The sequence below is a fragment of the Devosia sp. 919 genome (genome assembly GCF_013185965.1).
Lineage (GTDB): Bacteria > Pseudomonadota > Alphaproteobacteria > Rhizobiales > Devosiaceae > Devosia.
This window is the reverse complement of record NZ_JABAOL010000001.1, coordinates 2,643,068-3,554,415: the sequence shown is the minus strand read 5'-3', so window position 1 is coordinate 3,554,415 and position 911,348 is coordinate 2,643,068. Positions and strand designations below refer to the sequence as shown.

The window sequence follows — 911,348 nt, the reverse complement described above, 5'->3', positions numbered from 1 at the left end:
GCCTTCGATCTCGTCGGCGCCATGATGGTTGCCCAGCTGGTTGAACTGTGCCTCGTGCTTTTGACGCATCTCGGACCCTGCGAGCTGTTCCAGCATGTCCAGCGCCAGCGGCGAGCCTGACCAGGCCGCCAGCGGCACCTCGTCGGCGCCGATGTGGAAGATGCCGGCCGGAAACAGCTCCAGCACTTCATCCACCACGGCCTCGACGAACCGGTAGACCGGCTCGTGGGCCGGGTTGAGGCTGTTGTTGGGAAAGCCTTGCACGCTTTGGTATTGGCCGGTCTCACTGGGATCGCGCAATTCGGGCAGTGCTTGCAGCGCCGCATAGAAGTGCCCTGGCATATCCACTTCGGGGATCACCGCGATCCCTAGACTATCGGCCAAGGCCACGATCTGGCGGATAACCGGCTTGGAGTAATACCCCCCTGTGGGCTGCGGCCCCGAGCCCAACAGCGGCGGCATCGCAAGACCATGGCCACGCCAGGCCGCAACCTCGGTGAGCGCGGGATAAGCATCGATCTCGATGCGCCAGGCTTCGTCCTCGGTCAGGTGCCAGTGGAACTTGTTCATCTTGTTCCAGGCCAGGATCTTGAGAAACTGGCTGACCTCGGCGCCGGTGTAGAACTGGCGCGCGACATCGAGGTGACTGCCCCGAAACGCAAATCCGGGCTCGTCGGTAATGGTGCCCCCCGTCGGGAAGCTGAACGTGCCTGGATGGAGCCGCGCTCCCCGCAGCATCTGCCCCAAGGTCACAAGCCCATAGAACAGCCCCTGCCGCGTGGTCGCCGCCACGATGGCGCCAGCCTCGGCAAACTCGATCCGGTAGGCTTCCGCCGCCATACCCGGCTGCTCCACCAGCCTCACCGGTAAGCCCGCTTCGGACGCCGGGCGCACAATGGCCTCCACGGGGAACAGATCATGCACCAGCCCGGTAAAGGCTGCCGCCGCGCGGTTCGCCGCTTCGCCCTGCGGTTTAAGGTCAAAACCCGCGGGCGCAATGCGGCTGCCCGTGGTCGCCACCTGGCGCGGCCAGGGAATGATCGCATGGCGCGCGGGTGATCGGGCCGGCACCGCAAACCGGGCTGCGCCTTTCAGGAGTGGGGAATTGTGCCCCTTGCCGTGGGTGGGCGCGGTCGTTACCGCCACCGCCGTCCCGTCCTCCAGCACCACATAAGCCGCATTGGCCCCGTCGCTCCAGTGCCGCAGGCCATAAGACAGGCCGCGGGCGGTCGCCACCCAGGTTTCGCCAGGCTGCAGCACCAGCCCCTCGGGCGGCCCGATCAGCGTGTGGTTGGAAAGGCGCTTGAGCAGTGTGCCATTTTCCAGGGTTGCCGTCGGATCGATCCTTGCCGGCCCTGAAAAGCCAAGCTGGAAGTTGGCAACCGGGCTGGTGCCGGTATTGGTCAGCTCCAGACCATAGCCGAGCGGCTCCCCGTCAGCGGCAGGGGACCAGGAGGTTCGGAGGGCAAAGGCGATGGTCATGGGCAAAATTCACTTTACAGGCTGGAAAAAGGGACGGCGTGGCAGCACCCGCCCTTGGACGAGTGACATGGACGGGGAAACAAGGCGTCGGTGGGGACAACCGAAGAAAGCACCACGCAAAGCCCTAATCCCCCAGCGGCTGGGCATCGTCACCGTCGCGGTTGATGACCAGTTGGTGCTTGATGCGGCGCATGCTGCCAACGGCGCGGGAGCCCAGGCGCACGGCCACGGTCTGGGCGAGGATGTCGAGCGTGGCCAGAAAGGCGTAGCGCCCCGGAGTGGGGCGAACAATGTCCTGGTTTTCGCGCCAAAAGACGGGCACCAGCACATCGGCCTGCTCAGCCATGGCCGAACCCGTGCGCGAGACCACCAGTCGCGTCGTGCCATATTCCCCCGCCGCCGCCAGCGCCCGCGCCAGCGGCAGGTTGTTGCCCGAAAGCGAAAACGCGAGCACCACACTCCCCACTGGCGCGGAAGCGGCGCGCATCAGTTGCACCTGGTGGTCGGTGGATGAGGTCACTTTGAGCCCCAGGCGAAACAAACGGGCCTCCGCTTCGCTCGCGACCATGGAGGAGGACCCCCCTGAGCCAAAGCACAGCACAAAGCTCGAAGTCGCCAGCGCCTCGGCCGCGCGCTCGATGGCGTCGAAATTCAGCGCCTCGAAGCTGTCGTAAAGCGTGGACTGGATGCCGTTCACCACCCCTTGGGCGATGTCATGCACGCTCGTTGGCCCCGAGCTTGGGGCGATATAGCGCTGGCCCACAAAGCGCGATTGCGCCAGCCTCACCTTGAAGTCGGAATAGGAGTCGCAGCCCAGCCGTCGGCAAAACCGCGTGACGGTGGGCGGGGATACTTCGGCCTGGGCGGCAAGATCGACAATGCTCATCTTGAGCACGCCCTCCACATCGGCCAGCACGATTCCGGTAAGGGCCCGCTCCGAGCGGGTAAAAACCGTCTTTTCGCTCTGCAGCAGCCCGACAATGTCCAGCATGGGCCCTCCCCGAACGCGCGCCCGCCTAGTAGATGGCGAGCCCCCGGCTATCGAACAAATGCACCTGGTCGGCCTCGAAGCTAACCTCGATCGGCGCGCCTTCGGTGATCCTGGGATCCCCTTCAAAGAGCCCGATGAAGTTCTCGCCGCCCGGCAGCCCTGAATAAATCACTGTGTGGATGCCCAGATGCTCGACAATGCGCGGCATGATGGTAAGCGTGAAGGCGCCGGGCCCGAGATTGAGATGCTCGGGACGGACGCCCAGCGTCACGGGCTCACCGATAGCGGGCGCCGACCGACGGGGCAGGGACAGAGTCCCAAGCACGCCCAAATCAAGGCTCACCATCGCGCCATCGATGGCGGCGACCGTGCCGTTGATGAAGTTCATCTTGGGCGAACCGATAAACCCCGCCACGAACAGATTATCGGGCTTGTGGTACAGATCGAGCGGGGAGCCGACCTGCGAGATCTGGCCGGCGTCGAGCACCACGATCTTGTCGGCCATGGTCATGGCTTCCACCTGGTCGTGGGTCACATAGATCATGGTCGAGCCCAGCCGCTTATGGAGCTCCATCAACTCAATGCGCATCTCCGAGCGCAGCGCCGCATCCAGATTGGATAGCGGCTCGTCAAAGAGAAAGATCTTGGGCTGGCGCACGATCGCCCGCCCGATGGCCACGCGTTGCCGCTGCCCGCCCGAAAGCTGGCCCGGCCGATGCTGCAGGCGCGGCTCCAGCTGCAGTACCTTGGCCGCGGCATGGACGCGCTTGTCCACCTCGGCCTGGGGCAGCCTTTCGACCCGCAGGGGAAAAGCGATGTTCTCGAACACGGTCATATGCGGATAAAGCGCATAGGATTGGAACACCATGGCAATGCCGCGTTGCACCGGCGGCAACTCATTGACGGTCTTGCCCGAGATGACGATCTCGCCGGCGCTCACATCCTCGAGCCCCGCGATCATGCGCAAGAGGGTGGACTTGCCGCAGCCCGAAGGCCCCACAAACACCACGAACTCGCCATCGGCCACGTTCAGATCGATTCCCTTGATGACGCGGGCTTCATTGAAGCTCTTTTCAACGCTTTTGAGGCTGAGCTGCGACATGGATCTGCTGTCTCCGATGGGGAAAACCGCCGCCCGTGGGCGGCGGCGAGATCGCTGTAGTTTCTTACTTGTACTGCTCGATTTCGGCGGCGGCGTTTTCCAGCGCAGCCTGCGGCTCGGCCTGGCCGGTCACCACGGACTGGACCATCTCGATCATCACGTTCTGGAAGCCGACATAGTCAGTGAGGAGCGGTTCGGGACCGCCAAACTGGATGCCATCAACGAAGGGCCTCCAGTGCGGCTTTTCGGCGATCATGGCGTCCACTTCAGGAGAAGGCCGCAGCGGAGTAAGACCGCCTTCGGACAGCTCGTAAGCCAGCTGATTTGCCGGCGACGTCAGGAACTTGCCAAATTCGATGACCTTGTCTTCCTGGCCGGTGCCCTTGAACACGGCCAGCGAGTCGGTGATCAGCAGCGTGCCCGGACCCTGTGCGTCAGGACCAACCGGTAGGGGAGCAACGCCCCAGTTGATGCCGGCTTCCGTGCCGCGATTGGCGCAGCTGACCGAGCAGTGCATCATGGCAAGGCCACCATCGAGCCAGATGGCCCGCACTTCGTTCTGCTCATAGGCCGTGGGGCCTTCTTCGGAAAAGGGAACGATGTCCTTGAAGGCCGTCAGGGCCGCGAGGTTCTGCGGGCTGTTGAGGACGATATTTCCATCGGCATCGATGACCTGCCCGTTGTTGGTGTAGATCCAGTGCAAGAACCAGTGCACGGTGCCATCAAAGGTCTTGGCGATCATGCCAAAGCCCGCGGCGTCAGTGTTCTCGGTGATCTGCTTGGCAAAAGCCTGCTGCTCTTCCCAGGTCTTGGGCGGAGTTTCGGGATCGAGCCCAGCCTGTTCGAACAAATCCTTGTTCCAGAAAAACGCCTTGGTGGAGAACGCCACCGGGATGCCCCACTGCGCGCCCTCGAAGGTCACGGTCTCGGGCACGAAATTGTAGTAGGCGGCCTTCTCCTCGTCCGACATCGGGACGGGAACGATCAAGTCGTTCTGGGCGAATTGCTTGAGGGTGCGCGAGCCGACATAGGCGATGTCGACGGGGGTGCCGGCGACGGCGAGGGTGGTCACCTTGTCCTGGCACTGACCCCAGCCGACGAGTTCTGGCGCGACGGGGTAATCGGGATTGGCGGCGTTCCATTCTTCGAAGAGCTTGGTGTAGACCGGGGTCACCACATCACCGCACAAGATGATGTTGATCTCCTCGGCGGCGGCCATTCCCGCCAGTCCGGTGGTGCCGGACAGGGCGGCAAGCGAGGCCAGGACGAAGCGCTTGGGTATTTTCATGCGTTAGTCTCCCTTTGTGATGCGCGGTCCCTTCCAGAGCCGCTTCTTTCCTTGGCCGGGAGCAGGGTCCCGGCGTCCGAAACCCTTGGTTGCTTTATTGCTTGATCGCCCCGGCGGTGAGGCCGGCCACGAGATAGCGTTGCAGAAAAACGATCACGATCATGACGGGCAGGATGCCCACGAAGGAGGCCGCCATCAGCTCGTTCCAGAGCACCTCCTGCTTGCCGAAAAAGGCATAAAGCCCGATCGGCAGCGGCATGAACTCGGTCTTGGAATTAAAGGTCAGCGCAAAGATGAATTGCTGCGCATACGCCCCGATAAAGGTCATGATGGCGACGACCACGATGCCGGGCATGGCCAGCGGCAGGATCACCCGGCGCAGGGTATAAAGGCGTGAGGCGCCATCGACCCAGGCGGCCTCGTCCAGTTCGCGCGGAATGCGCAGCATATAGGTGCGCAACAGCCAGATAGACGAGGGGATCAGGAACGCCGCGCCCGGCACGATCATGGCGAAATAGCTGTTGAGCAGGCCCATGGCCCGCATCAGGCGAAACAGCGGGATCAAGAGCACCGCGCCGGAGAACATGTTCACGGCCAGGAACATACCCAGCAACATGCCGGCGCCGGCAAACCTGAAGCGCGCGAAGGCATAGGCCGCCGGCACCACCACGACGAGGACGATCAGCGTCACCACGCTGGAGATGAAAAACGAGTTGAAGATGTGCAGGCCAAGCATGGGGACGCTGGACCACATATCGAAATAGGCGTTGAAGGAGCCGTTTCTCGGAATGAAGCTGTAGGGCGTCGAGAACAGTTGGGCGAGCGGCTTCAGCGAGACCATGAAGCCCTCGATAAAGGGTGCGAGCACGAAGAACAGGAATAGCGCGATCCCCGAATAGATCGCGACCACTTCGTACCACTGGTAGCGGTCGATCATCGCCCTTGTGGAGCGTGCCCTGGCCTTGCGCCCCCGGCGCACCAGCGCCGCATCATTGAGGGCCGCAACTTCCTGGGAATGGGGCACATCGGTCACTTGGCTTCTCCTTGCCCGAGGCGGCGCACGGCGCGGAAATAAACGAGGCAGAATATCGACACGAAGATGCAGATCACCACGGCCCGCGCAGCGCCCTCGCCATACTTGCGGCTGCCCATCGCGGTCTTGTAGGTGTCGATGATCATCGTCGTGGTTGAGCCCGAGGGGCCGCCCTGGGTCAGGATCCAGATGATGTCGAAGGAATTGAAGGTGGCGATAAGCGAGAGCAGGCTCATGGTGACGATGGCCGGCACCATCAGCGGCAGGGTGATGCGGCGCCAGCGATAAAAGCGCCCGGCACCATCGGTCCAGGCGGCCTCGTAGAGATCCTTGGGGATCGACTGCATGGCCGCGAGGAAATAGATCGTGACCATGGGCACGCCGATCCACACATCGGTGACGATGGTGGCCCAAAAGGCGGTGTGGCCATAGGCGAGCCAGGCCACGGGACCGTTGATCAGACCGAAATTCTGCAGCAGGCCCGAGATCATCCCAAATTGGCCATTATACATCCAGCCCCACATGAAGATGCCGATCGCGATGGGCACGATCCAGGGGGGCATGGTGAGGATGCGAAACAGCGTCTGGCCCGGGACAGCCGCATTGAGCAGCACGGCCCCGCACATGCCGATGATCATCTTTATGGAGACCGAAAAGAAGGTCCAGATGATGGTGCGGATGATGATTTCGGTGAAATTGCCGGCGCCAAAGATGCGCTCGTAATTGGCCCAGCCCACAAAATCATAGCCAGGGCGCAGGGCGGCATTGGTGAAGGAGAGAATGACGGTGTCGACCAGCGGATAGGCGACAATGGTCAGGATGTAGATCAGGGCCGGAGCCAGCAGGGCGAGAGCGAAAACTGTTGCGCTTCTGGTGCTGGTCATCGGCGGTCCCCCTTACTGGCTTCGGCCGAGTGCAGTGTCGAAGCGCTGCCAGATCGGGGTCATGTCGACCACCGATCGCGTTTTCATTGCTTGGTCCATGGCCAGCGCCAGCAAGCCTGCCTCAAGCGCATCGGTGACCGACACCGGCAGGGGCACCCCCTCGGTTAGGTGCCGCAAAATGTCCTCGGCCATCTGCTCATCGGCGCCGTAATGTACCGAGAGGTCGCTTGCCTTGTAGGTCTTGTCTTCGAGCCGCTCGGAGGTGCGACTATCGGTGACCTTGAAGTAATTGCGCACGAAGTCCCCTTCGGCCATGCCCCTGGCGCCAATCACCGCAAAGCGCCGGTAATCGTCGGGCACGTTGAGATTGGTGTGGAAGGTGAGCGCAGCGCCAGTTTCGTACTGCACGATCGCAGTTTGGAAATCGATGATGTCGCCATCGCTATCAAAGACCTTGTCGGAGCCTTCCCAGCCCGAGGGCTTGCGATGATAAACTTCGAGATCGTTGGCGCCGCCACCCTGTGGTGAATTGGCTGGCGTGAAGCTGCGGCGACCGCCGAAGCTCGCCACACGCAGCGGCCGGCACCCCATTACCCCATTATAAAGATCAAGGTCGTGGCAGCATTTTTCGAGCATGAAGCTGCCGGCATAGCGCTCATAACGGCGCCAATCGCGCATGAAAAAGGCGCCGTGATAGGGCGGAATGGTCTCGGAAGCCTCGATGGCCGCGATATCGCCCAACTGGCCTTCCGCCTGCGCCCGGCGCAAATCCTGGTATAGCGGCGCATAGCGCAGCACGAGGCCGACCATAACCCGATCTGAGCCGTATTGCCCGAGCAGTTCGGCCAGTGCCATGGTGTCATCGACGGAGGTGACGACGGGCTTTTCGGCAAAGATCTTCATGCCGCGCTCAAGCCCGATGCGGATGTGCTCGAGATGCAGGTGATTGGGTGAGCCGACCATCAGCAGATCGAGTTGCCCCCCTTCGATCAGCGCCTCAAGGCTTTGGAAGGCATAACCGACGGAAACACCGTGTTCCTGCGCATAGGACAGGCCGGCGGGAGCGGGATCCACATAGCCCACAATCTCGAAGTCGTCCCGGGCTGCGGAAAACACCCGCGCTAGATAGCCCAAACGAAATCCGAGACCGATTATGCCGACCCGCATGAATTCGCTACCCCCGCGTTCTTGTTGTGCGGGCCCCGGGTGGGGCCAGTACTTTCTTGTAAAGTATTTTCAAGCTAGGCGGCTTTCAAAGCGCGTGTCAACATTCATTGTGTGGCTCGCACAACAGCAAACAGCACAGCGATTATTCTGCTCAAAGCGGCAGCAAGTTGCCGTATGTTCAGGCAAAAACCCGGTTCACGCTCCGGCGATGTGAGCGCTCCATCTTGGTGCAGCAAGGCACAGCCTGCCTGCTGGAGGCACTTGTGCAAGCTGTGGGGAAAGGGCACGTTCAACGCTGACCCTGAAAATCCCTATCAAGGCAGCGGATGGTGCAGCCGCGTCTGTCGCCGCTGTTATCTTGGCCTTTGTCGATCGCTGGGCAGCGGTTGATTTTCTTGCTTGCACCGGCCATGTGCCTTTCGAACCGTATTGGAGCGCGCCGTTGAAGGTCGTGTTGACACAGCCCAAGGTCCGAATGCTTGATGGAGACGATATCGGCAGGATCGCAAGGAGCATTAAAAGACGCGCCTTCAAGGGTGATCAGGATGACGTCATTCTCTTGCCCGAGCTGGTTGGGGAGGGCTACTCACCGGCGGACTACCACACGGCCGTTGCCGAGCTGGCGCGAGAGTTCGGCTGCCATGTTGTTGGTGGCAGCCAATTCGACAACCTCAGCGCGCTCCCCGTAAACCAAGGCATTGTTGTCGACCCCGGTGGCGCCGTTATTGCACGGTACCAGAAGGCTAATCCCTACGGCCGGGAGCGGAACATCTCCCAAGCGGGGGAACGCGCGGGAGCCAGCTTCAACATTGGTGGGGTGCAGTGTTTCGTCCTGGTTTGTGCCGATTTCTTTCATGTCGAGACTTACCGCCATCTTGAGACCCCGCCGGAAATCATCTTTGTTCCAGCCCTCTCGGTTAGCCGAAAAAGCACTCCCCACATGGCCCGGGCGCGCTGGAGACATGCCATGATTGCGCGCGCCTTCGAACAGGCCGCATATATCGCCGTCAGCGACTGGGCCTATCCGGTGCGCGGCGGTGGGGGCGAGCACCCAAGTTCGGGCGTGGCCGGCCTCGCCCATCCCGCCCCCCAAACCACCGCAGACCTCCTGAGCTTGCTTGGCCGCAGCCAGGTGCGCGTTTTCGACATCGATCTCGAAGCTGGCCGCTTGTTGCGAGCCGACCAAAGGTCCCGGGGCTTTGAGATCGCCGGGCTGCGACAGGAGCAACCATGAGCATTAGCGACAAGCAGATCCTGGTTATCGTTTCGGGCGGCATTGCCGCCTATAAGGCACCCGATCTTGTGCGCCGACTGAGAGAACGGGGCGCCAAGGTGCGCTGTGTGATGACGGAGGGCGCGCACAATTTCATCGCCCCAACTACCCTTGCGGCGGTAAGCGGCCAGCCGGTTGCTTCCGACCTCTTCGAGCCGGTCGCCGGAGCCGATGTCGGCCATATCCGAATTGCACGCGAGGCCGATCTCATTGTTGTCGCGCCCGCCACCGCCGATTTCATGGCCCGGATGGCGCTTGGCCTCGCCAACGACCTTGCAACGGCAATTTTGTTGGCGCGCGACAGTCCGGTCCTCGTTGCCCCAGCCATGAACCCAAAGATGTGGGACAACCCCGCCACCCGGCGCAATGTCGCGACACTCAAGGCCGACGGCGTGTTGTTTGTTGGGCCGGAGAGCGGGGAAATGGCGGAGTCTGGGGAAGCCGGGCTTGGCCGAATGGCAGAACCAATCAAAATACTCGAGGCTGCCCGACAAGCCCTCACGCCAAAACAGCAAAGGCTCGCCGGACTTTCCTTTCTCGTGACCTCGGGCCCGACCGAAGAACCGATCGATCCTGTGCGCTTCATCTCCAACCGGTCCTCGGGTAAGCAGGGCCATGCCATCGCGGCCGCCCTGGCGCGCGAAGGCGCTGGCGTCATGCTGGTTTCCGGCCCAACCACCATGCAGGACCCCAAAGGTGTAACGGTTATCAACGTCAAGACGGCAGCGGAAATGCTGGAGGCCGCCACCGGCGCTCTGCCGGTAGACGGCGCAGTCTTTGTCGCCGCGGTGGCCGACTGGCGGGCGGCAACAATTGCTTCCAGCAAGCTCAAGAAGCAGGGCGGCGACGACGAACAACTCTCTATTCAGCTCGTGCGCAACCCTGACATCCTCGCGACCATCGGCCACCATCATCAGAGGCCACAATTAGTCGTTGGGTTCGCCGCTGAAACCGATGACCTTATCAGCAATGCCCAGGCCAAACTGCGCTCCAAGGGCGCCGACTGGATCCTCGCCAATGACGTGTCATCCGCCGCTGGTGTGTTTGGCGGCGAGCTAAATCACATTCATCTTGTTGCCGCCGACGGGGTCACCGATCTTGGCGCCGGAACCAAACAGGATCTGGCCGATCGTATAATCGAGCGTGTCGCCCAATTCTTTGGTCGCGCTTGACGGTCCGCTTGCCGGGATGGGCAGACGTCGGTCTAGAAGCCTTCACTCTGTAACCAGGCGGTTACTTAGTGGTTGACAGAGGCTGCGGAGGAACAGCAATCTGGCGGGGTGATCACGGAAATATCCGGATCACGTGCACCTTGGGAGGAAATTCGATGAACAGACGAATGCTGTTTGTCTTGGCGAGCGGCGCGTCAGCGCTGATGCTGGGCACGTCCTTGACGGCCGCGCAGGAGTGGAAGCCCGATCGTCCAATCAATCTGATCGTGCCTTGGGGGGCTGGCGGCTCCACTGATCAGGTTACCCGGGTCACAGCTCCCATCTTGGCTGAGGCCCTGGGCGTTGAAGTTGTGGTCGTCAATCAGCCGGGCGCTTCTGGTGCGATTGGTACCCAAGAGGTGCTGAACGCCCCCCATGATGGCTATACCTGGACGGCAAACGCGATTGCCAACAACGCGACCTACTCGGTTTCGGGACTGCTCGAAGATACCGACATCGACGACTGGCATATCTACCTTTCCGTCGCCAATGTGCCGGTGGTCAGCGTTCCCGCTGATAGCGAATTCACCGATTTCGGCCAGTTGCTCGAAGCGCTTAAGACCCGGGGCCAGGAGATTACGGTTGCCACTGCAGGCATAACCTCGTCGGGGGGTACTGCTGTTGCCGCGCTCAGCGACGCTGCCGATTTTGAATACAACATGATCACCTATGATGGCGGTGGCCCCGCCGCCATTGCGACAGCATCGGGCGAAGCCATGGTGACCACGCAATTGGCCGTGGAGCAGACCGAGTTGATCCGAGGCGGTCGTCTCAAGGCTCTGGCCGTGTTGTCCGACCAGCCGCTGGTGCTGGAGGGTGTTGAGCCCATTCCGCCGATCACCAACTGGCTGCCGGAAATGGAACTGGCACCCGATTACTTCGGCATTTTCCTTCCTGCCGATTCGCCACCCGAAGTGCTGGCGACGCTGGACCGGATTTGGGAGGATAAGGTAATGACTTCGCCCGAACTGAAGTCCTATGCCGAAACCTTCGGCGCCGTGTTCGCCCCTTCTTACGGCCCCAAGGCGCGTGAACTGGCCATGCCTGTTGTTATTCTTGAGGCTTGTTCTTCAGTGGACCGGGGGGAGGCCGTCAACGATCCTTCGACCATCGGCATTGATTGCGCAACCCGCGCCGAAGTTGGCACGCCCTAGAGCATCGTGGCGGGTGGGAGCCCGCCACCTCCTCCCTCTTCGTCAGGCCGTCTCAAGAGTACCGCGATGGACACTACGAACACCCCCGGGGACGAAGCAATTCGCTCTCGCGCCGATCTCCTGACGGCCCTGGTGCTGCTCGCACTGGGGTTGGCCGTGATCTACCTATCTTGGACCATGCCGCGGCTCGAAGCGCGCCGGATCAATCCTGCGACGATCCCGGGGCTGGTTCCCCTTGTCTTGGGCGTCTTGCTGACACTGTGCAGCGCTCTGCTCGCGGTGCGCTCCTGGCGCATCAAGGCGCCTGGTGCATGGCAGGGACTTGCGGCACTACTGGTGACCCCCGAAGCGCGGCGCGTACTCGCGGTGATGGCCCTCGCCCTGTTTTACACCCTTATCCTCGTGGGTTGGTTGCCGTTCTGGGCGGCGTCCATGCTCTTCATCTTCAGCTTTATCGTGCTGTTCGAGGTCGTTCTGACCGATGCGCCAATGCCCCTGCTGCAAAGTGCGGTCTGGGCGCTCGGCATCGCGGTTGCGGGCGGCACCGGAATCTACCTCGTCTTTGCCCGCGTTTTTCTGGTGCGCTTGCCCTAGGATCTGTTCATGTTCGATGGATTGCTGCTGCTGGGGCAGGGGATTGGTCACTTCCTCAATCCCCAGTCCTTGTTCAATGTCGTGTGGGCTACGCTCCTCGGCCTCGTGATTGGCATCCTGCCGGGTCTGACCGCGACCATGGGCGTTGCCCTCCTTGTCACGCTCACCTACAAAATGGCACCCGATCAGGCGATCCTGACGCTGATGTGCGTTTATCTGGGTGCCATCTATGGCGGCAGCCGCACCGCCATCCTGCTCAATATTCCGGGGACGCCCGCCAATGCTGCCGCAGCGCTGGATGGTCACCCATTGGCTCTGCAAGGGAAGGCGGGGCTGGCGATGGGGCTTGCGACAACCTCCTCGACGCTGGGCACCCTGGTCGGCATCTTCTTCCTCGCCATCATCGCCCCGCTCCTGTCAGAGGCCGCGCTGAAGTTTGGCTCCTACGAGTATTTCTGGCTGGCGCTGTTCGGGGTGGTGATTTCGGGCCAAATGTCGGGTAGCGACACGCCGCTCAAGGGCTATATCGCCGGCATATTGGGCTTGCTCATTGCCATGATCGGCATGGAAACCCTGCATGCCCATCAGCGCTTTACCTTCGGTATCCAGGCGCTTGGCGGCGGCATTGACCTTATCCCCGCCATGGTCGGCGCCTTCGGCTTTGCTGAAATTCTTTCCGCGATGAAGCGGCGCGCGGTGGCCCAAATTGCCGCGGTCAATGACCGGGTCGTTCCTACCCTCGGGGAGGTGTTTCGCTATTGGCGCACGATCATTCGCTCGGGCTTGATCGGCACCTTTGTCGGCATCATCCCGGGCGTTGGTGAAGACGTTGGCTCCTGGACCTCCTATGCCGCCGCCAAGCGCGCCTCCAAGCATCCCGAGGAATTCGGCAAAGGTAGCCAGGAGGGCCTGATCGCCGCCGAAACCGGGGACAATGCCGTGGTTTCGGCTGCCATGATCCCGACCCTGACCCTGGCATTGCCCGGCTCGGCCGCGGCAGCGGTGCTGATCGCGGCCATGTATATCCACGACATCAGACCCGGCCCGATGCTGATGGTGGAGAACCCGGCTTTCCTTTACCAGGTGGTCGCCATGCTGCTGTTGGCCACCTTGGCCAATTTCATCTTCGGGCTATCGCTCACCAAGCTCTTCATCAAGGTCCTGATGGTGCCGCGGGAACGGCTGATGGCGGTGATCTATGTTCTCTGCGTGGTTGGCTCGTTCGCCATCACCCAACGCATGTTCGATGTCTATGTGATGCTGTGCTTTGGCATTGTCGGGTTCGTTTTGCGAGAGATGAAGTACCCCATGGCACCGCTGGTGCTCGGCATCATCTTGGGTGACTTGCTCGACCTCAATTTGCGCCGCGGCCTGCAATTGACCAATGGCGATCCCTCGCCATTTTTCACCCGCCCCATCAGTGTCGTCCTTTGCCTCGTGATCGTGATCACGATCATCATGTCGGTGCCGGCTGTGTCGAGGCGGGCGCGAGCGGTGTTGAAACGGCAAATGCCCTGATGGTCAGGCTACGGACCGGCCTTGTGCATCGAAGCGGTGCAGGTAAAGCGGGTTGGGGGTAACAAATACCGTCGTCTCGGGCGTAAAGGCTTGTTCGCCAAACAAGCGGACGGTGATCAGTCCCGCCGCCTCGCTTTCGAGGTAAAGATTGGTGTCGGCGCCCAGATGCTCCACGTGCATCACGCGGGTTGCAAGCTGCCCCTCGGTGGTGCTGACCGTCAGGTGCTCGGGCCGGATACCGATGGTGGCAGCGCCGGCGACACCCAGCTTTTCAGCCGGAATGAAGTTCATCTGCGGCGAACCGATAAAGCCAGCGACAAAGGTACTGGCGGGCTTGTTGTAAAGCTCCATGGGCGAGCCGACCTGCTCGATCCTGCCGGCGTTGAGCACGACGATCCGGTCCGCCAGCGTCATGGCCTCGACCTGGTCATGGGTGACATAGATCATGGTCGCCTGGAGCTGCCGATGCAGCCGGGCGATCTCAAGCCGCGTATTGACCCGCAGCGCGGCATCAAGATTGGAGAGGGGCTCGTCGAATAAAAAGAGCTTGGGCTTGCGCGTCAGCGCGCGGCCGATGGCGACACGCTGGCGCTGGCCACCCGAAAGCTCGGCGGGCCGCCGCTCGAGATAGGGCTCGAGCGACAGCATGCGGCTGGCTTCCGCCACCCGTGCTTCGATGTCGGCGGCCGGCTCGCCCGCCTGCTTCATCGCCAGCGCCATGTTGTTGCGCACCGTCAGGTGCGGATAGAGGGCATAGGTCTGGAACACCATGGCGATGCCGCGCTTGGCCGGCGGCAGGTTGTTGACCACTTTGCCGTCGATCTCGATCGCGCCCGAGCTGGCGTCCTCGAGCCCGGCGATCATGCGCAGAAGGGTGGACTTGCCACAGCCGGAAGGGCCGACAAAAACCACGAATTCCCCATCGCCCACTTCGAGGTCGACGCCGCGGATAACCTCGGTCGAGCCAAAGCTCTTGGTTACGGCATTGAGGCGCAGGCGGGTAGCAATGTCAGCCATGTCTGGTCCTAAAGGTCGATGGCGCGCATTTCGCGGGCGCTCTGGTCGGCGGCGAGGACGATCTCGAGCGAGCGCACCGCGTCTTCGTTATGCTTGGAGAGATTCATGTCCTCGCGGATGGCCCGCAGCATGAAGCGCTGCTCGCGTGCACAGAGCTCATCATGGCCGGGCTCATCTTCGGTGGACAGCCATTCATCGGCGCGCGCAAAGCTGCCATCGGCCTGCAGTTCGGCATGGTGGGTGCGGATGCGAGCCGTCTTGGTGTGGGTCGAATGGTCCGAGGAACGTGCACCTTCGTCCATGACGATCGACACCGCCCCCTTAGCCGAAATTACGTCTTTGACGAAAAACGCGGTTTCGCTGATCATCGGACCCCAGCCCGCTTCGTACCAGCCCACCGAGCCGTCATCGAACGCGACCTGCAGATGCCCGTAGTTGAATTGCTCGGGCGCGATCTCGTCGGTCAGCCGCACGCCCAATCCGCGCACCTGCACCGGCTTGGCATCGGTGATCTGGCACATGACATCGACATAATGCACGCCGCAGTCGACGATGGGCGAAGTGGACTCCATCAAGGTCTTGTGGACCTTCCAGAACGAGCCGGCCGATTGCTGGTTGAGGTTGAGCCGGAACACATAGGGCGGGCCCAGTTCACGCGCCTTGGCAATGAAGTCGATCCAGGACGGGTGGTGGCGCAGGATATAGCCGATAACGAGCTTGCGCTGGTGCTTCCTCGCCGTTTCCACCACGCGTCGGGCGTCTTCCACCGTGGCGGCGATCGGCTTTTCCAGAAACACATGGGCGCCTGCTTCCATCGCCGCGATGGCATAGGGGGCGTGGGTGTCGGTATAGGTGTTGATGGAAGCGAGATCTGGCTTGGTCGCCGCTAGCGCCTCATAGAAATCGGCGAAATGCGGATAGGCCTTGAGCTCTTCGGGCACTTTGCCGCTGCGGGTCACCACGCCCACGATCTCGAAACCGGGTTCATTGTGATAAGCCAGCGCATGGCTGCGCCCCATGGTTCCTAAGCCGGCAACAAGCACGCGAACAGGTTGATCGGTCATTTCACAGCACCCGAGGTAATCCCGCGGATCAGCTGGCGCGAGAAGATGAGATAAAGAACCAGAACCGGCAGGATCGCCAGCGACAGCGCCGCCAGCACTGCATTCCAGTTGGTGACATATTGCCCGATAAAGATCTGCGAGCCCAAGGTGATGGTCTTGGTCGCCTCGCCAGGCGCCAGGATCAGGGGGAACCACAGATCGTTCCAGATCGGGATCATGGTGAAGACGGCGACGGTCGCCATGGCCGGGCGCACCAGTGGCAGCACCAGGCGAAAGAAGATCTTGTATTCCGAAAGCCCGTCGATGCGGCCGGCATTCTTGAGGTCGTCGGACACCTGCCGCATGAATTCGGAGAGGATGAAGATCGCGAGCGGTAGCCCTTGGGCGGTATAAACGAGGATCAACGCCCAGTGCGTGTTGACCAGCCCACCCGCCACCATCAACTGCAGGATGGCGACGGTGCCCAGCCGGATCGGGATCATGATGCCGAGCGCGAGGTATAGCCCCATCAGCGTGTTGCCGCGGAAGCGGTATTCGGAGAGCGCAAAGGCGGCCATGGCGCCGAACAGCAGCACGAAAAACAGCGACGCGACCGTCACCAGCAAGCTGTTGGAGAAGTAGAGCAGGAAATTGCCCTGTCCAAGCGCGGTCTCGTAGCCGATCAGGGTGAAGGTTTCGGGCGTCGGCACTTCGAGGGGCGAGTTGAAGATCGCGCGCTTGGACTTGAACGAGTTGACGATGATCAGGAACACGGGGAACAGCGCGATCACCGTATAGGTAATGAGGACGGCATGGGCCGCGATCTGGCTGCGGAGGGACGTGCGGGTCTGGGCCATCAGAACTGGTACCGGCGCATGCGGCGCTGGATGCCGAAGAGATAAACGGCAACGCCGGCCAGGATGATGAAGAACATCAGCGTTGCGATGGTGGCGCCAAGATGCCGGTCGCCCAGCTGGGTCTGGAAGCCAAAGAAGGTGCGATAGAGCAGCGTGCCCAGGATGTCAGTCGATCCATCCGGCCCGGCAATGGCGCCCTGGACGGCATAGATCAGGTCGAACGCATTGAAATTGCCGACAAAGGTCAGGATCGAGATGATGCCGATGGTCGGCAGGATCAGCGGCAGCTGGATCTTGAAGAACTGCGAAAAGCCGGTGACGCCATCGATCTCGGCAGCTTCGATGACGTCATCGGGGATGGACAGCAGCGCGGCATAGATCAGCATCATGGGAATGCCGACATATTGCCAGACCGAGATCAGCGACACGGTGATGAGAGCCGATTGTGCCTGCCCGAGCCAGGGGGCGAACAGATGCTTGAGCCCGACCAGATCGAGCAGATAGGGCGAAACGCCCCAGAGCGGGGACAGGATCAGCTTCCAGATAAAGCCGATGATCACGAAGGACAGGATGGTCGGCACGAAAATGGCGGTGCGGTAAAAGCCGCGCAGCCTCAGGCCGGGCATGGACAGCAGCGCCGCCAGCAGGATGCCGATGGGGTTCTGGACCAGCATATGGATGGCAAAAAAGATGAAGTTGTTGGAAAGCGCGTTCCAGAAACTCGCGGCCAGCCGCGGATCACCCAGCAGGCGGGCAAAATTGTCGAGTCCAACGAAACGCTGCCCCTCTGGACCCGCCACAAAGAGCGAGAGCCGGAGCGTTTCGAGCAGCGGGTAAATCATCACCACCGTGTAGACCAGCAGGGCCGGCGCCAGAAACACCAGGATGTGCCAGCGCCGTGGCTTGGACGCGGCGGCAATGGGCGGGGAGGGGGCGTCGACGGTCATGCTGTTCCAGTGCGGCCGGGGGCGGCGAGCAAAAAGGGCTGCAAAGGATCAAGCCTCCGCAGCCCCATGGTCATAGGCGCTTAGTTGGACTGCTGCGGCTCATACCAGGAGGCGAGGCCATCCTGGGTGATCTTGGCAGCATCTTCCGGAGTGGTGGTGCCGTTAATCACATTGGCCGATTCACGCCAGGTCTCGATGTCGAGATTGGGCTCGCCGCGGCCCAAAATGGCGGCTGGGTGGCGAATGGTGGTCTCGCAATCCTCGCGCCAGGAGACGAATTCCTGGGCCAGTTCGTTCTCGAGCGGCACGGCCGCCGAGTTCAGGCTGAAAAAGCCGGGCGAAGCATTGGCATAGATCTCGGCGAACTCGGTGGAAGCAACCCAGGACAGGAAGGTGCGCGCAGCTTCCGCATTGGGGGAAGCTGCATTAAGCCCCAAACCAATATCGTTGTGATCCGAGATGTAGCAGGTGTCGCCGGCATTCTTGACCGGCGGCTTGAAGGCGCCCATCTCGAAATCGACCTGCGGCTCGAAGACCGAGATCTCCCAGGAGCCTGCGGGGAAGATCGCGGCGCGGCCGAGGGTGAACAGGTTCTGGCTATCGGGATAGGTCTGGGCTTCAAAGCCGTCCCCCAGATAGTCGCTCCAGCGGGCGAGGGTCGTGTAGGGCTCGACCCATTGCGGATCGGTCAGCTTCTGCTCGCCCGCGATGAGCGCCAGGCGGCCTTCCTCGCCTTTGTAGGCATTGGGGGCGATGTTGTAGTAGCCCATGGTGGCCGCTTCCCACTGGTCCTTGGTGCCCATGGCCAGGGGAGTATAGGTGCCATCTTCCTTGATGGCGTCGAGCACGGCAAAGAACTCGTCTTCCGTCGCTGGCACTTCAAGGCCCAGCTCGGCAAAGATGTCCTTGTTGTAGATAAAGCCATGGATCACCGAAGCCATGGGCACGCAAAAGGTCGTGGCGCCATCATCGGTAGTCCAGGCAGACTTGGCGACATCGGAGAAATTCTCGATGCCGGGCAGGTCATTAAGCGGGGCCAGATAGCCCTGGGTGAACTGGGCGAGCGCCAGATCGAAGGGGCGGCAGGTGATGAGATCGCCGGCAGTGCCTGCTTCGAGCTTGGCGCCAACAGCCGAATTGTATTCGGTCGGGCCCAGCGGCGCGAACTCGACATTGATCTCGGGATGAGCGGACTCAAAGGCTGGGATGATCTTCTCGTTCCAGATGGGCAGATCGTCGTTGCGCCAGCTTTCGATGGTCAGCGTGGTTTGCTGGGCGAAAGCCAGCCCCGACGAGCCCAGGAAAGTGGATGCCAGCAGCAGTCCCGTTACAATTCGCTTCATCTTGGTGGTCTCCCGGTCGCGCCCATATTGGGCAGCTTATTATTGCGGTGTGGGCGGCAGAGCGCAGCTAAGCTGCCCCGCTGCCTGTAAGTTTTACTTCATCAGGCCCAATCGGCGCGGTCAATCCAATCTCTCGAGCCCGCCACTATTTGCCCAGCTTGACGCGAGTTTACGCTCTAACCCCGATGGCGCTCCACCAGCGTGGCAAGCCGCTGGACGGCAGCGACCGACGCGGCATGATCCTGGGAGAAGTTCAGCCGGATGCTGGCACCCGAATGGGGGCTGAACTCGGTGCCGGGTGTCACGGTCACACCGGCCAGCACGCGCAGCGCGGTCACGAACTGCGCCGGCTCGATGCTCAGTTCGGGCAATTGCGGGAAGAGGTAACTGCCCGCTTCGGGCGTGCGGACAAAGCAGCCTTCGATGGAGCGGAACTGCTCCACCAGATCGTCGCGGATGGCCTGGTGCTGGGCGATGCGGTCGTCCATCCAGCCGGCGGGCTCATCAAACCAGCTGCGCAGCACGGCCTGGTTGTAGCCGGCGGCGCGCAGGGACACGATCGCCTGCAGCTTTTCCATGCGCTCGATGATTTCGCTTGAGCCAAAGGCGACGCCCAGGCGATAGCCGCTGAGGGATTCGGTCTTGGATGGCCCCATGATGGTGACGACGTTCTCGGCGTCGACCGCGCCTGCGCGCAGATGGGTATAGGCGACGCCCTTATAAAGCAGCCGCGAATAAAGCTGATCCACGATCACGCTGGCGCCATAGCGTGTGGCGAGGGCGGCGATGCTGGCGATCTCGTCGCTCGAATAAACGACACCGGTGGGGTTGTTGGGGTTGGAAAAGAGAAACAGCTTGGCGCCGGCCTGGAAGGCGGCTTCCAGCTGGTCGAGATCCAGTCCGGCCTGTCCGGCTGGCGCTTGCCGATAGCCAAGCTGCACGGGCACCATTTCGCCCTCGAAGAACTCAACGAGCTTGCGATTGGCGAAGTAATCGGGCTGCACGATCGCGACCTTGTCGCCGCGCACCATGGTGGCCGCGACCGCAAGGAAGAGCGCGCCCTGGGTGCCGGGGGTGATGATCAGGCCATCGCGGGTATCGACCGGCGCGCCGGTAAAGGCGGCGAGGCGGGCAGCCACTGCGTCGCGGATCTCGCCAGAGCCGCGATATTCCGTATAGGCCTGCGCTCCGCCCTTGGCGACGCCGGCGTTGAAGAGATCGAGAGCACCGGGCGTGGGCTCATGGGCGTCCACATCGCCATGCGAAAAATCGACGGGCGTGCCCGCGAGCTTCTCGCCGCTCAGAAAGCTCTCGGTGCCGGCAATTGCCTGCCGGGTTTCCTGGCCGGGGGCATTCTGGGTGCCTAGTTTGCTGAACTTGCTGTGGATCGACATTCAACGTCCTTTATTCTCAACCGAACGGCATTTGATGGGGCATCCTGGAAGGGGAAGACTGAGCTCCAGGGGCTCGGGAGGCAGTTAAATCCGAGTTAGTCCTTGCTCGCCAGCCACTAGACCAAGGCCACGCCTGTGCCCCCGAGGATACGCCGAAGCGAGCCAACAGCGGAGAGCGGCGTGTAGGATCCCGTCACCCCACCCAAGGAGCGCGAGGATACGCCAAGATCCCAGTCGAAGCCCTCGCCGGTGACTTCGATGCGATGCTGATTGGTGGCGAGGCCTGGTTCCGCAATAATCCGGCTGGTCGTCTGGTCAAAACCGATCCCCGCCAGGGCAATGGCGGCGTGAACATTGACGTTGCGCGGAAACAGCCCGCAGGCTTCGCGCACAGATCCCTCGAACACCAGGCCCTCCGTTTCCGGATCGAGCCCAAGGCTCTTGCCGCTCTTGGTCGTTGTGATGGTAACGCGTTCAATGAGGTCGCGCCCATCGGCAATGCCGTCGAGCCCCAGAACCGCGCCATGGGGCACAAAGAACCGGCGCCCCGATTGTGCCGCCGCAGCGCGGACAGCCCGGTCGGTCTCGGCATCGGCCAGCGCCGAGCAGCTGAAGGCGCAAAAATCGGCTCGCTCGAGCCAGCCTGGCGCCAGCGCAGCAACCAGGGCTGGCGTTGCCGCCTCGAGCACCAGGTCGGCATCCCGCTCAATTGCCGCGGAGGGATCGGTCACAACCACGCTGGGGTCCACATCGAGGCCCTGCAGTTTGCCCGCATCTCGCACCAAGACAAATGCCAGTTCAACATCGGGCATGGCGGCGATGGCACGCAACAGCGACTGCCCGATTGCTCCCGCACCAATCAGGCCGATTTTCTTGGGCTGGTAGATTTGCTCACCTCGGTTCTGGCTTGTTCCAGCCGGCATACTATTGCGGGCGCGTGCTTGGCAATCGAGCGTGTAGCTTCTTCTTGTCGGTATATCGGCTTTCACTAAGGCAAGGGCTGGAATGGCACAGATTTGTCTGTGCCGGCGACGATTTTGCGCGGAGCCGGATCAGCCGATTGGCGTTATTACGGTAACCACGAGGTTTACCATGAGCATTACGCAGGAAAAATTCACTGGCCGATGGCTGCATCACGGCGACTGGCACGGCAGGGAGTTCAGCCACGAACTGGCCGAATACGACCATGACGAAAGCCCGGGCGCTACGGGCGCGACGCCGATGCGGCACGCCCAGATCGAGCGCGAAGGCAAGCAGATTGGGGTCTGGGTGCCCGCCAGCTGGAGTGACGATCAGGCTCGCGAAGCGCTGGAAAGCAACTGGTAGGGCTCGGGCATATCGAGCGGGGATGCCCGGCCACGCGAGGGGGGCCGGGCATGGGACGTGTTTAGCGGGCCTCTGAGCCAGAGCCCAGGGTAGCGTCTTGAGGGCGAGCAGAACTGTTTCCCAGCATCAAATCGGCTTGCTCGAGGCAGGCCTGCAATTCGCCGCTGCCATTCGCGACCAGATGCGCGCCCGCTTCGCGTAGCACTTCAGCCCGCTTGCCGCGGGGATCGCGCAAATCCACAAAGCCGATGGCGATCATGCCAGCGGCAAGGGCGCCCTCCACGCCATGGGGGCTGTCATCGATCATCACGCAGCGGCGCGGATCGGCCCCCATTTCAGCGGCGCAGTGCAGCATCAGGTCCGGTGCTGGCTTGGGGTGGGCAACGTGGTCGGCGCTGAACACATGACCATGAAAGGCCTTCCAGAGCCCGACGCGCCCAAGGCTGCGAGTCAGCCGGTAGAGCGAGCTGTTGGAGGCCACGCAGATCGGGCGGTTGAGGCGTGTCACCACATCGGCAATGCCCTCGATCTCTTCGACGGCTTCAAAGCCCTTGTAAAGGCGCTTGCCCCAGGCGGTGAACAGCGCGTCGAGATCCGTGACGCCGAGCTTTTCAGTCAGATAAGCCTTGGTGTCCCGCTCGGAATTGCCGGTAAAAGTCACATGCGCTTCGGTTTGCGTCATGGGAAAGCCCGCATCGGTAAGGGCTTCGGCCATGGTGCGGCTGGCAATGATCTCGCTGTCGATCAACACTCCATCGCAATCGAAGATCACGAGGTCGGTGTTGTGCAAGATGATGGGGTCGGCCGCGGCCCTATCCGTATCGAGTATTGAATCAGCCACGAAGCTTTTCCTTTACGGAAACGGCGAGATCGGGAACATCGGAGGTGATGGAAAACACGGGCTGCTGCAGCCAGTATTCGATACTTTCCGCATCGTTGCACATCCATACCGCCCACCGGTTCATCGGCACGATGGACTTCACCAGATCAAGATTTTCGAGCAGGACGCTGCGTTCCACCGCGACGATCTCGACGAGTTCGCCGAGCATGGTGAGCGCGGCCGGCAGCCCGCCCAGGCGCTCGGCCGAGTGCCGGTCAATCGAAGCAAGGCGCCGCCCATTGGGCACCGCTGCACGGATGTCGCGCAGCACATCGGGATCAAAGCTCGTGAGCACCGCCCGATCCCCGAAGTTGAAGCGCTCCATCTCGGCGAGCACGGCGGGCACAATGCCCGGATAGGGCTTGTGGTCGTGATCCGATTTGAGCTCGATATGGAGTTCGAGCGTGCTATCGGCGAACTGTTCGAGCACGTCGCGGAAAGTCGGGATGTGCTCGTTGTCGCTGTCGCGCAAGATGACGTTCTTGCGTCCATCCACCGGCAGATCGGCCACAAGACCGGTGCCCAGCGTCGTGCGCTCGAGCGTGGCGTCATGGATGCACAGGAGCTCGCCCGCCTTGGTCAGGTGGATATCGAACTCCACGGCATCGACGCCGAGCGCGCGCACCTTCTCGAAGCCGCCCAGGCTGTTTTCTGGCCACACGTTGCGACCGCCGCGGTGACCGACGATTTGAACCACTTCAGATACCCTCTTGGTTGAAGCTTACTTGCCGGAATCGACAAGTCCTTTGGTGAACAGGCCCTGCATCGCCAGGATGATGACGGCTGGGGGCAGCATGACGAAGAACGCGGCGGCCATGGCCAAATTCCAGGCCGGTTCCGCATCGGCAACGGGCACCAATTGCTTGAGGCCCAGCACGGCAGTGGCCATGCTCTTGTCGGTCGTAAAGAGGAGGGGCCAGAGATACTGGTTCCACCCGAAGATGAAGAGGATGATCGCCAGCGCCCCGATATTGGCCTTGGAGAGCGGCAGCAGGATATCCCAGAAGAACCGCATGGGTCCCGCCTTGTCGAGGCGCGCCGCTTCGCAGAGCTCCTCGGGCACGGTGAGAAAGAACTGGCGGAACAGGAACACCGCCGAAGCCGAGGCAATCAGGGGTAGGATCAGGCCCTGATAGGTGTTGACGAGGCTCCAGTTGAGCGCGGTCTCGACCCGATAACCGGTCAGGGAGGCGATCAACTCGGACAGGCCCGAAATATCGACCACCCAGCGCAGGGGCCCTGCCACGTCGGCAACGGCCTCATAGGTGGGGATGATGCGCACTTCCACGGGCAGCATCAGGGACACAAAGATCAGCCAGAACGCCGTCATCCGGAACGGGAAGCGGAAGTAAACGATGGCAAAGGCCGCCAACAGCGAGATGGCGAGCTTGCCGATCACGATGCCGCAGGTGACGATGATCGAGTTGAGGAACAGCCGGCCGAAATTGCCCTCGTTCCAGGCCTGCGCGACATTGTCAAAGAAGTGCAGCCCCGGCAGTACCGGGAAGGGGGATTGCTGCACTTCCTGGAGCGTGTGCGAACTGGCCACAAAGGCGAAGTAAAGCGGCAAGCAGACCAGCAGGGCACCAAAGATCAGGATGCCATGGCAGACAATGGTGAGGGTCCGGTTCTGGATCATGCTCAGACCCCATAATTGACTTTGCGCTCAAGGGCGCGGAACTGCAGGACGGTGAAGGCAATCGCCACGATCATCAGCACCACCGACTGGGCGGCCGATGAACCCAGGTTCAGCTGCACAAAGCCTTCCTGGTAGACCTTGTAGACCAGGATATTGGTGGCTGCTGCCGGACCGCCTCTGGTAACCGCATCGACAATGCCGAAGGTCTCGAACATCGCGTAAACGAAGTTCATGACGATCAGGAAGAAGATGGTTGGCGTCACCAGCGGCAGCGACACGGTGAAGAACCGGCGCAAGGGCTTGGCGCCATCGAGCGTGGCCGCTTCAAGCAGGGAGGTAGGGACGGCCAGCAAGGCGGCGGCCAGGAAAATATAATTGTAGCAGATGTGCTTCCACACGGCCGCGATGATCAGCAGCGTCTGGGCATCGGCCGGACGGCGATTGGGGTCCCACGGGATGCCGAGGGAGTGGAGGAACTGCGCGATGGGGCCAACTGCCGGATTGAACAGGAAGGCCCAAAGGACGCCCGAGATCACGGGGGCAATGGCATAGGGGAGCAGGATGATGCTCTTGTAGATGCCCTTGCCGCGCACCACGAAATCGGTGGCGAAAGCAAAGATGCCCGCAAACAGGAGCGTCGCGACGCTCGTCACCACGGTGAAAAACACGGTGAAGGAGGCGCTGGCGCGATATTCGGCGCTGGAAAACAGCTGGGTGAAGTTGGAAAGGCCCACCCACATGGTGTTGCCGCCAAACGGATCCACCTGCACAAAGGCCAGCGAAAGCGCCTTGTAGGACGGGATAAAGAAGAAAAACAGCAGGATCAGCAGCTGCGGCGCCAGCAGCGCGGCAGCCAGGCCAGGGCGCTTGAAATGGTTGGCTTTGAGCCCGGCATCGGACGGACGCAGGAGCCCTGCCACCATGCCGCGCAGGTCAAAGCTGGGGGAGCGCCCGGAGGCGCTCCCTGCTAGAATGACGTCTTCACTTGTTGGCATTGAGCTGCTCGAACTGACGCAGGACCTCGTTGCCGCGAGCAACGGACTTGTCCAATGCTTCCTGGGGAGTCTGCTGACCCGTCCAGACGCCCTGGATTTCCTGGTTCATGATCTCGAAGATCTGGTTGTGGTTGCCAAAGCGGAAGCCGCGCGAGTTTTCGGTCGGGGTGCCGCGGTTGAGCTGGAGAATGGCAATTTCGCGCGTCGGATGCTCGTCGTAGTAGCCGTCCGCCTTGAACTTGTCATAGGCCTGGTTGGTCACGGGCACATAGCCGGTCGCACCAGCCCACCAGGTCTGGATTTCCGGAGAGGCCACGAAGTTCAGGAACGCTGCGGCGCCCTTGTATTCTTCTTCGCTCTTGTTGGCCAAAACCCAGAGTGCGCCGCCACCGATGGTGCTGTTCTTGGGCTCAACACCTTCTTCGTGGGGGAGATAAGTGGCACCCCAGTTGAACTGCGCGCCCGCTTCCACGCCGGCATGCGCGGCGGTGGAGGCAGTGATGGTGGAGCACTTGCCCGAAATAAACAGCTCCTCGGGGTTGAGGCCTTGGCCGGCGATCTGGAGGACGCCGTCATCCATCCACTTGTCCAGGCGCTCGAGCTGGCCGACGACCAGTGGGCTCTTGTTGAAGGTGAACTCGGTTGCCAGCCCATCAAAGCCATTGGCAAGCGTGCCATATTGCTGGTCGTGCATGGCCGAATAGTTCTCGATCAGGCTCCAGACAAAGTCGCGCGCCAAGGCCATGGAGCAATCATTGATGCCCTGCTCCTTGATCGCATAAAGCTGCTGCTCGACTTCCTGCCAGGTTTCGCCCGGTGCATCAAAGCCGGCGGCCTTGAAGTGGTCCGCATTGTACCAGAACACTGGGGTGGAGGAGTTGAACGGCATCGCTGCCGGCTTGCCATCCTGGAAATAGTATTCGGCGACAGGGGCAACGAAATTGCTCCAGTCGATGTCATAGCCCTGCTCTTCCATCAGCTCAGGCACCGGCTTGGTGGCGCCGGAATGGATCATGGTCAGGAAGGTGCGCTCTGAGGTCTGCGACAGCACGGGGTGCTGCTTGACGCGATAAGCCGCGATCATGACAGCCATGGCTTCTTCGTAGTTGCCCTTGTTGGTGGCAACCAGCTGAAACTCGTCCTGGGAATCGTTGAACTTGGTGACGAGCTCGTCGACGATGGGCGTCAGGCGCCCACCCAGTGCATGCCACCACTCTATGGTGATGCGATCCTGAGCCATGGCGGGAGCGGTCAGCGCCAGAACCGACACCGAAGCGGTCACGAGGCCCGCAGCAGCGTTGATAAAGCCAGGCAATCTGGACTTGGAAATCTTCATTAAGCCCTCCTCATTGGGGTTCGCCCAGACTGGGCGGCCAGTCCGCTCTCTAACGGAGCATGAGCAACGCTAGCGGGACCCTTGAATAGTGTCAACGTCATGTTACAAATGTAAGACAGTGAACGGAGGAGCCCGGATATGGCCAGCATCGAACTCGACAACCTGCGCAAGCGCTACGGAAATGTAGAGGCGGTGAAAGGGGTTAGCCTCAGTATCGAAGATGGCGAGATGATCGTCCTGGTGGGGCCCTCGGGTTGTGGAAAATCCACGCTGCTGCGCATGGTGGCCGGGCTCGAATCGATCAGCTCGGGCGTTCTGCGCATCAGCGACAAGGATGTGAGCACGGTCGAACCGGCCGATCGGGACATTGCCATGGTGTTCCAGAACTACGCGCTTTATCCGCATATGTCGGTGCGCGAGAACCTCTCCTATGGCCTGCGCAATCGCCATTATTCCAAATTCGATATTGCCAGCCGGGTCGAAGAAGCCGCGCGCATTCTCGAGATCGGCCCCTTGCTCGATCGCCGTCCTGGACAGCTTTCGGGCGGGCAGCGCCAGCGCGTGGCCATGGGGCGCGCCATTGTCCGCAACCCTGCCGCGTTCCTCTTTGACGAGCCGCTGTCCAACCTCGACGCCAAGCTGCGCGTGCAGATGCGGGTCGAGATTCGCAAGCTGCAGCGCCGGCTGCGTACGACCTCCATCTACGTCACCCATGACCAGATGGAAGCCATGACCCTGGCCGACCGGTTGGTGGTGATGAATGCCGGCCGGATCGAGCAGATCGGCACGCCCATGGAGGTCTACCAGACCCCCGCGACCCTGTTTGTCGCGAGCTTTATCGGCTCCCCGCCGATGAACCTTTTGCCGATCAAGGTGCTGGGATCGGCGGCGGTCGGTCATCCCATCTATGATCCTGCGGCCGACATCGTGGGCGTTCGTCCGGACTCGCTTTCGTTGGTCCAGCCTGCCGCTCCCGCCATCAGCTTCACGGGCGTCGTGGAACTGGTGGAGCCGCTGGGCAACGAGTTCCATGTGCATCTACGACTGGACGGCTATGCCGATCCGCTGGTCGCCAGCCTCGACGATGCCAGCGGCATCGAAGATGGCAAGACCATCACCCTTTGGGCAGAGCACGCGGCCTTGCACCAGTTCAACGCCGAAACCACCCAGCGTATTGCCACGCAATAGTTGGCCATGGCAGTGACCGCAGGCGCTTGCACAGTGAAACTGAGCCGGGCCACTGTGCAATTGTGGTAAGGGCCTGACCGTGTTACGGCCAGACGGGTAGAGATCTTCATGCAATTGACGCCAGGCGAGCATCCTTTTGACCAAACCCTGGTGCGCGTCGCCTGGCTTTATTTCAAGGAAGGGCGCACGCAGGCCGAGATAGCCGATCTGCTCTCGACCAATCGCCCGCGCATCAACAAGCTGATCAATGATGCGCGGCGCACCGGGCTCGTGACCATCACGCTCAACACCAGCCTGACCAGTTGCATCGAGCTCGAGCAGGAACTGATGACGGAGTTCGGGCTGGAGCGGGCCATCATCCTGCCCACCCCCAAGGACCTCGACATGGTCCCCGTGCTGATCGGCGAAGCAACCGCACAATACTTGATGCAGCTCTTGAGCAGCAACGAGGTCTCGGGTGTCGGCACCGCCTGGGGCGCGACCTTGCGCGAGATGGTGCGCTTCGTGCCCGCCGCCAAATATCCCCAGCTTTGCGTCAGCTCGGTGATCGGCGGCCTCACCCGCGGGCTGGCCATCAACACCTTCGACATCGCCAGCGATCTGGCCCGCCAGCTCAATGCCGAATGCGCTTATCTCGCCGCGCCGGTTTATGCCGACAGTGCCCAGTCGCGCGACGCCATCCTCAACCAACGCGAGTTTCAAAGCGCCTTTGACCGCATCGCTCGGAACGACATCATCCTCGTCAGTATCGGGGACCTGTCGGATCGCTCACTGCTGATGCGCTATGGCCTGCCCCAGGACGTGGAGCTGCAGTCGCTCCTTGATGCCGGCGCGGTCGGCGATATCCTGGGCCAGTTCATCAACCGGGACGGCGCCCTGATCGACCACGAGATCAACAGCCGGGCCGTTGCTCTTCCCCTCGCCATCCTCGCCAAGGTGCCTCGTGTCATCTTTGCCGCCGGCGGCTTGTCCAAGGCCGCCGCTATTGCCGGGGCCCTGCGCTCCCGCATGGGTAGCGCCCTGGTCTGCGACGAAGACACCGCTCGCAAGGCGCTTGCACTGACGCGGGAGAGGTAGGCCCGGCACTGCCGCCATCAGGGCAGGGCGTGAATGCGTAGCGAGTTGAGCAGGGTTTGCTTGGAAGTTTGCAGGTGCTCCCGGGCAGCGGTGAGGGCTGCCTGCTCATCGCGCGCCTGCAAGGCCTCAATCAGCCGCAAATGCTCCCCCACCGCAGCCGTGTTGCGCTCGCGCTCGTCCTTTTTGTCCCACTGGTAATGGTAGTGAAAAACGAGGGTGATGACCTTTTGGAACTCGCTGGCAAACCGGTTCCGCACCGTTTTGCCGATCGTGGTGTGGAAGCGCTCATCGAGCAGCGAAAAATCGTGGTAGCGCGTATCAATCTCAGCGGCGAGTTGCCGGTGATCCGCCTTGAGCACGGCAAGTCGCTCCCAGATCGGATCGCTCGGCGGCAGGGAAATCACATGGGAAACCGCATTGAGCTCAAGCACCATGCGGAAGTCCGACAGTTCAACGGCATAATCGCGGGTGAACCCCACCAGCTCCCAGCCGCCCCTCGGGCGACGCCGCACCAGCCCGAAACGGCTGAGTGAAGCCAGAAACTCCTGCAGGCCATAGGCGGTCACGCGGAAGGTCTTGGCGAGATAGGTGACGTTGAGCGCGGTGCCGGGCGCCACGTCGAACCGCAAGATCCAGTCGAGGAACTGCCGCTCAAGTTCATCGAGGGAAATCTGGTCGGCCTGCACCGCCAGCCTGTCGATCGGCTTGGGCAAACGCACCAAGGTCTTTTGCCGGCCATTCCACTCGATCAAGCCTTCGGCTTTCATGCGCTCAAGCGCTGCCCGCACTACGGTCCGGCTCACCTCGAGATCGGCCGCCAGCGCCAGTTCGGCTGGCAATTGGTCGCCTGGTAGAAGCGCCTCGCAACGATCCAGCAAGCTGTTGAAAGCTTCGCGAAAGCGCTCGTCAGTTCTGGCCACTCAAGGCGCTCCCGGTACATTTGTCGACAATCATTAAAAACAATTGACAGGGCAGAGGCAATGGCGAAAGGCTGGTTTCAATAATTTAAAACAGAAAAGTTGGGAGAGTCATGGCGGCCGTCCAAAGCACCACCGGCACATCCTGGCCCACGGGCCGGATCAACGGGGAAACGCTGCACAAGCTCTCCGCCTTGTTCACGCTGGCGATCCTGATCGCGGTCTTCGCCTTCGGCAATGCAGCCTTTCTGTCGGTGAATAACGGCCTGACCGTTTTGCTGCAGACCTCGGTCATCGCGCTTCTTGGCATTGGCATGACCATGGTGATCATCACCGGCGGCATCGATCTGTCCGTGGGCGCAGTGCTCGCCCTTTCGGGCACGGCTACCGGCATGCTGGTCAAGGCCGGCGTTCCCGTGCCGCTCGGCATGCTGGCCGGCGTCGGGGTAGGGGCCCTTTGCGGCCTCGCCAATGGTCTGGTCATCACCAAGCTCAAGATCACGCCCTTTGTCGCCACACTCGGCATGATGTTGATCGCGCGCGGCACTGCGCTGCAGCTGACCGGCGCCGCGCCGATTTCGCAGCTGGGCGAGGCCTTTGGCTGGCTGGGCAATGGCGCTCTTTGGCGCATGGTTGAAAAGCTGCCCAATGGCCTGTCGCGCGTCGTCTTTCCGGGTATCCCCTACCCAGTCATTCTTCTCGTCATCATCGCCCTCATCGCCGCCTATGTGCTGCGCCGCCGTCCGCTGGGCCGGCATCTTTATGCCACCGGCTCCAACGAGGAAGCGGCGCGGCTGGCCGGCGTCAATGTCGATCGCACCAAGATTGCCGCCTATATGCTGTCGGGCGGCCTCGCCGGCGTTGCGGGCAATGTGCTGATGTCGCGCCTCGTGACCGCCCAGCCCAATGAAGGGGTGATGTACGAGCTCGACGCCATCGCTTCGGCGGTGATCGGCGGCGCGTCTCTCATGGGTGGGGTCGGCACGATTTCGGGCACCATGATCGGCGCCTTCATCATCGGCGTGCTGCGCAATGGCCTCAACATGGCCGGTGTCTCATCCTTCATCCAGCAGATCGTCATCGGCATCGTGGTGATCCTGGCTGTCTTTATCGATCAGTTGCGCCACCGATGATCATCTCCCAGCAAACACCAGCTTCACACCGGGGGCAGACCATGACCACGCGATTGGTTGAAATGATCGACATTGAGAAGCACTTTGGCGGCGTTTGCGCGGTCAACGGCGTCAGCCTTGATCTGCATGCCGGCGAAGTGGTGGGCCTGCTCGGCCACAACGGCGCGGGCAAGTCCTGCCTGATGCGCATCCTCTCGGGCGCCATGACTCCGAGCGCGGGCGAAATCCGCATCCGGGGGGAAGTCGCCTCCCTTAACTCCCCCACCGATGCCCGCGACCAGGGCATTGAAACCATTTACCAGACCCTGGCCCTGGCCGAGCATCTCGATGCGCCGGCCAACCTCTTTCTCGGGCGGGAGTTGCGCACGCGTTGGGGCAATCTCGATGACAAGCGCATGCTTGAGGAATCCAAGCGTGTCTTGGCGCGGCTCAACCCCAATTTCCGCAACCTGACCGATGCTGTGGCGCGCCTTTCGGGCGGCCAGCGCCAGGTCATTGCCATCGCCCGCGCGATCTATTTCGACGCCAAGATCCTCATCATGGACGAGCCTACCGCGGCGCTCGGGCCGGCCGAAACCGCCATGGTGGGCGAACTCATCAAGCAGCTGCGCGACGAGGGCCTGGGCATCTTCCTCATCAGCCACGACATGCACGACGTGTTCGACCTTTGCGACCGCGTCGTCGTGATGAACCGCGGCGAAAAAGTGGGCTCGCATGCGATCGGCGAGGTCAGCAAGGACGACGTGCTCAGCCTCATCATCAAGGGCGCGCTGCCCGACAACTGGCAGTCGCGCCAACAAGGAGTTCTGCAATGAACGAGGCCGTTCAGGTCAACGCGTTGGGCACCATGACCGTCGGCACCTGTGTGGAGCCGGGGTTGTTCGAGCTGCGCCAGGCCCCCCGTCCCGCCGAGGCGCCGGAAGGCTGGGCGCTGGTGGATATTGCCGCAGTCGGGCTGTGCGGCACCGATTACCATATCTTTGAAGGCAAGCACCCTTATCTGCAATATCCACGGGTGATCGGGCACGAGCTGTCGGGTCGGCTGGTCGAGGCGGCCGGTGACATGGCCGCGGGCGAACTTGTCGTCATCAATCCCTATGTGTCCTGCGGCACCTGCCGCGCCTGCAGCCGGGGCAAGCCCAATTGCTGCACCCGCATCGAAGTGCTTGGCGTGCATCGCGACGGCGGCCTGTGTAGCCGTATTGCCGTGCCCCTTGGCAATCTTTATCCGGCCACGGGTCTTTCCGAGTTGCAGGCAGCCATGGTCGAGTTCCTCGCCATTGGCGCCCATGCGGTGGCCCGCTCGGAATTGCGCCAAAACGACCGAGTGCTGGTCACGGGCGCCGGCCCCATCGGTCTGGGTGTAGCGCTGTTTGCCCGTCTGGCTGGCGCTGATGTACACCTGCTGGATCTCAGCCCGCGCCGCCTAGAGCTCGCCGGCAAGCGGTTCGGCTTTGGGCACTTGTATAGTGATCCCGGCGCCATTCTCGTCGGCGATCTGGCTGATGGTTTTGACGTCGTTTTTGACGCCACCGGTTCTGGCAAGGCGATCGAAGCCGGCTTCTCCCTGCTGGCGCATGGCTCCACCTATGTGCTGGTCAGCGTCGTCAAGGGCGATATCACCTTCAGCGATGCCGAGTTTCACAAGCGCGAAGCGCGCATCATCGGCAGCCGCAACGCACTGCGCGCCGATTTCGAGCGCGTGATGGCCGCGATCCGGGCGGGGCAGATCGCTACGGCGGCGCTGCTGTCCGAGGAGATCGACCTGGCCGATCTGCCGCGCCGCTTTGCCGAACTGGCGGAGGATCGGGAAAGCCTGATCAAGGCTGTGGTTCGGCCATGATGTTCAGCAAAACGCGCCGGCTTACGGCTCGTCAGAACGCCTAACCACCAAGCTTCATTATCGGAGGAGTAACATGAAGAAATCTGTCCTGCTTGGCACCGTCGCATCCGCGCTTTGCCTCACCATCGCCGCCGCTTCGGCCGGCGAAATCGCCGTGATCGTCAAGACCACCAACTCGAACTTCTGGCAGAACGTCAACAAGGGCGCTGCCGCCGCACTCGAAGGCAATTCCGAGCACACGCTGAGCTTTGACGGCCCCGCTTCGGAAGCCGCCGTGGCCGACCAGGTTAACCTGGTGGAAAACGCGGTCAATCGCGGGGTCGCGGGCATCGTCCTAGCCCCTTCCGACCCCGAAGCACTGGTGCCGGTCGTGCGCCGCGCCAACGAAGCGGGCATTCCCGTCGCCATCATCGACTCCGCCTTGGGTGAAAGCGGCGCAGGCCTCTACCAGACGTTCCTTTCCACCGATAACTGCAAGGCGGGCGAAATGGCTGCTCAGGCCGTGATCGATGGCGCCGGCACCACCGGCAAGGTTGCCGTCATGTCTTATGTCGCCGGTGTTGGCTCGGAGATCGGCCGCGTCGGCTGCTTCACCGAATATCTGAAGGGCAATAGCGAGCTCGAAATCGTCGGCCCCTATTACTCCCAGTCCCAGATGGCCACCGCCCTCAACCAGACCACCGACGTGCTGGCTGCCAATCCCGACTTGGTGGCGATCTTTGGCGCCAATGAGCCCACCGCCATCGGCATGGGCCGCGCCATCGTGCAGGCCGGCAAGGCCGGCCAGCTGACTGCCATCGGTTTTGATGGCAACGAGGACCTGCAGGCCTTCGTCAAGGACGGCACGCTCTCGGGCATTCTCGTCCAGGGCTCCTACCAGATGGGCGAACTGGGCGTGCAGGCCGCGCTCGACCTTCTGGGCGGCAAAACCCTCGAGGAGCAGATCGATACCGGCGTCGTCCTTGTCACCAAGGACAATATCGACCAGCCCGAAGCGCAGAACGTGCTGTACTAAGCAACTCTACCCGGGCAGGCACCGCGTCCGTCCGGGTTTTTCACCCGACAATGTTGCGCCATCGCAAGCTGTAGCGCGCTTCTGCCGCGGAACTCACGCCCGCACCCGTCGTTGGTCATGGCATCCCACTTCGAGAGAGAGCCATGACCGATCGCCTCACCATGCAGGACCCGCGCAGCCAATATCCCCAGCCCCCGTTCCCACGCCAGCCGCAACCCATCCCTGGTCTGGCCGCCAAAATGGATCCGGTGCCCGATCATGGCGAAAGCTCCTATCAGGGCTCGGGCAAGCTCAAGGGCCGCAAGGCGCTGATCACTGGCGGCGATTCCGGCATTGGCCGGGCCGCGGCCATCGCGTATGCCCGCGAAGGCGCGGATGTCGCCATCTCCTTTCTTGAGGCCGAGTCAAGCGACGCGCAGGAGGTGATCAAGCTGATCGAAGCCGAAGGGCGCAAGGCCATCGCGCTTCCCGGCGACATCACCGATGAAAACTGGTGCCAGCAGCTGGTGAGCCAGGCCGTCGAGGGGCTGGGCGGACTCGATATCCTCGTCATCAATGCCGGCCGGCAGCAGAACCGCGAGTCGATTGACAAGGTCACCTCGGCCGATTTCGACAAGACGATGAAGACCAATCTCTACGCCATGCACTGGATCGCCCAGGCAGCCGTGCCGCATCTCAAGCCGGGCGCTGCCGTGATCACCACGGCCTCCATCCAAGCCTATGAGCCCTCGGCCATCCTGCTTGATTACGCCACCACCAAGGCCGGCATCGTCGCCTATACCAAGGCCCTCTCCAAGCAGCTGATCGAGAACGGCGTGCGCGTCAATTCCGTGGCCCCCGGCCCGTTCTGGACGCCCCTGCAGTCGAGCGGCGGCCAGCCCGAGGAAAAGGTCATGCAGATGGGCTCGGACAGCGCCTTTGGCCGCCCGGGGCAGCCGGTCGAGCTGGCGCCCATCTATGTGCTGCTCGCGTCCCAGGAAGCCAGCTACATCACCGGCGAAGTGTTTGGCGTCACCGGCGGCGCCGGCATCGCCTGACGCGCCTTCATGGGCCGGGCCCCTGTGCCCGGCTCCTTTCCACAGCAACGGAGTTCATCATGGACGAGGAGGCCACCGGCAAGCTCGTGCCGGTTCGGGCAACACCCAATGCGCCGGCCCGAGCCCGCGTCCGCTGGGCCTGGGGCCGTGCAAGCCTTGAGGTCGATGCCGAGATTACCCCCGCCGGGTTCCTGGCGATCGGGGGCATGGTCGGCATGATCCTGCTTGCGGTAGTGCCCATTGTTTCGGCTGGTAGCCGCGCCCGCCGGCGGCTGTTCTGATTTAGCCGCCGGCTCACAGTCGGCGGCGCTACTTCTTGTTGCGCATCGCAGCGCTCAGCATGTCGCCCAGCGAGCCGGTGCTGCGCTTGGCTTCCTGCGGCGGGCGTTGGCTGGGGCGTATTGGCTGCTCACGACCACGTTCGCGCGGCGCGGCGGCCTCGCCATCCCTGCGCATGGTTAGCCCGATGCGTTTGCGCGGCAGGTCCACCTCGACCACGCGAACCTTTACCACATCGCCCGCCTTGACCACCTCATGGGGGTCCTTGACGAATTTGTCAGCCAGTTGCGAGACATGCACCAGCCCATCCTGATGCACGCCAATATCCACAAAGGCACCAAAGGCGGCGACATTGGTCACCGTGCCCTCCAGCATCATGCCGGGCTTGAGATGCTTGATGTCATCCACGCCTTCGGCAAAGGTCGCGGTCTTGAAGGCTGGGCGCGGGTCGCGGCCGGGCTTTTCCAGCTCGGCCAAAATATCGCGTACGGTAGGCAGGCCGAAACGCTCATCGACAAAGCTCCTGGGATCGAGCCCGGCCAGCGCCGCCTTGTCGCCCATCAGCGTGCGCAAATCCCGCCCGCAGGCCGCAACGATCCGGCGCGCCACGCCATAGGCCTCGGGGTGAACCGAGGACGCATCGAGCGGCTCGGTGCCATCGGTGATGCGCAAGAACCCCGCGCTTTGCTCGAAAGTGCGCTGGCCCAGCCGTGGCACCTTGAGCAGCGCCTTGCGCGATTGGAACGGCCCATTGGCATCGCGATAGCTGACAATGGCTTCGGCAACCGAGGCGCCAAGGCCCGAAATCCGCGCAAGGAGGGGCGCTGAAGCGGTGTTGAGATCAACGCCTACCGCGTTCACCGCGTCTTCCACCACCGCGTCGAGCGAGCGCCCGAGCCGGTTCTGGTCGACATCGTGCTGGTATTGCCCGACCCCGATCGCCTGGGGCTCGATCTTGACCAGCTCGGCCAGCGGATCCTGCAGGCGCCGCGCGATGGACACCGCCCCGCGCAGTGACACATCGAGATTGGGGAACTCGGTCGCTGCAAGCTGCGACGCCGAATAAACCGAAGCCCCCGCTTCCGAAACAATCACCTTGGTCGGTTTGGGCGCCGGCAGGCGTTCGATGAGGTCGGCGACGAGTTTTTCGGTTTCCCGGCTGCCGGTGCCATTGCCGATAGCAATAAGTTCGACCCGATGCTTCTGGATCAGCGCCTGGATAGCCGCTTGCGCCCCCACCACGTCGTTGCGGGGCTGGAACGGGTAGATCGTCGCCGTATCGAGCACCTTGCCGGTGGGGTCGATCACCGCGACCTTGACCCCGGTGCGGATGCCGGGATCGAGCCCCATCGTGGCCCGAGCGCCAGCGGGTGCCGCGAGCAGCAGGTCCTTGAGGTTGCGGGCAAACACGGAAATGGCCTCGGCTTCGGCGCGTTCGCGTAGTTCCACCATCAGGTCCACCGACAAGGACGCACGCAGCCGCGTCCGCCAGGCCCAGCCCGCAACCTCGCGCAGCCAGTTGTCGCCCGCGCCATTGCCCTGCGCCTTGAGCGCGCCCGCCACCAGCCGCTCGGCCGGCTTGACGGGGTCGGGCAGGTCGGCGTCCACCTCCATGTCGAGGCTCAGAAATTCCTCGTCGCGTCCGCGCATCATCGCCAGCGCGCGGTGGCCGGCGACCTTGTTCCAGCGTTCCGAATGGGCAAAATAGTCGGAGAACTTGGCCCCGGCGTCTTCCTTGCCCTTGAGCACCTTGGCGCTCAGCATCGCCTTGTCGCGCATATAGCTGCGCAATTGCCCGAGCAGGCCGGCGTTCTCGGTCAGTCCCTCGACCACGATATCGCGCGCGCCCTCCAGCGCTTCCTTGGTGCCGGGTACGTGTTCGTTGAGGTAAGCTTGTGCCAGCGCTGCTGGGTCGGCATTGCGATTGGCGAGAATGGCCTCTGCCAGTGGCCCCAGCCCGCGCTCGCGCGCAATCTCCGCCTTGGTGCGCCGCTTGGGCTTGAAGGGCAGGTAGAAGTCTTCCAGTTCCGCCTTGGTCGCCGCGCCCGTGATGGAGGCGGTGAGCTGGGGGGTGAGCTTGCCCTGCTCGTTGATCGATTTAAGGATCGCCGCCCGCCGCGCTTCGAGTTCGCGCAGATAGGTCAGCCGCTCGGCGAGGAGCCGCAACTGCGTGTCATCGAGCCCGCCCGTCACTTCCTTGCGGTAGCGCGCGATAAAGGGCACCGTGGCGCCACCATCGAGCAGTTCCACCGCCGCACCAACCTGGGCCGGGCGGGCCCCCACCTCGGTGGCGATCTGGGCGGCAATGCGGGTGTCGAGTTCGGACATGGCTCTTCTTCTTGGGTTCGGCTGGCGCGACCATAGTCGCCTCGCGCGGCAGGTCACACCCGATCGGGCGGGTTTTTCCCCGGTTGTGCGTTCCCATGGGGATAAACCATGTCCGCAATATGCCGGTGTCGGAACCCGCGCCCTGGCAGATGAATCATGTGCTCGCAGCGGTGTTGTTCTTTGAATGTTCTCGTGCATGATAGCAGCAGAACCGGAGGGGAGGTTAGGAATGAAGGTCAGTGGAACATTCACCGTCTCGGGGTTCCAGCAGGCAGACCTAGCCGTGCCAGACGCGGTGGTCACCGGCTTGCCCGTGGGGGTGAGCACGATGGAGAAGCTCTATACCGGCGAGGTCAGCGGCCGCTCGACCACGATCTTCACCTTCGCCTTTGATCGCGTCTCGGGCGTGGGGTCGTACCTTGCCATGGAGAGTTTTGAAGGTGCGCTTGGGGACAAGCGGGGCAGCTTCAACTTCCTTCATTCGGCGGCCACCCAGGGGAGCGATCGAGCCAACGAATTCTTCGCCATTGTCGAGGGCAGTGGCACCGGGGAGCTGGCGGGCATCACCGGAACGGGCGGCATCAGCATTGATGCGGAGCTGCATCACATCTGGTTCGATTACACCTTCGGCTAGCGCAACACGCCCGCGCTTCCGCGACATCTTGGCCACGGCTCTTGCGAACAAAACAGGAATACGGTTCGGTGCCCGCCTAGCTGGAGCCTTGCGATTCGTGGCGTTCGATACCTCATATCTGGAGACCCTGAACCCCGAGCAACGCCGGGCGGTGGAGCATGGGGTTGGGGCTGATCGCTCCTCGCCGCTGCTGGTGATTGCCGGCGCTGGCTCAGGCAAAACCAATACGCTGGCCCATCGGGTCGCCCATCTTGTCGTCAATGGTGCCGATCCCCGGCGTATCCTCCTCCTCACCTTTTCACGGCGTGGCGCCGGCGAGATGACCCGCCGAGTCGAACGGATCTTGGCGCGCGTCCTCGGTACCAATACGGGTGGGGCCGGGGATGCTCTCGCCTGGGCCGGCACCTTTCATGGCATCGGCGCGCGTCTCCTGCGCGAACACGCCGTCCAGATCGGGCTTGACCCTGCCTTCACCATCCATGATCGCGATGACTCCGCCGATCTCATGAACCTCGCGCGCCACGATCTGGGCTTGAGCGGCGCCAAGAGCCGGTTCCCCACCAAGGGCACGTGCCTCGCTATCTATTCGCGTGTGGTCAACGCGCAGGGTGATCTGGCCGAGGTGCTCAAAACCGTTTTCCCCTGGTGCGCCATGTGGGAAAGCGAGCTGCGTGCCCTGTTTGCCGCCTATGTCTCGGCCAAGCAGGGGCAGAACGTGCTCGATTACGATGACCTGCTGCTGTATTGGGCCGGGATGATGGAGGAGCCGGCCATCGCAGCCAATCTCGCCAGCCGGTTCGATCATGTGCTGGTGGATGAATATCAGGACACCAACCAGCTACAGGCCTCGATCCTCCTCGCCCTCAAGCCGCAGGGGCAGGGGCTGACCGTCGTCGGCGACGATGCCCAGTCGATCTATTCCTTCCGCGCCGCGACCGTCCGCAACATCCTCGATTTCCCAACGGCCTTTTCGCCCGCGGCCGACATCGTCACCCTTGATCGCAACTACCGCTCCACCCAGCCGATCCTTGCCGCAGCCAATGCGGTGATCGAGCAGGCCAGCGAGCGCTTCACCAAAAATCTCTGGACCGAGCGGCAGTCCGAGGCCAAGCCGCTGCTCGTCACCGTGCGCGACGAGGCTGACCAGGCGCGCTACGTCGTGGAAAAGGTGCTCGAAGCGCGCGAAGGCGGCGTGTTGCTCAAGCAGCAGGCGGTGCTGTTTCGCACCTCGAGCCATTCCGGCCCGCTCGAGATCGAGCTCACGCGCCGCAACATCCCCTTTGTCAAATTCGGTGGCCTCAAATTTCTCGACGCCGCCCATATCAAGGACCTGCTGGCGCTGCTGCGCTGGGTGGAAAATCCGCGTGACCGGGTGGCCGGGTTCCGCGTGCTCCAGCTGCTGCCGGGCATTGGCCCTGCGGCCGCCGGCAAGGTGCTCGATGCGTTGGCGACCGGGCCCGATCCCGTTTGGGCTCTGGGAGAAATCCCCCAACCTCCGCGCTCGGGTCAGGGCTGGAAGGAGCTCGTGGAACTCGTCACTCGCCTCTCCCGGCGTGATGCCGGCTGGCCGGCCGAGCTGGGCTATGCCCGGCTCTGGTACGAGCCCCTCATGGAGCACACCTATGAGGATGCCAGCATCCGGCAGGCCGATATCGTTCAACTCGAGCAGATCGGGGCAGGCTATCCCAGCCGCGAGCGGTTCCTGACCGATCTGACGCTGGATCCGCCCGAGGCGACGAGCGATCAGGCGGGGGTGCCGCTGCTCGATGAAGACTACCTCATCTTGTCCACCATTCATTCGGCCAAGGGGCAGGAATGGAAGGCGGTGCATGTGCTCAATGTGGTGGATGGCTGCATTCCCTCCGATCTGGGCACCGGCAGCACCCATGAACTGGAAGAAGAGCGGCGCCTGCTTTACGTGGCAATGACCCGGGCCCGCGACGAGCTGCATCTGCTGGTGCCACAACGGTTTTACGTCACCCAGCAGTCGCGCCATGGCGACCGGCATCTGTACGCCCAACGCACCCGCTTCATTCCCCGCGCGACGCTAGGCAGTTTCGAAGATATTTTATGGCCCCCGGTAAAGCCCTATCAGCCTGATGGGTTTACCCCCACGCCGGTGCAGGCCGATCTTGGCGCGCGCATGCGCAACATGTGGGCAAAATAGCCATGGTCAGTCTGCTGACACCGGCTGACCGCTCCGCCCCTATGCTCGGCAGGTGAAACAAGGCCGTCCTCGTGAGCATCCGCAAGATCATTCATATCGATATGGACGCCTTCTACGCCTCCGTCGAGCAGCGCGATAATCCCGAGCTGCGCGGCAAGCCGGTCGCGGTGGGTCATGGCGCCGCGCGGGGTGTGGTGGCGGCCGCCAGCTATGAAGCGCGGGCCTTCGGGGTTTATTCGGCGCTGGCTTCCGTCACGGCGATGCGCAAATGCCCCGAGCTCATCTTCGTGCCCCCGCGCTTTGACGTTTATCGCGCGGTCTCCGCCCAGATCCACGAGATCTTTCGCGCGCATACCGATCTGATCGAGCCGCTGTCGCTGGACGAGGCCTATCTCGATGTCACCCACAACAAGCAGGGCATTACCCTCGCGCGGGATGTCGCCAATACGATCCGCAGCCGGATCAAGGAAGTCACCGGCCTCAATGCCTCGGCGGGGATCAGCTACAACAAGTTCCTCGCCAAGATTGCTTCGGGTTACCGCAAGCCCAACAATTATTTCGTTATCCCCCCCGAGCGCGGTGCCCAGTTCGTGGCCGCCCTGCCGATCGAAAAATTCCATGGCGTCGGGCCCGCGACCGCGGCGCGCATGCACCGGCTCGGCATCATGACCGGGGCCGATCTTGCAGCGCTCACCATGGACGAGATGGTCGCCCATTTCGGGCGCTCGGCCCAATATTGGTTCGACCTCGCCCAGGGAATCGACCACCGCGAGGTCAAACCCAATCGCGAGCGCAAGTCCATTGGCGCTGAGGACACGTTCGGGCAGGACATCACCACCCTTGATGAAGCACGCACCCTGACGCGGCCGCTGATCAACAAGGTCTGGGCGGGCGGCGAAAAGCGCGGGCTTTATGGCCGCACCGTCACCTTGAAGGTCAAGTTCGCTAATTTTGAGCAAATTACCCGTGCCAGAAGCCGGCCGGAGCCGGTCAGCAGCGCTGCCGAACTGGCCCAGGCGGTGGACGAATTGCTGGCGCAGACCTTTCCGCCCAGAAAACCCGTGCGCCTTCTGGGCGTCACCATCTCCGCCTTCACGCCTTCCAGCAGCACCGCCACACCCAAGCAGATGGTCCTGCCCATCCAGGACTGAGCCTGCCTAGAGCCGCGCCCGCGATTTGAGCCAGCGATCAAAAGCCACGGCGAGGATCAGGATCAAACCGATCACGATGCTCTGGGTATAGGACGAGACATTGTTGAACTGCAGCCCGTTCTGCAGCACCCCGATCAGCGCCGCCCCGATCACCGTGCCCCCCACGCTGCCGATGCCGCCAAAGAGCGACGTGCCCCCAATCACCACGGCCGAGATCACCGTCAGCTCGTAGCCGGCCCCCGCCACCGCTTCGGCGGAATTGAGCCGCGCTGCCAGCACAAAGGCGGCAAGGCCCGAGAAGAACCCCACGATCACGTAAACCGAAACAAGGATGCGATCGACCCGCAACCCCGACAGCCGCGCTGCCTCCGCATTACCGCCTACCGCGTATACCGAGCGGCCATAGCGGGTATAGCGCAGCACCAGATGGCACAGCACCGCGGCCACCGCAAAGATGATCACCGGCACGGGGACGGGGCCCACAAGGCCGGTGCCGAACCAGCGCATGGCCGGATCAAACCCCGATATGGGCCCGCCATTGGACACGGTGAGCGTCAGCCCGCGAAAGATCGTGAGGCCCCCCAGCGTCACGACGAAGGGCGGCACTTTGAGCCGGGTGATGGTCAGCCCTTGCACCGCGCCGCACAGGGCGCCAACCACAAGCGCGGCAAGCAGCGCCGCAAACCAGCCGAACCCCGAAGATCCGGAAGCGGACAGCGACATCGAATTGGCCGTGCCCCCTTTGGCCACCACGGCGGCGATCATGCCGCAGAACGCCAGCAGCGAGCCGACACTGAGATCGATCCCCGCGGTCAGGATGACGAAGGTCATGCCCAGCGCGATCAGCCCGGTGATCGAGATTTGCCGCATGATGTTGAAGACATTGATGGGGTCGATGAAGCTGGGCTTCATGGCGGTGAACACCACGATCAGCGCCACGAGAAAGATCAGGGGACCAAAGCGCTTGGCAATGGCAAAGCCATTAGGGCCGCTGCGCCGAACCGGTTCGGTCGTGCTGCTCATTGGTGTTCTCCCCCTGGCTGGTCGAGCGCCATCAGCGCCATCAGCTTTTCTTCGCTCGCCTCGCTGGCGAGCATCGTGCCGCTCACGCGCCCCTGCCGCATGGTGACGATGCGGTCGCTGACCGCGAGGATCTCGGGGAGCTCGGATGAAATTACCATCACCGCGATCCCGCGCGCCGCGAGTTGCACGAGGATCTGGTGCACCTCGGCCTTGGCGCCCACATCCACCCCCCTTGTGGGCTCATCGACGATCAGCACCTTGGGGTCTCGCGCCAGCCAGCGCGCCAGGATCACCTTTTGCTGGTTGCCGCCCGAAAGTCCGGCAATGGGCTGGTCGGGAGAGGCCATGCGGATCGAGAGCATTTTCTTGAACTCGCCCAAGGCCTGACGTTCGCGCCGCTCGGTCATGATCCCCAGGCGATTGGAATAAGCCTCGAGCGTGGCGATGGAAAAATTCTGCAGGATCGAGAGAATGGGAAAGATGGCCTGGTGCTTGCGGTCTTCGGGCACGAGCCCGATCCCTAGCGCGATGGCGTGGGCCGGTGAGGCGGGGGCAATGGTTTGCCCGTCCAGCGTCATTGTGCCTGCTGCAATGCGGTCGGCGCCGAAAATGGCCCGCGCCAACTCGGTCCGGCCCGAGCCCACCAGCCCCGCCACCCCCAGGATCTCGCCGGCCTTGAGATCAAGATCGATGCCTGCCAGCACGATGGCATGGGGCGCTTCGGGATCGCGGATGGTCTGCAAGCCGCGCACGCTGAGGCGCACCTGGCCCGCGGCATGCCGCTGCGCCGGCCGCGTATAAAGCTCGGAGGCCGCGCGCCCCACCATTTTCTCGATGATCCGGGGCAGGGGGATCGGACCGCCTTCCCTCAGCAAGTGGCCCGCCAGTCGCCCATCGCGCAGCACGGTCATGCGATCGCAAATGGCCGAGGCTTCCTCGAGCCGGTGGGTGACGAACATGATGGCGACGCCTTCCTCGCGCAGGCGGGCCATGATGGCGAGCAGCTGGCTGACCTCGGTCTCGGTCAGGGCCGAGGTCGGCTCATCCATGATGATCAGTCGGCTTTCGAGCGACAGCGCCCGGGCGATCTCGACCAATTGCTGCTCGGCTACCGACAGCGCCGAAACCGGCGTATCGGGGTCGATGCTGAGCCCCACCCGCGCGATGATGCTGCGGGTTTCCTGGCGCATGCGGCCCCAGTCGATGATGCGCAGCGGTCCGACCGGCGCGCGACCGATAAAGATGTTCTCGGCCACCGACAGCGTCGGGATGAGGCTCAGTTCCTGGTAGATCGTCACAATCCCGGCGCGCTTGGCCGCCTGGGGCGTTGCGGGCCGATAATCCTGCCCGGCAAAAACGATGCGCCCGCTCGAGGGCGGCTGCGCGCCCGAGAGGATCTTGAGCAGGGTGGACTTGCCCGCCCCGTTTTCCCCCAAAAGTCCCAGGATTTCACCCGGGCGCACATCTAGCGACACATCACTGAGCGCTGTGACACCGGCAAAATGTTTTGATACCCCCATCACTTCGAGCAGGGGCGGCGTCGACGGCTGTGACGTGGCAAGAGCTGCCATCGGCCTGTCCTCCTGGGTCTGGCGCAAGCAACCGGCCGGGCGCCTCCTCGCCCCCGGCCGGCGGGATCCGGCTTAGCCGGCTTCGCCGATACGCTCGGCCTGGTCCAGATTGGCCTGGGTGATGACCACGGGGGTCAGCAGCACCAGCGTTTCGGCCGGCTCGGTTCCGTCCTTGGCATAGGCCACCGCGATCTTGACCGCCTCGCGTGATTGCTCGCCGGGGAACTGCTCGACCGTGCCGGCCATGCCCCCGTCGCGCACCGAAGCCAGCGCTTCGGGTAGCGCGTCAAAGCCATAGATCTTGACGTCGGTGAAGCCGCGAGCGGCGCAGGCTTCGAGCGCCCCCAGCGCCATGTCGTCATTGGCGCAGATGATCGCATCGGGCTTGCCATTGGCCGCGAGCCCGGCTTCCGTCACGGCCAGGCCCTGGTCGCGGGCAAAATTGGCGGTTTGCTCGAAGACGATCTTGTACTTGTCGGCCATGCCATCAAGCACGTTGTGCACGCCCTTGTTGCGGTCGATGGCGGGACCGGCGCCCGGCTGGCCCTGCAGGTGGAAGATCGTGGCGCCATCGGGGAAGGCGTCCACCACCGCCTGGGCTTCCGCTTCGCCGCCCTTGACATTGTCCGCCCCGACATGGGCCAGAATGCCTTCCACCCCGTCGACTCGCCGGTCGATGGTCACCACCGGCACATTGGCGGCAATGGCCTGCTCGATGGCGGGCGCCAGCGCATTGACGTCCAGCGGCGAAATGACAATTGCATCCACCTGCTGCACGATGGCCGATTCAATGTCGGCGGTCTGCTTGGGCGCAGAATTTTGCCCGTCGCTCTCGATCACCGCGACACCCTGGTTGCCGGCCTCGGCCTTGATCTGGTTGAGCATATGCACAAAGAACGGAAAGCCCAGGTTGGGCACCGATCCAAGAATGGTCAATTGGTCCTGCGCCAAGACAGGACTGGCAACGGCCAGCGCGCCGAGCGCCACCGAAGACATCAGAAAACTGCGTCTATCCATGGGTTCCTCCCGTTACGGGTCGCCGGCGACATCTTGTGTGTTCGTCCGGCAAGGGGAGCCTAGGTGGTGCTTCTGCTCCCCGCAAGCAGCAAACCGATGGAGTTCGCCACACCCCATCCGCTAAACACCAAGCCATTCAACTCACGGGGCACTAAGGACTGCCGCCGAAATGGGCTGGGCGCCCGCCCGGCAGTGCGTTTGTCTTTCCTTTGGTGCAACGCGGGTCGGGGCGGCGACGTTCGCCCCTGTCAGGGAAAGGCCAAGGCTGTGCAAGACGTCACCCTAGTCCTTGTTCTATTGCTAGCCGTGGTGCTGAGCGGGGCCATCTCGCGTGCGCTGCCCTGGCCCATTCCCGTGCCCCTGGTGCAGATTGCCTTTGGCGCGGTGCTCAGCATCGGCACGCGGCAGGGGATCACGATCAATCCGGACGTGTTCTTCCTCCTCTTCCTGCCGCCATTGCTGTTTCTCGATGGTTGGCGCATTCCCAAGGAAGATCTGCTCAAGGACGCCTCCACCGTGCTGGAACTGGCCCTCGGGCTGGTGGTTTTTACTGTGGTGGGCATGGGCTTTTTCATCCATTGGCTGATCCCCGCCATGCCGCTGGCGGTGGCCTTTGCTCTGGCCGCCGTGCTGTCGCCCACCGACCCTATCGCCGTGTCCGCCATTGCCCAGCGCGTGCCGATCCCCAAGCGCCTGATGCACATCCTGGATGGCGAATCCCTCCTCAATGATGCATCGGGCCTGGTTTGCCTGCGCTTTGCCATTGCCGCGGCCCTCACTGGCACCTTCTCGCCTTATGATGCCGGGCTGACCTTCCTGTGGCTGGCGCTCGGGGGCATCGCCATCGGCGTGGGCGTGACCTGGCTCATCACCCGGCTCCAGGATCGGGTCTCGGGGCGCTGGGGTGAGGACACCGGCTCGAAGGTCTTGGTGAGCCTCCTCATCCCCTTTGCCGCCTATCTCGCCGCCGAACATATGCAGTGCTCGGGCATCCTTGCGGCGGTAGCGGCGGGGCTGACCATGAGCCTGCTCGAGGCGTCGGGGCGCACCCGCGCGACCACCCGCATTCGACGAAATGCCGTGTGGGACATGATCCAGTTCGCCGCCAATGGCGTGATTTTCGTGCTGCTGGGCGAGCAACTGCCCGGCATCGCCCGCGCCGCGCATGAAACCGTGGCTCTGACTGGCCATGCGGAAGTCTGGTGGCTCGCCATTTACATCGTGGCGATCAATGCCGGCCTCGCCGCCTTGCGCTTCGCCTGGGTCTGGGTATCGTTCCGGCTGACACTTTTTCGCGGGCCCGGGCCGCGCAAATCGCCCAACTGGCGTGTGGTCGCCGCCATGTCCTTCGCCGGCGTGCGCGGCGCCATTACCCTGGCGGGTATTCTGACCCTGCCGCTCACGACGCTGGATGGGGCGGCCTTTCCCGCCCGCGATCTGGCGATCTTGCTCGCCATGGGCGTCATCATCACCTCCCTGATCGTGGCCAGCCTCGGCTTGCCCATCCTGTTGCGCGATCTGGATGTCCCGGCCGAATCGGGTGCGCGGGCCCAGGAAGACGATGCGCGCAGTGCCGCGGCCGATGCCGCCCTGGCGGCCCTAAGCAAGGCGCTGGACCAGGTGCCCGAGGAGCGCAGCGACGCCCCGGTTTATGCGGCGGTCGGCAACCGGCTCGCCGAGCTCTACCAGCGCCGGCTCGATGGCCACTCGCAGCTGGAAGCGCTCGATATTTCGCGGAGCGAATATGAGCGGGTGGAAAAAGAGCTGGTTCTTGTCGCCTTGCGGGCCGAGCGCGCCGAAATCCGCCAGCGCCTGCGCACCGGCAAGCTCAAAAGCGAAATCGCGCGGCAACTCATTCGTGACCTCGACTTGGCCGAGATGCGTTACTCCCGCTAGGCTCCATCCATGAGCTCCGGCGGGTTCCCGGCATCTAGCTCAAATTGCCGTGCGGAAACGAACAAATCGGCTACCCCTCACGTTGAGGCTCGACAACGAACCCAAGGGAGACGGTGAATGGCGAAGCGGCGGGAAGTAATGGCGGGAATGGCGGCGTTGCCGCTGGTGGCATGGGCGGCAGGGGCGCTGGCTCCGGCTTTCGCTCAGGAAGCAGGCACGCTTGATGGCGATCGCCTGGCGACCTCGGGCGGCGATGTGATCATCCATCCCGTCAGCCATGCGAGCCTCGTGCTCGGCTATGACGACCAGGTGATTTATGTGGATCCCGTGGGCGGTGCCGAGCTTTACGCCGATCTGCCCCCACCAACCGCGGTGTTGATCACCCATGGCCATGGTGACCATTTCGACGTGCCCACCCTTGAAGCCATTGCAGGCGGCGGCATTCCGATCCTGACCACCCAGGAAGTGTTCGACAAGTTGCCCGAGGCGCTCAAGGCTAATGCCACAGCGCTGGCCAATGGCGACGAGGGCTCGCTCAACGGTCTGCCCGTGGCGGCCATCCCGGCCTACAACACCTCGCCCGACCGGCTGCAGTACCACCCGCAAGGCGTCGGCAACGGCTACCTTATCAAGTTTGGAGACGACATCGTGTATGTCGCCGGCGACACCGAGCCCACGCCCGAAATGCTGGCGCTCGAAAACGTCGCCGTCGCCTTCCTGCCGATGAACCTGCCCTATACCATGACGCCCGAGCAGGCCGCCGAGGCCGTTAACACCTTCAAGCCGGGCATTGTGTATCCCTATCACCACCGCGGCAGCGATCTGGATGCCTTTGAAGCGGCGGTGGGGGAAGGCGTCGAAGTGCGCCGGGCCAATTGGTATCCCGAAGGGGAAGAGGCGGCGTGAGGCCGCCCCGCAAGCCTTGACTCTGCCGTTATTTGCAATGATAAGCACAACCCGATGCGCGCCGGCTCAAACCGGTGCGCTGCTTTGGTTTGAAAACGCTGCTTAAGGCTCCCCGCCGGTTTGATCGCCGGCATGCATGAAGACCGCGACACCGGGTGTAACGCCCAGGGGAATAGTCGCGGCGCCGCAAAGCGCGACAACAGGGACCGGGATGTTTGACGCACCCGGTTGATGAATGACGTTCGCAGTGATCAAAACCGGTGGCAAGCAGTACAAAGTTGCCGCCAATGACGTATTGAAGATTGAAAAGCTCGATGCCGAAGCCGGCACCATCGTGACCTTTGACCAGGTGCTGATGGTTGATGGCGAAGTTGGCGCTCCGCTGGTGGAAGGCGCAATTGTTGCTGCCGAACTGCTGGAAACGCGCAAGCAGAAGACGGTCATCATCTTCAAGAAGAACCGTCGCCACAATTACCGTCGCCGCAACGGCCACCGCCAGCTGCTCTCGACCGTGCGCATCACCGAGATCCTGACCGGTGGCGCCCAGCCGAACCTGACAGCTCCGGCCCGTACCGAAACGGCAACACCCAGCGTGAGCGAAGCCGCACCGGCTGGCGAGCAGAACCAGGCTGGCATCCCGGCTGTCGAGACCTTTGAGGCCGAGGCCGCCGCGCCCGCCAAGAAGAGCTCGCGCAAGGCCGCCGCAGCCCCTGCTGCCGACGACGCCGCTGGCGAAACCGCAAAGCCGGCCCGCAAGACTGCGGCCAAAAAGGCCGCTCCCAAGGCCGATCAGGAATAAGGACCAAGCACCATGGCACACAAGAAAGCAGGCGGTTCATCCCGCAATGGTCGTGATACCGCCGGACGCCGTCTTGGCGTCAAGAAGTTTGGCGGCGAAGAAGTGATCGCCGGCAACATCATCATTCGTCAGCGCGGCACCAAGTGGCACCCCGGCACTGGTGTTGGCTTGGGCAAGGATCACACGATCTATGCTCTGGTTGACGGCAAGGTGGCCTTCCGCACCCGCGCCAAGTCGCAGGTGTTCGTGTCGGTCGAGCCGGCGCTGGCCGCCGAGTAAGAACCGGCCGTTTGCACGCAAGCTGCCGGGGGACAGGTCCCCTCGGCGCTGCCGCAACAGCTAAGCACAGGGGAACCGGTCCGCCGGTTCCCCTTTTTGCTTTTTCGGAGCCCAACATGGACAGCCCACGTCAGCGTCTTCCGGCGACCCTCGCCACCACCCGGCTGGTGCTGACCACGCCTGCGCTCGCGCATGTGCCCGCCATTGCAGAACTGGCCAACAACCCTCGCCTTCTTGCTGTGTCGACCCGCCTTCCCAATCCGTACGGGGAAAGCGACGCGGTCTTTTTTGTCGAGGAGCTTGCCCGTAGTGCTGAAGAATGGGCTTGGGCGATCGAGCTCGAGGGTCGGTTCATCGGCACGATCGGGCTGCATCTGCTGGACGGACAACCCCCCGCACTGGGGTATTGGCTGGGCGAGCCCTTCTGGGGACAAGGCTATGGCACGGAAGCGGCGCGGGCAGTGGTGCAGACCGCCCAGCAGGCCGGCTTTACCGCGCTGCGCTCCCGGGCTCTCGTCAGCAACAGCGCCTCACTCGCGGTGTTGCGCAAGGTCGGCTTTGTTAAACTGGGGCAGGCGTTCGAAGAAACGGGCACGCTCGTGGGTCAACCCGTCGTGCTCCTCGGCCAGGACTTGCCGCAATGATGCACGATCATTTTTCGGGCATGGCCCAATGACCCTTACCCTGCAAACCGCGCGCTTTACGCTGCGCCAGCCCGTGCCTGAAGATGCCGAGTTGATTGCGCGCTATCTCAACGATTTCGCGGTGTCAGGTAATCTCGCGCGGGTGCCATACCCGTATCGCGTCGGCGATGCCAAGGCGTGGCTGCGCACGCGCCGTCCGGTGATGCCGCTGGAGGACACCAATTTCTCCATCGACCTGCCCGAATTTGGTTTGGCGGGGCATGTGGGCTTTCATCTTGGCCCCAAAGGCCCCATTATAGGGTACTGGCTCGGACGCCCCTTTTGGGGGCAGGGCATCATGACCGAGGCAGTGCGGGCGAGCCTTGACTGGTTCTTTCCTGCGACCAACGCGCCGGTTGTGTATTCGGGCGTGTTTCATTTCAACGCGGCCTCGCTGGCGATCCAGCGCAAGCTCGGCTTTACCGAGATTGGCCGTTCCCGCCTCCTATGTCTTGCACGCAAGGCCGAGGTGGAGCATATCGACACTCAATTGACGCAGGGCGTCTGGAAGGCGCACAAGCCATGAAGTTTCTTGATCAAGCCAAGGTTTATGTTCGCTCGGGCGATGGTGGCGCGGGGGCCGTATCGTTTCTGCGCGAAAAGTTCGTTGAATTCGGCGGCCCCAATGGCGGCAATGGCGGGCGCGGCGGCGATGTGATCATCGAATGCGTCGACGGGCTCAACACCCTGATCGATTATCGCTACCAGCAGCACTTCAAGGCCAAGACCGGCACCCATGGCATGGGCAAGCAGCGCACCGGCGCCGATGGCGAGGATACGATCCTGCGCGTTCCCGTCGGTACGCAGATCTTTGAAGACGACAACGAAACCCTCATAGCTGACATGACCGAGGTCGGCCAGCGCGTCGTGCTGCTGTCGGGCGGTAATGGTGGCTTTGGTAATGCCCATTTCAAGACCTCGTCCAACCAGGCGCCCCGCCGCGCCAATCCGGGCCAGGAAGGCACGGAAAAGTGGATCTGGCTGCGCTTGAAGCTCATTGCCGATGCGGGTCTCGTGGGCTTGCCCAATGCCGGCAAGTCGACCTTCCTCGCCGCCGTCTCCGCCGCCAAGCCCAAGATCGCCGATTATCCCTTCACCACACTCCACCCCAATCTGGGCGTGGTCTCGATCGGTGAGCGCGATTTCGTTCTGGCCGATATTCCTGGCCTCATCGAAGGGGCCAGTGAAGGGGCGGGGATCGGTGACCGCTTCCTTGGCCATATCGAGCGCTGTGGCGTTCTGATCCACCTGATCGATGGCACCCAGGACGACATCAAGACCGCCTATACGACCATTCGCACCGAACTGGCCGCTTATGACGAACTGCTGGGGGACAAGCCCGAAATCGTCGTGCTCAACAAGGTCGATGCGATCGAGCCCGAAGACCTCAAGGAAAAGGTCAAGCTGTTGAAAAAGCTGAGCCAAGCCGAGGTGCTCCAGGTCTCGGGCGTGACGGGGCAGGGCGTCGACACCGTGCTTTATCGCGTCATCGGGGTGCTAGACGAAGAAAAAGCTGCCAAGGCGGAAGCCGCCCGGCGCAAGGCAGAACCCCATTGGGCCCCCTAAAATGACGGTGAGGAGGGCGCTGGTGTTTGCGAGTTGCTCCGGTAGCCCTCATGGTGAGGTGCGAGCCCCATGGCGAGCCTCGAACCACGAGGGCGTCGCACGATGAACCCCCTTGCCCCCTTCAGGCGCCTCACCGTCAAGATCGGCTCGGCCCTCTTGGTCGACAAAACAGGCCAACTACGCTCGGAGTGGCTCGCGAGTCTCGCCGATGATCTCGCCGAGCTTAAATCTGCCGGCACCGAGATCGTCATCGTGTCCTCGGGCGCTATTGCCTTGGGGCGGGGCCTGCTGGGCCTCGAAGCGCCGGTTCTAACCCTCGAGCAATCCCAGGCCGCCGCCAGCGCCGGCCAGATCGCCCTGTCACAGGCCTGGGCCGAAGCGCTTGGGCGCCATGGCATCGTCACGGGGCAGATCCTGATCACCCCCAATATCACCGAAGAGCGGCGCTACTACCTCAATGCCCGCACCACGATCACCACTCTCCTGACCCTGGGCGCCGTGCCGATCATCAACGAAAACGACAGCGTGGCCACCGCCGAAATCCGCTATGGCGACAATGATCGCCTGTCGGCGCGCGTTGCCACCATGATCGAAGCCGAGTGCCTGGCGCTCCTATCGGATGTCGACGGGCTATACACCGCCCCGCCGGCCAAGGATCCGAGTGCTACCCATCTGCCGATCGTTCCCAGCATCACACCGGCCATCGAAGCCATGGCTGGGGGCGCCGCCAGCCACCTTTCGCGCGGCGGTATGACCACCAAGGTGGAAGCCGGCAGGATCGCGACCCAGGCGGGCACCGCTATGATCATCGCCAAGGGCACCGAGCCCCATCCGCTGCGCGCCCTTTCGCAAGGCGCGCGCCACACGCTTTTCGCCCCTGTGCAGAGCCGGGGCCAGGCGCGCAAGCGCTGGATCATGGGCACCTTGCATGTCGCGGGCACGCTCCAGGTGGATGCCGGTGCCGTGCGCGCGCTGCGCACCGGCCGCTCGCTGCTTCCTATTGGCGTGACTAAGATCAGCGGCAGCTTTGAGCGCGGCGATGCCATTGCCGTCACCGATCCCGCTGGCGTTGAGATCGCGCGCGGCCTTGCGGGGCTCGACAGCGACGAAGCCCGGCTGGTGATGGGCAAACGCAGCGACACCGTGGTGGAACTGCTCGGCATCGGCCACCGCGCCGAACTGGTGCATCGCGACAATCTCGTGCTGGTGGGCGCCAAGGAGGAAGCCGTCAATGAGCCTGGCTGAAGTTAAGGGCGACACCGCCGCCGTCATGGCCGAGCTCGGCCGCAATGCCCGCGCCGCCGCCCGGGTGCTGGCCAGCGCCACGCCTGCGCGAAAGCGCACCGCGCTCCACACCGCTGCCGGCGCCATCAACGCCCATCGCGCCAAGATCCTCAAGGCCAATGCCCGCGACATGGAAGCCGCCCAGGCCAAGGGCATTTCCAAGGCCTTTCTCGATCGTCTGCTGCTGACCGATGCGCGTATCGACGCCATGATCGAGGCCGTTCGCACCATTGCCGAGCTACCCGATCCCGTGGGCAGCGTCATTGCCGAATGGGACCGGCCCAATGGCCTGCATATCCAGCGCGTCCGCACCCCTTTGGGCGTGATTGGCGTCATCTTTGAATCGCGTCCCAATGTCACCGCCGATGCGGGCGCGCTCTGCCTCAAGGCCGGCAATGCCGTCATCCTGCGCGGTGGCTCGGACAGCTTTTACTCCTCCCAGGCGATCGTGGATTGCCTCCTCGACGGGCTGCACCTGGCCGGCCTGCCGGTCGAGGCGATCCAGCTCGTCCCCACCACCGACCGCGCTGCGGTGGGCGAGATGCTCGCGGGCCTTGAGGGCAATATCGATGTGATCGTGCCCCGCGGCGGCAAGACCCTCGTTGCCCGCGTGCAGGCGGAAGCCCGGGTGCCGGTATTTTCCCATCTCGAAGGGCTGGTGCACGTCTATATCGACCGCTCAGCCGATCTCGACAAGGCCGTTGCAATTACCCTCAACGCCAAGATGCGCCGCACCGGCATTTGCGGCGCCGCCGAAACGCTGCTCGTTCATCGCGACGTGGTTGACACCCATCTGCGCCCGATCATCGCTGCGCTGCAGGGCGCCGGCTGCGAAATCCGGGGCGACGCAACGGTTTGCGCCCTGATACCCGAGGCCAAGCCTGCTACCGAGAGCGATTGGCGCACCGAATACGAGGACGCCATCATCTCGGTTAAAGTGGTGGACAGCATCGAGGCGGCCATCGCCCATATCGAGCATTATTCCAGCCACCACACCGAGGCGATCATTGCCGAAGACCCAGAGGCGGTGGAGCTGTTCTTCAACAGCATCGATTCCGCCATCCTCATGCACAATGCCTCTACCCAGTTCGCCGACGGCGGCGAGTTCGGCTTTGGCGGCGAAATCGGCATCGCCACCGGCAAGATGCATGCCCGCGGCCCCGTCGGCGTCGAGCAACTCACGAGCTTTCAATACCGCGTCCGCGGCAACGGCCAGCTGCGGCCGTGAACTTTCTGATCTTGGCACCATCCTCGGAGCTTGTTGCTCCCCTTCCCCTTGAGGGGAGGGGCCGGGGGAGGGGGGCCATCAGTGATCCACTGCACCGCCCCCTCCCCAACCCTCCCCTCAAGGGGGAGGGAGCCCCAGGCCGATGGTGCGGTGTCGATTGACCCACCGACCGCCCCTCCGCATCGCCGGCGTCACCGAAATTCCGCCGTCCGCGCGCGGCATGCGCATTGGTTTGTTCGGCGGCAGCTTCAATCCCGTGCATGCCGGCCATCGTCTCGTGATGCAGCAGATGCTGGTGCGGCTGCGGCTCGATGCGCTTTGGGTGCTGGTCACCCCCGGCAATCCGCTCAAGAACCATGCTGAACTCGCGCCCCTCCGCGACCGGGTGGAAGCCGCCCGCCAGGTGCTGGCTCATCCGCGCGTCCGGGTCACCGGCTTTGAGGCGGCGCTCGGCTTTGCTTATTCCTGGCAGACCGTGCGCTTTTTGTCCCGAACCCTGCCGGATCGGCACTTCGTCTGGATCATGGGTGCCGACAATCTCGCCCAGTTCCATCGCTGGGAGCGCTGGACGGAAATTGCCGCCACCATGCCCATTGCCGTTTATGTGCGCCCCGGCGCCGATCGGGTGGCGCCAGCTTCGCGCGCTGCCCTTGCGCTGCAGCCCTTCCGCATTCCCGAAAGCCAGGCGGGCACCTTGGCCCTGCGCCCGCCACCGGCCTGGGTTTATTTGCATGGCAAGCAATCCACGCTTTCTTCCTCGCAATTGCGCGCGCGAGGGTGTGAAACGCCAAAATAAACACCCCACCTTGCACCCAGGGCTGCAAAAGCGCATATTAGGCCGGTGTGATATAGATCACCCAAGAACAGGAACGATTGCTTGTCGTTTGCAAAGACGCGTGCACATTCCGATCAACAACCAAGGATGCTGACCCAACGCATGACCCATGCCCTGCGAGCATGGGCGGGAGGCCATTGCTGATGGCCACGCTGCCCAATACCTTTTCCCCGTCCCAGACCACGCCGCCAACCGCGCCAACGCGCGCGTTGATCGATGTCGTGCTGGAATGCCTTGACGATGCCAAGGCCGAGGAAACCATCGCCGTCGATATCACCGGCAAGTCATCCCTGGCCGACCATATGGTGGTCACCTCGGGTCGCTCCCAACGCCATGTGGGCGCCGTGGCCGATCAGCTGGTTACCGCCTTGCGCGAAGCTGGCTATGGCAAGCCGCGCATCGAAGGCCTGCCCCATTGCGATTGGGTGCTGGTGGATGCTGGGGATGTGATCGTTCATATCTTCCGCCCCGAAGTGCGCGAGTTCTACAACATCGAGAAGATGTGGCAGGCCGATTTCGCGGCCGACGCTCACTAAGCCGGACCAATCCCGCTCATGCTGGCCGAGATCGCTCGGCCAGCCCAGTTCGGCTTGCCCGGGCGGTGCGTGGCTTTGCCGCGCAGCCGCCAGCGCTGGCCGAGCGAATTTCCATCACGCTGCCATTACCCCGCCTTGGTACTGGTCCATTGACCGCCCCAATGCCTCAATGGACTTCTCTATGCCTCGGCCACTTCCCCCGCTCGCTCCTTCGCATCTGCCCGCCTTGCCTGGCGGAATGGCCCCATGCGCGTGAGCATCGCCGCCGTGGGGCGGATGAAGGCGGGGCCTGAGCGCGAAATGGTCAGCCGTTATCTTGATCGCGCCGTCGGTAGCGGCAAGCCCCTGGCGCTGACGGGCTTTGACGTGACCGAGCTGACAGAATCCCGCGCATCAGCCGCCGCCACCCGCAAAGGCGAAGAAGCCCGCGCCCTCCGCGCCGCCATTCCCGCTGGCGTCGTGGTTGCGCTGGACGAGCGCGGCAAATCCATTGGCTCGGAAGCCTTTGCCGCCCTGGTCGGGCGCTGGCGCGATGAGGGCCGCCCCGCCGTCAGCTTTGTGGTGGGTGGCGCCGATGGCCTGGATCCTGATTTCGTCAAATCTGCCGATCTGGTGCTGAGCTTTTCGCCGCTGACCTGGCCGCATCAATTGGTGCGCATCATGCTGGCCGAGCAGCTTTATCGGGTCACCACCATCCTGTCGGGCCACCCCTATCACCGCGGCGACTGAGACCCGCATTCCTTAAGCAGTGTTAACCTGCGTTTTTTGTCGAGCTTGCTATGGTGCAGCCAAGTGATTCGCCCCAGGGGCAAGCGAGCTAGGAGAGTCAATGTCGGTTTCCTCCGGCGCGAGATGGGGTGTGGTGCTGGCAGTTGTTGCCGCAGCACTGGCCCCGGCCCCGTCGCTGCTGGCGCAGGGCCCGGCGCCCCAGGGCGAGCTTGCCCCGGCGCTGCCCACCGACGCCCCTCCGGCTGCCCCCACCGATATTGCGCCCGGCGCAGCCCCGCCGGTCCCCCCAGCTGCGCCCGACGGGGCCCTTCGTGCCGCGCCAACCACGCCGGAGCTGGGTGTTGATCCCGCCGCCGTGCCGCCGCCGCCTGCCGAGCTGCCTCCTGATCCGGTGACCACTCAGGCCGAACTCGCCAAGCTCGAAGCCTCGATCACCATGAGCAAGGAGCGCGCCGACGAGTTGCGCGCCGAAATCGCCGCCATGCAGGGGGATCGCACCCAGCAAAATGCCGCGCTCATCGCCGCAGCCCAGCGCGTCAAGCTGGCCGAAATCGAAGTGGCCGATATCGAGGAGCGCTTGTCGGGCCTGATTGTGCAGGAGCTCGAAGTGCGCGGCCGGCTCGATGGTGCCGATGCCGAAATGGCCAATGTGCTGGCGGCACTCGAACGCATCTCGCTCAACCCGCCGCCCGCGCTGATCGTCGATCCCGCCGATGCCCTGGGCTCCGCGCGATCGGCCATTCTCATCGCCGCGATCGTGCCCCAGTTGCGCGCCAAGGCCGACGCGGTCACCGCTGATCTGCAGGAACTCACCAAGATCAAGGAAGCGGCGCTCGCCGAAGAAGCGGCGCTGCGCGCCAATTATTCCGTGCTCGAAGAAGAGCAATTGCGCATCGCGACGCTGATTGCCGCGCGCAGCCAGGGCATTGCTGCTGTGTCGGCCGATCTTGAGGCGACCGAACAGGAAGCCATGGCGCTGGCCGCCCGCGCGACAACGCTACGCGAACTGATCGACCAGCTTTCGGCCCGCATCGAGGAAGGCCCGACACCACCCCAGGTCGAGGGAGAGGATGCGGTGCTGACTCCCGAAGCGGTCCAGACCGCGCTTGCCAACACGGCCCGCACCGAGCCGGCGGTGCCTTTTGCCAGTGCCAAGGGGTTCCTGACCTTGCCCGCCAACGGGGTCAAGGTCGTCGATTACGGGGCGGGCGACGGGTTTGGCGGCATCTCGCAGGGCGTTTCGCTGATGACGCGGGCCGAAGCGCAGGTGGTGGCGCCTGCCGATGGCTGGGTGCTCTATACCGGCCCCTACCTCAATTACGGCCAAATCGTCATTCTCAATAGCGGGCAGGGCTATACGATCCTCTTGGCAGGTTTGGAAACGGTGACCGTTTCCATTGGCCAGTTCGTCCTGATGGGCGAGCCGGTGGGCACAATGGGATCACGCACAATTGGACGAACGGTGACCACGAGTGCTGGCAACGCCCAGCCGACGCTTTATATTGAACTGCGACACAACAGCGAACCTCTCGATCCCACCGGCTGGTGGGCAAACCCGACACAAAGTGGATGAAACCCCCATGCGCCTTTCGACCTATCGCGCCGCTGCCCTGACGCTGGCGCTGCTGCTGCCTGCTTCGACGCTTCAGGCGCAGGAAACACCGGTGCCGCCTCCGGCCGAGCAAACGCCCGCGGCCCCGGCTGAAGAGGCTCCCGCTGTTCCCGCTCCCGATCAGTCGCCTGAGCAGGCGCCAGACGCCGAGCCTGCCCCCAGCGGGGAAGAGCCCGAGCCCACGCCGGAAGAGCAAAAGGCCGCGCCGCGCGATCCGCTCGAGGTTTATGCCGATCTCAATCTCTTCGGGGAGATCTTTGATCGCATCCGCTCTGAATATGTCGATGCCCCCGATGAGCAGGAGCTGATCCGCGCCGCCATTCAGGGCATGCTGACATCGCTTGATCCCCATTCGGGCTATCTGCCGCCAGCCGATTATGACGAGATGCGCGAGGATACCTCGGGCGAGTTCGGGGGTCTGGGCATCGAAGTCACCATGGAAGAAGACGTGATCAAGGTGGTGTCCCCCATCGATGATACGCCCGCGGCCCAGGCCGGCATCATGGCCAATGACCTTATTGTCCGTATCGATGGCACCGATGTTCAGGGCCTCAGCCTTGACGAAGCCGTGGGCAAGATGCGCGGCCCGATCGGCACCGCAACCAAGATCACCGTTGTGCGTGAAGGCATCGACGAGCCGCTCGAGTTCGAGTTGACCCGCGCCGTGATCGCTATGCGCGCCGTGCGCTGGTCGCTGGAAGGCGATATTGGCGTGGTGCGCCTGTCGCGCTTCTCCGAACAGGCCTTTGTCGGCATCGAAAATGCGGTCAAGGATATCTATGCCGAACGCGATGGCGTGGCGCCCAAGGGCATCATCCTTGACCTGCGCAACAACCCAGGTGGCCTCGTCGATCAGTCGGTTTATGTCGCCGACGCCTTCCTCAAGCAGGGTGCCGTGGTGATGACCCGTGGTCGCCTGCCACAGGAAAGCGCGCGCTACGACGCCAAGCCTGATCCGCTGGACGCCCAGATCGCCGATGTACCGCTTGTGGTGCTGATCAATGGCGGTTCGGCCTCGGCTTCCGAGATCGTGGCCGGTGCGCTGCAGGACCATAAGCGTGCAACCCTTGTGGGGACGCGCTCCTTCGGCAAGGGCTCGGTGCAGTCGATCATTTCGCTCGGGCCCGATGGCGCGATGCGGCTGACCACGGCTCGCTACTACACGCCCAATAACCGCTCCATCCAGGCGCTGGGCATCACCCCCGATATCGAAGTGCGCCAGGTAGTTCCCGAGGAACTGCAGGGCCGCGACGAGATCATTGGTGAAGCCGGCCTTGCTGGTCACATCACCGTCGAAGGCCAGGAAGAAACCACGGTCGGCTCCTCGGTCTATGTGCCCCAGGACAAGGCCGAGGATGCGCAACTGCAATTCGCGCTGCGCCTGATCAATGGCGAGGAAACCAACGAAGCCTATCCGCCGCGTGCCGAATAAACGTCAACTCGGGTGAATGGCGGGGCACCTGGCCCCGTCGCTTGCCGCCTCCCTTTCCATCCGGACCCTCCTAATGGCCAATGATCTCAGCACGCCGCTGACCGGCCGCAAGCGCCGCGCAGGAGCCGCAAGGCCCGGTTTTCCCGTGGCACGGGTGCTGTTTGGCGTGCTGCTGCTGGCGGCGGGAGGCATTGGCGCCCGGCTTTTGCTGGTTGATGATCCTGAGGGCGGTCGCCCCAGCCGCGAAGTGGCGATCACCAATACCCGCGCCGGCAACGACATCGCGAGTTCGGTCTCCCAGGGTCCAGTGACCATCACCGCCGATCCCGAACAATTCGCCGCCGGCGCTGCGCCCCCCGCCAGTCCAACACCCGCCACCGCCGCCGCGCCTGGTGCAGCCGGCGTGCTGCCCGATCTCAGCGAAGAAACCGCCGAAGGTCCGATCCCGCGCATTTCAGCGACCGGCCAAACCCCGTTCCAGGCCTATGCCCGCCCCGTCGACCGTGCGCTGGTGGGCGGCAAGCCCAGGATTGCGCTCGTGGTCACGGGCCTTGGCATCAACGAGCAGGGCTCGCTCCAGGCCATCGAGCAATTGCCCGACGAGGTCACCCTCGGTTTTGCTCCTTATGGCAAGACGCTGCAAAGCACCGTCGCCGCCGCCCGCGCTGCGGGCCATGAAGTGCTCCTTGAAATCCCGCTCGAGCCCTTTGACTTCCCCCAGAACGATCCGGGTCCCCACACCCTTCTCACCGGCGAAACCACCCAGTCCAACCTTGATCGCCTGTTCTGGCTGATGGCGCGCTTTGGTTGTTATGCCGGGGTGCTCAACAATATGGGCGCGCGCTTTACCGCCTCGGGCGCCGACTTCGCCCCCGTTGTCGAGGAACTGGGCGCGCGTGGCCTGGGCTATCTGGATGACGGCTCCTCCAATCGCTCACTCGCCCCCCAGTTGGCGGGCAGCAACAAGGTACCCTTTGCCCGCGCCGATCTCCTGGTCGACGCCAATCCCGCCCAGGCAGCCATTCTGTCAGCGCTGGGGAGCCTTGAAGCCAAAGCGGTAGAGAATGGTTCGGCAATTGGTATTGTAAGCGCCTTGCCGATTTCGGTTTCCACCATTGCCCAATGGGCCAGCGAACTGGAAAGCCGCGGTGTTGTGCTGGTGCCGGCCACGGCCCTGATGAAGTAGAGTTGTTCCATGTCCGAGCGTCCCACGCGCGAAAGCCTGCCCTATCGTGATTGCGTCGGCATCGCCGTCTTCAATGCGGAGGGCAATGTCTTTATCGGCCGTCGCAAGTTCGAGAACGACCCGGAAAAGTCCGCCGAACACGGCTCGCCCTGGCAAATGCCGCAGGGCGGGATCGATGCGGGCGAGGATCCGCTGCGCGCAGCGCTGCGCGAGCTGCATGAGGAAACCAATATCACGACGGTTAGCCTGCTCGCCGAAGCGCCCGAGTGGATCTATTACGATTTGCCCGATGAAGAACTCGGCGTCGCGCTCAAGGGCCGGTTCCGCGGCCAGCGCCAGCGCTGGTTCGCTTTTGCCTTTACCGGCAATGACAGCGAGATCGATGTGTTGACCCCCGGCGGTGGCAAGCATCCGGCCGAGTTCGACGAATGGCGCTGGGAGCAGTTATCGCGTCTGCCATCCCTGATCGTGCCGTTCAAGAAGGACGCCTATGACAAGGTCGTCGAGGCCTTTGCCGATATCCCGCAGCGCTTCACCCACAGCTAAACGGCAATGAAAACCATCGGCCTCATCGGCGGCATGAGCTGGGAATCCACCGCGCATTACTATGGGGCTCTCAACCGCGAAACGGCCCGGCTACGGGGCGGGCTGCATTCAGCGCCCATTCTCCTGCATTCCCTTGATTTTGCCCCCATTGCCCAGTTGCAGGCCGCAGGGGAGTGGGGCCGCGCTGGCGAGCTGTTGGCGCAAAGCGCCCGCGCGCTCGAAGGGGCAGGGGCCGAGCTGATTGGGCTGGCGACCAACACCATGCACCATGTCGCCGACGCCATCACCGCGGCCATCACTGTGCCCTTTATCCATATCGCCGATCCCACCGCCGATGCGCTGCAGGCGGACGGCATGGAGCGAGTAGGGCTCCTTGGCACCCGCTTCACCATGGAAATGCCGTTCTATCGCGAGCGGCTGGTAGCGCGGGGCCTTGAGGTGCTGGTGCCCGAGGTCGGGCGCACCAATCTGCACGGCATTATCTATGAAGAGCTGTGCCGGGGCATCGTGCGCGAGGAATCGCGCCGGGTTTACGTCTCGGCCATCGAGCTCTTGGCGGCGCGCGGCGCCGATGCGGTGATCCTGGGCTGCACCGAGATCAACATGCTGATCGATGACAGCACCAGCCCCTTGCCGGTCTATGACACGACCGAACTGCACGCCAAGGCGCTTGTTGCTGCGGCCCTGGCCGACTGAAGCGAAAAACGGACCCCAGGAAACAAAAAAGCCCGGCAGTGCCGGGCTTTGGTTTAGTTGGCGTGGGCGCCGTTGAGATAGGACGCTTCCTGCGCCAGGTTCAGCAAGCCGCTGACCACTTCCTGGGCGAAGCTGCGCTCCTCGGGAGTGTTGGCGGCAGCCAGGGTCTGCTCGGCGGTGCGGATGCGCGCCTGCAGGTCTTCCTGGCCCAGTTCGGCAAACGGCACCGATTCTTCGGCAAGGATGGTCAGCCCTTCGGGCGACACATCGGCAAAACCGCCACGCACGAAGAACACAGCCGGCGCACCCGCATCACTGGTGACGGTGATGAAGCCCGTACGCAGGGTAGTCATGAACGGGGCATGGCCCGCCATCACAGTGAAATAGCCTTCGGTGCCGGGAACAGAAACGGCAGTCGCTTGCTGCGACAGCACCAGGCGTTCGGGCGAAACGATCTCGAGCTTGAGGCCTTCAGCCATGCCGGCAATCCTTTGGGCGGTCCGCGCCCGACTGGCCGGGCAGGAGGAGAAACAATGGTCCGGGCAGGGCGCCCGGACCGTTTAGCTTTAGGCGGCCTGTGCGGCCAGCTTCTGGGCCTTGGCCACAGCCATTTCGATGGTGCCGACCATGTAGAAGGCGGCTTCGGGCAGGTGGTCGTATTCGCCGTTCACCAGGCCCTTGAAGCCCTTGATGGTGTCTTCGAGCTGCACGAACACGCCAGGCGAGCCGGTGAACACTTCGGCCACGTCGAAAGGCTGGCTCATGAAGCGCTCGATCTTGCGGGCGCGCGCCACGGTGAGCTTGTCCTCTTCGGAAAGCTCGTCCATGCCAAGGATGGCGATGATATCCTGCAGCGCCTTGTACTTCTGCAGGATTTCCTGCACGCGGCGGGCGGTCTGGTAGTGCTCGTCACCCACCACATTGGGGTCAAGGATGCGCGAGTTGGATGCCAGCGGATCCACGGCCGGGTAGATACCCTTTTCCGAGATAGCGCGGTTCAGCACGGTCACGGCGTCGAAGTGGGCGAACGAGGTCGCGGGTGCCGGGTCAGTCAAGTCGTCGGCAGGCACATACACGGCCTGCACCGAGGTGATCGAGCCCTTGTTGGTCGTGGTGATGCGCTCCTGCATGGCACCCATATCGGTCGCCAGCGTCGGCTGATAACCCACGGCCGAAGGAATGCGGCCCAAGAGAGCCGACATTTCCGAGCCAGCCTGGGTGAAGCGGAAGATGTTGTCCACGAAGAACAGCACGTCCTGACCTTGGTCGCGGAAGTTCTCGGCGACGGTAAGGCCGGTCAGCGCCACGCGGGCACGCGCACCGGGGGGCTCGTTCATCTGGCCGAACACAAGGGCGCACTTGGAGCCAGCGGCAGTGCCACCGTTCTCATGGGGGTCCTTGTTCACGCCCGATTCGATCATTTCGTGGTAAAGGTCGTTGCCTTCGCGGGTGCGTTCACCGACGCCCGCAAACACCGAATAACCACCGTGTGCCTTGGCGACGTTGTTGATCAACTCCTGGATCAGCACGGTCTTGCCAACGCCGGCGCCGCCCATCAGGCCGATCTTGCCGCCGCGAGCATAAGGAGCGAGCAGGTCCACAACCTTGATGCCGGTGACCAGAACCTGTGATTCCGGGCTCTGCTCGGCAAAGCTCGGGGCTTCCTGGTGGATGCCGCGACGCTCGACTTCGCCGATCGGGCCGGCTTCGTCGATGGGCTCGCCGATCACGTTCATGATGCGGCCGAGGGTGGCTTCACCAACGGGAACCGAGATAGCCGAACCGGTATCGATCACCTGGGCGCCGCGCACGAGGCCTTCGGTGGTGTCCATGGCAATGGTGCGCACAGTGTTCTCGCCCAGGTGCTGGGCAACTTCGAGCACCAGGCGTGCACCGTTATTGGTGGTTTCCAGGGAATTCAGGATGGCGGGCAGATGCTCATCGAACGTGACGTCAACAACGGCACCGATGATTTGCGATACGCGACCGACCTTGGTGTCTGCCATTTGTTCGTCCTCGCTTGAAGGTTAGAGCGCTTCCGCGCCCGAAATGATTTCGATGAGTTCTTTGGTGATTTGCGCCTGGCGCTGGCGGTTGTAGCTCAGCTGCAGGGCGTTGATCATTTCACCGGCATTGCGGGTGGCATTGTCCATGGCGCTCATCTGCGCGCCGTAGAACGAGGCGCCGTTTTCCAGCAGCGCCCGGAAGATCTGCACCGAGATGTTGCGCGGCAGCAGGTCCTCGACAATCGCCTCTTCGTTGGGCTCGTATTCATAGATCACGCCGGGAGCGGCCAGCTGGCCTTCGGCGCCGGCCGGCGTTTCGAGCCGGGCGGGAATGATCTGGGTTGCGGTCGGCACCTGGCTGACCACCGAACCGAACTTGGCGTAGAACAGCGTTGCCACGTCGAACTCGCCGGCGGCAAACAGCGCCAGCACGTTCTGCGCGATCTGGTTGGCCTGGGCGAACCCGACCTGCTTGACCTCGCGGAAGCTGACCGTATCGATGATATGGTCAGGGAACTGGCGGCGCAGGATGTCATGGCCCTTGCGGCCCACCGTCAGGATCTTGACGGTCTTGCCTTCGCTCAGCAGCCGGTTGGCATGGTCGCGGGCAAGACGGGCGATGGAAGAGTTGAACCCGCCAGCGAGGCCACGTTCGCCCGTGGCCACGATCAGCAGATGGGTCTGGTCCCGGCCAGTGCCGGCCAGCAGCGGCGGGGCATTGGTTTGGCCCTCATAGACCGCGCCAAGGCTCGCTAGCACCCGACCCATGCGTTCGGCATAGGGGCGGGCGGCTTCGGCGGCGTCCTGGGCGCGGCGCAGCTTGGCCGCCGCCACCATTTGCATGGCCTTGGTGATCTTCTGGGTCGATTTGACCGAGTCGATCCGGTTCTTGAGGTCCTTTAACGACGGCATGGGCCGGTCAACTCCTTGCAGGCTTTAGGCCGCGTAGGTCTTCTTGATGTCATCGAGTGCCGACTTGAGCTTGGCGCGGGTGTCGTCGCTGAGCTGCTTTTCGGACGCGATGGTCGAGAGGATGCCCGAATACTTGCCGCGCATGGCGCCAAGCACGGTCTGCTCGAAATGGCCGACCTTGGAAACGGGGATGGAGTCGAGATAGCCATTGGCGCCGGCAAAGATCACCGCCACCTGCTCTTCGGTCTTGAGCGGGCTGAACTGGGGCTGCTTGAGCAGCTCGGTCAGGCGCGCACCGCGGTTCAGCAAACGCTGGGTCGAGGCATCGAGGTCCGAACCGAACTGGGCGAATGCCGCCATTTCGCGGTACTGCGACAGCTCACCCTTGAGCGAGCCGGCAACCTGCTTCATCGCCTTGATCTGGGCCGAACCGCCCACGCGGCTCACCGACAGACCAACGTTCACGGCCGGGCGGATACCCTGGAAGAACAAATTGGTCTCAAGGAAGATCTGGCCGTCGGTGATCGAGATCACGTTGGTCGGGATATAGGCCGACACGTCGTTGGCCTGGGTTTCGATCACGGGCAGTGCCGTCAGCGAGCCCGAACCATGCGATTCGTTCATCTTGGCGGCGCGCTCAAGCAGGCGGCTATGCAGGTAGAACACGTCGCCGGGGTAAGCTTCGCGCCCGGGCGGACGACGCAGCAGCAGCGACATCTGGCGGTAGGCAACGGCCTGCTTGGTCAGATCGTCATAGGCGATCACGGCATGCATGCCATTGTCGCGGAAGAACTCGCCGATCGCGCAACCGGTGAAGGGCGCGATGTACTGGAGCGGCGCGGGATCGGAAGCGGTTGCCGCGATCACGATGGAATAAGGCAGGGCGCCCGATTCTTCGAGCTGGCGCACGAACTGGGCCACGGTGGAGCGCTTCTGGCCCACGGCGACATAGATGCAGTACAGCTTTTCGCTCTCGGAAGCGCCGGCATCGTGCGCGGGCTTCTGGTTGAGGAAGGTGTCGAGGATGATCGCGGACTTGCCGGTCTGACGGTCGCCAATGATCAGCTCGCGCTGGCCACGGCCAACGGGGATCAGCGCGTCGATGGCCTTGAGGCCGGTCGACATCGGCTCATGCACCGACTTGCGCGGCAGGATGCCGGGAGCCTTGACGTCGACGCGGCGGCGCTCGGTGTATTCAATCGGGCCCTTGCCGTCGATCGGATTGCCCAGGCCGTCAACAACGCGACCCAGCAGGCCCTTGCCCACGGGGGTGTCCACGATGGCGCCGGTACGCTTGACGACGTCGCCTTCCTTGATCGAGCGGTCATTGCCGAAGATCACGACGCCGACATTGTCGGCTTCGAGGTTGAGCGCCATGCCCTTGATGCCGCCCGGGAACTCGACGAGCTCACCGGCCTGCACCTTGTCGAGGCCGTAAACGCGGGCAATACCGTCACCCACGGAAAGCACCTGCCCGACTTCGGAAACCTGGGCTTCCTGGCCGAAATTCTTGATCTGGTCCTTGAGGATCGCAGAAATTTCCGCGGCTTTGATGTCCATTTACCCGACCTCTTTCATGGCGATCTTCATCGCGGTCAATTTTGTCTTGAGCGAAGAATCGATCATCTGTGATCCGACCTTCACCTGAAGGCCGCCGATCAACGAGGGATCGACCGATTGATGGAGCGTGACGGTCTTGCCGATCCGGGCGCGCAACGTCTCGCTCAGGGCATTGGCCTGCTCATGGCTGAGCGGGGTTGCCGAAACCACATCCGCGGTAACTTCGCCGCGCGCGGCAGCTGCCAGTTCCCGGAAGATGGTGATGATGCCGTCCAGTGCGAACAAGCGGCCGTTCTTGGCGACCAGCCGCAGGAAATTGGCCAGCAGGGGGTTGACGGTGGCGCGGGCCAAAAGGGCGTTGAGCGCTTCTGCCTTGGTTTCAGCCGTGATCACCGGGGAACGCAGGAAGCGGGTAAAATCCTCGCTTTCGTTCATCAGCCGGGAAACGTCGGACAGTCCCGTCTCGACCGAAGCGAGCTGGTTCTCGCTCTGCGCCAGATCAAACAGAGCCGACGCGTATGGCCGGGCGATCTGGGTAAGCACTCCACTCTGCGCTGCCAATGCCGCATCACCCTCTTGGTTTACCCGTTCGCTCCGCCGCCTGTCCCGATGGGGAAAGCCGGACGGTGCCAAGGCTTGTTCTTGCTTGAAAAAGGAGCAATCTGCCTGCTCCCTGGAAGTCAGGCCCGCTCTAACATAAGCGGCGCGCGCCTTGCAAGGCTCCCCCTGGGGATTCCACGACGGCGAAAGTGTCGCAGGTATGGCAATTCCATCAGTGTGTCGCTTGGTCGCGGCTCTTTGTTTGGCCTATCGTTGTGACAGTTACATGAAGCTGACGGGATCGATATCCACCTGCACCCGCAAATTGCCGGTTGGGCGTTCGGCGCTTTGCAGCCAGAATCGCACATAGCCCGAGAGGTCGAACTCCTTGCTGCTTTGCACCAGCAGCCGCACGCGGTGGCGGCCGCGCACCATGGCGACCGGCGCATCTGCCGGTCCGAACAAGCGCACCCGCTCGGTCATGGGAGCCGCCGAGAGCAGGCGCCTGGCGAAGTTCATCGCAATGTCAGGCTCGTTGGCTGAAACGATCAGCGCCGCCAGCCGCCCGAACGGGGGCAGGATGCCCGCTTCACGCGCCGCCAGTTCATGAGCGTAAAAGGCCTCGCGGTCGCCCGTCACCATCGCACGCATCACCGCATGATCGGGATGGTAGGTCTGAAGGAACGCCTTGCCAATTTGCGAGGCCCGCCCGGCGCGCCCCGCTACCTGCGTCAGGATCTGGAAGGTGCGCTCGGCCGCGCGCGGATCACCATGGGCAAGGCCCAGATCGGCATCGAGCACCCCCACCACCGATAGTTTGGGGAAGTGATGCCCCTTGGACACCAGCTGGGTGCCGATGATGAGGTCATATTCGCCGCGGGTGATCTCGCTGAACCGCTCGCGCAACTGGGCATTGGTGCCCATGTCCGACGAGAGGATCACCCGGCGCGCATCGGGAAAGCGGGCGGCGGCTTCCTCGGCAATGCGTTCGATGCCCGGCCCCACCGGCACCAGGGCATCGACATCGCCGCAGGCGGCACAGTTTTTTGGCGCCCGAATCTCATGGCCACAATGGTGGCACATCAACACGCCGCGGAACCGGTGTTCCACCAGCCAGGCCGAGCAATCGGGGCATTGATATTGGTGCCCGCAGGAGCGGCAAAGGGTCAGCGGCGCATAGCCGCGCCGGTTGAGGAACAACAGCGCCTGTTCGCCCCGGTCGAGCGCGGCAAATACTTCACGCGCCAGGGTCGGGGCGATCCACTGCCCTTTTTCGGGCCCGTCGAGGCGCATGTCGATGGCGGTGATATTGGGCAGGCTCGCCGCGGCATAGCGGGCCGTCAGCAGCACATGGGCATAGCGGCCGGCATTGGCGTTGTTGCGCGTTTCGACCGAGGGCGTGGCCGAAGACAGGATCACCCGGGCCTTGGCGAAGCGGGCGCGCACAATGGCCATGTCGCGCGCATGGTAGTTGACGCCGTCCGACTGCTTATAGGCGCCGTCATGCTCTTCATCGAGCACCAGCATGCCGAGTTCCCGGAACGGCAGGAAGAGGGCCGAGCGCGCCCCCACCACGGCACGCACCGTGCCATCGAGCACGCCGCGCCAGACCCGGGCGCGCTGCAGCGGCGTCATTTCTGAATGCCACTCGGCCGGACGGGTGCCAAAGCGCTTGGTGAAGCGATCAAGGAAGGTGTGGGTCAGCGCGATTTCGGGCAAGAGGATCAGTGCCTGCCGGCCCACGCGCAGCGTATCGGCCACCGCCTCGAAAAACACTTCCGTCTTGCCACCGCCGGTGACGCCATCAAGCAGCGCCACGCCGAACTCATGGGGATCAAGCGCCGTCACTTGCTCGAGCGCGGCTTGCTGCTCGGGATTGAGGCGCGCCACGCCCTCGTCCGGATCGGGCGGCAAGGCGACGGGCGGGGGCGGGATTTCGAGCTTTTCCAGCGCGCCGGCGCGTTCCAGCCCATCCAGCACCGATTGCGACACGCCGGCGGCCCCCAGTAGCGCGGCCCGGGGCAGGGGCATATCATCGGTCAGCGTATCGAGCACGCGTAGGCGGGCCGGGGTCAGTTTTTCCGGCTCATAGCCGGTGCGGCGATAAGCGATAACCGGGCGGGGCGGATCGAGCGCTTCGCTCGAGCGCAGGACCGCCCGCAGCACCTGTCCCGGCGGCGCCAGCGTATAGCGCGCCACCCAATCGACGAGCTTGAGCAGTTCTTCCGACAGCGGGGGCACGTCATAGCTTTGGGCAATCGCGCGCAGCCGATTATGGGCAATCGTATCCTTGGGCGGTCCCCAGACCACGCCCAGCGTCAGGCGCGGGCCCAGCGGCACCGCCACGATCGAGCCGCGTTCAACCCGCATGCCTGGCGGCACGCTATAGGAATAGGGGCCCTCAACGGCTACCCCCACCATCACCGCTACGATATCTGGATGCTCGGTCATTTGTGCTTGTTCTGTTCGCATCCGCTACATAGGAAGCGCAAGTGATTCTGCCAAAGCCGCTACCCTTTGCTAACGCCCGCAGGCTAGCTTGAAGCCATGACCGACACCGCTTTTGCCACCGATGAATTCGTGCGCCTGCAGCTCTCGCTCTGGCAGCGCGAGCTTGGCGCGGTGCGGCGGCTCGCCGAAAACACGCTCGAGGCCTATGGCCGCGATCTCGATCAGTTCCTGAGTTTTCTGGCCGGTCACACCGGCGGTCCGGTGACCCTCCTCACCCTTAGGGAGTTGCGGGCCGCCGATATCCGCGCCTTCATGGCGCAGCGCCGATCGGAAAGCCTGGGCTCGCGCTCGCTGGCACGGGTGCTTTCGGCCCTCAAATCCTTTTTTCGCTTCCTTGAGCGTGAAGGCGTGCTCACGACCGAAGCGCTTAACGTCATTCGTACGCCCAAGCAGCCGCGGGGCCTGCCCAAGGCGCTGACCGTGCCCGAAGCGCGCGATGCCATTGCCACCACCGGGCAAATGGAAGAGCGACCATGGGTCGCGGCACGCGACATGGCAGTGCTCTCGCTTTGCTATGGCGCGGGCCTGCGCATCTCGGAGGCGCTGGCGATCAAGTCCGGCGACCTCGAAGGGGAAGCGCTGCGCGTCACCGGCAAGGGCGGCAAGGTGCGCATGGTGCCCCTGATCGGACCGGTGCACAAAGCCATCGCGCTTTACCGCGAGCTTTGCCCGTTCAAGCTCTGGCCGGAGGATCAGCTGTTCCGGGGCGTCAAAGGCGGCGTGCTGTCACCCCGTTTGATCCAACTGCGGGTGGAACAATTGCGCGGCGCTCTTGGCTTGCCGCAATCGGCAACGCCCCACGCGCTACGCCATTCCTTTGCCACCCATCTCCTCAGCCGGGGCGGGGATCTGCGCGCCATCCAGGAGCTGCTGGGGCATGCCTCGCTTTCAACCACCCAGATCTATACGGCAGTCGATACCGATCGACTGCTGGAAAGCTATCGCAAGGCCCATCCACGCGGGTGATCCGCCTGTCGCTAGCCCGTTTATCGGCCGCGCGCATGCTGTGCGCCGGGCTCAACTCGCGCTAAGTTGCCGCGAGCACAAAGGAGAGATCAGTGAAAGCGATCAACAAGCCATTGCCGGCCATCGCCTGCGTCCTGGTGCTGATGGGCAGCACGCTCGGATCGGCCTTTGGCGACAAGCTCTCCAATTCCCTTGAGCCCGCGCCCAGCGCCGGCACCGCCGCTGATACCGGCGCTATCGACTGGGGCGACGATGCCGGCGAATGGGCCAATGATGGCGAGTGCGATGATCCGCGTTTCGAGGGCCAAGGCGTAGCCGTCGAACTGCTCGAGGCTGACCGGCTGCATGACGCCACCGATTGTCGTACGGCATTTGAAGCGGGGCGGATCACCTTGCGGCAGGGGAATGCGGCCAATCCACCCGCGGCGCCGGATTTTGGCGATAACACCAGCCAATGGGCCAATGACCACGAATGCGATGATCCGCGCTTTGAGGGTGCCGGTGTCGCGGACGAATTGCTCGAGGTCGACCGCATGCATGACGCGGCCGATTGCCGTGCCGCCTTTGAGGCCGGCACCATCACCCTGCGCGATCCCAATGCGCCCCCGCCGGTCACCCAGTTCGATTATGGCAGCGATACCAGCCGCTGGGCCAATGACGGGGAATGTGATGACCCGCGCTTTCGCGGCGAAGGGACGAGCAAGAAGCTCCTCTCCGAAGACATCCAGGCCGACGCCACCGATTGCCGGACGCTGGAGAGCGAGGGCAAGGTCGCCATCCGCGCCGTGTACCAGCCCAGCTACCAGGCCGGGGCACCCTATCCGACCGAGGGCATCGATTTTGGCGACAACACGTCCGAATACGCCAATGACGATGAATGCGACGACCCGCGCTTTGAAGGGCCGGGGGCGGCGCTGAACCGGTTCGAAGAACATGCCATGCATGACAGCGCCGATTGCAAGGCCGCGTTTGAAGCCGGCTCCGTGGCGCTGGTGGAGCCGAACTAGGTTCTTTCAAATGCAAACGGCGGGTCCATGACCCGCCGTTTGCTCATTCCAGTGCCGTGCGTCACGCCGCGCGGCGCTCGACCATCATCTTCTTGATTTCGGCGATAGCCTTGGCCGGGTTCAGCCCCTTGGGGCAGACCTTGGCGCAGTTCATGATGGTGTGGCAGCGATACAGCTTGAACGGATCCTCGAGGTCGTCGAGCCGCTCCTGGGTGGTTTCGTCGCGCGAATCGATCAGCCAGCGATAGGCCTGCAGCAGCGCCGCCGGTCCCAGATACTTCTCTCCGTTCCACCAATAGCTGGGGCAGGAGGTGGAGCAGCAGGCGCACAGGATGCACTCATAAAGCCCGTCGAGCTTGGCGCGCTCGGGCACCGACTGCGTCCATTCCTTGGTCGGAGTTGGCGAAGTGGTCTTGAGCCAGGGCTCGATGGCGCGGTGCTGCGCGTAGAAATTGGAAAGGTCCGGCACCAGGTCCTTGACCACCGGCATATGGGGCAGGGGGTAAACCTTGATCGGCCCGGCCGAGTCATCCATGCCCTTGGTGCAGGCCAAGGTATTGAGCCCGTTGATGTTCATCGAGCACGACCCGCAGATGCCTTCGCGGCAGGAGCGGCGCAGGGTCAGGGTGGGATCGACCTTGTTCTTGATATAGAGCAGCCCATCGAGCACCATTGGGCCGCAATCATCGAGATCGACGAAATAGGTGTCGATGCGCGGATTGTCGCCCAGATCGGGATCATAGCGATAGATCTGGTATTCCCGCAGGCGCTTGGCGCTCTGCGGCTTGGGCCAGGTCTTGCCCTTGAGCGGGCGATCGGCCTTTCGGAGCGTCAGCTCGGCCATGATGCGTCTTCCTCTCTTAAGCGCCGCTGCGGCGGCACTGAGCTTGGTCTCGATCCAGTATGCTGCACGAGGCTACCCGTCGCCCGCCTAGTATACGCGCGCCTTGGGCGCGATCTTCTTCAAATCAATGCCATCGGTCAGCGGGTCCACATGGACGGGGCGATAGCCCAGCCGCACGGCACCGGTATCGGTGTCGATCCAGCTCAGCGTGTGCTTGCGCCAGTTGACGTCGTCGCGCGACGGGAAATCCTCGCGGGCATGGGCGCCGCGCGATTCGTGCCGCGCTTCGGCCGACACCACGGTGACCATGGCATTGGCCATCAGGTTTTCGAGCTCGAGCGTTTCCACCAGATCCGAATTCCAGATCAGCGAGCGATCCGACACGCGCACATCGGCCATCTGGTTATAGATGGCGCTCATGCGCTGCACGCCCGATTGCAGGGTTTCGCCGGTGCGGAACACGGCGGCATCTTCCTGCATGGTGCGCTGCATGGCTTCGCGTAGGTCGGCCGTCGGCTGGTTGCCATTGGCGTTCCGCAAGCGATCGAAGCGGGCCAGGATCTTGTCGTCCTGGCTCTTGCTGATCGCGGGCACGGGGGCCGTGCGATCGAGCACCTTGCCGGCGCGCAGGGCGGCGGCGCGGCCGAACACCACGAGGTCGGTCAGCGAATTGGAGCCGAGCCGGTTGGCGCCATGCACCGAAGCGCAGGCCGCTTCGCCCACGGCCATCAGGCCGGGCACGACGCGGTCGGGCTCGCTTTCGGTGGGGGAAAGCACTTCGCCATGATAGTTCGCGGGAATGCCGCCCATATTGTAATGCACGGTCGGCAGCACCGGGATCGGCTCGCGCGTCAGATCGACGCCGGCGAAGATCTTTGCCGATTCGGTGATGCCGGGCAGGCGCTCATGGAGCACTTTGGGATCAAGGTGATCGAGGTGAAGGAAGATGTGGTCCTTCTTGGGGCCCACGCCCCGCCCTTCACGGATCTCGAGCGTCATGCAGCGGCTCACGACGTCGCGTGAGGCGAGATCCTTGGCATTGGGGGCATAGCGCTCCATGAAGCGCTCGCCTTCCGAATTGGTGAGATAGCCGCCTTCGCCGCGCGCGCCTTCGGTGATCAGCACGCCCGCGCCATAGATGCCGGTCGGATGGAACTGCACGAATTCCATGTCCTGGAGCGGCAGGCCGGCGCGCGCCACCATGCCATTGCCGTCGCCGGTGCAGGTATGGGCTGATGTCGCCGAGAAATAGGAGCGGCCATAGCCACCGGTCGCCAAGACGACGAGCTTGGCGCGGAAGCGGTGCATGGTGCCATCATCGAGCTTCCAGGCCATCACACCCTGGCACGAGCCATCCTCGCCCATGATCAGGTCGAGCGCGAAATACTCGATGAAGAACTGCGCGTCGTTGCGCAGCGACTGGCCATAGAGCGTATGGAGAATGGCGTGGCCGGTGCGGTCGGCGGCGGCGCAGGTGCGCTGCACCGGCGGGCCTTCGCCATATTCGGTCATGTGCCCGCCAAAGGGGCGCTGGTAGATCTTGCCCGCCTCGGTGCGCGAAAACGGCACGCCATAATGCTCGAGCTCATAGATCGCCGCGGGTGCTTCGCGCGCCAGATACTCCATCGCGTCATTGTCGCCCAGCCAGTCCGACCCCTTGACGGTGTCGTACATGTGCCACTGCCAGCTATCGGGGCCCATATTGGAGAGCGAAGCGGCAATGCCGCCCTGCGCGGCCACGGTGTGGCTGCGGGTGGGGAAGACCTTGGTGATGCAGGCGGTGTTGAAGCCCTGTTCGGCCATGCCCAGGGTCGCGCGGAGGCCGGCGCCACCGGCCCCTACCACCACCACGTCGAATTCGTGGTCGATGATCTCATAGGTGGAAGCCATCAGCCACTAACCCCAGAATACAAGCTTGAGAATGGAGAACACGCCGATCACGGCGATCGCCAGTGTCCACATGGTGTTGAGCATCATGTAAAGGCTATAGGTGCGGCCGGCGAAATAGTCTTCGAGGATATCGCGCATGCCATTGTGCATGTGCAGCGTCACGATCACGAGCAGCACGGCAAAGGGCAGGCCGATCCAGGCATTGCCGATCACCTCGACCATCTCGGCGCGGTCCTGGCCGGCGAGGCGCACCACGATGAAGATCAAAAAGCCCAGGAACACGATATTGCTGACGCCTGAGAGGCGCTGCAGGATGAAGTGGCTCGTCGAGGAGCGCGCATCCCCATATTTGCTTTTGGGATTGGCGATGGTGGCCTTGGAAATGATCTGTTCGCGCATCAGCGGCCAACCCACACGAAAATGGTCCAGACAACGAGGGTGAGGACAACCGAGGCCACGAGATTGGCCCAGCTCAGCGCCTCGCGCTGGCCGGCCTCATGGCCATAGATCAGGTCCCACACATAATGGCGCAAACCGCCCAGCATGTGGTGGATCAACGACCAGGTATAGCCAAACAGCACCAGCTGCCCGAGCCATGAGCCGTAGATGGCATTGACGACATTGAGGGGTTCCTCGCCCCAGGCGGCGGCGGCCAGCCACAGCACCAGCAGGGACGAGCCCGCATAATTGGCAATGCCGGTCGCACGATGAACGATCGACATCGTCATCGTGATGGTCCAGCGATAGATTTGCAGATGGGGGGAGATCGGACGGGGTCTAACCGGCAATGCAGCCTCGCTGGCGCGGCAGAGCCGCTGCAGTTTGGAATAGTTCAAGACTTCTAGCGTCGAGCTGTCGCAAGGTCAAAGCCCGAAAACGTCTTGCAGGGATAAACTTTCGCCGCAATTGACCAATGTTGCCTCCTCGGCCGATCCCGCGCGGTTTGCGATGCCCAGGGCCATGGGCTAGAACGCCGGGGCAGAATCAAAGGGGCCGGCGTGAGCAAGCGGATCAAGGACGTTACTGTTGAAACCCTGGCCAATAACTGGGGCACGCTCACCAAGGCCAGCTTTGACTACCAGCGCAGCGATGGTTCCTGGCAGCATCAGGTGCGCGAATGCTATGACCATGGTCATGGAGCGGCCATTCTCCTGTTCGAGCCGGACGCGCAGACGGTCATCCTCATCCGCCAGTTCCGCTATCCCGTGTTTGCCGCCGGTGATCCAGCCTTCCTCGTCGAGGTTTGTGCCGGGCTTGTCGACAACGATGCGCCCCAAACCGCGGTGATGCGCGAGGCGCTGGAAGAAACCGGCTACGAGCCCTTCGGTGTCGAGCATATGTTCGACGCTTATATGAGCCCGGGCTCGGTGCAGGAAAAAGTCAGCTGCTATCTCGGGCTTTACCACGCCGGCTCGGCCGCCGCGGGCGGGGGGCTCGCCGATGAGGGCGAGGATATTGAAGTGCTCGAGCTGCCGCTCGCGGAAGCGCTCGCCATGATCGGCCGGGGCGAGATCATCGATGGCAAGACCATCATGATGCTGCAATGGCTGGCGCTTGAGCGGCGCTAGTAGTCGACCAGCTTCTTGTCGGGATCATAGGGCTGGTCCGGGGCGACCCTAGTCACCGCCTGCCCGCAGCGCATCTTCTTGCTGAAGGCATCATAGGCATAGGTGGGCGAGCCATGCAGGCTCCAGCCTTCCGAAAGCGCCTTGGTGACCTTGTGACAAAAACTCGCGTCGTCCTCACCCGACAAAAACCGGTAGATAATCATGCATGCCACCGATGCGCTGGCGCTATCGCGCTGGAGTTGATCTCTTTGGCTCTTACAGCTAATTGAAAGCCCATGCACCGCTTTCCTGAACACCTTTTGAAGGGTCACGCCAATTTTATGGCGGGGCGCTATTCCCGGGAGCGCGATCGGATTCGCGACCTCGCCGCCTTTGGGCAAAATCCCACCACCATGATCATCGCCTGCTGCGACAGCCGCGCTGCGCCCGAGATGATCTTTGACGCGGGACCGGGCGAATTGTTCGTCTTGCGCAACGTGGCCAATCTGGTGCCAACCTACCAGCCCGATGGCGGCCAGCACGGCACCTCGGCGGGCATCGAGTTTGCCGTCAAGGCGCTGGGCATCGCCAATATCGTGATCATGGGTCACGGCCGCTGCGGCGGTATTCGCGCCGCGCTCGATCCCACGGCCGAGCCGCTCGACCATGGCGACTTCATCGGCAAATGGATCGGCATGCTGGGCGAGTTGCCTAACCAGTTGGGCGCCAACAAGCTGCTGACTTCGGCCGAGCGGCAAACCGCGCTGGAGCGGATCTCCATCCGCAACTCCATCAATAATCTGCGCACCTTCCCCTATGTGGCCGAGCTCGAAAGCGCGGGCAAGCTGGCCGTGCATGGCGCCTGGTTCGATATTTCAACCGGCGAGCTCTGGGTGATGGACAGCGAAACCGGCGACTTTATCCGCCCGGAGCTCTGATCGCGGCGCAAGCCGCCGGTTCGCGCCGGCGGATCACCGCCAAGCCAAGGCCGATGAGGATCAGCGCGCCCCCGGCGATCTCCACCCGCCCGATAGTTTCCCCGAGAAACACGACGCCCGAGGCGATGCCCGCCACGGGCACGAGCAGGGTGAAGGGCGCCACGCTCGCGGTGGGGTAGCGCTTGAGCAGATTGCTCCACACCGCAAAACCGAACAGCGTATTGGGATAGGCGAGGAACGCCACCATCGCCGTGACCTGCCAGGTGGGATGGGTCAGCGCATGGGCGACCACGCCCGGACCATCAAGCGCCACCGACAACAAGAGCAGGGGCAGGGGCGCCACCAGGTTCCCCCAGACGGTGAAGCTCAGCATATCGATATTGCCGGCTTTCTTGGACACGATATTGGCGACGCCCCAGGCCATTGCCGCCGCAATGATGAGGGCGAAGGGCAAAAAGCCGACCCCTTCGAGCCCAACGCTGCCGATCAGGGCAATGCCGCCAAAGGCCACCGCCACGCCCAGCAATTGCTGCGGCCGTGGGCGCTCGCGCAACACCACAAAGCCCAAAAGGATGGTGAACATGGCCTGCACCTGGAGCACGAGCGACGCCAGGCTCGCGGGCATGCCGAGGTAAATGGAGAGATTGAGCAGTGCATACAGCGCCACGCCCATGAACAGTCCATAGGCGATCACGAGGCGCCAGGGTGCATCGGGCCGGCGCACGAAGAACACGGCCGGCACGGCGGCAAAGAAAAACCGCAGCGCCGCGACCAGCACCGGCGGCAGTTCGGCAACGCTGAGCTTGATGACGGTGAAGTTGACGCCCCAGACGGTCACAACCAGAAGGGCGAGCAAAATATCGCGCGGAGACATGGAGGACCCTGCAGGCTGCGGGCTTGGCGGATCCCCGTCGGCCGCGTGAACAATGCCGGCCCCCGGGTAGGGGCCGGCGAAAAGTCTTAAGGCTAGGCGGCCTTCTTGGCCATCAGGCCGCGCTCGATCAGGGTTTCGGCGATCTGGATGGTGTTGAGCGCGGCGCCCTTGCGCAGATTGTCCGAGACCACCCACATGGCGAGGCCATTTTCCACCGTATCGTCTTCGCGGATGCGCGACACGAAGGTGTCGTATTCGCCCACGCACTCCACCGGCGTGGCATAGCCACCGGGCTCACGCTTATCGAGCACCGAAATGCCCGGCGCTTCGCGCAGGATGTCGCGCGCTTCATCGGCGGTGATGGGGTTTTCGAACTCGATATTGACCGCTTCCGAATGGCCCACAAACACCGGCACGCGCACGGCCGTGCAGGTTACGCGGATCTTTGGATCGAGGATCTTCTTGGTTTCGGCCAGCACCTTCCATTCTTCCTTGGTGTAGCCGTCTTCCATGAACACATCGATCTGGGGAATGACGTTGAAGGCGATCTGCTTGGGGAACTTGTTGCCCTGGCCGGGGCTGTCATTGACGAAAATGCCCTTGGTCTGGTTCCAGAGCTCGTCAACGCCTTCCTTGCCCGCGCCCGAGACTGACTGGTAGGTCGATACGACGATGCGCTTGATCTTGGCAAAGTCGTGCAAGGGCTTGAGCGCCACGACCAGCTGGGCGGTGGAGCAATTGGGATTGGCGATGATGTTGGTGCGGCGCGGATTGGCCATGAAGGCGTCCAGCACATGGGCGTTCACTTCGGGCACCACCAGCGGCACGTCGCTGTTATAGCGCCAATAGCTGGAATTATCGATGACGATGCAGCCCTTGGCCGCGATGCGCTGCGCCCATTCCTTGGAAATGGCGCCGCCGGCCGACATGATGGCAAAATCCACGCCGGTGAAGTCGAAATCGTCAAGGTTCTTGGCCTTGAGGATCTTGTCGCCATAGCTCAGCTCGCGCCCGATGGAGCGCGATGAGGCCAGCGCAATGACCTCGTCGGCCGGAAACTTGCGCTCGGCCAGGATGGCGAGAACTTCGCGGCCCACATTGCCTGTGGCCCCTACAACTGCGACGCGATAACCCATGAATGGAACTCCAGTCCCTGTACCAATTTTCCGCCCCGCACGATCCCGGTGGGACCATGGTCATCCGGTTTCGGCCTCTCCCCGGCGGGAGCGCGACCCGGGGAAAAGCTTCAGGCGGTTTTGGTGGTTTTAGTCATAAGCGCAGCACCGCCGCCCGCGAACAGCCGTGCGGTGGATGAGGTCACTGATGTGCTGATGCTGCGCATGGTTTGACTGCTTGAATGGAAAGCAGGCGAAGTCATACTCCCAAATAGGATTTAGTCAACGGCTGCTGTGCGGCTTTCCTTTACTGCGCTCCCCCGCTGCTAGGGCGGGGCCAGACGCCTGCGGCCCGTTGCCCCTTGCCACTGCGTCACCCCTCGCAAGCCTTGCGCCCGCTTGGGCTATCGCGGTAACTGCGCCCAACCAAAAAGGACAGAGCATGATCCACTACGACGTCGTGGTGCTGGGCGCCGGCGCTGCCGGCATGATGGCGGCCATTGAAGCGGGCAAGCGCGGTCGCACCGTGCTGGTGGTGGATCATGCCAAATATGCTGGCGAAAAGATCCGCATCTCGGGCGGGGGGCGCTGCAACTTCACCAATATCCACGCGACGACCGACAAGGGCCGGGATCGCTTTTTGAGCAACAATCCCCGCTTCGCCCTCTCGGCGCTGAGCCGCTATACGCCCGAAATGTTCATCGCCATGGTCCAGCGCTATGGCATCACTTATCACGAAAAAACCCTGGGCCAGCTGTTCTGCGATGGCCCTGCCACTCAGATCAACAGCATGCTCCTGAGCGAAATGCGGCAGGCCGGTGTGACCTTGGTGCTGGAAACGGCGATCGAAGCGGTGAGCAAGGAGGACACCGGCTTTGCCCTCCAGCTCTCGACCAGTTCGGTAACCTGCGACAGCCTCATCGTCGCCACCGGCGGCAAGTCCATTCCCAAGATGGGCGCCACCGGCTTTGGCTATCAGCTCGCGGCCCAGTTCGGCCTCCGCGTCACGGACACCCGGCCGGCACTGGTACCGCTGACCTTTGAAACGGGCGCGCTCGAGCGCCTTAAGGAGCTTGCCGGTATTGCCACGGACGCCGTGGTGCGCCACGGCAAAATCCGGTTCGCCGAAGCGCTGCTGTTCACCCATCGCGGTCTTTCCGGCCCGGCGATCCTGCAGATTTCGAGCTATTGGCGCGAGGGCGATCCGATCGGGGTGGATCTGATGCCCGGGCGCAATCCGGGGCAGCTGTTGCGCCAGGCGCGGCAAACCACGCCCAAGCTGCAGATCCAGACCGTCTTGGGCAATTTCCTGCCCAAAAAGCTCGCCCAGCTCCTCGGTGATGAGCTCAACCTGCCCGGGATCGTCGGCGACTTTTCCGACAAGAAGCTCGACCAGGCCGCCGCGATCCTGTCGGACTGGACGCTCAAGCCCGTCGGCACGGAAGGCTACCGGACCGCCGAAGTGACGCTGGGCGGCATCGACACGCGCGATCTCGACGCCAAGACCATGGCTGCGCGTGATGTGCCCGGCCTTTATTTCGTGGGCGAAGTGGTTGATGTCACCGGCTGGCTCGGGGGCTACAACTTTCAATGGGCCTGGGCCTCGGGCCGGGCCGCCGGCCAGGTCGCCTGAGCCTAGAAGCGCAGTGCCGCGCGCACGCCCACATTAGTGACGCCCTCGTCGGGGCCGCCACAGGCGCCGCCATCGGTCAGGTGCTCGGCCGTCAGCATCACCGCCGCGCCGGGCAAGACATTGACCCCGACGCTGGCCGAGGCGCGCAGCAGCGCGGTGCAGCCCCAGCGCTGGGGTACGTCATCGTCGAGCCACTCGCCATTGTGCAATGCGGCACCCAGGCTCGCCTCGCCCCAGACCGGCAGCACTGGCACATGCACGGTCCAGCTGGCGCCGGCATAAACCAGGCTTTCATGCCCCGCCGTATTGAGCGTGGCCCCGATATGCGGCCGGATTTCGCCCAAGGGCCCCAGCTGACCCCAATCGGGTGCAAACAGCAGCTCCACATTGGCGTCCTCGATCCGCCCGCCATCGAATAGATCGGCGCCCGCATCGCGCGCAAAAACACCGGCGCGGATTTCGGGCAGCAGATCCACCTGCGCCCAGGCGGGTGCAGTGGTGGCCAGCAGGGCAAGGAGGGGAAGGCAGAAACGGAGCATGGCGGGCCTACGCAAAACAAAAAGGCCGGGGATCGCCGGCCTTCCCATCATTGCGTTGCTATGCCTAAGCGCAGCTTAACCGGCTAGAACTTCCAGCCAAATTTGAGCGAGAGGTTGGAGATCCCGGCATTGTAGTCGCACAGCTCGGCATTGGAGGAGTGCTCATAGGCCAAGGTGGCGGTGGCGTTTTCCGTCAGGTCGACGCCCAGCCCGATGCGCTCGTAGAAATTGACGCGGCAGCCGAACTTGCGCCGGCCGTCCGGCGCGTCGTCGCCCAGATAACCATTGTGGATCGCCGCGCCAAAGGTGCCTTCCACGAACACCGGGCTATCAAAGAGATGCGCCTGCCAGGTCAGGCCCGCATGCACGAGGCTGTCCTCGCCCTCGAGATTGATGGTGGCGCCAATTTCTGGCCGCGGCGCGCCGATCCAGCGGAAGGCATCGAGATCAGGGGAGGTGAAGAGAACGTCGAAGGTCACGTCCTCGAGCCGGCTATAATCCCAGTCGCCGAAATCCTGCGGGATCAGCGTGTAATAAACGCCGTGGAACGCCAGGCCCACGCGCACTTCATCGACAATGTCCAGCACGCCGGCCGAGGGCAGGGCGGCGACATCGGTCTGCGCCACTGCGGGAGCGGCAGTGCCGAGCAGCAAAGCCGCCACGAGGCAAGCTGGAAGGGATTTGGTCATGGCCGCACTCGGAAGGTATTGATCGGCGTCAGTAACCGGCAAGAGCCCGGCCGAGTCAACCACTGCCGCCTGATTACCCCCGCTCTGTGCTGCGCGCGCCACGCCTCGGTAGCCCTCACGCCGCCACGCTGTCTCGCTTTCATCGTAATTTACCGATATGAGGGGGCAAAGACTAGCCGCGAAAGCCCAAAGCCCATGACCGCACCCTTCGCCCTTTCCATCCAGGATCTCGCGCCCATCGCTGATGGCACCACCACGCCCCAGGCCATGGCTGAGACCATCAAGCTGGCGCAGCTGGGCGACCAGCTGGGTTACACCAGGCTTTGGTATGCCGAGCATCATGGCATGCCCTCAATCGCGTCCTCCGTGCCCGAAATCCTGATTGGCAGTGCCGCCGCTCACACCAAATCCATCCGCGTGGGGTCGGGCGGGGTGATGCTGCTCAATCACGCGCCGCTGCGGATCGTCGAGGCCTATCGCACGCTTGAAGCCCTGCATCCCGGCCGCATCGATCTGGGCCTGGGGCGCGCGCCGGGTGGCGACGGCTATGCCATGCGCGCCCTGCGCACCGGCGGCGGCGAGGAGTTCGCGCAGTATTTGAGCCAGATGCTGGCCTTTGAGGAAGAAGGCTTTCCCCCCGAGCATCCATTCTCGCATGTCGCCGTTGCGCCCGGCGGCATCAGCCTCCCTCCGCTTTGGCTGCTGGGTTCCTCGGGCTCGAGCGCCACGGCGGCCGGGCAGCTCGGGATCGGCTATGCCTTTGCCGCCCATTTCAGCCAAACGCCAGCCGCGCCTGCCTTTGCCGCTTATCGCGAAGCCTTCACGCCCACCGGAGCCTTTCCCGCGCCGCGCACGCTGCTATGCCTGTCGGTGATCTGCGCCCCAACCGACGAGGAAGCGCGGTTCCTGTCGAGCTCGCAGGAGGTGAACTGGGCCTTGTTCCATTCGGGCGAACAGCGCCGCTTGTTTGCCCCCGAACAGGCGATCGCCCATCCGCTCACCGCCCAGCAGCGCGCGGTGATCGAGCATCAGTCGAGCCTTTGGATCGTGGGGTCGCCCGAAACGGTCAAGGCCGCCATCAGCCAGAAAGCCGAGGCGGCCGGGGCCGATGAGGTGATGATCACCACGACCATGCATTCCTACGAACTGCGTCGGCGCTCCTATAGCCTGATCGCCGACGCTCTTGGGCTTGAACCGCGCTCCTAGGGCTCAGTTCTGCGCGTTGCGATCCACCAGCTCGAACGCGCCGGCAGCCGGGTCGATGCGCAGCGCCAGGCGCTGGCGATCGAGCTCGGCCAGCCACGCCGCCCAGGAACAGGGGCTGACCCCGTCATCAAGGGCCGCCGGGTCGCGTTTGTCGCTCACCGGGCTGCCAAAGCTCAGGCGCAGCTGCGCCCGTTGCTGGCCATCCGGATTGCGTATCCGGGCGATCGCCGGCCGCCCGCGTCGCCCCGTCACCCAGACCTGGATGTCGCGATGACGTGTCAATGTTTGGTTTGTAGACATGCTCGCCTCCCCTTGTTGCCGGTTCCCGGCTTATCTGGCACGTAACGGCTCCGTTTCTCCTCCGGTTCCATCGGCCAAATCTTCGTTATCGAGCCGAGTAGCCAACCTCAGGGCCAGCATCTCCTCGGGCGTGAAATAGTATAAAAGCTGCGGTGGCGTTTCGAGCGCATGCAGCCACAGCGCGGGATCAACCCCGGTTTGTTCCAGATGCCGGGTGATCTGGGCGGTGGTGGTTTGCGCGTCGCTCATCGCGGTGCCGGCGACCCGAAGCGCGTCCTGGGCATTGCCGCCCAGCGCCGCTGCATAGATCTGGTGCACGCCTATAGCCGCTTCGGGGCTGGCGATCCGCTCGGCGCCCGAGGCGAATATGATGGGGCAGGAGGAGGCGCAAAGCGAGCCCGCGGCGACCTTGGTGGCAAGGCCCCTTTGGTGGATCAGACTGCCAATCGCCAGTGCATCCACGACCGATCCTCCAGGGGAGTCGAGAACCACAGTTTGCACATATTCGCCCCGCTCGGCAATCTCGGCGGCAAACCGCTCCGCCGAGCCGACATCGAGCGTTCCCGTAAGGCTCAACTCGCCCCCGGGCCGCAGCGCGATGACGAGGGCCCCTTCCAGCACTTCGGGGCTGGTGGTGATCGCCGGGCGGGTGCCGGCGCCCGGCGATGCCTCGGGGTTTGTGGCGGGGGCGGGCGGCAGGATGGGCTGCGTCGGCACGGGCAGGGGCGCGGCCTGGTTTTGCGTCAATTCGCGAAAGTCGACGAACAGCACCGAAACCGTGCCCAGCAGCAGCGCCCAGAACGCGGTGCGCATCACTGCGCCATCGTCCACCGCCGCGGCCCGCTGGACCAGGCGCCGGCCCCAGGAGGCGCGCTGCGGCTCTTCGGACGCTTCGACGCTCGTGCTCATACGCGCGCGGGGCCGTCGCCCCGCTTGCGCTGGGCGCTGTCGATTGGCGTCACTGTCGCATCCGCCCCGTCGGCTGGATCGGTGTGGCTGGCCGCAGCGGGCGCCAATGGCTCCATCGGTGCTTCGGGCACAGTCTCGGGCTCGGTCCGCTCCGCCGGTGGTGCCTGAGGAACAACCACGCCCGCCGCTTCCATCTGGCGATACAGCGCCATGGCGCGCAGCATTTCGGCGGCAGTGATGTTTTCCGCTTCTTCGAGAGATTCAGATTCCCGCCGCATGGCGTCGTTGACGATCATCAGCACCAACACCAGCACCACCGGCAACAGATCGATGGAGATGGCGCCCGCCCAGGAAGGAATGAAGTCCTGCCAATAGCGCAGCACCGCTTCGGCGCTGGACAGGGGCACAAAGCGGCGTTGCTCAACGGCCGGTGTCGCCAGAATCTCGTCGGCCGCGGTGGTCAGCGCCGCCGATTGGGTCGCCACCGAAGTGCGCACCGTTTCCATCACCTGGTTCTGCCGATTGGCCAGGTCGCCAATCTGCCCATCGGCGACCGGAGCAATAAAGCCGGCGGAAAGATCGGCCGAAGCGCGCTTGACCGAAGCGGCGACGCCGGTCTGCTGCAGCGCCGCGATCACGGCGGTCAGTTGCACGGCCTCGGCCTGGAAACCATCCAGTCGCGGCTCGATGCTGCCCGGCGTTGATACCAGCTCGCGCATGGTGGCGAGGCGCGCCGAGCCTTGTTCGAACTGCAGGGCGACTTCATCGCGCGAACTGGTGATGGTGACCGCCAACTGGTTCATCTGCGTGCCCATCTGGGTGAGCAATTGCACGACGCTGCCCGAGCCGGTGGTGCCGGTCAGGGCGCCTGACTCCCGCTCGTCCGCGGCCAGCCCGGAAAAGCGTTCCGCGGCGCGCTGCACATCGGGCAGCAGCGACTGGGCGGCCAGCGCATTGGCATGGGCCTGGTCGAGGTCCTCGGCATAGCCTTGGAGCGTCACCGCCATATGCTGCTCGGTGGCCGCCGAGCCCGCCAATGCCGCGGCATTAAGCCATGAACTCATGGCCATGATCATGAGGCACCCCACGGCCATGGTGGCGAACAGGCCCGCACGTTGCACGCCCGACGTCACCAGCGGCACGAAACGGAGCATAAAGCTCCAAAAGGCGTAAATGGCGACCGAGACGGCGGCCGAATAAATGATGGCAGCGAAAAACACGAATGTGGCCGAGCCATCCAGTAGCCCGCGCACCCCGAGATAGGTGTAAACGCCCGACGCCAGCGCCAAAACGGCCAGGGCAAAGCGGGTCATGGTTTCAACGCCCTTGACGGTTTCGTTGAGCCTATACGCGTTCGGCTTGAGCTGCATGAATCAGGACCCCGGGGCTCGACGGAGCCGCTGCGGACATAATCAATAGCCCTAACCCGGCAAGATCAGGGCGAATAGGTCAAGAATTCAGGCGAAACAGCGTCAGGGTTCAATGAACGCCTTCAGCTTGCAGCAATGCGCCCCATTCGGCTTTCCATAGGCTCGGATCATCAATGGCGATGACCACCCGGGCAAGCCCGCAATGGGCGCGAACTTCCTCGGCGCGTTCCAACGCCAGCGGCACCGGTCGAGGGAAGTCGGGGACGATGTAATCACTTGCATTGGGGCAATGGGCGCAGCCCACATCGCCAACCACCCGGCCAGGGCATGCCAGATATTGACCACAACCGCGTCGGCGGGTGCCGCATGTGGTGGGCAGGTTTGAAAACGGGGCATGGGACCTCTCCGACCTTTGTTGCCATTGATACAAAGGCGCAGAACTGCAGCAGAGTTCCAGATTGTGATCGAAGCGGACGGAAACAATCGCGAGAGCTGAGCATTGCTTGGTGCGAGCAGGAATTAAGTGCATGCCCCGATTTTACTTTGACATGATGGCCAATGGTGATCTCAGCCTCGATCACACCGGCGTCGAGTTGCAGGACCTTCCGGCTGCGCGCGAGGAAGCCTTGCGCACGGCCATGGAGGTGGCCGCCGAACTCATCCCCGAGCAGGGGCCCTTGCGGCTGGTGTTCGCCGTGTCCAATGAAGCCTATCGCCTGATGTTGCGGGTGATCGTCGAGTTCGAGGCTGCGCCCGCCAATTTCCTTGGGGACCACATGCAATGGCGCGCCCTGCTCGCCGATGGTGGCGGCGCGCTTTCCCGACCCTATTAACGCGTGTTTGGCTCAAGGCTCGACGCGGCCAGGCGGGGAGGCGGGATGATTTTCTTTACCAGCGACAGCCATTTTGGCGATCCGCGCGTGTTGCGCATCGACCGGCGCCCCTTCAGCACGGTTGCCGAACATGACACGGCGCTGGTTGCCGCCTGGGCGCAGACGGTTTCCCCCGAGGATGAAGTCTGGCATCTCGGCGATTTTTCCCGCGGCGACAGCGCCACCGTTGCGGCCCTGCTCGCTGCGCTCCCCGGCCGCAAGCACCTGATCATTGGCAATAATGACGGGCCGGCCACCTTGGCCGCCGACGGCTGGGCCAGCGTGCAACATTATGCCGAACTGCATCTGGAGGGCCATATGCTGGTGCTTTGCCACTATCCGTTCCGCACCTGGAACGCGCAGGGCAAGAAGTCCATCAACCTGCATGGCCACTCCCATGGACGGCTAAGCCCGGTCACGCGCCAATACGACGTGGGCGTCGATCCGCAGGGCTGGGCGCCGGTGCCGCTGCAAACCGTGCTGGCCAGCCGCAAGGCGCGCCGGGCGGCCAAGCTTCCCGCTTAGCTCCCGTTATTGCCGGCACCAATTGGGGAACATGCTGGGGGCTTGCACGTTTTCCCTTACGCAAAAGGAGATCAACGATGAGCAAACATCTGCCTCCCGTGCCACCCGCCAACCGGAGCACCAAAGGCCCCGGCGGCGAGGCCACCCTGGATCCAAATACCAGCAACGCCGCCGCCAATGGCGCCGAACGCAACTATGATCAGCAGGGTCGCCAAGGCAACATCAAGCAGAACACGACCAATCAGGGTCTGCAGCACGATCGGTGAGCGCCATGTCTACATCTCAGAAAATTCCGGAAGCCAATCGCCACCATGGCGGTCCCGGCAGCAGCCACCAACGTGAGGACCTTCCCGACCCCACTGAGGGTCGCGGTCCAGCGCCAGGGGAGCCGACCAATGGGCGGCAGTCCGACGTTTCAGGCGGGGGCGGGGTGCGCGACAGCCATCACACCCACAACAACCGCGACAAGGGTTAGGCGCCGCTTACACCCCCTTTGACAACCGCCCGAGGAGGCAATCCGATGGACCAGGACGAGCATAAAGAAGGCAAGACCCGGGACCGCGCTTACCAGCTCTGGGAGCAGGAAGGCCGCCCCGAAGGGCGCCACGAGGATCACTGGCGCCAGGCCAGCGATGAGTTCTCCGCCCAGGGCGAGCAGGATGACGAGGGCGGCGGCGGGATCGAGGACATGGTTCCCAATCCCATCGGCGTTCCGCCTGCAGAGGCCTTGCCGCCTGGCAGTCAGCCCACCGGGATTGACGGACCGGTCGGCGGCACCATCGGCGAACAGCAAGCCGGTGCCCGCCAGTCAGGGGGCGCAGGCTCCTCGGCCGGTCAGGCCGGAGCCCGAGGGAATTCCGCCAAATAACAAACCGATGCCGGCGTCCGCGCCGGCATCTTTTTTGCGCCCTTGCAGCCGACGAAGCCTCGCTTGCTAGCTTGAACTGTGCTGGTTGAGCGGCGCCGGATCGTCACCACCATCTTACAGCGTTCCCAGCCGATCGAGGTGGCCGCGAATATGGGCCGCTTCCGCGGGGGATCCCGCCAGTGCAATCGCCCGGTTGAAGGCTTCGCGCGCTGCGGCGTGTTCGCCCAGCTGCAGCAGCAAGCCGCCCCGCACCCCATGGAAATGAAAATAGCCATCAAGGCGCTCGGCAAGGGGCTCCACCAGCGCCAGCGCCGCGGCGGGCCCACGCGCCTTGCTCACGGCGACGGCGCGGTTGAGCGTCACCACCGGGGAGGGCTGGAGCACTTCGAGCAGGCCATATAGCTGCTCGATACTGGCCCAGTCGGTTTCAGCGGCGCTTTGGGCCACGGCGTGCCGGGCGGCGATGGCAGCCTGCACCTGATAGGCGCCGGGCTCCCCGTGCCGCAGCGCTTTTTGCACCAAGGCCAGCCCCTCGGCCGCCATCTGGCCGTTCCACAAGCTGCGATCCTGGTCTTCCAGCAGGACCAGATTGCCAGCGGCGTCGGCGCGCGCGGGGTTGCGCGCATGCTGCAGCAGCATCAGCGCCAGCAGGCCCATGATCTCGGGTTCAGTGGGGAAGAGGCGCAACAGCAAGCGTCCGAGCCGGATCGCCTCGTCGCAAAGCCGCGCCGCCGCTTCATCGGAGTGGCCGCGCGAATAGCCTTCATTGAAAATGAGGTAGATCATCAGCGCCACCGCCCCCAGCCGCTCGGCGCGGGCCACCGCATCGGGTGGGTCGAACGGCACGGCATTGGCGGCGACGCGCGCCTTGGCGCGGGTGATACGTTGCTCCATCGCCGCTTCCCCCACAAGGAAGGCGCGGGCGATCTGCCTGGTGGGCACGCCCGCCACGATGCGCAGCGCCAGCGCGATCTGCTGGGTGGCCGGCAATTCGGGATGGCAGCAGATGAACAGCAGCCGCAGGATGTCGTCGCGATAATGCTCGTTGTCGAGCCGCTCGGCCATGTCGGCTTCGGCATCGTCGAGATCGGAGAGGATGTCGTCGGCGGGCAGGGGCACATTGCGCCGGGTCTTGCGCACCTGGTCGATGCCGCTGTTGCGGCCCACGAAAACCAGCCACGCCACCGGTTCGCGCGGCGGGCCTTTTTCGGGCCAGGTCTTGATCGCGCGCAGGCTCGCCTCCTGAAAGGCTTCCTCGGCGCGATCAAGGTCGCGGAAATAGCGCAACAAGGCGCTCAGCGCCTGGGGGCGAGCTGCCGAAAGGGCTGCTGCGATCCAGGCGCTGTCGGTCATGGCTTGAGTCCACTGGGTTTGTAGATGGAAAGCGGCCGGATTTCATAGGAACCCTGCACCGGATTGGCTTTGGCGAGGTCCTTGGCAAAGGTGATCGCTTCATCGAGGGTTTCGCAATCGGCGACGTAAAAGCCCAGGAACTGTTCCTTGGTTTCGGCAAAGGGGCCGTCGATCACCAGCGGCTCGCCCGAGCCCGATTTGCGCAGCGTGGTCGCGGCGGTGGTGGGGAGCAGGCGCACCACGGGACCGAGCTTGCCCTTTTGATCCAGCCGGTCCTGCACCTGGGCCAGGCGGGCAAGGCAGGCATCGTCTTCTTCCTTGGTCCAGGAGCCGACGACATTTTCGTCACTATAGCACAACACGGCGTAGAGCATGGCGCGTCCCTTCTGATTGATGACGCGGGACTATGCCAAAAGCCGACAGGCCTTGCAGCCGATTTCGTCGGGTTCAGGCCAGTGGCGGCGGGCTGCGATGGGCTGTGGCGGTGCTGCCCAGCGACGCCAGCATCACCGCGCCAATGCCGGCCCATTGCCACGCGCTCAATTGCTCGCCCAGGAGCACCAGCCCCATCAACGCGGCCAGCGCCGGCTGTGCGCTCATCAGGATGCCAAAAGTGCGCGCCGGCAGGTGGGGCAACGCCAGCATGTCGAGCGAATAAGGAATGGCGCTGGACAGGAGCGCCATGGCCAGCGCCAGTGGCAGGATGGCCGGGTCAAACATGGCGGCGCCCGCACTCCACAGCCCGAAGGGCAGCACCAGCGCTGCCCCAAGCCCCACGCCCAGCGCCACCGTATGGGGCCCGCCACCCGTACCCGCGCGCTGCCCGAAAACAATATAGCCCGCCCAGAACGCCCCGGCGGCCAGTGCCAGAACGACCCCCATTGGGTCCATCGGCTCAGACAAGCCAAATAGCGGCAAAAGGAACAGCAGCCCCAGCACCGCCAGCGCCACCCAGCCAAAATCAATGCCGCGGCGCGAGCCCGCCAGCGCCACGGCCAGGGGGCCGGTGAATTCCAGCGCCACCGCGACGCCAAGGGGAATGGTGGCGAGCGCGCTATAAAACAGCAGGTTCATGGCGCCCATCGCAGCGCCATAAAAACCCACGGCGCGCCACTGCGCCCGATCGAGCCGGAACCGCCAGGGCCGGAACAGGATGGCTAGCACCAGCGCCGAAAGCAGCAGGCGCAGCGCCGTGGTGCCGCTTGCCCCGATCAGGAGGAACAGCCCCTTGGCGAGCGAAGCGCCGATCTGCGTGGCCACCATGCCCAGCGTCACCAGCGAAACAGATACAAATGGATTGGCGGGCCGCAACAACAAGGCTTCCAGTGGAGGCCAGACTCGTAGCAGTTTTGGGGTGCCCGCGCATAGCGCGCATTGACCCGACCGCGTTTGCGCACTAGCCCTAACGACCCAGCACAACAGGAGCTCCGCCATGGAGTATCGTTATCTCGGCCGTTCGGGACTTCGCGTATCCAGCCTGACCATGGGCACCATGACCTTTGGTGGCTCCGAGCGGGTGGGCAACACGCCCCAGGACGAAGCCACCCGCCAGATCGATCTCTGCCTCGATCACGGCATCAACCTGCTCGACACCGCCAATATCTACAACAAGGGCGTGTCCGAGGAGATGATCGGGGTGGCGCTGAGCGAAAACGGGCGCCGCGAGCGCACCCTGCTTGCCACCAAGGTGCGCTTCCGCACCGGCGATGGTCCCAATGATGCGGGTCTGTCGCGCCATCACATCATCGAGCAGTGCAAGGCCAGCCTCAAGCGCCTCAAGACCGACCATATCGATCTTTACCAAGTCCATGAATGGGACGGGATGACCCCGGTTGAAGAAACCATGGAAGCGCTCGACATCTTGGTCAAGCACGGCCATGTCCGCTATATCGGCTGCTCCAATTACTCTGGCTGGCACATCATGAAGGCGCTCCAGGCTGCCGGCGAGCGCCACAATGAACGCTTCATTTCCCAGCAGATCCATTACACCCTCCATTCGCGCGAAGCCGAATATGAGCTGGTGCCGATCAGCCAGGATCAGGGGCTGGGCATTCTCGTTTGGTCTCCGCTTGCCGGCGGACTCCTGTCGGGCAAATACCGGCGCGAAGGCGGCCCCGATGCCGGCCGCCATGTGGGGGGCTGGCGCGAGCCGCCGGTGCCTGATTGGGATCGGCTCTATGACATCATCGATGTGATCGTCGCCATTGCCGAAGAGCGCAATGTGTCGGGGGCGCAGGTGTCGCTGGCCTGGCTGCTGGGCCGGCCGGGCGTCACTTCGGTGATCATCGGCGGGCGCAGCGAAGAGCAGTTCCGCGACAATCTCGCTGCCGCCGAGCTCAAGCTCTCCAATGAGGAGCGGGCGCGGCTCGACGCCGTCAGCCGGCCGCCGCTGCTTTATCCCTATTGGCACCAGACTTTTACCGCCAACGACCGGCTTGGGCCCATCGACCAGGATTTGCTGGGCTCTTATGTAGAGGAATTCAAGCGTGACTGAGTTTGTGTTTTCGCCACCGGCACCCGTTGGCCTTCCTGTGGATGACGGACGGATGTTTCCGGTGCGACGCATTTTCTGCGTTGGACGCAACTATGCCGAACACGCCCGTGAAATGGGCAATGACGCGCGCGAAGCTCCGTTCTTTTTCTGCAAGCCCGCCGATGCCGTGGTGACGGATAGCAGCGCGGTGCCTTATCCCCCCCAAACCAGTGACCTGCACCACGAGATCGAACTGGTGGTGGCCATCGGCACCGGCGGCGTCGACATCCCGGAAAGCCAGGCCCTCGATCACGTGTTCGGTTATGCCGCCGGCCTCGACATGACGCGGCGCGACCTGCAGGCCGTCGCCAAGAAGGCCGGCCGGCCCTGGGACATGGCCAAGGGCTTTGACCAGTCCGCCCCCATCGGCACCATCGTGCCGGTTGATCGGATCGGGCATCCCGGCACGGGTGCCATTACTCTGAGCGTTAATGGCGTCGAGCGGCAGCGTGGCGATCTGGGTGACCAGCTCTGGGGCGTGGCTGAAACCATCGCTTATCTCTCGGGTCTGGTTCGTCTCGAGCCGGGCGATCTGATCATGACCGGCACGCCGGCCGGCGTCGGCGCGGTTCAGCGCGGCGACCAGCTGGTTGGCACAATTGAAGGCGTGGGCACTATCGCGACCACGATCAGCTGATGACGCAATGGTCGGCACAACAGGACGCGGCCCTCAAAGCCGTGTCCAGCTGGCTCAAGGATCGGGACGGGCCGCAGGTGTTCCGGCTGTTCGGCTGGGCGGGCACCGGCAAGTCGACGCTTGCCGTGCATCTGGGCAGTGACGTCAAGAACGTTAAATATGCCGCCTTCACCGGCAAGGCCGCGCTGGTGATGCGTCGGCGTGGCTGCAAGGGTGCCCAGACCATCCATTCGCTGATCTATTCGCTGGTGAGCGAAAAGGAAGGCGAGCCCCGTTTCGTGCTCGATCCGGAATCACCCGCAGCGGATGCCGATCTCATCGTCATCGATGAAGTCTCGATGGTAGACGAGCAGCTGGGGCAGGACCTGCTGTCCTTTGGGGTCAAGGTGCTGGTGCTGGGCGACCCCTTCCAGCTGCCGCCGGTGCAGGGTGCGGGGTTTTTCACCGCCGACGAGCCCGATATCATGCTCACCGAAATCCATCGCCAGGCTGCCGACAATCCGATCATCCGGTTGTCCATGGATGTGCGCGAAGGCGGCTATCTCGAACATGGCCGCTATGGCGAGTCACTGGTGGTCGGGCGTGACTCAGTGGATCGCGATGCTGTGCTCCAGGCCGACCAGGTGCTGGTGGGACGCAACAAGACGCGGCTGCAGTACAATGACCGCCTGCGCGAGTTGCGCGGCCTGCCATTTCACGAGCCGGTGGTGGGCGATCGCATGGTGTGCCTGCGCAACAATCCGCGCAAGCGCCTCCTCAATGGCCAGATCTGGATCGTCACCGAAGTGGCGCGCAAGGCGAATGGCAAATATTCGCTGCTGCTGGGCGCTGACGAGGGCAAGGGCGAAGCCAAGGTAATGACCCACAAGGCGTTCTTTTCGGGCGAAGAAGACGCCATGAGCTGGCCCGAGCGGCGGCAATTTGATGAATTCACCTTTGGCTATTGCCTGACCGTGCACAAGGCGCAGGGTAGCCAGTGGGACAATGTCTACTTGTTCGACGAAAGCTTCGTGTTCCGTGAGGAACGCGCGCGCTGGCTTTACACCGCCATCACCCGGGCGGCCGAAAAGATCACGGTGGTCTCATGACCCTGCTCCAGGTCAGGCACGAGACGGTCTACCGCTATGCCGGTCCTGTACAGTTCGGGGAGCACCGCCTTCTGGTGCGCCCGCGTGACAGCATGGAACAAACGCTGGAATCCTTTGCCCTTCGCATCTCGCCTGAACCGGTCGGTGTGCGCTGGATCCATGATGTGTTTGGCAATTGCATCGCCCTCGCGCGCTTCGAGAAGCCCGCTGACGAGCTGCGCATCGTCGCCAGCATGGTGCTCGATCATGCGCCCGAAAGCTCGCCCGATTTCGAGATCGATCCGCGCGCCAAGCTGTATCCCTTTGACTATGGCGGCACGGACGCGGTGGATCTGGGGCCCACCAGCCAGCGCCAGTTTCCCGAGGAAACCGAAGTCGACAGCTGGGCGCGGCGCTTCCTTGATCCGCGGGGCAGCACCAATACCGGTCACCTGCTGATGACCATGACCTATGCCATCAAGGAAAGCTTTGCCTATATCCGGCGCACCCAGCCGGGCACGCAGCGCCCCTCCGTCACCCTGTCGAGCCGGCGCGGCACCTGCCGGGATTTCGCGCTGCTGATGATGGAGGCCGTCCGCTCGCTCGGCCTCGCCGCCCGGTTTGTGTCGGGTTATCTTTACTCCCCAGACCGCGATGGCAGTCATCGCGGCGGCGGCGCAACCCATGCCTGGTGCCAGGTCTTCCTGCCGGGAGCCGGGTGGGTGGAATTTGATCCAACCAATGGCATCATTGGCACCCGCGACCTGATCCGGGTCGGGGTGGCGCGCGAGCCCGGGCAGGCCATTCCCATTGCCGGCACCTATACCGGCGCTGCGGGGGATTACCTGGGCATGGATGTGGAAGTCCGGGTCGAGCGCGTGACCTCGCTGCAAGATTCTATGGGCTGAAGGCTCGGCCCTGGGCGCCGTCTGGTTCAGCTGAGTTCGGCGACGCTGACCGCATCCACTGTCCAGGGTTCATCCGTATCCGCATCGAGCGCATCGGCCCAAACGCGCACTCCGCGCGACTGCACATTGCCAAAAAGCGTAGCAAAGGCCGTGTCGGCTGCGTCGCGTCCCGAGCCGATCCGCACCAGCCCGTCAAGCGCCGCCATGCGCGTGGGGTCGAACAAGTACCAGCGGTCACCGAGATAGGCCTCAAACACCGCATGGAAATCCTGCGGCTGCAGCTGCCAGGCATAACAGGACACAAAGCGGGCGGGGATGCCGAGCGCCCGGCAAAAGGTCACGCCCAGATGCGCAAAGTCGCGGCACACGCCAGCGCGCGTGGCAAAGGTGTCGGCCGCCGTTGTTGAGGTGTCGCTGGAGCCGGCGAGGTAATCGACCTCCTCATGGATCCAGTTGCAGATCTCGGTCACCCGGACAAAGCCAGGCTCCACATCGCCGAACTGGCGCGACGCAAAGCGGGCCAGGAGGTCCGATGGACAATATCGCGAGGGATTGAGAAACCCGAGGGTTTCGGGCGGCAGCTGCGCCACCGGAACTTCGCCGATATCGGCCGGGTTCGCCAGCACTGGATCAAGCACGATCTGGGCGTCATAGCGGAGCTTGAGCGCTCCACCCGATGCCGTCAGGCGCCGGAACCGGTTGCCAGTGTCGTTGGCGGTAAACTGCTCGGTCACGAATGGCGGGGTGACCACAATGCGCTCGTTCAATATTCGCTGGCGCCCGCCATGCATCGCCTCGACATTGAAGATCAAGGTGGCGTTGTCGAAAACCTCGTAATCGATCTCACAGCCAATGGATAACCGCATCGCCACTCCGTGTCTGCCCAGGGTGCGAAACCCGGCGGCAATCGGTGGGATCGCGCGGTTCGCTGGCGCTTGAACCTCGCCACCGCCGCAACCCTTGCGAGCCCCCTGCGCTTTAGTCAAGCTCGCCATCACGCTGACAAACTTGATCAACAAAGAGAGGGCTGCAGCAAAACTGACCAAACCGATTTAATTGCTGCACTTTTCCCGATAGCGGGCGCTTGCGGATCACGCAGTGATGCCCCAATTTGCAGCAGGGTCATTCCTGCACTTGTCCTTGTTGTTAGCCCGGAGTTCTTTCATGCACCATGATACCCCCCTGATCTCGACGATCGTCGCGGGTCTGGTGCTGGCCTTTATCTTCGGGATGATTGCCAATCGCTTCCGGCTCCCGCCGCTGGTGGGTTATCTGTTTGCCGGTATTCTGGTGGGCCCCAATACGCCCGGCTTTGTCGCCGACCAGGCGCTGGGGGCAGAACTGGCCGAGCTGGGCGTGATCCTCCTCATGTTCGGGGTGGGGCTGCATTTCTCGCTCAAGGACCTGATGAGCGTACGCGCGCTCGCCATTCCCGGCGCGCTGGTGCAAATCGGCTTTGCCACACTGTTGGGACTGGGTTTGGGGATCGTTCTGGGCTGGGGCATCGGCGCGGGCCTGCTGTTTGGCCTCGCGCTTTCGGTGGCCTCCACCGTCGTGCTGCTCAAGGCCCTGCAGGACCGCCGCTTGATTGAAACCGAGCGGGGCCGCATCGCCGTTGGCTGGCTGATCGTCGAGGATCTGGCCATGGTGCTGGCGCTGGTGCTGATCCCCGCCATTGCCAGCCTTTATGGCACCGATAGCGGCATCCACGATCCCTTCGTGTCGTTTGTCGAGCGCGTGCTGCGCACCGAAGTGGGGATCTGGGGCGTGCTGTTCCTGACCCTCGTCAAGGTCGCGGCCTTTGTGGGCTTCATGCTGATCGTTGGCCGGAGGCTCATCCCCTGGGCCCTCCACGCCACTGCCCATACCGGCTCGCGCGAACTGTTCCGGCTGGCCGTGCTCGCCATTGCACTGGGCGTGGCGCTAGGTTCAGCCGTGCTGTTCGGTGTGTCGCTGGCGCTGGGTGCATTTTTTGCCGGCATGATCCTGTCGGAAAGCGAGCTCAGCCACCGCGCCGCCCAGGAAACCCTGCCGCTACGCGACGCCTTTGCCGTCCTGTTCTTTGTGTCGGTCGGCATGCTGTTCGACCCTTCCATCATCATCACCGATCCCCTGCCGGTGCTGGCCACCGTGTTCATCATCCTGATCGGCAAATCCGCCGCCGCCTTTGGCATCGTGCTGTTGTTCCGCCGCCCGGTTGGCACCGCGCTGACCATCTCGGCGTCGCTGGCGCAGATCGGCGAGTTCTCGTTCATCCTTGCTTCGCTCGGCGTGTCGCTGGCGATCCTTCCGCCCGAAGGGCAGGACCTGATCCTGGCGGGCGCACTGATCTCCATCGTGCTCAACCCGCTGGTGTTCTGGGGCGCTGACGTGCTCAAGCCAACCTTCGAAGCCCAGTTCGGCCGCCGCTCGGCACGCGACGACGACATCCGCATCGAGCCGGGCGAGGGGCCAGTCGTTTCCGATGGTCCGCTGACCACCGACCGGCCCAATGCGGTTGGCGTTGAAAGCGACACCCAGGACCTCGATGACGCTCCCGAGCCCGTTACCCTGACCGGCCACACGGTGCTGGTGGGCTATGGCCGGGTCGGGCGCGTCGCCGCCGACGCCCTGCAGCCTACCGGCAAGCTGGTGCTGATCGAAGACACCGACCATGCCGTGGCCGCTGCCCGCGCCAAGGACATAGCGGTCGTGGTGGGCAATGCTGCGAGCCTTGATGTGCTCAAGCTTGCCAATCTGGGTGCCGCCGAAGCGCTGATGATCGCCATTCCCAATGGCTTCGAGGCCGGCACGGTGGTGGAGCAGGGCCGCAAGCTCAATCCCGCCATCCGCATCATCGCCCGCGCCCATTCGGACGAGGAGGTCGAGCACCTCACGCGCCACGGCGCCGATACGGTGATCATGGGCGAGCGCGAAATTGCCGCCGGCATGCTCGCCTGGCTCAGTGGTGCGCGCGCCGATGATGGGCTCGTTGCCCAGGAATACGCGGCCCAGGCGCGCGCGGCCGAAGCGCGGCTCGCCCCCACCGAAAACATCCTGCACAAGGTCGCGGGCGCCCCGCTCGCAGCGGGGGCCGAGCCGGTGCTGGGCGATTTCGAGGCTGCGAGCCTCCAATCGGACCCCGCCGCCGAAGCCACGGAAATCGAGCCGCTGGCCACGACCCTTGCCGGGGAAACCCTCGAACCCGATTTCATGGAAACCGAGCCGGAGTTGCTCAACGACAGTCTCACCGATGTCGACGCGCCCGATGCTTTCGCCGAGGCACTCGGTCCTGTCGAGCCGCTTGCCGCCCATCCTGTTGGCGCCCCGAGTGCCACTCCCGAGACGCAGGAGACGGCTCAGGTGCCGCCGGTGCTGGTTGATGGTGGCGGGTCCGCAACTGCGCCCGCTATGCCGCCCGCCGCGAACCCGTCCGCGGCCGAGGCGGCTGTAGTTCGCGAAGAGCCTCTGGTGGAGGTTGGTGAGCCGGCTTCGCTCGCCGAGCCGGTTGATCTGCTGGTGCCGCCCGTCGACGACGCGGCGGCCGAGACCCACGAGCACGGTCCGGTGCTGTCCACCCCCCAGGCTCCCGAGCCGCTGTTGCCTGCCGGTGGGCCCGCGATGGCTGCTGAGCCGGCGCTGCCCGCTGAGCCGGCGCTGCCCGCTGAGCCGGCCGCGCCCAGCGAGCCACCCGAGGTTACCCCCGAGCCCCGCGATAGCCTGCCGTCACTGGACGAACTGCCGCCGGAACCCGAGGACGGGGAAGCCGACCGTCCATCGGTGGCGCCGCCTGTGACTCCCGAGCCGAGAGGCTAAGCGCCAAGCCCGATGATCTCGCAAAAGGCCAAATATGCGCTGCGCGCCCTGCTTGCCCTCAGCCGGGCGGCGCGCGGTGAATCGCGCATGATTGGCGAGATTTCGCGTGAACAGGGCATTCCCAAGAAATTCCTCGAGCAGATCCTGCTTGAGCTCAAGCGGGCCGGGCTCGTCACCAGCCGTCGCGGCCGGCTTGGCGGCTATGTGCTGGCGCGTTCCCCCGAAGAGGTGATGTTTGGCGAAGTGCTGCGCCTCATCGACGGGCCGCTCGCGCCCTTGCCCTGCCTGTCGCTGACGGCGTACCGGCGTTGCGAGGATTGTCGCGATGAGGCGTCATGCGAAATCCGCCACGTGTTCGAGCGGGTCACCCTTGCTACCCGGGCAGTGCTCGATCGGACCAGCCTTGCCGATTCATTGCAGCTGGAAGATCTTCCGGTCTAGCGGGCAACAAAAAAGGGCCGCCTTGCGGCAGCCCTTTCTGAGTTTAACGGCCTCAAAGCCGGAGGAGGTGTTGTTAGCCGAGGCGTACCTCGCCTGCCAGACCACCAAATCCAAGGCTCTCGTTGATCGCCGTAATCTCAATAGACATTGGATCACCTCCTTCACATTTGTTGAACATATGAGAAAGATGGGGTGCCCGGGTCGGTTTGTCCAATCACGGCTTGCTGAACGAGAACTTAACGGCTTGACGCATGTGGGCGTGAGCGTAGCTGGAACAGCGTTGCGCCCAGCACACCCAACGCCACGATGCCGATGATGATGGTCGCGAGCGCATTGACATCGGGCGACACGCCCAGTCGCACCTTGGAAAAGATCACCATGGGCAGGGTGGACGAGCCCGGGCCGGACACGAAGCTCGCGATCACCAGATCATCGAGCGACAGGGTAAAGCCCAGCAGCCAGCCCGAAACCAGGGCAGGGGCGATGATGGGCAGGGTGATGTCGAAAAACACCCGTACGGGCGTCGCGCCCAGGTCCATCGCCGCTTCCTCGAGGCTGAGATCGAGGTCGGACAGGCGCGATTGCACCACCACCGTCACATAGGCCATGCAGAACACGGAATGGGCGATGATGATGGTGAGCATGCCCCGGCCCGCCGGCCAGCCCAGCGTGCCTTCCATGGCCACGAACAAGAGCAGCAATGCGAGGCCCGTGATCACGTCGGGCATCACCAGCGGCGCCGAAACCGTGCCCGCGAGCACGGTGCGGCCCCTGAAGCGTCGGAACCGCACCAGCGCAACGGCGCAGAGCGTGCCGAGGAACAAGGCAATGGTGGCGCTGACGGCGGCGATCTGCAGGCTCAGCCACGCGGCACCCAGCATCTGCGGATCGCGGAACAGCTCGCCATACCATTTGAAGGAAAAGCCCGACCAGACCGTCACCAGCCGGGATTCGTTGAACGAGAACACCACCAGCGAAATGATGGGCGCGTAGAGAAATACGAAACCCAGCGCCGCTGCGATGGGCAAAAACCAGCCTCGCCGCATCTTACTTCTCCACCACGGCGTCTTGCGCCTTTTGCAGCAGCATGATCGGGATCACCACAACCACCAGCATCGCAACAGCCACCGCCGCGGCCCGGGGCCAGTTGGTGTTGGCAAAGAACTCGTCCCACAACACGCGCCCGATCATCAGGGTCGAGGGTCCGCCCAGCAGCGAGGGGATCACGAACTCGCCAATAGCGGGAATGAACACCAGCATGGAGCCGGCAATGATGCCGGGCATGGAAAGCGGCATGGTCACCGACAGGAAAGTGCGCCAGGGCCGCGCGCCGAGGTCGGCCGAAGCCTCCAGCAAGGCGCCGTCCAGCTTCACCAGATTGGTGTAGAGCGGCAGGATCATGAAGGGCAGGTAGGTATAGACAATGCCGACATAAACGGCGAAATCGGTCTGCATCATCACCAGCGGCTCGATGCCGAACAGCCCGAGGAACTGGTTGATCACACCATTGCCACGCATGAAGCCGGTCAGCGCATAAACGCGCAGCAGGAACGAGGTCCAGAACGGCAGGATCACCAGCATCAAGAGGATATTGCGCCAGCGATCAGGCGCCCGGGCAATGGCATAGGCCATGGGGTAGCCGATCAGGAGCGTGATGATCGTCGAGATAAAGGCAATGCGGATCGAGCTGAGATACGCGGCGACATAAAGATTGTCGGTGAACAGGCGCAGGTAATTGGTCAGGTGCAGCGTCAGCTGCACCGTGCCTTCCTCATCAAAGGTGATGAGGTCGGAATAGGGCGGGCGGCCGAACTGCTTGATCGACAGCGAAATGCCGAAGACCACAACCAGCGGCACAAGGAAGAACACGGTCAGCCAGATCGCAGGTGCCGCGATCACCAGCATCTTGCCCGAAATCCCAACTGCGGCGAGCCCCCGCTCCACCATGGTCCAGGTCCGCCGGCGCGGCGCGGGATTGTCGATGTCAAAACTGGACATGGATAACTCCGCCCTCGACCGTTCCGGGCCACGATGCAGTTGCTTTGCCCTCCCTCCCCCTTGAGGGGAGGGCCGAAGAGGGGGTGGACTTGTGTGTCACTGGTGACCGGGAGCCCCGATCCACACCCTCCCCCTTGAGGGGAGGGACCGGGTGGGGGTTCCGGCTCATCGCCAAGCTCGGCGGCTGGCCAAATGCCGCAATCGAACCGGTCGCCGCTGTGGCTGGGTTGGCCATCATACCGTCAGCACCGAGCCGGCATTGCCACCCCAGGCGCAATACACTTCCTCGTCCCAGGTGATCGCGTCGGGATTGCCGCGCACCGTATTGGTTTGCGTCACCCGCAGGCGCTTGCCGCTGGCGAGCAGGATCTGGTAGACGGTCATGTCCCCCAGATAGCCGATTTCTTCCACCATGCCCTTGGTAACATTGGCGTCGTGCTCATCCTCGGGCTTTTCGCGCGACAGGCTGATCTTTTCGGGGCGCACGGCCCACCACAGGATCTGGTCGGGCGCGCAGTCGACGCCATGGCTGACATAGATGTCGCAACCGAGCTCGGCCGAGCGGATGCGCACATGGTCGGGCTCGTCGTCGATCACCACGCCTTCGGCCATGTTGACCGAGCCGATAAAGCCGGCCACGAAGCGCGAATTGGGGAATTCATAGATATCAGTCGGCTCGCCGATCATGGCGATTTCGCCATAATTCATCACCCCGATCCGGGTGGCCAGCGTCATGGCTTCTTCCTGGTCGTGGGTCACGACGATGAAGGTGACGCCCAGCGATTCCTGGATCTTGACCAGCTCGAACTGGGTTTCCTCGCGCAGCTTCTTGTCGAGTGCGCCCAAGGGCTCGTCGAGCAGCAGCAGCTTTGGTCGCTTGGCCAGCGAACGGGCGAGAGCCACGCGCTGGCGCTGGCCGCCCGACAGCTGGTGCGGCCGGCGCTTGCCGTAATCCTGCAGCTTGACGAGGCTGAGCAGTTCCTCGACCCGCTCGGCGATCTCGTTCTTGGGCAGGTGGTCGCGCTTGAGGCCATAGGCGATGTTCTGTTCCACGCTCATATGGGGGAACAGGGCATAGCTCTGGAACATCATGTTGACGGGGCGGTTATAGGGGGCCACCTCGGTCATGTCCTGCCCATCGATCTCGATGGTGCCGCTGGTGGGCTGCTCGAAACCGGCCAGCATGCGCAGCAGCGTCGATTTGCCCGATCCCGATCCGCCCAGCAGGCAGAACAGCTCTCCCTGGAAAATATCGAGCGAAACTTCATTGACGGCATAAACATCGCCGAAGCGCTTGGTCACGTCCTTGATGCGCACAAAAGGTTTGGCTGCCGGGTCGCGCCAGGGTCGGGTATCGGCGGCGATCTGGGGTTTCTTGGCCATGGCGCACTCGAAAAGTCAGAAGGGGCGGCACAGCGGCCGCCCCCCGATGGGTGGGAATTGTTACTGGCCGGTTTTGATGCGGGTCCAGGTGCGGGTCAAGAGTTCTTCGAACTCGGGGCTATGCGCGGTCAGGGCAAAGGCCTTGGCGACGGTTTCGGCTGGCGGGTAGATGCCAGGATTGTTCTTGACCTCGTCGGACACGAACTCGGTCGCGGGCAGGTTGGGGTTGGCATAGAACACATAATCGGTGATCGCGGCCACGACCTCGGGCTCGAGGATGTAGTTGATGAACTTGTGGGCGTTTTCGGGATGGGGCGCATCCACGGGAATGGCCATGAAGTCGATCAGCGTGCCCGCGCCTTCCTTGGGAATGAGGTAGCCCACCTCCACGCCCTGGCCGGCTTCTTCTGCCGCATCGGCAGCAATGAATACGTCGCCCGAATAACCCAGCGCCAGGCAGATTTCGCCATTGCCGAGGTCATCGATATACTGGGACGAGTTGAAGTAGCGGATCGAAGGCTTGATTGCGGTCAGCAGTTCCTCGGCCTTGGCCAGGTCTTCTTCGCTTTCCGAATTGGGATCGAGCCCGAGATAATGAAGGGCAATTCCCACCACTTCCGAAGGGCTGTCGAGCACGGCAATGCCGCAGCTCGCGAGCTTTTCCGCGTTCTCGGGCTTGAACAGGAGATCCCAGCTGTCGATCGGAGTATCGGCGCCCAGCGCTTCCGCCACCTTGGCGGTGTTGTAGCCCAGCCCGATCGTGTTGATCATATAGGGCACGGCATGGGCATTGTCCGGGTCGAAGTCGGCAGCAGTCGCCATCACTGCGGGGTCAAGATTGCCCAGATTGGTCAGCTGCGACTTGTCGAGCTCACGCACCAGGCCGGCCTGGATCTGGCGCTGCAGGAAGTTGCCGCTCGGCACCACGATGTCATAGCCCGACGAGCCGGCCAGCAGCTTGGCATCGACGATCTCGTTGGTGTCGTAGACGTCGTAATTGACCTTGATGCCGGTTTCCGCCTCGAAATTGGCGATGGTGTCCTCGGCGATATAGTCCGACCAGTTATAAACATTGAGCACGGGCTCTTCCTGGGCGAGGACGGGTGCCGCGACCATGAGCGTGCCGAGGGCAAGTGCGAGCGACTTGTTCATGTGATGGAGCTCCTGTGAGATGGAAATAGAGATAGAAAAGGGAGGCGAACTGGCCGCCTGAACAAATGTTCAGAGGGCGTTCATCTTTGTGGCGCCGGCGAGGCAAGAGCCCCTGCCGGCATGGCGAACAAGCGCGCTGGAACGCTGAAACAAACTGCTGCCGTGAGCCCAAAGCCGGGAGCAAATCGGTCCGCGCAGACGGCGCGATCAACCCAAACCGTGTACAGCGAAGTGCCCTTTCAACGCTGGAATTGCTGCCAAACTAGAGCCAAATGCCGGGGGCGACAAGGGAAAATGGCGCCACACGCAGACCCACTTGACGCCCTGCGTCGACAAGGCGCACAAGCCGCCGCGCACACTGGCGCAAAAGCGCCTTTATTCTGGCAGCGGAATGATTTCCCATGGACGGCAGAGCCTATCTTTCAGTCAGCAGCGGCATCAAAAAAGCCCTCGCAGCCGGCCAACCCGTGGTGGCGCTGGAGTCCACCATCATCACCCATGGCATGCCCTATCCACAAAACCTGGCCATGGCCCAGCAGGTGGAAGCCGTGGTGCGCGAACATGGCGCAACGCCTGCTACCATCGCCATCATGGATGGCCGGTTCTGCGTGGGGGTGAGCGGGGAAGACCTTGAGCGCCTCGCCCAGGAAGGCGCCACTGCCGCCAAGGCCTCGCGACGCGATGTCTCCTCGCTCCTCGTTAAGGGCGTGATGGCCGGCACCACGGTTGCCACCACGATGCAGATCGCCGCGCTCGCTGGCATTTCCGTGTTTGCCACCGGCGGCATCGGCGGGGTGCATAGGGGCGCGGGGGAAACCTTTGATATCTCGGCAGATCTCGAGGAACTGAGCCGCACGCCAGTTGCCGTTGTTTGTGCCGGCGCCAAGTCGATCCTTGATATTGGCAAGACCCTCGAAGTGCTCGAAACCAATGGGGTGCCGGTCCTGGGCTACCGCACCGATAACTTTCCTGCCTTCTGGGCCCGCCAAAGCGGGCACAAGGTGGATCACCGCTTTGACGACGTTGCCGAACTGGCCCGCGTCATCGCCATGCAGGCCGATCTGGGGCTCGGCGGCGTGCTGATCGCCAATCCCATCCCGGAAGCTGCGGCCCTTGACCCTGGAGCCATTGAAGCCCGCATCGCCGAAGCCATCGCCGATGCCGAGCGGGAAGGCGTCAGCCGCAAGGCCCTCACTCCGTTCCTCCTGAAGCGGGTGTTCGAGCTTACCGGAGGCAAGTCACTCGAGGCCAATATCGAGCTGGTGAAAAACAACGCCGCCGTTGCCGCCCAGATTGCCGTGGCACTGGCCGAGCGCGCATCGCCCAAGCCGACGCTGCATCGCGCATGAGCCGGGTCTTGGTGATCGGGGACGTGATGACGGACGTCATCGTCCAGCCTGAAGGCCCTGTCGTGCAAGGCTCGGACCGCCGCGCCACTATTCGCAGCCGCCCCGGCGGTTCGGGCGCCAACCAGGCCGTGTGGCTGGGTTCCATGGGGACAGAAGTGCTGTTTGCTGCCCGCGTGGGGGTTGCGGACCAGCCGATGTATGAGAACTACTTCCGCGGTCTGGGAGTGATCCCGGCGCTTGGTGCCGACAAATCCCTGCCCTCAGGGGTCTTGGTGACCTTGCTCGACCCAGACGGCGAGCGCAGCTTTCTGACCGACCGCGGGGCAAACCTGCATCTGTGTGCTGAAGACTTGCCCCCAAGCCTGCTTGAGGGTGTCGGAATGGTAATGGTATCGGGCTACAGCTTTTTTGCTGCAACACCGCGCCATGCCGTGCAGGCGCTGCTCGCCACCGCTCGCTCGCGTGGCATCGAGGTAGCTATCGATCCCGCGTCCATCGGCTTTCTCGATGAGGTTGGGCCGGCCGAGTTCCTGCGCTGGACCAGTGGCGCCGACTGGCTATTTGCCAACGACACCGAGGCGGAAACCCTTTGCGGAGTGGTTGGCTTTGAGTCGCAGATGCGGCTGCTGGGGGATCACTTCAGCAATGTGGTGATCAAGCGCGGCCGCTACGGCGCAGCCTTGGGCGGCAAGGATGGCTTGCGTCTGGCGCTACCCGCGCCCGTGGTTCCGGTCGTCGATTCCACGGGTGCCGGCGATGCTTTTGCCGCGGGCTTTGTGGCGGCCCATTTGGGGGGGGCCGAGCCGGCTGATGCCCTGGCGCGCGCCATCGTGGCCGGTGCCGAGGCGGTGCAGTTCCTGGGCGGACAGCCGGCGGCCTGAACTGCCGGCTGTCCAATACACGTTAGGCCTTGGCGGAATCGGCAAAGGCGGCGAGCACCCGCACCCAGGCGCGAATGCCGCGGTGGAAGCTCTCGAGGTCATATTTTTCGTTAGGTGAGTGGATGGCATCATCCACATGCGCAAAGCCGATCAGCAGCGTGTCGCGCCCAAGAATGGACTTGAATTCTCCGGCCACGGGGATCGAGCCACCCGAGCCGGTGATCACGGCCGGCTTGTTCCACTCGTCCGTCAGCGCCTTGAGCGCCTGACGCAGATAGATACCCTCGCTGGGCACGGTAACTGCTGGTGAGCCGCCATGCTCCTTGAAGGTCACCGTGCAATCGGCCGGAATGCGCGCTTCCACATGCCGGCGGAAGGCCGCGCGGATCTTGTCCGGATCCATGTTGCCAACGAGCCGGAACGAGATTTTGGCGCTTGCTTGCGAGGGGATCACCGTCTTGAAGCCGTCGCCGGTATAGCCGCCCCAGATGCCATTGATCTCGCAGGTCGGGCGCGACCAGATCGTTTCCAGCACCGAGCGACCCGCTTCCCCGGCCGGGATCGACAGGCCGACACTGCCAAGGAACGCGGCCTCGTCGAAGCCAAGACCTTCCCATTGCGCGCGCAGCTCGGGGGTGATTTCGGGGACGTCGTCGTAAAAGCCCTCGAGCGTCACGCTTCCATCGGGAGCGCGCAGGGAGGCGACGATGTCGGCGACGACCTGGTTGGGATTGCGCGCGGCATTGCCGAACATGCCGGAATGCAAATCCTTGTTGGCGCAGGTGACGGTGATCTCTTCACCCACCAGGCCCCGCAGCATGGAGGTGATGGAAGGCGTCTGGCGGTCCCACATATCGGTGTCGCACACCAGCGCCACGTCGGCGCGCAGCTCTTGGGCATTGGCTCGCATGAAGCCGGGCAGGTTCTTGCCGCCGCTTTCTTCCTCGCCTTCCAGCATGACGGAGACGCGCACGGGCAAGCTGCCGGTAGCCGCCTTCCAGGCGCGGCAGGCTTCGAGGAAGGTCATCAGCTGCCCCTTGTCGTCCGAGGCGCCGCGCCCGACAATGATGGTGCGGCCTTCGGGGCCCTCCTTGATCACGGGCTCAAATGGGTCGGTGTGCCAGAGCGCGAGGGGATCGACCGGCTGCACGTCATAGTGACCATAGAACAACACATGCGGCCCGGGTGTTTGTGGACCATGGGCGACAACGATCGGGTGGCCAGGCGTGGGACGGGCGGCGGCCTCAAAGCCGAGGCCTTGCAGGTCCGCGACCAGCCAATCGGCGGCGCGCCGGCAATCCTGCGCAAAGGCTGGATCGGTCGAGATGGACGGGATGCGCAGCAGGGCTTTGAGCCGTTCAAGGCTGGCGTCGAGGCCCTGGTCAACCTGGGCGAGGACGGCGTCGAGCGCACTGGTGTTCATCATAGGTAATCCTTTCGCGGCAATTGGCCGGACCATGCCGCTTGTGGGAACCAAGGGCAAGGGAGTCCGCTTGAAGAAGCGGAGTATCCCCCATGCCCAAAGTGCACAAGATCGCGACACCATCCCCACCCCCGCCTGCCGACTTCATCGAGCCCATGGAGGCAAAGCTCATCGAGGACTTGCCGCGAGGTGAGGGCTGGCAGTTCGAGCCGAAATGGGATGGCTTTCGCTGCATTGCGGTCAAGGCGGGGGGTGAGGTCGCGCTCTTCGCCAAGTCGGGCAAGCCTTTGGGCCGGTACTTCCCGGAAATGCTCGCTGCGCTCGCGGAGGTTCCTGCCGAGCAGTTCGTGCTCGATGGCGAACTGGTGATTTCCACCGATGGCAGCTTGTCCTTTGATGCCCTGCAGATGCGGCTGCATCCCGCGGAAAGTCGCGTGCGCAAGCTTGCGGCGGAAACCCCAGCCCTGCTCGTGGCCTTTGACCTGCTGGCTGACGAAAATGGCGCCAGCCTGATCGACGCTCCTTTGTCAGAGCGGCGGCACAAACTGGAAGCCCTGTTGGCAGATGCCCCGGAAGCCGCGCGACTGCGCTTGTCTCCGCGTACCCAAGATCGAAGCGTTGCAGAAGGCTGGCTGGAGCACACCGGCGCGGCAATCGACGGGGTCATCGCCAAGCCCAGTAACGAACCCTATCAGAGCGGTACGAGGGCGATGCTCAAGATCAAGCGCATCCGGACCGCCGATTGCGTTGTTGGTGGCTTTCGCTATGGGAGCAATAATCACGAGGTCGGCTCCCTGCTGCTCGGGCTCTATAACGAGCAAGGCTTGCTCGATCATGTGGGCTTCACCTCGGGCATCGCTTCGCGAGACCGCGCCGAAATCACCGCGCGGGTAGAGGCGCTTGCTGGCGGCGAAGGCTTTACCGGCGACGCCCCAGGTGGCCCCAGTCGCTGGAGCACCGAGCGCTCGACACAGTGGGTGCCGCTCAAACCGGAACTCGTGGTCGAGGTGTTCTACGATCACGTCACCGCTGGCCGGTTCCGGCATGGCACGCGGCTGCATCGCTGGCGTCCGGACAAGGCGCCACGCCAATGCACCTTCGAGCAGATCGCCCCGGCAGCCTCGGCCGAAAGCCTGGCAGCGCTAAACCTCTAGGAACATCATGGACGGCTTGCTTCCTGTACTTGGCGTGGCTCTGGTTGCCGGCCTCGCATCACCACTCGGCGGTTTCATCGCCACGCGCATCCGACCGTCATCGCTGTTTCTGAGCCTGGCGGTGGGCGTGGCCGCGGGCGTGCTGCTGGGCACTTTTGCCTTCGAACTGGTACCGAGCGCTTTGGAGCGGGCGCCGCTGGCCTTGGTTGCGGTTTGTTTTGCCGTGGGCTTCGCCTTGGTCTACGGGCTGGACCTGTTGGTGAACCACGGTGCCTTGGCCGGGCCCGAGGCAGACCAGAAGCCGGCAGTTGACGCCAAGCAGAAGCGTCACAACAAGGGGGCGCGCAAGGTGACCGTCATCGGGGCAGCCACGAGTTCCGAAGAGCTGATCGAGGGTTTGGCGATTGGGGTCAGCGCCGCTGCGGATATGCGAGGTGGCGTTAATCGTGGGACTGGCCATCGTCCTCGACAATATCAGCGAGGGCCTGAGCCTCGGGGCGATTGATGCCGCTTCAGGAGAGGAAGGCGCCGCCCGCAAGACCTTGCTGTGGACCAGCCTGATCGGGGTTTCGCTGTTTGTTTCGGCAATGGTGGGCTGGTTCCTGCTCAAAGGCCTACCCGAACCCGTTCTGGGCAGCCTTCTGGGGTTGGGCGCGGGTGCCATGTTCTATCTGACCATCGGCAGTTTGCTGCCCGAAGCGGAAAGCCATCAGTTCCAGCAGTCGGCCGCTATTGCGATCGGACTTGGCTTCGTCCTCGTGATGGTTCTGTCCAACCTTGAGACTGGGGCAGGCTAGCGTTGAAAAATCCGACCCGGTAGATGACGAGTTCGACGTGGGCTGAGAGGGGGCACCATTGCCTTTGCACTGCCCCTCGTGTTCTTAAGGCGGCGTTCTTTATTGTTTTGGGTATTGTCTAGGCATGGTTGCACCGCAAAGGATCGGCGTTCTCACCCTTCATCGGTGTATCAATTACGGCTCATACTGGCAGGCGCGGCAACTGGTGGAAGGTCTTCGCGCGCGCGGCCTCGACGCCGTGTTGCTTGAACATGAATCCGCCCGGGTCAATCGCCTGGAATGGCGCTGCGCACTGCAGCCGCTCCTGCCGATCAAGACCTCCGCCGAAGATTATCCGCGCTATCGCGAGAAGATGGGCAAGTTCTTTGCCGCCTTTGACCGATTGCCGCTGTCGCAGCGCTTTGCGCTTGATGCGCCCGAGACCATGGAAATCTTCGACCTGATCCTTGTCGGCAGCGATGAAGTTTGGAACCTGCGTCACCCCTGGTATGGTGCGGTGCCCCTGTTTTATGGCGATGGGCTACGTGCGGGAAAACTGGCTTCTTACGCCGCAAGTTTTGGCAATTACCCCGCCGGCGATGGCCTGGATCCGGCTTGGGCGGACAAACTTCGGCAGTTCGATGCGATTGCGGTGCGTGACGCCAATTCTCATCGCCTCGTTAGCGAAGCCTTAGGGTTCGAGCCAACCCTGGTGCTCGATCCTTGCCTGCAATTCCCGCCAACGGCGGAGCCGCTTGTGGCTGACGCGCCTTATCTGGCGGTCTACGGTCATGGATTACCCGGATGGTTCAGGGACGGCGTGCGCCAGTTTGCGGAGGACAAGAGGCTGCGGCTCGTCAGCATCGGTTATCGCAATGACTGGGCCGACGAGAGCTGGATCGAAGCGGGTCCCGAGGAGTTCGCGCGCTTCATTGCGGGGGCCAGCGCAGTCGCCACCAATTTCTTCCATGGCTGCGTGTTCGCGCTCCTGAACAACAAGCCATTTGCCGCCGCGCTGTCCGATTACCGCTCCAACAAGGTCCGGGATCTCATGGCGACGGTGGGGGCCGAACGGCACCTCGCCAGTGCCGAGACATCGGCCAAGCAATATGCTGCCACCTTGGGAGAAGCTCTCGACCCCATGGTGTCAGCGCGGATCGAAGCCTTGCGTGTCCATTCCAACGGCTATCTCGACCATGTCCTTGCTTGATCCGGCGCCCAAGCGGGCGGAGCCCAAACTGGTCAGTCCTGACGCCATTGTGCGCGCGGGGCTGTGCATCGGTTGCGGCAGTTGCGTCGCGCAGGCGAATAACGGTGCGGCGGCGATGGATTGGGATGCCTATGGGCAGAAAAAGCCCATCGGTCCGGCTAGTTTCATGGGCGAGGCCACCGAGGCGTTCTCGCGCACCTGTCCGTTTTCGCCGCTGGCGCGCAACGAGGATCAGTTGGCGCTGGAGCGTTTTGCCGAGGCGCCTCTCAGCGATCCGCGCATCGGGCGCTATGAGGCGGCTTATGTTGGCGCCGTAGCCGAGCCCGATTTTCGGGCCGAAGGCAGTTCGGGCGGAATGGTCAGCTGGGTTGCGGCGGAGTTGCTGCGCCAGGGCTTGGTGGACGGCGTTGCCCATGTCGCGCCCGAGCTGCCCGAAACCGGCAACGGCTTTTTCCGCTATCGCATCTCGCGTGATCTTGACCAACTGCGGGGCGGCGCCAAGTCGCGCTATTACCCCGTGGATATGGCCGGGGTCATCGCACAAATTCGCGCCGTGCCCGGACGCTATGCGGTGGTGGGCATCCCCTGTTTCATCAAGGCGGTAAATCTCCTGCGCGAGGAAGATCCTGTCCTCAAGGAGCGCATCGTTTTCGTGCTGGGGCTGTTTTGCGGCCACATGAAAAGCGCCCGGATGATCGAAAGCTTTGCCTGGCAGATGGGCGCGGAGTGGAGCGAGGTGCAAAAAGTCGAGTACCGGCTCAAGAACCCTGACCGGCCCGCCAACTGGTACACGGCACAGCTGACGCAGCGCGATGGCAGCGCCCGCACGCAGGACTGGTGGCATCTGGTGGATGGCGATTGGGGCTCGGGTTTCTTCATGAACTCGGCCTGCAATTATTGCGACGACGTGGTGGCGGAAACCGCCGACATCGCCTTTGGCGATGCCTGGGTGGAGCCCTATTCATCAGACGGGCGCGGCACCAATGTGGTGATCGTGCGCTCGCCGCTGGTGCATGGTCTGGTGCAGAACGCCATCGGCGAAGGGCGGCTGGATCTGCAGCCGGTCGACCACGAGTTTGTGGTGCAAACGCAGGCTGCGGGGTTCCGCCAGCGGCGCGAGGGGCTCGCATATCGGCTGAGCTGGCCCAAACTGGGCATTCGGCCCAAAAAGCGGGTCGCACCAAAGCGGCATGGTATCGCGCCGCGGCGCCAGCTCATCTACATCATGCGTTTTGGCATCAGTGCCTGGAGCCACCGCATGGCCTGGCTCGCCAAGCAGACCGGGCAGCCTCGGCTTTATGTGGGCTGGGGTCGGGCGGCGCTGGCGCTCTACCACGGCGTGGCCTATGGGCGGGGTCGCATCGGCAAGCTCGTGGACAAGCTCAAGATCAAGGGTGAGGGCGGCTAACAGCCGCCCCCAAGGGATCAAACACGCAGCGGTGCAGCGGTTGAGTCGCTGACCATGGTCGCGCCAGCGGGCGCATATCGCTCGATCATCTGGCGGCAGAACTCGGCAAACTCCTCGGGCACCTGCGGAGCGCTGGTGTGATGGGGCGCGATACCGCGGTGTTCTGGCGTAAAGCAGAAGGTCACCGTGACGTTGAAGTCTTCGAGCGCCTTCATCTGGCGGTCGAACCAATCCAGCGCATCGGGACGGAAGCTATCGGCCCAGGACAGGCCGGTGCGCATATAGGTGACGCCCAAATCCTTCATGTGCCGCACGGCATCGTCGAGCCGGTGATCGTGGTAATGAAACCACTGCACCACGCCCAAATCGGGCGTATGCTTGCGGAACTCCTCGTAGGCTGGCTTGGGCGTGCCGTCTTCCCGCAGCAGCCCCATATAGAAGTGCCGGTAATAGGATGAGCCCTCGGCCTCGCGGTGGCGAGTGGTGGCCTCCCACTCGCGGGGAAGATCGTAGAGGCTGTACCACTGGATGCGCTCAACCTTGCCCTTGAGCAGCTCGGCGGTACGCTGCAGGCCCCAAAGCTGGACCTCCTCGGCGCCAAAGGTGGAAATACCCACTTCGCTGATCCAGATCGGCAAGTCGGTCACAGCGCGGATTTCGTCGACCTTGGCTGGCCATTCCCTGATCTGCCACAAGTTCCAGTCGAGAGGGAACCCATGCAGCGCGACGGCGTCGAGCCGGTCGAGCACGCCATAGCCCATCATGCGATTGATGAAGCCGGGATCGATGGGGGAAATGCCACCGAGCACACGCTTGATCGCCGGGTTCTGTGCCTTGATGGCGTCGGCCGCCAAATTGACCATCTGGCCGAAACGGCTCCAATCGGGGTCGATCTCGGGGTCCCAATGCGATTTGTTGTTGGGCTCGTTCCAGATCATCGCGGCTTCAATCATGCAGTGGCTCCTGTGGCCGGGTAGACCGGCTTGGCATAGGGGGATTGTGCCGCAGTGCGGCAGATATAGACCTCTTGCTCGGGGTGGCTGATGATCTCAAAACCCGCGCTGCGCAGCAAAGCTTCGGCGGCCGCGGCATTGGGCACAAACCAGTTGGTTGGGTCGTTGCTGTAGCGCTGCTCAATGAGGTGGAGTTTGGGATAGCCCGGCTGGTCGAAAATTGCGGTTTCGGTGAACGGGTAGTCGCTCTCGAGTGGCAAGATCTCGGTCGAGCCGCGCTGCATGGATTGGAACACCAGCAGGTCCTTGGCGACATGTTCGCGGATCAAATCGAGCGCCAAGAGCGGATGGCGCAGGTGATAGAGCACGCCCATGAAGATGACGACGTCGAACTTCTCGCCCAGCGCCCCAACATCGTAAACCGAGAGCTTACGGAACTCGATATCGGCTCCCGCCGTCGCGGCGACAAAGCGCGCCTGGTCGAGGTAATGGTCGTCGAAATCGACCGCCAGGACGCGGTCGGCGCCGCGCTTTTTCATTTCGAGTGAATAGAAGCCGGCGTTGCAGCCAATATCGAGCACACTCTTGCCCGTTAGGTCGGCGGGGATCGCGTCAGCAAATCTGCGGTACTTGCGGCCGGGATAATCGCCCAGGAAGTGGTTGGGCGCAGTCCAAACGCCGCCCAGATCGATATTGTGGAACCACGGCCCCAAGGTTTCGATCTTTTGTTTCAACTCATCGGCCGACAAAGCCATGACTGTTCCTTGTTGCTGCGCTTGGATGCTGATGGATACGGGCACGCTGGCTAGGAGATAACTTCGTTCAGCGTCCAGAGCTTGGCGCCCCAGTCACCAACGACAATTGTCGTGATGGATGCCGGGCCGATATCGAAACGGGGCCAGGCGTCAATGGGAAGACCCAGAACATAGCTGACCAGTGTCTTGATGATATCGGCATGACTGACAAGCACGAGGCGCCCGTTCTCATGCTCGGCGACAAGGCGCTCCAGCAATGTGAGTGCCCGGCGTTGCACGTCCAGCATGGATTCTCCACCGGCCGTGCGGCTGAGGCTGCGGATCGTGTTCCATTGCCGCCAGGTTGGGTCGGTATTGAGCACGTCGAAAGTCTTGCCTGACCAGGCGCCGAAGTCCACTTCATCGAGTTCTGGCGCAGTATGGACCGGCAAATCGCGCTCAGCTGCTATCGCCGCCGCGGTTTCCTGCGTCCGTTCACGCGGGCTGGCATAAATGGCATCGAACTGCTCGCTCGCCATGCGCTGGCCAAGCCGTGCAGCTTGGGCGCGGCCTGCTTCACCCAGCCGGATGCCTGGCGTCCGTCCGGCCAGAAACCCCCCGACATTGTCATGGGCTGCGTGGCGGACCAGATAAAAAGTGGTCGTCACTCGGCCGCTCCGAGCAGCCCGTCCTCCGTGCCGGCTATAAAGGCCATGGTTCGCTGGCGCGCTTCGTCATCGGTGAACTGGGTGGGCGGGGACTTCATGAAATAGCTCGAGGGGCCCACGAGAGCACCACCAATGCCCCGGTCGAGCGCGAGCTTGGCGCAGCGCACGGCATCGATCACGACGCCGGCCGAGTTTGGCGAGTCCCATACCTCGAGCTTGAGTTCGGCGTTGAGCGGCACGCCGCCAAAAGTGGTGCCCTCGAGGCGGATATAGGCCCATTTGCGATCGGTCAGCCACGGCACATGGTCGCTGGGGCCGACATGGATGTCGTTGGCGGGCAGGGGAACGTCGATCTGGCTCGTGACCGCCTGGGTTTTGGAAATCTTCTTGGATTCCAGCCGCTCGCGCTCCAGCATGTTGAGGAAATCGGTGTTGCCGCCGAAATTGAGTTGATAGGTGCGGTCCAGCTTGACGCCGCGCTCGCGGAACAGGTTCGCGAGCATGCGATGCACGATGGTGGCGCCAACCTGGCTCTTGATATCATCACCAATGATTGGCAGGCCCTTGTCAGCGAACTTCTGTTCCCATTCTGCGCGCGAGGCGATGAAAACGGGAATGCAGTTAATAAAGCCGCAACCGGCAGCCAAGGCCTGCTCGGCATAGAACTTCGTCGCCTCTTCCGAGCCCACCGGTAGGTAGGAGATGAGCACGTCCACTTGCGCGTCCCGCAGAATAGCGGCCACGTCGGCGACCGGCGCATCAGACTCGGTTACTGCGTCAGCGAGGTATTTGCCAATGCCATCCAGAGTGGGGCCGCGCTCAACGGTTACCCCCGTGGGAGCAACCTGGGCAAAGCGATGGGTATTGTTGGGCTCGGCGCTGATGGCCTCGGCGACATCGCGCCCGACCTTGCCCTCGGCAACGTCGAAAGCCGCCGCAACTTCGATGTCACGGATATGATAGCCGCCCAGGTCCACATGCATGAGCCCCGGCACGGGTTCATTGCCGTCGGCGTCGCGATAATAGGTGAGTCCCTGAACCAATGAAGATGCGCAGTTGCCCACCCCTACGAGCCCGATGCGAATCTTCTTTGAAGCCATGCCCTATATTCCTCGCTAAGCATCTACAATGCTGGTGCAAAACGGCGCCCCGGGGGCTTGGTTCCCGTTGCGCGGGAACGCCTCCTGGCGCCTAACACAGAGCTGCATTGTGCGTTGCCGAGCGCCGTGAGTAAAGGGAGTCTGGGGAAATGCTGGTTTATGGCGACGCCGAGCGGCTCGAAAATGCTGGGGATCTGGGGGCGGAAATTACCCAGAAGCTGCTGGGTTTGCAGGGGATGCCGCCTGGAATTGCCCGGCATGCGGCGCTGGTAAGTGCCTTCATCCGTGCCGGCGAGTTGGCGCAAGGATTGCTCGATATCGCCTGGAAGATGGATGAAGCTGACGACTGGAGCGCTGATGCACAAGCAAGCAGCACCCTGCTGATCGGGCTGGCCGGGGTGGTGGGACGGTCCTGGGCCGGTTGCGAGCTTCAATACGGCGAAGTTCCCGTCGAACACCTGAACCAACTCAGCCGTTCGGTTTCGATCCGCACCAAACAAGGTGAGGGCTATGCGTTCTACGCCCTTTTTCCCGAAAGCTATCTCCTGGCAGCGGAAAGATCGGGGTTGGGTGCCCAAACGGTGGTGCTCGGCATACGGAGCATTGGCACGGGTCTCGCCGCCATGGTTGCGGCAGGCCTGGGCGCCGATTCCATGTTCACGCTGCGCCCTCATGGACATCCCTATCATCGGCAGATCACCGTCGCACCCGGGCTTGCCGCCAGAATTCTCGCGGACCCGCAAGCCCAATTCGCCATTGTAGACGAAGGCCCTGGGCTATCGGGCAGTTCCTTCGGCAGTGTTGCCGATTGGCTCGAGGTCGCCGGCATTTCGCCCGAGCAGATCCACTTCTTCCCCAGCCACACAGGAGATCTCGGACCTCAGGCCGAGTCCCGTCATCGCCAACGCTGGGCCCGAGCACAACGCCACAGCATCGGTTTTGACAGTGTCGTGCTGAACAAAACTGGTTTCATGGGCGGCCTTGCGGGTTGGGTCGAGACCTTGATCGGGCCGCTCCAGGAGCCATTGCGGGATATCTCGGGAGGCGGCTGGCGGCAGCTTGGAGCAGCTGATGCGGCCAATTGGCCGCCTGTCGACACGGGGCTGGAAAAACGCAAGCTGCTGGCGGTTTCGGCAACGGGCACCTGGCTGGTGAAGTGGGCTGGGCTGGGCCGCATGGCGGACGACAAGCTGCGGCGCGGGCACCAGTTGGTCGAAGCGGGATGGACCCCGGAAATCGCGGGTATGTGCCACGGCTTCCTCGTGCAGCGCTGGGCCGAGGGCAGCAGCCTGCGCCAAGCACAGCCAGAACGGGGCTGGCTGCTGGAGCAGGTCGGCGAGTACCTTAGCTTTCGCGCGCGCGCCTTTCCCGCCGACGCTGCGGGGGCAGCGCTTGGCGAGCTGTACGAGATGGCGCGATACAATATCGGCGTGGTGCTGGGGGAGGATGCGTCCAAGCGGGTCAGCATGGCACTGGGCGCTCCGGAGGCGCTCGCCGAGCGAGTGCAACCGGCTCATACCGACAATCGCCTGCACTGGTGGGAGTGGCTGGTCAGCCCGCAGGGGCGATTACTGAAGACCGATGCACTGGATCACGACTCGGCCCACGACCTGGTGAGCTGTCAGGACATTGCCTGGGATATCGCCGGGGCGGCAGTCGAGTTGGAACTCACGGCGGCCGAACGCACCATCCTCGCCCAGAAGGTGGCAGCAGCCGCGGGCCGACCTGCCGATCCGGAACTGCTCGACGCCATGGAGCTGTGCTATCTGGGGTTCCAGATCGGCCTCTGGAGCTTTGCTGCCGGCAGTAATGGTGGTGCCGATGCCGAGGCCGCCCGCGTAATGGTCCAACGCTATTCGCAATTGGCGGCCGCGTGCTTATCTGGTCATTCACCTCCCATGTCGATCCAACTTGCTGGGTCAGGGTGATTGCCATAGGGCTGCCGAAATGTGTCGTAAACCAAATCACTCGCCGTGGCGGGAAGGTGGACGGTCTCCAACCTGAATGACAACCGAAGGGGTGGCCAGAGGCAGTAGCCCGGTCGGCCGAAACTCGAAAGCGTGAACGAGGGCTGCACTCTCGGGCGGTGCTGGTTGGCGGGCTCAAGCATTGATGGGGGACAAGGACGCCGCGTTGCGTCTGAGATAGGCTGACATTTGCTTTGGCCGCCGACCGGTTCAAAGGGGCGCGAGAACCGGGCTCTTGCGGAAGATATCGGGGCCAGCCCCATCAATACGGGAACACACCATGACTGGGCACACACCCAAGCCAGAATGGGCGCAAAGTAAACGTGAGCGCGACAATGCGGCCCGGGAAACCGCAGGGCTAAAACCGCGTCGGCGGCTCGGACCCTGGATCGTCCTGGCCCTGCTTGTGCTGGGCGGGGTGGGCTATTTCCTCTGGATGCGAGCCCAACCGGCTCCCGTTGAGCAGGCACCGGTCGCTGAGGCGGCCGAGCCGGTGATGCAGCTCAATCCTCTCGAGATCACCCAGGTGGAGCCTCAGACGCTGCAGCAATTGGTCAAGGTGACGGGCTCCCTTGCACCACAGCGCCAGACCCAGTTGGGTTCGCAGGTGGCGGGCCGGGTTGTGGCCGTGCTGGCCCGGCCGGGCGACACGGTGAACGAGGGCGATGTGCTCATGCAGCTCGACACCGAGAGCCTGCAAATTCAGCTCGACCAGCAGACCAACACCGCCGAAGCCACTCGTGCCCAGTTGCAGCTCGCTGAAAGTCAGCTGGCGCGCACCACTGATCTGATCCAGCGCGGACTGTCCGCTTCATCCGGCCTTGAAGAGGCGCAGTCGAGTGTGGATGCGCTACGCGCCAATCTTGCTGCCTTGGAAGGTCAGGTGGAGGCGGCGCGCATTGCGGTGCAAAACGCCACCCTGCGCGCGAGCATGAGCGGTATCATTTCAGAGCGCGCGGTAGAGCCGGGTCAAACCGTGCAACCTGGAACGCCCCTCTTCACCATTGTCGATCTCAGCCAGATGGAAATGGATGCAGCCGCCCCGGTGGGCGCGAGCAGCCTCGTTGCCGCCGGGCAGCCGGTGTTGATCAACGTGGAAGGGTTTGGAGACCGGACCTTCGACGGCACGGTTGATCGGGTCAACCCCGTAGCCGTAGCAGGCACTCGGACCATCCCGGTTTACATTGGCCTCGATAATCCCGATGGCCTGTTACGCGGCGGTATGTTCGCCACCGGCCAGATCGTGGTTGCCGAAGCGGTCGACGCCTTGGCGGTACCTACCGGTGCGGTGCGCGAGGATGCCGAAGGGTTCTTCCTGCTCAAGGTCGAAGGCGATCACGTCGTGCGTCAAGCCATCGAGCAAGGGTCCACCTGGAAGGGGGGCCGTTTGGTGCAGATCACAGCGGGTCTGCAGCCTGGCGACATGATCGTTACCGCTCCCCTGAGCCAGTTGCAGCCAGGTAATCGCGTCGAGATGGTGGAGGGCTAGATGTTTCTTACCCGGATCAGCGTCAATCAGCCCGTCTTTACCACCATGATCATGGTAGCGATGCTGGTGTTCGGCATCTACTCCTATCAACGACTGCCCATCGAGCAGTTGCCCGATATCGACCTGCCAGTGGTTGCCGTGGTGGTGAGTTATCCCGGCGCTTCCCCTGAGGCCGTGGAAAACGACATTGTCGAGCCGATCGAAGAGGCAGTGAACACGATCAGTGGGCTCGACACCATCCAGTCGACCTCGCAGGCCGGGCAAGCCCTCGTGATCATCATCTTTGACATGAACGTCAACTCGCAGACGGCGGCGCAGGATGTTCGCGACCGGCTGGCCACGGTTGAAGCGAACTTTCCCGACAACGCCGGGGATGCGCAGGTGCTTCGCTTCGATCCTTCCGAGTTGCCGGTGATCTCGCTGGCAGTCAGCTCGGAAACAATGTCGCCGCGCGATCTGACGGCGCTCACCGAGGACGAGATTGTCACGCGGCTATCCAATATTCCCGGCGTAGGACGCGCGACCGTGGTCGGGGGCGTGCCGCGCCAACTCAATGTGCTGGTCGATCCTGATCGCCTGAACGCGTTCAATATTGGGGTCGACCAGGTGCTGCAGGCGCTGCGCCAGGAGAACCAGAACCTACCGGCAGGTTCCATTACCGAAGGTGCGCAGGTGCAATCGATCCAGGTCGAGGGCCGCATCGGCGAGGAAGCCGATTTCCTCGACATCGTCGTGGGGCGCCAGGGTGGTCAGCCAGTTTATCTGCGCGACGTCGCCGTCGTCGAGAATGGGCAGGCGGAGGTGGAAAGCCTCGCGCTGCTGAACGGGCGGCCGGCGCTGGCGATTGACGTTGTCAAAACGCAGGGCGCCAACACGGTGCAGGTCGCCGAGCAGGTGCGCGCCACTTTGGCCGATCTGCAGGCGAACGAACTGCCAGAGAGCGTGCGCATCGACATCGTCAGGGACAACGCCATTCCGGTCGAGCAGTCTTTCCATGCGGTGCAGAACATGCTGATCGAGGGCGCGGTTCTCGCCGTCGTCATCGTGTTCCTGTTCCTCAATTCCTGGCGCTCGACCGTGATCACCGGGCTGACACTGCCGATTTCGATCATCGGCACGATGATCGTGCTGTATTTCCTGGGTTTTACCCTCAACATGATGACGCTAATGGCACTGTCTCTGGCCGTCGGCATCTTGATCGATGACGCCATTGTCGTGCGCGAAAACATCATGCGGCACTTGCATATGGGCAAGTCGCACCGGCAGGCAGCGCTGGATGGCACCAACGAGATCGGCCTGGCGGTGCTCGCCACCACGCTATCCATTGTCGCCGTGTTCATGCCGGTCGCCTTCATGGAAGGCATTTTAGGCCGGTTCTTCCTGCAGTTCGGGGTCACCGTGTCCGTTGCCGTGTTGATCTCACTGTTTGTGGCCTTCACGCTTGATCCGATGATGTCGAGCGTCTGGTATGATCCGGCCGCCCATCCGGGCGCCAAGCGCGGGCCGGTGGGGCGCGCAGTGGCGCAGTTCGACCGGTTTTTTGAGTGGATCGCACAAGGTTACCGTGGCGTGTTGCGCTGGTGCCTCAAATTCCGCAAGACCACGCTTGGGATTGCATTGCTGTCCTTTGTCGGCACCTTCTTCTTGTTCCCGCTTGTGGGCGTGGAGTTTGTTCCGGCGACTGATACGGGTGAATTCCAGGTCGAGATCGAGACGCCTCCGGGTTCCTCCATCGAATACACGGCCAGCAAGGTGCTGCAGGTGGATTCAACGCTCAAGCGCTTCCCCGAGGTCGAAAGCACCTATGCGACAATCAATGCGGGTACGACCACCGGTGACAACCGCGCGACGATTGTGGTGTCCATGGTGGATCAGGGACTGCGTGAGCGCACGCCAACAGAAATGACCATCCCGGTGCGCGAGGCCCTGGCGCAAATTCCGGGAGCGACGTTCATGGTGGGGGCTGCGGGGGGACTTGGGGGGCTAAGTGCGCCGATCTCGGTGACAATTTATGGCGACAACTTCGCTGTGCTGGAGCGGCTAGCCAACCAGTTGCAGGCGCGCATGGAGGAAATCCCGGGCCTAGTTGACGTGCAATCCAGCCTCGATGCCGCCCAGCCCGTCCTGGGCGTGCGCATTGATCGGGATCGCGCCAGTGATCTTGGAGTCAGCCTGCAGCAGATCGGCAATACGCTTGGCCCCATGTTGGGTGGTCAGGATGTGACCGATTGGACCGCGCCTGATGGCGACAGCTACACGGTTTCCGTCCGCCTGCCGGAGTGGGCGCGCGATGACGTTACCGCATTGGGATCGCTGCCGATTACCCAGAGCGGGGCCACGGGCTCCAATGGAATGGTGCGGCTGGATCAAGTCGCTGAGATCGTCCAGTCCACTGGGCCAGGCGAGATTTTGCGGCAGGATTTGTCGCGCCAGGTCAGTGTTGAGGCCGGCCTGGCTGGTGTTGAACTCGGCAACGTCATGCCAGCGGTTCAGGCCGCGACGGAAAGCTTAGTTCTCCCAGCAGGATATAGTGTTTCACTGGGCGGGGATGTGGAACAGCTCAACGAAACCGCGAGTTCGGCCGGTTCGGCGCTGCTGCTGGCGGTGATTGCCATTTATCTTGTGTTGGCCAGCCAGTTTGGCAGTTTCTTGCAACCGCTGGCGATCATGGTGTCGTTGCCGCTGGCGCTGATTGGCGTGATGGTGGGGCTGCTGATCGGCGGGTCCACGCTCAACATGTTCTCGGTGATTGGCTTCATCATGCTGATGGGCCTTGTCGTGAAGAACGCTATCTTGTTGGTAGACAACGCAAATCAGCATGTCAGGGAAGGCTGGAACCTTTACGAGGCGCTGGTGGAAGCGGGCGGCACCCGGTTCCGCCCGATCATCATGACGACCCTCGCGATGATTTTTGGCATGCTGCCATTGGCGTTAAGTTTGCATGAGGGGAGTGGGCAGAATGCGCCGATGGCGCAGGCGGTGATCGGGGGGCTCGTGAGTTCCACGGCGCTGACGCTGGTGGTGGTGCCGGTGATGTTGACCTATCTCGATAGCTTCGCGCGGTTCAGCCGGCGCTTCCTGCCCAAGGCGCCATCCGATGAACCTGAGCAAATTGTCGCGTAAATATAAAGGGTTAGTAGGGAACCATTCGTCCTGCTGCCCGTTGTGAGGGGTAAGCCGGCCCAAGGCGTGGCAGCGACAATTCCAGCCAATGGGTGTGCGCTTCCGCTTCTGCCGCCGCGTTCCTTTTCAGACTGATGGAGGGCGGAGGCGAGGCAAAACCGCTGTTTGTTCATCTAGATGAACCCATTCTGAACGGGTTCTGAACGCGCGGGAGCCAGCCCATTCGCCCGGTGGCGGAGGGCTTGGAGCAGGCTGCCAAGAGACCGGGAAGTTGCCACCCGGCCGAGCTCATAATGCGCTCGATTTATGACTGATGTTGGTGTTGGCGGCACCGCATCCAAAAGCCGGCGCCGTTCGTTTCGCTTTACATAGCCGCTTGGCGGCAGCTTTGGCATAGGAGACTCAATGTCAGCCCCCCTCGCGCAGTCCAAGGCCTATCCGTCCCGGTTCGAAGCGGATGAAAACCCGCTGATCTGTTTCTCCCATCTGCGATGGGACTTCGTGCTGCAGCGGCCACAGCACCTGATGCAACGATTTTCGGCCAAGCGGCGGGTGTTCTTCTTCGAAGAATACATCCCGACCGATCACAACCTGCCTTATCTGGAATATCACCCCTTTGCGGGCACGGAAGTGATTGCCGTCCGGCCAAGGCTGCCGCGGTCCTGGAGCGAAGCGGAGCGGGAGCAGGGCCTTGCGGCGCTGCTCGATCTGATGCTCAAGGTCAATCGCATAAGCAAGCCGGTGCTGTGGTTCTATACGCCCATGATGTTTGGCTTTGCCCGGCATGTGGACGCCGCCGCCGTGATCTATGATTGCATGGACGAGCTGGCCAATTTCCGCTTTGCCCCGGCCCGGCTGCGGGTACTGGAGGCCGACCTGCTGAAGCGGGCCGATGCGGTGTTTACCGGCGGCTACAGCCTTTACGAAGCCAAGCGGCACGCCCACGCCAATATCCACCCCTTTCCATCCAGCGTTGATACCACCCACTTCGCCAAAGCTCGCCGTCCTCGGCAGCTGGGCAAGACCTTTGGCTTCTATGGGGTGATCGACGAGCGGATGGATCTGGACCTGCTGGCTGAGGTTGCAGCCTTGCGCCCAGAGTGGTCGTTCGAGATTGTCGGGCCGGTGGTCAAGATCAGCGCGGCCGATCTGCCCCAGGCATCCAATATCAGCTTTGTGGGCCAGCGCGACTATGCCGATCTGCCGGGCATTGTGGCGAAGTGGGACGTGGCGCTGATGCCCTTTGCGGTCAATGAAGCCACCAAGTTCATCAGTCCCACCAAGACGCCGGAATATCTAGCGGCGGGCAAGCCGGTGGTGTCAACGCCGGTGCCCGATGTGGTGCGCCAATATGGCAAGGTGCGGGGCGTCAGCATTGCGGCGGGTGCCGCGGAATTCGTGGCGGCCTGCGAAGAAGCGCTTGAGCTCGCCGCGGCTCCCGCCGGATGGCTGCCTGGGGTCGACAGGATCCTGGCGGAGATGAGCTGGGACAAGACCGCCATGAATATGGATGCATTGGTGCAGGAGGCAATCGAAGCTGCCAGCGTGCCATTGCGGCTGATGAATGGGCGGACAACGCTCGGGGTGAGCTCGGTATCGGCTTGACCGCCGGAGGCCTGGCGCAGGCCAGGACCTACCGGGCGATCTTAACCTTCGAGCTTGCCTGCGGATTCAGCGCCGACAGGCCACGCGCCGGGCTGTCGGGCTCGCCCCCTATTGCAAAGGAGGCCCCCGGCTGGCGGGGAGAACAAGCCATGCTGGGACAAGACCTTGATGCCGCTGGAGCGGTCCCGTGAGCGCCCCAGCGCCGGCGCCGGCGCCGAAGCTGTTCCAGTCCTTTATGCAGGGCGGGTTCGAATGCTCGACACATAAGCGCAAGAGCGGTTTGCGGCTCGACATCATTGCATCCAGCGAACATGACCAATTTGCCGCTGAGGATTACCGGCAGTTGCAGGACTTCGGCATTCGCACTGTGCGCGATGGCGTGCGCTGGTACCGGATCGAGACCAGCCCGGGCCAGTATGACTGGTCGAGTTGGTTGGGAATGCTGCAAGCGGCCAAAGCGACTGGAACCCAGGTCGTTTGGGACCTGCTGCATTATGGCTGGCCCGACGATATCGATATCTGGAAGCCGATCTTTGTGGACCGGTTCGCCCAGTTCGCGAGGGCTGCGGCGCAACTGGTGCGTGAGCAAAGCGATGCGGTGCCGTTTTATGCTCCGGTCAACGAAATCTCGTTTTTTGCCTGGGCAGGTGGGGATGCGCGCTATCTCAATCCCTTTGCCAGCAAGCGCGCATACGAGCTCAAGGTACAACTGGCGCGCGCGTCACTGGCGGCGATGCGTGCCATTCGCCAGGTGGACGCGCGAGCCCGGTTCGTGCATTGCGACCCCATCATCAACATCGTGGCTTACCCCCGCCGGCCGGAGCAGGCCAAGATAGCGCAAGGGCATACACAGGCGCAGTTCCAGGCGTGGGATATGCTGGCGGGGCGCCTGCTGCCGGAGCTTGGCGGTAGCCCTGATCTGCTCGATATCGTGGGGGTCAATTACTACCACAACAATCAGTGGTTCCATAAAGGGCACACGATCAAGATGAACTCGGCCCATTACCGGCCGCTGCGGCAGATGCTGGCCGACACGCATGCACGCTATGGACGGCCCATGCTGGTGGCGGAAACGGGCATCGAGGATGAGCGCCGGCCGGCGTGGTTTGCCTATGTGGCCGATGAGGTGGCGGCGGCGCGCACCATGGGCGTGCCGATGGAAGGCATCTGCCTTTATCCCGTGCTCAATCATTTCGGCTGGGACGATGACCGGCCGTGCCACAATGGCTTGCTGGAGCATCATCGCGAGGGCGATGGGCGGCGGGTGTATCAGCCGCTCGCCGACGAAATCATGCGCCAACGCGCGGCGCATCCCGATTGGCACTAGTAAGGGGAGCCCGGGGGGCTCCCCTCAGTTGCAGGAGGTCCTAGCCTTCGAGCCAGCGGACCTGTTCGGGCGTCAGCTTGATGTCGAAGGCCGACATGCTGTCATCGAGTTCGGCGAGGGTGCGCGGCCCGATCAGCGGCACGACGGGGAAGGGCTGGTGCAGCACATAGGCCAGGGCCACATGGATGGGGCTCTTGCCGAGTTCCCGCGCGAGTTGCACGGCGCGGTCCCGGCGGCCGAAGTTCTTCTCGTTGTACCAGACGCGGACCAGTTCCTCGTTGTCGAGCTTGTCGCGACCGGCACGGTCGGTAAAGAAGCCGCGCCCCTGGCTCGACCAGGCGAAGTTGGGGATCTGCCGGTCACGGAACCAGGCTTTCCACGCATCGTCCGACGAGGACACGCAGCCGGGCCAGATGACGTCCTGCATTTCGGCGAGGGCGAAGTTGTTGGAGAGGGCGCCGGGCTTCTGCTTGCCGGTCTTTTCGGCATAGGCGATGGCCTCGTCCATGCGCTCGCGCGTCCAGTTGGAGCCGCCAAAGATGCCGCGAATGCGGCCGGCCTGGACCTCGCGGTCCATGGCATCGACAAATTCGCCAACCGGCACGTCCGTGTTGTCGCGGTGCATGAAATAGATGTCGACATAGTCGGTTTGCAGCCGGTCGAGCGACTGGGTCAGCTGCTTGCCGATCTGGTCGGGATAGCAAAGCGGGGAGTGGGCGCCCTTGCCGATCAGCACGGCCTGTTCGCGGGTGCCGCGGCTGGTGTGCCATTGACCAAAGAGGGTTTCGGTATAGCCGGCGCCGTAGACAAAGGCGGTATCGAAGAGATTGCCGTCCTTTTCCCAATAGGCATCCATCAGCACCGAGCCCGAGGCAAAGGTGCGGAAATCCTCAAAGCCCAGCGCCACAGCCGAAAGCGCCTTGGAGAGGCCCGGCAGGTTGCGGCGCGGGATGGTGGTGCCGCCCGCGCGCAAGGCTTCGCCAGAAATGGTCGAGGTGGCGCGGGTCGATTGCTCGATGGCGAACTCGACGCCGGCTTCCTTGCGCCAGAGATCGAGGACCCGCGCATTGCCCAAAGAATCGGCCCAGGACATGCCGGGCGCATCGAGTTGGGTCTTGCCGGCAAGGATCGCCTGACTCGCCGCTTCCGCTTCGAACGAGAACAGATGGGCGTCGATGCCGAGGTCGATGGTTTGCCGGCTGCCATCGGGCCTGACGATGTCGATCCGCCCGGGACCACCGGCATTGTTGGGGCCGCCGGCAAACCAGAAGCGAGGCACTTCGATGCGGCCTTCCGAGCCCATGATGCGCAGGGTGTTGTCGAGATTGACGAGCACGGCGCAGGAGACCTGGGCGATGATGCCATTGGGGAAGGTGAGGGTCGCGGCGGCCCAGTCATCGGTGCCCTCGGCATTGAGGCGCGCGGTGCCGGTGACCTCGACCGGATCGAGGAAAGGCTGGTTCTGGGTAGCGCCGGCGATGAAGCGGGCGATGGAAACAGGATAACAGCCCACATCCATGATGCCGCCGCCGGCCAGATCATTGCTGAACAGGCGATGCTCGGGCATGAAGCGGGGCATCTGGAAGCCAAAGCTCGATTCAATCATCCGAACTTCGCCGATGGCGCCCGAAGCGATGAGCTCGCCGAGTTTGCGGGTCACGGGATGCAGGCGATACATGAAGGCTTCGGCAGCAAAAGTGCCAGCCTGGCGGTGGGCATGGAACACCGCGTCGGTCGCAGCGGCCGACAGCGTCATGGGCTTTTCCACCAGCACATGCTTGCCGGCGCGAGCGGCCTTGATGGCCCATTGCGCATGGAAGGGGTGGGGCGTCGAGATATAGACGGCATCCACTTCGGGATCATCCAAGAGGGCCTGATAACCATCGACGATCCGCGCGCCCGGGAAGTTCTCGGCGAGGTCGGGCTTGCCCGGATTGCGCGCGCCAATGGCAGTGAGCGTGCCGCTCTTGGCTTGGGCGAGGCCGAGCGCGAAGGCCTTGGCGATGCCGCCTGGCCCCAGAATGCCCCAGCGGACGGGATTGGTTGTAGTCATGGTTGGTCCTTTGCAGAAAAGTTGATCAGCGCAGCCGTTGGCCGGCGGCGTCGAAGAGGAAGGCTTTGGCTGAATTGATGGACACCAGCAGCTGATCGCGGCGGGTTTCGTGGCGCGATTCCTCGCGCTCGATCACCAGCGGTTCGCCCGATTTGGTGTTGGCGTAGAGATAGGAGGTGGAGCCGAGATGCTCCGCCACATCAACGGCAAGGGGGAGGTCGAGATCGCCCGCGCCCGCTTCCCCCCAATGTTCAGGGCGCACGCCCAGGGTGACGCGATCGCCCGCGCGCAGGCCCGGCGCGACGACGCGCATGGGCAGGCGGGCGTTGTTCTGGTTGGTGAGCTCGATCACGGTGCCAGTAGCGCCGTTCTGCACCACTTCGCCGGCCAAGAAGTTCATCTTGGGCGAGCCGATGAAACCGGCCACGAACTGGTTGGCGGGATCGTCGTAGAGCTCGAGCGGGGCGCCCATCTGCTCGATGCGGCCTTCGCGCAGCACGACGATCTTGTCGGCAAGGGTCATAGCCTCGGTCTGGTCGTGGGTGACATAGATCATGGTGGTGCCCAGCTCCTTGTGGAGGCGGGCGATCTCGACGCGCATCTGCACGCGCAATTCGGCATCGAGATTGGAAAGGGGCTCATCGAAGAGGAAGGCCTGGGGCTCGCGCACAATGGCGCGGCCAATGGCGACGCGTTGGCGCTGGCCGCCCGAGAGCTGTTTGGGGCGGCGGGCGAGCAGGGGCTCGATCTGGAGGATCGCGGCGGCGCGCTTGACGCGGCGCTCGGTATCGGCGCGATCATTGCCGTTCATGCGCAGCCCGAAGCTCAGATTCTGCTCGACGGTCATGTGGGGGTAGAGCGCATAGGTCTGGAACACCATGGCGATGCCGCGCTCGGCGGGCTCGACATCGTTGACGGTGCGCCCGCCAATGCCGATCTCGCCGGTGCTGATGTCCTCGAGCCCGGCGATCATGCGCAGGAGGGTGGACTTGCCGCAGCCGGAGGGACCAACAAAGACGACGAACTCGCCATCGGCCACATCGAGGCTGACGCCGTGGATGATGGGAACGGCGCCAAAGCGCTTGGTGACATTGCGCAGGGAGACTTCGGCCATGGCGGCGCTCCTATTTGATGGCGCCGGCGGCGATGCCGGCAATGAAGTGGCGCTGCAAGAGGAGGAAGACGACGAGCATGGGCGCGGTCAGCAAAACGGCGCCGGCCATGATGCCGCCCCAGGACACTTTGGTGAGCCCGATCAGCGAGCCCAGCGCCACGGGGGCGGTGAACATGGCGCGGTCGGTCGAGATCAGGAGGGGCCAGAGATAATTGTTCCAGGAGGCGAGGAAGAGAATGATCGAGAGGGCGGCGATGGTGGGGCGGGCGAGCGGCATGGCGACAAAGAGATAGATCTTCCATTCCTTGACGCCCTCGACGCGGGCGGCATCGAAAAGGTCATTGGGCATCATGGAAAAGGCCTGGCGCATGAACAGCACGCCCAGGGAATTAAAGAGCGGCGGCACGATCAGCGCGATCCAGGTATTGGCGAGCTTGAAGTCGCGGGCGACCATGACGAATTGGGGGATCACCACCACGAAATAGGGCAGGGTGATGGTGCCGAGGATGATCGCAAGGACGAGGGGCTTGCCGACAAATTCGTAGCGGGCGAGGGCCCAGCCGGCCATGGAGGTGAGGAATACCGAAAGGGCGGTGTAGATCACGGCGACACCCACCGAAACGCCGAGCGCGCGCAGGAAATCGGTATCGGCCTGCATGTTGGCGATGTTGGCGAAGAACTGGTCGGAGAACCAGAGCTCGATATTGGGCGAGAAGATGCCGTAGTCTGGCATGGTTGAGAAGACCAGCATCATCCAGAGCGGGAAGAGCCATAGGAGCGCCAGCGGCAGGAGCAGCAGGTGGAGGGCGATGGTTTGGGTGCGTTCGCGGCGGGACTTGCTCATTTGGGCTCCCTTCCGAGCCAGAGCTGGGCCAGCGAGATGGCGACGGCCAGCGCGGCGATGGCGTAGGCGACGGTGGAGGCATAGCCGAAGTTGCCCGAGCCAAATCCCTGCCGGTAGAGGAAGAGCCCCAGGGTTTCGGTGGCCTGGCCGGGGCCACCCCGATTGGTGATGAGGAAGGGCTCGGAAAAGAGCTGCATGGTGCCGATGATGGACAGCACGGCGCAAAAGATCAGGATGGGCTTGAGGAGCGGCAGGGTGATGAAAAAGAACTGCCGGACCTTGCTGACGCGATCAAGAGTTGCGGCCTCGTAGACGTCCTCGGGGATGGATTGCAGGCCCGCGAGGATGATGATGGCGTTGTAGCCGGCCCAGCGCCAGGTGACCGCCATGATGAGCACGGCCATGGCGGCGGTGGGGTTGGCGAACCAGTCGACGCGGGGCAGGCCGATGCCGGTCAGCAGCTTGTTGACGATGCCGAAATCGAAGCTGAACATCAGCCGGAAAATGGCGGAATAGGCGACTTCACCCACAACCACCGGGGCAAAGAAGGCGAAGCGGAACAGGGGCCGCGCCTTGAGCTTGGGGGAGTTGAGGAGCACGGCCATGAGGGTGGCGAGCACCAGCATGACGGGCACCTGGATGACGAGGATCACCAGGGTGTTGCGCAGGGCGTTGAAGAAGGCGGGGTCGCCGATCATGCGCGTCCAGTTGAACGCGGGGTTGAACACCCAGGGGTTCACGCGCGTGTTGTGCAGCGAGATCACAAAGGAATTGATGATCGGCCAGATCCAGAAGGCCAGAAAGATCAGCAGATAGGGAGCCAGGAACCCATAGGCCGGGCCATTGCGCAGGCGCATGCAAGAACTCTCCCGCTCCGGACAGTTGTGGAGGGTGAAGGGGTGGGGCGGCCCCGGGGAGCCGCCCGCGCGCGTGATTACTCCGCGATCGGCATGCCGGTGGCGCTGGCGATCTGGTTGGCAGCGTCGTCGAGCGCGGCCTGGGCGTCGGGATATTCGCCGTTGAAGTAGCGGGTCTGGACGGCGCGATAGACCGATTCAGCGTCGTTCAGGAACGCCGTGCCGCGGCTGGGCTGGATGTTGGGCAGGGTCGCAAGGATCTCGGACCAGATGGGCTGGTCGCCCCAATAGGGCTGAGGCTGGCTAACATAGGGATCTTCGAGAGCCGAGATTAGCGAGGGCACGAGGCCAAACTCGCGCAGCATGGTCACCTGGCCGTCATTGGTGGTCAGGGCGTATTTGACGAACTCCCAGGCGGCTTCCTTGTTGGCGGAGTTGTTGGTGATGGCGAGCGAAGAGCCACCCAGATTGGCAGCGTGCGGACCATCGGCGGTGAGGCTGGGCATGGGGTAGACGCCCCATTTGCCGGCGAGATCAGGCGAGCCGTCGCGGATGCTGCCTTCGAACCAGCCGCCATAAACCTGGCTAGCGACGGTGCCGGCGGTGTTGGACTGGATCTTTTCATCCCAGATGGCGGCGGTCAGCGTGCCGGCATCCTTCATTTCCTTGATCTTTTCGAGCGTGGCGACGCAGGCGGGCTGGTTGATGGTGATGGACTGGCCATCCACCGAGTAATAGCCGCAGCCCTGCTCGTTGCCGATCATGCGGAACCATTCGCTGTCGCCGTTGAAATCGGCCTGGGACATGACGACGCCCGGATTGGCTTCGGCGATCTTCTTGCCAGCTTCGATGAAATCGTCCCAGGTCTGGATGGTGGCGGGATCAACGCCAGCCTTTTCATAGAAGTCGCGGCGATAGAATACGGCCACCGGACCCGAATCCCAGGGCATGGCATAGGCCACATCGCCCAATTCGAGTTCGGTGCGCTTAAAATCGGGGAACAGCGCCTGCAGTTCGGGGGTGTAGCCGAGCTCCTTGAGATTGGCAAAGCAATCGGGGAACTGGTTCCAGAAGCCTTCGGCTTCGAAATTTTCGACGGTGACGATATCGGGCATGCCGGCGCCGCCCGCGGCGCAGCCGGCCAGCGTCTTGTCAAAGACCTGCTGGTTGCCCAGGTCCTCCACCGTGACCTTGATGTCAGGGAACTGCTGGTTGAAGCCGGGCACCACCGATTGGAGGGCCGAGGCTGCCACATTCCAGCTCCAGATGGTGATTTCGCCCGACTGAGCCGAGGCCGAGCCAGTCGCCATGGCGGTGGCGAGCGCCAGCGTCGCGCAGGCAAGATGAATGCGCATGAAAGTCCTCCCTTTTTATTTGCTCTTCCCTTGAGCGCTTTCTAAGCTACTCATGTGGTGCCCGGCGTCCCTCCGAAAGGGAATGCCAAGTTGCCGGAAAGTAAGAAGTTGGAAAAACGCTTCTGGGAGCCTGCAAAAAGCGCGGTGGAGCGCGTGCCCAATACTCTGGTGGTCAGCCACGAGCAGCCAGGCATCATGAACACGCCCCATTGGCACGCGCAGGTGGAGATCAATTACATCTTCAGCGGTACGGTGGAGTACCGGATGCACGGGCATAATGTAGCCCTCAAAGCCAACGACCTCTGCATGTTCTGGGGCGGGTTGCCGCACCAGGTGATCGACACCTCGGAAGACGCGTTCTTTGTGGCGATCCACCTGCCGCTGGTGCATTTCTTCCGGCTAAGGCTGCCCGCTGATATGTCGGAAAAGCTGATGCGGGGCGCGACGCTCGTGACCAGCACACCCGACGGCACGGATGCCGGCAATTTCAACCGCTGGTCGCGCTATATGCAGCCGGGCGACGAGAAGCGGGCCGATCACGCCATCAATGAATTACTGCTGCGCATCGAGCGCGTGCAGTTCGAGCCCTGTTATCTCGTCGAACCGGGTGGGGCGAGCAAGGGTGCGCTCGAAGGGCTGGACCAGCAATCCTTCAGCAATGTCAGCAGCATCTGCGATTTCATTGCCGGCAATTTCCGGCATGATATCTGTTCGGCCGATATTGCCTCCTCGGCCGATATCCACCCGAAATACGCCATGTCCGTGTTCAAGAAATCCACCGGCATGACGCTCAATGAGTATGTGAACCTGCTCAGGCTCTCCTATGCGCAGGCGCTGCTGATGCAGGAGGACGCCAATGTGCTGGAGGTAGCAATGGAAAGCGGCTTTGGCTCGCTCAGCGCCTTCAACAAGTCCTTCCGCAAAATTGCCGGTATGGCGCCCAGCGATTTCCGGCGCGATGCCCGGGCTCGGCCGGGTGGAGCGGGCCTGCGCCGGAACTGATTCAAGACGGATCCAGGTGCGAGGGCAGCCGCGCCGACCCGAGGGGCCGGCGCGACGAGAAGCCTGCTTATTCCCTGCTTATTCGATGAAGGTGACGGGAACGCCGGGCTCAACCATGGCGGCGAGTTCCCGGGCATCCCAATTGGTCAGGCGCACGCAGCCATGCGAGCCGGTCTTGTCGATCTTGGAGGGCTCGGGCGTGCCATGGATGCCGTAGGTGGGCTCGGACAGATCGATCCAGACCGTACCGACCGGGCCATTGGGGCCGGGCGGCAAGGTCAGCACCTCGGTGTTGTCGCCCTGCTGGAAATTGACCTCAGGATTGTAGGTATAATCGGGATCGAGCACGACGACCTCGACCATGTGCGTACCCGAGGGTGAAGGATTGTCCTCGCTGCCGATGGTCGCGGGATAGGCGACAAGAAGGCGACCGGTGGCATCATAGGCGCGCAGCATGCCCATGCGCTTGTCGGCCTCGATGGTGGCGACCATGCCCTGCAGGTCAGATCCTGGAGCGGCCACGGCGATTTCTTCGCCTTCGACAAAGCTTGCGCCCGGATTCAACGTCTCGATGAAATTCACATCCATGTGGAATTTTTCGGCAAGCGCTTCGGCGACGCTCGTATAGCCGAGGGATTCGCGCTCGGCCAATTCGGCGTAGTCGCTGGGGAGCGGCTCAACGATATCGGCAACGTCCTCGGCCGTGATGGTGTAGGCCATTACCGCCGGGTCAGGGGTTTCGAGGCGCGCCAGCACTGCAGGATCAAGTGCGCCATTGCCGGGTAGGCCATTAATTGCAGCAAAAGCCATCACCGCCTTGCGGACATTGGCGCCGTCATAGCCATCGATGACGCCAGGAGAAACGCCGGCACGGTCGAGAAGAATCTGGAGGCGCGCGATGGCTGGGTCGGGCAGCTTGGATCCCTCAGCCTCGGCTGACAAGTCGGTGGCGCCCTCGTTCTGCGGGGGCGGTGGCAACGGCTCGGCACTTTCGTCCGGCAAGGGGACGGCAAAGAGCGGCAGCAGCGGCTCAAGGCTGGCAGCGTTGATCGCCTCGGGCGTCAGGGGAGGCGGTGAAGCGGCAGGGAGCTGTTGGGCGGTGGTTGGAAGGGAAAAGGCGACGAGAAGCAGGGGGAGGGAGAGCCGGGCGGCAAATTTCATAATTGATCTCAGGACAAGCAGTTGCCACCTCAACGCCCCATGTCAGCCCAAGTTGCCCCGATTAAACCCTATTCACAGAGGCGAGCCTGACAGGCCGCGCCATGGCAGCCCATATCCACATGGAAATGGTCGTGGTGTTCAGCATTGGCTTCGGGCCCAAGTGTGGTGGAAAAGCTCGAACAGGCCGCATCATGGGCAAAGCGCAGGAACTTGCCCTCGGGCGCGTCGGCGGCGGGCCAATCGCCTTCGACCGTGACGGTGCGGCCATCGGCAAAGGTAAAGCCGACCACATCGAGCGCATTGGCCATGCCGTGCTCGGAAAGGCGATCGGAACTGCCGCCGACCCGGCCACGGCAATTATAGTTGGTGCCGACATCAAGGCTGGCCAGTTCTGTGTTTTCGCGCGCCTGCAGATAGCCATCGATCGCCTCGCCCCATTGCGGCAGCGTCGTGGCCACTTCGCAGGTCAGGGTGGCTTCGCTCGACAGCGGCACCATGCGGCCGTTGACCAGGATCCCGGTTACCGCCAGGGGGGACTGAGTGCCGCATTCGCCTTCATCGATGGGGGGCAGCAGCTTGGCTTCGATCTGGCCGCCGATCACAGCGGGGCACTGGGTTTGATAGGGGCGAGGCGGCTCGGCGGGTTCGGCGACCTCGGCGGGTTCTTGCGCGGCGGGTGCGGCATCCGCGGGCGGTTGCTCGGCTTCTGGTGCGTCCAGATCGCCCTCAGGTCGCTCGGCGCCGGCCTCGGGCGCGTTTGCGTCAGCCTCGGGGGCTTCCGCCTCGGCGTCGGCGGGCGCTGTTGCATCCGCTGGGGGCGCGTCGGTCAGGCCTTCGGGCCGGTCCCGCGGCATGGGCGGAATTGCCTCGGGCGCTTCCTGGGCGAGCGCCAGCGAGGACAAAAGCAGCATGACGGTAAGCAGTGAGGTGCGTAACATGGTGGCAGAACGCGGCTGAACGCCGCGCGTTGCCAATGCGATTCAACTTTGCCTCAAGAACGAGCGCAGCCGGTCGACACCGGTATCGATGCGTTCCGGCGCCGCGGCAAAGCACCAGCGCAGCCAGCCTTCGCCTTCATCGCCAAACGCACTCCCCGGCGCAAGGCCCAGCCCCGCTTCGGCCACGAGGCGCTTGGCAAGGGCCAGCGAGTCGGCGTGGCCGTCGACGCGGAAAAAGGCGTACATAGCGCCATCAGCTTCCGGCAGGGTGACGCCGGGCAGCTGGCGCAGGGCTGTCAGCAGGGTGGCGCGGGCCTCCCCCAGTTCACGGTGGATCTGCGTCACGGTGGCGGCGCTGGCCGGATCGGTGAGGGCGGCGAGACCCCCGGCCTGCACGAATTCGGGTACGCAGGACGTGTTGTATTCGATGAGCTTTTCGAGCTGGGGCACGAGGTTGGTGGGCAGCACCAGCCAGCCCAGCCGCCAGCCGGTCATGCGCCAGGTCTTGGAGAAGCTGTTGACGACGATGAGGCGATCTTGGGGATCGGCGACCGAGAGCATCGAAGGCGCGGCGGTTTGGCCTGGGGTGAACACCAGCCGGTCATAAACTTCGTCCGACAAGATCCAGATGCCGCGCTGGCGGCAATGGGCGAGGATGGCGGCTTGCTGCTCGGGTGTGATGGTCCAGCCGGTGGGGTTGTTGGGCGAGTTGATGACGAGCATGCGCACGTCGTCGGTAAGGGTGGCGAGCAGGTGGTCGAGGTCAAGCTGCCAGCGGTTGTTGATGACGCTGAGGGGGAACCGGGTGACCTCGGCGCCGAGGATCTTGGGGATCTCGGCGATGTTGGGCCAGATGGGGGTGACGACAACTACCCGATCGCCCGGGGATAGGACGAGCTGGCTGCCCAACATCAGGGCCGATACGCCAGAGCTGGTAACGCCGACGCGGTCGGGGCCGAGGGTGATGTTGCGCAGTTGGGAAATGTAGCTCGCGATCGCGGTGCGCAGGGCGGGGCGGCCCAAATTTTGGGTATAAAAGGTGTTGTTGCGCTCCAGCGATTCCACCGTGGCGGCGCGGATAAAGGCGGGGGTGGGCTGATCGCTTTCACCAAACCAGAACGGAACCACATCGCTGCGATCCATGCCGGCATTGGCAACCTCGCGGATGCGGGACGGGGCCAAATCAAGCACCGCCTGGCGGGCCTGGGGTGGTGAAGCGAGATGTTGGTGCATGAGATCAATCCACTGCTGGGTGGGGCGATGGGTTGCCCCGCAAATCAAGGCGCAGCTATGCCGATTGGCGCGGCCAAGGCAATCGCTTCCAGCACGGAGCAGGCGCTTGACTTCGCGGGTGTGCTGCCGCTAAATCGTATCGGATAGGATATAGTTATGATCAATATTGCCGCGGAAGATGCTCGGCGGGTGAGTGAAGCGGCGCTGAGGCGAGCTGGGGTTCCCCCGGAGGCAGCGGCGCTGCAGGTGGATCTGCTGCTGGAGGCAGAGCTGCGGGGGCGCCCGTCGCACGGCTTGCTGCGGTTGCCGCGCTTGACTGACCGCATGGCTAATGGCGTTACCAGCCCCACCGCGACCGGCAATATGACCTGGCGGAGCGAGAATTTCCTACAGGTCAACGGCGAGGATGGGCTGGGGCCGGTGGTGGCGATGGCGGCGCTGGAGCTTGCGGCCGAACGGGCGCGGCAGAGTGGAGTCGTGGTGGTGGCGATTGCGCACAGCAATCATTTGGGCATGCTGGCCTGGTATGCCGAGAAGCTGGCGCGGGACGGGCTGGTGACGCTCGGGTTCACCACGAGCGAAGCGCTGGTGCATGCCTGGGGCGGGCGCACGCCCATGCTGGGCACCAATCCGGTGGCGATCGGGGTGCCGCAGCCGGGCGATCCGTTTGTGCTGGATATGGCCACGAGCCTGGTGTCCATGGGCCAGATCTATGACTATGCGCAGCGCGGGCAAGCCTTGCCGGAAGGTTGGGCGCTGGACGCCGAGGGGGAGCCGACCACCGATCCGGAAGCGGCCAAAAAGGGCTCGATTGCCCCGTTTGGCGAAGCCAAGGGCTATGCACTGGGGCTCGCGCTTGAACTGCTGGTGGTGGCGCTCACTGATTCAGCTATCGGGCGCGACGTCACTGGAACGCTCGATTCCACCCGGCCGGCCACCAAAGGCGATGTGTTCATCCTGATTGATCCAGATTTGCAGCCGGGCACGTCGGCGCGGATAGCCGCTTATCTCGACCTGGTGCGCGCTTCGGGCGATGCCGAGGGGGCGCGCAAGGTAGCGGTGCCGGGCGACCGGGCGATGCGCGTGCGGGCGGAGCGACTCCAAACGGGTATTGCCTTGCCCGAGCCGCTTTGGGCCAAATTATGCGAATTGGCCGGTGATCCGGCTTCCACAACGAAAGAGCTGACATGAGCATCTATGGCGCCATCCGCAGTCCGCGGGCGATCTATTTTGGCGCCGGCCAGCGGCATGCGCTGCCCGCTATCGTGGCGGGGCTGGGTCAGCGCGTCCTCCTGTGCTCGGATGAACGGTTCAACCAGGACCCCAAGCTCAGCGCGATCCGCGCGGCGCTGGAAGGGGCGGGGCTGCGCACGGAGCTTTATGACGGCACCATCGCCGAATTGCCGCTGGCCTGTATCGCGGAGGCGACGGCCAAGGCGCGCGCGTTCGGGCCCGATGTGATTGTGGGGATCGGCGGGGGCAGTTGCCTTGACCTGGCCAAGCTGGTGGCGCTGACCCTGACGCATGGCGACGAGCTTTCCAAATTCTACGGCGAGTTCAAGGTGCCCGGCCCGGTGTTGCCGGTGGTGGCGGTGCCGACCACGGCGGGGACGGGCTCGGAGGTGACGCCCGTGGCGGTGCTGGCTGATCCCGTGCGGATCTCCAAGGTGGGGATTTCCAGCCCCTATCTGATCCCGGAAGTGGCGGTGTGTGATCCCGAGCTGACGTCGACCTGCCCACCCGGGCTGACGGCGGTGGCGGGTGCCGATGCGCTGACCCACGCGATCGAGGCGTTTACCGCCATCAAGCATCCGATGGACCCGGGGCGCGCCCTCCAGCAGGTGTTTATCGGCAAGAACACCCAGAGCGACGCGCAGGCGCGGATCGCCATTGCCGCGCTGGCGGGCAATCTGGCGGCGGCTGTGGCCGATGGGGGCAATGCCGCGGCGCGCGAGCAGGTGATGTATGGGGCGCTTTGCGCCGGCCAGGCCTTTGGCGTGGCGGGCACGGCGGCGGCCCATGCCATTCAATATCCCGTGGGGGCGCTGACCAAGACCGCCCATGGGCTTGGGGTGGCGGTGCTGATGCCCTATGTGATGGACTACAACCGATCAGCCTGCGGGCCGGAATTCACCGAGATCGCCCGCCTGTTCGGCATCACGCAAGGCGAGGAGGCCCAATTGGCTGATGCGGCGATCGAGGCTGTAGCCGAACTCTTTGCCACCTTGGGTATTCCGCGTACCCTGGCCGAGCTGGGCGTTCCCGTCGAGCGGCTCGACTGGGTCGCCGAGCAGTCGCTGCTGTCGGCCCGGCTCGTCAACAACAATCCACGACCTCTCGATCTGGCTGCCATGCAGCAGATTGTCCAAGCAGCTCATGCCGGCGATCGCGATCGCCTGCGCCGCCATTGAACCAAAGGCAGTTCCCATGTCCCAGTCATCAGCAATCCGCGCTCAGGGCGATTACGACAATCTCGCCACCGATCTGTTTATTGGCGGCCGTTGGCGTCCCGCTTCAAGCGGGGAGCGGATCGACGTGTTCGATCCCTCCACCGAAGAGGTGATCACCACCGTTGCCAATGCCAGCGTCGAGGATGGCATTGCGGCGGTGGATGCTGCCGCTGCCGCTGCGGCAGGCTGGGCCGCAACTGCACCGCGCAAGCGCAGCGACATCCTGATGAAGGCCTATGGCCTGATGACCGAACGCGCCGAATGGCTGGCTGAGTTGATCTCGCGCGAGAATGGCAAGGCGCTGCCCGATGCGCGGGGCGAGGTGGCCTATGCGGCCGAGTTCTTCCGCTGGTATGCCGAGGAAGGCGTGCGGCTCAACGGCGAAATCTCGATGGCGCCGAGCGGCAACAACCGCATCATCGTGCAGTACCAGCCGGTGGGCATTGCCGTGCTGGTGACGCCGTGGAATTTCCCGGCGGCAATGGCCACCCGCAAGATCGGGCCGGCGCTGGCGGCGGGCTGTACCTGCATCCTCAAGCCCGCGACCGAAACGCCGCTGACCGCCTATGCCATGGCCGAGATCCTCGCCGAAGCGGGTGTGCCCGACGGCGTGGTCAATGTGGTCACGACCGGCAAGTCAGGTCCGGTGATCAGCGCCATGCTGCATGATCCGCGGGTGCGCAAGCTCTCGTTCACCGGCTCGACGGAAGTCGGGCGTGTGCTGCTCAAGGAAGCGGCCGACCAGGTGATCAATTGCTCCATGGAACTGGGCGGCAATGCGCCGTTCGTGGTGTTCGATGATGCCGATATCGATGCGGCGGTGGATGGCGCGATGATCGCCAAGATGCGCAATGGCGGGGAGGCCTGCACGGCTGCGAACCGCTTTTACGTGCAGCGCGGCGTTCTGGAAGCCTTTGCCGAGAAGTTCGCCGCGCGCATGAAGGCGCTTCAGGTTGGGCCGGGCTATCATCCCACAACGCAGCTGGGGCCGCTGGTCAATGCCAAGAGCCGCGACAAGGTGGCTTCGCTGGTGAGCGATGCGGTGTCGCGCGGTGCGCGGGTGGTGACGGGCGGCTCGGTCCCCGAGCGCAAGGGCTTTTACTACGAAGCCACCATTCTGGCGGATGTGAGCCCTGAAGCAGCGCTGGTGCATGAAGAGATCTTTGGGCCGGTGGCGCCAATCGTCGCCTTCGACAGCGAAGAGGAAGCTATCCGGCTGGCCAATGACACCGAATATGGGCTCGTGGCCTATGTCTATTCCGGTGACCTGGCCCGGGGCCTGCGGGTCTCCGAGCGGATCGAGAGCGGGATGATTGCGCTCAATCGCGGCCTCGTATCCGATCCTGCTGCCCCCTTTGGCGGGGTCAAGCAGAGTGGGCTCGGACGCGAAGGGGCCCATCATGGCCTGCTGGAATTCACCGAAGCCAAATATATCGCCACGTCCTGGTAAGTCCCGAGCGGCGGGCACGGCCCGCCGCTAGTTACCCACTTGCTGGTTGCGAGCCCCGGACCGCGACAAACGGGGCCAGAAAAGACCGGCTCGGGCCCGATAGTCCTCGTAGTCGCTGGACATGGACGTGCCGGCGAAATGCCGCTCCTCGCTCCGTGCAGCCAGAATGTACATGACGATGATGGCAACCAGGGTCGGAATGGCCAGGGGCGACCAGGCCGCTATCGCCCACCCCGCCCAGAACATAATATAGGATGTGTAGAAGGGGTGCCGCACATAGCGATAGGGGCCGCTCTGCAACAGCGTCCTGGGTTGATTTGCGTCAAAGGCAAAGCGCAGCTGCGCGTAGCGTGAGGCGTGAATGGCCGACCAGAACAAAGCCATGGCCGCCAGCTCCAGAAGTAAGCCGACCGACTTTGCCAATATAGGCTGTTCATCACTCCAAATAATGACGGTGTAGATGATCGCGGTCAGCAGGACAAGCGCCGCGAGCAAAGCTGCGGGCCACTGCATCTTGTCCGAAACAAAGTGTCCTCTTGTTGCCCAAATGTGCTGGGCCACAACGCTCCAACTGATGACAGTGACGATAAGATCAAGCGCGGAGTTCAATTCGACCTCTCGGGTTGGAGACTGTCATTTGCCGACAAGGCCGGGGGAGTGTCAACTTGTGATCGGCTCCGGACCGAATAATTCGGTTAAGGATGCCGCTTAAGGCTTCCGCAAACTTAGAGGGGCATTGGTGGTCCGAAGGGAGCCTCTGCTATGCGGGCCAGAAGCAAAGTCATCAGGACACGCTATTCTGATATTGCCTTGCGCGACAGCGGCGGCGCCGGATACCCGCTCCTGTTGCTGCATGGTTCCGGCGCTTCGACCGATGCGTTCCGCCGGCAGTTCGACAGCCCAATGCTGCAGCCGCTCCGCCTCCTCGCGGTGGACCTGCCCGGGCATGGGCATTCCACCGATGCAGTGGATCTGGACGGCTATAGCCTCACGCATCTGGCCGAGGCGGTTCTTGAGGTGCTGGGCCAGCTCAATCTCAACCAGGTCGCGGTGTGCGGCTGGTCGCTGGGCGGCCATATCGCCATCGAAATGATGGCCCGCAGTGCTTGGATCAGCGGCGCCATGCTGGTTGGCACGCCGCCAGTGGCCAAGGGCCCGATTGGCATGCTGCGCGGGTTCCGACCAAGCTGGGATATGCTGCTGGCCAGCAAGCCTGAGTTTACCCCACGCGACGCAAGGCGCTTTCTTGCCATGTGCTATGGCGAGGGCGAGCCAGATGAGCTCAACAGGCAGGCGCTGGCCCGCGCCGACGGGCGGCTGCGGCAGAATTTTTTCAGGAGCATGATGCGAGGCGATGGCGCCGACCAGAAGCGGGTCGTGGAATCGGCTGAGATCCCTGTCGCCCTGGTTAATGGCAGCGATGATCCGGTGGTGCGCCTGCATTACCTCGAAACTCTGACCGTTCCACAGCTCTGGACCGGAAAATGCCTGACCATTCCAGCGGCGGGCCATTCGCCGTTCTGGAGCCAGGCCGAACTCTTCAACGGGCTGCTGGCGCGGTTCGTGCGGGATGTGGAAGCGCATCAGTTTTCCGCCGGTCTGCGCAAGGCGAGGCGCGCCTGAGGGGCGCCAGCTTTCAGCAGTTGCCAGCCACGAAGCGGCGGAGCGGCAACGTGCCATGGCCGGGGTGGCTTTCGGGGCGCGCCAATCTGCTGTAATCGGTGCCAAAGATTTTTCACCGCCGCCATTCATGGCGGCGGATTAGTTTGGACACCACAGCGCATGATCCGCCTCGACAATATCGGCAAGCAAAACGGCAAGCAGATCGTCTTTATCGATGCCTCGGCCAGCTTGTTGAAGGGCGAAAAAGTGGGACTGGTTGGCCCCAATGGCGCCGGCAAGACCACGCTGTTCCGCCTGATCACCGGCGAGGAGCAGCCCGACGAGGGCCAGGTTTCGGCGGATCGCGGCATCACCATTGGTTATTTCAGCCAGGATGTGGGCGAGATGAGCGGGCGCAGCGTCGTGTCCGAAGTGATGGACGGCGCTGGGCCGGTCAGTGCGCTGATCAGCGAGATGCGGGCGCTCGAAGCTGATATGGGCGACCCCGACAAGGCCGACGAGATGGACGCCATTATCGAGCGCTATGGCGAAGTGCAGCACCAGTTCGAGGAACTGGACGGCTATTCGCTCGATGGACGGGCGCGCGAAGTGCTCGATGGGCTGGGTTTTTCCCAGGAGATGATGGACGGCGATGTCGGAAAGCTGTCGGGCGGCTGGAAGATGCGCGTGGCGCTGGCGCGTATCCTGTTGATGCGCCCCGATGCGCTGCTGCTCGACGAGCCAAGCAACCACCTCGACCTGGAATCGCTGATCTGGCTGGAAGCGTTTCTGCAGAACTATCAGGGCGCGCTGTTCATGACCTCGCACGACCGCGAATTCATGAACCGCATCTGCACCAAGATCGTCGAGATCGATGCGGGCGGGCTCACCACCTATTCGGGTAATTACGAGTTTTATCAGCAGCAGCGCGCCATTGCCGAAAAGAACCAGCAGGCGCAATTCGAGCGCCAGCAGGCGATGCTGGCCAAGGAGCTCGATTTCATCGCCCGTTTCAAGGCGCGCGCCAGCCACGCCGCGCAGGTGCAGAGCCGGGTGAAAAAGCTCGACAAGATCGACCGGGTCGAGCCGCCCAAGCGGCGCCAGACGGTGGATTTCGAGTTCCGCCCCGCGCCCCGCTCGGGCGAGGACGTGGCGCTGCTCAAAGGCGTGAGCAAGAGCTATGGCAGCCGCTCGATCTATGACGGGCTCGACTTTCATGTGCGGCGCAAGGAGCGCTGGTGCATCATGGGGGTCAATGGCGCGGGTAAATCGACCCTCCTCAAGCTCGTGACCGGCACGACCGAGCCGGACGAGGGCACGGTGTCGCGCGGGCCATCGGTCAAGATGGCCTATTTTGCCCAGCATGCCATGGATGTACTCGATGGCGATCTGACCGTGTTCCAGCAGCTGGAAAGCTCGTTTCCTCAGGCGGGGCAGGCGCCCCTTCGCGCGCTGGCGGGAGCGTTCGGGTTTTCGGGCGACGAGATCGACAAGAAGTGCCGGGTGCTGTCGGGCGGGGAAAAGGCGCGGCTCGTGATGGGGATGATGCTGTTCGATCCCCCGAACTTCCTCGTGCTCGACGAGCCCACCAACCATCTCGACATCGCCACCAAGGAGATGCTGATCACCGCGCTCAGCCAATATGAGGGCACGATGCTGTTCGTGTCGCACGACCGGCATTTCCTCGCGGCGCTGTCCAACCGGGTGCTGGAGCTGACGCCCGAGGGTGTGCATGTTTATGGCGGGGGCTATACCGAATATGTGCAAAGCACCGGCCAGGAGGCGCCGGGGCTCCGCAGCTGACCGATGGCCCGATCTGGGTTATGGTTGGCCTCGGGGGAGTGCAGCTCGGGGAGGGGCAGCCATGCCGGGGCATCGGATCTATGGGATGCGCTTCGCCAGCGTTTATCCGGCCTATGTCGCCAAGGCGGAGCGCAAGGGGCGCAGCAAGGCGGAGGTGGATCGCATCATCTGCTGGTTGACCGGGCATGATGAAGCGAGCCTTGCGGGTGTGCTGGCAGCGGGCACCAATTTCGAGGATTTCTTTGCCCAGGCGCCGCAGATGAACCCGGATCGGGCGCTGATCCGGGGCGTTGTTTGCGGTGTGCGGGTGGAGGAGATCGAGGAGGCCACGATGCGCGAGATCCGCTATCTCGACAAACTGGTCGATGAACTGGCCAAGGGGCGACCGATGGAAAAGATCCTGCGCAGCTGACGGTTGCCCGAGGGGGCGGGGACAGCTATGCCCGCTGCATTAGGCAGCAGGCGGAGTTGGGTGTTTGGGGGCGGATCAGAGCAGGATTGCGGTGATTGGGCTGGGGGCAATGGCCCGCAGCCTGATCGGGGCGCTGGAAGCGCGGGGCGATGGGCTGGCGGTAGGGGCGGCACTGGTGCGCAGCCCGGCCGAAGCGGGCAATTTGGAGGTGTTCAGCACGGTCGAGCAGCTGATCGGCTGGGGGCCGTCGCTGGTGGTGGAATGTGCCGGGCACGAGGCGGTGGCGCGGCATGTGCCGGCTTTGCTCAAGGCCGGGGTGCCGGTGGTGGTGGCGTCCGTGGGGGCGTTGGCGGATCCCGAGCTCAGAACGCGGGTGGCGGGGAGCGTCACGGCTGCCGGACGGCTGACGCTGGTGCCGGGGGCGATCGGCGGGCTCGATGTGCTGCGGGCGGCGCGACTGGCGGGGCTCGACGCGGTGGTTTATTGCGGCACCAAGCCACCGCAGGCCTGGGCGGGCAGCCATGCCGAGACGCTGGTGGCGCTCGGCTCGATTACGGAAGCGGCGGAGTTCTTCAGCGGCACGGCGGCGGAGGCAGCGCGGCTGTTTCCCAAGAACGCCAATGTGTGTGCGGCGGTGGCGCTGAGCGGGCTGGGATTTGAGGCAACGCAGGTGCGGCTGGTGGCGGACCCGGCAGCGGGGGGCAACCGGCACGAGGTGCTGGCGCGGGGGGCGTTCGGGCAGTTCGAGATCGCGCTCGAGAATGCGGCGCTGCCGGACAATCCGCGCACCTCGTGGCTGGCAGCGCTAAGCGTGGAAGCGGCGGTGCGGGAGTTTTTTGCGGCCTCGCCGATCGGATAAAGAAAAGCCCCGGGTTTGCCGGGGCTTTTTGTTGTGATCAGCTGGCGGTCATGTCGGCGATAGGGGGCAGGGCGCCTTCGGGGATCGCCGTCTTGTAGCGGGCACGGCCGGCGACCTGGCTGAGAGCGACCGCAGCGGCCTCGCGCAGGGAGGCGTCTTCCAGGGCCTTGACGGCGGTCGCGGCCATGACCTTGGCGGCGTGGATCATGCCATTGTGGGCGGCAGCACTCTTGCCCTGGGCGACCAGCTGCCAGGAGTGGAACGGGGTGCCAATGGCGAAATTGGCGCCGTCAAGCTGGACCGTGGGCACGACCCAGCTCACATCGGCCAGATCGGTCGAGGCGACGCCGGCGGTGGGGACGGCGATATCGGCGGGGATCAGGAAATCGGCCAGCGCCTTGTCGTCGCGCGGGGGCATGGCATAGCGCTCGTAATCATGGCGGATATGCTCGGGCGAGAGGGTCGCCTGGATGGCGCGGGCGAAGCGTTCGTCCTCGGCACTGAACTGGGGCGGGCCCAGTTCGGCGAGAGCGGCGGACATGGCGTTCTGCAGGGGCGCGTTGTTGATGAGATTGGCCACCGAGCTGATGATCTTGATCTCAACGCTGGTGCCGGTCATCAGCGCGGCGCCGCGAGCGACATCCTGAACGCGCGCGAGCACATCGAGCATGCTTTCGACGGTGGAGGAGCGCACGGAATAGCGCACCTTCGCGCGGGCCTGCACCACATTAGGGGCAATGCCACCGGCATCGAGAATGGCATAGTGCATGCGCGTGTCGGTCGGGACATGCTCGCGCAGATAGTTGCAGCCGACATTGGTCAGCTCCACCGCATCAAGGGCGCTGCGCCCGAGGTGCGGGGCGGAAGAGGCGTGCGCGGCGCGGCCGGTGAAGGTGAAATCAATGCGCGTGTTGGCCAGGCTCGAGCGGCGGGTCACTTCGGCGAAAATGCCGGGGTGCCAGGTGATGGCGATATCGACATCGTCGAAGAGGCCGGCGCGGACCATGAAGGCCTTGGCGCCACCGCCTTCTTCGGCGGGGCAGCCGTAGTAACGGACGCGGCCGGGCAGGTTGTTGGCTTCCAGATAATCCTTGAGGGCGCGGGCAGCGAGCAGGCTGCCAGCTCCGAGCAGATTGTGGCCACAGCCATGGCCGTTGCCGCCAGCCTGGAGGGGCGTGTGGGTGGCATTGCCCGCTTCCTGGCTGAGGCCGGGCAGGGCGTCGAATTCGCCGAGGAAGGCGATCACCGGGCCGCCGTTGCCGGCTTCACCGACAACGGAGGTGGGGATATCGGCCAGGCCCGTGCGAACCGAAAAGCCGTGCTCGCGCAGCGCCGCTTCATGGGCCGCGGCGGAGCGCGTTTCCATGTAGCAGGTTTCGGGCGTTGCCCAGACGGTGTCGGCCAACGTGACAAAGGAAGCGCGGTGCTGGTCGACCAGGTCCCAGATGGCTTGGGTGTTTTTCATTTTGTGGTTCCTCAGGCCGAGTGTTGGGAAAGAATGGCGCGCATGCGCTCCACAAGCACTGGGTCGGTTTCGCCTTCGTCGGCGGGCTGGAAGCCGAACTGGACGGGCAGCGATTGCGGATCGAGCCCGAGCGGGCTGCGGCAGGAGGCGTGGATCTCGGTGATGCCAGGCACGGCCAGCATCTGCTCGACATTGGCCGGCTTGATGCCACCGCCGGGCATGACGGTGATGCGGCCGCTGGCCTGCGCCAGCAACTGGGCAATGGTGGGGGCCGCATCGAGCACCGAGCGCTGGCCGCCCGAGGTCAGGACACGCTCAAAGCCCAGCTCGATTGCCGTTTCCAGCGCTGCCGGTTGATCCGGCGTCAGGTCAAAGGCGCGGTGCAGCGTCGTGCCCATGCCCTGCGCCCGGGCGATGAGACGCGCCAGCAGGTCGGCATCGAGCGTGCCATCGGGGCGGTTGGCGCCGAGCACAACGCCGGCAATGCCGTGGGCGCGCAGCTGGTCGATCTCGGCCAGCATGGCGGCTTCGTCCGCGGCATCGAAGATGAAATCGCCGGGGCGGGGGCGCACCATGGCGTAGACCGGAACCGCCGCCTTGCTCGCGAGCGCAACCAGACCCGGATTGGGTGATAGGCCGCCGAGCGCCAGGGCGGAGCAGAGTTCGATGCGATCGGCACCCGCCTCGACCGCGCTATGCAGGCCGCGGGGACTATCGACGCAAACTTCGAGGATCATGGATTCAAGCCCTTGGGGTTTGTTGGACCAGCACCGACATGCCGACCAGCCCGCCGTTGTCGAGGAACTGACCCGGACGGACCAGCGGTTCGGCAAAGCTGTTGAGGGTGCGGGTGCGCACCTGTGCGTCGAGCGCCGCGATCAGCGCGGTGCGGGCGGCAAGGCCCCCGCCAACGGGCACCACCGAAGCGCCGGTGATGTTGACGGCAAAGGCCAGAGGTTCGCTCAGCAGCGCCAGGTAGACTTCGACAGTGCGGGCGGCAGCCGCGTCGCCGGCTTCCCAACCGTCGAGGATTTCGTGGCTGGTCTGTTCTTGACCGTGCAAATGGGAATGCAGCCGTTCGATGCCGCGCGCGCCCCCGATCGTGTCGGTGCAGCCGATCTGGCCGCAACCGCAGGCAAAGCGGGGGATGGTTAGGGTTTCCCCCGAACGGAGGGTCAGCCGGGTCTGGGTGATGGGGCCGTGGCCCCATTCGCCGGTGACGCCGCGATGCCCGCGCACGGTGCGGCCATCAACCACGAGGGCGCCGCCGACGCCGGTGCCAAGAATAGCGCAAAACACCACGTCATGGCCGCGGCCGATGCCGAGATTGGCTTCGGCCAGCGCAAAGGTATCGGCGTCGTTGGCGATCACGACCGGACGGGCCAGGGCGGCGGCAAGCTCGCCCGCTACGTCATGGCCCTTGAAAGCAGGGATATTGGCGGCATTGACGGTGCCGTTACGGTGATCAAAGAGCCCAGTAGTCGATATGGCCAAGGGCACCGCGGCGCCCGGGCCGTTCCAACGCGTGGAGAGCCCGGTGAGGGCCTCTACGAGGGCGGGCCAGTTGTCGGCCGGCGTTGGCACTTCGTCGACCCGCTGCACCTGGCCGGGCCCGAAGGCCTGGCCGAACTTGATGAAGGAGCCACCGATATCGGCGCAAAGCGCAGTGGCTGGCGCAGCCGGATCGCGCAGGAAGACGCTTGTTGGTGTGCTCATTTGCGCGGATCCAGCAGGTCGCGCAGGCCATCGCCGAGGATGTTGAAGCCCAGAACGGTCAGCATGATCGCGAGGCCCGGGAACAGCGACATGTAGATGTTGACGCCCAGATAGTTGCGGCCAACGCTCATCATGGCGCCCCATTCAGGCGTTGGCGGCTGGGCACCAAGGCCGAGAAAGGACAGGCTCGCGGCCGACAGGATCACGGTGCCGGCTGTGAGCGTTGATTGCACGATGATGGGGCCGATGGCATTGCGCAGAATGTAGTGCACCAGAATGCGGTGCTGCGGGATGCCAAGGGCCTGGGCCGCCTCGATGAACTCCATGCGCTTCAGCCCAAGCGTCAGATTGCGGCTGAGGCGGGCGTAAACCGGTACGGAAAAGATGGCGATGGCGATCAACAGGTTGATGAGGCTGGGCCCGAGCACACTGACGATGAGGATGGCGAGCACAATGCCGGGAAAAGCAAAGAGCACGTCCATGATCCACATGATGGTCTGATCGAGCACGCGACCGCCCATGCCGGCAATGATGCCGAGGGGGACGCCAGTGCAAACGGCAAGCGCGACGGCGAGCACCACTTCAAGCAGGGTGATGCGGGCGCCATAGATGACGCGCGCAAAGATATCGCGGCCATTGTCATCGGTGCCGAAGGGATGCTCCCAAGAGGGAGGCAGGAGGGTCGAGAGCAGGTTCTGCGCATAAGGATCAGCCGGGGCGATCCAGGGCGCGAAGATGGCGGCAACGACGATAAGGCCCACAAGGACCCCGCCGATCACGAGGTTGGCGTTGCCGGCAATCCAGCTCAAGGCCCGCGCCGTCCCGTTGGGGCGACGAGCCGGTGATGTCATGGGAGCGGACATCTATTCGAACCTTATTCTGGGATTGAGGACAGCGATCAGCATTTCGGCGAGGAAATTGACGATCACGACGCCGAACACGGCAACGAGCGCCACGCCCTGGATCACCGGGTAATCGCGGTAGCGCACGGAATCGACCATCAGGCGCCCGAGGCCAGGCCAGTTGAACACGGACTCGGTGACCACGGCGCCGCCGATGAGACTGCCGAAATTGAGCCCCACAATGGTGACGATAGGAATGAGCGCATTGCGCAGGGCATGGCTCCAATAGACCTGGCGCGCCGGCAGGCCCTTGGCGCGGGCGGTGCGGACATAATCCTGGCCCAGCACCTCGATCATGCTCGAGCGCGTCATGCGGGCGATCACGGCGGTGGGCAAAACGGCAAGGGTGACGGCGGGCAGGATATAGCTTTGCCAGGAGGTGGCGCCGAGCAGGGGCAGCCAGCCGAGCTCGACGGAAAAATAGTTCATCGCCATCAGCGCCAGCCAGAAATTGGCAATGGAGGCGCCGCCAATAGCCAGGATCATCACGAGGTAATCGGGCCAGCGGTTGCGGTTCATGGCGCCGGCCATGCCGGCGGGAACGCCCACGGCTACCGCCAGCAGATAGGCGAGCGCGGCAAGGGACAGCGTATAGGGCAGGCGGTCGGCGATTTCCTGCACCACGGGGAGATTGGAGCGGATGGAATTGCCGAAATTACCCTGCAGCGCATTGGTGGCAAACAGCAGATATTGCTCGGGGATGGAGCGATCGAGCCCCAGCCTGACGGTCATGGCGTCCACCGCTTCCTGGGTGGCTTCAGGCCCGGCCAGCACGCGGGCGGGCTCGCCCGGCAGGGCGCGGATGGCGATAAACACCAGCAGCGACACGCCGATCAGGATCAGCGGCAAGGATGCCAGCTTGCGCAGGAAATAGGATTGCATTGGGCTCTCGAGGCAAGGGCCGGGCGAGTGAAATGCTCGCCCGGCCGGAGACGGTTGTTAGTCCTTGGTCGCGGTTTCGACGCGCACGAAACCACCCGGCACCATCCAGGCGCCCGACACGCCGTCGCGGGTCGCATAGAGGTCCTGGTTCACATAGAGGAGGACGTGAGGCGCCTCGTCATTGATGAGCTTTTGGGCTTCCACATAGACTTCGTTGCGGGCCGCTTCGTCGGTGGTGGCAGCAGCCTTGTCGAGCAGGGCGTCGAAGTCGTCGTTCTTGAAGAAGCCGAGATTGGCGCCGCCGGGCGAGAAGCTCGAGGAGTGGTAGAGCGGGCGCAGCTGCAGGTCAGCGCCGTTGACGCCCGAAGACCATGACGCGATCACGGCGTCGACATTCTGGTCGGCCTTCTGGGCAACATCGCCAAAGGCGGCCTGGGACCAGACGCCGCTTTCCATGCGCTGCACGTTGAGCTTGACGCCCAGCGGCGCCCACATGGCCTGGAGCACTTCGCCGATGCGCGCTTCGGGTTCCTGGACCACGACATCGATCTCAAAACCATCGGCAACGCCGGCTTCGGCAAGGAGCGCCTTGGCACGCTCGAGGTCGAGCGGATAGGGGTTAAGCGAAGGATCAAAGCCGGGCGTGATGCTGGCGAGGGGGGAGGTGGCGGGGATGGCGTAGCCGGCCATGATCGCCTGGACGAGACCGTTCTTGTCGGTGGCAAAGTTCAGCGCCTGGCGGACGCGCACGTCGTTGAGGGGCTCGGACTCGGTGTTGAGCGCGACCCAGAACACGGCCGAGCCGTCCGAGACATTGAGCGAGAGCTCGGGATTGCCCTCGATCTGGCGGGCAAAGGCGGCCGGAACGGGGTTGATGATGTCGGCGTCGCCGGTCTGGAGCGCCATGTTGAGCACGGAGGTTTCGCTCGACCAGGTCCAGCGGATCTGGTCTTCGCCAGCTTCCTTGTCGCCCCAGTAGTCAGCGAACTTTTCCTGCAGGACATAATCGCCCGAGCGGTATTCGGCGAGGCGATAAGGGCCGGTGCCGACCGAGGAGGAGCCGAGATTGCCGGCTTCGTCGGCAGCCGGGCTGACCTGCCAGCCGGCCTGGGTGGTCAGGAGGGCCAGAAAGGCCGGGTAGGGCGACTTGAGGGTGATCTCGAGGGTGTATTCATCAACGGCGCGCACGCCTGCCATGAAGGTGCGCAGACGGCCGCTGGCGGCAAGGCCGCGCTCGGTATCGAGGTGGCGGTTGAAGTTGTAGGCGGCAGCTTCGGCGTTGAAGGGGGTGCCGTCATGGAAGACAACGCCTTCGCGCAGCTTGAAGGTCCAGACAAGGCCCGCTTCGTCCGAAGTCCATTCGGTGGCGAGCTTGGGCACGATCTGCTGGTTGGCGTCGCGATCGGTCAGCCCTTCGAACATCGGGCGGAGCAGCGCATTGGTGAAGGTCGCGCTTTGATCGCCCGGATCCATGGAGCGGGGGGCTTCGCTCTGCATGACGTTGAGAACGTCCGCCATGGCGAGGCTGGGGGTAAAGGCAAGCACGCCGGCAAGGGCAATGCGAGCCATGAGGCTGCGGGTAGTAGGCACAAACTTCATCCAACGCGCTCCGAGATCGACCTGTGAAAGTTTTGTTAGTGGGTGAACTAACCTGGCTTGAGTAGTTCACTCATAGGACTTAGTGTCAAGGGATAGAGGTTCATTTGCTCACACCCACGCACCATCGCATTCTGCGCAGCCTGAATTCCTCGGGTCCGCTTACCCGGGCGGAGCTGGGCAGCCAACTCGCGCTCAGCAAGGCGGCGATGAGCGGGCTCACACGCGAGCTGATCGAGGGCGCGCTGGTGGAGGAAACCACGAGCGTGCAGCGCCAGGGGCGGCCGGCCGTGCTGCTCGACCTGCGGGCGGATGGGGCTTATTTCATCGGCATCTCGCTGTTGAGCCGGCCCGCGCAGATCGCGCTGACCGATCTCAAGGGCAATATCTTTGCCCGGGCAGCGCTGCAGTTCGATCCCGACCCCGAGCAATTCGCCGATAATGTCGCGGCCGCGGTGCCGGGGTTGATCGATGGGATCGCGCGCGAGCGGCTGGCCGGGATCGGGGTGGCGCTGTCGGGCCTCGTGGATGAAGAGCAGGCGCGCTGCATCAAGTCGACGCTCCTGGGCTGGCAGGATGTGCCGCTGGCGCAGCTGATCGGCAAGCGCGTCGGGGTGCCCACCTTTGTCGAGAACGACGCCAAGGCGCTGGCGATCAGCGAAAAGCATTTCGGGGAAGCGCGCGAGTTCAACAATTTCAGCGTGATTTCGCTGGGCGGCGGGATCGGCTCGGCCCATTTCATCCATGGTCGGCTTTATCGCGGAGCGCATGGCGGGGCGGGGGAAATTGCCCATTGCACGATCGAGTTGCAGGGGCGGCCCTGCCGCTGCGGCAAGGTTGGGTGCCTCGACACCGTTGCCTCGCTCAATGCGCTAGCCGAACTGGCGCGCGAGGAGGGGCTGCAGATTTCCTCGCTGAGCGAACTCGAGCACGAGGCGACTAACGGCTCATCGGCGGCGATCCGGATCCTGCATCGCGCGGGCTCGGCGCTGGGGCTGGCGATCGCCACCGTGATCCAGATCAACGATCCGCAGATGATCCTGATCGCGCATCAAGAAAAGAGCTTTTCGGGGCTGTTTGCCACGGTGATGCAGCAGGCCATCGAAGCCAATGTGCTGCCGCGCCTGTCGGGCCGCACCCCCATCCGCACCGAGCGGGTGGACAATGATGTGTGGAGCCGGGGCGCCGCGAGCGTGGTGGCCGAAAGCTTCTTGAATGGTCTTATTTAATGGAAGGAAGATGCATGCGCATTGCCGTTGCCGGTCTGCATGTCGAATGTAGCACATATAATCCCGTTCTGGCGCGCGAGGCCGATTTCCGCGTGCTGCGCGGGCCTTCGATGATCAAGGACGGCTATTTCGAGTTCCTGACCCATTTCCCGGCTGAGTTCATCACCGTGCTGCATGCCCGCGCCATCGCGGGCGGCCCGGTGGAAGGGGCGATCTATGCGACCTGGAAGGCTGAGATCCTCGAGGGCATCCGCGCGGCGCTGCCGCTCGATGGGGTGTACCTCGCCATGCATGGCGCGATGTTTGTCGAGGGCCTGCAGGATGCCGAGGGCGACCTGATCAGTGCGGTGCGCGAGCTGGTGGGCCCAGATGTACTGATTTCGGCGAGCTATGACCTGCATGGCAATATCAGCCAGCGCATCATCGACAGCCTCGACATGTTCTCGACCTATCGCACTGCGCCCCATATCGACGTGGCCGACACGATGCGCCGGGCGGTGACCATGCTGGTGCGCGCGCTGTCGAGCGGCGAGCGGCCGCATATCGTTTGGGCGCCAGTGCCGGTGCTGCTGCCGGGCGAGCGGACCAGCACGCAGGACGAGCCCGCCAAGACCTTTTATGCGCAGATGCAGGCCGTGGAAGACCCGACGGGCATCTGGGATGCCTCGTTCCAGGTCGGCTATGTCTGGGCCGACGAGCCGCGCGCTACGGCCTGCGCGGTGGTGACGGGCGTCAATCGCCCCGCAATGGAAGAAGCGGCCAAGCATCTGGCGCAGGACTATTGGGAAGTGCGCGAAGAGTTCCGCTTCGGCCCCAAGACCGGCAGCATCGATGAATGCGTCGACTGGGCGGTGAGTTCGCCCACGGCGCCGGTGGTGCTGGCCGAGGCGGGGGACAACCCCACCGGCGGCGGTGTCGGCGATCGCGCCGAAGTGCTGGCGGCGCTGATCGAACGCAACGCCCAAGGCGTAGTGTTTGCCGGGATCACCGACAAGGCGGCGACCGATGCCGCCTATGCGGCGGGCATCGGCGCCAAGCTGCATCTTCGCATCGGGGCGAGCCTTGATGTGTCGAGCACGCCGGTTGAGACGGAAGTCGAAGTGGTCAATCTGCTCGAAGTCGAGCAGGAGCGGCTGCGCGAAGCGGTGGTGCGGATCGGTGGGATCGAGCTGGTGCTGACCGCGCGCCGGCGGCCCTTCCACTATATCGCTGATTTCACCAAACTCGGGCTTGATCCCGTGGCGGCCAAGATCGTGGTGGTCAAATCGGGTTATCTCTCGCCCGAGTTGAGCCCGATCGCCAATCCCAATTTGATGGCCCTGTCGCCGGGGGTGGTGGACCAGTTCGTGGAGCGCCTCGAGCGCAACCACAAGCCGCACCCGACCTATCCGTTCGATAAGGATTTCTCGTTCGTGCCGGAAGCCGTGCCTTCCGCCCGCGCCGAGCGCGCCCAGCGCTAAGCAATTCGGAGCTATTTGCCCATGACCACGCCTGCGCCCGTCCTGTCCGTTCGCAACCTCTCCACCTCCTTCCGCACTGGCGGGGAGTGGAACAGCGTTGTGCGCAATGTGTCCTTTGACGTCATGCCCGGGGAAACCGTGGCCATTGTCGGGGAGTCGGGGTCGGGCAAGAGCGTGACCTCGCTGTCGGTGATGCGGTTGCTGCCCCCGGGCAGCAGCCGGATCGAGGGCGAAATCCTGCTCAATGGCCGCTCGCTGCTGTCATTGAGCGAAGAAGAGATGCGGCGGGTGCGCGGCAACGAGATCTCGATGATCTTCCAGGAGCCGATGACGTCGCTCAACCCGGTGTTCACGGTGGGGCGGCAGATCGCCGAAGCCCTGACCTGCCACAATCCCATGAGCGCGGCCGAAGCGCGGGCGGAAACCATTCGCCTGCTCGAGCGGGTGCGCATTCCCAATGCCGCCGGGCGCCTCAAGGAATATCCGCACCAGTTTTCGGGCGGGATGCGGCAGCGCGTGATGATCGCCATGGCGCTCGCGAGCCGCCCCAAGTTGCTGATCGCCGATGAGCCGACCACCGCGCTCGATGTGACCATCCAGGGGCAGATCCTCGACCTGATCAAGGCGCTGCAGGAAGAAGAGGGCATGTCGGTGCTCTTCATCACGCACGATATGGGTGTGGTGGCCGAGATCGCCGACCGCACCGTCGTTATGTATCGGGGCGACGCGGTGGAAACCGGCGCCACCGCTGACCTGTTCCGGGGCGCCCAGCACCCCTATACCCGCGCGCTGCTCGCCGCCGTGCCCCAGCTGGGCGCGATGAAGGATGAGCCCAAGCCGCGCCGCTTCGCCATTATCGACCCGCAAACGGGCGCAGCCAGCGAGCCGGCTCCGACCACGCGGGAAGTGGACCGGACGGCGCCGATCCTCAAGGTCAAGAATCTCGTTACCCGCTATGATCTCAGCGGCCGCTTCCTGCGCGGACCCGGGGGCGCGGTGCATGCGGTGGAGGATGTGAGCTTTGAGCTTTATCCCGGCGAAACCCTCTCGCTGGTGGGGGAATCGGGCTGCGGCAAGTCAACGATCGGCCGCTCCATCACCCGGCTGACCACACCCCGCAGCGGGGAAGTGGATGTGGAAGGGCGCGATATCCTCAGCCTCTCCGGTCACAATCTGCGCGAGCTGCGCCAGACCGTGCAGATGATCTTCCAGGATCCGTTTGCCAGCCTCAATCCGCGCATGCGGATCGGGGAAGCGCTGATGGAGCCCTTTCTCGCCCATAAGCTTGGCACCCGGGCCGAGGCGCGCGACAAGGCACTGCACCTGCTCGAGGAAGTGGGGCTATCGCCCGAAATGGCCAAGCGCTTTCCCCACGAGTTTTCCGGCGGGCAGCGCCAGCGGCTCTGCATTGCCCGGGCACTGACGCTCGATCCCAAGGTGATCGTGGCCGATGAAGCGGTGTCGGCGCTTGATGTGTCGATCAAGGCGCAGGTCATCAATTTGATGCTCGATCTGCAGGAGCGGCTGAACCTCTCCTATCTCTTCATTTCGCACGATATGGCGGTGGTGGAGCGGGTGAGCCATCGCGTGGCGGTGATGTATCTGGGCGAGATCGTCGAGATCGGGCCGCGCCAGGCGATCTTTGCCAATCCCCAGCACGCCTATACCCGCAAGCTGATGGCGGCGGTGCCGGTGCCCGATCCGGCGCGCCGGCAAGTGCGGCGGCCCGTATCCAATGACGAATTGCCCAGCCCGGTTCGTCCGGCCGGCTTTGTGCCGCCCAAGCGGCGCTACGAGGAAGTGGCGCCGGGTCATGTGGTGCAGGTCGCCTAGGGACGGCCAATAATTTGTTGGGTCTGCCTCTCCGGCTGGCCTAACCAGCTTGATTTGCCGCGCGAAAGGCTTTCCAAGCGCGGGACGACCAGATTTTGGAGACAATGCAGTGAGCAGTTCGACCCCGATGCCGGAAATTCGTGTGTTCCCGACAGCGGAGGAAGCCGAGATCAGTGTTGCAGCGGAGCTCGGAGCGCAGCTGCGGGCGGCTCCGGCGAGCGTTTTGGGCCTCGCCACGGGCAATTCCATGATCGGGGTTTATCGTGAGCTCGTGCGGCTGCACCGCGACGAAGGTTTGTCCTTTGCGGGGATGACGAGCTTCAATCTCGATGAATATTGCGGGCTGGCAGCGGACGATCCGTCGAGCTTTGCCGCCTATATGCACCGGCACCTGTTCGACCTGGTGGATGCTGATACCAGCAAGCTGCACCTGCCGGATGGCAACTCGGCCGAGGCCGGGGCCGCCTATGAGGCCTCCATCACGGCAGCCGGCGGGATCGAGCTGCAGCTGCTGGGCATTGGCCGCAACGGTCATATCGGCTTCAACGAGCCCGGCTCGCCGCAGAATTCGCGCACGCGGATCGTCGAGCTGGCGCAGCGCACCCGCGAGGTTAATGCTACCGATTTCCCGCCCGGCGCCGAGGTGCCCCACCACGCGGTGACCATGGGTATCGCCACCATTCTCGACTCGCGCCGGATCATCCTGTTGGCAACGGGCGCGGCCAAGGCCGAAGCGCTGGCCGATGCGATGAGCGGGGCCGTGCGACCCGAAAACCCAGCCTCGTTCCTGCAGACCCATCCGCGTGTCACCCTGGTGTGCGACGAGGCGGCGGCGGCGCTGTTGCCGGCCCAGCTGCGCGGCTAGCCCAGGCGGGTAGCCGGTGCAGGAAGGCCGTGACAGGGCGCCACAATACCGTTAGCCAATAGCCTCTTATCGGAGGAGGCTTAGGCATGCGGGTATTGGTGATTGGCGCGGCGGGGATGGTCGGTCGCAAGCTGACGGAGCAATTGGTGCGCTCCGGCAAGGTGGGCGAGCAGGCGATCGAGCAGCTGACCCTGGTGGATGTGATCGCGCCGGCGCGTCCCGAGGGGCTGGCGGTGGAGTTGCGTGCAGCGGACCTGTCGGACCCCGGGGTGGCCGAAGAGCTGATTGCTGGCCGGCCGGACCTGATCTTTCACCTCGCCGCCATTGTTTCGGGGGAAGCGGAAGCCGATTTCGAGAAGGGCTATCGCATCAATCTCGATGGCACGCGGGCGCTGCTGGAGGCGATCCGGCTAGCGGGCGGGGGTGGCGGTTACTGCCCGCGGGTGGTGTTCACCTCCTCGATTGCCGTGTTTGGCATGCCCTTCCCCGATGTGATCGGGGACGAGCAGATGCTGACGCCGCTCACGAGCTATGGCGTGCAAAAGGCCATCTGCGAATTGCTGCTGGCCGATTATTCCCGGCGCGGCTTTCTCGACGGCGTGGGCATTCGCCTGCCCACGATCGTGGTGCGGCCGGGCAAGCCCAACAAGGCGGCGTCCGGGTTCTTTTCGGGAATCTTGCGCGAGCCGCTCAATGGGCAGGAAGCGGTGTTGCCGGTGGACGAGAATGTGCGGCACTGGTTCGCGAGCCCACGTTCGGCGGTGGGGTTCCTGCTGCATGCCGCGACCATGGATACGGCGCCCTTGGGCAATCGGCGCTCGCTCAACATGCCGGGCGTGAGCGCCACGGTGGCCGAGGAAATAGCGGCGCTGCAACGGGTGGCGGGGGATGAGGCGGTCGCGCTGATCCGCCGCGAGCCCGATCCGACTGTAGCCGGCATGGTCAGCGGCTGGGCGCGCAATTTCGATCCGCAGCGGGCAAAGGCGCTGGGCTTCCGGGCCGAAAACTCGTTCGACGAGATCGTTCAGGTGTTCATCGAGGACGAAATGGGCGGCAAGCCGAAGCTCGGCTAACCGCCTGTCCGATCAGGGTTCTTCGCCAAAGGTGGTCTTGGTGTCGTCCAGCACATGGGCGGCCGGGACCGCCGCCTCGTTGGTCTCCACCGTCTCGCCGGGCTCCTGGGGAATGGGCATATAGCCCTGGGCCATGAGCCAATCCTGGACCACGACATTGACCGCTTCCTCGCGGGACAAGCGCGGAGTGGGGGGCTCGTCGGTCTTGTCGATGAAGCGATCGAGCGCGGCGAGGGTCGCGGCATCGAGGAAGGCGAGGTCGTTGGTCATGGGTGTAGGTTCTCAAGAAGGTGGGCCAGCATAGCGGGGCCGAGGGCGGCAGCAAAGGAGCAAGAAGGTCATGACAACGGATGTGCGGGGCGGTGCGGTACTGGGGACTTTCCTGCATGCGCCGGTGCCGGAGCGGCTCGACGTGCTGGCCGATACGCTGATTTGCGTGGACGAGGCGGGGGTGATCAGCGCGGTTTTGCCCCGGTCGAGCCATGAAGGTGAACGGGTTCTGAACGAACTGGGCGAGCGCGTCATCCGACTACCGGATACGCATTATGGTTTGCCCGGTCTGGTCGACCTGCATGTGCATGCGCCGCAATATCCGCAGCTGGGATTGGCGCTCGACGAGCCACTGGAAGTGTGGCTGCAAAAATATACCTTCCCGCTCGAGGCGCAGTATCGCGACCTCGACTTTGCCCGCGAGCGCTATAGCGTGCTGGTGGCAGACCTCCTCGCGGGTGGGACGACCACGGCGCTGTACTTCGCCACGCAGGATCGTGCGGCGACGGAAGTGCTGGCCGATCTGTGCATCGCGGCGGGGCAGCGGGCGCTGATCGGCAAGGTGGCGATGGACGATCCGGCGGCGTGCCCGCCCGATTACCGCGACGAGAGTGCGGAAGCGGCGGTGCGCGATACCCGCGCGGTGATCGACTATATCCGTGGGCATGCCGACAATGGCGAGGGGCGGGTGCTGCCGGTGGTAACGCCGCGCTTTGTACCCTCCTGCACCGATGCGGCGCTCGAGGGGCTGGGGCAGCTGGCGCGCGAATGCGAGTGCCATGTGCAGACCCATTGCTCGGAAAGCGACTGGGCGCACCACTATGCCTTTGAGCGCTTCGGAATCAGCGATGCTGCTGCGCTGGATCGGTTCGGGCTGTTGGGGCGGCGATCGGTGGTGGCGCATGCGCCGTTCTTGTCGGAGGACGATATGGACCTGCTGGTCGAGCGGGGATCGGCGGTGGCCCATTGCGCGCTCTCCAATATCTATTTCGCCAACAGCGTCTTTCCGCTGCGCCAGGCGCTCGAAAAGCAGCTGCATGTGGGGCTGGGGACCGATATTTCGGGTGGGCCCAGTGCATCGATGTGGGAGGCGTGCCGCACAACGGTGCAGGTGTCGCGGATGCTCGAAGAAGGGGTGGATCCGGCGCTGTCCGCGGCCGAGCGCGGCCGTGGCAGTGGACGGGTCGACCTTGTCACCGCGTTTCACCTGGCAACGGCCGGGGGCGGGGTAGCGCTCGACTTGCCGATCGGGGTGTTTGCGGCGGGCTACCGGTTCGATGCGCTCGCCATCGACACCGGGGCGGTGGACGGCGGGATACGCCTCTTCGGGCAAACCGAGCCCGGGGCGGTGTTCGAAAAGATCGTTTATGGGGCCAATCGCAGCAATGTTGCTGGCGTCTGGGTGGACGGGATTTGCCGCGTCGACCGGGGCTGGCGGGAGGGTGCCTGGGGCGGCGGCAATCACGCCTAAACCATTGGGCGCAGATTCATTTTTGGAGTCGGAACGAATCACCGGGCGCGGGATTGAGTCGGCCTGTTAGTGATTCGAGAGTACCCGCCATGCCTGCTTCACGCCCGGCCTGGAGGGGCCAGATCCGCCTCTCCCTGGTCTCGATTGCCGTCGAGCTTTATCCGGCCCAAACCGAAGCACGCACCCGATTCCGAATGATCCACCAGCCGACGATGCAGCCGGTCCACTATGAAAAAGTGGTGGACGGGATCGGCGCGGTCGAGCCCGAAACCATCATCAAGGGTTTTGAATATGAAAAGGGCGAGCATGTGCTGCTGAGCGAAGACGAACTCGACGCGGTCAAGCTCGAAACCAAGCGCACGCTCGAGTTGTCGCAGTTCGTTGAACTGAGCGAAATCGATCCGGTCTATTTCAGCAAGGCCTATTATGTGCAGCCGGCGGACGACCTCGCCGAGGATGCCTATGTGGTGATCCGCGATGCGTTGCAGCAAGGGCAGAAAGTGGGGATCGGGCAGATCACCATGAATGGCAAGGAGCACCTGGCAGCGCTGCAGGCCTCCGGCGAGGGGCTGGTGCTCAATACGCTGCACTATAAGGAAGAGCTCAAGGATGAGCGCGAGTTCTTTGGCCGCATCGACGCGGCGCCCGCCGACGAGGCGGCCGTCAAGATGGCGATGGCGCTGATGGAACGGCAAACCGAAAAATTCGATATCGCCGCCTTCCACAATCATTACGAGGATAGCGTCAAGGAGCTGATCACGGCCAAGCTCAAGACGCATGCCAAGCGCAGCAAGCCCAAGGCGGAGCCGGCCGAGCCCATCAAGGGCAGCAGCAATGTGATCGATTTGATGGCTTCGCTCAAACGCTCGATCGAGCAGGCGCCGGCCCCTGAAGCCAAGCCGACTGCTCCCCGGCGGGCGGCGGCGGCGAAGGCACCCAAGGCGCCTTCTACCTCGAGCAAGGCGCCCGCCAAGCGTGCCCCTGCCAAACGCGCGCCGGCCAAAAAGGCGGGCTAGCGTTCAGCGGGTCAGCAGTGCCCGGCTGGCACAGAAATTGGCTCAGCCAAAGCGGATCAGCGCCTTGAGGAAGCCATCGGGACGATCCCGAGTGGTGTCGAGGGCGGTGTCGAGCTCTTCGAGCGCAAAATCATGGGTGTAAAGGCTCGAGGGATCGAGCTTGCCAGCCATGATGGCATCGGCGGCATCGCGAATGCCCTGAATATAGATCTTGGGGTCGCGCTCATGGGCGTTGATCACGTCGAGCCCGCGCCAGTTCCAGAGCTGCATATTGATCTGGCGCGGCCCATCCTGGTGATAGCCGGCAACGATCAGCTTGCCGCGCTCGCGGGTCAGCTCGGCCGCGAGATCAAGCGGCCATTGCTTGCCCACCGCTTCAATGACGCGATCGCAGAACTGACCATCGGTCAGTGCCTTGACCTGCTCGATGATCTGCCAGTGATCGTTCATCGGGATCACTTCGGCGGCGCCCATGGATTTGGCGATATCGAGGGAATAGGGGCGGCGGGAAATGGCGATGACCCGGGCGCCGGCGCGGGACGCGAGTTGGGTGAGGAGCGCGCCCAGAAAACCGATACCAACAATGGCAACGGTCTGGCCGGGCTGGATGTCGCTGCGCTTGAAGATGTTCATGGCGCAGCCCAGCGGCTCGCCGGGGAAGGGCTGGTTGTCGAGAGCGGCGGGGAGCTTGACCACGGCATCGGCCTCGGCCACGTCGTGGGTAGCATAGCTATGATAGGACAGCGCGGCCACGCGATCGCCGACCGCCAGGCCAGTCACGCCGTCGCCCAGCGCATCGATGCGCCCCCAGCCTTCATGGCCAAGCCCGCCGGGCTCGGTGGGGAACTGCATCCATTCGGGGCCGGCCCAAGGGGTGAGATTGGACGCACAAACGCCGCAGCCTTCGAGCGCCACGCGGACCTGTCCGGGGCCGGGCTGTGGCGCTGACTGGCGATCAATGCGAATGGCTCCGGGACCAGTAACCACTGCGGCCGCCATCTCGGGTGCTGCTGCCTCGATCTCGCTCATGACCTGCCTTTCGGTTGAGTTTCAGGGCGCCCAAAGGGGCGCAATCAGGGGTGTCTTGGTAGCGCAAGGCGGGGCGGTTGTCCGCAAGTTTTGCTGCGGGGGAGCTGCGTCAGATGGGATCGGGGGTGAGCGCGGCAGGCCTTGAGGAGCCAAGTGTTCCGCTGTGGCGGTCGAGCGTGTTGTGGGGCCCGAACCCCCACCCTAGCCCTCCCCTCAGGGGGGAGGGGATAGATGGGGGCGTCCCGAGAGCGGGTGACATGCAGAACGTTATAGAGGACGTTACAGAGAAAGAATCGAGGGCGGGGAGGAAGGTTTCTGACTTACCAATGAACTTAAACGCGCGGTGGATCACTTGGTTCCATCGTTTAGTCTATATAGTAGCTTATAAGTAACTTGGGTTAATCTACCTGCCTGGAGCCGTGCAGATCGGGCTGGTGCGCTTGACCTGAAAGCATCATCTAAGTACATGAAGCTGAGGCAGCTTTGCTGCTGCGCTGGTTTCCTTGGCGGCGATTTTCCGGTTCATGCAGCCCCTCAGGGTTGCCCGGTTGCCGCAATCGGGGGAAACTGGCTTTGGTTGTTCTTTTCTGCCGAAATCTCGGCGGATCTTCAAGCGTCAGGTGCACATGACTCACGTTCTTATCACTGGTGGCTGCGGCTTTATCGGCCGGTATGTGGCGCAGGAATTGCTGGCCAATAATTACCAGGTGCGCGTTCTGGACGCGATGATCGACCAGGTGCATGGGGATGCGGCAGCGCCAACCCCCGCCGGGGTCGAGGTGATCCGCGCCGATGTGCGCGACAAGGATGCGGTGAACGCGGCGCTCGAGGGCATCGACAGCGTCATCCACCTGGCCGCCGAAGTGGGCGTGGGCCAGTCCATGTATGAAATCGCCCGCTATGTCGGTGGCAATGATCTCGGCACCGCGGTGCTGCTGGAAGCCATGATCGATCGCCCGATCAAGCGCATCGTCGTGGCCTCCTCGATGAGCGTTTATGGCGAAGGCGTTTATGTCGGCTCCGAAGGGCAGCGCTTCGAAAGCATTCGCCGCCGCGCCGCCAGCGTCAAGACCGGCGCCTGGAACCCCACGGGCCCCAATGGCGAAACCCTGACGCCCGCGCCCACGGACGAGCAAAAGCCGGTGGACCTGGCCTCGATCTATGCGCTGACCAAATATTCGCAGGAACGGCAGGTGCTGATCTTTGGCGAGGCCTATGGGGTCGACGCCGTGGCACTGCGCCTGTTCAACGTGTTTGGCCCCGGCCAGGCGCTGTCCAATCCTTATACCGGCGTTTTGGCCAATTTCGCCTCCCGCCTCACCAATGGGCAGCCGCCCATGATCTTTGAGGATGGCGAGCAGCGCCGCGACTTTGTGCATGTGCGCGATGTGGCCCGCGCCTTCCGCCTCGCGCTCGAAGGAGCCGAAGCGCCCGGCCATGTCATTAATGTGGGCAGCGGCAATGCCTATACGATTACCCAGGTCGCAACGCTCCTGGCCGAAGCCATGGGCGTGCCCCAGATCGCCCCGGACATCATGGGCAAGGCGCGCTCGGGCGATATCCGCAACTGCTTTGCCGATATCTCCAAGGCGCGCGAGCTGCTCGGCTTTGAGCCGCAGCATCGGCTCGAAGATTCGCTGGGCGAGCTGGCGGACTGGGTGCGCGAGGCGCAGGCGATCGACCGGGGCGCCGAAATGAAGCGCCAGCTGGAGGAGCGGGGTTTGGTTTCGTGACAGCGAGCAAACCACTCAGCGCCAGCGCCATGAGCAAGGCCCCTGCTGCCGGCACCATCGTGGTGGTGGGCGGGAGCGGCTTTGTGGGCTCCAATCTCGCCGACAGCTTTTTGCGCGATGGCGAGCAGGTAGTGGTGCTCGACAATCTCAGCCGCCCCGGCGTCGAGCAGAACCTGGCCTGGCTCAAGCAGAACCATGGCGAGCGCGTGCAGCTGGCACGCGCCGATATCCGCGACCTGACGGCCATCAAACCCGTATTTGCCGACGCCAAGGCGGTGTTTCACCTCGCCGCGCAAACCGCGGTGACGACGAGTCTTGTCGATCCGCTCGATGACTTTGAGGTCAATGCGCGCGGCACGATCAATGTGCTCGAGGCTGTGCGTGCGGCCGGGCGCAATGCGCCGGTGGTGTTTTCGAGCACCAACAAGGTTTATGGCGGTCTCGAGGACATGGCCATGGCCGAAAGCGATGGGCGCTATCTGCCCGTCGACGAGGTGATGCGGGCCCGCGGCGTGTCGGAAGACCGCAAGCTCGATTTCTGCACGCCCTATGGCTGCTCCAAGGGCGTAGCGGACCAATATGTCCTCGATTATGCCAAGAGCTTTGGCTTGCCCACGGCCGTGCTGCGCATGAGCTGCATTTATGGACCGCGCCAGTTCGGCACCGAGGACCAGGGCTGGGTCGCCCATTTCCTGATCCGGGCGCTCAAGGGCGAGGCGATCACGCTTTATGGCGACGGCAAGCAGGTGCGCGATGTGCTCCATGTCAGCGATGCCGTGGCGGCTTATCGCAGTGTTCTGAGCAGTATCGGCAAGGTTTCGGGCCGGGCCTTCAACCTGGGCGGGGGGCCGCGCAATGCGGTCAGCCTCAACATGGTGCTGGCCGAAATCGAGCAGCTGGTCGGGCGCAAGGTCGAGATCGGCTATGGCGACTGGCGGGCGGGCGATCAGCTGTATTTCGTCGCCGATACGGGCCGGCTCGAAGCGGAACTGGGCTGGAGCGCGCGCATGGGCTGGCGCGACGGGATCGTGGATCTGTGCAATTGGCTCGCGCCACAGCACGCCATTGCGGTGCCCAAGGCCAGCCAGCAGCGGGTGCGGGCATAATGGCCGAGGCAATCGGGGCCGCCAATGGCAACAGCACCGGGCCGCAGCCGCGGCGGGTGCTGATGTCGCTGGATGCCGTGGGCGGGGTGTGGCGCTATGCCATGGACCTGGCTTCGGCACTGCGCGAGCAGGGCTTCAGCTTTGTGTTTGCCGGGTTTGGGCCGGGGCCTTCAGTGGCGCAGGTTGAGGAGGCCCAGCGGCTGGGCACGCTGGTGTGGCTCGAAGCGCCGCTGGACTGGACCGCCCAAAACGAGGCGGCGCTGGACGGCGTGCCCGGGCTGATCGCTGCGTTGGCCGAAGAGCATCAGGTGGATCTGGTGCATCTCAACCTGCCCTCGCAAGCCTATGGGCTTAAGCTGGATGTGCCGGTGCTGGTGGTGAGCCATTCCTGCGTCGTCACCTGGTTTGCCGCGGTGCGCAATGGGCCGGTGCCGCTGGACTGGCACTGGCAGCAGCGGCTCAACCGGGGCGGGTTCGACCATGCCGATGCGGTGGTGGCGCCCAGCGAAACCCATGCCGACATGCTGCGCCGCAGCTATGGCCCGATCAAGGGGCTGCAGGTGATCTATAATGGCGCCCATCCGACGCCGTCCGAGATCGACAAGGCGGAACTGGTGTTTGCCGCCGGGCGCTGGTGGGATGATGGCAAGAATGGCCGGGTGCTAGACCAGGCGGCTGAGCACACGGTGTGGCCAGTGGTGATGGCGGGGGCCAATAGCGGGCCCAATGGGCAGTTCCTGGCCATCGAGCATGCCGATCATCGCGGCGAGCTAACCCATGGCGGGGTCAAGGCGCTGATGGCGGAAGCCGCCATTGTCGCGTCGCCCTCGCTGTATGAGCCGTTCGGGCTGGCGCCGCTGGAAGCGGCGGGGGCGCGCGCGGCGCTGGTGCTGGCCGATATCCCGACCTATCGCGAACTCTGGGATGGGGTGGCGCTGTTTGCCGGCCCCCATGACCCCAAGGCTTTTGCCGACCGCATCAACCAGTTGGCGGGCGATCCCGCGCTGCGGGCGGAACTGGCGGCCAAGGGGCAGGAGCGCGCCCAGCGCTTCAGCGTTGCCGCGCAAGCGGGCGCCATGGGCGAGCTTTATCGCCAGCTGTTGTCGGCCGGTGCCGTTGCGGGCCGTGCCTAAGGAATTCTGATGCGTTTTGTTTTTTATACCCACTCGCTGGTTTCCGACTGGAACCACGGCAATGCCCACTTCCTGCGCGGGGTGATGCGCGACCTGGTCCGGCGCGGCCATGAGGCGCTGGCGCTCGAGCCCGAAGACGCCTGGAGCCGGCAGAACCTGCTCACGCAGCAGGGGGCAGGGGCGGTGGATCGCTTTACCAGCGATTTCCCGATGCTGCGCTCCGAGCAATATGGCGCCGGGTTCGACCACGAAGCGGCGCTCGCCGAGGCCGATGTGGTTGTGGTGCATGAATGGACCGACCCGGCGCTGGTGGCGCGGATCGGGGAGTTGCGGCGCGACGGCGCGCCCTGGACGCTCTTGTTCCATGACACCCATCACCGCGCGGTTTCCGCCGAGGGCGATATTGCCGGGCTCGAACTCGAGCATTACGACGCGATCCTCGCCTTTGGCGAAACGCTGCGCGAGCGTTATTTGCGGGCGGGCTGGGGCAAGCAGGTGTTCACCTGGCACGAGGCGGCGGACGATGCGCTGTTCCACCCTATGCCCGAGATAGAGCGGACGCGCGACCTGATCTGGATCGGCAATTGGGGCGACGATGAGCGCACCGCCGAGATCGCCAGTTTCCTCGTCGAGCCGGCGCGCCAGCTCAAGTTGACGGGCACGGTGCGCGGCGTGCGCTATCCCGAAACAGCGCTCGCGGCGCTCAAGGCGGCCGGGCTCGATTATGGCGGCTGGATCGCCAATGCCGATGCCCCGCGCGCTTTTGCGCAGCACCGCGTCGCCGTTCATATTCCGCGCCGCCCCTATGTGCAGAACCTGCCGGGCATCCCGACCATTCGCATGTTCGAGGCGCTGGCCTGCGGCATTCCGCTGATTTCGGCGCCCTGGAGCGATGCCGAGGGCCTGTTCCGGGCGGGCACGGATTTCCTGTTTGCCCGGGATGGCGCGGACATGCAGCGGCTGCTGGCCGAAGTGCTGGCCGACCGCGACCGGGCGGCGGCGCTGGCAACGGCGGGTCTCGAGACCATCCAGGCGCGGCACACCTGCCGGCACCGGGTCGACGAATTGCTGGCCATCCTGGGCCAGCACGGCACCGCCCGCGTTTCCAACCAACTTGCTGCCGGGGAGGCCGCCTCTTGAAAATCGCATTCTATGGCTCGAGCCTGCTGTCCGCCTACTGGAACGGCGCCGCCACCTATTATCGCGGCCTGCTGCGGGCGCTGGCGGCGCGCGGCTACGACATCACGTTCTACGAACCGGATGTGTATGACCGCCAGAAGAACCGCGACATCGATCCGCCGGAATGGTGCAAGGTCGTCGTTTATGAAGGCACGATCGAGGCGCTGAAACAAGCGGCCGCCCATGCGGTGGACGCCGATATCGTGGTCAAGGCGAGCGGCGTTGGCTATGAGGACGATCTGCTGCTCGACGAGGTACTGAAAGCCTCGCGGCCCGGTGCGCTCAAGATTTTCTGGGATGTGGATGCGCCGGCGACGCTGGCCGAGCTGCGCGCCGCGCCCGAGCATCCGCTGCGCCGCGCGCTCGGGCAGATCGATCTGGTGCTGACCTATGGCGGCGGCGATCCGGTGGTTGCGGCCTATAAGGCGGTGGGCGCCAAGGAGTGCATCCCCGTCTATAATGCGCTCGATCCGCAGACCCATCATCCGGTGCCGCCCAATCCGCGCTTCACCGCCGATCTGGGATTCCTGGGCAATCGCCTGCCGGACCGCGAAGCGCGCGTGGAACACTTCTTTTTGGAGCCGGCGGCGCGCACGCCCGGCCAGCGCTTCATGCTGGGTGGCTCGGGCTGGCACGACAAGCCAATGGCCGGCAATATCAACTATATCGGCCATGTGCCGACGGGCGAGCACAATGCGTTCAATGTGACGCCCAAGGCCGTGCTCAATATTTCGCGCGAAAGCATGGCGGCCAATGGCTTCTCGCCGGCAACGCGGGTGTTCGAAGCGGCCGGCGCCGGGGCGTGCCTCATCACCGATTTCTGGGAAGGGATCGAGCTCTTCCTCGAGCCCGAAACCGAAGTGCTGGTGGCGCGCGACGGGCAGGACGTGGCGCAGATCATGGCCGCGCTGTCGCCCGAGCGGGCGCAGGCGATCGGGCAGGCGGCGCTGGCGCGGGTGCTGCGCGAGCACACCTATGACCACCGGGCGGTGGAAGCGGACCGGATCTTCCGGGAGTATAGCGAGCGGGTCGGCGAGGCCGCGCAATGACCGAGCATTTCGATCTGGTCGTTGTCGGGCTGTCTCTGAGCTCGTCCTGGGGCAATGGGCATGCGACGACCTTTCGGGCACTGTTGCGCGGCGTTGCCGCAGAGGGCAAGCGCGTGCTGTTCCTGGAGCGCGACGTGCCCTGGTACGCCAATAACCGCGACCTGCCGGACCCCGACTTTTGCGAACTGGCTTATTACAGCAGCGTCGATGACCTGCTCGCGCGCTTTGGCGCGACGCTGCAGGCAGCCGATGCGGTGCTGGTGGGCTCTTATGTGCCTGAGGGCGTTGCCGCCATCGATGCGCTGTCGAGCCTGGGGCTGACGCGGTTCTGTTTTTACGACATCGACACGCCCGTGACCCTGGCCAAGCTCGACCGGGGCGACGAGGAATATCTGGCGCGCCGGCAGATCCCGCTGTTTGACATCTATTTCTCGTTTTCGGGCGGGCCGGTGCTGACGCGCCTTGAAACCGAATATGGCGCGAAGCGCGCCGAGGCGCTGTATTGCTCGGTGGACAGCAAGCGCTATGGGCCCACTGGCTCGGCGATCCGCTGGGACCTGGGTTATCTCGGCACCTATAGCCCGGATCGGCAGCCGACGCTGGAGCGGCTGCTGATGGAGCCGGCGCGGCAATTGCCGGAGCGGCGCTTTGTGGTGGCAGGGCCGCAATACCCGGCCGAGATCGACTGGCCGGCCAATGTGGAGCGGATCGAGCATTTGCCACCGGCCGAACATGCCGCATTTTACAGCGCGCAACGCTTTACCCTCAATGTGACGCGCGCCGACATGATTGCGGCGGGTTGGTCGCCCAGCGTGCGCTTGTTCGAGGCGGCGGCGTGCCGCACGCCGATCATCAGCGATATCTGGCCGGGCCTGACCGAATTGTTGCCGGAAGGGGAAGCCATCGTGCTCGCCCGCACGAGCGACGATGTGATCGATGCGCTGGAATCGCTGAGTGAAGCGCAGCGCGAAGCCATGGCGGCGAAGGCCCAGAGCCTAGTGCTGGCGGGTCATACCGGAGAAGCGCGGGCGCGCGAATTGCTGGCGGCGCTGGCCTCACTCTAGCGGGCAGGGCAGCGCTTGGCTCACGAAACTGTGTCCTTCTTGCCACAGATTGGGGCTTGCAAACGGGTGTGACGGGTCCGCCCAAGTTATGCCGATGTTGCATATCATCCATGCGTCAACTTTTACGGCTATGCGCCATTCGGAATTTGCCGAAAGAGCATAGAGCCAAACCTATTGGGTACTGAGTTGACGCGTTCACGCCTTGAGCTGCCGAATCGACGCCATTTTCTGCACATCATGGGCGCCGGCCTGGCGCTCCTGTCGACGACTTCGCTTTCGAGCACGGCTTATGCCGCACTCGAGGAGCGGCAGGAATTTGCCTTTGATTTCGACGCGTTCAGCGCGCGCATGAAGGATATCGGCGCAGCCCCTTACCAGAAGCCGGTGTTCAACCTGCCGGAAAGCTTTACCGGGCTGGATTACGACGCCTATCGGCGCATCCAATATCGTGGCGAGCGCGCCAAGTGGGCCGGCGATGACCACGGCTACCAGGTGCATGGCTTCCATCTGGGCTGGTTGTTTGCCGAGCCGATCCGCATCTACGAGATCGAAGGCGGGGTAGCGCACCCCATGGAATTCAGCGCCGACGATTTTGAGTACCACGATACCGAAGTGGATGCCGCCGCCCACGCCCAGCCATTCCCCGGCATAGCGGGCTTTCGCCTCAACTATCCGCTCAACCGCCCCGAAGCCTGGGACGAGCTGATTTCGTTTTTGGGCGCGAGCTATTTCCGCGCGCTGGGGCGGGACAATGTTTATGGGCTGAGCGCACGCGGTGTGGTGCTCAATTCCTGGGTCGAAGGGCCCGAGGAGTTTCCGCGCTTTTCTGAATTCTACCTGCAAAAGCCCCAAGGCGACGAGCCGCTGGTGGTTTATGCCGCGCTTGAGGGCCCGAGCCTTGCCGGCGCTTACCGCTTTGTGTTCACCCCGGGCAGCGACACCAACCAGGCCACGGCCATGGATGTGACGGCGCGGCTTTATTTCCGCGAGGACGTCAAGGAACTGGGTATAGCGCCGCTGACCTCGATGTTCCTTTATGCCGAAGCCAATCGCGCCGGCTTTGACGATTACCGGCCGCAAGTGCATGACAGCAATGGCTTGCTGATCGAGCGCGAGAACGGGGAAGTGCTGTGGCGCGCGCTCAGCAATACCGATGCGCTGGGCAATTCCTATCTGTGGGAAAACAATCCACGTGCGTTCGGTCTTTATCAGCGCGGCCGCGATTTCGAGACTTACCAGGATGCCGGCGCCCATTACGAGCGCCGCCCTTCGGTGCGCATCGAGCCAATTGGCAATTGGGGCGAAGGGACGGTCAGGTTGATCGAAATTCCTTCGACACTCGAGGTGGACGACAACATCGTTTCGTTCTGGATCCCGGCCGAACCCGTTGTGGCGGGGTCGGAACGCGAATTCAGCTACAAGCTGATCTGGGGCGATCTTGATCCGAGTGAAGACGCGCCAATCGCCTATGTCGCCGAAACCCGGGCCGGGCAGGGCGGGGTCTCGGGTGTCGCCAATGCCGCCAATCTGCGCAAATTCGTCATCGACTTCAAAGGCGGTGAACTCGCTGGCATGCCCGAGGACGCGCGTATCGACGTGCTCGCGACCGTCTCGAGCGGCGTGGTGCGCCATTCCGCGCTGTCCAAAGTGCCGGCCAATGGCACCTGGCGGCTGGTGCTCGATATCGAGGCGGACGCTTTGAACCCGATGGAAATCATGGCCTATCTTGTGGGCTCCGGCCGCAAGCTGACCGAAACCTGGCTGTATCAGTGGAGGCCAACCCATGAAGTATGATGGCGACCTCTTCTTTGCCAGCGCCTTGCCTGACGCTCCCCTCCCCATGCCCAAGCAGCAGCTGGAGCGGCGCCGCTCCTTGTTCCAGGCGCTCCGCAATGCCATAACTGCCTTCTCGTGGCTCTGAGGGGAACTGGCGCCAACCATGCGGTTCATGGCTTACCTGCGATGATGAGGCCAGTCCTGGTGCGGGGTCTGGCGCTCCTGGTTGCTGCCGGCTCCAGCTTGTGGGGCGGCTATCTTTTTCTCCAGTATACGGGAGCGGACGGCATTTCGGTGCTCGATCTGGTGCGCGTGGCGCTGGTGGGGCTGAGCGGGTTCTGGCTGGTCTGGGGCGCGACGGCGGCGGTGCTGGGCGTGTTCACGCCGGCGCGGCGGCCCGCATTTGATGCGCGCGCCAAGCCCAAGGGGCTGACCGCAATCCTGGTGCCGATCTATAACGAGGACCCCGTGGCGGTGTTCGCGCGCATTGCCGCGATGAACCGCAGCCTTGTGGCGCTGGGCATCGCGGACCGCTTCCATATCGCCGTGCTCAGCGACAGCAATTCGCTGGAAGCTGCGACGCAAGAAGCGGTGTGGTTCGAGCAGTTGATCCGCGAGCCTGGGGCGGCTGGGCGGATTTTCTATCGGCGGCGCGAGAACAATGTCGGCAAGAAAGCCGGCAATATCGAGGATTTCATCTCCCGCTCCGGCGCCGCCTATGATTATGCGCTGATCCTGGATGCCGACAGCCTGATGGAAGGGGAAACCATTGGCGAGCTGGCGCGGCGCATGGATGCGGACGCGAGCCTGGGGCTGCTGCAGACTGTGCCACGCGTGATCAATGCCAGGACCCTGTTCGGGCGTTGCATGCAGTTTTCGGCCGGCTATCTGTCGCCCGCCTTTGCGCGTGGCGCGGCGCTGATGCAGGGGCGCGAAGGGCCCTATTGGGGGCACAATGCCATTGTGCGGGTAAGCGCCTTTGCCGCCAATTGCGGGCTGCCGGTGCTGTCGGGCAAGCCGCCGCTGGGCGGGCATATTTTGAGCCACGATTATGTGGAAGCCGCGCTCCTGTCGCGCGGGGGATGGACTGTGATGGTCGATCCTGCGCTCGAGGGCTCCTATGAGGAGGGGCCGGAAAACCTCATCGAATATGCCAAGCGCGACCGGCGCTGGTGCCAGGGCAATCTGCAGCATTGGCGGCTGCTGGCGGCGCCAGGGCTGAAATGGTGGAGCCGGTTCACCTTTGTGCAGGGGGTCATGGCCTATATGGCCTCCCCGTTCTGGCTGCTGCTGCTGGCGGCGAGCATTATTGCGGCGGTGTTTCCGCGCCAGCCCATCGTCTTGCCGGCGCTGCCGCAGGCGACCGGTGGCATCTGGGGGCTGGGGCTTGCCGTGGCGCTGGTGCTGGTTCTACCCAAGCTGCTGATCCTGATCCGCGGAATGTTCGACGGGCAGAACCGGCGTGTTGGCGGCACCGGTGTGGCCCTCTTGTCGGTACTCGGGGAGATCGTGTTTTCCACGGTCCTGGCGCCCGTGATGCTGCTGCTGCAAAGCCGGGCGGTGGTGCAGGTGCTGCTGGGGATCGATGGCGGCTGGCCCGCCACGCACCGGGCGCAAACCGGGTTGACGCTGCGGCAGGCCTGGTCCGCAAGCTGGTGGATCGTGCTGACGGGCGTGGTGACGCTGGGGCTGACCCTCGCCCTCGCGCCCGGGGCGGCGCTCTGGCTGGCGCCGGCGATGCTGCCCGCGATCCTTGCGCCGGTGTTGATTGCCGCGAGCTCGCATGCCTCGACGAAATCGAAACTGCCAAGGCTGTTCCGCACGCCGACCGAGCAGTGCATCACCCCTGTGATGAAGGAGCATGTGGCCATCATGGAGCAATGGCAGGGCAAGCCGGAAACGGACCTGACAGCGAGCAAGATCGGCCAGCATGTCCACGCTTGAGCCGGCGGTCAGCCGGACCCAAGCAGGGCACACCTTAAGGACCAGGGGCACTGCGAGCGGAGCGCCGGCGCGGGAGGCGAGTGCCCCCGCCAGCCGGCGCGATCCGCGGCTCGACATGTTTCGCGGCCTGGCGCTGGTGATGATCTTCATCAACCATGTGCCGGGCACGATCTACGAGAATTTCACCAGCCGCAATTTCGGTTTTTCGGATGCGGCGGAAGCCTTTGTGTTCATGTCGGGCTTGGCGGCGGGGCTGGCCTATTCCAATAGCTTCCGCACCGGCTCGTTCTGGGCGGGGCTGGCCAAGGTTTGGGCGCGGGCGCGCCAGCTTTATCTCGTGCACCTGACCATGACGGTGGTGACTCTGGCGATCTTTGCCGCGGGCGCCTTGTGGTTCGGCCTGCCCAATATGTTGCTCACCAACAATGTGGCGGCGCTGTTCAAGCAGCCGCTCGGGGTGATGGTCGGCATTCCGCTGCTGAGCCACCAGTTGGGCTATCTCAATATCCTGCCGCTTTACTTCGTGCTGCTCCTGGCGACGCCGGCGCTGCTTTGGGCCGGGCTGCGCAAGCCGCTCTGGGTGCTGGCGGGCTCGGTGCTGGTCTGGATAGTGGCGGGGCAGTTCCGGCTCAATTTCCCCAGCTATCCCGCCCCAGGCGGCTGGTTCCTGGGGCCGCTGTCCTGGCAGATCCTTTTTATCGTCGGCTTGCTTTCGGGCGCGGCGATGAAAGCGGGGGAAAGCTTTGTACCGGCCAACAAGACCTTGTTCCGGGTGGCGCTCGGCTTTGTGCTGTTCGTGCTGCTGTGGGCGCGCATTCCGGCGCTGGCGGAAGCGGGGCGCGGGGTGTTAGGGGCGCTGAGCCGGGCCGGGCTGCCGTTCTACATCACCTGGTTCGACAAGACCTATCTGGCGCTGCCGCGGCTGCTGCATGCCCTGGCGCTGTTTTATGTCTTTGCCTGCCTGCCCTGTACCCGACAGATCGCGGGGTCGCCCTATGCCGCGCCCTTGCGCTGGATGGGCCAGCAGGGTCTTGCGGTTTTTGCCACCGGCACATTGATCAGCATGGCGCTGCAAACGATCAAGACCGGGGTTTCGCCCGATCCGCTGCTGGATGGGGCCATGTTGCTGGCGGGCTTGGCCATGCAATTGCTGCTGGCCTGGACACTGGTGCAAACAGCCAAGCTGCGGCGCCGGGCATCACCTGCTCCCGCCTGAGTTCTTGGCGAAAGCCGCCGCCGCAGCCTGAGCTCTTGCGGAGCGAATTTCTCGCGGCGGGTGCAAAAGACGCTTTCACGCTCCCTGATCGGCCGTATATCACCGCGCGTGCAGAACGTTGATTGCACCGGCACCTATGGCCGCCGGTTTTGCGCAGACCAGATGGAGATGGCAGGGATGACGCAGGCTTTCTTGGGGCTTGAGGGCAAGACGGTGCTGATTTCGGGCGCTGGCGGCGGCATTGGCCGGGTACTGGTGGAAAAATTCGCTGCAGCGGGCGCGCAGGTGGTCGGCGCCGATCGCGATCTGGAAATGCTGGAAGGCCTGCCGCTCGCCGCTCGCATCCTCTTTGACCAGACCGATTCCGCGGGCACGCGCCAGGCCGTCCAGGCGCACCTGGCGACCAATGGCGTGCCCGATGCGGTGATCGCCAATGCCGGCTACACCCGCGCCGAGCATTTCGGCCAGCTCGATGATGCGGTTTGGGCCAGCGAAATGGCCATCAACCTCAATGGCGCTTATGCACTGGTTGACCCCATCGCTGCTGGCATGGCCGAGCGGGGCGCGGGCAATGTGGTGTTGATTTCCTCGGTCAACGGGCTGCAGCATTTCGGCAATCCGGCCTATGCCGCGGCCAAGGCCGGGCTAATCGCCTATGGCAAGGCGATCGCAGTGGAACTGGGTGCGCGCGGTGTGCGCGCCAATGTGGTGGCGCCCGGCTCCGTGCGAACGGCTGCCTGGGACCATCGACTGGAGGCGAACCCGCATCTGCTCGACAAGGTGCTGCCGCATTACCCGATGGGGCGCATGGTGGTGCCCGAGGAAGTGGCCAATGCCGTGCTGTTCTTGGCTTCGGACGCCGCGTCGGGCATTACCGGCGTCACCATCCCCGTGGATGGGGGCCTGACTGCCGGCCACTACCGCTTCATCAAGGACGTGCTCAATACGCCCTAGCGGCAGGGCGGCAGTGCCCCGCCCTGACTAGCTCCTTTGACGCAGGTTCAGCGCTCCCATCGCAGCATTGAGCGGGGGCTGCGTCCTATTTAAGCCCAGGTGTGTGCCGCATACACTTCTCCTGGACGCCCCGTCGGGGTAACTAATGGCCAGGTGATGCGTCGGCGGCTTGGCGTATGCATGGGAATTTGAGTTGATCTTGGCGCTTTTGGAACGGTTCAGAACGGCCCTAGGTGCCATGCCTCGTCCGGCAAAGCGGGTCCTGCTGATCGGCTTTGACGCCGTGGTGCTGGCCGGCGCGGTTTGGGTGAGCTATTCGCTGCGCTACAGCGCCCCCTTTGTGCCCACGCCCGCCCAATGGCTGCTGATTGCGGCTGCGCCACTGGTGGCCATTCCCATCTTCATCCGGCACGGCCTTTATCGCGCCGTGATCCGCTACCTGCCCGAGCGGGCAATCTGGACCATGCTGCAGGCCATGACCCTCGCCGCGATGGCTTGGGTGGCGGTGGTGTTCGTAACCGAAATGGCCGGCAATGGCATTGTGCCGCGCTCGGTGCCGTTTTTTTACTGGATGATCGGGCTGCTGTTCATCGCGGGCAGCCGCTTTGCCGCCAAGCAGTTCATCTGGGCGCCGCGCGACGACCAGCTGAAATCGGGGCAAATCCTGATCTATGGCGCCGGGGAAGCCGGCTCGCAGCTGGCCATGGCATTGCGCTCGCAAGGGCGGCGCCTGATCGCCGGATTTCTGGACGATAGCCGCGCGCTGCAGGGGCGCGATGTAGCGGGGCTGCGGGTTTATTCGCCGGACTATCTGCCCCAGCTGATCGCCAATTTCGGCATTCAGGAAGTGATCCTGTCCATGCCTTCAGTGACTTCGGCCGAGCGGCAGCGCATCGTGGCCGATCTGACGCGCCACCCCATCAAGATCCGCACGCTGCCCCATATCGCCGATCTGCTGGCGGGCAAATATCTGGTCAACCAGATCCGCGAGATCGACATCGATGAGCTGCTGGGGCGCTCCTCGGTGCCGGCCGATGCAGAGCTTTTGGGGGAGATGATCCGTGGGCGCTCCATTCTTGTCACCGGGGCGGGCGGCTCGATCGGCTCGGAATTGTGCCGGCTGGTGGCGCGCTGGTCACCGCAAAGGCTGGTGCTGCTGGAGCAGAACGAATTTGCGCTTTACAACATTCACCGTGAACTGATCGAGCAGACCGATGCCGAGATCGTGCCGGTGCTGGCTTCGGTCACTGACGAAGCCGCGGTGCGCCGCGCGCTGAACTGCGCCCGGATCGATGTGCTGTTTCACGCTGCCGCGCACAAGCATGTGCCGCTGGTGGAAGCCAATGCGCTCGAGGGCATGCGCAACAATGTTTTTGGCTCGCTTTGCATCACCCGCGCTGCCTTTGAGGCAGGGGTGGAGCAGTTCGTGCTGATTTCTTCCGACAAAGCGGTGCGGCCCACCAATGTGATGGGCGCCACCAAGCGCTGGGCCGAGCTGATCATGCGCCATTATGCGGGGCTGGCGGAAGCTGCCGGCACCGGGCAGCGCTTTTGTGCGGTGCGCTTTGGCAATGTGCTGGGCTCCAACGGCTCGGTAGTGCCGCTGTTTCGCGAGCAGATCGCCAAGGGCGGGCCGGTGACGCTGACCGATCCGGCGATGACGCGCTATTTCATGTCCATCCACGAGGCGGCCGAGCTGATCGTGCAGGCCGGGGCGCTTTCCGACGGCGGCGACGTGTTCTTGCTCGAAATGGGGGCGCCGGTCAAAATCTCGGACCTGGCGCGCAACATGATCCAGCTCGCCGGTCAAACGGTGCGCGACGGCGACAATCCGGGGGGCAGCATCGAGATCGTCACTGTCGGCAGCCGGCCGGGCGAAAAGATGTTCGAAGAACTGTTCTACGACGCCAGCAGCGCCCACCCGACGCGCCACCCCAAGATCCTGCGCGCCACGCTGCGCAACGGCGCCCATGAAGTGCCCGACGCCCTCGAAGCGCTGCAAGCCGCCATCAAGCGCGGCGACGAGGCCGCGGCGCGCACAGAGCTGTTTGGGCGGATTGCCGCCCCCGTTATTCCCCTTGAGGGCCGAGCGGAGGTTACGCAGGGGACGACCGCAGAGCTGACAACACGGCTCAGCAGCAACGGCTAGGGCAGAAGGCGCGGCAGTGCTGCAAATGCCGCGGATGGCCGGGTGATCGATCTTGTTCCGGAAAGTCTCGCCCAAGCAACTCCGATGCTTCGTGTTGCCCTCTTCGTAACGAAATTATGCGGATATGTGGCCCCAGCACAGTGTGCACGAACAAGGGGTCGACATGGCGGCATATGAGTTCACCGGAGCGAAGTGGAACGGCACAACACTGGGAGCGCCCGGAGGGCAGGTCACCTGGAGTTTTGGCGCGGTGGCGGGCAATTTCTACAGTTTTGACGCGCCGATCAGTCAGCCGATTTATCAGAACCTGATCCGGGACGCCTTCCAGGCTTGGGAAAACGTTGCCAATATCGACTTCGTGGAAGTGGCGGCGAGCGCCTCCACCCAAATCCAGCTAGGCTGGGACAGCATTGACGGCAGGTCCAATACCCTGGCGGAGGCGGGATATAGCTTTTACCCCGGCGGCCAGTTCAACGAACTGGCAGAGGCGGGAATCCGGTTCGACACGGCCGAAGGCTGGGGCACGACAAAATCTTTCGTGGCCGGCGTCACCAATTTTTTTGCGGTCGCTCTGCACGAGATTGGCCATGCGCTAGGGCTGGATCATACCGACGATACCAATACCATCATGTATCCCTCGATCGGCACCCGGGTCGAGCTAACCCCGGGGGACATTGCGGGCGCCGAGGCGCTGTATGGCAGCAAGAGTAGTGGCAATCCGACTCCACCCCCCACACCAACCCCACCTGCACCTGGAAATTTTGGCGGCACCAACGGGGACGATGTCTATCTGGGCACCAGTGGCGGCGACACCATGTTCGGGCTCGGGGGCAATGACCGGTTCACCGGCGGCGGCGGCAATGATCGGATCGATGGCGGGGCCGGGCTCGACTTCGCCTTGTTCGGCGGCGCGCATGAGCAGTATGGCGTCACCACATTCGGCGCCAACGGGGTTGACGTGGTCGATCTTAGCGCCAGCTCTCCCGATGGCTCCGACAGCCTGACCGGGGTGGAAAGGCTGGGTTTTGACGACGGTACGCTGGCTTTTGATCTTGGCGGAACGGCGGGGCAGGCATACCGGCTGTATCAGGCGGCGTTTGACCGCGAACCCGATGTCGAGGGGTTGGGTTTCTGGATCAGGCAGTTGGATGCTGGACGTGGCGATTTGGTCTGGGTGGCGGACCAGTTCCAGCATTCCGAGGAGTTCCAGAAAACCTACGGCGCTCCGGCCGAGCTGTCGAACGGGCAGTTTCTGAACCTGCTCTACAACAATGTGCTCGACCGTACCCCCGACATGAACGGCTATATGTATTGGATGGGCCGGCTCGGGGATGCCTATGGCCGCGATCGGGTGCTGGTTGATTTCTCGGAAAGCCAGGAGAATGTTGCCAAGACTGCCGCGGCGGTGGAGGATGGAATCTGGTACGTTTGAGTCAGCGCAGCAGCGGGGAAAGGGCGCCCAACTGCGACCTTTTGGCCCCGGGCCCGGCGATACCCATATACTAGGCCCGCCTCCTGAATGGGCGGCCAACTGCCCGGTGCCTCGGCACCGGGATTTTTTTGTGCCGCTAACCAGATGACCCCAGGTGCGTTCCGCCGCTATGACGGCGACATAGGTCAGGATTGTGGGAGCGCGCGCCCGCGTAATCTGCTGACCTTAAAGGTCTTCCTCGATCACGAAATCGGGGTCGCTCAGCTCAAGCGCGCGTAATACCCGCAGGGCTTCAGCGGCGAAGCGGCTCGCCTGCTCGATGTCGTCCTGTGGCTGGGCGGTGATCACCTGCCCATCCAGCAGCACCACCGCCAAATGGGGCAGGGCCGATCCGGCAGGCGCCTCGTAAACGGCGGCAACCGCACGGCTGTATCCTATTCGCGTCATCGCGGATCTCCAAACCATCTCGCATCAGCCACCCACTAGGGGAAAGGACAAGTATGGCGTCTTGCTCAAGTCAACGCCAATGGTGCTTTTGGGCAGACGCTACGCGGCCGTTCGTCCCCGGCGCGTCGCCCCTGCAACGCTGCAGAGCGTGAGTGCGGCTGTGTAGCGTTCGCCAGAGTTGTTCACGTGCTGGTGTGAAGAAGCGAAGCACTGCAGGTTTAGGCGGCAAACATCGCCCACTGAGCTTCGCTTACCGCTGTGATGCCAACATCAGTGATCAACTCATCGGTGAATGCGGCAACGTTTTCCTGGCTTTGCGCGAAAGCTAGAAGCACCTGCGAGTAGCTGGTGCCGTTCGCCATTGCGCCGGTCCAATAAGCAAGGCCATCAGGCTCGCCCTCGCGGCCGAGAACGTTCTGGTACAGCATTTCGACGAACTGTGTCTCACCCAGTTCTTGAAGATGACCAAAGCGGGTCACGAATTCCGGGCTGTTGATGAGCGAGGCGGCGATGTCAACCAGGCTGCCGCCTTGCTCGATGACGCCGGTCCAGTAATCGCGGCCGCTCGCATCCAGGTCGCGGTCGAGTGCAGCGCGATAAAGGAGAGCGACGCTTTCGGCTGCAGGATCCAAGTCTACGACCGCCGTCCCGGTGGAATAAATGCCGTCGCTGAGCGCTATGAACTCAATTCCGCGCGCGAGCACCGAACCGCCGGCATAGGTGATAAGATGCGTGCCGCCGCCTTGCTCAACGATGACCACCGCTTCAAAGGGCAGGTCGATGATGATCGTGTCCGAACCGGCACCCCCATCAACTTCGTTCTCGCCCAAGCCCGGCACGAGGATGTCATTGCCGTCACCGCCCACCAGAAGGTCGTCGCCGTCCACCCGCAACGCGGCTCCGCGCAGGAGTGAGGGTACGGCGAGTTCGATACCCAGCAGTTTCAACTCGCTGCCGAGATGACCCCCGACCAGGATATCGTTTCCTTGTGCGCCATAAAGCTTGTCGTTGCCGGCTCCACCCACGAGGATATTGTCGCCGATATTGCCGACCAGAACGTCATTGCCCGCTCCGGTTACAGCGTTCTCGATGAGGGCGCGCTGGTCCCCATTGTGCAAAAATGCAGTGGCGACGTTGCCGGGAGCAAATTGGCCGGGGCCGAGCCGCGCGAGTTGACTGGTGCCGAAGTCCGTCCAGCCGCCGGGAGCGAGGTCGAGCTTCACATCGGTCTTGAAGTTCGACAGGTCGTAGGTGTCGGCGCCGCCGCCATCCCAAAGAGTTTCAAAGACCTTAGCGGCGCCGGGCGCTCCCTGGCCACGGCCATCGATGAACTTCTCGCCGGAAGTCTCGCTCCAGCGATAAACCGTGTCAGTGTTGTTGGTGCTGTAATTGGCGCCATAGAGATGCTGGATGGCCGCGATGTCGCGCAGCATGGGAGACTGGCCGTAGCCAAAGGTCTCGTTTTGGTAGCCCGAGCCCAGGACAGCGCCCTGGAATGAGCGATAGCTCATGACCGAATAAGCCATGGCGTCGACAGGATTGGCGCTAGCAGCAGCGGTCGCGGTGCCGATCTGCGCGGTTTGACCGTGAATGGCGCCTGCGCAGCAGGGGCAGAGGCCCTCGGATGCGTCGCCCACTGCCGCGCCCTTTCCGGCGTTCAGGCTCGCATCGTGGGGATGGCCCAGGCCCAGCGCATGGCCGATCTCGTGCATGATGGTGAAAAAGCCGTAGTTGCCCTGCGCTGGATTGGCGTTATAGCTCGCCGAGCCGATCCAGATGTCCCCGCTGAACTCGGCTTCCGAGGGCTGGTACGACCATGCGGTCCGCGGCAGGGCTGAAGTGCCGAGGCGTATTTCGGCTTGTGCCGAGTTGGTCTGCACCAAATCGATATCAGCAACGCCCGACCATAGCGCGAAGGCGTCAATGGTTGCTTGCTGCTGCTGGGCCGACAGGGTCTTGAAGCCGTCGCTCGCCTCGCCGCGTCCATAATCGGCGCCCAAGGCGCTAGCGGAGGCGACGAAGCCAAAGCTGATGCTGTTGGCAGTCCATTTGTTCGCTGTAAGCAGGTCGTCAACAAAGGAGGTGCCGGTCGCAAATACTTTTTCGATCTTCGCCATTCTTGGTCGCCAACAAGGTTGTGTTGCTGTTGACCGAAGGGGTAGCGACGAAAGATTTAGGGCGACGCCGAGTTTTACCTTGTATTTTATGTACGCAGGTCACTTGACGTTAACCATGTCGACTGGAGAGCCAACGGTTATTGCTTCATACATCCTTCGAGTTAATCACTGCTGCAGACTGCTGGCGCGCCGGAGCGTTCAAGTATTTGGTTTGCAAGGTGAATACTTGCCGGTGCTGAATAGCTAAGCGAATAGCAGTTAAAGCCGTTCCTCTTGCGTGGGGCGGGGCTCTCCACCGGCCTCAGGAAACTGTTTACCGTGCCGAGCAGGAGCGGCAAAAATCTGCTGGAGTCGGACTTACCTGCACTCGGATTTATTCCTAGTCGGGGTGTGAAGGCGGCCGAACTGGCAAGGTTCGGTTCTCAAGCGTGCAATGGCGGTTTGGGTTTGCTACAGACGACCGCGACGTCGACACCACCGGACGAATCGAGCACATGGCGGGACTTTTCCAAGCCGCATTGAACTATCGGTACTTCATCTGGTCTGCCATCCGGCTGGACTTTCGTGCCCGAGTGGCGCGCTCAGGCCTGGGTGTGCTCTGGATCGTGCTGTCGCCCTTGTCACAGGTCGCAATCTACGCCTTCGTGCTGTCGGCACTGATGTCTAGCCGCTTGCCGGGCATCGACAATCGTTTCGCTTACTCGATCTATTTGATGGCGGGCTTCAGCGCCTGGTTCTTGTTCACCGAGATCCTCAACCGCTCGCTGACGATCTTTATCGACAATGCCAACGCGCTCAAGAAGATCGCTTTTCCCCGCATCGTGCTGCCGCTGATCACCCTGGGCGCTGCTCTGGTTAACAATTTGATCTTTTTTGTGCTGGTGCTCGCGGCCTATGCGCTGCTCGGGCACAATCCGGGCTGGGCGCTGCTCTGGTTTCCCGTGCTGACCGTGCTAACCGCGGCGCTGGGTCTGGGCCTAGGATTGACGCTAGGCGTCCTCAATGTGTTCATCCGCGATGTGGCGCAGGCCGTCGGCATCTTGCTGCAGTTCGGGTTCTGGATGACACCCATCGTATACATCATCGACATCATTCCCGAGAGTTATCGGTTCATCCTCATGTTCAACCCCATGTTCTGGGTGGTCGATGGCTATCATCGCGTGCTGGTTTATGGCCAGGCGCCCAATCTGCTCAGCCTGGCTTGCCTGGCGGTGCTTGCCGTGGGCCTGATGGCGCTGGCAATGACCTTGTTCCGCCGCTCGAGCGGGGAAATGGTGGACGTGCTATGAGCGGTTCGGTTCTGAGCGTCAGAGGGCTGGGCAAGGCATTTCGCCGCTATCGGCACGAGTTCGACCGCATCGCCACCTGGTTTGGTGCAAGAACCCAGCCGGTCGAGGAGAACTGGGTCCTCAAGGACGTGAACTTCGAGGTGCCGCCGGGCCAAGCGCTGGGCATTGTTGGGCGCAATGGCGCGGGCAAGAGTACGCTGCTCAAGATGGTCACTGGTACGACCAGGCCCAGTGAGGGCGCCATCGAGATCAATGGCCGCATCGCCGCCATTCTCGAGCTGGGGATGGGCTTCAACTACGAAATGACCGGCCGCCAGAATGCCTATCAGGCCGCGGGCATGATGGGGCACAACCAAGCCGATATCGACGCGGTGATCGCCGGCATCGAGGAATTCTCGGAGCTCGGGGCGTATTTCGAGCAGCCGATCCGGGTTTACTCCAGCGGCATGCAGGTGCGGCTGGCCTTTGCAGTGGCGACTGCATTCCGGCCCGATATCCTGATCATCGACGAGGCATTGTCGGTTGGCGACGCTTACTTCCAGCACAAGAGTTTCAAGCGCATCCGGGAGTTCCGGGAGCTGGGAACGACGCTGATCCTGGTGTCCCACGACAAGATCGCGCTGCAAAGCATCTGCGATCGCGCCATCCTTCTCGAGGGTGGCAAGATCGTCCGGGATGGTGATCCGGAAAGTGTGCTGGACTATTATAATGCCCTGATTGCACAGAAAGAGGGCGAGGTGATCGAGACGCTCGAGCATCCTTCGGGGCGCATCCAGACCATTTCTGGTTCGCGCAAGGCCGTGATCGGGGATGTCGGCCTGTTTGATCTTGCCGGCAAGGCGCTCGACACGGTGCCGGTCGCTACCCCGGTGGAGCTTCGCGTTGAAGTGGAAGCCAGGGTCGCAATTCCCAAGCTGGTGCTTGGCTATGCGATCAAGGATCGGGTGGGGCAAACCATTTATGGCACCAACACGTTTTTTTCGGACCAAGTGCTCACCGATTTGGCCCCGGGAGAGGGCGCGGTGTTCTCCATTCGATTCCCGCTGAATCTGGGTCCGGGTACCTATTCGATTGCCTTGTCGCTCTCGGCCGATGAAAGCCATCTCGCCGAGAGCTTTGAGTGGCGCGACCTCGCCCTCATCTTTGCGGTGGTGAACCAGGGTGATCCGTTCGATGGCAAGATGTTCATTCCCTCGCAGATCGAAGTGTGGCGGGGGCAGGCGCGAACGCCGGGGCGGGTCGAAGCCGAGGTGGAGAGCTAAGCCCTCCTAGGCCAAGCCCAATTGCGCCAGCTCCTCCCGGAAGCGCTGGGCGATGATCGCCCAGGAATAGTGGTTTTCAACGATCTGGCGGGTGGCCGTGACCTGCTCGGATAGGGATTGCTCGCTGCGTTGCGCCACATCGTGCAGGGCGGCACCAAACTCGCCCGGCTCCGCAGCAAGGTAGTGTTTGTTCTCGATGATTTCGAGTCCACGGGCGCCGAAGCGCGTCGACACGACTGGCACGCCCGAGGCGAAATAGTCCAGCATCTTGAGATTGGTGCCTGACCCGCTCAGCATGGGATTGAGCGCCACATCGGCAACCGCAAGCAGGTCGCTGCGGGTCTCGTTGCTCACAACACCAAGCATCTCGACATTTGCTGGGAGCGTGCGCTTGGCGAAGGGCAGGCAACAACTGCCCGCAACCAGGAACCGGAACTCGGGAGCATCCGCCGCCTCGCGCAGGATCAGCTCGACTGCCTCCACATTGGGACCGTGCCAGCTGCCCATGAAGAGAGCCGTTTTCCTGTGTCCGACACCTGCCGATTGCTGCAATCGCCGGCGCTCCACCAGGGGGACGAAGTTGAAATCGGCGGGCTCCACGCCATTGGGCACTTCCAGCAGGCGGGCCCGCGTGGGGCCGTAAAGGTGTTCGAACTCCTTGAGATCCCGGTCGGCGCAAGCAAAAACCAGCTGCGCTTCTTGCCAGCAACGCAATTCCGCGCGGCGAACCGCGGCTAGCGCCTTGTCCCGCTCAGGAACGCCCTCAAGCATGCTTTGCTTGAGCGTAAGCTCCACATTGTGGGCTTCGTACCAAAGGGGTTTGCCGGGCGCGGCGCGGCGAATGGCATCGACCAGATAGGGATGGCTGGCAATGACCGCCTCGCTTTCGAGCGCGGAACGCTCGAGGGCCTCCCCAAAGGCCGGGGTCAGCCCGATCATCTCGATTGCCGCGATATCGGTGGCAGAATGACCGTCCAAAGCCCGTGAATAAAGGCTTTCGAGTTGCTCATGCTGGATCGACTTGGCGATGCGGGTTTCCTTGAGACCGGGCGCGATATGGCGCTCGCTGATCTCCGGCCCGCCGCTGGTCAAGGTTACGACTTCAACATCGAAACTCTGGGCCAGCTGCCGGTAGAGATTGAACACACGGGACTGGCCGCCCCCGACCGCGGGGTAAATCGGGAAAGTGGTGGCAACGGTTAGCTTGCGCCGCCCATTGGACCGGGGCAGGCGAGGCGCCTCTTCCAGCAGTCCAGTCACCAGAGTTTCCCAGGTGATGCTGCTGACCCGCTCCAACGCGCGAGCGCCCATCTGGCGGGCTTCGGTGCGATGGGAAGCGAGATGATCAATGCGCTGGGCCAATGCCGCAGGGGAGGGCGGGACGACATAGCCATTCTCGCCATCCACCACGAACTCGGTGGGTCCGCCGGAGTCTGCGAAGGTCAGCACCGGCTTGGAGCTGCGCATCGCCTCGATGGTAACGAGGCCATAATCCTCGTCATAAGGCACGAAGGGCACAGCAAGCGCATTGGCGTAGAGGTCTGGTATCTGCTCGTCGGCGACAAAGCCCAGGAACTTGATGCGCGGATCGGCGGCTGCAAGGGCTTTGAGGCGTGCTTCGTCGGGGCCGGTGCCCGCAATCAGCAGGGGAATATCGGCCTTGACCTGCTGCATGGCCGCTATCAGGAGGTCGAGCCGCTTGGGACTGTCGAGGCGGCTGGAGGTGAAGAGGTAATCGTCGCCTGCACAATGGTAATCGTCGCGATGGGCCGGCGGATAAAGCACGCTGGCGTCGACTTCGGACGGCAGATAGTCGGCGCGGCGCTTGACCGTCATGCTTTGGACGGCAAAGCGGCGGATTTGCCGCGAGCTGATTGCACCTGCATCAAGGAAGTGCACGATTTCGCGGGCAAGAGCCCCTGGAAAGCGGAAAAGATTCTGGGGCAGCTGGGCGTTCCGCAATCGCTCCAGACGTTCGAACAGGACCGCGTTTTCGGTGCGCCCGTGGATGCGGCCGGCTGCCGTCATCTCGCCCATCCAGGTCCGGAGATCGACCAGTTCGGGGACTTGGCGCAGTTCGCCCGATCCGCTGTCGCCGGGATAGGTGTCATAAAGGCCGCGCAGCTTGTGCAGCATGTAAACGATGTGATTGGGGTGATCGACCATCCACATCGGATATTTGCCTGAAATCACGCAGTCATAGGCGGAAAGGTCCAGCCGGCTCGCTTCTTGGTAGGAGCGGATCAGGTCCCACAGGTTTCCTTCTGGCGAGATCAGGCCGACAACGTCGCAGCTATGCTCGGTCAGCCGCTCAATGGCACTTTGCAGCCCCCATTTGAGGTTTTCCAAGCCGCCCAGGGCGAGCGGCACGGGATGGGGGGTGAGGATGGCAATCTTCATGGTTTTTGGTCGCCGGTAAGGGTTTCGACCACTTTGGTCCAAGATATGCCTGCAGCGTCATAGGCGTTTCGCCCAGCCGCTCCCATGGCCTGGGCCTGTGCAGGGTTGCCCGCAAGCGCGGCGATGGCCGCAGCAATGGCGGGAGCATCAGGAGGCACAACAAAACCTGTTTGGCCATCGCGAACAAATTCGAGCGGACCACCCGAGTCGGTGCAGGTGATCACCGGCTTGGCCGAAAGCATGGCTTCAAGGGTGATGTAGCCGTAATCCTCGTCGAACGGCCCGAAAAAGACGCCGAGTGCGTTGGCGTAAAGGTCCAGCAATTGGTCCCTCGTGATGTGGCCAACCAGCCTGACACGATTGCCCAGATCATACTGCTCGATCAGCCGTTCAAGTTCGGCGCGGGTGCCCCCTTCGCCCGACAGAACGGCCCCCACCGGCGAGTTGCATTGGGCGATTGCCTCGATCAACAAGTGCTGTCGCTTGAGGGTTTCGAGGCGCGAGGGATAAAAGATATAGGGCAGGGCAGCTTCACAACGGAACTGCTCGGCCCCATGGGGCGGATGGTAGAGCGGCGCCGATGCAATGCCGTTGTACTTGTGCAGCCGCTCGCTCACACGCTGCGAGTTGGTCCAGACGGGCGTGACCGCTCCGAGCGCGGCCGTATCGGCAGCGATGATGCGATCACGCAGGGCGGCATTTTCGGGACGATCCTCAAAGCCCATGGGGGTGCCGTAGAGCTCGTAAGCGGCGCGGTGCTGATGCAACAGCCATACCGCCTTGTTGGGGTGATCCAGCAGATAAGTCGGAAATTTGAGGCAGATGATCTTGTCGATCTGCCCCCCGCCATAACGGGTGAAATCCATGCTGGCCCAAGCATCCATGGACCGGCCGATTTCGGCCGCGGGCCAATAGGTGAATGGCATGCGAAGATGATGGACCAGGTGTCCGGCAGCGTGCAGCGCATCGCTTAGGCCTTGGGCATGCAGCTCGGCACCCCCAGCTATGCCGGGCGTGTAAACGGTCGCAATTCCTACCCGCATCAGTTGGCCTGGCCCCCGGCGGGCTTATGGGCAAACAGCGCATAGTCCATGGGAAGGCGGAACCAGTCATTGACCTCGGAAGGCGCGAATCCGCTTTCGGGCGATGCGAGATCGATATCGCTTAGCTCGCGAATTACCCGGGTCTGCTCAAAGCCGCGCGCCTCCGCCAGAAAACGAAGCACTTCGGGAGGAAGCGGCTTGTTGTGCGTGGGATCGTTGTTGAAGGTGCAGCCGCCCACCACCAGATTTTCGGGATTGGGCGTTTCAAACAGGATCACGCCGCCTGGCATGAGCGCCTGGCGTGCGGCATCGAGCATAGCGATCAGGTCCTCAAAGGCCAGATGCTCCACGATGTGAAAGCCAGTCACCGCGCCCAGCGTGTTCGGGGGCAGGGAGCGCATATAGGCGATGGCGTCGCCCGCCACTGCATCAAGCCCCTGCTCGCGGCAGGCGGCGGCCATGGCGCCGTTCATGTCTACGCCGCGTGAGGCGATGTTGTTGTCGGCCAGCATCTTGATCCATTCGCCACGCCCACAGCCGATATCGAGCACCACACCGCCTGCAGCCACTGCCGGGTTGCGCTGGAACAAGGGAAGATACCGGGCGATCTTTGCGGCGATTTCGGCACGGGTGCCGCGAAAGCGGTTCTCAAAAGCCAGGTAGAGGTCATCGAGGCCGTGGGCTTCGATGTCCGCGATTGCGGGTTCAATCACTGCAGGGCTTGTTTGCGCCACCGATTGGCGGGCTGTGGCAACCAGCTCCGCCACGTGCCCGGTTTGGGCTAGGGATTGTTCGCGCATGGCGCGCATTTCACCCAGGGTTTGCTCCCCAATCACCTCGATCTGGGTGGAGTGGCTTTCGCCCAGGCGCGAAAGCGATTGCAGTTCCACCCCCGCTTCGATCAGGGCCCGCCGGATGGCAAGCAGCGCCTTATTGGTCGCTTCAATGGTTTGTTTTTGCCGCAACTCACCCGCAGCCAGCCGCCGGTGAATGCGCAGCAGGGTTCCCGGCAGGTTGATCAGCGCCACAAGCGGCGAGAACAGGCGCCCGAGCACGGGGAGGGTCGCCAGGCGGTAGAGCCCATAGGCAGGCAGCAAGCGCTTGATGCGCACGCCCCGGGCGCGGCCCTCGGCCGAAAAACGCATGGCCATCAGGATCGAGGCTGGAGTGGCGCGGCCTTCCTGCAGGTTCTTGAGGTAGTGGGAGCGCCCAAGGGCGTCGCCCTCGCGCCCCAGCACCACGCGATAAGCCTCGTTGATCATTGCCTCGTCGCTGAGGGCGAGAAAGTCGCCCACCGTATAGGTGCCGCGGTTGGGATCGAGCTTATCCTCGGGGGGCAGTGGGATCAGGGGCACTTCGGCGGCACTGCGAACGCGCTGCTCAGCGCTCCATTCCGGGATTTGGCGCTGCGGTGGAGCCTCAGGTGTTCTGAGTGCCCGCACCTTATCCAACACGGCATCGATCGAAAACCGCTCGTTCATCCTTGGCTCCAGTGTTGCAGGCCGTTTGACCGTGGGAGATACACTGTCCGCTCCAGCCGATGCAACCCGAGCCCTGCATTGGGCGCCGCGACATGCCGCGCAGATTCCCGCGGCGAGGCAGGCGCAAGCGCGTGCCGTGGGCAAACCGGTGGCCTAAAAAGACGGCTTTACGCGGAAGGTTCTTTATCTGGCTTGATCGTGACCAAGCGTTCGAGCTTCGCAACGCGCTTGGCCAGCTGGCTGACTTTTGGATCACCTTTGCGCACGACGGTGAGGGCGAATTGCTTGGGTTCGCCGCCAAACAGCATGTCGTGGGTGATGGGATCGTAGAAGCGCAGCATCGATTTGGCGAAGTCATGTGGCTCGACGTTCAGCGCCTTGGCCATGGCGCCGTATTGATTGGGCGGCACCCGACCGCGACCGGACTCGATCTGGGAAATGAAGGTGTAGTAGTCGAGATCCAGCGCGCGGGACAAATCGCGCTGGCTTAGGCCCGCAGCCTCACGCAGCTCGCGCAGCCATCTGCCCGCCTCCTGGCGCAGGCGAAGAACCTCGTCGGGGTGCAGGCCATGCTGAGGATTTCCATACATCTTGTTTTCACCTCGGGGTGCGCCGATGGACGTGGCGGCACTCATGTGCTCAGGAAATCACCATCGTTTCCGTCACGCTGATCATCCGATCCCAAGATAAATACTGTACCCCCCAATGGCCAATTCTATTGCGGGTTAGGGGTGTACATCGTTTTCGCTACTGTACCGAATTACGGGCTCAGACGTAGGTTTCCGGCCGGCGGGAGGAGGAAGCTTGGGGCGAGTTCCTTATGGGTCCGCCGCCTAGTTCCATCTTCGTAAATGCCTGTTTGGCCGATTTGGTCACGGAAAAGGAAACTGAACACATGGCTACCATTCAGGAAGTCTATATTGCCCTCTTCGGCCGTCCGGCCGATCCAGTTGGCTACCAGTATTATGTTGAAGCCACTGACGACGGTGCAAACCTCGATGCGGTCGGTGATCTGTCCGCCTCCGAGGAATATACCAGTCGCTTCGAAGGCATGAGCGACATTGACCGTGTCAATCAGATCTACCAGGACCTGTTTGGCCGCCCAGCTGATCCGGCAGGCCTGCTGTTCTATGTCGATTTGCTCCAGAACGGTGGCGCCAGCCCCCAGGACATCGCCATCCGCATCCTCGATGGTGCCACGGGCACCGATCAGGACGTGATCGACAACAAGGTGGCAGCCGCCCAGCTCTTTACCGACTCGATCGACACCTCCGAGGAAATCCTGGCCTACCAGGGCGACCAGGCTGCCGAAGCCGGTCGCAACTTCCTTGATGCCGTCACCGACGATCCCACCACCATCCCGACCCAGGAAGAGGTGGACGCAGCGCTCCAGACCATCGTCGACAACTACAATGCCGGCGTTCCCGGCGACACCTTCACCCTCACCACCGGCATCGATGAGTTCACCGGCACCGACGACAACGACACCTTCCAGGCCAATGTCGGCGGCGCCGATACCACCATCACCCCGCTTGATGACATCCAGGGCGGTGCTGGCACCGACACCATGAACATCGTCGGCGCTGGCGGCGCTGACATCGACCCGCTCGCCACCATCAATGGGGTCGAGATCATCAACATCGCCACCACTGCGGCAGTCACCAATCTGTCCACGGAGTCCTTTGAAGGGGCGCAGCAGGTTTGGCAGATCGGCGTGGCCGGACCGGTAGAAGTGGGAGAAGGGGTGACAGCAGGTTTCCGCAGCATCGCCGCCTTGGCAGCCCTGGTGACCGTGGCGGATGGGGTTTCGGCTGCAACCGTAGCGCTTGATGATGTTACAGGAGCCGCCGCCGTGACCTTCGCCGAAACCACACCCGGCGATCTCACTTCGATTACCGTCGTTGGGGAAACTGAGGATGGGGAAACCCTCACACTGACTGGCACAGGGACCGAAACCGACCTCACCCTCTCGCTGAGCAGCGAAACCACAGTTGACGTTACGACCCTTGTCGGCCTCACCAATTTCGACGCCTCGGGCTCCACGGGCGATCTCACTCTCGACTTGACGCCTCTGGTCGCCATCGAGGAATTCGAGGCCGGCAGCGGCGACGACACCGTCACTCTGGCCACCACGGGCTTGACCGCTAGCGAGGTGTCCTTTGCCGCCAATGATGGCAATGACACCTTCACCATCGATGCAGCCGCCGGGACCGAAGAAGCTGTCGTGACCTTGGAAGGCGGCGGTGGCAACGACACCTTTGCCTTCACAGCCCTTGGAAACGTCACCGACGAAGCCAATTTCGAAGACAGCCTTATCGTCATCTCCGACTTCGAGGATGCCGATGACGTTATTGACCTGGCGGCCTTCACCAGGGACATCCTCACCAACACCGAGCTGGCCGACATTGCCGACGAAGCGACGCTTGAAGACGCCATCGATGTGGCCGGCAGCTACACCACTGGTGGTCAGGTCTCGGTGTTCGACTATGATGGCGACGCCTATATCCTCGTCAGCACCGCGGGCGGCGACCTCGCCAATGGCGATGGGCTGGTTCAGGTTGTCGGCTTCTCGGTGGAAGACATCGACAGCTCCAACTTCGTTTTCGCCTGATCGCCAGCGTAACGCCGAGACTACCGAACCCCAGCCCCGCCCTCTTTGGAGGGTGGGGCTTTCTTTGTCGACATCGCCGGGGGAGCGGATGGCTAAGTGGCCGCCGCGGCGAGATGGGCAGCAGTTAGCGGCAGAGCCCGGCCCGCTTTGATCTGGGAACTCAAGGTGTGGTGATCCAGATCCAGTGCGCGGGACAAATCGCGTTGACTGGGGCCCGCCTCCTTGCAAGCCGCGCAACCTTTGCCCGCTGGCTGACGCAGCCGCAACACGTGGTCGACGTTCTGTCCCTGTGGTGGATTGCTTTTCGCCTCGCAGCCGCGCCGCGACGCAACGCCGTGCTCTCGTGCCCTGGGCCGATATTTGTTGATTGGGCGCCAGTTAACAAAAGATGATGAATGTACAAGCTGCATGGGCAATTCACGAGGTTATACAAGATTAGACTATACAGTAATTGCGCAACTTTTATCCTTGACGGACTCCCGGTGAGCGACATAGCTTCCGGCGTCGACGGGATGGGGAGACTTGAGGAGATCTCCTTTGGTCGTGCCTATTCCATCGTCGTATTTGCCTCTTTGGCCAGTTTGGTCACAGAAAAGGAATCTGGAAACACATGGCTACCATTCAGGAAGTCTATATCGCCCTCTTTGGCCGTCCGGCCGATCGCGCAGGCTTTGACTACTATGTAGCGGCTACCGGGAACGGTGCCGACCTCAGCGCAGTTGGGGCGCTGTCGAACTCGCCAGAGTATGTCTCGCGCTTTGAAGGCATGGGCGATGCTGAAATGGTCAACCAGATCTTCATCGATCTGTTTGGTCGCGCTGCTGATCCCGCAGGCCTGCTGTTCTATGTTGAGCTGCTGCGCTCGGGCGCTGCCAATCTCCAGGACATCGCTATCCGCATCATCGACGGCGCAACCGGCGTCGACCAGGACGTTGTCGACAACAAGGTGGTCGCTGCCCAGCTGTTCACCGACGCGCTCGACACGCCTGCTGAAGTCGCCGCTTATGCCGGCTCCGACGCAGCTGCGCAGGGTCGTGCCTTCCTGTCGACCGTGACTGCAGATGACGCAACCATCCCCACCGAGCTCCAGGTTAACGCTTTCATCGCCTCCATCGGCGCTGGCGAGAACTTCGACATCACGGTTGCAATCAACACCCTGGCTGCGGCTCAGCAGGCGGAAGCTGACTTCCTGGCCTCGCTGGATCTGGATAACAATCCGGCTACCGCCACCGCGCGTGCAGACATTGCCAGCAACGTGACTGCGGCTGAGGGTGCTCTCGCGCGTGATCTGGCTGACGGTTCGGACAACGTCCTTGCTGCTGAATTGGCGGGTGCTAAAGCAGCTCAGTCCGCTGTTGAGGCTGACATTGCTGCTGTGGACGGCTTGGCCGAAGCAATCGTAGCCTATGAAGCCGCTGTTGCAGCTGAAGCCGAAGCTGCTGCCGCTGCTGCTCTAGCGGCCACCACCCAGACTGGTGAAGAAGGTCGCTTCGGTGCGCTGAACACTGGCGCTCTGGTGGTCGCCACCGACGGTACGGCAACTTACGATGCGACCGCTCTCATCATCAGCACCAATGGCACGCTTGAGCTGGCTGCTGGCGTGACCGAAGCGACCAATCCTGGCGTGACGGCGCTGCTGTCGGCTGTTTCGGCTGCTCAGGCAGCGGCCAAGGCTGAAGCTAACGCAGAAGCTCTGGTTGCATCCACCCAGGCAGAAGCGGTTGCACTGGATGCTGACACTGATAGCGACGGCGTCAGCGATCTCTACGAGCAGCTTGTTGCTGCACGCGCTGAAGTTGTGGCGGCCCAGAGTGAAGTCGACCAGCGTGCCGAGTTGCGGGCTGACCTTGCCGAGGCTCAGGACCTTGCTGATCAGCTCGACGCCATCGATGCGGCCATTGCCGATGCGCAGGCGACCTTTGGTCCTACCGGCCTCAACTTTGACCTCGAAGTGGTCGACTCGGCTGTCGAAGCGGCAACCGCGGGCAATGATCTGTTCCTCGCCAACAACCTTGATGCAAACGACGTCATCACCATCGCCGGCTTCGGCGCGGACGGCGACGACCTGATCTACTTCGGTCAGGGCTTCAAGTTCGTCGAGCTCAACGACGAAGTCGTGGGTCGCGATGGCGTTGGTGGTCTGGGCGTGCTGGAAATCTTCCTGCAGCAGCAGGGCGCTGACACCGTGCTCTATATCGAAGAGCAGACCTTCAATGGCAGCGATCTTGATGGCAGCTTCAACGGCGCGACCATCACCCTCACCGGCGTGAGCGCTGAAGACGTGTCGTTCAACAACGGCTACCTCACCATCGCCTAAGTTCTGGATTGTCGGGGGAGGTAACTCCCCCGCGTTCTGCGAGCCCCGCTGTCTTCGGACAGCGGGGTTTTTTTGTGTTGTTTTCCTGTCGTGGGCGCGTGGGTGTGCCGGCCGCGGGCAGGGCGCTTCAGGGGTGGTTTTCTGGCCGAGGATGCGGGCTCGGGCGGGCGAGACCCCGAGGCGTGCTGCGGCGCCGCAAGGGGGCTACGGGCCAAGATGATGAGCCAACGGAAACTGGCCCCGCGGCTGGTGTCAGGGAGCGGCTTTCAAGGCGCTGCGCTGGTGGCGCGCAGGCGTGACTAGCTTTGGGGTTCGGTTTTAACCGAAACCAGCCGTTCGAGCTTGGCCAGGCGCTTGGCGAGCTGGCTGACTTTTGGGTCGTTCTTGCGCACCACGATGGGCGAGAACTGCTTTGGCTCGCCGCCAAACAGCATTTCGTGCGTGATCGGATCGTAGAACCGCAGCATCTGCTTGGCGAAATCATGCGGCTCGACTTTGAGCGCCTTGGCCATGGCAGCATATTGGTTGGGGGGCACGCGGCCCTTGCCGGATTCGATTTGCGAGATGAAGGTGTAATAATCGAGGTCGAGGTGACGTGACAGGTCGCGCTGGCTGAGGCCGGCGTCTTCGCGCAGGGTTTTCAGCCACAAACCGGCTTCCTGGCGCAGCTTGGCTACGTCGTCGGCAGACTGCCCTTTTTGCGGATTGCCATACATTCTGTCCTCACTTCGTAGTCACCATCCCGTGATGACCCTACTGCATTCTAGCCAAGCCAAATGGCCTGGCCAGCCCCGTTTAGCGTAATCAATATAGGGGACTCAGCTGCCGGAGTCTACTGTGTTCGAGCGAGTCTAGGGTACAGTGAACCTAATACATTCTGCTTGACGACTCTAAACAGAACGGCGTAGCTTGATTTTCGACGAGATGGGGAGACTAGGGGGGAGAAACCTTTAGTTGCGCCTATTGCCTCGTTTTCGCTGCCTCTTTGGCCAATTCGGTCACAGAAAAGGAATTTGAAACTCATGGCTACCATTCAGGAAGTCTACATTGCCCTCTTCGGCCGTCCGGCTGATCCAGTGGGTTACCAGTACTATGTCGATGCGACCGACGATGGCGCAAACCTCGACGCCGTTGGCGATCTGTCGAACTCGCCTGAGTACCAGGACCGCTTCACCGGCATGAGCGACATCGATCGCGTCAACCAGATCTACCAGGATCTGTTTGGTCGTCCGGCCGATGCCGAAGGCCTGCTGTTCTACACGGCTCAGCTGCAGTCCGGCGCCGCTACGGCTCAGGACATCGCGATCCGCATCCTTGACGGCGCTACGGGTGCAGACGCTGAGGTCATCGAGAACAAGGTTGAGGCAGCTCAGCTGTTCACCGACTCGCTCGACACCGCACGTGAAATCACCGCTTACCAGGGTGAAGAAGCTGCCGACGCAGGCCGCGCTTACCTCAATGCGGTCACTGCTGACGACGCAACCGTCCCGACGCAGGCAGAAGCTGATGCTGCCATCGCCCAGATCGTAGCAGTTGACGATGCTGAGCCGATTGGCGAGACCTACACGCTCACCAACGCAGCCAATGTTCAGACCGGCGGCGTTGATGACATCGACGGCACTGCCGACGCTGACACGTTCCGCGCCGTACTTGGCGGCTCGCTTGATAGCAGCGACATCCTTGATGGTGGTGCTGGTACCGACACTCTGGTCATCTCCGAAGGTGGCATTGCCGCTGGTGCAGCACCCGTGCTGACGAGCATCGAAGAGATCGAGAACGAAGATACCGGCTCGACCCTTGATCTTGACGATGCCAACGGCGTTGTTGAGATCCGTTCGACGAAGGACCAGGCTGTCGCGGCCGCTGCTGCATTCACCTATCTCAACGCAGCTTCCTCGACCGTATTTGCTGCTGAGGGCGCTACTGCTGTCACGACCATCAACATCGACTACGACGAAGAAGGCGAAGCAAACCTCGCCGTTGAGAACGATGATGCCGCTGGCGACACCGTGTTCGACTTCGGCGCCGATGCCGGCGATATCACTTCGGTTAACCTCGAAGTCCGTGCGGGCAACGTAGCTGACGTTGACCTCGACGCGACCCTTGACGGCGTTGAGACCCTCACCGTCACTGGTGAAGGTGACACCACCTTGGACGTTGGCGCTGGTGCACTGACCTCGCTGACCACTGTTGACGCTTCCAGCATGACCGGCGATCTGACGATTGACCTGTCGACTGCCGACGAACTGACCTCGGTGGAATTCGGTAGCGGCGATGATTCGATCACGCTGGACGGCACCGAAGACGGTGACGAGGATGCTGGCCTGACCATCACCTTGGGTGACGGTTCGGACACCGTTACGTTCACGGCTCCTCCGAGCAACATCAGCGACTCTGATGAAGGTGACTTTGAAGACGACATGATCACCATCACCGACTTCGAAGGTGATGATGACTTCATCGATCTCGGCGGCATTGTTGAGCAGACTCTTGCAAATGCTGATCGCAACGCGATTGAAGGTGCTGCAACCCTGTTTGATGCAGTTGAAGAAGCTGCCACCAACACCAATGCAGTTAGCGAAGCTGTTATCTTCGAATACGGCAATAGCACCTACATCTATGTTGACACCGATGGTAGCTCGACGTTCAACGATGGTGACGGCTTGGTTGAGCTGACTGGTTACACCGGCGGCTTCACCGATGGCGTGAACTTCACTGCCTAATTAGCTCTTTAAGTTAGTTATGACCCCGCCGTCTTCGGATGGCGGGGTTTTTGTTTGCTACTCTACCTAGCGCTCTCGGTTCAGCGGAAATACTCAGCGCTAAAGGCGCGGACGGCGTTGCGCTACCGACACGATGAGTTCGACAGGCATGGCCACGTCAATGGCTACGCGGTCTGCGAGTACACCTGAGGTGACGCCTTGTTGAGGTGAACGGCCTCGCCGGCGCAAACAACGGCCCTACAGGCGCGCAGAAGCTAACGAACATCAGTACAGCAGCGAATGGCTGATCTATCCGTCGCGGCCTGGAAGGCCAATGCCCGCGTTCAGAACTGCCTAAGCACTACGCAACAGCAAACGCATCGCCATCATGAGCCTGGAGCAGGCGTAGTGGCTTTGACGCCCATCTACCTGGGCAGAGTGACAGCGCCATCGTCAAAGATTCGAGGCGATCAGGCATGAAAAAGCCCGATGCGAACACCGGGCTTTCTGGCCACCATTCAGGGGGTGGGGTTAGTGGCCCCGCTTAGGGCGGGGCTGAGCGCTACACTCAGTTATAGTCGATGTCGTTCGCGCCTGGCCCAGTGTTCCCGACGAACTCAACTTCGCCGCCAAACACTTCGATGGCAGCGTATGGGCCGCTGTCGTGGGCAAAGAAGTTGTTGTACACGTCGATGCCGGTGTTGCTGTCAAAGCCCAGCAGTGGCGACGCAGTAAGGAATGCACCCCGGAACTCATTGTTCTCGAAGACCCAACCGTCAGCACCTGGATTGAGGTAAGCCAATGGGCCACCCGTGTTATCGCCAGCGTCGAAGGTGTTGCCCGAGATGGTGACGTTATCCACGTCAGCGTTCGGCGTGTAAATCGCGTTGCCGCCATCAGTCGCAAACACTGTCAGCCCAGTGATCACTGTGCCGTTTGCACCTTCACCGATGGTGATGGTGGAAGCGCCGCCGGCGCCGCCGTCGATGATGGCACCATCCTGACCGACAATGGTCAGTTGCTTGTTGAGAGTGATAGTCTCGTTGTACGTGCCAGCACCGATGTAGATGGTGTCGCCGGCTACGGCATTATCGATTGCGTCCTGGATGGACTCGCCTTGGCCGACGAAAACGACGTTTTCTCGGTTAAATGCCTCGGAGAGAACGATCTCACCGACGGGATTTCCAGGCTGGTATGAAAGCACCTCCACCGTGTCGCCATCCGAACGGAGGATGGTGCTGCGGTCGATAGAAATGAGGTCGGCGGTCTGGAGACCCTCAACGCCCAAGTCTTCGTCGTTGCCCGTGAAGGTGCTGCGAGTGATCACAACGCTAGTCTCATCGCCGACACCGCCGACGGCGCTCGCATTGTTGGTGAAAACGGTGCGGTCAATCTCGATATTGTTGCCTTGGGCGACACCAGCATACACGCCGGATACGAGATTGGTGAAGCTACTACCGGAGATCGAGACATCGACGTCACTTGGACCTGCGCCGGTTTCAACTAGCAGCACGCCACGAGCACCTGCATCGCCGGTGCCAGTCACATCGACGCCAGTCAGTGTCAGCGAAGCGAGGCTCTGTCCGTCGTAAGTGTAGATGGCGGCGTTGGCGTCTCCAGTACCTGAAGTTTGAATGTCGATGGAGTTGATAGAGACGGTCTCTGCATCGCCGACAATATCAAAGCCTCGGACGACAACGCCGTCTTCACCAATCAGAGTGACGCTCTCGTCAATGACAAAGCGGCCCGTTCCGTAGTCGCCGGCAGCAAGGGTGATGACATCACCCTCTTCTGCATCAGCAAGAGCATCCTCCAGCTGTGCCGCATTGCTCACTTCGAAATCAGGATCAACTGGCTGGCTTGGGGTGCCGCCACCGCCGCCACCGCCGTTGCCGGGAGGATTGTTCGGCTCTTCCGCGGGCGGGTCAATTGGAGCTTCGCCGCCGGGAGTCAGCAGCTTTTGAATTGCCGCGTCGACTTCTTGCTGCGTTGCACGATCGCTTGCATCAACGCTGTCGATGAAGTCACGACCGACACCCTCGGCGGTATTGCCGGCATAGGCATCAACTTCTTCGGCGCGATCAAGGCTGTCGGTGAACATGTCGGCAGCGTCGATCTTGGCATCGAGCGTCAGCAGGTCCGAGCCCGAGGTGCCGTCAAGAATGTTGATGGCGATGGTTTCGATGCTCTGCTCACCGCTTTCCAGCAGCGCCAGGTAATGCGCGAGACCTTCCGGGTCCGCATCACGGTCAAACAGCTGCTGATAAATTGCATTGATGACCTGGGTCGGCGTCTTGCCGGCAACCAGATCCTCGTATTCGTCGGCGGCGGTGAGCCGGCCGATCAGGAACGACAAATCAGTGCCGCCCTTGGTTTGTGCAGTCCAGTAATCCAGACCTTCCGGATCTGCCGGACGCCCGAACAGCGCGATGTAAATACCCTGAATGCTCGCCATGATTGTTTCCTTAGCCCTGTGAACTTCTTTGGTCGGAGATCAGGTGGCTTTGCCCATCTCCTCCCCCGGAGAGGATAAGGGACTCAACTCATCGCGTTAATCAACAGTTAAGGTTTACTTCTGGTTAATACTTGGGCTTGATTTGCGGGTTTGCCGGTTGCAAGCCAGTTTCGACGGCAAAGACACGTTTTCGTGAGCAATGTGACGAGCTGTACTTGCGGGCCACTTCATGGACGTCGCGGGGTTTTGGGTATCGGGCGGGCTGCGGCTTCGTTAAGTATCCCGGCAAGGCTTGGGGGCATGCCTCCATCCAACACAGCAGGGATTTGTCATGACTGCAGCGCAACACCAGCCATCCATTGTCGCGATCAGCCGCGAGCGTCACGCCGGCAAGGGCTGGCAGGCGCCGGCATCCTATGAATTCGCAAAAACCAACCATCTGGTGCCGATTTCGGCGGCAGAAATCGCCCACGCCGCCCGCTCCATGCCGCTCGCCTTTGTGCAAAGCGGCGACAGGCTGGTGCTGGTGGCCATGCTCAGCCTGTTGCCGGGGAATAATCTCTTTGTGGGGCCGGACGGCAAATGGCTGGGGCCCTATATTCCCGCCGCCCTGCGCGCCTTTCCCTTCATCCTCGCCAATAGCGGGGCAGGGGCGGCCGAACAGTTCACCCTCGCCTTTGACGAGGCGAGCGGGCTGCTCAGCCACGAGGGGACACCGTTTTTCGCCGAGGATGGAGTGACGCCCCATGCGCGCACCAGCGAAATGCTGCAGTTTCTGGTGCAGGTTCGGCGCGGCAATGATGCGGTCAGCACCGCCGTCGCAGCGCTGCAGGCGGCCGAAGTGCTCGAGCCATGGCCGATCAACCTCAAGGATGGCGAAACCACCCGCGCGGTCCAGGGCATCAGCCGGATCAATGAAGCGGCCTTGAACAAGCTTTCCGACGACGCGTTCCTGGCGCTGCGCCGTGCCGGCGCCTTGCCGGTGGCTTATGCGCAGCTGATGGCGGTGCAGAACCTTTCGGTGCTGCAGCGGCTGGCGCAAGCGCAGGGGGCGGCTCGCCAGGCACCGCGCGTTGATGCCTCAAAGCTCTTTTCACCGGCGATGGAAGACGAGAAATTTGACTGGGAGTCGCTTCTGAAGGATTAAGAGCCCTCGCCGGGATCGCGCTTCGGCGCGCAGCCTAGCCCGCAACTGCCCGGTGCCTTGGAGTACACATGAGGGTCATCCTCGCTATCGATCCGGTCCGCTTTCCGCTCACCGGCATTGGCCGCTATACCTATGAGCTGGCAGGGGCCCTGGCGGCCAACCCGCAGGTGGAGCAGCTGCGCTATTTCTCCGGCCTGTCGTTCCGCGATGGCCTGCCCAACGAGGGGGAAGTGGGCGTGCCCGGCATGGCGGCGCGGCTGCGGCCGCTCAAAACCCTTATTGCCCGCAGCGAAACCATGATGGATCTGCATCAAGCCGTGTCGCATTGGCGGCGCGGGCGGGCGCTCAAGGATGCCGGGGATGCGGTGTTTCACGGGCCCAATTTTTACCTGCCGCCCTTTGCCGGCCCGAGTGTCGTAACGATCCACGATCTTTCCGTGTTCAAGTGGCCGCAATTTCATCCGCCCGAGCGCGTCCGGTTCATGGAGCGAGAGGTTGCGCTGGCGCTAAAACGCGCGAGCGTTTTGATCACCGTGTCCAAGGCGGCGGGTGAGGAGCTGGCCAGCTATTTCAACTGGCCGCCCGAGCGCATCCATGCCACGCCGCTGGCCAGTTCCCCGGAGTTTCGCCCGCGAACGGCCGCGGAAACCAGCGCAAGCTTGCAGTCGCTGGGGCTGCAGCATGGCGGCTATTCGCTTTTCGTAGGGACGATCGAGCCGCGCAAGAATATTGCCGGCCTGCTGGACGCCTATGGCAGGCTGAGCGTTGAGCTGCGCCGGCGCTATCCGCTGGTCCTGGTGGGATTTAGCGGCTGGCAGAACGAGGCCATCATGGAAAAACTGCGCGCGGCCGAAGCCGAGGGCTGGGCACGCTATCTCGGTTTTGCCGAGAAATCGCAGCTGCCCGACCTGTTTGCCGGCGCCAGGGCGTTCTTGTTCCCCTCGTTCTACGAGGGGTTCGGGCTGCCGGTGCTGGAAGCCATGGCCTCGGGGGTTCCCGTCGTGACCTCAACCAGCAGTTCGCTCCCAGAGGTCGCGGGCGGCGCCGCTATCCTGGTGGAGCCCAACGATGTCGCAGCAATGACGGAAGGTTTCGCCCAGGCGCTGGATGACGAGGCGTGGCGAGAAGGGGCGTCACGCATGGGACTGGAAAACGCGGCACAATTCAGCTGGGAGAATTGTGCCGCCGAGACGATCGTGGCTTACAGGAAAGCCCTTGGGTTATAAGGCAGCTCAGGCAACCAGTTGAGTGCCGGACAGCAACCCGGTTATGTCGTCGAGTAGCTCGATCTGGCCCACCAGGGAGATCGAGCTTCCGTCGTCCATTGTATTGTTCCAAATCCCGAGCAGTTCCGGGTTGCCGTAATCGACGTCGAGTTGCTCCACGCGCAGGACGCTGCCCTGCTCCTCGAGTTCGTATCCGCCCAAGCCCGTTATCATGTGGCGCAGCACGCTCATCAACTGCTCGCCAGTTAATGCCGTGTCGGCCGAAAACCCATAGGCAGCGGGCGCTGCTGATTCCGGGGGGAGCGCGCCAGCACGAGAGAGCTCTCCCTCGTCGGATACCACAATGCCGGAAGCCAGATCTGTACGAGTGAAGCCCGTCCAATCAAAGACGGCGAGTTCACCGAGCACTTTCAGGGACAAAGATGCCGGCGAGGCGGGGGCCTTTTCCGGCTCCGGCGCAGGCTCCGCGGCGACCGCCTGGGTGACGACGATCGGCGCGCTCTGGACCTCCGCCTTCGGCTCCGTGCGCGTCTGCCCTACGGCTGCAAACTGGAACACCACCTGATCGGTGTGGGCGGAGTGGCTTTCGGCAACCTCAAGAAGCGCGTCACCTTTTCCGACGACTGGCGCAATCAGGACCGGAAGTTTAACCAATAGCGGCGGAGTTGTTGAAGCCGTTTCAATCGATGAGTCCTCGACCTGCTGGCGGTCTTCAGCGACGCTTTCCTGGGCGGCGAGGAGTTTGCCCGGGGCTTGCTGCTCAACCTGGAACAGCATCAATTCCGGAGCAGCTTCGAATTCAGGGGCGTGCGCGTCGCTCGAAAGCAGATCGCTGGCCAGGATCACACTGGCAAGAGCTGCCACCGCCACCGGATTGTCAGCGCCTTCGAAGATGCGAACCAGCGCGGCTTGCGCGCGTGGAGGCAAACCCGATTCCTTGCGAAGTTGGGCTTCGTGTGCCCCACCGGCTACATCATCCCGAGCCAAAGCAGCACTCGTGCTGTCGAGCTTGAACAACAGGAACACAGCCGATATCGACATGATGATCCTGGATGCAGGGTGAGTGACGATGTTAGACGAGCGATCTGCACGCAGGCTGAAGCTATTGCGGATCGCTTCTTCGAACCGGTCGACCAAGAGATCAATGCGGGGCGCCCTGATCTTGATGGACAGGTGATCACTGACCAGCAGACAGGTGCCATCTATCCGGGCGATATGCAAGAAGACCTCCTGCGTAGTGGCATCGTAAAACACCAGCCACGGCTCGGCTTCGTCCGACAAGCCACGGTCCATACCAATCGCCGCGCCACTTTCGACGAGCAGGCGATGGGCCCGGAAAAAGTCGGCCATCTCCTGATTGGTCCAATCAGGGATAATCCTGCGCGGCTTCTCGCTGGAAAACTTTGCGAAGGACAAGATGCTCATACGCGATCGCGATCCTTTGTGACGCAGCCTAGGCGAGAGAACTCACCTGACGCTCGCCATGGGCTGAAAAGCACCGGCGAGTTCAGGCAGGCCGAAAACTTGCCCGCAGGTGAGGGTACAACGAGTAGCAACTAGAGACAATGCTGCCGAGCAGAATAACAGTGCTTATTGCTCGCGCATGCCCTTCGAGAACGAGTCCTGCAGCGGCTTGATCAAGTATTGTACCATGGTCCGCTCGCCCGTGGCGATGATCACGTCGGCAGGCATGCCGGGGACGAGGCGACCCTTGATCTCGTCGGGCACGTTCTCGTCGGCCACCCGAACGCGTCCGATATAGTAGGGCTCGGTGCGCCCGTCCTTGGGGTCGAACACGTCTTGCGACACCACCTGTACCTCACCAAAAATTACCGGCGTGGTGCGGCTCTGGAAGGCAGGGAACTTCACTTCAGCCGTGCTGCCGACCGACACGCTGTCAATGTCCAGTGGCCGGATACGGGCGCTGATGATCAGATCATCATCGAGCGGGATAATATCCATGATTGGCTCCGCGCTGCGGATGACGCCCTGGGTCGTATGCACCATGATGCCCTGGACCATGCCGCGCACTGGAGCACGAACAATGGTGCGGTCGAGCACGTCCTTGGCAACTATGAAGCGCTCGGACACCTCGTTGAGCTGGTCGCGGACGTCGCGCAACTCATTGCCAGCACGTTCCACAAACTCCTGGCGCAGCTGGAGGATCTGGAGTTCGGTTTCGGCGACACTCTGCTTAATCTTGGCGATCTCAGCGACGAGGCGGCCATAGTTTCCCTGCAGTTCCAAGCTCTGCCGGGTTAGCTGGGAAAGCTGGTTAGTAGAGATAACGCCACTTTCCTGTCCCGTGGTCAGCCGCCGCACTTCGTCCTCGATGGAAGTTCTCTGCGCGTCCGTCGCCTGCAACTGCACGGCAAGGCCCTCGACCTCCTCGTTGAGTTGGTCTTTGCGCACGCGCAGAATGCCGATCTGGCCGTCCTTTGTTGCCTTGCGGTCGTTGAAAAGTGTGCGTTGCATTTCAAGCGCAGCGAGTTCTTCGGGATTGTCGCTGGCAAGAAGTTCAGGTGGAAACGCCACTTCAGCTGCATCAAGACTTTCAGCCATGAGGCGCGCCTCGGTCGCCTGCAGGATAGTTTGGCGCGTCTGCATCACGGCGAAGTTGCCCTGAGCTTGGGTGGGATCCAAGACTACAAGAGGCTGGCCAGCATCAACAACATCCCCTTCACGGACCAAGATCTCTTTGACGATGCCGCCCTCTAGGTGCTGGATCGACTTGCGATTTGATTCCACAGAAACCGTGCCCGACGCAACGACGCCGCTCGCCAGAGAGGCTGTTGCCGCCCAGGTTCCGAAAACGCCAAAAGCCAGGATGATCGTGGCGTAGCCCGCCAGGATGTAAGGACGCGGTGAAAACTCGTCCGCTTTGCGCTTAGGTAAAATACCCGCGGTCTTGATGCTTAGATCGGTCATATGTCCCGTTCCTGATATTCGCGCGCGCAAGCTGCGATCTGATGGCCGCGCAAAAGGGGTGACTTTCTAGCTTGCTGCAGACACTTGAGCAATTTGGGCCGCTTCCTTGCGGGCAGCAACGGCGGGTTTGGGCTGCAAGACTTCGCGCGTTGGGCCGAATGCGCGCATGCGTCCGTCGGCCATGATCAGGGTCTTGTCTGACAAAGCCAGCAACCCAGTCTTGTGACTGACAAAAACAACCGTGCGGCGACGTTCCTTTAGATCCTTTAGCGCCCGCACCAGTGCGGCTTCCCCCTCACCATCAAGATTGGCATTGGGTTCGTCCAGAACGATGAAAGCTGGGTCGCCGAACAAGGCCCGAGCGAGTCCGACGCGCTGGCGCTGGCCGCCTGATAGCTGTCCGCCACCAACGCCAATCTGAGTTTCGTAGCCCTCTGGAAGCGACTGGATCAAGTCGTGAACACCGGCGCGTTGTGCTGCCAGGACGATTGCCTCGGGATCGGTTTCGCGGAAACGCGCAATGTTTTCCGCGATCGTGCCGGCAAAGAGTTCAACCGACTGAGGCAGGTAGCCCATGTAATTGCCCAGCTCACTGCGGTTCCAGTGATCAAGCTCGGATCCATCGATCCGAACTGCACCGGCAAGTGGCGACCAAATGCCGACCAAAGCCCGAACGAGGCTGGACTTCCCTGCGCCACTTGGCCCGACCAGAGCCAGGGTTTCACCGGGCTCGAGCTGGAAGGTGACCCCTTGTACGATCGGCATGCGCGAGCCGGGAGCAGCTATGGCTACGCCCTCGGCCGAGATGCGCCCGAGGGGGCGTGGCAGCTGCAGACGTTGCTCTTCACCAGGCAGGTTCTCGAACAGTTGCTTGAGGCGAGCATAAGCCTGCCGCGCGCCGATAACCTGTTTCCACTGCCCGACAACTTGATCAACCGGGGCGAGAGCGCGGCCCATCATGATGGAAGCAGCGATCATCACGCCCGGTGAGATCTGCCCCTCAAGGGCGAGATAAGCTCCCGTTCCGAGGATTGCGACCTGCAGTCCCATGCGGACGAATTTAGAGGCGGAAAGGAGAACGCCGGCTCGATCGCTCGCGCCTGCCTGAAGTTCGAGCATCTTGCGATGCATTTCGGCCCAACGGTGGCGAAGGCTGTCTTCCATGCCCAGGGCGCGAATCACTTCCACGTTCTGCAAGGTGGTGTTGGCGAAGTGCTGCGCTGCCTGAGAGTGCGTATTCGCTTCACCCAAGGACTTGCGGGTGACGACTTCGTTGAGCAGCGCAAGCACGAAAATAATGACGGCGCCAGACGTGGCCACCCACCCGACCAGGGGGTGGAAAACAAAGCAGACGACCAGGAATACTGGCACCCAAGGGACGTCGCAGATGGCGATCAGGCCTGATCCGGTGAAAAACTCGCGCAGCCGGTCGATGTCGCCCAAAGCGAAATGGGCCTTGGCTTGTGGTTGGGTAATGGTGCTGGTGACCACGCGATTGAACAGCGGGTTGGCGAGAGTGTCATCGAATCGCATTCCGGCCCGCACCAATACGCGCGAGCGCAGCCATTCCATCACACCATAGATCGCCAGCATGAACACAGCGATGAAGGTCAGCACCAGAAGCGTCATTTCGCTTCGGCTTTGCAGCACCCGGTCATAGACCTGCAACATATAGAGCGGGCCCACAAACATCAGCGCATTGATCGCCGCGCTAAAGACGACAGTCGAGAAGAGTACGGAGCGGTACGTCTTGAGCGCGTCAGAAAAGACGTTCTTATTCTTCATTGCGGGCCTTCGTGGTGCTCAGTGGTATGAGCAGGTCGGTCTGATCAGTCGATGCAAGTTAATGCATTCATCCCAGCGGGTAGAGCCTAGCAGTCAACTTTCAATAAAGTCTTGGTACGCGGCTGTGAGGCGGCTTTAGCATAAAAGGCCGTGTGCTTGCTAGCACGACAGATGCTGGGGGAACTTGGCGGCGGTATGACAAAAATAAGATCAACTACCAACAAGCATGAAGAGCAAGCCTGCTGTTATCGGCACAAAGACGCCCGCTGCGCTCGCGAGAAAGTGAGTCAATCGGCAGGAGCGTCCGGGTATCCACCGTTGGGCTAGCTCCAGCGCTCCGGCAAGGCCGAGCATTGCGGCTCCCGCAACCAGCACCTGCATTGGGCCAGGCAGGAAGGGAAGCAGAGTGGCGGCGCTAACGGCGTAGGCGAGGCCATGCTCGATGTGTCCATCAAGCCCGCTACGCGGGCGGTATTGACCGGGAACGAGGGAGCCGTAAAGAACCGCGCCGAGCGCAAGCAGGCAAATAGCGACAACGATGAAGGTCATGGGGGACGTAACAACAGGCTGAGGTGCGCCCCGTCAAGGGCTTTGCCCATCATACAAGCTAGGCCAGTTCATGCTGGGTTCATTGCAGAAGCGTAGCTTGCTGGCGGTGCGATCAAACACAGCAGGGGACCCGTGCATGGCTACCGAAATCCGTTCTTTCTCGCGAGTGACTCCAAACAGCCCCAGCCAGATCATCTTTGAAGATCTGGGTTTTGGTGGCAATACCCAGGATCAGATCATCATCCAGACGGACCGGGTGGGCGCATTCACCCTGACCATCAATGACGACGCGCCCACCAATGGCGGAAATTACGCAGCCGCCTTCCTGATCACCATTGCTGGCGAAACCACTGCGCCACAGCAGTTTGTTTATGTCGATTTCACCAGCTTCAACTTCCAGCCGGCGGCCAGGGAACTTGCGGAGTATTATTCGAAACTCGGTTACGTCATTTATGACGAGCACACGTCCTTCCAGGCCGCGGTCCATGCCGATCCCGGTGAGCAATTTGTGGTGACTATCTCGGGCACCTTGCACGATGATGCCCAGCAGTTTCGCGGCGGTGCGGCCCATCCGATCAGCTACACGGCGCAAATCAGCGATGCCATGCCTGTGGCCAGTGGCATCACCTTCGGCACCGATTTTCGCGATCAGGTGAATATCGCGAACGTGGGCGACTTCTTTGACGGGCGTGGCGATCTGGACGTGATCCGATTCCAGAACACGGCAGGTAGTTACAACGTTGATGTGCTCGGCGAGGGCCGGGCGGTGGTCAATGGAGTTGACTTGATCAATACCGAACGGCTGGAGTTTGCGGATTACACCCTGGCTTTGGATTTGGACGGCACGGCGGGGCAGGTGTACCGGCTGTACCAGGCCGCTTTTGATCGGCAGCCCGATTTCGATGGGCTCTCGAACAATGTCGGATTTGTCGACGATGGCATGGGCATGCGCACCCTGGCGCAACATTTTGCTGCGTCCCCGGAGTTCCGCTGGCTCTACGGCGAAAACTCGTCGAACAGCACCTTCATCAATGCGGTTTATGAGAACGTGCTGGATCGCGCTCCCGATGGCGGCGGCTGGCAGTACTGGAACGGGCAGCTGGAAGCGGGCATGAGCCGGGGTGAGGTGTTGCTGCGCTTTTCCGACAGTGCGGAAAACGTGGCCTTGGTCGCCCCCAATATCGAGAGCGGCATCTGGCTGGCGTGATTGGGCTGCCGGGCGGCCTCCCAGAACTTCCAGCGCTCCACAGATGAGCGCTGGTCGGGCTTCCCGGAACCCAGGCGAGATTCGCCCCTAGGATGTTGCGAGCGGAACCGCTCGCTCGTCCTTGCAGAAGCTGAGGAGGGTGGCGGTGCACATGGCGCCGAAGGCGAGGAGGAGTTCGGCGGCGAAGGCGGAGCCGAAGAGGCCGTAGACGGCATAGCAGACGGTGACGACCCAGCCGCCATAGCAGCGTGCATGGTATTGGCTGTCGCGCACCGACTTCCAGGTCGAGACGATCGGGATCAGCAGATAAAGGCCATAGGAGACGAGGCCGAAGATGCCCGCGAGGGCCGCGAAATTGATGTAGTCGTTGTGCAGGTGCGACCAGCCCGCCACTTCGGCAGCGATCCCGGGTTCCATGAAGGGGCGCGCGGCTTCGACGTGATGGCGCGAGCCATAGCCAAAGATGGGGGCATCGAGGAAGGCCATGATGCCCCCGCGATAGAGTTCGAGCCGGATGGCGACGGAATGGTCGATGGCCGCGCCTTCGGTGAGGAAGTGCTGGACCGACTCGATGGCGGAAAAGGCGCGCACGGTCGCGCCCAGCTGCAGCAGAATGGCGGTGCCCGCCAAAACGCCGACAAGGCTGGTGAGCAACAGCACCAGCCGACCGCGCTTGCTAAGCTGGATGCCGACGCAAACGGCAAAGACGACGCACAGGACCAGGACGATCAGCATCACGGCGCGGGTCTCCGCCAGAATGGCTGCATAGGTCCCGAGCACAGGGCCAAGGCAGAAGAGGTAGCGGCGGCGGTCCTTGAGCGCCAGGAAGCCCATGAGGGACAAAAAGCCCAGCATCACCGAGGCCATAGCGAAGGGATTAGTGGTGTTGATGAAGCCCACGACCCGATCATGGCCCAGGGCGAACTTCTCGTAGGATGCCACGGCGGCTGCAATGGCGGCGCCGATCAGCGCCAAAGTGGCGACGCGGGCAGTGTTGGAGGGTTTGGAGCCGCCATCGAGCAGGCCCAGGGCCGGGACGAACAGCAGGTAGGGAACGAAGTTTCCCAAATTATCGAAGTTGCTCCAGCCCCCCTTCGCGAAAATGTAGGCGATGGCGATGCAGAGAAAGGCGGCAACATAGCCATAGCTTTCCCGGCGATTCATGGCGGCGCGGGCCATGGGCTCTGCGATCAGGAAGGGGAGGGCAACCAGCAGGGCTAGGAGATAAAGATAGGGAGACGCATTGCCGATCAGATTGGCAAGGACGAAAAGCGCCACAAGGAAAGTCCATCTGGCGATCCCGAGGACGGCGGTTGCTGGGACGGACATGCACGCTCCGGACTTGCTGATAATGCGGTGGCTGGGTGGACCGAGGATGGCTGTACGCTAACGCGGTCCTTTGGGCAAAGGGCGGCTCGCTTGAGGATATTGAGTCCGGGCCGACAAGCCTAGCTGCGCTGATGGATCCGCCACGGGGGGCGCATGAAGGCTGCGGTTGATCTACTCAGTTGCCCCTGCCGGGGTTTCCGTGCGGGCTCCCGCATTGCACAGCCAGGCGCCCAGCACCAAGGGAAGGTAAGCGGTCAGTGTTAACTGCCATTGCCAAGGAGGGAACCACTCTGCGGCGGCGGCGAGTGGCGTCAACCAGCCTATGGTGATGATGCAATAGGCCGTGGTAACCCGCGCATGGCCATAGCGGCGCGCCAGTTGCTGGTATGCGTGGCGGCGATGCGCTTGCCAAGGCCGTTCGCCTCTGGACAGCCTTCGCAAAAGGGTAACAGTGGCATCGCTGACGAAAACTGCTGGCAGGATGAGCCAGCAGTTGTACCCCAATTCGCCCGCCGAGATGGAGAGAAGAGCCAGCGCCATCACGGTCAATGCCAAGGCATTAGAGCCGGAGTCGCCCATGAAAATCCGTGCGGGCGGCCAGTTCCGGAGGAGAAAGCCCAGGCTGGCAGCGGCCGCTGAGCAGCCGAGCCAAAAGGTCGGTTGGCTGATCGCCTCGGGCTTCCCCAGGCTCCAGACGAGCATCGCCCCCAGGATAACAAGGACGGCTTGGCTGGCGGCGATGCCGTCGATGCCATCCATGAAATTGAAAAGGTTGATCCACCAGAGCCCAACCAACAGCAGGAGCAGCAGCAGGATAGGACCGGCCAGCCAGTCGGGGCCCGGCAAGGGCAACGGTCCGGCGGCCCAAAGCAGGGCAACCAGGATCACGGCCTGGGCGGCGAAGCGCAGACGAGCCGAGAGGTCCTTGAGATCATCCGCAAAGCCCAAGAGGGCAATCGCGGCGATGCAGGCGGCAATGCACAAAAGGCGCGGGCTGCCCACGGGGCTCAACGCAATTGCGGCGGCCACGATAGTCACGGCAACGGCCAGCCCGCCACCACGCGCCGTTGGCTTGGTATGGGATGAGCGATGATTGGGTGCCTGGACGAGACCTAGGCGTTGCGCATGACGCTCTAGCCAGATGGTGAGCAGGACCGAGATAATCCCGGCTGATAACGCGATGCTGGGCAGGAGGAGTGGTGGCAAAACGTATGACTCGGTGTTTCTGAACTGCTGTTGCCAGAGCCTCAAAATCAAGTCAGGCTCTTCTGGGTCATAGCCGACTTCCGGTGGGGTTTCGCGTCACCTCCGGGAAGCAAAATTGTAAGCTGCGGTGCGAATGCCATCTTGCACAGTCACAGGCGGGTGCCAGTTCAGCGTTTCCCGGATGCTAGTGGTGTCGAGCAGCATTGTCTCGGACAGGCGATCGATTGGAGCGGCGAGGCCAAATTTGCGTGCTGCGCGCAGCAGCAGTGTTGGCACCGTAACCAACCGGCATGATTTGCCAAGGCCGTCGCAGATCAGGCGCAGCAGAGCAGGGGTTGAAAGGGGATCGGTATCGGCGATGTTGAACACCTTTCCTACCGCGACCGGGTGCTGAAGGCAGGTCAGGACCGCAGCGCCAAGGTTTTGCACTGCTAAGTAGCTGCGGCGGTTGTTGATGCCGCCAAATGGTAATGGGAAGCCCCGATCACACCAGTCAAGCATTTGCCGAAATCTTCCGCCGGCATCGGCGCCGTAGATGAGGGGAGGGCGAAGAGAAACGACCTTCAGGCCCGTTTGAATAGCGACCTCAGCAATCGCCTTTTCTGCGGCCAACTTGGATTGGCCGTAAGCGGTAACGGGGCGGGCGGTGTCCGTTTCACGGATGGCCGCGCCGTCACCCGGTCCGCTAGCGGCGATTGAGCTGATGAAGAGGAAGCGGGAAACGCCTGCCGTTGCCGCGGCCCGGGCCAGGGCGATGGTGCCTGCGGTGTTCACATCCGCGAACGCGCTGGCCTGCTCCGGTCCGATATGACCGAAGACATGGGCGCGAGCTCCCGCATGAACCACCGCGTCGCACCCGGCCAATGCGGCAGTCCAATCAGCGTCAGATGAGAGTTGGACTCTGAAATCCAGAGGAGTCTTGCTGGAATATCCGGCGGTTTTCACGTCGTGGCCGCTAGCGCGCAGCGCGTAGACAAGGTGCCTTCCTACGAACCCGCTGGCACCGGTGACTAGGATTTTCATGGTCCGCTCGCCTTGGCCGCAATGAGCTGACCATAAAGCGCCGCATATGATCTGCCCATCGCCTCGGCGGTGAAAAGTTCGACATACCGCTGGCGGGCGGCCTCGCCCATGCGCAATGCCAAGCCTGGGTCGCTAGCCAGGCGCTGCATCGCGTCGCCAAGAGCTGAGGCGTTGCCGGGCGGGACAGTCAAACCGGTAACCTTGTCCAGATTCACATAGCTCGTGCCTGTGCCCATTTCGCAGGAAATCATCGCTTTGCCAGCCTGAGCGGCCTCGAGAAGGGCGACGCCAAAGGCTTCCGAGCGCAAGTGGGACGGGAACGCGAAAACGCGGCAAAGCGACAGCAGGGCTTGCTTGTCAGCTTCATCGACCCGACCCAGAAGGGTTACATTACCGAGCCGCTCGCGCGCAACAATCGAGGGGTCGCCCCCGCCGGCAATAACGACGGGAAGACCGGTGGAGCGTGCCGCTTCTAGCAAAAAAGGCAGTCCCTTGTAGTATCTGAGCGCGCCGACAAACAGGAAGAAGCCTTCGCCGACGTGTTGTCGCATTGCCGCAATGCGGTTGAGATCGGGCGCAGGCGCTTCGGCTATCCCGATCGGTATCACCGACAGCTTGTCACGATATCGGGCCAGCACGGAACTGCTGGCCGCGTAATTGGGTGAGGTCGCCACGATGTGGTCAGCCGAACCCAGGAAGCGATCCATCAAGGGGCGGTAGAGGCGCAGAAGGTTTTTCTGTCGGACAACATCGGAATGATAGGTAATGACTGAAGGCTTTCGGACACGCGCCAGAAGATGCATCAAGTCCATCATCGGCCATGGAAAGTGGTAGTGAACGAGGTCTGCCTTCGCCACGAGCTTTTGGAACTTGGGCAGCAGCGAAAATGACAACCCGGTTGACCTCACATATAAGTCGAGCTTGGCCTGGTGAGCCCAGTGGTTGGCGATGCGGACTGGGTTCGGATCGGGATGAGCGCTGAGCGATAACACGTCCGTAGTCACGCCCAAGGGCGCGGTGCCTTCGGCTATTTGCCAAATTACCCGCTCGACGCCCGTGTAGCTGTCGGGAAGATAGACCTTGAAGAGATGAAGGACTCGCACTCGACTTCCTGAAGCAAGGTTTTGGGCATATCGGCAAGAACGTCGCCCGATGAGCGTAGCGAAAGCTCCGCCGGCGGATCAAAACTGCGCCTGCGCTTTTAGTTCTCGAAGAAGCAGCTAGTTGGCTTTCCCGGTCGGGTCCAGCGTTAGTTAACGCAACAGGAAGCTTGCGCGCCTTGGTCGCGGCAGCTTTCGGCCGATCTTGAGAGCGCTTGCAGCTAATGTTCCTCCTAATCGTTAAGCACGGCGGGCATATACCTCCGCCGGCTGTTGCGACGGTTCTTTACGTTCAGCGCTGTTAGGTCATGCTGGTGCATACACTGCCAGCTCTGGGTCCGGCACATCAGGTCGCCAACCGCGTTCGTGGTGCAGCGTCCTGGCCGGGCTGTCATATTCTCCAACTCTGGATGGCCAAGTGGATCCGACGTCTTTTGATATCCTTGTGGTCGGCGCGGGTTTTTACGGCGCTACCATCGCTGAGCGCGTCGCCAATGTTCTGGGCAAGCGGGTGCTGGTGATCGACCGGCGCGACCATATCGGGGGCAACGCTTATTCCGAGATCAACCCCGAAACCGGGATCGAGGTGCACCGCTATGGCGCCCACCTGTTCCATACGCCCAACAAGCTGGTCTGGGATTATCTGAACGGCTTTACCGCCTTTACCGGCTATCAGCACCGGGTGTTCACCTCGTTCAAGGGACAGGTTTATCCCATGCCGATCAATCTGGCGACGATCTGCCAGTATTTCGGCAAGCAGATGTCACCCGACGAGGCGCGGGCGCTGGTGCGCGAACAATCGGCCGAGCTCGGCGACGCTGCCCCGCGCAATCTCGAGGAAAAGGCGATCTCGCTGATTGGCCGGCCGCTTTATGAGGCGTTCATCCGCGGCTACACCGCCAAGCAATGGCAGACCGATCCCACCTTGCTCCCCGAAAGCATCATCAGCCGATTGCCGGTCCGCTATAATTTCGACAACCGTTATTTCAGCGACAAGTATGAAGGCCTGCCGGTTGACGGCTACACCGCCATCTTCGAGCGCATGCTCGACAATCCCCTGATCGAGATCCAGACCGGGGTCGATTATTTCGCTATCAAGGACACCATCCCCAAGGACAAGCTCGTTGTGTTCACCGGACCGATCGATCGTTACTTCGATTATCGGGCCGGCGAGTTGAGCTGGCGCACCATCGATTTTGAGCCCGAGATCGTGGGTGTCGGTGACTACCAGGGCACGGCAGTGATGAACTATGCCGACGAGGATATCCCCTTTACCCGCATCCTCGAGTTCCGCCATTTCAATCCCGAGCGGAACTACCAGACTGAAAAGAGCTATATCGTGCGCGAATATTCCCGCTTCGCGCGGCACGAGGACGAGCCCTATTATCCCATCGATACGCCCGAGGATAAAAAGGTCTACCAGGCTTATCGCAGCCTCGCTGAAGGTGAAGAGAACGTGATCTTTGGCGGCCGCCTCGGGACGTATCGCTATCTCGACATGCACCAGGCGATCGGTGCGGCGCTCAAGGCCTTCGACACCGAAGTGCAGCCCCGGCTGAGCCGGGCCTAGCTATTGGATCAATCGCCACTGCGTTGTGGTCTTTTCCACCGCAAACGAATGGGGGCAGTGAGACCGGCAGGGTTAGTTCGCATCCGCCGGGCGCACCGCGCGCTCGGCCGCGTCCAGGGCCCAGGACAGAACTGCCCGGGCGCGTTCAGCATGGTCAGCCTCGACGTAGCAACGCATCTCAGGGGCATTGCCTGAGGCGCGGTAATGGATTGTGGATCCGGTGTCCAAACGGAACTGTAGCCCATCTACTGCCGAAAGGCTGGCAACTGCGCCGATCGGCGCAAAGAAGCTCTCAGTAAACTTGGGTTCGTTTTCAAGACGCTGGAGGAACTTGGCGGAGGCAGCCGATGGTACGTTTTCCAGCCGGTCGCTCACCATCGGACGCGTCGGCAGGCCTGCCACTAGGTTCGCCACCGACACCTGCTGGCGCGCCGCCAGGCCCAAGACAGCGAGCAAGGGCAACAGCGCGTCGCGAGTTGGCAGGGCCAATAGGTCAATGCTCCCCGTGGAGCAGTCCGAGCCCAGCAACGTGCCTCCGTTGGCTTCAAAGCCAATGATCCTGCCATAGCCCTGCGCGCGCGCATCATCGATCCCGGCGATCACATAGGGAGAGCCGACTTTGGTGCGCAGGACCGCAGCAAATAGGCCGGTTCTTTCAATTGCCGAATTCGAAGTGACCGGCGTTACGATGGCGTCCGCCTGCAGGAACTGCGCCGTCAGCAAACCGAGCACGTCACCCCGCACAAACGTGCCGTTGCCATCAACCATGAACGGCCGATCGCCATCCCCGTCGGCGGAGATGATGGCATCGAGCCGGTGTTCAGCAATCCAGCCGGGTAGAGGAGCAAAGACGGGATCGTTCGGGGCTTCGGTATCCACCGGCACGAAGTCTCCGCGACGGCCCAGGCGTAGCACGGTTGCTCCACTGTGCTGCAGTGCGGCAACAAGAAGGTCGCGTGCGACGGTTGAATGCTCGAAAACGCCAATCCTGAGCCCGGTAAGATCGGCCATGGGGCGAGGCGAGGTGTAACGGCAGAGGTACAAGTTGGCGGCGGCACTGTCTTGTTCCGGCGGGACACTGGCATCGGCGGCACTTTGGGCCTTGCCCGCCGCTGCAGTGATCCCTTCCTCATCAGCTTTGCTGATTTCCCCGGCGGGCGTATAGAATTTGAGCCCGTTCCGATCAGCCGGGATATGGCTGCCGGTGATCATGATCGAAGCGCTCTGGTTATGCATGGCATGGAACGCCAGGGCGGGCGTGGGGACGAGGCCACAATCGACGGGAGTCAAACCGGCCGCGCGAATAGCGGCGGCACAATCCTGCAGGATTGCCGGACTGCTCGGCCGGAAGTCCCGAGCAAGGTAGACCCTGCCACTGCAGCTCGCACCGATGCTCGCAAGGTACTCGATGAAGCCGCGCGTGTAGCGTCGCGCGACCTCGCCCTGCAGTTCCACTGCCAGGCCCCGCAATCCGCTGGTGCCAAATCTTACGCTTGAGTTACTCATCCGGAGCGAACACCCTTTCACGCTGCTTGTTGTCAGGTCCGCCCGAAATCGTCTTCGATTCGGATGATGTCATCCTCGCCCAGATAAGAGCCGGTCTGTACTTCGATCAGCTCCAGCAAAATCTTGCCCGGATTGGCCAGGCGGTGGGTTGCCCCCAATGGCAGGTAGATGGACTGATTTTCGGTAATCACCGAAACACGGTCATCCACCGTGACTTCAGCTGTCCCACGCACCACGATCCAATGTTCGGAGCGATGATGGTGGCGCTGGAGCGACAGCTTCTTGCCGGGATGCACGAACAGGCGCTTGACCTGGAAGCGTTCCCCGGACAGCACCGAGGAATAGCCGCCCCACGGACGATAAGCGGTTTTGTGCAACTCGGTCAGGTGCACGGTATCGGCCTGCTGGCGCAACTGCGATACAATAGCGCCGACCTTCTGAGCTTCCGAGAGCTTGCCGACGAAGATGGCGTCTTCGGTGGCGATGACAGCCATGTTCTCGAGGCCTTCAACCGCAATATGGGCCTTTTCGCTGATCACGAGCGAGCCGGTAGTGTTGCTAAATGTTGCGCTGCCTTGGGCGACATTGCCGGCTTCGTCCTTGTCGCTGGCATTCCAGACGGCATCCCAGGAGCCAAGGTCGGACCATTTGTAGTTGACCGGCACAACCGCCGCGCGTGCCGTTTTCTCGAACACGGCATAATCGACGGAAATGTCGGGGGCAGCTTCAAACGCGTCCTTGTTCAACCGGACGAAGTCGAGGTCGGCGCTGGCGCCGCTTACAGCCTGCTGGGCGCTCTCATAGGTTTGTGGCGCATAGGAGCGACAATCTTCAAGAAAGTCGGCCGCGGACATCATGAAGATGCCGGCATTCCACAAGAAGTTGCCTGAGGTCACCATCGCCTCGGCCTTTTCCAGGGGGGGCTTTTCAACGAAGCGAGCGACGCGTTGCACCTCAGGAGAAATAGCCTCGCCGGCTTCAATATAGCCGTAGGCAGTTTGCGGGGCGGTGGGGGTGATGCCGAAGGTCACAAGGTTACCAGCTTGCGCGGCGCCCAATGCTGTGTGGATAGAACGCCAATACCCCTCGTCTGGCACGACGGAGTGATCGGAAGGCAGAACATGCAGCACCACGTCCTCGCCATACTTGCCCTGAGCGAATAAGGCCGCGCTGGCTATGGCCAAGGCGGTGTTGCGCGACATTGGTTCGAGCAGCACGCCGGAGAGGTCCGAGCCAATCTCTAGAGCCTGCTCGGCCACCAGAAAGCGGTACTCATGATTGGTGATCACCAGTGCTGGCAGGTAGAGCGAGTGATCACTGACGCGCTTGAGTGTTTCCTGAAAGAGGCTGACAGGTCCGGTCAGCTGCAGGAACTGCTTGGGGCGAGCGGCACGCGAAAGGGGCCACAGCCTGGTTCCCCGGCCACCTGCCAATACGACTGGAACAATCTGCCTGCTCATTGTTGTCCTCTCACTGACGAGATTCGGGTGCATAGCATCTGAATGTGGAGCGGGCAGCAGCAAATGTACGAAAAAGGGGGCACTGTGTCCTTCCGTCACCGGTTGGTTGGGCTCTTCGGCGGCTGGGAAAGGACGGCAAAGCGCTGGGCCCTTCCGTTACCTTCCCAACTAATTAGCGCCCGGCCAATCCGCACTTAGAGGCCTGTCTGAAGTAGTGCAGGGCGATGGCCCACCACGAGCCGGACGGCGGTTAGGCGGGCGGTGGCGAAGGCTCCGGTGTCGATATTGATGTGGGAGGGTAAGAGGAGGGGAGTTGGGAGCGGAGTGTGGCCATGCACCACGACCTTGCCGAAGGCGGTGTAATCGGTGGCGGCGTCGGGGCGGTACCAGAGCAGGTCATCTTCGCTTTGCTGCTCGAGGGGCAGGCCGGGGCGCAAGCCTGCATGCACGAAGATGGTGGTCGGCGTTTCGATCATGCTGGGGGCGGCTTCGATAAACCGTCGGTGAGCCGGGGGAATGGAGCTTTCCAATATGGCGCGGGCGCCTTTGCCGGACAGGCCGCGAAGCGCACCGGCAGTCAGCCCGTAGGACTGCAGTGTTTGCGTCCCGCCAAGCCCCAGCCAATGGTGCCGCTCGGAAGGGGCGGCCAGGAAATCAAGCATCATGGCTTCGTGGTTGCCGGCCAGGGCCAGCCGCGTGAAGCCATCCGGCGGGGGCGCGAGCAGATGATCGATGACGCCAGCGGAGCGGGGACCGCGATCAACATAGTCTCCCAACATCACGAGCCATTTCTCGCCCGCATATGATGCGGCGTCAGCAAGGATCATGCCTTCCAGTTGCTCGAGCAGATCAAGACAGCCGTGAACATCGCCCACGGCATAGACGACTGCAGGATCAGTTGAAGCGCGCAGCCTTGGCCGCTCCCCTTCGGCGGTGAGTGCAGATCGATCGAGCAGCCGCTGCAGGAACTTCATCTTGTGCACCATCCGCGGCACAGGTGCCGGCGTGGGTCAGGGGCGGTTCGGCTTAGGTGAGCCAGTTCTCTTGTAACACCAGTATTGCAGCAAAGGCTGCCAAGGAGATCGTGCCGACGCCACGATTTGAAATCGGTCAGGACTGTTCATCACATCGTGCCGACGGCGATGTGGTCACCCGCTGGCCCCCATTCAGCAGTGCAAGCGTGCAAGATTAACTGGAACAGCAGAGTCTTGAAGATTCAAGTTGGCTAGGAGTTCTACATACGCAATACTCTGTTTACCACGTGAGCTATCAGGCCTGCCATGAACAATGTCATGCGTCCTCTTGATACCCAGACAGCAAAGTACATTGCCGAACTTTTGCTGGAGGATGCGGGCGCTGAGGGCGCTCTTGTTCAAGTGGTTCCGGAAAACGACAATGAACCGCCCGTGCAAACGGAACATGGAGGCCTGCCGCTGCTCTGGGAAGACGGCTGTCCCGTCGCGGCTGTTCCGAGCTCGTCCCAGTTGCAGATCAAGCGAGTGGTCGATGTAACCCTCGCCCTCGCGGCGCTTGTTGGGCTGGCTCCGCTCTTGCTCCTTGTCGCAGTCCTTGTGGCCGCCACCAGCCCGGGTCCCATCCTGTTCAGGCAGCGGCGCGAAGGGCTGGGTGGGCGCTTGTTCTGGACATTGAAGTTCCGATCCATGCCGGTGGATCGCTGTGACAGGAGCGGGTTGCAGCAAACCAGGCGGAATGATCCGCGGCTCACGCCTTTTGGCGCCTTTATCCGCCGGACCAGCATTGATGAGCTGCCGCAATTGCTCAATGTGCTGTGGGGAGAGATGTCCCTGGTCGGGCCTCGTCCGCATGTGCCGGGCATGTTTGCAGGGGGCATGCCCTACAAGGATCTGGTACCCTATTACGATTGTCGGCTTGCCGTGCGGCCGGGGATCACTGGCTGGGCGCAAGCCAATGGCCTGCGCGGGCCGACGGGTGATGCGGAGGCGGCACGGTCCCGCATCGAGTTCGACTTGGCCTATATGCAGAACTTGTCCGTGTGGCTTGATCTCAGGATACTGGGTCTTACCCTGCGCAACCAGTTTTTGACCGGGTCCGGCCACTAAGCTGTTGGTGAATGGCGGGGGTGCCCTCATCGTGTCGGAACGGTGAGAGCAGTTGGTGTGCGTGCAAGGGCCAGCCAAGGGCAAGAAATTTTACCCGTGCTGCTGCGCGCGCCACGCGATGATCTCGTTTAACTCTACTCTCCTGCTAGAGTATTGCGCGCAACGTCTTCAGGGAGACTCAGATTGAGAACGACAGCCAGACTGCTTGCCTATGGCGCCTTGGGCGCTTCTCTGGTGCTGGGCTTTGCCGTTACGGCGCATGGGCAGGATCGGACCATCATCAATGTCTCGTATGATCCGACGCGTGAGCTGTACCGGCAGTTCAATGAAGCCTTTGTGCGCCATTGGCAGGAAACTACGGGCGAAAACATTGCCGTACAGGTGACCCATGGCGGTTCGGGCTCGCAGGCGCGCACGGTGATCGACGGGCTTGAGGCCGATGTGGTTACCTTGGCCCTCGAGAGCGACATCAATGCCATCGCTGACGGAACCGATCTCATCCCCGACGACTGGCGCGGGCGGTTCGAGAACAACAGCGCACCCTATACGTCCACAATCGTGTTCCTGGTGCGCAAGGGCAATCCGGACGGCATCGTTGATTGGGGTGACCTGATCAAGGAGGGGGTGGAAGTGATTACGCCCAATCCCAAGACTTCGGGCGGCGCCCGCTGGAATCTTCTGGCTGGATGGGCCTGGGCGCGCGCCCAGGAGGGCGGGAGCGACGAAACGGCGAAGGCCTTCATCACCGAACTTTACCAGCATGTGCCGGTGCTCGACACCGGCGCGCGTGGCGCGACCACGACCTTTGTGCAACGCGGCATCGGCGATGTGTTGCTGGCCTGGGAGAACGAGGCCTACCTCGCGATGGAGGAGCTTGGCCCCGATGCGTTCGACATCGTGACCCCCTCCGTTTCGATCCTAGCCGAGCCGCCCGTCGCCCTGGTGGAAGGCAATGTGGACCGCAAGGGGACGCGGGACGTTGCGGAGGCTTATCTGCAATATCTTTATTCAGACGAAGGGCAGGCCATCGCCGCTGCGAACTATTATCGCCCATTCCGCCCCGAGGCTGCGGCTCCCGAGGATGTTGCGCGGTTTGGTGAGGTCAATCTTGTGACTATCGAGGAGTTCGGCGGCTGGCGCGAGGCGCAGCCGGCGTTCTTTGCCGATGGGGGCATCTTCGACCAAATTTACTCAGGCCCTACACAGTAGTTTTGGAGGATCGGCCGGGCAGCCGGCCGATCCCCGCCTTGTTGATCCCTTTTTCGCCCATCCCGAGGTGGTGCGGGTCTATCCATTCGCTTGCGTCACTATGCCCGACTAAGGTATCTCGCGCATAAGCGTCGGGCGAGAAGGCGAAGAGCATGATCAAAGACGGCGGCGTCGGCACGGGAGTGCCCGAGGAATCATTCGTAATTGCCGATCGGCCATCGGCTTACTGCGCCAGCCTCCCAGTAGCCGACAGCCGTAACCTTGTCGCAGTGGGCCCGCGGGCCAAGCGGGAGCAAGCATGAGCGCGGCCGGGAACAGCCACAGCATGCCGCTCCCTGATCAGCAACTCGCAGGGATGCTTTCCGCACGGGACGCAATCGAGGGTCGGCTGGAGCAGTTGCTTGCCAGTCCAACAGGTGTGCCGCCCAATTTGAGCGCGGCGTTGCGTCATGCGCTGCTTGCCCCCAGCAAACGCATCCGGCCCTTGCTGGTTTATCATGTGGTGGAGCCCCAGGACGCGCAGATTGCCGGCGCGCTCGACCTGGGGTGCGCGGTGGAGATGGTCCACACCGCCTCGCTCATTCTGGATGATTTGCCCTGCATGGACGATGCGGTGATGCGCCGGCAACGCCCGACAACGCATATGGCGTTTGGGCAGGCGACCGCCATTCTGGCGGCTATTGCCCTTTTGAGCCAGGCCTTTGGGATATTGGCGGCGCTTGCCGGCGTTGACGATGCCACCAAGACCCGGCTTGCGGCGGAGTTGTCGGCGGCGGTAGGCTGGACCGGCTTGGTGGCGGGCCAGGAGCTCGACGTCAATGAGCGCGCCAGTATTGTTGCCGTCGATGGAATCGAGCAGCTGAATTGGCTCAAGACAGGCGTGTTGTTTGTCGCAGCCGCGCGGATGGGCGCCATGCTGCGCGGCCTGCCCGACAAGGAGGTTGAGGCGGTTGGCTTGTTTGCTTCCCATTTGGGACTGGCGTTTCAAACTGCCGATGACCTGCTCGACAGCAATGCGACGGCCGACGAGGCAGGCAAGGATGTCGGCAAGGATGGCAACAAGACCACGCTCGTGACCTTGTTTGGCGAACAGGCGGCGCTTCTCAGCTATCGCGAGCATTTGGACAAGGCGGAAGCTGCGCTGTTGCAGACTCGGATCAATGCCCGACCTTTGATGGCCATGATCGCCCGCCTGTTTGAACGACGCGAGACCCCGACGCCGTGATCTCGCAGCCAGCGGCACTACAAGTCCAGGCGCTGCGCATCAGCTATGGCAAAAGACAGGTCCTTAACGGGGTCGACCTCGTGGTGAACGCGGGCGAGATCTTCGGCTTGCTTGGGCCCAATGGCGCAGGCAAGACGACGTTGATCCGGTCGATCTGCGGGCGCTGCAAACCCGATGCGGGGCAGATCTCCATCGCCGGCAAAGTGGGCCGGAGCAGGGATGTGCGCCGCCAGATCGGCCTCGTGCCGCAGGAGATCGCGCTTTATCCCCATCTCACGGCGCGCGAAAACCTGCTGGTATTCGGGCGCTTGATGGGGCTTTCGGCCGCCGAGGCGAAGGCCGCTGTGGTCTGGGCGAGTGCTGCCACCCATATCGAGGCGCGACTGGCCGATCAGGTGGGGATCCTGTCAGGTGGCTGGAAGCGCCGCGTCAATATCGCGGCGGCTATTCTGCATCGCCCGGCGCTGCTGATCCTCGATGAGCCCACCGTCGGGGTCGATGTGGAAGCGCGTAACCATCTGCACGAAGTGATTGCCGAATTGGCGGGTGCGGGCATGGGAGTGCTGCTGGCGACCCACGATCTCGATCAGGCCGAAACCATTTGTTCCCGGGTGGGCTTTTTGCGCGGCGGAGTGATCGGGCCGCAGGGCGCGCCACGGGCCCTCGTGGATGAGGTGTTTCAAGGGCGCCAACAGATCATTGTCGAGTTGCGGCGCGCCCCAACACCAGAGCAGATCGACTTCCTCAATCAGCGTGGGTTTGAGCCGGTGCAGGCAGCGATGATCTGGTCGCGCATGAGCGGGGCGACGCCGATACCGGCTGCAGACCTGGCGAAATGGCTGGCCAATGCCGGCGTCGAAACGCGTGAATTGCGGCTGCGGGAGCCAGGGTTGGACAGTCTTTTTCTCCACCTGTCGCGGCAAGGGCAAGCAGTGCCGGGGGCAGCCGCGTGATCCTGGCCATGCTGCGCGTCATGGTGCTCAGTCTTGTGCGCGATCGCGGTGCGCTGGCGATGGCATTTGTGCTGCCGCCGATGATCTTTGTGATCTTTGCCGCAATTTTTGCAGGGACCGGGGGGGAGGAAATGCGCCTCCAGGTAGGGTTCGGGGTGGCTGATGCTGCGTCCGTCGATCCCCGGTTCGAGGCGGCGTTACGTGAAATCCCCGCGCTTCGGGTGCTGGAGGGCAGCATTGGCTCGGAAGCCGAGATGCAGGCATTGGTGCAGGCAGGCCGCGCCGATGTGGGACTGTTTCTGCGTGATGGGCTGGCGCGCACCGATGCCGCACCAGTCGTGATCTTTGCCGACCCCGCCAAGAGCATGGCCCCGGCCATATTGATGGGCCATGTGCAGCGCATCCTGGCCCAGGATCTGCCCGATGTCGCGGTGTCGAGAACGGCACCCCTGGTGGGTGAGCTCGTGGGCGGCTTTTCACCAGAACAATCCCAGCGTCTTACCGCGGCTCTCAACGCGCTGGCCGCCGCGCCGGCGGAGGGCGGTGCGAGCGCCGAGCTCAGCGAGATCCATACGGTGGGTGAGGCCAGCGATGGCAGCGCCGCCGTCACCTATTATGCGGGTGCCGTCGCGATCCTGTTTCTGCTGTTTTCGGCCATGCAAGGGGCTGCGACGCTGATCGAGGAGCGCAATTCGGGCATTGTCGACCGGCTGGCGGTGGGACCGGCGGGGACCGATGTCGTCGTGATCGGCAAGTTCCTGTTCCTGATCGGGCAGGGCGTGGTGCAGGCCGGCTTGATCTTCGCGCTCGCCATCCTGCTCTACCAGGTGCCGGTGTTGCAGCATTGGTGGCCATGGTTGCTGACCACTGTTGCCGCGGCCGTGGCTGCGGCGGGGCTGGGGCTGGCCGTGGCGGCATTTTGCACCAGCAAGCAGCAGGCCCAGACCATCGCGACCTTCCTCGTGCTGGTGTGTTCGGCGGTGGGTGGCTCGATGGTGCCTCGGTTCATGATGCCGCCCTGGCTGCAGGAACTGGGCTGGTTCACCCCCAATGCCTGGGCCATCGAGGCGTATCAGGGTGCGATGTGGCGGGGCGATGCGCTGGCGGCGCTGGCGCCGAGCCTCCTCGTGCTGGTTGGCATCGGGCTCGTCGGCATGGTGCTAGCCGTCGGGATTTCCCGCCTGCGGTTGCGGTTTTAGACCTGCGACTTCGATGCCCTCACTTCAGCCGCGTTCTTGGCTATGCTAAGTTCCCGACAGGCGCCTGATCGAGTTTGAACATGGACACTCTTCTCCACTATCTTGTGCCGACCGTGCTGGTGGTGGGTACCACCGCCTTCATGGAGTGGTTCGCATCCTGGTCGCATGAGCACATCATGCATGGCTGGGGTTGGGGCTGGCACCAGTCGCACCACGAGCCGCACGACGACGCGCTGGAAAAGAACGATCTCTTTGCGGTCGTGTTTGCGGGCTTTGCCATCGCCTTGTTCGCGCTGGGGGCCTTTGTGTGGTGGCCACTGACCTGGATTGCGCTGGGCATCACCATCTACGGCGCCTTGTACTTTTTCATGCATGACGGGCTGGTGCACCAGCGCTGGCCGTTCAAGCATGTGCCCCGCAAAGGCTATCTGAAGCGGGTCTACCAGGCCCATCGCCTTCACCATGCCGTGCAGGGCAAGGACGGATGTGTTTCATTCGGCTTTGTTTATGCCGAACCGGTCGACAAGCTGGTCAAGAAGCTCAACACGGGGCGCCGGCCATTCGATGCCGAGGCGCTCAAGGACGAAGAACGTCCCACCGCCTAAGGCCGCTGCCAAAGTCCGTCGCGATCGGCCTGGGGCCGGGGCAGGCGGGAGGCGGCCACATCGGCGAGGCTCGCGAGAACCAAAAGGGTTTTGCGCGTGCCCGAGGTCGAGACCCGGGCGTCCCAAGCCTGGGGGCCGCCCTGGCGCAATTGCGTGCCAATGGCGCGATAAACCCGGCGCGCCGCAGCAATGGCCCAGGCCGAACGGGGCGGCAGCGCCGCCATCCCCGAGCCCGCGGAAACATAATAGCGCTCGGCCAGGTCCAGCAGTTCGAGCGCGGCACGATGCAGGGCAGGGCGCTGTTCGGCATTGTCGGGCTCGATGGCCGTGATGCCATGGCGGGCGAGCAGGTCGGCGGGCAGGTAAACCCGGCCCGCGCGGGCATCTTCAACCACGTCGCGGGCAATATTGGTGAGCTGGAAGGCGATGCCGAGGTCCGAGGCACGATCCAGCACGCGGCTGTCGCGGGCGCCCATTATCATGGCCATCATCACGCCAACCACGCCAGCCACGTGGTAGCAATAATCGAGGGTGTCGTTGATGTTGGCGTAATGGCGCTCGGCGGTATCCATGGCGAAGCCGGCCAGCAGTTCATGAGGGTGGCGCGCCGGGATTTGGTTGCGCTCGACGACGCGGCGCAGGGCCTCAAAGATTGAGTTGTTTCCTGTTTCGCCACGCAGCGCCGCGGCGGTCTGCTCCTGCAACTGGCGGAGCCGCTCGGCTTGACCGCGCCGGAATTCGGGATCCTGCGCATGGCCCAGGGTTTGCCCGTCGATCACGTCATCGCAGTGGCGGCACCATGCATAGAGCATGACCGCGTCGCCGCGGGTTTGCCGGTCAAACAGGCGCGCGGCGGCGGCAAAGCTCTTGGAGCCCTGGGCAATGGCGGTTTCGCTTTGGGCAATGACGGCGTCGCTCATGGGGCGGCATCCGCAATCATCAGGCCCGCGGTCGCCTTGGCCGAACCGACCACGCCGGGAATTCCGGCGCCGGGATGGGTGCCGGCGCCCACGATATAGAGATTGGCGAAGTTGTCATCGCGGTTGTGGGGCCGGAACCAGGCGCTCTGGGTCAGGATCGGCTCCACGGAGAAGGCGGAGCCGAGATGGGCATTGAGTTCGTCGCGGAAGTCAAAGGGGGTGAAGTGCCGGACCGTCACCAGATCCTTGAGCAGATCGGGGATATAGTGATCGTTGAGATATTGGAGGATGCGGTCGCGATAGATCGGTCCCTGCACGTCCCAGTCGATGTCGGCGGTGCCCAGATGGGGCACGGGCGAGAGCACGTAATAGGCGCTGGAGCCGGCCGGGGCGAGGCTGGGGTCGGTGACGGAGGGGGCATGCAGGTAAAGCGAGAAATCATCGGCGAGGCCATCGGCCCCGAAGATCTCCGAAATGAGCTCGCGATAGCGCGGCCCGAACAGGACCATGTGGTGGCGCAGTTCGGGATGCTCGGTCTTGAGGCCGAAATAGATCACAAAGAGCGACATGGAGAAGCGCTTCTTTTCCAGCGCCTTGGCCCGGGCCGGGCCGCGCTGGGTGGCGCGCAGCATGTGCTTATAGGTGTGCACCACATCGGCATTGGAGGCCACCATGCCGAAGCGCTGGGTGGTGCCATCGGCCAGCGATACGCCGGTGACGCGGTCGCCCTCGGCTTCGATGCGGTCGATGGCCGCGTTGAGATGGACCTTGCCACCCAGATCCTCGAAGAGGCGCACCATGCCCGCGATCAAGGCGCCGGTGCCACCCTGGGCAAACCAGACCCCGCCCTTGCGCTCGAGCGCGTGGATCAGGGCGTAGATGGACGAGGTCTCGAAGGGATTGCCGCCAACCAGGAGCGAATGGAAGCTGAAGGCCTGGCGCAGCTGGTCGTCCTTGATGAACTGGGCGACCTTGGAATAAACGCTGCGGTGACTTTCGAGGCGCACCAGCTGGGGCGCGGCCTTGATCATCGACCAGAAGTTGAGGAACGGCACGGTGCCCAGCTTCTCGTAGCCTTCACGATACAGGTCTTCGGAATAGCGCAGGAAGCGATGGTAGCCGGCCACATCCTCGGGTGACTTGGCGGCGATCTGGCGATCGATATCGGCCTGATCATTGGCGTAGTCGAAGCGGTAGCCGTCTTCCCAGCAGAGCTGATAGAAGGGCGTTACGGGCAGGAGCGTCACATAGTCCGAAAGCTTGCGCCCGCTGAGCGCCCATAGCTGCTCAAGGCAATCGGGATCGGTGATGACGGTGGGGCCGGCATCGAAGGTGAAGCCATCGTCGGTATAGACATAGGCGCGGCCACCCGGCTTGTCGCGCTTTTCATAGAGGGTCGTGGCAATGCCGGCGCTTTGCAGGCGAATGGCAAGGGCCAGCCCGCCAAAGCCAGCTCCGATCACTGCCGCGGTTTGATTGGGCTTGGTGCTCACGAGGGCTCCTGGGACAAGAAGGGCGCTTCCCGCAGACAGGGCAGGGCGCGATGAATGGGGACGGGCGGCTTGCCCATCAGGATGCGCGCCATGTCGGCCGGCGTGGTCTGGCCGGCATAGAAGCGCTCGATCAGCGGTTCGCCAAGGCGATAGAACCGCTGCAGGACGAGGTGGCGGCGCTCGGGCCGGGCGGCGCGAAACAGCATGCGGTTGAGCAGGCGATAGAATTTTTGCGCACGGGCGCGCGCAATGGCGTGGGCGCGGATGCGTGCCGCGAGTTCGGGGCTGGCGGAGGGCCAGGTGTCGGCCACAAGATTGGCAACGCGCACCGCTTCGGGGAGGCTATAGCCGGTGGTGGGATGAAAGAGCGCGGCCCGCATGCCGGCCTGGGGGATGTCGCGCGGACGATCGGCCCAGAATTGCTCGGCATCATAGGCGAGCGCGATCGGCAGGACGCCATGTTCCTCGCGCACCACTGAGGCGATGGTCCAGCCCTGCGCCTGCGCGTAAGCGGCTATGTCGCGGGCAAGTTCGGCGCGGTCGAGATTTCCGCCATCCGAATAGCGGGTGTCCTCGATGAGGATGCGGGTGGGCGAAAAGGGGAGGAGATAGACAAAGCGGTAGCCGTCGCGTTGGTCGACGGAGGCATCCATGATCACGGGATAGGTGATCCCATGCGGCTCGGTGGTTTCAACTTCCTGGCCGACGAATTTCTGAAAACCCAGCGCGAGCGCGGGGCTGGGCGTAAAGCCGCTGGTGTCGATGACGCATTGGGCCCGCAGCTCTTCGCCGCTGGCGAGGATCACCCCATCCGGGCGCAGATCGGCGACGGGGGCGGCGCTGCGGATCGTCAGATGGGGAAGAGCTTGCATGGCTGCAGCCACTGAGGCCGAGGACAGGCTCGCATAGCCGGAGCGGAGATCGCGTGAAAAGGCCTGGAAGCGGACGGACTGGCCGGCCCAGCGATGGGCGATGAGCGGGGACAGCCAATGCAGGTCGGCCGGAGTAACATCGCCGGTATGGAACGACCATGTATGCTCGCCAAAGGGCTGGCCACTGGCTTCGAGCATGAGGATGGGCGGGGGATTGGGCGTGTTGGCGAGCCGTTGCGCAAGCAAGGCGCTGGCCAGTCCCGCACCAACGAGAATCAGCGGATCGGTGGTGGTGCCTTGCTGCATGAAGAAGGTGGGGTCCGCTCGGTGTTGGGGGCGGACAATAGGGGATTGGCGGGCAAAGTCATCAAGCTTCGTTGCAGCGGCGCTAACATCTTCGAGCGCGAAGGCGCCAGGAGGCAGAGCGCCGGGATCGAGCCCATCGTTGCCGCTGGGGCAACAGAGTGTAGCGCCATCGCGCTGTTGCGCCGCCGCGGGTGGGTGACCGATATTCCTGGCCAAGACAAGCCCAAGGAGTGTGGCCATGGCTATCGAACATTATCGGGATGCGCCGGGTGCGGGAGCGGAGGCGCCGCTCTTTGTGCTGTTTCATGGCACAGGCGGGGACGAGAACCAGTTCTTCGGGCTTGGGAGCCAGTTGCTGCCGGGTGCGCGGGTGGTCACGCCGCGGGGGGACGTCAGCGAAGGCGGGGCGCTGCGGTTTTTCCGCCGCACGGGCGAGGGCGTTTATGACATGGACGATCTTTGGGCGCGGGTGGCTGAGATGGCCGCGTTCATCGAGGCGCGACGGGCGGAAAGCCAGCCGAGCAAGCTCGTGGGGCTGGGTTATTCCAATGGCGCCAATATCCTCGCGGCGCTGCAGTTTGTCCGGCCCGACCTGTTTGATGCCAGCGTGCTGATGCACCCGCTGATCCCGTTTGCGCCGGAACCGAACCCCGGTTTGGCGGGTCGGCAGGTGTTGCTGACGGCGGGCCGGCGCGACCCGATGGTGCCAGCCGGGGCGACCGAGGCGCTCGAGCAGTATTTCGCCGGGCAGGGCGCGCAGACCCGCCTCTTCTGGCACGAAGGCGGCCACGAGTTGCGGCAGGAAGAACTGCTGGAAGCCCGGGATTTTCTCAGCTCCTTTGCCTCAGGCCAGGCCTGAGCGCAGCCCCGAGCCGGGCAATTAAGCTTGTCGACCGCGCGGGATTTGCCGGACCGGATTGCCGTGCTAGCACATGAGCATCCGGGGAGGACTTCGATGAGCCGTATCGTTCTTGCAGCCGTGACCATCGCCATGCTGGCTGTGCCGGCATCAGCCGCGAGCTTTGATTGCAGCAAGGCGAGCACGCCATTCGAGCGCGCCATTTGCGAGAACCCCGAGCTGTCGCGCGCCGATGAGACCCTCGCCAAGAGCTTTGCCACGGCGACCGGCGGGCTGACCACCCAAGCGACGGATGCCCTGCGAGCCGACCAACGAAGCTGGCTCGACTTTGCCCAGCGCGCCTGCACCGATGATGCGCAGCCCCTGACCACGGGCAGCTATGACGAAGAAGGGGTCGCGTGCCTGCGCACCTTGTTCGAGAACCGGGGCAAGGTGCTGGAAGGCAGCCGCATGCTGGGTGGCAAGCGGTTCTACCCGACGAGCAACTACGCGGTGCTGCCCGATCCGGAAGCGGCCGGTGATCCGGATTCCTTTTGGAAAGTGGCCACCCATTCGCTGGCCCTGCCCTTGCTGGACAGCGACGATCCGCTAGCCGAGGGGTTCAATGAGTTCGTGGTCGCGCAAGCCAATGAGCTGACGCCGCTGCGCACGCTGGCAAGCGAGGGGGAAGCCGAGGCGCTGGAAACCAGCAGCGACAGCGATGTCGCCATAACCGTGCAGGAGGTCACGCCCAGCCGGATCAGCCTTGATGTGTCGACATTCTGGTATGGGCATGGCGCGGCACACGGCAATTGGGCGACCGCCTATCTGCATTACTATGTTCCCGAGAACCGCGCGCTGGAGGCGAGCGACCTGTTCACGGGTGAGGGCTGGCAGGCCAAGCTGCTCAACCTGGTCTGGCAGCAGCTGCAACAAGAGCATGGCGAAGACCTGCAGCTCGAGGGGCCGCAGGATCTGGCCGAGGTGGTGATCGATCCCACACGGTGGAGCTTTGAGAATGATCGCGGGCTCACCGTGCAGTTCGAGCCCTATGAAGTGGCCGCTTACGCCTATGGCGCGCCGACGGTGACGATTGGCTGGGACAAGCTTGAGGACCTGCTCGGCCCCAATGCCAATGCGGTGCGCTACGGCTCCTGAGGCTCAGGCGCGCAGGTCAGCCCATTCGGGATGGCGGCGGAACTGCGCCACCACATAAGAGCAGACCGGGGTGATCTTGAAGCCCTCGGCGCGTGCATCGCTGATCGCCGCATTGACGAGACGAGCGGCGATGCCGCGGCCTTCGAATTGCGGCGGCACGCCGGTATGGTCGATGACCATGGAGCCATCGGGTCCCCTGCGGTAGGTCATTTCCGCCTCTGCCCCGCCATCGAGGCGCACGAGGTAGCGCCCGCTCTTGGGACCATCTTCACGTTCCACTGTGTATTGGGTGTCGCTCAAGGGGCTCGTCCTTGGTTGGATTGGGCTCGGATCATAAAACGCCGCGGGGCGCCGGCAAGTTGCCGGCGGGATGGCCGCGAGAAACTGGAGACGCCGATGTCGATGCCTATTCACCACATGATTGCCGCCGGGCCGCAACCGGTGGCGCCGTTTTCCCATGCGGTGGAGGCGGATGGCTGGGTGTTCGTCACCGGGCAAATGCCGACCGACCCGGCGGCGCCCGATGCACCGCTGCCGGAGGGGATCGACGCGCAGACGCGTCGGGTGGTCGAGAATCTGCGCGTGGTGCTGGCCGGCGTCGGGCTGGGGCTCGAGCATGTCACCATGGCGCGGATTTACCTCACGCAGTTCGAGCGGGATTACGCGGCGCTCAATGCGCTGTGGCCGAGCTTTTTCCAGCCGGGAAAGCTGCCGGCGCGGACCACGGTGGGGGTGACGGCGCTCGCGGTGGGGGCGCTGGTCGAGATCGATCTGGTGGCGCGGCGGCCTTAGAGGCGTTTGGTGCTGAGCAGTGGGGAGATGCCTTTGATCGAGGCTCTCGCCCCCCTTGATCCCTCCCCGCGAGGGGAGGGTGTTGACTGCGAGGCCGGTGAGCTTAGGCGGTGTAGGCTTTGACGGTCTGCTGCTGCTCGCCGAGGCCTTCGATGCCAAGGCGCATGACATTGCCGGGCTTGAGCCAGACGGGCTCGGGCTTGATGCCCATGCCGACGCCGGGAGGGGTGCCGGTGGTGATGACGTCGCCGGGCTGCAGGCTCATGAACTGGCTGACATAGCTGACCACATGGGCGACGCCGAAGATCATGGTCTTGGTGGAGCCGTCCTGGTACCGCTTGCCATCCACTTCGAGCCACATCTTGAGGTTCTGCGGATCGGCAACTTCGTCCTTGGTCACGAGCCAGGGGCCGATCGGGCCAAAAGTGTCGGCGCCCTTGCCCTTGTCCCAGGTGCCGCCGCGCTCGGTCTGGAAGTGGCGTTCGGAGACGTCGTTGCAGACGCAATAGCCGGCGACATAGTCCATCGCATCGGCCTCGTCGACATAGCGGGCTTCCTTGCCGATCACGACGGCGAGCTCGACTTCCCAATCGGGCTTGATCGAGTTCTTGGGGATGATGACGTCGTCATTGGGGCCGATGATGGCACTGGTGGCCTTCATGAAGATGATGGGCTCTTCGGGGATGGCAGCGCCGGTTTCGGCGGCATGGTCGGCATAGTTGAGGCCGATGCAGATGAACTTGCCCACATTGGCCACGCAGGGGCCGATGCGATCGCTTTGCAGCTGGGGCAGGGCGTTGATGTCGGCCGCACGGATGCGTGCCAGCCCGCCGTCGGACAGGGTTTGCCCGCCGATATCGGCCACAATGCCGCTCAGGTCACGAACCGTGCCGTCTTCGGCCAGAATGGCGGGCTTTTCGGCGCCCTTAGGCCCAACGCGCAGCAGTTTCATCGGCGAACTCCATGGTTGTAAGTGGCTTTGTGCGGATTGCGCTCAGCCATAGGGAAAGGTGTCGGGGGTGTCGGCACTCTCGTCGCTGTCGGCGAAGAGGTGTGGGTATTCGCGGGCAAAGGCGAAGAGTTCAACCATTACCGCATCGATATGGGCGCGGATGGCCGAGGTGGCTTGGTTCTGGTCGCCCGACAGGATGCCGTCAAAGATCGCCTGGTGCTCGGCAATGGTGAGGGCAAGGCGCCGCGGGGTGATGATGAGGCGGCGGGCGCGGTCGAGATTGGCGCGGGCCGAATCGATGATGCCCTTGATCTTGGTGAACCGCATGGAGCGGAAGATGATGTCGTGGAAATCAATGTCGAGCCCATGGAAGCGCTCGCTGTCTTCCTCAAGGGCGGCGGTGCGTTGTGCCGCCATATTGGCGTGCAGCGCCGCCATCACCTCGGCGTCGTGATTGCCGATCAGCACGCGCAGGGCTTCGCTTTCGAGGCCCTTGCGGATCAGCATGTATTCCCGGACATCGGCAATACGTACGAGGGACACGGTGGAGCCGCGTTGCGGGGCAATTTCAACGAGGCCCTCGATCTGCAAGCGGGCCAGGGCTTCGCTGACCGGAAAGCGCGAAACGCCCAGTTCTTCGCAGATGGCTGCCTTGTCGAGAGTTTCGCCGGGAGCCAGTTGCAGCGAGACAATCGCCTGGCGCAGCGAATTGGTCACATCAAGGGTGACGCTGCCACGCGCTGGGGCATGGCTTCGCTGCAGAAATTGGTAGGGACGGGCTTCCGAACTCATGCTAACATGTTAGTCGCAGTCGAGGTTCCTGGCAAATCCAACGCGCGGAGCGGTTTTCCCGTGCCGCAGTCTGGCGGCAAGTCCGCAGGCGAGAGCGCCCAGAGACCCATGAGTGGAGCCAATTATGTCTGAGACCATGATTCGTCCGGAAGCCAGGACCCTGGTGCTGAACCCTCGCGACAACACGGCCGTGGCGCTGTCCAATCTGGAAGCCGGGACGGTGACGCCGCAGGGCGTGGTGATCGGCAAGCGCGTGCCTAAGGGGCACAAATTCGCGGTGCGGCCGATCCGCGCCGGCGAGGCCGTCACCAAGTTCGGGCAGATCATCGGCTTTGCCAAGGACGCGATCGCGGCGGGCGACTGGGTGCATGAGCACAATTGCGGGATGGGTGGCGCCGATGGCACGCTGCATCACGACTACGCTTTTGCCGAGGGGGCGGTGGCGCCCGAGATGGTGCCGGTGGCCGAGCGGGCGACCTTCCAGGGCTTCCGCCGCGCCAATGGGCGGGTGGGAACGCGCAATTTTATCGGCATCCTGACTTCGGTAAACTGTTCGGCCACGGTCGCCAAGTTCATGGCCGAGGAGATCAATCGCTCGGGCATCCTGGCCGACTACCCCAATATCGATGGCGTCATTCCCTTTGTGCATGGCACCGGCTGCGCCATGGATATCCAGGGCGAGGGCTATCAGATCTTCCGCCGCACCCAATGGGGCTATACCGCAAACCCGAACCTGGGCGCAGCGCTGCTGGTGGGGCTGGGCTGCGAAGCGTTCCAGATCGGCAAGATGAAGGAAAGCTACGGGCTGAGCGAAACCGACACGTTCCAGACCATGACGATCCAGGAGATCGGCGGCACCCGCAAGATGGTGGACTGGGGCGTCGAGCGGATCAAGGAAATGCTGCCCGTGGCGGCGCGAGCCCAGCGCGAAACGGTGGATGCGTCCGAGCTGATGCTGGCGCTGCAATGCGGTGGCTCGGACGGCTATTCGGGCATCACCGCCAATCCGGCGCTCGGTTATGCGGTCGATCTGCTGGTGCGGCAGGGCGGCACCGCAATCCTTTCGGAAACGCCGGAGGTCTATGGCGCCGAGCATATGCTGACGCGGCGTGCGGTATCGCGCGAAGTGGGCGAAAAGCTCATCGAGCGCATCCACTGGTGGGAAGACTATACCCGCCGCAGCGGTGGCGAGATGAACAACAATCCCTCGCCCGGCAACAAGCTGGGCGGGTTGACCACCATTCTCGAAAAATCGCTGGGCGCCACAGCCAAGGGCGGCACCACGCCGCTAACGGCCGTCTATGAATATGCCGAGCAGGTGCGCGAAAAGGGCTTTGTGTTCATGGACACGCCCGGCTTCGACCCCGTTTCGGCGACGGGACAGGTGGCGGGTGGCGCCAATATCCTCGCCTTCACCACCGGGCGCGGTTCGGCCTATGGCTGCAAGCCGGTGCCCTCGATCAAGTTGGCCACCAATTCCGATGTTTATGCCCGCATGACCGAAGACATGGACATCAATTGCGGCGATATCATCGAGGGCGTCTCGATCGAGGAGAAGGGGCAGCAAATCTTCAATCTGCTGCTGCGCATCGCTTCGGGCGAAAAGAGCAAGTCTGAACAGCTGGGTTATGGCGACAACGAGTTCGTGCCCTGGCAGGTCGGCGCGACCATGTAGGGGACGCGCTGCGTCCCCCCAAGTGGCCGCCCGGAGCCGGGCGGCCTTGATGAACCACCCCAAATCCAAGTTGCTCGGCCACGCCGCTCGCCCGGAGCTTTTACCCATGTCCGCCCTCGACAAAGCCCTTACCATCAATGAGCTGATGGCAATCGCCAAGCGGCGGGTGCCCAAACAGTTCTTCGATTATGCCGATTCCGGCTCCTGGACCGAGGGGACCTATCGCGCCAATAGCGAGGATTTCAGCCAGATCAAGTTGCGCCAGCGGGTGGCTGTGAACATGGAGGGCCGCACGCTCGCGACTACCATTTGCGGCGAGCAGGCCTCGATGCCGGTGGCCCTTGCTCCGACAGGGTTTACCGGCATGCAGAGCGCTGACGGTGAAATCAAGGCGGCGCGGGCGGCCGAGAAGTTCGGCGTGCCGTTTACGCTATCGACCATGAGCATCTGCTCGATCGAGGATGTGGCGGAGAACACGGGCAAGCCGTTCTGGTTCCAGCTCTACATGATGCGTGACCGCGGTTTCATCGAGCGGCTGATCGACCGGGCCAAGGCGGCCAAGTGCTCGGCGCTGGTGCTGACCATGGACCTGCAGATCCTTGGGCAGCGGCACAAGGATTTGCGCAACGGCATGTCGGCGCCGCCCAAGTTCACGCCGCGGTTCGTCTTTGAAATGGCGCGCAAGCCGCAATGGGCCATGCAGATGCTGGGCACCAAGCGGCACACCTTTCGCAATATCGTGGGGCATGTTGATGCTGCGGGGGATCTCTCCAAGCTGTCGGCCTGGACGGCATCCCAGTTCGATCCAGCGCTGAGCTGGAAGGAGATCGCCTGGGTCAAGGAGCGGTTCGGCGGGCCGGTGATCGTCAAGGGCATTCTCGATCCCGAGGATGCGCGCGAGGCGGTGGCGCATGGGGCCGACGGGATCATCGTGTCCAATCACGGCGGGCGCCAGCTCGATGGCGCACCATCCTCGATCCGCGTGCTGCCCGAAATTGTCGATGCCGTTGGCAACAGCACCGATGTGTATCTCGATGGCGGCATTCGCTCGGGCCAGGATGTGCTCAAGGCCATGGCGCTGGGCGCCAAGGGGACCTTTATCGGCCGTGCGTTCCTGTGGGGGCTGGGTGCTGGAGGCGAGGCCGGCGTGACGCGGGCGCTCGAGATCATCCGGCGGGAACTCGACATCACCATGGCGCTCTGCGGGGAGCGCGATATCAAGGCGGTGGGTCTGCACAATATCTATTCCATCGACCTGCCGCCGCGGAACTCGCCGCTAGGGGCGAATGGCTGACCGCCGCTAGCTGCGATAGTGTTCTTCAGGTTCGCCGTCACCGGTCAGTTGCCGGTAGATCGCCTGCGAGACGATTTGCATCTGCGGCTCGGGCAGGGTGCCCACCACGGTGCAAGTGATGTGGGCATTGGCCCAGTAAAAGGCTTCCGCCCCTTCCAGGCTGGCGAAATCGTAGGCGTGTTCCCGGTCGGGCAGGGCTGCGGTGACATAGATGGTTACCCGGTCACGCCCAGCATTTTCGTACATCAACTGAGCGGCGCGACCGCCGGCCGCGGCCGTGCCGGGCAGCAGACGGCCACCCACCAAGGTGAAACCTTCGGCCGCGAGGTCGGGCGCGGCGAGGGGCGTTTCCAGCCGGTTGGAAAGCCAGGAAGTCAGGTGATCCTCTTCGCTGGCGGCGACCTCCACGGCGTGGCGGTTCTCAGCCACAAACACGTCATGGGCGCGCACGGCATCGGCGATCAGCACAGTGCTGGGCTGCGGGGCAGGCGACCAGGCACGGGCGAACCAGCCGGCGCCCAGGCCCAAACCCACAAGGAGGACGGCGGCGACGGCCTGCCGCCAGAGGCGGTGGCGGCGGGTGGTGAGCTCGGCGGCCATCCGCCGGGGATGCAGCCTCACCGGTACCGGCTCCGCCCCTGCTGGCTCGAACAAGGTGCGAATGGCGTCGTTCTGGCGAGCCCAATTTGAGACTTCAGCCGCGACGTCAGGATTGGCGGCCAGATAGGCTTCGACCTGCTCGCGCGTTGTGGGGTCGAGCTGCCCGTCGGCAAAGCCCATCAGCGTATCGCGGCTGGGGGCGTTCATTTCACCGTCCTCAGATGCGGCTCGGCCGGGGTGCCGGTTAGCAGGCGCAGGGCGGCGCGGGCGCGACCGAGGCGAGACATCAGCGTGCCAAGCGGAACTCCAAGGACAGCAGCGGCCTCGGCATAGGAGAGGCCTTCAAGGGCAATCAACAGCAAGGCCTCCTTTTGTTCGGGCGGGAGGGTTTCAATGGCCCTGGCCATTTCGGCCAGGGCTAGATGGCCGGGTTGGGGCGCCGCGGTCACGGGTTCGGCAATGGCATCGAGCGGCATCATCGCACCCTGGCGGTGCCGGGTGCGCAGGTCATTGCGGTACAGGTTGAGCAGAATGGTGAACAGCCAGGCCCGCATCGGGCCGGTAGGGCGGAACAGGCCACGGCGCGAAATGGCGCGCTCCAGGCAATCCTGCACCAGGTCGTCGGCGAGGTCGGCACTGCGCGTCAGCGCCCGGGCATAACGCCGGAGAGCTGGCACGCAGGCTTCGACCTCGTCGAGGAACTCGGTCACCCCAGGCTTCCGCCGTCCTTATTCAACAGCAAGATGCCAGACGCCGCCGACGCCGTCACCGGTGATGTCGCCGGGCTCCATGTCGTCCTTCCAGTAGTAGAGCGGCCAGCCTTTATAGGCCCACATCTGGCCGCCATCGGTGCGATCGACCAGAGTGAACTCGCCCTCGGGCGTGGCGCCGTCCTCGGCCATAAGCGGGGGCCAGTTGGTGGCGCATTTCTCATAGCAATTGGTGACGCCGGGCTCGTCCTTATCGAAGATATAAAGGGTCATGCCGTCGGCATCGGTCAGGACCATCTTGCCCCCGATATCGGTGGATTGAACGGCGCCGCCCAGATATTCAGCGGCGGCAAGAGGAGTGGCGAACAAGGCGAGCGCGGAGGCGGTGGCAACAAACATGCGGATCGACATGGAGTTTTCCTTCCGGTTTGGCGGGGCGGCAGAGCGGCCCTCAGCAGCGTCAACACCGGCCGCAGCGGTTTAATCCCGGCGGGCCAAAAAAACCTTTGCAGTGACGATCTTGCTGGGATTGCAACAAGATACTGGACAGGCGGCGTGCCGGCTGATTTTTTACTTCAACTTGTCACGGACGGGGCCAAAGGCTGGCCTCGGCGCGACAACGGTATTTGTGCAGCAAAGCTGCACCTATGGGGAGGAAGTGCATGAAGAGACGTGAGTTTTTCAAGTCCGCATCGGTAGCGACGATCGGTGCCGCAGCGGCAACGACGCTGGCTGCGCCCGCGATTGCGCAGGGCACCATCAACTGGCGCATGGTCACCACCTGGCCCAAGAACTTTCCGGGCCTGGGTGTCGGCGCGCAAAGACTGGCGGATCGGATCGGCCGCGCTTCGGGGGGACGGCTCAACGTTCAGGTTTTCGCTGCCGGCGAAATGGTGCCGGGCTTGCAGGCGCTGGACGCCGTGATCGATGGCTCGGCCGAGATGATGCATGGCACGCCCTATTACTGGCAGAACAAGAGCCAGGGCCTGTCGTTCTTCACCGGCGTGCCGTTCGGGCTGACCAGCCGCGAACACACGGCCTGGATGCGCTATCTCGGCGGCCAGGAAATCTGGGACGAGATCTACGACCAGTTCGGCGTTAAGGGCTTCATGTCGGGCGATACGGGCACGCAGGCCGGCGGCTGGTTCCGCAATGAGCTGACCGGCGTTGCCGATGTGCAGGGCCTGCGTTTCCGCACGCCGGGGCTCGGTGGCCAGGTCTGGGCCAAGCTTGGCGCTTCGGTGACCAATCTCGCTGCCGGCGAAATCTTTGCGGCGCTGCAGTCGGGCACGCTCGATGCTGCCGAGTTCGTGGGTCCATACAACGACATGGCCCTGGGGCTCTACCAGATCGCCAAGAACTACTATTTCCCGAGCTTTGTCGAGCCCGGCCTGGCCACGGAACTCGTGGTGTCCAAGTCCAAGCTCGCCGAGTTGCCCGAGGACCTGCAGGAGCTGGTCGCGACCTGCGCGCAGGCCGCCTATGACGATGTGGCTTCGGACATGTATGCCAATGAGCCGCGCTCGCTGGCAGCGCTGGTCAGCGAACATGGCGTTCAGGTCCGCGCTTTCCCCGAGGAGATCGTCGAGGCTGGTGCCAAGGCGTCGGTTGAACTGCTGACCGAAATCCGTGAAGGCGGCGACCCGCTGACCAAGAAGACGGCGGAGAGCTTTATCGCCGCGTTCAACCTGCTGCGCACCCGCACCGAGAACACCGACATGCCTTATCTCGTGGCGCGCGAAAAATACGTCCAGTACAGCTAAGCGGCATCGGTTGGATGCAGAAAAGCCCGGGCAATTTGCCCGGGCTTTTTGTTTGTGGGTCAGTGATCGACCACAGGTTAATACAGCATGCTGGGCAACCAGGTGATCAGTTGGGGGAAGAAGAACAGGATAAACAGCGCCAAAATCTGTAGCAGCACGAAGGGGATGATGCCGCGATAGATCATGCCGGTGCTGACCCGCGGTGGGGCCACGCCGCGCAGATAGAACAAGGCAAAGCCGAAGGGCGGGGTCAGGAAGCTGGTTTGCAGGTTCACGCCAACCATGACGCCGAGCCAGATTGGATCCACACCCAAGGCCAGCAGCACTGGCGCTGTGATCGGGATCACGATGAAGATGATCTCGAAGGTATCGAGAATGAACCCGAGCATGAACATGATCAACATGACGATGATGGTGGCGCCGATTGCGCCCCCCGGCATGTTGGACAGGAATTCATGCACCAAATTGTCACCGCCCATCATGCGGAACACGACGGAGAACACTGCCGCGCCAAACAGGATGATGAACACCATTGAGGTGATGGTGGCGGTCGAGATCACCGCCTGCTTGAGGACCGAGAAGCTCAAGCGCCACCGCATTGCCGCCAGGATCATGGCACCGACGGAGCCGACCGATGCCGCTTCGGTAGGGGTCGCCATACCGGCCAGGATCGAGCCCAGAACCGCGATGATCAGCAGGAGCGGCGGCACCAGGGCGACAAAGACTTCGCGCAGCAGATGCTTTTTCTCATCTTCGGGCACGGGCGTAGCCGGCGCCGACTTTGGATCGATGATTGCCTTGATGATGACCCAAATAGCGTAAAGCCCGACCAGCAGCAGGCCAGGCAGAATGGCGCCGGCGAACAAGGCGCCGACCGAAACCGGCTCGGGGGCAAAATTGCCCTTTTCCATCTGCACCTGGGCATTGATGCCCGAGAGCATGTCGCCCATGAAAATCAGGACGGTCGAGGGCGGGATGATCTGGCCCAGCGTGCCGGAAGCGCAAATCACGCCGGTGGCCAGCTTGGGATCATAGCCGGCGCGCAGCATGGCGGGCAGGGAGATCAGGCCCATGGTGACAACGGTTGCGCCGACCACGCCGGTGGAAGCTGCGAGGAGGGCACCAACCACGATCACCGAAAGGGCGAGGCCGCCGCGCAGATTGCCGAAGAGCTTGCCCATGGTGAGGAGCAATTGCTCGGCAATACCGGAGCGCTCGAGCATGACGCCCATGAACACAAAGAGTGGCACCGCCACCAGCGTTTCGCTGGTCATCAGGCCGAAATAGCGGCCGGCGAGGGAGCCGTAGTTGGAGGGGTCATAAACGCCCAGCCACCAGCCGACGAGGCCAAAGATCAGCGCGGTGCCGGCAAGCGAAAATGCTACCGGAAAGCCAAGCATCAGGACGCCGACCACGCCCACAAACATCAGGGCGGAGAGTATCTCCCCGATCAATACAGGGTCCATCAATGCGCTTCCTTGACGTCGTTAGCGCCGTAGCGCAGATCGGGGGGTAACAGGTTCTCGTTGTTGGTGAGAACAAGGATCGAGCGCAGGGCCATGGCGATGCCTTGCAGCCCGACAAGGACCGCAAAGACGATCACAAAGCTCTTCAGCACGAAGAGACCGGGCATGCCCCCGATATTGCTGGAGCCTTCATAATAGCCCCAGGAGCGGGCGACGGCGGGATAGGTGTAGGCCAGCACCACATACATGAAGGGCAGCAGGAAGAAGACGACACCAAAGAGATCTGCGGTGGCCTTCCAGCGTACCGAAGCGGGGCGGTAGAAGATGTCAACGCGCACATGGTCGTCGCGGAGCAGGGCAAAGCCGGCCACCCCGGTGAACATGGCGCCACTGAGCCAGACATAGAGATCCTGCACCCAGAGCGTTGATGTGTTGAAGAAGTAGCGCTGCACCACAACGGTGAAGCATACGAGGACACAGGCCAAGGCGAGCCAGGACAGTATTTGTCCCACAAGCCAATTGATGGCGCTGATGCCCCTGACGAGCATGGCGAGCAATTGCAATCGATATCCCCCAGCAGAGTTTCCGCACGGCTGCGGATCTTTGGGGACCCAACTCCTTGCCGAGCACGGAAATTTTGATGCTGCGATTGAACAGCATCGACGCTTTGCGTCAACTTGTTAGTAATCGATAGAAGGGGCAAAACTGCACTCTGCTGGTGACAAGGTCGCCCTAGATGCTATGGCGCTGCAGAACGGCAGCAAAACGCCGACAAAGGAGCGCGCATGTTTGTTGTGGGTGGGGAAAGCCTGATTGATCTCGTATCCGAGCCGCGCCAAGGGGGTGAGGAGATCCGGATGCAGGCGCATCCGGGTGGTTCGCCCTATAACTGCGCCATCGCGCTGGCCAAGCTCGGTAACGCGACGGGTTATCTCTGTCCCATCTCCAAGGATGGGTTTGGCTCCTACCTGCTCGAGCCACTGGCGCAGGCCGGTGTGCAAACCCTGCTGCAGGAGCGGGTCGCGGCGCCGACCACGCTGGCCGTGGTGACGCTCGACGCGCAGGGAAAGGCGCAATACGAGTTTTACCGCGGCGCAGATCGCGCATTTACTGCGGCGAGCATGATCGCGACGTTGCCCGCGGATTTATCGCTGTATCAGATCGGCGGTTTTTGTCCGATCCTGTCCGAGGACGCGGCAGCGTGGCTCGACGTGGTACGGGTGGCAGTCGCCAAGGGCGCCACGATCTCGATCGACCCTAATGTTCGCCCATCGCTGGTGGATGACTTTGAGAGCTACAAGCAGCGGCTGTCGTCCTTTCTCGATCTTGCCCATGTGATCAAGGTTTCGGAAGAGGATCTGGAGGCGCTGGATGCGGGCAAGAGCATCGAGGCGCATGCCGCCGAGTTGTTGGCGCGACCCAATTGCGAGCTGGTGGTGGTCACCCTGGGCGAAAAGGGATCGCGCGCCTTTACGGCATCTGGCACCGCGCAGGTCGGGATTTATGCGCCGCCGGTGTTTGGCGACACGGTGGGGGCAGGGGACAGCTTGATGGCAGGAATCCTGACCTGGCTGGACGAAACCGGCGCCCTGCGCGCAGGGGCATTGCAGGGGCTCGATGATGCGGCGCTCGCAACCACGCTGCGCTTTGGCGCAGTGGTGGCCGGTCTCAACTGCGCCGAAAAAGGCTGCCGGCCGCCGGTTCGCAGCCAGGTGGACCGGGTGCTCGCAGAGGCACAATTCTGATCCGCCTTTTAGCTGCGGCTAATTACGTATAAGCTCCGGCAATCCAATCCGGAAAGCTCGGTACGTGGTCGACGGCGGCGATGATGACATCAATGGCGGGAGCGACGATCCCGGCAACCCGGCCTACTGGCTGCGCGGGCTTGAAGAGGCTGCGGTGCCCTTTGATGGCTTCGAAGCTGAGCCGCTAGAGAGCTATGCCGGCCTCTTCCAGAGCGTGCTCGCCCATTACGGCCATCGTTGCGCGCTGACCGGACTCGCAGCGGAGGCAGAGAGTGCCCATTCGCGGTTGGAGGTCACGCCCCTGCGGCCGCGCGACGCTGGCGGCAGTTTGCAGGCCAGCAATTTCCTTTGCCTCAGCACGGAAGCGCATCGGGCCTTTGAAGCGGGGCATCTGACCATTGGGCCGGGCTACGAGATCATTGTCGATCTCAGCCGGCTAGAACGTGAATTGCTGACCAGGCTCAATCCCGATGGCCGGCTCGCCTTGCCCAGTGACCCCGAGGCGGCTCCCGATCCCGAAGGGTTGGCCTTTCACCGGATGCAGGTTTTTATGCGAGCTTCGGCGCAATAGGTCGAATCGCCCTCGTTTGCTGCGCAACGGGGTTGCAGGCGGGCCGGCAAGCTCATAACCCTGTGCTATCGTTCCTTTGCCGTGAGAGTTCCCATGCCGCAAGACGCACAAGCCATGCGCTCCATTTTGTCGCTCGCGCCCGTGGTGCCGGTCATCATCCTCGATGATGTGGCGCAGGCGCGGCCGTTGGCCGAAGCGCTGGTAGCGGGTGGACTGCCCATTCTCGAAGTCACCCTGCGCACGCCCAATGCGCTCAAGGTGATCGAAGAGATGGGCAAGGTTACTGGCGCCATTGTCGGCTCGGGCACGGTCCGAACCGCCCAGCACATGAAGCAGTCGGTGGATGCCGGGTGTCGCTTCATGGTTTCGCCCGGCATCTCGCCGCGTATTCTGGATGCGGCTGACGACATGGGTATTCCGCTGTTGCCCGGCATTGGCACCCCGAGTGAAGGGATGACGGCGGCGGAACGCGGCTATAGCTTCCTAAAGTTTTTCCCGGCCGAAGCGCTGGGTGGCGCGCCGGTGCTCAAGGCCTTCGCTTCGCCGCTCCCCGACATCACCTTTTGCCCCACTGGCGGCATCGATCCGGCCAAGGCCAAGGTTTATCTCGGGCTGCCCAATGTGATCTGCGTCGGGGGCTCCTGGATCATGCCGGCCGATGCGCTGGCCGCCAATGACTTTGGCCGGATCGAAGCGCTGGCGCGCGAAGCCTCGACGCTGCGCGGCTAAGCAGCACCAGGAACGGGAGCGGCGGCAATGAAGCGGATGGTGCTGGTTGTCGCCGCCTGGGGAGCGCTGTTGGTCGGGCCGGCCCAGGCCGAGTTGGCCCGGATCGCTGTTGCGGCCAACTTCACCAGCGTTGCCGAACAATTGGCCCCGGTGTTCACGGCGCAAACCGGGCACCAAGTGCAGTTCAGCTTTGGCGCCACGGGCTTGCTGTACGGCCAGATCACGCAAGGGGCACCCTTCGACGTGCTTTTGGCAGCCGATGACGAGCGCCCAGCACGTGCGGTGGATAAAGGCTTTGGCGTTGAGGGCAGCGTCTTCAGCTATGCGACCGGTGTGCTGGCGCTCTACAGTACGACGCTCGATGTGACGGACGGCCGGGCGGCGCTGGGCGGTGGCTTTGAAAAGCTCGCTATTGCCGATCCGCAGGCGGCACCTTATGGGCAAGGGGCGGTTGAAACCCTGAGGTCCCTGGGGGTCTATGACGCGCTCCAGCCCAAGCTCGTTTTGGGCGAGAACATCAGCCAAGCCCTGCAGTTCGTTCAAACTGGTAATGCCGAGCTTGGCTTTGTGGGTCTGAGCCAGGTGCAGGGCCAGTCAGGCGTGTGGATTGTTCCGAGCGAACTGTATACGCCCATCAGGCAAGATGCCGTGCTGCTCAAGCTGGGTGCCGACAATCGGGCAGCAACGGCGTTTCTCGAGTTCTTGCGCAGCGATGAAGCAGTGGCGCTGATCGAGGCGGCGGGCTACCGGATCGAGCGGTGAGGGGCGATGAACGGGGCCGAGATCCTGCAACCGGTCGGGTTGAGCCTGGCCCTGGCAACGGTGACAACAGCCATTCTCCTAGTTGCCGGCACGCCAATAGCCTGGTGGCTGGCGCGCAGCCGCCGGCGCTGGGTGGAGCCGGTGGCGGCGCTCTTGTCCCTGCCACTCGTGCTGCCGCCGACTGTCCTCGGATTTTATCTGTTGCTGGCGCTCGGGCCCAATGGGCCAGGCGGGAGCCTCGCCGCCCTCTGGGGTGGGCGGACGCTCGCCTTTTCGTTTACCGGGCTGGTGATCGGGTCGGTGCTGTCGTCGCTGCCGTTCATGATTGCGCCCTTGCGCGGGGCCTTTGCCGCGATCGGCAACGAGCCGCTGGAATCGGCGCTGTGCCTGGGCGCCAGTCCGTGGCAGCGCTTTTGGCGGGTGGCGGTGCCGTTGGCGCGGCCGGGCTATGTGGCGGGAGCCGTGCTCAGCTTTGCCCATACGGTGGGGGAGTTCGGGGTCGTGCTGATGATCGGGGGCAATATTCCCGGGCAGACCAAGGTGTTGTCCATTGCCATCTATGACTATGTGGAGCGGCTGGACTGGAGCACCGCTCACCTGCTGGCTGCGGGCATGGTGGTGTTCGCTTTTTCGGCGATCGTGCTGACCACGACGCTTGGGCGGGTGCGGGTGCAAACCGCGCCCTAAGCGTCGGGGGTGCCGACCTCCTTGCGCATGGCCGGAGTGATGGCCTGGTCCACATCGAAATAGCCGGTCCACGGGTCGGGTCGTTTCGCCCGCTCGGCGGCCAACGCCAGGGTAAACTGATTGGCCGCGTTAACGGCTTCGAGTTCCTCCCAGGTGACAGGCACGGCAGCCGGAGCGCCTTCGCGCGACCGGCTGGACCAAGGCGATACGGCCGTCGAGCCACGCTCGTTGCGCAGATAGTCGACGAAGAATTTCCCCTTGCGCTTGGCCTTGCTCATATTGGCGATGAACCGGTCGGGTTCGCGCTCGGACAGCACTTGCGCCACCCGCTTGCAGAAGGCCTTGACCTCGGGCCACTGCGCCTTTGGGGTCAGCGGGGCGATCACATGGATTCCCTTGCCGCCACTGACCAGTGGATAGGTCTTGAGGCCCAGCTCTTCCAGTAGTTTGGCGATGTCCCGGGCGGCGGCGCGCACATCGGCAAAGGCCAGGCCTTCATCGGGGTCGATATCGAAGATGATGCGTTCGGGCCGCTCGACATCCTCCTTGCGGGCACCCCAGAGATGCCATTCCATGACATTCATCTGCGTGCCGGCGAGCAGGCCAGCGAGGGAGTCCACATAGAAATAGTCCACCTCGCTGCCGTCCTTTTCGGTCAGCATCACTGTTTTCATCGCGTCGGGAAAGCCGCCGGAATCGTGCTTCTGGAAAAAGCAGTATTTGGCGCGTCCCTGCGGGCAGCGCACGAGGCTGAGCGGGCGATCGGCAATATAGGGCAGCATGCGATCGGCGACCGCGGCGTAATAGGCGAGCAGATCGGCTTTGGTCACGCCTTGGCCGGGATAGATGACGCGATCGGGCGAGGTGATGTGCAGCCCGGCCTTTTCGGCGGCGGCAAGGCCCGCCTCGCGATCGAGTTTGGCGGGCTCAGCGGGCTCTTGAGCCTCGGCTTTGGCCGCCGGTGCCGATTTGGCCGCGCTGCGTTTGCTCGCCTCGGCCGGCAGCGCGGCGGGGGCTTCGATGACAACTTCGCTGGCCGGCTTGTCTTCGCGCAGGCCCATGAAGGAGGGGTGACGCAAAACGCCATCGGGAGTGAATTCGGTGAAGGCAACTTCGCCCACCAGCTCGGGCTTGACCCAATTGGCGCCGCGGGTGGCCGCCCGGGGGATATTGCTGAAGGGGTTGGTCTTGCTGGCACGGGCATCGAGCTGTTGCTGCAGGGCCTGGGCTTCGTCGCGGGTGAAGCCGGTGCCGACGCGGCCGCGATAGATCAGCTTGCCGTCTTCCCAAGTGCCTAGCAGCAGGGACGCAAAGGATTTCTTCTTGGTCGAGGTGCTCCAGCCGGCAATGACGAATTCCTGCCTCTTGGAGCATTTCACCTTGAGCCAGGAGCGGGAGCGCTCGCCGCGATAGGGCGCGTCGGCCTGCTTGGCGATCACGCCTTCATGGCCGGCGCTGCAGATGCTCTGGAACACGCGCAGGCCGTTGCCGACGACGTGGGTGGAGAACTGAATGGGACTATCGGGCCCGGTTTCTCCGAGCAGCGCCTGCAGACGGGTCTTGCGCTCGGTCAGCGGGAGCGTGGTGAGATCCTCGCCATCCTGCTCGAGCAGGTCGAAGGCGAAGTAGACCAGGGACTCGCCCGTGGAAAGCGCGTTCTTGAGGGTGGAAAAATCGGTACGGCCCTTGTCGTCCAAGGCGCAGAGCTCCCCGTCAATCAGGGCCGAGCCGGAGGTGACCTGACTGAGCGCTGGAACGATGGCGGCAAACTGGGTCGTCCAGTCATTGGCGTTGCGGGTGTAGAGCCGCACCTGGTCGCCTGACAGCGCGGCGAGACACCGGTAGCCGTCATATTTCATCTCGAACACCCAGCCATTGGTCTGCGGCACCTCGTCAACCAGGGTGGCGAGTTGGGGTGGCCGGAACTCGGGGAGGGCGAGCGATTTGGCGGATGATTTGCGAGCGGGCTTGGCGGTTTTAGTCGGCTTGGCTTTTGGTGCCGCGTCGGGGGTGGGCTCGCGGTTGGAATGCCAAACGGCGTCCGCCGGTGTAGCACTGGCTTTCTTGGGCTTGAGCCCTTTGGCGATGCCGGCAAGGTCGCGACCGGTCGAGACGGAGGTGGTGAAACGGGTGGTGAGGGTTTCCTCGGGCTTGGCGTAATCGTCCTTGTGCTTGATCAGCAGCCAGTTCTCGCGCGCCGGGCCGGATTTGCGGGCGGTATCGCGCCCTTTCATGTGCACGAGCACCCATTCGCCCTTCATGCGCTTGCCGTTGATGCGCATTTTGAGGTCGCCGTTTTCGAGGCCCTCATGGGGATCGCCGATCGGCTCCCAGGTGCCTTCGTCCCAGAGCATCACGGTGCCGCCGCCATATTCGCCTTCTGGGATCGTGCCCTCGAAAGTGCCATAGTCGAGCGGATGATCTTCCACATGGACAGCCAGCCGCTTGTCGGCAGGATTGTCCGATGGTCCCTTGGTGACGGCCCAGCTCTTTAGCACGCCATCGAGCTCGATACGGAAATCGTAGTGTAAGCGGGTGGCATCGTGCTTTTGCACGACAAAGCTCAGGGGGGCGCCGGCCTGCTCCTGCTTGGCGGCACTTTCGCCGGATGGCTCCTGCGTTTTGGCGAAGTCACGCTTGGCGCGGTAGTCCTTGAGCAGCGTGTCGGACTTGGTAGCCATTGGTTAGCTCGCCTTTTTGCGAGAGGCTGCGGGTTTTTCCGCCGTAGAGCGTGACTTGCTGGTCTTTGCCGTTCCTTTGGCCGGAGCCTTGTCCGAGCCGTTGCTCCCCTCAAGGCTGCTTTTGAGCGCGGCCATCAGATCAACCACATTGGAGGTATTCGGCTTGTCGTCGGGCGCGTCATCGCTGGCCTCGACCTTCTTGCCCTTGGACTTGAGCTTTTGCGCGATCAGATCGCGGAGCGCCGCCTGATAGTGATCCTTGAACACGCCCGCGTCGAACTTGGCGGTTTTCTTGTCGATAAGGGCGGTCGCGACCTCGAGCAGGTCCGGGTCGGCCTTCTTGGCGGAAATTTCGGCGAAGAACGGGTCGGCCTTGCGGATTTCCTCTTCGTAGTGAAGCGTTTCCATGAGGAGGCCCGTGCCGGTGGGCTTGATGGCGACGAGATATTCCTTGCCGCGCAGAGCGAGTTGACCGAGCCCGACCTTCTGGCTTTCGCGCAGCGCATCGCGGATGACGCGGAAGGCATCCTCTGCCAGGTCGTCGGCCGGGACCACGAAATAGGGCTTGTCGAAATAGATGGGGTCGATCTCGCAGGCACCAACGAACTGGGTCAGCTCGAGCGTCTTGCGCGTGTCGAGCTTGACGGCGTCGATCTCCTCGTCGGTAAGGAGGACGTAATCGCCCTTTTCGTATTCAAAGCCCTTCATGATCTCGTCGGGATCGACCGGGCCGACCCCTTCGACCACCTTTTCATAGTGGATGCGCTGGCCCGTCGGCTCATGGATCTGATGAAAGGATGGCTTGGCGTTGCTCTTGGTGGCCGTATAGAGCTCGACGGCAATCGACACGAGCGACAAACGAAGCTGACCTTTCCAGACGGGACGTGACGCTGCCATGGGATACTCGCGCGCGGGGAAACTTTGGCGGTAAACGAGTCCGTGATGGGCTTTGTTCCCGCCCACCCAATTGCGTCAGGCCAGTGCGCCCCCTAAGGTCCATGACCAAGACACGAGGCGGAACCAAGGATGGGATCGATGGACGGATTTGCGCTTGATGGGCTCAGCATCACGCTGATCGTGCTGGGCGTCCTGGCCCTGCTTGTGCTCTTCGCCGGGGCAAAGACGGTACCCCAAGGGTACAACTACACCATCGAGCGGTTCGGGAAGTATACCCGCACGCTCAAGCCGGGTCTAAACCTCATCGTGCCGTTCATTGATGGCGTGGGGAAACGGATCAATGTCATGGAGCAAGTGCTCGATGTGCCCCATCAGGAAGTGATCACCCGTGACAACGCCACGGTGACGGCGAACGGCGTCACCTTCTACCAGATCCTGGATGCGGCGGCGGCTGCCTATGAAGTCACCGACCTGCAAAACGCTATTCTCAACCTCACCATGACCAATATCCGCACGGTGATGGGCTCGATGGATCTTGACGAATTGTTGAGCCACCGCGATGAGATCAACGAGCGTCTGCTACGGGTGGTGGATACGGCTGTGTCGCCCTGGGGCGTCAAGATCACCCGCATCGAGATTAAGGATATCGATCCGCCTAAGGATCTGGTTGAATCTATGGGCCGGCAGATGAAGGCGGAGCGCGAGAAGCGCGCGGCCATTCTCGAGGCAGAAGGGCGGCGGCAAAGCGCGATCCTTCAGGCCGAAGGCGCCAAGCAGGCGCAGGTTCTGGAAGCTGAGGGGCGCAAGGAAGCCGCGTTTCGCGACGCCGAGGCACGCGAGCGTTCCGCGGAAGCGGAGGCCAAGGCGACGCAGATGGTCAGTGACGCCATTGCTTCAGGCAGCGTGCAGGCGATCAACTATTTCGTGGCCAATAACTATATCGAAGCACTAGGCAAGATCGCGACTTCACCCAACCAGAAGGTTTTGATGTTGCCGGTGGAGGCCGCGAGCGTCATCGGCTCCATTGGCGGCATTGCGGAAATCGCCCGCGAGACGTTTGGTGCGCCGGCAGCACCGCCCCGGTCAGCACGGCCGCCTAGCGCCGGCCAGAGCTGAGAAACAGGCCATGCAAGTCATCAGTTTTATCGCAAGCTATGGACCATGGTCCTGGATCGTCGCGGGACTGGTGCTGCTGGCGCTGGAACTGGTGGTGCCGGGCGGGTTCCTGGTCTGGATGGGCATTGCCGGTATCGTCACCGGGCTGATGCTGTTCTTCCAGCCTGTTTCCTGGCCGCTGCAATGGCTGTTGTTCGGGGGCCTGTCCCTGATCGCGATCTTTGTCTGGGTGCGCTGGAGCCGCTCGCGCCCGCCTGAAAGCGACCACCCGCAATTGAACGAGCGCGCCGAAAGCCTGGTGGGGCAGGTCGTGGCGCTCCAAGCCCCGATTGAGGGCGGGTTCGGGCGCGTAGCCCTTGGCGATAGTTTGTGGCGGGTGTCCGGCCCCGATTTGCCGCAGGGCACACGGGTGCGGGTGACCGGCAGCAATGGTCCGGTGCTGCGGGTAGTGCCAGCCGACCAGGTTGCTCCCTCAACCAACGCATAGACGCCCGCGTTCAACCTGTTGCCGACACGCCGCCCCGAACGGTTTTTTAACCATACACTGACAGGTTGGCCGCAGCGACAACCCTCGGGCGCCGCGAACAGGCGGGTGGAGCGGGATTTGAGCGTGCGGTTCAAAATGCAGCGGCGGCGATCAGCAGGAGCATGCTTGCTTGGCGTGCTGTTGGCTGCCGGACCGGTCATGGCTGCGTCTGACCATGCCACTGGCGATGGCTCCGAGACCAGCAATGAGCGGCTGCTCCCCGATGTTTATCCAGCCGAGCCGGTGCTGGCGAGCAGTGCGGGGCTAGCTGAACCCGCGCATCCGTTTTTCGACGTGGATTGGGCAACTGCGCTGCGGGGAACCTATACCAAGTCTACGGATGACGAGACTTTCGATATCCGGTTCGTCCCGAGCTTCGCGCTTGAGCATGAGGGGTCGAGATCCCAGCTCGGAGCCTCGGGAGAGCTGGAGCTTATCCGGCCCTCCGATACCGACGAGGTGGATGTTAGCGGCTTGCGACTTAACCTTGAGGGCGGTTACGCGCTGGACAGCGTTACGGCGCTGAGCGGGGCCGCCGACCTGTCCTACGCGCAGGAGCCGGCAAGCACGCCGGGGCTCGCCAATGATATTGCCGAGCCCGCCGCAACGCTGGTGGGCAGCCTCAATGGTGGCGCCACAAGGCAGTTCGGCAGGTTTAATATCGGCGTCACTGGCGCAGTCGCCCGGTATCTTTATGGTCCCACCGAGTTGGTGGATGGGAGGGTCGAGGACAACGAGGACGACAACTACTGGACGCTCGATGGCGGGTTGCGCCTCGGCTTCCAGGCGACTCCCATCTTTGAAGTCTTCGGGAAGGGCAATCTGGGCCGTGACTTGTTTGCACGGCAGACTGGCATGCCGACGCGCGATGCCACCGATAGTTCAGTCAGTGTCGGGGTGGTGGGGCGCTGGAACGAAACCCTTGAGGCCTCCGCCTCGACCGGTTTGGCGTTACGGCGTTTCGATGATGAGAACCTGGAGGAAGTGACGGCGCAATTGTTTGAAGCTGCTGTCACCTACCGGCCCGATTCCACCTGGCGCTTGACAGGGGCTCTGACCACTGATGTGCAGCCATCGGGACCGGACAATGGCGGCACGACCCGGGTGCAATATAGCGCCAGCGCCGATCTGGGTTACACCGTCAATTCATGGCTGGCTCTGCGCGCGCTAGCGGGATGGCACACGGCCCGCTTCGAGGGGAGCGCCGACACGGAAACCGGTTATGGTCTCGGTGCCGGAGCAGATTATCGGGTAAACGCGCATACTGCCGCAAGCGTCGATTATGGCTATGCAAGGACGGACAGCACTGCCGATGGCCGCGATCGCAGCCATCAGCTCAGCCTGGGTGTCACCCTGCGCCGCTAAGGCTCAGAGCTGATCGGACAGGTCGAGCTTGCGCAATTCCTTGAGGAAGCCGTCGCGGATGTCGGGGCGGTCAAGGGCGTAGACGATGTTGGCCATCAGGAAGCCGTTCTTGGATCCGCAATCGAAGGACTTGCCCTCATACTTCACGCCGGTGAACTGCTGGCCCTGCATGAGCGTCTGCATGGCATCGGTGATCTGGATTTCACCACCCGCACCCTTGGTTTGTTCGGCGAGTAGCGAGAAGATTTCGGGCTGCAGGATATAGCGCCCGGAAATGATGAGGTTGGACGGGGCATCGGCGGGCTTGGGCTTTTCGACCATCTGGGTGATGCGGAAGCCATTATCCTCCCCTGGACCACGGGCAACGACGCCATAGGAGGAAACCTCCTCATGGGGCACTTCCTCGACGGCGATGACATTGCCGCCTGTTTCCTCATAGGCATCCATCATCTGCTTGAGCACGCCGGGCGTGCCCTTGAACAGCATGTCCGGCAGCAAAAGGGCGAAGGGATTGTTCCCGACGATGTCACGGGCACACCACACCGCGTGACCAAGGCCCAAAGGCTCCTGCTGGCGGGTGAAGCTGGTGTGGCCCGCCGAAGGCAGGTCCTTGCGCAACTCGTCGAGCGCGGCGGATTTGCCGCGCAGCTCAAGGGTGGTTTCGAGCTCGAACTGGCGGTCGAAATGGTCTTCGATCACGCCCTTGTTGCGCCCGGTAACAAAGACGAAATGCTCAATGCCGGCCTCGCGCGCTTCATCAACCGCATACTGGATCAGCGGGCGGTCTACCACTGTGAGCATCTCCTTGGGGAGAGCTTTGGTGGCCGGCAGGAACCGGGTCCCCAAACCTGCAACCGGAAAAACCGCTGTTCGTACGCGCTTGTGCAATCGTTCACTCCCGAAAGGGTAAAGGCTATGAAGGGGTGGCAACATCTGCCACATAACCCCATCGTGCAACAGTGGGTTGCCCAACAGGAGTTAATCTATGGCCGTTCTGGTAACGGGAGGCGCCGGCTATATCGGCAGCCATATGGTTCTCAAGCTTGCCGATGCCGGCGAAGCCGTCGTGGTGCTGGACAATCTGGTTACCGGCTTTGACTGGGCCATCGATGGGCGTGCCAGTTTCGTGCAAGGCTCCGCCTCCGACCAAGAACTGGTCGGTCGGATAATCGCCGATCATGGCATAACCGAGATCGTGCATTTTGCCGGCTCGATTGTGGTGCCGGAATCGGTGAGCAATCCACTGAAATATTACGCCAACAACACCGCCGCCTCGCGCGATCTGATCGCGGCTGCGGTTGCGGGTGGGGTCAAACACTTCATTTTCTCCTCGACGGCGGCAGTTTACGGCATGACCGGACTGGCGCCAGTTGTGGAAACCACTCCACTCAACCCGATGTCGCCTTATGGCCGCTCCAAGCTCATGACCGAGTGGATGCTGCAGGACGTGGCGGCGGCCCATCCAATGACCTATGGCGTGTTGCGCTACTTCAATGTCGCTGGTGCCGACCCCGAGAAGCGTTCGGGCCAGTCGACGCCGCTCGCGACCCACCTGATCAAGGTTGCCTGCCAGACTGCATTGGGGCAGCGGGCCAAGATGGACATCTTCGGGACCGATTATGAAACGCCCGATGGGACCTGCGTGCGCGACTATATTCATGTCACCGACCTGATCGAGGCCCATGCGCTGCTGCTGGAGCATCTGCGCGGGGGTGGCGAGAGCACGACGCTGAACTGCGCTTATGGGCAAGGCTATTCGGTTCGGCAGGTGGTGGACACTGTCAAATCGGTGTCGGGCGTAGACTTTAAGGTGGAGGAAGGGCCGCGCCGCCCTGGCGATCCGGCCTCCATTACCGCAACGGGCGAGAAGGTGCGCTCGCTGCTGGGCTGGACGCCGCAGCACGACGATCTCACCGAAATCGTGCGGACGGCCTATGACTGGGAAAAGCACCTGATGATGCGCAATCGCTAGGATCGGAACAAAGATGAAGCGGCTGCTGGCGGTTCTGGTGTTGAGCTTGGCGGGGCTGTCCACGGCATGGGGACAACCGGCGGAGAGCTTTGACAGCTTTGTGGCGAGCTTTCGCGCCAAGGCACTGGCTGCGGGCGTGAGTGCTCAAACCTACTCGGCGGCCATGGACGGGCTCTCACCCGACCCGCGTACCCCTGGTCTGGTCACCAGCCAGCCTGAGTTTGCTACCCCCATTTGGGACTATATCGATGGACGGGTGACCGGAGAGCGGGTGGCGCGTGGCCGCTCGGCGATCGAGCGCAATGCGGCGCTGTTCGGTGCGGTGGGGCAGAAATACGGGGTTGATCCCTATCTGCTTGGCGCCATTTGGGGCATGGAAACCGATTATGGCACGGTGCTGGGCAACAACTCACTGATCCGGCCGGTGGTGCGCTCGCTCGCGACCCTTGTGCACCAGCGTCGCTCGCGGCTTGTGGAAGATGAGGGCGATTTGATTGCGGCGCTGCTGCTGGTGCAGCGCGGACCGTTGGATGCACAGCGCCTTGTTGGCTCCTGGGCGGGAGCGATCGGGCACCTGCAGGTGAACCCATCCAATGTCGTGAAGTTCGGCACGGATGGGGACGGCGATGGCCGGGTGGATTTGCACAACTCGCTGACCGATGCGCTTGGGACCAGTGCGGTTTATCTGCGCGCGCTCGGTTACCAGCCGGGAGTAGACTGGGGCTTTGAGGTCGAGGTGCCACAGGGCTTCGACTATTTGCTGGCGTCCCGCACCCAGATGCGGCCCATCGCGTTTTTCGCTGAACGGGGGATTACCCGGGCCGGTGGGCGGGCCTTTGCCAATCCGAGCCTGCCGGTGTTTTTGTATGTGCCGGCAGGGCAGAACGGGCCCAAGTTTTTGCTGACGCAGAATTATCTGGTGCTCAAGGGCTATAACTTTTCCGATAGCTATGCTTTGGCGGTAGCGCATCTCACCGATCGCCTCAAGGGAGGAGGCGCCTTTGCGGCAGCCTGGCCGCGCGACACGGTGTTCCCCAATCTGCAGCAGCGCGAGGCGGTGCAGGCGGCGCTCAAGGCCCTGGGGCTCTATGACGGGGCGGTGGACGGACGACTAGGGCCGATCACGCAGGAGGCTTATGCGCGCTTTCAGGCGAGCCGCGGTGAGGTGGCGGACGGCTTCATCACGCGCGCTGCTTATCAAGCCTTGGTGTCTGCAGAACGCTGACATCGAGGGCCATGGTTTTGACACTGCGCCTGGGCTAATATAGCGCCATGCGTATCAAGGCTCCTTTTGTCCGTGTTGCTGTGGCCCTGTGGATCGCCATGTTCATCTTCGTGGACGTGGCGCCGGCCTTGGCACAACCTGTGCCCGACATCTTAGTCGCCCAGCAGCAAAAGCGACGCACCTTGTTTGACCTGTTGTTTGGCGAGGAGCCTCAGGCTGCTCCCCCGGTCGAGCAACCGCGCCGGGTGCAGCCGCGCCAGCAGGAGCAACGCCAGCAGCCGCGCCAGGAGCCACAGCAGCAGCAAAGGCGTCGCGAGGCGCCCGCGGCAGCTGCGCCACCGCCGAAACCCACCGTCGAGAAAGCGGCGGATGCCACCAAGCTGGCCGTGTTCGGCGACTCCATGGCTGTTGATCTCGCCAAGGCGCTGGAGCGCTTCTACGCCGAAGACCCAAACCTGGTGGTGATCGATCAGGGTGTGGGTGATTCCGGCTTTGTGCGACAGGATCATTTCAACTGGACGGCAGAGGTGGAAGAGGAGATCGCCGAGGGCAGCTTCGATCTGGCGGTGGTGATTATCGGGCTCAATGATCGCCAGGAGATCAAGGCGGAAGGCGAGACGCTGGAGCCGCTCAGCGAGCAGTGGAGCCGCCTCTACCAAGGGCGGATTACCGACTTCCTGCAAAAGCTGCGTGCAGCGCGCAAGCCGGTCCTGTGGGTCGGACTGCCACCGATGTCCAAGAACGATTACTCAACCGCGATCAGCCAGATCAATGCCATTCAGCGGCTGGCCAGTTTCTCGGGCGGCGCCGAGTTCCTCGACATCTATGAACGGTTTGTGGGTGAGGACGGCAAGTACGCCACCTATGGTCCAGATGTGAACGGACAGAACGCCCGGATGCGCCGGGATGACGGCATCCATTTCTCCTCGGCAGGAGCGGACAAGCTGGCCTTTTACGTCAGCCAGTCACTGCGCACCTTTTACCGGGGTGGTGGAGTGAGCGTGGCGGTTGCCGATCCGCTCGCCGGCACCGATGCCGCGGCGATGCTGCGGCCTCCGTTTCAGGGCTTGGGGCAAATCCGGCTGCTTGAAGTGGCAGGGGCCATTATCCCGCTTAACCGCGCCCCGGCTCGCGCCGGCGATCTGTTAACGGCAACCGGTGCGCCGAGCCCCGCGCCAGCGTTCACGCTCGATCAGTTGATGAATGCCCCGATGGGGCGGGTGGATGCGTTCGGCGTGGGCATCGATCCGGAAGCAGTACCAGCCGATAATGGCGCAAGCCCGCTCTAGGATCGCCACTTCAGAGCAGGCCTGATCTAATCGAGGAAACGCACCGCGCCGATATAGGGCAGGTTGCGATTGCGTTGCGCATAATCGATGCCGTAGCCGACAACGAATTTGTCCGGGATGTCGAAGCCGATCCATTTGGCGTGCACATCGGTTTCGCGACGGCTCTGTTTGTTGAGCAGGGCACAAACCTCGACGCGCCGGGGATGGCGCGTTTGCAGGATTTCGAGCACATGCTTGAGCGTGTGACCGGTATCGACGATGTCCTCGACGACCAGCACGTCGCGGCCGGCAATCTCCCCGCGCAGATCCTTGAGGATGCGCACTTCCCGGCTCGATTCCGTGGAATTGCCATAGGACGAGGCTTCCAGGAAATCCACTTCGACCGGCAGATCGAGCTCGCGCACGAGATCGGCGATGAAGATGAACGATCCGCGGAGCAGACCCACGACCACAAGCTTGTCGGTGTCGGCGAAATGGGCCGAGATTTCCTTGGCGAGAGCTTCCACGCGGGCAGCGATGGCCTTGGCGGAAATCAGTTCATCGACAACATAGGCCGGGGAAGTCATTGGCAGGTCCGAAGCAGGTTGATGAGGCGGGATCGCTCCCGCCCACCAGAGTTTAGCGGGGCAGGGCGGTCTTGCCCATGAGATCGAGATCGATGGCGCGAGCGGCTTGACGACCCTCGCGAATCGCCCAGACCACGAGCGACTGACCACGCCGCATATCGCCGGCGGTGTAAACCTTCTCTACGCTGGTTTTGTAGCTGAACGTATCGGCAAACAGGTTGCCGCGCTTGTCGAGTTGCGCGCCCAGTTGGGTCAGCATACCCTCCTGGACCGGACCGGCAAAGCCGATCGCCAGCAAGACCAGATCAGCCTTGATCACGAATTCTGTGCCGGGGATCGGCTGGCGCGCGCGATCAACGCGGGCGCATTCAACGCCGGTAACTTGACCCTTGGCATTGCCGATGATCTTCATCGTCCCAGCGGCAAATTCCCGAACGGCGCCTTCAGCCTGGGACGAAGAGGTGCGCATCTTGACCGCCCAGTTGGGCCAGTTGGTCAGCTTGTTTTCCATTTCCGGCGGCATGGGGCGCACATCGAGCTGGGTCACTGCGATGGCGCCTTGGCGGAAGGACGTGCCCACGCAATCGGAAGCCGTGTCGCCGCCGCCCACAACGACCACATGCTTGCCCGCGGCACTCAGCACAGCGTCCTCGGGGATGGGCTCGCCACCCAGGCGCCGGTTTTGTTGCACCAGGAAAGGCATGGCAAAGTGCACGCCATTGAGTTCAACGCCTTCAGCAGAGACGTCACGCGGTTTTTCGGCGCCACCGCACAGCAGGATTGCGTCGTGACGCGCCTGCAGGTCGGATAAGGGTCGGGTAACCCCGATATTCTCGCCATAGTGGAAGGTGACGCCTTCGGCGGTCATCTGTTCGACCCGAAAGTCGATATGGTCCTTTTCCATCTTGAAGTCGGGGATGCCGTAGCGCATCAGGCCCCCAGCCTTGGGCTCCCGTTCATACAGATGCACATCGTGCCCGGCGCGCGCCAATTGCTGGGCTGCGGCCAAGCCTGCAGGACCGCTTCCGACCACGGCAACCGACTTTCCGGTCTTTAGGGCTGCGACCTGCGGCTTGACCCAGCCTGAGCGGATGGCCTTATCGGCGATAGCCTGTTCTACGGTCTTGATGGTGACCGGGGTGTCCTCGAGATTGAGGGTGCAAGCCTCCTCGCAGGGCGCCGGGCAGATGCGGCCGGTGAACTCGGGGAAGTTGTTGGTGGAGTGAAGGTTGCGCGAGGCTTCCTCCCAATCACCATGGTAAACGAGGTCGTTGAAATCCGGGATCTGGTTGTGCACCGGGCAGCCCGTATCGCCGTGGCAGAAAGGAATGCCGCAATCCATGCAGCGCGCGGCCTGATCGGCAACGCGTCCTTCGGTCATCGGGATGGTGAACTCACCAAAATGGCGCACCCGATCGGATGCCGGTTCGTAACGCGGTTCTTCGCGTTCGATCTCAAGAAAGCCTGTAACCTTGCCCATATTAAGCCTTAGCTGACCGTCTATCGATGGTCGTCAGAAGTGGATGTCGCCGTTGACGATGCCGAACCTGCCCTAGCGTACTGCTGGCGATCCGCGTCCCTGGCCGGTTACGTCCTGGCAGCTGCCGTCAACATAGGTGAAACGGCGCAGATTAGGATGCACAAAGCCGTTGGCCATCTGGCTTTTGATCGAACGCAGGGATGCGTAGTAGTCGCGCCGGCAATCCGCCAAACTAAGTCCGGGTCGACCAAAGGTCAGCTCGATGCGCTGCTCGCCATCGGGCGACAAGAACTGAGCGACGATGGCGATTTCCTTTTCTGCAGCGGCGACGGGCCAGGTGGTCAAGCAGAGGGACGCGGCGAGTACAACGATTCTTAACATGATCCTTGTCCCTTATTCCGCTGCCACGACGGTGTTGGTGCCGGCGCGGCGCTTTTCCATTTCGAGGATGGCGCGGCGGTATTCTACCGGCATCACCTTGACGAATTTCGGGCGCATCTCTGCCCAGTGATCCAGCACATATTTAGCACGGGTCGAGCCGGTATAGTGCAGGTGGTTGGAGATGAGCTGATGCAAGCGCTCATCGTCGTGCTTGGTCATGTCGCCTGAAATATCGACGCGGCCATGCCATTCCAGATCACCGCCATGGTGATGCAGGCGCTGCATGAGGGATTCCTCCTCAGGCACCGGCTCAAGCTCAACCATGGCGAGGTTGCAGCGCGAGCGGAAGGTTTCGTCCTCGTCGAGGACATAGGCAACGCCGCCCGACATGCCGGCCGCAAAATTGCGCCCGGTCTGGCCAATGACCACAACCACGCCGCCGGTCATGTACTCGCAGCCATGATCGCCGGTGCCTTCAACGACGGCGAGGGCGCCGGAGTTGCGCACGGCGAAGCGTTCACCGGCCACGCCGCGGAAGTAGCATTCGCCCGAGATGGCACCGTAAAGCACCGTGTTGCCCACGATGATCGACTTCTCCGGGATGATGCCCGTGGTCGGGGATGGACGCACGACGATGCGCCCGCCCGAAAGACCCTTGCCGACATAGTCATTGGCATCGCCCGCGAGATCGATCGAAATGCCATGGGCGAGGAAGGCACCAAAAGCCTGCCCCGCAGTACCGGTGAGCTTGATGGAGATGGTGTCCTCCGGCAGGCCTTCGAGGCCATAGCGCTTGGCCAGGGCGCCCGACAGCATGGCGCCGGCCGAGCGGTCGCGGGAGCGGATGGGCAAGTCGATCTGCACCGCCCTGCCATGTTCGAGAGCTGGCTGCGCCAGTTCGACCAGCTTGCGATCGAGCACGGCTTCCAGGTGGTGATCCTGTCGCTCGGACTGGAACAGGGTGTCGCCACCCAGCGGCTCGGGCTTGAACAGGAGGCGAGAAAGGTCGACGCCTTCGCTCTTCCAGTGCTCGGGCATGGGTTTTTGCACGATGAGGTCGGAGCGGCCGACCAACTCGTTGAGCGTACGGGCGCCCAGCTGTGCCATCAGGCCGCGCAGTTCTTCGGCGATGAAGAAGAAGTAGTTGATGACGTGCTCAGGCGTGCCCTTGAAGCGCTTGCGCAACACGGGATCCTGCGTGGCGACGCCAACCGGGCAGGTGTTGAGATGGCACTTGCGCATCATGATGCAGCCAGCGGCAATCAGTGGTGCGGTGGAAAAACCGAACTCGTCGGCGCCCAGGAGGGCACCCACCAGCACATCGCGGCCGGTCTTGAGGCCGCCATCGACCTGCAGCTTGACGCGGGCGCGCAAGCGGTTGAGCACCAGGGTCTGGTGGGTTTCAGCGAGGCCGATCTCCCACGGACCGCCGGCATGCTTGAGCGAAGTCAGCGGGGACGCGCCGGTGCCGCCATCATAGCCCGAGATGGTGATGTGGTCGGCGCGCGCCTTGGCAACGCCGGCGGCCACGGTGCCGACGCCGACTTCCGAGACGAGCTTGACCGAGATGTCGGCGGTCTCATTGACGTTCTTGAGATCGTAGATCAGCTGCGCCAGATCTTCGATAGAATAGATGTCGTGGTGCGGCGGGGGCGAGATCAGCCCGACGCCAGGGGTCGAGTGGCGGGTCTTGGCGACGATCCAGTCGACCTTGTGGCCAGGCAACTGCCCGCCCTCGCCGGGCTTGGCACCCTGCGCCACCTTGATCTGGAGCTGGTCGGCATTGACCAGATATTCGGTGGTGACACCGAAGCGGCCGGACGCAACCTGCTTGATTGCCGAGCGCAGCGGGTTTGACGAGCCATCCTGGAGCGGCTTGTAACGGTCGGGCTCTTCGCCGCCTTCGCCCGTGTTGGACTTGCCGCCGATGCGGTTCATGGCGATGGCAAGCGTGGTATGGGCTTCGCGGCTGATCGAGCCAAAGCTCATTGCGCCGGTGACGAAGCGCTTGACCAGATCGACGGCTGGCTCGACTTCCTCAAGCGCAACGGCGGGGCCGAGAGGCTTGAAGTCGAGGAGGTGGCGAATGGCGAGATAGCCGTTCTCGGCCGTGTTCACGCGCTGCGCGAAGCTGTTGTAACGGTCCTGGGCCGTTTCGGGGCTGTCTTCGCGCGTCCGCACGGCGTGCTGCAGATCGGCCACCACATCGGGCGACCAGGCATGCTTTTCGCCACGGATGCGGTACATATATTCGCCGCCCACATCGAGCGACTTTTGCAGCACGATGTCGTCGCCGAAGGCGCCGGCATGGCGGCGGACGGTTTCCTCGGCGATCTCGAGCAGACCCACGCCTTCGATCGTGGTTGCCGTGCCAAAGAAGAAGCGCTTGACGAACTCGCTGCTGAGGCCAACTGCGTCAAAGATCTGGGCGCCGCAATAGCTCTGATAAGTCGAGATGCCCATCTTGCTCATGACCTTGAGCAGGCCCTTACCGACGCTCTTGATGTAGCGGTAAACCACTTCATGGGCGTCGACTTCGGCCGGGAACTCGCCTTCGGCATGCAGGGCCGCCAGCGCTTCAAAGGCGAGATAGGGGTTGATGGCTTCGGCGCCATAGCCGGCCAGCATGGCGAAGTGGTGCATTTCGCGCGCTTCGCCGGTTTCCACCACTAGCCCCGAAGAGGTGCGCAGACCCTTGCGGATCAGGTGATGGTGCACAGCAGCAGTCGCCAGCAGTGCCGGGATGGCGATGCGTTCGGCCGAAACCAGGCGGTCCGAAAGGATGATGATGTTGAATTCGCCCCGCACCGCGGTTTCAGCAGCCTCGCAGATGGTGGCCAGCGCCGCTTCCATGCCCGCCGCGCCCTCAGCGGCCGGGTAGGTGATATCGAGGGTCTGGGTGCGGAACTCGTTGTCGGCCATGTCGCCAATGGCGCGGATCTTTTCGAGATCCTCATTGGTCAAAATGGGCTGACGCACTTCAAGGCGCTTGTGATGCGAGGCGCCTTCAAGGTCGAACAGGTTCGGCCGCGGTCCGATGAACGAGACAAGGCTCATCACCGATTCCTCGCGGATCGGATCGATGGGCGGGTTGGTGACTTGGGCGAAGTTCTGCTTGAAATAGGTATAAAGCAGCTTGCTCTTGTCCGACAGCGCCGAGATCGGCGTGTCGGTGCCCATGGAGCCAACGGCTTCCTGACCGGTCGTGGCCATCGGAGTCATCAGCAGCTTGATGTCTTCCTGCGTGTAGCCAAAGGCCTGCATGCGGTCGAGCAGCGACTCCGAGGTGGTCGGCGCCTTGGGCTGGGTTTCGGGCAGGTCTTCCAGCACGATCTGGGTGCGGGCGAGCCAGGCCGAATAGGGATTGCGGACGGCAAGGCTCTGCTTGATCTCGTCATCAGAGATGATGCGGCCTTCTTCAAGGTCGATCAGCAGCATGCGGCCGGGCTGCAGGCGCCAGCGCTCGACCACATCTTCCTCGGGGATGTCGAGCACACCCGATTCGGAGGCCAGAACGACATGGCCTTCCTTGGTGACGAGATAGCGCGCGGGGCGAAGGCCATTGCGATCGAGCGTTGCCACGACATAGCGTCCATCGGACAGCGACATGGCAGCGGGACCGTCCCAGGGCTCCATCAGGGCAGCATGGTATTCGTAAAAGGCGCGCCGGGTGTCGTCCATCAGCGGGTTGCCGGCCCAGGCTTCAGGGATCAGCATCATGGCTGCATGGGGCAGCGAATAGCCGCCGCGCACGAGGAATTCGAGCGCGTTGTCGAAGCAGGCGGTATCGGACTGGCCCTCGTAGGAGATGGGCCAGATCTTGGTGATGTCTTCGCCAAACAGGGGCGACGACACTGAGGCCTGGCGGGCCGCCATCCAGTTGACGTTGCCCCGAATGGTGTTGATCTCACCATTGTGGGTGGTCATGCGATAGGGATGCGCCAGCTTCCAGGAGGGGAAGGTGTTGGTGGAAAAGCGCTGGTGCACCAAGGCAATGGCGGACTCGAAGTCCTCGTCATGCAGATCGGGATAGAAGGCCTTGAGCTGGTAGGCGAGGAACATGCCCTTGTAGACAATGGTGCGCGCCGACATGGACACCACGTAAAAGCCGTTGTCCGTGTCGCTTTCGGGGATCTCGCGATAAACCGTGTTGGAGATCACCTTGCGCACGATCAGGAGCTTGCGCTCGAATTCATCGATGGTGAGGCCAACCGGGCGGCCGATCACCATCTGCTCGATGATGGGCTGGGTCGCAATAACGCCGGCCGAAAGGGCGGAGTTGTCGAACGGCACGAGGCGCTCGCCGAGCAGGGTCAGTCCTTCGGCGGCGAGGCAGGCCCGCACGGTCTGAGCACAGCGGTCCCGGAGGGCGGGATCGTTGGGATAAAACAGCATGGTCACGGCGTAGAACTGCTTTTCGGGCAGCGGGAAAGGCAGAACCTTGCTGAAGAAGGCATGGGGCGTTTGAACCAGAATGCCCGCGCCATCGCCCATCAGCGGATCGGCGCCCACCGCACCGCGGTGCTCAAGGTTCTCAAGGATTTCCAGGCCCTTTTCGACCACTTCGTGGCTGGGCTTGTTCTTGATATTGGCAATCATCCCGATGCCGCAGGCATCGTGCTCATTGGCTGGATCGTAAAGACCCTGGGCCGCCGGCCGGCCGGTATTGAGAGCAACAGGGTGACCATTCTCGATCAGAGTTTTACGAGTGCTGGCTGGGCTCGTGACGGGAGAAGTGGGTCCGTTCCGGTGGAGTGCCATGGTCGTATCCTTGCTCTGTCGGCCCAAGCGGGCATGTCGCTATGTCGTGTGCATCCTGGGTGTGCCGGCAGACCAGCGGGGCGGATGCGTTGTCGTCCTCTGGTGGGCGCGTTGCTCGAGCGGGTCGTACCGGGTACGGCTCGGAAGAGCAAATACGTCCATGCGTGGGAGCGGCGCTGCATCCAAATGGCCGCTCATTCGGGCTTCGAGACTGGCCTGAACGGGCGTTCGGCGTCTCGGATTTATCCCCGCCTGTCCGTTTCCGCTAATGGCATAGCGGGCCAGCCGGATCGGCGTGCGTGCTGGCCGGGGAGACCGGGGCGACGCGTCAGAAAGGACAGACGTGCTGCCCTATCGCAGTCACAATTGCATAAATCGAAACCGGGGGTCAAGCGGGATATGAGCGGCTTGGGACAGCCAAGTAGGAAATTGCCAACTCGGGGATAGGAAAGCAGAATTTTTGCGCGTGGGGCTCCCTTAATACGGGGAGCCGCACCAGCCTGAAGTCCAGAAATAGTTATTCGAGATGCGATTTAAGGAACCACAGATCCTTGTCGAGCTCGCGTGAAAAGGCGGTCAGGATATCGGCTGAAGTGGGGTCGCCGGCCTCTTCGACGGTGTCGATATCGTCGCGAATCTGGTTGGCGAGTTGGGCGTAGCGCTCAGTCAGTGCCCCAAGATGGTCTGGCACTTTGCGGATCTCGGTGGGGTAGGGCGGCAGGCTCGTGGAGGCGGCAACCACTTGGCTGGTGCCCAAGGCAATACCGTCCAGCTGCGCCACCCGTTCGGCGATCACGTCAGTATGGGTGTCGATGGCGGCGCGGAATGGATCGAGCATTTCGTGCACCGCGATGAACTGCAAGCCTTTGAGATTCCAGTGCGCCTGTTTGGTCAGCAGCGCCAGATCGATAGAGTCGGCGAGACGGGCATTGAGCAGCTCGATCACCGCGGATTTGGAGTTGGACTTCAATTCTACCGAGGGGATGGCCATGGGTTTGTCCTTGAGGTGAGGGGCAGATGGCTGCCGTGTGTTCCAAGGGAAACCGGAGTGACGCGGTGAAGTTCCGGCTGGGGGTAAATGAAAAAGCGCAGCCCGGGTGGACTGCGCCTCTTGGATCGTTCCGAACGGGTCGGATTAGTTGACCGACTGGTCCTCGATCGTAGGCTGGCTGGTGCCGCCGCTGATCTGGATGGTGCGCGGCTTCTTGCTTTCGGGCAGTTCGCGCTTCAGTTCCAGATGGAGCAAGCCGTTTTCGAGCGTGGCACCCTGAACCTCGACATAGTCGGCCAGCTGGAAGCGGAGCTCGAAAGCGCGCTCGGCAATGCCGCGATGGAGGAATTCACGAGCCTTTTCAGTGCTCTCGGCGGGCTTGGCACCCTTCACAACCAGGCTGTTTTCCTTGGTCTCGATGGCAATATCGCCATTGGAGAAGCCAGCCACGGCGATGGAGATGCGGTAGGCATCATCGCCGGTCCGCTCGATGTTGTAGGGAGGATAAGTTTTTGCTTCCTGCCCGCTCAGGGTATCGAGGCGGTTGAAGAGGCGGTCGAAGCCGACGGTGGAGCGGTAGAAGGGGGAAAAATCGATGGTCTGCATAGCACATTCTCCTGAAAGCAACGTGGTGTTCTCGACCCTTGCTATGCGGCTCCCAAAAGAGGCAAGCCGTTGATTTTGCTCGGGTGAGGTCCCCGGATAACCGGCGGACGAGCTATATCTAGGCGCCCCGTTTGGGGGTTCAAGAGCGTTGCACAGCGGGCGCTGCAAATTTTTTTGCCCTGCAATGGCCATGTAGATGAACGCATTCTGAACGCGGTTTTGCATCCCCGTTCAGGATGGGGGGCGCATAAGGGGGCATGTGCTGGCCAAAGCCGGCGCTACGCAACTGCGGGCTTGTCACCCGCCCCCCGCACGGGCCCGCAGCGTAAGGGAGCCAGCATCTCGCAAGAGGTGCTGGCTTTCTTTTGTCCAGCGCCTATATAAGCCCACCCCTCCGGCCGGCTTGCCTCCAGCACCGGCCCCTCCGGCATGAAGGTTTGTGGCATGACCATTGTTGTGGATCCCAATGGGCCCAAACTGGCCAGCGACCCGAACAATCCGATCCCCGAAGGGGGACGCGTCGGGTTCTTCCGATCCGCCGATGGGGTTCGGTTGCGCTATGCGATCTGGCCCAAGGGCGTGGGGCCGCATCGGGGCACGGTGTGCCTGCTGCAGGGGCGAACCGAATTCATCGAGAAATATTTCGAGACCATCGCCGATTTCCGCTCGCGCGGCTTTGGCGTCGCGACCTTTGACTGGCGCGGGCAGGGTGGATCGGAACGGCTGATCGGCAATCCCAAGCTGGGCTATGTCGACAAGTTCTCCGATTACTGGAGTGACCTCAAAAGCTTTCACAGCGAAATCCTGCTGCCCGATTGCCCGCCGCCCTATTACCTGGTGGCGCACTCCATGGGGGGGCTTGCGGCGCTGTTTGCCGGGGTCAATGACCGGCTGATGTTCGAGCGCATCTTTTTGTCCTCGCCCATGGTGGGGCTGGAATCGCCGCCCTTCGGCACCGCGGGCGCCGCACGGGTCCTGAGCGCAATGAGCTTTCTGGGCCTCGGACGGCTGCCGCTGCGGCGGCCGCAGGACAAGGCTGCCTCGAAAATGGCGTTTGCCGACAACCCGCTGACCGGGGATCCCGAGCGCTTTGCCCGGAGCATCGCGGTGCTCAAGGCCCATCCCGAACTTGAAATCGGGGCGCCAACGATCCAGTGGACCGGGGCGGCGCTGGCGGCCATGGCTGCGGCACAGCGCGATGACTTTCCCGAAAAGCTGCGGGTGCCCCTCCTGATCCTGGCGGCAGCGCGGGACCGGGTGGTCTGGACACCGGCGACCGAGGAGTTGGGCCTGCGCCTGCGCACCGGCCGGCACATGGTGGTGCCCGGGGCCCAGCATGAGCTGTTCATGGAAACCGATGCGATTCGCGCGCAGGTGTTCGCCGCGTTTGACGCCTTCATCACCGAGCAGAGCTGACCGCAGGGCTCCGTCGCGCTCAGGCGCGATTCACCAGTTCGAGCGCAGCATCCAGCAGCCGGGGGGAAGCCGCGGCCACCACATTGCCCCCACCGGTGGGCTCGCTGCCGTCCCAGCAGGCAATGGCGCCGCCCGCTTCGCGGATGATCGGCACCAGGGCGGCAATGTCATAGGTGTTAAGGAAAGGCTCGACCACCAGATCGGCATGGCCGGCCGCGAGCAGGGCATAGCCATAGCAATCCATGCCGAAGCGCTGCAGGCGGGTGGCGCCGGCCACAGCCTGCCATTTGGCTTGCAGTTCGGGCGTGCTGAAGAGTGCGGGCGTGGTGGTGAATACGCGGCAGGCGGCGAGTTCGGTCTGGCCCGAGCTGCGCAGGGCTGTCTGGGTCTGGCCGCGGCGATAGCTGGCCTGGCCAGGCACCGCCAAAAAGGTTTCGCCGATAAAGGGCTGGGCCATGATCCCGGCCACGGCCACCCCATCCACCGCAAAGCCGATCAGCGTGCCCCAAACAGGGGCACCCGAAATAAAGGCGCGGGTGCCATCCACGGGATCGATGATCCAGGAAAAGCGGTGCTCGCCCGTGTTGCCCCATTCCTCGCCAATGACGGCATGATCGGGAAAGGCTTCAGCGATCACCGCGCGAATGGCGGTTTCCGCTGATTTGTCGGCCTCGGTAACCGGGTCAAAACCGCCGGCGAGCTTGTTGTCGACCAGCAGGGGCGTGCGGAACAAGGGCAGGGTGCAGGCCGCGGCGGCGTCCGCTGCGCGGAGCAGGGTGGCTTGGATGGCAGCGAAATCAATGGGCATGCGAGGGTGACCGGGGCATGACCTCGTGGCTGGGGGGCTCACCATGAGGTCTGGGGGAGACGCGGTGGTGGTAGCATAGTGAGGTGAGCGGGGGAACGGGGTGGGCTCGTCTAACTCCGCTCCCCGCGAGACCCCTCTCGCTAAAAACACGGGGGTGCTGTTGGATCGCGGGACTTAGTCACGCCGAGGGCACAGCAAATGGGCTGGTACAAGCTCGTGTTTGTGGCACTTACCTTGTTCATGTTCTCGCCATTGGCGTTCGCCGTAGTGCTGAAACTTGCCCTAAGCTTAACAATCCAAACGCCCGATGTGCCTCTTGGATGATGTCACAGCTTAGCGCCTGAGCCCAGTGACCGCTGTTTCGACCAACTATATGGCGCGGAGGTCAAACCAAGTTGGAGCCGCTCTAAACCAAGGCGCCGTTTACGTGAAGGTAGGAGGGTTCAAACTGGGCATAGGCCTGGAGCCGCTCGTAGTCCAGAATTCGGACTTCTCCTTCAGCCACCTCAATCAGTCCATCATTTTCCAGCTGACGCGCCGCTAGTCGCGCGCTGGTGGAAGTGACGCCCAGCGCGTCGCCTAGCTCCGCGTCGGTAAGCGGAAGCGACAATTTGTTGTACGCGCCAAGCCCCACTGCTTGGTACCGAAGATGCAACTCGCAGATAATGTGGGCAAAGTGCTCGGCCACTTTGAGCCTTCCAGCGGCAGCAACCCAGGTGCGGTAAGTTGAGGCGGTCACCAGAGTGTCACGCCAACACAGGTCAGAGAGCGTTGGAACGGCATGAAGCAAGGGCCGCAGGTCGTCGTGTGCAATGAGCGCTACATCTGCGTGCTGGTGCGCGGCCAGGGAGAAGTCCAGGCCCGGCAGCACTAAACTCTGTAAATCCGGGATATCGCCTGCAATGTGAAATCCGATAATCTGTCGCCTCCCATCAGGAAAGACCTTGAAGCTTGAGACCAGTCCAGAAAGGATCAGGATGCTGTCGGTTGGCTGTTCTCCTTCTTTACGGACGGTCTGCCCGCGCCAAACCTCACGTTCCCGAATGGGGAGGGCTGCAATCGCAGCCCGGTCCCTGGGAGAGACGGCCCCAATGCTCTGGAGGCGTCGAATCAACAAATCTGTGTGCTGCTGCATCGCGAGCGCCTTGAGAGGCTAGCAACGTCGGCGGCGAACATTCGCCACCGGACCGAACCTCTAGCTAATTCATTAGACCGCCATCCATGTCGTTACCTTAACATAACTCAATATTTGAGATTATTACTGCGGCCTCGAGCATGCTGATCTGCGTAGTCGATTAGAGAAAAGGGCTGGCCAAAACATCCATTGCACGCCTTAGCACTATCTAATCGCCTGCTTTAGGCCTATCATTACTGGATCGCGGGCCGATTTTCTTGGGCGCCTGCGGCTGAGAGTTCAATCCGCTCCCGCCTTTTATTGTGGGAGCAATGAACATGCCTCGTTTCTTTTTTCACGTCATGGACGGCCGAGCTATTATCGACACCGTGGGTGTAGAACTGGCTGGTGTTACCGAGGCCCGCGCTGAAGCGGTGCGGGCAGCCGGCACTATCCTGAGCTCCGAGGCAACCAAGTTCTTGGAGGGACGAGGCAGGTGGTGCATGTCGGTAGCCGATGAGACGGGCGCAGTCTGTTTTACTCTCCGCTTCTCAGGTGACAACCACGAGGACTAGCCAGGCCCGTCTGCCGAATGGATGAGACCGTTCGGTTTTTCTATCATATGTTAGATACATCCGCAGTGAACGGTGGTGGGTGGGGCCGACAAAGTGAGGGGCCATGTCGCTAAACATCCTTATTCGTAAACTGGAAGGTTATGCGGCCCTGTCCGATGAAGACCGGAGCCTGGTCAGGGAGGCAGGGTCAGGCAGCCGGCTCGTTAGTGCCAAGCGCGACATCATCCGAGAAGGCGACAACCCCAGCGATGTTCATCTGGTCGCCGAAGGGCTGGCCTGTCGCTATAAAATGGATCAGAGCGGGCGTCGCCAAATCGTCGCCTACTTGTTGCCTGGCGACTTCTGTGACCTGCGTGTGCATGTTCTGGATGCAATGGATCACTCCATTGGGGCGCTGACGGACTGTCAGGTTGTCGATATCCCGCGCGAAACGATCGACAATCTTTTCGAACGCCCAGGACTGAAGCGACCACTGTGGTGGGCGACCTTGGTTGATGAGGCGACCCTGCGGGAGTGGCTGCTGAACATGGGCACCCGGGAGGCGGACCGGCGCATCGCGCACCTATTCTGCGAGATTCATGCCCGTCTCAAGGCCGTCGGCCTCGTTGCAGATGGTAGCTTCAAATTACCTGTGACGCAGGCGGACCTGGCCGATACGGTGGGACTCTCGGCTGTGCATGTTAACCGCACCCTTCAATTCCTGCGGGCCAGCGAGATGATAACCATCCGGGGCTCCGCAATCGAAATCCTCAACCACACTGCACTGGAACAGTTTGCCGGGTTCGATCCAGCGTATCTCCACATCCGCAGGCGCAACAGCGTTGATATATAAGCGCATGGGACTCTGGGCTCGGTAAAGTAGTGAACGGCAGCCGTTCAGTTCCTCGCTCCGCATCGGAGCGGTTTAGCGGCTCCCCTGTTAGTGCTCTCGACGCCGCGGTGCGCTGCCGGCGAAAACGCTGTCCATCCAGACTGGCGGTTTCGCACAAAGGTATTCGTGGGCCGGTTTGATCAGGGATGACCATCCTTAAACGTCCGCTTCTCTAGAATGCGCTGAACCGGATTGGTGGGTTGGGTGGCTGCTGGGGTAGGGGGTAGCGGCCCGATACTGCCGCTAGAGATGAAAGTGACCGGCGGATTCGGGTTGGTAAAGTACCCGTTCGATGCGGATCTGCTGTGGACGATCGGACACCAGCCAGTCGATGGCATGGCCTTCACCATAACCCAGGATTGCGGCGCCGAGGTCGGAGAGCACCGATAGTTTGCCCGAGTTTTTGTCCGCGTCTTGCGGATAAACCAGCGTCACGTGGCGCTGCTCGTCGTCCAGCTGCAGCACGAGCCTGGAATTCATGGTGACGACATCGGGCGCGACGCGCCGGGGATTAACCACAATGGCTCGTTCGATCTCGTGTTCGAGGTCCACAATGGCCGGTCCTTGCTCGTAGGCCATCAGGTCCTGGAGGCGGGCTTTGTCCATCTCGGTGATGTAAATCTCGGCGGCTTCGGCCATGGCTCCGTCACGCAGGCGCTGCAGATAGCGGGCAGAGGTCATGGACAGGGCGGTGAGCCCTGGTGTTTCCCGATCGACCAGAAAGCCGCAGCGCTCAAAGGCCTTGAGCGAGCGGGTGTTGTCCGGATGGATCTTGGCGATGACCGTGCGGGCGCGCATATCGAGAAAGGCGAGCTTCAGCCCTTCGCGGATGGTGCTGGCGCCGAGCCGGCGACCCCAGTTGTCGTGATCGCCGATCACCAGGACGATTTCGCAATCGGGGCCGGTCTTGACCAGGCGGACGAAACCCACGGGCCGATCAGTGCGATCATGGGCCATGAAGAAGCGTCCGCCCCCGTTGAACAAATGGGTCAGGATCGGCAGCTGCGTTCGATCGAGGGCCCGGGCGATGAAGCGGGACACGCTGCTTGAATCACTGAGATAGCGCGTGACGCGTTCATCTTCCAACCAGCGCATCAGGATCTGGGCGTGGGTCCGCGTGATTTCCGGACGCAGGGCCACAAAAGGCTTGTTCATCTTCGCCACCTTGGTCGCAAGAATGAAAGCCTGTCACGGTCATGGCCGTGCTGGTTCTTTCGGGTCAGAGCTGAAAAACAGGAAAGCACACCATAGCAAGGATGTACCCGCCAAGGCCAGCGCCGGGGTGCTCACGCGGAGGGTCAGGCCCCGGGCTGCGACCCAGGGACGCGCATTTGCATGCCCACGGCATCCATGTGGGGCCTGTTGCCTTATAGGTGCAGCGGCACGCCGTGCCCCGGCATCATGATGAGGAAACCAACCGTGCTAGACGAAATCTGGTCGACCGCCCTGAGTGAATTTTCGGACGTTCCAGACGTTTCGACCATTACGCGCATTGCCATGCGGTTGCTGCTCGCCGCCATGCTTGGAGGGATTCTTGGCTATGAGCGTGAACGCAAAGGCAGAAGCGCTGGGGTGCGCACCCATATGCTGGTTGCCGTGGGGGCGGCGCTGTTTGTCATCGGACCGACCCAGAGTGGCATGCCGATCGAGGATATGTCGCGGGTCTTGCAGGGCATTGTGCAGGGGATCGGCTTCCTCGGCGCCGGCGCGATTATCGTGCGCACGGCAAAGAACCAGGTGGAGGGCCTGACCACCGCCGCCAATATCTGGGCCACCGCGGGCATTGGTGTCATTGCCGGTTTGGGCCTCGAAGCTACCGCGGTGCTGTCGGCGGCTGTTATCCTCATCATCCTGGCGGCGGTGCCACTGATCTTGCCGTCAAAAGCCGATAACGGCGATAGCCAATAGGCAAGCGCCAGGCCCCGGGGGGACACGGGGGCTGATGTGGTCTGCGGATTTTATTTACTCGCCGCTCCCTGCGGTTTATCTGCGATGGTGGCAGGATCCTTGCGGCACAAACGAGTAGGCGAGAGCGGTGAACGATAGGCCAGCGCGGGCGAAGGGAGGATCGGAGCGCGTTTCCTTCCGGCGACCACTGGTCCATGGGGGCCTCGAAACCCTCGCCGCTCACTATGTGCGCCAATCGTTCAAACCCCATTTTCACCCGCAATACCTGATTGGGGTGATGACAGCCGGCGTGCATTCGGTTTGGTGCCGGGGTGAGCAGCTCAGCGTGAGCGCGGGAACCGTCATGACCATGCGGCCCGGCGACGTGCACCACGGCAATGCGGCGGTCGAGGGTGGTTGGGGGCAACGGATGTTCTATGTCTCCGAGCAAACCATGGGGGACATCCTGGGAAATCGGGAAGGCCGCGAGGGCGTGCCCCTGCCGGACTTCAAGCTCTCCAACCGCCGGGATCCGTCCCTGGCAGCGCGGCTGGAACGCATCCACCAGGTTGTGCATGGGTCACGGCTGGCGCTGTCCCGGGACACGGCCCTCGATGCCCTGGGGGATGTGGTGGCGAGGCTTGCCGGTAACACTGCCCCAACAGAAATGGCGATTATTCTTCCGGATCACCGCGCCCGAAACCTCGTCGACTACCTCCATGCCCATGTTGAAGAGGATGTCGGGCTCGACTTGCTGTCCTCGCTGGCCGAATTGGGTCGGCGGCAGACGATCGACTTGTTCAAGCGCCGCACCGGATTGCCGCCCCATGCCTACCATATCGGCTTGAAGGTGCGCCTGGTGCAGAACCTGCTTCGCGAAAGGCACTCGCTGGCTGCGGCGGCGGCCCAGGCGGGCTTTGCCGATCAGAGCCACATGACGCGGCACTTCACGGCCATAGTCGGCACCACACCGGCGGCTTATGCGCAGGCCTGATCGGGGCTGCACTTTTGTTCTATAGCTCGCCTGCGCCATCGCCTACCCACTGACAACTAGACCGTCAGTCACAGTGGCGGGTCGGAGTTGAACGAGGGTAAAGACGATGACGGACAGGGTCCATGCGGCGGCAACACATGATCGCCGCTCCACCGGTTTGGCCGACCTGGCCGTGCTGGGCGTCGCGGTGGTTTGGGGGGCGAGCTACCCGGTCAGCAAAGGCGCATTGGCCTATGCGCCGGTTCTGGTCCTGATTTTCTACCGGTTTTTCGCCACTGCCTGCATCATGTCCATGCTGGCGCGGCGCGAACTGGCCTCCGCGGCGCGGGCGGACCTGGTGCGGGCTGCTGTGCTCGGCGTTATTCTAGCAGTGATCTTTATTGCCGAGATCGCAGGCCTTGCCCAGACGAGCGCAACCAATGCGGCTTTGATCATTTCCTTGAGCACGCTCTTTACTCCGTTTCTGGACTATGCGCTGGCGCGGCGCGTGCCGCCCCCCATCGTCATTCTTGGCGCGGTTATCGCCTGCGCTGGCGTTGGCTGCCTTGTGGGTGGACTGACCGCATGGTCGCCCGGGGATGGGCTTATTCTCCTTGCCGCCATGCTTCGGGCGGTTATGGTCGTTGCCACCAAGCGATTGATGGCGGGGCGCGCATTGTCGTCCGTGGCGCTGACTGCCACGCAAGCTGTCATCGTCAGCGTAGTCGCGCTGGCGATGCTTTGGAGCACTCAGGGACTTGGCGCGCTTGTTGTGGCGGCCGGCCCGAGCTTTTGGGCCAGCGTCGCCTTTCTGTCGCTGTTTTGTACGATCGCGGCCTTTTACGTCCAGAATGCTGCGGTCCGCCGGACGAGCCCGACCAGGGTTGGCTTTCTGATGGGAACCGAGCCGCTGTTCGGTTTTGCGTTAGCGCATCTCCTTTTAGCTGAGCCTGTAACCGCATCGACGCTTGTTGGTGCAGCCCTGATCGTGGCTGGGACATTCCTCGGCATGGCAGGCGAACGCCGGGAATTGATGCAGCAGGATGCCCGGGCAGGGTGACGGGTGCGGGTGAGGCGCCGGCCGGTCCGCTATTCGGCGGCGAGTTTCTGGGCGGCGGTGTGGGGGGTGAGGAGGGTGGGGAGGTCGAGAGTGATGAGGGCGGTGATCAGGTGGTCCATGAGGGAGCGCATGGTGTCAAAGCCGCTGTTTCGATCCAGGGTCGCTTCGTTCATGTAGAGGTGGCGGCTGATTTCGATCTGGAGGGCGTGCACGCCTTGCTGGGGGCGGCCATAGGCGCGGGTGGAAAAGCCCCCGGCATAGGGGCGGTTACGCGCAACGCGCAGGCCCGCCGCGCTGAAGATGGTTTCCACCATGTCGATCAGGGCCGGGGTGCAGGTGGTGCCATACCGGTCGCCAAGCACAATATCGGGGCCGGAGCGGTCGCTCGGGCGGTTGATGCGCGGCATGGAATGGCAATCGATCAGCACCGCGACGCCGAAGGTGCCAACGGCTTCGTTGAGCAGCTTTTGCAGCGCGGCATGGTAGGGCTGATAAATGCCCTCGATGCGCATGCGCGCGTCCTCGAGGGTCAGCCGGTCGCGATAGATGGGCTTGTTTTCGGCCACGACGCGCGCGAGCGTGCCAAGGCCGGCCGCCACGCGCGGCGAGGTGGTGTTGAACCTTGGCCCAAGGGGCTCGTCGAACATGGAGGGGTCCAGTTCCCAGGGCTCACGATTGACGTCGAGATAGGCCCGGGGGAAATGCGCGCGCAGCAAGGGAGCCCCGAGATGGGGTGCGCGGGCAAAGAGTTCGTCGACAAAAGCATCCTCGGACTGGCGGATCGAGAGATTATCGAGCCGGGTCATGGCAAGGAAGCGTTCGGGATAATTGCGGCCCGAATGGGCCGAGTTGAACACCAGGGGCGCCACGAGGCGGCGCGGCCGGATCGTTTCAAACGCTGGCTGATCCCAATAGTCGGACCGCACAGTCCCTCCCGATAGGCTTGGGCGCCGTTCTGCGACGCGGCGCCGTTTACCCCCGCAATGTGGCCCGTGGCACGCGGCTTGTCCAGTTGATCAAGATAATTGTAAGGGCCAGCTGCCCGGTTTGCGTTATGGCTAACCTGGCATAAACATCCGTGGGATAATTTGCGACTCAGTGGCGAATTGGCCGGAGAGAGTGATGAGACGAATTCTGCTGGCGGAAGACGATAATGACATGCGCCAGTTTCTGACGCGGGCGTTGAAAAACGCCGGCTATGAGGTGGTTTCCTTCGATAATGGCCTTTCTGCCTATGAGCGGCTGCGCGAGGAGCCGTTTTCGCTGCTGCTGAGCGATATCGTGATGCCGGAAATGGACGGGATCGAGCTGGCGCGGCGCGCCACCGAACTCGATCCAGACCTGAAAGTGATGTTCATCACCGGCTTTGCCGCGGTGGCGCTCAACCCCGACAGTGACGCGCCCAAGGATGCTTCGGTTCTGAGCAAGCCGTTTCACCTCAAGGATCTGGTGAATGAAGTGGAGCGGCTGCTGGCCGCGTGATCAAACACGCTGGGGCGGCGCCTGAGCCGCCTTCGAATGGGGTGCTGGAATTGCCATCGCTGCGCGCAGATCTGGGCGCTGGTGGAGGCGGAAAAGCGGGGGAGCATTTTCTCCCCAGCGGCGCGCGCGAGGCCCCTTGACCACAAAGCAAGTTTTGTGGTCTATCCGCGCCATTGGGACGGCCTAGCGGCGGTTCCTTCCCGGAGAGATGGGCGTATAGCTCAGCGGGAGAGCACCTCGTTGACATCGAGGGGGTCACAAGTTCGATCCTTGTTACGCCCACCATCTCTCTAGTCTACTTCGCCGATGGCGATGGGAGTATAGCTCAGCGGGAGAGCATTCGCTTCACACGCGAAGGGTCACAAGTTCAATCCTTGTTACTCCCACCATCCGCCCCTTCCTCGCGCCGGGGCGGCCTGCAAACAGCAATGACCTGCGCTTCCGGCTCACGTAGTAATCTACGTTGCGCACTGCAAACAGCAATGACCTGCGCTTCCGGTGCTCACGTAGTAATCTACGTTGCGCGCCGGTTCTCGGACGTTACTGTTTTCGACTCGCCCCAACCCGAAGCTGGGTCGGATGGTGCCTGACGGCCAGCATTGATTTGCCGGTTTCTCGATGACTGCTGTCTGCGCCTGCCCTGCAAAGGGGATGGCGCAACACGCGCCGCTTGCGCCGGGCCGCTCCCTCCCCGTGAGAGGAGGGTTGGGGTGGAGGTTCTGGCGGTGGGTTGTGCGCGAATCGAGTTTAGCCGGTGGCCCGAACCCCGACCCTCGATCCCTCCCCTCAATGGGGAGGGAGGCGATAGGGCATGGGCGCTGGGTGGTGGATGGCACTGGGTGTTTGCAAGTTCCGTCGGAGTCGCTTTGTCTTGCCATTCTCCTGGTGAGCTTTTGCGTCCCTTCCCTTGAGGGGAGGGATTGAGAGAGGGGGTCGTTGGGCGGGCGCAATGTTGCTAAAACGCGGCCCCCACCCCGTCAGCCATTCGAGCATTGCTCTCATGGCCTTCTCACCTGAAATCGCCCCACTGGAGCGATTTCGACTTCGGCCGGTTCGAAGCCCCCCAAGGGGAGGGAGGCGCGTGCTGCGGGCTCTCAGTGCTTGGCCGCGCTTGAGCGAGGATTGGTGCTTGGCTGATGAAAAGGGCTTGCGCGGGTAGCTGGGGCGGGAGCAGAAACGGGGCATGGCAAAGCGATTTCCCCAGCTCGAATCCCACCATCACAAGTTCATTGCGGCCCAGCATATGTTCTTTACCGCTTCGGCGGCGCCGACGGGGCATGTGAACATGTCGCCGCGCAGCACCGACATGTTCCGGGTGCTCGGGGACAATGACGTGCTTTATCTCGACCGCACCGGCAGCGGCAATGAAACGGCGGCGCATCTGCGGATCGATCCGCGGCTGACCATCATGTTTTGCGCTGTGGACGGGCCACCGCTGATTCTGCGGCTGTATGGGCAGGGGCGGGTAGTCCATCGCGACAGCGCGGAATATGCCTTGTTGCTGGCCGAGCAGTTCGGGGGCGAGGCGCCGCTGGGGGCGCGGCAGATGGTGCGGCTCGCGATCGAGCTGGTGCAAACCTCGTGCGGCTATGGCGTGCCGCTGTTTGATTATCGCGAGGAGCGCCCGCAGATGGATAGCTGGGCGCGAGCCAAGGGCGTGGATGGCATCGAGGATTATTGGCGCGAAAAGAACCAGGTGAGCCAGGATGGCTTCCCTACGGGGCTGTTCGAGGCGCCGGTCACATCGGCTTGAACGGCTCGGAGGGGTTGGGCCTGTCGCCAGGGCGGGTGCAGCACTATATGAGAGCCATGTTGAAATTTTGGAATAAGCGGGAGAATGGCATGGATGCTCATGCATTTCCGGTCACGCGGACCGATGAGGAATGGCGCAAGCGGCTGACGCCCGAGCAATACCAGGTGATGCGTAACCACGGCACCGAGCGGCCGGGGTCCTGCGCGCTGCTGCATGAAACGCGGGCGGGTGCGTTCACCTGCGCCGGTTGCGACCAGCCGTTGTTCGAATCGACGCTGAAGTTCGAGAGCGGCACGGGCTGGCCGAGCTTCAACGATCCGCTGCCCGGTTCGGTGGAGACCTCCGAGGATCGCTCCTACGGGATGGTGCGCACGGAATGCCATTGCTCGCGCTGCGGAAGCCATCTGGGGCATGTGTTCCCCGATGGTCCCCCGCCCACCGGCTTGCGCTATTGCATCAACGGCGTGGCGCTGAACTTTTCCCCCGCCGAATAAGACCCAAGAGCCCTGGAGTGATCCGGGGCTTTTTTGTGCCCGGCCTCGGGGGCACGCCCTCGTGGTTCGAGGCTCGCGAAGAGCTCGCACCTCACCATGAGGGCTACTTGGAACTCGATGCATCAACAGGCCTCATGGTGAGGTGCGCTTTTGGCGCCTCGAACCCAAGAGGGCGTGGCCCTAAGTTCCCCTTGGTTTGGCGCGGGCGGTGGGGCGGGCGGCAGCGGGATCGTCGGGCCAGGGGTGGCGGGGATAGCGGCCTTTGAGCTCCTTGGCGACGTCGCGCCAGGAGCCGGCCCAAAAGCCCGGCAGATCGCGCGTGGTCTGGATCGGGCGGTGGGCGGGGGAGAGCAGGACGAGGACGAGCCGGATGCGGCCATTGGCAATGGTGGGATGGCGGGTGAGGCCAAACAGTTCCTGCACGCGAATCTCGATCGCGGGGCCGCCTTCGGCGGTGTAGTCGATGGGCACGGCATTGCCCGTGGGGGCGGTGAAATGGCTGGGCAGCAGGGCTTCGATTTCCTGGCGCCGTGCGAAGGGAAGCAGGAGATCCAGCGCGGTGCGCAGCTGTTCGCCGGTGATTTCGGAGAGTTTGGTCAACCCGTAAAGGGCCGGGGCGAGCCAAGTCGCGGTGCTGTCGGCAAGGGCCTCGGCGCTGAGGTCGGGCCAGTCGTCGCCCAACGTGGCGTGCAGGTAATTGGCGCGGGCGCGCCAGGCCTTTTGCTCGCGGCTCCAGGGAAGGGCATCGACGCCACGCCGCGCCGCCGCTTCGGCAAGCAGGGTGGCGGCGGCTTCCGGATCATCGACGGGCACGGGTTCATCGGCAAGGCGTAGCGCACCGAGGCGGCGGGTGCGGCGGGCGCGGATGCTGGCGCTGGCCTCGTCAAAGCTGAGGGTGGTTTCGGTGGTGATCTTGTCGGCAAAGAGGGTTTCGAGCTCGGCACGCTCCAGCGCAGCGGCGGCGCGGATGCGGGCGGTGGCGGCGGCGCCGGTCAGATCGGTGACGACGAGAAAGGGCACGGCGGCGAGGGCTTCGGTGGCGTCCATGCTGGCCTGCCGGCCATTGGCGAGGCGAAAACGGCCGCGGGCACCGGCAGACTGGGCGACGCGGTCCGGGAAAGCGCGGGCGAGATGATGGCCGACAGATTGCGGGTCGGTGGCGTCGGCGCTGCCGCCGGCAGATTTGGCCCAGCGGGTGGCAAGGGCGCGGGCATCGCGGGCGCGAGGTGAGCGATCGAGCCGGAAGCGCTCGAGGCGATGGGCTAGATCGATGCCGTCGCCGCCAAGGCCGCGTTCGCCGAGCAGCACGGTCAGTTCCGCGGCGGTTTGCGCGTCGCCATCGGCGGCACCTTCGACGACCATATGGGCGAGCCGGGGATGGAGCGGCAGGCGGGCCAGGGCCTTTCCCGCTGCGGTAAGGCGGCCGGTGGCGTCGAGGGCATCGAGGCTTTGCAGCAGGGCGACGGCCTCGCTCCAGGCCGGGGCGGGTGGCGGATCAAGGAACGGCAGCTGGGTGGGATCGGCGACGCCCCAGGAAGCGAGATCGAGAGCAAAGCCGGCGAGGTCAGCCGCGAGGATTTCGGGAGTGTCGAAAGGCTGGAGCGCGGCGTTCTGGCCTTCGTTCCAGAGGCGGATGCAGTGACCGGGCGCGGTGCGGCCGGCGCGGCCACGGCGCTGGTCGGCACCGGCCCGGGAGACCCGGCGGGTCTGGAGGGTGGATAGCCCGGTGGCGGGTTCATAGACGGGCACGCGGCGAAAGCCGCTATCGACGACAATGCGGATGCCCTCGATGGTCAGGGAGGTTTCGGCGATGGAGGTCGCGAGCACGATCTTGCGCTGGCCGGGCGGGGCGGGCTGGATGGCGCGGTCCTGCTCGGCCGGGGTGAGCTGGCCGTAAAGCGGGGCGAGACTGGTGTGGGGCGGCAGGCGGTCGGCGAGGCGTTCGGCGGTGCGGGCGATCTCGCCTTGGCCGGGCAGGAAGACGAGCGCCGAGCCCTCATGCTCGCGCAGGGCGGCAAGGACGGCCGTGGCCACGGCGTCTTCGAGGCGGGCGAGGGGATCGGGCTCGCGATATTCGGTCGTGACCGGGAAAGTGCGGCCGAGGCTTTCGATGACGGGTGCATCGTTGAGGAGGCGCGCGACGGCAGCGCCATCGACGGTGGCGGACATGACGAGGACGCGCAGATCGGGGCGGAGCGCGGCCGCATCGAGGGTGAGGGCGAGGCCAAGATCGCCATCGAGGCTGCGCTCGTGGAATTCGTCGAAGAGGACGGCGGCGATGCCGGTCAGTTCGGGGTCGTCCACCAGCATGCGGGTGAAAACGCCTTCGGTGACCACTTCGATGCGGGTCCTGGGGCCAACCCGGCTATCCATGCGGACGCGGTAGCCGACGGTCGCGCCGACCTCTTCGCCCAGGAGGCGCGCCATCTGGGTGGCGGCGGCGCGGGCGGCAAGCCGGCGCGGCTCGAGCACGATGACGCGGCCATCCGCGCGCCAGGGCGCATCGAGAAGGGCGAGGGGCACACGGGTGGTCTTGCCGGCGCCGGGGGGCGCCACCAGCACGGCATAGGGGCCGGCGGCCAGCGCGTCGTGAAGGGCTGGGAGAGCTTCGTCGATAGGGAGGGGCGGCAGGGACATGGCCGGGGTTGTGGCGCATGGCGGGGCCGGGGGCAAGCGCTGCGAAAAGATGGGGGCGTGTCGGCAAGGGCGGCTGGCGAGCGTCAGAGGGAGGGGGCAGCGTGAGGCTGCCGGGGTTGTGGGGACGAAGAATGATTATTGCTGGCTGGATCATGACGGGGCTCTTGGCGCTGTTCATGCTGGGTGCGTCGGTGGCGCCAAAACTGCTGGGCTCGACGCTGGCGCTGGAGCCGCTGCAGGCGGTGGGATGGCCGCCTAAATATCTGCTGCTGATCGGGGTGATCGAGGCGGTGTGCACCGTCCTGTTTGTGATCCCACGCACTTCGTTGCTGGGGGCGGTGTTGTTGACCGGGCTGCTGGGGGCGGCGCTGGCGGCTAATCTGCGGGTGGATAATCCGCTGTTCAGCCATACGCTGTTTAGCCTCTATCTGGGGGTGTTCGCCTGGATGGCGCTGTGGCTGCGCGAGCCGCGGATCAGGGGGGTGTTTCCGTTGACGTGAGACTAGCTACATCCAGTTGGTGGAGGGGCCTGAACCCCCACCCCGGCCCTCCCCTCAAGGGGGAGGGTGCAGAAAGTGCCCTGCAACGTCCGTTGGCGTGCTGGCGTTGAGACGCGAGCAGGTGTGAACGGGGCAGCGGTTGGTGGAGCGGGGGGAGATCAGGATTGGGTTGTCGGGGTGGACCTACACGCCCTGGCGCGGCAATTTCTATCCTGAAGGGCTGCCGCAAAAGCGCGAACTGGCCTTTGCCGCGGTTCATTTCAATGCGCTCGAGATCAACGGCACCTTTTATGGGATGCAGACGCCCAAGTCGTTCGAGCAATGGCGCGACGCGGTTCCGGAAGGGTTTGTGTTTGCGCTCAAGGGGCCGCGCTATCTGACCCATATGCTCAAGCTCACCAATCCCGAGCCGCCGCTGGCCAATTTTTTTGCTTCGGGGCCGTTGGCACTGGGGGAGCGGCTGGGGCCGGTGCTGTGGCAGTTTCCCGAGCGGTTTGCCTTCAACCCGGAGCGGATCGAGGCGTTTTTTCGCTTGTTGCCGCGCGACACGGCGCAGGCGGCAGAACTGGCGCGGCGGCATGACGGGCGGTTGCGGGCGCCGCCGCATTTCGGCGACGGGGTGGTGCGACCGATCCGGCACGCCATGGAAATCCGGCATCAGAGCTTTTGCGACCCGGTGTTTATCGAGCTGCTGCGGCGCTACGAGATTGCGCTGGTCTGCGCCGACACGGTGAGCTGGCCGCTGCTGATGGATGTGACGGCGGACTTTGTTTATTGCCGACTGCATGGCTCGGAGGAGCTCTATAAGTCAGGCTATTCCCCCGCCCAGCTCGACAGCTGGGCCGAGCGGGTGCGGCGATGGTCGGTGGGGGAGCCGACCGATGGGAACTTCGTCGCCGGTCCGACTGCGGATGGCGTAAAGCGCGATGTTTACCTGTTTTTCGACAACACCGACAAGCTGATGGCGCCCGGAGATGCGCTAGGCTTGATGGCGCGACTCGGGGTTGAATGGGCGCCGCCCAATGCCGCCGAGGCCAAGGCAGTGCGCATAGCGGCCCGTTCGCGTCGAACCCTTCCACAAGTCTGAAAGGCAAACCCCATGGATCTGATCACCATCGCCAATGCGGATCTGCGCGTCGCCCTTGCGCCCATGGGGGCGGAAATGCAGTCGATCACCACCGCGGATGGCGGGGAATGGCTGTGGCATGGCGATCCGCAATTCTGGAATGGGCGGGCGCCAGTGCTGTTTCCCATTGTCGGCAAGGCGCCTGGCGATCAGGTGAGCATCGAGGGGCAGTTGTTCGCGATGAGCCAGCACGGTTTTGCGCGGCGGAGCATTTTCACGCTGGTTGAGCAGGGGGAGGATCACTGCCGCTTCGAGCTCAGGGCGTCAGAGGTGACGCACGAGGTGTATCCGTTCGAGTTCGTGCTGGCAGTGAGTTACCGGCTCGAGGGGCGCAAGGTCGTGGTGGAAGCGGAAGTGCGCAATGCCGACGGGCGGGCCATGCCGTTTGGGCTCGGGTTTCACCCCGCTTTTGCCTGGCCGCTGCCGGGCTGCGCGGGCGAGGAGCATCGCGCCGTGCTCGATAATGGGGCCGAGCCGGCGCGGGTAAAGCTCGAAGGGGGTCTGCTCGGCCCCGACATGCTGCCGTCGCCGTTCAAGCTGGGTGAACTGGTGCTGGAGCATGGGCTGTTCGATGAGGATGCGCTGGTGTTTCCGCAAGGGGCGGGCAGCGGCATCCGGTTCGTGGCGGAAAGCGGCAAGGGGCTGCACTTCAGCTGGAGCAATCTGCCGGCCTTTGCCTTGTGGAGCAAACCCAAGATGGAGGCGCCGTTCCTCTGCCTCGAGCCTTGGCACGGCATGGCGGCGCGGGTGGGCGCGGGACCGGCGCTCGAAGAGCGGCCGCTGACGCTGGTGCTGGAGCCGGGCGGGCTGGCGCGGTTCGGGTTTGCAGTGGAGATTCTGGGGTAGGCACATCCGGTGAGCTTGCGCCGGGGGCGAAATCTCGAGATGGGCCCCGGCTCAGGGCCGGGGTGACAATCGCGTGCATGGCACCGCCGGTGCAGTGTTGAGGGACCCCCACCCTCGATCCCTCCCCTCAAGGGGGAGGGAGGCGCGAAGGCCGGTGAACTGCCGGACAAAGATTATTCCGCGGCGGGGCGTTCGTCGATGAGGGCGTCGGGGCCGTTAGGGTCGCCGGGGGCGGTTTCGCAGTTGAGGTCGGGGAAGGCGACGACGCGGTTGTTGCGGAAATCGAGCCGCACGACGAGCAGGCCGCGCTCCTCGAACCAGGTAAGGAGGCGTCGGGCGCGGCTGGTGGAGTGGGTGCCATAAAGGCGCGCCACAGTGGCGTCGGAAGGGCAGGGTTCGCCCGCGAGGGCGGCTTGCGCCAGCACCAGAAAGACGCCCTGCACGTCATCCGTGAGGGTTTCCGACATGGCGAGCGCGGCCTGCCAGCCATCGCTGTCGGCCAGTTCCTTTTCGGGCGCAACGCGGGCGACGGCGAGGCGGCGCTTGAAGACGGGCAGTTCGGGCGGCTCCCCAGGAACGCGGCGGATGCGGCAGCGCACGAGAAAATCCTGATAGAGCACTGCCGTGGTGCGGAAGGCCGCATCTGGGTCGCTCAAGAGTTCGACCATGATGGCATCGATCTGCGAAACGCGCTCGGCCTCGTCGATCTCGGGGAACAGCGATTGCGGCGTCGGCTCGGCTTCCGGGCGCGCGCGGGCGACCTGGGCGAGCAGTTCGTTGGTCGAGGGCGGCGGTGGCGGCGCGGGGCGGCGCACCACGGGACGGGCGAGCTCGGGCTCGGCGGTGAAGATCAGCTCGGCTGCATCCACCGGGGCTTCAAAGGGGGTGAGCTTGGGGCTCGTGGAGCGGGCCGAGGTTTCCACTGTGCCGATAACGACGGGGAGCGGGCGGCGCGAAATGGCCGGGCCCAGGGCAATGAAATGGCCGCGGGCAAGGTCGCGGAACTGCTCGGCCTGGCGCTTTTCCATGCCCAAAAGATCGGCGGCGCGGGCCATGTCGATGTCGAGAAAGGTGCGGCCCATGAGAAAATTGGAGGCCTCGGCCGCCACGTTCTTGGCCAGCTTGGCAAGGCGCTGGGTGGCGATGACGCCGGCGAGGCCGCGCTTGCGACCGCGGCACATGAGGTTGGTCATGGCGCCGAGCGAAAGCTTGCGCGCTTCGTCGGACACTTCGCCGCCAACGGCGGGGGCAAAGAGCTGCGCTTCGTCGACGACGACGAGAACGGGATACCAGTGGTCGCGATCGGCGTCGAACATGCCGCCGAGAAAAGCCGCAGCGGCGCGCATCTGCTGCTCGACATCGAGGCCTTCGAGGTTGAGCACGACCGATACGCGGTGCTGGCGGATGCGGCCGGCAATGCGGGTGAGCTCGGCCTCGGTGCGGGCGGCATCAACCACCACATGGCCGAACTTGTCGGCAAGGGTGACGAAATCGCCCTCGGGATCGATGATGCATTGCTGCACCCAGGGGGCGCTTTGCTCGAGCAGGCGACGCAGGAGGTGGGATTTGCCCGAGCCGGAATTGCCCTGGACGAGGAGGCGCGTGGCGAGGAGTTCCTCGAGATCGAGCAAGGCACTTCCCTTGGAAACGCCGGCGCCAGTGGCGCCCATGTCGATCTGAACCTTCATTCCTGCTCCGGGTAGGCGCGGGTTCGTGCCGGTGGCGGGACTCGCGCATAGGGGGACGAAGGGCTTCCCTAGCATATCGGCCCGGCGATGAAAGCCGGGCCGAGCCGTTGAGTCACAGTTTCCTTTGTCGCCTCAGAGCCGCACGAGGGTGTCGACCTTGACCGGCAGGCCGGTGGCGAAGGACTGGTTGGCGGCAATGCCGGTGAGGATGGAGAGGGCGCCGTCGCGGTGATTGGCGCCATAACCGGGCTTGGGCGTGGCATTGCCAAAGATTTCCTCGAGCATGATCTTGTCGCCCCCGCCATGGCCGCCTTCACCGTGCTTGACCGGCACCTGGCGCGCTTCGCCGCCCAAGGGGAAGTGGTAGAGCGTGACGCCCTTCGCCGCCCCTTCAGTGTCGGAAGTCGAGCCGGCATTGATGTAGGAGGTTTCGTGCACGGTGAGCTCAAGGCGCCCGCCGGTGCCGTTGATGGCGACGTTGAAGCCCTCCCAGGGGGCGTAGGCATAAAGCGAATAGGTCATCACCGCCTTGTTGCGGTAGCGGACCATGACATTCATCGTGTCCTCGATGGAAATCCCGTCGCCAAAGACGTTCTGGTCGCGCTGATAGCCATCTTCCTTTTCAGCGTCCCAATAGAGGCCCTTCTGGGTCGGGTTGCTGGTGAGATCAATGGCGAAGGGGTCGTTCCTGGCGGCTTCCACGCCGGTGGTGCGGGTATAGGGGGTGAAGATGCCGCGCTCTTCGGCATTGGCGCGACCATAGAATTTGAGGTCGCCCATGCCAAAGACGGTATCGGGTTGCGAGCCCAGCCAGAAATTGACGAGGTCGAAATGGTGGGTGGATTTGTGCACCATGAGGCCCCCCGAATTGCGCTTGTCGCGGTGCCAGCGCCGGAAGTAATCGGCGCCGTGGCGGGTATCGAGCAGCCACTCGAAATGCACCGAGGTCGGGGTGCCGATGGCGCCCTCGGCGATCAGTTCGCGCAGGGCGGAATTATGCGGGGCGTAGCGGTAGTTGAAGGTGACGCGGACCTGCTTGCCGGTGCGCTCCACGGCGTCGAGGATGGCCTGGCACTTTTCGGGGTCGGTGGTCATCGGCTTTTCGGTGATGACGTCGCAACCGGCTTCCAGCGCCGCGATGATGTAGTGGTGGTGGGTGCGATCAATGGAGGTGACGATCACCGTATCGGGCTGGTGCTCCTGGAGCATGGCGCCGAAATCGCTGGCCTTGAAGGTGGGCACGGCCTGGCCGCCCAACTCGGTTTCGATCACGCGGTTGGTGAAATCCATGCGCACCTGATTGGTGTCGCAGAGCGCCAGCAGGCGGGAATGCTCGCGATGGGGCCCGAAGATCGCTTCATAAAACATGCGGGCACGACCGCCGGTGCCCACCAGCGCGTAAGTCTTGGCCATAGGGGAAAACTCCGGTCTTGAGGTAACGAGGCTGCTTTCGCATCTACCATACAAGATTGGGCTGTGGCACTACTTCTTTTATGATGCGTCGCGCGATATGCACTGGGAAAGCCCGGGCAGGCAGGCTCGGCGCTGGTGTGCATGCGATCCGGCCCGGAGTTGAGCAAAGCAAGTGGTGGCTGATGTGACCCAGAACGGCGAAGAAACCATGGCGCTGCGCGTCGTGCGGGCTTTGCGCGACGACATCATCACCATGGCCCTCAAGCCGGGCGATGTGATTTCGGAAAGCGATATCGCGGCCAAATATGGCGTGTCGCGCCAGCCAGTGCGCGAAGCCTTTATCCGGCTGGCGCAGCTGGGGCTGCTGCTGATCCGGCCCAAGCGGGCGACAGTGGTCAAGAAGATCTCGCCGGTCGGTGTGCGGCAATCCCGGTTCATCCGCGAATCGATCGAAGTCGAGATCGTGCGGCGCCTCGCCGCGCAGCCGGCCCCCGGCGTTCGCGCCGAGCTCGAGGCGCTATTGGCCGAGCAGGAGCAGGCTTCGGTGGCAGATGATCACCGGCGCTTCCATGAGCTCGATGAGTTGTTTCACCGCGTGCTCGCGCGGCTGGCGGGGGTGGAATATGCTTGGCAGCTGATCGACGATCACAAGATGCAGCTCGACCGGGTGCGCTATCTGACGCTGGGCGTGTCCTCGAGCCAGCGGGCCATTGCCGAGCATCGGCAGATCGTGGATGCGGTGGCGGCCGCCGATCCGGTGGCGGCCGAAGCGGCGATGCGGGCGCATCTGGCCCGGGCCGAAGTGCTGCTGGCCCAGACCATTGCCGATTTTCCTGAGTATTTTGACGAAGGCTAAGCCGACGGGGCTCATTACCAAGGCGGCGGAACCGGCACGGCGGTTGCTCGCTTTCCCCAAGCGGGTTAAGCCGGGTCAAGGCACGGGGAGAGTGGCGATGAAACAGCGGCGATTGGGCAAGACGGGGTACCAGGTTTCCGAGATCGGCCTAGGCTGCTGGCAATTGGGTGGCGGGTTCGGGCCGGTGGGCGACGAAACCGCCAATGCCATTCTGGATGCGGCCGATGCGGCTGGCGTCAATTTCTGGGACACGGCCGATGTTTATGGCGGGGGCCTCAGCGAAAGCCGGATCGGGGCGCACGCCAAGAACCCGCAGGTGCGGGTGGCCACCAAGCTCGGGCGCGGGGGCGGCATGTTCCCCAACAATTATAGTTTCGAGGGCGTGCGGGCGAGCCTTGAGGGTTCGGCGCGGCGGCTGGGCGTAGCGACACTGGACCTGGCGCAGCTGCATTGCGTGCCCACCGCGGTGTTGCGCGAGGGCTCGATCTTTGGCTGGATGGACCGGTTGCAGGCCGAAGGGCTGGTGCGCCGCTGGGGCGCGAGCGTCGAGACCATCGAGGAAGGGCTGTTGTGCCTCGAACAGCCGGGGCTCGCGACGCTGCAGATTATTTTCAATGTGCTGCGCCAGGATGCGGCGGACGAGTTGCTGCCCAAGGCGGCGGAGCGCGATGTCGGCATCATCGTGCGCCTGCCGCTGGCGAGCGGGTTGCTGTCGGGCAAGTTCGGCCGGGATACGCAGTTCGAGGCGACCGACCACCGCAACTTCAACCGGGACGGGGAAGCCTTTTCGGTGGGCGAGACCTTTTCGGGCATCCCCTATGAGCGGGGGCTGGAACTGGTGCAGGAGCTCAAGGGCCTCGCGCCCGAAAGCATGCCGCTGAGTCAGTTTGCGCTGCGCTGGATCCTCGATCATCCGCAGGTTTCGACGATCATTGCGGGGGTGAGCAAGCCCGAGCAGCTGGCCGATAATGTGGCTGCCAGCGAGCAGCGGAGCCTGTTCCCAGCGCTCAATACGCGGCTCAAGGAATGGTATGAAAAGGACGTGAAGCCCGCCATTCGCGGTGGGGTTTAGCGGGGGCGAAGCTCGCAAGTTGCGAGTAGGTTGAACCGCCCGAACCCCCACCCTCGATCCCTCCCCTCAAGGGGGAGGGAGGGCTTGCCTCTAGCGGATCAGGCTTGGGCTGCTTACCTTGGGGGCAATTGTCAGGCAGTCGAGTAGTCATGTTTTCCCATCCCGCCTTTGAACTGGTCCGCGACGAACGCATCGCTGACGTAGATTCCCAAGCGCTGTTGTATCGCCACAAAAAGACCGGGGCGGAGGTTCTGAGCCTCGTCAACAGCGATGAGAACAAGGTGTTCGGCGTCACCTTCAAGACGCCGCCCACCGATTCCACCGGGATCGCGCATATCCTCGAGCATTCGGTGCTGTGCGGGAGCCGGAAATATCCGGTCAAAAAGCCCTTCGTGGAGCTGATCAAGGGATCGCTCAACACTTTCCTCAACGCCATGACCTTCCCGGACAAAACGGCGTATCCGGTGGCGAGCCAAAACCTCAAGGACTTCTACAACCTTGTGGATGTGTATCTCGATGCGGTGTTTTTCCCGCTCCTGACCGAAGACACCTTCCACCAGGAGGGCTGGCATTACGAGCTCGAGGATGCCAAGGCGCCGCTGGTCTATAAGGGCGTGGTGTTCAACGAGATGAAGGGGGTGTTTTCCTCCCCCGATGCGGTGATGCGCGACCTGTCGCAGCGCTCGCTTTACCCCGATGTGACCTATGGCAAGTCTTCGGGCGGCGATCCCAAGGCCATTCCCGACCTGACCTTCGAGCAGTTCAAGCGCTTCCACGAGAAGTTCTACCATCCCTCCAATACGCGGGCGTTCTTTTCGGGCGATGACGATCCGGCGCAGCGGCTCGATATTCTCGACGCCTATTTCTCGCAGTTCGAGCGGGCGGAGGTCGATGCGGAAGTTGGGCTGCAGCCGCGCTTTAACGCGCCGCGCCAGCTCCATGGCACCTATGCCGGCACCAAGGACGCCGACAAACCGCGCGATGGGATGATCTCGGTCAACTGGATGATCGATCCCCCCGCTGATCGCGAGGAAGCGCTGTCGCATGGGCTGCTGAGCTATCTGCTGGCGGGCAATCCGGCGGCGCCGCTGCGCAAGGCGCTGACCGAATCGGGTTTGGGCGAGGGCATGACGGGCGGCGGGATCGGCTCGGGGCTGCGCCAGCCCATGGCGAGCTTTGGCATGAAGGGGATCGACCCCACCAACGCGCCCAAGGTCGAAACGCTGATCCTCGATACGCTGGCCGAAATCGCCGAGCGCGGCTTTCCGAGCGAGCAGCTCGAGGCGGCGATTAATACTTTCGAGTTCTCGCTGCGCGAAAACAATACGGGCTCTTATCCGCGCGGGATGACCTATATGTTCACCGCGCTTGCGACCTGGCTGCATGGCGGGGATCCGCTGGCGCCGCTGCATTTCGAGACGGCATTGGCGGCGCTCAAGGACAAGGCGCAAGGCGGCCATTTTGAAGGCGAAATCCGCCGGCTGTTCCTCGACAATACTCACCGCACCACGGTGACGCTCGAGGCTGATCCGGAGCAGGGGGCGCGCGAGGCGGCGGCGGAAGCCGACAAGCTCGCCCAGGTGCGCGCCGGCATGGATGAGGCGGCTATCGCGGCCACGATCAGCGAAACCGAAAAGCTCAAGCGCCTGCAGGAAACCGCCGATGATCCGGCTGATCTCGCCAAGATCCCCACCCTGACGCTGGGTGACCTCGATCGCGAGATCCGCAAGGTGCCGGTGGAAACCGGCGAAATCGGGGGCGCGCGGCTGTTCTACCATGACCTGCCGACGCTCGGGATCGTGTATCTCGATCTGGGGTTCGACCTGCATGTATTGCCCGACGAGTTGCTGCCCTATTTGCCGCTGTTTGGGCGGGCGCTGCTGCAGACCGGGACGAGCAAGGAAGATTTCGTGGCGCTGACGCAGCGCATCGGGCGCAGCACGGGCGGGATAAACCAGCATCGCGGGCTTTCGGCGATGCAGGGCAGCGCCGAGACGGCGGCGTGGTTCTTCCTTTCGGGCAAGGCGGTGGCCGACAAGGTCGAGGAAATGTTCGCCATCATGGGCGATGTGCTGCTCGATGCGCGGCTGGATAACCGCGAGCGGTTCCGGCAGATGGCGCTCGAGGAAAAGGCGGGGTTTGAAGCGCGGCTGGTGCCGAGCGGCAATGCCATTGTCGACACGAGGCTCAAGGCCGGCCTAACACAGGCGGGCGCCCTGTCCGAGCGCATGGGCGGGATCAGCTATCTGCAGTTCCTGCGCCAACTTGTCGGGCGGATCGACAGCGACTGGGCGGGGGTGCAGCAGGTGCTCGAAACGATCCGCGACACGCTGTTTAACCGCCAACATATGGTGGTCAATGTGACCACTGACGGCGCTTTGTGGAACCAGGCGCGGGGCGAGATCGGCGCGTTCACCGAACGGCTGCCGGCGGTGGAACAGCCACTACAGCAATGGCCGGGGCCGCTGGCGGCGCGCTCGGAAGGGCTCGTGATCCCGGCGCAGGTCAATTATGTCGGCAAGGGCGCCAACCTCAAGGCCTTGGGGTTCGAGGTTTCGGCCGCCGCGAGCGTGGCGCTCAAATATCTCAACACCACCTATCTCTGGGACAAGGTGCGGGTGCAGGGCGGCGCTTATGGCGGCTCGAGCCGGTTCGACCTGACCTCGGGCAATTTCTCGTTTTTGAGCTATCGCGATCCCAATCTGCTCAAGACGGTCGATGTCTATGACGGCGCGGCCAAGGCGCTGGCGGCTGGGGTGGGCGAGAACGATTTGACGCGTTCCATCATCGGGGTGATCGGGGATATGGACGGTTACCAGTTCCCCGATGCCAAGGGCTATGGCTCGATGTGGCGGCAGCTGACCGGCACGACCGATGCGATCCGCCAGCAGCGGCGCGACGAAGTGCTCAATGCCAGCAGCAAGGATTTCGCTGAACTGGCGGAAGCCGTTGCGGCGGTGGCGAGCCATGGGCATGTGGTGGTGCTGGGCGGGGAAGCCGCTATCACTGCCGCCAATGCCCAGCGGCCGGGACTGCTCGACGTGAGCAAGGTCCTCTAGAGGACCGCGCTCGGCGCCGGGAAAGGGAATGCTGCATGTCGCAGGCTGAAGGCTCGCTGGAGCGGCTGGTGCGCAAGGTGGAAGCGCGGGCCGCCGCCGGTGAAGCGGTGTCGATCGGCACCTTGCGCAATGTCGCGGGAGCGCAGGCGGCGGGGCCGATGCTGCTGCTGCCGGCGCTGATCGTGGTCTCGCCGCTCAGCATCCTTCCGGGCGTGCCCTCGTTGGCAGGGCTCAACACAGTGCTGGTCGCGGGGCAGCTGATGCTGGGGCGCAACCGGATCTGGCTGCCGGGATGGTTGGCGCGGCGGTCGCTGGCGCCCAAGCATGTGGGCAAGCTGCTGAGCTTTTTATATCCCGTGAGCCGGATGGCGGACGGCGTAGTGCGGCGGCGCTGGCTGGTGTTGACCGGCACCTGGGCCCGGCGACTAGGGGCAGGGGTGTGCGTGCTGATGGGCGCGATCATGCCGCTGCTGGAGTTTATTCCGCTGTCCTCGACCATCGCCGCTTCGGTGATCGCCATCTTTGCGCTGGCGCTGTCGGCGCGCGACGGTTTGCTGACGCTGGTCTGGTGGGGGTGCCTTGCCGTGCTGGTGGCGCTGGGGCTGTGGCTGGCGCCGCAGGCGATCGGGCTGGTGTTCGGGGTGGACGTGCCCGATCTGGTGCCGCCGCTCGAAGGCACACCGCTCGAGATCCTCGATCCGCTGCTGCCGGGGGGAGACACCTCCGAGACGCCCTGAACCTCGGAAGGGTTGGGGCGTTAGGCAGCTACCATGCCGCAGATCCTCGACAAAAACCTCCATCTCCGGGCCATCGATGCCTTTATCGATCCGTCCACGCCCAAGGCGCGGGCGATCATCACCCATGGCCATGCCGACCATGCGCGGGCCGGGCATGGCGCGGTGCTGGCGACGCCCGACACGATCGCCATCATGAAGGTGCGCTATGGCGAGGATTGCGCGGATCAGTTCCAGGCGCTGCCGTTCGGCGAGCCCCTGGCGATCGACGATACAAGGATCACCTTTTACCCGGCCGGGCATATCCTGGGGAGCGCGCAGGTGCTGATCGAGCAGGATGGGCAGCGGGTGGTGGTGACGGGGGATTACAAGCGGCTCGCCGACCGCACGGCGCAGCCCTATGAGCTGGTGCAGTGCGACCTGTTGGTCACCGAAGCGACCTTCGGGCTGCCGGTGTTCCAGCATCCCAAGCCGCAGACGGAGATCGAGCGGCTGCTCAATTCGGTGCGCAAGAACCCCGAACGGGCGCATCTGATCGGCTGCTATGCCTTGGGCAAGGCGCAGCGGGTGATTGGGTTGTTGCGTGATGCCGGCTATGAGGCGCCCATCTATCTGCATGGGGCGATGATCCGGCTTTGTGCGCTGTATGAAGAGCTCGGCGTGCCGCTGGGGGATCTGCGCCCGGCGACGGGTGTGGCCAAGGCGGAGCTGGCCGGCGCGATCGTGATTGCGCCGCCTTCGGCCATTCGCGACCGCTGGAGCCGGCGCTTTCCCGATCCTGTGACCTGCCAGGCGTCGGGGTGGATGAGCGTCAAGCAGCGGGCGCGTCAGGCGCTGGTGGAATTGCCGCTGGTGATTTCGGACCATTGCGACTGGGGCGAGCTGGGGCAAACCATCCACGAGACCGAAGCGCAGACCGTGTGGGTGACGCATGGTCGCGAGGATGCGCTGGTGTATTGGTGCCGCCAGCAGGGGCTGGAGGCCGAGCCGCTCAACATCCAGGGCTTTGAGGATGATGGCGGGGAGGGCGAGGAATGAAACGCTTTGCCCAATTGCTGGAACTGCTGGCGCTGACGCCCTCGCGCAATCGCAAGATCGAGGCTCTGACGCAGTATTTCCGCGAAACGCCCGACCCCGACCGCGGCTTTGCGCTGGCGGTGCTGACCGGGGCGCTGACCTTCCGCAATGTGAAGCCGGCGCTGCTCAAGGACATCGTGCTGCGCGAAGTCGATCCCGTGCTGTTCGCCATGAGCTACGATTATGTCGGGGATCTGGGGGAAACCATCGCGCTGATCTGGCCCCATCATGGCGGCGAGGGCGAGTTGCCGTCGCTGACCGACCTCATCGAGCTCTTCAACACCACTTCCAAAAGCGAATTGCCCAAGCTCATCGCGGCGCTGCTGACGCGGGCGGGGATCAATGAGCGCTGGGCGGTGGTGAAGCTGGCGACGGGCGCGTTGCGGATCGGCGTTTCAGCGCGGCTGGCCAAAACGGCGCTTGCCGAAATGAGCGGGGTGCCGCTGCAGGAAATCGAGGAGGTTTGGCATGGATTGCAGGTGCCCTATACCGAACTCTTTGCCTGGTTGAGCGGGGAGGCCGAGCGCCCCGATATCGATCATGCCGCGCGGTTCCATCCGCTGATGCTGAGCAATCCGATCGATGAGGAAAAGGATCTGACCCGCTTCAAGCCCGAGGATTTTTCGGCGGAGTGGAAGTGGGACGGCATCCGGGTGCAACTGGTGCTGGGACCGGGCACGGCATCGCTGTTTTCGCGCACGGGCGACGATATTGCCGCCGCCTTTCCCGACATTGTGGAGAATGTGAACGGGCAGGCGGTGCTGGACGGGGAATTGCTGGTGGGGCGCGATTTCGAGGCGGGCTCGTTCAACGACTTGCAGCAGCGGCTCAACAAGAAAGTGGCGAGCGCCAAGCATCTCAAGGAGTCCCCGGCCTTTATCCGCGTCTATGACATGTTGTTCGATGGACGTGAGGACATCAGGGCGCTGCCCTGGACCGAGCGGCGGCTACGGCTGGAGCGGTGGCTCGAGGCTAATCCGCAAACGCGGCTGGATCTGTCGCCGGTGCTGCCGTTCACCGACTGGGACGACCTGGCGCAGCAACGGCGCGAGGGGGCGGACCAGCACGGGCATGAAGGCGTGATGCTCAAGCTCAGGACCTCGCCTTATCTGCCGGGGCGGCCCAAGGGCTATTGGTTCAAGTGGAAGCGCGATCCCAATGTGGTCGATGCCATTCTGATGTACGCCCAGCGCGGGCACGGCAAGCGAAGCTCCTTTTATTCGGACTACACATTCGGCGTGTGGAAGGGCAACGAGATCGTGCCGATCGGCAAGGCCTATTTCGGGTTCACCGACGAGGAACTCAAGCAGCTCGACAAGTGGATCCGCACCAATACGCTGCAAAGCTTCGGGCCAGTGCGCGAGGTGCGCAAGGAGCTGGTGTTCGAGGTGGCATTCGACTCGGCGCAGGAATCGACGCGGCACAAATCGGGGGTGGCGCTGCGGTTTCCGCGCATCAACCGCATTCGCTGGGACAAGCCGGCGAACGAAGCGGCGACACTGGAAGATATGGCGGTGTTTATCGAGGCTACTTGAGCGGTTGTATAATGCTGGCATCTCAGGATGGACCCCGGCTCAAGGCCGGGGTGACAGCAGTGCGTGGCAGAAAAGGGCGGAAAAACATGTCATCACGATCCAATCACCAGCGGCTGTTGGCGCTGGAAGCGCAGATGCAGGCGGCAGCGGAAGCGATGGACTTCGAGGAAGCCGCTCGGCTGCGCAATGAGATTGCCCGGCTCAAGGGAGAGGGTGGTGCTCCGGGCGAGGAGGGCGAGGGCACGGTGACCGTGGGCCAGCCGCCGCCAGGCGCGATGGGCCTCGGGACGCATGTGCCGGTGCGCCAGCCACCCAAAGGCTGGGTGAAGCCGAAAAAGCCGGATCTCTTGACCAAGAACGTCAAGCCGCGGGGCGGGAGTTAGCGGCGCCAGATCGTCAGCGCCGGTCGTAGTGGATGCGGCACTGGTTGATCCACAAGACGGCGGCCTCGACGCGGTAGACCAGCCGGTGCTCCTGGGTGACGCGGCGTGACCACCAGCCCTTGTAGTTGCCCTTTAGGGGCTCGGGTTTGCCGATGCCTGAAAATGGCGAGCGGCGGCAATCTTTGATCAGCTCGTTGACCTTGGCCAGCGTATCTGGATCATTGGCCTGCCAATACTGATAGTCATCCCAACCAGGCTCGGTGAAGAGGAGCCTCATTCAGGCCAGTCGGCACTGATGCCGCGGCCCGCTTCGAAATCGGCATTCCCCTGGGCCAGCCGATCGGCATTAGCCTGGGTGCTGGAAAGGTGAATAGTTTCCTTCCAGGATTCAAATTCCTCCAGTGACATGACCACGACCGGCGGCTTGCCGCCGTTGCGGGTGACGATCAAGGGCTCGAGGTCGGTTACCACTGCATCGATGTCAGCGGCGATGTTTTTGCGGAAGTCGGAAATGGATTTGGTGCGCATGGGGCTTCTCCTTGCCATTAATGTACGCACTTACGTACAAAAATTCAACTCAGCGCTTGTGCAGCCGCTCCTCGGCTAGTTGCTTGATTTCACGCAGTTCGGCGATGGTGAGTTCGAGGTCGGCGCGTTGTTGTTCGAGGGAGCCGAGGCGTTGCTCGACCTTGCCGGCGAGCAGGTGGAGCTGCTCGTTGCGGTCGGCGTCGTAGAGGCTGAGATAGTCGGAGATATCGCGCAGGGAAAAGCCGAGGCGCTTGCCGCGCAGGATCAGGATCAGGCGGGCCCGGTCGCGACGGCGGAAGATGCGGGCAGCGCCCACGCGTTCGGGCGCGAGCAGGCCCTTGGCTTCGTAGAAGCGGATGGCGCGCGTTGAAATGCCGAATTCGCGCGCCAGATCGGCGATGGCGAAGAGATCGCGGTTTTCCGGTTCGGCGCGGTTCATTTGCTCGCCGACCCCGGATGGCTTTTGGCGTATTCGGCGCGCAGCTCCTTCTTGGAAAGCTTGCCGATCAGGGTCTTGGGCAATTCATCCTTGAAGATGATCTCGCGCGGCAGCTCGATCTTGTTGAGCCTATCGGTGAGGAAGTGCTTGAGCTCGGCTTCGGTCGCGGTTTGGCCGGACTGGAGCTTGACGAAGGCGACGGGCGCTTCGCCGCGATAGGGGTCGGGGGCGCCGATGACGCTGGTTTCCTCGACCGCGGGATGAGTGAGCAGGGCTTCCTCGATGACGCGCGGATACACATTGAAGCCCGAGCAGATGATGAGGTCCTTGATGCGGTCCACAAGGAACACATAGCCGTCTTCATCGATATGGCCGACATCGCCGGTGCGCAGCCAGCCATCGCTGAAGGCCTGCGCGTCCGCTTCGGGGTCATTGTAGTAGCCGACCATGACCTGGGGGCCCTTGACCTGCAATTCACCATCGACCCCGATGCCCACGACCTCGCCGCTATCGACATCGACAAAGCGGATATCGGTGGCGGGCAGCGGCATGCCGATGCTCATGGGCTTGGAGGGAACGCGCAGCGCGGCGCAGCACACGACGGGGGAGGCCTCTGTGAGGCCGTAGCCTTCGGCCAGGAGGGCCTTGGACTTGGTGGAAAATTGCGCGCGCACTTCGTTGCTGAGCGGGGCGCCGCCGGAAATGGCGACCTGCAGGCTTGCCAGCTGTTCGGGCTTGACGGCGGAGGAGCGCCCGAGGGCCGCCAGCAGCGTCGGTACCGCGGGCAGGACATTGGCCTTGGTGCGGGTGAAGAGGTCCAGCAGCGCCTTTAGCTCGAAGCGGGGCAGCATGATGACGGGGGTGCCGTTGCACAGGGGCACGTTCATGCAGGCCGTCATGGCGAAGATGTGGAAAAAGGGCAGGACGGCCACGACCTTGGAGGGCGGGTAGAAGAGCTCGCAGCCCCATTTGTCGATCTGGCTCATATTGGCCGAGATATTGGCATGGGTCAGGAGTGCGCCCTTGGGCAGGCCGGTGGTGCCGCCGGTATATTGCTGGACGGCGATGTCGCGCTCTGGGTCAATGACCACGGCGTCCGGGGTTTCGCGGCGGGCGAGCAGCTTGTTGAGCGTGGTGATGCGATCGCGCGCGGGGGAGCGCTTGAGGTCGGCAAGGTCCTTGCGCTTCGCGACCGAATAGAGGACGCGCTTGGCGAGGGGCAGCGCTTCGGGGAAGTGGCAGACGACCAGCGATTTGACGTGGCCCGATGCGGCGAGGGCCTCGGCCTTGTCAAAGATCTGCTTGAGATCGAGCGTGATCATCAGCTCGGCGCCCGCATTGGCCATGATGTGGCTGAGCTCGGGGACGGTATAAAGCGGGTTGCAGTTGACCACGGTGCCGCCGGCGCGCAGCACGGCGTAATAGGCGATGGGATAAAAGGGCGTGTTGGGCAGCATCAGCGCGACGCGGCTGCCCTTGCCAATGCCGAACTGGTGCTGCAGCGCGCCGGCCAGAGCGATGATGCTTTTGGCCAGTTCGCCGAAACTGGTGGTGCCCCCGAGGAAATCGAGCGCGACGGCCGAGGGGTTCTTGGCGCAGCCGGCCAGCACCTGTTCATGGACGGGGCGCGTATCGATGGTGATATCCCAGCGGATGCCCTCGGGATAATTGGCAATCCAGGGGCGAAGCGGTCCCGGCTCGGGATTGACCATATCCATTGCTGTTCTCCTCCTGCCGTCCCGCGGGTGCGTGCCCGCTTGCGGGTAGGCGCGCCCTTTCGGGGCGCCTGTTTGCCGGCAGTTTATCCCATGGGTTTACGTTAGCGTCAAACAATTGCCCGGGTTTTTGAAGGCTGCAGCGCTGGCGCTCTACGCAAGGGGCGCGGAGTTGACGTTTACGTAAGGCTGGTTAGAGTGGTTAGGTGCCCGATGGTTGCGGGTGTGCCTCAAGGAGATGTTGCCGTGGCGTTGTTGCTGATTGTGCTGTCCCTGGTCGCCATCGCCGTGCTGGCCATCCGCGAGGCGCCGCTCTGGCAGTGGGGCGTGGCGGCCCTCGTGATCGGGCTGATGTCGGGCATCGATCTCGAAGTCGGTTATCGGCTGACGGGCGCGGGGCTCGTGCTGGCGCTGCTGCCCGGGATCGTGCTGCTGCTGTTAAGCCTGGCGCCGATCCGCAAGGCGGTGGTGATGCGCCCGCTTTATGGGGTGGTCAAATCCATGTTGCCGCGCGTGTCGCGTACCGAGCAGGAAGCGCTCGATGCCGGCACGGTTGGCTGGGATGCGGAGCTGTTTTCGGGGCGGCCGGACTGGAGCAAGCTGACGGCGATCCGCCCGCTGACCCTCAGCGCGGAAGAGCAGGCGTTTCTGGACGGGCCCACCGAGCAGGTGTGCTCGATGATCAATGACTGGGAAGCGCGGCATAATCTGGCTGATCTGTCGCCCGAGGTGTGGCAGTTCCTCAAGGACAACCGCTTCTTTGGCATGCTGATCGCCAAGGAGCATGGGGGGCTCGGATTTTCGGCACAGGCGCAATCGATGATCGTGTCCAAGATCGCCAGCCGCTCGGTGGCGGCGGGGATCACGGTGATGGTGCCCAATTCGCTGGGGCCAGGCGAGTTGCTGGAAAAATACGGCACATCAGAGCAAAAGGAGCGCTATCTCAAGCGGCTCGCGACCGGCCTCGAAGTGCCGTGCTTTGCGCTGACGGGCGTGCATTCGGGGTCCGATGCCGGCGGGATGCGCGATATCGGTGTTGTCACCAAGGGAATGTATGAAGGGCGCGAAGTGCTGGGGGTGCGCCTGTCCTGGGACAAGCGCTATATTACGCTCGCGCCCGTGGCGACGCTGCTGGGCCTCGCCTTCATCCTCAAGGACCCCGAGAACCTGCTGGGGAAGGGCGAGCATATCGGCATCACGCTGGCGCTAGTGCCCTCTGATCACCCCGGGGTGGAGATCGGGCGGCGCCATTATCCCTCGCGGCAAGCCTTCATGAACGGCCCCACCACGGGCAAGGACGTGTTTATTCCGCTCGATTACCTGATCGGGGGCACGGCCTATGCCGGGCAGGGCTGGCGCATGCTGATGGAATGCCTGTCCACCGGGCGGGCGATCTCGCTGCCGGCGATCGGCACGATCTCGATCAAGCAGAGCCTGCGGGTGACCTCCGCCTATGCGCGGATCCGGCGCCAGTTCGGCATGCCGGTGGGGATGATGGAAGGGGTGGCCGAGCCGCTGGGGCGGATGGTCAAGAACGCCTATGTCTATGAAGCTTCGCGGCGGCTGACAGCCTCCATGGTGGATGAAGGCCAGCGGCCGGCGGTGATTTCGGCGCTGCTGAAATATCGGACCACCGAGGCGATGCGCGACACCATCGATGATGCCTTCGATATCCACGGGGGCCGGGCGATCCAGGACGGGCCGAGCAACTATTTGTTTGGCGCCTATATGGCGACGCCGGTCGCCATCACCGTCGAAGGGGCCAATATCCTCACCCGTACGCTGATGACCTTTGCCCAGGGCGTGCTGCGGGCGCACCCGTTCCTTTATCGCGAAATCCAGGCGGTGCAGAACCCGGACAAGGCGCATGGGCTGGAGCAGTTCGACCAGGCTTTTGGCGGGCATACGCGCTTCATGCTGCGCAATATCGTAGCGAGTTTCCTGCATGGCTTGACGGGCGGCTCCTTTGCTTCGAGCCCAGCCGAGCATGAGGCGGGTCGCTGGTATCGGCAGCTGCATCGCTACAGCCAGTGCTTCGCGCTGGTGGCTGACTGGATCACGGTGTCGCTGGGTGGCGCGCTCAAGGCCAGGCAGCAGCTGTCGGGCCGCATGGCTGATATTTTGAGCGAGCTTTACCTGATGTCAGCGGTGCTCAAGCGCTTCGAGGATGAGGGGCGGCTGGCCGAAGATCGGGAACTGGTGGATGCCATCATGGCGGATCGCATTGCTGCCCTTGAGGGCAAATTCGGCGAGGTATTCGCCAATTTCCCCAATAGGGTCATGGCTAATGCGATGCGGGTATTGTGCTTTCCGCTGGGGCGGCATGCCCGCCCGGCAGCGGATCGGGTGAACAACCGGTATGCCCGCGCCGTGCTGCAGCCCGGCCAGTTCCGCGACCGCATGACCACGGGCGCCTATGTGTCGATGGACCCCGATGATGTCACGGGCGTGCTGGAAGATGCGCTGCTTAAGGTCACCGAGGCCGAGGAGATCGAGGCGCGGTTCGTCAAGGCCGCCCGCAAGGGGGTGATCGAGCGCCGGCTCGACCGCGACGCCATTGCCGATGCGGTAGCGGCGGGCGTTCTCAACGACAATGAAGCGGGTATCATGCGTGCAGCCGACGCGGCGACGGAACGCGCGGTGCGGGTTGATGATTTCGATCCCGACAAATTGGCAGCGGAACCGGCGCGGAGGGCAGCGGAATGATCGAAGAGCTGATGGACACCCCCATCCTGCCCTTTGAGGGCGTGACGGGCTCGTGGCGCTTCCACAAGGATGTGGAAGATATCGGCTGGCTGACCATCGATAGCCCCGATGCGCCAGTTAATACGCTCAGCACCGCGGCGATCCTCGAGCTTGAAGAGCTGATCGGGCGCATCGAGGGGATGGCCGACAGGCGCGAACTCGTGGGCGTGGTGCTGCTGTCGGGCAAGGATAGCGGCTTTATCGCCGGCGCCGATGTGCGCGAATTCGACAAGATGGACCTGGCGCTGCTGCCAGACGCGCTGCGGCAGGCCCATAAACTGTTTGACCGGATCGAGAACCTCAAGATTCCGGTGGTCGCGGGCATTCACGGCTTTTGCCTTGGCGGCGGCCTGGAGCTGGCGCTGGCCTGCCACTACCGGATCGCGGTCAAGGACGAGAAAACCAAGCTCGGCTTTCCCGAGGTCAATCTGGGGATTTTTCCGGGTTTTGGTGGAACCGGCCGCTCGATCCGGCAGGCCGGGCCGGTGGATGCCATGAACCTGATGCTCACCGGCAAGATGCTGCGGGCGGGCCCAGCGCGCGGGCTGGGGCTCGTCGACAAGCTGGTGCGCCATCGCGACAATCTGCGCTGGGAAGGGCGCAAGGCCGTGCTGCAAAAGCGCCGGTCCACTGTGGCGCCGATCACCAAGACAATCATGGCGATGGGGCCGATCCGCGGCTATGTGGCAGACAAGATGCGCCAGAAGGTCGGCAAGAAGGCCAAGCGCGAGCATTACCCGGCGCCCTATGGGCTGATCGAGCTGTTTGAAGAACACGGCAATGACTGGCGCGCGATGATTGCGGGCGAGGTGCCGGCCTTTGTGCCGCTGATGGGTTCGACCACGGCGACCAATCTGCGCCGGGTGTTCTTTTTGTCCGAGGGGCTCAAGAAGCAGGCAGCCAAGGGGCAGCAGTTCCGGCGCGTGCATGTGATCGGGGCCGGGGTGATGGGCGGGGATATTGCCGCCTGGTGCGCGCTGCGCGGCATGAGCGTGACGCTGCAGGACCTCGACATGAATCGGATCAAGCCGGCGCTGGAGCGGGGCAAGGCGCTGTTCAAGAAGCGGCTGAAGAAACGCTTCGAGGTGGATACCGCCATGTTGCGGCTGCAGGCCGATCCCGATGGCAAGGGCGTGGCGCGGGCCGATGTGGTAATCGAGGCGGTGGTGGAGGATCTGGCGATCAAGCGGCAGATTTTTGCCGAGCTCGAGACCGAGATCAAGCCGGGGGCAATCCTGGCGACCAATACCTCATCGATCGAGCTGGAGCGGATTGCGGAGGGGCTGAGCGATCCATCCCGGCTGATCGGGCTGCATTTCTTCAATCCGGTGGCGCAACTGCCGCTGGTCGAGGTGATCCGCTCGCGCTTCAACAGCGACGAGGAGATCGGCAAGGGTGCGGGTTTTGCGGTGGCGATCGGCAAGTCGCCGGTGGTGGTGAAATCGGCGCCGGGCTTTCTCGTGAACCGGGTGCTGATGCCTTATATGCTGGGCGCGGTGGAGCGGGTGGAAGCGGGGGAAAGCCCCGAACTGCTCGATGCCGCGGCCGTGGCCTTCGGCATGCCGATGGGGCCGATCGAACTCATGGATACGGTGGGGCTCGATGTCGGCCAGTCGGTGGCGACGGAGCTGGGGCATGCCGTGCCCGAGGGGTCGCGCTTTGCCGAACTGGTGCGGCGCGGCAAGCTTGGGCGCAAAAGCGGGCAGGGTTTTTACAAGTGGAGCGACGGCAAGGCGCAAAAGGGTGAAACCCCGGCCCATGCCGATCTCGCAGGTTTGGGGCGTGAACTGGTCCGCCCGCTGGTCGATACTACCGAAGTTGTGCTGGCTGAGGGCGTGGTCGCCAATGCGGATCTGGCCGATATCGGGGTGATTTTGGGCACCGGCTTTGCGCCGTTCCTGGGCGGGCCGCTGCAGGCGCGCCGGGATGGGAAGGCGTGATGGCGCTGTTTGGAGAGCAAGATGACTGAACTGCGCAAAGTCGCGATTGTGGGGTCGGCGCGGATCCCGTTTGCGCGGGGGAACACGGCCTATAGCGAGCAAACCAATCTTTCGATGCTGGCGGCGGCACTGGGTGGTCTCGCCGACAAGTTCGGGCTCAAGGGGCAAAAGATCGACGAGGTGATTGGGGGGGCGGTGATCAGTCATAGCCGCGATTTCAACCTCGCCCGCGAAGCCTTGCTCGATGCAGGTTTGTCACCGCGCACGCCCGGCACGACAATGCAGATTGCCTGCGGCACGAGCCTGCAGGCAGCGCTCAGCCTTGGGGCCAAGATCGCGACCGGCGAGATTGACAGCGCCATTGCGGCCGGTGCCGACAGCGTCAGCGACAGCCCGGTGGTTTTTGGGGACAAGTTCCAGCACCGGATGATCGATCTCAACAAGGCGCGCACCACGCGCGACAAGCTCGGTGTGTTCAAGGGGTTCTCGCTCGGGGAGCTGACGCCGGTGGCCCCTTCGACGCAGGAGCCGCGTACGGGGCTGTCGATGGGGCAGCATTGCGAGCTGATGGCGCGCGAATGGGGCATCACCCGGCGGGCGCAGGATGAGTGGGCGGTCGACAGCCACCGCAAGGCCGCGGCTGCCTATGACGAAGGTTTCCACGACGATCTGCTGGTGCCCTGCGCGGGGCTCGACCGCGACAACAATGTGCGGGCTGATGCCAATCTCGCCAAGATGGCGGATCTCAAGCCGGCTTTCGACAAGAGTTCGGGCCATGGCACGCTGACGGCAGCCAACTCGACGCCTCTGACCGACGGGGCGGCAGCGGTGCTGCTGGCGAGCGAAGACTGGGCGCGCGAGCGCGGGCTGCCGGTGCTCGCGTATCTGACTGCCGGGCGGGTGGCGGGCAATGACTTTGCCCATGGTGAGGGCCTGCTGATGGCGCCGACCATTGCCGTGTCCGAGATGCTGGCGCGCAAGGGGCTGGGCTTCGCCGATTTCGACCTGTTCGAGCTGCACGAGGCCTTTGCCGCGCAGGTGTTGTGCACGCTCAAGGCCTGGAACGATCCCGATTATTGCCGGCGCGAGCTGGGCCGCGAGGAGGTGCTGGGGCCGATCGATCCCGAGCGGATCAACCTCAAGGGGTCGAGCATCGCTTATGGGCATCCCTTTGCGGCAACGGGCGCGCGCATTCTGGGGCTGACGGCCAAGATGTTGGCCGAAGGGCAGGGGCAGCGGGCCCTGCTGTCGGTCTGCACGGCAGGTGGACAGGGCGTGGCGGCGATTGTGGAGCGGGCGGCGTGAAGGACAATGTGGTCAAGTTTCGCCGGATCGAGAAAAAGCCGGAACAGCCCCCGCGCAAACGGCGAGAGCCGCCAGCCTGGCTGCCTTTTGCACTGCTGATCGTTGTGGCGCTCGCCATATATGGAGTGCAGCGCTCAGGTATTCTCGGCGGCTAGTTCTGCACTATTTTGCGAAAATTGTAATGTTGCAGCGCCTCTGCATGGCCGGGAGGGGCGTTTACTGGCGCCTATATTGTGCAAGCCGTGGTTACGTTGACGCATAGGTCAAGGTTTTGCTTGTCAGTGGGCGGAAAGGCGGTTTACCGTCCAGAAAATGACCGGCAGGTCAAAACTGCCGGTAAACAAGGCAACCGCGGCAAAGCGGGCACACAAGAATCGACATCAGGACTTCCACAAGGAGATGGGACGAGCATGAAATTCGCGCAAACTCTTAAGGCTGTGTCAGTAGCGAGCGCCATGGCGCTGCTGATGAGCAGCGCGGCCTCCGCTGTTACGCTCAACATGATGAACGGCTCCGAGCCCGGCTCGCTCGACCCGCACAAGGCCTCGGGCGACTGGGAAAACCGGATCATCGGCGACTATATCGAAGGCCTGATGGCTGAAGACGCCAATGCCGATGCCATTCCCGGCCAGGCCGAAAGCTATACGGTTTCCGAAGACGGGCTGGTTTATACCTTCAAGCTGCGCGACGGCATTCAGTGGAGCGACGGCGAGCCGGTAACGGCAGAAGACTTTGTGTTTGCCTTCCAGCGCTTGTTCAATCCCGCCACCGCCTCGGAATATGCCTATCTGCAGTTCCCCATCAAGAATGGCTCGGAACTGGCAGAAGGGGCGATCACCGATTTCAATGAACTGGGCGTCAAGGCGCTCGACGACAAGACCGTCGAGATCACGCTTGAAGGCCCGACGCCCTATTTCCTCCAGGCGCTGACCCACTACACCGCTTATCCCATTCCCAAGCATGTGGTCGACAAGGTCGGCGATGCATGGACGGCGCCCGAGAACATCGTCGGCAATGGTCCCTACAAGATCACTGAATGGGTGCCCGGCTCCTATGTGAAGTCGGTCAAGTCGGAGACCTATTACGATGCTGCCAATGTGCAGATCGATGAGGTCAACTATTTCGTGCAGGATGACCTGGCCGCGGCCCTCGCGCGCTATCGTGCCGGCGAATACGACATCCTCGTTGATATCCCGGCTGACCAGGCCGAGTGGATCAAGACCAACCTGCCCGGGCAGGACTTCTTCGCCCCGTTCCTGGGCGTTTATTACTATGTGATCAACCAGGAAAAAGCGCCCTTCGACAATGCCGAGGTGCGCAAGGCCATGTCGATGGCGATCAATCGCGACGTGATCGGCCCCGATGTGCTGGGCACGGGCGAATTGCCCGCTTATGGCTGGGTGCCGGAAGGCACGGCGAACTATGAAGGCGTCGAGCCCTATCAGCCTGAATGGATCGACCTGCCTTATGAAGAGCGCGTGGCGCAAGCCAAGGCGATCATGGAAGGGCTGGGCTACAACGCCTCCAACCCGCTGCCGGTCCAGCTCAAGTACAACACCAATGACAACCACCAGCGCGTGGCCGTCGCCATCTCCTCCATGTGGGAGCAGATCGGGATCAAGACCGAGCTCTTCAACTCCGAAACCGCCGTGCACTATGACGCGCTGCGCGCCGGGGACTTCCAGGTCGGCCGTGCCGGCTGGCTGCTCGATTATTCCGATCCGTCCAACACGCTGGAGCTCTTGACCACCGGCATCATGCAGGATGGCCAGATGAACTGGGGCAACAACTATGGCCGTTATTCCAACCCCGAGTTCGATGCGCTGGTGAAGTCGGCCGCTGCCGAGTCTGACTTGGCCGCTCGCGCCAAGATGCTGGGCGACGCCGAAAAGATCGCCATGGATGAAACCGGTGCGATCCCGATCTACTGGTATATCGCCCAGAACGTCGTGACGCCCTCGATCACCGGCTTTGTCAACAATGCCAAGGACATCCACCGTACGCGCTGGCTGACCAAGGCCGAATAACACTAGGGCCGGCGCCGCCCCGAGCGGCGCCGGCATCCTCCGCCTCGAGCGCACCGCGGTGCTGCTGCGGGGGACCAGAAAGGTTCACCCATGTTCGGATTTGCTTTGCGGCGCGTGCTGTCGGCTTTGCCGGTAGCGCTGATCGCCGTGACGGCGTGTTTTTTCATTTTGCGGCTGGCCCCCGGGGGGCCCTTCGACGGGGAGCGCGCGCTGCCGCCCCAGACCCTGGCCAATCTGCGGGCGCATTACAACCTCGACCAGCCGCTGATCAGCCAGTATTTCATCTATATCGGCCGGCTGCTGCAGGGCGATTTCGGCCCCTCGATGGTCTACAACGACTTCACCGTGTCGCAGATGCTGTGGATCGGTTTGCCCTTCACGCTGATGCTGGGTTTCACTGCCTTTATCATCGGCACGGTGGTGGGGCTGATCGCGGGCGCGATCTCTGCGGTGAACCAGAACAAGTGGCCCGACTACCTGCTGGTGATGCTGGTAATGGTGGGGCTCGTCGTGCCCAATTTCCTGATCGGCAGCATCTTGCAGTTGGTGTTCGGGGTGTATCTGGGCTGGTTGCCGGCGGGCGGCTGGCAGAACGGCTCGATCGCCCATCTGGTGCTGCCCGTGGCGGTGCTGGTGTTGCCGCATGCCGGGCGCACGGCGCGGCTGATGCGCGGCTCGATGATCGAAGTGCTGGGCACCAATTATGTACGCACCGCGCGCTCCAAGGGCTTGGGTACGCGGCTGATCCTGGCGCGGCACGCCATCAAGCCGGCGCTCTTGCCCGTCGTGTCCTATCTGGGGCCGGGGCTGAGCTATCTGCTGACCGGCTCGCTGGTCGTGGAACAGATCTTCGCGCTGCCGGGGATCGGCAAATATTTCATCAGCGCCGCGCTCAACCGCGACTATGGCCTCGTGCTGGGAACGACCATTTTGTACATGTTTATTATTCTGGCCGTGAACCTCGTGGTTGACCTGCTTTATGCCTGGCTTGACCCCAAGGTGAGGTTGCGCTGATGGCCGGCATCACAGGCAAGGACGCCATTCTTTCCGACTATGCCAAGGCGCTGGAGGACGGCCCCAAGGGGCGGTCGCTGACGCAGGATGCGATGCGGCGCCTCGTGCGCAACAAGGCCGCGGTGGTGTCGATCTTCTTGATCGGCTTCATCATCCTCTTCGCCTTTGTCGGCCCGTATCTGCTGCCCTGGACCTATGACAAGATCGACTGGAGCGCGATCAGGAAGCCCCCCAATTTCGAGAACGGGCACTTCGCGGGGACCGACCAGAACGGGCGCGACATGCTGGCCCGTATCATGCAGGGCACGCAGATGAGCCTGATCGTGGCCGGCGTTGCTACGCTGGTTTCGGTGGTGATCGGGGTGATCTATGGCGCGGTCGCCGGCTATTTCGGCGGCAAGGTCGACGCGGTAATGATGCGCTTTGTCGATATCATGTACGCGCTGCCCTATATCCTCTTCGTCATCATTCTCGTGGTGATCTTCGGGCGCAATCCCGTGCTGCTGTTTGTGGGTATCGGGTGCCTGGAATGGCTGACCATGGCGCGGATCGTGCGCGGCCAGACCATGTCGATCAAGGAGCGCGAGTTCGTTGAGGCGGCGCGGGCGGGCGGGGCCAAGCCCTGGACCATCATCATGCGCCATATCGTGCCCAATCTGACCGGGCCGGTGGTGATCTATGCGACGCTGACCGTGCCCGAGATCATCCTCACGGAGAGTTTCCTTTCCTATCTGGGGCTGGGGGTGCAAGAGCCGCAGACATCGCTTGGAACGTTGATCTCGTTCGGCTCGCCCGTGGCGGAAACGCTGCCCTGGATGCTGATCGGCCCGGCGGTGGTGCTGGTCACCCTCCTGCTTTGCCTCACCTATATCGGGGATGGCCTGCGCGATGCGCTGGACCCCAAGGATCGCTAAGCGCTGCCCGGCTTCGTGCCGGGCGCGCCAGAAAGGCCCTGTTTGAAATGAAGCACGTACTCGACGTCCAGGATATGTCGGTCACCTTCGCGCTGCACGAAAGCGAAGTCCAGGCGGTGCGCGAGGTGAATTTTACCCTCGCGCGGGGTGAAACGCTGGCTGTGGTGGGGGAAAGCGGCTCGGGCAAGAGCCAGGCCTTTCTGTCGATCATGGGCCTGTTGGCCAAGAACGGGCGCGCGTCTGGGCGCGCTATAATGGGTGATGTGGACCTGCTGGCGCTGGGACCCAATGAGCTCGACCGCTATCGCGGCCGGGACATCGCGATGATCTTTCAGGATCCCATGACCTCACTCAACCCGACGCTGCGCATCCGCACGCAGCTGGCCGAGGTGTTGGTCAAGCATCGCGGGTTCGAGCAGAAGGCCGCCACCCGCGCCACCGTCGACATGCTTGAGCGCGTCGGGATTCCTGAACCGGCCAAGCGCGCCAACAGCTTTCCCCATGAGCTGTCGGGCGGAATGCGGCAGCGCGTGATGATCGCCATGGCGCTGCTGTGCCAGCCTAAGATCCTGATCGCCGATGAGCCGACCACGGCGCTCGACGTGACGGTGCAGGCGCAGATGCTGGAGCTGTTCAAGACGCTGACCGAGGATTTCGGCACGTCGCTGGTGCTGATCACCCATGACCTGGGAGTCGTTGCCGGGGTCGCCGACCGCATGATGGTGATGTATGGCGGCCGGGCGGTGGAAAAGGGCACGGTGGACGATTTGTTCTACCATCCGCGCCATCCCTATACGCTGGGGCTGCTGCATTCGACGCCCCATATCGCCAAGCGCGCCGAGCGGCTCGACCCGATTCAGGGGCTGCCGCCAAGTCTGGAGAACCTGCCCAAGGGCTGTTCGTTCAATCCGCGCTGCGCGTTCTGCTTTGACCGGTGCCTCGAAGAGCGCCCGCCGCTGATGGACACCGGCAATGGGCGCGAGAAAGCCTGCTTTTATGAAGGCCCGATGGCCTATGGAAAGGTCGCCTGATGGACCAGACCCCGATCAACCTGCTCGAGATCAAGGATCTCAAAAAGACCTTCTCCATTTCCGTCGGCCTGTTCAGCCGCAAGCTGACGCTGACGGCGCTCGAGAACATCAACTTTTCCATCCGCAAGGGCGAGACCCTTGGCATTGTGGGGGAAAGCGGCTGCGGCAAGTCAACGCTCGGGCGCTGCATCCTGCAGCTGATTGCGCCGGACGAGGGGCAGGTGCTGTGGCTGGGGCAGGATCTGACCCGGGTGCCGGCGGAGGAGATGCGCAAGCGCCGGCAGGACCTGCAGATCATCTTCCAGGATCCGCTGGCATCGCTTAATCCGCGCATGACTGTGGGCGACATCATCGCCGATCCCTTGCGCACCTTGCGGCCCGAGCTCAACAAGGCCGAGCGGCGGGCCCGCGTGCTCAAGATCATGGCCGCGGTGGGTTTGTTGCCCGAGATGATCAACCGCTATCCGCACGAGTTTTCGGGCGGGCAGGCCCAGCGCATCGGCATTGCCCGGGCGCTGATCACCGAGCCCAAGCTCATTGTCTGCGACGAGCCGGTTTCGGCGCTGGATGTGTCGATCCAGGCGCAGATCCTCAACCTGCTCGCCGAGCTCAAGGACGAGTTCGGGCTGACCCTGATCTTCATCTCGCACAATCTGAGCGTCGTCCGGCATGTGTCCGACCGCATCCTTGTGCTCTATCTTGGGCGAATCGTGGAGCTGGCGACGGGCGACGAGATCTATGAGGATCCCAAGCACCCCTATACGCGGGCGCTGCTGACGGCCGTGCCCATTCCGGACCCCAAATTGGCGCGGCAACGCAATGTGGATGCCCTGCGGGGGGAAATCCCCTCACCGATCAATCCGCCTTCAGGCTGCCCGTTCCGCACCCGCTGTCGCTTCGCCAAGCCTTATTGCGCGGAAAAGCGGCCAGTGCTCGAAACCATCGAGGATGGGCGGCTCGTTGCCTGCCATCGCTGGCGCGAGATCGGGGTGCCCGAGGATGCGGTGCTGGGGCACTAGGCTCAAGGGAATCGGCGCCTCGGCTTGCCGAGCTTGCCGGGGTGCGCAAAGCGGTGAAAAGAGGGTGAAAACTCTGCTTGTGCCGCGTTGACAGGGCAGGGGGAAATCCCTATGAATGCCCGCAAGTTCCGGGCGCCTAGGCGCCCCTTTTGTTTGACCCGAGGATATCAAGATGAAAGTCCGCAACTCGCTGAAGGCGTTGATGACTCGCCACCGCGCGAACAAGCTCGTCCGCCGTCGCGGCCGCGTTTACATCATCAACAAGGTGGACAAGCGCTTCAAGGCCCGCCAGGGCTAAGATCTGCTTGCTCATGCAAGTTTCTGCAAAGCCCGCCTTGTGCGGGCTTTGTTGTTTTTGGGCTGTGGACCGAAAACAGCCCCGGCGTCAGGTTGAGGGCTGGCTTGCGGTGAAGACGGCGAGCTGGGCGGCAAAGGCGCGCCGATAAGCCGGTCGCTCCTGGGCGCGGGCGAGATAGCAGCAGAGATCGGGATAATCCTCGAGGATGCCGGCTCCGCTCAAGCGCAGCAGCACATGCACCAGCATCAGATCGGCGGCGCTGAAGGCGCCATCAAGCCAGTCCTTGGGGCCCAGAAAGGCAGCAAGCTGGCGCAGCCGGTGGTGGATGCGATCCTTCACCAGCGGTAGGCGCTGCTGCGACCAGCTCTCGTTGCGTTCAAGGAGTTCGGCGACTTCGAGCTCGACGATGGGCGGCTCGACCGTTGAGAGGGCCGCAAACATCCAGGTGATGGCGCGGGAGCGGGCGCCCGGTTCCTCGGGCAAGAGGAGGCCGGGATGCTGCTCGGCGATGTGCAGGACGATGGCCCCCGATTCGAACAGGGTGAGCGTGCCCTCCTCGTAGGTCGGGATCTGTCCGAAGGGATGGAGGGCCAGATGGGCGGGCGCGCGCATTTGCGCGAAGGACACCAGGCGCACTTGGTAGGGCTGGCCCACTTCCTCGAGCGCCCAGCGCACGCGCATGTCGCGAGCGAGGCCCGCACCTTGGTCAGGAGAATCGGCAAAGGCGGTGATGGTGGGGATCATGGCAGGCCGGGACCGGGTTGAGGACGCGCTAGATAGGCACGGAGCGTAATTGGCCGGACGGATGGGGACAACATGCCTCTCCCTTGCTGGTGGCCTCCAAGGACGCAGCAGGCGCCTGCCGGACGACAATGATGCTCGCGCGGCAGGAGCGCTTCGAGGCGCCGTTCGTTTCACCCTCGAGCAGGCACTGGTTTGTCCGTTAAGCTCACCACCCAGAACGAGGAGCTGCCATGCTGCGCATCTATACCCGGACCCAGGATCGGCTGGTGCCCTTTGAAAGCGGGCACACCGGCGTCGTGCCGATCTGGCTCGACCTGATCAGCCCGAGTGACACGGACGTGCAGGAGGTCGAGCGGCTGCTGGCCGTTGACGTGCCCAGCCGAGCCGAGATGGAGGAAATTGAGCTCTCGGCCCGGCTTTATATGGAAGATGGCGCGATTTTCATGACCCTCACGGGTCTGGCGCATCTGGACACGGAAACGCCGATCAAGACGCCGATCACCTTCATCCTCAAGAACAATTCCCTGGTCACTGTCCGTTACGCCGAGCCCACACCTTTCCTGGCCTACACCAACCGGGCGCAGCGGGCGAAGGGGGCAGTGCACGGCTCGGGCGAGGAAATCATGCTCGGGCTCATCGAAGCGATGATTGACCGCACGGCGGACGCGCTGGAGCGGATTGGCAACGAGACCGACAATTTGTCCCACGAGGTGTTCAACACCACCAAGGCCAAGGCCAACAAGAAGACGCGCAGCCTCGAAAAGGTTATTTCCCAGATCGGGCAGAAGGCCGAGCTGCTGACGATGATCCAGGAAAGCCTGGTGAGCATGTCGCGGCTCGTGACCTATTATTCGGCAGTCGAGGACACGTCCGACGACAAGGAAAGCCGCTATCTGGTTCGACTGATCCAACGCGATGCCACTTCGCTGGGCGAGCATGCACGGGCATCGTCGGCCCGGCTGGACTTTTTGCTCAATGCGACGCTGGGCATGATCAATCTCGAGCAGAACCAGATCATCAAGATCTTCTCGGTGGCTGCCGTGGTGTTCCTGCCGCCAACCCTGGTGGCGTCGATCTATGGCATGAACTACGAGCATATGCCCGAACTCCATTGGCAGCTGGGCTATCCCTGGGCGATTGGGCTGATGGTGCTGTCGGCCTTGCTGCCGTTCCTGTATTTCAAGCGCAAGGGTTGGCTTTAGGGTTTTAGGGAACGCCAGATGTTCAGGGCGCCTGGCTTCGGCCCATTGCAGCAGCGCGTCGAGGGCGGGGCAAAGCGACTGGCTCCACGCTGTTAGCCCGTATTCGACCTTGGGTGGCACCTGGTGGTGCACGAGCTTGGTGACGATGCGGTCGACCTTAAAAGAAAAGCCCGCCAAATGGCGGGCTTTGTTGTGGTGCCGTGTCGCGCGCTTAGCTGGAGCCGGCGCCGTCCTGGCGGACAAAGGCGATGCGCAGCATATTGGTGGCGCCGGGCGTGCCCAGGGGAATGCCGGCGGTGATGGCGATACGGTCGCCAGGGCGGGCAAAGCCTTCCTGGTAGGCGATGATGCAGGCGCGATCGACCATGTCTTCAAGGCTCGCGGCGTCTTCGGTTTGCACGCAATGTACGCCCCAACAGATCGACATGCGCCGGATGGTGCGCTGATTGGGCGAGAGAAGAATGATGGGCTTGGAGGGCCGCTCGCGGGCCGCCCGGATGCCGGTGGAGCCCGAGGCGGTGTAGGTGACGATCGCCGCGAGATCGAGGGTTTCGGCGACCTGGCGGGTAGCAGCCGAGATCGCGTCGGCGGCGGTTGCCTCCGGTTCGGTCTGGGCGGCGCGGATGATGCCGCGGTAATTGGCGTCGCTTTCCACTGCCACCGCGACCTTGTTCATGGTCGCGACCGCTTCCACCGGGTACTGGCCCGAGGCGGATTCGGCCGAGAGCATGATCGCGTCGGCGCCCTCGAACACGGCAATCGACACGTCCGAGACTTCGGCGCGGGTCGGCACGGGCGAGGTGATCATCGATTCCAGCATCTGCGTCGCGACCACCACGGGCTTGCCGTAGCGACGGCACATGCGGATCATTCGCTTTTGCAGGCCCGGTACGGTTTCAAGCGGCAGCTCGACGCCCAGATCGCCGCGCGCGACCATGATGGCGTCGCACAGCTTGATGATTTCCTCGAGGCGATCGATGGCCTGGGGCTTTTCGATCTTGGCCATGACGCCCGCGCGGCCCTGGACAATCTTGCGGACATCGATGATGTCCTCGGGGCGCTGCACAAAGGACAGAGCGATCCAGTCGGCCTCGGCCTTGAGGCCTTCGAGCAGGTCCTTGTGGTCCTTCTCGGTCAGGGCGCCAGTGGGCAGCAGCGTATCGGGCAGGGACACGCCCTTTTTGTCCGACAGCTTGCCGCCATAGACGACTTCGGTTTCGATGGCACCGTCGCCAACCTTGGTGGCGCGCAGCTGGAGCTTGCCATCATCGAGCAGCAGGCGGTCGCCCACCGAAACGCTTTCGATGATTTCCGGGTGGGGCAGGTAAACGCGCTCGACGGTGCCGGGCGTATCGGAGCTATCAAGGATGAATTTCTGGCCGGCGGTCAGCTGGATGCTGCCTTCGGCGAACTTCCACACGCGCAGCTTGGGACCCTGCAGGTCGACCAAAACGCCAAGCGGGTGGTTTAGGGTTTTTTCGACGTTGCGAATGCGCGCCACGGTCTGGTGCAGCACTTCGTGGCTGGCGTGGCTCATATTGATGCGGAACACATCGGCGCCGGCGCGCGCCAGTTCCTCGATCATCTTTTCGTCGTGGCTGGCGGGCCCGAGGGTCGCCACGATCTTCACACGTCGCATACGTCTCATAGCTTGTCCGTTCGGTTAAACTACTGGTTCGCCGGCGGAGGATCCGTCGGCGCCGGGTCCGAAGCCGGGGGCGCATCCGGGGGCGGGACCGAATTGGCGGCAGGTGAACCTGGGGAGGCCGCCGGCGCATCGATGGTCACGTCATCCGGATCAACCACAAGGGCCGGGTCTTCCAGATTTTCCTGGCTGTCCGGGCCCACCACATCGGGAGCGCCCATGTTTTCAGTCAGCTGCAAGGTCCAGTCCGTCTGGTTCTGGGTATCGATTTCAAAGAACCCGGTGCGCTCATAGCCCCGGGCGAGGCAATCCTCAACCCCGAATATCGTGAAGGTTTCGTCACGCGTGCACATGAAGACCGCGCCGTCCCAGGCGCCGCCGCCAATATCATCAACAGCATAGATGTAATAAAAGCGCCGCTCGAGATCGCCTTGGTAAAGTACCCGGCAATCGCCGGACGGGGCCTGCCACCAGCCTTCGCTCATCCAGCCGCGCTCAGCCCGGTATCCAATCGCCACGGACACCAGATTGGCGGTTTCGTTGCAGATGCGCAGATCGGCGCGAGCCGGTGCGGAAAACAGCAGGAAGCTGGAAACCAGCGCGCCGACAAGCGTCAAGCTAAGGCGAAAGAGGTACAAGAGCATGCCGGAATACATCGGAGGACCGTTGGTGTTTGAGCGTATGGTGACCAATAGGTCAATGCATAAACAAGCCTTTGGGCGGAAATAGGCCGGGTATTGCAGAGCAATGCTCCGGCCTGCAGTGGCGTGCGGCCCAGGGACGCAGGTGTGGATTGGCGGCGAAAGCGCTTGAACCCGAACCTGTGCTGCTGTTTGAAGCAGGGTTAAAGCGAGAAGGATGTTTTTATGGCCGAAGATAGTGTTGCCCAGGACCAGCTCCGGGCGTTCGTCGAGCGCATCGAACGCATGGAAGAAGAGAAGGCAGCCATCGCCGCCGACATCAAGGAAATCTATGCCGAGGCCAAGGGGAATGGCTTTGACGTCAAGATCCTGCGGCAGATCGTTCGCATCCGCAAACAGGATGCCAATGAGCGCATGGAGCAGGAAGCCCTGCTGGAGCTTTACATGAGCGCGCTGGGCATGGTGGCGGCACCGCCGGAAGACTGAGGCCAGAACCGGCCCGCCGCCGAGCTTGTCGGCGGCAGGGCCCGATCCATCACCGAATTGCCATAGACCCGATAGCCGCCGCCATGGCGGCTTCGTCATATCCAAGAGCCCGAAGTGCTGCAGTGACGATGCCGGTGCGGTCAAGGCCGGCATCGGCATACATATCAGCCTGAGTGGCGTGTTCCACGAAACGATCGGGGATCATCAGCGGGCGGAAGCGCAGCTTGCCATCGAGCAGGCCATTGCTGGCGAGGAAGGTGGCGACATGGCTGCCAAAGCCGCCGATCGAGCCTTCTTCCAGCGTCAGCATCACATCATGGCTTTGAGCGAGCTGCGTGACGAGTTCCTCGTCTAGCGGCTTCATGAACCGCGCATCGGCAACGGTCGGGTTGAGCCCCAGGGCGGCGAGGCGGTCGGCAGCGGCCAGAGCTTCAGCCAGGCGCGTGCCCCATGAGAGAATGGCGATGGTGCTGCCGGGGCGAACAATACGACCCTTGCCAATGGGCAGGATGATGCCGCGCTCGGGCATATCGACGCCCACCCCATCGCCGCGCGGATAGCGGAAAGCAATCGGGCCGGAGTCATAAGCCACGGCCGTTGCAACCATGTGCTTGAGTTCGGCTTCGTCGGCGGCGGCCATCTGCACGATGCCGGGAATGGCGCCGAGATAGGCGGCGTCGTAATTGCCGGCATGGGTGGGACCATCGGCGCCGACATAGCCGGCACGATCGATAGCGAAGCGCACCGGCAGGCCCTGGATGGCCACGTCATGGACCACCTGGTCATAGGCGCGCTGCAGGAAGGTCGAATAGATCGCGCAGAACGGGCGCATGCCTTCGGTGGCGAGGCCCGCCGCAAAGGTTACAGCGTGCTGCTCGGCGATGCCGACATCAAAGATGCGGCTGGGATAGATTTCGGCAAACTTGTCGAGCCCTGTGCCGGACGGCATGGCGGCGGTAACCGCAACAATGCTGGGATCCTCGGCGGCTTCCTGGATCAGGGATTGGGCAAAAACATTGGTGTAGGACGGCGCATTGGAGGGCGCCTTGGCCTGGGCGCCAGTGATCACGTTGAACTTGGACACGCCGTGATATTTGTCGGCGGCGTCCTCGGCGGGCGCGTAGCCCTTGCCCTTCTTGGTGACGACGTGAATGAGGATCGGGCCTTCATCGGCATCGCGCACATTTTCGAGGACGGGCAGGAGGTGATCGAGATTATGCCCGTCGATCGGGCCCACATAGTAAAAGCCGAGTTCCTCAAAAAGCGTGCCGCCAGTCAGCATGCCGCGCGCAAATTCCTCGGTGCGGCGCGCGGGCTCGTGCAGGAACGAAGGGAGCTTTTTGGCGATGGTCTTGGCCGCTTCGCGGGCACCGCGATAAAGCGGGCCGGACACGAGGCGAGCGAGATAGGCGCTCATGGCCCCGGTGGGCGGGGCGATCGACATGTCGTTGTCGTTGAGAATGACGATCAGGCGGGCATCCATGGCGCCCGCATTGTTCATGGCTTCATAAGCCATGCCCGCGGACATCGAGCCATCACCGATCACGGCCACGACATTGCGCTTGGTGCCCTGAAGATCGCTGGCGACAGCCATGCCAAGGCCGGCAGAAATCGAGGTGGAGGAATGCCCGGCCCCAAAGGGATCATAGGGGCTTTCGGCGCGGCGGGTGAACCCGGACAGGCCACTGCGCTGGCGCAGGGTGCGGATGCGATCGCGGCGGCCGGTCAGAACCTTATGGGGATAAGCCTGGTGGCCGACATCCCAGATCAGTCGATCATGGGGCGTGTCGAACACGGCATGGAGGGCGACTGTGAGTTCGATGACGCCAAGGGCGGAACCCAGATGACCACCAGTCACCGAAACGGCGTCAATGACTTCGGCGCGCAACTCATCGGCAAGCTGACGCAAATCCTCGCGGGGCAGGGCGCGGAGTTCGGCGGGGGTTTGAACGGTATCGAGCAGGGGCGTCGATGGCTTATCGGCCAATGCTGGCTTCCTTTGCCGAACTAAAAGATAGCTCAAGGTTTTACGGGGCGCCGAGAGGCTTTGCAACAAGCCGGCGTGCCTCAGCCAGCCTCTCCCCGGTTGTGGAGAGGCCGGCGGGTGAGGCTAATTGGACGCGGTAAAGCGCGTATGGGTCACGGCCAGCGGCGCATTGCTGGGGGATAGCGCCACCGCGGGGGCCAGTGCCGTTGCCGTATCGACATCATGGGACTGGGCTTCAATCAAGGCGAAGTGATCGGAAGACAGCGGCGCGGGCGCGACCAGAAGGGCTGCGGCATGCTCCAGATCGGGGGCGGTCAATGCGGCAGGCGTTGGCGCGGCAGAAGCCTCGTCCTTGGCGATCATGGCGGCGAGCGCCTTGGCGACAGGTTCGCTTTGCCCCTGAACCGAGTTGAAGGTCGAGGCAAAGAGCGATGCCGTGGAGTCTCGGGCGGGCTCGCCACCCAGCGAGGCGGTCTTCACACCGGCAGCGCCGAGGGGGGGCAGGTTGGGTACCGGCGCGACGGGGGCGGCGGCAACCTGGGCTGCGGTTTCCTGCTCGATGAGTTGCTGGAGCATGTCCTGTGCCTGGCCGTTCTGGCCGAGGGGCGGCAGGTAAGCCGTCATCATGTCAGGCTCGGACGAGCGGCCGGCCTGCAGCGGCGGATGCGGGAAAGGCTGGCTCAGCGCTGCCAGGGCGACCACAGCGGTTTCGCCATTGCCCGCTGGCAGAGTGGAGGCGGTCGCCATCATGAGGGTCGGCGATTTGGTGGCCGGCACTGGTGCGTTCGAGGCGGTGACAAGTTCTGCCTCTGCCAAGGGGGCGCTTCCAACCGTGGAGAAGGGCACCGGTACCTCCTGTTCAGCAACGGCGACCGTGCTCGAGGCAGGCGCGGACATGCTCGCCGGCCGCATCATCGGAATGGGGGGAGCAACGGCGACGCGGGCAGCCGCTTGCGGGGACTGAGCGGCCGCAGCTACTGATGCAACCTGCACCGGAGCGGGGGCTGGCCTGGGCGCGGGCTGGTTGTTGCCCTTGTTGCCGCCAAAGAACATGTCGACCAAAGAATTGCCGGCGCTGGCTACCTGAGTGCCCGAGCCGCCATTGCCGCAGGGCACGGCGCGGCAACGTTGCCATTCGGCCTGGGCGAGGCGATAGCCTTCCTGCGACAAGGGCTTGCCATCGGCAGGCAAGTGCATGGTCCGCCCATCAGGGAACACGTCCTTGAGCTGCGCACGGGTCATGCGTGGCCAGGCGCGGACCGAACCAGTATCAAGGTGAACAAAGGGGCTGCCCGAGCTGGGATAATAGCCAACGCCGCCGACCTGCTTGCGCATCGCGACGGCGCGCAGCTTGGACAGCGAAATGCCTGGGATGAAGAAGTCCATGGCATGGCCCTTGGTGTGCTGGGAGTTTTCGGCAACACCGGAGGAGGTCTGGCGCAACATCTTGTTGGTCGCGGGCGAGCGATAAGCGGAAACGATGTTGATGGGCTGGGTAGCCCCCACTTCCTGGTAGACTTCCCAAACCAGGTCAAACAGGCGTGGGTCCATCTTGGCTGGTTCGTTACGACGCCAATCGCGCAGGAAGCGGTTGAGCTCGTTGAGCCCGGACTGCACATACTGCCCGTTGCGCTTGAAAACGATGCGGGCCGTTTCCTTGGTGTGGGTGTAGTAGAGATAAAGGCTGCGCTCGGAGGCGGCATTGGCCGGAACCACGGCGGCCTGGCCGATCAGGAGCGAAAAACTCAGCAGCGCTGCTGCCAGGAGTCGAGTGCCACGAAGGGCCAGGTTATCCGATTTTACCGCCACGCTAAACACTGCCCGGTTGAAGCTATCTGCATTTCGGATCGTACCGGCCAAGTGACTAGAGTTTGATTAACGCTAACAAAACTCGAACACGATGGCGGCCACTCACGCCAATGTTTAAGGACAAAATCCGGGCCGAACCAAGGCGAAAATGTTGACGAGCGGTTAAGGGGCGCTCGGCTCCACGGGGAACAGGGTAGAAACCCGCCGAAAGAAAAGGCGCCGGCAGAAACTGCCAGCGCCTGATCAGAGATGGTGTTGTGCGGCTCAGGGGCCGACATCGGCAATGGTTTCGGCCATCACCGGTTGAGGGAGCGCTGCGGGCGACAAGCCGAGCGCCTGGATCAGCTTGGTGTCGTGGCCGTAGATGTCGCCATAGGATTGCAGGTTGCCGTCGGCCTGGGGCCGCAGGGTAAAATAGCTGAGATGGACAGGAATCTGTTGCTCGGGGTTCACCCAGCGCTCGCTGGAGCCAAACATGGCTTCGAGCGAGGCCCGGCTGATCTTGGTTTCGTTGGCCATCAGCGCGTCGGCAAACTCCATCGGGTTCTGCACCCGCACGCAACCATGGCTGAGAGCGCGCTGGGAGCGGCTGAACAGAGCCTTTGACGGGGTATCGTGCAGATACACATCGTGCTTGTTGGGGAACAAGAACTTGATCTGGCCCAGGGCATTGCTGGGGCCGGGGCGCTGACGCACCTTGAAGGGGAACGTGTTGCCAACCGCGGACCAGTTCACCTGCCAGGGGCTGACGACGTCGCCGTTATAGATCAGGTCCATGTTCTGGGCGTCGATATAGCCCGGGTTCCGCCAGGTCTTGGGCGCAATCTCGCCTTTGACGATGGAACTGGGGACATTCCAGTACGGATTGACCACGATGTGGCGGATGTTGTCGGAAAACACCGGCGTCTGGTTCTTGACCGTGCCGACGACGACGCGGGTCGTATAGGTTTCCGCCCCGTTCCGGTTGATGGACAGGCGGAACTCGGGAATGTTGACCAGGACGTGGAAATTGCCGAGCTCGCGCGGCATCCAGCGCCAGCGCTCCATATTGGCGATGATCTGCTCACGGGTGGCGGCGTTCCCGCCGTTGAGGGCCGCGACCGTGGCAGGGCCAGCGACGCCATCAGGTTCAAGACCCAGGCCCTGCTGGAAATCCTTGACCGCCTGCACCACGCCCTGGTCGTAAACCAGGGACGCATCGGCCACGAGGCCCAGCCGCTGGCGTATCAGGGGCAGGCGCTCATCGGTCATGCCAGCCTTGAGCACGACCCCGGTCGGAATGGGGGCGGGACGATTAGTGGCATTGTCGTTGAACTTGGCCAGTGCCGCTTTAAGCGCCAGGAATTCGGGATGGGTTGGCTCGAGCTTGGCCAGCACCTTGGCCGGATCCTTGCTGGCCGCCAGTTCCACAAGGAGTGCGCCGGCATCAAGGGTCTTGGGCTCGACATCTAGGTTGGCATCGACGGAGCGAGGAGCGACGCGTCCGGTATAGATGTGGGTCGCATAGCGCAGGGTCGCGGCAGAAAACGCGGTTTCGAGCGCCGCCATGGCGACAGGATCCCCGCCCGTTGCGGGAAGCTGCAGGTCAGGAGTGAGGTAATCGGCGGGATTGAGCCCTTCGGATTCGGCCCGGGCAAACAGATCGAGGATCTGCTGGGCAGCAGGTGAGAACACGACCTGCCCATTGGCCTGTTCGCTCAGCCAGATTGGCTCGAAATAGCGCTCGCCATAAAGAAAGTAGAGCTTCTGCGCTTCGGCATAGGCCGCGGTACCGCGGCCATTGGCTGTATAGGCGGCGGACAGGCTGGCCTTTATGGTTCGCGCCAATGCGCTTTGCGCGGGAGCGATGACAATCCGGGTTGGGGTGATACTCGCTACATCCTGCGCCAGGATGGGAAGAGGGGCGTTGGCGGCAGCAACGGCGAGAAAACAAACCAGGATCTTGTGCATTTGTGCTCCGTGTACGAGGCGTTACGCAGCCCAGCCGTGCCTCAACCCAAGGTCCGGCGGGCCGCCCCATACATCGAAAGCATAAGCATCAAATGTTAACAGGAACAATCACTCGCAATGTTGTGAGCGAGCGATGTGGCTATGGTGCAACGGTCTGCAAGGCCTTGTGCAAAGGACCGCAATCGCTCGGCGATCCGCCATCCTGTCGATGCTGTGCGGTTAAGCGGCGTCGTTAATCAACTGCTCCGCGAGGCCATATTCATGCAATTTGCGATAGAGGGTCGAGCGGCCGATCTTGAGTGCGCGGGCAACACGGGACATGCGCCCGCCATGGTGCTCGATCGCAAAAACGATCAAGGCGCGTTCGATCTCGGCCAGAGCCGCCACATTGCCGGATTCATCGAGGAAGCGGTCTTCGACGGGGCTGGTTTCGAGCATTTCGCGCTGGCGCGGCGGAGCGTTATCGATGTGAACCGGCGCGGCGGGCACCGGCATGGCCGCGAGGGAAAGAATGGCGGCGTCGCGCCCTTGAGCATGGGCCATGATCTGCGGGAAATCGGCCGGCTCGAGGAAGGCTTCCTCGCAGAGCACGGTCGCGCGATAAACGACGTTTTCCAGCTGGCGAATATTGCCGGGCCAGGGATAGCTGGCGAGAAGTTCCAAAGCTTCGGGAGAAATGCCGAGGATGCGTTTGCCAGCTTCAGCGGCAAAGCGCGCAAGGAAGTGGTTGACCAGAGCCGGGATGTCCTCGAGCCGCTGCCGGAGCGGGGGCACGTAGATGGGCAGCACGTTCAGCCGATAATAAAGGTCCTCACGGAACTCGCCCGATTTCGCCAGATTGAGCAGGCGGCGATTGGTCGCCGAGATCACGCGCACATTGACGCGCTCCGGGCGCCCGGCGCCCAGCGGTACGATTTCGCCATCGGCGAGAACGCGCAGCAGCCGCTCCTGGGTGGCGGGAGGCAGTTCGCCCACTTCATCGATGAAGATGGTGCCGGTATGGGCTTCGGCGAACTTGCCGGGGGTATCGGCGAGGGCCCCCGCAAAGGCGCCTTTCTTGAAGCCGAAAAGCACGGCGTCGAGTTGGGAAGGGGAGATGCTGCCGCAGTTGACGCTGATGAATGGCTTGCCGGCCCGATCCCCGCTGCCCCCAATAATGCGGGCGATCAATTCCTTGCCGACGCCGGTTTCGCCTTCGATCAGCACGGGTATGGGATTGCGGGCGGCCTTGCCGCAAAGGGTCAGGACGCGGGTCATCGCCGGTGCACGGCCAATAAGGTCGGCAGCCGAGAAGGTCCCGGCGCGGCGGCTTTGTTCGGCACGGATCGCCGCTTCCAGCGCACCCAGCTTCATGGCGTTGCGCAAGGAGATCACCAGCCGCTCGGGGGCGACCGGCTTGACGAAATAGTCCACGGCCCCGTGGCGCATGGCGCTGACCACGGTTTCCAGCGACGGGTTGGCGGTTTGGACGATCACCGGCGTGGAAAGAGCTTCCCGGCGCATGGTTTCCATCACGGCCATGCCGTCGAGGTCAGGCATTACCAGGTCAAGAATCATCGCACCCAGATTGGGGTCTTCGCGCAAGATCTGCAGGGCTTGTTCGCCGCTGGTTGCGGTGAGTGGCTTGAAGCCGGCCTGATTGGCGACTTCGGCCGTCAGCCGCAATTGCACCGGGTCATCGTCGACCACCAGAACACGCGTCATGCAAAATCCACTTCTCTTGCCAGGCGCTCGAATCGCGCTGTGCGGTTTTGTGGAAGTATGCGGCCGGCAAATTAAGACAGCATTAATCATAATGGCGGGGCGCCATATTGCGGCTGGCACGATAGGCGGCGAAGGCCCCCTTTTCATCCCGTGAGGTGCTGGCTATGGTCCGCCCCTCACCAAGAACCGCGCTGGAGAACCCCGATGACCGAACAAGCCGCGAGCCAGAAGGGGCACAATCAATTGGGTACCTTGCCGGTCTGGGATCTCAACGATCTTTACCCGGGACGCGAGAGCCCTGAGTTTGCCGCCGCCTTGCAGCAGGCCAAGGATGATGCCGCGCGCTTTGAGAGCGACTACAAGGGCAGGCTCGCAGAGCTAACCCGGGCGGGCAAGCTCACCGATGTGATCAAGCGCAGCGAAGCGCTGGCGGATCTGAGTGGGCGCATCGGCTCGTTCGCCTTTTTGCAATATGCGCAGCGATCCACCGATCCCGACCGGGCCAAGTTCATGGGCGACACCAACCAGGCGCTGACGGATCTCTCCACGCGCATTCTGTTTTTCGAGCTCGAGTTGAACCGGATCGAGGATGCCGATCTTGACGCGGCGTTCGAGCGCGATCCGGAACTGGCGCGCTACCGCACCTGGTTCGCCGAGTTGCGCAAGGCCAAGCCATATCAGTTGGACGAAAAGCTCGAGGAGCTGTTCCACGACAAGTCGGTCACGGCCTTTTCAGCCTGGAACCGCTTGTTCGACGAGACCATGGCCAGCCTCGAATTCGAGGTCGATGGGGAAGTGCTCAAGCTCGAGGAAACGCTGCATCTGCTGTCCGAGCCCGAGGAGAAGCGGCGCGAAAGCGCGTTCCATGCCTTGGCCAAGACCTTGCGCGAGAATGGACGCTTGTTCACCCACATCACCAATGTGCTGGCCAAGGACAAGGAAATCTCCGATCGCTGGCGCGGCTTTGAGGACATTGCCGACAGCCGGCACATGGCCAATTCGGTGGAGCGCGAAGTGGTGGATGCGCTGCAATCCGCCGTCCAGGGGGCCTATCCACGGCTGTCGCACCGCTACTACAAGATGAAGGCCAAGTGGTTCGGTAAGGACCAGCTCAATGCCTGGGACCGCAATGCGCCCTTGCCGACGAGCGACGAGCGGACCTTTGATTGGGAAACCGCCAAATCTACCGTGCTGGAGGCCTATGGCCGGTTTTCGCCTGACCTGGCGGAAGTCGCAGCGCCGTTTTTCGATAGTGGATGGATCGACGCTCCAGTGGGCAATGGCAAGCTCTCGGGCGCCTTTGCTCATCCCACGGTGCCGAGTGCGCATCCCTATCTGATGCTCAACTATATGGGCCGCTCGCGGGACGTGATGACGCTCGCCCATGAGTTGGGTCACGGTGTCCATCAAAGGCTGGCGGCGGCGCAGGGGCCGATCCTGAGCAATACGCCGCTGACCCTGGCCGAGACGGCGAGTGTCTTCGGTGAGATGCTGACCTTCCGGTACCTGCTGGAAAAGACCACCGACCCCAAGCAGCGCTTTGCCCTCTTAGCCTCCAAGGTGGAGGACATGCTCAATACGGTGGTGCGGCAGATTGCCTTTTACACGTTCGAGCGCCGGGTGCACACGGCACGTCGGCAGGGTGAGCTGCGCACTGAGGAAATCAACGCCATCTGGCTGGAAGTGCAAAAGGAATCGCTGGGTGAGGGGATCATCCCCAATGAGGGTTACGATATCTTCTGGGCCTATGTGCCGCACTTCATCCACTCGCCCTTTTATGTCTATGCTTATGCCTTCGGTGACTGCCTTGTGAACTCGCTTTACGCGCAGTATGAGAAGGCCGACGAGGGCTTTGCGGAGCGGTATTTCGAGCTGTTGAAGGCTGGTGGATCCAAGCACCATACGGAACTGCTGGCGCCATTCGGGCTTGATGCCAAGGATCCGCAGTTCTGGTCGCTGGGACTTGGCATGATCGAGCGACTGATCGACGAGCTGGAAAGCACGAGCCCCTGAACGCCTCCGGGCAGATGAACACGACGAATTTCGAGGACCAAATGGCCGCAGAAGACCACCCAGCCCATTCCCACCTGCATCCACCGCTTCAGCATGAATCGGCGATGGACTATTCCCAGCATGAGTCGACCTATGCGCGCTTTGTGACGCTGGTGAAGTGGACGACGATCTCGATCGCGGCAGTGATCGTGCTGCTCTACATCTTCGTGAGGCCGTAAGCGGCAACCTGCTCTAGTAGTGCGGAGGAGGGGGTTCGGAGCGGGGATCAGCGATAAAGCCACCCGCCCGGACTTGCTCCTCCAGCACGGTGAGCCGACGAGTGAGCCCGTCAATCACGCGCCACTGCTCGGTGATGGTGGCATTCAAGTCTTCGATGGTCTGATCCTGGAAAGCGACACGCGTTTCCAGTGCCTCCAGACGCGCTGACGAATCGAGCTCAGTCGTCACGATATTCTCCCAGAAGTGTACCAGCAGGGCATGGTATGGGCGGGCGTTAATGGTCCCTTCACGAGGGCGTGTTTCCCAAAAAGGAACTCCTAAGGCCCCGCGGCCATTGGTTTGCAAGAATTTAGCAACCAGTGAGAGCCAAAATGGCCACCTTCACGGCAGTTACCCACAACTTTCCTTCGCTGCTCGATGCCGATCGGCATGACGGGATTGGCGCGGGACTGAGCGCTGCCCTCCCGCTGCTGGGTCTGGTTGCTGCCTATGGTGCTGCCGAAGCGCTTGGTGTCCAGCCGGTACTGCATGCGCCATTGGGCCTACCGGAGTGGACGGGTGCTTTGGCGCTCGCCATCAGCCTGCCGCTTTGGGGCGCTGCCCGGTGGCTGGTGGCCGGGCGTGGCTATGAAGGGCGCTCAGCGGCGCGCTGGATTGTTGCGTTGATGGTCGGCGCGATCCTTGCACCATTCCTGCTGACCGTGGCCGATCCCTTCATGAGCACGGTTGTTTCCATGGTGCTGATGCTGATCGGTCTGGCGGCCGCCGGGCGTGCCGCAAGCGTCTCGGGCCGCGCCACGCTGCTGGTGCTGCCAGGCCTTGCGTGGCTGGGCTTTGGCGCCGTTCTTGGCTTTGGCGTGGTTGCCGGCGGCTGGTCGCCGCCATTTGCGGTCACCCAGGGTGGCGACGCGTAATTGATGGCAGTGGGATTGTCCCCCGCTCCATTTCGCGCGACATGATGGCAAACAACGGGCCGCGTTGGCTCAAGGATTTGCCATGTCACCTATCCTCAAAATTGATGTGTTCACCGATGTCGTGTGCCCCTGGTGCCTTGTCGGCTCCGCTCGGCTCGATCAGGCCGTGGCGGCACTGCCCGACGACATCGACGTCATCATTGAAAATCACCCCTTTTACCTCGATGCCAATACGCCCGCCGAGGGCGTGGATGTTGGCGAAATGCTGCGCCAGCGTTATGGCCGTGACCCCGCCGAGATGTGGGAGCGAGTGGAAAGCGAAGCGCTCAAGGCAGGGATCGAGCTTGATCTCTCCCGCCAGCCGCGGATGTATCCGACGGCAAAGGCCCACACCATAACCCGGCTGAGCAAGCCGCTCGGCATTCAGCACGAATTGGCCAATGCCATAGCCGAGGCCTATTTTCTCGAGCACCGGCAGATCTTCGATGACAATGTGCTGGCCGACATCGCGGCCTCGTTCGGGTTTGACCGGGGCGATGCGCTTGATGCCATGAATGATGAGCACGAGCTGGCAATCACCCAGCAGTTGGCTGAGCAGGCGGCAGCCCAGGGCATTACCGGGGTGCCCTTCTTTGTGTTCGGCGAGAAATATGCCCTGTCCGGTGCGCAGCCCCCTGAGGTGTTCGCCCAGGCCTTGGACAAGACCATTTCGGAGTTCTAGATGCGGATTGTTGGGAGATTGGTTGCCGGGCTGGCGGTGCTGGTGGTGCTCGGCTATGCCGCCATTGTCGGGTATATGTATTTCAACCAGCGCAGCCTGCAGTACTTCCTCGAAGGGGAGGTGACGCCACTTGAGGCGGCGGGAATCGCCGGGGCCGAGGCGGTGGCGATTCCCTCAGGCGATGGCGTGGTCAATGGCTGGTACAAGGCGCCTGAGCCGGGCAAGCCGCTGATCGTTTATTACAAGGGCAATAGCGGCAGCTTTTCGGCCGAGAATGAGCGCTTCGCACAATGGGCGTCGGAAGGCTTTGGGTTCCTAGCATTTGATTATCGCGGCTTCCCCGCTTCCCCTGGTTCGGTGAGCCAGGATAGCATTCTAACCGACGCCTTGGCCGCGTTCGACTGGGCCGCGGGCAAAGGCTATCCCGTTGTAATCTGGGGGAGATCTCTGGGGTCAGGGCCGTCGACCTATGTCGCGAGCGAGCGGGATGCGGCGGCGTTGCTGCTGGAAACGCCGTTCCTGTCGGCGGTGACGGTAGCCGGGGAGCGCTATCCAATGCTGCCGGTGTACTGGGTGATGCAGGACCAGTTCCCCGTCAATGAGTGGATCACGGATGTGGCCGAGCCGGTGCTGGTGGCGCATGGAACTGCGGACACGACCATAGATGTCAGCAATGGCCAGAGGTTATACGAGCTTGTTCCCAACAAGGATGAGCTGTGGATCGAGCCCGGCGGGACCCATGTGGACCTGTGGGAGCGGGGTATCTGGCCCGAGCATGCGCGGCCGTTCTTTGAGCGGGTGGTCCCTGCAGCCGGAGGCTGAAGGGCCAAAAGCATAACGCCGCCCCGAAAGGAGCGGCGTTATGAACGCATTATGAATGAATTCTGAACGACTTAGGTGCGGGGCAGCGTGCTTGCGCTTGGGCGAGCGGGCTGACCGGGACGTGCCGTTGGAGTTGGAGCGGGCAGACCGCCTTCACGCTGGGCGCGCTTACGAGCCAGCTTGCGAGCGCGGCGCACGGCCTCGGCCTTCTGACGCGCCTTCTTCTCGGAGGGCTTCTCGTAGTAGTTGCGCAGCTTCATCTCGCGGAAGACGCCTTCGCGCTGCAGCTTCTTCTTGAGCGCGCGCAGCGCCTGATCAACGTTGTTATCGCGAACGACTACTTGCAAAGGTCAACCGCCCCTTAAAGCCTGGTGAAATATGATTGGATGGAAGCGCCGCGACTAAATAAAGCCACGTCGCCGACCAGCAGGGCCGGTCACCGTGGGGGCTCTATAGCCCAACCCCGCGGACTTGTCCACCTTTGCAAGCGAAAAAGCCCAAGTTTAGGGCCGGTCCGGCTGCAACAGGCGATTGATATGGCCCATCTTGCGACCGGGCCGCGTTTCCAGTTTGCCATAAAGGTGAGGCTGGGTGAAGCCTTGCAGCGAAGTGGGCACCCGGCCGACCTCGTCACCCACCAGATTCTCCATGACGACATCGGCGAGTCGGGCGGGATCGCCGAGCGGCCAGCCGAGAATCGCCCGGATGTGCTGCTCGAACTGATCGGTGAGGCACACCGCCTCGGTCCAGTGACCGGAATTATGTACGCGCGGCGCGATTTCGTTCACCAGCAGGGTAGGGCGCGACTCGCCTGGGACAACAAAGAACTCGACACCCAGCACGCCGACATAATCGAGGGCGACGACAATCGCTTTGGCGATCATGCCGGCATGCTTAGCGAGCGCGGGGGGAATCGCCGCCGGTACGGTGCTGGTGGCGAGGATGTGGTTGCGGTGCACATTCTCGGCCGGCTCGTAGCTGCGCACCTCGCCGGAAAGGCTGCGGGCAACAACGACAGAGATCTCCTGGCTGAAGGGGATGAAGGCCTCGAGCACGAGCGGCTTGGGGGCGAGCGCAGCAAAAGCCTCGGCAGCTTCGGCGCGATCACGCAGCACCCGCTGCCCCTTGCCGTCATAGCCGAGGCGGGTGGTCTTGAGCACGGCGGGGAAACCGAGCTCGGCCATGGCGGTTTGCAGTTGATCGAGTGATTCCACTGTCCGATAAGGGGCTACCGGTATGTTCTTGGAGGCAAGGAAGGCTTTTTCGGCCAGGCGGTCCTGCGACACGGCCAGTGCCTGAGCGCCCGGGCGCAGGGGCCTCCGCTCAGCGAGAAAGGCTGCAGTCGCGGCGGGGACGTTCTCGAACTCGTAGGTGATCACATCGACGGCATCGGCGAAGGCCGCGAGCGCCACTTCATCGTCATAGGCGGCGACGGTCTTGTGGGGGGTTACCTCGAAGGCGGGACTATCGGGGTCGGGGCAGTAGATGTGGGTGCGCATGCCCAGGCGACTGGCGGCAAGCGACAGCATCCGGCCGAGCTGACCACCGCCAAGGATGCCAATGGTGGTCCCGGGCGGCAGGGGCGTGGTGTCGGGCATGATCTACTCGGTGTCGGTGGGGAAAAGCGGAACGGAAGCGGTCTGGTTGGCGCGATAGGCATCGAGCCGTTCAGCAAGCTCGTCGTCATGCAACGCCAATACGGCAGCGGCGAGGAGGGCGGCGTTGATGGCGCCGGGCTCACCGATGGCGAGGGTGCCGACCGGGATGCCGCCGGGCATCTGCACAATGGACAGGAGGCTATCCTGGCCCGAAAGCGCCTTGGAGCGCACCGGCACGCCAAACACGGGCAGCGGGGTCATGGCGGCGATCATGCCGGGCAGGTGGGCGGCGCCGCCAGCGCCGGCAATGATGATCTGGAAGCCATCCGCGCGGGCTGTGGTGGCGAACTCGACCAGGCGTTCGGGCGTGCGGTGCGCGGAAACGATGCGCGCCTCATATTCCACATCCAGCGCTTCAAGCGTTTCGGCGGCAAGGCGCATGGTGGGCCAATCGGACTGGCTGCCCATGACAATCGCAACGGCTGGTTTGGTGAGCATGGCCTCGGTCCCCCCGCGGGCTGCACAAAGGCCGCTCCTAGCCCAATTGTTGCCACAACTCAAGCGGGGGAGGGGTCAGGCGATGATGTCGGGCAGGAGAATATTTTCGAGTTGGACGATGCGATCCTTGAGCGCGAGCTTGCGCTTCTTGAGCCGCTGAATCAGCATTCGGTCGGCAAAAGCCGAGCCGGTTAGGGTGTGGATGGCAGCGTCCAGATCGGCGTGTTCCTGGCGTTTCGTGGCCAGTTCAAGCCCGAGGCCGGCTTCCTGTTCCTTGGTCAGCGGCAGCATCGAACGGCGGTTCCCCCAGGGCACGCAACATTGTTCCCCATTACCCGATCCGGCGGCGTTTTGCACACGGATTTGATCGGCGGACCTATTGTCATCGACAAGTCACATTTTATCTGGAACCTTAGCGTCGTCCAGTCAGGCGTAAGGAGTTGTCATGACGACTGAAGGCCACATCGCGGCGTTGGAGCGCCGTCATCAGGAGTTGGATCGTCAGATCCAGGCGGAGCTGCAGAACAAGCCGCTCGATGATCTCACGGTGAGCGCGTTGAAGCGAAAGAAGCTCGAAATCAAGGACGAACTCTACAAATTCAATAGCGGCATGCAGTAAGCTCTGCGCTCCAACACAGTTGGACCGGGAAGGCCATGGCGGGAGCTGTGGCCTTTTTTGTTGCGGTCAGAGACCGAGGAACACCGCCCGCACGCCATCCCAGATCAGCTTGAGCGCCAGGAAGAACACGAGCCCATAGGCGATCTGGTAGAAGAGGGTGACGGAGATGCGCCGCACCAGCCAGATGCCGATCAGCACGCCGGCAACGCCCACCGGGATCAGCGCGGCGGACAGGGTGAGATTCTGGACGGAGAGCTGGCCCAGGAAGAAATAGGGGATCAGCTTGGCCGAGTTCACGGCGCCAAAGAAGATGGCATTGGTGCCCGAATAAATTGGCGGCGGCAGGCGCTGGGGCAGAACATAGATCTGGAAGGGTGGGCCGCCCGTGTGGGACACAAAGCTGGTAAATCCGGCAAAGCCGCCCCAGAACCCGCCCCATGGCGTGGAGGGTGGTAGCCCCTCGAGCTTTTTGCGCAGCGGCAAAACAGCGTCGAGCACAAAAAGCAGGGTGATGATGCCGACAAAGAGCAGCACCATGGCGTCGGAAACCACCGACCAAAGCGCCCAGCCGATCAGCGTGCCGACCGCCGCGCCGGGCAGCATGATCTTGAGAATGTGCCAGCTGAACTGCTGGCGATAGGCGTAGATGGCGATGGCGTCCATGGCCAGCAGCACTGGCAGCATCATGCCGGCGGCATCGCGGGCCGGCATGATGAGGGTGAGGAGGGGGACGCCGACAACGCCCAGGCCGCCCAGCAGGCCGGCTTTGGACAGGCCAACGATCAGAACCGCCAGGCCGGCCACTGAAACAAAGTAGAGGTCGACCATGGAGCGGAGCTGTTCGGGGCTAGAGGATTAGTTGTCGCTGTTGCTCTTGAGGGACTTGAGCTTGGAGAACACCGAGTCGGCATCGAACTCGGTGTGCTGGTCAGAAGAGCGACGCGTGCTTTCCTCGTCATTGTAGCCTTCGGCATCGGAATGACCGCGCGCACCGGAACGCGCGAGCGCTTCCTCGGCCGTCATCAGCATGGTGCCTTCCTCGGCAACTTCGGAGCCCACAACGCCCTTGGACGCGCGGCCAACTTCGAGATCGAGATCGATCTGGCTGCACAGGCCCAGCGTCACCGGATCCATCGGGGTCAGGTTGGCCGAGTTCCAGTGGGTGGATTCACGCACCGAATCGATCGTGGACTTGGTGGTGCCGACCAGACGCATGATCTGCGCGTCCTTGAGTTCGGGGTGGTTGCGCACCAGCCACTTGATGGCATTGGGGCGCTCATTGCGACGCGAAATGGGGGTATAGCGCGGGCCCTTGCGCTTGGCAGCGGCAACACGGACCTTGGGATCAGACAGCTTGAGGCGATAATTGGGATCAGCCTCGGCCTTTTCGATCTCCTCGCGGGTCAGCTGGCCATTCTGAATGGGGTTCACGCCCATGATGCCGCCGGCGACGTCGCCATCGGCGATGCCCTGCACTTCGAGCGGATGAAGCGTGCAGAAAGCTGCGATCTGCTCGAAGGACAACGCCGTGTTGTCGACGAGCCAGACAGCTGTTGCCTTGGGCATCAACAAGGGTTGGGTCATCGTCAAATCACTCCTGGTGGCGCGGCCGGTATTCCTCCGGGCCGCTCCGCCTCTTTGCTTCATGCTGAGGGGGAATGACCACAATATATGGCGTCAGGGCCTGATCCGCAATGGCTATAACGGCGGTTCCCCAGCACCAAAGGCCGTGAGAAGCACGATCTTGCCGGCATGGGCGCGCTGTTCCATGGCCTGATGCGCCTCGGCCGCCTCCTCAAGCGGAAAGGTGGTCAGCGCCGGACGGACGAAGCCGGGACGCTCAAGCGCGGGCAGCAGATCGGCGCGGATCCGGGCGGCAATGGCCGCCTTGGTGGCCGCGCTTTGCGGGCGCAGGGTGGAGCCGGAGATCGTCAGTTGCTTGGCCATGAGCGTGCCCAAGGAAATCTTGGCGCTGCTGCCGGCAAGGGTCGCGATCTGGACGATATGGCCACCACGAGCGCTGGCGGCAATGCTGACGGCTGCCATGGCGCCGCCCAGGAGATCAACCACCCGATCAACCCCGCGCCCCTCAGTAAGCGCCAAAGCGCGCTCGGCGATATCGTCGCGCATGCGGTCAATGGTGGCCACGGCCCCCAATTTTTCGGCATAGGCCGCCTTTTCCGGCGAGGACACGACACCGATGGGGCGAGCGCCAAGAATGGCGGAGATGGCGACGGCGGCGCCGCCAATGCCACCGGCAGCGCCATGCACCAGAACGCTCATGCCCGCTTCGAGCCCCGAACGCATGACGAGGGTCTGGGTGACGGTGAACCAGGTTTCGGGCAGGGCTGCCGCCTCGGGTAGGCTCCAACCATTTGGAACGGGCAAGACCTGGCCGGCGGGGACCGCGACATATTGGGCGTAACCGCCGCCATTGGTCAGGGCCATGACGCGGTCACCGACCTGCCAGCCCGACACATCGGCGCCAAGGACCGCGATTTCCCCGGCCACTTCGAGGCCGAGCAGGGGCGATGCGCTGGGGGGCGGATCATAAACCCCACGGCGCTGAGCGAGGTCGGGCCCGTTGACCCCCGCCGCAGCAACCCGGATCAGCACGTCGCCGTTGCCACAGGCAGGCAGTGGCATTTGGATGGGCGCAAGCATTTCGGGGCCGCCCGGCTCGGCGATAGAGATGGCGGTCATGGTAGCGGGAATGGTCATGGGGCCATGCTGGCCCATGTGGCCTTGCCCGGCAAGGGGGAGCGGTTAAGCTGCCCCCGCGACAGGAAAGGACGGCAAGATGGAAGACGAGGTAAGCGGCAAGCCCAAGAGCCACGAGATCGGCAGCGTGCTGGACGCCCTTTCGGTGACCGAGCTCGAGGGGCGCATCGTTTTGCTGGAGGCTGAAATCGAGCGGCTAAGGGCGGCCATCGCCGCACGCGGGGCAACCCGCAAGGCAGCGGAGGCGGCCTTCAAGCTCTAAGAACCTGCAAAGGAGCAGGGTTAAAAAATCTTGCGCCATTAACGGGCAATTAATCCGGACGAGTTAGGGTGTTGTTATCCAGATGGTTTTTGGATCAGAGATTTCTTCCTCTGTTTGACCCCTCCCTGTAAACTTCGAGAGCCGCCCTTCGCGGCTCTTTTTCTTTTTGATGGCCACCATTTGGCCCATTAAGGCTGCTTTCATGCTCCCGCAGCGGCAAGCGTGACGGGCAGGGTGTTTCGTCCTATCATGACGCAGTGCGAGAGCGAGGAACGAGATGGCTGAGGCTGGCGAATCCGGGCAGGCAATATCGATTGGTCCGCGCATTGTGGCTTCGGGCGGTTTCGACCTGCTGTATCGCGAAGGCATGGCGCTGATCGAAGAGGTCGCGGGCTATCTCGACGGGCACGGGCGGGCGGAAAGCCAGTTGCTGGGGCGCGAGGCCTCGTTCTTATACGCCACCGAATCCATGCGGCTGACGACCCGGCTGATGCAGCTGGCATCATGGCTCTTGCTGCAGCGCGCCGTCAACGAAGGCGAGATCAGCAAGGAAAATGCCCGCTCCGAAAAGGAGAAGGTCAAGTTTTCGGCGACGCCGTCGCAGCGCGGAGGGCCCGGCTATGAGCTGCTGCCCGAAGCCTTGCGGCTTTATATCGACAAGGGCGACCGGCTGTTTGACCGGGTGATGCAGTTTGACCAGATGGAGCGCGGGCGGATGCCGCAGCTCGATGGCAGCGTGGCCAATGACATTGCCGACCAGTTGTCGCGCCTAAAGGCAGCGTTCGGGCGGCCCTGACGCTCAGGCACGCGGCGCCCAGACGATCACGGCCGCGCCCAGCAGGCAGATTGCGGCGCCCAGCAGGTCCCAGCGATCGGGCCGGATTTGTTCCACCGAAGCCATGAAGACCAGCGACGCGGCGATATAGATCCCACCATAGATGGCAAAGGCGCGGCCAGCGCTGTCGGTGCCGGCAAGGGCCAGGAGCCAGGCAAAGCTGGCGAGTGCCAGAAGGGCGGGGAGCCAGAGCCAGGCATGCCCATGGCGCCAGGCCTGCCACACCAGATAGCAGCCGCCGATCTCGAACAAAGCGGCCAGGGCAAAGAGCGAAAGGCGCATGGTGGTGTTCCGCTGCCGGGCGCAGAAACGAAAAGCCCGGCGCAAAGGCCGGGCAAATCACTTGAAAAGGGGAGTGGCTTAGATGCCGAAACCCTTGAAGCGCTCCTTGAAGCGCGAAACACGGCCGCCGCGGTCGAGCAGCTGGCCCGTGCCGCCGGTCCAGGCCGGGTGGGTGTTGGGATCGATGTCGAGCTGCAGCGTGTCGCCTTCCTTGCCGTAGGTCGAACGGGTCTGGTAGGTGGTGCCGTCGGTCATTACCACGTTGATGGTGTGGTAGTCGGGGTGGATTTCGGACTTCATCGCGGTGCCTCAAATCAAACGGGCGCCGTGGCGCCCGGAGAGCATTGAACTGGTGTTGGCGGCTTCATAGCCAAAGCCGGGGCAATCCGCAAGGGCAGGGGCGGGGCTTTTTGTCCAAGCACAAAGCCGTTGCGAGCGGGTGGTCCAGTGCATATGTAAGGCCCGCCGCGCCACCGTCGGAGGCGCCGCCAAAAGAAGTGGCTGAAGCCGAGCGATGACAGATCAAGCCGTTCCGGCAAAAGCGCCAACCCAGGCCACGCCTTCCGTGCTCAAGCCAAAGCAACTGAACCCCTTGCGGCAATTGCTGCCTTTTGTGCTGCGCTATCCAACCCGGCTGGCGCTGACCGTGCTGTTCCTGCTGATTTCGGCGATTTCCTCGCTGGCGATTCCGGCGGCGCTGGGCGGGGCGATCGATGAGGGGTTTCTGGAGCAGAACCTTGCCAATGTGGGGCGTTATAGCTGGCTGATCATCGGGATCGCCGCAGTCATGGCGATCGCGAGCGGGGCGCGGTTTTACTTCATTTCCGTGTTGGGCGAGCGGGTGCTGGCCGATCTGCGGCAGGCTTCGTTCCGGCATTTGCTCAGCCTTGATGCCCGCTATTTCGATACCCACCGGGTTGGTGAGCTGACCAGCCGCCTCAATGGCGATGTGGCGACGATCCGGGGCGCGATCGGCTCGAGCTTTTCGCTGGCCCTGCGTTCAATCGTGACCATTGTGGGCGCGGTGGCGATGATGCTGCTGACCAGCCCGATGCTGACGCTGGGCGTGGTGGTGGCGGCGCCAGCAATCCTGCTCCCGGTAATCGCTTACTCACGGCGCTTGCGGCGCATGTCGCGCTCGACGCAGGACCGGTTGGCCGATCTTTCGGCGATGGCGACCGAGATGCTGGGCGCGACGCGAACGGTCAAATCCTTCACCCAGGAAGGGGTGCAGGCGCGGGCCTATGATGCGCGTAGCGAGGAAAGCTTTGCCGCTGAAGTTGCGCGCCTGACGGCGCGCTCGGTGCTGGTGGGCATGGTGATCTTTCTGGGCACCTCGGCCATCGTGTTCCTGGTCTGGTGGGGTGCCCGCTCGGTGTTCGAGGGTACGGTCACGGCCGGGCAGTTGGCGCAGTTCCTGGTTTATGCGCTGATGGCATCGGGGGCTTTGACCAATGTTTCGGAAGTGCTGGGCACGCTGCAAACGGTTGCCGGTGCAACCGAGCGGTTAACCGAAATTCTCTCCACCAAATCGGAGGTCCGCGAGAAGGCCAATCCGACCAAGTTGCCGCAGCCGCCGCTCGGGACGGTGGAGTTCCGCAATGTGGCGTTTTCCTATGACCCCGAGGGTGGCGAGCCCGTGCTGCATGACCTTAGCTTCAAGGTCGACGCGGGCGAAACGGTGGCCCTGGTTGGCTCGTCCGGTTCGGGCAAGTCGACAATCCTGTCGCTGTTGCAGCGGTTTTATGATGTGACGGGCGGCGCCGTCCTCGTGGACGGCATCGATGTGCGCGACGTCTCCGTTTATGATCTGCGCCAGCATTTTGCCTATGTGGAGCAGGAGCCCACCATCTTTGCCGGCACCGTGGCGGACAATATCCGCTTCGGTAAACCAGAAGCCAGCATGGCGGAAGTCGAGGCCGCGGCGCGGGCAGCGTTGGTGCACGATTTCGTGCTCGATCTGCCGCTTGGCTATAATGCGGTGGTTGGCGAACGGGGTGTGATGCTTTCAGGCGGGCAGAAGCAGCGGCTCGCCATTGCCCGGGCGATCCTCAAGAATGCGCCCATCCTGCTGCTCGACGAGGCCACGAGCGCGCTCGACGCACAAAGCGAGCAATTGGTGCAGCAGGCGCTGGAATACCTGATGCGCGGGCGTACCACCCTTGTGATTGCCCACCGACTGGCGACGATCCGCGATGCCGACACGATCCTCGTGCTCGATAGCGGACGCATCATCGATCAGGGCACTCATGACGAGCTGGTCCTCAAGGGCGGCCGTTATGCCGAGCTGGCCAAGCTGCAGTTCCGCGTGGACTAAGGTGCGACGGGCCGTGCCCCTTGGCGCAGCTTTATGCGCCTTTTGATTGCATTTGACCCATCCGTTGCACCCGGTGTTTGCTGGTTCCTATCTAGTATGGCGGTTCCACGTCGAGAAGATTGATCCTATGGCGTCACAGAATGATCGCCGTGCCGTGCCGCGCACGGAAACCAGGCTGGCTGTCACCATTGTTCATGGTGGCGGAGTGGCCCGCGAGGACGGCGACGTCCACAATATCTCGACTATGGGCGCCAAGATCGCCGTCCAGGCGGCCCAAGCCTTACCTGAAATCTTCTACCTGCTGATGCCGGGGCACCGCCTTGAGGTGTGCAAGGTGGTTTGGCGCAACGACAGCGAAATGGGCGTGGCGTTCCAAGCCTATGGGTGAGGGGCGTTGGGCGCGACAGGCTGCGCCTTTGCGCTGGAGCGACAAACCTTTGGTTTGCGCTGGGTTAGCCTTCGGTGAGCTTGAACTCGATGCGGCGGTTACGGCGATAGGCTTCTTCTGTGTCGCCGGGATCGAGCGGGGTGAATTCGCCAAAGCCGGCGGCAACGAGCCGGTTGGGCGAGACGCCGCGAGTCACGAGATACTTGGCCACAGAAATGGCGCGCGACGCCGAGAGCTCCCAGTTGGAGGGGAATTGCAGGTTCGAGATCGGGCGCCGGTCGGTGTGCCCATCGATGCGCAGCACCCAGTTGATGTCGGGCGGGATTTCCGTTTCGAGCTGCAGGATGGCATCGGCAAGGGCGTCCAGGTCGGGCGTGCCTTCGGCTTGGACATTGGCCTGGCCGGGATCAAACAGCACTTCAGACTGGAACACGAAGCGGTCGCCGACCACGCGCACATCGGCGCGACCTTCAAGAATTTCACGCAGGCGGCCAAAGAAATCGGATCGGTAGCGCGCCAGGTCCTGAACGCGCTGCGCCAGCGCAACGTTAAGGCGCCGGCCAAGATCGGCGATCTGGGTGCGCGATTCGGTGTCACGGGTTTCCGACGCCTCGAGCGCGGTTTCGAGCGCGCCGATCTGGGTGCGCAGGGCCGCGAGTTGCTGGTTCAGCAAGGCAACCTGGGCGTTGGCTTCGTCGGATAGCTCCTGCGCCTCGCTCAATTCGGTCTGCAGCCCGGCTATGGTCTGGTCGCGCCCGGCAATCCCGCTGCCGATGCCGGCCAGCTGGCCGGAAAGCTGCTGGTTTTCGGCCTCGGCACCCGAAAGAGTGGCGGTGAGATTGGCGATCTGGGCGTCAAGATCCTCGGAGTTGGCGCGTTCCAACTGCAGCAGATCGGTGAGTTCGGCGATCTGGCTGTTGAGGCGGGCAAGCGCCGTGTCGCGGCCCTGCAGTTCGGTGCCCAGGAAGAACTGGGTCAGCATGAACAGGGACAGCATGAAAATGATGACGAGCAACAGGCTCGACAGGGCGTCCACAAAGCCGGGCCAGTAATTGGCTTCCTGCCGGCGGCGCGAGCGGGCTCCCGGCATTGGCTAGTTCCGCCGTTCGGTGTCGCCCTGCGACAGGACGGCTTCGATCAGTTCGCGCAGCTTCTTGTTGGTTTCGCCCTGCTCGTTGATGTGGCGGCGCAGATCGTCCTGTTCGGTGCGGATATGCTTGACGAGGCTGTCGATGCCGCGGGCGAGTTCGGCCATGGCGCGAATGGCGTTCTGCGAGGAGTTCTGGCTTTGCATGGAGGTGCCAAGCCGATCGATCATGGCCTGGACCTCGGCGCCGCCGACCCCCGCATTGGCCTGCATAGCCGTGACGGGATGATCAAGCTCGGTCATCGAGGTCATCCAGTCCTCGAGATCGGTATAAAAGGCATTCTGCGCCTGGCTGGTCTGCAGATCCAGGAATCCCAGGACGAGCGAGCCGGCAAGGCCAAAGAGGGACGAGGAAAACGCCGTACCCATGCCCGATAGTGGGGCCGACAGGCCTTCCTTGAGATTGCCGAACAGGGACGCGCTGTCGCCTGAGGTGACATCAAGCGCATTGATGACGCCCGCCACCGAGGTCACCGTTTCCAGCAAACCATAGAAGGTACCCATCAGGCCCAGAAAGACGAGGAGGCCCGTAAGGTAGCGCGAGGTATCCTTGGCTTCATCGAGCCGGTTGCCCACTGAATCCAGGATGGAGCGCATGGAGGAGGGCGTGATGATCGCCTCGCCGATGCGCTCGCGCAGAATGCCGGCAACAGGGGCCAGCAGGATGGGCGGCCGCACCGTCGTGACCGTGCCGTCCTGCAGCGAGTTGACCCATTTCACTTCGGGGAACAGCCGGATTACCTGCCGGAAGGACAAGAAGATGCCGACTGCCAGGGCGAAAAAGATCATCGAGTTGATGAACGGGTTGGCCCAGAAAAATGCGACGATGGTGGAATAAAGAATGGCGCCGACCAGCGCCACGATCACCAGGAAGATGAGGATCTTGACCAGGTAAACGGTGGGACTGGAAAGATGGTAGGGATCGTATCCTTGCGTCATCTCGGTTTCCGTCGCCTCACCCGTGCACGCCACAAATCATCTGCTGTGGACAGTAAAGAGCGCCAAGGGGTGTGACAACCCTGCGAGTGCTGCAATGGGGGCGGTGTAGCAGGTTTGCCGGGCTTTTCTGCGCGCGGAGGACCCAGCTGGGCGGCTTGGCTCAGGCCGTAGTGTCGGCGGGGCCCTGCAGGCCCGGCGGCGGGGTGGCTGTTTCGGCGTCCGGATCGCGGCCGTGGAAGCGGTCGAGCGTGCGCATGACGGGCGTGACGGTCAGGCCATGCAAGATGATCGAGAGCAAGACCACGAGGGAGACAATGGCCCAGAGCTGCTCGCCGCCAGCAAACTGGCCGTGATTGAGCCCATAGGCCATGTAATAGATCGAGCCGACGCCACGAATGCCGAAGAAGGCGATGGTGAGCTTTTCGCCACCGGTGGCCTTGTAGCCGATGAGCCCAATAAGACCGGTGAGCGGTCGCACGACAAACAGGATGACGACAGCGGCACCGATCTCGATCCAGCCGATGCGCGAGAGCAGGCCGCCCATGATGGCGCCGCCAAAGCAAAGCAGCAGCACCATCATGGAAATGCGCTCGATCTGCTCGGTGATGTCGTGCATGTCGCGCTGGAAATCGTGATTGCGGTGGGCGTTACGCAGGGTCAGGGCGGTGACGAAGACGGCGAAAAAGCCGTAGCAATGGATGAGCTCGGACACGCCATAGGACACAAAGGTCGCGGCAATGGCAATGAGGCCATCGCCCGTCTTGGCCAGCGGTTCGCCAGGGACCTTGAAGGTCAGCCAGCCAAAGATGTGGCCAACGAGCCAGCCGCAGCCAAGGCCCGCGACGATTTCCCACAGCACGTTGTAGGTCAGCCAGTTGACGAGCCAGGGCTCGCCGGTGGCGGTGGCGATGCTAAGCGCAATGGCCAGATGCACGAATGGAAAGGCAAAGCCATCGTTGAGCCCGGCCTCGGAGGTGAGCGCGAAGCGCACGGTGTCCTCGCCGCCCTCGTGGGGCGGCCCAACCTGCACATCGGCGGCCAGCACCGGGTCGGTAGGCGCAAGCGCGGCCGCGAGCAGCAGTGCCGGGATCCAGTGCAGGCCCAGCAGGCCGGTTCCGACTCCAACAATGGCGAGGATGCCGAGAGGCATGGTGATCAGCAGCAGGCGCCAGGTGATGGCCCAGTCGCGGAAGCGAAAGACGCGGTCGATCTTGAGGCCGGCTCCCATCAGCGCGATGATCACGACGAACTCGGTAAGCCGCTCGGTGATATAGGGGTGGGCGATGGGTGAGGTATCGATGGGCAGCCGCAGCAAGCCGACAAGCGCGGCGCCAATCGCCAGGCACACGACCGGCAGCGACAAGGGCATCCGGCGGAGCGCCAGCGGCAGCCAGGCCACAAGGGCGATCAGGAGCCCAGCGCCAGTCATGGCGACGATGTAAAGGTCGGGGGCCCAGTCATTCATGGTTGATCGCTCCCGTCCTGGCGTGGCGTCAACGCATGATAGTGCCCTTGAGTCGCAAGGCTGGCGGGGCTTTGCGCAAATATACCGGTTGCGCAGGGGCGCAACCTTGGAGCCGCCAAGAGGGTTGTGTGCCTTGTTCACCTCACTGCCGCGGATTTTGCGCAGCACGTCGACGGAATTGGGGGGAATATGTAAGAAGATCGGCGCAATGGCTGCAGCCGACAGCAAATCCCCGGTGGAACACAACACCAATGGCCGACCCTCGTATTCTGACTGGCACCGCTGGACTTGATATCGTTCTGCGGGGTGGGCTGACGCCTGGGCGGCTGTATCTACTGGAAGGGGCGCCGGGTTCGGGCAAGACCACGATGGGCCTGCAGTTCCTGTTCGAGGGCGTGCGCCAGAACGAGAAATGCCTTTACATCACCTTGTCCGAAACCAGCGAGGAAATCGCAGCGGTGGCGGATTCACACGGTTGGACGCTGGACAAGATCGACCTGTTCGAGCTGTCCTCGGCCGCCGATGTGCTGGGCGGCGGGCGCGAGCAAACGCTGATCCATCCCTGGGAAGTGGAACTGACGGCGACAGTCGAGCTGCTGATCAAGCGGGTCGAGGAAGTGTCGCCCAAGCGCGTGGTGTTCGACAGCCTGTCGGAGTTGCGGCTGCTGAGCCAGGACTCGCTGCGCTACCGCCGGCAGGTGCTGGCGCTGAAACAGTATTTTGCGGGAAAGAACATCACCGTGATCCTGGTCGATGACCTTACCGGCGAGAATGGCGTGCGCGACGCGCATCTGCATTCGTTGGCGCATGGGGTGATTACGCTTGAGCGCAATACGCTCGAGTTTGGCGCGGCGCGGCGGCGGATCGAAGTGCAAAAGATGCGCGGCATCGACTTCATCGGCGGCTTTCACGATGTCACCATCCAGCGCGGGGGCATGAAAGTGTATCCGCGCCTCATCGCCTCCCATCACCATAGTGAATTTCCCGGTACGGCGGTGCCAAGCGGGGTGCCTGAGCTCGACGCCTTGCTGGGCGGGGGGCCGTTGCGCGGCACTTGTACGCTGCTGACCGGCCCCGCGGGGGCGGGCAAATCCACCGTCTCGATCCAGTACGCGATGGCGGCCTGCGCGCGGGGCGAGGCGGTCACCATGTACCAGTTCGACGAGCGGATCGGCACGCTGATGGCGCGGGCCAGGAGCATGGGGCTCGATCCGGGCAAATATATCCAAAGTGGTCTGCTCAAGATCGAGCAGGTCGAGCCGGCCGAAATTGCCCCGGGTGAGTTTGCCTGGCGCGTGCGCCAGGAAGTGGAGCAGCGCCAGGTTAGGGTGCTGATCATCGACAGCATGAACGGTTATCTGGTGTCCATGCCCGAGGAAAAGCAGCTGTTGCTGCAGCTGCATGAGTTGCTGGCTTATCTCAGCCAACAGGGCGTGCTGACGCTGCTGGTCAACCCGCAATCGGGGATCATGGGGACGATGAGCACCAGCCAGCTCAACATCTCCTATATCGCTGATGTGGTGCTGTTGTTCCGGTTCTTTGAAGCCGAAGGGCGGTTGCGCAAGGCCGTATCGGTGATCAAGAACCGTGGGGGCTATCACGAGGACTCCATTCGTGAATTGGCGGTGGATTCCCATGGCGTGCGGATTGGGGAACGCCTGACGGACTTCAAGGGCGTCATGACGGGCACGCCCGAATATATCGGCGCCGAAGGCCGGCTGATCGAGAGCCGCACCGATGCACAACCGGAGTGAGGTGGTCCACGTCCTGGCCCCGCTCGGACGTGATGCCCAAAGCGTGTGCTCGATCCTTGCGACCCGCAAGTTCGAGACCAATGTGGTTCATTCGCTCAACGAGCTGGCCGAGGCGCTGGGCGACGATACGGGCGCCGTGGTGCTGACCGAAGATGCCATGGTCGGGCGCGACTGGTCGGTGTTGGTCAAGGCGTTGGAAGATCAGCCGAGTTGGTCGTCCTATCCGTTCATCTTCATCATCGGGCGGCGCAATGCCGAGTTGTCGCCCAATGCGGCGCATGCCCTGCTGCCGCCCGAGCTGAGCAATGTCATGATGCTGGAAAAGCCGATGGGCTCGGCGACGCTGCTGAGCGCGGTGGCCTGGGCACTGGGTGGGCGGCGTCGACAGTTCCAGACGCGCGATCATCTGCGCGAACTCGAACAGAGTGCAGCGCGGCAGCGGCTGATGACGCGCGAGCTGGCGCACCGGGTCAAGAACACCATCGCGGTGCTGCAATCGATCGTGTCCCAGACCATGCGGCCATTCCCTGAAATGGGGCCGGTCAAGGACCGGCTGGTGGAACGCTTCGCCGCGCTGGCGCGGGCGCACGATCTGTTGCTGACCACCGACTTTCATAGCGCGATGTTCCGCCAGCTCGTTGTGGCGTCGGTCAGCGTGCATGACGGGGACGGCACGCATTTCACCCTGGACGGACCCGACTTCGAGATCTCGCCGCAGGCGGCGCTGTCGTTTGCCTTGGTGTTCCATGAATTGGCGACCAATGCTGTCAAATATGGCGCGCTCTCGTCGGGGACGGGGCATGTGAAGGTGAGTTGGGAGATCACGCCCGACGAGGATCTGATGCTGAAATGGCGCGAACAGGGCGGCCCGCCCGTGGCTGAGCCGGCGGTCAAGGGGTTTGGCTCGCGCCTGATCCGCACGACGCTGGCGGGCCTGGGGCAGGTGACCGTCGCGTACCTGCCCGACGGGCTGGATGTTCGGTTTGTCGGCCCCATGGCGGGGCTGACCTATTCGGTGGTGCCGGATTTCGTCGCCGAGGCGCTCTAGATTGGAGCGCCTTACCGGATAGCCTGCAACTGCTTGAGCAGAGCGGGCTGGAGCGCTTCGTTGCCTGCCACGATCTGGCCGTTGGCAACCGAGCCGGTGCTGCCGGCATAATCGGAAACAAAGCCGCCAGCTTCCTTGACCATCAGCAGGCCAGGCGCAACGTCCCACGGTGCCAGACCGGCTTCCCACAGCGCATCGAAGCGCCCTGAAGCCAGCCAAGCCATATCCACCGAGATGGAGCCCGACCGGCGAAGCCCGGCGATGGCGGGGTTGATGGCGGCCACCTGGCGCAGCTGCAGCGCATCATTGGCCGTGCCCTGGGTCTTGATGCCGGTGGACACCACCGCATCGGCCAGATGGCGGCGTGAGGCCACGCGCAGGCGCCGACGATCGTTGAGCCAGGCGCCGCCGCCCTTTTCGGCGGTGTAGAGTTCGTCCATCACGGGATTGAAGATCACCGAGGCAACGATCTCGCCGCCCCGCTCAAGCGCGATGGCACAGGCAAAGAGGGGGATGGAATGGAGGAAATTGGTGGTGCCATCGAGCGGATCGACGATCCAGCGGTGCTGGCCGTCGGTGCCGGCCACTTCGCCGCCTTCTTCCATCAGGAACGCATAGGTCGGGCGGGCCTTGCGCAGTTCATCAAAGACGATCTGTTCGGCGCGCAGATCGGCCTTGGACACGAAATCGGCGGGACCCTTGCGGGAAACCTGCAGCGACTCGACTTCGCCAAAATCCTTGGTGAGCGACTTGCCGGCCTTGATGGCGGCCGAAACCATGACATTGAGGAGAGCTGAACGAGACATGGATCAATCCGCCCGGCGCATATAGGTGGCCTCGGTGGTATCCACCACGATGCGTTCGCCCACCGCAATAAAGGGCGGCACCATGACGCGCAGGCCATTGGACACGATAGCAGGCTTGAACTGGTTGGACGCGGTCTGGCCCTTTTGCACCGGATCGGCCTCGGTGACTTCGAGCACCACATTGGCGGGGAAGCGGATGCCCAAGGGGGTGTCTTCGTGCATTTCGAGCGTGATTTTCATGCCGTCCTGTAGGAAGGCTGCGCGCTCCCCGACGAATTCGCGGGGCAGCTCAACCTGCTCGAAACTGTCCTGATCCATGAAAACAAGGTTGTCACCCTGCTCATAGAGATAGGTGAAATCGCGAAATTCCAGTTCGACCTGTTCGACGGTTTCAGCGGAGCGGAAACGCTCGTTGAGCTTGGTGCCGCCAAGGATGGCCTTGAGCTCTACCTGGGCATAGGCGCCGCCCTTGCCAGGCTTGACGTGGTCTACCTTGACGGCGACCCAGAGGCGGTCCTGGTGGTTGATGACGAAACCGGGGCGGACTTCGTTGCCATTGATCTTGGCCATAAACAGATGCTTTCGGTGCGCAATTGTCGGCTTGGGCCGAGCGCAGGTTATGCGATTGGCCAAAGAACGGGAGGGTCGGGCGTGGGCAGCTTTTTGCCTTAGAACGGGACGCGGTTCAAGGGCTTTGCGGAGGAGGGGCAGCCTGCTCGGTAACCGGGGCGGCTCCGGGCATCGGCGAAGCGGGGGCCGCCGCGGCCGGGGCCTGGCCTTCGTCGAGAGGGCCTGGCAAGGAGGGCGGGTCGGCTGGTGGCGGCGTTTCGGGCGCCGGCTCGGCACCGGCAGGCTCAGCAGGAGCTGGGGCAGCTGGGGGGGTGGACGGCCAGAAGCGGGCGCGCTCCTCGGCGCGAGCAAGCCCTTCGGGTGAAAGCGAGACCAGGAGACGATCAAGGGAGGGATCGCTCAAGCCCTGGCGTCGGGCGAGGGCGCGGTACATGGCCGCGTCCTCAAGGTTAAGCTCAATGCCCTCGCCAACGGCCAGGAGCTTGGCAAAGCGGTTCTGCGCTACCGGATTGCCCGCTTCAGCGGCAGTACGATACCAGCGCGCGGCTTCCTCGACGTTCTTTTCCACGCCCTGGCCAAGATAAAGCAGGGTGGCGTAGTCGATCTGGGCGGGGACAAGGCCTTGTTCGGCCGCAAGGGCGATATAGCGGGCACCCTCGACTGGATTGGGTGGGCTGCCCGCTCCTTCGATCAACATGGAGCCGTAGTCATACCGGGCTTCAGGCAATTCGGCGTCGGCGGCTTCCTTCATCAGGGTTGCGGCTGTGACAAGGCTGGGGGTGGCGTAGATGCCTTCCACATGCAGCAGCGCCATGTTGTATTTGGCGGGAATATAGCCGCCCTCAGCCGCCTTGGCGAAGAGCTCGGCGGCACGCTTGCGGTCGCGCTCGACGCCAACGCCGTCCTGATAAAGCAGTGCGAGTTCGAAGGTCGCGAGGATGTCGCCATTGTTGGAGGCAAGCCGGTACCAGCCAGCCGCACGCTCCTCGTTCTGGGCGACGCCCAAGCCCTTGGCGAAGATCTCGGCAATCAAGGTTTGAGCCGCGGCATCGCCTTTTTCGGCGCGCGGCAGCGCGTATTCGAGGGCGGTGAGGAAGTAGCCGCGCTGAAAGGCGCCAAAGGCTTCGTCCACCGGCAGGCGGGGACCGGCGTTTGCGTCGGGCGCGGTTTCGGTTTCCGGGGGCGCGGCATCTGGCGCGGAAGGCGCTTGGGTGCTGTCGCCGGGTGGCATATCGGGGGTCGCGGCCGGCTCATCGGCTGGTGGGGCGTCCGGCACAGGCGCGGGCTCGCCAGGCAATGGCGCTTCGGTCGGGGCTGTGGGTTGGCTGGTCGCCGGAGCTTCGCTCGAAGGCGGCGCGGGGCGTGGCCTGGGTTGGGGCGGCAGTTCCTGCGCGCCGGCCGAAAGGGGCAGGAGCGCTATGGCGAGTAGCAGGAGGCCCCTGATCATGCGGTCACCCCCAAGCTTTGAGCAAATTGCGCCAGTGCCTGAGCCGGAGAGGGGGCGGACCAGATGCTGTTGCCGAGAGCCAGGAACTCGGCGCCGCGGGCATCGGCATGGCCTTCGCTCGCAGCGGGATCGTGCAGCACAGCAGGGATTTCGAAGGTTTCGGCCCACCATTGCGCCAGATCGGGTGCAGCAGCGTCGGGCTCACCATCGAGGGCACCGAACCAGAGGTAATCCACATCGAGTTCGCCCCGGACCATGGCATCATGCCGGGTGGATACCGGGCCGGCACCCACGATCATGGCGGGCTTGAGGGCCTTGAGAGCGGCGCGAACATCGTCCTCGTCGCCGGTGATGTGCACGCCATCGGCACCGAGGCGCTTGGCCAGGGCCCAGTCATCTTCGAGCAGCACGGCGCAGCCGGCGCCTTGGCCAATATTGATGAAGTTCTTGGCCAGCGTGGCATAATCGGCGTCGTTGCGTTGGCCGCGACGCACAAGCAGCGCCGCGACGGGCGCCGCGCTCAGCACACCCATCAGTGCGGCTGGAGCCAATTCGGGCGTGGCAGCGGCGGGCGTGAGAAGCAAAAGCTGAGGAGCCATGGGATTCCGGAACGAGGGGACGCACCGGGTTGTGGCGCGCCATTGGGGCGACAAAAGGGTCGCTCTCCCATAAGGGCAAACGCGCCTCATGCGCAATGGCGGCAAGCAAAGGCCGGCGGCAGCGGTCGAAAGCGCTGTCGCCGGCCGAAAAGGAGGATGAGGCGCCTAGGCGGCGATGCGGTCCTGTTCGTGGGTCCACTGGCCCAGTGCGGCCAGCGAGTTCATGCGGGCGCGATGGGTAAAGGCGGCTTGAGCCTGGGGGAAATTCTCGCGGCGACCGGCCCAGGTGCGCAGGGCAACGTTTTGCAGCGCGCGGCCATAAGAGAAGGTCAGCGGCCAGGGCAGGCCCCCGATCTTGTTCATCGCAGAAAGGTGGGAGGTGGCTTCCTCGTCGGTTTGGCCGCCCGAAAGGAAGGCGATGCCGGGAACCGCGGCTGGCACATGCTCGCGCAGCACTTCCACGGTGCGGCGGGCAACATCATCCACGGTCGGCCGATCGCGCGAATTGACGCCCGGGAGCACCATATTTGGCTTGAGCAGCATGCCGCCAAGGTCAACGCCAGCGAGGCGCAGTTCCTTGAAGACGTTCTCGAGCACATCGCCGGTGACCTGAGCGTTGCGCTCCAGCGAATGGTTGCCGGGCTCGCCATCGCCGACGACTTCGGGCTCGACCACCGGCACGATACCGGCTTCCTGGCAGAGAATGGCGTAGCGCGCCAGGGCATGGGCATTGGCGCGGATATTGTTGCGGGTGGGGGCAATGTCATTGATGGTGATGACGGCACGCCACTTGGCAAAGCCGGCCCCGAGACGGGCATATTGCTCAAGGCGCTGGCGCAGGCCATCGAGACCTTCAGTGATTTTTTCGCCGGTGTCGCCGGGCATGGGGAAGGCGCCGCGATCGACCTTGATGCCGGGGATCACATCGGCATCGGCCATGATGGCACGGAACGAGGTGCCGTCAGCGGCGTGCTGTTCGAGGGTTTCCTCGGTCAGGATCACGCCCGAGATATAGTTGCGCATGGCTTCTTCGGAGCGGAAGAGCATTTCGCGGTAATCACGGCGCAGATCGAGCGAGTTGGGCAGGTTGATCTTGGCAAAGCGCTTGGCGATGGTGGGCTCGGACTCGTCGGCGGCAAGGATGCCTTTCCCCGGCTCCATCAATTTTTGCGCGACGGCATTGAGCGACATTGGCATGGCAGTCCCCTCAGTTTCTTTGAGGAGGAAGTTAGACTTCTGCCTTAGAAAGTCGATTAGACGAATGGTTATGCAACCAAGGTGGAGGGGTCCGAGTTGATAGACCCCTCCTGAGGTTCAGCGGGTGAGTGCCTGGACACCGGGCAGGGGCTTGCCTTCCATCCATTCAAGGAAAGCGCCGCCGGCGGTCGAAACATAGGTGAAGCTGTCCTTGACGCCGGCATGGGCGAGGGCCGCAACGGTGTCGCCGCCGCCAGCAACCGAAACGAGGCCATTGCCGCGGGTGCGCTCGGCGGCGTGCTGGGCCACGGCAACGGTGCCCGCATCAAAGGGCGTCATCTCGAAAGCCCCAAGGGGGCCGTTCCACACCAGGGTCTTTGCGGCATTGATGGCAGCGTTGATCTGTTCGACCGAGCGGGGGCCGACATCGAGGATCATGGCATCGGCCGGGACCGCGTCGGCGGCGACGGTCTGGTTGGCGGCATTGGCCTTGAACTCGGTGGCGACGACGCCATCGACCGGCAGGATGATGGTGCAGCCGGCGGATTGGGCGGCATCGAGGATGCGGCGGGCGGTGTCGGCGAGGTCCTTTTCGCAGAGCGATTTGCCGACGTCGTGGCCTTGGGCAAAAAGGAAGGTGTTGGCCATGCCGCCGCCGATCACCAGGGTATCGACGCGCGTGACGAGGTTTTCGAGGAGGTCGATCTTGGAGGAGACCTTGGCGCCGCCGACCAGGGCAATAACCGGCTTTTTGGGGTTGCCGAGGCCTGCTTCCAGGGCTTCGAGCTCGGCCTGCATGGCAAGGCCAGCCGCGGCGGGCAGCAGGTGGGCGATGGCTTCGGTGGAGGCATGGGCGCGGTGAGCGGCCGAGAAGGCGTCGTTGACATAGAGGTCACCGAGGCTGGCCATGCGGGCGGCAAGTTCGGGATCGTTCTTTTCTTCGCCGGGGTGGAAGCGGGTGTTTTCGAGCACATAAACGGCGCCATCGGGGCCGGTATCGATGCCGCGCTGGGCGTTGGAGACGTCGTTCCAATCGGTGAGGATGAAGCCAACGGGTACGCCCACGGCTTCCACAATGGCGGGGACGACCTGTTCGAGCGAATAGTCGTGGTTCACCACGCCCTTGGGGCGGCCGAAGTGGGACAGCAGGATGGCCTTGCCACCGGCCTCGGTGATGCGGCGAATGGTGGGTACCAGGCGCTCGATGCGGGTGGCATCGGTGACCTTGCCGTCAGCAACGGGCACGTTGAGGTCGGCGCGAACCAGGACGCGCTTGCCGGCGAGATCAAAGTCATCAAGGGTCTTGAAGGAGGCGGTCATGCTGGCTCCGGATCTGTGTTGCTGGGGGCGTAGCAGAGACGGGGGAAACGGGGAAGCCGCCTTGTGGGGGCTTCAGTCGGCTCGTTCGAAGAGGCCGGGATAGTTGAGCACAAGACCCTCGCCGTCGAGTTCAAGAACGCGTTCGAAGCTGCCATTGTTGCTTTGGAAGCGGAAGTGGGTGGGGTCGAGCCGGGTGTAGAGCTGTTCTTCGCGCCGAACGGTCATGTCGTCGCCATCGATCCAGGCCATGGCAAAGCGCTGCGGCTGGTTGTCGACCCAGGCGCTGCGCCAGATCGGGAGCGAATTGGTGAGCGGGGTGGGCCAGAGATCGATGTCGAGGCAGCCATTGAGGGAGGCCAGGGGTTCGGCGCGATCGTCGGACCAACTGCCGGCACCGTTGGCGAACAGTTCCAGCACCGCGCCATTGGTGCGTTCGACGCGGATGCTGCGCACGAGGCCGGCCTCATCGAGCTTGAGGCGGTAGAAGAGGCCGTAATCGGGGGTGATCACCGTGCCCCGGATGCGGGTGCCCGAGCTAGCGGGGATGATGTGGCAGTGCTCGAGGGTGACGGGGTCGAGGCCGCGCCAGCGGATGGACTTGTTCAACATCGCTAGCCCCTGTTGCATGCCGCTCGGGCGATACTAGCCAGCAGAAGATATTGGGGCTAGCCGCCCCCCCCTTGATCCCTCCCCGCTAGGGGGAGGGTGTCGACTGAACTATCAGTGACCAAGGGGCGGAAGGTTAGAGGGTCTTGGCGAGGGCGACGGTGGTGTCGCACATGCGGTTCGAGAAGCCCCATTCATTGTCGTACCAGGACAGGACCGAGACGAAATTGCCGTCCATCACCTTGGTCTGCTCGAGCGCCATGGTGGAGGAGTGGGGGTCGTGGTTGAAGTCGATCGACACATTGGGCTGGTCGGTATAGCCCAGCACGTTCTTGAGCTCGCCATCGGCGTAGCGCTTGATCGCGTCGTTGACTTCCTGGGCCGTGACATTGCGCGAGGAGATGAACTTGAAATCGACGCAGGACACGTTGGGGGTCGGTACGCGGATCGAGACGCCGTCGAGCTTGCCCTTGAGTTCTGGCAGGACGAGGCCGATGGCCTTGGCGGCGCCGGTCGAGGTCGGGATCTGCGACAGGGCCGCAGCGCGGCCGCGATAGAGATCCTTGTGCATGGTGTCGAGGGTCGGCTGGTCACCGGTATAGGAGTGGATGGTGGTCATCATCCCCTTTTCGATGCCGAATTCCTTGTGCAGCACATAGGCGAGCGGCGCGAGGCAGTTGGTGGTGCACGAGGCGTTGGAAACGACCACGTGATCCTTGGTCAGCTGCTGATGGTTGATGCCGTAAACCACGGTCAGGTCAGCGCCTTCGGCGGGTGCGGAAACAAGCACCTTCTTGGCGCCGGCCTGCAGGTGGGCCGAAGCCTTTTCTTTGGAGGTGAAGATGCCCGTGCATTCGAGCACGATGTCGATGTTCATCTCGCGGTGCGGCAGTTCGGCCGGGTTCTTGACGGCGGTCACCTTGACGGGGCCGCGGCCCACATCGATGGTGTCACCGGCCACGGTCACGGTGCCGGGAAAGCGGCCATGTACGCTGTCGAAGCGGATGAGGTGGGCATTGGTTTCCACCGGACCCAGATCGTTGATGGCGACCACTTCGATATCGGTGCGGCCCGACTCGATGATGGCGCGCAGGATGTTGCGGCCAATACGACCAAAGCCATTGATGGCGACGCGAACTGCCATGGGAGGCACTCCTTGAGGAGGAAGGGAAAAGGGGAGGTGGGTTCTCTTACAGCTGCGCGGTTACCGCTTCAACAATACCTTGAGGCGTGATGCCGAAGTATTCGTAGAGTTTGTCGATCGGGCCCGAAGCGCCAAAGGCATGCAGGCCGATGAACTTGCCCTTAGGACCAAGCAAGGTGCCCCAGGAGAGGCTGATGCCCGCTTCCACCGCGACGCGGGCTTTGGCCGAGCCGATGATCTCGTTCTGGTAGGCTTCATCCTGGGCGGCAAAGAGCTCCATGCAGGGCACGGACACGACGCGAGCGGAAATGCCCTGCTTGTCGAGCAGCTTCTTGCCGGCCAGCGCTATTTCGACTTCCGAGCCGGTGGCGAAGATCACGGCCTGCGCGTCGGCATCGCCAGCGAGGGTATAGGCGCCCTTGGCGGAGCGGTTTTCCTCGGTGAACTCGGTGCGCACCGTGGGCAGATTTTGACGCGACAGGGCCAGGAGCGACGGCGCGTCCTTGGTTTCCACCGCGAGCTGCCAGCATTCCAGCGCTTCCACGGCATCGGCCGGACGGAAGACGAGGAGGTTCGGAATGGCACGCAGGGCGGCGAGATGCTCGATGGGCTGGTGGGTGGGGCCGTCTTCACCCAGGCCGATGGAGTCGTGGGTCATCACATAAATGACGCGCTGGGTCATCAGCGCCGACAGGCGAATGGATGGACGGGCGTAATCGCTGAACACGAGGAAGGTGCCCCCATAAGGGATGAGGCCCCCATGCAGCGCAATGCCGTTCATGGCCGCCGCCATGCCGTGCTCGCGAATGCCATAGCGCATGTAGCGGCCGAGGCGGTCGGTGTCGGTGAAGGGCAGAGTCTGGGTGGTGTTGGTGAGGTTGGAGCCGGTGAGATCGGCCGAGCCGCCCAAAGTTTCGGGAACGACGCCGTTGATGACTTCGAGCGCCATCTGGCTCGACTTGCGGGTTGCAACCTTGGGTTTTTCTTCGGTGAGCTTGCGCTTGTAGTCGCTGACGACCTTGGCATAGCCCTCGGGCAGATCGCCACGGAAGCGGCGGTCCAACTCCGAGCGCTGGTCAGCAGGCAGAGCCGCGAACTGCTCGGCCCAGGCGGCGCGGGCCTGGGCACCGCGAGCGCCGGCCGCGCGCCAGGCGTCGAGCGTTGCAGCCGGAATTTCGAATGCGGGGTAGTCAATGCCCAGCGCGGCCTTGGCACCGGCCAGTTCTTCGGCCCCGAGCGGGGAGCCGTGCACCTTTTCCGAGCCCGCCTTTTTGGGCGCGCCAAAGCCGATCGTGGTCTTGGCCGCGATCATGGTGGGCTTGTCGCTGTTGCGCGCGTCGCGCAGCGCCGCTTCGATGGCGTCCTGGTCGTGGCCATCAACGGCCACCGTGTTCCAGCCCGAGGCCTGGAAGCGGGCCAGCTGGTCGGTGGAGTCCGCGTTGGAAACCTTGCCGTCAATGGTGATGCCGTTGTTGTCCCAGATCAGCACCAGCTTGTTGAGCTTGAGGTGACCGGCGAGGGTAATGGCTTCCTGGGAGATGCCTTCCATCAGACAACCGTCACCAGCAAGTACATAGGTGTAATGGTTCATCACGCTTTCGCCGAACTCGGCAGCGAGCTTGGCCTCTGCGATGGCCATGCCGACGGCATTGCCCACGCCCTGGCCGAGCGGGCCAGTGGTGGTTTCGATGCCTGGGGCGAAATGATATTCGGGGTGGCCAGCGGTCTTGGAGCCCAACTGGCGGAAATTCTTGATTTCCTCGATGGTCATGTCCGGATAACCGGTCAGGTACAGCACCGAGTAGAGCAGCATGGAGCCGTGGCCGGCCGACAACACAAAACGGTCACGATCAGGCCATTTGTGATCGGTGGGATCGAACTTCATGATCTTGGTGAACAGCACGGTGGCAATATCCGCGCAGCCCATGGGCAGGCCGGGATGGCCGGAATTGGCTTTTTCCACCGCATCCATTGAAAGGGAGCGGATGGCGTTAGCCAGATCGTTCTGCTGGGGTGTATTGGTCATTGTCCGCTCGTTTCGGTGGCACAAAAGGCGGGACGCAAGACCGCTTTTGCCAGCGTCCCGAGGCGGGTTCGAGGCATAACAGGTTCGACCACCCTGTCAATTGCCGTGGGTGGGAAGGCCGTTGCATTAGACAGGGCGCTGGGGCACCCTGCAGGGGCTGGAATGATCGGTCGCAGAAAGTGTTGTTGGCGATGAGTGAGAGCGAACTTCAAGACGGGATCAGCGCGGCAGTAGCGCGATTTGATCGTGCCTTGGCGCGACTCGAAACCAGTTCGGCCAATCTGCAGCAGCGCATGCAGCGGCTCAACCGCATCGAGGTCGATACGCAGCGGCTGGTAACTGAGCGGGCGCGGCTGGCAAGCGAGCTGGACAAGACCGCGGCCAAGGCCAAGCGCCTCGACGACAGCGCCCATGAGGTGTCGCGTCGGCTGGTGGCGGCCATGGAAACCGTGCGCGAAGTGCTGGCCAAAGCGGAGTAGGCGATGCCTGAAGTCAATGTCGAGATCAATGGCCGCCGCTACCGTATGGCGTGCGAAGAAGGCCAGCAAAAGCACCTGATTGGCTTGGCCAAGCGCTTTGATGGGGAGGTGGATGCGATCAAGGGCGTGGTCGGGGAAATCGGGGATACGCGTCTGACGGTGATGGCCGGGATCGCCGTGGTCGATGAACTGGCGGAAGCCGAAAAGCGCATAGCGGCGTTGCAGGCTGAAATCGAGCAGTTGAGCGCCGCCGGCCAGCAGATCGCCGGGGAAATGGATGCGCTCGAGCAGCGCTTTGCCGGCAAGCTCGAGCAGGCCGCGCGCTCGCTCGAAATTGTCGCCGGGGTGTTGGACGAAACGGCGGTCGGCCCCCAGAAATAAGTTCAGGAGCCGTTTTTCTGGACGATGCAGTTGCCTCCGGCGGCCATCAAGCGCTCGCATAGGGCGTTGGCTTCCTGCCGGGTAGGGCGGCCTACCATGGCCGAAAAGCGCAATTGACGCCCAAAATTGGGATTGCGCACCGTGATCAGCAGTAGCTTTTCCTCACCCAGCACGTTGGAAAATTTGCTTTGAGCGGTATCGAAGCGGTTGCGGGCGACTTCGCTGGTGTTGTGCTGGGCGATCAACACGCCCCAGGGCTGCCAGGCGGCGTTGGTGGTATCCAGGTTGGGAATTTTGACGGCCGAGGCCATGTCGAGGCAGGAATCGAGGAAGGGGCTTTCGGGCTCGAGGGTGAAGTCCACCGGCTCGGGCGCATCGTTGCGCCAATAATCGGCGGGGCGGCCGGTGATCACCGAGACATAGTTGCGCGTTTCGGCCGGAAGGCCGCCAGTGCCAGCCAGATAGCGTGAGAGGCGGGCTTCGCCACCGTTGTAAGCCGCAGCGGCAAGGCCCAGATTGCCGAATTTTTGCTGCAGGAAGCGCAGATATTCGGCCGAACGGGCCAGCGCCTGGGCGGGGTCGAAGGGGTTGTCGAGTGCGCGCAGGCGGGCGGTGCCCGGCATGAACTGGGCAATGCCCTGGGCACCTGCGGGGCTGATGGCTTGCGGATCGAAGCGGCTTTCCTGCCAGATCAGGCGGGCAAGAAACGCTTCGGGAATCTCGTAATGATTGGAAAAGCGGGAAATGGCGCTGCAGACATCGGCGACATAGCTGGTTTCAGCGATGCAGACCGGCTCGTCATTGAGGGTGAAGCAGGAGGGGGCGGGCTCTTCGGGCTCCTCTGGATTGGCGGACGCCGCGGCGGACTCGGTTTCCACGCCAAGGGCGGCGGGCTGCGCGAGCACCATCAGGAGCAGCGCTCTCAGCCACGCCAGGGATTTCGATCGCCATGTCGGCAAAGACTTCACCAAGTTCATGTCCCGAGCGGCCCCAGAATGCACACCGCCAGAGGGCTGCGCAGGGCTAGAATGAGTTAAAGGGCGGCAGGATCCAAGACGCCATCGGATTGGTCGACATATAGCGGGTTAATTGGCCCGCCGCGATTTGCCAGATTTTGTGCTGCGCGGCCCTTTGCATCCGCCTGCGAAAGGCCTATATGTCGAGCGCTGCCCGGTGCGTGTTGGATACCAATATCCCCGGGGCCTTATCGATCCTAAAGGGAGCTGTCCCTGACCGGGCCCGTGGGCTCGGACATACGGCGCCCACCTACGTAAGTAGGTTCCCGGGATCGCCTATCCCACGGCCAGGGTGGCACCTTATTTTCGCGACAGGCAACAAAGCGCCTTATGGTTGTTGAGCGTAACGAAGACACCAAGGCGAGCTTGCGACAATCGGCAAAGGCCCGCCGGGCGGCGTTATCCGCCGGCGCGCGGGCCCAGGCGGCCGAGAGTGTTACCCAGCTGTTTTTTTCCGAGCCTCGGTTCGGGCTCGCCCAGGTGATCGCGGGCTATTGGCCGCTGGTGGATGAGCTGGATTGCCGGCCAATTTTGCTGCGCTTGCTCGATGATGGCCGTACCGTGGTGTTGCCGGCGATAGTCCGGCCGCACGGCCCGCTGCAGATGCGAGTGTGGGAGCCGGACGCACCGCTTTACCCGGCGGGGTTCGGCACGCTCGCTCCCTCCGAACTTGCGCCTCACGCCCACCCGGACCTGGTGCTGGTGCCTCTTTTGGGCTTTGACCGGCTGGGCACCCGGCTGGGCTATGGCGGTGGTTATTATGACCGCAGCTTTGCCGAGCGGGAAGGGCGGCCACTGATGGTCGGCCTGGCTTACAGCGCGCAAGAGTTTGACGCCATTCCCCGGGACGAGCATGACATTGCGCTGGACGCTGTGATAACGGAAACCGGCATTCGACAGTTCGGCGGCAGATAATGAAATTTCTATTCTTGGGCGACGTCGTGGGCCGTGCAGGCCGCGAGGGAATTGCCGATCGCCTGCCCGGATTGATCGAGCGCTACGGCTTTGATTTCGTGGTGGTGAACGGGGAAAATGCCAGCCATGGGCGCGGGCTGACCGAGCCGCATTTCAACGGCATCCGGGCGGCAGGCGCCGATATCGTGACCCTGGGCGATCATGCGTTCGACCAGCGCGACACCATCTCTTTTATCGAGCGGGAAACGACGCTGGTGCGGCCCATCAACATGGCGCCAGGCACCCCCGGTCGCGGGGCAATGTTTGTCGAGGGCCGCAATGGGCATCGAGTGCTGGTGATCAACGCGCTCGGGCGCGTGTTCATGGGGCCCGCCGATGATCCGTTCCGGGCGGTGGAAGCGGCGATTGCCGCCTGTCCGCTGGGCGAGCAGGCCGACGCAATTATCGTGGATTTTCACACGGAAGCCACTTCCGAAATCCAGGGCATGGGGCACTTTCTCGATGGGCGGGCGAGTCTCGTCGTCGGCACCCACACCCATATCCCGACGGCTGACTTGCGCATTCTCAAGGGCGGCACGGCGCTGTTGGCGGATGCCGGCATGTGCGGGGACTACGACTCGGTGATCGGGGTGGACCCCGACGAGCCGCTGAACCGGTTCCTCACCGGCATTGCCAATGGCCGGTTCACGCCAGCCGAAGGGGAAGCGACCTTGTGCGGCGTGGCGGTGGAAACCGATCCGCGCACGGGACTGGCGGTCAAGGTGCTGCCGGTGCGGGTGGGCGGGGTGCTGGCGCAGGCGCTGCCGGAGTTCTAGCCCGCTTCACATTCGCGCCGAGCTTGCCTATAACGCGCCACCACAACAACACCACACCCCAAGGACTGACCGATGGCCGGCCATTCACATGCCAAGAACATCATGCACCGCAAAGGCAAAAGCGATGCGGTGCGTTCCAAGGTCTTTTCCAAGCTGGCGCGCGAAATCACGGTGGCCGCCAAGATGGGAATGCCCGATCCGGCTTTCAATTCCCGGTTGCGCCTGGCGGTGACCAATGCGCGCGCCCAGTCCATGCCCAAGGACAACATCGATCGCGCTATCAAGAAGGCGATCGGCAGCGACGGCGAGAACTATGACGAAATCCGCTACGAGGGCTATGGCCCAGGTGGCGTCGCGATCATCGTGGAAACGCTGACCGACAATCGCAATCGCACCGCCTCCAATGTGCGCTCCTACTTCTCCAAGAATGGTGGCGCGATGGGGGAAACCAACTCGGTCGGGTTCATGTTCGACAAGGTTGGCGAGATCACCTATCCGGCAAGCGCCGGCAGTGCCGATGAGATCATGGAAGCCGCCATCGAGGCAGGCGCCGATGACGTCGAAAGCGACGAAGAGGGCCACTATATCTACACGAGCTTTGAGGCGATGGTGGAAGTGGCCGCCGCGCTGGAAAAGGCACTGGGCGAAGCAGAATCAGTCAAGGCCGTGTGGAAGCCGCAGACCAATACCCCCATCGATGCCGACAAGGGCGCGACGCTGATGAAGTTGATCGCTACGCTCGAAGAAGACGATGACGTGCAGAATGTTTATTCGAACTTCGAGATGAGCGACGAGGACATGGCCAAGCTGGCCGACTAAGCCTCGACAAGGTTCCTCAGGCGCGTTGCAGGGCCTGGGGGAAGAACTGATCGGCCGCGACGATCGTCACGCGATTGCGGCCGGTTTGCTTGGCGTCATAAAGGCGCTGATCGGCAACCCGGAACAATTCGGAAAAACCGATGGCGCTGCCGAACACAGCGCCACCAATGCTGACGGACAGGGCTTGTACGGTGCCGCGCGGCACGAATTCAGCTTCATTGACCGCGCTGCGGATGCGTTCGGCAATAGCGCGAGTGATGTCGGCATCGACGCCCGGCAGGAACACGCCAAATTCCTCGCCGCCCATCCGCCCCACCAGATCTCCCGCCCGCAGCACCGAGCGGATCGCCCGGGCGATCACCGTCAGGGCAAGGTCGCCGGCATCGTGGCCGAACCGATCGTTGATGGATTTAAAGTTGTCGGCGTCGATCACTAGCAAGGCACCGCCCGGGGTGCTGCCGGCGCGCGCCAACTGCGTCGTCACCTGGGCGGTGAAGGCGCCGCGATTCAGACAAGAGGTGAGGCTGTCCGTGCGGGCGACCATGCCCAGCCGGCGATTGGCAATGGCAAGGCGCCGCAGCCGCAAGCTCAGGAGAAAAAGCAGCGGCACGCCCAGGAAGATGGGTAGCACCGTAGCGCTGATCATCGCCCGTTGCAGCGCTGCACCACCTAGATTTTCAAATAGCAGGGCATTGAACCCGACGGAAACCAGGACGCAGCCCAAGGTGCCGAACACGGTCCAGCGGGTGACGCTCGACCAGGTACGTGAGCCGCTCCCCCCGATGCTATCCTGACAAGGGCTAGCCATTGGCTACCCACCTTTCCGGGCGCTGCCCATAGGTGGTGAGCGCAGAAGCGAGCGAGTGCCCAGGGCGGGATAACGCGGTCAGGCGCGGCAATGCACAGAAGCGTCGCGGCGCCAAAGGGGCGCAGCAAACCAGGTCACAGCTCATAAGTTAATGCCCCTTCATGAACATTGCCGAACCTAGAAGGCGCTTCTTGAAAATGGGGTTTGTGCAATGGGTGGAATTTTACGCGTGTCGCTTCTTCCACAGGGCTCCGTTGCTGCTTTGTTCACTTCTGCTTGGTAGGAGAAGCGCCTTCAGGTATGGGTGAAACATGACACCACCAGTGCGAATCATCGGCATCGATCCAGGACTGCGGCGCTGCGGTTGGGGGGTAATCGAAACCCAAGGCAACAAGCTGCAATTCATCGCCTGCGGCACGGTCACTCCGCCCACGGAAGGCGAATTGGCGCAGCGCCTCGCGGTCCTTTTTACGGAGTTGTTGGACCTGCTGGAGCGGTTTGCGCCCGATGAGGCGGCGGTGGAAGAAACCTTCGTGAACTCGGGACCACGCTCGGCGCTGATCCTGGGACAGGCGAGGGGGGTGGCGCTGATGACGCCGGCCCATCGCGGCATTCCGGTGGCGGAATATGCCACCAATCTCGTCAAGAAATCGATCGTAGGCACCGGGCACGCGGAAAAGGAACAGGTGGCGCTGATGGTCAAGACCTTGCTGCCCACGGCCAAGATCAAGGGCGCCGACGCGGCCGACGCGCTCGCCATCGCGATCTGCCATGCCCATCATCGGGTTGCGGCGCAACGGGCACGGATGAGCGCATGATCGGCAAGCTCAAGGGTGCCGTCGACAGCTTTGGCGATGATCATGTGCTCATCGATGTGGGAGGGGTCTGCTACGAGGCCTTTTGCTCGTCGCGCACTTTGCAGGGATTGCCCCGGGTCGGGGAAGCAACCGTGGTGTTCATCGAAACCGTGGTGCGCGAAGACATGATCCGGCTTTATGGCTTTGGCAGCGAAGCCGAAAAGGGCTGGTTCAACCTCCTCATGACCGTGCAGGGCGTTGGCGCGCGGGTGGCGCTTGGGATCCTGTCCGCCCTGTCACCATCGGAATTGTCGAGCGCTATTGCACTAGGTGACAAGGCGATGATCGGGCGGGCCAATGGGGTTGGGCCCAAGCTGGCGTTGCGATTGGTGACCGAGCTCAAGGGCAAGGCGCCGCAGGGCGGGGGCATTGACGCGGGCACGCTCGGGCTGCAGACCGCCTTAGGCGAGGGAACAGCTAGCGGGAATGTAGCCGATGCAGTTTCCGCTTTGGTCAATCTGGGGTATTCGGGGGCGCAAGCTTCCGCCGCCCTGGCGCGGGTTGTGGCCCGTGAGGGGGATGATACCGCGACCGAAAAGCTGATCCGGCTGGGCCTGCGCGAGTTGAGCCAGTGATGGTCTTTCCGAGCCGCTCCGCCGCCAGCGCTGAGCCGGCGAACATGATGTTGGAGACAGCCATGGTGCTCCCGCTAACGCAAGTCAGGGCATCCGTTTGACCGATCTTACTTCTCCCGTTGCCGGGCGCGATGAGCCACTGGATGTGGCACTGCGCCCGTCCGGCTTTTCGGAATTTGTCGGGCAGGCGGCGGCGCGTGCCAATCTTGAGGTGTTCATCGAGGCCGCCAAGAAGCGCGGTGCGGCGCTCGACCATGTGTTGTTCGTTGGCCCACCAGGGCTGGGCAAGACCACGCTGGCGCAGATCATCTCGCGCGAGCTTGGGGTGGGTTTTCGCGCGACTTCGGGCCCGGTGATCGCCAAGGCCGGGGATCTGGCGGCACTCCTGACCAATCTCGAAGATCGCGATGTGCTGTTTATCGACGAGATCCATCGGCTCAATCCCGCGATCGAGGAGGTGTTGTATCCCGCGATGGAGGATTTCCAGCTTGACCTGATCATCGGGGAGGGGCCGGCGGCACGCTCGGTGCGGATCGATCTGGCGCGGTTCACACTGGTGGGCGCGACGACGCGGGCGGGCTTGTTGACCACGCCGCTGCGGGATCGCTTCGGCATTCCCGTGCGCCTCAATTTTTATACGCCCGAAGAGCTGGTGCAGATCGTGCAGCGCGGCGCCCGGCTGTTGGGCACGCCGATGGCGCCCGACGGCGCGCTGGAGATCGCGCGCCGTTCGCGCGGGACACCCCGCATTGCCGGCCGGCTGTTGCGGCGGGTAACGGATTTTGCGCTGGTCGAGGGCTCGAGCGAGATCACGCGGGCGATTGCCGACAAGGCCTTGTTGCGGCTCGACGTGGATGCCCGCGGGCTCGATCAACTGGATCGGCGCTATCTGACGATGATTGCCGATTTCTATGGCGGGGGGCCCGTAGGGATCGAGACCATTGCCGCAGCGCTGAGCGAGCCGCGTGACGCGATCGAGGAGATTGTCGAGCCTTATCTGATCCAGCAAGGTTTCATACAGCGCACTTCTCGGGGGCGAATGCTGACGGGCACAGCCTTCCAGCACCTGGGCAAGAGCGTGCCGCAGGGCTTTATCGGGACGCAAGCAACCTTGTTCGAGGAGCCCGAGGAGCCGTGAGCCGGAAGATCCGCCAGATCAGCCGGTTGCGCCATGGCTGAGCCGCATGTTTTTGCTGTTCGGGTCTATTATGAGGACACCGATTTCTCCGGCAATGTGTACCATGCCGCTTACCTCAAGTTCATGGAGCGGGCGCGCACCGAGTTGCTGCGGGCGCAAGGCATCCACCATGCCGAACTGGGCCGGGAAGGGCTGGCCTTTGCCGTACGTAGCATGCAGCTCGACTTCCGGGCGGCCGCGCACATCGATGATGTGCTGCGGGTGGAAACGCTGGTGGCAGGGGCAAGCGGCGCGCGCCTGCAGTTGAGCCAAGGCGTGTGGCGCGACGCCGAACTGCTGGTCGATTCCCAGGTCGTCGTGGTGGCGATCAACATGGGCGGCAAGCCGACACGGCTGCCGGCAGCACTGCGCGCCCTGGCCGATTAGCGCGGCGTGGCGTCGCATGGCGGCGGTGGGCGGTTTGTTAACCTCTTCTTGACCATAATCGAGTCACAGAAAGAGTAGTACTTGCACCGGTGCTCTCAACGCTCCGTTAGGCAAGGCTTTTCTCTTAATTTTGACAGATTTGGGCCCCATCGCCACGGGTGCACGGGCCGGCAGCAAGAGGCCAGCCAGAAGGATCACGACATGGAAGCCATGGATGCGGTGGGCGCAGTAGCGCCGCACACGGACTTATCTATTTGGGGCCTGTTCTGGGCGGCCGACTGGATCGTGAAGTCAGTGATGCTGGGCTTGCTTGCGGCCTCGGTCTGGTGCTGGGCCATTATCATAGACAAGACCCTCACTTATCGCCGCATGCAGGCGGAGATGAACCGCTTCGAGCGCACCTTCTGGTCGGGGCAATCGCTGGAGGAGCTGTACCAGCAGCAGTCCGAGCGCACTTCGGGTGGGCTAGGCGCCGTGTTTGTTGCCGCAATGAAGGAATGGAAGCGCAGCCACGAGCAGAACGCGGCTTCTTTCGTCGGCATGCAGCAGCGGCTCGACAAGGTGCTCGATGTCGCCATTTCGCGCGAAAGCGAGAACCTCGAAAAGCGGCTCGGCTTTTTGGCCACTGTTGGCTCCGCCGGCCCCTTTATCGGCCTGTTCGGCACGGTGTGGGGCATCATGAATGCGTTCACCGCCATTGCCGCGTCGTCAAACACCAATCTGGCTGTTGTGGCCGGCCCCATTGCCGAGGCGCTGTTTGCAACGGCCATTGGCCTCGTGGCCGCTATCCCCGCGGTTATCGCCTACAACAAGCTTTCCGCTGATGCGGGCAAGATGATCGGGCGGCTCGAAGGCTTTGCCGACGAGTTCTCCACCATTCTGAGCCGCCAACTCGAAGCGCGGAGCCGCTGACATGGGCATGGGCGTAGCTTCAGGCGGCGGCGGCGGCGGGCGTCGTCGGCGCGGCCGCAAGAAAGCGGTAATGAGCGAAATCAACATCACGCCGATGGTGGATGTGATGCTGGTGCTGCTGATCATCTTCATGGTGGCAGCACCGATGATGACGGCTGGCGTACCGATCGACCTGCCGCGTACGGCTGCCGGCGAGCTCTCGAGCCAGACCCAGCCTATCACCGTGGCAGTCACGCCCGAGGGCGCCATCTTTGTGGGTGAGGATCCCGTCAGTGAAGCGGACCTCGTCGCGACGGTGTCGCAGCAGGCCGTCAATGGCACCGAGGATCGTATCTTTCTTCGGGGGGACACCACCGCCAATTACGGCGCGGTGATGCGGGTCATGGGGCTGCTGTCGGCTGGTGGCTACACCAAGATCGGCCTTATCACGCAACAGGAAAATTAGTCGGGCCAATGCGCACCGGTCTTGTCGCTTCCATCGCTGCCCACCTTGCCGTGCTGACGATTGGCCTGGTCAATCTCGGCATGGCCGAGCCTATGACCGTGGTGGAAGACGCCATCGCCGTGGACCTCGTCCCCATCAGCGATTTTGCGGCGATCCGCATGGGCTCGCTCAACAGCACGGTGGTGGAAACCGACACGCCAGCCGTGGTGGAATCCGATGAGCCTGCCGAGGTCGCGCAGCCAACTGGGAATACGCAAGAAGACCAGCCGACGCCGCAAGAGGCTGATCGGCCGGTGCCGATGCCGGTGACCAATTCGGCGCCTCAACCCGAGACTGCGCCGGAACCGGAGCCTGAACCCGAGCCCGTGCCCGAACCGACCCCGGCGCCCGCTCCTGCGCCAGAACCAGAACTCCTGCCTGAGCCGGAGCCCGAGCCCGAACCGCTGCCGGAGCCCGAGCCAACGCCAGCGCCGGTGCCGCCGACGCCCGCGACGCGGCCGACGCCGCCCGAGCCGGTGCCAACGCCTGAGCCAGAGCCGGAGCCTGAGCCGACGCCAGAACCCGCGCCGGAGCCAGAACCAGCGCCTGAGCCAGAACCTGCACCCGAGCCGACGCCCGAGCCCACCCCGGAGCCCGAACCCACGCCTGAGCCTGCCGAGCCGGCAGTCGCGGCGCCGGTGCCTGCATCGCGTCCAACCAATCTCGAGCAGAAGCGCCAGCAGTTTGCGGCCGCCGAAGCAGAGCGCAAGAAGCGCGAGGAAGAAGAACGCAAGCGGGTGGCGGAAGCCAAGGCCAAGTCCGAAGCCGATGCCAAGGCCAAAGCGGAAGCCGAAGCCCAGCGCAAGCGCCAGGCTGCGGCACAGGCAGCCGAAAAGCAGCAAGCGGGCGAGCAACTCGATGCTTCGCTGGCTGATGATATTTCGGCCATCATCAACAAGGATACTTCCACCGGCGCCACCACCGGTAGTGGCGGTTCACCGACGCTGGGCGACACTAGTGGAACCTCGGCGACGCTGAGCCAGACCGAAATCGGTGCGCTGGTCGCCAAGATCAAGCAATGCTGGAACCTGCTCCCCAATGAGCAGATCAGCAGCGCGCAGGTGGTGGTCAATATGCGGTTGAATCAGGATGGCTCGCTGGCGGATGTGCCTCGAATTGTTTCGGTTAGCGAGCAGCCTGAAGCGATCACCATTGCCCAGAAGGCCGTGAGCGCCGTGGCAGGCTGCGGGCCCTACAGCATGTTGTCGGCGGCTTCCTATGACCAATGGCAGAATATCAATGTCACGTTGCGTCCGTGACGTCCTTGAAGCGCGCCTTTCCCCGGCAAGATGCCGGTGAATGGCATGAATGGAGACTGAAATGACCCGTTTAACCCGGCGCAGCGCCCTCAAGCTCGGCGTTGCCGGCGGGCTGGCCCTCGCCACCGCCAGCACTGCCCAGGCACAGCTCAACATCACGGTCGAGGGCGCCAATTTCCAGCCACTGCCGATCGCCATCCCCGATTTTGCCTCCTCGGACCCAAGCTTTGGGCGCGAAACGGCCGAGATCGTGCGCGCCAATCTGCGCCGCTCGGGCTTGTTCCTGCCGCTCGATCCGGCGTCGTTGCCGGTACAGGTCGGGGACGTCAATGCCACGCCCGATTTCAACACCTGGCGCACGGCCAATGTGACCGCGCTCGTCATGGGTGCGGTGGACCGCGGCGGCCAGATCGCGTCTTCGGTGCGCGTGTGGGACACCCAGCAGGGCGCCCAGGTGGTGGGCAAGAGCTACAACACCGATCCCAACAGCGCGCGACGCGTCGCCCATATCATTTCGGACGCCATCTATGAGGCGCTGACCGGTGGCAGCGGCTATTTCGATACCCGCGTGGTTTATGTGGCCGAAAGCGGTCCCAAGGCGAACAGGGTCAAGCGCCTCGCGATCATGGACCAGGATGGCGCTAATCCGCAGTACCTGACCGATGGGCGCACGCTGGCGCTGACGCCGCGCATCTCGGCCAATAATGACCTGATCACTTACCTCAACTTCGAGGACGGCAATCCGCAGGTCTATCTGCTGCAGCTGTCGAGCGGGCGGCAGCAGCGGCTGGCTTCGCTAGGCGCCATGACCTTTGCGCCCCGGTTCTCACCCGATGGCGGCACGGTGGCGTTTTCCGTGGAGCAGGGTGGAGCGACCAATATCTATGCCGTGAGCACGAGTGGCGGCCAGCCGGTGCAGCTCACCTCGGGCGCGGCGATCGATACGGGTCCATCCTATTCGCCCGATGGCAGCCGGATCGTGTTTGAAAGCGATCGCGGCGGTTCGCCCCAGATCTATATGATGAGCTCGGGCGGGGGTAACCCGCAGCGCATTTCCTATGGCCAAGGCTTGTACTCGACGCCCGTCTGGTCACCCAAGGGCGATCTGATCGCCTTTACGCGCCAGTCGGGCGGGCAGTTCAATATCGGCATCATGAACCCCGATGGTTCGGGCGAGCGCATGCTGCATTCAACCTTCCATGCGGAAGGTCCGACCTGGGCGCCCAATGGCCGCGTGATCATGTTCTTCCAAGATCCCGGTGGCAATGACGGCCCCAAGCTGCAGAGCGTCGATATCTGGGGCCGCAACCTCCAGACCATCCCCACCGAAAGCTATGCGTCCGACCCCGCCTGGTCCGGGCTGCGCAGCTAAGGCGCAAGCTTTCTACTACGCGGCCGGGGCAGTAGAGCCCCGGCGCGTTTAACCATACGACCAGTTCACCAAGCGCTGTGGCAGGAATGACGCAGCCGGAAAAAGCCCGCGTTTCCGCCACATTCGCGCCCCGTTAAGCTTCAATTAACCACGACTTGGAACCCGGCCTTAAGAATAAGCACGGTAAATGCCGTACCTAGAATTATTGCCTTTCAGGAGCTTTTTCCGGATGCTGTCCCTTGCACCGATCACCACCGCGTTGCGCGCCGCCGCAATGCTGCTTTTCGTCGTCGCGATAGCGGCGTGTTCGCGTACGCCCGATAACGCAATGATGACCGGCGTGGGCAATCTCGGCCCGGGCGGCGGCGCGCCGGGCAGCCAGCAGGAATTCCTGGTTTCGGTTGGCGACCGCGTGTTCTTTGAAACCGACTCTTCTTCGCTGACCACCGAAGCCGCCGCGACCCTCGACAAGCAGGCCGCCTGGCTCAACCAGTACAGCAACTACCGCATCATGATCGAGGGCCATGCCGACGAGCGTGGCACCCGCGAATACAACATCGCCCTGGGCGCACGCCGCGCTTCGGTGGTGGTGAACTATCTCGTGTCGCGTGGCGTCAATGCCCAGCGCATCACCTCCAAGTCGTTCGGCAAGGAGCGCCCCGTCGCGATCTGTAACGACATCTCCTGCTGGAGCCAGAACCGCCGCGCGGTCACCGTCGTTCAATAAGTAGCGGGCCTGGTTCACCAGGCCCAAATGACCCGGCCCCGGCCGGCATCCAGAAGCGCCGGACGCCCTTTGTGGCTCCGGCGCTTTGTTTTCACCAAAGTTGGCCTTTACTCGCTTTGCCTCGATCACCATGTCGGCACCAAGCGACGCAGAGAACACACCGGAGGCTCCCCATTGAAGATCCCCCTGTTGCAATCCAAGGGCCGCACTGCCCTGGCAGCGGCCTGTGCGCTGCTGCTGGGCACGAGCCTGCAAAGCCGGGCCGAGGCGCAAGCCTTTCCACCGGCTGAGTTGGGCGGGCTGACGCTCACCAATGCGCAGCCAACCCGGGTGCATGTGGCGCAAGCGGCCGATACCGCCCAGTTGGCAGTGCGGGTGCAGCAGTTGGAAGAGCAGGTGCGCTCGCTCAACGGACAGATCGAAGGGCTGACTTTTCAGCTGACGCAGATGCAGACCCTGATCGAGCGGCAGGCGGAAGAAACCAATGCACGCTTGCAGGGACTTGGCACTGGCGGCGCTGCGCCCCCAGCACCTGCCCAAAGCAGCGCGGCTCCCTCGACCGAAATTCCACCACAGGGCGTGCGGCCGCTGCCGGGAGAGGCCGAGTTCGACCCGACCTTTGATGATGGCAGCGTTGGCACTTCCGATGATCCGCTGGCCGGCACGGGGCAGGGGGGCAGTGTGGACCTCGCCACCGGCCAGCCGCTGGATTTGAGCTATGATCCGGAGGCCACCGCTACCGGGGATTCCGATGCGGATGCGCAGTTCACCGCGGGCTATGAAGCCATTGTTCGCGGCGATTATGCCTTTGCCGAAGACCAGTTCAGCCAGTTCATCGAGCTATACCCTGACAATGCCCAGGCGACGGACGCCGCCAACTGGCTGGGGGAAGCGCTGATCCAGCGTGAGGCTTATGACGAGGCCGCAGAAGTGTTGCTGGACGCGTTCCAGAAAGCGCCCGACAGCCCGCGTTCGCCCGACCTGTTGCTGCGCCTCGGCGTTTCGCTTGCCGGGGCCGACGAGCGGGAAACTGCCTGCCGGACGTATGCGGAAATCGAGCGGCGCTACACGACGCTGACCCCCGCCTTTGCGGCGCGGCTCGCGGCGGAAAAGACCAAGGCCGAATGCCCACCCGCTTAATTCCGCCGCTGGACGATCCAGCAACATTGCAGGCCTTGTTTGCGGCGGTTGCCGGCGAGCGGGCCATTGGTTTGGCGGTTTCGGGCGGTGCCGACAGTTTGGCGCTGCTGCTGCTGGCGCAGCGCTGGGCGGCAAGCCTGGGTGCCGCGGCGCCGGCCTTGCAGGTTTATTGCGTTGATCACGGCTTGCGCCCCGAGGCCGGGGCGGAGGTCGCGATGGTGCTCGGGGTCGCCGAACAACTGGGCGTTCCGGCTCGCGGTCTGGTTTGGACGGGCGACAAGCCACGCACCGCCTTGCAGGAAGCGGCGCGGGCAGCGCGCTATCGCTTGATGGGCCAGGCAATGGCTGAAGACGGCGTTGAGGTGCTGCTGACGGCGCATCATCGGCTGGATCAAGCCGAAACCGTGCTGATGCGATTGGCCCATCGCAGCGGGCTCGAAGGGCTGCGCGGGATGGCCGACATGTCGGTTGTCGAGGGGGTGCGGGTGCATCGGCCCTTGCTGGGGCTCGATCCCAAGGCGCTGCACCAAGTGGTGGGCGAAGCCGGTTTGGTGCCCGCCCAAGACCCCTCCAACAACGACGAACATTACGAGCGGGTGCGCTGGCGCAAGGCCATGCCGCAGTTCGAAGCGCTGGGCCTCGATAGCGAAACCCTCGCCTTGTTTGCCGAGCGGATGGGGGAAGCCGACCGGGCGCTGGCCCAGATGGCCGATGGCGCATTCCAGACGATGGTGCGGCTGGATGGTTTTGGATCCGCGCGGATCGAGCGCGAGCCGCTGCTGGCGCTGAGCCCCGCCCTCGCGGTGCGGGTGCTGGGACGGGTACTCAACATTGTGGGCGGACGGCAGAAGCCGCGGGCTCTCGGGCAGGTGGAACGGCTGCAGCAGGCGCTGGCATCTGGCACCCATGGCAAGGCGACGACACTGCTGGGTTGCGTGGTGCGCGAAAAGGACGGTGCCGTCGCAGTGGCGCGCGAGCCGGGCCGGGTATTGCCGCCCGATCTGGCCCTGCCGCCCGGCACCGAGCTCGTCTGGGACGAGCGATTCCTGATCACCAATGGCTCGGACGAGCCGGGCTTAACCGCGGGCGTGTCCGATTACCTGCCGCGGCACCGGCTCGAGGAATTCCTGGGCTTCAAGGTGACCGCGCCCGCCGAAGCCATCCGCACAGCACCCATTGTCAGGGATGCACAGGGTGGCGTGTTGTCGTTGGGAGGGTGGTCGTTCGACGAGCGAATTCGCGTGCAACTGCTGGTGGACTGAGCAAGTTTGCCCGCTTTTGTCGTGAGGGAGGCGTTAACCCGTCGCGACAAAATGACTAGACGACGAGGCGCAAGGCTAGCAGCAGTGCCCTTGTAACGCCCCAATGCCGATCATACATTCGGCGCTAACACCGGCAGCTTGGTTGCGTCGGTCTCTCCGGGACAGGTTTGATGAACGGAAACTTCCGCAACTTTGCCATTTGGCTAGTTATTCTTTTTATGCTGATGGGCCTGTTCCAGGTCTTCCAGTCTTCCACCCGCTCCATTTCGGTCGCCGACAAGAGCTACAGCCAATTCGTATCCGACGTCGAAGGCGGGCGCGTGCAAAGCGTGACCATCACCAATGACGTCGTTTCGGGCGTGCTCAATGATGGCACCCGCTTTGAAACCGTGATGCCGGCTGGCGCCGATGTGATCAGCCGCCTCGAGGATCGCGGCGTGTCGATCACGGCGCGCGCTCCCGAATCGAGCCCGTTCTGGTCAGTGCTGCTGAGCTCCTGGCTCCCGTTCATCGTCATCATCGGCGTCTGGTTCTTCTTTATCCGGCAGATGCAGGGCGGTGGCCGTGGTGGTGCGATGGGCTTTGGCAAGTCGCGCGCCAAGCTGCTGACCGAGTCGCATGGCAAGGTGACCTTCGAGGACGTCGCTGGCGTTGATGAAGCCAAGCAGGACCTAGAAGAAATCGTCGAATTCCTGCGCGACCCTGGCAAATTCCAGCGCCTGGGTGGCCGTATCCCGCGCGGCGTGCTGCTGGTCGGCCCTCCCGGTACTGGTAAGACCTTGCTGGCCCGTTCGGTCGCCGGCGAAGCCAATGTGCCCTTCTTCACCATTTCGGGTTCCGACTTCGTGGAAATGTTCGTGGGCGTTGGCGCCAGCCGCGTGCGCGACATGTTCGAGCAGGCCAAGAAGAACGCTCCTTGCATTATCTTCATCGACGAAATCGACGCCGTCGGCCGCCAGCGTGGCGCCGGTCTCGGCGGTGGTAACGACGAGCGCGAGCAGACCCTCAACCAGTTGCTGGTGGAGATGGACGGCTTTGAAGCCAATGAAGGCATCATCCTGATCGCGGCGACCAACCGCCCCGACGTGCTTGATCCGGCCCTGCTGCGTCCCGGTCGCTTTGACCGCCAGGTCGTTGTGCCCAATCCCGATGTTGCGGGCCGCGAGAAGGTGCTCAAGGTCCATGTGCGTAAGGTGCCGCTGGCTCCCGATGTGGACCTCAAGGTGTTGGCCCGTGGTACGCCCGGCTTTTCGGGTGCGGATCTGATGAACCTCGTCAACGAGGCGGCTTTGATGGCGGCACGGCGCAACAAACGCTTTGTCACCCATGCCGAGTTCGAAGACGCCAAGGACAAGATCATGATGGGCGCCGAGCGCCGCACCATGGCCATGTCCGAGGACGAAAAAAAGCTTACGGCTTACCACGAAGCGGGCCATGCGATCATTGCGCTCAAGGTGGCGGGGATCGACCCCATCCACAAGGCGACGATCATTCCGCGTGGCCGTGCCTTGGGCATGGTGATGACCCTGCCCGAAAGCGACAGCTATTCGTTTAGCCGGGAAAAGGCCCTGGCACGCCTGACCATGCTGTTTGGCGGCCGCGAAGCCGAGATCTACAAGTTCGGCCCCGAGAAAGTGACCTCGGGTGCTTCGGGCGACATCCAGATGGCGACGAGCCTGGCTCGTTCCATGGTGATGGAGTGGGGCATGAGCGAAAAGCTTGGCCGCGTGCGCTACAAGTCGAGCGAGCAGGAAGTGTTCATCGGTCATTCCATGACCCAGTCCAACAATATGTCGGACGACACGGCCAAGCTGATCGACCAGGAAGTGCGCAAGCTGATCGAGGATGGCGAGCAGGCTGCCCGCGATATCATCCGCAACCATGTGGATCAGTTTGAAGCGGTGGCCCAGGCCCTGCTTGAATATGAAACGCTGACCGGCGATGAACTGCGGGCCCTGATGGATGGGCACCAGCCGGTTCGTCCGGACGACAGCGGCCCATCGGCGCCCAAGGCGTCGGGCGTCCCCGCTGCCGGCAAGTCCCCAAAGAAGCGGCCCGATGCGCCGCCCGAGGGCGGGCTGGAGCCTCAGCCCAATAGCTGACACTGACACCAAGGGTCGCCGCGAGGCGGCCCTTTTATGTATTGCCGGTCACCGCTTTTCCGCCGAAAAGCGTCCTTAACGGTTGTGCGATAAATTATGCGCATGACAGCGCGCAGACAGGGCAAAGCAATGGCCAGAAAATATTTCGGCACTGATGGCATTCGCGGCTTGGCCAATGGCAGCAAGCTCACCCCGGAGCTGGCCCTCAAGGTGGGCATGGCTGCGGGCCAGAAATTTGTGCGCGGGGAACACCGCAATCGCGTGGTGATCGGCAAGGACACCAGGCGTTCTGGCTACATGATCGAGAACGCCCTGACCGCAGGTTTCACCGCCGTGGGCATGGATGTGTATCTGTTGGGCCCAATGCCAACACCCGCCGTTGCCATGCTGACGCGCTCGCTGCGCGCCGATCTCGGCGTGATGATTTCAGCCTCGCACAATCCCTATGATGACAACGGCATCAAGCTGTTCCGGCCGGATGGCTATAAGCTCAGCGACGAGGTCGAAGCGGAGATCGAGAGCCTCATCGACGGCGACATGAGCCAGTTCCTCGCCCATGGCCGCGAGATCGGTCGGGCGCATCGCGATGAGGAAGCGCGCACCCGCTATATCGAATACGCCAAGCGCACCCTGCCACGGAATATCGACCTGACGGGCCTGCGCGTCGTGCTCGATTGCGCCAATGGCGCGGCCTACAAGGTAGCGCCGATTGCCCTTTGGGAATTGGGTGCTGAGGTGTTCACCATTGGCGCCGAGCCTGATGGCTTCAACATCAACTACAAGGTCGGCTCCACGGCGCCTGAAGCGGTGGCAGCCAAGGTGCGTGAAGTGCGCGCCGATATCGGCATTGCGCTGGATGGCGACGCGGACCGCGTCATCATCATCGATGAAAAGGGCCAGGTGGTGGATGGCGACCAGTTCATGGCGGTAATCGCCCAGAGCTGGATGGAACGGGAAATGCTGGCCGGCGGCGGGATCGTCGCCACTGTGATGTCCAATCTTGGGCTTGAACGTTATCTCACCTCCCTGGGGCTGACGCTCGAGCGTACCCAGGTGGGGGATCGATATGTGCTCGAAGCCATGCGCACGAAGGGCTTCAATGTGGGCGGTGAACAGTCCGGCCATATCATTCTTTCCGATTTCACCACCACGGGCGACGGGCTGGTCGCGGCCCTGCAGCTGCTCGCGGTGCTCAAGCAGCGCTCCTTGCCGATTTCGGAAGTGTGCACGCGCTTTGAGAAGGTGCCGCAGCTGCTGCGCAGCGTGCGCTTCAAGACCGGCAAGCCGCTCGAGGACAAGCAGGTGATGCAGGCCGTGGCCGACGCCAAGGCAATGCTGGGTAGCGGGGGCCGGCTGGTGATCCGTGAGTCGGGCACCGAGCCGGTGATCCGGGTGATGGGCGAGGCTGACGATGCTGCTCTGGTCACCTCGGCAGTGGGGCAAATCGAGGCCGCAATTCAGGCAGTCGCCTAGGCCACACGCCAGTCACAAACGAGTTCAGAACGCCGGCTCCGTGCCGGCGTTCTTGTTTCGATAGATAATCACCAATCGTTAGGGTTAAGCCGCAGGGTTAAGCGCCCTTTAAGAATGTTGTTCGATATTGGGCGTCAATCGACTGGTGTCGTGGCAACCGAAGGACTTCTTGATCATGCGCATGCTTTCCGCTGCGGTGCTGGTGGCAGCAGCCACTGCAATCGCCGGCCCCGCACTGGCGGCCGACTTCCCCGAATACCCGCCTGTTGTTGAAATCCCGGACGTCGATTACGGCGTGCAGGGCTCGTTCTACCTGCGCGGCAGCGCGGCGGGTAACGCCTTCTGGACGAAGGAAGCCTATGGCATCGACTGCGTGATCTGCGGTGTCACTCCCGAAGAAGAAACCTTCTCCGTTGATGAAGCCGGCTACGGCTACAGCGTCGGCGCGGGTCTCGGCTTCGAGACGGGCACCGGACTGCGCTTTGACGCGACTGTCGACTACGTTTCCAATGATGGGCTGATCGCCACCGGCGACGCCGGCGATTACGAACTGGGGCTGCGCTCCACCATCGCGCTGGCCAACGTTTACTACGACTTCTCGCTGGGCGGCGATGGTTTTGGCTACAACGCTGCCGGCGGCGCCTTTGGTTATGTCGGCGCTGGTGCCGGTGCGGCCTTCAACGAATCCTCGATCGAGGCTTCCAACGGCTTCCCGGTTCCATCGGGCGAGAACACCAGCTTTGCTGCGGCCGGTATGGTCGGCGTGGGCTATGACTTCGGTGCCGTCGTTGCCGATGTGGGCTATCGCGGCGTTTACATTGCCGATCTCGACAATGGTGCTGACTTCCCCGCCAATGTTCATTCGGAGAACAACTGGCTGCACGAAGTGCGCGGCACGCTGCGCTACCGCTTCAACTGATCGGCAGGGCGCCACAGGCGCTTGGCAGATCCGCTCTTGGCTTCGGCGCTCCCCTGGGGGCGCCGATTGCATTTGGCGGGTAACCTGTCATCCTCTGTTGTGCCTTGCAGCGGCTTGCAGCGCAAACCGGTCGTTAGCCTCGGCTGGAATGGCCGCGGGGCGTGGCTGCGGGCTTAAGCCTCGATATCGACATCCTTGGTTTCGCGCCCGAGCAGCAGGGCAATCAAGGTCAGGGCCGCCATGGCCGTGAGATAAACGCCGACCCAGAACGGGCTGCCGTCGCCGGCACTCCACAGGGCCACAGCCACAAAAGGGGCGAGGGCGGCGCCGAGGATCGAGGAGACATTGTAGGAAATGCCAGAGCCGGTATAGCGCACATTGGCGGGAAACAGCTCCGGCAGCAGCGCGCCCATTGGGCCGAACGTCAGCCCCATCAGCGTAAAGCCGATGATGAGCCAGGCCATGACGCCGACAAAGCCGGCGTTGAGCAAGGGCACCCAGAGCAAACCAAAGACGGCGATGGCGAGCGTCACCCAGATCAGCGTCTTGCGGCGGCCAAAGCGATCGGCCCAGGGGCCGGACACCAGGGTGAAGATGCCGAAGAACACGACGCCAACGATCATCATCAGCACAAAGGTCGAATACTGGTAGCCAAGCCCCGGCACGGCGGCGTCGATGGCGGCGCGACCATAGCTCAGCGAGAAGGTCGTCATCAGGTAGAACAGCACATAGGTCGCCAGCATGTAGAAGGTGCCGAGCACCAGTTCGCGCATATTCTGCTGCAGGACGGTGACGAGCGGCATCTTGCGGACCTGGCCGGTCTTGACCGTTTTCTCGAAGGCACTGCTTTCCACCAGGTTGAGCCGGACCCAGAGGCCGACCACCACCATCACGGCTGAAAACAGGAAGGGAATACGCCAACCCCAGTCGAGGAAGGCCAGCGAGGGGCGGGAGGGATCATCGGAGGGCAGCATGGCCGCGATGATCAGGAAGAGGCCGTTGGCGATGATGAAGCCGAGCGGGGCGCCAAGCTGGGGGAAGGTGCCAAAGAGCGCGCGCTTGCCCTTGGGTGCGTTTTCAGTGGCGACCAAGGCAGCGCCGCTCCATTCCCCGCCCAGCGCAAAGCCCTGCGCCAGCCGGAGGACCACCAGCAATGCCGGCGCGAGCCAGCCGACCATTGCATAGGTCGGTAGCACCCCGATCAGGAAGGTCGCCAGACCCATGGTCAGCAGGGCCGCAACCAATGTGGTTTTGCGGCCCTTCCTGTCCCCGAGATGGCCAAAGAATACGGCGCCGAGCGGCCGGGCAACCATGGCGGCGCCGAATACGGCGAAGGACGCCAGAAGGGCTGTGGTCTCATTGCCGGCAGGAAAGAACAGGTGCGGGAACACCAGAACGGCCGCCGTCGCGTAGACGTAGAAGTCGTAGAACTCGATCGTGGTGCCGACCAGACTCGCGAGCAGAACGCGGGAGCGCGAATTGGCTGGTTGAGGGGAAGCAGCCGCGGAAGTCTGGGTCATGATCGAATCCAAAATGCGCAAGGCGACGCGCCCTGCCCAGTTGTCTCTCGCTCGGCTTGCCGTTGGAGCAGGGCGAGGGACTGCAAAAACTAGCCACGCCTTACTGCCAGTGCAGGCCTGCATGCAAGACCAGAGCGCAACCTGCGGCGCTTTGAACCGAACAAGATCACTCGATGGTGGGCCGTAGCTGAATTCGACATGGTTCCCGAACAGCACTTTTCCCAAAACGGCATTGACGCGGAGCGGTATCAGGCATATCTGCGGCCTCAGGACATCTTGCCCTAACGCAAGACGCATAGACCTGGGAGGGTCGCTGAAGATGGCTGCAATGCCCCTGACCGCGCCGGCGGTGAAACCGGCTAATCCGAATTTTTCGTCGGGCCCCTGTGCCAAGCGTCCGGGATGGACGGTTGAAGCGCTGGCCAATGCGCTGGTGGGCCGCTCGCACCGCTCCAAGCCCGGCAAGGCGCGCATCCAGCGCGCGATCGATCTGACCCGCGAACTGCTGGAAGTCTCCGCCGACTACCGCATCGGCATCGTGCCGGCTTCCGATACCGGCGCCGTAGAGATGGCAATGTGGTCGATGCTGGGCGCGCGCGGCGTCGACATGCTCGCCTGGGAAAGCTTTGGCGAGGGCTGGGTCACTGACGTGTCCAAGCAGCTCAAGCTCGAAGATGTGCGGATCATCAAGGCGCCTTATGGCGAGCTGCCCGACCTTGGGCAGGTGGATTTCGCCCGTGACGTGGTTTTCACCTGGAATGGCACGACTTCGGGTGTGCGGGTGCCTGATGGCGACTGGATCGCCGCGGACCGTGAAGGCCTGACCATCTGCGACGCCACTTCGGCGGCCTTTGCCCAGAAGCTCGATTTCGCCAAGCTCGATGTGGTGACCTTTTCCTGGCAGAAGGCGCTGGGCGGTGAGGGTGCGCATGGCGTGCTGATCCTGTCGCCGCGCGCCGTCGAGCGACTCGAGAGCTTCAAGCCCGAGCGCCCGCTGCCCAAGATCTTCCGTCTGACCAAGAACGGCAAGCTGATCGGCGAGATCTTTGAGGCTGCCACCATCAATACGCCCTCGATGCTGTGCATCGAGGACGCGATCGACGCGATGGAATGGGGTCTCGCCCAGGGTGGGCTCAAGGCCATGCAAGCCCGGGCCGATGCCAACTATACCGTGCTGGCCGATTGGGTGGCCAAGACCCCCTGGGTCGAGTTCCTCGCCAAGGATGAAGCGACGCGCTCCAACACTTCGGTGTGTTTCTCCATCGTCGATCCGGCGGTTACGGCGCTCGACGATGCGGGGCAGGCGGCGTTTGCCAAGGCCCTTGTCGCGCGGCTCGACAAGATTGGCGCGGCTTATGACATCGGCGCTTACAAGGACGCTCCCTCGGGTCTGCGTATCTGGGCCGGCTCGACCATCGATGCCGAGAACCTGCGGGCACTGACGCCCTGGCTCGATTGGGCCTTTGCCGAAGAGCTCAACGCGCTCAAGGCCGCCGCGGCTTAGTCGCTCAATAGCGCGACCCCTCCCTCGATCCCTCCCCTCAAAGGGGAGGGAAGACCCGGCTCACAGGCCGGTGCCGGACAAGTTCAGGCTGGGGACGGGCGGGTCGATCAGTTTTTTGCCGGCCGCTGGCCGCACCCCATTCAGGACTACAAAAATGCCCAAGGTTCTCGTTTCCGACAAACTCAGCCCTACAGCCGTGCAAATCTTCAAGGATAACGGCGTCGAGGTCGACTATTTGCCCGATCTGGGCAAGGACAAGGAAAAGCTGCTCGAGGTGATCGGGCAATATGATGGCCTCGCCATCCGTTCGGCCACCAAGGTCACCGAGAAGGTCATCGCCGCCGCCACCAACCTCAAGGTGATCGGGCGGGCTGGCATCGGGGTCGACAATGTCGACATCCCGGCTGCGACCAAGAAGGGCATCATCGTGATGAACACGCCCTTTGGGAACTCGATCACCACCGCCGAGCACGCCATTGCCATGATGATGGCGCTCGCCCGCCAGTTGCCCGAGGCTGACGCGTCCACCCGCGCTTCCAAGTGGGAAAAGAACCGCTTCATGGGCGTTGAGGTCACCAACAAGACTCTTGGCCTGATCGGGGCGGGCAATATCGGCTCGATCGTTGCCGATCGGGCGCAGGGCCTCAAGATGAAGGTCATCGCCTATGATCCGTTCCTAACCCCCGAGCGGGCGCAGGATATGGGCGTCGAAAAGGTCGAGCTGGACGACTTGCTGGCGCGCGCCGACTTCATCACACTGCACACGCCGCTGATCGAAGCCACCCGCAACATTCTCAATGCCGAGACGCTGGCCAAGACCAAGAAGGGCGTGCGGATCATCAACTGCGCCCGTGGCGGTCTCATCGATGAAACCGCGCTTTATGATGCGCTGAAGTCCGGCCAGGTGGCCGGCGCAGCGCTCGACGTGTTCCTGGAGGAGCCGGCGCAGAACAATCCGCTGTTCGAGCTGCCCAATGTGATCTGCACGCCCCATTTGGGTGCATCGACCACCGAAGCGCAGGAGAATGTAGCGCTGCAGGTGGCCGAGCAGATTTCGGCCTATCTGATGACCGGCGAAATCACCAATGCGCTCAACTTCCCTTCGATCTCGGCCGAGGAAGCGCCGCGGCTGACCCCGTTCATCAAGCTGGCCGAAGTGCTGGGCTCGTTTGCCGGGCAGCTGACGGAAACCGCGATCAAGTCGATCACCATCGAGTTCGAAGGCGATGTGGCTGCTATGAATACGCGGCCGATGGTGGCGGCGGCACTCAATGGCGTGCTCAAGCCAATGATGGGCGAGGTCAACATGGTTTCGGCCCCGCAGATCGCCAAGGATCGCGGCATTGCCGTGCAGGTGACGACCCGCGAGCAGCAGGGCGCCTATGAGAACTATATCCGGCTGACGGTCGCGACCGAAAAGCAGGAACGCAGCCTTGCAGGCACCGTATTCGCCAATGGCAAGCCGCGGGTGATCCAGGTCAAGGGCATCAACATGGAAGCGGAACTGACCCCGTCCATGCTTTATGTGACCAATGAGGACAAGCCGGGCCATATCGGCCGGCTGGGCACGCTGCTGGGCAAGCTTGGCATCAACATCGCCAACTTCAACCTGGGCCGTACCGATCCGGGCGCCGATGCCATTGCGCTGGTTTCGATCGATGGCACGCTGTCCGAGCCGCAGCTGGCGGAGATCGCCCAACTCGAAGGCGTCAAGCAGGCCAAGGCACTGCGGTTCTAAGAGCCAAGGGTTCTACGATTTGAAAGGCGGGGCAGCGTGTCCCGCCTTTTTTGTTGGTGCTAGCGCAAGGCGCGCAGGGCGCCCCATTCGGCCAGCGCAATGCCGACGATGACGAGGGCTGCGGCAGCCATGTGGTAGAGTTCGAGCCGCTCGCCCAGCACCAGCACGGCAAAGGTGGCGGCAAAGATGGGGATCAGGTTAATAAAGAGGCTGGCACGGTTCGCGCCGATCAACTCGACGCCGCGCACATAGAACATCTGCGAAACGATCGAGGGCAGCACCATGGTGTAAAGGGCGATGAGCCAGCCCTGAGGCGTGACGGCTGGAAGGGCGGCAAAAAGCGCACCCATGCCACCGCCCAACCCGATCTGGTAGGCGATGGCGGCGACAAAGGCACCGGTACAGGTCGCCACGAGAAAGCTGATCCATCCAGTGGGGGGCTTGTAGCGCAGCGACACCGAGTAAGCGGCGTAAGCGGCGCAGGCGAGCAGGACCAGACTGTCGCCAAAGCCGATGTCGAGTGCGAGGAGCCGGCCGACCTCGCCATGGGTGGCAGTAACCAGCACGCCAAGAATGGTCAGCACCGCGCCCAGAATCTGCAGCGGCCGCACCCGGGTGCGGAAGAGCGCGAAGTTCGCTAGCATGACGAAAAGGTTGATGGTCACCTGCTCGAGGGCAATGTTGATGCCGCTCGCATGGTAGGAGGCCATATAGACCAGGATATTGAATGTAACATAGCCAACCGCGCCGTAGAATAAGTAGAGGGGCCAGCGCGATTTGATCACGGGCCAGTCGCGTTCAAGCGACGTTCGGGCGAAGGGCAGAATCAGCAGCAGGGCGCCGCCCCAGCGCAGCACGGTGAGGGTGAAGGGGTCGATATGTCCGACGGCAAGCTTGCCGGCGATGACATTGCCGCCCCAAAACATGGTGGTCAGAACCAGCAGCAGATAGGGGCGGTCCAGCAGGCGGGCGGAAATGCCGCGACTTTGGGTTATTGGCGGCTTTGTCATCGGCGCTCGGTGATGTAAGGACAATCGGACTTAGCAGGTATTCGGGTATGGTCAAACCCGGCGCCGGACAGTTGCGCGGGCCCCCGGGTTTGGGTCGCCCCCGCGCCGGCATGATTGGTGGAGTGAAGTTTTCATGGCGAATGTGGTTGTCGTCGGCTCGCAGTGGGGCGACGAGGGCAAGGGCAAGATCGTGGACTGGCTCTCCGAGCGTGCCGATGTGGTGGTGCGCTATCATGGCGGCCACAATGCCGGCCATACGCTGGTGATCGATGGCGTCAGCTACAAGCTGGCGCTGCTGCCATCTGGCCTGGTGCAGGGCAAGCTGTCGGTGATCGGCAACGGGGTGGTGGTGGATCCCCACCATTTTGTGGCCGAGATGGCCAAGCTGCGGGCGCAAGGCGTCACGATCACTCCCGATGTGCTGCGCATTGCCGACAACGCGCCGCTAATCCTGTCGCTACATCGCGAACTCGACGCCATCCGCGAAGACAGCACGTCCGGGCTCAAGATCGGTACCACCAAGCGTGGCATCGGCCCGGCCTATGAGGACAAGGTGGGTCGTCGGGCGATCAGGCTGATCGATTTGAGCCAGCCCGAAACGCTGATGCCCAAGATCGAGCGACTGCTGACGCACCACAATGCGCTGCGCCGCGGCATGGGTCTGCCCGAGATCGAGGCCGAAACGATCCGGCAGGAGCTGATCTCGGTAGCCGACCAGATCCTGCCCTTCATGGACCAGGTCTGGCAGGTGCTCGACGAAAAGCGCAAAGCTGGCGCACGCATTCTGTTTGAGGGAGCGCAGGGTGCGCTGCTCGATAATGACCACGGCACTTATCCCTTCGTGACCTCGTCCAACACTGTGGCAGGGCAGGCTGCGGCCGGTTCCGGGCTGGGGCCAACGGCAATCGGCTATGTGCTGGGAATCACCAAGGCTTATACGACCCGCGTCGGCGAGGGCCCGTTCCCTTGCGAGCTGGATGACGAGATCGGCGAGCATCTGGCCACGGTCGGGCGCGAGGTCGGCGTCAATACCGGCCGGGCGCGTCGCTGCGGCTGGTTCGATGCCGTGCTGGTGCGCCAGACCGTCAAGACTTCCGGCATTTCGGGCATTGCACTGACCAAGCTGGACGTGCTGGACGGGCTGAAGGAAATCAAGATCTGCGTCGGCTATGAGCTGGATGGATCACGGATCGATTACTTGCCTGCCTTGATGGAGGCACAGGCGCGGGTTACGCCCATCTACGAAACCCTCGAAGGATGGTCGCAAACCACAGCCGGGGCGCGCAGCTGGTCTGAGCTGCCGGCCCAGGCGGTCAAGTATGTGCGCTATATCGAGGAACTGATCGGGGCGCCGGTTGCCATGTTGTCGACGAGCCCCGAGCGCGCCGATACTATCCTTGTGGTTGACCCGTTCCAAGATTGAGTGTTTTTGATACAACACCTGCGGCAATTGTGAGTACCAAGTAAGCTATGGCCGACTACAAGGAGCTGCTGCGCCGGGCCATCTCGGCATTGCCCGAGAATAACGGCGCGGCTCGCCGTGCGGTTTACGAAAAGGCGCGTTCGGCACTTGTGGGCCAGTTGCGGGCCATTCAGCCACCGCTGCCGGCGCGCGACATAACGCAGCATCGGCTGCAGCTGGAAGATTGTATCCGGCAGGTTGAGCAGGAAGCCAGCGAAGCCGTAATTTCGCTGCGGCGTGGTTCGGTGTTTGGACGGCCGATGGCGCAACCGGTCGAGCCGCCGGTAGCAGCGCCCGAGCCGGAGCCGGAACCGGAACCCCAGCCTGAGCCGGAACCCGAACCTGAGCCCGAACCGCAACCCCGGTTCGAGCTGAGGCCGCGCTTTGAGCCGGCACAACCAAACTATCCCGCGTTCGAGCCGGTACAGCCCGCCTACCCCCAGGCGCAAGGGGATAGCCCAGCGCGCTCCGGCACCTCGATCGAAGACATCATCGCCGATGCCGCCGAAGCGAGCGGGGCAGAGTTGGTGCGCGAGGAGGGCCCGGTCGACGTGCCCGTGGCGGTTCCAAACGAAAACGAGGCCCAGGCGGTGGTTACGCCAGTGGCCGAGAGCGAGCCTGAGTCCGTCGAGAAGATCAGTAAGCCACGGGCGCGTTGGTTGCCGTCTTTCGGGCGAGCCAAGGGAGCGCGCAAGGCCGAGGCGGAAACGGCAGGCGCGAGCGAGTTGCCCAGCGACGCGCCGCTCCATGCGCCGGTGCAGGAGCCTCAGGACCAGCCGGATTCGTTTGCCGACGACAAGCCTGCCGCTGAGGAGGGTGCCCGCCGGGGAGCGTTGCTCAATTTCGCCCGCCGCACCGAACCCGCCAGCAGCATGGGACCAAGCCCCGTTGAAGCGGCACTGTCGAGTGTGCGCGAAGTCGAAGTTGAGGCGGCGCAGCCCGACACCAGCGAAGCCGAGGGCGCTATCGAGCGGGCGATCGAGACGCTGGATCGCGAAGCGCGGGGCGAAAGCCAGGCTACTCCGGCAGAGTCCACGGAGCCGGTGGCTGTGGGCCCGGCCCGGCCGGCGGTGCCCAATATGTTTGCCATGCCCGAGCGCGCGGAATTGCCGGGCGGGGCAGGCGAGGACAATTCCGACAACTTCGTGCCAGTGAGCGAGCCGCGCAGCGGAACGGGCCTGAGCATTTTCCTGATCGTTTTTGCAGTGCTTCTGGTTGGCGTGGGTGGCGCCGGCTTTTGGGCCTGGCGCGAAGGCTATGTGGACCTCAACCAGATGTTCGGGCAGGCCAGCACGGCGGTTGCCGAAGCGCCCGAGCCAGAACCTGATCTTACGACCCCGACGCTCGATCCGGTGCCGCCCAATGGGGACATTGCCGCGACCGACCAGCCCGCAGTGCCGGGCAATACGGCGACCCAGACAGCGGCCGAGCCGACTACGGCGCTCGAGGCACTGGAAACCGAGGATCGGCTGGAGCCCACGCCAGAGCCGGTGGTGCCCGACGGGACGCAGACCAGCTTGCCCGAACTGGGTGGTGGTGCGGACGACAAGAGCGAGGAGCGGCTGCCCGGGGAAGACCCTAATGCTGCCGTGGCGCTCAATGATCCGGCGGCATCGGTCGATCCGGCCGTGCTGTCGGGCAGCCAGTCGCTGCTGCTGGAAGCCTCGCAGGATGGCCGCACCGGTGCGGTACCGTTCTCGGGCACGATCGAGTGGCGCGAGGGGGTCGACGAGATCGGCCAGCCCACGCTGATCGGCCAGGCCAATATTCCGGCGCGCAATCTCGGGGTCGAGATGACCATTCGCAAGAATTCCGATCCGAGCCTGCCCGCGAGCCACCTCATGGAGGTGGATTTCGATGTGAGCGACACCTTTATCGGCGGCACGATTGCGGGGCTGCCGGGCGTGTTGCTCAAGGACCAGGAACTGGTGCCCGGAACGCCGCTGGTGGGGGCTTCGGCCCGCGTCGTGGGTAATTCCTACCTGTTTGCGCTGAGTGCGGCCGAGCAGGATGCCAACACCAACCAGGACCTGCTGCGCAGCCGAAAGTGGATGGATCTGGCAGTGGTGTATGGCACCGGGCGCAATGCGATCATCACCCTTGAAAAGGATGAGCAAGCGCAGGCGCTGTTCGACAAGGTCTTTGCGGCTTGGGGACAGGGGGGCAATTAGCCCCCCTTTTTGCATCCGCGTTTGGCCGGACAGAGGCCTCGCGGATTGACGCTCCGGCGGGGCTGGCTTAGCCTTGGCGTGTCTAAAACAGGTTAGTTCGGGAAGGTTGGCCCGGCCCCGCTTGCGGGTCCTTCCGCTACTGCAGCGGCCCATGACGATCACGGCGCCAGCATCGGGCGGGCGCCGATCGAAAGGGCATGGACATGAAACCACGGATTTCCGTTATCACTCTAGGCGTTGGCGATCTCGAGCGGGCGCTGCGCTTTTATCGTGATGGGCTGGGCCTGCCGACGCAAGGCATTGTCGGGCAGGAGTACGAGCACGGCGCCGTCGCGTTCTTTGATCTGGCGGGCGGAGTGAAGCTCGCGATCTGGGCGCAGGACGATATTGCGTTCGACACGGGCCTTGCCCGGGAGCCGGTGTCGTCCACTGCCATGACGCTGGGGCACAATGTAAGGGAACGCGGCGAGGTCGACGCGATCATGGCGAACGCCGAGGGCGCGGGCGCCGCGATCATCAAGCCCGCGCAAGACACGTTCTGGGGCGGCTATGCCGGGTATTTCCGCGACCCTGACGGGCATCTCTGGGAGGTGGTCTGGAACCCGCATTTGCTGCCGGCGGATGAATAAAGCGCCTCCTCGCCGTGGCAGCTTAGTCCGCCACCAGCTTTCGGTCCGCCAGATGATAGCGCCGGCTGGCGAGGGCGAGGATATCATCATTGTGGTGGCTGACGAGGATGGTGTGCCAGCCATGCCGGACCGTCAGCGTCTTCACCAGATCGCGGATCACGGCGCGGGTTTGATCGTCGAGGGCTGAGAAAGGCTCATCGAGCAGCAAAACCGAACGGGCGCGCAGCAGGGTGCGAGCGAGGGCGACGCGCTGCTTTTGCCCGCCCGAAAGGGTCGCGGCCGGTTGGGCGCCAATGCCGGACAAACCAACTTCGGCGAGAGCGGCTTCGACCTGCTGGTGGACGCTTGCTTTTGGCGTACGGGCGGGCAGGCCGAGGGCGATGTTGCGGCCGGCGCTCAAGTGCTCGAAGAGGCTTTCGCTTTGCAACAGAAGCGATACCGGGCGCTGCTCGGGTGGCAGGGGCACGAGTTGCTGGCCATCGAGCACGATGCTGCCCGAGGTCGGCGTGAGAAAGCCAGCGAGGAGATCAAGCAGGGTGGACTTGCCCGAACCGCTGGCGCCCGACACGGCGGTGATCTCGCCGGGCGCAGCGGCGAGGGAAAAACGATAGGGCTCGGCCGTGTTGGGATAAGCAAAACAAAGCTCGTCAACGCGCAGCACGGGCGATCCTTTCGGCAAGGCGAGGCAGGCCAACAAAGGCAATGATGGTGCCGATGAGGAGAATGGCGGCAATGGCCCCTGCATCATTGTTGCGATAGGCGCCGAGCGAGCGGAACATCAGCAGCGGCAAGGTTTGGAAATCTTGCGTGCCAAATAGGGCGATGACGCCCAGATCCCCTAGCGAAAAGCAAAAGGCGAGGGCGAGCATGACGCCCAGATCCTTGCCGATAAGGGGCAGTTCCACGAGGAAGAACTGACGCCAGCCGCCCAGCCCGAGCGAGCGGATGAGCTTGCCGCGGGTTTTCGCAATGGCTTCGAGCGGCGGCGCAAGCGTTGCCATGGCAAAGGGCAGGGCGAGGAGGCTATTAGCAAGGATGACGACAGCGGGCGCGGCGGCGGCCGGCGCAAGGCCCAGGTCGCGTACCAGCAGGAAGAAGCCCAGCGACAGCACCACGGCGGGCACGGCGAGATAGGCATAGGCCGGGATGCCCAGGAGCGTGCGCAGCGGCGGGCTGCCGGTGGCGCCGCGGCCAAGGGCGAGGGCAAGCGCCAGAAGCAGGGTGAGGAGTGCGGAGGCGCTGCCGATAAGGAGGCTGGTGAGGAGCGACCACCAGAAGCTCGGCTGGGCCAGGAGGCTGCCGAGACCGGCGGCGAGGCCATCTATCAGCACGGAGAGCAGGGGCAGACCGAAGCAGAGGGTTGCAGTGGCGAGTATCAGCCATTGCAGCAGGCGGCTGGCGGGCCCGTCGCGCCAGGTCGTGGCGGGGGAAGAACCAAAGGCGGTGGGCACGGGGGCCAAAGCCGAGGCGGCGAGGATCACCACCGAGCAAACCGCGATTTGCGTCAGGGCGAGGCGCACGGCGCCGACGAGATCGAAATCCTGGCGGACAGCGGCGTAGATGGCGACCTCCAGCGTCTGGTTGGCCGGGCCACCGCCCAGCAGCAGCACTATAGGGAAGCTGGTGAAGGCGAGGAGAAATATGATGGCCCCGAGCCCCGGCAGGGTGCCGCGCAGGGCGGGCCAATCGATGAGGGTGAAGCGCTGCCAGGCGGAGAGGGCCAGGGACTGGCCGGTCTTGAGGCGGGCGGCGGGAATGGCGTCGAGACGGGCGAGGATGATGCGCGCGGCAAAGGCACCATCGAGAATGACATGGGCAAAGAGAATGCCCCCGAGCCCGTAGGCAGGATTGCCCAAGGGGAAGCCGAGCACGGCTTCGGCAGCGCGATTAATCCAGCCGTTGCGGCCCCAGATGGCGAGGAGCCCGAAGGCCACGACCATGCCGGGGGTGACGATGGCGGAGGCAAAGAAGGCGACGAGGAGATCGCGTCCGGGGAAGCGCAGACGATTGAGCGACCAGGCCAATGCCGTGCCGACCAGCAAGGAAAGCACGGTGGTGAGCCCGGCCTGGATCGAGGTCATGCGCAGGAGGTGGGCAATATCGATGCGGCTGGTGGCGGCGGCATCGGTGGCGGCGGCGAGAATGGACCAGAGGACGAGAGCAATCAGCCCGGCGATGGCAAGCGCGAGGAGGCAAGCGGTGGCGATGCGCAAGGGGCGGGGTGGGAGGGTCATGGTCCGGTGGTTGGCGCTAGCCTTGGAGCGGGTTGATGGGCCTGATCCCCCACCCTGTCCCTCCCCTCAAGGGGGAGGGGACGTCGGCTGATGGCGCTGGGATGGCGGAGAGTCGTTGTGTGGCTATCAGGGACTGTGTTCCCTTGATCGCCCCCCTCAGTGTGCCTCCGCTCAAGGGGGAGGGGAGGCACACTGAGGGGTTCGAAGCTTGTGGCTGTCCTGATTCCTACTGGATGGCGGCGAGCATTTCGTCGATCCAGGCGGCGCGGTTGGCTTCGAGGTCGGTGTCGCTGATCGTCAGGGTTTTCGCGGGTTGCGGGAGGGTGCCAAAGGCCGGGTTAAGGTCGGCACCCAGGTCAACCACGGGGAACATCCAGTTGGTGGTGGGGATTATCGCCTGGGCGGCGGGGGAAGCGAGATAGGCCAGGAACTGACGGGCGAGCTCGGGCTGGTCCGTGGAGGCAAGCATGCCGGCAATCTCGACCTGCACGATATGGCCCTCATCGAAGAGCGCGGCCTTGACGGTGTGATCGTCTTCATCGACGATGTGGTAGGCGGGCGAGGTGGTGTAGGAGAGCGCCATATCGGCTTCCCCGGTCAGGAAGAGATTATAGCTTTCCGACCAGTCGCGGGTGACGGCGAGGATATGGGGCTTGAGGCCGGCCCAGATTTCGGGGGCACGGTCGCCATAGGCGGCCTTGATCCAGAGCACGAGACCAAGGCCGGGGGTGGCCGAGCGCGGGTCCTGGATGACGATCTTGAGATCGTCGGGGAGCGCGATCAACTCCTCGAAGGAGGCGGGCGGGGTGGCGGTGCGGTCGGTATCGTAGACAAAGGCGAAATGGGCGTAGTCGACCGGCACGAATTGCGGATCGGTCCAGGGCTCGGGGAGGGCGAGATCGCCCAGCTCCAGAGTGTGATCGGCAAAGAGGCCGGTGGCGCGGGCTTCCCCGGCGGTGGCGACGTCGAGACCGACGATGAGGTCGGCCGGGGTGGTGGCGCCTTCAAGCTGGACGCGGCGCAGGGCGCCGATGGAGGAATCGGCGGCGATGAACTCGACAGTGCAGCCGGCGCATTGGGCTTCAAAGCCTTCGGCGAGCTGGGGGCCGGGGCCCCATTCGGCGGCAAAGCCATCATAGGTATAGATGGTGAGCGCCGGTGCGGTTTGGGCCAAGGCGGGCGAGGCGGCCAGTCCGAAAAGGACCGCAAGCGCCAGGTGAGTGGTGTGGACCAAGATGGTCATCCCTTCATTGGTGTGCGGCCATGAGTGAAGGGATGGGTGTCAATGGCGGGCACGAGATGCCCTTGCCATCTCGAACTTCCTCCGCCAGCATGACCTGGTTCAGGTTCAATGGGTAATTCTCAGCTCCGGCTTGACCCGGAACACCCCAGCGAGACGCCATGATCTTATAAGAGCGCCCCCCAAGTGCAAGAGAATTTCAGCCCAGCTGCCGACGCGCCCCTGCGCTTTGCCGGACCGATCGCCATTGTGGGCGGCGGGGCGGTGGAGAGCCAAACCCTGCGTGACCTCGCGGCAGCGGGAGTGACGCTGATCGGGGCCGATGGCGGGGCGGATGCGATCGGGGCGGTAGGGCTGGTGCCTGCGGCGATCATCGGGGATCTCGATTCGCTGCAGGATCGCGCCGACTGGGAGCGGCGCACCCGCGTGTTTCACCTGCCCGAGCAAGTGACCACCGATTTCCAGAAGGCACTGCGCTCGACGCAGGCGCCGGTGACGCTGGCGTTGGGCATGACCGGCAAGCGGCTCGACCATACGCTCGCGGCACTGAGCGCAGTGCTGCAATATGCCCCCGAGCGGCACTTGCTGCTGGTGGACGAGATCGATGTGGCGCTGGCGGTGGTGGGGCGGATTGCCTTTGACGCGGCGGCCGGGGAGCGGGTGTCGATCCATCCGCTGGTGCCGATCGGGTTCGAGCGCTCGGAGGGGCTCTTGTATCCGATGGATGGCCTGCAGCTGGCGCCGGGCGGGCTGATCGGCACCTCAAATGCGGCCCTGGGCGGGCGGATCGAGATTGTGCCGGTCGATCCCGTGCCCTGGCTGCTGATCCTGCCCAAGGCTCGGCTGTGGGATCTCGTCCAGGCGTGCCAAAATCCCGCCCGGGTCTGATGACCCTGCGGTTGGTGCTGCGACATGGGGCGAAGTTCGCCTCGGTGCCGGTCGTCCGGCAAAAGGGTAGAAGGTGAAGCAAGCTTCGCCCCATGCTCCATCGGAGACTCTTCGGTGAGGACCGTCCGTGGCTAGACCCGTGCCAAACGCCAGAAGCCCTGAGGCTTCATGGACCGGGGGATGAAATCGGTCCCGGATCATCCTCGTCCCGAAGGAGCTTGGGCGACCCCAAACTCATCCGATATTCCCGCACCGACCGTTCGTCGCGACCGCGCAGCTTGCCCAGGAACAAGGGGGATTGTGCCTGAGGTTTTCGGGGGCGGGGATAAGTTTGTGGGGTGGTGATGGCCGCCCTCGTGGTTCGAGGCTGCGCTACGCTGCGCACCTCACCATGAGGGCTCCGGCACATTCCCGCTCATTCCGCACTTCCGGGGGGTAAGGGCTTTTGGGGGGCATGAGTATGCCGGAGGCTCGATGGGCCCCGGGCTCAAGGCCAGGTTGGCATCGGCGGCGGGCTCGCAGGCGTAAAAAAGCCCTCGGGGGAAACCGAGGGCTGCATTGGTTGCTTGCGGCGGTCCAGCCTTATGCGGCGTTGGAGCGGGCAGCTTCGCGAACGGCGTCTTGCACTTTTTCGAAGGCGCGCACTTCGATCTGGCGGATGCGCTCGCGGCTGACATCGTATTGTTGGGCCAGCTCTTCGAGCGTCAGCGGATCTTCCTGCAGGCGGCGAGCCTGGAAGATGGCGCGCTCACGATCGTTGAGAACATCCATGGCATTGGTCAACAGACCCATGCGTTCGGAATATTCCTCGCTTTCACCAAGGGCAGTTTCCTGGCTGGGCGTGTCGTCGACGAGCCAGTCCTGCCATTCGGAGGAGCCTTCATCGGCGCGCATCGGCGAATTGAGCGAAGCATCGCCCGACAAGCGCGCATTCATCGAGACGACGTCATCCTCGGTGACGTTGAGGGTGGTCGCGATCTGCTTGATCTGGTCGGGATGGAGCGAGCCATCGTCGAGCGCGGCGATCTGGCCCTTCACCTTGCGCAGGTTGAAGAACAGCCGCTTCTGGGCAGCGGTGGTGCCGATTTTCACCAGCGACCAGGAGCGCAGGACATATTCCTGGATCGCAGCACGAATCCACCACATCGCATAGGTCGCAAGTCGGAAGCCCTTGTCGGGCTCGAAGCGCTTGACCGCGTGCATGAGCCCGACATTGCCTTCCGAGATCACTTCGGCAATGGGCAGGCCATAGCCGCGATAGCCCATGGCGATCTTGGCAACCAGGCGCAGGTGGGACGTAATAAGCCGTTGAGCAGCGGCCGGATCGGCGTGCTCCTTGTAGCGCTTGGCCAGCATGAATTCTTCATCGGGTTCCAGCATGGGGAACTTGCGAATTTCCTGAAGATAGCGGCTCAAGCCTCCTTCGGCAGAAAGGACAGGCAGATTGGTCTGGGCCATTTATGCACCCCTTTTACTTATTCCCCCGCACAGGCGGGCGGATCGATCTTCGGCCGTCCTGGCGGCCCGGCGGAAGAAGTCAGGTCATAATATATGGCGTATTGCCGCAATTGTAAGGCCGCCGAATGCAGACGAACGGTGCAGGCAGCGCAAGGGTTGCCCGTGGTGCGGGCATTAGGGGAGGGCCGGCCTGCACTTCTCGGTTACCGGCCCCCGCAAATCCTAGCGGGCGAAGGCCTTGTCATAGGGCTCGAGCGCTTCCTCGAGCGCCACAAGGTCAGGCGGGAGGGGGGCTTCAAAGAACATTTCCTCTCCGGTTACGGGATGCTCGAAGCCGAGCTCGGCCGCATGGAGGGCCTGCCGGCCTAGCGCAACGATGGGTGCGGCGACCTCGGGAGGCAGGCGGTTGATCTTGGTGGCGTAGCCCGAGGCATAAACGGTGTCGGAAACCAGGGGGTGGCCGATATGAGCCATGTGGACGCGGATCTGGTGGGTGCGGCCGGTTTCCAGCTGGCACTGGATGCGGGTGATGTCCCAGCCATCGCCGCCAAAGCGCTGCTCGACCATGTAATGCGTGATGGCTTCGCGGCCATCCTTGCGCACGGCCTGCTTGAGCCGATTATTGGCGTCGCGCCCGAGGGGCGCCTCGATCGTGCCCTTGGCCGTTTCGGTGGAGCCCCAAACATAGGCGATATAGGCGCGATGGAGCGGACCGGTGCGGCCATGATCGGCAAATTGCGCGGACAGATGCTGGTGGGCCAGATCGGTCTTGGCCGCGACCATGACCCCTGAGGTGTCGCGATCGAGGCGATGAACGATGCCGGGCCGGCGCACGCCACCAATGCCCTGCAGGCTCGCGCCGCAATGATAGATTAGCGCGTTGACCAGGGTGCCCGAAGGGCTGCCGGGAGCGGGGTGGACCACCATGCCGACGGGCTTGTTGACTACGATCAGCTGATCATCCTCGTAGAGGATATCAAGGGGGATGTTTTCGGGCTTGGGCTCGGGATCTTCGGGCGGCGGGGCGAGGAGGGTGATTGTTTCGCCGGCCGTTACGCGATATTTGGGCTCGCTGATCGGCTGGCCGTTAAGGGATACGGCTCCGCCCAGGATCAGGTCCTTGAGGCGGCTGCGGCTGAGCGCCGGGTGTGCCTTGGCCAGAACGGCATCGAGCCGGCCGCCGGCCTGTTCGGTAGTGATAGTGAATTGGACTTCGTCGCCCTCGAAGTCGTCAGCGGTTAGGTGTTCCATGAGCGATCCTTCAAATACCGGCCCGGTGGGCCAAGATGCCGAGCCGTTGTCGCCCGAAGCACAAGCCGTGCTGGGAAAGGCGCGCCGGTCGTTCGGCATCTCCATCGGCATTCTGCTGCTGGGCTTTATGGCGATTGGCTTTGCCATTGTCTATCGGGTGATGCGCGACGCACCGCCGCCCAGCATGGCCCAAACGCTGAGCGTGCCCGCCGGGGCCGAAGTGGTTTCGGCCACCACGGGCGATGGCGCGATCAATGTGCTGTATCGTCTTGATGGGGCGATGGTGCTGGCATTGTTCGATCGGGGCACGGGCGAACATATCAGTTCGGTGCAGATCGTTGCGGACGGTGCGCCCCGGCTTTAGCGCCCCTGGATTTCGCGCAGCGCTGCCATACGGTCGGTGACGCTGCCGCCGCGTCTGGCTGTGGCAATAGGCCCAGGTGGTGGTGGCGCCGCAGGGGTTTCCTCGCGCCCATCGGCAAAGCGCTGGATGCGATCAAACAGGCTTTCTTCGGCTGGCGGGGGCTGCTGGGGCGGCTCGGTATCGGCGGCGTAAACGATGCGGCTGGTATCGGCGGCAATGGCGTCGAGCTGGGCGCGCAAGGCGGTTTCATCGAGCCGCTCGGTTTCCCAATCGGCCATGATGGTGGTTTCCACATGGTTGATGCGACGATGCAACTGGCCGAGCTGGTCTTCGAGGTTGAGCTCTTCTGCAAGCGCCGGGGGCATGGTGCCATCGGCCTGGGCGGCGGTTTGCCCGGCCATGGCGTCCAGGCTGGAGCCGGCTTCGGCAATGCGCGCCTGGGCGATCTCAATGCTTTCGGCCTCTTCGAGCGCGGCTTCTTCCAGGGCGGCCTGCTCGAGCGCGGCCTGCGCGTATTCGTCGCGCAACGCCTGGATCTCGGCCGTGCGGTTTTCAAGGTCGCGCTCACGCATGCGCAGTTGCTGGGCAAGATCGGTGGTTTCGCGCTCGAGTTCGAGCACGCGATCACGCAATGCCGCTTCGCGGGCTTCGAGTTCCGTCATCTTGTCGACGGCGCTGTCGCGCTCGGCCCGCATGGCGCCAAATTCTGCGCGTCGGTCATTGTATTCGCCCACCTGTTCGGCGAGACGGGCGCGCAGCCCCTCGATTGTGGTTTCGAGCCGGCGCGTTTGGAGGGCGAATTCGGCGCGCAGTTGATCCTTGTCGGCACGGAATTCTGCGAGGGTGATGGGGGTCGCGGCCTCGATGCGCTTTTTGGTGAGGCGGACAGCGCGTTTCCACACCGCGGGCAGGATGATCACGGCCAAGAGCCCGGCAAACAGCAGGCCGAGGGCGAAATACATGATGTTTTCGATCATCATCGTGCGAACTCCGGAACCAGGCCGTCCAGATGCGGTCGACAGGAAGCTGACTTAAGCGCCGCAAAGGGTAGTGGTCGGGCCATTGCTTAGCGGTTCCGGTGGTCTACGTCACGAAAAAGCCGGAGGGTGCACGCCTCCGGCTCGCAGCATCTACCAAAGCGCTGATATCAGAAAGGGTTCCAGGTGGGCTGCTGGGTGAACTTGAGATAGCCGATATTAACGCCCAGCCGCGCGCCCACGCCCGAGCGGATCGGGACCATGATGGCGTTGCCGTACTTGATCACCGTCATGCCGAAGCCACCCACCACATAGGCGGAGCCATCAACGCCGGCGAAGCGGCCGAACACGTCATTGGTGCTGGAGAGATTGTAGACCAGCATCATGACCTTGGAGCCATCGCCGCCAACGTCAAAGCCAAGGCTGGGGCCTTGCCAATAAAGGGGCAACTCGCCGGCATTGCGGGTGTAAAGCCGGCCTTCGCCGTAACGGGCGCCGGCAAACAGCGCGCCGCCAGCGTCTTCGCCCAGGATGTAGCCGTTGGGCAGGCCGAACTCGGAAACGGCGCGCTCAACGAGGGATGCGAGGCCCTGGGCAGCGGAGCCGAAAAACTGGTGGCCCTTGTCGACCAACTCATCGCCGGAATAGCTGTCGCTGAGCGAGCCTTGGGCAAAGGCAGGAGCGGCGCCAGCGAGGGCGAGGAGCAGGGTCAGGGTGCAAAGCAGGCGTTTGAACATGGTGTTCCCCCTAAAACAGGCGAGCCGGGACTTCGCAAGACTTTAAAGTTTCTCGGTCATGGTTGGTCGGGCCAGCGCTGGACAAGGGCTGGCCCGTGGATCAATGATGACGCAAACCCGTAAACAAATCTTAACCATGCTTGCCTTTGTTCTGCCGCTTTTGGGGGGCGGCGCGGCACCGGCATGGAGCCAGTCAATCAACACGGCCGTGGTAAGCGATCCCCTTACCGGGCTGGCGCTCGGGGGCATGGATCCGGTCTCCTATTTCGTGGAAAGCCAGCCGGTGCCGGGACGCAGCGAGTTCGAATATGAGTGGGGCGGGGCACCCTGGCAGTTTAGCAGCGCGGCCAACCGCGACGCCTTTGCGCGGGCGCCGCAGATCTATGCACCCCAGTTCGGGGGCCATGCGGCGATGAGCATGGCGCGCGGCTTTTTGTCGGACGGCGACCCGGCAATCTACACGGTCTTCAAGCAGCGTCTTTATCTGTTTTATTCGGCGGCGAGCCGGGAAGCCTTTTTGCTGGCGCCCAACGCCGCGGCCCGCGAGGCACAAGCCAATTGGGCGGTTTTGTCTAAATCTCTGGTCTGGCAATAGTGCAGAAGCGCAACCCCCACTAAGGTCGGCGCAAGTGATTCGAACGCGCCCCTGATGGAGAAAACCCATGGCCGATATCATCGAGCTCAAGGCAACCGACCTTGCGGCAATGTTGTGCAGCCGGGTCTGTCACGACCTGATCAACCCGATTGGGGCGATTGGCAACGGGCTTGAGGTTCTGGCCGACCCCACGCAGGGTGACATGGCTGAAGGCGCCCGCGACCTGATCGCCAGCGCGGCCAATCAAAGCCGGGCCAAGCTCGAATTTGCGCGCCTGGCTTATGGTGCCTCCTCGACGGCGGGCACCGATATCGACACGCGCGAATGCGAGCGGGTGGCGCGGATCTATTTCGAGATCGAGAAGGCCGATCTGGAGTGGCAGGTGCCGCTGATCCTGCTTCCCAAGCACAAGGCCAAGCTGTTCATGAACATGCTGCTGATCGCAGCAGGCTCGGTGCCGCGCGGTGGCACGGTTACGGCTAGTATCACTGGACCGGCCGGAGCGGAGGTGTTTGAGTTCACCTCGTACAGCGATCCCGAGAAGCGGCAAAAGACGCTCGTGCCGTCAGGCGCGGCGGGATTGCTCTCGGGCATGCCCGAAGAGGGCGCCGTGGATGCGCGCGGCATCCAGCCCTTTTATACAGGCCTGCTGGCTCGGATGACCGATATGGAGATCAGCATCGGGCTTGAGGACGGCAAGTTCTACCTGCGTGCGCTGCCCAAGCCGCCCATCCAGGAAGAAGCTGCACCCGAGGCGCTAACCATTCCGTAGGCAGTTGCCATTCATAGTTGTTTCCGAGCCTTTGGCCGGGGAAACACATTCATGAAGTCGTGCCTGATCGTCGATGACTCGAGTGTGGTGCGCAAAGTGGCGCGCCGCATTCTCGAAGACATGGACTATATTGTCGAGGAGGCCGAGGACGGGCAGGAGGCTATCGACAAATGCCGCCTCGAGATGCCCGACGCGATCCTTCTCGACTGGAGCATGCCCATCATGGGTGGGCTCGAGTTCCTCAAGCATCTGCGCGGCTATGTCGGAGGCGAGCGGCCGCACGTCGTTTATTGCACGGTCGAGAACGATATTGGCGCTATTGCCATGGCGCTCAAGGCCGGCGCCAGCGACTATATGATGAAGCCGTTTGACCGGGCCTTGCTGGAAGCCAAGTTCGACCTGGACCGCGCGCTTCCGTCAGCCGAAATCGCCTAACAGCAAAAGGCCCGGGCGAGAACCGCCCGGGCCTTTTGCCGTCTTGAGCGAGCCAGCCGCGCCTAAGGGGTGCGGGTGAAGCTTGCGCCGGCAAGGACGCAATCGGGTGCTTCGCCGATGGTGAAGGCCGGGCCAGAGCCCTGGATGGGGCAGGTCATCGGAAAGGTCGCCGAGCCGATATTGCCGGTCGCATCGGTGAAGGTCAGCGCCTCGGCGGTAGCGGTGTAGCGGCCCGATACCGAGCGGCCGTGGCGATCGGTCATGGTAAAGCTGTCGTCATCATTGAGCACCACGGCAATGCCGCCGGCGGGGCCTTCGGCATTGGCCTCGTAGCGACCCACCAGGGCGGCATTGGCGGCGTCGCGCTGGGCGGTGGCCGAGGCGATCTGGGCTTCAAGGTCCGAGAGCTCCTTGCCGCGGGCAGCCAGCGTATTGGTCAAGTCCGTCACCTGCGGCTGCAGCTGATCGCGCTGGGTCTGGTAGCCGGCGACATCCTTGGAGAGCTGGTCGCGCTGGGACTGGAGATCGGCGATCTGGGTCTGCAGGTCCGCCAGCTGGGTGCCGCTGGTCTCGGTCTGGGCGGCAATATCGGCCAGGCGGGTCTGGATCTCGGTTTCCTGTCCGCGGGCGGCCTGCAGCTGCTGTTCGCCCTGGGCGAGCTGGCTGGTCACCGCAGCGGCTTCCTCGGTCAGCTGAGCGACGGCGGCGCGGGTTTCGGCTTCCTGGGCGCGGGCCTGTTCAAGCCGCTGGCCAATTGCGGTCATCTGCTCGTTAAGGGCAGTAACCTGGTTCTGCGCTTCTTCGCGGGCGGCTTCTGCTTCGGCGCGGCGCTGATCGCTTTGGGCGAACTCTTCCTGGATCGCCGCAATTTCAGCCCGGCGGGAATTGAGGGTTTCAGTGGTGCTGGCCAGCTCAGCACTGACGCCATCCAGTTCGCCCTGAGCGGTGTCGCGCTGGGTGGTCAGTTCGTCCAGTTGGGCCTGGGCGGCGGTGGTTTGCTCCTGGACCGCCTCGAGATCGCCGCTTGCGGTTTCGAGGTCCGCCAACTGCATCTGCAGCGCGCTACGCTCGTCGGTCAGCGCGGACACCTGGCCTTGCAGGTCGCCATTGGTTGAGCTCGAGCTGATCCAGGTTGCCAAAAAGGCAATCCAGCCGACAATGGCAATAATGAGAATGGTAAGAACGAGCGGTTCGCGAAGACGCTGCGCGAGTGAACTGTCCATGTCGTGGGCCCCCTTGATTGGGAGCTAACGATAACCGGGTTGGGGAGTTCCGCAAGAGCAAAGGCCCGGCACATCACTGCGCCGGGCCTTGCACAAGGGAAGGGGAAAGCTTAGGCGCTTTCGGAATAAAGCTCGTTCTCGTCGGGCTCGCGCAGCACATAGCCGCGGCCCCAGACGGTTTCGATGTAGTTCTTACCGCCCGTCGCAACGCTGAGCTTCTTGCGCAGCTTGCAGATGAAGACGTCGATGATCTTGAGCTCGGGCTCGTCCATGCCGCCGTAGAGGTGGTTGAGGAACATTTCCTTGGTGAGCGTCGTACCCTTGCGGAGCGAAAGCAGCTCCAGCATCTGGTATTCCTTGCCGGTGAGGTGCACGCGCTGCGATTGCACTTCCACGGTCTTGGTGTCGAGATTGACGGTGAGTTCACCCGTCGAGATCACCGACTGCGCATGGCCCTTGGAGCGGCGGACAATGGCGTGGATGCGGGCCACGAGCTCGTCCTTGTGGAAGGGCTTGGTCATGTAGTCATCGGCACCAAAGCCGAGGCCACGAACCTTGTCCTCGATGCCGGCCAGACCCGAAAGGATCAGGATGGGCGTCTGCACCTTGGCCACGCGCAAGGTGCGCAGCACTTCATAGCCGCTCATGTCGGGCAGGTTCAGATCGAGCAGGATGATATCGTAGTCGTATAATTTGCCCAGATCGACGCCTTCCTCACCCAGATCGGTGGTGTAGACGTTGAAACTTTCGGACTTGAGCATCAACTCGATGCTCTGCGCTGTCGCGCTATCGTCCTCGATAAGGAGTACCCGCATTATATTCCCCTTGTGATTCGTTCCTGCTGGAACAGTGAAGCCAGCGGCCAATGCTCGCCCCACGTCACCCGTACTGGATATGACTGAACCCTAAGCCCAAATAGTTAACAAAGTTTAATTCCATCACGCAATACGCAAAAGCTGGTAAGGTGAATTATATCTAACTGTCTGAAACTAAACGAAAAAGTGGCCGCGTTTTTCTTAAGAAAATGGTTTAAGTAGCCCGGCCAAGTGACTCGGCGGATTCAAGCATTGCGGCGATGGCAAGGGGAGCAGGGGCGCGTGGCGGAAAATCCCGCATGAAGGGGCCCTTGCGGTAGCGATAGAGCTTTTTGCTTAACGCGGGGTTACTGTTTGATTCGAGTTTTTAGCCACCGGCATCCCGACGTGAACACGTTTTCGGGAGCGGTTAAGGCGACGGGAGATCCGGCATGAAGGCGCTGATTTCAGCCATCGAGGCAATCGACGAGATTGAGGTCTTTGGCCGCGTCAAGTCCGTTCAGGGACTGCTGGTGGAAATTGTTGGCCCTGTCCGCGAGTTGCGGGTGGGCGGACGCGTGCAGATCGAAACCAGCAATGACGGGCAACTGGCCGCCGAAATCATCGGGTTCAAGGATGGCCACGCACTGTGCCTGCCTTTCGGGCAACTCGCCGGGGTTCGGCTGGGGTGCAAGGCCGTGTTCCAGCGCAGCGACGGGGCGGTGTTTCCTGCCCATGACTGGCTGGGGCGGGTGATCAATGCCAATGGCGAGCCGATCGATGGCAAGGGGCCGCTCGGGCGCGGGGCGCAGGCCTATCCGCTGCGCCAGTCACCCCTGGCGGCCCATGACCGGGTGCGCGTGGGCGAGCCGCTTGATCTAGGGGTGCGGGCGCTCAACACCTTCACCACCGTCTGCGAGGGGCAGCGGCTGGGGATCTTTGCCGGCTCAGGCGTGGGCAAGTCGGTGCTGATGAGCATGCTGGCGCGCAACACCAATGTGGATGTTGCCGTGATCGGGCTGATCGGCGAGCGCGGGCGCGAAGTGCACGAGTTCATCCAGGAGTATCTGGGGGAGGTGGGGATCGAGCAGGCGGTGGTGGTGGTTGCCACGTCCGATGAGGCGGCGCTGATGCGGCGGCAGGCAGCTTATCTGACGCTGGCCCTGAGCGAGTTCTTCCGCGACCAGGGCAAGCGGGTCTTGTGCATGATGGATAGCCTGACCCGGTTTGCCATGGCACAGCGCGAGATCGGGCTGGCGATCGGCGAGCCGCCAACGGCCAAGGGATATCCGCCCACGGTTTTCACAGAATTGCCACGATTGTTGGAACGTGCGGGTCCTGGGACAGCTTTTACGGGCTCCGTTACCGGACTCTTTACCGTTCTGGTTGAAGGTGATGATCACAATGAGCCCATAGCGGATGCCGTACGCGGCATTCTTGATGGGCACATCGTAATGGAGCGCGGGATTGCCGAACGGGGGCGTTATCCGGCGGTCAACGTGCTCCGGTCCATCTCGCGCACCATGCCAGGGTGCGTTCCGGCCTCGTTCAGGCCGGTCCTGGCAAAGGCGCGTGAACTCATGTCCATCTATTCGGACATGGAGGAGCTGATCCGGCTGGGAGCTTACCGGAAGGGATCAGATCCGAAAGTGGACCGCGCCATCGCCGTTTTTCCTGCACTCGAGGCGTTCTTGAGCCAGGAGCGGGAAGAAACGACCACGATTGCCGAGGGTTACCATATGCTCGAGGCCATTGTTGCGGAGGCGGGTGCACCGGGCTGAAAGGCCCGCTGCTCGGAGGTTTGACTTGGTGTGTAAGGAGTACAGGTCTTGAAATCGCGTAGCGAGAGCCTCATTCGGCTCAAGAAGTTCCAGGTCGACGAGAAGCGCCGCCAGGTGACGCAGATCGAAATGATGGTCAACGACTTCGAGCGCATGGCGAGCGAGCTCGACCAGCAGATCGAGATCGAGCACAGCAAGACCGGCATCTCGGATGTCGCCCATTTCGCTTATTCGACCTTCGCCAAGGCCGCCCAGATCCGGCGCGACAACCTGCTGGCTTCCGCCAATGACATGCGTGGCAAGCTTGAAAGCGCGCAGGACGCATTGGCTGAAGCGCTCGAAGACCTCAAGAAGGTCGAGCTGCTGGAGCAGCGCGAGCATCAGCGCGACGCGGTCGAACAGCTCAAGCAAGAGCAATCCGACTATGATGAAATCGGCCGGCTGCGGTTTCGCCGCTAGCCCGAGGGGCTAGGGCACGATCACCATGCGCTGCTCGTCGCGGGCGGTGGCATAGGTGAGGGGGTCGAAGGCCGGTTGCGCTTCGAGCTGTTCGCGCGAGGCGTTGATGAAGAGATAGCGCATGCCCGCCGTATCGGCGGAAAACACCAGATTATCAAAGCCCACGGCGACCGGCTTGGCACCCAGGCCCAGAAACCCCCCGACATCGACAACCACGGCATCGATGGCGCCTTCGGGCGTTTCGACGACATTGCCGATGGTGCCAATCTGCTCGTCATTGATGCCGTAAACCGCAATACCGCGCAGCTGATCGGCGGTTAGGCCGGACTGGTCGACTTCGCTGAAGCCGGTGCGATCGAGCGGCGCGGTTGCTTCGACGGGCGCATCGGGCTGATCGGTGGTGAGTTCGGGATCGATGGGCGCGGCATTGGGGTCGCCATCGACCATCTGCTCCTGTTCTTCGTCCGGCGTCATCTCGGGACCGGTGGCCGCTTCGCTTTCGCTCCAGATAAACGCGGGTGCCGCGGTCAATGCTTCGGCAGTGGTGGGCAGGACCCAACGGCGGCTGCCGTCTTCGCGCTCGATCTGCTGGAGCTGGGTGAAGTCAACGGCAACGTCTTTCTCGCCGACGCCCAGAAAGCCGCCTACGCCGAGCACTACGGCAGAAACGCCTTGGCCTGAAGTGACCACCATGTCCTTGACGGTGCCGATCTGTTCGGCGTCGTCTTCGGGCCCGGCATAAACCGTTTCGCCCAGCAGCACCGTCACCAGAATGTCCTCGCCCCGGCTGGAATATCCCTCCGACAGGATCGTGGGAGGGGTAAGGCCACTTTGCTGAAGCTGACTTGGCGTTCCGCTGCGTGGCGTTGCAGCGGGGGACTGCGCGAGGGCCGGAGCTGCGAGCAAGAGCGCGAACGTCGAAGCCAGGGTCAGGGGTCGTAGCATAGCGGTCTCCAGAAAGAGGCTCAAACAGAAAGGGCCGACCCAAAGGCCGGCCCTGAAGCGCTAATCCACAGGGGATTAGTTGGTGGTGGGAGCAGCCGGAGCCATGGCGCCACCGGCAGCAGGAGCGGTGCCATCGGCAGGAGCCGTGGTGGTATCGGTCTCTGCGTCAGCTGGCTCGTCTTCTTCCCAGACGAATTCAGGAGCGCTGGTCAGGGCATCAGCCGTGGTGGGAACAACCCAACGTTCGGTGTTGTCAGCAGCGATGACAAATTCGAGAACGTCGAAGGGAACGGCCACGGACTTTTCGCCAATGCCGAGGAAGCCGCCCACGCCGATCACGACGGCAGTGATCTGGCCATCCTGATTGAACACGATGTCGGTGATGTTGCCGATTTCCTCGGCGTCATCGCCAGCGGACGAATAAACGGCCTGGTCGATCAGCTGGGAGCCCAGGTTGTCGCTGTCTACGGCAACATAACCAGACGACATTTCAAAGGTTTCAACCGCAGCGCCTGGCTCAGCTTCAACAGGAGCCGGAGCATTGGCAGCCGGTGCCGGAGCCGTAGGGGCCGAAGTGGTCGCCGGTGCGGTTTCGGTGGTGGTCGTGGTGGTTTCGTTGTTGGCAGGTGCGTCGGTGCTCTGTACCGGAGTTGCGTCCTGAGCGATGGCGCCTGCAGTCATCAGTGCTGCGAATGCCGTAGTGGCCAAAAGGGTGCGGATCATTATAGGCTCCATAGGTTCATTGTTGTTATGAACAGGGCCGTGCGGTGCTAAACTTGCGAGGTGGCGCACCGTGCGGCCCTTGATGCTGTGGTAACGCAGCTGTGTGCGAGGGGTTCCCGGATTTGCCGACATTGCGTCGCAAGCCGAGCCCGCGCTGGGGCCGATACATGGGTTAAGGCGAGGCCGCGCCGGGTGCTGGCGGGACCCACAGGCCGCGGGGCTGTTGGGAGGGGAGTGAATGTGGGCGGCGCTGATAGTCGGGCCGCGCGCGATCCTCAATCGGCGAGGGCGGCGGTGTCGCGGTCGTAGTTGCGCATGGCCCGATGGGGCATGCCACCATCCATCAATTCAGGGCCGAAGGCGACAAAGCCAAGCTTTTCGTACATGCCCAGCTTATCGGACTGCGCGGTCAGATAAAGGCGGTGCTGTCCCGCGGCGGCAGCCAGGCGGGTGGCTTCGGCCATCATCGCCTTGGCGATGCCGCGGCCGCGCCAATGCTGACGCACGGCAACACGGCCGATCTTGGTGTGTTCGGGCAAGGCAATGAGCCGGAGCGTGCCCACCACTTCGCCCTCCGCTACGGCGACAAGATGGGTCGCCGTCAGATCATAGCTATCGTGCTCTTCTTCCTCGGGCACCTTTTGCTCCCAGACGAAAACTTCGCGCCGCAGCGCGAAGGCGGCGTTGCAGAGGGTGGAAAAGACCGGGACGGGCAGGATGGTGAGAGGCGATTGCATAGCACGGCCATAGCTCATGTCGGCCCCGCTGGGAACTGGCTGCGTCAGTGCGCAAAGCGGCCATGCACCAGATCATGCACGAAGGCGAGCTTTTCGACCACGGCGGGGGTGAGCACGAAGGGATAAGCGTCGGGGTGACCCATGGCGCGATTGAGATTGTTGAGCAGCAGGGCGAGCGGCACCCAGTGATCGGCAATGGTGGCGAAATCCTGCTGGCGATACGGGTTGAAATCGGCGTCCACGGCAAGGCTTTCGTCCTGGCCCTTGGGGCGGGCGTGCACACCAAAGGCGGCGGCCATTTCCACGGTATCGGTGATGTGGAGATAATGGGCCCAGGTTTCGGCAAAATCCTCCCAGGGATGGCAGGTGGCATAGGCTGAGATATGGGTCTGGGGCCAGCCGAGCGGGGCACCATTGGCGTAATAGGTTTGCAGCGCCTTGCCATAATCGGCCCGGTCGTCACCAAAGAGGGCGCGGAAGGGCTCGATGGCAGGGGTGTTGTCGACTAACAGGTCCCAATAGTGGTGGCCGATTTCGTGACGGAAATGGCCCAGCAAGGTGCGATAGGGCTCGCCCATCTGGGCGCGGCGCTTTTCGCGCTCAGCGTCGTCAGCTTCCACAAGGGCGATGGTGATGATGCCGTTTTCGTGGCCGGTCATCACCGGGGCGGTGCCGGCGGGTTCGTCGGCAAGGAAACGGAAGGCGAGGCCGTGCTGGGGATCTTCCCCGCGCGTTTGCAGCGGCAGCCCGAGTTCGAGCAGGGAATAGATCAGGCGCTTCTTGGCGCGCTCAATGGTTTGCCAGCGCGCGAGATTAACCGGTTCCTCAATGGGGGGAATGGTTTCGTTGTGGCGGCAGGCGGCGCAGAACACATCACCGCCCGGGGCCGCTTCGATCAGCCAGTTGCAGGCGCCGTGCTGGGCATTGGCGCAGAAGACATAGGGCTGATCGGAAAAGGCGGGCGAGGTCCAGTTGCCGCCGTCGTTCTGCACCAGGGAGACCAGGGCGTTCTTGCCGGAGATATAGCCAAGTTGATGGCCACATACTTCGCAAACGGCATTTTCGAAATAGATGGTGTTGCCGCAATGGTCGCAGTTGAACAGCTTCATGGAAGGCCCCAGAGATATGCCAGGCCTCAATGATTAACGGGGGGGGCAGTTCCACCACTTGCCCCAGGCTGGAGGAGGGGGCCGGTTAAACGCTGCCAATGGTTTTGAGGCGGATGCGGGGATGCACCTCGTTCTGGCTCATCACCACGGTTTGCGGGCGGAAACGCTCGATAATGGAGCGCACATGGGGGCGGATGCCGGGAGAGGTGATCAGCACTGGCAGTTCCCCTTGCTGGGCGGCGCGTTCAAAGGCGGTTTGAATGGCGCCAATGAACTGCTGCAGCCGCGAGGGGGCCATGGCGAGGTGGCGGTTGTCGCCTTCGCCGATCATGGCCTCGGCAAAATCGCGCTCCCAGGTGGGCGACAAAGTCAGGAGCGGCAGGTTGCCATCGGGGCCGAGATTGGCGGCACAGAGCTGACGGGCGAGGCGCGAGCGGACATGCTCGACGATCATCTGCATGGACCGACCCGGGCCGGCGATCTCGGCGACACCTTCGAGGATGGTCGAGAGGTCGCGAATGGAGATGCGCTCGTTGAGGAGAGTCTGCAGCACGCGCTGGATGCCCGAAACGGTAATGAGTCCGGGGACGATGTCCTCGACGAGCTTTTGCTGCTCCTTGGGCAGGCCGGACAGGAGCGACTGCACATTGGCGTAGCTCAGCAGGTCCGCGACATTGGCCTTGAGCACTTCGGTCAGGTGGGTGGAGATCACAGTAGAGGGATCGATGATCGACAGCCCCCGCAGTTCGGCCTCGTCGCGCAGAGCTGGCTCGATCCAGGTGGCGGGCAGACCGAAAGTGGGCTCGGTGGTGTGGTGACCGGGCAGGTCGATGGAGCGGCCCATCGGGTCCATCACCATCAGCTGGCTGGCCCAGATCTGGCCGTGGCCAGCTTCCACTTCCTTGATGCGCACTTTGTAGTCATTGGGCTCGAGCTGCATGTTGTCGAGGATGCGCACGGGCGGCATGACAAAACCCAGCTCGGTCGCGAGCTGACGACGCAGCGCCTTGATCTGTTCGGTGAGACGGTCGGAGCCGTTTTCGTCTTCCTTGACCAGCGACAGCAGGCCATAGCCGAGCTCAAGCTTGAGTTCGTCGATCTTGAGGCTATCGGTGATCGGCACTTCAGGAGCGGGGCCGCCGGGGCTACCGATCTGGGGCGGGTTTGCCAGCGCGGCGAGGCGCGTGGCATCGGCCTGCTTTTCGCTCTTGGTCGCAGCGGAGCGCCAAGCCAAGTAGCCGACGCCCGCGGCGATGGCGAGGAACGGAATGACCGGCATGCCAGGCAGAAAGGCCAGGAGCCCCATCACGGCGGCGGACATGCCCAGGGCGCGCGGATAGCCGGTGAACTGGGCGGAAAGGGCTTTGTCGGCGGAACCCGTGACGCCAGATTTGGACACGAGAATGCCGGCGGCGGTGGACACGATGAGGGCAGGGATCTGCGAGACCAGACCATCGCCGATGGTCAGCAGGGTATAAACATTGCCAGCTTCCTGGACGGTAAGGCCTTCCTGCATCATGCCGATCACCATGCCGGCGACGACGTTGATGAAGGTGATGATGAGGCCGGCAATGGCGTCACCGCGCACGAATTTGCTGGCGCCGTCCATGTTGCCGAAAAAGGCGCTTTCGCCTTCGAGTTCGGCGCGGCGCACCTTGGCGGTGGCTTCATCGATCAGGCCCGCCGACAGATCGGCATCAATGGCCATCTGCTTGCCGGGCATAGCGTCGAGGCTGAAGCGGGCCGCCACTTCGGCGATGCGGCCCGAGCCCTTGGTAATGACAATGAAGTTGACCAGCACCAGAATGGCAAAGACCACGACGCCGATGATAAAATTGCCGCGCATCACGAAGTTGCCGAAGGCTTCGATGACATGGCCGGCGGCGTGGGTGCCGGTGTGACCTTCCGACAGGATGAGGCGGGTGGTGGCAAGGTTGAGGCCGAGCCGCAGCATGGTGGCGATCAGCAGAACCGTCGGGAAGGACGAGAATTCCAGCGGCTTCTGGATAAAGAGTGCCGTCATCAGGATCATCACGGAAAAGACGATCGAGACTGCCAGCAGCCCATCGAGCAGGAGCGGCGGCATAGGCACGATGAGAATGACGATGAGGCCCATGACCCCTGTCGCAAGGGCAATATCGCCTGAGCGCAGGGTATCGAGCACGGCCGCGCCAGTCGGCAGCTTGAAGGCCGGGCGGGTGCGCAGGGTGGGCAGCTCGCTCATGCGGTGGCCTGGTCCGGGATGGTGTCGTGCTCAGCGGGAAAGGCTTGGGCAGTTTCCCAGGCCTGGGCTGCCGCCGACGCCGTGCCGAGCTGATCGGTGCTGACAGCAAGGGTCAGGGCGGCAATGATGGCCAGCGCCAAGGCCGACGGCTCGCGCGAGGCGAGTTCGGGCTTGCCCGCAAGGGCGCTCACGGGGCCCATCATGCCACGGCCCTGCGTTCACCGGGATCGGGCACCAAAGTGCCTTCATCGGAATATTGGTTGAGCTTGTTGCGCAGAGTGCGGATGGAGATGCCAAGGATATTGGCGGCGTGGGTCCGGTTGCCCAGCGTGTGATCGAGGGTGTCGAGGATCAGGTCGCGCTCCACATCGGCCACGGTGCGGCCCACAAGGGCACGGGACATGGCTTCGGCGGTTTGCGCCAGCTGGGACGAAAGGGAGCCCGCGGATGCCACTTCATGCAGGCCCATGCCGTCGGGCAGGACGATGGCGTCGGCGGTGATGCTTTCACCCGAGGACAACAGCACGGCGCGATGCAGCGTATTTTCGAGTTCGCGGACATTGCCCGGCCAAGGAGCGCGGACCAGCGCGTCGCGCGCATCCTCGGCGAGGCTGCGCGGCGGCAGGCCATTAGCCTTGCTGTATTTGGCCACGAAATGCTCGGACAGGGCGATGATGTCGCCCGGCCGGTCCCGCAGGGCGGGGAGCTTGAGATTGACGACGTTGAGGCGGAACAGCAGGTCTTCGCGGAAGGAGCCTTCCCGCACGGCGTCGGCGAGGTTGCGGTTGGAGGTGGCGAGGATGCGGATATCCACGGCCACCGGCTTGCCGCCGCCGACGCGATCGATCAGGCGCTCTTGAATGGCGCGCAGCAGCTTGGCCTGCAGCCGCACATCCATTTCGGAGATTTCATCGAGCAGGAGCGTGCCGCCCGAGGCTTCCTCGAACTTGCCGATGCGGCGGGCGACGGCGCCGGTGAAGGCGCCTTTCTCGTGACCAAAGAGCTCGCTTTCAAGGAGCGCCTCAGGGATGGCGGCGCAGTTGACCGAGATGAAGGGTTTCCCAGCGCGCTTGGAGCGGGAATGAACATATTTGGCGATCACTTCCTTGCCGGTGCCGGACTCGCCGGTGATAAGGATGGAAGCGTCGGAGCCCGCGATCTGGTCCGCCATTTTCACGATGCGGGCCATGGCGGGGTCGCGGAACAGGAATTCGGAGGAATCCCGAGCGACGGCGGCGATCACGGCGGCAATCAGCTCGGCATCGGGGGGCAGGGGGATGTATTCCTTGGCGCCGGCACGGACGGCGTTGACCGCGGCCGCGGCATTGGTTTCCACGCCACAGGCAACAACGGGCACGGCGATGCGCTCGGCTTCGAGCCCGCCGATGAGCCGGGCGATGTCCATCATCACGTCAACCAGCAGCAGATCGGCGCCGCGGCCGGCGCGCAGCGTCGCGAGGGCAATATCGACCGAGGGGGCATGGGCGACCTTGGCGCCGCCATCCATGGCCATCTTGGTGGCGGTGCTGAGCTGGCCTTCGAGAGCTCCGACGATGAGTAGACGCATGGCGGTGCTCCCTTATTGTGGCTTGATGACTTCGGTCATGGTGACACCGAGCCGGTTTTCGACCAGCACGATTTCGCCGCGAGCGACGAGGCGGTCATTGACGAGAATCTCGACGGCTTCGCCGACCTGACGGTCGAGTTCGATGACGGTGCCGATATCCATGCGCAGCAATTGGGACACCGGCATCTTGGTGCGGCCTAATACGACGGAGATGCGCACGGGCACATCGAAGACGGCTTCGAGGTCGGCTGCGGTGCGCTCGAGATGAGCTTCGGGACCACGAGCCATGCCGCTGGCGGCGGCCATTTCCTCAAAGTTCATGTTGTCGCTGTCGTTGGGGGCGCTCATGAATGGGGTTCCTCATGGCTGATCTGCGGGTGGCCGCCCTCGAGATAGGCGGCGATGCGCCGGTCGATGTCGGTGGAAATGGAATCAAGATCGCGCACGAGGCCGCCATCGACCCATTCGAGCCGGCCGTCGCCCAGGCGCTGTTCGGGATCGCCCATGACGATCAGGCGGCCGTTAAAGCCGGAGGTGGTCATATGGGCGGTGGCAATGTCGCGCACGCCATCGGCAATATCGGGGTGGCAACGGATCACAAGGTGCGGCACGCCTTCGAGATTGGCCATGCATTCGGCGATGAGGCCCTCGAGCTCCGCGGTGGGTTCGCGGGCCAAGAGTTGCAAGGCGAGCTTGCGACCGATGCTGGCGGCCAGTTCCACCGCTTCGCGGCGGCTATTGGCGGTCGCATCGTCCAGGGCCGCGGCCATTTCGGCGCTGCGGGTAGCCAGGGTCGCCGCAGCAGCGGCGATGGTTTGCGCGGCCATGGCGGCGGCGTTCTGGGCGCCGGCGGCAAAGCCTTCGGCATAGCCTTCTTCGCGCGCTTCGGCGACCAGGCGGGCCACAAGGTCTTCGGCCATGCCGGCGCGCGGTGAGACCGCGGCAGCACTGGGGCGCTTGCCGAGGTCGAGATCGAAGGTGAAGCGAGCGTGACTGGCCATGGTGCTAAGCGATCATCTGCTCGTCGGACTTGCCCTTGAGGATGATGATCTCACCCTGAGCGGCCAAATCCTTGGCTGTGGCGACCATGCGGCCCTGGGCTTCATCGACATCCTTGAGGCGCACGGGGCCAAGCGCTTCCATGTCATCCTTGAGGAGCTTGCCGCTGCGGGCGGACATGTTCTTGAAGAAAAATTCCTTCATCGTTTCGTTGGCGCCCTTGAGGGCGAGCGCCAGCTCGGCCTTGTCCATGCGCGCCAGCAGAGTTTGCGCCGCCGAAGCATCGAGCTTGGCCAGGTCCTCGAAGGTGAACATCAGTGACTTGATGCGCTCGGCGTCTTCGCGGCTGTTTTCCTCGAGGCCGGTGATGAAGCGGGCTTCGGTCTGGCGGTCGAAGGAATTGAAGATCTCGGCCATCTGCTCGTGGCTGTCGCGGCGCTTGGTATGCGACAGGGTCGACATGAATTCGGTGCGCAGCGTGTTCTCGATCTTTTCGAGAATGTCCTTTTGCACGGGATCAAGCCCGAGCATGCGCTGGATCACGTCCATAGCGAGTGCTTCGGGCAGAACGGCGAGCACCTTGCTGGCGTGCTCAGGCGCGATCTTTGACAGCACCACGGCGATGGTTTGGGGATATTCGTTCTTGAGATAGGCGGCGAGCACGTCTTCCTGAACGTTGGAGAGCTTTTCCCACATATTGCGGCCGGCGGGACCGCGAATTTCCTCCATGATGGAGCTGACACGATCGGAGGGGAGGAAGGACAGCAGCAGGCGCTCGGTGGTTTCGGTGTTGCCCGATAGCGAGCCATTGGCCGACACGCTGGTGACAAACTCCACCATCAACTCGTCCAGCATGGCTTGGGTGATGGGGCCGAGGCGCACCATGGCGCGGCTGAGCTGGCGGATCTCGACCTCGTCGAGCTCATCGAAGATGGGCTTGCCGTGATCGGGGCCGAGCGCAAGGAGAAGCGCTGCAGCCTTTTCGTCGCCCCTGAGCGAGCGGTGTGGCGCATCGTTGCCGACCACCAGCTGCTTGCCCATGGAACCTATGGCGTCGGTGGTGTCGAGGGATTGGGAGACCAGAGCCATGGGTTATGCCGCGCTGCTCAGCCAGTCGCGCACGATAAGTGCGGCCTGCTTGGGATTTTCCTGAACCAGACTACCCACGGTCTTGAGTGTCTGGAGCTGGCTTTCGCCCAAGGTGCGGGCATTGGCCATCCAGTCGGGCGCGCCGGTAACCGATTCGGGCGCTTCGATGGGCACGAGCTGACCTTCGGGGCCCAGCGCGACGGGTGCGCCCAGTTCGGCACCGGAGGGGAGGGCGAGAGGCTGGGGTTCAGGGACCAAGGCGCGCTTGAGCAGGGGGCGCAGCACGAAGAACACGAGGGCCAGGGCGATCAGCAGGGTCACGGCCATTTCGGCTGCATTCATCAGGTCGTCGCGCGTGAAGTCGAGGAGACCCGCGGCGCTGTCGGTGCCCGGCAGGTTGAGCTCGGGCCGTTCGGCAAACTGCATGTTGACCACGTCGACGCTGTCGCCGCGGCTTTCCGAATAACCCACGGCCGAGCGTACCAGGGTGAGCACCTGGGCAATCTCTTCAGCCGAACGGGGGCTGTAGGTCAGATTGCCCGCGCCATCATCGGCATAAACGCCATCCACCACCACAGCGACGGAAAGGCGCTTGATGCTGCCCGCTTCGGTGACGGCAGTCTGGGTGGTCTTGGAGATTTCGTAGTTGGTGACTTCTTCGGACGTGGTGCCCTGCTCGAGCGTGCCATCGGCGGCAGTTTGGGAAGCGCCGGGCAGCTCGTTGGCGATGGTCACCTGGTTCTGATTGGCGCCGGACTGGTTCTCCTGCTCGCGCAGCTGGGTGGAGCGGACGACCTGGCCTTCGGGGTCAAAGGTCTCCGAAGTGGTGGTGGAGCGGTTGAAGTCCATCTCGGCCGCAACTTCGACGCGGGCACGGCCAACGCCAACGATGTTGGCGAGCATGTCTTCAAGGCGCGTACGGAGCCGGTTTTCGTAGCCAAGGGTTTTTTCGGCCGCTTCGCCGGCGAGGGCGCCCTGCGCGCTGTCACCGGTGCCGGAGGCGAGGAGGGTGCCGGCATCATCGACAATGGAGACGCGGGTCGGCGAGAGACCCTCGATGGCGGAGGCGACGAGGTGCTGGATGGCGCGGATTTCGCCGGCAGCCAGTTCGCCGCGCACGGACAGGACGATCGAGGCGGAAGGATCCTTGCGCTCGCGCCGGAACAATTCGCGCTCGGGCAGAACCAGGTGAACCCGGGCGGACTTGATGCGGGCCAGCGAAGAGATGGTGCGGGCGAGTTCACCTTCAAGCGCGCGAACATTGTTGATGTTCTGCACAAAGCTCGTGGCGCCAAGCGTGTTCTGCTCGTCGAAGATCTCGTAGCCAACCTGGCCGCGAGTGGGGAGCCCGGCCCCGGCGAGATCCATGCGCAGCTTGGTGATCTGCTCGCGCGGCACGAGGATGGTATCGCCTTCGCCGCGCAGCTCGAATGGGATATTGAGGGTTTGCAGTTCGGTAGTGATCGCGGACGAATCTTCCAGCGTCAGCCCGGTGTAAAGCGGTGCCAGGTTGGGGGCTGAGGCGCGCATCATCAGGAAGGCGAAGAAGCCCAACATCAGCACCGCTACGGTGGCCATGGCAGCAAGGCGCGGCAGGCCAATGCGGTTGATGAGCTGGGTCAGGTTATTCAAGTCGGTACTCGAGGTTCACGTCACCGGCGATGAAAGCTGCCGCCCGGCAAAAATTACCTAGTGTTTGGTAAACATTGTCTTAACTTGTGGGTGCCCAGCGGTTGCGCGGGCAAAAATTGCCGGACGGGAGAGCAAGCGTGTTGAAAGTGCTGGGGCGGGTCACATCCATCAATGTGCGCAAGGTCTTGTGGGCGGCCGGCGAGTTGGGACTCCCCTATGAGCGGGAGGATTGGGGCCTGCCCTTGCGCGATCCCAAGGTGCCCGAGTTCCTGGCGCTCAACCCCAATGGGCAGATCCCGGTGTTGATCGATGATGGATTCGTGCTGTGGGAAAGCAATGCGATCCTGATCTATCTGGCGGAAAAGGCAGGTGACGGGCGCTTGCTGCCGGGTAGGCTGCAGGAGCGGGCGCGGGTGCTGCAATGGCTGGGCTGGCAGGCGAGCGAGCTTAATCCGCCCTGGGGCTATGCCGTGAATGCGCTGATCCGCAAGACGCCCGGCTATGATGATCCCGAGCAGATTGCGGCGTCACTGCGAGCCTGGGGCGCCAAGATGGCGTTGCTGGACGGGCATCTGGCCAAAGGCTCGCCGTTTGTGGCCGGGGCTGAGTTCAGCATTGCCGATATTGCGCTGGGCCTTTCGGTGCATCGCTGGATGAGCGTGCAGGCGGACAAGCCCGTGTTTGCAGCAGTGCGAGAGTATTATGAACGGTTGCTGGGCCGGGAGGCGGGGGCAAGATGGATGGGGGCGGAGACGCCCTAGGGGGACGGGTTGCGGGCCTTGTGCCAAGAAAACAAAAAACCCGCAGGGCGGACCCGGCGGGCTTTGGTGCTCGTTATCGGTTTGGACCGGATCAGCCCTCGCGGTAATGCTGGATCCAGGTGGTCCGCAGGCCGGCAAGTCCATGCTTGTCGATGGCAGCCTGCCAGTTCAGGAACTCGTCGACGCTGAGTGTGTAGCGGTCGCAGGCCTCTTCGAGGCTGAGCAGACCACCGCGCACCGCAGCAACAACTTCGGCTTTTCGCCGAATGACCCACCTCCGCGTATTGGCGGGGGGAAGATCTGCGATCGTGAGCGGACTTCCGTCCGGTCCGATAACGTACTTAACGCGAGGACGCATCTGTACGGTCATTTTACTCTCTACTCAACCTGACCATAGGAAGGCAGAGTAGCGATGCTGACTTAAAATTCAGCTAAGGGGAAACGAACAACAGGTTAAGAATTAGAAGGAAAATCAAGGTATTCGGGACGCAAAGCGTGTCGCGACGGGTCAGGTGCCCGGCGTGGGGGTGCGCACATCCTGGACCTGGGAAAGGGGGTATTTGGAGGTGCCGATGGTCAGCAGCGGCTCCGTGCCCGAAAAGTCCACTGCGTTCACGATCCCGACCGCCGCCGTGGTGATGCCGACCGTATTTCCGCTCAGATCGGTACCGGTGATCTCGATGGAATACAACCCAGCAGGTTGAGCTAGCCCGTTGGAGCCCTTGCCGTCCCAAGCGAACTGGCCGTTGCCCGCGGGAAGCGAGCCGTTCTCGGAGTAAACGATGCTGCCGGCGGCGTTCTTGATGTTCACCTTGGCGTTCTGCACGGCCCCCGAGGCGACATAGCCCCACAGAGCCTTGCCGCCCTTGAGCTCGGAGGAGGTGCCGGCGACGGTGACTTCCTTGCCGATATAGTTGACCGCGTCGGTTTTGCCGGCGCTTTGGCTGGCCATCATCATGGCTTCAAGGAAGTCGTTGGTCTTGAGCTGCTGTTCCACGCCAGTGAACTGCACCAGTTGCTGGGTGAACTGGTTGGTATCCAGCGGCTCGAGCGGGTTCTGGTTCTTGAGCTGGGTGGTCAGGATGTTGAGGAAGGTGTCGAAATTATCGGCAATGGTGTTGCGCGAGTTGCTGATCGCACCGGCGGCAGAGGTTGCGGATATGCCATTAACAGCCATGATTGTTCCTCAGGCGATGATGTTGACGCCGCCAGCCGCAAGGCTGCCGCGGTAAAGATTGACGCTGGGAAGGGGTAGCGGGTCGGCATCGCCGCCGCTCGGGCCGCCACCGAACGAGCCTCGGCGTTCCTGCTCCTGCCCATTGCCCTGGCGCCCGTCGCCTGGGGATGGGTTTTGCCGGAGGGAGAATTCGAGGTTGGTCTTGCTGGCATCGAGCCCGGCCTGCTGCAGGGCGCGTTCCAGCCCGCGCTGGTCGCGCTGCATCAGATCAAGGGTTTCGCTCTTGTCGACGATGAGGCGGGCATTGACCTGCCCCGCTGCATCGAATTCGAGCTTGACCTCAATGCGGCCGAGCTCGGGCGGATCAAGGCGGATCTGGAAATGGGAATTGCCGGCATTGGCCTGGTGCACCAGCTCAAAGGCGAGCTGGGGCAGGTTGAGCTGTTGCTGGGTGGTCTGGTAGCCGGGCTGCACGGGCCGCAGGGCGGCGGCGGCGACCTCGGCCCGGTTGAGCGCGCTGGGCAGGCTTTTGGCCGCGGCAGCATCAAGCGGGGGTTCGGCGGCAGCGGGAGCGGGCTTGGCGTCGGTTTCCGCGGTGGGCTGGCTGTCGGTGCCGAGAGCCGGGTCGGGCTCGATGCTGGGCTGCGCGAGCGTCGGTGCTGTTGGGGTCGTCGGGGTGAGGGGCGTGGCAGTGCTGGCGGCCGGGGCAGCCGGATCGGCGGGAGGGGCGCCCGGGGTGGCGCGGGTCAGCTTCGCCAACGCGTCTTCGAGCGCGGCGGCGCCGGCGGCAAGGGTCTGCTGATCAAGGCCGGGACCGGCTTGCTTGAGGCCGGCGAGTAGTGCGGCGAGCTTTTGACCCAGCTCGGGGCCGCCCTCGGCGGCATCGCTGCCAAGAAGCTGGTCGGCCAGCGGGGCAAGGGCATTGGCTAGCTGTTGCGCGAAATCACTGGCCGGTTCGCCACCGGTTGCTGGCTGGGCGGGGGTGGACAGTGAAATGCCGAGCTGGTCGGCGAGCCGGCTGAGAGCGGTGCTGGCCGCGCCGAGGTCGTCGCCTGCGGGAGACTGGCCGGCAGCGAGGCTTTGGGCGATGTTGGCGAGGCTGTCGAGCAGCTGGGGCAGGGCCGGCGGCTCCGGAGCGAGGGCGGCTTCGGCTCCCACAGCCAGCCCAAGATCTTCGGCTTCGATGTCGGCTTCGCCCGCAGTTTCGAGCCCGATTTCAAGCGCCTTGCCCAAGCTCAGGTTGAAGCTCGAGGCAGAGGTGGTGCTTGGCGTGGTGCCGGCGTTCGCGCCGGCGAGCAGACTGGCGAAAGCGTCGGCATCGGCAGGCGCGCCGAAGCTTCGCGTGATGCTGCCTGCACCGGTTGCGACCGAAAGGGTAAGATGGGATGCCACTTTGCCGAAAAATCCTGCAACTACTCGCCCCGTGCCATGCAAGGAGCTTGCCAGTGAGCCAAGGCGGCTAAGTGCTTGTTTGCGCAGAGCTGTGTTTTGGGCTCGAGGGACATGGCTCGAGCCGGGAGGGTGCATTGCGCCGCACGGGTGGCAAAAACTGCCGGGCGGCGTTGCAGCGCATTGCTGAAAGGGCTAAGAGGCGCGGGACAGTTGTCCGCTGGCCCTTGAACCCAACCGGATGCAAGAAAGATGCTGAATTCGCTTGATATCGCCAAGCGTCCCCAAGGCACGCGCGTTGTTGTCGCGATGTCGGGGGGCGTGGATTCCTCGGTTGTGGCGGGCCTGCTGGCTCGGCAGGGCTATGATGTAGTTGGGGTGACGCTCCAGCTTTATGATCATGGCGAGGCCACCCATCGTAAAGGCGCGTGCTGCGCCGGGCAGGATATCCATGATGCCCGCCGGGTGGCGGCGGCACTCGATATTCCCCATTACGTGCTGGACTATGAAGAGCGCTTCCAGCGCTCGGTGATAGCGCCGTTCGCCAATGCCTATCAGCAGGGTGAAACGCCGGTGCCGTGCATTGCCTGCAACCAGTCGGTCAAGTTCGTCGACCTGCTGGAAGTGGCCAAGGATCTTGGCGCTGATGTGCTGGCGACCGGCCATTACGTGCAGTCGCGGCTGGGCGAAGATGGGCGGCGGCAACTGTTCCGTCCCGTCGATGGCGATCGTGACCAGACCTATTTCCTGTTTGCGACCACCCAGGCGCAACTCGACTTCTTACGCTTTCCGCTGGGGGGGATGAGCAAGGCTGCGGTGCGCGAGCTCGCGCGCGAAATGGGGCTCGAGATTGCCGACAAGCACGATTCGCAGGACATCTGCTTTGTGCCGCAGGGCAAATATGCCGACATCATCCGCAAGATGCATCCCGAAGCGGTGGCGCAAGGCGAGATCGTCCATCTCGATGGCCGGGTGCTGGGGCGGCATGCCGGGATCGTCAATTACACGGTGGGACAGCGCAAGGGCCTGGGCGTGGCGGCTGCCGAGCCACTCTACGTGATCAAGCTCGAGCACAAGACCGGGCGCGTCATTGTGGGGCCGCGCGAGGCGCTCAAGACCCATACGGTGCGGTTGCGAGATGTGAACTGGCTGGGGGCGCGGCCGCTGGCCGAAGCTGCTGCCGGCAATGGTGCACCGGTCGAGGTCAAGGTGCGCTCGACGCGCGGGCCGCAGCCGGCCGTGATCCAGATGCGCGATGGCGCGGTTTATGTGACGCTGGTGGCCGGCGAATATGGCATTTCGCCGGGCCAGGCCTGCGTGTTCTACGCCGATGACAGCGCCACGTCCGAAGTACTGGGCGGTGGGTTCATCGCGGAAGCGGTGCCGGCGGTGTTTGCCGCCTAGTTGGCGGGGGCGGGCGTTGGCTCAGTGAAGCCCTTTTGCAGGGGGATCGCGTCTTCGGGGGCGATGTTCTGTTCTGCCTCGATCGTGTCGTAGTTGCGCCATTGCACGAGATTGGTGAACACCGTCGCTGCCACCGTGATCACGGCCAGCCCGATGAAAATCGCGAGCACCCACTGGCTGGAATTGAGTTTTCGCACGGGCATGGCAGTTGCCTTTGAAGGGGGTCAACGGGGGCGCACCCTACGGGATGCGCGCCGGGTTTAGCACCTTCGCTGCGCTTTGGCTAAGGCCCTGATGACGCGCCGCGCCGATAGGCTCTCCTCCCTCAGCGGGGAGGAGAGCTTGTGGACTGAAGCGGTTTAGACCAGGGGCTTGAGGCCCGCTTCGATGCTCGCCCGCCGGCTTTCGAGGAAGGGCGGGAGCGCCAGGCTTTCACCCAGGGTTTCCATCGGCTCGTCGGCAGCAAAACCGGGCACGTCCGTCGCGATCTCGAACAGAATGCCATTGGGCTCGCGGAAATAAAGCGAGGTGAAGTAGAACCGCTCGACTTCCCCGCTCGAGCGGATGCCGAACGAGTTGACATGGGCGATCCACTGCCGGAGCGTATCCTGGTCGGGCGTGCGGAAGGCCACATGGTGCACGCCGCCGGCGCCGGGCCGTGCGGGGGCCAGGCTTGGGTCAACCACCACATGCAGTTCGGCCGCGGGGCCACCGGGGCCCATCTCGAACACATGGGTTTCCCCATTGCGCTCGCGGGCGGGATAGGTGCGCACCTTGCGCATGTTCATCACCTGCGTCAGGACCACTTCGGTGCGATCGAGGCGCGGCACGGCAAGGCTGATCGGCCCAAGGCCGATGATCTGCCGATCGGCAGGAACGGGCGACTTGGCCCAGGGCACGACCTTGTTGGCGGGGTCGAGCACCAGGCGGAAGCGCTGGCCTTCGAAATCCTCAAAATCGAGCGAGACATGGCCATTGCGTTCCTTGATGGCCGAGGTGCCGACGCCCTGCGCCTGCAGGTGTTCTTTCCACCATTGCAGGCTGTCCTCGCTACCGACGCGCAGGCCAGTGCGGCTGACAGTGTGGTTGCCGCGCTGCTCGCGGGCGGCGTCAAAATCAAAGAAGGTCAGGTCTGCGCCAGGTGAGGCCACGCCGTCACCATAGAATAGGTGGTAAGCAGTGGTGTCGTCCTGGTTGACGGTTTTCTTGATCAGCCGCATGCCCAGGGTCTGGGTGTAGAACTGCAGGTTCTTGGCCGCCTGGGCGGTGACTGCGGTCAGGTGGTGGATGCCGCCAAGCTGAAGGTCCATTGGTGTTCTCCTTGGAGTGCACATGCTCGTCAGCCGAGCCTTGGTGCCGTTGCCCCCAAGATAGGTGAAGTTGCCCCATCCCGTCAGCCCACGGCGCCATAACGGGTTGTTGCGCCTGAGCGAACAATGGAACCCCATCGTTTCCAGGGCGAGGAGGCGATCACAAGCTGGCTAGAACAGGTTTTCGCCGGTGCTTTTATTCGGGTCGCGCGTTAAGACTGGCGTGAACAGATGAGGAACGTGGATGGCGGCTTTAACCCTTCGTCGCAAGTTGGCCGTGTTGTCGGACGCCGCCAAATATGATGCCTCCTGCGCTTCCAGCGGCACCGAGAAACGCAACAGCAAGGTGAGCGGCGGCATTGGCTCCACCGAGGGCAATGGCATTTGCCACTCCTATGCGCCGGACGGGCGCTGCATTTCGCTGCTCAAGCTGCTGCTGACCAATTTCTGCATTTATGAATGCAGCTACTGCATCAATCGCTCCTCGTCCAATGTGCAGCGGGCGCGCTTTTCCGTCGAGGAAGTGGTGGGACTGACCCTCGACTTCTACAAACGCAACTATATCGAGGGGCTGTTCCTGTCCTCGGGGATCATCCGTTCGCCCGACTACACGATGGAAGAAATGGTGCGGGTGGCGCGCAGCCTGCGCGAGGATCACCATTTCGCGGGCTATATCCATCTCAAGGTCATTCCCAATGCCGCGCCTGAACTGCTGGCGGAAGCCGGGCGCTGGGCGGATCGGCTCTCAACCAATATCGAGTTGCCGACCGATCTTGGCCTTGAAGCGCTGGCACCGGAAAAAAAGCCAAGCGAGATCCGCACGGCTATGGCGCGCATTCGCGGCAAGCTGGCGGAAGCCGCGCCGGAGGCAAAGACCAAAGCCGAAAAGCCCAAATATGCGCCGGCGGGGCAATCCACGCAGATGATCGTGGGTGCCGATGCCGCCAATGACGAAGCCATCCTGACGCGCGCGGCGGGGCTCTATTCGGGCTACAAGCTCAAGCGGGTCTACTACTCGGCCTTTTCGCCCATTCCCGATTCCAGCGCCAAGCTGCCCCTCAAGGCGCCACCGCTCCTGCGCGAGCACCGGCTCTACCAGGCCGATTGGCTCATCCGGTTTTATGGCTTTGACGTTCCCGAGATCGTGGCGGGCGGGGAGGGCGGGTTGCTGGATCTGGCGATCGATCCCAAGCTGGCCTGGGCGCTCAAGCATCGCGAGCGCTTTCCCGTCAACGTGAACCGCGCCGATCGCGAACTGCTGTTGCGGGTGCCGGGGCTGGGGACCAAGAGCATCGAGCGGATCATCACGACGCGGCGCCACCACAGTTTGCGCCTCGAAGATGTGGCGCGCATTGTGGGCTCGATCGATGCGGTGCGCCCGTTCATCGAAGCGGTGGACTGGACGCCGGGCGGGATGACCGATGATGCGCGGCTCAAGGCCAAGCTGACGCCGCAGCCCGAACAGCTGAGCCTGTTTGCATGATTTCGGTGCGGCTGGAGGAGCGTAACGACTTTGCCGAATGGCGCGGCAAGGCGCGGCAGTTGTTGTTAGCAGGCGTGCGGCCTGATCAGGTGATTTGGCGGGGGCCGGGGGAAGAAAACGGGCTGTTCGAAGCGGGCGATTCCATGCTGCCAAGCGGGGAAGGGGCGGTGGGCAGCGTGCCGCCCGCCTTTATCGAGCAGGGGCAGTTGGCCATCTGCAACAATGATCCCGAGCGGTTTGCTCTGCTGTATCGCTTCTTGTGGCGCCTGCTGGAGGATCGCGGGCTGATGACGGCGGCCTCCGACCCCGATTTGCAGCGGCTGACCGGTCTGGCTTCAGCGGTCCGGCGCGACAGCCACAAGATGAAGGCCTTTGTGCGCTTCAAGGCTGTTATCGACGATAGCGGGCTCGAGCGCTTTGCCGCCTGGTTCGAGCCCGAGCATTTTATCCTTGAACGCACGGCGCCGTTTTTCGAGCGCCGCTTTGCCGGCATGATCTGGGCGATCATCACGCCCTATCGCTCGGCCTTCTGGGACGGGCAGGAACTGTTGTTCGGGCCGGGCGGGCAGAAAAGCGACGTGCCCGAGGACGATGCGGTTGAGGGCGACTGGAAGACCTATTTCGCCTCCATCTTCAATCCTGCCCGGCTCAAGATCGGCGCGATGAAGGGGGAGATGCCCATGAAATACTGGCGCAACCTGCCCGAGGCCGAACTCATTGCTCCCCTGATCCGGGGCGCAAGAGAAGCGGAGCGGGAAATGATCGAGCGGGTTTCGAGCCAACCACCGGCACGGCATCTGCGGCGCCCGACAGAGGCGCCGGCAGTCCAGGATGGGGAGCGCGAGGTCGCCTCGCTCGCCGAGGCACGCGCGGCCGTCCAGGAATGCCGGCGCTGCCCGCTGTTCGAATTTGCGACGCAAGCCGTGTTCGGGGAGGGACCTGAAGCCGCCGATGTAATGTTTGTCGGCGAGCAGCCGGGGGACCAGGAGGATCTGGCGGGGCAGCCCTTCGTGGGACCAGCGGGCAAGGTGCTGGATGCCGCAATTGAAAAGGTGGGGATCGACCGCGAGCAGGTCTATGTCACCAATGCGGTCAAGCATTTCAAGTTCGAGCCGCGTGGCAAGCGGCGCATCCACCAAAAGCCCAATGGGGGGGAGGTGGAGGCGTGCCGATTCTGGCTTAATCTGGAGCGGGCGTTCGTTAAGCCCAAGGTGATCGTGGCGCTGGGCGCCACGGCGGCGTCGAGCCTGTTGGGGAAAGCGGCAACGATTTCACGGCTGCGCGGTGCGCCGATTACCATGGATGATGGCACGATGCTGTTTGTGACCAATCATCCCTCCTATTTGCTGCGCATTCCCGAGCGGGAGCGCCAGGACGAAGAGCGGGCCAAGTTCGAAGCGGACCTCGTTTTGGTGAGCGAGGCAATTGAGCGGGTCAGAACAGCGCAGAACTCAGTTGCGTCACACACTTGACAGCGCCGCTCGCCAAAACTAGGTATTCGCGCATCGGCCTTATCGAGGCTGAGCCGTGAGGCGGAGTAGCTCAGTTGGTTAGAGCAGCGGAATCATAATCCGTGTGTCCCCAGTTCAAATCTGGGCTTCGCTACCAATCAAAACCCCCGGGAAACCGGGGGTTTTTTGTTGCCTTCTGTCGGGATGGTGTGCCGGGCCCATCACTTGCCGGCGAGGAGGGGGAAGATGGTTTCGCCTTCCACCATGGTGACGCCGATTTCGAGTTGCTGCACGGCGCGCTCGCCGTCCATATGATGCACCAGAAGCCGTACCGCGCCCCGACCGATCGCTTCGCGATCCACCCGCGCGGTGCTCAGGCGGGGGGTAGCCATGCCAGCGATGGGCAGATCATCGAAGCCGATAATGGAAAAGCCGGGTGGGAGCGGGCTTCCGGGCCCGTAAAGGCCCTCGAGCATTTCCACCGCCGCAATGTCATTCCAGATAAAGGCGGCGGTTTCCTGCGGCGAGGGCTGCTTTGGGCGACGCGCTAGAGGGGGGCGCGGGAAGGATTTGGCTTTACGGTTGGCGCGGCTAGGCTATATCAACATTCTTGATATCGTTGCCACAGTGAGCGCCTGCCATGGCCGGAAATTTCCTCGTCGTTGATCCCCAGGAGGATATGGCCGTGATCCGGGGGCTGGCTTCGCCGGTGCGGGCGCAGATCCTCAAGATCCTGCAAGGGGGGGCGCTCAACGTCAACGAAATTGCGGCGCGGCTGGAGCTGCCGCAATCAACGGTGTCGACCAATGTGCAGATCCTCGAGGAAGCGGGGTTGATCGCCACCGAGGCGCAAAAGGCGCGCAAGGGCAGCCAGAAGATTTGCCGCTCGACCTTTGAGGAAGTGCTGATCCGCTTCAAGGAGCCGTCGGCGCAGATCAGCGACAAGACCATCGAAGTATCCATGCCGCTGGGGCTTTATACGGGGTTCGAGGTGACCGCGCCTTGCGGAGTTTGCTCAAGCGAGGGGGTGATCGGGCTCCTCGATGTACCCGATACATTTCTTGATCCAGACCGAATGAAAGCGGGGCTGTTGTGGCTGACGCGCGGGTATGTGGAATACCAGTTTCCCAACAATTCCAAGCTGACGCGAGGAGAAGTTGAAGCGATCGAGATTTCGCTTGAGCTGTCCTCGGAAGTGCCAGGCACGTCGGCCGATTGGCCCTCCGACATTACGCTAACGCTTAACGGCAAGGCAGTGGGAACCTGGACCAGTCCCGGCGATTTCGGCGACAAGCGCGGGGTTTACACGCCGCAATGGTGGAAGCTCAAGGGCAGCCAATACGGCAAGCTCAAGACTTGGCGAACCTCGGCAGAAGGCACGTTTGTCGATGGGGTGCGGATCTCGCCAGTAACGCTGGATGATCTCGACCTGACTTCGCACCATTCCATTCGCGTGCGGATTGGCGTCGAGGAAAGCGCCCATCATCCCGGTGGTATGAATATCTTCGGGCGCGGCTTTGGCAATTATGACCAGGACATCGTGCTGCGGTTGATTTTGCGCTAGCGCGCCGCTTCCCGGTTGACGCGGGACCGCTTCTTGGCTCTAGTAACCGAAAGTTCTGATACAAATCAGACAATCGGCACAAGAGGGAGAGAGTTGTGCGCGCCAGCGTTATTGCCAACCGGGACTATGTGATTTCCGAGATCGACAATCGAATCTACGGAGCGTTTCTCGAGCATCTTGGCCGGGCCATTTATTCGGGTATCTATGAGCCCGATCATCCAACCGCTGACAAGAACGGCATGCGGGCGGATGTGGCCGAGCTGGTCCGGGGGCTCGATGTGCCGATGGTGCGCTATCCCGGGGGTAATTTCGTTTCCGCCTATAACTGGGAAGACGGGATCGGCCCACGCGAGCAACGACCCACGCGGCTGGACTTGGCCTGGCACACTTCGGAGAGTAACCAAGTCGGCATTCACGAATTTGCCGACTGGTGCGAGACGGTTGGCACCCAGATGATGCTGGCAGTCAATCTGGGTTCGCGCGGGCTCGAGGAAGCGCGTAATTTCGTTGAATACGTGAACGGGCCGACGGGCAGCTATTGGGGGGATCTGCGCAAGAAGAATGGACGGGCGGACCCTTGGTACGTCAAGATGTGGTGCCTGGGCAATGAGATGGACGGGCCTTGGCAGATCGGCCACAAAACAGCGGACGAATATGGGCGCCTCGCCAGTGAAACCGCCAAGGCGCTGCGCGCTTTTGACAGTTCGCTCGAACTCATCGCCTGCGGGTCATCGCATTCCAACATGCCCACCTATCCCGAGTGGGAGCGGGTGGTGCTGGAGCACACCTATGAAACGGTCGACCACATCTCGCTGCATATGTATTCGTCCAATTACGACAAGCACACGCCGGGTTACCTCGCGCACAATGTCAAGCTCGAGGCCTATATCAGCACGGTTGCCGCCACAATCGACTATGTAAAGGCCAAGAAGCGCAGCAATCGCCAGGTGACGATCGCGTTTGATGAGTGGAATGTCTGGTATCATTCGCGCAAGCAGGACCGGGCGATCCTTGACGGCAAGCACGGCTGGCCGCATGCGCCAGCGCTGCTGGAAGACATCTATAATTTTGAGGATGTGCTGCAGGTCGGGTGTTGCCTCAACACCTTTATCCGCAAGTCCGACGTGGTCAAGCTCGCCTGCATTGCCCAGCTGGTCAATGTTATTGCTCCGATCATGACTGAGCCGGGCGGCAGGTCCTGGAAGCAGACCACCTATTATCCGCTCTATTTCGCATCCATGTTCGGACGCGGCCGGGCGCTCAACCTCGTCGCCCGCTGCCCCAGCTACGAAGTCGAACTGATTGGGGAAATCCCCTATCTCGATGTGGCCGGGGTGGAAAACGAGGCCGAGGGCACGCTCACTTTCTTTCTCGTCAACCGCAATGGCGAAGAGGAACTCGACGTCGAGCTGTCCTTGCAAGGCTACCGCGATGCAAGGGTGCTCGAGCACCAGGTGATGACGCACGACGATCTCAACGCCGTCAACACTGCAGCAAACCCGGATAATGTAGCCCCAAGACAAGGGCAGGGCGCAGTTGCGGAGGAGGACAAGTTGAGTGTGAGCCTTCCGCCGCATTCCTATCAGATGGTGCGGGTCAGCGTCGCCCGCGGTTAGTATCAGGTTTGCGGGTATGTATCGGGCAAATGGTTGACAGGAGTAACTCTTAATATAGCATGACGGTTGGGGCTGTTGAGGAACGCCCCTTTGGGAGGAGATTATGCGAAACTGGAAGATGCTTCTGGCGTCGGTTGCTTTTGCGTCTTTTGCGGTGGGCAGTTTAGCCACGGCGCAGGACGCAGCGCCCGCCGCGCCACCGCTCAACGACTTTCCGCGTAACGAGACCTTGATCCTGCAAAACCCGGAAGCAACTATCCGGAATCCCGGTTGGTTCAACATCTGGGTGAATGCCGGAGGCGGGCTCAGCACGGGTCTACAGCAGCTGGCAATGGACACGTTGTGGTTCATCGATCCCGATGCGGGTCTCGATGGTGCCATCTACAACACGCTCGCTACCGGGCCGGCCGAATATAATGACGACTTCACCGAGATGACCGTGCGGCTGCGCGAGGGCATAAAATGGAGCGACGGCGAGGATTTCAACGCCGACGACGTGGTGTTCACGGTCGAGACGCAGAAGAACACGCCCGGCATGGTGTGGAGCGGCGCATTCTCCACCCAGGTGGAAACAGTCGAGGCGATTGACCCCTACACCGTCAAGTTCACGCTCAAAGCACCCAATTCGCGCTTCCACTCTGTCTTTTCAGTGCGCTGGAACGGGGCCTGGATCATGCCCGAGCATGTGTTCAGCCAAGTCGACAATGTGCTCGAATTCGACTTCAACCCACCCGTAACGCTAGGTGCTTATACCCTCAACAGCTTTGATCCCAATGGCACCTGGTATATCTGGGACAAGCGCGAGGATTGGCAGAACACAACGCTGGGCCTCGTGGGCGAACCCACGCCCGAACACGTCGTGTACCGCAACAATATCAATATCGATAACCGGCTGATCGAGATGCGAAATGGCAATCTCGACATGATCCACGATCTTTCGCCCGAAGGCACCTTCTCCATCATTGCCGAGGACGAGAACGCCAAGGGCTGGTTCCCGGGCTTCCCCTATGCTCATCCGGACCCCACGCTGCCCAGCGTGATCTTCAACACGCAAAACGAGAAGTTCCAGGACAAGCGCGTGCGCTGGGCCCTGGCACTGTTGCTGGACGCACGGGCAATCTCCATGGCCAGCTATCGGGGCGCAGCAACGCTGTCGCCGATCGCCATTCCGCCCACCGGCACCCATCCGCAGGACTATCATGGGCCGATGCAGCAATGGCTGATCGATTATCAGCTCGATACCGGCAGCCGCACCATCCAGCCCTATGATCCCAATGTCGGCTTGCAGATCGCTGAAATGGTTCGCCCGCAATATGGTGACCAGGTGCCGACTGATGAGGGGGCCATCCGCAACGCCTTTGGCTATGGCTGGTGGAAGCAGGATGTGCAGGCGGCAACCGAGTTGCTGGAAGCGGCCGGGTTCACCCGCAACGGCAACCAGTGGATGATGCCGGATGGGCAACCCTTTGCCTTCACCCTGCTGATCCCCTCCGATGGCGTGATCAATCGCGCCGGCACCATGGTCGCCCAGAACTGGAACCAGAATGGCGTCCAGGTGGAACTGCAGGTGGCGTCCGACCACGCTGATCTACGCAATGCTGGCCGCTACGACAGCTATATCTGGTGGAGCGTGGAAAGCTGGGGCGGCCACCCCGACCTGTCTTACTTCCTTGACAGCTGGCACTCACAGTTCGTTGCGCCCCCGGGCGAAGTGCAGCCCGCCCGCAACTGGCAGCGCTGGAGCGATCCGCGGCTCGATGAGATCATCGAAAAGATCCGCGTCATCGACTTCAACGATCCCAAGAATGTGGAATACGGACAGGAGTTCGTCCGGCTGATGGTGGACGAAATGCCCATTATCCCGCTGATGAGTTACAACGTGTTCTCGGTGGTGTCGGAGCGCTATTGGACGGGCTATCCCAATTCGGAGAACCCCTATGCCAACCCGGTCAACAACTGGGCGAACTCGCGCTACATCCTGACCCAGTTAAAGCCCGTGGCGGGCAACTGACGCCCTGGGCTCAACCATGCCGACGGCGGGTTTACGCCCGCCGTCCAGCCCGCAGCGAATTGTCGGCTTGAACCGGGACCGTGCCAAACCTTGCTTCCATTAATTGGAGCGAGCGGCGGGACCTTCAGCAAGAGATCCGCCTATGACCGGCTACCTATCCTTCGTGCTTAAACGCATTTTGCAGCTGATCGGGGTGATCGCGGCTGGCATTTCGGCGAGTTTTTTCATCACCCATTTGTCGCCGGTCAATCCGGTTGACCAGGCAGTTGATCGCATCACGGCGCGCTCGGGTTTCCGGCCTGATGCCATTGCCGAACTCCGGGCGGCGCTGACGGAGCTTTACGGCACCGACGCGCCGCTGTTGACGCAGTTTTTCAGCTTCTGGGGGCGCCTGCTCCAGGGTGACCTAGGGCCTTCGCTGATCGCCTTTCCTACGCCCGCCATGGACCTGGTGATGCGCGCCTTGCCCTGGACGGCGGGCTTGCTGGCCGTAACGGTGATCATCACCTGGGTCGTAGGCAATCTGCTAGGGGGCTTGGCTGGTTACTATCAGAACAACCGCTTCCTCAAGGCGTTCGGTATCCTGACCATGGGGCTGCAGCCGATTCCTTACTATATCGTGGCGTTCATCCTCCTCATCATCTTCGGGTTCTTGTGGCCGGTGCTGCCCATTTCAGGCGGCTTTGCCATGAATGTCCGGATGGGCTGGAGCTGGGAATTCGCCTTTTCGGTGCTCCAGCATGCCATCTTGCCCGCGACCTCGCTGGTCCTGGTGGGAATTGGTACCTGGTTTTTGGGCATGCGGGCGCTGGTGTCCAATGTGGTGACCGAGGACTATGTCACCTATGCCGAACTCGCCGGCGTGCGGCCGGGACGTATCGTGAGCTCCTATGTTCTGCGCAATGCCATGATCCCGCAGTTGACGGGGTTGGCGATGAGCCTGGGCGGAATATTTTCGGGCACGGTGATCACCGAGGAGGTGTTCAATTATCCCGGGCTGGGCTCGCTGCTGATCGATGCGGTCAATGGCGGCGACTATGGCCTGGTGCTGGCGGTATCGTCGGTGTCGATCGCGGCGGTGGGGATCGCGATCCTTGCTGTCGATCTCTTGTATCCCGTGCTCGATCCACGCGTAAAAGCGGAGTAGCCAGCCATGTTTGCCGTGCTGCGCGACCTCATCCGCTACAACATCGAATTTGCCATTGGTCTGGTGCTGGTGGGGATCATCGTTCTTTATGCCTGCCTGAGCTTTTTCTCCCCGGTCGATCCCACCCAGATCTATCTGGCTATCCCGGACCAGCCGCCTTCGGCCCAATATTGGTTCGGCACCAATTCGCGCGGGCAGGACATGTTCTGGAACCTCAGCTTTGCCTTTCGCAACACGCTGACTTTCGGGTTGATCGTGGCGGCGATCTCGCGAGTGATCTCGATTACCGTGGGGCTGCTGTCAGGCTATCTTGGGGGGTGGGTCGACCGCGTGCTGATGTTCATCAACGACATCTTCGTGGCGGTGCCGTCCTTTCCGGTGCTGGTGCTGTTTTACTTCGTGATGCGCTCGGGGCTCAATACCTACACCCTGGCCGCCGTCATGGCGGTGCTGGGCTGGGCCTATGATGCGCGGCTGATCCGCTCGGTGACGCTGAGCCTCAAACATCGCGAATTTACCCGCCATGCCCGCTATTCAGGGATGTCGACACCCAAGATCTTGCTGCAGGAACACCTGCCTTATGTCATGCCGATCATCTTTGCGACGGCGATGGCCAACATGATCTGGTCGATCGGAATGGAGGTGACGCTGGCGGTGCTGGGGTTCACTAATATCAACATCCCCACCGTTGGCACGACGCTGTATTGGGCCAACAACCATTCGGCGATGGTGGTGGGCACCTGGTGGTGGCTGGTGATCCCGGTGGTGCTGATCGTCATCACCTTCATTGGGCTCTTCCTGCTAGCCGTGTCCCTCAACGAATATATCGATCCGCGCAGCCGGCTGCGGCGGATGGGAGCTTAGCCATGAGCGAGGACCTGCTCACCGTTCGGGGGCTTAAGGCCTATTACCAGATGAACTATTTCGGCGTGCGCCGGGAGGTCCGGGCGGTGGACGACATCACCATGAGCGTACGCCGCAACGAGGTTTATGGCATTGCGGGGGAAAGCTCTTCGGGCAAGACCAGCTTCATCAAGGTGCTGGCGGCGGCGATCCGGCCGCCGCTGCGCATCATCGAGGGGGTGGTGCGCTATGACTTCGATGGGCTCACCGTAGATGTGGCGAGTGCCGATAAGGCGCAGATTGAGGCGATCCGCTGGCGGTATCTGTCCTATATCATGCAGGGCTCGATGAGCGTGCTTAACCCAGTGCGCCGGATCGGCAAGATCTTCGATGATTATGCCGCCCGTCAGCTGGGCCTCAAGGGCGACGAGTTGCGCGAGCGGGTGGTGACGCATCTGGGGCGCCTGAAGCTCGGGCCCGAGGTGCTCAATGCTTACCCACATGAATTATCGGGCGGGATGCGCCAGCGGGTTACCATCGGGTTGGCGACAGTGTGCCACCCGCAGTTCATCATCGCCGACGAGCCGACCACGGCACTCGATGTGGTTGTGCAAAAGGAAGTGCTCGGGCTGATCCGGGAAATCCAGCAGGAGATGGGCTCTTCCGTGGTGTTCGTGACTCATGACATGAGCGTTCATGCCAATGTCGCTGATCGTGTCGGGATCATCTATGCCGGGCGGCTCGTGGAAGAGGGGCCGACCCGGGAGATGTTCTTCCACCCCAAACACCCCTATACCGCCCATCTGGTGGCAAGCCTGCCGCGCATCGGCGACACGGTGCAGCGGCCGGCGCTTGAGGGGAGGCCACCCAATCTGGCGGAGCCGCCGTCTGGGTGCCGGTTCAATCCGCGCTGTCCTTTGGCGGTGGACAAATGCCGGCAGGAGGCGCCACCCCTGGAAACGGTCGCGCCCGACCACCGCACAGCTTGCTGGCGCTGGCGCGATGTGGAGCCGCTCGTGGCGCCTGCCGTCAAGCTGAGGGAGCCGGCATGAGCGATCTTCTCGACGTCAGCGATGTCAGCAAGCGCTATGCGATGGGCGGACTGTTTGGCCGCAAAATGGTCGATGCGGTTCAGGATGCCAGTTTTTCGCTCGCGCTCGACACGCCCGAGATCTTTACCGTTATCGGGGAAAGCGGATCGGGCAAAACGACGGTGGCTCGCATGATCCTGGGGCTGGAAACCCCCACGAGCGGGGAAATCCGCTTTCGCGGCAAGACGATCAGCCATCATGTGAGCCGCGCTGAGCGGCAGGCCTTCATGGCCAAGGTGCAGCCCGTGTTCCAAAACCCGTTCGAAGCGTTTAACCCGCTCAAGCGGGTCGATCGTTACCTCGAGTCCACGGCGCGGCAGTTTCTTGGTTTGAGGCAGCGTGGGGAGATCGATGCCGCTATGGACGAGGCGCTGCAAAAGGTCGGGCTGAGCCTTGCGGAAGTGCGAGGCCGGTTCCCCCATGAGTTGAGCGGGGGACAGTTGCAGCGGGCGGCAATCGCGCGGGCGCTGATCCCCAATCCGGCGCTGCTGATCGCCGACGAGCCCGTCAGCATGGTGGACGCGTCGCTGCGCATGTCGATCGTCAACCTGCTGCGCTCCCTGCGTGACGACTTCCGGGTGTCGGTGATCTACATCACCCACGACCTTGCCACGGCCTATTATATTTCGGACCGCCTGATCATCATGCAAAAGGGCATGGTGGTCGAAATGGGGCCAGCCCGAGTGGTGCTGGATGCACCCGAGCATCCCTATTCACGGCTGCTCAAGGCCTCGGTGCTCGATCCCGCCGATGCTGGTGACGGGCAGCTCGAACCGGCCCGGGACTTAATGGAGCTAAGCCAGAAGGCTCTCAGCGACAGGGGCAAGTTGCTCGAGCGTCCCGATGGGCGGCTGGTGCGCAGCCCCGGACTGGTAGCGGGTTAGCCCTGCGGAGCAGGGGCGCGGTGCTGCTGTCAGTGGGGGCGGGATATGCTAGGAAGTGGTCCTGATTGAACCCAAGTCCGGATGCCGATGTCCCGCACCGAACGCCTGCTTGATCTGCTGCAATTGCTGCGCAATCGGCGCAGCCCCGTTGCGGGTGAGCAGTTGGCACAGGAACTGCGTATTTCGATCCGTACTCTGTATCGTGATATCGCGACACTGCAGGCGCAGGGGGCCGATATCCGTGGTGAGCCCGGGCTCGGTTATGTGCTGCGGCCGGGCTTCACCCTGCCGCCGCTGATGTTCTCGGTGGAGGAGATCGAAGCGCTGGTGCTCGGTTCGCGCTGGGTGGAGCAGCGTCGCGAGGACCCGAGGCTGAGCGCGGCGGCGGCGAGCCTTTTAAGTAAAGTCAGCGCCGTCTTGCCTGACTCCATCCGCGATACTGTGGAAGCGACGAGCCTCCTCGTCGCGCGCAGCGATGTGGTGCCTACTATTGTGGATCTGGGAGCGATCCGTGCCGCTATCCGGGGCCAGAACAAGCTCGCACTTGCCTATGACAAAGGTGATGGCGCCGGCTCCGAGCGCGTCGTTTGGCCCTTCGCCGTGGCGTTCTTCGAGCACGTGCGGGTGGTGCTGGCCTGGTGCGAGCTGCGGCAGGATTTCCGGGCATTCCGGCTCGATCGGATCACGCGGCTCGACGTGCTGCCCGAGCGATACGCGGCGCGGCGCGCGGCGCTTCTCAAGCAGTGGCGAGAGCGCGAAGGAATCCGCCACCCCGACCCTGCCGGAAACTGACAGTCCGGTGCCGTAGGTCTGGCTCCAGCCAAAAAGGAGCTAGACGATGCGTGTGTTGAATTATCTGTTGCTGGCGGTGGCCGATACCGAAGCGAGCGCCGAGCTGTACCAGAAGCTGCTGGGCGTCGCGCCGGTGCAGAACCGGTCGGGATTTGCCTTGTTCGTGCTGCCCAACGGCATGAAGATCGGGCTTTGGGCCAAGGACCAGATCCAGCCGGCGCCCAAGCCGGTGGGCGGCAGCGAGATCTCCTTTACCGAAGGCAGCCGCGAGGACTTGCTGGCCACTTACCGACACTGGCAGGCGCTGGGCCTGACCGTCCTGCAGGAGCCGGCCGAGCTGCCCTTCGGCTTCACCTTTGTCGCCGAAGATCCCGATGGGCACCGGCTCCGCCCGTTTGTGCCGGCTGCCAGGCCAAGCTGAGGTGTAAGCGTGCTCTGGCGCCGGTGGGCGGCGCCAGAGCAAGGGCAAGGGGTTAGACCGTGGCCCAGCCGCCCGATTTCTCGCTGGCAAAAACGGCATCGAGCACTTTCATTGAGCTGATTGCGTCCTCGACTCCCCAGGGCAGGGGCTGTTCGCCAAGCACGGCAAGGGCGAAGGCTTCGGCCTGCTCGGTATATTGATCGCAGGCGGGCAGGATTTCACGCCGGGCGAGGGAGCCATCAAATGGCGCGCCAGTGTCGACCGTGATTGCGGTCCGCTCGTTGGCGGGAGCGTTATAGGGGATGATGATCTCGAGCTTTGCCTTGGTGCCCAGCACCTGAACGCTCTGCTCACCGGTGAGCTGGGTCGAGCAGATGAAGTTGAGCTGCCGGCCACCGCCGAAATCCATCAGGACGCTGGCGAGCCGATCGGTGCCGAATTGCGGATCTCGCTCGACGAGGGACACGACCCGCTGCGGTTCGGCCTCAAACAGGAAGCGGCCGGTCGTGACTGGATAGCAGCCGATATCCATGATGCCGCCGCCGCCGATATCGGCCTGGTTGCGCACATTGGCGGGGTCGGCGTTGAAGTAGGTGAAAACCGCATTGATGGCGCGCACCTCGCCCAGTTCGCCCGAGCGGATGATCTCGCGTGCCCGCAGCCATTGCGGATGAAAGCGGATCATGAAGGCTTCGAGCACGATGCGGTCGGATGGGATCTGGCGCAGCTGTTCGGCCTCGGCAGCCGAGAGAGCGATGGGCTTTTCGCAGAGCACATGCTTGCCCGCCTGGGCGGCAGCCAGGGTCATAGGGACATGGAGGTGATTGGGCAGCGGGTTGTAGATCGCGTCGATGTCGGGATCAGCAAAAAGCTCCTCGTAAGAGCCATAAGCCTTGGTAATACCCAGCTTTGCCGCGGCAGCCTGCGCCTTGCCGAGGTCACGCGAAGCGATGGCCACCACTTCCGAATGGGCCGAGCGCATGATGGCGGGCGTCACCTTTTCCATGCCGATATTAGCCGTCGACAAAATGCCCCAACGAATCTTCTTCAACGGCTCTCTCCTTGGCCTTGGTTCCGGGCTGGCGCGAAGCGAGGGCTGCGACTGGCCCGTCGCGCCTGCAACGTGGTGCCAGTGATAGCGGCAGGCCGCGCCGCCGCCAAGCGCTGTTGAAGCAGGCGCTGCGTAGTTGACGAAAGGCCTTCGAGATCGACCATTAGCGAGGGCCGGCCGCCAAGCGGTTCGAGAGGGCGCAACGTCGCCATGGGAGGACTTGGATGAAGGTTTGGCAGAGCTGGCGCGACACCGTTAAGAGCATGCGTGGGAAAAACCTTGCCGGCAGAGTAGGACACTAGCATGGCACGTATTGCTTATCTGACTACGATTGATTTCGGGGCGGGGGAGCTGGCTTCGCTGCCAGCCGCTTTGGCCGAACTCAAGATCACCCGGCCGCTGCTCGTGTCGGATCGCGGTATTGCCGCGTCCGGGCTGCTGGCGCGGGTGGAGAGCTTGCTGCCAGAGGGGGGCGCAGTGTTTCTTGAGACGCCGCCCAACCCCACCGAAGGCGCAGTCGATGCGGCGCTGGTGGCGTACCGCGCCGGCAATTGCAATGGCGTGGTGGCGCTGGGCGGGGGGTCGCCCATCGATCTGGCCAAGGGCGTGGCGCTGCTCGCGACCCATCCGGGTAGTCTGGAGCAATATGCGGCGATTTATGGCGGGCTGGAGCGGATCACCCCCGCGGTGGCGCCGACAATTGCTATTCCCACGACGGCCGGAACCGGCGCGGAAGTAGGCCGAGCGGCGCTGCTGACGCTGGAGGATGGCCGCAAGCTCGGGATCATCAGCCCGCATCTGATCCCGCGCCGCGCTATTTGCGACCCCGAGCTGACGCTGGGGCTGCCGCCTTACCTGACGGCGGCGACGGGGCTCGATGCATTGTCCCACTGCATCGAAACGTTCTTTTCTCCGCGCTTCAATCCAACGGCCGAGGCCATCGCGCTCGACGGGGCGGGGCGGGTCTGGCGCAATCTGCCGCTGGCCTTTGCCAATGGGGCAGATATCGGGTCGCGCACCGAGGTGATGCTTGGGGCGCTGCATGGCGGGCTCTCGTTCCAGAAGGGCTTGGGAGCAGTGCATTCACTGAGCCACGCTCTAGGCGGATTGAAGGATCTCAAACTTCATCATGGCACACTGAATGCCATCCTGATGCCGCTCGTGGTCCGGTTCAACGCGCCTGCTGTGGCCGACAAGCTCGAGCGGCTCAAAGCGGCAATGGGGCTCGGCCCAGATGAAGATCTTGCCGATACGCTCGAGGCGCTAAATCGCTCATTTGGTCTGCCGACGGGGCTCGCGCAGATGGGGCTGAGCCGTGACCAGTTTGATTGGGTCATCGAGCGGGCACTCGCCGATCACAGCCATCCCACCAATCCACGGGAGGCGTCGGCCGAGGACTATCGCGCCATTCTGGAAGCGGCCATGGCGGATGGTGGAGTCACCCAATCCGCTTAAGGCCCCGGGATCGGGTCTAGACAACACCCAAGTTTTTGCGGGCGCCAAACGCGCCTGCGTGGAGGAAAGCCTAGCAATGTACAGCGTCATGAACGGTTCAGCCCATCCCCTAGCGCCGCCCGAGATTGCGGTCAAGGCGGTGCCCGATGATGAGCGGGTCTGGGTGCCGCAGGCGCAAGGCGTGTGGTTTCGGCCGCTGATGCTCAATACGCTGGTGGGACAGTGGTGCAATCTGTTGCGGGTGCGCCGCTCGGGCGTGCTGTCGCGGCACCTGCATCCCAACCCGGTGCATGGCTATGTGATCAAGGGGCGCTGGCATTATCGCGAGCATGACTGGGTGGCCGAGACGGGTTCTTATGTGTTCGAGCCGCCCGGCGAAATTCACACGCTGCTGGTGCCCGAGAATGTGGAGGAGATGATCACCTTCTTCAACATCACCGGCTCGATGGTTTATCTCGACGAGAACAACCAGCATGTCGGCTACGAGGACGTGTTCACCAAGATCGACATGTGCCGCGCCCATTACGACAAGATCGGGTTGGGGGCGGACTATGTCGACCAGTTCGTCCGCTGAGGCGGTGAGCTACGACTGGGCTCGCGGCTGGTATGCGGGCAAGCGGGTACTGGTGACCGGGGGGACCTCGGGGATCGGGGCGGCGGTGGCGCGGGCGTTTGCGCTTTCGGGTGCCCACGTGACTGCGACGGGCGTGGCGCAGCGCGAGATCGATGCGCTGTCCGGGGATGCGGATTTTGCCGGGACGGAACTGGGCCTCCTCGATGTGCGCGATGCCGCGGCCATCGGAGAGCTCGTAGGCAAGCTGCCGGCGCTCAATATCCTGGTGAATTGCGCGGGGATGATCCGGCGGGGCGAGGAGCTGGATCCAGAGGTGTTCGAGCAGGTGCTCGATGTTAATCTCAATGGCACGATGCGGATGTGTTCGGCGGCCCGGCAGCTGCTAGCCGCGACGGGGCAGGGGAGCATCGTCAATCTCGCTTCCATGCTGTCGTTTTTCGGCGGGGGGCTGGTGCCGGGCTATGCGGCGAGCAAGGGCGGCGTCAATCAGCTGACCAAGTCGCTGGCTATTGCCTTTGCCAAGGACGGCATCCGCGTCAATGCGGTGGCGCCGGGCTGGATCGCAACGCCACTGACACAGGCGCTGCGCGACGATCCTGCGCGTTCGGACCCGATCCTGGCGCGCACGCCGATGGGGCGGTGGGGTCGGCCCGAGGACGTGGCCAATGCGGTGCTCTATCTGTGCTCGCCGGCGGCCGAGTTTGTCACCGGATCAACCCTTGTCGTCGATGGCGGCTATTCAATTAGTTGAGCAGCTGCAGCTAGTTAGCCCAAGGGCATGCGGAAGGTGAAGCGGGTGGCTTCGGCGTCGGAGTGGACGTCGATCTTGCCACCATGGGCTTCGGCGATCTGGGCGGCGATGTAGAGACCGAGGCCGAGGCCTTCGGCATTGCTGCGCACCTGGCCGCGATGGAAGGCCTTGAACAGGTGCTCCATCATCTCGGGAGGGATGGGTTCGCTGGCGTTGATGACCGATAGCGCGAGGGTGGCTTCGTCTTCCAGTTTGACCTGGACGTGGATCGGCTGGTCGTCGGCGCCGTGGGTAATGGCGTTGCCGAGCAGGTTGGAAAACATCTGAGCGATGCGGTGATGGTCGACCTTGATAGCGCGGGGAATGTCGATCTCCGCGTCAATCACGCGCGCCGGATTGGCGGCGCGGATTTCGTCAACTACTTGTTCCAGCGTGGGTTTTAGCGGCCTTTCGGCGTCAAGGTTGAGGGCGATGCCGCCGCCCAAACGGCTGCGTGCCAGATCCAGCACGTTGTCGATGAGGCCACTCATGCGCGTGACGCTGTTCTTCATCAGGCGCAAGATGACGGGGGTTTTCTCGGTCCAGGCGCCCTCGCGCAGCAGGATATTGGCGCCGCCGTCGATGGCGGCGAGGGGGTTGCGCAGGTCGTGGCCGAGCACGGCGATGAATTGTTCGCGCAGGTCGGAGTTGGCTTGCTGATCGGTGGCGCGGGTTTCGGCGGCGGCGAGTTTGTCTTCGGCTTCAAGGTGATAGGCGAGAAGCTCGGCAAAAAGGGTGAGCGTGCCGATCACCTGGGGGTTGTTGACCTCAGCCGGTTCAGGATGGATGGCGCAAAGTGTTCCGAAGAACCGGCCATCGGGCATGGTAATGGGCACAGAGATATAGCTCTGGAGGCCATAGATCTGTGGTGTGTGGTGGGAAGAATAAACTGGATCTTCCGCAACATTGTCGATCGCTATGACTTGCCGGTGCTGGCGGATTTCGTGGCAGAGCGTCGTTTCTACCTTGAGTTCACCACCCGCGGGAAGGCCGAAGCCAATATTGTCAAGGACCTGGCAAGCAACCCAGCGGTCTTCCGTAACGCGGGCGACGGCGGCAAAGCCCATGCCGGTGGCGCGGCAAACGACGTCGAGGATGGTGGGGACGGCGCCAATTCTTTGAACAGCATCAACGTCTTGCTGGAAGGCGTGGGCCATGGTTACTCGCGGCTAGTTTTGGACAACACGGTGTCGCATGACGCTCGATCGTGTCGTCGCAACATGGTCAGAAACTATATTAGCGCGAAACTTGCCAGTGTCGAGAGTCGGCGAAAGGGGCTCCTAGTCACGTTATTGCCATGAAGATGAACGGGTTCTGAACGGCCCTAGACTGCTATTGGAGGGTGAGCAGCAAGCCGGCGAGCAGGCGGCCGCCCGGGACAACGGAATCGAGCAGGATGTGCTCGGTCAATTGGTGCGCATCGGCTCCCAATGGTCCGAGGCAATCGAGGGTCGGGACACCCAACGCGCCGGTGATGTTGCCGTCCGAGCCGCCGAACATCATGTCGTGACCGAATGGAAGGTCGAGCGGGTCGGCGAGGGTGCGGGCTTGCTGCCAAAGCGCGTAGTCGGCGGCGGTCGGGGTCCAGAGCGGGCGGTTGGAGAAGCGGATGACTTCGCCACGCTCGCCCATCTCTTCTTCGACGATGCGCACGAGCTGGTGGTAGACGTCTTCTAGGAGGTCGAGGGTCTTGGCGGTGGAGACGAGGCCGATCGTGCCTTCGGTGGGGATGATGGCGACGTGCTGGCCGGCCTGGATATAGTTGACGGCGAGCGAGCGGCCGGGCTGGGCCAGGGCTTCGACGCGCGGCACGATGCGGGCGAGGCCAGAGAGGGCAGAAACGCCGATGCCGGGCTCGATCAGGGCGTGGCTGGATTTGCCATAGGTGCGGATGCGGAAGCGCGCGACGGGATAGCGGCCGACGGCGAGATTGCCGCTGGTGTCGCCGCCTTCAACAACGAGCACAAAGCGCTGGTCGCGGGCGATGTGCTCGATCAGCGGGCGGCTGAAAGGGCTGCCCGATTCTTCGTCCGACACGAGGAGCATGCGGACGGGCAGGTGGAAATTGGCGCCGCCTTCGCGCAGCAGGCGCAGCACTTCGAGGGCGAGATAGTTGCCGCTCTTCATGTCGTAAAGGCCGGGGCCATAGGCCTTGTTGCCGTCCTGGCGCCAGCTGAGCGGGCCGGCGAGGGTGCCGATAGGATGGACGGTATCGAGATGGCCGAGGAGGAGGATGCCCGGGCGCGGGTCCTCGGGATTGAAATCAGCATAAAGGCAATCGCCAAAGCCCTTGTCGCCGGGGAAGCGCTCGAGGGTCGCGCCCATGCTCTGCATGTGCGTGGCGGCCAGATCCATCATGCGATTGACGGCGGCGGCGTCCCAGGAGGGGCTTTCGCATTCGACCCATGGGCGCACGCCTGCAAGGATGGCTCCGGCGTCGAGGGGGAGGGTGGTGTAGTCCATGGGTAAAGAAGGGCCCGAGATGAGGGAGGGTTAGCGGGAAAGCACGAGTTCGAGCGCGTCGACCGTCGGACCGGTAGGGCGGAACTCGAGGCCGACGGCGCCATCGTAGCCGGCGCGCTCCAGCCAATCGAGCTTGCCCTGCCAATCCATCTCGCCGCTGCCGGGCTCGTTGCGGCCGGGGGCGTCGGCGAGGTGGATATGAGCGATGCGATCGAGCCGGCCGTCGAGCACACTGGCGATGTTCTCGCCCATCACGGCCGAATGGTAGATGTCATAGAGGAGGCGCACATGGCGGCTGCCGACGGCATCGACGATATCGAGCCCTTCGGCGGTGGAATGGAGGAAATAGCCGGCGTGATCCACCAAGGTGTTGAGCGGCTCGAGCGCCAGAATGATGTTGGCGCGCTCCAGCAGGGGAGCGGCGCGGCGCAGGACGGTGACGATGGCGTCGTGCTGTTCGGCCCGGGTGAGGCCATCGATCTCGTTGCCGGCCTGGGCAATGAGAAGCGGTGCGCCCAGGCGCTGGGCGGTGGCGATGCTGTCCTCGAGCCCGAGGAGAAACTCGGCATGGCGGGTGGGATCGGTCAGCGGGATCATGGGTTCGGCGACGATGCCCGAAAGGGCAACGCCATGCTTGCGCAGCGCCGCTTCCACCGCATCGAGATCCTTGTTGGTCCAGCGCCAGAATTCCACCAAATCAAAGCCGGCTGACCGGGCGAGGGCGATGCGGGCGGTGAAATCGGCGGTTTCGGGAACAAACAGCATTTCGAGGCAGGCGGAAAAGCGCATGGGGCTAAGGCTCCTTGGCGACGAATTGCGGGGGCTGGAAAGCGGTAATGGGCGGCAGTTCGCCCGCGAAGCGCTCTACCTGCACCAGCGCGCTTTGGGCGGCGCAGCCCTGGCTCAAGCTCGAGGCGCCGACATCCTGGGTGACGGCATTGGGGTTGCCATGCTTGTCGAGGGTGCCGATCTCGCCGGGCATCAGCGGATCATACCAGGCGCCGGTGGCGATCTGGACGACGCCCGGGCGAATGGCGTCGCTGACGACGAGACCGGCAAGGAACGCGCCGCGATCATTGAAGACGCGCACCACATCGCCATGGGCAAGGCCGCGCGCACTGGCATCGGCGAGGTTCATGGTGAGGGGTTCGCGGGCATTGATCTTGGATTCGCGGCTGACGACGCCATGATCGTACTGGCTATGTAGGCGCGTGCTGGGCTGGTTGGAGAGGAGATGGAGGGGATAGGTCTGGGCGCGCGAGGCGCCAAGCCATTCGCGCGGTTCGCGCCATTCCGGGGTGCCCGGAAAATCGGGCAGGTGGAAGCCCGCGATCTTGGTCGAGGTCATCTCGATCAGGCCCGAGGGCGTGTTGAGGGGGAAATCCTCGGGATCCCTGCGGAAGCTTTCGAGCATGATCGTATCCTGCTCGGGGGCGGGCAGATCAAAGAGCCCCTCTTCCCAGAACTGATCGAAGGGCGGCAGGGTAATGCCGAAGACCTCGGCGCGGGGGCGGCATTCCTCGTAGAGCACTTCGAGCCATTGCTCGGCGGTGCGGCCTTCGCGCAGTTGCTCGGCAAAGCCGAGGCGCTCGGCAATGCCGCTGAAGATATCGTAGTCGTCCCTGGCTTCGCCGACGGGATCGGCAACGCGCTTCATGGCGACCATGAAGCGGTCGAGCGCGGCGCTGCCGATATCGTTGCGCTCAAGCGTCGTCGTGGCGGGCAAGACGATATCGGAGAACTTGGCGTGCGGTGTCCAGAAGCTCTCATTGATGATGGTCACTTCGGGGCGGCGCCAGGCCTCGATCAGCTTGTTGAGGTCCTGGTGGTGGTGGAAGATGTTGCCACCGCACCAGTAAACCAGCTGGATATCGGGATAGGTAAAGCTGCCGCCATCATAGGTGAAGGACCCACCGGGATTGAGCAGCATGTCGGAGACGCGGGCCACCGGGATGAAGGTGGTGACCGGGTTGGTGCCCTGGGGCAGGCGGGGACCGGAGAAGGGGAAGCGGCCTGAGCCGACGCTTTGCATGCAGGCATAGCCAACGCCAAAGCCGCCGCCGGGCAGACCGATCTGGCCCAGCAGCACGGCAAGGTTGACCGCCATCCAATAGGGCAGCTCGCCGTTTTCAGCGCGCTGGAGCGACCAGGCAACATTGATCATGGTGCGCCCCTTGGCCATGCGGCGGGCGAGCGCGGTGATGGTGTCGGCCGGGATGTCGCAGAGCGGGGCGGCCCAGGCGGGGGTCTTGTGCTGGTTGTCGGCGGCGCCAAAGAGGTAATCGCGCAGCTGCTCGAAGCCGACGCTGTGGCTTTCGATGAAAGGCTGGTCGTGCAGGTCTTCGGCGATCAGCACATAGGCGAGCGCGAGCATCAGGGCAGTGTCGGAGCCAGGCCGGATCGGCAGCCATTCGCAGCCCTCGGCATCGGTCAGGTCGGAGCGGCTCGGGCTGACATTGACGAACCGGGTTTTGCCGGCCGCCATGCGGCGCAGCGCTTCGCGCACCACATGGTCGCTCGCGCCACCCGGATTGACCTGGGTGTTCTTGGCGGGCAAGCCACCGAAGGCGATGAAGAGGTCGGTATGCTCGGCCAGATTGTTCCAATCGGTATGGCCCTGGGACAGCTCGCCCCAAGGCGCGACCACATGGGGCAGGATCACGCGGGCGGCCGCGAGGGAATAGCTGTCGACGCTGTCGACATAGCCGCCGGTGAGGCGGAAAAAGCGGTTGAACTGGCTTTGGGCGTGGTGGAAGCGGCCGGCGCTCGACCAGCCATAGGAGCCGCCATAAAAACTCTCATTGCCGTATTGCTCGCGCACGCGGGCGATGTGGTGGGCCGTGATGTCGAAGGCTTCGTCCCATGGCACTTCCACAAAGGCTTCGCGCCCGCGGCCTTCGCGCGAAGCGGCGCCGGATTTGAGGAAGCCGGCGCGGATGGCGGGGCGGCGAATGCGGGCGGGCGCATCGCGGCCGGAGGTGAGGGAGCGGCTAAGGGGGGAGGGGTCGCGGTCCCAGGGAGCCGGGGTCAGTTCCACCGTGCCGCCGGTGTTCTTTGCCTCGTACACGCCCCAATGGGTCGAGGTATAGGCCATGCCGTGCTCTCCACGCTGCTGCGGATCAGCGTTCCGCAGCCTCAGGTTTATTTCTTTTGATAATCAAACCTATTTTTGGGAGATGTCAAACCGTTCTTTGAGGTTTCCCGGGATGGATTTTCCACAGGGTAGGCGAGGGTTCATGCTCGAGCGCGCCGGATTGAACCGCGCGACGGACGCGATATTTACTGGTTTTTACCAGGATCAGCGGGCGTTTCGGCCGGTTTCCACCCGATACCGACTCTGGTGCTCTCGCGGTGGCTAGTTTTGTAGCAGCAGAAAAATTGCACTAAAAGCAAGCAGGCCCGATTGACAGCCACGCTTAGCCGGTCAATCAATAATCCTACACTCCAACAAATTATGGGGTGCGCAGTTTTTGGATGTCACGACCGGCCAGCAAAAGGTTTAACCCATGTCCAGCAGATCCAAGTTTCTTGCCGTATCCCTCCTCGCGCTGTCGGTCGCGGCCGGCAGCGCGCCCGCTTCGGCCCAGCAGGTGCCCGAGTTCTGGCACTATATGGGCGTTGGCGGCGAGTATGATGGCGTCAAAGCCATGATCGCCGAGATCAACAAGCAGAACCCGGACGCCCCGGTGACCGAGCGGGTGATCCCGGGCCATACTCAGGGCTTGCGCCAGCAGGTGCAGGTGTCGCTGATGGGTGGCACCCCGCCGATGGCCTATCAGTTCAACTCGGGCTTTGACCTGACCCAGGTGGCCAATTCGGGCCGCATTCTCGACATCGAGGATGTGTGGCAGGATATCCGGGGCGATGAAATCTTCCCCGAAGGGCTGCGCCGCATCATCACCTTTGGTGGCGTGCATACGGCGCTGCCGATTTCGCTGAGCATCGTCAATGACGTGTTCTACAACAAGGCGCTGTTTGAAAAGCTCAACCTGACCCCGCCCACGACCTGGGAAGAGTGGAACACGGTGTGCGAAACGCTCGAGGCCAACAATGTGGCGTGCCTCGGCAATTCGGCGGGCTGGCCCTGGAGCTTTTACAACTTTTATGCCCCGCTGCTGAGCGTTGTGGGTGAAGAGGGCTATTGGCAGTTTGCCCGCGGGGAGCTGTCCTGGACCGGTCCCGAAATGCGCGAAGCCTTCGAGATCTTCCGCGAGAACTATGCCGAGCATTATGCGCCCAACTGGACGGCGGCGGCCTGGGCTGACAGCTCGGACCAGCTGATGCGCGGCGAGATCGGCATGTATCAGGCCGGCAACTGGATCTCTGGCTATATGAAGGGCCGCGGCTGGACGCCGGGCGAGGATTACGACTTCTTTGTCGCGCCGGGCACCGAGGACCAGTCGATCTTCCAGACCGATACGGTGGTGGTGCTCAAGGGCGACCTGCAGGAGCAGGGCAAGCAGTTCGTGCGCTCGGTGGTGTCGGTGGAAGCGCAAACCGCGTTCAACCAGCCCAAGGGTTCGCTCGCGCCCAATGTGGAAGTGTCCACCGACATCTATGACGTGATCGGCAAGCGCGAAGCGGAGCGGTTCGCCACCATGGCACTGCCCAGCCTCATGATCCTGTTGCCGGTGGATTACCGCATGGCGATCGGCACCGAGATCGAGAAATACGCGGCCAATCCGACGCCGGAAGGGCTCGAGACTTCGCTCGCCATGCTCGAGCAAATGCGCCTCTCGATGGCCGACCAGAAGCTGTTCTACGCCTGGTGATGACACAAGGCCCCCGTTGCGACGGGGGCCGATCGTCCGGCGCGCGCGGGCGCCGGGTTGGGAATGCAGGAAGGGGCCAGTCATGGGCGGACTTGATTTCAGAGCCAGGCGCAACCTGGTTTATGCGCTGTTTTTGCTGGGCCCGATCGCGCTGTTTATCGCCGCCTTCATTTACCCGGTGATCGATACGATCTGGCTGTCGCTGCATTCCTGGGACGGAATGTCGGTGGAGCGGCAATGGGTTGGACTGGCGAACTTCCAGCAGATCCTCAACCAGCCGCGTACCATGCATGCGCTGTTCAACAATTTCCAGTGGCTGATCTATTTCCTGGTGCTGCCCACGATCGTGGGGCTGGGGCTCGCGCTCTTGCTCGATAGCGACGTCAAAGGCGCCTATATTTTCCGGACCATCTTCTTTTTGCCCTTCACCATCACGACCGTGGCAGTGGCGTCGGCCTGGCGGTGGCTGTATCGGCCGACGACGGGGCTATTCTCGACCGTGCTCAATAGTCTGGGGCTGTCGGAATGGAACCAGAACTGGCTCGGCGACCCGCAGATCGTGACCTATTCGATCATGGCGGCTTCGCTTTGGGCCTGGAGCGGGTTCACCTTCCTCATCTACTTTGCCGGGCTGCGGAACCTGCCCACCGAATATATCGAGGCGGCGCGGATCGATGGGGCGTCGCCCTGGACCATCCTGACCAAGATCAAGCTGCCGCTGCTCTTGCCCTCGACCGTAGTGGTGCTGGGGATTGCTGGCGTCGACTCCATGCGTGTCTTCGATATCGTCTGGTCGATGACCCAGGGCGGGCCGTTTGAATCGAGCTATGTGCTGGCCGTCGATATGTACGAAACGTCGTTCTCGCGCTTCCAGATGGGGCAGGGCGCGGCGATCGCGGTGCTGCTGCTGGTGCTCGCGGCCATCGTGGTGATGCCCTATGTTTATTACATGTCCACCCAGGTCGAGGAGGTGCGCGAATGAGCGCCTTTGCCGTCCGTCGCCCTGCGCTTTCCACCGGGCTGCGCTATTTCATCCTCGTCGTGCTGGCGATCCTCTATCTGACGCCGCTCTTGATGGCGTTCAATGCCAGCCTCAAGAGCCCGGCCGAAATCCCCTATTCGCTGCAATTGCCCAGCGAAATCTATTGGCAGAACTATGCCGAGGGCTGGGAGCGGATCGGGCGCTCGGTGTGGAACAGTTTCCTCATCACCATTCCCTCGGTCGTGCTGTCGGTGTTTGTGGGCTCGCTGGCGGCGTATCCGCTATCGCAGGTCAATATTCCGGGCGGGCGGGTGGTGTATCTGCTGATCCTGGCGGGCATGCTCGTGCCTTACCAGGCGGTGCAGATCCCGCTGTTCATGATCATGCGTTCGCTCGGGCTCTACAACACCATTCCGGGGATGTGGCTGGTCCATACCGCCTATGGTCTGCCCTTCGTGACGTTTTTCATGCGCAACTATTTTGCGACGGTGCCCCGCTCGATGTTCGAGGCGGCGCAGCTCGATGGCTGCGGGCCGGCGGGGTATTTCTTCAAGATCCTGCTGCCCGCATCGGTGTCGGGGCTGGCGGCGATCGCCATCGTGCAGAGCCGCTCGGCCTGGAACGATCTGTTCTTCGGGCTGACGCTCACCAGCGGGCAGAACAGCCCGGCGCCGGTCAGCCTTTATGCGATGATCGGCGGGCTCGACGTGGATGACGGCCCGATGATGGCGGCGACGATCATTTCGATCGTTCCGATGATGATTGCGTTCCTGCTGTTCCAGAAGGCATTCACGCGGGGCCTGCTGGGTGGCTCGTCGAAATGATGACCCATTCCCTGGCTGCCTCGCCACGCCCGCCCGAGAGGGACTAGCTCATGCATCCATCTGTTGTTCGCCAGATCCATGCCTCGCGCATCTTCCATGCGATCCGGCTCAATCCCAATGCCTCGCAGCGCGAGATCGCCGACAAGGCCGAGACGGACAAGTCGACGGTGTCGGCGATCCTCAAGGATTTCGAGGCCATCGGTCTGATCGAGCGCGCCACCAAGGTCGCGGGCAAGGGGCGCGGGCGGCCTGGGGAGCGCATTTCGATCTCGGCCAATGGGGGCCTGCTGGTCGGGGTGCATCCCGTGCCCGGTGAGATCAGCTATGTGGTAACGGGGCTCGATGGGGCGCCGCTGGGACAGGTGACGCGCACGCTGCCGCATCGCTCCGAACTCGCCGCCGAATTGCGCGCCGGAATTGGCGAGCTGGTGGCCAGCATCGGTCGCAGCATGAACGAAGTGCGCGCCGTGGGGGTGTCGGTGCCGGGCCTGGTGGGGCGCGACGGGCACCTCGCCCATTCGCCCAACCTGGGATGGCGCGACCTCGAATTGCGCAGCCTGCTCGACAATGCCGTCGAGGCATCGCTGTACATCGACAACAACTGCAATGCCGATGCGATGGCCGAATATCTGTTCGGCAGCGCAGCCGAGGACGAGACCTTTATCTATCTCGACAGCTCCTCGGGCGTGGGCGCGGGCCTGTTTCTCGATGGCGCGCTGTTTCGGGGCCATGGCGGCTATGCCGGCGAGTTCGGCCACACCAAGATCGTGCCCAATGGGCGGCTGTGCCGCTGCGGCAATACCGGGTGCCTGTCGGCCTATGTGTCGGATTTCGCGCTGGCGCAGCGGCTGCAGCAGGACGGGGTGCAGGTGTCCTCGACCGCCGAGCTGCTCAACCTCGCCGAAGCGGGCAACGAGCTGGCGCTGCATGTGCTAGCTGAAATGGGCAGTTATCTCGGGATCGGGGTGTCCAACCTCATCAATATCTTCGATCCGCCGCGGGTGATCCTCGGGGGGAGTCTGGCGCGGCTGGCGCCCTTTATCCGCAACTCGATGATCCACGCCGTCGAGGAGCTGGCGCTGCCCGCAGCGCTGCAGGATTGCCGGATCGAATTCTCGAGCCTCAGCACCAACAATGTGCCGCTGGGCGGGGTCGCCCTGGCGCTGGAAGGCTGCACCAATTTTTCGGGCGCCAAGGCGCCGCTCTGGCATGCGCCCAGCGCTGCCGACCCATCTGCCGCAGAATCTGCGGCGAGCTGAAAGGACCTTTATTGATGAGCATTGCCCTTCGTTCGATTGCCGCGCCGGCCATTGAGGTTCCCCTGCAGCAGCCCGCCATTCCGGGCGCGACCTATGCGGCGCGGTGCAACGAGGCCTATCGGCGTGCCGGCCATGATTGGCTCGTGATCTATGCCGACCGCGAGCACAACGCCAATATCATCTTCATGTCGGGCTTTGATCCGCGCTTTGAGGAGGCCCTGCTGCTGCTGGGCCCCGGCGAGCAGCGCATCTTCGTCGTGGGCAATGAGGATGAAAGCTATACCGCCATTTCCCCGCTGCCGGGCAAGCAGGTGATGCTGGCCCAGTCGATGAGCCTGTTGGCCCAGGACCGCTCGCGCCGTCCGAGCGTCGAGGCGGTGCTGCGTGAATGCGGCATCAAGAGCGGCGACAGCGTGGGGGTTGTCGGGTGGAAGTATTTCGAGGGGACGGAATGGGACGGCGAGGAGCCGGGCCTGTTCGTGCCCGCTTACCTGCCGATCCTCCTGAAGCGGATCACCGGCCAAAGCCCGGCGGAAGCCACTCCGGTGCTGATGCATGAAACCGAAGGCCTGCGCTCGGTGGTGGATGCCGACCAGATCGCCGCCTATGAATGGGGCGCGGCGCGCGCCTCGGCAGCGGTGTGGCGCATGGTGACGGGTATCCAGGCCGGGGACAGCGAATTGCTGGCGGCGAGCCGCATGGGCTATGCCGGCGAGCCGATGAACTGCCACCCCATGCTGACCACCAGCGATGCTACGGGGCCGGTGATCGGGCTCTCGAGCCCAACCGGGCGCATCATCGGCAAGGGCAATGGCATTTCGGCGGCGGTGAGCTTTTGGGGTGGGCTTGCCTCGCGCGCCGGGCTCGTGACCGACCATGACGAGGCGTTCCTCGCCACCGCCAAGAGCTATTTCGAGGGGCTGATCACCTGGTATGAAACGGCCGATCTCGGGGTCACGGGTGGCGAAATCCATGATGCGGTGACCGGCGCGCTGGCGCGCGGCGGCCTTGGTTCAGCGCTCAATCCCGGGCACCTGACGGGCCATGACGAATGGCTGAACTCGCCGGTGCGGCCGGGTTCGCAAAGCCGTATCGCTTCGGGCATGCCCTTCCAGATCGACGTGATCCCGGTGCCGATGCCCAATGGCTGGGCGCTCAACTGCGAAGACGCGGTGACCTTTGCCGATGCGGCGCTGCGCGAAGAGCTGCGCACGCGCCATCCGCAGGTCTATGCCCGCATCGAGCAGCGCCGCGCCTTTATGCGCGACGAGCTCGGGGTCGCCATTCACGATGCCATCCTGCCGATGTCCTCGACCCCGCTCTGCCTGCCGCCCTTCTGGCTGGCGTCCAACATGCTGCTGGCTCGCGCCTAAGCTCTCACACGAAGGAGCCGACATGGCCCATCTTTCGATCCGCAACCTGACCAAGTCCTACCAGACCTTCCAGGCCGTCCGGGGCATCGATCTCGAAATCGCCGATAGCGAGTTCGTGGCGCTGGTGGGCCCTTCGGGTTGCGGCAAATCCACGACACTGCGCATGATCGCGGGCCTCGAAACTATTTCGGGTGGCGAGATCCGCATCGACGACAAGACCATCAACGATGTCGAGCCGGGGCGGCGCGACATCGCCATGGTGTTCCAGAATTATGCGCTTTATCCGCATATGACGGTTTACGACAACATCGCCTTTGGCTTGCGACAACGACGCATGCCCAAGGCCGAAGTGGCGGCGCGGGTCGCCGAGGCTGCCCGCGTGCTCGAGATCGAGCCCCTGCTCAAACGCAAGCCGCGCATGCTCTCGGGCGGGCAGCGCCAGCGCGTGGCCATGGGGCGCGCCATTGTGCGCAACCCCAAAGTGTTTCTGTTCGACGAGCCGCTGAGCAATCTCGATGCCAAGCTGCGCGTGCAGATGCGCACCGAAATCAAGCGGCTGCACCAGCAGATCCCGACCACCACGGTTTATGTGACCCATGACCAGATCGAGGCCATGACCATGGCCGACCGGGTGGTGGTGATGAATAATGGCACCATCGAGCAGGCGGGGCCGCCCCAGGAACTCTATAACCGACCGGTGAGCCGGTTCGTGGCGGGCTTTATCGGCTCGCCGGCAATGAACTTCCTCAATGGCCGGCTGGTGGGCGAGGGCGACGGGCTGTTCGTGCAGCTGCCGGGCGAGCAGCGGCTCGCCGTGCCGGCGTCGCGCCGGGATGCCTATGCGCCATTTGCCGGGCGCGACGTGGTGCTGGGGCTGCGGCCCGAAGCTTTCAGCAATGTGCATGACCGCCCCAATACGGCGGCGCTCAGCGGGACCGTGGATCTGGTGGAGCCGCTGGGGGCCGAGACACTGCTCTATATGCGGGTGGGCACGGACAATGTCTGTGCGCGGGTGGCGCCGTCGTATCAGGCCGCGCCCAAGCAGACGATTGCCCTAACCGTCGATATGGACAGCATGCACCTGATCGATCCTGCGACCGACAAGGTTATCTACTGATGGCGGGGACAACCGCACTCAAGGTGATCGACGCGGCGACGGTCGAGCGGTTGCTGGATTATCCATCGCTGGTGGCAAAACTGCGCGAGGCGTTTTTGGCGCCACCCACGGCGCCGAGCCGGCAGGCCGTGCCGATCGAGGCGGCGCCGGGGCAAACTGCGGGCACGCTGCTGGTGATGCCGGCCGTGCGGCCGGGAAAGCTGATCGGGGTCAAGCTCGTGACTGTGTTGCCTGAACTGGGGAACCGGCCGGGTGGGGCACTGCGGGCGATCTATATGGTGCTCGATGCCGCCAGCGGCGAGCCGCTGGGCACGATCGACGGGCACGCGCTGACCACGCGGCGCACGGCCGCCGCTTCGGTGCTGGCGGCTTCGGTGCTGGCCAATCCCGAGCCCGAAACTCTCCTTGTGGTGGGCACCGGGAGCGTCGCCGAAGCACTGGCAGAAGCCTATTGGGCGGTGTTGCGGCCCAAGCGGGTGCTGATCTGGGGGCGCAATGTGGAAAAGGCCGAGGCGCTGGCCGCGAGCCTCCATGCGCGCGGGATTGCCGCGAGCGCGGCCGGGGAACTGGCCGAGGCCGTAGGGCAGGCGCAGATTGTTTCAGCGGCGACGCTGGCGCGCGAGCCCATTATTCTGGGCGAGCAGGTGCGGCCGGGCACGCATATCGACCTCGTCGGCGGGTTCCGCCGCGACATGCGCGAAAGCGATGATGCCCTGGTGCGCAGGGCGCGGGTGGTGGTCGACGTGCCGCACACAAAAACCGAAACCGGCGACATCGCCCAGCCCATAGCGGCTGGTGTGCTGGATGCAGCTGACGTAACGGAGCTGGCCGAATTGCTGGGCGAAGCGCCGCGCTGGCGGCGGGCGCCGGAGGATATCACCCTGTTCAAATCGGCGGGGCATGCCCTCGAAGATCTGGCGGGGGCGGAATTGGTGATGGAGCGCCTGGGCGCCGAGGAGATCGCATGATCAAGCGAATGGAAATGGGCAAGCGCATGAGCCAGGCCGTGGTGCATGGCGGGGTCGTGTACCTGGCCGGGCAGGTGGCCGAGGATACGAGCCTCGATATCTTGGGGCAAACCCAGCAGGCGTTGGCGGCAGTGGAGCGGTTGCTGGCGGAGGCCGGGAGCAGCAAGGCGCAGCTGCTGACGATGGCGGTGTATCTCGCCGATATCAGGGACTTTGCCGGGATGAACAGCGTTTACGACAGCTGGATCGATCCGGACAACAAGCCGACGCGCGCCTGCGTGCAGGCGCTGTTGGCGGACCCCGGCTACAAGGTCGAGTTCGTGGCGACGGCGGCGGTCGCGCAAGGGTAAAAAAGCCCGCTGGTGATGCCAGCGGTTTTTTTTTGTTGGGGCGGTTAGCCGGCTTGGCTAGCCGGCCTGGGCCATCAGGGTGGCGTTGCCGCCCGCCGCTGTGGTGTCGATGCAGACATGACGCTCCACCACGAGGCGCAGGGCGTCATCCTTGCTGGTGACCAGCGGCAGGATGGGGCCGCTGCGCTGGCTCAGGGCCTGGCGGATGGCGCCGAGCTGGCCGTCCGCGCCGAAATAGGCCACCGCATCAAAGGTCTGGGCGTGCTGGAGCACGTCGAGGTCGAGTTCGGCCAGAACAGCGGTGTTGCCGAGCGTGGCGGCCAGATTGGCCTGGGCCTGCTGATCGGCCGGGGTGGGGCCAAGGCAGAGCACGGTGCCGCGCGGGCTCACATGCATGACGTTGGACTCCCCGGTGGGGCCGGGCAGGGGAAGGGGCATGGTCTTGCCTTCGGCGGCACCGATGGTGAAGCGGGGCAGGTAGTGCGGGCCGCCCGCCTTGGGGCCGGTGCCCGAAAGGCCCTCGCCGCCAAAGGGCTGCGAGCCGACCACGGCGCCGATCTGGTTGCGGTTGACATAGATATTGCCGGCCTGGACGGCGCTGGACACGAGACGCACCCGCGAGGAGATGCGGGTGTGCAGGCCAAAGGTCAGCCCGTAGCCCGAGCGGTTGATGGCGGCGATGACGGCGTCGAGCTCAGTGGCCCTGAAGGTCGCGACATGGAGCACGGGGCCAAAGATCTCTTCGGCCAGAGCCTCGATGCCGGGCACGCGCAGCACGGCGGGAGCGACAAAGGTGCCGCCGGCTGGGGTGGGCAGGCGATGGATGAGGTTGCCCGCGCGCGCAAAGCTCTCGATATGCGCCTCGATCTTGCTGCGGGCGGCCTCATCGATGACGGGGCCGATATCGGTGCTGAGGTGCCAGGGATCGCCCAGGGTCAGCTCGTCCATGGCGCCCTTGAGCATTTCGAGGGTCCGCTCGGCCGCTTCTTCCTGCACGTAAAGCACGCGCAGGGCCGAGCAGCGCTGGCCGGCGGACTGGAAGGCGGAGGCGATGATGTCGCGCACGGCCTGTTCGGGCAGGGCGGTGGAGTCAACGATCATGGCGTTGAGGCCACCGGTCTCGGCGATGAGGGGCGCGGTGGGGGCCAGATTGGCGGCCATGGCCTGGTCGATCCGGCGCGCGGTGGCGATGGAGCCGGTGAAAACGACGCCGGCAATGGCGGGGTGGGAGGTGAGCGCGGTGCCCACTTCACCGGCGCCGGTGAGGAGCTGGATGGCGTCGCGGGGGATGCCGGCTTCGTGCATCAGCTGGATCGCGCGGAAGGCGATCAGCGGGGTTTGGGGCGCGGGCTTGGCCAGCACCGGATTGCCCGCCACCAGCGCGGCCGCGATCTGGCCGGTGAAGATGGCGAGGGGGAAGTTCCAGGGCGAGATGGCGGTGAAGGGGCCGCGGGGGGCGCCCAGGGTCTGCCGTTCGGCGCCGCGGGCATAGTAGCGCAGGAAGTCGACCGCTTCGCGCACCTCCGCCACGGCGTCGGCCCAGGTCTTGCCCGCTTCACGGGTGAGGAGGGCGAAGAACTCGGCGCGGTTGGCTTCGTAGAGATCGGCGACGGCGCGCAAGAGCTCGGCGCCGCGGGCGACGGGCTCCTTGGACCAGCCGGAGTGGGTGGCCGCGGCGATGGCGCCTTCGATCTCGTGCGGGAGGGCGTCGACCACGGTGCCCAGAATGTCGGCTGGTTTGGCGGGGTTGGTGAGGGTTTGCGCTTGCGCGCCCGGGGCGGGTTCGCTGCTGAGCGCGGTCAGGGCGTGGGCGTGCCATTGGGTGGTGGCAAAGGCGTTGCGCGCTCCCTCGGCGGCGGGGAAGGCGACGGGGTCGGTGAGATCGAGCCCGGCCGAGTTGCGGCGGGGGGCAAAGATATTGGCCGGGGCGGGGATGGCCGGATTGGGGATGGCGTCGCCCAAAGCGAGAAGCTTGGCGATGGGGTCCTCGGCGACCACAGCGGCCGGGATGTTCTCGTCGGCGATCTGGTAGACAAAGGAGCCGTTGGCGCCGTTTTCGAGGAGGCGCCGGACGAGATAGGCCAGCAGGTCCTTGTGCGCGCCGACGGGGGCATAGATGCGGGTGCGGGTGCCGTGGGCGGTGCGCAGCACTTCGTGAAGGCGCTCGCCCATGCCATGAAGGCGCTGGAACTCGAAGCTATCCTTGGGCTTGCCGGCTTGGGCGGCGAGATGGAGGACGGCGGCGGCCGTGTGGGCGTTGTGGGTGGCAAATTGCGGGTAGATCGCCTCGGCCGCAAGGAGCTTGCGGGCGGCGGCGATGTAGCTGACATCGGTTGCGGCCTTGCGAGTGAAGACGGGATAGCCATCGAGCCCTAGCACCTGCGCGCGCTTGATTTCGGCGTCCCAATAGGCGCCCTTGACGAGGCGCACCATGATGCGGCGATCGAGCGAACGGGCGGTGGCATCGAGCCAATCGATCAGGGGCAGGACGCGCTTGCCATAGGCCTGCACCACGATGCCAAAGCCGTCCCAGCCGGCCAGTTCGGGCGTGGCGAGCACTTCGGCGATGATGTCGAGCGACAGATCAAGCCGGTCGGCTTCCTCGGCATCGATGTTGAAGCCCATATTGGCGGCGCGGGCGGCGAGCGCCAATTGCCGAGTCGTGGCAACCAGTTCGCTCATCACCCTCTCGCGCTGCGCGAACTCGTAGCGGGGGTGAAGGGCCGAAAGCTTGACCGAAATGCCGGGATTGTCGCGCACGGACGGGGCGGTGCAGCGGGGAGCGAGAGTGGCGATGGCGCGGCTATACGCTTCCGCATACCGCTCGGCATCGGCGGAGGTGCGGGCGGCTTCGCCCAGCATGTCATAGGAATAGCGGTAGCCCAGAGCCTCGGGCTTGCGGGCATTGGTGATGGCTTCGTCGATGGTGCGGCCAAAGACGAACTGGGAGCCGAGGAGCCGCATGGCCTGGCCGACGGCAGTACGGATCACCGGTTCGCCCAGGCGCGCTACAGCACGATGGAGCGCATTCTTGGGGCCGACTTCGGGGTCGCCCAGCACATCGGCGGTGAGGCTGAGGGCCCAGGAGGAGAAGTTGACGAGCTGGTTGGAGGAGCCGCCGAAATGGCTGGCCCAGTCGGAGCCGCCTACCTTGTCGTGGATGAGGGCATCAACGGTTTCGGCGTCGGGGACGCGCAGCAGCGCTTCGGCCAGCGACATCAGGGCCACGCCCTCGTCCGTGGCGAGACCATATTCGGCGAGGAAGGATTCCATGAGGCCGAGGCGATTGCCGGTCCGCACGGTCGTCACCAGCTTTTCGGCCTGGGCCGAGATCGCGCTGCGCTCGGCGGGAGACAGGCCAGTATCGGCAATCAGCTGCCCAACGAGAGCAGTCTCGTCGGCCAGATTGCGGGCGTGAAGAGTTTGGCGGGCAGCAGCGATTTCAGACAATTGGGGGGCTCCAGGGCAACCCTTCCCGGTCGAGTATCTCGGCCGGAAGGCAGGTAGAAGATAATGCTGCGCCTAAAGGCATTTCGCCCGATATGGTGGCTCGATCCGGCCTAATGCAATATAGTTGGGGCAGCTTCTAGGAGAAACGCCTGTGAACCTTGCCGATCACGACGCATTGGACCCGATCGACCGTCGCATCCTGCACGAGTTGGCGCAGAACGGCCGGATCAGCGTGGCCGAGTTGAGCCGGCGGGTGAATTTGAGCAAGACGCCGTGCCAGGCGCGGATCAAGCGGCTGGAGGATGCCAAGTACATCCTGGGCTATCGGGCCGTGATCAATCCGGACCGGATGGGCTTGCCCCATGTCGCCTTTGTCGAGGTCAAGCTCAGCGACACGCGCAAGGCGGCGCTCAACGCGTTCAACAAGGCAGTGCGCGCCATTCCCGAAGTGGAGCAGGCGCATATGATCGCTTCGAGCTTTGATTACCTGCTCAAGGTGCGCACCAAGGATATCGCCGATTATCGCGAAGTGTTGGGCGAGCGCATCAGCAGCCTGCCCCATGTCGCCCATACCAGCACGCATGTGTCGATGGAGGCGGTCAAGGATCAGGCGGAATAGGGCACGGAGGGGCGGAGCGCCTGGTGACCGAGACCGGACCGGCCTCGGGCAGGTTGGAATAAATGCAGCGGTGATGACCATCGGCAATGGGAGGCTTGCCGGTGGTCAGGATCGGGTGCTTCAGGACTTCCAGTACCGCGCCAGTGTGGTTGGCGTATGCATGTTGCCATAGAGATAGGCCCAGAACTCGGCGTGGCGTTCCTTGGGAACAGTCTTCCAAAGGTCGTGCACCGCCATGTCGCCGCACCAATAGGAATAAACAAAGGGTGCCCGCAGCCCATGGCGCAGGAAGCGCAATTTGGACTTGATGGCGTGAAGCTCCTCAAAGCTCTGTTCGGCCATGATCGGCGCGATCAGATCGGCCGACATGTTGTCGTTGTGCAGCATCCAGGCGGCATTGCAGCGCAGGGCGGCGCGCATGCGCTGGAGGGCGACGGCCAGTTCGTCCTCGGGGGTTTCCACCCAATCGATGAAGAAGAGGCCGTTGTCGGCAATACCCTCAAACAGCGCGCTGCTGGCCGAGCTGGTAACGACCTGCGCTCCATCGAGCGGCATGGTGCCTTCGGCCACATATTGCTGGCGCAGGGCGAGGTGCACGAGGTGTCCGGGAAAGGCTTCGTGGCAGGCCAGGTGCTTGAGCGCGTAGGTCGTGTAGGGATGGTCGAGGTTGAGATACTGCTTGCGCGCGGGAAAATCGCAGTAAGCCGAGAAGGGCACATCGCGCAGCTCCTGGGGCTCGATCCATTCATGGCGGAAATCATACATGCGGGCGCTGACCCGCTCGCGCACCACCTTGGTCAGCTCGCGCATGGTGTCGATGACCTGGTCGGCCGGGACGCGAACCGAGGCTTCCCAGCGACGCACATCGGCTGAAATGTCGCCGGTCCACTGACCAATCTCGATCAGCTTGTCGCGGATAGTGTCCCGATAGGCCTCGATGATCGCGGGTGGCACCTTGGTGGTTTCGACCCGGATCTGGCGGCGCACCCGATCCGCAAAGGAAATGGGCGCTCCCTCAAATGTGGTCACCAGGGCGAGGAGCGAGTCGACCATTTCCAGCAGGTAGTCGCGGCGCAGATCGCTTTCTGCCTCGGCGGGAATGCGCGCCTGCAGCGCTTCGAGCGCGGCGCGCGCTTCGGCGTAATCGCGCAAGGGGCGGGGCGCCACATCGGCGACTGCAACCGGGATCAGCCCCTCGCGATCCAGAAAGCCAGCAGCGGTGTTGTGGCTGCGGTAAAGAGCATCAAGGCCGGCGGTCAGTTCGGCCAGTTCGCGTCCAAGTTTCATTGGGTCAGTCCTCGGCAAATAGGATGGCGCTACTGATGCCCGGCCACGGGCTTGGGCCGGTAGGGCGCTTCGATTTCGGCAATATCCTGGTCGGTCAGCTTGAGGCTGAGCGCGGCTACCGCATCGTCGAACTGGGTGAGGCGCGACACGCCGATGATCGGAGCGGTGATGCCGGGGCGGCTCGCGACCCAGGCATAGGCAACCTGCGCCATGGGGCAGTTGTGCCGTTCGGCGACGGCCTTGACGGCGGCCGCGACCTGATCGTCCTGCGCCTTGGTCGCCTCATAGAGCGCGGTGGCGGTGCGGTCGGTCTGGGCGCGGGTGCTGCCCTTGCCGTCTTCGCCGCGCTTGCCGGCCAGAACGCCGCGGGCCAGCGGGCTCCAGGGAATGACGCCGACCCCTTCGGAGCGGCAGAGGGGCAGCATTTCGCGCTCTTCCTCGCGATAGATCAGATTGTAGTGCGGCTGCATGGAGATGAACTGCGCCCAGCCGTGCTGGCGCTGCAGGCCCAGGGCCTTCATGAACTGCCAGGCATGCATGGAGGAGGCGCCGAGATAGCGCACCTTGCCGACGCGGACGAGATCGTTGAGGGCGTCGAGCGTTTCCTCGAGCGGCGTTTCGTAGTCGAAGCGGTGCAGCTGGTAGAGATCGATGTAATCGGTGCCGAGGCGGCGCAGGCTGCCATCCACCGATTCGAAGATGTGCTTGCGCGACAGGCCCCGGTCATTGGGGTCCTGGCTCATGGGATTGTAGAGCTTGCTCGCGAGCACCAGCTTGTGGCGGGGGTGATCGGCAAGGGCGCGGCCCAGCACTTCCTCGCTGGCGCCCAGGGAATACATGTCGGCGGTATCGAAGAAATTGATCCCGAGCTCGAGTGCACGGGCGATGATGGGGCGGGAATTCTCCTCGTCGAGGACCCAAGGGGCCCAGCTGGGGGAGCCAAAGGTCATGCAGCCCAAGGCCAGACGAGAGATCTTGAGGCCGGATCGGCCGAGATTGACATATTCCATTAGTACACCCTTTTCGCGCCCGCGGGTTCGGAGTCCAACACGCAGCCGACTGGCGGCGCGCGTTGAAGCTTAGAGAACACCGAAAATCAGCCGGTGCAAGCGCAAAGCTTTGCTCAGTGACTAGGCATTAAGTTGCTGTGGATAAAAAACGTGCGGCCCCATTGTGTTTCGGGAGAGAGTTGATACGGTCTGGGTGTATCGCTTGGATAGTACACATGTTCCGTATCGACGCATCCAGCATAGACAAGTCGCTGCCGGTCCCGGTCGGCACACAGTTGCATGGGCTTTTGACCTATGCGCTGGCCTTTGGCGGGATCCCCTATGGCAGCAAGCTGCAGTCGGTGCGCCAGTTGGCTGCGGAACTGGGCATTGCCCCGATGACGGTGAGCCAGGTGTATCAGCGGCTCCGCGATGCAGGGCTTGTCGAGATGCGCCAGGGGCTCGGGGCGTTTTCTGCTCGTGATCCGAAAAAGACCAGTGCGGGCGGTGACCTGCCGGTAAGCGCGTTGCGCGCCGATATCGAAATCCTGATCAGCAAGGCCGAAAAGCTCGGCGTTTCCCCCATGGCACTGGTGTCGATGATCAATGCGCAATCGCAGCTGCGTAAGCCCAAGACAGGGTTGCGGCTGGTGTTTGTGGCGATCTTTGAAGAGCCGGGGCGGGACTATGTGGCCCAGATCAAGCCGGTGCTGGGCGCCACTGACCAGGTGCAGATCCTGACGCTGGATACGCTCAAAGTGTCCGAGGACGCGCGCCGCGTTGCGCTCGATGCCGATCTGGTGCTGACCTTCGTTAATCGCGAAGCCGAAGTGCGTGCGCTGGTTCCGGCGGCGCGCCTGCTGGGGTTGCGGTTCATTCCATCGGAAAAAACGCGGCAGGCGCTGGCCGGGCTCGATCCACGCATGCGGGTGGCTGCGGTTACCTATTTCCCCGAATATATCGCGATAATGCGGCCCAGCGTGCGCGAGTTTGCGCCCCACATTGCCGACATCAAGGTGACCTGGTCGGCCGCGGCGGACATTTCCGAGACAATCGCGCAGTGCGATGCGGTGATTTATGCCTCGGGGGCCGATCACGTGATCGATTTGGTGGGACCGGGCAAGCCGTGTTTCGAATTTCGGCATGCGCCCGACCAGGGGGCGTTGGAAAGCGTGCTCGTGCCGTGCCTGGCCGAGCTGCGCCAGAACAAGATTGCCGGAAACGAGCCCCATGGGGCGCGGGAGCGGCAGCCCGTTGCGCGCGCCAAATAGATCGTACCGCCAACAGATTAGACACGACTGAGGGAGAAAAGAATGAAGCAGTTTTTATTGACGACCAGCGCCATTGTGGCACTGAGCTTTATGCCGCTGGGTGTGGCGGTCGCGCAGGACGCCGACACGCTGGTGGTGGGCGTGGATGTGGATGCCGGCACGCTTGATGCGCGCCTGACCCGCGATACCACGGCATTCCGTGCCGCCGACCTGATCTATTCGGGCCTCGTGACCATCACGCCCAGCCTCCAAGCCGAGCCCGACCTGGCGGAAAGCTGGGAAACGCCTGATCCGCAGACCTTTATTTTCCACCTGCGCGAGGGCCTCAAGTTCTCGGACGGCACGCCGCTAACGGCCGACGATGTGGTGTTCACCTACCAGTCCCTGATCAATCCCGACTTCAACTCGCCGATGCGCGCCCTTTATACGCCGATCGCGAGTGTCGAGAAGGTCGATGACCGCACGGTCAAGTTCGTGCTGAGCGCGCCTTATGCACCGTTGCTGTCCTATCTCGATGTCGGCATTGTGCCGCAGGAGCTGGTGGAAGCCGGGCGCGACATTGCGGCCGAGCCCATTGGCGCGGGCCCGATGAAGCTCGTCAGCTGGAACCGCGGCGCCGAGATCGTGCTCGAAGCCAATCCAGAATACTGGGCAGGCGCTCCGGCAGTCGAGAATGTCACGATGCGGCTGATCGCGGACAATTCCTCGCGGGCGCAGGCGTTCGAAGCGGGGGATCTGGACGTGATCCAGTCGCCGCTCTCGCCGCAGGATATTACCCGCCTTGCCGCCGATGACCGGTTCGGCAATGTGGTTATCCCGGGCCTGGCCGTGACCTATGTCAACTTCAACGCCAATGACCCGCTGCTCGCCGATCCCAAGATGCGCCGCGCGTTTTCGATGCTGATCGACCAGCAGACCATCGTCAATGACATCTACCAGGGCGCCGATGCCGTCGCCAATTCGGTGATCCTGCCCTCGTCCTGGGCGTATTCGGCTGAAGTGCAGCAGCCGCAGTTTGATCCCGAAGGCGCCAAGGCGCTGTTTGCTGAACTGGGCTGGACCGACAGCAATTCGGACGGGTTCCTCGACAAGGACGGCCAGCCGCTGACGGTGACGCTCTCGACCCACAGCGAAGACCCCAATCGCGTGCAGACCATTGAATATATGCAGGCGATCTTTGCCCAGGCGGGCGTGGATGCGCAGGCGCAGATCAGCGATTGGCCGACCTTTTCGACCAATTATGTGCAAAAGAGCCAGCACCAGATCGCGCTGCTGGGCTGGGTCAACATCGTTGATCCCGACCGGCTGTTGTTTGCGCAGCTGACCACGGGTGGCGGCAATAATTGGGGCGGCTACAGCAATCCCAAGGTGGATGAACTGCTCCAGGCCGGGCGCTCGTCGCTGGACCAGGCGGCCCGCACTCAGGCTTACCAGGAAGCGGCCACGATCCTTGCCGAAGAGGTGCCGTACTACATCGTTTCCTACCAGGGCTATCAGCTGTTCTATGCCAAGGACCTGCCCGGCACGGTTGAAGCGACGCCGCGTGGCAATCTGCGCGGCCTGATCGGCATGCCAAGCTAAGTCGGATTTGTTCCCGCGGCCGGCGCTCCCGTGCCGGCCGCATTCTGCCACCGAGGGAAATGTCATGGGTTTTTCGCAGCGCCTGAGCGCCCAGTATTATGCCGATCTGCACCGCGATATGCGTGCCCGCATGGCCGCGGACGGGATCGACCTGCTGCTGCTCGATGCCAATGACGACATTATCTATACCACCGGCTTTTCCCATTATACGACCGAGCGGCCGGTGGTGTTCGCGCTGACACAAGACAGCGCCTATCTGCTGGTGCCAGAGCTGGAGCGTCATCATGCGCTCGACCAGCAGGCGGCGGCGGAGCTCGTTGTTTATTTCGAATTTCCGGGCCGTGACCGTCCCTTCGACGTGCTGGGCCGCGCCATTGGCAATATCGGTGGCGTCGTTGGCCATTCCGGCGGCATTTCGCTGGCGCGGGTGCCCCAGATCGCTGCTGCCTTCCCCAATGCGCGCGTGCTCGCTTCCAACATCGTCAGCCAGATGCGCGTTCTCAAACGCCCTGAAGAAGTGGCGTTGATGCGTGAGGCGGGGCGTATCTCCGATTCCATGGTGGCGGCCGGGGTGGACCTGATCGCTGAGGCCCTGCGCGGCAATGGCGAGATGCCCACCGAGATCGAGCTCGAAGCCCATGTTATCCGCCATGCGCTCGACACCATGTATCGCGAGCATGACAATGTGATGCTGGTGCAGGGCATTGCCGGCGGGCTCGTTTATTCGGGCGCCCGCTCGGCCTTTCCCCACGGCATGCCATCGGGGCACCGGCCGCAGCGCGGGGAAAGCATCATCCTGTCGCTGGGCTGCCGGGTCGGGGGACGCGCGGCCGAAAGCGAGCGCACCTTCATCCTAGGCGAGCCGAGCCCCGAGCAGGAGCGCTATTACACCATCGCGCAAAAAGCCCAGCAGATTGGCCGCGAGGGCCTTGTCGCGGGCGCTACCTGCGCCTCGGCCGACGATGCGGCGCTGGGTTACATCAAAGGCGAGGGCGTCGGCGAATACTGCCTGCATCGGGTTGGGCACGGCATGGGCGTGATGTTCCACGAGCCGCCTTGGGTGGAGGGCGGGGACGACACGATCATGCAGCCCGGCATGGTGTTTTCCTCCGAGCCGGCGCTTTACGTGCAGGGTCTGGGGGGCTTTCGCATCTCCGACACGGTGCTCGTCACCCAAACCGGGCCCGATAGCTTGACGCATTATCCGCGCGAGCTCGCGCAAATCGTTATCGGCTGAGGGCAGGGCAGGTGCTGGCTTATATCACCCGGCGATTGCTGTTGTTGATCCCAACCGCAATCGGCATCGTCATTCTGACTTTTGGCCTGCTCTTGCTGGTGCCGGGCGATCCCGCCTCGGTGCTGCTGGGGCAGAACGCGACGCCCGAAACAGTGGCGAGCCTGCGCACGGCCATGGGGTTGGATGATCCCTGGTTTATCCGGCTGTGGGATTACTTCGTGGCGCTGCTGCATGGCGACATGGGGCAGTCGATCTTCCAGACCCAGCCTGTCAGCACCATCATTGCGGGCCGTCTCGGCGCAACGCTGGAATTGGCGGTGGTGGCGCTGGTATTGTCCATCATCATCGGGATGACGCTGGGCGTGGTTGCGGCCATGCGGCAGGGCTCGATCATCGATACCGCGGCGATGCTGTTTGCACAGTTGGGCGTTTCCATGCCGATCTACTGGCTGGGGCTGCTCTTGATGCTGGCCTTTGCGGTAGTGCTGGGCTGGTTGCCGGCGGTGGGCCGGGGCGAGCCCTTGCCGATGGCGCTGGTTGCGGCGTTGAGCGGGCGTCCGGGCGTGCTGCTGGACTCGTTGTCTCACATCCTGCTGCCCGCATTGGCGCTTGCCGCCAATACGTCGGCGATCATCTCCCGGCTGGTGCGGACCTCCATGCTTGAAGTGCTGCGCGAGGATTTCGTGCGCACCGCCTACGCCAAGGGTTTGCGCCGGGGCCGCGTGGTCGTGCGCCATGCGCTGCGCAATGCGCTGCTGCCGGTGATCTCGGTGATCGGGCTGCGCTTTGGCGCCTTGCTGGGCGGAGCGGTGCTGGTGGAATCCATCTTTGCCTGGCCGGGCCTCGGGCAGCTGACGATCGGGGCAATCGCGCAACGCGACCTGCCGCTGATCCAGGGCATCGTGCTGACCTTTGCCATCATCTATGCGCTGGTGAACCTCGTGGTTGACCTGCTTTACGCCGCGGTTGATCCGCGGATCCGGTTGGGGTGATCCGATGCGTATTCCCAAGATCTTCCGCAACACTTCGCTTGTCGTGGGCGCGCTGATTACGCTGTTCATCGTGCTTTGCGCTGTCCTCGCGCCCTATATGGCTACCCACGGCGTTGAGCAGATGGATATGCGCAACCGCTTTGCCGGGCCTACGGCCGAGCACTGGCTGGGCACGGACAATTTCGGGCGGGACCTGTGGTCGCGCCTCGTGTTCGGGGCGCAGGTGTCGCTGTCCGTAGCATTGATGTCGGTTGGCGGGGCCGTGGTGATCGGCACCACGGTTGGGCTGGTTGCCGGCTATTTCGGCGGCTGGGTCGACCTGCTGTTGATGCGGATCACCGACATCTTTCTCGGCTTCCCCGCCATTGTCCTGGCGCTGGCGATCATCGCGGTGCTGGGGCCTGGGATCTACAATATCTCGCTGGCGCTGGTGATCGTGTTCTGGACCGAATATGCGCGAGTGGTGCGGGCAACGACGCTGGTGCTGCGCGAGCAGAACTATGTGCAGGCAGCCCGCGCGCTCGGGGCTTCGCCGCTCCGCATCATCTTCCGGGAAATCCTGCCCAATGCGCTGGGGCCAATCATCGTGCTGGCTTCGCTGGGGCTGGGCACCGCGATCATTGCTGAATCGGCGCTCTCGTTTCTCGGCTTCGGGCTGCCGCCCCCAACTCCAACCTGGGGCTGGACGCTCTCCTATGGCACCCGCTTCATCCGCGACGAGCCCTGGCTCTCCATCATCGCGGGCGCGACCATCATGGTCACGGTGCTGGGCTTCAATCTGCTTGGCGACGGGTTGCGCGACATTCTCGACCCACGCCAGCTCAGCCGCTCGGCTGGCAACAAGTAACCAATCTTTCTGCGAACAAAGGACTACCCAATGGTCAAGGCGATCAACAAGCTCCGCCCCAAATTCACCACCCATGCCGATGGCAGCGACGCCGTGCTGTTCATGCACGAACTGGTTGGCGAAGAGGACGGGCCGACCGTTGGCATCTGCGCTTCAATTCATGGCAATGAAAACACCGGCTCGCAGGCCATTCTCGAGCTTTACCGGCAGATCAAGGACGTCAAGCTCAAGGGCCGCATCATCCTGCTGCCGGTGGCCAATCCGCGCTCCTTTGCGGTCAATCACCGTCACAACCCGCTGGACCAGCTGAACCTGAACCGTGAGTTCCCCGGCGATCCGCGCGGCCCTTATTCGCAGCAGTTGGCCCATGCGCTGGCAGAGGAGTTCTTTGCCAAGCTCGACTTCAATCTTGACCTGCATTCGGGCACTGACCGGCCGACGGTTGACTATGTTTATATCTGGAACGACGAGCCGCTCTCGCGCGCCTTTGGCTCCAAGATCCTGTATCGCCCGGTGAGCGGCAAGGCGGGCACGGTTTATGCGGGTACCAGCAAGAGCGTGTCGATGGACCGGCATGGCACCAAGGTCGTCACCATCGAGTTGGGTGGCGGCATTGTCGACCAGACCCCCTATGTGGAGCGCACCGTCGCGGGGCTCCTCAACCAGCTGCGCGTGATTGGCTCCATCGAGGGCGAGGTGATGCCCAATCCCCAGCAGGTGGTGGTGACCGAACTTGCCGGCATCCGGCCAAAGCATGGCGGCTGGCTCGAGCCCCTGGCGCCGGCCAATGGCGAGATCATCAAGGGCGGCAGCCTGCTGGGCCGTGTGGTCAGCCCCTATGACTTCGAGACCATCGAGGAGATCGTAACCCCGTTCGAGAACGGCATCATGGTCATGCAGCACCTGACGCGCAATCTCGTGGAAGCGGGTGACTATGGCTTCATGGTCGGCAATCTCGACGGCGCCGAGCAATAGCCAGTTCGCGCCGCGCCCCGCAAAAGGAACAACGCCTATGAGCCCAACACCCGCCCCGATTGCTGCCGAACCCGTGCTGGCCGTTGCGGACCTCGAAGTGCGCATTCGCGGCGAGCATGGCTCATTCGCTGTTGTTTCGGAAATGGCGCTGACGGTGTCGCCCGGCGAAACCGTTTGCATCGTGGGTGAATCAGGGTGCGGCAAGTCGATGACGGCGCTGTCGTTGCTGCGCCTCCTGCCCGAGGCGGCTTATGTCGCCTCGGGGCAGATCCACATCAATGGCGAGGATTTCCTCGCCATGGGTGAGCGGCGAGTGGAGGATTTCCGGGGCGAGCAGATCGCCATGATCTTCCAGGAGCCACTGACCGCGCTCAACCCGGTGCTGACCATCGGCGAGCAGATCGCCGAGGCCGTGCGGCAGCACCGCAAGATCAGCCATCGCGATGCCATGGCGCGGGCGATCGAGACCTTGCAATTGGTGCAGATGCCCGACCCCAAGCGGCGGGCCCGGCAATATCCGCACCAGCTTTCGGGCGGCATGCGGCAGCGCGCCATGATCGCTTTGGCGCTGGCCTGCGATCCGCGCATCATCGTGGCCGACGAGCCGACCACGGCGCTGGATGTGACCATCCAGGCACAGATCCTGGGTTTGATCTCGGACCTGCAGGAGCGACTGGGCACGGCGCTGGTGCTGATCACCCATGACCTGGGCGTAGTGGCCGAGGTCGCCGACCGGGTGGTGGTGATGTATGCGGGGCGCCGGGTGGAGGAGGCCAGTGTTTATGACCTCTTCGATCGACCCATCCACCCCTATACGCTGGGCCTGATGGGGGCCGTTCCGCGCTCGGTGCCGGGCCAGCAGATCGGCGAAAGGCTGGTGGATATCGCCGGCACGGTGCCTCCGCTCTGGGACTTGCCGAAGGGCTGTGCCTTTGCGCCGCGCTGTCCGCGCGCTTCGCAGCGGTGCTTCGAGGAACGTCCGCCCCTGGTCGAGAAGCGCCCCGGACACCTGGCCGCTTGTTGGGAACATGTTGATGCTTGATAACGCTTCGCCGCTCCTCGCCGTTGAAAATCTCGAAGTGCATTTTCCGGTTCGCGCCGGGATTCTCCAGCGCCAGGTGGGCGCCGTCAAAGCCGTGGATGGGGTGAGTTTTGCCATCGGACGGGGCGAAACGCTGTCGCTGGTGGGGGAATCGGGCTGTGGCAAGTCGACGACCGGCCTCGCGCTGATGGGGCTGGTATCCCCCACGGGCGGGCGCGTGTCCTTTGATGGTCAGGAGATCACAACCTTTAACCGCCGCACGCTGCGCGATTATCGCCGGCGCATGCAGATCGTGTTCCAGGACCCGTTCTCCTCGCTCAATCCGCGCCAGCGCATCCGGCAGGCGATCCGGGCGCCGCTCGATATCCACGGCATTGGCACGCCGGCCGAACGCGATGCCGAAGTGCGGCGGCTGATGGACCGGGTTGGGCTGCGGCCCGATCAGGCCGACAATTTCCCGCACCAGTTTTCCGGCGGGCAACGACAGCGCATTGGCATTGCGCGTGCCTTGGCGCTCAAGCCCGATATCATCGTGTGCGACGAGCCGGTGTCGGCGCTCGACGTGTCGGTGCAGGCGCAGATCCTCAACCTGTTGGGTGATCTGCAAAAGGATCTGGGCGTGTCGTTTCTGTTCATCTCGCACGATCTGGGCGTGGTGGAGCATATCTCGCACCGCGTGGCGGTGATGTATTTGGGCAAGATCGTCGAGCTCGCGCCCAAGGCACCCATCTTTGCCGCGCCGGTGCACCCTTATACCGAATTGCTGATGCGCTCGGCGCCAAGCCTTGATCCGCGCCAGCGGCATCGGTTCAGCGCCAGCAGCGATGACATGCCGAGCGCCATCAACAAGCCTTCGGGCTGCCCGTTCCATACGCGCTGCCCGCTTGCGACCGAAATCTGCAAGACGCAGGAGCCGGCGCTCACGCCGCGGGGCGAGGACCGCTTCGCCGCCTGCCACCACCGCTAGAGCGAGAGTAATTCGATGAACCAGCCCATTCTTTTGACCGGCGGGCGCGTGCTCGATACCGAGGCCGGCGTCTTGCGCGACAACCTGCACGTGCTGGTTGACGGCAAGCGGATCGTTGCGGTGGGGGAGAGCATCGAGGCGCCGTCGCAGGCGCGGCGGGTGGAACTCAATGGCGCCACGCTGATGCCGGGGCTCATCGACTGCCATGTGCATGTGGTGGCGGAAAGCCTCGATCTCTGGTCCAATATGGTGGCCCCGTCCTCGCTGGCCGGGCTGCGCTCGGCACGGGTGATGGAAGAAGCGCTGCAACGCGGCTTCACCACCCTGCGCGACCTTGGTGGGGCCGATCACGGCCTGGTTCGGGGCGTCGAGGAGGGGCTGATCGACGGCCCGCGCCTCGTTATTTGCGGCAAGGGGCTGACCACGACCGGCGGGCATGCCGATCTGCGTCCGCGCACCGATGCCCGGCCGGGGATGATGTCGGACCGGCTGGGCTCGATGGGCCTGATCGCCGATGGCGTTGACGAGGTGCGGGCGGCCTGCCGGACCATGATCAAGGAAGGCGCCCGGTTCATCAAGGTGATGGCCAATGGCGGGGTGTCTTCGCCCAACGATCCCATTCACTCCATCCAGTATTCGCGCGACGAGATCGCCGCGATGGTGGAGGAGGCCGAGAATGCCGGGCTTTATGTCTCTGCCCATGTTTACACCGATGCTGCAATCCGGCGCTGCGTGGAACTGGGTGTGCATTCGCTCGAGCACTGCAATCTGATCACACGCGAAACCGCGGAGATGGCCGCGAAGCGCGGGTGCATCGCCGTCCCAACGTTGGTGGCCTATGAGGCGCTGTGGCTGGAGGGCAAGGCGCTCGGGCTGGGAGAGGCGGAGTTCGCCAAGATCGATACGGTGCGCCAGGGTGGGCTCGCGTCCCTCGCCATCATGCGCGATGCCGGCTTGCCCATGGCCTTTGGCTCGGATCTGTTGGGGCAGTTGCGCGCATATCATGCCCGCGAGTTCGGGCTCTTGGCCGAGGTGCTTACCCCGGCCGAGATCATCCAGTCGGCCACGCTGATTGGAGCGCGACTTTGCGGCATGGCAGGCGAACTGGGCACGATTACACCGGGAGCTCTCGCCGATCTGCTGGTGGTGAATGGTGATCCGCTCAGCGACATCGAAGTGCTGGGCAAGGCTGAGAACCTGGCGCTGATCATGCGCGATGGCGCTGTATTCAAGGACGAGTTCGCTAGGGCTTGAGCAGGCCGCGCCGGGCCGAGACTGCGGCCGCTAGAAGTGTTCGCCCGGGCGGAAGGGGCCAAAGCGGATGCCGGCGGTGACGAGGAAGGCGGTGGACCAGCCGATCATCAAAAAGCCGGTGACGCCTTCGAGGGCCGCGAGCAGGCGCCAGGAAGGGGCGGGGACAACATCGCCAAAGCCGACGGTGGAATAGGTGATGGTGGAGAGATAGAGCGAGGTGTCGAAATCGGGCGCGACGCCAAGCGCCCAGAAGCAAAAGGCCCAAAGCCAGATCTCCACCGTCGCGACGGCGAAGAGACCGAGCACCACGCCAATCATGAGCCCGATGCGGTGGTGTGAGCGGGCCAGCCGGAAGCGTTTGGCGAGCCCCGTTGCGGTCCGGGTGATGGAGATCAACCCCAGGACGTGGATCAAGACCGTGGCGGCGATCAGCCCGGTTCCGAGCGCGAGAATAGAGATCGAAGCTGGCATGGTGGGGGTTCGGTGTGTTGGTCGATGTCGGCCGAACTAGGCAGGGCTGGGCGGACCTTAGTCAATCGCCGAGAGACATGGGCGGGTGAATTGGTTCCTGTTAGAGGTGGTAACAAAACAGTTTTGACTATTTGCGACCGCCTTTACACCGACTTCTCCGCGGCGGTGGTGGTGTCAGTACTGTTTTGCTGTGCACGCTGGAAATTGTGGCAGACGATCTTTGCTGCCGCAAGTTATAGGGGCGGAACAGCCAGTATAGGGCGGGGTTGTTTGGGCATCATCTTCCCGAAAGGAGAACACATGCACAGACGTACCATTATGGCCGGCACGGCCGCCCTTGCCTTGCTGCCGATGGCCAGCGTTGCCTTTGCCCAGACCTCGAGTGTCGACCAGGCCAAGCTGCCGGCGCTGATGGGCGGCGACTATGCGACCGCCACCAGCAAGCTGGCGGCGCAAAAGGCTACCAACCGTTCGGTCAAGACCTTTGCCGAGCTTGAAATCGCCGAGCAGGAGGCTGTTGCCGAAGCCTTTGGCTCCGAGCCCGGTGCAGCGGGCCTTAGCGAAGAGCACGCGGCAAAGCTGGCAGCACTTGAAGCTGCCGATGGCGCCGAGTTCGACGCGATGTATATCGATGGCCAGATCGAAGGCCATGAAGAGCTGCTCAAGATCCACCAGACCTATGCCAAGAATGGCGATGATCCGATGGCGCGTGGCGCGTCCATGGTCGGGGTTACCGGCATCCAGACGCATCTGGTGATGCTGAACTCGATCCGCAATTCGCTCACATAAGCTCCCGATTGCCGAGTTTTGTCGAAAGGCTCCGTCTGCGCGACGGAGCCTTTTTTGTTGCAGGCTAGAGCGCGCCGGCGAGATAGCGCTCGAGCGTTGCGGAAGTGCCGTGCTGCCAGAGGCTGTTGAGCGCCGTGCCGAAGGCGGCGGCGAAAGCCGGGTTGCGGCCGAGATCGCCATAGATATCGGTCATTCCGAGCCAGGCTTGTGGGTCGGTTTTGGCGACGGCGGCCTGTTGGGTGAGGCGATCCCAGGAAGGATCGTTGGGCGCGATGGTGGCGCCGCTATCGGTGGTGCCAAAGCAATAGCGGCACCAAAGGGCCGACACCAGCGCGATGCCGGCGACGGATTGGCCGGCGGCCACCCGATCCATGGCGGTCGGGATGATGAATTTGGGCTGGCGGTTGGAGCCATCGAGCGCGAGGCGGCGAATGGTGTCGCCGATCTTGGGATTGGCGAAGCGGCGCTGGCAGAGCGCGAAATAGTCGCCCAGGTCGGTGTCGGGCACCGGGGGGACGACGGGGATGATTTCATCCTGTTCGACCTTGGCGAGGAAGGCCGAGACGAGGGGATGTTCCATGGCTTCGTGCACGAAATGCACGTCGAGCAGGCCCGCAGGATAGGCGATGGTGGCGTGGCCGCCATTGAGGATGCGAATCTTCATGTGCTCGTAGGGCGCAACATCGTCGACGAATTGCACGCCGACCGTTTCGAGCGCCGGGCGGCCGGCAGGGAAATTATCCTCCAGCACCCATTGGCGGAAGCTTTCGCAAAGGACAGGCCAATTATCCTCGATGCCGAACTGCTCGAGCAGCAGCGCGCGTTCGCGCTCGGAGGTGGCGGGCGTGATGCGATCGACCATGCCATTGGGGAAGGCAACGGCGGTGCGCACCCATTGGGCAAGCGCCGGGTCGACGAGTTCGGCAAGGCCCGCTACGGCATTCTGGGTGACATGGCCATTTCCCGGGATGTTGTCGCAGCTCATCACGGTGAAGGGAGTGATGCCGGCGTTGCGGCGGGCGAGGAGGCCGGCCAGGATCAGCCCGAAGGTGGTCTTGGGCGCATCCATATGGGCGGCGTCATAGACGATATCGGGGTGGGTCGGATCGAAGCGCTGGGACGCCGGATCGATATAATAGCCGCCCTCCGTGATGGTGAGGGAGACGATGCGCGTGGCCGGATTGGCGAGGCGCGCGAGGATCGCGGCGCTGTCGCCAGGCTGGATGTAGTCGATCATGGCGCCGGTGACGCGGGCGGAACTGTGGTCGGCTTCCTGCTCCACCACGGTGGTCAGCCAATCCTGGGCCCCGAGCTTTTGCCGGACGGCTTCATCGGCCTCGCGCACGCTAGCGCCGATCAGCGCCCAATCATGGTCGCGGCCCGTGGCAAAGAGATCATCGAGATAAACCGCCTGGTGGGCGCGGTGGAAGTTGCCGACGCCGAAATGCACGATGCCGGGGGTGAGGGCCGCGCGATCATAGGCGGGGACAGACGCCGTGGAGAGGGTGGAGAGGGTGGCGGCGGAAAGCTTGGTGGTCATATCTGGTCCTCGAAGCCTCGGCGAGCGGTTCCTCCGGCAAAGAGGGGCCGGAGTCGCGCTGATGTCGCGTAGCATTGGCCGACCCCACCCTCAATCCCTCCCGCGAGAGGAGGGCGTCGATGGTCCCGCCATTGCGCGACTGACTAGATCGCCACACCACCCGCATCGAAGCGGTAGATGCGGGTCGGATCGGGGGCAAGATAAACCTCGTCGCCGTGGCTGAAGATCTGCTCGCCGTCAGTGCGCACGGTCATGAGGCCCATGCCTTCGAGATGGACATGGAGGAACGTGTCGGAGCCCAGCTGTTCGGCGACCCCGACAACGCCGCGCCAGCCGCCGGGCAGGGGGGTGGTGCTGATGGCGAAGTGTTCGGGGCGGATGCCGATGGAATGGGCGTCGTGCTTGCCCGCTTCCGGGCCGTCGATGAAGTTCATCTTGGGCGAGCCGATGAAGCCGGCGACAAAGCGGTTGGCGGGGCGCTTGTAGAGCTCGAGCGGGGAGCCGAACTGTTCGACCTTGCCGGCATTAAGCACGACAATGCGGTCGGCCATGGTCATCGCCTCGACCTGGTCGTGGGTGACGTAAACCATGGTGGTCTTGAGCTGCTGGTGCAGTTCGGTGATCTCGAGGCGCATGTTGACGCGCAGGGCGGCGTCGAGATTGGAAAGCGGTTCGTCAAAGAGAAAGGCCTTGGGCTCGCGCACGATGGCGCGGCCGATGGCGACGCGCTGGCGCTGGCCGCCGGAGAGGGCGCGGGGGCGGCGATCGAGATAGGAGGAAAGGTTGAGCGTGCGCGCGGCGTATTCGACCTTTTGCTCGATCACCTCCTTGGGCGCCTTGGCCATTTTGAGGGGGAAGGCGATGTTGTCGCGCACGGTCATGTGCGGGTAGAGCGCGTAGCTCTGGAACACCATGGCGAGGCCCCGCCGGGCCGGGGGCGCCTTGGTCATGTCCTGTCCGTCAAGCAGGATGCGGCCGCCTGTCGTGTCCTCGAGCCCCGCGATCAGGCGCAGCAGCGTGGACTTGCCGCAGCCGGAGGGGCCGACAAAGACCACGAACTCGCCTTCGCGGATATCGAGGGAGATATCGGGGATGACATGCACATCGCCGAAGGATTTCTGGACGTGTTCGAGGGTGATGGAGCCCATGATTGTTAGCCCTCCGGTGTATTCAACTGAGGCGCAGGATGCGGGCGATCGGGTGAGCGCCGGATGTGTGGAGAGGCCTGAACCCCCACCCCTTCCCCTCCCCTCAAGGGGGAGGGGTGCACAGGAGCCGATGCATTCGCGGGGAGGACAAACATCATTTCACCGCTCCAAAGGTGAGGCCGCGGACGAGTTGTTTTTGGCTGAACCAGCCGAGGAGCAGGATGGGTGCGATGGCAAGGAGCGAGGCGGCGGAGAGTTTGGCGAGGAACAGGCCCTGGGGCGAGGAGAAGGAGGAGATGAAGGCGGTGAGCGTGCCGGCGCGGCCCGAGGTCAGGGTGATGCTCCAGAAGGCTTCGTTCCAGGCGAGGATGACGTTGAGCAGGAGCGTCGAGGCAATGCCGGGCACGGCCATGGGGACGAGGACATGGACGATCTCGTTCCAGAGCTCGGCGCCATCCATGCGCGAGGCTTCAAGGATATCGACCGGGATTTCCTTGAAGTAGGTGTAGAGCATCCAGATGATGATGGGCAGGTTGATCAGGGTCATGATGATCGTCAGCCCGTGCACCGTGTCGAGCAGGCGCAGGTCGCGAAAGATCAGGTAGATCGGGATGAGCACGCCGACGGCCGGCATCATCTTGGTGGAGAGCATCCACATCAGCACGTCCTTGGTGCGGCGCGTGGGGGCGAAGGCCATGGCCCAGGCGGCGGGGATGCCGATCAGGAGGCCGAGCAGCGTTGAGCCCAGCGAAACGATCACCGAATTGGTGGCGTGCTTGATGTAGTCGCTGCGCTGCTGGACGGCGGCAAAGTTTTCGAGGGTGAAGGTTTGCGGGAAAAAGGTCGGGCGGGCGGCGATGGCCTCAGCCTCGGTCTTGAAGGCGGTGAGCACCGTCCAAAGGATGGGCGAGAACAAGAGGAGGGCGATCACCCAGGCGAGGAGGGTGAAGCCGATGCGCGTGCCGGTGGAGGCGTTGCGGGCCATGTCAGGTTCTCCCGAGCGAGGTGCGGGAGGCAGCTGCAGCAAGCCCCTCCCTGGCCCTCCCCACAAGGGGGAGGGTGAGATCGGGTTCGTGATGGGGGATGGTGTTCCCGCAAAGGATTGCCTTCGCCGTTACCTGCAGGTGAGCACGGAGGGACCCCCACCCCTGCCCTCCCCTCAAGGGGGAGGGAGGGCATGGTAGGAGCGTCTTGCTAAGCACGCTACTCATCGAGGTTCTTTCCCACCGCGCGCATGAGGAAGATGGCGACGATGTTGGCGAGGATGACGGCGACCACGCCGCCCGCGGAGCCGGCGCCGATGTCGTTGGAGAGAATGCCGGTGCGGAAGACGAGGAAGGTGAGGTTGGTGGAGGCGTAGCCGGGCCCGCCGCCGGTGGTGACGCGGATTTCGGCGAAAATGCCCAAAAGGAAGATGGTCTGGATCAGGATCACGATGGTGATCGCCCGGGCCATATGGGGCAGGATGATGTAGCGGAAGCGGTTGACCGCCTTGGCGCCATCCATTTCGGCGGCTTCGCGCTGTTCTTCGGAGAGGGACTGGAGAGCCGTCAGCAGGATCAGGGTGGCGAAGGGGAGCCACTGCCAGGCGACGATGACGATGATGGACTGCAGGGGAAACTGGTTGAACCAGTCGATCGGCTGCAGCCCAAAGGCGCGCCAGAGGTGGCTCAGCATGCCATAGCCCGGGTGCATAAAGCCGTTTTTCCAGACCAGCGCGGCGACCGGGGGCATGACGAAAAAGGGTGAGATGACGATGATGCGCAAGATGCCCTGGCCCCAGATGGGCTGATCGAGCAGCAGCGCGAGGAAGGTGCCGCCAATGACGGTGATCAGCAGCACGCCCCCGACCAGCAGCAGCGTATTAACGAGAGCCTGGGTGAAGCTGGGATCGCCGATGACATAGACATAGTTCGCCCAACCGGCGAAACCGGTCATCATTGGGTTGAGCAGATTGTAGTTCTGGAACGAGAACCACAGGGTCATCACCAGCGGCACGATCATCCAGATGAAAAGGACAATCACGGCCGGGGCCATCATCAGGCGCGACAGGGTGCGGGTCTGGGCTGTGGCCATGCTTTTTGTCTCCCCGCCATTGGGTACCGACGTCTTTGCTCCCCCCTTGAGGGGGGGGTGGGGTGGGGGGGTGCAGTTGTCCACTGAGGGACCCCCTCCCTCGATCCCTTCCCTCAGGGGGGAGGGAAGGGCAAGAGCCGCGGCACGGCGATGTGGCCGCTGGTTTTACTTGATGTAGCCGGCGCGGGTCATGTCGCGCAGGGTGGCGTCCTGGGCTTGGGCGAGGGCGTCGTCGGCGCTCATCTGGCCGGCAAGGGCGGCCGAGAAGAGCTGGCCGACATTGGTGCCGATGCCGGCGAACTCGGGAATGGCGACGAACTGGATGCCGGTATAGGGCACCGGATTGACCGTGGGCTTGCTCGGGTCGGCCGCGTTGATGGAGTCGATGGTCATCTGCGCGAAGGGCGCGGTTTCCAGATATTCCGCGTTTTCATAGAGCGAGGTGCGGGTGCCCGGAGGCACATTGGCCCAGCCGTCCTGTGCGGCGACGGTATTGAGATAGTCCTTGCTGGTCGCCCAGTTGATGAACTGCTCGGCCGCTTCCTTTTGCTGGCTGGAATTGGGAATGGCCAGCGACCAGGCCCAGAGCCAGTTGGAGCGTTTACCGAGGCCGGCATCGGGCGCCAGGGCGAAGGCCACCTGATCGGCGACGGTGGAATCGTCGGGATTGGTGACGAACGAGCCCGCGACCGTGGCATCGATCCACATGCCGCACTTGCCCTGCTGGAACAAGGTCAGGTTTTCGTTGAAGCCATTGGAGGATGCACCGGACGGCCCAGCATCGGCCATGAGAGCCAGATAGGTGTCGAGCGTTTCCTTCCATTCGGGGGAATCGAATTGGGGCTGCCAGTTTTCGTCGAACCAACTGGCACCAAAGCTATTGGCCATGGCGGTGATGAAGGCGACGTTTTCGCCCCAGCCCGCCTTGCCGCGCAGGCAGATGCCGTTGATGTCGTTGGCGCGGTCGGTCATGGCGCGGGCGGCCTGGCCTACGAACTCCCAGGTGGGCGCATCGGGCATGGTGAGCCCGGCTTTTTCCATCAGGTCCTTGCGGTACATGATGAAGGAGGATTCCGCATAGAACGGGGCGGCATAAAGCTTGTCCTCGTAGGAGAGGCCCGCGCGCACCGGGGGAAGAATGTCGTCAACATCATATTCGGGATCGGCGCTCAGCACGTCGAGGGGCACGAGCCAGCCCTGGCGCGCCCAGATCGGCGCTTCATAGGTGCCGATGGTCATCACGTCATACTGCCCGCCATTGGTGGCGATGTCGGTGGTGACGTTCTGGCGCAGGGTGTTCTCCTCCAGGATCACCCAATTGAGCTGAATGCCGGTTTGTTCGGTGAAGGCCGGCGAGAGACCCTGCATGCGCACCATGTCGCCATTGTTGACGGTCGCGATGGTGAGGGTCTGGGCCGAAGCGGAAGCGGCGAGCGCAAGTGTGAACGCGCCCACAAACAGGGGTGTGAGTTGCATTGTTTCCTCCCAAAGCCGCAACAATTTTGTTGCTGCGGCGATGGGGCAAGTACTCGCCTTCCGTGGCTAGTTGTCAAGCCTGCTATGCTTGGCAAGGGATGGCTTCCGCCTGAGATAAACTACGGCAAATTGCGCCGATCCACAGATTTATCTGTGGTAATGCTGATGAGACATTGGGCGCCGCCCTCCGGAGGGCGGCTAAGCATTTCGATTGGGGGGGCTGGAATGAACGCCGCCGACCGCTTTGGGGGCGATCGGCGGGGAAAATGCGGTGCGGCAGGGTGGGTCGATCAGGGCATCAGCTGGCCGCCATTGACCTCGATAGTCTGGCCGATGACATAGCTCGACAGGGAGTCGGAGGCCAAAAACAGGTAAGCGCCGACGCAGTCCTCGGCGACGCCCAGGCGGCCCTGCGGGATGGTAGCAAGAGCGGCATCAAGTTGAGCCTGGGTGGAATAGCGCTCATGGAAGGGCGTGGTGATCACCCCGGGCGCTACGGCATTGACCCGAATGCCAAAGGGGATCAGCTCCTTGGCCATGCCGCGGGTGACATTGCCGATAAAGGCCTTGGAGGAACCGTAAAGCCCCGCGCCATTGCTGGCGCCGTTGCGCGCTGCGATCGAGGTGGTGTTGATGATGAAACCACCATTGCGCTTGAGGTGCGGAATGGCCGCGCGGGTGGCCGAGAGCACCGAGCGGGCGTTGAGGTCCATGACGGCGTCATAAAGCTCGTCGGTCCATTCCGCATAAGGCTGGCGTGCGACCATGCCGCCGGCATTGTTGATGAGCCCGTCCAAGCGGCCGAATCGTGCGGCGGTGTCTTCGACGGCGCGAGCCAGTTCACCCTGGCGAGACGCATCGGCCTGAACCAGGAAGACGGTGCCGCCGGCGGCTTCGATGGACTGGGCCAGGGTGGTGGCCTGATCGGCGCTGCTGTTGTAGTGCAAGCCCACAAGAGCGCCCTGTTCGGCAAAGGCCTGGGCGAGGGCGGCGCCGATGCCCGTCGAGGCGCCGGTTATCAGAACGGCCTTGCCGGCAAGGTCGGGAATGGTGAGCGTAGATGCGGGCACAGTGTGGTCCTCCAGGAAGTGGAGCCCAGCGTTGCGACTGGATCACGGCTTGTCCACTGGTTTTTAGGGCGCATCGCCGCTAAACACAGCGTTTAGCAGGAGTGCGCATGGCTGCCGATCGCAAGGATATCCACAATTCGGACGTGCCAGTGCTGTGCCGCAGTTGCGAAGCGCGGCACCGGGGCATGTGCGGCGTGCTGGAGCCCGAGCAATTGGTGGCGCTGGCCAAGGCGACGCACAAGGCGCGCCACGAGCCCGGAACCGAGCTGATCGGGGAAAGCACCAAGATCCAGTCCTATGCCAATGTGATGCGCGGCGTGGTCAAGCTGACCAAGGTGCTCGAGGATGGGCGCCAGCAGGTGGTAGGGCTGCAATTCGCTCCCGATTTCCTGGGGCGCTTGTTCGGACACGAAAATGCAGTGGCGGCGGAAGCGGCCTCGACGGTGGAGCTTTGCGTGGTGCCCAAGCGGGCGCTGGAGGGATTAATTGCGGAGAACCCGGCGCTCGAACATCGGTTGATGCAGCAAACGCTGCGCGAACTGGACGAAGCGCGAGACTGGATGGTGACACTGGGCCGCAAGAGCGCCCAGGAAAAGCTCGCGAGCTTTCTTTACCTGCTGGCCACGCACTCGGATCCAGTGGCGGACCTCAAGGCCGGCGCCCGGTTCGAGCTGCCGCTGACGCGGGCCGATATCGGGGATTTTCTCGGGCTGACCCTTGAAACCGTGTCCCGGCAGATCAGCAAATTGCGCCAGCTCGGGGTGATTGAGGTGACCCATAACCGGCAAGTCGAAGTGCCCGATCTCAAGCGTCTGCAGGCGCTTTGCGGCTGAGCTTGGGCGGGCCGAAGCGGCCGGACCAAGATAGGGTGACGCATGGCGCCATCAAATCGGCGATAACCAACCTAGGTGAAGGCTTTCGCGAGCGGCTCGTGGCAAGCTAACATATGGCAAGTCGCTGGCAGCGGGAGCTGGCGGTTGTTCACAACGTCACAGGGTGACTGACTAATCAGATGCTGAAGAATACCGAGCTGGCCGAGGCGGTCAGGAACACGGCCTATTTTCTGTGGGAACAGGATGGCCGCCCGGAAGGGCGAAGCTTTGAGTACTGGGTCAAGGCCAAGGAAATGCATTTGCGCCAGATGGCCTATGACCGCTGGCTGGCGGAAGGCACGCCCATTGGCCGCGCCGAAGAGATTTGGCGCGATGTGGCCGAGGAAATCGAAGACGACGACGCATAAGCAAACGGGCCCCGAACAGGGGCCCGCTGCGTAAGCTGGAATGGCGGCAGGGATCAGTCCTTGGCGCGTTCCACATAGGAATTGTCTTCGGTCAGGATGACGATGCGGGTGCCGGCGCCAATATGGGGCGGGACCATGACGCGCAGGCCATTGTTGAGAACGGCGGGCTTATAGGAGGAGGACGCCGTCTGGCCCTTCACCACCGGCTCGGTCTCGACGATTTCGAAGGTCAGGCGCTGGGGCAATTCCATGGAAAGGGCAGTACCCTCAAAGGTCTTGAGGTGAACCTTCATTCCATCGATGAGATAAGCCTTCTGGTCGCCGATCACGTCATCGGCCACGGTGATCTGCTCGTAGTTCTCCGGGTTCATGAAGTGGTGGCCTTCACCATCGGAGTAGAGATAGTCGTATTCGCGGTCATCGACGTCGGCCTTTTCGACCATTTCGACGGTGCGCCAGCGGCCAACGACCTTCACGCCATCGCTGATGCGACGCATGTTGACGTTGGTGATGGAGTTGCCCTTGCCGGGATGCACGTTCTCAGCCGTCAGGACGACGTGCAGATTGCCGTCCTGCTCGACGACGTTGCCCTTGCGCAGCGAAGAGGCGATGACCTTGACCATTATTTCTTCCTTGTTCACGCCGACCGGGCGGCCTAAAGCGTTGGCACAGAGCGCCGGCCGGGACGTGGATGGGTTGTTCGGTGCCGCCCGATACCCCAAATCCGGCAAATTCACCAGCCCCGAGCATGAAAGAGGCGCAGTTGCCCCGCCAATCCTTGCCAGTTGCCCCGTCGCCATGGTGGACGCCCGAGCTGCATCGGGACCGTCGGCCCGTGCTGCTGGCGCGCAACCGGACTGAGGCGGGGGTGCGGGGATACCTGGCCGAGCACGACTTTATCCTCGTGGATCCGCCCGGCTTGCAGCGCTCGCCGGGCAATGAAACCCATCTGCATGCGTTTGAGACCACTGCCATTGGCAATGACGGGGTGGGGCATCGCGCGTTCCTGCATACCTCGCCCGAATTTGCGATGAAAAAGCTGCTGGCGGCAGGCGAGCACAGGATCGCCAGCCTCGGGCATGTCTGGCGTAATCGCGAGCGGGGGGCGCTGCATGCCCCGGAGTTCACCATGCTCGAATGGTATCGGGTGGGCGAGGACTATACCGCGCTGATGGCTGACTGCATGGCGCTGTTGCGTTTGGCGGTCGCGGCGACAGGGGCAGAGCGGCTGCGGTTTCGCGGGCGGGAAGCCGATCCAGTCGCCGAGCCGGAGCGGTTGAGCGTGGTGGACGCGTTTGCGCGCTTTGCCGGGATTGATCTTTTGGCGACGATGGACGCTGAGGGTGAGACGGATGCGGCAGCGCTGGCCGCGCAGATGCGGGGGCAGGGGCTGCAGGTGCCGGCGGAGCATAGCTGGAGCTATCTCTTCAGCCTCGTGTTGACCGAAAAGGTCGAGCCCAATCTGGGGCTGGGGCGGGTGACGATCCTGGATCGCTATCCAGCGGCGGAAGCGGCGCTGGCGCGGCGCTGCGCGGATGATGCGCGGGTGGCGGAACGGTTCGAGCTTTATGCCTGTGGGGTGGAGCTGGCCAACGGGTTCGGCGAATTGACCAATCCAGAGGAGCAGCGGCAGCGCTTCGAGGCCGAGATGAATGAAAAGCAGCGCCTTTATGGGGAGCGTTACCCGATCGACGAGGAGTTTCTGTCCGCGCTGGCGCTGATGCCGGCGGCGAGCGGGATTGCCCTGGGGTTCGACCGGCTGGTGATGCTGGCCACCGGGGCGCCGCGGATCGATCTGGTGCAATGGGTGCCGGTGGCGGAGTTTGGCGCATGAGCGACGGGCGGCCGATCCGGACGGCGGGCGAGCTCGCGGCGGCAGGGCTGGTGGCGCCGGGCGAGGTGGTCGGGCTCGAGGCGGTGGCGGCGCGCTATGCCATTGCCCTGACGCCTGAGCTCGTGGAACTGATCGATCCGGCGGATGCGGCGGACCCGATCGCGGCGCAGTTCGTCCCCCAGCTGTCGGAGTTGCACACGACGCCCGAGGAGCGGGCCGACCCGATCGGGGACCTCAGCCATTCGCCGGTGGAGGGGATCGTGCATCGCTATCCAGACCGGGTGCTGCTCAAGGCCGTGCATGTGTGCCCGGTATATTGCCGGTTCTGCTTCCGGCGCGAGATGGTAGGCCCGCAGGGGCTGGGGACGCTCGCACCCGAAGCGCTGGAGTGGGCGCTCAATTATATCCGCGCGCATGATGAAATCTGGGAAGTGATCCTGACCGGGGGCGACCCGCTGGTGCTGTCGCCGCGGCGGCTGCGGGCGATCACCGAGAAGCTGGCCGACATTGCGCATGTGCGGGTGGTGCGGTTTCATACGCGGGTGCCGGTGGTGGAGCCGGGGCGGGTGGATGATGAACTGGTGGCAGCGCTCAAGGCGAGTGGCAAGACCACCTATCTTGCCGTGCATGCCAACCATCCCCGGGAGTTCACCCCGGGGGCACGGGCCGCGGTGGCGCGGCTGGCCGATGGGGGCATTGCGCTGGTCAGCCAGTCGGTGCTGCTCAAGGGGGTGAATGCCGATGTGGCGGTGCTGGCCGAGCTGATGCGGTGCTTTGTCGAGAACCGGATCAAGCCCTATTATCTGCACCACCCGGACCTCGCGCCAGGGACGAGCCACTTCCGGGTCAGCATCGAGGAGGGGCAGGCGCTGGTGGCGGCGTTGCGCGGGCGCATTTCCGGGCTGGCGCAACCGACCTATGTGCTCGACCTGCCCGGCGGCCATGGCAAGGCTGATATCGGCAAAGCGGCGATTGCGGGCGGGGATGGATGCTTTACGGTGCGGGACTGGCAGGGGCAGGAGCATCGCTATCCGCCTGCCGGATAGATCACGGCGAGGCGTAATTGGCTGGTAAAGAGGGCAATGGCGGGCCGCCGCTGGACGAGCCCGAGCATGAATGGGGCAATGGCTCCATCGGCACGTATTTCGAATGGAAGGCGGCCAAGCAGCAGGCGTTTTACGGCGTGCCGATGGAGATTGCGCGCATGCGGGCGGAACGGGCGGCGCTGCTCGGGCTGACCTATGAAGAATATACGCTTGAACTGCTCGAGCGCGGGCGGTTTTTGCAGGCGAGCGACGCCGAACGGATTGCCCATATCAAGGCCAAGCGGGGCGTGCGCTATTGAGGGAAGGCGTATGGCCACCTTCTGCTTACCCTTCAAGGCGGTCGGGCTCGCCTCCCCCGCTCCCGGCCTCCCCCTTGAGGGGGAGGTGAAGAAAGGGGGCTTACTGCTGGACGGTTTCGAGCGGGCGGCCGGCCGGGAAGATGCCGGACATCACCACAAAACCGGGGATGCGGCGGACGCGGTCGCTCCAGCGGCGCAGGGCGGGGTAATCGGCGCGGCTGATGCCGCCTTCCTCGGACAGCATCACATAAGGAAAGCAGGCGATGTCGGCGGTGGTCGGGTGGGCGGGCGAGCACAGCCAGTCGCGCCCTTCGCGTTCGCCGAACCAGAGATGCTCGTCCATGATGCGGAAAATGCGGTGGGCGCCGGCCTGGGATTTTTCGACGTCGAAATCATAGCCATAGCCGAGCGCGAGGCGGGCGGCGGAACTGGTGGCGGTGATGTCATCGGCCACGGCGTGCCAGCGCAGCACTTCAGCGGTGATGGCCGGGTCCTCGGGGAACCACTGGCCGGAGGCGTCATATTTCTTGGCGAGATAGGCGAGGATGGCGCCGGAGTCGGAGAGGGTCAGCCCGTCATCGACCAGCACCGGCAACTGGCCAAAGGGATTGAGGCGCAGGAACCAGTCGGATTTGTGCTGGCGGCCGGGAAAGAAGTCCACCGGCACGATGTCATAGCGCAGGCCGAGAATGCTCATCAGCAAGCGCAGCTTGTAGCAATTGCCGGAGAGCTCGAAATCGTAAAGCGTGATGGTCATGGGTTGGGCTCGGTCTTGCTCAGTCTACCGGGAAAGGTAGCGCAGGGTGAGGGGCGGTGAATCACTGATGGACCCCCACCCCCGGCCCCTCCCCTCAAGGGGGAGGGGAGGGATGGCGCCGAGAGATCCGGTGCAATCAACGCCAGCATCAGATGTCGAGGACCAGCCGCTTACCCTTGGCGCGGCTGACGCAGGTGAGGATGGCGCGATTGGAGCGTTTCTCGGTGTCGTTGAGGTAAACGTCCTGGTGGTCGACCTCGCCTTCGATCACGCCGGTGAGGCAAGTGCCGCAGGCGCCTTGTTCGCAGGAGCTGGGGGTTTGCAGGCCCGCTTCGCGCATCACTTCGAGGATGGTCTTGCCGGCAGGGATCTGCAGGGTCATGGCCGAGCGGGCCAGTTCCACCTCGAAGGCCGAGGACTGGTCGATAACCTTGTCGTTCTTGAAATATTCGAAATGCACGGCCTCATCGGGCCAGCCTTGCGCGGCGGCGGTAGTGCGGACGGTTTCGAGCATGGATGCGGGGCCGCAGATATAGACATGCTGGGCGCGGCTCCAGTGGCCGAGCGCCTCGGCAATGGTCCGGCTGCTGTCGCCGCGGGGCAGGCCGGCATGGATGGTGATGTTGCCGGCGAGCTGGCCCAGTTCCTCGCGGAAGGCGGCGTGTTCGCCCTGGCGCACGAAGTAATGCAGCTCGTAGGGCAGGTGAGACTTGTCGAGAAAGCGCGCCATGGAGAGGATCGGCGTGATGCCGACGCCGCCGGCGATGAGGACGGTGCGGGTGGCGTCGCGGCGCAGCGGGAAGTTGTTGCGCGGCTCGCTGATGGCCAGCACGTCGCCCTCCCTGACGCTTTCGATGAGGATCTGCGAGCCGCCCTTGGAGGCGCTCTCGCGCTTGACGCCGATGGTATAGCTCAGCAGGTCGCCCGGGCCATTGGTGATGGAATATTGCCGGACGAGGCCGTTGGGGAGATGCAGATCGATATGCGCGCCGGGCTGGAAGGTTGGCAGATGGCCGCCATCGAGCGCCGCGAGCTCAAAGGCGACGATGCCATCGGCGCTGTCCCATTTGCGCTTGACCACGACGCGCAGGGTGTTGCCGCGCGGCACGGCGATATCGGGCATGGTGGAAAGTTCGGCCGAGACCGGGGCGAAGGCGGGCTGCAGCGGCTCGGGCGCCGGCTTGCGGCGGGCGGCGCGCTCCAGCCGATCCCGCAATTGGGTGAGGCGCTCATTGTGGTGGCGCAGCACGGGCAGGGGGCGGGTGGGCGAGCCTTCGATAAGGCCCCGGATCACGGCGCGGCCGGCGTCGACGGGCTGCACGAAGAACACGGCGCGCTCGATGACCTCACCCGACTGGGCGGTGAGGCGGACCGAAAGGGGCGACAGGCGCTCGATCATGGTGCGGGCGGCTTCGCCATCCAGCGCCTCGGCTGGCTGGAAGCGGTATTTTTCCAGAGCGAGCGCTACGTCTTGGGGGGCGGCGTTCAGAGGGACGGGGCGCAGCGCGACCCAGTCGGCGCCATCGCTACCGGCAAATGGAGCAAAGGGCTGGGCGTCGGCCGCGGCGGACCAGACGAGGCCAAAGGCCTCATGGGCGGGATAGGTGCGGTTGGTGATGCGGCGGGCCGGCGCGTCGGCCGGATGGGCGGGGATATAGGTGCAGCCGGCCGAGCGATTGGCATAGCGCCAGCCATGATACTGGCATTTGAGTTCGGCGCCCTCGTTGATGCCGATCGAGAGGCGTACGCCACGGTGCAGGCAGCGGTTTTCCCAGACATTGACATTGCCGTCATCGGCCCGCCAGACGGCCAGTTCGCGGCCCAGCAGCTGGCCCTGATAAACATGGCGGAAGGGCAGGTCATCGCTCGAGGCGATGGGATGCCAGGTGGTGTCGTCGAGGTCTAGGGGCATGGGTCAACCCAGGGCAAGTGGGGATCGCGCCACGATCGGGGGCAAACAGGCGGGGCTCTCCTGGCGTACGGGAGACCTTGGTGAGGGTTACCCTTAGGGCGGGGCTGTTCACAAGGGGGCGGGTGAAGAAAGAGGGTCGCAGGGGCGGTTGGCGGCGGGGCTGTGGCCTTCCTTCCCCTTGAGAGGAGGTTTGTTGGGGGGTGGTGCGGTGGGTCACTGAGGGACCCCCACCCTCGGTCCCTCCCCTCAGGGGGGAGGGAAGGCAGAAGCGGATGGCGTTGGGGGAGCTGGAAGTGCTGAATATGTGCTTTGCTTCGAAATCCGGACCGCGGAGGGGCCTGAACCCCCACCCTCGATCCCTCCCCTCAAGGGGGAGGGAGGCGATGGGGCCGATGGCTCGCGGACGGATGGTCTTGTTCGAGCACTGAGGTCCGGGGCTCGCGTCCCCCCACCCCGGCCCTCCCCGCGTGGGGGAGGGTGAAGCGGGGGCTCAGCCAGATTACATCTTTTCGCCGGGGAGTTGGGCGGCCTGGTGGATCCAGGCGGTGAACTGGGTGGGGTCGATGGGGTCGTGTTCGCCGATATGGTAGGCGCGCACCTTGGGTTGGGTGGAGACGATTGGTGGGGGTGGGGTCAGGGCGTGGCCGTCAAAGAAGGTCACCTTGACGTATTTGGTGAAGCAATGGAGCGAGAGGAACCAGCGGCCTTCGGTGGCGCCGTAAAGGGGGGAGTTCCATTTGACGGCCTTGTGGACGCCCGGCAGGGCGGCTGCGATCAGGCTATCGAGTTGCTCGCCGACGGCGCGCTTCCAGCCGGGCATGGCGGCGAGGTAGGCCTGGATTGGCTCGTTGCCGTGGCCTTTGGGGATTTGGGGATTACCGCCGGAGAGGAGTTTTGGTTCGCCCGTTGCTTGAGGAGTTGCGGACGGGCCTGAACCCCCACCCTTGATCCCTCCCCTCAGGGGGGAGGGAGACGACTGCTTGACTGGTGACATTGTTGTCTCCTCTTAGCGTGCGCCGCCTCGCCTCCGGTGTTCCCCGCTTATCCCGCGACGGGGATGGTGCCGTAGGTGATCCCCTTCTGGCTGAGCCAGCGGCGATAGGCGATGGCGGATTTGTCGGCACGGATGGGGGTTTCGGCGCGAGGATCGAGCGGCAGGCGCTTGGGGAACTGGTTTTCGAGGATCGGCTTGTCCTGACCGAAAATGGTCTGCTGGAAGCGGCGCAGATCGGTGATGGTGGAGGTCGAGTCGATCATTGATTGCAGCAGATGGGCGCGGCAGCTTTCCTCGGTCACGGGCTGCAGGAAAATGCCGATCACGTCGCGGCGCGATTCATCCTCGGGGCAGGATTTGTAGAGCACCGAGCAGAAGGGATGGGGCACGCGATAGACATATTCCACCTCGATCCCTTCGGTCGCCGAGAGGGCGGCGCGGGGCTGGAAGAAGCGGCAACGGGTGGCCAGCACCTCGTCGCGCTCTTCGGAGACTTCCACGTCGTATTCCTTGACCTCGGTATGGGGCTCGGAGCCGAGGATATCGGTGTGGACATAGGGGAAGTGGCCCATATCGAGGAAGTTCTCGACGGCACGCGGGGCCGAAACATGGATGCCGATGGAGCCACAGCTCATGTTGACGCGGTCAGGCTCGCTGTATTCGGGGATGGGGAAGAGCTCGGCAGGCGGGGTGCCAAGGCTGGTCCAGGTATAGCCATAGCCGGTGCTCACGGGCAGCCGTTCGGTAATTTCGGCTGGATCGATCTCGTCGCCTTGCTCTTCATCGGTGCGGCGCCAGACCACGGGATTGCCCGCGGCATCGCGGGTGAGCGCGAGCTTTTGGCCCAGAAGCATGGTGGTTTCCACAAGGCCCTGGGGCACTTCATCGGTGGCGGCAATGACGTGCCAGAGGTCGAGGGTTACGGGATCGATGGGCGAGGGCATGGGCAGGTCCAATGGTGACACCGCGCCAGCATAAGGGCTGGGCGGCGCGGTGCCAAGTTCGAGGGGCGATCAGCTTTCCCGGAAGATGTCGAAGGGGCCAAAGGCCTGGGTGGTGGCCATGAGCTGGAGGCGGTTGACGTTGACGTGGGCGGGCAGGGTCGTGGTCCAGAAGATGGACTCGGCGATGTCCTCGGCGGTCATGGGCTGGGTGCCCTGGTAGGGCTTGCCGGCCTGGGCTTCGTCGCCCTTGAAGCGCACAAGGGAAAACTCGGTTTCGGTCAGGCCCGGCTCGATATTGGTGACGCGCACCTGCTTGCCCTGCACATCGGAGCGCAGGTTGAGGGCGAACTGCTTCACGAAGGCCTTGGTGGCGCCATAAACGCTGCCGCCGGGATAAGGGTAGTCGCCGGCGACCGAGCCCAGGGTGACGATATGGCCGCCGCCGCGCTCGATGAGGCCGGGCAGGAGGGCGCGCACGGTGTAGATGAGGCCGTTGATATTGGTCGCGACCATGGTTTCCCAATCGGCGATGTCGGTTTGGGCGGCGGGCTGCAGCCCGAGGGCAAGACCGGCATTGGCGATGACGATGTTGATGGCGGCAAAGGGCTCGGGCAGGGCGGTGATGGCCGCTTCCAGCGCAGCGCGGTCGCGGATGTCGAGGGTGATGATATGGCAGTTGTCGGCGCCCAGCTCGTCGCGGAGCTCTTGCAGGCGCTCGGTGCGGCGGCCGGTGGCAATGACCTTGCCGCCGGCGGCGACATAGCGGCGGGCAGCTGCCGCGCCAAAGCCCGAGGTCGCGCCGGTGATGAAGACAACAAAGCGCGTGGGATCGAGCATCTGGTACATGAGGGGTCCTGCAAATGGTGTGGGCGAGCCGGGAAGGTGGACCGGGCGGCGGCGGGGGTCAAGCAGCGGCGGGCGTTAACCCCGTGCTAACCATAAGCGGAATGGGTGCGGCGATTCGGCAACTCCGGTGGTCACAATTAGGAACAAATTGCGCGGACCGGTTGTTCCGGCGCTGGGGTCGCTCTACACTGCCCGGTAAGGTAAACAGGCTTGCTGCAGGCCTGTCTGGCCGGTGCGGGACGATGAGCGAAGGCCTGGCGCGGGCGACCAATCTTGGTGGCGGCGCAGGCGAACTGGGGGCGGGTTCACTGCAAAACGCGCGGATTGTAACGAGTTTAAGCGCCCTTTGTCTTGCTGCGGCCTTAGCCGGGCCGGTGTTTGTGCCGGCGGCTGCCGCGTTCGAGATTTTCGGCATCAAGCTGTTTGAAGACCAGACGGAGGCGGATGCCGAGGCGGTGATTGCCGATCCGCAGCCCTATACGGTCGAGGTCACCGTCGCGGGCGAAGGGGAGGTGGAAAGCGCGGTACGCAATGCTTCGGCTCTCGTGGCCGATGCGGACGAGCCTGCTTCGGGTGCAGCCGGGTTGCTGGCCAAGGCGCGGGGCGATTACCGACGGATCATCGCCGCGCTTTATAATGAAGGTTATTACGGCGGCACGGTCCATGTCCTGGTGGCGGGACGCGAAGCGAGCGATCTTGCGCCTGACGTGTCGCTGCCCGACCCAGTCGGGGTCGTTATTACCGTGGATCCCGGCCCGTTGTTCAACTTCAACCGGGTTGCAGTGGTCAACGAAGCGCCCTTGACCAGCGATCCCGCGGATCTGGTGGAGCTGCCCGAGGAGCGCGGCTTTGGGTCCGGTGAGGTGGCCAAGTCGAGCGTCATTCTCGCGGCTGAAAAACTAGCTATCGAGGCTTGGCAGGAGCAAGGCTACCCCAAGGCGCAGATTCGCAGCCGCGAGGTCGTGGCCGATCACGCGACACGCACGGTGGATGTGGCGATCACGGTGGATCCGGGGCGGCATGCCGGGTTCGGTGACATCACTGTATCGGGTACCGAGCGGATGGACCCCGAGTTCGTGCGCCGCCAGACCGGCATCGAAGTGGGTGAGGAATACGATCCCGATACGCTGGACCGGGCGCAAAAGCGCCTCGACCGGCTCGAAGTGTTCCGTTCGGCCCGGTTTGAAGCGGCCGAAGCGGTGGGCGCGGATGGTTTGCTGCCTTATCAATTGCTGGTGCAGGAGTTGCCGGGGCGCCGCTTTGGCGTGGGCGCCAGCTATTCCAGCATCGATGGGCTGGGAGTGGAAGGGTATCACCTTTGGCGCAACCTCTTCGGGCAGGCCGAGCGGCTGCGGCTCGATGCGCGCGTCGCGAGCATTGCTTATCCGGTAGAAACCGAAGAGTTCGACTATTTCTTTGGCGGCACCTTCACCAAGCCCGGGATCTGGACGCCCGATACGGATCTGGTGGCGGTGATTTCGGCCGAGCGGACGGTTAATCCGACCTATATCGAGACATCGGCGACCGGGCGGGTCGGGCTGACCCATATCTTCTCGGATCAGCTGACCGTTGAAGGCGGCACGTTCTATGAGCGGGGCCGCTACGAGGATGATTTCGGCACGCGCGATTTCTCGCTGCTCGGTGTTTATGCGGGCGCCATTTACGATGCGCGCGACGACAAGGTCGATCCGACCGGGGGCTTTTACCTAGCGGGCAATGTCGAGCCGTTCTACGAGCTGAGCTATGGCAATGCGGCGGCACAGCTGACGGTTGAAGGGCGCGCTTATTGGGGTTTTGGCGAGGACGAGCGGTTCGTTTTGGCCGGGCGGCTCAAGGGCGGATTGCTGGCAGGCCCGGACCTGGCGGAAATTCCGCCTGACCGGCTGTTCTTTGCCGGCGGTGGCGGCTCGGTGCGTGGCTATGGGTTCAAGTCCATCGGCGTTGAAGGCCCCGATGGGATTGTCACCGGTGGTCGCTATCTGCTGGAAGGCTCGATCGAAGCGCGCGCCAAGATTACCGACACGATCGGTGCCGTGGCGTTTCTCGACGGGGGCTATGTGGCCGCAGACGAATTCCCGGGCATTGATGACCTGCAATTGGGCGCGGGTCTCGGGTTGCGCTATTACACGGGCCTTGGGCCGCTGCGGCTCGACGTGGCGGTGCCGCTCAACAAGCGGGACGAAGACCCTGACTACGCCATTTATGTCGGCATAGGACAAAGCTTTTGATGGCACTTTTCCCGTTCTTTCGGCGGCGGTTTGCGGCGCTTGTGGTTCTGGCGCTCGCGCTCCTGTTTGGCGCCACGGCGCTGTCGCTGTCCCAGGACGGGGCCGAAGAGGAGCAGAAGAACTGGATCACCAATTTCGTGCAGGATCGGCTATCGACGCCTGAGCGGCAAATCCAGCTGTCCAATATCGAAGGGGCGCTCGGCTCCAATGTGGTGATCCGCGAGATCACCATAGCCGACGCAGAGGGCGTATGGCTGCGCGTCAACAATGCGCGGCTGAACTGGAACCAAGGCGCGCTGCTGCTGGGGCGCCTGGAAGTGCGTTCGCTTGCAGCCGATTCCATCGAATACCTGCGCAATGCTATACCCAATGACCAGCTCGACCTGCCGGCCCCCGAGGCCGTGCCGTTCAGCGTGCCTGAATTTCCCGTCGCCATCACCATTGAGGAACTGGCTGTTCCGCGGGTGAGCTTTGGCGAGGACGTGTTTGGCCTGGCCTCCGAGATTTCGCTGGCCGGCGGTTTTACGCTCGCAGACGGCAATCTTGATGCGCAGCTCGATATTATCCGGCTCGACGGGCCGGGGGGAACCCTCGATCTCGATGTTGCCTATAGCAATGAAACCAGCAGCATCGAGCTGGCGCTCGCGTTGGTGGAGCCGGAAAACGGCGTGTTGGCCAATCTGTTGCGCATCGATGGGCGGCCGGCGGTGGAACTGCGGCTGACGGGGTCGGGCCCGGTGGCCGGGCTGCAAACGCAGCTGACGCTGGTGGCCAATGGGCAAACCGCGCTGTCGGGCGGCGCCCGGGTTACCCAGACGGGCGAGGGGCACAATATCGACCTGGATGTGCGCGGGCCGCTCGCCATGCTGGTGGCCGAGCCTTACCGGCCCTTCTTTGGTGCTGAATCGGTGCTGTCGGCCGATGCGCTGGTGCGCTCGGAAGGCGGGTTGAGCATCAGTGGCTTGCGGCTGAGCGGCGGGCAACTGGCGCTGGAAGCTTCGGCGCAAACCACGCCGGACAATTTCCTGCGTGAGTTGGTGCTGCGCGCCAATATCGCGGACAGCACAGGCGCGCCGGTGACGCTGCCGGTGCCGGGCGCCGCAACTACGGTGCAATCGGCCGTGCTCGCAGTGGATTACGGGGTGGGCGACAGCGAGGACTGGAGTTCGAGCTTTTCGGTAACGCAATACGCAACCGAGGGCTTTGCAGCCGATACGCTGGCGTTCAATCTGGGTGGCGTTGCGGCCAATCTGTCCGACCCAGCCACTCGCCGCCTGACCTTTAATGGCGATGGCACGCTGGGCGGCATTGCAGCATCGCCCGAGGTGGAAGCGGCGCTGGGCGACGGGATCGGCGTTGGCATTGCGGGCCTATGGAATGCCGGCCAGCCCGTTGAGCTGGCCGAGTTGCGCGTTGTCGGGGAAGCCCTGACAGCGGCGCTGTCGGGCACCATTTCGGGCCTCGATTTTACCGGCGACATCGCGATCGAAACGGCCAGCATTGCGCCGTTCTCGGGACTGGCTGGGCGGGAGCTCGATGGCGGGCTGACGCTGCGGGCGACCGGTAGCGTCATGCCGGTGACCGGGGTGTTCACGCTCGAACTCGACGGCACCGGGCGCGATCTCCAGATCGATGACGAGTTGGCAGACAATCTGTTGCAGGGCGAGGTTGCCCTGTCCGGCCTGGTGGCGCGCACCGAGGCGGGGCTGACCGCCAAGGAATTCCGCATCGCCAACCAGCAGGTGCAGGTGCTGGCGGACGGCACCTTCTCGTCCAGCGCGGCCGATTTCACCTTCAATCTCGGCTTGGCCGACCTGGCGCTGCTCTCGCCCGAAGCAACCGGCGCGCTCAGTGTTGTCGGCACCGCCAAGGGCCAGGAGGGCGTGATTGCGCTTGATCTTGACGCCACCATTCCCAGTGGCACGCTGGCCGGACGGCCCTTGCGCGAAGCGGCGCTGGGTTTTGCCGGGCAATACCAGGACGCGCGGCTCGCGGGCGCCGTTACCGGCACCGCGTTTGTGGACGGACACCGCTCGAGCCTCGGGGCCGATGTGGATGTGAATGCCGATACCCAGGCTCTACGCAACATTGCGTTCCAGACTGTGGGCGCGGAAATCACTGGCGGGCTGGTGCGCAATGTGGCCAGCGGGCTGATCGATGGTGATCTCGTGGTTGCGGCGCCCGATATTTCGGTGGCGGCAGCGCTGGCGCTGGTGGAAGCGCGCGGCGCGATCAATGCTCGGGCAGTGTTGTCGGGTGTTGATGGCAAGCAGAATGCCAGCGTCAATGGCGATGTCTCCGGCCTTCGGATCAACGATATCCAGGTGGGCGCCGCCGATTTTACCGCCGAGATCGGTGATCTCTTTGGAGTGCCGGCGGTTGATGGCCGGGTCAATGCGAGCACGGTCGCGGCAGCGGGAGTGACGATCCAGACCCTCGAGGCGACGGCGAACCAGACCGGCGACACCACCGCATTTGACGCACAGGCGCGGCTGGCGACGGGCACCGATGTGGACGTGGCGGGATCCCTGGCTCCGGTGGAGGGCGGCTATCGGCTGGCGCTCGATCGGGCGCAGCTGGCGCAAGGGGAACTTTCGGCGCGCCTGGCGCAGCCAACCGTGCTGCAGGTGAGTGGCAACAATGTTGCGCTGCAGGCAGTGCGCTTCGATGTTGGGTCGGGCTCGATCACAGCGACCGGCTCGGCCGGGGAGGTGCTCGACATTGCGCTCGAGGTCAATTCCCTGCCGCTGTCGATAGCCAATGCGGTGGCCCCGGATTTGGGCCTGGCGGGAACGCTCGATGGGCAGGCCCGCATTACCGGCAGCGGCAGCGATCCGCAGGTGCAGTTTACCGCACGGGGGGCGGGGATCAATGCAGCCGCGATCCGCGATTATGGGGTGGCCCCGCTGGCGCTGACCGCCGAAGGCAGTTTTGCCGGGGGGGTGGTGCGGCTTGGGTCGGTGCAGGCCAATGGCGCGGGCGGGCTGACCGTTTCGGGTAGCGGCAGCGTGCCGCTGGCGGGCGAGGGGCTCGATCTGCGCTTGCAGGGGGCGGCGCCGCTGACCCTGGCCAACCGCTTCGTCGCCGATCGCGGCGCGCAGTTGAGCGGCACGGTGCAACTTGACACCCAGGTGAGGGGGAGCCTGCAGGCGCCGCAATTTGGCGGCTCGGTTTCCACCAGCAATGCTGGCTATGTCGATCCGGAGCTCAATCTGCGGCTGGTGGGGATCACCGGCTCGGCGAGCCTTTCGGGCACGCAGCTGGCGATCAATAGCCTTGGGGCGCAGCTCGCCACGGGGGGCACGGTTGCGGCCTCCGGTACGGTGGGACTGACCGGTGGTTTCCCGGCTGATCTGCGGCTGGCGCTGCGTTCGGCCCGTTACGCCGATGGCGACCTGTTCGTGGCGACCGCATCGGGCGATCTGGCACTGACGGGCAATCTGACCGGTTCGCCCCTGCTGAGCGGCAATCTCCTCGTAGAGGAAGCCAATATCACCGTGCCCGAGAATTTCGGTGGCGGTGCGGCGCTGGTCGAGGTGGAGCATGTGCGCCCGCCGCGCGATGTGGCGCAAACCCTGGCCCGGGCGGAGGTGACCACCCGCGGCGGGGCACCGGTGCCGCGTACGCGGCCAGCCGGCGTCGTGCTTGATGTCAATGTCAACGCACCCAACCAGATCTTTGTGCGCGGCCGCGGGCTTGATGCGGAAGTGGGGGGCACGGTGCGGCTCACCGGACCGCTCAACGATATTCAGCCGGTGGGGGCGTTCGAGCTCAATCGCGGGCGGTTGAGCCTGTTGGGCCAGCGCATCGTGTTTGATAGCGGCATTGTCACGCTGGTGGGCGACCTGGATCCCGTGATCAATTTTGTCGCGAGCACCGAGGGCGACGACATTACGGTGTTCGTCACGGTCGCCGGCCGGGTGTCGGATGTCGAGGTGACCTTCACCTCCAATCCGGTGTTGCCGCAGGATGAAGTGCTGGCGCGGCTGATCTTCAAGCGCTCTATGGGCGAACTGTCGCCGCTGCAGCTGGCGCGGCTGGCGGGCGCGGCGGCCGAACTGATGGGCGGCGGCGGCGGGGGCCTCGTGGACTCCTTGCGCGGTGCTGCCGGGCTCGATGATCTCGATGTGGTCACCGACGCGGAAGGCAATGTGGCCGTGCAAGCCGGCACTTATATCCAGGACAATGTGTATCTGGGCGTGCAGGCTGGTGCCGGCGGGCAGAGCCGGGTGACGATCAATCTCGATGTGACTGACGACCTCAAGGTGACGGGCGCTGCTGGACAGAACGGCGAATCCGCGCTCGGGGTGTATTACGAGAAGGATTATTGAGGGGGCTTGCCTGTGTTGGTTGGCCGAGCGATCTCGTGCTGGGCTCCGGCCCAGAGCTGGGGTCGGTAAAGGTCGGTGCGTTGCTGAGGGCCCCCCACCCCCGGCCCCTCCCCGCAAGGGGGAGTGGAGGGTTCGCCCTCAGCTTTGGTGCTGTGGGGGGCGTTGTATAGGGGCGCCCTCTGCAAGATCAGGATGGGCCCTGGCTCAAGGTCGGGGTCACAATCGCGGTTGAGGGCGGGTCAAGCCCTTGCCTGATTGCTGTGCGGCGAGGGCCGGCTGTTGCCGGCCCGGTTTTTTTGCTAGCGAGCGCCACCGGTTTGGGCGGCCTTGGCTTCGTCCCACCACCAGATGGTGGGGAAGCCGCTGGAGAATTCGGGCAGGGGCTCGGGGTGGCTGAAGCGGTCCCAGTGCGCGATGCGCGAGGTGCGCAGGGAATAGGACGGCACCACGAAATGATGGGCAAGCAGCACCCGGTCGAGCGCCTTGGTGACGGCTTCCTGGGTGGCGCGGTCATCGGCGACGACGAGCTTGTCGATCAGCGCATCGATGCCGGGATCGGCAATGCCGGCATAGTTCTGTGAGCCCTCTTCGTTGACTGTTGAGGAGCCGAAGAAGTAGCGCTGCTCGTTGCCCGGCGAGAAGGATTGCGGCCAGCCGGCATAGGTGACGTCGTAGTCGAAGGAGCGCAGGCGGTTGATGTATTGCGGGCTGTCGACGGTGCGCAGCGAGACGGCGACGCCGATCTGGGCGAGGTTAGTGACGAGGTTGGCGGCGACAGGCTCGATGGTGGGGCCGTTGAGCAGGATTTCAAAGCTCAGCTGCTGACCATTGGCATCGATGAGACGGTTGCCCTCGAGGCGGTAGCCGGCGTCGGTGAGGAGGCCGAGCGCGGTACGCAGATTGGCGCGCAGCTTGGTTGGATCGCCGCCGACTGGATTGGTGTAGGGCTCGGTGAAGACGCTGGCGGGCACGAGGTCGCGCACGGATTCCAGCACTTCCAGTTCCTCGCCCTCGGGCAAGCCGGTGGAGCGGAAGGGCAGGCCGAAGAAGTAGCTGTCGACGCGCTCATACTGGCCATAAAACAGGGTGTTGCTCAGCTCCTCGAAGTTGAAAGCGTAGTTGAGGGCTTGGCGCACGCGCTGATCCTGGAATTTTTCGCGACGCAGATTGGGCACAAAGCCGATCATGAGGCCGGAATTGGCATAATCCTGGGGGAAGAGTTCCTGGATGATGCGGCCTTGAGCGACGGCAGGGAAATCATAGGCGGTGGCCCAGCGGCGCGCGGAATTCTCGTTCCACCAATCGAACTGGTCGCCCTTGAAGGCCTCGAACTGCACGGTCAGATCGAGGAAGTACTCGATGCGGTATTCGTTGAAATTGTTCTGACCGATCTGGGTTGGGTGGTCGGCGCCCCAGTAATCCTCGACGCGGGTATAGGTGATGGTGCGGCCCGCATCGAAGCTGGCGAGGCGATAGGGGCCCGAGCCCAAGGGCGGCTCAAGGGTAGACTGGGCGATGTCGCGCTGCTTGCCATTGGCGTCGGTGCCCTCCCACCAGTGCTTGGGAAACACCTGTAATTGCCCGAGGATCAGCGGCAATTCGCGGTTGCCGGTCTGGTTGAAGGTGAAGGTCACCTCGCCGGGCGCGGTGACTTCGGCGCTTTCGATATTGGCATAGTACTGCATGCGGTCGGGATTGAGTTCGATGTTCTTTTCGAAGGTCCAGACCACGTCTTCGGCTGTGACCGGCTGGCCATCGTGCCAGCGCGCCTTGGGGTTCATCCGGAAGGTGACTGCACCATAGTCCGGGGCGATCTGCAGGCTTTCGGCGAGCAGGCCGTAATAGGCGCTGACCTCATCAAGGGACGGGGTCAGCAGGGTTTCGAACAGCAGGCCGACGCCGTCGGCGGGCTCACCCTTGGGGAGGATTGGGTTGAAGGTATCGAAGCCGCCCAGACTGCCCAGCCGCACCGTGCCGGCCTTTGGCGCATCGACATTGACGTAATCGAAACGGGGGAATCCATCGGGGTATTTGGGCTCGCCCTCCATAATGAAGGATGAAGTCCACACGCCAGTCGGGGTCTGGGCCCCGGCGGGCAGGGCAAGGCAGAACAGGGCCAAGGCGGTGGCAACAAGGGGCGCAAACTTCATCGGCTGGCTCCGAACATGGGCAGAAACTGTGGTTGGAATCTAGGCTGGTTTGTCATGGGCCGACAGGGGCAGGCGGATCAAGATCACGCGTGTCAGTGGCGGCGATGTCGAAAGCCGCGGCCATAAGCGCGCGGGTATAGTCCGTCTGGGGCGCGGCAAAGACATCGCCGGCGGCTCCACTTTCCACCACTTTGCCGTGGCGCATCACAAGGAGGGTATTGGCGAGTGCGCGCACCACTTTGAGATCGTGGGAGATGAACAGATAGGTCAGGCCGCGCCGGGCCTGGATGTCTCGCAGAAGATCAACGATCTGGGCCTGGATGGAGACGTCGAGTGCGGAGGTCGGCTCATCGAGCACCAAGAAGCGCGGCTCGAGCACGATGGCGCGCGCGATGGCGATGCGCTGGCGCTGGCCGCCCGAGAACTCGTGGGGATAGCGGAAGCGGGTGGCGGGCGAGAGGCCGACCTCCTCAAGCGCGCGGACGACGCGGCGGTCGCGCTCGGCGGCGTCGAGTTTTGGGGCGTGAACTTCAAGCCCTTCGCCGATGATGCGATCAACGGAAAGGCGCGGACTGAGCGAGCCGAAAGGATCCTGAAAGACGATCTGCATGTCGGCGCGCAGTGGGCGCATGGCGCGCCAGGAGCGTTCGTGCACCTCGTTGCCGAGGACGACGATGCGGCCCTGCGAGGCGATGAGGCGGAGGAGGGCCAGCCCAAGCGTCGATTTGCCCGAGCCACTTTCTCCCACGACGCCCAGGGTTTCGCCCTCGCGGATGGCAAGGTCGACCCCGTCCACCGCCTTGATGTGGCCGATTGTGCGCCGGAGCAAGCCACGCTTGATTGGAAACCAGACGCGCAGGTCCTTGGCTTCCAGCGCGATCGGTGCATCGGGGCGGGCCGGCGGCGGGGCGCCCTTGGGCTCGGCGGCGAGGAGGCGCTGGGTATAGGGGTGTTGGGGCGCGGCAAAGAGGGCTTTGACTGCGCCGGTTTCAACAATCTCGCCGGCCTGCATGACGCAGACCCGGTCGGCGATGCGGCGGACGATGCCGAGGTCATGGGTGATAAAGAGCATGGCCATGCCCAGCCGCGCCTGCAACTGCTTGAGGAGGGTCAGGATCTGCGCCTGGACGGTAACGTCGAGCGCGGTGGTGGGCTCGTCGGCGATCAGGAGGTCCGGCTCGTTGGCGAGCGCCATGGCGATCATCACGCGCTGGCGCTGGCCGCCCGAAAGCTGATGCGGATAGGAGGCGAGGCGACTGGCGGGATCGGGGATGCCGACCTGATCGAGCAGTTCCAGGGTGCGGGCGCGGGCGGCGTTGGGGCGCAGGCCGCGATGCACGGCGAGCACTTCCCCGATCTGGCGCTCGACGGTGTGCACGGGATTGAGGGAGCTCATCGGCTCCTGGAAGATCATGGAGATGCGATTGCCCCGCACGGAGCGGAGCTCGGCGGCGGAGGCGGAAACGAGGTCGGTGGCGCCGAGCTGGATTTCCCCCGCAATGGTGGCGGTGGGCGGCAGGAGCTTGAGGATGGACAGGGCGGTGACGGATTTGCCCGAGCCGCTTTCACCGACAAGCGCCAGGGTTTCGCCTGGCGCGATATCAAAGGCGATGTTGTGGGCAGCATCGGCAGGGCCGAAGCTGATGGTGAGGTCGCGCACGGAGAGGAGAGGGGTCATGGGGTGGCCTCCTCATGGTGGTGATTGGTGGCTTGAGTGGTCGGATGGCGGGATGCCGGTGCTGGTTGCGGCCGCCGTGTTTCGTTGATGGACCCCCTCCCTAGCCCTCCCCTCAAGGGGGAGGGGACCGCTCGTTTGGGCACCGGCGTATCAGCACACAAGCCCAGTTTGCGGAGGGGCCTGAACCCCCACCCCGGCCCTCCCCTCAAGGGGGAGGGGGTAGCGCGGGGCTCAGGGGTAGTGGGAAGGCGAAGGAACTGGGTCATGCCAGGGTCCGGCGGGGGTCAAAGGCGTCGCGGACGGCTTCGCCGATGAAGACGAGGAGGGTCATCATCAGGGCGATGGTGAAAAAGCCGGTGAGGCCGAGCCAGGGCGCTTGGAGGTTGTTCTTGCCCTGGGCGAGGAGTTCACCAAGCGAAGGGGAGCCGGGGGGCAGGCCGAAGCCAAGGAAGTCCAGCGAGGTCAGGGTGGCGACGGAGCCCGAAAGAATAAAGGGCATGAAGGTCAGCGTGGCGACCATGGCATTGGGAAGGAGGTGGCGGATCATGATGGTCCAGTTGCCGACGCCAAGGGCGCGGGCGGCGGCGATATATTCAAAATTGCGGCCGCGCAGGAATTCGGCGCGCACGATGCCAACGAGCGCGACCCAAGAAAACAGCAAGAGAATGCCAAGCAGCACCCAGAAGCTTGGGGCAATGAAGCTCGAGATGATCAGCAGCAGATACAGGGCGGGGATCGAGGTCCAGATCTCGATGAAGCGCTGCATCAGGAGATCGGTCCAGCCGCCGAAATAGCCCTGCACCGCACCGGCGGCGACGCCGATGATGGAGGAAGCAATGGTCAGCACGAGACCGAAGAGGATGGAGATGCGAAAGCCATAGAGCAGGCGGGCGAGGACGTCACGGCCGCGGTCGTCGGTGCCCAGCCAGTGGTAATTGCCGAGATTGCACTCGGGATCATCGACCCCCAGGGGATAGCGCGCGCAGTTTTCGGCGCGGTCCATGGTCCAGCTGGGCGCGACGGCGCCGGAATAGGGCAGGTAGCTGTCGACAGTGGCGTAGCTGAAGTGCACGGGCGGCCAGATTGCCCAGCCATTCGCCTTGATCTCGTCAGCGATGAAGGGATCGCGGTAATTGGTGACGGCAAGAAAGCCGCCGAACTGGGATTCGGGATAATCCACAAAGGCGGGAAAGAGCAGTTCGCCCTTGTAGGAGACGAGGATGGGCCGGTCATTGGCAATGAATTCAGAGCCCAGCGTGAGGATGAAGAGGACAAGGAAGATCCAAAGCGACCAGAAGCCCCGCCGGTTGGCGCGAAAATTGGCGAGGCGCCGCTGGTTGATTGGGGACAGCCAGCCATTGCGTGGGGCTTCGAGCACGGCAGCTTGTTCGGCCATTTCGCTCATAGGCCGCGGCTTTCGAAATCGATGCGGGGATCGACCCACATATAGGCGAGGTCGGAGAGCAGGCTGATGACGAGGCCGAGCAGGGAGAAGATATAAAGGGTGGCAAAGACCACGGGATAATCGCGGTTGGCGACGGACTGGAAGCCGAGCAGGCCCAGCCCATCGAGCGAGAAGATGGTTTCGATGAGGAGCGAGCCGCCAAAGAAGGCCCCGACAAAGGCGCCGGGGAAGCTCGCGATAATCAGCATCATGGCGTTGCGGAAGACATGGCCATACAGCACCTGTCGCTCGGTCAGCCCCTTGGCGCGGGCCGTGGTGACATATTGCTTGCCGATCTCATCGAGAAACGAGTTCTTGGTGAGCAGGGTCGTCGTCGCAAAGGCTCCCAGAGCCATGGCGGTGATGGGCAAGACGAGGTGCCAGGCGTAATCGAGAATCTGGCGCCACCAGGGGAAGTTCTCAAAGCCCGGCGAGGTCAGGCCGCGCAAGGGGAAGGCGGACCAAAAACTGCCGCCCGCGAAGAGGACGATCAGCGCGATGGCGATGAGGAAGCCGGGAATGGCATAGCCCACGATGATGACTGTCGAGGTCCAGACATCGAAACGCGAGCCGTCGCTGATGGCCTTGCGGATGCCAAGGGGAATGGAGATGCCGTAGGAGATCAGCGTCATCCAGAGCCCGAGTGAGATGGAAACGGGCATTTTCTCGCGGATGAGGTCGATCACGGAGATGTCACGGAAATAGCTCTCGCCGAAATCAAAGCGGAGATAATTCCACAGCATGGTGCCGAAGCGCTCGAGCGGCGGCTTGTCAAAGCCGAATTGCTGCTCGATGCGGGCGACGAGTTCGGGCGGCAGGCCGCGTGAGCCACGATATACCGAGTTATTGCCGCCAGGATTGGCGCCGGGCTGGGCGGCGAAATCGCCACCGGCGCTGCCGGTGACGCGTTCGGCGATGGAGCTGTTCTGGCCGCTCAGATTGGCGAGCGCCTGCTCCACCGGGCCACCCGGAGCGAACTGGACCACGAGAAACGAGATCGCCATTATGCCGAACACGGTCGGTATCATCAGAAGGAGGCGGCGAAGAATATAGGCGCCCATCAGATCTCCATGGCTGGCTGTGCCCGAGCAAAGCGCCGAAGCTGCCCATGTGCAAATCACCAGCGGGTGAAATGGCTTACCGACCACAGCAACACTTCCCCCGCAAGATGGCAAGTGCCGAGGCGGTGCTTTGAGTTCGGTGCCGCTTCGGCGGGGCGGGGTTGCGGCAAAGGGGGATGAACGGCACAATCGGGGCAGCAACAAGGAGCCGGCGATGGCGTTCGAAACAATTGCCCAAGTCGAGGACCTGTCCATGGCGCGGGTGCTGGTAGTGGCGCTGCGGGCGCATGGCTTTCATCCGCTCGAGGGCGGGGAAGGCGGACTGCCGGGCGTGCGCGGGCTGTTCGGGCCGCGCGGCGTGCCGGTGCAGGTGCCAGAAGAGGAGGCGGGGGACGCAACCCTTCTGGCGCGCGAGTTGTTGAAGGAAATGCAGGGGCCTTAAAACTGCCACATCAGTGAATGGTGGTCCACGCGAAGCGGGCGATTGTGTCACACCAGTGGTTTGGCTATAAGCGCGCCCATTGTTAACCTTTAGGCAGGCCTTCGGGCAGGAGCGACTTCATGGCGGCTTGGATGCGCGGATCGGTATCGGCAGCGGGTTTGGCAGCGGTGGCCCTTTTGATGGCCGGTTGCTCTTCAACCTCCAACACCGCAAATCTCAACACGATCGGCGCCCCGGCGCAGTTGCAGCCGGTGCAGCCTTCGAGCGTGCAGCAAAGCACGCTGCCGGCACTCGGCGGCGCTACTGGCGCGCCCGCTCCCGGACTGTCGGGTCAGCCCGTGTTGGGCGGCGTTCCCAGCACCCCTCCAGGCATGGCCGGGGGCGTTTCATCGCTGCCGCCGGTTGGTGCGTCCACCCAGACGGCTTCCAACAGCTCGTTTGTAACACTTGGGCCCAATGGCGCGGCGCCAGCGGCACCGGGCGGCTTTACCGCCGGGCCCGAGGGCGTTTGGACCGTGCAGGCCGGGCCGACGCAGTGCCGGCTCAACCTGCCCATGACCGCCAAGACTGGCACCAGCTATTACCGCGCATCGGCGCCGGGCTGCGGCGTGCCGGGCCTTGCTTCGGTGGGCGGCTGGCAGCAGGTCGGCTCGCAGCTGCAGCTCTATGACGAGAATGGTAATATCGCCGCGTTCCTTGCACCGAGCGGCGGGCGCTATATCGGTACGCTGGGCGGCGGCCAAGCCATTTCCATGCAGCGCTGATCGCGCCTGACTTGCCAAGCCAGGCTGACCCATTCGCATCGTCCCAGTCGGGGCCGGTGAGCGCTGCTTATGCGGCGCTTGTCGCGCGTGGCGGTTTGAGCCGCGATCCCGCCCAGGAACAGGCGGCGGGATTACTGGACGGTATTGCCACTGCGCTCGACGCTTCGGCTTCCGGAGGCTTTCTGGCCCGGTGGCTCGACAAGCCGCAGCCCGTCAAGGGGCTCTACCTTTATGGCGAGGTGGGACGCGGCAAGACCATGCTGATGGATCTGTTCTACGAGGCGACGGCAATCCCGCAGAAGCGGCGGGTGCATTTCCATGCCTTCATGGACGAGATCCACGCGGGCATTGCCGCGTTCCGCAAGCGCGCCAAGGCCAAGGGTGATGATAGCGATCCGGTGGAAGCGGTGGTGCGGCCCATCCTCAAGGGTGGGTTGCGGCTGCTGTGCCTCGATGAATTTCACGTGCACGATATCACCAATGCCATGCTGCTCAACCGGCTGTTTGAAAAGCTGTTTGCGGGCGGGGTGACGCTGGTGGCCACGTCCAATGTGGTGCCGGACCGGCTATATGAGAACGGGCTCAACCGCGAGTTGTTCTTGCCGTTTATTGCGTTGCTCAAACAGTATACGACGGTGGCGTCACTCGACGCGGAACAGGATTACCGGCGGCTCAAATTTGCCGGCCAGCAGGTATTTGCCTTCGGGACCGGGCCGGAAACCAAGGCGGCGATGGACCGGTTATGGTTGCGCCTGACCGGTGGCGAGGCGGGGCGGCCGACCACGATCCACAGCACCGGGCGCGAAATTGCCGTGCCGCTCGCGGCGCGCGACGCTGCCCGGTTCGGCTTTGCCGATCTCTGCGAGAAGCCCTTGGGTTCGCGCGACTTTGTGCGGATTGCTCAGAGTTTTGACGCCATGATCATTGATGGCGTGCCGCAGATGGACCGCACCAAGAGCGATGCGGCCAAACGTTTTATCCTGCTGATCGACAATCTCTATGACCGCGGCGTCAAGCTGGGCGCGAGCTTTGCGGCTCCGCTGGCTGAACTGGGGCGCGACGATCGCACGGCGTTTGAGTTCGAGCGTACGGTATCGCGGCTGGTCGAGATGCAGTCGGAAGAATATCTCGGCAAGGCGTTGCGCGACGTCGGGGTGGCCGAGCACTGAGATGGAACGCATCATGATCATTGGTGCGCCGGGTGCGGGAAAGACATGGTTGGCGGGCCAAGTTTCGGTCAAGCTCGGGTTACCGGTGATCTCGGTTGACCAATTTGTGCATGACAGGGGTGGCAAGCTTCGGCCTGCTGACACCATCGACCAGGATGTCCGGGCTGCGGCAGAGCTGCCGCGCTGGATCATCGCGGGCGGTAATACCCGAACCTATGGGGACAGAGTTGCCCGTGCGGACTGCGTGATCCGCCTCAAGCTGCCGCGATTGCTGCGATTGTGGCGGCTGTGGCGCCGTGAGGGCGTTAACCTTGGCCTGTGGCGCGGCGCCTGGAGCTATGAGCGCGTGCTCGGAGACAGGGACGAAGCGGTGCTTAGCGCCGCCGGTGGCATCCCGGTGTATGATCTTCGATCAGCGGCTGCGGTGCAGGGTTTTCTGCGCATCCTTCCATGCCCGCTCGGCATGGGGGCTTCCCCCATGGGCAAGGGATGAGGAGGAGTTTAGACGAAGGGTTCACTTGCCCCTGTGACGCGACAGGGTTAAGAGGTGCGCCAATTCAACGCAGTGGGGATTGAGGCTTATGGCGCGCAAAAAGATCGCTCTTATCGGCTCGGGACAGATCGGCGGAACGCTCGCTCATCTGGCAGCGCTCAAGGACCTGGGCGATATCGTGCTGTTCGACATCGTCGATGGCGTGCCCCAGGGCAAGGCGCTGGACATTTCCCAGTCTGCACCGGTTGAAGGCTATGACGCCAAGATCACCGGCACCTCCGAATACAAGGACCTCGCAGGAGCCGATGTGGTGATCGTCACCGCCGGCGTGCCGCGCAAGCCCGGCATGAGCCGCGACGATCTGCTCGAAATCAACCTCAAGGTCATGGAGCAGGTGGGCGCGGGTATCGCCAAATATGCACCCGACGCTTTTGTGATCTGCATCACCAACCCGCTCGACGCCATGGTCTGGGCGCTGCAGAAGTTCTCGGGCCTGCCCACCAACAAGGTGATCGGCATGGCCGGCGTGCTCGACAGCTCGCGCTTTGTGCATTTCATCGCCGATGAGCTCAATGTCTCGGTCGAAGACGTCAATGCGTTCGTTCTGGGCGGGCATGGCGACACCATGGTGCCGCTGGCGCGCTATTCCACCGTGGCCGGCATTCCGCTGACCGATATCGTCAAGATGGGCTGGATGAGCCGCGAGAAGCTCGACGCCATCATCCAGCGCACCCGCGATGGCGGCGCCGAGATCGTCGGCCTGCTCAAGACCGGGTCGGCCTTTTATGCGCCGGCAACCTCGGCCATTGCGATGGCCGAGAGCTATCTCAAGGACAAGAAGCGCGTGCTGCCTGCTGCTGCGTTCCTCAATGGCGAATATGGCGTCAAGGGCACCTATGTCGGCGTCCCCGTGGTGATCGGGGCCAATGGCGCCGAAAAGATCATCGAGATCGCACTCAATGGCGCCGAGCAGAAGGCATTCGACAGCTCGGTGGACGCCGTCGAAGGCTTGATCGAGGCCTGTAAGAAGATCGCACCCAAGCTGGCCTGATGGTACTCCGAGCGCTCCCGCCGGGCGCCTAGCGCAGATTTCTGCGCTTCCGGTGCTCACGTACTCAACGTACGCTGCGCTCCGGTTCTCGACATCCACGCTATCCGCCGCGGCGGATAGCCCCCAGAGCACCATCAGGTGCCCCACACAGGGTTCAAGCAAATGAACATTCACGAACACCAGGCCAAAGAGCTGCTGAAGTCCTACGGTGCGCCCGTGGCTGAAGGCGTTGTGATTTATTCGGCTGACGAGGCGGAAGCCGCGGCCAAGAAGCTGCCCGGGCCGCTTTATGTAGTCAAGTCGCAGATCCATGCCGGTGGACGCGGCAAGGGCAAGTTCAAGGAACTTGGGCCCGATGCCAAGGGCGGCGTGCGGCTGGCACGCTCCATCGACGAGGTGAAGGCATTCGCCAAGGAGATGCTGGGCAACACGCTCGTGACCAAGCAGACCGGCGATGCGGGCAAGCAGGTCAATCGCCTTTATATCGAAGACGGTGCCGACATCGCGCGCGAGTTGTATTGCTCGCTGCTGGTGGATCGCAGCAGCAGCCGCGTGGCTTTCGTTGTGTCCACCGAAGGCGGCATGGATATTGAAGCGGTTGCCGAGCACACGCCCGAAAAGATCATCTCGGTGACCATCGATCCGCAGACGGGCGTGACCGAAGCAGATGTGGCCAAGATTGCCGACGCACTGGCGCTCGAAGGCGACGCCAAGGCGGATGCCGCCAAGCTGTTCCCCATTCTCTACAAGGCATTTGTCGAAACCGATATGAGCCTGCTCGAGGTCAATCCGCTGATCGTGATGACCGATGGTCATCTGCGGGTGCTCGACGCCAAGGTGAGCTTTGACAACAACGCCGCCTTCCGCCACCCCGAGCTCAAGGAGCTGCGCGACCTTTCGGAAGAAGACGAAAAGGAAATCGAGGCGTCCAAGTACGATCTGGCTTATGTGGCGCTCGATGGCAATATCGGCTGCATGGTGAACGGGGCGGGCCTTGCCATGGCCACCATGGACATCATCAAGCTCTATGGCGCCGAGCCGGCGAACTTCCTCGATGTGGGCGGCGGCGCGACCAAGGAAAAGGTCACGGCGGCGTTCAAGATCATCACCGCCGATCCGGCAGTGGAAGGCATCCTCGTCAACATCTTTGGCGGCATCATGCGCTGCGATGTGATCGCCGAGGGCGTGATCGCTGCGGTCAAGGAAGTGGGCCTGCAGGTGCCGCTGGTGGTGCGCCTCGAGGGTACCCGGGTCAAGGAAGGCAAGGAGATCCTCAACCAGTCGGGTCTCAACGTCATCTCCGCCGATGACCTTGACGACGCTGCCCAGAAGATCGTCGCCGCGGTCAAGGCCGCCTGATCCCCCCACCCGATTAAAGCGTAGGCCCAAACCATGTCCATTCTCGTCAACAAAGACACCAAGGTCCTCGTGCAGGGGCTGACCGGCAAGACCGGCACGTTCCATACCGAACAGGCGCTGGCCTATTACGGCACCAAGATGGTGGGTGGTGTTAACCCCAAGAAGGCCGGGGAAACCTGGACCAGCGGGCTCGATGCTTCGGCGTCGCTGCCCGTGTTCGCCTCGGTTGCCGAAGGCAAGGAGCGCACCGGCGCCACCGCATCGGTGATCTATGTGCCCCCTCCGGGCGCTGCCGCGGCCATCGAGGAAGCCATCGATGCGGAAATCCCGCTGATCGTGTGCATCACCGAGGGCATTCCGGTGCTCGACATGGTGCGGGTCAAGGCCAAGCTCGAAAAGAGCAAGTCGCGCCTCCTGGGCCCGAACTGCCCCGGCGTCTTGACTCCGGAGGAATGCAAGATCGGCATCATGCCCGGCTCGATCTTCTCCAAGGGCTCGGTGGGTATTGTTTCGCGCTCGGGCACGCTTACCTATGAGGCAGTGTTCCAGACCACCAATGAGGGTCTTGGGCAGACGACGGCGGTGGGTATCGGTGGCGACCCTGTGAAGGGCACCGAGTTCATCGACATGCTCGAAATGTTCTTGGCTGACGAAGCGACCAAGTCGATCATCATGATCGGCGAAATCGGTGGTTCGGCCGAAGAAGACGCGGCGCAGTTCCTGATCGATGAAGCCAAGCGCGGCCGCAAAAAGCCGATGGCCGGCTTTATCGCGGGGCTGACCGCACCAGCCGGGCGCACGATGGGCCATGCTGGCGCGGTGATCTCGGGCGGCAAGGGCGGCGCGCAGGACAAGATTGCGGCCATGGAAGCAGCGGGGATCAAAGTATCCAAGTCCCCGGCGCGGATCGGCAAGACCTTGGCGGAAGTGCTCAAGGGCTGATGGGGCAATAGAACCCCAACTCGGTCCCGTTTTCGCCATTGAGTGATGTTAGGGACCAGCAAGTGGGCCGGGCGGCGGCGCTCCAGGGCGCCGTCTCGCTTAACAAGATGCTCACGAAACTCGGTTAAGGCTTCGTATTCGGACTACAGGTAAGCCGGGCTGGCCGGCTTGTTGAGAAGGATGGCGGGGCTCGGGCCTCGCATAAAAGCGATGACACGACAGGAAAAGAACGACACGTTCTTGCTGACCTCGTTTCTTTACGGGGGCAATGCCGACTATATCGAACAGCTGTATTCCCGCTTCAAGGCCGATCCAAACAGTGTCGACGAGACCTGGAAGAGCTTTTTCGGCAAGCTCGAAGACAGTGACGCCGACGCCATAAAGAGCGCCGAGGGGCCGAGCTGGGGCCGCACCGACTGGCCGCAGAGCCCTCGTAGCGAGCTGGTCAGCGCGCTCGATGGGAACTGGGGCGAGATCGCCGTCAAGACCGAAAAGGCTGTCACCAAGAAGGCCGAAGCTGCTGGCGTTCCGGCGGCTAGCGCTGCGGATGTGGTGCAGGCGACCCAGGATTCCATCCGCGCCATCATGATGATCCGCGCTTATCGCATGCGCGGGCATCTGCATGCCGATCTCGATCCGCTCAAGCTGCAGGTGCGCGAAGCCGCGCCCGAGCTCGACCCGCAGAGCTATGGCTTCACCGAGGCCGATTACAGCCGCAAGATCTTCATCGACAACTATCTGGGCCTCGAATACGCCACCATCCCCGAGATGCTGGCCATTCTGCAGCGGACCTATTGCGGCACGCTCGGCATCGAATTCATGCATATCTCCGATCCCGAGGCCAAGGCCTGGATCCAGGAGCGCATCGAAGGGCCCGACAAGGAAATCACCTTCACCCCCGAGGGCAAGAAGGCGATCCTCAACAAGCTGATCGAGGCCGAAGGCTTCGAGAAGTTCATCGATGTGAAATATACCGGCACCAAGCGCTTCGGCCTTGATGGCTCGGAAGCGCTGATCCCGGCGCTCGAGCAGATCATCAAGCGCGGTGGCGCGCTGGGCATCAAGGACATCGTGCTCGGCATGGCCCACCGCGGGCGCCTTAATGTGCTCACCCAGGTCATGGGCAAGCCGCATCGCGCGCTGTTCCATGAATTCAAGGGTGGCGCGTTCTACCCCGAGGACGTGGAAGGCTCGGGCGACGTCAAGTATCACCTGGGCGCATCCTCGGACCGCGAGTTCGACGGCAACAAGGTGCACCTGTCGCTGACTGCCAATCCGAGCCATCTCGAGATCGTTGATCCCGTGGTGCTGGGCAAGGCACGTGCCAAGCAGGACCAGCACATCTCGCCTGATGGCAAGCTCATCAACATCGCCACCGAGGGCAAACCCGACCGCTCGATGGTGCTGCCGCTGCTGCTGCATGGCGATGCCGCCTTTGCCGGGCAGGGCGTGATCGCCGAGTGCCTGGGGCTTTCGGGCCTCAAGGGCCACCGCACCGGCGGTTCGGTGCATTTCGTGATCAACAACCAGATCGGGTTCACCACGAGCCCGAAATTCTCGCGCTCCTCGCCCTATCCGACCGATGTCGCCAAGATGATCGAGGCGCCGGTGCTGCATGTGAATGGCGATGATCCGGAAGCGGTGGTGTTTGCCACCAAGGTCGCGATCGAGTTCCGCCAGCGCTTTGGCCGTCCCGTCGTGATCGACATGTTCTGCTATCGCCGCTTCGGTCACAACGAAGGCGACGAGCCAAGCTTCACCCAGCCGCTGATGTACACCAAGATCCGCGGGCACAAGACCACGCTCGAGATCTATGGCGAAAAGCTGATCGGGGAAGGCCTGGTCACCGCCGAGGAGATCGACGCGCTCAAGGCGGAATGGCGCAGCAAGCTCGAAGCCGAGTTCGAGGCCGGGCAGGACTATCGGCCCAACAAGGCCGACTGGCTCGATGGCGCCTGGAAGAACTTTAAGCCGGCCGAGCAGGAAGGTCCGCGTCGCGGCCATTCCGGCGTCGAAGTGGATCGCCTGCACCAGATCGGCACCGCGCTGACCAAGGTGCCGGAGGGCTTCAACGTCCACAAGACGGTCAAGCGGTTCCTCGATAACCGGCTCGCCGCGATCGAATCGGGCGAGGGCATCGACTGGGCGACTGCCGAGGCATTGGCCTTTGGCACGCTGGTGACCGAGGGTCATCCGGTGCGCCTGTCGGGTCAGGATGTGGAGCGTGGCACGTTCAGCCAGCGCCATTCCGTGCTCAACGACCAGATGGTTGACGGCAAGACCTTTACGCCGCTCAACAACCTGGCTCCCGATCAGAGCCGCTACGAAGTCATCAACTCGATGCTCTCGGAAGAAGCGGTGCTGGGCTTTGAATATGGCTATTCGCTGTCCGAGCCCCGCGCGCTGACGATCTGGGAAGCCCAGTTCGGCGACTTCGTGAACGGCGCTCAGGTGGTGATCGACCAGTTCATCTCCTCGGGCGAGCGCAAGTGGTTCCGCATGTCGGGCCTCGTGATGCTGTTGCCCCATGGCTATGAAGGGCAGGGCCCCGAGCACTCCTCGGCGCGTCCCGAGCGCTTCCTGCAGCTGTGTGCCGAAGACAATATGCAGGTCGCCAACTGCACGACGCCCGCCAACTATTTCCATGCGCTGCGCCGGCAGGTGACCCGTGACTTCCGCAAGCCGCTGATCCTGATGACCCCCAAGTCGCTGCTGCGGCATAAGCGGGCAACTTCGGGCCTGGCTGAGATGGGCGCCGACTCCTGCTTCCATCGCCTGCTTTGGGACGATGCCGAAGCGCCCGGTGCACCCAAGACCAGCATCAAGCTGGTGGCGGACGACAAGATCCGGCGCGTCGTGCTGTGCACCGGCAAGGTGTATTACGACCTCCTGGAAGAGCGCGAGAAGCGCGGCATCGATGATGTGTATTTGTTGCGCATCGAGCAGCTTTATCCGTTCCCGGCCAAGGCGCTGCTGGATGAACTGGGCCGCTTTGGTAATGCCGAGATCATCTGGTGCCAGGAAGAGCCCAAGAACATGGGGGCCTGGGCGTTCATCCAGCCCTATGTGGAATGGGTGTTCGACCAGATGGGCCGCAATGGCCAGCGGGTGCGCTATACCGGCCGCCCGGCTTCGGCCTCCACGGCCACGGGCCTGATGCGTACGCATCTGGCACAGCTGCAAGCCTTCCTCGACGAAGCTTTCGCACAATAAGGGACTGACAATGTCGACAGAAATCCGCGTGCCGACGCTCGGCGAAAGCGTTACCGAAGCCACCATCGGGCAATGGTTCAAGAAGGTGGGCGATGCGATCGCCGCCGATGAACCCGTGGTGGAGCTGGAAACCGACAAGGTGACCATTGAAGTGCCGGCTCCTGCCGCCGGCGTGCTCGAAGCGATTGCGGCCAAGCCCGGCGATACCGTCGATGTGGGTGCGCTGCTGGGTGCGATCGGCGCTGCCGGTGCGACGGCAACTGCCAAGCCAGCACCCGCCGCCAAGGCAGCCGAGGCGCCAAAGCCGGCCGCAGCCCCTGCTGCTGGTCAGGCCGATCCGGCGCTTGGCCACCAGACCAGCCGCGAAGCTCCGGCTCCGGCGGCCAGCAGCGGTTCGGCGACGGCCAGCCCTTCGGCCCAGAAGCTCATGACCGAGAATAATCTGGGCGCGGGTGACCTTAACGGCTCGGGCAAGCGCGGCCAGGTGCTCAAGGAAGACGTGCTGGCGGCGGTCAGCCGCGTTGGCGCCGCCCCTGCAGCCGAGGCCAAGGCGCCAGCAGCGGCCCGTGCTCCGGTTGCGGCGGATGATGCCGCGCGCGAAGAGCGGGTGAAGATGACCCGGCTGCGCCAGACCATTGCGCGCCGCCTCAAGGACGCCCAGAACACCGCCGCCATGCTGACCACCTTCAACGAGGTGGACATGAAGCCAGTGATGGACTTGCGCGCCTCCTACAAGGAGCTGTTCGAGAAAAAGCACGGCGTCAAGCTTGGCTTCATGGGCTTTTTCACCAAGGCGGTGGTGCATGCGCTCAAGGAAATCCCCTCGATCAATGCCGAGATCGATGGCGATGAGCTGATCTACAAGCAGTACGCCCATATCGGCGTGGCCGTGGGCACCGATAAGGGCCTCGTGGTGCCGGTGGTGCGCGATGCCGACCAGATGAGCATTGCCGAGATCGAGAAGTCGATCAACGCACTGGGCAAGAAGGCCCGCGACGGGCAGCTGTCCATGGCCGACATGCAGGGGGGCACCTTCACGATCTCCAATGGTGGCGTGTACGGCTCGCTGATGTCCACCCCGATCCTCAATGCCCCGCAGTCGGGCATCCTGGGCATGCACAAGATTCAGGAGCGCCCGGTTGTCGTGGGCGGCCAAATCGTCGTGCGTCCGATGATGTATCTGGCGCTGAGTTATGATCACCGGATCGTGGATGGCAAGGAAGCCGTGACCTTCCTTGTGCGCGTCAAGGAAAGCCTCGAGGCGCCCGAGCGCCTGGTTCTGGACCTCTGATCGGGGCCAAATCACTGGTTTGTTGAAGGCCCGCTTCGGCGGGCCTTTGTTTTGTCTGGTCACGTTGGCGTGGGGCGGGTGGCGGGTAACGCTTTGCTAAGCTCTAACCGGTTTCTACAGGGGCTGGGGCGTTGCAGTGTGGAGTTGAGTGTTTGAAGAAGATCCCTGTCATTGCCTTGTGCCTGTTGCTGCCCGTTTCTGCCTGGGCGCAGGAGGCCATCGAACCAGCGACTGCTGTTCCCGATCCGGCCCTTGTGGGCGAGTTGATGGCGTTCCACGGCTCGGAAGCGATCGTTTCGGCGATGACCACCCATTGCTATGAAAATACCGGGCTCAACAGCGCCTATGAAACGGCGCGCGACAACTGGTATTTGCGCAATATCGGCTTTCTGGACCTTGCCGACCGGGTGATCGCGCGGCTAGGGGGCGGGGAGCCCGGCCAGCTCGAGGCGGCCGAGACTTATGGCGGCACCCAGATCATGAGCGCCTATAACAGCGCCGACGACAAACGGGCCTTTTGCCAAAGCTTTCTCGAGCGGGTGGAAAGCGGCGAGCTCGACATCGACAAGCAATTGCCCGAGCCGCTCAAGCGGGCCCAGGATATTGCCTCGCGGTGAGGCTGCGTGGGCAGCGGGAGTGCTGCGTTTTGCCAATTCGCTTTTGCCGCGACTCCGGCTAGTAGACGACAGTGTCCGGCGAGGCTTTTCCGCGCTCTAGCGGTGGTTAAATCTCCTGACCAACATTACATCTAGCCGCAGGCCGCCAGCGTGACTGGGGCTGAACAGCAGTTGCAGGATTTTTGGGGCTATCACCATGGCAGATATATTCGACCTCATCATCATCGGCTCGGGCCCGGGCGGCTATGTGGCAGCCATTCGCGCGGCACAGCTGGGCATGAAGGTCGGCGTGGTGGAGAAGTGGCCGACGCTGGGCGGCACCTGCCTCAATATCGGCTGCATTCCCTCCAAGGCACTGCTGCATGCTTCCGAGCTGTTCGATGAGGCCGCGCACGGCTTTGCGCAACTGGGGATCGACATTCCCGCGCCCAAGCTCAACCTGCCGCAGATGATGAAGCACAAGACCGATACGGTGGCGAGCAATGTCGGCGGGGTGGATTATCTGTTCAAGAAGAACAAGGTCACCGTGCTGCGCGGCACCGGCTCAATCGTCGGCCAGGGCAAGGTGCGCGTAACGCCGGAAAGCGGCGAGGCCAGCGAGGTCGAGGCCAAGGCCATTGTGATCGCCACGGGTTCGGTTTCTGCCAACCTGCCGGGCATCGAGATCGACGAGACGCGCGTGGTCACCTCCACCGGCGCGCTGACGCTCGACAAGGTGCCAGGCAAGCTGCTGGTGATCGGGGCCGGCGTAATCGGGCTTGAGCTTGGCTCAGTCTGGGCGCGCCTTGGGGCCAAGGTCACCGTGGTGGAATATCTCGACCGCATCCTGCCGGGCATGGACAGCGAAGTGGCGCGGCAGTTCCAGCGCATTCTCGCCAAGCAGGGCATCGAGTTCAAGCTGTCGAGCAAGGTCGCGGGGATCGACAAATCAGGCGCTGCGCTGCAGGTGCGGGTCGAGCCGGCGCAGGGCGGCGAGGCCGAGGTGCTGGAAGCCGATGTGGCGCTGGTGGCGATCGGGCGCAAGCCGTTCACCGAAGGGCTCGGGCTCGAAGAAGCGGGCGTGGCGCTCGATGAACGCGGGCGCGTGCGCGTCGATGCGCATTACAAGACTTCAGTTGAAGGCATCTATGCCATCGGCGATGTGATCGAAGGGCCGATGCTGGCGCACAAGGCCGAGGACGAGGGCATTGCCGTGGCCGAGATCCTGGCCGGGCAGGCGGGCCACGTCAATTACGGCGCCATCCCCGCCGTGGTTTACACCAATCCTGAAGTGGCGAGCGTCGGCAAGACCGAGGACGAGCTCAAGGCCGAGGGTATCGAATACAAGATCGGCAAATTCCCCTTCACGGCCAATGGTCGTGCCAAGGCGATGCTGGCGACCCAGGGCTTCGTCAAGATCCTGGCCGATGTGGAAACCGATCGCGTGCTGGGCGCCCATATCGTGGGCAAGAATGCCGGCGAGATGATCCACGAACTGGTGACGCTGATGGAATTCTCTGGGGCGGCGGAAGACCTCGCCCGAACCACCCATGCGCACCCGACGCTATCGGAAGCGGTACGCGAAGCGGCGTTGTCGCTGGGTGATGGCGCCATCCATATCTAGGTCCCGAGGCGGCGGGCGTCCCGCCGCATTGGACATGAGGACTAGGTTCTGTAACGTGCCGGAGCGCATCTTGCGCTTCGGAGCCCGTTCATGTTGAGCCTGCTTTCTTATGTCGCGATCGCCGCCCAGGCGATGACGGCTGCGTTGACGGCTGGGCAGCGCAGCATGGATTGGTTCGGCGTTTGCGTGTTGGCCTGCGTGACGGCGCTTGGCGGCGGTACGGTGCGCGACATCGTGTTGGGACATTATCCGCTGTACTGGGTGGCCAACCCCTATGTCTTGTTGTTGGCCAGCGGAGCGGCACTCCTTACCATCGCCCTGGCGCAATTTGTCGACCGGCTGCGCTGGCCGTTCCTCTTGCTGGATGCGCTGGGTCTCGTGGTGTTCACCATCATCGGCTGCAATGTGGCGATGCAATCGGGCAGCCATCCCATCATCGTGCTGGTTTCGGGCATGGTGACCGGCATAGTCGGCGGCGTCCTGCGGGACGTGTTGTGCAACGACGTTCCGCTGGTTTTCCGCAGTGAGCTTTATGCGACCGTGTCTTTGGCGACAGCTGCGGTATATTACCTGGGGCTCAAGGCAGGCCTGAACGCGGAACTGGTCAGTGTCGCGGCGGCTTCCTTCGGCTTTGCGTTTCGCGTTGCCGCGCTGATTTGGCACTGGAACATGCCCAAGTTTGTCTATGATAAAGATCTGCGCTAACGCATAGGGCCTTCCGTCCCTAACCCCCTTATGGCATTGAGCTACCATACAAGTGGAGTGTGGCATGCGACAAACTTGGCGGTGGTTCGGTCCCCAGGATCTGACCAGCATTGACGATATCACCCAGGCTGGCGCGCAAGGTGTCGTCAGCGCGCTGCATCACGTACCCAATGGGGTGGTGTGGACGCCCGAGGAGATCCGCAAGCGGCACCAGGAAATCGGCACCCGCAAGGATGGCACGGCTTCGCGCCTGACCTGGGACGTGGTGGAAAGCTTGCCGGTTTCCGAAGACATCAAGAAACAGAAGAACGACTGGCGCGAGCATATCGCCAATTACAAGATTTCGCTGCGCCACTTGGCGGAAAGCGGCATCGAGGTGGTGTGCTACAATTTCATGCCGGTGCTGGATTGGACGCGGACCGACCTGCGCTTCACCGTCGCCAATGGCGCTTCCTGCATGCGCTTTGACATCAATGATTTTGCCGCCTTCGACATTCATATTCTCGAGCGGCCGGGCGCTGGCGCCGACTACAGCAATGCCATTGCCGACGAGGCCGGGCGGCGCTTTGCCGAGCTGGATGAGGACAGCAAAAAGCAACTTGCGCGCAATGTGACCATGGGGCTGCCGGGCTCAACGGAGTCGATGACGCTCGACGATGTGCGCGCCCACCTGGCGGAATATGGCCAGATCAGCGCAGAACAGTTGCGGGCCCATTTCATCGACTTCCTCGAGGAAGTGGTGCCGACGGCCGAGGAGTTGGGCGTGCGGCTCTGCTGCCATCCCGACGATCCCCCGTTCGCGCTGCTGGGTTTGCCGCGGGTGATGTCGACCGAAGCGGATTACACCACCATTCTGCAGGCGGTGGACAGCCACGCCAATGGCATGACGCTGTGCTCGGGTTCGCTGGGGGCACGGCCGGACAACGACCTGCCGGGCATGATGGAGCGGCTGGGAAGCCGGGTGCACTTCCTGCATCTGCGCAACGTCAAGCGGGACACCGACGACGTCATGGGCTCGTTTTTCGAGAGCGAGCATCTGGGTGGGGATGTGGACATGGTGGCCCTCATCGCGGCCATTGTGCGCGAGGAAAACCGGCGGCGCATTGCCGGGCGGAGCGACCACACCATTCCCATGCGCCCCGATCATGGGCAGGACATTCTCGATGACCTCAACCGGCGGGCGCAGCCGGGTTACCCGACGATTGGCCGCATGAAGGGGCTGGCGGAACTGCGCGGGGTGATGACCGCGTTCGAGCATCGGGAACTGGGACTAGCGGCGCGCTAGTCTTCCAGCAGATAGGCGCCGGCGCGGGTGGGCAGGATGGTGGAGCCCACGATCTTGGCGATACCCGCGCCGCGCCGAACATATTTGGCCGAAACGCGCGAGAGCACGATGCCGCTCGTTCCGGCGAGGATCGGGCGGCGGGCCATGAAGGCTTCCGGGCCATCCATGGCGATGAGATCGGCCACGGGCTGGCCGGCCTCGACATGGTCACCCAGCTCGACCCGGTAGGCGAGGAGCCCGGGCGCATCGACGCGCAGCACTTCGGTGGCTTCAAAGGGCGTGGGGCCAGGAGCGGGGACGGGTGCTGCCGCGGGCGCTGCGTCGATCAAGCCGCGGCCAGCAAAGAAATTGAACAGCCCCAGAGCGTCCTGGCGGCCGAAATGGTCGAAGCTGTCGGCGCGGCCCCGATATTCAAGGGTTGCGGCCTCGACGGCCACCGGAACGGGATGGCCGGGATTTGCAGCCGCGGCCTTGCGGTAGAGCGAGGGGAAGACCTCATCAAAGGAGCCACCGCCACTGTCCTCGGCCGTAAGGGTCGCGGCAACGCCCATCCAATTGGCGAGATCCTGCAGGCCCGGCATCAGTTCGGGCGAGGTGAAGATGTGCTTGAGGCTGTCGTCGTCGCAATGCAGGTCTAGCACGAGATCGGCGGAAGCGGCGGAGCGCAGGACCTGGAGGCGCAGGTGTTGGGCGGCGGAGCTGGGGATTTGTTCGTCAATCCAGGCGGCAACAGCTGAGCGGATGGCGGCGATATTGGCGGTGGGGTCGTCGCTCAGCCGGCCGGCGAGGGCCGGGGCGACCAGCGGGTAGAGATCGGGCCAGCGGCGGTTGTAGTTGACCCCGGTTTCGGTGTCGTAGCGCCCGATATGGTGGCGCAGCGACCGGTTGGCGAGCCCGAGCGGGTTAACCGAGGGGAAGATGGTGAAGCGGGCACGCAGGGCGCCATCGGCGTCGCGCAGCATGGGCAAAAGGTGATGCAGCGCCATGGTGCCAGGCTGTTCATCGGCATGGAGGGCCGCTTGCAGATGGACGGCGCGGGGCGCGTCGGCAGGGCCGGCCGTGTACCAGAAGAGCTCGGTGCTGGTGCCGGGGATGTCGCCGGAAAGGGTGTTGCGGTGGAGCTCGAAGGTCATGGGTTCAGCGCATCCATTTGGGGGCAAAGCGCAGCTTGGGCTGGTTGGGCATGTGCCGCATCAGGCGGCGGTAAACGAGGTCGAACACGAAAAAGACGGTGAGCGAAACCACGAGGAAATACAACGCGGCCACCGAGAAGTGGAGGAAGACGTTGTAGTCGCGCTCGAACAACTCCTTGGCGGTGATCATCAGGTCTTTCTGCTGGCCGATCACCGGCAGCGCGAAATACACGATGGCCGTGGCGTGGAAGAGGAAGACGACCTCGTTGGTATAGGCCGGCCAGGCCAGGCGGATGGCGCTGGGCCAGACGACGGAGCGGAACTGTTGCCAGCGGCTCATGCCAAAGGCGCGGGCGGCTTCCACCGAGCCGCGCGGCACGGCGCGCAGGGCACCATAGAAGATTTCGGCGGTATAGGCGGCGGTATTGAGGGTCAGTACCACCGGGCCGATGAAGAGGGGATGGAGCACCAGCCAGGAGATGCCCCATGGCTTCCAAACGCTGATATTGAGCGACAGCGCCAGCGAATAGAACATGAAGAACTGGATGAAGAGCGGCGAGCCGCGGAAGGCGTAGATATAGCCGCGGCAAAGGCGGGACAGCAGCGCATTGCGCGCGTTCTTCCCCAGCGCCAGCAGGATCGCCATGCCAAAGCCGATGGGGATGGAGGCGGCGGCAAAATAGATGTTGAACCAGACGGCCGGCAGGAACAGCGCCAGTTCAGCGAAAAAGCGCTCCATCAGCTGTGACCTTCGCTGATGATGCCACGGCCGACGCGCCGGGTAATGGCGGCAAAGGCCTTTTCGGACAGGAAGGTCACGAGGATATAGAAGACGAAGAGAACGAGGTAATAGCGCCAGCGCCAATCGTCATGCACCAGCCCGACGGTGGGCAGGAAATTGGGGGCGCCGAGCCGATCGGCCCACAGGACGATGTCGGCGATCTGTAGCAAGGACAGCAGGGATGTCGCCTTGATGATCAGCATCCAGACATTGGAAAGGCCGGGCAGGGCATAGACCCACATCTGGCGGATCTGAAAGCGCCAGAGCACCTGGCGGGCCGAAAAGCCGAAGGCCTGAGCGGCTTCGAGCTGGCCCTTGGGCACAGAGCGCAGGGCGCCGTGGATCACCGTGCTCGCGAATGCGCCGTAAACCAGCCCGAGTGAGACGGAAGCGAGGACGAGGTATTCGGGTGTGCCCAGGAGCCAGTTTGCGCCGGGACAGGGCGGCCAGGCTGCAGCCTGGGCCGCGATGTCCTCGGGTGAGCAAACCTGCTTGGCCAGCAGCCACTCTACGCCTTGTTCGAAGGCCAGGGGGAAAAACAGAAAAAACAGCACATCAGGTACGCCGCGCACGATGTTGGCGTAAAAACCACCCACAAGCCGCAACGGCAGGAAGCGCGAATTGCGGAATGTGGCCCCGAGCAATCCAAAGATCACGGCCAGAGTGCCGCCGGCCAGGGCGGCAAAGATCGTGAACTGGAAGCTCGCATACCAGGTGAGGTGCTTGCCATTGGTCAGATAAGCCAGCCAGAAGCCGATGTCTTCGCTCATAGATAAGGGCTGACCGGGCAAGAGGAGGAGACTTGGCGAGAAGCCGGGGCAGGGTGCCTGCCCCGGAGCAATGGTTTATTGGGCGAAGTAGGGACCGCGGCCTTCGAACCACTTGGCGATCAGCTCGTCAACGGTGCCGTCGGCCTTGAGGGCCGCAAGGGCACCATCAAGCGTTGCCTTGAGCTCGGTATCTTCCTTGCGGATGCCACCGCCGATGCCCTCGCCGATGAGGACATCTTCGCCAACGAACTCGATCCCGCCGCCCGAGGCATTCACGACTGGCTCGAGATAGGCCCCGTCGGCAAAGATGACGTCGAGATTGCCACCAGCCAAATCGGCCATCGCCTGATCGGCCGTGGTGAAGGACAGGATGGTATTGCCTTCAGCCATGTTCTGCTCGGCGTAAGCGGCCTGGATGGTGCCGCCCTGAACGCCGATTCGCACGCCGCTGAGGTTGGCGAAATCCAGATCAGCGCCGGCAGGGGCAGCGAAGCGCGACGGATCGGGCGGGAAGTAGTTGTCGGTGAAGCCGATCGACTCGCGGCGCTCATCGGTGATCGACATGCCCGCCATGATCAGGTCGTAGTTGCCGGCAAGCAGGTTGGGGATGATGGAGTCCCAATCATTGATAACCCACTCGCAGGTGAGGCCCGCCTGTTCGCAGATGGCATTGCCCAACTCGATCTCATAGCCAGCGGGAGCGCCGGAGTCGTCGAGGTAGTTCCAGGGTGCATAGGCACCTTCGGTGGCGATCCGCAGGGTTTCCTGGGCTTGAACGGCTCCGGAAAGCGACAGGGTCGCGAGCGCCGCCAGCAGTAATTTTTTCATTGTCGTCTCCGTTTTCGCTGATGTGCTGCCTAGCTGTGCTGGGCAGCGTTGAAGAATTGCCTGAGCCGAGCGGACTTGGTGAAGTTGAACACCTCCTCGGGCGTACCTTCTTCCTCGATGCAGCCCTGATGCAGGAAGATAACGCGGTCCGAGACCGAGCGGGCAAATTCCATGTCATGGGTCACAAGGATCATGGTGCGGCCTTCATCAGCCAAGACCTTGATGACGCGCAGAACCTCTACTTGCAATTCAGGGTCGAGTGCCGAGGTCGGTTCATCAAACAACATGACACGCGGATTGATGCAGAGGGCGCGGGCGATGGCGGCGCGCTGTTGCTGGCCACCCGAAAGCTGAGCCGGATAGCTCATGGCCTTGTCGGCAATGCCTACTTTATCCAGCATGGCGAGAGCTTCACGCTCCACTTCGGCGCGGCCGCGTTTTTGCACCACAAGCGGCGCTTCCATGACGTTCTGGAGGATCGTCATATGTGCCCAGAGATTGAAGGACTGGAACACCATGCCGAGCTCCGAGCGGATGCGGCGGATCTGCTCTTCATTGGCTATGCGGCGATGCGAGCCCTCGCCGCGCAGGGCAATGGGTTCACCGTCGATGCAAACAGTGCCGCGCTCGGGCACTTCGAGCATGTTGATGCAGCGCAGCAGCGTCGACTTGCCCGAACCAGACGAGCCGATCAGGGATATGACCTCGCCTTCATAAGCGGCAAAGGAAATGCCCTTGAGGACTTCGAGTGCGCCGAAGGATTTATGCAGGTCCTGGAGCTGCACCACCGGGGATCGAGCCCCAGCGGGCTGAGTTTGCGTCATACTTACCTTGCGTCCGTGGCGGGGGCAGCCGCTCTGGTCATGTGCTCGTTTTTGAGGCTCGCTCCTCAATTCGCAATCAAGAAATGCAAATCCACGGCAATAAGCAAGGGAAAACGCGTGTTTGCGGCTGCATGACTGCGTTCAAGCGCCGAACTGGTCGGCCGGGACGCGCAGTCGGTAGCTCAGCCGGTCCTCGTCGATGGTGAAGCTGGCGGTGCCCCCGACAGAAAGCGGCACGATGCGCTCGAGCACCATGGTGCCGAAGCGGGGCGCCTGGCGGGTTTTTTCGGTGTCGATGCCCGTTTCCTGCCACTCAATGAGGAGGGATGGGGGCTGCTCGTCCTCCTGGCTTACCTGTGCGTCGATCCAGACATGCCCCATCTGGCCATCCGAAAGCGCGCCGTGAAAGACGGCATTGGCGGCAAGTTCATGGATGGCGAGTCCGATATGCAGGGCAGCGTTGGGCCCGAGCAGGGGATTGTCTCCGGTCAGGCGCATCTCCTTGAGCATGCCCGAACTCACCCGGGTGAGCTGTGAGGTCACAAGCGACTGGAAGTGCGTGCCCTGCCAATTGCTTTCGGTCACAAGGTCCTGCGTGCTGGAAAGGGCGTGCAGGCGGCCGCGGAACTTGTCGAGGAAGTCCTTAATGCCCCCGCTGTGGTGGGCGGTCTGCATCGCGACGCTTTGCACGATCGCAAGGAGGTTCTTGGAGCGGTGACTGACTTCACGCAGCAGCGCCGCGATGGCCGCCTCGCGGCTGCGCTCGTCGGTGATATCATTGAGGACGATGATAACCCCGTCGCTATCGGGCAGGAACCGGCCCTCGAACTGTCGGCGGCGGGAGCCGTCAGGCAGTTCGAACGTGTTGGTTTGCACTTGGCCGGTGGCGCGGCAATCGGCAACCGCCTCGGCAAAGCTGGACGCGACGGACTCAGGCAATAGCTCCCGTTCGGTGCTGCCAATGATCGGGCAGTTGGCCCAGGCGGAGGGAAGATTTTCGGCCAGATCGAAACGGCCCTGAGAGTTGTGGTGCAAGATGGTGATCCCTTGCCCCGCCAGTCCGGCAGACAAGGCGCGCAGCCGCAGAGCTTCGGGGGGCTCGGTAGAGGTGCTCGGCATGGCGTTAACTGCTCACTATTTGCGGCTGCCTTGCAAGCCAAAGGCGCTGAAACAGCGTACGCCTTTGGCTTGCAAGGATCGCCTAGGATGCTTCAGACACGCCGCATAAGGCCGACGACGATAGAACTGGCGACCAGCACCAGGAACAAAAAGAACAGAAGTTGGGCGGCGCCGGCCATCGCGCCAGCGAACCCGCCGAAGCCGATTATGAAGGCCAACGCCGCAATGACAAGGAAGACAAGCGCGTAATACAGCATGGGTTTGCTCCCGGACCTGCCAATGCAATGGTAACGGGTGGCCGATAGCGCGGTTCCTGCAAGGCACAAAAAAGGGCCGGGAAAACCCGGCCCGATCAATGGTTTGCAGTACCCTCAGGCTGCAGCGCGCGAACCTTCGTCAAAGAACAAAGCCTGGCTGATAAGGGCTTTGACCATGTCCGGGTTGAAGGGCTTGGTCACGAGGAAAGTTGGCTCGGGACGCTCGCCCGTCAGCAGCCGCTCGGGGAAGGCGGTGATGAAAATCACGGGGACCGAATGGGTGTTGAGAATGTCGTTGACCGCGTCGATACCCGAGCTGCCATCGGCGAGCTGAATATCGGCCAGGATCATGCGGGGATTGGTCTGGTTGAAGAGATTGACCGCTTCCTTGTGGGTGCGGGCAACGCTGACCACTTTATGGCCAAGGCTTTCCACCAGCTGCTCGATGTCCATCGCGATCAGCGGCTCATCCTCGATGATCATGATCTCGGTGGCAACCTGGCGGGAGATTTCGACCGAAGCTTCGTCGAGGAGCGCGGCGAACTCGGCGTCCGAGACGGACAGAATTTCCGCCGCTTGCGGATGGGTGAAGCCTTCGACAGCCACGAGCAGGAAGGCCTGGCGGGGGCGAGGGGCAAGGTTAGCGAGGTTGCTGGCAGCGCGCTGCTCCCAGGCGAAGGTGGAGGCAGGCTCGGGAACCTTGACGGCCGAAGACGAGAACAGGGCAGAGAAGAGCTTATAAAGCGCAATCCGGTCGTTTGACGCTTCAGGGAACAATGAGATGTCCGCGATCAGAGCTTCCAGGGTGGCGGCAACATAGGCGTCGCCCGAGGTTTGAGAACCCGTGGTTGCACGGGAAAACCGCCGCAGATACGGCAAGTGCGGAGCGATCCGCGTGGACAAAGTCATTAACAACTCCCAAATGACGCTTGAAGCTTGTGGTGGCCACGATCCGAATAAACGGACCGGTGAAATGAAAGTTCCAATGGCTTGGAACTTTTTTGAGGACGGTGCATTCTACCGACCTAGTGGGCAAATCGGATCAGTTTTATAGGCATGATAAAGGATAATTTTGTGTCCCAGCAACGTATGCGTATGCAGGGGCGGGCGGAGGACGGCTTGGGTCCGAATTCGGACATCGGCTCGCGTCTGCGCGCGCTCTATGGCGCGGTTCAAGACGAGGGCGTACCCGAGCAATTGCTCGATCTTCTTGAGAAACTCGACAGCGCTGAGCAGGCACAATCACGCAAGAATCCTCAACATGGCGGAGAATAACGGCATGGAAGTTGAGGCTCCTTCTTTCAAGCGAGAGATGCTGTCGACCTTGCCGAGCCTGCGTGCATTCGCCGTATCGCTGACGGGCAAGCACGACAAGGCCGACGACCTGGTGCAAGATACCGTCATGAAGGCCTGGGCGAAGCAATCCAGCTTTGAGATGGGCACCAATATCAAGGCTTGGTTGTTCACCATCCTGCGCAATGAGTTCTACAGCCAGATGCGCAAGCGCGGCCGTGAGGTTCAGGACAGCGATGGCGCGTTCACCGAGCGGCTGTCCGTCCATCCCTCGCAATATGGCTCCATGGACCTGCAGGATTTCAAGAAGGCACTGGCACAATTGCCCGATGACCAGCGCGAAGCGGTGATCCTGATTGGTGCTTCAGGCTTTTCCTATGAGGAAGCCGCAGAAATCTGCGATTGCGCCGTCGGGACCATGAAGAGCCGGGTCAGCCGTGCGCGCACGCGCCTGCAGGACATCCTCAAGATCAGCGGCGAAGCCGATTTCGGTCCCGACGCGGTTTCAACGCAGGTAACCACGTCCAACCACTCGTTCTAGGAACGACCGGCGAGCGCCCCTGTAATGGCGCTCGTCAATTTTTGCTCGGGCACGGGCTTGAGCACGACCGAGACATCCTTCATGCCAGGAACGCCGCGAGCAGTGATGTAGTCGGCTGTGGTGAACACCAAGGGGACTCCGGCCCCGCGCAACCCCTCGCACAGCGCCAGCTCATCGGGGGAGGCGCGCTTGAGATCCACGATCGCCAAGGCGCATGAACTCCACTGGTCCTGGAGCGCGAGGGCTTCATCGACGGAATGCGCCAGGGTTGTTTGACCAACATTAAAAGCTTCCAGCACACGCTGGATGTCCAGCGCGATGAGCAGTTCTTCTTCGACAACGAGAACAGTTTGGCCGGTGAGCATGGCGATCCGATAATGTGAGCCACTCTAATGGCTCCCGGCGCGAATCCTGTCATTAAAGTTTGACATGTGAGGGGGCCGACCCTTAGCTAGCCCGCCAAGGGACCCCTTTGCTTTTCGCGGTGTTGTTTGAGTCTCGTTCTGCCCAGTTCCGGTCGACGGGTGCCTTGTCAGCAATGCCCATTGCGGGCGATGCCGCGCTTTCGCGAATTCTCCCCTGGCGAGCTGCAATTCATTTCCACCTTCAAGACGGGCGAGCTGATCGCCGAGACCGGCACCACCGTGTTGTCGGAAGGCGTCAACAACGCCCACCTTTATACGGTGCTGTCGGGCTGGGCATTCCGCTACAAGTCCCTGCCGGACGGGCGGCGGCAAATCCTCAACTATGTGCTGCCGGGGGACCTGGTGGGGCTGCAGGGCTCCGTGCTTGGGGAAATGCAGCATTCCGTAGAAGCGCTGTCGCCCATGGTGCTCTGCGTGTTCCAGCGCAATCGGCTGGACGAGGTGTTCCGCAATCATCCGGGGCTGGGCTTTGACGTCACCTGGCTTGCAGCACGCGAAGAGCGGATGCTCGATGAGCACCTGCTGAGCGTAGGCCGGCGCAGTGCCACGGAGCGGGCGGCCTATCTTATTGCGTTCCTTTATCACCGCGCGGCTTCGGTGGGCCTTGCGCCGTCGCGCACGCTGCATATCCCGATTACGCAAAGCCATGTTGCCGATACGCTGGGCTTGTCCATCGTGCATACCAACAAGACGCTGCGCCGGCTGGCCGACCGCATGCTGATTCGATGGCTCGACCGGGCGTGCGACGTGCTGGACCCCGATGGGCTGATGGCATTGGCTGATTGGGACGGGACAGTGGAGCCGAATCGGCCGTTTATCTGAGGATCGGCCTCAAAACCGCCACCCCCATTACCCAAGAGCGTGCCGGGGCCGCGCCAAGCGCATGTTGAAGTGAGGGCAGGTTGAGTCAGACCGGAACGGTCGTATCGTCGCGCGGATCAATACAAAGGCTGGCCGTGTTCGCCTCGCTGGCTCTGGTCTTGTTGGCAGCGGCGGCGGCCCTCGTGATGATGCAGGGCATTGATCGGCAACTGCGCGACGTAATCGACACCTATGAGGTGCGCAACCAGGCGCGTGAGCTCACCAACGCCTTGGCCGAAGCGGAAAGCAGCCAGCGCGGCTATCTGCTCACGGGCGATGAAAGCTTCGTTGATCCTTATCGCCGGGCGAGTGCTGCAATTCAAACCCGAATGCTCTCGCTGGCTGCGCTGACCAAGGATCGCCCGAACCAGGCCGAGCGGATGGCGTTAATCGCCTCCGAGATCGCGATGCGCACCGCTGAAATGGAGCGCAATGTGCAACTGGTGCGGACCATGCGGGCCGATCAGGCGCAAGCGCTCACCCAAACCGGCATGGGGGCACGGCTGATGGATTCGGTTCGCGAGTCGCTCGAGCAGTTTATCCGCGAGGAAAACCAGCGGCTGGGCGAGCGTAACCGCGCCATTGATACGTCTCGGCGCTGGCTGGTGGGTGCGGTGATTACCGCCCTGGCGGCAGCGGCGATCCTGGCTTATTCGCTGTTTAGCAGATCGCAGCGCATGGTCGTGTCGCTGGCCCATGGGCAGTCCGCGCTGCAATCCCAAAACGAGGTGCTCGAAGGGCATGTGCGCGAGCGCACCCAGGCGCTGGAAGAAGCGCGCGCCCATGCCGAACATGAACGGCAGCGCGTGGAAGCGCTGCTGCAGGACACCAATCACCGTATCGGCAATTCCCTCGCGACAGTATCGTCCATGCTGGGGCTGCAAATGCTGCGTTCGAAATCGCCGGAGGTGCAAAGGGCGCTGGAGTCGGCTCGTTCCCGGGTGCATGCCATTGCGTCGGCGCATCGGCGGCTGCGCTTGGGCGACGATCTGGAAACTGCCCGAGCCGATGAGTTCATGGAAGCGGTGCTTGATGATCTCAAGCTGACCGCCGCCAATGCAGGGGTGGTCCATATCGAAGGGGATGTGGAGCCCTTCGTGATTGGCGCGAGGGATGCCACCACGATCGGCATCCTGGTCGGCGAACTGGTCACCAATGCCCTCAAGCATGCTTTTCCAGACGGGCAGGGTGGCACAATCTCGGTGCGGCTGCGGCGGTCGGAGGATGGCGTGCCCACGCTCGCGGTGGCTGATGACGGGGTGGGCATTGCGCCTGATCAGGACATGGGCGAGGGTGGGCTCGGCAGTGTGATCGTCAAGCAATTGGCCGCACAGTTTGGCGGCGTGCCGGTTTACGAGCGGCGCGAAGAAGGCGGCATGAAGATCTCGGTGCCGCTGCCGACGATAGACTCTGCCGAAAACCCGACACACAGCTGAGAGGGCTTGGGATGCGCATCATTGCCGTGCTGAACAGGGATGGCGGTACGCTGCGCACCATGGACCTTGATGCCTTCAGCACTGAGGCAATCTCGATTTTTGCCGAGCACGGTCATTCCCTCGAGTGCCGGGTGGTTGGTGGCAAAGCTGTCCAGGGTGAGCTTTGGCGCGTGGCGGAAACGCCGGGGGTCGACGTCATTATGGCCGCTGGTGGGGACGGCACGGTTTCTGCAGCGGCGGGGGTGGCCTTTGCCACCAAGGTGCCACTGGCGGTACTTCCCGCCGGAACCATGAACTTGTTTGCCCGGTCTCTCAAAGTGCCGCAGGACCTGCATGAAGCGCTTGAGGCACTTGCCGCGGGCACTATCGGGCAGGTCGATGTTTGCAGCGCCAATGATCGCGCCTTTGTCTACCAGTTCAATGTGGGCGTCCATGCCAGGCTGGTGCGCATTCGCGAAGACATGGTTTATCGGAGCCGGCTGGGCAAGATTTTCGCCAGTCTCCGGGCCGTGGCCGCGACGGTGGTGCGGCCCCCCAACTTCGAAGTGGATCTGCATACGCCCACCGGCAGCCAGCGGCGGCGCGCGTCGGGCATTGTCGTTTCCAACAATCCCATCGGCTCGGGCCCGCTGCCGCATCCGGATCAATTGGATGCCGGCCTGCTGGCCGTTTATGTCGCCGAACCCATGTCGAGCTGGGCCCTGCTCAAGCTGGTAGTCGATGTTTTTCGCGGCACCTGGCAATCAAGTCCGCTGGTTACCTCGACCCTGGTCGAGGAAGCGGTGCTGCATTTTCCCAAGCGCAAGCGCGGTGCCCATGCTGTGATCGATGGCGAGTTGATCCGGCTGGATAAACTGGTAAAACTGCGGGTTCATCCCGGCGGCCTGCCGGTGCTGCTGCCGCAGCCGGCGATGCAGGTTCCCGAATGATTGCAGAATATTGGCAACCAAATACCATCCTGGTCGTTTGGTTGGGTTGATGGATGTGCGGCCTTGTCGTTGCACCATTTGCCGCAACCGGTAACGGGACAAACATTGGCAGATAATCAACGCTCTCTTCCTTCTCACGTTCGGCAAGTTCTCGAAGAGCCTGAACGACTTGCAGTGCTCGAAAGCCTTGAGTTGCTGTATGGCGAACCCGACGCCGATTTCGATCGCCTCACCCGCATTGCTGCCAGAGTGTTTGGAGCCAAGTTCGCGCTCCTGCCGCTTCTTGACGCTGAGCGGCAATGGTTTCGCTCCTGTTTTGGCGTGGATGACCTGCAAGGCAGCGAGGTGGAGGCCTCCTTTTGCGCCTATACGCTAGCCGAGCCAGGATCCGAGCCGCTCATCGTGCTCGACACCGCGGCCGATCCGCGGTTCGAGAATAATCGCTTCGTTGTGGGTTCGCCCAAGGTGCGCTTTTACGCTGGCGCGCCGGTGGTGGTGCGGGGGCAGCGCCTGGGTTCGCTTTGCGTCCTAGACACCCAGCCACGCTCCGAGGTTGACCCCGATCAACTCGCGCAACTGGTCGATCTGGCGGGCGTGGTCTCCAGCCTTTTGTCGCTCAAGGATGAGGCGCGGGTGCGGGCGCGCACGGCTGCAGCATTGATCCGGGAGGAATGGCGCCACGCCTTGACGCTGGAAGCCGGCAAGGTGGGCAGTTGGGTATGGGATGTGCCGAGCGGGGAGATCACCTGCAACGATACATTCCGGCGCATGTATGGATTACCCGATAACGAGGCAATCGATGCGCAGCAGGTGTTGGACGCTCTCCATGCCAATGATCAGGAACGCTTGCGCGAGGAGATCAAGGGTAGCCTAGAAGAAGGCGCTGACTTCAATGTCGAAGCGCGCTCAGCGGATGCGACCCGTTGGCTGGCGATGCGAGGTCGGGTTTACCAGCGCGACGCCGATGGTCGGCCCTTGGTGCTGATGGGTGCGAGCACCGACATCTCGGAAAACAAGCTCAGTGCCGACAATACCAGGCTGCTGCTGCGTGAGCTCAATCACCGGGTCAAGAATACGCTGGCGATGATCCAATCGGTAGCGCGCCAGACCATCCGGCAGAACCCGGATCCGCAAAGTTTCATCGAGGCATTTTCGGGCCGGCTGAAAACCATCTCGGATGCCCATGTGCTGCTCGCCAATCGTGATTGGTCGGGCGTGACCATGTATGAGGTGATCGGCTCGCAGTTCGGTCCACATTTTCTGGAGGAGCCGGACCGGGCCAAGGTCGAGGGTGAGAACATCATGTTGCCGGCCGACCATGCCCTGGGTCTGGGGCTGATCCTGCATGAGCTAACCACCAATACCCATCGCTATGGCGCCTGGGCGAGCGAGAACGGGGTTGTCGACATTGTTTGGGAGATCACCGATACGCCGGTGCGCGGCTTGTCGCTGAACTGGCGTGAGCGGGGCGGCCCGAGAGTCAGCACGCCCACTGAATATGGCCTGGGAGCCCGACTGATCGAACGGAGCCTTGCCAAGGTGCTCGACAGCAAGGTCGATCTCAAGTTCAACCCGGCTGGCGTGGAAGCCAGCATCTGGATGCCGCTGCCCGAGGAAGTCTGAAGCGCGACGCCAGGAGCGTCGCGCTTGGTGCTTATTCGTCGGTGCGCTTGCCGCGCCGGCGGCTGAACAGGAAGGTTGCGGCAGCGGCTGCCGCCGGCAGGGCGATGTTGCGCAGGGCCGAGGACCTCCACAAGGCAGGCAAGGCCGTCACCGTGGCGGTGGTGACAAAGGCGCTGGCCTCGGCAGCCCGCCGCTTTTCTGCCTGTTCGCGCTCTCGGCGGGCGGTGCTAACCTGGATCACGATGAAGGTCGCGAAAGCCAGCACGATCGCTACCCCGGCGCAGATCAAGGCTGCGGGCACGGCGCCCAGCCAATCGGCCAGGGCCAGATAGCCCGCCATCAGCAGGAAGCCGAAAGCGATCAGCCCGAACAGGCCCATTATCGCGTAAGCAATAATGGCCTGCCGGACACGACCGGTTATTGCCTCAAGCTCGATGCCGAGCAGGGCCGCAAGCGGCACGAGCATGTTCATGCTGTTAGTGCCGGCTCAGCAGCGCCAGGATGAAGCCTACACCCAAGGCGCTTGCCACGGCGGTGAAGGGCTTTTCACGGATGGTCTGCTTGAGGCTTTCCTCAAGCGCCCCGGCCTGATCCTGCACTTCGTCCAGAGCGTTCTGGCCGTGGCGCTTGAGGCGGTGCATCTCGGTTTCGGCGATGCCGCGCGCTTCGGTGACCTTTTCTCCGGTCAGCTGGGCCAATGTTGCGGCAATATCGCGAATATCGTTCTGGAGCTGGCTGACCTGCTGCTCGAGCTGTTGCTCCTTGGAGGCCGCGGGGATTGCGTCTTCTGCTGCTGAGGCCGCGCCGACTTTGCGGACGCCCGGGGGAAGATCAGTGCTGGTAGTGTTGGCCATGATGAGGCGGTCCTTCTCTGGAGTTGACGATTGCGGGTTGATCCGGTGTGCGGCCCGCTGAAATGGGAAAGACACCCCGACGCGACAAGGCATCGGGGTGACAGGGCAAGCGCGGGAGGGGGCTTCCCGGCTCGCAAGGCGCGTCCTGCTTGAGCAGAGGCCAATTTCATTGGCTGCGCCATATTGGTTGAGCTGGAGGGTTAGACCCGTCCCATCAGCACCAGGATCAGAACGATCACGAGGATCACGCCGAGGATGCCGGAGGGGAAGTAGCCAAAGCCGCGCGAATAGCCCCAATTGGGCAACGCGCCAATCAGCAACAAGATGAGGATGATGATGAGAATAGTGCCTAACGTCATGGGAACTCTCCTTTAAGTGACGCTAAAGTTCCGATCGCCGCTGGCCGCTAAAGAATGGCGAGGATCAAAGCGGCAGCGACGGTCAAAATAAAGAACGCAGGCGACAAAGCTTTAAGCACGTCGGAATAGTGAGTCTCCCCATCATAGCCCTCGAGTGACCATGCCGGTGCCCTGTGGCGTGCATGCTCGCTCAAGTTGCGGACAGAATTGTTCACGATGCCCTCCATGTGAAAGCCAGGTTTTCCAACAGGATCGACCGGCAATCACGCTTTGTTGTGCGTGATCAAATAACGGCGATGGAACGACTTGGTTCCGGTGATCTCCTCTCCGCCCTAGCCAGAAGGATCTAAGTGCGGTTCAGCTGGCGCCTCAGATGGCTAATGATAACCAGCTAGCGAGCAGCCCTGTTGTCGTTCAGCGTCCCAGAGCGGTGCTCAGTTCAGATTGGCGGGGCGGCGCAAGTCCAGTGTCAGCGGAAATTCGTCGGCTGGTTGTTCCTCGTGCAGTGCAAAGCCGCCAGCAGTGTAGTTGCCGGGCACGAACCGGGCGAGGCGGCGCGCTTCAGCCTCGTTGCCGTTGACGGGGAAAGTGTCGTAGTTGCGCCCGCCGGGATGAGCGACGTGATAAACGCAGCCGCCGACGGGACGTCCGGTCCAGCGATCATAGATGTCGAACACGAGGGGGGCGTTTGGCTCCAGTGTCGGGTGGAGCCCCGAGGCAGGTTGCCAGGCCTTGAAGCGTACCCCCGCAACCGCCGTGCCGGCGGCGTCGGTTTTGCGCAGGGGCAGGGGGCGCCCGTTGCAGCACACGGCGTAGCGGTCAGGATTGGTGCCTTCAAGTTTCACCTGAAGCCGTTCAACCGATGAATCAACAAAACGCACCGTGCCGCCAATTGCACCCTGTTCGCCCATGACGTGCCAGGGTTCCAGCGCTTGGCGCAGTTCAAGGCGCAGGCCCTCGTATTCCACCTCGCCGCAGAAAGGAAAGCGGAACTCCAGTTGAGCGGCGAACCAGGCGGGATCGAGCCGGAAGCCGTGGTGCTCAAGGTCGGCCAGAACATCAAGGAAGTCCTGCCAGATGAAGTGGGGCAGCATAAAGCGGTCATGGAGCGTCGTGCCCCAGCGCACAAACTTGCCCTCCAGCGGATCGGTCCAGAACCGGGCGATCAACGCGCGGATCAGCACCTGCTGCGCGAGGGACATGCGGGCATTGGGGGGCATTTCGAAGCCGCGGAATTCCACAAGGCCCAGCCGGCCGGTCGGGCCATCGGGAGAGAACAGCTTGTCGATGCAGATCTCCGAGCGGTGGGTGTTGCCGGTGACGTCGGTCAAGAGATTGCGGAACAGGCGATCCACCAGCCAAGGCCGCGGCGCCGGCTCGCCCGCTACCGGGTTCGGCACCTGCGCCATGGCAATTTCGAGTTCATAGAGGCTGTCATGGCGCGCCTCGTCGAACCGGGGCGCTTGGCTGGTCGGTCCAATGAAGAGGCCCGAGAACAGGTAGGACATCGCAGGATGGCGCTGCCAATGGAGCACGAGGCTCTTGAGCAGATCCGGACGCCGCAGGAAGGGGCTGTCCTCGGGCGTAGCGCCGCCCACAACAACGTGGTTGCCGCCGCCAGTGCCGGTGTGGCGACCGTCGATCATGAACTTGTCGGCGCCAAGGCGGGAATGGCGGGCTTCCTCGTACACGGCGGTCGTGGTGGCGACGCACTCATCCCAGTTATTGGCGGGATGGATGTTGACCTCGATCACGCCGGGATCGGGGGCAACACGGATGACGTTGAGACGCGGGTCGGTTGGTGGCCCGTAGCCCTCGAGGTGCACGGGTTGGCCGACTTCGCGGGCTGCGGCTTCAGTGGCTGCAACGAGTCCCAGATAGTCCTCGAGCGTTTCCACCGGCGGCAGGAAGACGCAAAGTCGGTTGTCGCGGATTTCAGCGGTAACTGCAGTGCGCACCTCACCCTTGATTTCGCTGATGACCTGCTCGGTGCGATCCTGCTGCTCGCCGGCGGCGGTGAACTCGGCCGCCGTTTGGGCGCGCGGATCGGCGGAAAGGCCGGGATGGGCGGCGTGGGGCAGGATAGCGTGGGCTGGCGGCAGTGGCGCACGGGGGGCGCCGGGGTCCTGCGCCACCACATGGGGATAATCGACTGGCTTGAGATGGGGCAGCGAAGACAAGGGCAGGCGATAGCCGGCGGGGCTGTCCCCTGGAGCCAGGAACAGCTTGCCGCGCCGCGTCTGCCATTTCTCGGTCAGCCAGGGGCTGGAAGCCTGTGCATTCCAGCGCTGCACCGGCAGCACATAGCCCGTGGGATTGGTCAGGCCGCGCTCGAACACGGTGGCAATGCGGGAGCGCGCTTCGGGGTCCGCGAGCTCGGAATTGGCCGGGTCGACATTGGGCGGCAGATTGGCTTCCTTGAGCAGCCATTCGCCCGGGTCCTCGTAAGCCGGCGCAATGGTGTCGCCGGACAGCCCCAGATGTCGGGCGAATGCCGCAAGGAAGGCTTCGGCGTCGCCCAGCTTGGCGGTGGTGGCCACTCCCTCGCGAGCGATTAGGTTCTCATCCTGCCAGACCGGCTGGCCGTCGGTGCGCCAGTAAAGCGAGAAGGTCCAGCGGGGCAGGGTCTCGCCGGGATACCATTTGCCCTGACCATAATGCAGCAGGCCCGTTGGGGCGAAGCGCTGGCGCAGGCGCCGGATCAGGTCATCGGCCAGGGCGCGCTTGGTCGGCCCGACCGCTCCCGTGTTCCATTCCTCGGCCTCGAAGTCGTCAATCGAGACAAAGGTGGGCTCGCCACCCATGGTGAGGCGGACGTCATTTGCCGCCAGAACACCGTCGACTTGATGGCCCAGCGCATTGAGCTCGTCCCAAGCGGCATCCGAGAACGGCTTGGTGACGCGGGGATGCTCGGCGACGCGGTCAACGCGCATGTCAAAAGCAAAGTCGACCTCGGCATAGGAGGCAAGACCTGAGATCGGGGCGGCGTTGCGGTAGTGCGGCGTGGCCGCCAGAGGGACGTGACTTTCACCCGTGAGCAGGCCCGAAGTGGGGTCAAGACCGACCCAGCCCGCACCGGGCAAATAGACCTCGCACCAGGCATGCAGATCGGTGAAGTCGCGGTCCGTACCGGCAGGGCCATCAAGGGACACGAGATCGGGCTTGAGCTGGATCAGGTAGCCCGAAACGAAACGGGCAGCAAAGCCCAAATGGCGCAGGATGTTGACCAGGAGCCAGCTGGAATCGCGGCAGGAGCCGCGGGCATTGCCCAGGGTTTCCTCAGGACTCCAGACGCCGGGCTCCATGCGCACGATGTAAGCGACGTGTTGCTGGAGGCGGGCGTTTAGCCCGGTGACGAAGGTCACCGTATTGGTGGGCGATCGATCGATGCCGGCGAGGAACTGTTCAACCAGCGGGCCGACAGGTTCGGCCTTCATGTAGATGGCGAGGTCGTCGCTGATGTCTTCGGGATACAGGAAGGGCCAGGTTTCGGCGCGCTCTTCCACGAAGAAGTCGAACGGATTGTAGACCGTCATGTCGGCCACAAGATCCACCTCGATCTTGAGCTCGGTTACGGGTTCGGGGAAGACGAAGCGGGCGAGGAAGTTGCCGTAGGGGTCCTGTTGCACATTGACGAAGTGGTTTGCTGGGGTGACTTTGAGTGCGTGGCTGAGCACCTTGGTCTTGGAATGCGGCGCTGGCTGGAGCCGGATGATCTGGGGCTGCAAATAAACGGGGCGGTCATATTTGTAGTGCGTGAGGTGATAGACGGCAGCTTTGATCGACATGCGGTTGCGTCGCTCGCTTGGGTGAAATCCGGGTCGCCTGGCGGCAGCCTAGTCCGCTTTGACCGCAGCCGCCAGCACTGCCGATAACGCGGTTGGGAGACGCAAGCTCCTCTTTACAAACGTGGAGTTTGTGGCAGGGCCATTGTCAGAGCCGCACGCATGTCGCGCTCGGTGTCCTTGAGGTGCAGGCGCATGGCTTCCCCGGCGGCGCGGCCATTGCCTGACTTGATGCATTCAAAGATACGCTCATGGTCGGCAATGGTGTTCCAAACGGTGTGGCCGCGCCGCTGATGGCCGCGCTGGCTGACGGTGAAGCCTTCGCGCAATGCCGGGGCCATGCCCTCGAACAGATAGCCGAGCACGCGATTGCCGCTGGCCAGCGCAACGGCTTCGTGGAAGGCCAGGTCATGGTCGTTGAAGCAGACCTCGTGGGTCTCCGCTGCGGTTTCCGACTCCCCCGCGGCATCGCGCATTCCTTGCAGGGCGTGCTCGATGGCCGCGGTGCCGGCCCGGGACGCGCGCTTGGCCGCCAGGGTTGCTGATTGCACCTCAAGGGACATGCGCACTTCCATGAGGTCAAACAGGCCCTTGGGATCGTAGCGCAACACCGAGGTGAGGAAATCGGTAAAGGCCGCGCCGTCCGGCTCGCGCACAACGGCGCGGCGGCCCTTGGCGATCTCGAGCAGACCCCGGCCTTCGAGCAGCTTGACGGACTCGCGAATGGTCAAGCGGCTCACCTGGTAGCGCAATGCGAGTTCGGCTTCGCTGGGCAGGCTTGTGCCGGGGATCATCTCGGTCAGGATCTGGCGTGCGAGGTGATCGGCCACGACACTGGCGGCGCTGCCCCCCTCAGGGGAGTTCCCATCCGTTGCGATGCTCAACTTTCCTCCTGCCTATCTGATAGGTCGACATAGATTGCATTGCTTCGAATGCTTTTTGGCCTCGGGGCACTGGCGGGCGGGCGGACGGTATCGTCAAGCAAGAGCGGCTGCAACCGGGAGGCTTGTTGAACTTTGGCAGGGTAGGGGGAGCGCGGGGGAAGCAAAGTCGCTTTACAGTCTTATCTGATTAAACTAGCTTCCGCGACGTGGGCTTGGGAGGGCCGCGGCTGCAACAGCGGCTGCCGGGAGAGGAATCAATGCAACGCAAATTGCTGCTGCGCCGGGGCGCCGCCGATGCCTGGTTCGCTCCGGTTCGGCATGCCTTGAGCAGCCCGCATTCGTGGGGCGCCGCCCGCCCCCAAGCACCAATGCTTATTCTTGCATACTGAAGATCATAGGGAGTCGAGACGTGAAGCTTGCCAAATCTCTTGCAACCTTGTTGACGGTCAGCGCCGTGGCGCTGGTCAGTTCGGCAGCGGTTTTTGCCCAGGACAAGGGTGCCATCGGTATCGCCATGCCAACCCAGTCGTCCTTGCGCTGGATCTCGGACGGCAATGAACTCAAGGCCGCGCTCGAGGCCAAGGGCTATACCGTCAATCTGCAATATGCTGAAGACGACATCCCCAACCAGCTCGCCCAGGTCGAGAACATGGTGACCACCGGGGTCGAGGCGCTGGTTGTCGCGTCGATCGACGGCACGACGCTGTCGAGCGTGCTGCAGCAGGCGGCCGACTCGGGGATCCCGGTCGTTGCCTATGACCGGTTGATCCGCGACACTGGCAATGTGGATTACTACACCACTTTCGACAACTTCCAGGTCGGCGTGCTGCAGGCCAATTCGATCCTCAAGGGTCTCGGCTATCCCGAGAACCCTGGCCCATTCAATATCGAGCTGTTTGGCGGCTCGCCCGACGACAACAATGCCTTCTTCTTCTATGACGGCGCGATGAGCGTGTTCCAGCCGCTGATCGACAAGGGTGACCTGGTGGTCAAGTCGGGCCAGCAGGGCATGGAAACCGTTGGGACGTTGCGCTGGGACGGTGCGGTGGCGCAGGCCCGCATGGATAACCTCCTGTCGAGCACCTATTCGGATGGTTCGCGCGTCGACGCCGTCCTGTCCCCCTATGATGGCTTGTCGCGCGGCATCATCTCCTCGCTGCGCGGCGTGGGCTATGGCTCGGCCGATCAGCCGTGGCCCATCATTTCGGGCCAGGATGCGGAAGCCCCCTCGGTCAAGGCGATCATTGCCGGCGAGCAGTATTCCACTGTCTACAAGGACACCCGTGAGCTGGCCCGCGTGACTGCGGACCTGGTGGAAACCGTGCTGACTGGCGGCACGCCCGAAGGTCTCGACACCACGACCTACGAAAATGGCGTCAAGGTCGTGCCCTCGATCCTGCTCACCCCCTATGAAGTCGACAAGTCCAACTACCAGGAACTGGTGGTGGATTCCGGCTACCTCAAGGCTGAAGATCTCCAGTAACTGCCGGGCTTTTCGTTCTCGCCCGGACGAGGAATGACTGCGCTGGCGGAGCAATCCGCCGGCGTTCTTGCAAAAGTTCTTTGCTCCACAGGGATGCGATACATGACATTTTTGAAGACCTTCGCCAGTGTTCTGGCGGTGAGCGCCGTGGCAATGACGGCCTCGAGCGCGGCCTTGGCCCAGGACAAGGGCACGATCGGCATTTCGATGCCCGAGCAGACCACGCTGCGCTGGATTTCCGATGGCGCCGAGCTCAAGGCCGCGCTTGAGGAAAAGGGCTATACGGTCGACCTGCAATATGCCGGCGACGACATTCCCAACCAGCTTGCCCAGATCGAAAACATGCTCACCACGGGTGTTGATGCCCTGGTGATCGCCGCGCTCGACGGCACGACGCTGTCGGCCGTGCTGCAGCAGGCGGGCGAGTCCGAAGTGGAAGTGTTCGCCTATGACCGCCTGATCCGCGACACGGGGAATGTGGATTATTACACCACTTTCGACAACTTCCAGGTGGGCGTGCTGCAGGCCAATTCGATCCTCAAGGGCCTCGGCTATCCCGAGAAGCCCGGCCCGTTCAATATCGAGCTGTTCGGCGGCTCGCCGGACGACAACAATGCCTTCTTCTTCTACGACGGCGCGATGAGCGTGTTCCAGCCGCTGATCGACAAGGGGGACCTCGTCGTCAAGTCCGGGCAGACCGGCATGCAGACGGTTGGTACCCTGCGCTGGGATGGTGCCACCGCCCAGTCTCGCATGGATAACTTGCTGTCCAGCGCTTATTCGGACGGCACCCGCGTCGATGCCGTGCTGGCACCCAATGACGGGCTGGCTCGCGGCATCATCTCGTCGCTGCGCGGCGTTGGTTATGGTTCGTCCGACCTCGCCTGGCCGATCATTTCGGGCCAGGACGCCGAGGCTCCGTCGGTCAAGGCGATTGTTGCGGGCGAGCAGTACTCGACCGTTTACAAGGACACCCGTGAATTGGCCCGCGTCACCGCGGACCTCGTGGAAACGGTTGTTTCGGGCGAAACGCCGGAAGGCCTCGACACCACCACTTACGACAATGGTGTCAAGGTCGTGCCCTCGATCCTGCTGACGCCATATGAAGTCGACAAGACCAACTATCAGGAACTGCTGATCGACTCCGGCTATATCAAGGCCGAAGACGTCCAGTAATCCTGCAAACCAAGGACTGGGCCCCGCATTTGTTTGCGGGGCCTTTCCCGTCACAAAGGCGTTGCTTGCCGGACCCGATAGAACCAAGCTAAGCGCCGCGCTACGGAGCGTTAGAGACAAGACGATGACCAAAACCATTCTGGAAATGCGCGGCATCACCAAGACCTTTCCGGGGGTCAAGGCGCTGCAGGATGTGAACCTGGATGTGCGCGAAGCCGAGATCCACGCGATTGTGGGGGAAAACGGCGCGGGCAAATCCACCCTGATGAAGGTGCTGAGCGGGGTTTATCCTGCCGGCAGCTACGAAGGGGAGATCATTTATCAAGACAAACCGGTTGCCTTCAAAACCATCCGCGACAGCGAACATGTGGGTATCGTCATCATCCATCAGGAGCTGGCGCTGGTGCCGTTGCTCTCGATTGCCGAAAACATCTTTCTGGGCAATGAGCAGGCAAAAGCGGGGGTGATCGACTGGGATGAGACGCGCAATGGCGCGCGCAAGCTGTTGTCCATGGTCGGGCTCAAGGAAGATCCCGATACGTTGGTCACCCATATCGGGGTGGGCAAGCAGCAGCTGGTGGAAATTGCCAAGGCGCTGTCCAAAGAAGTCAAACTGCTGATCCTTGATGAACCCACGGCGAGCCTGTCCGAGAAGGACAGCGCGGCACTGCTTGATCTTCTACTGGAGTTCAAGGCGCAGGGGATTACTTCGATCATCATCTCGCACAAGCTCAACGAGATCGCCCGTGTCGCCGACCGGGTCACGGTGATCCGGGATGGGCGCACCATCGAGACGATGGACCGCGCCGATATGTCGGAAGACCGGATCATCGCGTCCATGGTGGGGCGCTCGCTGGAGGATCGTTATCCCAAGCGCGAACCGAAGATCGGTGAGGTGCTGCTAGAGGTCAAGAATTGGTCGGTCTACCACCCGCTCCATAGCGAGCGGCAGGTGATCAAGGGGGTCAACCTCAATGTGGGCAAGGGCGAAGTGGTGGGCATTGCTGGGCTGATGGGGGCCGGGCGGACCGAATTCGCCATGAGCCTTTTTGGCAAGACCTATGGCCGCAACATTACGGGCGAAGTGTTCATGCATGGCAAGAAGGTGGATACCTCCACCGTCCGCCGGGCAGTGGATGCCGGGATTGCCTATGCCACCGAGGATCGCAAGACCTATGGGCTGAACCTGATCGACCACATCAAGCACAATACGACGCTGGCCAATTTGCCGGGCATCTCGCATGGCGGGGTGATCGACGACATGGCCGAGATGAAGGTCGCCAACGATTATCGCAAGATGACCAATATCCGCTCCTCGAGCGTCTATCAGATCGTGGGCAATCTTTCGGGCGGCAACCAGCAGAAGGTCGTGCTCAGCAAGTGGCTGTTTGCCAACCCTGACCTGCTGATCCTCGACGAGCCCACCCGCGGCATCGATGTTGGCGCCAAGTATGAAATCTATACGATCATCAACAAGCTGGCTGACGAGGGGAAGGGCATTCTGGTCATCTCCTCGGAAATGCCCGAGCTGCTGGGGATCTGTGACCGTATCTATGTGATGAATGAAGGCCGCATCGTTGGCGAGCTCGCCGGGAGCGAGGCAAGCCAGGAACGAATCATGCGCTCTATCGTGCGTGCAGAAGGAAAAATCGCATGACCACCGAAACCGTACCGCAGGTACCGAGCACCACTTCTTCGGCGCGCTCCGTACTCCAGGCCAATCTTCGCGACTACGGGCTGGTCGTCGCGTTGCTGGCCATCATGGTGTTCTTCCAGATCACCACCAATGGCACGATGTTCCGGCCATTGAACCTGACCAATGTGATCCTGCAGAACTCCTATATCGTGATCATGTCGCTGGGCATGCTGCTGGTGATCGTCGCTGGCCATATCGATCTGTCGGTGGGCTCGGTCTCGGGCTTTGTCGGCGGTCTCGCCGCGATCATGATGGTGCGCTGGGGCATTCCGCCACTCGCCACCATGGTGCTGTGCCTGGCGGTTGGTGCTGCCATCGGCGCGGCACAGGGCTATTGGATCGCTTATCTCAAGATCCCGTCCTTTATCGTGACGCTGGCGGGCATGCTGGTGTTCAAGGGCCTGGTGCTGGCGCTGCTGGGCGGCGCTTCGGTCGGGCCGTTCCCGGTGGAGTTCCAGCTGCTGAGCGCCGGCTTTGTCCCCGACATCATCGGCCCCATCACCATCCCACAGGGCGATGGCCCGCCGCTGGTGCTGCACACGACGACGCTGGTGATCGGTATCCTCGTGACGCTGGCCTATGTGTTCACCAGCCTGCGCAGCCGCAAGCGCCGCCAGGAACATGGCTATGAGGCCGAGCCATTTGCCGTGTTCGCGGTCAAGACCGCGGTGTTGGGTGCGCTGATCCTGTTCTTCTCGTATCTCCTGGCCTCCTATCGCGGCCTGCCCAATGTGCTGATCGTGATGTCGATCCTGATCGCGATCTTTGTGTTCGTGACCAAGCGCACGACACTGGGGCGGCGCATCTATGCGCTGGGCGGCAACAGCAAGGCGGCGCAGCTTTCGGGCATCAAGACCGAGCGGCTGACCTTTTATGTGTTTGTGATCATGGGCATGCTGGCGGCTCTTGCCGGGCTGATCTTTGCGGCGCGCCTCAATACCGCGACCCCCAAGGCAGGGCAGGGCTTCGAGCTCGACGTGATCGCGGCCGTGTTCATCGGCGGCGCCTCGGCCCTGGGTGGCGTGGGGCAGGTGGCAGGGGCCGTGATCGGCGCCTTCATCATGGGCGTGATGAACAATGGCATGTCGATCATGGGCGTCAATATCGACTGGCAGCAGGTGATCAAGGGCCTGGTGCTGTTGGGCGCCGTGGTGTTCGACGTTTACAACAAGAACAAAGCCTAAGCGCCTGTTCGCAGATTCAAATCTGGCCGCCGGAGCAATCCGGCGGCCTTTTGTTTACAAGGGCGGGGATGTGCCGAATCTCCGCTCGACCAAAGGTCAGCGGCTGCGACATGGGGCAAGGATCGCCTCGGTGCCGGTCGTCCGGCGAAAGGTATAGGTGAAGCAAGCCTTGCCCCATGCTATCCCGGAGACTCTATGGAAAGGACCGTCCTCGGCTTAAGCCCGTGCCGAAAGACAAACCCGGGGGCTCAAATCGGGTCACAGATCATCCTTTAAACCACAGGACATGGAGCGACCCCCATGCCATCCGGCGTCCCCATGCCGACCGTTCGTCGCGACCGCGCAGTTGCGCATGAAGATGGGGCAACAATAACCGAGCTTTTGGCACCGGGGATAAGTTGGTCGGCCGCCACGGGGCGACCGACGCGTCCGGTGCCGGCTTACTCTGCCGGGACCGGTGCCGCCGGGGCGTTGGCGGCGTCGAGTTCGCGCTCGAGGCGCGCTTCCTGTTCGGCCTTAGGCTTGCTGAAGCGGGCCAGCAGCAGATAGGCCACCGGCGTCAGGTAGAGCGTCGAAATGGCGGCGAAGCTGAGGCCGCCCACCATCACCCAGCCAAGCGCCGTCCGCGCTTCGGCGCCCGCGCCGCTGGCCAGCACCAATGGCAGGCCGCCGATGATGGTGGCGATCATGGTCATCATCACCGGGCGCAGGCGGATATTGGATGCTTCCTCGATCGCCTCAGCCACGGACCGGCCCTCATCACGCAGCTGGTTGGCAAATTCAACAATCAGAATGCCGTTCTTGGCCATGATGCCGACCACGAGGACGAGCCCGATCTGGCTGAAGATGTTGAGACTGCCTCCCGTGGCCAGCAGGGCGTAGAGCGCCGCCGCAACGCCAAAGGGCACCGTGGTCATGACGATAATGGCGCTCCACAAGCTTTCGAACTGCGCCGCCAGCACCAGAAGGATGATGACAAGCGCAAAGCCGAAAGTGAGGAATAGGCCGTTATTGGCTTCACCCAGCGTCTTGGCTTCGGCAAGGGGCAGGATGGCGGTGCCCTCGGGCATGATCGGGCGAGCGATTTCAAGCAGCCGAGTATAGGCGTCGCCGAGCGCCAGGCCGCCATCTTCAAGGCTGGCAGTGACCGTCACTGCGCGCCGCTGCTGCTCGCGCCGCAAGGTCGGCGGCACGGCAGACTCGGTGATGGTGGCGATGGTCGACATGGGCACATAGCGGCCCTGGCCGGTCTTGACGAAGAGGGTTTCGAGGTCGCGCGGGTCGTTCACCGGGTTGCTGGTGGAGAGCATCCGCACGGTGTAGCTGGTGTCCTCAATGAAGACGGTGCCCACATCGGTGCCGTCGATCATGGCTTGCATGGTGGTGGCAAGGCCGTTGATATCGATGCCGAGCGCGTCGGCTCGTTCGCGGTTGACCGACAAGGTGAGCTGGGGCTGAGTCGTATCGAAATTGACGGTAACGCGACCGAAGCGCCCGTCTTCCTCGAGCCGGTCGCTGATGGTTTCGGCCGTGTCGGCCAGCACATCATAGTTGGAGCCGACCACGGCAAATTGCAGGCCCGAGCCGCCGCCGCGGATGCCAAGGCTGTTGCCCTGACCGACCGAAGCGCGCACGCCGGGAACCTGGGCCATCAGGGCATTGATGTCGGCCGCGATTTCGGCCTGGCTACGTTCCCGTTCACCCCAGGGGGCAAGGGAAAGAGTGAGCGAGCCGCCATTGCCCCAGCCGGAGAGCACAAAGATCGAGCGGATTTCGCCATTGTCGACAAAGGGCTGCAGCATGGACTCGATGGTCGTCATCTGGCTGCGCACATAATCGAGGCTGGCTGTGCTGGGGGCCTGCACGCGCAGGGAAATCTGCGAGCGGTCCTCGGGCGGGGTGATCTCCTGACGCAGATTGCCATAGACGTAATAGGACGAGGCGGCAAAGAGCAGGGCGACGAGCACGACCACAAAGGGGTTGGCGAGGGCGAGCTTGAGGGTGCGGTTATAAAGACGGGCAAAGAAGCGCCCGATGCCGCCGATCAGACCCTTGCGGGGTTGATCGGTATGCGGCTCGGCCTTGAGCAGGCGCGAGGCGATCATGGGGCCAAGCGACAGCGCCACTACCGAAGACAACAGCACGGCGATCGCGAGAGTGAAGCCGAATTCGCGGAACAGTCGCCCGGTCTGGCCGGCAAGGAATGACAGCGGGATGAACACCGCAGCAAGGGTCAGTGTGGTGGCGACCACGGCAAAGAACACTTCCTGGGTGCCCAGGACGGCGGCGGCGCGAGGTCCAGCGCCCATCGCCTTGCGGCGGACGATATTTTCCAGCACCACGATGGCGTCGTCGACCACAAGGCCTGTCGCCAGAACGAGCGCGAGCAGCGTGATGATGTTGAGCGAGAACCCGGCGAGGTAAATGCCGGCCACGGCGCCCAAAAGGGCGATAGGCATGGAAAGTGCTGGCACGATGGTGGCGCGCCAATCGAGCAGGAACAGATAGATGATGGCGACGACCACCAGTAGCGAGACGATAAGGGCAATCTGCACCTCGTGCAGTGCCCCCTCGATGAACACCGCGTCGTCGCTGGAAATCTTGACGTTGACGCCTTCGGGCAGGGTCTGGTTGAGCACCTCGACGGCGGCATGAACACCTTCCGAAATCTCGATGGTGTTGGACTGGGCCTGGCGCACGATGCCGAGGCCAATGCCGGGCTTGCCATCGGAGCGGAGCGACGAAGTGCTGGCGGCGGCGTCGAAGACGACAGTCGCGACATCGCCCAGCGTCGTCTTGCCCGAGATGATGATGTTCTCGAAGTCCTCCGGCTGGGTGACTTCGGAGAGGGCGCGCACGGAAATATTCTGGTTGGGGCCGTTTATCGAGCCGGCGGGCGTATCGAAGGCAATGGTGGAAACGGCGTTGCGGATATCGGCGACGGTGAGCCCAAGGCTGGCGAGCTTGACGGGATCGACATCAATCTCGAACGCGGTTTCGCGCGTGCCATAGACCTGCACTTCGGCCACGCCGTTGACGGCGGCGAGGCGCTCGGAAATCACGTCCTCGACCAGCTGGCTCAGCTCGCCTACCGGGACGATATCGGACGTGACCGCAAGCTGGATAACGGCTTGGGCATCGGAGTCTGCCTTGAAGATGGTGGGGTCATCTACCCCGTCGGGCAGGGAGCGCGTGACGCGGCTCAGGGCATCGCGGACATCGGAGGTCGCGACATCGAGATTGGTGCCGTCAGTAAATTCCAGGGTAACGCGGCTGGTATTGGTGGAGGAACTCGAGGAAATGGCGGTGACGCCCTGAACGCGCGCCACGGCGCCTTCTACAACCGCGGTGACCTCGCGATCAACGGTTTCAGCGGCCGCGCCCTCAAAGCGGGTGGAGATGGACAGGACGGGCTGCTCGACGCTGGGCAGTTCGCGCACTTCGGCGCCCAGCAGCGCGGCAAGGCCGGCCACGACGATGAGGGCATTGATCACCATCGCCATGACCGGGCGGCGCACAAAGAGGCCGGCGAGGGTGCCGCCGCGCTGGTTTTTTGCTGCAATCGACATGGGCATAATCCTTTGCGGGCTAGCTGGCCGACGCGGCCTGGGGCTGTTCGCCCCCGGTGCCGTCGGGCCCTTCAAGGAGCGTCACCTGAGCGCCTTCGCTCAGCTGCAGCACGCCTTCGGTGATGATGGCGTCGCCCGGCTCCAGATCGGCCCGGACCAAAACGCCGTCACTGTTGCGCTGGACGATTTCGGCAGACACACGCACGGCGCGGCCCTCGACATATTTCCAGACATAAGAGCCCTCGGTGGACCACAGGATCGCCAGCGGATTGACGGCTGGATAGGTTTCGCCGGGGAAGCGCAGGGCCACCTGGAAAGACATGCCGGGGCGGAGGGTGCCGTCCTCATTGGGAATTTCAGCCTGGACCTGGAGCGTGCGGCTGGCGGGATCGACGCGATTGTCGAGGGCGCTGATCTCGCCTTCAAAAGTGCGGCCCGGCACGGCGAGGGCGGATACGGTGATGGGCGTTCCTGGCTGGACGATGCTGGTGTAGCGCTCGGGCACCCAGAAATCGACGCGCACCGACGCGATGTCATCAATGGTGGTGACGGTGGTTTGCGCGCCGACATAATTGCCGGGGGTGACCTGGATCAATCCGACCGTGCCGCTGATTGGGCTGGTGATAGTGCGGCGGGCGAGGGCCAGTTCGGCATTGCGCACCTCGAGGTCGGCATTGGCGGCGGCGAGCTGGGCGGCGGTGAGGGCGGTGTTGGCCACGACATTGGAGCTGGCGAGCCCTTCGGTGCGGGCAAGGGTCGCAGCGGCATCATCGGCGGCGAGGCGGGCGCGGTCGAGGGCAAGCTGTTCGGCATCGGCTTCGAGGCGGGCGATGACGTCGCCGGCTGCCACTTCCTGGCCGGGCGCGACCAGAACTTCGGTCAGCGTGCCGCCGGCGGAGGAAACCACGGTGACCGAGCGCACGGCGGTGCCTTCGCCGATGGCGCTGAGGGTGTCGTTAATGGTGGCGAGGGTGACCCCGGTGGTCACGACATTGGTTTGGCGACTGGCGCCGCGCGGGCCACCTGGGCCGCGCCCGCCCGGACCTGAACCAGGGTTTGCGCCAGGGCCGGCCGCGGGTCCACGGGGAGCGCCATCAGGGGCGCCAGGAGCGCCGCCCGGGCGCCCGGCTGGAGGGGCATTGGCAACTTCCTGGGTGGAGCCAAAGGGCAGGGCGATGCCGTAGGAGGCCAGGGTTTGTGTAGCGCCGGGGGCGAAAAAGACCCATGCCAGGGCCGCAGCGGCTAAAATGATCACCGATGCCAGAAGCTGCCGTATCAAGCTGATTTAATCCCATTCACCTAATGCGCGCGAAGGAGCCGCAGCGCTGTCGGTTGCAGCATATCAGCCTTGGTCCCCCCTGCGCACGTTACAATGCCGTTAATTAACCATGCACCGCCGTTTCAGGCGATCGGAGCATCGGGATTGGCGCCCCATTCGGTCCAGGAGCCGTCATAAACCGACACATCCTTGGCGCCGGCGACCTCAAGCGCGAGCGCAAGGGCAGAGGCGGTGATGCCCGAGCCACAGGTGGTGATGATGGGGCGGCTGAGATCGATGCGGCGCTCGGCGAAAAGCTGTCGCAGCTCGTCAGGCGAGCGCATGGCACCCGCTTCGGTCAAAAGGCTCGCGGGCACATTGATGCTGCCGGGAATGCGGCCACCGCGCAGGCCCGGGCGCGGCTCGGGCACTTCGGCGTTGAAGCGAGCGGCGGGGCGGGCATCAAGGATCTGCGCTTCACGGTCGCGGCTGCGGGCGAGCACGGTGCCGAAATCGGTGACGCGGTCGGGATCGAGCCGCACTTGGAACCATTGCGGCTCGCGCTGCACGGGACCTGACTCGGTGGGGCGGCCCTCGGCGCGCCATTTGGGCGAGCCGCCCTCGAGCAGGAGCACGTTGGGCGCGCCCATGACCTTGAAGGTCCACCAGACGCGGGGGGCAGTGGCCATGCCGAGCTGGTCGTAGACCACGATGGTCATGGTATCGGCGATGCCGAGCTCACCCACGGCGCCGGCAAAGGCGGCAGGGGCGGGCAGCATATGGGGCAGGTCGGTGTCCTTGTCGGCGATCGCGTCGATGTCGAAGAACACCGCGCCCGGCAGATGGGACTCCAGATACTCGGCGTGCGGATCGCGCACGGAGCCGGGCATGTGCCAGGAGCCATCCACGATCACCAGATCGGGATCGCCGAGACGGTCGGCCAGCCAGTCGGTTGAAACAAAGTGATTATCCATGATCCGACTCCTTGCGCATTGCGCGCCACCATGGCGCGGGCGCCCGCGCGCGTCAAACCGGCGCGAGACAGTTCGGGCGGGGAAGGGGTGGCATTCTTGTCAAAAAGCAGGGCCGGGGCAAATTAACCTGGCCGCTGCTTGACAGTGTAGGGGGCCTCTGGTTGTCTCGTGGCAAGAAGGCTTTAGGAGAAGTGTTGGGTCAACCAGCGAGCTAAAGCATTGAGGTGGAATGCTGGCAGCGCCGCCCGGATCGAGGCGCGTGTGTTGGCCGGGTTCTTCCTCGTCGCATGTTTCATTCGGGAGGATACCAATGAAGATCAACAAGCTGATGGCCGGTCTGCTGGCGAGCGTCACCCTGGTGGCGAGCGCCGCGCAAGCGGCCGAGCTGTCCATTGTTTCGGGGGACACCGGCACGGGGCTGGCATTCCTGCAGACCCAGCTGGACCTGTTTGCCGAGCAGACCGGGCACACCGTCACCATCGTGCCCATGCCGTCATCGACCTCGGACCAGTTCGGCCAGTATCGGCTGTGGCTGGCGGCGGGCAATGCCGATATCGACGTGTATACCACCGACGTGATCTGGGCGCCGCAGCTGGCGGACCAGTTCCTCGACCTCAGCGAAGCGGCTGCCGATGTGATCGGGGCGCATTTCCCCTCGATCATCGAATCCCAGACCGTGGACGGCAAGCTCGTAGCCATGCCCGGCTATACCGACGCGCCAGCCCTGTATTACCGCACCGACCTGCTGGAAAAATACGGCAAGGAAGTGCCCGGCACCTGGGCCGAGCTCAAGGCGACCGCCCAGGAAGTGATGGATGGCGAGCGTGCGGCGGGGAACCCCGACATGTTCGGCTTCGTCTTCCAGGGCAATGCCTATGAAGGGCTGACCTGCAACGCGCTGGAATGGGTCAAATCCTATGGCGGCGGGCAGGTGGTTGAGGCCGACGGCACCATTTCCATCAACAACGAGCAGGCGGTCGCGGCGCTCGAGGAAGCGGCCAGCTGGATCGGCACGATCTCGCCCGAAGGCAATCTCGCTTATGGCGAAGAAGAAAGCCGCGGCGTCTGGCAGCTGGGCAATGCAGTGTTCATGCGCAACTGGCCCTATGCTTATGCGCTGGGCAATGGCTCGGACTCCAGCATTGCCGGCAAGTTCGACGTGGCGCCCCTGCCAGCAGGCGATGGCGCCGAGGCGCGGTCGGCCGCAACGCTGGGTGGCTGGAATTATGCCGTATCCAAATATTCCCAGGATCCCGATGCGGCCATCGAGCTGGCCTTGTTCCTGAGCTCGCCCGAAGTGCAAAAAGCGCGGGCGATCAACCAGACGCAATTGCCCACGATCGAAGCCCTTTATGACGATGCCGAAATCGCCGAGGCCGCGCCGATCGTGCCGAACTGGAAGGAAATCTTCCAGAATGCGGTGCCGCGTCCATCGGCCCCGACCAAGGCGGATTACAACCAGGTCTCCTCGCTGTTCTGGAGCGCTGTGCATGACACGCTTTCGGGCAATGGCTCGGCGGCGGAGAACCTCGAAGTGCTGGAACTCGATCTGACCGACCTCAAGGGCAGCGGCTGGTAAGCCAGAAGTCGGGCCCTCGTCAGCTCGGGCGGACGGCACGCTAGCCGCCCGCCTCCAGCCGGGGGCAAATAACGGGGGAGGAGCAGCAAATGGCTACCGAAACCCTGGCGGCGCCAGTCCCCGCAGCCAGACCCAAGGCCCAGTCCCAGCTGATGCAGCAGCGCCTGCGGGCGGCGCGCTGGTTCCTGTTGCCGATGATGGCGGCGCTGGCGGTGGTGGCCGGCTGGCCGCTGCTTCGCTCGATCTATTTTTCCTTCACCGACGCTTCGCTCAACGACCTTTATGGGGCCGAATGGGTGGGGTTCAGCAATTATCTGCAGATCCGCACGCTCGAAAGCGGGCGCACGATTTACCGTGGCCTGCTGGTGGATCCGGCCTGGTGGAACGCCGTCTGGAACACCGTTCGTTTCGCTGTCATTTCGGTGTCCGCCGAGGCGGTGCTGGGCATGCTGGTGGCGCTGGTGCTCAATGCCGAGTTCAAGGGCCGCGGCATTGTGCGGGCGGCCATCCTGATCCCCTGGGCGATCCCGACCATTGTTTCGGCCCGCATGTGGGGCTGGATGCTGAACGACCAGTTCGGCATCATCAACGATCTCGGCATGAAGCTGGGCCTGTTGAGCCAGAAAGTGGCCTGGACGGCGTCACCCGAAACGGCGATGACCGCGGTGCTGATCGTCGATATCTGGAAAACGACGCCGTTTATGGCGCTGCTGATCCTGGCGGGCTTGCAGATGATTCCGCGCGACATCTATGAGGCGGCCGAAATCGACGGCGTGCATCCGGTCAAGCAGTTCTTCCGGATCACGCTGCCGCTGGTCCGGCCAGCGCTGATGGTGGCGATCATCTTCCGCATTCTCGATGCGCTGCGCATCTTCGATCTGATCTATGTGCTGACGCCCAATAGCGCGGCCACCAAGACCATGTCGGTGCTGGCGCGCGAGAACCTCTTCGACTTCGACAATTTTGCCTATGGCTCGGCGCAGTCGACATTCCTGTTCGTGCTCATCGTGCTGTTCACCATCCTTTATATCTGGCTGGGACGGGTCAATTTCGATGGGGGAGATCGCTGATGGCCGCTGCTACCATCCATCCCTGGAAGCTGATCAAGCGGGTGCTGTTCTACCTGCTGGTCCTCGTGATCGTCGTCGTCTCGGTGTTCCCGTTCTATTACGCGATCCTGACCAGTTTCAAATCGGGCACGGATATTTTCCGGGTCAGCTATTGGCCGACCTCGTTCAGCCTGCAGAACTACCAATCGGTGCTGACCTCAGGCAGCTTTCCGCGCAATCTGCTCAACTCGATCTTTGTCGCGACCGTCACCGTGTTGCTGGCGCTGTTTCTGGCTGTGACGGCGGCCTATGCGCTGAGCCGCGTGCGGTTCCGGGGCCGTAGCTTATTGCTGATGACGATCCTCGCCGTCTCGATGTTTCCCCAGATCGCGGTGCTGGCCGGGCTGTTCGAGGTGATCCGCAGCCTTGGGATCTACAACACCCCCTGGGCGCTGATCTTTTCCTACACGATCTTCACGCTGCCCTTTACCGTCTGGGTACTGACCACCTTCATGCGCGACCTGCCGGTGGAGATCGAGGAAGCGGCGATCGTTGATGGCGCCACCCCCTGGGTGATCATCACCCGCGTCTTCCTGCCGCTGATGTGGCCGGCGCTGGTGACGACGGGGCTCCTGGCCTTCATCAGCGCCTGGAATGAGTTCCTGTTCGCGTTGACCTTCACCTCATCCAACAATACCCGCACTGTTCCGGTGGCGATTGCGCTGCTCTCGGGTGGCTCGCAGTTCGAAACGCCCTGGGGGCTGATCATGGCCGCTTCGGTGATCGTGACGGTGCCGCTGGTGGTGCTGGTGCTGATTTTCCAGCGCAAGATCGTCAGCGGGCTCACCGCCGGCGGCGTCAAAGGCTAACCCCGATGTTCATTCAGGTGAGGCCGGGCTGCAAATGCCAATTCGCTGCGCTTCCGGTCCTCACGTACAAAATGTACGCTCCGGTTCGGTACTCGCTTGTCGGCATTTTCGCCTCGACCTGACCCGAATGACCAATCGGTTTTCAAAGGAACCGCAACATGGCTAGCATCGAGCTTCGCAATATCCGCAAGGCCTTTGGCGTGGTGGAGGTGATCAAGGGCGTCGACCTGCAGGTGCGCTCGGGCGAGTTCATGGTGTTTGTCGGGCCCTCGGGCTGCGGCAAATCTACCTTGCTGCGGCTGATCTGCGGGCTCGAGGACATTACCTCGGGCGAGATGCTGTTTGATGGCGAGGTGGTCAACGCGCTGGCCCCATCGAAGCGCGGCATCGCCATGGTGTTCCAGTCCTATGCGCTTTATCCGCATATGACGGTCTACGAGAACATGGCCTTCGGGCTGACGCTGGAAAAGGGCAAGGGCAAGGAAGAGATCCGCCAGCGGGTGGAGCGGGCCGCCGATATGCTGCAGATCCGGCCCTATCTCGACCGGCTGCCCAAACAGCTGTCGGGCGGGCAGCGCCAGCGCGTAGCCATCGGGCGGGCGATCACGCGCGATCCGCGGGTGTTCCTGTTCGACGAGCCGCTCTCGAACCTCGATGCGGCGCTGCGCGTGGCGACGCGTATCGAGATCGCCAAGCTGCACGAAGAGATGAACGACGTCACCATGATCTATGTGACCCATGATCAGGTGGAAGCGATGACGCTGGCCGACCGCATCTGCGTGCTGCGCGACGGGATGATCGAGCAGGTGGGCACGCCGATGGAGCTCTATGAGCGGCCAGATTCCATGTTCGTCGCCGGGTTTATCGGTTCGCCGAAGATGAACTTCCTCTCCGGGGAACTGGCGGCGCCCTTTGGCGCCAAGACTGTGGGCATCCGGGGCGAACACATCATCATCAAGCCCAGCGAGGGGCTGTGGACCGGCAAGGTGATCCATACGGAAAACCTGGGTGCCGACAGCTATGTTTATCTCGAAATGGGCACCGAAGAGCCCGTAGTGGTGCGGCTCGATGGCAACAACAGCTACCATTCGGGCGAGACGGTGCATATCAGTCCGATGGACGATAAAATCCACCGCTTTGATGGCGCCGGCAAACCGATCCGCTAAAGAGCGCGCGCCTGCGCTGACCGACGCAGGCGCGCGCAACGGGAGATTGCGCCAAGCGTTGGGCTTGCGGGAGGCGCCCTGGCGTTGCTTTCCCGGTTCGATGACCCGAGTGGCGGCGCTGGATTCCAGACGAACCGCCTGTTCAGCGGAGGTCGGGCCGGCCCAACCACCCGTACAAGAGCTATCCATAGGAGACGACCATGCCGATCCGTACCCTGGTCTGGGGCGAAAATGTCCATGAGCAAAAGAACAAGATCGTCGCGGACAATTACCCCGAGGGCATGCACAACCAGATCGCCAAGCTCCTCGCCAGCGACAGCAATATCTCGACCAAGACCGCGACCCTGCAGGACCCCGAGCATGGCTGCAGCGAAGCGGCATTGGCCGAGACCGATGTGCTGATCTGGTGGGGACACGCCGCCCATGGCCAGGTCGAGGACGAGGTGGTCGAGCGGATCGCCCAGCGCGTCTGGGAAGGCATGGGGCTGATCGTGCTCCATTCCGGGCATTTCTCAAAAATCTTCAAGCGGCTGATGGGATCGCCCTGCGGCCTCTCCTGGCGCGAAGCGGGCGAGCGCGAGCGGCTGTGGGTCACCAATCCCGGCCACCCCATCGCCAAGGGACTGCCGCCGTTCTTCGAGCTCGAAATGGAAGAAATGTATGGCGAGCCGTTCTCGGTGCCCGAGCCGCTCGAAACGGTGTTCGTGTCCTGGTTCCAGGGTGGGGAAGTGTTCCGCTCGGGGCTGACCTATCGGCGTGGCGCGGGCAATATCTTCTATTTCCGCCCGGGCCACGAAACCTATCCGACCTATCACGACGATACGGTGGGGCTGGTGCTGCGCAATGCGGTGAACTGGGCCTATAATGCCAACAGCTATCCGCAGTTGCTCACCGCGCCCAACCGACCGGTCGACGAAGCGCCCGAACAGATCGAGGAGCGCGGGCCCAAGCTGCATCATGGGCGCGAAGAAGGGTTTCGCTAGGCCCGGTAAGCCCAGCGCAGTGAACATTCCCGATCTTGCAAGTGCGGCTTCCATTGCGCATCTAGTGGCGCGAACAGGGGGACCGAAATGGGCATTATCTGGAGTATTTTCGTTGGGTTCTTTGCGGGGCTGATCGCGCGCTGGATCACGCCGGGCGATCACAAGCCATCCGGCTTTATCCTCACTACGGTGCTGGGCATTGTCGGCTCACTGGTGGCGACATTCCTGGGGCAGCAGATCGGGCTCTACGACGCCAATGATGGGGCGGGGTTTATCGGGGCGGTGGTTGGCGCGGTGATCGTGCTGCTGGTTTGGAGCCAGTTGGCCCGGCGGGCTTAATCCGTTGCAACCAACAAAAAAAGGCGCCCCTCGGGGCGCCTTTCGTATTTCGGGGCGGCCACTATTTGATGACGGTGATGCGGCCATCGGTATAGGGCGTGTATTCGCCGCCGAGCTTGGCAATGTATTCGGCTACGACCTGCTCGAGCGGGGGACCGAAATCATAGGCGTTGTCGCCGCCGGCAAAGCTGGCAAAGCCGTCGCCGCCGCCGCGCACATAGTTGTTGGTGACGATCTTGTAGGTGGCCTCCTCGTTGATCGGGACCCAGTTCTCGCCATCCTTGACCATGACATCGCTGACCCGGCTGGCCACGGGCTGAGAGATATCGAAGGCGTATTTGAGCCCGGCGACCTGAGCGAAGCGGCCCGCGCCGTTCTCGACGTCACTGACCCCGTTTTCGAGAGCCTCGATCACATCGGCGCCGGTGATGTCGACCGTGGCGAGCGTGTTGGAGAAGGGGAGCACGGTGATCACCTCACCCATGGTGATTTCGCCGGCGTCAATGGAAGCACGCACGCCACCGCCATTCTGGAAGGCGATTGTGGCGCCCTGGTCGGCGACACGGTCGAGAATGGCGTCAGCCAGCAAATTGCCCATCGCGCATTCCATGGCCCGGCAAACTTCACGCGAGCCTTCGATTGGCGCGGTGGCGGTGCCGATCACCTCGCCCATGGCTTCCTCGATCGGGCCGGCCAGTGCGGTCAGTTGGGTGGCGAAGTCCTCGTTCCCATCGACGGAAGCATCGATCAGGAAGGGCTCGCCTTCGGCTGATATCACCTCGCCCTGGTCGTTCCAGGTGACAGCGAGATTGCCGAGATACTTGCCGTATTGATTGGCCTGAACCACGGGCACTTCCACGCCCATGGGGTTGTTGACCAGGGTGGGGTAGGGGCCAGCCGCGCCTTCGGCGGTGTTGGACAGCAGGGTGTGGGAGTGGCCCCCGACAATGACGTCGACGAGGGGCAGGGCGGCGGCAACCTGCTGGTCCAGCGTATAGCCGATATGGCTGAGGAGGATGATCTTGTTTACACCAGCCGCATCAAGGGCTTCGGAGGCGCCCCGCACATACTGAATCACGTCGGTGAACTCGACATCGGCGCCGGGTGAAGCGATCTCAGGGGTGTCTTCGGTGGTGGCGCCAATGATGCCGATGCGCTCGCCGCCAACATCGAGAACGATGGAGCCCTTGATCTTGCCCCGCAGGTCCTCGGAGCGGGTCACGTCGAAATTGCCGCCGATGATGGGAAACTCGGCGGCGGCGATGAAGGTGGAAAATTCTTCGGGGCCGTCGTCGAACTCATGGTTGCCGGTAGCAACCACGTCGAAATTCATCTGGTTGAAGAAGTCGGAAACGACCTTGGATTTGTAGGTGGTGTAATAGACCGAGCCCTGGAAGTTGTCGCCAGCCGAAAGCAGCAGCGAGTTGCCACCGGCCGCGTCGATGTCGGAGCGCGTGGTATCGATGATGGACTTCAGGCGGGCGATACCGCCAAAGCACTCGCCGGCCGCATCGGTTTCGGCGTCGCAATCGGAGTCTGAATCCGTGATCGGCTCGAAGCGCGAGTGGAAATCGTTGATGTGCAGGATGTTTAGCGTCCAATCGGCGTAGGCTGCGCCAGAAAATGTGGCGCAGAGGGTGAGCGCGCTGGCGCCCAAGAGCAGTTTCTTCATCCCTGTCATCCTTGATGCTTTCGACCGTGCTGTTGCAATGGCGCCTCAAGCGAGGCCGGACCACCTCAGGGAAGTTAATCAGGTCTTTATGACAGGTGGAAGTGGTTCACTTCACTCTCCCTCATCATGGCCTGTATTGCCGTGATTTCTCGCTTTCCGCCGCCAAACTGGGCCGAAACACTGGAACAGCAGGGCAGGTTTTTCGAGGGGTGGCGTTGTGCTTTGCCGGTCCGTCTTCAACAGCATAGCTGGTGGTTTCTGGGCGATGGCGAGGCCAAATCGATCATGAAGGGCGGTCGGGCCGGGGTTCCATTCAGCGGTTTATGCGGTAATCTCCGCGCCCATTGATTTGCGGGGAATGCCATGCGAAGCGCATTGATTGTTTATGGCGGTTGGGCTGGGCACGATCCTGAGGAATGTGCTGCCATTTACCGCCGGTGGCTGCACGAAGATGGGTTTTCGGTGCGCATGGCGACCGAGACGAGCGCCTTTGCGGATCCGTCCATCCACGATCTGTCCTTGATCGTGCCGATCTTCACCATGAGCAAGATCGAAAAGGAGGAGGTGGAGAACCTCACCAAGGCCGTTCAAGGTGGGGTGGGCCTGGCGGGCCATCACGGGGGCATGAGCGATGCCTTTCGGGAGGCGGTGGAGTACCAATTCATGGTGGGCGGGCAGTGGGTCGCCCATCCCGGGAACATCATCGACTATACGGTTGACGTGACCAAGCCCGATGACCCGGTGATGGCCGGGATCAAGTCGTTCCCCTATACGTCCGAGCAGTATTACATGCATGTGGACCCCTCCAACGAGGTGCTCGCGACCACAACGTTCAGCGGCGAACACGCGCCCTGGATCGAAGGCGTCACCATGCCGGTGGTGTGGAAGCGGCACCATGGGCAGGGCCGGGTGTTCCACATGACGCTGGGGCATCGGGCCAAGGAATTCGAGAACAGCGACATGGCGACAATCATGCGCCGGGGCCTCAACTGGGCGGCTCGCGACGAAGAATAGCCGGGCCTCATCGCCGTGAGTTGACTTGAAACTGCGGTGCTGTTCGCTTCGTATCTTGATGGGTTCACAAGTGGAGCGGCAAGTGAGTGAGGCAGACACAAGGCGCCGCAGGAAGGCCGTGGGGCCCCTGGTTTACCGGCAGTCGCTGGCCACCCGCGTCACCCATTGGGTATGGGCAGTCTGCCTGTTCTTCCTGCTGCTGAGTGGGCTGCAGATCTTCAACGCGCATCCCACGCTTTATATCGGCGAGCAATCGGGCTTTGAATTCGACAATTCGGTGCTGGCGATCGGGGCGGTGAACAGCCCTGAGGGGCCGCGCGGGCAAACGCGGATTTTTGGCCAGACCTTTGATACGACGGGCGTGTTGGGCGCGTCGGGTTCGGCGGAAAGTCCTGTGTTAACCGCCTTCCCGGGCGCCGTGACCATTCCCAGCTATCGGGATTTGGGGACCGGCCGGGTGGTGCATTTCTTTTTCGGCTGGCTGTTTTTGGGCACGATGCTGGTCTGGTTCGTCGCCAGCCTCCTCCAGGGGCATTTACGCCGCAACATCGTGCCCGGGATTGCCGACCTCAAGGCGGCGCCAGGCGATCTCGTCGATCATGCCCGCTTTCGCCTCCACCATAATCGCAGTTATGGGCCGGTGCAAAAGATCACCTATTTTGTCGTGCTCTTCGTGCTGTTTCCCCTGATCGTGCTGACCGGGCTGACCATGAGCCCGGCGCTCAACGCTGCCTGGCCCTGGATGCTCGATCTGTTTGGCGGGAGGCAAACGGCGCGCACGATCCATTTTGGCGCCATGGTGCTGCTGGTGCTGTTCTTTGTGGTTCACCTCGTGATGGTGGTTGCGGCGGGGCCGTTCAACGAACTGCGCTCCATGGTTACCGGCTGGTACCGGATCAGCGCGGGTAATCCAAAGCTCAAAGGAGATCGACCGTGAGCCGCCTCCTGCTTTCCCGCCGTCGGTTCCTGCAGGGTTCGGCTGGGGCTGCCTCGGGGCTGATCCTAGCGGGGTGCGACCAGTTCGATTTCCTCGGGCAGCAAAACCATCCCGCCCGCAACTTCGTCGAACAAGCCAATGTGCTGACCTACCGGGCGCAGCGCCGCCTTGTTGGCGAGCAGACGCTAGCGCGCGAATATGCCGCCAGCGAAATCCGGCAGGGGCAGAAGCCCAATGGATCGACCCAGCCGACGACGCACGAATACAAAGCGTTGCAGGAGGGTAATTTCGCCGATTACCGGCTGCAGGTCACCGGGATGGTCGAGCAGCCCTTGAGCTTCTCGCTTAACGAGCTGCGCAATATGCCAGCCCGTTCGCAGATTACCCGGCATGATTGCGTCGAGGGCTGGAGCTGCATCGCCAAATGGACCGGTACGCCGTTGGGGCCGATCCTTGACGCCGCGCGCGTCCATCCTGACGCGCGGTTCTGCGTTTATCACTGCTTTGATAATATCGAGCGGGGCCTTTCGGGCGATGTCTTTTATTATGAGAGCTCGGACCTGGTAGACGCCCATCATCCGCAATCGATCCTGGCTTACGGCCTCAATGACCAGGTGCTGCCGGTATCAAACGGCGCCCCGGTGCGGCTGCGGATCGAACGCGCACTGGGTTACAAACAGCCCAAATATCTGCACACGATCGAATTGGTGGCGGACCTGCAATCCTTTGGCCGGGGCAATGGTGGGTATTGGGAAGACTATGGCTATGACTGGTATGGCGGCATCTAACCCCGGCGGCGCAGGGCGGCCATGCAGCCGGAGAGACAATCGAAGCTTGCTATTTGCCCCCGGCTCCTCCACATAGGGTGCATCGTCACCCGCACGGTCTTGGACCGGGCAGCTATCAGTGGTGACGGACTTCTCTTCTTATCCTTGCGGTGAGCGGCGAAGTCAGCCCGGAAACAGTTTGTCCGGGTTCGAGCCAGCACCCGCGCGATACTTTCCTTTTATCGCCCGATTGCACCTGTTGACGCGCCACCTGCACTTTGCGGCTGGCGACCGGCGCGCTGCATTGTTCTGCGCGCCCGATGCGCTTCATCGGCGCAGAAAGTATGATTGAATTGAACGATTTTATTTCCCTCGGCCTGCCCGCAGTCCTGACTGACAGTCTGACCGCCGGCGGCTTCACCGAGCCCACCAAGATCCAACTCCAGGCCATTCCCAAGCTGCTGGCTGGCCGGGACATGGTCGGCATTGCCCAGACCGGTTCGGGCAAGACCGCAGCCTTTGGCCTGCCGATCCTGGCGGGGCTGTTGACGCTGACCGGCAAGGCGCGGCCGTTGACCGCCCGCGCGCTGATCCTGGCGCCGACCCGCGAATTGGCGGTGCAGATCGAAGAAAACATCCGCAAGTTTGCGGGCTCCAAGATGCAGCTCTCCACCGTTCTGGTGCTGGGCGGGGTGTCGCGTTACCACCAGGTCCAGAAGCTCGCCAAGGGCGTGGACGTGGTTGTCGCCACTCCCGGTCGCCTCAAGGACCTGATGGACGACGGCAAGATCAAGCTCAACGAAACGCGTTGGCTGGTGCTCGACGAGGCCGACCGGATGCTCGACATGGGCTTTATCGCCCCGGTCAAGCACATCGCCAAGGCCATTGGCACGCGCCGCCAGACCATGCTGTTTTCGGCGACCATGGCGCCTGAAGTTGCAGAGCTGGCCAAGGGCCTGCTGAACGATCCAGTGCGTGTTGATGCGCAGGTCGCCGGCTCGACCGTGGTCAAGATCGACCAGCGCGTGATCATGTCGGGCTCCAAGGCCAAGCGTGGCGTGCTCAACGAACTGCTCGCCAGCGAAACCGAGAATATGGAGCGCGTGATCATCTTCTCGCGCACCAAGCATGGTGCCGATCGGGTGGCAAAGAGCCTCGAGATCGACGGCCACAAGGCCGCGGCGATCCACGGCAACAAGTCGCAGAATGCGCGTCAGGCAGCCCTCAAGGGTTTTGCCACCGGCGAAGTGCGTATCCTGGTCGCAACCGACATCGCGGCCCGCGGCATCGACGTGCCCGGCATCACCCATGTGGTCAATTACGAACTGCCCGACGATCCGGAGAACTATGTTCACCGCATCGGCCGGACGGGCCGGAATGGCGCTTCAGGCATTGCCATTACCCTGTGTGACGGCACCGAGCGCGGCAAGCTGCGCGACGTTGAACGGCTGATCCGGCGCACGCTGCCGGTTTCGGGCGACCTGCACTTGGCCAATGACACCGGCGTCGTGGAAGCACCGCGCTCGGCTTATAAGCCAGCCGGTAATCGCCCCGGACCGCGCACGGCACGCAACCCCAAGCCGGCGCAGCAGGATCGTCGCTCGCCAGCCGAGCGCCGGCCATTCGCGGCCTTTGCGGAAGAAGGCAAGCCTGCCGCACGGACCCGGCCGCCTGCTGAAGCTGCACCACGCACCCGCCCGGAAGGGCAGGTCAACCGCGTGCGTCGTGATGGCGATACCGGCAAGCTGATCGGTGCCAAGGTGGATGGCAAGCCCAAGCAGCGCTGGGGCAAGCCCCAGAAGGAAGCCGGGCGGGCGCGTCGCGCCAACGGCTAAACGGAACAGAAAAGGGCGGCTCCTCGGAGCCGCCCTTTTTGCTTACGGGGTCGGTTCGCCACTTCAGGCGAGATAAAGGATGTCGCGCTTGGGCGTGCCCGAGGAAGCTCCCGCGGGGGAGAGGCGCTCAAGGAATGCCTTGGACCAGTCATCCACATTGTGTTTCTGAGCGGCAGCCATCAATGAGCGCCAACGGGTCTGACGCTCCTCCAGCGGCATGTCGAGGGCGAGGCGCAGCGCTTCGGCCGTTTCATCCGTATCGAAGGGGTTGACGAGGATGGCGTCCTCGAAGATCTCGGCCGCGCCGGCAAAGCGCGATAACACCAGGACGCCAGGGTCGGCTGGGTTTTGCGAGCCAATGAACTCGTGGGCGACAAGGTTCATGCCGTCGCGCAGGGGCGTGACCAGACCCACCCGCGCCAAGCGGTAGAAGCCTGCAAGGCTGGCTTGGCCATAGGCGCGTTTGACATAGGTCAGCGGCGCCCAGTCGGGTTCGGCAAAGCGGCCCATGACGCGGCCGCAGATGGCGTCGAGCGTGTCGCTGGTTTCCTGGTATTCCTTGATGGAGTCCCGGGAAGGGGGCGCGATCTGGAGCATATGGACGCGTCGGCGGAAGCGATTATTGTTCTCGAGCAGCTTTTCATAGGCCTCGACCCGCTGCGGCAAGCCCTTGGAATAATCAAGCCGATCGACGCCCAGGATCAATTGCTGTCCGACAAGGACGCGGTCCATGCGCTTGACCATCTTGTTGGCGGCGGGGCTTACGGCCATGCGCGAAAAAGCGGCGGGATCGGAGCCGATGGGGAAGGCGGCAACCTCGGTGCGGGCGAAATCAAACAGCTGCAGCGGGTCGCCCGAAAGATTGGTGTGGGTCATGTTCTCCACCGCCTCGGTGAAGGCGGCGACGTCGCGATTGGCCTGCATGCCCACTAGGTCATAGCGAGAGACGTCCCGCATCAAATCGAGATGATGGGGAATGGCATAAAGCGCGTCGGCAGTGGGGAAGGGGATGTGCAGATAAAAGCCCATGCGGTTGGTGGCGCCAAGGCTACGCAACTCGCTGGCGAGCGGGATCAGGTGGTAGTCGTGCACCCAAATCACGTCGTCTGGCTGCAGCAAGGGCAGCAGCGCCCGGGCGAATTGCTGGTTTACCCGGCGATAGCCCTCGTACCAGGTGGAATCGATATGCGCCAAGTCGAGGCGCAGATGGAAGCTGGGCCACAGGATGGAGTTGGAGAACCCGGCATAATAGGCCTGATGGTCGTCCCGGGTCAGATCGATGGTCGCAACCGAAAGCCCTTCAACATCCTCGAAGCGCGCTTGGACCGAGGGGGCGTCGGTCAATTTGCCAGACCAGCCGAACCAGAACCCTTCGCGCTCAGACAGGGTTTTGCGCAAGGCAACGGCAAGTCCGCCCGCGGCGGCTGATTTGCCCGGGGTCCGGTTGGAAACTACAATCAAGCGGCTCATTGCGACGGGTGCCCCCCTTCGTCTGGTCTCAGTGTGGGGGCAGGGCATCGCGCTCGCGCGCGACGATGTCTCCCAGCCCACGGATCAATGCATGCACCGATGCAACATTGGAAATGCGCATCCGCGCATGGGTGTCGCCTTCGCCCAACTTGATGCCGACGCCGCCCAGTTCCTGGGCCGCGATGAAGCCGTCCTCGTCGGTGACGTCATCGCCGATAAAGATCGGGGTGCGGCCGACAAAGGGCTCTTCCTGCATGAAGGCGCGCAAGGCGGTACCCTTGCTGATGCCCTTGGGGCGGGCTTCAAAGACCATTTTGCCGGCGATCAGCGCGAAATCGGTATAGCTGTTGACTGCTTCTTGCATGGCCTGGCGGCAGAGTTCTTCGAGCTCCGGGGCCTGGCGGAAGTGGAGGGCGACGGCGCCATCCTTGGCTTCGATCAGCAGTTCAGGGTGCGCCATAACGAGCGGCGTGACGGCCTGTGCGATGTGTTCGGCGCCCGAAAGGAGTTCTGAATCAATCTCTTCCATCGTGCCATCAGCGCGGCGGCGCTGGGTGCCATGAGCGCCGGCAACCGGGAGTTGCAGGGGAGAGAGGAACTTGTCTATGTCCTCAATCTCGCGACCCGTGATCACGGCAAAGGCGCTGTCGAGTTCGCGTGCGGCGCGCTGCAATTGATCGGGCAGGGACGCTGGAACATCAATGGAATCAGGGGTTGGCGCAATCTCAACCAGAGTGCCGTCGAAATCGGTGAAGATGGCGAGGCGCTGCGTCGTATGGGGCGCTGAATGATCGATCATGGACATGCCAGAAGCCTTCCGAGCTGTGGATGCAAGGCCAACGCGGTGGCAGGGGAATGGTTCGCTCGGGCAAGGCCGCCATGCGAAAACCACGAAGATGAACGTAGTCTTAACGGATCGTGAACGTGTTCATCAACCCTGCGATCAATTTCTTCGGGTGCGCGGGGGCAAGGTGCGCCTGCCGCGCCAGCTCAAACCGGGGCTGGCGCGCGCAGGCTCTTTTCGATCCGGGTGACAATGGGGTTGTAGCGGCTGCGCTCGTCTTCGGGGTAGCTGATCTCGAAGGCTGCGAAGGCCGAGCGGTCGCGGTTGAACAGGAACTTGGTATAGACCACGAGTTCCCGGCCGTTCTCGTCGGTGTCGTAGCCGGAAAGGACAAACCAGCTATTGCCGCTGGCCCGGTAGGTGATATTGTCGATCTGCCCGCTCGAGGCGACGGCTTCCTGCAACTGAGCGATGCTAAGGCCGTCAGTGTTGGGGGCGCCGAAAATGCTGAGCTGGCCCGAGCCATCGAGCGCATCAAAGGTGCGGATGCCTGAAGCATCGGCCGCGCCGTCCTGACCATAATGATCGAGCGGGACCTCGATGCGGTAGCCGAGGGCGGGATCCTCCAAGCGCGTCCAGCCGAGACCCGACTGGGCGGCGACGGGGCCGGCAAGAGCCAGGAAGGTGGCAGTGAGTAGCGCGGCGGGGAGGGAGGTCTTGTGCATTGCGGGATCCTCTTAACCAAGCATTCACCAACGCGGTGACCGCCCGGCCTGTTCCCGCCTAGCCAAGATCAGTGCCGTTCAGCTCGCCGCGACAACCTGCCAGGGGGTGGGGTAGAAATATTCCTCGAGATTGGGGCCGTCGCCGGCGCGATCGACCAGGAGGAAATCGGCAGCCTCGTCCAGCGGGGTCAGCACGCCATGCCAGGTGTTGATGGCGTAGTTGATGCCTTGACCGGGCGCGGTGAGGAAGGCCCGGGGGCGGCCGGGGGTGCCGTTTTCGTCGGGCGCGACGATCACAAGGAAGGGGCGGTTCGACAGCGGATGAAAGGCCTGGCTGCCAAAGGGATGGCGCTCGACCATGGCCAGGGTCAGGGGCAGGCTATAGGGCTGGCCGCGAGCAATGGAAATGATGGGGCGCGAACTGGGGCCGGCCAATTGCACCTGCGCCAGATCATGGAAGCGCTCGGTGTTGCCGTTGTTGATGGGAAAGTGCTGGGCGCCCTCGGTCTGGATCACCTGACCAAAGGGCGCGAAGGCCTCTGCCGTCAGCGGCTCGATGAAGATGGTGTTGTCGCTCATGGGCTTAAAAGCTCAGCTTGGCGTGGCGGTTGACGTCTTTGTAGAGCAGATAGCGGAAGCGCTCGGGGCCGGCGTAACAGGCCTGGGGGCAAAAGGCGCGCAGCCACATGAAGTCGCCTGCTTCCACCTCAACCCAATCGCGGTTGAGGCGATACACGGCCTTGCCCTCGAGCACGTAAAGGCCGTGCTCCATCACATGGGTTTCCTCGAAGGGAATAACGGCGCCGGGCTCGAGGGTGACGATGTTGACATGCATGTCGTGCCGAAGATCGGTGGGCTCGACAAAGCGGGTGGTGCCCCAGCGCTCCGAAGTTCCAGGCATCCAATGGATGGGCTGCTCGGTTTCGTTCGTGACAAAGGCGGTGGGCGCTTCGATGCCGGCGGCCGCCTCGTAGCGCTTGCGCACCCAATGAAAGCGCAGGGGGGCTGAACCCGGATTGCCGAGGGTCCAGCGACAGCCCGGAGGCAGGAAGGCGTAGCCGCCGGCGACGAGGGTGTGGGGCTGGCCTTCGATGGCAAGGCTCGCCTCGCCGGCAACCACGAACAGCACGCCTTCGGCTTCGGGATTGGGCTCGGGTTGCTCACTGCCGCCGCCGGGCGCCACTTCAACGATGTATTGCGAGAAGGTTTCGGCAAAGCCCGAGAGGGGCCGAGCGATGATCCAGCAGCGGGTATTGTGCCAATGAGGCAGGAAGCTGGTGACGATGTCGCGCATCACGCCTTTCGGGATCAGCGCATAGGCCTCGGTGAAGACGGCGCGGCCGGTGTGAAGGGCAGTCTGCGGCGGAAGGCCCGCAGCGGGGCTGGCATAGGATGGGGGCATGGACTCGGGTGCCGATGGTGAACGCTGGGCAAACACTAGAGCGTGTTTTGCCGCTCGGCCATGGGGAAGCGGCGGTGAGGAGCGGCAATTGTCACACTCGCTTTGCCGTGGTTGGCGCTTGGCGGTTTGTGCGGGCAGAGGCCCGCGTAAGGCGTGCGGCTTACGCAGTTCTCGCGGTGGCCTTTCCCTAATGGCTTGGTCCTAGCGCTGCAGAGGCCCGTGGCGCGCTGAGTTGAGCCCCGACCAAGAGCTAAGCTTCCGACTTCGCTACGCTTTTTCGTCCCGGACCCCAGCCGATCCATTGTCACGATCTAGATCGATAGCCGTATTCCAGTAGGCTCTTCTGGCTGGTTTGCCGTGATGGATCAGGCAAGCCACCTTCCTTGCGTATGCATTTTCCACGTTGGGCGGGGGCCGGGCAGTGGAACACACCTGCGGGGGGTAGCCATGAAACTGGCTCAGACGGTGGTCTATGGTTTAAAGGGGGCGACACGATCAGGGATCGGCTATCGCCTCAACCGGACGGCGAAATATGTGGCCGGATTATACTTCGATCTGTTTGTGCGCACCTATCGCAGCGAAGGCATGGTGTTCACCATTCCCGCTGCCTACACATCGCGCGAAATGCGCGGCAAATTCACTGTCGATACCTATGAGTATCCCGAGAGGACGCTGATCAAGCGCTATCTGCCGCACAATGCCTGCGTGCTGGAACTGGGGGCCTGTATCGGGGTGGTGTCCTGCGTCATCAACAGCCTGCTGGACAATCGGGACCTGCATGTCGCGGTGGAAGCCAATCCGCTGCTGATGCCGACGCTCGAAGCCAACAGGATGGCCAATGGCGCCCGGTTCCACGCGGTCAATGCCGTGGTGACGCGGCAGCCCAGCGCCATGATCAGCACCGATGCCGATATGGACAGCAACCAGGTGGTGGCGAGCGGCACGCCCGTGCCCACCACGACGGTGGAAGCGCTGGAAGCCGTAGCGGGAGAGGCGTGCAGCGCCCTCATCATGGACATTGAGGGGGGCGAATACGAGTTCTGCCGCGAAAATCCGATGCTGCTGCGCCAGATCGACGTGGCGATCATCGAGTTCCATCCGCTGGCGTTCGGGGAAGCGCGGCTGGGGGAATTATATCTGATGCTGGCTTCGGCGGGGCTGGAGCGGCGCGAGACGATTTTGACGGTGGAGTGCTGGTTGCGGGTGGAGGATTGAGGCTTTTGATGCGCGCTGCGTGGCGGGGTTTGCGTCGCGTCTCTGCGGTGGATCCTGGGTCAGCCCGGGCGCCGGAACCCCCACCCTCGATCCCTCCCCTCAAGGGGGAGGGAGGCGCTGGCTGTGCGGGCAGGGGACTCGCACCGTGAAGGGCTGGTGCAGGATGGAGTGACGTGGCCGTTTCCTCGACCCCCACCCCGGCCCTCCCCTCAAGGGGGAGGGAGGGCAGGAGCTGAGGGTTTGGGGCTTTGGCATTGAGACAGGTGCGGCTTTGGGCTTTCGCACCCCCACCCGGCCTCCACCGTTGAGGGGGAGGTGAAGAAAGAGGGCCTAGGGCAGGATGGCCTCGAGGCGGAGTTGGGCGATGCGTTCGACTTGGCGGCAGGCTGTGGTGAATTCGGCCTGGGCGCTGTTGTCGAGGCGCTGGCGGAAGGCGGCGAGGATGGTGGCCTTGGTGTTGTCGCGCACGGCGATGATGAAGGGGAAGCCGAATTTTTCCACATAGGCGGTGTTGAGGCGGGTGAATTCCGCCCGTTCGTCGTCGGTGAGGGCATCAAGGCCCGCGGAGGCCTGTTCGGCGGTGGAGGCCTCGGTGAGGCGCCTGGCGGCGGCGAGCTTGCCGGCCAGATCGGGATGGGCGCGCAGGACGGCGAGGCGTTCTTCATCGCTGGCGAGGCGGAACTGGGTGCGCAAAGCGAAATGCAGGCCCACCGCGGTGTCGTTGGCGGGGGCGAGTTCGCCATCCCAGGCGCGCTCGGCAATCCAGGGGGAATGCTCGAAGATCGAGCCGAAACGCTCGACGAATTCGGGTTTGGGCAGCTGGCTCGGAACCAGCGCCGGGGCCTGGTAGGGGTGCTCGCGCGCCCAGTGCTCGGCGATCTCCAAGCGAGTCGGGACCCAGACTTGGGGGAAGCTCTTGATGTAGTCGATGAACTTCTTGAGCCCCTGGAAGCGACCGGGCTGGCCGACGAGCCGGCAGTGCAGGCCAATCGACATCATCTTGGGTGAGCCGGCCTGGCCTTCGGCATAAAGGCAATCAAAGCTGTCCTTGAGGAACTGGAAATATTCCTCGCCATTGTCAAAGCCCGAAGCGGTGACAAAGCGCATGTCATTGGCCGAGAGCGTATAGGGAATGATGAGCTGCGGGCGGTTCTGGTGGAGGCGCCAATAGGGCAGGTCGTCGTCATAGGTATCCGAGACATAGGCAAAGCCGCCTTCCTCGGAGACGAGATCGACCGTGTTGAGCGAGCAGCGCCCAGTATACCAGCCCAAGGGGCGGCTGCCGGTGGCGATGGTGTGAAGACGGATGGCCTCACGGATCTGCTCGCGCTCGAGCTCGGCGGGCATGTCCTTGTGCTCGACCCATTTAAGGCCGTGGCTCGCAATTTCCCAGCCGGCATCCTGCATGGCGGCAAGCTGGGCAGGGGCCCGCATCAAGGCGGTGGCGACGCCATAGATGGTGACGGGCAACTGGGCTTCGGTAAAGAGGCGGTGCAGGCGCCAGAAACCGGCGCGGGCGCCATATTCATACATGGACTCGATGTTCCAGTGGCGAAGGCCCGGCCAGGGGGCGGCGCCCACGACATCGGCGAGAAAGGCTTCCGAGCCCGCGTCACCATGCAGGATGTTGTTTTCGCCGCCTTCCTCGTAATTGAGCACGAACTGCACTGCGATATGGGCGCCGCCGGGCCAGTTGGCGTGGGGCGGGGTGGGGCCATAACCATGCATGTCGCGGGGGTAACGATTCATGAGAGAAGTTCCGGGCAAGTGTCGGGGCGAGACTAATGAGTCGCGGGCGTCGCACCAAGATGCACAAATTTGGACCAGCTGGTAAAAATTAGGCGTTGCCCGCTGGCGCTATTGGTTTAATCTCGCGGGCCGGGGACTAGGGAAGTAGAAGAATAATGGCGGGTTCAGGACGCCTGACGACGCATGTACTCGATACCATGAACGGCACGCCGGCGCGGGGCATGCGCCTCGACCTGTTGTTTGTGCATGGCGACCATAATCACCATATTGCCGAGAGCTATACCAATGCCGACGGCCGGGTGGACCAGCCGCTGCTCGAAGGCGAGCAGTTCCAGCATGGCGAGTTCGAGATCCATTTCCATGTGGGGCAATATTTCGCCCGGCTAGGGATGGAGCCCGAAGCGGCATTTCTGGACGTGGTGCCGGTGCGGTTTACGATCAGCGAAGACAAGCATTACCATGTGCCGCTGCTGGTGAGCCCTTTTGCCTATTCCACTTATCGGGGCAGCTGATGGCCGACACTGCAAATGCAATCCGCTTTATCCTCAACGACCAGGACGTAGTGCTGGACCAGGTGCGGCCCGAGCAGACGCTGCTCGATTTCCTGCGGCTCGAGCGCGGCTTGCGCGGCTCCAAGGAAGGCTGCGCCGAGGGCGACTGCGGGGCCTGCACCGTGCTGGTGGGGCGGGTGATCGGCGACGAGATCATCTATGACAGCGTCACGGCCTGTATCCGGTTCGTCGCGAGCCTGCATGGCACGCATGTGGTGACGATCGAGCACCTGGCGGCCAAGGATGGCACGCTGCATCCGGTGCAGCAGGCGATGGTGGATCACCATGGCTCGCAATGCGGGTTCTGCACGCCCGGGTTCGTGATGTCGCTCTATGGTCTGTGGATGCGCGACCCGCAGCCGAGCCAGCGCGCGGTGGAAAAGGCGCTGCAGGGGAACCTGTGCCGCTGCACGGGCTATGCGCCGATCATCCGGGCCGCGCAGGCGATCTCGACCTATGGCGCCCCCGAGGCCGATCCGCTGCGGGCGGAGCGGATCGCGCTCAAGGGGCGGATCCTCGCGCTCAATGACGGCAGGCGGGTGGAGATCGGGGAAGGGGCGGAGCGGATCATCGTGCCGGCCAGCCTGGATGATTTCGCCGAGGTTTATGAGCAGAACCCGGAGGCGACGATTGTCGCTGGGTCCACCGATGTGGGGCTTTGGGTCACCAAGTTCCTGCGCCCGATCGGGCCGGCCATTTTCATCAACCATTTGCCGGAGCTCAAGCGCATCGCCGAGAACGACAGCGAAGTGCGGTTTTACGCCGGGGTGAGCTATTCCGAGGCGCTGCCGATCCTGCAGAGCTATTTCCCCGCCATGGAGGAGCTGTGGAGCCGGCTGGCGGGCGAGCAGGTGCGCAATATGGGCACGATCGGGGGCAATATCGCCAATGGCTCGCCCATCGGCGATACGCCGCCGGCGCTGATTGCGCTCGGAGCCAAGCTGACGCTGCGGCGCGGCGAGCACCGGCGCGAGATCAAGCTCGAGAACTATTTCCTCGCCTATGGCAAGCAGGATCGCGCGCCCGGCGAGTTCGTGGAAAGCGTGACCGTGCCGCATCTGCCGGCGGGCGAGCGGTTCGCGGTTTATAAGGTCTCCAAGCGCCGCGAGGAGGATATTTCCTCGGTCTGCGGGGCGTTCCGGGTGTTCGTCAACGATGCCGGGAGCGTGGGGATGGCGCGGATCGCCTTTGGTGGCATGGCGGCGACGCCAAAGCGGGCTCGGGCGGTGGAAGCGGCGCTGGTTGGCAAGCCGTGGAGCGTCGAGACGATCGAAGGCGCGGTGGCGGCCTTTGCCGAGGATTACCAGCCGATCAGCGATATGCGCGCTTCGGCCGAATACCGGCTGCTGGTGGCGCAGAACCTGTTGCGCCGGTTTTTCCATGAATGCACGGGCGGTCAGGTGCGGCTGAAGCGGGAGGTGGCGTGATGAACAAGCATCCGACCCTGTTGCGTTCCACCCTGCATCAACCCACGCGGCACGATAGCGGCCCCAAGCATGTGGCGGGCACGGCCGAATATATCGATGATATGATCGAGCCGCGGGGCACGATGCATGCCTATCTGGCGCTGTCGACGCGGGCGCATGCAGAAATCCTCAACATCGATTTTGCCCCGGTGCTGGCGGCGCCGGGGGTAATCGGGGTGCTGACAGCGGCCGATATTCCGGGCGAGAACGACATCAGCCCGAGCCACCGGCATGACGAGCCGATCTTTGCCGAAGGCAAGGTGCAGTTCTGGGGGCAGCCGCTGTTTGCCGTTTTGGCCGAAACGCGCGACCAGGCGCGACGGGCGGCGCATCTCGCTGTGGTCGATTACAAAGAACTGCCCTTTATCGGCGATGTGCGCGCGGCGCAGGCGGCCGGCCGCAAGCTCGTGGTCGATCCGCTGACCTTGCAGCGCGGCGATGTGGAGGCGGGGCTCAAGGCTGCGCCCAAGCGGGTCAAGGGCAGCGTCGTGATTGGCGGGCAGGATCACTTCTACCTTGAGGGGCAGATCGCCTTTGCCATTCCGGGCGAAGACGAGGATGTGACGATCTATGCCTCGACCCAACACCCCAGCGAAGTGCAGCTGATGGTGGCGCAGGTGCTCGATATCGGGCACCACGCGGTCACGATCAATGTGCGCCGGATGGGCGGCGGCTTTGGTGGCAAGGAAACTCAGGGGAACCTCTTTGCCGCTGTGGCGGCGCTGGCGGCCAAGAAATGGAACCGCGCCTGCAAGATCCGGCCGGACCGCGACGACGACATGACGGCAACCGGCAAGCGGCACGATTTCGTCGTCGACTATGATGTGGGCTATGATGAAGCCGGCCGCATCGAGGCGGTGGATGCCGTGTATGGCGCGCGGGCCGGGTTTTCGTCGGACCTTTCGGGACCGGTGACGGACCGGGCGCTGTTTCACTGCGACAATGCCTATTGGTATCCGGCGGTGCGGGCGCGCTCGGAGCCGCTTTACACCAACACCGTGTCCAACACCGCGTTTCGCGGCTTTGGTGGGCCGCAGGGGATGCTGGCGGCGGAACGCTGGATCGAGGAAATCGCCTATAGCCTCGGCAAGGATCCGCTCGAGATCCGCAAGGCCAATTTCTATGGCACCGACAGCAACAATGTGACGCCCTATCACCAGACGATCACCGACAATGTGATCGCGCGGGTGGTGAGCGAACTGGAAGCCAGTTCGGACTATCAGGCGCGGCGCCGCGCGGTGCTGGCGTTCAATGCCACGAGCCCGGTGCTGAAAAAGGGCATCGCGCTGACGCCGGTCAAGTTCGGGATCTCGTTCACCGCGACCTGGTACAACCAGGGCGGGGCGCTGGTGCATGTCTACAAGGACGGCACGATCCAGCTCAATCACGGCGGCACGGAAATGGGGCAGGGGCTCCATACCAAGGTGGCGCAGGTGCTGGCGGAAGCGTTCTGCGTCGGGCTCGATCGCATCAAGATCATGACAACCTCGACGGCCAAAGTGCCCAACACGTCGGCCACGGCGGCCTCTTCGGGTTCGGACCTCAATGGCATGGCCGCCTGGGATGCGGCTCGGCAGATCAAGGAGCGCCTCGCCACCCATGCCGCCAAGCTCTACCAGTGCGATGAGGCCGAGATCGTCTGGGTGCCCGAGGGCATCATGGCGGGCGAGGAGTTCGTGCCATTCACGGAACTGGTGGCCTCGGCTTATCTCAACCGCGTGCAGCTCTGGGCCGCGGGCTTCTACAAGACCCCCAAGATTCATTGGGATCGGGCCACCGGACGCGGGCAACCGTTCTACTATTATTCCTATGGCGCCTCGGTTTCGGAGGTCACCATCGATACGCTCACCGGCGAATACCAGGTGGATCGGGTCGATATTCTGCATGATGTCGGCAAGTCGCTCAATCCGGCGCTTGACCTCGGGCAGATCGAGGGCGGGTTCATCCAGGGCATGGGGTGGCTGACGAGCGAAGAATTGTGGTGGGACGCCAAGGGGCAGCTGCGCACCAAGGCGCCTTCGACCTACAAGATCCCGCTCGCAAGCGACGTGCCGCCGGTGTTCAATGTGCGGCTGGCGGAATGGTCCGAGAACAGCGAGCCCACGATCGGGCGCTCCAAGGCGGTGGGCGAGCCGCCGCTGATGCTGGCGATGAGCGTGGTGGAAGCGCTCGCGATGGCAGTGGCTGCGATGGCCGATTACAAGCTGCCGCCGCGGCTCGACACGCCAGTGACCCCCGAGCGGGTGCTGATGGGGTGCGAGCGGTTGAAGCAGGAAGCGCGGGGGTGATGGTTTTGCGCCCGACGGTTGGACCCCCACCCCGGCCCTCCCCTCAAGGGGGAGGGAGGGCACGAGCCCAAAGCAGGGCGATCAGCCTGCACGCCTCCTTGCAGGGACGGCTGTCATGACCTTGCGCCTGCCCCAGCTGCAATCTTTCCTTCGCGCCAACAGCGAGGCAATTGCCTGTGAGCTGACGCGGGTGCGCGGGTCGAGCCCGCGCGAGCAGGGCACGTTCATGCTGGTAGGCGCGCAAGGGATTTTCGGCACGATCGGGGGCGGGGCGCTCGAGCATATGGTGATCGACCATGCGCGGCGCCTGCTAGCCTCAGGGCAGGCGGAAGCAGCCATGGATGTGCCGCTGGGGCCCGAGATCGGGCAATGTTGCGGCGGCCGTGTCGGGGTGCAGTTGCGCTATGCCGATGCGGGCTTGCGCGGTGCGCTGCTCGAGCGGGTGGCGGCGGAAGATCGGGCGTTGCCGCATGTCTTCGTGTTTGGTGCCGGTCATGTAGGGCGGGCATTGGCCCAGGTGCTGGCGCTTTTACCGGTGCAGGCACATGTGGTGGATACGCGGGCAAGCGAGCTGGTTGGCTTGCCGGCAGGCGTCGAGGCGCGGCTGACGCCACTGCCGGAAGCGGCGATCCGGTCGGCGCCGCCGGGCAGCAGTTTTGTGGTTCTGACCCATGACCATGCGCTCGACTTCCTGCTCGCCAAGGAAGCGCTGGAGCGGGCGGACAGTCCTTATATCGGCATGGTGGGATCGGCGACCAAGCGCGCCCGGTTCAGCAGCTGGTTTCGCGCCGAAGGAGGGGACCCTGCTGCCCTCCAGCGGCTCGTTTCACCCATTGGCCGCCAAGGGCTTGGGGATAAGCGCCCCGAAGTCATTGCGGCACTAGCGGCGGCAGAAATTATGGTTCAGATTGGTCGGCGGGAAGCTGACATTGGGCATGTACAGGGCGCCAGGGAACTGAGGGCCGTGGATGGACGCTAGCATGCCGTTGCGACTGCAATTGACCGGGATCACCAAGCAGTTTCCCGGCGTTCTTGCCAATGACAATATCTCCTTTGGCGTCAAGCCGGGCGAAATCCATGCGCTGCTGGGCGAGAACGGGGCCGGCAAGTCGACGCTGGTCAAGATGATCTATGGGATCATGCAGCCCGATGCCGGCGAAATCCGCTGGAACGGCGAGCCGGTGGTGATCACCAATCCCAAGGCCGCCCGCAAGCTGGGCATCGGCATGGTGTTCCAGCACTTTTCCCTGTTTGAAGCGCTGACCGTGCTCGAAAACATCGCGCTGGGCATGGATGGCTCGCTCAAGTCGCGCGAGCTCGAGGCCCGCATTCGCGAGGTGATGACCACCTACGGGCTGCTGCTCGATCCGCACCGGACGGTCGCGACCTTATCGGTGGGGGAGCGGCAGCGCATCGAGATCGTGCGCGCGCTCTTGCTCGACCCCAAGCTCTTGATCATGGACGAACCCACTTCGGTTTTGACGCCGCAGGAAGTGGAGCAGCTTTTTGAAGTGCTGCGCAAGCTGGCGGCGCAGGGCTGTTCGATCCTCTACATTTCCCACAAGCTCGATGAGATCAAGGCGCTGTGCGATACGGCGACGATCCTGCGGGGCGGCAAGCTCGTGGATACCTGCGATCCCAAGCAGGAAACCTCGCGCTCCATGGCCGAAAAGATGATCGGCACGGGCCTGCGTGACATCGTGCGGGCCAGGGGGCGGCAGTTGGGCGCGCCCAAGCTGGTCGTGTCGCGGCTTTCGACCCACAAGACCGGCCATTTCGATGTGCCGGTCAATGATGTGAGCTTTACCGTGCGGGCGGGCGAAATCTTTGGCATCGCCGGGGTGGCGGGCAATGGGCAGAACGCCCTGCTCGATGCGCTGAGCGGGGAAATCCTCGGGGATGACAAGGAAGCCATTACGCTCGATGGCTATCCGCTGGGGCTGCTCAACACGACCGGCCGGCGCAAGCGCGGGCTGTGTGCCGTGCCTGAAGAGCGCAATGGCCATGCGGCGGTGGGCGAGTTCTCGCTGGCTGACAATTCGGTGCTGACGGCGCGCGATCGGCTCGGCATGGTGATGCTGGGCCTCATCAATTCGGGCGCGGCCAAGACCTATACGGGCAAGGTGATCGCCGATTTTGCGGTCAAGGCGCTGGGCCCGGGCTCGATGGCGGGATCGCTCTCGGGCGGCAATCTGCAGAAATACATCATGGGGCGCGAAATCCTGCAGCGCCCGAGCGTGCTGGTGGTCAGCCAGCCGACCTGGGGCGTCGATGCCGGGGCCGCCGCGGCCATCCACCAGGCGCTGGTGGACCTGGCCGCCGAAGGCTCCGCCATCGTCGTGATCAGCCAGGACCTCGATGAGCTCCTGGCGCTGTGCGACACGCTGGCGGTGATCAATCTTGGCCGCCTCTCGGCGGCGCGGCCGGTGGGCGAGGTGAGTGTGGAAGAAATCGGCTTGCTGATGGGCGGGGTCCATGGCGCCACGGAGGCAAGCAATGCTGTTCCGGCTTGAAAAACGGCGCGAGCCCAGCCAACTCATGCGCTATCTGACGCCGGTGGCGGCAGTGGTGCTGACCATGGTGGTGGGCGCGATCATCTTTTCGCTGATCGGCTATGACGGGATCGGGGCGGTGCGCGAGATCTTTCTCACGCCCCTGACCAATTCCTACAAATGGCAGGATCTGGGAGTGAAGGCCGCGCCGCTGATCATTATCGGGGTGGGGCTCTCCATCGCCTACCGCGCCAATGTGTGGAATATCGGCGCCGAGGGACAATATGTGGTTGGCGGGCTGGCCGGCACCTGGGTGGCGCTGGCGACCCATGGCCTCAACGGGCCCTGGATCTTGCCGCTGATGGTGCTCGCTGGCGTGCTCGGGGGCATGGCTTACGCCGCCATCCCAGCGCTGCTGCGCACCCGCCTCAACGTCAACGAGATCCTGACCTCGCTGATGCTGACCTATGCCTCGGTGCAGCTGATCTATTACCTGATCCGCGCGCCCTGGAAGGACCCGATGGGGATGGGTTTCCCCCAGACGCGGCTATTTGCCGAGGCGGCGCGGCTGCCCACCATCCTGCCGGGCACGATCGTGCATCTGGGTGTGCCGATCGCGGTGCTGGTGGCACTCGTGGCGTGGTTCATCATGTCGCGCTCGGTATTCGGCTATCAGATGCGCGTGGTGGGCACGGCGCCCCATGCGGCGCGCTATGGCGGGTTTTCCGAGAACAAGACGATCTGGCTGGCCATGCTGGTGTCGGGGGGCCTTGCGGGGCTTGCGGGCGTGTTGGAAGTGGCCGGGCCGTTCCAGCGCATGGTGCCGGGCTTTCCGACCAATTACGGGTTCACCGCGATCATCGTGGCGTTCCTCGGACGGCTAAATCCGCTCGGGGTGATCTTTGCCGGGCTCGTGATGGCGATCACCTTTGTGGGCGGGGAAGTGGCGCAGACGACGATCGGGCTGCCCAATGCCGCCACGGGCATTTTCCAGGCCATGGTGCTGTTCTTCCTTCTGGGTGGGGACCTGCTGGTGCGCTATCGGGTGCGCCGGGTTCATAGCGCCGCGGCGCCGGGGACGGCGTAATGGAAATCATCATTCCCATCATCGTCACGCTGGTGTTCGCGGCAACGCCGATCCTCCTGGCCGCGCTGGGCGAGCTCGTGGTGGAAAAGTCGGGGGTGCTCAACCTCGGTGTCGAAGGCATGATGCTGGTGGGCGCCATTGCCGGCTTTGCGGGGCAGTTTTATACAGGCAACCCTTATTTCGCGCTGCTTTGCGGGGCGGTGGCCGGGGCGGCGACCTCGATCATCTTTGGCTTTTTGACGTTGAGCCTGTCGGCCAACCAGACCGCGACTGGGCTGGCGCTGACCATTTTCGGCACGGGCTTTTCCGCCCTCGCCGGCGCGCCGTTTTCCGCCCGGCCGATCCAGCTGATGGGGCCGCTGTTTCCCGCCGAGCTTGCGAGCCATCCGGCGTTGCGGGTGGTGTTCGGCTATTCGGCGCCGGTGTATTTCTCGTTCTTCATGGTAGTCGCAGTCTGGTATTTTCTCGAGAAAACCCGCCCCGGGCTGATCCTGAGGGCCGTGGGGGAGAACGACCTGTCGGCCCATTCCATCGGCTACAGCGTCAAGCTCGTGCGCTATCTCGCCGTGTTGTTCGGCGGGGCGATGGCCGGTATTGCCGGGGCGTGTTTCCCGCTGCTGCTGACCCCGCAATGGGCCGAGCGGATGACCGCAGGGCGCGGCTGGATTGCCGTGGCGCTGGTGGTGTTCGCCTCCTGGCGCCCGTTCCGCCTGCTCGCGGGGGCTTACCTCTTTGGTCTCGTGATGACCATGGAGCTTTATGCCAAGGCGGGCGGCGGAGTGCTGTCGGTTATTCCGTCCGAACTTTGGGCCGCCTTGCCTTACCTCGCGACCATCATCGTGCTCGTGCTGATTTCGATCAAGCGCGATGCGTCCACCAATGCTCCGGCCTGCCTCGGCAAGCCGTTCCTGCCCACGAATTGAGCCGGCGCCAACGACCGTTTCAAGCAACCACGACCATCAGGAGAGACACATGACCCTTAACCGCCGCACTATCCTCAAGGCAGGCGCCGCCGCCGCTGCGCTGCCGCTGCTGGGCTCCCGCGCCTTCGCCCAGGGCGAACCGCTCAAGGTGGGCTTCATCTATGTCGGCACGATCAACGACAATGGCTACAACTATGCCCACAATCAGGGCCGTATCTTCCTGGAAGAGCAGCTGGGTGATCTGGTCGAGACCACCTATGTCGAGAACGTGCCGGAAGGTCCGGACTGCGAGCGCGTGCTGCGCGAACTGGCCCAGCAGGGCAACAAGCTGATCTTTGCGACGAGCTTTGGCTTTGGCGACTCCGTGATGAAGGTTGCCCAGCAGTTCCCCGACGTGAAGTTCGAGCATGCCACCGGCTACCAGAAGGCGGACAATGTCGGCCTCTACAATGCGCGCTTTTACGAAGGCCGCGCCGTTTGCGGCACCATTGCCGGGCACCTCTCCAAGACCGGCAAGCTCGCCTATATCGGCTCGTTCCCGATCCCTGAAGTCGTGATGGGCATCAATGCGCTGGCGCTGTCGGCCCGCAAGGTGAACCCCGCCATCACGGTCAAGCCGGTTTACATCTCGACCTGGAACGATCCGGCCAAGGAAGCCGATGCGGCCCGCGCGCTGATCGACCAGGGCGTGGACATCATTGCCCAGCATACCGATGGCCCGGCAGCGCTGCAGGTGGCCCAGGAACGCGGCATTATTGGCGGGTTCGGCCAGGGCGCCGATATGAGCGCCTTTGCGCCCGAAACGCAGCTGACCTCGATTATCGACCACTGGGGCCCGCGCTATGTGGCTTCGGCCCAGGCCTTGATCGATGGCACCTGGACCGCCGGCGACACCTGGGAAGGCCTCAAGGAAGACGTGGTGCAGATCGGGCCCTATGGTCCCAAGGTCACCGAAGAGGTCAAGGCTGCAGCCGAAGCGGTGCGGACCGGGCAGATCGATGGCTCTTTCCACATCTTCACCGGCCCCATCAAGGACAATACCGGCACCGAGCGTGTGGCCGCCGGCGTGACCATGACGGATGCCGAACTGCTCAGCATGGACTGGTATGTGGAAGGCGTCGAACAGCCGGCATAAGCTGGGGTTCGAATCGGATTGGAAGGGGCGGGTTTCGGCCTGCCCCTTTTGCTGAGCGGCTGCGGGTGGGGGAGGTGAGGCGGAGCATCACCGAGGGGACCCCCACCCCGGCCCTCCCCTCGATGGGGAGGGAGGGCTGGCGCCGCGGCTGCGGTGGGCGGCTGAACAGCCAGCATGCCGCCAGGGGTGTATCGAAGGAACGAAAAATGCCGGATTATGCGATTGCTTGGGAATGGCTGATGTTTGCGGTGCGCTGGCTGCACGTGGTCACGGCAATCGCCTGGATCGGCTCGTCGTTTTATTTCATTGCGCTCGATCTGGGGCTGCGCAAGACGCCGAGCCTGCCGCCGCTGGCGCATGGCGAGGAATGGCAGGTGCATGGCGGGGGTTTTTATCACATCCAGAAATATCTGGTGGCGCCCGACTTCCTCCCCGAGCACCTGACCTGGTTCAAATGGGAGAGCTACTGGACGTGGCTGTCCGGCTTCATGCTGCTGGTGCTGATCTATTATGTCGGTGCCGACCTGTATCTGGTTGATCGCAATGTGCTCGATGTGCCGGCCTGGGGGGCAATCCTCCTTTCCATGGGCTCCATCGTGCTGGGCTTTGTGGTCTATAACCGGCTCTGCAAATCGCCGCTGGGTGAATCGCAGAACGGGCTGATGCTGGTGCTGTTTGCGATCCTCACCGCCATGGCCTGGGGCTATACGCAGATCTTCACCGGCCGGGCGGCGATGCTGCATATGGGCGCGTTCACCGCCTCGATCATGGCCGCCAATGTCGCGATGATCATCATCCCCAACCAGAAGATCGTGGTGGCCGATCTCAAGGCCGGGCGGGTGCCCGATGCCAAATATGGCAAGATCGCCAAGCAGCGCAGCCTGCACAACAACTACCTGACGCTGCCCGTCATCTTCTTCATGCTTTCAAGCCATTACCCGCTGGCCTTCGCGACGCAGTGGAACTGGATCATCGCCTCGCTGATCTTCCTTGTGGGCGTGGTGATCCGGCATTATTTCAACACGCGCCATGCCCGGAAGGGCAATCCGCACTGGACCTGGGCGGTGGCGGTGATCTTGTTCGTCATCATAGCGTGGCTCTCAAGCGGCCCCAAGCTGCCGGGCGTCGGCGAAGAGGCGGTGGCGTCGCGGGCGGCCGAGCCGTTCATGGCCGCGAGCCTGTTTGCCGAGGCCAGCCTTGCCGTGCAGACGCGCTGTTCGATGTGCCACACCGCCGAGCCGGTCTGGCCGGGGATCTATGAGGCGCCCAAGAATGTCATTCTCGACAGCGATGCGGCGATCGCCAACCATGCCCGCGACGTCGCCATGCAGGCCGGCTATTCCCACGCCATGCCGCCGGGCAATGTGACCGAGATCACGCCCGAGGAGCGGGCGCTGCTGGTGGCCTGGTTCCGCGAGGGCTCGGGGCAGTGAGCCGCACCATTCTGCGCGGCCGGGTGCTGAGCTTTGTCCGCGAGCCGCAAGGGCTCGACGATGTGGACAGCTACCGGTTGTGGGAGGATGGCGCGGTTGCTATTACCGGGGGCAAGGTCGTCGAGGTCGGGGACTTCGGTGCGGTCGATAGCCGTGATGCGGAGATCATCGATCACCGGCCGCATCTGATCCTGCCAGGTTTCATCGACACGCATCTGCATTATGTGCAGACGCAGATGATCGCCTCCTATGCCGGCTCGCTGCTGGAATGGCTCAACACCTACACTTTCGTGGAAGAACAAAAGTTCGGGCAGCAGGGACATGCCGGCGCGGTGGCGGCGGGGTTCCTTGACGAGTTGGTGCGCAACGGCACGACGACGGCGGCCGTTTATTGTTCCAGCCATCCGCAATCGGTGGACGCGTTCTTCGCCGAGGCGGAACGGCGCGACATGCTGATGGTCGCGGGCAAGGTGATGATGGACCGCAATGCGCCCGAGGCGCTCTGCGACACCGCCCAGGCGAGCTATGACGACAGCAAGGCGCTCCTCGCGCGCTGGCATGGGCGCGGCCGGGCGCGTTATGCGATCACGCCCCGCTTCGCCATCACCTCGACCCCCGCGCAACTGGAGGCGGCGCAGGCGCTGGCGGCCGAGCATCCCGATTGCCATGTGCAAACCCATCTCGGCGAAAACACGGACGAGATCCGCTTGTCGATGGAGTTGTATCCGGAGGCGCCGGACTATGCGGGCATTTATGAGCAGTATGGGCTGCTGGGGCCGCGCACGCTGCTGGGGCACTGCATTCACCTCAACCATCGCGAAACCGCGGTTCTCGCGGAAACGGGGGCGGTGGCGGTGTTCTGCCCGACCTCCAACCTCTTTTTGGGTAGTGGCCTGTTTGATCGCGAGCGGCTGGCGCGGGCAGGGGTGCGGCTAGGAATTGCCACCGATATTGGCGGGGGCACCAGTTTTGGCATGCTGCGCACGCTCGACGAGGGATTCAAGGTTGGGCAGTTGCGCGGGCAAAGGCTAAGCCCATTGCACTCGTTCTTCATGGCCACGCTGGGCAATGCGCAAGCGCTGTCGCTGGAGGGCGTGATCGGCACGATTGCGCCGGGCTGTGACGCCGATCTCGTCGTGCTCGATGCGGGCGCGACGCCAGCCATGCGACTGCGGCAGGCGACGGTGAACCACCTCAGAGAAGAACTTTTCCTGCTGCAAACCATGGGCGATGATCGCGCCATTGCCGAAGTTTATGTGGCAGGCAGACGAGCTAAATCGACCTTAGTTGGGTTGGCAGGGGCATCTGCTTGACCTAAAGCTGTGCCGCGCCTGAAGAGGAAGTAAGCATGAGCCAATATTTGACCAAGTCCGGACTTTCCGTTGACGCGGGACTAGTGGACTTTGTCGAGCGGGAGGTCCTGCCGGGCCTGCCGGTTTCCGCCGATCAGTTCTGGAGCGGTTTTGCCGAAGTGGTGGCGCAACACGCGCCGGTCAATGCCCAGTTCCTGGCGCGCCGTGATGAGCTGCAGGGCAAGATCGACGACTGGCACCGCCGCTATGGTCCAGTCGCCAACAACCCGCAGGGTTACGAGTTTTTCCTCAGGGATATCGGCTATCTTGTAGCCGAGCCCGAGGATTTCACCATCGAGACCACCGGGCTCGATCCGGAGATCACGAGCCTCTGCGGGCCGCAGTTGGTGGTGCCGGTATCCAATGCGCGCTATGCGCTCAATGCCGCCAATGCGCGCTGGGGCAGCCTTTACGATGCGCTTTACGGCACGGATGTGATCAGCCGCGATGGCGAGTTGGCGCCGAGCAAGGGCTATAATGCTGCGCGCGGCGAGGCCGTGGTGGCGCGTGCCGCCGCGTTCCTTGACGAAGCACTGCCCCTCAGCCGCGGCAGCCATGCCGACGTGACGTCCTATGTGGTGGCCGAGCAGGGTGGCACCGCCACTCTCGTGATCGACACCGCGGCGGGCCCGACCACCTTGCGCGATCCCGAGGCCTTTGTCGGCTATCGCGGTGAGGGCGCCAGCGCCGAGATCGTTTTGCGCCATAACGGGCTGCATGTGATCCTTGTCATCGACAAGGCGAGCGCCATCGGCGCCGAGCACGCGGCGGGGCTTGCCGATGTGGTGGTGGAAGCGGCGCTGACCACGATCCAGGACTGCGAGGATTCGGTCGCGGCTGTCGACGCCGAGGACAAGATCGGCGTTTATCGCAACTGGCTCGGCCTGATGCAGGGCACGCTGGAAGACACGTTCGAAAAGGGCGGCAAGCAGGTCACCCGCCGCCTCAAGGAAGATCGGGTTTACGCCTCGCGTTCGGGTGGGGAACTGGTGCTCAAGGGGCGCTCGCTGCTGCTGGTTCGCAATGTCGGGCACCTGATGACCACCGATGCGGTCAAGACCGCCGACGGCAAGCCGATCGGCGAAGGGCTGCTGGATGCGGCGGTGACGGTGCTCTGCGCCATGCATGACAAGGGCGGCAACAGCACGACGGGCGCGATCTATATCGTCAAGCCCAAGATGCATGGACCCGAGGAAGTGGCCTTTGCCTGCGCCATCTTTGCGTCCGTTGAAAAGATGCTGGGGCTGGCACCGCTGACCGTCAAGATCGGCATCATGGACGAAGAGCGCCGCACCTCCGCCAATCTCAAGGCGGCGATCCATGCCGCGCGCGACCGGCTGTTTTTCATCAATACCGGGTTCCTCGACCGCACGGGCGACGAGATCCATACCTCGATGGAAGCGGGTCCGGTGCTGCGCAAGGACGAGATCAAGCTCGAGCGCTGGATCGCGTCCTATGAGGACCGCAATGTGCTGATCGGGCTGGCCTGCGGGCTGTCGGGCCGGGCGCAGATCGGCAAGGGCATGTGGGCGCGGCCCGACGACATGGCGGCGATGATGGCCGCCAAGATCGGCCATCCGCAATCGGGCGCCAATACGGCCTGGGTGCCATCGCCGACGGCGGCGACGCTGCATGCGCTGCATTACCACCAGGTCGATGTGTTCGAGGCGCAGCGCCGGCGGCACAACGAAGCGACGCCGTCGCTGGCGGAGCTGTTCTCCATGCCGGTGCAGGCGCCTTATTCGCTCAGCCGCGAAGAAATCACTCGCGAGACCGAGAACAATGCGCAGGGGATCCTGGGCTATGTGGTGCGCTGGGTGCAGCAGGGCGTTGGCTGTTCCAAAGTGCCCGACATCAACAATGTGGGGCTGATGGAAGATCGCGCGACCTGCCGGATTTCGAGCCAGCACATCGCCAATTGGTTGCGCCATGGGTTGGTGAGCCGGGACGAGGTGACCTCGATCTTTGAGCGCATGGCTGCCGTGGTGGACGAGCAGAATGCGGGCGATCCGCTGTATCGGCCGATGTCGCCCAATCTGCAGTCGGTGGCGTTCCAGGCGGCGCTAGACCTGGCGCTGCATGGCGCTGACCAGCCGAGCGGCTACACCGAGCCGGTGCTGCATGCGCGGCGCCTGCAGGTCAAGGCGCGCGAGCGCGCCCGGGCATAAGCCTAGAGCCGGTAGCGGGGCAGGGTGATCGCGGTCGCCTGCCCCGGACCGTGCAAGATCTCGATCGTGTTGGCGAGCATGGTGGTGGCGGTGCCGATCGGCTCATCGGTGCCGAGATTACGGGCATAGCGCGGATGGGCGCCTGAGGCGATCAAGAGGCGCAGGCGATGGCCGGGCCGGAAGGCATGGGCGGTGGCGTGGAGCGGGAATTCCAGCCGCCAGGAGCCATCCGGCTCTCGGGGCGTGGCGGGCGTGACGCGATAAAGCCCGTCGCAGATATTGATCGACCGGCCCTCGGGCGACACATCGCATAAACGCACGAAAAAATCGGCATGGGGGAGAGTGGCCCGGGCGTGGAGGGTCACGGTGCTTTGCCCGATCACCGTCAGCGTTTCGGAGAGGGGTGGCGATGAATACACCAGAACATCGCTGCGGGCCTCGAGGGGGGCGTTGTCGACGGGACCCGCGCCGGTGAAGGCGAAGATGGCCCCGCCCAGATTGGGCGTGGGGTCGGCGGGATCGTAGCGGTAGCGATCGACGCCGGAGGAGGTAGGTGCGGTGGGTGTGAGCGCCGCGTCGCTGCCCAAGAACCATTGCTCCAGATCGGGCGGGCCGGGCGGGTAGTGCTCGAACTCGCGCCATTGGTCGAGGCCCGAAATGTGGATGCGGACGGGCTTGGTGCGCAGGCCGGAGCTGTCGCCTTCGAGGTGAGCGCGCATCCAAAAGATGGTTTCGCGCAGATTGTCGCGCTGCAGTTCCTCGGCGATGTGGAACCAGGTGCCGACCGTGAGGTAAGGGCGATGGCCGAGCTCGACGAGGCGCGCGTAATCGGCCAAGAGCGGGTCGAGCATGAAGTCGTACCAGCCCGAAATGAAGTGCACGGGGGGCGTGGTGGCGGTCAGGCGGTGGCGGTGATCGATGGCGTCCCAGAACCGGTCATTGCCCACGGAATGCTCGAACCAGTGGCGCCAGAACGGCACGGCATGGCCTGAGGCGGCGCGGTCGGCCTCAACGAGCGGGAGGGTCATGCCAGCTTGGGCGGTGGTGCGCTCGATGCGGCCGGAAAACATGCGGGTGGCGGTGTGCAGGGGGCGCTGGCGCAGGCCCTCGATCACCTGCAGCCAGGAGAGCCAAAGCCCGAGGTGAAAGGCGCCTGAGGGAAAGACGACGGGGCGGAAATCGGCCGTGGTGACCTTGGTGGCCATGGCCGAGACGGGCGGGAGTGCATCGCAGATCGCCCATTGCGCGTAGCCGAGATAGCTGGGGCCGGATAGGCCGAGCCGGCCATCGAACCAGGGCTGGGCCTTGAGCCAATCCAGCGTTGCCAGCCCATCGGCGCGCTCATTGGTGAGGGGATCGAATTCGCCGCCCGATTTCTCGGTGCCGCGGCAGGCCTGCAGCACGACGTGGAAGCCGCGCTCGGCATAGACCTGGGCGATGGTGCCAAAGCCGCGGCGGCCATAGGGCAGGCGCATCAGGATGGTGGGGAACTCACCGGTGGCGCGCGGCGCGAAATGGTCGGTCATCAGCACCACGCCGTCGGGCATGGTGAAGGGGATGTTGCGGTGTTTCCGCACGCCATTGCGGCGGGGCGGCAGGTCCTCGACATAGGCCAGAAAGAGGCTGCTCAGGCTCATTGTCAGTCCACGAAAGCAAAGGCGTCGACGTCAAAGAGGCCGCGGTCGGTCATCTTGAGATGGGGGATGACGGGGAGGGCGAGGAAGGAGACCTGCAGGAACGGCTCGGGCAGGACGCAGCCAATGGCGCGGGCCGCATCGCGCAGCTCATGGAGCGTAGCCGCAACGGTTTCGAAGGGCTCAAGGCTCATGAGGCCGGCAATGGGCAGCGCCAGTTCGGCGGTGATCGCGCCGTTATCGGCCACGGCAAAGCCGCCGCGCAGCTCGATCAGGCGGTTGACGGCCAGCGTCATGTCTTCGTTGTTGGTGCCGACTACGGTGATGTTGTGGCTGTCATGGCCGACGGAAGAGGCGATGGCGCCGCGCTTGAGGCCGAAGCCGGTCACAAAGCCACGGCCGATATTGCCGTTGCGGCCATGGCGCTCGACCACGGCGACCTTGATCACATCGGCTGCGAGATCGGGCTGGAGCCCTTCGTCGGTGGAGGCGAGAGTCGCGGTTTCGCGGAAGGTGAGGATGAGGCCCGGCTTGACCCCGATCACCGGCGTCTGGTTGCGCGCGGGATTGGCTGGGGTGTTGAAGGTGGCGGGGGTTACCGGCTGGAGCTTGACCGAGTTGAGGCCCACTGGATCGGTGGCGCTGCTGCCGGCAAAGCGGTCTGGTGTGACCAGGCGGCCGCCGGCGATCACATCGGAAACGCGACACTCCTCGAGGTTATCAAGGAGCGCGATATCGGCGCGCCAGCCCGAGGCGAGCAGGCCGCGATCGCGCAGGTTGAAGATGCGGGCGGCCGAATGGGAGGCGGCGCGATAGACGTGATGGAGCGGGCAGCCGCGGGCGATGAGGCGGCGGATGGAGCTGTCGAGATGGCCTTCCTCGGCGATATCGAGCGGGTTGCGGTCATCCGTGCAGAGGGCAACAAAACTCGAAGTGTCGGCATCGAGGATTTCGGCTAGGGCTTCGAGGTCCTTGGACACCGAGCCTTCGCGGATCAGGATGGCCATGCCCTTGGCGAGCTTTTCGCGCGCTTCGGCGGCGGAAGTCGCTTCGTGGTCGGTGCGGATGGCGGCGGCGAGATAGCCGTTGAGCCCCATGCCCAGCAGCAAGGGCGCATGGCCATCGATATGGCCGCCCTGGAAGGCGGCGAGCTTGGCGAGCAGGCCAGGGTCCCCGGCCAGCACGCCCGGAAAGTTCATCATTTCGGCGAGCCCCACGACTTTGGGGTGGTCGCGGAAGGGGGCGAGATCTTCGATCTCGAGCGTAGCGCCATTGGTTTCAAAGCCGGTGGCGGGCACGCAGGAGGAGAGGTTGACGCGGATGTCCATGATCGTGCGCTCGGCACAATCGAGGAAATAGCGGATGCCCTCGGCGCCCAGGACATTGGCGATCTCGTGGGGATCACAGAGGACGGTGGTGACGCCATGGGGCAGCACGCAGCGGTCGAACTCGAAGGGGGTGACCAGCGAGGATTCGATGTGCAGATGGGTGTCGATGAAGCCGGGCACGGCAAAGCGGCCAGCGCCATCAATGGTCTGCAGTCCATCATACTGGGCCAGCGTGCCCACGATCCGGTCGTCCACGATGGCGATATCGGTGGGCGTGACGGCGCCGGTGATCACATCGAGCAGCTGGACATTTTTGATAACCAGATCGGCAGGGGCCTTGCCCTGGCCAACGAGGATCATGCGGGCGAGTTGAGACGAGCTGGTCATGGGGCCTTCCGAAAGCAATTGGGTGTGAGGGTCGGCCGGGGCGGCTCAGCGGTCAAGCCCTCGTGCGGTTGCAAGGGGGAACCGCGACGGCATGGCACACGTTTCCAATGCACACTCTGGGAGAGCTCTATGGAAACCTACGATCCGCACAAGAACACGACCGAAACTACGCAGGCCAGCCCCCGCAAGATGAACTTGCGCGTGCTGATCATGTCGCTGGTGGCCGTGATCGTGCTGTTTGCCATCGTCTACATGGTCTTTGCCGGAGCGCAGCCTAACCCAACCTGACACCAACATGGTTCGGCTCGTTAAGGTCGCCAGAAGCGATCTCACCATTATCCGCCAGCGTCGCGGCAAGGGCTTTTGCTATTTCGATAGCACCGGGGCCCTTGTTGTGGATCCCGCTATCAAGTCGCGCGTGCAGGCGTTGGGGATTCCCCCGGCCTGGAAGGATGTGCGCGTTTCGGCCAAGCCCAATGGGCATATCCAGGCGGTGGGCAAGGATGAGGCCGGGCGCGAGCAATATGTCTACCATGCCGATTGGGAATTGCGGCGCGAGGGTAAGAAGGTCAAGCGGTTGTCGCTGATGACCGCTGTGTTGCCGCGGCTGCGCAAGCAGGTGCAGCAGGATCTCTTGGCGCCTGCCGGCGGCCGGGAGCTGGCGCTCGCCATCGGCGTGGCATTGATCGACCGCACCGCCATGCGGGTGGGGCGCGAAAAATATCTCGAAGCCAATGGCACGCGCGGCGCGGGAACGCTGTTTTCGCGCGATGTGCGGGTGTCGGGCGATGATGTGGTGATCGCCTTTGATGCCAAGGGCGGCAAGCGGGCCGAATATGGCTTTACCGATGCCGGGCTGGCCCAGGCCATAGCGCGGATCAAGACCATACCGGGCAAGCGGCTGCTGGTGTTCCGCAATGCCGAGGGCGCGATCAAGCCGATCAAGACCAGCGCACTCAATGCCTATATGCGCGAGGTCACGGGGATCGAGATTTCCGCCAAGGACTTCCGCACGCTGCGGGCGAGTTCGCTGGCGGCGGAATCGCTGGCCAAGCTCGACGCGGGCAAATCGGCATCGGCGCGCAAACGGCAGATGGCGCAGGTGGCGCGCGAAGTATCAGAAGTGCTCAAGAACACGCCGGCGATCTGCCGCAAGTCCTACATCACCCCGTGCCTGTTCAAGCTGTTCGACGAGGGCAAGCTGCAGGATCTGTGGTCCTCGGCGGGGCCGGGGCGCGCGGGATTGCTGCAGCGCGAAAAGCGGCTGGCGGCCGTACTGGCCAGCGTCAGCTGATGAGAGGCTGCGCGATTGCACCGGGATAAGGGACGCGCTAGGCAAGACGATAGCATGCGTCTTGAATAGGGAAGAGCAATGACAAAAGTGCGGGCACTGGTGCTGGAGCGGCAACACGAGCTCAAGCTGCGCGAGATCGACCTGCCACTCGAGGTCGGGCCGGGCATGGTCAAGATCGCGATCCACACGGTGGGCGTGTGTGGCTCGGACGTACATTACTACACTCATGGCAAGATCGGGCCGTTCGTGGTCAACGATCCCATGGTGCTGGGCCATGAGGCGGCGGGCACCGTCGTCGAGGTGGGCGAGGGCGTCACCCATCTCAAGGTCGGCGACCGGGTCTGCATGGAGCCGGGTATTCCCGATCCCAATTCGCGGGCGTCACGGCTGGGGCTCTACAATGTCGATCCCGCGGTGAGTTTTTGGGCGACGCCGCCGGTGCATGGGGTGCTGACTTCGGAAGTCGTGCATCCCGCCAATTATACTTTCAAGCTGCCCGATAATGTGAGCTTTGCCGAAGGCGCGATGGTTGAGCCATTTGCCGTGGGCATGCAGGCGGCCACCAAGGCCGGGATCAAGCCTGGCGATACCGCAGTGGTGCTGGGCGCTGGTCCGATCGGGACCATGGTGGCAATTGCCGCCCTCGCTGGCGGTTGTGCGCGGGTGATCGTTGCCGATCTGGCGCAGCCCAAGCTCGATATCGCCGCCAAGTACCAGGGCGTCATTCCGGTCAATATCCGCGAACAAAACCTCGTTGAAGAGGTGAAGCGTCTGACCGAGGGCTGGGGCGCCGATGTGGTGTTTGAATGCTCGGGCTCGCCCAAGGCGTGGGAAACCATCATGGACTTGCCGCGGCCAGCGGGCACGATCGTCGTTGTGGGCTTGCCGGTGGAGCCGGTCAAGGTGGACATCGCAGCCGCTTCCACCAAGGAAGTGCGGATCGAAAACGTGTTCCGCTATGCCCACCAGTATGACCGGGCGATTGCGCTGTTTGCTTCGGGGCGGGTGGATCTCAAACCCCTGATCTCGGAGACGTTTGCCTTCGAGGATTCGATCAAGGCGTTCGACCGGGCGGTGGAAGCGCGGCCCGACGACGTGAAGCTGCAGATCCGGGTGGCGGAGACCGCCTGATCGCAGCACCGACGGCCGGACTTGTTTCGACAAGGAGCAGGCGATGGATGTGGGCAATGAATGGGGCTGGGTGCACACCTATCTGCCCACCCACATCATCGCGGTCCGGCTGCTGATGGCCGCGGTGCTGGGCGGGATGATCGGCTTTGAGCGGCAGGTCAACACCGCCGAAGCGGGGCTGCGCACCCATATTCTTGTTGCCGTGGCGGCGGCGCTGTTCACTATCCTGACCTTCGAGATTTATCACACGATCGATGTTGGCGGCGGTGCAGGCGGCAACGGCTCGCGGGCTGATCCCATCCGTGTCATCGAGGCGGTAACTGCCGGCATCGCGTTCCTGGGGGCCGGTGCCATTTTCCGCAGCGGGAGGAGCGTGCAGGGGCTGACCACCGGGGCCGGCATGTGGCTGGCCGGTGCCGTGGGCATCGCCTGCGCGCTGGGTTATTACCCGATGGCGGTGGGCGTTGCGGTGCTCGCCGTGATCGTGCTGGCGCTGCTGCGCGCCTGGTCGCACAATGTCCTTCGGCATGTGAAGGACCCACGCGAGGCGGCGCAGGCAAGCCAAGATCTGGAGCGCTAGCTACCGGGGATCAGGACGGGCTGAACAGCGCCTGCGCCAGCTCGATGAAGCGGCGGCCGCGTTCCTCGAAATTCTTGAACTGATTATAGGACGGCGCGCCGGGCGAGAGGAGCACGGCGTCGAACTGCGCCCGGTGTTCGACGAGGGCGCGCATGGCGCTGTCGAGATCGGGTGGGGTCAACACGGTGATCTGGGGCGCGGCCCTGCGGGTGGAGTCGGCCAGGCGGGCGCCGGTGACGGGCAAGCAGGCGAGGGTGGTCACCCCCGCGCCGGCGAGGAGGCCGGCGAGTTCGCCGTAGTCCTGCTCGCGCTCATGGCCGCCCGCGATCAGGGCGATGCGGTACCCGCGATAGGCGGCGAGCGCCGCCTTGGTGGCTTCGGGCGTGGTGGAGATGGAATCGTCGACAAAGACGAGGTCGCCGATGCGATGTTCCTCGAGCCGATGGGGCAGGGGCTGGAAGGCGGCAATACCGGCGAGGATACCGTCGAGAGTGCCGCCTGCCGCCAGCGCGATCTGGGCGGCGAGCTTGGCGTTATCGAGATTGTGGGCGCCCTTGAGACGGGAGGTGCAGGCCGCGGCGGTGATGGCGGCGACAGAATCGGCAGCAAGAGCGGGCAGTAGCTGGGCGGGGGCCCGCAAGGCGGCGAGGACGCGGGGATTGGTTTGCGCCGGCGTGCCGAGAGCGATGCGGATGTCACCGGGCTGGGCGAGCAGATGGAGCTTGTCGGCGTAATAGCGCTCGACCGAGCCGTGCCAATCCACATGTTCGGGATAAAGATTGGTGAGCGCGGCGATATCGGGCGCAAAACCCATGTCGGCGGTCTGGTAGCTCGAGAGCTCGAAGATCACCGTTTGGTGGCGATCGGCGATTTCGAGCGGGGCGAGGCCGACATTGCCGGCAAGGCCGGCATCGACGCCTGATTGGGTCAGCATCAGATGGGTGAGGGTGGCGGTGGTGGACTTGCCCTTGGTGCCGGTGATGGCGATCACCTGGCGGCCGGTGCGGTAGGTCTGCGCCCAGAGATTGAGATTGGAAGTGACGGGGATGCCGGCTTGCCGGGCGAGCTCGAAGACGGGCTTGTAGAGCGAGACGCCGGGGCTTTTGACGATGAGGCCGAAGCGGCCTTCGGCAAAGGCGGCGGGCAGTTCCGCCGGGGCAATAAAGGTGGTGCCGGGCAGATCGGCGGTGCCGCTATCGGTGGTCACGAAGACGGGCAGGTCGGGGTGACGGGCGGCGAGAAAGGCGCGGGTGGAGAGCGCTTCGCGGCCAGCACCGTAGAGCAGCACGGGAGCATCAAACGGCATGGGGGGACACTGCGGCAAGAACCGGGGCGGGGATCAGGTGATCGGGACTGTCGGCCATCAGGTCGTCGAGGGCAGCAGCCAGGGCCGGAGCGCCATACTGGGCTTCGAGATCGGGCTTGAGGCGCGCGACGATCGTGTCGCCGGACCATTCCGGGCGCTCGGCCAAAGCGTATAGGCAGGCGGCAGCTTCAAGGATCTCGCCGACGCATTCCCAGGGTTTTTGGCCGGCAAGGCCGGTCAGTTCGCGGAAGGAGGCTTCGTTCTCGCTATTGTCGAGCAGGTTCTGGCCAAAGATGGAGAGAAGCCGCGCCTTGTCCATGACTGGGGCGAAGATCAGGAAGACGAAGTGGCATTTGGGGCAGTGGCCGCACCAGAGCGGGCCATCATGACCGGCCAGCTTGAAGTTCTGGTTGCAGCTGGAAAAGACCCGGTCATAGCGGGTTTCGCGAGCAAAGAGCGCCGCGATGCGCGCTTCCGAATAGGGGCGCAGAAGCGAGAAGTATTCGAGCGCGCCACCGGTGGCTTCGGCGAGGATGGTGGCAATGGTGCGCTCAAAGCCCAGCGACTTGGAATATTGGTGATTGGCCTCGCGGCCATCGAACACGACATTGCCTTCGCTGGCGGAACGCTCGTTGGACAGCACGATGCGGTTGAAGCCAAAGAGCAGCGCGCAGAGCGAGGCGATCATGGAATTGATGGCGGTGGAGGGGACGTGGCCGTTGTAAAAGCCCGGCTCCTTGCCCAGCCGGATCATTTCCTTGTCGAGGATGCGGCGAACATAGACCGGGGGCACGCCGATCTTGTCGACCGAGGTCAGGATCGGGCCCTTGGGATTGACCGCAAAAGGGGTGAAGGGGATGGCGGCGGCGGACAGGAGTTCAACGCTGACCAGCGAATCCTTCCCCCCGCCAATGGGCAGCAGGGCACGGTTGGGTAGTTCAAGCTTGCGGTCGGCTGATGTGGTCACATCATGGGGCGTCGAGACCACGAGCTTGCCGAAGCGCGACAGGTTGTTGCGCGCGTAGAACTCGCCCAAGCCGTTCTCGTAGACGTCGAGCACGAACGCGGTTTCGCTCTGGGTCAGCGCGATATTTGGCGCACAGATTTCGAGCGGGGCCTTGAGCTTGAAGTAGCTGACGCCGAGGACGATTGCGGTCAGGTCGAGCAGCTTGAGGAAGGCTGGCGAGGTGAGTGCCGCCGGCTCGGCGATGGCGGGGAATTCCAGCACTTCGATGAAGTGGCGGCCATCCAGCCCATAGCTGAAGCGGGCGGTGGCATTGGCGGCATCAAAGATCGGCCGCTCGATAAGGAACTGGGACTGCACTGCCTATCGCATCTCCGCGCCGGCCCCATGGCCGGCTTTGCCCTGATATAGTTGATTTGTGCGCGATGGGGGAGAGGCGCCTAGTAGAGGCGCATCTGCAGGCGCATGACGATGTCGTTGCCCAAACGCTGGAAGCCGAATTCGCGCATGGTGCAGGACCAGGTGTCCCCGGTCTTTTCGATGCGGAAGAGGTTGTAGCGCGCGGGATCGTCGAGCGTGCCGCCCTGAGCGGCGCTGGCAGCGGCAACGCCAACCACCGGCACTTCGCGGCCAACACCGGGAATGGTGTGGATCGAGGAGCGGTGGGTGTGGCCATGCAGGATTAGTTCGGCCCCGCATTCGGCGATGACCTGACGGAAGAGGCGATGCCCCTTGAGCCCGAAGGAGGGGTGCTGCAGTTCCTGGCAGGGCGGGTGATGGATGAGGACTGCGCGATAGTAGCCGCCTTCGCCCAGAACCTTGAGAATGCGCGCGAGGCGGCTGGCCTGCTTTTCGTCGAAGCGGCCGAGAGCCACGAAGGGGCGGGTCGGCACGGCGCTGGAGCAGGAGACCACGGCCAGTTCACCCTGGCGGCGCACGAAGGGATAGATCGCGTCGTCGACGGTCTCGCCCTTCATGTAGTCGCCCCAGATGTCCTCGGCCGCTTCCAGCGCGCCCGGAACATAGGCGTCGTGATTGCCCGGGCAAACACAGATCTTTTCCGGGCTGCCCAAGGCTTGCAGCCATTCGCCAGCCCGGGTGATTTCGGATTTCAGCGCCAGGTTGGTGAGGTCGCCCGTCACGGCGGTGAAATCGGCATTCTGGCTCTGCAGGTGAGCAACCAGGCTCGCCAGCGTGCCGCTGTTGAGCTCGCCATGGCGGCGCAGCTTCCAGTTGAGATAGCCCGTGAGCCGTTTGCCGACCAGGTCGCGGACGGCAACCTGGGGCATGGGGGACAGGTGAATGTCGGAAATGTGGGCGAGGGTGATCATTGTCGCTGTAATGCCAGAAGCACTGCCGCAAGAAAATGACGAACTCACTCAAGGCACGATTTTGTGGTCGGTAACACTCTCTGCTACGCCTAAGCCAACGGAGTGAAGCCATGCAGATGAATCGCTTTCAGCAAATTCGGGCCAAGGTATTCCTCAACGTCATGGGGCTGACCCATCGCATGACCATCGGCGCGCGCGTGATGCTGGTGGATGGCGACAAGGTGCTGTTGATTCGGCACACTTATGTGCCGGGCTGGCAGTTTCCCGGCGGCGGGGTGAAGCCAGGGGAAACGGCCGAACTGGCCGCCCAGCGCGAACTGGTCGAGGAAACCGGCTTTCGCAGCACGGGACGCCTGGAGCTGTTCGGGCTTTACCACAATACGGGCCCGGTCACGAACCGGGACCATGTGGCGTTTTTCGTCGGCCGCGAGTTCGAGCAGGCGTTCGAGTTCAAGCCCAACTACGAGATCGCCGAGGTGGGCTGGTTTGAGCGCACGCAACTGCCCGAAAAGGTTACCCCCGCGACCTCGCAGCGCGTCGACGAAGTGTTCGACGGGGCGCCACGCCGCGAGACCTGGGGCTACTGAGCCTTAGCTCAGAAAGGGCAGTTCCGGGCCGATCGGAATGATCCGCGTCGGATTAATGGTGACGTGGCTCCAGTAGTAGTGGGTGCGAATATGGTCGAGGTCGACCGTTTCCTTGACGCCGGGCACCTCGTAGAGCGCCTTGAGATAATGCGAGAGGTTGGGATAATCGGCAATGCGGCGGCGGTTGCACTTGAAGTGGCCGACATATACCGCGTCGAACCGCACCAGCGTGGTAAAGAGACGCCAATCGGCTTCGGTGATGTTCTCGCCGGTGAGGTAAGCGGTCTGGCCGAGCAGGTCCTCCACCCAGTCGAGGGCTGAAAAGAGCTTGACCACGGCTTCGTCATAGGCGGCCTGGGTCGTGGCAAAGCCGGCCTTGTAGACCCCGTTGTTGATGTCGTCATAGATGCGTGGGTTGAGCTCATCGATGCGCTCGCGCAGCTCGGCGGGATAGAAGTCCTCGGTGTTGCCGGTCAGCTCGTTGAAGGCCGAGTTGAACATGCGGATGATCTCGGCACTTTCATTGGACACGATGGTGCCGCGCTGCTTGTCCCAGAGCACCGGCACGGTGACGCGGCCGGTATAATGCGGGTCGGCCTCGGTATAGACCTGCCAGAGCATGTCCTTGCCAAAGAGGGCGTCGCCAGTGGAGCCTTCATCGGTCTTGAAGGTCCAGCCGGTTTCATCGGGCATTTTGGGGGAAACGACCGAAACCGAGATCAGGTCATCGAGCTCCTTGAGGCGCCGGAAGATCAAGGTGCGATGTGCCCAGGGGCAGGCGAGGGACACATAGAGGTGGTAGCGGCCCGCTTCGGCCTTGAAGCCGCCTTCGCCAGAGAGGCCGGGGCTGCCATCGGCGGTGATCCAGTTGCGAAAGCCCGATTGGGAGCGCTCGAACTTTCCGCCGGTCTTCTTGGTATCATACCATTGGTCGGACCATTTTCCGTCGATCAGCTGTCCCATGATGAGGCTCTTTCACGAGTTTGTTGCGCATGCGAGGTAAAGTCCCGCAAGCGTCGGGTTGTTGCAGGATTGAACGGGGAAATAGGGGAGAATGCCCGCCCGGATAAGCAGCCAAATCGGCAACAAATCGTTGTGCAAAAGAAACACGGACCGCTCGCTCTTGTTTTTGCCGGCACCCGGTACGACCTTTTTGTTTACGCAGGGCCATGGTGGTGCTAATGCGGATTTCAGGCGTGGAGGCGCCCAGGATGGTAAAGGTTTTGCTGGCAACACGACGACCCTAGAGGGTTTTTGAGCGGCGCGCTTTTTGTGGCGCCGGGTTTCTGCCTGCTGCTTCCATTTTGGATTTTGCCATGACCATTGCCGCGTCCACAGCCGTTTCGGCTGCTCCTCATGCCGGTGTGCTTTCCGTTCGCCCAGCAACTCCTGCCGATGACACCTTCATCGATGAGCTGCAGGCCATTGCCTTTGGCCCGGGCCGGTTTGCGCGGACGGCCTTTCGCATCCGCGAGCGTTTTCCGATCGACAAGAGCCTGAGCCTTGTTGCCGAAGTGGATGGCGTGCCATGCGGTTCGGTGTGGATGACCCCGATCAGCGTGGGCGGCAGCAATGGCTATCTGCTGGGCCCGCTGGCAACGCACCCCAATTTCCGGAAGCGCGGCGCCGGCAAGCTGCTGGCGCTTGAGGTCAGCAAGCGCGCCCTGGCCCGCAACGAGGGTAAATTCGTGCTGCTGGTGGGTGACCAGGATTATTATTGCCCGCTGGGGTGGGTCCCGACCGTGCCTGGTGCCATCCAGTTCCCCGGGCCGGTCGACCCCAACCGCGTGCTGCTGCTGGCCGAAGATCCGGCGCTGGCCAAGTCGCTGAGCGGCGTGATCGGCGCCTTCGGGGCCTGAGTACTGCCTGCACCCGGCTTGCAGAAGGCGCGTGCAGGGACGGGCGCTGTGTCATAGATAGGGGCGATGATTGTTCGCGCCGGTGACGCTTGATTGCAGAACTAGACCTTGATGCGCTGGCAGCACGGCTGCTGGCGCAACCTCCTGAATTGCCTGAGCGGCACCTGCTGGTGCCCGATTGGTCGCCGGCGCGCCCGTTCAATCGGCCGCCCGTGCCGGCGGCGGTGTTGATCGGGCTGATCCGGCGGCCCGAAGGGCACACGGTGCTTTATACCGAGCGCTCGCCCGACCTGCGCTCGCATTCGGGGCAGGTGGCGTTTCCCGGCGGCAAGGTTGACCCGCAAGACGCCGATGTGGCGGCAGCGGCGCTGCGCGAGGCCTTCGAGGAAGTAGGCATGGTGCGCAGCGATGCGCGGGTGCTGGGCTTCATGCCGACCTATTTCACCGGCACCAATTATCTCATTACCCCGGTGGTCGCCGCAGTGGAGCCGAGCGGCCCCTTTGTGCCCAATCCCGGGGAAGTGCATTCGGTCTTCGAGGTGCCGCTGAGCCGTGTGCTCGATCCGCAAAGCTATGGCGAGGTCAAGGTGGAGCGGGGCGGAACAGTGCACCGCACCTGGCAGATCGACCATGACGGCCACCGAATCTGGGGCATCACCGCCAATCTGACGCGGCTGTTTCGCGACCTGGTGACGGGGGCACGGCCATGACGGAGGCAGCCGAAGCGCAGCAGCGCTTGCGCGATGCCGAATGGCGGCAGCGCGCCGAAACCCAGGCAATCTTTGCGGCGCTGGATGGCGCGAGAGGGCGCACCCGCGCAGTGGGTGGGGTGGTGCGCGACACCATTTTGGGACGCAGTGACGTTGATATCGACATGGCAACCGAGTTGTTGCCAGCCGAGGTGGTACGGCGCGCGGAAGAGGCGGGGATTGCGTCTTATCCGACCGGAATTGAGCACGGTACCGTGACGCTGCGGCTGGGTGAAACGCTGGTCGAGGTCACCACGCTGCGGCGGGATGTGGAAACCGATGGGCGGCATGCGGTGGTGGCGTTTGGGTCCGGCTGGGCGGAAGATGCGGCGCGGCGCGATTTCACTCTCAATGCCCTCTATGCCTTTGCCGATGGGACGCTTTTTGACCCGCTGAGCGGATTGGACGATGCGCTCAATGGCCGGGTGCGGTTCATTGGCGATCCGGCACAACGAATCGCCGAAGACGGTTTGCGGGTTTATCGGTTCTTCCGCTTTTCGGCGCGGTTTGCCGGGCAGAGCCTAGATGCCGCAGCGCTGGCGGCCTGTGCGGCGGCGGTTGGTGCGCTCGATCATCTTTCCGCCGAGCGGGTGGGCGGGGAAATGCTGCGGATGCTGGCCTTGCCGCAGATCGCGGCGACCTTGCGGGTGATGGCCGGTATCGGGTTGCTCGAGCTTGAGGTGCCAGGCCTGGCGGCGCTGGAGCGGTATGAAGAACTGGGTGGGGTGGCGGTGAGCGGGCGGCTGGCGCTGCTGCTGGGAGAGAGCAATCCAGAACAGCTGCAGCACAGCTGGCGATTGGCCAATGAAACCGTCCGCGAAGCCGTAGAGGTGCTCGCGGCGGCAAGGCTGTTGTTGCAGCGCCAGTTGAGTGAAGCGCTTTATCGCTTTGGAGCAGGGTGCGGGGAAGGGGTGCTGGTCGCGGCGGCATTGGGTGGCTGGAGTGCCGAAGCAACCGTCGAGATGCAGCGGCGGGTCGGGGAAATCGTCGTGCCGCCCTTGCCCATTGGTGGCGCCGATCTGCTTAAGCTGGGCATGAAGCCAGGCCCGGCATTGGGCCAGGAGCTGGGGCGACTGGAAGCGTTGTGGCTGGCCAGCGATTTTGCGCTGGACCGGCAGGCGCTGCTGGCAGCCGCCCAGGTATGAGCGGAGCCGAGCGCCTGCAGCAGTCCAGATGGGTCAGGGGAAGCGCACTTCGGGCGGCATGGACGATAGAATCGAATTCACATTGCCGCCGGTCTTGAGGCCGAAGGTAGTGCCGCGGTCGTAAAGCAGGTTGAACTCGACATAGCGGCCGCGACGCACCAGCTGCTCATGGCGGTCGGCTTCGGTCCAGGCCTGTTCGAAATTGCGGCGCACCAGACGGGGGTAGATGTCGAGGAAGGCCTCGCCCACGGCTTGGGTGAAGGCGAAGTCGGCTTCCCAGTCACCGGTATTGTGGTGGTCATAGAAGATGCCGCCGACGCCACGATGTTCATTGCGGTGGGGCAGGAAGAAGTACTCGTCGCACCATTGCTTGAGTCTGGCATAGTCGACGCCCGGCCGATTTTCGCAGGCAGCGCGCATGGCGGCGTGGAAATCAACGCTGTCCGGATCGGTCTGGGTGCGCCGGCGGTCGAGCACCGGGGTGAGGTCAGCACCGCCGCCGAACCACTGCTTGCCGGTTACGATCATGCGCGTGTTCATATGCACGGCCGGAACATGAGGGCTCCAGGGGTGCACGATGAGGGAAATGCCCGAGCTCCAAAAGCTCGCGCCTTCCTCGGTGCCGGGGATCTGCTTGGCAAAATCCCCCGAGAAATTGCCGTGCACGGTCGAGATATGCACGCCAGCCTTTTCGAACACGCGGCCATGGAGCATCGACATTTCGCCGCCCCCGCCTGCCGCGCGATCCCAGGGCGAGCGCTCGAACTGACCGGCGGGCAGGTGAGCATGGCTGCCTTGATGTTTGCGCTCGATGGCCTCGAACTCGGCGCAAATGCGATCCCGCAGCTGCCGGAACCAGGTGGTGGCGCGGGTTTTCTTGGTCTCGATATCGTCTGGGATATTCATGCTTGGGATATGTACCGTCATTGCAGGCTCGTCCACCCGTCAGTTTGTCGTTTGGCTTCCCCCAGAATAAGCGCTGCCGCGACGGCGACATTGATCGAGCGCAAACCGGGCTGCATCGGAATGCGAATCTTGAGATCCGCGATTTCGGCGACCGCATCAGGTACGCCAGCGCTTTCGCGGCCCATCAGCAGAATGTCGTTCTCTTGGTAGCTCGCAGCATAGGCGGAAGTCGTGGCCTTGGTCGTAAGCAGCACCAAGCGGCGCCCGGCCGATTGCCGCCAGGCATCGAACTGGCTGAACCCGGTATGCTCCACTACGCTGGCGCGATCCACATAGTCGAGCCCCGCACGGGCCAGGTTCTTTGGTGAAAAGGGGAAGCCGGTGGGATGGATGATGTGGATGGTCGTGCCCACGCAGGCGCAGAGCCGGATCAGGGTGCCGGTGTTGTTGGCGATATCGGGTTGATAAAGGGCGAGATCGACCGGCATGAGCTTGATCGTGGCAAGGGAGCGCGCAGGCATAGTCCAATAGCTGGCGAAAGGCGCCGGGTATAGTGTCGCAGCCAGCCTCGTTCATTCCCGCGCGCTCTGGACAAGCGCCGGGGACAGTGCAAAAAGAGCGCACCTGACGGGCCGCTTGAGGGCGGACGGCGGCCGATTCTGCGTAGGTGGGAGCTGGCTGCGCTTGCCGGCCGCGTCGAAGTGTATTGTACGGGGATCGTGACCTTGGCTACGCAAGCTGAACATTCATCCACGCGACGGGATTTCCTGTTTGTGGCAACCGGGGCCGTAGGGGCTGTAGGCGCCGCTGCCGTGGCCTGGCCGCTGATCAATCAGCTGAACCCGGATGCGTCTACGTTGGCGCTGGCCAGCATCGAATTCAACCTTACCGGCATCGAAGAAGGCCAGGCGGTCACCATCATGTGGCGCGGCCTGCCGGTGTTTGTGCGTCATCGCACTCCGGCCGAGATCGAGGAAGCCCGCGCTGTGCCGCTGGCAGACCTCAAGGATCCCGAGACGGACGAGCAGCGCACCCAGGAAGGCCACGAGCAGTGGCTGATCATGATCGCGAACTGCACCCATCTCGGTTGCGTGCCGGTGGGTCAGTCCGGCGACTTCGATGGCTGGTTCTGCCCGTGCCATGGCTCGCACTACGATACGGCCGGACGTATTCGCAAAGGTCCCGCACCAAAGAACCTGGTGCTGCCGCCTTATAATTTCGTCAGCGATACGCTGGTCCAGATCGGTTAGTGGGGGCTTCGCCGATGTCAGAACATTCAACTTACCAGCCGGGTACCGGCGTAGAAAAGTGGCTCGACGAGCGGTTGCCCGTTGTCAGGTTTGCCAAAGAGCACCTGATGGACTTTCCGACGCCCAAGAATCTCAACTATTTCTGGACCTTTGGGGCCATTCTGGCGATCATGCTGGTGGTGCAAATCGTCACCGGCATCATTCTGGCGATGCACTACACCCCAAACATCGCCATGGCATTCAACTCGGTTGAGCATATCCGCCGTGACGTGAATGGCGGGCGCATCATCCAGGCCACCCACGCCGTAGGCGCCTCGATGTTCTTTGCCGCCCTCTACATCCATATGGGCCGCAACCTGTATTTCGGGTCCTACAAGGCTCCGCGCGAGATCCTGTACATCATCGGCGTGCTGATCTTCATCATGGTGATGGCAACGGCCTTCATGGGCTATGTGCTGCCATGGGGCCAGATGAGCTTCTGGGCTGCTACCGTTATCACCAATATCTTTGCCGCGATTCCGATTGTCGGTAACCCGATCCTGGAGCTGCTGCGTGGCGGCTTTGCTGTCGACAATCCGACGCTGAACCGCTTCTTCTCCTTGCATTACCTGCTGCCATTCGTGGTCGCAGCACTCGTTGCGCTCCACATCTGGGCGCTGCACGTGCCGGGCAACAACAACCCGACCGGGGTCGATGTGAAGTCGAGCCGCGATACCGTGCCTTTCCATCCGTACTACACGATGAAGGACCTGTTCGCGGTCGTGGTCTTCGCCATTCCTTTCGCGTGGTTCGTGTTCTTCATTCCCGATATCCTTGGCCACCCCGACAACTATGTCATGGCCAACAGCCAGGTGACGCCGGCGCATATCGTTCCCGAATGGTACTTCCTGCCCTTCTACGCGATCCTGCGCGCCATCGACTTCAACATCCTGTTCATCGACTCGCGTCTTGGCGGCGTCATCTTCTTTGCCGGCTCCATCGTGATCCTGCTGTTCGTGCCGTGGCTCGATCGGTCGCCGGTTCGCTCGGGCACCTTCCGCCCGCTGTTCAAGTGGTTCTACTGGCTGTTCATCATCAACTTCCTGGCTCTGGCCTATCTGGGCGCGGCGCCGGCTGAAGGCATCTATGTGGTGCTCGCCAAGATCACGACGTTCTACTACTTCTTCTACTTCCTTGTTGTGTTGCCCTTCCTGCCGATGTTCGAGAAGCCCCGGCCCTTGCCGACCAGCATCTCGGAAAGCGTACTGGGCAAGGCACTGCCGTGACGGTTGGGATCAGGTCAATGTTCAATATCAAGACACTCATCTCCGCCGCAGCAGTGTCGGCCGCTCTGATCGCAGTCCCGACTGTCGCCCAGGAAGCCGATACCCACGCCACTCCGCATATCGAGCGGCAGGACTGGAGCTTCGCCGGCATTTTCGGCACCTATGACCAGAACCAGCTGCAGCGCGGCTTCCAGGTGTTCCGGGAAGTTTGTGCCAACTGCCACAGCGCCAATCTGCTTGCTTTCCGCAATCTGGCCGAGCCCGGTGGCCCGCACTTCTCGGAAGAACAGGTCAAGGCGCTGGCGGCCGAATATGAGGTTGCCGATCCGGCAGCCGAGGGCGGCGTTCGGCCGGCCGTACCAGCAGACCGGTGGCCGGCGCCTTTTGCCTCCGATCAGGAAGCTCGCGATGCCAACGGCGGCTCCGTGCCGCCGGACTTCTCCGTTCTGGCCAAGGCACGTGGCGTCAGCGATCCGTTCCCCACCTGGATCTTCAACTACTTTACCGGTTACGCTGAAGGCGGCCCGGATTATATCCACGCGCTGCTCAACGGCTATGTCGAACCACCTGAAGGCTTCGAGCTACCGGAAGGCAAGTACTACAACGAGTACTTCCCAGGGCACGCCATCGGCATGGCACCGCCCCTGGCGGACGACCAGATCACCTATGAACCCGGTGAAGACGGCCAGACTGTTCCACAGACAGTCGAGCAGTACTCGCAGGATGTGAGTGCGTTCATGATGTGGCTGGCCGAACCTGGCCTTGTGGCGCGCAAGCAGACCGGCTTTGTGGTTCTGCTGTTCCTGTTCGTGTTCGCGGGCCTGCTGTGGTTCACCAAGAACCGCATCTGGAAGAGCGTCGAGCACTGAGTGCTCGCCGCCGAACTGCGTTGAGTTGAAGGGTCCTACGGGACCCTTTTTTCACGCCATGCCCCAGTTCGGGCCTATCCCCTTGTTATTCTCGCGCGAGACCGCATTATGGGTCTCGAATCTTCGCCGAGGAGCCGTCATGTCCGCGATCCGCATTGCCGTTACCGTGGTGAGTGCAGCCGTGGCCGCCAGCCGCCATCCCGTGGTGCGGGCGGGCATGCGGGCGGTGGCCAACAATCCCAAGGCGCGCGATGCAGCCGTGACCGTTACCCGAGGTGCCGCCTACCAGGCCGGAGTGGTGGCACGGATGATCGTTCGGCGCCGGCTGCGCTAAGCTTCCCAATATTGCGAGTGTTTCATGCCGCTTGACCTGCAATCGCTGGTTCGCACCATTCCGGACTACCCCAAGAAGGGGATCCTGTTCCGCGATATCACAACGCTGATCGAGCACCCCGAAGGGTTCAGAGAAAGCATCGAGCGTATTGCTGCGGCCCATCGCGACCTCGGCATTACCCATGTGGCGGGAATAGAGGCGCGCGGCTTTATATTCGGGGCAGGGGTGGCGATCGCGCTCGGCGTGGGTTTCGTGCCGATTCGAAAGCGCGGCAAGCTGCCGGGCCAGACCATCGGCCAGAACTATGTGCTGGAATATGGGGTCGACACGATCGAGATCCACGCCGACGTGCTGACCGACGTGCACAAGGTGCTGCTGGTGGACGACTTGATCGCCACCGGTGGGACGGCCTTGGCGGCTGTGGGGCTGCTGCGGCGCACGGGTGCCATCTGCGACCATGCGGCCTTTGCCATCGACCTGCCCGACCTTGGCGGCGCCGAAAAGCTGCGTCACGAGCAGGTCGAGATTTATTCGCTGATGGCGTTCAGCGGCCACTGACTACCAGTTATTGCGGCCATCCACCTGGGAAACGGGCAGGGAGCTCGGGTCGAAGTCGGGGATCATGCGCAAGTTGACGGTGATGATCCGGTTGGCAGGGATGGCGTCGGTCATGCCGGGCTTGAGCGTGCCGTCAAGGTTGTAGAGTGAGCCCCAGTCCGGGCAGTCGCTGTGCGTGTTGCCGCCGCACTTGGCACAGAAATGATGCAGGTTCACCCCTTCGCTGGCCGAGTAGACCTGATCGTTAGTCGCGGTGATGCGAACCTCTTCAGGGGCAAAGCTGGCCCAGACGGCGCCCACGCGATTGCACAAGGTGCAATTGCACTCATGGGCTTCGGTGGGGGCTTGCAGCATCTCGATCCGGGTGGAGCCGCAGTGGCAGGTTGCAACAAGTGTCATGGTGGTTCTCCCTGAGGGTTGTGGGAGCAACCTGCCAGCAAGGGATGACAGAGCCTGTCAGCAGGTCTCAGGCCGCGATGGATTGCCGGTTGTCGAGGAGGCAGAACTGGTTGCCCTCGGGGTCGCGCAGAATGGTGCAAGTGGGTAGCACGCGCACAATCTCAGCGCCGGCCTGGGTCAGCTTGTCCACTTCGCTGGGGCGATCTGAGGCGACGATATCGAAGTGAACGCGGTTGTTGTCGGGCCGGCGGCCGTCGATGTTCTGAAAGCAGATGCTGGGTCCGGGGCCGTCGAGCATAACCATCTGGCCGGCATCGGGAGCCAGACCCAGGGCGGCGAGGCGGGCAAGTTCCGCCTCGTCTTGTTGGCGCAGTGTGTAGCCGTCCAGCAGATTGACCCAGAACTGGGCGAGCTCGGTTGGCTGTTCGCAGTCAAAGACGATCTCGTGGATGGCACCCATGCCCGATCTCCTGTTCCAATTCCCGCATTCCTTAGAAAGGAATTGCGGCAAGACTAGGCAGGGGTGCTCCAAGGGGCGTCAGGCGGGGCCGGTTAGGGCTCCAGCTGACCGGTTTTGGGGGCCTCTTCAGCGCTGATATCGGGCTCGTTGCGGGTCTTCCACAAGGAGAAGAGCACGCCACCGGCCAGGATACCAACGGTCACGACTAGCGAGAGCAGGGTGTCGATCTTGATCTCGAGGGGGACGAGGAAGATCTTGATACCCACCAGCACCAGCACAATCGCCAGGGCCGTCTGCAGGTAGCGGAACCGGTTCATGGCAGCGGCCAGGGCGAAGTAGAGCGCGCGCAGGCCAAGGATGGCGAAGATGTTGGAGGTGTAGACGATAAAGGTGTCCTGGGTCACGGCAAAGACGGCGGGCACGGAGTCCACGGCAAAGATCAGGTCGACCGCTTCCACCATGATCAGCGCCACGGCCAGCGGGGTCAGGAACATCACTACCTTACCCGTCTTGGGGTCTGGCTCACGCACGGTGAAGGCACGGCCATGCAGGCGGTCGGTGATGCGGAAGTGCTTGCGCAGGAAGCGAAATATCGGGTTGTGCTCGATGTCGGGCGTTTCATCCTGATGCTTGAACATCCGGAAGCCGGTGAAGATCAGGAAGGCGCCGAAGCCGAACAGAATCCAACTGAAGGAGTGCACCAAAGCAGCGCCAAGGCCGATCAGAATGGCGCGGAAGGCGATCACGCCCAGAATGCCCCAGAACAGCACGCGGTGCTGGTAGAGGCGGGGAATGCCAAGAAAACCGAAGATCGTGGCGATGACGAACATGTTGTCCATCGCCAGGCTCTGCTCGATCAAATAGCCCGTATAGAATTCAAGCCCGGCTTCGGCGCCGCGGGCCCACCAGACCCAGCCGCCAAAGGCGAGCGCGATAGCGACGTAGAAGCCGTAAAGCGTCAGGCTTTCGCGCGCAGAAATTTCGTGTTCGTCTTTGTGCAGAATGCCAAGGTCGAACACCAGCAATGCGATAACGACCGTGATAAACGCGGCCCAAAAATAAACGGGGGTACCCAAAAAATCGCCCGAAAGGGCGGCAAGAAGCGATTCCATCGCCGGACCATCTCCATGTGAACATTGGAGCAGCTCCGACATCGCCATAGTGAACTATGACCAGAGGGGCCCGGCGCCGCACAGCAAGAATGCGCAAATGCGGCGAAAAGTTCAACCCGGTGCGGCAGGATGCCGCCAAGTTAATTCAGCGGGGAGAGCAGAGCATGACGACGGCGTCGTTTGTTTCGAGCTGGATCACAGTGCCACGGGTATGGTCGGGCACGACTCGGCCGGCCTGAATGCCGCGCGCCGACTTGAGGCCTCCGTCGTTGAAGCCCACCCCGTCCTGGTAGCCGGTGATGCTGCCGGTTCCCGAAGCTGCATCCGCAAGGGCTGTGGAAGCAAAGCCATAGACCGCACCATAGATGGTCAGAATGCCCGCCTTGCCGCCGGTCTCGTCGCGGCAGCTCCAGTTGCCCTCAAAGCTTTGCGCTGAAGCGGGCAGAACGAGCAGGGCGATGAAGGCGGAGGCAAGGGTGATTCGGCGCATGGCGTTAGTGTGAATCGCCTCGGTGCGCTGTTCAACTGCGTCGGGCGATGAGCGGGCCGATGAGCGGGAGGTTGGTGAGTGCCTGCAACAGTTTTTGCCACCAGGGCATCCGGTAATCGCGCAATTTCGAGAACGCGACCAGTTCGGCGCTATAAACAAGATCGCCGTGCTGATTGGTGCCGGTCAGCCGGTTGAACAGCAAGCCCCAACCCGGCAGGGAATTGGAGGGGCGCTTGCCGGTGACGACAAGCTGAAAGCTGACCACATCGTCGGGCCGGACTGGCGTGGGGAAATCCATGCTGTTGACGCCGGGGGAGGGGCCGGACACTCCAGGCTCCTGCCCGAGGGCCCGCAGGCGCTCTTCCTCGGCAAAGAGGGTGTCGACCATTTTGCGATGACCAACGCTCGCGACGTGCCAGCCGCTGGCCACGAGGCCCTTGAGGTAACTTGCCCCGGCCGCGCGCGGATCGGCGTGCACGGGCTGCGGATCGTAGAGGCTGGCGAAGCGGATGATGTCATCGGCCTCGAAAGTGTGCGTGCCCAGATCGAAGGCTTCATCGATGACGATGTCTTCATACCAGCGCGTCATGCCGATACTCCAAAGGCGCGGGTGGCGACGCGCAGCGACAGGCGCATCTGCAGCACCGGCTGGCGCTTCTGATTGCCCACATCAAAGTCCAGAGCCACGATGCCGAGTTCGGGCTGGCCTGGCAGCCTCGTCAATTCCGCAATGGTGGCGGTGCCGCCGATATCGTCACCAACCATGACCGGATTTTTCCACTTCAGATCCCGAACGCTGGCGATTCCCGCGGAGTTGGTGGTGGCAAGGAAGCTATCGCCCAGCATGCGCAGGCATAGCGCGCCAGTCTGCCAGCCGCTGGCGGCCAGGCCGCCAAGCAGCGAGGCTTGGGCTGCGCTTTCGTCGAGGTGAAACGGGAAGGGGTCGAACTCACGCGCAAAGTTCGTGATCATGTCCCGCGTTACGGTGGTGCGACCAAGCTCGATCACTTCGCCGAGCTGCAGATCCTCCCAGAAGCGGGGAGAGGTAATTACCGGTTCGGTCATGCAGTTGCCCCTTACGTCAAGGCGGTTGTGCACGCTTCAGGCATGGCGGGCAAGATGGATGCGAGGGGGAGGGCAGGCGGACGGGCGAGTGGTGCTCGCCAGATCCGGTGCCGTTCAGACGAGGTCAGGTGTTGAACTTGAACAGCATCACGTCGCCGTCCTTGACCACATATTCCTTGCCTTCGTCGCGCGCCTTGCCGGCTTCCTTGGCGGGAACTTCGCCGCCCAGTGTGACGAAGTCTTCGTAGCCAATGGTCTGGGCGCGGATGAAGCCGCGTTCAAAATCGGAGTGGATGACACCGGCGGCCGCAGGGGCCTTGTCGCCCTTGTGGATGGTCCAGGCGCGCGTTTCCTTGGGGCCGACGGTGAAATAGGTCTGCAGGCCCAAAAGATCATAGGCCTCGCGGATGAGCCGGTTGAGGCCGGGCTCGTGCAGGCCGAGTGACTCCAAATATTCGGCCTGTTCCTCGTCGGGCAGCTGGGCCAGCTGGCTTTCGATCTCGGCCGAGATGATGACGACGCCGGCGCCATTGGCGTGGGCGTAATCCTCGACGGCCTTGCTCATGGCGTTGCCGCTTTCAGCCGAGCCTTCGTCCACATTGCACACATAGAGCACGGGCTTGGAGGTGAGGAGCTGCAGTTCCTGAAAGGCTTTTTCTTCCTCGGGGGAACGCTCGACGAAACGGGCCGACTTGCCCTCGCGCAGCAGCACCAGCGCGCGGTCGATCAGATCGAGCGTGGTCTTGGCTTCCTTGTCATTGCCCTTGGCCTTTTTCTCAACGCCGGCACGGCGCTTTTCGAGGCTTTCGAGATCGGCCAGCATCAGCTCGGTTTCCACCACTTCGGCATCGGCGAGCGGGTCGACCTTGTTGGCGACGTGGATGATGTTGCCGTCTTCAAAGCAGCGCAGCACATAGGCGATGGCATCGCATTCGCGAATATTGGCCAGGAATTGGTTGCCCAGGCCTTCGCCCTTGGAGGCACCCTTCACGAGGCCGGCAATATCGACAAAGCTCATGCGCGCGGGCAGGACGTTGACGGACTTGCCGATGGCGGCAAGCTTTTGCAGGCGTTCATCGGGCACCGGGACGTCGCCCACATTGGGCTCGATGGTGCAGAACGGGAAATTGGCGGCGGCAGCCGCGGCGGTGCGCGTGAGCGCATTGAAAAGGGTCGACTTGCCGACATTGGGCAGGCCGACAATGCCCATCTTGAAACCCATGGGAAACTCCGGAAATTTGTTGGTCCCCACTTGGGTCGGAATGGCGGGGAAGTCAATGCAGGCGTGCCCATCTGAGCGGGAACCAGCCTTGCCCGGGGCGGGAAGGGGGATGTAGCGTGCCCCCGATTGAAGGCGCAAAGGAAGTGAAATGACCCCAATCGTGCTCGTGCCGGGACTGCTGTGTTCGGCGGAGATCTTTGCCGCGCAGGCCACTGCCTTGTGGCCTTATGGACCGGTGACGATCGCGTCGACGCTGGAGGGCAGCACGATGGCGGAAATGGCGGCGGCAATCCTTGCCGCAGCGCCGCCGCGCTTTGCCTTGGCCGGTATCTCGATGGGCGGCTATATCTGCCTTGAGATCATGCGGCAGGCGCCCGAACGGGTGGTCAAGCTCGCCCTGCTCGACACGTCGGCCCGGCCGGACACGCCAGAACAGACCGCGGTACGGCGGGAACGGCTGGCGCGGGCCAAGGCCGGCGAGTTCGAAGCAGTGGTGGTTGAAGCCACCGGCGCAACACTGCATCCGGACCGGCAGGACGATCCGGAGCTGCGGGCCGTGAACCTGCGCATGGCGCTGGCGGTTGGCCTCCAGGGCATGGTGCGCCAGCAGGAGGCAATCATTGCCCGGATCGACTCGCGGCCAAGCCTTGGCGCCATCACGGTGCCGACGCTGGTGCTGGTGGGGGATAGCGATCCGCTGACGCCACCCGAGCGGGCGCGTGAAATTGCCGAAGGGATCGCCGGGGCCGAGCTCGTGGTGGTGCCCTATTGCGGACATGCCTCCACGATCGAGCAGCCCGAAGCGGTCAATGCGGCGCTGATCCGGTGGATTACGGCCTGAAGCGGAGCGCGGCCTAGTCCTTGTTGCCTAGCAGGCGCTTGAGCATGTCGGCCATTGGGCCGGTGGCGGGCAGCTTGGCTTGTGGCTCGGCGGGGCGAGCCTGGCGGATATGGGACTGGGCCTTGGCGGCTGGCTTGGGCGCAGCCAAGGCGGCTCCCTCGCTCTTCGTGGCCAAGGCGAGCTTGTTCATGAAACCGCTGTCGTCGCCCGCAAGCAGCATGCCGATATTAGCGGCGATGGCATCGAGCAGGGGCTCGAGCCAGGTGGCATCGGCCTTGCTGAAATCGCCGAGCACATGGTGGGTGACCAGGTCCTTGGAGCCGGGATGGCCGATGCCGAGGCGAACGCGCTTGTAGTTGAGGCCAATTTGCGGGTCGATTGAGCGGAGCCCGTTATGGCCACCATTGCCGCCACCGATCTTGACCCGCACCTTGCCGGGGGCGAGGTCGAGTTCGTCATAGAGCACGATGATCTCGGCGGGGTCGATCTTGTAGAAGCGGGCGACCTGCTGCACGCTGTCGCCGGATTTGTTCATGAAGGTCTGCGGCTTGAGCAGCAACACGCGCTCGCCATTGATCGTGGCTTCCGAAATCAGGCCGGCATGCTTGCTTTTCCAGGGACCGGCATTGTGGCGCCGAGCGATGGCGTCGATGGCCATGAAGCCAATATTGTGGCGGTTTCCGGCATATTGGTTGCCAGGATTGCCGAGGCCGACCAGCAGGTACATGAGGAACTCCCGAAACAAAACGAGGCGACCCGGAGGCCGCCTCGAAATTCAGCAACAGAACACCAGGCCGATTAGGCGGTGGCTTCTTCGCCGGGCTCAGCCTCGCCGCCTTCAGACGACTTGAGCGCCGAAGGAGCAACGATGGTCGCAATGGTGAAATCGCGATCGGTGATGGTCGGGGTCACGCCGGCTGGCAGCTGCACAGCCGAAATGTGGATGGAATCGCCGATTTCCGAGCCGGTGAGATCAACGGTGATCTCCTCGGGGATGGAAGCGTTGGGAGCCAGCACTTCAACGGTGTGACGCACCACATTGAGGGTGCCGCCGCGCTTGAGGCCGGGGCTCTGCTCTTCGTTGATGAAAGTGACATGCACTTCCACCTTGACCGTGGAATTGGCACCGACGCGGAGGAAATCCACGTGCAGGGCGAAGTCCTTGACCGGATCGAGCTGGTAGTCGCGCGGGATCACGCGGTGGACGGTGCCGTCGACGTCCAGATCGATGACGTGGCTCAGAAAGCCGCCGGCATAGATGTGCTTCATCGCGTCCTTGTAGGCGAGCGAAATGGTGACGGGGGGTTGTTTGTCACCGTAGATAACAGCGGGAACGAGTCCCTGACGACGCAGTTCACGAGCGGCCCCCTTGCCCACTCCCTCACGCGCCTGTGCCTTGAGCACCTTGGTCTCAGCCATGGAATTTCCATTCATGGGGTTGGTGTATGCGTCCTTACAACAGCATACGCGCCCGTCCTCCAGGGGTGACGAGCGCTTCATGGGCGGGCTATAGCCCAAAGCCGGGGGAGGAGCAAGGGAATGCTCGGCGTCCGGCAGCGTGCGAATCAGTTTTGGCGGGGATTTGCGGACCGCCGGAGCGCCGGCCGGGTTGGCGCAGCAGGGGCTCGGCAGGGCGACTGCGAGTCATCCCAAGGGCTTGGGCAGCTTTGCTCTCGTGGAGCATTGGCGCCCCCGGCAGGCGCGGGCGCAGTCTGCAGGGACTGGATCAGTCGAAGAGGCTCGAAACGCTTTGTTCGCTGGCGGTGCGGGCGATGGCCTCGCCAATGAGAGGGGCAATGGAAACGCGCCGGATATTGCCGGCATTGCGCTGAGCTTCGGTCTGCTCGATGGAATCGGTGATCACCAGTTCCTTGAGCTTGGAGCCGGCGATGCGGGCGGAAGCGCCTTCGGACAGCACGCCATGGGTAATGTAGGCGGAGACTTCCTTGGCACCGGCCTTGATCAGGGCCTCAGCGGCGTTCACCAGGGTGCCGCCGCTATCGACGATGTCGTCGATCAAGAGGCAGGAATGGCCGGACACATCGCCGATGATGTTCATCACTTCCGACACGCCGGCGCGGGGGCGGCGCTTATCGACAATGGCGAGATCGGCGCCGATGCGCTGGGCAATGGCCCGGGCACGGGCAACGCCGCCAACGTCGGGCGACACGATCATCAGGTTGTTGGTGTCGTAGTTCTGTTCGATATCGCGCGTCATCACCGGCGCCGAATAAAGATTGTCGGTCGGGATGTCGAAAAAGCCCTGGATCTGGGCGGCGTGCAGATCAAGCGTGATGACGCGATTGACGCCGGCGCCAGCAATGAGGTTGGCCACGAGCTTGGCCGAGATGGGCGTGCGCGGCGCCGATTTTCGGTCCTGGCGGGCATAGCCGAAATAGGGGAGAACCGCGGTGATGCGGCGGGCCGATGAGCGGCGCAGCGCATCGGTCAGGATCAGCAATTCCATCAGGTTGTCGTTGGCCGGAAAGCTCGTCGACTGCAGGATGAAGGCATCCTCGCCGCGCACGTTTTCATGCACCTCGACATAGACTTCCTTATCGGCGAACCGCTTGACCGTGCAGTCGGTCAAAGGCAGTTCCAGATAGGAGGCGACGGCTTCAGCGAGGGCACGGTTGGAGTTGCCGGTGACCAGCTTCATATGGGGTGATCCTGTCTCAACGACCCCGGGGAAGGCGGGGCTATCAGTTTCGGGCGGAGCATTAACGGCTGAAGCCCTGACTAGCAACGCTCCTAACGTAGGATAGATAAGAAGATTTATCCAAGACCGATAATGGCGATCTGCCGGCCCGTCGTGGTGCCGGCATGCGTGGCGTAGCGATGGGAGAAATAGCGGGCGGGATCGGCATAGGTGCAGCCCCCGACGTTATCGACGGTGCTGACCCCGGCGGCGGCCAGTTGATCGGCGACAAAGCCCGGAAGGTCGAAATGCGCCTGGCCTTCGGGTGGCTGGCTGAAGCGGTGCTCACTGCCGGGGTGAAGGGCAAGGAAATCGGCCTTGAACTGTTCGCCGACTTCGTAATTGGCCCCGCTGATAGTGGGGCCGATGGCGGCGATGATCCGGGCTGGCTCGGCCCCGAGTTCCGCCATAGCCTTGAGCGTGGCGCTGATGATGTTGTCGGCGGCGCCGCGCCAGCCGGCATGGGCCGCTCCGACAACGCCGGCGACCGGATCGGCGAGCAGGATGGGCGTGCAATCGGCGGTGAGAATGCCCAAGGCCATGCCGTTGCGGGCGCTGACCATCGCATCAGCCTCGACCCGGGGGCCGGAATGGGGCCCGGTGATCGTCACCACGCGGGCGGAATGGGTCTGCTTGAGCAGAGCCAGGCGGTGGGGGTCAAAGCCCAAGGCGGCCGTCACCAGCTTGCGGTTATCGGCCACGACCGTGGGGTCATCGCCATTGGTGTCGGAGAGATTGAGGCTGGCGAACGGCCCTTCCGATAGACCACCCTCGCGGCCGAAAAAGGCGTGCCGGACATTGGGAATGGCGATCAGGCCGGGGCTTTGTTCGTGGGGAACGTTCATGCGCTTAATCCTGGCGGCTGCAGGCCGGGGCTAGCGGCGCAAAAGACCTTGAACAGATCACCCATCTGGTCGGGAGCGACAAGGCGGTTGCGGGCCGCTTCCAGGTCCTTGGCCGAGCCCGGATTGGCGGCGCTGAGGGCGCGGGTGCGCTCGTTGATGCCAAGGCGGGACAGGAATTCGCCCTGCGTTGCGAGCGGCTGAACCGCAAGGCCGGCATTGCGCGCCACATTGCCCAGGGCTTCGAAATCCACATGGGCGGAAAGATCGGTTTCACCGGGGGCATCGAGCACATCGGCAAAGGCATGGCGGCGCACACCCTGCAGGGTTTCGCCGGTTTGGGTGCGCCCATAGCCATAGTCGATGGCGAGGATGGCGCCGCCTTGCGCTGCCACGAGGCGTGAGAGGCGTGACATCACCTCGCCGGCGGCAAAGCCGACCTCGAATACGGCATTGGGCGGCGCGTCGGCGAGGGCCGCGGGCATGGTGGTGGGGGGAATAGGAGTGGGTGACAGGCCAAAGGCCAGCTTATCCTCGGAAAGCCCGACCAGGCGTTCGTTCCAGCCCTGTTCGGTGCGCACGAATTGCCGGATCGGCATGGCGTCAAAGAACTCGTTGGCGACCACGAGGAGCGGCCCGGGCGCGACCTTGTCGAAGCTGTTGATCCATTGCGGCTCATAGGGCTCGAGCCGGCGGTGCTGTTCGGCAATGAGGCCGGGACTGGTTTCAAACAGGCGCAACTGGAGAGCGTCGCGGAAGCCTTCAGCGCGGCAGGCGACGCGCAGCATATCGGCCATCAGTGTGCCGCGGCCGGGACCGAGCTCAAGCAGGGTGAAGCTCTTGGGCTGGCCAAGTTGCTGCCAGAGATTGACGAAGAAGAACCCGATCAGCTCGCCGAACATCTGGCTGATCTCGGGGGCGGTAATGAAATCGCCGGAGGCACCCAGCGGATCGGCGCCCTTGTAATAGCCTTCGCGCGGATGGGTGAGGCACAGGCCCATATAGGTCGCGACCGACATGGGACCGGTTTCGCGGATCTGCATGGCGATGACTTCGGACAGGCTCGGCTTGTCAGCGGACATGGCGGCCTCGCGAGGCATAGATAACAAGGATGATGCCGCCAATGAGCATCGGCAGGCTCAGCACCTGGCCCATGGTGAGCCAGCCGCCATAGAGATAGCCGATCTGCTCGTCGGGAAGGCGCACGAATTCTACGGCAATTCGCGCCAGGGAGTAGCCAATGGCAAAGATGCCAGCGGTAAGGCCAGGGCGACGCAGGCCATAGGCGACGTGGGTGACGAAGCGGATCACGAGGAAGAGGAGCAGGCCTTCGAGCGCCGCTTCATAGAGCTGGCTGGGATGGCGCGGGGTTTGCAGCGGATCGGTGGGAAAGATGACGCCCCAGGGCAGGGTAGTCGGTGCGCCATACAGTTCGGCATTGATGAAGTTGGCGATGCGCCCGAGCATAATGCCGATGGTAGCAACGGCGCCCAGGAGATCGAGCGCAGACAGCCAGTTGCCGCCCTTGGAGCGCGTGAAGAGGATGCCGGCGAGCATCAGGCCCAGCATGCCCCCGTGATAGGACATGCCGCCATCAAGCGTGTTGAAGGCCTGCAACGGATTTTGCAGGTAGAACGGCAGGTTATAGAAGAGGACGTAACCGACACGTCCGCCCACCACGATGGCGAGCATGGTCCAGAAGGCGAAGTCCCAGATCTCCTCGGCCTTGAAGGGCGGGCGGCCATTGGGCCAGAGCCGCGTATTGCGCAGCAAAAGATAGCCATAGGCGGCGCCGAGGCCGACGCCAAACAGGTATGCGAGGGCATACCAGCGAATGGCAAAGGGGCCGATGGCAAAGGCGATGGGATCGATATTGGGAAAGGGCAATGAGCGCTCCATGGAGGTCGCGTGGACCATTGCCGCTTCGCCCGCTCTGGTCAAGTCGGCAGCGCTCCCCTACATTTGGGGCAAATGCGCCAGCTGGCGCCAACCCAACAGGTGTCCTGATGAGCCAAGGCAAGAGAATTTTCGACGATCTGGGTCGCGTGATGAATGAAGCTGCCGGTGTTGCCGATGGCGTGCGCCGGGAAGTGGAAACGGTGGTTCGCGGTCAAGCCCAGCGTTTCGTGACGGATATGGACTTGGTCAAGCGCGAAGATTTCGACGCGCTGCGCGAACTGGTTCAGGTGCAGGGCGAAGAGATCGATGCTTTGCGCAAGGAAATCGCGGCCTTGCGGGAGACCGATACGGGCCCGATCGTGATCTAACGAGGCTCATCGCAACAACAACCTTGAGGAGGCGCTGCAGTTTGCGGCGCCTTTTCTGTTTCTGCCCGGGCCAGAGGCGTTGTTAACGCCGTCTTAATGCGGGCTCACCAATCTTCCACAAGAGATTGCCGTTCTGAGGCCCCGCCTCGTCCCCGGAATCCCCGATGGCGTGTAGGGTTCTCGTTAAGAACGATTCGTAGGCAATCCCGCGTGCGGCCAGTTCCCTTGCGTACCCGAACCTGCGGCCTTTGGCCGTGGCATCGATCATCGTTGCAGGACCAAGCTGCCATGTCGCTTTTTCAGGTCGAAGCTGACCGTACCATCCACCCCGTTGATATCATCGAGCAGATCGCGGCGATCAACGACTGGAATTTCGAGCGGCAGGACGCCGACGAAATCTCGATCTCGGTGCGTGGCGGGTGGTGCGACTATCACGTTTCCTTCAACTGGATGGAAGACCTCGAGTCGCTCCATGTCGCGAGCGCGTTCGATCTCAAAGTGCCTGAAGGGCGGCGGAACGAGATCAAGCAGCTGATTGCCCTCATCAATGAGCAGCTCTGGATTGGACATTTCGACAGCTGGAACCGGGAAGGGGTGGTGCTGTTTCGCAATTCGCACCTTCTGACCGGGGGCGCCGAGGTGTCACCCCAGCAATGCGAGGCGCTGCTGCGTTCGGCAACCGATGCCTGCGATCTGTATTATCAGGCTTTCCAGTTCGTCGTCTGGGCCGGCAAAACCGCTGCCGATGCCCTGAGCCATGTGATGTTCGAAACGGTTGGTGAAGCATGAGTGCAGCCCTTCAGACTATCGGCCCGGTGATGCTGATCGGCGCGGGCAAGATGGGCCTGGCCCTCGCGCGCGGGTGGCTCGAGGCTGGTCTGCCGCCCCACAATCTGGTGCTGGTGGATCCTTCGCCGAGCGAAGCCGCAAAGGAGCTGGCGCAGGATTATGAATTGCCGATCAACGCCGAGGCGGTTGGGCTGCAACCCAATGTGCTGGTGCTTGCCGTCAAGCCGCAGGTTGTGGGTCCCGTGATGGAAAGCCTGCTGCCCGTGGTGGGTTCGCATACGGTGGTACTTTCGATAGTGGCCGGTATCCAGCTGGCGCAGCTGACGGCAGCCCTGCAAACTGGTCGCGTGGTTCGCTGCATGCCGAACACCCCGGCGCAGGTTGGCAAAGGCATCACCGGTGCCGTTGCGGGCCCCGAGGTCAGTGCGGCGGACAAAGCTTCGGTCGATGCGCTGCTGCGCGCTTCGGGCAAGGTGGTCTGGCTCGAGCGGGAGGGCGATATTGATGCCCTGACGGCAGTGTCGGGATCGGGTCCTGCCTATGTATTCAACCTGGTTGAAGCCTTGGCAGTGGCTGGGGAAGAGCAGGGCTTGCCCCTAGCCATCGCGATGCAACTGGCGCGGCAGACAGTGATCGGTGCTGCGGCGCTGCTGGAGGCGGATCCGGCGCCGGCAAGCGTGTTGCGCGAGAATGTGACCTCGCCCAAGGGCGTGACGGCAGAAGCTTTGGCCGTGCTGATGGCGCCGGACGGGTTGACGCCGCTGGTGGGGCGGGCGGTTGCGGCGGCGCGGCAGCGTTCAGAGGAACTCGGGCGCACCTAAAGGGCTCTCTCTCGTATCTCAGAGTTTTTCGGTGAGCTTGAGCCCGTCGAGCACGGGCCGGTCATTGGGCTCGACCATGCCGGCGAGAAACTGACGCACGATATTGCCCGCTTCTGCGGGCAGGCTGCTGATGGCAGCCTCGATGCGGCTGGCTTGGCTCGCCGAGAGGCTGGCGAACAGTTCGCGCCCCTTGTCGGTGGCAAAGAGCAGGCGCTGGCGGCGATCGGTTTGGCCGGTTTCCTGTTCGATATAGCCATTGTCGATCAGCTGGCGCAGCACGCGGGCAAGGCTTTGCTTGGTGATCTTGAGGATATCGAGCAGGTCGGCGACCGGCATGCCGGGCTTGAGATTAACGAAATACAGCACGCGGTGATGGGCCCGGCCGAAGCCCTGCCGCTCGAGCAAGGCGTCGGCGTCGCCGGTGAAATCCCGATAGGCGAAGAAGAACAGGCCCATGATGTCGAGGGGCAGATCAGGGGGGCCTTGGTCGCCCAAGTTTATGTCAGCTATGTTGACATTTCTCTGCTGCGCTGACATTGTCTTCCTTATCGACCGCCGATCATTCTTATCCCAAAGCCTTTGCCGTTTGCCAAGGGTATGGGCCTCGGGCATGATCCCCGGCCAGGCGGGTCTGCCTAGGATGCAGCACCGATCAATAAACGATTTTGGAGAGGATCATGGCAGGCTTGCCCATGGACCAGCGCGATGGCTGGATTTGGTTTGATGGTGAAATGGTGCCGTGGAAGGACGCGAAGATCCACGTCCTGACCCATGGCTTGCATTACGCCAGCTCGGTATTTGAGGGCGAGCGCGCTTATGGCGGCGAGATCTTCAAGTCGCGCGAGCATACAGAGCGCTTGATCCGCTCCGGCAAGACGCTGGACTTCACCATTCCTTATTCTGCCGACCAGATCGAGGCAGCCAAGCGCCTCGTGCTCGAGCGCAATGGCCTGGTCGACGCCTATGTCCGTCCCGTCGCCTGGCGCGGCTCGGAAGAGCTGAGCGTGCCGGCGCGTAACAACACTGTGCATCTGGCGATCGCTGCCTGGGTGTGGCCGAGCTATTTTTCGGTGGAAGAAAAGCTCAAGGGCATTCGCCTTGAGTGGAGCAAGTGGAAGCGTCCGTCGCCCGAGACCATCCCGTCTTCGGCAAAGGCGGCGGGTCTCTACATGATCTGCACGCTGTCCAAGGACGCGGCGATGGCCAATGGCTATGCCGATGCGCTGATGCTGGACTATCGCGGCTATGTGGCCGAGGCGACCGGCGCCAATGTGTTCTTCATCAAGGGCCAGGAAATCACCACTCCAACGCCCGACTGTTTCCTCAACGGCATCACCCGCCAGACCCTGATCGATCTGGCCAAGCGCAATGGCTACACCGTGACCGAGCGGCACATCATGCCCGAGGAGCTGAGCCAGTTCGACGAGTGCTTCCTCACTGGCACGGCCGCGGAAGTGACGCCCGTGTCGCAGATCGGCGAGTTCCGGTTTACGCCGGGGCAGGGCTGCCGCACCTTGATCGACGCTTATGGCGCCGAAGTGCAGCCCAAGCGGGCTGCCGCCGAATAAGTAGTGAGAATTGGAGGCCGGGTATCATGCCCGGCCTTTTTGTTACCGGTCTGCCAGCCAGCGCTCGCGCGCGGCGTCGTCGGCCGGCTTGGCTTCGACCCAGCGTGTGCCCGCAGGTGTTTCTTCCTGCTTCCAGAAGGGTGCGTCGGTCTTGAGATAGTCCATCAGATATTGAGCGCCATCGAAGGCGGCCTGCCGATGCGGCGCCAGCGTCATCACCTGCATGATCGGCTCGCCCGGCACGAGGCGGCCATAGCGGTGCAGCACGGAGGCGGCGGTGAGGGCGAAGCGCTGTTTGGCGCGCTCCAGGATGGCGCTGATCTCGTTTTCCGCCAGTTCGGGATAGCATTCGAGAATGAGCGCGGTGATGGGGTGCTCGGGGGTGGAGCGGACAATGCCGGTAAAGGTCACCGCGGCTCCAGCGCCATTGTCACCGGCCAAAAAGGCATTGCTGAGCAAGCCGGGATCAAAAGGCTGGTCGGTGATGCGTACGGACATTTCAGCCGCCGGTCATGGGCGGGAGGATCGCCACTGTGCTGGCACCGAGAATGGACGCATCATGGGCGATGATATGAGCGTCGCGTGAAACCTTGAACTGCTCGGGTTTTTCAAGAGCGAGTGCCAGCGCCTCGTCCTGCTGGGCCAGCCAGGCCAGCACATCGGCCGCGGTCTCAACCTCGGGCGGCAAGGTGACATCGTCTTCGCTGCGATTGAGGCGCTCGCGCAGCCAGGCGAAATAAAGGATCTTCACGGCGCTTCGCCCGACAGATGCAGCCAGCTGGCGCGGAAATACTGCAGGCCGGTCCAGAGGGTCAGGATGCCGGCGAGCCAGAGCAGGAGGTCGCTGATCAGGCCAAGGCCAGGCACGAGACGCTCCAGCAGCACCAAGGTCAGGGCGACTAGCTGCACGGTGGTTTTCCACTTGGCGAGCTGGCTAACGGGGAGGACGACCTTCACATTACCGAGAAACTCGCGCAGCCCTGAGATGAAGAACTCGCGAAAGAGGATGGCGATCACCGGGATCATGTCCCACCCCGAAAAGCTGCCATCCCAGGCGAGCACGGCGATCATGATGCCGACCAGCATCTTGTCGGCGATGGGATCGAGCATGCGCCCGAGGGGCGAGACCTGCTGCCACTTGCGGGCGAGATAGCCATCCACCCAGTCGCTGGCCGCCGCAACGATGAATAGCACCAGTGCCACGGCACGCAAGTTTTGGTCGCCGGTCATCACCAGCCAGGCGATCGGCACGATCGCAAAGATGCGCGCGATGGTGATGAGGTTCGGGATGGAGGTGATCTGGGACTTGGCCATGGGCGAACAAGACAGGAAGGCGCCCGACCGGTCAAGAGTCGAGGCGCGTCCAGTTGATGCAGTTGCGGCCCTGTGGCCCCGGGCGCAGCGCGGCAGGTTCAGGCGACCTGCTGGTTGGTCGCGTGGCGGCGAGCGGTGACAGCATCGGCCAGATGGCTGAGTGCGGCGACCGTCGTGTCCCAATCTATGCAGCCATCAGTGATCGACTGGCCATAAACGAGGTCCTGGCCGGGCACGAGGTCCTGACGGCCGGAAACCAGGTTGGATTCGACCATGACGCCGATGATGCGGCGATCACCGCTGGCGACCTGCAGGCCGACATCGCGCAGCACTTCGGGCTGCTTTTCGGGCTTCTTGGACGAGTTGGCGTGACTGGCATCGATCATGATGGTCGCCGGCAGGCCGGACTTGCCGGCCTGGTCGGCGGCGAGTGCCACGCTGGCGGCGTCATAGTTCGGCGCTTTGCCGCCACGAAGGATGATGTGGCAGTCCGGATTGCCGGTGGTGGTGGCGACGGCGGAGCGGCCCGACTTGGTGACGGCCAGGAAGTGGTGGGGTTCGCGGGCGGAACTGACCGCGTCGAAGGCGATCTTGGTGTTGCCATCGGTGCCATTCTTGAACCCTACTGGGCAGGACAGGCCAGAGGCGAGTTCGCGATGGATCTGCGACTCGGTGGTGCGGGCGCCGATGGCCGCCCAGGACACAAGGTCAGCGATGTATTGCGGGGTGGTCATGTCGAGGAATTCGCACGCCGCCGGGAGCCCGAGATTGTTGATCTCGAGCAAAAGGTTGCGGGCGGTGCGCAGGCCGGTATCGATGTCGAAGGAGCCATCGAGATTGGGATCGTTGATGAGACCCTTCCAGCCCACGGTGGTGCGGGGCTTTTCGAAGTAGACGCGCATGATCAGCTGCAGGCGATCGCCGAGCTGGTCCCGCAGCGCCGCCAGCCTGCGCGCGTAGTCCATGGCGGCCAGAGGATCGTGGATGGAGCAGGGGCCAACGACAACGGCGAGGCGGTCATCGCTGCCCTTGAGGATGTTGCTGAATTGGTGGCGGGCGCTCAGCACGGTGCGGGTGGCGGCATCGGTACGGGGATGCTGGCGCATCACCTCGATGGGGGTCGCAATCTCGGCGATGGCAGTGATGCGCAGGTCGTCAGTTGATTTGAGCAATTGTTGGTCCTCGGTAGGGGAAGGCGGCCAACAAAAAAGCCGCCTGTTGGGGGCGGCTGGCTTCGGGTTTGACTGGATCGTGTCGGGATCAGTGCAAGCGCGCGGTAGCCTCCGCCGGGAGCGGATAGCTAAAATACCAAAACGAGAAGGTGGCGGCGCTGATCATGACCGAAAGCTTAGCGCGGGTTTCGGGAGGAGTCGAGGGCCTTGAGCTCAGTCTTATGGCTAAGGCTGCATCCCGGAGCTCTCACTCCACGCGGTTGAAATGGTCGTAGATCATCTGCGCCATTTGATCGGAGATTCCCGGCACTGCTGCCAAGTCCTGCAAGGAAGCCCGGCCCACCGCCTTGGCTGAACCGAAATGATTGAGCAGGGCCCGCTTGCGGGTGGGCCCGATACCCTCGATCTCGTCGAGGGGGTTCTTGACCACGTCCTTCTTGCGGCGGGCCCGGTGAGTACCGATGGCGAAGCGGTGGGCTTCGTCGCGCAGGCGCTGCACATAATACAGCACCGGATCGCGGTGAGGGAGCATGAAGGCATCCCGGCCTTCCATGAAGAATTTTTCGCGGCCGGCATCGCGCTCCTCGCCCTTGGCAATGCCGATAAAGGTCACGTCCTTGGGCAGGTTCAGCTTGGCGATGACCTCGCGCACCGCATTAAGCTGGCCGGCACCACCGTCAATGAATACGACATCGGGCCAATCGGGCATGCCGGTCGCTTCGTCCTCCGCGTCGTCGGGGCTTTCGGCGGCAAGCCGGCTGAAGCGGCGGGTGAGAACTTCGCGCATCATGCCGAAATCGTCGCCGGGGGTGATGTCGGTGGAGCGGATGTTGTAGGTACGGTAGTGCTTTTTGGAAAAGCCCTCTTCGCCCGCCACGATCATGGCGCCTACGGCATTGGTGCCCGAGATGTGGGAGTTGTCGTAGACCTCGATGCGGCGCGGCACTTCCTGGAGGCCAAAGATCTCGCCAACACCTTCAAGCAAGGTGCGGTTGGTGGCGCCCTCCGCCAGTTGGCGACCAAGTGCCTCGCGGGCATTGTTGAGGGCGTGATTGACGAGGTCGCGTTTTTCGCCGCGCTGTGGCGTCTGCACGCGGACCCGGTAGTCGGCGCGAGAGGACAGGGCCTCTTCCATGAGCTGGGGTTCGCTGAGCTCGTGGCTCAGCAGCACCAGCTTGGGCGGCGTCCGTGACTCGTAGAACTGGCTGACAAAGGCTTCGAGCACCTCGGCATCGGACATGCTGGCGTCGGCGCGGGGGCGGAATGCGTGATTGCCCCAGTTCTGGAAGGCGCGGAAAAAGAACACCTGAACGCAGAACTGGCCGCCCTCGTGGTGGATGGCAAAGACGTCGGCTTCCTCGACGCTCTTGGCGGTGGCATCGCCTTGCGACTGGATCAGCGCCAAAGCCGAGAGGCGATCGCGCAGCAATGCCGCCCGTTCGAAATCAAGCGCTTCGGCGGCCTCATTCATGTCCTTTTGCAGATGATCGCGGACGCTTTGCGAGCGGCCGCTGAGGAACTCCTTGGCCTCGTGCACGAGCTCGCCATAGTCGGCTAGGGAGATCTCGCGCGTGCATGGCCCCGAGCAGCGCTTGATCTGGTGCATGAGGCATGGGCGAGTCCGGGCGGCGTAAAAGCTGTCGGAGCAGTTGCGCAGCAGAAACGCCTTTTGCAGGCTTGCGATGGTGCGGTTGACGGCAGTCACCGAAGCAAAGGGGCCGAAATAGTGCCCCTGGCGCCGCCGGGTGCCGCGGTGCTTCATCAGCTCGGGCGCCTCGTGGTCGGTGGCAATGAGGATATAGGGGAAGCTCTTGTCGTCGCGCAGCAGCACGTTGAACCGGGGCTTGAGCCGCTTGATGAGGTTGGCCTCAAGCAGCAGGGCCTCGCTCTCGGTCTCGGTGCGCACGAACTCCATCGAGCAGGTTGCCGCCACCATGCGCTGGATGCGCACCGGCAGGGCCTCAGGTCGGGTATAGTTAGAGACTCGTGCCTTGAGGCTGCGCGCCTTGCCGACATAGATCACCTCGCCGCTCGAATCGAGCATGCGGTAAACGCCAGGCGCGGCCGGGAGGGTGCGCACAAAGGCACGGATCACTTCGGGGCCGCATGCCTGCGGGGCGCCGGTTGGGGTGTCGTCGGTCATCTTCGGGGCGTAGCAGCGTTTCGGGGCAGAAATTGGAGATGCTCGCCACCATCGAGCAACAGCATCTGGCCGGTCATGGACGGGTTGTTGAGCAAGGTGAGTACGGCATCGGCGATGCCTTGAGCGCCGGCATGCGCCTGCAGCGGCAGGTTCGCGATCTCTCGCGCGAACTCTTCCGCGCTCTGCCCGGCATGAGGCATGACGGGGCCAGGACCGACCGCATTGACGCGGATAGTTGGCGCGAAGGTCTGCGCCAGGGTGCGGGTTGCCGTCCACAGTACGGCCTTGGACAGGGTGTAGCTGAAATAGGCAGGTGAGGGGTGCAGCACCCGCTCGTCGACGATGTTGACGATGTTGCCGCGAGTGCCCTCGGGCAGTTGCGCGGCAAAGTCACGGGCCAGAAACACCGGCGCTTCGGCGTGCAGGGCGAAATGGGTGTCCCACAGGGCTTCGTCTACGTCACGCGCACTGTCGGGCTCGAACACCGAAGCATTGTTGACCAGCACCGTGAGCGGACCAAAGGCGGCAGTTGCGGCTGCAACAAGGTTGGCGCGTTCGGTGCGCACGGCCAGATCGGCCTTAACGGCAATGGCCGAGCCGGTGCGGTTGAGCTCGCGGCAGAGTTGCTCCGCCTTTTGTGCGCCCGAGCGATAGTGAACCACAACCTTGTGGTTTGCCTGCACCAGCACGCGGGCAATTGCAGCGCCGATGCGATCGCTGGCGCCGGTCACCAGGGCGACAGGAGGAGAGGGCGGCAAAACTGAGTGATTCTTCATAAGTGCTGGGCTAGGGGACGGGAAGGGACCATAGGCCGCTTCTGCCGCCTGCTTCAACCACACAAGAACATGGTGCGTAGGCAGGATTTTACAAGCCAGCGAGGAAAGCTGCGAGGCGAGTGTCCGGTGGCGCGCACTCACCGCTTGCGCTATGGCTCACGCCGGAAGGCGCCGGCCGGCGGTGCTCCCATCTTGCGCGAGCCGTCGTCATGTCCGCTGTCATAGCCCAGTCCAAGCCTGATCAAATCGGACGAGCCATGATGCTGACGCTCATCACCATCGCGGTGTTTGGCGTGCAGGATGCCATCTCCAAGGTGCTGGTACAAAACTACTCCCCGTTCCAAACCACGATGCTGCGGTTCTGGGGCTTTGCTGCCTTCTCGCTGGTGCTGGTGCTGCGGCAGGCGCCCCTGCGGCAGGCGCTGTCGTCCAAGGTGCCTCTTTGGCAGCTTCTGCGCGGCACGCTGCTGATCGTGGAGATCTGGTTTTTCGCCATGGCCTTGCGGTCAGTCCCTTTGGCCGAACTGCAGGCTATCTCGTTGGTTTACCCGCTGATGGTGACCTTGTTTGCCATTCCCATCCTGGGTGAAAAGGTCGGCGTTTTCCGCCTTGTTGCGGTTGGTGTGGGTTTTTCCGGGGCGATGATCATCGTGCGCCCGGGTGGCCTGCCCCTTGACTGGGGGATGCTGTATGCCCTGGCTTCAGCATCACTGTATTCGCTCTATATCGTGATTACGCGCAAGGTCAGCCGGCACGACAGCGCGGCGACCAGCATGGCCTATACCGGTTTTGTCGGACTAGTGTTGTCCAGCGGAGTTGGCGTGTTCTTCTGGCAGCCCATGGCTTGGCCAGACGTTGGGCTGGTGCTCGTCATCATGGCGACTACCTGTATCGGGCACGGGCTGATGGTCCAGGCGCTGACCCTGGCGCCCGCAAGCGTTGTGCAACCGTTCAACTACTTTTCGCTGCCCTGGGCCATTGTGCTTTCGGTGCTTGTGTTCGGGCACATGATTGACTTCATCTCGCTGCTGGGCGCCGCCATCATTGTTGCCGCGGGCTTGGTGGTGATGGCGCGTGAAAGCTGGCGCAAGCGGGTGGCCGTTGAACCCATTTTGCCGGGCAAGGACTGAAGGCAGAGGAGAAGGGGTGATGATCTGGCTGATCGAACTGGCGCTGGTGTTGTTGCTTGTTGGAGGCGGGCTGAAGCTCTTCGCTGGCGGCAAAGGCACGGACCGACGCGAAGCGCTGACGCTGCGGCGGGTGGATGCCTATATCGAGACCATCCGACGCGAGCGCAGCAACCCCACGCTGGCGGCAATGAGCGACAGTGAGCTGCGCGACCTCCTGCACTCCGGCGCCCGCAATCTGCGGGTGGCGGGCGAGCGCAAGGGCTGGACGCTGCTAGGTGTCGCGGGCGCTTCGCTGTTTTGTGCCATTGTTGCAGCCAACCAGGACGGACTGCGGGGCTTTGCCATCGCTCTCGGGGTGGGTGCGCTCGCCGTCTATGGTCTCAACGAGTTCCTGTCGCGACGCATGCGCGAGCCGCTGGAGCGGCATGGGATCGATGTGGAGCGCTTGCGAGTCGAGTAAAAGGAGCGCCGCCTAGGGGCGGCGCTCCAGCCGGGCTAGCTGCCGGCGCAGAAGTAACCATTGGGGCCGTTGAAGCAGAAGCTTGCGTCCGGCTCGGCTGGGTACACCCGATAGGGCCGATAGTCGTCATAGTGACGCGGCGGACGGGGCGGGTGCCAGCGGGGCGGCGGGGGAGGATTCCACCCGCGCGGGCGGTCCCAGCCACGATCATCCCAGCCAGGGCCCCGATCGCGGCCGCGTTCCAGGTAGCTGGCGGAAACCCACCCATCTGGACCGGGCTTGGTTACATAGCACCAGCTACCTCGGCAGTAATCGATATCCACCGGCTGACCGCGCTGCAGGCTGTCTACTGCGGCATAGCCGGTGCCAGGGCCCGAGCGCACATTCACATTGGCGCTGGCAAATGCGGGGGCTGCGGAAGCTGCTACCGTGGTTCCCAGCAGCGCCAAAGCAGCGAAACCGCTAGCCAAGAGCTTCTTGTTTAAGGCCATTTGCTCCACTCCTCTTGTCGTCCGGCATCACCTGCCGATGGCGGCAGAGAACACCATTGCCGATGAACCCAAGCTGAATACCGCAGTCATCTTGGTAGCTTAGAGGGTCAGCAGCTCAACGAAGCGCTTAAGTGTGTTGGCCAGCTTCTTGCGCTGCTTGGGCTTGAGCTCACCGATCAGCGCTTCCTCGAGCTGGGCCCAGTGGTCGGCGAGATTGTTGCGGATCCGGATCCCACGCTCGGTCAAGGCGACCCCAACTGCCAGCTCCGGCCCGACCGCCTGCTGGCCGACAAGCTCGCGCTCGATCAACCGGCGCAGGCGAGGAGCCAGGCTGGCTTCGTCCAACCCTAGTTCGCTGGCAAGATCGCTTTCGAGCGTCGCTGCCCGTCCGAGAATAAAGAGCACGGCGTCATCCCCCGGCTCCAATCCGCGTTCCAGCAACGGAGTCAGTAAGGCTTTATGCGCCAACTGACCCGCTTCGATGAGCCGGTACAGCGTGGAACTGGATGTGGGTTTGGCCATGAGTGGGAAAATAGTCCGAACTCCTTGGATACGTCGAACAAGCAAGCATCCTATCGTTAATCGTGCAACGGCCAAGACGGCTTGTTGTTCGCTTGTACCGGATAGTTTATGCCGACATCCGAGCCTGCTGTGTGCGTTCGGAGCCCATGACCCAAGATCTCGCCCGCATTCGTGCCTTCGTGCAGGTGTTCGACGCCGGCGGCTTCTCTTCGGCAGCGCGAGAGCATGGACGCTCCAAGGCACTGCTGTCCAAATATGTCACTGATCTTGAGGATTACCTCGGCGTCCGGCTGATGAACCGAACCACACGCAAGCTCAGCCTCACCGAAGCTGGCGAAGCTTATTACCGGGAAGCCAGCGCGCTGCTGCAACAGCTGGACGAGCTCGACGCAACCATCACCGACCAGACCGCCGAGCCCCGCGGCATGCTGCGCGTGTCGGCGCCGCGCAACTTCGGCGAAGATACGCTGGCTCCCGCGATCTTTTCCTATCTCCTCAAGTTCCCCAAGGTGACGCTCGATTTGCGGCTGGAGGACCGCTATGTCGACCTTGTTGACGAAGGCATCGACGTTGCACTGCGCATCTCAACTATGGCCGATAGCTCGCTGATCGCCCGCAAGATTGCTGACATGCATGTGGTGGTGGGCGCCGCTCCGGCGCTGCTCAAGAGCCACGGCACGCCACAACATCCTGAGGATCTGCGCAAGCTGCCCTGCATCGTTGACGTAAACCTGCAGGGGCAATCGAACTGGCGCTTCACCGAAGAGGGGCGGACCATATCGGTGCCAGTGACCGGGCCGCTGCGGGTCAACTCACCCTTGGCGGCGCGACGAGCGGCCACGATGGGCCTTGGTTTTGTTGTGCTGCCTTCTTATCTGGCCGACCCGGTCGTGGCCAAAGGGGAATTGACGCCCGTGCTGACTGAATTTCTGCCCACCGGGCAGACACTGCAAGCGGTCTATCCGCATCGCCGGCATTTGGCGGGCAAGGTGCGCGCCCTAATCGACCACTTGGTAGACTGGTTTGCGGTTCACCCTATTGCCTGATCTTATGAACGTGCCCACCATTCGCCGCACCGTCAAACGCCTTCTGGCCTCAGCCAGCCTGGTGCTGATCGGCGCAATACCGGCGGCCGCGCATCCCCATATTTTCATCGACGCCCAAGTCACCATTGTCTTTGATGGCAATGGCGCCGTGTCGGGTTTGCGCCACGACTGGACCTTTGATGCCGCTTTCTCCAGCTGGGTAGTTCAAGGCCTCGACACCGATGGTGATGGGGTTACCAGTCCGGAGGAGTTGCAGGAGCTTGCCGACGAGAACCTGGCTGGACTCGCGGAATTCGGGTTTTACACCTTTGCCGGCGCGCAGGATGCGCCCATGGCCTGGGAGGCCGCGGGCGACCAGCGCATGGTTTATGCGGACGGCAAAACGACCCTCAGCTATTCCGTCCTGGCGGAAACCCCAGAGGAGGTCCGGGACGGATTTGAACTGGGCATCTATGATCCAGAATATTACGTCGCGATCACCGTTCCCGGTGCCGGCAGTGTGCACCTAGAGAACGCTCCAGCCGGTTGTGCTGCCGCTGTCGAGCCGCCTCGGCCAATGGATCGGGCAGTCGAGGAGCGCCTCTACGCCCTCGGGCCCGATGTGCTCGAACTGCCACCGGATCTCGCCGCCGCGATGCGCGGCACGCAAGGGTTGATCCGGATCACCTGCCCAGCAGGTGGCGCGGGGGTTGAGCCTGCCAGCGCTGTCCAGGCGGCTGAAGCCATGGCGCAGGCCCGGCCGGCCACGCCATTTGGAGGCCCACCCGCAGAGCCGAGCTTGTCGCTGCCGCGGTCCGGCTTTTTCGGCTGGCTGCAGGAGCAGCAAAGGAACTTCTACCAGGCCATGACGGCCTCGCTTGCTGCTGTGCGCAGCGACTGGACGGCATTCTGGCTGCTGGGTGGTCTCAGTTTCCTTTATGGAGTGTTTCATGCAGCCGGGCCGGGGCATGGCAAGGTGGTGATTTCATCCTATATGCTGGCCAACGAGACCCAGCTGCGCCGCGGCATCCGCTTGAGCGTGGTTTCGGCAATGCTGCAATCGGTTGTGGCCGTTGCATTGGTGCTCGTGGCTGCCGGTGCGCTGGGGATGACGAGCCTCGCCATGGGCAATGCCGCCAACTGGATCGGCGTCGGCTCCTATGCGCTGATTGCCCTGCTGGGCTTGTGGTTGGTGTTGCGCAAGCTGCTGGGCTGGGGGCACGATCACGATCACGATCACGATCACGATCACGATCACGATCATCATCATCACGATCATGATCATGCGCACGGGCACGGGCATGCACACGCGCATAGCAATGTTGCTCATGGGCACGCGCATATTGTAGCGCCGCAGGCAACGAGCGGCGGCTGGCGTGAACAGCTTGCCGTGGTGCTGGCGGTTGGGTTGCGGCCCTGTTCGGGGGCGCTGGTGGTGATGGTGTTTGCCCTGTCGCAAGGCGTGCTGGCGGCCGGCATAGCGGCTGTATTCCTGATGGGGCTGGGTACGGCGATCACGGTTGCGGCATTGGCCAGCGTCGCGGTAGGCGCAAAAGGCCTCGCCAGACGCCTCGGGGGTGCTGAGAATCCCGTTACTGTGAGTATTGTGTGGTGGGCCGAGCTGCTCGGCGCCTTTGCGGTGCTGGGATTTGGGGTGGTTTTGTTGCTGGCGAGCCTTTAGCGCGACCCATCGCCGCCTTGCGCGCGCGGCAGGAAGAACTATGGTGCGCCAGCCTAGAATCCTTCCAAACTGGCTGACATGTCCGATCACCTGCCGCCCAACCATCCGCCTGTGCCAGAGCAAAAGATCGGCGTCTTGCTGCTCAATCTCGGCACGCCCGACGCGACCGATTACTGGAGCGTACGGCGCTATCTCAAGGAATTCTTGAGCGATCCGCGGGTGATCGAGACGCCGAAGTGGTTGTGGTGGCCGATCCTCAACCTCGTGATTCTCAGCTTTCGGCCGCAGAAAAGCGGGCATGCCTATGCCCAGATCTGGGACCAGCGCACCAATGAAAGCCCGCTGCGGGTGATCACGCGCAACCAGACCGAGGCGCTGGCCGACCGGATGTCGGGCGAGGGCGTGGTGGTGGATTATGCCATGCGCTATGGCAATCCTTCCACCAAGAGCGTGCTCGAAAAACTGCAGGCGCAGGGCTGCACCAAGATCTTGCTGGTGCCGCTGTACCCGCAATATTCGGCGACCACCACGGCGACCGCCAATGACAAGGCGTTCGATGCGCTGGGCGAGATGCGCTGGCAGCCGGCCGTGCGCACGGCCCCGGCCTATTTCGAAGACGCTAAGTACATAGAAACATTGGGAAATTCGATCCGCGACGGCGTTGCCGCCTTGCCGTTCGAGCCGGACCTGGTGATCACCTCCTACCACGGCATGCCGGTGGAGTATCTGGAGCGGGGCGACCCCTATCACTGCCAGTGCTACAAGACGACGCGACTGGTGCGCGAATATCTGGGTTGGCCCAAAGAAAAGCTGATGGTCACCTTCCAAAGCCGGTTCGGGCCGACCAAGTGGCTCGAGCCCTATACGGATGTGACTTTAGCGGCGCTGCCGGGCAAGGGGATTAAAAAAATCGCCATCCTCGCGCCGGCGTTTTCGGCGGACTGCATCGAAACGCTCGAAGAAATCAGCATGCAGGGGCGCGAGACCTTCATGGAGGCGGGGGGCGAGGAATTTGCCTATATCCCGTGCCTTAATGACTCGCCGGGTGGCATGGACATGATCGAGGCCATGGTGCGGCGGGAATTGTCGGGCTGGTTGTAAGCCAGCCCGAACGGCCCCGGGACTAAAGATCCACCTTGGCGTTGTCGCCAAAGCTGGGCTTGGCGCCGGTGACGGCAGCCGTGAGCATTTTGGCGGTGGCGACCAGCTGGTTAGGGCTGTCCCAGAGCTCGGCGCCGTCGGGGCGCACGGTCAGGAGGCGGATATCGGGGTCGTTCTCGCTGTCCCACCAGGCCTTGTCCATGTCGCTCCAGAGATCCTTGATCTTGGCGCGGTCATTGCTGAGCGAGGCAAGGCCATTCATCGCCACATATTTGTGGCCGGAATTGTCGGCAAAGGCGCAGGACACCTGCGGGTATTGCTCGATCTCGATATTCTTGTGCCCATTGGCATCCACGAGGAAATACACGGCATGCTCGTCGCGGAACACGCGCGCCGAGAGGGGCCGCGAGCGCTGTTCGGTGCCGTTCCAGGTGGTGAACATGCAAAAATCGATCTTTTTCATCAGCTCCCAGATGCGGTCTTCCACTTCGTCGGGGGTTTTGTCGGTGTGCTGCTGGTCGTTGGCCATATGGGGCTCCCTTGTTGCGTTGCCAACCGAACGGGGCGGAGGCGGCTTGGGTTGCAGGCAAGCAGGGACGCCGCCCGGCCGGACGCCGTGCGGGTTTTTTTGGGAGCGGGGCAGGCACGGCACGGCGCGGCTTTCGCCTCATCGGGGTGGTCAAAAGAGTGAGGCCAAAGCCGCACCGCACGCGTGGATTTTTTTGACCGTGACGCCTCGAGCGGCTTCCCCGCAGGGAGGGGTTCTTGCCGGCCCGCCACCCCCGGTCTTTTGGGAGCAAACGGGCCAGGAACCGGCCGGTAGTCGGCACAACCACGGCTGTCCGGGCGACCCCGCACAGTCCACACCTCCCGCCCGGCGCTTCGTCGGCGCCGCGTGTTTTCGGCGGGAATGGAGGCACTATCGCATGGCCCGATGGGGCGGGGATAAGTGAACGGCCGGGGGCCCAAACTGAACGGGTTCTGAACGCGTTGTGAACGGCTTTCCCCACGCCCTGAACCACACTTCAAAATGCAAAAGAATCAGGGGTCGAGGCGCCAGCGCGGCGCGTCCTCGCCTTCGCCCCGGCAATACAGGGCCGCGAACGCCCCGAGCGCCGTTTCCGCTTCCGCCAGCTTTTCGAGCAGCGCCGCCCGGGTGTGCGGCGCGGCGGGCTGCAGCAGGGGCAGGGCGCGGCCAAACCCGTCGCGCGAAGTGGTGCGCCTGGTTTCCCGGATCAGCTCGGCCGCTAGGGCTTTTTCCACTGGCGAGGCGGGCTGGTCGGGTTCACCCAGGGTTTTGAGCCGCGCGACAAAGTTTTTGAGGCGCGGGCGCACGGCCTCGTAGCGGGCGAGATTGGCGAAGGGGATACTTTTGTCGGGAATGGGCATGGGCGGCTCCGGAGTGATGGAGCCACGAGTGTGAGCGAAGGGGTAGTAGGCGGGGATAAGCTCCCCGCCGAGCTGTGGGCCAATATGTCTTCCTGGGCGGAGTTAACGAAGAACATTGTTAAAGCGAGGTTATACTTGCTCGGGTGAGTTATACGTAATAACTTGTGCTTAGTTTTGGAGGTGACGAATGCATTCACCGACTGAGAAACTAAGTCAGCATTACTACCCGCGAAGTTTGATGTCCCATAAAGAACTTCTTGAGCAGCTCATGCAAGGGGTAGGGGTGAGTGACGCAAGTAGTGTTGCATCAAGCATAATAGAACGATTTGGCTCGCTCCCGCTCGCGCTGTCCGCTTCTGCCTTGCGCCTAAGTGAGGTGAACGGCGTAACTGGTGACCTCGCTTCCTTGCTCAAGACCGTCAAGAAAGTGGCTGCGGGAATGGCTCGCAATCGTATTGAACTCAATAGTCCTCGGCTGAGTTCGATCAGCGAGCTTTTAGATTATCTACAAAGAACGATGACGGTGGGGGATACGAGGGGAACGAGAGTTCTGTTCTCCGACAGGAGGCAGAGGTTGATCGCTGATGAAATCCTGCACGCAGAAGTCGCTACTCGTTCATCGTTCTCCCCTGTACAACTTATAAGGCGTGCACTCGAGCTTTCAGCGAGTAGCATGATCCTGATTCAGATAACTAATTCAGAAGTAGACTACCCATCAGAAGCAGAAATTCGGCTGACTAAGAAGTTGGTAGCCATTGCCGGGCTGCTCAACATCTTCGTCATTGAGAGAATGATTATCGGTAGTTCGGAACATCTCTCGTTTCGGAAAATGGGGATTCTTAGTTCGGAACCGTCGTCTTCTAGTCCAATATCATTCTAGAACTCTTAGCTTGAAGGGTCGTAGTCCAGGTTTAGTGTCCTACGGCAAGTCATACGCGCGGGTTGTGAGATTGTTGTTTTAGCCGTTTTGGAGGCAAGATGCCGCGATCAGCTAGGGCCAGTTATTGTTCATTCTGGAGCGGGGCTCAGCAAGAGAGACTGCTTTTGGAAATACTGATGCATGTTGTGCCAGATGTGAACGCTTCGGCCCTGGTGTCCCGACTAATGTCCAGGTTTGGTTCCCTCCCGGCCACCCTTTCAGCTTCTGCAAACAGACTCACGGAAGTGGATGGTGTCACCGATGACGTTCTAGCCTTACTGAGAGCAGTCAGGGACATCGCTCTTTGCACGGCACAGGGTAGGATCAACTTCGACAAGCGCCTTGTACCGAACCAAAGCCAGCTTCTTCGCGATTACCTGCACGTAACCATGGCTTTTGAGGAGGTTGAACATTTTCGAGTGTTCTTTATCGACCCCTGGGGCAAGCTTATCGCCGATGAACTATTGCACAAGGGGACGGTGGACCATGCGCCAGTGTACCCTCGCGAGGTGGTTAGGCGTGCTCTAGACCTTTCCGCCCGCAGCATGATTCTAGTCCATAACCACCCGTCCGGCGATCCTTCTCCCTCGTCGGCGGATGTCACGCGTACCCAGGAGCTTGTTGCTGCGGCAGCTGCCTTCGACATTAGGGTGGATGACCACATCATTGTTGGAAAAGCTGGTGAGATGTCACTCGGCCAACTTGGTCTACTTGATCCATAACCAATAGATTTCTTCTGTGAGTTAGTTTCCAACCAGCCGCTCAAACACCTCATATGGCACCGGCTCCGTGTACCTGAACTGCACCGTGTCCTTGTGGGCGCGGAAGGGGGCGAGGGCGGGTTCCAGCTCCGGGGGGAGGGGCGGGATCGGGTAGAGGCCGATATGGTGCTTCCAGGCGCCCAGATAGAGATAGCGCTCGTTCCACCGAAACAGCGGCATGCCGTATTTGATCGACTCCGCCACTTCAGGCGCGGCGCGGTGGATGATCGCGCGCAGGCGCTCGAGGATGGCGCGCGCCTCGGGCGGCTGGGCGGCGAGATAGAGATCGACGCTGGCGGGGGCGGGTTGGGGCATAAACCTGGCTCCGGGTTCGGCAGCATAGGACGCGCGGGGGTGTTGGGGGCCGACAGTTTTGGGTGGGTTTTTGGGGGAGGGATCGGGGCCAGCGAGGGCCCCGACCCTTCGCCATTCGAGGGTCTGGGGCTCTCGTTGTTGGCAGGAGCGGATGAGTTGGGGCTTCCCTCCCCCTTGAGGGGAGGGATTGAGGGAGGGGGTCGTGGAGGAGGGCACGGTGGTGCCGGGGACTGTGATCTCTTGGCAGTGGGGCTGCTCTAAGTTCGGTGAAGGCGCCGACGGACCCCCACCCCTTGGCCATTCGAGCGTAGCTCTCATGGCCTTCTCACCTCGGATCGCTCCACTGGAGCGATCCGCCGCTTTGGCGGACGGCTCGGAGCCCCTCAAGGGGGAGGGAGGGCAAGGGCCGACGGGTTTGGGGCTCTCGTTGCGGGCAGGAGCGGCTGGGCTTGGGGCTTCCCTCCCCCTTGAGGGGAGGGATTGAGGGAGGGGGTCGTGGAGGAGGGCTCTGTGGTGCCGCGGGCTGTGGGCTCTTTTGCGGTGGCTGCTCCGAGTTTGGTGAAGGCGCCGACGGACCCCCACCCCGGCCCTCCCCTCAAGGGGGAGGGAGGCCAGGAGCCGAGGGGCTGGAGCTAGACCGCGCGGTAGGTGACTAAGAAACCCCGCCCGAAAGGGTATCCAGTTCCATTTCGCGCAGGCGCTTGATCTCGTCCCTGAGCCTTGCGGCCTTTTCGAATTCGAGGTTGGTGGCGGCTTCGCGCATGGCGCGTTCGAGGTCCTTGAGCACGGCGCCCAGGTTTTCGCCGACGGCGAGCTGTTCCTTGCCGTCGCGGCCCTTGCCGATCGAGACGGTGACGTGGTCGCGCTCGTAGACGCTGTCGACGATGTCGTGGATGTTGGAGCGCACCGATTGCGGCGTGATGCCGTGTTCCTCGTTATAGGCGATCTGCTTTTCGCGGCGGCGATTGGTTTCGGCGAGCGCGCGTTCCATGGAGCCGGTGATGTTGTCGGCATACAGGATCACCCGCCCGTCGACATTGCGCGCGGCGCGGCCGATGGTCTGGATCAGCGAGGTTTCGGAGCGCAGAAAGCCTTCCTTGTCCGCATCGAGAATGGTGACAAGGCCGCATTCGGGAATGTCGAGGCCTTCGCGCAGGAGGTTGATGCCGACAAGGACGTCGAAGGCGCCCAGGCGCAGGTCGCGGATGATCTCGATGCGCTCGATGGTGTCGATGTCCGAGTGCATGTAGCGCACGCGGATGCCCTGTTCGTGCATGTATTCGGTGAGGTCCTCGGCCATTTTCTTGGTGAGGACGGTGCAGAGCGTACGGTAGCCGGTTTTGCTGACCTGGCGGATTTCGTCGATGACGTCATCGACCTGGGTCTTGGCCGGGCGGATTTCGACGGGTGGATCGATGAGGCCGGTGGGGCGGATCACCTGTTCGGCAAAAACGCCCCCGGTCTGGTCCATTTCCCAGGAGCCGGGGGTGGCCGAAACATAGACCGATTGCGGGCGCATGGCGTTCCACTCCTCGAAGCGCAGCGGACGATTGTCCATGCAGGAGGGCAGGCGGAAGCCGTATTCGGCCAGCGTCGCCTTGCGCCGGAGGTCGCCGCGATACATGGCGCCGAGCTGGCCGATGGTGACGTGGGATTCGTCGACAAAAACGAGGGCGTTGTCGGGCAGGTATTCGAAGAGGGTCGGAGGCGGCTCGCCGGGCTTGCGGCCCGAGAAGTAGCGCGAATAGTTCTCGATGCCGGCGCAGGAGCCGGTGGCTTCCATCATTTCCAGATCAAAGAGCGTGCGCTGCTCGAGGCGCTGGGCTTCGAGGAACCGGCCGGCGCCGTTGAGCTCCTGCAGGCGCGCATTGAGTTCGGCGCGGATCAGCTTGATCGCCTGGTTCATGGTGGTGCGCGGCGTCACGTGGTGGGAATTGGCGAAGACGCGGATGAAGGTGAGGTCGGCGGACTTCTTGCCGGTGAGGGGATCGAATTCGGTGATGGATTCGATCTCGTTGCCAAAGAGGGTGATGCGCCAGGCGGCGGCTTCATAGTGGGCGGGGAAGAGTTCGACCGTGTCGCCGCGCACCCGGAAGGTGCCGCGCACAAAGCCGGTGTCGCCGCGCTTGTATTGCAGGGCCACGAGCTTGGCGAGCAGCTCGCGCTGGTCGATCTTTTCGCCCTTTTGCACATCGATGGTCATGGCGGTGTAGTCTTCCACCGAGCCGATGCCGTAGATGCACGAGACCGAGGAGATGATGATGACGTCGTCGCGCTCGAGGATCGCCCGGGTTGCCGAGTGGCGCATGCGGTCGATCTGCTCGTTGATGGTGGATTCCTTTTCGATATAGGTGTCCGTGCGCGGCACATAGGCCTCGGGCTGGTAGTAGTCGTAATAGGACACGAAATATTCGACGGCGTTGTCGGGGAAGAAGCTCTTGAACTCGCCGTAAAGCTGGGCGGCAAGGGTCTTGTTGGGCGCAAGGATCAGCGCGGGGCGATTGGTGCGCGCGATCACCTGGGCGGCGGTGAAGGTTTTCCCACTGCCGGTGACGCCGAGGAGGACCTGGTCGGTTTCGCCATTCTCGATGCCTTCAACGAGTTCGGCAATGGCGGTGGGCTGGTCGCCGGCGGGCTGGTAGTCGGTGACCATGCGGAAGGGGCGGCGGGGCGCGCGCTTTTCGAGGCGGTTTTGCGCCTTGTGGGGCATCCAGGGGGAGGAGCCTTCCACTTCCTTGCGGCCATGCAGGATGATCTGTTCGAGCGCCTTGACGGTGGCGGTGACGCCCACCGTCTGGGCGTTGGAGACGTCCTCGTTCTTTTTGGCCCTGGCCTTCTTGGTGGCGGCGGTGAGGGCCGCGCGGATCTCGGCGGTGGCCTCGGGATCGGCGTCCTTCGAGACGGCGCTTTGCGCCTCCTCAGGATGAGGGGCGCCGGTGATCTTGCGGGCGCTCAGCGCTTTGGCGGAGGGGACGTGGCCGAAGCCGGCCTGGGGGGCTTCGCCCATGCCGGAGAAATCGGGACGGACCACGGAATTGATCTTGGTCTTGCCCGTCTTGGGCGACATGCCGGTGACGGTGTCGTGCGAGGACTTGGTGGTGCGGCGCTTTTCAAGCGCCGTCTTGGGCTTGGCGGCTTCCTTGGCAGCGTCCTCGGCGGCAGCGGCGGCGGCCTGATCGGCGCGATCAAGCGCGCGCTTGTTGCGCATGCGCTCGGCGTAAAGGGGTTTGCTGGCGGCGAGGTCCTCGGCCTTTTCGATCTCGCCCAGGAAATCGTCGATGGAAAACTCGGCTTTGCCGGGACGTGCGGACTTGTCGGCCATAAGACACCAATGCTCGGGAAGGCACCTGATGTGGGAAACGGTGCCGCAAATTGCAACGTGCTTTACCTTAGCAGGTGGTGAACGGAGACGGAACAGGGGTGCTGACAGGCTTTGTCAGGAGCACGCAGTGTTGATGCCTGTTGTCGCGATGAACAAAGGGCAGGGCTGGCCGTTGTGGGGAGCGACAACGGAGTGCGAGCCCATGAATCAAGACCACCCCCTGGCAGATAGCCCCACCAAGCAGGCCGCGGGGGGCTTATCGCCGGCGCTGACGCGCAATATCGATGCCATCATGGAGCGGCGGCGCGAAAGCGCGCGCTCGGCCTCGCTCGAGGAACGGGCCGCGGCGGCGATCAGCAAATTCGCCGGCTCCATGATGTTTGTTTATATCCATATCGTGTTTTTCGGGCTCTGGATCGGCATTAATGTGGGATGGTTGCCGATCATCCCGCCCTGGGACCCATCGTTGGTGGTGCTGGCGATGGAAGCGTCGGTCGAGGCGATTTTCCTCAGCACCTTTGTGCTGATCAACCAGAACCGGATGGCGGCGGAGGACAATATCCGGGCCGATCTCGACCTGCAGGTTAGTCTGCTCAACGAGCATGAAACCACCCGGCTGATCGAGCTGGTGAGTGCGATTGCCCGCAAGCTCGATATCCATACGGAGGCCGATGAGGAATTGGGTGAACTCGAGCGGGATGTGTCGCCCGAAGCGGTGATGGATCGGATCGCGGATGCGGAGGAGAAGGCGGAGGTGTGAGGGGTTTTGGGGTTTTGTCAGCTCGTGCAGGACGTCGGCTGGTGCTTCCCTCCCCCTTGAGGGGAGGGATTGAGGGAGGGGGTCGTCAGGTGGGGCACGGTTGGGCCGGTGCGCCGCGACTTCTAGTGGAGGGTCGGAGATCGGTGATGGAATCGAGGGACCCCCACCCCGGCCCTCCCCTCAAGGGGGAGGGAGGGCAGAGCCCGATGCATCGGCCTTGGAGCCAGCGCGGCTCGCGCGGTTAGTAGACTTCGATCGAGGAGAGGGCCTTGTTGAGGTATTGGTCGAGGCGGGGCTGGCTGTGGGTGATGCGTTCGCAATAGCTCTGGAAGAAGCGGTCGCGGCAGGCGGCGACGGCGACTTTGCCTTCGATGCGCACGGAGGAATAACGGTTGTCGGCGCCAATCAGCAGCAGGTCTTCGATCTTGGTGCCGGGGTCGAGGCAGAGCGCGCCGCCGGTATAATTCTCGCCCTCGTAAAAGCAGACCTGCTTGGGCGCGGGGCGCTCAAAGGTCCATTCGTTCCACTCGATGCCGCGGGGGTCCTTGCCGAAATCGACGGCGTGGATCGAGGTCCAACCGCGACCGCCAGGACCATCGATCATGCACCACACCTTCTGGCAGCGCAGCACCTTGATGCGCTGTTCGGCCGGGATCTGCCCCAGAATGGGATATTCGCGGCCGGGACCCTGGTGGAGGGTTGCGGGCTTGGTGGTCCAGGCAAGGCTGCCCGATTCGGAGGCGGCGAGCGTGGGCAGAGCGCCCGTGACCAGCGAGACGCCAGCAATGGCGAGGAAAACGAGAGTGCGAAGAAGATAAGGCATGACGCTGTTCCACAACAAGGCTGGGCGGGGGGACACTAGCGCGGCACTGGGCCAAGGCCAAGGTTTATCGGAATCCTGGATGTGAAAAAGGGCGCCATCGTTGGATGGCGCCCGGGAATGGCTGCCGCCTGGGATCAGCGCACGCGGATCGAGGCGATATAGTCGTCGTAGTCACCGAGCGAAGAAGCGCTGGTGGTATAGGTGCGGCAATTGCGGAAGTTCACCTCAGCGCAAACCTGAACCCGCAGGCCATCGGGATTGTCGATCGAAGAGATGCGGTCGGCAAAGCCGCCCAAATTGCGCACGCTTTCGCCTTCCTCAAGGCACTGGCTTTCGCCGCGGAAGCGGGTGCGATCATAGAAGCAGACCTCGGCGATCTCTTCCTCATACACGGGCGGGGCAGGTGGGCGGGGACGGCCAGGAGGATTGCGGCCTTCATTGCCAACGCCGATATTGATCTGTGGGCCACCGGGGCCGGTGGAGAAGCCGAAGGACAGGCCGGGCTGGCCGGAATTGACGGGACGACCCCCTGCGCTCAGATACTGAGCCGAAACCCAACCATCCGGGCCGGGCTTGGCGATATAGCACCAGGAGCCTTCACACTGCTGCACATCCACATTGGTGCCGGCGCGCACGGTGTCCACTACCCCATAATTGCCGCCAGGGCCCGAACGCACATTGATGTTGCTCGTCACGGTACCGGGAGCTGCCTGGGCAGCTGCGGGCAGGAACACGATCACGGCGGTGGCTGCGACGGCAATACCCGTAGCCGCGGTTTTCAGCAGCTTGCGGTTGTAGCGGTTCATCCTTGAACTCCTGTTATATTCTTGGCCGACAACCGTATTTGGCCGATCGGCAGTGACGCTGTTGTTGTTGTTGATCAAACGATGATGGAAACAAACGGTTCCGGGCCGGCACGAAGACTCTGATGCTCTTTAGACCTTAGTAAACGTCCAGAGAGGAGATGCGGCGGTCGAGTTCGCGCGGCAGCCGGGCAGTGTCGCGCCGCAGCGTGGCGCAAGCGCCTGAAAGCTCTTCGTCCCGGCACACATCCACCCGGGCGCCGCCATAGATTTCGACCGAGCGGAAGCTGTCGTCCCAGAGGCCCGGCAGGTAGTCATAGGTTTCGCCTTCGGTGACGCAGAACTGCTCACCGCGGAAATCGGGGCGGGTATAAAAGCAGGCGCCGGCTTCCTCATCATCGTAGACCGGGGGTGCCGGTGGCGCTGGCGGGGGGGGCGGGAAGGGACGGCCAGGACCGCCGAAGTTGAATTCCAGATCAAAGCCGGGTTCGCCAAAGCCATTGCCACGGGGCGCGACCTGCGCCTGGGCCTGCCGACCAATAACGACGAAGTCGCTCGAGACCCAGCCGGCAACATGCCCGGCCGAGATCTGGCACCAGCCGGCGCTGCACTGGCCAACATCTACGGTGTTGTTGGCAAAGAGAGAACCAACCACGGGATGCTGCGTGCTGGGGCCAGAGCGAACATTGACATTGGTTGAAACGCTGGCCGGGGCGGCGGCAGCTGCAATAGTGCCGGCCAGCACGGCGGCGAAGGTGGTGATCAATCCGAGGCGAACAGACTTCATCGAGGGCTCCCCTTGCTTGCCGGCGCTTGGGGCCGGCGTGGTCCATAAGACCCGATGGCAACTGAATGCTGGCTGAACGATCCGGTTCGAAAAAAGTCAGGTAATGGTGCGCTTGCGGCCGTCTTCGCCCATGGCGACGTAAACAAAGTGGCCCTGGGTGACCTTGACGCGATCATCGCGCCGCTCGCGCCGGGCCCAGGCTTCGATGGCGATGGTGACCGAAGTGGTGCCGACGCGGTCAACGGCGGTGTAGACGCACAGGATATCCCCGACCTTGACCGGGGCGATAAAGGTCATGGCTTCGACTGCAACGGTGACGACGCGGCCGCCGACGCGTTCTACAGCGGCGATGGCGCCGGCGATATCCATCTGGCTCATCACCCAGCCGCCAAAGATATCGCCGGCGGGATTGGCATCGGCCGGCATGGCGAGGGTGCGGATGGTGAGGGCGCCCGAGGGCTCGGTGGCGGGGGTGGTTTGGACAGGGATCATGAGGAGGGTCCTTTCACGGGCCAGCGGCCAACGGCTTCTTCCCAGTGCATGCGGCAGAGGGAGAGATAAACGGACTTTTCGATGGCGACCTGGTCGCCGGCGGTGAGGACCCGGCCGGAGGGGTCTTGACGCACCACCATGGTGGCCTTGCGGCCGCAGGAGCAGATGGTGCGGATCTCGCGCAGGATATCGGCGATCGCCAGCAGTTCGGCCGAGCCGGGAAAGAGCTTGCCCTGGAAATCGGTGCGCAGGCCAAAGCACATCACCGGAATGCGCAGGCGATCGGCGACGCGGGCGAGTTGCCAGACCTGTTCGGGGGAGAGGAACTGGGCTTCATCGACAAAGACGCAATCGACCTTGGCGATCTCGGTGGCGTCGTGGATGGCGAGATAGAGATCGTCGGCGTCGGTATAAAGCGCGGCAGCTTCGGAGATGCCGATGCGCGAACTGATCCGCCCGACGCCATCACTGGCGTAAAGCCCGGAGGTGAACAGCAGCGCGTTCATGCCGCGCTCGCGATAGTTATAGGCCGCCTGAAGCAGGAGCGTGGATTTGCCCGCATTCATTGCGGAATAGGAGAAATAAAGCTTGGCCATGGGCTGGTTGTGCCGGAGCGGGCCCGGGGGTGCGAGGGGAAACACCGGGTGGTCCACAACAAACTGCTGGCGGTCGGGAGGGGTTGCGCGGCGCCGTTATGCTCGGTTGTTGGGCTAGGTGGTGACGGCTTGCGTGCGGGCGCGGCGGCGCAGGAGGATGGGCGGCAACACCTCGCCGAGGAGAATAGCAAGGAAGATCACGAGCGCTCCGACATAGCCGATGGGCAGGAGGCGCTCGCCAAGCAGCAGCGCAGCGCCGAGGGCGGCGAACAGGGCTTCGGAGGACAGCACCAGCGCGGCATTGGTGGCGGGGACATATTGCTGGGCGACGGCCTGGAGGGTGAAGCCGATGGCGGTGGAGCCAATGCCGGCGTAGGCGACGGCGAGCCACTGCTCGCTGATCTGGGCGAGGGTGGGGGCTTCAAAGACGAAGGCGAGCAGGATCGCGCCAAGACCGGCAAGGATAAAGGTGCCGCAGGTGATGGCGAGGGGCAGGCCGGTGCGGCTGGCGATGGCGCCGAGCATGAGCACATGGATGGCCCAGAACACGGCGCAAAGCACGATCAGCGCGTCGCCGATATTGAGCCGGTCAAGGCGGGCGCCGTTGAGCAGGTAGATGCCGACCAAGGCGAGGGCGACGCCGATCAGCACCAGAGGATGGGGCTGAGTGCGAAAGACGAGGAAGGCGATCAGCGGCACGAACAGCACGTAAAGGCCGGTGAGAAAGCCGCCATTGGTGACGGTGGTGCTGGCCAGGCCCACCTGTTGCAGCCAGCTGCCGATGAAAAAGACGAGGGTCATGGCGGCGACAAAGAGCCAGTCGCGGCGCGAAAGAGTTGCGGATTTGGTGCGGCGCTCGCGCAGGGCGAGCGGCAGGAGGAGGGCGCCGCCGATGATGAAACGCACGCCGGTGAAGCTGAGCGGGCCCATGGAGAGCATGGCGTGCTTTTGAGCGATGAAGCCAAAGCCCCAAAGAGCAGTGGCGAGCAGAAGGCAGAGGGTGGCGGTGGCGCGGGTCATGGTGGTTCCGGTCAGCTGCCAGCTATAGCTAGAGCAAGGCCGGTCGAAATTAAACCCCGGCCAATCGGGGCCGGGGCAAATGCGGCGCCGCGCCTCCCCGAGGAGAAAGGCGCGGCACCGCGGGTGTGGTTAGCCCCGGATAGCGGGAGCCGGGCTGGGCGGCGGGGCGGGAGGCTGGCTGGGCGGTGCGGCGGGTGCGGCGCCCGGCTGATCGGTTGGGGGCGGTGCGGCGGGCTGATCGACGGGCGGCTGGGCTGGTTGATCAGGGGGCGGCTGCGAGTCCGACTGGTCCGGCTGATTGTTGCCTTGCCCACCCCAATTGCCGCCGCCGCGCTGGCCGCGTTGGGGCGGCGTCAGCAGCGCCTGCTGCTCGGGGGTGAGGCTTTCGTAAAATGCAGTGACCGAAGGAACAACGCTGGTGAGCGCCTCGAGCTGGGCATTGTCGAGCACGATCCGGCGCTGCAGCAGGTCGGGGATGGTGAGGGGAGCCGTGGGGGTGGAGCGCTCGGCGCGAACCTGCGCAGTGTCGTCAACATATTTGCGGACGGCGTCCATGACCGCGGTGCGCATCTGCTCAAACAGCGGGCGCTGTTCGGCGGTGAGATTGAGCCGGTGGCTAATCCGCACAAGCGCCAGTTCGATGGCTTCGGCGCCCCTTTGGAAGTTGAACAGGCCGGTCATGCTGTTGCCCAACTGGCGGCCGTTCTGGCGCATGCCGGGGCCGTCGTTGCGGTCGGAAGGGCCGTCCATGCCGCCACCCATGCCGCCGCCGCGGCGACCGCCATGCTGACCGTCCCAGCCGCTGTTGCGCTGGCCGTGCCAGCCGCCGCGGCTGTAGCCGTCGCCCCGCTGCCAGTTGCAGTTGTCATCGCCGCCGGACTGATAGCCCATAGGAGGCTTCCCAGGCTGGGCCAAGGCGGGGCCGGTGGCCGCAAGGCCCGTGGTCGCGGTGAGAAGGACCGCGAGAGCCGCGGCGGAAATCTTGTTCATCGGATTGCTCCCTGGTGTCTGGCCGGAGGTTTCGGCTGGCCAGATGATAGAGCAAGTGCCGTGGGCAGAACCTTGCGGGAAGGTGAAAGCTTGGCAAGGTTGGTAAGGTGGGCGGAGCCGGGGCAACAAAAAGCCGGCCCCTAGGGCCGGCAATTTGGCAGCAAATCTGAGGTGGTTCAGCGCCGGGGCGGCGCGGGAGGCAGGCGGCTGGGCTTGATCCGGGCCGGCGCTTCGGCGGGCAGGTTGCCCCGCAGGGCAACGCGGGTAACTTCAACCAGAATGGCGAGAACCAGGAGCGTCAGCGGCACCATGAAGACGGCGATCTGGGTGTCGGGTTCCTGGGCGAGAGTGGCGGCAGTGGCAGGGGTGATGCCGGCAAGGACCGCAGCTGCGCCTCCCAGAACCAGAAACATGCCAGAGGCGAAAGCGTAGAGCCTGAAGCGTTTGCGCGGGGCAGGTGTAGATTCACGCATGGGGGTCGCATCTTCCTTGAAGCTATCGAGCAGCGCAGAAGTGTCACCCCAATGCGGTTCGATTGTGGCGGGCAGCGTCACGAAGCGCTGCCGACGGAACGCCGAAAAGCCGGCTTGGCGGGACTGCAAGGCTGCGAGCTTAGGCGGCAGTGGGAGCTTCGTAGCGGGCGCGGGCGTGCAACACGGTTTCGTGATGCTCGGCCGCCCACAGGCCCAAGGCCCCGATCGGACCGAGCAAGGACTGACCCAATCGGGTCAGACTGTAGTCAACCCGCGGGGGCACGGTGGGGGTCACGACCCGCTCGACGATGCCGTTCTTTTCGAGTTCGCGCAGCACCGAGGTGAGCGACTTCTGGGTGATGTCGCCGATCTCGCGCTTGAGTTCGGAAAAGCGCTTAGGGCGCTCCTGCAGCAGGGCCACGACGAGCACCGCCCATTTGCTGCCAATGATGGTGAGGATGTCGCGGGTGGCGGCGCAGTGGGGATGGCTGTGACTGAGGTAGGACGGTCTCATGGAAGTGACCTCGGTATCTTGCAGGTGCCGTCTTGTGTCGGCTGCTCACTCTCATATACGACAGGTTGGTATCCCAAGGAAACCTGGGTTTCCAAAAGATACATCCAATTGACCACAACAGCGGTCGGAGCCGGAACGCCAGCGTGGCGGGCCCGATCCTGCTTTTTGCTTCATGAAAGAAACTCCGAATGGCTCTCCAACTCAAGATCATAATTGCCAGCACCCGGCCCGGCCGCGTCGGCCCAACCGTTGCCCGCTGGGTGGAGGACTTTGCCAGGGAGCAGGGCAAGTTCGACATCGAACTGGTTGATCTGGCCGAGGTGGGACTGCCGCTGTTTGATGAACCCAAGCACCCCATGCTGCAGCAATACGAGCATGAGCACACCAAGCGCTGGAGCAAGACCGTCGGGGAGGGGGACGCCTTTGTGTTCGTGACCCCCGAATATGATTATTTCCCCCCAGCTTCGGTGGTCAATGCCATCCAGTATCTGTCAAAGGAATGGACGGGAAAGCCCGCAGGCATCGTCAGCTATGGCGGCGTGTCGGCCGGCCTGCGGGCCAGCCAGGTGCTGCGCCAGCTGTTGAGCAATCTCAATGTCGTGGCGCTCAGCCAGTCCGTGCCGATCCCGTTTACCGCCAATTTCCTGGGCGAGGACGGCGTGTTCCGACCCAATGAGCCAATGGTGCAAGGCGCCGGCCTGATGTTCAATGAGCTGCATAAATGGGCCGTGGGGCTCAAGAATATGCGCGAGGCACAGGCGCAGGCATAAGCCGGGGCCGCTGGACCAAGGCATGGGGCTTGGGGGGCGGGTCGCTCCCCAAGCTTGTGGCTAGTGACCGAAGGCCGGCCCTTCGGCGCAGGGGTCGCCCCGCGTGACCGGCGGAGGGCGGAAACCCAGGGCAAGGCGGCCCGCACTGGCGAGCCAGGTTGTTGCCCGCCGGTGCCAGCCATCACCACCGCCCAAATGCGCCGGCTTAGCCGCCGCGACAGGGGCGGGGCGTTCCCACTCATCGAAGTAAACTGATTTGAAGAGATAGCTTGGAGGGATCATTATCGCACTACTCCTTGAATCGGTTCAACCCGAGGACGTGAGTGCGGGTTGAATCGGTTCAAATTAGCATTGCGATTGCCGGCGTCAACCCGATTTGAACCGATACATCTTTTTTGCTAGTGGTGAGGGAAGGAGTTCTTCGTGGTCAAACCGCCGGTCACCATAAAACTGAGGGATGTAGCGGCGGCCGCCGGTGTGTCGCAGGGCACGGCATCCAATGTGTTCAGCCGACCTGAACTCGTCCGGCAAGAGGTGCGCGAGCGCGTGCAAGCCGTTGCCAAGGAGTTGGGCTATGGCGGACCGAGCCTGAAGGGGCGGCTGCTGCGGGCGGGCAAGGTCAATGCCATCGGGGTCGCTGCGGTTGAGCCGCTGTCATATTTCTTTGAGGATCCGTGGGCCCGCAGCCTGCTCGCGGAGATGTCCGAAATCTGCGATCGGCGCGGCGCCGGCATGGCGCTGGTTTCGGCGGTGAACCGGGAAAAGTTGGCCTGGAACATCGAAACGGCTTTAGTGGACGGATTTGTGCTGCTGTGTGTGGAGGGCGGGCACGAACTGGTGGCGCTGACGCGCAAGCGGGACCTGCCTTTCGTGGCGCTGGCGCTGGGAACAGGCGACGACTCCATCCCTGCGATCGGGATCGACAATATTGCCGGCGCGGCGATGGCGGCGCAGCACCTGGTGGAACTAGGCCACCGGCGCTTTGCGGTGCTGAGCACCGAGCTCAAAGAGGGACATGCGGGCCCGGTAGGGGAGGCGGAGATCGCCGCGGCAATTTATTCCACCTCGCGCGACCGTATGCTGGGCTATTGGCAGGTCCTGGACGGTACCGGCATTGCCCGCGCTGACGTGCCGGTGCATGAAACCCGCAATGAGCCGGCCAGCGTATGGGCGGCGCTGGAGGCAGTGTTCACCGGGGCGACCAAACCAACGGCCTTGCTGTGCATGTCGGACCGGATTGCCATTCTCGCTTTGGACTGGCTACGCGAGCGCGGGCTGCGCGTGCCTGAGGATGTTTCGGTGGTGGGTTTTGATGGCGTGCCTGAAAGCGCCGCGGCGCAGCCGCCGCTGACTACGGTGCAGCAACCGCTGGCGGATATTGCCCATCGGGCCGTGGCGGCGATCCTCGACGGGCCGGTGGAGCGCCAGGTGGTTCCGCTGTCGCTGGTGGTCCGCGGCTCCACGGGAGCGCCGCCGCCATAGCGCTTGCCGGTGCCCGAACGGGCCAGTATCACATCCCACAGATGTGGAGATGATCGATGAAACTGTTGTCGGATGCATTGGACCGGGTGGCGCCTTCGGCCACGGTGGCCATCACGCAAAAAGCGCGCGACATGGTGGCCGCGGGCAAGGACGTGATTGCCCTTTCGGCGGGGGAGCCCGATTTCGACACCCCGCTGCACGTGCGCGAAGCCGGGATCCGCGCCATCAATGAGGGCAAGACGCGCTACACCAATGTGGATGGGATCGCCGAGCTCAAGGAAGCAGTGGCGGCAAAATTCCGGCGCGACAACGGGCTCGATGTTCGGGCCGATGAGTGCTTTGTGGGCTCGGGCGGCAAGCAGATCATTTTCAATGCCCTGATGGCGACGCTGAACCCCGGCGACGAAGTGGTGGTGCCGGTGCCGTTCTGGGTGAGCTATCCCGAAATCACCCGATTTTGCGGCGCCGAGCCCGTGCTGGCGCGGGCCGATGCCTCGACCGGCTTCAAGCTCAAGCCCGAAGTGCTGGAACAGGCGATTTCGCCCCGCACGAAATGGTTGATCCTCAATACCCCGTCCAACCCAACGGGCGCAGCCTATTCGGCCGAAGAATTGCGGGCGCTGGCGCAGGTGCTGCTGCGCCATCCGCAGGTGATGATCCTGACCGACGACATCTATGAGCCACTGGTTTATGACGGGCGCCAGTTCGCGACCATTGCCCAGGTGGAGCCGGCGCTGCGCGAGCGCACGCTGACTATGAATGGCGTCAGCAAATCGCACGCGATGACGGGCTGGCGCATCGGCTATTGCACCGGGCCCAAGCCGCTGCTGGCGGCGATGACCAAGCTGCAAAGCCAATCCACCACCAATGCCTGCTCGATTTCGCAATGGGCGGCGGTGGCGGCGCTGAATGGGCCGCAGGAGTTTCTCAAAGACTGGCGGGCGGCGTTCCAGGCGCGGCGCGACCTTGTGGTCGAGGGGCTGAACGCGGCCGCGGGTGTCGAGTGCTTGGTGCCGGAAGGCGCGTTTTACGTGTTCCCCTCCTGCGCTGAATTGCTGGGGCGCACCAGCGGCGGCGGCACCAAGCTCGAAACGGACGAGGACTTCGTCTTGGCGCTCCTGGCCGAAACGGGGGTGGCGCTGGTGCATGGGGCCGCGTTCGGGCTGCCCGGGCATTTCCGGCTGAGCTATGCGGCGGCGGATGCGCAACTGCGCGAAGCGGTGGCGCGCGTGCAGCAGTTCTGCGCCGCAGTACGCTAGACCAAAAGAGTTGTGGGGGTGCCGGCCAGTGCTGGCGCCCTAGCGATCAACGAAGCGGGTGGGGCAAAAAAAAGGGCCCCATCCGAAGATGGGGCCATGGATAGGGCCGAAGCCAAATCGCTAGTAATGGTCCCGCGCAAGGGAGGAGGAGATGCGCCGGACCGGGTGGACCCAAGCCGAGGGAGGAGGATACGGCTTGAACCCGGTGTCGGGCAACGCAGGTCCGAGGGAGGAGGAAACGGACGGCGTCGCAGCGACAAGGACGTATATAGATAGCCCGATCAGTTAGTGCAACGCGGAAGAGCGAATAGGAGCTATGCGTTAGGCACAGCGACAATGTGTCCACTAAATAAGCAGGCGCATTGCTCGGCGTTGCAACCCGCCGGAACAGGCGAAAAAAAAGCCCCATCCGAAGATGGGGCTGATGATAGGGCCGAAGCCAAATCGATAGTGATGGCGAAGCGCAAGGGAGGAGGAAAGCGCTTCACCGATGGACCGGGATCGAGGGAGGAGAATCGATCCAAATCCGGCGTCGCGATGCGGGGTCCGAGGGAGGAGGATTCGGAGGGCGCCTCAGCGACAGGTTCAATATGAGGGAGAGCCGGCCCGCCAGCAATGCGCTATGGGTCATGCCAGCCATGCGCCACATGCAGGCGCTACACGATCACAATTGTGGGTATTGGAGCCGGAAGCGCCCGGCGTGCTGCAGAAAGATTCGCGATTGTTGCGCTGGGCGCGCAGCGTCATTCCGCGGGAATATTTGGGACTGACAGGGCGTTAGATGGGTAGGGGCCCAGACCGTGTCGCTGGCGGGGCAGGTCCGCCCAGCGATGGGTATTTGGAAGGCGCATCCGACAGTGAACGCGTTCGCCCGCTAAAAGCTCCACTCGCGCGCTTTGCCGACGATGAAGTCGCGGAAGACGCCAACGCGCTTGGAGTTCTTCAGCGCGGGAGGGTAAACAAAGTATGCTTCATAGGCCGGTAGCTCGATTTCGGGCAAAACCTGGACGAGGCCGCCGTCTTCCTGCTCGGTGACATAGTCAGGCAGCATGGCGATGCCGATGCTGGCCTGGCAAGCCTGGAGCATCCCGTAGATCGAATTGACCTTGAGCACCGCACGGCGCGGGCTGGAATCGCTGCGGCCCATGCGCTCGAGGAAGTTGAGTTCGGGCAGGTAGGACGGCACGGGCTCGCCGAAGCTGATGATGCGGTGATCGTCGAGCTGCTCGGGGCTGTTAGGGGTGCCGAATTCGCTCAGATACTCAGGCGTGGCATAGAAGTGGTTATGCACGGTGAACAGCTTGCGCTGGATCATCTCGGACTGATTGGGACGATGCAGGCGAATGGCGACGTCGGCTTCGCGCATGGCCAGATCGAGCTCGGCGTCGTTTAGACGGATCTCGAGCTGGATCAGCGGATACAGGCGGATGAACTCGTTGATGCGCGAGGACAGCCAGGTGGAGCCGATGCCCACGGTGGTGGTGACGATCAGCGGGCCGGTGGGCTCGTCCTGGGATTCGGACATCTGGGTTTCCACCTGCTGGAGTTCCCAGTGCATGCGGTGGGCGGTGCGGAACAGCTGCTCGCCGACTTCGGTCAGCACGAGGCCGCGGGCATGGCGGATAAAGAGTTTAAGCCCAAGATCGTCTTCGAGGGCCGAAATCTGGCGGCTGACGGCCGATTGGCTCATTCCCAGTTTTTCGGCGGCGTGGGTAAAACTGCCCGACTCTGCGGCGGTATGAAAAATCCGGAGCTTGTCCCAGTCGAGCATTACACAGTGCTTTCTTCTTAGTGGGTGGTCTACTCCGCCGCTTCGGCGAGTTCGTGTTCGGCCAGGAACCGTTCGGCATCGAGCGCGGCCATGCAGCCCATCCCCGCTGCAGTGATGGCCTGGCGATAAACGTCGTCGGTGACATCGCCGGCGGCAAACACGCCGGGGATGTTGGTCTGGGTCGTGCCGGGCTGGACCTGCAGATAGCCGCCCGGCTTCATGTCGAGCTTGCCGGCAAAGATCGAGGTCGCGGGCGAATGGCCGATGGCGACGAACACGCCGTCGATCGGCTGGGAATAGGTGCGGCCGGTCTTGAGGTCGCGCAGGGTCACCGCGTTGACCGAAGGGGGCATGGCGCTGCCATGGACTTCGTCGATCTCGGTGTTCCAGCGTACTTCGATCTTGGGGTTCTTGAACAAGCGATCCTGCAGGATGCGCTCGGCCCGGAACTCGCTGCGGCGATGCACGAGAATGACCTTGGAGGCGAAGTTGGTGAGGAAGAGCGCTTCCTCGACTGCGGTGTTGCCACCCCCGACTACGACCACTTCCTTGTTGCGATAGAAAAAGCCATCGCAGGTGGCGCAGGCGGAAACGCCAAAGCCCTGGAATTTCTGCTCGGAGGGCAAGCCGAGCCACTTGGCTTGGGCGCCGGTGCAGATGATGACGCTGTCGGCGGTGTAGGTCGTGCCGCTGTCGCTGTGGAGCACAAAGGGGCGGCGGTCGAAATCGACGGAGGTGATCACGTCGTTGACGATGCGCGTGCCGACATGCTCGGCCTGCGCGCGCATCTGGTCCATGAGCCAGGGGCCCTGGATGACGTCGGCAAAGCCGGGATAGTTTTCAACATCAGTGGTGATGGTGAGCTGGCCACCGGGCTGGATGCCCTGGATCATCACGGGCTCCAGCATGGCGCGCGCCGCGTAGATTGCAGCGGTGTAGCCGGCCGGACCCGAACCGATGATGATGACTTTAGCGTGCATCGCAACGCTCTCCCCAGAGTACGAGGCCTCCCTTGGCCTCAGTTAAAGGCCGAAGTGCGGGCGGTTTCAAGGCCGCCAACACGGCGGGGGCAATTCAGCTGGGGCTGTGCACCGAAAAAGCACAGCCTGCACCAGCCTTTGCTCGCTAAACAGGCTTAGCTGTAGCGGATTTTCAGGATTTCATAGGAGCGCGAGCCACCAGGGGCCGCCACTTCAAACGAATCGCCGACGGATTTGCCGATCATCGCCTTGGCGATGGGCGAGGAAATGGAGATGCGGCCACCCGAGGCATCGGCCTCTGGATCGCCCACGATCTGATAGGTCTTTTCCTCTTCGGTGTCCTCGTCGACATAGGTGACGGTGGCACCAAACTTGACGGTGGAGCCCGAGAGCTTGGAGACATCGATGATGTCGGCCAGCGCCAGGATCGATTCAAGCTCCTGGATACGCCCTTCGTTCAGGCTCTGCTGTTCCTTGGCAGCCGAATATTCGGCATTTTCGGAGAGATCGCCATGGGCGCGCGCTTCGGAGATGGCGTCGATGATGCGACGGCGCTCATTGGCAGTGCGGTGCTCATATTCAACGGTGAGGGCCTTGTGACCAGCCACCGTCATCGGGATCTTGTCCATTCGTATCGCCTCCAGGGCAAATGCAGGTGTCTTCCAGCCAAAACCCGTTCGGCATCCGCTTCACGACTAGTTTTCGGGGAAGATGGTTCAAATTGCCCGCCAGACGCGTTGCGGTCAAGCGGGTGACGCTCAAGAACATGGGGTGTCCACACGTGCGTTCAAGCTCCGCCCTGGTGTCAAGAGGAGGTTTGCCAATGCGCCGTCTTTCCGCAACACGATGTTCTTCCGTCATTATTGGGCTGTTTGCACCTGGGCGTCGCGCTGCCGGCTAGCATTCGCGCGCGCCGCTCGGGGAAGGTGCGGATAAGCGAGGGGTTGCGCCCGTCGGCAAAAGCCCAGCGCCCAGGGATGGCGGCTGTTGGGTTTGGGTCTCAGCGCAAAGCCGCAACAAAAAAGCGCATCCGGTGGGATGCGCTTCCTATCGGTTGGGGGATTGTTGAGGTCAGGAGGCGACGAGATTGTCGGCGGCGGATTTGCCGGTGCGTTTGTCCTTGACGATCTCGTAGGTAATCTTCTGGCCCTCATCCAGACCGTTCAGGCCGGAGCGCTGAACCGCCGAGATATGGACGAAGACATCGGTCCCGCCTTCGTCGGGCTGGATGAAGCCGTAGCCCTTTTGACCGTTGAACCACTTTACGGTGCCAGTTGCCATGATGCGCGTTCCCTCGTGCAGTCGCTGCTGTAGGCGGCCTTGGTCACAGCGACCAAGACTTGGTTGAATCGAATTGTCGGATAATGACGTCAGCAGGAGCGAATGGTATTCGCATGATCAGATCAGTCGGCCGCTTTATTCGATGAGGGGAGCTTAGCTCTAAACAATGGGGGGTTCAATACAGCGAATGATCGTGCCGAAGCACCCGGCCAAACATTCGTTTTGGCTAGGGCAAGAGCAACATGGCTCTAGTGCTTGGCATAGACTTGCGCGCTGCCAAGGCGGGAACTGAAGACGGCTCCGTAAGGGACCCAATGCTCGACAGCAGCAAAAAGCTGCAGGCGATGAAAAGATGTTAGCTCAAATGCATCCCAATGTAACCCTTTTGCGCAAAGCGTGTTCTTGCTTTTCGTCAAGAAATCCGTCACATCCGCCCTCCATCACCTCCATTCAGAGATCGTATACGCTTGACCAAGGCGTTCCAGAGTTCGGGCGACATGATCGCCGACCGACGTGCCGGTTTCGCACGACTCCTATCCGAAGAAGGCGATCACCACGCAGCTGCAGAGGTGATGGCGCAAACCCTGGAACTGGCGCCCGATTGGGCCGGGGGCTGGGACCTGCTGGGCACCTACTGCGAGAAGGCGGGCGATGTGAGCGGGGCCATTTCGGCCTGGCGGCACCTCGAAGCGCTGGACGACGAGGGGGTGTTCGGCACCGCCCTCAAGCTTTCGGCCCATGGTGCCGCGGTCGCAGCCGCGGGGACGGCAGTGAGCTATGTGGAAGCGCTGTTTGATCAATATGCGCCGCGGTTCGAGGCGTCGCTGGTGGGCAAGCTTGGCTACCAGGTGCCCGAACTGCTCGATGCAATGATCGAGCAGGAGATGGCGCGGCAGGGGATCGGGCGCTGGACCCTGGCGCTGGACCTTGGCTGTGGCACGGGCCTGATGGGCGAGCGGCTGCGAGGCAAGGTCGAGCGGCTCGACGGGGTCGATCTTTCCGCTGCCATGGTCGCGACAGCCCGGCGCAAGAACATTTATGATCAGCTGGAAAAGGACGAGCTTGTCCGGTTCCTCCAGCGCCGGCCAATCGAGGCCGATCTGATCACCGCGGCCGATGTGCTGATTTATTGCGGCGCGCTGCCCCCGGTGCTCAACGCCATGGTGGGAGCACTCAAGCCGGGTGGGCTGCTGGCCTTTTCGCTCGAGGCGCATGAGGGCGAGGAGCCGATGTTCTTGCGCCCGTCGCTCCGCTATGCGCATGGGGTTGCGGCAACGCGGGTGGCCCTTGCCGATGCGGGCCTGCATGTGTGTCAGTTTGAGACCGCGACTCTGCGCCAAGACCGCGGCGCGCCAATTGCCGGTATGCTGGTGGTGGCGCAAAAGCCCGATCCGGCCCAGCTTGAGGATGAAGCATGAATACGCTGCGTTATGATTTCCGCTCCGACACGGTGACCCGTCCTTCCCCCGGTATGAGGGCGGCGATGGCGGCGGCGGAAGTGGGGGACGATGTTTATGGCGATGACCCGACCGTGCAGCACCTCGAGCAGCGGATGGCAGCGCTGCTGGGCAAGGAAGCGGCGCTGTTCGTGCCGTCGGGGACAATGTCTAACCTGCTTGCCTTGATGAGCCATTGCGGGCGCGGCGACGAGTTCATCGCGGGGCAAAACGCGCATTGCTACATGTTCGAAGCGGGCGGGGCGGCCGTGCTGGGCTCGATCCAGCCCCAGCCCATTGCCCACCAGCCTGATGGGACGATGGCGCTCCATGACATCGCGGCAGCCATCAAGACTGACGACATGCATTTTGCCCGCACCCGGGTGATTGCGCTCGAAAACACCTTTGGCGGCCGGGTGCTGCCGCTCGCTTATATGGATGAGGTGGCCGAGCTGGCGCGCGAGCGCGAGCTGGGGTTACATCTTGATGGCGCGCGGGCGTTCAATGCCTGCGTGGCGCTGGGGATCGAGATCTCGGAGTTTGCCGCACCGTTCGATACGGTGTCGATTTGCCTGTCCAAAGGGTTGGGCACGCCGGTTGGGTCAGTGCTGGTGGGAACCGGCACGCTGATCGAGAAAGCGCGGCGCAATCGCAAGATGCTGGGCGGCGGGATGCGGCAGGCCGGCATTCTAGCGGCGGCGGGGCTTTATGCGCTGGAGCACAATGTGGAGCGGCTGGCCGAGGATCATCGCCGGGCCAAGCAGCTGGCAGAGGGGCTTGCGAGTTTTGCGGACCTCAGTGTGCCGATGCCGGACACCAATATCGTCTTCGTGAAGGCTGATGCCGAGCTCGAAAAGGCGATGACGCAGTTCCTGGGGGAGCGCGGCATTGCGGTCGGTGGGCAATATGGGCAGCAGCGCTGGGTGACGCATCTGGATATCGACGACGAAGCCGTGGACGGCGCTTTGGCGGGGGTGCGCGAGTTTTTCGGGGGCTGAGACGTAGGGGCGGGAGCACAAGCCGCCGCCCCTTTGATTTTCACCCCAGGGCCAGGCGGATGGCCCTTTCCACCGGGGAGTAGTTGTTGTCTGCCCGCTCGAGCTGGAGGGGTTCGGCGGGCAGGAGTGGCGGCTGGGCCATGAACTTGACCGTTTTGCCGCGGTGGATCTGGGCGGCGTGGACGAGGAACGGGTGGCACAGATAAACCGTGCCCGCGGGACCTGTGGCGAGGGCCTCGCGACCGGTGTCGAACCAGTCAGGCCGGTCCGTCAGCATGTCGCGCAAGCTGCGTCCGTCTTCCCCAGCCGGAGCCAGATAACGGGCGACTTCGAGATGCGAGCCCGGGCGAATGCGGGTGGGGGCATCGTCCGCCCCGACATCGGAGAACAGGAACAACATCAAGAGCGCACGGCCGCGCGAGTTGATGTTGGCGCGCCATTCGAGGAAGTCCGGGTTGTCGTCGCCAAAGCTCGCATCGATGTGCCAGCCGGTGTCGCCCTCATCCTGGGGATTGGGGAAGCGGACCGGGAAGGTGCCGAGGCCGCCCCGTGGCAACCAGCGACCGGGGCCGACGAGCTGGTTATAGGCGGCCCTCAGTGTTGGCGTGTTGACGGCTTCGCGGAACGGCGGCTGGGAGAACTCGCCGAGCCGGATTACCGGTTTGGTCCAGGTAGCGGGATCATCGGGATTGCAGCCGGTGGCGGCCCAGAGGATGGCTCGGGCCCCGGCGGCGAGGTCGGCGGGAAAGGCATTATCGATCCGCACAAAGCCGTCGGTGATGAAAGCCGTGATCTGCGCTGGTGTGAGCGCGTTGGAAGTTTCGGGCATTGAGATGTCCATGAGTTCGCGTGGCCGCACGGCGGCCTGGAGGCGGCTGGGCCGCCAGTGTGTGCCTCAGGAGGCGCCGATCAGGCGCGCAGGAACACGGCGAACTTGTTGGACAGGATCATCATCATGGTGAGCCAAGGATAGCAAAAGCGGCGCCGAGTGCAAGCGGGCGCCAGGCTAGAGGTCTTCGAGCACTTCGGCGATCCAACCCTTGGGGTCGGCGGTGAAATCACGGTAAAGCCGGAAGTGGCGGGTATCGGCGAGCCGCACCGGGGCAAGGCCGTCGCGGGTGATTTCGAGGAGGGTGGCGCCGGGGAGCGCCATCAGCAGGGGCGAGTGGGTGGCCATGATGATCTGGGCGGTGGCGTTCTGGCCCAGGCGATGGAGCAGGCGCAGCAGTTCGCGCTGGCGCTGGGGCGAGAGGGCGCTTTCAGGTTCGTCGAGGAAATAGATGCCCTGGCGGGTCATGCGGCTTTCAAAGAAATCAACAAAGCCCTCGCCATGGCTTTGCGACAGGTAGTCCGGGGCTGCGCCACCGGCGTCGATGGCTGCGGCATCGAGATAGCGGGCGACGGAATAAAACGACTCGGCGCGAAAGAACCAGCCATTGGTGACCTTGGGGAGCCAGGAGGCGCGCAGCACGTCGGTGAGGAGGGCGCCGCTGCGGTCGAGGGCGCTGGAATGGTCGACCGGCATATAGCCCTTGCCGCCGCCCGCTTCATCATAGCCGCTGAGGGCCGCGATGGCTTCCACGAGGGTGGATTTGCCGGTGCCGTTTTCGCCCACGATGATGGTGATGGGAGTGGTGAACTCAAGGCTCCAGTCGGGATCCTGCAACCAGGGGAGGTTGAAGGGATAGCCGGAGTGGGTACCCCAATCGGGGAGTCGCCACAAGCGCTTGAGGAAGGGAGCGGGGAGGCGGGTTTGCCGGCTTTGACGGGCCAAGACCGCCTCCCTTGAGCTTTGGTTGGATGGGCAGGAAAGCTTCGCCAGATGGCGAAACTTTGGCTCCCAGCCGATTTAGTGGGCGAAGTAGTCCTGCAGCGGGCGGACCTGAAGGTTGCCGTCGCGATAAGCGAGGATACCCTGCACGGCCGCCATCGCCCCATCGATCGTGGTGTAATAGGGGATCTTGGCATAAAGCGCGGTGCGGCGGATGTCGCGGCTGTCGGAGATCGACTTCATGCCATCCGTGGTGTTGATCACCAGCTGCACGCCGCCATTCTTCATCAGATCCACAATATGCGGGCGCCCTTCGAGCACCTTGTTGATCTTGGTGGCGGCAATGCCGTTTTCCACCAGATAGCGCTGGGTGCCGCCGGTAGCGAGGATAGTGAAGCCAGCCTGCTCGAGATGGCGGGCGGTGTCGATGATCAACTCCTTGTCGTCATCGCGCACCGAGATGAAGGCGGCGCCGCTGGTGGGGACCTTGGAGCCCGCACCCATCTGCGACTTGGCGAAAGCCATGGCGAAATCGTAGTCGAGGCCAATCACTTCGCCGGTCGACTTCATCTCCGGCCCGAGCACGGTATCGACGCCCGGGAAGCGGCTGAAGGGGAACACGGCTTCCTTGACGGCGATGTGCTTGAAGGTCTTTTCCTGGAGATTGAAGCTCGCCAGGCTTTCACCGGCCATGATGCGCGAGGCGATCTTGGCAATGGGCTGGCCGATCACCTTGGCCACGAAGGGCACGGTGCGAGAGGCGCGCGGATTGACTTCGAGGAGGTAGATGACACCGTCCTTGAGGGCATATTGCACGTTCATCAGGCCGCCCACCTTGAGGGCAAAGGCGAGTTCGCGGGTCTGCCGCTTGAGCTCGTCCATGATCTCGGGGGAGAGATTTTGCGGCGGCAGCGAGCAGGCGGAGTCGCCCGAGTGGATGCCCGCTTCCTCGATGTGCTCCATGATGCCGGCAACAAAGACATCCTTGCCATCGCAAAGGGCGTCGACGTCGATTTCGGTGGCGCCGGACAGGTAGGCATCAAACAGCAGCGGGTTGTCGGACAGCACCGAGTTGATCTGGCCGGTGCGGTCATTGGGGTAGCGCTGCAGGATATCGGGCGGCACAAGACCGGTCAGGGTATCCTGCACATAGCGCTCGAATTCGCTGGCGGAATGGACGATCGCCATGGCGCGGCCGCCCAGCACATAGGAAGGGCGGATCACCAGCGGGTAGCCCAGGCGCTCGGCAACAAGGCGAGCCTGTTCAAGGCTATAGGCGATGCCGTTCTTGGGTTGAGTCAATTCGAGCTTGTTGAGGAGTTTGGAGAAGAGGTCGCGGTCTTCGGCCAGATCGATGGCGTCGGGCTGGGTGCCGAGAATGGGTACGCCAGCCTTGAGCACGGCTTCAGCGAGGTTGAGCGGGGTCTGGCCGCCGAACTGCACGATCACGCCATGGAGCGTGCCGTTCTGCTTTTCGGTGAGCAGGATCTCGATGACGTCTTCTTCGGTCAGCGGCTCGAAATAGAGCCGGTCGGAGGTGTCGTAGTCGGTCGAGACGGTTTCGGGATTGCAGTTGACCATGATGGTCTCGTAGCCGGCCTCACCGAGCGCGAAGGCGGCATGGCAGCAGCAATAATCGAACTCGATGCCTTGGCCGATGCGGTTGGGACCGCCGCCAAGGATGACGACCTTCTTGCGGTCGGTGGGACGGGCTTCGTCGGCGGGCTCGCCGGCAAAGGGTGCCTCATAGGTCGAGTACATATAGGCGGTTGGGGAGGCGAACTCGGCGGCCGAAGTGTCGATGCGCTTGTAGACCGGGCGCACGGCAAGTGACTGGCGCAGCTTGCGCACGTCCGTGGTTTTTACGCCGGCGAGTTGAGCGAGCCGCGCATCGGAAAAGCCCATGGCCTTGAGCGAGCGCAGGGTCGCAGCGTCCTTGGGCAGGCCGAACTGCTTGACCTTGGCTTCGGTATCCACGATCCCCTGCATCTGCTCGAGGAACCAGGGATCGATCTTGCAGGCGGCGTGAATGTCCTCAAGGCTGGTGCCAAGGCGCATGGCTTCGGCGACATGGAGGAGCCGGTTGGGCGTTGGCGTGCCGAGAGCGGCCTTGATGGCGTTCTTGTCTTCGCCTTCGCCAAGACCGGGAATGCCGATCTCGTTGAGGCCCGTGAGGCCGGTTTCGAGCGAGCGCAGCGCCTTTTGCAGCGATTCCTGGAAGGTGCGGCCGATGGCCATGGCCTCGCCAACCGACTTCATCGAGGTGGTCAGGCGGTTGTCGGCGCCGGGGAATTTCTCAAAGGCAAAGCGCGGGATCTTGGTGACGACATAGTCGATGGTGGGCTCAAAGGACGCCGGGGTCGCGCCGCCGGTGATGTCGTTGTCGAGCTCATCGAGCGTGTAGCCGACGGCGAGGCGCGCCGCGACCTTGGCAATGGGGAAGCCGGTCGCCTTGGAGGCGAGGGCGGAGGAGCGCGACACGCGCGGGTTCATCTCGATGACAACCATGCGGCCGTCAGCCGGGTTGATGCCGAACTGAACGTTGGAGCCGCCGGTTTCCACACCGATCTCGCGCAGCACCGCCAGCGAGGCGTCGCGCATGATCTGGTATTCCTTGTCGGTCAGGGTCAGGGCCGGGGCGACGGTGATGGAGTCGCCGGTATGCACGCCCATGGGATCGATGTTCTCGATCGAGCAGATGATGATGCAGTTGTCCTTTTTGTCGCGGACAACCTCCATCTCGTATTCTTTCCAGCCGAGCACCGATTCTTCGACCAACACTTCGTTGGTGGGCGAGGCGTCGACGCCGGACTCGACGATGGCGAGATATTCTTCGCGGTTATAAGCAATGCCGCCACCGGTGCCGCCCAGGGTAAAGGACGGGCGGATGATGGCGGGAAGGCCAATCACTTCGAGCGCCTGCAACGCTTCGATGGTGTTGTGCGCCAGCATGGAGCGCGGGGTTTCGAGCCCGATTTTCTTCATGGCGTCGCGGAAGAGTTCACGGTCCTCGGCCTTGTCGATGGCCTCGGCGGTGGCGCCGATCATCTCGACGCCGAACTTTTCGAGCACGCCCATCTTGCGCAGCGAGAGCGCGCAATTGAGGGCGGTCTGGCCGCCCATGGTGGGCAGGAGCGCATCGGGGCGCTCTTTTTCGATGATCTTGGCGACCACTTCGGGGGTGATCGGCTCCATATAGGTCGCGTCAGCCAAATCCGGGTCGGTCATGATCGTGGCCGGATTGGAGTTGACCAGGATGATCCGGTAGCCCTCTTCCTTGAGCGCCTTGCAGGCCTGGGTGCCTGAATAGTCGAACTCGCAGGCCTGGCCGATGATGATCGGGCCGGCACCGATGATGAGGATCGATTTGATATCGGTACGTTTTGGCATGGTGCTCGCTCAACTGTTCACGTCGTAGTGGCGCGCTGCCGAGCAAAAGTGAGAACCACTTTTTCGGCAACGCTCCGAGAGCCCGGCGAGAAGGAGGGAATCGCCCGGACAGCACCTGTCTCGTGGCAAACTCGCGCGGCGGCAGCGCTGCGCGCGCGGGGTCAGATTCCAGACATGGTGGTTAGGTGGGCTGTCTAGCCGAGATGGTGGGGAAAGGGAAGGGGGTGGCAGCTCTGCATAACGCGGGGAACTGACGCGGGGCGCCTTGCCCGGGCCTGGTAAAAACTGCGCTGCCGCTGGGGTTTGGCTGCGGTGTTGCGCAAATGCGGCAAATACACGGCATGTTAAGTGGACTTGGCCAATAGTGCGGCTGGGGAGCCAGGATCGCGGCGCCCGTGAGTTCAAGTGGGCAGATCCGGCAGCAGCGGCAAAGTTCGCGGCGCGAGGGCGGCCTTCAAAGCGAGTGTATGCTGCATGCGCCTTCTTGTCGGTATTCTGATCGTGGTCGGCTGCGTCATGGGCGGCTATGCCGGCGTGGGCGGACATTTTGCGGTGTTGTGGCAGCCGTTTGAATTCATCATCATCCTGGGGGCCGCGATCGGGGCCTTCGTGATCGGCAATACCGGGCCGGTGATCAAGGGCACGCTGGGGGCTTTTGCGACGCTGTTCAAAGGCCCAAAATACAACAAGGCCGCTTATGTCGAGCTGCTGGGCATGCAGTTCACGCTGTTCAAGCTGGTGCAGGCCAAGGGCATCCTGGCGCTCGAGCCGCATATCGAAAACCCGCATGAATCGGAGCTGTTCAAGCGTTTCCCGACCTTTGCCAACAACCACCATGCGGTGGAGTTCGTGTGCGACTATCTGCGCATGGTGACGCTCGGGTCCAATAATGTCCATGAGATGGAAGCCCTGATGGATGAGGAGCTGGAGACCCACCATCAGGAGCAATATCGGATCGTGGGCGCCATGCAGGCGCTGGCCGATGGTACGCCGGCGCTCGGGATCGTGGCGGCGGTGCTGGGCGTGATCCACACGATGGGCGCGATCAGCGAGCCGCCCGAAGTTTTGGGCCACATGATCGGCGGCGCGCTGGTGGGCACGTTCTTTGGCGTGTTCGTCGCCTATGGGTTCTTTGCGCCCTTCGCCCAGTCGCTCAACAATATCTACCAGGCGGAATCGAAATACTTCCTGTCGCTCAAGGTCGGCCTGCTCGCCCATATATCGGGGCAGGTGCCGGTGATGGCGATCGAATTTGCGCGCAAGGCGCTGCTGTCGGAAGACCGCCCGAGTTTTGAAGAGGTCGATGCGGCAACGGCAAACCTGGCCGCGGCATAAGAGTAGAACGCCATGGCCCAGTATAATCAGCCCATCATCATCAAGAAGGTCAAGAAGGCGGCCCACGCCCATCATGGCGGGGCTTGGAAGATCGCCTATGCCGATTTCGTGACGGCCATGATGGCGTTCTTCTTGCTGCTCTGGCTGATCAGCATGACGACGCCGGAGCAGAAGGAAGGCCTGGCGGATTATTTCGCCCCGCCGAGCATTGCGCCGACGACGAGCGGGGCGGGGGGCTTACTGGGGGGCACGGCGCTTGACGCCGCTGGCGCCAAGATGGCCGGCACTTCGCTCAAGGACCAGCAGGAGGCGGCTACTTCCCCCGCAAGCACGCGCGCGGGCAGCCAGGAAGCGGGAACCGAGGGGATCAAGGGCGAGACCGGCGCAACCGAAACTACCACTGGCGTTGCGCCCAAGGACTTGAACACAGTCCAGGCCTTTCACAGCGCTGCGGCCAGCATCCGCCAGGCCTGGCAGGCGCTGCCCGATATCACGGAGATCGCCGATAATCTGCTGGTGGAAGCGACCGAGGACGGCCTCGACATCCAGATCATCGACCAGGAAGGGACGCCCATGTTCCCCGAAGGATCGAAATACCCCACCGAGCCGGCGCGCCAGGCGATTGCTGCGCTAGGGCCGATTTTGCAGAAGCTTTCGAGCCAGATCACGATCTCGGGCCACACGGCGGCGGGTGGCACATATGTCAATCCGCGCTATGGCTCCTGGGAGCTTTCGAGCGATCGGGCCAATGTGGTGCGGGGGCTGTTGGGCGAGTTCGGGCTCTCCGATGACCGGGTGAGCGCTGTGAGCGGCAGGGCGAGTGCCGATCCGTTCTTTCCCAACGACCCCTATCAGGCAGCCAATGAGCGGATCAAAATCGTCGTGCTCAACCAAGCCCCGCCGGTGCCGGCCGGCTTAAGCTTCTAGTTGGCTGAAGCGCTGCCGTAGCGCTCGCGATTGCGAGCGCGCGCCTTGGCGGCTTCGATCTCCCGATCCTTGGGCGGGGCGGCGGTTTCGAGCGACTGCAGTAGGTGGCGCAGATTGCGCTCGATGGCTTCGACGGCCTCATGGAAGGCGGCCTCGTTAGCCTTTGATGGTGCCGTAAAGCCCGAGACCTTGCGCACGAACTGGAGCGCGGCGTCGTGGATCTCGTTGCCGCTCGCGGGCGGCTCGAAATTGAACAGCGGCTTGATGTTGCGGCACATGTTTATTCCTCCGGCTCGGTGGTGAACAGCAGCGGGTAGCCCTTGCTGCGCGCCGTTTCGGTGGCCCGGTTGGCTTTTTCCTCGGCGATCTCCTTGGTGAACACGGCAACCACGCACGACCCCTTGGTGTGGGCCGTCAGCATGATGCCAAGGGCCTGAGCTTCGGGCACGCGGAATTCGGCCTTGAGCAGCCGCACGACGAATTCGCGCGGCGTGAAATCGTCATTGACGAGGATGACCTTGTGCAAGGGCGGGCGGGCAGTTTTCTGGCGCGTCTCGACGCGAGGCTTTGAGTCGGTGTTGGTTCCAGCCATGAGCAAGCCTCCCTGGTGGTGATGGTGCCTGGAGCGCCGCCAAATTCTAGCACATCTGCTGGCAGAGCAGGAGGGGCGCTGGGCAAGGGCTGCAGACCTAAGGCAAAGGCGCGGCCAAGGGCGCCGCCTTGTAATTAGCCCTGCGGAAGAGCATATATGAGCGGTATGTTTTCGGCCAATTGGCTACCTGATCCTCCCGGTCCTGCCGGTTGCTTGGCGATCCCCGAGACTTGCGACTCCCCGCAGCGCCCCGCTTTTGAGCCCGTGCTGCCCGTCCATCTTGATCCCCAGGCAGGTGCCCATGTCCAGTTTCAACTACAATGCCGCGGCCGAACTTTACCCCAGCAAGAGCTTCTACAAATCTCGCCAGGTGCGTTACCAGCGCTTCACTTCGGCCGCCGAGGCGCTACGCTACGCCATCGAAGAGATGCCAGCGGAATTGCTGCGCGGCTCGTTGCTCGAAGTCGACGAGCAGCGCTTCGAAGGCAGCGATATTCGTGATCTGTATTATGCGGAAGGTTATCCACTGGCGCGCGCGCAGGGCTAACCCACTACCGGGCTGCCGCCGGTGGCGGAGCGGCCCGGAGAGCGGCAGGCATGAAAAAGCCCCGCTCCAAAGAGCGGGGCCGATATAGGCATCAAGCCCTGGGCTAGATGCTGGTCTTGCGGTCGCCGAGGCCGGTATTGCGGTCGTCCTCGACTTCCACTTCGGTCTTGCGCACGGTGTCGCTGATGGTTTCCTCGCGGCTGGCTCCCTCCTTGCGCAGGGAGATTTCCTCGGTAACGCGAGCCTGCTTGTCGACCACAGCTTCTTCGGCGTGCTCCTCGGCCTCGATGGTGCGATCCTGGAAGGCGGCGTCGCCGGCGCCCAAAGCACGATCCACGGGGCGACGCTCGATGGTCACGCGCTCCTCATACAGGTTCACATTGGCGCTGACGGGTTCCTCGCGAACATAGGAGCGGACGCGGACCCGACCCAGATTGACGTCGCGCTTGCCAACGCGCAGTTCTTCCTCAACCACCGGGATCACTTCATCGGTGCCGAACTCGGAAGTGGTGCGATCGGTATATCCGGCACCCGAGGTGGAGGTTGTCTGGCCCTGGCTGGCCGAGGCGTAGCCCGCGCTGCCAGTCGAGCCGGCAATGTCAGAGGTGGTGGTGGCGCCTACGCCGCTCGCGCCCAGCGTGCTGCCGCTGGTGGTGCCTGCACCCAGAGTGCCGCCGGAGCTGTTGGTGGAGTCGGCGGCGCGGCGGGCAGTGCCGGAATAATCGGTCGTGTAACCGGTCCAGCCTTCCGTGCGCCAGCTTTCCTCGCGCTCGTCCAGATCGATGGCCCCTTCGTCATCCAGGATGTCGAGAGCGGTATCGTGGTTCGTTGAATCCAGATCGCTGACCGTCACCAGATAACCGCCGCGGCTCAGGCCCTCGGCATAGGTGTAGCGGTCCTCGTCGGGCATGAAGAAATCAGCCAGCGAGGCAAAGAAGCCGCGGTGGGTTTCTTCGCGATTCTGCACGGGTTCGTCATTTTCGTAGCCAGGCATAAGGCGAACATTGTCGCGCGAGATGCCCGCGTCAATCAGCCGCTCGACAGCGCGATCAGCTTCGCTGCGGGAGTCAAAAAATGCCGAAAGCGTGCGCTCGGCGCCGGTTGCGGAAAACTGGCTCATTTATTGTTCCTCTTCGATGTTGGGTTGGTCCGTTTCACTTCTTTCAACCACCGCGTGCTGCTTGCGCAGGGTGATCGGTAATTCGACGTGCTCACGCGATACAGAACGGCGCAGATGAAGCTCCTCCTTGAGCACCAGGCGCTTTTCGACCACGAGAACCTCCTCAACCACGGGGATGATGGTGGTATCCCCTTCGGTGCGGATTGGGGGGGCCTCGGTGATCTCGATCCCACGCGGGACGCGGGTCACTTCAACATCCTGGCGGTCGAGCATGGCCGAAACCACGTCCTCCACGAGCTCAGTCTTGGTGCTAACCCGGACCTTGCCGGTGACCACGTCCTGCTTACGAATGGTCGAAAACTCGTCAACGACCTGCAGGGTATCTTGGGCGTCTGTCATTGCTGTTCCGCCGCTGTGTCGAGGCCAAGGGAACGGGCGGATTCAGGCTTGGTTCCCAATTGTGAAGTGCCGGGCGGGCACGGTTTTGTTAACATGGCTTTCACCACGTCAGAGTGATGATCGAGTGTTAGTAGGAGTTCGTGGATGCGCCAGATCGAGGTGCTAGATGGAGTGCGGGTACGGTTTCCGGGCCGGGACGATGAGTTCGACCTGGGTGTAGAGATCGGTGCGGCGGTTGTGTTGATGGCTCTTGGCGAGCCGGTGATCGAGCGGCGGGTGCGGGCTGAGTGCGTCGAGCAACTGCGCCCCCTGGCCGAGCGGTTCGGGTATCGCCTGGTTGGGGGCGAAAGCGACGAGCAAGCCGAAGCCGAAATCACGCTGTTCCATGCGTCCCGCCGGCCGCAACTCAAGCTCGTGCCGACGCAGGCTAAGCGCTAGCTGGTGCCTCCTGGGTGATAGATCATCCCCAGGCGCTGAACTCTTGGAGCGGAGAGCCGTTGGGCAGGGAGTTTGAACCTGCGCAAGGAGCTTTCGCATGGCCGGCGTCCCCAATATTTCCCTCAATGATGGCAATTCCATTCCCCAGCTTGGCTTCGGGGTCTGGCAAGTGCCCAATAATGAAGTGCAGGCAGCGGTCAGCGAAGCCTTGCAGGCGGGGTATCGCTCTATCGATACGGCCCAGGGCTATAATAATGAAGAAGGCGTGGGACGCGCCATCAAGGACAGCGGCATTGCGCGCGAGGAGCTGTTTGTCACTTCCAAGCTGCGCACCCGGGACCAAGCTTATGATCAAGCGATCAAGAGCTTCCATGGGTCCCTCGAAAAGCTCGGGCTCGATTATCTCGATCTGTTTTTAATCCACTGGCCGGTGCCGGGGCAGGACAAGTATCCCGAAGCCTGGAAGGCCTTTGTGCAGCTGCAAAAAGAAGGCCTGAGCAAGAGCATCGGGGTTTCCAACTTCCTGCCCGAGCATCTGGAGCGAATCATCGGGGAGACTGGCGTGACCCCGGCGGTCAACCAGATCGAGGTGCATCCCGAGTACCAGCAGCGCGACGTGCTGGATTTCCATGTGAAGAACCGCATTGCGATCGAGAGCTATAGCCCGCTCGGCAGCGGGGCGGCGCTCAAGAACCCCACAATCGCCGAGATTGCCGAAAAGCACGGCAAGAGCCCGGCGCAGGCGATTTTGCGGTGGCATATCCAGGAAGGCTTTATCGTCATTCCCAAGTCCACCCATCCGGAGCGCATCCGGGCTAATATCGACGTGTTCGATTTCGAATTGGACGGGGAAGACCTGCAGCGGATTGCGGGGCTCGACCGGCCAGATGGCAAGACGGGTGGCGATCCGGCGACCAATAACGCGATCTGGTAGGAACTAGCCGTGCCTGGGGCTGAGCAGCTTGGCCAGCCCCAGCACAAAAACGGCGACGAGCGCGGGACCAATTGCCAGGAGCGAGCCCGCCGCCATGAGCGCGCCCGTGCCGGCCCACATGATAGAAGCAAAGGCTTCCGACAGGGTGGCGGCGCGGGAGGCGACCTGGCGGCGGCGGAACATGGAGCGCTTGGCGGTGACGCGGAACCAGAGCTGGATGGCCGTGGCGGAGCCGGCGGACAAGGCCGCGCAAAGCGCCGTGACGGCCGCCATGGCTGGCGAGGACAGAGCCAGCAAGGCGAGCAGTGGCAGGAGGATGATCGCAATGACGGCGAGCACCGCCTCGATCTTGCTGATCAGCACCGTGCGCGCTGCGAGGGGCGCGGTGGCCACGAGGTCAGGGGCGTCCTCACCCGAGATGGCGAGCCAGGCGAGCCCGCCGGCAAGCTGGCCCGCGGCCATCACGAGAACGGGCACGGCCACGACATAGGCGCCGGCGCTGTCGCCATAGTTGATCCAGAGCAAAAGAGCTGGCGGCAGCAGGTAAAGGATCTGCATCAGCGTTTGCGACAAGAGCCAGGGGTCGCGCTTGAGAAGGCGCCATTCCTTGCGGCGCAGCGCCTGGGCTTGCGTCATCGGGCGAAAACGCGGCGGGGATGGCTCACTGCCGGCGCGGACATGGGCTAGACCCGCCGCGGCAATGGCGTGGCGCCCAAAGCTCGAGGCGGAAAGCGCGATCATGCCAGCGAGGGCACCAAAGCTGATCGCTGCGGCCAGCGCCACGGCCGCCCAGTCCCCCAGGGCTGCGCGGGCGGGAAGCCAAACGGGGCTGTTGAGAGCCGGAGCGGCGTTCACCAGATCGGCAGACTGGAACAGGGTGAAGCGCGAGAAACTGCCGTAGTGAATGATCGCGACCGCCTGGATGCCAATGATGAAGCCGGCGCCGATAATGGCGGCGACGATCTGGGCGATCAGCCGGGTTCGCTTAGCGCCCACAAGGCGGAACAAGGCCATGGTGATGGCGACGGCAATGGCGGTGGAAAGCGCGCCCGCGGCGAGAAGAAGGCCATAGGCAGCGAGCCAGCGGGGGCCATCGAGCAGGGCCAGCATGTTGATGAGCGGGCTGGCGAGCAAGGCGGAGAGGGCCACGGTGGTGATGGCAACGGCGCCGGTGCGAACGGCAAAGAGGCGGCGTGAGGAGGCGGGGGAGGACAGGATCAGATCGAGGTCGGAGCGCGCGTAATAAACGCGGGTGATCGACTCAAGGGCCTGGGAAAGCGTGACGGACCAGAACAGCAGGCCGGTGCCGGTCAGCAACACCAGCGTTGGCTTGTCGGGGACGATGCCCGCCGCGACCCAGGGGCGCACCAGCCCATAAGCAAGGAGGTGGAAGAGGACGGCGGCAAAAATACCGAACAGTACAATCGCTACGCGGCGACCCGTCTGGCCCCCGGTCATCATGACCAGCCAGTCGCGCCAGGCGAGCTTGAGCTCGTGGCGGGCAAACCAGAAAAGGGATGTGGGCGCTGTGGTCATGCAGCGGCGGTATCCGGTTCGTTGCGCGCGACCAGATCGAGGAAAATATCCTCGAGGCTTTGGTTGGCTCCGCCGATCCGGCTGCGCAGCTCGGCAAGCGTGCCTTCGGCAATGAGCCGGCCACCGCTGATCACCCCGATGCGCTCGGCCATGCGTTCGGCGACGTCGAGAATGTGGGTAGTCATGATGACGGTGACGCCTTCGCGCACCTTGCCCAGCAGCACGTCCTTGACCTGGCGTGCCGAGCCGGCGTCGAGTCCGGTGAGCGGTTCGTCGAGGATGATGAGGCGCGGGTCGTGGACGAGGGCGCCGGCAAGGGCGACTTTTTGCAGCATGCCTTTGGAGAAGCTGCCGCAGAGCTGATTGGCGTGGGGCGCGAGGCCGAGCCAGTCGATCAGGTCATGGGCCTTGCGGCGGGCGGTGGAGGCGTCCATCTGCCAAAGGCCGGCGACGAATTCGAGATATTCCAGCGGGGTGAGGCGGTCATAAACCATGGGCTCGTCCGAGACCCAGGCGAGGATGCGCTTGGCTGCCACCGGGTCTCGCCGCGCATCGATGCCGAAGATGGAAATGGCGCCGCGATCGGGCTGCAGCAGTCCCGCCACCATGCGCAGGATCGTGGTCTTGCCCGCGCCATTGGGACCGAGCAGGGCGTAGAACTCGCCGGGCCGCACGGTGAGATCGAGCTGCTGGATCACAGGACGATCAAAGGATTTGGACAGATCGGAAATGGCGAGGGCAGGGGCGGCGGTCATTGGCGAACTCCGGCTGACAAAGCCAGGTTTAACGCCGGGAGCGTTGCGGTGGCGTGAAGGGGGGCAGTTAATGTTCGGCAAAGCGGCATTTGCTGGAGCCGGGCAACCAACCCGGCCCTAGGGGTGTTCAAACCCCAACCCAGGAGGTTCTATAATGGCTGAAGTGAAGTATGAAGTTGTGGAGCATGATGGCGGGTTCGCCTACAAGGTAGGGGACGTGTTCTCCGAGGCTTATCCTACCCACGAGCTGGCGCTCGATGCGGCCGTGGCTGCGGCCGACCGGCAGCAACTGGCCGGCGACACCGCGGCCATTCTTTACCAGGACGCCAAGGGCGAATGGCACGAGGAACTCGCCACGGGCGAAGACCGGCCGCAAACCGAGATCGAAGATGCGTTGGTGGATCAGGAGCCGGTTGCCGCTGAAGAAAACGCCGGTGAGGGTGACTTCGTGGTCGGCACCACCGTTGTCGAGGGTAAGGCGCATAGCCGTGATGAGAGTTACAAGGGCCGTGCGCCCCTAGCCTCACCGAACGAGCGGCAGAGCTAGCTTCCGGAACCAAGTTGGCGCCGCGCGCATTGTGGCGACAACATAGTGCAGGAGTTACAAATGGATATTCGCGAACGTGAAACCGTTGTGGTCGATCGCGGGAGCCGCGGCGGTGGCAGCGGCTTGTTGATCGGCATCATCGTGGCGCTCGCGCTGCTCGCCATCGGTTACCTCGTGTTCTTCAACAATAATGGCGGTGGCGGCGGGACAGTCGATGTCGACGTTCCAGCAGTCAGCGTCGATGTGGTTCCCGACGGGCAGTAAGCCCCGTTAACACCAAATGCAGCAGCGGGCGCCTTCAGGGGCGCCCGCTTTGTTTTTGTTCAGAGCGTGATGCGGTACAGCCCGAAGCCGTCTTCGTTGTTGTCGCCGGTGGGCTCGACCTTGACGGCGGTGACATCGGCGACGTGCTCGGCGGCCTTGGGGCCGGTGGCAAACAGGACAGTAGTGTCGCCGATCGGGGCGAGCGACCAGTTGCTGTCCGCCTTGGGGTCAATCGTGCCGTTTTCGACGATGTAGCGCACGATGAGGTCGCGATTGGTATCGGGGCCCTTAAAGACGATCTTGTCGGCACCGATGCCGGGGAAGGTGCCGCCGCCGCCGGCGCGGTAGTTGTTGGAGGCGACAACGAAGCGGGCCGCGGGATCGATGGGTGCGCCGTTGAACTGCAGATCGACGATGCGGTTGGCGTCGGGATTGAGCTCCTGCTTGCCGTCGGCGGAAAAGCGCGAGGGCTGGGTGATGTCGATCTTGTAGGTCACGCCATCGATGACGTCGAAATTATAGGCGGGGAAATCGAGGTTGATGAGTTCCGCGTCGGTGGCACCCTTTTTCACCTGGTTGAAGATGCCGGCGGAGCGCTCCAGCCAGTTCTTGACGTCGGCCCCGGTGATAACAAGGGCCTGGATGGTGTTGGGGTAGAGATAAAGGTCGGCGACGTTCTTGATGGCGACGGGGCCCACCGGCACATCGGTGTAATAATCGGGGCCGCCGCGACCGCCGGACTTGAAGGGGGCTGCGGCGGACAGGATCGGCAGACCCTCCCACTCAGTACCCTTCATCATCTGGGCGATGTACCAGGTCTGAGCCTGGGAGACGATCTGCACGGATGGATCATCGGCCACGAGGGCGAAATAGGAGTGGAGGGGCGCTGAGGTTTCGCCCACAGGGCGGCGGATATAATCGAGGGTTTCCTCATGCTCTTGCTGGGCAGCGGCGGTGACTTCCGCCTGGTCCTCCACCAGCGGGGTGACCTTGCCATCGACGCGTTCGAAGATCGGGCGCGCTTCGGCGGTGTGGGAAACGACGGACCATTTGCCCTCGGCGTCCTGCTCGAGGAGCAGGTCGATCAGGCCCATATGCGAGCCCCAGAAGCCCGGCATCACGGCCGGCTTGCCGTTGAGCGTGCCAGCCTCGATGTCGGCGCCTTCCAGTTCGGCAAAATCGGGGCCGGGGAACACCAGATGCTGGTGGCCGGTGAGGACCACGTCGATGCCCTCGACACCAGCCAACTGCAGGGAAGCGTTTTCCGAGCCCGGCCCCTTGTCTTCGGCGATGCCGGAGTGGGATAGGGCGACGATCAGGTCTGCGCCTTCGGCGCGCATGCGCGGTACATAGGCCTTGGCGGTTTCCACGATGTCGCGCGTGGCGACCTTGCCGGTGAGGTGGCTCGAGTCCCAGGTCATGATCTGGGGTGGCAGGAAGCCGATGATGCCGACGCGGATGGTTTTGCCCGCGCCCGAGCCATCGGTCAGCTGTTTTTCGATGATGCGGTAGGGCGCGATATAGGTGTCGTCGGCGGTGGGGTCGTCGCCCAGCGTCGTGCCGCGCACCAGATTGGCTGATACAAAGGGGAAGCTGGCGCCCGAAAGGGCGGCGTCGAGATAGTCGAGGCCGTAGTTGAATTCGTGATTGCCGAGGGTGGCGGCTTCGTAACCCAGCGTGTTCATGGCCGCGATCATCGGGTGCACATTGCCCTCAAGGCCTTTTTCATAGGCGATGTAATCGCCCATGGGCGTGCCCTGGATAATGTCGCCGTTGTCGACCAGCATGGAGTTACCCGCCTCGGCACGGATCTGCTCGATGATCGCCGCGGTGCGGGCCAGGCCCATCGTGTCGTTGGGCGCATCGGCATAATAGTCGTAGGGGAACACCGCTACGTGCAGGTCCGTGGTCTGGAGAATGCGAAGATGGGCCTGATTGGCCTGGGCGAGGCTGGCAAAGGGGTGCATGGCGGCGAGGGCGCCGATGCTGACCGAGCCGGCGAGAAAATGGCGCCGGGACATGCTGGGATTGAACTTCATCGCGTTCTCCGAACTGCGGCTCTGGGAGTAAGTGCCCCCGTGGGGGGCGGTGTCGAACTCGGGTGGTCTGCCGTGTCGCCGTGACGCTGCGATGACAGCGGCAGGAGCAGGCTAGGCCTTCTGTCGGGGCGGGTCAATTTGGCGCATCAGGGCCGCGGGGGAACTCACATCCTCCTCCAAGGCTTATGGTGGCAGGCATTGTTACGCCCCGCGCAAGGATCCAGCATGAAGTGGCAAGGAAGAAATCGTAGCTCCAATATCGAGGACCGGCGCGGGCAGGGCGGCGGTTTTGGCGGCCGTCGTGGCGGCGGGCTGGGCGGGCTTGGACGCGGCGGTGGTATTCGCATTCCCATGGGCGGCCGCACGGGCGGAGGCCTGGGGCTGTTTGGCACCATCGTCGTACTGGGCATCCTCTGGTTTGCGACTGGGCAGAATCCGCTCGATATGCTCACGGGCGGCTCGAGCACCGGCGGGGTTCCGGCGCAAAGCTCGTCGCGCAGTCTGCCCACGCAGGGCGAGGATGAACTCGCCGATTTTGTGGGCGTGGTGGTCAAGGAAACCGAGGATCTCTGGACCGAGGTGTTCACCGCCCAGGGCGCGGAATATGTGGAGCCACGCGTCGTGCTGTTCACCGATGTGGTCAACACCGCCTGTGGCACAGCCGATTCGAGCACGGGTCCGTTTTATTGCCCCGGCGACCAGCGGGTGTATATCGATCTGAGCTTTTATGATCAGCTGCACCGGCAGTTTGGCGCGCCCGGGGACTTTGCCCAGGCCTATGTGCTGGCCCATGAAGTTGGCCACCATGTGCAGAACCTGACCGGCATCCTCCCCGAATTCAACCAGCGCCGGCAGAGCATGAGCCAGGAAGATGCCAATGCTTATTCGGTGCGCATTGAATTGCAGGCCGATTGCTATGCGGGGGTGTGGGCAAACTATGCGGGCCAGCAAAACCTGCTGGAAACGGGCGACTTTGAAGAAGCGCTCAATGCGGCCGAGCAGATCGGGGATGATACGCTGCAGATGCGCTCGCAGGGGTTCGTCGTGCCCAAGACCTTCAATCACGGCACATCCGAGCAGCGCCGCAACTGGTTTGACCGCGGTTACCGTTCGGGGGATCCGGCCGATTGCGACACTTTCTCGGCGCGTATCTAATGCTTGAGCCGGAAGAGTTGCTGCTCGCCGATGACGGCGTGTTTCCCAATAGCCGGCTGCCGGTGCTGGTGTATCGTGGCGCGGTCAAGCCCGAAGACGGCGCGCCGGCGCTGGAGCGCTTGTTCGAGCGTAATGGCTGGCCGCCCAAATGGCGCGACACCGTGTTCACGTTCCACCATTACCACTCCAACTCGCATGAGTGCCTTGGCGTGGCCGAGGGTAATGCGACGCTGCGGCTGGGCGGGCCGTCCGGTGCCGAAGTGAAGGTGGAGGCGGGGGACGTCGTGGTGATCCCCGCCGGGGTGGCGCATCAGCGCATGTTGGCAAGCATCGACTTCATGGTGGTGGGCGCGTACCCGCCGGGTGAAGAGCAATGGGACACGCTGCGCGGGCAGCCCGATGATCGGCCCCGGGCCGACCAGAACATCGCCAAGTTGCCGCTGCCCGAGAGCGACCCGGTGCTGGGCAAGACTGGAGCGCTGGTGGAGCGGTGGCGCTAAGCGCCGCGCGTGCTTAAAGGCCGAAGAGGTGTCGGGCGACCATGGCGGTGGCCCAGCCGGCAAACAGCATGATGAGGCCGGGATAGCGCAGCGACACGAGGCCCGCGACCAGCAGGGCGAGTTTGACGTCCCAGCCGCCATTGAAGAAGGCTGGAGCGAACAGGGTTGTCAGCACGGCCGCCGGAACGGCATCCAGCGCTGCCTGCAGGCGGGGCGGGATGGTGTGGAGCCGGGTGATCAGCACATAGCCGCCAATCCGGGTCAGGTAGGTGGCCACTGCAGCCGCAGCAATCAGGGCCAGCATTCCAGCATCGACCCCCATCAGTGAGCCTCCGGCGCTACGGAAGACCTAGCCTGCGCCAGCGGAGCGGGCAGCAGCACGGCAACAAGGATGCCGAGGACTGCGCCGATGCTGACATGCCAGGGGGAGCCGACGAAGTGATAGGCGAGCACGGCACCAGTCATGCTGGCGAGCACAACCGGATAAAAGCCGGTCCGCCGGCGGAAAGTGACCACGAGACCAAGGAAATAGATGGGCAGCAGCACGTCGATGGCGAAGGTGCGGGGGTCGCCGAGCAGGCCGCCGAACCAGGCGCCAAGGACGGAGAACACCACCCATTGCAGCCAGACCACAAGGCCGAAGGTGAGATACCAGGTGAAGCTGAGCGACTGGTTTGTCTCGGAGCGCCGGATGGCGTCGGCATATTGCGGATCGGTGAGGAGAAAGAAAGCGAGTAGCCGCTGCATGGGGCTGTAGCGGCTGAACATCGGCGCCAGCGCCGCCGAATAGAGCACGTGCCGAAAGTTCACCGCGAGGATGGAAAGGACGATCAGCCAGGCTGGAACGTGGCTGCCGAAGAGCTCGATGCCAACGAGCTGGCTGGCGCCCGCAAAAACGAGGGCGCTCATCAAGCCGACATCGAGAACGCTCAGGCCATTGTCCACCGCTACCGCGCCAAACAGCACCGCGAACGGCGCCGAGGAGACGGCCACCACAAAGCCACTGCGCAGGCCCGCGAGGAAATCGCTACGGTTCATGAGGCGAAACGCTTCCTCGCGTGAGACTTAGGTGCCCTTAGACGCCGGGCTGCTTTTGTTCGGGCTCGGGGGCCACACCTTTTTGCTCGCGCACATGGTTGAGAAAGCGCGTGAACAGGTAATGGCTGTCGCGCGGGCCGGGGCTGGCTTCGGGGTGGTATTGTACCGAAAAGATCGGCTTGCCCTCGACCGCCAGGCCGGCATTGGAGCCATCGAACAGGGAAATATGGGTCTGGGTCACGCCGGCGGGCAGGCTCGCGGAATCAACGGCAAAGCCGTGGTTCATCGAGGTGATCTCCACCTTGCCGGTGGTCAGGTCCTTGACCGGGTGATTGGCGCCGTGATGACCCTGGTGCATCTTGGAGGTCTTGCCGCCAAGCGCCAGGCCAAGCAGTTGGTGGCCGAGGCAGATGCCAAAGACCGGCTTGCCGGTATCCATCAGCTTCTGGATGGTGGGCACGGCATATTCGCCGGTCGCCGCCGGATCGCCGGGGCCGTTGGACAGGAAGATGCCGTCCGGCTGGTAAGCCATCACATCCTCGGCCGTTGCAGTCGCAGGCAGGACAGTGACGCGCGCACCCTGATCGGCCAGGCAACGCAGAATGTTGCGCTTGGCGCCGTAGTCGATGGCGACGATGTGGAAGGCCGGATCGGTGACTTCGGCATAGCCTTCGCCCCATTTCCAGCCGGTCTCGGACCAATGATAGGTTTGGGCGGTGGTGACTTCCTTGGCCAGGTCGAGCCCTTCAAGGCCGGGGAAGGCGTCGAGTTCGGCGGCAATGGCCGCATCGTCAAAGGCGCCGTCGGGCTGGTGGGCGATCACGCCATTGGGCATGCCGCCTTCCCGGATCTTGGCGGTCAGGGCGCGCGTGTCGATACCCGCAATGCCGATGATGTTGCGCTTCTTGAGCCAGGCGTCGAGCTTTTCAGCGGCCCGGTAATTGGATGGGTTGGTGATGTCGGCCTTGAGCACCACGCCACGAACGCCTGACAGGGCGGCCTGGTTGACCATCTCGATATCTTCGTCGTTGGTGCCGACATTGCCGATATGGGGGAAGGTGAAGGTGATGATCTGCCCGGCATAGGACGGGTCGGTCAGCACTTCCTGGTAGCCGGTCATGGCGGTGTTGAAGCACACTTCGCCCGCTGCCTGGCCCGTGGCTCCGATTCCGCGCCCCTCAAGACGGGTACCATCCGCAAGGATCAAAAGGGCGGTCGCGGGGGATTGCTGCCAGCCGGTCACGGTGGGCCTCCAGGGTTCTTGGCAATGTCGATTGAGGTCTCCTTCTAGAAGGAGCCACGGGACCGCGCAAGTGGCGCACGGCTTTGTTTACGCCTATATGGGCCGGCAGAATTGCATGGCAAGAGGAGATCGAGTGTGCGCGAGACCATCAGCGAAGCCCTGAAAACTGCGCTCAAGGCCCGGGACCAGCGCCGGACGGCCACGCTCCGGGCGATCAGTGCGGCCATCAAGGACAAGGATATCGCGATCCGCCAGGACAATCGCGGACCGGCCACCAATGAGGAAGTGCTCGCCATCATCCAGAAGATGGTCAAGCAGCGCGAAGAAAGCTTTGCCATTTATGCGCAGGCGGGACGCGCGGACCTGGCCACGGTGGAGAAGGAAGAAATCGATATTCTCAATGAGTTCCTGCCCAAAGGACTCACGGACGATGAGGTGGACAGCGCCATCAAGGCCGCCATTGCGGCTACGGGCGCCGAGGGACCCAAGGACATGGGCAAGGTCATCGCCCAGCTTAAGGCTGACTATCCCGGACGGATTGATTTCGGCAAAGCCAGCGGCAAGGTGAAGGCTGCGCTGTCGGCCTAGGCCACTAGCCGGGGCCCGGCAGTGGGGCCGCGGACGCAGTTCCGGCCCACCCGCCTCGGCATAATAAAGAGCGTCGTCAGCGTGGCGCAGCAGCTCTCTAAAAAGGTCCGCCCGGCGCTCCTTAGGCGGCGGCAGGCGCGCCGGGCGGCACGTCACCGCTGTGGCGCTCCCACGCATAGGAGACAACTGCAATGGCGAGCGCCAGCAGCAGCGCCGCGACCCCGATCAGGGGGAGGTTGCGGTAGCCAAAGCCGTGCTCGAGCAAGGTGCCGCCCAGCACCGCGCCGATCGCAATGCCGATATTGAAGCCGGTGGGCACCAGCGCCGAGGCGAGGTTGGGGGCGTCGCCGGCCCAGGCTAGAATGCGCGACTGCACGGGTGAGCCGAAGGCGAAGTTGACGCCGCCCCAAGCGATCACCGTGATCGCCATTAACCAGGGGACGGGGCTGGCGAGATAGAGGGCTGCATAAACGCTGGCCTGCAGCACCATGATGCCGATCAGCGATGGCATGAGTTTCCAGTCGGCGAGGCGGCCGCCGATAAAGACGCCAATGGTGGAGCCGATGCCGAAGAGCAGCAGCACCCACGGAACGACGCCAGGTTCGAGTTGGGTAACTTCGAGCAGGAGCGGGGCGATGAAGGTGAAGAGGCTGTATTGGCCGATCATCACCAGAACGACGATCAGCAGCGAGCAGATAATGGCTTGCCGACCGAGGGCCCGGAACTCGCGCTTGAAACTGCCGGCAGCGGCTTGAACGCCGGGGGCGGCGGGCAGGAAAAAGGCGGTCGCCAACGTGGCGACAAAGCCGATAGCGCCGACGGTCCAGAAGGTGGCGCGCCAGCCCAGGGCATTGCCGATCGCGGTCCCGCCGGGCACGCCAAGAATATTGGAGACGGTGAGGCCCGACAGGATCAGGGCGACGGCAAAGCCGCGCCGTTCGGGCGCGACCAAGGTCACTGCGACCACGGCGGCGATGCCAAAATAGGCGCCATGCACGACCGAGACGATGACCCGCGCAGCCATCAAGAGCTCGAAGTTGGGGGCAAGCGCGCACAAGGCTTGGCCCAAGGTGAACACGGCGCCTAGAAGAAGGATCAGGGTCTTGCGCGACATGCGATTGGTCAGGAGCGCAAGGAGGGGGCCACCTATGGCGATGCCGATGGCGTAGCCCGAGATGAGGTAGCCGGCGACCGGAACCGAAACGCCGAGATCGGTGGCGACATCAGGCAGAATGCCGGCAATGACGAATTCGGCGGTGCCGAAGGCAAATGCCGCAAGAAACAGGGCGAGCAGCGGCAACGACATCAAAGCAAACCTCGGCATGGATGGGGCGGGGCGACAAACCATGCCCGAAGCGGCAGGGCAATCCACATCAGGGTCGCAGTGGCTCGGCGGCAACCAGGGCAAGGGTGACCGATGGCTTGCGCCGCGCTAGAGTGGGGTGCTGGCAGCGGGGCCGGCCGGGAGATCTTTTGATGGCGATTAATGGAGAAATCAAGCGGCGCTTTGCGGCGATTACCGCCTTGCGCGGCCTCATCATGTTGCTGGCGGGGCTTTATGCGATCCTGGCGCCGGGCGATGCGCTGACGGTGCTGGTGCTGGCCGGCGGCATTATTCTGATCGTCGACGGAGCCCTGGGTTTGTGGAGCCTCACGTTTGGTGGCGGCAAGAGCGGCAATTACTGGTTCGACGTTATTTCCAATGCCTTGTCGCTGCTTCTTGGTGTGTTGATTCTGCTCAGCCCGCTGGTCGCCACGATTTTAACGGCGACGTTCCTCGCGAGCCTTGTCGGGCTGGCGGCGCTGCTGGTGGGGATCATGCAAATCGTCGTCATCATTCGCGAGCGTGAAATCTACGCGCGCATCTGGCCGGTGCTGCTGTCGGGCATCGCCTATGTGGTGCTTGGTCTGGTGTTTCTGGTTTTTCCCCTCGTCAGTTCAAGCGTGATGGTGGTGTTGGGCGGCATCATGCTGGTGCTATTCGCCTGTGGCCTGTTTGGCTGGGCCTGGCGGCTGTATCAGCGCAGCAAGCGCGCCTGAGGCTGTGGAAAACCGCTGAGGACGTGACATCGGTCAAGCCAGTGCTTACCTAGCGGCTATGCGCTTTTCCGATCAGTTCCTGGATGAAATCCGTCAGCGCCTGCCGATAACGCAGGTGGTGGGCGAGCACGTCATTTGGGATAAGCGCAAGTCGCAGCCGGGCAAGGGCGACATGTGGGCCTGTTGCCCGTTTCATGGCGAAAAATCGCCCAGCTTTCACGCTGATGACCGGCGCGGCATCTATCATTGCTTTGGCTGCGGGGTGAGCGGGGACCATTTTCGCTTCCTCGTGGAAAAAGCCGGGTTGAGCTTTCCCGAAGCGGTAGAGCGGCTGGCTGGGATGGCTGGCGTGCCGATGCCGGCGCGCGACGAGCGCCAGGAGAAGCGGGCCGCGCAGCAGCGCACGCTGATGGATGTGATGGAGCTGGCCGCCAAGTATTTCGAGGCGGCGCTGCATCACAATATCGGAGCGCGGGCGCGGGGCTATCTGCACGAGCGGGGTGTTTCTGCCGCCAGCCAGACGCGGTTCCGCCTCGGCTTTGCCCCCGATAGCCGCAACGGGCTCAAGGAGCATCTGGCGGCCAATGGCGTATCGGGCCAGCAGATGCTCGAAACGGGGCTCGTGGCGACGCGCGACAATGATCCCATGCCCTATGATCGCTTCCGCAATCGGCTGATGTTCCCGATCACCGATTTTCGTGGGCGCATCATCGCCTTTGGCGGGCGGGCGCTGTCGGCGGATGTGCCGGCAAAGTACCTCAATTCGCCCGAAACGGAGCTCTTCAAGAAGCGGCAGACGCTTTACAACGGCCATACCGCCCGACAGGCCGCCCATGACGGAGCGACGGTGATCGTGGTTGAGGGTTATCTCGATGTGATTGCCGCGGTCAGCGCCGGCTTTGAAGGGACGGTGGCGCCGCTGGGGACGGCACTGACCGAGGAGCATCTGCAGCTGCTTTGGCGCCTGAGCGATACGCCGGTGCTGTGTTTTGACGGCGATGCGGCAGGCCAGAAGGCAGCGCAGCGCGCGGCCGAAATGGTGCTGCCCCACCTCAAGCCCGGTCAAACCGTGAAGATCGCGACGCTGCCGGAAGGGCAGGATCCCGATGACCTGATCAAGGCGCAGGGCAGGGCAGCCTTTGCCGATGTGATCGAGCGAGCGCGCAGCTTGTCGGATGTGATCTGGAGCCTGGAAACGGGTGGGTTGGTGCCCGAAGCGCCCGAGGAGCGGGCAGCCTTGCAGGCGCGACTGCGCGAGCGCGCCAACTCCATCGGCGACAGTTCGGTGCGCTTTCATTACGCGCAGGCATTTGATGAGCGTTTGAAGGCGTTCTTCTCGCCTGTGCGCTCGGGAGGCTATGAACGGCGGGGTGGCGGAGGCGAGAAGCGATCGCCCTACGGTGCTGGCGGGTATGCTCGGTCGGGTCGCGGCTCACCGCGGGTGGTCGTGTCCGATACGTTGCGCAATTCGCGGTTGCTGAAGCCAGGTCTTGCCGCCGAGGCAACGCCGCGCGAGGCAGCCATCATCCTTAGTCTGGTCAATCATCCCGCATTGGTGGAAGACAAGTTCGAAGCGCTGGCGGCGCTCGACTTTGAGACTCCTTCGGCTCGCAATGCGCTAAGCGAAATCTTACGGCTGGTGGTACGGCACCACGATATTTCGGCGGCCGATCTTAAATCGGCACTGAGCATTCGCGGATTTGGGCCAGCCTTGGAGCGAATGGAGCAAGTCCTGCAGGGGCAGGGCGTCTGGCAGATCGGGCTGGAGATTGCCCTTATTGACGCGGAAACTGGATTGAGTCACGCGCTGGCCTTGCATAACAAGAAAGTTCAGCTAAATAAGGAACTCAAGGCAGCCGAAGCGGCGCTGGGCGATGACCCGAGCGAAGAGACCTTTGAAAGGCTGCGCGACATCAAGAACCAGATAACCACTGTCGATGGCACAGAGGCACTGATAGAAGGATTTGGTTCGCTATCGGGACGCGCGACACGCAGTTTTTAGGGTTTCTCCCTAAATGCCGCGGGTACGCGCGATTTTGCATATGTGAAGAACCCGAAGCGAACCCGGTAGCGCGCCGCGGCGTTAACGCTTGAGCTACCGCACCTTTACCGCGCTTTGAGGTGTCACCACTTAAAGACCTTACCGGCACTCGCCTGCAGCGGGTCCCGAGGAGTACCAGATGGCCACTAAGGCAGCTACCAAGACCACCAAGGAAACCGAGAAGCCGGAAGCCGGCGCCCCCGAGGCGACGAATGACAGCCCGCTACTCGACCTATCCGATGCCGCCGTCAAAAAGCTCATCAAGGTCGCCAAGAAGCGCGGCTATGTGACTTACGAAGAACTCAATGCGGTGATGCCTTCCGAGGAAGTTTCCTCCGAGCAGATCGAGGACATCATGTCGATGTTCTCGGACATGGGCATCAATGTCGTTGATGAAGACGAGGTCGAAGAAACCGAAGTCGAGAAGGACGAGGACGAGGGCGGCGGCGGTGAAATCGCGCCTGCCAGCAGCACCGGCAGCGCGGTTGCGACCACATCCAATGCCAAGGCCGGTTCAGACCGGACCGACGATCCCGTGCGCATGTATCTGCGCGAAATGGGTTCTGTCGAGCTGCTGAGCCGCGAGGGCGAAATCGCCATCGCCAAGCGCATCGAGGCTGGTCGAGAGACCATGATCGAAGGCTTGTGCGAATCGCCGCTCACTTTCCAGGCCATCATCATCTGGCGCGATCAGCTCGCCGAAGGTGAAATCCTGCTGCGCGACATCATCGACCTGGAAGCAACCTATGCAGGCCCCGATGCCAAGCAGGCCGCTCCCGCGCCCGACCTCGTCAACCTCAACGCTGCCCCGCGCATGGAGAGCGTCGCTGAAAAGCCCAAGGCTGCGCCGGCCTCGCGCCGCGCCGGTTCGGGCGAGGATGACGACTATGTGCCCGAGGAGCCGCAGGCCCCGCAGGACCCGGTCGACGATGACGACGACGAGTTCGAGAACGCGCTGTCGCTCTCGGCGATGGAAGCCGAGCTCAAGCCGCAGGTCGTGGAGACCTTTGACCGCATCGCCGAAGCCTATGGCAAGATGCGCGAGATGCAGGACCGGCATGCCGAGGATCGCAGCGCCGATATCAGCGATGCCGATCGCAAGCAGCTCGATGAGTTGCGTGGCGAGGTGATCGCCGACGTCAAGTCGCTGTCGCTCAATGCCGGCCGCATCGAGAACCTGGTCGAGCAGCTTTATGACATCAACAAGCGGCTGGTGAAGCTCGAGGGTCGTTTGCTACGCCTGGCGGAAAGCTATGGCGTAAAGCGCGAGAAGTTCCTTGAAAGCTATTACGGCCAGGAAGTGAACCCGGCCTGGGAAGAGAACCTCGCGAGTTTCGATGGCAAGGGCTGGGCTGAGTTCGCCAAGCGCGAAGTCGACACGATCCGCGAGATACGTGGTGACGTGGCGACGCTCGCAACCGAAGCTGGCCTTAATATCGGCGAATATCGCCGCATCGTGCACAAGGTGCAAAAGGGCGAGCGCGAAGCTGCCATCGCCAAGAAGGAGATGGTGGAAGCCAATCTTCGCCTCGTGATCTCGATCGCCAAGAAGTACACCAATCGCGGGTTGCAGTTCCTGGATCTGATCCAGGAGGGCAATATCGGGCTGATGAAGGCCGTCGATAAGTTTGAGTATCGGCGCGGCTACAAGTTCTCGACCTATGCGACCTGGTGGATCCGGCAGGCCATTACCCGCTCGATCGCCGACCAGGCGCGCACCATCCGTATTCCGGTGCACATGATCGAGACGATCAACAAGATCGTGCGCACTTCGCGCCAGATGCTGCACGAAATCGGCCGCGAGCCCACGCCAGAGGAGCTCAGCGAAAAGCTGCAGATGCCTTTGGACAAGGTGCGCAAGGTGCTCAAGATTGCCAAGGAGCCGATCTCGCTTGAAACCCCGATCGGGGACGAGGAAGACTCAAACCTGGGCGATTTCATCCAAGACGTGAATGCGATCCAGCCGATCGACGCGGCTATCCAGAGCAATCTGCGCGAGACGACGACGCGCGTGCTGGCTTCGCTGACGCCGCGTGAAGAGCGTGTGCTGCGCATGCGCTTTGGTATCGGCATGAACACCGACCACACGCTCGAGGAAGTGGGCCAGCAGTTCTCGGTTACGCGCGAACGTATCCGTCAGATCGAGGCCAAGGCCTTGCGCAAGCTCAAGCATCCCAGCCGCAGCCGCAAGCTGCGCAGCTTCCTTGATAACTAAGTGTAACCGGGCATCCTCGCCGGTGGCGGGGATGCTGATGTCGGCAAGGCAAGCTTTTCCATGTCCGCTGTGCAGCGCCTGAAGGTTACGGCGATCCGCGCCATAGTGCCATTCAAGCTGGTGGTTACGTTCTCGGATGGCTCGAGCGGGACCTTCGATGCCGCTCAGATGCTGAGCGAGCGCGGCGAGGGGGTCGAGCCTCTGCGCGACCGGCGTTATTTTGGCAGCGTAGCCCTGGCTAATGGCGTGCCGACCTGGCCGAACTATTTCGACCTGTCGCCTAGCTGGCTCCGCGAAGAAATGGAGCGGCGCGGTGAGTTAATTGTGCCGCGCCCGGCGCGGCAGCGCCCATAAGGAGGATGGCGATGTCGTTTCTGAGCAAGCTTTTTGGTGGCGGGGCCAAGACATCGGCTGAGCCGGCAGGGGATAAGGTCCTGGGCGAAGAAAGCTACAAGGACTTCATCATCCGGGCCATCGAGATGCGGGCGGGAAGCGAATACCAGCTGGCCGGGACCATCGACAAGGATATCAGCGGCGAGCTCAAGACCTATCGGTTCGTTCGGGCAGACCGCATGAGCTCCAAGGATGATCTGATTGCGATGGCTTTGAACAAGGGCCGGCAGATCATCGACGAACAGGGCGAGAATATTTTCAGCTAGCCCTTTTTTCAATCTTTGCAACCGGACCGGGCGCGCAGTCGTGCGCCTGGCGGTTGCTGCTGTTTAGGAGAACCTATCATGGCCAGGAAGCCAACCGCCCGCAGTGAATTCGTGATGTTTGACGTCATCTATGAAGATGGCAGCCAGCGCTCTAACCGCAAGGTCGACGCAGCCTTGTTGGGTGGCCTCGACGGCGATGAGCCGGCGCGTGCCGCCATCATGGAGCAAGATCGCGCCATTTCCGAGAAGTCGGGCCTGCCGCCGCTGCAGATCAAGTCGATCCGCCGCAGCGGCAAGTAGGCGCTTGCGTTTTATGGCGCGGCAGGCGCGCCCAAGGCTTTGTCCACCGCCGGCTTGACCACCGTTCCATAAAGCTCGATGGCCTTCATGACCTTGTCATGGGGGAGGGTGCCGACGCTCATCTGCAGCCCGAAACGGTCGTGCTTGAACCATTCATGCTGCTGCAGGATCTTGTCGATGACCTCCTGCGGCGAACCCATCACATAGGCTCCCTGTGGGCTCGCTCCAGCCTCGAACTGTGCCCGGGTGGTTGGTGACCAGCCCCGCTCCTTGCCGATCCGGCTCATGGCATCGCTATGGGCGGGAAAGGCGATGTCACGGGCGTCCTGGCTGTCTTGCGCGATGAAGCCGTGCGAGCTGATGCCGACGGGTAGGTTGGTCTCTCGGCCAACTTGCGCCAGAGTGTCGCGATAAAACTGCACCAGAGGCGCGAACTGCCTGGGCTGTCCGCCAATGATGGCGATCATCAAGGGCAGGCCGTAATAGGCGGCGCGAGCGACCGAGTTTGGAGTGCCACCCACCGCGATCCAGAGCGGCAGCGGCTGCTGCACGGGTTGCGGGTAGACGGTGATGCCGGGGATGGCGTGCGTATGCTTGCTGCCGGGCCAGACGACCTTGCCGCCCTCGCGCAGCTTGAGCAGCAGTTCAAGCTTTTCCTCAAATAGCTCGTCGTAATCGTTGAGGTCGTAGCCGAAGAGGGGAAAGCTCTCGATGAACGAGCCTCGCCCGGCCATGATCTCGGCACGGCCGTTCGAGAGCAAATCCAGGGTCGCAAACTGCTGGTAGACGCGGATTGGATCATCCGAGCTCAGCACGGTAACGGCGCTCGAGAGGCGAATGGATTTGGTGCGCGCGGCCGCTGCGGCCAGGATCGTTACGGGTGCGGAAGCCACATAGTCAGGCCGGTGATGTTCGCCCAAGCCGAAAAAGCTCAGGCCCAACTGATCGGCCAGTTCGATCTCCTCCAGGAGGTCACGCAGCCGTTCTGCCGGGCTTTGCAGATGACCATTGTTCAAGAGATCCGGGGTGTTCTCGGCGAAGGAATAAAGTCCAAGTTCCATGCGATGTCCTTTCCGTCCGCCCGGAGATGACCCTGCTGCCTGGCGCAATCAAGAACGCACATGGTTGTAACTGCCCTATAGGGGCATTCCTGTTGCCCAAACAGAAGGGCCCCGGCGAATGCCAGGGCCCTGAAGATGCCTGCCTTGGGAGTGCAAGGGCACCGTATCTGAAGTTTATTATGGAGCCACTGGAGCGCCAGCAGCAGGGGCAGCATCAGTCGCCGGGGCGGCTGGGGCGGGGGTAGCTTCAACCGGGGGAGCCGATTCGATGGCCGGAGCTGGAGCCGTCATTGCGGGTTCGGTGACAGCTGCGGGCGCCGCTGCGCCATCAACTGCAGTTGACGTGCCGGAGTTTGCAGAAAATACCAGATAGCCAATCGCCAGCAGGGCGAGAGCTACGATAATGCCTACGAACCAGCCAGTGCCGCTACTTTCGCGCACATAGGTGGTCCGAGTTGTGTCTGTATCATACACGGTGTCGCGTTCTGGATTTGCCATAGTACTCACTCCTCTATGCTGTTCCGTAGTCCAGAAACGCGAGGTTTTTACTTTCGTTCCCGATTAAGTGATCACAAGGATCATGCCGTTCCGGGAGTCTTCGGGACAAAGAAAAAGGCCGGGCACATTGCCCGGCCTTTCCAAAATAGTGGCTCTGAGCGCCGATTACTTGTTGGCGACCGTGATGAGCGGCGTGATCCGGCGGATCGTCACGCGACGGTTTTCTCGCTCGGGAGCTTCGGTGCGGATCTTGAGATAGCGTTCGCCATAGCCCTGCGTAGCAAGGTTCTCAGGAGGCACGTCGTAGAAGTCGGTCAGGATACGAGCGACCGTGGCGGCGCGAAGATCGGAGAGCTGCAGGTTCGAGATGTCGGAGCCAACCGCGTCGGTGTGGCCTTCGATCAGGAAGGTTTCAGCCGGGTTGCTTTCCAGCAGGTCGAGCATCGCGGCCGCGACCTTGGACAGCGAGCCAACCTGGTCCTGGCTGATCGTGGCAGCACCGGTGTCGAAGGTCAGACCGCCCACTTCGAGCTTGCGCACGCTGTCGCGAACGCGGGCCGAACGCTTGACCTCGTCGATGGAGTAAAGGCGCGCGACCTGTTCCACTGGTGGCTGGCGGAAGAACACTTCAACCTGTTCCTCGTCAGCATCGGCGGCATCCAGCACATATTCCTGCACCGGAATGTTGAGACGCAGCGGGGGGAGGTCCTGACCGGGGTCGCGCCATTCCAGGAGTTCGTCATCATACTGTTCGTCGAAATAGGCGAGCACGACTTCCTGCCCGTCCGGCCGGATGCGGGTGCGCTGCAGCACGTCACCATTGCGGTTGCGCACGGTTACGATCTGGGTGCCGTCGGGACGCGTCACGGTTTCGCGGATGCGGCCGTTGCGGAGCTCTTCGTAGAAGACCTCGTCTTCATTGGCATTGTAGAAGCGCGAAGTGTCCTGGCCGGGAGTGTTGACATAAAGCTGGTTGCCAAGCTCCACGACGACCTGGGTCAAGGTATCGCCATAATTGGTCTGCTGGACATTGTTCTGCTGAACGTTGTTTTGCTGAACATTGTTCTGCTGACCGATGTTGGTCGAGTTGTCGATGGCCGTATTGTTGGTGGTGTTGTTCGTGACGTTGTTGACCACATTGGTTTGGTTAACAACGGTGACGTTCTGCGGCACCTGCTGGGCAGGCAAAGCCTGAGCCTCGATAACCTGACCCTGCTCCTCGCGAACGGCAAGGACGGCAGCTTCTTCAGGAACCGCCAGGCGAGCCTGGGCGTCCGCATCGCTGGTTGGCGGGGGCGCGGCAGGCTCTTCGGCAACTGCGGGCTGTGCTGCAGTTTCGGGGGCAGCCTGGCCTTCCACGGGAGCCGTTTCGGCGTCCTTGGCGCTGTCCAGAACCGGGGCGACCTGTTCCTGGGTGACGCCTTCGGGCAGATCTTCGATGACTTCGGCAGGTTCTTCGGCCGACAGGGTCTCGATCGACTCCGAGGTAGCAGGCTGTTCAGTGGTGGTGGTTTCGGGCGTGGTCAGCTCGGGGGCGGTTTCGGCGGGCTGTTCGGTTGCAGGCTGTTCGCCGGTTTCGGTGGTAGCGGCTGGCTCTTCACCGGTCTCGGTGGTCTGCTCGGCTGCTGGCTCTTCGGCGGTCGCGGGTTCTTCCGGGACAACGGTTTCTTCTTCAGCAGCAGGCTCTTCGGCTGCCGGAGCGGTATCCTCAGCGGCCGCGGGCTCCGCTTCGGGCTCGGCTTCCTGGGTGGTTACGGTTTCGTCGACGGTTTCTTCTTCAGCCGCTTCTTCGTCTACCGATGGTTCCTCAACGGCTTCCGTCTCGACCTCAGGCTCTTCAGCGGGCGCTTCCTCGACAGCCGCAGGTTCTTCGGCCGGAGCTTCTTCCTCGACGGCAGGCTCCTCAGCCGGCGCCTCGTCTACAACGGCGGGCTCTTCGGCAGGGGCTTCTTCGGTGGCTTCGTCGGCAGCGGGAGCTTCCTCTTCGTCCGGGGCGGCTTCGGCATCGGCGCCGGCGGGCTGCGCGGCGATGCAAGATTCCAGCGTGCTGAACCCGGCGTCAACGCAAGCCTGGGGCAGTTCGGCTGGTGCGACGCTTTCCTGCGCCGAGACGCTCAATGGGGCAACGGCCAGAAGGCCCAGGCTCGTGCTGGTCAGGAGCCAGTTTCGGATGCGCATTGCTGTTTTTCCTTTAATTTTTAATGTTGGCATCAAGCATCAGCATCTCAGATGAACGGCTTCTGAACGAAACGACAGCTGGCTGGATGATGCTCTTATCCCCGCAAGGCCCGCAACGCCGGGGCTTAGGGGTGGTTCCACCAGAGCGCTGCGGCTTACTGTCTTGAAGCCAAAGATGGCGCGATTGCGGCGTGGGCCAGTGGCGGCAGGACGGGCGCCATGCTAGGGCGGGAACAGGCTCGTGGACCTTGCATGCACCAGATCATTGAAACGCTGACGATCCCGACCCGGGGGCAGGGACTTTACGAGTTCACCGCCAAGGCTTGGGACGTGGTCACGCGCGCTGGGGTCGGCACGGGGCTGCTGACCGTGTTTTGCCGGCATACTTCATGCTCGCTGCTGATCGGGGAAAATGCCGATCCGGATGTGCAAACCGACATGCAGGGCTATTTTGAGCGGCTGGTGCCCGAGGGCATGGATTGGCTGGTGCATACCGCCGAGGGTCCCGACGATATGCCGGCGCATCTGCGCACTGCCCTTACCCAGACCTCTATCGGTATTCCGGTTATCGGCGGCGCCCCCGTATTCGGGACCTGGCAAGGCTTGTTTTTGTTCGAGCACCGCCGCCGCCCGCATCGGCGGGAGGTCGTGCTGCACCTGTTAGGAGAGCGCTGATGGCCTGGGTTGAACTGGTCGGGTACTGGCCTTTCGTGCTGGGCCTCATGGTGACCGGGGTGTTCTCCGGCCTTGCCGCGGGTCTGCTCGGGATCGGGGGTGGTGCCATCATCGTGCCGGCATTGAGCAATGCGCTGCTCCTGCTAGGGTTCGATGCCGATGTGGTGCAGCACGCCGCGGTAGGCACCTCGCTCGCCATCATTATTCCCACTGGCCTGATGAGCGCACGAGCGCATCTGGCGCGTGGGGCGCTGGATGTGCCGACGCTCAGGCTCTGGGTGCCATTCATTGTCGCAGGGACATTCCTGGGTGGTTTGATGGCGGGGTTATTTTCCGGTGACGCCTTGCGCATCGTTTTTGCGGTGATGGCCTTTCTGATCGCCGCCAATATCGTGTCCAGCTGGCAGACCCGCTTGATGGGGCACCTGAACGGCTCGCGCTTGGTGCACCGGATCGCAGCCAGCATTGTTGGCTATAATTCGGCGCTGATGGGGGTCGGGGGCGGCTCGCTCACCGTGCCAACGCTGGTCGCCTTTGGTGCCACCATGCATGCCGCGGTCGGGACCTCAGCGGCGATCGGGGTGGCCATCGCCGTCTCGGGAACCCTGGGCTTTATCATTTCGGGCTGGGGCGTGCCGGGCCTTCCCCCACTCAGCCTGGGCTACATCAACCTGGTGGCGCTCGTGCTGGTGGGAACGCTTGCAGCGGTGTTCGCGCCCTATGGGGCGGCGCTGGCGCATCGGCTGGACCAAAAAACGCTCCGCTATCTGTTCGCGGCGTTCCTGGTGCTGGTCGGGCTCAACATGCTCTGGAAGGTGTTGGCTGGATAGGTTGATGGGGGCGGTTTGACTACGGTGGTCCGCCCCCATCGCCCATACCCCTCGCGAGAGGAGAGTGGGATTCTTATTTGTCGGTGTCGAGTTCCCATTGCACCGAGACATTGATGGCGAAGCTGAGCTCGCCAGCCTCGACAGGAACATCCTTCTGGGGCGCAGCGGCGGCCATGCTGCGCGCCTCGAATGGCTGCGGGCCGCTGAAGTTCTGGCTTTCGTTGATCGACACGATCTCCTCGAGCGAACCGCCGGCGGCAGTAGCATAAAGCTCGGCCTTGGTGCGGGCATCGGCAAAGGCTGCCTTACGGGCCTCGTCCAACAATTCGCTTGGATCCTCGACGCTGAAGGACACGCCATTAATGGTGTTGGCGCCGATGGTCACCGACTTGTCGAGAATGGCGCCGAGCTGGTCGAGCGCGCGAACCTTGACAGTCACGACATTGGCCACCTGGTAGCCGGCGATGCGAGGCGGCAGGGTATAGCCGTTGGTGTCGCGCTCGTCGGAATAAACATAATTTGGGCTGACTGAGAAACCCGAGGTCTGGATGTCGCGGGCCTCGATGCCCGAAGCCTTGAGCTCGGTGATCAGCTCGGCCATGGCCTTGGTGTTGAGGTCGAGCGCTTCGCGGGCGGTGGCGCCTTGGGTGGTCACGCCCGAGGTGATGAAGGCGGTATCGGGGGCGGCGGTGACTTCGCCTCGACCTTCGATGGAGATGGTCCCGGCATAGGCCGGCAGTGCAAAACCGGCAACGAGGGCGAGGGGCAAAAGAGCAGCAAGGTGACGCATCTGAACACTCCATCAGGGGCGGGGAGACTTCCCCAGTCAATGCGTCAGTATTGCGGCACAGCTGAACCGAAGTTGAACAAGGCTGTGGGTAATCGTTTAGCGCAGCCGAACGCTTCGGGCGCCGCGAGGTCTTGCGCGAGCGGGCGCCCGAGAGTAGTCAAATCCCATAAGCGGAGGGAGCATTATATGAGCGGGCAGGATTATCCCGAGGGCGTGTTGCTGGGGCGGGCACGAGTGCCGGGACACAATCATCCACGCGTGGTGACGGTGCGCGACGACGTGCTGCTGGACATCACGGCGCCGGGTTTTGCCACAGTGCGCGACATTGCCGAAAGCCAAGATGCGTCGGGATATGTCAGTTCAGCGCAGGGTACGCCGGTCGGTCCTGTCGAAGCGGTGCTACGCAACAGCCATGCCCCCAGCCACGATGCCAGCCAGGCCAGCCTGCTTTCGCCCATCGATCTGCAGGCGATCAAGGCTTCGGGCGTCACTTTTGTGGTGTCCCTGCTCGAGCGCGTGATCGAGGAGCAGGCACGCGGCGACAAAAGCCGCGCCGATTCCCTGCGCACAGAGATCCTCGACCTGATCGGCACGGACTTGTCCGAACTGGTGCCGGGCTCGGAAACGGCAGCGCGCGTCAAGGCAGCGCTGATCGAGCGGGGCGTGTGGAGCCAGTATCTGGAAGTCGGCATCGGGCCGGACGCCGAGATCTTCACCAAGGGCCAGCCGATGAGCTCGGTGGGCTATGGCGCCAATGTGGGCCTGCACCCCGCTTCGAGCTGGAACAACCCCGAGCCGGAAGTGGCTCTGGTGGTGACCAGCAAGGGCGCGATCATCGGCGCCACGCTGGGCAATGACGTCAATCTGCGCGACGTGGAAGGCCGTTCGGCGCTGCTGCTGGGCAAGGCCAAGGACAACAATGCGTCGGCTTCGCTCGGGCCGTTCATCCGCCTCTTTAGCGGCGACTTCACGCTTGAAACGGTCAGCAATGCCGAGATCACGCTGCGGGTGGAAGGCGAGGATGGCTTCGAGCTCGACGGCCATTCGTCCATGAGCCAGATCTCGCGTACGCCGGCATCGCTGGTTGCAGCCACGATCGGGGATCACCATCAATATCCCGACGGCCTGGTGCTCTATCTCGGCACCATGTTCGCCCCGGTCAAGGATCGCGGCGGCGCCGGCAAGGGTTTTACCCACAAGCTGGGCGATGTGGTGTCGATCTCGACCCCTTCGCTGGGGAAGCTCACCAACCGGGTGCAACTATCCACCCAATGTCCGCCCTGGACCTATGGCGCCAGCCACCTGCTGCGCGACCTCGCCAAGGCGAACCTGCTTTAAGGCTTTTCGGAAAGGCACGAAACCATGACTGACCTCTACCAGAACCTGATCGACGGCGAATGGGTCGGCTCGGATGGCGCCGAGAACATCAATCCATCCAACACGGCCGAAGTTGTGGGTGTTTACGCCCGTGCCTCGGCCGAAGACACCAAGCAGGCCATTGCTGCGGCCAAGGCGGCATTTCCCGCCTGGTCGCGCTCGGGCATTCTCGAGCGGCATGCGATATTGCGCAAGGCCGCCGACGAGATCCTTGCCCGCAAGGCCGAACTGGGCGAATTGCTGAGCCGGGAAGAAGGCAAGACCCTGCCCGAAGCCATCGGCGAAGTGACCCGCGCCGGGCAGATCTTTGACTTTTTTGCCGGCGAAGTGCTGCGCCTGACGGGCGAAGTGGTCCAGAGCGTGCGCCCGGGCGTCGGTGTCGAGATCACCCGCGAGCCCATCGGGGTGATCGGCATCATCACGCCCTGGAATTTCCCTATCGCCATCCCGAGCTGGAAGATTGCGCCGGCGCTTTGCTATGGCAACACTGTTGTGATCAAGCCGGCCGACCTCGTTCCCGGTTCGACCTGGGCCATTGTCGATATCCTGCAGCGCGCGGGGCTGCCCAAGGGCGTGCTCAACCTCGTCATGGGCAAGGGTTCGGTCGTGGGCCAGACCCTGCTCGACAGCCCCGATGTGACCGCGATCAGCTTTACCGGCTCGGTGGGCACCGGCAAGCGCGTGGCTGCGGCTTCCATCGAGCACAACCGCAAGTTCCAGCTCGAAATGGGCGGCAAGAACCCGGTCGTGGTGCTGGACGATGCCGACCTCAAGGTCGCGATCGAGAGCGTGGCGCAGTCGGCGTTCTTCTCCACCGGCCAGCGTTGCACGGCCTCTTCGCGCGTGATCGTGACCGAAGGCATTCATGATGCGTTCGTCGAGGGTCTCGCCGAGCGCGCCCGCAATCTGCGCGTCGGCCATGCGCTGGATAAAAACACCGAGATCGGGCCGGTGGTTGATCCCAACCAGCTCAAGCAGGACACCGACTATATCGAGATCGGCAAGCAGGAAGGCGCCAAGCTGGTGGCCGGCGGCGAGCGCGTCCAGAAGGACACGGAGGGCTATTTCCTCCAGCCGACGCTCTTTACCGAAACCACCAACCAGATGCGCATCTCGCGCGAGGAAATCTTCGGGCCGGTCGCTTCGGTGATCCGGGTCAAGGATTACGAGGAAGCGCTCGCCGTCTCCAACGACACTCCCTTTGGCTTGTCGGCGGGTATCGTCACGACCTCGCTCAAATACGCGACCCACTTCAAGCGTAATGCTGAAGCGGGCATGGTGATGGTCAATGTGCCCACCGCCGGCGTTGACTTCCACGTGCCCTTCGGTGGCCGCAAGGGCTCGAGCTATGGCCCGCGCGAGCAGGGCAAGTATGCGGCCGAGTTCTTCACCGTGGTCAAGACCGCCTATACCGCGGCCGGCTAGGCCTACCCAGGAGGGCAATGATGGACAAGGCAGACCCGCGAGCGGCGACCCCATTGGCCATCATTGCCGCCGAGGCCCCGGTTCGCACCAAGCCGTCCAACTATCCGCCGGTATTTGCCGTGCGGATGGAAGGGCGGGTCAAGCAACCGCTGGGCGATCTGTTCGCCCTGCGCAATTTCGGCGTCAACCGCACGACGCTCAATCCGGGGGCGGTCAGCGCCCTCCAGCACCGGCACAGCCGCCAGGACGAGTTCGTTTACGTGCTCGAAGGCGAGTTGTGGCTGGTGGCGGGCGAGACCGAGATGCGGCTTGAGGCGGGGATGTGCGCTGGCTTTGCGGCCGGCGGCATCAGCCACCATCTGGAAAACCGCTCCTGGGAGCCCGCGATCTATCTCGAGATCGGCGATCGCAGCCCAGGCGATGTCGGCAGCTATCCCGATGACGACCTCGTCGCCAACCACACGCCCGAGGGCTGGCGTTTTACCCACAAGGACGGCACGCCGTACTGAGGCGGCTTAGCGCAGCGTATTGCCGGACACGGTGAGGGCAGGGAACTGGCCCGCATCGTCCTGGAGGCGCGTCGAGGCGATCTCGTTCCAGCGCGCGCCCACGAGTGGATGCAGGGTTTCGGAGATCAAGTTGCCGGTGATCCGGGCGGCTCCGGCCCCATCGGCGACGCTGACGACGATGCCGCGCTCGGTGCCGCGGATCAAGTTGTCACTCACGAGCACATCCCGCAGGAACGGCCCCCAGCCCACGCCGATGCCGATGCCGGGCACGGTATCGATGATGTTGCCTGAGATGACGGCGTCCGCTTCCGCGGCGATGCCATAGGGGTTGACGTCGGGATTGGTGCGCGAGGTCGCGGTGATGTTGCGCACAATATTGCCCGAGCACATGGCGAGGCGCCCGCCATTATCCCAATTGGTCATGGAAATACCGCCGGCGGCGCCATCCACCAGATTGTTGGCGATGATCGAGCCGGCAAAGGCAAACTCGGAATAGATCGCGATCTCGCCGCCATTGGTGCAGGTATTGCCGGTGATCTGGGTGTCGTTGGTGGTGTTGAGGCGGATCGCCGAAAAGGCGCAGTCGCTGATCTGGTTGTCGGAAACGATCACGCCGTCAGCGCGGAAAATGTTGATGCCATTGCCGTTCTGGCCATTGCCGCCGTCGCGCCAGTCGATGCTGCTGACCGCATTGTTGGTGATGATGGAGCGATCCCAGCCCGGTTCGCTGCGCCAGATCAGAATGCCGCCATTGCCGCAACCGGTGATGCGGTTGCCAGAGATGAGCAGGCCCAAGCTGTCGATGGAATAGATGGCGGCGTCGGCGCTGCGCGAAAAGCTGCAGCCGGTGATGGAGGCGGCACTGCGCGCAAGGAGGAGGCCCTGGGCCGGGGCATCGGTGAAGCGGCAATCGCGCAGCATGGTGTCAGTGGCGTCCACCAGTTGGACGAGGCCGGTATCGCTGCGGCCGGTGCCATTGCCGTTGCCGGCGAAGGTGAGGCCATCGAGGATGACGTCGGCGGTGTTCTCGATGGAAAGGATGCTGTCGCCGCCGGCGGCGAGCGCCAGGATGGTCTGGCCGGAGCCCTGCAGGCGGATGGGAGCCGTGATGCGGATATTGGCGACCGCGTAGGTACCGGAGGGGAGGGCGAGCGGCTGCCCCAGGCCGGTGGCGGCGTCGATGGCGGCCTGCAAGGCACCGGACTGGTCGGCGCTTGACGTGCCATCGAGGCCAAAGGCTGATGCGTCAAGGGCCGGTTGGGCGCGCAGGGGGGAAGCCAGCGCTGCGGCGCTCGCCATCACACCCAAGGCCAAGATGCTGCGTCGCTGGATCATTGCCGGTACTCCTTTGTTCAAGGCTAGCGAGTTGCGGCGAGAGCGGGGTTAAGGCGCGGCGGGGCGGGGCTAAAATCCCTCCGTGTGCTTAGCACTTCCTTCACGCGCAACTCCGTAGTGTTGCTGCGATAGGCGTCAGGCGGCGCCGCAGCGCTGCAGGGCCGGCTCATGGCTGAATTGGCGGGCGCCTTTGCGCCTCACACAGGTATCGGCACTCGGCTAGGGCGCAGCTTCCTGCGCGACCGCGCGATCTGGCTGTTACACGCAACGGTGGCGATATGGGTGTTCTCGGGTGGCGTCGTGCTGTTCGAGCCATCGCCTTATGAGTTCAGCTTCGTGCTGGTGCTTGCCATGGCACTGGCTGCGGGGATGAGCCTTTTTAGTTCGACTATCCCGTTGCTGCTGCTGACGACGGCGTTTATCCCGTTCGGGCTTATCGCGGCATTCCAGGTGCGCTACACGCCGCTGACGGAGGCATTCACCTTCGTCGCGGTGACGATATTCCTGTTCATCACCAGCTATTTCGTCGCGAACTTCGTGGGTGAAGCTCCGGAACGGCGGGTCCGGCTGATCGTTCGTGCTTATATGGCCATCGCCGTGCTGTCGTCAGTGCTCGGCGTCTTGGCTTATCTCGGCCTCATGCCGGGCGCTGATGCCTTTGTGCTGTATGGTCGCGCCAAGGGGCTGTTCAAGGACCCCAATGTGTATGGCCCCTTCCTGATCCTGCCGGCCATGTATGTGCTGCGCGACGTATTTTTCCTGCGCGGCGGCAAGCTCTTGATCCCCGCCATCTTGTTCATGCTGGTGATGATCGGCGTGTTCATGAGCTTTTCGCGGGCGGCATGGGGGCATTTTGCCCTGTCGTCGCTGCTGGTGTTCGGCTTGTGCTTTTTTCTGGAAGCTTATGCCCGCGACAAGGTGCGGATGCTGATCCTGGCGCTGGCGGGCTTGTTTGTGATCATGATCGCGTTCGCCGGGTTGCTGAGTATCCCGGCAGTGGGGAGCCTGTTCGAGGAGCGGGCCAGCGTCACGCAGGATTATGATACCGGCGATACCGGGCGGTTCGGGCGGCAGGGCTATGCGTTCGACCTTGCGCTGTCGCATCCGCTGGGACTTGGACCGACCGAGTTCCACAATCTGCGCATCATCGAGCAGCCGCACAACACCTATGTCACCGTGATCCAGGCCTATGGCTGGGGTGGCGGCGCCTGTTATTACCTGCTGGTGCTGGCGACGTTGTGGCGCGGGTTCCGCGGCCTGGCCGACCGGAGCCGGCGCAAGCTGCTGATCCCGGCACTGGCGGTGTTTATCCCGCTCGCGCTGCAATCGGGCGTGATCGATACCGATCACTGGCGGCATTATTTTCTCGTCGTAGGGTTGATCTGGGGCGTGACTGTCCGGGCCGATCCAGACCTGCGGCTGCCCGCTTTGCGCAAGCAGGCCGCCCGAGGGCTATGACCCTCAGGCGGGCGGGAAGCGTCAGCCCATTGCGAGCACGCCCCCCAGCACGATCATCGCCAGCGTAACGAGCATGGAATAGGCCAGCAGAATGGACAGCGGCGGCGCGTGTTCGGGCTTAAGGGCCCGCGCTAGCAGCAGCAGCAGGATGGGCAGCCAGTCTAGGGTGAAGCGCTGGGCGGCATATTGCGAGAAGCCGTTGGAATGGTAGAGCAGCGTCAAGCCAAGAATGGCGGCGCAGGTGCCCAGACCCCACCAGAAGCTGCGGTTCCAGTTACCCAGAAACACCCACAACAGCACTGGCGTGACGAGGAATAGGGACGCGCCATTGGTGTCAAAGCCGCCCATCTCGGTCAGATAAGGGCCGGTGAAATCCACATGCGGGCCGGCGATGAACATGTAGATGAAGTTGAAGATGAAGTAGGCGGGGGCAAAGATCCCGATTTCGCGTACCCGCGAGACAAGGAAGTTGCCTGCTGTCTCCCCCGTGTCGAACTGGGGTGGGAAGATATAGTTGTAGCCCGTTTCGGTGAAGGAATCGAAGCGGACATAGTTGTAGGCGAGGTAGAACAGCACCCCGAGAATGGGGAAGGCAGCAAGGGTAAAGGCTCGCCGCCAGGCGGCCCGATCGATGCGGAACAGGGGCACGCCATCTTCGAGCAGGAGGATGTAGAGGAAGGGCAGGTAAAGGATCGTCATCTGCCGCGACAGGAAGGCGAGCGCGATGAAGAGCCCCGCGAGCAAACCGTTGCGGCGCCCAACCGCGAAGTAGATCGCTGCCGTACTGAACAAGGTCCCCCAGCTCTGGGCGAAGAACCAGACCCGGTCGCCCCGAATGGTGACAAAGGCGAGCGGCGTCGCGAACAGCACCAGCAAAACGAGCAGAATGGTCAGATCGCGGTTGAGCTGTATCGACGCGTTGGCGATGCGCCACCAAAGCCAGCCGGTGAGGCCAAAAGCAAGGATCGTCAGCGGCAAGAAGAAGTGAAAGCTGCTGCCGAACAGGGCTACGAAGGGCAGGATGACCAGCCCGGGCGCGGGCGGAAACACCACATAGGTGCGGCCCTCATAAAGCGCGCAGTCGCCGTCAAAGCACGGCCCGGTGGTATCGAGCCGCCCTTCGAGCCAGGATTGGGCGAGCAGCGCGTAGCTGTTGGTGCCGGGCACTTCGCGCAAAATCGAAACTGCCATGACGGCGAGGAAGGCGAGGACGAGCCCGCCCAGCACCCCTGAGATAACAAGACGCTTGCTGTTCACTTCTGCCCCCAATTACTGGGCAAAAACCTAGCCAGCAAAGAATGAAGAAAATCTCGCTGCAATTAGCAACAATTGGGAGGGAAGATGATTGGGGCTGAGCGCCAGTCGTGTTGCTGTTTCTATGCTTTCCCAAGCATTTCCACCCGCGGTTAACGGCGTGAACATGGAAAGGCACTAGGCTGCCCCGGTTCCTGCCGTTAGAGGCCAGTTGCTTGCGCGCGTTTGACTCCCAGATCGACCTTTATCAGCTGCTCGGAATTATCTGGGCGCGCCGGTGGGCCGCGCTGCTGGTGCTCCTTGTGGTGCCCGTGCTGGCATATGTTGCCGTGTCACGCGTTCCCCGGCTTTATGAATCTTCGGCCACGATCCTGGTGGAGCCACGACCCAACTACTTCGGGGCGGGTCAGCCAGCGTCCGTATCAGTTCCGGACCGAGCGACCATTTCCAGCAATGTGCAATTGCTGCGGTCACGCGACACTTTGATGGATGTGGTGGCGCAGCTCGGGCTGGCGCAGCAAGCCGAGTTCAACGGCGGCGAAACGGGGCAGGCGGCGTTTGACGCCGCGGTGCTGGCGCTCGAAGAGCGTACGTTGGTAACGAGCGAATTGGGAACCGCGATAATCTGGCTGAAGACCCGGGCACATGCACCCGAATTGGCACGCCAATTGGCGCTGAGCATCGCCGAAACCGCGATCGCCCGGCGGGCGCAGCAGGGGCTCGACGATGCCCGGCAGGCATTAGCGTGGCTTGAGAGCACGATACCGGAGTTGCGGCAGCGAGTGTTTCAAGCCGAGGACGCCGTGGCCAAGTTCCGCATTGCGCGGGGGACGATTGGGGACCTGCCGGAGGGCAGCATGGTTGGCAGCCAATTGAGCGACATGGCGGGGCGACGGCTTGCGGCTGAGGAGCGCAGTTCGAGCTTCAGGGCGCGTGCGGCGGTGCTGCGGCAGCGCCTGGCGCTAGGAGGTTCGCTGGTGGGCAGCACGGAACTGGCGGCGGATGCAAGGGGCAGAAGTCTCATTCAGCTCCGGGCCAGTCTGCAGGGACAGCTGGCGCAGCAAGCCAGCAGTTTATCGTTCAACCATCCGAATGTTCTGGGATTGCGGGCGCAGATTGCGGACGTCGATGCGCAACTCGCTACCGCGGCGCGGCACATTGCTGACCAGATGGATCGGCAGGCCGAGACTGAAGCGGCTCTGGCTGCGGCACTGGCGGCCGACCAGCAGATCTTGCAACAATCCGTCGGCGGGGAAGAGCGCGACAGCGTGGCCCTCGCGGCGCTGCAGCGCGATGCGGCGGCGCAACGTAGCGTCCTCGAGCGTTACCTGCAGCAGGCGGAAGCGGCGCGGGCTCAGGTAGACGGGGGCGCTGCATTCCCTGATATGCGCCTGGTGTCGCATCCGGTGGTGTCGAGTGCACCGGTTTCGCCCAAGACCGGGCTGGTACTGCTGGCGGTGATGATCACGGCGGGAGCGCTGGTGTTGACCTATCTGATCGTCACGAGCCTTGTGGCCCGTCGTCCGGCTGCAGGATAGGGTCGATCAGTCGGGTTTTGGCTGGCGCCACTGGCGCAGCTGCTTGGCAAAGCTCCAAAGCTTGTCGTTCTGCTTGATGTGCCGCTTAAGCGCGCGCTTGCCATTAAGGAGGGCGGCGGCGGCAGTGCCCTTAGCGCTTAGCGCAATCGCCGCGTCGTTGATCGGCGTCTTCTGGGTCCAGGAGGTTTTGTAGGCGAAATCGCCCACGCCCATATCGATGCTGCTGATCCCGGCGGCGATAAGATCTTCCACCAGCAGGAACATCAGGAGGCCCACAAGGCTGTATTTGGAGGCCGGCCCGTCCGTGTTGGAGTTGATGTATTGCGAATAATGACAGGGGGAATAGGTGCCTACCGCCGTCGCCACGATTTCCTCGGCGACATAAAGCGCATGGAGCGCTACGGCCGGCTTGTCCTCGCTGGCGCCGGCAATGGCCCCATCCCGGAACAAGGCGCGGAAGTGAGGCTCGGCAAAGACATTTGGCACGCCCATTTGCCGGAATCGCACGGAGCGATGCTCAAGGAAGGCCGCATGGACTTGGTCGATGTGCTCGAGCGTTGTGGCGCGGCGCAAAGTGACGGGACCTAGCGTTTCCTCGAGCCGGCGACGCCCGCGCAGGATATCGACCCGCCGCTTCTTAGGAAGCGTTTCGAGCATGGTGGGCGCAATGTCGGCATAATAGAAATGGTCCGGCGAAGGCTGATGGGGAAAGCTGAGCAGGGGATTGTCTATGCCTCGCCATTGGGCAGGCAGGTGCTCGAAGCTGAGCACATCGACGCCGGCCTCGTCTCGCAACCGGGCAAAGGCCCGGTTCAGCACGGGTCGGGTAAGAAGCGCCGCAGCATCGCGCCGAACAGGCATCCAGTCGCTGTTGCCAAAGGAGGAGCCGGGAATGGCCGCAAAGGTGCAGCCGGCCTTGCGGTGAAGATGCAAGGGAAGCAGGGCGGCGGGGCTGCCATCGAATTCGATCTGTAGGGTGACGAAGTCCGCATCTTCGAGCTGCTGGGCGCGGGCAATCTCGGCAATCCAGTCGAAGCGCTGGTAGGGCGTGAAGATCGCCTCGCGCTCAAGAGCGCGCCACGCCGGCTCGGCAGCGGCGAGGCCGCGCTGCAGGGTGATGCCGCCGCCGGACGTCGTGGAACCCGGAGCCGGCTGGTTGGCAAGCTCGTTGATCAGGCGTTGATCCGTGGTGGTCATGCACTGCCCCGCCGTTCCCTCAAGAAAACAGCGTTAGCAGCCGGCTTTTAACAAACCGCTTGAGCAGATCGTTACAAAATCATCAACAGGCGAGAGCAGGATCGCTCAGGCGGGCTGGGCGAAACGCTCGTCAAAGGCATAACCAGCGCCCCGCACCGTGCGGATCGGATCGGCATCGCGGCCCCGGTTGATCGCGCGGCGCAGGCGGCCGATGTGCACATCAACGGTGCGTTCATCGACATAAACCTCGTTGCCCCAAACGCCGTCGAGCAACTGCTCGCGCGAATAAACCCGGCCGGGATGGCGCATCAAATATTCCAGCAGGCGGTATTCAGTAGGGCCAAGATGGACGTCGCGGCTGCCCCGGCGCACCCGGTGAGTGGTGCGATCGAGTTCCAGGTCACCCAGCTTGAGCGAGGCGGTGACGAGATTTGGGCTGGCGCGGCGCAGCAGGGCCCGCACCCTGGCAACCAGTTCAGGCACCGAGAAGGGCTTGACCATGTAGTCATCGGCGCCGGTCGCCAAACCCCGGATGCGCTCTTCTTCCTCGCCGCGAGCCGTCAGCATGATGATGGGGATCAATGCGGTTTCCTGGCGGGCACGGAGACGCCGGCACAACTCGATCCCGGAAATCTCGGGCAGCATCCAATCGAGCAGGATCAAGTCGGGAACCTTGTCCTTGATATGCTCAAGCGCATCATTGCCGGTTTCGGCCGTGAGCACCGCAAAGCCCTCTGCCTCGAGATTGTAGCGCAGGAGGATCGAGAGGTCTTCTTCGTCTTCGACAACAAGAATTGTGGCTGGCATGGGTTACCCTCCAGTCGGGCTCATTGGCCCGATTGTTCAACTGCGCACTCCCTTTCCCTAGGGGCAGGGTGGCGCCAAAATAAACCTTGGTGCGTGCTATGCTTTGATTTGCGTGCGGTGCAGTTCCTGAACGTCGCCCGTAAGCTGCCGGCCGGTTTGCAGGTAGTAGGCCCGCTCGGCAATGTTGGTGGCGTGATCGCCGATCCGCTCGAGGCTTTTGGCGCAGAACAGGAGGTGGGTGCAGGTGGTAATGTTGCGCGGGTCTTCCATCATATAGGTCAGGAGTTCGCGGAAGAGCGATGTGTGCATGGCATCGACCTCGTCGTCGCGATTGCAAACCTCGATGGCAGCGGCAGCGTCGCGGTTCGAATAGGCATCGAGTGCGTTCTTGATCTGGCCCAGCACCAGCGCCGTCATGTTCTTGACGCCGTTATAGAAGGTGGGCTGCAGGTTCATGCCTTCGAGCTTGAGGGAGCGGCGGGCCAGTTGCTTGGCCATGTCGCCGACGCGCTCCAGGTCCTGGGCGACGTGGATCGCGGTGATGATGGCGCGCAGGTCCGAAGCCATGGGTTGGCGCCGGGCGATCATTGACACCGCCATGTCGTCGATGCGGCGCTGCATGTCGTCGATGCGCTGGTCGGCGATGATGGTGAGGTCGGCCAGTTCGCGGTCAAGCTTGAGCAGCGACTTGGTGCCGTTCTCGATGGCGAGTTCCACCATGCCGCCCATTTCCGCGATGGCCTGGGCAAGCGCGACCAGTTCGTCGCTGTAGGACGTTACGATGTGGTCTTTAGTGGCGGGCATGGCGTTTCCTCCGTTGGTGCCGGGCAAATCAGCCGATGCGGCCCATGATATAGTCTTGCGTCTGCTTGTGGACCGGGTTGGTGAAGATGTCTTCGGTCACCCCTTCCTCGATCAGCTTGCCCAGGTGGAAGAACGCGGTTTTCTGGGACACACGCGCTGCCTGTTGCATGGAGTGGGTGACGATCACGATCGTGTAGTTCTCGCGCAACTCATCGATAAGTTCTTCGATGATTGCGGTGGCGATCGGATCAAGGGCCGAGCAGGGCTCGTCCATCAGGATGACCTCGGGGCCGACCGCGATGGCGCGAGCAATGCAGAGACGCTGCTGCTGGCCGCCCGACAGACCGGTGCCGGGCTCGTTGAGGCGATCCTTGACCTCCTCGAACAGACCGGCCTTGCGGAGCGAGGAGACAACGATCTCGTCGAGATCGGACTTGTTGCGCGCTAAGCCGTGAATGCGCGGTCCGTAGGCGACGTTCTCGTAGATGGATTTGGGGAACGGGTTGGGCTTTTGGAACACCATGCCGATCCGCGCGCGCAGTTCCACCACGTCGAGCGCGGGATCGTAGATGTCTTCGCCGTCGAGCTTGATGGTGCCGCCGACTCGAGCGCCTTCGATGGTGTCGTTCATGCGGTTGATGCAGCGCAGGAAAGTCGACTTGCCGCATCCCGAGGGGCCGATAAACGAGGTCACCGCGCGATCGGGGATGTCGATGGAGATGCCGAACAAAGCCTGCTTGGCGCCGTAGTGGACGGTTACGTCCCGGGCTTCGATCCGGATAGGACGATCCAAGGCGGCAGACGGGTTCATGGCGCTAGTCACTGATTGTTGGGTCAACTTCACCTTACCGGCAAGCATGTCCATTTTCGATGTCCTTGTTGCGTGAGGTCGATCAGACGCGCTTTTCGAGGCGCGAGCGCAGATAGATGGCCGTGCCGTTCAGCACGATCATGACGCCGAGCAGCACCATGATGGCCGCTGCCGTCCGCGGTTCAAAGAAGTTGCGGTTCTCGTTGCCCTGCCAGAGATAGATCTGGACGGGCAGGGCGGTGGCCTGATCGAGCGGGGTAGCGGGCACCTGGGCCACAAAGGCCTTCATGCCGATCAGCAGGAGCGGCGCTGTTTCACCAAGGGCGTGGGCGACGCCCAGAATGGTGGCCGTGAGGATGGAGGGAAGCGTCACCGGCAGTACATGATGGAACACCATCTGCGTCTTGCTGGCCCCCATGCCCAAGGCGGCTTGGCGCAGGGCGGGGGAAACGCCCAGCAGCGCGCCACGGGTCGCGATGATGATGGTGGGAAGCGTCATCAGCGTCAGCACCAGACCACCAACCAAGGGAGCCGAGATGGGCAGGTGCATGTAGTTGATGAAGACCGCGGCGCCGAGCAGACCGAAGACGATGGAGGGCACGGCGGCGAGGTTGTTGATGTTGACCTCGATGAAGTCGGTCAGCCGCGACTTGGGCGCAAATTCCTCGAGATAGATCGCCGCGGCGACACCGATAGGAACGGCCAGGACGATCACGATCAGCATCATGTAAAGGGAGCCCACAAAGGCGCCCAGCAGGCCCGCGGAGGCCGGCGCGGCGCGGCTATCGGCATTGGTGAACAGTGACCAGGCAAAGCCATTGGTGACGGTGCCGTTCGCCTCGAACGCATCGATCACGCTGCGGGCGGCCGGTGACAGCTGCTGCTGCGCATCGCCGAGCGAGCGGTTGATGTTGCCCTTGATCCAATTATCGGCGTTGGCCGAGGCGAGAACGTCCACCGGCACAGTGCGGCCAAGCAGCGCTGGATCGGCAACGAACATCTCCCGGAGTTGATGGCGGGCATTGGTTTCCGGAATCGAGAGGAGTTCGCGCGAGGTGATCTCGGTCCCCGGCGGCAGCTTGGCGAGCAGCGCGGCCTCTAGGATGCGGTTCCAGTTCAACAAAGCCAGTTCACGCCGCCAGCGCAAATCCGCCGCCTGATATTCCGCGGGCGAGGCGAATTCGCCCGCCACGGGCGCAGGGCCGACATCGATGATGGCGGGATCGAAGAACACCTCCAGATGCAGGTTGGACTGGACGAAAGCCGGGATCCCCTTGCGGGTCACATCCACGAACAGGAGGGCGACAAAGCCCAGTGCCAGAACAATGGCGCCGATGCCCAGCCCTCGAAAGATCGCTTCGTTCCGGTGCCGACGGCGCAAGCCCGACCGGACCAGGCGCGTGCGCTGCTGGGAGATTTCGCGGGGGGCAGTGGTGAGGGTGGTGGCCATGTTACTCGTACTGCTCCCGGAAGCGGCGGACGATATAAAGCGCGAAGATGTTGAGGCAGAGGGTAATCACGAAGAGGGTGAGCCCCAGGGCAAAGCCGACGAGGGACTGAGGGCCGGAGAAATCGGTATCGCCGGTGAGCTGGTTGACGATGGACACGGTGATGGTCGCAACGGGCTCGAAGGGGTTGCCGCGCAGCACGGGTGCATTGCCCGCGGCAAGCACCACGATCATGGTTTCGCCAATCGCGCGGCTGACGGCCAGCAAAAAGGCGCCAACGATGCCCGGCAGCGCGGCGGGCAGCAGCACTTTTCGGATGGTTTCGCTCTGGGTGGCCCCAAGCCCGTATGAACCATCGCGCAGAGTGCGTGGCACCTGGTTGAGAATGTCGTCGCTGAGCGAGGAGACAAAGGGGATGATCATGATGCCCATGACAATGCCGGCGGTGAGGGCGCTGGTGGCATTGATGTTGAGCCCGACTAGACGGCCGAAATCGCGCAGGAATGGCCCGACGGTCACGAGTGCGAAAAACCCGAAGACGATGGTCGGAATGCCGGCCAGCACCTCGATCAAGGGCTTGGCGACGGCCCGCAGCCGGCGCGGCGCATATTGGCTTAGATAAATGGCGGCCATCAGGCCTAAAGGTACGGCCACCAGCATCGCGATGGCGGTGATCATCAGCGTGCCGGCGAGGAGCGGGAGCAGCCCGTAGCGGCCGTAATTGCCGGCAGCGGGGGCATTATTGGGGGCCCAAACCGTACCGAAGAAGAAATCGAACGGATGGATGAAGGTGAAGAAGCGGATGGCTTCGGTCAGCAGGGACGCAACAATCCCAAGGGTGGTGAGGATTGCGACCGCCGAGCAGAGCAGCAAAACGATGTTGATGACCCGCTCCACTGCGTTGCGAGCGCGAAGACGGGCAGTAATCCGCTTGCGGGCGTAAAGAAGCGCGGCACCGCCACACAGGGCGGCGACCAGCAGCACGCCGGCATTGGTGAGCATTTGGAACCAGCGCAGGTGCTCCCCGGCGGCTTGCTCATAGGGTGCGACTTCGCCAGCAACGCCAAAGCCCGAGGCGATAGCCTGGATGCGGCCGATGGTGGCGTTCAGGCCGGTCTGGTCGAGCGACTGGAGGGTTTCGAGGGGAATCTGCGCAACGATGTAGTTGTGGGTGATCTCGCCACCGAACCAGGCCCAGAGCAGCAGAACCAGCAGGGCGGGGATCATGGTCCAGATGGCGGTATAGGCACCGTGATATTGCGGGCGCGAATGGACCTTCTGGCCACTGGTTGTGGCAAGAGCGCGGCTGCGCGACCAACCCGTCTGGTAGGACAAGCCGAGCAACACCAGCAAGAGGCCGGCAACAGCAAGGGAATTCATGCGATGCTCCCGCACATAAGGGAGCGGGCCACCTTGGAGGGTGGCCCGCCGGATCGATTACTGTGTCGGGCCAGCTTCGAAAGCGGCCATAACTTCTTCGGTTTTTTCGGCGGGCTGGGGAATCAGGCCGGCAGCTTCAAGCACGCCGCCTTCGCCGGAAACGGCCTCTGACAGGAAGAAGGCGACATAATCTTCAAGGCCCGGGATGACGCCGATATGCTGGCCCTTGACGTAAAAGAACAGCGGACGGCTGACAGGGTATTCACCCGCTGCAACGGTTTCCTTGGAGGGCGTTACACCGTCAACGGTGGCGACCTTCAGGGTATCGGTGTTCTGCTCGTAAAAGGAGAGTCCGAAAACGCCGACGGTGTTGGGGTCGGAGTTGAGACGCGCCAGAGTTTCGGTGTAGTCACCCGAGATCTCGGTGACCACGTCCTGACGGTACGTGGTGCAAGCGGCTTCTGCTTCGTCCTCGCTCAGCCCTTCAGGCAGCCCGGCTTCCTCGCAACCGGCGTCCACAACGCGTTCCTGGAACACTTCACGCGTGCCGTGGTTCGAAGCCGGAACCGCCAACATGATGGGCTGGTCGGGCAGCGAAGGATCGATTTCGGACCAGTTGGTGTAGGGATTGTCCACGAGCTCGCCGTCCACAACGACCTTGTCCGCGATTGCCTTGTAGACATGGACAGGAGTGAGGGCGAAGTCGGGGCCCGATGCGGCAGAGGCAAAGACGATGCCATCAAAGCCGAACTGGATTTCCCGGATGTCAGTCACGCCGGCGGCGGTGCAGGCTTCGCGCTCGCCGTCGCGGATCTGGCGGGATGCATTGGCAATGTCGATGGTGTTGTCGCCAACGCCAGCGCAGAACTGGGACAAGCCACCGCCCGTGCCGCCCGAGCCAACCACTGGCGTGTTGAATTCAGGGAAAGCTGCGCCGAATTCTTCAGCGACGATCGACGCGAAAGGCAGAACGGTGGAGGAGCCGGCGATCTGGATGGTATCGCGGGTCTGGGCGAACGCAGCAGTGGAGCCGGCAACAAGCGCAACGGCTGCAGCACTGGCAAGAAGTGCAGTTTTCATGTGGTTCCCTTTTCGGAGTTCGTCTTTATCGTGTTAGCCGATCCGGCAAGTCCGGGCCCGCGCTGTGACCCGGCCAACCTATGAAGCCGTGGCGACGGTTTTATTACGGATGTGCAACACCTGTGTGACGGTGCAAGCCATTGCGGCTAAGAGCGAATTTCAATGACAACGCCACGCTTGCCAAAGGACGGGCGTTCCCAGGCGGCATAGGTGAGTAGGCATGCCACGGAGTGCCTCGGGCGATCCGCTGCGGGATTAACACGGGGAGAATTGAACCGCAGGCGAGATCTGACCGTTAGCTCACGGACAGGAGGCCCTATGAGAAACGTTCTTATCGCTCTCGCAATTTTTGTGGTTCTCGGCATCGGGGCCGTCGTGGTCAGCTCGTTCAATGCCGCAGGTCCGCAGCGTGACGTCACGGCACCAGAGTCTCTGGAAGGCGGCGCCGAGGCCTCACAGTAAGCCGGTTTGATCGAGCGGGCACTGCGCCAACAGCCCGCCTGATCTAAAAGGAGCCGCCCTGGGGGCGGCTCCTTTTAGATCAGGCGCGGCCGCCATCCACGCTCAGGATCTGCCCGGTGATCCAGCTGGCATGTTCGGAGGCTAGGAACAGCACGGCCTTGGCAATATCGGCGGGCTCGCCCAGCCGGCGGAGATGAATGGAGTCAACAAGCGCCTTTTGCCCCGCCTCACCATAGCTTTCCCATTGCCGCTGGGTGGCGGGATTGGACAGCACAAAGCCAGGGGCGACACTGTTGACCGTGACGCCATGAGGCCCAAGCTCCAGGGCGAGTTGCTTGGTCAGCCCGACCAGGGCGTGCTTGGCAGAACTATAAGCCTGGATGCCAGTCAGGCTTGGGCGCAGCCCGGCCCCCGAGGCAATGGTGACGATGCGTCCGCCTTTTTGTGCTTTCATGCCGGGCGCTGCGGCCTGGGCGCACCAGAAGGCAGCATCGACATTGGCGGCAAAGAGCTGATGCCACGCCTGTTCGGATACGTCCTCGAGCGGTTGGGCCACCTGGCCCCGCACGCCCCCGGCCGCCAGAGCCAGAACGTCAATGCCCCCGAGCAGGGCGTTGATTTCGCTGAACCTTGCCTGCACCTGACTGCGGTCGGACAGATCAAGGGTCATGGTGTGTTCAGCACCTGCGGCCTTGGCTTCGACGAGCCCTTGTGGGTCCAGGTCAAGAGCCACGACACGGGCGCCGGCTTCAACCAGCGCCGCAACGATGGAGCGGCCAATGCCTTGGGCGGCGCCCGTGACGACCGCGCGTTTACCGGTGAAATCTAGCTGCATGCTGCCAACAACTCGTCCAGAACGTCCCAGGATTGGGGGCGGCCATTTTCCACTTCGTGCACCAGCTCAACCAAGCGCTTGGTGACCGGGGCGTCAACGCCCGCTTCCTTGGCCAGATCGATGATGATGGCGAATTGCGCGTCCACCTCGGTCTTGCGCTTGCGCACGGCGATGTCGCGCCATACGCCCGAATGGGTCTTGGCGGTGTGGCGGTTGTGTTCTTCCATGGCGGCAATGGAGCGCTTGGCGTCCTCGGTTGAGGAGCCCGGCATGAAGGCAGCGGGATCAAACCCGTTGAAGCCCAAGGGTGTCACGCCACGGGCGCGGGCGACGGCCATAACTTCGCGGCCAAGGCCTTCAAAGACGGCGGCGTGCTTGGCGCTGGCGAAGTTGTCCGACATCGAGGCGGGGGTGAGGGCGGTGGCAAACAGCATGCCGCCATAGCCCATCTTGCCCCAGAGATAGCCCCAGATATTGGTGGTGAGCTCGGCATCAGGCTCGTAGAGCGAGAACAGGCGATGCACTTCGCGCAGCCGGTCGGTGACCGAGCCGTCGAGTTCACCGATCGCCACCTTGCCGCGATTGCCCAGGAGGATCTTGCCCGCTTCGAGCCAATCGGCGCCGAAATTGACAAAGCAGCCAATGGTGCGCTCGGCGCCGATCAGCTTACCGATGGTGAGCTCGTTGAGGCCGTTCTGTGCCGACACAACATAGCCGTCTTCGGCCAGGAACGGCCGGAGCGCTTCAATGGCCGCTTCGGTGTGCTGCGCCTTGACCGCCAGGATCACGGTCTTGAACTTGCCGGTGACCTCAGCGGGTAGGGCCGCCTTCAAGGGCTGGGTGAAGGTTTCCACCGGCCCTTCGATGAGCAGGCCATTTTCGTTGATGGCAGCGACGTGCTCGGGGACGATGTCCACCAGCAGCACATCCTCGCCGGCGCGGGCCATGAAGGCGCTGAGCGTGCCGCCAATGGCGCCGCCGCCCCAGATCAGGATGGTGTCGGTCATGCCCAGCCGTCCTCGATCAGCGCGCGGGTTTCAGCAATGGCAACGTCCCAGATCGCCTGCATGTCTTCGTCCGAGCGCTGGTAGCGGCCGCCGAAATTGCCGTCGCCGAGGTAGTCCTTGACCTTGCCGGCGTCCATGGTCTTGAGCTTGTCGAGATCGGCCATCGGCTTTTGCTCGTCGGGCATGCCGATGTTGGGCAGGCGCGTCCAGGGGAAGTTCTCCATCCAGGAAGCGTGCGAAGCCACGGGATCGATGGCGTGCACCTTGGCGAGGGTCTTGGGGGCGTTCCACCAGTTGTGCCAGCGGATTCGGCAATCGGGGTTGCTGTTGAGCCATTCGAGCGCCGCGGTCTGGCCGGGGGTGTTGCCGCCATGCCCGTTCACGAACAGCACGCGCTTGAAACCGGTGCTCGCGAGGCTATCGAGAATATCGGTGATGATGCGCCCATAGGTATCCATGCGCAGGGTGATGCTGCCGGGGTAGGTGGCGAAATAGGGGGTGATGCCGAAGGCCAGGGCCGGAAACACCGGAATGCCATAAGGTTCAGCAGCTTCCACCGAGATCTTCTCGGCAAGAATCGAGTCCACCGCATTGCTCAGATAGGCGTGCTGTTCGGTAGAGCCGAGAGGCACGATCGCCCGGTCATCCGATTTCAGGTAGGCTTCGACCTGAAACCAATTCATGTCGGCGATTTTCATGCTGTCTCCTTGGCAGTGGTATTGTTTCTCAGGGTATCAAGCAGCGGCAGGACGTGTTGCTGCACGAAAGTCCGGTCCGGCGCGTGCCGGTATTCGAATGCCTGTTGATGGGGAGCGACCTTGGCGGCCATCCAGTCCAGGCCGGTGGCATAAACCACGACGTCGACCTGCTCTATAAAGCGTTCGAGCTCGGGATCGTCGGCCATGGTGATCGCCGTGCTGGTCACATGAGGGCAAAAGCGCATGACGCCGGACTTCATCATCGCCATGAACTGGGGGAAGATGGAGACGATGCCGACCCGCATGCTTGGATCGAGGCCGGCGAGGCGCGTTCGGGTGGCCTCCGAGGCAATAAACTGAAGGCCGAGCACCGGGATATTGGTGCCAACGATCTGCTCGACTTCAGCCCGCCGGTTGGCGAAGGTTAGGATCAGGTCGGCAGGGGGCAGGGGCGCTCCATTGCGCAAGGCATCGACGGTTACTGCCACAAGAGTGTCAGTTGCGGGCAAGTTCGGGCGAATGTGGTCGGCATAGGCCTGGGTTGCATCGGCAAACAAGCCCACCAGCACGAGATTGAGCCCGTTTGCCTGCTGGAACCGCAGATGGCCAGCGCGACCGGCAATCATGGCGGTGATCCTGCCAGCGTCCACGCCCAGGCTTTGCCCCAGTTGCAGCAGGGCGTCAATGGCAGGATTAAGCCGCTGGAACACCGTGGGGTCAGGCAAGCTCTCGGTCTTGGCTACGAATGTGCCCGAACTGCCGCGGGACTCGATCAGTTTTTGCTGCTTGAGTTCGTTGTAGACGCCCACAATGGTCATGGGGGCTACGCCGGCACTTTCCGCCAGCTCGCGTACAGAGGGGAGCCGCATTCCGGCCGGGAGGTCACCGAGCGCAATGCCATATTGGATAAGGCCCTGGAGCTGCACGCCGAGTGGGACGGGCAGGGAGCGGTCGAGTTTCGCAGCAAATGTGGCCAGGATTAGCTCAGCCTGCGCATGTCCTAGGCGGTCAGAACGATTTGATCGTTTTTCCGGCAGATTAGTGCGAGGAGAGCTTGACATCAAGGGCCGATCTGGTTCCGTTTGGGCGCAAGCGTTCTAGTCAGTCAGTACAGGATTGAACAGTGGCGCCACGTAATCAAGGGGTTCAAATGCTTTTCCGGAAGAATGCCGTCCTCGCCCTCACCTTAGCCCTGATCGGCTCCACAACTCTGTCCGCCCAGGTCATGGCTGACGACCTGACGATCGGCGTGCGCGCCGGTCCTGACTCCATCGATCCGCATTGGTCGACCCTGGGTAGCCAGGCAGAGTCGCTGCGCCACATCTTCGATACGCTGATCGGCGTCGACAAGGACCTGCAGCTGCAGCCGGCGATCGCCACTTCGTGGACGCCAGTCGATGACGACACCTGGGAATTCAAGATCCGGGAAGGCGTCAAGTTTCATGACGGCTCCGACCTGACCGCCGAGGACGTCAAGTTCTCGATCGACCGCATTCCCCAGGTTACTGGCCCGATGAGCATGACCATCTACACCAAGTCGGTGGATTCGGTTGAGGTCATCGACGACTACACCGTGCATGTCCACACCAAGGGCACGGCCGCCACGCTCCCCAACGACTTCATTCGCCTGTTCGTTGTGTCCTCCGAGATCGGGGAAGTGGGCAATGAAGAGTTCAACTCGGGCAAGGCCGCTATCGGCACCGGCCCCTACAAGTTCGTGTCCTGGCAGCCCAAGGGCGACCTCGTCCTCGTGCGCAATGAGGAATACTGGGGCGAGCCAGCCCATTGGGAGAATGTCGTCCGCAAGGAAATCCCCAATGACGCATCGCGCGTTGCGGCTCTCCAGTCCGGTGAAGTCGACCTGATCAACTATGTGCCGGCGACCGATTATGCCGCCATGCAGAATGACTCGCGCCTCGACACCTTCATTGCCGACAGCGTCTACATCCTCAACATCACGCCCAACGTGAAGGATGAGTTGCCGGTCAAGGCGAAGGTGAACGGCGCCGAGATCGCTGAAAACCCGCTCAAGGACCTGCGCGTTCGTGAGGCCATGGACCTCGCCATCAACCGCGACATCCTGTCGGAAGTCGTGCTGGAAGGCCTGGGCAAACCCGCCAACCAGCTGATGCCAGCCACGTTCTTTGGCGGCTCCACCGATCTGCCGGTTCGTGAGTACGACCTCGAACGTGCCAAGGCACTGCTGGCGGAAGCTGGCTACCCCAACGGTTTCGAGCTCGATTTTGCCTGCACCAACAATCGTCTCCCCGGCGATGCTGCTGTGTGCGAGGCCCTGTCGCAGATGTGGGCGCGTGCCGGTCTCAAGATCAACGCCAATGCACTTAACGGCACGGTGTTCTTCCCGGCCCAGCAGGCTGGCGAATTCAGCCTCTGGCTCTCGGGCTGGGGTACGCTGACGGGCGAAGCCTCCTACACCTATGGTTCGCTGGTGCACACCGCTGATCCGGAAAATGGTCTCGGCGCGTTCAACAAGTCTGGCTATTCCAACCCGGAGATCGATGCTCTGCTCGAGGAAGGCTCGCGCACGCTGGATGATGAAAAGCGCCGTGGGCTCTACAAGCAGGCTACCGAGCTGTCGATGAACGACCGTGTGCTGATCCCGACCGTGATCATCCAGACTGTTTGGGCTGCCAAGGCCGATACGCTGACCTTCGAGCCGCGTGTTGACCAGGAAACGCTCGCCCACCTGATCCAGCCTGTCGCTCAGTAAAGCTCTCGACGCCCGGCTGTTCAGCTGACAGCCGGGCGGTTCCCATCAACCTGTTGAGCCCGATGGGGCTTCACGCTAGCGGATTTCCTGTTCTTGGGATTCTTCATCCAACGTATTTTCCAGGCAGCCATCGTCGTGGTGGTCATGTCGATCCTGGTGTTTATTGGCGTTTACGCCATCGGCAATCCTATCGATGTGATGATCGATCCGGCCTCGACCCAGGAAATTCGAGAAAACCTCATCCGGCAGTACGGCTTCGACCGGCCGCTGTACGAGCAGTATTTCGTGTTCGTAGGCAATGTGCTGCAGGGCGAGTTCGGCCAGTCATTCGTGTACCGCGTACCGGTGCTGGACCTGATCTTTTCGCGCTTGCCAGCGACTTTTGAGTTGGCGCTCGGCGCCATTTTGATGGCCGCCGTAGTCGGTGTACCCCTCGGGATCTGGGCCGGCTACCGGCCACGGGCGTTTTCGTCCAAGGCCATCATGGCGCTGTCGATCCTCGGCTTTTCGCTGCCCACCTTCTGGGTGGGCTTGTTGCTGGTGCTGACCTTCGCCGTGCAGCTGCATTGGCTGCCTTCAGGCGGGCGCGGGCCGACCAGCGACCTTCTTGGCGTGCCCTTCTCGTTCTTCACGCCCGAGGGCTGGAGCTACATCATCCTGCCGGCCTTTAACCTCGCGCTGTTCAATATGGGCCTGCTGATCCGGCTGGCCCGCGCAGGCACGATCGAGGCGATGAGCTCCGATTATGTGCGCTTTGCGCGCGCTCAGGGCCTCAAGGAAAGCAAGGTCGTGGGCCTGCATGTGCTCAAGAACATCTCGATCCCGATCGTGACCGTGTTCGGCCTCGAATTCGGTTCGACCCTAGCCTTTGCGGTTGTGACCGAGACAATCTTCAACTGGCCCGGCGTCGGCAAGCTGATCATCGACTCCATCATGGTGCTCGATCGCCCGGTGATGGTGGCTTACCTCATCCTGGTGGTGCTTCTTTTTGTTCTCATCAATCTGGTGGTCGATCTGCTTTACGGCATTCTCGATCCGCGTATTCGCGCGAGGCGGTCGGCATGAGCATGGTTGAAGATCTTCAGGTTGAAACCTGGCGCACACGGCTGCGCGACTTCTGGAGCGAGTTCTCCGAAAGCAAGGTGGCGCTGCTCTCGCTGGTGGTCATCGTCGCCATCGTGCTGATCGCCATCTTTGCGCCGTGGCTGTCGCCACAGAACCCCTATGACCTGGCCAAGCTCGACCTCTTCGACTCACGCCTGCCGCCAGGCAGCGTTGGCTCGGGCGGCTATGTGCATGTGCTGGGCACCGATGCGGCGGGTCGCGATCTGCTGTCGGCGATCTTTTACGGCTTGCGGATATCGCTGCTGATCGGGCTGATGTCGGGTGCCCTGGCATTGCTCGTTGGCATGACCATCGGACTCGTCGCCGCCTTCAAGGGCGGCCGGGTCGAGGCGCTGATCATGCGCGTGGTCGATCTGCAGCTCTCGATGCCGGCCATCCTGCTGGCGCTGGTGCTGACAGCCATGCTGGGGCAGGGGCTGTGGCAGCTGGTGACGGCTCTGGTCGTGGCGCAATACGCCTATTTTGCGCGCACCATCCACGGCTCGGCGAGCGCCGAACGCGACAAGGACTATATCGAGGCGGCCATTGCCACGCCCTTGCCGGCGCACATCATCCTCCTGCGGCACCTGTTGCCCAATTCGCTGCCCCCGCTCATCGTGGTGGCGACCGTGCAGGTCGCAAGCGCCATTGCGCTGGAAGCGACATTGTCGTTCCTCGGCCTTGGGCTGCCGCTCACCGAGCCCTCGCTCGGCGCGCTGATCTCCAACGGCTTCCAGTATCTGCTGTCGGGCCGGTTCTGGATCTCGGTTTATCCGGGGGTCGCGCTGGTGATCACCATCGTTTCAATCAATCTTGTCGGCGATCAGGTTCGGCATGTGCTTAATCCGAGGCGCGGCCAATGAGTGATGCCGTTCTGTCTGTGGAAGAACTGCAGACCCATTTCTTTACCCGCAAGGGCGTGCTCAAGGCCGTGGACGGGGTATCCTTCTCCGTCGGCAAGGGTCGGATCCTGGGGCTGGTTGGCGAGTCCGGTTCGGGCAAGTCGGTCACCGGCTATTCGATCCTGCGGCTGGTGGATGCACCGGGCAAGATCGTCGGTGGCCGGATCCTGCTGAACGGGACCGATCTGGCGAGCCTCGACAACGAGGCCATGCGCAAAACGCGCGGGGCCGTCATCTCGATGATCTTCCAGGATCCGATGATGACGCTCAATCCCGTGCTCAAGATCGGCACGCAGATGGTGGCGGCGCTCAAGGCGCATGTCAAAATCTCCACCGCCGACGCGCGCAAGCGCGCCCGGGATGCGCTCGCGCTGGTGGGTATTCCCGCTCCTGATGAGCGGCTCGATGTCTACCCGCACCATCTGTCCGGCGGCATGCGTCAGCGCGTGGCCATTGCCATTGCGCTGCTGCACAAGCCGGCGGTGATCATCGCCGACGAGCCGACCACGGCGCTCGACGTGTCGATCCAGAGCCAGATCCTGGCCGAGGTGCGCCGGCTCGCCGATAGCACCGGCACGGCCTTTGTCTGGGTGACCCACGACCTGTCGGTGGTGTCGAGCCTCGCGGACGATATTGCGGTGATGTATGCGGGCCGCATCGTGGAGTCGGGGGAAAGCGCGGCCGTGCTAGCTCACCCCAAGCACCCCTATACGGCCGGGCTGATCGCTTCGGTGCCGAGCCAAGCCAAGCGCGGCGAGAAGCTGGCGCAGATCAAGGGTTCGACTCCTTCGCTGGCCAATTTGCCGCCGGGCTGCCCATTCCAGCCGCGCTGCCCGCGCGCCACCGAGATCTGCCGAACCATGCCGCCACTGGCGCCGGTCGGCGACACTATGGTGCGTTGTTATCACCCCATTCTGGAGGGCGCGGCATGAACCAGCCGATCCTTGCCATCACCAACGCCTCCAAGCGCTTCGTGCGCCGCCCGGCCCTGACCGACAAGGTCGCCCATAAGCTGGGCGGCAAAGACCGCACGCAGACCGTGCATGCCGTAACGGACGTCAGTCTGGGCGTGCAAAAGGGCGAGGTGGTCGGCCTCGTCGGGGAGTCGGGCTGCGGGAAATCCACCCTTGGGCGGATGATTGCCGGCATTTATGACCCGAGCGACGGGGCCATCACCCTTGACGGCAAGCCCGTGGCCACCAGCACGGGCGGCCGCCCGCGCAAGCTGACGACCCGCGTGCAGATGGTGCATCAGGACCCATTTTCGAGCCTTGATCCACGCATGCGCGTGGGTGACACGGTGGCCGAAGGCCCCGTGCACCACAAGCTCGTGCCGGCCAGCGGCGCCGACAGCTATGTCGCCGACATGCTGCGCCGGGTGGGTCTCGATCCCAGCACGCGCCGCCGCTTTCCGCACCAGTTCTCGGGCGGCCAGCGCCAGCGCGTGGCCATCGCGCGCGCCCTTGCCATGCAGCCCGAACTGCTGGTGCTGGACGAGCCGGTAGCGTCGCTCGACGTGTCGATCCAGGCGCAGGTGCTCAACCTCTTCCTCGATCTGCGGCAGACGCTGGGGCTTACCGCCGTCTTCATTAGCCACGACCTCAGCGTTGTGCGCCACGTATCGGACCGCGTCGCCATCATGTATTTGGGGCGGATCGTGGAACTGGCCGATGCCGTGCCGCTGTTCGATGCGCCGGCCCATCCCTATACGCGTGCTCTGCTCGACAGCGTGCCCAAGCTGGGTGCCGGGCGCGGTGCGTTTTCGGCCGTGGTCGGGGAAATTCCCTCGCCGCTCAATCCGCCGCCAGGATGCCCGTTCCATCCGCGCTGCCCTCATGCCGGACCGCGCTGCAAGGTCGACCGTCCCGTTCTCAAGCCTGCCGCCGGTGCCCCCGGCGATGTTGCCTGCCACCTTTATGATGGTGGCACAGGAGCCTGATTGACATGACTGCTTACCAAGATTTCGTCGCCCGCTTCGGCGCGGTCAACGACGTGCTCAATGCCGTGAACATCCTCAACTGGGATGCGCGTACGATGATGCCGGCGCAGGCCAGCGTCACGCGCTCCGAACAGGTGGGCACGCTGACGGGCCTCGCCCGCGATCTGATCGTCGACAACAAGACGCGCGACCTGACCGCGGCCGCCGACGCTGAAACCGCTGGCCTGCCCGAAGATTCCATCGAGCGGCGCAGCGTGGTGCAGGCCAAGGAAGCCATCGAGTTCCACCTGCGCGTGCCTGGTGAACTGGTCCGCGAGCGGGCAGCCCAGCATTCGGTGGCTAATGACGCCTGGATTGCGGCCCGGCAGGCCAACGACTTCTCGATCTTTGCGCCGCACTTGGCGGAAATGTTGCGCCTCTCCAAGCTTTATGCCGATGCGATTGGCTGGCAGGAGCATCCCTATGATGCCCTGGTGGGGCTCTATGAACCCGGCGAGACCGCCGCTAGTTTGACGAGTCTTTTCAGCGCCCTGCGGGCCGGACTTAAGCCGATCTACGACGCGGCCGTGGCCCGTCCCGCGCCGCGCAGCGATTTCCTGTTCCGCACGGTCGATCCGGCGCTGCAGCGCAAGTTCGCGGCCCGGATGGCGGAGGCGTTCACTTTCGATCAGAACCGCGGCCGGCTCGATATTTCGGTGCATCCGTTCGAGGTGTCGTTCACGCGCAACGATGTGCGCCTGACCACGCGCTACCGTCCCAACTACATGCCGATGGCGCTGTTCGGCACGCTGCATGAAACCGGACACGGGCTCTACGAGCAGAACATTGCGCCCGAGCTGACCCGCTCGGTGCTCGCGACCGATCTCATCGGGCTTTATGCGGTGGGCGGCACCAGCTTTGGCGCCCATGAATCGCAGTCGCGCCTCTGGGAAAACCATGTCGGGCGCAGCCGCTCATTTTGGCAGCGGCATATGGACGATCTGCGCAGCGATGTGCCGGGCGTTTATGACGATGTCACTGCCGAGGAGTTCTACAAGGGCGTGACCCGGGTTTCGCCGGGCCTGACCCGCGTCGAATCCGACGAGATGAGCTACGACTTCCACATCATGCTGCGGGTGGAGCTCGAGCAGGCCATGCTCGATGGCAGCGTGGCTGTCGCGGATGTGCCAGGCGAGTGGAACAAGGCGATCAAGCGCGATCTTGGGCTCGACGTGCCCGATGACCTGCAGGGGTGCCTGCAGGATATCCACTGGTCGGTGGGTTACCTCGGCTCGTTCCCGACCTATACGATCGGCAACATCACGGCAGCGCAGCTGATGGAAACTGCACGCAAGAACGTTCCCGAAGTGATCGCCTCGAGCGAAGCAGGTGATTATGCGCCGCTCGCGGGGTGGCTGCGCGACAATATCTGGCAGCATGGCCGGCGGTTCTCGCGCGATAAACTGCTCCAGCGCGTGACCGGGCGTTCGCTCGAGATCGCGCCCTATCTCAACTATCTCCAAGCCCGTTATTCGGAAGAGGCATAAAGCATGGCAAGTCTTGTGATCCACGGCGGCGCCGGCACCATTCCGCGTGCCAACTTTACGCCCGAGACCTACCAGGCCGCCCGGGATGGTCTGCGTGATGCCCTGCGCGCCGGCTGGGACGTCCTCTCCCGTGGTGGGTTGGCGGTTGATGCGGTGGAAGCGGCCGTGGTGGCGCTCGAGAACCACCCGAGCTTCAATGCCGGCCATGGCGCGGTGCTCAATGCCGCCGGCGACCATGAGCTGGATGCCGCCATCATGGACGGCCGCACCCGTGCAGCAGGGGCCGTCGCCTCCGCCCGTGCCATCCGCAACCCGGTGCGTGCGGCGCGCCGGGTGATGGATGACAGTGATTGCGTGCTCTTGTCGGCCGGCGGTGCCGATGCCTTTGCGCGCGAGCAGGGGCTCGAAATGGTGGAGCAGTCCTATTTCACGACGCCGCTGCGCCAGCAGCACTGGCTGCGGGCCCAGGAAGAAAAGGCGGGCCTGCTGATGCGGCCGCGCAGCGAAGCCGAAAAGCACGGCACCGTGGGTGCGGTGGCGTTTGACGATCAGGGCAATCTGGCCGCGGCGACCTCGACCGGCGGCTATACCTATAAGCGCGTTGGCCGCGTTGGCGACACACCGGTGATCGGGGCCGGCACCTATGCCTGCAATGGCGTGGTGGCGGTGTCCTGCACGGGCCTGGGCGAGTATTTCATCCGCCGTGGCACGGCCCATGACATTGCCGCGCGCATCCGCTATCGCGGGGAAGCTGTGGCGGATGCTGCACAGGCTGCCATTGCCGATCTGACGGAAGACCAGTGCGGCGCCGGGCTCATTGCGGTTGATTTCGAGGGCCGGATCGCCATGCCGCACAACACCGAAGGCATGTATCGCGGCTCGGTGACAGCCGAGGGGATCGCTTCGGTCGGCGTTTATGCCGACGATTTCAGCGCGGTGCCGCTGTAAACCGCACGGTGGGCGCGTTCACCGCGCCTGCCACTCGCGAGAAATTAACAATCCTCTTGTGCGCTTAAGCCCTGACATCGCCGCGCTGCCGGGTTAAGCGGAAGCCGAGCGTCGCAACGCCCCTCCCGGGGCGCGGCGGCGTAAGCGTTTTCAATGCCGTTTTGCTGGCCCGGAGCAAAGTGCAGGTCAGCTGCCCAACGGCGCAAAGGGTAGTTTTATGGTTCGCAAGTTTATTCTCGATACCGATGGTGGCGTCGACGACGCGCAGGCGCTGCTGATGCTGATCGCAGCGGGGCGCACGCCCAATGCCATCACCACCGTGTTTGGCAATGTGGGGCTTGATGCCGCCACACGGAACATTCTGGCGGTTCTTGCCGTGGGTGGGGCGGGCGATGTGCCCGTGCACAAGGGGGCGGCACGGCCGCTGACCCAGCCCATCATCGACGCCAAATATATCCATGGCGAAGATGGCCTTGGCGGTGCACCGCGCCCGACGCAAACGGCGCAGCCCGCCAGCGAAGATGCGGTTGGCTTCCTCGTTTCCAGCCTGCGGGCAGCGGCCGCTGGCGGCGACAAGATCGATATCCTGATGATCGGACCGCTGACCAATCTGGCGCTGGCCCTGCGGGTCGCCCCGGACATCGTGGGCGGCATCGGACAGCTCACGATCATGGGCGCCACGGTTTATGGCCGCGGCAACACCACGCCCGCGGCAGAGTTCAATATTTATGCCGACCCGGAGGCGGCCGCGATCGTGTTCGGGGCCGAGATCGAGACCCTCGTGGCCCCCTGGGAGCCCTGCGTTACCCATTACATGACGGGGGCGGAAGTGGATGCGATGTTCGCTGCGCTCCCCGAGTGCTTCGAAAAGCAGTTCTCGCTGGCCCTGGCCCACCATGCCCGGCAGACCAATATCGGCTATGGCGGGGAAGACCATTTCCGCTTCGTCGACCCGCTAGCCGCTGCGGCCGTAATCGAGCCCGGCATCGTGACGAAGACGATCGAAGCATCGATCGATGTGGCGCTGGCACCCGGCATCACCCGCGGCATGACCGTGGTGGACCCCTCGGGCCGGCTGGGCACGCCAAAGGTTACCGTGATCGAGGAAGCCCGGATCGAGCGGCTGGTGGCGCTGTATCAGCGCTCGGTGGCGTATCGTTCCGCTGCCAGCTAAGGGCAGGGCGCCGCTGCCGACGAACCTGGAGTAAGACCGTTATGAGCGGTCGTCTCCAGGGTCACGCTTCGGATAAAGCGGCGTGATGGCGAAAGCGCGATCAGCCACGATTGGCTGCAGCGTGAATTCAAGCGCTCCGTTGCGGCCACTGGCGACCTGCTGATCGACGGCCCGCCCATCCGAAGTGTTCCAGCCCGTCACCTGGTAAGTGCCGTCGGCAAGGCCAGGAACGCGGACCATGGTTGAGCGGGGGGAAACGTCGGTTCGCACCCGCCCATCGGCCGCCAGTTCATCGCCGCGCAACAGCCAGACCAGTGCCTGCTGGGCGTCGCCGCAGCCAAAGGCGTGAAAGCCTTCGGCGGTGATCTCGGCATTGAGGTTGCGGCTCCTGAACTCGGTCCAGTTCAGGAGCGGCAGAAAGTCGGCCATGGCCCTTTGTGCGCGGCGCATGCCGGGCGTCAGCACATGGGGGTGGCGATTGGGCCAGCGCATGCCCCCGCCCGCCGCACCCGAGGCCAGATGCGCCCAGGCGATGTGACGGAAATACTCGTCGTCAAACGCTTCGGGCAGCGTCTTCTTCTTGTCCTTGAAGCTATGGATCGGCCCGTGCTCGGAATCGAGAAAGGGGCGGTTGTCGCGGATCTCGGCAAGACTGTCGCGAACGATCTGGCCAAACAGGACGGCCGGCTGCACCGTGTCCTTGGGATTGTCGATCGGCCCCGAGCCATAGATATGGATGGTTGCGAAATCGAGATCCGGATGGCGGAAGATATGCTCGTGCAGAGCCATATGCGGCTTCCACGTCAACTCGGGCCCGAAGACGGAAACGGTCTGGGGATGAGCGCGGCCGTAGAGTTCGGTTTCCAGTTCACGGACATAGCTGGAGAGGTCATGGATGAATTCAGAAAAGTTGTCGGCGCTGTCGCCGGCTTGAGCGGGGTGAATTTCGTTCCACAGATCCCAAGCAAAGAGCGCGCCTGATCCACCCCAGCGGCGGGCGGCAAAGCCCAGCCTTGCCTTGATCAGCTGCCGGGTTTCGGGGCAGGTGAGGATCTCCGTGGGCGAGCGGAGCGGACCGCCATTGGCCGTGTTCCAAGGGTGCCAGCGCCAATGCAGCCAGGTCCAGAACGTATCGACCGGGGTCAGGAGCAGGCGCAGGCCGATGCGCTCGCAAAGGGCAAATAGGTCGTCCCAGAACTGCACCATGGAAGGCACGTAGCGGCCAGCGGGGCGTTCGAAATAGCGGTGCCGGACTTGGGCATATTCCAGCATCAGCCGCAGACAGGTAACCCCGCTGTCCTTGAGCCACAGCAGGTGTTTTTCGACGCTTTCCGCGTCGCGGCGGCGAAACAGGCCGTTCAGCTCGGGCCAGCTGATAGCGTCGTTCTGCCCGATGGGCGTCCAGGGGGAGCCGGTTTCATCGACAAAGTATGGCGCGTGACGCGCCACCGAGATCCAGGAGAGGGATGGGGTCGCAGCGGAAAGAAGCGAGCCGTCCGCGCCAACAGCCTTACTCATCCAAACTCCTGATATTTAACTCAAGCTGCGAGCCAAATGGTTCGGGCCGGACGGGGTTCCTCCTGGCATGGACACATCAATTGGTCCAGAGCGGAGTGGCGCCCACCGTGGATGAACTCAGTGGATATTGGCCTCAGCAACGATCAAGAGGGTTGAAGCTGAACCTCACTTCCGCTCGCGCAGGGCCTTGCGGGCTCCGGCCGCGGCGCGGCGAATAATGGCGGCACGTCGATCGTCCTCGTCGGCAGCCCACATCGGGTCCACCTTGTCTTCCTTCATGATCAAATGGCGCGTCGGCTTGGTATCGGGATGCAGTTCAGCGTTCATGAGGGTGTTCTCCTGCATGGACGGTGCGCCGCCGATGGTTAGCGATGTGTGAAGAAGGTCGATCAAATCTGTTACATCGCGGGACTGTGATCTGCGGTGATGCATTTCGCAAATAGTTCGCCCGCATAGTCAACGAACCGCCGCTTAATGGTCCAGCTTGGGCTTTGCCTAGTGGCCTTTGCCGCCGCTTTCCAGCTGCAGCTTTCGCCAGCGGGCCAAGCGCTCCGGGTCGAGCGTGCCTGCCGCCACAGCTGCGCGAACGGCGCATCCTGGCTCGTGATCGTGGCTGCAGTTGCGGAACTTGCAAGCGGGGGCAAGCTCGGTGATTTCGGCAAACAGCATGTCGATGCCTTGCCCAACATCCTTCAAATGCAGGCTGCGCACGCCGGGTGTGTCGATCACCCAGCCGCCACCTTGAATGGCGTGAAGAGAGCGCGACGTCGTTGTGTGGCGCCCTTTTGAGTCAGTCTCCCGGACCCTTCCGGTTTGCTGTGGCGGCTCTCCGGTTTCACCCACCAGCGTATTGACCAAGGTAGATTTGCCAACGCCCGATGAGCCGACCACGGCTACTGTGGAGCCAGCCCCGCACCAGGGCTGCAGCGCCAACGCGGCATCAGGCGAGCGAGCGTTGAGTGTAAGCGCAACCAGGTCGCGCTGCAGGCCCTTGGCCTGGCGCAGGTAATCGGCTGGGTCGCTGGCCATGTCGGCTTTGGTCAAGACGATAACGGGTTCGGTTCCTGCATCATTGGCGAAAGCGAGGTAGCGCTCGAGCCGAGCGGTGTTGAAGTCGGCATTGCAGGAAACGACAACCAGCAGGGTATCGACATTGGCCGCGACGAGCTGGGCCGGCCTTCGGCCCTCGCCGGGACGCTGCAACAGCGTTTTGCGCTCCAGCCGTCGGTGCAGGAGCCCTGTCAGGGGATCTGCGAGGACCCAGTCCCCGACGGCGAAGTCAGCCGTGTCGGTACGCACCGGTAGATCGATGTCGATCTGGCCATTTGCCGAGAGCGCGGTGAGCCTCGCACGGTGCACGGCATCGATCCTGGCTGGGGTAAACTCTGCCTCCCCGGCCGAAAGCTGTTCCTGGAGAAATGTTCCCCAACCCAGCTGGCGCAACGAATCTGCCTGGTCCGGGGGCGGGGGCGACTTCACGCTCCGGCCCTGACAAGAAGCAGTGTTTGCAGCCCATAGGTCGATCCCTGCGAAGCCATCTACTGCTCGCTGGAGGTCTGGTCGGGATCGGTGTTCTCGGTTTCGCCGGCGGGTTTGAGCTTGGCTTCGGCTCGTTCAGCCTTTTTCTGCTTTTGCAGCCGCTCGCGTTCCCGCCGTTCGAAGTCGTAATTGGGTTTGCGCGCCATGGATGCCTCTTTCTGTATGTCTGCGTAGGTGAGGCTTTGGCGCTCAGATTGCAACCCGTCCGCGCGCTTTCCTACTTGGAGCGTGGATCGAGTGCATCACGCAAACCGTCGCCCAGCAGGTTGAAGGACAGGACGGTGATAAAGATGGCCATGCCGGGCCAGAGTGCCATCCACGGCGCATTGCCCATGAAGCGCTGCGCGGTGTTGAGCATCGAGCCCCAGGAGGGAGCGGGGGGCTGCAGGCCGAGGCCGAGGAAGGACATACTGGCTTCGGCGATAATGGCCGCCGCAATCGTCAGCGTGCTCTGCACCATCAGCTGGGGCAGGATATTGGGTAGGATATGCCGGAAGGCGATGCGCCAGCGCGGATTGCCGACGGCGCTTGCCGCTTCCACATATTCCTCGCTCTTGATCTGCAGCACCTGACCGCGCGTCAACCGGATAAAGAGCGGCATGGCGGTGATACCGATGGCGAGCATGGCATTGGTGAGGCTGGGCCCGAGAAAAGCGGCAAGTGCAATGGCAAGGATCAGGAAGGGGCAGGCCAGCATCGCGTCGGTAAAACGGCTGATGAGGCCATCGACAAAGCCGCCGATGAAGCCGGCGGCGAGCCCAAGCGGCACGCCGATGGCGATAGCAATGGCGACCGAGGTCAGGCCCGCCATCAGTGAAGCGCGGGCGCCATAGATGATGCGCGAAAGGATGTCGCGCCCGGCCTCGTCGGTGCCCATCCAGAATTCCGCGCTTGGCGGCTTGCGGACGGCCGTCCAGCTTTGGGCCGTGGGATCATAGGGTGCGATAAGGGGCGCGAAGATCGCGACCAGCACCATGAACACTACGATGATCAGGCCGAACATAGCGCTTTTGTGCCGCACGAGGCGGCGCCAGACGCGATGTTGGGTCCAGGCGGTCAGTGGGTTGGTGCGCGGCGCAGAAGAAGAGAGTGCGGCCAAGATCAGCTCCTCAGACGAGGATTAACAAGGATATAGCCGATATCGGCCAGGAGATTGAGGATGATGTAAAAGAGGGCCGTCACCAGGACGACGCCCTGCACCACCGGGTAATCCCGGGTGAACACGGCATCCACGATCAGCTTGCCAAAGCCGGGAATGGTGAAGATTTGCTCGGTCAGTACCGCCCCGGAGAGCAGGGCACCGAACTCCAGTGCACCAAGCGTGATGATCGGCGTCAGGGCATTGCGCATGGCGTGCTTGAACAGCACGACCCATTCGCTCAGGCCCTTGGCGCGGGCGGTGCGGACGTAGTCGCTCTGCAGCGCCTGGATCATGGCACCGCGTGTGTGGCGCATGATGACGCCGGCGATGCTGCAGCCCAGCACGAAGGCCGGCATGATCGTGGTGGCTAGGTTCATCTGCCAGTTTTCGCCGGGGCTGACATAGCCCGATGCCGGCAGCCAGCGCAGATAGATGGAGAAGAACAGGATCATCATGATCCCGAGCCAGAAATTGGGGATCGAGATGCCGGCCAGCGACACGACGTTCGTCACATAGTCGACGGGAGTGTTGCGCTTGAGGGCGGAGATAACGCCGCCGGCGATGCCGAGCAGCAGGGCGATGACGATGCCCATCACGGCGAGCTGCAGCGTCACCGGCAGTTTGAGCAGGATCAGTGAGGCGACGGGCTGGCCATGGCGCATGGACATGCCCAGATCGCCCGAGAACACGCCCCGCACCCAGTAGAGATACTGAACGAAAATAGGCTGATCGAGATGGTACTGTGCGCGGATGGCGGCCACCGTTTCGGCATCGGGGTTCTCGCCGGCGAGGATCAGCGCTGGATCGCCAGGCAGGAGATGCTGGAGCGAGAAGATGATCAGCGACAGCAGGAATACGGTGGGGACCAGCTGCAGGAGGCGGCGGGCAAAGAGGCTCCACATGGCTCTAGTTCCTCCCGGCTGCGGCAAGCGGGGCCGTCTCGAAGGCGGCAAAGAGCTGCTCGAGCTTGGGATTGCGGCTGGCGTCAGTCCGGGTCACCGGGCCAGGCTCGGGCAATTCGCGCCAGAAGGCGCAGGCATTGGCGTGGCCGTTGGGTTCAACATCAAGCCGCATATCCACCTCCTTGCAAGCGGGGCGGGCATGGGGGCAGCGGGTGTGGAGGCGACAGCCCTGCGGGGGCGCCAGCGGGCTGGGCAGATCGCCCTGCAGGGTCGCGGCACTCGATTCGCGCTTGGTGGGCGCGGCGACGGGGATCGCGGCCAGCAGCGCGCGGGTATAGGGATGGCGCGGGGCGCCAAAGATCATGTCGGCGGTGCCGATTTCCACGAGCTTTCCCAGATACATGACGGCAACGCGGTCGGCGATGTGCTTGACCACGCCCAGATCGTGGGAAATGAACACCAGCGCCAGTCCAAGTCGCTTCTGCAGATCCTTGAGCAAATTGAGGATTTGGGCCTGGATGGAGACGTCGAGAGCTGAGACGGCTTCATCGCAGATGATGGCGCGCGGCTCGGAGGCGAGGGCGCGGGCAATCACGACGCGCTGGCGCTGGCCGCCGGAGAATTCATGCGGATAACGGTTGGCCTGTTCGGGCCGCAGGCCAACCATTTTCAGCAGTTCGGCGACGCGCTGGCGGCGCTGATTGGCGGGCACCACATTGTGCAGCATCAGCGGTTCGGCAATGGTCTGGCCGATGGTCATGCGCGGATTGAGCGAGGCATAGGGATCCTGGAAGATCAGCTGCACCTTGTGCCGGCGGCGGCGCATGGCGGCGTGGCCGAGCTTGGTGACATCTTCCCCGTCGATCCAGACCTGCCCGGCGGTCGGCTCGATCAGGCGCATCAGCAGGCGCCCGACCGTGGATTTGCCGCAACCGGATTCGCCGACAATGGCGAGGATTTCGCCCGGCATCAGCGCCAACGACACGTCGTCAACGGCTTTGACGCTGGCCAGCGGGCGACCCAGGAAGCTGCGCTTGGCGACGAACTGCTTTTCGATGCCGCGGATTTCGACAATCGGGTGAACGGCCGGCGCAGTCTGGGCTGATAGGGTGGAGGCGGTCATGGGACGAGGTTCTCCAGCGGAGTGCGCCAGCAGCGGCTGAAATGGCCCGGCGAGACTTCCAGCAGGTCTGGCATCTCGGCGCATTTGTCGATGCTGAAGGGGCAGCGGGCGCGGAAGCGGCAGCCGCTCGGCGGATTGGCCATGTCGGGCACGGTCCCGCTGATCGCCGTCAGGCGCTCGCGCTTGCCATCAAGCCGGGGCAGGGAGCCGAGCAGGCCAACGGTATAGGGGTGTTCGGGAAAGGCGAAGAGCTGCTCAACCGAGCATTGCTCAACCACCTGGCCGGCATACATGACGATCACGTCGTCGCAGGCTTCAGCCACAACGCCCAGATCATGGGTGATGAGGATGATGGCGGTGCCGGTTTTCTCCTGCAGCTCGCCCATCAGTTCGAGCACCTGCGCCTGGATGGTGACGTCTAGCGCCGTGGTGGGTTCGTCGGCAATCAGCAGTTCGGGATCGCAGGCGAGGGCCATGGCGATCATCACGCGCTGGCGCATGCCGCCCGACAGATTATGCGGATATTGGTGGTAGCGGGTTTCGGGCGAGGGGATGCGCACAAGGCGCAGCATCTCAATCGTGCGTTCCGCAGCCGCCTGTTTGGATACTTTACGGTGGCGTAGGATGGCTTCGCTGATCTGGTCCCCAATCGTATAGGAGGGGTTCAGCGAGGTCATCGGCTCCTGGAAGATCATGGCGATGCGATTGCCGCGCAGGTCGCGAATGGTCCCGTGCGGTTCGCCCAGGAGTTCGCGGCCGGCGAAATTGACAGCGCCCGAGATGCGGGCGCTGTCTTGGGGCAGGAGGCGCATTACCGCTAGCGAGGTCACGCTCTTGCCGCTGCCTGACTCACCCACGATGGCGAGCGTGCGGCCCTTACGGACGGCAAAGCTCACGCCATCAACCGCGGTTACGGTGCGATCTTCGCCGGCGAAAACGACGCGCAGATCGTTGACCTCGAGAACCGGGTTGGCGGCAAGGTCAGCCCGTTCTTCTGGGCGGGCTGACAGGGTGCGAAGCGGAGTGGGCGTGCTCATTGCAGCGGTAATGCCTGTGCTTAGTCCTGGCGGGTCACGCCACCTAGACGGATGATGCCGTCGGGGAAGGGCTGGAAGCCGGACAGATTGGCGTTGTGGGCGAAGATCCACTGCGAGTGGTAGAGATAAACGATCGGCAGATCGCGCAGCAGGATCTCGATAGCCTGGGCGTATTTGGCTTTGCGCGTTTCGGTGTCCCCGACGGCGCGCGCTTCGGTCATGATCGCGTCCAGTTCCTCGTTGCAGTAGTGCGCATCATTGCCGGCCGCACCGCACGCGAGCATGGGCGTGATGTTGAGGTCCGGATCGACGCGACCGCTCCAGCCGACGAGGTGAGCCTCGAACGCGCCTTCGCGGGCAATGTCGAGCAAGGTCATCAGCTCGGTCGGCTTGATTTCGACATTGATGCCGACTTCGCCAACCATGGCCTGGATGATCTGGGCGACCTGCTGACGCTCCGCGTCGGTGGGCACCAGCAGTTCCACGTCAACCGAGCTCACGCCGGCTTCGGCCATCTTGGCGCGGGCAGCGTCAAGGTCGCGAGCGGGAATGGGATAGTTCTGGTCGTAATAGGGGCTGCTGGGCGGGAATGGCTGGTTGCCCGTGGTGAACTGACCTTCAAACACCACCTGATTGATAGCGTCGCGGTCAATGGCGAGGCTGAAGGCTTCGCGCACAGCGGCCTGCTTGCCGGCGTCGAGGTCGGCGCCCGAGCCGTCGATGTTGAAGGTCACGCCGTAGTAGCCCAGACCCACGACGGGAGCGACCGCGAGGTTGCTTTCGCCCTGAACCGCCGGAACGTCGGTCGCGGCAAGGCGCTCGATCAGGTCCATCTGGCCCGAGCGCAGGTTGAGCAGGCGCACATTGCCATCGGGCATGCCACGATAAACCAGGCGATCGAAGTGGTAGTTGTCGGCGTCGTGGTATTCGGCGAACTTTTCGAGGACGATGCGGTCCTGGGCGATGTGTTCGACGAACTTGTAGGGGCCCGAGCAGACGGGGCTGTTGGTGAAGTTCTCACCCAGCTCTTCGCCGGCCTTGGGGCTGATGATCATGCCGGCGCGATCGGTGAGTGCGGCCAGCAGCGGCACCGAAGGCTCGCTCAGATTGATCTGGAGCTGAAAGGGGCCGAGCACCTCGATGTTGGCGATGCTGCTGATCTCGGACTTGCGGCGCGAGGCTTCCATGGTCAGTGCGCGATCGAGATTGTACTTGATCGCTTCGGCATCGACCTTCTCGCCATCGTGGAAGGTGGCGTCTTCGCGGATGGTCAGGGTCAGCGCGGTGCTATCCGCGTTCCATTCCCAGCTGGTGGCCAGCATGGGTGCGATCTGGCCTTGTGCGTCGATGTCGACGATCTTGTCGCACAGCGACTGCAGCACGTGGCGGCCCACAAAGCTCCAGTTGGTTGCCGGATCAAGGGTGTCAGGATCATCCTGCAGGCCGATATTGAGTACCGACTGCGCCTGGGCCGGCGCGGCAGCGATGCCGGTCAGGGCAAGGCTCGCCATCAGGGCGATGTGTAAGGGCTTTAGTGTCATTGGTGTCTTCTCTCCACTGGTTGCAATTGGCGGCTAGCGGGCGATGGCGTAGCCCTGCATTCCCCTCGGATTGGCTGCCGCCTTGATAAGTTGCGTCGTCCCGTCCATCTCCCGGGCCACGGCGCTGAGCCGGCCTTCGGACCAGGCGTCGCCCAAGGTGATCTTGTGACCGCGCCGTTCCAGTTCCGCCTGCGTCTCGGCCGAATAGCGCGACTCGAGGGTCACGGCGCCAAGGCTGATCTCGCGCGGCCAGAAGGAGCTGGGCAGATGGTCGGTATGGAAGCTGGGCGCGTCGATGGCTTCCTGCAGGTTCATGCCACCATGAATGTGGCGCAGCAGCATGATGAGCTGCCACTGATCCTGCTGGTCCCCACCCGGGGTGCCGAATGCGAGATACGGGAGGCCATCACGGAACACCATCGAGGGCGTCAGCGTCGTGCGCGGCCGCACACCCGGCGCCATGCTGGAATTGAGACCCTCATCGAGCCAGAACATCTGTCCGCGCGTCGTGAGGCCAAAGCCGAGACCTGGAATAACCGGGCTCGACTGCAACCAGCCGCCCGACGGCGTGGCGGAAACCATGTTGCCCCAGCGATCCACCGCGCTCACCTGCACGGTGTCGCCGCGCTGGGCGCCATCGCGGGTGAGGGCGGGTTCGCCCTGCTTATCGGTGGGCAGAAGCACATCGCGCGCAACGGTCGGCTCGCCGCCGCCGATGCCCGGCTGGGGGATCGTGCCCACAGGGCGCAACGGCGGCAGGGCGGAATTGCGCCCCTCGGGGGAGCCCGGACGAACCTCCATTGAGGCCGTGTCGCCGATCAGCTGGCGGCGCTCATCGGCATAGGCATCGGAGAGCAGCGCGGTCAGCGGCACATCGGGGCTGTCGCCATACCAGGCTTCGCGGTCGGCCATGGCGAGCTTGGCGCTTTCCACCACCAAGTGCACGAAGTCCGGGCCGAGGGTGTCGACCTTGTCGATGCCCGTGCCCTTGAGCAACTGCAGCATCTGGAGCAGCACCGGCCCCTGCGACCAGGCCCCGCATTTGTAAACGTCGTAGCCGTGGTAGCTGACCGAAACGGGCTTTTCGATCTGAGGCTGCCAGTTGGCCATGTCCTCGGCGGTCAGCAGGCCTTTGTGGGCTTTGCCCGAAACGTCCCACACTTCCTCTGTCGCGCAAAACCGGTCGATCTGTTCGGCCACGGGTCCCTTGTACCAGAAGTCCAGCGCCGCATTGATGCGGGCTTCGCGCGTTGGCGCCTTTTGGGCGTCATCCAGAATGCGGGTGTAAAGCGCCGCGACCTGCGGGTTGCGAAACAGCTTGCCTGCTTCGGGTGCCGCGCCGTTGGGCAGGTATAGTTCGGCCGAGCTTGGCCAATGGGTGGTGAACAGCTCGCGCATGGACGCGATGGTGTTGGCGATGCGTGGCACCAGGGGATGGCCGTTGGCCGCGTAGTAAATGGCCGGCGCCAGCACATCTTCGAGTTCGGCCGTGCCGAAATCACGCAACAGAGTCAGCCAGGCGCCGAATGCCCCCGGCACGCAGGCCGGCAGCATGCCAGTGCCCGGAACAACGGTCAGGCCAAGTTCGCGAAAATAGTCCAGCGTTGCCTTGGCGGGAGAGGGGCCTTGCCCGGAAATCACGATCGGCTCGGAGGCGCCGGCGGGCGTTACCAGAATTGGAACTTCGCCCGCGGGGCCGTTCAGATGCGGCTCCACGATCTGCAGCACAAAGCCCGCCGCGACAGCGGCGTCAAAGGCTGTGTGACCTTTTTCGAGAATCGCCATCCCCGTAGCCGATGCGAGCCAGTGGGTGGTGGACACCCCCCCGAACGTACCGCGCAGTTCCGGACGTGTTGTAAAGCTCATCTTTTCCCTTCAGCTTCTCGGATACGCCCTTGAGGCGCTGTGGACAAAACTCGTATCAGCTGTGAGTATTGTATACGATACAGCTGTGCAGCCCCAACACAGCGGGGGGATAAGGCGGCATAGTGTATATTGTTTGCGCACATTGCAAGGCTGTTGCATAATTCACCGATGCAAGAATGCCGCGGCGCCAAGAGGGTCCGCGAGGAAGGAGCACGATGCTGGAGACGCGCAAAGTCCACAGCCATGTGGTGGCCGAGGAGTTGGAGGAGGAAATCATCGCCGGAATCATCCCGGCGGGATCCCGCCTCGATGAGACTTCGATCGCCGAGCGATTCGGCATTTCACGAACTCCGGTCCGCGAAGCGCTCCACATTTTGTGCGGCAGGTCGCTGGCTGAACGCGTGCCCTACAAGGGCGTGCTGGTGGTGCAGATTTCGGCCGAGCGCATCGACCAGATGTTCGAGGCCATGGCTGAGATGGAGGCGACCTGCGGCCGGCTGTCGTCGCAGCGAATGACCATGAGCGAGCGGGCCGAACTCGAGCGCCTGCATCAGCAGATGAATGCCCTGGCTGAAGCGGGCGATCACGGCGGCTACGACACCGCCAACGCCGCGTTCCACGAGCTGTTATTCCAGGGCAGTCACAACAGCGATCTGGCTGGGATAGCCCAGGCCCTGCGCGTCAAACTTGCTCCGTTCCGCAAGTATCAGCTCAAGGATACCGGCCGGCTCAAGCGGTCCTGCATCGAGCATCAGCAGATTGTCGATGCGATCCTCGATCAGGACGCGCGTGCGGCCGAAACCGCCCTGCGGCGCCATCTTGTTTCGGCGGCCCAGGAAGTGCTGATCCGCCGGCAGGTCCAGGACAGCGGCGCCAGCCATTCCACCCTTTCACCCGCTTGAACAAGACCCCACAATGTCCCATTCCAAAGACGAAGCCGCCATCCGCACCGTAATTGCCGACATGCAAGCTGCTTGGAATCACGGTGATTTCCACGGCTACATGGCTGGCTTCGCCAACCCTGACGTGGTCTTCGTCTCCCGCGGGCGCATGCAGCGCGACTGGCAGGCAACGCTCGACCATTATATCCGCGATTATGGCGCGGCCCCCGAGATGCGTGGCGAGCTTGAGTTCTCCAATATTCGCATCGAGATGCTTGCACCCGATGCGGCCCAACTCATCAGTTCCTACCGCCTGTCGCGGCCGCGCGAGGCACAGCAGGGCATTAATACAAGGCTGATGCGTAAGCGGAACGGGCGGTGGGTGATCGCGCTGAATCACGTTTCGAGCTTCGAGCCAGACTAACCTCTCTTTCTTCTCATTCCTTCCGGCGCGCTTCTGCGGCCCAACCAATTCGGCGACTTCAATGGCATTTTCCACGCGACTCAAAAGCCTCGGCATTGATATTTACATGGTGCTGCTGATCGGCATGGTGGTCCTCGCGACGCTGTTGCCGGCGCGTGGTTTTGGGGCGGAGGTGGTTTCGAAGGCCTCCTATTTCGCCGTAATGCTGCTGTTCTTTTTGTATGGTGCCAAGCTCAATACCTCGGCCATTGTGGCGGGCATCTCCAATTGGCGGCTGCAGCTGCTGGTGTTTGCGTTCACCTTCATCGCTTTCCCGTTGCTGGGCCTTCTTGCGTCGACCGCGCTGGGCTCGGTGCTGCAGCCGGAAATCGTAATGGGGCTGCTTTATCTCAGCCTCCTGCCGTCAACGGTGCAGTCTTCCATCGCCTTTACGTCCATCGCCGGTGGCAATGTGCCCGCTGCAGTCTGCGCGGCATCGGTGTCGAACCTGTTGGGTGTCTTCATCACCCCGGCGCTCACAGCGCTACTCCTGCACACCGGCGGGCATGGGGTTGATGCCAGCGCCATGCTGAGCATCGGCGTGCAGATTCTGCTGCCCTTCTTTCTTGGGCAAATGGCCCGTCCGCTGATTGGACCTTGGGTGCAAAAGCATAAGCTGCTGACTTCGATCGTTGATCGTGGCTCGATCCTGTTGATCGTTTATTCCGCCTTCAGCGCGGGCATGGTGGCCGGCATCTGGAGTCAGGTGGATTGGGTGGCGATCCTCATTCTCATGCTGATCAGCTCCCTTCTTCTTGCCGTGGTGATGATCGGCACAGTCTATGTCGGGAAGGCCTGCGGCTTGTCACAGGAGGACCGCTTGGTGCTGCTGTTCTGCGGCTCCAAGAAAAGCCTCGCGAGCGGGTTGCCCATGGCCAATATCCTGTTTGCCGGGCAAGCCGTGAGCCTGATCATCCTTCCCGTGATGATCTTCCACCAGATCCAGCTTCTGGTCTGCGCCGTTATCGCCCAACGCATCGCCAATGGCCGCAAGGCGATGGTGGCCCGAGTCGAGCCAAAGGCCTCGGCGGCTTAGCAGGCTTCAAAGGCGGCGTGCTGGCGGCTTTCGCCGCTCGCGGCCTGGAGGCGGTCATTGTTGATCTCCGGTCTTGATCAGCAATGACCATGCGCTTGGAATCAGCTGACGTTCGGTTCGGCCAATAGTGGGCCAACTGCGCTTCGCCTGCAGGTGTCGCTTTCCAGGACCGCTAAAAAGCGCTGCTTTCCCGCCCGGATACAAACCGCTCGTCGCAGCGTTTGACTTTCGTTTGCAGGGTTCAGCCATGAGCGACCAGCAAACCACCCCCACTCCCGCGCCGATCCAGACCGGTCCAGCCCAGGTCGCGCTCTATGCTCTGGTGATCGGCGCGGTTGTTGGCCTGATGCTCATCGCATGGTTCCTGCGCCAGATCTTGCTGCTGTTTTTCGCGGCGATCCTGTTGGCAGTGATCATCTGGAGCGTGGCCGAACTGGTGCGCAAAATCCTGCCGCTCCGTCTCAAAGGGTCGGTGGCAGTCGCTTGCCTGATCATTGTCGCCCTCGTTGTCGGCCTGGTCTGGCTGATGGGCGCTCAGGTGGTCGAGCAAGTCTCGACCCTGCATGACGCAGTTCCCTTGGTGGCATCTGAACTGAAAACCCGATTTGGCCTGGATGTGCAGCAATGGGTCGCCCATGCTGACTACACCAGTTGGCTCCAGGACGCTCTGGGCTATGTGCCGAGTGTGTTCAGCACGGTATCATCCAGCATCCTTGTCGTGGCCGGCGGCGTCTTTCTGGCACTTGATCCACAGGGTCATCGGGAAGGGGCCCTCTTGCTGGTGCCCCGGTCCCGACGCGAGCGGCTGCGCCAAACGCTCAATCTGGCGGCACGGTCACTGCAACATTGGCTGGCGGGGCAGGTGATTGCCATGGTGATTATCGGCGGTGCAACCGCTGCGGTTCTCGCCATGTTCGGAGTTCCCTCCGCGCTGGCCCTGGGGCTGATTGCAGGTCTGCTGGAGTTCGTGCCTTATGTCGGCGCCATCGTCGCCTATGTTCCACTTGGGTTGGCCGCCATTGCTCAGGGCGTCAACACCTTCTGGTGGGTCTTAGGGGTTTACGTCCTCATCCAGCAAAGCGAGGGCAATATCCTCATGCCGCTCCTCCAGAAACGGACGGTGGAGGTGCCGCCAGTCGTCGCGCTATTTTCGGTGGTGGGCTTGGCACTGCTGTTCGGACCACTGGGAATTGTCCTGGGCGTGCCGCTGACGGTGGTGCTGCTAGTAGCCCTGCGCGAACTCTATATCATCGATGTGTTGGGGGAGCCGCGCGAAAGCGCAAGGTCCGACCGTATCCGAGCCAGACCGACCCGAAGGGCCTAACTCTAAGCACTTGAATAGAATGGTGGGCCCACCAGGACTCGAACCTGGAACCAGACCGTTATGAGCGGTCGGCTCTAACCATTGAGCTATAGGCCCCGGCTGGGTGTGTAGCAAAGTGTCGGGAGGGCCGAAAGGGTCAACTGCCAAGGAAGTGACACTTCCGTCAGGGTCTGACGTTGGGTGCTGGAGCTGGGGCTCAGCGCCCCGAGGCACTGGGGCGGCTGAACAGTTCGGTGAGCTTGAGCAGCGCCGCCAGATGCACGTTCTCGGGGGTGGAGGGATCACGCAGGCAAAGCACATCGCTGACAACGGTGAAACTCACGCCGTTGCGGATGCCCGACGCGGTGAAATGCAGCCGCCGGTGCTCGGCCGAATAGCGGGCATGGGTCACTTCAAACTGCATGATGCCAGCTAGGCATTAGCCGTTGGCAAGGCAAGCGCGATGCGCAAGAAGCGCGCAGGAGTCCGCTCAATTCTGCATGACCGGCAAGGATCAGGGTAGTCGGGCCAGCCGTTCGGCCAGCAAGGCATAGAAGCCATCGGCATCGGCGTGGCGCATGAACTGCACATTGGCTGGCTTGCCGGTGACATGCCAATAATCGGCCACGCTCATGCCGCGCGTCAGCTCGCTCCCCGTTTCAACCGCAACATGGCAGTGACGGCCGGTGAACAGAGTAGGCTTGAGCAGATAGGCGATCACCGTGGGATCATGCAGCGGCGCGCCTGACCAGCCGTATTTCTGCAAATCGAAATCCTGGGAAAAGCTCAGCATCTCGTACACCGCCGCGCCGGCGCGATTGCCCAGGGCACGGATGGCGGCGAGCCGCTCCGGTGTGGACTGTACGCCATGCGTAACGTCGAGCGGCATCATGGTGATTGGCGCCCCACAACGCAGCACAACATCCGCGGCTTCGGGATCAACATAGATGTTGAATTCGGCCGCTGGCGTGATGTTGCCGACTTCGAAGTAAGCGCCGCCCATCAACACGATTTCGGCAATGCGCTCGGCGATCCGCGGCTCCTTGATGAGCGCCATCGCGATATTGGTGAGAGGCCCCAGCGCACAGAGGGTTACCGTGCCCGGCTCGGAAGCGAGCAGGGTATTTACGATGAAGTCCACCCCATGCATCCGCTCGAGCAGGAGCTTGGGGGCCGGCAGGTGGGGGCCATCGAGGCCGGTTTCGCCATGCACATGCTCGGCCGTGATCAGCGGGCGCCGGATGGGGCGGCCGCAGCCGGCGAACACGGGAATGTCCTTGCGGCCGGAAAGCTCGACCACCTTGAGTGCGTTGCGGGCGTTTTGCGCAACCCCGACATTGCCTGCAACAGCGACCACCCCCACAACCTCAAGTTCCTCAGGTGATGCCAGCGCCAGCAGCATGGCGACAGCATCATCCTGGCCGGGATCGGTGTCGATGATGATCTTGCGGGTCATGGAAGAACCTGAATTTTGTTGGATCGAAGAATACATGTGTGGCGCCAAGGGCCTGGCGCGCCAAACCTTACATCGGCCGGCACCCGGCGCGATAGCCGAATAGCTGCCATGCCCTCATGTGCTTGACGGATGTCGCTTGGCTGCCGAACAGTCCGAGTTCATCAATGACAAGGAATCGAGTGTGGAACACGTGGTAACGGAAGCGGCAGGTCACGGGGTGGACCTGATACCCATCGTGGTGCTGCTGGCGGCAGGTGTGTTTGCCGTACCATTGTTCAAACGCATCGGGCTCGGCTCAGTGCTGGGCTATCTCGCCGCTGGGTTGTTGCTTGGCCCGTCCGTGCTGGGCGTGATCCATGAGCCCGAAGCCGTGCTTTCGGCCGCCGAGCTCGGGGTCGTCCTCTTTCTGTTCATCATCGGCCTCGAAATGGAGCCGACGCGGTTGTGGGCACTGCGCAAGCAGATCTTTGGCCTGGGGGTCGTCCAGGTACTGGTCTGCGGCGCGCTGCTGACGGGGGTGGGCATTCTCCTCGGCTTTGCGCCAGCGGTGGCCTTTGTCGCCGGCATGGGCTTCGTTTTGACCTCGACGGCCATCGTCATGCAAATTCTCGGCGAGCGCGGCGAACTTGCCACCGATAGCGGCCAGAAAATGGTCTCCGTTCTGCTGCTCGAAGACCTTGCCATCGTGCCGCTCCTGGCCATCGTGGCGCTGCTCGGCCATTCCGGCGGATCGGACAGCTTCGGTACCCGCCTGGTGAGCATTGCCATCGCGCTTGGCGCCGTGCTGCTGCTGATCTTTCTCGGGCGCCGCATCATGAACCCGCTCTTTGCGGCGCTCGCCTCCACCAAGCAGCGTGAGGTCATGACTGCCGCTGCATTGCTGGTGGTCCTGGGCGCGGCCTTGTTGTTTCAGCTGAGCGGGCTTTCCATGGCCATGGGAGCCTTCCTGGCTGGCGTGCTGCTCTCGACCTCGACCTTCCGGCATCAGCTGGAAGCGGATGTGGAGCCGTTCCGCGGCATCCTGCTCGGGCTGTTCTTCCTTGCCGTCGGGATGTCGCTGGACCTGCGCATTGTCGCCGACAACTGGGCAATCATTGCGCTCAGTGTTGCCTGCTACATGCTGGTCAAGGGTCTTGGCATCTATGCGATTGCCCGCCTGTTGCGGTCCTCCCATGGCGAAGCGCTGGAGCGCGCCGTGCTCATGTCACAGGGCGGCGAATTTGCCTTTGTGTTGTACACGACTGCGACAGTCGCCGGCATCATCGACGCACCCACCAATTCCATCTTCACCGCCACAGTCGTGATCTCGATGGTCCTGACCCCCTTTGCGATCGCGGGCCTGCGTTTTGTGACGCCAAAGACCGCCCAGTCCATGGACGGGGTGGATAGGGCCAGCAATCTAAGGGGCAGGGTGCTCATCATCGGCTTCGGGCGCTTTGGCCAGATCGCCAGCCAGCCGCTGCTGGCGATGCATCATTCCGTCTCGATCATCGACAATGATACCGACATGATCCGGGCTGCCTCGCAGATCGGCTTCAAGGTCTATTACGGGGATGGAACGCGGCTCGATATCCTGCATGCCGCAGGGGCTGACAATGCCGAGATCATCCTGATTTGCGTCAATGACAAGGCCAGTGCAACGCGCATCGCCGAATTGGTGCGTGACGAGTTTCCCCTTGCCAAGGTCATGGCCCGTGCATTCGACCGCGGGCACGCCATTGAACTGGTCAAAGCAGGGGTCGAGTATCAACAGCGCGAACTGTTCGAGTCCTCGTTGATCCTTGGCGGCAAGGCGATCACGCTGCTTGGCGCCAGCCAGGAAGAAGCCGACCAGGTCGTGGCGGGCGTTCGCGAGCGCGACAGCCAGCGGTTCGAGTTGCAGATGGTGGGCGGCGCGCAAATGGCAGGGCGCCACTTGCTGCTCAGCAATGCGGTCGATCAGGCGCGTGAAAGCGGTGTTGCCGTGCGTGAGGAGGACATCGACGAAGACGCTAAAGAAGCGTCTTCGGTGGGAGGAGCCCGTTAGTGCCGCCAAAGTGAGGGCTTTAACCAACACTGGTTAAATGCCAGACTAAAGTCTAAGAGGGACCTGTTCGTCACGTATTCCGGATCGCGATATGCCCCAGAAGCCAATCGTCTACGACGCTCCCACCCCCCAGCCTCGTGCCACTACAGTGGAGGCATTGGAAGCCGAGATCCTTGAACGGCTGATCTATTCGGTCGGCAAGGACCCCATTGTCGCGCGGCCTCATGACTGGCTGGCGGCGACAATTCTGGCGGTGCGCGATCGGGTGATGGACCGCTGGATGGAGTCCTCGCGCGAAACCTGGCGCACCTCCCACAAGCGCGTCTATTATCTCAGCCTCGAGTTCCTGATCGGCCGCCTGATGCGCGACGCCATGAGCAATGTGGGCCTGCTTGAGCCGGTGCGAGAAGCCCTCAAGAACCTCAATGTCGATTTGGGCGACCTCATCGATCTGGAGCCTGATGCCGCGCTCGGCAATGGCGGCCTGGGCCGGCTTGCCGCGTGTTTTCTTGAGTCGATGTCCTCGCTCAAGATCCCTGCCTATGGCTATGGCATCCGCTATGTGCACGGGCTGTTCCGCCAGGAAATGAGCGAAGGCTGGCAGGTGGAACTACCCGAAGAATGGCTCGCCCACGGCAATCCCTGGGAATTCGAGCGGCGCGAAAGCTCCTATGAAATTGGCTTCGGCGGCATCGTTGAGCCGGTTGAAGGACCCGATGGCACGGTGCGCCAGGAATGGCGCCCCAACGATCATTTCCTTGCCGTCGCCTTCGACACACCCATTGTCGGCTGGCGCGGAGCGCGGGTGAATACGCTGCGCCTTTGGAGCGCCCAGCCGATCGATCCGATCCTCCTCGACAAGTTCAATTCGGGCGATCATCTTGGGGCGCTCGAGGAAAGCTCACGGGCCGAGGCAATCACCCGGGTGCTCTACCCCGCTGACTCGACCGCCGCCGGGCAGGAGTTGCGACTGCGCCAGGAGTTCTTCTTCTCCTCGGCTTCCCTGCAGGACATCGTGCGCCGGCACTTGCAGCAATATGGCGATCTGCATTCCCTGCCGGACAAGGTTGCCATCCAGCTCAACGACACGCACCCGGCCATCTCGATTGCCGAAATGATGCGGATCCTCGTGGATTTGCATGGTCTGGAATGGTCCGTCGCCTGGCCGATCTGCAAGGCAACCTTCAGCTACACCAACCACACCCTGCTGCCCGAAGCGCTGGAAAGCTGGCCGGTGGCCTTGCTCGAGCGCATGCTGCCGCGGCACATGCAGATCATCTACCAGATCAACAGCCAAGTTCTGGGCGAAGCGCGGCGCAGCGCCGAGTTCAGCGATGCGCAGGTGGCCAATCTGTCGTTGATCGATGAGAATAGCGGTCGGCGGGTGCGCATGGGCCAGTTGGCTTTCGTCGGCTCGCACGCCACCAATGGTGTGTCGGCGCTCCACACCGAGCTCATGAAGCAGACGGTGTTTTCCGATCTGCACAAGCTTTATCCCGACCGGATCACCAACAAGACCAATGGCATTACGCCGCGTCGCTGGCTGATGCAGTGTAATCCCGAACTCACCAAGCTCATCACCGAAACCATTGGGCCCGCATTTCTGGATGATGTGAATGCGCTCCAGGCGCTCGCTGATCACGCCGAGGATAGGGGCTTTCAGAATAAGTTTGCCGCAGTCAAGCGCGGGAACAAGGATCGGCTGACCCGCCTGATCAAGGATCGCATGAACATCGTAGTCTCACCGGATGCCGTGTTCGACGTCCAGGTAAAGCGCATCCACGAGTACAAGCGACAGTTGCTCAACATCATCCAAGCCGTTGCCGCTTATCAGGAAATTCGCGCTCACCCGGAACGCGAATGGGTGCCCCGCGTTAAGATCTTCGCGGGCAAGGCAGCGCCAGGGTACTGGAACGCCAAGCTCATCATCAAACTCATCAACGACGTCGCCAAGGTCATCAACAATGACCCGGCGGTGCGCGGTCTTCTCAAGGTGGTCTTCCTGCCCAACTATAATGTCAGCCTCGCCGAGGTGATCATGCCAGCAGCCGATTTGTCTGAGCAGATCTCGACAGCGGGGATGGAGGCATCGGGCACCGGCAACATGAAGTTCATGGCCAATGGCGCCATCACCATTGGCACCATGGATGGCGCCAATGTGGAGATGCACAAGGAAGTTGGCGCGGAAAACATCGTCATCTTTGGCTTGTCCACTGAAGAGGTCAACGACAAGCGAGCGCGGCACGAGGCGCCCATCCAGGCCATCGATAGTTCGCCAGCTCTCAAGGAAGCCCTCGAAGCGATCGCGTCGGGCGTGTTTTCGCCCGACGATCCGCATCGCTATGGCGATCTGATCGGCGGGCTTTATGACCGCGACTGGTTCATGGTCGCGCGAGATTTCGACTCCTATGTGGCGGCCCAAGCCCGGGTGGATGGCTTGTGGCTCGATAAGGCGCGCTGGAATGCCATGGGCATTCGCAACACGGCGCGCGTAGGCTTTTTCTCTTCGGATCGCACGATTAAGCAATATGCCGAAGAAATCTGGGGCGTGCCCGTCGCTGCAACCTAGGTTGCAGCGGAGCGCGTCCGATGAATGCAATAAGACAATGAGGTCCAGCCGGCTTTGACCGGCTGTGATCGGACAAAGGATGCGCGGGTGGACAGGCAGGACTGGCAGGCAGATGCCCGGGAAGTGGAAGCGATCGTCGGTGGGCGTCATGCCGACCCGTTCGCCTTTCTGGGCTTGCACGAGAGTAACGGACAGATGGTGCTGCGCGCATTCGTGCCGCACGCCGAGAAACTGAGCGCTTGGACGCTGGGCGGCGAGTTCCTTGGCCAACTGTTGCAGAGCCATCCGGCTGGTTTTTTCGAAGGCCCGGTCCCGCTAGCTGCCCGCCAGCCGATCCGCTATCGGGCAAGCAATGCGGGCGGGGAGTGGGATGTCTATGATCCCTATTCCTTTGGTCCCGTACTCGGCCCGCTCGACGACTACTATATCGGCGAAGGCAGCCATCTCAGGCTTTACGACAAGCTTGGCGCGCATGAGATGGAATTCGAAGGCATCCATGGCACTCACTTTGCTGTCTGGGCGCCCAATGCGCAGCGCGTGAGCGTCGTTGGCTCGTTCAACGAATGGGACGGCCGGCGCCATCCCATGCGCAAGCGGCTAGATACCGGGGTCTGGGAAGTCTTCATCCCCGTGCTCGGAACGGGCACGCTCTACAAATACGAGATCGTCGGTCCCGACGGCGTCACCCAGCCGCTCAAGGCCGATCCTTACGCCCGCCAGGCGGAAATGCGCCCGCGCACCGCTTCCGTGGTCCCCGATCCATCGCCCTTCGTGTGGACGGATGCCCAATACATGGAAGAGCGCCGCTCCAAGGATTGGCGGCGCATGCCTATGTCCATCTATGAGGTGCATCTGGGCTCATGGCGCCGCAAGCCCGATGGCGGCTTCATGTCCTATGAACAGCTTGCCGAGCAGCTGGTCCCCTATGCCGCCGACATGGGCTATACCCATATCGAGCTGATGCCGATCACCGAGCATCCCTATGATCCGAGCTGGGGCTACCAGCCCACCGGGCTTTATGCGCCGACGGCAAGGTTCGGCGATCCCGCAGGCTTTGCCCGCTTTGTTGATGCCGCTCATGAAGCCGGCATCGGTGTTATTCTCGACTGGGTGCCCGCGCACTTCCCCACCGATGCGCATGGTCTGGCGCATTTCGACGGCACCGCACTGTATGAGCATGCCGATCCACGCCAGGGTTTCCACCCCGACTGGAACACGGCGATCTACAATTTTGGCCGGCGCGAGGTTGTGTCCTTCCTCGTCAACAATGCCCTGTATTGGCTCGAGCAGTTCCACCTTGACGGCTTGCGCGTCGATGCCGTCGCCTCGATGCTTTATCTCGACTACTCCCGCCAGCCCGGCGAGTGGGTGCCCAACCAGCATGGCGGCAACGAAAACCTGGAAGCGGTCGAGTTCCTGCAGCGGGTAAACACTGAAGCTTATCGGCTGCATCCGGGCACATTCATGATCGCCGAAGAGTCCACGTCCTGGCCCGGGGTGAGCCGCCCCGTTGATGCGGGCGGGCTGGGCTTCGGGTTCAAGTGGAACATGGGGTTCATGAACGACACCCTGCGTTACATGAGCCGCGAAACGATCCACCGTCGCTATCACCACAACGACATGACCTTCGGCACGGTCTACGCGTTCACGGAAAACTTCGTGTTGCCGCTCAGCCATGACGAGGTGGTGCATGGCAAGAAGTCACTGATCGAGAAAATGCCGGGCGATGACTGGCAGAAATTTGCCAATCTGCGCGCTTATTACGCCTTCATGTGGGGCCATCCCGGCAAGAAGCTCTTGTTCATGGGGCAGGAGTTTGGCCAGCGTGAAGAATGGACCGAGGCCCATTCGCTGGATTGGTGGCTGCTGGAAGCAGGCATGCATGAGGGACTGCGGCGGCTCGTTGCTGACCTCAATGCTGCCTATCGCCAGCTTCCCGCCCTGCACGAGCGTGATTGCGAGCCGGAGGGCTTTGAGTGGGTCATTGGCAACGACCACGCCAATTCCGTCTTTGCCTGGCTGCGCAAGGCACCGGGTGCCGATCCGGTGCTGGTGGTCTCCAACATGACCCCCGTGCCGCGCAGCAACTACAAGATCCCGATGCCGATTGCCGGCAAGTGGGTCGAGCGCATCAATACCGATGCGGGTTGGTATTCCGGCAGCAACACGGGCAACCAGGGTGCTGTGACCGCTTATCCCGTCGAAGGCATGCATTGGCCGGCAGAAGCCGAGATCTATCTGCCGCCGCTTTCGACACTGTTCTTGAAATTCGAACCTGCGTGAACCGGCGGGGGCCGAAGAACGCTCCGGGTCAAACCGGGCTGATATTGGAGGGATTAAATGGCTGATTATCGGGCGCCGTCGCCGTTGGCACGCGAGGCGATGGCATATGTGTTGGCCGGTGGTCGCGGCACGCGTTTGATGGAACTGACCGACCGCCGCGCTAAGCCGGCCGTTTATTTCGGCGGCAAGTCGCGCATCATCGATTTCGCGCTCTCGAACGCCATCAATTCGGGCATTCGCCGGATTTCAGTGGCGACGCAATACCAGGCGCATAGCCTGATCCGGCACTTGTCGCGCGGCTGGAACTTCCTGCGTCCGGAGCGTAACGAAAGCTTCGACGTGCTGCCAGCCAGCCAGCGGGTGCGCGAGGATATGTGGTATGCCGGCACCGCCGATGCCGTGTACCAGAACATGGACATCATCGAAGATTCCGGCGCACGCTATATCGTGATCCTCGCGGGCGACCACATCTACAAGATGGACTATGAAATCATGCTGCGCCAGCATGTGGACACTGGCGCCGACGTGACCATCGGGTGCCTGGAAGTGCCGCGGATGGAGGCCACCGGCTTTGGCGTGATGCATGTGGATGGCCGCGACCGCGTCGTCAATTTTGTCGAGAAACCCAAGGACCCTCCGGGAATCCCCGACAAGCCGGACATGGCGCTGGCCTCCATGGGCATCTATGTGTTCGACACGCGGTTCCTGATGGAGCAGCTGCGGCGCGATGCTGCCACCGAAGGCTCCAACCGCGACTTCGGCAAGGACATCATCCCTTATATCGTCAAGAACGGCACCGCCTGGGCGCACCGCTTCCCACGCTCCTGCGTACGCTCGTCCAAGGAAGAAGTGTCCTATTGGCGCGACGTCGGCACGATCGACGCCTATTGGAAGGCTTCGATCGACCTCACCGACATCCAGCCCCAGCTCGATCTCTATGACCGCGACTGGCCGATCTGGACCTATGCGGAGATCACCCCGCCGGCCAAATTCGTGCATGACTATGACGGGCGGCGCGGTGCGGCGGTGAACTCGCTGGTTTCGGGCGATTGCATCATCTCGGGCGGCTCGCTGCAGCGCACGCTGCTCTCGACCGGGTCGCGCGTCCACTCCTATTCGGAACTCAACGAAGCGGTGGTGCTGCCTTATTGCGACATCGGTCGCAGCGCCAGGTTGCGCAAAGTGGTGATCGATCGCGGCGTCAACATCCCCGAAGGCCTCGTGGTCGGCGAGGATCCCGAGTTCGATGCCAAGTGGTTCCGCCGCAGCGAAGACGGCGTGACGCTGATCACCCAGCCCATGATCAACAAATACCTGGCGAGCCGATGATCGAAGTTCTCTCGGTCGCGTCAGAGGTTTACCCACTGATCAAGACCGGCGGCCTGGCAGATGTGACGGGCGCCTTGCCCGCCGCACTGGCTGGCCGCGGCGTCAATATGCGCACCCTTGTTCCCGGCTATCCAAGCGTGCTTCGGCAGATGGAAGGCGGTCGGGTGGTCAAGGAGCTCGACGATCTCTTTGGCGGGCCCGCACGGCTGCTGGCCGGCCGCACGGCTGGCCTCGACGTGATCATCATCGATGCGCCGCATCTCTATAATCGGCTCGGCAACATCTATGTCGGCCCCGAAGGGGACTGGCCGGACAACTGGCAGCGCTTTGCCGCGCTGGGCTGGGTCGGGGCCGAGCTGGGTATGGGCATGGTCGGGGGCTATCACCCCCAGATCATTCATGCCCATGATTGGCAGGCGGGCCTCGCGCCGGCCTATATCAAGTTCGGCCGCTCGGACCGGATCAAGACCGTGATGACCATCCACAACATGGCATTCAAGGGCTTTTTTGGCGCCGAGATTTTTGGCCAGTTGCGCTTGCCGCCACAGGCCTTCAGCGTGCACGGTGTCGAGTATTACGGCGGCATTTCTTACCTGAAATCGGGGCTGGAATGCGCTGACTTTGTCACCACGGTCAGCCCCACCTATGCCGAGGAAATCCGCACGCCCGAGTTCGGCCTCGGCCTCGAAGGGCTGCTGAATGCCCGCCAGAGTACCGTCGCGGGCATTCTGAATGGCATTGACACCCAGACCTGGAACCCCGCGACCGATCCGGCGCTGGCACAGAAATATACCTCCAGCACTGTGCATATGCGTCGCGTCAACAAGGCCGCGGTGGTTGAGCAGTTCGGCCTCGAGGGGGTCGACGGTCCGCTGTTCTGTGTCGTCAGCCGCTTGACCGACCAGAAGGGTATGGACCTGCTGCTGCAAGCTGTGCCCGACCTGATCGGGGCCGGTGGCCGGCTCGCGGTCCTGGGCTCGGGAGAAGCTTATCTTGAGGATGGCTTCCGCCACATGGCCGCGGCTTACCCCGGCAAGGTTGGCCTCGTCGTGGGCTATAACGAGAACCTGTCTCACCTCATGCAGGGCGGGTGCGATGCTATTGTGATCCCCTCCCGGTTCGAGCCTTGCGGGCTGACCCAGCTTTATGGCCTGCGCTATGGCTGCGTGCCGGTTGTCAGCCGCATCGGCGGTTTGGCCGATACGGTGATCGACGCCAATCCCGCCGCGCTGCAGGCGGAAGTCGCCACCGGATTTCAGTTTGCGCCCAACAGTGTCGAGGCCCTTGCTGAAGCCCTGCGCAAAGCCGTCCGGCTTTACCGCCAGGACAAGGTTTGGAAGAAAATGCAACGCCGCGGCATGAAGGCAGATGTGTCCTGGGAAACCAGCGCCGGCCTTTATGCAGACCTTTACGCCTCTCTCCTCCGGCTCAAGAATGACGATGATCAAGACGATTGAAACCACGCCTTACCCCGACCAGAAGCCGGGCACATCCGGGCTGCGCAAGCGCGTAACCGTTTACCAGCAGCCCAACTATGTCGAGAACTACATCCAGGCGATCTTCGACTCGCTCGAAGGGTTTGCCGGCCAGACCCTCGTGATCGGCGGCGATGGCCGGTTCTACAATGATGTGGCCATCCAGAAGGCGATCCGCATCGCGGCTGCCAATGGTTTTGGCAAGGTGATGGTGGGGCAGAACGGCCTGCTCTCTACGCCCGCCGCCAGCCACATCATTCGCCATTACGGCGCCTTTGGCGGCCTCGTGCTCTCGGCCAGCCACAATCCGGGCGGACCGGACGGCGATTTCGGCATCAAGTACAATATCGGCAATGGCGGGCCGGCGCCCGAAAAGATCACCGATGCGGTGTTCGCGCGCACCAAGGTGATCGAGAGCTACAAAACCGTCGATGCGCCCGATGTGGCGCTAGGGCAGGTGGGTAGCCAGCGCGTCGGCGACATGGTGGTCGAGGTGATCGACCCCGTGGCTGATTACGCTGCCTTGATGGAAACTCTCTTCGACTTCGACGCCATCCGCGCATTGTTTGCCGGTGGTTTCCGCATGACCTTTGATGCGATGCATGCGGTTACCGGGCCCTACGCCAAGAATATCATCGAGGACCGACTGGGTGCGCCTCATGGTACTGTGGTGAACGGCACACCGTCGCCTGATTTCGGCAACGGCCACCCCGATCCGAACCTCGTCTACTGCAAGGATATGCACGACCTGCTGATGACGCCTGAGGGTCCTGATTTCGGCGCCGCCTCTGATGGCGACGGGGACCGGAACCTTATTATCGGCAAGAACCGCTTCGTTACCCCTTCCGATTCCCTCGCGCTGCTCGCCGCTAACGCGCATCTCGCGCCCGGCTATCGCAACGGCATTGCCGGGATCGCTCGTTCCATGCCCACCAGCGCCGCGGCAGACCGGGTCGCGGAAAAGCTGGGCATCGAGATGCACGAGACGCCCACCGGCTGGAAGTTCTTCGGCAATCTTCTCGATGCTGGCCGCGTCACCATCTGCGGCGAGGAAAGCGCGGGCACGGGCTCCAATCACGTGCGCGAAAAGGATGGGCTCTGGGCCGTGCTGTTGTGGCTCAACATCATCGCCGCGCGCGGGCAGAGCGTGGACGAGATTGTGCGCGAACATTGGGCCACTTACGGGCGCAACTACTATACGCGGCACGATTATGAGGAGGTCGATGCCGCTATTGCCAATGCGCTGGTCGATGATTTGCGTGCCCGACTGCCGAGCCTTGCTGGCCAGACCTTCGGCGAGGACCTGCAGATCGCCTATGTCGATGACTTCACCTACCATGATCCGGTGGATGGCTCCACGAGCGCCAAGCAGGGCATTCGCATCGGTTTTACCGACGGCTCGCGCATCGTCCTGCGCCTGAGCGGCACGGGTACCGTTGGTGCCACCTTGCGGCTTTATCTCGAGCGTTACGAGGCGGCCGACGGACGTCACGATCTGGAAACGCAAATGGCTCTGGAGCCTTTGATCGCCATTGCCGACCAACTTGCCGCAGTTCGGCAACGCACTGGCCGTGAGGCACCGAGTGTTATCACCTGAGATGGTGCCACGGCTGCTCCCCGGCCGCGGCAACACCCATGATCTGGGCGCGACGATCACCCCTGAGGGGGTCAACTTCGCGGTTTATTCCTCTGCTGCAACAGCGCTTTGGGTATCGATCTTCGATGAACATGACAGCGAGGTTCATCGCTTTCCATTCGATGTGCATCACGACGGTATCCATGCCGCTCTGATCGCCGGTCTAGCAATGGGCACGCGCTATGGGCTGCGTGCCGACGGACCATATGCGCCCGATAGCGGCTTGTTTTTCGATCCTGCGCGGCTCCTCGTTGATCCCTATGCCCGGCAACTGGATCGGGCCTTCGCCTATTCGCCCGACTTGCGTTGCCCACGAGACCCCTCCTTCGATACCGCGCCACTGGTGCCCAAGGCCGTCGTGGTCGAAAAGCTTGCGGCTGCGATTGGACCGCTCCTGACGACCCCCAAGTTCTTCTACGAGCTCAATGTGCGTGGTTTCACCATGCGCCACCCCCAGGTCCCACCGGCCGAGCGCGGTACGCTGAAGGGCTTGGGTGCGCCGGCCGTGATCGAGCACTTCCAACAGCTTGGCGTCGACACCCTGCAGTTGATGCCGGTGACCGCCTGGATTGACGAGCGGCACCTGCCGCCGCTGGGGCTGAGCAATGCCTGGGGCTATAATCCCATCGCCTATGGCGCCATTGATCCGCGCCTTGCACCCGGCGGTATCGCCGATCTACGTCAGCTCACGGACCGCTATCGGGAGGCGGGGATTGCGGTGATCCTGGATGTGGTGTTCAACCACACCGGCGAAAGCGATGCGCAAGGCCCAATCCTGAGCCTCATGGGTCTCGATCCGCAAGCTTATTTCTGGTTTGCCGATCGCGAAGAACGGCAGGAACTCGTCAATTATACCGGCACTGGCAATACGCTGCGCTGCAATCATCCAGCGACGCAGCGCCTCGTCATCGACAGCCTGCGCTTTTGGGTGGAGGAGGGCGGTGTATCGGGCTTTCGCTTCGACCTGGCGCCGGTGCTGGGGCGCGAACCAGAGTTCAATCCCCGCGCCGAACTGCTCGAGCGGATCAAGGCCGATCCACTGCTGAGCCGGTGCATCCTTGCCGCGGAACCCTGGGATCCGGGTCCGGGCGGCTATCGGCTGGGCCAGTTCGGGCCGCCATTCCGGGAGCACAACGACACTTATCGGGATGGGGTGCGGGCCTTTTGGCGGGGCGAGCCCGGCTCCATCGGCCGGTTTGCAGCCAAGCTTGCCGGCAGCGCCGAGTTGTTTGACCGCGATGGGCGCACGCCCGCTTCAGTGATCAATCTGCTGGCGGTGCATGACGGCTTCACCCTGCGTGATCTAGTGAGTTATGCGCACAAGCACAACCAAGCCAATGGCGAAGACAACCGCGACGGGCACAATCACAATCTCTCCTGGAATTGCGGCGTGGAAGGGGAAACCGAGGATGCGCAGATCAATCTAGCCCGCCGCCGCGATGTGCGCGCGCTGCTCGCCACGCTGCTGCTGTCGCGCGGCGGCATCCTCCTGCAACAGGGCGACGAGTTGTTCCGCACGCAAGGAGGCAACAACAATGCCTATGCGCAGGACAACGAGATCACCTGGCTGGACTGGTCCAACGGTGATCGGGAGCTAGCGGCCCTTGTTGCTGCCGTTTACGCTTTTCGCCAGGAGCATCCGGCGGTGCATGCTGACCGCTTCCTCAACGGGACCGGAGCCGCCGGGCACCGCGACGTGACCTGGTTGCACCCATCGGGTCACGAGATGAACAGCGTCGAATGGGAGCATCCCAATGCTTCGGTTCTGGGCATGCATCTCTGCTACGGCTCCGATGACGTGCTGATCTGGTTTAACCGCCGGCACGATAGCCTCGTCGCGCAACTGCCCGCTGGCGACTGGAGTGTGGGCCTCGCTTCCGACCTGCACCCGGTGATCGGCGGCGGAACGGTTACTTTGGGGCCCCGTTCGGTAGTGGCTCTGGTTCGGGGAAAGGCAGACAATGATCATCGCCCAGCTCAGTGATATCCACGCCAACGGAACCCGAGAGGCGCTGGCCCGGCTCGATGCCGTGCTGACCTGGCTGCGCCCTCTCGCGCCCGACGCGGTAATCGTGAGTGGGGACCTGGCGGAAGATGGCGCACTGCAAAGCTATGCTGATGTTGCCGAACGGCTGGGATCGCTCAAGGCGCCGGTTCAGGTGGTGCCCGGCAATATGGATCACCACGGCCCCATGCGGCGCGTCTTCGGCGCCGAGCACAGTTGGGGGCTGCAGGGCGCGCTTCACAGCATCAGGGATCTGGGGTCGCTGCGATTGATCGGGCTGGATGTGACCGTGGCCGGTCAGCACCATGGTGACGCTGCACCCGTGCTAGGGTGGCTCGCGGAGCAGCTGGCGGAGCAGGGCCCGCCAGCGCTCCTGTTCCAGCACCAGCATCCTTTTCGCTGCGGGATCGACAACAAGGATCGCAATATTTGCCTTAACGGCGCCGCCTTGGCGGACACGATCGCTGCGGCTGCCTCGCCGGTGCTGGGCCTTACCTGCGGGCATGTGCACCGACCATTGTTCACGAGCTTTGCCGGCCGCCCCGCCACGATGGCTCCTTCTGTGGCGCGCTCCAACAAGCTGCGCCTCGATGGCAAGGAGGCTCAACGCGTCGACCCGCCCGGGCTGATGATCCATCATTTCGCCGATGGCCGTCTGGTCAGCCATGTGGTGATGATCGCTTCCTAGTCCGACGCCTCGACCATGCCCATGCGGCGGTAAAAGCGTTGCGCCACTATGTTGTCGGCCTCGACCTTGAGATCAACCTGGGTCAGCCCCTCGGCGGCAAAGACGACCAAGGCGGTGCGCAGCAAGGCTGCGCCAATACCTCGATGGCGCCACCCTGGCGCAACAGCCAGATCCTTGATGAAGCCACTAGTCCAGCACTGGGCAATGCCGATGGGCCGGTCGTTCGCGTCCGCGGCGATGATGACGAGCTCGGGATGAAACTCGTCATCCTCGACAAGCCCTGTCCACCAGGTCTCGAAGGGCGGGACACTGCCGCCGCCATCGCGGTAAGCCAGCACCAGCAGATCGTGCAGGTCTCGCGGTCGGGCCTCCGCCAGCGGCATCCGGTATGTGCCTTGGGGCCAGACCGGCGCCGGCGGCGAGCCCGTAAGGCTCGCCCGCAAGCGCAGAAAGACGGTCACTGCTATTCCGCCGCCGCGGTCACCTCGGCCAGCCCGCCGGCCTTTTCGATGAAGGCGATGATCTGATCGAGGCTTTCGCGTCGCAGCAGGTCGGTGAACACATAGGGGCGGCCCTCGCGCACCTTTTGCGTATCGCTTTCCATCACTTCAAGGCTGGCGCGCACATGTGGCGCCAGATCGGTATGGGTGATCACCAGCAGGTCCGAGCGCGAGATCGCCGGGCCGCCCTTGCGCGGGATCTTTTCGCCCTGGGCCACCGAAATTACATAGATGGTGAGGTCAGCCAGGTCGGGCGAGAAGGTTGCGGCCAGATTATCGCCGCCGCTTTCGATCAGGATGATGTCGAGATCGGGGAACTTGCGGTTGAGCGCGTCGATTGCGGCCAGGTTCAGCGAGGCATCCTCGCGGATCGCCGTATGCGGGCAGCCACCGGTTTCCACCCCAACAATGCGGTCTTCCGAGATCGCCTGCACCCGGGCGAGGATCAGCGCGTCCTCCTGGGTGTAGATGTCGTTGGTCACCACGGCCATGGAATAGCGCTCGCGCATGGATTTGAGCAGCATTTCACATAGCGTCGTCTTGCCCGAACCGACGGGACCGCCAATGCCGATGCGGAGGGGACCGTTGAGCGACTTCATAGGAGCCTCAAGAGAACAAGTGCCAGAAAGCCCAGCCCGATAAACAGGCAAAGCGGTGAATAAACCCGCCGGTCGTTGAACCGGAAGCTTGGTTCAGGCGTCCGTTCCGCCCAGCGGGCGGTATAGCCCAGGCCTCCTCGCGCCAAAAATGGGATTGCACACAGCCCGCCGACCAGTGTCAGGGTGGCGCCGCCGCTGTCATGGTCCGCGAGTGCCAGGGCGACGATGCCGGCGGCCAGCGTGCCGATTGCTACGGCAAGCGAAACCAGCCGAGGCGGCATCCGCGTGACGCCCGGGGTGCCCACAATGGTTTGGGCGAGCAATTGCTCGTTGCGGATCGGCCAGGTTGTGCCCACCGACCAGAGTAGGTGGGCAAACGAAACCGCCAGCAAGGGAATGAACATGAAGGCGGCAATGAACATGCTCATGAGCGGAAGATTCTCGTATGGAGGGTCTCGTGGGCCATTTGCGCGATATCGGCGGCATAGGCAATGCCCCCGATCTCGTTTAGGCCAGCGCTCCCGCACAACGTCGCCACTTGCGCGACCGCCGGCTCCAGCGCAGCCATGATCCGCAAGCCATCGGTTTGACCGATGGGCACGAGCCGCACAGCCACCGAGACCTGCGCATGCACGGCCGCAGTGATGAAGGCCAGGAGTGTGGCGCCGGGCTCAAGCCCGTGCTTGCCGGCAATGGCGCCTACGGCGATGGGGTAGGGGCAGGGCTGGGGCAGCACCAGGGTCCCCGTCCGAGACCAGGCCTGCGCTGCCGCAGCAAAGGCATCGCCGGTAGTGACGGTTTCCGTGTGTCGTTCTCGCGCCGGCGTCAGTGCGAGGCACAAGTCGGCAAGCTCACTTAATGCTGCCGCGTCATCGGCCACGCGATGGGCGGCGGCCAGGAGGATGGCGTCGGTGCGCAGCCCACCATGATGCAGGCTGCCCTCGATCCAGTCCTGCGTCGTGGCGCGGTCATGCACCACACGGGTCTGGATGGCGGTTTCGAGCCCCGCCGACCACGCGAAAGCCCCGACGGGAAAGGCGGGTGACAGCCAGGTCAGCAGCTTTTGCAGGTCGCCGCCGCTCATCGGTTAAGCAAGGCGTGCCCGGCATCGCCATGGCTGTGATAGGCGCCGTGCTCGGCGAAAAACGGCTCGGAGATATTGGTGATGCGCGCACCGAGCCCTTCCAACATGGTTTTGAGCACGTGATCGCGCTTGATCAGGATGCGATCCGCCTCCAATTGCGCTGAAGTGTGGCGATTGCCGATATGCCAGGCGAGCCGCACCAGATGGGCGCGATCGTCGGCCCGAATCTCATAGAGCAATTCGTCCGCAGCAATGATCCCTGCAAGGCGCCCGTCCTCGAGTAGCAAGGCCCCGTCATGCTCAAGGGTCAGGGTTTGGGGAAAATCCACCAGCACTTCGGTGCCACCGCGCAGGGTCAGGAGCTTGCGGCGTAGGCGCCGCTCGTCATGGGCAAGACTGATGACGTCAAAGGCATCCCCACGGCCATGGCCGGGGGGCAGGTGGGCGGAGGCACGCAGCATGGGTTCACTCTGTTGCCTGAACGAGGGCTCAGGGGGTGTTGTTGACTTCACTACAGGTATTGATCGGGTCGGCATCCTCGCCTTCGGTGATGTCGATCAGCGTCGCGTCGACACCCTTGGTGGACCAGATGAATTGCCCCGCGGCATAGCGCACACCCGAAGCGGAGAGCACCGCGGCAAACACCAGCGGTTCGGTTTGGTCGGGCACGGGCAGGATGGCGAGGAAGTTGGGGGCGGCATTGATGTATTGCACGCTGATGGGATCACCCACTTCGCAATCATAGACGGTGACTCGGCGCTCCAGATCGCCACCTTCGTTGCCCAGCGTTATGGAAACGCTGGTCTGCGCTGCCATGGCTGGCACCACCGTGCCGGTGAGCACCGCAAGCGCGGCCAGAACTCGTTTCGTGATCATCGTGGCTCTCCCTATCGACCTCAGCCCAAAGACTTGCACCAACAAGCGGCGGAAGTTGGATGGCGCTCAGACCAGCGCCACTATAGCGAAAGCCAGAACAATCGCGATAACGTCTTCCGCCAGCCCCGCGGGTCGATCGCTGCCGAAGGCGGCGGCCATGCGGGCGCGCAATTCAGCGCCGCCGAGGGTGCCCAGAATCGCCCCTATGGCACCGGCGATCAATCCGCCGATCAGCGCGTCGCCCGAGATGACAAGCACGGCTCCAGCAAAGGCGCCGGTCACGATGCGGGCGCCAAATTGCATCGGCACCTTGCGGCTGGGTGTTTGCGGCAGTTGGTCGGTCACCAGCTCCACCACGGCCAGGATGGTGAAGATCCAGGGTGTTATCGCCGACCCCATGAACGACGCCCAGCTGTTGCTGAGGTCGATCCAGCCCAGAGCGGCCGCCCAACTGACCGCCGCCAGCGGGGTCACGGCGCGCAAGCCGGCAACAACGCCGATAAGAAGTGCGAGAAGGTAGATCATCGACGCCTCCAGCAACGATCCGCGGCAGACTGCCGCCCAGCAAGATTACTGCAGCCGGGAAGGCTTGTATCTAGGCCGATCCCAGTCAAAACAGGAAATAGCGTTGCGCCATCGGCAGCACGGTTGCCGGTTCGCAGGTCAGCAACTCTCCATCGGCGCGCACTTCATAGGTTTCGGGATCAACATCGATAACCGGGGTTGCCGTGTTGTGGATCATCGCTGCTTTGCCGATACCACCACGGGTATTGGTGACGGGCAACAATTGCTTGTCGACGCCCAGCTTGCCGCGCAAGCCGTCTTCATAGGCCGCTTGCGAAATGAAGGTGACCGATGAGTTGGTCACGAGCTTGCCGAAGGCGGCGAACATGGGTCGGTAATGCATGGGCTGGGGCGTTGGGATGGAGGCATTGGGGTCACCCATGGGGGCAGCGGCAATCGAGCCGCCAAGCAGCACCATTTCGGGTTTGACGCCGAAAAAAGCCGGGCTCCAGAGCACGAGGTCCGCCCGTTTGCCCACTTCGATCGAGCCGATATGCTGGCTCATGCCATGGGCGATCGCGGGGTTGATGGTGTATTTGGCGATGTAGCGCTTGACGCGGAAATTGTCATTGCTGCCCGTTTCTTGCGGCAATTGTCCGCGCTGCCGCTTCATCTTGTCGGCCGTCTGCCAGGTTCGGATCAGCACCTCGCCGACCCGGCCCATCGCCTGGCTGTCCGACGAGATGATCGAGAGCGCGCCCATGTCGTGCAGGATGTCTTCGGCCGCAATGGTTTCCTTGCGAATGCGCGACTCGGCAAAAGCCACATCCTCGGGAATGTTCTGGTCGAGGTGGTGGCACACCATCAGCATGTCGAGATGCTCGGCGATGGTGTTGACCGTATAGGGTCGGGTCGGATTGGTGGAAGAGGGGATCACATTGGGCAGCCCCGCCACCTTCAGAATGTCGGGTGCGTGCCCGCCACCGGCGCCTTCGGTATGGAAGGCGTGGATAGTGCGGCCCTTGAAGGCGCCGATCGTGTCTTCCACAAAGCCCGATTCATTGAGCGTATCGGTGTGGATCATCACCTGCACGTCAAACTCGTCAGCGACAGAGAGGCAGTTGTCGATGGCCGAGGGCGTGGTGCCCCAGTCCTCGTGCAGCTTTAGGCAGGATGCACCGGCCAGGATCATTTCGGCTAAGGGGGCAGGGCGCGAAGCATTGCCCTTGCCCGCTAGCGCCAGGTTCATCGGAAAGGCATCAAAGCTCTCGATCATCCGCCCGATATGCCATGCGCCGGTGCAGGTGGTCGCCAAAGTGCCATGCGCCGGGCCCGAGCCGCCGCCCAGCATGGTTGTCACCCCGCTCATCAGCGCTTCCTCGATCTGCTGGGGGCAGATGAAGTGAATATGGGCATCCATGCCGCCCGCCGTCAGGATCTTGCCTTCCCCGGCTATCGCCTCCGTGGAGGGGCCGATGATGATGTTGACGCCCGACTGCGTATCGGGATTGCCCGCCTTGCCGATGGCAAAGATCCGGCCGTCCTTCAAGCCGATATCGGCCTTGTAGATCCCTGTTACGTCGACAACCAAGGCATTCGTGATCACCGTATCCACGGCGCCTTCTGCCCGGGTCCGCTGGGACTGGCCCATGCCGTCGCGGATCACCTTGCCGCCGCCGAACTTGACCTCTTCGCCATAGGTGGTGAAGTCCTTTTCCACCTCGATAAAGAGTTCCGTATCGGCCAGGCGCACCCGGTCGCCGGTGGTCGGGCCATACATGTCGGCATAGGTGGCGCGGGAAATGCGGGCGGGCATTGAAACGGCTCCGGTGGTGGGCGGCTGAGGGTTGGTCCGGCGATCAGTTCGACTTGGCGGGGCGCTGCTGGCGGTAAAAGGCGATGGCGCGTTCGATCAGCGTGTCGATCAGTTGCTCGCCTTGAGCCACTACGGGATCATCGGCATGGCTGCGCGCCAGGATCGACATGGAAAGGGCCTGGATGGCATAGGCCTGGTTGATCCGCCCGGCGCGCTGATGGGTGTCCATCTGGGTGCCGAATTCCCCAAGCACCGCGCGCACAAAGGTCATGTTCATGGCGGATTTGGCATCGGGCCAGGTTGCAACCCTGAGCTGGTCGGCGATGCCCTGCGCCAGATGGCCCAGCGTCAGCATGGCAGGCGCGCTGCGAATGCCATCCCCGTTGAGGTCTGCCATCACTGCTGCCAGGCGCCGCTTGAACTCTTCGCGCTGTCCCACTTCGGTCTCGCTCATAGTGCCCCGCCGATCTGCCCGCGAAATCCATAGACCTGCCGGTCGCCGCCAAGCGGGATCAGCCTGATCTCTCGGGTTTGCCCGGGCTCAAAGCGCACGGCAGTTCCCGCTGCGATATCGAGCCGCATGCCGCGGGCTTGCTCGCGCTCAAAGCGCAGTCCCGCATTGGCTTCATAGAAGTGATAGTGCGAGCCGACTTGCACCGGGCGATCGCCGGTATTGGCCACTTCGAGCACGGTCACAGCAGCGCCGGCATTTAGTTCAACATCGCCGGGAACGGTGATGACTTCACCTGGAATCATGGACGGGACCTGTTGGTTCTTGGGCTGCCGAGCAGACTCGGCTCAGCGGATCGGTTGGTGGACGGTAACCAGCTTGGTGCCGTCGGGAAAGGTTGCTTCCACCTGGATGTCATGGATCATCTCGGCAATCCCTTCCATGACCTGGTCGCGGTTGACCACATGGGCCCCGGCTTCCATCAGTTCGGCCACCGGCCGCCCGTCGCGCGCGCCTTCCACGACGAAGTCGGTGATCAGCGCGATGGCTTCGGGATGGTTGAGCTTGACGCCGCGCTCCAGCCGCCGACGGGCGACGGTTGCGGCCATGGAGATCAACAGCTTGTCTTTTTCGCGGGGGGTCAGGTTCATCTGTTGTCCTATAGGTGCCACAGGCGCGGCACGCTGCCGGTCCCGGAGAGCTGGGCAAGAAGTGGAACAATTTGGCGCCGTAGCGCAAGCCCGCCTGGAGCGAGTGCGCGGATCACCAGCCGCTCGCCCACGACGCTGGCCGCGACGGGCCCGTCCAGATCCGCAATGGTTTGGCGCACTCGGGCAAGTTGGGCTTCGGCGGCATCGGCGCTCGCGGCGATGTGGAGGATCGTGGCAAAGGCGCGATGGCCGGCCAGCAGCGACAAACCTTCGCGCGGCAAGGATTCCGGCGTCAGCCGGTTCGCTTCGGCATGGATAAGGCGGCCCTCGCGCCGCACCCGCCATTGATCGGTCAGGGCGGCATGGGACGCGGTTTCTCCCATCGCATCGCGCCCGAGCAGAACCGCTTCAACAGCGGTGAGAGTGGCGCCGGCCTCCAGTTCGATGTCGATACGACGGTTGAGGGCGCTATGTTCAAAGAGAATGGTTTCCTGGGGCATCCAGTCCAGATGCGCGCCAGCGCGCACTTCGAGCCGGGCTTGCACCTGCGCAGGCCCGCCTAAGGAGCGATAGATGCGCTCGCAAGCCTGGGTGGTCACCAGCAGCTTGCCGTCCGGGGCCACCTGCGCCGACCAGGCCATTTGGTCGCCGCCGGTCAGGCCCCCCGCGGTGTTGATCAACACCGCTTCCAGATGCGGCCCATGGGTATTCGGCAGGCGGATCTTGGCGCAGCCTTCCTGACACAGCGTGTCGATCCGCGTCGCCCCGGCACGCTCCTTGGTGCCGAGCCGGCCGGCGCCGCGCGCGCGCTGCAATGGTGTATGAGCCAGGTCTATAATCGGCGAATGCTTCATCGTGACAGTTGAATGGGGCGAGCAACGATTTGCGGGGATCGGCGTTCTTTGGATGAGCACATGCTCTTACAGCACAAAAAATAAAGAGGAACCTTGCATGCGTACAAAGTCTCTGCTTTCAGCCGTTGCACTTGTCTCCGCCATGACGTTTTCTGGCTCCGCCTTTGCACAGACCATGTTCAACGGTGTTGAGCTGACCGGATCCGAGCTTGATGCTGTCCAGCAGCGCTGCACGCAGCTGGCAACCGCTGCCACCACCGAGTCGCTGACCGAAGATAGTGCTTCCGACGACGGCGACGGTGCTACGGAATCCACTCCTGGTGCCGGTGCGGATTCTACCCCCCAGGTCGAGAATCCTCCGGCCGCCAATGAAGTCGAAAATGCCGGCATCAATATCGACCTCGATACGATCACGCTGGAACAGTGCGAAGCTGCCGGTCTCGGCGAGTAAGCACTCCAAGCTTCTGCTTTAACGCCCGGCCTTGCCGGGCGTTTTTGTTTAAACCATGAGGTGCCTGCGCACCTCCGGCCGATCCAGATCGCTGGCAGGCCCCGCATGCTGGATCTCTCCTCGATCCATGACATAGATATCATCGGCGATCTCGCGGCAGAAATCCAAGAACTGCTCCACCAGCAGGATGGTCATGCCCTTTTCGTCACGCAGGAACTGCAGGGCGCGGCCGATATCCTTGATGATCGAAGGCTGAATGCCTTCCGTTGGTTCATCGAGCACCAGCACTTTGGGCCGGGTTACCAGCGCCCGCCCGATGGCCAGTTGCTGCTGCTGGCCCCCTGACAAATCCCCGCCGCGCCGGTTGAGCATGGATTTGAGCACCGGGAACAGCTCGAAAATGTAATCGGGAATGGTGCGCTCCGCGCGGGGAACGCTCGCGAACCCAGTTTCAAGGTTTTCCCGCACGGTGAGCAGGGGAAAGATCTCCCGTCCTTGCGGCACATAGCCGAGCCCCAGCCGCGCGCGCTTATAGGGCGGGGATTTGCGCAGCAGTTCGTCCCCGAGGGTGATGGAGCCTGCGGTAATATTGTTGATCCCCGAGATGGCCCGCAGGGTCGAGGATTTACCGACCCCATTGCGCCCGAGCACGGCGGTGATGCGGCCGGGCTGGCAGGTGATCGAGACGCCGCGCAGCGCCTGGGCTGCGCCGTAATGCAGGTCGATGGCGTCGATGGAGAGGGCGGTCATGCTCAGCGTCCCAGATAGCGTTCGATGACGAGGGGATTGGCGCTGACCTGCTCGAGGCTGCCTTCGGCCAGCACCGCACCTTCGGCGAGGCAGGTGACGCGCGAGCCCAGATCGCGCACAAAGCTCATATCGTGTTCCACCACTACCACTGAGCGGGTCGTGGCGATCTCGCGCAGGAGCTTGGCGGTTTCGGCGGTTTCGCTGTCGGTCATCCCCGCAACAGGCTCATCCACCAGCAGCAGCTTGGGATCCTGCGCCAGCAGCATGCCGATTTCGAGCCACTGCTTTTGCCCATGGCTCAGATTGGCGGCCAGATCATTCTTGCGGTGACCGAGCCGCACTGTGTCGAGGATGTCCTCGATCCGGGCGATGTCCGCGGCGTCGGCGGTATAAAACAGCGTTGCAAAGATGCCGCGCGGCTTGCTCAGCGCCATCTCCAGATTGTCCCAGACGCTCTGGCTTTCGAACACGGTGGGTTTTTGGAACTTGCGCCCGATGCCCAAATTGGCGATCGCCGCTTCATCGAGGCGGGTTAAGTCGGTGCGGCCATCGAACAGCACTTCGCCATCGTCGGGCCGGGTCTTGCCGGTAATGATATCCATCATCGTGGTCTTGCCCGCGCCGTTGGGGCCGATAATGGCCAGCATCTCGGCGGGATAAACGATCAGCGACAGGTTGTTGATGGCCTTGAAGCCATCGAAGGTGACCGAAACGCCGTCGAGATACAGCATGGTGCCGGTTTTGTCGGACATGGCTTACTCCGCCGCCTTGGGTTGAGGATCAAGGCCGGCTTCCAGCTGGATCGAGCTGGGCGTTTGCGGCTGGTGCTGCTCGCGCCTCGTCGTCAGGCTGCGATACTGTCCAAGCAGGCCGACAATACCCTTGGGCAGGAAGAGCGTGACGCCAACAAACAATGCACCCAGCGCAAACAGCCACAACTCGGGCAGGGCGCCGGTGAAATAAGACTTGCCCATATTGACGAGAATTGCCCCGATGATCGGCCCGACAATGGTGCCGCGTCCGCCCACTGCGGTCCAGATCACCACCTCGATGGAATTGGCGGGATCGAACTCGCCGGGATTGATGATCCCGACCTGGGGCACATAAAGCGCCCCGGCGATGCCCGCCATGACGGCCGACACCACAAAGGCAAACAGCTTCACATACTCAACCCGGTAGCCCAAAAAGCGCGTGCGGCTTTCGGCGTCGCGCACTGCCACCATCACCTTGCCGAGCTTGGAGCGCACAATGGTGGAGCAGACCAGCACCGAAAGGGCGAGCGCGATTGCCGTCGCGGCGAACAGGGAGGCCCGTGTCGTGGGCGCGGCAATCGGCTGGCCCAGGATGTCCTTGAAATCGGTCAGCCCGTTATTGCCGCCGAAGCCCATGTCATTGCGGAAAAAGGCCAGCAGCAGTGCATAGGTCATGGCCTGGGTGATGATGGAAAGATAAACGCCCGTGACCCGGCTGCGGAAGGCGAGAAAGCCGAACACAAAGGCGAGGATGCCCGGCACCAGCATCACCATCAGCATGGCAAAGGCGAAATTGTCGAAGCCCTGCCAATACCAGGGCAGTTCCTTCCAGTTCAGGAAAACCATGAAGTCAGGCAGCTGGGCATTGGCATAAACGCCGCGATTGCCGATCTGGCGCATCAAATACATGCCCATGGCATAGCCACCCAGCGCGAAAAAGGCCCCGTGCCCAAGCGAAAGAATGCCGCAATAGCCCCAGACCAGATCAAGGGCGAGCGCCAGCATGGCGTAGCTCAGATATTTGCCGAAGAGGGTCACGGCATAGTTGGGCACATGGCCGAACTGGCCCGGCGGGATCAAGAGATTGGCGGCCGGCACCAGCACCGCCAGCGCCACGAGAATGCCAATCAACCAGATCGCCTTGCGATCCAGCGCGCGAAACAAGGCCTGGGTCAGCATGGGCGGGCACTCCGGTATTGGTTGATCTGGCGCCGCCTACGAGGCTTTAGCACCCCTCCCCCTTGAGGGGAGGGGCAGGGGGTGGGGGTTCGGGCCATTCCGTTGGCTCGATGATGATGGTTGCGCCTGAACCCCCACCCTCGATCCCTCCCCTCAAGGGGGAGGGAGGCGCATGCCCGAAGTTCCACAAGCAACCGCATAATCACGCCTCTACCGACCTTCCCTTGAGCGCGAATAGCCCGCGGGGCCGGCGCTGGATAAAGAGGATGATCAGCACCAGGATCAGGATCTTGCCGAGCACTGCGCCGGCATAGGGCTCGAGAAACTTGTTGGCGATCCCGAGGGTCATGGCGCCCACCAGCGTGCCCCAGAGATTGCCGACGCCGCCGAACACCACGACCATGAAGCTGTCGATGATGTAGCCTTGCCCCAGATTGGGCGAGACATTGTCGATCTGGCTGAGCGCCACCCCCGCGAGCCCGGCAATGCCCGAGCCGAGGCCAAAGGTCATGGCATCGACAAAGGGGGTGCGGATGCCCATGGCCGAAGCCATGCGCCGGTTCTGGGTGACGGCGCGCATCTGCAGGCCCAAAGCCGTGCGGTTGAGCACCACCAGCAGGGCGACGAATACGACAATGGCAAAGACGACGATCCAGACTCGGCTCCAGGTCAGCGACAGCCCGTAGAAATCCACCGACCCCGACATCCAGCTCGGATTGCCGACCTGCCGGTTGGTGGGGCCAAAGATCGAGCGGACGGTTTGCTGCAGGATCAGCGACAGGCCCCAGGTCGCGAGCAGCGTTTCGAGAGCGCGGCCATAAAGCCAGCGGATCACGCCTCGCTCGATGGCAATGCCGATAAGGGCGGTCAGGAGAAAGGCAAGGGGCAGGGCGATGGTCAGGGAATAGTCGAACAGATGCGGCGCGTTCTGGCGGATCACCTCCTGCACCGCAAAGGTGGTGTAGGCGCCCAGCATCACCATCTCGCCATGGGCCATGTTGATGACGCCCATGACGCCAAAGGTGATGGCGAGACCGATGGCCGCCAGCAGCAGCACCGAGCCCAGCGACACGCCGAACCAAACATTTTGCAGCGCCGCCCAGGCGGCTCGATCACGCTGGAGCCCATCAAGGCTCGATTGGATGGCGGGCTTGAGGTCGTCGGGCGCACTGGCCAATGCCGATGTGAGGATGGTGATCGCATCGCGGCTGCCGGAAGCCGCGACGGTGGCTGCGGCCTGCTGCTGGTCTTCAAAGCTCACATCGTCGGATTTGAGCAGGATCACCGCGCGGGCCAGCTCCATGGTGGTGCGGATCTTGGGATCGGCTTCGCTGGCGAGCGCGGTGTCGAGCAGGTCCAGATTGGCTGGATCGGCATCGCGTAAAATGGATTGGGCAGCCGACAGGCGCGTGCCCGGGTTGTCGCTCAGCAGCGTCATCTGCCCGATAGCCGTACGGATGGTGCGCCGAAGCGAATTGTTGACGCGCACCTTTTCGGTGTCGCTGCGCGCAACCTCGCCGAGCGCGGCACCGGTCACCGGATCGGTCAGGGCATAATTGCTGCCGTTGCGCTCGACAAAGGCCACCTTGCCGGTGGCTTCCACCGCGTAAAGATCGCCTTCCCCCAGGACTTGCAGCACCGGCACGGCGCGCGGGTCGCCGGTGGCCACCAGCGCGGCGATAGCCGCTTGCCGGTCACCATAGTCACCGGGATAAAGGGCATCCACCAGCGCGGAGAGTTGCTCGTCGGGTGCCTGGGCGAAGCCGGGTGAGGAGAAGGAGACGAGGAGCGCCAAAAGCAGAGTCAAACGAGCGGCCAAGGAGCGCCAGTTCCACTGACGGTTTAACCGCAAGCCGAGGCTGGCCGTCTTGCTGCCAGACCGCTCGCCGATTAGGCTGCCCTCGATCATGCTCATATGCTTTGCTCCGCCTAGACAGGAGCGAAGGCGGCAGACCGCCTTCGCCAGCTCAGGTTGGGGTGTTACTGGGCGGCGACAGCCGCGCCGCAACTCTTGGTCTGGGTGTTGTAGTTGCCGCAGTTGGTGGGCGCGGTCCAATCGGCTTCCAGCACCGCCGACTCGGGCAGGAAGTCCGACCAGGCATCGCCCGGGACCAGGTCTTCGGTTTCCCACACGACGTCGAACTGGCCGTCGTCCTGGATTTCGCCGATCAGCACCGGCTTGGTGATGTGGTGGTTGGGAAGCATCTTGGCGACGCCGCCGGTCAGGTTGGGCGTTTCGAGCCCGACAATGGCTGCGATCACCGCATCAGCCTCGGTGCTCTCGGCCGCTTCGACCGCCTTCACCCAAAGATTGAAGCCGATATAGTGCGCTTCCATCGGGTCATTGGTGACGCGATCCTCGCTGCCGATGAACTCGTGCCAGGCGGTGATGAACTCCTCGTTCTCGGGCGTATCGACCGACATGAAGTAGTTCCAGGCCGCCAGGTGCCCGACCAGCGGCGTGGTGTCGAAGCCCGAAAGCTCTTCCTCGCCCACTGAGAAGGCCACGACCGGGATGTCTTCAGCCGCGACGCCCTGGTTGCCCAGTTCGCGATAGAAGGGGACATTGGCGTCGCCATTGATGGTCGAGACCACAGCGGTCTTCTTGCCCTCCGAGCCGAAGGTGACGATGTCGGAGACAATGGTCTGCCAGTCGGAATGACCGAAAGGCGTGTAGTTGATCATGATGTCTTCCTGCGCGACGCCCTTGTCGAGCAGGTATTGTTCAAGGATCTTGTTGGTGGTCTGCGGATAGACATAGTCGGTGCCGGCCAGCACCCAGCGCTCCACGCCTTCGTCGTTCATGAGGTAATCGACAGCCGGGATCGCTTGCTGGTTGGGGGACGCGCCGGTGTAGAACACGTTGCGCTGGGACTCTTCGCCTTCATACTGCACGGGATAGAACAGCAGCCCGTTGAGCTCCTCGAACACCGGCAGCACCGACTTGCGACATACCGAGGTCCAGCACCCAAATACGGCATCCACTTCATTGACGGTCAGCAGTTCGCGCGCCTTTTCGGCAGCCAGCGGCCAGTCCGACGCGATATCGACTACGACCGGCTCGATCTGCTTGCCCAGCAGGCCGCCCTTGGCGTTCTGCTGCTCGATCAGGAACAGCATGGTGTCCTTGAGCGTGGTTTCGGAGATCGCCATCGTGCCCGAGAGCGAATGGAGGATACCGACCTTGATGGTGTCGTCTTGGGCGAAAGCGGGGACCACCGCCGCGCCCAGTGTGATGCTCGCGCCCAGGCCCAGTCCCGCGATCAGGCGGTTTACTTTTGTCATGCTTACCTCCGGCAGATGATTGCAGCGAGGTAATTGCAAAGCCTGTGCCAGCAGCTCGCGGCGGCGGCTAAGAGACTGATTCAAATACAGGCTCACCGGCAACTACTGGCCGGTGTCTGCCCAGCTGCGTGGGCGCGTGCTGCATTTGTAAGCAGGCCTCCAAGGGTGCGATTATATTTTAGGCGCTGCCCGTGACTGCTGCTGAATTGCGCATAACAGTCGCTGTTCACGAAATTTCAGCTGGCGCAAAACGCGGGAACATTTCACCGGGCAACCCGTTCTTCCAGCAAGCTGCAGCCCCGAGGATCTGGTGGCCGGCAGGAATTGGTGATGGCCCGGTGCCGCGCCAAATGATCGGCGGGCGCTGCAAAGGCTGACGCTCCTTTGCAGTGCCTCCGGTGGGGGCGTGAGGCTTTGGTCTCGCGCCCCTTTTTGATGTTCGCTGCCTCGCTTCGGTAGGCATTGCGCCGCCATTTTGTGCAACAGAGCTCGCTGGCGCGAAATGGTGCAGTTTCTGCTTGCGCCTCGCTGTGCCGTGCGCTTGACTTCCCCCAACATTGTTGAGGGACAAACGCATGTTCAATCGCCGACACTTCACTGCTTGTGCAGCTGTTACCGCCACCCTGGCCGTTACTGGCTTTGGCAGCCTGCCCGCCTGGGCGCAGACTTCGGTCAAGCTGACGCTCGACTGGCGCTTCGAAGGCCCTGCTGCCGGCTTCCTTTTAGCGCAGGACAATGGCCACTTTGCCGCCGAAGGGCTCGATGTCACCATCGACACCGGCAACGGCTCGGTGGAAGCCATTCCCCGCGTCGCCACCGGCGCCTACCAGTTTGGCTTTGGCGACATCAACTCCCTGATCAAGTTCCTCGACGAAGATCCTGCCCAGCCGGTCAAATCGGTCATGATGGTCTATGACAAGCCGGTGTTTTCGGTGGTCGGCCGCAAGTCGCTGGGCGTAACTGACGATCCCAAGTCGCTGGAAGGCAAAAAGCTCGGCGCCCCGCCGCCTGATGGCGCTTTCGCGCAGTGGCCCGCCTTTGTGGAAGCCGCCGATCTCGACACCTCCTCCATCACTATCGAAAGCATCGGCTTTCCCGTGCGCGAGCCGATGCTGGCTTCGGGCGATGTGGATGGCGTCTTCGGCTTTGCCTTTTCAGTGATCCTGAACCTTCTCGCCAATGGCGTGCCGGAAGACGATATCTCCACCATCCTCTTTGCCGATCACGGCCTTGAGCTTTACGGCAACGCCATCCTCGTCAATGAAACCTTCGCCGAAGAAAACCCAGAGCTGGTGACCGGCTTCCTGCGCGCTCTCGCCAAGGGCTTTGCCGATGCCGTGGCTGATCCCGCTGCTGGCGCCGCGGCCGTTCTGGCCCGCAACGAAACGCTCAACATCGATACCGAAACCGCCCGCCTCGAAATGGCCAATGAGATGAACATCAAGACCCCTTACGTGGTCGAGAACGGCTTTGGCGGCATCGATGAGGCGCGGCTCGCCGCTTCCATCGAAACCCTCAAGATCTCCATGGATCTCAAGGGTGCCGTCACCGCTGCCGATGTGTTCGACCCCAGCTATCTGCCGCCCGCGGCCGAGCGTATGCTGCCCTGATAACAACAACCACGGGGTGGTCCGGCGCGCCGGGCCATCACCACCGACGGGGGAGAATGCATGGCGCTGGTCAGCATTGAAAACGTGGATATGCGCTATGGCGGCCCGGACGGCACGCTCGCCGTATCCGGCCTTTCCATGAACATCCAAAAGGGCGAGTTCGTGGCCGTGGTTGGGCCCTCGGGCTGCGGCAAGTCCACGCTGATGAAGCTTGTGACGGGTCTCCATATTCCTCAAGCCGGAGACGTAGTCGTGGCCGGCTCGCCAGTGACCAAACCCGTCTCCATCGTGGGCATGGCCTTCCAGAACCCAACCATGCTGCCCTGGCGCACCACGCTCGAGAACATCCTCTTGCCGCTCGAAATCGTCGAGCGCCACCGCCATCGCCTGCGCAGCCACAAGCGCGACTATGTCGAGCAGGCCGAGCAATTGCTTGAAACCGTCGGGCTCAAGGGCTTTGGCTCGAAATTTCCCTGGCAATTGTCGGGCGGCATGCAGCAGCGCGCCAATCTCTGCCGCGCGCTGATCCACCAGCCTGAATTGCTGATGCTGGACGAACCTTTCGGCGCGCTGGATGCCTTTACCCGCGAAGAGCTCTGGTGCGTAATCCGCGACCTGCATGCCGCGCAGGGCGTCACCATCGTGCTCGTCACGCACGATCTGCGCGAGTCAGTGTTTTTGGCCGACAAGGTCATGGTGATGAGCGCCCGGCCGGGCCGGGTCATTGCCGAGCACCGGGTGCCTTTCGCGCGCCCGCGCCAGCTCGACATCATGTACCAGCCGGAGTTCAACGAGATGGTGCAATCGCTCCATGGCGAGATTGCCAGTGCGCGGGTGGCGGCATGAGCGTCATCACCCAGAACACCGCCGTTGCCGGCACCCCGCCGCGCCCAGCCTTCCGCATCAACTGGATCCGCCTCGCGCCGCTGCTCTACACCATCGGGCTCTTCGTGCTGTGGGAGATCGGGGTGCGCCTGTCCGGCCTGCCGCACACCATTCTGCCCGCGCCCTCGCGCGTATTCGAAGCGATCGTGCAGTATTGGTCGCCGATCTGGAAGAACTCGCTGCAGACGCTTTACACCACGACGCTGGGCTTCCTGATCGCGGTGGTGGCGGGGCTCGGCATTGGCCTCTTCATCGGCTGGTCCAAGACCATCTATGCCGGGCTGTACCCGATCATGATTGGCTTCAACGCCATCCCGAAAGTGGCGCTGGTGCCCGTGTTGGTGATCTGGTTCGGCATCGGCACGGTGCCCGCCGTGCTGACCGCCTTCCTGATCTCGTTCTTTCCCATCGTCGTCAATGTCGCGACGGGGCTTGCCACCATCGAGCCGGAAACCGAGGACGTGTTGCGCGCACTGGGTGCCAAGAAGCTCGACATCATGCTCAAGGTCGGTATTCCGCGCTCAATGCCGTACTTCTTCGGCTCGCTCAAGATCGCCATCACCCTGGCTTTTGTCGGCTCGGTGGTCAGCGAAACCGTCGCCTCCAACAATGGCCTCGGAAATATGATGGCCTCGGCGCAGTCCAACTTCAACGTGCCGCTGGTGTTTGCCGGCCTCTTGATGCTCGCCGTTGAAGGCATCGCCATGTATGCGCTGATGGCGTGGCTGGAACGGCGCATGACCGGTTGGGCGCACCGCTCCACCATGGCGCAATAGGCAAAAAAAACGGGCGCCGAGGCGCCCGTTGTTCTATTCGGCTGTCGCTTCGATCACGGCGCAAGCGATGCGATCGCCCGAATTGCCCGATGGATCGGTCTTGTAGTCGTCGGCGCTGGCATGGATCACCAGGGCGGTGCCATCGTCATCGAACACGTAGGCGTCGTCACCTTCCTCCAGCGAAATCATCTCGGTGGAAAGCTCGATGTCTGCCATGCCATCGGCATCAGCCGTGATGTTGGGCAGGTCACCGGCATGCGGCCCTTCGGGATTCTCGGTGCCGTGCTGATGCTCGGTTGGGTTGAAGTGCGAACCCGCCGATTCAAACGCGGTCGAGGCATCGCAATCGCCCGTTTCGTGGAAGTGGAGGCCGTGCTCGCCCGGGGTGATGTCCATCACATGGCCAACAATGCTCACGGCATCGCCGTCCTGGGTGAGCGTCACCGAGCCCACTTCATTGCCCGAGGCATCGATGAATGTGGCTGCAGCCGTAGCGGTGTCCTGCGCCTGGGCGGGCAGGGCGGCGGCGAGAGCGAAGGCGCTGATCAGAACTAAGCGTCGCATGGTGTTTCTCCATTTTTGCGTTGAGGCATAACGGCACTCGCGTGGCTCTGTTCCGCTTTCAGTGCCGCTCGCCCCCGCAGCGCAGCCAGCAATAGCCGAAACGAGGCAAGGTGAGTTTGGCGCCGCTGTTGAAAGGTGTGCGATTATCCGCGTCCGAAAGCAGGGGCACAAAGTGCTCGATGCCTTCGATCTCGAGCGGGAAGCTCACTGGCTTGTCGGTGAAATTGTGCAGTGTCACCACGTGCCCGCCGCGCCAGCGATAGCTCATCGCCAGCACCTCGTCGGTGCCGAGGTCAACCACCTCGAACTCACCCCAGCCAATTTCCGGGGCCGAGCGGCGAGCCGCGATCATGCCGGTTACAGCGTGCAGGAGGGAATCGGGGTTGCTGATCTGCTCGGCTACGTTGATCCGCTCGCAGCCATTGGGTCCCTTCTCGGGCACATGCCGAAACAAGGCAGCCGCCTCGGCCGTCGAGAAACCGCCATTGCGCTGGTCGCTCCACTGCATGGGCGTGCGCACCGCTTCGCGCTCTTTGAGGGACAAGTCCTCGCCCATGCCGATCTCCTCGCCATACCACATCACCGGCGTGCCCGGCAGCGCGAACATCAGCGATTGCGCCATGCGGATCAGCGCCTGATCGTTGCTGAGCATTGGCGCCAGGCGTCGGCGGATACCGCGACCATAGAGCTGCATATTGGTGTCGGGCGCAAAGGCAGCGAACACTTCGCCACGCTCGGCTTTGGTCAGCCGCGCCAAGTCCAGCTCGTCATGATTACGCAGGAAACTGGCCCATTGCCCCATGCCATTCGGATCGGGCCGGTGCATCAGCGCTTGGCGCACCGGCGCGGCTGTGTGGCGGGCCAGCGACAGGAACAGCGTCTGGTTGACCGGAAAGTCAAAGATCATGCTCATCCGGTTGCCGCCGTCGAAATAATCTTCAGCCAGCTCGTATTCAATATTGGCTTCCGCCAGCAGCACCGAGCCGGCCCGGCGCCAAGTCATGAAATCCTTCATGTCGTTGAGTAGCGAGAACGGGTCCTGCGTGCCCCCATTGGGTAGGCCCATATCCTCGATCAGGAACGGGACAGCGTCGACCCGGAAACCCGATACGCCAAGCGCCAGCCAGAAACCCATGATCTTGAGGATCTCCGCGCGAACCTGCGGATTGGCAACATTGAGATCGGGTTGATGCTTGTAGAAGCGGTGCAGATACCAGGCGCCCGCCTTGCGATCAAAGCTCCAGATCGCTTCCTGCACGCCCGGAAACACCACGCCCTCGGTGATGTTGTCGGGCTTTTCCTTGCTCCACACATACCAGTCGCGAAAGGGCGAGTCCTCGCTTTGTCGCGCCGATTGAAACCACGGATGATCAATGGACGTGTGGTTCACCACCAGGTCGATGATCACGCGCATGCCCCTGTCCTGGGCTGCCTGCATGAACTCGACGAAATCACCCAGATTGCCGTAGCGCGGATCGACCCCGTAGTAATCGGTTATGTCATAGCCGTTGTCGCGATTGGGCGAGGGGTAGAATGGGTTTAGCCAGATGCAGTTGACCCCCAGCCGCTCCAGGTGATCGAGCCGGTGCGCCAGCCCGGCGAAATCCCCAACGCCGTCGCCGTCTCCATCCATGAAGGTTTCGACGTCAAGACAATAGATTACGGCGTTCTTGTACCAAAGATTGGCAGTCATGGCGGCTCCCTGAACAACAGGGGGCGCAACGGGGCGAGTGGGCTCGGCGTTCCCAAGCTGGTTACGCAAGGGCGCGGTGGTGACACAGGCGTGGCGGCACTCGCCGGCGGCTCCGCTACCTACGGGCGCATTGCCGTAGCGCTCGGCTTGGCCTACATAGCAGCCCAAACCAAGGTTCCTACGAGGTCGCAAGCCTATGGCTCGCCAGTTTATCTATCACATGAGCGGAATGTCCAAAGCCTATGCCGGTGGCAAGAAGGTGTTGGACAACATCCACCTGTCATTCTACCCCGATGCCAAGATCGGCGTGCTGGGTCCGAACGGCTCGGGTAAGTCGACCTTGCTCAAGATCATGGCGGGCATCGATACCGAGTTCACCGGCGAAGCCTGGTTGGCCCAGGGCGCCAAGCTTGGCTACCTCTCGCAGGAGCCCGAGCTTGATCCGGCGCTCAACGTGCTCGGCAATGTCATGACCGGGGTCAAGGAAAAGAAGGCCGTCATCGATCGCTATAACGAGCTGATGATGAACTATTCCGACGAGACCGCCGATGAAGCGGCCAAGTTGCAGGACCAGATCGACGCTGAAAACCTGTGGGACCTCGAGTCCCAGGTGGAGGTGGCGATGGAAGCCCTGGGTTGCCCTCCGGGCGAAGCCGACGTGACCAAGCTTTCAGGCGGCGAACGCCGCCGCGTGGCCCTGTGCGCCCTGTTGCTCAGCAAGCCCGACCTGCTGCTGCTCGACGAGCCCACCAACCATCTCGATGCCGAGACCACCGCTTGGCTGGAGCGCCATCTGCGCGAATTCGCCGGCGCCGTTTTGATCATCACCCACGATCGCTACTTCCTCGACAATGTCACCGGCTGGATCCTGGAACTCGATCGTGGTCGCGGCGTGCCCTATGAAGGCAACTATTCGGCTTACCTCTCTGCCAAAGCCAAGCGCTTCGCCCAGGAAAAGAGCGAAGACCAGGCTCGCGCCAAGGTGCTTGAGCGCGAACGCGAATGGATGGGGCAGTCCCCCCAGGCGCGCCAGTCCAAGAGCAAGGCTCGCCTCAAGGCCTATGACGAACTGGTCAAGATCAATGAGGCGCGGACGCAGTCCTCGACCGCCCAGATCATCATTCCGGTGGGCGAGCGCCTGGGCCAGAACGTCATCGACGTGGAAGGCCTCTCCAAATCCTTTGGTGATCGCCTCCTGATCGACAATCTCACCTTTAAGCTGCCCCCGGGCGGCATCGTGGGCATTATCGGCCCCAATGGCGCGGGCAAGACCACGCTGTTCAAGATGCTGACGGGCCAGGAGCAGCCTGACTCCGGCACCATCAAGGTCGCCGAAAATGTCCATATGGGCTATGTCGACCAGAGCCGGGACAGCCTCAACCCCAACAAGACTGTGTGGGAAGAGATCTCGGAGGGCGACGAAATCCTCATGCTGGGCAAGCGCGAGGTCAATTCGCGCGCCTATACCTCGTCCTTCAACTTCAAGGGCGGCGATCAGCAGCAAAAGGTGGGCAATCTTTCGGGCGGGCAGCGCAACCGGGTGCACCTGGCCAAGATGCTCAAGTCTGGCGCCAACGTCCTCCTCCTCGATGAGCCGACCAACGATCTGGACACCGAAACCCTTGCGGCGCTCGAAGAGGCGCTGGAGGAATTCGCCGGCTGCGCCGTGATCATCAGCCACGATCGCATGTTCCTCGATCGGCTGGCGACCCATATGCTGGCCTTTGAAGGCGACAGCCATGTGGAATGGTTCGAGGGCAACTTCGCCGACTATGAAGCCGACAAGGTCCGGCGCCTCGGCGCCGATGCGGTCAATCCCAAGCGCGCCACCTATAAGCCGCTGACGCGCTGATCGGACCGATGATGACGGGCGAGCCCTTCGACATCGAGATCGGCCAGGCAATCCTGGCCGGCTCCGAACTGGGCGAAGGCCTGCCCGTCGTCTTCCTGCATGCCGGCGTTGCTGACAGCCGCATGTGGGCCAGCCAGATGCAGGCGGTTGCCGCTGCGGGCTGGCACGCCATCACCTATGACCGTCGCGGCTTTGGCGAAACCGAAAGCCCCGACGAGCCCTTCAGCCATCTCGATGATCTCGAGGCTCTCCTCGACGCGCTCGATATCCACGCCGCCGTGCTGGTGGGCTGCTCGCTCGGGGGTGGCCTCGCCCTCGATTTTGCCCTGCGCCATCCCGGCCGCATCATTGGCCTTGTTCTGCTCGGCACGTCGGTGACCGGCGCGCCCTGGAGCACTTCGGACATGGAAGCGGCGGTGGAAGCGGCCGAGGAAGACGCCTATGAGCGCGGTGATCTCGACATGCTCAACAAGGTGCAGGCCCATCAGTGGCTCGATGGTCCGCGCGCCCAAAGCGGCCGCGTTGGCGGGGCCGTGCGCGAGCTGTTCCTCGACATGAACGGCATTGCTTTGCGCAAACCCGAACTCACGCAAGGGGAGCCCGCGCCCGAAGTCTGGAGCCGGGTAGGGGAGGTTGCCGCCCCGACGCTGCTGCTGGTGGGCGACGAGGATTTCGGCGCGCTGATCGAGCGGCACGACCATCTCTCCGAAGAAATGCCCAACGCCTTTGCCGCGGTACTCGAAGGCGTCGCCCACCTGCCCAGCATCGAGCGGCCTGATCTGGTCAACACGCTGCTGCTGCAGTTCCTCGATGCCATCGAAGGCGGCGGCTCGCCTGAGCTCGACTAGCCGGTGACCACAAGGGTCTTGGCGCCGCTGTCACGCCCCTGCTAAGGACACCCGAGCCCCGGTTCCGGGGCGGAGCATCCCATGTCCGCGCCAACTTCCCCCGCTACGTCCCCATCCACGACCCGCCCGCAAAGCGGCGACGCGCGCACCGGGGTCCTTGCCGCCATCGGCACGTTCCTGTGCTGGGGCTTCCTGCCGCTGCTGTTCCGGCAGCTCGATGCGGTGGGCTCGGTGATGATCGTGGCCGAGCGCACCCTGTGGTCGTTGCTGCTCTTGGGCGTTATCCTGCTCGTCACGCGCAAGTTCGGCGAAGTTCGCGCTCTCTTTGCCGATCGGCGCAAGGCCATCATCATGCTGGTGTCCGCGGTGCTGCTGGGCGGCAACTGGCTCCTTTATATCTGGGCGGTGGAAACCGGGCAGGTGATCGAAGCCAGCTTTGGCTATTTCATCAACCCGCTGGTCAATGTAGCCATGGGCATGGTGCTGCTGGGCGAGCGGCAGAACCGCCTGCAAACCATTGCCATCGCCATCGCCACCTTCGCCATCCTGCTCCAGGCCATCGGCATGGGCAGCTTTCCGTTCATCGCCCTGGGGCTGGCGCTCAGCTTTGGTTTTTACGGCTATTTCCGCAAGACGGTGATGGCCGGCCCCGTCTCCGGGCTATTCGGGGAAACCGTGCTGCTGGCTCCCGCGGCCCTGGCTTACGTGGTGTTCAACATCGCGACCTATGGCTGGGGCGCCCATGCTGATCCGGGCACGATGGTGCTGCTCATGCTGACCGGCCCCGCCACGGCGGTGCCGCTGCTGCTGTTCGCCTATGGCGTGCAGCGGCTGCGCCTGACCACGATCGGCATGCTGCAATATATTTCGCCGTCCCTGCAGTTCATGGTCGCCGTCTTCGTGTTCCACGAGGAGCTCAACGGTGTGCGGCTCGTCAGCTTCGGGCTGATTTGGCTGTCCCTTGCCGTGTTCAGCTATGACAGCTTCCGCAATCGCCGGCTGCCGGTGGAGCCCGTCCCGGCGGGCTAGCCTTTGGCCTCGCCCATCCCGGTTTCGCGGATCAGCTCGGCCACTTGTTCAAACACCCCAGCGAATGGCGATCCATCTCGCCATACGAGCGACAGGTGCCGGCCTGGGCGAGGCGGCGCCAAGGGGTGGATGGCGATGCGGTCGCCCGCTTCCTTGCGCAAAGCGATCCGGGGCAACAGCGTCACGCCCTGGCCGGCGGCAACAAATTCCACAATGGTGGACAGCGAAGTGGCGGCAAAGGTACGGCTCGATAGCTCGCTGCCGAGATCGCAAGCCGCAATGGCCTGGTCACGAAAGCAATGGCCTTCATCGAGCAACAAGATGCGCTCAGGCGGCACGCCGGCCAGCGATACCGGACCCTCGCGCGCTTCCGCCAAACTCGTGGCCAGCACAAAGGGATCCTCGAACAAGGGGAGGCTGCTCAGCTTGGGGCCGCCCCTTGGCAGCTCGGAGCCGATCAGCGCCAGATCAAGGCTCCCGTCGCCCAGCGCCGCCAGCAAGGCGCCCGTGCGGTCCTCGCTAATGGCAAAGCGCATTTCGGGCAGCCGCTGCGCCAGGGCCGGGAAAACATCGGGCAGCAAATAGGGCGCCACAGTTGGAATCAGCCCGAACCTGAGCGGTCGGTCGGGCGCGGTGGCGGGGCCAGCGGCAAAACTCGCCAGCGCCTCGGCTCCCGATAGCAGGGGGCGAGCCCGCCCAACGAACTCGCGTCCAAAGGGCGTCAGGCGCACTTCCCGCACCAGCCGATCGAAGATCGGGATTCCGCACCAGGCTTCAAGTGACTGAATTTGCTGGGAAAGGGCGGGTTGAGTAACGTTGCAGGCGGCGGCCGCGCGGCCGAAATGGCCGAGATCGGCGACCGCGATGGCGTAGCGAAGCTGTTTGAGGGTAAAGCTCATGATAGGTTCATCTTATCGCATTAAGAAGATCAATCAATTTGCCTGATGAAGATTGATTGGGCACAAGGCTGCCAGATTAGAACGAGTCCAGCTTGCTGACTCGTTGGGCGCAAGGAGTTTCTCGTGAGCGACAGACCAAGACTGACCACCACCGCCGGTGCGCCGGTTACCGATAACCAGAATGCCAAGACCGTCGGCCCGCGTGGCCCGGTGCTGCTCGAGGACTACCAGCTGATTGAAAAGCTCGCGCACCAGAATCGCGAGCGCGTTCCCGAGCGCGTGGTGCATGCCAAGGGCTGGGGCGCCTATGGCACGCTGACTGTCACCGAGGACATCACGCGTTATAGCCGTGCTGCCTTGTTCTCGCATGTTGGCAAGCAGACCGAAATGCTGCTCCGCTTCTCGACCGTGGCCGGCGAGCAGGGTGCCGCCGACGCCGAACGCGACGTGCGCGGCTTCTCGCTCAAATTTTATACCGAAGAGGGCAACTGGGACATCGTGGGCAACAACACGCCCGTGTTCTTTGTCGCCGATCCCTATAAGTTCCCTGACTTCATCCACACCCAGAAGCGTCATCCGCGCACCAATCTACGCTCGGGTACCGCAATGTGGGATTTCTGGTCGTTGTGCCCGGAATCGCTGCACCAGGTCACCATCCTGATGTCCGACCGCGGCATCCCCCAGGCGCCGATGTATATGAACGGCTACGGCTCCCACACTTTCTCAATGTGGAATGCCAATGGCGAGCGATTCTGGGTGAAGTTCCACTTCAAGACCCAGCAGGGCCACCGCACCTTCACCAATCGTGAAGCTGAGGGCGTCATTGCCAAGTCGCGCGAGAGCTACCAGGAAGAGCTTTACACCACGATCGAGAACGGTCAGTTCCCCAAGTGGACCTTCTTCATCCAGGTCATGCCGGAAGGCGAAGAAGACGAGTTTGAGAGCCGCACCGGCTGGAGCGCGTTCGACCTGACCAAGGTCTGGCCCCATGCCGACTATCCGCTGATCAAGGTCGGCGAGATCGAGCTCAACAAGAACCCCGAGAACTACTTCCAGCACATCGAGCAGGCTGCCTTCAACCCGTCCAACGTCGTCCCAGGCATCGGCTTTTCGCCTGACAAGATGCTGCAGGGCCGCTTGTTCTCCTATCCCGATGCGCAGCGCTACCGTATCGGCGTCCACTATCAGTCGATCGAGGTCAACAAGCCCCGCTGCCCGGTGCATCACTATCATCGCGACGGCGAAGCCACGCTCGGTATGCGCACCAATGCGGACGCTTATTACGAGCCCAACAGCTTTGGCGGCCCGGTGGAAGATCCAAGCTTTGCCGAACCACCGCACCGCTATGAAGGCGTTGTGGGCCGCTATGACTTCCGTGGCACGGCCGATCACTTTAGCCAGCCGCGGGCACTGTTTGCCCTTTTTGACGAAGGCCAGCGCCAGCGGCTGTTCTCCAACATTGCCGAAGCCATGAACGGCATCCCCCAGTTCATCGAAGATCGCCAGCTGGCGTTGTTCGATCAGGTGGACCCGGCCTATGGCGCCGGCGTACGGGCGGCTTTGGTCAAGGTGAAGGGCGAAACCGATGCCGAGAAGACCTCGAGCATCAGCACCAGCCACAGCAGCGAAGTCGGCTCGCACTAAGTCGCAGAGATGATGGAAGGGGCGCACTGGTTGCGCCCCTTCTTCTATCTGGTTGCGTACAATTTTAGTCAATTGCTCCGCATCCGTTTGACCGGGCGCAAGCGAGTGCGGGCGCAGGGTGGTTCTACGCATAGTCGTGGAGACCACCGATGAACGAACTCGATCAAGGCCAACGCGCATTCTCCAGCTTCCGGGTCTTGAATGGCGAGGACAATCACTCCGAGCGCGAACAGCTGTTCCGCAACATGGCGCAATTGTTCAGCTATGTTTCCGACCGCTGCGACGACGAGCAGGTTGCCCAGTATGACGAGGTGCTTTGCCACCTGGCCGAGCTGGTCGAGGTGGAAGCGCGCGCCCATGTCGCCAAGTTGCTGGCGCCACTGGAACGCGCTCCGGGCACTGTCGTGGTCAAGCTCGCCAATGATGATATCGAAGTAGCGCGTCCGCTGCTCGAATTCTCCAATGTCCTCAGTGACGACGATCTGATCGACATCATCAGCAAGCAGAGCGAAGCGCATCGTGTCGCCATTGCTAGTCGCCCCAGCGTGCCCGAACGGGTGGGCGAGGCCATTATCGAGCATGGCGAGACTTCCTCGCTGGTGCGGCTGGTGCGCAATTCCCATGCCGAGTTCGACCGGGCGACGTTGCAAAAGCTGGTCGCCCGCGCCACCCAGGACGCCGAGATCGCCCATGACCTGCGCGGCCGGCACGATCTGGATTGGCAGTCGCTGCGCGGCGAGATCCATCAGCTGTCGGATAAGGTGCTGGAAGATCTCTCGCGGGCCGAGAGCACGCTGGATCCGGTGGCCGCTGGCAAGGTCAACGCGGTGGTGTTCAACCGCATCCGCAATGGCGTCGGCTTTGCCGCCTCCGAGTGGAAGCTGGCCTATAACCAGGTCAAGGCGCTGTCCGATCGCAAGCAGTTGGACGACCGCGCGCTCGCGCGCTTTGCTCGCTTTGGCTATGGCCACCACGCGGCCGCTGCCATCAGCGTAATGCTGCGCATCACCCCCGAAGTGGTGGTGAAGTGGCTCGCGAGCCAGGATTATGTCGCGGTAAGCGTCGCGCTCAAGGCCGCGGGCGTTGCGCCCGACCTGTTTGCAGCCCTTTTTGCCGTGCTGCCCTGGCGCGATCTGCCCAGTGCCGATGACAAGGTATTGATCCAGCAGCGTTTCGTTGGCATGGATCGCGAGGAAGCCGACGAGATATTTGCGCTGTGGCGGGCCCATTCCTTCCGCAAGCGCACCGCGACCGACGAACGCGCCTCCGCCTAGGCCTAAGCCTCTGGACCTCCGTCCCAAAGGGATATAAAGATATCTTTATATCTCGTGAGGGCTGATGGCTGAGTTGGCGGAATTGGTGGGAGTGCTCAAGGCGGCAGGTGAGGGGACTCGCCTGCGCCTTCTGGCTTTACTCGCTGGCGGGGATCATTCCGTCAAGGACCTGACCGAAATCCTTGATCAAAGCCAGCCGCGCGTTTCGCGCCATCTCAAGCTCCTAGCCGATGCTGGCCTCGTGCAACGCAATGCCGAGGGCGCCTGGGCTTATTACGGCCTCGCCCAGGACGGCGAAGCGGGAGCGGTTGCGCAATGGCTGGTGGGGCGGGTGGATCACACCGACCCAGAGCGGGTGCGCGACTGCGAACGGCAGGCCGAGGTGCGTGCCGCCCAGCAGGCGCAGGCGGCGCATTACTTTGCCAAGGTCGCCGGCAGCTGGGACCTGCTCAAAACGCTCCATGTTCCTGAAGACTCCGTCGAATCGGCTGTGCTTGGGGGCTTCCAGGGGGGGCCGGTGGAGTTGCTGCTTGATCTGGGCACCGGCACCGGGCGCATGCTCCAGCTGCTGGCCGATCGCTACAAGCGCGGCATTGGCGTTGATTCCAGCCGCGAAATGTTGAGCGTGGCGCGCGCGCGGCTTGGTTCGGCCGGCGTGACCCATGCGCAGGTGCGGCTCGGAGACATGGCCGAACTGGACCCTGCACTCGGACCCGCCGATGCCATCGTGATCCACCAGGTCCTGCATTATTTCGATGATCCCGGCCGCATGCTGATGGGCGCGCGCGAATTGCTCAAGCCAGGCGGGCAGATGGTGATTGTCGATTTTGCCCCTCATGAACTCGAATTCCTGCGCACCGAGCATGCGCATCGACGGCTGGGCTTGTCCCAGGCGCAGATGAGCGGTTGGGCCGCGAGTGCCGGGCTGCAGGTGCAGACCGTGCGGGAATTCCCCAGTGACAATGGCGACCGCGGGCTGACCGTCTGCCTGTGGCGCCTCTGCGCATAAACTTGAATGGAACAGCCATGATCGAAGACAGCGACCGCACCAGCCGGCAACTTGCGGAAAAGCGCCCGCCGCTTCACCTTTCCTTTGAGTTTTTCCCGCCCAAGAACGACGCCACCGAGGAGCGCTTCTGGGAAAGCCTGCACAAGCTCGCGCCGCTCCACCCCGAATTCGTTTCCGTCACCTATGGCGCCGGCGGCACGACGCGCGAACGCACCTTGCGCATGGTGTCGAGCATCACCGACCAGACTGGGCTATCGGGTGCCGCGCACCTGACCTGCGTCGGCGCCACGCGCGACGAGGTTGATGCCGTCGTGCGCGCTTATCAAGCCGCCGGGGTCAACCGCATCGTTGCCCTTCGCGGCGATCCGCCTGAAGGGGTAGGGCAGCCCTTCACGCCCCATCCCGAAGGCTACCGCAACGCCGCGGACCTCGTCGCCGGTATCCGCCGCATCGGTGATTTCGACATTTCCGTTGCGGCCTATCCCGAGCGGCACCCGCAAAGCCCCGATTGGCAAAGCGATATCGATAATCTGAAGAGCAAGCTCGACGCCGGCGCCACCCGCGCGATCACGCAGATGTTCTTCAACAATGCCGATTACCTGCGCTTCCTGGAACGTGCTCGCGCCGCCGGCATCACCGCCCCGATCATCCCCGGCATCCAGCCCATCCACAGCTTCAAGCAGATCTCGGGCTTTGCCGCCCGCTGCGGCGCTTCCATCCCACCCTGGATGGTCGAGCGATTCGAGGGCCTGGACGATGATCCGGAAACCCATGCGCTTGTGGCCTCCGCCGTGGCTGCAGAGCAGGTCACCGAGCTACTCGACGAAGGCGTCACCGCCTTCCACTTCTATACGCTCAACCGCTCTAATCTGGTGCTGGCGCTTGCCCGGCTGCTGGGTCGGCGCGCCAATTAATTCCGCCTTAACCATGTTCTGGTGGCATGGCCAGATGCCGTTCAGGTTCTGTTCAGGCGCGTGGCCGCTATGTGGCGGGCTGACATGGTCTCCTTGAAATGGCCATGAAAACCGTCTTTCTACCGGTTTTGAGGGCGGGACAACAGGGTTTGAGAACATGATATTCGATCGTCGTCTCACCAATGGCCTGGCATGGGCCGGTCTGTTTGTTGTTGTCGGCGTACCCGTCGCCGATATGCTGTCAGCCCAGCTGCTGGGCGAGCCCGAGCGCGTGGCCGTCATCTCGCCGCAGGCGCCGATCCCTGCGCCAGCGGGCGAACGGCCCACAGCCAAGCCGGTAAAGGAAGCTGTCGCCAGCGCACCAACAACTCCGGTCGCCGCTAAGCCAGCCGCGATCGCCCCGGTCAAGGCTGAGTCGGCGGCGCCCGCCAAGGCAGTAGAGCCGGTCAAGCCCGTGGCCGAGCCCGCAAAAACCGGCAACAAGCCCGGCGATCCGGTGAACTCGTTCCTCGAGTCCGGCAAGGCGATGCCTTCCTATATCACCGAGGCCAATGCTGCGCCCCAGGCTTCCCCCGCTCAACCGACGGCTCCGGCTCCCGTTGTGGCTCCGGCTCCCGCTCCGGCCGTTGCCGCTGCGCCCCTCGATCCCGCGGCTCCTGGAGTTGACCCCGTGGAAGTCGCTTCGCTGCCGCCCCAGAAGGTGGCACCCGTGCCGATGCCACTGTCCATGCGTCCCCCGGCGCAGATTGCCGTGGCACCGAGCCGGGATGAGCCCGTGATCATTCCGCCCGATGTTGTCAGTGCCGACCGTGGCCGGATCGACGCTGACGATCTGGAGGACTGGGAGTCCGGCCCGCTTTCCGAATTCCTCAACCGGCGCCAGGGCGGATCCGGAAGGACCGCTGGCTTTGAGGAAGAATTCTATCCCGAGGAACCCGTTCGCCGGGGCCGGGATCGCCTGATCGGGCCCGTCGAGGAAGTTTATATCGTCCCCTTCCGCTGATGGGCTGGCATGCGCGGGGAGTGGTGGACGCCGCCCCGCGCCGCCGGTATTTTCCCAACCCAACTGGCGGACGAGTCGTTCGCCGGACGCTGCCGAAAGGAGCCGCAATGCTGTGCTGTGTGCGCAAAGTGGAAGAGAACAAGGATCGCTGGGAGAAACTCTCGGCCTTTCTCGGCTCGTTCACGCGTCGCACTGGACTGGCCGGCTCCGTCGCCAATATCCTTGATCCCGACACCTGGCTGCCGGGCGGACGCGATGCGGCCTTTACCCTCGCGCTGATAGCGCTATCGGCCAAGATGGCGGTGGCCGATGGGGCGGTGACCGCCTCGGAAGTGCGTGCCTTCAACGCGACGGTCGAAGTCTCCCAGGAGCAGGAGCCTCAGGTTGAGCGCTTGTTTAATCTGGCCAAGCAGGATGTAGCGGGTTTTGAAAGCTATGCCCGCAAGATCGGCCGCTTTTTCGCCGATAGTCCCGATACGCTCGAGCATGTGCTCGATAGCCTGTTCTTTATCGCGACCGCCGACGGCATGGTGCATGAGGCCGAGCTGGAATATCTCCACTCCGTCAGCAACATCTTCGGCTTTGATGAAGCGCGCTTCGAGCAGATCTCGGCCCAGCATGTCATGCTGGATAGCGATCTTGACCCCTATCTCGTGCTTGGCCTGACTCCCGGCGCGCCACCAGAAGAAGTGCGCCGCGTTTATCGCCTTCTTGTTGCCGAACACCACCCTGACCGTCTCATCGCCAAGGGCGTACCTGAGGAACTGATCGAGGTTGCTACAGCGCGCATGGCGGCGATTAATCTGGCCTATCAGGCGATTACCAAGCCACGCGTCCAGCCGCTGCTGCCCAGCAGTGCTTGACGGCACCAACGATCCGTTTCTACAAGGCCCATGCCAGTTGACCGGGTGGCCGCTGCCGGATGGGTAACCATCCGGGAGAGGAAAGTCCGGGCTCCTTCGAAACACGGTGCCGGGTAACGCCCGGCGAGGGCGACCTCAGGGAAAGTGCCACAGAAAGCAAACCGCTCCGGCGCGCCGGAGTAAGGATGAAAGGGTGCGGTAAGAGCGCACCGGGGACCCAGCAATGGGGACCGCACGGTAAACCCCACCGGGAGCAAGACCAAATAGGGATGACGCGGGGCTTCATGCCCCAGCCGGTTTTGAGGCCAGATCATCCGGGTTGGTTGCACGAGGCGCCTGGCAACAGGCGTCCTAGATGAATGGTCACCACGTACCGCGCGCAAGCGCGGTGCCCTACAGAACCCGGCTTACAGGTCAACTGGCGCCTTTTACGAGGCAGAGAACTGGAGCGACACGCGGGTGCCGCGTCCCTCGGCCTGATAGGCGACAGTGCCCCCAAGGCCGTGGGCCATTGCTTTGACAATACGGCTGCCCAGGCCCGTGCCCTGGGGCTTGCCGGTGCCGTTCCAGCCGATCCCATCGTCTTCCACCACCAGGTCGATCAGTTCGCCCTTGCGGGCAACGCTGATGCGCACTTCGCCACCGGCATCGGCGCCATAGGCGTATTTTATGGCGTTGGTGACGAGCTCGGTCACGATAACACCCACGGAAGCGGCCTTTTCCGTGGGAATGGAGATGTTCTCGACCGCAACGAGGATGCGCGAAAGGCTGCCCGCCGCCTGCATCGAGGTTTCAAGTTCGCTGGCAAGGCTTTGCAGATATTCGCCAATATGGACCGAGCGCACATCGTCAGTGGTGTAGAGATGCCGGTGCACGCCCGCGATAGCCTGGATGCGGGCCTGGGTTTCGGCCAGCGCGCTGCGAGCTTCCTCATTGGTGATGGCATTGGCCTGCAGGCCCACCAACGCCGCCACCATGGCCAGGCTATTGGCCACGCGGTGGTTGACCTCGCCCAGCAGCGTTTCGGCGCGGTCCTTGGCCTCGCGCATTTCCTGCTCCGCCTTGGCCTTGGCGCGGTTGAGGCGTTGCAGGTCCACGGCATGGCCGATTGCGCTGGTCAGGAGTTCCAGGAAGTCCATGTCGACGGTTTTAAGGACGTAATCGGCCGCGCCCGCCTTGAGCGCCGCCACCGCCACGGCCGTTTCCACCGTGCCAGTGACATAAACCACCGCCGGCCGGTCAGGCATATCGGCCAGTTGAGCCAGAACATCGAGCCCGGTGCCGGTGGGCAGATTATGATCCAGCGCCACCACGTCGATGCCGCCTTGCGCAATGCGCGCCAGGCCTTGTTCGCCCGTCGTTGCATGCTCGAAGATATAGCCGCGCCGCTCTATTGCCTTCTGCACAAGGCGTGCAAGGCCGGCATCGTCATCGATATAGAGCACATAGGGCGTGCGGTTAGGCATGGGTCAGTCGGCTTCCGGAACCTGAATCACCGAGAAAAACAATCCCAGCTGGCGAATCGCGTTGGCAAACCCGTCATAGTCGACTGGTTTGGTGATATAGACATTGGCGCCCAGATCATAGCAACGCTGGATTTCGCGCTGGTCATCAGTGGTGGTCAGCACCACGACTGGTGAGCGGCGGGTATGTTCGTTGCTCTTGACCTTCTCGAGGATGTCGACGCCGGTCATGTCGGGCAGGTTCAGATCGAGCAGGATCAGCAATTGCCGTCCGCTGCTGACTTCGCCGCTGCCATCATTGCCCATTAGATAGTTCAGCGCCGAGGTGCCGTCGGTGAAGGGGATGATCTGGTTGCTGACGCCGGCTCGCCGGATGTTCTTCTCGATCAGGCGCGCGTGTCCCTCGTCGTCCTCGATCATGACAATGGTGACGGGTGTGCCGGAGTTCATTTTGCATTGCTCCCGAGATAGCTGCGCAGATCGCGCGGCAGATTGATTCTAAAGGTCGTTCCTTTGCCCAGCTCCGAGGAGAGGGTAATTTCGCCACCCAGGCTGCGCACCATGGTGCGCACATGCGCCAGGCCGATGCCTTCGCCCGGTTGGCTCTGGCTACCAGAGCGGCGGAAAAGTTCAAAGACGCGCTCATGGTCAGTAGACGCAATGCCGCGGCCGTTATCGATCACTTCGATGTTGAGTCGGTTGCGCTCGGCGGGCAGGGCCCGGATGGCCACGGTCAGCGGTCGGCCAGGTTCCTGGTACTTGACCGCATTGTCCAGGAGATTGCCGAGCACCTGTTCCAGCGAAAGCCGGTCAGTGACGAGGCGTGCGACCTTGACCTCGGTTGTAACCGAGCCGCCATTTTCCGTCACCTGATGCTGGATGGCGCTGACCGAGGCGTCGATGATTTCGGCGAGGTTCAGTGCTTCGGGCTTGAGCTGGCGCCGGCCTTCGCGGGAAATCTTGAGGATGGCGTTGATCAGTGCATCCATCTTGCGGGTCGAAGAGCGGATAAAGCCGATCGCCTCCGGCAGGTCCTCGGTGGCGGCCAGGCGCGCCTCGGCGAATTTCGGATCTCCCGATTCTTCGCGCTCGCTCATATAGTCACGCAGGATAGCGACGCTGGTTTCCAGTTCGCTGGTAAACCCCATGATGTTGACGAGAGGCGCGCGCAGATCATGGGTCACGATGTAGGCGAAGCGTTGGATTTCCTCATTGGCCTTGCCCAGGTCCGCGGTGCGTTCCTGCACCCGCTCCTCAAGGCTTTGATTGGCTTCTTCCACTTCGCGGCGGGCCCGGGCAATTTCCCTGGTATAGGCCAACGCTGTCCAGACTGAGCCCCCCACCACAGCAACGATCACCAGCGCGCCAAAAATGGCGACCCAACGCAGCGCGGTGGCGGCATTGCGCTGGTCGACCACGCCGGTATCGAGGCGCTCCTGTGCGCTTGCCACCAGCGCCACGAGGAAGTCGCGGGTGCGCCCCATGTTCTCATTGCCGGTGTCGCTGTTGACGATCGCCAGGGCGGCATCGCGATCGCCAGCGCGCATCAGATCAATAGTTCGGGCAAGTTCTTGCAGCTTGATGTCGATGGCAGATTGGAGTTCGACAAGGCCTTCGCGAAGCTGGGGATAGGGCGCGAGCACGGTGACCAGCCGCTGCTGCAACACGGGCAGTCGTTGAACGGCCCCGGTATAGGGTTCCAGATAGGCTTCGTTGCCTGTCAGCAGAAAACCGCGCTGCCCTGTTTCGGCATCCACCAATGCGTTGCGCAGATCGGTAGCGGCGCTGCGGATCTCGCGCGATACGACCACCTCGTTGAAATAGCCCTGGGTGCGCTCAACCAGCCAGATCGTCGTGCCGACAATGCCGACCAGTGCAAAAAAGCCGACCAACAAGAGAATGGTGGTCGCGCGAACAAAGGCATTGTTCGATATCGGCATCAAATTACCCTGAAGTGACGGTTGTTCATGGCCTAATCCGCTGGAGGGGGCAACCTTGAATTCCGCCCTCCAGGTGGGCAGGCATCGCGCGCGATGCCTCGGGTGTGATCGGCAACTTGCCGTGCGCGCGACATGGGAAACAGAATCTTAAACACACTGGTCCAAGAGTGAGCTTGGTTTGAGTGACCCGCATCGACGCGGGCGTGGAGTTATGGTCGCATGGGCAAGAGTAAGATGCCCGAAGCCAGCCAAGAGAATATGTCGCATATCCCCGTGCTCCTCGATGAGGTGCTGGCGGTGTTTGCGCCTGTTCATGGCAAGCGAATCGTTGATGGCACTTTTGGTGCCGGCGGCTATTCCCGCGCGCTCTTGGCTGCCGGGGCCGAGGTCGTGGGCATTGATCGCGATCCAAGCGTGCTGCCCTTTGCCGATGCATTGAAGGCCGACTACCCCGACCGGTTTACCTTTCTGCCGGGCACATTTTCCCAGCTTGACGATTTGGCGGGCGAGCAGGGCCCGTTTGACGGGGTGGTGCTCGATATCGGCGTCAGCTCGATGCAGCTGGACGAGGCCGAGCGCGGCTTTTCCTTCATGCGCGAGGGTCCACTCGACATGCGCATGAGCGGGGCAGGCGAAAGCGCTGCTGATCTCGTCAATGGCCTTGAGGCAGAAGCGCTTGCCAACCTGCTTTATGCCTTCGGCGAAGAGCGCAAGTCGCGGCGTATCGCCCAGTTCATCGTGGCGGCCCGCCAGGAAGCGCCAATCGAAACAACCTTGCAGCTGGCCCGCATCATCGAGAAAGCCATCGGCCGCAAACCCGGCGATGCCCATCCGGCCACCCGCTCGTTCCAGGCGCTGCGTATTGCCGTTAATGCCGAGTTCGAGCAGTTGGTGCAGGGCCTGTTCGCGGCCGAGCGCCTGCTAGGTGAAGGTGGGCGGCTCGCCGTCATTACCTTCCACTCCCTTGAAGACCGCATCGTCAAACGCTTCTTTGATCCCGACAAGGGCGCGCCAACTCAGTCACGGCACCTGCCGCAGGTGGTGGGCGAAGAGCGGCGCTGGGTCGAAGTTGCTAAGGCGAAAAAGCCTGGCAGCGCCGAGCTTGAGCGCAACAGCCGCTCGCGGTCGGCCATTCTGCGCTGGGCGGTCCGGGGCGCTGCGCCCGCCCGTCCGGTGCGAATGGAGGGCCTTGGCGTGCCAACAATCCGGGGAAATGCATGATCCGCAACCTCAACATTCTGCTGCTGTTTTCCAGCGTGCTGATGCTTTCGGGCGTTTACGCGCTGAAATTCTCCATCGAGCACACCGCCAGCGAGCGCACGGCGCTGATCGCCCGCATCGACCAGCAGGAGGGTGACCTTTCTCTGCTCAAGGCCGATTGGGCGGTGCTCAACCAGCCCGGCCATATCGATCCGATCGTTCGTCGGCACCAGGCGGCGCTAGGCATTGTGCCGGTCAAGCAGGAGCAGTTTGGCTCGTTTGCGAGTCTCCCCATGCGGCCGGTCAAGCCCAACAGCGCCGCGCTTAACGCGCTGTTCCAATCGCTGGACGCCGGCATCGACCCCATCGACGCTATTCTCGAACTTGAGGGTATTGAGTAATGGCCTTGGCGCACGAGAACTTCGCCCCGCCCATTTCGCTCGACGGCGCACGCAAAGTCCGCGGCAATCTCACCCAGGCGCGCATTCGCTGGATGATCTTCGCGATCGTGCTGGGTTTTGCTCTGGTGAGCGCGCGGCTGGTGCAGTTGGGCATGGTCGTGCCCGACTCCACGATCGAAGGGCAGGCACGCGACCTGATCACCGCGACTCGCCCGCCAATTCTTGACCGCAATGGGCTCGAAATGGCGGTCGATATTCGCGTCCCCTCACTTTTTGCCGAGCCGCGCCGCATCATCGATGTGGAAGAAGCCGTGCAAAAACTGCGCACTGTCATCCCGGATCTCGACGAGAAGTGGCTGCGCGACCGGCTCACTGGCGACAAGGGCTTTGTTTGGCTCAAGCGCGAGCTGTCGCCCTCCATCCAGGAGCGGGTGATGCGGCTGGGCATCCCGGGCATCGACTTCATCACCGAATCCAAGCGCTTTTACCCCGGCATGGCCGAGGCTTCCCACGTTCTGGGCTCCACCAATATCGACAACCAGGGCATTGCCGGCATCGAGCGGCACATGGACGGCGAGAACGTCGCTCTCCTGCAGGAGCTGGGTCTTGCCCGCGGCAATGCGCTGACCCCGGTTGAGCTTTCCATCGACATGCGCGCCCAGCATGTGATGCACGAGCAGCTGATGGACGCGATGACGCGCTACCAGGCGATTGCTGCCGCCGGCATCATGCTGGATGTGCACACCGGCGAGGTCATCGCGCTCGCCTCTGTGCCCGATTTCAATCCGAATGATCCCGCCTCGGCACTGGTCAAAGACAGCTTCAACCGTATCACCGCCGGCATTTTCGAACCCGGCTCCATCTTCAAGACCGTGACCATTGCCGGTGCACTCGATAGCGGTGCGGTGTCGGTGAGCGATCAGTTCGATGCTCGCTTCGGCGTCCGCTTTGGCCGCTTCACCATCGATGACTTTCACGGCAAGCACCGCATTCTCAGCCTGCCCGAAGTTTATAAATACTCGTCCAATATCGGCACGATCCGCATCATGCAGGCCATGGGCAAGGAGCCCTATCGGCAGTTCCTGAGCACGATGGGCTTTGACCAGCGGGTACCCTTCGAGCTGCCCGAGATGCGCTTGCCAACGGTTCCCAAGCAGCTGTCCGAAGTTGGCGCGGCCACCGCGTCTTTCGGTCACGGCTTATCGGTCTCCCCTCTGCACATGGCGGTAGCCTATGCAGCATTCGTCAATGGCGGCAATTACGTGCCTCCCACGCTTTACAAACGTGACCTGGGGGAGGCCGAGTCCCTGTACCGGCGCGTCCTGCAGCCATCCACCAGTGATGCCCTGCGCTATCTCATGCGGCTTAATGCCCTTGAAGGTTCGGGCTCGCAGATGAACAAGGAAGCGCTGGGTTATCGCGTCGGCGGCAAGACCGGCACGGCCGAAAAGGTGGTTGACGGCCGCTATTCTTCCAGCAAAGTCACCAACTTCTTTGCGTCGGCGTTCCCGCTGGACAATCCGCGCTATGCAATGGTGATCATGGTCGACGAGCCCAAGGCCGAAAACCCGCAGTCCGGCACCACCGCGGGCTGGAATGCCGGTACCGTCACCGGTCGCATCGTGCAGCGGGTTGCGCCCATGCTGGGCATCGCGCCCGATTTCTCCGAAGCGCTTGATCAGGCGCTGAAGCCCGCTGGCGTTTACTAAGGCCAACCACAAGGACCTGTTGCAGTGTCACTGAGCGTATCCCAGTTGCTGGAAGGATCAGGCGCCGCGCCGGTCGAGGATCTGGGTGCGGTGTTCGGCCTCGACTCGGACAGCCGGCGGATCGAGCTGGGCGAGCTGTTCTTTGCGCTCCCCGGCGCAGCGGTGCATGGCAATGCCTTTATCGCCGATGCGGTGGGGCGCGGGGCCTTGGCAGTGGTCACCGATCTCGTGCCCGCCCAAGATCCCGGCGTGCCAGTGATCGTGGTTCCCGATGTCCGCGCCGCCTATGCCCGCGCCGCCGCGCGCATTTTTGCGCCCCAGCCGCAAACCGTGGTGGCGGTCACCGGCACCAATGGCAAGACGTCCGTCGCGTCTTTCGTGCGGCAGATCTGGCTGCATGCCGGAATTGCTGGCGCCAGCATCGGCACGCTGGGGGTGCAAACCGCCACCCGGCACATCGAAGGCAGCCTCACCACCCCCGACGCGCGATCAATCCACCAGAACATGCGCGCGCTCAAGGGGCAGGGCATCGACCATGTCGCGCTCGAAGCCTCCAGCCATGGTCTTGATCAGCGGCGTCTCGACGGTATGCGCTTTGCCGCTGTCGCCTTCACCAACCTGACGCGCGATCATCTCGATTACCACGCCGATATGGATGAGTATCGCGCGGCTAAACTGCGGCTCTTTAGCGATCTGCTGGCCGATGGTGGCACGGCGGTGGTCTATATGGACGATCCCGAGCACGCGGCTTTCCTCGCGGCCGCGGTCGACCGGGGCGCAAAGCTGCTGGGCGTTGGCCATGCCCCCGGGGCTGCCATCCAGATCCTTTCGGTGACAACGCAGGGCTACGGGCAGCGCGTCGAGGTCCGCTTCGAAGGCGAAACCGTGAGCTTTCACCTCCCGCTCACCGGCGAATTCCAGGTCGGCAACGCCCTGGTTGCCGCTGGGTTGGCGATAGCGAGCGGTGTCCCCAAGGCGATAGTTTTCGCCGCGCTTGAGGAGCTGCGTGGCGCCAAGGGGCGCCTGGAACTCGTAGCCGAGCACAATGGCGCGGCGGTGTTTGTGGATTATTCCCACACGCCCGACGCCTTGAAGACCGCGCTCATGGCTTTACGCCCCTATGTGACGCGTGATTTGCGTGTGGTATTCGGCGCCGGCGGCGACCGGGACAAGGGCAAGCGTCCGCAGATGGGCGCCGTTGCCGCCGAGCTGGCGGACAAGATCATCGTCACTGACGACAATCCCCGCACCGAAATTGCCGCCACGATCCGCGCCGAGATCATGCATGCGGTACCCCGCGCCGCAGAGATCGGCGATCGCGGCGAAGCCATCAGCACCGCCGTTGCCGCGCTCCAGCCCGGCGACGTTTTGCTCGTTGCCGGCAAGGGGCACGAGGATTACCAGATCATCGGCACGACCAAGCACCACTTCTCGGACCACCAAGCCGTGGCCGAGGCAATCAAGAGACTCTGATGCCCGCACTCTGGACCCGAGACGCCCTGTTGCAAGCCACAGGGGGGCGGATGGTGGGAACGGTTGGGGCGAGCATCGGCTCGGTTTCCATCGACTCGCGTGACCTGGGTCCCGATGCCTTGTTCGTCGCCATCAAGGGTGACCGCTTCGACGGTCATGACTTTGTGGCCCAAGCCCTGGCCAATGGCGCTGCTGCTGCATTGGTGAGCGAGGGTCGGGGCGAACAAGACGGCTGCATCGTCGTCCCCGATGCGCTGGAGGGACTGCGCGATCTCGCTCGCGCCGCCCGTGCCAGGAGCGAGGCGCTGCTGGTAGGCGTCACCGGCAGCGTTGGAAAGACCACCACCAAGGAGGCGATCCGCACCGTGCTCGAGGCAGCAGGTCCGACCCACGCATCGATCAAGAGTTTCAACAATCACTGGGGCGTGCCGCTGATGCTGGCCCGGATGCCAGCGGAAGCGCAGTTCGGCGTCTTCGAAATGGGCATGAACGCCGCCCGCGAGATCGCGCCCTTGTCGCAACTGGTGCGACCGCATGTCGCCGTGATCACCAATGTAGCCGCCGCACATCTGGAAAATCTTGGTTCTTTGGAAGCCATCGCCGCGGCCAAAGCGGAGATCTTCGAGGGTCTCGAGCCTGGCGGCACCGCGGTGCTCAATGCCGATCACCCCCAGATCGAGCTGCTGCTCGAGGCGGCACGCAAGGTGGGCGTTCAACGGGTGATCACCTATGGGTTCACCGAGAACTGCGACTGGCGCATCCTCGAAACGGATCTGCAGGTCCAGGGCAGCACCGCCACGCTTGAGCATGCCGGCGAGCGCATCTCCCTCCATCTCAACACTCCGGGCCGCCATATGGTGGTCAATGCCGTTGCAGCGCTGATTGTCGCTGACCTCGCCGGAATGGGCCGGGAGGCTGCCGTGGCAGCATTGGCCAGCTTTGGCGCACAGCCGGGCAGGGGGCAGCGCCTGCTCCTGGGCGATCCCGAGCGCCCGCTGCTGCTGATTGATGAAAGCTACAATGCCAACACCGCCTCGATGACTGCGGCGCTCGACGTCTTTGCGGCCCAGCCCGCACCCGGCGGCCGCAAACTGCTGGTGCTGGGCGACATGCGTGAGCTCGGGGCTCAAAGCGCTGCACTCCATGCCAGCCTGGCCGAAGCAGTTCTGCGCTCGGGCGCCGAGCGTATCTACCTGGTCGGCCCCGAAATGGCCGCCCTTGCCACTACACTGGGCGCCGGGCGTGTGGCTTGCCACACACAAACGGCAGCAGAGATGGGGATGATCGTGCTCAACGATCTTGCTTCGGGCGATGCAGTTATGATCAAAGGGTCCAACGGCGTGGGGCTAGCGGGCGTCGTTGAAAAAATCCGGGGCCATTTCCACCAGAAATAGCCCACCCACGCGAGGACACCTCCCAAAAATGCTGTACTTTCTTGCCCAGTTGGGGGACACGCTCGCGGCGTTCAACGTCTTCCGCTATATCACCTTCCGCACGGCGGGGGCGGTGGTTACCGCCTTGTTCTTCGTGTTCCTGTTTGGGCCGGGGATGATCTCCTTGCTGCGCCTCAAGCAAGGCAAGGGTCAGCCGATCCGCGAAGATGGCCCCCAGGGCCACCTGCTGACCAAGAAGGGCACGCCCACCATGGGCGGGCTGATGATCCTGTCGGGCGCGGTTATATCGACCCTGCTTTGGTCAAACCTCACCAATGGCTATGTCTGGGTGGTCTTGTTCGTCACGGTCGGCTTTGGCGCTATCGGCTTTTACGATGACTATCTCAAGGTCAAGCGCATGAGCCACAAGGGCTTTGGCGGCAAGCAGCGCCTCGCCCTTGAAGCGCTCATTGGCGTTGTGGCTTGTTATGCCATCTCGCAACTCTCGCCGGGCGCGTTCTCCAACGCGCTGCTCTTCCCCTTTGCCAAGGGCCTTGCCGTCGATCTCGGCATCTTCTTTGTGCTGTTCGGCGGCTTCGTCATCATGGCCGCCGGTAACTCAGTTAACCTCACCGACGGGCTGGATGGCCTCGCCATTGTGCCGGTGATGGTTGCCTCGGCCTGCTTTGCCCTGATCGCCTATCTCGTGGGTAACCAGGTCTTCTCGGATTACCTGCTGCTTAACCATGTCCCCGGCACAGCCGAACTATCGGTGGTTTGCGGCGCCCTGATTGGCGCCGGCCTCGGCTTTTTGTGGTTCAACGCCCCGCCAGCCCAGATCTTCATGGGCGACACTGGTTCGCTCGCCTTGGGCGGCGCGCTCGGCTCAATCGCCGTCGCCACCAAGCACGAAATCGTCCTTGCAATTATTGGGGGCCTCTTCGTGCTGGAAACCGTGTCGGTGATCGTTCAGGTCGCCTCGTTCCGTCTCACCGGCAAGCGGGTGTTCCGCATGGCGCCCATCCACCACCATTTCGAGCATATGGGCTGGACCGAGAGTCAGGTCGTGATCCGGTTCTGGATCATTTCCTTCGTACTGGCGCTGATCGGGTTGAGTTCCCTCAAGCTACGCTAATTGGCGGCGCTGCGCCGCAGTTGTCCAACTTGTTGCAAAATGCGATGCAAGTTGGAAATCGGTAACCATCCCTGGGTTAGATATGGGGACTAGTGTTCCGTCTGGAGGCCGCGAGGCCGACTGCCCATGATGTTTTCCCGTGCCGAAAAAACACCCATCGCCGAATGGTGGTGGTCGATCGATCGCGAACTGCTTGGGGCGCTGATCCTGTTGCTGACCTGCGGCATGGTGCTGAGCTTTGCCGCCAGTCCGCCAGTGGCCGAGCGCATCGGGCTTTCCCCTTGGTTCTTCATCATTCGCCACGCCATGTTTTGTGGCCTGGCGCTGCCCGTGCTGGTCGCAACCTCCTTGTTGAGCCACCGGCAGGCGCGGGTTGGCGCTCTCATTGCGCTGGGTGTCAGCGTTGTCCTGCTCTGGGCGACCCTGAAGCTGGGCACGGAAGTGAAGGGCGCGCGGCGTTGGATCACCCTGGCGGGTCAATCCATTCAGCCATCCGAATTCGTCAAGCCGGCCTTTGCCGTGCTGGGTGCCTGGTTGTTCTCGGAATCGATGATCCACCGCAATGTGCCGGGCAAGATCCTTGCCACCGTGATCATGCTGGTGATCGTTTGTGGCCTCTTGCTGCAGCCCGATATCGGGCAGACCGCGCTGGTACTGGCGACCTGGGCCGTGCTGCTGTTCCTGTCCGGCATTTCCTGGTTCATCATCTTTGGCCTGGCCGGTGTAGCAGCCGTGCTGCTGTTCGGCGCCTATATGTTCTTCCCGCACTTTTCGCGCCGCATCGATACCTTCCTCAACCCCGATGGTGGTGGCAATACCTACCAGATCGACCGCGCCCTCCAGTCCTTGCTGGAAGGCGGCTGGTTCGGGCGGGGCCCGGGCGAATCCATTGCCAAAAAGCTCATCCCTGACGCCCATGCCGACTATGTGTTCTCCGCCGCCGCCGGTGAGTTCGGCATTCTCTTCTGCATGGTTTTGGTGGGATTGATCGGCTTTATCGTTATCCGCGCCATGCTCGGGGCGCAGCGCCAGAGCAGCCTGTTCGCCCGCCTTGCTGCCTCGACGCTCGCAATCCAGTTCGCCATGCAGTCGGGCATCAACCTCGCCGTGAACCTCAACCTCGTTCCACCCAAGGGCATGACCTTGCCCTTCGTGTCCTATGGCGGCACCTCCATGATCGCGATTGCCTTTGGCATGGGGCTGATGCTCGCCTTCACCCGCACCAAGCCCGAAGAACGCCTGGCCACCGGGCTTCCCAGTTACAAAAGCGCATTGGTGCCCGCAGAATGAAAAAGTTTATGTTGATGGCCGGCGGCACGGGCGGGCACCTGTTTCCCGCCATGGCCCTGGCCCAGGAACTGCGCCGTCGTGGTCACGTCATCGAGTTGATGACCGACCATCGGGTGGAAAGCTATGGCAGCGAATTTCCGGCGCGCGAAATCCACATCGTGCCCTCCGCCACGCCCTCGACGCGCAACCCGGTGAAGTTTGCAGCGGCCGCGGTCAAGCTGAGCGGCGGCGTTGCCGTTGCCCTGCGCAAGCTGCGGCGCAGCCGACCTGATGCCGTTATTGGCTTTGGCGGCTATCCCACCTTTCCACCATTCGTCGCAGCAAGCCTCCTGGGCATTCCCGGCATCCTGCATGAGCAGAATGCCGTAATGGGTCGCGCCAACCGCGCGCTGGTGCGTTTCGCCGATCTGCTTGCCCTGAGCTTTGCCAGCACCAAATATGCCGAGGCGCTGCAGATCGAAACCGTGCTCACCGGCAATCCGGTGCGTGATCGGGTGCGCGCCGTTGCCGATCGCCCCTATGCGGCGCCCGATGCCGAGGGGCCGTTGCACCTCGTTGTGTTCGGCGGCAGCCAGGGCGCCAAGGCGCTGTCCGACATCGTCCCCGCCGCCATTGCCGAGTTGCCCGAAGCCCTGCGCCAGCGCCTGCAGGTGCTGCAGCAGTGCCGCGCCGAAGACCTCGACCGGGTGGCCGAAATTTACCGCAAGGCTCGAGTCAATGTTGAACTGGCGGCCTTTTTCGGCGACCTGCCGGAGCGCATCGCCGCCTCCCATCTGGTGATCGCCCGCTCGGGTGCATCGACGGTGGCGGAACTCTGCGTCCTCGGGCGCCCCGCAATCCTTGTGCCGCTGCCCGGCTCGATCGATGCCGATCAGAAAAACAACGCCCTTACCGTCGAAGCGGCCGGGGGCGGCTGGGTGGCCGAGCAGGCCACGCTCTCACCGCAATCGCTTGCGACACGCCTTGCCACCTTGTTGACCGACCCTCCGGCTCTTGCCACCGCAGCGGCCCGGGCCAAGGGGCTGGGCGCGCCCCATGCTGTGGAAAAACTCGCTGACCTCGCCGAAATGCTGGCGGGCAAAGACTTTCAAGAACTGGAACATACCCCATGAAAATGCCGCGCAATATCGGGCCGGTCCACTTTGTCGGCATCGGCGGCATCGGCATGAGTGGCATCGCCGAAATCCTGCACAATCAAGGCTATGTGGTGCAGGGCTCGGATGCCGCCGCCAATCCCAATGTGCAGCGCCTGCGCGACATGGGCATCCGCATCGAGGTCGGCCAGCGCGCCGAAAATCTCGGTGAAGCGGCTGTTGTCGTCGTCTCCTCGGCCATCAAGAAGGACAACCCCGAGCTGGTTGCCGCTCGCGCCCGCGCGCTGCCGGTAGTTCGGCGCGCCGAGATGCTGGCCGAGATCATGCGCTTCAAGAACGCCATCGCCATCGGCGGCACCCATGGCAAGACCACGACCACCACCCTGGTCGCGACGCTGCTCGATGCCGGCGACCTTGATCCCACCGTTATCAATGGCGGCATCATCAATGCGTATGGCACGAATGCCCGGCTGGGCGCGGGCGAATGGATGGTCGTGGAGGCCGACGAGAGCGACGGCACCTTCGTCAAGTTGCCGGCCGACGTCGTCGTCGTCACCAATATCGATCCCGAACATCTCGACCATTACCGCGACTTCGAAGGCGTCAAGCGCGCCTTCCACAACTTCGTCGAGAACGTCCCTTTTTATGGCTTTGCGGTGATGTGCCTCGATCACCCCGAAGTGCAGGCGCTGGTCGGCGAGATCCGCGATCGCCGCGTCATCACCTATGGCACCAATCCGCAGGCCGATGTGCGCCTCGTGGACCTGGAAACCGTGGACGGCGTCAGCAAGTTCTCCGTCGAGATCCGCGACCGCATCCGCCTGACCCAGTTGCGCATTGATGGGCTCGAACTGCCCATGCCGGGCGAACATAACGCCCTCAACGCTACCGCCGCCATCGCTGTGGCCGACCAGCTGCATGTTCCGGCCGAAGCCATCCGCAAGGGCCTCAAGGGCTTTTCGGGGGTCAAGCGCCGCTTTACCAAGACCGGCGTCGTCGGCGGCGTCACCGTGATCGATGATTACGGCCACCATCCCGTCGAGATCGCCTCGGTGCTGCGCGCGGCCCGCCAATCCACCAAGCGCGACGTTATCGCCGTGGTCCAACCGCATCGCTATTCGCGCCTGCAGGACCTGTTCGACGACTTCTCTGCCTGCTTCAACGACGCCGACACGGTGATTGTCGCTCCGGTCTACGCCGCCGGCGAGCAGCCTATCCCAGGCGTTACGCACGACGAGCTGGTCAACCGTATCCGCGCCCGCGGCCACCGCGATGCTCGCGTGATCGACCGCGCCGAAGCCCTTGCGCCGCTGCTCGCCAGCCGGGTGGCCAAGGGCGACTATGTGGTGTGTTTGGGCGCCGGCAACATTACGCAATGGGCCGCCGCGCTGCCGGCGGAACTCGGCGCGCTTATGGGGGAGGATCCCCAGTGAGCCACCCCGTCGCGTTCGCTGTTCCTGGAGCAATTTGATGGCCAAGCATATTGCCGTCCTTATGGGCGGCCTGTCCAATGAGCGTCCCGTATCCCTGAGCTCCGGCAAGGGCTGTGCCGAAGCCCTGCGCCGCGTCGGCTACCAGGTGACCGAGGTCGATGTCGGCTATGACGTCGCCGAACAGCTCCGCGAGATCGCGCCCGATGTCGCCTTCAATGCCCTGCATGGCCGCTACGGGGAGGATGGCACCATCCAGGGGGTGCTCGAATTCCTGCGCATTCCCTATACCCATTCGGGCGTTTTGGCTTCGGCCTTGGCCATGGACAAGCACCAGACCAAGATCATGCTCAAGGCCGCCGGCGTGCCGGTGACCGACCATGTGGTGGCGAGCCGCGCCGAAGTGGGCCGCGCCCATGTCATGCCCGCGCCCTATGTGGTCAAGCCCGTCGCCGATGGTTCGAGCTTTGGCATCCTGATCGTCAAGGCTGACCAGTCCCATCCGCCCCAGGAGATACTGGGCGAAGACTGGAAGGGCGGCGAAGAGCTGATGGTCGAGCGCTATATCCCTGGGCGCGAGCTGACCTGTGCCGTGATGGGCGATGTAGCCCTTGGCGTCACCGAGATCGTCACCGATCTGGCCTTCTACAACTACGAGGCGAAATACTCCGCCGGCGGATCACATCATGTGCTGCCGGCGCAAATTTCACCGAAAATTTACGACAAAGTGCAGAAGATGAGCCTGCTTGCCCATGCGGCGTTGGGGTGTCGCGGGATTACCCGAAGCGACTTCCGCTTCAACGACGCGGCAGGCGAAGATGGTGAATTGGTCTGCCTTGAAATCAACACCCAGCCGGGAATGACCCCCACTTCGCTGGCGCCCGAACAAGCGGCTCACGCCGGGCATTCCTTCGAAGAACTGGTCACCTGGTTGGTGGAGGACGCGAGTTGCAACAGGTAAAAAGCGAGGCGTTTTTCGCCGGAGCGCGGGTGGTCAATCCGCGCCAGCTGCCTGTTCGCATGCGACCGCCCCGGCGCAAGCTGGCCAATATTGTGGGCCGCGCCTGGGTGCTGCACCGCCACGCCCTCGTGCGGGCCGCCAGCGCTATGGCGCTGCTCGCCATTGGGCTGGGTGTGTGGCAGGTCCGCGAGCCGATCGGGCTGGGGATGGCCACCCTTGGCGAGCTGGCGCAAGGGCAGGCTGCCGCTGCCGGCTTTGCCATTGGTGAAATCTCGATCACGGGCCAAGCCCTGACGCGCGAGCAGGACGTCTTCGATGCCCTTGGCGTGCAGCCCTACACCTCGACCGTCGCCTTTGACGTCGAAGCGGCCCGCCTGCGCATTGCCGAGCTGCCTTCGGTAGAAGCCGTCAGTGTCCGCAAGGGCCTGCCTGGTGACATCGTCGTCACCATCACTGAAAAGGTACCGGTGGCGCGTTGGCGCGTGGATGGCGTGACCTTTGTGGTGGATGCCCAGGGCGACCAGATCGGCGAAGATGCTGGTGCTTATGGCGATCTGCCCCTCGTCGTGGGCGATGGCGCGGCGGATGATGCCCTCGTGATGATCCGGGCCTTGCAGCAATATCCGGTGCTGCAGGAGGGTCTGGTGGCCCTGTCGCGCATCGCCGACCGCCGCTGGGACATGATCTACGAAACCGGCTTGCGCGTGCAATTGCCCGAGCTTGGCGTCGCCCAGGCGCTGCGCAAGCTCGATATGTATCAAACTGAATACCAGCTCCTCGACCGCGACGTCACCGTGATCGATTTGCGCGTGGATAGCCTCGTGGCAGTCCGGCCGGCCGAGATCGAAGAAGAAAAAGAAACCAAGAAACCATGATGACCGATGCCATGACTTCGCGGCTTCGTCCCCTTCAGCCCGGGCGCACCACGCTTGTGGCGGTGCTCGACATCGGCTCCACCAAGATTTGTTGCGTGATTGCGCGTTTGTCGCCCCGGCCGGAAGGCAAGTCGCTCAAGGGCCGCTCGCACAAGGCCGAGGTCATCGGCTTTGGGTATGGCCCGTCCTCGGGCGTCAAGAGCGGGGTCGTCACCGATATTGAGAAGGCCGAGCAGGCCATTCGCTCTGTGGTGGGCATGGCCGAGCGCGCCGCCGGGCTGACGCTGGAGTCGGTGCTCGTCAATGTCACTGCCGGCCGGCTCGGCTCGGAAACCTTCTCCGCAGCCGTCTCGCTTGATGGCCAGGAAGTCGAAAAGGCCGATCTGCAACGCGTGTTGCGCGCCGTTAACGAGCGCAGCGTTCGCCCCGAGCGCTCCATCATCCATGCCTTGCCCATCGGCTATTCGCTCGATGGCCAAAAGGGCATCCAGGATCCCAAGGGCATGGTCGGCGACAAGCTCGGCGTCGACGTGGCGGTGGTGAGCTCGGAAACCCTTGCCATGCGCAATCTCGAACTGGTGCTGCATCGCTGCCATCTGCAGATCGAAGCGTTGGTCGCCACGCCCTATGCCTCGGGTCTGGCGACCCTGGTTGATGATGAAGCCCAGCTCGGTGTGGCCTGCCTGGATTTCGGCGGCGCGACGACGACCGTTTCGGTCTTCAACGAAGGCCATCTTTGCTATGCCGACGCGATCGCGATTGGCGGGCATCATCTGACTCTGGATATTGCGCGCCAGCTCTCGGTCAGCGTTGCCGATGCCGAGCGCCTGAAGACGCTTTATGGCTCGGTGCTGCCCGGCCAGGCCGATGAACGCGACATGATTCCCATCCAACCGGTGGGCGCGACTCACGATGAGGCGCCGGGGCAGGTGGCTCGTTCCGTGCTGACCCGGATCATGCGTCCGAGAATCGAAGAAATCCTGACGGCCATCCGCGATCGCATGCAAGCCACGGGCATGATGGATATGTGCGGGCGGCGTTTCGTGATGACTGGCGGCGCCAGCGAAATGACGGGCCTGCCCGAAGTCGCGCGACGCGTGCTCGCACGCAATGTGCGCAATGGCCGGCCGATGGGAATCGCGGGGCTGCCGGAGATGGCCAAGGGCGCAGCCTTCGCGACCGTTGCCGGCATGCTGATTTACCCGCAGGTGTGCTCGCATGAATATGCCGAGCCGCGCGGCGCCAGCAAGCTGACCGGCACCGATGGTTACCTGGCGCGGGTCGGGCACTGGCTGAAGGCCAGCTTTTAGCGTGGTTGGCCGGGCAGCCTCCGCTGCCCGGCGACTCAATTTATCCCCGGTGCCAAAAGCTCGGTTATTGTTGCCCCATCTTCATGCGCAACTGCGCGGTCGCGACGAACGGTCGGCATGAGGAGGCCGGATGGCATGGGGGTCGCTCCATGTCCTGTGGTTTAAAGGATGATCTGTGACCCGATTTGAGCCCCCGGGTTTGTCTTTCGGCACGGGCTTAAGCCGAGGACGGTCCTTTCCATAGAGTCTCCGGGATAGCATGGGGCAAGGCTTGCTTCACCTATACCCTTTCGCCGGACGACCGGCACCGAGGCGATCCTTGCCCCATGTCGCAGCCGCTGACCTCCGGTCGAGCGGAGATTCGGCACGTTTCAGCCGCCCTGGCGCCGTTTACCATCTCGTTTTCGTGAAGCTGAAAGCCGGCCTGAAACGCCGCATGTCCCCTGGTCTCCAGAGAGCGGGGAAGTGTTGCATTTTGCATGAGGGTTAACGGCAATGGGACAGTTGTTAGGTGCCCGTTAACGATTTGGGAGGTAAATCTTTACCAACCAAGCCACTATGGGGCCCCTAATGACCATCAACCTCACGATCCCAGATATTCAGGAACTTAAGCCCCGCATCACCGTATTCGGATGTGGTGGCGCCGGCGGCAACGCCGTTAACAACATGATCGAGTCTGGGCTCGATGGCGTCGACTTCGTCGTTGCCAACACCGACGCACAGGCTCTCGCCCTCAGCAAGGCACAGCGCATCATCCAGTTGGGTGTCGGCGTTACCGAAGGCTTGGGTGCCGGCTCGCACCCGGAAGTCGGTCGCGCCGCAGCCGAAGAAAGCTGGGACGAGATCAACGATCACCTCTCGGGCTCGCACATGGTGTTTATCACCGCGGGCATGGGCGGCGGTACCGGCACCGGTGCGGCACCGGTTGTGGCTCGGGCCGCTCGTGAGCAGGGCATCCTGACGGTTGGCGTGGTCACCAAGCCGTTCTCGTTCGAAGGCAATCGTCGCGCTCGTCTGGCTGAAGACGGCATCGATGAGCTGCACCGCCATGTCGACACCCTGATCGTTATCCCCAACCAGAACCTGTTCCGGGTTGCCAACGAAAAGACCACCTTCGCCGACGCCTTCGCGATGGCAGATCAGGTGCTGTTCTCGGGCGTCGCCTGCATCACCGATCTGATGGTCAAGGAAGGCCTCATCAACCTCGACTTCGCCGACGTTCGCGCCGTGATGCGCGGCATGGGCAAGGCGATGATGGGTACCGGCGAAGCATCGGGCGAAGACCGTGCGCGTCACGCTGCCGAAGCTGCCATTGCCAATCCGCTGCTGGACGATGTGTCCATGCAGGGTGCACGTGGCCTGCTGATCTCGATCACCGGCGGCCCTGACCTGACCCTTTACGAAGTGGACGAGGCTGCCAGCCGCATCCGCGAGGAAGTCGACTCGGATGCCAACATCATCCTGGGTGCAACCTATGATCCCGATCTGACCGGCACGATCCGCGTCTCCGTCGTGGCGACCGGCACCGATGCAACCATGGTGCAGGCGCTTGAGCCCGCAAAGCCCCATGCTTCGCGCACGCCGCTTTCGGTAAAGCGTCATGTTCCCGTCGAGCCGACCCGTATTGCCGCCGAGCGTAGCGCCCAGGGCGTTGTTCAGCAGCAGATCGAGCATCAGGTCGAAGCTGCGGTGGCCGAGGCTATCTCCCATGAAGCGCCAGCCCCCGCTTATAGCGGCCATGACGATGATGGTGTGATGGTGGAGCCCTATATCCCTTCGGCCCAGGCCATCGACGAGATGGACGAGCCCGCAATGCCTGAAGAATCGCCGGTGCCGAGCGTTTATGTGCCTTCGCACGCCGCTCGCCCCGAAGGTCAGCGCCGGATGCCCCGCACTGAGGAGCTTCCAATTGTTGCGCGCCGGTCACAGGAGCCGCAGGAAAGGCAGGACGCCGAACCCCGCAATGCCCGTGCCTTGTTCAAGCGTTTGGCCTCCAATGTGGGCCTGAGCCTGGGTCAAACCGCTGAAGGCGGACGCGACGAAGCGGTCTATTCCGGAGCCGATGATGCCGCTGCTCGCAGCGCGATTGAGGCAGGCGGCCCAAGGGCTTCGCGGGTTCCGGCTGCTGCTGAAGGTGCGCGCGGCGCTCTTGATCCGCATGGTCGCCAGCCCGCTCCTGCGCCTCAGAAAGAGCATCTTGAGATCCCCGCTTTCCTGCGCAAGCACGGTTAACGGTTCCTTGTAGCGAGCATCCAACATCACTCGGTGCGGCTTCCGCACCGAGTTTTTTTTGGCTAACAGTTTCCGCGTACCCCGCTGGGGTGGAGTGATCCCGAGTATGAATAAACTGTCCACGCGCCAGCGCACCCTGTCATCCACCCTGTCCTTTGCTGGATATGGTGTTCACGGGGCACAGCCCGTTACGCTTACCCTGGGCCCCGCGCCCGTCGATAGCGGGTTCCTGATTTGCCGCGAAATGAGCGACGGAAGGGTGACCAAGCCCGTTCCGGTGCATTTCTCACGCATTACCCGCACCACGCTTTGCACCACGCTCGATCTGGGCGACAGCGTCAGCGTCGCCACCATCGAGCATGTGACCTCGGCTCTGTCGGGCATGGGCGTCGACAATGCCTTGATCACTCTGGACGGCCCGGAATGCCCCATTCTTGATGGCAGTGCATTCCCGTTCGCCCAGGCGATTCTGGAAGCAGGGCTCGAAATCCAGCCGGCCCAGCGCAAGTTCCTCAAGGTCATGCGCGCCGTTACCGTGCGCAACAACGACTCCTTTGCCGCGCTCGAGCCCTATAACGGCCGCGCCCTCGATCTCGAGATTGATTTCGACAGCAAGGTCATCGGCCGCCAGCGCATGATCTTCGACTGGACGCCACGCCGGTACTACGACGACGTTTCGCGTGCCCGTACCTTCGGTTTCGTTCGCGACGCCAAGATCCTGCGCCAGGCCGGCTACGCCATGGGCTCGAGTCTCGACAATTCCATCACCGTCCATGAGGACAAGATCCTCAATCCCGGCGGCTTGCGCTACGAGGACGAATTCGTCCGTCACAAGCTGCTCGATGCCATCGGCGACCTGTCACTCGGTGGCTTGCCGATCTGGGGCCGGTTCCGCTCCTATAAGGGTGGCCATGCCTTGAACGCCCATGTTCTGGCTGGGCTATTTTCGAGCGAAGCCAACTATGAAATAGTGGGCGCCGAGGCATTGCCGCTCGAGTTCGAGGCGTTTGACGATCAACCTGATGGTCTGGCTGTCAATCATTACCTGCGTTCGGTGCGTTAATTCTTCGTGGCCGGCACGGCCACAGTTTTGATCCATTTTCTATCTACGCCGCAGCAGCGGTACGTGTAAGGACGGGACAGTTCGTGACAGTTGTTGCTTTTGGTGGTCGCGCTAGCCGGACAGTCCGGTTGCTTTCAGTTGGCGTCATGGTCGTGGCGCTTACGGGCTGCTCGGGCATGAACCTGTTCGGGCCCCCTAAGGCCAAGGAAGAGCCGATCATCCCGGCGGAGTCGCTGTATCAGCAGGCTCTCGATAATATGGACGCGCAGCGCTACAACACGGCTGTGACCCAGCTTGAGCGCCTGGAGCGCCAGCACCCCAATTCGCCCTTGGCGGAAAAGGGCAAGCTGATGCAGGTCTATGCGCATTACCGCATCGGCAAGTTCGCTGAAGCGATCCTCGCCGCCGACCGCTTCCTTGCCCTTTATCCGAACGGCAAGGACGTTCCTTACGTGCTCTATCTCAAGGGCAACTCCTATTACGGGCAGATCAAGGACATCACTCGCGACCAGCAATTGTCGCGCGATGCCATCGACACCTATAATCTGCTGATCGCCAACTATCCCAAGTCGCCTTACGCCGAAGACGCCAAGGAAAAGCTGCTGGTCGGTTATGACCAACTCGCTGGCAAGGAAATGTCGGTTGGCCGCTATTATCTCGGCAACGGCCAGTACACGGCCGCGATCAATCGCTTCCGGGTGGTTGTGGAAGAACACCAGACCTCGACCCATATCGAGGAAGCGCTTTATCGCCTGACCGAGGCCTATCTCCTGCTCGGTCTCGTCAATGAGGCAAAAACCGCAGCGGCTGTGCTTGGACACAACTATCCCTCCAGCACCTGGTACCAGGAAGCCTTCAAAAAACTGGGCCAGCAGGGTCTAGCTCCTGCCATGGGAAGCGGCAGCTGGATGAGTTCGCTGCGCAAGTAACTAACTAAAGTGTTGCTTGTTTGTTCCGGGGCGCGCTAGTTTGCTGGCGTGCCCCGATTATTTGCCGGCCATGCCGCGCAGCGGTGCCGGTCTGGGTGGAGCTTGGGATTTCCGGGAATGCTGAACGCGCTTTCGGTTCGCAACATTGTCCTTATCGATCAGCTTGATCTGGCGCTGGGCGCCGGCATGACGGTTCTTACCGGCGAGACCGGCGCCGGCAAGTCGATCCTGCTTGATGCGCTTACGCTTGCTCTCGGTGGGCGAGGGGACGCTTCGCTGGTGCGCCGCGGCAGCGAGAACGGTCAGGTTGTCGCCGTCCTGCAACTTGCGGCCGATCACCCCGCTCGTGCGGCGCTGCGCGACAATGCCATTCCCGACGACGAAGATGTGATCCTGCGGCGGGTGCAATATGCCGATGGCCGCACCCGAGCCTTTATCAATGATCAGCCGGTGTCGGCTGCGCTCCTGCAACGCGTTGGCTCGCAGATCGTGGAAATCCATGGCCAGCACGATGACCGCGCTCTGGTGGATGTCGCAACCCACCGCGCGGCGCTCGACGCCTTTGGGGAATTGGACACCCAAGCGGCTCTGGTCCGGGACGCCTGGCAGGAACTCGCCGATGCACAAGCTGCGGTCAAGGAGCAGAAAGCCTTGGTTGCGGCGGCGTTGGCAGAGGAGGACTTCGCCCGTCACACTGTCGAAGAGCTCTCCAAGCTCGCACCGCAGGTCGGCGAGGAAGAAGAGTTGTCCGAGCGCCGGCAACATCTGCAGCAGCTTGAGCGTTCGGCCGCCGAGGTCGGGGAAATTGACGAGTTGATCAACGGACCCATGGCTCCGGCGCCAGCCCTTGCCGGGCTGATGCGCCGCTTACTCCGCAAGATCGACGGTGGGGCAGACCTGTTCCAGCCCATTGTTGATGCGCTCGACAACTCGTTAATTGCGCTTGATCGTACCGCCGATGCGCTTGAAGAGCTCAAGCGTGAGATGGCGTTTGATCCGGCCGAGTTGGAGGGCGTGGAAGAGCGCTTGTTTGCCCTGCGCGCTGCAGCACGAAAGCACCAGACCAGCTGCGATGACCTGCCAGCCGTGCTGGCGCGGTTCTCCGCTGACCTGGAGACCCTGCAAAGTGGGGAAAGCCGACTGGCCTCCCTTGAAGCCGCGGCGGCGCAGGCTGAAGCGCTCTACCGCAGCCATGCCAAGGCTCTCAGTGCTAGTCGGGCCGAGGCTGCCGGGGCACTGGGCGCGGCCGTGGGCGCCGAGTTGCCGGATTTGAAGCTGGGTTCGGCACGCTTCATCGTCGATCACCAGATCGATGAAAGCCGGCTCATGGCGTCTGGCTACGACCAGATCGCCTTTCATGTGCAAACCAATCCGGGCACCATGCCCGGGCCGCTGCTCAAGGTTGCCTCAGGGGGCGAGCTCAGCCGCTTCCTTCTGGCGCTCAAAGTGGTGCTGGCCGATCGTGGTTCGGCGCCGGTGCTGATCTTTGACGAAATCGACACCGGCGTCGGCGGCGCGGTGGCAGACGCCATTGGGCGGCGCTTGGCGCGCCTGGCCAACAAGGTGCAGGTCCTGGCCGTGACCCACGCTCCCCAGGTTGCCGCCCGTGCTCAACGGCATCTTCTGATCGAGAAGCAGGCGGTAGAAGAGGGCGCCTTTGTCCGCACGCATGTCAAACCGCTGGATACTCCGGCGCGACGCGAGGAAGTAGCGCGCATGCTCGCCGGCGCCAAGGTTACCGAGGAAGCCAGGGCCGCTGCCAGCAAGCTTTTGAGCGAAGTGCACTGACGGATCTGGAAGCGCGGAGCATTGGCAGCAGCGGATTTCCCGCTGCTGCAGGGCTACAATCTAAGCCGCTTCGCCGCCGCTCTTGTTCAGCCGTACGATCAGCACATCGCGGGCCGGCACGGTAATTGTCCCCGCACCATCCGCAGCGTTGTATGATGACCAGTAAGGCTCACCCAGGGAGGCGATTTGCTGGTCCACCATGACTTCCGCCTTTTGCGCCTCGCGCGTCGGATTGATCACCCAAAGCACAGCTCCTTCCGGTCCTTCATGCAGGCGGGCATGCAGTTGGGGGTTTGAAAGGGTGACGCGCGGTTTATTGCCGGTCCAGGCGAGCACATCAGCAAAGTAAGCCAGGTTTTCCGCGTTGCTGGTGCGGAAATATGCAATGCCGGGATGGGTGCCGACCAGCAATGTCCGGCCCTCACCAAAGCTGTTCTCCACCACCGCGGTGCGGCCGTCCGTGAAACCGCCCCGCGCAGTGCCCGTGGTCGGAGCATAGGACTGCAGGAACCCGCCGCCGCCAACCGGCTTGCCACTGAAATCGAAGCGAATGCGATCCCCGATATCAGGCATGAACTCGACCTCGCTTTCGCGGGCGCCGAACACGCCGTCGAGCCCATTATTCGGCTGCACCGTCCCCACCTTGCCGCGATCGCCGAAATAGCCCGGCGTTGCTTCCGAAATCAGGGTTCCGCCGGCTTTCACCCAAGCTGCCAAGGCCTGCGCATGCTCACCAGTCAACATGATCGGGTAGGGGGCATAGATGGTGTCGTAATCGTCAATGTGATCGATATGGACCCAGTCGGCCTGGATGCCATTGTCGAAAAAGCCGCGATAGGCACCCCACATCGCCTCACGATAAGTCTCGGGCTTGTGGTTGTGGTTGAGCAGGTAGTCCCATGCCTGTGCCTCCGGAATCACCAGCAGCGCGATGTCGCCCTTGACCGGCTTGGCCGCGAACAGCGACTTCTGTTCGGGTGCGTTGGCCCATTTACCGATCTCGCTCGCCATGTCCGAGCGCGGCGTGCGCGAGCCATCCATGCCATAGGAGCCAAAGGCACCAAACAGGGGCCCGTCCAGCAGCGGGCGGTAGCGCAGGTTGAGCACGCCGGTAGCACCAGCAGCAAAGGACGTCATGGTGAGGGTGCGGATATCCTCGGGATCCATCACCCGGCCATCTTCCTTATCCCGGCCGAGCACCTGCGGCTGCAGCCACAACGGACCGCCGGGCCGCTCGGCATGCCACCAGGGCTTGCCGCGGGCGGCCGCCCGGGTAATGTCTGGCCCGAAGAAATTCTGCCAGGGCGCAAAGCCGCGCCGGCTGGGCACCCAGGTCAGGCCATAAAGCTCGACCTTGGACGCGGCGAGCCAGTCATCCGAGCCATTGGCGGCCATGTTGGGGATCGCGCCGCCCACGCCATGGGCGGCAATCAGGCAGTCCGGATCGATCCCGCGGATGGTGTCGATCTTGAACTGCATCTGGTCGTAGTAGTTCTCGCGCTTGAAGGCGAGCCAGTCGAGATTTTCGGGATAAGCGGCCACCTCGTGGGGCGGTTCGATATCGTCCCACTCGGCGTAGGAATAACGATACCAGGCATTGGCGAGCGTATCGAGGTTGCCATATTTCGCCTGCAGCCAGAGGCGGAAATCGGCCTTCATGAACTCGGAATAATCGACATCTGCGGCATAGTTGACCTCGTTCCACACGTCATAGCCGAGCAGACCGGGATGGCCCTTGTAGCGTTTGGCGAGGGCGGAAAGGAAATGGCCGACGGCTTCCTTGACCTCGGGCGCGTTCATGCTCAAGGCACCGGCGCCACCGCCATTATTAGAAAAGCCGCCGGTGGCGGCGCTCACCCCCATATTAGAAGTCATCGGCCGACCATCCGCCCGCAACTGACGGGCGTGGGCGAATTGACGATAGGCCCAGTCCGGCACCGTATGGGTCAGCTCGGCGATGATGGTCTTGATCCCGTTCTTGGCGGCAAGGTCCATCTGCCGGTCATAATCCTCCCAGTCATAAAAGCCGGGGCGCCGCTCGATGGCGGACCACATGAACCAGTGACGGAACACATTCATGCCGTCCTTGGCAGCAACGGCATAATCGCGCTCCCAGTCCTCGCGCGGCGGGTTGGACTTGCGGAAATACACGGCTCCGAATGGCGTCTGCGGCAGCTTGTCGAGTGGCATGGCTTGGTTCCTGGGCATGAAGGTTCGTTCAGCGGCACCTCGGCGCCGCTGCTGGCAAGCTTGTGCTGGTGCGCGGGTCTAGTTGCCGCCGCCCGCCAGCGCCTCAAGGGTGCGGATCAGGGCGGAATGGTCCTTGTCGCCGTCACCTCTGGCGACAGCCGCATTCATCAGTTGCTGGGTGGCTGCGGCGTTGGGCAGGGCAAGGTCAAGGGCGCGCGCCGCATCCACCGCCAGCGCCAGATCCTTGCGGTGCAGCCGGATGCGGAAGCCCGGATCGAAGGTCTGCTTGATCATGCGTTCGCCATGCAGCTCAAGCACGCGGGACGCGGCAAAGCCGCCCATCAGCGCCTCGCGCACCTTGGCGGGATCGGCGCCGGCTTTCTGGGCAAACAGCAAGGCCTCGGCGACTGCCTGGATGTTGAGCCCGACAATGATCTGGTTGGCGACCTTGGCGGTCTGCCCATCACCGACACCACCGACGAGCGTGATGTTTTTGCCCATGGTCTGGAACAGCGGCAGGGCGCGCTCGAACACCGCCTCCTTGCCACCCACCATGATGGTGAGAGCGGCGTTCTTGGCGCCCACTTCGCCGCCCGAAACCGGTGCATCCAGATAATCAGCGCCGAGAGCCTCAATGCGGCTGGCGAAGTCCTTGGTGGCAATGGGCGAGATGGAGCTCATGTCGATCACGAGCTTGCCGGGGGCAAGGCCGGCGGCCACGCCCTCGGGTCCAAACAGCACCGCTTCGACATCGGGCGTGTCGGGCAGCATCAGGATGACGATGTCGGAGGCCTCAGCCACAGCCTGCGCGCTCGACAGCGCCTTGCCGCCCTGCTCGACCAAGGCTTGGGACACTTCCTTGACCCGGTGCAAGGCGACCTGGTGCCCGGCAGCGATCAGATGGCCAGCCATGGGGCGCCCCATGACGCCGAGGCCGATGAAACCGATATTCATGTTGCGCTCCTTAGAGATAGGGTTTCATCCAGCCGAGCCCGGCGCTGGTGCCGGCCTTGGGCTTGTACTCGCAGCCTACCCAGCCGGTGTAGCCGAGCCGATCGAGTTCGCTGAGGACGAAGGGATAGTTGATCTCGCCGGTGCCCGGCTCGTTGCGGCCGGGATTGTCGGCGATCTGCACATGGGCGATGCGTTCGCGCAGCCGGGCATAGGTGGGCACGAGATCCCCCTGCATCACTTGGGTGTGGTAGACGTCGAACTGGATGAAGAGGTTGTCGGACCCCACCGCATCAAGGATGCGCTCGGCATGGTGGGTCGTCGAGACATGGAAGCCCGGAATGTCGCGCAGATTGATCGGCTCGAGCAGCAGCTTGATGCCGGCATCGGCGAGGCGCGGCGCGGCATAGCGCAAATTGTCGATCAGGACCGCATCGCGCTCGTCCACGCTGCTTCCCGCGGGGGCAATGCCGGCAAGGCAGTTCACCTTGGTGCAGCCAAGGGCCTGTGCATAGGCGACTGCCGTCGTCACCCCGCTCCGGAAGTCCTCGACCCGGTCGGGCAGGCAGCCAATGCCGCGCTCGCCAGCGTCCCAGTCTCCGGGGGGCAGGTTGAACAGCGCCTGCTCAAGACCATTGTCCTTCAGGCGCCCGGCGACCTCATCGGCGCCAAAGGCATAGGGGGCAACATATTCGACGGCGCTGAACCCATCGGCCGCCGCCGCGGCAAAGCGCTCAAGGAATGGCTGGTCGGCATAGAGGAAGGAGAGATTGGCGGAGAATTTGGGCAAGGCGGTTTTCCTTCAGGCCACATAGCGGGTGCGGTGCAGCATCCGTTTGTTGCGGGGATCGGGGTTGGGAACAGCCGAAATCAGGCTCTGGGTGTAGGGGTGTTGCGGCTGGGTGCAGATCTGCTCGGCGGTGCCGACCTCCACCAGCTTGCCCAGGCGCATCACCGCAACCCGGTCGCAGAAATAGCGGACCACGGAGATGTCGTGGGAGATGAAGATGAAGCTCAGGCCCAGCTTTTGCTGGATGTCCAGCAGCAGATCGAGAATCTGCGCGCGGATCGACACGTCGAGCGCCGCCGTGGCTTCGTCAGCGATGATGATCTTGGGGTCGAGAGCAAGGGCGCGGGCGATGCCGATGCGCTGGCGCTGGCCGCCGGAGAACGCGTGGGGATAGCGCTCCATCGCCACGGGATCGAGCCCCACCAGCGTCAGCAATTCGGCGACGCGCGCTTCGATCGCCGCGCCGCGCATCTTGCCCGACACATAAAGCGGATCGCCGATGATCTCCTTGACCGTCATGCGCGGGTTCAGAGACGCGAATGGGTCCTGGAACACCAGCCGCACGTCGCGATGGAAGGCCCTGAGGCCCTGCTTGCTCAGCCCGGTGACGTCCATTGGCGCGCCGGCACCGTGATAGGTGACCGTGCCGGCAGATGGCTCGACCGTGCGCAGGATCAAGCGGCCAAGCGTGGTCTTGCCCGAGCCGCTCTCGCCCACAATGCCGAGGTTCTCGCCTGGATAAAGATCGAGGCTCACATCATCGACGGCTTTGAGCGCATGGCTGTTGCCACCGAACCACGCGCTCGAGGCACCATAAACCTTGGACAGGTTGCGCACGCTAAGGACCGGCTGGCGCGCCTGCGTGCTGGTCTCGGCACGGGCCGCAGTGCGCTGGTTCTGCTCGAGCTTCACCGTCGAGTTGAGCAGGCGCACCGTATAGGGATGGCGGGCATCATGGAAAATGTCCTCGGCGCTGCCCGCCTCGACAATACGGCCGTAGCGCATCACCGCAACGGCGTCGGCCACCTCGGCCACCACACCCATGTCGTGGGTGATCAGCAACATCGCCATGCCACGGCTCACCTGGAGACGCTTGATGAGGTCGAGGATCTCCGCCTGCGTCGTGACATCGAGTGCGGTGGTGGGCTCGTCGGCGATCAGGATGTCTGGATCAGCCGCCAGCGCCATGGCGATCATGGCGCGCTGGCGCATGCCGCCGGAGAATTCGAAGGTATAGCGGTCGACCATCTTGTCGGGATTGGGGATCTCGACCTGCCGCAGGAGCTCGATGGTTTCGGCACGCGCCTGCTTCTTGTCCATGCGTCGATGCAGGCGCAGGGCTTCGATGATCTGGCTGCCGATCGTGTGCACTGGCGAGAGCGAGCTCATCGGCTCCTGAAAGATAAGCCCAATGCGTCCGCCGCGGATTTGCAGCAGCTTGGGATCGCGGTCCGAGAGCGCTGCGATGTCGATCTCTTCGCCCTGGCTGCCCAGGAGGATGCGGCCGCCGGTAATGGCCCCGTTGCGATCAAGGATACGAAGCAGGGCACGGGCGGTCACCGATTTGCCCGAGCCGCTTTCACCGACAAGGCACAGGGTCTCGCCGCGCCGCAGCACAAAGCTGACATCCCGCACCGCATGCAGGATCTCGGTGCGGAGCCGGAAATCGAGGCTGAGATGCTCGACACTGAGGACAATCGGCGCCTCATCGCCTGCTGGCTGCGTGCCGGTAGAGAGGGGATGGACAGTCATGGCTCAGCTTTCATAGGGGTCGGCCGCGTCGCGCAGACCATCGCCAAGGAAGTTGTAGGCCAGCACGGTCAGAACCACAGCGCCTGCCGGCCAGATCAGCAGCCAGGGCGCGCCCGCAATGGTGCGCACATTCTGCGCGTCCTGCAGCAGCACCCCCCAGGACACGACCGGTGCCTTGAGCCCAATGCCGAGAAAGCTCAGCGCCGTTTCAGCAACGATCATCGTGGGCAGGGCGAGGGTCACGACCGCGAGGATGTGGCTCGTCAGCGAGGGCATGATGTGCCGGAAGATCAGCCGGCGTTCGCTTGAGCCATCCAGACGGGCGGCGGTAACGAAATCCTCGCCGCGCAGGGCAAAGAAGCGGCCCCGCACTTCCCGCGCCAGTCCGGTCCAGCCGAACAGCGAGACGATAAGGGTGATGAGGAAATACACCGTCAGGGGTGACCAGCTCAGCGGAATGGCCGCGGCAAGGCCCAGCCAGAGCGGGATGGTGGGCATGGAGGAGATCACCTCGATCACGCGCTGGATCAGGAGATCAACCAGGCCGCCGTAGAACCCAGAGATCGCACCGAGCGTCACGCCGAGACAGAGGCTAATGGCGACGCCGATCAGGCCGATGGACATGGACACCCTGGTGCCATGGATCAGCCGGCTCAGCAGGTCGCGGCCGAGCTTATCGGTGCCAAGCAGATACATGGTATCGGTCGACTTGAGCGGCCCGAGCAGATGTACGTCGGAAGGGAACAGGCCCCAGAGCTTATAGGGCGCGCCCTTCACGAAGAAACCAACCGGAACCACAGCGTTCTCATCGATTACGTAGCTACGGCGCAGCGATGCCTGATCCACACTCATAGTGTAGCCAGTGACGTGCAGTTGGAAGTGTTGGCTACCATCCTGCTCGGTCACGAAAAGCCTTAGTTCCTGGGGCGGCGCATTGGTGAATTGCGGGCGGGCCGCGTCGGGCAGGGTGGGTGCCAGGAACTCGGCAAAGATGCCGATGAGATAGAGCATGAGGATGATCACGCCGGCGACGAGCGCGACCTTGTTGCGCGAGAACTTGGCCCACATCAGCCGCCATGGACCCGCGACCGCAGTTTCGATCGGCTTGCCGACCTGCAGGGAAGAGACGGCAGGGCCGGTTTCGGGCGTTCCCTCGATGAAAGTGTGCGCAAGCATCAGTTGAACCTGATCCGTGGGTCAAGAAGGGCGAGCAGGATGTCGGAGATCAGCATGCCAAAGAGCGTCAGCACGCCCATCAGCAGGATAAAGCTGCCGGCCAGATACATGTCCTGGCTGATCAGGGCCCGCAGCAGCAGCGGGCCGGCCGTGGGCAGGTTGAGGACAATGGCGGTGATGGTGACGCCAGAAACAAGCTCGGCCAGGACCCAGCCGATCGCCGAAACGAAGGGGTTCAGCGCGATCCGGACCGGATACTTCAACACGGCCTTGTATTCGGGCAGGCCCTTGGCCTTGGCCGTCACCACATAGGGCTTGTTCAACTCGTCGGTGAGATTGGCACGCAGGATGCGGATCAGCGCTGCAGTGCCGCTGGTGCCGATGACGATGATCGGGATCCAGAGGTGAGCGAGGAGATCGACGAACTTGCCCCAGCTCCAGGGCGCCTCGACATATTCGGGCGAGAACAGTCCGCCCACACTCTGGCCCAAGACCTTGTAGCTGAAATACATCAGCGCCAGCGCCATGATGAAGTTGGGCACGGCGAGGCCGATAAAGCCGAGAAAGGTGAACGCATAGTCGCCCACCGAGTGGCGGCGCATCGCCGAATAAATGCCGATCGGCAGGGACACAGCCCAGACAAAGAGCAGGGCGGCGATCGAAATGGCCAGCGTCGAGCCCATCCGCTCCCAAATCAGGTCGGCGACGGGGCGGTTCCATTCAAAGGAATAGCCAAAATCGCCGCGGAAGATGATGCCGCTGATCCACTTCCAGTACTGCAGCCAGATCGGGTCATCGAAACCATAGGCGCGGCGCATGGCTTCGAGCTGCGCGGGATCGACGTTCTGGCCGCTCTCGGCCATGGTCGCCAGCATGGAGGTGAGATAATCCCCCGGCGGCAGCTGGATAATCATGAAGGCGATGAGCGACATGCCGAACAATGTCGGGATCATGTAGATCAGCCGCTTGATTACATAGTTCAACATGGCGCCGCCCCCTCTAGCTCCAGGTCAGGTGGACAACTTCGAGTGTCTCGATGCTGGGCACAACGACATTAAGCCGTCCGTCCACAGGGCTGGTCTCCAAGCGCTGGCCGGCGACCAGCAAGTCGACTTTGCCCACAGTCTTGCCAGCTGGCACCGCGATGGAGACCGTGATCTCGCCGGTTGGATAGACTTCGCGGATCGGGCCCTTCATCATCATGGGGTTGGAGATGTTGTTGAGCACGACAGCCATGCCGGCTTCGTTCTCGCGCACTGCGAGGTCGAGCACCGCGCGGCCGCCGATCTCGACGTCAGGGCGTTTGCCCAGAGCCCAGCGTACGGCATTGCCGATAAGGCGGGAGTGGTCGGCCGCGAGAACCTCCCACAGAATGGCGCCGATATTCCACGGGATGTAGACGGTGCGACCGCCGCCGGCATGCTCGCGGGTCACCACCGCCGCGCCCTTGGGCTCTTCGCGCGGGTAGACCTCTTCCATGGGAAGGTCAGGGAAGTCGGGGACGTAAAGGAAGGGCTGGCTGGTGTCGGGCGCCGCATCTACGGCTAGAAGCCTGGTGCCGCCAATAATACGGTTGGCGCCCTCAAAGCCGTCGGAGATCGGGTGTTCGCCGTTGATGGCGACATAGGTGTTTTTGACCGGTCCGCGGGCCGCCCCGGTCATGGTCACACCCAGCAGCTGGCCCAGACCAATGGCGTTGCGGAGCTTGTTGTCCGGCGTGCGGGTGGAACTTTCGTGCGCCGCGACGATGCTGCCGCCACGGGCGACATAAGCCTCCAGCGCCGCGATCTGCTCGTCGGAAAGGCAGGTGGCATTGGCGAGGATCAGGACTTTGAACTTGTCCAATGCCTCCGGGGTCATCGCCTGGTCTGAAACCATCTCGAATGGAATGCGCGCTTCCACCAGAGCCAGATAAAAGCCGAGATCGTCAGCTTCTGCTGCCCTGCGGGTGTCGAGGCCATGGTGGCGCAGGGTCGTAGCGGGGTCGAGGATTGCGATCTCGGCGGTTGGCGTCATCTGCGATAGGACCGGCTCGAGATCGGCATGCAGGTTGAAGCTATCGACCACCGGCTCGACCCAACGGGTGTCCGGCACCACGCCATTGAACTTGGTGAACCAGGGCAGGAGGCCCTGAGTCGTGCCGTCATCCACCCAGGCCTGGATCTCGGCGCCGGTGGTGACGGAGTCCTTCCAGCGATATTCCTCTTCCGGACCGATGGAGGTGATCAGAATGGCAGGGCGGTCGCGGAAGGTCGCGCGCATGCGCTTGCCGTTGCGCCCGCTCATCCACACGGGTTCGGTCCCCCGGCGGCCCTGATCGTCGACGCACAGGAAGGGGCAGTATTTCTCGACGATCTCGAGGTCGAACTCGGTCAACGATACCGAGCCCATATTGGGGATGAAGCTGGTATGCGGCTTGATGGCCTTCATCACCTCGTCCCATTCCACCACCAGGCGGCTCAGCACGCCACGGCGCCAGGCGGTCCAGGCTAGCCAGGCGGGGTTCTCGAGCTTCTGATCGAGGGGCAGTTCGTGTCCGGTTGCTTCGCGGAAATTGCTCTTGCAGGCATTGCAGTAGCAGACGCCATGGCCCTGCCAGCGATTGGCGAAGATGGCGTCGATATCGTAGTTGGACGTCAGCTCGCGTAGCACTTCGGGCATGAACTTGAAGTTGTAGTCTGAATAGGCGCAGGTCACCCAAACTTCCGGGAACGCCCAGTGGCGACGCTTGTTGCCGTCCTTATCCACGGCAATCCATTCCGGATGGGCGTCGGCGGCATCCTGGTGGATGGCGTGCGGATCGACGCGCGCCATGACGTGCATCCCGAGCTTGCGGGCGCCGGCGACCAGCTCACCGAACGGATCGCTATCGCCAATGAACTTGGACACGTAATGCAGCGGCACCTTGGAGGGATAATAGGCGATATAGCCGCCCGCGCTCAGGCAGGTGGCGTTGGAGCGCGTGCGCTTGAACACGTCCACCCAGAAGGCCGGGTCGTATTTGATGGGGTCGTCTTCGGCCAGGGTGAGCTGCGTCCAGCGGGTCGCTGACTTGTACCAGTCATGAGTGCGGAGGTGGTCGGTTGTCTGCGACTTGCTGTCGAGCATGGGATGTCCCTGGGCATGGGTTCGCTATCGCCGGCCCGGTAGGGGCGGCGGAGTGGAAAAGGGCGACTGGTTAGCGGCAGTTAGCTCTTGAAGAACTGCTCGGGGCGGGCCGGGCCAGGGGTGGGCCAGCCGAAGGAGTTGGGCATCTCCTTCATCAGGTTCACCACGTTGTTCTTGACGATCCCATAGCCATCGGGGGGGAGGCTGACGCCGAAGGTGAGGAACAGATCGGCCGCGTTCTGTAGGACCTGCGCCATGCGCTCGTTCTGGCCAGCCGGGTCGGCAGTGGCGACGAGATCGCGGTAGAGCTCCTGCTGCGCCTTAACCTCCGGGGGAGGCTCAACCGCCGCTTCATTGTCGGGTTGGGTGTAGTAGAGCGCCCAGCCGGGGGCATAGAAGCAGTTGTTGTTGATGGGCACGTAGAAGCGCGCGTCGAGCATGGCGGCAATGCCGGAATTGGCTCCGAACTGGTGCGCGGTGGCATCGTATTCACGACCGCGCCGCACGCGTTCTTCCCAGAGCGAGCGGTCCATGGTGCGCATCTGCGCATCAATGCCGACCGCCTGGAACATCGGGATAGCCAGCTCGAACATGTCGAGGAAGGTCGTACGGGTCTGGTCGATCTCGAAGATTATCGTGACGCGACGGCCTTGCTCGTCCAGCCGATAACCCTCGCCATCCTTGTTGGGGATGATGGCGTCGAGCATCTCGTTAGCCTTGGCTGGATCGTATTCGGTGAATTGCTTGGCCAACTGCTCGTTGTAGAGCGGATCACCCTCGCGCATAGAAGGCTGGGCAGGGGAACCCTGACCCACAAAGACCGCATCGATCATGGCCTGCCGGTCGATAGCGACCGAAAGCGCCTGCCGGAACGCCTTGTTGTTGAACAGGGCGTTCTTGACGGGATCGTTGTGGTTAAGGTTGAGCTGGAAGGCCATGACGTTAGCGGCCGTTTCTTTGAGCATATAGAAGCTGTAGTCGCCCGTCTCCTGGCTGTCGAACAGGACCGGCTTGTTGGCCGGCGTGGCGATATACTGGTCCATGATGTCGACCTCGCCCTGCAGCGTCTTGAGCAGCAGCACTTCGGGATCGGCGACCATCTGGTAAACGACGCGATCGAAATAGGGCAGCTGGGTGCCGGCGGTGTCGACCTTGTAGTAGTAGGGATTACGGGTGGCGATGGCCTGTTCGGTGCTGGAGCCGGGGGCGCGATCAAACACCCAGGCGTTGAGCGTCGGGCGGTTGCCGTTCTGGTAGAAGGTGTTGTCGTCCAGCATGCCGATCTCGCGCTGAAACAGCGCAATCCAGCTTTCAAGGCCCGCTTCCTTGGCGAGGGCATCGGCCTCGGGATTGTAGCGGATGTGGAATTTTTCAAGGTAGTGCTTAGGGGTGCGGGTCAGCTGGTCCTGGTTGGCCCAGGCGAGCTGCTGCACGAAAAAGCCGTTGGGGCCGGGGAAGATGACTTTGAAGGTCTGCTCGTCGACCACTTCGAGCTTGGCAGGTTCCCCATCGACCATCCACCACGCATTGCTGCCATGGGAGGTTTCGGGGTCCATGAAGTAGGCGTCGTACCAGAACTGGACGTCAGCGGTGGTGAAGGGATGGCCGTCGGACCACTTGTGACCTTTGCGCAGGGTGAAGGTGTACTCGGTCGCGGCGTCGTTCACCGACCAGGATTCAGCAACATTTTCAACGAGTCCCGACCAATCCTGGTTGTAACGGACCAGCGGCTCATAGCCTTGGTAGCGCACCAGCATGGAGAGGGAGCCGCCCCCGACGAGGGCGTGGTTCCAGTCGCCGCCTTGCTGGCCGACGCGCTCGAGCGGGGTGATAACGAGCGGGTTGGCGGGCAGGCGTTCGGCGACGGGGGGCAGTTCGCCGCTGTCGACGCGCGCCTTAAGGAAGGCTGATTCCCCGGTGGTCTGGGCCCAGGCCCAGCCCGGCATGGCAGCAGCGCCGACAAGTGCGGAGCTGGCGACGATGAAAGCCCTGCGGCTGATGGATACCATGAATATCTCCTCCAAAAAACTAACCGCCTATGGCGTTGTCAGCTGCCGGGGAGCTTGCGACTACAAAATCGTTAGGTAAAGCGTTATGTTGTTATTGATGTGGATTATTGGGCAGGGTAGGTGGATGCAAGGCTGCGGCAGTACCTCGAACTGAGCCTTACAAGGAGCTTCGATGGCACGCGTTACCTTGTCCACTATCGCCCAGCATATGGGGCTTTCCAAATTTGCGGTTTCGCGGGCGCTGTCCGGCAAGGACGGTGTCAGTGAGGCAACGCGCCAGCGGGTGCAGCAGGTGGCCGACGAGCTTGGCTATGAACGCGCGGGTGGCGACAGCGGCGTGCCGGCGCTGGGGATCGTGTTCCACGACACCGACCTCGTAAACTCGGAACTGCACCTGCTGGTGCAGAGTGGCTTTCACACCGAAGCGCAGAAATACGGCTATCAGGTGCGCATGGCTTCCACTCATTTGCTGGATGAAGTGGAGGAGTTTGCCTTGCAATGTCAGGGTGTTGCTCTGGTTGGCCCACATTCGCTGGAAAGCATGACGCGCATCAAGGAACTCGGCATTCCCATGGCGCGCAATGGGTGGGTGGACCCTCTGGCACCATTTGATCTCGTGTCAGGCACCGATCATGAGGGCGGCGCCGCGGTGGCTAATTACCTGATTGAACTGGGTCACCGTAACATCGCCTATGTGCATGGCACGCCTGGTTATCGCGGCCGCACCGAGCGGTTCTATGGCATGCGCGAAGTGCTGGAAGCCCGAGAGGACGTGGAGTTTCGGGAGATCAAGTTCCACAGCGAGAAGCGCTTCACCGCGCATCTGAAGGAAGCGAAGGCAGATGGTTTCGAGCCGACGGCCCTCTTTTGCGCCCATGACGGGATGGCGCTGACGGTGGTGACCGAGCTGCTGACGCTGGGCTATCGGATCCCGGAAGATGTCTCGGTGGTAGGGTTTGGCGACTATTCTGCCGCTACCCAGATCACGCCGCACCTAACAACGGTTAGGGTGCATGGGCGCCAGATCGGGGCAGGGTTGGTGCGGGTGCTGGATGACCGGATCAAGGGGCGCATAGCGCCGGATGTGGCGGTTCGGATCTCGTTTGCAGCGCATCTGGTGGTGCGTGAATCGGCGGGGAAAGCCAGGGTTCGGGGGGCGGAAAGGCTGGCTGTGGAGTAGCTTGCTGGAGTATTCTTGACCGCCGCGCCGCAGGCGACCACCCAGTCAGAGTGCTCCCATGTCCGATTTCAGCCACAAAGATGAACGCGATCTGAACGAAGCGGAGGCGCAGCAGGAGCTGGCCCGGCTGGCCATGCTGATCCGCGAGGCTGATCTCGCCTATCATCAGCAGGATGCGCCGGTGATGACCGACGCGGAATACGATGCGTTGCGGCAGCGCAATGCGGCAATCGAGGAGCGCTTTCCGCAACTGGTGCGGGCAGACAGCCCGACCGAAACGGTGGGTGCGGCGCCAGCCGAAGCCTTCGCCAAGGTTCGGCATGGCGTGCCGATGCTCAGCCTGGGCAATGCGTTTGCCGATGAGGAGGTGGCCGAGTTCGTGCAGCGGGGGCGCAAGTTCTTCGAGAAGGACCTGGCGCGCGATCCGGCCATGCAGCTCGAGTTTACGGCTGAACCCAAGATCGACGGGCTTTCAGCATCATTGCGCTACGAGAAGGGCGTGTTTGTGCGTGGCGCCACGCGCGGCGATGGGACGGTGGGGGAGGACATCACCGAGAACCTCCGGACGATCGCCGATATCCCGGCAAAGCTTGAGGGGGAGGGTTGGCCTGACCTGATCGAGATCCGCGGCGAGGTTTATATGACCCATGCCGAGTTCAAGCGGCTCAAGGATCATTCGGCCAAGTTTGGCGGGCAGGAGTTTGTCAATCCGCGCAACACTGCGGCCGGGTCGCTGCGCCAGAAGGATCCCAAAATCACCGCCAGCCGCAAGCTCAACTTTTTTGCCTATGCCTGGGGCGAGGCGAGTGCGCCACCGGCGGCGACGCAGTGGGACGCAATGCAGAAGTTCCGCGACTGGGGCTTTGTGGTCAATCCGCTGCTGACCCGCACGGCTTCGGTGAGCGAGTTGCTGGAGCAGTACCGCAAGATCGAGGCACAGCGGGCGAGCCTCGGCTATGACATCGATGGCGTGGTCTACAAGCTCGACCGGCTGGACCTGCGCGAGCGCTGGGGGTTCGTGTCGCGCGCGCCGCGCTGGGCGATCGCGCATAAATTTCCAGCTGAGCAGGCGACCACCGTGCTGCTGGGGATCGACATCCAGGTGGGGCGCACCGGAGCGCTGACCCCGGTGGCGCGGCTTCAGCCGGTGACGGTGGGTGGCGTGGTGGTTGAGAACGCCACCTTGCACAATGAAGATTATATCGCGGGCAAGGGCAGCAATGGCGAGCCGATCCGCAATGGCGTCGATCTGCGCATTGGCGACACGGTGGTGGTGCAGCGCGCCGGGGACGTGATCCCGCAGATCGTCGATGTGGTGATGGAGCAGCGCCCCGTCGATGCGCAGCCCTTTGTGTATCCCCATCAATGCCCGGCCTGCGGGTCCGACGCGGTGCGCGAGATCAACGAAAAAACCGGCAAGCTCGATTCGGTGCGCCGCTGCACCGGCGAGTTGATCTGCCCGGCCCAAGCGGTGGAAAGCCTCAAGCACTTTGTGGGGCGCAACGCGATGGATATCGATGGCTTGGGCGACAAGCAGGTAGCACAGTTCTATGCCGAAGGGCGGATCGCGCGGGCGGCCGATATCTTCACCTTGCGGGCGCGCGACGAGCGCTCGGTCAAGAAATTGAAGGACGTGGAGGGGTTCGGCGCCGTATCCGTCCGCAAGCTGTTTGACGCCATCGATGCTCGACGCGAGCCGGAGCTCGATCGCTTCATCTTTGCGCTGGGGATTCGCCATGTCGGGGAAACCACGGCGGCGCTGCTGGCGCGCACGTTCGGGACAATCGAGGCGTTGCGCGACTCGGCGGTGGATTCGGCCAACCATGAAGGCGAGATCAGCCCGGTCTTTCCCCAGATCAACGGCATCGGGGAAACCGTGCGCTCGTCGGTGCTGGCGTTCTTCGGCAATGAGCGCAACATCCAGGCCCTCGATGATCTCCTCAAGGAGGTAAAGCCGAAACCCTATGTGGTGACCATTGCAGTCGATAGCGTGGTGGCGGGCAAGACCGTGGTGTTTACCGGATCGCTCGAAAAGATGACCCGGTCGGAAGCCAAGGCGATGGCCGAACGGCTGGGCGCGAAGGTTGCCGCCTCGGTTTCGGCGCAAACCGATATTCTGGTGGCGGGGCCCGGCGCCGGCTCCAAGCTCAAAAAGGCCGAGGAGCTTGGGGTTGAGGTGATCAGCGAAGAAGAGTGGTTCGAGCGGGTCACGCCGTGAGCCGCTTCGCTGACGGGTGGTCGCGAGCATGGGTTTGGGACGGCAGGCGGGGCAGGGCTCCCGCCCCGGATGGGATGGAGAGCAAGATGCGCGTGATGATGCTGGCCGCCATGGCGGTTTTGGGCTTGAGTGGATGGGCGATGGCGCAGCCATTCCCAACCCCCGAGGCGCTGCTGGAGGCGTTCTACGCGCCTTATTTCTCGGGTGAGTTCGCCGAGGACGAGTCCCAGTTCCGCTCGGCGGCGTTACAGGCGCTTTACGACGCCGATGCGCAAAATACGCCGGAGGGCGAGATGGGCGCGTTGTCGTTCGACCCCTTCATCAATGGGCAGGATTTCGAGATCACTGACCTTGCCATCGGTGAAGCGGCGGTGACCGGCGATGCGGCGGTGGTGGAAGTGAGCTTTGAGAACTTCGGCGAGCCGACCGAGCTGACCTATGAGCTAGTGCTGGAAGACGGCGGCTGGAAGATCGACGATGTAGCGTCCAACGATCCGGAGAACTCGTATCGGCTGAGCGAGATTTTTGCCGAGGCGCAGGGGGAGTGAGGGGCTGGCTCCCTCGTCTTCTCGCTCTTGAGGGGGGCGTGCCTCGGCAGACTCCGAGCATGTGGGGCCGCCTGAACCCCACCCTCGATCCCTCCCCTCAAGGGGGAGGGAAGGCTGACTGCGGGGCTGTGGACCTAGACGCACGATCTCGGGCGTGGGCCTCCCTCCCCTTGGAGGGGAGGGTTGGGGAGGGGGTCGATGGGTGGAACTGGATCGTCATTTCTCCCGCTTCGTTTACCCGATCCTGGTCGAAGGTGGAGTGGTTTTCGCATGGGTGGCCGCAGTGCTCCGTTCGGCGACCCCCTCCCTCGGTCCCTCCCCTCAAGGGGGAGGGAAGGCTCACTGAGGGGCTGGTGGGGGCGCCCAGATCGGTTGGTGTTGATCGTTCGTAGATCGGGGCTGGATGGCCCCCCACCCTTGATCCCTCCCCGCTAGGGGGAGGGTGTCGACTGATGAGCTGGTGGATCGAAAAAGGAGAGGATCAATCTGTGAGCGGCGCTGTGGCGGCTTCGAGCCAGGTTTTGACTTCTCCGGTGAGGTGGGGGCTGATCTCGGTGCGGACGCGGGCGTGGTAGGTGTTGAGCCAGGCGCGTTCTGGGGGCAGGAGGAGGGTCTCGTCGATCAGCTGGCGATCGATGGGGACGAGGGTCAGGGTTTCGAATTCGAGAAAGCCGGGAGCTACGGCGCTGTCGCGGACTGCGAGGAGGTTTTCGATGCGGATGCCGTATTCGCCTGATTTGTAGTAGCCGGGCTCATTGGACAGCACCATGCCCGGCTCGAGCGGCAGGGTGTAGCGCGAGGAGATGCCGATGGGGCCCTCGTGCACACTGAGGGCGGCGCCCACGCCGTGGCCGGTGCCGTGATTATAGGTGACCCCGGCCTGCCACAGGAACTGGCGGGCGAGCACATCGATCTGGGCACCCGACGTGCCCTTAGGGAAGCGGGCCATCGAAATGGCGATCATCCCCTTGAGGACGCGGGTGAAGCGGTCGCGCTGTTCATCGGTGGCGGGGCCGCACGCCATGGTGCGGGTAATGTCGGTAGTGCCCGAGAGATATTGTGCGCCCGAATCCACCAGCATGAGCTCGCCCGGTGCGAGGGTGCGGTTGGTTTTTTCGGTCACGCGGTAGTGCACGATGGCCCCATTGGGGCCGGCGCCTGAAATGGTGTCGAAGCTGGCGTCGAGGCAGGTGGGCTCCTCGCGGCGGAAGGCTTCAAGGGCGGTAACGATGGCGATCTCGGTCAGGGTGCCGGTGGGTGCACTCTGGGCGAACCAGGCGAGGAATTTGGCGAGAGCGATGCCATCGAGCTTGTGGGCTTCGCGCATGCCGGCCAGTTCCGCCTCGTTCTTGCGCGACTTGGGCAGCAGCACCGGGTCACGTTTTTCCACGAGCGTGGCGCCAGCGGCTTTGAGGGCGGCTGCGACCGCTTCGGGCGCGGTGGCGGGATCCACTAGCACGCGCTTGCCGGCACCGCCAAGCGCTTCGAGCGCGGCGGGGAACTCGGCTACGGGATGGACGAGGTCGGCGAGCGGGCGGATGGCAGCCAGGCGCTCGGGCGTGAGCTTGGCGCCATCGACGTAAAGGGCGACATTGCGGTCCTTGTCGACCGTGGCATAGCCCAGGACGAAGGGCGCGTTGGGCACGTCGCTGCCGCGGATATTGAGCAGCCAGCAGATGGATTCGGGCAGGTTCAGAACGACGGCATCGGCGCCTTCGGCCTGAAGCGCCGTCGCGAGGTCCTCGAGCTTGCCGGCGCTGGATTTGCCGGTGAGATTGTCCGAGCGCAGGGTGATGGGGGCGTTGGGCGGAGCGGGACGGTCGGTCCAGATGGCGTCGACGAGGTTGGCAACCGGGCGCAGGGTGACGCGGCCGGCCAGGCGCTCGGTCAGCTCGCGGATTTCGGCGGGGGTATGGAGCCAGGGATCATAGGCCAGCACGCCATTGGCCGGCACGTAGTTGCCGATTTCGGTGCCGAGGGTGGTGCCCTGGCCGATTTCGATGACATCGACCAAGGTGGTGTCGGTCTGGGCGGGAGCCTGGAGGGTGTAGCGGCTATCGATAAAAAGGGCGGCGCGCTCGGGGCCGATCACGGCGACGCCGGCGGAACCGGTAAAGCCGGTGACATAGGCGAGGCGCGCTTCGCTCGGGGGCACTGATTCGCCGCGATGGGCATCGGCCCGCGGGATGAGGAAGCCATCGACACCGGCCTGCGACATTTGCGCCCGCAAGGCCTGGAGCCGGGGCGCAACATTGGCCGGGTCGGACTTTTCGGCAAAGCTCTGGAAGATGGCGGGCGGGAAGGTGGCGGGCATGGGAAGTCCTCGGAAGCATGGGAGGTTTGACCCCATTGTAGCGGGGTATGAGGCGGATGGAAAACCGGGCGCCGACGGGAGATTAAAGCGGCGGTAACCGGGGTTGCAGGACTGGCATGGCTGGTCTGTGCGCGCGGGCCTTACCCCGGTAGGCGGTTCGGCCTAGATGTGAACGCGGCGATAAGATTTGTCGTCACCGTGCATGGAGTTTGCTGCAATGGCCGAGAACAAGATCGACTTCCGCAAGGCGCTGGGTTCCGTCGTGGATGCGCGCGGTCGCGAAACCAGCCGTCCGGGCAACTACCACATGCAGCACCAGCTGATCGGCGCCTTCACCAAGCGCCCCTGAGGCCGCTGTTTGGTTTTTTGCCGGACCTGATCACGAGCTGATCCGAGGATCCCCGAACCTGCGTTCGGGGATTTTGCTTTTTAGGGGCTGCGCCTCAGCGCTTTTGCAGCATCAGGGTGGTCCATTCCTTGCGCTGCAGCTTTTGCACCAGCACCATGCCCTGGCGGGCATAGGCGACAATGACGCCGCGCGACTGGTGCTCCAAAATGCCCGACAGAATGATGGAGGCGCCGGGCTCGGCGATGCGGCCCATGGCGGGAGCGAGCGCGGTGAGGGGCCCCGCGAGGATATTGGCGACGATCAGGTCATAGGGCGCGCCGGCCTGGATCGTGGGGTGGTTGAGGCCGGTGGCCTCGATGGGCACGATGAAGCGCGATACGCCATTGATGGCGGCATTTTCGGCGGTGGTGGTGACGGCGATGGGATCGATGTCGCTGGCGATCACCGGGGTCTTGAGGCGCTTGGCCAGCGCGATGGCAAGGACCCCGGTGCCGGTGCCGACATCGAGCATGCGCCGAGGGCGGCCGCGCTTGAGGACGCGATCAATGGCTTCAAGGCAGCCGGTGGTGGTTTCGTGGTGGCCGGTGCCGAAGGCCTGGGCAGCGTCGATCTTCATGGCGGTATAGCCATGCGGGATCGCACCTTCGTGGTGGCTGCCATAGACATAAAAGCCGCCGGCGATCACGGGGGGCAGGCCTTCAAGGGATTTGGCCACCCAGTTCACTTCGGGATCGAGTGTCGTGACGCTCCATTGCACGGCGCCACCGAGGGTTTGCCGGGCGAGGGCGGAGAAGGCTTCGAGATCGGGCGGCGAATCGCAGACGGCTTCGAAGAACCATTCGCCCGTCGCTTCGTTCTCATGGGCAGAGGCGGTGAGCGCGAGGTCGTCGCGCTCCATCACGGCATCGACCAGCTTATAAGCGTCATCCTTGGAGAGCGGGGTGGAGAGTTGATCGACAGACATGCAGGGCTTCCAAAAGAGAGCAGGGCGATGGTGCCCTTCTAGGGGGTTGGGGAGGAAAATACCATGTACGGGTTGATCGGAAAGCTTTTGGCGGCACCGGGCAAGCGGGTGGACTTGCTGGAAATCCTGATGGAGGGCAATGCGCGGATGCCGGGGTGCCTCTCCTATGTGGTGGCCATCGATCCGGCGAGCACGGACGGGATCTGGGTCACCGAGGTGTGGGACAACAAGGATAGCCACGCCGCTTCGCTGCAGCTGCCACGCGTGCAGCAGATGATTGCGCGGGCCCGGCCGATCATTGCCGGGTTTGGCGAGCGGTTCGAAACCGAGCCGCTCGGGGGCGTGGGGCTGCTGCCGCAGATCGTGCCGGCCGAAGACTAAGGCTAGAGCTTGACCGCGGTGCCCGAGACCGAGACCATCAGCATCGAGCCGCTGTCGCCGACAACTTCATAGTCGATATCGACGCCGACCACGGCATCGGCGCCGAGGCGGCGGGCTTCGTCGCGCAGTTCCTCGAAGGCCTGCTCGCGCGCCTGGCGCAAGGTGGATTCATAGGCGCCCGAGCGGCCGCCGACAAAGTCGCGGATGCCGGCAAAGAGGTCTTTGAACACATTGGCACCCACGATCACTTCGCCCGTGACAATGCCGCGATATTCGCGGATCGGGCGGCCTTCTAGCGTGGGGGTGGTGGAAACGATCATGACGGTCAGCCCTTTTTGATGAAGCTATCGAGCACTTTCTTGCGGCCCGCTTTTTCGAACTCGATGGTCAGCTTGTTGCCCTCGATATCGGTGATGAGGCCGTAGCCGAACTTAAGGTGGAAGACGCGCTCGCCGGCGGCATAGCCCGAGCTTGAGCCCAGATCCACCGAGCGGGCGACCAGTTCACCCTCGATGGTGGTGGGGCCGCCGCCCTTGCGACTGGCCTGCTGGGCGCGGGCGCGCTGCCAGCCGGGGGTCTGATAGACGCTTTCGAACGGGTCGGCCTTGTTGAAGCGCGAGCTCGCGCCCCCGCCATAGCCATAGCCGCCATAAGCGGAGCCGCGGTCGGTGACTTCAACGGCGTCGGCAGGCAGTTCGTCGATGAAGCGGGAGGGGATGGCGGACTGCCAGAGGCCGTGGATGCGCCGGTTCTGGGCGGCCGAAATGCGCACGCGCTTGCGGCCGCGGGTAATGCCGACATAGCCCAGGCGCCGTTCTTCCTCGAGCCCGGCGCGACCGGATTCGTCCATGGAGCGCTGGCTGGGGAAGGTGCCATCCTCCCAGCCGGGCAGGAACACAGTGTCGAATTCGAGCCCCTTGGCGGAATGGAGGGTCATGATGGTGACCGCATCGGTCGCTTCGACGCTGTCGCGCTCCATGACAAGCGAGATGTGTTCGAGAAAACCGCCCAGGGTTTCGAACTCTTCCATGGAGCGGCTGAGTTCCTTGAGGTTTTCCTTGCGCCCGTCGGATTCGGCCGACCGGTCGGCCGCCAACATGTCCATATAGCCGCTTTCCTCGAGGATCTGCTCGACCAGCTGGTAGGGCGGCAGGCTTTGGGAGCGATAGGCCCAATCGTCGAACTGGGTAACAAGGCTGCGCAACGTGGTGCGCTGCTTGGGCTTGAGTTCCTCGGTTTGCACCATCATGCGTGTTGCCTGGAGCAGCGGGATGCGCTGGTGGCGGGCGGTGGCGGTCAGCATGTTGACGGTGGAATCACCGAGACCGCGTTTGGGCACGTTGATGATGCGCTCGAAGGCGAGGTCGTCGGCGGGTTGCGCGACGAGCCTGAGATACGCCAGCGCATCGCGGATTTCCTTGCGCTCGTAAAAGCGCGGGCCGCCGACAACGCGGTAGTTGAGCCCAAGGGTGATGAAGCGCTCTTCGAACTCGCGCATCTGGAAGGAGGCGCGCACGAGGATCGCCATTGAATTGAGCGGCTCACCGGCGCGCTGGTACTGCTCGATCTCCTCGCCGACCGTGCGCGCTTCTTCCTCGCTGTCGTAGACCTGAGTGAAGGACACCAGCTCGCCGCCTTCGGCAATATCGGTGTGGAGCGTCTTGCCCAAGCGGCCTTCGTTGAAGGCGATCAGGGTCGACGCGGCCTTTAGGATATTGGCAGTGGAGCGATAATTGCGCTCGAGCTTGATCACCTTGGCGCCGGGGAAATCGCTTTCAAAGCGCAGGATGTTGTCCACTTCCGCGCCACGCCAGCCATAGATGGACTGGTCGTCGTCACCCACGACGCAGATATTGGCTTCGGGCGCCGGCTTGCCTTGGGCCAGCAGGCGCAGCCAGAGATATTGGGCGGTGTTGCTGTCCTGGTATTCGTCCACCAGCATGTATTTGAACTTGCGGTGGTACTCGGCCAGCACTTCGGGATTTTCCCGGAACAGGCGAATGCATTCGAGCAGCAGATCGCCGAAATCGGCGGCGTTTAGCGTCTTCAGCCGGGACTGATAGTCGTAGTAGAGCTTGCCGCCCTTGCCATTGGCGTAAAAGCCGCTTTCGGCAGCTGGCACGTCCTTGGGCAGCCAGCCGCGGTTTTTCCAGGCGTCGAGCATGCCGGCGAATTGCCGAGCAGGCCATCGCTTCTCATCGATGTTCTCTGCGGCCAGCAACTGCTTGATCAGCCGGATCTGATCATCGGTATCGAGAATGGTGAACTGGGGCTTGAGGTCCACCAGTTCGGCATGGGCGCGCAGGATGCGGGCGGAAACGGAGTGGAACGTGCCCATCCAGGGCAGTCCGTCCAGGCTGGGCACGATGTCGTGGATGCGCCGCTTCATCTCGGCGGCGGCCTTGTTGGTGAAGGTCACGGCAAGGATCTGGCTGCCCCAGGCCATGCGCTGGTTGAGGATATGGGCGATGCGGGTGGTCAGAACGCGCGTCTTGCCGGTGCCGGCGCCCGCGAGCACGAGGAGCGGGCCTTCGGTCGAGACCACCGCTTCGCGCTGTTCGGGATTGAGCCCGGACAGATAATCTGGCGCGGCGGCGCGGCGCAGCTGGCTGGTGATCGGCCCGGGGGCGGGGCGGTCATGGTCGTGAGCTTCAGCGGGCATCGAGTTGCTTTCCATCGCCTGGCGCCATCGTGCGGCGCGGCGCGAGGATTGACGAATCTTGGTTTGTTCTCACCGCAATATAGGTGCGCAGGGCGCCGGTGTATAGAACGCGGCATGGTCCATCGCCGGGCAGCACGGCCATATTGGGGCCGATTTGCCGTTTCGCGGGCCATCCTTCAGCCCTTTTACCGCCTCAGCGACAAGCAAGGCTCGCCAAAGGCGCGAATGCGCTGATATGCGGGGACAGGCGGGGTTGCGCGAGGCGCGGGCTTGCCTAAACTCCGCTGCGAACACCGGGTGAACACGCGCCGTGCTGAACCGCATCTATATCATCATCGGTACCCTGGCGATCATCGTGCTCGCCGGCGCATTCATCGCACCCTATTTCATCCGCTGGAGCGATTATCGCGGGCGGATGGAAGAGTTGGCCACAAGCGTGCTCGGCACTCCTGTGACGGTGCGTGGCGACATCGCCTTCAGCCTGTTGCCCAATCCGCGCCTCGAATTTTCCGATGTGCTGGTGGGTTCCCCCGAGGAGCCGGCCGCGACGGTTGGCTCGGTCGAAGCTGAATTCTCGCTGATGGATTTCCTGCGCGACAACTACAATGTCACCCGGCTGGTGCTGCGCGAACCGGTGATCGACTTCACCGTGGATGAAAGCGGGTTGTTTGGCAGCGGCGTCGATGTTTCGGGTGATCGCTCGGCCGTGGCGCTGCAGCAGGCGAGCATCGTGGATGCAACGATTCGCCTGGCGGACCGGCGGGCCGGCGACAACTTCGTGCTCGACGATCTCGATGGCGAATTGCGGCTGGCGAGTTTTTCGGGACCGTTCCAGTTTCAGGGCAATGCCGATTACGCTGATCGCCGCTATGCCTTGCGGTTCAACGCTGCGGTGCCCGAAGGCGATGGCAGCAGCCGCGTGAGCTTTTATCTCGAGCCGGTGGATCGCTCCTCATCGCTGAGCCTTGAGGGCGTGCTGCTGGGTGGCATGGCGCCCAAGCTGGATGGCCGGCTGGTATATCGACAAACCCCGCCAGCGGGCGAAAACGCCGATGCGATCCATGGCGATCTGGTGTTTGAAAGCCCCGTCAGCGGGTCTGCCGACCGGATTGTCTTGTCCGGTTACACCTTGCAGCCTGACGAGACGCGGGCGGGAACGCGGCTGACTGGCGCGGCCAGCATCCAGCTGGGCGCGCAGCGCAGTTTCGATGCGGTGATTTCGGGGGGCGTATTTGCGCTGCCGCCGCGCGACGCTTACGAAAACACTGCTGATCTGCCTTATGAACTGGTGCGGATGCTGGCGGAATTGCCCGCGGCACCGGTACCGCAGCTGCCTGGGCGGATCGGGGTTGATCTGGCAGAGGTGGGCTTGCGCGGCTTCGCCTTACGCAATTTGCGGCTCGATGCGCGCAGCGATGGCAGCCAATGGCGCATCGAGCAACTGATCGCGCGCCTGCCGGGGGAAACCGAGTTGCGCGCGCAGGGAATGGTGACGGGCGAAGGGGACCAGCCCGTGTTCACGGGCGAGCTGGCACTGACCAGCCAAAGGCTCGATGCGCTGGCGCAGCTGTGGCGCAAGCCAGCCGAAGACAATCCGCTGTTCAACCAGCCGGGCTCGCTCGCGGCCCGGGTGATCCTGGGTCCCGACGCGTTGGGACTGACGGGCGGTCGGCTGACCCTGGACGAGCAGGTGCATGGGCTCGAAATGCGGATCGGGTTCGGCGAGGAACCGCGGCTCGACGTGGTGGCGCAGCTGGGTGAGCTCGGTGGCCAGGGCAGCGCAATTTTGGCGGCGCTGCTGCCGGGCATCGGCAATGAACCGCAATTCGGCAACAGCTTTCCCGAAGGCAGCTTTGCCGTGAATGCCCGCAGCGCCGAAGTGCTGGGGCAGGCGGGACGCGAGCTGCAGGCGCAAGGCGAGTGGTCGCCAGGGCAATTGCGGCTGGAGCGGCTCGCGGCAGCTGACCTGGGGGGCGTGGGGCTGGATGCCCAATTGCAGCTGGCAGGGAGTTTGACGGAACCGGTGATCAGCGGGGATGGCAGCGTGCAGATTGCGGCGGCCGATGCGCCGGCGCTGCGTGCCGTTTACGACCTGCTGGCGGTGCCGGAGGGTTGGCGGCAATGGCTGGCGGGTTCGGCTCCCGCTGATCTGCGCTTCGATCTGGCGGCGCCCGTCGATGGGGGCGCGCAATCGCTGACCCTCGACGGCACGCTCGGGACCGCGGCGCTGCATGGGCGGGCGGAATTGTCGGGTGGGCTCAACGGGGCGCTGTCGGCGCCAGTGCGCCTGCAAGCCAATCTCGAAAGCACGGATATCGAGGCGCTGACGCGGCAGTTGGGACTCGGTGATGCGGTGGTGTTCAGCGGCAGCGGCTCGGCGCTGGTGGTGGCAGGGCTGCAGGGCAACGCCGAGAACGGCTTTACCCTTGGGCTCAATGCGAGCCTGGGCGAGGAACGGGTGAGCTTCAACGGTGATGTCGCGGTGGCCGACACGGGCGAGTTGCAGGGCGATGGGCGCATCGAGCTCGCGCTCGAGGATGCCAGCGGGCTGGCGCAGGTGGTGGGGGCCGATGGGGTGAGTCTGCCGGGCGTAAGTGTCGGTGCGCAATTGCGGTTCGAAGGCGAGCGCGTGCTGGCCCTGAGCGAGATCGGCGGCCAGGCTGGGGATGCCGGCTTTTCGGGCAGGCTGACGCGGACACGAAGAGGCGATGCGGCGGCGCTGGAGGGGGAGCTGACCCTCGAGGCGGCGAGCGTCGAGGGGATTGCGGCGACGGTGTTTGGACCGGCGGCGCTGGTAGGGGCGGATGGCGCCTGGCCCGAAGGGCCGATCAGTGCGGGCGCTGGAGGGCGCGGTACGCGGGGCTCGGTCCGGGTCACCGCGGAGGCCATCTCTGCCGGGGGTGCCCCGTTGCTGCGCGATGCGGGCTGGGAGCTGGCCTGGGACGACAACCGTTTGCGCCTGGCGGGCTTTACGGCGCGGGCGGGGAATGGCGAAGTGCGGCTCGATGGCGCGGTGTGTTGCTCGGGGGCGCTGGCCGACAAGACCGTCACCGGGCGATTGTCGGTGGCAGGGGTTGACCTGGCTGGCCTGGCGCCGGCAGGGCTGGCATCGGTGCTCGGTGGCAGGCTCGATGGCGGGGTGCAGTTCGAGGGCACGGGTGCGAGCCTGGCCGGCGTGGCGGAAAGCCTGGCGGGGGAAGGCAATTTCACCCTGGCCGATTTCACTGCGGCCGGACTCGACCCCGATGTGTTCGGCACGGTGGCAGGGCTCGAGGATGTGCTGGAAACACCGCCTGAAACGCTGACGACGCTGATGGGGATCGCGCTGGGCGAGGGGCCGTTCCGGGCGCCCAGCGTCACTGGCGCATTCACCATTGCGGGCGGGGTGGTCCGGCTGGGCAATCTCCTGGCCGAAAACCCGACGGCGCGGCTGGCGGGCAGCGTTGACCTTGATCTGCGCACGCTGGCGCTGCAGGGGCGGTTTGCACTCACGCCGAAGGGCTTTGTTGATCCGCAGGGGCTGGTGCGCGACGACACCAGCCAGATCTTTACCGCGATTGGGGGGACGATCGGGGCGCCGGAAGTGCGGCTCGACCTCGAGCCGATGGTCGGCGCGATCCAGGTGCGGGCCAATGAGATCGAGGTGGACCGGCTCGAAGCCTTGCGCATCGAGGATGCCGAGCGGCAGCGTGCGGCGGCAGAAGCGCGCAACAGGCTGATCGAGCAGCAGCGCCAGCAGCGCGCCGCCGAGGAAGCGGCGCGCCTGGCCGAGGAAGCAGCGGAAGCGGAGCGGCTGGCTGAAGAAGAGGCCGAGCGGCAGCGCCTTGAAGCAGAAGCCGAAGCCGAGGCAGAGGCGGCGCAGGAGCCTATCGAGGAGGCGCCACCGGCTTTGCCGCAGGGGCCGCTCAATCTCGAGTTTACGCCGCTGCAGGTGCTGCCGGGCGCGAGTTTCGGACGCTAATCGGTAGCCGGAATGCGCCCCTGCAGCCAGGCCAGGGCGGCGAGACGCAAGGCAGAAGACAAGTTGGTGGTGTGACGGGTTTCGTCGACCGATTTGACGAGGCCGGCAAGGCTTTGCCCGGATTGTGCGGCCATTTGCTCCAGCACGGCCCAGAACTCGGGTTCAAGCGCGATGCTGGTGCGGTGGCCGGCAATGGACAGGGAGCGCTTCTGCACCGCCCCGATCAGGGCTTCTTGCGGAAGGCGTCGAGGCTGATGACCTTTTCGCCCGTGGCTTCGCCGTCGGCGGCGGGCTGATCAGTGGCAGCCGTTTCCCGCGCCTCGGCAATCTCGTCGGCCGTGGCACCGGCGGGTGCCGTCGTGGGATCGAAGTTGAGGCCAAACTGCACGGAGGGGTCGAAGAACCCCTTTACCGCGGCAAAGGGAATGACGAGCAGTTCGGGCTGGCCATCAAAACTCAGGCCGACCTCGAAGCCGGTTTCGGTGACCTTGAGGTCCCAATACTGGTTCTGGATGACGATGGTCATTTCCTTGTCGTACTGCGCCAGGAGCTTTTCGCTCAGGCGCACGCCGGGGGCGCGAGTGACAAAGGAGATAAAGAAGTGATGATCGCCTGGCAGGCCGGTCTTGGCCACTTCTGCCAGGACTTTGCGCACGACGCCGCGCAGTGCCTCCTGGGCGAGAATGTCGTAGCGCAGGTGATCTTCGGCCATATCGATAGTTTCCGGCTGGTGTCGATTCAGAACGGCCCATATCAGCCTCACGTTCCCTGAGAATTCAAGGACAAAGGCAAAAGTTGCGGCGATAAGCGGGGAGGGAAGTGCAGGCTTCTGTTGCCAGGTGCCTGCGGACCCCGCCTGTCAGCCGGCTAGGGCTGGAGGACTTAGATTCCCAGTACTAGCGCTGCTTACGCAGCGAGAGCGACTGGAGCCTTATGGTTGTCATTTGCAACTATAAGTTTTGGACCGATAACGGTGGTACCTCACCGAGCGAAAACACACCCTTTACGCCCTCGTCGATCCTGTTTCGCCCCCATTGGCTACTCTCGCGGGGAGGGTAGATGGTGGAGGCGCCGGGTACTGCCCCCGGGTCCGAAAGGTTTATTACGATGGCAGTTTATCGCCATAGCTCTTGCGAGCACGACATATATAGGACGCGCCCCCGCCCGATGCAAATGGCTTGATGCAAAAAGGCGGCAGCATCCGCAGGCCTTGGTGTTTGCGCGCGCCTGTGTCACACTGGCGCGGCAAAAGCCCGGAGTGCAGACGATGCAGATCAAGGCCGGCTTCACCCTCAGCTACCAGTGTCCCCAACCTACGCCCATGCTGCTTTGCCTGCATGTGCATCCATCACGCCGGGCCGATTTGCTGAGCGAGCAGATTCTGGTGTTTTCACGGCCGGTGGACGCATGGGACTACCTTGATGGCTTCGGCAATTCCTGCACCAGGATCGTTGCCCCGGCGGGGCAGCTGACCATTTCAACCGAGTTCTGGGTGTTCGATACCGGCTTGCCCGATGTGGTGCCTGCCACTGCACATCAGCACGCAATCGAGGAATTGCCGGACGAAGCGCTCGTCTACCTCTTGGGTTCGCGCTATTGCGAAACCGATTTGCTGACGCCGGTGGCTTGGGAGTTGTTCGGCGCTGCCGAGCCAGGCTGGCCGCGGGTGCAGGCAATCCTGGATTGGGTGCACAACCATATCCGGTTTGATTACGGGCAGGCCGACCGCACGCGCAGCGCTTTCGGCGCGTATCAGGGGCATGTGGGCGTGTGCCGCGATTTTGCGCATCTGGCGCTCACTCTTTGCCGCTGCATGAATATACCGGCGCGCTATTGCACGGGCTATCTGGGCGATATCGGGGTTCCGCCCAACCCGGCGCCGATGGATTTTTCCGCCTGGTTCGAGGTGTATCTGGGCGGGCACTGGTATACCGCCGATGCGCGGCATAACACCCCGCGGATTGGGCGCGTGCTGATGGGGATCGGCCGCGATGCCACCGATGTGGCGCTGTCGACCCAGTTCGGGCCCGGCACCCTGTCGGGCTTCGAGGTGGTGACCGAACAGGTGCAGCCGGCGGTCTAGCCGTTCCAGCGCATCCCCATGTAAACGCCGCCGCGTTCGAGTTCGCCAAGCATCTGCTCGAGGTGCTTTTGCTTGGTTTCGGGACGCTTCACCTTGTTGATCCACAGCAGGTAGTCGTTACGCTGATAGGGCGGGCGTCGTATTTGTCCCGCAAGCCCCGCTGCCCCAGAGCATCGCGGACAAACTCGGGCATCTCCTCGCGCGCGCGTAAAGGACGCAGCCTGGGGCTCACCGTGCGATTTCCTTCTGCTCGCGTGCTGGCCTTTGAAAAGGCGCGGGGAGGCGCAGGCTTGAAGCGATAACAGGGATGGTCATGGCGCTGCTCCTTTCAGCCAAGGCTAGACCGAGACTGCTGACACGCAAAGACAGCAGCAGCGGCGGTACTAGGCTACTCCCGCGGCTCCGCAAAAGGGCGGAAGCTACCGGGGAAAAGTGAGGCGACGGGCAGGCGCGCCGCCCCGGAATCGGCTAGGCTGGGGGCATGCAGCCTTATCTCAAGCTTTTATCCGATATCCTCGAGCACGGCGTCGACAAGGGCGACCGGACCGGCACCGGCACGCGCTCGCTGTTCGGCTACCAGATGCGGTTCAACCTGGCGGAGGGCTTTCCGCTCGTCACCACCAAGAAGCTGCATCTCAAATCCATCATCTATGAGCTGCTCTGGTTCATTCGCGGCGACACCAATGTGCGCTGGTTGCAGGAGCATGGGGTCAAGATCTGGGACGAATGGGCTGACGAGAATGGTGATCTCGGTCCGGTTTATGGCTCGCAATGGCGCAGCTGGCCGGCGCCCGACGGGCGCAAGATCGACCAGCTCGGCGCCGTCATCGAATCCATCCGCACCAAGCCCGACTCCCGGCGCCATATCGTTTCGGCCTGGAACCCGGCTGAAGTGGATGAGATGGCGCTGCCGCCCTGCCACTGCTTGTTCCAGTTCTATGTGGCCAACGGCAAATTGAGCTGCCAGCTGTATCAGCGCTCAGCGGACACGTTTTTGGGCGTGCCGTTCAACATCGCCTCCTATGCCTTGCTGACCCATATGGTGGCGCAGGTTACGGGGCTCGAAGTGGGCGATTTCGTGCACACCTTTGGCGATGTGCATCTTTATTCCAACCATTTGGAGCAGGCGCGCCTGCAGCTGACGCGCGAGCCGCGGCCATTGCCGCAGCTGACGCTGAACCCGGCGGTGACCCGGATCGAGGACTTCCGCTTCGAGGATGTGACGATCAGTGGCTACGATCCGCATCCGCATATCAAGGCGGCCGTTGCCGTATAGGGGCTCCTTCCCCCGCTGCGCGTGACGGGCTAGGGTGCGTTTATCGGGGTGCGGGGGCGTGGCCGTCCCCGGCAAAGAGGGGTCTGCGATGCGCTGGATTGGCATTGTTTGTTGGGTGGCGGCGACGGCCCCGGCGCTGGCCAATGACACCTCGGCGGTGATCGGCGCGGGTGGGCTGGAGTTCGTGTCCAACAATTCCATCGCCATGGCGAGCGAAGAGCTGTTCATCTCGGCCGAGGAGATTCGGGTCGTTTACCAGTTCCGCAATGATGGGGATGTCGACCAGGATGTGCTGGTGGCCTTTCCCATGCCCGATATTGCGGCTGACCCGTGGTCGCCGGTAGCCTTTCCCGATGGTCCCGAAGACAACCCGTTCCGCTTCGAAACGACGTTCGATGGGGTGCCGGTCGAGGCGGAGCTGCATGAATATGCCTTTGCGGCGGGGGTGGATCGTACCGACTATTTGCGCAAGCGGGGAATTCCCTTGCTGCCCTTCGGGGAGACGGCTACCGAAGCGGTAGACGAGCTCGACGAGGCGACGACTGCCGAAATGTTGCATCTCGGGCTCCTCGTCCCGGACGAGTTCGATGCGGGCAAAGGGTGGGAGCTGCATCATCGGCCATACTGGACCTGGCGGGCGGCTTATACCTGGGAAGCCACTTTCCCCGCGCGGGCGACCGTTGAGGTCGTGCATCGCTACAAGCCTAGCGTCGGCGGGACGGCAGGGATCAGCTTTCTCAACGAGGCGGGTGGCAACTACAACCCTGCCGCGGAATATGAGCGCAAATATTGTGTAGACGAGGCCTTCCGCAATGCGGTGCTCAAGACCGCCAAGCCCGGCGAGCCCTGGACGGCACCCTTCACCGAAAGGTGGATTTCCTACATTGTTTCGACCGGTTCCAACTGGGCCGGCGGAGCGATCGAGCGGTTCCGGCTTGTGGTCGACAAGGGCGCGCCCGAAAACCTGGTGTCGTTCTGCGGCACCGATGTGCGCAAGATCGGGCCAACCACCTTCGAGATGGAAGCAAGCAATTACTGGCCGCAGCGCGAGCTTGATATCCTGATCCTGCAGCGCCATGAGGCGCAGCCGTGAGCCTGCGCATCCGGCCGGCCGCCCCGGCTGATGCAGCATTGGTGCTCGGGTTCATCAAGGATCTGGCGCGCTACGAAAAGCTCGAGCACGAGGTGGTTGCCACCGAAGCGGACATTGCGCGCGACCTTTTTGGTGCCAATCCGCGGGTGTTCTGCGAGATTGCCGAATGGGACGGCAAGCCGGCGGGGTTCGCGCTCTGGTTTTACACTTATTCGACCTTCCAGGGCCGACACGGCATCTGGCTCGAAGATCTGTTCGTGGATCCGGCGTTGCGGGGGAAGGGTCTTGGCAAGGCGCTGTTGCGCCACCTGGCGCAGCGCTGTGTCGCCGAGAAGCTAGGCCGGCTGGAATGGTGGGTGCTGGACTGGAACCAGCCTTCGATTGATTTTTACCTGGGGCAGGGTGGCGTGATGCAGGATGAATGGACCAAGGTGCGGGTGGATGGCGAGGCTTTGGCCAGGTTGGGCCAGCCATGAGCGCCCAGATCGCAATGATTGCCGCCGTGGCGCGCAATGGGGTGATCGGCAGCGCCCAGACCATTCCCTGGCGCATTCCATCGGACTTTGCCTATTTCCGCGACAGCACGATGGGCAAGCCGATCGTGATGGGCCGCAAGCAATATGACACAGTGGGCCGGCCGCTGCCGGGGCGGACCAATATTGTCATCACGCGCCGGCAGGACTTTGGGCCACCCGGCGTGATTGTGGTGCCAACTCTTGAAGCCGCGTTGACCAAGGCAGCCGAGATTGCTGGCGCCGACGACGTCGATGAGATCATGGTGATCGGAGGCGGGGAAATCTATCGCCAGCTGATGGACCGCGCCGATCGGCTTTACATCAGCCATGTCGAGCTGGAGCCGGAGGGGGACGTATTGTTTCCCCCGATCGATCCCGAGGTTTGGGTGGTGGTGGATGAACCCGATATCGCCCCATCGGCCGATGACGAGGCCGCCTACCGCGTCAAAGTGTACGCCCGTCGTTAAGGGCGCGCTCATTGATCGGTTCCCTGTGCCTGCCTATATAGGTCGGCAAGTAAACGACGATGGCTGAAAGGATTATGATGCCCTGGGAGAGTAATGGAGGCGGGGGTGGCCGCAATAATGGCGGCCCGTGGGGACAAGCCCCCGGTGGCGGTGGTGGTGGCGGCGGTCCACGTCGGCCAGGCAACACGCCAAACCTTGAAGATATACTCAACCGCGGACGTGACCGGTTCCAGGGTGGTTTGCCCGGCGGACGCTGGGCAATTATCGGCGGTGTTGTGCTGGTGATCGGCTTTTGGGCGCTGAACTCCATCTATACTGTTGATCCGCAGGAAGTGGGCGTTGAACTACGGTTCGGTGCCCCCAAGCCAGAATTGTCCAATCCAGGGCTGCATTTCCATCTGTGGCCGATCGAAACGGTTGAACGCGTCACGGTTACCGAGAACCAGACCGATATTGGCAGCGCCAGCGGCTCGGGTGCTAGCGGCTCGGGCTCACGCACGGGCGGCGATGATGGGCTGATGCTTTCGGGCGACCAGAACATTGTCGATGTGCGCTTTTCGGTGCTGTGGTCGGTTTCCAGCCCGATCGACTATCTGTTCAATGTGCGTGACCCCGAAGACATGGTCCGCAATGCCGGCGAAAGCGCGATGCGCGAAGTGGTGGGCCGTCGTCCGGCCCAGGACATCTTCCGTGACGACCGTGCCGGTATCGCCATCGAAGTGCAGGAAATCACCCAGGCCATTCTCGACAGCTACGGCATTGGCGTTCGCGTCGGCCGGATCTCGATCGAAAATGCCGCGCCGCCAGCCGAAGTGGCCGATGCCTTCAACGAAGTGCAGCGTGCCGAGCAAGACGAAGACCGCCTGCAGGAAGAAGCCCGTTCCTATGCCAACACCCTTCTCGGCGATGCCCGAGGCCGGGCAGCGGCGCTGCGGGAAGATGCGGCAGCCTACACCAACCGCGTGGTGCAGGAAGCAACCGGTGAGGCCCAACGCTTCAACGCGATCTATGCCGAATATGTCAACGCGCCCGAAGTGACGCGCAAGCGCCTGTTCCTTGAAACCATGGAAGAAGTGCTGGGCGGCTCCGACAAGGTGCTGATGGAAAGCGGGGCCGGGGGCCAGGGCGTGGTGCCATATCTGCCATTGCCTGAGCTGCGTACGCGCAGCAATGCACCGACCACTCCTCCCACCACGACGAGCGGGAACTAAGCCATGCAAAACCGTTTGATTGTCATCGGCGTTGCCGTCGTTCTCGCGCTCTATGTGTTGTTCTCGTCGATCTATGTGGTCAATGAGCGCGACCAGGCCATCGTGATGCGCTTTGGCCAGATCACCGATATCCGCACCGAGCCGGGCATCTATTTCAAGATCCCGACCGATATCGTGGACAGCGTGCAGATCATCGAAGATCGGCTGCTGCGCCAGGATATCGCTGACATGACCGTGCAGGTTTCGGGCGGCGCCTTTTACGAGGTGGATGCGTTCCTGACCTACCGGATCACCGATCCGCGGCTGTTCCGCGAACGTGCGCTGGGCCAGTTGCAGGTTGCCGAAAGCCGTATCGCCACCCGCTTCGATGCAGCGCTGCGCCAGGTTTATGGCTTGCGTGAATTCAATGCGGCGCTGTCGGAACAGCGTCCGCAGATGATGCGGGAAGCCCGTGACCTGATCCGTCCCGATATGGCGGAGCTGGGCATCGAAGTGGTCGACGTGCGTATCCTGCGCACCGACCTTGCCGCTGAAGTGTCCGAGCGGACCTATGAGCGGATGCGCGCCGAGCGTTTGGCGGAGGCCGCATTGCTGCGGGCTCGCGGCCAGGAGCAGGCCCAGTCGCTGCGCGCCATTGCCGATCGTCAGGCCGTGGAAATCGTGGCAGCGGCAACGCGTGACGCCGAGATCATCCGTGGTACGGGTGACGCCGACCGGAACCGGATCTTTGCTGCCGCCTATGGGCAGGATCCTGAGTTCTTCGAGTTCTATCGCTCGATGGAATCGTACCGGACGGCACTGTCCAATACGGGCACGACCATGGTGCTGTCGCCCGAGAGCGAGTTCTTCCGGTATTTCGGCTCGAATGGCGAATTGCCGGCAGCCAATCCGAACCTTGCGCCCCCGATTGCACCGGTACCGGCTCCAGCCGTGCCGACTAGCGAGGGTCCGGCCCTTGATGGCCTCGGGATCGAGGATGCCACTACGCCTAGCCTGACGCTGGACGACGGCTCCGAACTGGCCCCGACCGTCGGCACGGATGTGCCGCCGCCAGTGGAAGGCGAGACCGCTCCTGCGGCAGCGCCCGCCCCCGAAGCACCGGCGGCACCGGCTCCGGCTCCCGCTGCGGCTCCGACGCCCTAAGCGGCACCGGATAGCGAAACGAAAACCCCCGCCAGTGGCGGGGGTTTTTTGTTGGGCAGGTGGTGGGCGGGTTAGCGGACGATGTCTTCGTCGGTATAGCCCTGCAGATAGAGGAGGGCGGTGAGATCGCCATGGTCGATCCGCACGCCCGCTTCGGCCGCAACGGCGGGCTTGGCGTGGATGGCGACGCCCATGCCAGCGGCGCGGATCATGTCGAGATCATTGGCGCCATCGCCAACCGCCATGGTCTGGCTGAGCGACAGGCCACGCTCGGCGGCGAGGGCTTCGAGCTTGGTGCGCTTGGTGTCCTTGTCGACAATGGGCTTTTGCACCGTGCCGGTGAGGCGGTCGCCATCGAACTCAAGCACATTGGCGAGCACTTCATTGAAGCCGATGCGCTTGCCGAAATGATCGGCAAAGATGGTGAAGCCGCCTGAGACAAGGGCGGTATAGGCGCCATAGGCTTTCATGGTTTGCACAAGGGCGCGGCCGCCGGGCGCGAGGGTGATGGCTTCGCGCCGGACCTCCTCGATGACCTTGCGCTCAAGGCCCTTGAGCAGGGCGACGCGGGTGTCGAGCGCCTGGGCAAAATCGAGTTCGCCGCGCATCGCGCGCTCCGTGATTTCGGCGACCTGGGGCTTGATGCCGAGGGCGGCCGCGAGCTCGTCGATGCATTCCTCGTTGATCATGGTGGAATCCATGTCGGCGAGAAGGATCTGCTTGCGGCGGCCGGTGCTGGGCACGAGGGCGGCATCCACGGCGCGGGTGCCGATGACGGCGCGGGCGGCTTCCAGCGCTTCGGTTGACTTTGGCTCGATGATCTCGCAGGCAATGCCGTGATTGAGCCAGTTGAGCTCGCCCCCGGTTTGACGCAGGACGGCTTCTGCCAATGGCGGATCGAGTTCGGAGTCAGCGGGATTGGCGATCAGGCAAAGAACCGGCATGGCGGGAATGAAACTCGGGGAGGGATGGGAGTGAAGGGCCACAGGCGCGCCGTTTTGATAGCGGGTCCAACCGCGAGCGGCAAGTCGGCCTTGGCGCTCGAGCTTGCCCGGGCGCAGGGCGGCGTGATCATCAATGCCGATGCCATGCAGGTCTATGACACCTTGCGGGTGGTAACGGCCCGTCCGAGCGCCGATGAGGAGGCACTGGCGGAGCATCGGCTCTATGGCGTGGTGCCGGCGCGGGTCCGGTTTTCCACCGGCCAGTGGCTGGGAGCGGTGCGGCAAGTGACAGAGGAAATCGATCCGGAGCGGGCGCTGTTTTTTGTGGGCGGCACAGGGCTTTACTTCGATGCGCTGCTGAATGGATTCGCCGATATTCCCCCGATTGCGGCCGAACTGGTGCTTCAAGTTCAACAAGAGATTCAAGCGCTCGACGCCGCCGGAAGGCTGACTTTGCTGGAGGCAGAGGATCCGGTGAGTGCGGCCCGGCTCGGGGTGGCCGATCCGCAGCGGCTGACGCGGGCGCTGGCGGTCAAGCGCGCGACGGGGCGGACCTTGTCGAGCTTTCAGGATGCGCCGCAGGCGGCGCTGCTCGGTGGGTTTGAAGTGGAGCGCATGGTGCTTGATCCGGACCGGCAGGTGTTGCGCGAGCGCATTGCGCGCCGGTTTGCGGCGATGTTCGAGAGCGGGGCAGTGGAAGAAGTGCAGGCGCTGCGTGCCCAGGAGCTCGACCCTTCCTTGCCGGTGATGAAGGCTATCGGGGTGCCCGAGATCGGCGACTGGCTCGAGGGCCGCAGCAGCAAGGAAGAGGCGGTGCGGCTGGCGACGATCGCCACCCAGCAATATGCCAAGCGGCAACGGACCTGGCTTCGCAACCGCTTCGCCGATTGGCCGCGTCGCGCCAGTTAAGGTCGCAGCACGCCGGAGCGTGCGGCGGGGCGCCAGCACGCTGCGCGTGCAGCGGATCTAGCGGGGACGCAAGAGCCCTAGTCGTTCGCGCATGGCAAAGCGGGCAACCAGAACCACCGCCACAAAGCCAAGCCCCACGGCCAAGCCGATCCAGATGCCGACGCCGCGCATGTCAAAGGTGAAACCAAGAAGATAGGCCACCGGCATGCCGACCAGCCAATAGCCGATGATGGCCACAACCATGGGGATCTTGGTGTCACTAAGGCCACGCAGTGCGTGCGCCGCCACGACCTGGGCGCCATCCACGATCTGGAACAAGCCGGCGACCGCGACGAAGCTGGCGGCAAGGGCAAGCGCATTGTGGTTGGCTGGCTGGTCAGGGTCGAGGAAGATGGTGACAATAGCGGGGCCAAACGCCAGGAAAACGAGGGCCGAGCAGGCCATGAAGCCGGTGCCAAGGCCAAAGGCAGTCCAGCCTGAGCGAGCGATGCCAATGGGGTCGCCGCGACCGAAGGCATGACCGACCCGGACGGTGGCGGCGGTGCCGAGGCCCAGCGGCACCATGAAAGCCGTGGAAGCGCATTGCAGGGCAATGGCGTGGGCGGCGACTTCATCAGTGCCGAGCCGGCCCATCAGCAAGGCGCTGGCCGTGAAGAGGCCCACTTCGGCCAGGACGGTGATGCCGATCGGCGTGCCGACGCGGAAAATCTGCCCGAGGCGCTTCCAGTCCGCGGCCCAAAGGCGATGCAGCAGATGCAGGCGGCGGAAGCGGCGGTGGCGCAGCACAAAGATCGCCATGGCGGTGAACATGACGATATTGGTCAAAAGGGTTGCAAGGGCAGCGCCGCGCAGCTCAAGCCGCGGCAAGCCCCAATTGCCAAAGATCAGGCCATAGTTGGCGAGGGCGTTGACGACGACCCCGCCGACGGTGATCAACAGCACGACCCGCGTGGCATCAAACGCGGCGAGCAGCGAGCGGAACGCGACAATGCCAAGGGCGGGAAACAGCAGCCAGATGGCCACATGGATGTATTCTTCGGCAAGAAGCGTTGCCGCGGGATCTTGCCCCAACAAGGCAAAAACCGGGCGGATCTGCCATATGATGGGCGTGAGCACGAGCGCCAGAATGGCCGCGGCCCACAGGCCCTGGCGCACGATATGGCGGATGGAGCGGGTGTCACGGGCGCCGCGCGCCTGGGCCACGAGGGGCGCTACGGCGCCAACCAGCCCGATACCGCCAACAAGAAAAGGCATCAGGAAAGTCGTCGCAAGGGTACCAGCCGCCAGCTGGCTCGGACCCAGCCAGCCCAGCATGATGACATCGGTGGTTGCAAGCGCGTTTTGCGCCAGCTGTGCGATCACCAGCGGCCAGGCGAGGGCAAAGGTGGCGCGCAGTTCGGCAATCCAGCTGACGCGCACGGGCTCAGGTGCAGCGGTGGCGTCGGCCACAACCGTGATTTGCTCGCTCATGTGATTTCGTCCTACTCGCGGGCGCATGCTCTAGCCCATCACAGGATGAGGTGGAAGAGCGGAGAGGGAAATGACGATGGTGCAAGGTGGGGTTCTGGCGCGATTATTGTTGGCGGGGGCTGGAGTTGTAGGAGCGATTGGGGTCGCTGCGGCTGCGGGTGCCTCGCATGCTGGCGGGTCCCGCAACATCGAGGCAATCGCTGCGGTGTGCCTCGCCCATGGCCCCGCGCTGCTGGCGCTTGGGCTGGCGGGGCGCGGGCGGATCCTGGGTGCGGCGGGAGCATTGCTGGCCATGGGCACGGGCCTGTTTGTGCTGGACCTGGGCGTGCGGGAATGGCTGGGGCAGGGCGCCTTTCCCGGCGCGGCACCGATGGGCGGGATGGGGATGATCGGCGGCTGGGTCGCGATCAGCCTTGCCGCACTGGCGCGTAGGGCGCCGGAAGAAAAAATCTAGGAATGCAGATTTGTGCGGAACCAATCACTCAATCGTGCATTTGCTCCTCCGATAGTACCTGGAGGGTTTTCCATGCATAAGTTTCTGATCATCGCCGCTACCACCCTGTCGCTGGCTGCGTGCACTGCCACACAAGAGGGTGCTGCTGTCGGCGCAGGCGTAGGCGCTGTTACCGGCGCTGTTGCCACCGGTAGCGTTGCCGGTGCGGCTGTCGGCGCAGGCATTGGCGGCGTGGTCGGCGCAGCCGCCGGCAATGTCCTCGGTCGTGTCGACGGCGACAACAATATGTGCTGGTACGAAAACCGCAATGGCGGCCGGTACAAGGACGTTTGCCCACGCGGCTAAACAGGTCGCCGCATCGCCCCATGCGGCGCGCGCCCCTCGGGGCGCCAACACTCGGTCCGGAGTCCCTCCCGGGCCGAGTGTCTTTGTTTATGAAGGACTTGAAATTTGTTTGCGGGCGCGGCATATTTCACAACATACGTTACACTCGTCTTGCGCTAATCCAATCACCGGCGTGCCGGAAACTTGGCTACCTCCTGACTGTGAATCGTTAGACCGGGCTTTCCGCCCGTATTCAACCCTTAGCCGCCGCGGCGGCGACCACTTGTTACGAGGATCAAATTCCATGGCCGCAATCACCGGTACCGTGAAATTCTTCAACACCACCAAGGGCTTCGGCTTCATCTCGCCAGAAAATGGTGAGAAGGACGCGTTTGTCCACATCTCCGCCGTCCAGCGTTCGGGCCTGCAGGGCCTGTATGAAGGCGACAAGGTGACCTATGAACTCGAGACCGGCCGTGACGGCAAGGTTTCCGCCACCAACCTGACCCTGCTGAGCTAAACTCAACAGGTTCGAGTTTCGGAAGGCCCCGGTACCGGGGCCTTTTTTGTCCCGCCGCAGAGCGCCGTTCGGCATGCCGATACCGCTAGCGCCCCGGGGGGCTTTACTTTTTCTTCAGTTCCGTGCATAAGGCAGGCATACGTTTTACAGCCTACGTCGGCTGCCTGATCTGCCGAATTTCGGCCTGGCTACCTGCTCAACTTGCGAACGTGTATGCGCCCACCGACATGTTGTCATGGGCAACGGCTCGTTCGCCTCGGCGAGAGCACACAGAAAAGGGTCAGCCATGATCACCGGTACCGTTAAGTTTTTCAACACCACCAAGGGCTTCGGCTTCATTTCGCCTGAGAATGGCGGCCAGGACGCATTCGTGCACATCTCTGCCGTTCAGCGTTCGGGCCTGCAGGGCCTGTATGAAGGCGACAAGGTCACCTACGAGCTCGAGACCGGCCGCGATGGCAAGGTTTCAGCAACGAACCTGACCCTGCTCGACAACTAAGCGATCCCTTATCGGATCTGGAAAGGCTCCCTCCGGGGAGCCTTTTTTGTTTTTGTGCCCGGCTCGGGCGATGGCATTTGCCCGCTTGACCGATTTCGGGCGAGGGGCTAGAAACAAACCAACTTTTTTATGGAGAGGTCCCGTGCGGGCACTCATTCTCGTAGTAGGCTGGCGCATCGGCGACGTGGGATAACATCCCGCGCGAATGCTGATGCGCCGAAAACAGGTCCCAAACGGGGCCTTTTTTATTGCCCATTTTCCGCCGGGGCGGAGGGGCGGAACCGAACGGCCCGGTGGGGCAACCAAGGAGCAAGCAAGATGGCGGAACACGAGAAGATGACGGGCGCCGAGATGGTGATCCAGGCGCTAACCGATCAGGGTGTCGAGCATATCTTTGGCTATCCCGGTGGCGCGGCGCTGCCGATCTATGACGCGATGTTCCAGCAGGATGTGATCCAGCATATCCTCGTGCGCCACGAACAGGGCGCGACCCATATGGCCGAGGGCTATGCCCGCTCGACCGGCAAGCCGGGCGTGGTGCTGGTGACCTCGGGCCCGGGGGTGACCAACGCGATCACCGGATTGACCGATGCGCTGCTCGATTCCATTCCGCTGGTGTGCATCACCGCCCAGGTGCCGACCTCGCTGATCGGCACCGACGCGTTCCAGGAATGCGACACGGTGGGGATCACCCGCTCCTGCACCAAGCACAATTATTTGGTGAAGCGCATCGAGGACCTGCCGCGGGTGCTGCATGAAGCGTTCCTGATCGCGACGACCGGCCGGCCCGGCCCGGTGGTGATCGATATTCCCAAGGATGTGCAGTTTGCACTAGGCACCTACTACAAGCCGGACGCGCAGAGCCTGCGCCAGCGCAGCTATCGCCCGCAGGTGGATGGGGACATCGCCGCGATCGAGGCTGCCGTCGACATGATGCTCAAGGCCGAGCGCCCGGTGTTTTATACCGGTGGCGGCGTGATCAATGCCGGGCCGCAGGCCTCTGAGCATCTGCGTGAACTGGCTGAGCTGACCGGCTTTCCGGTGACCTCGACGCTGATGGGGCTGGGCGCGTTTCCGGCGGCCAATCCGCAGTGGTTGGGAATGCTGGGCATGCACGGCACTTATGAAGCGAACCTCGCCATGCATGGCTGCGATCTGATGATCAATATCGGGGCGCGGTTCGATGACCGCATCACCGGCCGGATTGACGCGTTTTCGCCCGGCAGCCGCAAGATCCATGTGGATATCGACCCAAGCTCGATCAACAAGATCATCCCCGTGGACCTGCCCATCATCGGCGATTGCGGGCGGGTTTTGGCCGAAATGGTGCGAATCTGGCGCTCCAAGACCAACCAGCCGCGTACCGAAGCGCTGGCGCCATGGTGGGGGCAGATCGGCAAGTGGCGCTCGGTCAACTCGCTGGGCTTCCAGAACTCGGACACGACGATCAAGCCGCAATACGCGATCCAGCGCCTTTATGAGGCGACCAAGGACCGGGATGTCTACATCACGACCGAGGTTGGGCAGCACCAGATGTGGGCCGCGCAGCACTTCCATTTCCAAAAGCCCAATCGCTGGATGACCTCGGGCGGTTTGGGGACCATGGGCTATGGCCTGCCAGCGGCGGTCGGCGTGCAGGTGGCGCATCCCGACGCTCTCGTGATCGACATCGCCGGCGAAGCCAGCGTGCAGATGACGATGCAGGAAATGTCCACGGCGGTGCAGTACCGCTTGCCGGTCAAGATCTTCATCCTCAACAATGAGCGCATGGGCATGGTGCGCCAGTGGCAGGACCTGCTGCATGGCTCGCGCTATGCGCATTCCTATTCGGAATCGCTGCCCGATTTCGTCAAGCTGGCAGAGGCTTATGGCGGCAAGGGCATCCGGTGCGAGAACCCGGCCGAGCTCGATGCGGCGATTGCCGAGATGCTCGATTATGATGGTCCGGTGCTGTTCGACTGCGTGGTGGAGAAGGACGAGAATGCGCTGCCGATGATCCCATCGGGCAAGCCGCATAATGAGATCATCTTGCCCGATACCGCCAATATCGGCTCGATCATCGATGAAAAGGGAAGGGCGCTGGTTTAGGAGGCGCGATTTCTCCCGCGCTCCGTGTCTACCCCCGCCTTGAGCCGGGGCCCATCTTGAGATCTCGAGATGGATCCCGGCTCAAGGTCGGGATGATGCCGGGGCGGGAGGCACCGTTTCAGAGCCCAGCAGTTGAGGACCAAAAAAATGAACGCACATCTGCAGCCGACCGGTTCGGCTTATTTCATGACCAAGGAAAACCAGGAGATCGAGCGGCATACGCTGTCGGTGCTGGTGGACAATGAGCCGGGTATTCTTGCACGCGTGGTGGGGCTGTTTTCGGCCCGGGGCTATAATATCGAGAGCCTGACCGTCAGCGAGACCGAACACGACAAGCGACTTAGCCGCATCACTGTGGTGGTGGTGGCGACGCCCAAGGTGCTGGTGCAAATCAAGCTGCAGCTTGAGCGCCTGGTGCCGGTGCACAAGGTGCATGACCTGACCAGCGAAGGGGGCTCGGTGGAGCGCGAGCTGGCGCTGATCAAGGTGGCGGGTTCGGGCGACCACCGCGCCGAGACCTTGCGGTTGGCCGATGCGTTTCGGGCGCAAATCGTTGACGCAACCGTCGAAAGCTTCGTGTTCGAAGTGACGGGCAAGTCGAGCAAGATAGACAGCTTCATCGCCTTGATGGCGCCGCTCGGCCTGGTGGAAGTGGTGCGCACTGGGTTGGCGGCGATCTCCCGGGGTCCCGAGGGGATGTGATCGCGGTGTTGTGCCGGGCGCGCAGGATCAGTACTGCTGATGGCAGTCAGTTCCTAAACCGCACCGCAACGCCGAGTTTTTCGCGATGACCCTGCTTTCCGTCAATCTCAATGCCGTGGCGCAGCTGCGCAATCGACGCGATCTGCCCTGGCCCAGCGTAACCGGCATCGCCCGGGTGGTGCTGGATGCCGGGGCAAGCGGGATCACCATCCATCCCCGCCCGGATCAGCGCCACATCCGGCGCACGGATGTGTTCGAACTCGCGGCCTTGCTGCGGGAGGACTATCCCGGAGCCGAGTTCAACATCGAAGGCTATCCGAGCGACGATTTCCTGGCGCTGATCGATGCGGTGCGGCCCCAGCAGGTGACGCTGGTGCCCGACGATCCGGCACAGGCGACCTCCGATCACGGCTGGGATTTTGCTGCTTCGGCGGCGATGCTGTGGCCGGTGATCAAGCAGCTCAAGGAGATGGGCAGCCGCGTGTCGCTGTTTTGCGATCCCGATGCGGGGCTTTATGGCACGGAAGCGGCGCGCGATTTGGGCGCGGACCGGATCGAGCTTTATACCGGCCCCTATGGCGCCTGCTTTGATGATCCCGAGCGGGCGGCGGTTGAGTTGTCCAAGCTTGCTGGCACCACGGCCGACGCCATGGCGCTTGGCCTTGGGGTCAATGCCGGGCACGATTTGACCCTGGACAATTTGCCCGCGTTTCAGGATGCGGTGCCTGGCGTAGCCGAAGTCTCCATCGGCCATGGTATCACGGCCGATGCGCTGCTGATGGGGTTTGCCGAAGCAGTACGCCGCTATCGAGCCGTGCTGGGCGGTTGAGCCAACAGCCCGTCGGTCAGGTTTGACGAACGCTGCGTTGAACACACCGAGTGCAGCTGTTGGTGCGCAGCCCTCAAAAGCCCAGAAATCCGGCAACTTAAGGCAGTCAGATACTTACACCCATGTGCCTTAGCTCCCTTCGGGGAACCCACGGACATGAGCGTGCCCACTTGCGTGGAAATCGTACAGGCACATATATCGCCTCAGTTACGTTTTGTTACCAAGGAGGGCACGCAATGTCCAAACTCAAGATTGGCGTCATTATCTCGTCCACCCGCGAAAGCCGCTTCGGCGACAAGCCGGCGCAGTGGATTCTCGACAAGGCCAATGCCCGTGACGAGATCGAGGCTGAACTGGTCGACCTGCGCGATTTCGACCTGCCCTTCTTCAACGAAGTGGCGTCCAATATGTGGATGCCTTCAAGCGACCCCCGTGCTGTCGCCTGGCAAAAGAAGGTCGCAGAGTTTGACGGCTTCATCTTCGTCGTCGCCGAATACAACCGGTCCATCACCGGCGCGCTTAAGAACGCGATCGACCAGTCCTATGTCGAGTGGAATCGCAAGCCCTTCGGCATCGTCGCCTATGGCAGCGTTGGCGGCACCCGTGCGGCCGAACATCTGCGCGGCATCGGCGTCGAGATGCAGATGGTCTCGACCCGCTCGGCCGTCCATATCGGGGGCAGCGACTTCTTTGCCGTGCATCCGCTCGGCGGCCAGAACAAGAGCTTCAGCGATATCGAAGGCTCGATCGGCCCTAGCGCCAAGGACATGCTAGACCAGCTGATCTGGTGGGGCACTGCCACCAAGGCCGCTCGCGCCCAGGATAATGCCCGGGCTGCCGTCGCGGCCGAATAGGTATTTCGAAAGCCAGACCTCCAGCTTTCGTTGACGTCAGGGGCCGCTCGGTGTGAGCGGCCCCTGTGCGTTTGGGCGCTTGAATAGAAGTTGTGTTGTATGTGAGATATCCGAGGTGTATAGCGGCGCCCGCCGTTACCCATGAGAGCACAGGTTTATGACGCAGACGAATACGGCCGGTGCCAGCACCGGTGCCGATGCGAGCGATCTTCACGACCACTCTCACAACAAAGACCTGCCCATGCTGCTGCTCGGCGCGCTTGGGGTGGTCTATGGCGATATTGGCACGAGCCCGATCTATGCCTTCCGGCAGGCGATGAGCATTCGTCCCGGTGCCGCTTCGAGCAGCAGCGAAATCCTGGGACTGCTGTCGCTGATTGTTTGGGCGCTGACGCTGACCGTCGCGGTCAAATATGTGTTCTTCGTTACGCGCGCGGACAACAAGGGCGAGGGCGGTACGCTTTCGCTGATGGCCTTGGCGCGCAAGACCTTCACCAATCCGCCGATGTGGATCACCGTACTCGGCGTGCTGGGAGCCTCGCTGTTTTTTGGCGACGCGATCATCACTCCCGCTATCTCGGTGTTGTCGGCGGTTGAGGGTATTGAACTCGTAGCCCCCAATATGCGCCGCTGGGTGGTGCCGATCACGCTGGTGATCATTGTCGGCATCTTCATGGTGCAGCGCTTTGGCACTGCCAAGGTCTCGATCGTGTTTGGTCCCGTAACCGGGATCTGGTTCCTGACCCTGGGCATTTCCGGGCTGGTGCATATTGTGCAGTACCCAGCGGTGCTGCTGGCGATCAATCCTTTCCTGGGCGTCGAGTTTCTGGCCACGCATTTCGGCATTGCCTTTGTGGTGATCGGCGCTGTGTTCCTGGCGGTGACCGGGGCCGAGGCGCTGTATGTGGATTTGGGGCATTTCGGGCGTCGGCCCATTGTGATTGCCTGGTTCGCCCTGGTGTTTCCGTGCCTCTTGCTCAACTATTTCGGGCAGGGCGCCTTTGTGTTGCAGATGGGCGTCGAGAATGTCGAAAGCCCGTTTTTTGAAATGCAGCCGGAATGGGCCTTGGGGCCGTTTGTGGCACTTGCGACCATGGCGACAATCATCGCCAGCCAGGCGGTTATCTCGGGCACCTACAGCCTGGCGCAGCAGGCTATCGCGCTCAACATGCTGCCGCGCATGGTGGTGCAGCACACCTCCGCTACCCAAAGCGGTCAGATCTACATGCCTCAGATCAATACGATGCTGATGCTCGGCGTGCTGATGCTGGTGATTGCGTTCGGCAGTTCCGAGGCGTTGTCGAACGCCTATGGTATCGCGGTTTCGGGCGTGATGATCGTTACCCTGGCGCTGCTGCTGGTGGTGATGTGGCGCAATTGGAAGTGGAACCCGGCGGTCGTGGTGCTGTTCGGCGTGGTGTTCGTTGTGATCGATGGCGGGTTCTTCGCCGCCAATGTCTCCAAACTGTTCCAGGGCGGCTGGGTCCCCGCTGCGGTGGCGCTGACAGTCGCGGTCATCATGGCAAGCTGGATTGGCGGCCGACGGCGCCTGGCGGAAAAGACCCGGCGCGATGAAGTGCCGTTGCAGTTCCTCGTGGATAATCTCTCCAAGAAACGCCCGACACTGGTGCCCGGCACCGCCGTGTTCCTGACCAGCGATATCGAAGGCGCCCCAACGGCGCTGCTCCATAGCCTCAAGCACTACAAGGTGCTGCACGAGCAAAACGTGATTCTGACGGTGCGCACATCGGCGTCCCCGCGCGTGCCGGACGACGAGAAGGTGACGATCGACGCCTATAACGAGCTGTTCAGCCGCGTGGTCGTGACCTTTGGCTATATGGAAAGCCCCAATATTCCAAAGGCCTTGATCCTGGGGCGCAAGCTGGGCTGGAAGTTCGACATCATGTCGACCTCGTTCTTCCTGTCGCGCCGCTCGCTCAAGCCCGGGCCGCGCCAAGGGCTGGTGCGCTATTGGCAAGACCGGTTGTTCACGCGGTTGGCGCGCAATGCCAGCGACGCCACGGAGTATTTCCACATACCAACGGGCCGCGTCGTCGAGATCGGCACGCAGGTGGTGCTATAGCCCTTAGCCCTTGAGCATGTCCGGGCAGACATAGGGCACGGTTGCCGTGACGAAGCGCTGTTCCTGGGTTTCCGTGCCCAGGTGCATGCGCAGCACCAGTTCGGTTTCGGTGAGGGTGGCGATATCGGCGTCGATGGTCATGCCATCTTCGTCCCAGCTGATGGCCGTGGACGAGACCTGCTGCCATTTGGACAGCCGGTAGGTTTCCCAGCAGCTATCGCTGACCAGCGTGCCGTCCCCCAGAAAGATCTGCATGGGGCCGGGCAGGTTCTCGTCAGCATCGGAGCGCACCCAGACCTTGTTAAGCAGCGGATTGCCGGTCTCGCGCTCATCCTCCTCCATGCTGCCTTCGGCTTCCTGAGCCGTGGCGGGCAGGGTGGGGCAGGCGCCCACACCCCAGACACTGAGCAGTGCAATAACAGCGGCTTTGGTATCCACCGAGCTTCTCCTGGTTGACCGGCTGGCCAAGAGCGATCTGCCGCCGGCAAAGCGGCAGAAATAGGATGGGTGCGCTTACGTATCCTGTTCGGCAAACTCGCGCTGCTTGAGCCAGCGGTCGCGTTCGCGCACCCGGGCCGCCTGGTTGGGCCACAGCTCGTAGCCCGGTTCTCCCAGCGCGTGGCGGGCATGGACGGCCCAATTGGGGTCATCCAATGCCGCCCGGGCCAGCGCAATGAAATCGGCATCGCCATTGGCGAGCACGGCTTCATCGGCCGCCGGATCACCTCCGAGCAGACCAACCGCCATGGTGGGGATATCGGCGCCTTTGCGCAGGGCGGCGCTGAAGGGCACCTGGTAGCCGGGGGTGGAACGGATGGCGCCCGAATCAAAGCCGCCGCTGCTGCAGTCGATCGCATCGACGCCCAGCGCCTTGAGCTCGCGGGCGAGCACGACGCTGTCTTCCACTTGCCAGCCGGCGGGATCATTGTCGCTGACCGACAGGCGCACGATGACGGGTTTGTCGGCCGGCCACACGGCGCGCACGGCCTGCGTAACTTCCAGTACGAGGCGCATGCGATTTTCGCGGCTGCCGCCATAGTTGTCGGTGCGCTTGTTGGCGAGTGGCGACAGGAACTGGTTGAGCAGATAACCGTGGGCGGCGTGGATTTCGACGAGGTCAAAGCCCGCCTCATTGGCGCGCAGCGCGCCGGCGACGAAAGCTTCGATGACATTGCGAATGCCAGCGGCATCAAGGGCCGTCGGCTTGGTGAAGTTCTTGCCCTCGGCGTGGATCTCGTCGGTGGGACCGACTGGCGTCCAGCTTTGGAAGCCGACGCCAGGCTTTTCCTCCTCGGTTTCGTCAAAGCCCTTGCGCCAAGGAATGGGCGTCGAGGCCTTGCGCCCGGCATGGGCCAGCTGAATGCCGGCAGCGGCACCCTGGGCGTGGAGGAAATCGACGATGCGGGTCAGCCCGGGAATGTGCTCGTCCTTCCAGATGCCGAGATCGGCATAGGAAATGCGGCCCTCGGGGGTAACGCCCGTTGCCTCGGTGATCACCAGCCCGAACCCACCCATGGCAAAGCGGCCGAGATGCACCAGGTGCCAGTCATTGGCAAAGCCATCGCGAGCCGAATACTGGCACATTGGGGCAATCACGGTGCGATTGCGCAGCTTGAGGCGGCGCAAGGCAGTGGGGGTAAACAGCAAGGACATGAGGGAAAAACCGGTGGGGAAAACAGAACCCGCAGATTGCACACAAGCGCATCCATCGGCAAGTGCCGATGAAGAGAGACTGAGTGCGCGGAAACCAGGGCCGGGTTGCGCCGGCCCTGTTGTTGTTTGATGTGCTTGCCCTTAGGCGAGGGCTTCGGTCAGGCGGTGGGTGCCGCCTTTTTCGGACGTAGCTACAGCGGTGATCCGGGCGTCCGGGCCGTTAGCGCGGACCAGCCATTCAGCCGGCTTGGCGGTGGGGGACCATTGCGGACCCCAGTTCGACCAGTTGAATTTGCGCTCGTTGCGGCCAGCCAGATTGCCCAAATCCTGCCGCTGCGGGTTGATGATGAGGCTTGCATTGTCAAGCTTGAGCGCCACGGTCACCGGCTTGGCAACCTTGTTCTCGATGGCAACGTCGGAAAGATTGGTCGGCAGATAGCCATGATTGGCAACCACGGCCGAGATCTTGAAGAGATCGGCGCCCAGTGCTTCCACGGTGAGCTTGTCGATCCTGACCTGGGGCGCAGCCGCGGCGTGGCGCAGGTTGAACAGGGTGTTGTTGTGGCAGATCTCTTCGAGCAGCTTGCCGGGGGGATTGCGGTAGCTCCAGATGTAAACCATGCCGCCCACCTCAACTGGCCCGAGCTGAGGATGGTCGAAGTGCTCCCAATCGCGAAAGCCCTTGTCACCGACATTGTCGAGCACCCAGTCGAACACCTTCTGTTGGGTATCAGCGTCGCGTGGCCCGAGATTAAGGTAACCTTTTTTGTCGACCCCGGCGGTACGCTCCATGTCCCACAGTTCGGTGGAAAAGCAGATGATACCGAGCTCTTCATAGACCCAATCCTTAAGGCTGCCATGGCGGCCCTTGGTCTTGTCGGGGGTAAAATCCTCATAGGTCGAGATCACTGGGTAGCCGGTAAGGCGGGTGCCGACAGCGCCTAGATCCTTGTAGAGCGCGAGGTCGCGGGGGCTCATATCGGCGTCATATTTCAGCATAGATGGGCGCAGGATGATGCCGCCATGGGTGTGGTAGGCGCACATGCCGCAAATATTAGGGTGCTCCAGCACCAGCTTGCCCATGGCCATCGCCTCGGGCTCGGAAAAGGGATAGGCGCCCGCCCCATATTCCTGGGGTGACCAGTTGATCGGGAAGTTACGGTTCATATTACCGTCTTGCTGCTTCTCGATCTTTACGTGCGCGCCATCGTAATTGCGGATCAGTCCTTCGGGGTAAACACGATAGTACTGGCCGCCTTCTTCGCCCGGTTCGCGCTGGACCATCAGGCGCGGATCGCGCTCGGACTTCTTCCACTCGCCGGTCGGGTCGGGGACCCGCATATTGACGATATGGCCATCGCCATTGATGTCCTGCGGGACAAGGCCTTCGAGGCGATCTTCGCCGGGCAGACAGCGGCCATTGCCGCACCAGGCGTAATAGGGTTCCACCAGCGAAAGCTCGGCGCCATCCGGATTGATGCGGGGCAGCACATAGAACACCTGGCTATCGACCAAGCGGGTAACCTCTTCATCGCTGCCGTAATTGGTCAGGATGTACCAGAGGCCATAAAGAGCTGTGGCGCTGGTGGCGTGTTCCTCGGCATGGATCTGCGCATCGATGTAAAAGCCGGGCTTTTCGTGTCCAGGGCCGGTGTCGGGATTGGTGATCTCCATCAGCCACACATCGCGGCCGCGGTGGGACTTGGCGAGCGAGGTGAGCTTGGCGAGCTTGGGATAGGCCGCGGCAAGCGCCTGCAGATGCGCCGTCATTTCGTCATAGGTGTAGTAGGTGTCGAACGCGATATCGACCATGGCCATTGCGGCGTCCTTTCGGGTCGGGAGGAGGGCGCCAGGCAGCGCGGGAGGAGGGTAGGCAATCTAATTACCTAAGATTGTAATACAATCAGCAGATATACAACGTTGAAGTTGCGGTTGTAGGCAGCTGAATATCCCTTAACTCCACCGATGGCTGCAGGCGCGCCTGTAGCCAAGATGCAAGGAAGGGACAACTTCGGCGAAATTGGTCCGCCGAGAGACCTGCTTCCCGTCGACAGGATTCCATGCCATGCTAACGTTGTCATTCGTGCACGTGAGCAAGCGTTTAAAGTGTCAAAATACTCCGGAATAGATCATAGCGCCGCCGTCGAACTGCTCTCCGCTTTTGTGCGGGTACCGTCCATCAATCCCGCCTTCCGGGCAGAACAGGATGACCCGTCATTGTTTGGAGAAGCGGCGGCTGCAGATGTGCTGCAGTCCTGGTGCACCGAGAATGGAATTGAAAGCAGCCTGGATAGTGTTGAGCCCGGTCGGCCCAACCTCATCGCGCAGGTGAAGGGGACGACTGGCGCCAAGCGCATGCTCTGGGAAGGGCATCTTGATACGGTGCAGGTCACAGGCATGGCCGAACCGTTTGGTGCGCGGCTAGAGGGCGACCGGCTTTATGGCCGAGGCGCCGTGGACGACGGGGCCAGCATAGTAGCCTTCATGCTGGCGCTGCGCGCGCTCAAGGCGGAGCCACCTAGGGCCGATGTGGATTTCCTTGCCGCGGCTGATGAGGAATTTGCTTATCGCGGCGTCATGCATCATCTGGCGCGGGGCGAACGCTACGATGTGGGCGTAGCGGGCGAGCCCACTTCGCTCAGGGTAGTTCGCGCTTGCAAGGGAACGGTGCGCTGGTGGGTCGAGATCGAGGGGCGCAATGCCCATACTGGCAGCCCCGAGGAGGGGATCAATGCCGTCACAGTGGCGCGCAAGGTGCTCGATGCCTATGATGCCGAAATGGAGCGGCGAACCGAAGATCATCCGCTACTTGGCAAGCCAACCCTGACCTGCACGGCCTTTGAGGCGGGGATCGGGCCCAACACCGTCCCCGGCACCAGCCGCATCCGGTTCGATTATCGCTACCTGCCGACCGAAACCGGCCAGGCCGTTTACCTGCACTTCAAAAGTCTGGCGGAAGGCGTTCGCGAGCTATTCCCCGACGCGCGCATCGTGGTGGGTGCGCCTTTTGTCGATTCCTCGGCGATGGATGTGCCGGCGGCGAGCGAAATAGTGCAGCGGTTAGGCCGGATCTGCGCCCAGCATGGGCTGCCCGAAGCGGCCGTTGGGGTGCCCTATGGCTCCGACGCCACCAAGCTGGTCAATATCGCAAATATCCCGAGCGTCATTTTCGGGCCGGGTAGCATCGAGCAGGCCCATACGGTCGATGAGTTCGCCGAGATCACGCCGATCATCCAGGCCGCCAAGATGCTGGTGGACCTGGCGCATGATCTGGACGCGCCTCACTAGGGGCGCGATCCAGACTGGGCAGAATCAGGCGGGCAGGCCGGCGCCGCAGACCGGAACGGTGATCTTCTCACCGGGACGGGCGACATAGGCGCCCGAAAGCAATGCAGCAACGGCTGCCGACCCGGCAGCGTCGGCGGCAATGCCCATTTCAAACCAAAGCCAGCGTGCAGCCTTGGCCATATCCTCGTCTTCAATCAGCACCACGTCATCGACCACGGTCCGCATTTGAGCGAAAAGGGCATCATCGGTGCGCCGGCACGACATGGTGGGGATTGCGCTGGTGATCTTGGCAAGCTCAACGACCTCGCCGGCAGCCAGCGAGGCGTGTAGCGTTGGCGACCCCACGGGCTCGACGCCAATCACGCGGATCGAGGGGTTGAGCGCCTTGATGGCCGTGCCTGCACCGGTGATGAAGCCGCCACCGCCCGCCGCGATGATCACCGTCTCGGTGTCGGGCCGGGCCGCCAGCATTTCAAGCGCAGCCGTTGCATTGCCGGCGACCACGTAAGGGTCGGCAAAGGGGTGCACATAGGTGGCTTCGCCGCGTTCGGCCATGGCGCGGGCGAGCTTGTTGCAGTGGTCGAAGTCATCACCGCCCACCACGGCCCTGGCGCCCCATTCCTCCATCTTGGCGACTTTCTCAGGAGCCACGGAATTGGGGAGGAAGATCGTTGCCGGCACGCCCAGCACAAAGCCGCAGCGCGCGACTGCCAGCCCATGATTGCCGCCAGAAGCCGCCACGAGGCCTTTGGCGCGCTCGGCTTCATTGAGCGACATGACCTTGTTGATGGCGCCGCGGGCCTTGAATGAGCCCGATACCTGCAGGCACTCGAGCTTCAATGCCAGATTCGCCTCGGTTATGGGGGACTTGATCTGATTGGCGGCAACCAGCGGCGTGTGGCGCACCAGCCCGTCGATGCGGGCTGCTGCGGCCTGAATGTTTTCTAGGGTGATCATCGACTTGTCCGTTTTGGGCTTCAGTTATCCAAGCTTTTACGCATTGAGCATTGACGAGCAAGCCGCGTTGCGCTGATATGATGTTAACGTTGTCACGACCAAGACCAAAGCGTTTTCCGCGCTGCGATCAGGCGAATGGATGCAAAAAGTGAAGCAGTTCGTGCTAGACGGCAGCCAGCGTGGATACCCCGCCGACTTGGCTTCCGTCGCTGCCAGCGAGATTGGCTCGCTCGGGCTCAACCCTCGGGATGGAAGCGCGCAGCTGCCGGTCCTGACCTTTGATCGCTCCGCGTGGAATCGCAATTGCGACGCGATGTTTGCTTATTGCGCCGCTGTGGGTGCACGGATCGCGCCGCATGCCAAGACCCCGATGTCGCCCGAACTGGCCAAGGAACTGATTAATCGGGGCGCCGTCGCTATGACGGTCGCCGATATCCGGCAAGCGGCTGTCATGCTCGAGCATGGAATCGATCATTTGCTGCTGGCGAACCAGATTGGCGGCACCTCGAGTGGAGCCCGGCTCGGTCGTCTCTTGGCGCAATACCCTTCGGCAAAATTGACGCTTTATGTGGACAGCGTCGCCGCGCTGGAAACGGCAGCCGCTGTGGCTGACGCCGCCGGACGCCGGCTAGACTTCCTGATCGAAGTTGGCGGCGGTCGGGCCGGGGCGCGAGGGCTGGACGTCGTCCGCGCCATCTTTGTCCGCCTCAGTGACCTACCCAATCTGCGCGCCTCGGGCATCGCGGCCTATGAGGGTGCCTCGGTCACCGCCGATGCCACCGCCACCCGGCGTGACATCGCCGCCGTGCATGCTCTTGCCTCGGAAGCCTTTGCCCTGTTGCGGTCTCGCCAGCCGGGCGAGCGGCTCATTCTCTCGTCAGGCGGTTCTAGCTTTTTCGATCTGGTGCTGGATGATCTTGGGCCCGTCGCCCAGGCGGACGGCAATTGCGACATCCTGCTGCGCTCGGGCGCAATCTTCTTTTCCGATCACGGAATCTATGCCAAGCGCCTGCTCGACATGGACCATCGTAGCGGCTTCGAACCTGCCCGTCTTGGTGCTGCCAGCAATGCCTTTGTTCCCGCGCTGCTGGTTCATGCCGAAGTGTTGTCCCGCCCCGAGCCGGGGCTGGTGATCTGCGGCATGGGCATGCGCGATGTGTCCTTCGACCAGGGTCTGCCGGTGCCGATAGCGGGTTGGCGGGCAGGGCGGGATCTGGCCTTGCCCCAAGATGTCACGGTCACCAAGCTGAACGACCAGCACGCCTTCCTGAAGCTACCTGCCAAGGCTGACCTTGCCGTGGGCGATGTCGTCAGCTTCGGCATCTCCCATCCCTGCACAGCCCTGGACCGCTGGTCCTGGATGCTGGAGACCGCCCCAGACGGCAAGATCATCGGGGCCCTGCGGACGCATTTCGGATAGGTCCATGAATCTGTTTAATTTCCGCCCGCTGTTTCGATACCAAGACGCCTTCATCGAAGGCATCCTGACTACTTTGAAGCTGGCCTTCCAAGCCGGGGCCGCAGGTCTCATTCTCGGGCTGGTGTGCGCCTTGCTGCTGGGCCGGGGCAACCGCGCCATCAATCTCGTTATCCGCTCCTATATCGAGCTGATCCGGAACACCCCGCCGGTGATCCAGATCTTCATCATCTTTTTCGTGTTTCCCACCATCGGTTTGCGGCTGCCGCCTTTCGAGGCTTCGGTGGTGGCGTTGACGTTGTATTTCGGCGCCTTCGTAACGGAAATCGTCCGGTCCGGCCTTGCTTCAATTCCGCGTTCGCAGATGGAGGCGGGGCATTGCCTGGGGCTAACCAAGCTGCAGGTATTCCTGCATGTTGTCATGCTGCCGGCGCTGCGCAATGTTTATCCCTCGCTGACCAGTCAGTTCGTCCTGCTGCTGCTCGGCACCTCGATTGCCTCGTTCATCTCCACCGAAGAGCTGTTCCACACGGCAGCTTTCGTCGACAGCCGGACCTTCCGCAGCTTTGAGGTTTATGCGCTGATCTCGGCGATCTATGTGAGCATGGTGATTGCCTTCCGGCTCTTCTTCTTTGCGTTCGGAAAGCTTGCTTTCCGCTGGCCAACTGCGCGCTGAGGAGAGGCAAGATGCGTTCATTCGGTTCGATCGATCTGCTCTCCTTCGCAACGGCGTTTCAGTACACGGTGCTGCTGGTCGTTATGGCTCTTGTTCTGGGCGCGCCGCTGGCCCTGGGCTTTGCCACCATGCGCATATCGCGTTTGCCACCCGTGCGTTGGCTGGCGGCGATCGTGCTCCAGATCATGCAAGGCATTCCGCTGCTGGCGCTGCTGATGTTCGTGTATTTCGGGCTGCCGGTGTTCCTGGGCATTCGCATTCCGCCACTCATGGCTGTGGTGATCGCCTACACCATCTATACCGCGGTATTCCTTGGTGAGATCTGGCGCGGCGGCATCGAGGCGATTAAGCGCACCCAGTGGGAAGCGGGCGCCTCGCTGGGGATCAGCAAGGTGCAGCAGTTCCGCTATGTGATTGCGCCGCAGGCCTTCCGCATCGCCTTGCCGGCTTCGGTCGGGTTCCTGGTCCAGCTGATCAAGGGCACTTCTCTCGCCGCCATTGTGGGCTTTATCGAGCTGACGCGGGCCGGGCAGCTCTCTGCCGCGGCGACCCTCCAGCCCCTACTGGTTTATTCCATCATCGCCGCGATCTACTTCGCGATCTGTTTTCCTTTGACCCTCTTGTCGCGCAAATTGGAGGTCCGTCTGCATGGCTCTCGTTGAAATCAAAGGCCTGCGTAAATCCTTCAAGGATCTCGAAGTCCTAAAGGGCGTCTCGCTCACGGTGGAAAAAGGCGACATCGTCGCCCTGATCGGCCGGTCGGGATCGGGAAAATCGACGCTGCTGCGCTGCATCAATGGCCTTGAGGAAACCCAGGGCGGCACGATCGAAGTGGGCGGCCGGCAGATTAGCGCCAAGATGGAGGGGCTGCGCGAATACCGTCAGCGCGTCGGCATCGTGTTCCAGCAGTTCAACCTGTTCCCCCACATGAATGTTGAAAAAAACGTCACCCTGGCGCCGGTGCTGACGGGCAAGGTCAACAAGATCGTGGCGCGCAAGCTGGCCGAAGAATGCCTGACCAAAGTGGGGATGATCGAAAAGATCGACGCCTGGCCCGAGCAATTGTCCGGTGGTCAGCAGCAGCGCGTCGCCATTGCCCGCTGCCTCGCCATGGCGCCGGAGCTGATGCTTTTCGACGAAGTGACCTCGGCGCTTGATCCGGAGCTGGTCGGCGAGGTTCTCAAGGTCATGGAAGATATGGCCCGCCAGGGCATGACCATGGTGCTGGTCACCCACGAAATGTCGTTTGCCCGCAATGTGGCGAGCAAGGTGGTGTTCATGCATCAAGGAAAGATTTGGGAGGAGGGCACTCCCGAAGCGGTGTTTGGCAATCCCCAGACGCCGGAACTGCGGGCGTTCATCAGCTCGACGCACAACTAAGCTGGTCACTCAGGAAGGAACAACATGATTATCAGGAAGCTTTTGGCAACCCTATCGGTCGCCGCCATGGCACTGGCGCCGGTTGCCGCCTATGCCGACAAGTTCGAAGACATCGTCAATTCGGGCAAGGTGCGCGTCGGCATCCTGTTGGATGTGCCGCCGTGGGGCATGAATGACGAGAATGGCGCGCCCACCGGCCTTGACGTGGAAGTCGCCCAGCTGCTCGCCCAGGAGTTGTCGGTCGAGCTCGAGATCGTGCCGGTCACTGGCACCAACCGCATTCCCAACCTGCTGTCGGACCAGGTCGACATCATCATCGCGGCCATGGGCGCAAACTCCGAGCGTGCCCAGCAGATCATGTTCTCGCAGCCCTATACCGCCGTGCAGTTGGGCGTGTATGGATCGCCTGATATCGGGCAGTCCGAAGATGTCTCCGTCCTGGCCGGACACACGATCGCGGTCGCCCGTGGCACCACTCTCGATCTATGGCTGACCGACAATGCGCCCGAAGGCACGACCCTGTCGCGCTTTGAAGACGTTCCTGGCGCCATGTCGGCTTATCTCGCAGGGCAGGCTGATCTGTTTGCCGAGAATAGCGCCATCATCGCCAATCTGCGCCGCGAGCGTCCGGAAATCGTCATCGACCCGGTGTTTGAAATTCGCCAGTCGCCGGCTCATATCGGTGTCGCCATGGGCGAGCACAATTTGCTGCAGTGGGTGAACACGTTTATCTTCAGCAATGTCGTGAATGGCAAGCTGCCCGAGTTGCAGAAGAAGTGGTTTGACACCGACCGCGGTGACCTGCCAGCCCTGTAACAAAACCGAGTGCGGTCGCTCGGAAGGGCGACCGCATGCCCTTCATTCCTGATTGAGGGGCAGATTATGCCGTCAACGATTATCCCGGTGGACCGCCTTGATCCGGTTGAGCATATCCCGGATCCCGGCACCGGTCCTGCGGTTCCCCCGCCCGGCAAACGGCCGCGCATAGAAGAAGTCGCGCGCTTGGCCGGCGTTTCCATCATCAGCGTGTCGCGCGCCCTGCGGAAGCCCGAGATCGTTTCAAAGGAAACTCGCGCGCGGATTGAGGAAGCGGTTGCCGCTACGGGCTTTAGCCTCAATCCTCACGCCAGTGCCCTGCGCTCGGGGAGATCCAACGTCGTTATGGTGTTCATGTCCTCGCTTTATAGCGAGCAGTTCGTCAATGCCGCGCATGCCTTTTCCGAGGTAATGGAGCCGGCCGGTTTCGAAGTCGTGCTGGCCCGGACCTTCTACAATTACCAGCGCGAAATCCAGCTCACCCAAAGCCTGACCCAGGTTCGTCCCGCGGCCGTGTTCATCACCGGCGTTTTGGAGCAGGAGCGCAACCGCGCCATGTTCGAGCGCATGAACATCCCCGTGGTGGAAAGCTGGGCTTATACCGACCAGCCGATCGACATGTTGGTGGGGATGTCGAATACCGACGGGGCCGCGGCGGTGGCGCGTCATCTCTTTGACAAAGGCTATCGCCGCCTCGGCTTCATCGGCCGTCAAACCGGCCGCGGGCGCATCCGCCAGCTTGCGTTCGAGGAGGAATGCGGGCGATTGGGCGCGCAATATGTCGGCGGCGTTTCCCTGCCGACGGTGAAATCCTGGGAGGAGGGGGCCGGCGCACTGGCCGATTTGCTCGATAGTGGCGTTATGCCCGACGCGGTGTTTTGTGCCAACGACCTGATGGCCTGCGGAGCGCTCATGGAAACGCGATCGCGAGCCCTGCGGGTGCCTGAGGATTTGGCCCTGATCGGCTTTGGCGACAACAGCCTGATGCGCGAACTGCAGCCCGGAATCACTACCGTCACCTGCGACCCGTTCGAGATTGGGCGGCGCGCAGGCGAGATGCTGGTCAGCCGGTTGTCCGGCGACAGGCCGGAGCAGGAACGCATGGTCCTCCCCCTCAGCCTTATTGAACGCGGCTCGTGCTAGCTGCGGGCTTGAGCTTCCGGCCTGCCGCTGCCAACCGGCCCTCATACACACTGGCAAAGAAACAGTTGCGCAGAACCGTACCGTACGGTACGGCATGCCGATGAAAGTTGCGGCAGATCAGCCTGCCAGGGGAGTTCGTGCGTGCCGGTGACCATCAAGGTCAATGAAGAGAGTTTTACCCCGCGTCAGCAGGCGGTGCTGACGGCGGCGCTCGATCTGTTGGTTGAGAATGGGGAAGGACTGACCATGACCGCGGTGGCGCGGCGGGCCAGCTGTTCCAAGGAAACGCTCTATAAGTGGTTCGGCGACCGCGACGGCCTGCTGACCGCAACCGTGCAGTGGCAGGCGGCCAAGGTGCGCATGCCCCAGGTGGATCGCACGGGCCTCAATGCACAAACGCTGCGCTCGTCGATCGAGCAGTTTGCGCGCGACCTCCTCACCACGATTGTGGGGGAAGTCTCGATCACGCTCAACCGGACTGCCGTGACCCATGCCGCTCAGGAAAAGGACCGGCTCGGGATTATCGTGCTCGAAAACGGGCCGCTGGCGATCCGCCGGCGCTTGAAACCGATTCTCGAAGCGGGGCGCGATGCGCGCCTGCTACGGTTCGACAACAGCGAAGACGCGTATCGCACCTTTTTCGGACTCGTCGTGCGCGATGTCCAGATTCGGCTGCTGCTGGGTGACAAGAAGCTCACCCAGTCCAATGTCGAAGCCAATATCGAGGCCGATGCCACGGCCGCGACCAACCAATTCTTCGCCCTCTACGGGGCGGATACAGCGCCATAACAGGGGAGTGCTCCATGCGCGTTTATTATGATCGTGACGCCGATCTCAACATCATCAAGTCCAAGAAGGTCGCCATTGTCGGCTATGGCTCGCAGGGCCATGCGCATGTGCTGAACCTGCGCGACTCCGGCGTTACCGATGTGGTGGTGGCGCTGCGTCCCGGCTCCCCGTCGGCCAAGAAGGCCGAGGGCGAAGGCCTCAAGGTCATGTCGGTTGCCGAGGCTTCCGCCTGGGCCGATGTGATCATGATGCTGACCCCCGACGAATTGCAGGCCGATATCTACAAGCAGCATATCGAGCCGAATATCCGTGATGGCGCCGCGCTCGCCTTCGCGCATGGCCTGAACGTGCACTTCAACCTGATCGAGCCCAAGTCGACCGTCGACGTGATCATGATCGCCCCGAAGGGCCCGGGCCACACCGTGCGTGGCGAATACCAGAAGGGCGGCGGCGTGCCATGCCTGATCGCCGTGCACCAGGACGCCTCGGGCAATGCCCATGACATCGCGCTCGCCTATGCTTCGGGCGTTGGCGGCGGCCGTTCGGGCGTGATCGAAACCAATTTCCGCGAGGAATGCGAGACTGATCTGTTCGGCGAGCAGGCTGTGCTCTGCGGTGGCCTCGTGGAGCTGATCCGCGCCGGCTTCGAGACGCTGGTGGAAGCCGGCTATGCGCCTGAAATGGCCTATTTCGAGTGTCTGCACGAAGTGAAGCTGATCGTCGACCTGATCTACCAGGGCGGCATCGCCAACATGAACTACTCGATCTCGAACACCGCCGAGTGGGGCGAGTATGTCACGGGTCCGCGCATCATCACCTCGGAAACCAAGGCCGAGATGAAGCGCGTGCTGCACGACATCCAGTCGGGCAAGTTCACCTCCGAGTGGATGCAGGAAATCAAGGCCGGCGGTTCGCGCTTCAAGGCGACCCGGCGTCTGCATGACGAGCACCAGATCGAGGAAGTCGGCACCAAGCTGCGGGACATGATGCCCTGGATCAAGGCCGGCGCGCTGGTCGACAAGGCCAAGAACTAAATCGCTATGGACGGGGGCTTCAGCCCCCGTTTTCTTTTGCCGCACTCCATCTTCCGCGCTGCCGCCAAACCCGGTAACTAGTTCGGGAGGAGTGACCCATGCGCTTACCAGATTTCCCACAGGAGGGCGGATGCCAGTGTGGCGACGTGCGCTACCGGCTCAAGGCTGCCCCGCTTTCGGTCTATAATTGCCACTGCAAGGACTGCCAGCGCTTTTCGGGGGCGGGATGGTCGATGTCGATGATCGCCCGCGAAGACGATATCGAGCAGCTGTCGGGTGACACGGTGCGCTACGACCGACGCGCCGATAGCGGCAATGTCATTGCCATGCATTTTTGTGCCCATTGCCATGGCTGGGTGTGGAACGTGCCACCAATGCCAGGCATCCGCGTGATGCGGGCTGGCACGCTTGACGACATCGATTGGGCGGTGCCGGTGGGCAATATCTGGACGGAAAGCAAGGCCGCCTGGGCCAGCATCGATCCTGATCTCGTCAATTTTCCCCAGGGCGCCGTGGATCGCACGCCGCTGTTCGACGCCTGGACCCGCCTTCATCAGGACTGAAACATGACAACTCACGACGATATCGCGCTGATCAAACGCCAGGAACTCGAACTCGCCTTGCCGCAGCTGGATGAGGATGTGGCGTTCAGCATCGGCTCATCGGTGCGGGCACGCGCGCTGGCCGAGGGTTTGTCTCTCGTGGTGGATATCTGCACCTGGGACCGGCGGCTGTTCTTCGCGGCCACGGCGGGGACGGGCCCGGACAACGCCGAATGGGTGCGGCGCAAGATCAATTCGGTGCGGCGCTTTCAGCGCGCCAGTTACCGGTTGGTGCTGGAGCGGGGCGAAGCGCCGCCACCACCACAAGCCGGGGTGGACCCGGTGGATTATGTCTTTGCCGGTGGCGGTTTTCCGCTGCGGGTGCCGGGCGCGGGGATTATCGGGTGCCTGACCATTTCGGGCCTGCCCGGGCGGGAAGATCATAATGTTGCCGCGGCGGCCCTTTGCGAGCATCTGGGGCTAGATCGTGCCGCTTACGCGTTGGCGCTTCAGTAATGGCGGCTGACTTGACAGCCCCCCAAAGCAACCCCATTGCTGAGGGCAGGGGGCCTGTCATGAAACTCAATTATCTGCTGCTGGACGTCTTCACGCAGGAGCGCTTTGCCGGCAATCCACTGGCGGTGGTTTGCAAGGCCGATGGCTTGCTCGACGACGAGATGCAAACCATTGCCCGCGAGTTCAACCTCAGCGAAACAGTGTTTCTGCTCAAGCCACAGACCGAGCGCAATTCGGCTGGCGTGCGCATCTTTACGCCGATGACCGAGTTGCCCTTTGCCGGCCATCCGACTGTCGGGGCGGCGGTGGTGCTGGGGCTGCAAAACAAGGTCAGCGCCGTCAGGCTAGAGGAAAAGATCGGGCTGATCACGGCGCTGTTCGAAAAAACCGACAAGAGCTCGGGCGAGGCGCGTTTTGCGCTGCCGCAACTGCCCGAGCAGGTGGGCAAGCTCGACAACATGCTGGCAATCGCCCAGGCTCTGGGCATTGATCCCGAGGAGATTGGGTGCGGTCCTTATCGCCCCACGGTGTATTCGGCCGGGGTGGTGTTCCACCTCGTGCCGGTGCGGGACGCTGCGGTGCTGAAGCGGGCACGGCCGAACATGGCGGCATGGAACGAGGTTTTCCCCCACGGGCGGCACTCGGTCTATCTGTTTACGCTCACCCCCGATGAGCCCGGCAATGATATTGCCGCCCGCATGTTTGCGCCCGGGCTTGGCCTTGCCGAGGATCCGGGCACCGGTTCGGCCGCGGCGGCGCTGATTGGGCTCCTCTCCGAACATGTTAATATCGGCACCGGCCAGATCGACCTTGTGATCCGGCAGGGGGTGGAGATGGGGCGGCCCTGCCGCATCACCATCCAGTTGCGCAAGGAGCGCGACCGGCTGGTGCATGGGGGCATTGGCGGGCATGCCGTCATCGTTGGGGAAGGGGCCCTGGATCTGGGGGACTGAGCTTATCAGCACAGTTCCTTGCGCCCAGCCTGTCCTCCAGGGTTGCAACCCAGGCTGATGTGGGCCATTATCGCCACGCAACCGGATGAATGTTATGCAGCGCAAGCGCGCCATTGCCATTGCCGTCGAACAGCGCCAGGCCCTTCAGGCCCGCCTTTTCGTTGCCGCCGCTTTGTTGCTGCTTCCAGCGCTAGTGCTTCTTCTTATCAGCCCCTGATCACCGGCAGCTCGATCAAGCGAGCGGGTCGTCAGGGGATTACGCCACCAGCCGAACAGTAAATGTCCGGCCTGCAGAGCCTTGGCTTTGGGCCGTTTGATAGGATCATCCGCATGACTTCCCCCGCTACCGACACCAACAAAGACCGCGTCTTCATCTTCGACACCACGCTGCGCGACGGCGAGCAATCGCCCGGCGCCACGATGACGCTGGAAGAAAAGCTGCAGGTTGCCGAAACGCTCGACGAAATGGGCGTCGATATCATCGAGGCCGGGTTCCCCATCGCCTCCAATGGCGATTTTGAAGCCGTGGTCGCCGTCGCCAAGCAGGTCAAGAACGCCACCGTGGCAGGGCTGGCGCGCGCCATCACCGCCGATATCGACCGGGCCGGCGAAGCGGTGCGTCATGCCCGCAAGGGGCGTATCCATACGTTCGTTTCGACCTCGCCGATCCATCTGGCGCACCAGATGAAAAAGACCGAGGACGAGGTGATCGAGATCATCGCGCGCACGGTGGCCCAAGCGCGCAACCTGGTGGACGATGTGGAATGGTCGGCGATGGATGCGACCCGCACGCCGCTCGAGTTCCTCAAGCGCTGCGTTGAAACTGCGATTCGCGCCGGCGCCACCACAATCAACCTGCCCGACACAGTTGGCTATGCGGTGCCCGAAGAGCATTTCCGCATGTTCAAGACCATCATCGACACCGTGCCCGATGCCGACAAGGCGATCTTCTCGGTGCATTGCCACAACGACCTGGGCCTGGCTGTCGCCAATTCGCTGGCCGGTGTTGCCGCCGGCGCCCGCCAGATCGAATGCACGATCAATGGCCTGGGCGAACGCGCCGGCAATGCGGCGCTCGAAGAAGTGGTGATGGCGCTGCGCACCCGCGCCGACGCCATGCCCTACCGCACCGAAATTGAAACCACCCATCTCGCCCGCGCCAGCCGCATCGTTTCGGCCGCGGCCAATTTCCCGGTGCAATACAACAAGGCCATCGTGGGCAAGAATGCCTTCGCCCATGAAAGCGGCATCCACCAGGATGGCATGCTGAAGAATGCCGAGACCTATGAGATCATGACGCCTGCCAGCGTCGGCATCAAGGAAACGACCTTGGTGATGGGCAAGCATTCCGGTCGCGCCGCCTTCAAGGACAAGTTGAAGGAACTGGGCTACGAGTTGGGCGAGAATGCCTTCCAGGAAGCCTTTCAGCGCTTCAAGGATCTGGCTGACCGCAAAAAGCACGTCTATGACGCCGATATCGTGGCGCTGGTGGACGATGAAGTCGGCTCGGTCGGCGATCGCATCCGCCTTGTTGATATGGAAGTCATTTCCAAGACCGGCGGCACGCACCGCGCCAATATTACCCTGTCGATCGATGGCGATGAAAGCTCGGTGAGCTTTGATGGCACCGGTTCGGTCGATGCGATCTTCAATGCCATCAAGGAGGCCGTGGGCCAGCAGCCGCACCTGGTGCTTTATGCGGTGGACGGCGTGACCGGCGGCACCGATGCGCAGGCCAGTGCTCATGTGCGCCTCGAAATGAACGGCCGCATTGCCTCGGGCAATGCCGCCGAGCCCGATACGCTGGTGGCTTCCGCCCGCGCTTACCTCAATGCCTTTAACCGCTTGATGATCGAGCGCGGCGCTGCCGCCCAGGGCGCTATGGCTGGCTAACACCCGCTGACAACACCCCCAAGCCTGTCGCGCCAAGTTGTGCGGCAGGCTTAGCCGCGCGTTGCGTAAACGCCTGCCATCGGGCATCAAGGCGGGCGAGGTGCTTGCCATGATCAGCCGGAGCGAAATCAGGGGCGTTCTAACCGGGCTGGCCGTCACGGCCCTTGTCCTGCTGGTCGGAGGCACGGTCTGGCCATTGCTGCCCGGTCAGCCACTGCTGCAGACGCTCCGCTTCCACTCGGCACTGCTTTGCCTTGCCCTGGCGATAGCCCTGGCCATTGCCGGCTCACGCTGGCGCGCCGGGCTGCTGGCGCTGCTCGCGCTGCTGAGCGTGGGGCAGGGTGGCTGGATTATCTACGGGCAACAACAAGCGCGCCAGGCGGCTGCTGCCCGCCCGGTGACGCAGACGGTTGAGCTGGTCAGCTTCAACATCCTCAACAACAATACCGAGAATGGGCCGGCTATTGCCGGGATGCTCGCCGCCTCGTCGGCGGATGTGGCGTTTACCCTCGAATCGGCGCCCTTGTTTCCCGAGCTGGGCGCGCTTGCTGCCGTTTACCCCTATCGCATCGGCTGCGAGCAGGAGCTGACCTGCGACCTCACCATGTTCTCGCGCACCCCGCTCGAAGATGTGCAAACCCTCAGCCTGTCGAACTTCTCCCAGCAGCGGGTGATCACCGCGCGCACGCGGATCGGTGGGGAAGCGGTAACCCTCGTCGCCGTGCACCTGACCAAGCCATATTTCGACATGCAGTCGGAAGCGGAACTGCGCCGGCTGCGCGACATCCTGGAAGCGGTCGAGGGGCCCGCGATCATTGCGGGGGATTTCAATGCCGCGCCCTGGTCCTACGCGATTAATCGGCTGGTGCGGGGCAGCCAATTGCAGGTGGCGCCATTTTATCCCTCGACTTGGCCGCCTGAGTTCGGACCGCTTGGCGTGCCGATCGACAATGTCTTCACCCGCGGCAATGCGGTGGTGGAAAGCCTGGCAGCGCTGCCCGAAACCTTTGGCTCCAACCATCGGGGCCTGCGCGCCCGCATCGGCATCACCGCGCCTTAACGCCTCGCCGACCCCGAACCCGCTTTACCGCTGTTGTGCACAGCCAAAAAGGGGCTGGACGGCGCAGTTTCCCATTGTGTGCAGGCCTTTGCGCCTCGTTGTCCTTTAGATTGCATTTGATGCAAATGCGCCCGGCTCCCGCAAGGACCGCGAAGGCATGCGGTCCCATCTTCTGCGGGCGTGCCGAGTGCACCGACTCACCAGAATCTTCCGACAGGAGCCATTGCCATGAAGCCAACCTACGATCTTGCGCGCGAGCATCTCCGACGCGCCGCGGCCATGCTGCAGGGTGGCGACAACCAGTCGCGGCAGCTGCGTAACATCGTCGAGCGAACCATCACCCTGATCGATGATCTGACCGAAGATGCGCCCGCTTGGCAGGGAAACGTGCTGGATTTGCAGTCGTTTAGGGAGCGGCGTGGACTTTAGGACTTAACGGCAGGCCTATGCAGCGGGCTGGGCAAAACCATTGGCAGTATCCAAGACGGATTTCAGCCGCTCCTGCATATCAGCCCGCGCCTGCATCCAGTTGCGGCTGGACACCGCAACCCGCACCGCGAGGGTCACAGTCGAATCACCCAGGGCATCAACCAGGATTTCCGGCTGGCCGGCAGCTTCGGGTTGCCCGCTTGTAAGGCCCGCCAGCACCGCCTGGCGCACCGCGCCGATATCGGCCGTGCGGGGCACATTGAACTTGAGCTCGAGAACGCGCGACGCTTCGCGGGTATAGTTGATGATCTTGGCGTTGGAGAGCTTGGAATTGGGGGCGAACATGAAGACCCCTTCAGCCGTGCGCATCTGCGTTGCAAACAAGCCCACTTCCACCACGGTGCCGGCAATGCCGTCGGCATCGATCTGATCGCCCACATTGAAGGGGCGCAGCAGCACCAGCAGGATGCCCGCGGCAATATTGGAAAGGGTACCCTGCAAGGCCAGGGCGACCGCGAGGCCGGCAGCACCCAGCACGGCAAGGATGGAAGCGGTCTGCACCCCGAACTGGCCCAGCACGATAATGATTGTCACCAGCAGCACGCCATAACGCACCACTTGCGATAGGAGCGGTACGATGGTGGGGTCGCGGTGTAAGCGCCCGGGCAGGAGCTGCACGACGTAGCGGGACAGGAGCCCCGCCAACATCCAGCCGCCGACCAGCACGACCAGGGCGACCAGCCCCGACCAGACATTGGCGATGATCCAGGTGGAGGAAAGGGCTAGGAAATCGGAATCGAGCATAGAGGTCTCCAAGGCTTGCGCGAGCCAAAGACGATGGTTCGCCGATGGTTGCGCCGGTTGTTCTTCGGGGGATGGACTTGTTAATCTAGCTAATCAAGCCCTTGTGGAAAGTGACAGCGGGCGCTGGACAGTCCCCGATCCCTTTGCTAGAGAGGCGCCAACCTTGGTACCGGGTTTCTCAACCGGGTGCGTAGCTCAGATGGTAGAGCAGCTGACTCTTAATCAGCGGGTCCACGGTTCGAGTCCGTGCGCACCCACCAAGGTTCTTCTTTCCCCGTATTTGTGGTGATCGGCAAGGCAGTCGCCTTGACCCGTCACGGCGTTGGTGCCCCAAAAGGCGTGCCCGGTGTGCGAATCGCTGGGTCGCGGCATGGTGTGCCGTGCGCTGAACCAGCCGAGGAGGAAACGGGCGATGGCAACCAAGGTGCTGTTTGTGGGCGGGACGGGGCAGATTTCGCTCCCCTGCGTGGCAGAAGCGGTGGAGGCGGGGCACGAGGTCACGGTGTTCAACCGCGGCAAGTCCGACGTGGCGCTGCCACCCGGCGTCAGCGTGATCGCCGGCGACATGAAGGATCCAGCCAGCTATCGCCAACTCGGCGAGCAGCAATGGGATGTGGTGTGCCAGTTCATGGTGTTCACGCCCGAGCAGATGGCGCAGGACATCGCGGTGTTTACGGGGCGGGTGGGGCAGTACGTCTTCATCTCCTCGGCGTCCGTTTATGAAAAGCCGGCCCGCCATTACGTGATCACCGAGCAAACCCCGGCGATCAATCCGTTCTGGAAATACAGCCAGGACAAGATTGCCTGCGAAACCATGCTCCAGGCTAGCACCGGTCTGCCCTGGACCATTGTGCGGCCCAGCCATACCGTGCGGACGGGCTTGCCGACCATGATGGGGCCGGCGGATACCACCGTGCAGCGCCTGCTCGATGGTAAGCCGATCATTGTGGCGGGCGATGGCGCGACCCCTTGGACACTGACCCGCTCGGCCGATTTTGCCGTTCCCTTTGTGCGGCTGTTGGCCCATCCGGATGCGCTGGGCGAGATTTTCCATATCACTTCAGATCGCGGCTATAGCTGGGACGCAATCCACACCGCCATTGCTGCGGGCTTGGGCGTTCAGGCGCAGATCGTGCATGTTCCAACCGACACCCTGGTGCGGTTCAACCCGGAATGGGAGGGGCCATTGCGGGGCGACAAGAGCTGGTCGGCGCTGTTCGACAATTCCAAGATCAAGAGCGTCGTTGGGGAGTTCGAGTGCGCCGAAGTGCTCGAAACAGTGCTCGAGGAGCCGCTGGCCCATTTGCGGCGGCGCATGGCCGCCGGATTGACGGTGGACACCGGGTTCGACCAATTGATCGGCCGGATTGCGGCCGCTCAGTCGGCGCTCGGCCAGTAGCAGTCGCATCATGAAAAAGGGCCCCGCTGATCAGCGAGGCCGTTGCGTTGGAGAGAAGATCAGACAGCTAGTTTGAGCCGTCGTTCGGGCGCTGCTTGTCGCCGCCTTCCTTGGTGTCCTTGGTCTTGGCTTCGCCGCCTTGCTGACCGAAATTGGTTCCGCCGAGATGGCCGCCTGCATCCACGTGCTTGAGCTGTTCTTTTTGACGATCGTCCTTGCTCATCGTGTTCTCCATGGTGTTAGGCAAGGTCAACTGCAGAGGGGCGCACTTGTTCCCGGCCGTGCACGGAGGTGAGTCGCTCCAGCCTGGAACAACGCCCGGTAATCCCCCCTATTCACAGGGGCTGCGGCGTTAAGCGCTCCCGTTCACCTTCTTGCGAGGCAAAGCTTGGCGCGGACCCGGAAGCCTGCAATGAAGACCTCTCCCTTGAGGCTTCATTAATGTTCCGCCCCTCCCGCCGGGTTTTGCCATGAGACTGACTTATCGTGCCCGGCAGCGACGCAGGCGGGCGGCAAAAATCATGCTATATCTGGTGCTTGGCATCTTGATCTTCACGCCCAAGTTCGACATCCAGCAGCCCGTGGGCGGGACCACCCAGGTCGCGAGCATCCGCTAGCAGCGCGCTCGATCAGGCCGTATCGCACAGTGACCTCGGCCGCGGCAATGCTGCTGCGCGGCAGGCACATGGATCGGCTGTGCTGGGGCTGCGTTGGCGGGCACAGAGATCAACACGGAGCACTATCATGGTGCCCAAACATCCCCACGCCCGATGCCTGCCGAACCTTGCCGCAGCGATGAACTGCGAAGGTCCCAATCCACCACCGCGCGCCGCCGTGCAGCGCCGGCCGCAGCCGTTTCGGCGCAGTTTGTTGCAGCCCCTGCAACGCGGGTGATTATTGCGATCGTGGGTGAACGCCTTGCGGCCTGGGCCGTTGCTGGTTGGTAGCGCAAAGGAGAATGCGGTGGGCAAGCGTATCGTTTTTACCGGCGGCAGCGGCAAGGCCGGCCGGCATGTGATCGCCTATCTCCTGGGGCGCGGCCATCAAGTGCTCAATGTTGATCTGGCGCCTTTGGCCATGGCAGGGGTCAACACCCTGACAACCGACCTCACGCAGAGCGGGGAGGCATTTAATGCCCTCTCCATGCATTTCGATTTTGCCGGCCTTGAAACCGGCACCGGCCCGGCGCCAGTGGATGCAGTGGTGCATTTTGCCGCCATACCGCGCATCCTGCTGCGACCGGACAACGCTACATTCCAAGCCAATGTCGTCTCGACCTATAATGTGATCGAAGCGGCGGTGAAGCTCGGGATCCGCAAGGTCATCATCGCGTCGAGTGAAACCACCTATGGCGTGTGCTTTGCCGAAGGCGACAAGGACTATCACAGCTTCCCCCTCGACGAGGCTTATGACGTCGATCCGATGGACAGCTATGGCCTGTCCAAGGTGGTCAACGAGAAAACCGCGCGCGCCTTTGCCATGCGCTCGGGTGCTGATATCTATGCGCTGCGCATCGGCAATGTGATCGAGCCGCACGAATACGACAAGTTCCCGGCCTTTCTCGCTGATCCCCTGTCGCGCAAGCGCAATGCGTGGAGCTATATCGATGCGCGCGATCTCGGGCAGATCGTCGATCTTTGCGTGCAAAAGGATGGCCTCGGATTTTCAGTGTTCAACGCCGTCAATAACGAGATCACTGCCGACGAGCCCACCGAGGAGTTCCTGGCCAAATGGGCGCCTAACACGCCGATCCGGCGCCCGCTCGAGGGCTTTGAGGCGCCGCTGTCGAATCGCAAGGCGCGCGAGGTGCTGGGCTTTCGCGAGGAGCACAACTGGCGCCAATATGTCCGCTAGTTCGGGCGAGATTATCCGGCAGAGTTAGCACTTCCATAACCAAGAAAGCCGCAGCAGGGAGCGGATCGCGTAACCGTGATCTAGGCTCCGGCAGAGCGCTTCCCAATCGGGCCCAGACCTGCAATGAAGCGAGTTGCCGCTGGGCTCGCCCTGAATTTTCAAATGGGGAGGGCAGTGCGGCGGTCTGCCTTGTTCAGTTCATTTCCGGTCCCGATGCCCTTATCCACCAACGACACAATCCTTAAGGATGGCGGCGAATGCGGAGCGCTGCTGCGCGCCATAGACTGGACAGTTCATCCACTAGGGGTGCCCAGCGCGTGGCCACCCGAGTTGCGCACCCTTGTCGGGGTGATGCTGGGCTCGGTGCAGCCTATGCTGATCCTCTGGGGGCCCCAACACACCGTCCTTTATAATGATAGCTATGCCGCAATGTGCGGCGACCGCCACCCGGAGGCCCTGGGCCGGCCGTTCCAGCAATTATGGTTCGATATCTGGAACGAGGTGCTGCCCATCATCGACGCTGCATATGCGGGGCGCGGGACCTCGATGGATGACATCGAGTTTACCATGCACCGCAAGGGCTATCCCGAGGAAACCCACTTCGCTTTTTCCTATACCCCGGTGCGCAACAGCGAGGGGCGCATTGTCGGCATCTTTTGCGCCTGCCAGGAAACCACATCCGAAGTGCTGATGCGACGGCGCGAACTGCAGGAACGCGAGCGCTTCCTGCAGGTCTTCGAGCTTACGCTGGGGGCTATAGCCGTGCTCAGCGGGCCTGATCATGTGATCACCGTTGCCAATGCCGATTACCAGATGCTGGTGGGCCGCCGCGACATTGTCGGCAAGCCGGTGAGTGAAGCGCTGCCCGAGGTTGTCAACCAGGGTTTTGTGGAACTGCTCGACGAGGTGTACCGGAGCGGCGTTGCCCATTTGGGCAGGGGAACGCCAGTAAAGCTGCAGCGTAAGCCCGGCGGCGCTATCGAGCAGCGCATCATCGACTTCCTTTATCAGCCGCTGCGCGACCTGCATGGGCAGGTGGACGCGATCTTTGTCCACGCGATCGATGTCACCGAACGCATCGAAGCGGACCAGCAGCAGTCGCTGCTGCGCAGCGAACTTGGCCATCGCATGAAAAACCAGCTGGCGCTGGTGCAGGCAATCGTCAACCAGACGCTGCGCACAGCTCCCGATATCCCGACGGCGGCCAAGTCACTGGGCGATCGCGTCCAGGTGCTGGCCGGCGCCCATGACTTGCTGATCGCCGGGGAAACCGGATCCGCCACCGTCGGGGAGATCGTGCGCAAGCTGGTGCGGCTGCATGACGATGGCGCCCAAAGCCGGTTCCGCCTATCGGGCGAAACCATCGAGGTGGCCTCGCGACCAGCGCTTTCCCTTTCGCTGATCTTGCACGAACTCTCCACCAACGCAGTCAAATACGGCGCCCTTTCAGGCGGCGAAGGCTATGTGAAGGTGGGCTGGGGCCGGCAAGACAGTCCCGAGGGCGAGCGTTTCGTGCTCGACTGGGAGGAAGTTGGCGGTCCCCCGGTGAGTGTTCCGCGAACCGTTGGTTCGGGCTCGCGGTTGATCCGCGCCGGGCTCGCGGGGACCATCGACGGCAAGGTCGCGCTCGAGTTCGCGCCGCAGGGCGTGCGCTGCACGATTTCGGCCGATCTGGAGAGCTTTCAGCTGGAGCGGTAAAGTATTGCCCGCTAGGTTTTGCTGAAATTTCTCAGCCAAATGCTTTCCAGCGGCCATCATCGCGGCTATAGCCCAGCGACCGCCTTTTCTCCCCCACAGGACCACCCTCATGTTCGGCATTGATCCGAGTTTCTTTTCTTCGCTGCTGCAGGTCATCATGATTGACCTGGTGCTGGCCGGCGACAATGCCGTGGTGATCGGCCTGGCAGCAGCCGGCCTGCCATCGGATCTGCGCAAGCGCGCCATTCTGATCGGCATCATCGCGGCCACCATCATGCGCATCTGCTTTGCGCTGATCACGACCCAGTTGCTCTCGCTGGGCGGTGGCTTGCTGATCGCCGGCGGCATCTTGCTGCTTTATGTGTGCTGGAAGATGTATCGCGAACTCAGCCAGCCGGCCCATGAGGAACATGAAGCACTCGAAGCCCTGGGCGACGCCGATCTCAACGCCGATGGTTCGGTTGCGGGGCGCGCGCCCAAGAAGACGCTGCGCCAGGCTGTGCTGCAGATCATCATTGCGGACGTTTCCATGTCGCTCGACAACGTGCTGGCCGTGGCCGGTGCGGCCCAGCACCACACCGAAGCCCTGATCTTCGGCCTGGGTCTTTCCGTCGTGATGATGGGCGTTGCCGCCACCTTCATCGCCGGCCTGTTGACCAAGCATCGCTGGATTGCCTGGGTCGGCCTGGTGATCATCCTCTATGTCGCCGCCAAGATGGTCTATGAAGGCGCCGACGCCCTGCTGGACCACACCCTGCCGCACATTCCGCTGTTCTATGGTGGTCCCGGCTCGCATTAGCCTTTGGTAACCAGTGGCCGAGTTTTGTGGCATTTGCCACGCTCGGCTAGGGTTTTGCTCATCCCGACGCAGTAGCTTTCGGCTTGTCAGTCCGAGCCGAAAGCTGCCCATGCCCGCAATCCTGGATCAAACCGTTCCACGCCTGGACCACCGGGCACCGGCGAAAGCCCAGGCTCCGGCATTGTCCCTCGCTCCCGAACTGGCTTCCGGGGCGCAATGGGATCGGATCATCGCCGAATTCGATGAAGTCTGCCAGGAACAGCTCCACCTTTTCAGCACCGCGCGCTGGCCCTCGGTGCGGCAGGAGCCCATGGTGTTCCGGCTGAATGGGGAAATCGTCGGCGGTGCCCTGGTGATGATCCAACCCCTGCCGCTGCGGCTGGGCGCGCTGGCGGTTTCAAAATGGGCGCCGATGCTCAAACATGCCGATCACCCCCAGGCGTCAGCCATTCATGCCGGCATGGTCGAGGCGCTGGTGGCTGAATATGCCGATAATCGCGGCATGATGCTCTCCGTGTTGCCGCGCGCGTCGATCGAGCCCGACAACGCCAGCTATGCTCAACTGCGCGCTCGCGGTTTTCAGCAGGGCTCGCAGCTGCTTTATCCCAACCGCTACATCATCGATCTCAGGCTTTCTGATGCCGAGCAGCGCAAGAGCTTTGCGCAGAAATGGCGCTACCACCTCAACAAGTCCGAAAAAGCAGGCTTGAGTTTCGAGCATGCCGAGCCCGGGCGGCTGGGTGAGTTCACCGCGCTTTATGAGGCGATGCTCGACCGCAAGAATTTCCCCGATCATTCCGCCTATGAAACCGTGCCTGCGCTGATGAACACCGAGATCGCTGCGCTGCGGCCCGAGCTGTTCTTCGTGCGCCACGAGGGCGAGGTGATCGCCGGGGCCCTGATCTTCAAGGCGGGCGATCGGGCCGTTTATCTTTACGGCGCCACCGCAGATAACGCGCTGCCGCTGCGCGCGGGCTATTTCATCCACTGGCACATCATCCGCTGGCTGCGCGATAACACCTCGGCACGCTGGTATGATCTGGGCGGCACTGATGGCAATCGCGGTCTGCACCAGTTCAAGAAGGGCATGGCTGGCGACCGGGGCGTGATCCGCCCCGTGCCGCCCGTTGCCAACTACGCTTCGCGCCCCTGGCCGTTTCTTGTTGGCAATGGTGCCTTCATGGCCCGCGATACTGCTAACGCGCTGCGCCGCCATGTCGCCGGGCTGTTCAACCCCGCTGCACGGCCCGACCAGGCCCGCGACAGCGGGCAGGGCCGCGCCCCATGAGTTTGGCGCGTCGGCTGGCTTCCCAGTCCACCATCATCTTCGGCGCCCGCCTGTTCGGTGCCGGGCTGATCTTTGTCGTCCAGGCGCTGATCGCCCGCTGGTGGGGGCCGGGCCTGCTTGGCGAATATCTGCTGATCGTGGCCGCGGTGAACCTGATCAGCGTCGCCATGCCTTTCGGCTTCCAGACCGTGGGCGCTTATTTCGCCGCCGAATACCGGGCGCGCGCGCAGCAGCGGCAGCTGCTGATTTTCATGCTCTGGGCCTATGGTCATGTCCTGGGCACGCTGGCGCTGCTGCTGGTGGCTGGTTATCCACTGCTGCAGGCGATCGGGCAGGGCGGCAGTGTGCTGGCGCAGCATCTGGTGCCCGCCGCGCTGCTCGCCTTTGCCACCGCGATGTTTTACGTCAATGGCGCGCTGCTGGTCGGGCTCAAGCACCCGCTGGCCGGCTATGTGGTTGATTCCGTGTTCCGCCCGCTGATTGTCGTAGGCGCCTTCTTGGTGACTGCGAGCCTGGCTCCGCCAGCCGAGGCATTCTCCAACATGCTGTGGGTAATCGGGGTCGGCTGTGCCCTGGTGTCGCTGGTGCACTTCGCCTATGTCGTGCGGGTGTTCCGCTGCGTTCAAAACGAGGCACCGGCTCAGCCGCGTGAGCTCGCCCGGTGGTGGCGCTTCGCCGTGCCCTGGGTGCTGATCGGGCTCGCCACCGACTTCTTTTTCGATATCGACCTGCTGCTGCTCAGCCATCTGCTCGATCGCGAGCAATTGGCCATCTTTGGCGTATGCACACGCATTTTTGCCCTGGCGGCCTTCGGGGTCGGGGCGGTGTATGCCGTGACCCTGCCCGAGATCTTTGAAAGCCAGGCCAATTCTGACCGCAGCGCCTTTCTGCGCAAGGTGGGCGAGGCCAATGTGGTCGCCAGTGGCTTATCGGTCCTGCTCTTCGTGGTCATGGCCGTAGGCGCGCCGTTCGGCCTGCTGCTGTTCGGGCCAGCCTTTACCGCCGGAGCATTGCCGCTTGCCGTGTTGTGCCTGTCCCTCGTGGTGCGCTCGGTCGCGGGGCCGGCATCGCTGGTACTCTCGATCCATGATCGCCCCTATGCCAGCCTGCCTGCGGTAGGGCTGGGCATTGTCATGCTGGTGGCCGGCAATGCCCTGCTGGTGCCCCCATTCGGGCTGATGGGCGCGTCGCTGTCGGCGCTGATCGCCATTACCGCTTGGTCAGCGGGTTTGTGGCTGACGGCTTATAAGCTGGCCGGGCTCGATGTTTCCATTCTGCAATGGTTCCGTGCTAGGCGGGCCGCTACCCTGGCGACTGGCTAGCCGCAGTCGCCTCACCGGGTCAGCGCCAGTCGGGCGGAACGGCGCAGCCGATTGACCATGCCGCCGCTAACTCCACGGTCATAACCGGGGATCACCTTGGTCAGCGGGCGCTCATAAAGCAGGTAGTCTTCGCCAAAGATATGGTTCTCGAGCACCGCGATCTGCTTGAAGCCCATGCGGGTCATGATCGCCGCCGCGGGATCATTGCCGGCCTTGGTATAGGTGGCGATCTTGTGGAAGCGTCCATTGTCCCAATGGTTGATAAAGGCGCGCATGCCCTGGACCCCAAGCGTGCTGCGCCGCTTGTCGGGGAACACATAGGACCAATAGAGCCAGAGCGTGCCCAGTTCGGGACCGGAGATCATGAAACCAGCGGGTTCGCCCTTGAGGATGAACATCATCACGTGGTGCGGATCGGCATCGATCAGCGAGGCGAGATAGGGCTTGGTCAGCCGGGCCGATTCGTAGGCCTTGAACTCGCTCGAGTAAAAGGGCGAGGTCACGATAGCTTCCTGCAGTCGGGCATGGACCAGCCCGATATCGGCGTAACTGGCGGCGCGGAACAGCGGTGCCTTGGGGGCGGCTGTGCTCACGGCACTCGCTGGCGTCAGTGCAATGTCGCTCATATGGTTCACCCGGCTTGACCCCCGCACAGTACCACCAGTTCATCCTGGGTCTAAGTGCGCTCGTTTGCTGGGGTTAATGGAGCACAGCCTTGCCCATGCGCAGCCCCGGCGGTACAACAGCGCAAGGCAAAAAAGGGGAGAACCAGTGTGAGCCAAGAGCTCGTATTCCAGCCAGATGCAGCCGCAACCGCTCATACCCATGCGACCAAGGAGCAGTATGAGCAGATGTATGCCCGCTCCGTCAGCGACCCCGATGGATTCTGGGCCGACGAGGCCGGGCGCATCTCCTGGATCAAGGCCCCCACCAAGATCAAGAACACGAGCTTTGCTTACCCCGATGTCTCGATCAAATGGTTCGAAGACGGGGTGCTGAACCTTGCCGCCAACTGCATCGACCGGCATCTGGAAGAACGTGGCGATCAGGTCGCGATCATCTGGGAGCCCGATGATCCCAACACCGAAGCCGAACACATCACCTATCGCAAGCTGCACGAAAAGGTTTGCCGCTGCGCCAATGTGCTGCTTTCGCTCGGGGTTAAGAAGGGCGACCGCGTCACCATCTACCTGCCCATGATTCCGCAGGCCGCCTATGCCATGCTGGCCTGCGCGCGCATCGGGGCCGTCCATTCGGTCGTGTTCGGCGGCTTTTCGCCCGACGCCCTGGCCGGCCGCATCAACGATTGCGACAGCCGCATCGTCATCACCGCCGATGAAGGCCGCCGCGGCGGCAAGACAGTGCCGCTCAAGGCCAATGTCGACAAGGCCCTGGCGGACGCGCCGGGCGTCGACAAGGTGCTGGTGGTGCACAACACCGGCGCGGCCGTCACCATGAAGGGCAGCCGCGATATCTGGTGGCACGAGGCGGCTGCCGGCGTTGAGCCCTTCCACGATCCCGTGCCGATGGGCGCCGAGGATCCGCTGTTTATCCTTTATACCTCCGGCTCCACCGGCAAGCCCAAGGGTGTGCTCCACACCACGGGCGGTTATGCCGTCTGGGCTTCGATCACGCATCAATACGCCTTCGACTACCAGCCGGGCGAGGTGTACTGGTGCACCGCCGATATCGGTTGGGTCACCGGCCACAGCTATCTCGTCTATGGCCCGCTCGCCAATGGCGCGACCACGGTGATGTTCGAGGGTATTCCGAGCTATCCCAATCCCGCCCGCTTCTGGGAGGTGATCGACAAGCACAAGGTCAACATCTTCTATACCGCTCCCACCGCCATCCGCGCGCTGATGGGCGCGGGCGTGGAATGGGTTGATAAGGCCGATCTGTCCTCGCTGCGCCTCATCGGTTCGGTGGGCGAGCCCATCAATCCCGAAGCCTGGCTCTGGTACCACAAGCATGTGGGCCGCGAGCGCTGCGCGGTGATCGACACCTGGTGGCAGACCGAAACCGGGGGCATCATGATCACCCCGCTCCCCGGCGCAGTCGCCGCCAAGCCGGGTTCGGCCACCCTGCCGTTCTTTGGCGTGCAGCCCGTGGTGCTCTCGCCAGAGGGTCGCGTGCAGGATGAAACCAAGGGGCAGGGCGTGCTGGCCATCAAGGACAGCTGGCCCGGCCAGGCCCGTACCATTCACGGCGATCACAGCCGGTTCGTCTCGACCTATTTCGAGACCTATAAGGGCTACTACTTCACCGGCGATGGCTGTCGGCGCGACGAGGACGGCTATTACTGGATCACCGGCCGGGTCGACGATGTGCTCAACATATCCGGCCATCGCCTCGGGACGGCCGAGATCGAAAGCGCGCTGGTTGCCCATCCCAAGGTTTCCGAAGCCGCTGTTGTGGGATACCCGCATGATCTCAAGGGGCAGGGCATCTATTGCTATGTGACCCTGATGGAAGGGGAAACCAGCGACGACGCGCTGCGCACCGAACTTCGCAGCTGGGTGCGCAAGGAAATCGGCCCGATCGCAACGCCTGACCTCATCCAGTGGGCCCCCGGCCTGCCCAAGACACGTTCGGGCAAGATCATGCGGCGCATCCTGCGCAAGGTCGCCGAGAACGACTTCGCCTCGCTGGGCGACACCTCGACCCTGGCCGATCCCGCCGTGGTCGATGACCTCATCGCCAACCGGCAAAACCGGCCCGCGAGCTAGTCCGTAGGAGCGGAGGGCCAGCTCTCCGCCCGCTCCCACCTTTATCTGCAACGGACCCTTTGACGCAGTTTCCGCCGGCGCCGCCGCTATTTGGGCGCCGCGGCCTGTCGTTGTGCCTTTGGCCATCGTTTGGGCGGCTTTGGGCCGTCTAGGTCCGCTCGCTTCCTCAACTTCCGGACTATTCCTTGATCAAAGCTCTTCCTCGTTTCGCCGCCAGTGCGGTGTTTGCTCTCGCACTGAGCCTTCCTGCGGCCGCGGCAACGCTGGAAATCATGGCCGGACAGATGATCGTCGTCGGCTTTCAGGGCAATGATGCCGACGATGCTTCCGTCGTCGCCTTGCGCGAGGAGCTGGCCGCGGGCCACCTCGGTGGCGTCATGTTCCTCAAGAGCAATGTGAAGAGCCTTGCCGCCGTTACCGAAATGAACCGGCAGTTCCGGGCCGCTGCTCCCGATCTGCCCCCGCTGATCACGCTGGACCAGGAAGGCGGCTCCGTCGAGCGCCTCACCAAACAGGTCGGCTTTCGTGAGGTGCCTTCGGCGCGCTCGGTCGCGGCCCGCAACAGCCCGGCCGAAGCCAAGTCAATCTACGCCCGCATGGCCGCCTCCATTGCCGAGCTGGGTTTTACGCTCAATTTCGGCCCTGTGGCCGATATGGAGGTCAATCCCAAGAACCCGATCATCGCCAAGTTCGGCCGCGCCTATGGCGCTGATGCCGAGGACGTGGCCGCCTATGACGCGGCCTTTATCGCCGCCCATCGCGCCGCGGGCGTGTTGACCGCGATCAAGCATTTCCCGGGCCACGGCTCGTCCACCCGCGACAGCCATGCGGGCTTTGTCGACATCACCAAGACCTGGGACGCGAGCGAACTGGAGCCCTATCGCACCCTGATCGAGGCTGACGATGCCGACATGATCATGGTGGGCCATCTCTATCATGCCGCTTATTCTGGCGGCGACACACGCTTGCCAGCTTCCCTTTCGCCCGACTGGATCGAAGGCGTGTTACGGGGCGATTTGGGCTTTGATGGCGTCGTGATCAGCGACGATCTGGAGATGGGAGCGATTCGCGCTCATTTCGGGCTCGCCGACACCGTCACCCGCGCGGTGCGGGCCGGAATGGACGTGCTGTTGCTTTCCAACACGGCCAAATATCGGCCGGGCCTGGGGCGCGAAGTTCTCGAAATTCTCGTGTCAGAAGCCGACAAAGACCCCGCTTTTGCTCGGCGCATCGAGCAAAGCTACAATCGTATTGCTCGCCTCAAGGCTCGCATCGCTCCGTGACGGCGCTTGCGCTTTCCTCCGGGCACGCTGGAGGTTAAAGTGCGCCTCCCCCATAGGGCAGAGGAGTCGTTAGCGCATGGCGGAAAGCCGCGAAACCAGACAGGTCCGGGCGATCTTTATCTCGGATGTCCACCTGGGCATGAAGCCCATCCGGGTGGGACAGCTGATCGAGTTCCTGCGCGCCCATGACGCCGAGACGATCTACCTCGTCGGCGACATCATCGATGGCTGGCGGCTCGCCAAGGGCTGGCACTGGCCCAGCGAATATAATGTCTTGGTGCAGGTGCTGCTGGACAAGGCGACGGCTGGCACACGCGTGGTTTATCTGCCCGGCAACCACGACGAATTCCTGCGCGAATATCTTGGCACCTATTTCGGCGAAATCGAATTCGTCGATCGTACGGTTCACACCAGTGCGCTGGGGAAAACCTATCTCGTCATCCATGGCGATCAGTTCGACGTCGTGGTGATGAATGCCAAGTGGCTCGCCCATGTGGGCGACTGGGCCTATAACGCTGCCCTGCGCGTCAATATCGCCATCAATTGGGTGCGCCGGCGCCTCGGGCTGCAATATTGGTCGCTATCGGCCTGGGCCAAGCAAAAGGTCAAGAACGCTGTTTCCGTAATCGGGCGCTTCGAGGAGGCCCTGGTTTACGAAGCCAAGCAATCGGGCGTAGATGGGGTGATCTGCGGTCACATCCACTTCGCCGATATGCATGACCGCCTCGGCATTCATTACATCAATACCGGTGACTGGGTGGAAAGCTGCACCGCCATCGTCGAAACGCCAGAGGGCGGCTTCGAGCTGATCAAGTGGACTGATATGTCGGCCACAGAGCCGCGCAAGTTCCGCTTGCGGCGCGCATCCTGAGGAACGTGCTGCATTTCAGCACAATTTAGCCCGGCTCCAGCGAATCTGCTCTTGAACTCCACGGCATAGCCAGCAAAACTTGCTTCCGGGCGATTTGCCCGGAGTTTTTCTTTCATGCCGTCGGTATCTGCGCGCTGGGACAGTCCCAGCCTGCGCGCTTCCTTGTTTCACTTGACCGTCTTCGCCCCCATGGCGGTCAGTTCCGTGTATCTGGCCATCTGGCTCAGTGAAAAAGGCATTCAAGCCGACCAGATCGGCATTGTGGGTGCCGTGCCCGTGGCGGGCCTGCTGATCCTCAATCTCTTCATCGGGCGACTGGCCGACAAGGCCAAGGATTGGCGCACGGTGATCGTGATCCTGGCGCTGCTGGGCGGTGCCTTTCCGCTAGGGCTGTTTTTCGTCAGTGAGTTCTGGAGCATCGTCCTTGTCTGGGCCTTCTGCGCCATGTCCTCGGGTTCCATCGCCCCGGTGATCGACGCGGCCACGATGCGGCTGGTGCAACGCACGGGCGGCGATTTCGGCACCATCCGGGCCTGGGGCACGGTGGGCTATGTCGTTGCCGCTTCCGGAGTCGGTTTTGCCGTCACCGCCTTTGGCACGGCGGCCTTTGTGCCGCTGTTTTTCGCCGTCTCCCTGTTGCGCGCACTGGTGTCGCTGCAACTGCCGCGCTTCCGTGCCCCCGAGCCGGTGCCGACCCTGGCTGCGCTCAGCCCGGAGCCCGCCAAGCTGAGCGCTGCCCTCAAGCCCTGGTTCGTGCTACCACTCGTCGCCTTTGCCCTCGTCAATGCCGGGCATGGCGTGCTGGGCAGCTTTGCGGCCCTGCTTTGGCATCAGCACGGCGTTCCCGATTATTACATCGGGCCGCTGATCGCCACTTCGGCGCTGGCCGAGGCGGTGATGATGTTCTTGTGGCAGCGCTTTGGCGGCCGGGTCACGGCGCGCAGCATGATCCTGGCGGCCTGCATCGCCGCGCTGATCCGGTTCACTGCCATGGCCTTCGATCCGCCGGTCGCGGTGTTGTTCGGCCTCCAGACGCTCCATGCCGTAACCTATGGCGTCGGCTATTTCGGCGTCGTGCATTTCATCGCCAATTGGACCGGCGAAGACATTGCCGCCGAAGCCCAGGGCTTTGCGACCATGCTGCAGCAGGCCACCTTGGTGATTACCCTAGCGGGGTTCGGCTGGCTTGTCGCCCATGTGGGCGTCGCCTCATATTTCGCCATTTCAGTGCTGTCGCTGCTCGGCATCGGCTGCGTGCTGCTGTCGTTGCGCCTGCGGCCACCCAAGGATGCGGTGCTGCCCTGAGCCTCGGCGCGCGTCGGCGGAGGGGCTGGTTTTCTCAAGACATGTTGCCGTCAGCTTGCCTGGTCGCTTCAGCCGCATCCTCGTGAGCAGAGGGGAATGCCGGGGAGCACCGACCCGGGGCTGCTTGAGTTCCGCGTCTGGGCTCAGCCGTTGACGGGAATTCACAGTGGCCACGCCCAACAAAAAGGCCCCGGTTTTCACCGGGGCCTTTGTTCGTTTGTTGCAGTTCCGACTAGTTCAGGCGCCCGCTGGCATGGGCCAGCATGGTGTAGACCTTGCCGCGATCGGACAGCAGATATTCGCGCGTTTCGGCAGCTGCACGGGGACCGGCAGCCGCACGCTTCAGCAGCTGCTCGAACTCACCCATGTAAGCTTGGGCCGTACGGGCGAAATCGGCGTCGCGCTGCACGCGCTTGCGGACATCGTCATAGGTGCCCTGGCCGGTCAGCGTATAGATTCGGCGCGAGAACACGTTGGATTCCCCGGCTTGGTAGCGAGCCCAGGCTTCGCCCAGAGCGGCATCGTCGATGGCGCGGGCGATATCCTCGGTCAGCCCCGAAAGACCCTGCTGCGGCGCTTGCTGCTGGGTGCTGGCCTGCTTGGCCGATGCATTGCGCAGCACATCACGCAGCCAGCCACCGGTATCCTGCGCGGCCGGGCTTGCTTCAGCTTCCGCAGGTGCTGCGGGCTGAACCGGTGCAGCTGGCTGGACTGGCGCAGCTGGCTGGACTGGTGCGGCCGGCTGGACTGCCGCCGGACGAGCCGGCTCAGGGGCGCGGATCGGATCGACCAGCGGCTGACGAGCGGGCTCGGGCGCACGGATCGGATCCACCAGGGTTTGGCGGACCGGCTCGGGTGCCGGCTGGCGCTGTGGCTCTGGCTGGGCCGGACGGGCGGGCTCCATCCGGGCCTGACGCACGGGCTCGGGCGCAGCTTCGCGCGGCTGCGGATAGCTGGCTTCGGCGCGCGGTGCCTCATAGCGGTTAGCGCGCTGGGCCGGACGGCGGTCGTGCAGGTCATGGGTGGCCGGCTGCGCGCGCACAATGGCGTTGAGCTCGCTCAGAGCCTCGATCTGCTCGGCAACCACGCGTCGCATGGCGGCTGCACTGGCGCGGGTTTCCTCGGGCAGTTCGGCAACGCCGCGGGCCAGCTCGGAACGGGTTGCTTCGAGCTCGGAGCCCACTTCGCGGGCGGTGTCGCGCATGGCGCGGGCGGTGTCGTTGAACCGGCGCGTTGCTTCTTCCAGAGCTCGCTGCATTTCGCCGATCATCTGCTGTTGGGCGTCCTGGAGCGCGGCGCTGGCGCGCCCGCTTTCGGTTTCCGCGGTGCTGCGGAAGTCACCCAGGCGCGATGCCACATCGCCGCTGGTTTGCTCCAGAGCCTCGCGGAACGTGCCCGTGCTCTGGTCGATTGCCTGGCGCAGCACTCCGGTATTGCTCGAAACCGCATTGCGCACCGAAACGGCGCTATCACTGATGGTTTCTGCCAGCGTGCTGGTGGTGGCGCTGAGCACATCGGTGACGCTGCCGGCGGCCGAAGTCAGGATGTCGGCCACGCGGTTGGCATTTTCTTCCAGCGCCGAACTGACCTGTGCGGTTTGTTCGGAAAGGGCCGAGCGGATGGTGCTCGTGGTTTCGTTGAGCGCACCGGTGGCCGCGTCGCTGGCGCGGGAAAGGGCGCCATCGACCTGGGCGGCACTTGAATTCAGCGTCGCCGCGAAGCGTTCGGTGCTGGCATTGAGCGTCGAGTTCAGGCGCTCATTGGTCGCGTAGATCGCATCATTGACGCTGCTGGTATTGGCCTGGATCACCTCGGCAACCTGGGCCGAAGTCTGGCTGAGCGCTTCGGTCACCGCCGAAGTGGTGCTGGCCAGCGTATCGGCGACGGTATGGGTGGTTTCACCCAGGGCCTCGTCCATGGCCCGACGCGCACCGATCAGGCGGCGTTCGGTGTCGTTGACCGTTTCGGCAATCGACTGCGCGAACATGCGCATGCGGTTGTCGATGTCGTCGGCACGCGAGGTGAAGCTGGCCGCCAGAGCGTCCATGGCGTTGCGGCGTTCTTCCAGCGTTTCCACCGCGAAGTCGCCCGTGGTTGCAAGGGCCGAGGAGGCACGGTCCATATTGGCCGCTTCCGCGTCCAGCTTGCCGAGCATGGATGAGAACTCGTCCACCATGGTGCGGATGGTGTTCTGCAGCGCACCAACATGTTGGCTGACCATCTGGCCGGCTTCTTCGGTCTGGCCGATCGCTTCGCGAACAGTGGCCGAATAGGTCGCGGTCTGCTGGGCAACGCTGCTCTCGAGGCTCGCCAGATTGGCGGTCGAGGCATCGAGCACCCGCTGCAGCAGCAGGTTGGAGTCGTTGAGCTTGCCCAGTGCCGCGGTGACATCGGACAGGATGCGCGAGGTCGAGGCCGACATGATGGTTTCGGCTTCGCGGGCATTGTCGGCCAAGGCGTCGCGCAGCACATTGCCATGGCTGAGCAGGGCGCCCTGCAACTGGTCGGAGCGCTCGGTCACCAGCGCCGCAAAGGCATTGGTCTGCTCCTCCACCGAGCGGTTGAGATCGGCGATCTGATTGCCGATCGCATCGACCGCACCAACGGCCTTGACCGAAACGACCTCGTCGATGCCAGCCGCAGCCGAGCGAATCTGGTTCATCGCCGCGCGAACGGCTGCGTCCATGCTATTGGCGGTGGCGCTGATATCCTCGGCAATATTGTGGGTTGCCGCGATGATGCGCGTCGAAATGGTTTCCTCGATGCGATCAGCGCCGGCTTCCAGATCCGCCATGGACTGGGTGATCGAGGTGTTGATCGAGGCGTTGAGCGCAGCCAGGCGCTCAGCGGTGATATCGGCGCGGGCGGTGATGGCCTCGGGCAGGGTGCCCAAGCGCTGGTCAACCATGTCGGTGATGGCGCGACGCGCCATGTTTACGCCGGTCTCGATGAGATCGGCAGCCTTGCGCGCGCTTTCGCCCACAGTGGCGCTGACCGCGTCGAGACGGGCGGCAACGCCATTTTCGGCATCCGAGATCTTGGCCACGGCGCTGTCGAGCCCAACGCCCAGATGGGTGTTCACCTCGGCAACCTTGCTGGCGATCACGTCCGACATGCCATTGACGCGTTCGGCCATGGTGTCGGTGACTTCGCGCAGCGACGCATCGATGCGGGTGCGGGCCTCTTCGCTCTGCTGGGCGATAGTGTCGGCCAGCTCGGCCGTGCGTAGGCCCATGGTTTCACCGATGGAGGTGGTGTGCGTCGCCAGCGTGTCGGACAGCGCCTGGGTGCGCGCACCCAGGGCGTCGTTGAGCTGGTGGGTGCGCATGCCGATCGTGCTGGCCAGCTCATTGGTGCGCGCATCGAGCGCACCGGTGAGTGCCGCAGCCTGCGTGGTGAGCTCGGTGCTGAGCTTTTCCGTGCCGGCAGCGATCTGGCCCGAAAGGTTCGCCGTGCGCTCGTCGAGCGCGGAAGCGAGCTCTTCGGTGCGCGCGCCAAGTGCTGCGTTGAGGCTATAGGCGCGGCCATCAAGGGCCTCGGTAAAGTCGCTGACGCGGCCGTCAAGGGCCCCGGTCAGCTCCGAGAGGCGGGCATCAAGCGCGCCGGTGAGGCCCGAGCTGCGGCTGTCGAGCGCCTGGGTCAGTTCTGCGGTGCGGGTGTCGAGTACTTCGGTGAGCTCGGCCGTGCGGCTATCCAGGGCTTCGGTGAACCCAGCGCGGCGGCTGTCAAGCGCACCGGTGAGGCGCGACACACCCTGGTCGAGCGTTACCGCAATACCTCCGACGCGGCTGTCGAGGGCTCCAGCAAGCTGCGACACGCCCTGATCAAGCGTGCCAGTAATACCGCCAAGGCGGCTGTCGAGGGCCTCGCTGATCTGCGACACGCCCTGGTCGAGTGTGCCGGCAATGCCGCCGAGGCGGCTATCCAGGGTCTCGCCGAGCTGGGAAACGCCGTGATCAAGCGCACCGCTGATGCCTTCCAGACGACCTTCCAGCGCTTGCGTGATCTGCGATACGCCCTGGTCCAGGGCGCCAGTGATCCCGCCAACGCGGCTGTCGAACGCACCAGACAGTTCGGCAACGCTGCGATCCAGAGCCCCGGTGATGCCGCTCAAACGGGTGTCGAGTGCCCCCGTCAAATCGGTAACGCGCGTATCGAGGGCGCCGGTGATATCGGCGACGCGGCTGTCCATCGACCCGGTGATATCCGTCAGGCGGCTGTCCAGCGCGCCAGTGAGGTCGGCAGCACGCGTATCGAGCGCATTGATAAATGCGCCGGTGCGGCTGTCGAGCGCTTCGGTCAGATCGGCAGTCTGGCTTTCGATCGTGCCGGTAAAGCCTGTGGCACGTTCGTCGAGCATGGCGGCGAGGCCAGCTGCGCGCTGATCCACTTCGTTGGCGAAGCGGTTGGTGTGCTGATGGAAGCGGGCCGAAAGCGCGCCGGTATGCTGGTCGATGGATGCGGCGAGGCCCGTAGCGCTTTCCTCGATCTGCGTCGAAAGGGCCGCGGTGCGGTCCTGCAGCGTATCGGCAAGGCGCTGGGTGCGGCCGGCAATGGCCTGGTCGAAAGCCTCGGTGCCGGTGAGTAGGGTTTCGCCCAGTTCCTGCGAGCGCAGGCGGATGGCCTCGCTGAACTCGTTGCCACGGCCATCAAGCGTCGCAGTGAGCTCATCGGTGTGGATGGTTATGGCGGTGGTGATTTCGCTGGCGCGTGCACCGAGCACCTGATCGATCTGATCGGCGCGGGCGGTGAGCACCTGCTCAAGTTCCCCCGTGCGGGCGCTCAGCGTCTGGTCGATTTCGCCGGCGCGGCTGCCCAGGACCTGCTCGACGCGGGCGGCATGGGCACCCATGACGCGGTTGATCTCACCGGCGCGGGTGCTCAGCACCTGGTCGAGTTCGCCGGTGCGGGCGCCCAGCGCTTCATCGATTTCGGTGAAGCGATTTTCAAAGGCGCCGCGGATTTCGCCGCTGCGGGCGGTGAGGATTTCATCGAGACGTTGGGTGCGACCATCGATGGCTTCGGCGATGATGCCGGCATGGCCATCCAGCTTTTCACCGAGCTCACGCGAGGTGGTGGTGAGGCTATCGGTGATGGCCTGGGTGCGCGAACCCAGCACTTCGCCCAATTCCCGGGTGCGCTCGGCAACCACGGCGTTGAAGCGACCCGATTCTTCGTTCAGCGCCATTTCCAGAACATTGGCGCGCGCGGCAAAGCTGCTGCTTTGCGCTTCTAGGCGACGCAGCAGCTGCTCGCCTTTGTCGCCAATCACATCGTCAAGGCTGTGCAGGCGGCTATCGAGCGCACCGGTGACCTCGGCAAGGCGGGCATCGAACTGGCCCAGCGAATCCTGTCCGGCCGTGGAAAGGGTCAAACGGGCGCGTTCGGAGGAATCTTCCAAAGCGCCATTGAGCTCGATCAGCGCCGTTTGCAGGCGGCTCTCGATGCCATTGAGCTGGATGGAAACGGTTTCGTCGATCTGGCGGCTGGCCGAGTTCAGAATGCCTTCGGCTTCGCGCGACCGGTTGGCGATCTCCTCGGCAATGCGGCTGCCGATGGTGTCGAGCGCGGTGGTGACGGAGTCGCCGCGTTCGCGCAGCTGTTCCAGAAGATTGTTGCCGCCCTCCGACAACAGGGTCGCGATTTCGCTGGTGCGGTCGCCCAGGGCTCCGGACAGGTCACCGGCGCGCTGCTCCAGCACGGCCGAGAGCACACTGGTGCGGTCTTCCAGGATGCCGGCCAGGGCGTTGCTACGCTGCTCAAGCGTATCGGCCAGGGTAGCACTGCGGTCAGCAATCAGGCCGGCCAGATTGCCGGTGCGTTCTTCAAACGAGCCAGCCAGTTCGCGGCTGCGCTCATCGAGCCGGGCGGTGCGGTCGTCGATGGCACTGGCAATGTCGCCGACGCGGCTATCGAGCGCCTCCGTCAGCGCACGCATGCGGGTTTCGATGGTGGAGTCGAGCTCACCAGTGCGAGCCTCGAGCGTGCGCGCCATGGCGGCGGTTTGCTCGTCAAAGTTCTGTGACACCCGGCCAGCGCTGTTGTCGAGCGCGGAGATGAAGTCGGTGGTGCGGTTGTCGACCAGGGCAACGAAGTTTTCGGTGCGCTCGCCAAAGCTGCTGTTGAGCGTATTGCCGGCAGTCTCAAGGGCGCGGGTCAGAGTGCCGCCGCTTTCCACCAAGGTGCCGGCGATGCGCTGCGAGATGGCATCGAGATCAAAGACCAGCCCGGTATGGCTTTCGGTAATGGCTTCGCGCACCCGCTCGGTATTTGTCAGAACGCTTTCGCGCTGGCTGGCGAGTTCGGCGATCAGCGCGCGCATGCGCGACTCGTTGTCGGAATAGGTGCGCTCGAGTGCCGTGACCTCGTTGTGGATCATCACTTCGAGTTCGCCGGCGCGCGACAGGGCGCGCTCCAGCCCGTCACCCAGCGCATTGACCTCGCGGCGCACGGCCTGGCCCACCGAGGCAACCTTGTCGGCGGCGGTGACTTCGGGCTCAGCCAGGCGAATGGCGGCCTGGGTGATGGTGGAAGCCGCGTTACGCAGATCCTGCGCGCGACGGAACAAGGTAGCGACGGCAAAAAAGCCCAGCACGGGCAAGAGCATCAGCGCGGCAAGGAAGATGAAATCGATGGTGCCGACAAAGCTGCCGAAATCGGCGAACTGGTCGCGATAGCGCATAGCGCCGGCCGCGCCGGTGGCGCCCAGCCACAGCACCGACAGGATCACCGCCATCCAGACTGGCGTCGCTGACGAGCGGGTCTGCAGGCCGTAAAGGATTTTGGAAGTGCCGAACCGATCGTCATTGGCGACCGGTCCCGCCTGCGCCGCGATCTTGTCGGCCGCCAAAAGGCGCTCTGTCTTGGCAGGATCGTTGCGCTTTTCGGCGGGCTTGTCGCCGGAGCTGTCGAGATTGAACACCGAGTCCTTCAGCGCGTCTTCCACCGCTGAAAACGCAAGGGCCGCAGGATCGTTTGCTGGGGGGGTCGGGTTTTTCGCCATACTCTTTACAACTCTCGCATCGGCCTGGCAGCGGGGGCGGTTTTAAGAGGGTGATCTAACGCCAAGCCGTTGCCGGGCTTGTCGCCAAATTGGTTCAATTCGATGCAAATGGCCCTGCATCGGTCCTCTACCATCGCCGCCGCGCGCTGGTTCATCGTTAAGTAGTACATGCAATTTAACTCAAACCGAACGGTTTCTTACCCAAAGGTTAATTTTTGCAGTGGGTAACACGGACCGCTCGATGCGCGCAAACTGCGCCGTCGATTTAATAGGGTATTCACGCCAGCCGCTTAGGCTTGGACGACCGGTCGCGTTCTTGGCCGTAGTTGTTCAAGTGGAAAACCATGGCCAATCCCTCAGCATCGCTCCCCCAGCAGTTCTCGCCTAGCGAGGCCAACAAAGGGGGCCCGATCGATCGCTTGCACCTGGCTCGCCAGTGCCTGGGTGACGAGGGACTGGAGCAAGAAGTGCTGCGGCTGTTCCACGACACGATCAAGAGCTATATGGCTCGGCTGCAGCGGGCCGAAGATGGGGCGGAAACGCGGATTGCCCTGCACACGCTGAAGGGCGCTGCGCGCGGGGTAGGGGCCTGGACGGTTGCCGATCAGGCGCAGGCTGCCGAGGAGGAACTGGCCGATGCTGCGGTGGTAGGGCCGGAGCGCTTTGCCGACCTCGCCATGGCTGTGGAAGAAGTGAGCGTCTTCATCGCCGGCATGCTGACCGACGACTTAAATTAGCAAGTGCGCCGCGCACCGCTGCCGGTGAGGCCTGCGAGGACCTCCCGGCCGCTTTGCGCTGTGCACAACGCAGGAATTTGACGGCTTGCCTTGCCAACGCCTATAGAGCGCCCGATATCTAATGCGCTTTCAGGTGCATCGCCGCCCATGGTTGATGGCCACCAAGACAAGGCCCCACCCCGATGACTATGCCGACCCTGGCGCCCGAGCTTTCGCCGCGCGCCGTCTCCACCGAAGCTTACCGTACGCGCCGGACCTTTGCGATCATTTCGCACCCTGACGCCGGCAAGACGACGCTCACCGAGCGCCTGTTGGCGGCTGCCGGTGCCATTCAGCAGGCCGGTGCCGTGCGCGGCAAGGCGGGGCAGCGCTCCACCCGTTCGGACTGGATGGAAATGGAGCAGCAGCGCGGCATCTCCATCACCTCCTCGGTGATGACCTTTGAATATGACGGGCTGACGCTCAACCTGCTCGATACGCCAGGCCACTCCGACTTTTCGGAAGACACCTACCGCACCCTGACGGCGGTGGATGCCGCGATCATGGTGATCGACGCGGCGAAAGGTATCGAATCGCAGACGCTCAAGCTCTTTGAAGTGTGTCGCCTGCGCGATATTCCCATTATTACCTTCATCAACAAGGTGGACCGCGAAGGGCAAAGCCCGCTCGATCTTATCGATGAGATCCAGAGCAAGCTGGCGCTCGATCTGACCCCAGTGCTGTGGCCGATCGGGCAGGGGGTGGATTTCGGCGGCTATATCGACTTGGTCGAAAAGCGGGTGGTCAACCCGCAGGGCAAGACCATTGCCGAGTTTGACGAACTCGAAGACCTGCTCGACAACGATGCCCTGATCGACAATCCTGTGTTCATGGCGGCGCTGGAAACGCTCGAAATGGCGCGCGCCATGTTGCCCGCCTTCGATCTCGACACCTTCCACCAGGGTCACCTCAGCCCGGTCCTTTTTGGCTCGGCCCTCAAGGGCGTCAGCGTTGCCGAACTGCTGCGCACGCTCGGTGACTGGGGCCCCGAGCCGCGGCCCCAGCCGGCTCTGCCCGCGCCCATCGCCCCGGCCGATAAAAAGGTCACCGGCTTTGTGTTCAAGGTGCAGGCGAATATGGACGCGAACCACCGCGACCGTATCGCCTTTGTGCGCCTGTGCTCGGGCAAGTTCGAGCGCGGCATGCGCCTCAAGAATGTGCGCTCGGGCAAGGATATGGCCGTTTCCAACCCGATGTTCTTTTTCGGCAATAATCGCGAGCTGGCCGAAGAAGCGGTGGCGGGCGATATCGTCGGCATCCCCAATCACGGCACGCTTTCGGTGGGGGATACGCTCACCGAAGGAGCCGCGATCAACGTCACCGGCATTCCCAATTTCGCGCCCGAAATCATCCGCCGCGTCCGCCTGACCGATCACATGAAGACCAAGCAGATGAGCAAGGCGCTGTCCGACCTTGCCGAAGAAGGCGTCACACAGGTGTTCCGCCGCATGGTGGGCGCCGACTGGATCGTGGGTGTTGTCGGCCAGCTGCAGCTCGAAGTGCTTTCCGCCCGGGTCGCCAAGGAATATGGCGTGCCGATCACCTTTGAATCGCTGGGCTATGAAGTGGCGCGCTGGGTTGAAAGCGACGATCCTGAAGAGCTCAAGCGTTTCATCGCCGCCCAGAAGGTCAACATGGCCGAAGACCGCACCGGAGCCCCGGTGTTCCTCGCCCAAAACGCCTGGTGGGCCGATCGCGCCAAGCAGGATTGGCCCAAGATCCGCTTCCTCACTACCAAGGAACGGCATTGACCACTTCCGAGCGCATTGAAGAGTTTCTGGCTGCCGTTAAGAGCGCGTTCATAAGCGGTTCATTGTTGCGGCTGAAATTGGGCGGCTACCAGGGCGGCGAGCCTGACCTCAAATCCGTCGAGGTCAAGAAGATCGTTGCTAAAGGGGTGGAGAAGTTCAGCTTCACCTTCCACTACAAAACGCGTGACATCATCAAGAACCAGACCCAGCCCGAAGCACTCGCAACGCTGCGCGCGGGACTTAAGGCCGAATTCCGCAGCGCCCAGCTCGCCACCACCGAGTTCGACATGAGCTTTGAGCGCACTGGCGATAAGGTGCGTCTCAAGCGCACCGAGGTCGCGGGGCGGGAAGCGGCTCCAACCGAGCACAACCGCGCCAAGAACCGGCCGCTGACCCAGACCGACAAGCCTTATCTCAAGGCGCTCGGGATTGCCGGCAAGGACGGGACCGTGCGCAATGATGCGCAGGACAAGTTCAGGCAGATCAACAAGATGGTGGAGATCTTTGCTCCACTGATTCAGGGGATCAAGGCCGACGCACCCCGCATCGTCGATATGGGCGCGGGGAAGGGCTATCTCGATTTTGCGCTATACGACTTTCTTGCCGGGCAGGGGCGTCCGGCCGAGATCGTCGGCGTTGAAATGCGGCCCAAGCTGGTTGAAGACGGCAATGCGACCGCGGCGGAATCGGGTTTTACCGGCCTCAGCTTCGTGCCCGGAACGATCATGGACTATGACGCCGGTGGCGCCGATGCCGTGATCGCCCTGCATGCCTGCGACACCGCCACCGACGATGCAATCTACAAGGGCATCAAGGCTGGCGCTGCGCTGATCGCGGTGGCCCCTTGCTGCCACAAGCAGATCCGGCGGGAAATGGAAGCCGGTCAAGCCGACGATCGGCTGGGCGTGCTGCTGCGTCACGGCACGTTCCTCGAGCGGCAGGCCGAGATGGTCACCGATACGCTCAGGGCCTTGCTGCTGGAGCTCAGCGGGTATCGCACCAAGGTCTTCGAGTTCGTTTCGGATGCCCATACGCCCAAGAACAATTTGATCGTGGCCGAAAAAGATGGTCGTGCGGGACGCGACCGCGACACGATCTTGCGCCAGATTGCCGACACCAAAGCCATGTTCGGCATTCGCCAGCATTATCTCGAAACCCTGCTTCACTCCGACGCCCAAACACAACAGCCTGGATCGCCATGACCAAGATCACATTCGTTCAGAAGGACGGGGAACGCATCGAAACCGAAGCCCAGAACGGCGCGACGGTGATGGAGGCGGCCATCATGAATGGCGTGCCGGGGATTGTGGCCGAATGCGGGGGCGCCTGCACCTGCGCCACCTGCCATGTCTATGTTGACCCGGCCTGGGAAGAAACTGTCGGCGGGCCCTCGGCCATGGAAGAAGACATGCTGGACTTCGCCTTTGACGTGAAGCCCTCGAGTCGGCTTAGCTGCCAGATCAAGGTACGCGATGCCCTTGATGGCCTGGTCGTGCATGTTCCGAGCCGCCAGGGCTAGGATTTCCCGCCGCGCAATTTTCGCGCGAGAGCGTTTCGGCGCATTATTTTGGCCCGGCTCTGGTCGGGCCTCTTTCCCTGTTCCAAGCGTAGGCGCCGCAGGGAAAAACCCGGCTTAACTGCACCCCGGGGCCTGTTGCCGCTGGGCGGGATGGGCTAATTTCCGGGCGTCTACAGTCAGGGTTGAAATGGGTCGCCTCAACACATTTCCGTTGAGCTTGAAAGTGCAGGGTCGTCGCATCGTCATTGTTGGCGGTGGCGAAGAAGCCCTCAACAAAGCCCGGCTCGCTGTTAAGACTACCGCGCAAGTCGTGATTGTCTCTCCTCATCTGGAAGCAGACTTCTCAGCCCTGCCGGTTGAGGTTCTTGAGCGGCGGTTCCAACCGTCCGACCTCGATAACGCCGCGATGGTGTTTGTGGCGGACCATGGGCCTGATGCTTCGGTCGCACAGGATGCAGCTCGGGCTCGCAATATTCCGCTCAATGTCGTTGACATTCCGGGCGAATGCGACTTCTTCACGCCGGCCATCATCGATCGTGCGCCGCTGACCATAGCCATCTCCAGCGAAGGGCGAGCGCCCGTGCTTGCACGTCTGGTGCGGGCGCGCATCGAGGCCGTGCTGTCGCCGCGGCTGGGGAATTTGGCGAGTCTTGCCGGTGGTTTACGGCACCGCGTTGAGAGCTTGATTCAGGATGGCGCCGCCCGGCGCCGGTTTTACCAGGCGCTGGTGACCTCTCCCGAGATCGAGCGGGCGGAAGCAGCCGGGCACGGTCATGAAGCGGCCGAGAGCCTGCTGGCCGCGCATGTCGAGGCGGGCAGCGGGGCCGGCGTGGTCTGGCTGATCGGGGCAGGGCCCGGATCGGAAGATCTACTGACCTTGCGCGCGCAGCGGCTGCTGCAGGATGCCGATGTGATCGTGCATGATCAGCTCGTGCCCGATGTGGTGGTGCAGATGGCACGCCGCGATGCCGAGCAGATCGCCGTTGGCAAGGCCAAGGGGCATCATTCCTTTTCGCAGGCGCAGATCAATACGCTGCTGGTGCGGCTGGCCAGCGAAGGCAAGCGCGTGGCGCGCCTCAAGTCGGGCGACCCCATGGTGTTTGGCCGGGCTGGGGAAGAGATCGCCGCGCTCCGCAAGGCAGGGATCGCCTATCAGGTGGTGCCGGGCGTCAGCGCGGCGCTGGCCGCTGCGGCCGATACGGCAACGCCAGTGACCCTGCGCAAGGTGTCGAGCGGCTTCATCATGGCAACGGCACACGGCGCCGAGGATGATGAATTGCAGCATTGGGCTTTGCTGGCCGGGGCTGGCATGACCCTGGGCCTTTACATGGGCAAGTCGATTGCCGGCGAAGTCGCAGCCCGGCTGGTGGCGCATGGCGCGAGCGAGACGCTGCCGGTCGGTATCGTCGTCAATGCCGGCCGGGCGAGCCGCACCCTTTATTCCGGCACGCTCGGGGCCCTGGCGGCCAACCAGCTCGATTTTGCGGATGGGCCGGCGGTTATTCTGGTGGGTGAGGCTGTGGCTGAAGGCGACTGGGCGGAAGCCGCCCAGATGGCCGCTTCAAGCTTCAAGGTGGCATGACAATGGAAATCATTACCGGCAACGAGCTGCTTTCGGGCGGCACGGTTTATCTGGACGCGCAAGGCCACTGGGTCGAGCAGCTGCAAGCGGCGCGCCTCTTTGACAAGAGCGAGAGCGAAGCGCGCGACGCAGCCATTGCCGCGAGCAAGGCAACGGGCCGGATCGTCAGCGTTGAAGTCGAGGACGTCAGCGTGGAAGCGGGGCAGATCGTGCCCAAGCGCCTGCGCGAGCGTATCCGTGCGGCGGGGCCGACGGCGCCGCTGACCTTGAAGGGCGAGATCTATGATCGCCAGCATCTGAGTGAGGACGGTCATGTATCGATATGACGAATTCGACGCGGCCTTTGTGCAGGGCCGTACCGCTCAGTTCGCCGATCAGGTGAAGCGCCGCATTTCCGGCGAGCTCAGTGAAGACCAGTTCCGGCCGCTGCGGCTGATGAACGGGCTCTATCTGCAACTGCACGCCTATATGCTGCGCGTCGCTGTGCCGTATGGCACGCTGTCATCGCGGCAGCTGCGCAAGCTCGCCCATATCGCGCGCACCTACGACCGCGGCTATGGGCACTTCACCACGCGCCAGAACATCCAGTTCAACTGGCCCAAGCTCCGCGACATTCCGCAGATCCTGGCCGAGCTGGCATCGGTCGAGATGCACGCGATCCAGACTTCGGGCAATTGCATCCGCAATGTCACCACGGATCAGTTCGCCGGCGCCGCTGCCGACGAGATCATTGATCCCCGCCCGGTCGCCGAAATTATCCGGCAATGGTCGAGCCTGCATCCCGAGTTTTCCTATCTGCCGCGCAAGTTCAAGATCGCGATCACGGGGGCGCGGGAAGACCGTGCCGCCATTCGCTTTCACGATATCGGCCTGCAGGCCGCAGCCAATGCTGCCGGCGAAACGGGCTGGGAAGTCTGGATCGGGGGCGGGCTCGGGCGCACCCCGATCACCGGCAAGCTGATCAACAGCTTCGTTCCCAACGAGCACCTGCTGGCCTATCTGGAATCCATCATGCGCGTCTACAACCGCTATGGCCGGCGGGACAACAAGTACAAGGCGCGCTTCAAGATCCTCGTCCATGAAGAGGGTCTTGAATCCATCAAGGGCCAGGTGGAAACCGAATTTGCCGAAGTGCGCGGTGGCGTTCTGACCCTGCCGCGGGAGGAGCTCGACCGCATCACCGCTTACTTCTCGCCGCCGGCCTTTCGGGAGCAGGGTGCCGTGCGCATTGATGTGGAGCGCGAGAAGATTCTCGATCCCGCTTTTAGCCGCTGGCTCGAAAACAACATCCATTCCCACAAACAGCCCGGCTATGCCTGCGTGACTGTGTCACTCAAGCCCGTGGGCGGAGCGCCCGGCGACGCCACCGATGCGCAGATGGAGGCCGTTGCCGATCTGGCCGAACGCTATTCCTTTGACGAATTGCGCGTGACCCATGAGCAGAACCTCGTTCTGCCCCATGTCGCGGTAGCCGATTTGCGCGCAGTCTATGATGGGCTGGTGGAGGCCGAGTTGGCCGACGGCAATATCGGGCTCATCACCGACATGATCTGCTGCCCGGGCCTCGATTTCTGCGCCTTGGCCAATGCGCGCTCCATCCCCATCGCACAGGCGATCTCGCATCGCTTCGCCGCGCCCGAACGGCAGCGCGATATCGGCGAGCTCAAGATCAAGATTTCAGGGTGCATCAATGCCTGCGGGCACCACCATGTGGGTCATATCGGCATTCTGGGGGTCGAGAAAAAAGGCGGCGAACTCTACCAGATCACGCTAGGCGGCGACGCCACCGAGTCCGCGGCCATCGGCAAGATCCTGGGCCCGGGCTTTGAGGCCGACGAGGTGCCCGGCGCCATTGAAACGCTGGTGGACACCTATCTCGCCAACCGCCAGGGCGGCGATGAAAGCTTCATCACCGCCGTGCGGCGGTTGGGGGAAGCCCCGTTCAAGGAGGCCCTTTATGGCGCTGCCTAAGATCCTGGTTGAACCCAAGCCCGACAAGCTGCGCGCGCTGGGCATCGTTGCCCTCAACGGCATGTTCGATGACATGGATGCGCTCGGCGTGTTGCGTTATGCGGCGAGCGAAGTGCTGCCGGGGGACCTCGCCATCGTGTCATCCTTTGGCGCAGATTCGGCCGTGCTGCTGCATGTGGCGGCGCAGGTTGATCCCTCCATCCCGGTGTTCTTTCTCGAAACCGGCAAGCACTTTGCCGAAACCCTCGAATATGTCGAGACGCTCAAGCGCCATCTCGGGCTGATCAATGTTTCCGCCGTGCTGCCTGACCCCAGCGATCTCGCCCGCTTTGATCCGGATGGCAGCTTGTGGGAGAGTGATCCGGACTCCTGCTGCCACATCCGCAAGACCGAGCCGCTCGAGCCCATCACTGAACGCTTCGGCGGCTGGGTGACGGGCCGCAAGCGCTTCCAGACGGTCGAGCGGGGCGTGCTGCCGCATTTCGAGCTCACCAGCGACAACCGCATCAAGGTCAATCCGCTCGCCTATTTCAGCGATGCGGATGTGAACCAGTACAAGATCGAGCATGGCTTGCCCGAGCACCCGCTGTTCGCTAAGGGCTACAAGTCGATCGGCTGCGCACCCTGCACCTCGGCGGTTGCCGAAGGGGAGGATCCGCGTGCAGGACGCTGGCGTGGCCTCAACAAGAAGGAATGCGGCATCCATTTCGACTTCAACGGAGCCATTGCCAATCCCATGACCTCTCCTGCTGCCCCGCTGACGCTGTTCAAGGATGGCGCGTTTATTGCGGATCCATTCAGGGCTTGGGGCGAGGGCGATGAGCCATCCAGTGCCCGCTACAAGCATGTCCCGTTTGCCGCTTTTGTAGCGAACCGGGCCGCGTTCCTCGCCAACCCGCACCCTCTGGGGCTGCTGATTGTGCCGGGCGACAAGGTGGAAGAGGTCGCTGGCGATCTGGGCCGCTTTGCTTCTGTCGCGGTGCAGTTTCCGGCCTTTACCGACGGGCGGGGCTATTCCACCGTGCGCCTCCTCAGCGAGCGCTACCGTTTTGCCGGTGAGATCCGTGCCGTAGGCGATGTGCTGCAGGATCAGATCCCGCTGATGCGTCGTTGCGGAGTTAATGCCCTCGTTGTAACCCATGAGCCAACCCGGCAGGCTCTGCTGGAGAACCGGCTGCCCGAGATGGATATCTTCTATCAGCCGGTGGGGCAGGCCGAAGTGCCGATTGGCACTCGACCCTATCTTCGCCGCGTCTCCTGAGGTAAGTCGAGCATGCTTATCAGGATTGGCGGCACAAGCGGCCGATCCTGACCCCATGCGTCATGACCTGTGAGCGCCCCTGTGCCCGCAGGCGATCCGAAATTTGAGAGCAGGCGCCAAGCCGAAGCGGACTTGAGAACAGTATGAGCGGAACTGAAATCACCACCGATGTTGTTGTGATCGGCGCGGGCCCTTGCGGGCTCTTTGCCGCCTTTGAGCTCGGTTTGCTGGATCTCAAATGCCACTTCATCGACATTCTGGATCGGCCGGGCGGGCAGTGCGCCGAGCTGTATCCGGAAAAGCCGATCTACGACATCCCGGGCTTCCCGGTGATCACGGGCCAGCAGCTCACCGACAATCTGATGGCGCAGATCGCGCCGTTCTCGCCTGAGTTCCACTTCAACCGGATGGTCAATTCCATCGACAAGCAAGCCGATGGCTCGTTCCGTCTGGTGACCGATGCTGACGAGGTCTTCAACACCAAGGTGGTGGTGATCGCCGCCGGCGGTGGCTCGTTCCAGCCCAAGCGCCCGCCCGTCGAAGGTATCGAAGCTTTCGAGAACAAGTCGGTGTTCTACTCCGTGCGCCGCATGGACGATTTCCGCGGCCAGGATGTGGTGATTGTTGGGGGCGGCGACTCCGCACTCGATTGGACGCTTAATCTGCAGCCCATCGTCAATTCTCTGACCCTGGTGCACCGCCGCCCGGTGTTCAAGGCAGCGCCCGCTTCGGTCAACAAGATGCAGGAGCTGGTGGCCGAGGGTAAGATCAACTTCCTGACCGGCCAGATCGCGAAGCTCGATGGCGAGAACGGGCAGATCAACCATGTGCATTTGACCACCAGCGCCGGCGATCTGTCGGTACCCGCGACCCGCCTGCTGCCGTTCTTCGGACTGACCATGAAGCTGGGCCCGGTGGCCGACTGGGGGCTCGAGCTCAACGACAACACCATCGTGGTCGACACCGAAAAGTTCGAAACCTCCGTACCGGGCATCTTCGCCATTGGCGACATCAATTCCTATCCCGGCAAGCTCAAGCTGATCCTGTCGGGCTTCCATGAGGCTGCTTTGATGGCGCAGGCGGCCAAGGCCATTGTTTCGCCCGGCGAGCGCGTGATCTTCCAGTACACCACCAGCTCCACCAAGCTGCAAAAGAAGCTGGGCGTCGCCTGATGGAAATCCATGTCACGGATCAGGCCGGGGAAACCCATACGCTGGAAGGGCTCGAAGGCTGGCGGGTGATGGAAGTCATCCGCGACTGGGGGCTCAACATCAAGGCCGAGTGCGGGGGCGCACTCAGCTGCGCCACCTGCCATGTCTATGTCGACGCCGATTGGCTCGAAACTGTCGGTCCGCCGAGCGACGAAGAAGAAGACATGCTCGACAGCGTCGGGGATGTTCGCCCCAATTCACGCCTGTCGTGCCAGATCCTGATGGATGAGGGCCTCGACGGGCTCAAGGTTACGCTCGCGCCAAGTGCAGCCAAGGAATAACTCTGTTGCTGTTGGCGGTTGTTTAACTTCTGGCGCAGAACAGTAGTGGTGCGTCGTTACAGTCCTGCACCACGAGTTTCCCAAATGAGCGCAACTTCATGCGAGGGCTGTCGCAATGCCGACGCCAATGCATTTTCGATCCCCTTCACCATGGCGTTCCAGCCCATCGTCGATGTTCCTGCCGGCAAGATCTGGGGCTATGAAGCCCTGGTGCGCGGCGTGGGCGGGGAAGGGGCGTTCCAGGTCCTGAGCCAGGTCAACGAGCAGAACCGCTACGCCTTCGACCAGGCCTGCCGCGTCAAGGCAATCGAGTTGGCCGGCCCGAAGCTGCGCGACAGCGACGCCAAACTGAGCATCAACTTCATGCCCAATGCGGTCTATGAGCCGAAGGCCTGCATCCGTGCTACCCTGGCAGCGGCCGCAAGGACGCAGTTCGATCCTTCCCGGCTGATGTTCGAATTCACCGAAAATGAGCGCATGGATGATGTCGCTCATGTCAGCCACATCGTGGCCGAATACCATCGCATGGGCTTCACCACGGCGCTGGACGATTTCGGCGCCGGCTATGCGGGGCTGTCGCTGCTGGCCCAGTTCCAGACCGATCTGATCAAGCTGGACATGGAATTGCTGCGCGGCATCGGCAGTTCGAAGGTCAAGCAGGCCATCGTGCGCGGTCTTGCGGGTATCGCCGCCGAACTCGACATCACCCTGCTGGCTGAGGGCGTTGAGAGCGCGGAGGAACTTGCGGTGTTGCGCGGCATGGGGATCCGGCTGTTCCAGGGCTACTATTTCGCCCGCCCACAGGTCGAAATTTTCCAGGGCTTCAGCGAGTTGGCCAAGGCCGCTTAAGCTATTTGGCGGCGTCCCCGGCCAGCTTGGTAAGCTCGGGGATGAAGTCGCGCACCATGGGCTGGGTCTGGGTCTTGAAGGGCAGGGGGCGGACGACGCGGATGGCTGCAATGCCGACCCGAACCGTCATCAAGCCATTCACAACGCCCTCACCCAGCCGGGCGGAGAGCTTGGCGGCCAGCCCTTGGCCGATCAGCTGCTCAACTAGCCCGTCGGTCAGCACCAGGCCACCCGTCACTGCCAGATGGGTGAGAACGGCGCCCAGCAGGCGCCAGGAGCCAAAGAAGCCCGGGCGGGCGCCATAGAGCCGGGCGATCGCCCCGGCCAGCCGGAAGCTCTCGTAGACAACGAAGGCGACATCGACCAGCGCCCGGGGCGATACGGCGGTGACCAGCGCAACCCGTCGCGCGGAGGCCGCAGTGAGTGCTTTGGCGCGCGCATCGAGCGGCGCCATCAAGCTGCGCTCGCCAAGCGCGATCATCTCGTGGCCATCAAACAGATGCGGCAGGTTTTCCGCCACGGTTTGACGGGAGCGCGCAAGATCGGCTCGGTCGGCATAAACGGCTTCGAGCCGCTGCAATGTGCGCTTGGCCTCATCGGCATCATTGCTGGTAAAGGCGCTGTCGGCGTCATGCCGGAGGGCATCGAGGACGCGCAGGCGGCGCAGGGCGAAGACTTCGCGGGCCGCAAGGGCGATGACGGCCATAACGAAAATCGCGAGGGCAACCAGGCCCGCATAGCCCAGCCAGAGATTGCTGGCGAAGAGATCACGGATCAACCGATCTGCGGCCAGGCCCAGCCCCGCTGACACCAGGATGCTGCCGGCGCCCCAGGCGAGCTTGCCCCAAAAACCCATCGTCTTGATCGGTGGAGCAACAAGGTCTTCCTCAAGGCTCGGATCGAACTGGGGCTCGGCGACGACAACGTCGGCCGGAGCAAAGGCGCGCGGCGCGCGGCTGAGTTCGGGCGTCTCACTGGGTTGATTGGTGGGATAAGCGACCGGGCGTTTCATGCCAGACGGTCTCCCAGCAGGAAGTCGAGAGCCCGGTCGAACCGGATATGGGGGAGCACCACGTCGCCGCTGGAATTATGCTCGAGGTTGCGCGGCGGGGTGAAGCGCAGGAAGTTCAGTGACACCGGCCCGCCATCGGCAAAGAGGGAATCCGGACGGGCGGGCAGATCGCCCGGGAACAGCGCGATCTCGGTCATGCCATCATAGCGGGTGCCATCGAGCTCCTCGCCGGCCATGGGGGTGCCGATGATGGTCGGCAGGGTTTCACCGCCTTCGGTTATCGTGCCTTCGCGGGTGGCGCGGATGGCTGCGAGGGCAATCGAGCGCGATTGCGCCCCGGCAAAGCGCGCCCGCTTGCTGGCATCGGCGACCAGGCGGTTGAGGATGGCTTCGAGCCGATCGTGGCTGGTGTGATGGACGTGATCGGCTTTGGTGGCTGCAAACAGGATGCGATCGATCTTGCGGGTAAAGGGACGCAGCAGCGGGTTGGTTTCGCCCTGCCGGAAGCAGGAAAGCACAGCCGTCAGTGCCGTCTCGAGATCGGCAACGGCAGCGGGTCCCGCATTGAGGGCGCGCAAGGTGTCGACGAGGACGATCTGGCGATCGAGCCGGGCAAAGTGCTCGCGAAAGAACGGGCGTACCACCTGGTCCTTATAGGCCTCATAGCGGCCCGCCAGCATGGCATAAAGGCTCGAGCTGCGCGCCCCAGCAGTCAGCGGTAGCGGCGCAAAGGTCAGGGCGGGCGAGCCTTCGAGGTCGCCGGGCAGCAGGAACCGGCCTGGCGGCAAGGTCGATAGCGCATCGTCCTCGCGGCTGCGGCGCAGATACTCAGTGAAGGCGGCGGCCAGCCGTTCGGCCTCCAGGTCGTTAGCCGCCGACATAGGGTCAGTGGCGGCCAGTAGTTCCAGGAACGGGCCGGCCTGGCGGAGCGAAACAGGCCGCTGTGCGCGCTCGAGCGCTTCCCGGCTCCAGTCCTCAAAGCTGAGCGCCAGCAGCGGCAGGTCCAGCAGCCACTCGCCGGGGTAATCGACAATGTCGAGGTTGAGCGTGCGCGCGCCTCGCATTCCCGACAGCCAGCCGGCCGACTGGTATTTCAGCACTAGCCGCAGTTGCGAAATACGCCGGGTCCCTTCGGGCCAGAAAGGTTCGCGGCTGGTGAGGGATTCCAGATGCTGCTCATAGGCAAAGCGCGGGATGGTGGCTTCAGGATATTCGGCCAGCCGAGCACCGATGAAGCGCCCCTCGGCCATAACCGCAAAACCGGGAAGGCGCCCGCCGGTGAGGAGGTTATGCACGAGGGCGGTGATGAAGATGGTCTTGCCGGCGCGGCTGAGGCCTGTCACCCCCAGCCGCAGCGTTGGAGTGAAGGCCCCCGTCGCGGAATCGGCCAGATTGGCGAGAGCGATGCCCAGTTCGTCGACAAGGGTAGTGGGCGATCCTGCCACGCGGCTGTTCTCCGGTTCGGCTGCGAACATAGGGTGTTGTGCGGCCCGTTCAAGCCGCTGGGCAGATCACCTGGCGAGCCGCAGCTGTCACCGAACTGTCGTTCGGCCGTCGCGCAACTTTCAGGATGGCTGCTTACAGCTTGGAATGGTTCAAATCTATCCGCGTTCCAGGCTTGTTGAGGAGCTCATCCATGAACGATCAATCCCCTTTCCGAACTTCGCAGCTTGAGGCCGTCGACACAGCGCCACGCAACCCGACAACCAACCCCACTATGGGGGAGTTGATCAGCGCCCGTTTCTCGCGTCGTGGCTTCCTGCAGGGCTCGCTGGCGGTGTCCGCTATTGCCGCAACCATCAGCCCCCTTGCCTTGATGACGGCGGGGAAGGCGAAGGCCGCGGGAGGGTCAGCATTCAACTTCACCGAGGTTGAAGCTGGTATCGACGAGACACACCACGTAGCCGAGGGCTACGACGCCGATATTCTGCTGCGCTGGGGCGACGCCTTGTTCGCGGACGCGCCCGAGTTCAATCCCGCCGCCCAGACGGCGGACGCTCAGAGCCACCAATTCGGCTACAACAACGACTATGTCGGTTATATCCCATTCGACGACTCATCCGAGCACGGTTTGCTTGTGGTCAATCACGAGTACACCAACCCGCACTTGATGTTTCCCGGCATCGTGGAAATCGTGGAGGGCGAGATCACGACCAAGCCGCTCACGAAGGATCAGGTCGACATCGAGCTGATGGCGCATGGCGGCACAGTGGTGGAAATCCGCAAAACGGATGGCAAGTGGGCCGTGGTTAAGGACGGAGCACTCAATCGTCGCATCACCGTCAACACGGAAATGGAAGTCACTGGTCCCGCCGCTGGCCACGATCGCCTCAAGACCAATGCGGACCCCACAGGCACTAAAGTCTTTGGCACCATCAACAACTGTGCCGGCGGCGTAACCCCCTGGGGCACCTACATCATGGCCGAGGAGAACATCCACGGCTACTTTGCCGGAGAACTCGCTCCCGACCACCCGGAAGCGGCGAACTACAAGCGCCTCGGCATCCCCGAAGGCTCTTATGAGTGGGCCAACTATTATGACCGGTTCGATCTGTCCAAGGAGCCCAACGAGCCCAATCGCTTTGGCTATGTTGTTGAAGTCGACGTCATGGATCCCAGCTCCATTCCCAAGAAGCGTACCGCGCTGGGCCGCTTCAAGCACGAGGGTGCAGAGTCCATCATAGCCAGGGATGGCCGGGTAGTGTTTTACCTCGGCGACGACGAGCGCTTCGACTACGTTTACAAGTTCGTAACCGCTGGAAAATTCAATCCGGATGACCGAACGGCAAATATGGACCTGCTCAACGAGGGCACGCTTTATGTCGCCAAGTTCGCTGAAGATGGCACTCTGGTCTGGATGCCGCTCGTGCAGGGCGAAGGCCCCCTCACGCCCGAGAATGGCTTTGCCAGCCAAGCGGATGTGGTGATCGCAACGCGGCTTGCTGCCGATCTGCTCGGGGCTACCAAGATGGATCGTCCTGAGGACATTCAGCCCAATGGCATCAATGGCAAAGTGTACGTGATGTTGACCAACAACACGAGGCGTGAGGCTGGACAGGAAGACGCCGCCAATCCGCGAGCCAAGAACGCTTTCGGCCACATCATCGAGATTGGCGAGACAGACGGCGACTTTGCGGCGACTACCGGGACCTGGGATGTCATGCTCAAGTGCGGCGACCCCTCAGTCGCCGAAGTTGGCGCTACATTCTCGACTGCGACCACGGCAAATGGCTGGTTTGGCATGCCCGACAACTGTGCGGTCGATGCTGCGGGGCGCCTCTGGGTTTCCACCGACGGCAATAATCCGTCGGACACCGGTCGCACCGACGGCTTGTGGGCCGTAGACACCGAAGGCGATGCACGGGCGACCTCCAAGCTGTTCTTCCGCGTCCCGGTAGGCGCCGAGATGTGCGGGCCATTGTTCACCCCGGATGACGAAACCGCCTTTGTCGCCGTACAGCACCCCGCAGATGGTGGTGAGGACTGGGAGGGCTTTGGCCGCGTCTCGTACTACGAGGATCTGTCCACGCGCTGGCCGGACTTTGAAGACGCCATGCCCGTGCGCCCATCTGTGGTGGTGATCACCAAGCAGGGTGGCGGCAAGATCGCCGTATAGGCTAAGTGCGGGGAAGGCGCCTTAGCCTTCCCCGCACTTATTTAGTCCTCCGGCGTGCCGATGTTGCTGAGATCATATGGGGTAGTCTGGTAAATCTCGTTGATCCAGTTCTGGAACAACAGATGGGCGTGACTGCGCCAACGGTTTTCGGGTTCGGCAGATGTGTCGCCGTTAGGGAACAAGTTGGCCGGAGGCGGGGTGTCGAGGCCGGCCTTGCGGTCGCGCTCGAACTCGTCGGCCAGCGAGCGGTTGTCGTATTCCAGATGATTGAGGAAATAGACCGCGCGGTGCTGCCGGTCGCCCAGCATGCTGACCCCGATCTCGCGATTGTCGATCAGGATCTCGAGATTGCTGCCAAGGGTGGTGCGATCGATGTCATTGTAGCGCGACACCGGGATCATCGGACTATCGGAGAAGCCGCGCAGGAACGGCGAGCGCGGGTTGACCACCCGGTGCCGGAACACGCCGAATGCCTTGCTGTCCATGCGATAGCGCCGGGCGCCATGGAAATGGTGCAGCGCCGCCTGCGCGCCCCAGCAGATGAACATGGTGTGGTGGACGTTGGTCTGCGTCCAGTTCATGATCTCGACCATCTCACGCCAATAACGCACCTCTTCGAACGGGATATTGGCGATCGGCGCCCCCGTGACGATGAAGCCGTCGAACTTGCGTTCGCGCACCTCTTCCCAGGTCTGGTAGAAGCTATTGAGATATTCTTCGGAGGTGTTCTTGGAGCGGTGATCGGTGATCCGCACCAGCGACAGGTTGACTTGGAGCGGGGTCGAGCCGATCAGCCGGGTGAACTGGGTTTCGGTGCGCTCCTTGTTGGGCATCAGGTTGAGGAGGCCGATTTCGAGCGGTCGGATATCCTGGCGCGCGGCGCGTGAGGAATCCATGACGTTGACGCCCTCGTCTTCGAGCGTCTTGCGGGCGGGTAGATTGTCGGGAATGCGAATAGGCATAGCGAGCCTCGTAGGGGCAGGAGATCATGGCGATGTCGGCAATGCGCGTCTCCCGGGGGAGGCGCGCTAGCGCATTCGCTGCTCGATCGCCGCGGCCATCAGATCCACAAACCCCTGGCCGTCGCGCACCATGGCGAGGTCAGACGCCTCAACGACATAGCCGTGATTGTCGGCCAGCTGCTGGTAACGCGGCAGCCGGTCATGCAACAGGGCCTCAAAGCCCCAGGCGCCAAAGCCGGCGGGGTCCACGTCACGATCCTCGGTGATGCCGTTCAAGGCTTTGTACTCGGCCCATTTCTCAACCAGAAAGTGCGGACGGTAATACATCGGCTTGGGGTTCTGCTTGAAGCGACGCACCAGTTCGGCTGCGTCCTTGTCGGTGCCTCTGATATAGAGCAGCGCGGTGCTCGCGGCCAGGGTGTTGACCACCGGATCGGCCGGGTCGGCGGGATCGATCACCTCGATCAGCGAGCCGCCTGTATCGGCGATGAAGTCGTTGTAGCCATAAAGGGCATGCGCGCGCTCGATGAAATGGGGCACATCGAGGAGCGCGGCAATCTCGGCCACGCGATGCTGCTCCTGCCGACGCTGGTATTCGTGCAGCGGCAGCCCGCCCGCCTCGGGATTGCCGGGCGTGCCCAGATAGGTCGAGAGCGGATCGAGATTGTCGAAGGTGATGTTGGACGAGATATAGATCGAGTCCGAACGCAGCAGTTCGGCGAGGAACGGCACCTTCATGGCTTCGCGCTTGAAATTGTCGACGATGGCCTCACCCATATAGCGGGTGCCGATGCGGTAATCGGCGGAATAGTGGAACCAGTTCGAGGCGCGCAGCATCGACGCCAGCCGGGTCTTACCGACCCCTGCCATGCCAAACACGGTGACCGCACGGCGCGGGGACTGGATAAACTCGTCGGCGGATTTGAACAGCATGGGTACCGGCAGTCCGAAAGAATTGGGGCGATGGTGGTGGTTGCCCGCGTTTACTGCAACGGCGCCCGCTCCACAAGCACGCGGCAATTCTTGCCGGGTCGTGGGTTGATCATGCCGGGCCTGGCGCCCGAAAGCCGCGCATCTTGAGCAAATCTCCTTGCTTTCCAAGCTTCTGTGTTTTGGCACTCTGCTTGCATTACCAAGGGTGAAGCGCGCAGGCGCAAGGTGTGTTGGAGTTTAGAATGGGAATTTACGGGGCTCTTTCCAGCGCGGTCACCGGGCTGCGGGCACAAGCGCACGCGCTGGAGAATATCTCGGGCAATATCGCGAACTCGCAGACCACGGCGTATAAGCGCATCGAGACCGATTTCGTGGATCTGATCCCGGATGCTCCCACCAAACGGCAGGTTCCGGGTGCGGTACTGGCGCAGTCGCGCGGCACCAACGAGGTTCGCGGCGATATCAAGACGGTTTCGAGTGAGACCTTCGTGGCGCTGAACAGCAATGGCTTTTTCGTTGTCGAGCCCAAGGTTGGGCAGTCCGACGGCAATGCCGTGTTCTCGGGGACCAATTTCTACACCCGGCGGGGCGACTTCGAACTTGACAAGGACGGGCGTCTCGTCAATGGCGCGGGCTATTACCTCAAGGGCCTGCCGGTTGATCGGGCCACTGGGAACGTCTCGGGTTCGGTGCCGGCGCCGATCCAGATCTCCAACGGCTTTCTGGGCGCCCGGCAGTCCAGCGTCATCAAATATGAGGCCAACCTGCCGCAGATGCCGCGTCCGGCGGCTTATGATGGCGCCGATCCAGCCACGGCGCTGATCACATATCCGGTTGCGGATGCTGATCAGTTCGTCTCGGAATCCATCGAAGGCGGCTCGGTCACGCTTTACGCCAAGAACGGTGCTCCCGCCGACGTGCAGTTGCGCTGGGGTAAGGTTTCGCATGCTGATCCGGCAACGCCCGGGAGCGAGGATACCTGGCAGCTGTACTATCTGGGCAACGGGGGTGACTGGGCTGAGGCCGGCGAGTTCTCGTTCGGGTCTGATGGGGCGATGACCGAGCCGACAAACGGCGAGATCACTATCACGGGGCTCAACGTCAATGGCACGCCTATCGGTGATGTGAAGCTGCAGTTCGGCAAGGGCGGCTTGACCCAGTTCGATGACGTGAATGGCACTGCTGACGTGTCGACGCTTAGCCAGGATGGCTATGCCGCGGGTGAGTTCGTGTCGGTGGCGATCAGCGACAGCGGCCGGGTCGTTGCCACGTACTCGAACGGCAAGCGCATCGACGTGGCGCAGGTCGTGACCGCTGAGTTTAACGCCATCAACAAGCTCAAGCGCCTCGATGGTGGCGTCTATGCCACCACTTCGGAATCGGGCGAGGCCATTCTCGATCTTTCCGGCGGCGGCATCATCGGCGGGGCCCTCGAGGCGTCCAACACCGATATCTCGGACGAGTTCACCAAGCTGATCGTGACCCAGCAGGCCTATGCTGCCGGCACGCGCATCGTCAGCACCGCTGACGAGATGCTGCAAGAAGCCTTGAACATGATCCGATAGCCGAGGATCGGAGCGGCGAGGACGATGGATTCGACCTCGCCTGTTTGAACAGGAGCATGCGCCATGGGTCTGACCACCTCCTTGAACAACGCGGTTTCCGGACTGCGGGTGAACCAGGATTCCCTGACCATTCTGAGCCGCAATGTGGCCAACCAGGGCACGCCAGGCTATCACCGGCAGTCGCTCTCCGTTGGCGACTACAACAACGAGAACAGCAGCTATGCGCGTACGCTCGGGACTACCCGGGCGTTCAACACCAGTCTTCAGACCTATTACACCCGCCAGGTCTCTGACACCGCGAACGCCGGGGTTCAGGCAAGCTATCTGGAGCGGCTGGGGGGGCTTCTCGGCAAGCCGGGTAGCGCGGGTTCGCTCGACACGCTTTACGGCCAGTTGCAGAACGCCATGCAGAGTCTCGCCACCAGCCCCGACGACTATACGGTGCGCGCGCAGGCGCTTAGCCAGGCCCAGGCCATGGCTGAAGCACTGAACCGGCTTTCCGGTGATGTCCAGACGATGCGTTCTCAGACAGAAGTCCAGATCGGGTCCAATGTTCAGAACCTCAACGGCATGTTGGCTTCCCTGCACGAGGTCAATACCCGCTTGCTCGATCGCGGCGGCGATGATGCGGCCAGGGCTTCGTTGCTGGACCAGCGCGATCGCCTGGTTTCCTCGGTGGCTGAACTCATCGACGTGAAGGCGGATTACAAGGCTGACGGGACTGTTGCCCTGATGACCGGCTCCGGGGTGGGGTTGGTTGATGGCCGGGCCGCAAGCTTCAGGTTCGATACACCCGGAAGGCTCACGGCTTCCTCGGAGTTCAACAGCGACTCCGCGTTGTCTGGCGTGGGCAAGTTGACCCTCGTGACCGCGTCGGGATTGGAAATCGACGTGCAACGGTCGGGCGGAATCCGGGGTGGAGAGCTTGGCGGTTTGCTGACGCTCCGCGACAAGACCCTCCCGGAGGCGCAAAGTCAGCTGGACGAGATTGCGGCCGGGCTGGCCCAGGCATTTTCGACGGTGCAGACGCCGGGGACAGCGGTGGCGGGAGGCTTTGCTATCGATGTCAGCGGGTTGCAGCCAGGCAACGACTTGCTGCTGAAACTCGAGACCGGTAGCACTTCGCAGTCGATCAAGATCGTCAACACGACAAAGGCTGATGTCGATTACCGCGACGCCTCCGGTGCACGCGTCATCGGCATCGACTTCGCGGCCGGAAGCACTGCTGCCGCTGCGCAGCTGCAGGCGAAATTTGACAGCTTTGCTCCAGGTCCGCTCGTCGCGGTTGCAGTAAGCGGCGCCGGCAATGAAATGACATTCAGTGCCACTGGACCAACCACGACAGTTGCGGGTGTCACCAAGAGGGCAACCTCCAGTGAGCTTCAGGATGGGGGATTGGGTCTGTCCTTGTTCACGGATGGTGCGCGGGCGCCTTTCACCAACAGCGTGGACGGCATGCCCCCCCAGAAGGCGGGCTTTGCCGCCCGCATTTCGATCAATGCAGCAGTGCTCGCAGACAACCGCCTGCTGGTTCAAAGCACGCCGGGCCAGTCGCTCGGGAGCGCCGATCGTGCCAATCATATCCTGGGGCAGCTTGGGAGCATGGATTTTGTGTCCGGGACTAGCAATGGTCGCTTCCCGCTGAACGGCAATGTGGGCGAGCTGATCTCCCAGACTATCGGCTTTCAGGGCAGCAATATCGCCGCCACCATGACGCGCAGCAGCGACAAGCAACTCACCCTCGACACCGTGATGGACCAGATGCAGAGCGAATATGGCGTCAATGTCGACGAAGAGATGTCGCGCTTGCTTGAGCTGCAGAACGCCTACGCCGCCAATGCTAGGGTTGTGTCGGTGGTCAAGGAACTGCTCGACCAACTCTTCGCATCGACCTGAAGGAGACAATAGATGATCGTCAACAAGTCGATGTATCCGGTGCAGACAGGCTTCTCGGTAATCTCCAAGATGCAGAGCAAGATGGGGAACCTGCAGACCCAGCTTGGCACAGGGATGAAGGCGGGCAGCCTGGCTGAAATGGGGCGCGACTTGCCGATGTCCTTGTCCGTTCGCTCCCGCTTGGACAAGATCGAAGGCTATGCCGCCAATATCCAGACCGTGAACCTGCGCCTGAGCTTTCTCGACAAGACCATGTCCCGCTTCGACACTATGGAAGGGGAGGCACGAAATTCCGCAATCCAGGGGCAATACGGCACCAACGATATCAGCATGGCCACGCTTCCGGGCCAGGCAACGGCGCGGTTCGACGAGATCGTCACCCTGCTCAACCAGGACATTGCCGGCCGGTATCTGTTTGGCGGCAATGTGACGGACACTCCTCCACTGCCTGACGCAAAGGTGTTGCTGGAGGGGGAAGGCGGCAGGCTGGGCTTCAAGCAGATGCTTGCCGAGCGCCAGAGTGCGGATCTTGGAGACGGATTTGGCCGCCTCGACTTGCCCGCCGTTGCCGCCGGCAGCGGGGAGGTCGTGGTCGCTCAAGACGGTACGCATCCCTTTGGTTTCAAGCTCTCGACGACATCCACAACGGGTGCTCCCGCTATTGCAGTCACTCAACCCGGAGCGACGGGGCAGGTGAGCGTCAGTTTCACTGCCCAGCCGACCCCGGGGCAGAGCGTAACCATAGGCCTGACGCTGCCTGACGGTACGGAAACGCAGGTTACACTGGTTGCCAGCGCCGAAGATAACCCAGGGCGGGGTGCGTTCAGCATTGATGCCGATCCTGATGTGATGGCGCAAAACTTTCGATCGGCGCTGCAGGGTGCACTCGCGGAGGCGGCTGGTTCGACGCTCAAGGCAGCATCGACCTTTGCAGCGGCGGCAGATTTTTTCAGCGAGAGCGGCGTGCCCCAGCGTCCAGCTGGCGGACCCCCGGCTACGACGCTGGCGGACGCGGACCCCGCTGAAGTGGTGTTCTGGTACCGGGGTGAAAAGGAGGGAGACGCCAGATCCGGCGTCGCCGCTAAGGTGGATGATTCCACCACAATCCAGTATGGGTTACGGGCGACGGAAAGCGGGATCCTCAAGCTGGTGCAGTCCCAGGCGGCGCTGGCCGTAACGAAGTATTCGTCGGAAGCCGATATCCGCGCCAAGCCCGAAAACGAACAAATGCGGGTTGATGCGCACGCGCTGCCGGCGGGCTCGGCTCGCGATGCAGCGCTGGCTGAATATGAACGGGTCGTGGGCTCGCAGTATCAGCAATCGCGCGGTTTGTTCGACGGCATGGCGGATCGTCAGCAGAGCGCGCTGTCGGAAAGCCACAACTCATCGCCCGGCTCGGTCGAGCGGATCACCATGGATCTGGCGATTGCCCGCAATGCGGCCAACAATGCTTCCAAGCGCCACACGGACTACAAAGCCCAGTTGGAGAACATCCTGAGCGATGTGGAAAGCGTTTCCAAGGAAGACGTCGCCATGGAGATCCTCGCGCTGCAGACGCGGCTGCAGGCGAGCTACCAGGTAACCTCCATGGTGAGCCAGCTCAGCCTCGTCAACTTCGTCTAGCTAGGCTTCTCAATATAAAACCCCCGCTGCGAGGCGGGGGTTTATTTTTACGGGCAGCGTCAGGTGGGTCAGGCGCCGCGCAGGCCGGCGGCGATCTGGCGGTTGAGGCGCACCAGGGCATCAAGCTTTTGCGGCTGGGGCTGCATCATCATCTCGCGGGTCTCGTTGAGAATGTAGAGACCAAGATTGGCGATGTTCTGTCGCACATCCTGGGGCAGCGGATTGTCAGGCCGGGTCACCGAGCTCATGAAAATGGTCCAGAGCTTGCGGTTGAAGGTCAGGGCGGGGGCGAGGTCGTCAAAGCTTGCCGGCCACTCGTCCTTGACGCGCTGCAGATTGGCTGCAGCCTTCATCAGGAGTGCTGATTCACGCTCGCGTGGGTTCTCAACGACTTTCGCCGTCTGCTGGTAGGCCCGGGCGCCTTGCTGAAACATGGGAAAGAAGGTCCTGTTCGTAGTCGATCAGCCTTTGAGCGGCCTTCAGAGCTTTATATAAAGCCCCAGTTAATATCTCGTTGTTGATTTCGCCGATCAGTTCGGCCGCCGAGGGAACCGCTTCAAGGAACTCATCGACCAGAGCGAAGTAAGCTTCGCGCGGGGTTTCAATATCCTCGGCGATATACATGAGCTGTACCGCCAGATAGATGCGCTTGGCGGGAGTGTTGGCCGTTTCAGCGGTCAAAATGTCCTTTTCCCGGAGGATCGGGACGTGGCCATCAATAAAGAGGCGGGTGCGCTGGTCGGAATTGGTGATGATGCATTGACCCACGAGGAGCTTTTCGCCGGGTTTCAGTTCGACTTTGAGCGCCATGGTGCTGGTTCCGATCGGGGCAGAGCAAGGGCCGTTCTAGCCCGCGGTGAGCGCAAAAACAACGAAGGCGGGCCGCGGCCCGCCTTGGCGATCTGAAGTTGCCTGTCGGCCCCTTACTGGAGCAGCTGCAGGACCGACTGGTCAGCCTGCGAAGCGAGCGACAGCGAGGAGGAGGACAGCGACTGCCGGGTCTGGAGCGCGAGGAGGTTGGCGGCTTCCTCGTTCATGTCAGCAAGCGTCAGGTTGGAAGCGCCGGTTTCCAGGGTGTTGATCATGTTCTTGGTGAAGTCCTGGCGGTTCTGCACGATGGACAGATTCTGGCCGAAGGTGCTGGACTGGGAGCGAACATCGGAAAGGGCAAGTTTTACGTCATTAAGCAGCACATCGATGTCACCATCGCTGTCGAGCTGTTGGGCGACAATGTCGGTAAGCTTCAGATTGGCTGAATTGAGGGCCTTGCCGCTCTTAGTGTGTATGTCGATCGAGGAGGTACCCGTCTCGTTGAAGGTGATCTTCAGGTTGTCACCACGCAGCAGGTTGATGCCGTTGAAGGAAGCATCGTCGCTGAGCTTATCGAGTTGGTCGCGCAGTTCATTGAATTGGTTGGCGAGATCGGAGCGGACCGTGTTGCCACCCACGCTGGACTTGGCAGCGGCCTTGCCGGTAACGCCCCCCGAGGTCGAAGCTCCACTGATGTCAAGCTTCTGAGTCGAGAGGTTCTCGATGCGCAGCGTTCCATTGTCATTGGAGGCGCGAATCTTGCCCTGAAGCTCAGCCTTATCATTGATCGCGTTGACGATGCTGTCGATGGCCCCCCGGTTCGGTGCAGTGCCTGGCACCTCGGTGCCAAGTGTGCCCAATGCCGTGGTGGTACCCGCAACGGTGATCGTCGAGGGACCAGCGTTTTTGTTGCGGAACGAGATCTGGTTGGCGGCGCCTTCATAGGCTTCAACCGCGTGACCAGCCCCCAGCGCAGTGTTAATCTTGGTGATGGCCTTTGCGAGGGAGTCCTCGTCATCGGTCAGCGTCACCGTGGTCCCATTCACGGTGAAGGTCTGGTCTGCTCCGTTCGGGGCAATGGCGGCGAAGGTGCCGCCAGGTAGATTAGTCTTGGTACCCACAGGGCTAGAGATAGTACCGACCTCGACTTCAACATCGCCACCTACGGCGCCGCCCGAAAAGGTGAGCTTGTCGCCGGCGGCGAAGGCGCTGTCGAGCTTGAAGCTCTGTGTCTGGAATGTCTTGTCCTGGCGGGCTTGGCGCAAGGTCGACTGCATCGACTCTAGGGTCTTGGTGATGGAAGTCAGACCGTTGTCGGCGGCTTCCAGGGTCTGGATGCCGTTGGCCATGGAGTCCATGAGCTGATTCAGGTCACCGGCCCGGCTGTTGAGCGAGGCGGCGGTGAAGAAATTGGTGGGATTGTCGAGCGCCGAGTTCACCTTGTTGCCGCTTGAAAGGCGGTCCTGGGTCTTGGCCATCATTGTAGCGGTGTTCTGAAGCGAAAGCAGGTTCGACCGAACGGCTTTCGAAAGAGAGATATCGGACATGATGCTTCCTTCATTACGCGCCGACGCTCGGCAGGTCCTCGCTTCGAGGTTGACTGAGCTATAGCGCGCCGACTCCTAAAAGGGCGTTAACCATGCTTGTTGGCGGGGCAGTAAGCATGTTCGTTCACCAGGCGTGCGGGTTCGACCGCCGGGTTGGTCCCATCGGTTGTTGCTGGGGAGCGGACCCCGAGGCGGTTACCGCCCCTGAAGGGTAGTTTATTGAGACGGTGCCGCCTCGGGGGTGCCGGGATTTGCCGGACCAGCCCGTGTTGCGATCCCCAAAATCGGCAGGAGATAACTGTCCAACACCGCTCGGACCCACTTCGGGGGCGATCTCCCCGAAGTCCCGTGGTTCCACCCGCCCTCTGGTCGCTGCAGCGCCGCTCCTGCGGGGGAATGGGAAGGAGTATAGCGGAGGTTTTTGGCGCGGGGATAAGTGGGGACTCCCATCGAGCCGGTTACGAGGCGTGAGGAAATCTGGGGGTGAACCGCCATCTGGCGGCTTTTGGGACAATCTCGAGATGGGCCCCGGCTCGAGGCCGGGGTGACATCGGGAGTGAGGAGGATTCAATGTCTGGGCGGCGAGTTCGTGTAATAGGCAGCACGGTTGGTCGGCCGGCAACAAAAAAGGCGGGCCGAGGCCCGCCTTCTCCGGTTTGTTCAAGCTGCCGATTAACGGATCAGCTGGAGGATCGACTGGTCGGCCTGCGAAGCCAGAGACAGCGAGTTCGAGGACAGCGACTGACGAGTCTGGAGGGCCAAGAGATTAGCGGCTTCCTCGTTCATATCAGCCAAGGTCAGGTTGGCGGCGCCGGTCTGAAGCGTGTTGATCGTTGCCTTGGTGAAGTCCTGGCGGTTCTGAACGATGGACAGGTTGGAACCGAAAGCGGATGACTGAGAACGGACGCTGTTCAAAGCCAGTTTCAGTTTACCAAGTTCTGCGTCGATGTTGCTGTCGTTATCCAGGTCCTTCTGGTTCAGCGTGGTCGACACGCCCAGATTCGCCGAATTAACCTGCTTCTCCCCTCGGGTCTGGACGTCGATCGAGGAGGTGCCGGTTTCGTTGAAGGTGATGCTCAGCTTGTCGCCGCGCAACAGGTTGATGCCGTTGAAGGAGGCGTCATCAGCCAGCTTGTCGAGCTGATCGCGCAGTTCGTTGAACTGGTTGGCCAAATCGGCGCGGACGGTGTTTCCCGCAACGCTGGACTTCGCGGCTGCCTTGCCGGTTACGCCGCTAGAGGTGGACGCGCCAGCAATGTCGAGCTTCTGTGTGGAGAGGTTCTCGATGCGCAGGGTGCCATTGTCGTTGGAAGCCCGGATCTTGCCCTGAAGTTCGGACTTGTCGTTGATAGCACTGACGATGCTGTCAACAGCACCCTTGTTGGGAGCAGTGCCCGGCACCTGGGTGCCAAGGGTGCCAAGGGCGGTGGTGGTACCCGCTACAGTGATCGAGGAGGGGCCAGCTTCCTTGTTGCGGAACGACACCTTGCCGGTGTCATCAAAGGCTTCTACCGCGCTGCTGGCGCCGAGTGCAGTGTTGATCTTAGCAATGGCCTTGGCGGCAGTATCTTCAGTCGAAGTCAGCGTTACCGAGGCGCCGTTCACCGTAAAGGTCTGGTCGGTTCCTGCTGTTGGGGTGGCATAAGTGCCGCCGGGCTGGGTGGTTTTAGTGCCAATAGGGCTAGCGATGCTGCCGACGTCGATGTCTACGTTGCCGGAAACGGCGCCGCCCGAAAAGGTGAGCTTGTCGCCAGTGGCGAAGGCGGTGTCGAGCTTGAAGCTTTGGGTCTGGAAAGACTTGTCCTGGCGGGCCTGACGCAACGTCGATTGCATCGACTCGAGGGTCTTGGTCATGGCCGTCAGGCCATTGTCAGCGGCTTCCAGGGTCTGGATGCCATTGGCCATGTTGTCCATCAACTGGTTCAGGTCGCCGGCGCGGCTGTTGAGCGAGGCGGCAGTGAAGAAGTTGGTGGGGTTGTCGAGCGCCGAGTTCACCTTGTTGCCGGTGGCAAGACGGTCCTGCGTCTTGTTCATCATGGCGGAGGTGTTCTGGAGGGAAAGCAGGTTCGAGCGAACGGCTTTCGAGAGGGAGATATCACCCAAAGTAGTAGTCCTTTTCTAGGATACGCATTACTAACGCGCCTCTTCCTGAGGCACGGTCGATCCTGGCGCAGCAGCGCATAAAGAACAGTTAAGTGAGGGCCTTAAGGCTTCGTTGCTTGGGGTGGCGCAGTTGATGCGGCGTTGGCGCGAAAGGCCCGCGCTGCGGGCCTTTGCGGGTGTTTAGCTGTTTTCGCAGCGAAAGCTTCGGTTAACCACGACGGGCAATTCTGCGGGAGCAGTGGAACCGTCACAGAGCCCGGTTTACTGCGATGCCCCGGGCGGCGTGGGCGGGGTCGGTAGCGAGGGTGCCGGCACGGCCGTAGGTTTGAGCGCGATTCTGCTTGCCCACGACCGTGGCGACGTCGGAGAGGAGGTCCTCGGTGACGGTGCGGGCCGTGGCGAGGACGCGCAGGTTTTCGGCCATCTGGGTGGCAAGTTGCTCGTGGCCGAGGCGGAGCCGGTCGAGGGCATCAGGTGCTTCGGCTTTGAGGCGAAGGTTTTCGCGCTGGATGGAGCGGGCAAATTCCACATAATCCTGCGCCAGGCGGGCCTTATCAGCAGTGAGGGTTCCAGCGTCGCGCAAGCGACCGGCGCGCAGGAGCGTGGTTTCCTGGTTCATCACATCAACCAGCGCCGTCAGGGCCGCTTCGGCATTTCGGCACAGCTCGTGGGCGGAAAGGGCATCACGGGCGGCGAGGCGGGCGGCAGCGGTCATCGGGTGGAAACTCCCATAAGGACGGGTTGGTTGATCTGGTTGTTGGCGGCTTCCTGCATGGCCAGCAGGTCGCCCAGCATCTGGTCGGCAATGCCAAGGCCGCCGTTGCCGGCCATGCTGGCGGCGAGCTGCTCGGACTGCATGGAGCGCCAGGTTTCCTCGCCAAAGCCGCCGTCGCCTTTAAGGGTGGCAAACATTTCCTTGACGAGGGTATTGAGGAACACGCCTTCGAATTCCTCGGCCTGGCTGCGCACCTTGGCCACCTGGGCAGGGGTGAGGCTGGAGCCGGGCTTGGCCTGGAGTTGGTGGGCGAGCATCACAGAACCTCGATTTCGGCCTGGAGGGCGCCGGTGGCCTTGATGGCCTGGAGAATGGCGATGAGATCGCGCGGGGCGATGCCCAGGGCATTGAGGCCATCCACGAGCTCCTGCAGCGTCACGGACTCGTTGACCACGGCGAGCGCGGTATCGGACTGCATCACATCAAGGTCAGTGTTTGGCTCCACCGCGGTGACGCCATTGCTGAAGGGCTCGGGTTGAACCATTTCAGGGGTTTCGGCGATGGTCACGGTGAGATTGGATTGGGCAACGGCGACGCTCGAAACGCGGACATCCTTGCCCATGACGATGATGCCGGAATTCTCGTCGATGACGATCTTGGCGGTCTGATCGGTCTGGACCATCAACTGCTCGATATCGGTCAGGAGATCGACGATGTTGCCGTTAAAGCCCTTGGGCAGGGTTATGCGGACAGTGGCGGGATTTTCCGGCGTGGCGGTCGGCACGCCGATGAAGTCGTTGATGGCCAGCGCAATGCGGCGCGAGGTGGTGAGATCGGGGTTGCGCAAGGCGAGGCGCAGGGAGTGCTGGGCGCCCAGGGCGAACTCGATCTCGCGCTCGATGAGGGCGCCCGAGGAAATGCGGCCCGTGGTAGGCACGCCCGAGATGATTGTGGCGGCGTCGCCCTCGGCCTTGAAGCCATTGATGGAAACCGAGCCCTGGGCAATGGCATAGACTTCGCCATCGGCGCCGAGCAGGGGGGTGACGAGGAGGGTGCCGCCCTGGAGGCTGTCGGCATCGCCCAGCGCCGACACGGTGACATCCATGCGCGAGCCCTGGGTGGCAAACGGAGGCAGATTGGCGGTGACCATGACGGCGGCCACATTGGCGGTGCGCACATTCTCGCCGGCCGTGTTGACGCCGAGGCGCTCCAGCATGGATTGCAACGATTGCTTGGTGAAGGGCGCGTTGTTGAGGCTATCGCCGGTGCCGTTGAGGCCGACCACGAGGCCGTAACCCACGAGCTGGTTTTCACGCACGCCTTCGATGTCGACGACATCCTTGATGCGGGCAGAGGCAGCGACAGCGGGCAGCGTGGGGGCGAGCAAGAGCATGGGCGTCAGCAGCGATGCGAAGATGGTTCGGACGAAACTGTGCACTGATGGGCTCCCGCGGGATGGTCTGCCCAGTGCTTTGCCAGAAGCGTGCCAAGCTCGGGTCGAGGGGCTAGTGCGCTGATATTGCAGCCTTATTGAGCATGGTGGGCCTCTCTTGTTTTCTCGCCGGAATGGGGGTGAGCAATTCTTGCCGGGCGCGTTAAGCCGCCGTTAACCAAAGCGGGCAGATTTTGCCGAGGTTTTCCTTTCCCAGCTGAGTCCGCCCATGCGCATCGACAGCAATTCTCGCGCCGCCGGCCTGGCGGGGCGCGGTTCGGCCCAGCGTGCGGCGGGCGGACCCGCTTTTGTTCCGGCCGGTACAGAGGCGCCGCGGCAGGCCGGACAAGTTGCCGGCACGGCGCCCACGGCTAGCCTGAGTGCGTTGCTGGCGTTGCAGGCGGTGGAAGATCCGACCCAGGGACGACGCAAGGCGGTGCGGCGCGGTGCTTCCATGCTGGACCAGATGGAGGCGATCAAGGCCGATCTCCTCGTCGGGCAAGTCAGCGCCAACCGGCTGGACCAATTGATGAGCATGATCGCGGAAGAGCGTGGCCAGTCCGAGCCGGGGCTGGAGGGGGTGCTGGACGACATCGAACTTCGAGTGCGGGTGGAATTGGCTAAGTTTGGCCGCTTCCCTTGAGCGCAAGCTGAGATCAGTAAAACCCCGTGCGGCATTGATGAAAGCGGCGGTTCAACAATCATTGCCCCAGTCAATCACTGCGCCGTGTCCATCTTGCAGGGTTTAAATAGCTGCACTATAGAGGCGCAAATAAAGGGCGCATTGGAGTTGAGTCTGCTGATGAACTCGGGGGTTGACGTAATCGCATACCGGCCCAGTGACGATGAGCCGTTCATGAACCCACGCCAACGGGATTACTTTCGAGCCAAGCTTAATGCCTGGAAGGAAGATATTCTTCGCGAAAGCCGCGAAACCCTGGAGAACCTCCAGGAGGAAAGCCAGAACCATCCCGACATGGCCGACCGTGCCTCTTCCGAAAGCGATCGCTCGCTGGAGTTGCGGACGCGGGACCGGCAGCGCAAGCTGATCGCCAAGATCGATGCGGCGCTCAAGCGGATCGATGATGGCACTTACGGCTATTGCGAGGAAACCGGGGATCCGATCGGGCTCGCCCGACTTGATGCCCGCCCGATCGCGACGCTGAGCCTTGAAGCCCAGGAAATGCATGAGCGGCGCGAAAAGGTTTATCGCGACGAGTAAGCAAAGAGCTAAGAGACAAGAAGAAGCCCGCAGCGATGCGGGCTTTGTTGTTTCTGTCCTTGGGGACGACGATCAGTCGCCGTAGCGGCGGCGCAGATGGGCCTTGAAATAAGCCGGGTTCAGGGGCTCCCCGGTGGCGCGGGTAATCAGGTCGGGCGTGGACCAGCGCGAGCCCTGACTCCAGATCTGCTCGGCGCGCCAGGCATTGATGTCGCTGAAGTCGCCCTTGCGGACATTGTCGCGCAGATTGGGCTGGGCCCGCTCAAGGGCGGCCCATTGCTGGGCGGCGATCATGGCCCCCAAGGTATAACTGGGGAAATAGCCAAAGGCGCCGCCTGGCCAATGCACATCCTGCATGGGGCCGTCCTTGGGATCGTTGATGGTGGAGATGCCGAGATATTCGGTCATCTTGGCGTCCCAGGCCTCGGGGATCTGGCTGACCTCGAGTTTGCCCGCCACAAGATCCTGCTCCAACTCGTAGCGGAGGATGACGTGGAGGGGGTAGGTCACCTCGTCGGCGTCGACGCGGATATAGCCGCGCTCGACATGGTTGACCTCGCTCAGCACGTCCTCGATGTCCCAGCCGGGCAGCGCATTCCGCCCCAGATGCAATTGCACCAGGGGCAACATGAAATGCCAGAACTCGGGACTACGGGCCAGTTGCATCTCCACAAAGAGCGACTGGCTTTCGTGGATGCCCATGCCGCGCGCCTTGCCGAGGGGCCAATGCGACCATTCCTTTGGCAGTCCCTGTTCGTAAAGGGCGTGGCCGGTTTCGTGCAGCACGCCCATCAGCGAGGACAGGAAATCGTCCGTGCGGTAGCGGGTGGTCATGCGCACATCGGTGGGTACGCCGCCGCAGAAGGGGTGGTGCGAAACGGCAAGCGAGCCATGGGTGAAATCAAAGCCGACCGCGCGCATGGCGGCCAGGCCAAGTTCGCGCTGATGCTCGATGGGGTAGGGGCCGTTCAGGTCCCTGCGTGGGCGGCGCTGGTGGCGCCGCTCCTGCACTTCCAGGGCTTCGGGCACGAATTCCTTGAGGAAGGTCTTGAGGTCGGCAAAGACCGGATCGAGAGTTGCGGTGCGGTTGCCCGGGTCATATTGTTCCATCAGGGCGTCATAGGGGGCGAGCTTCAGGGCATCGGCACGCAGCCGGGCTTCTTCGCGCACCAGTTCCACAACGCCTTCCAGGGCTGGCAGGTAGCTGTCCCAGTCCCCCACCGCGCGCAGTTCGCGCCAGAGCTGTTCGGAGCGCATGGTCGCGGCAGTCTTGCGCTCAACAAACTCGGTGGGCAGGCAGGTGGCGTTGAGATATTGCCGCTTGAATTCGGCCAGGGCGAGTTGCTGGTCCTCGGTTTGGGGCTGCGCGGCCTCGATCCAGTCGGCGATCTCCGGAGCGGTGGATTGGGCGTGGTACATGCCGGCAAGATTTGCCATGGCTTCGGCGCGTTTTTCGCCGCCGCCGACCGCCATGTGCGTCGCTTCATCGGCGCCAAGAATGGACAGGGCATGCTCAAGCGCTTCCAGACGGCGGCCGAGTTGATCGAGTTTTTCAAAGGACATGATGGCTCCCAAAGGTCGCAACCAGATGTTTCACAAGCCAGAAGCGCGGGCAAGCGCCTGTGCTGGAACACAGAATAGGATCGAGCCGAGCCGTGCCATTGCATGGTTGGCGCCCGGGGCTGTGCTAGCCTAGATTCACTTCACCGGCGTCCCAGTTCGACTGCCAGCGGCGCCACGCGATCTGAAAGGAAAAGCCATGCGGATGTGGATCAGCTTGCTTCTGGTTCTCGCGATGAATTCGGCTGCGGCCGCCCAGTCCAGCAAAACCAATTGCCGGGCGATGCAGGAGCCGCTGGCCGCGATGACCACGCAAATGGGCGTGCTGCTGGAGGGGCTGCAGCGGACAGAGAATCTCAACGTGCTGACCCGGTTCAGGGGCGTAGAGCGGCAGGCGATGGTGGAACTGGACGCGGCACGGGCGGAGCTTGAAAAATCGCTGGAGGCTTATGTGACGGCTGCGGGAAATGCCACTCGCGCCATGCGACGATGCGCGAGGTAGGGGCATAGGGTCAGCCTCGGAGCACCAGACTTGCGTATGTCAGGGTCCGGTGACGAGGTGAGGGAGCCCACCCCTTGCCCCTCCCCCGAGGGGGAGGGGAAGCAGAACTGCGCGGCGGGCGCGAGGTGGCGACTATCCGGTGCTTAGCCGCGGATGGCGGCTTCGATCTTGGCGACATCGATCTTGCGCATCGGCATCATCGCCTCGAAGGCGCGCTTGGCTTCGCCACCGCCGCGCGCCATTGCGTCGGTGAGGACGCGCGGGGTGATCTGCCAGGAGAGGCCCCATTTGTCCCTGCACCAGCCGCATTGGCTTTCCTCGCCGCCATTGCCGACGATGGCATTCCAGTAACGATCGGTCTCCTCCTGATCGTCGGTGGCGATCTGGAACGAGAAGGCTTCGCTGTGGGTGAAGATGTCCCCGCCATTGAGCCCGATGCAGGGGATGCCGCAGACGGTGAATTGCACGGTGAGCACGTCCCCGGCCTTGCCTGAAGGATAGTCGCTGGGGGCGCGGTGGACAGCGGTGACCTCGCTATCGGGGAAGGTCGCTGCATAAAAGCGCGCGGCGTCTTCCGCGTCGTTGTTGTACCAAAGGCAAAGAGTGTTCTTGGCCGTGGCCATGGCAGTTCCTCCTGAAGTTCAGCTTTTATTGGTTGGTCTGCTCAAGAGCATGAGCTTGCAGCCCTACGGCTCAAGGCGCAACCGGGTGGCGCTCACTTGACGGCCGACCCGCGGCCCTGCCGACATCCGCTGCGTTGTTTTGTGCCAGATCCGGGCAGGCGCAGCTTTACCAGGTCTGCAACTTTGAGTGTTGCGAGAATTATGCAACCAGTGTAGTTGCGTGATCTGCAGCTGCGGACGAGCTTGTGGCTGCCTGCCGAGCACCGCCTGGGTCAACCGAGGACATGAACCATGACAAACCAAACTTCCGAACAGTTCTGGGAACAGCGCTATCAGAACATGACCGGGACACCGAACGGGCGGCCAACGGCCAAGCTCGTGGAATATGCCGCCGATCTGCCGGCCGGGCGAGCACTGGACCTGGGTTGCTCACGCGGGGATGACGTGATCTGGCTTGCCAGTCGAGGCTGGCAGGCCACGGGAGTGGATATTTCGGCCACAGCCTTGGGGGTTGCGGCGGAGCGGGCCAAGGCTGCCGGGGTGAGCGACCGAGTGCGCTGGGAGCGGCATGACTTGGCCGAGAGCTTTCCGGCCGGGGAGTTCGAGCTGGTGACGGCGCTTTACTTCCAGTCGCCGATCGCCTTTCCGCGCGCCCAGGTGCTGCGGCGAGCGGCCGCGGCCGTCGCGTCGAGAGGAGTGTTCCTCCTTGTCGAGCATTCCACCGCCGCGCCGTGGTCGTTCAAAAGTACCACACCCTTCAGCACGGTTGAGGAAACGCTTGCGTCACTCGAACTGGATGAGAGCTGGGAGCCGATTTTTGTTGGTGCGCCGGCGCGTCAGGCGAAGGGCCCGCATGGGGAAACCGCTGAGGTGCTCGACAATGTGGTGGTGATGCGCAAGCGGGCTGCGTAGGGGACGCGCTAGGGCGTTCGGGCGCAGGGTTCCGAGATTGTTCCCCCGCCGAGCGCCCCAAGGAAGCTGGCGCATGCGCCGGGTTGGTGGCTCGCCCCTATCAGGGGTTCGGCGGGCCTGCGCCGGGGAGAACGTTTTCTTCGGAAGCGCGAGCGTCGAGATCGGTTTCGCGCAGCATGCGGGTGAGAACCTCGTCGCCGATGCGGTTGTCAACGCGCAGGGCCAGAAGCGCCTGGCGGGCCGGTCGGTGCGGCTCGTCGGGATCGCCAGATTCTGCAGCCCGGCGGATGGTGGCGCGAGCGAGGTCTACCTCGCCTTCTTCCTCGCCCTCATCCACGAGGTCGGCACGCACCACGACCGGCTTGAGGGTGAGGCCCTGAAGGACAAGGGAGCCGATCACAAGGAAGGCGGCGATCACGACGATCAGGTTGCGCTCGGGGAACGGGGCGCCTGCTTCGGTTTGAGCGGGGATGGAGAGTGCAATGATCAGGGCGATCACCGAGCGCGTCGAGGCCCAGGCCATGACGCCGGCGGTCTGCAGCCCCAGCGCAGGCCGGCCTTTGCGAGCCTGCAAGGCCCCAGCGATGGGTTCGATCAGCACGGCGGGGAGCGATGCGGCGAACTGAACGGCGAGGGTAATCGCGAGAAGGACGCTGGTGACCAGAACCAGCATGGAGATGGACCAGCTTTCCAGGCTTGCAAGCGCTTCGGGGAGGGCTCTGCCGGCGAGAAAGAACAGGACGCTCGAGACCATCAGGCTCGCCTGTTCCCAAAAGGCGACCGAACTGATGCGCGACTCCGCCGATGATACCGTCGCGCCGGTGTGGCGATTGATCCGTTCGGCCGAGATCACGAGGGCTGTAGCGGTGATTGCGGCGACGCCGGAGATGCCGAGAAGTTCGGCCAAGAGAGCGGCGATGTATGGGGCGGCGATGGAAACGGCAATTTCCACCGGGGCAGGGTCGACGCGGCGGCGGAGCCAGACAATGGCGTAGCCAATTACGCAGCCGAGGACAATGCCGGCGGGGATGTCGAAGAGATAGTTGAAGGCGGTGCTCGAAGCCGTGATCTCCCCGGCGTTCAACGCTTCTCCGGCGAGCGCGAGGGTGCCGAGGATGAAGACGCGCGAAACGAGTTCGCGCGCCTTGAGGACATCGGCGATGGCGCGCGGCACGCGAGGACGCCCCTTGGCTTCGTGAAACAGCTGGGTATCAAATATCGAGGCAATGACCCCCAAGAACAGCGCGGCGGGCCAGGACAGGCCGGGCAGAAGCAGCTTGGCGGCGCCGACCACCAGCACAACTGTGACGAGGATCTGCGCGCCGCCGAGCAGGACGCCTGGCACAAAGGTGAAGCGCAGCAAATGCCAGGAAACACGCAGGGTAGAGGCGTAAACCAGCAGCGGCAGAAATAAGGTCAGCGCCAGATCGGCATCGAGATTGACCTGGGGTAGGCCGGGCAGAAAGGCGGAAGCAACACCAAGAGCGAAGAGAACCACCGAGGCGGGCGCCTTGAGATAACCGCTCAACGCCAGCACCGGGCCGATTGCGGCGAGGATGAGAGCGGCGAATTGATAGACGTTCATCGGCACCCCCTCGCTGGTTATTGGTGTCAGGTCAGGCGTAGGCAGGAGCGAGCTTGGCGAGGGGCGAAGTGTCGTAGTTGGCGAGCAGATGTTCGGGGCTCTCGAAGATAGCGAGGCACCCGGCGTCGCGGAGGACGGTTTCGGGAAAACCGCCGCATAACAGACCGATGGTGCGCAACCCGGCCTTGCCAGCGGCCTGCGCATCATACGGCGTGTCACCGACCACCCAGACGTCATTGCGGGCGTCCGCCCGGAGACGCTTGAGCGCTGCCTCAAAGATGTCGGGCGCGGGCTTGGAGCTTTGGGCATCATCGGCGGTGGTGGCGGAAGAAATGAGGGCGCCGATGCCGAGCATCTCGACATGCTGGTCCACCTCGACCTTGAGGCCGGAAGATGCGAGCACGATCACCGCGCCGTCCCCGTGAATGCGCTCGAACAGCGCCTTGACGCCGGGAAATGGACGGACCTGCGCCAGGTAGTTGCGCTTGAACAGGTCGTTCCGAAACTCGGAGATGGCCTCCCCTTGTTGTTGAAAGGTTTGGGGCGGGAGCAGGGCTGGCAGGAGCTGGTCGCCCCCTTTGCCGATCTGGTCGCGGACCTGGTCGAAGGTGAAATGGAGACCGAAATTACGGAAGGCTTCAAGCCAGCATTCGGTATGCAGGTCGTTGGAGTCGATCAAAGTGCCATCGACGTCGAAGATCACGGCTTTGGGCATTGGGGTGCTCCAGGGGGAGACATCCAACGGAGGCTGGCCGCTAAGGTTGCCCCTTTATTAACGCCGGCAACCCAGGTGATGTGATGGGGGCGGCTGAGCCGGCGGGCAAGCGAAAGGCGCAGCCTGGGGAGGGCTGCGCCTTGGGGAAGCCCCGGCCGCACAAAAAGGGGGATTGCGGCAGGGGTTTGCTGGTCCGGGCGGTGCTTGGCCGCGGAGTGGCTTTAGAAGGGCAGGATGGCGTCCATCACTTGCTGGCCGTAGCGGGGCTGCTGGACGTCGGTGATCTGGCCGCGGCCGCCATAAGCGATGCGCGCTTCGGCGATCTTGGTGGAGGGGATGGTATTGTTGGCTTGGATATCGGAGGGGCGCACGATGCCTGCGACGACGAGGTCACGCACTTCGAAATTGACGCGCACTTCCTGGCGACCCTCGATCACCAGGTTGCCGTTGGGGAGCACCTGCGTGACCACAGCCGCGACCGAGGTTTCGAGCGATTCCGACCGGTTGACCGAGCCATTGCCGGCATCCTTGAGGCCCGAGGTGAAGTCCACCGCCGCCGATGGGTCGATGGCGCCGCCCGTGACAGAGGTGACGGCCGTGCCGAAGATGCCGCCCATGCCGGCGGTGTTGGTGGAATTGCGGCTGCGCTGGGTGTTGTTGGCGATCTTGGCGCTGTCATCGATGGTGACGATGACGGTGAGGATGTCGCCGATGCGGTGGGCGCGCTCATCCTTGAAAAAGCCCTTGGCCGAGGTGCGGTAGAGCGAATTGGCCTGGTAGGTATCGGCGATGGCCGCGGGCATGGGCATGCGCACGGGCTGGTATCCAGCGACTGTGGTGGGGTCTTCAATGGCGGTCAGCGGCGGGGGATTGCCGATATTGGCGAGGCGGTCGGTGGTGTTGCAGCCGGCAAGGGCTGCAGCCAGCATCAGGACGGCGGTGAGTTTGAAGCGGTTCATGGCAGGGTTCCTGAAGCGGCGGATCAAAGGCCGGCAAGGGTAAGGGGGTCGGCGCTCACTTCCACCGCGCCGGGGGACAGCACGGTGGCGCTCAGCACGCGGTTGGACATGAGGTTGAGCACCTGGAGGGGTGCGCCGGCCGCGGCACCGG

At 63.1% G+C, this 911,348-nt stretch carries 836 protein-coding genes, 5 tRNA genes, 3 other RNA genes, 7 pseudogenes and 1 riboswitch (2 of these 852 running past the window's edge); of the genes and pseudogenes, 462 read left to right on the top strand and 389 right to left on the bottom strand.

The genetic code is table 11. The features are described 5' to 3' along the window. The 7 genes from HRQ64_RS17130 to HRQ64_RS17100 all read right to left on the bottom strand — a co-directional run. On the bottom strand, window positions 1–1,482 hold the 5' portion of the coding sequence (locus HRQ64_RS17130; protein WP_172124611.1) for a beta-N-acetylhexosaminidase. It extends 531 nt beyond the left edge of the window; 1,482 of the gene's 2,013 nt are visible here — the first part of the coding sequence; it begins with the start codon at window positions 1,480–1,482; its stop codon lies beyond the left edge, outside the window. A 124-nt stretch (window positions 1,483–1,606) separates the two neighbouring features. Continuing rightward, entirely contained in the window at window positions 1,607–2,473 is an 867-nt protein-coding gene (locus HRQ64_RS17125; protein WP_172124609.1) for a MurR/RpiR family transcriptional regulator, read from the bottom strand. Between the two features lie 25 nt (window positions 2,474–2,498). Then, entirely contained in the window at window positions 2,499–3,575 is a 1,077-nt protein-coding gene (gene ugpC / locus HRQ64_RS17120) for a sn-glycerol-3-phosphate ABC transporter ATP-binding protein UgpC (protein ID WP_172124607.1), read from the bottom strand. A gap of 64 nt (window positions 3,576–3,639) precedes the next feature. Then, window positions 3,640–4,794 (bottom strand): extracellular solute-binding protein, encoded by a 1,155-nt coding sequence (locus HRQ64_RS17115; RefSeq protein ID WP_248307129.1) that lies wholly within the window; start codon window positions 4,792–4,794, stop codon window positions 3,640–3,642. A 163-nt stretch (window positions 4,795–4,957) separates the two neighbouring features. After that, window positions 4,958–5,800 (bottom strand): carbohydrate ABC transporter permease, encoded by an 843-nt coding sequence (locus HRQ64_RS17110; RefSeq protein WP_172125142.1) that lies wholly within the window; start codon window positions 5,798–5,800, stop codon window positions 4,958–4,960. Window positions 5,801–5,892: 92 nt separating this feature from the next. Continuing rightward, window positions 5,893–6,780 carry a sugar ABC transporter permease gene (locus HRQ64_RS17105; RefSeq protein WP_172124603.1) on the bottom strand — a complete coding sequence of 296 codons (888 nt, stop codon included), beginning with the start codon at window positions 6,778–6,780 and terminating at the stop codon, window positions 5,893–5,895. A 12-nt stretch (window positions 6,781–6,792) separates the two neighbouring features. Next, window positions 6,793–7,947: a Gfo/Idh/MocA family oxidoreductase gene (locus HRQ64_RS17100; RefSeq protein WP_172124601.1), complete on the bottom strand. Its 1,155-nt coding sequence runs from the start codon at window positions 7,945–7,947 to the stop codon at window positions 6,793–6,795. 358 nt (window positions 7,948–8,305) lie between these two features. Between HRQ64_RS17100 and HRQ64_RS17095 the strand changes: the two genes are divergently transcribed. From HRQ64_RS17095 to HRQ64_RS17075, 5 genes are all read left to right on the top strand, one after another. After that, window positions 8,306–9,181, top strand: a complete 876-nt coding sequence (locus tag HRQ64_RS17095; RefSeq protein WP_172124599.1) for a carbon-nitrogen hydrolase family protein — start codon at window positions 8,306–8,308, stop codon at window positions 9,179–9,181. Further along, window positions 9,178–10,392 carry a bifunctional phosphopantothenoylcysteine decarboxylase/phosphopantothenate--cysteine ligase CoaBC gene (coaBC, locus tag HRQ64_RS17090; protein WP_172124597.1) on the top strand — a complete coding sequence of 405 codons (1,215 nt, stop codon included), beginning with the start codon at window positions 9,178–9,180 and terminating at the stop codon, window positions 10,390–10,392. Before HRQ64_RS17095 ends, coaBC begins: the two co-directional genes overlap by 4 nt. 155 nt (window positions 10,393–10,547) lie before the next feature. Continuing rightward, complete coding sequence (locus HRQ64_RS17085) at window positions 10,548–11,585, top strand: tripartite tricarboxylate transporter substrate binding protein (RefSeq protein WP_248305136.1); 1,038 nt, start codon at window positions 10,548–10,550, stop codon at window positions 11,583–11,585. Between the two features lie 66 nt (window positions 11,586–11,651). Continuing rightward, complete coding sequence (locus HRQ64_RS17080; protein WP_172124595.1) at window positions 11,652–12,179, top strand: tripartite tricarboxylate transporter TctB family protein; 528 nt, start codon at window positions 11,652–11,654, stop codon at window positions 12,177–12,179. A gap of 9 nt (window positions 12,180–12,188) precedes the next feature. After that, window positions 12,189–13,697 carry a tripartite tricarboxylate transporter permease gene (locus HRQ64_RS17075; protein ID WP_172124593.1) on the top strand — a complete coding sequence of 503 codons (1,509 nt, stop codon included), beginning with the start codon at window positions 12,189–12,191 and terminating at the stop codon, window positions 13,695–13,697. 3 nt (window positions 13,698–13,700) lie between these two features. Here the strand turns inward: HRQ64_RS17075 and ugpC (HRQ64_RS17070) are convergent, their stop codons facing one another. The 7 genes from ugpC (HRQ64_RS17070) to HRQ64_RS17040 form a co-directional block, all read right to left on the bottom strand. Continuing rightward, window positions 13,701–14,714 carry a sn-glycerol-3-phosphate ABC transporter ATP-binding protein UgpC gene (ugpC, locus tag HRQ64_RS17070; protein WP_172124591.1) on the bottom strand — a complete coding sequence of 338 codons (1,014 nt, stop codon included), beginning with the start codon at window positions 14,712–14,714 and terminating at the stop codon, window positions 13,701–13,703. Between the two features lie 8 nt (window positions 14,715–14,722). Then, window positions 14,723–15,778 carry a Gfo/Idh/MocA family oxidoreductase gene (locus HRQ64_RS17065; RefSeq protein WP_172124589.1) on the bottom strand — a complete coding sequence of 352 codons (1,056 nt, stop codon included), beginning with the start codon at window positions 15,776–15,778 and terminating at the stop codon, window positions 14,723–14,725. Beyond that, window positions 15,775–16,614, bottom strand: a complete 840-nt coding sequence (locus HRQ64_RS17060; RefSeq protein ID WP_172124587.1) for a carbohydrate ABC transporter permease — start codon at window positions 16,612–16,614, stop codon at window positions 15,775–15,777. Before HRQ64_RS17060 ends, HRQ64_RS17065 begins: the two co-directional genes overlap by 4 nt. Continuing rightward, window positions 16,614–17,561, bottom strand: a complete 948-nt coding sequence (locus HRQ64_RS17055; RefSeq protein ID WP_172124585.1) for a sugar ABC transporter permease — start codon at window positions 17,559–17,561, stop codon at window positions 16,614–16,616. The genes HRQ64_RS17060 and HRQ64_RS17055 overlap by 1 nt, the downstream gene beginning before the upstream one ends. Before the next feature lie 80 nt (window positions 17,562–17,641). Next, entirely contained in the window at window positions 17,642–18,904 is a 1,263-nt protein-coding gene (locus HRQ64_RS17050) for an ABC transporter substrate-binding protein (protein WP_172124583.1), read from the bottom strand. 176 nt (window positions 18,905–19,080) lie between these two features. Continuing rightward, window positions 19,081–20,298 (bottom strand): pyridoxal phosphate-dependent aminotransferase, encoded by a 1,218-nt coding sequence (locus tag HRQ64_RS17045; RefSeq protein WP_172124581.1) that lies wholly within the window; start codon window positions 20,296–20,298, stop codon window positions 19,081–19,083. 116 nt (window positions 20,299–20,414) lie between these two features. Continuing rightward, complete coding sequence (locus HRQ64_RS17040) at window positions 20,415–21,221, bottom strand: aspartate dehydrogenase domain-containing protein (protein WP_172124579.1); 807 nt, start codon at window positions 21,219–21,221, stop codon at window positions 20,415–20,417. A 169-nt stretch (window positions 21,222–21,390) separates the two neighbouring features. On the opposite strand from HRQ64_RS17040, the gene HRQ64_RS17035 reads away from it, so the two are divergent. Then, window positions 21,391–21,624 carry a hypothetical protein gene (locus HRQ64_RS17035; RefSeq protein WP_172124577.1) on the top strand — a complete coding sequence of 78 codons (234 nt, stop codon included), beginning with the start codon at window positions 21,391–21,393 and terminating at the stop codon, window positions 21,622–21,624. A 61-nt stretch (window positions 21,625–21,685) separates the two neighbouring features. Here HRQ64_RS17035 and HRQ64_RS17030 read toward each other — a convergent pair whose 3' ends face one another. The 5 genes from HRQ64_RS17030 to HRQ64_RS17010 are packed head-to-tail and all read right to left on the bottom strand — an operon-like array spanning window position 21,686 to window position 26,378. Continuing rightward, window positions 21,686–22,465 (bottom strand): HAD family hydrolase, encoded by a 780-nt coding sequence (locus HRQ64_RS17030; protein ID WP_349236724.1) that lies wholly within the window; start codon window positions 22,463–22,465, stop codon window positions 21,686–21,688. Then, window positions 22,458–23,201, bottom strand: coding sequence for a glycerophosphodiester phosphodiesterase family protein (locus tag HRQ64_RS17025; protein WP_172124575.1), 744 nt, complete (start codon window positions 23,199–23,201; stop codon window positions 22,458–22,460). The genes HRQ64_RS17030 and HRQ64_RS17025 overlap by 8 nt, the downstream gene beginning before the upstream one ends. Window positions 23,202–23,225: 24 nt before the next feature. Continuing rightward, window positions 23,226–24,143 (bottom strand): ABC transporter permease subunit, encoded by a 918-nt coding sequence (locus tag HRQ64_RS17020; protein ID WP_172124573.1) that lies wholly within the window; start codon window positions 24,141–24,143, stop codon window positions 23,226–23,228. 2 nt (window positions 24,144–24,145) lie between these two features. Further along, window positions 24,146–25,066, bottom strand: a complete 921-nt coding sequence (locus tag HRQ64_RS17015; protein WP_172125138.1) for an ABC transporter permease subunit — start codon at window positions 25,064–25,066, stop codon at window positions 24,146–24,148. Window positions 25,067–25,124: 58 nt separating this feature from the next. After that, window positions 25,125–26,378: an extracellular solute-binding protein gene (locus HRQ64_RS17010; protein WP_248308264.1), complete on the bottom strand. Its 1,254-nt coding sequence runs from the start codon at window positions 26,376–26,378 to the stop codon at window positions 25,125–25,127. A gap of 234 nt (window positions 26,379–26,612) precedes the next feature. Between HRQ64_RS17010 and ugpC (HRQ64_RS17005) the strand changes: the two genes are divergently transcribed. Both ugpC (HRQ64_RS17005) and HRQ64_RS17000 read left to right on the top strand, forming a co-directional pair. After that, window positions 26,613–27,662 (top strand): sn-glycerol-3-phosphate ABC transporter ATP-binding protein UgpC, encoded by a 1,050-nt coding sequence (gene ugpC / locus HRQ64_RS17005; RefSeq protein ID WP_172124568.1) that lies wholly within the window; start codon window positions 26,613–26,615, stop codon window positions 27,660–27,662. 108 nt (window positions 27,663–27,770) lie between these two features. Continuing rightward, entirely contained in the window at window positions 27,771–28,739 is a 969-nt protein-coding gene (locus HRQ64_RS17000; protein ID WP_172124567.1) for a sugar-binding transcriptional regulator, read from the top strand. A gap of 17 nt (window positions 28,740–28,756) precedes the next feature. Here the strand turns inward: HRQ64_RS17000 and HRQ64_RS16995 are convergent, their stop codons facing one another. Beyond that, on the bottom strand, window positions 28,757–29,659 hold the full coding sequence (locus HRQ64_RS16995; protein WP_172124565.1) for a GntR family transcriptional regulator: 903 nt from the start codon (window positions 29,657–29,659) through the stop codon (window positions 28,757–28,759). Between the two features lie 110 nt (window positions 29,660–29,769). Between HRQ64_RS16995 and HRQ64_RS16990 the strand changes: the two genes are divergently transcribed. The 6 genes from HRQ64_RS16990 (at window position 29,770) to HRQ64_RS16965 (ending at window position 34,965) form a co-directional block, all read left to right on the top strand. Further along, window positions 29,770–30,789 (top strand): ABC transporter permease, encoded by a 1,020-nt coding sequence (locus HRQ64_RS16990; RefSeq protein ID WP_172124563.1) that lies wholly within the window; start codon window positions 29,770–29,772, stop codon window positions 30,787–30,789. 41 nt (window positions 30,790–30,830) lie between these two features. After that, window positions 30,831–31,604, top strand: coding sequence for an ATP-binding cassette domain-containing protein (locus HRQ64_RS16985; protein ID WP_210258569.1), 774 nt, complete (start codon window positions 30,831–30,833; stop codon window positions 31,602–31,604). Then, complete coding sequence (locus HRQ64_RS16980) at window positions 31,601–32,632, top strand: zinc-binding alcohol dehydrogenase family protein (RefSeq protein WP_172124561.1); 1,032 nt, start codon at window positions 31,601–31,603, stop codon at window positions 32,630–32,632. Before HRQ64_RS16985 ends, HRQ64_RS16980 begins: the two co-directional genes overlap by 4 nt. A gap of 73 nt (window positions 32,633–32,705) precedes the next feature. Beyond that, window positions 32,706–33,647 carry an ABC transporter substrate-binding protein gene (locus HRQ64_RS16975; RefSeq protein WP_172124559.1) on the top strand — a complete coding sequence of 314 codons (942 nt, stop codon included), beginning with the start codon at window positions 32,706–32,708 and terminating at the stop codon, window positions 33,645–33,647. Between the two features lie 143 nt (window positions 33,648–33,790). Further along, window positions 33,791–34,684, top strand: coding sequence for an SDR family oxidoreductase (locus HRQ64_RS16970; protein ID WP_172124557.1), 894 nt, complete (start codon window positions 33,791–33,793; stop codon window positions 34,682–34,684). A gap of 59 nt (window positions 34,685–34,743) precedes the next feature. Continuing rightward, window positions 34,744–34,965, top strand: a complete 222-nt coding sequence (locus tag HRQ64_RS16965; protein ID WP_172124555.1) for a hypothetical protein — start codon at window positions 34,744–34,746, stop codon at window positions 34,963–34,965. 28 nt (window positions 34,966–34,993) lie between these two features. On the opposite strand, the gene HRQ64_RS16960 is transcribed toward HRQ64_RS16965, so the two are convergent. Further along, window positions 34,994–37,291: a Tex family protein gene (locus HRQ64_RS16960; RefSeq protein ID WP_172124553.1), complete on the bottom strand. Its 2,298-nt coding sequence runs from the start codon at window positions 37,289–37,291 to the stop codon at window positions 34,994–34,996. Between the two features lie 229 nt (window positions 37,292–37,520). Between HRQ64_RS16960 and HRQ64_RS16955 the strand changes: the two genes are divergently transcribed. From HRQ64_RS16955 to dinB, 3 genes are all read left to right on the top strand, one after another. Continuing rightward, window positions 37,521–37,925 (top strand): DUF3224 domain-containing protein, encoded by a 405-nt coding sequence (locus tag HRQ64_RS16955; protein WP_172124551.1) that lies wholly within the window; start codon window positions 37,521–37,523, stop codon window positions 37,923–37,925. A 97-nt stretch (window positions 37,926–38,022) separates the two neighbouring features. Further along, window positions 38,023–40,092, top strand: coding sequence for an ATP-dependent helicase (locus HRQ64_RS16950; protein ID WP_349236723.1), 2,070 nt, complete (start codon window positions 38,023–38,025; stop codon window positions 40,090–40,092). Between the two features lie 71 nt (window positions 40,093–40,163). Further along, a complete protein-coding gene (gene dinB, locus HRQ64_RS16945; protein ID WP_349236722.1) occupies window positions 40,164–41,243 on the top strand; it encodes a DNA polymerase IV in 1,080 nt (359 codons plus the stop codon). 6 nt (window positions 41,244–41,249) lie between these two features. On the opposite strand, the gene HRQ64_RS16940 is transcribed toward dinB, so the two are convergent. From HRQ64_RS16940 to HRQ64_RS16930, 3 genes are all read right to left on the bottom strand, one after another. Further along, window positions 41,250–42,266 carry an ABC transporter permease gene (locus HRQ64_RS16940; protein ID WP_172124547.1) on the bottom strand — a complete coding sequence of 339 codons (1,017 nt, stop codon included), beginning with the start codon at window positions 42,264–42,266 and terminating at the stop codon, window positions 41,250–41,252. Beyond that, window positions 42,263–43,837: a sugar ABC transporter ATP-binding protein gene (locus HRQ64_RS16935; protein WP_172124545.1), complete on the bottom strand. Its 1,575-nt coding sequence runs from the start codon at window positions 43,835–43,837 to the stop codon at window positions 42,263–42,265. The genes HRQ64_RS16940 and HRQ64_RS16935 overlap by 4 nt, the downstream gene beginning before the upstream one ends. A 72-nt stretch (window positions 43,838–43,909) precedes the next feature. Continuing rightward, a complete protein-coding gene (locus HRQ64_RS16930) occupies window positions 43,910–44,854 on the bottom strand; it encodes a substrate-binding domain-containing protein (protein ID WP_127754229.1) in 945 nt (314 codons plus the stop codon). 267 nt (window positions 44,855–45,121) lie between these two features. Between HRQ64_RS16930 and HRQ64_RS16925 the strand changes: the two genes are divergently transcribed. From HRQ64_RS16925 to HRQ64_RS16845, 17 genes are all read left to right on the top strand, one after another. After that, window positions 45,122–46,750, top strand: coding sequence for a Na+/H+ antiporter (locus tag HRQ64_RS16925; protein ID WP_172124543.1), 1,629 nt, complete (start codon window positions 45,122–45,124; stop codon window positions 46,748–46,750). A 117-nt stretch (window positions 46,751–46,867) separates the two neighbouring features. Continuing rightward, the gene (locus HRQ64_RS16920) at window positions 46,868–47,656 is read left to right on the top strand and encodes an MBL fold metallo-hydrolase (protein WP_172124541.1); all 789 of its coding nucleotides are present in this window, start codon (window positions 46,868–46,870) and stop codon (window positions 47,654–47,656) included. Window positions 47,657–47,891: 235 nt separating this feature from the next. Continuing rightward, window positions 47,892–48,455 (top strand): 50S ribosomal protein L21, encoded by a 564-nt coding sequence (gene rplU / locus HRQ64_RS16915; protein WP_127754226.1) that lies wholly within the window; start codon window positions 47,892–47,894, stop codon window positions 48,453–48,455. 12 nt (window positions 48,456–48,467) lie between these two features. Next, on the top strand, window positions 48,468–48,734 hold the full coding sequence (gene rpmA / locus HRQ64_RS16910; RefSeq protein WP_127754225.1) for a 50S ribosomal protein L27: 267 nt from the start codon (window positions 48,468–48,470) through the stop codon (window positions 48,732–48,734). A gap of 116 nt (window positions 48,735–48,850) precedes the next feature. Then, window positions 48,851–49,378: a GNAT family N-acetyltransferase gene (locus HRQ64_RS16905; RefSeq protein ID WP_172124539.1), complete on the top strand. Its 528-nt coding sequence runs from the start codon at window positions 48,851–48,853 to the stop codon at window positions 49,376–49,378. Between the two features lie 28 nt (window positions 49,379–49,406). Then, complete coding sequence (locus HRQ64_RS16900; protein ID WP_172124537.1) at window positions 49,407–49,943, top strand: GNAT family N-acetyltransferase; 537 nt, start codon at window positions 49,407–49,409, stop codon at window positions 49,941–49,943. Continuing rightward, window positions 49,940–50,983, top strand: a complete 1,044-nt coding sequence (gene obgE, locus HRQ64_RS16895; RefSeq protein ID WP_172124535.1) for a GTPase ObgE — start codon at window positions 49,940–49,942, stop codon at window positions 50,981–50,983. Before HRQ64_RS16900 ends, obgE begins: the two co-directional genes overlap by 4 nt. Window positions 50,984–51,085: 102 nt before the next feature. Then, window positions 51,086–52,228 carry a glutamate 5-kinase gene (gene proB / locus HRQ64_RS16890; protein WP_248307073.1) on the top strand — a complete coding sequence of 381 codons (1,143 nt, stop codon included), beginning with the start codon at window positions 51,086–51,088 and terminating at the stop codon, window positions 52,226–52,228. Then, the gene (locus HRQ64_RS16885) at window positions 52,215–53,495 is read left to right on the top strand and encodes a glutamate-5-semialdehyde dehydrogenase (protein WP_172124531.1); all 1,281 of its coding nucleotides are present in this window, start codon (window positions 52,215–52,217) and stop codon (window positions 53,493–53,495) included. Before proB ends, HRQ64_RS16885 begins: the two co-directional genes overlap by 14 nt. Before the next feature lie 157 nt (window positions 53,496–53,652). Next, window positions 53,653–54,291, top strand: a complete 639-nt coding sequence (locus HRQ64_RS16880) for a nicotinate-nucleotide adenylyltransferase (protein WP_349236721.1) — start codon at window positions 53,653–53,655, stop codon at window positions 54,289–54,291. Between the two features lie 182 nt (window positions 54,292–54,473). Then, on the top strand, window positions 54,474–54,866 hold the full coding sequence (rsfS, locus tag HRQ64_RS16875) for a ribosome silencing factor (RefSeq protein ID WP_172124527.1): 393 nt from the start codon (window positions 54,474–54,476) through the stop codon (window positions 54,864–54,866). Window positions 54,867–55,112: 246 nt separating this feature from the next. After that, a complete protein-coding gene (rlmH, locus tag HRQ64_RS16870; protein ID WP_172124525.1) occupies window positions 55,113–55,595 on the top strand; it encodes a 23S rRNA (pseudouridine(1915)-N(3))-methyltransferase RlmH in 483 nt (160 codons plus the stop codon). 100 nt (window positions 55,596–55,695) lie between these two features. Continuing rightward, entirely contained in the window at window positions 55,696–57,168 is a 1,473-nt protein-coding gene (locus HRQ64_RS20405; protein WP_172124523.1) for a peptidoglycan DD-metalloendopeptidase family protein, read from the top strand. Window positions 57,169–57,175: 7 nt separating this feature from the next. After that, window positions 57,176–58,639 carry a S41 family peptidase gene (locus HRQ64_RS16860; protein WP_172124521.1) on the top strand — a complete coding sequence of 488 codons (1,464 nt, stop codon included), beginning with the start codon at window positions 57,176–57,178 and terminating at the stop codon, window positions 58,637–58,639. Window positions 58,640–58,712: 73 nt separating this feature from the next. Next, on the top strand, window positions 58,713–59,825 hold the full coding sequence (locus HRQ64_RS16855) for a divergent polysaccharide deacetylase family protein (protein ID WP_172124519.1): 1,113 nt from the start codon (window positions 58,713–58,715) through the stop codon (window positions 59,823–59,825). Window positions 59,826–59,834: 9 nt separating this feature from the next. Then, the gene (locus HRQ64_RS16850; protein WP_172124517.1) at window positions 59,835–60,371 is read left to right on the top strand and encodes an RNA pyrophosphohydrolase; all 537 of its coding nucleotides are present in this window, start codon (window positions 59,835–59,837) and stop codon (window positions 60,369–60,371) included. A gap of 6 nt (window positions 60,372–60,377) precedes the next feature. Beyond that, window positions 60,378–61,067 carry an aspartate/glutamate racemase family protein gene (locus HRQ64_RS16845; protein WP_172124515.1) on the top strand — a complete coding sequence of 230 codons (690 nt, stop codon included), beginning with the start codon at window positions 60,378–60,380 and terminating at the stop codon, window positions 61,065–61,067. 53 nt (window positions 61,068–61,120) lie between these two features. Here the strand turns inward: HRQ64_RS16845 and HRQ64_RS16840 are convergent, their stop codons facing one another. The 6 genes from HRQ64_RS16840 to HRQ64_RS16815 all read right to left on the bottom strand — a co-directional run bounded on the left by HRQ64_RS16840 (window position 61,121) and on the right by HRQ64_RS16815 (window position 68,536). Next, entirely contained in the window at window positions 61,121–61,546 is a 426-nt protein-coding gene (locus HRQ64_RS16840) for a F0F1 ATP synthase subunit epsilon (RefSeq protein WP_172124513.1), read from the bottom strand. A gap of 87 nt (window positions 61,547–61,633) precedes the next feature. Then, the gene (atpD, locus tag HRQ64_RS16835) at window positions 61,634–63,073 is read right to left on the bottom strand and encodes a F0F1 ATP synthase subunit beta (RefSeq protein WP_127754211.1); all 1,440 of its coding nucleotides are present in this window, start codon (window positions 63,071–63,073) and stop codon (window positions 61,634–61,636) included. Window positions 63,074–63,094: 21 nt separating this feature from the next. Further along, window positions 63,095–63,985, bottom strand: a complete 891-nt coding sequence (locus HRQ64_RS16830) for a F0F1 ATP synthase subunit gamma (protein ID WP_172124511.1) — start codon at window positions 63,983–63,985, stop codon at window positions 63,095–63,097. Window positions 63,986–64,009: 24 nt separating this feature from the next. Further along, window positions 64,010–65,545 (bottom strand): F0F1 ATP synthase subunit alpha, encoded by a 1,536-nt coding sequence (gene atpA, locus HRQ64_RS16825; protein WP_172124509.1) that lies wholly within the window; start codon window positions 65,543–65,545, stop codon window positions 64,010–64,012. After that, the gene (locus tag HRQ64_RS16820) at window positions 65,546–66,106 is read right to left on the bottom strand and encodes a F0F1 ATP synthase subunit delta (RefSeq protein WP_172124507.1); all 561 of its coding nucleotides are present in this window, start codon (window positions 66,104–66,106) and stop codon (window positions 65,546–65,548) included. Window positions 66,107–66,367: 261 nt separating this feature from the next. Continuing rightward, complete coding sequence (locus HRQ64_RS16815; protein WP_172124505.1) at window positions 66,368–68,536, bottom strand: primosomal protein N'; 2,169 nt, start codon at window positions 68,534–68,536, stop codon at window positions 66,368–66,370. A 96-nt stretch (window positions 68,537–68,632) separates the two neighbouring features. Here HRQ64_RS16815 and HRQ64_RS16810 point away from each other — a divergent pair, with 96 nt between their 5' ends. Then, entirely contained in the window at window positions 68,633–69,562 is a 930-nt protein-coding gene (locus HRQ64_RS16810; protein ID WP_172124503.1) for a tyrosine recombinase XerC, read from the top strand. A 92-nt stretch (window positions 69,563–69,654) separates the two neighbouring features. Further along, window positions 69,655–70,569 (top strand): hypothetical protein, encoded by a 915-nt coding sequence (locus tag HRQ64_RS16805; RefSeq protein WP_172124501.1) that lies wholly within the window; start codon window positions 69,655–69,657, stop codon window positions 70,567–70,569. 61 nt (window positions 70,570–70,630) lie between these two features. Here the strand turns inward: HRQ64_RS16805 and HRQ64_RS16800 are convergent, their stop codons facing one another. The 4 genes from HRQ64_RS16800 to sdhC form a co-directional block, all read right to left on the bottom strand. After that, window positions 70,631–71,413: a succinate dehydrogenase iron-sulfur subunit gene (locus HRQ64_RS16800; RefSeq protein WP_127754204.1), complete on the bottom strand. Its 783-nt coding sequence runs from the start codon at window positions 71,411–71,413 to the stop codon at window positions 70,631–70,633. 87 nt (window positions 71,414–71,500) lie between these two features. Continuing rightward, window positions 71,501–73,303: a succinate dehydrogenase flavoprotein subunit gene (sdhA, locus tag HRQ64_RS16795; protein ID WP_172124498.1), complete on the bottom strand. Its 1,803-nt coding sequence runs from the start codon at window positions 73,301–73,303 to the stop codon at window positions 71,501–71,503. A 6-nt stretch (window positions 73,304–73,309) separates the two neighbouring features. After that, window positions 73,310–73,702 carry a succinate dehydrogenase, hydrophobic membrane anchor protein gene (gene sdhD / locus HRQ64_RS16790; RefSeq protein ID WP_172124495.1) on the bottom strand — a complete coding sequence of 131 codons (393 nt, stop codon included), beginning with the start codon at window positions 73,700–73,702 and terminating at the stop codon, window positions 73,310–73,312. Beyond that, entirely contained in the window at window positions 73,702–74,091 is a 390-nt protein-coding gene (sdhC, locus tag HRQ64_RS16785) for a succinate dehydrogenase, cytochrome b556 subunit (protein ID WP_172125132.1), read from the bottom strand. The genes sdhD and sdhC overlap by 1 nt, the downstream gene beginning before the upstream one ends. Before the next feature lie 210 nt (window positions 74,092–74,301). Here sdhC and HRQ64_RS16780 point away from each other — a divergent pair, with 210 nt between their 5' ends. Next, a complete protein-coding gene (locus tag HRQ64_RS16780; protein WP_172124492.1) occupies window positions 74,302–74,871 on the top strand; it encodes an NUDIX domain-containing protein in 570 nt (189 codons plus the stop codon). Here the strand turns inward: HRQ64_RS16780 and HRQ64_RS16775 are convergent. After that, a complete protein-coding gene (locus tag HRQ64_RS16775; protein WP_127754200.1) occupies window positions 74,868–75,074 on the bottom strand; it encodes a DUF1737 domain-containing protein in 207 nt (68 codons plus the stop codon). The genes HRQ64_RS16780 and HRQ64_RS16775 overlap by 4 nt on opposite strands. A 72-nt stretch (window positions 75,075–75,146) precedes the next feature. Between HRQ64_RS16775 and HRQ64_RS16770 the strand changes: the two genes are divergently transcribed. Beyond that, the gene (locus tag HRQ64_RS16770; protein ID WP_172124489.1) at window positions 75,147–75,788 is read left to right on the top strand and encodes a carbonic anhydrase; all 642 of its coding nucleotides are present in this window, start codon (window positions 75,147–75,149) and stop codon (window positions 75,786–75,788) included. Here the strand turns inward: HRQ64_RS16770 and HRQ64_RS16765 are convergent. After that, window positions 75,769–76,662: an EamA family transporter gene (locus tag HRQ64_RS16765; RefSeq protein WP_172124487.1), complete on the bottom strand. Its 894-nt coding sequence runs from the start codon at window positions 76,660–76,662 to the stop codon at window positions 75,769–75,771. The two genes, HRQ64_RS16770 and HRQ64_RS16765, sit on opposite strands and share 20 nt — an antisense overlap. A 92-nt stretch (window positions 76,663–76,754) precedes the next feature. Next, window positions 76,755–77,798, bottom strand: coding sequence for an aspartate-semialdehyde dehydrogenase (locus tag HRQ64_RS16760; protein ID WP_172124483.1), 1,044 nt, complete (start codon window positions 77,796–77,798; stop codon window positions 76,755–76,757). Window positions 77,799–78,219: 421 nt separating this feature from the next. Here HRQ64_RS16760 and HRQ64_RS16755 point away from each other — a divergent pair, with 421 nt between their 5' ends. Further along, complete coding sequence (locus tag HRQ64_RS16755; protein ID WP_172124481.1) at window positions 78,220–79,410, top strand: NAD(P)/FAD-dependent oxidoreductase; 1,191 nt, start codon at window positions 78,220–78,222, stop codon at window positions 79,408–79,410. 2 nt (window positions 79,411–79,412) lie between these two features. Here the strand turns inward: HRQ64_RS16755 and HRQ64_RS16750 are convergent, their stop codons facing one another. Continuing rightward, on the bottom strand, window positions 79,413–79,949 hold the full coding sequence (locus HRQ64_RS16750) for an acyloxyacyl hydrolase (RefSeq protein ID WP_172124479.1): 537 nt from the start codon (window positions 79,947–79,949) through the stop codon (window positions 79,413–79,415). 83 nt (window positions 79,950–80,032) lie between these two features. Beyond that, a complete protein-coding gene (locus HRQ64_RS16745; RefSeq protein WP_172124477.1) occupies window positions 80,033–80,638 on the bottom strand; it encodes an acyloxyacyl hydrolase in 606 nt (201 codons plus the stop codon). Window positions 80,639–80,833: 195 nt separating this feature from the next. Here HRQ64_RS16745 and HRQ64_RS16740 point away from each other — a divergent pair, with 195 nt between their 5' ends. Further along, window positions 80,834–81,844 carry an LLM class flavin-dependent oxidoreductase gene (locus HRQ64_RS16740; protein ID WP_172124475.1) on the top strand — a complete coding sequence of 337 codons (1,011 nt, stop codon included), beginning with the start codon at window positions 80,834–80,836 and terminating at the stop codon, window positions 81,842–81,844. A gap of 3 nt (window positions 81,845–81,847) precedes the next feature. Here HRQ64_RS16740 and HRQ64_RS16735 read toward each other — a convergent pair whose 3' ends face one another. The 4 genes from HRQ64_RS16735 to HRQ64_RS16720 all read right to left on the bottom strand — a co-directional run bounded on the left by HRQ64_RS16735 (window position 81,848) and on the right by HRQ64_RS16720 (window position 84,952). Continuing rightward, window positions 81,848–82,144: a hypothetical protein gene (locus HRQ64_RS16735; protein ID WP_127754192.1), complete on the bottom strand. Its 297-nt coding sequence runs from the start codon at window positions 82,142–82,144 to the stop codon at window positions 81,848–81,850. Between the two features lie 30 nt (window positions 82,145–82,174). After that, on the bottom strand, window positions 82,175–83,053 hold the full coding sequence (locus tag HRQ64_RS16730; RefSeq protein ID WP_172124473.1) for an ATP-dependent Clp protease proteolytic subunit: 879 nt from the start codon (window positions 83,051–83,053) through the stop codon (window positions 82,175–82,177). After that, window positions 83,050–84,423, bottom strand: coding sequence for a hypothetical protein (locus HRQ64_RS16725; RefSeq protein WP_172124471.1), 1,374 nt, complete (start codon window positions 84,421–84,423; stop codon window positions 83,050–83,052). The genes HRQ64_RS16730 and HRQ64_RS16725 overlap by 4 nt, the downstream gene beginning before the upstream one ends. A gap of 109 nt (window positions 84,424–84,532) precedes the next feature. Further along, on the bottom strand, window positions 84,533–84,952 hold the full coding sequence (locus HRQ64_RS16720) for a hypothetical protein (protein WP_172124469.1): 420 nt from the start codon (window positions 84,950–84,952) through the stop codon (window positions 84,533–84,535). On the opposite strand from HRQ64_RS16720, the gene HRQ64_RS16715 reads away from it, so the two are divergent. The 5 genes from HRQ64_RS16715 to HRQ64_RS16695 all read left to right on the top strand — a co-directional run bounded on the left by HRQ64_RS16715 (window position 84,951) and on the right by HRQ64_RS16695 (window position 86,688). Beyond that, window positions 84,951–85,256: a hypothetical protein gene (locus HRQ64_RS16715; protein WP_127754188.1), complete on the top strand. Its 306-nt coding sequence runs from the start codon at window positions 84,951–84,953 to the stop codon at window positions 85,254–85,256. The genes HRQ64_RS16720 and HRQ64_RS16715 overlap by 2 nt on opposite strands. Window positions 85,257–85,301: 45 nt before the next feature. Next, entirely contained in the window at window positions 85,302–85,820 is a 519-nt protein-coding gene (locus HRQ64_RS16710; RefSeq protein WP_127754187.1) for a metallophosphoesterase family protein, read from the top strand. A 77-nt stretch (window positions 85,821–85,897) separates the two neighbouring features. Beyond that, window positions 85,898–86,086 (top strand): hypothetical protein, encoded by a 189-nt coding sequence (locus tag HRQ64_RS16705; RefSeq protein ID WP_127754186.1) that lies wholly within the window; start codon window positions 85,898–85,900, stop codon window positions 86,084–86,086. A gap of 5 nt (window positions 86,087–86,091) precedes the next feature. Beyond that, on the top strand, window positions 86,092–86,295 hold the full coding sequence (locus HRQ64_RS16700) for a hypothetical protein (RefSeq protein WP_127754185.1): 204 nt from the start codon (window positions 86,092–86,094) through the stop codon (window positions 86,293–86,295). Window positions 86,296–86,340: 45 nt separating this feature from the next. Continuing rightward, a complete protein-coding gene (locus HRQ64_RS16695; RefSeq protein WP_127754184.1) occupies window positions 86,341–86,688 on the top strand; it encodes a DUF2934 domain-containing protein in 348 nt (115 codons plus the stop codon). A 114-nt stretch (window positions 86,689–86,802) separates the two neighbouring features. Here HRQ64_RS16695 and HRQ64_RS16690 read toward each other — a convergent pair whose 3' ends face one another. From HRQ64_RS16690 to HRQ64_RS16680, 3 genes are all read right to left on the bottom strand, one after another. Continuing rightward, window positions 86,803–88,041, bottom strand: a complete 1,239-nt coding sequence (locus tag HRQ64_RS16690) for an RNA polymerase sigma factor (protein WP_172124467.1) — start codon at window positions 88,039–88,041, stop codon at window positions 86,803–86,805. Continuing rightward, complete coding sequence (locus tag HRQ64_RS16685; protein WP_127754182.1) at window positions 88,038–88,415, bottom strand: YciI family protein; 378 nt, start codon at window positions 88,413–88,415, stop codon at window positions 88,038–88,040. The genes HRQ64_RS16690 and HRQ64_RS16685 overlap by 4 nt, the downstream gene beginning before the upstream one ends. A 73-nt stretch (window positions 88,416–88,488) precedes the next feature. Next, the gene (locus HRQ64_RS16680; RefSeq protein ID WP_248307072.1) at window positions 88,489–89,355 is read right to left on the bottom strand and encodes an EamA family transporter; all 867 of its coding nucleotides are present in this window, start codon (window positions 89,353–89,355) and stop codon (window positions 88,489–88,491) included. Window positions 89,356–89,473: 118 nt separating this feature from the next. Here HRQ64_RS16680 and HRQ64_RS16675 point away from each other — a divergent pair, with 118 nt between their 5' ends. The 4 genes from HRQ64_RS16675 to HRQ64_RS16660 are packed head-to-tail and all read left to right on the top strand — an operon-like array spanning window position 89,474 to window position 93,186. After that, window positions 89,474–90,535, top strand: a complete 1,062-nt coding sequence (locus HRQ64_RS16675; protein ID WP_172124465.1) for an aldo/keto reductase — start codon at window positions 89,474–89,476, stop codon at window positions 90,533–90,535. Beyond that, window positions 90,528–91,211, top strand: coding sequence for a fumarylacetoacetate hydrolase family protein (locus HRQ64_RS16670; protein WP_127754180.1), 684 nt, complete (start codon window positions 90,528–90,530; stop codon window positions 91,209–91,211). Before HRQ64_RS16675 ends, HRQ64_RS16670 begins: the two co-directional genes overlap by 8 nt. Continuing rightward, window positions 91,211–92,299, top strand: coding sequence for an AAA family ATPase (locus HRQ64_RS16665; RefSeq protein ID WP_172124463.1), 1,089 nt, complete (start codon window positions 91,211–91,213; stop codon window positions 92,297–92,299). The genes HRQ64_RS16670 and HRQ64_RS16665 overlap by 1 nt, the downstream gene beginning before the upstream one ends. Beyond that, window positions 92,296–93,186, top strand: a complete 891-nt coding sequence (locus HRQ64_RS16660) for a transglutaminase family protein (RefSeq protein WP_127754178.1) — start codon at window positions 92,296–92,298, stop codon at window positions 93,184–93,186. Before HRQ64_RS16665 ends, HRQ64_RS16660 begins: the two co-directional genes overlap by 4 nt. A gap of 26 nt (window positions 93,187–93,212) precedes the next feature. Here HRQ64_RS16660 and HRQ64_RS16655 read toward each other — a convergent pair whose 3' ends face one another. Then, a complete protein-coding gene (locus HRQ64_RS16655; RefSeq protein WP_127754177.1) occupies window positions 93,213–94,052 on the bottom strand; it encodes a transglutaminase family protein in 840 nt (279 codons plus the stop codon). A gap of 298 nt (window positions 94,053–94,350) precedes the next feature. On the opposite strand from HRQ64_RS16655, the pseudogene HRQ64_RS16650 reads away from it, so the two are divergent. Further along, window positions 94,351–96,132: pseudogene (locus tag HRQ64_RS16650) on the top strand (cation:proton antiporter); the annotation flags it as partial. Window positions 96,133–96,993: 861 nt separating this feature from the next. Next, entirely contained in the window at window positions 96,994–97,422 is a 429-nt protein-coding gene (locus HRQ64_RS16645; RefSeq protein WP_127754176.1) for an Rrf2 family transcriptional regulator, read from the top strand. Between the two features lie 236 nt (window positions 97,423–97,658). Here the strand turns inward: HRQ64_RS16645 and HRQ64_RS16640 are convergent, their stop codons facing one another. The 4 genes from HRQ64_RS16640 to HRQ64_RS16625 all read right to left on the bottom strand — a co-directional run bounded on the left by HRQ64_RS16640 (window position 97,659) and on the right by HRQ64_RS16625 (window position 101,955). Continuing rightward, window positions 97,659–98,468, bottom strand: coding sequence for an ABC transporter permease subunit (locus HRQ64_RS16640; protein ID WP_172124460.1), 810 nt, complete (start codon window positions 98,466–98,468; stop codon window positions 97,659–97,661). Window position 98,469: 1 nt separating this feature from the next. Then, a complete protein-coding gene (locus tag HRQ64_RS16635) occupies window positions 98,470–99,420 on the bottom strand; it encodes an ABC transporter permease subunit (protein WP_127754174.1) in 951 nt (316 codons plus the stop codon). A gap of 234 nt (window positions 99,421–99,654) precedes the next feature. Next, the gene (gene potA, locus HRQ64_RS16630) at window positions 99,655–100,803 is read right to left on the bottom strand and encodes a polyamine ABC transporter ATP-binding protein (RefSeq protein ID WP_172124458.1); all 1,149 of its coding nucleotides are present in this window, start codon (window positions 100,801–100,803) and stop codon (window positions 99,655–99,657) included. Window positions 100,804–100,863: 60 nt separating this feature from the next. Further along, entirely contained in the window at window positions 100,864–101,955 is a 1,092-nt protein-coding gene (locus tag HRQ64_RS16625; RefSeq protein WP_127754172.1) for a polyamine ABC transporter substrate-binding protein, read from the bottom strand. A 401-nt stretch (window positions 101,956–102,356) separates the two neighbouring features. On the opposite strand from HRQ64_RS16625, the gene HRQ64_RS16620 reads away from it, so the two are divergent. Both HRQ64_RS16620 and HRQ64_RS16615 read left to right on the top strand, forming a co-directional pair. Further along, window positions 102,357–103,304, top strand: coding sequence for a pseudouridine-5'-phosphate glycosidase (locus HRQ64_RS16620; protein ID WP_172124456.1), 948 nt, complete (start codon window positions 102,357–102,359; stop codon window positions 103,302–103,304). Beyond that, window positions 103,301–104,185: a PfkB family carbohydrate kinase gene (locus tag HRQ64_RS16615; RefSeq protein WP_172124454.1), complete on the top strand. Its 885-nt coding sequence runs from the start codon at window positions 103,301–103,303 to the stop codon at window positions 104,183–104,185. Before HRQ64_RS16620 ends, HRQ64_RS16615 begins: the two co-directional genes overlap by 4 nt. A gap of 22 nt (window positions 104,186–104,207) precedes the next feature. Here HRQ64_RS16615 and HRQ64_RS16610 read toward each other — a convergent pair whose 3' ends face one another. Next, window positions 104,208–105,611 (bottom strand): M20/M25/M40 family metallo-hydrolase, encoded by a 1,404-nt coding sequence (locus HRQ64_RS16610; RefSeq protein ID WP_172124452.1) that lies wholly within the window; start codon window positions 105,609–105,611, stop codon window positions 104,208–104,210. Between the two features lie 89 nt (window positions 105,612–105,700). On the opposite strand from HRQ64_RS16610, the gene HRQ64_RS16605 reads away from it, so the two are divergent. The 5 genes from HRQ64_RS16605 to HRQ64_RS16590 all read left to right on the top strand — a co-directional run bounded on the left by HRQ64_RS16605 (window position 105,701) and on the right by HRQ64_RS16590 (window position 110,156). Continuing rightward, on the top strand, window positions 105,701–106,762 hold the full coding sequence (locus tag HRQ64_RS16605; RefSeq protein ID WP_172124450.1) for an ATP-dependent DNA ligase: 1,062 nt from the start codon (window positions 105,701–105,703) through the stop codon (window positions 106,760–106,762). 7 nt (window positions 106,763–106,769) lie between these two features. After that, window positions 106,770–107,267, top strand: coding sequence for a hypothetical protein (locus HRQ64_RS20520; protein WP_349236720.1), 498 nt, complete (start codon window positions 106,770–106,772; stop codon window positions 107,265–107,267). Continuing rightward, window positions 107,209–107,559: a hypothetical protein gene (locus HRQ64_RS20515; protein WP_349236719.1), complete on the top strand. Its 351-nt coding sequence runs from the start codon at window positions 107,209–107,211 to the stop codon at window positions 107,557–107,559. Before HRQ64_RS20520 ends, HRQ64_RS20515 begins: the two co-directional genes overlap by 59 nt. Before the next feature lie 124 nt (window positions 107,560–107,683). Next, window positions 107,684–108,748 carry a polysaccharide pyruvyl transferase family protein gene (locus HRQ64_RS16595; RefSeq protein WP_172124448.1) on the top strand — a complete coding sequence of 355 codons (1,065 nt, stop codon included), beginning with the start codon at window positions 107,684–107,686 and terminating at the stop codon, window positions 108,746–108,748. Then, the gene (locus tag HRQ64_RS16590) at window positions 108,735–110,156 is read left to right on the top strand and encodes a Coenzyme F420 hydrogenase/dehydrogenase, beta subunit C-terminal domain (protein ID WP_172125128.1); all 1,422 of its coding nucleotides are present in this window, start codon (window positions 108,735–108,737) and stop codon (window positions 110,154–110,156) included. Before HRQ64_RS16595 ends, HRQ64_RS16590 begins: the two co-directional genes overlap by 14 nt. Window positions 110,157–110,173: 17 nt before the next feature. Here the strand turns inward: HRQ64_RS16590 and HRQ64_RS16585 are convergent, their stop codons facing one another. Genes HRQ64_RS16585 through HRQ64_RS16570 form a run of 4 tightly spaced genes read right to left on the bottom strand, consistent with a single transcriptional unit; the run spans window position 110,174 to window position 113,611 of the window. Then, window positions 110,174–111,109, bottom strand: coding sequence for a beta-xylosidase (locus HRQ64_RS16585; RefSeq protein ID WP_172124446.1), 936 nt, complete (start codon window positions 111,107–111,109; stop codon window positions 110,174–110,176). Next, complete coding sequence (locus HRQ64_RS16580) at window positions 111,106–111,891, bottom strand: TIGR04290 family methyltransferase (protein ID WP_349236743.1); 786 nt, start codon at window positions 111,889–111,891, stop codon at window positions 111,106–111,108. Before HRQ64_RS16580 ends, HRQ64_RS16585 begins: the two co-directional genes overlap by 4 nt. A gap of 23 nt (window positions 111,892–111,914) precedes the next feature. Continuing rightward, window positions 111,915–112,511 carry a histidine phosphatase family protein gene (locus HRQ64_RS16575; RefSeq protein ID WP_127754163.1) on the bottom strand — a complete coding sequence of 199 codons (597 nt, stop codon included), beginning with the start codon at window positions 112,509–112,511 and terminating at the stop codon, window positions 111,915–111,917. Continuing rightward, window positions 112,508–113,611: an inositol-3-phosphate synthase gene (locus HRQ64_RS16570; protein WP_172124442.1), complete on the bottom strand. Its 1,104-nt coding sequence runs from the start codon at window positions 113,609–113,611 to the stop codon at window positions 112,508–112,510. The genes HRQ64_RS16575 and HRQ64_RS16570 overlap by 4 nt, the downstream gene beginning before the upstream one ends. Window positions 113,612–113,760: 149 nt before the next feature. Here HRQ64_RS16570 and HRQ64_RS16565 point away from each other — a divergent pair, with 149 nt between their 5' ends. From HRQ64_RS16565 to HRQ64_RS16545, 5 genes and pseudogenes are all read left to right on the top strand, one after another. Then, a complete protein-coding gene (locus tag HRQ64_RS16565) occupies window positions 113,761–115,539 on the top strand; it encodes a hypothetical protein (RefSeq protein ID WP_172124440.1) in 1,779 nt (592 codons plus the stop codon). Between the two features lie 319 nt (window positions 115,540–115,858). Beyond that, window positions 115,859–117,067, top strand: coding sequence for an efflux RND transporter periplasmic adaptor subunit (locus HRQ64_RS16560; protein WP_172124438.1), 1,209 nt, complete (start codon window positions 115,859–115,861; stop codon window positions 117,065–117,067). Beyond that, the gene (locus HRQ64_RS16555) at window positions 117,068–120,190 is read left to right on the top strand and encodes an efflux RND transporter permease subunit (protein WP_172124436.1); all 3,123 of its coding nucleotides are present in this window, start codon (window positions 117,068–117,070) and stop codon (window positions 120,188–120,190) included. A gap of 525 nt (window positions 120,191–120,715) precedes the next feature. Further along, window positions 120,716–121,723 (top strand): annotated as a pseudogene (locus tag HRQ64_RS16550) (glycosyltransferase); the annotation flags it as partial. 280 nt (window positions 121,724–122,003) lie between these two features. Then, window positions 122,004–123,122: pseudogene (locus HRQ64_RS16545) on the top strand (glycosyl transferase family 1); the annotation flags it as partial. Window positions 123,123–123,162: 40 nt separating this feature from the next. On the opposite strand, the gene HRQ64_RS16540 reads toward HRQ64_RS16545, so the two are convergent. The 5 genes from HRQ64_RS16540 to HRQ64_RS16520 form a co-directional block, all read right to left on the bottom strand. Then, the gene (locus HRQ64_RS16540; protein WP_172124432.1) at window positions 123,163–125,175 is read right to left on the bottom strand and encodes an aldo/keto reductase; all 2,013 of its coding nucleotides are present in this window, start codon (window positions 125,173–125,175) and stop codon (window positions 123,163–123,165) included. Between the two features lie 25 nt (window positions 125,176–125,200). Further along, entirely contained in the window at window positions 125,201–126,289 is a 1,089-nt protein-coding gene (ugpC, locus tag HRQ64_RS16535; RefSeq protein WP_172124430.1) for a sn-glycerol-3-phosphate ABC transporter ATP-binding protein UgpC, read from the bottom strand. Between the two features lie 10 nt (window positions 126,290–126,299). Beyond that, window positions 126,300–127,133, bottom strand: coding sequence for a carbohydrate ABC transporter permease (locus HRQ64_RS16530; RefSeq protein ID WP_127754156.1), 834 nt, complete (start codon window positions 127,131–127,133; stop codon window positions 126,300–126,302). Next, window positions 127,130–127,990 (bottom strand): sugar ABC transporter permease, encoded by an 861-nt coding sequence (locus tag HRQ64_RS16525; protein WP_172124428.1) that lies wholly within the window; start codon window positions 127,988–127,990, stop codon window positions 127,130–127,132. The genes HRQ64_RS16530 and HRQ64_RS16525 overlap by 4 nt, the downstream gene beginning before the upstream one ends. Before the next feature lie 77 nt (window positions 127,991–128,067). Then, entirely contained in the window at window positions 128,068–129,345 is a 1,278-nt protein-coding gene (locus HRQ64_RS16520) for an ABC transporter substrate-binding protein (RefSeq protein WP_172124426.1), read from the bottom strand. 153 nt (window positions 129,346–129,498) lie between these two features. Between HRQ64_RS16520 and HRQ64_RS16515 the strand changes: the two genes are divergently transcribed. Next, entirely contained in the window at window positions 129,499–130,347 is an 849-nt protein-coding gene (locus HRQ64_RS16515; protein WP_349236718.1) for a helix-turn-helix domain-containing protein, read from the top strand. Window positions 130,348–130,425: 78 nt separating this feature from the next. Here HRQ64_RS16515 and HRQ64_RS16510 read toward each other — a convergent pair whose 3' ends face one another. From HRQ64_RS16510 to HRQ64_RS16500, 3 genes are all read right to left on the bottom strand, one after another. Further along, a complete protein-coding gene (locus HRQ64_RS16510) occupies window positions 130,426–131,508 on the bottom strand; it encodes a L,D-transpeptidase family protein (RefSeq protein ID WP_172124424.1) in 1,083 nt (360 codons plus the stop codon). Window positions 131,509–131,576: 68 nt separating this feature from the next. Further along, on the bottom strand, window positions 131,577–132,446 hold the full coding sequence (locus HRQ64_RS16505) for an extensin family protein (RefSeq protein ID WP_172124422.1): 870 nt from the start codon (window positions 132,444–132,446) through the stop codon (window positions 131,577–131,579). Between the two features lie 42 nt (window positions 132,447–132,488). After that, window positions 132,489–133,679, bottom strand: coding sequence for a pyridoxal phosphate-dependent aminotransferase (locus HRQ64_RS16500; protein WP_172124420.1), 1,191 nt, complete (start codon window positions 133,677–133,679; stop codon window positions 132,489–132,491). Window positions 133,680–133,835: 156 nt separating this feature from the next. On the opposite strand from HRQ64_RS16500, the gene HRQ64_RS16495 reads away from it, so the two are divergent. Genes HRQ64_RS16495 through HRQ64_RS16485 form a run of 3 tightly spaced genes read left to right on the top strand, consistent with a single transcriptional unit; the run spans window position 133,836 to window position 137,579 of the window. Further along, a complete protein-coding gene (locus HRQ64_RS16495; protein WP_172124418.1) occupies window positions 133,836–134,870 on the top strand; it encodes an Ldh family oxidoreductase in 1,035 nt (344 codons plus the stop codon). Continuing rightward, on the top strand, window positions 134,867–136,090 hold the full coding sequence (locus tag HRQ64_RS16490; protein WP_172124416.1) for an iron-containing alcohol dehydrogenase: 1,224 nt from the start codon (window positions 134,867–134,869) through the stop codon (window positions 136,088–136,090). The genes HRQ64_RS16495 and HRQ64_RS16490 overlap by 4 nt, the downstream gene beginning before the upstream one ends. Before the next feature lie 16 nt (window positions 136,091–136,106). Beyond that, window positions 136,107–137,579, top strand: coding sequence for an NAD-dependent succinate-semialdehyde dehydrogenase (locus HRQ64_RS16485; protein ID WP_172124414.1), 1,473 nt, complete (start codon window positions 136,107–136,109; stop codon window positions 137,577–137,579). A gap of 27 nt (window positions 137,580–137,606) precedes the next feature. Here HRQ64_RS16485 and HRQ64_RS16480 read toward each other — a convergent pair whose 3' ends face one another. Further along, window positions 137,607–138,188 carry an isoprenylcysteine carboxylmethyltransferase family protein gene (locus HRQ64_RS16480; RefSeq protein ID WP_172124412.1) on the bottom strand — a complete coding sequence of 194 codons (582 nt, stop codon included), beginning with the start codon at window positions 138,186–138,188 and terminating at the stop codon, window positions 137,607–137,609. A 153-nt stretch (window positions 138,189–138,341) separates the two neighbouring features. Between HRQ64_RS16480 and HRQ64_RS16475 the strand changes: the two genes are divergently transcribed. The 4 genes from HRQ64_RS16475 to HRQ64_RS16460 all read left to right on the top strand — a co-directional run bounded on the left by HRQ64_RS16475 (window position 138,342) and on the right by HRQ64_RS16460 (window position 142,255). After that, window positions 138,342–139,202 (top strand): alpha/beta hydrolase, encoded by an 861-nt coding sequence (locus HRQ64_RS16475; protein WP_172124410.1) that lies wholly within the window; start codon window positions 138,342–138,344, stop codon window positions 139,200–139,202. A gap of 159 nt (window positions 139,203–139,361) precedes the next feature. Then, window positions 139,362–140,984 carry an ABC-F family ATP-binding cassette domain-containing protein gene (locus HRQ64_RS16470; RefSeq protein ID WP_172124408.1) on the top strand — a complete coding sequence of 541 codons (1,623 nt, stop codon included), beginning with the start codon at window positions 139,362–139,364 and terminating at the stop codon, window positions 140,982–140,984. A 61-nt stretch (window positions 140,985–141,045) separates the two neighbouring features. Beyond that, on the top strand, window positions 141,046–141,396 hold the full coding sequence (locus HRQ64_RS16465) for a DUF2200 domain-containing protein (RefSeq protein WP_172124406.1): 351 nt from the start codon (window positions 141,046–141,048) through the stop codon (window positions 141,394–141,396). A 91-nt stretch (window positions 141,397–141,487) separates the two neighbouring features. Then, window positions 141,488–142,255 (top strand): aspartate dehydrogenase, encoded by a 768-nt coding sequence (locus HRQ64_RS16460; RefSeq protein WP_349236742.1) that lies wholly within the window; start codon window positions 141,488–141,490, stop codon window positions 142,253–142,255. Between the two features lie 37 nt (window positions 142,256–142,292). On the opposite strand, the gene HRQ64_RS16455 is transcribed toward HRQ64_RS16460, so the two are convergent. The 6 genes from HRQ64_RS16455 to HRQ64_RS16430 are packed head-to-tail and all read right to left on the bottom strand — an operon-like array spanning window position 142,293 to window position 148,819. Beyond that, on the bottom strand, window positions 142,293–143,720 hold the full coding sequence (locus HRQ64_RS16455) for an amidohydrolase (protein WP_172124402.1): 1,428 nt from the start codon (window positions 143,718–143,720) through the stop codon (window positions 142,293–142,295). Window positions 143,721–143,731: 11 nt separating this feature from the next. Continuing rightward, window positions 143,732–144,457 carry a copper homeostasis protein CutC gene (locus tag HRQ64_RS16450; RefSeq protein ID WP_172124400.1) on the bottom strand — a complete coding sequence of 242 codons (726 nt, stop codon included), beginning with the start codon at window positions 144,455–144,457 and terminating at the stop codon, window positions 143,732–143,734. 4 nt (window positions 144,458–144,461) lie between these two features. After that, window positions 144,462–145,436 carry an ROK family protein gene (locus HRQ64_RS16445; RefSeq protein ID WP_172124398.1) on the bottom strand — a complete coding sequence of 325 codons (975 nt, stop codon included), beginning with the start codon at window positions 145,434–145,436 and terminating at the stop codon, window positions 144,462–144,464. Then, window positions 145,433–146,299, bottom strand: a complete 867-nt coding sequence (locus HRQ64_RS16440) for an ABC transporter permease (RefSeq protein WP_172124396.1) — start codon at window positions 146,297–146,299, stop codon at window positions 145,433–145,435. The genes HRQ64_RS16445 and HRQ64_RS16440 overlap by 4 nt, the downstream gene beginning before the upstream one ends. After that, complete coding sequence (locus HRQ64_RS16435; protein ID WP_127754138.1) at window positions 146,300–147,220, bottom strand: ABC transporter permease; 921 nt, start codon at window positions 147,218–147,220, stop codon at window positions 146,300–146,302. Window positions 147,221–147,277: 57 nt separating this feature from the next. Then, window positions 147,278–148,819, bottom strand: coding sequence for an ABC transporter substrate-binding protein (locus HRQ64_RS16430; protein ID WP_172124394.1), 1,542 nt, complete (start codon window positions 148,817–148,819; stop codon window positions 147,278–147,280). A 104-nt stretch (window positions 148,820–148,923) separates the two neighbouring features. Between HRQ64_RS16430 and HRQ64_RS16425 the strand changes: the two genes are divergently transcribed. The 5 genes from HRQ64_RS16425 (at window position 148,924) to denD (ending at window position 155,276) form a co-directional block, all read left to right on the top strand. Continuing rightward, a complete protein-coding gene (locus HRQ64_RS16425) occupies window positions 148,924–150,045 on the top strand; it encodes an ROK family transcriptional regulator (protein ID WP_172124392.1) in 1,122 nt (373 codons plus the stop codon). Window positions 150,046–150,059: 14 nt separating this feature from the next. Then, complete coding sequence (locus HRQ64_RS16420; RefSeq protein ID WP_172124390.1) at window positions 150,060–151,505, top strand: M81 family metallopeptidase; 1,446 nt, start codon at window positions 150,060–150,062, stop codon at window positions 151,503–151,505. 21 nt (window positions 151,506–151,526) lie between these two features. Next, window positions 151,527–153,338, top strand: a complete 1,812-nt coding sequence (locus tag HRQ64_RS16415; RefSeq protein ID WP_172124388.1) for an ABC transporter ATP-binding protein — start codon at window positions 151,527–151,529, stop codon at window positions 153,336–153,338. Window positions 153,339–153,447: 109 nt separating this feature from the next. Continuing rightward, a complete protein-coding gene (locus HRQ64_RS16410) occupies window positions 153,448–154,203 on the top strand; it encodes a glucosamine-6-phosphate deaminase (RefSeq protein WP_349236717.1) in 756 nt (251 codons plus the stop codon). Window positions 154,204–154,289: 86 nt separating this feature from the next. After that, the gene (gene denD, locus HRQ64_RS16405; RefSeq protein WP_172124386.1) at window positions 154,290–155,276 is read left to right on the top strand and encodes a D-erythronate dehydrogenase; all 987 of its coding nucleotides are present in this window, start codon (window positions 154,290–154,292) and stop codon (window positions 155,274–155,276) included. A gap of 12 nt (window positions 155,277–155,288) precedes the next feature. Here denD and HRQ64_RS16400 read toward each other — a convergent pair whose 3' ends face one another. Continuing rightward, window positions 155,289–155,546 (bottom strand): hypothetical protein, encoded by a 258-nt coding sequence (locus HRQ64_RS16400; RefSeq protein WP_172124384.1) that lies wholly within the window; start codon window positions 155,544–155,546, stop codon window positions 155,289–155,291. Between the two features lie 70 nt (window positions 155,547–155,616). Between HRQ64_RS16400 and HRQ64_RS16395 the strand changes: the two genes are divergently transcribed. Both HRQ64_RS16395 and HRQ64_RS16390 read left to right on the top strand, forming a co-directional pair. After that, window positions 155,617–157,017, top strand: coding sequence for an amidohydrolase family protein (locus tag HRQ64_RS16395; RefSeq protein WP_172124382.1), 1,401 nt, complete (start codon window positions 155,617–155,619; stop codon window positions 157,015–157,017). A gap of 89 nt (window positions 157,018–157,106) precedes the next feature. After that, window positions 157,107–158,033, top strand: a complete 927-nt coding sequence (locus HRQ64_RS16390; RefSeq protein WP_172124380.1) for a Ku protein — start codon at window positions 157,107–157,109, stop codon at window positions 158,031–158,033. A gap of 42 nt (window positions 158,034–158,075) precedes the next feature. Here the strand turns inward: HRQ64_RS16390 and HRQ64_RS16385 are convergent, their stop codons facing one another. Continuing rightward, complete coding sequence (locus HRQ64_RS16385) at window positions 158,076–159,062, bottom strand: zinc-binding dehydrogenase (RefSeq protein WP_248307071.1); 987 nt, start codon at window positions 159,060–159,062, stop codon at window positions 158,076–158,078. Window positions 159,063–159,688: 626 nt separating this feature from the next. Here HRQ64_RS16385 and HRQ64_RS16380 point away from each other — a divergent pair. From HRQ64_RS16380 to HRQ64_RS16320, 13 genes and pseudogenes are all read left to right on the top strand, one after another. Continuing rightward, the gene (locus HRQ64_RS16380; RefSeq protein ID WP_172124378.1) at window positions 159,689–160,795 is read left to right on the top strand and encodes an NAD-dependent epimerase/dehydratase family protein; all 1,107 of its coding nucleotides are present in this window, start codon (window positions 159,689–159,691) and stop codon (window positions 160,793–160,795) included. Between the two features lie 56 nt (window positions 160,796–160,851). Next, a pseudogene (locus tag HRQ64_RS16375) lies at window positions 160,852–161,823 on the top strand (NAD-dependent epimerase/dehydratase family protein); the annotation flags it as partial. A 77-nt stretch (window positions 161,824–161,900) separates the two neighbouring features. Next, entirely contained in the window at window positions 161,901–163,034 is a 1,134-nt protein-coding gene (locus tag HRQ64_RS16370; protein WP_248307070.1) for a glycosyltransferase family 4 protein, read from the top strand. Between the two features lie 9 nt (window positions 163,035–163,043). Further along, complete coding sequence (locus HRQ64_RS16365; RefSeq protein ID WP_172124376.1) at window positions 163,044–164,174, top strand: glycosyltransferase; 1,131 nt, start codon at window positions 163,044–163,046, stop codon at window positions 164,172–164,174. Further along, window positions 164,171–165,262, top strand: a complete 1,092-nt coding sequence (locus HRQ64_RS16360) for a glycosyltransferase (protein WP_172124374.1) — start codon at window positions 164,171–164,173, stop codon at window positions 165,260–165,262. Before HRQ64_RS16365 ends, HRQ64_RS16360 begins: the two co-directional genes overlap by 4 nt. Next, on the top strand, window positions 165,259–166,326 hold the full coding sequence (locus tag HRQ64_RS16355; RefSeq protein WP_172124372.1) for a glycosyltransferase: 1,068 nt from the start codon (window positions 165,259–165,261) through the stop codon (window positions 166,324–166,326). Before HRQ64_RS16360 ends, HRQ64_RS16355 begins: the two co-directional genes overlap by 4 nt. Before the next feature lie 186 nt (window positions 166,327–166,512). Then, on the top strand, window positions 166,513–168,120 hold the full coding sequence (locus HRQ64_RS16350) for a glucan biosynthesis protein G (RefSeq protein WP_210258566.1): 1,608 nt from the start codon (window positions 166,513–166,515) through the stop codon (window positions 168,118–168,120). Next, the gene (locus HRQ64_RS16345; protein WP_164854880.1) at window positions 168,110–168,247 is read left to right on the top strand and encodes a hypothetical protein; all 138 of its coding nucleotides are present in this window, start codon (window positions 168,110–168,112) and stop codon (window positions 168,245–168,247) included. The genes HRQ64_RS16350 and HRQ64_RS16345 overlap by 11 nt, the downstream gene beginning before the upstream one ends. Window positions 168,248–168,288: 41 nt before the next feature. After that, window positions 168,289–170,046: a glucans biosynthesis glucosyltransferase MdoH gene (gene mdoH / locus HRQ64_RS16340; protein WP_172124370.1), complete on the top strand. Its 1,758-nt coding sequence runs from the start codon at window positions 168,289–168,291 to the stop codon at window positions 170,044–170,046. After that, window positions 170,033–171,262 carry an OpgC domain-containing protein gene (locus HRQ64_RS16335; RefSeq protein ID WP_172124368.1) on the top strand — a complete coding sequence of 410 codons (1,230 nt, stop codon included), beginning with the start codon at window positions 170,033–170,035 and terminating at the stop codon, window positions 171,260–171,262. The genes mdoH and HRQ64_RS16335 overlap by 14 nt, the downstream gene beginning before the upstream one ends. A gap of 177 nt (window positions 171,263–171,439) precedes the next feature. Further along, on the top strand, window positions 171,440–172,216 hold the full coding sequence (locus tag HRQ64_RS16330) for an SDR family oxidoreductase (protein WP_172124366.1): 777 nt from the start codon (window positions 171,440–171,442) through the stop codon (window positions 172,214–172,216). Between the two features lie 238 nt (window positions 172,217–172,454). Further along, window positions 172,455–174,365 carry a nucleoside-diphosphate sugar epimerase/dehydratase gene (locus tag HRQ64_RS16325; RefSeq protein WP_172124364.1) on the top strand — a complete coding sequence of 637 codons (1,911 nt, stop codon included), beginning with the start codon at window positions 172,455–172,457 and terminating at the stop codon, window positions 174,363–174,365. A 163-nt stretch (window positions 174,366–174,528) separates the two neighbouring features. Beyond that, entirely contained in the window at window positions 174,529–175,797 is a 1,269-nt protein-coding gene (locus HRQ64_RS16320) for a DUF4214 domain-containing protein (RefSeq protein WP_172124362.1), read from the top strand. 225 nt (window positions 175,798–176,022) lie between these two features. Here HRQ64_RS16320 and HRQ64_RS16315 read toward each other — a convergent pair whose 3' ends face one another. Together HRQ64_RS16315 and HRQ64_RS16310 are read right to left on the bottom strand one after the other, a co-directional pair. After that, the gene (locus HRQ64_RS16315) at window positions 176,023–176,244 is read right to left on the bottom strand and encodes a hypothetical protein (RefSeq protein ID WP_172124360.1); all 222 of its coding nucleotides are present in this window, start codon (window positions 176,242–176,244) and stop codon (window positions 176,023–176,025) included. A gap of 218 nt (window positions 176,245–176,462) precedes the next feature. After that, window positions 176,463–178,361 (bottom strand): DUF4214 domain-containing protein, encoded by a 1,899-nt coding sequence (locus tag HRQ64_RS16310; RefSeq protein WP_172124358.1) that lies wholly within the window; start codon window positions 178,359–178,361, stop codon window positions 176,463–176,465. A 494-nt stretch (window positions 178,362–178,855) separates the two neighbouring features. On the opposite strand from HRQ64_RS16310, the gene HRQ64_RS16305 reads away from it, so the two are divergent. Both HRQ64_RS16305 and HRQ64_RS16300 read left to right on the top strand, forming a co-directional pair. After that, window positions 178,856–179,650 (top strand): ABC transporter permease, encoded by a 795-nt coding sequence (locus HRQ64_RS16305; protein WP_172124356.1) that lies wholly within the window; start codon window positions 178,856–178,858, stop codon window positions 179,648–179,650. After that, on the top strand, window positions 179,647–180,912 hold the full coding sequence (locus HRQ64_RS16300) for an ABC transporter ATP-binding protein (RefSeq protein WP_172124354.1): 1,266 nt from the start codon (window positions 179,647–179,649) through the stop codon (window positions 180,910–180,912). Before HRQ64_RS16305 ends, HRQ64_RS16300 begins: the two co-directional genes overlap by 4 nt. 6 nt (window positions 180,913–180,918) lie before the next feature. On the opposite strand, the gene HRQ64_RS16295 is transcribed toward HRQ64_RS16300, so the two are convergent. From HRQ64_RS16295 to HRQ64_RS20510, 4 genes are all read right to left on the bottom strand, one after another. Continuing rightward, complete coding sequence (locus HRQ64_RS16295; protein WP_172124352.1) at window positions 180,919–183,312, bottom strand: glycosyltransferase; 2,394 nt, start codon at window positions 183,310–183,312, stop codon at window positions 180,919–180,921. Further along, on the bottom strand, window positions 183,309–184,355 hold the full coding sequence (locus tag HRQ64_RS16290; RefSeq protein WP_172124350.1) for a glycosyltransferase: 1,047 nt from the start codon (window positions 184,353–184,355) through the stop codon (window positions 183,309–183,311). The genes HRQ64_RS16295 and HRQ64_RS16290 overlap by 4 nt, the downstream gene beginning before the upstream one ends. Beyond that, window positions 184,355–185,836 (bottom strand): methyltransferase domain-containing protein, encoded by a 1,482-nt coding sequence (locus HRQ64_RS16285; protein WP_172124348.1) that lies wholly within the window; start codon window positions 185,834–185,836, stop codon window positions 184,355–184,357. The genes HRQ64_RS16290 and HRQ64_RS16285 overlap by 1 nt, the downstream gene beginning before the upstream one ends. Window positions 185,837–186,003: 167 nt before the next feature. Continuing rightward, window positions 186,004–186,471 (bottom strand): helix-turn-helix transcriptional regulator, encoded by a 468-nt coding sequence (locus HRQ64_RS20510; protein ID WP_349236716.1) that lies wholly within the window; start codon window positions 186,469–186,471, stop codon window positions 186,004–186,006. A 260-nt stretch (window positions 186,472–186,731) separates the two neighbouring features. Here HRQ64_RS20510 and HRQ64_RS20400 point away from each other — a divergent pair, with 260 nt between their 5' ends. Further along, on the top strand, window positions 186,732–188,447 hold the full coding sequence (locus tag HRQ64_RS20400; protein WP_172124346.1) for a DUF4214 domain-containing protein: 1,716 nt from the start codon (window positions 186,732–186,734) through the stop codon (window positions 188,445–188,447). Between the two features lie 610 nt (window positions 188,448–189,057). After that, window positions 189,058–190,764 (top strand): DUF4214 domain-containing protein, encoded by a 1,707-nt coding sequence (locus HRQ64_RS16270; protein WP_172124344.1) that lies wholly within the window; start codon window positions 189,058–189,060, stop codon window positions 190,762–190,764. A 299-nt stretch (window positions 190,765–191,063) separates the two neighbouring features. On the opposite strand, the gene HRQ64_RS16265 is transcribed toward HRQ64_RS16270, so the two are convergent. Beyond that, entirely contained in the window at window positions 191,064–191,480 is a 417-nt protein-coding gene (locus tag HRQ64_RS16265; RefSeq protein ID WP_172124342.1) for a helix-turn-helix transcriptional regulator, read from the bottom strand. Window positions 191,481–191,786: 306 nt separating this feature from the next. Between HRQ64_RS16265 and HRQ64_RS16260 the strand changes: the two genes are divergently transcribed. After that, window positions 191,787–193,487 (top strand): DUF4214 domain-containing protein, encoded by a 1,701-nt coding sequence (locus HRQ64_RS16260; RefSeq protein ID WP_172124340.1) that lies wholly within the window; start codon window positions 191,787–191,789, stop codon window positions 193,485–193,487. A 547-nt stretch (window positions 193,488–194,034) separates the two neighbouring features. Here HRQ64_RS16260 and HRQ64_RS16255 read toward each other — a convergent pair. Further along, window positions 194,035–195,921 carry a DUF4214 domain-containing protein gene (locus HRQ64_RS16255; protein WP_172124338.1) on the bottom strand — a complete coding sequence of 629 codons (1,887 nt, stop codon included), beginning with the start codon at window positions 195,919–195,921 and terminating at the stop codon, window positions 194,035–194,037. Window positions 195,922–196,252: 331 nt separating this feature from the next. On the opposite strand from HRQ64_RS16255, the gene HRQ64_RS16250 reads away from it, so the two are divergent. Both HRQ64_RS16250 and HRQ64_RS16245 read left to right on the top strand, forming a co-directional pair. Beyond that, a complete protein-coding gene (locus HRQ64_RS16250; protein ID WP_172124336.1) occupies window positions 196,253–197,068 on the top strand; it encodes a SapC family protein in 816 nt (271 codons plus the stop codon). A gap of 68 nt (window positions 197,069–197,136) precedes the next feature. Beyond that, a complete protein-coding gene (locus HRQ64_RS16245) occupies window positions 197,137–198,294 on the top strand; it encodes a glycosyltransferase family 1 protein (RefSeq protein ID WP_172124334.1) in 1,158 nt (385 codons plus the stop codon). Between the two features lie 6 nt (window positions 198,295–198,300). Here the strand turns inward: HRQ64_RS16245 and HRQ64_RS16240 are convergent, their stop codons facing one another. The 3 genes from HRQ64_RS16240 to HRQ64_RS16230 form a co-directional block, all read right to left on the bottom strand. After that, window positions 198,301–199,719, bottom strand: coding sequence for a hypothetical protein (locus HRQ64_RS16240; protein WP_172124332.1), 1,419 nt, complete (start codon window positions 199,717–199,719; stop codon window positions 198,301–198,303). A 165-nt stretch (window positions 199,720–199,884) separates the two neighbouring features. Continuing rightward, window positions 199,885–201,252 carry an HlyD family type I secretion periplasmic adaptor subunit gene (locus tag HRQ64_RS16235; protein WP_172124330.1) on the bottom strand — a complete coding sequence of 456 codons (1,368 nt, stop codon included), beginning with the start codon at window positions 201,250–201,252 and terminating at the stop codon, window positions 199,885–199,887. 36 nt (window positions 201,253–201,288) lie between these two features. Then, window positions 201,289–203,007, bottom strand: coding sequence for a type I secretion system permease/ATPase (locus HRQ64_RS16230; RefSeq protein ID WP_172124328.1), 1,719 nt, complete (start codon window positions 203,005–203,007; stop codon window positions 201,289–201,291). Between the two features lie 619 nt (window positions 203,008–203,626). Between HRQ64_RS16230 and HRQ64_RS16225 the strand changes: the two genes are divergently transcribed. Beyond that, on the top strand, window positions 203,627–204,763 hold the full coding sequence (locus HRQ64_RS16225; protein ID WP_172124326.1) for a DUF4214 domain-containing protein: 1,137 nt from the start codon (window positions 203,627–203,629) through the stop codon (window positions 204,761–204,763). Between the two features lie 87 nt (window positions 204,764–204,850). Here HRQ64_RS16225 and HRQ64_RS16220 read toward each other — a convergent pair whose 3' ends face one another. From HRQ64_RS16220 to HRQ64_RS16205, 4 genes are all read right to left on the bottom strand, one after another. Next, complete coding sequence (locus HRQ64_RS16220) at window positions 204,851–206,092, bottom strand: O-antigen ligase family protein (RefSeq protein ID WP_172124324.1); 1,242 nt, start codon at window positions 206,090–206,092, stop codon at window positions 204,851–204,853. A 171-nt stretch (window positions 206,093–206,263) separates the two neighbouring features. Further along, entirely contained in the window at window positions 206,264–207,298 is a 1,035-nt protein-coding gene (locus HRQ64_RS16215; RefSeq protein WP_172124322.1) for a glycosyltransferase family 4 protein, read from the bottom strand. 96 nt (window positions 207,299–207,394) lie between these two features. Beyond that, complete coding sequence (locus tag HRQ64_RS16210; RefSeq protein WP_172124320.1) at window positions 207,395–208,321, bottom strand: NAD-dependent epimerase/dehydratase family protein; 927 nt, start codon at window positions 208,319–208,321, stop codon at window positions 207,395–207,397. Then, the gene (locus HRQ64_RS16205; protein WP_172124318.1) at window positions 208,318–209,424 is read right to left on the bottom strand and encodes a glycosyltransferase; all 1,107 of its coding nucleotides are present in this window, start codon (window positions 209,422–209,424) and stop codon (window positions 208,318–208,320) included. The genes HRQ64_RS16210 and HRQ64_RS16205 overlap by 4 nt, the downstream gene beginning before the upstream one ends. Before the next feature lie 415 nt (window positions 209,425–209,839). Here HRQ64_RS16205 and glf point away from each other — a divergent pair, with 415 nt between their 5' ends. Next, the gene (gene glf, locus HRQ64_RS16200) at window positions 209,840–210,991 is read left to right on the top strand and encodes a UDP-galactopyranose mutase (protein WP_172124316.1); all 1,152 of its coding nucleotides are present in this window, start codon (window positions 209,840–209,842) and stop codon (window positions 210,989–210,991) included. Window positions 210,992–211,063: 72 nt separating this feature from the next. On the opposite strand, the gene HRQ64_RS16195 is transcribed toward glf, so the two are convergent. The 3 genes from HRQ64_RS16195 to HRQ64_RS16185 form a co-directional block, all read right to left on the bottom strand. Further along, window positions 211,064–212,497, bottom strand: a complete 1,434-nt coding sequence (locus HRQ64_RS16195; protein WP_172124314.1) for a phosphomannomutase — start codon at window positions 212,495–212,497, stop codon at window positions 211,064–211,066. 32 nt (window positions 212,498–212,529) lie between these two features. After that, window positions 212,530–213,957 (bottom strand): mannose-1-phosphate guanylyltransferase/mannose-6-phosphate isomerase, encoded by a 1,428-nt coding sequence (locus HRQ64_RS16190; protein ID WP_172124312.1) that lies wholly within the window; start codon window positions 213,955–213,957, stop codon window positions 212,530–212,532. A gap of 194 nt (window positions 213,958–214,151) precedes the next feature. Continuing rightward, window positions 214,152–214,931, bottom strand: coding sequence for a metallophosphoesterase family protein (locus tag HRQ64_RS16185; protein ID WP_172124310.1), 780 nt, complete (start codon window positions 214,929–214,931; stop codon window positions 214,152–214,154). A 318-nt stretch (window positions 214,932–215,249) separates the two neighbouring features. Here HRQ64_RS16185 and HRQ64_RS16180 point away from each other — a divergent pair, with 318 nt between their 5' ends. From HRQ64_RS16180 to HRQ64_RS16155, 6 genes are all read left to right on the top strand, one after another. After that, the gene (locus tag HRQ64_RS16180) at window positions 215,250–216,038 is read left to right on the top strand and encodes a sugar transferase (protein WP_172124308.1); all 789 of its coding nucleotides are present in this window, start codon (window positions 215,250–215,252) and stop codon (window positions 216,036–216,038) included. Between the two features lie 219 nt (window positions 216,039–216,257). Next, window positions 216,258–217,247, top strand: coding sequence for a sulfate ABC transporter substrate-binding protein (locus tag HRQ64_RS16175; protein ID WP_248307120.1), 990 nt, complete (start codon window positions 216,258–216,260; stop codon window positions 217,245–217,247). A 298-nt stretch (window positions 217,248–217,545) separates the two neighbouring features. Further along, complete coding sequence (locus tag HRQ64_RS16170; RefSeq protein WP_172124304.1) at window positions 217,546–218,472, top strand: polyprenyl synthetase family protein; 927 nt, start codon at window positions 217,546–217,548, stop codon at window positions 218,470–218,472. Continuing rightward, window positions 218,469–219,425: an ABC transporter ATP-binding protein gene (locus HRQ64_RS16165; protein ID WP_172124302.1), complete on the top strand. Its 957-nt coding sequence runs from the start codon at window positions 218,469–218,471 to the stop codon at window positions 219,423–219,425. The genes HRQ64_RS16170 and HRQ64_RS16165 overlap by 4 nt, the downstream gene beginning before the upstream one ends. Next, complete coding sequence (locus HRQ64_RS16160; RefSeq protein ID WP_172124300.1) at window positions 219,422–220,624, top strand: ABC transporter permease; 1,203 nt, start codon at window positions 219,422–219,424, stop codon at window positions 220,622–220,624. Before HRQ64_RS16165 ends, HRQ64_RS16160 begins: the two co-directional genes overlap by 4 nt. Window positions 220,625–220,704: 80 nt before the next feature. Next, on the top strand, window positions 220,705–221,229 hold the full coding sequence (locus HRQ64_RS16155) for a sterol desaturase family protein (RefSeq protein ID WP_172124298.1): 525 nt from the start codon (window positions 220,705–220,707) through the stop codon (window positions 221,227–221,229). Here HRQ64_RS16155 and HRQ64_RS16150 read toward each other — a convergent pair. The 3 genes from HRQ64_RS16150 to crtY are packed head-to-tail and all read right to left on the bottom strand — an operon-like array spanning window position 221,226 to window position 224,820. Continuing rightward, window positions 221,226–222,149 (bottom strand): phytoene/squalene synthase family protein, encoded by a 924-nt coding sequence (locus HRQ64_RS16150; RefSeq protein ID WP_172124296.1) that lies wholly within the window; start codon window positions 222,147–222,149, stop codon window positions 221,226–221,228. The two genes, HRQ64_RS16155 and HRQ64_RS16150, sit on opposite strands and share 4 nt — an antisense overlap. Next, complete coding sequence (locus HRQ64_RS16145) at window positions 222,146–223,642, bottom strand: phytoene desaturase (RefSeq protein ID WP_172124294.1); 1,497 nt, start codon at window positions 223,640–223,642, stop codon at window positions 222,146–222,148. The genes HRQ64_RS16150 and HRQ64_RS16145 overlap by 4 nt, the downstream gene beginning before the upstream one ends. Continuing rightward, window positions 223,639–224,820 carry a lycopene beta-cyclase CrtY gene (crtY, locus tag HRQ64_RS16140; protein ID WP_172124292.1) on the bottom strand — a complete coding sequence of 394 codons (1,182 nt, stop codon included), beginning with the start codon at window positions 224,818–224,820 and terminating at the stop codon, window positions 223,639–223,641. Before crtY ends, HRQ64_RS16145 begins: the two co-directional genes overlap by 4 nt. 238 nt (window positions 224,821–225,058) lie before the next feature. On the opposite strand from crtY, the gene HRQ64_RS16135 reads away from it, so the two are divergent. Both HRQ64_RS16135 and HRQ64_RS16130 read left to right on the top strand, forming a co-directional pair. Then, on the top strand, window positions 225,059–225,679 hold the full coding sequence (locus tag HRQ64_RS16135) for an alpha/beta hydrolase (protein ID WP_172124290.1): 621 nt from the start codon (window positions 225,059–225,061) through the stop codon (window positions 225,677–225,679). 96 nt (window positions 225,680–225,775) lie between these two features. Further along, window positions 225,776–226,816 (top strand): DUF3298 domain-containing protein, encoded by a 1,041-nt coding sequence (locus HRQ64_RS16130; protein WP_172124288.1) that lies wholly within the window; start codon window positions 225,776–225,778, stop codon window positions 226,814–226,816. Between the two features lie 3 nt (window positions 226,817–226,819). Here HRQ64_RS16130 and HRQ64_RS16125 read toward each other — a convergent pair whose 3' ends face one another. Further along, window positions 226,820–227,116 carry a GNAT family N-acetyltransferase gene (locus tag HRQ64_RS16125; protein ID WP_248307069.1) on the bottom strand — a complete coding sequence of 99 codons (297 nt, stop codon included), beginning with the start codon at window positions 227,114–227,116 and terminating at the stop codon, window positions 226,820–226,822. Between the two features lie 117 nt (window positions 227,117–227,233). On the opposite strand from HRQ64_RS16125, the gene HRQ64_RS16120 reads away from it, so the two are divergent. Next, on the top strand, window positions 227,234–227,608 hold the full coding sequence (locus HRQ64_RS16120; protein WP_172125110.1) for a RidA family protein: 375 nt from the start codon (window positions 227,234–227,236) through the stop codon (window positions 227,606–227,608). A gap of 103 nt (window positions 227,609–227,711) precedes the next feature. Here HRQ64_RS16120 and HRQ64_RS16115 read toward each other — a convergent pair whose 3' ends face one another. Further along, the gene (locus tag HRQ64_RS16115) at window positions 227,712–228,560 is read right to left on the bottom strand and encodes a fumarylacetoacetate hydrolase family protein (protein ID WP_172124284.1); all 849 of its coding nucleotides are present in this window, start codon (window positions 228,558–228,560) and stop codon (window positions 227,712–227,714) included. 42 nt (window positions 228,561–228,602) lie between these two features. Beyond that, the gene (locus HRQ64_RS16110; protein ID WP_172124282.1) at window positions 228,603–229,352 is read right to left on the bottom strand and encodes a GntR family transcriptional regulator; all 750 of its coding nucleotides are present in this window, start codon (window positions 229,350–229,352) and stop codon (window positions 228,603–228,605) included. Window positions 229,353–229,476: 124 nt separating this feature from the next. Here HRQ64_RS16110 and HRQ64_RS16105 point away from each other — a divergent pair, with 124 nt between their 5' ends. Both HRQ64_RS16105 and HRQ64_RS16100 read left to right on the top strand, forming a co-directional pair. Beyond that, window positions 229,477–231,027, top strand: a complete 1,551-nt coding sequence (locus tag HRQ64_RS16105) for an altronate dehydratase family protein (RefSeq protein WP_248308211.1) — start codon at window positions 229,477–229,479, stop codon at window positions 231,025–231,027. Between the two features lie 106 nt (window positions 231,028–231,133). Next, window positions 231,134–232,321, top strand: a complete 1,188-nt coding sequence (locus tag HRQ64_RS16100; RefSeq protein WP_172124280.1) for an alpha-hydroxy acid oxidase — start codon at window positions 231,134–231,136, stop codon at window positions 232,319–232,321. Between the two features lie 6 nt (window positions 232,322–232,327). On the opposite strand, the gene HRQ64_RS16095 is transcribed toward HRQ64_RS16100, so the two are convergent. Genes HRQ64_RS16095 through HRQ64_RS16085 form a run of 3 tightly spaced genes read right to left on the bottom strand, consistent with a single transcriptional unit; the run spans window position 232,328 to window position 234,042 of the window. Beyond that, entirely contained in the window at window positions 232,328–233,128 is an 801-nt protein-coding gene (locus HRQ64_RS16095; protein WP_172124278.1) for an anti-sigma factor, read from the bottom strand. After that, window positions 233,125–233,631 carry a sigma-70 family RNA polymerase sigma factor gene (locus tag HRQ64_RS16090; protein WP_172124276.1) on the bottom strand — a complete coding sequence of 169 codons (507 nt, stop codon included), beginning with the start codon at window positions 233,629–233,631 and terminating at the stop codon, window positions 233,125–233,127. Before HRQ64_RS16090 ends, HRQ64_RS16095 begins: the two co-directional genes overlap by 4 nt. Before the next feature lie 18 nt (window positions 233,632–233,649). Further along, on the bottom strand, window positions 233,650–234,042 hold the full coding sequence (locus HRQ64_RS16085) for a hypothetical protein (protein WP_127754067.1): 393 nt from the start codon (window positions 234,040–234,042) through the stop codon (window positions 233,650–233,652). Window positions 234,043–234,293: 251 nt separating this feature from the next. Here HRQ64_RS16085 and HRQ64_RS16080 point away from each other — a divergent pair, with 251 nt between their 5' ends. Further along, entirely contained in the window at window positions 234,294–235,394 is a 1,101-nt protein-coding gene (locus HRQ64_RS16080; protein WP_127754066.1) for a TRAP transporter substrate-binding protein, read from the top strand. Window positions 235,395–235,471: 77 nt separating this feature from the next. Here the strand turns inward: HRQ64_RS16080 and HRQ64_RS16075 are convergent, their stop codons facing one another. After that, a complete protein-coding gene (locus tag HRQ64_RS16075) occupies window positions 235,472–236,860 on the bottom strand; it encodes a TRAP transporter large permease subunit (RefSeq protein WP_127754065.1) in 1,389 nt (462 codons plus the stop codon). Next, window positions 236,860–237,423 carry a TRAP transporter small permease subunit gene (locus tag HRQ64_RS16070; RefSeq protein ID WP_172124274.1) on the bottom strand — a complete coding sequence of 188 codons (564 nt, stop codon included), beginning with the start codon at window positions 237,421–237,423 and terminating at the stop codon, window positions 236,860–236,862. The genes HRQ64_RS16075 and HRQ64_RS16070 overlap by 1 nt, the downstream gene beginning before the upstream one ends. 222 nt (window positions 237,424–237,645) lie before the next feature. Between HRQ64_RS16070 and HRQ64_RS16065 the strand changes: the two genes are divergently transcribed. The 5 genes from HRQ64_RS16065 (at window position 237,646) to modB (ending at window position 241,354) form a co-directional block, all read left to right on the top strand. After that, window positions 237,646–238,605, top strand: coding sequence for a carbohydrate kinase (locus HRQ64_RS16065; protein WP_172124272.1), 960 nt, complete (start codon window positions 237,646–237,648; stop codon window positions 238,603–238,605). Between the two features lie 64 nt (window positions 238,606–238,669). Beyond that, on the top strand, window positions 238,670–239,176 hold the full coding sequence (locus HRQ64_RS16060; protein WP_172124270.1) for a hypothetical protein: 507 nt from the start codon (window positions 238,670–238,672) through the stop codon (window positions 239,174–239,176). A gap of 93 nt (window positions 239,177–239,269) precedes the next feature. Further along, window positions 239,270–239,905, top strand: coding sequence for a bifunctional 4-hydroxy-2-oxoglutarate aldolase/2-dehydro-3-deoxy-phosphogluconate aldolase (eda, locus tag HRQ64_RS16055; RefSeq protein ID WP_172124268.1), 636 nt, complete (start codon window positions 239,270–239,272; stop codon window positions 239,903–239,905). A gap of 27 nt (window positions 239,906–239,932) precedes the next feature. Further along, the gene (gene modA, locus HRQ64_RS16050; protein WP_172124266.1) at window positions 239,933–240,667 is read left to right on the top strand and encodes a molybdate ABC transporter substrate-binding protein; all 735 of its coding nucleotides are present in this window, start codon (window positions 239,933–239,935) and stop codon (window positions 240,665–240,667) included. A 6-nt stretch (window positions 240,668–240,673) separates the two neighbouring features. Continuing rightward, on the top strand, window positions 240,674–241,354 hold the full coding sequence (modB, locus tag HRQ64_RS16045; protein ID WP_172124264.1) for a molybdate ABC transporter permease subunit: 681 nt from the start codon (window positions 240,674–240,676) through the stop codon (window positions 241,352–241,354). Here the strand turns inward: modB and ligD are convergent. Then, a complete protein-coding gene (gene ligD / locus HRQ64_RS16040; RefSeq protein WP_172124262.1) occupies window positions 241,351–244,035 on the bottom strand; it encodes a DNA ligase D in 2,685 nt (894 codons plus the stop codon). The genes modB and ligD overlap by 4 nt on opposite strands. Window positions 244,036–244,038: 3 nt before the next feature. Next, entirely contained in the window at window positions 244,039–244,932 is an 894-nt protein-coding gene (locus HRQ64_RS16035) for a Ku protein (protein ID WP_172124260.1), read from the bottom strand. Between the two features lie 138 nt (window positions 244,933–245,070). On the opposite strand from HRQ64_RS16035, the gene HRQ64_RS16030 reads away from it, so the two are divergent. The 3 genes from HRQ64_RS16030 (at window position 245,071) to HRQ64_RS16020 (ending at window position 247,939) form a co-directional block, all read left to right on the top strand. Continuing rightward, window positions 245,071–246,048 (top strand): SPFH domain-containing protein, encoded by a 978-nt coding sequence (locus HRQ64_RS16030; protein ID WP_172124258.1) that lies wholly within the window; start codon window positions 245,071–245,073, stop codon window positions 246,046–246,048. A gap of 10 nt (window positions 246,049–246,058) precedes the next feature. Next, complete coding sequence (locus tag HRQ64_RS16025) at window positions 246,059–246,535, top strand: NfeD family protein (protein WP_172124256.1); 477 nt, start codon at window positions 246,059–246,061, stop codon at window positions 246,533–246,535. A 198-nt stretch (window positions 246,536–246,733) separates the two neighbouring features. Next, window positions 246,734–247,939: an outer membrane beta-barrel protein gene (locus HRQ64_RS16020; protein WP_172124254.1), complete on the top strand. Its 1,206-nt coding sequence runs from the start codon at window positions 246,734–246,736 to the stop codon at window positions 247,937–247,939. 3 nt (window positions 247,940–247,942) lie between these two features. On the opposite strand, the gene galU is transcribed toward HRQ64_RS16020, so the two are convergent. Continuing rightward, a complete protein-coding gene (gene galU / locus HRQ64_RS16015) occupies window positions 247,943–248,872 on the bottom strand; it encodes a UTP--glucose-1-phosphate uridylyltransferase GalU (protein WP_127754053.1) in 930 nt (309 codons plus the stop codon). A 52-nt stretch (window positions 248,873–248,924) separates the two neighbouring features. Here galU and galE point away from each other — a divergent pair, with 52 nt between their 5' ends. From galE to HRQ64_RS16000, 3 genes are all read left to right on the top strand, one after another. Next, window positions 248,925–249,911, top strand: a complete 987-nt coding sequence (gene galE, locus HRQ64_RS16010) for a UDP-glucose 4-epimerase GalE (RefSeq protein WP_172124252.1) — start codon at window positions 248,925–248,927, stop codon at window positions 249,909–249,911. A 13-nt stretch (window positions 249,912–249,924) separates the two neighbouring features. Continuing rightward, entirely contained in the window at window positions 249,925–251,136 is a 1,212-nt protein-coding gene (locus tag HRQ64_RS16005; protein ID WP_172124250.1) for a lytic murein transglycosylase, read from the top strand. Window positions 251,137–251,234: 98 nt separating this feature from the next. After that, the gene (locus HRQ64_RS16000; RefSeq protein WP_172124248.1) at window positions 251,235–252,425 is read left to right on the top strand and encodes a DUF459 domain-containing protein; all 1,191 of its coding nucleotides are present in this window, start codon (window positions 251,235–251,237) and stop codon (window positions 252,423–252,425) included. A gap of 26 nt (window positions 252,426–252,451) precedes the next feature. On the opposite strand, the gene hpt is transcribed toward HRQ64_RS16000, so the two are convergent. The 6 genes from hpt to HRQ64_RS15970 all read right to left on the bottom strand — a co-directional run bounded on the left by hpt (window position 252,452) and on the right by HRQ64_RS15970 (window position 261,210). Beyond that, window positions 252,452–252,991, bottom strand: a complete 540-nt coding sequence (hpt, locus tag HRQ64_RS15995; protein WP_172124246.1) for a hypoxanthine phosphoribosyltransferase — start codon at window positions 252,989–252,991, stop codon at window positions 252,452–252,454. A 52-nt stretch (window positions 252,992–253,043) separates the two neighbouring features. Further along, window positions 253,044–254,471 (bottom strand): glutamate synthase subunit beta, encoded by a 1,428-nt coding sequence (locus HRQ64_RS15990; RefSeq protein ID WP_172124244.1) that lies wholly within the window; start codon window positions 254,469–254,471, stop codon window positions 253,044–253,046. Window positions 254,472–254,543: 72 nt separating this feature from the next. After that, on the bottom strand, window positions 254,544–254,852 hold the full coding sequence (locus HRQ64_RS15985; RefSeq protein WP_172124242.1) for a hypothetical protein: 309 nt from the start codon (window positions 254,850–254,852) through the stop codon (window positions 254,544–254,546). A 12-nt stretch (window positions 254,853–254,864) separates the two neighbouring features. Then, complete coding sequence (gene gltB, locus HRQ64_RS15980; RefSeq protein ID WP_349236741.1) at window positions 254,865–259,550, bottom strand: glutamate synthase large subunit; 4,686 nt, start codon at window positions 259,548–259,550, stop codon at window positions 254,865–254,867. 580 nt (window positions 259,551–260,130) lie between these two features. Then, a complete protein-coding gene (gene dps / locus HRQ64_RS15975; protein WP_172124238.1) occupies window positions 260,131–260,604 on the bottom strand; it encodes a DNA starvation/stationary phase protection protein Dps in 474 nt (157 codons plus the stop codon). Window positions 260,605–260,748: 144 nt separating this feature from the next. Further along, window positions 260,749–261,210, bottom strand: coding sequence for an Hsp20 family protein (locus HRQ64_RS15970; protein WP_127754044.1), 462 nt, complete (start codon window positions 261,208–261,210; stop codon window positions 260,749–260,751). A 444-nt stretch (window positions 261,211–261,654) separates the two neighbouring features. Between HRQ64_RS15970 and HRQ64_RS15965 the strand changes: the two genes are divergently transcribed. After that, window positions 261,655–262,626 carry an alpha/beta hydrolase gene (locus tag HRQ64_RS15965; protein WP_172124236.1) on the top strand — a complete coding sequence of 324 codons (972 nt, stop codon included), beginning with the start codon at window positions 261,655–261,657 and terminating at the stop codon, window positions 262,624–262,626. A gap of 19 nt (window positions 262,627–262,645) precedes the next feature. Here HRQ64_RS15965 and hisN read toward each other — a convergent pair whose 3' ends face one another. Together hisN and HRQ64_RS15955 are read right to left on the bottom strand one after the other, a co-directional pair. After that, window positions 262,646–263,434 (bottom strand): histidinol-phosphatase, encoded by a 789-nt coding sequence (gene hisN / locus HRQ64_RS15960; protein WP_172124234.1) that lies wholly within the window; start codon window positions 263,432–263,434, stop codon window positions 262,646–262,648. 406 nt (window positions 263,435–263,840) lie between these two features. Continuing rightward, entirely contained in the window at window positions 263,841–264,569 is a 729-nt protein-coding gene (locus tag HRQ64_RS15955) for a Crp/Fnr family transcriptional regulator (protein WP_172124232.1), read from the bottom strand. 657 nt (window positions 264,570–265,226) lie between these two features. Here HRQ64_RS15955 and HRQ64_RS15950 point away from each other — a divergent pair. Next, complete coding sequence (locus tag HRQ64_RS15950; RefSeq protein WP_172124230.1) at window positions 265,227–265,955, top strand: Crp/Fnr family transcriptional regulator; 729 nt, start codon at window positions 265,227–265,229, stop codon at window positions 265,953–265,955. A 282-nt stretch (window positions 265,956–266,237) separates the two neighbouring features. Here the strand turns inward: HRQ64_RS15950 and HRQ64_RS15945 are convergent, their stop codons facing one another. After that, window positions 266,238–267,149 (bottom strand): bifunctional GNAT family N-acetyltransferase/nucleoside diphosphate kinase regulator, encoded by a 912-nt coding sequence (locus tag HRQ64_RS15945; RefSeq protein ID WP_172124228.1) that lies wholly within the window; start codon window positions 267,147–267,149, stop codon window positions 266,238–266,240. 264 nt (window positions 267,150–267,413) lie between these two features. Here HRQ64_RS15945 and HRQ64_RS15940 point away from each other — a divergent pair, with 264 nt between their 5' ends. The 3 genes from HRQ64_RS15940 (at window position 267,414) to HRQ64_RS15930 (ending at window position 269,914) form a co-directional block, all read left to right on the top strand. After that, entirely contained in the window at window positions 267,414–267,902 is a 489-nt protein-coding gene (locus HRQ64_RS15940; protein WP_349236715.1) for an MgtC/SapB family protein, read from the top strand. Between the two features lie 127 nt (window positions 267,903–268,029). Continuing rightward, window positions 268,030–268,875, top strand: a complete 846-nt coding sequence (locus HRQ64_RS15935; RefSeq protein WP_172124226.1) for an AraC family transcriptional regulator — start codon at window positions 268,030–268,032, stop codon at window positions 268,873–268,875. 106 nt (window positions 268,876–268,981) lie between these two features. After that, the gene (locus HRQ64_RS15930; protein ID WP_172124224.1) at window positions 268,982–269,914 is read left to right on the top strand and encodes a DMT family transporter; all 933 of its coding nucleotides are present in this window, start codon (window positions 268,982–268,984) and stop codon (window positions 269,912–269,914) included. Between the two features lie 29 nt (window positions 269,915–269,943). Here HRQ64_RS15930 and HRQ64_RS15925 read toward each other — a convergent pair whose 3' ends face one another. Continuing rightward, a complete protein-coding gene (locus tag HRQ64_RS15925) occupies window positions 269,944–270,840 on the bottom strand; it encodes an N-formylglutamate amidohydrolase (RefSeq protein ID WP_127754036.1) in 897 nt (298 codons plus the stop codon). Between the two features lie 196 nt (window positions 270,841–271,036). Between HRQ64_RS15925 and HRQ64_RS15920 the strand changes: the two genes are divergently transcribed. The 5 genes from HRQ64_RS15920 (at window position 271,037) to msrB (ending at window position 273,643) form a co-directional block, all read left to right on the top strand. Further along, a complete protein-coding gene (locus tag HRQ64_RS15920; protein ID WP_127754035.1) occupies window positions 271,037–271,396 on the top strand; it encodes a cell cycle two-component system response regulator CpdR in 360 nt (119 codons plus the stop codon). 210 nt (window positions 271,397–271,606) lie between these two features. Next, window positions 271,607–271,681 (top strand) — tRNA-Val (locus HRQ64_RS15915). 29 nt (window positions 271,682–271,710) lie between these two features. Further along, window positions 271,711–271,785, top strand: a tRNA-Val gene (locus HRQ64_RS15910). Between the two features lie 794 nt (window positions 271,786–272,579). Next, window positions 272,580–273,149, top strand: a complete 570-nt coding sequence (locus HRQ64_RS15905) for a pyridoxamine 5'-phosphate oxidase family protein (protein ID WP_172124222.1) — start codon at window positions 272,580–272,582, stop codon at window positions 273,147–273,149. 89 nt (window positions 273,150–273,238) lie between these two features. After that, the gene (msrB, locus tag HRQ64_RS15900) at window positions 273,239–273,643 is read left to right on the top strand and encodes a peptide-methionine (R)-S-oxide reductase MsrB (RefSeq protein ID WP_127754033.1); all 405 of its coding nucleotides are present in this window, start codon (window positions 273,239–273,241) and stop codon (window positions 273,641–273,643) included. Between the two features lie 180 nt (window positions 273,644–273,823). Here msrB and hrpB read toward each other — a convergent pair whose 3' ends face one another. Then, complete coding sequence (gene hrpB, locus HRQ64_RS15895; RefSeq protein WP_172124220.1) at window positions 273,824–276,280, bottom strand: ATP-dependent helicase HrpB; 2,457 nt, start codon at window positions 276,278–276,280, stop codon at window positions 273,824–273,826. A gap of 131 nt (window positions 276,281–276,411) precedes the next feature. Here hrpB and HRQ64_RS15890 point away from each other — a divergent pair, with 131 nt between their 5' ends. The 3 genes from HRQ64_RS15890 to HRQ64_RS15880 all read left to right on the top strand — a co-directional run bounded on the left by HRQ64_RS15890 (window position 276,412) and on the right by HRQ64_RS15880 (window position 278,752). Further along, window positions 276,412–276,780, top strand: a complete 369-nt coding sequence (locus HRQ64_RS15890) for a DoxX family protein (protein WP_172124218.1) — start codon at window positions 276,412–276,414, stop codon at window positions 276,778–276,780. Between the two features lie 139 nt (window positions 276,781–276,919). Beyond that, the gene (locus HRQ64_RS15885) at window positions 276,920–277,867 is read left to right on the top strand and encodes a DUF72 domain-containing protein (RefSeq protein ID WP_172124216.1); all 948 of its coding nucleotides are present in this window, start codon (window positions 276,920–276,922) and stop codon (window positions 277,865–277,867) included. Window positions 277,868–277,879: 12 nt separating this feature from the next. Beyond that, window positions 277,880–278,752: an aldose 1-epimerase family protein gene (locus HRQ64_RS15880; protein ID WP_172124214.1), complete on the top strand. Its 873-nt coding sequence runs from the start codon at window positions 277,880–277,882 to the stop codon at window positions 278,750–278,752. A 173-nt stretch (window positions 278,753–278,925) separates the two neighbouring features. Here HRQ64_RS15880 and HRQ64_RS15875 read toward each other — a convergent pair whose 3' ends face one another. Both HRQ64_RS15875 and HRQ64_RS15870 read right to left on the bottom strand, forming a co-directional pair. Beyond that, a complete protein-coding gene (locus HRQ64_RS15875) occupies window positions 278,926–280,440 on the bottom strand; it encodes an ATP-binding protein (protein WP_172124212.1) in 1,515 nt (504 codons plus the stop codon). 132 nt (window positions 280,441–280,572) lie between these two features. Next, entirely contained in the window at window positions 280,573–281,853 is a 1,281-nt protein-coding gene (locus HRQ64_RS15870; RefSeq protein WP_172124210.1) for a Gfo/Idh/MocA family oxidoreductase, read from the bottom strand. A 175-nt stretch (window positions 281,854–282,028) separates the two neighbouring features. Between HRQ64_RS15870 and HRQ64_RS15865 the strand changes: the two genes are divergently transcribed. The 7 genes from HRQ64_RS15865 to HRQ64_RS15835 all read left to right on the top strand — a co-directional run bounded on the left by HRQ64_RS15865 (window position 282,029) and on the right by HRQ64_RS15835 (window position 290,569). Then, a complete protein-coding gene (locus tag HRQ64_RS15865; RefSeq protein ID WP_172124208.1) occupies window positions 282,029–282,709 on the top strand; it encodes a GntR family transcriptional regulator in 681 nt (226 codons plus the stop codon). 97 nt (window positions 282,710–282,806) lie between these two features. Next, window positions 282,807–283,781: an aldo/keto reductase gene (locus HRQ64_RS15860; protein WP_172124206.1), complete on the top strand. Its 975-nt coding sequence runs from the start codon at window positions 282,807–282,809 to the stop codon at window positions 283,779–283,781. A gap of 149 nt (window positions 283,782–283,930) precedes the next feature. Next, on the top strand, window positions 283,931–286,840 hold the full coding sequence (locus HRQ64_RS15855) for an insulinase family protein (protein WP_172124204.1): 2,910 nt from the start codon (window positions 283,931–283,933) through the stop codon (window positions 286,838–286,840). 35 nt (window positions 286,841–286,875) lie between these two features. Continuing rightward, window positions 286,876–287,577, top strand: coding sequence for an exopolysaccharide biosynthesis protein (locus HRQ64_RS15850; RefSeq protein WP_172124202.1), 702 nt, complete (start codon window positions 286,876–286,878; stop codon window positions 287,575–287,577). 33 nt (window positions 287,578–287,610) lie between these two features. Further along, window positions 287,611–288,612, top strand: coding sequence for a ligase-associated DNA damage response exonuclease (locus tag HRQ64_RS15845; protein WP_172124200.1), 1,002 nt, complete (start codon window positions 287,611–287,613; stop codon window positions 288,610–288,612). Further along, complete coding sequence (locus tag HRQ64_RS15840; protein WP_172124198.1) at window positions 288,609–290,186, top strand: cisplatin damage response ATP-dependent DNA ligase; 1,578 nt, start codon at window positions 288,609–288,611, stop codon at window positions 290,184–290,186. Before HRQ64_RS15845 ends, HRQ64_RS15840 begins: the two co-directional genes overlap by 4 nt. Before the next feature lie 86 nt (window positions 290,187–290,272). Beyond that, window positions 290,273–290,569, top strand: a complete 297-nt coding sequence (locus HRQ64_RS15835; protein ID WP_127754020.1) for a UvrB/UvrC motif-containing protein — start codon at window positions 290,273–290,275, stop codon at window positions 290,567–290,569. A gap of 13 nt (window positions 290,570–290,582) precedes the next feature. Here the strand turns inward: HRQ64_RS15835 and HRQ64_RS15830 are convergent, their stop codons facing one another. Genes HRQ64_RS15830 through HRQ64_RS15815 form a run of 4 tightly spaced genes read right to left on the bottom strand, consistent with a single transcriptional unit; the run spans window position 290,583 to window position 293,254 of the window. Further along, window positions 290,583–290,846, bottom strand: a complete 264-nt coding sequence (locus HRQ64_RS15830; RefSeq protein ID WP_172124196.1) for a Txe/YoeB family addiction module toxin — start codon at window positions 290,844–290,846, stop codon at window positions 290,583–290,585. Then, window positions 290,843–291,097, bottom strand: a complete 255-nt coding sequence (locus tag HRQ64_RS15825; RefSeq protein WP_172124194.1) for a type II toxin-antitoxin system Phd/YefM family antitoxin — start codon at window positions 291,095–291,097, stop codon at window positions 290,843–290,845. Before HRQ64_RS15825 ends, HRQ64_RS15830 begins: the two co-directional genes overlap by 4 nt. Before the next feature lie 49 nt (window positions 291,098–291,146). After that, complete coding sequence (locus HRQ64_RS15820) at window positions 291,147–291,536, bottom strand: MerR family transcriptional regulator (RefSeq protein WP_172124192.1); 390 nt, start codon at window positions 291,534–291,536, stop codon at window positions 291,147–291,149. Beyond that, window positions 291,533–293,254, bottom strand: a complete 1,722-nt coding sequence (locus HRQ64_RS15815; RefSeq protein ID WP_172124190.1) for a long-chain fatty acid--CoA ligase — start codon at window positions 293,252–293,254, stop codon at window positions 291,533–291,535. The genes HRQ64_RS15820 and HRQ64_RS15815 overlap by 4 nt, the downstream gene beginning before the upstream one ends. 243 nt (window positions 293,255–293,497) lie before the next feature. Here HRQ64_RS15815 and HRQ64_RS15810 point away from each other — a divergent pair, with 243 nt between their 5' ends. From HRQ64_RS15810 to ykgO, 10 genes are all read left to right on the top strand, one after another. Next, entirely contained in the window at window positions 293,498–295,957 is a 2,460-nt protein-coding gene (locus tag HRQ64_RS15810) for an acyl-CoA dehydrogenase (RefSeq protein ID WP_172124188.1), read from the top strand. Beyond that, complete coding sequence (locus HRQ64_RS15805; RefSeq protein WP_248308210.1) at window positions 295,954–297,936, top strand: 3-hydroxyacyl-CoA dehydrogenase NAD-binding domain-containing protein; 1,983 nt, start codon at window positions 295,954–295,956, stop codon at window positions 297,934–297,936. The genes HRQ64_RS15810 and HRQ64_RS15805 overlap by 4 nt, the downstream gene beginning before the upstream one ends. A 21-nt stretch (window positions 297,937–297,957) precedes the next feature. Next, window positions 297,958–299,241, top strand: a complete 1,284-nt coding sequence (locus HRQ64_RS15800; RefSeq protein WP_172124186.1) for an acetyl-CoA C-acetyltransferase — start codon at window positions 297,958–297,960, stop codon at window positions 299,239–299,241. After that, a complete protein-coding gene (locus tag HRQ64_RS15795) occupies window positions 299,238–299,396 on the top strand; it encodes a hypothetical protein (RefSeq protein WP_164854869.1) in 159 nt (52 codons plus the stop codon). The genes HRQ64_RS15800 and HRQ64_RS15795 overlap by 4 nt, the downstream gene beginning before the upstream one ends. Before the next feature lie 255 nt (window positions 299,397–299,651). Then, window positions 299,652–301,268 carry a peptide ABC transporter substrate-binding protein gene (locus tag HRQ64_RS15790; protein WP_172124184.1) on the top strand — a complete coding sequence of 539 codons (1,617 nt, stop codon included), beginning with the start codon at window positions 299,652–299,654 and terminating at the stop codon, window positions 301,266–301,268. Window positions 301,269–301,358: 90 nt separating this feature from the next. Further along, complete coding sequence (locus HRQ64_RS15785) at window positions 301,359–302,282, top strand: ABC transporter permease subunit (protein ID WP_172124182.1); 924 nt, start codon at window positions 301,359–301,361, stop codon at window positions 302,280–302,282. Continuing rightward, window positions 302,282–303,196 carry an ABC transporter permease subunit gene (locus HRQ64_RS15780; protein ID WP_127754011.1) on the top strand — a complete coding sequence of 305 codons (915 nt, stop codon included), beginning with the start codon at window positions 302,282–302,284 and terminating at the stop codon, window positions 303,194–303,196. Before HRQ64_RS15785 ends, HRQ64_RS15780 begins: the two co-directional genes overlap by 1 nt. Before the next feature lie 47 nt (window positions 303,197–303,243). Then, complete coding sequence (locus tag HRQ64_RS15775; protein WP_172124180.1) at window positions 303,244–304,227, top strand: ABC transporter ATP-binding protein; 984 nt, start codon at window positions 303,244–303,246, stop codon at window positions 304,225–304,227. Beyond that, window positions 304,227–305,246 carry a dipeptide ABC transporter ATP-binding protein gene (locus tag HRQ64_RS15770; protein ID WP_172124178.1) on the top strand — a complete coding sequence of 340 codons (1,020 nt, stop codon included), beginning with the start codon at window positions 304,227–304,229 and terminating at the stop codon, window positions 305,244–305,246. Before HRQ64_RS15775 ends, HRQ64_RS15770 begins: the two co-directional genes overlap by 1 nt. A gap of 172 nt (window positions 305,247–305,418) precedes the next feature. Beyond that, window positions 305,419–305,544 carry a type B 50S ribosomal protein L36 gene (gene ykgO, locus HRQ64_RS15765; RefSeq protein WP_046139985.1) on the top strand — a complete coding sequence of 42 codons (126 nt, stop codon included), beginning with the start codon at window positions 305,419–305,421 and terminating at the stop codon, window positions 305,542–305,544. An 87-nt stretch (window positions 305,545–305,631) separates the two neighbouring features. Here ykgO and HRQ64_RS15760 read toward each other — a convergent pair whose 3' ends face one another. Continuing rightward, window positions 305,632–306,288, bottom strand: coding sequence for a glutathione S-transferase family protein (locus tag HRQ64_RS15760; RefSeq protein WP_172124176.1), 657 nt, complete (start codon window positions 306,286–306,288; stop codon window positions 305,632–305,634). A gap of 230 nt (window positions 306,289–306,518) precedes the next feature. Between HRQ64_RS15760 and corA the strand changes: the two genes are divergently transcribed. Continuing rightward, entirely contained in the window at window positions 306,519–307,490 is a 972-nt protein-coding gene (gene corA, locus HRQ64_RS15755; RefSeq protein ID WP_172124174.1) for a magnesium/cobalt transporter CorA, read from the top strand. A 39-nt stretch (window positions 307,491–307,529) separates the two neighbouring features. On the opposite strand, the pseudogene HRQ64_RS20230 reads toward corA, so the two are convergent. The 3 genes and pseudogenes from HRQ64_RS20230 to HRQ64_RS15740 form a co-directional block, all read right to left on the bottom strand. Then, window positions 307,530–307,649 (bottom strand): annotated as a pseudogene (locus tag HRQ64_RS20230) (winged helix-turn-helix transcriptional regulator); the annotation flags it as partial. Between the two features lie 52 nt (window positions 307,650–307,701). Continuing rightward, window positions 307,702–309,138, bottom strand: coding sequence for a pyruvate kinase (gene pyk, locus HRQ64_RS15745; protein ID WP_127754006.1), 1,437 nt, complete (start codon window positions 309,136–309,138; stop codon window positions 307,702–307,704). A gap of 20 nt (window positions 309,139–309,158) precedes the next feature. After that, on the bottom strand, window positions 309,159–309,779 hold the full coding sequence (locus HRQ64_RS15740; protein WP_248307066.1) for a DUF1036 domain-containing protein: 621 nt from the start codon (window positions 309,777–309,779) through the stop codon (window positions 309,159–309,161). A gap of 222 nt (window positions 309,780–310,001) precedes the next feature. Between HRQ64_RS15740 and HRQ64_RS15735 the strand changes: the two genes are divergently transcribed. Continuing rightward, window positions 310,002–310,262, top strand: coding sequence for a DUF2312 domain-containing protein (locus HRQ64_RS15735; RefSeq protein ID WP_127754004.1), 261 nt, complete (start codon window positions 310,002–310,004; stop codon window positions 310,260–310,262). A 49-nt stretch (window positions 310,263–310,311) separates the two neighbouring features. Here HRQ64_RS15735 and dxs read toward each other — a convergent pair whose 3' ends face one another. The 4 genes from dxs to HRQ64_RS15715 form a co-directional block, all read right to left on the bottom strand. Beyond that, window positions 310,312–312,249 (bottom strand): 1-deoxy-D-xylulose-5-phosphate synthase, encoded by a 1,938-nt coding sequence (dxs, locus tag HRQ64_RS15730; RefSeq protein ID WP_127754003.1) that lies wholly within the window; start codon window positions 312,247–312,249, stop codon window positions 310,312–310,314. 123 nt (window positions 312,250–312,372) lie between these two features. Then, window positions 312,373–314,058, bottom strand: coding sequence for a DUF882 domain-containing protein (locus tag HRQ64_RS15725; RefSeq protein ID WP_349236714.1), 1,686 nt, complete (start codon window positions 314,056–314,058; stop codon window positions 312,373–312,375). 264 nt (window positions 314,059–314,322) lie between these two features. Continuing rightward, entirely contained in the window at window positions 314,323–316,008 is a 1,686-nt protein-coding gene (locus HRQ64_RS15720; RefSeq protein WP_172124170.1) for a L,D-transpeptidase family protein, read from the bottom strand. Between the two features lie 219 nt (window positions 316,009–316,227). After that, a complete protein-coding gene (locus HRQ64_RS15715; protein WP_172124168.1) occupies window positions 316,228–317,712 on the bottom strand; it encodes a sigma-54 dependent transcriptional regulator in 1,485 nt (494 codons plus the stop codon). A gap of 204 nt (window positions 317,713–317,916) precedes the next feature. Here HRQ64_RS15715 and HRQ64_RS15710 point away from each other — a divergent pair, with 204 nt between their 5' ends. Together HRQ64_RS15710 and HRQ64_RS15705 are read left to right on the top strand one after the other, a co-directional pair. Then, the gene (locus HRQ64_RS15710) at window positions 317,917–319,725 is read left to right on the top strand and encodes a M3 family oligoendopeptidase (protein ID WP_172124166.1); all 1,809 of its coding nucleotides are present in this window, start codon (window positions 317,917–317,919) and stop codon (window positions 319,723–319,725) included. 14 nt (window positions 319,726–319,739) lie between these two features. Next, entirely contained in the window at window positions 319,740–319,943 is a 204-nt protein-coding gene (locus HRQ64_RS15705) for an aa3-type cytochrome c oxidase subunit IV (RefSeq protein WP_248307065.1), read from the top strand. Between the two features lie 13 nt (window positions 319,944–319,956). Here HRQ64_RS15705 and HRQ64_RS15700 read toward each other — a convergent pair whose 3' ends face one another. Next, window positions 319,957–320,172, bottom strand: coding sequence for a SlyX family protein (locus tag HRQ64_RS15700; protein ID WP_172124164.1), 216 nt, complete (start codon window positions 320,170–320,172; stop codon window positions 319,957–319,959). A gap of 143 nt (window positions 320,173–320,315) precedes the next feature. Between HRQ64_RS15700 and HRQ64_RS15695 the strand changes: the two genes are divergently transcribed. From HRQ64_RS15695 to HRQ64_RS15685, 3 genes are all read left to right on the top strand, one after another. Then, window positions 320,316–320,858 carry a tryptophan-rich sensory protein gene (locus HRQ64_RS15695; RefSeq protein ID WP_127753996.1) on the top strand — a complete coding sequence of 181 codons (543 nt, stop codon included), beginning with the start codon at window positions 320,316–320,318 and terminating at the stop codon, window positions 320,856–320,858. An 82-nt stretch (window positions 320,859–320,940) separates the two neighbouring features. Further along, complete coding sequence (locus HRQ64_RS15690; RefSeq protein ID WP_172124162.1) at window positions 320,941–321,579, top strand: DsbA family oxidoreductase; 639 nt, start codon at window positions 320,941–320,943, stop codon at window positions 321,577–321,579. Beyond that, entirely contained in the window at window positions 321,580–322,401 is an 822-nt protein-coding gene (locus HRQ64_RS15685) for an alpha/beta hydrolase (RefSeq protein WP_172124160.1), read from the top strand. It begins immediately after the preceding gene. A 71-nt stretch (window positions 322,402–322,472) separates the two neighbouring features. On the opposite strand, the gene rpsU is transcribed toward HRQ64_RS15685, so the two are convergent. The 4 genes from rpsU to HRQ64_RS15665 all read right to left on the bottom strand — a co-directional run bounded on the left by rpsU (window position 322,473) and on the right by HRQ64_RS15665 (window position 324,788). Continuing rightward, on the bottom strand, window positions 322,473–322,748 hold the full coding sequence (rpsU, locus tag HRQ64_RS15680) for a 30S ribosomal protein S21 (RefSeq protein ID WP_127753993.1): 276 nt from the start codon (window positions 322,746–322,748) through the stop codon (window positions 322,473–322,475). 156 nt (window positions 322,749–322,904) lie between these two features. Then, window positions 322,905–323,999 carry a 5-(carboxyamino)imidazole ribonucleotide synthase gene (locus tag HRQ64_RS15675; protein ID WP_172124158.1) on the bottom strand — a complete coding sequence of 365 codons (1,095 nt, stop codon included), beginning with the start codon at window positions 323,997–323,999 and terminating at the stop codon, window positions 322,905–322,907. A 3-nt stretch (window positions 324,000–324,002) separates the two neighbouring features. After that, window positions 324,003–324,497, bottom strand: a complete 495-nt coding sequence (gene purE / locus HRQ64_RS15670; protein ID WP_127753991.1) for a 5-(carboxyamino)imidazole ribonucleotide mutase — start codon at window positions 324,495–324,497, stop codon at window positions 324,003–324,005. A 75-nt stretch (window positions 324,498–324,572) separates the two neighbouring features. Further along, window positions 324,573–324,788: a DUF465 domain-containing protein gene (locus HRQ64_RS15665; RefSeq protein WP_127753990.1), complete on the bottom strand. Its 216-nt coding sequence runs from the start codon at window positions 324,786–324,788 to the stop codon at window positions 324,573–324,575. Window positions 324,789–324,942: 154 nt separating this feature from the next. Between HRQ64_RS15665 and HRQ64_RS15660 the strand changes: the two genes are divergently transcribed. After that, complete coding sequence (locus tag HRQ64_RS15660; RefSeq protein ID WP_127753989.1) at window positions 324,943–325,116, top strand: YdcH family protein; 174 nt, start codon at window positions 324,943–324,945, stop codon at window positions 325,114–325,116. Between the two features lie 66 nt (window positions 325,117–325,182). On the opposite strand, the gene HRQ64_RS15655 is transcribed toward HRQ64_RS15660, so the two are convergent. The 3 genes from HRQ64_RS15655 to HRQ64_RS15645 form a co-directional block, all read right to left on the bottom strand. Next, window positions 325,183–325,944: a sulfite exporter TauE/SafE family protein gene (locus HRQ64_RS15655; RefSeq protein ID WP_172124156.1), complete on the bottom strand. Its 762-nt coding sequence runs from the start codon at window positions 325,942–325,944 to the stop codon at window positions 325,183–325,185. Between the two features lie 27 nt (window positions 325,945–325,971). Next, window positions 325,972–326,700, bottom strand: coding sequence for a cell cycle transcriptional regulator TrcR (locus tag HRQ64_RS15650; protein ID WP_172124154.1), 729 nt, complete (start codon window positions 326,698–326,700; stop codon window positions 325,972–325,974). Between the two features lie 114 nt (window positions 326,701–326,814). Next, on the bottom strand, window positions 326,815–327,837 hold the full coding sequence (locus tag HRQ64_RS15645) for an NAD(P)H-quinone oxidoreductase (protein WP_172124152.1): 1,023 nt from the start codon (window positions 327,835–327,837) through the stop codon (window positions 326,815–326,817). A gap of 79 nt (window positions 327,838–327,916) precedes the next feature. Between HRQ64_RS15645 and HRQ64_RS15640 the strand changes: the two genes are divergently transcribed. Then, the gene (locus HRQ64_RS15640; protein ID WP_127753985.1) at window positions 327,917–328,099 is read left to right on the top strand and encodes a DUF1192 domain-containing protein; all 183 of its coding nucleotides are present in this window, start codon (window positions 327,917–327,919) and stop codon (window positions 328,097–328,099) included. Window positions 328,100–328,376: 277 nt separating this feature from the next. After that, window positions 328,377–328,895 carry a DUF1465 family protein gene (locus HRQ64_RS15635; protein ID WP_127753984.1) on the top strand — a complete coding sequence of 173 codons (519 nt, stop codon included), beginning with the start codon at window positions 328,377–328,379 and terminating at the stop codon, window positions 328,893–328,895. Window positions 328,896–328,898: 3 nt separating this feature from the next. Here the strand turns inward: HRQ64_RS15635 and HRQ64_RS15630 are convergent, their stop codons facing one another. Beyond that, window positions 328,899–329,216, bottom strand: coding sequence for a YnfA family protein (locus HRQ64_RS15630; RefSeq protein ID WP_172124150.1), 318 nt, complete (start codon window positions 329,214–329,216; stop codon window positions 328,899–328,901). A gap of 78 nt (window positions 329,217–329,294) precedes the next feature. Further along, complete coding sequence (gene rpmE, locus HRQ64_RS15625) at window positions 329,295–329,516, bottom strand: 50S ribosomal protein L31 (protein WP_127753982.1); 222 nt, start codon at window positions 329,514–329,516, stop codon at window positions 329,295–329,297. 214 nt (window positions 329,517–329,730) lie between these two features. On the opposite strand from rpmE, the gene HRQ64_RS15620 reads away from it, so the two are divergent. Both HRQ64_RS15620 and HRQ64_RS15615 read left to right on the top strand, forming a co-directional pair. Then, window positions 329,731–331,533 (top strand): ABC transporter transmembrane domain-containing protein, encoded by a 1,803-nt coding sequence (locus tag HRQ64_RS15620; protein WP_172124148.1) that lies wholly within the window; start codon window positions 329,731–329,733, stop codon window positions 331,531–331,533. 127 nt (window positions 331,534–331,660) lie between these two features. After that, window positions 331,661–331,921, top strand: coding sequence for a PilZ domain-containing protein (locus HRQ64_RS15615; RefSeq protein ID WP_172124147.1), 261 nt, complete (start codon window positions 331,661–331,663; stop codon window positions 331,919–331,921). A gap of 64 nt (window positions 331,922–331,985) precedes the next feature. Here HRQ64_RS15615 and HRQ64_RS15610 read toward each other — a convergent pair whose 3' ends face one another. From HRQ64_RS15610 to HRQ64_RS15600, 3 genes are all read right to left on the bottom strand, one after another. Beyond that, window positions 331,986–333,011, bottom strand: coding sequence for a peptidoglycan -binding protein (locus HRQ64_RS15610; protein ID WP_127753979.1), 1,026 nt, complete (start codon window positions 333,009–333,011; stop codon window positions 331,986–331,988). A 3-nt stretch (window positions 333,012–333,014) separates the two neighbouring features. Continuing rightward, window positions 333,015–334,007 carry a flagellar motor protein MotA gene (locus tag HRQ64_RS15605; RefSeq protein WP_127753978.1) on the bottom strand — a complete coding sequence of 331 codons (993 nt, stop codon included), beginning with the start codon at window positions 334,005–334,007 and terminating at the stop codon, window positions 333,015–333,017. 160 nt (window positions 334,008–334,167) lie between these two features. After that, complete coding sequence (locus HRQ64_RS15600) at window positions 334,168–335,472, bottom strand: cation:proton antiporter (protein ID WP_172124145.1); 1,305 nt, start codon at window positions 335,470–335,472, stop codon at window positions 334,168–334,170. Between the two features lie 251 nt (window positions 335,473–335,723). On the opposite strand from HRQ64_RS15600, the gene HRQ64_RS15595 reads away from it, so the two are divergent. Then, entirely contained in the window at window positions 335,724–337,226 is a 1,503-nt protein-coding gene (locus HRQ64_RS15595; protein WP_172124143.1) for an ATPase domain-containing protein, read from the top strand. Beyond that, a complete protein-coding gene (locus HRQ64_RS15590; RefSeq protein ID WP_172124141.1) occupies window positions 337,210–338,274 on the top strand; it encodes a sensor histidine kinase in 1,065 nt (354 codons plus the stop codon). Before HRQ64_RS15595 ends, HRQ64_RS15590 begins: the two co-directional genes overlap by 17 nt. Before the next feature lie 11 nt (window positions 338,275–338,285). Here HRQ64_RS15590 and HRQ64_RS15585 read toward each other — a convergent pair whose 3' ends face one another. The 9 genes from HRQ64_RS15585 to tkt form a co-directional block, all read right to left on the bottom strand. Then, window positions 338,286–339,080, bottom strand: a complete 795-nt coding sequence (locus tag HRQ64_RS15585; protein WP_127753974.1) for an inositol monophosphatase family protein — start codon at window positions 339,078–339,080, stop codon at window positions 338,286–338,288. 3 nt (window positions 339,081–339,083) lie between these two features. After that, window positions 339,084–339,650: an elongation factor P gene (efp, locus tag HRQ64_RS15580; protein ID WP_127753973.1), complete on the bottom strand. Its 567-nt coding sequence runs from the start codon at window positions 339,648–339,650 to the stop codon at window positions 339,084–339,086. Between the two features lie 115 nt (window positions 339,651–339,765). Then, window positions 339,766–341,097, bottom strand: coding sequence for a tetratricopeptide repeat protein (locus tag HRQ64_RS15575; RefSeq protein WP_172124139.1), 1,332 nt, complete (start codon window positions 341,095–341,097; stop codon window positions 339,766–339,768). Next, window positions 341,094–341,696 carry a thiamine phosphate synthase gene (locus tag HRQ64_RS15570; RefSeq protein ID WP_172124137.1) on the bottom strand — a complete coding sequence of 201 codons (603 nt, stop codon included), beginning with the start codon at window positions 341,694–341,696 and terminating at the stop codon, window positions 341,094–341,096. Before HRQ64_RS15570 ends, HRQ64_RS15575 begins: the two co-directional genes overlap by 4 nt. A 165-nt stretch (window positions 341,697–341,861) precedes the next feature. Then, window positions 341,862–342,887, bottom strand: coding sequence for a class I fructose-bisphosphate aldolase (locus HRQ64_RS15565; protein WP_127755286.1), 1,026 nt, complete (start codon window positions 342,885–342,887; stop codon window positions 341,862–341,864). Between the two features lie 123 nt (window positions 342,888–343,010). Further along, the gene (locus HRQ64_RS15560; protein WP_172124135.1) at window positions 343,011–344,213 is read right to left on the bottom strand and encodes a phosphoglycerate kinase; all 1,203 of its coding nucleotides are present in this window, start codon (window positions 344,211–344,213) and stop codon (window positions 343,011–343,013) included. Window positions 344,214–344,285: 72 nt separating this feature from the next. Then, window positions 344,286–344,822 (bottom strand): putative glycolipid-binding domain-containing protein, encoded by a 537-nt coding sequence (locus HRQ64_RS15555; protein WP_172124133.1) that lies wholly within the window; start codon window positions 344,820–344,822, stop codon window positions 344,286–344,288. Window positions 344,823–344,955: 133 nt separating this feature from the next. Next, a complete protein-coding gene (gene gap / locus HRQ64_RS15550) occupies window positions 344,956–345,963 on the bottom strand; it encodes a type I glyceraldehyde-3-phosphate dehydrogenase (RefSeq protein ID WP_172124131.1) in 1,008 nt (335 codons plus the stop codon). Between the two features lie 46 nt (window positions 345,964–346,009). Continuing rightward, a complete protein-coding gene (tkt, locus tag HRQ64_RS15545; protein WP_172124129.1) occupies window positions 346,010–347,989 on the bottom strand; it encodes a transketolase in 1,980 nt (659 codons plus the stop codon). Window positions 347,990–348,180: 191 nt separating this feature from the next. Here tkt and HRQ64_RS15540 point away from each other — a divergent pair, with 191 nt between their 5' ends. Together HRQ64_RS15540 and HRQ64_RS20395 are read left to right on the top strand one after the other, a co-directional pair. Beyond that, window positions 348,181–348,468 (top strand): DUF4164 family protein, encoded by a 288-nt coding sequence (locus HRQ64_RS15540; RefSeq protein ID WP_127753966.1) that lies wholly within the window; start codon window positions 348,181–348,183, stop codon window positions 348,466–348,468. A 3-nt stretch (window positions 348,469–348,471) separates the two neighbouring features. Then, window positions 348,472–348,849: a cell division protein ZapA gene (locus HRQ64_RS20395; RefSeq protein WP_127753965.1), complete on the top strand. Its 378-nt coding sequence runs from the start codon at window positions 348,472–348,474 to the stop codon at window positions 348,847–348,849. Window positions 348,850–348,851: 2 nt separating this feature from the next. Here the strand turns inward: HRQ64_RS20395 and HRQ64_RS15530 are convergent, their stop codons facing one another. Continuing rightward, complete coding sequence (locus tag HRQ64_RS15530; RefSeq protein ID WP_172124127.1) at window positions 348,852–349,757, bottom strand: lytic transglycosylase domain-containing protein; 906 nt, start codon at window positions 349,755–349,757, stop codon at window positions 348,852–348,854. Window positions 349,758–350,009: 252 nt separating this feature from the next. Between HRQ64_RS15530 and ssrS the strand changes: the two genes are divergently transcribed. From ssrS to HRQ64_RS15510, 4 genes are all read left to right on the top strand, one after another. Further along, a non-coding RNA gene (gene ssrS, locus HRQ64_RS15525) (6S RNA) lies at window positions 350,010–350,168 on the top strand. A 27-nt stretch (window positions 350,169–350,195) separates the two neighbouring features. Then, a complete protein-coding gene (locus HRQ64_RS15520; RefSeq protein ID WP_172124125.1) occupies window positions 350,196–350,780 on the top strand; it encodes a 5-formyltetrahydrofolate cyclo-ligase in 585 nt (194 codons plus the stop codon). Further along, a complete protein-coding gene (locus HRQ64_RS15515) occupies window positions 350,780–351,595 on the top strand; it encodes a TIGR00282 family metallophosphoesterase (RefSeq protein ID WP_172124123.1) in 816 nt (271 codons plus the stop codon). Before HRQ64_RS15520 ends, HRQ64_RS15515 begins: the two co-directional genes overlap by 1 nt. Before the next feature lie 72 nt (window positions 351,596–351,667). Next, entirely contained in the window at window positions 351,668–352,414 is a 747-nt protein-coding gene (locus tag HRQ64_RS15510; RefSeq protein ID WP_127753961.1) for a YebC/PmpR family DNA-binding transcriptional regulator, read from the top strand. A 16-nt stretch (window positions 352,415–352,430) separates the two neighbouring features. Here the strand turns inward: HRQ64_RS15510 and HRQ64_RS15505 are convergent, their stop codons facing one another. Continuing rightward, window positions 352,431–353,222, bottom strand: a complete 792-nt coding sequence (locus HRQ64_RS15505; protein WP_172124121.1) for a GGDEF domain-containing protein — start codon at window positions 353,220–353,222, stop codon at window positions 352,431–352,433. 311 nt (window positions 353,223–353,533) lie between these two features. Between HRQ64_RS15505 and ruvC the strand changes: the two genes are divergently transcribed. The 14 genes from ruvC to HRQ64_RS15435 all read left to right on the top strand — a co-directional run bounded on the left by ruvC (window position 353,534) and on the right by HRQ64_RS15435 (window position 367,868). Further along, on the top strand, window positions 353,534–354,040 hold the full coding sequence (gene ruvC / locus HRQ64_RS15500) for a crossover junction endodeoxyribonuclease RuvC (RefSeq protein WP_172124119.1): 507 nt from the start codon (window positions 353,534–353,536) through the stop codon (window positions 354,038–354,040). Then, entirely contained in the window at window positions 354,037–354,654 is a 618-nt protein-coding gene (gene ruvA / locus HRQ64_RS15495; protein WP_127753958.1) for a Holliday junction branch migration protein RuvA, read from the top strand. The genes ruvC and ruvA overlap by 4 nt, the downstream gene beginning before the upstream one ends. 139 nt (window positions 354,655–354,793) lie before the next feature. Beyond that, window positions 354,794–355,792, top strand: a complete 999-nt coding sequence (gene ruvB / locus HRQ64_RS15490; protein ID WP_248305348.1) for a Holliday junction branch migration DNA helicase RuvB — start codon at window positions 354,794–354,796, stop codon at window positions 355,790–355,792. Window positions 355,793–355,825: 33 nt separating this feature from the next. After that, on the top strand, window positions 355,826–356,218 hold the full coding sequence (gene ybgC, locus HRQ64_RS15485; RefSeq protein ID WP_172124117.1) for a tol-pal system-associated acyl-CoA thioesterase: 393 nt from the start codon (window positions 355,826–355,828) through the stop codon (window positions 356,216–356,218). Window positions 356,219–356,428: 210 nt separating this feature from the next. Beyond that, the gene (gene tolQ, locus HRQ64_RS15480) at window positions 356,429–357,130 is read left to right on the top strand and encodes a protein TolQ (protein ID WP_127755285.1); all 702 of its coding nucleotides are present in this window, start codon (window positions 356,429–356,431) and stop codon (window positions 357,128–357,130) included. Window position 357,131: 1 nt separating this feature from the next. After that, window positions 357,132–357,575, top strand: coding sequence for a protein TolR (gene tolR, locus HRQ64_RS15475; RefSeq protein WP_172124115.1), 444 nt, complete (start codon window positions 357,132–357,134; stop codon window positions 357,573–357,575). 8 nt (window positions 357,576–357,583) lie between these two features. Beyond that, complete coding sequence (locus HRQ64_RS19980; protein WP_210258561.1) at window positions 357,584–358,873, top strand: hypothetical protein; 1,290 nt, start codon at window positions 357,584–357,586, stop codon at window positions 358,871–358,873. A 61-nt stretch (window positions 358,874–358,934) separates the two neighbouring features. Then, window positions 358,935–360,245, top strand: a complete 1,311-nt coding sequence (gene tolB / locus HRQ64_RS15465; protein WP_248305116.1) for a Tol-Pal system beta propeller repeat protein TolB — start codon at window positions 358,935–358,937, stop codon at window positions 360,243–360,245. Between the two features lie 229 nt (window positions 360,246–360,474). Next, window positions 360,475–360,972, top strand: coding sequence for a peptidoglycan-associated lipoprotein Pal (gene pal, locus HRQ64_RS15460; protein ID WP_127753953.1), 498 nt, complete (start codon window positions 360,475–360,477; stop codon window positions 360,970–360,972). Between the two features lie 174 nt (window positions 360,973–361,146). Then, window positions 361,147–362,112: a tol-pal system protein YbgF gene (gene ybgF / locus HRQ64_RS15455; protein ID WP_172124113.1), complete on the top strand. Its 966-nt coding sequence runs from the start codon at window positions 361,147–361,149 to the stop codon at window positions 362,110–362,112. Next, the gene (gene tilS / locus HRQ64_RS15450) at window positions 362,097–363,374 is read left to right on the top strand and encodes a tRNA lysidine(34) synthetase TilS (RefSeq protein WP_172124111.1); all 1,278 of its coding nucleotides are present in this window, start codon (window positions 362,097–362,099) and stop codon (window positions 363,372–363,374) included. Before ybgF ends, tilS begins: the two co-directional genes overlap by 16 nt. A gap of 170 nt (window positions 363,375–363,544) precedes the next feature. Beyond that, window positions 363,545–365,476: an ATP-dependent zinc metalloprotease FtsH gene (ftsH, locus tag HRQ64_RS15445; protein ID WP_127753950.1), complete on the top strand. Its 1,932-nt coding sequence runs from the start codon at window positions 363,545–363,547 to the stop codon at window positions 365,474–365,476. A gap of 129 nt (window positions 365,477–365,605) precedes the next feature. Next, complete coding sequence (gene glmM / locus HRQ64_RS15440; RefSeq protein WP_172124109.1) at window positions 365,606–366,949, top strand: phosphoglucosamine mutase; 1,344 nt, start codon at window positions 365,606–365,608, stop codon at window positions 366,947–366,949. 175 nt (window positions 366,950–367,124) lie between these two features. Then, window positions 367,125–367,868 (top strand): hypothetical protein, encoded by a 744-nt coding sequence (locus HRQ64_RS15435; protein ID WP_127753948.1) that lies wholly within the window; start codon window positions 367,125–367,127, stop codon window positions 367,866–367,868. A gap of 173 nt (window positions 367,869–368,041) precedes the next feature. Here HRQ64_RS15435 and HRQ64_RS15430 read toward each other — a convergent pair whose 3' ends face one another. After that, window positions 368,042–369,388, bottom strand: coding sequence for an MFS transporter (locus HRQ64_RS15430; RefSeq protein WP_172124107.1), 1,347 nt, complete (start codon window positions 369,386–369,388; stop codon window positions 368,042–368,044). Between the two features lie 328 nt (window positions 369,389–369,716). Here HRQ64_RS15430 and HRQ64_RS15425 point away from each other — a divergent pair, with 328 nt between their 5' ends. Next, on the top strand, window positions 369,717–370,892 hold the full coding sequence (locus HRQ64_RS15425) for a phosphoserine transaminase (RefSeq protein WP_172125100.1): 1,176 nt from the start codon (window positions 369,717–369,719) through the stop codon (window positions 370,890–370,892). Window positions 370,893–371,046: 154 nt separating this feature from the next. Then, complete coding sequence (gene serA, locus HRQ64_RS15420) at window positions 371,047–372,630, top strand: phosphoglycerate dehydrogenase (protein WP_127753946.1); 1,584 nt, start codon at window positions 371,047–371,049, stop codon at window positions 372,628–372,630. Window positions 372,631–372,689: 59 nt separating this feature from the next. On the opposite strand, the gene HRQ64_RS15415 is transcribed toward serA, so the two are convergent. Next, a complete protein-coding gene (locus HRQ64_RS15415) occupies window positions 372,690–373,640 on the bottom strand; it encodes a DMT family transporter (RefSeq protein ID WP_172124105.1) in 951 nt (316 codons plus the stop codon). A 133-nt stretch (window positions 373,641–373,773) separates the two neighbouring features. On the opposite strand from HRQ64_RS15415, the gene HRQ64_RS15410 reads away from it, so the two are divergent. The 3 genes from HRQ64_RS15410 to HRQ64_RS15400 all read left to right on the top strand — a co-directional run bounded on the left by HRQ64_RS15410 (window position 373,774) and on the right by HRQ64_RS15400 (window position 377,902). Next, a complete protein-coding gene (locus HRQ64_RS15410; protein WP_172124103.1) occupies window positions 373,774–375,063 on the top strand; it encodes an adenylosuccinate synthase in 1,290 nt (429 codons plus the stop codon). Window positions 375,064–375,110: 47 nt separating this feature from the next. Continuing rightward, entirely contained in the window at window positions 375,111–377,273 is a 2,163-nt protein-coding gene (locus HRQ64_RS15405; protein WP_172124102.1) for a hypothetical protein, read from the top strand. Between the two features lie 203 nt (window positions 377,274–377,476). Then, on the top strand, window positions 377,477–377,902 hold the full coding sequence (locus HRQ64_RS15400) for a VOC family protein (RefSeq protein WP_172125098.1): 426 nt from the start codon (window positions 377,477–377,479) through the stop codon (window positions 377,900–377,902). Window positions 377,903–377,924: 22 nt separating this feature from the next. On the opposite strand, the gene HRQ64_RS15395 is transcribed toward HRQ64_RS15400, so the two are convergent. The 3 genes from HRQ64_RS15395 to thiB all read right to left on the bottom strand — a co-directional run bounded on the left by HRQ64_RS15395 (window position 377,925) and on the right by thiB (window position 381,379). Next, window positions 377,925–378,563: an ATP-binding cassette domain-containing protein gene (locus HRQ64_RS15395; protein WP_172124101.1), complete on the bottom strand. Its 639-nt coding sequence runs from the start codon at window positions 378,561–378,563 to the stop codon at window positions 377,925–377,927. Next, window positions 378,550–380,136, bottom strand: a complete 1,587-nt coding sequence (locus HRQ64_RS15390) for a hypothetical protein (RefSeq protein WP_172124099.1) — start codon at window positions 380,134–380,136, stop codon at window positions 378,550–378,552. The genes HRQ64_RS15395 and HRQ64_RS15390 overlap by 14 nt, the downstream gene beginning before the upstream one ends. A 226-nt stretch (window positions 380,137–380,362) precedes the next feature. Then, window positions 380,363–381,379: a thiamine ABC transporter substrate binding subunit gene (thiB, locus tag HRQ64_RS15385; protein ID WP_172124097.1), complete on the bottom strand. Its 1,017-nt coding sequence runs from the start codon at window positions 381,377–381,379 to the stop codon at window positions 380,363–380,365. Window positions 381,380–381,436: 57 nt separating this feature from the next. Beyond that, window positions 381,437–381,537: riboswitch (TPP riboswitch) on the bottom strand. Window positions 381,538–381,562: 25 nt separating this feature from the next. Between thiB and HRQ64_RS15380 the strand changes: the two genes are divergently transcribed. Beyond that, the gene (locus HRQ64_RS15380; protein WP_172124095.1) at window positions 381,563–382,264 is read left to right on the top strand and encodes a thiamine diphosphokinase; all 702 of its coding nucleotides are present in this window, start codon (window positions 381,563–381,565) and stop codon (window positions 382,262–382,264) included. 582 nt (window positions 382,265–382,846) lie between these two features. On the opposite strand, the gene rpoH is transcribed toward HRQ64_RS15380, so the two are convergent. Together rpoH and HRQ64_RS15370 are read right to left on the bottom strand one after the other, a co-directional pair. Further along, window positions 382,847–383,722, bottom strand: a complete 876-nt coding sequence (gene rpoH / locus HRQ64_RS15375; RefSeq protein ID WP_127753938.1) for an RNA polymerase sigma factor RpoH — start codon at window positions 383,720–383,722, stop codon at window positions 382,847–382,849. Between the two features lie 222 nt (window positions 383,723–383,944). After that, window positions 383,945–384,973: an RluA family pseudouridine synthase gene (locus HRQ64_RS15370; protein WP_172124093.1), complete on the bottom strand. Its 1,029-nt coding sequence runs from the start codon at window positions 384,971–384,973 to the stop codon at window positions 383,945–383,947. Between HRQ64_RS15370 and HRQ64_RS15365 the strand changes: the two genes are divergently transcribed. Further along, entirely contained in the window at window positions 384,972–385,337 is a 366-nt protein-coding gene (locus HRQ64_RS15365) for a DUF6476 family protein (RefSeq protein ID WP_127753936.1), read from the top strand. The two genes, HRQ64_RS15370 and HRQ64_RS15365, sit on opposite strands and share 2 nt — an antisense overlap. On the opposite strand, the gene HRQ64_RS15360 is transcribed toward HRQ64_RS15365, so the two are convergent. Together HRQ64_RS15360 and HRQ64_RS15355 are read right to left on the bottom strand one after the other, a co-directional pair. Next, window positions 385,334–386,317 carry a hypothetical protein gene (locus tag HRQ64_RS15360; RefSeq protein WP_172124091.1) on the bottom strand — a complete coding sequence of 328 codons (984 nt, stop codon included), beginning with the start codon at window positions 386,315–386,317 and terminating at the stop codon, window positions 385,334–385,336. The genes HRQ64_RS15365 and HRQ64_RS15360 overlap by 4 nt on opposite strands. A gap of 167 nt (window positions 386,318–386,484) precedes the next feature. Continuing rightward, the gene (locus HRQ64_RS15355) at window positions 386,485–387,051 is read right to left on the bottom strand and encodes a DUF1134 domain-containing protein (protein ID WP_127753934.1); all 567 of its coding nucleotides are present in this window, start codon (window positions 387,049–387,051) and stop codon (window positions 386,485–386,487) included. Window positions 387,052–387,187: 136 nt separating this feature from the next. Between HRQ64_RS15355 and HRQ64_RS15350 the strand changes: the two genes are divergently transcribed. The 3 genes from HRQ64_RS15350 (at window position 387,188) to HRQ64_RS15340 (ending at window position 388,853) form a co-directional block, all read left to right on the top strand. After that, window positions 387,188–387,646: a YHS domain-containing (seleno)protein gene (locus HRQ64_RS15350; protein ID WP_172124089.1), complete on the top strand. Its 459-nt coding sequence runs from the start codon at window positions 387,188–387,190 to the stop codon at window positions 387,644–387,646. Window positions 387,647–387,713: 67 nt separating this feature from the next. Continuing rightward, window positions 387,714–388,418, top strand: coding sequence for a histidine phosphotransferase ChpT (locus tag HRQ64_RS15345; RefSeq protein ID WP_172124087.1), 705 nt, complete (start codon window positions 387,714–387,716; stop codon window positions 388,416–388,418). A 51-nt stretch (window positions 388,419–388,469) separates the two neighbouring features. After that, window positions 388,470–388,853 carry a response regulator gene (locus HRQ64_RS15340; RefSeq protein WP_127753931.1) on the top strand — a complete coding sequence of 128 codons (384 nt, stop codon included), beginning with the start codon at window positions 388,470–388,472 and terminating at the stop codon, window positions 388,851–388,853. Window positions 388,854–388,915: 62 nt separating this feature from the next. On the opposite strand, the gene HRQ64_RS15335 is transcribed toward HRQ64_RS15340, so the two are convergent. Further along, the gene (locus HRQ64_RS15335; RefSeq protein ID WP_172124085.1) at window positions 388,916–390,076 is read right to left on the bottom strand and encodes a hypothetical protein; all 1,161 of its coding nucleotides are present in this window, start codon (window positions 390,074–390,076) and stop codon (window positions 388,916–388,918) included. Window positions 390,077–390,186: 110 nt separating this feature from the next. Continuing rightward, window positions 390,187–390,891 carry a response regulator transcription factor CtrA gene (gene ctrA, locus HRQ64_RS15330; protein WP_127753929.1) on the bottom strand — a complete coding sequence of 235 codons (705 nt, stop codon included), beginning with the start codon at window positions 390,889–390,891 and terminating at the stop codon, window positions 390,187–390,189. Between the two features lie 431 nt (window positions 390,892–391,322). Here ctrA and fliI point away from each other — a divergent pair, with 431 nt between their 5' ends. Further along, entirely contained in the window at window positions 391,323–392,651 is a 1,329-nt protein-coding gene (gene fliI / locus HRQ64_RS15325; protein ID WP_127753928.1) for a flagellar protein export ATPase FliI, read from the top strand. A 48-nt stretch (window positions 392,652–392,699) separates the two neighbouring features. Next, window positions 392,700–393,110: a flagellar export protein FliJ gene (gene fliJ, locus HRQ64_RS15320; protein ID WP_127753927.1), complete on the top strand. Its 411-nt coding sequence runs from the start codon at window positions 392,700–392,702 to the stop codon at window positions 393,108–393,110. Window positions 393,111–393,119: 9 nt separating this feature from the next. Here fliJ and HRQ64_RS15315 read toward each other — a convergent pair whose 3' ends face one another. The 11 genes from HRQ64_RS15315 to fliF form a co-directional block, all read right to left on the bottom strand. Beyond that, entirely contained in the window at window positions 393,120–394,055 is a 936-nt protein-coding gene (locus tag HRQ64_RS15315) for a PRC-barrel domain-containing protein (protein WP_172124083.1), read from the bottom strand. Window positions 394,056–394,130: 75 nt separating this feature from the next. Continuing rightward, entirely contained in the window at window positions 394,131–394,778 is a 648-nt protein-coding gene (locus HRQ64_RS15310; RefSeq protein WP_172124081.1) for a PRC-barrel domain-containing protein, read from the bottom strand. A 275-nt stretch (window positions 394,779–395,053) separates the two neighbouring features. Then, on the bottom strand, window positions 395,054–395,515 hold the full coding sequence (locus HRQ64_RS15305) for a GNAT family N-acetyltransferase (protein WP_172124079.1): 462 nt from the start codon (window positions 395,513–395,515) through the stop codon (window positions 395,054–395,056). A gap of 44 nt (window positions 395,516–395,559) precedes the next feature. Beyond that, window positions 395,560–396,624: a putative zinc-binding peptidase gene (locus HRQ64_RS15300; protein ID WP_172124077.1), complete on the bottom strand. Its 1,065-nt coding sequence runs from the start codon at window positions 396,622–396,624 to the stop codon at window positions 395,560–395,562. Between the two features lie 85 nt (window positions 396,625–396,709). Next, window positions 396,710–398,848 carry a flagellar biosynthesis protein FlhA gene (gene flhA, locus HRQ64_RS15295; protein WP_127753922.1) on the bottom strand — a complete coding sequence of 713 codons (2,139 nt, stop codon included), beginning with the start codon at window positions 398,846–398,848 and terminating at the stop codon, window positions 396,710–396,712. Further along, window positions 398,845–399,039: a hypothetical protein gene (locus HRQ64_RS15290; RefSeq protein WP_172124075.1), complete on the bottom strand. Its 195-nt coding sequence runs from the start codon at window positions 399,037–399,039 to the stop codon at window positions 398,845–398,847. Before HRQ64_RS15290 ends, flhA begins: the two co-directional genes overlap by 4 nt. A gap of 8 nt (window positions 399,040–399,047) precedes the next feature. Then, window positions 399,048–400,415, bottom strand: coding sequence for a sigma-54 dependent transcriptional regulator (locus HRQ64_RS15285; RefSeq protein WP_172124073.1), 1,368 nt, complete (start codon window positions 400,413–400,415; stop codon window positions 399,048–399,050). A gap of 12 nt (window positions 400,416–400,427) precedes the next feature. Then, on the bottom strand, window positions 400,428–400,721 hold the full coding sequence (fliN, locus tag HRQ64_RS15280; RefSeq protein ID WP_248307110.1) for a flagellar motor switch protein FliN: 294 nt from the start codon (window positions 400,719–400,721) through the stop codon (window positions 400,428–400,430). Window positions 400,722–400,759: 38 nt separating this feature from the next. Beyond that, window positions 400,760–401,416, bottom strand: coding sequence for a FliH/SctL family protein (locus tag HRQ64_RS15275; RefSeq protein ID WP_172124069.1), 657 nt, complete (start codon window positions 401,414–401,416; stop codon window positions 400,760–400,762). A gap of 4 nt (window positions 401,417–401,420) precedes the next feature. After that, window positions 401,421–402,455 (bottom strand): flagellar motor switch protein FliG, encoded by a 1,035-nt coding sequence (gene fliG / locus HRQ64_RS15270; RefSeq protein ID WP_127755283.1) that lies wholly within the window; start codon window positions 402,453–402,455, stop codon window positions 401,421–401,423. Between the two features lie 51 nt (window positions 402,456–402,506). After that, window positions 402,507–404,135, bottom strand: coding sequence for a flagellar basal-body MS-ring/collar protein FliF (fliF, locus tag HRQ64_RS15265; protein WP_172124067.1), 1,629 nt, complete (start codon window positions 404,133–404,135; stop codon window positions 402,507–402,509). A gap of 137 nt (window positions 404,136–404,272) precedes the next feature. On the opposite strand from fliF, the gene HRQ64_RS15260 reads away from it, so the two are divergent. Continuing rightward, window positions 404,273–404,896 carry a glutathione S-transferase family protein gene (locus HRQ64_RS15260; RefSeq protein WP_172124065.1) on the top strand — a complete coding sequence of 208 codons (624 nt, stop codon included), beginning with the start codon at window positions 404,273–404,275 and terminating at the stop codon, window positions 404,894–404,896. A gap of 91 nt (window positions 404,897–404,987) precedes the next feature. Here the strand turns inward: HRQ64_RS15260 and HRQ64_RS15255 are convergent, their stop codons facing one another. The 3 genes from HRQ64_RS15255 to HRQ64_RS15245 form a co-directional block, all read right to left on the bottom strand. Further along, on the bottom strand, window positions 404,988–405,266 hold the full coding sequence (locus HRQ64_RS15255; RefSeq protein ID WP_035102845.1) for a DUF1153 domain-containing protein: 279 nt from the start codon (window positions 405,264–405,266) through the stop codon (window positions 404,988–404,990). A 138-nt stretch (window positions 405,267–405,404) separates the two neighbouring features. Next, window positions 405,405–406,073, bottom strand: coding sequence for a flagellar hook assembly protein FlgD (locus HRQ64_RS15250; protein WP_172124063.1), 669 nt, complete (start codon window positions 406,071–406,073; stop codon window positions 405,405–405,407). A 9-nt stretch (window positions 406,074–406,082) separates the two neighbouring features. Beyond that, complete coding sequence (locus tag HRQ64_RS15245) at window positions 406,083–407,465, bottom strand: flagellar hook-length control protein FliK (protein WP_172124061.1); 1,383 nt, start codon at window positions 407,463–407,465, stop codon at window positions 406,083–406,085. A gap of 249 nt (window positions 407,466–407,714) precedes the next feature. On the opposite strand from HRQ64_RS15245, the gene mnmA reads away from it, so the two are divergent. After that, window positions 407,715–408,866 carry a tRNA 2-thiouridine(34) synthase MnmA gene (gene mnmA / locus HRQ64_RS15240; protein ID WP_172124059.1) on the top strand — a complete coding sequence of 384 codons (1,152 nt, stop codon included), beginning with the start codon at window positions 407,715–407,717 and terminating at the stop codon, window positions 408,864–408,866. Here the strand turns inward: mnmA and HRQ64_RS15235 are convergent. Then, a complete protein-coding gene (locus HRQ64_RS15235) occupies window positions 408,863–409,069 on the bottom strand; it encodes a hypothetical protein (protein ID WP_172124057.1) in 207 nt (68 codons plus the stop codon). The genes mnmA and HRQ64_RS15235 overlap by 4 nt on opposite strands. A 156-nt stretch (window positions 409,070–409,225) precedes the next feature. Next, window positions 409,226–410,176 (bottom strand): ring-cleaving dioxygenase, encoded by a 951-nt coding sequence (locus HRQ64_RS15230; protein ID WP_172124055.1) that lies wholly within the window; start codon window positions 410,174–410,176, stop codon window positions 409,226–409,228. A gap of 244 nt (window positions 410,177–410,420) precedes the next feature. Here HRQ64_RS15230 and HRQ64_RS15225 point away from each other — a divergent pair, with 244 nt between their 5' ends. From HRQ64_RS15225 to HRQ64_RS15215, 3 genes are all read left to right on the top strand, one after another. Continuing rightward, window positions 410,421–411,659, top strand: coding sequence for a putative DNA modification/repair radical SAM protein (locus HRQ64_RS15225; protein ID WP_172124053.1), 1,239 nt, complete (start codon window positions 410,421–410,423; stop codon window positions 411,657–411,659). Beyond that, a complete protein-coding gene (locus HRQ64_RS15220) occupies window positions 411,656–413,131 on the top strand; it encodes a UdgX family uracil-DNA binding protein (RefSeq protein WP_172124051.1) in 1,476 nt (491 codons plus the stop codon). The genes HRQ64_RS15225 and HRQ64_RS15220 overlap by 4 nt, the downstream gene beginning before the upstream one ends. 59 nt (window positions 413,132–413,190) lie before the next feature. After that, a tRNA-Met gene (locus HRQ64_RS15215) sits at window positions 413,191–413,267 on the top strand. A gap of 64 nt (window positions 413,268–413,331) precedes the next feature. On the opposite strand, the pseudogene HRQ64_RS15210 reads toward HRQ64_RS15215, so the two are convergent. Continuing rightward, window positions 413,332–413,631: pseudogene (locus tag HRQ64_RS15210) on the bottom strand (substrate-binding domain-containing protein); the annotation flags it as partial. 119 nt (window positions 413,632–413,750) lie between these two features. Here HRQ64_RS15210 and HRQ64_RS15205 point away from each other — a divergent pair. From HRQ64_RS15205 to HRQ64_RS15165, 9 genes are all read left to right on the top strand, one after another. Further along, entirely contained in the window at window positions 413,751–414,674 is a 924-nt protein-coding gene (locus tag HRQ64_RS15205) for a helix-turn-helix domain-containing protein (RefSeq protein WP_172124049.1), read from the top strand. Between the two features lie 95 nt (window positions 414,675–414,769). Next, window positions 414,770–416,290: an alpha-N-arabinofuranosidase gene (locus tag HRQ64_RS15200; protein ID WP_172124047.1), complete on the top strand. Its 1,521-nt coding sequence runs from the start codon at window positions 414,770–414,772 to the stop codon at window positions 416,288–416,290. A gap of 103 nt (window positions 416,291–416,393) precedes the next feature. Continuing rightward, window positions 416,394–418,301: an ABC transporter substrate-binding protein gene (locus HRQ64_RS15195; RefSeq protein WP_172124045.1), complete on the top strand. Its 1,908-nt coding sequence runs from the start codon at window positions 416,394–416,396 to the stop codon at window positions 418,299–418,301. Window positions 418,302–418,443: 142 nt separating this feature from the next. Next, window positions 418,444–419,448, top strand: a complete 1,005-nt coding sequence (locus tag HRQ64_RS15190; RefSeq protein WP_172124043.1) for an ABC transporter permease — start codon at window positions 418,444–418,446, stop codon at window positions 419,446–419,448. 6 nt (window positions 419,449–419,454) lie between these two features. Next, complete coding sequence (locus HRQ64_RS15185) at window positions 419,455–420,312, top strand: ABC transporter permease (protein ID WP_127753873.1); 858 nt, start codon at window positions 419,455–419,457, stop codon at window positions 420,310–420,312. 2 nt (window positions 420,313–420,314) lie between these two features. Beyond that, window positions 420,315–421,343 (top strand): ABC transporter ATP-binding protein, encoded by a 1,029-nt coding sequence (locus HRQ64_RS15180; protein ID WP_172124041.1) that lies wholly within the window; start codon window positions 420,315–420,317, stop codon window positions 421,341–421,343. Continuing rightward, window positions 421,340–422,266: an ABC transporter ATP-binding protein gene (locus HRQ64_RS15175; protein WP_172124039.1), complete on the top strand. Its 927-nt coding sequence runs from the start codon at window positions 421,340–421,342 to the stop codon at window positions 422,264–422,266. The genes HRQ64_RS15180 and HRQ64_RS15175 overlap by 4 nt, the downstream gene beginning before the upstream one ends. A gap of 87 nt (window positions 422,267–422,353) precedes the next feature. Further along, complete coding sequence (locus HRQ64_RS15170; RefSeq protein WP_172124037.1) at window positions 422,354–423,058, top strand: YafY family protein; 705 nt, start codon at window positions 422,354–422,356, stop codon at window positions 423,056–423,058. 46 nt (window positions 423,059–423,104) lie between these two features. Beyond that, the gene (locus HRQ64_RS15165; RefSeq protein ID WP_172124035.1) at window positions 423,105–423,479 is read left to right on the top strand and encodes a VOC family protein; all 375 of its coding nucleotides are present in this window, start codon (window positions 423,105–423,107) and stop codon (window positions 423,477–423,479) included. Window positions 423,480–423,531: 52 nt separating this feature from the next. Here HRQ64_RS15165 and HRQ64_RS15160 read toward each other — a convergent pair whose 3' ends face one another. After that, on the bottom strand, window positions 423,532–424,530 hold the full coding sequence (locus HRQ64_RS15160) for a Gfo/Idh/MocA family oxidoreductase (protein ID WP_172124033.1): 999 nt from the start codon (window positions 424,528–424,530) through the stop codon (window positions 423,532–423,534). Between the two features lie 303 nt (window positions 424,531–424,833). On the opposite strand from HRQ64_RS15160, the gene HRQ64_RS15155 reads away from it, so the two are divergent. The 3 genes from HRQ64_RS15155 (at window position 424,834) to HRQ64_RS15145 (ending at window position 427,310) form a co-directional block, all read left to right on the top strand. Further along, window positions 424,834–425,985, top strand: a complete 1,152-nt coding sequence (locus HRQ64_RS15155) for an iron-containing alcohol dehydrogenase (protein WP_172124031.1) — start codon at window positions 424,834–424,836, stop codon at window positions 425,983–425,985. Between the two features lie 76 nt (window positions 425,986–426,061). After that, window positions 426,062–426,559 carry a 2,4'-dihydroxyacetophenone dioxygenase family protein gene (locus HRQ64_RS15150; protein WP_248307062.1) on the top strand — a complete coding sequence of 166 codons (498 nt, stop codon included), beginning with the start codon at window positions 426,062–426,064 and terminating at the stop codon, window positions 426,557–426,559. Next, window positions 426,537–427,310, top strand: a complete 774-nt coding sequence (locus tag HRQ64_RS15145; protein WP_172124029.1) for an SDR family oxidoreductase — start codon at window positions 426,537–426,539, stop codon at window positions 427,308–427,310. Before HRQ64_RS15150 ends, HRQ64_RS15145 begins: the two co-directional genes overlap by 23 nt. 14 nt (window positions 427,311–427,324) lie before the next feature. Here the strand turns inward: HRQ64_RS15145 and HRQ64_RS15140 are convergent, their stop codons facing one another. The 4 genes from HRQ64_RS15140 to HRQ64_RS15125 form a co-directional block, all read right to left on the bottom strand. Further along, window positions 427,325–428,506 (bottom strand): GAF domain-containing sensor histidine kinase, encoded by a 1,182-nt coding sequence (locus tag HRQ64_RS15140; RefSeq protein ID WP_172124027.1) that lies wholly within the window; start codon window positions 428,504–428,506, stop codon window positions 427,325–427,327. Window positions 428,507–428,681: 175 nt separating this feature from the next. Then, window positions 428,682–429,812: a M20/M25/M40 family metallo-hydrolase gene (locus HRQ64_RS15135; RefSeq protein WP_172124025.1), complete on the bottom strand. Its 1,131-nt coding sequence runs from the start codon at window positions 429,810–429,812 to the stop codon at window positions 428,682–428,684. A 30-nt stretch (window positions 429,813–429,842) separates the two neighbouring features. Beyond that, a complete protein-coding gene (locus HRQ64_RS15130) occupies window positions 429,843–430,601 on the bottom strand; it encodes a TIM barrel protein (protein WP_172124023.1) in 759 nt (252 codons plus the stop codon). Window positions 430,602–430,605: 4 nt separating this feature from the next. Then, entirely contained in the window at window positions 430,606–432,906 is a 2,301-nt protein-coding gene (locus HRQ64_RS15125; RefSeq protein WP_172124021.1) for a molybdopterin-dependent oxidoreductase, read from the bottom strand. A 412-nt stretch (window positions 432,907–433,318) separates the two neighbouring features. Here HRQ64_RS15125 and HRQ64_RS15120 point away from each other — a divergent pair, with 412 nt between their 5' ends. The 8 genes from HRQ64_RS15120 (at window position 433,319) to HRQ64_RS15085 (ending at window position 441,457) form a co-directional block, all read left to right on the top strand. Further along, window positions 433,319–434,584, top strand: a complete 1,266-nt coding sequence (locus HRQ64_RS15120) for an ABC transporter substrate-binding protein (RefSeq protein ID WP_172124019.1) — start codon at window positions 433,319–433,321, stop codon at window positions 434,582–434,584. An 82-nt stretch (window positions 434,585–434,666) separates the two neighbouring features. Next, the gene (locus HRQ64_RS15115) at window positions 434,667–435,566 is read left to right on the top strand and encodes a sugar ABC transporter permease (protein WP_172124017.1); all 900 of its coding nucleotides are present in this window, start codon (window positions 434,667–434,669) and stop codon (window positions 435,564–435,566) included. Continuing rightward, the gene (locus HRQ64_RS15110) at window positions 435,563–436,390 is read left to right on the top strand and encodes a carbohydrate ABC transporter permease (RefSeq protein WP_127753860.1); all 828 of its coding nucleotides are present in this window, start codon (window positions 435,563–435,565) and stop codon (window positions 436,388–436,390) included. Before HRQ64_RS15115 ends, HRQ64_RS15110 begins: the two co-directional genes overlap by 4 nt. A gap of 50 nt (window positions 436,391–436,440) precedes the next feature. Continuing rightward, the gene (locus HRQ64_RS15105; protein WP_127753859.1) at window positions 436,441–437,649 is read left to right on the top strand and encodes an ROK family transcriptional regulator; all 1,209 of its coding nucleotides are present in this window, start codon (window positions 436,441–436,443) and stop codon (window positions 437,647–437,649) included. 14 nt (window positions 437,650–437,663) lie between these two features. Then, window positions 437,664–439,022 carry a M24 family metallopeptidase gene (locus HRQ64_RS15100; protein WP_172124015.1) on the top strand — a complete coding sequence of 453 codons (1,359 nt, stop codon included), beginning with the start codon at window positions 437,664–437,666 and terminating at the stop codon, window positions 439,020–439,022. A 22-nt stretch (window positions 439,023–439,044) separates the two neighbouring features. Next, on the top strand, window positions 439,045–440,139 hold the full coding sequence (gene ugpC / locus HRQ64_RS15095) for a sn-glycerol-3-phosphate ABC transporter ATP-binding protein UgpC (protein ID WP_172124013.1): 1,095 nt from the start codon (window positions 439,045–439,047) through the stop codon (window positions 440,137–440,139). Then, window positions 440,139–441,107, top strand: coding sequence for an ornithine cyclodeaminase family protein (locus HRQ64_RS15090; RefSeq protein WP_172124011.1), 969 nt, complete (start codon window positions 440,139–440,141; stop codon window positions 441,105–441,107). Before ugpC (HRQ64_RS15095) ends, HRQ64_RS15090 begins: the two co-directional genes overlap by 1 nt. Next, window positions 441,104–441,457 (top strand): RidA family protein, encoded by a 354-nt coding sequence (locus HRQ64_RS15085; protein WP_172124009.1) that lies wholly within the window; start codon window positions 441,104–441,106, stop codon window positions 441,455–441,457. Before HRQ64_RS15090 ends, HRQ64_RS15085 begins: the two co-directional genes overlap by 4 nt. A 57-nt stretch (window positions 441,458–441,514) precedes the next feature. Here the strand turns inward: HRQ64_RS15085 and putA are convergent, their stop codons facing one another. Then, window positions 441,515–444,907, bottom strand: a complete 3,393-nt coding sequence (putA, locus tag HRQ64_RS15080; protein ID WP_172124007.1) for a bifunctional proline dehydrogenase/L-glutamate gamma-semialdehyde dehydrogenase PutA — start codon at window positions 444,905–444,907, stop codon at window positions 441,515–441,517. A gap of 151 nt (window positions 444,908–445,058) precedes the next feature. On the opposite strand from putA, the gene HRQ64_RS15075 reads away from it, so the two are divergent. Then, window positions 445,059–445,526: an Lrp/AsnC ligand binding domain-containing protein gene (locus HRQ64_RS15075; protein WP_248305107.1), complete on the top strand. Its 468-nt coding sequence runs from the start codon at window positions 445,059–445,061 to the stop codon at window positions 445,524–445,526. 120 nt (window positions 445,527–445,646) lie between these two features. Here the strand turns inward: HRQ64_RS15075 and HRQ64_RS15070 are convergent, their stop codons facing one another. Both HRQ64_RS15070 and HRQ64_RS15065 read right to left on the bottom strand, forming a co-directional pair. Beyond that, window positions 445,647–446,813, bottom strand: a complete 1,167-nt coding sequence (locus HRQ64_RS15070) for a hypothetical protein (protein WP_172124006.1) — start codon at window positions 446,811–446,813, stop codon at window positions 445,647–445,649. A 29-nt stretch (window positions 446,814–446,842) separates the two neighbouring features. Next, window positions 446,843–447,823 carry an aldo/keto reductase gene (locus HRQ64_RS15065; protein ID WP_172124004.1) on the bottom strand — a complete coding sequence of 327 codons (981 nt, stop codon included), beginning with the start codon at window positions 447,821–447,823 and terminating at the stop codon, window positions 446,843–446,845. A 215-nt stretch (window positions 447,824–448,038) separates the two neighbouring features. On the opposite strand from HRQ64_RS15065, the gene HRQ64_RS15060 reads away from it, so the two are divergent. The 9 genes from HRQ64_RS15060 to HRQ64_RS15020 all read left to right on the top strand — a co-directional run bounded on the left by HRQ64_RS15060 (window position 448,039) and on the right by HRQ64_RS15020 (window position 457,968). Continuing rightward, window positions 448,039–449,073 carry a GntR family transcriptional regulator gene (locus HRQ64_RS15060; RefSeq protein WP_172124002.1) on the top strand — a complete coding sequence of 345 codons (1,035 nt, stop codon included), beginning with the start codon at window positions 448,039–448,041 and terminating at the stop codon, window positions 449,071–449,073. Window positions 449,074–449,115: 42 nt separating this feature from the next. Continuing rightward, window positions 449,116–450,654 (top strand): ABC transporter substrate-binding protein, encoded by a 1,539-nt coding sequence (locus tag HRQ64_RS15055; RefSeq protein ID WP_172124000.1) that lies wholly within the window; start codon window positions 449,116–449,118, stop codon window positions 450,652–450,654. A gap of 64 nt (window positions 450,655–450,718) precedes the next feature. After that, window positions 450,719–451,891, top strand: a complete 1,173-nt coding sequence (locus tag HRQ64_RS15050) for a Xaa-Pro peptidase family protein (protein ID WP_172123998.1) — start codon at window positions 450,719–450,721, stop codon at window positions 451,889–451,891. An 11-nt stretch (window positions 451,892–451,902) separates the two neighbouring features. Then, window positions 451,903–452,883 (top strand): ABC transporter permease, encoded by a 981-nt coding sequence (locus HRQ64_RS15045; RefSeq protein WP_127753848.1) that lies wholly within the window; start codon window positions 451,903–451,905, stop codon window positions 452,881–452,883. A 4-nt stretch (window positions 452,884–452,887) separates the two neighbouring features. Beyond that, on the top strand, window positions 452,888–453,730 hold the full coding sequence (locus HRQ64_RS15040; RefSeq protein ID WP_127753847.1) for an ABC transporter permease: 843 nt from the start codon (window positions 452,888–452,890) through the stop codon (window positions 453,728–453,730). A gap of 30 nt (window positions 453,731–453,760) precedes the next feature. After that, complete coding sequence (locus HRQ64_RS15035) at window positions 453,761–454,705, top strand: succinylglutamate desuccinylase/aspartoacylase family protein (protein ID WP_127753846.1); 945 nt, start codon at window positions 453,761–453,763, stop codon at window positions 454,703–454,705. 37 nt (window positions 454,706–454,742) lie between these two features. Then, window positions 454,743–455,747, top strand: a complete 1,005-nt coding sequence (locus tag HRQ64_RS15030; protein WP_172123996.1) for an ABC transporter ATP-binding protein — start codon at window positions 454,743–454,745, stop codon at window positions 455,745–455,747. Continuing rightward, entirely contained in the window at window positions 455,740–456,714 is a 975-nt protein-coding gene (locus HRQ64_RS15025; protein WP_172123994.1) for an oligopeptide/dipeptide ABC transporter ATP-binding protein, read from the top strand. Before HRQ64_RS15030 ends, HRQ64_RS15025 begins: the two co-directional genes overlap by 8 nt. Before the next feature lie 15 nt (window positions 456,715–456,729). Continuing rightward, a complete protein-coding gene (locus HRQ64_RS15020) occupies window positions 456,730–457,968 on the top strand; it encodes an amidohydrolase family protein (RefSeq protein WP_172123992.1) in 1,239 nt (412 codons plus the stop codon). Window positions 457,969–457,998: 30 nt separating this feature from the next. Here the strand turns inward: HRQ64_RS15020 and HRQ64_RS15015 are convergent, their stop codons facing one another. After that, a complete protein-coding gene (locus tag HRQ64_RS15015; protein WP_172123990.1) occupies window positions 457,999–458,439 on the bottom strand; it encodes a potassium channel family protein in 441 nt (146 codons plus the stop codon). A gap of 300 nt (window positions 458,440–458,739) precedes the next feature. Here HRQ64_RS15015 and HRQ64_RS15010 point away from each other — a divergent pair, with 300 nt between their 5' ends. After that, window positions 458,740–459,228 carry a DUF4142 domain-containing protein gene (locus tag HRQ64_RS15010; RefSeq protein WP_172123988.1) on the top strand — a complete coding sequence of 163 codons (489 nt, stop codon included), beginning with the start codon at window positions 458,740–458,742 and terminating at the stop codon, window positions 459,226–459,228. A 64-nt stretch (window positions 459,229–459,292) separates the two neighbouring features. Here the strand turns inward: HRQ64_RS15010 and HRQ64_RS15005 are convergent, their stop codons facing one another. The 6 genes from HRQ64_RS15005 to HRQ64_RS14980 all read right to left on the bottom strand — a co-directional run bounded on the left by HRQ64_RS15005 (window position 459,293) and on the right by HRQ64_RS14980 (window position 466,538). Beyond that, on the bottom strand, window positions 459,293–460,768 hold the full coding sequence (locus HRQ64_RS15005; RefSeq protein ID WP_172123986.1) for a mannitol dehydrogenase family protein: 1,476 nt from the start codon (window positions 460,766–460,768) through the stop codon (window positions 459,293–459,295). A gap of 143 nt (window positions 460,769–460,911) precedes the next feature. Next, window positions 460,912–461,916: an ABC transporter ATP-binding protein gene (locus HRQ64_RS15000; RefSeq protein ID WP_172123984.1), complete on the bottom strand. Its 1,005-nt coding sequence runs from the start codon at window positions 461,914–461,916 to the stop codon at window positions 460,912–460,914. Between the two features lie 154 nt (window positions 461,917–462,070). Continuing rightward, window positions 462,071–462,901 (bottom strand): carbohydrate ABC transporter permease, encoded by an 831-nt coding sequence (locus tag HRQ64_RS14995; protein WP_172123982.1) that lies wholly within the window; start codon window positions 462,899–462,901, stop codon window positions 462,071–462,073. Between the two features lie 218 nt (window positions 462,902–463,119). Continuing rightward, window positions 463,120–463,992: a sugar ABC transporter permease gene (locus HRQ64_RS14990; protein ID WP_172123980.1), complete on the bottom strand. Its 873-nt coding sequence runs from the start codon at window positions 463,990–463,992 to the stop codon at window positions 463,120–463,122. Between the two features lie 165 nt (window positions 463,993–464,157). Next, on the bottom strand, window positions 464,158–465,468 hold the full coding sequence (locus HRQ64_RS14985) for a sugar ABC transporter substrate-binding protein (RefSeq protein WP_172123978.1): 1,311 nt from the start codon (window positions 465,466–465,468) through the stop codon (window positions 464,158–464,160). 290 nt (window positions 465,469–465,758) lie between these two features. Next, window positions 465,759–466,538 carry an SDR family oxidoreductase gene (locus HRQ64_RS14980; RefSeq protein ID WP_172123976.1) on the bottom strand — a complete coding sequence of 260 codons (780 nt, stop codon included), beginning with the start codon at window positions 466,536–466,538 and terminating at the stop codon, window positions 465,759–465,761. 107 nt (window positions 466,539–466,645) lie between these two features. Here HRQ64_RS14980 and HRQ64_RS14975 point away from each other — a divergent pair, with 107 nt between their 5' ends. Both HRQ64_RS14975 and HRQ64_RS14970 read left to right on the top strand, forming a co-directional pair. Continuing rightward, a complete protein-coding gene (locus HRQ64_RS14975) occupies window positions 466,646–467,371 on the top strand; it encodes a Crp/Fnr family transcriptional regulator (protein ID WP_172123974.1) in 726 nt (241 codons plus the stop codon). 179 nt (window positions 467,372–467,550) lie between these two features. Further along, complete coding sequence (locus HRQ64_RS14970; RefSeq protein WP_127753833.1) at window positions 467,551–467,778, top strand: DUF2934 domain-containing protein; 228 nt, start codon at window positions 467,551–467,553, stop codon at window positions 467,776–467,778. Between the two features lie 53 nt (window positions 467,779–467,831). On the opposite strand, the gene efp (HRQ64_RS14965) is transcribed toward HRQ64_RS14970, so the two are convergent. Further along, the gene (efp, locus tag HRQ64_RS14965) at window positions 467,832–468,401 is read right to left on the bottom strand and encodes an elongation factor P (protein WP_127753832.1); all 570 of its coding nucleotides are present in this window, start codon (window positions 468,399–468,401) and stop codon (window positions 467,832–467,834) included. A 155-nt stretch (window positions 468,402–468,556) separates the two neighbouring features. On the opposite strand from efp (HRQ64_RS14965), the gene epmA reads away from it, so the two are divergent. The 3 genes from epmA to HRQ64_RS14950 are packed head-to-tail and all read left to right on the top strand — an operon-like array spanning window position 468,557 to window position 470,957. Next, window positions 468,557–469,612 carry an EF-P lysine aminoacylase EpmA gene (gene epmA, locus HRQ64_RS14960; RefSeq protein WP_210258679.1) on the top strand — a complete coding sequence of 352 codons (1,056 nt, stop codon included), beginning with the start codon at window positions 468,557–468,559 and terminating at the stop codon, window positions 469,610–469,612. Continuing rightward, on the top strand, window positions 469,609–470,658 hold the full coding sequence (locus HRQ64_RS14955; protein WP_172123970.1) for a lysine-2,3-aminomutase-like protein: 1,050 nt from the start codon (window positions 469,609–469,611) through the stop codon (window positions 470,656–470,658). Before epmA ends, HRQ64_RS14955 begins: the two co-directional genes overlap by 4 nt. Window positions 470,659–470,675: 17 nt before the next feature. After that, window positions 470,676–470,957, top strand: coding sequence for a hypothetical protein (locus HRQ64_RS14950; protein WP_172123968.1), 282 nt, complete (start codon window positions 470,676–470,678; stop codon window positions 470,955–470,957). Window positions 470,958–471,057: 100 nt separating this feature from the next. Here the strand turns inward: HRQ64_RS14950 and HRQ64_RS14945 are convergent, their stop codons facing one another. The 5 genes from HRQ64_RS14945 to HRQ64_RS14925 all read right to left on the bottom strand — a co-directional run bounded on the left by HRQ64_RS14945 (window position 471,058) and on the right by HRQ64_RS14925 (window position 476,410). Continuing rightward, the gene (locus tag HRQ64_RS14945; protein ID WP_172123966.1) at window positions 471,058–471,714 is read right to left on the bottom strand and encodes a glutathione S-transferase family protein; all 657 of its coding nucleotides are present in this window, start codon (window positions 471,712–471,714) and stop codon (window positions 471,058–471,060) included. A gap of 148 nt (window positions 471,715–471,862) precedes the next feature. Next, complete coding sequence (locus HRQ64_RS14940; protein ID WP_172123964.1) at window positions 471,863–473,626, bottom strand: Rieske 2Fe-2S domain-containing protein; 1,764 nt, start codon at window positions 473,624–473,626, stop codon at window positions 471,863–471,865. Between the two features lie 499 nt (window positions 473,627–474,125). Then, a complete protein-coding gene (locus HRQ64_RS14935) occupies window positions 474,126–474,620 on the bottom strand; it encodes a DUF1801 domain-containing protein (RefSeq protein WP_172123962.1) in 495 nt (164 codons plus the stop codon). Window positions 474,621–474,667: 47 nt separating this feature from the next. Continuing rightward, window positions 474,668–475,564, bottom strand: coding sequence for an aromatic ring-hydroxylating dioxygenase subunit alpha (locus HRQ64_RS14930; protein WP_172123960.1), 897 nt, complete (start codon window positions 475,562–475,564; stop codon window positions 474,668–474,670). Window positions 475,565–475,633: 69 nt separating this feature from the next. Beyond that, window positions 475,634–476,410, bottom strand: coding sequence for an SDR family NAD(P)-dependent oxidoreductase (locus HRQ64_RS14925; RefSeq protein ID WP_172123958.1), 777 nt, complete (start codon window positions 476,408–476,410; stop codon window positions 475,634–475,636). A gap of 242 nt (window positions 476,411–476,652) precedes the next feature. Between HRQ64_RS14925 and HRQ64_RS14920 the strand changes: the two genes are divergently transcribed. Both HRQ64_RS14920 and HRQ64_RS14915 read left to right on the top strand, forming a co-directional pair. After that, the gene (locus HRQ64_RS14920) at window positions 476,653–478,638 is read left to right on the top strand and encodes an autotransporter assembly complex family protein (protein WP_172123956.1); all 1,986 of its coding nucleotides are present in this window, start codon (window positions 476,653–476,655) and stop codon (window positions 478,636–478,638) included. Next, window positions 478,638–482,969, top strand: a complete 4,332-nt coding sequence (locus HRQ64_RS14915) for a translocation/assembly module TamB domain-containing protein (protein ID WP_172123954.1) — start codon at window positions 478,638–478,640, stop codon at window positions 482,967–482,969. The genes HRQ64_RS14920 and HRQ64_RS14915 overlap by 1 nt, the downstream gene beginning before the upstream one ends. A 299-nt stretch (window positions 482,970–483,268) precedes the next feature. Here the strand turns inward: HRQ64_RS14915 and HRQ64_RS14910 are convergent, their stop codons facing one another. The 4 genes from HRQ64_RS14910 to HRQ64_RS14895 form a co-directional block, all read right to left on the bottom strand. Continuing rightward, a complete protein-coding gene (locus HRQ64_RS14910; protein ID WP_172123952.1) occupies window positions 483,269–485,119 on the bottom strand; it encodes an extracellular solute-binding protein in 1,851 nt (616 codons plus the stop codon). 52 nt (window positions 485,120–485,171) lie between these two features. Continuing rightward, on the bottom strand, window positions 485,172–486,797 hold the full coding sequence (locus tag HRQ64_RS14905; RefSeq protein ID WP_172123950.1) for an ABC transporter ATP-binding protein: 1,626 nt from the start codon (window positions 486,795–486,797) through the stop codon (window positions 485,172–485,174). A 262-nt stretch (window positions 486,798–487,059) separates the two neighbouring features. Next, complete coding sequence (locus HRQ64_RS14900; RefSeq protein WP_348983116.1) at window positions 487,060–488,193, bottom strand: ABC transporter permease; 1,134 nt, start codon at window positions 488,191–488,193, stop codon at window positions 487,060–487,062. A gap of 5 nt (window positions 488,194–488,198) precedes the next feature. Next, window positions 488,199–489,302 carry a microcin C ABC transporter permease YejB gene (locus HRQ64_RS14895; protein ID WP_172123948.1) on the bottom strand — a complete coding sequence of 368 codons (1,104 nt, stop codon included), beginning with the start codon at window positions 489,300–489,302 and terminating at the stop codon, window positions 488,199–488,201. A gap of 214 nt (window positions 489,303–489,516) precedes the next feature. On the opposite strand from HRQ64_RS14895, the gene HRQ64_RS14890 reads away from it, so the two are divergent. From HRQ64_RS14890 to uxuA, 13 genes are all read left to right on the top strand, one after another. Further along, on the top strand, window positions 489,517–489,744 hold the full coding sequence (locus HRQ64_RS14890) for a hypothetical protein (protein ID WP_127753817.1): 228 nt from the start codon (window positions 489,517–489,519) through the stop codon (window positions 489,742–489,744). A 119-nt stretch (window positions 489,745–489,863) separates the two neighbouring features. Beyond that, window positions 489,864–490,508, top strand: a complete 645-nt coding sequence (locus HRQ64_RS14885; RefSeq protein WP_172123946.1) for an AprI/Inh family metalloprotease inhibitor — start codon at window positions 489,864–489,866, stop codon at window positions 490,506–490,508. 56 nt (window positions 490,509–490,564) lie between these two features. Continuing rightward, complete coding sequence (zapE, locus tag HRQ64_RS14880) at window positions 490,565–491,677, top strand: cell division protein ZapE (RefSeq protein ID WP_172123944.1); 1,113 nt, start codon at window positions 490,565–490,567, stop codon at window positions 491,675–491,677. A 1-nt stretch (window position 491,678) separates the two neighbouring features. Then, window positions 491,679–492,170, top strand: coding sequence for a hypothetical protein (locus HRQ64_RS14875; protein ID WP_172123942.1), 492 nt, complete (start codon window positions 491,679–491,681; stop codon window positions 492,168–492,170). An 88-nt stretch (window positions 492,171–492,258) separates the two neighbouring features. Continuing rightward, complete coding sequence (gene mdh / locus HRQ64_RS14870; RefSeq protein ID WP_127753813.1) at window positions 492,259–493,221, top strand: malate dehydrogenase; 963 nt, start codon at window positions 492,259–492,261, stop codon at window positions 493,219–493,221. A gap of 162 nt (window positions 493,222–493,383) precedes the next feature. Further along, window positions 493,384–494,580 (top strand): ADP-forming succinate--CoA ligase subunit beta, encoded by a 1,197-nt coding sequence (gene sucC / locus HRQ64_RS14865; protein ID WP_172123940.1) that lies wholly within the window; start codon window positions 493,384–493,386, stop codon window positions 494,578–494,580. Window positions 494,581–494,613: 33 nt separating this feature from the next. Further along, window positions 494,614–495,522, top strand: coding sequence for a succinate--CoA ligase subunit alpha (gene sucD / locus HRQ64_RS14860; protein ID WP_127753811.1), 909 nt, complete (start codon window positions 494,614–494,616; stop codon window positions 495,520–495,522). Between the two features lie 210 nt (window positions 495,523–495,732). After that, window positions 495,733–498,735, top strand: coding sequence for a 2-oxoglutarate dehydrogenase E1 component (locus tag HRQ64_RS14855; protein WP_172123938.1), 3,003 nt, complete (start codon window positions 495,733–495,735; stop codon window positions 498,733–498,735). Between the two features lie 10 nt (window positions 498,736–498,745). Then, complete coding sequence (odhB, locus tag HRQ64_RS14850) at window positions 498,746–500,026, top strand: 2-oxoglutarate dehydrogenase complex dihydrolipoyllysine-residue succinyltransferase (protein WP_172123936.1); 1,281 nt, start codon at window positions 498,746–498,748, stop codon at window positions 500,024–500,026. Window positions 500,027–500,178: 152 nt separating this feature from the next. After that, window positions 500,179–500,643: a hypothetical protein gene (locus HRQ64_RS14845; protein WP_172123934.1), complete on the top strand. Its 465-nt coding sequence runs from the start codon at window positions 500,179–500,181 to the stop codon at window positions 500,641–500,643. Window positions 500,644–500,839: 196 nt separating this feature from the next. Beyond that, window positions 500,840–502,246, top strand: coding sequence for a dihydrolipoyl dehydrogenase (gene lpdA / locus HRQ64_RS14840; RefSeq protein ID WP_172123932.1), 1,407 nt, complete (start codon window positions 500,840–500,842; stop codon window positions 502,244–502,246). Window positions 502,247–502,336: 90 nt separating this feature from the next. After that, window positions 502,337–502,951, top strand: a complete 615-nt coding sequence (locus HRQ64_RS14835; RefSeq protein ID WP_172123930.1) for a trimeric intracellular cation channel family protein — start codon at window positions 502,337–502,339, stop codon at window positions 502,949–502,951. A 64-nt stretch (window positions 502,952–503,015) separates the two neighbouring features. After that, on the top strand, window positions 503,016–504,236 hold the full coding sequence (uxuA, locus tag HRQ64_RS14830) for a mannonate dehydratase (protein WP_172123928.1): 1,221 nt from the start codon (window positions 503,016–503,018) through the stop codon (window positions 504,234–504,236). Here the strand turns inward: uxuA and HRQ64_RS14825 are convergent. From HRQ64_RS14825 to HRQ64_RS14790, 8 genes are all read right to left on the bottom strand, one after another. Next, the gene (locus HRQ64_RS14825) at window positions 504,233–505,369 is read right to left on the bottom strand and encodes a succinylglutamate desuccinylase/aspartoacylase family protein (RefSeq protein WP_172123926.1); all 1,137 of its coding nucleotides are present in this window, start codon (window positions 505,367–505,369) and stop codon (window positions 504,233–504,235) included. The two genes, uxuA and HRQ64_RS14825, sit on opposite strands and share 4 nt — an antisense overlap. Window positions 505,370–505,373: 4 nt before the next feature. Beyond that, entirely contained in the window at window positions 505,374–506,108 is a 735-nt protein-coding gene (locus HRQ64_RS14820; protein WP_172123924.1) for an ABC transporter permease subunit, read from the bottom strand. Continuing rightward, on the bottom strand, window positions 506,108–506,920 hold the full coding sequence (locus tag HRQ64_RS14815) for an ABC transporter permease subunit (protein WP_172123922.1): 813 nt from the start codon (window positions 506,918–506,920) through the stop codon (window positions 506,108–506,110). The genes HRQ64_RS14820 and HRQ64_RS14815 overlap by 1 nt, the downstream gene beginning before the upstream one ends. A gap of 75 nt (window positions 506,921–506,995) precedes the next feature. Further along, window positions 506,996–507,748, bottom strand: coding sequence for a transporter substrate-binding domain-containing protein (locus HRQ64_RS14810; protein WP_127753801.1), 753 nt, complete (start codon window positions 507,746–507,748; stop codon window positions 506,996–506,998). 29 nt (window positions 507,749–507,777) lie between these two features. Then, window positions 507,778–508,572: an amino acid ABC transporter ATP-binding protein gene (locus HRQ64_RS14805; protein ID WP_127753800.1), complete on the bottom strand. Its 795-nt coding sequence runs from the start codon at window positions 508,570–508,572 to the stop codon at window positions 507,778–507,780. A 141-nt stretch (window positions 508,573–508,713) separates the two neighbouring features. Further along, window positions 508,714–509,691 carry a PAS domain-containing sensor histidine kinase gene (locus HRQ64_RS14800; RefSeq protein ID WP_127753799.1) on the bottom strand — a complete coding sequence of 326 codons (978 nt, stop codon included), beginning with the start codon at window positions 509,689–509,691 and terminating at the stop codon, window positions 508,714–508,716. Window positions 509,692–509,783: 92 nt separating this feature from the next. Continuing rightward, complete coding sequence (locus HRQ64_RS14795; RefSeq protein WP_172123920.1) at window positions 509,784–509,948, bottom strand: DUF1328 family protein; 165 nt, start codon at window positions 509,946–509,948, stop codon at window positions 509,784–509,786. Window positions 509,949–510,062: 114 nt separating this feature from the next. Continuing rightward, window positions 510,063–510,857: a response regulator gene (locus tag HRQ64_RS14790; protein ID WP_127753797.1), complete on the bottom strand. Its 795-nt coding sequence runs from the start codon at window positions 510,855–510,857 to the stop codon at window positions 510,063–510,065. 165 nt (window positions 510,858–511,022) lie between these two features. Here HRQ64_RS14790 and HRQ64_RS14785 point away from each other — a divergent pair, with 165 nt between their 5' ends. After that, window positions 511,023–511,223, top strand: a complete 201-nt coding sequence (locus HRQ64_RS14785; protein WP_348983115.1) for a NepR family anti-sigma factor — start codon at window positions 511,023–511,025, stop codon at window positions 511,221–511,223. Between the two features lie 4 nt (window positions 511,224–511,227). Further along, window positions 511,228–511,782 carry an RNA polymerase sigma factor gene (locus HRQ64_RS14780; protein ID WP_127755277.1) on the top strand — a complete coding sequence of 185 codons (555 nt, stop codon included), beginning with the start codon at window positions 511,228–511,230 and terminating at the stop codon, window positions 511,780–511,782. Here HRQ64_RS14780 and HRQ64_RS14775 read toward each other — a convergent pair. Further along, window positions 511,779–512,147 carry a hypothetical protein gene (locus tag HRQ64_RS14775; RefSeq protein WP_127753795.1) on the bottom strand — a complete coding sequence of 123 codons (369 nt, stop codon included), beginning with the start codon at window positions 512,145–512,147 and terminating at the stop codon, window positions 511,779–511,781. The two genes, HRQ64_RS14780 and HRQ64_RS14775, sit on opposite strands and share 4 nt — an antisense overlap. A gap of 189 nt (window positions 512,148–512,336) precedes the next feature. Here HRQ64_RS14775 and HRQ64_RS14770 point away from each other — a divergent pair, with 189 nt between their 5' ends. The 4 genes from HRQ64_RS14770 (at window position 512,337) to HRQ64_RS14755 (ending at window position 517,056) form a co-directional block, all read left to right on the top strand. Next, window positions 512,337–513,029, top strand: a complete 693-nt coding sequence (locus HRQ64_RS14770) for a Crp/Fnr family transcriptional regulator (RefSeq protein WP_172123918.1) — start codon at window positions 512,337–512,339, stop codon at window positions 513,027–513,029. Window positions 513,030–513,109: 80 nt separating this feature from the next. After that, entirely contained in the window at window positions 513,110–514,504 is a 1,395-nt protein-coding gene (locus tag HRQ64_RS14765; RefSeq protein ID WP_127753794.1) for a CHASE3 domain-containing protein, read from the top strand. Between the two features lie 11 nt (window positions 514,505–514,515). Next, window positions 514,516–515,433 carry a diacylglycerol kinase family protein gene (locus HRQ64_RS14760; RefSeq protein ID WP_127753793.1) on the top strand — a complete coding sequence of 306 codons (918 nt, stop codon included), beginning with the start codon at window positions 514,516–514,518 and terminating at the stop codon, window positions 515,431–515,433. 174 nt (window positions 515,434–515,607) lie between these two features. Then, the gene (locus HRQ64_RS14755; RefSeq protein WP_172123916.1) at window positions 515,608–517,056 is read left to right on the top strand and encodes an HWE histidine kinase domain-containing protein; all 1,449 of its coding nucleotides are present in this window, start codon (window positions 515,608–515,610) and stop codon (window positions 517,054–517,056) included. A 31-nt stretch (window positions 517,057–517,087) separates the two neighbouring features. Here the strand turns inward: HRQ64_RS14755 and HRQ64_RS14750 are convergent, their stop codons facing one another. From HRQ64_RS14750 to HRQ64_RS14725, 6 genes are all read right to left on the bottom strand, one after another. Further along, on the bottom strand, window positions 517,088–517,528 hold the full coding sequence (locus tag HRQ64_RS14750) for a hypothetical protein (protein ID WP_172123914.1): 441 nt from the start codon (window positions 517,526–517,528) through the stop codon (window positions 517,088–517,090). 4 nt (window positions 517,529–517,532) lie between these two features. Next, window positions 517,533–517,910 carry a DUF883 family protein gene (locus tag HRQ64_RS14745; RefSeq protein WP_164854854.1) on the bottom strand — a complete coding sequence of 126 codons (378 nt, stop codon included), beginning with the start codon at window positions 517,908–517,910 and terminating at the stop codon, window positions 517,533–517,535. A gap of 200 nt (window positions 517,911–518,110) precedes the next feature. Continuing rightward, window positions 518,111–518,269: a DUF3309 family protein gene (locus HRQ64_RS14740; RefSeq protein WP_127753789.1), complete on the bottom strand. Its 159-nt coding sequence runs from the start codon at window positions 518,267–518,269 to the stop codon at window positions 518,111–518,113. Window positions 518,270–518,316: 47 nt separating this feature from the next. Next, window positions 518,317–518,484, bottom strand: a complete 168-nt coding sequence (locus tag HRQ64_RS14735; protein WP_172123912.1) for a hypothetical protein — start codon at window positions 518,482–518,484, stop codon at window positions 518,317–518,319. A 219-nt stretch (window positions 518,485–518,703) separates the two neighbouring features. Beyond that, a complete protein-coding gene (locus HRQ64_RS14730) occupies window positions 518,704–522,057 on the bottom strand; it encodes a transglutaminase family protein (protein WP_172123910.1) in 3,354 nt (1,117 codons plus the stop codon). A gap of 113 nt (window positions 522,058–522,170) precedes the next feature. Further along, the gene (locus tag HRQ64_RS14725; protein ID WP_172123908.1) at window positions 522,171–522,938 is read right to left on the bottom strand and encodes a FadR/GntR family transcriptional regulator; all 768 of its coding nucleotides are present in this window, start codon (window positions 522,936–522,938) and stop codon (window positions 522,171–522,173) included. Between the two features lie 409 nt (window positions 522,939–523,347). Between HRQ64_RS14725 and chvE (HRQ64_RS14720) the strand changes: the two genes are divergently transcribed. The 4 genes from chvE (HRQ64_RS14720) (at window position 523,348) to mmsB (ending at window position 528,477) form a co-directional block, all read left to right on the top strand. Further along, window positions 523,348–524,421: a multiple monosaccharide ABC transporter substrate-binding protein gene (chvE, locus tag HRQ64_RS14720; protein WP_172123906.1), complete on the top strand. Its 1,074-nt coding sequence runs from the start codon at window positions 523,348–523,350 to the stop codon at window positions 524,419–524,421. Window positions 524,422–524,532: 111 nt separating this feature from the next. Further along, a complete protein-coding gene (gene chvE, locus HRQ64_RS14715; protein ID WP_210258677.1) occupies window positions 524,533–525,597 on the top strand; it encodes a multiple monosaccharide ABC transporter substrate-binding protein in 1,065 nt (354 codons plus the stop codon). Window positions 525,598–525,721: 124 nt separating this feature from the next. Continuing rightward, entirely contained in the window at window positions 525,722–527,254 is a 1,533-nt protein-coding gene (gene mmsA, locus HRQ64_RS14710; protein WP_172123902.1) for a multiple monosaccharide ABC transporter ATP-binding protein, read from the top strand. Next, window positions 527,251–528,477, top strand: coding sequence for a multiple monosaccharide ABC transporter permease (gene mmsB, locus HRQ64_RS14705; RefSeq protein ID WP_127753783.1), 1,227 nt, complete (start codon window positions 527,251–527,253; stop codon window positions 528,475–528,477). The genes mmsA and mmsB overlap by 4 nt, the downstream gene beginning before the upstream one ends. A gap of 440 nt (window positions 528,478–528,917) precedes the next feature. Here mmsB and HRQ64_RS14700 read toward each other — a convergent pair whose 3' ends face one another. The 3 genes from HRQ64_RS14700 to sseA all read right to left on the bottom strand — a co-directional run bounded on the left by HRQ64_RS14700 (window position 528,918) and on the right by sseA (window position 534,278). Continuing rightward, window positions 528,918–532,052 (bottom strand): efflux RND transporter permease subunit, encoded by a 3,135-nt coding sequence (locus HRQ64_RS14700; RefSeq protein ID WP_172123900.1) that lies wholly within the window; start codon window positions 532,050–532,052, stop codon window positions 528,918–528,920. A gap of 13 nt (window positions 532,053–532,065) precedes the next feature. Then, complete coding sequence (locus HRQ64_RS14695; protein ID WP_210258560.1) at window positions 532,066–533,325, bottom strand: efflux RND transporter periplasmic adaptor subunit; 1,260 nt, start codon at window positions 533,323–533,325, stop codon at window positions 532,066–532,068. Between the two features lie 122 nt (window positions 533,326–533,447). Continuing rightward, complete coding sequence (sseA, locus tag HRQ64_RS14690; protein ID WP_172123898.1) at window positions 533,448–534,278, bottom strand: 3-mercaptopyruvate sulfurtransferase; 831 nt, start codon at window positions 534,276–534,278, stop codon at window positions 533,448–533,450. Window positions 534,279–534,606: 328 nt separating this feature from the next. Between sseA and HRQ64_RS14685 the strand changes: the two genes are divergently transcribed. The 6 genes from HRQ64_RS14685 to HRQ64_RS14660 all read left to right on the top strand — a co-directional run bounded on the left by HRQ64_RS14685 (window position 534,607) and on the right by HRQ64_RS14660 (window position 540,263). Further along, window positions 534,607–535,857, top strand: a complete 1,251-nt coding sequence (locus HRQ64_RS14685; RefSeq protein ID WP_172125090.1) for an ABC transporter substrate-binding protein — start codon at window positions 534,607–534,609, stop codon at window positions 535,855–535,857. Between the two features lie 152 nt (window positions 535,858–536,009). Then, window positions 536,010–536,927, top strand: coding sequence for a sugar ABC transporter permease (locus tag HRQ64_RS14680; protein ID WP_248307100.1), 918 nt, complete (start codon window positions 536,010–536,012; stop codon window positions 536,925–536,927). Then, the gene (locus HRQ64_RS14675; protein ID WP_127753778.1) at window positions 536,927–537,775 is read left to right on the top strand and encodes a carbohydrate ABC transporter permease; all 849 of its coding nucleotides are present in this window, start codon (window positions 536,927–536,929) and stop codon (window positions 537,773–537,775) included. The genes HRQ64_RS14680 and HRQ64_RS14675 overlap by 1 nt, the downstream gene beginning before the upstream one ends. A 158-nt stretch (window positions 537,776–537,933) precedes the next feature. Further along, complete coding sequence (locus HRQ64_RS14670) at window positions 537,934–538,941, top strand: ABC transporter ATP-binding protein (RefSeq protein ID WP_172123894.1); 1,008 nt, start codon at window positions 537,934–537,936, stop codon at window positions 538,939–538,941. Between the two features lie 200 nt (window positions 538,942–539,141). Beyond that, the gene (locus HRQ64_RS14665; protein WP_172123892.1) at window positions 539,142–539,924 is read left to right on the top strand and encodes a ThuA domain-containing protein; all 783 of its coding nucleotides are present in this window, start codon (window positions 539,142–539,144) and stop codon (window positions 539,922–539,924) included. 87 nt (window positions 539,925–540,011) lie between these two features. Continuing rightward, window positions 540,012–540,263, top strand: a complete 252-nt coding sequence (locus tag HRQ64_RS14660) for a GlsB/YeaQ/YmgE family stress response membrane protein (protein WP_127753775.1) — start codon at window positions 540,012–540,014, stop codon at window positions 540,261–540,263. A 61-nt stretch (window positions 540,264–540,324) separates the two neighbouring features. Here HRQ64_RS14660 and HRQ64_RS14655 read toward each other — a convergent pair whose 3' ends face one another. Further along, window positions 540,325–541,935 (bottom strand): bifunctional metallophosphatase/5'-nucleotidase, encoded by a 1,611-nt coding sequence (locus tag HRQ64_RS14655; RefSeq protein WP_172123890.1) that lies wholly within the window; start codon window positions 541,933–541,935, stop codon window positions 540,325–540,327. 363 nt (window positions 541,936–542,298) lie between these two features. On the opposite strand from HRQ64_RS14655, the gene HRQ64_RS14650 reads away from it, so the two are divergent. The 4 genes from HRQ64_RS14650 to HRQ64_RS14635 all read left to right on the top strand — a co-directional run bounded on the left by HRQ64_RS14650 (window position 542,299) and on the right by HRQ64_RS14635 (window position 546,488). Then, a complete protein-coding gene (locus HRQ64_RS14650) occupies window positions 542,299–542,949 on the top strand; it encodes a ThuA domain-containing protein (RefSeq protein ID WP_172123888.1) in 651 nt (216 codons plus the stop codon). A 118-nt stretch (window positions 542,950–543,067) separates the two neighbouring features. Further along, on the top strand, window positions 543,068–543,886 hold the full coding sequence (locus HRQ64_RS14645) for a cytochrome b/b6 domain-containing protein (RefSeq protein ID WP_172125088.1): 819 nt from the start codon (window positions 543,068–543,070) through the stop codon (window positions 543,884–543,886). After that, entirely contained in the window at window positions 543,883–544,674 is a 792-nt protein-coding gene (locus HRQ64_RS14640; RefSeq protein WP_172123886.1) for a molybdopterin-dependent oxidoreductase, read from the top strand. Before HRQ64_RS14645 ends, HRQ64_RS14640 begins: the two co-directional genes overlap by 4 nt. Before the next feature lie 323 nt (window positions 544,675–544,997). Continuing rightward, window positions 544,998–546,488, top strand: coding sequence for a DEAD/DEAH box helicase (locus HRQ64_RS14635; protein ID WP_248305105.1), 1,491 nt, complete (start codon window positions 544,998–545,000; stop codon window positions 546,486–546,488). Window positions 546,489–546,551: 63 nt separating this feature from the next. Here HRQ64_RS14635 and HRQ64_RS14630 read toward each other — a convergent pair whose 3' ends face one another. The 5 genes from HRQ64_RS14630 to HRQ64_RS14610 form a co-directional block, all read right to left on the bottom strand. Next, window positions 546,552–547,958 (bottom strand): trehalose-6-phosphate synthase, encoded by a 1,407-nt coding sequence (locus HRQ64_RS14630; RefSeq protein WP_127753769.1) that lies wholly within the window; start codon window positions 547,956–547,958, stop codon window positions 546,552–546,554. Between the two features lie 28 nt (window positions 547,959–547,986). Then, window positions 547,987–548,763, bottom strand: coding sequence for a trehalose-phosphatase (gene otsB / locus HRQ64_RS14625; protein WP_210258558.1), 777 nt, complete (start codon window positions 548,761–548,763; stop codon window positions 547,987–547,989). 185 nt (window positions 548,764–548,948) lie between these two features. After that, window positions 548,949–549,467, bottom strand: coding sequence for a hypothetical protein (locus tag HRQ64_RS14620; protein WP_172123884.1), 519 nt, complete (start codon window positions 549,465–549,467; stop codon window positions 548,949–548,951). Window positions 549,468–549,545: 78 nt separating this feature from the next. Next, window positions 549,546–550,046: an ureidoglycolate lyase gene (locus tag HRQ64_RS14615; RefSeq protein ID WP_172123882.1), complete on the bottom strand. Its 501-nt coding sequence runs from the start codon at window positions 550,044–550,046 to the stop codon at window positions 549,546–549,548. A 4-nt stretch (window positions 550,047–550,050) separates the two neighbouring features. Next, entirely contained in the window at window positions 550,051–550,869 is an 819-nt protein-coding gene (locus HRQ64_RS14610) for a bifunctional allantoicase/(S)-ureidoglycine aminohydrolase (protein ID WP_172123880.1), read from the bottom strand. Window positions 550,870–551,316: 447 nt separating this feature from the next. On the opposite strand from HRQ64_RS14610, the gene HRQ64_RS14605 reads away from it, so the two are divergent. Further along, the gene (locus HRQ64_RS14605) at window positions 551,317–552,084 is read left to right on the top strand and encodes an FkbM family methyltransferase (RefSeq protein WP_172123878.1); all 768 of its coding nucleotides are present in this window, start codon (window positions 551,317–551,319) and stop codon (window positions 552,082–552,084) included. 330 nt (window positions 552,085–552,414) lie between these two features. Here HRQ64_RS14605 and puuE read toward each other — a convergent pair whose 3' ends face one another. Beyond that, window positions 552,415–553,833 (bottom strand): allantoinase PuuE, encoded by a 1,419-nt coding sequence (gene puuE / locus HRQ64_RS14600; protein ID WP_172123876.1) that lies wholly within the window; start codon window positions 553,831–553,833, stop codon window positions 552,415–552,417. Between the two features lie 155 nt (window positions 553,834–553,988). On the opposite strand from puuE, the gene uraH reads away from it, so the two are divergent. The 11 genes from uraH (at window position 553,989) to HRQ64_RS14545 (ending at window position 568,728) form a co-directional block, all read left to right on the top strand. Continuing rightward, the gene (gene uraH, locus HRQ64_RS14595) at window positions 553,989–554,345 is read left to right on the top strand and encodes a hydroxyisourate hydrolase (protein ID WP_127753763.1); all 357 of its coding nucleotides are present in this window, start codon (window positions 553,989–553,991) and stop codon (window positions 554,343–554,345) included. Then, window positions 554,345–555,811 carry a xanthine dehydrogenase small subunit gene (gene xdhA, locus HRQ64_RS14590; protein ID WP_172123874.1) on the top strand — a complete coding sequence of 489 codons (1,467 nt, stop codon included), beginning with the start codon at window positions 554,345–554,347 and terminating at the stop codon, window positions 555,809–555,811. The genes uraH and xdhA overlap by 1 nt, the downstream gene beginning before the upstream one ends. Continuing rightward, entirely contained in the window at window positions 555,811–558,138 is a 2,328-nt protein-coding gene (gene xdhB / locus HRQ64_RS14585; RefSeq protein WP_172123872.1) for a xanthine dehydrogenase molybdopterin binding subunit, read from the top strand. Before xdhA ends, xdhB begins: the two co-directional genes overlap by 1 nt. Before the next feature lie 115 nt (window positions 558,139–558,253). Further along, window positions 558,254–559,117, top strand: a complete 864-nt coding sequence (gene xdhC, locus HRQ64_RS14580; RefSeq protein WP_172123870.1) for a xanthine dehydrogenase accessory protein XdhC — start codon at window positions 558,254–558,256, stop codon at window positions 559,115–559,117. 1 nt (window position 559,118) lies between these two features. Continuing rightward, on the top strand, window positions 559,119–560,651 hold the full coding sequence (locus HRQ64_RS14575; RefSeq protein WP_172123868.1) for an ABC transporter ATP-binding protein: 1,533 nt from the start codon (window positions 559,119–559,121) through the stop codon (window positions 560,649–560,651). Beyond that, the gene (locus HRQ64_RS14570) at window positions 560,635–561,717 is read left to right on the top strand and encodes an ABC transporter permease (RefSeq protein WP_127753758.1); all 1,083 of its coding nucleotides are present in this window, start codon (window positions 560,635–560,637) and stop codon (window positions 561,715–561,717) included. Before HRQ64_RS14575 ends, HRQ64_RS14570 begins: the two co-directional genes overlap by 17 nt. After that, window positions 561,717–562,640: an ABC transporter permease gene (locus HRQ64_RS14565; RefSeq protein ID WP_172123866.1), complete on the top strand. Its 924-nt coding sequence runs from the start codon at window positions 561,717–561,719 to the stop codon at window positions 562,638–562,640. Before HRQ64_RS14570 ends, HRQ64_RS14565 begins: the two co-directional genes overlap by 1 nt. A gap of 49 nt (window positions 562,641–562,689) precedes the next feature. Then, window positions 562,690–563,775: a BMP family ABC transporter substrate-binding protein gene (locus HRQ64_RS14560; protein WP_127753756.1), complete on the top strand. Its 1,086-nt coding sequence runs from the start codon at window positions 562,690–562,692 to the stop codon at window positions 563,773–563,775. 206 nt (window positions 563,776–563,981) lie between these two features. Then, window positions 563,982–565,208, top strand: a complete 1,227-nt coding sequence (locus HRQ64_RS14555) for a urate hydroxylase PuuD (RefSeq protein WP_172123864.1) — start codon at window positions 563,982–563,984, stop codon at window positions 565,206–565,208. Beyond that, on the top strand, window positions 565,205–566,521 hold the full coding sequence (gene guaD / locus HRQ64_RS14550; protein WP_172123862.1) for a guanine deaminase: 1,317 nt from the start codon (window positions 565,205–565,207) through the stop codon (window positions 566,519–566,521). The genes HRQ64_RS14555 and guaD overlap by 4 nt, the downstream gene beginning before the upstream one ends. A 35-nt stretch (window positions 566,522–566,556) precedes the next feature. Continuing rightward, window positions 566,557–568,728, top strand: coding sequence for a malate synthase G (locus tag HRQ64_RS14545; RefSeq protein WP_172123860.1), 2,172 nt, complete (start codon window positions 566,557–566,559; stop codon window positions 568,726–568,728). A gap of 2 nt (window positions 568,729–568,730) precedes the next feature. On the opposite strand, the gene HRQ64_RS14540 is transcribed toward HRQ64_RS14545, so the two are convergent. Both HRQ64_RS14540 and ade read right to left on the bottom strand, forming a co-directional pair. Beyond that, window positions 568,731–570,365: a CocE/NonD family hydrolase gene (locus tag HRQ64_RS14540; RefSeq protein ID WP_172123858.1), complete on the bottom strand. Its 1,635-nt coding sequence runs from the start codon at window positions 570,363–570,365 to the stop codon at window positions 568,731–568,733. Between the two features lie 2 nt (window positions 570,366–570,367). After that, window positions 570,368–572,077 carry an adenine deaminase gene (ade, locus tag HRQ64_RS14535; protein WP_172123856.1) on the bottom strand — a complete coding sequence of 570 codons (1,710 nt, stop codon included), beginning with the start codon at window positions 572,075–572,077 and terminating at the stop codon, window positions 570,368–570,370. A gap of 129 nt (window positions 572,078–572,206) precedes the next feature. On the opposite strand from ade, the gene HRQ64_RS14530 reads away from it, so the two are divergent. The 4 genes from HRQ64_RS14530 (at window position 572,207) to HRQ64_RS14515 (ending at window position 575,082) form a co-directional block, all read left to right on the top strand. Beyond that, window positions 572,207–572,365, top strand: coding sequence for a hypothetical protein (locus HRQ64_RS14530; RefSeq protein WP_164854851.1), 159 nt, complete (start codon window positions 572,207–572,209; stop codon window positions 572,363–572,365). Between the two features lie 7 nt (window positions 572,366–572,372). Further along, entirely contained in the window at window positions 572,373–573,371 is a 999-nt protein-coding gene (locus tag HRQ64_RS14525; RefSeq protein ID WP_172123854.1) for a DNA topoisomerase IB, read from the top strand. 78 nt (window positions 573,372–573,449) lie between these two features. Then, the gene (locus HRQ64_RS14520; RefSeq protein ID WP_172123852.1) at window positions 573,450–574,502 is read left to right on the top strand and encodes an NAD(P)-dependent alcohol dehydrogenase; all 1,053 of its coding nucleotides are present in this window, start codon (window positions 573,450–573,452) and stop codon (window positions 574,500–574,502) included. A 43-nt stretch (window positions 574,503–574,545) separates the two neighbouring features. Further along, window positions 574,546–575,082, top strand: a complete 537-nt coding sequence (locus tag HRQ64_RS14515; protein ID WP_172123850.1) for an MgtC/SapB family protein — start codon at window positions 574,546–574,548, stop codon at window positions 575,080–575,082. A gap of 10 nt (window positions 575,083–575,092) precedes the next feature. On the opposite strand, the gene murD is transcribed toward HRQ64_RS14515, so the two are convergent. The 3 genes from murD to HRQ64_RS14500 all read right to left on the bottom strand — a co-directional run bounded on the left by murD (window position 575,093) and on the right by HRQ64_RS14500 (window position 578,683). Beyond that, entirely contained in the window at window positions 575,093–576,388 is a 1,296-nt protein-coding gene (gene murD / locus HRQ64_RS14510) for a UDP-N-acetylmuramoyl-L-alanine--D-glutamate ligase (RefSeq protein WP_172123848.1), read from the bottom strand. Then, window positions 576,378–577,712 (bottom strand): endonuclease domain-containing protein, encoded by a 1,335-nt coding sequence (locus tag HRQ64_RS14505; RefSeq protein ID WP_172123846.1) that lies wholly within the window; start codon window positions 577,710–577,712, stop codon window positions 576,378–576,380. The genes murD and HRQ64_RS14505 overlap by 11 nt, the downstream gene beginning before the upstream one ends. 80 nt (window positions 577,713–577,792) lie before the next feature. Then, window positions 577,793–578,683, bottom strand: coding sequence for a metallophosphoesterase (locus HRQ64_RS14500; RefSeq protein ID WP_172123844.1), 891 nt, complete (start codon window positions 578,681–578,683; stop codon window positions 577,793–577,795). 110 nt (window positions 578,684–578,793) lie between these two features. Here HRQ64_RS14500 and HRQ64_RS14495 point away from each other — a divergent pair, with 110 nt between their 5' ends. Next, window positions 578,794–579,270, top strand: coding sequence for an NUDIX domain-containing protein (locus HRQ64_RS14495; protein ID WP_172123842.1), 477 nt, complete (start codon window positions 578,794–578,796; stop codon window positions 579,268–579,270). Between the two features lie 3 nt (window positions 579,271–579,273). Here HRQ64_RS14495 and HRQ64_RS14490 read toward each other — a convergent pair whose 3' ends face one another. Further along, window positions 579,274–580,233: a glutathione S-transferase family protein gene (locus HRQ64_RS14490; RefSeq protein ID WP_172123840.1), complete on the bottom strand. Its 960-nt coding sequence runs from the start codon at window positions 580,231–580,233 to the stop codon at window positions 579,274–579,276. A 353-nt stretch (window positions 580,234–580,586) separates the two neighbouring features. Between HRQ64_RS14490 and HRQ64_RS14485 the strand changes: the two genes are divergently transcribed. The 3 genes from HRQ64_RS14485 to HRQ64_RS14475 all read left to right on the top strand — a co-directional run bounded on the left by HRQ64_RS14485 (window position 580,587) and on the right by HRQ64_RS14475 (window position 583,023). Further along, complete coding sequence (locus tag HRQ64_RS14485) at window positions 580,587–581,129, top strand: N-acetyltransferase (protein ID WP_127753742.1); 543 nt, start codon at window positions 580,587–580,589, stop codon at window positions 581,127–581,129. A gap of 89 nt (window positions 581,130–581,218) precedes the next feature. Further along, a complete protein-coding gene (locus HRQ64_RS14480; RefSeq protein WP_172123838.1) occupies window positions 581,219–581,839 on the top strand; it encodes a CoA pyrophosphatase in 621 nt (206 codons plus the stop codon). After that, window positions 581,836–583,023 carry a CCA tRNA nucleotidyltransferase gene (locus tag HRQ64_RS14475; protein WP_172123836.1) on the top strand — a complete coding sequence of 396 codons (1,188 nt, stop codon included), beginning with the start codon at window positions 581,836–581,838 and terminating at the stop codon, window positions 583,021–583,023. The genes HRQ64_RS14480 and HRQ64_RS14475 overlap by 4 nt, the downstream gene beginning before the upstream one ends. A gap of 33 nt (window positions 583,024–583,056) precedes the next feature. Here the strand turns inward: HRQ64_RS14475 and hemF are convergent, their stop codons facing one another. Both hemF and HRQ64_RS14465 read right to left on the bottom strand, forming a co-directional pair. Then, window positions 583,057–583,950 carry an oxygen-dependent coproporphyrinogen oxidase gene (gene hemF, locus HRQ64_RS14470; RefSeq protein ID WP_172123834.1) on the bottom strand — a complete coding sequence of 298 codons (894 nt, stop codon included), beginning with the start codon at window positions 583,948–583,950 and terminating at the stop codon, window positions 583,057–583,059. Beyond that, a complete protein-coding gene (locus HRQ64_RS14465; RefSeq protein WP_248305104.1) occupies window positions 583,947–584,450 on the bottom strand; it encodes a tRNA (cytidine(34)-2'-O)-methyltransferase in 504 nt (167 codons plus the stop codon). The genes hemF and HRQ64_RS14465 overlap by 4 nt, the downstream gene beginning before the upstream one ends. Before the next feature lie 204 nt (window positions 584,451–584,654). Here HRQ64_RS14465 and petA point away from each other — a divergent pair, with 204 nt between their 5' ends. From petA to HRQ64_RS14440, 5 genes are all read left to right on the top strand, one after another. Next, on the top strand, window positions 584,655–585,179 hold the full coding sequence (petA, locus tag HRQ64_RS14460) for a ubiquinol-cytochrome c reductase iron-sulfur subunit (RefSeq protein ID WP_127753738.1): 525 nt from the start codon (window positions 584,655–584,657) through the stop codon (window positions 585,177–585,179). 14 nt (window positions 585,180–585,193) lie between these two features. After that, on the top strand, window positions 585,194–586,444 hold the full coding sequence (locus HRQ64_RS14455) for a cytochrome b/b6 (protein ID WP_127753737.1): 1,251 nt from the start codon (window positions 585,194–585,196) through the stop codon (window positions 586,442–586,444). 17 nt (window positions 586,445–586,461) lie between these two features. Continuing rightward, window positions 586,462–587,313: a cytochrome c1 gene (locus tag HRQ64_RS14450; protein WP_127753736.1), complete on the top strand. Its 852-nt coding sequence runs from the start codon at window positions 586,462–586,464 to the stop codon at window positions 587,311–587,313. Between the two features lie 139 nt (window positions 587,314–587,452). Next, the gene (locus tag HRQ64_RS14445; protein WP_127753735.1) at window positions 587,453–587,647 is read left to right on the top strand and encodes a hypothetical protein; all 195 of its coding nucleotides are present in this window, start codon (window positions 587,453–587,455) and stop codon (window positions 587,645–587,647) included. 24 nt (window positions 587,648–587,671) lie between these two features. Then, a complete protein-coding gene (locus HRQ64_RS14440) occupies window positions 587,672–588,205 on the top strand; it encodes an adenine phosphoribosyltransferase (RefSeq protein WP_172123832.1) in 534 nt (177 codons plus the stop codon). On the opposite strand, the gene HRQ64_RS14435 is transcribed toward HRQ64_RS14440, so the two are convergent. The 7 genes from HRQ64_RS14435 to ychF all read right to left on the bottom strand — a co-directional run bounded on the left by HRQ64_RS14435 (window position 588,206) and on the right by ychF (window position 592,953). Then, window positions 588,206–588,604 carry an aldehyde-activating protein gene (locus tag HRQ64_RS14435; RefSeq protein WP_172123830.1) on the bottom strand — a complete coding sequence of 133 codons (399 nt, stop codon included), beginning with the start codon at window positions 588,602–588,604 and terminating at the stop codon, window positions 588,206–588,208. 67 nt (window positions 588,605–588,671) lie between these two features. Next, window positions 588,672–589,064, bottom strand: a complete 393-nt coding sequence (locus HRQ64_RS14430; protein WP_172123828.1) for a VOC family protein — start codon at window positions 589,062–589,064, stop codon at window positions 588,672–588,674. Window positions 589,065–589,156: 92 nt separating this feature from the next. Further along, window positions 589,157–590,176 (bottom strand): TerC family protein, encoded by a 1,020-nt coding sequence (locus HRQ64_RS14425; RefSeq protein WP_127753731.1) that lies wholly within the window; start codon window positions 590,174–590,176, stop codon window positions 589,157–589,159. Window positions 590,177–590,321: 145 nt separating this feature from the next. Further along, window positions 590,322–590,666, bottom strand: a complete 345-nt coding sequence (locus HRQ64_RS14420; RefSeq protein ID WP_172123826.1) for a hypothetical protein — start codon at window positions 590,664–590,666, stop codon at window positions 590,322–590,324. Between the two features lie 31 nt (window positions 590,667–590,697). Beyond that, window positions 590,698–591,255 (bottom strand): MaoC/PaaZ C-terminal domain-containing protein, encoded by a 558-nt coding sequence (locus HRQ64_RS14415; RefSeq protein WP_172123824.1) that lies wholly within the window; start codon window positions 591,253–591,255, stop codon window positions 590,698–590,700. Next, window positions 591,252–591,731: a MaoC/PaaZ C-terminal domain-containing protein gene (locus tag HRQ64_RS14410; protein WP_210258557.1), complete on the bottom strand. Its 480-nt coding sequence runs from the start codon at window positions 591,729–591,731 to the stop codon at window positions 591,252–591,254. Before HRQ64_RS14410 ends, HRQ64_RS14415 begins: the two co-directional genes overlap by 4 nt. Window positions 591,732–591,855: 124 nt before the next feature. Further along, entirely contained in the window at window positions 591,856–592,953 is a 1,098-nt protein-coding gene (ychF, locus tag HRQ64_RS14405) for a redox-regulated ATPase YchF (protein WP_172123822.1), read from the bottom strand. Window positions 592,954–593,101: 148 nt separating this feature from the next. Here ychF and HRQ64_RS14400 point away from each other — a divergent pair, with 148 nt between their 5' ends. Further along, window positions 593,102–593,794 (top strand): alpha/beta fold hydrolase, encoded by a 693-nt coding sequence (locus HRQ64_RS14400; RefSeq protein WP_172123820.1) that lies wholly within the window; start codon window positions 593,102–593,104, stop codon window positions 593,792–593,794. Window positions 593,795–593,807: 13 nt separating this feature from the next. On the opposite strand, the gene pth is transcribed toward HRQ64_RS14400, so the two are convergent. The 6 genes from pth to lgt form a co-directional block, all read right to left on the bottom strand. Further along, a complete protein-coding gene (gene pth, locus HRQ64_RS14395; RefSeq protein ID WP_127753726.1) occupies window positions 593,808–594,521 on the bottom strand; it encodes an aminoacyl-tRNA hydrolase in 714 nt (237 codons plus the stop codon). A 71-nt stretch (window positions 594,522–594,592) separates the two neighbouring features. Beyond that, entirely contained in the window at window positions 594,593–595,213 is a 621-nt protein-coding gene (locus HRQ64_RS14390; protein ID WP_172123818.1) for a 50S ribosomal protein L25/general stress protein Ctc, read from the bottom strand. A gap of 307 nt (window positions 595,214–595,520) precedes the next feature. Continuing rightward, window positions 595,521–596,453, bottom strand: a complete 933-nt coding sequence (locus tag HRQ64_RS14385; protein WP_127753724.1) for a ribose-phosphate pyrophosphokinase — start codon at window positions 596,451–596,453, stop codon at window positions 595,521–595,523. A gap of 116 nt (window positions 596,454–596,569) precedes the next feature. Beyond that, window positions 596,570–597,337: a peptidoglycan editing factor PgeF gene (pgeF, locus tag HRQ64_RS14380; protein WP_172123816.1), complete on the bottom strand. Its 768-nt coding sequence runs from the start codon at window positions 597,335–597,337 to the stop codon at window positions 596,570–596,572. Next, window positions 597,334–598,416, bottom strand: coding sequence for an SAM-dependent methyltransferase (locus HRQ64_RS14375; protein WP_172123814.1), 1,083 nt, complete (start codon window positions 598,414–598,416; stop codon window positions 597,334–597,336). The genes pgeF and HRQ64_RS14375 overlap by 4 nt, the downstream gene beginning before the upstream one ends. Next, window positions 598,406–599,251 (bottom strand): prolipoprotein diacylglyceryl transferase, encoded by an 846-nt coding sequence (gene lgt, locus HRQ64_RS14370; protein WP_248307097.1) that lies wholly within the window; start codon window positions 599,249–599,251, stop codon window positions 598,406–598,408. The genes HRQ64_RS14375 and lgt overlap by 11 nt, the downstream gene beginning before the upstream one ends. A gap of 89 nt (window positions 599,252–599,340) precedes the next feature. Here lgt and HRQ64_RS14365 point away from each other — a divergent pair, with 89 nt between their 5' ends. From HRQ64_RS14365 to proC, 3 genes are all read left to right on the top strand, one after another. Continuing rightward, window positions 599,341–599,601, top strand: a complete 261-nt coding sequence (locus HRQ64_RS14365; RefSeq protein ID WP_172123812.1) for an accessory factor UbiK family protein — start codon at window positions 599,341–599,343, stop codon at window positions 599,599–599,601. A gap of 288 nt (window positions 599,602–599,889) precedes the next feature. Further along, window positions 599,890–600,390, top strand: a complete 501-nt coding sequence (locus HRQ64_RS14360) for a YbjN domain-containing protein (RefSeq protein WP_127753720.1) — start codon at window positions 599,890–599,892, stop codon at window positions 600,388–600,390. Further along, the gene (gene proC / locus HRQ64_RS14355; protein WP_172123810.1) at window positions 600,387–601,211 is read left to right on the top strand and encodes a pyrroline-5-carboxylate reductase; all 825 of its coding nucleotides are present in this window, start codon (window positions 600,387–600,389) and stop codon (window positions 601,209–601,211) included. Before HRQ64_RS14360 ends, proC begins: the two co-directional genes overlap by 4 nt. Window positions 601,212–601,229: 18 nt before the next feature. Here the strand turns inward: proC and HRQ64_RS14350 are convergent, their stop codons facing one another. After that, window positions 601,230–601,667, bottom strand: coding sequence for a MarR family transcriptional regulator (locus HRQ64_RS14350; protein ID WP_172125080.1), 438 nt, complete (start codon window positions 601,665–601,667; stop codon window positions 601,230–601,232). A gap of 221 nt (window positions 601,668–601,888) precedes the next feature. Between HRQ64_RS14350 and HRQ64_RS14345 the strand changes: the two genes are divergently transcribed. Continuing rightward, window positions 601,889–602,779: a branched-chain amino acid aminotransferase gene (locus HRQ64_RS14345; protein WP_172123808.1), complete on the top strand. Its 891-nt coding sequence runs from the start codon at window positions 601,889–601,891 to the stop codon at window positions 602,777–602,779. A 42-nt stretch (window positions 602,780–602,821) separates the two neighbouring features. Here HRQ64_RS14345 and HRQ64_RS14340 read toward each other — a convergent pair whose 3' ends face one another. From HRQ64_RS14340 to HRQ64_RS14315, 6 genes are all read right to left on the bottom strand, one after another. After that, window positions 602,822–603,277 (bottom strand): molybdenum cofactor biosynthesis protein MoaE, encoded by a 456-nt coding sequence (locus tag HRQ64_RS14340; protein WP_172123806.1) that lies wholly within the window; start codon window positions 603,275–603,277, stop codon window positions 602,822–602,824. A 1-nt stretch (window position 603,278) separates the two neighbouring features. Beyond that, the gene (locus tag HRQ64_RS14335; protein ID WP_172123804.1) at window positions 603,279–603,530 is read right to left on the bottom strand and encodes a MoaD/ThiS family protein; all 252 of its coding nucleotides are present in this window, start codon (window positions 603,528–603,530) and stop codon (window positions 603,279–603,281) included. Beyond that, a complete protein-coding gene (gene pgsA / locus HRQ64_RS14330) occupies window positions 603,527–604,093 on the bottom strand; it encodes a CDP-diacylglycerol--glycerol-3-phosphate 3-phosphatidyltransferase (protein ID WP_172123802.1) in 567 nt (188 codons plus the stop codon). Before pgsA ends, HRQ64_RS14335 begins: the two co-directional genes overlap by 4 nt. Before the next feature lie 98 nt (window positions 604,094–604,191). After that, on the bottom strand, window positions 604,192–605,265 hold the full coding sequence (locus HRQ64_RS14325; protein WP_172123800.1) for a 3-deoxy-7-phosphoheptulonate synthase: 1,074 nt from the start codon (window positions 605,263–605,265) through the stop codon (window positions 604,192–604,194). 247 nt (window positions 605,266–605,512) lie between these two features. Continuing rightward, window positions 605,513–607,408 carry an excinuclease ABC subunit UvrC gene (gene uvrC, locus HRQ64_RS14320; protein ID WP_172123798.1) on the bottom strand — a complete coding sequence of 632 codons (1,896 nt, stop codon included), beginning with the start codon at window positions 607,406–607,408 and terminating at the stop codon, window positions 605,513–605,515. Further along, on the bottom strand, window positions 607,405–608,184 hold the full coding sequence (locus HRQ64_RS14315; protein WP_172123796.1) for an SDR family oxidoreductase: 780 nt from the start codon (window positions 608,182–608,184) through the stop codon (window positions 607,405–607,407). The genes uvrC and HRQ64_RS14315 overlap by 4 nt, the downstream gene beginning before the upstream one ends. 209 nt (window positions 608,185–608,393) lie before the next feature. On the opposite strand from HRQ64_RS14315, the gene HRQ64_RS14310 reads away from it, so the two are divergent. Next, window positions 608,394–609,314, top strand: coding sequence for a DMT family transporter (locus HRQ64_RS14310; RefSeq protein ID WP_172123794.1), 921 nt, complete (start codon window positions 608,394–608,396; stop codon window positions 609,312–609,314). Between the two features lie 19 nt (window positions 609,315–609,333). Continuing rightward, window positions 609,334–609,774: a hypothetical protein gene (locus HRQ64_RS14305; protein ID WP_172123792.1), complete on the top strand. Its 441-nt coding sequence runs from the start codon at window positions 609,334–609,336 to the stop codon at window positions 609,772–609,774. 35 nt (window positions 609,775–609,809) lie between these two features. Here HRQ64_RS14305 and HRQ64_RS14300 read toward each other — a convergent pair whose 3' ends face one another. Both HRQ64_RS14300 and HRQ64_RS14295 read right to left on the bottom strand, forming a co-directional pair. Then, window positions 609,810–610,265 (bottom strand): SH3 domain-containing protein, encoded by a 456-nt coding sequence (locus HRQ64_RS14300; protein WP_172123790.1) that lies wholly within the window; start codon window positions 610,263–610,265, stop codon window positions 609,810–609,812. 99 nt (window positions 610,266–610,364) lie between these two features. Next, window positions 610,365–610,670, bottom strand: a complete 306-nt coding sequence (locus tag HRQ64_RS14295; RefSeq protein ID WP_172123788.1) for a hypothetical protein — start codon at window positions 610,668–610,670, stop codon at window positions 610,365–610,367. Between the two features lie 263 nt (window positions 610,671–610,933). On the opposite strand from HRQ64_RS14295, the gene HRQ64_RS14290 reads away from it, so the two are divergent. The 3 genes from HRQ64_RS14290 to hemH all read left to right on the top strand — a co-directional run bounded on the left by HRQ64_RS14290 (window position 610,934) and on the right by hemH (window position 614,594). Continuing rightward, window positions 610,934–611,833 (top strand): LysR family transcriptional regulator, encoded by a 900-nt coding sequence (locus HRQ64_RS14290; protein ID WP_127753706.1) that lies wholly within the window; start codon window positions 610,934–610,936, stop codon window positions 611,831–611,833. 4 nt (window positions 611,834–611,837) lie between these two features. Further along, window positions 611,838–613,493: a DUF1007 family protein gene (locus HRQ64_RS14285; RefSeq protein WP_172123786.1), complete on the top strand. Its 1,656-nt coding sequence runs from the start codon at window positions 611,838–611,840 to the stop codon at window positions 613,491–613,493. A gap of 78 nt (window positions 613,494–613,571) precedes the next feature. Further along, window positions 613,572–614,594, top strand: a complete 1,023-nt coding sequence (gene hemH / locus HRQ64_RS14280; RefSeq protein WP_172123784.1) for a ferrochelatase — start codon at window positions 613,572–613,574, stop codon at window positions 614,592–614,594. A 22-nt stretch (window positions 614,595–614,616) separates the two neighbouring features. Here the strand turns inward: hemH and HRQ64_RS14275 are convergent, their stop codons facing one another. Next, window positions 614,617–615,123 (bottom strand): pyridoxamine 5'-phosphate oxidase family protein, encoded by a 507-nt coding sequence (locus HRQ64_RS14275; RefSeq protein WP_172123782.1) that lies wholly within the window; start codon window positions 615,121–615,123, stop codon window positions 614,617–614,619. 512 nt (window positions 615,124–615,635) lie between these two features. Next, window positions 615,636–615,983: a hypothetical protein gene (locus tag HRQ64_RS14270; protein ID WP_172123780.1), complete on the bottom strand. Its 348-nt coding sequence runs from the start codon at window positions 615,981–615,983 to the stop codon at window positions 615,636–615,638. A gap of 187 nt (window positions 615,984–616,170) precedes the next feature. Here HRQ64_RS14270 and HRQ64_RS14265 point away from each other — a divergent pair, with 187 nt between their 5' ends. Continuing rightward, window positions 616,171–616,863, top strand: coding sequence for a JAB domain-containing protein (locus HRQ64_RS14265; protein WP_172123778.1), 693 nt, complete (start codon window positions 616,171–616,173; stop codon window positions 616,861–616,863). 164 nt (window positions 616,864–617,027) lie between these two features. Next, window positions 617,028–617,624, top strand: a complete 597-nt coding sequence (gene radC, locus HRQ64_RS14260; protein ID WP_172123776.1) for a DNA repair protein RadC — start codon at window positions 617,028–617,030, stop codon at window positions 617,622–617,624. 21 nt (window positions 617,625–617,645) lie between these two features. Here radC and HRQ64_RS14255 read toward each other — a convergent pair whose 3' ends face one another. Together HRQ64_RS14255 and uvrB are read right to left on the bottom strand one after the other, a co-directional pair. Further along, window positions 617,646–617,978: a DUF1801 domain-containing protein gene (locus HRQ64_RS14255; RefSeq protein ID WP_172123774.1), complete on the bottom strand. Its 333-nt coding sequence runs from the start codon at window positions 617,976–617,978 to the stop codon at window positions 617,646–617,648. Between the two features lie 652 nt (window positions 617,979–618,630). Further along, window positions 618,631–621,045, bottom strand: a complete 2,415-nt coding sequence (uvrB, locus tag HRQ64_RS14250) for an excinuclease ABC subunit UvrB (RefSeq protein ID WP_172125078.1) — start codon at window positions 621,043–621,045, stop codon at window positions 618,631–618,633. A gap of 457 nt (window positions 621,046–621,502) precedes the next feature. On the opposite strand from uvrB, the gene HRQ64_RS14245 reads away from it, so the two are divergent. Beyond that, a complete protein-coding gene (locus tag HRQ64_RS14245; RefSeq protein ID WP_172123772.1) occupies window positions 621,503–622,060 on the top strand; it encodes a DUF1003 domain-containing protein in 558 nt (185 codons plus the stop codon). Between the two features lie 241 nt (window positions 622,061–622,301). Here HRQ64_RS14245 and HRQ64_RS14240 read toward each other — a convergent pair whose 3' ends face one another. The 9 genes from HRQ64_RS14240 to HRQ64_RS14200 all read right to left on the bottom strand — a co-directional run bounded on the left by HRQ64_RS14240 (window position 622,302) and on the right by HRQ64_RS14200 (window position 628,558). After that, entirely contained in the window at window positions 622,302–622,883 is a 582-nt protein-coding gene (locus HRQ64_RS14240) for an SH3 domain-containing protein (protein WP_172123770.1), read from the bottom strand. Between the two features lie 134 nt (window positions 622,884–623,017). Then, the gene (locus HRQ64_RS14235; RefSeq protein ID WP_172123768.1) at window positions 623,018–623,689 is read right to left on the bottom strand and encodes an SH3 domain-containing protein; all 672 of its coding nucleotides are present in this window, start codon (window positions 623,687–623,689) and stop codon (window positions 623,018–623,020) included. A gap of 136 nt (window positions 623,690–623,825) precedes the next feature. Beyond that, window positions 623,826–624,473 (bottom strand): SH3 domain-containing protein, encoded by a 648-nt coding sequence (locus tag HRQ64_RS14230; protein ID WP_127753695.1) that lies wholly within the window; start codon window positions 624,471–624,473, stop codon window positions 623,826–623,828. 96 nt (window positions 624,474–624,569) lie between these two features. Further along, window positions 624,570–624,965: an acyl-CoA thioesterase gene (locus tag HRQ64_RS14225; RefSeq protein WP_172123766.1), complete on the bottom strand. Its 396-nt coding sequence runs from the start codon at window positions 624,963–624,965 to the stop codon at window positions 624,570–624,572. Next, window positions 624,962–625,561, bottom strand: a complete 600-nt coding sequence (locus tag HRQ64_RS14220) for a thymidine kinase (RefSeq protein WP_127753693.1) — start codon at window positions 625,559–625,561, stop codon at window positions 624,962–624,964. The genes HRQ64_RS14225 and HRQ64_RS14220 overlap by 4 nt, the downstream gene beginning before the upstream one ends. A 114-nt stretch (window positions 625,562–625,675) precedes the next feature. Continuing rightward, window positions 625,676–626,581 carry a DMT family transporter gene (locus HRQ64_RS14215; RefSeq protein ID WP_172123764.1) on the bottom strand — a complete coding sequence of 302 codons (906 nt, stop codon included), beginning with the start codon at window positions 626,579–626,581 and terminating at the stop codon, window positions 625,676–625,678. Window positions 626,582–626,710: 129 nt separating this feature from the next. Further along, the gene (locus HRQ64_RS14210; protein WP_172123762.1) at window positions 626,711–627,571 is read right to left on the bottom strand and encodes a Spy/CpxP family protein refolding chaperone; all 861 of its coding nucleotides are present in this window, start codon (window positions 627,569–627,571) and stop codon (window positions 626,711–626,713) included. 176 nt (window positions 627,572–627,747) lie between these two features. Then, complete coding sequence (locus HRQ64_RS14205; RefSeq protein WP_172123760.1) at window positions 627,748–628,173, bottom strand: hypothetical protein; 426 nt, start codon at window positions 628,171–628,173, stop codon at window positions 627,748–627,750. Window positions 628,174–628,183: 10 nt separating this feature from the next. Next, a complete protein-coding gene (locus HRQ64_RS14200) occupies window positions 628,184–628,558 on the bottom strand; it encodes a helix-turn-helix domain-containing protein (protein WP_127753689.1) in 375 nt (124 codons plus the stop codon). A gap of 188 nt (window positions 628,559–628,746) precedes the next feature. On the opposite strand from HRQ64_RS14200, the gene HRQ64_RS14195 reads away from it, so the two are divergent. The 3 genes from HRQ64_RS14195 (at window position 628,747) to HRQ64_RS14185 (ending at window position 632,069) form a co-directional block, all read left to right on the top strand. Next, window positions 628,747–629,328: an NAD(P)H-dependent oxidoreductase gene (locus tag HRQ64_RS14195; protein WP_127753688.1), complete on the top strand. Its 582-nt coding sequence runs from the start codon at window positions 628,747–628,749 to the stop codon at window positions 629,326–629,328. Between the two features lie 423 nt (window positions 629,329–629,751). Then, window positions 629,752–630,810: a LacI family DNA-binding transcriptional regulator gene (locus tag HRQ64_RS14190; RefSeq protein WP_172123758.1), complete on the top strand. Its 1,059-nt coding sequence runs from the start codon at window positions 629,752–629,754 to the stop codon at window positions 630,808–630,810. A gap of 56 nt (window positions 630,811–630,866) precedes the next feature. Next, complete coding sequence (locus HRQ64_RS14185; protein WP_172123755.1) at window positions 630,867–632,069, top strand: pyridoxal phosphate-dependent aminotransferase; 1,203 nt, start codon at window positions 630,867–630,869, stop codon at window positions 632,067–632,069. An 874-nt stretch (window positions 632,070–632,943) separates the two neighbouring features. Here the strand turns inward: HRQ64_RS14185 and HRQ64_RS14180 are convergent. From HRQ64_RS14180 to HRQ64_RS14165, 4 genes are all read right to left on the bottom strand, one after another. After that, window positions 632,944–633,840 carry a LysR family transcriptional regulator gene (locus HRQ64_RS14180; protein WP_172123753.1) on the bottom strand — a complete coding sequence of 299 codons (897 nt, stop codon included), beginning with the start codon at window positions 633,838–633,840 and terminating at the stop codon, window positions 632,944–632,946. 29 nt (window positions 633,841–633,869) lie between these two features. Continuing rightward, the gene (gene trxB / locus HRQ64_RS14175; protein ID WP_172123751.1) at window positions 633,870–634,820 is read right to left on the bottom strand and encodes a thioredoxin-disulfide reductase; all 951 of its coding nucleotides are present in this window, start codon (window positions 634,818–634,820) and stop codon (window positions 633,870–633,872) included. Window positions 634,821–634,975: 155 nt separating this feature from the next. Next, window positions 634,976–635,449, bottom strand: coding sequence for a transcription elongation factor GreA (gene greA, locus HRQ64_RS14170; RefSeq protein ID WP_127753683.1), 474 nt, complete (start codon window positions 635,447–635,449; stop codon window positions 634,976–634,978). A gap of 442 nt (window positions 635,450–635,891) precedes the next feature. After that, complete coding sequence (locus HRQ64_RS14165) at window positions 635,892–636,101, bottom strand: cold-shock protein (RefSeq protein ID WP_127753682.1); 210 nt, start codon at window positions 636,099–636,101, stop codon at window positions 635,892–635,894. Between the two features lie 467 nt (window positions 636,102–636,568). Here HRQ64_RS14165 and HRQ64_RS14160 point away from each other — a divergent pair, with 467 nt between their 5' ends. Further along, entirely contained in the window at window positions 636,569–637,519 is a 951-nt protein-coding gene (locus tag HRQ64_RS14160) for a methyltransferase (protein ID WP_248307061.1), read from the top strand. Next, entirely contained in the window at window positions 637,516–638,535 is a 1,020-nt protein-coding gene (ltaE, locus tag HRQ64_RS14155; protein WP_172123750.1) for a low-specificity L-threonine aldolase, read from the top strand. Before HRQ64_RS14160 ends, ltaE begins: the two co-directional genes overlap by 4 nt. Before the next feature lie 40 nt (window positions 638,536–638,575). Here ltaE and HRQ64_RS14150 read toward each other — a convergent pair whose 3' ends face one another. From HRQ64_RS14150 to carB, 3 genes are all read right to left on the bottom strand, one after another. Then, window positions 638,576–639,364: a phytanoyl-CoA dioxygenase family protein gene (locus HRQ64_RS14150; RefSeq protein ID WP_127753680.1), complete on the bottom strand. Its 789-nt coding sequence runs from the start codon at window positions 639,362–639,364 to the stop codon at window positions 638,576–638,578. A gap of 177 nt (window positions 639,365–639,541) precedes the next feature. Continuing rightward, window positions 639,542–640,309, bottom strand: a complete 768-nt coding sequence (locus HRQ64_RS14145; RefSeq protein WP_172123748.1) for an AAA family ATPase — start codon at window positions 640,307–640,309, stop codon at window positions 639,542–639,544. A gap of 75 nt (window positions 640,310–640,384) precedes the next feature. Continuing rightward, window positions 640,385–643,696, bottom strand: a complete 3,312-nt coding sequence (gene carB, locus HRQ64_RS14140; protein ID WP_172123746.1) for a carbamoyl-phosphate synthase large subunit — start codon at window positions 643,694–643,696, stop codon at window positions 640,385–640,387. A gap of 474 nt (window positions 643,697–644,170) precedes the next feature. On the opposite strand from carB, the gene motA reads away from it, so the two are divergent. Further along, a complete protein-coding gene (gene motA / locus HRQ64_RS14135; protein ID WP_127753677.1) occupies window positions 644,171–645,031 on the top strand; it encodes a flagellar motor stator protein MotA in 861 nt (286 codons plus the stop codon). A gap of 12 nt (window positions 645,032–645,043) precedes the next feature. Further along, the gene (locus HRQ64_RS14130) at window positions 645,044–645,958 is read left to right on the top strand and encodes a flagellar motor protein MotB (protein WP_127753676.1); all 915 of its coding nucleotides are present in this window, start codon (window positions 645,044–645,046) and stop codon (window positions 645,956–645,958) included. On the opposite strand, the gene HRQ64_RS14125 is transcribed toward HRQ64_RS14130, so the two are convergent. Both HRQ64_RS14125 and clpS read right to left on the bottom strand, forming a co-directional pair. Continuing rightward, complete coding sequence (locus HRQ64_RS14125) at window positions 645,955–646,236, bottom strand: DUF2277 domain-containing protein (protein ID WP_127753675.1); 282 nt, start codon at window positions 646,234–646,236, stop codon at window positions 645,955–645,957. The genes HRQ64_RS14130 and HRQ64_RS14125 overlap by 4 nt on opposite strands. A gap of 2 nt (window positions 646,237–646,238) precedes the next feature. Beyond that, the gene (gene clpS, locus HRQ64_RS14120) at window positions 646,239–646,550 is read right to left on the bottom strand and encodes an ATP-dependent Clp protease adapter ClpS (RefSeq protein WP_127753674.1); all 312 of its coding nucleotides are present in this window, start codon (window positions 646,548–646,550) and stop codon (window positions 646,239–646,241) included. 301 nt (window positions 646,551–646,851) lie between these two features. Between clpS and HRQ64_RS14115 the strand changes: the two genes are divergently transcribed. After that, window positions 646,852–647,097: a hypothetical protein gene (locus HRQ64_RS14115; RefSeq protein ID WP_127753673.1), complete on the top strand. Its 246-nt coding sequence runs from the start codon at window positions 646,852–646,854 to the stop codon at window positions 647,095–647,097. Window positions 647,098–647,200: 103 nt separating this feature from the next. Here the strand turns inward: HRQ64_RS14115 and HRQ64_RS14110 are convergent, their stop codons facing one another. Both HRQ64_RS14110 and HRQ64_RS14105 read right to left on the bottom strand, forming a co-directional pair. After that, a complete protein-coding gene (locus HRQ64_RS14110; RefSeq protein ID WP_172123744.1) occupies window positions 647,201–648,217 on the bottom strand; it encodes a YsnF/AvaK domain-containing protein in 1,017 nt (338 codons plus the stop codon). Next, window positions 648,218–648,616, bottom strand: a complete 399-nt coding sequence (locus tag HRQ64_RS14105) for a DUF2382 domain-containing protein (RefSeq protein WP_172123742.1) — start codon at window positions 648,614–648,616, stop codon at window positions 648,218–648,220. 144 nt (window positions 648,617–648,760) lie between these two features. Between HRQ64_RS14105 and HRQ64_RS14100 the strand changes: the two genes are divergently transcribed. Beyond that, on the top strand, window positions 648,761–649,054 hold the full coding sequence (locus HRQ64_RS14100) for a hypothetical protein (protein ID WP_172123741.1): 294 nt from the start codon (window positions 648,761–648,763) through the stop codon (window positions 649,052–649,054). Between the two features lie 97 nt (window positions 649,055–649,151). Then, window positions 649,152–649,988 carry an aldo/keto reductase gene (locus HRQ64_RS14095; protein ID WP_172123740.1) on the top strand — a complete coding sequence of 279 codons (837 nt, stop codon included), beginning with the start codon at window positions 649,152–649,154 and terminating at the stop codon, window positions 649,986–649,988. A gap of 3 nt (window positions 649,989–649,991) precedes the next feature. Here the strand turns inward: HRQ64_RS14095 and HRQ64_RS14090 are convergent, their stop codons facing one another. Then, the gene (locus HRQ64_RS14090; protein WP_172123739.1) at window positions 649,992–651,524 is read right to left on the bottom strand and encodes a permease; all 1,533 of its coding nucleotides are present in this window, start codon (window positions 651,522–651,524) and stop codon (window positions 649,992–649,994) included. Continuing rightward, entirely contained in the window at window positions 651,521–652,279 is a 759-nt protein-coding gene (locus HRQ64_RS14085) for an ABC transporter ATP-binding protein (protein ID WP_172123738.1), read from the bottom strand. The genes HRQ64_RS14090 and HRQ64_RS14085 overlap by 4 nt, the downstream gene beginning before the upstream one ends. Before the next feature lie 154 nt (window positions 652,280–652,433). On the opposite strand from HRQ64_RS14085, the gene HRQ64_RS20505 reads away from it, so the two are divergent. Continuing rightward, on the top strand, window positions 652,434–652,826 hold the full coding sequence (locus tag HRQ64_RS20505; protein ID WP_348983114.1) for a hypothetical protein: 393 nt from the start codon (window positions 652,434–652,436) through the stop codon (window positions 652,824–652,826). Between the two features lie 60 nt (window positions 652,827–652,886). After that, window positions 652,887–653,090 carry a hypothetical protein gene (locus tag HRQ64_RS14075; protein WP_127753666.1) on the top strand — a complete coding sequence of 68 codons (204 nt, stop codon included), beginning with the start codon at window positions 652,887–652,889 and terminating at the stop codon, window positions 653,088–653,090. A gap of 59 nt (window positions 653,091–653,149) precedes the next feature. Here HRQ64_RS14075 and HRQ64_RS14070 read toward each other — a convergent pair whose 3' ends face one another. After that, window positions 653,150–655,129 carry a bifunctional 2',3'-cyclic-nucleotide 2'-phosphodiesterase/3'-nucleotidase gene (locus HRQ64_RS14070; RefSeq protein WP_172123737.1) on the bottom strand — a complete coding sequence of 660 codons (1,980 nt, stop codon included), beginning with the start codon at window positions 655,127–655,129 and terminating at the stop codon, window positions 653,150–653,152. Between the two features lie 225 nt (window positions 655,130–655,354). Here HRQ64_RS14070 and HRQ64_RS14065 point away from each other — a divergent pair, with 225 nt between their 5' ends. Together HRQ64_RS14065 and HRQ64_RS14060 are read left to right on the top strand one after the other, a co-directional pair. Next, window positions 655,355–656,284, top strand: coding sequence for a neutral zinc metallopeptidase (locus tag HRQ64_RS14065; RefSeq protein WP_127753665.1), 930 nt, complete (start codon window positions 655,355–655,357; stop codon window positions 656,282–656,284). Continuing rightward, window positions 656,284–656,784 (top strand): cupin domain-containing protein, encoded by a 501-nt coding sequence (locus HRQ64_RS14060; protein WP_172123736.1) that lies wholly within the window; start codon window positions 656,284–656,286, stop codon window positions 656,782–656,784. The genes HRQ64_RS14065 and HRQ64_RS14060 overlap by 1 nt, the downstream gene beginning before the upstream one ends. Before the next feature lie 13 nt (window positions 656,785–656,797). Here HRQ64_RS14060 and HRQ64_RS14055 read toward each other — a convergent pair whose 3' ends face one another. From HRQ64_RS14055 to carA, 3 genes are read right to left on the bottom strand one after another with little or no spacing between them, the layout of a single operon-like run. Continuing rightward, window positions 656,798–657,106: an AzlD family protein gene (locus tag HRQ64_RS14055; protein WP_172123735.1), complete on the bottom strand. Its 309-nt coding sequence runs from the start codon at window positions 657,104–657,106 to the stop codon at window positions 656,798–656,800. Next, entirely contained in the window at window positions 657,106–657,822 is a 717-nt protein-coding gene (locus HRQ64_RS14050) for an AzlC family ABC transporter permease (protein ID WP_127753663.1), read from the bottom strand. The genes HRQ64_RS14055 and HRQ64_RS14050 overlap by 1 nt, the downstream gene beginning before the upstream one ends. A 37-nt stretch (window positions 657,823–657,859) precedes the next feature. Beyond that, window positions 657,860–659,065, bottom strand: a complete 1,206-nt coding sequence (carA, locus tag HRQ64_RS14045) for a glutamine-hydrolyzing carbamoyl-phosphate synthase small subunit (protein WP_172123734.1) — start codon at window positions 659,063–659,065, stop codon at window positions 657,860–657,862. 135 nt (window positions 659,066–659,200) lie between these two features. Between carA and HRQ64_RS14040 the strand changes: the two genes are divergently transcribed. Then, window positions 659,201–659,653, top strand: coding sequence for a GatB/YqeY domain-containing protein (locus HRQ64_RS14040; RefSeq protein ID WP_172123733.1), 453 nt, complete (start codon window positions 659,201–659,203; stop codon window positions 659,651–659,653). Between the two features lie 121 nt (window positions 659,654–659,774). Here the strand turns inward: HRQ64_RS14040 and HRQ64_RS14035 are convergent, their stop codons facing one another. Further along, the gene (locus tag HRQ64_RS14035; protein ID WP_172123732.1) at window positions 659,775–660,959 is read right to left on the bottom strand and encodes an MFS transporter; all 1,185 of its coding nucleotides are present in this window, start codon (window positions 660,957–660,959) and stop codon (window positions 659,775–659,777) included. 170 nt (window positions 660,960–661,129) lie between these two features. Between HRQ64_RS14035 and HRQ64_RS14030 the strand changes: the two genes are divergently transcribed. From HRQ64_RS14030 to HRQ64_RS14005, 6 genes are all read left to right on the top strand, one after another. Beyond that, a complete protein-coding gene (locus tag HRQ64_RS14030; protein ID WP_164854848.1) occupies window positions 661,130–661,693 on the top strand; it encodes a DUF308 domain-containing protein in 564 nt (187 codons plus the stop codon). A 58-nt stretch (window positions 661,694–661,751) separates the two neighbouring features. Beyond that, the gene (dnaG, locus tag HRQ64_RS14025; RefSeq protein ID WP_172123731.1) at window positions 661,752–663,695 is read left to right on the top strand and encodes a DNA primase; all 1,944 of its coding nucleotides are present in this window, start codon (window positions 661,752–661,754) and stop codon (window positions 663,693–663,695) included. 178 nt (window positions 663,696–663,873) lie between these two features. Beyond that, window positions 663,874–665,949, top strand: coding sequence for an RNA polymerase sigma factor RpoD (rpoD, locus tag HRQ64_RS14020; protein ID WP_172123730.1), 2,076 nt, complete (start codon window positions 663,874–663,876; stop codon window positions 665,947–665,949). A gap of 60 nt (window positions 665,950–666,009) precedes the next feature. Beyond that, entirely contained in the window at window positions 666,010–666,303 is a 294-nt protein-coding gene (locus HRQ64_RS14015) for a DUF2442 domain-containing protein (protein WP_127753656.1), read from the top strand. An 11-nt stretch (window positions 666,304–666,314) separates the two neighbouring features. Then, window positions 666,315–666,608 (top strand): HlyU family transcriptional regulator, encoded by a 294-nt coding sequence (locus HRQ64_RS14010; RefSeq protein WP_172123729.1) that lies wholly within the window; start codon window positions 666,315–666,317, stop codon window positions 666,606–666,608. Between the two features lie 78 nt (window positions 666,609–666,686). Beyond that, window positions 666,687–666,908, top strand: a complete 222-nt coding sequence (locus HRQ64_RS14005) for a hypothetical protein (protein WP_127753654.1) — start codon at window positions 666,687–666,689, stop codon at window positions 666,906–666,908. An 11-nt stretch (window positions 666,909–666,919) separates the two neighbouring features. Here HRQ64_RS14005 and HRQ64_RS14000 read toward each other — a convergent pair whose 3' ends face one another. From HRQ64_RS14000 to HRQ64_RS13990, 3 genes are all read right to left on the bottom strand, one after another. Then, on the bottom strand, window positions 666,920–667,969 hold the full coding sequence (locus tag HRQ64_RS14000; RefSeq protein ID WP_172123728.1) for an LLM class flavin-dependent oxidoreductase: 1,050 nt from the start codon (window positions 667,967–667,969) through the stop codon (window positions 666,920–666,922). Between the two features lie 177 nt (window positions 667,970–668,146). After that, the gene (locus HRQ64_RS20215; RefSeq protein WP_172123727.1) at window positions 668,147–668,467 is read right to left on the bottom strand and encodes a hypothetical protein; all 321 of its coding nucleotides are present in this window, start codon (window positions 668,465–668,467) and stop codon (window positions 668,147–668,149) included. Window positions 668,468–668,632: 165 nt separating this feature from the next. Beyond that, on the bottom strand, window positions 668,633–670,645 hold the full coding sequence (locus tag HRQ64_RS13990) for an OmpA family protein (protein WP_172123726.1): 2,013 nt from the start codon (window positions 670,643–670,645) through the stop codon (window positions 668,633–668,635). 252 nt (window positions 670,646–670,897) lie between these two features. Here HRQ64_RS13990 and HRQ64_RS13985 point away from each other — a divergent pair, with 252 nt between their 5' ends. Next, window positions 670,898–671,320, top strand: coding sequence for a secondary thiamine-phosphate synthase enzyme YjbQ (locus HRQ64_RS13985; RefSeq protein ID WP_172123725.1), 423 nt, complete (start codon window positions 670,898–670,900; stop codon window positions 671,318–671,320). Further along, window positions 671,320–672,150, top strand: coding sequence for a sulfite exporter TauE/SafE family protein (locus tag HRQ64_RS13980; protein ID WP_172123724.1), 831 nt, complete (start codon window positions 671,320–671,322; stop codon window positions 672,148–672,150). Before HRQ64_RS13985 ends, HRQ64_RS13980 begins: the two co-directional genes overlap by 1 nt. Window positions 672,151–672,223: 73 nt before the next feature. Here HRQ64_RS13980 and HRQ64_RS13975 read toward each other — a convergent pair whose 3' ends face one another. Continuing rightward, the gene (locus HRQ64_RS13975; RefSeq protein WP_172123723.1) at window positions 672,224–672,940 is read right to left on the bottom strand and encodes an SIMPL domain-containing protein; all 717 of its coding nucleotides are present in this window, start codon (window positions 672,938–672,940) and stop codon (window positions 672,224–672,226) included. 186 nt (window positions 672,941–673,126) lie between these two features. Between HRQ64_RS13975 and HRQ64_RS13970 the strand changes: the two genes are divergently transcribed. The 3 genes from HRQ64_RS13970 to HRQ64_RS13960 are packed head-to-tail and all read left to right on the top strand — an operon-like array spanning window position 673,127 to window position 676,251. Next, a complete protein-coding gene (locus tag HRQ64_RS13970; protein ID WP_172123722.1) occupies window positions 673,127–674,278 on the top strand; it encodes a fumarylacetoacetate hydrolase family protein in 1,152 nt (383 codons plus the stop codon). Window positions 674,279–674,302: 24 nt separating this feature from the next. Then, window positions 674,303–675,742 carry an aldehyde dehydrogenase family protein gene (locus HRQ64_RS13965; protein WP_172123721.1) on the top strand — a complete coding sequence of 480 codons (1,440 nt, stop codon included), beginning with the start codon at window positions 674,303–674,305 and terminating at the stop codon, window positions 675,740–675,742. A 20-nt stretch (window positions 675,743–675,762) separates the two neighbouring features. Further along, window positions 675,763–676,251 carry a cupin domain-containing protein gene (locus HRQ64_RS13960; protein ID WP_172125074.1) on the top strand — a complete coding sequence of 163 codons (489 nt, stop codon included), beginning with the start codon at window positions 675,763–675,765 and terminating at the stop codon, window positions 676,249–676,251. A 6-nt stretch (window positions 676,252–676,257) separates the two neighbouring features. On the opposite strand, the gene HRQ64_RS13955 is transcribed toward HRQ64_RS13960, so the two are convergent. Next, window positions 676,258–677,586 carry a TIGR03808 family TAT-translocated repetitive protein gene (locus HRQ64_RS13955; protein ID WP_172123720.1) on the bottom strand — a complete coding sequence of 443 codons (1,329 nt, stop codon included), beginning with the start codon at window positions 677,584–677,586 and terminating at the stop codon, window positions 676,258–676,260. Between the two features lie 168 nt (window positions 677,587–677,754). Here HRQ64_RS13955 and HRQ64_RS13950 point away from each other — a divergent pair, with 168 nt between their 5' ends. Beyond that, the gene (locus HRQ64_RS13950; protein ID WP_172123719.1) at window positions 677,755–679,044 is read left to right on the top strand and encodes an O-antigen ligase family protein; all 1,290 of its coding nucleotides are present in this window, start codon (window positions 677,755–677,757) and stop codon (window positions 679,042–679,044) included. 21 nt (window positions 679,045–679,065) lie between these two features. Here the strand turns inward: HRQ64_RS13950 and HRQ64_RS13945 are convergent, their stop codons facing one another. Continuing rightward, window positions 679,066–680,301, bottom strand: a complete 1,236-nt coding sequence (locus HRQ64_RS13945) for a hypothetical protein (protein WP_172123718.1) — start codon at window positions 680,299–680,301, stop codon at window positions 679,066–679,068. A 212-nt stretch (window positions 680,302–680,513) separates the two neighbouring features. On the opposite strand from HRQ64_RS13945, the gene HRQ64_RS13940 reads away from it, so the two are divergent. After that, window positions 680,514–681,836, top strand: a complete 1,323-nt coding sequence (locus HRQ64_RS13940) for a GumC family protein (protein ID WP_172123717.1) — start codon at window positions 680,514–680,516, stop codon at window positions 681,834–681,836. 6 nt (window positions 681,837–681,842) lie between these two features. Here the strand turns inward: HRQ64_RS13940 and HRQ64_RS13935 are convergent, their stop codons facing one another. From HRQ64_RS13935 to HRQ64_RS13905, 7 genes are all read right to left on the bottom strand, one after another. After that, a complete protein-coding gene (locus tag HRQ64_RS13935; protein ID WP_172123716.1) occupies window positions 681,843–683,033 on the bottom strand; it encodes a GNAT family N-acetyltransferase in 1,191 nt (396 codons plus the stop codon). Between the two features lie 105 nt (window positions 683,034–683,138). Beyond that, on the bottom strand, window positions 683,139–683,840 hold the full coding sequence (gene phoB, locus HRQ64_RS13930) for a phosphate regulon transcriptional regulator PhoB (RefSeq protein ID WP_127753639.1): 702 nt from the start codon (window positions 683,838–683,840) through the stop codon (window positions 683,139–683,141). Window positions 683,841–683,936: 96 nt separating this feature from the next. Next, window positions 683,937–684,644 (bottom strand): phosphate signaling complex protein PhoU, encoded by a 708-nt coding sequence (gene phoU / locus HRQ64_RS13925; protein ID WP_127753638.1) that lies wholly within the window; start codon window positions 684,642–684,644, stop codon window positions 683,937–683,939. 28 nt (window positions 684,645–684,672) lie between these two features. Continuing rightward, entirely contained in the window at window positions 684,673–685,455 is a 783-nt protein-coding gene (gene pstB, locus HRQ64_RS13920) for a phosphate ABC transporter ATP-binding protein PstB (RefSeq protein WP_127755266.1), read from the bottom strand. A gap of 82 nt (window positions 685,456–685,537) precedes the next feature. Beyond that, the gene (pstA, locus tag HRQ64_RS13915; RefSeq protein WP_172123714.1) at window positions 685,538–686,905 is read right to left on the bottom strand and encodes a phosphate ABC transporter permease PstA; all 1,368 of its coding nucleotides are present in this window, start codon (window positions 686,903–686,905) and stop codon (window positions 685,538–685,540) included. A gap of 1 nt (window position 686,906) precedes the next feature. Continuing rightward, complete coding sequence (gene pstC / locus HRQ64_RS13910; protein ID WP_172123713.1) at window positions 686,907–688,283, bottom strand: phosphate ABC transporter permease subunit PstC; 1,377 nt, start codon at window positions 688,281–688,283, stop codon at window positions 686,907–686,909. Window positions 688,284–688,340: 57 nt separating this feature from the next. Then, complete coding sequence (locus tag HRQ64_RS13905) at window positions 688,341–689,363, bottom strand: substrate-binding domain-containing protein (RefSeq protein WP_127753635.1); 1,023 nt, start codon at window positions 689,361–689,363, stop codon at window positions 688,341–688,343. Between the two features lie 318 nt (window positions 689,364–689,681). Here HRQ64_RS13905 and HRQ64_RS13900 point away from each other — a divergent pair, with 318 nt between their 5' ends. Then, window positions 689,682–689,825, top strand: coding sequence for a hypothetical protein (locus HRQ64_RS13900; RefSeq protein WP_172123712.1), 144 nt, complete (start codon window positions 689,682–689,684; stop codon window positions 689,823–689,825). Between the two features lie 79 nt (window positions 689,826–689,904). Here the strand turns inward: HRQ64_RS13900 and HRQ64_RS13895 are convergent, their stop codons facing one another. Genes HRQ64_RS13895 through HRQ64_RS13880 form a run of 4 tightly spaced genes read right to left on the bottom strand, consistent with a single transcriptional unit; the run spans window position 689,905 to window position 693,426 of the window. Next, the gene (locus tag HRQ64_RS13895; RefSeq protein ID WP_172123711.1) at window positions 689,905–690,660 is read right to left on the bottom strand and encodes an SDR family NAD(P)-dependent oxidoreductase; all 756 of its coding nucleotides are present in this window, start codon (window positions 690,658–690,660) and stop codon (window positions 689,905–689,907) included. After that, the gene (locus HRQ64_RS13890) at window positions 690,651–691,667 is read right to left on the bottom strand and encodes a ketopantoate reductase family protein (RefSeq protein ID WP_172123710.1); all 1,017 of its coding nucleotides are present in this window, start codon (window positions 691,665–691,667) and stop codon (window positions 690,651–690,653) included. The genes HRQ64_RS13895 and HRQ64_RS13890 overlap by 10 nt, the downstream gene beginning before the upstream one ends. Beyond that, the gene (locus HRQ64_RS13885) at window positions 691,664–692,365 is read right to left on the bottom strand and encodes a creatininase family protein (protein ID WP_172123709.1); all 702 of its coding nucleotides are present in this window, start codon (window positions 692,363–692,365) and stop codon (window positions 691,664–691,666) included. The genes HRQ64_RS13890 and HRQ64_RS13885 overlap by 4 nt, the downstream gene beginning before the upstream one ends. Continuing rightward, window positions 692,362–693,426, bottom strand: a complete 1,065-nt coding sequence (locus tag HRQ64_RS13880; RefSeq protein WP_282567757.1) for a GntR family transcriptional regulator — start codon at window positions 693,424–693,426, stop codon at window positions 692,362–692,364. Before HRQ64_RS13880 ends, HRQ64_RS13885 begins: the two co-directional genes overlap by 4 nt. An 89-nt stretch (window positions 693,427–693,515) precedes the next feature. Here HRQ64_RS13880 and HRQ64_RS13875 point away from each other — a divergent pair, with 89 nt between their 5' ends. The 8 genes from HRQ64_RS13875 to HRQ64_RS13840 all read left to right on the top strand — a co-directional run bounded on the left by HRQ64_RS13875 (window position 693,516) and on the right by HRQ64_RS13840 (window position 702,689). Further along, entirely contained in the window at window positions 693,516–695,096 is a 1,581-nt protein-coding gene (locus HRQ64_RS13875; RefSeq protein WP_127753630.1) for an ABC transporter substrate-binding protein, read from the top strand. A gap of 93 nt (window positions 695,097–695,189) precedes the next feature. Continuing rightward, window positions 695,190–696,161 carry an ABC transporter permease gene (locus HRQ64_RS13870; RefSeq protein ID WP_282567756.1) on the top strand — a complete coding sequence of 324 codons (972 nt, stop codon included), beginning with the start codon at window positions 695,190–695,192 and terminating at the stop codon, window positions 696,159–696,161. A gap of 2 nt (window positions 696,162–696,163) precedes the next feature. Then, window positions 696,164–697,063 carry an ABC transporter permease gene (locus HRQ64_RS13865; protein WP_210258671.1) on the top strand — a complete coding sequence of 300 codons (900 nt, stop codon included), beginning with the start codon at window positions 696,164–696,166 and terminating at the stop codon, window positions 697,061–697,063. Next, window positions 697,060–698,034, top strand: coding sequence for an ABC transporter ATP-binding protein (locus HRQ64_RS13860; protein ID WP_172123706.1), 975 nt, complete (start codon window positions 697,060–697,062; stop codon window positions 698,032–698,034). The genes HRQ64_RS13865 and HRQ64_RS13860 overlap by 4 nt, the downstream gene beginning before the upstream one ends. Next, a complete protein-coding gene (locus tag HRQ64_RS13855; RefSeq protein ID WP_172123705.1) occupies window positions 698,031–699,041 on the top strand; it encodes an ABC transporter ATP-binding protein in 1,011 nt (336 codons plus the stop codon). The genes HRQ64_RS13860 and HRQ64_RS13855 overlap by 4 nt, the downstream gene beginning before the upstream one ends. 5 nt (window positions 699,042–699,046) lie before the next feature. Then, window positions 699,047–700,567 (top strand): carboxypeptidase M32, encoded by a 1,521-nt coding sequence (locus HRQ64_RS13850; protein WP_172123704.1) that lies wholly within the window; start codon window positions 699,047–699,049, stop codon window positions 700,565–700,567. A gap of 3 nt (window positions 700,568–700,570) precedes the next feature. After that, a complete protein-coding gene (locus HRQ64_RS13845; protein ID WP_172123703.1) occupies window positions 700,571–701,515 on the top strand; it encodes an isoaspartyl peptidase/L-asparaginase in 945 nt (314 codons plus the stop codon). A 217-nt stretch (window positions 701,516–701,732) separates the two neighbouring features. Beyond that, complete coding sequence (locus HRQ64_RS13840) at window positions 701,733–702,689, top strand: nucleoside hydrolase (protein ID WP_172123702.1); 957 nt, start codon at window positions 701,733–701,735, stop codon at window positions 702,687–702,689. A gap of 39 nt (window positions 702,690–702,728) precedes the next feature. Here the strand turns inward: HRQ64_RS13840 and HRQ64_RS13835 are convergent, their stop codons facing one another. From HRQ64_RS13835 to HRQ64_RS13790, 10 genes and pseudogenes are all read right to left on the bottom strand, one after another. Continuing rightward, window positions 702,729–704,207, bottom strand: coding sequence for a hypothetical protein (locus tag HRQ64_RS13835; protein ID WP_172123701.1), 1,479 nt, complete (start codon window positions 704,205–704,207; stop codon window positions 702,729–702,731). 165 nt (window positions 704,208–704,372) lie between these two features. Then, window positions 704,373–704,534, bottom strand: a complete 162-nt coding sequence (locus HRQ64_RS13830) for a hypothetical protein (RefSeq protein ID WP_164854844.1) — start codon at window positions 704,532–704,534, stop codon at window positions 704,373–704,375. Window positions 704,535–704,605: 71 nt separating this feature from the next. Next, a pseudogene (rsgA, locus tag HRQ64_RS13825) lies at window positions 704,606–705,686 on the bottom strand (ribosome small subunit-dependent GTPase A). A gap of 59 nt (window positions 705,687–705,745) precedes the next feature. Beyond that, on the bottom strand, window positions 705,746–705,892 hold the full coding sequence (locus HRQ64_RS13820; protein ID WP_164854843.1) for a hypothetical protein: 147 nt from the start codon (window positions 705,890–705,892) through the stop codon (window positions 705,746–705,748). Window positions 705,893–705,963: 71 nt separating this feature from the next. Continuing rightward, window positions 705,964–706,806 carry an ABC transporter permease gene (locus HRQ64_RS13815; RefSeq protein ID WP_282567761.1) on the bottom strand — a complete coding sequence of 281 codons (843 nt, stop codon included), beginning with the start codon at window positions 706,804–706,806 and terminating at the stop codon, window positions 705,964–705,966. A 41-nt stretch (window positions 706,807–706,847) separates the two neighbouring features. Further along, entirely contained in the window at window positions 706,848–707,789 is a 942-nt protein-coding gene (locus tag HRQ64_RS13810) for an ABC transporter permease (RefSeq protein ID WP_127753621.1), read from the bottom strand. Between the two features lie 4 nt (window positions 707,790–707,793). After that, window positions 707,794–708,912 (bottom strand): oligopeptide/dipeptide ABC transporter ATP-binding protein, encoded by a 1,119-nt coding sequence (locus tag HRQ64_RS13805; protein WP_172123698.1) that lies wholly within the window; start codon window positions 708,910–708,912, stop codon window positions 707,794–707,796. Beyond that, complete coding sequence (locus HRQ64_RS13800) at window positions 708,909–709,949, bottom strand: ABC transporter ATP-binding protein (protein WP_172123697.1); 1,041 nt, start codon at window positions 709,947–709,949, stop codon at window positions 708,909–708,911. The genes HRQ64_RS13805 and HRQ64_RS13800 overlap by 4 nt, the downstream gene beginning before the upstream one ends. Before the next feature lie 20 nt (window positions 709,950–709,969). Further along, window positions 709,970–711,490, bottom strand: a complete 1,521-nt coding sequence (locus HRQ64_RS13795; protein ID WP_172123696.1) for an ABC transporter substrate-binding protein — start codon at window positions 711,488–711,490, stop codon at window positions 709,970–709,972. A gap of 33 nt (window positions 711,491–711,523) precedes the next feature. After that, a complete protein-coding gene (locus tag HRQ64_RS13790; protein ID WP_172123695.1) occupies window positions 711,524–713,356 on the bottom strand; it encodes a gamma-glutamyltransferase family protein in 1,833 nt (610 codons plus the stop codon). Window positions 713,357–713,571: 215 nt separating this feature from the next. Between HRQ64_RS13790 and HRQ64_RS13785 the strand changes: the two genes are divergently transcribed. The 4 genes from HRQ64_RS13785 (at window position 713,572) to HRQ64_RS13770 (ending at window position 717,060) form a co-directional block, all read left to right on the top strand. Continuing rightward, on the top strand, window positions 713,572–714,258 hold the full coding sequence (locus HRQ64_RS13785; protein ID WP_172123694.1) for a GntR family transcriptional regulator: 687 nt from the start codon (window positions 713,572–713,574) through the stop codon (window positions 714,256–714,258). 13 nt (window positions 714,259–714,271) lie between these two features. Next, entirely contained in the window at window positions 714,272–714,661 is a 390-nt protein-coding gene (locus tag HRQ64_RS13780; RefSeq protein ID WP_127753615.1) for a nuclear transport factor 2 family protein, read from the top strand. 61 nt (window positions 714,662–714,722) lie between these two features. Beyond that, window positions 714,723–715,736 carry a bile acid:sodium symporter family protein gene (locus HRQ64_RS13775; protein WP_172123693.1) on the top strand — a complete coding sequence of 338 codons (1,014 nt, stop codon included), beginning with the start codon at window positions 714,723–714,725 and terminating at the stop codon, window positions 715,734–715,736. Window positions 715,737–715,983: 247 nt separating this feature from the next. Further along, window positions 715,984–717,060: an AI-2E family transporter gene (locus HRQ64_RS13770; protein WP_172123692.1), complete on the top strand. Its 1,077-nt coding sequence runs from the start codon at window positions 715,984–715,986 to the stop codon at window positions 717,058–717,060. 20 nt (window positions 717,061–717,080) lie between these two features. Here HRQ64_RS13770 and HRQ64_RS13765 read toward each other — a convergent pair. The 3 genes from HRQ64_RS13765 to HRQ64_RS13755 form a co-directional block, all read right to left on the bottom strand. Further along, window positions 717,081–717,156 (bottom strand) — tRNA-Ile (locus HRQ64_RS13765). 100 nt (window positions 717,157–717,256) lie between these two features. Further along, window positions 717,257–717,463, bottom strand: coding sequence for a hypothetical protein (locus tag HRQ64_RS13760; protein ID WP_127753612.1), 207 nt, complete (start codon window positions 717,461–717,463; stop codon window positions 717,257–717,259). Window positions 717,464–717,553: 90 nt separating this feature from the next. Next, window positions 717,554–718,495, bottom strand: coding sequence for a nucleoside hydrolase (locus tag HRQ64_RS13755; protein ID WP_172123691.1), 942 nt, complete (start codon window positions 718,493–718,495; stop codon window positions 717,554–717,556). A 190-nt stretch (window positions 718,496–718,685) separates the two neighbouring features. Here HRQ64_RS13755 and HRQ64_RS13750 point away from each other — a divergent pair, with 190 nt between their 5' ends. From HRQ64_RS13750 to HRQ64_RS13715, 8 genes are all read left to right on the top strand, one after another. Beyond that, window positions 718,686–720,521 (top strand): monovalent cation:proton antiporter-2 (CPA2) family protein, encoded by a 1,836-nt coding sequence (locus HRQ64_RS13750; protein ID WP_172125070.1) that lies wholly within the window; start codon window positions 718,686–718,688, stop codon window positions 720,519–720,521. Window positions 720,522–720,612: 91 nt separating this feature from the next. Then, window positions 720,613–723,090, top strand: a complete 2,478-nt coding sequence (locus HRQ64_RS13745; RefSeq protein WP_127753610.1) for a glycogen/starch/alpha-glucan phosphorylase — start codon at window positions 720,613–720,615, stop codon at window positions 723,088–723,090. Window positions 723,091–723,177: 87 nt separating this feature from the next. Further along, window positions 723,178–725,373 carry a 1,4-alpha-glucan branching protein GlgB gene (glgB, locus tag HRQ64_RS13740; RefSeq protein WP_349236713.1) on the top strand — a complete coding sequence of 732 codons (2,196 nt, stop codon included), beginning with the start codon at window positions 723,178–723,180 and terminating at the stop codon, window positions 725,371–725,373. 57 nt (window positions 725,374–725,430) lie between these two features. Further along, entirely contained in the window at window positions 725,431–726,702 is a 1,272-nt protein-coding gene (glgC, locus tag HRQ64_RS13735) for a glucose-1-phosphate adenylyltransferase (RefSeq protein ID WP_172123690.1), read from the top strand. Beyond that, entirely contained in the window at window positions 726,702–728,159 is a 1,458-nt protein-coding gene (glgA, locus tag HRQ64_RS13730; RefSeq protein ID WP_172125066.1) for a glycogen synthase GlgA, read from the top strand. Before glgC ends, glgA begins: the two co-directional genes overlap by 1 nt. Continuing rightward, on the top strand, window positions 728,137–729,774 hold the full coding sequence (locus HRQ64_RS13725; protein WP_172123689.1) for an alpha-D-glucose phosphate-specific phosphoglucomutase: 1,638 nt from the start codon (window positions 728,137–728,139) through the stop codon (window positions 729,772–729,774). The genes glgA and HRQ64_RS13725 overlap by 23 nt, the downstream gene beginning before the upstream one ends. Beyond that, a complete protein-coding gene (gene glgX, locus HRQ64_RS13720; protein ID WP_349236712.1) occupies window positions 729,761–731,797 on the top strand; it encodes a glycogen debranching protein GlgX in 2,037 nt (678 codons plus the stop codon). Before HRQ64_RS13725 ends, glgX begins: the two co-directional genes overlap by 14 nt. Further along, a complete protein-coding gene (locus tag HRQ64_RS13715; protein ID WP_127753606.1) occupies window positions 731,775–732,506 on the top strand; it encodes a metallophosphoesterase in 732 nt (243 codons plus the stop codon). The genes glgX and HRQ64_RS13715 overlap by 23 nt, the downstream gene beginning before the upstream one ends. On the opposite strand, the gene HRQ64_RS13710 is transcribed toward HRQ64_RS13715, so the two are convergent. From HRQ64_RS13710 to HRQ64_RS13655, 12 genes are all read right to left on the bottom strand, one after another. Next, window positions 732,503–732,967 carry a GNAT family N-acetyltransferase gene (locus HRQ64_RS13710; protein ID WP_172123688.1) on the bottom strand — a complete coding sequence of 155 codons (465 nt, stop codon included), beginning with the start codon at window positions 732,965–732,967 and terminating at the stop codon, window positions 732,503–732,505. The genes HRQ64_RS13715 and HRQ64_RS13710 overlap by 4 nt on opposite strands. A gap of 2 nt (window positions 732,968–732,969) precedes the next feature. Beyond that, entirely contained in the window at window positions 732,970–733,605 is a 636-nt protein-coding gene (gene ureG, locus HRQ64_RS13705) for an urease accessory protein UreG (protein WP_127753604.1), read from the bottom strand. Further along, window positions 733,602–734,033, bottom strand: coding sequence for a DUF3995 domain-containing protein (locus HRQ64_RS13700; RefSeq protein WP_172123687.1), 432 nt, complete (start codon window positions 734,031–734,033; stop codon window positions 733,602–733,604). Before HRQ64_RS13700 ends, ureG begins: the two co-directional genes overlap by 4 nt. After that, complete coding sequence (locus HRQ64_RS13695; protein WP_127753602.1) at window positions 734,030–734,689, bottom strand: urease accessory UreF family protein; 660 nt, start codon at window positions 734,687–734,689, stop codon at window positions 734,030–734,032. Before HRQ64_RS13695 ends, HRQ64_RS13700 begins: the two co-directional genes overlap by 4 nt. Continuing rightward, window positions 734,686–735,150: an urease accessory protein UreE gene (locus HRQ64_RS13690; protein WP_172123686.1), complete on the bottom strand. Its 465-nt coding sequence runs from the start codon at window positions 735,148–735,150 to the stop codon at window positions 734,686–734,688. The genes HRQ64_RS13695 and HRQ64_RS13690 overlap by 4 nt, the downstream gene beginning before the upstream one ends. Before the next feature lie 28 nt (window positions 735,151–735,178). Continuing rightward, window positions 735,179–735,565 carry an MliC family protein gene (locus HRQ64_RS13685; RefSeq protein ID WP_172123685.1) on the bottom strand — a complete coding sequence of 129 codons (387 nt, stop codon included), beginning with the start codon at window positions 735,563–735,565 and terminating at the stop codon, window positions 735,179–735,181. A 66-nt stretch (window positions 735,566–735,631) separates the two neighbouring features. Next, window positions 735,632–736,090: a DUF4126 family protein gene (locus HRQ64_RS13680; protein ID WP_172123684.1), complete on the bottom strand. Its 459-nt coding sequence runs from the start codon at window positions 736,088–736,090 to the stop codon at window positions 735,632–735,634. A gap of 85 nt (window positions 736,091–736,175) precedes the next feature. Beyond that, window positions 736,176–737,885, bottom strand: coding sequence for an urease subunit alpha (gene ureC, locus HRQ64_RS13675; protein WP_172123683.1), 1,710 nt, complete (start codon window positions 737,883–737,885; stop codon window positions 736,176–736,178). Between the two features lie 43 nt (window positions 737,886–737,928). Continuing rightward, window positions 737,929–738,339 carry a hypothetical protein gene (locus HRQ64_RS13670; protein ID WP_127753597.1) on the bottom strand — a complete coding sequence of 137 codons (411 nt, stop codon included), beginning with the start codon at window positions 738,337–738,339 and terminating at the stop codon, window positions 737,929–737,931. Further along, a complete protein-coding gene (locus HRQ64_RS13665; protein WP_127753596.1) occupies window positions 738,336–738,641 on the bottom strand; it encodes an urease subunit beta in 306 nt (101 codons plus the stop codon). The genes HRQ64_RS13670 and HRQ64_RS13665 overlap by 4 nt, the downstream gene beginning before the upstream one ends. A 42-nt stretch (window positions 738,642–738,683) precedes the next feature. Further along, the gene (locus HRQ64_RS13660; RefSeq protein ID WP_127753595.1) at window positions 738,684–738,986 is read right to left on the bottom strand and encodes an urease subunit gamma; all 303 of its coding nucleotides are present in this window, start codon (window positions 738,984–738,986) and stop codon (window positions 738,684–738,686) included. A gap of 8 nt (window positions 738,987–738,994) precedes the next feature. Continuing rightward, complete coding sequence (locus HRQ64_RS13655; RefSeq protein WP_172123682.1) at window positions 738,995–739,840, bottom strand: urease accessory protein UreD; 846 nt, start codon at window positions 739,838–739,840, stop codon at window positions 738,995–738,997. 97 nt (window positions 739,841–739,937) lie between these two features. Here HRQ64_RS13655 and HRQ64_RS13650 point away from each other — a divergent pair, with 97 nt between their 5' ends. Next, window positions 739,938–740,291: a hypothetical protein gene (locus HRQ64_RS13650; RefSeq protein ID WP_127753593.1), complete on the top strand. Its 354-nt coding sequence runs from the start codon at window positions 739,938–739,940 to the stop codon at window positions 740,289–740,291. Between the two features lie 48 nt (window positions 740,292–740,339). On the opposite strand, the gene urtE is transcribed toward HRQ64_RS13650, so the two are convergent. From urtE to urtA, 5 genes are all read right to left on the bottom strand, one after another. Next, window positions 740,340–741,041 carry an urea ABC transporter ATP-binding subunit UrtE gene (gene urtE, locus HRQ64_RS13645; protein ID WP_127753592.1) on the bottom strand — a complete coding sequence of 234 codons (702 nt, stop codon included), beginning with the start codon at window positions 741,039–741,041 and terminating at the stop codon, window positions 740,340–740,342. Window positions 741,042–741,043: 2 nt separating this feature from the next. Continuing rightward, window positions 741,044–741,793: an urea ABC transporter ATP-binding protein UrtD gene (gene urtD / locus HRQ64_RS13640; RefSeq protein WP_172123681.1), complete on the bottom strand. Its 750-nt coding sequence runs from the start codon at window positions 741,791–741,793 to the stop codon at window positions 741,044–741,046. Between the two features lie 3 nt (window positions 741,794–741,796). Continuing rightward, window positions 741,797–742,972, bottom strand: a complete 1,176-nt coding sequence (urtC, locus tag HRQ64_RS13635) for an urea ABC transporter permease subunit UrtC (protein WP_172123680.1) — start codon at window positions 742,970–742,972, stop codon at window positions 741,797–741,799. Between the two features lie 202 nt (window positions 742,973–743,174). Beyond that, window positions 743,175–744,887, bottom strand: coding sequence for an urea ABC transporter permease subunit UrtB (gene urtB, locus HRQ64_RS13630; RefSeq protein WP_248307059.1), 1,713 nt, complete (start codon window positions 744,885–744,887; stop codon window positions 743,175–743,177). Between the two features lie 65 nt (window positions 744,888–744,952). Beyond that, complete coding sequence (gene urtA, locus HRQ64_RS13625; protein WP_172123679.1) at window positions 744,953–746,257, bottom strand: urea ABC transporter substrate-binding protein; 1,305 nt, start codon at window positions 746,255–746,257, stop codon at window positions 744,953–744,955. Between the two features lie 575 nt (window positions 746,258–746,832). Here urtA and HRQ64_RS13620 point away from each other — a divergent pair. The 3 genes from HRQ64_RS13620 to HRQ64_RS13610 all read left to right on the top strand — a co-directional run bounded on the left by HRQ64_RS13620 (window position 746,833) and on the right by HRQ64_RS13610 (window position 749,528). Then, complete coding sequence (locus tag HRQ64_RS13620) at window positions 746,833–747,867, top strand: ABC transporter substrate-binding protein (protein WP_172123678.1); 1,035 nt, start codon at window positions 746,833–746,835, stop codon at window positions 747,865–747,867. A 90-nt stretch (window positions 747,868–747,957) separates the two neighbouring features. Next, window positions 747,958–748,713, top strand: coding sequence for an ABC transporter ATP-binding protein (locus HRQ64_RS13615; RefSeq protein ID WP_172125060.1), 756 nt, complete (start codon window positions 747,958–747,960; stop codon window positions 748,711–748,713). Further along, the gene (locus HRQ64_RS13610; RefSeq protein ID WP_127753587.1) at window positions 748,710–749,528 is read left to right on the top strand and encodes an ABC transporter permease; all 819 of its coding nucleotides are present in this window, start codon (window positions 748,710–748,712) and stop codon (window positions 749,526–749,528) included. Before HRQ64_RS13615 ends, HRQ64_RS13610 begins: the two co-directional genes overlap by 4 nt. 33 nt (window positions 749,529–749,561) lie before the next feature. Here the strand turns inward: HRQ64_RS13610 and HRQ64_RS13605 are convergent, their stop codons facing one another. Continuing rightward, window positions 749,562–750,092 carry a superoxide dismutase family protein gene (locus HRQ64_RS13605; protein ID WP_172123677.1) on the bottom strand — a complete coding sequence of 177 codons (531 nt, stop codon included), beginning with the start codon at window positions 750,090–750,092 and terminating at the stop codon, window positions 749,562–749,564. Window positions 750,093–750,150: 58 nt separating this feature from the next. Next, window positions 750,151–751,785: an alpha-amylase family protein gene (locus HRQ64_RS13600; protein WP_127753585.1), complete on the bottom strand. Its 1,635-nt coding sequence runs from the start codon at window positions 751,783–751,785 to the stop codon at window positions 750,151–750,153. A gap of 196 nt (window positions 751,786–751,981) precedes the next feature. On the opposite strand from HRQ64_RS13600, the gene ettA reads away from it, so the two are divergent. The 3 genes from ettA to rarD all read left to right on the top strand — a co-directional run bounded on the left by ettA (window position 751,982) and on the right by rarD (window position 755,514). Beyond that, complete coding sequence (gene ettA, locus HRQ64_RS13595; RefSeq protein ID WP_172123676.1) at window positions 751,982–753,637, top strand: energy-dependent translational throttle protein EttA; 1,656 nt, start codon at window positions 751,982–751,984, stop codon at window positions 753,635–753,637. A gap of 8 nt (window positions 753,638–753,645) precedes the next feature. Then, window positions 753,646–754,485: an alpha/beta hydrolase gene (locus tag HRQ64_RS13590; protein WP_172123675.1), complete on the top strand. Its 840-nt coding sequence runs from the start codon at window positions 753,646–753,648 to the stop codon at window positions 754,483–754,485. An 81-nt stretch (window positions 754,486–754,566) separates the two neighbouring features. After that, the gene (gene rarD, locus HRQ64_RS13585) at window positions 754,567–755,514 is read left to right on the top strand and encodes an EamA family transporter RarD (protein WP_172123674.1); all 948 of its coding nucleotides are present in this window, start codon (window positions 754,567–754,569) and stop codon (window positions 755,512–755,514) included. Here the strand turns inward: rarD and HRQ64_RS13580 are convergent. Then, the gene (locus tag HRQ64_RS13580; RefSeq protein WP_172123673.1) at window positions 755,511–756,413 is read right to left on the bottom strand and encodes a hydrogen peroxide-inducible genes activator; all 903 of its coding nucleotides are present in this window, start codon (window positions 756,411–756,413) and stop codon (window positions 755,511–755,513) included. The two genes, rarD and HRQ64_RS13580, sit on opposite strands and share 4 nt — an antisense overlap. Window positions 756,414–756,536: 123 nt before the next feature. Here HRQ64_RS13580 and HRQ64_RS13575 point away from each other — a divergent pair, with 123 nt between their 5' ends. From HRQ64_RS13575 to rnpB, 7 genes are all read left to right on the top strand, one after another. Beyond that, complete coding sequence (locus HRQ64_RS13575; protein ID WP_127753580.1) at window positions 756,537–758,057, top strand: catalase; 1,521 nt, start codon at window positions 756,537–756,539, stop codon at window positions 758,055–758,057. Between the two features lie 149 nt (window positions 758,058–758,206). Then, window positions 758,207–759,331: a DUF2336 domain-containing protein gene (locus HRQ64_RS13570; RefSeq protein WP_172123672.1), complete on the top strand. Its 1,125-nt coding sequence runs from the start codon at window positions 758,207–758,209 to the stop codon at window positions 759,329–759,331. 64 nt (window positions 759,332–759,395) lie between these two features. Next, window positions 759,396–760,340, top strand: a complete 945-nt coding sequence (locus HRQ64_RS13565; protein ID WP_172123671.1) for a metalloregulator ArsR/SmtB family transcription factor — start codon at window positions 759,396–759,398, stop codon at window positions 760,338–760,340. A gap of 17 nt (window positions 760,341–760,357) precedes the next feature. After that, complete coding sequence (gene metF / locus HRQ64_RS13560) at window positions 760,358–761,254, top strand: methylenetetrahydrofolate reductase [NAD(P)H] (RefSeq protein ID WP_172123670.1); 897 nt, start codon at window positions 760,358–760,360, stop codon at window positions 761,252–761,254. A 157-nt stretch (window positions 761,255–761,411) separates the two neighbouring features. After that, window positions 761,412–762,257, top strand: coding sequence for a hypothetical protein (locus HRQ64_RS13555; protein WP_172123669.1), 846 nt, complete (start codon window positions 761,412–761,414; stop codon window positions 762,255–762,257). A gap of 107 nt (window positions 762,258–762,364) precedes the next feature. After that, window positions 762,365–763,120 carry a DnaJ family molecular chaperone gene (locus tag HRQ64_RS13550; protein WP_127753575.1) on the top strand — a complete coding sequence of 252 codons (756 nt, stop codon included), beginning with the start codon at window positions 762,365–762,367 and terminating at the stop codon, window positions 763,118–763,120. Between the two features lie 33 nt (window positions 763,121–763,153). Next, window positions 763,154–763,546, top strand: an RNA gene (rnpB, locus tag HRQ64_RS13545) — RNase P RNA component class A. A 2-nt stretch (window positions 763,547–763,548) separates the two neighbouring features. Here the strand turns inward: rnpB and HRQ64_RS13540 are convergent. From HRQ64_RS13540 to HRQ64_RS13530, 3 genes are read right to left on the bottom strand one after another with little or no spacing between them, the layout of a single operon-like run. Continuing rightward, the gene (locus HRQ64_RS13540; RefSeq protein ID WP_172123668.1) at window positions 763,549–764,586 is read right to left on the bottom strand and encodes a histidine kinase dimerization/phosphoacceptor domain -containing protein; all 1,038 of its coding nucleotides are present in this window, start codon (window positions 764,584–764,586) and stop codon (window positions 763,549–763,551) included. A 3-nt stretch (window positions 764,587–764,589) separates the two neighbouring features. Further along, entirely contained in the window at window positions 764,590–765,033 is a 444-nt protein-coding gene (locus HRQ64_RS13535) for a response regulator (protein WP_127753573.1), read from the bottom strand. Continuing rightward, window positions 765,030–766,523 (bottom strand): CHASE3 domain-containing protein, encoded by a 1,494-nt coding sequence (locus HRQ64_RS13530; RefSeq protein ID WP_172123667.1) that lies wholly within the window; start codon window positions 766,521–766,523, stop codon window positions 765,030–765,032. Before HRQ64_RS13530 ends, HRQ64_RS13535 begins: the two co-directional genes overlap by 4 nt. A gap of 219 nt (window positions 766,524–766,742) precedes the next feature. On the opposite strand from HRQ64_RS13530, the gene rsmH reads away from it, so the two are divergent. The 16 genes from rsmH (at window position 766,743) to recN (ending at window position 786,786) form a co-directional block, all read left to right on the top strand. Next, window positions 766,743–767,744 (top strand): 16S rRNA (cytosine(1402)-N(4))-methyltransferase RsmH, encoded by a 1,002-nt coding sequence (gene rsmH, locus HRQ64_RS13525; RefSeq protein WP_248307058.1) that lies wholly within the window; start codon window positions 766,743–766,745, stop codon window positions 767,742–767,744. Next, window positions 767,741–768,124 (top strand): hypothetical protein, encoded by a 384-nt coding sequence (locus tag HRQ64_RS13520; RefSeq protein WP_127753571.1) that lies wholly within the window; start codon window positions 767,741–767,743, stop codon window positions 768,122–768,124. Before rsmH ends, HRQ64_RS13520 begins: the two co-directional genes overlap by 4 nt. Continuing rightward, on the top strand, window positions 768,124–769,833 hold the full coding sequence (locus HRQ64_RS13515; RefSeq protein WP_172123666.1) for a penicillin-binding protein 2: 1,710 nt from the start codon (window positions 768,124–768,126) through the stop codon (window positions 769,831–769,833). The genes HRQ64_RS13520 and HRQ64_RS13515 overlap by 1 nt, the downstream gene beginning before the upstream one ends. Window positions 769,834–769,857: 24 nt before the next feature. Continuing rightward, window positions 769,858–771,306 carry a UDP-N-acetylmuramoyl-L-alanyl-D-glutamate--2,6-diaminopimelate ligase gene (locus tag HRQ64_RS13510; RefSeq protein ID WP_349236711.1) on the top strand — a complete coding sequence of 483 codons (1,449 nt, stop codon included), beginning with the start codon at window positions 769,858–769,860 and terminating at the stop codon, window positions 771,304–771,306. Continuing rightward, a complete protein-coding gene (gene murF / locus HRQ64_RS13505) occupies window positions 771,306–772,700 on the top strand; it encodes a UDP-N-acetylmuramoyl-tripeptide--D-alanyl-D-alanine ligase (RefSeq protein WP_210258553.1) in 1,395 nt (464 codons plus the stop codon). Before HRQ64_RS13510 ends, murF begins: the two co-directional genes overlap by 1 nt. 28 nt (window positions 772,701–772,728) lie before the next feature. After that, window positions 772,729–773,814 (top strand): phospho-N-acetylmuramoyl-pentapeptide-transferase, encoded by a 1,086-nt coding sequence (gene mraY, locus HRQ64_RS13500; protein WP_127753568.1) that lies wholly within the window; start codon window positions 772,729–772,731, stop codon window positions 773,812–773,814. Between the two features lie 129 nt (window positions 773,815–773,943). After that, complete coding sequence (locus HRQ64_RS13495; RefSeq protein ID WP_172125050.1) at window positions 773,944–775,104, top strand: putative peptidoglycan glycosyltransferase FtsW; 1,161 nt, start codon at window positions 773,944–773,946, stop codon at window positions 775,102–775,104. Next, window positions 775,101–776,216, top strand: coding sequence for an undecaprenyldiphospho-muramoylpentapeptide beta-N-acetylglucosaminyltransferase (gene murG / locus HRQ64_RS13490; RefSeq protein ID WP_172123665.1), 1,116 nt, complete (start codon window positions 775,101–775,103; stop codon window positions 776,214–776,216). The genes HRQ64_RS13495 and murG overlap by 4 nt, the downstream gene beginning before the upstream one ends. Further along, entirely contained in the window at window positions 776,213–777,631 is a 1,419-nt protein-coding gene (murC, locus tag HRQ64_RS13485; RefSeq protein WP_172123664.1) for a UDP-N-acetylmuramate--L-alanine ligase, read from the top strand. Before murG ends, murC begins: the two co-directional genes overlap by 4 nt. A gap of 34 nt (window positions 777,632–777,665) precedes the next feature. After that, the gene (locus HRQ64_RS13480) at window positions 777,666–778,589 is read left to right on the top strand and encodes a D-alanine--D-alanine ligase (RefSeq protein ID WP_172123663.1); all 924 of its coding nucleotides are present in this window, start codon (window positions 777,666–777,668) and stop codon (window positions 778,587–778,589) included. Next, window positions 778,577–779,464: a cell division protein FtsQ/DivIB gene (locus HRQ64_RS13475; protein ID WP_172123662.1), complete on the top strand. Its 888-nt coding sequence runs from the start codon at window positions 778,577–778,579 to the stop codon at window positions 779,462–779,464. The genes HRQ64_RS13480 and HRQ64_RS13475 overlap by 13 nt, the downstream gene beginning before the upstream one ends. Then, complete coding sequence (gene ftsA, locus HRQ64_RS13470) at window positions 779,461–780,774, top strand: cell division protein FtsA (RefSeq protein ID WP_127753563.1); 1,314 nt, start codon at window positions 779,461–779,463, stop codon at window positions 780,772–780,774. The genes HRQ64_RS13475 and ftsA overlap by 4 nt, the downstream gene beginning before the upstream one ends. 570 nt (window positions 780,775–781,344) lie before the next feature. Beyond that, entirely contained in the window at window positions 781,345–783,006 is a 1,662-nt protein-coding gene (gene ftsZ, locus HRQ64_RS13465; RefSeq protein ID WP_127753562.1) for a cell division protein FtsZ, read from the top strand. A 106-nt stretch (window positions 783,007–783,112) separates the two neighbouring features. After that, a complete protein-coding gene (lpxC, locus tag HRQ64_RS13460) occupies window positions 783,113–784,069 on the top strand; it encodes a UDP-3-O-acyl-N-acetylglucosamine deacetylase (RefSeq protein ID WP_127753561.1) in 957 nt (318 codons plus the stop codon). A gap of 83 nt (window positions 784,070–784,152) precedes the next feature. Continuing rightward, window positions 784,153–784,998, top strand: a complete 846-nt coding sequence (locus tag HRQ64_RS13455) for an outer membrane protein assembly factor BamD (RefSeq protein ID WP_127753560.1) — start codon at window positions 784,153–784,155, stop codon at window positions 784,996–784,998. A gap of 117 nt (window positions 784,999–785,115) precedes the next feature. After that, window positions 785,116–786,786 carry a DNA repair protein RecN gene (gene recN / locus HRQ64_RS13450; RefSeq protein ID WP_172123661.1) on the top strand — a complete coding sequence of 557 codons (1,671 nt, stop codon included), beginning with the start codon at window positions 785,116–785,118 and terminating at the stop codon, window positions 786,784–786,786. A gap of 60 nt (window positions 786,787–786,846) precedes the next feature. On the opposite strand, the gene HRQ64_RS13445 is transcribed toward recN, so the two are convergent. The 8 genes from HRQ64_RS13445 to HRQ64_RS13410 all read right to left on the bottom strand — a co-directional run bounded on the left by HRQ64_RS13445 (window position 786,847) and on the right by HRQ64_RS13410 (window position 798,762). Then, a complete protein-coding gene (locus tag HRQ64_RS13445) occupies window positions 786,847–788,976 on the bottom strand; it encodes a beta-galactosidase (RefSeq protein WP_172123660.1) in 2,130 nt (709 codons plus the stop codon). A 78-nt stretch (window positions 788,977–789,054) separates the two neighbouring features. Then, a complete protein-coding gene (locus HRQ64_RS13440; protein WP_172123659.1) occupies window positions 789,055–789,930 on the bottom strand; it encodes a 2-hydroxy-3-oxopropionate reductase in 876 nt (291 codons plus the stop codon). Between the two features lie 10 nt (window positions 789,931–789,940). Then, entirely contained in the window at window positions 789,941–790,717 is a 777-nt protein-coding gene (gene otnI / locus HRQ64_RS13435; protein WP_172123658.1) for a 2-oxo-tetronate isomerase, read from the bottom strand. A gap of 12 nt (window positions 790,718–790,729) precedes the next feature. After that, a complete protein-coding gene (locus tag HRQ64_RS13430; protein WP_172123657.1) occupies window positions 790,730–792,469 on the bottom strand; it encodes an ABC transporter ATP-binding protein in 1,740 nt (579 codons plus the stop codon). Between the two features lie 3 nt (window positions 792,470–792,472). After that, window positions 792,473–793,645: an ABC transporter permease gene (locus HRQ64_RS13425; RefSeq protein ID WP_172123656.1), complete on the bottom strand. Its 1,173-nt coding sequence runs from the start codon at window positions 793,643–793,645 to the stop codon at window positions 792,473–792,475. Continuing rightward, entirely contained in the window at window positions 793,645–794,631 is a 987-nt protein-coding gene (locus tag HRQ64_RS13420) for an ABC transporter permease (protein WP_172123655.1), read from the bottom strand. Before HRQ64_RS13420 ends, HRQ64_RS13425 begins: the two co-directional genes overlap by 1 nt. 13 nt (window positions 794,632–794,644) lie before the next feature. Continuing rightward, window positions 794,645–796,753 carry an alpha-amylase family protein gene (locus HRQ64_RS13415; protein ID WP_172123654.1) on the bottom strand — a complete coding sequence of 703 codons (2,109 nt, stop codon included), beginning with the start codon at window positions 796,751–796,753 and terminating at the stop codon, window positions 794,645–794,647. An 80-nt stretch (window positions 796,754–796,833) separates the two neighbouring features. Next, on the bottom strand, window positions 796,834–798,762 hold the full coding sequence (locus HRQ64_RS13410; protein WP_172123653.1) for an ABC transporter substrate-binding protein: 1,929 nt from the start codon (window positions 798,760–798,762) through the stop codon (window positions 796,834–796,836). Between the two features lie 172 nt (window positions 798,763–798,934). On the opposite strand from HRQ64_RS13410, the gene HRQ64_RS13405 reads away from it, so the two are divergent. From HRQ64_RS13405 to HRQ64_RS13395, 3 genes are all read left to right on the top strand, one after another. Beyond that, complete coding sequence (locus HRQ64_RS13405; RefSeq protein ID WP_172123652.1) at window positions 798,935–799,942, top strand: LacI family DNA-binding transcriptional regulator; 1,008 nt, start codon at window positions 798,935–798,937, stop codon at window positions 799,940–799,942. Window positions 799,943–800,000: 58 nt separating this feature from the next. After that, window positions 800,001–802,160, top strand: a complete 2,160-nt coding sequence (gene ligA, locus HRQ64_RS13400; protein ID WP_172123651.1) for an NAD-dependent DNA ligase LigA — start codon at window positions 800,001–800,003, stop codon at window positions 802,158–802,160. Window positions 802,161–802,246: 86 nt separating this feature from the next. Then, window positions 802,247–802,708: a DUF3828 domain-containing protein gene (locus tag HRQ64_RS13395; RefSeq protein WP_172123650.1), complete on the top strand. Its 462-nt coding sequence runs from the start codon at window positions 802,247–802,249 to the stop codon at window positions 802,706–802,708. Between the two features lie 481 nt (window positions 802,709–803,189). Here the strand turns inward: HRQ64_RS13395 and HRQ64_RS13390 are convergent, their stop codons facing one another. Next, on the bottom strand, window positions 803,190–805,022 hold the full coding sequence (locus tag HRQ64_RS13390; protein ID WP_172123649.1) for an aminopeptidase P family protein: 1,833 nt from the start codon (window positions 805,020–805,022) through the stop codon (window positions 803,190–803,192). A 217-nt stretch (window positions 805,023–805,239) separates the two neighbouring features. On the opposite strand from HRQ64_RS13390, the gene HRQ64_RS20390 reads away from it, so the two are divergent. Then, window positions 805,240–805,371, top strand: a complete 132-nt coding sequence (locus HRQ64_RS20390) for a hypothetical protein (protein WP_282567554.1) — start codon at window positions 805,240–805,242, stop codon at window positions 805,369–805,371. A 94-nt stretch (window positions 805,372–805,465) separates the two neighbouring features. On the opposite strand, the gene HRQ64_RS13385 is transcribed toward HRQ64_RS20390, so the two are convergent. Continuing rightward, window positions 805,466–806,335, bottom strand: coding sequence for a 50S ribosomal protein L11 methyltransferase (locus HRQ64_RS13385; protein ID WP_172123648.1), 870 nt, complete (start codon window positions 806,333–806,335; stop codon window positions 805,466–805,468). Between the two features lie 63 nt (window positions 806,336–806,398). Here HRQ64_RS13385 and HRQ64_RS13380 point away from each other — a divergent pair, with 63 nt between their 5' ends. Next, window positions 806,399–806,716: a putative quinol monooxygenase gene (locus HRQ64_RS13380; protein WP_172123647.1), complete on the top strand. Its 318-nt coding sequence runs from the start codon at window positions 806,399–806,401 to the stop codon at window positions 806,714–806,716. A gap of 2 nt (window positions 806,717–806,718) precedes the next feature. On the opposite strand, the gene HRQ64_RS13375 is transcribed toward HRQ64_RS13380, so the two are convergent. Then, window positions 806,719–807,036 carry a heavy metal-binding domain-containing protein gene (locus tag HRQ64_RS13375; protein ID WP_127753544.1) on the bottom strand — a complete coding sequence of 106 codons (318 nt, stop codon included), beginning with the start codon at window positions 807,034–807,036 and terminating at the stop codon, window positions 806,719–806,721. Between the two features lie 5 nt (window positions 807,037–807,041). Then, complete coding sequence (locus HRQ64_RS13370; RefSeq protein WP_248307057.1) at window positions 807,042–809,378, bottom strand: UvrD-helicase domain-containing protein; 2,337 nt, start codon at window positions 809,376–809,378, stop codon at window positions 807,042–807,044. 310 nt (window positions 809,379–809,688) lie between these two features. On the opposite strand from HRQ64_RS13370, the gene HRQ64_RS13365 reads away from it, so the two are divergent. Continuing rightward, a complete protein-coding gene (locus tag HRQ64_RS13365; RefSeq protein WP_172123645.1) occupies window positions 809,689–813,339 on the top strand; it encodes an AsmA-like C-terminal region-containing protein in 3,651 nt (1,216 codons plus the stop codon). Here HRQ64_RS13365 and HRQ64_RS13360 read toward each other — a convergent pair. The 3 genes from HRQ64_RS13360 to ssrA form a co-directional block, all read right to left on the bottom strand. After that, entirely contained in the window at window positions 813,336–813,554 is a 219-nt protein-coding gene (locus HRQ64_RS13360; protein ID WP_349236710.1) for a ribbon-helix-helix domain-containing protein, read from the bottom strand. The genes HRQ64_RS13365 and HRQ64_RS13360 overlap by 4 nt on opposite strands. Window positions 813,555–813,562: 8 nt before the next feature. Beyond that, a complete protein-coding gene (locus HRQ64_RS13355) occupies window positions 813,563–814,051 on the bottom strand; it encodes an SspB family protein (protein ID WP_172123644.1) in 489 nt (162 codons plus the stop codon). 106 nt (window positions 814,052–814,157) lie between these two features. After that, window positions 814,158–814,516: a transfer-messenger RNA gene (ssrA, locus tag HRQ64_RS13350) on the bottom strand. Between the two features lie 90 nt (window positions 814,517–814,606). On the opposite strand from ssrA, the gene HRQ64_RS13345 reads away from it, so the two are divergent. Next, the gene (locus tag HRQ64_RS13345; RefSeq protein WP_172123643.1) at window positions 814,607–815,422 is read left to right on the top strand and encodes a transglutaminase family protein; all 816 of its coding nucleotides are present in this window, start codon (window positions 814,607–814,609) and stop codon (window positions 815,420–815,422) included. Here the strand turns inward: HRQ64_RS13345 and HRQ64_RS20210 are convergent. Continuing rightward, a complete protein-coding gene (locus HRQ64_RS20210) occupies window positions 815,419–815,514 on the bottom strand; it encodes a hypothetical protein (protein WP_349236709.1) in 96 nt (31 codons plus the stop codon). The genes HRQ64_RS13345 and HRQ64_RS20210 overlap by 4 nt on opposite strands. Window positions 815,515–815,903: 389 nt before the next feature. On the opposite strand from HRQ64_RS20210, the gene HRQ64_RS13335 reads away from it, so the two are divergent. The 6 genes from HRQ64_RS13335 to HRQ64_RS13310 all read left to right on the top strand — a co-directional run bounded on the left by HRQ64_RS13335 (window position 815,904) and on the right by HRQ64_RS13310 (window position 821,127). After that, window positions 815,904–816,698: a thymidylate synthase gene (locus HRQ64_RS13335; protein ID WP_172123642.1), complete on the top strand. Its 795-nt coding sequence runs from the start codon at window positions 815,904–815,906 to the stop codon at window positions 816,696–816,698. Window positions 816,699–816,786: 88 nt separating this feature from the next. Continuing rightward, window positions 816,787–817,791, top strand: coding sequence for a DUF4424 domain-containing protein (locus HRQ64_RS13330; RefSeq protein WP_127753536.1), 1,005 nt, complete (start codon window positions 816,787–816,789; stop codon window positions 817,789–817,791). Beyond that, window positions 817,788–818,267: a GNAT family N-acetyltransferase gene (locus HRQ64_RS13325; RefSeq protein ID WP_172123641.1), complete on the top strand. Its 480-nt coding sequence runs from the start codon at window positions 817,788–817,790 to the stop codon at window positions 818,265–818,267. Before HRQ64_RS13330 ends, HRQ64_RS13325 begins: the two co-directional genes overlap by 4 nt. Then, window positions 818,264–818,773 carry a dihydrofolate reductase gene (locus tag HRQ64_RS13320; protein ID WP_172123640.1) on the top strand — a complete coding sequence of 170 codons (510 nt, stop codon included), beginning with the start codon at window positions 818,264–818,266 and terminating at the stop codon, window positions 818,771–818,773. Before HRQ64_RS13325 ends, HRQ64_RS13320 begins: the two co-directional genes overlap by 4 nt. Before the next feature lie 77 nt (window positions 818,774–818,850). Next, a complete protein-coding gene (gene hflK / locus HRQ64_RS13315) occupies window positions 818,851–819,984 on the top strand; it encodes an FtsH protease activity modulator HflK (RefSeq protein ID WP_172125046.1) in 1,134 nt (377 codons plus the stop codon). A gap of 3 nt (window positions 819,985–819,987) precedes the next feature. Further along, window positions 819,988–821,127, top strand: coding sequence for a protease modulator HflC (locus tag HRQ64_RS13310; RefSeq protein WP_172123639.1), 1,140 nt, complete (start codon window positions 819,988–819,990; stop codon window positions 821,125–821,127). Window positions 821,128–821,198: 71 nt separating this feature from the next. Here HRQ64_RS13310 and serB read toward each other — a convergent pair whose 3' ends face one another. Further along, on the bottom strand, window positions 821,199–822,113 hold the full coding sequence (gene serB / locus HRQ64_RS13305; protein ID WP_349236708.1) for a phosphoserine phosphatase SerB: 915 nt from the start codon (window positions 822,111–822,113) through the stop codon (window positions 821,199–821,201). Here serB and miaA point away from each other — a divergent pair. After that, window positions 822,096–822,980 carry a tRNA (adenosine(37)-N6)-dimethylallyltransferase MiaA gene (gene miaA, locus HRQ64_RS13300; protein WP_172123638.1) on the top strand — a complete coding sequence of 295 codons (885 nt, stop codon included), beginning with the start codon at window positions 822,096–822,098 and terminating at the stop codon, window positions 822,978–822,980. The two genes, serB and miaA, sit on opposite strands and share 18 nt — an antisense overlap. A 57-nt stretch (window positions 822,981–823,037) precedes the next feature. On the opposite strand, the gene HRQ64_RS13295 is transcribed toward miaA, so the two are convergent. After that, window positions 823,038–824,450, bottom strand: a complete 1,413-nt coding sequence (locus tag HRQ64_RS13295; protein ID WP_172123637.1) for an MATE family efflux transporter — start codon at window positions 824,448–824,450, stop codon at window positions 823,038–823,040. A 70-nt stretch (window positions 824,451–824,520) separates the two neighbouring features. On the opposite strand from HRQ64_RS13295, the gene HRQ64_RS13290 reads away from it, so the two are divergent. The 9 genes from HRQ64_RS13290 (at window position 824,521) to HRQ64_RS13250 (ending at window position 832,803) form a co-directional block, all read left to right on the top strand. Further along, window positions 824,521–824,904, top strand: a complete 384-nt coding sequence (locus tag HRQ64_RS13290) for a DUF423 domain-containing protein (protein ID WP_248307055.1) — start codon at window positions 824,521–824,523, stop codon at window positions 824,902–824,904. 72 nt (window positions 824,905–824,976) lie between these two features. After that, window positions 824,977–825,249, top strand: a complete 273-nt coding sequence (locus tag HRQ64_RS13285) for a glycine zipper domain-containing protein (RefSeq protein WP_127753529.1) — start codon at window positions 824,977–824,979, stop codon at window positions 825,247–825,249. Window positions 825,250–825,532: 283 nt separating this feature from the next. After that, window positions 825,533–825,748: a cold-shock protein gene (locus HRQ64_RS13280; RefSeq protein WP_127753528.1), complete on the top strand. Its 216-nt coding sequence runs from the start codon at window positions 825,533–825,535 to the stop codon at window positions 825,746–825,748. A 286-nt stretch (window positions 825,749–826,034) separates the two neighbouring features. Continuing rightward, a complete protein-coding gene (locus HRQ64_RS13275) occupies window positions 826,035–826,247 on the top strand; it encodes a cold-shock protein (protein ID WP_127753527.1) in 213 nt (70 codons plus the stop codon). A 318-nt stretch (window positions 826,248–826,565) separates the two neighbouring features. Further along, window positions 826,566–828,335, top strand: a complete 1,770-nt coding sequence (locus HRQ64_RS13270) for an acetolactate synthase 3 large subunit (protein WP_127753526.1) — start codon at window positions 826,566–826,568, stop codon at window positions 828,333–828,335. Window positions 828,336–828,482: 147 nt separating this feature from the next. Continuing rightward, entirely contained in the window at window positions 828,483–829,037 is a 555-nt protein-coding gene (gene ilvN, locus HRQ64_RS13265; protein WP_127753525.1) for an acetolactate synthase small subunit, read from the top strand. Between the two features lie 85 nt (window positions 829,038–829,122). Continuing rightward, window positions 829,123–829,866, top strand: a complete 744-nt coding sequence (locus HRQ64_RS13260) for a pyridoxine 5'-phosphate synthase (RefSeq protein ID WP_127753524.1) — start codon at window positions 829,123–829,125, stop codon at window positions 829,864–829,866. A gap of 236 nt (window positions 829,867–830,102) precedes the next feature. After that, entirely contained in the window at window positions 830,103–830,720 is a 618-nt protein-coding gene (locus tag HRQ64_RS13255; RefSeq protein ID WP_127753523.1) for an NADPH-dependent FMN reductase, read from the top strand. 241 nt (window positions 830,721–830,961) lie between these two features. Beyond that, a complete protein-coding gene (locus tag HRQ64_RS13250) occupies window positions 830,962–832,803 on the top strand; it encodes a potassium transporter Kup (protein ID WP_248305338.1) in 1,842 nt (613 codons plus the stop codon). A gap of 3 nt (window positions 832,804–832,806) precedes the next feature. Here the strand turns inward: HRQ64_RS13250 and HRQ64_RS13245 are convergent, their stop codons facing one another. The 3 genes from HRQ64_RS13245 to HRQ64_RS13235 form a co-directional block, all read right to left on the bottom strand. Beyond that, the gene (locus HRQ64_RS13245; protein WP_172123636.1) at window positions 832,807–833,241 is read right to left on the bottom strand and encodes a hypothetical protein; all 435 of its coding nucleotides are present in this window, start codon (window positions 833,239–833,241) and stop codon (window positions 832,807–832,809) included. Window positions 833,242–833,316: 75 nt separating this feature from the next. Beyond that, window positions 833,317–834,456 (bottom strand): NADH:flavin oxidoreductase/NADH oxidase, encoded by a 1,140-nt coding sequence (locus HRQ64_RS13240; protein ID WP_172123635.1) that lies wholly within the window; start codon window positions 834,454–834,456, stop codon window positions 833,317–833,319. A gap of 141 nt (window positions 834,457–834,597) precedes the next feature. Further along, window positions 834,598–836,274: a M14 family metallopeptidase gene (locus tag HRQ64_RS13235; protein WP_172123634.1), complete on the bottom strand. Its 1,677-nt coding sequence runs from the start codon at window positions 836,272–836,274 to the stop codon at window positions 834,598–834,600. A 288-nt stretch (window positions 836,275–836,562) separates the two neighbouring features. Here HRQ64_RS13235 and HRQ64_RS13230 point away from each other — a divergent pair, with 288 nt between their 5' ends. Next, window positions 836,563–837,744, top strand: coding sequence for a M20/M25/M40 family metallo-hydrolase (locus HRQ64_RS13230; RefSeq protein ID WP_172123633.1), 1,182 nt, complete (start codon window positions 836,563–836,565; stop codon window positions 837,742–837,744). Window positions 837,745–837,768: 24 nt separating this feature from the next. On the opposite strand, the gene HRQ64_RS13225 is transcribed toward HRQ64_RS13230, so the two are convergent. Beyond that, complete coding sequence (locus HRQ64_RS13225) at window positions 837,769–838,701, bottom strand: pyridoxal-phosphate dependent enzyme (RefSeq protein WP_172123632.1); 933 nt, start codon at window positions 838,699–838,701, stop codon at window positions 837,769–837,771. Between the two features lie 139 nt (window positions 838,702–838,840). On the opposite strand from HRQ64_RS13225, the gene HRQ64_RS13220 reads away from it, so the two are divergent. From HRQ64_RS13220 to HRQ64_RS13155, 15 genes are all read left to right on the top strand, one after another. Further along, on the top strand, window positions 838,841–840,121 hold the full coding sequence (locus tag HRQ64_RS13220; protein WP_172123631.1) for an alanine racemase: 1,281 nt from the start codon (window positions 838,841–838,843) through the stop codon (window positions 840,119–840,121). Window positions 840,122–840,125: 4 nt separating this feature from the next. Next, the gene (locus HRQ64_RS13215) at window positions 840,126–840,794 is read left to right on the top strand and encodes an amino acid ABC transporter permease (protein WP_172123630.1); all 669 of its coding nucleotides are present in this window, start codon (window positions 840,126–840,128) and stop codon (window positions 840,792–840,794) included. A gap of 11 nt (window positions 840,795–840,805) precedes the next feature. After that, window positions 840,806–841,456, top strand: a complete 651-nt coding sequence (locus HRQ64_RS13210) for an amino acid ABC transporter permease (RefSeq protein WP_172123629.1) — start codon at window positions 840,806–840,808, stop codon at window positions 841,454–841,456. Beyond that, complete coding sequence (locus HRQ64_RS13205; RefSeq protein ID WP_172123628.1) at window positions 841,443–842,174, top strand: amino acid ABC transporter ATP-binding protein; 732 nt, start codon at window positions 841,443–841,445, stop codon at window positions 842,172–842,174. The genes HRQ64_RS13210 and HRQ64_RS13205 overlap by 14 nt, the downstream gene beginning before the upstream one ends. Window positions 842,175–842,198: 24 nt before the next feature. Then, on the top strand, window positions 842,199–842,990 hold the full coding sequence (locus HRQ64_RS13200; RefSeq protein ID WP_172123627.1) for a transporter substrate-binding domain-containing protein: 792 nt from the start codon (window positions 842,199–842,201) through the stop codon (window positions 842,988–842,990). A 66-nt stretch (window positions 842,991–843,056) separates the two neighbouring features. Continuing rightward, the gene (locus HRQ64_RS13195) at window positions 843,057–844,133 is read left to right on the top strand and encodes a LacI family DNA-binding transcriptional regulator (RefSeq protein ID WP_172123626.1); all 1,077 of its coding nucleotides are present in this window, start codon (window positions 843,057–843,059) and stop codon (window positions 844,131–844,133) included. 141 nt (window positions 844,134–844,274) lie between these two features. Continuing rightward, window positions 844,275–844,922 (top strand): TetR/AcrR family transcriptional regulator, encoded by a 648-nt coding sequence (locus HRQ64_RS13190; protein ID WP_127753514.1) that lies wholly within the window; start codon window positions 844,275–844,277, stop codon window positions 844,920–844,922. A 14-nt stretch (window positions 844,923–844,936) separates the two neighbouring features. Then, the gene (gene ilvC, locus HRQ64_RS13185) at window positions 844,937–845,956 is read left to right on the top strand and encodes a ketol-acid reductoisomerase (RefSeq protein WP_172123625.1); all 1,020 of its coding nucleotides are present in this window, start codon (window positions 844,937–844,939) and stop codon (window positions 845,954–845,956) included. Window positions 845,957–846,054: 98 nt separating this feature from the next. Beyond that, window positions 846,055–846,519: a GFA family protein gene (locus HRQ64_RS13180; RefSeq protein ID WP_172123624.1), complete on the top strand. Its 465-nt coding sequence runs from the start codon at window positions 846,055–846,057 to the stop codon at window positions 846,517–846,519. A 3-nt stretch (window positions 846,520–846,522) separates the two neighbouring features. Then, window positions 846,523–847,014 (top strand): heme-degrading domain-containing protein, encoded by a 492-nt coding sequence (locus tag HRQ64_RS13175; RefSeq protein WP_172123623.1) that lies wholly within the window; start codon window positions 846,523–846,525, stop codon window positions 847,012–847,014. Window positions 847,015–847,073: 59 nt separating this feature from the next. Further along, complete coding sequence (locus HRQ64_RS13170) at window positions 847,074–847,967, top strand: PhzF family phenazine biosynthesis protein (RefSeq protein ID WP_127753510.1); 894 nt, start codon at window positions 847,074–847,076, stop codon at window positions 847,965–847,967. Window positions 847,968–848,061: 94 nt separating this feature from the next. Next, window positions 848,062–848,184, top strand: a complete 123-nt coding sequence (locus HRQ64_RS20385) for a hypothetical protein (RefSeq protein WP_282567553.1) — start codon at window positions 848,062–848,064, stop codon at window positions 848,182–848,184. A 113-nt stretch (window positions 848,185–848,297) separates the two neighbouring features. Further along, window positions 848,298–849,860, top strand: coding sequence for a 2-isopropylmalate synthase (locus HRQ64_RS13165; protein WP_172123621.1), 1,563 nt, complete (start codon window positions 848,298–848,300; stop codon window positions 849,858–849,860). 61 nt (window positions 849,861–849,921) lie between these two features. Next, window positions 849,922–850,920, top strand: a complete 999-nt coding sequence (locus tag HRQ64_RS13160) for an endonuclease/exonuclease/phosphatase family protein (protein ID WP_172123620.1) — start codon at window positions 849,922–849,924, stop codon at window positions 850,918–850,920. A 228-nt stretch (window positions 850,921–851,148) separates the two neighbouring features. Continuing rightward, window positions 851,149–851,349 carry a hypothetical protein gene (locus HRQ64_RS13155; protein ID WP_172123619.1) on the top strand — a complete coding sequence of 67 codons (201 nt, stop codon included), beginning with the start codon at window positions 851,149–851,151 and terminating at the stop codon, window positions 851,347–851,349. 15 nt (window positions 851,350–851,364) lie between these two features. Here the strand turns inward: HRQ64_RS13155 and HRQ64_RS13150 are convergent, their stop codons facing one another. After that, window positions 851,365–852,153, bottom strand: coding sequence for a mechanosensitive ion channel domain-containing protein (locus HRQ64_RS13150; protein ID WP_172123618.1), 789 nt, complete (start codon window positions 852,151–852,153; stop codon window positions 851,365–851,367). A 184-nt stretch (window positions 852,154–852,337) separates the two neighbouring features. Between HRQ64_RS13150 and HRQ64_RS13145 the strand changes: the two genes are divergently transcribed. Next, a tRNA-Lys gene (locus tag HRQ64_RS13145) sits at window positions 852,338–852,413 on the top strand. 152 nt (window positions 852,414–852,565) lie between these two features. After that, window positions 852,566–853,552, top strand: a complete 987-nt coding sequence (locus HRQ64_RS13140) for an SDR family oxidoreductase (protein ID WP_172123617.1) — start codon at window positions 852,566–852,568, stop codon at window positions 853,550–853,552. Window positions 853,553–853,619: 67 nt separating this feature from the next. Here the strand turns inward: HRQ64_RS13140 and HRQ64_RS13135 are convergent, their stop codons facing one another. Further along, complete coding sequence (locus tag HRQ64_RS13135) at window positions 853,620–853,775, bottom strand: hypothetical protein (RefSeq protein WP_172121515.1); 156 nt, start codon at window positions 853,773–853,775, stop codon at window positions 853,620–853,622. A gap of 247 nt (window positions 853,776–854,022) precedes the next feature. On the opposite strand from HRQ64_RS13135, the gene HRQ64_RS13130 reads away from it, so the two are divergent. The 6 genes from HRQ64_RS13130 (at window position 854,023) to HRQ64_RS13105 (ending at window position 860,513) form a co-directional block, all read left to right on the top strand. Then, on the top strand, window positions 854,023–854,169 hold the full coding sequence (locus HRQ64_RS13130; protein WP_172123616.1) for a hypothetical protein: 147 nt from the start codon (window positions 854,023–854,025) through the stop codon (window positions 854,167–854,169). Window positions 854,170–854,515: 346 nt separating this feature from the next. Next, window positions 854,516–855,406, top strand: coding sequence for an NAD(P)-dependent oxidoreductase (locus HRQ64_RS13125; protein ID WP_172123615.1), 891 nt, complete (start codon window positions 854,516–854,518; stop codon window positions 855,404–855,406). 213 nt (window positions 855,407–855,619) lie between these two features. Continuing rightward, window positions 855,620–857,104, top strand: coding sequence for an HWE histidine kinase domain-containing protein (locus tag HRQ64_RS13120; protein ID WP_172123614.1), 1,485 nt, complete (start codon window positions 855,620–855,622; stop codon window positions 857,102–857,104). Between the two features lie 109 nt (window positions 857,105–857,213). Beyond that, window positions 857,214–857,903, top strand: a complete 690-nt coding sequence (locus HRQ64_RS13115) for a YjbE family putative metal transport protein (RefSeq protein ID WP_127753502.1) — start codon at window positions 857,214–857,216, stop codon at window positions 857,901–857,903. Window positions 857,904–858,012: 109 nt separating this feature from the next. After that, entirely contained in the window at window positions 858,013–859,191 is a 1,179-nt protein-coding gene (locus tag HRQ64_RS13110) for a GNAT family N-acetyltransferase (protein ID WP_172123613.1), read from the top strand. Beyond that, complete coding sequence (locus tag HRQ64_RS13105; protein WP_172123612.1) at window positions 859,188–860,513, top strand: polysaccharide biosynthesis C-terminal domain-containing protein; 1,326 nt, start codon at window positions 859,188–859,190, stop codon at window positions 860,511–860,513. The genes HRQ64_RS13110 and HRQ64_RS13105 overlap by 4 nt, the downstream gene beginning before the upstream one ends. Before the next feature lie 11 nt (window positions 860,514–860,524). On the opposite strand, the gene HRQ64_RS13100 is transcribed toward HRQ64_RS13105, so the two are convergent. Next, window positions 860,525–861,139: a GNAT family protein gene (locus HRQ64_RS13100; RefSeq protein WP_172123611.1), complete on the bottom strand. Its 615-nt coding sequence runs from the start codon at window positions 861,137–861,139 to the stop codon at window positions 860,525–860,527. A gap of 147 nt (window positions 861,140–861,286) precedes the next feature. Between HRQ64_RS13100 and acs the strand changes: the two genes are divergently transcribed. From acs to HRQ64_RS13080, 4 genes are all read left to right on the top strand, one after another. Then, entirely contained in the window at window positions 861,287–863,242 is a 1,956-nt protein-coding gene (gene acs / locus HRQ64_RS13095) for an acetate--CoA ligase (RefSeq protein WP_172123610.1), read from the top strand. A gap of 185 nt (window positions 863,243–863,427) precedes the next feature. Further along, on the top strand, window positions 863,428–864,525 hold the full coding sequence (locus HRQ64_RS13090; RefSeq protein ID WP_172123609.1) for a glycoside hydrolase family 3 N-terminal domain-containing protein: 1,098 nt from the start codon (window positions 863,428–863,430) through the stop codon (window positions 864,523–864,525). Window positions 864,526–864,601: 76 nt separating this feature from the next. After that, the gene (locus HRQ64_RS13085) at window positions 864,602–865,396 is read left to right on the top strand and encodes a UDP-2,3-diacylglucosamine diphosphatase (RefSeq protein WP_127753496.1); all 795 of its coding nucleotides are present in this window, start codon (window positions 864,602–864,604) and stop codon (window positions 865,394–865,396) included. Window positions 865,397–865,510: 114 nt separating this feature from the next. Next, complete coding sequence (locus tag HRQ64_RS13080) at window positions 865,511–866,701, top strand: MFS transporter (protein WP_172123608.1); 1,191 nt, start codon at window positions 865,511–865,513, stop codon at window positions 866,699–866,701. Window positions 866,702–866,933: 232 nt separating this feature from the next. On the opposite strand, the gene HRQ64_RS13075 is transcribed toward HRQ64_RS13080, so the two are convergent. After that, entirely contained in the window at window positions 866,934–873,704 is a 6,771-nt protein-coding gene (locus HRQ64_RS13075) for a hypothetical protein (protein WP_172123607.1), read from the bottom strand. Window positions 873,705–874,048: 344 nt separating this feature from the next. Here HRQ64_RS13075 and HRQ64_RS13070 point away from each other — a divergent pair, with 344 nt between their 5' ends. The 11 genes from HRQ64_RS13070 to HRQ64_RS13015 all read left to right on the top strand — a co-directional run bounded on the left by HRQ64_RS13070 (window position 874,049) and on the right by HRQ64_RS13015 (window position 884,905). Then, the gene (locus tag HRQ64_RS13070) at window positions 874,049–874,441 is read left to right on the top strand and encodes an Hpt domain-containing protein (protein ID WP_127753493.1); all 393 of its coding nucleotides are present in this window, start codon (window positions 874,049–874,051) and stop codon (window positions 874,439–874,441) included. Between the two features lie 182 nt (window positions 874,442–874,623). After that, a complete protein-coding gene (locus HRQ64_RS13065) occupies window positions 874,624–876,231 on the top strand; it encodes a peptide chain release factor 3 (protein WP_349236707.1) in 1,608 nt (535 codons plus the stop codon). After that, window positions 876,228–877,433, top strand: a complete 1,206-nt coding sequence (locus tag HRQ64_RS13060) for an SAM-dependent methyltransferase (RefSeq protein ID WP_172123606.1) — start codon at window positions 876,228–876,230, stop codon at window positions 877,431–877,433. The genes HRQ64_RS13065 and HRQ64_RS13060 overlap by 4 nt, the downstream gene beginning before the upstream one ends. Further along, a complete protein-coding gene (locus HRQ64_RS13055; RefSeq protein WP_127753490.1) occupies window positions 877,430–877,750 on the top strand; it encodes a 2Fe-2S iron-sulfur cluster-binding protein in 321 nt (106 codons plus the stop codon). The genes HRQ64_RS13060 and HRQ64_RS13055 overlap by 4 nt, the downstream gene beginning before the upstream one ends. A gap of 187 nt (window positions 877,751–877,937) precedes the next feature. After that, a complete protein-coding gene (gene cysG / locus HRQ64_RS13050; protein ID WP_172123605.1) occupies window positions 877,938–879,332 on the top strand; it encodes a siroheme synthase CysG in 1,395 nt (464 codons plus the stop codon). A gap of 2 nt (window positions 879,333–879,334) precedes the next feature. Beyond that, the gene (locus tag HRQ64_RS13045) at window positions 879,335–879,658 is read left to right on the top strand and encodes a DUF2849 domain-containing protein (RefSeq protein WP_172123604.1); all 324 of its coding nucleotides are present in this window, start codon (window positions 879,335–879,337) and stop codon (window positions 879,656–879,658) included. Beyond that, window positions 879,645–881,303, top strand: a complete 1,659-nt coding sequence (locus HRQ64_RS13040; RefSeq protein WP_172123603.1) for a nitrite/sulfite reductase — start codon at window positions 879,645–879,647, stop codon at window positions 881,301–881,303. Before HRQ64_RS13045 ends, HRQ64_RS13040 begins: the two co-directional genes overlap by 14 nt. Continuing rightward, window positions 881,290–882,564, top strand: a complete 1,275-nt coding sequence (locus HRQ64_RS19970; RefSeq protein WP_210258552.1) for a phosphoadenylyl-sulfate reductase — start codon at window positions 881,290–881,292, stop codon at window positions 882,562–882,564. The genes HRQ64_RS13040 and HRQ64_RS19970 overlap by 14 nt, the downstream gene beginning before the upstream one ends. A gap of 143 nt (window positions 882,565–882,707) precedes the next feature. Then, the gene (locus HRQ64_RS13025) at window positions 882,708–883,736 is read left to right on the top strand and encodes an NAD(P)/FAD-dependent oxidoreductase (RefSeq protein ID WP_172123602.1); all 1,029 of its coding nucleotides are present in this window, start codon (window positions 882,708–882,710) and stop codon (window positions 883,734–883,736) included. Continuing rightward, a complete protein-coding gene (locus tag HRQ64_RS13020) occupies window positions 883,736–884,056 on the top strand; it encodes a 2Fe-2S iron-sulfur cluster-binding protein (protein WP_172123601.1) in 321 nt (106 codons plus the stop codon). The genes HRQ64_RS13025 and HRQ64_RS13020 overlap by 1 nt, the downstream gene beginning before the upstream one ends. An 84-nt stretch (window positions 884,057–884,140) precedes the next feature. After that, window positions 884,141–884,905 carry an EAL domain-containing protein gene (locus HRQ64_RS13015; protein WP_172123600.1) on the top strand — a complete coding sequence of 255 codons (765 nt, stop codon included), beginning with the start codon at window positions 884,141–884,143 and terminating at the stop codon, window positions 884,903–884,905. A gap of 1 nt (window position 884,906) precedes the next feature. Here the strand turns inward: HRQ64_RS13015 and HRQ64_RS13010 are convergent, their stop codons facing one another. Both HRQ64_RS13010 and HRQ64_RS13005 read right to left on the bottom strand, forming a co-directional pair. Continuing rightward, window positions 884,907–885,917 carry a TIGR01620 family protein gene (locus tag HRQ64_RS13010; RefSeq protein ID WP_172123599.1) on the bottom strand — a complete coding sequence of 337 codons (1,011 nt, stop codon included), beginning with the start codon at window positions 885,915–885,917 and terminating at the stop codon, window positions 884,907–884,909. Next, on the bottom strand, window positions 885,914–887,362 hold the full coding sequence (locus HRQ64_RS13005; RefSeq protein WP_172123598.1) for a YcjX family protein: 1,449 nt from the start codon (window positions 887,360–887,362) through the stop codon (window positions 885,914–885,916). The genes HRQ64_RS13010 and HRQ64_RS13005 overlap by 4 nt, the downstream gene beginning before the upstream one ends. 191 nt (window positions 887,363–887,553) lie before the next feature. Between HRQ64_RS13005 and HRQ64_RS13000 the strand changes: the two genes are divergently transcribed. Next, window positions 887,554–889,533 (top strand): PhoX family phosphatase, encoded by a 1,980-nt coding sequence (locus tag HRQ64_RS13000; RefSeq protein WP_172123597.1) that lies wholly within the window; start codon window positions 887,554–887,556, stop codon window positions 889,531–889,533. Window positions 889,534–889,574: 41 nt separating this feature from the next. On the opposite strand, the gene metA is transcribed toward HRQ64_RS13000, so the two are convergent. Then, window positions 889,575–890,495: a homoserine O-succinyltransferase gene (metA, locus tag HRQ64_RS12995; RefSeq protein WP_172123596.1), complete on the bottom strand. Its 921-nt coding sequence runs from the start codon at window positions 890,493–890,495 to the stop codon at window positions 889,575–889,577. Window positions 890,496–890,561: 66 nt separating this feature from the next. Beyond that, entirely contained in the window at window positions 890,562–891,428 is an 867-nt protein-coding gene (locus HRQ64_RS12990; protein ID WP_172123595.1) for an ATPase, read from the bottom strand. Between the two features lie 242 nt (window positions 891,429–891,670). On the opposite strand from HRQ64_RS12990, the gene HRQ64_RS12985 reads away from it, so the two are divergent. The 3 genes from HRQ64_RS12985 (at window position 891,671) to HRQ64_RS12975 (ending at window position 896,512) form a co-directional block, all read left to right on the top strand. After that, entirely contained in the window at window positions 891,671–892,993 is a 1,323-nt protein-coding gene (locus tag HRQ64_RS12985; protein ID WP_172123594.1) for a flagellar hook-basal body complex protein, read from the top strand. Window positions 892,994–893,056: 63 nt separating this feature from the next. Beyond that, window positions 893,057–894,889, top strand: a complete 1,833-nt coding sequence (gene flgK / locus HRQ64_RS12980) for a flagellar hook-associated protein FlgK (protein ID WP_172123593.1) — start codon at window positions 893,057–893,059, stop codon at window positions 894,887–894,889. 12 nt (window positions 894,890–894,901) lie between these two features. Continuing rightward, window positions 894,902–896,512: a hypothetical protein gene (locus HRQ64_RS12975; protein WP_172123592.1), complete on the top strand. Its 1,611-nt coding sequence runs from the start codon at window positions 894,902–894,904 to the stop codon at window positions 896,510–896,512. 68 nt (window positions 896,513–896,580) lie between these two features. On the opposite strand, the gene flaF is transcribed toward HRQ64_RS12975, so the two are convergent. From flaF to HRQ64_RS12940, 7 genes are all read right to left on the bottom strand, one after another. Next, window positions 896,581–896,946: a flagellar biosynthesis regulator FlaF gene (gene flaF, locus HRQ64_RS12970; protein ID WP_172123591.1), complete on the bottom strand. Its 366-nt coding sequence runs from the start codon at window positions 896,944–896,946 to the stop codon at window positions 896,581–896,583. Then, complete coding sequence (gene flbT / locus HRQ64_RS12965) at window positions 896,897–897,322, bottom strand: flagellar biosynthesis repressor FlbT (RefSeq protein ID WP_127753473.1); 426 nt, start codon at window positions 897,320–897,322, stop codon at window positions 896,897–896,899. Before flbT ends, flaF begins: the two co-directional genes overlap by 50 nt. 113 nt (window positions 897,323–897,435) lie before the next feature. Next, window positions 897,436–898,869, bottom strand: a complete 1,434-nt coding sequence (locus HRQ64_RS12960) for a flagellin (protein WP_172123590.1) — start codon at window positions 898,867–898,869, stop codon at window positions 897,436–897,438. 672 nt (window positions 898,870–899,541) lie between these two features. Then, window positions 899,542–900,972: a flagellin gene (locus HRQ64_RS12955; protein ID WP_172123589.1), complete on the bottom strand. Its 1,431-nt coding sequence runs from the start codon at window positions 900,970–900,972 to the stop codon at window positions 899,542–899,544. A gap of 247 nt (window positions 900,973–901,219) precedes the next feature. After that, a complete protein-coding gene (locus tag HRQ64_RS12950) occupies window positions 901,220–901,687 on the bottom strand; it encodes a flagellar protein FlgN (protein ID WP_127753470.1) in 468 nt (155 codons plus the stop codon). Further along, a complete protein-coding gene (locus tag HRQ64_RS12945; protein WP_172123588.1) occupies window positions 901,684–902,004 on the bottom strand; it encodes a rod-binding protein in 321 nt (106 codons plus the stop codon). Before HRQ64_RS12945 ends, HRQ64_RS12950 begins: the two co-directional genes overlap by 4 nt. Then, window positions 902,004–903,080, bottom strand: coding sequence for a flagellar basal body P-ring protein FlgI (locus HRQ64_RS12940; protein WP_172125036.1), 1,077 nt, complete (start codon window positions 903,078–903,080; stop codon window positions 902,004–902,006). Before HRQ64_RS12940 ends, HRQ64_RS12945 begins: the two co-directional genes overlap by 1 nt. A gap of 268 nt (window positions 903,081–903,348) precedes the next feature. Here HRQ64_RS12940 and HRQ64_RS12935 point away from each other — a divergent pair, with 268 nt between their 5' ends. Both HRQ64_RS12935 and dksA read left to right on the top strand, forming a co-directional pair. After that, window positions 903,349–903,762: a flagellar assembly protein FliX gene (locus tag HRQ64_RS12935; RefSeq protein WP_127753468.1), complete on the top strand. Its 414-nt coding sequence runs from the start codon at window positions 903,349–903,351 to the stop codon at window positions 903,760–903,762. A gap of 159 nt (window positions 903,763–903,921) precedes the next feature. After that, window positions 903,922–904,341, top strand: coding sequence for an RNA polymerase-binding protein DksA (gene dksA / locus HRQ64_RS12930; RefSeq protein ID WP_127753467.1), 420 nt, complete (start codon window positions 903,922–903,924; stop codon window positions 904,339–904,341). Between the two features lie 72 nt (window positions 904,342–904,413). On the opposite strand, the gene HRQ64_RS12925 is transcribed toward dksA, so the two are convergent. After that, window positions 904,414–905,904: a carboxypeptidase M32 gene (locus HRQ64_RS12925; protein WP_172123587.1), complete on the bottom strand. Its 1,491-nt coding sequence runs from the start codon at window positions 905,902–905,904 to the stop codon at window positions 904,414–904,416. Between the two features lie 196 nt (window positions 905,905–906,100). Here HRQ64_RS12925 and HRQ64_RS12920 point away from each other — a divergent pair, with 196 nt between their 5' ends. Continuing rightward, window positions 906,101–906,403 carry a hypothetical protein gene (locus HRQ64_RS12920; RefSeq protein WP_127753465.1) on the top strand — a complete coding sequence of 101 codons (303 nt, stop codon included), beginning with the start codon at window positions 906,101–906,103 and terminating at the stop codon, window positions 906,401–906,403. A 143-nt stretch (window positions 906,404–906,546) separates the two neighbouring features. On the opposite strand, the gene HRQ64_RS12915 is transcribed toward HRQ64_RS12920, so the two are convergent. Next, window positions 906,547–907,026, bottom strand: coding sequence for a VOC family protein (locus HRQ64_RS12915; protein ID WP_172123586.1), 480 nt, complete (start codon window positions 907,024–907,026; stop codon window positions 906,547–906,549). Between the two features lie 291 nt (window positions 907,027–907,317). On the opposite strand from HRQ64_RS12915, the gene HRQ64_RS12910 reads away from it, so the two are divergent. Then, window positions 907,318–907,938 (top strand): methyltransferase domain-containing protein, encoded by a 621-nt coding sequence (locus HRQ64_RS12910; RefSeq protein ID WP_172123585.1) that lies wholly within the window; start codon window positions 907,318–907,320, stop codon window positions 907,936–907,938. A gap of 100 nt (window positions 907,939–908,038) precedes the next feature. On the opposite strand, the gene HRQ64_RS12905 is transcribed toward HRQ64_RS12910, so the two are convergent. The 4 genes from HRQ64_RS12905 to flgA form a co-directional block, all read right to left on the bottom strand. Further along, window positions 908,039–909,523 carry a cation:proton antiporter gene (locus HRQ64_RS12905; protein ID WP_172123584.1) on the bottom strand — a complete coding sequence of 495 codons (1,485 nt, stop codon included), beginning with the start codon at window positions 909,521–909,523 and terminating at the stop codon, window positions 908,039–908,041. Between the two features lie 31 nt (window positions 909,524–909,554). Then, window positions 909,555–910,238 carry an HAD family hydrolase gene (locus HRQ64_RS12900; RefSeq protein ID WP_172123583.1) on the bottom strand — a complete coding sequence of 228 codons (684 nt, stop codon included), beginning with the start codon at window positions 910,236–910,238 and terminating at the stop codon, window positions 909,555–909,557. 221 nt (window positions 910,239–910,459) lie between these two features. Next, window positions 910,460–911,197 (bottom strand): flagellar basal body L-ring protein FlgH, encoded by a 738-nt coding sequence (flgH, locus tag HRQ64_RS12895; protein WP_172123582.1) that lies wholly within the window; start codon window positions 911,195–911,197, stop codon window positions 910,460–910,462. Window positions 911,198–911,220: 23 nt separating this feature from the next. Next, on the bottom strand, window positions 911,221–911,348 hold the final stretch of the coding sequence (gene flgA / locus HRQ64_RS12890; protein WP_172123581.1) for a flagellar basal body P-ring formation chaperone FlgA. Its footprint extends 814 nt past the window's final position; 128 of the gene's 942 nt are visible here — the last part of the coding sequence; its start codon lies off the right edge, out of view; its stop codon occupies window positions 911,221–911,223.

Coding starts and splice junctions, on each gene's coding strand:
- HRQ64_RS15635 (WP_127753984.1), top strand. CDS start 328,377: ATGGCTGAGGCTGGCGAATCCGGGCAGGCAATATCGATTGGTCCGCGC.
- HRQ64_RS16440 (WP_172124396.1), bottom strand. CDS start 146,299: ATGTCCGCTCCCATGACATCACCGGCTCGTCGCCCCAACGGGACGGCG.
- HRQ64_RS15145 (WP_172124029.1), top strand. CDS start 426,537: ATGTCGACCAGTTCGTCCGCTGAGGCGGTGAGCTACGACTGGGCTCGC.
- HRQ64_RS17040 (WP_172124579.1), bottom strand. CDS start 21,221: ATGCCGGCTGGAACAAGCCAGAACCGAGGTGAGCAAATCTACCAGCCC.
- HRQ64_RS14810 (WP_127753801.1), bottom strand. CDS start 507,748: ATGAAAAAATTACTGCTGGCGGCGCTCGCGACCCTGTCGCTTTCCGGA.
- metF (WP_172123670.1), top strand. CDS start 760,358: ATGATCGAAGACAGCGACCGCACCAGCCGGCAACTTGCGGAAAAGCGC.
- ligA (WP_172123651.1), top strand. CDS start 800,001: ATGTCCGATTTCAGCCACAAAGATGAACGCGATCTGAACGAAGCGGAG.
- HRQ64_RS14220 (WP_127753693.1), bottom strand. CDS start 625,561: ATGGCCAAGCTTTATTTCTCCTATTCCGCAATGAATGCGGGCAAATCC.
- HRQ64_RS15945 (WP_172124228.1), bottom strand. CDS start 267,149: ATGAACAAGCCTTTTGTGGCCCTGCGTCCGGAAATCACGCGGACCCAC.
- HRQ64_RS16845 (WP_172124515.1), top strand. CDS start 60,378: ATGAAAACCATCGGCCTCATCGGCGGCATGAGCTGGGAATCCACCGCG.
- HRQ64_RS15710 (WP_172124166.1), top strand. CDS start 317,917: ATGACCGAACAAGCCGCGAGCCAGAAGGGGCACAATCAATTGGGTACC.
- phoB (WP_127753639.1), bottom strand. CDS start 683,840: ATGCCAGCCACAATTCTTGTTGTCGAAGACGAAGAAGACCTCTCGATC.
- HRQ64_RS20405 (WP_172124523.1), top strand. CDS start 55,696: ATGTCGGTTTCCTCCGGCGCGAGATGGGGTGTGGTGCTGGCAGTTGTT.
- rsfS (WP_172124527.1), top strand. CDS start 54,474: ATGGCCACGCTGCCCAATACCTTTTCCCCGTCCCAGACCACGCCGCCA.
- HRQ64_RS15505 (WP_172124121.1), bottom strand. CDS start 353,222: ATGGCTAGCCCTTGTCAGGATAGCATCGGGGGGAGCGGCTCACGTACC.
- HRQ64_RS15125 (WP_172124021.1), bottom strand. CDS start 432,906: ATGGCCTATACCTCGACCCATTGGGGCGTGTACGAGGCAAAGAACACC.
- ureG (WP_127753604.1), bottom strand. CDS start 733,605: ATGAAGTCGCTCAACGGTCCCCTCCGCATCGGCATTGGCGGTCCCGTC.
- ugpC (WP_172124013.1), top strand. CDS start 439,045: ATGGCCCATCTTTCGATCCGCAACCTGACCAAGTCCTACCAGACCTTC.
- HRQ64_RS15115 (WP_172124017.1), top strand. CDS start 434,667: ATGGGCGGACTTGATTTCAGAGCCAGGCGCAACCTGGTTTATGCGCTG.
- HRQ64_RS13240 (WP_172123635.1), bottom strand. CDS start 834,456: ATGTCCTTGCTGTTTACCCCCACTGCCTTGCGCCGCCTCAAGCTGCGC.
- HRQ64_RS16730 (WP_172124473.1), bottom strand. CDS start 83,053: ATGAGCACGAGCGTCGAAGCGTCCGAAGAGCCGCAGCGCGCCTCCTGG.
- HRQ64_RS17075 (WP_172124593.1), top strand. CDS start 12,189: ATGTTCGATGGATTGCTGCTGCTGGGGCAGGGGATTGGTCACTTCCTC.
- HRQ64_RS15630 (WP_172124150.1), bottom strand. CDS start 329,216: ATGCGCCTTTCGCTCTTTGCCCTGGCCGCTTTGTTCGAGATCGGCGGC.
- HRQ64_RS16305 (WP_172124356.1), top strand. CDS start 178,856: ATGGCGGGACTTTTCCAAGCCGCATTGAACTATCGGTACTTCATCTGG.
- mraY (WP_127753568.1), top strand. CDS start 772,729: ATGCTGTACTTTCTTGCCCAGTTGGGGGACACGCTCGCGGCGTTCAAC.
- tolQ (WP_127755285.1), top strand. CDS start 356,429: ATGGATGCGGTGGGCGCAGTAGCGCCGCACACGGACTTATCTATTTGG.
- HRQ64_RS14545 (WP_172123860.1), top strand. CDS start 566,557: ATGAGCCAATATTTGACCAAGTCCGGACTTTCCGTTGACGCGGGACTA.
- dps (WP_172124238.1), bottom strand. CDS start 260,604: ATGGCCATCCCCTCGGTAGAATTGAAGTCCAACTCCAAATCCGCGGTG.
- HRQ64_RS15100 (WP_172124015.1), top strand. CDS start 437,664: ATGAGCATTGCCCTTCGTTCGATTGCCGCGCCGGCCATTGAGGTTCCC.
- rpmA (WP_127754225.1), top strand. CDS start 48,468: ATGGCACACAAGAAAGCAGGCGGTTCATCCCGCAATGGTCGTGATACC.
- HRQ64_RS16380 (WP_172124378.1), top strand. CDS start 159,689: ATGACTCACGTTCTTATCACTGGTGGCTGCGGCTTTATCGGCCGGTAT.
- hrpB (WP_172124220.1), bottom strand. CDS start 276,280: ATGTCCCTGCCGCCCCTCCCTATCGACGAAGCTCTCCCAGCCCTTCAC.
- HRQ64_RS13415 (WP_172123654.1), bottom strand. CDS start 796,753: ATGCTCGACAGCAAGTCGCAGACAACCGACCACCTCCGCACTCATGAC.
- obgE (WP_172124535.1), top strand. CDS start 49,940: ATGAAGTTTCTTGATCAAGCCAAGGTTTATGTTCGCTCGGGCGATGGT.
- HRQ64_RS16025 (WP_172124256.1), top strand. CDS start 246,059: ATGCAAGTCATCAGTTTTATCGCAAGCTATGGACCATGGTCCTGGATC.
- HRQ64_RS16020 (WP_172124254.1), top strand. CDS start 246,734: ATGGCTGCGTCTGACCATGCCACTGGCGATGGCTCCGAGACCAGCAAT.
- HRQ64_RS14090 (WP_172123739.1), bottom strand. CDS start 651,524: ATGACCACAGCGCCCACATCCCTTTTCTGGTTTGCCCGCCACGAGCTC.
- HRQ64_RS14240 (WP_172123770.1), bottom strand. CDS start 622,883: ATGCCTTATCTTCTTCGCACTCTCGTTTTCCTCGCCATTGCTGGCGTC.
- HRQ64_RS13070 (WP_127753493.1), top strand. CDS start 874,049: ATGGCCAATCCCTCAGCATCGCTCCCCCAGCAGTTCTCGCCTAGCGAG.
- HRQ64_RS14385 (WP_127753724.1), bottom strand. CDS start 596,453: ATGAAGCTGGTCACCGGCAACTCCAACCGTGCCCTCGCTGAAGCCGTC.
- HRQ64_RS16190 (WP_172124312.1), bottom strand. CDS start 213,957: ATGAGCAGGCAGATTGTTCCAGTCGTATTGGCAGGTGGCCGGGGAACC.
- HRQ64_RS15400 (WP_172125098.1), top strand. CDS start 377,477: ATGAAACCACGGATTTCCGTTATCACTCTAGGCGTTGGCGATCTCGAG.
- HRQ64_RS15225 (WP_172124053.1), top strand. CDS start 410,421: ATGGCGGCTTTAACCCTTCGTCGCAAGTTGGCCGTGTTGTCGGACGCC.
- HRQ64_RS14400 (WP_172123820.1), top strand. CDS start 593,102: ATGACCCCAATCGTGCTCGTGCCGGGACTGCTGTGTTCGGCGGAGATC.
- HRQ64_RS13950 (WP_172123719.1), top strand. CDS start 677,755: ATGGCTGAATTGGCGGGCGCCTTTGCGCCTCACACAGGTATCGGCACT.
- HRQ64_RS13225 (WP_172123632.1), bottom strand. CDS start 838,701: ATGATCACCCTAGAAAACATTCAGGCCGCAGCAGCCCGCATCGACGGG.
- HRQ64_RS14815 (WP_172123922.1), bottom strand. CDS start 506,920: ATGAGCGAAGACATCGGCTTCTGGCTGGCTTATCTGACCAATGGCAAG.
- HRQ64_RS14575 (WP_172123868.1), top strand. CDS start 559,119: ATGCCGTTGCGACTGCAATTGACCGGGATCACCAAGCAGTTTCCCGGC.
- HRQ64_RS16495 (WP_172124418.1), top strand. CDS start 133,836: ATGATCAATATTGCCGCGGAAGATGCTCGGCGGGTGAGTGAAGCGGCG.
- HRQ64_RS14005 (WP_127753654.1), top strand. CDS start 666,687: ATGGCCAGGAAGCCAACCGCCCGCAGTGAATTCGTGATGTTTGACGTC.
- HRQ64_RS16395 (WP_172124382.1), top strand. CDS start 155,617: ATGACAACGGATGTGCGGGGCGGTGCGGTACTGGGGACTTTCCTGCAT.
- ligD (WP_172124262.1), bottom strand. CDS start 244,035: ATGGCTACCAAGTCCGACACGCTGCTCAAGGACTACCGCGCCAAGCGT.
- HRQ64_RS16520 (WP_172124426.1), bottom strand. CDS start 129,345: ATGCGCATTCATCTTGCCTGCGCGACGCTGGCGCTCGCCACCGCCATG.
- HRQ64_RS15410 (WP_172124103.1), top strand. CDS start 373,774: ATGGCGAATGTGGTTGTCGTCGGCTCGCAGTGGGGCGACGAGGGCAAG.
- HRQ64_RS14075 (WP_127753666.1), top strand. CDS start 652,887: ATGGATATTCGCGAACGTGAAACCGTTGTGGTCGATCGCGGGAGCCGC.
- HRQ64_RS13830 (WP_164854844.1), bottom strand. CDS start 704,534: ATGAACGCTGAACTGCATCCCGATACCAAGCCGACGCGCCATTTGATC.
- HRQ64_RS15515 (WP_172124123.1), top strand. CDS start 350,780: ATGAAATTTCTATTCTTGGGCGACGTCGTGGGCCGTGCAGGCCGCGAG.
- HRQ64_RS13290 (WP_248307055.1), top strand. CDS start 824,521: ATGACGATGGTGCAAGGTGGGGTTCTGGCGCGATTATTGTTGGCGGGG.
- HRQ64_RS14855 (WP_172123938.1), top strand. CDS start 495,733: ATGACACGACAGGAAAAGAACGACACGTTCTTGCTGACCTCGTTTCTT.
- tolB (WP_248305116.1), top strand. CDS start 358,935: ATGACCCGTTTAACCCGGCGCAGCGCCCTCAAGCTCGGCGTTGCCGGC.
- HRQ64_RS15085 (WP_172124009.1), top strand. CDS start 441,104: ATGATCAAGCGAATGGAAATGGGCAAGCGCATGAGCCAGGCCGTGGTG.
- HRQ64_RS16690 (WP_172124467.1), bottom strand. CDS start 88,041: ATGACCGACAGCGCCTGGATCGCAGCAGCCCTTTCGGCAGCTCGCCCC.
- dksA (WP_127753467.1), top strand. CDS start 903,922: ATGAACTCGGGGGTTGACGTAATCGCATACCGGCCCAGTGACGATGAG.
- clpS (WP_127753674.1), bottom strand. CDS start 646,550: ATGGCTGGAACCAACACCGACTCAAAGCCTCGCGTCGAGACGCGCCAG.
- HRQ64_RS14800 (WP_127753799.1), bottom strand. CDS start 509,691: ATGCCGAGCACCTCTACCGAGCCCCCCGAAGCTCTGCGGCTGCGCGCC.
- HRQ64_RS16035 (WP_172124260.1), bottom strand. CDS start 244,932: ATGGCAGCGTCACGTCCCGTCTGGAAAGGTCAGCTTCGTTTGTCGCTC.
- HRQ64_RS16390 (WP_172124380.1), top strand. CDS start 157,107: ATGCCTGCTTCACGCCCGGCCTGGAGGGGCCAGATCCGCCTCTCCCTG.
- ruvC (WP_172124119.1), top strand. CDS start 353,534: ATGACACCACCAGTGCGAATCATCGGCATCGATCCAGGACTGCGGCGC.
- atpD (WP_127754211.1), bottom strand. CDS start 63,073: ATGGCAGACACCAAGGTCGGTCGCGTATCGCAAATCATCGGTGCCGTT.
- HRQ64_RS13970 (WP_172123722.1), top strand. CDS start 673,127: ATGAGCGGGCAGGATTATCCCGAGGGCGTGTTGCTGGGGCGGGCACGA.
- HRQ64_RS16195 (WP_172124314.1), bottom strand. CDS start 212,497: ATGAGTAACTCAAGCGTAAGATTTGGCACCAGCGGATTGCGGGGCCTG.
- HRQ64_RS16985 (WP_210258569.1), top strand. CDS start 30,831: ATGACCACGCGATTGGTTGAAATGATCGACATTGAGAAGCACTTTGGC.
- HRQ64_RS13600 (WP_127753585.1), bottom strand. CDS start 751,785: ATGACTGCCAATCTTTGGTACAAGAACGCCGTAATCTATTGTCTTGAC.
- HRQ64_RS15120 (WP_172124019.1), top strand. CDS start 433,319: ATGTCCAGCAGATCCAAGTTTCTTGCCGTATCCCTCCTCGCGCTGTCG.
- motA (WP_127753677.1), top strand. CDS start 644,171: ATGCGCCTTCTTGTCGGTATTCTGATCGTGGTCGGCTGCGTCATGGGC.
- HRQ64_RS16625 (WP_127754172.1), bottom strand. CDS start 101,955: ATGAACAAGTCGCTCGCACTTGCCCTCGGCACGCTCATGGTCGCGGCA.
- HRQ64_RS16115 (WP_172124284.1), bottom strand. CDS start 228,560: ATGAAACTGCTGCGCGTTGGGCCTAAGGGCGCCGAAAAGCCCGCCATT.
- HRQ64_RS14130 (WP_127753676.1), top strand. CDS start 645,044: ATGGCCCAGTATAATCAGCCCATCATCATCAAGAAGGTCAAGAAGGCG.
- HRQ64_RS13100 (WP_172123611.1), bottom strand. CDS start 861,139: ATGAGCGACATTGCACTGACGCCAGCGAGTGCCGTGAGCACAGCCGCC.
- HRQ64_RS13565 (WP_172123671.1), top strand. CDS start 759,396: ATGGCTGAGTTGGCGGAATTGGTGGGAGTGCTCAAGGCGGCAGGTGAG.
- HRQ64_RS13745 (WP_127753610.1), top strand. CDS start 720,613: ATGCCCCAGAAGCCAATCGTCTACGACGCTCCCACCCCCCAGCCTCGT.
- urtA (WP_172123679.1), bottom strand. CDS start 746,257: ATGACAAAAGTAAACCGCCTGATCGCGGGACTGGGCCTGGGCGCGAGC.
- HRQ64_RS16750 (WP_172124479.1), bottom strand. CDS start 79,949: ATGCTCCGTTTCTGCCTTCCCCTCCTTGCCCTGCTGGCCACCACTGCA.
- HRQ64_RS16655 (WP_127754177.1), bottom strand. CDS start 94,052: ATGCGGTTATCCATTGGCTGTGAGATCGATTACGAGGTTTTCGACAAC.
- HRQ64_RS13395 (WP_172123650.1), top strand. CDS start 802,247: ATGCGCGTGATGATGCTGGCCGCCATGGCGGTTTTGGGCTTGAGTGGA.
- odhB (WP_172123936.1), top strand. CDS start 498,746: ATGTCGACAGAAATCCGCGTGCCGACGCTCGGCGAAAGCGTTACCGAA.
- HRQ64_RS13370 (WP_248307057.1), bottom strand. CDS start 809,378: ATGCCCGCTGAAGCTCACGACCATGACCGCCCCGCCCCCGGGCCGATC.
- HRQ64_RS13045 (WP_172123604.1), top strand. CDS start 879,335: ATGGAAATCATTACCGGCAACGAGCTGCTTTCGGGCGGCACGGTTTAT.
- HRQ64_RS13295 (WP_172123637.1), bottom strand. CDS start 824,450: ATGAGCGAGCAAATCACGGTTGTGGCCGACGCCACCGCTGCACCTGAG.
- HRQ64_RS15570 (WP_172124137.1), bottom strand. CDS start 341,696: ATGGCTCCTCAGCTTTTGCTTCTCACGCCCGCCGCTGCCACGCCCGAA.
- ilvN (WP_127753525.1), top strand. CDS start 828,483: ATGAACGCACATCTGCAGCCGACCGGTTCGGCTTATTTCATGACCAAG.
- glmM (WP_172124109.1), top strand. CDS start 365,606: ATGGCCAGAAAATATTTCGGCACTGATGGCATTCGCGGCTTGGCCAAT.
- HRQ64_RS15825 (WP_172124194.1), bottom strand. CDS start 291,097: ATGCGCACCAAATCCATTTCCGACTTCCGCAAAAACATCGCCGCTGAC.
- hisN (WP_172124234.1), bottom strand. CDS start 263,434: ATGCCCATTGATTTCGCTGCCATCCAAGCCACCCTGCTCCGCGCAGCG.
- HRQ64_RS13075 (WP_172123607.1), bottom strand. CDS start 873,704: ATGGCGAAAAACCCGACCCCCCCAGCAAACGATCCTGCGGCCCTTGCG.
- HRQ64_RS15005 (WP_172123986.1), bottom strand. CDS start 460,768: ATGACCACCAAGCTTTCCGCCGCCACCCTCTCCACCCTCTCCACGGCG.
- HRQ64_RS15135 (WP_172124025.1), bottom strand. CDS start 429,812: ATGGACTACACCACCCTCCCCCTCGACGCCGGAGCCATCCTTGCAGGC.
- HRQ64_RS13845 (WP_172123703.1), top strand. CDS start 700,571: ATGGCAAGTCTTGTGATCCACGGCGGCGCCGGCACCATTCCGCGTGCC.
- HRQ64_RS14245 (WP_172123772.1), top strand. CDS start 621,503: ATGAATCAAGACCACCCCCTGGCAGATAGCCCCACCAAGCAGGCCGCG.
- HRQ64_RS20395 (WP_127753965.1), top strand. CDS start 348,472: ATGCCTGAAGTCAATGTCGAGATCAATGGCCGCCGCTACCGTATGGCG.
- HRQ64_RS17105 (WP_172124603.1), bottom strand. CDS start 6,780: ATGACCAGCACCAGAAGCGCAACAGTTTTCGCTCTCGCCCTGCTGGCT.
- HRQ64_RS15760 (WP_172124176.1), bottom strand. CDS start 306,288: ATGATCCCCACCATCACCGCCTTTGCCGATTCTCCTGACCAAGGTGCG.
- HRQ64_RS15370 (WP_172124093.1), bottom strand. CDS start 384,973: ATGGAACACCTAACCGCTGACGACTTCGAGGGCGACGAAGTCCAATTC.
- HRQ64_RS14820 (WP_172123924.1), bottom strand. CDS start 506,108: ATGGAGCGCTTTTTCGCTGAACTGGCGCTGTTCCTGCCGGCCGTCTGG.
- HRQ64_RS14945 (WP_172123966.1), bottom strand. CDS start 471,714: ATGACCATCACGCTTTACGATTTCGAGCTCTCCGGCAATTGCTACAAG.
- HRQ64_RS14905 (WP_172123950.1), bottom strand. CDS start 486,797: ATGACCCCTCTCCTCTCCGTGCGCGACCTCACCATCAGCTTCGGCCCT.
- HRQ64_RS14935 (WP_172123962.1), bottom strand. CDS start 474,620: ATGTCACCAGTCAAGCAGTCGTCTCCCTCCCCCCTGAGGGGAGGGATC.
- HRQ64_RS14570 (WP_127753758.1), top strand. CDS start 560,635: ATGCTGTTCCGGCTTGAAAAACGGCGCGAGCCCAGCCAACTCATGCGC.
- HRQ64_RS13260 (WP_127753524.1), top strand. CDS start 829,123: ATGACCCTGCTTTCCGTCAATCTCAATGCCGTGGCGCAGCTGCGCAAT.
- HRQ64_RS12960 (WP_172123590.1), bottom strand. CDS start 898,869: ATGTCCGATATCTCTCTTTCGAAAGCCGTTCGGTCGAACCTGCTTTCG.
- HRQ64_RS15965 (WP_172124236.1), top strand. CDS start 261,655: ATGACCATTGTTGTGGATCCCAATGGGCCCAAACTGGCCAGCGACCCG.
- HRQ64_RS16325 (WP_172124364.1), top strand. CDS start 172,455: ATGCCTCGTCCGGCAAAGCGGGTCCTGCTGATCGGCTTTGACGCCGTG.
- HRQ64_RS13840 (WP_172123702.1), top strand. CDS start 701,733: ATGGTTCGCAAGTTTATTCTCGATACCGATGGTGGCGTCGACGACGCG.
- HRQ64_RS14675 (WP_127753778.1), top strand. CDS start 536,927: ATGGCCGCTGCTACCATCCATCCCTGGAAGCTGATCAAGCGGGTGCTG.
- HRQ64_RS15345 (WP_172124087.1), top strand. CDS start 387,714: ATGGCCGATATCATCGAGCTCAAGGCAACCGACCTTGCGGCAATGTTG.
- HRQ64_RS16355 (WP_172124372.1), top strand. CDS start 165,259: ATGACCGAGCATTTCGATCTGGTCGTTGTCGGGCTGTCTCTGAGCTCG.
- flgK (WP_172123593.1), top strand. CDS start 893,057: ATGGGTCTGACCACCTCCTTGAACAACGCGGTTTCCGGACTGCGGGTG.
- HRQ64_RS16270 (WP_172124344.1), top strand. CDS start 189,058: ATGGCTACCATTCAGGAAGTCTATATCGCCCTCTTTGGCCGTCCGGCC.
- HRQ64_RS14230 (WP_127753695.1), bottom strand. CDS start 624,473: ATGAAGTCTGTTCGCCTCGGATTGATCACCACCTTCGCCGCCGTGCTG.
- metA (WP_172123596.1), bottom strand. CDS start 890,495: ATGCCTATTCGCATTCCCGACAATCTACCCGCCCGCAAGACGCTCGAA.
- HRQ64_RS14655 (WP_172123890.1), bottom strand. CDS start 541,935: ATGAAGAAACTGCTCTTGGGCGCCAGCGCGCTCACCCTCTGCGCCACA.
- HRQ64_RS14990 (WP_172123980.1), bottom strand. CDS start 463,992: ATGGCCACAGCCCAGACCCGCACCCTGTCGCGCCTGATGATGGCCCCG.
- HRQ64_RS13425 (WP_172123656.1), bottom strand. CDS start 793,645: ATGCTTGCGCACACTTTCATCGAGGGAACGCCCGAAACCGGCCCTGCC.
- HRQ64_RS15585 (WP_127753974.1), bottom strand. CDS start 339,080: ATGTCTCGTTCAGCTCTCCTCAATGTCATGGTTTCGGCCGCCATCAAG.
- HRQ64_RS15110 (WP_127753860.1), top strand. CDS start 435,563: ATGAGCGCCTTTGCCGTCCGTCGCCCTGCGCTTTCCACCGGGCTGCGC.
- HRQ64_RS14605 (WP_172123878.1), top strand. CDS start 551,317: ATGAAACTGGCTCAGACGGTGGTCTATGGTTTAAAGGGGGCGACACGA.
- HRQ64_RS16665 (WP_172124463.1), top strand. CDS start 91,211: ATGACGCAATGGTCGGCACAACAGGACGCGGCCCTCAAAGCCGTGTCC.
- HRQ64_RS13135 (WP_172121515.1), bottom strand. CDS start 853,775: ATGAGCAAGGACGATCGTCAAAAAGAACAGCTCAAGCACGTGGATGCA.
- hemH (WP_172123784.1), top strand. CDS start 613,572: ATGTCCGATCACCTGCCGCCCAACCATCCGCCTGTGCCAGAGCAAAAG.
- HRQ64_RS14900 (WP_348983116.1), bottom strand. CDS start 488,193: ATGGCCGAACAAGCTGCCGTGCTCGAAGCCCCACGCAATGGCTGGCTG.
- HRQ64_RS13320 (WP_172123640.1), top strand. CDS start 818,264: ATGAGCGCCCAGATCGCAATGATTGCCGCCGTGGCGCGCAATGGGGTG.
- HRQ64_RS20505 (WP_348983114.1), top strand. CDS start 652,434: ATGGCTGAAGTGAAGTATGAAGTTGTGGAGCATGATGGCGGGTTCGCC.
- HRQ64_RS15050 (WP_172123998.1), top strand. CDS start 450,719: ATGGGTTTTTCGCAGCGCCTGAGCGCCCAGTATTATGCCGATCTGCAC.
- HRQ64_RS16150 (WP_172124296.1), bottom strand. CDS start 222,149: ATGAGCGACGCCGTCATTGCCCAAAGCGAAACCGCCATTGCCCAGGGC.
- ftsZ (WP_127753562.1), top strand. CDS start 781,345: ATGACCATCAACCTCACGATCCCAGATATTCAGGAACTTAAGCCCCGC.
- HRQ64_RS13620 (WP_172123678.1), top strand. CDS start 746,833: ATGTTCAATCGCCGACACTTCACTGCTTGTGCAGCTGTTACCGCCACC.
- HRQ64_RS13055 (WP_127753490.1), top strand. CDS start 877,430: ATGACCAAGATCACATTCGTTCAGAAGGACGGGGAACGCATCGAAACC.
- HRQ64_RS13440 (WP_172123659.1), bottom strand. CDS start 789,930: ATGAATATCGGTTTCATCGGCCTCGGCGTCATGGGGCGCCCCATGGCT.
- HRQ64_RS14565 (WP_172123866.1), top strand. CDS start 561,717: ATGGAAATCATCATTCCCATCATCGTCACGCTGGTGTTCGCGGCAACG.
- HRQ64_RS15020 (WP_172123992.1), top strand. CDS start 456,730: ATGAACCAGCCCATTCTTTTGACCGGCGGGCGCGTGCTCGATACCGAG.
- HRQ64_RS15000 (WP_172123984.1), bottom strand. CDS start 461,916: ATGGGCTCCATCACCCTCGAACACGTCCAGAAATCCTTCGGCGATGTG.
- HRQ64_RS14365 (WP_172123812.1), top strand. CDS start 599,341: ATGAGCCAAGGCAAGAGAATTTTCGACGATCTGGGTCGCGTGATGAAT.
- HRQ64_RS15560 (WP_172124135.1), bottom strand. CDS start 344,213: ATGACCGCCTCCTTCAAGACCCTTGATGACTTTGATCTCGCCGGCAAG.
- HRQ64_RS16110 (WP_172124282.1), bottom strand. CDS start 229,352: ATGAGTTCGGAAGCCCGTCCCTACCAATTTCTGCAGCGAAGCCATGCC.
- HRQ64_RS16505 (WP_172124422.1), bottom strand. CDS start 132,446: ATGTTACGCACCTCACTGCTTACCGTCATGCTGCTTTTGTCCTCGCTG.
- purE (WP_127753991.1), bottom strand. CDS start 324,497: ATGCTCACCAAACCAGCCGTTGCGATTGTCATGGGCAGCCAGTCCGAT.
- HRQ64_RS15350 (WP_172124089.1), top strand. CDS start 387,188: ATGCTTGCCTTTGTTCTGCCGCTTTTGGGGGGCGGCGCGGCACCGGCA.
- sdhA (WP_172124498.1), bottom strand. CDS start 73,303: ATGGCTTCCACCTATGAGATCATCGACCACGAATTCGACGTGGTGGTG.
- HRQ64_RS13865 (WP_210258671.1), top strand. CDS start 696,164: ATGGTTGAAGATCTTCAGGTTGAAACCTGGCGCACACGGCTGCGCGAC.
- HRQ64_RS14070 (WP_172123737.1), bottom strand. CDS start 655,129: ATGAAGTTCAATCCCAGCATGTCCCGGCGCCATTTTCTCGCCGGCTCG.
- HRQ64_RS16555 (WP_172124436.1), top strand. CDS start 117,068: ATGTTTCTTACCCGGATCAGCGTCAATCAGCCCGTCTTTACCACCATG.
- HRQ64_RS16955 (WP_172124551.1), top strand. CDS start 37,521: ATGAAGGTCAGTGGAACATTCACCGTCTCGGGGTTCCAGCAGGCAGAC.
- HRQ64_RS13495 (WP_172125050.1), top strand. CDS start 773,944: ATGTTTTCCCGTGCCGAAAAAACACCCATCGCCGAATGGTGGTGGTCG.
- HRQ64_RS16385 (WP_248307071.1), bottom strand. CDS start 159,062: ATGAGCGAGATCGAGGCAGCAGCACCCGAGATGGCGGCCGCAGTGGTT.
- HRQ64_RS16815 (WP_172124505.1), bottom strand. CDS start 68,536: ATGACCGAGCATCCAGATATCGTAGCGGTGATGGTGGGGGTAGCCGTT.
- HRQ64_RS14520 (WP_172123852.1), top strand. CDS start 573,450: ATGACAAAAGTGCGGGCACTGGTGCTGGAGCGGCAACACGAGCTCAAG.
- HRQ64_RS15205 (WP_172124049.1), top strand. CDS start 413,751: ATGGCCGGAAATTTCCTCGTCGTTGATCCCCAGGAGGATATGGCCGTG.
- HRQ64_RS16335 (WP_172124368.1), top strand. CDS start 170,033: ATGTCCACGCTTGAGCCGGCGGTCAGCCGGACCCAAGCAGGGCACACC.
- HRQ64_RS16775 (WP_127754200.1), bottom strand. CDS start 75,074: ATGATTATCTACCGGTTTTTGTCGGGTGAGGACGACGCGAGTTTTTGT.
- urtB (WP_248307059.1), bottom strand. CDS start 744,887: ATGAGCATGATCGAGGGCAGCCTAATCGGCGAGCGGTCTGGCAGCAAG.
- pstA (WP_172123714.1), bottom strand. CDS start 686,905: ATGGCCACCACCCTCACCACTGCCCCCCGCGAAATCTCCCAGCAGCGC.
- tilS (WP_172124111.1), top strand. CDS start 362,097: ATGCCCACCCGCTTAATTCCGCCGCTGGACGATCCAGCAACATTGCAG.
- HRQ64_RS13775 (WP_172123693.1), top strand. CDS start 714,723: ATGGCATTTTCCACGCGACTCAAAAGCCTCGGCATTGATATTTACATG.
- HRQ64_RS13380 (WP_172123647.1), top strand. CDS start 806,399: ATGTACGGGTTGATCGGAAAGCTTTTGGCGGCACCGGGCAAGCGGGTG.
- HRQ64_RS14630 (WP_127753769.1), bottom strand. CDS start 547,958: ATGAGCCGCTTGATTGTAGTTTCCAACCGGACCCCGGGCAAATCAGCC.
- HRQ64_RS14285 (WP_172123786.1), top strand. CDS start 611,838: ATGAACGTGCCCACCATTCGCCGCACCGTCAAACGCCTTCTGGCCTCA.
- hflK (WP_172125046.1), top strand. CDS start 818,851: ATGCCCTGGGAGAGTAATGGAGGCGGGGGTGGCCGCAATAATGGCGGC.
- ugpC (WP_172124568.1), top strand. CDS start 26,613: ATGGCCAGCATCGAACTCGACAACCTGCGCAAGCGCTACGGAAATGTA.
- ctrA (WP_127753929.1), bottom strand. CDS start 390,891: ATGCGGGTACTCCTTATCGAGGACGATAGCGCGACAGCGCAGAGCATC.
- otsB (WP_210258558.1), bottom strand. CDS start 548,763: ATGTCCATGATCGATCATTCAGCGCCCCATACGACGCAGCGCCTCGCC.
- HRQ64_RS15195 (WP_172124045.1), top strand. CDS start 416,394: ATGCGAAACTGGAAGATGCTTCTGGCGTCGGTTGCTTTTGCGTCTTTT.
- HRQ64_RS15620 (WP_172124148.1), top strand. CDS start 329,731: ATGACAGATCAAGCCGTTCCGGCAAAAGCGCCAACCCAGGCCACGCCT.
- HRQ64_RS14660 (WP_127753775.1), top strand. CDS start 540,012: ATGGGCATTATCTGGAGTATTTTCGTTGGGTTCTTTGCGGGGCTGATC.
- HRQ64_RS15220 (WP_172124051.1), top strand. CDS start 411,656: ATGATTTCGGTGCGGCTGGAGGAGCGTAACGACTTTGCCGAATGGCGC.
- gap (WP_172124131.1), bottom strand. CDS start 345,963: ATGGCAGTTCGCGTCGCCATCAATGGCTTTGGTCGTATTGGCCGCAAC.
- HRQ64_RS16705 (WP_127754186.1), top strand. CDS start 85,898: ATGAGCAAACATCTGCCTCCCGTGCCACCCGCCAACCGGAGCACCAAA.
- HRQ64_RS13550 (WP_127753575.1), top strand. CDS start 762,365: ATGCTGTGCTGTGTGCGCAAAGTGGAAGAGAACAAGGATCGCTGGGAG.
- HRQ64_RS16610 (WP_172124452.1), bottom strand. CDS start 105,611: ATGATGAACACCAGTGCGCTCGACGCCGTCCTCGCCCAGGTTGACCAG.
- HRQ64_RS13895 (WP_172123711.1), bottom strand. CDS start 690,660: ATGCAGCTAGATTTCACCGGTAAACGCGCGGTCGTCACGGGCGCCGCC.
- HRQ64_RS15955 (WP_172124232.1), bottom strand. CDS start 264,569: ATGCAGCAGCACACAGATTTGTTGATTCGACGCCTCCAGAGCATTGGG.
- HRQ64_RS15600 (WP_172124145.1), bottom strand. CDS start 335,472: ATGAATGACTGGGCCCCCGACCTTTACATCGTCGCCATGACTGGCGCT.
- HRQ64_RS17110 (WP_172125142.1), bottom strand. CDS start 5,800: ATGATCGACCGCTACCAGTGGTACGAAGTGGTCGCGATCTATTCGGGG.
- HRQ64_RS15355 (WP_127753934.1), bottom strand. CDS start 387,051: ATGTTCAAACGCCTGCTTTGCACCCTGACCCTGCTCCTCGCCCTCGCT.
- HRQ64_RS13165 (WP_172123621.1), top strand. CDS start 848,298: ATGACTTCCCCCGCTACCGACACCAACAAAGACCGCGTCTTCATCTTC.
- urtE (WP_127753592.1), bottom strand. CDS start 741,041: ATGACCGCCCTCTCCATCGACGCCATCGACCTGCATTACGGCGCAGCC.
- HRQ64_RS14930 (WP_172123960.1), bottom strand. CDS start 475,564: ATGCCCTCGCCCATCGATCCCGTAACCCTCGACCTCTGGCACGTCATT.
- HRQ64_RS14525 (WP_172123854.1), top strand. CDS start 572,373: ATGGTTCGGCTCGTTAAGGTCGCCAGAAGCGATCTCACCATTATCCGC.
- HRQ64_RS14425 (WP_127753731.1), bottom strand. CDS start 590,176: ATGGAATCGCTTCTTGCCGCCCTTTCGGGCGATTTTTTGGGTACCCCC.
- HRQ64_RS16065 (WP_172124272.1), top strand. CDS start 237,646: ATGTTTGTTGTGGGTGGGGAAAGCCTGATTGATCTCGTATCCGAGCCG.
- HRQ64_RS12985 (WP_172123594.1), top strand. CDS start 891,671: ATGGGAATTTACGGGGCTCTTTCCAGCGCGGTCACCGGGCTGCGGGCA.
- HRQ64_RS15310 (WP_172124081.1), bottom strand. CDS start 394,778: ATGATCCGCACCCTTTTGGCCACTACGGCATTCGCAGCACTGATGACT.
- HRQ64_RS13040 (WP_172123603.1), top strand. CDS start 879,645: ATGTATCGATATGACGAATTCGACGCGGCCTTTGTGCAGGGCCGTACC.
- HRQ64_RS14375 (WP_172123814.1), bottom strand. CDS start 598,416: ATGTCCGCTGACAAGCCGAGCCTGTCCGAAGTCATCGCCATGCAGATC.
- HRQ64_RS16980 (WP_172124561.1), top strand. CDS start 31,601: ATGAACGAGGCCGTTCAGGTCAACGCGTTGGGCACCATGACCGTCGGC.
- pgsA (WP_172123802.1), bottom strand. CDS start 604,093: ATGGCCAAGTCCCAGATCACCTCCATCCCGAACCTCATCACCATCGCG.
- HRQ64_RS16030 (WP_172124258.1), top strand. CDS start 245,071: ATGGACGGATTTGCGCTTGATGGGCTCAGCATCACGCTGATCGTGCTG.
- HRQ64_RS13855 (WP_172123705.1), top strand. CDS start 698,031: ATGAACCAGCCGATCCTTGCCATCACCAACGCCTCCAAGCGCTTCGTG.
- HRQ64_RS16605 (WP_172124450.1), top strand. CDS start 105,701: ATGCCCAAAGTGCACAAGATCGCGACACCATCCCCACCCCCGCCTGCC.
- HRQ64_RS13860 (WP_172123706.1), top strand. CDS start 697,060: ATGAGTGATGCCGTTCTGTCTGTGGAAGAACTGCAGACCCATTTCTTT.
- hemF (WP_172123834.1), bottom strand. CDS start 583,950: ATGACGGTACATATCCCAAGCATGAATATCCCAGACGATATCGAGACC.
- HRQ64_RS16735 (WP_127754192.1), bottom strand. CDS start 82,144: ATGTCTACAAACCAAACATTGACACGTCATCGCGACATCCAGGTCTGG.
- ilvC (WP_172123625.1), top strand. CDS start 844,937: ATGCGCGTTTATTATGATCGTGACGCCGATCTCAACATCATCAAGTCC.
- ugpC (WP_172124607.1), bottom strand. CDS start 3,575: ATGTCGCAGCTCAGCCTCAAAAGCGTTGAAAAGAGCTTCAATGAAGCC.
- HRQ64_RS16170 (WP_172124304.1), top strand. CDS start 217,546: ATGAGCGCGGCCGGGAACAGCCACAGCATGCCGCTCCCTGATCAGCAA.
- HRQ64_RS14540 (WP_172123858.1), bottom strand. CDS start 570,365: ATGAGCCTGAGCAGCCTCTTTCTGGCCTATGTCGAGGACCTGCCGCCC.
- HRQ64_RS14200 (WP_127753689.1), bottom strand. CDS start 628,558: ATGAGACCGTCCTACCTCAGTCACAGCCATCCCCACTGCGCCGCCACC.
- HRQ64_RS12940 (WP_172125036.1), bottom strand. CDS start 903,080: ATGCTCTTGCTCGCCCCCACGCTGCCCGCTGTCGCTGCCTCTGCCCGC.
- HRQ64_RS15425 (WP_172125100.1), top strand. CDS start 369,717: ATGCCCCTGACCGCGCCGGCGGTGAAACCGGCTAATCCGAATTTTTCG.
- HRQ64_RS16185 (WP_172124310.1), bottom strand. CDS start 214,931: ATGAAGTTCCTGCAGCGGCTGCTCGATCGATCTGCACTCACCGCCGAA.
- HRQ64_RS16420 (WP_172124390.1), top strand. CDS start 150,060: ATGCGCATTGCCGTTGCCGGTCTGCATGTCGAATGTAGCACATATAAT.
- HRQ64_RS13220 (WP_172123631.1), top strand. CDS start 838,841: ATGCAAAAAGTGAAGCAGTTCGTGCTAGACGGCAGCCAGCGTGGATAC.
- HRQ64_RS20510 (WP_349236716.1), bottom strand. CDS start 186,471: ATGAGTGCCGCCACGTCCATCGGCGCACCCCGAGGTGAAAACAAGATG.
- HRQ64_RS14415 (WP_172123824.1), bottom strand. CDS start 591,255: ATGACGCGCTGGTATGAAGACATCGTCATCGATGAAGCCTTCGATCTG.
- HRQ64_RS15230 (WP_172124055.1), bottom strand. CDS start 410,176: ATGGACCTTCAGCTTGGCGGCATCCACCACCTGACCGCAGTCACCGCC.
- HRQ64_RS16285 (WP_172124348.1), bottom strand. CDS start 185,836: ATGAACGAGCGGTTTTCGATCGATGCCGTGTTGGATAAGGTGCGGGCA.
- HRQ64_RS15905 (WP_172124222.1), top strand. CDS start 272,580: ATGGCAAAGCGATTTCCCCAGCTCGAATCCCACCATCACAAGTTCATT.
- HRQ64_RS13065 (WP_349236707.1), top strand. CDS start 874,624: ATGACTATGCCGACCCTGGCGCCCGAGCTTTCGCCGCGCGCCGTCTCC.
- HRQ64_RS17035 (WP_172124577.1), top strand. CDS start 21,391: ATGAGCATTACGCAGGAAAAATTCACTGGCCGATGGCTGCATCACGGC.
- HRQ64_RS14745 (WP_164854854.1), bottom strand. CDS start 517,910: ATGGCCAACACTACCAGCACTGATCTTCCCCCGGGCGTCCGCAAAGTC.
- HRQ64_RS17125 (WP_172124609.1), bottom strand. CDS start 2,473: ATGCTGGACATTGTCGGGCTGCTGCAGAGCGAAAAGACGGTTTTTACC.
- HRQ64_RS15235 (WP_172124057.1), bottom strand. CDS start 409,069: ATGCCCGTGCGAAAACTCAATTCCAGCCAGTGGGTGCTCGCGATTTTC.
- HRQ64_RS13615 (WP_172125060.1), top strand. CDS start 747,958: ATGCGCTATGGCGGCCCGGACGGCACGCTCGCCGTATCCGGCCTTTCC.
- HRQ64_RS13665 (WP_127753596.1), bottom strand. CDS start 738,641: ATGATTCCAGGTGAAGTCATCACCGTTCCCGGCGATGTTGAACTAAAT.
- efp (WP_127753973.1), bottom strand. CDS start 339,650: ATGGCCAAGATCAATGGCAACGAAGTCCGCCCCGGTTTCGTCATCAAC.
- HRQ64_RS16365 (WP_172124376.1), top strand. CDS start 163,044: ATGCGTTTTGTTTTTTATACCCACTCGCTGGTTTCCGACTGGAACCAC.
- HRQ64_RS17100 (WP_172124601.1), bottom strand. CDS start 7,947: ATGCGGGTCGGCATAATCGGTCTCGGATTTCGTTTGGGCTATCTAGCG.
- HRQ64_RS15770 (WP_172124178.1), top strand. CDS start 304,227: ATGGACCAGACCCCGATCAACCTGCTCGAGATCAAGGATCTCAAAAAG.
- HRQ64_RS15340 (WP_127753931.1), top strand. CDS start 388,470: ATGAAGTCGTGCCTGATCGTCGATGACTCGAGTGTGGTGCGCAAAGTG.
- HRQ64_RS15890 (WP_172124218.1), top strand. CDS start 276,412: ATGATTATTGCTGGCTGGATCATGACGGGGCTCTTGGCGCTGTTCATG.
- urtC (WP_172123680.1), bottom strand. CDS start 742,972: ATGCTGACCCAGGCCTTGTTTCGCGCGCTGGATCGCAAGGCGATCTGG.
- HRQ64_RS15805 (WP_248308210.1), top strand. CDS start 295,954: ATGATCGAAGAGCTGATGGACACCCCCATCCTGCCCTTTGAGGGCGTG.
- thiB (WP_172124097.1), bottom strand. CDS start 381,379: ATGACCATCTTGGTCCACACCACTCACCTGGCGCTTGCGGTCCTTTTC.
- HRQ64_RS16450 (WP_172124400.1), bottom strand. CDS start 144,457: ATGATCCTCGAAGTTTGCGTCGATAGTCCCCGCGGCCTGCATAGCGCG.
- HRQ64_RS15930 (WP_172124224.1), top strand. CDS start 268,982: ATGACGGACAGGGTCCATGCGGCGGCAACACATGATCGCCGCTCCACC.
- HRQ64_RS14835 (WP_172123930.1), top strand. CDS start 502,337: ATGTTGAGCCTGCTTTCTTATGTCGCGATCGCCGCCCAGGCGATGACG.
- HRQ64_RS13310 (WP_172123639.1), top strand. CDS start 819,988: ATGCAAAACCGTTTGATTGTCATCGGCGTTGCCGTCGTTCTCGCGCTC.
- HRQ64_RS13810 (WP_127753621.1), bottom strand. CDS start 707,789: ATGTGGAGCCTCTTTGCCCGCCGCCTCCTGCAGCTGGTCCCCACCGTA.
- HRQ64_RS13345 (WP_172123643.1), top strand. CDS start 814,607: ATGCAGATCAAGGCCGGCTTCACCCTCAGCTACCAGTGTCCCCAACCT.
- recN (WP_172123661.1), top strand. CDS start 785,116: ATGCTGAACGCGCTTTCGGTTCGCAACATTGTCCTTATCGATCAGCTT.
- HRQ64_RS15705 (WP_248307065.1), top strand. CDS start 319,740: ATGAACACGACGAATTTCGAGGACCAAATGGCCGCAGAAGACCACCCA.
- HRQ64_RS12915 (WP_172123586.1), bottom strand. CDS start 907,026: ATGGCCACGGCCAAGAACACTCTTTGCCTTTGGTACAACAACGACGCG.
- fliI (WP_127753928.1), top strand. CDS start 391,323: ATGAAGGCGCTGATTTCAGCCATCGAGGCAATCGACGAGATTGAGGTC.
- HRQ64_RS16000 (WP_172124248.1), top strand. CDS start 251,235: ATGTTCATCTTCGTGGACGTGGCGCCGGCCTTGGCACAACCTGTGCCC.
- HRQ64_RS17065 (WP_172124589.1), bottom strand. CDS start 15,778: ATGACCGATCAACCTGTTCGCGTGCTTGTTGCCGGCTTAGGAACCATG.
- ychF (WP_172123822.1), bottom strand. CDS start 592,953: ATGGGTTTCAAGATGGGCATTGTCGGCCTGCCCAATGTCGGCAAGTCG.
- HRQ64_RS15255 (WP_035102845.1), bottom strand. CDS start 405,266: ATGACCGTACAGATGCGTCCTCGCGTTAAGTACGTTATCGGACCGGAC.
- HRQ64_RS17085 (WP_248305136.1), top strand. CDS start 10,548: ATGAACAGACGAATGCTGTTTGTCTTGGCGAGCGGCGCGTCAGCGCTG.
- HRQ64_RS16850 (WP_172124517.1), top strand. CDS start 59,835: ATGTCCGAGCGTCCCACGCGCGAAAGCCTGCCCTATCGTGATTGCGTC.
- HRQ64_RS20400 (WP_172124346.1), top strand. CDS start 186,732: ATGGCTACCATTCAGGAAGTCTATATTGCCCTCTTCGGCCGTCCGGCC.
- trxB (WP_172123751.1), bottom strand. CDS start 634,820: ATGCACGCTAAAGTCATCATCATCGGTTCGGGTCCGGCCGGCTACACC.
- HRQ64_RS13805 (WP_172123698.1), bottom strand. CDS start 708,912: ATGACCGCCTCCACCCTATCAGCCCAGACTGCGCCGGCCGTTCACCCG.
- HRQ64_RS17080 (WP_172124595.1), top strand. CDS start 11,652: ATGGACACTACGAACACCCCCGGGGACGAAGCAATTCGCTCTCGCGCC.
- HRQ64_RS13080 (WP_172123608.1), top strand. CDS start 865,511: ATGCCGTCGGTATCTGCGCGCTGGGACAGTCCCAGCCTGCGCGCTTCC.
- HRQ64_RS12910 (WP_172123585.1), top strand. CDS start 907,318: ATGACAAACCAAACTTCCGAACAGTTCTGGGAACAGCGCTATCAGAAC.
- HRQ64_RS14110 (WP_172123744.1), bottom strand. CDS start 648,217: ATGAGCCAGTTTTCCGCAACCGGCGCCGAGCGCACGCTTTCGGCATTT.
- xdhB (WP_172123872.1), top strand. CDS start 555,811: ATGAACAAGCATCCGACCCTGTTGCGTTCCACCCTGCATCAACCCACG.
- HRQ64_RS15740 (WP_248307066.1), bottom strand. CDS start 309,779: ATGCTCTTGTACCTCTTTCGCCTTAGCTTGACGCTTGTCGGCGCGCTG.
- HRQ64_RS15720 (WP_172124170.1), bottom strand. CDS start 316,008: ATGCACAAGATCCTGGTTTGTTTTCTCGCCGTTGCTGCCGCCAACGCC.
- murF (WP_210258553.1), top strand. CDS start 771,306: ATGCCCGCACTCTGGACCCGAGACGCCCTGTTGCAAGCCACAGGGGGG.
- ade (WP_172123856.1), bottom strand. CDS start 572,077: ATGACCAGCTCGTCTCAACTCGCCCGCATGATCCTCGTTGGCCAGGGC.
- HRQ64_RS12975 (WP_172123592.1), top strand. CDS start 894,902: ATGATCGTCAACAAGTCGATGTATCCGGTGCAGACAGGCTTCTCGGTA.
- lgt (WP_248307097.1), bottom strand. CDS start 599,251: ATGGTCCACGCGACCTCCATGGAGCGCTCATTGCCCTTTCCCAATATC.
- HRQ64_RS14925 (WP_172123958.1), bottom strand. CDS start 476,410: ATGTACCAGATGCTCGATCCCACGCGCTTTGTTGTCTTCATCACCGGC.
- HRQ64_RS14360 (WP_127753720.1), top strand. CDS start 599,890: ATGTCGCTTTTTCAGGTCGAAGCTGACCGTACCATCCACCCCGTTGAT.
- HRQ64_RS16315 (WP_172124360.1), bottom strand. CDS start 176,244: ATGACGCGAATAGGATACAGCCGTGCGGTTGCCGCCGTTTACGAGGCG.
- HRQ64_RS13580 (WP_172123673.1), bottom strand. CDS start 756,413: ATGAGCTTTACCCTCAAACAGCTTCGCTACGCCATCGCGGTCGCCGAT.
- HRQ64_RS16295 (WP_172124352.1), bottom strand. CDS start 183,312: ATGAAGATTGCCATCCTCACCCCCCATCCCGTGCCGCTCGCCCTGGGC.
- HRQ64_RS15015 (WP_172123990.1), bottom strand. CDS start 458,439: ATGCCAGCTTCGATCTCTATTCTCGCGCTCGGAACCGGGCTGATCGCC.
- HRQ64_RS16095 (WP_172124278.1), bottom strand. CDS start 233,128: ATGAACGCCCCCAGCCGCGATACGCTGATGGGCTTTGCCGACGGGCAG.
- HRQ64_RS14290 (WP_127753706.1), top strand. CDS start 610,934: ATGACCCAAGATCTCGCCCGCATTCGTGCCTTCGTGCAGGTGTTCGAC.
- rpmE (WP_127753982.1), bottom strand. CDS start 329,516: ATGAAGTCCGAAATCCACCCCGACTACCACACCATCAACGTGGTAATG.
- pgeF (WP_172123816.1), bottom strand. CDS start 597,337: ATGAACGTTCCCCACGAACAAAGCCCCGGCCTGATCGCCATTCCCAAT.
- atpA (WP_172124509.1), bottom strand. CDS start 65,545: ATGGACATCAAAGCCGCGGAAATTTCTGCGATCCTCAAGGACCAGATC.
- HRQ64_RS14125 (WP_127753675.1), bottom strand. CDS start 646,236: ATGTGCCGCAACATCAAGCCGCTGTTCAATTTCGAGCCGCCCGCGAGC.
- HRQ64_RS20520 (WP_349236720.1), top strand. CDS start 106,770: ATGGACGGCTTGCTTCCTGTACTTGGCGTGGCTCTGGTTGCCGGCCTC.
- ugpC (WP_172124591.1), bottom strand. CDS start 14,714: ATGGCTGACATTGCTACCCGCCTGCGCCTCAATGCCGTAACCAAGAGC.
- HRQ64_RS16930 (WP_127754229.1), bottom strand. CDS start 44,854: ATGGATAGACGCAGTTTTCTGATGTCTTCGGTGGCGCTCGGCGCGCTG.
- rarD (WP_172123674.1), top strand. CDS start 754,567: ATGTCCGCGCCAACTTCCCCCGCTACGTCCCCATCCACGACCCGCCCG.
- pstC (WP_172123713.1), bottom strand. CDS start 688,283: ATGAATTCCCTTGCTGTTGCCGGCCTCTTGCTGGTGTTGCTCGGCTTG.
- HRQ64_RS16660 (WP_127754178.1), top strand. CDS start 92,296: ATGACCCTGCTCCAGGTCAGGCACGAGACGGTCTACCGCTATGCCGGT.
- HRQ64_RS16975 (WP_172124559.1), top strand. CDS start 32,706: ATGAAGAAATCTGTCCTGCTTGGCACCGTCGCATCCGCGCTTTGCCTC.
- HRQ64_RS16085 (WP_127754067.1), bottom strand. CDS start 234,042: ATGTCGATCCGCATGTTTGTTGCCACCGCCTCCGCGCTCGCCTTGTTC.
- HRQ64_RS15830 (WP_172124196.1), bottom strand. CDS start 290,846: ATGAGGCTCCTCTTCACCGAGCCTGGTTGGGATGACTATCAGTATTGG.
- phoU (WP_127753638.1), bottom strand. CDS start 684,644: ATGCCCGCCACTAAAGACCACATCGTAACGTCCTACAGCGACGAACTG.
- HRQ64_RS14970 (WP_127753833.1), top strand. CDS start 467,551: ATGCTGAAGAATACCGAGCTGGCCGAGGCGGTCAGGAACACGGCCTAT.
- HRQ64_RS13650 (WP_127753593.1), top strand. CDS start 739,938: ATGCGTACAAAGTCTCTGCTTTCAGCCGTTGCACTTGTCTCCGCCATG.
- HRQ64_RS15305 (WP_172124079.1), bottom strand. CDS start 395,515: ATGCAATCGCCTCTCACCATCCTGCCCGTCCCGGTCTTTTCCACCCTC.
- HRQ64_RS15860 (WP_172124206.1), top strand. CDS start 282,807: ATGAAACAGCGGCGATTGGGCAAGACGGGGTACCAGGTTTCCGAGATC.
- corA (WP_172124174.1), top strand. CDS start 306,519: ATGCTGCGCATCTATACCCGGACCCAGGATCGGCTGGTGCCCTTTGAA.
- HRQ64_RS16290 (WP_172124350.1), bottom strand. CDS start 184,355: ATGCGGGTAGGAATTGCGACCGTTTACACGCCCGGCATAGCTGGGGGT.
- mdoH (WP_172124370.1), top strand. CDS start 168,289: ATGATGAGGCCAGTCCTGGTGCGGGGTCTGGCGCTCCTGGTTGCTGCC.
- HRQ64_RS15300 (WP_172124077.1), bottom strand. CDS start 396,624: ATGAAGCTGTTCAACTGCGACCATTGCGGCAACACCATCTATTTCGAA.
- HRQ64_RS15190 (WP_172124043.1), top strand. CDS start 418,444: ATGACCGGCTACCTATCCTTCGTGCTTAAACGCATTTTGCAGCTGATC.
- HRQ64_RS13880 (WP_282567757.1), bottom strand. CDS start 693,426: ATGTCAAGCTCTCCTCGCACTAATCTGCCGGAAAAACGATCAAATCGT.
- HRQ64_RS15820 (WP_172124192.1), bottom strand. CDS start 291,536: ATGAACCGCGCCGAACCGGAAAACCGCGATCTCTTCGCCATCGCCGAT.
- mmsB (WP_127753783.1), top strand. CDS start 527,251: ATGACCACCGAAACCGTACCGCAGGTACCGAGCACCACTTCTTCGGCG.
- HRQ64_RS16685 (WP_127754182.1), bottom strand. CDS start 88,415: ATGCTCTACGCCGTGTTGTGCTATAGTGACGAAAATGTCGTCGGCTCC.
- HRQ64_RS16265 (WP_172124342.1), bottom strand. CDS start 191,480: ATGTATGGCAATCCGCAAAAAGGGCAGTCTGCCGACGACGTAGCCAAG.
- HRQ64_RS15530 (WP_172124127.1), bottom strand. CDS start 349,757: ATGGTGCTCGCGCAGCCCGCCGCCCTTGGCGTGGAAACCGAGTCCGCC.
- HRQ64_RS16990 (WP_172124563.1), top strand. CDS start 29,770: ATGGCGGCCGTCCAAAGCACCACCGGCACATCCTGGCCCACGGGCCGG.
- HRQ64_RS13085 (WP_127753496.1), top strand. CDS start 864,602: ATGGCGGAAAGCCGCGAAACCAGACAGGTCCGGGCGATCTTTATCTCG.
- HRQ64_RS13000 (WP_172123597.1), top strand. CDS start 887,554: ATGAACGATCAATCCCCTTTCCGAACTTCGCAGCTTGAGGCCGTCGAC.
- HRQ64_RS14780 (WP_127755277.1), top strand. CDS start 511,228: ATGGAAGTTGAGGCTCCTTCTTTCAAGCGAGAGATGCTGTCGACCTTG.
- HRQ64_RS13660 (WP_127753595.1), bottom strand. CDS start 738,986: ATGAACCTGACCCCCCGCGAAAAAGACAAGCTGTTGATCTCCATGGCC.
- HRQ64_RS13535 (WP_127753573.1), bottom strand. CDS start 765,033: ATGAACTCCGGCACACCCGTCACCATTGTCATGATCGAGGACGACGAG.
- HRQ64_RS16455 (WP_172124402.1), bottom strand. CDS start 143,720: ATGAAAAACACCCAAGCCATCTGGGACCTGGTCGACCAGCACCGCGCT.
- rpoD (WP_172123730.1), top strand. CDS start 663,874: ATGGCCACTAAGGCAGCTACCAAGACCACCAAGGAAACCGAGAAGCCG.
- HRQ64_RS13390 (WP_172123649.1), bottom strand. CDS start 805,022: ATGCCCGCCACCTTCCCGCCCGCCATCTTCCAGAGCTTTGCCGAAAAG.
- galU (WP_127754053.1), bottom strand. CDS start 248,872: ATGTTGCCACCCCTTCATAGCCTTTACCCTTTCGGGAGTGAACGATTG.
- HRQ64_RS17045 (WP_172124581.1), bottom strand. CDS start 20,298: ATGTCGATCCACAGCAAGTTCAGCAAACTAGGCACCCAGAATGCCCCC.
- HRQ64_RS13115 (WP_127753502.1), top strand. CDS start 857,214: ATGTTCGGCATTGATCCGAGTTTCTTTTCTTCGCTGCTGCAGGTCATC.
- ftsH (WP_127753950.1), top strand. CDS start 363,545: ATGAACGGAAACTTCCGCAACTTTGCCATTTGGCTAGTTATTCTTTTT.
- HRQ64_RS13935 (WP_172123716.1), bottom strand. CDS start 683,033: ATGACCACCACGGATCAACGCCTGATCAACGAGCTTGCCAACCAGCCG.
- HRQ64_RS14300 (WP_172123790.1), bottom strand. CDS start 610,265: ATGGCCTTAAACAAGAAGCTCTTGGCTAGCGGTTTCGCTGCTTTGGCG.
- HRQ64_RS16300 (WP_172124354.1), top strand. CDS start 179,647: ATGAGCGGTTCGGTTCTGAGCGTCAGAGGGCTGGGCAAGGCATTTCGC.
- HRQ64_RS15025 (WP_172123994.1), top strand. CDS start 455,740: ATGCTTGATAACGCTTCGCCGCTCCTCGCCGTTGAAAATCTCGAAGTG.
- HRQ64_RS16120 (WP_172125110.1), top strand. CDS start 227,234: ATGATTGCCGCCGGGCCGCAACCGGTGGCGCCGTTTTCCCATGCGGTG.
- HRQ64_RS16430 (WP_172124394.1), bottom strand. CDS start 148,819: ATGAAGTTTGTGCCTACTACCCGCAGCCTCATGGCTCGCATTGCCCTT.
- HRQ64_RS14350 (WP_172125080.1), bottom strand. CDS start 601,667: ATGGGCCTGTTCTTCTTCGCCTATCGGGATTTCACCGGCGACGCCGAC.
- HRQ64_RS16435 (WP_127754138.1), bottom strand. CDS start 147,220: ATGCAATCCTATTTCCTGCGCAAGCTGGCATCCTTGCCGCTGATCCTG.
- HRQ64_RS14685 (WP_172125090.1), top strand. CDS start 534,607: ATGGCCGGTCTGCTGGCGAGCGTCACCCTGGTGGCGAGCGCCGCGCAA.
- rpoH (WP_127753938.1), bottom strand. CDS start 383,722: ATGGCCCAGACCAATCTGCCTGTCCTTTCTGCCGAAGGAGGCTTGAGC.
- HRQ64_RS13955 (WP_172123720.1), bottom strand. CDS start 677,586: ATGATCCAGCGACGCAGCATCTTGGCCTTGGGTGTGATGGCGAGCGCC.
- uvrB (WP_172125078.1), bottom strand. CDS start 621,045: ATGTCGCCCAAGACGGGCAAGACCAAGATCAATTCCGTGGTCCGTCCC.
- HRQ64_RS16250 (WP_172124336.1), top strand. CDS start 196,253: ATGACTGCAGCGCAACACCAGCCATCCATTGTCGCGATCAGCCGCGAG.
- HRQ64_RS14000 (WP_172123728.1), bottom strand. CDS start 667,969: ATGGAACTTGGACTTTATTCCTTCGCCGAGAACACCCCGGATCTCTTG.
- HRQ64_RS15335 (WP_172124085.1), bottom strand. CDS start 390,076: ATGGACAGTTCACTCGCGCAGCGTCTTCGCGAACCGCTCGTTCTTACC.
- HRQ64_RS13690 (WP_172123686.1), bottom strand. CDS start 735,150: ATGCTGCGTGCCTCCGCCCACCTGCCCCCCGGCCATGGCCGTGGGGAT.
- rplU (WP_127754226.1), top strand. CDS start 47,892: ATGACGTTCGCAGTGATCAAAACCGGTGGCAAGCAGTACAAAGTTGCC.
- HRQ64_RS13445 (WP_172123660.1), bottom strand. CDS start 788,976: ATGCCACTCGACAAGCTGCCGCAGACGCCATTCGGAGCCGTGTATTTC.
- HRQ64_RS14975 (WP_172123974.1), top strand. CDS start 466,646: ATGGCTGCCGATCGCAAGGATATCCACAATTCGGACGTGCCAGTGCTG.
- HRQ64_RS13280 (WP_127753528.1), top strand. CDS start 825,533: ATGGCCGCAATCACCGGTACCGTGAAATTCTTCAACACCACCAAGGGC.
- HRQ64_RS13330 (WP_127753536.1), top strand. CDS start 816,787: ATGCGCTGGATTGGCATTGTTTGTTGGGTGGCGGCGACGGCCCCGGCG.
- HRQ64_RS17000 (WP_172124567.1), top strand. CDS start 27,771: ATGCAATTGACGCCAGGCGAGCATCCTTTTGACCAAACCCTGGTGCGC.
- HRQ64_RS13375 (WP_127753544.1), bottom strand. CDS start 807,036: ATGATCGTTTCCACCACCCCCACGCTAGAAGGCCGCCCGATCCGCGAA.
- HRQ64_RS13590 (WP_172123675.1), top strand. CDS start 753,646: ATGATGACGGGCGAGCCCTTCGACATCGAGATCGGCCAGGCAATCCTG.
- HRQ64_RS15155 (WP_172124031.1), top strand. CDS start 424,834: ATGGCACGTATTGCTTATCTGACTACGATTGATTTCGGGGCGGGGGAG.
- sdhD (WP_172124495.1), bottom strand. CDS start 73,702: ATGCGCGAACAGATCATTTCCAAGGCCACCATCGCCAATCCCAAAAGC.
- murC (WP_172123664.1), top strand. CDS start 776,213: ATGAAAATGCCGCGCAATATCGGGCCGGTCCACTTTGTCGGCATCGGC.
- HRQ64_RS16540 (WP_172124432.1), bottom strand. CDS start 125,175: ATGACTACAACCAATCCCGTCCGCTGGGGCATTCTGGGGCCAGGCGGC.
- ltaE (WP_172123750.1), top strand. CDS start 637,516: ATGAATACGCTGCGTTATGATTTCCGCTCCGACACGGTGACCCGTCCT.
- efp (WP_127753832.1), bottom strand. CDS start 468,401: ATGGTCAAGGTCATCGCCTCTTCGCTGCGCAAGGGCAACGTCGTCGAG.
- HRQ64_RS15840 (WP_172124198.1), top strand. CDS start 288,609: ATGAAACGCTTTGCCCAATTGCTGGAACTGCTGGCGCTGACGCCCTCG.
- HRQ64_RS16595 (WP_172124448.1), top strand. CDS start 107,684: ATGGTTGCACCGCAAAGGATCGGCGTTCTCACCCTTCATCGGTGTATC.
- HRQ64_RS13780 (WP_127753615.1), top strand. CDS start 714,272: ATGTCCCATTCCAAAGACGAAGCCGCCATCCGCACCGTAATTGCCGAC.
- HRQ64_RS14475 (WP_172123836.1), top strand. CDS start 581,836: ATGACGGAGGCAGCCGAAGCGCAGCAGCGCTTGCGCGATGCCGAATGG.
- cysG (WP_172123605.1), top strand. CDS start 877,938: ATGGGTCGCCTCAACACATTTCCGTTGAGCTTGAAAGTGCAGGGTCGT.
- HRQ64_RS16255 (WP_172124338.1), bottom strand. CDS start 195,921: ATGGCGAGCATTCAGGGTATTTACATCGCGCTGTTCGGGCGTCCGGCA.
- HRQ64_RS15790 (WP_172124184.1), top strand. CDS start 299,652: ATGAAATTCGCGCAAACTCTTAAGGCTGTGTCAGTAGCGAGCGCCATG.
- HRQ64_RS16905 (WP_172124539.1), top strand. CDS start 48,851: ATGGACAGCCCACGTCAGCGTCTTCCGGCGACCCTCGCCACCACCCGG.
- HRQ64_RS14700 (WP_172123900.1), bottom strand. CDS start 532,052: ATGCCCATGTCGATTGCAGCAAAAAACCAGCGCGGCGGCACCCTCGCC.
- HRQ64_RS15405 (WP_172124102.1), top strand. CDS start 375,111: ATGGCCGACTACAAGGAGCTGCTGCGCCGGGCCATCTCGGCATTGCCC.
- HRQ64_RS16570 (WP_172124442.1), bottom strand. CDS start 113,611: ATGGCTTCAAAGAAGATTCGCATCGGGCTCGTAGGGGTGGGCAACTGC.
- HRQ64_RS13680 (WP_172123684.1), bottom strand. CDS start 736,090: ATGATCTACCTTCTCGCACTTCTTATCGGCGTTGTTGCCGGCTTGCGC.
- flhA (WP_127753922.1), bottom strand. CDS start 398,848: ATGAGCGAGCTGCCCACCCTGCGCACCCGCCCGGCCTTCAAGCTGCCG.
- HRQ64_RS20390 (WP_282567554.1), top strand. CDS start 805,240: ATGGCCGAGAACAAGATCGACTTCCGCAAGGCGCTGGGTTCCGTCGTG.
- HRQ64_RS13420 (WP_172123655.1), bottom strand. CDS start 794,631: ATGTTGAACTATGTAATCAAGCGGCTGATCTACATGATCCCGACATTG.
- HRQ64_RS15575 (WP_172124139.1), bottom strand. CDS start 341,097: ATGATCAGGGGCCTCCTGCTACTCGCCATAGCGCTCCTGCCCCTTTCG.
- HRQ64_RS13610 (WP_127753587.1), top strand. CDS start 748,710: ATGAGCGTCATCACCCAGAACACCGCCGTTGCCGGCACCCCGCCGCGC.
- HRQ64_RS13205 (WP_172123628.1), top strand. CDS start 841,443: ATGGCTCTCGTTGAAATCAAAGGCCTGCGTAAATCCTTCAAGGATCTC.
- HRQ64_RS15785 (WP_172124182.1), top strand. CDS start 301,359: ATGTTCGGATTTGCTTTGCGGCGCGTGCTGTCGGCTTTGCCGGTAGCG.
- HRQ64_RS14275 (WP_172123782.1), bottom strand. CDS start 615,123: ATGGCCAACGACCAGCAGCACACCGACAAAACCCCCGACGAAGTGGAA.
- HRQ64_RS15430 (WP_172124107.1), bottom strand. CDS start 369,388: ATGACCCAGACTTCCGCGGCTGCTTCCCCTCAACCAGCCAATTCGCGC.
- HRQ64_RS13405 (WP_172123652.1), top strand. CDS start 798,935: ATGGCACGCGTTACCTTGTCCACTATCGCCCAGCATATGGGGCTTTCC.
- uvrC (WP_172123798.1), bottom strand. CDS start 607,408: ATGACCGACGACACCCCAACCGGCGCCCCGCAGGCATGCGGCCCCGAA.
- HRQ64_RS14455 (WP_127753737.1), top strand. CDS start 585,194: ATGTCAGAACATTCAACTTACCAGCCGGGTACCGGCGTAGAAAAGTGG.
- HRQ64_RS14890 (WP_127753817.1), top strand. CDS start 489,517: ATGGCGTTCGAAACAATTGCCCAAGTCGAGGACCTGTCCATGGCGCGG.
- HRQ64_RS13700 (WP_172123687.1), bottom strand. CDS start 734,033: ATGAGCATGTTCATTGCCGCCTTCATGTTCATTCCCTTGCTGGCGGTT.
- HRQ64_RS15055 (WP_172124000.1), top strand. CDS start 449,116: ATGAAGCAGTTTTTATTGACGACCAGCGCCATTGTGGCACTGAGCTTT.
- HRQ64_RS14750 (WP_172123914.1), bottom strand. CDS start 517,528: ATGAACATGCTCGTGCCGCTTGCGGCCCTGCTCGGCATCGAGCTTGAG.
- HRQ64_RS13180 (WP_172123624.1), top strand. CDS start 846,055: ATGCGCTTACCAGATTTCCCACAGGAGGGCGGATGCCAGTGTGGCGAC.
- HRQ64_RS14665 (WP_172123892.1), top strand. CDS start 539,142: ATGCCGATCCGTACCCTGGTCTGGGGCGAAAATGTCCATGAGCAAAAG.
- pyk (WP_127754006.1), bottom strand. CDS start 309,138: ATGAGACGTATGCGACGTGTGAAGATCGTGGCGACCCTCGGGCCCGCC.
- HRQ64_RS13025 (WP_172123602.1), top strand. CDS start 882,708: ATGAGCGGAACTGAAATCACCACCGATGTTGTTGTGATCGGCGCGGGC.
- HRQ64_RS13975 (WP_172123723.1), bottom strand. CDS start 672,940: ATGCGTCACCTTGCTGCTCTTTTGCCCCTCGCCCTCGTTGCCGGTTTT.
- HRQ64_RS16260 (WP_172124340.1), top strand. CDS start 191,787: ATGGCTACCATTCAGGAAGTCTACATTGCCCTCTTCGGCCGTCCGGCT.
- carB (WP_172123746.1), bottom strand. CDS start 643,696: ATGCCAAAACGTACCGATATCAAATCGATCCTCATCATCGGTGCCGGC.
- HRQ64_RS15165 (WP_172124035.1), top strand. CDS start 423,105: ATGCGTGTGTTGAATTATCTGTTGCTGGCGGTGGCCGATACCGAAGCG.
- HRQ64_RS16445 (WP_172124398.1), bottom strand. CDS start 145,436: ATGAGCACACCAACAAGCGTCTTCCTGCGCGATCCGGCTGCGCCAGCC.
- HRQ64_RS13155 (WP_172123619.1), top strand. CDS start 851,149: ATGAAGCCAACCTACGATCTTGCGCGCGAGCATCTCCGACGCGCCGCG.
- dnaG (WP_172123731.1), top strand. CDS start 661,752: ATGCGCTTTTCCGATCAGTTCCTGGATGAAATCCGTCAGCGCCTGCCG.
- HRQ64_RS14115 (WP_127753673.1), top strand. CDS start 646,852: ATGTCCAGTTTCAACTACAATGCCGCGGCCGAACTTTACCCCAGCAAG.
- HRQ64_RS13235 (WP_172123634.1), bottom strand. CDS start 836,274: ATGGCCATGGTCGATATCGCGTTCGACACCTACTACACCTATGACGAA.
- HRQ64_RS14500 (WP_172123844.1), bottom strand. CDS start 578,683: ATGATCACCCTCGCCCACATTTCCGACATTCACCTGTCCCCCATGCCC.
- HRQ64_RS13980 (WP_172123724.1), top strand. CDS start 671,320: ATGGCCTGGGTTGAACTGGTCGGGTACTGGCCTTTCGTGCTGGGCCTC.
- HRQ64_RS16485 (WP_172124414.1), top strand. CDS start 136,107: ATGTCCCAGTCATCAGCAATCCGCGCTCAGGGCGATTACGACAATCTC.
- HRQ64_RS14995 (WP_172123982.1), bottom strand. CDS start 462,901: ATGGCCCGCAACGCCTCCACCGGCACGCGCATCGGCTTCACCCTCCTC.
- HRQ64_RS14055 (WP_172123735.1), bottom strand. CDS start 657,106: ATGGGGGTCGATGCTGGAATGCTGGCCCTGATTGCTGCGGCTGCAGTG.
- HRQ64_RS17115 (WP_248307129.1), bottom strand. CDS start 4,794: ATGGCCGCCGCCGAGGAGATCAACATCATCTTGTGCGGTGATGTGGTG.
- HRQ64_RS16530 (WP_127754156.1), bottom strand. CDS start 127,133: ATGAGCAAGTCCCGCCGCGAACGCACCCAAACCATCGCCCTCCACCTG.
- HRQ64_RS15855 (WP_172124204.1), top strand. CDS start 283,931: ATGTTTTCCCATCCCGCCTTTGAACTGGTCCGCGACGAACGCATCGCT.
- HRQ64_RS15285 (WP_172124073.1), bottom strand. CDS start 400,415: ATGCGTCTACTCATCGTCGGAGCTCTCGAAGGCCAGCTCAGCACCGCC.
- HRQ64_RS13015 (WP_172123600.1), top strand. CDS start 884,141: ATGAGCGCAACTTCATGCGAGGGCTGTCGCAATGCCGACGCCAATGCA.
- HRQ64_RS15880 (WP_172124214.1), top strand. CDS start 277,880: ATGGATCTGATCACCATCGCCAATGCGGATCTGCGCGTCGCCCTTGCG.
- xdhA (WP_172123874.1), top strand. CDS start 554,345: ATGGCCGACACTGCAAATGCAATCCGCTTTATCCTCAACGACCAGGAC.
- HRQ64_RS15275 (WP_172124069.1), bottom strand. CDS start 401,416: ATGGCCAGTCACGCTCGCTTCACCTTCGATCTCGACCTCGGCAAGCGC.
- HRQ64_RS16710 (WP_127754187.1), top strand. CDS start 85,302: ATGATTTTCTTTACCAGCGACAGCCATTTTGGCGATCCGCGCGTGTTG.
- HRQ64_RS14180 (WP_172123753.1), bottom strand. CDS start 633,840: ATGCTCGACTGGGACAAGCTCCGGATTTTTCATACCGCCGCAGAGTCG.
- HRQ64_RS14790 (WP_127753797.1), bottom strand. CDS start 510,857: ATGACTTTGTCCACGCGGATCGCTCCGCACTTGCCGTATCTGCGGCGG.
- HRQ64_RS15990 (WP_172124244.1), bottom strand. CDS start 254,471: ATGGGCAAGGTTACAGGCTTTCTTGAGATCGAACGCGAAGAACCGCGT.
- HRQ64_RS15060 (WP_172124002.1), top strand. CDS start 448,039: ATGTTCCGTATCGACGCATCCAGCATAGACAAGTCGCTGCCGGTCCCG.
- HRQ64_RS13875 (WP_127753630.1), top strand. CDS start 693,516: ATGCTTTTCCGGAAGAATGCCGTCCTCGCCCTCACCTTAGCCCTGATC.
- HRQ64_RS13175 (WP_172123623.1), top strand. CDS start 846,523: ATGACAACTCACGACGATATCGCGCTGATCAAACGCCAGGAACTCGAA.
- HRQ64_RS14165 (WP_127753682.1), bottom strand. CDS start 636,101: ATGGCAACTGGCACCGTAAAGTGGTTCAACGGTCAAAAGGGCTACGGC.
- HRQ64_RS15835 (WP_127754020.1), top strand. CDS start 290,273: ATGTCATCACGATCCAATCACCAGCGGCTGTTGGCGCTGGAAGCGCAG.
- HRQ64_RS13410 (WP_172123653.1), bottom strand. CDS start 798,762: ATGGTATCCATCAGCCGCAGGGCTTTCATCGTCGCCAGCTCCGCACTT.
- HRQ64_RS13285 (WP_127753529.1), top strand. CDS start 824,977: ATGCATAAGTTTCTGATCATCGCCGCTACCACCCTGTCGCTGGCTGCG.
- HRQ64_RS15845 (WP_172124200.1), top strand. CDS start 287,611: ATGCCGCAGATCCTCGACAAAAACCTCCATCTCCGGGCCATCGATGCC.
- HRQ64_RS15090 (WP_172124011.1), top strand. CDS start 440,139: ATGGCGGGGACAACCGCACTCAAGGTGATCGACGCGGCGACGGTCGAG.
- HRQ64_RS17020 (WP_172124573.1), bottom strand. CDS start 24,143: ATGATCCAGAACCGGACCCTCACCATTGTCTGCCATGGCATCCTGATC.
- ugpC (WP_172124430.1), bottom strand. CDS start 126,289: ATGGCCGAAGTCTCCCTGCGCAATGTCACCAAGCGCTTTGGCGCCGTT.
- HRQ64_RS15645 (WP_172124152.1), bottom strand. CDS start 327,837: ATGACCATTCCCGCTACCATGACCGCCATCTCTATCGCCGAGCCGGGC.
- HRQ64_RS13150 (WP_172123618.1), bottom strand. CDS start 852,153: ATGCTCGATTCCGATTTCCTAGCCCTTTCCTCCACCTGGATCATCGCC.
- HRQ64_RS14530 (WP_164854851.1), top strand. CDS start 572,207: ATGGAAACCTACGATCCGCACAAGAACACGACCGAAACTACGCAGGCC.
- pal (WP_127753953.1), top strand. CDS start 360,475: ATGCTGTCCCTTGCACCGATCACCACCGCGTTGCGCGCCGCCGCAATG.
- HRQ64_RS16715 (WP_127754188.1), top strand. CDS start 84,951: ATGCCCCGATTTTACTTTGACATGATGGCCAATGGTGATCTCAGCCTC.
- HRQ64_RS13655 (WP_172123682.1), bottom strand. CDS start 739,840: ATGAAGCATTCGCCGATTATAGACCTGGCTCATACACCATTGCAGCGC.
- HRQ64_RS13275 (WP_127753527.1), top strand. CDS start 826,035: ATGATCACCGGTACCGTTAAGTTTTTCAACACCACCAAGGGCTTCGGC.
- HRQ64_RS14920 (WP_172123956.1), top strand. CDS start 476,653: ATGAGCGAAGGCCTGGCGCGGGCGACCAATCTTGGTGGCGGCGCAGGC.
- HRQ64_RS13270 (WP_127753526.1), top strand. CDS start 826,566: ATGGCGGAACACGAGAAGATGACGGGCGCCGAGATGGTGATCCAGGCG.
- HRQ64_RS16765 (WP_172124487.1), bottom strand. CDS start 76,662: ATGTCTCCGCGCGATATTTTGCTCGCCCTTCTGGTTGTGACCGTCTGG.
- HRQ64_RS12950 (WP_127753470.1), bottom strand. CDS start 901,687: ATGACCGCTGCCGCCCGCCTCGCCGCCCGTGATGCCCTTTCCGCCCAC.
- HRQ64_RS13555 (WP_172123669.1), top strand. CDS start 761,412: ATGATATTCGATCGTCGTCTCACCAATGGCCTGGCATGGGCCGGTCTG.
- HRQ64_RS14895 (WP_172123948.1), bottom strand. CDS start 489,302: ATGGGCGCCTATATTCTTCGCCGCCTCCTTCTGATGATACCGACCGTG.
- HRQ64_RS16470 (WP_172124408.1), top strand. CDS start 139,362: ATGATCCGCCTCGACAATATCGGCAAGCAAAACGGCAAGCAGATCGTC.
- rlmH (WP_172124525.1), top strand. CDS start 55,113: ATGCGCGTGAGCATCGCCGCCGTGGGGCGGATGAAGGCGGGGCCTGAG.
- HRQ64_RS14100 (WP_172123741.1), top strand. CDS start 648,761: ATGCGCCAGATCGAGGTGCTAGATGGAGTGCGGGTACGGTTTCCGGGC.
- HRQ64_RS13890 (WP_172123710.1), bottom strand. CDS start 691,667: ATGACCGACACCATCCTGATCTGGGGCGGCGGCGCCATTGGCGGCACG.
- HRQ64_RS15950 (WP_172124230.1), top strand. CDS start 265,227: ATGTCGCTAAACATCCTTATTCGTAAACTGGAAGGTTATGCGGCCCTG.
- HRQ64_RS16800 (WP_127754204.1), bottom strand. CDS start 71,413: ATGGCCGAGCTGACGCTCCGAAAGGCCGATCGCCCGCTCAAGGGCAAG.
- HRQ64_RS13530 (WP_172123667.1), bottom strand. CDS start 766,523: ATGCCGATATCGAACAATGCCTTTGTTCGCGCGACCACCATTCTCTTG.
- HRQ64_RS16080 (WP_127754066.1), top strand. CDS start 234,294: ATGAAGAGACGTGAGTTTTTCAAGTCCGCATCGGTAGCGACGATCGGT.
- HRQ64_RS15130 (WP_172124023.1), bottom strand. CDS start 430,601: ATGCGCTTTTCCGCCTGCCTCGAAATGCTGTTTGTTCCCGAAACCGCC.
- HRQ64_RS14095 (WP_172123740.1), top strand. CDS start 649,152: ATGGCCGGCGTCCCCAATATTTCCCTCAATGATGGCAATTCCATTCCC.
- HRQ64_RS14795 (WP_172123920.1), bottom strand. CDS start 509,948: ATGCTGTATTACGCGCTTGTCTTCCTTGTCATTGCGGCGTTGGCCTTC.
- serA (WP_127753946.1), top strand. CDS start 371,047: ATGCCCAAGGTTCTCGTTTCCGACAAACTCAGCCCTACAGCCGTGCAA.
- HRQ64_RS19980 (WP_210258561.1), top strand. CDS start 357,584: ATGCGCACCGGTCTTGTCGCTTCCATCGCTGCCCACCTTGCCGTGCTG.
- HRQ64_RS14650 (WP_172123888.1), top strand. CDS start 542,299: ATGCGAAGCGCATTGATTGTTTATGGCGGTTGGGCTGGGCACGATCCT.
- HRQ64_RS15850 (WP_172124202.1), top strand. CDS start 286,876: ATGTCGCAGGCTGAAGGCTCGCTGGAGCGGCTGGTGCGCAAGGTGGAA.
- HRQ64_RS19970 (WP_210258552.1), top strand. CDS start 881,290: ATGGCGCTGCCTAAGATCCTGGTTGAACCCAAGCCCGACAAGCTGCGC.
- HRQ64_RS15695 (WP_127753996.1), top strand. CDS start 320,316: ATGGCCACCTTCACGGCAGTTACCCACAACTTTCCTTCGCTGCTCGAT.
- HRQ64_RS15065 (WP_172124004.1), bottom strand. CDS start 447,823: ATGGAATATGTCAATCTCGGCCGATCCGGCCTCAAGATCTCTCGTCTG.
- coaBC (WP_172124597.1), top strand. CDS start 9,178: ATGAGCATTAGCGACAAGCAGATCCTGGTTATCGTTTCGGGCGGCATT.
- HRQ64_RS14915 (WP_172123954.1), top strand. CDS start 478,638: ATGGCACTTTTCCCGTTCTTTCGGCGGCGGTTTGCGGCGCTTGTGGTT.
- HRQ64_RS13785 (WP_172123694.1), top strand. CDS start 713,572: ATGCTGGAGACGCGCAAAGTCCACAGCCATGTGGTGGCCGAGGAGTTG.
- HRQ64_RS14420 (WP_172123826.1), bottom strand. CDS start 590,666: ATGCGCCGAATCACCCTTGCCTCCGCCTTCATCGCCCTGCTCGTTCTG.
- HRQ64_RS13215 (WP_172123630.1), top strand. CDS start 840,126: ATGAATCTGTTTAATTTCCGCCCGCTGTTTCGATACCAAGACGCCTTC.
- HRQ64_RS16230 (WP_172124328.1), bottom strand. CDS start 203,007: ATGAAGAATAAGAACGTCTTTTCTGACGCGCTCAAGACGTACCGCTCC.
- HRQ64_RS16590 (WP_172125128.1), top strand. CDS start 108,735: ATGTCCTTGCTTGATCCGGCGCCCAAGCGGGCGGAGCCCAAACTGGTC.
- fliN (WP_248307110.1), bottom strand. CDS start 400,721: ATGGCCGCCGCCAGCGGCATGGCTCGTGGTCCCGAAGCTCATCTCGAG.
- HRQ64_RS14730 (WP_172123910.1), bottom strand. CDS start 522,057: ATGTCGATCAAAGCTGCCGTCTATCACCTCACGCACTACAAATATGAC.
- lpdA (WP_172123932.1), top strand. CDS start 500,840: ATGGCAGATATATTCGACCTCATCATCATCGGCTCGGGCCCGGGCGGC.
- HRQ64_RS14515 (WP_172123850.1), top strand. CDS start 574,546: ATGGATGTGGGCAATGAATGGGGCTGGGTGCACACCTATCTGCCCACC.
- ybgC (WP_172124117.1), top strand. CDS start 355,826: ATGGCTGAGCCGCATGTTTTTGCTGTTCGGGTCTATTATGAGGACACC.
- HRQ64_RS14195 (WP_127753688.1), top strand. CDS start 628,747: ATGGCTCTCCAACTCAAGATCATAATTGCCAGCACCCGGCCCGGCCGC.
- HRQ64_RS15150 (WP_248307062.1), top strand. CDS start 426,062: ATGTACAGCGTCATGAACGGTTCAGCCCATCCCCTAGCGCCGCCCGAG.
- sucD (WP_127753811.1), top strand. CDS start 494,614: ATGTCCATTCTCGTCAACAAAGACACCAAGGTCCTCGTGCAGGGGCTG.
- HRQ64_RS14885 (WP_172123946.1), top strand. CDS start 489,864: ATGGCGGCTTGGATGCGCGGATCGGTATCGGCAGCGGGTTTGGCAGCG.
- HRQ64_RS12905 (WP_172123584.1), bottom strand. CDS start 909,523: ATGAACGTCTATCAATTCGCCGCTCTCATCCTCGCCGCAATCGGCCCG.
- hpt (WP_172124246.1), bottom strand. CDS start 252,991: ATGACTTCCCCGGCCTATGTTGTCGATGAACTGATTTCCGCCAAGGCC.
- HRQ64_RS14555 (WP_172123864.1), top strand. CDS start 563,982: ATGCCGGATTATGCGATTGCTTGGGAATGGCTGATGTTTGCGGTGCGC.
- sseA (WP_172123898.1), bottom strand. CDS start 534,278: ATGGATAATCACTTTGTTTCAACCGACTGGCTGGCCGACCGTCTCGGC.
- HRQ64_RS16180 (WP_172124308.1), top strand. CDS start 215,250: ATGCGTCCTCTTGATACCCAGACAGCAAAGTACATTGCCGAACTTTTG.
- flbT (WP_127753473.1), bottom strand. CDS start 897,322: ATGGCGCTCAAAGTCGAACTGAAACCCGGCGAAAAGCTCCTCGTGGGT.
- HRQ64_RS15030 (WP_172123996.1), top strand. CDS start 454,743: ATGAGCCCAACACCCGCCCCGATTGCTGCCGAACCCGTGCTGGCCGTT.
- uraH (WP_127753763.1), top strand. CDS start 553,989: ATGGCGGGTTCAGGACGCCTGACGACGCATGTACTCGATACCATGAAC.
- HRQ64_RS14910 (WP_172123952.1), bottom strand. CDS start 485,119: ATGAAGTTTGCGCCCCTTGTTGCCACCGCCTTGGCCCTGTTCTGCCTT.
- murD (WP_172123848.1), bottom strand. CDS start 576,388: ATGCCGTTTGATGCTCCCGTGCTGCTCTACGGTGCTGGCCGCGAAGCG.
- HRQ64_RS13540 (WP_172123668.1), bottom strand. CDS start 764,586: ATGCCTAACCGCACGCCCTATGTGCTCTATATCGATGACGATGCCGGC.
- HRQ64_RS14465 (WP_248305104.1), bottom strand. CDS start 584,450: ATGCCTGCGCGCTCCCTTGCCACGATCAAGCTCATGCCGGTCGATCTC.
- HRQ64_RS13850 (WP_172123704.1), top strand. CDS start 699,047: ATGACTGCTTACCAAGATTTCGTCGCCCGCTTCGGCGCGGTCAACGAC.
- HRQ64_RS13960 (WP_172125074.1), top strand. CDS start 675,763: ATGGACAAGGCAGACCCGCGAGCGGCGACCCCATTGGCCATCATTGCC.
- HRQ64_RS14775 (WP_127753795.1), bottom strand. CDS start 512,147: ATGCTCACCGGCCAAACTGTTCTCGTTGTCGAAGAAGAACTGCTCATC.
- HRQ64_RS15105 (WP_127753859.1), top strand. CDS start 436,441: ATGCATCCATCTGTTGTTCGCCAGATCCATGCCTCGCGCATCTTCCAT.
- HRQ64_RS15595 (WP_172124143.1), top strand. CDS start 335,724: ATGGCCGACCCTCGTATTCTGACTGGCACCGCTGGACTTGATATCGTT.
- pth (WP_127753726.1), bottom strand. CDS start 594,521: ATGTACCTGCTGGTCGGCCTCGGCAATCCTGGCAACCAATATGCCGGA.
- HRQ64_RS14060 (WP_172123736.1), top strand. CDS start 656,284: ATGCTTGAGCCGGAAGAGTTGCTGCTCGCCGATGACGGCGTGTTTCCC.
- tkt (WP_172124129.1), bottom strand. CDS start 347,989: ATGACCAATACACCCCAGCAGAACGATCTGGCTAACGCCATCCGCTCC.
- HRQ64_RS15315 (WP_172124083.1), bottom strand. CDS start 394,055: ATGCTACGACCCCTGACCCTGGCTTCGACGTTCGCGCTCTTGCTCGCA.
- HRQ64_RS16320 (WP_172124362.1), top strand. CDS start 174,529: ATGGCGGCATATGAGTTCACCGGAGCGAAGTGGAACGGCACAACACTG.
- HRQ64_RS16810 (WP_172124503.1), top strand. CDS start 68,633: ATGACCGACACCGCTTTTGCCACCGATGAATTCGTGCGCCTGCAGCTC.
- HRQ64_RS13355 (WP_172123644.1), bottom strand. CDS start 814,051: ATGGCCGAAGATCACCTGCGCTACGACATTCTCGCCCAGGAGGCACTG.
- HRQ64_RS13110 (WP_172123613.1), top strand. CDS start 858,013: ATGCCCGCAATCCTGGATCAAACCGTTCCACGCCTGGACCACCGGGCA.
- HRQ64_RS15735 (WP_127754004.1), top strand. CDS start 310,002: ATGGCCGAAGATAGTGTTGCCCAGGACCAGCTCCGGGCGTTCGTCGAG.
- HRQ64_RS14615 (WP_172123882.1), bottom strand. CDS start 550,046: ATGAGCGACAACACCATCTTCATCGAGCCGCTGACGGCAGAGGCCTTC.
- HRQ64_RS15390 (WP_172124099.1), bottom strand. CDS start 380,136: ATGACCCTCCCACCCCGCCCCTTGCGCATCGCCACCGCTTGCCTCCTC.
- HRQ64_RS14065 (WP_127753665.1), top strand. CDS start 655,355: ATGAAGTGGCAAGGAAGAAATCGTAGCTCCAATATCGAGGACCGGCGC.
- galE (WP_172124252.1), top strand. CDS start 248,925: ATGGCCGTTCTGGTAACGGGAGGCGCCGGCTATATCGGCAGCCATATG.
- miaA (WP_172123638.1), top strand. CDS start 822,096: ATGGGAGTGAAGGGCCACAGGCGCGCCGTTTTGATAGCGGGTCCAACC.
- HRQ64_RS14495 (WP_172123842.1), top strand. CDS start 578,794: ATGCAGATGAATCGCTTTCAGCAAATTCGGGCCAAGGTATTCCTCAAC.
- ettA (WP_172123676.1), top strand. CDS start 751,982: ATGGCTCGCCAGTTTATCTATCACATGAGCGGAATGTCCAAAGCCTAT.
- HRQ64_RS15615 (WP_172124147.1), top strand. CDS start 331,661: ATGGCGTCACAGAATGATCGCCGTGCCGTGCCGCGCACGGAAACCAGG.
- HRQ64_RS16920 (WP_172124541.1), top strand. CDS start 46,868: ATGGCGAAGCGGCGGGAAGTAATGGCGGGAATGGCGGCGTTGCCGCTG.
- HRQ64_RS14610 (WP_172123880.1), bottom strand. CDS start 550,869: ATGCCCCCATCCTATGCCAGCCCCGCTGCGGGCCTTCCGCCGCAGACT.
- HRQ64_RS16700 (WP_127754185.1), top strand. CDS start 86,092: ATGTCTACATCTCAGAAAATTCCGGAAGCCAATCGCCACCATGGCGGT.
- HRQ64_RS12920 (WP_127753465.1), top strand. CDS start 906,101: ATGCGGATGTGGATCAGCTTGCTTCTGGTTCTCGCGATGAATTCGGCT.
- HRQ64_RS16240 (WP_172124332.1), bottom strand. CDS start 199,719: ATGAGCATCTTGTCCTTCGCAAAGTTTTCCAGCGAGAAGCCGCGCAGG.
- HRQ64_RS14490 (WP_172123840.1), bottom strand. CDS start 580,233: ATGGGACAGCTGATCGACGGAAAATGGTCCGACCAATGGTATGATACC.
- HRQ64_RS16105 (WP_248308211.1), top strand. CDS start 229,477: ATGTCTGAGACCATGATTCGTCCGGAAGCCAGGACCCTGGTGCTGAAC.
- HRQ64_RS13990 (WP_172123726.1), bottom strand. CDS start 670,645: ATGCGCATCCGAAACTGGCTCCTGACCAGCACGAGCCTGGGCCTTCTG.
- HRQ64_RS14225 (WP_172123766.1), bottom strand. CDS start 624,965: ATGATCCCTGTCCAAACCACCCCCGCCACCGAGCCCTCGGGCGCCCTC.
- HRQ64_RS15660 (WP_127753989.1), top strand. CDS start 324,943: ATGACGACTGAAGGCCACATCGCGGCGTTGGAGCGCCGTCATCAGGAG.
- proB (WP_248307073.1), top strand. CDS start 51,086: ATGAACCCCCTTGCCCCCTTCAGGCGCCTCACCGTCAAGATCGGCTCG.
- HRQ64_RS15520 (WP_172124125.1), top strand. CDS start 350,196: ATGGTTGTTGAGCGTAACGAAGACACCAAGGCGAGCTTGCGACAATCG.
- HRQ64_RS15140 (WP_172124027.1), bottom strand. CDS start 428,506: ATGGCCCACGCCTTCCAGCAAGACGTTGATGCTGTTCAAAGAATTGGC.
- HRQ64_RS15675 (WP_172124158.1), bottom strand. CDS start 323,999: ATGCCCGACACCACGCCCCTGCCGCCCGGGACCACCATTGGCATCCTT.
- HRQ64_RS13905 (WP_127753635.1), bottom strand. CDS start 689,363: ATGAAAACTGCACTTCTTGCCAGTGCTGCAGCCGTTGCGCTTGTTGCC.
- HRQ64_RS15665 (WP_127753990.1), bottom strand. CDS start 324,788: ATGCTGCCGCTGACCAAGGAACAGGAAGCCGGCCTCGGGCTTGAACTG.
- HRQ64_RS12990 (WP_172123595.1), bottom strand. CDS start 891,428: ATGCTGTTCAAATCCGCCGACGAGTTTATCCAGTCCCCGCGCCGTGCG.
- HRQ64_RS12935 (WP_127753468.1), top strand. CDS start 903,349: ATGCGCATCGACAGCAATTCTCGCGCCGCCGGCCTGGCGGGGCGCGGT.
- potA (WP_172124458.1), bottom strand. CDS start 100,803: ATGGCCAAGAAACCCCAGATCGCCGCCGATACCCGACCCTGGCGCGAC.
- HRQ64_RS16855 (WP_172124519.1), top strand. CDS start 58,713: ATGGCCAATGATCTCAGCACGCCGCTGACCGGCCGCAAGCGCCGCGCA.
- HRQ64_RS16560 (WP_172124438.1), top strand. CDS start 115,859: ATGACTGGGCACACACCCAAGCCAGAATGGGCGCAAAGTAAACGTGAG.
- HRQ64_RS16225 (WP_172124326.1), top strand. CDS start 203,627: ATGCTGGGTTCATTGCAGAAGCGTAGCTTGCTGGCGGTGCGATCAAAC.
- HRQ64_RS13760 (WP_127753612.1), bottom strand. CDS start 717,463: ATGCAGTTTGAAGTGACCCATGCCCGCTATTCGGCCGAGCACCGGCGG.
- HRQ64_RS15815 (WP_172124190.1), bottom strand. CDS start 293,254: ATGGATATGGTCAATCCCGAGCCGGGACCGCTTCGCCCCTGGATTGCC.
- HRQ64_RS16210 (WP_172124320.1), bottom strand. CDS start 208,321: ATGAAAATCCTAGTCACCGGTGCCAGCGGGTTCGTAGGAAGGCACCTT.
- HRQ64_RS15185 (WP_127753873.1), top strand. CDS start 419,455: ATGTTTGCCGTGCTGCGCGACCTCATCCGCTACAACATCGAATTTGCC.
- HRQ64_RS14340 (WP_172123806.1), bottom strand. CDS start 603,277: ATGTCCGTACGCATCACCGACCAGCCTTTTGATCCCGGCTTGCTCAGC.
- HRQ64_RS15540 (WP_127753966.1), top strand. CDS start 348,181: ATGAGTGAGAGCGAACTTCAAGACGGGATCAGCGCGGCAGTAGCGCGA.
- HRQ64_RS14015 (WP_127753656.1), top strand. CDS start 666,010: ATGTCCGCTGTGCAGCGCCTGAAGGTTACGGCGATCCGCGCCATAGTG.
- HRQ64_RS14150 (WP_127753680.1), bottom strand. CDS start 639,364: ATGCCCGAAACTTCCAACGCGCTCACACCAGCGCAGATCACGGCTTTC.
- uxuA (WP_172123928.1), top strand. CDS start 503,016: ATGCGACAAACTTGGCGGTGGTTCGGTCCCCAGGATCTGACCAGCATT.
- HRQ64_RS14435 (WP_172123830.1), bottom strand. CDS start 588,604: ATGACACTTGTTGCAACCTGCCACTGCGGCTCCACCCGGATCGAGATG.
- HRQ64_RS14185 (WP_172123755.1), top strand. CDS start 630,867: ATGAAACTGTTGTCGGATGCATTGGACCGGGTGGCGCCTTCGGCCACG.
- HRQ64_RS15780 (WP_127754011.1), top strand. CDS start 302,282: ATGGCCGGCATCACAGGCAAGGACGCCATTCTTTCCGACTATGCCAAG.
- fliG (WP_127755283.1), bottom strand. CDS start 402,455: ATGGGCAAGCAGCTGGTGGTCGGCAACGATGCGCCACACCGCTCGCTC.
- HRQ64_RS13250 (WP_248305338.1), top strand. CDS start 830,962: ATGCTGCTGCTCGGCGCGCTTGGGGTGGTCTATGGCGATATTGGCACG.
- HRQ64_RS14485 (WP_127753742.1), top strand. CDS start 580,587: ATGACCATTGCCGCGTCCACAGCCGTTTCGGCTGCTCCTCATGCCGGT.
- eda (WP_172124268.1), top strand. CDS start 239,270: ATGCCGCAAGACGCACAAGCCATGCGCTCCATTTTGTCGCTCGCGCCC.
- HRQ64_RS15655 (WP_172124156.1), bottom strand. CDS start 325,944: ATGGTCGACCTCTACTTTGTTTCAGTGGCCGGCCTGGCGGTTCTGATC.
- HRQ64_RS13130 (WP_172123616.1), top strand. CDS start 854,023: ATGAGACTGACTTATCGTGCCCGGCAGCGACGCAGGCGGGCGGCAAAA.
- mmsA (WP_172123902.1), top strand. CDS start 525,722: ATGACCAAAACCATTCTGGAAATGCGCGGCATCACCAAGACCTTTCCG.
- pstB (WP_127755266.1), bottom strand. CDS start 685,455: ATGAACCCGTCTGCCGCCTTGGATCGTCCTATCCGGATCGAAGCCCGG.
- HRQ64_RS14805 (WP_127753800.1), bottom strand. CDS start 508,572: ATGACGCAAACTCAGCCCGCTGGGGCTCGATCCCCGGTGGTGCAGCTC.
- HRQ64_RS16345 (WP_164854880.1), top strand. CDS start 168,110: ATGAAGTATGATGGCGACCTCTTCTTTGCCAGCGCCTTGCCTGACGCT.
- HRQ64_RS15435 (WP_127753948.1), top strand. CDS start 367,125: ATGCGCATGCTTTCCGCTGCGGTGCTGGTGGCAGCAGCCACTGCAATC.
- HRQ64_RS15605 (WP_127753978.1), bottom strand. CDS start 334,007: ATGACGCAAGGATACGATCCCTACCATCTTTCCAGTCCCACCGTTTAC.
- HRQ64_RS16640 (WP_172124460.1), bottom strand. CDS start 98,468: ATGCGGCGAGGCTGGTTTTTGCCCATCGCAGCGGCGCTGGGTTTCGTA.
- HRQ64_RS14030 (WP_164854848.1), top strand. CDS start 661,130: ATGGCGATTAATGGAGAAATCAAGCGGCGCTTTGCGGCGATTACCGCC.
- HRQ64_RS16500 (WP_172124420.1), bottom strand. CDS start 133,679: ATGCACCAACATCTCGCTTCACCACCCCAGGCCCGCCAGGCGGTGCTT.
- HRQ64_RS13605 (WP_172123677.1), bottom strand. CDS start 750,092: ATGCGACGCTTAGTTCTGATCAGCGCCTTCGCTCTCGCCGCCGCCCTG.
- HRQ64_RS13755 (WP_172123691.1), bottom strand. CDS start 718,495: ATGACCCGCAAGATCATCATCGACACCGATCCCGGCCAGGATGATGCT.
- HRQ64_RS14210 (WP_172123762.1), bottom strand. CDS start 627,571: ATGAACAAGATTTCCGCCGCGGCTCTCGCGGTCCTTCTCACCGCGACC.
- HRQ64_RS14760 (WP_127753793.1), top strand. CDS start 514,516: ATGCGCATCATTGCCGTGCTGAACAGGGATGGCGGTACGCTGCGCACC.
- HRQ64_RS13020 (WP_172123601.1), top strand. CDS start 883,736: ATGGAAATCCATGTCACGGATCAGGCCGGGGAAACCCATACGCTGGAA.
- lpxC (WP_127753561.1), top strand. CDS start 783,113: ATGAATAAACTGTCCACGCGCCAGCGCACCCTGTCATCCACCCTGTCC.
- HRQ64_RS15650 (WP_172124154.1), bottom strand. CDS start 326,700: ATGACCCAACCCTTGTTGATGCCCAAGGCAACAGCTGTCTGGCTCGTC.
- HRQ64_RS13985 (WP_172123725.1), top strand. CDS start 670,898: ATGCACCAGATCATTGAAACGCTGACGATCCCGACCCGGGGGCAGGGA.
- HRQ64_RS17015 (WP_172125138.1), bottom strand. CDS start 25,066: ATGGTGGCAGGGCTCCTGCGTCCGTCCGATGCCGGGCTCAAAGCCAAC.
- HRQ64_RS13010 (WP_172123599.1), bottom strand. CDS start 885,917: ATGAAACGCCCGGTCGCTTATCCCACCAATCAACCCAGTGAGACGCCC.
- HRQ64_RS16885 (WP_172124531.1), top strand. CDS start 52,215: ATGAGCCTGGCTGAAGTTAAGGGCGACACCGCCGCCGTCATGGCCGAG.
- HRQ64_RS14740 (WP_127753789.1), bottom strand. CDS start 518,269: ATGACGTTAGGCACTATTCTCATCATCATCCTCATCTTGTTGCTGATT.
- HRQ64_RS13255 (WP_127753523.1), top strand. CDS start 830,103: ATGTCCAAACTCAAGATTGGCGTCATTATCTCGTCCACCCGCGAAAGC.
- HRQ64_RS13515 (WP_172123666.1), top strand. CDS start 768,124: ATGGCCTTGGCGCACGAGAACTTCGCCCCGCCCATTTCGCTCGACGGC.
- HRQ64_RS14670 (WP_172123894.1), top strand. CDS start 537,934: ATGGCTAGCATCGAGCTTCGCAATATCCGCAAGGCCTTTGGCGTGGTG.
- HRQ64_RS16770 (WP_172124489.1), top strand. CDS start 75,147: ATGCACCGCTTTCCTGAACACCTTTTGAAGGGTCACGCCAATTTTATG.
- HRQ64_RS13200 (WP_172123627.1), top strand. CDS start 842,199: ATGATTATCAGGAAGCTTTTGGCAACCCTATCGGTCGCCGCCATGGCA.
- HRQ64_RS16465 (WP_172124406.1), top strand. CDS start 141,046: ATGCCGGGGCATCGGATCTATGGGATGCGCTTCGCCAGCGTTTATCCG.
- HRQ64_RS14430 (WP_172123828.1), bottom strand. CDS start 589,064: ATGGGTGCCATCCACGAGATCGTCTTTGACTGCGAACAGCCAACCGAG.
- HRQ64_RS16490 (WP_172124416.1), top strand. CDS start 134,867: ATGAGCATCTATGGCGCCATCCGCAGTCCGCGGGCGATCTATTTTGGC.
- HRQ64_RS16740 (WP_172124475.1), top strand. CDS start 80,834: ATGACCGCACCCTTCGCCCTTTCCATCCAGGATCTCGCGCCCATCGCT.
- HRQ64_RS13800 (WP_172123697.1), bottom strand. CDS start 709,949: ATGAGCACGCCCACTCCGCTTCGCACCCTGTCAGCCCGCCCAGAAGAA.
- HRQ64_RS16900 (WP_172124537.1), top strand. CDS start 49,407: ATGACCCTTACCCTGCAAACCGCGCGCTTTACGCTGCGCCAGCCCGTG.
- HRQ64_RS16725 (WP_172124471.1), bottom strand. CDS start 84,423: ATGCAGCTCAAGCCGAACGCGTATAGGCTCAACGAAACCGTCAAGGGC.
- HRQ64_RS15640 (WP_127753985.1), top strand. CDS start 327,917: ATGGAAGACGAGGTAAGCGGCAAGCCCAAGAGCCACGAGATCGGCAGC.
- HRQ64_RS13195 (WP_172123626.1), top strand. CDS start 843,057: ATGCCGTCAACGATTATCCCGGTGGACCGCCTTGATCCGGTTGAGCAT.
- HRQ64_RS13385 (WP_172123648.1), bottom strand. CDS start 806,335: ATGTCTGTCGATCAACTCTCCACCCCGCTCTCCAAGGATGACGCTTAT.
- HRQ64_RS15985 (WP_172124242.1), bottom strand. CDS start 254,852: ATGTTAAGAATCGTTGTACTCGCCGCGTCCCTCTGCTTGACCACCTGG.
- ureC (WP_172123683.1), bottom strand. CDS start 737,885: ATGCCCGCCCGCATTTCCCGCGCCACCTATGCCGACATGTATGGCCCG.
- HRQ64_RS14635 (WP_248305105.1), top strand. CDS start 544,998: ATGATTGAATTGAACGATTTTATTTCCCTCGGCCTGCCCGCAGTCCTG.
- HRQ64_RS13835 (WP_172123701.1), bottom strand. CDS start 704,207: ATGAGTAAGGCTGTTGGCGCGGACGGCTCGCTTCTTTCCGCTGCGACC.
- glgC (WP_172123690.1), top strand. CDS start 725,431: ATGGCTGATTATCGGGCGCCGTCGCCGTTGGCACGCGAGGCGATGGCA.
- HRQ64_RS16310 (WP_172124358.1), bottom strand. CDS start 178,361: ATGGCGAAGATCGAAAAAGTATTTGCGACCGGCACCTCCTTTGTTGAC.
- rsmH (WP_248307058.1), top strand. CDS start 766,743: ATGGGCAAGAGTAAGATGCCCGAAGCCAGCCAAGAGAATATGTCGCAT.
- mnmA (WP_172124059.1), top strand. CDS start 407,715: ATGCTGAATTCGCTTGATATCGCCAAGCGTCCCCAAGGCACGCGCGTT.
- HRQ64_RS16510 (WP_172124424.1), bottom strand. CDS start 131,508: ATGAAATTTGCCGCCCGGCTCTCCCTCCCCCTGCTTCTCGTCGCCTTT.
- HRQ64_RS17050 (WP_172124583.1), bottom strand. CDS start 18,904: ATGAAGCGAATTGTAACGGGACTGCTGCTGGCATCCACTTTCCTGGGC.
- HRQ64_RS16755 (WP_172124481.1), top strand. CDS start 78,220: ATGATCCACTACGACGTCGTGGTGCTGGGCGCCGGCGCTGCCGGCATG.
- HRQ64_RS16615 (WP_172124454.1), top strand. CDS start 103,301: ATGAGCCGGGTCTTGGTGATCGGGGACGTGATGACGGACGTCATCGTC.
- HRQ64_RS15590 (WP_172124141.1), top strand. CDS start 337,210: ATGCACAACCGGAGTGAGGTGGTCCACGTCCTGGCCCCGCTCGGACGT.
- HRQ64_RS17055 (WP_172124585.1), bottom strand. CDS start 17,561: ATGACCGTCGACGCCCCCTCCCCGCCCATTGCCGCCGCGTCCAAGCCA.
- sucC (WP_172123940.1), top strand. CDS start 493,384: ATGAACATTCACGAACACCAGGCCAAAGAGCTGCTGAAGTCCTACGGT.
- HRQ64_RS16970 (WP_172124557.1), top strand. CDS start 33,791: ATGACCGATCGCCTCACCATGCAGGACCCGCGCAGCCAATATCCCCAG.
- tolR (WP_172124115.1), top strand. CDS start 357,132: ATGGGCATGGGCGTAGCTTCAGGCGGCGGCGGCGGCGGGCGTCGTCGG.
- HRQ64_RS15010 (WP_172123988.1), top strand. CDS start 458,740: ATGCACAGACGTACCATTATGGCCGGCACGGCCGCCCTTGCCTTGCTG.
- HRQ64_RS13570 (WP_172123672.1), top strand. CDS start 758,207: ATGAACGAACTCGATCAAGGCCAACGCGCATTCTCCAGCTTCCGGGTC.
- HRQ64_RS16745 (WP_172124477.1), bottom strand. CDS start 80,638: ATGACCAAATCCCTTCCAGCTTGCCTCGTGGCGGCTTTGCTGCTCGGC.
- flaF (WP_172123591.1), bottom strand. CDS start 896,946: ATGTTTCAGCAAGGCGCCCGGGCCTACCAGCAGACGGCGAAAGTCGTT.
- HRQ64_RS15180 (WP_172124041.1), top strand. CDS start 420,315: ATGAGCGAGGACCTGCTCACCGTTCGGGGGCTTAAGGCCTATTACCAG.
- HRQ64_RS15555 (WP_172124133.1), bottom strand. CDS start 344,822: ATGTTGAACAAGTCCATCCGCTGGCGCGGCCTCGACCCCGTCACCCTC.
- HRQ64_RS15870 (WP_172124210.1), bottom strand. CDS start 281,853: ATGGCCAAGACTTACGCGCTGGTGGGCACCGGCGGTCGTGCCCGCATG.
- HRQ64_RS14620 (WP_172123884.1), bottom strand. CDS start 549,467: ATGCACAAGACCTCCCTCCCCGCCGCGCTACTCACTGCCACCTTCCTG.
- HRQ64_RS15360 (WP_172124091.1), bottom strand. CDS start 386,317: ATGATGATCGAAAACATCATGTATTTCGCCCTCGGCCTGCTGTTTGCC.
- HRQ64_RS12925 (WP_172123587.1), bottom strand. CDS start 905,904: ATGTCCTTTGAAAAACTCGATCAACTCGGCCGCCGTCTGGAAGCGCTT.
- HRQ64_RS14410 (WP_210258557.1), bottom strand. CDS start 591,731: ATGACCGAACCGGTAATTACCTCTCCCCGCTTCTGGGAGGATCTGCAG.
- HRQ64_RS16620 (WP_172124456.1), top strand. CDS start 102,357: ATGGACGGCAGAGCCTATCTTTCAGTCAGCAGCGGCATCAAAAAAGCC.
- HRQ64_RS16220 (WP_172124324.1), bottom strand. CDS start 206,092: ATGTCCGTCCCAGCAACCGCCGTCCTCGGGATCGCCAGATGGACTTTC.
- HRQ64_RS16585 (WP_172124446.1), bottom strand. CDS start 111,109: ATGATTGAAGCCGCGATGATCTGGAACGAGCCCAACAACAAATCGCAT.
- HRQ64_RS15250 (WP_172124063.1), bottom strand. CDS start 406,073: ATGGCTGTTAATGGCATATCCGCAACCTCTGCCGCCGGTGCGATCAGC.
- HRQ64_RS14985 (WP_172123978.1), bottom strand. CDS start 465,468: ATGCAACTCACACCCCTGTTTGTGGGCGCGTTCACACTTGCGCTCGCC.
- HRQ64_RS16830 (WP_172124511.1), bottom strand. CDS start 63,985: ATGCCGTCGTTAAAGGACCTCAAGAACCGGATCGACTCGGTCAAATCG.
- HRQ64_RS12945 (WP_172123588.1), bottom strand. CDS start 902,004: ATGCTCGCCCACCAACTCCAGGCCAAGCCCGGCTCCAGCCTCACCCCT.
- HRQ64_RS16645 (WP_127754176.1), top strand. CDS start 96,994: ATGATCTCGCAAAAGGCCAAATATGCGCTGCGCGCCCTGCTTGCCCTC.
- HRQ64_RS15685 (WP_172124160.1), top strand. CDS start 321,580: ATGCGGATTGTTGGGAGATTGGTTGCCGGGCTGGCGGTGCTGGTGGTG.
- HRQ64_RS16565 (WP_172124440.1), top strand. CDS start 113,761: ATGCTGGTTTATGGCGACGCCGAGCGGCTCGAAAATGCTGGGGATCTG.
- HRQ64_RS14940 (WP_172123964.1), bottom strand. CDS start 473,626: ATGCCCCTAGACCTCGACGACACCACCTGGCATCCCATCGCCTCGAGC.
- HRQ64_RS15170 (WP_172124037.1), top strand. CDS start 422,354: ATGTCCCGCACCGAACGCCTGCTTGATCTGCTGCAATTGCTGCGCAAT.
- HRQ64_RS15510 (WP_127753961.1), top strand. CDS start 351,668: ATGGCCGGCCATTCACATGCCAAGAACATCATGCACCGCAAAGGCAAA.
- HRQ64_RS14215 (WP_172123764.1), bottom strand. CDS start 626,581: ATGACCCGCGCCACCGCCACCCTCTGCCTTCTGCTCGCCACTGCTCTT.
- urtD (WP_172123681.1), bottom strand. CDS start 741,793: ATGTCCGACAAAACCGGCACCATGCTGTATCTCGACGGCGTTTCGGTC.
- HRQ64_RS15565 (WP_127755286.1), bottom strand. CDS start 342,887: ATGTCGCTCAATGCCGTCGCGCAAAAATTGATGGAGCCGGGGAAAGGC.
- HRQ64_RS13900 (WP_172123712.1), top strand. CDS start 689,682: ATGAGAAACGTTCTTATCGCTCTCGCAATTTTTGTGGTTCTCGGCATC.
- HRQ64_RS13105 (WP_172123612.1), top strand. CDS start 859,188: ATGAGTTTGGCGCGTCGGCTGGCTTCCCAGTCCACCATCATCTTCGGC.
- HRQ64_RS15920 (WP_127754035.1), top strand. CDS start 271,037: ATGAGACGAATTCTGCTGGCGGAAGACGATAATGACATGCGCCAGTTT.
- HRQ64_RS13725 (WP_172123689.1), top strand. CDS start 728,137: ATGACGATGATCAAGACGATTGAAACCACGCCTTACCCCGACCAGAAG.
- HRQ64_RS16760 (WP_172124483.1), bottom strand. CDS start 77,798: ATGGGTTATCGCGTCGCAGTTGTAGGGGCCACAGGCAATGTGGGCCGC.
- HRQ64_RS14265 (WP_172123778.1), top strand. CDS start 616,171: ATGCATTCACCGACTGAGAAACTAAGTCAGCATTACTACCCGCGAAGT.
- HRQ64_RS16415 (WP_172124388.1), top strand. CDS start 151,527: ATGACCACGCCTGCGCCCGTCCTGTCCGTTCGCAACCTCTCCACCTCC.
- HRQ64_RS16475 (WP_172124410.1), top strand. CDS start 138,342: ATGCGGGCCAGAAGCAAAGTCATCAGGACACGCTATTCTGATATTGCC.
- HRQ64_RS14310 (WP_172123794.1), top strand. CDS start 608,394: ATGTCCGCTGTCATAGCCCAGTCCAAGCCTGATCAAATCGGACGAGCC.
- HRQ64_RS15715 (WP_172124168.1), bottom strand. CDS start 317,712: ATGACGCGTGTTCTGGTGGTCGACGATGACCCGGTGCAATTGCGGCTG.
- HRQ64_RS16940 (WP_172124547.1), bottom strand. CDS start 42,266: ATGAGCAGCACGACCGAACCGGTTCGGCGCAGCGGCCCTAATGGCTTT.
- HRQ64_RS14345 (WP_172123808.1), top strand. CDS start 601,889: ATGGCAGGCTTGCCCATGGACCAGCGCGATGGCTGGATTTGGTTTGAT.
- HRQ64_RS14305 (WP_172123792.1), top strand. CDS start 609,334: ATGATCTGGCTGATCGAACTGGCGCTGGTGTTGTTGCTTGTTGGAGGC.
- HRQ64_RS14875 (WP_172123942.1), top strand. CDS start 491,679: ATGGAACGCATCATGATCATTGGTGCGCCGGGTGCGGGAAAGACATGG.
- HRQ64_RS13170 (WP_127753510.1), top strand. CDS start 847,074: ATGAAACTCAATTATCTGCTGCTGGACGTCTTCACGCAGGAGCGCTTT.
- modB (WP_172124264.1), top strand. CDS start 240,674: ATGAACGGGGCCGAGATCCTGCAACCGGTCGGGTTGAGCCTGGCCCTG.
- denD (WP_172124386.1), top strand. CDS start 154,290: ATGCGGGTATTGGTGATTGGCGCGGCGGGGATGGTCGGTCGCAAGCTG.
- HRQ64_RS13795 (WP_172123696.1), bottom strand. CDS start 711,490: ATGACACTAAAGCCCTTACACATCGCCCTGATGGCGAGCCTTGCCCTG.
- HRQ64_RS14255 (WP_172123774.1), bottom strand. CDS start 617,978: ATGCCCCAACCCGCCCCCGCCAGCGTCGATCTCTATCTCGCCGCCCAG.
- HRQ64_RS16695 (WP_127754184.1), top strand. CDS start 86,341: ATGGACCAGGACGAGCATAAAGAAGGCAAGACCCGGGACCGCGCTTAC.
- HRQ64_RS14445 (WP_127753735.1), top strand. CDS start 587,453: ATGTCCGCGATCCGCATTGCCGTTACCGTGGTGAGTGCAGCCGTGGCC.
- HRQ64_RS16720 (WP_172124469.1), bottom strand. CDS start 84,952: ATGCACTTAATTCCTGCTCGCACCAAGCAATGCTCAGCTCTCGCGATT.
- HRQ64_RS14390 (WP_172123818.1), bottom strand. CDS start 595,213: ATGGCTGAGACCAAGGTGCTCAAGGCACAGGCGCGTGAGGGAGTGGGC.
- greA (WP_127753683.1), bottom strand. CDS start 635,449: ATGGACAAGATCCCGATGACGGTGGCTGGTCACAAGGCCCTCACCGTT.
- crtY (WP_172124292.1), bottom strand. CDS start 224,820: ATGCAGCAAGGCACCACCACCGATCCGCTGATTCTCGTTGGTGCGGGA.
- HRQ64_RS16525 (WP_172124428.1), bottom strand. CDS start 127,990: ATGCGCCTGCGCAATGGCCCGGCCTATGGGTTCCTGGCTCCCTATCTG.
- HRQ64_RS14050 (WP_127753663.1), bottom strand. CDS start 657,822: ATGAACCGTAGCGATTTCCTCGCGGGCCTGCGCAGTGGCTTTGTGGTG.
- HRQ64_RS16960 (WP_172124553.1), bottom strand. CDS start 37,291: ATGTCCGAACTCGACACCCGCATTGCCGCCCAGATCGCCACCGAGGTG.
- HRQ64_RS14035 (WP_172123732.1), bottom strand. CDS start 660,959: ATGTCGTTGCCGCTGCTCGCCCTGTTTCTTGCGGCATTTGCCTTCGGC.
- HRQ64_RS16675 (WP_172124465.1), top strand. CDS start 89,474: ATGGAGTATCGTTATCTCGGCCGTTCGGGACTTCGCGTATCCAGCCTG.
- HRQ64_RS15690 (WP_172124162.1), top strand. CDS start 320,941: ATGTCACCTATCCTCAAAATTGATGTGTTCACCGATGTCGTGTGCCCC.
- HRQ64_RS15875 (WP_172124212.1), bottom strand. CDS start 280,440: ATGAAGGTTCAGATCGACATGGGCGCCACTGGCGCCGGCGTTTCCAAG.
- HRQ64_RS14560 (WP_127753756.1), top strand. CDS start 562,690: ATGACCCTTAACCGCCGCACTATCCTCAAGGCAGGCGCCGCCGCCGCT.
- HRQ64_RS15175 (WP_172124039.1), top strand. CDS start 421,340: ATGAGCGATCTTCTCGACGTCAGCGATGTCAGCAAGCGCTATGCGATG.
- HRQ64_RS14010 (WP_172123729.1), top strand. CDS start 666,315: ATGTCGTTTCTGAGCAAGCTTTTTGGTGGCGGGGCCAAGACATCGGCT.
- HRQ64_RS15610 (WP_127753979.1), bottom strand. CDS start 333,011: ATGCCGGGAGCCCGCTCGCGCCGCCGGCAGGAAGCCAATTACTGGCCC.
- HRQ64_RS15070 (WP_172124006.1), bottom strand. CDS start 446,813: ATGAAACTTGGACGCGAACTGGCCGAACTGACCGCCGGCCTTGATGCT.
- msrB (WP_127754033.1), top strand. CDS start 273,239: ATGGATGCTCATGCATTTCCGGTCACGCGGACCGATGAGGAATGGCGC.
- HRQ64_RS13670 (WP_127753597.1), bottom strand. CDS start 738,339: ATGAGCGAGACCGAAGTGGGACAGCGCGAAGAGTTCAAGCGGCGCCTG.
- HRQ64_RS13335 (WP_172123642.1), top strand. CDS start 815,904: ATGCAGCCTTATCTCAAGCTTTTATCCGATATCCTCGAGCACGGCGTC.
- HRQ64_RS12900 (WP_172123583.1), bottom strand. CDS start 910,238: ATGCCCAAAGCCGTGATCTTCGACGTCGATGGCACTTTGATCGACTCC.
- HRQ64_RS16370 (WP_248307070.1), top strand. CDS start 161,901: ATGGCCGAGGCAATCGGGGCCGCCAATGGCAACAGCACCGGGCCGCAG.
- HRQ64_RS16965 (WP_172124555.1), top strand. CDS start 34,744: ATGGACGAGGAGGCCACCGGCAAGCTCGTGCCGGTTCGGGCAACACCC.
- HRQ64_RS15775 (WP_172124180.1), top strand. CDS start 303,244: ATGAAGCACGTACTCGACGTCCAGGATATGTCGGTCACCTTCGCGCTG.
- HRQ64_RS13520 (WP_127753571.1), top strand. CDS start 767,741: ATGATCCGCAACCTCAACATTCTGCTGCTGTTTTCCAGCGTGCTGATG.
- HRQ64_RS20385 (WP_282567553.1), top strand. CDS start 848,062: ATGCAGCGCAAGCGCGCCATTGCCATTGCCGTCGAACAGCGCCAGGCC.
- HRQ64_RS14955 (WP_172123970.1), top strand. CDS start 469,609: ATGAGCGACGGGCGGCCGATCCGGACGGCGGGCGAGCTCGCGGCGGCA.
- HRQ64_RS14825 (WP_172123926.1), bottom strand. CDS start 505,369: ATGACCTTCGAGCTCCACCGCAACACCCTTTCCGGCGACATCCCCGGC.
- HRQ64_RS14440 (WP_172123832.1), top strand. CDS start 587,672: ATGCCGCTTGACCTGCAATCGCTGGTTCGCACCATTCCGGACTACCCC.
- mdh (WP_127753813.1), top strand. CDS start 492,259: ATGGCGCGCAAAAAGATCGCTCTTATCGGCTCGGGACAGATCGGCGGA.
- ykgO (WP_046139985.1), top strand. CDS start 305,419: ATGAAAGTCCGCAACTCGCTGAAGGCGTTGATGACTCGCCACCGCGCG.
- HRQ64_RS14235 (WP_172123768.1), bottom strand. CDS start 623,689: ATGAACCGCTACAACCGCAAGCTGCTGAAAACCGCGGCTACGGGTATT.
- HRQ64_RS16400 (WP_172124384.1), bottom strand. CDS start 155,546: ATGACCAACGACCTCGCCTTCCTCGATGCCGCGACCCTCGCCGCGCTC.
- HRQ64_RS13120 (WP_172123614.1), top strand. CDS start 855,620: ATGCCCTTATCCACCAACGACACAATCCTTAAGGATGGCGGCGAATGC.
- HRQ64_RS16245 (WP_172124334.1), top strand. CDS start 197,137: ATGAGGGTCATCCTCGCTATCGATCCGGTCCGCTTTCCGCTCACCGGC.
- HRQ64_RS16005 (WP_172124250.1), top strand. CDS start 249,925: ATGAAGCGGCTGCTGGCGGTTCTGGTGTTGAGCTTGGCGGGGCTGTCC.
- HRQ64_RS16860 (WP_172124521.1), top strand. CDS start 57,176: ATGCGCCTTTCGACCTATCGCGCCGCTGCCCTGACGCTGGCGCTGCTG.
- ruvA (WP_127753958.1), top strand. CDS start 354,037: ATGATCGGCAAGCTCAAGGGTGCCGTCGACAGCTTTGGCGATGATCAT.
- HRQ64_RS16135 (WP_172124290.1), top strand. CDS start 225,059: ATGGCTATCGAACATTATCGGGATGCGCCGGGTGCGGGAGCGGAGGCG.
- HRQ64_RS13885 (WP_172123709.1), bottom strand. CDS start 692,365: ATGAAAATCGCCGACATGAATTGGTTTCAGGTCGAAGCCTACCTGAAA.
- HRQ64_RS13430 (WP_172123657.1), bottom strand. CDS start 792,469: ATGACTGTCCATCCCCTCTCTACCGGCACGCAGCCAGCAGGCGATGAG.
- murG (WP_172123665.1), top strand. CDS start 775,101: ATGAAAAAGTTTATGTTGATGGCCGGCGGCACGGGCGGGCACCTGTTT.
- HRQ64_RS14105 (WP_172123742.1), bottom strand. CDS start 648,616: ATGACAGACGCCCAAGATACCCTGCAGGTCGTTGACGAGTTTTCGACC.
- flgH (WP_172123582.1), bottom strand. CDS start 911,197: ATGAACCGCTTCAAACTCACCGCCGTCCTGATGCTGGCTGCAGCCCTT.
- HRQ64_RS15970 (WP_127754044.1), bottom strand. CDS start 261,210: ATGCAGACCATCGATTTTTCCCCCTTCTACCGCTCCACCGTCGGCTTC.
- proC (WP_172123810.1), top strand. CDS start 600,387: ATGAGTGCAGCCCTTCAGACTATCGGCCCGGTGATGCTGATCGGCGCG.
- HRQ64_RS20215 (WP_172123727.1), bottom strand. CDS start 668,467: ATGGCAAATCCAGAACGCGACACCGTGTATGATACAGACACAACTCGG.
- HRQ64_RS13790 (WP_172123695.1), bottom strand. CDS start 713,356: ATGAGCTTTACAACACGTCCGGAACTGCGCGGTACGTTCGGGGGGGTG.
- HRQ64_RS14315 (WP_172123796.1), bottom strand. CDS start 608,184: ATGAAGAATCACTCAGTTTTGCCGCCCTCTCCTCCTGTCGCCCTGGTG.
- HRQ64_RS16935 (WP_172124545.1), bottom strand. CDS start 43,837: ATGGCAGCTCTTGCCACGTCACAGCCGTCGACGCCGCCCCTGCTCGAA.
- HRQ64_RS16075 (WP_127754065.1), bottom strand. CDS start 236,860: ATGGACCCTGTATTGATCGGGGAGATACTCTCCGCCCTGATGTTTGTG.
- HRQ64_RS16100 (WP_172124280.1), top strand. CDS start 231,134: ATGTCCGCCCTCGACAAAGCCCTTACCATCAATGAGCTGATGGCAATC.
- HRQ64_RS15040 (WP_127753847.1), top strand. CDS start 452,888: ATGCGTATTCCCAAGATCTTCCGCAACACTTCGCTTGTCGTGGGCGCG.
- HRQ64_RS16840 (WP_172124513.1), bottom strand. CDS start 61,546: ATGGCTGAAGGCCTCAAGCTCGAGATCGTTTCGCCCGAACGCCTGGTG.
- HRQ64_RS14680 (WP_248307100.1), top strand. CDS start 536,010: ATGCAGCAGCGCCTGCGGGCGGCGCGCTGGTTCCTGTTGCCGATGATG.
- HRQ64_RS13685 (WP_172123685.1), bottom strand. CDS start 735,565: ATGATCACGAAACGAGTTCTGGCCGCGCTTGCGGTGCTCACCGGCACG.
- HRQ64_RS16330 (WP_172124366.1), top strand. CDS start 171,440: ATGACGCAGGCTTTCTTGGGGCTTGAGGGCAAGACGGTGCTGATTTCG.
- HRQ64_RS16130 (WP_172124288.1), top strand. CDS start 225,776: ATGAGCCGTATCGTTCTTGCAGCCGTGACCATCGCCATGCTGGCTGTG.
- HRQ64_RS16155 (WP_172124298.1), top strand. CDS start 220,705: ATGGACACTCTTCTCCACTATCTTGTGCCGACCGTGCTGGTGGTGGGT.
- HRQ64_RS15365 (WP_127753936.1), top strand. CDS start 384,972: ATGAGCGATCCTTCAAATACCGGCCCGGTGGGCCAAGATGCCGAGCCG.
- HRQ64_RS14770 (WP_172123918.1), top strand. CDS start 512,337: ATGCCGCGCTTTCGCGAATTCTCCCCTGGCGAGCTGCAATTCATTTCC.
- HRQ64_RS14085 (WP_172123738.1), bottom strand. CDS start 652,279: ATGACCGCCGCCCCTGCCCTCGCCATTTCCGATCTGTCCAAATCCTTT.
- HRQ64_RS15800 (WP_172124186.1), top strand. CDS start 297,958: ATGACTGAACTGCGCAAAGTCGCGATTGTGGGGTCGGCGCGGATCCCG.
- HRQ64_RS14270 (WP_172123780.1), bottom strand. CDS start 615,983: ATGCCCATTCCCGACAAAAGTATCCCCTTCGCCAATCTCGCCCGCTAC.
- HRQ64_RS13715 (WP_127753606.1), top strand. CDS start 731,775: ATGATCATCGCCCAGCTCAGTGATATCCACGCCAACGGAACCCGAGAG.
- modA (WP_172124266.1), top strand. CDS start 239,933: ATGAAGCGGATGGTGCTGGTTGTCGCCGCCTGGGGAGCGCTGTTGGTC.
- HRQ64_RS15035 (WP_127753846.1), top strand. CDS start 453,761: ATGGTCAAGGCGATCAACAAGCTCCGCCCCAAATTCACCACCCATGCC.
- HRQ64_RS17010 (WP_248308264.1), bottom strand. CDS start 26,378: ATGGCTCAGGATCGCATCACCATAGAGTGGTGGCATGCACTGGGTGGG.
- ftsA (WP_127753563.1), top strand. CDS start 779,461: ATGATGACCGATGCCATGACTTCGCGGCTTCGTCCCCTTCAGCCCGGG.
- HRQ64_RS16635 (WP_127754174.1), bottom strand. CDS start 99,420: ATGTCCAGTTTTGACATCGACAATCCCGCGCCGCGCCGGCGGACCTGG.
- HRQ64_RS13695 (WP_127753602.1), bottom strand. CDS start 734,689: ATGAGCGGCGGCGACCTGCAAAAGCTGCTGACCTGGCTGTCACCCGCC.
- puuE (WP_172123876.1), bottom strand. CDS start 553,833: ATGAATCGTTACCCCCGCGACATGCATGGTTATGGCCCCACCCCGCCC.
- HRQ64_RS14450 (WP_127753736.1), top strand. CDS start 586,462: ATGTTCAATATCAAGACACTCATCTCCGCCGCAGCAGTGTCGGCCGCT.
- xdhC (WP_172123870.1), top strand. CDS start 558,254: ATGACCTTGCGCCTGCCCCAGCTGCAATCTTTCCTTCGCGCCAACAGC.
- HRQ64_RS15415 (WP_172124105.1), bottom strand. CDS start 373,640: ATGACAAAGCCGCCAATAACCCAAAGTCGCGGCATTTCCGCCCGCCTG.
- HRQ64_RS13210 (WP_172123629.1), top strand. CDS start 840,806: ATGCGTTCATTCGGTTCGATCGATCTGCTCTCCTTCGCAACGGCGTTT.
- HRQ64_RS13140 (WP_172123617.1), top strand. CDS start 852,566: ATGGCAACCAAGGTGCTGTTTGTGGGCGGGACGGGGCAGATTTCGCTC.
- HRQ64_RS13770 (WP_172123692.1), top strand. CDS start 715,984: ATGAGCGACCAGCAAACCACCCCCACTCCCGCGCCGATCCAGACCGGT.
- HRQ64_RS17060 (WP_172124587.1), bottom strand. CDS start 16,614: ATGGCCCAGACCCGCACGTCCCTCCGCAGCCAGATCGCGGCCCATGCC.
- HRQ64_RS13820 (WP_164854843.1), bottom strand. CDS start 705,892: ATGGCGCGCAAACCCAATTACGACTTCGAACGGCGGGAACGCGAGCGG.
- HRQ64_RS13965 (WP_172123721.1), top strand. CDS start 674,303: ATGACTGACCTCTACCAGAACCTGATCGACGGCGAATGGGTCGGCTCG.